Raw genomic sequence first — 922,746 nt, forward strand, 5'->3', positions numbered from 1 at the left:
CAATACCCGAGGGCGCTGCCGAAACGTTCAAGTAATTGCATGTGTGATTTGCAATGGTCAACGAGTTGTGCCGGTTCAGTCAGCAATAATTCGCTGCTGTTGATGCAAAGGATAAGGCCATTGATTTTGACATTGCTGTGGCAGCGGTTCAATTGCTTCAGCGTCGTGGTTAACAGACCATCACTGCTGTGAAGCCAGGTTTCGCCCAACTCCAGAATAACCCCCTGATTATTGTAAAACAGATTGGCTCCCTGCTCGTTGTCGATGGGGCAATGGATAAGATTGGCCTGCTTTAAAAGCGCCGTTTTACCCTGGCTGCTTTTACCAATCAATAACAGAAAAGACAAAGGCGTTTGTTGGGGTTTTAACTGCACGAAAATTCGTTTTAATGCTTCGCAAAGCAGGTGTAGCGATTTATCCATTAGTCATCCAGTTTGGCTATGAGATGATGTCCTGTCTGGACGGTTTTGGCTTTATTTTCCAGCAAGAGGTAACTCACGAGGTAACTGGCGATAAGCAATCCCAACGAGAGAAAGCACACCGTCAGCAGCGGTTTACGGCTCGTGGAGCTAAAGTCGGCTTTTTTCTGTTCTTTAAACAGATGATGTGATTGATTGACCCGGTGCTGCTGAATTAATTGATAAAGTTCTTCGATGAGGTTATCCAGCACACTGCGGCCATTGGCCTGCCCATGCTGTATGCCTTCAAAGCCGGCGATCAGGCAATAATAGGCCAACTCAATTAAGTCCAGGTATTGGTGGGGCCGTTCCTTGATGAAATGAACAATGTCAAAAAAGCGTTGCTCAGGACCCGTGCCATCTTGAGATGCCGGGGTGAACGCCGCAAAGACAGCGGGTTCGCTATGCAGGCGCAGGTAGCTCTTTCCCAGCAATTCATCAATGGTGGCGCAGAGTAAATAACGGGCGATGGCGATGAATTCATCGCTGTAGGATTTGCCGAGCACCCGGCTATGAAAGGCCAGTAATTCATGTTCAATGTTGCCACGAATGGTTTGTACCGGTGGTAATGAAGGACTGACACCCAATCGTTCCAGAAGTGATAAAACAGGTCCTGCTGCGGCAACGAGCGGATTGGTTGTAAAAGGAGCAACAAATAATTTGGAGCGAAAATAGCCTTGAGGCATTTGCTGAGTGCCCGGTAATGACAGTTGACTCACAAGAGAGGCCGAATAATGCTCGGCTGCCATGGCTTCACTCCCAATTAATTGTGCAGTTGTCCTCTGCGGAGGCTGATTGTTATTCTTGTTTGGCCAGTTACTCCAACACAATCCTAAGGATAATACGTTATCTCCAGGGCCTTGTCGATATGGCGAAGCGGACAATAATGAAAGACAGGATGGTCTTATTCGATGGGTTCCAATGCTTCAGAAAAATAGCGGTTAACCCATGCTTCGCCGAGGTGGTCGTAACAGTCGGTGAGAAGATCCGCCAGCTCGTGCGGCGTTAATTGATGTTCTTCGCCTGGAGGTTCTACCTCATGATGAAAATAGGTTTTAAAGAACGCCTGACAGAAATCGGTGTAGTCGCGGGTATGGAGGATAAAGGTATGCCACATGGCATCCAGAGGCAGCAGCGGACCAAAAAAATAAGTGTGCCGTTTCGTTTTTTGCCGGTAAGCATTTAACCACAGCCAAGCCAGTAAATCGCTAAAAAGCTGCTGGCTGGCCTTAAGATCAAACGCAGGATGATGGTGCGCGAAATGGCGCACCACGGTTGGATTTTGATAATGCAACACAGCATGCAGGGCGGGGACTTCCATCAGCGACAGCAGGTTCCCTGCCAGTTTTTATTGGTAATAAAGCGCACGATGCGGCAGATTTTTTCTTGTTTGCTCATGAGGCCCTCTTATTTTTATTAATTGCACAGACAGTCATTTAAGCACCCAATTGATCAGTAATCAACCCATAACAATGTGGCAATTAATAGATATTATCTATCAATGCGATAGTAATATTCAATTTTACTTATTATCCCTATCCAACTAAATTTACAGTGAAACCGCATAATTGAGGAGAATAACATGATCACAGTCGGTAATCGATTTCCAACATTTGAGTTAAAGGCAACAGTAGGCAACGATGTTCATGATGCCTTCACCGTCATCAACAATAACACCTACAAAGAAAAATGGCTGGTGGTTTTTTTCTGGCCTAAAGATTTTACCTTTGTATGCCCGACAGAAATTGCTGAATTCGGCAAACTCACCGGTGAATTTGGCGATAGAGATGCGCAAATTTTAGGCGGAAGTACCGACAGCGAATTCGTGCACCTGGCCTGGCGTAATAACCACGCAGATTTAAAAAACCTGCCATTTCCCATGCTCGCTGACATTAAACGGGAATTGACTCAGGCCTTAGGCATCCTGGATGAGCAGGAAGGGGTCGCACAACGCGCCACGTTCATCGTTGATCCGCAAGGCATTACCCGTTTTGTCATGGTCACCGATTTGAATGTCGGCCGTAATCCCCAGGAAGTGCTCCGCGTACTGGATGCCCTGCAAACGGATGAATTATGCCCTTGCAATTGGAAAAAAGGAGAAGAAACCATCCATGTTTAATGCGCTGAAGCCCATCAATAACGGAGAGAACCATGTTGCAATTCATTAAAGATCTGTTGCCGGAATTTGCCAAAGATGCCCGCGTCAATGTGGGCAAGGTCCTTGACCTTGAGCAGACAGACGGTTTAAGTCAAGAACAAATCGTCGGCTCAGCCCTGGCAGTCGCTTATCATCTCGGCAATCAGCCACTGGTGGCTGGTATTAAAGGTTTGCAGGGTGATTTCACCATTGAAGAAGCGGCAAAAAATGCCGCGAGCATCATGGCGATGAATAACCTTTATTATCGTTTTGTTCATTTAAGCGAATTACCGGAACTGGGACAAATCCCGGCGGGGCTTCGCATGCAGGGCATGATGAATCCCGGAACGGATAAAGTGACATTTGAGGTATTGAGTCTCGCTGTGTCGGTATTGAATGGTTGCGGTGCCTGCATCAGTGCCCATAGCCGGCAATTGCTGGAACATGGCTTAACGCCCGCAGCCATCGCTCGCGTGGGGCGAATCAGTGCTGTGATTCATGCCGTGCACGTCAGCAGCCAATTATAAACAAGCAACGCGCGTCGGCGCGTTGCACTCTTATCGCCAGCCAAATCCCGCTTTAAGCCGTCCCAGGCAATATTTCGCCTGTTCAAGATCGTTGTCCTGCAACGCCATCTCCAGATCATCAATGGCAAAACGCACAGCCTGGATGTTGACGCGTACCATGCCGCGAAGAAGAAAACCAATGCAGGCAAAGACCAGCATGCTGAGGTAGGGGTGGGTGCAGACAAAATGCGGCAAGGCAGTCATGAGTGTTCCTTCAGTGGCGATTCTCATTTCATCATAGGGGCAAATGCGGGCTGACGCCAGGTGAGCGAGTCAAACCACGAGGCGTTAAAAAGCCATGGATTGACTGGGCGAGCCTGTTTGACTGGCTTCTGCCTCGTTGACAATCCAATCCAGGGTGTTGGGGTGGGTATTGGATTCAGCCGCCTGCATCTTCTTGTCATTGAAAAGGTCGGATGCCGCTGCGTTTCCAGAGCCGCTTCCGAGAACGGTTAACGCCGGATCAATCAATGGCGGCGGTGGATAGGCATTGACCAGGTAGTCGGTTTCCTCCGAAGACTGATTGACTATTGTAGTTTTAAAACGGCGATTAAAATAATCCGAATGACCATGGTAGTAATCGACGTACTGGAAATCGTGGGCATGCTGTAATTTTTCTCGTAACGTCACCATCCGGTGATCCACGGGTTTTATCCCGGGCAGGAAACTGAAAAAATTTTGCAGACGAATGCGCCAGAAACCCGGCAATTGCTGATGGAGATCACGGTAAAGGGAGTTGGTCATGGTTATGTACATCTAAAAAGCACTTGTTCAATAATACCATAATAAGGGCATCATGTACTATATTTATCCAAAAACGATCCTGTCCCTTGAGACGCAGCGCCGGGCGTTCACGCTTACATCTCAGCCCGGCTGATGACTGATGGGACGATCCTGGCGTGTTCCTCGTAATCGTGAACATCATTGCCGTCTTCTCGAAGGCCGCATCCGGTGGCATTCATGCTTCTGGTTTTGTCACGTGCATCAGCAAAGGCATCCTGAACCAGCCGCGCGGTCACGCTTTCGCCGGAGGTCTTGTGCCAGGCGTCAACGCTCTTGGGATCGACAAACGAGCCGACATTTCTTTCCGCATCCTGGGCATAACGACGTAAGACATCAATATTGCCGACGCGATACGCTTCAATGGCCTGGCTTAGGATGAGGATTTTATAATCCCGCTTGGCGTCCTGATGGTACAAACGCATCTTGCATTGACGCTGCATCCTGATTTCGGCGAGATGCATTTCCATGCGTCCTAAAATGCCAGTGTCTGGGGTGAATTTTTTTAAGGCTTTGCTGTCGGAAAATTCTTTTTTCTCAGCCAAATGGTCTTCTTTCGCAAGCTTGCCCATGACTTCAAGCGGTTTTCCCGGTCGAAGCAATCCTTCTTTGGGCAGGAACGTCATGCTGCTTGATGGCAGGCAATCATTCGCTCTGACCCAACAGCCTAAATCAGAAGATAATTTTCGTTGTGCATTCTCACGGGCAACCTGCGCCATGCTGTAATCCGTGGCTGTCCGACACCCGTGTAAAAAATCAGTTCCCCAAAAGACGCGGACATTGTCATGGCTTTTGACGAATTCACGGGCTAAATGAATCGGATTATCGGGGGTAGTGGCGGCATCCGCCCTGTCGTATTGCCGTGCATGGGCAAAAAAAGCATCGGTTTTGCCGTCTTTGTCCTGGCCGATGATGGCAAGCCCCATGCACCCAATAAGGCTGTCCGTCCACACCATCTCAACCGGGTTGTTTTCGATGTCTTTCAAAACGATGCCGGGTCCGGGACCGGGTTCACTGCCATTTAAGCCGATGGTACCGGGTACGGCAGTCTCAAACCATTCGTCCTTGCCCGTATGGTCAGAGTCGCCAAAACTAATGTCTTCACCCCAATGACTTCCGCATTGAGCCAGTTGTATGCGGCGATCGGTACTCCCTGATTCTGTGCTTATCATGCACGTGCCTCCCTGATGTCGTTATTTGCAGTATAGTTCAAGGTGGTTCACTTTTTTCTGGCAAAAAAAGGTCATCAGGGTTAAAATTTGTCCTTTTTTACGAATAAGGAAGAGTGATAATGAGAAAAAAGACCTTGCTGTTTGCCCTCCTGATCCTGAGCGTTTTCGCCCAATGGGCAGGGGCCGCGGCGCTTGAAGATCGATACGCCCATGATCAGCAGCTGGTTCTCGACGAGGTGAACAAATACCGGCAGTCGAAAGGGTTAAAGCCACTGGTAATGAACAAGTTCATGTCGCATGAAGCGGCCATCCACAGCCAGGACATGGCCTCTAAACGCATGGCGTTTGGCCACATCGATTTCAACAAACGCATTAAGCGCATTTATGACAACATTCAGTTGTGCCGTGCGGGATCGGAAAACGTTGCGTATTTTAAAGTGGGTCCCCGCGAAGTGGTTCGCCGCTGGCTGACCAGTCCTGGCCATCGTCGCAACATTGAAGGCAATTTCAACATGACGGGCGTCGGTATCGCACACGATAAACGTGGCTACATTTATTACACGCAGATTTTTGTCCGTACCGATAATCCAGCGTATACCCAAATCGCCAAAAAGTAACACGACGCGGGCTGATGCTGAACAAGCCATCGGCCCGTGGTTTAATTAAGCGTACCACAGGCGATGCGGGCGCCGCCGCCGCCCAGCGGTGGGTTATCGCTGTAATTGTCGCCGCCGGCATGAATCATCACCGCGAGATCTTTCAAGTCACTGGTTTTTAATCGTGGGGCCAACAGCGGGGTATTGGCTTGCCCTTGGCTGTTCACAGCCAATACCGGTAAATCACCTAAATGCCCATTTCCATAAGGGCCAGCATGCGTATTGGTCTTAGCCGGATCATAATGCCCGCCCGCGTTCATCCCTTTGTCGCCGCAATCCGCCTGTTGATGCAGGTGGAAGCCATGCAATTGGCCTGCGGGCAGTGACTGAAGCGCCGGTTTAATCAGTAAGCCGTATTGGCTGTCCTCAAAAACCACCTGTCCTATTTTTTCGCCGGTCTCCGTGGCGTACAACTCACTGGTTAATGTCGCGGCATGCGCGGACGATAGAAGAAGGAGGCTGGCAGCAAGCAATGCGTTGGTTTTCATGATTTCCCTTGGCTGTAGTTGATTGATAAGTCTAGCATTTTCTGCCAAAGCGACGCTAGTCGTCTTTATTGAAGGACACCATGCCAATGACCCCGCCCAAAGCGACTAAGCTAAAGGCAATGAGCAACTCCCGGGTGGGAGTTGCCATCCCAAGGAGGATTAAAACCAGCATGGAGAGCATGGGATTACCATAAGACAGCAGGCTCAACAGTTTAAAATCGCCTTTTTTTATGCCGAAATCCCAGAAAAAATAAGCCAGACCCTGTGTGGTTAACCCCATCAACAGCAGAACGGCCCATTCCCTGCCCTGCGGAAGGACAGTGGTTTCGTAAGTCATATGAAGCACACCGGACGACACGGCAGCCAATCCACAACAAAGACCAATCATGTCCACGGGTGCCTCATTGAAGAAGCGGGCTGTGATGCTGTAAAGCGCCCAGACCAGTGCACCTGTAAACGCCAGAAGATAGCCTTGCAGGTAGTGACGTTCAAAGCCTGTTTCCCCCTGACACAGAAGAATGTAGACACCGGCAAAACCAAAGCAGGCGGCAAGGAGGTGCTTGTTGCTGCGTTGTTCGTTGGGTAAAAAGCCGGTCAGGACCGGGATAAGAATCGGCCAGAGGTAATTAATCAGATCCGCATGGGAGGCCGGGGCGTATTTGAATGACGCCACATACAGGATTTGATTGCCGTAAATACCGATAAAAGCCAGCAGGTACAGCGGCCAGGGTTGTTTGAGGGCTGCCCATTGCCTGCGCAGGGTGAGTTGCACGACTGAAAACAGGAAGCTCACCAAAAAAGTCAGGCTTAACGTTTCAAACAGGGGCAGGGATTTTACCGTGGCAGTGAATGGCGCGGCCAATACCCAGAAAATCAAGGCACAATAACCAATGCAGGTCGGGTATTTTTTAATGCTCATCGTGTGCCGGGCAGGTGGATTAAAAAGCATGGTAGCAAGTTAAGCTAAAAAGGCAACTGGAATTCCCCGTTGCGTCCAAAGTAATGCTGTCGTTATGCTCTTGAAAACCTTATAATCTTTTTTTTAAGTTGCCGCGATGGATAACCGTTCATGGAATTGAGAATTGACAATACCCCGTTTAAAGCCATCTTTCAGCCGCTGGATTTAGGATTTACCCACCTTAAAAATCGCATTCTGATGGGCTCTATGCACACAGGACTTGAAGAAGACAAGGAGGGGCTTGCCCGTCTCGCAGCCTTTTACCGTGAGCGCGCCTTGGGCGGAGCAGGGTTAATTGTAACCGGCGGCTTTGCCCCCAACCGTTCCGGCCGCTTAGCGCCCTTTGCCGCCAAACTCACCAACAGCAAAGAACAGCAGCGTCATGAAGTCGTTACTCACGCCGTGCACGATGCCGGCGGGAAAATTGCCCTGCAGATTCTCCATGCCGGGCGTTACGGGTATCACCCCTTTATTGTCGCGCCAAGCGGCATTAAATCACCAATCAGTCCATTCAAACCCTGGGTCATGACTAAACGCCGTATTGCCAAAACCATCCAGCACTTTGCGCGTTGTGCAAAGCTTGCCCAAGGTGCGGGTTATGACGGCGTTGAGATCATGGGCAGTGAAGGCTATTTGCTTAATCAGTTCATTGTCGCCCACACGAACCATCGCCTGGATGACTGGGGGGGCAGTTACGCCAATCGCATTCGTTTCCCGGTCGAGATTGTGCGCGAAGTGCGGCAGGCTGTGGGTGAGAAATTCATTATCATTTACCGTCTATCCATGCTGGATTTGATAAGCCAGGGCAGCAGCTGGGAAGAAATTGTTCTTCTGGCCAAAGCGATTGAAGACGCGGGAGCGACGTTAATCAATACCGGTATTGGCTGGCATGAAGCCCGTATTCCCACCATTGCCACCATGGTGCCTCCCGCGGCGTTCACGGCAGTGACCAAACAACTGAAACCGGAATTGCGTATTCCTGTCATTACCTCCAACCGCATCAACACGCCGGAATTGGCCAACCGGGTACTGTTGGAAGGCCATGCGGACATGGTGTCCATGGCCAGGCCTTTTTTGGCGGATGCGCAGTTTGTGGAAAAAGCCAAACGCGGTGAAAGCGCCGCGATTAACGTTTGCATTGCCTGCAATCAGGCATGCCTCGATCGGGTCTTTGTCAATAAAACCGCATCCTGTCTGGTGAATCCCAGGGCCTGCAATGAGACCGAGCTTGTGTATCAGGCAGTGCATCATCCCAAACGCATCGCGGTGGTTGGCGCCGGGCCCGCAGGTCTGGCTTTTGCGGCGGTAGCCGCTGAGCGTGGGCATGATGTCACCCTGTTTGAAAAAAGCGAGGTGCTGGGTGGCCAGTTTAATCTCGCCAAGCGTATCCCCGGCAAAGAGGACTTTCAGCACACCATCAATTATTTTGCCCACCAGTTGCCTAAATTCGGAGTGGATATCCGCTTCAATACGCAAGCCACGCCGGCCTTGCTGCAGGGCTTTGATGAAGTGGTGCTGGCCACGGGCATTACGCCAAGGATTCCGCAAATTGACGGCATTCATCATGAAAAAGTCATGACCTACATTGATGTAATCATGGCACGGCGAGTACCTGGCCAACGCGTGGCCATTATCGGTGCCGGCGGCATTGGCTTTGATGTGGCGGAATGGCTGACGCACGAGCACCATGGCCATGAAGCGAAGCATTTTTACAAGGAATGGGGAATTGATTTGACTGTTAGCCATCGCGGCGGACTTGACGAGGCTTCGGTGAGTCCAAGTCCGCGCGAGGTGTATTTACTGCAGCGCAAAAAAGAAAAGCACGGCAAAAACCTGGGTAAAACCACAGGCTGGATCCACCGTTTGAGCCTTAAACACAAGCAGGTCAAGATGCTGGCAGGGGTGACTTACGAGCGCATTGACGATGAAGGCCTGCATATCCGCATTGGCGAGGAAAAAACAGTCCTGCCGGTGGATTCCGTGATCATTTGTGCCGGACAGAATGAACTGCGGGATTTGTACGATCCCTTACGCGAAAGCGGTCAGTCCGTGCATTTAATCGGGGGAGCCTTCAAGGCACTGGAACTGGATGCGCGCCATGCCATTGATCAGGCCTGTCGTCTGGCGGCCCTGCTATGAAGCACATTGCGGTCATTATTAACCCGATTGCCGGCAATGGGGCTGGGAAAAAAATCTGGCAGGCTCTCGAGCCTGGACTCAAAGCCCTTTTTGAAAAAATCACGCACCGCATGTCGAATGTAAGTGATGACATCAGCGGGTTAACCCGTGATCTGTTAAGCGAGCGGCCTGATTACCTTGTTATCATTGGCGGCGACGGTACCCTGAGCCAGGCCATTAACGGCATTATCGTGGCAGATCAATTGCCTTATCCTGAGCTTAAGACCGCTTATTTTAATTGCGGGTGCGGCGGTGATTTTGGCAGGCAGTTTCCTTCCCAGCACATCACGGAGTTTCTCGAACGACTCGTTCATAATCAGACCATTAGCACCAATGTAGGCAAAATCACGTTCAGCGATAAAATCAGCTATTTCATCAATATCGCCAGTTGCGGGGTATCGGCCGATGTGGTTGTCAGTGCGTCGAAAACGCCTTGGTTGAAACGGGTCGGGGGCGGAATGTATTATTTTATCCATGGCTTTAAAACCTTATTGTCCTTAAAACCGCTGGATGTGCGCATTGCATACGACAATCATCCCGCCGAGGAGGCTAAAATGTCGATGATTGCCCTCTGCAATGGCCAGTTTTTTGGGGGCCGGATGCACGTAGCACCCATGGCAAGGCTGGATGATGACTTGCTGGATGTGGTGATGTTCCTTGATGCCACGCCCTTACGCGCGTTGTTGAAATTTCGAAAAATTTATTCCGGCCGGCATCTTCGGGAGTCCAAAGTTCATTATCGGCAGGCGAAAACCGTATTAATCGAGACGCTGGGAAAACCCGTGCCTGTGGAGGCGGATGGGGAGATGCTGGGTTATCTGCCGGCTCGCTTTGAATTAATTCCCATGCAATTGCAGTTGATTATTTAGAAAGTTGTATCATAATTAAGAGGGTCAATTTAGATTAAAAAATTGTCAGTTAGATTAATTTTTAAAATTTTTGTAAATGTATCTTCCTGTTTTTTTAGTAATATTCCACGCCAAGAATTGCACACACTAACAAATTTAGTGCATCGCTGCGCTGATTTTGCTATTATAGTGAGCAATTTTTACATTAGTTAACCCATTTTTTTCAGTTACGATTTATATTTTGGAACCAGTTATGACACAAGAATTAGCAAGCTTCGCTGCCCTCGACCTATCGGATGTTTTACTGAAAGCCCTAGAGGACATGAAGTTTCAAGCGCCATCTCCTGTTCAAGCACAGACGATACCGTATCTGCTCGAAGGAAGAGATGTGATTGCGCAGGCACAGACGGGTACGGGGAAGACGGCGGCTTTTGCTTTGCCTATTCTTAAGCGTTTATCGTTAAAATCCAGGGCAACCCAGGCGCTTATCCTGGCGCCCACACGCGAATTGGCCATTCAGGTGGCTGAACAGTTTGAAGCCTTGAGCGTTCATCAGAAAGGCACGACCGTGTCTGTTCTTTGCGGCGGGCAGGAGTACAGCCGTCAGCTGAAGCAATTGCGCGACGGTGCGCACATTGTCGTTGGAACGCCTGGACGTATCCTCGATCACATCGATCGCGGCACCCTGCAGCTTCACCAACTGAAGACCTTTGTGCTCGATGAAGCCGACGAGATGTTGCGTATGGGCTTTATTGAAGACGTGGAAACCATTCTTGCCAAGCTGCCCGATGAGAAACAGATTGCCCTGTTTTCAGCGACGATGCCTTATCGTATTCGTCAGATTGCCAACAGCTACCTTAATGATCCGGTCTCTGTGGAAATTAAAGCCGCCACGGCCACAGTCAAAGCCATTGAACAACGTTTCCTTTTCGCCTCCCCGGTTCAAAAGCCGGATGCCTTGCTTCGGGTTTTAGCGGTTGAAGAGTATCAGGGTGTTATTGTGTTTGTGCGCACCAAGAGCAGCACCGAAGAAGTGGCCGCCTTGCTGCAGCAGCAGGGATACCGTGCCATGGCGATTCACGGCGATATAACCCAGGCTTTGCGTGAGCGCATCATTGCTCAGTTTCGCCAGGGCGCCATTGACATTCTAGTGGCGACGGATGTGGCGGCACGTGGTCTGGACGTTGACAGGGTGACGCATGTTATCAATTATGACGTTCCTCATGACTGCGAAACCTACGTGCATCGCATCGGTCGTACCGGGCGTGCTGGTCGAAGCGGCGTGACGGTGTTATTCATTACGCCGAGGGAGTCGCGCATACTCAATACCATTGAGCGTCATACGCGTCAACGCATTGAGAAAATCGTGGTGCCCAATGACTACATGATTCAACAGGCCAGGCAGGAACGCTTTATGGCCAACATCAAGTCGCGTTTTGGACACGAACATGCTCCGGGCTATTACCGCATCATCGAGGAGTTCCTCAAAGCCAATCCTGAGGCTTCCGCGATGGATGTTGCAACGTCCCTGGCTTTGATGCTTAATCAGGATAAAGCCTGGCAACAGGAGTTGCCGAAGCCGTCTCGACCGGCCAAAGAAACCCGGCAGCGGGATGGCGACTTTAAAAACGAGTTTAAATCTGCCCGTCCTTACGAACAGCGTCAGGGTTCAGAGCGTAAAGGCTTTGGCAAGAAAAACATCCGCGACGATTACCCGCAGGAACTGTTCCGCATCGATGTGGGCCGTATCCATGGTGTAAAACCCGGTAATATTGTCGGTGCGATTGCCAATGAAGCCGGCTTGCAAAGCAAGTTCATTTCCGGTTTGAAAATCCATGATGATCATTCCACCGTGCGTTTACCCCAGAACATGCCCAAAGAAGTGTTCCAGGATTTGAATAAAGCCTGGGTCTGTGGCCGTCAACTGAAGTTAACATCCCTGGGCACGGTGTGATTTAAAGCCGATTAGGACCTTTAATGGCCTTAATCGGCTTTACTACCCCTACTGTCTGGGGCCGTTGGAGGGCAATAAGGCCACCACAGCCACTGCAGCCAGAGCCGTTGCGGCAAGACCATAGAATACATAAGGGTTGTTGGTCAGCGAGGGCTCTTTCATTGATTCGATTCGCTGTTTAATCACGTCCCGGACCTTATCCAGCGGCTGGTTGCAATCAATGCCCTGGGTTAATCCGGGCACCAGTTCCTTCAGGATGTGTTCATTCAGCATCTGCACCTGCTCAACCATCTGGGTGTGGTTCACAAAGTGTTCGGAAGCACGTGCCAACGCTTCAAACACCGCGGCGGAAAAATCAACCGCTGTTTCCTTATCCCAGTTTTTCAAGCCAAAGCTGGCTTGACAATTGTAGCGGCGCTCATCCTTTTCCTGTTGCGTATAACCTGCGCGCGCTGTTTTCATCTCCTGTTCATCGCTGAGAATCGCAAGCAAGGCCATAAGAAACTGACGGGTAACTCTTTTTTTAAAATCCATAGCAGACATCCTTAAAATGAAGGAAGCCTATTTTAAACAGGGATTGGTCGGGGGGCTAGCGGATAAAGTACCCGAAACGCATTTCAGGAGTTTTTTATTGCAAGAAAATCCAATATCATCCGACTAGCAACAATACCTCTTGTGGCCTACACAGTAAGGAAGACGATGATTGTAATCTTTGTCCATGGCTGGAGTGTGACCCATACCAACACGTATGGCGAACTGCCTCAATGGCTTGAGACTCAGTGCAGAGAGGGCGCACTGGCTATTCAGGTAGGGAATATTTATCTTGGGCGTTACATCAGTTTTAACGACAGCGTGACCCTCGATGACATAGCCCGCGCCTTTGAGCATGCCGTGCGCGAGGAGATGGCTGACAAGTTGCGACAGGGGGAACGTTTTGCCTGCATCACCCATTCCACCGGCGGGCCGGTTGTGCGTCTATGGATGGATTTATATTATAAAAACAATCTTGCAGCATGCCCCTTAAGCCATCTGATTATGCTTGCACCGGCTAACCACGGTTCGGCGCTGGCGCAATTGGGTAAATCCCGGTTATCTCGAATTAAATGTTTTTTTGAAGGCATTGAACCAGGGCAACCTGTGCTGGACTGGCTTGAGCTCGGAAGCGAGAAGAGTTGGCAACTCAATGAAAGCTGGCTGCATTATGATTGCACGGCGCACGGCATTTACTGCTTTGTTCTCACCGGTCAGACCATTGATCGCCAACTGTATGATGCGTTGAACTCCTACACCGGTGAAGCCGGATCGGATGGTGTTGTCCGTGTCGCGGCGGCGAATATGAATTACAGCCTGCTGCAGTTGCATCAGGAGGGGAATAACGGCGAAAACCTCGTTGTAACCCAATTGACACGAACACGGCCCATGGCCATGGGCATTTTGCCCGGGTGTGCCCATTCTGGAAAAAAGAGGGGAATCATCCGCAGCGTGACGATGGCCAATGCCGCTACTCACCCAACGGCCGTATGGGTTTTGCGATGCCTCAAGGTTAAAAACCGTGACAGTTATACTGCGCTGGCGAATGCGCTTGACAGGCTGACGGAAGAAACCCAGAGAAACGAACGCATCGAACAGGTCAGGGCGCTTCTTCATAAGCGGGAATACGTAACCAATCGCTATTCCATGATTCTATTTAAACTCATTGATGATCGAGGCAATCCGCTTGAGGATTATGATCTCTACCTGACGGCCGGACCGCAATACAGCGAAGGGGCACTACCCAAAGGGTTCTTTGTTGATCGCCAGCGGAACCTGCGCAATCCGGGAAAACTCACTTATTTTCTTGATTACGATATCATGGAAACTGGCATTAATACCCCCAAAATGCAGGGTAATCTGGGATTCCGCATTCGAGCCTACCCCGAGGCAAGTGATCGGGCCCTGGCTTATTATCGCCTGCTTGATTTTCATTCGTCACTCGCGGACATTAACAAAATCCTTCATCCGAATGAAACCGTTATGGTTGAAATCAAGCTGCAGCGACGGGTTGACAGCAGCGTGTCGCGTATCACCAACAACCTGATTCCGGCGAAAATCAGTGCGAAGCCGACAGGCAGCCACGTCAAGTAACCAAGGCAGTTAATCCGGGGTTAAGGCCTTCAACGGTGCATCCTGTGCAGCCAACGCCGTTTGCGGGAAAGGGCTGAAACAGGTGGCGAAAAAGCCGATCATTTTTCCAGGCAGTGAATCCTTCGCAGTCAGCCGCTTGAGGGTGGTGGCGGGCTGATTGGTACCGGTTAAAATCAGGTTGACATAACTCAGGCAGTCGGTTTCTCCTGGTTTCATGCGGGTGGCGATAAAGCGTTTGGTGCAGGCATGAGTCGTCTGAAGGTGTTCATGCAAGGCCATCATGCGTATCAATTGCCTGCCGTCTACCTGTCGATTTTCACGTTGCACCGGGGCTTGTTTAAGATCAGAACCGCCGAGTGAAAATTCAAGGGCCAGGTGTTTATCGCCAATGGCTAACTTGATTAATGCATGATGACCGACATAACCCCTTAAGGTGTCGCTGATGAACCGGGCCTCGTAGGTCACAATTTCATAAGTCTGCGGGCTTTCCAGAAACCTGTCCAAGGCATCCTGATTCATGTTGAAATACTCGATAAGCAAGCGATTTTTAACCTTATCCAGGTAATGGTTTAAGGGTTGGTATTGGTTGCTGGCTAAATGGTCCAGTGAGCGCCCAAGGCCATCAAGCGTGTATTTAATCTGTCTGAACGTTTCTTCTTTAAATAGCTTTTTAGGGGCGCGAAAGCCTATCATCGCACCGACAAAAAAACCGGTAATAAACCCGATAAGGGCATGCCTGAATGGATTTTCAAGCCGTGCTCCAGCACGCAGCAGCCCTGAAAAACCGCCGACCAAACCGCCCAGGATGCCCAGTATTAATGCGGCCAGGGCGCCGCCCACATTCAAAATACCCTGGATCAGTTGAGTCTGGGCACTGTTTGTGCCGGCAATTTGAACCAGGTCCTGGTAACATTGCTGCACGGCCTTTAAAGACGCATTCACCAGGAGGGGATCATTTAAGCTCAGGAAAGCATGGCACTGCTCCGTGAGTGCTATGGCAGCTTTTAGCACGCTGCTGGCATAGGGCGTTGGTTTTTGCTTAAGCGCTGTGACTAAAAGCAGAAGAAAATATTTGATTTCATGACTGGGCAGGCAGTCAATTTTAGTTTTGAAAAGCAGGAGCTGGGTTTGATAAGCCTCGTTGTGCATGGCGTTCAACGTGATGATCAAATCATTATAATGTGGATAGAGGAATTAAATTGCAAGTGATTGTTGCCAGGCGATGCGATTTGCCCTGTCAGTGTCAATTATTGGGACTGAATGTAAATTAAATTGATCATTTTGTTGGCCCTATACTATAATCCTCGAGTTTTTTTAAAAAATAAGGCTTTAAATGAATGTGTTAATCCTGTTGTTTACTCTGCTTTTTTCCGGCTTTGTGTCCGCCGCACCTTTAAAAAACATTGTTGTGTTTGGCGACAGTTTATCGGATAACGGCAATCTGTATGAGTACATGGAGCGTAAACTGCCGGAGTCACCGCCTTATTATGAGGGGCGCTTCACCAATGGGCCAGTGTGGGTAGAAAAACTGGCTGCGCTTTCTTTCCCAAACGACGGCAATGGCCGTTTGCTCGACTATGCTTTTGGCGGGGCGGGGGTTTCCAATGACAGTGAAGAGGATGGCATTTTGTTTACCCTTAAACGGGAAATCGACAGCTACCTGCTCGCGCACCAGGATAAAGCGGATGAGAACAGCCTGTTCATCGTCTGGATTGGGGCGAATAATTACCTGGGTATTCCTGACGATGCCAACAAGACGGTGACAGAAGTCAATGCAGGCATCAAGCGTGGCCTTGAGCGTCTCGCCCAGGCCGGAGCGAAGCATGTGCTCGTGCTGAACCTGCCCGATCTGGGCAAAATTCCAGTGGCCCGTTTGTTTGATGCCACCGAGGTGTTATCCACCATTTCCATTGATCACAACGCACGCCTGATGCAAACCGTGGAATCGCTTAAAAAGGAGTACAATGACGTTCAGTGGCTGCAATACGATGTCTATCAGATGATGGGAGAGGTACTGGCTGATCCAGGCCAATACGGTTTCAGTAATACGCTTGAAACCTGTTATGACGTGATCGTGGACAAGCCTTCTCAGCAATCCATGCTAAAAATTGCGCAACGTCTGAAGTTTCAGGGTCAGGTGGATTGCTCAAGCTACCTGTTTTTTGATCCCGTGCATCCTTCCGCACCGGCGCATGACATGATGGCTTTGCGAGTCCATGCTCTGCTGAATGCGGCAGGTATTCAATTTGCGGATTAATAGTTTCTGCCGCGGCGCCTGAAGCGCCGCGGATCTTCCATTGTTTATTGACTGAACCTTCCTAAAATTCCGGCAGGAATTTTGCATTAATCTCCTTACAACGTCCTCCTCTGCGCCGACTATGCGTGTCCTTTTAGGATGTCTCTTATTGGGTTTTTTATTGCTTGCCAGGGCAGAATTATCCACGTTGGAAATCAATGTCAACCAGAAAAAGGTGGCCTTGCCGTATTGGACTCCTGACATGAAATCCAAAGGCGGTGTGGTGATTCTCTTTGGTGATCCGCCCTTGTATGGCATTCAGTTTGGTAAAGCCTTAGCCGAACAGTTAGCCAAACGGGGTTGGTCGGCTGTGGTGGTTACGGCTGATTCAGGGACAGGTAAAGACAGCTGGATTGATCAGGTGCCGGAAGCCTTGGCTGCTTTGCGTCAGAAAAACAATAACCGCATGATGGTGGTGCATTATGGCAACCAATTGCGTGTGACCCTGGATTATTTTTCCAAACCGCAGTCAAAGAAAGTGAATGGTTTAATCCTCATTTCGGCTTACGATAAGCCAGAACAAAAAGACATTCTTGACCTGCTCAAGAAAGTGAATTTCCCCATGATGGATGTCGTCGGGCAATTTGATTATGGCTTTGTCCTCGAGCAGGCAAAAGAGCGACGCAATAAGGTAGGCTGGGAAGAAAAAAGCTATCAGAAGTTAACGATGCCGGGGGCCCGCCACCAATACTGGTATGCCACACCTCTGTTAGTGGCCTACCTCAATGGCTGGATGTTGAAACAGGAAGCGGAAGAGCCGGTGAAGCCGCCGATCAACCTGCGTTAACCTACCACCCTTTGCTTTCGCAGATCAATTCATACGCCTTGGTGATTTTCTGTGTTTTGTCATTGGCCATTTTAATCATTTCTTCTGGCAATCCTTTGGCAATCAGTTTATCCGGGTGATTGCGGCTGATTAAGCGGCGATAGGCCCGTTTAATGTCCTGTTTGCTCGCCTGCGGCGATACCTCAAGCAGGGCGTAAGCCAAGGTCAGGTTATTTTGGGGTGCATAACTGCTCTGCTGCCGGCCAGAATAGTGGCGATTATAGGATTGGCGGTTTCGCGACGAATGACCGTTTGATCCGCTGGGGCCTGATTGGTTGGAACCGGCATTGGCACCCGAATAAGAATAGGAACGCGTCGCCTGGGCGCCAAAATCCTCGTAAAAGCGGTATTGCTTGTGCAGAGGGGCAAAGCCGAGGCGGCTGAAGACCATATCCAGTGCTTTGATTTTGGGCGGAGAGAGGCCATCAGTCATGGCTGCCCGGTACTGAATATCCATGAACAGTTTAAGCAGTTCCGGATTATCCCGGCAAGTCAGCTGCAGGCTATTCAGGGTACGGCCCAGGTCAAAATCAGGTTGTTTGCCTTCACGGAAAAAACGCTTGGCCAGGGCTCTTTGTTCGTAACCCAGACGCATTTCATCCATGAGTGTACGGGCCATGGCAATTTCACGCTCGGAAACCCTGCCGTCTGATTTGGCGATGTGTCCCATCACCAGAAACGTGGTTTCAAAAAAAACCTTTTGCACGGCCTGACGCTTTTCTTCGTGGTATCGCCAGTGAGGACGGGAAAAATGCTCGACCAAACCACGATCAAACACGTTGCCAATTAAAATACCTAAAAAGGCACCCACAGGCCCTGCAATTTGGTAACCAAAAAAGGCTCCGAGGATTTTCCCCCACCAGGTGTGGGTGGTAAAAAATTGGCGAAAATTCATTAAAATCTGCGTTCCGTTATGTCGTTAAATCAGGTTGAGAGGCCGACGAGAGGGGTTAGCCCCAGGTTTCAATTCCCAACCAATATTACTATTTTAGCGTTTTTTAGCGGGGGAGGGAATTTTTTGGACATTTTCATTGCCGTCTTTTTACTTCAGGCAGTATCCTTGAACCGGTAAGAATTATATACTTGCTCTTTTTTAAGGGTAGTGTATGCGGGTTATTTATTCAACAATCTGGTATTTATTAGTTCCCTTCCTGCTTCTGCGGTACTGGTGGAAGGGCAGGACTTTACCCGCTTATCGTGAGCGTCTGGCCGAACGATTCTGCCTGGGCCCAATGCCGTCGCTACCCGTGGACATCTGGCTGCATACTGTCTCCCTGGGCGAAGTGATTGCTGCGACGCCGCTGGTTGACGAATTACTGCGATCGCAAAAACGGATCCTAATCACTACCATGACGCCCACGGGGGCTGAGCGAGTGGCCCGGCAGTTTGGTGATCAGGTCATGCATCGCTATGTTCCGCATGAACTGCCATTGACCCTGCGTCGTTTTTTTAACGCCTTCAAACCGCGTGTGGGGATTATTTTTGAGACCGAAATCTGGCCCAACATGATTCATTATGCAAGCGAAGCGGGTATTCCTCTGGTTCTGTTTAATGCCCGTTTATCCGAACGCTCAATGCGCTCTTATAAAAAGGCGGCCTCCTTTTTCAAGCCTTATTTAAATCAGTTTCGGGGCATTTATGCCCAGGGACAGGAAGATGCGCAACGCTTTATTGAATTAGGCGCTGAACCGGGTCGAGTGAGCGTACTCGGCAACATTAAATTTGATTTGGAAACAAAACATGTCAATGCGGATATCTTCTGGCAATTGAAAACCCGTTGGGGAAGCGAACGCACGGTGGTGGTTATTGCCAGTACGCACGAAAACGAAGAAGAATTGATCCTGTCTCACTTAAAACAATTGCAGCAGGCCATTCCTCAGGTTGTGTTGGTTGTTGTGCCGCGGCATCCTGAGCGTTTTCCAAAAGTCATTCAGTTAGCCAGGCAAATGGGTTTTCATACGGGTCACCGCAGTGATATGAGCAGTATTCAGCCTGACAACGAGGTGGTGGTGATTGATTCTACCGGCGAATTATTAGCCTGTTATCAGATTGCCGACTATGCCTTTGTCGGTGGTAGTTTTGTGCCGGTTGGCGGCCATAATGTACTTGAACCCATCGCCATGGAGGTGCCGGTATTCAGTGGACCCCAGACGCATAATTTTAAAATGATCATGGCAGCGCTTGTTGCCGCAAAGGCGGTGAAAGTCATTGATAACGCCCATGATTTGATGGACGGTGTGGCCCGTCTTCATGCAAATCCTGGTGAAAGAGACCAATTAATCAAAAATGCCAGCAACGTGCTGAATGCCAACCGTGGCGCTGTGGCGCGTTATGTTGCTGTCGTGAAGGAATGCCTGGGTGAAGCAAAACGGATATCGCCAGAATAAATCATCGACGTCTGAATAACCCTTTCTGTGTGTAGAAAGGGTATGACTATGGTTGATTCTCAATCGATGGATAAAGATTAATTCCTGAAACAGGAATTAATCTTAAAAAGAGCAGGGGATTAACCGCCCTGGTTTTGACGTTCTTTAATTTCAGAGAGCGTCTTGCAATCAATGCAAAGCGTTGCTGTAGGGCGTGCTTCAAGACGACGCAGGCCGATTTCGATACCACAGGCTTCACAATAGCCAAAATCATCGTCACGCAGGCGTTCCAGCGCATCTTCAATTTTTTTAATCAGCTTTCTTTCGCGGTCGCGGGTGCGCAGTTCAACGCTAAATTCTTCTTCCTGGGTGGCACGATCAGACGGATCGGGGAAATTAGCCGCTTCATCTTTCATGTGGGTTACTGTGCGATCCACCTCTTCCATAAGGGACTGACGCCAGGCTAACAATATGGTCTCCATGTGTGCCTTTTGTTTGTCATTCATGTATTCTTCACCCTCAGTTTCCTGATAGGGTGTAATACCCATGCTTGTCACGGCGTTGGTTTTCACGTTATGTCTACTCTCGTTAGTTGTATCCACTCTATGCGCTGGCATCGTTGCCTCCCACTGTCTACATCCTGTCATCTAACTCATTCATGCAAGCGAATGAAGGGCGTTAGGTATATCAAAAATTACAGGTTGCTTCAACCATTATTACGTTTTCCACCGCTTACACGGTCATTCCCTTGCCAGTCTTGCCAACAATGTATCGCTTTATACCCATAATCGTTAAGCATAGACTCTACAGCGGACTTTTGATCGTACCCGTGCTCAACTAATAATAGACCGTTTGGACAAAGCCTCGCAAGACTCTTACTGATAATGTGCTGTAAAGCCTGCAAACCGGTTTCGCCACTGATTAAGGCGGTTTGCGGTTCAAAGCGGACATCGCCTTCATGCAAATGGGGATCGGCACTGGCAATGTAGGGGGGATTGGAAACAATGGCATGGAACAAGTCGGGTTCGAGAATATTGGCAAACCAGTCGGAATGGATGAACTGAATGTTATCCAAGCCTAAACTGGTCGCGTTTTCACGTGCTGTTTTAAGCGCGCCCTCGCTGAAATCACTGGCAACAATCTGCCAGGAGGGTCTTTCTTTGGCCAGCGCCAGGGCGATGGCGCCGCTGCCTGTTCCCAGATCAAGAATTCTGGCCTTTGGCACATCGTGCAGTTGTGACAGGGTGATTTCCACCAGCAACTCTGTCTCCGGCCGAGGGATAAGCGTGTCTTTCGTCACTCGAATCGGTAAGGACCAGAATTCCTTGATGCCAGTAAGGTAAGCAATGGGATGGCCCTGGCGGCGTTGTTCCACCAATGCCTTGAATCGATTCCATTGCAGGGGCGTTAATGCGACCTCCGGGTGTGAATACAGAAAGCTGCGGGATCGGATAAGGACATGAGCTAAAAGCACCTCGGCATCCACACGGCAATCCGGATTACCCGGCTCAAGTATCCGTATCGCCTCAGCCAGGGCTCCCCTAATGTCCGTCATGACGCCCGATTTCCGCGAGCAGTTCGGCGTGGTATTCACGCTGCAAGGCGTCTATAACCGGCGTCAGATCGCCTGCAATAATGTCGGTTAACTGGTAAAGGGTGAGGTTAATACGATGATCCGTCAGACGTCCCTGCGGGAAATTGTAAGTCCGGATGCGTTCAGAGCGATCGCCGCTGCCAACCAGGGATTTTCGGGTTTCTGCCTGTTGTTGACGCTGCTTGCTTTGTTCTGCGTCCAGTAAGCGCGTTTTTAACAGGGCCATGGCTTTGGAACGATTCTTGTGTTGCGAACGTTCATCCTGGCATTCCACAACCACGCCCGTGGGAATGTGGGTAATGCGGATGGCGGAATCCGTTTTGTTCACGTGCTGACCGCCCGCGCCGGACGAACGATAGGTGTCAATGCGCAGATCATCCGGGCTGATGTCAATGTGATCAATTTCATCCACTTCCGGCATGATGGCGACTGTGCAGGCGGAGGTATGAACCCGGCCCTGAGATTCGGTTTCAGGTACCCGTTGCACACGATGAGCGCCGGATTCAAATTTCAACTGCGAATAAACGGCGTTACCGCTGATGCGGGCAATGATTTCTTTATAACCCCCGTGTTCGCCATGACTGGCACTGATGATTTCGACCTGCCATCCCACGGTTTCAGCATAACGGCTGTACATGCGAAACAAATCCCCCGCGAAAATGGCGGCTTCGTCGCCACCGGTGCCGGCACGAACTTCCAGATAGACGTTTCGTTCATCATCGGGATCCTTGGGGATCAGGTGCCATTGCAAAGCCTCATTCAGTTGCTCAACACGTTGCAACGCCTCGTCGATTTCCTCTTTCGCCATGGCGGCCATCTCGGCGTCGTTGCCATCAATCAGTTCCTGAAGTGAGGCGACATTGTCGCGAGCGGTCACGTAGTCATTGTAACAGGTGGCAACCGGTTCGAGTTGGGCGTACTCTTTTGACAGGTTTTTAAATTGGTTCTGATCGGCAATAATCGAGGCCTCGGATAACAGGCGGCCCACTTCTTCAAAGCGTTCCAGCATCTGTTCGAGTTTCAGTTCAAGAGATTTCTTCATAGGGTATAGGAGCTTTGGAAGGATTAAATAAATAGTGCACCAGGTCCAGCAATTCCTCGCGGTTATCCCAAGCCGCCTGCCTTAATCCGACAGTCGGAAAATGGGTTAATTTATTCACTAGACGGGTACTGAATTCCTGCAACACGTCGGTTTGGTTCATGCCTAAAGCGAGCTTTTTCATGGCCCGTTGCAATTCTTCAGCTGCCAGGTTTTCCATGGTATCCCGGTAATGGCATATGACGTCTTTGGCGCGCAGGGTGCGATGCCAGCGAATGTAATTGTCCAGTTCACAATCAATTAATTGCTCAGCCTGAAGCGCGGCGCTGCGCCGTTCATCCATTCCTTTGGTAATGATGGTTTGCAAATCGTCGATGTTGTAAAGGGCGACATTCGCCAATTCACTGACATCGGCTTCAATGTCGCGAGGCACAGCCAGATCAAGGAAGAACATCGGGTTGCCTTGGCGTTTTTCAAGGGCATGAGCCACGAGACTGCGGTTAATAAAAGGAAGCGGGCAAGCGGTGGCTGAAATCACAACATCGGCTTCGGCCAGATGCTCGGGGATATCACCAATGGTAAGTGCTTTGCCCTGATAGGCGGTAGCCAGTTGCATGGCGTTTTCGCGGGTACGGCTTGCGACTAAAAAATCAGAAACCCCTTCCTCGTGGAGGTATTTCACCACCAGGTTGGCTGTCTCCCCTGAGCCAATTAAAAAAACGCGCAGGGACTGAATGTCGCTGAAAAACTGATTGACCAGTTGTACGGCTGCATAAGCGACAGAGACGGGATTCGCGCCGATGCCGCTTTGGCTGCGAATGCGTTTGCTGGCGCTAAACACATACTCAAAGACATGGCGTAAATTACTTTTGACAGCGCCTAAACGGCAGGCCTGCTGGTAGGCTTGTTTCATTTGCCCAAGAATCTGTGGCTCTCCGAGCATCATCGAATCGAGGCCGCTCGCCACTCGGAGGGTATGGCGTATGCCGTGATGCCCGTGATGAAGATAAATATAGGGTGACAGGACTTCTGGCGAGAGCTGATGCTCATGAGCAAGCCAGGGAACGAGGCTTTCCGGATCGTTGGTGTCGCAATAGATGTCCATGCGGTTGCAGGTGGACAGGATGGCTGCTTCATTAACGGCAGGAAGGCCCACCAGCTTGTGAAGCAGTGTATCCTGTGTCGCTGGTGTCAGCGCGACTTTTTCGCGCACAGTCAGCGGGGCTGTTTTATGATTAAGTCCGCAGGCAACAAAGACCATCGAAGTTTTACTATTAACCCGGCAATGTTGAGATTGTAAACCATAACTTTTTTAAAATGTAGAGCAAAGCGAGGATGAATCGCCGAAAACTCAAGTCCTTGGCTGATTTGCCGTTAACAAGGTAAACCTTAAGGCGTTTCCTGTTAAGGAGATTTAGATGGATATCATCTTCCAGGGCAACCACAACAGTGAAGAGGCGGCAGAAAATTTATTGAGTGTCCTGCGCTTGTTCAAGGAACGGTACAAGATCAGCCATTTTCGAGAAATGCATTTAACGGTGACTTTGGTGGATGATCATGGCGATGATGTCGAGCTTGTGGATAGCCAGACCTCGCAGGTTTACCGCGTTTTTGAAGTCTACCGCAAAGGCCAGGAACTTCAGACTGGACGAAAGCCCCGTCCCATGTTGCAATTAGTGGTTGATAACACACGCTAGCAGGATGACATGCTTACCGGCTTACTGGCATTTCTACTTACATTACTCCTGGTCATTGGTCTACATGAAGCCGGGCATGCCCTGGCAGCCTTGCTGTTTAACGTTAAAATTCAACGCATTGCCATCGGTTTTGGCAAGCCCCTGCTCTTACGGCGAGATAAACGGGGCATCGAATGGGTCTTCGCGCTGTGGCCTCTGGGCGGTTACGTGCGTTTGCTGAATTCCCGTATTCAACCGGTGGAGGAAGACGAGTACCCCTTCTGTTTTGATAAAAAACCGGTCTGGCAACGCCTGATTATTTTGTTGGCCGGTGCGATGGCGAATCTTTTAGTAGCCTGGGTGGCCTTCACAATGATGCTGATGGCGGGGTATAAACAGTATGATGCTGTCATTGACAAGGTAACCCCGCAAAGCCTCGCGGCCTCCGCTGGCTTTAAAGCCGGTGATCGCCTGCTCACGATCAATGGTCAGGCGGCGCAGTCACTGCAGGATGTCGGCATGCGCTTGATCGCGTCCCTGGGAAAGGCCAACATTCTGGTCACTGTCGAAAACCGACAGCAGCAACGGTCATTGCAGCTGGATTTAAGCCGCTGGCAGTTTCCAGCGGTTAAAGGGTCGCTGTTTTCCCTGTTGGGTTTTGAAATGGTCTCACCGGCTCAGAGCCAACGCCTTGTGCCCGGCACGTCTTTGTTGAATGCCGCCACGGAAGCAGTAAGCCGGATAATTGATTTGTCCGGGTTTTTTATGGTGATGCTCAAGCAATTATTCACAGGGCTTATACCGTTTACCCTGCTGTTGGGGCCTGTGGGTTTTTTAAATGCCTCGCTTCATTCCTTCCTGCAGGGATTTTCCGTGTTTCTTTATTTTATCGCTTCCCTCAGTTTGACGGTGGCTTTCGTAAACCTGTTGCCTGTACCTGGACTGGATGGCGGTTCCATGGTTTATGCGGTGCTTGAGAAACTGCGCGGCAAGCCGGTTTCCATTGCCATGGAAGTGCTTTTGCATCGTCTTGCCCTGATTTTTTTCATGCTGGTTTTTGTTCAGCTCCTTCTCAATGACCTTAAACGCTATGCCCATTGATCAGGCCCGGGCGCAGCAGAGCACATCCACGCGTTGTACTCCGTGCTGTTTTAAGCCGCGCGCAAGTTCACTGACCGTGCTGCCTGTGGTGAGTAAATCATCGACCAGCGTCACATGAGCATAGGGCATGGGTTTAACCGAGAAGGATTGCTTCAGGTTTTTGCGGCGTTGCCGGCCACTGAGTCCTGCCTGCGTTGGCGTATTGATTCGCTTGTGGCAATGGGTAAGCGCGCAGGGAATCAATAACTCGCTCGCCAGCCTTTTGGCTAGTTCCGCCGTCTGATTAAACCCGCGTTGCCGCAAACGCTGGGCATGAAGAGGGACTGGAGTCAGGCAATCGGAACGGTAGTGTTCAGGCAGGGCTGCTTTCATTAATTTGACTAAAAAGGATCGAAGATGCAGTGCGTGGCGGTATTTGTAGTCATGCAGCAGGCTGCGTAACAGGCTGTTAAAGTGATAAGCAGTGAACACGGCATCAAAGTCGGGTCTTTTTTTAACGCAATGGCCGCACACAGGGAAGGCGGACTCAACCAGGGGATGCCGGCAATAGCGGCAAGCGGGCCCAAGCGGGGTTAACAATTGTTCGCAAAACGAACATACAGCATACAGGCCATAATGGTTTTGACAGCAAACCACACAAACAGAAGGCAATCGCCATTGCTGTGTTATACTCTTGATTTTCTGATACACGCGTGTTGGATTTCCATTAGTAAAGCTTTGCCATAATGAATCTTAAAAACGAAATTAGCAACTCATTTAATACCCACGCCGGCGAGTATGACCGTGCCGCCAAAATACAGCATGAAATAGGCAACCGTCTGTTTGAGCGCCTCGACTACCTGAAAATCAATCCGCGTTACGTGCTCGATTTGGGCTGTGGAACCGGTATTTTTTCCCGCCTGCTTAAAAAGCGCTATGCGGATGCCCACATCATCGGTATTGATTTGGCTGAAAACATGCTCAAGGAGGCCCGAAAGAAACAGGGCTGGCGACGTAAATGGGCGCTGGTTAATGCCGACATGACCGCGTTGCCTTTTCCCGACGGTTTATTTGATTTGGTCTTTGCCAATCAGGCCATTCATTGGGTTTCGCCGCTTAAGGATGTCATGCGTGAAATTAACCGGGTTATGAGCCCGGATGCGAGCCTGCTGTTTTCCACCTTGGGCCCGGATACCTTTAAAGAACTGAAGCAAGCCTGGGCTGGTGTGGACTCCCATGCCCACACCAATACCTTCGCCGACATGCACGATGTGGGTGATTGTCTGCTGGCTGAGCATTTTTTAAACCCGGTGGTGGATATGGAATGCATAACGGTGCATTATTCTTCCCTTAAAGCCCTGGTTGACAGTCTGAAGGCGCAGGGAGTGCGCAACATCAATCAGGCTCGTAATAAGGGATTAACCGGCAAGGGTGCGAGGCAGGCGTTTGAGGCGGCTTATCAGCAACGGTGTACTGACCAGGGCAAATACCCGCTGACTTATGAAGTGGTTTATGGCCATGCGTTCAAGGGGCAGACACAGCCAGCCGGGCAAAGCGGGGAGGTTTTTATTCCTATATCCAGCATTCAACGCAAGGTACGATAAGCCTAAAAACAAAATGGGCTGGCAATGGAGCGCAGCGGTCCAGAGGAGTGCGCGTTAACGCATTTGATGGTACTGTTTCATACCGGCTTAAGCAGAGGGAAGTTAAGATGGGAAGTGATTTCATCGTTTATGCCATTCCAGTGTTTTTTTTATTGATGGGCATGGAATACGTCATTTCAAAAATTCGCCGGCAACCACTGTATGAAATCAAGGATTATGTCAGTAATTTAAGCAGTGGTTCGCTGGAACAGCTGTGCACCGCACCGTTGCAGGCTCTGCTCCTCTGGGGATACCATGGCCTGTACCAGCACGCCGCCTTCATGACCATTAATCCACATTCTGTCATTGCCTGGTTTGTCCTGTGGCTTGCAGTGGACTTTCTTTATTACTGGTATCATCGTGCCACTCATCGGATTACTTTGTTATGGATGGGGCATTCGGTGCATCATCAGAGTGAACATTACAATTTATCAGTGGCCCTGCGCCAGGGCGTGGTGCAGACCCTGTTTTCGCCGGTTATTTATCTGCCGTTGGCCCTCATTGGTTTTCCAACCTGGATGTTTATCACGGTATCGAGTTTGATCACACTTTACCAGTTCTGGATCCATACTCAGACCATTGACCGTTTAGGCTGGTTTGAAAAATGGTTCAATACCCCTTCGCACCACCGTGTCCATCACGGCCGTAACCCCCAATACATTGATAAAAACTACGCCGGTAGCCTCATTCTCTGGGATAAGCTGTTTAACACTTTTGAGCCTGAGCAGGCGCCCCCGGATTACGGGGTCACGGAACCGCTGCAAACCTGGAATTCATTTTACGCCAATATCAAAGTAGCGATGGACATGATGTATTACGGGCAGTTTTTAAAAACAGTCAGGCAACGCCTGGCTTTGTTTATGCAACCGCCTGAAAAAATAATCAGCCTTTTGGGAACGCGGCGTTTTAATCAGGTCAGACGTGAGTCGCGGCGCTATCAGGGTCCGGTTCCTGTGCCTTATCTGCTGGTCAATGCCCTGGCGTTGGTGATGGGGTTCACGGCTTTTCTGGCGAGCAGCCGTGAGGCAGGGACAAAGGTTATTCTGCTTCATTTGTTTTCCCTGCTAACCATCTACCTTCTGGGGCGGGTGTGTAACGGTGCGCGCACCATTCACTGGCCGGAACTGGCACGCGCCCTTGTCTTCTGCGCTTTTTTGCTCGCGATGGCAGTACCTGCCCTGATTGCTCTCCCTGGCAGCCTGGTGTTTTTTGGTATTAATGAGCGACTTTTTGCCAATCAGAGGTTGTATTTCGAGCCTCAACCCAAGCCTTTGCAAGATGACGCCGTTTAACTGTTGATTAAATTGGCTGGCAGCTATAATTTATACAACCCGATTAAAAAAATAGAATGCTTTAGGAGCGATTATGGAATTTGTCAGCCGTTACGTATCTCATCAACCGGATTTTAAGGGCATGGTGAGCTACTCCGATGAAGAGCATCGCGTCTGGCAGCTACTCTACAAACGACAGATGACTATTCTTCCGGGCAGGGCTTGTGATGAATTCCTGCAGGGGTTGGAAAGCCTGGGCTTGGCCGCCGATCGCATTCCGCAACTCCCGGATGTCAGCGAGCGTCTGCGCGGATTGACGGGTTGGGAAGTAGCCCCTGTGGCTGCGTTGATCTCGGCACGTGAATTTTTTGAATTGCTGGCACAACGGCGTTTCCCCGCCGCGACGTTTATTCGGGTGGAAGAGGAATTGGACTATGTGCAGGAGCCGGACATTTTTCATGAAATTTTTGGTCACTGCCCAATGTTAACCGATCCGGTGTATGCAGAATTTGTGTACAATTATGCCTCTAAAGTACTGGAATTTCCTGAGGATGAATGGCCTTTACTGCAACGCCTGTTCTGGTTTACCGTGGAATTTGGTTTAATCAAAACGCCGCAGGGATTACGGGCATATGGTGGCGGTATTTTATCCTCCATCAGTGAAACCCCCTACAGCATTGAAAGCGATATTCCCATGCGGGTGCTGTTTGATCCGGTGGTGGCTTTTCGCACCCCTTACCGCATCGACATGCTGCAGAAGGTTTATTTTGTTATTGATACTTATCAACAACTCTACGATTTTGTAAATCAGAATATTGGCAGCCTCATTCGCCGTGCCCGCGAACTGGGCGAGTACCCGCCTTTTTTTCCTGTGGATACCAACAATCCCAGTATTCATATTCTTGCCTGTTAATCAGGCAGAAGAGACTGATTTGCGCATACAGCCATGCAGGCGGTGGTGCAATTGTAATGCGCGTTCAGTCTTGTTAATATCGGTGAACGTTTTGTGTTCATTGATGGCTTATCAAGGAGCAATCGATTGATCAAAGTACTAATTGTTGATGACCATGCCTTGGTTAGAATGGGTATTCGACGATTATTAGACGACTTACCTGACATGGAAGTGGTCGCTGAAGCAGAGAATGGAGAGCAGGCTCTCACCCTGGTGAAGACCTGTAAACCGGATGTCGTGTTATTGGACATGAAAATGCCTGGCATTGATGGTTGGGAGGTGACGCGCCGTCTTAAAAAATCCAATCCGCAAATTAAAATCATCGCCGTTACCGCCATGTGTGCCGAGCCTCTGCCTACCCGCATTTTGCAGCTCGGAGCCATGGGTTATCTAACCAAAGAATCCGGTGCTCAGGAAATGGCTGCCGCCATACGCAAGGTGGCGAAAGGGGAAAAGTATTTAAGTGCCGAAATTGCCCAGAAAATGGCAATCAACAGCCTCGAAGCCGTTGAAGAATCACCGTTTGATCGTTTGTCTGAACGCGAAATGCAGGTGATGTTCATGATTACCAGCGGCATGACGGTACAGGATATCGCTGATCGCTTGTTTTTAAGCAGCAAAACCATTAATGGCTACCGCTACCGCATGTTCGATAAATTGGGCATTAAAAACGATGTGGAATTAACCTTCCTGGCCATGAAACACCGAATCATTGAAAAACCCACGGATGCCTTGCACGATGATTGAGGCCGGGGCTGACGCCTGCGGGTTTTACCATCTATAGTTAAATTATGAACGAGTTTTTACCTTTCCCCGAATTAACGACTTTGCTTGCCAACCTGACCAGTGAGCCTGGTGTTTACCGCATGATGGATGCCGAAGACACCATATTGTATGTCGGAAAGGCCTCCAATCTCAAAAAACGGGTAAGCAGCTATTTCAGCAAACAGACTACGGGTGCTAAAACCCGATCGCTGGTGAGCCAGATTGCCCGTATTGAGGTCAGTGTTACACGTAGCGAGACGGAAGCCCTGTTGCTCGAAAGCAATCTGATTAAAACCCTGCGCCCCAAGTACAATGTCCTGTTGCGCGATGACAAGTCCTATCCTTACATCCATGTGGTCCGCAGCAATGGCTATCCGCGCATGGAGCTCTATCGCAGCAAGAAAAAACCCAAAAAAGGCGATTTTTTTGGGCCCTATCCCAGCGCAACTGCTGTGCGGGAAACCTTAAGCAGCATCCAGAAAATTTTTAAAATCCGCAATTGCCGCGACAGTTATTTCAGCACCCGCTCCCGTCCCTGCCTGCAATACCAAATCAAACGGTGCACCGCCCCCTGCACCGGTTATATCTCTGAAGCGGAGTACCAACAGGCAGTCGATGACGCCCTGAGGTTTCTGCAGGGCAAATCCCAGGCTATTCTTGAGGAAATGGGGGCGCGGATGGAGGATGCCGTCAAACGTCTGGCTTTTGAAGAAGCCGCTCTGTTAAGGGATCAAATCAAAAGCCTTCGCCTGGTGCAGGAGCAGCAGGGAGTCGTGCAGTTGCGCGGCGATGCGGATGTGATTGTCATGGATGCCAAACCTGGGTTTGCCTGCATTCAGTGCGTTACTATTCGTGACGGGCACGTGCTGGCAAGCCGCAGTTTTTTCCCCTCAGTACCGCAACGGGTTCTGGTGGTGGAGGAGGAGCCGCGTGATTTGCGGCAGCAGGTTCTCGAAGCCTTTGTGTCGTTTTATTACGTTGATGCGCCAGAGCGCATCCCGGGTTTGCTGATTCTTGCAGAGCCACTGCCGGAACTTGACGCGATTCGCCTGATGCTGTCTGAGTTGCGCGGCAAGGAGTGTCAGATTCAGGTTAATCCGCGCGGCATCAAGGCACGATGGCTGGATTTTGCGGTCAATAACCTGCGGTTGGCGGTCAGTGAGTATGATGCTTCACGTTTGACCATGAAAAACCGCTACGAGGCGCTCGCTGCCTTTTTACGCCGTCCTGCCCCCATTGCACGTATGGAATGTTTTGATATCAGCCATACACAGGGGGAAGCCACCATTGCCTCCTGTGTGGTGTTTGAAACGGAAGGGCCTCGCAAAAAAGATTACCGCCGTTTTAATATCACTGGCATTACGGCTGGCGATGATTACGCGGCAATGCAGCAGGTACTGATCCGCCGTTTTAAGCGGCTTAAGGAGGAGCAGAATCTACCCGATATTTTAATCATTGATGGCGGCAAGGGGCAGGTGAATGTTGCCCAGAAAGTCCTCACCCACCTTGGTGTGGAGGGGGTATTCCTCCTGGGTATTGCCAAAGGACCGGAACGCAAGGCCGGCCTCGAACGCCTTATTCTGGTGGCTCGTGATGAAGAAATCATGTTACCGGAGGATTCGCCTGCCCTTCATCTGCTGCAGCATATTCGCGATGAGGCGCATCGCTTTGCGATAACCGCTCACCGTAAAAAACGACAGGCTGCCCGACTGGAATCATCGCTGGAAACCATTGAAGGGGTGGGGCCGAAACGGCGTCAGGCTTTATTGCGCCGCTTTGGCGGCTTACGCGAACTGGCCAAGGCCCCCCTGGCTGAAATTGCCAAAGTGGCCGGGATCAATGATCAACTAGCCCTGCGGATATTTAGGCATTTTCGTGATGGCTAGTGAGGATTGCCTAAGACGGCAACAATTTGCCGGGGAATTGGTTCACCCTTAAGCCTGGTAGTTGTTATTGTAATCATTAATGAAAATTTTAAGTGTTTCAATCGGAAGGGGACGGCAATAATAAAAGCCCTGCGCATAACGGCAACCCAATTGTTTCAGTAGTTGATTTTGCTCAGCGTTTTCAACACCTTTTTGAATCACCGTCAGCTCAAGCTTGTGGGCAAAATCAATTAACCCGCTGATGAATGCACTTCGTTTGGGTTCAAGTGCCAGAGAGTGCAGCAGGCTGTGATCGATCTTGACATAATCAAACGGCGTTTCCAGCAGGCGGGACACGTTGGAGTGTTCCGTACCAAAGTTATCCAGGCTTAAACAGATTCCCTCTGACCGCAGGGCCTCAAGGTTGGCATCGAGATGCCGGTATTGCAGGCTTGAAATTTGTTCAGCAATGTCAAGAATCACCGAGCGGGCCGGGATATTGGCTTTGAGCAGGCTGTCGCAGAGATTATCAATGAAATACTGATCGTTGAGTTGCGACAAGGCGATATTCAAGGCAATTTTAGCATCGGAAAGCGGGGCGATGGTGGCGGCAAAATCCTTTAAAGCCCGCTGGATGGTCCAATAACCTAAGGATTGAATGCAGCCGGTTTGTTCAGCCAGGGGAATAAATTCGCTGGGGGAAATTAAGCCTTTTTTCGGATGGCGCCAGCGGATAAACGCCTCATAACTGACAATTTCATTGGTATTTAAATCAAACAGGGGTTGATAATCAATGTAAAACTCGTTTTTGGCAATGGATTGGCGAAGGTCACGTTTCAGCAAAATGAGACGGCTGTTGATTTCATTGTACGTTGCGTTGGAAAAAATAGTGTACTGATTCTTGCCGTTTTTCTTGGCCCGGTACATTGCCGTATCGGCATTGCGCAACAACTCACTGGCTGACTGTCCCCCGGTCGGGTAATAGCAGATGCCGATACTGCATCCGGTTTCAAGGTGGTATTCGCCGATTTCAAAGGGAGTCGACAAGGCCTGATTGATTTTACTCGCTATTTTTTCGATGTCCGTTTGTTCGGTTAGTTTCAGCAGGACCACAAATTCATCGCCGCCGAGACGGGCGATGAAATCCGTCTTGCGGATGCAGCCCGACATGCGTTTGGCCAGGTTTCTCAGCAATTGATCGCCGACATGATGCCCCAGCGTGTCGTTGATGGTTTTAAAATTATCCACATCAATTAACAGTAACGCCAACTCCTCCTTGTTCTTTTTGGCTTTGTCTATCCATTGATCGAGGGTGGTTTCAAAGAATTGCCGATTTCCAACGTTAGTCAGTGGATCATAACTTGCCAGATCCCGCATTTTCTGCTGGGCCATTTTCAATTCGGTGATGTCTGTTGCGTAAACATTTATCTGATCAAAATCCTGAATCCAGACTACAGTAAACAGGTACATTTTGTCTTTGACTTCCATTTCCATGCGCACCACATCGCATTTTTGCTTGGCTTTAAGGCAAGCGTCCTGAAGTTTCAAGGGTAATTTTGCTGATCCTTTGTACCAGTAATCCAGTATTTCCCGTCCGGAACTGTTGCTGTAGAGAATATTGCCATCGTATTGAATGCGGAATACCGGGTTAGGATCCTGTTGGGGAATACTCGCTAAAAACTGCAGTTTACGTTGAGACAGCAGACGTTCTATTTCAAGGCAGATGCGCTCGCTTAACAGGCGAAACAGGGTTTTGCTGTGGTGATTAAGGATAATTCGTTTTTCCGATAACAACACCAGCAAGCCAACGACGGCGCCTTCGGAGTTGAGCAGCGGGCCACCAATGTAGGAGTTGATGCTCATTTCCTGCAATAAAATGTCTTTGGGAAACCGCTCCTGCACGTCCCCATCAAAATGATGGATGCTTTTGGATTCCTTCACTTCCTTGCAGGGGGTATCCTCCAGTGCATAGGACACATTTTTGCGTTTGATGCCGCGATAATAGTAACTGACGCTGTGGGCAATGTCGTCGCTGTCGATCAAATCGACGCAGGCATGATCGGCACTGAAGGCATCGGAAGCCAGTTTGGTCACATCATCAATCACGTCGTTGATGCCGCCGTGGTTGGAAATTTCAGCCAGGGAGCGTAAAACCCACTCAAGCATTTTCGATTCGGTGATGTCCACCAGCTTAATCAGGACATTGGGTTCCTTGTCAACCATCAGCGTGCTGACCATGACATTAAACGCAAGATTAGGACGATGATTGTCGGTTTCCTCTACCCAGGTAAATTGCTGCGGCACGCCTTTTTGCGTTTCATGGCAATGGTGAGCTAATTCGGTAAACAGTTGTTTCGGTCCCAACTGCCTCATACTAATCGCTTTTTGTAAGGTTTGTCCCAATACCCGGCCTGGATCTTCAAGTAAAAAATGATGAGCGGCCATTTCATTAAGAAAGAGGATTTTGTTTTTTTTATCAAGGACAAAAATAGCGTCGCTCATTAATTGAATGGCGTGCGATAAAGCGTGAGGGGACGCAAAATTGCTTAAACCAACTTCAGAAGCAATCGCTTCCTCAATGATGAGACTCGTGTTACCCATGGATGTTAGACAGAGGACCACTTATACTAAGTATAGAGGAATTTTAAAAAACCTATCCTTAGTCTAAACTTTTTAAACAGAGGGTCGAAGTAATGACAAAAGCACACTGAAATTTAAGCACGCTTTTTGCATCCTAAACGTTATAAACAGTCGGGGAATAACGTCATGAAAAAAATAACGATGGCTCTGGTAATGTTTTTATCGGCGATATCCTCTCACGCAGCGCCCTATTACGGGACCGGATTATGTGCTTATCCTCAATACCAATGCATTAAAGTGACCTCCGGGCAAAGCTGGGAAAAACTCTTCCCGGATGAACAGCAGCGTGATATCGTTCAACGCATAAACCGCACGTACAATCACCTCTGGGCCGGCAAGGAGATTGCCGTACCCCGCAATCTGGCCAACAAAACCCTGCTTGACTTTGCGCCTTTCCCCTTGAAAATCAAGGCAGAAGGCAATAAACAGATTATCGTGGATCAGGACAAACTCGCCTGGGCCGCTTACGACGCCGATGGTCGTCTGGTGAAATGGGGTCCCATTTCGTCAGGTCGCGACAAATGCTCAGACAGCAACAACTCCTGCCGCACCTTAACCGGGATCTTCTATTTCTTCAGCAAGGAAAATGAAAAATGCCGTTCCGGGGTTTTCCCTATCGGCCGTGGCGGGGCCAAAATGCCTTACTGCATGTATTTTCACAAAGGATTTGCCATGCACGGTTCCGATGACATACCCGGCTACAGAGCAAGTCACGGCTGCGTTCGCATGTTCACTCGCGATGCCTTGTGGATGAATCATGAGTTTGTAGACGTATCCAATGATAAAACCGGGTTTCTGGGGACTAAAGTAACAGTCAGACCTATTTTGGATAGCACAAGCGGGAAAGCGCAATGAAAACAATAACCAAGTACGCGACAATGATAGTGTGTCTGGGATTATCTGCCCCAGGTCTGTCCATGACTGCCGAGGAAAAGGTGGATAAAGACAACCGGAACCCTCCGGGCTGCCTTGATACCGGCTACCAGTTTGAATTGAAGGCCCTGCATCTTTTGCCGGAAGCCGCTGGTGCCAAGCAATCCCTGTATTTTTTCTTTAACACCCTGTCACAGAAAATTAACCTCTATCAGATGCGCGATGATGAGAGCTCAAGGAGCCTTTATTTAAATCATGCCATCAATAGCCGGCAGTGGGCGGCGCTTTCGAGCACTGAAAAGGAAGTGAAATTCATTTGTACGGTGGATGATCCCAAGCTTCGTTATGGCCGTGTCGTGGATTGCAGCCAAAGCGTGAGGATTTGCGAATACACCACAGTGAAATATGGCTTGAATAACAAAGGGAACTTTTGGTTGGTAAAAAGTAATTCAAGGAATGCGGCTGTCAGAGAAGTTGTCAGGTATGGCATCATTCCTGCAATGACAATGTAAAAAAACAGCGCCAATTGCAACGAATAAAAAAAGAGGGGAATTGCCATGAAATCACTGGTGCCATGGTTTTGTCTGGTTGCTGCAACAGGAAGTCAAGCCCTGTGGGCTGAGGAAGGCTTGCTCAACTACCGTCAGGGGAATTATTTCGTTGCCGGCAAAAATTTAACGCCCCAGATCGGTAAAGACCCGGTTGCCGATTATTACATGGCACGCATGCGGCTCTATGGTTTTGGTGAATTAAAAAATGACAATCTTGCCCTGCGTTATTTCCTGCAGTCAGCTGAAAAAGGCTTTCTTCCGGCCCAGCAGCTCATGGCCCATTATTACCTGATTAAAGAAAACAATCCGGAAAAAGCCCTTTACTGGTTTAAAAAAGCCGCCGCTGGTGGCGACATCCAGGCACAACTTTACAGCTCGGCTGCCTACCTTTTTGGTTACGGGACCCCAAAGAATTCCGATACAGCCCGCCGTTACGCCATTGACGCAGCCAAAAAAGGCAATGCGCTGGCTCAGTATGCCCTGGGACTTGAATTCTCAAGCAGTCGTGATCATCGCAATAAAAAACTGGGCGCTATCTGGCTCAACAAGGCAGCAGAAAACGGCAATGTGAATGCCTTAGTCAAACTGGCTGAACTGTATGCCAATGGCATGGGGGTTGTTAAAGACGTCAACAAGGCAGAGGAACTGTTACAACGGGCTGCGGCTCAAAATGATTTAAATGCCATGCTGGCCTTGGGCAATTTCGCTAAAAAAGCCAACAACCCTGGCTTGGCGAAGACCTGGTATGAAAAAGCCGCAGCCGAGAGCAATGCGGATGCACAGTTTGCGCTGGCCCAATTATACCTCGATGAAAAAAGCGGTTTGTACGATGGCAAAGTCGGTTTTATGTGGATGCTCAGGGCCGCGCAAAACGACAAGGCGGATGCCCAGGCTGGTCTTTCTGCCTTATATAAAGAAGGTAAAGTGGTGGGGGCTGACAGCCAGTTGGCCGAGCAATGGCAGGCGCAGGCTGCCGCTACACGATTGAAAGAGCAACAAACGCCAGCGCAGTTGTTGGTGGCCAGATGGTTAAGTAATGGCAAAGCGGACAATTTTGCGGCCAGCAATTACAATCTGGGCGGCATTTACAACGCCTGGCAAAACCCTATGGCCCTAAAGGAAAACAACTACAATCAATACCCGCGAATGGACGAGGTGACACGCCAATCGCTCTACAAACCAAAATTCAAACTGGCCAATCCTCAGGACATTGCCATCAGTGAATATTTTGATGTGTTGGCGCCGATGTTAAGCGGCAATGAAGCCAATGACTGGTCATTCAAGCGCTACCCCATTAACCGCCAGATTCAGGCCTTGAAAGACAGTGAAGCCTTTGCCCTTAAACACCCAAAACAATTCAGCGTGGCCAAGGGGGTCGTGCCTTACCCTGTTCCCGCAGAAATACCCACGTTTGATTACGTTGGACATCTGACTCACGGCTGGGAGCACCAGGCCAATTATCAGTCCGTGTTAACGCAATTGTATGATCAAGCCATTCTGGGTGAGTCCGATGCCCAATATGAGATAGGCCAGCTCTATCAGTACGGTATTGCTGTGGCTAAAAATCCCCAACAGGCCGTTGTTTATTTCGAGCTGGCGGCGTCCCAACAGGACGTGAGGGCGGAGTACAATCTCGGTATACTTTATCTTGAAGGGCAAACTGACCCGGTTGATTATCAGAAAGGAATCGACTGGATGACCGATGCCGCCTTCAAAGGCAACCCTTATGCCCAATACGCACTGGCCAATATTTATGAAAAAGGGTTTAAGGATCCCCAGGGCAATCTGGTGGTACAACCGGATCATCAACAGGCCATGGCCATGTATTATCTGGCGTCATCCAATCAGTTCGGCGAGGCGCAATACCGGCTGGCGGATTACCTGGTGAAGGAAAACAATGCCGGATTAAGCGTGGCGGCCAGGCAAAACCGTAATCAGTTAATTAAACGCTTATTGCAGGGCGCTGCCAAACAGGGTGTCGCTGAAGCGGTGTTGCCGCTCGCCTTCTACCATGCCATGGATGCTGATCCGGCCAAACAAAAACAGGCTTTTGAAACAGCGAGACGTGAGGCGGATGCGGGCAATCCTGAAGCCGCGTTGTTGCTGGCTATCCTCTATGAGCGCGGCATTTCCGTGCCTAAGAACCCCATCGAATCACGCTACTGGTATCAAAAAGCGTCGTTAAATCCCGTAACGGCTTTCATTCTGGGTACCTATTACGTGGAAGGGCAGGGTTTTAACAAGGACGTGGACAAAGGACGGGCCTTGCTGCAGCAGGCAGCAAACGCCGGTTTTTCCTACGCTAATCTGAACCTGGCCATCCTTAAGAAACAGGCCGGTGAATCCTTTCTTCCGGAACTGGATAAGGCGAGGCAGCAGAATAATAGCTTAGCCGGGTTGCTCCTGGCGGATTATTTCCTTGAGAAAGCCGATAATCCGGACAACATGAAACAAGCGCGTGATATTTATCAACATTTTGCCGATAAAGGCGACAAGGACGCGCAGCTGAAACTGGCTTACCTGTATGACCGCGGCCTGGGTGGAGAAGCCAATGCGCAATTGGCAGAGCAGCTTTATACGGCCTCGGCTGAGCAGGGGCAACCGGTGGCACAATACTTGTTGGGGCAATTTTATCAAATGGGACGCGGCGGTTTAAAGCCGGATTATGCCAAAGCCAAACAATGGTATACCGCAGCGAAAAAATCATTTGCTCCGGCGGCAGTGGCTTTAGGATTCGTCTACGACACGGTGGATGATGATTACCTGAATGCAGCCGACAATTATCAACAGGCCGCTAACCGCGACAATATCCGTGGGATGTTTAATCTTGGTCTGGTGTATGAGTACGGTAAAGGCCAACCGGTCAATTACGACAAGGCTGAACTCCTTTATCTGCATGCGGCCGAAAAAGGATACAGTCCGGCCATGAATCAGCTGGCGGGAATCTATTTCCGCGGCGATAAAGGCAAACGCGATGAGCAAAAAGCCTTGTATTGGTATAAAAAAGCGGCTGAACTGGGCGACAGGGATGCCAACTACCAGCTGGGGTTGTTGTCTGAGACCGGCGTAGCGACCAAACTGGATTTTGGCGATGCAGTCCGGTTTTATCAGCAGTCGTCTGATCTCGGCAACGCCAAGGCCAAAATGGCGCTGGCACGCATGTACCAGTATGGGCTAGGGGTTGAGAAAGACATAAATCATGCCGGTGATTTATACAAAGAATTAGCGGCCAATAACAATGCCTATGCTCAATACCGGTTGGCCATGCTGTACCTGGACGGAGCTCTGGGTGAAAAAATGCCAGAAAGAGGGAAACAACTGCTTAAAGAAGCCAGCAATAATGGCAGCCAGCAGGCCCAAAAAGTGCTGCAATGGCTTGACGCACAGCAGGCGACCCGCGTCAGTTTCATTGAACCCGTTATTTTAAACAATGCGCCGGTTCTGGCGGGGCAAACCGCTGATTTAATGTACCTCGATGCGTTAAGCGAGTGGAACCGCGGGGATGAAACCTTGTCGCGTATGATTCTTAATCGGTTAATGAGCCAATTTCCCCACTACATTCCAGCCAAACGGGCCTATGAACAGTTGAACCAACAAAACCAGATCAGTATTTTTGGTTGAAATATGCCCAAACGATAGGTAAACTGCGCGCACTTTAATAAAAGGACGCGCAGTATTATTATGGTTTTATCACTATTGCAAATAAAGGAACAAATTCAAACCGCTCAACAGGCTTTCAGAAAAGCCGCGTCTGATTGGTTGATGCAGCAATCGATACCGCTTGAAGAAAAAGCAAAATGGCAGGATTGTTTTAAATGCCGCACCCGAGAATCCTTACTGAATGCCACGCGCCACAATGGTCTGCCGCTGGTGGCAAACGATTCTGAGACCCATCAGGTTTATGGCGAGAAGGAAGCCACCGAGGTTCGACCTCCGGTAGTAAGGCGTCAGTATGGGGCCGTGAATGGGGACCTGTTCTATGAACAATATTGCCATCTTATTAATCTGTATGAACGCTTGCTCCGTGCGGAAGAAATTCTCATAACTGTTCCGCAATTAATCAATTTAGAGGATTTAAGTTACTTTGCCCTGTTGGCTGGAAACATGGATCTGGAGCTTAATAAAGCGCCTGAGAATGTGGATATTATTGCCGATTACCAACAACGCCTTTCCAAAGCACGGGCTGATTTTGCGGTGGCTGACGATGAGGCGGCTCTTGCTCTGCATTTGTATGAAAAGCATCATCAGGATTGTCAGAGGGATTTTATTGATATTCTGGCTCTGCTGAAAAATGAACTGCAAACCCTCTATCACCGTTACCCCAATACCAGCATTTTCAAATACGTGATGTATGACCCCTGGCAAACGGTGCTGATTACGACAGGCAAAGCCCTGTTTGGCCATTCCAGCTACCGTCATCCGTCCATCGACAGTCTTAAAATCCTGGACAATGGGTTCAATGAACTGATTGAATCGGCAAAACAGGGAAGAGCGGATGACTGCCATCAATTGCAATCCAAAATTGAGCACTACCAAGAAAAAATAAACGGGTCCTTGTCGTCGGCTGAACTGAAAGTGGATGGCATGGCAAGCCGTATGAGACTTCAGGATCAATTGGCCCATTGGCGAACGCCGACCGACCCTGCGCTTGCTATTTCGCTATATGCCAATCCCATGTTTGGTTTTTGGCGTGCGATGCGCGGCAATGGGTGGATAGATCGGCGAATGCTCCTATCGGACACACACTGTGTGGATGCCAGTTTGAATCAGGAGAATTCAGAGAACCAGTTTGTGCCGTCCTGACACGACCTTAAGCATAGCCTGTAAAAATTCAATGTTCACTTTTCGGCGGCGTCCTTTTCATTATTCACTACACTGTTAGTGAATAAGTTGAAGATTGCTTTGAGGCCGCCATGTTGACTGAAACCATCAAAAAACACTATTACCAGGCTTTGTTGGACCATAACCCGCAATATGAAGGCGTCTTTTATGTGGGCGTAACCACCACCGGCATTTTTTGCCGTCCTACCTGCCCTGCAAGAAAACCAAAATACGCGCATTGTGAGTTTTTTATGACCGCACAGCAGGCCCTGTTGGCTTCTTACCGACCCTGCAAACGTTGCCGTCCCTTGTCGCACCCCAATCAGGTTTCCGAGGTGGTGCAACACCTGGTGGCGGCAGTCGAGGCCAACCCTGAAAAGCGTTGGCAGAATGGTGATTTTCAAGCCCTGTCCACTGACGCGGTCAAAGCAAGGCGTCAGTTTAAAAAGCGTTTTGGCATGACGTTTGTGGAGTATGCACGCGCACGACGCATGGGAATTGCGGTTAAAAAAATCAGGGAAGGAGAGTCTGTTATCGAAGCGCAACTTGCCACAGGCTATGAATCCGGCAGCGGATTTCGCGATGCGTTTGCACGAATCATGGTAGAAGCGCCATCTAAAAAAGGGCCTTTTGTCCTGTTAAAAACCGCGCTGCTGGATACCCCCTTAGGCCCGATGATGGCGGTTGCCAGTGATACCCAGCTGTATCTGCTTGAATTTATCGAACGCCGAGGTCTTGAACGCGAAATTGAACGCCTGCGTCAGAAAGCGAGGGCAGCGATTGTACCTGGTAGTGCACCGCCGATCGACAGGATTGAACGGGAGTTGCAGGCTTACTTTACCGGGACACTGACCGCATTCACCACGCCTTTGTGCCTCATGGGCACCCCTTTTCAACGGCAGGTCTGGGATACCTTGCGCCAGATACCCTCCGGCCAGACCCGCTCCTACACCGAGGTGGCTCAAGCCCTGGGCAAACCCTTCGCTTGTCGCGCCGTCGCCAATGCTAACGGGGCGAATCAACTCGCCATCGTTATCCCCTGCCACCGCATCATTAACAGCAATGGCGAACTGGGGGGTTATGGTGGAGGCATCGCCAAGAAAAAATGGCTGCTTGAGCATGAACGGCAGCACCACCATCCACTGTAATCCTCAGGCAGTGCATCAACTATACTTAATAGAGAGAGTATTAAGGGGAGATGAGGATGAACAATGCACGGTTGAGTCCAGTCGCTCTGGGTTTGGCGCTTGGCATCTTTTGGGGAATTTCCATTCTGATTATGGGATTAATTGCTACTTATTATGCCTATGGCAAACCCTTTGTTGCGTCGATGGGGCTTCTTTATCCCGGTTTTGAACCCACCGTACTCGGCAGCCTGATTGGGGCCGTGATTGGATTTGTTGATCTCTTTATCGGCGGTGTCATTATTGCGTTGCTTTACAATGCCTTCGCAGGGGTGTGCTGCCGCCAATCCGACAGGGTGGAGTAACCTGCGACTTAAGCCCATGAGGTAGCATTATGAACACATGGATTAAACACATCGCCTGGCAGGCACTGTTTCTGCTGGCAGGGCTGATGGTCAGTACCGCCAGTTCCGCCTGGCAAAATCAGGGGTATAACCGGGGAAATTTTGGTTATTACAATCATAATAACCAATACAATCCCTATTATCGCGGTAATATCTACCGTGGGCCTAATTATCATTACTATAAAAAATACCACCAGAAACAGTACAACAATCACTGGCGTTATAAACAAGGAAATTATTATAACAATTACTGGTACAACCCAGGCATTATACGCACCTGTAAAACCTATCAGGTTTGCACGAATTATGGTGGGTGTACGCTACAACAGTATTGTTATTGATTGATGTTCCTGATGCGAACCTGGCGCAAAGCGCGAAAGCAAGTTAACTGGAATACGAGTTGGTGAAAGGGCGGCTCTCAAACCTAATTAAGAATAATAAAATCCAGAGACGTCATTTAAGGTCGCAGAATGGCGTTTTTGACTTTAGGGTCCGAACCGGAGAAGCCGGTTCGGATGTTTACGGACTTAGAGCGACGGAAACACCGGGATTAAGCAGCCAGGGCTTTGACGCGTGCGCTGAGGCGGCTTTTAATTCGGGATGCTTTGTTTTTATGGATTAAGCCTTTGCTGGCGGCCTTATCAATGATAGGCTGGGCTTTTGCGTAAGCAGCACGTGCAGCTTCTTTATCACCCGCTTCCACAGCTTTCAGAACATTTTTGATGAAAGTACGGTACATGGAACGCGCGCTGGCGTTATGCTTGCGTAACTTTTCGTTTTGGCGAGCACGTTTGATCGCTGATTTAATATTTGCCACTTACAAATCTCCACTCATTTTTAGATGTCACAAAAGAAGCTAATCATGCACAATGCCTTAGAATTTGTCAATATATTCTGGCAGATTAGCAAACAAAAACCATGGTTTTTCAGCCTGTTAGCAAAACAAAAAAACCGAGTCAATGACCTGACAGCTTGTACAGACGGTTGGATACGGGGGGAAATGAGAAAATCTTGCGTAAAAGAAAGCAATTCCCCCTTATCGGGTATATCATAGTCGCAGGTCAAAAACCCATTTTACACTATGTCAGCGACAGAAACCATGATTCCCAAACGACAAAGTTTATTGCGCTCCACATCGCTTGTTTCCTTAATGACGCTGATGTCGCGTCTGATGGGATTTGCCCGCGACATGCTGCTTGCCTATTTTTTTGGAGCACAGGCAGGAATGGATGCGTTTTACGTGGCTTTTCGTATTCCTAATTTCATGCGCCGTCTCTTTGCCGAAGGCGCTTTCGCTCAGGCGTTTGTGCCAGTACTGGCAGAATACCAGCAGACCCGGCCTGTTCATGATGTGCGGCTGTTTATTGCCCGCATCACCGGGCATCTGAGCCTTGTGCTCTCGTTAATCACCGCCATCGGCGTCATCGCGGCCCCCGTCATTATTTTCATTTTCGCACCAGGATTTGGCGAAGGCAGTACCCGAACGCTGCTTGCCACCGAAATGCTGCGTCTGACGTTTCCCTATTTAATGCTGATTTCATTGACAGCCATGGCCGGTGCGGTATTGAACACCTACGGTTATTTTGGCGTGCCGGCGTTTACACCGGTGCTGCTGAATGTGTTCATGATTCTGGCGGCTGTCTATTTAACCCCGTACACCGATCCGCCCGTTGTCGCCCTGGCCTGGGGTGTTTTATTGGCCGGTGTTGCGCAATTCCTGTTTCAAATTCCGTTTCTTTACCAACGCCAGTTGTTGGTTAAACCACGCCTGTTCTTTGGTGATGAAGGGGTCAGGCGGGTTTTGAGGTTAATGGTTCCTGCCTTGTTTGGGGTGTCCATTGCCCAGCTTAATTTAATGATTGATTCCATTTTTGCCTCCTTTCTTCAGGTCGGCAGTGTGTCCTGGTTGTACTACACGGACAGGCTCACTGATTTTCCTTTGGGGGTCTTTGGCGTTGCCATCGCGACAGTTATCTTGCCGCATTTGTCGCGAAAGCATGCCGAACAGAGCCTTGAAAAATACTCGCGTGCCCTGGATTGGGGGCTGCGCAGCATTTTACTGATTGGGTTGCCGTCAGGCATCGGGCTCGCGCTGTTTTCCATGCCAATGATTGCCTGTTGCTTTGCGTATGGCAAATTTTCGGCAGTTGACGTGCTGCAGACACAAAAAAGTTTGATTGCTCTGGGTTCCGGCGTGCCTGCCTTTATGATGATTAAAGTCTTGGCCTCCGGGTTTTATGCCCGCCAAAATATCAAAACCCCGGTTAAAATCGGTGCCATCGCCATGGTGGTGAACAGCCTGTTGTGTGCGGTGCTGATTTGGCCTCTGGCCCATGCCGGCTTAGCCTTGGCCTCGACGCTGGCGGGTTATTTAAACTGCGGTTTATTGTTGATTCTGTTAAGACGCCGGCAAATCTTTACGCCGGTCAAGGGGTGGCCGAAATTTATAGCCCAATTGCTTTTTGCCAATGGTGTCATTGCTGTCTATTTATGGTTTATGGCGGGTGATGTCAGCCAATGGCTGGCAAAACCGCCGTTATTGAGGCTGGGTACCTTATTCACCCATGTTTTTGCGGTATTATTCATTTACATGGTGTGTCTGTATCTTGCAGGAGTAAGGCCGGCGCAATTTCGTGGTTCTATGAAGGAGTGATTATGCACGCTGACGCATTTTATCAGACTCAGAGCGAAGGGGCTGTTCCCCTGGTGCTCATTAATCCATCCCAATGGCATGACGGCAAAATCGAATTGAGCGACAACGAGCGCTGTCAATTGCACTCTCAGGCATTTAAAGCGAGGCTCGGGCAGTTGTGCCTGATTTACGCGCCATCCGGTCAGCTTGCCAAAGCGTTTTTAGGGCAAGGGGAAGGGGGGGATGCTCAGGCTATGGCCTATGCCGCAACCCTGCTGCCGGAAGGCCACTATCAAACGACCAGTCCATTGTCGATTTTTGCGCAGGTGAATTGGGCTTTGGCACAATACCGATTTGATCGTTACAAAAAGCAGGAGCGGCCGCCGCGTCGCCTGGTCGTACGCAACGAAGCCATGAAGACGCTTAAAACCGACGTGGAAGCGGTTTTTTTAGTGCGTGATTTGATCAATACCCCGAGCAATGATTTAGGCCCTCCGCAATTAGCCGAAGCGGCGGCCGAATTGGCCAGGCAGTACCAGGCCGATTTCTGCCAGTGGGTGGGGGATGAATTGCTCGCGGCCAATTTTCCTGCCATTCATGTGGTCGGTCGTGCCTCGGAATTTGAACCCCGTTTAATTCAGTTAACCTGGGGTAAAGCCGAGCATCCAAAAATTGCTCTGGTGGGCAAAGGCGTCTGCTTTGACAGCGGCGGTCTTGATATTAAACCGGCCTTGAACATGCGTTTAATGAAAAAAGACATGGGGGGCGCTGCCAATGCCTTAGGGCTTGCGCAATGGATTATGGCCAATCAATTGCCTGTGCGCCTGCAAGTGTTAATCCCCGCTGTTGAAAATGCGGTGGGTTCACGCGCCTTTCGCCCGGGTGATGTGCTGACCATGCGTAACGGCCTGACGGTGGAGGTGGATAACACCGACGCGGAAGGCCGTCTGATTCTGGCCGATGCCATGGTCAAAGCCTGCGAGGAAGAGCCGGAATTACTGATTGATTTTTCAACCTTGACAGGAGCTGCCCGGGTGGCGGTGGGAACAGAAATAGCCGCTTTGTTTACGGGGAATGATGAACTGGCCATGACGTTAACTCGTCTGGGTGAGGACATTCACGACCCCGTCTGGCGTCTTCCCTTGTTTTCAGGCTATGACAACATGCTGGATTCCTCGGTGGCTGACATCGTCAATGCCAGTCCATCGCCCTATGCCGGAGCGATTACGGCGGCGTTGTTTTTAAAGCGCTTTATCCATTCCCCGACACAATGGATTCACTTTGACATCATGGCCTGGAATTTAGCGAGCAAACCCGGAAAGCCGGAAGGCGGTGAAGCCATGGGGATGCGCACGATCGCTCGCTACCTGAAGGAAAAATACGGATAAAGCCACCAGGCCGCAATCAAAATTGCGGCCTGGGTGATGTGGCTCTAGTTCATCAGGAAGGAAATGCTCAGTTTTTCGGGTTTAGTTGTCGTTTCTGTGGTTTGAACAGTGGCCGGTTCATCCGCAGCGTAGTTTGGTTTAAGCCGTTTGGGGTTTGTTGCTTCGGTGTCCTGGGAAACCGAGTCAGTCGTTAATGCGCTTATCACTTTTTTTGCTTGCTCAACCTTATCGGCCGTCTTGACTTTTAATCCTTCCAACGTACCCATTATCCGAGCGACTTCTCCCGGTTTTGTAAAGTCTGCGTTAGCCAACTGGGTAGCAACACGTTGGAATTGAGTGCTTAACGCCATCATGTCTGCCTGGATGGTCTGATTTTTAATCTCAGCGGCCGAGAAGACTTTCCTGCTAAAAAAAACCGGGACAGATTTTTGTGAGGGTAGTGGCGGATTACTACCCGGTTTTTGAGACGCTTTCGTCTTATCAGGCGCAGGCTCCAGACCCATGATTTTGCGTTTGGGGTGTGCTTTCGTTTTTACTTCGGAAACAGGCTGCGTCTTGCTGGACGACTGTTTTTCATTAAGTGGTGAGTTTTCATACGATCGTTTAATAAAATTCAACACCTCCGTTGCCTCTTGTAACTGCTTTTCGAGACGCGGTATTTGGTTAGCGTCTGTCATTGTTTTCAATCTGGACTGAATGGAATCAATTCTGACTCTTGTCGCTTGTTCATTGTCGACGTACGCCTTAAGGCAAAACGCTTTAATGTCTTTAGCTACTGAGCTTTTGGTGTAAAGGAACCATCGAGTAGAACTACTGAAGTCCAGGAAATCAAAACAGGCACCCCCCTGAACGGCAAAGGGCATCGGATCATCTAACTTGGCCTGGTGTACAGCGAGGTAAGGGCATTTTTTGTTTTGAAATTGCGCAAGCATTTTTGTAGCCGCTTCAGTGGAAAGGTGAGTTAACGGGAGAATATAAAAATTTTTTGGATCATACGAATCAATGATCTCTTTTGTACCCTCCGCGTTTTCAAATAGAATGGTCTTCTTCTTAAGGACCTCTTTTTCAAATACAAGCATGTCTTTGCGTAACTCCATGCTGTCAGGGTTTGCCAGTGGGGTCAGAGGCATGATGCCGGCTTTAAGGAGGCTGTCGATGTCTGTTTTTTCTATTGCGGCAATTCGTTCCCTAAAACCGGGATTGATATTACTGGCGATGAATTTTTTTTCTGACAGGGCGGCCAAATGAAAAAGGTGAGCCCCCAATACCCCGAGGATGTCGATGACATAGTCTGCTTTTTCCGCGGTAATGATTTGATGGAGTAACAGCTGAAGCTGGCTCCAACTCTTCGGCATAGGCTTGCTCAAGGGTTCCACGGTCTGCTCGCTTTTGCCGTCTTGATTCGGTTGATTGGTTTTCATTGTTTTCCTACTGGGTTGTGAAGGCGGGTATTTTAGAAAAAACAGGCATAAAATAAATAAGTCTGCGGTGGAATTAAACAACTGCAACCAATCTCTACGCAATATTTACAATCGCTGTCGGCGGTAAAATCAAGCCATATCAATGGCATGCGTTTGCAGTTCGCATCCCTTGGCACGGTATTCGCGATAATGAAGTCGGCTTATGTCTTTCGCGGACGCCTCTTCGGTTACAATTTCAATGACCCGTCTGAAGCGGCCGTAAAATGAGGGTATGGAATCGGCCAGATTAAGTAGAATTTCGCGAAAGCCGCGCGGTTCCTGACCATAACCAATTTGTACCGGTGGCGGGGGTTCCGGGCCTTCGCCTTGCAAATGATGGGGAATGAAGCTGTCTTCTTTAAAGGTCCAGAGCAACTCATCGAGTTTTTCAGCATCCTGTTCATCCTGGCAATAAACAAACACCTGATGACCGCGCAGGTATGCTTTTTCCAGCAGGCGGCAGGCGAAAAGCCATTTCGCCTGAGGCTCGCTGGTATTTAACAGGTAAAAATCAACGCGTGGAACTGACATGGCGCAAAAACTCAACAAGTAAGGGAACGGGGCGGCCAGTGGCCTGACGCTTCTTGCCGGAAACCCAGGCGGTTCCTGCGATATCCAGATGCGCCCAGCGGTATTTTTGAGTAAAACGGGACAGAAAGCAAGCCGCAGTAATGGCACCGGCACTGCGGTCAAACGCACCGTTAATCATGTCCGCCAGAGGGCTCTCCAGCGCTTCCTGGTAGGCGTCATCAAGCGGCATACGCCAGGTTTTCTCATTGCTTTGGTCAGCGGCTGCCAGTAAAGCAGCGGCCAGCGCGTCGTCTTTGGTCATAAAGCCCGTGGTAATAAAGCCCAGCGCAATAATAATGGCGCCGGTTAAGGTGGCAATGTCTATTACGATGGCAGGATTAAATCGCTCGGCGTAAGTTAAAGCATCGGCGAGAACCAGCCGACCCTCGGCGTCTGTGTTCAGAATTTCAACCGTTTGCCCGGACAAGGTAGTCACGATGTCACCCGGCTTAACCGAGGTACCGCTGGGCATGTTTTCAGCGCTGGCAATGAGGCCTGTGACATTCACCGGCAGCTTGAGCAGGGCGCAGGCTTTCAGGGTGCCTAATACGCTGGCAGCGCCTGACATGTCGTATTTCATTTCCATCATGGCATCGCCGGGTTTGATGGTTAAACCGCCGGAGTCAAACGTGATGCCCTTGCCAACCAGGACAATCGGTTGAGCATTGCCACCACCCTGGTATTGCAACTCAATAAAACGGGGTTCCTGATTGCTTCCCTGCGCGACCGCCAGCAATGCCCCCATGCCGATTTGACGAATCTCATCAGGTCCCATGACCCGTGCTTTGATGTTGGTGTGTTCGTTTGCCAGCGCCAAAGCCTGCTCGCCCAGGTAGGCTGGGGTACAGCGATTGGCGGGCAAGTCGGCTAAAGTGCGCGTCAGCTGCACGCCGCTGGCAATGGCTTCACTGTGTCTAAGGGTTTGATGGCTGGCGCCAGGGAGACTGAAATGAACGGACTCCAGAATGCGTGGTTTTTTCTCTTTGGTTTTAAATTCATTCAATTGATAGCACTGGGCATCGACTTGCAGCAGCATGTTCTGAAGCTGCCAATCGGGGGTTTTATCAGCCACGGGCGGCAGGCAAAGGGTTGCTGAGGCCACGCGCTGCTTTAGTAGGGCGGCCATGATGTCGCCCAGGCGTTTTTGCAGGGCATCGCCATTAAATTCCGCTTTTTTGCCGCAATTCAAAACCAGCAGACTGTGATGATTGATGTCTGTCTGCCAGGCGAAATCGCCTTTGTCCTTTAATCGAGTGAAAAGTCGTGAAATCAAGCCATGGAGTTGGCCATCCAGCACCTGAGCAAAAGCATCCCACTCGCCGTCACTGAAGAGCCCGAGCACCAGGCATTCGGCGTCGTTTAGCGAGGGGGTGTCGATTAATCCGTAATTCATTGTGCTTCCTTGTGAAAGACAAAGAGTGCTAGTTTACCTAGGCTTGGCGTGTAATGCCATCTCCCTGATGCGAATTTCCACTAAGGAAAACCTGACGATCAACGCAGATCATGGTAAGCTAGAGTGATCATAAACAGCGAGATCCGTGTGAATACCGGTAATCCAAGCTTTTTGTCGAGAGCCAGACTGTGCTGATTTTCCGTTACCTGGCTAAAGAAGTGTTCGTAACTTTAGCTTCCCTGACCACTATTCTGATGCTTATCTTTATGAGCAACCAGTTTGTGCGCTATTTAAATCGTGCGGCCAATGGACAAATCCCGGGCATGATTATCATGAAACTGATGATGCTCGAATTGCCCAACCTCATGGGCCTTCTGCTGCCTCTTGGTTTTTTCGTTGCTTTGCTGATTGCCTACGGCAGGATGTATGCCGAAAGCGAAATGACGGTTTTGCAGGCCTGCGGGTATGGGCCTGATCGTTTATTGAAGCACAGTGTTTACATGGCACTGGCGGTGGCTCTGCTGGTGGCGTTTATCATGATCTGGGTCAGTCCTGTGATTGCCAAGGAGCGTTCCTCCCTGCTACGCGCCACCGGCGTAAAGACCCTGATACAGACGATCCTGCCCGGTCGCTTCCGCGCTATTTCCAATGGACGGCAGGTGTTTTACGTGGAGTCCATGAATCGCGAACACACCGAGGCGAAAAATATTTTTCTGGCAAGGCAGGTGATTAAAGACAATCAACCGCGCTGGGATATTCTATGGGCGGAGCATGCGTTCGCAGAGACGGATCCTGAGACGCTTGAAGATTTCATTGTTCTTGCTAAAGGCACCGAATATGAGGGCGCACCGGGTCAGGGCAATTATCAGGTGGCGGAATTTAACCAGTACAAAGCCCGTCTGCCCCACCCAACCATTGAAATCAAAGACGATTTGCGTACCGCCAAAACAGCCGATTTACTGCCGTACCTTAACAGCGATAACCGCAAGGCCGCGGAATTGCAATGGCGGCTCTCGGTGCCCCTTATGGTTCTCACCCTGACACTGGTGGCTGTGCCCCTAAGCCGGGTTAACCCCCGGTCAGGAAAATACGCCAAACTGCTGCCGGCCATTTTACTGTATATTGTCTATGCCAATTTCATGTTTGTTGCCCGTGATTGGGTGGCGGCAGGCAAGGTACCGCAATGGATAGGTATGTGGTGGCTGCATGGCCTGGTTCTCCTTATCGGCCTGTTGCTGGTCGCCTATAATCGGGTGAAGCCGGCATGATTCTAATCGAACGCTACATTGCCAGAACGGTTCTTGCCTCCATCGGCTTGGTCACCCTGATGCTCGCGGGACTTCAGGTGTTCATTCTTTTTGTCAACCAACTGGACGATCTTGGCCGTGCCGATTTTGGCCTTGTCAATGCGGCCATTTTTGTGTTTCTGCAGATGCCCTATCAGGTGTATCTTTTTTTCCCCATGGCCAGCCTCATGGGCTGTCTGATTGGCCTTGGCATGATGGCCAATCACCGCGAACTCATTGTCATGCGGGCGGCGGGGATGTCCATCGGCCAAATCACACTGGCAGTCTTGAAGGTGGCCTTTGTAATCATTGTTCTTGTGACCCTGATTGGCGAAACCGTGGTGCCTAAACTCGCCTATTTTGCTAATGATTTGCGGACTCAGGCCTTAAGCGGCGGGCAGGCTTTGCGGACGGCGCAGGGAGTCTGGCTGCGTAATCAAAATGACTTTATTACCATTGGCAGCATTGAAAAGAATACGCTGCACAGTGTTTTTCAGTTTCGCTTTGACGAACGGCATCATTTGCGCTTTGCCCGGCGCATGGAGCGCATTGAATACCAGGATGGGCAGTGGAAAGCGTATGGTATTGCCCAAACCGACCTATTCCGAACAAAAACAGTGGCCAGCACCGCCAGGGAGATGGTTTGGGATGTGTCGGTTAAGCCCAAGTTATTGAATTTAACCAGCAGCGAACCGGATGAAATGACATTGCATGAGCTGCGCCAGTATCTGCGTGAACAAAAACAAAGTCATCAGACGGCCAGCAATTACCAACTGGCTTATTGGCAGCGTCTGATTCAACCGTTGACCACGGTGGTGATGATGGTTCTTGCCATTCCGTTTATTTTTGGTCCGTTGCGCTCGTCCACCATGGGGTCGAAATTGCTGCTGGGCATCATGGTGGGTTTTGGCTTTCATATCCTTAACCGTTTTTTTGGCCCTGTCAGCCAGGTGTTTCAATGGCCGCCTGTGCTGGCAGCCATTGGCCCCACCGTACTCTTTGCTCTGCTTGGGCTGTTCATGATGGCGAAGGCGAAATGATGACAGGACTTCGCCACCTGCTGGAAGCGCTGCTCAATCCCCTGTGTCTCTTTTTAATTGCCTATACCCTGTTGCTGATCAGGCTTTGGCGCCAGGGCGACCCGATAAACCGGATTGGTTTTTCGTTGCTTTACCTGGTGCTTCTGGTCATCAGTACAGGTTGGCTGCCCAAAACACTGACTGCCTGCCTTGAACAGCAATACCCGGTTGTGAAGCAAGCGGATCCCCGCGTGCGTTGGGTGGTGGTTTTGAGTGGCGGTCAGGCCGAGGAAGCAGGCCAACCGGAGCATCTGCTGCTTTACAATGCCAGCATCAAGCGCCTGCTGGAGGGGCTTCGCCTTTATCGCCAATTGCCAGACGCGACCCTGCTGCTTTCCGGCGGCGGATTCGGCAGCGAAAGGGCAGAGTCTGAGCGCATGGCGCAATTGGCTGACTGGTTTAATAAGCCTCTGAAGCCCGTAGTGCTTGAGACGATTTCGTTAAATACCGCACAACAGGCAAAGGCAATCAAACGGTGGGTTCATAACCAGCCTTTTTATCTGGTGACTTCTGCCATTCACATGCCAAGAGCCATGGCCTTGTGTCGACGCCAGGGCTTAAATCCAATCGCTGCCCCAGCGGACAGAACCCTTTACTGGCAGGATGAACGCTGGGAAAAACGGTACATACCCAATCCCCAGAACATGGTTTATTTGACGATTGCCCTGCATGAATGGCTGGGCATGGCCTGGGCCTCCCTGCGAGGGGACATGGCCTGATCAATCTTTCAGGTATTTTTCGATGATGGATTTTTTCAGCTCAATTTCACAATCGTCCCTGGTCAACGGACGTGAGTAATAATACCCCTGGATACCGTCGATCCCCAGGACCTTCAGGGTGTCTAGCTGTTCCTCTACCTCAACGCCTTCGGCAATGACACTGATGTTCAGTTTATGGGCGATGGTGATGATGGCGCTGATAATGGTCTGATCGAGGTAGTCATGCTGGCAATTGTCAATGAAGGCTTTGTCGATCTTGATTTTATTCACCGGCAAATGTTTTAAATAGGACAGGCTGGAATAGCCGGTGCCGAAATCATCAATCACCAGATTAATGCCGCCTTTCTTCAGCGCATCGATTTCCTTGTACAGCCGTTCATTGTATTCAATAAAAAAGGTTTCGGTGATTTCCAGTTCGATGCTTGAGGGAGGCAGCTCTATTTCATCGAGAATGGCATTAATGACATTGCTTAATGAATGACGCAGGAATTGCACCGTCGAGACATTGATGGCAATGGGACCGGGCAGAATTTTCTTGTCTTTCCAGATCTTCGCCTGCTGACAGACTGATTTGATAATCCATTCGCTGACCGGAATAATCAATGGGCTTTTTTCAAGTGTATGAATGAAATCCCCGGCAGCCAGCACCCCTTTTTCCGGGTGATTCCAGCGCAACAGGGATTCAAGACCAATGATTTCACCCGTGACCCCGTCATAGAAGGGCTGATAGACCATGAAAAATTCCTGTTTGTCATAGGCCCGTTGCAATTCCTTGCCCAAACCGTGAATCTGCTGGTACTCCTCATAAAGGGCGGTGGAATAATAATGGTATTGATTCCTGCCTTTTTCCTTGGCCTGGTAAAGCGCGGTATCGGCCTGTTTAAGCAGGGTTTCGATGTCATGGCCGTCTTTAGGATAAATACTGATGCCCATGCTGGAGGTAATTTGAATCAAATGATCATCGATGGGGATGGGTTTCGACATTTCCTTGAATAACCGTTCGACGATGGCCGTGACCTGATCAATTGAAACATTGGCTAAAATCAGGGTGAATTCATCGCCGCCGAGCCTTGCGGCAATGTCGCCTTCCCGAAGGCTTGCCGTCAGAGTATTGGCCACATGAATCAGAAGCTTGTCGCCATTGTCATGCCCCAGCGTATCATTAATGACCTTAAAATAGTCAATGTCTAAAAAGACCAGGGCGATTTTACCCTGCGAACGCGAGGCCTGTTTGGTCATGTGCTGGAACATTTCATACAACATGTTGCGGTTGGCAAGTCCCGTTAACGGGTCGTGGGTCGCCTGATAATATAATTTGGCATTTTCAAGTGAGGTCATGGCCTGGGACGCCAGCAGGTTCAAACTGTCCAGATGATTGGGGGTGAAGGTATGGCTGCTGCTGTTATTTTCAAGGTAGAGCATGCGTGAAAGCTGGCCTTTATAGAACAACGGCATCATCAGCAGTGATCGTGGATTTTCGCGCTGCACATAAGGATCCTGAAACGTCAGTTCCGATTGGATGGCGTCGTTGAGGATGATGGGTTTTTGCGTGTGCTGAACATAGTTTAAAATGGAAACCGGGTATTTCGGCAGCACGCCTTCTTCTTTTTTCTGATTGAGATAAATGAGTTGTTGCTCAAGATTGCCTTCGGCTTCCACGACCCATTGATCCTGCACCTGCGTCAGGATCAGGCTGCGTTGTGCCCCGGCATTTTCAGACACGATGACTAAAAACTTCTGCAATAATTTGTCCAGGCGGATTTCGCTGGAAATCAACTGGGTAAATTTCAAGATGGCCAGCATGTCGATGCTTTGGGTATTCACCTTGGTTGCTGACGCGGCGGCAGAGGTGATGTTGAAATTAGGCAGAGAGTAATCAAACGTCAACATCGGGTAATTTTCTTCCAGCAATTTGACACGTGAAATTGCACCCCAGTCTTTAAACTGACGGTAGGCATTGTGCAGGTAGATGTTGGCAATGCGGCTGACTTTGGCGGTCATGCAGTGAAACCCAGCGCGCTCCGAAGCAATCGCCGCAATCAGGTTTAAACCATTTTGGGTGGCGGTTTCTATGGTTTGCTCATACAGGGCGATGACCGGTTCATACCCCTGTTCCAGCCGGGCAAATTCACTGCGAAGCAGTAAAGCGTAGGCTTTGAAATTATCAGGACACCAGGTCGCGTATTTTTCGATGAAGCGGGTGAGGCTGCGTAATTTTTTTAAATAATTGTGACGTTGCACATGCGATATTTCCGGAAGATGATAAAACATGGCCAGTGCTAAAAACAATTTGCCGTCGAGATGACTTAGCATGCCGGTATTGTACTCCGCGTACCGAAGGTGATTTTCACCGGCTTCAATGGCGTCTTCGTAACGCCCGAGCATAAAATACAGAAAGGTCAGGGAGCTATAAAAAAAGCTGAGCTCAGTCTTGTTTTTGCCCTGAATGATGTTCTGCTCGAAGGCATTGAATTTATGGTCAGAAACCAGAGAAATGTTTTCAAGGCATTGCGCAGCATACTCCCAGAAGGTGATGAAGTTAAAAAAGTCAGAAATAGTAACCCGGGACATAAATGCCAGGGCCGATTGGATGTTTTTTTTCATTTCGTCGAGTTTTTTGCCGGCGGTTTGCGAATGGACGACCAGCAACAGATTGCTGTAATTGCTGTACACTAAATCACCGACTTCACAGCAAAGCCTGAAGGCATTAATCACGGTGTTATTGCAAAGACTGAGCGGATTCTGATAAGGCTCAATGAACGCGCCGATAACGAACTGATTTTTGCCTTCAAAATTGGACGCACCGTATTTTTGTTTCAGTCGATTGTAAAGTTTGACAAAGGCAATGGCGTCATCATACCAGTTCAGGGAGTGCAGGATAATGAAGGCAAACACCGGGAGTGACATGGAGGTGCTTTCAGTGTATCCATACTTTAAACTGAGGCTGATGTTTTTGCAGGTGAGGATAACAAAAAGCGACTGGTTGGTGATGAAGGCACTGTTTAAAAGCTGAGTAATCAGATTGACAATGGCCTGCTGCTTGGCATCTTCCATCAATGGCAGATCGATGTTTTCAATGCGGGTTTTTCTCAGCTTGAATTTGATTTTATAGATGTCCGTGAGCAGGTGGATGAGTTTGGGGTTTTTGGGAATCCTGATATCAAATTTACGAAGCGCATTCAAACCAATTTCCAGTGCTTCTGTATGCTGGCCAAGGGTGGAGAGCATTTCAATTTTCAAACGATAAATACCCAGCCGATCCAGTTCATCCCTGGCATTATCCAAAAGCTCAGAGAAAAAAGCGTTGGCTGCATTAAAATCGCTGATGAGGTATTTACACACTGCCTGTTCGCGGTAAATTGGAAAGGCAAGGTCGTAGTGTTTTGTCCAGTTGACCGGCTGCAAGAGCGCCACGGCAGCGGAGAGGTAGTCGTTGGCGGCAAAATAGGCGGAAGCCAGTTTCGCTTTTTGCCCGGCCCAGAAATTGTAACGGGCCAATTGCAGGCGCTCCTCTGGATTATCAATCAATGGCAGACTTTGATTGAAATGCTCCATGACATCAAACAATCGCTCGTCATCCTCCGTCAGCGCCTTGTCTTTTAATAACAACCGGCCGATTTTTAAATGAAGCACCGGTCTTTCCGCTTCATCGATTAATTCATACGCCGCCTGCTGAATCCGGTCATGGGCAAAGCGGTAATTCAGCGTGGTAATATTGATTCTGGACAGGTTGTCGCGAAGTCCAACAAGGCCCATGGTTTTATAGCTTTCTTCAAGCGGATAAATCAGGTTGGTTTTGATGGCCTGCCACAGGTTTTCAGCGATTTGACTGGTGCTTTGCTCATTAATAATCTGTAAGGTTCTGAAATCAAACTGATGGCCGAAACAGGCTGCCAGTTTTAAAATTTCCTGAGTTGGCTTTGACAGCAGGTGAATTTTCGAGGTCAGGAGCGAAATGACGTTATCCGTGGCGCTGGTTCGCTGAATTCGGGTTAAATCCCATTCCCACAGCCCCTTATCATAGGAAAAGGTGAGTAATTTCTCCTGATAAATGATCTTTAGGAATTGATTAATAAAAAAGGGATTGCCCTGTGTTTTATCGTAAATGCATTGCGCCAGGGTTTGAACTTTATCACTCGAGGCCGATAGTGTGTCCTGCAGGAGTTCCTGGATGTCCTGAAACAGCAGGGGTTGTAATTTTAATGTGGTTAGCGACACCTTGTGTTTATGCAGGTTATTGACGGTGAGTTGCAGCGGGTGCCGTTCATCCACTTCATTATCGCGGTAAGCGCCAATGATGAGTAAGTGGTTGGTGTCATGATCCTGCAGCAAATTCTCAATGAAATTAAGGGAGGAATTATCCGCCCACTGCAAATCATCCAGAAAAAGAACCAGGGGGTGCGAGGGCTGGGCGAAAACACGGACAAAATTTTGGAAAACCAGGTTAAAACGAATCTGGGTATCCGATGGATTTAATTGGGGGACCAGTGGTTGCTGCCCGATGATCAATTCAACGTCTGGAATGACATCAACCACCACCTGGCCGACATTGCCGAGTGCGGCAATTAACTGGTTACGAAGCATTTCCAGGCGGTCTTCGCTTTCAGAAAGCACCTGTTTTACCAGGCCTTGAAAGGCGGTGACGATGGCGCTGTAGGGCATGCTGCGCTGCAGTTGGTCAAATTTTCCATCAATATAATACCCCTTGTGCTGAACAATGGGTTTATGGATTTCTTTCACCAGCGAGGTTTTACCGATACCGGAATAACCCGCAATCAAGACCATTTCCTTGGTGCCCAGGCTGACGCGTTTAAACGTATTGATCAATTGTTGCACCTGCGGTTCGCGGCCGTACAGGTTGCGGGAAATATTCAGATGATCGCGAATATCATTGGTACCTAAGGTAAACTCCCTGATAATGCCTTTGTTGCGCCACTGATTACGGCATTCCTGCATGTCTGCGCGCAGGCCGACAATGCTTGAATACCGCTCTTCCGGCATTTTTTCCAGTAATTTACTAATGATGGCTTCAAGCATGGGTGGGATATTCGGACGCAATTCCGTTACTGAAGGCGGTTTTTTGGCAATGTGGCAATGCACCAGTTCCAGGGTATCCATGGTCTGAAAAGGCAACTGATTGGTCAGCATCTGATAAAGGGTGACGCCTAAGGAGTAAAAATCGGTACGGTAATCGACTGGACGATTGATACGACCCGTTTGCTCCGGCGAAATATAGGAGAGGCTGTCTTCAAACTCATTTAAATTCAAATAGCCTGAGTTTTCTTCGGAAAGCCGGGTAGAGGCGCTTAAGTCGACGAGTTTAAGCTTTAATTTTTCAGGATCAATGATGATGTTGGATGGCTTGATTTCCTTGTGAATGATGTTGCGCTGATGCAACTCCCAGATGATATCAATCAATTGAATGGCAAGATTAAAAAAATCCTCGATTTTAAGCTGGTTGGTCATGAGGTGGGCATGCAGTAACTGGCCTTTCACTCCTTCTAAAACCAGAACAGGGGCTGGCGTGTGCTGCAGAAAATCATAGGCTTTGATGATCGTTGGCGACTCAATGCTGTTTAAAAGATGGAATTCATGCTGCAGGATGGCTAAATTGTCGGTCGAGGCATAATAATTATTGGGTATTTTTAACAAGACCTTGCACTTGTCTTTCAGGCGCAGGGCATGATAAGTATCAATACTGTGGTTATGCCGCAATTTTTCCTGTAATGCATAGCCTGATATGGAAATCATCGAATTCCTGTCCTTCATCGTAGCAGTCAGTCGCCAAACCAAAGCAAAATGCTTTATTCTCAATTATAGAAGAGATTAGCAGGGATGATTGAACAAAAAATTCAAAGGCTTGGGGATGAAATTTGACAAATTGGACAATCATTACTAATCTTATTGTGCATTGCAACAAAGGAGGAAGCCATGCATACGGAACATTTCGAACAATTAAAAACCACGTTGAATAATTTGCAGAAGCCAGTACAGGAGTTAGCCGCGCTTCATGCAAGAACATTGCAAAACCTGTCTTACATCAAACCCGAAGAATTCTCCAAGATGCAAAATCCGGAAGAAATCTGGGACAGAAACATCAAGCTGTTCATTCAAAACAGCCACAAAGCACTTGATTTTATGCAACAGGCTTTCACCATTTTTGAAAGACACTGGCTTTTAATGTCTGATGACATCAAAACCAAAACCAGCGAGGCAATGCAAAATGGCCAATCCATTGCCCGCACGTTAAGCTCAGGCATCAGGAGCACAAGCAATGGCACGTCAAGACCGACGACAACTGCTTCCAGACGAGCCAGCCCGTCCACTTCAGCCAGCAGAACGACGTCGTCCACCAGTAGAACCGCTTCTGGTAAAACGACTTCTGCATCCAGAACAACGTCTGGGGTGAGCAAATCCACGTCGGCTAAAAAATCAGCTTCAGGCACAAGCCGAAGTTCGGTGAAAAAGACAGTTTCAAGAGCCAAAAGCGCCACAAGTAAGTCAGCAAGACCGACAAACGGTACTGCAAAAAGCAGTTCAGTCAAAAAAACGGCTTCTTCCAGAAAGCCAACTGTGGCTAAAAAAGTAACGGCATCCAAAGCCAAAACAACCACGGCACGAACCATTGCCAAGCCGTCCACATCAATCAAAAAAGCAGCCACTGGTAAGAGCAGCACCGCCTCACACGCTAAAACAACAGCCAGACCTGCGACTGCAAAAAGCGCCTCTTCCGTCGCAAGCAGCAGACCGGGTACCTCATCCAGCCTGATGCACGGCAGCAATGGCAGCGTAAAACATGGAATTGCCAGCAAGCCTGGAACAACCGCCGGCAGCACGGCAACAAGACCCGGGATGCAGCCTTCCAAGCCGATTAGCTCGTCAATGGCCTCGTCCAAGGACATGAGCAAGCCAATCATTAACCCATCGGCTACCGTTCGCGATAATAAAACGGTTACTGGAGAGCACAACAAGTATGGTTCCATGAACATACCGTCTCACTTAAGCCGCGACAGCAATCTGCCCAAAAAATAGCATTTCACTGACTAAAAAGGCGCCTTTAAAGGCGCCTTTTATTTTTGAAGGTTGTTGTTAAATTACTTGCTTGAATTCTTGCTTCTACCTCATTGTAGCCATTACACTTTTCACTCGCTAAATCTGAATTAAGTCGTTTGTCTTAACCAGTGTTGGGGGAGTGAGGCTGTGTTTTTAAACAGGATTAAAGAGGGCATACGCAAAGGTTCAATTACTAAAGACGAGGAGGAGAATGAAAAGGAGTATTCCAATTTTCTTTCTGCGAAAGCCATCATTTTGGCTTATGATTCCGTAACCGAGATTACCCAAAAATTGGCGGAGGCGCGCATTGCATTTGTACACAGTCTCTTTACGATGTCGGACACACGGTTTGAGCAGGCTGCAAAAACGCTACCGGATTTGGGTGAGATTTTAAGTGCAAAACATCGCCAGACATTAAGGGAACTTATCAATACCAAAGCCGTTAATCATGCGAATGCCGCCAGAGCAGAACGCCTCTTTTTAACTGCGGAAGAAAAAACGCAGTATTATCGTAAGAAATACGACGATTTCATTGCCGAGCGCAGAAAAGAAATCGAGACGAACAACCAGCGCTCCCAGATTCAATTTCTGCTTCTTGAATATGCGGAGTCAGGCATGGATAAATGCCTGAACATGAGTGTTGCAGAAACCTCGGAAGTCAAGCTCACTCGCGCGACCAGGCACTTGAAAGACACACACGGTATTGAACTGCATCCGCTTCAGTTTCGCGATAATCTGCAATCCTATGGCGCCAATCTTGTCAATTTTTATGATCTGTTAAATTCAGCGAGAAAATCGGTGGCAGAGTATTACCCTCCCGAATACCAAAAGGAATTCGAGGTATTCTATAAGACCCAGGAAGAACGCCTTTTTCCTGATTCCCGCGTCGCCAGAAGCATCGCTGCGGTCAAAATTGTCGCGGCTTATCAGGAAAACAAGATCGACCCGGCACATCCCGATTACCCTCTTTTGTGTAAGGAAATGGAGTCTTGTCTGGAGAGTACGCCGCTTGACGTTTGCCTTGCCTACATCAAAAAAAAGGATGAGCCGGCCGAAGCTTATTTTAAGGAGTCATTGGGTACCCTGTATCAACTCATCCGGGAGTATCACGACAACACCGTGCCTTGCACGGTTAATGCTGACCAATTAGCCCGTTCCTTTCAGTCGCTTGCCACGCTTACGAATAAGCCCCCCCCGCAGTTCCCTAAGCAACGGCCTGGAAACAGCAGCATGCCTCCGCGGGAACATGGGGGGATGCTCAGCATCGAAAAAACGCCTGAGCCACCCCCGCCAGAGAAGCTGACGCCGGTTGCCAAAACGACCTCACTGTCTAACCTTGAGCAAAAAAGGAAACCCTTGCCGCCGTTGCCAAAATCGTACAGCGCCAATGATGTGGTGACGATTACGCCGGCCCCGGATTCACCGTCGGGCAATGACAAACCGTCTGTTGATCACACCAAACACAGCATGGATTTTTTTCAGAAAAAACAAATGCTGGCAAAGGTTTTGGCCAAAAATCCTCAACCTGTCATTACTCGCCGTCCTGGGATGGGCAGTCGGGATTATGAAAAATAATTACATTTCAATGGGTTAAATTAAAAAATCCGCTGTTCCTGGAAAATAAAACAATACTTCTAATGAACAAGGAACAAACAAAAGTAAAGAGGATAGTATTATGAACGCCATTGATTTTTTAATTAAAGAGCATAATCGTGTACGAAAAATGCTGGCCAACATCAATGATGCTTCGCACCGTGAGGAAACCCGGCGCAAACTGTTTGCCGTGTTATCCGAGGATTTAATCCGACATGAACAAATGGAGCATGCCGTTTGGTATCCGCATTTCAAAGACCGATTGGATGACACAGTAAAGCACCTGGTCAGTGAAGAAAAAGGCGCTGAAAGAGCCATTAAACAATTGGATGACACAGCGACTACCCAAACCTGGGAAGAAAAATTTTCAAAATTTAAAAAGGACGTGGAACACCATGCCACGGAAGAAGAACAGATTCTGTTTCCCAAAGTTAAAACCTTGCTGAGCGAGGAAGAGCTTGAAAAAATAGGGCAGGACATGTTCCACTTTAAACAAGACCATCAACCGTCGACTCATTAACAGGCAATAGGCGGTGACTCACCGCAACGGCCCCGAAGGCAGCGTCTGGCAATCGCTGCCAATGCGGTTTTTTCATTTTTCGGTTAATTTTGTTCAAGATGCATTTCCTTGTCGCGACAGGGTATAAACTTTAGTCAAAACTCGGTAAAATAAGCCACTTTATCTTTTTTTGCAGTCACTATGCCAAAACGCACTGATATCCAATCCATCCTGATTCTCGGCGCAGGTCCAATTGTCATTGGTCAAGCCTGCGAATTTGACTATTCCGGGACCCAGGCGGTCCGCGCTTTAAAAGAAGAAGGGTACCGCGTTATTCTGGTCAATTCCAACCCGGCCACCATCATGACTGATCCCGAGTTGGCGGATGCCACTTACATTGAGCCCATTCAGTGGCAGGAAGTAGCGCGGATTATTGAAAAGGAACGCCCCGATGCGCTATTGCCCACCATGGGTGGTCAGACCGCCCTGAACTGTGCTCTGGATCTGGTTCGGGAAGGGGTTTTGGCTCGCTATAACGTGGAGATGATTGGCGCGACCCGTGAAGCCATTGACCGGGCCGAAGATCGCGATCAGTTTCGCCAGTTAATGAAAAAAATTGGTCTGGACATGCCCCGTTCGGCCATTGCCCACAGCCTTGAAGAAGCCTTTCAGGTTCAGGCACAGCTTGGATACCCGGCCATTATCAGACCGTCATTCACCATGGGCGGCAGCGGCGGGGGCATTGCCTATAACCGGGAAGAGTTTGAGGAAATCTGTCTACGCGGTCTCGAATTGTCGCCAACCCATGAACTGCTCATCGATGAGTCTGTACTGGGCTGGAAAGAATTTGAAATGGAAGTGGTTCGCGATAAAAACGACAATTGCATTATCGTGTGCACCATTGAAAATTTTGATCCCATGGGCGTGCACACCGGCGACTCCATTACCGTCGCTCCAGCACAAACCCTGACGGATAAAGAATATCAGCGCATGCGTGATGCGGCGATTAAAGTGCTTCGCGCGGTTGGTGTCGATACCGGCGGTTCCAATGTCCAGTTTGCCATCAATCCGGAAGACGGGCGCATGCTGGTGGTGGAAATGAATCCCCGTGTATCGCGCAGTTCGGCCTTAGCCTCTAAAGCCACGGGTTTCCCCATTGCCAAAGTGGCTGCCAAGCTCGCCGTGGGTTATACCCTCGATGAGCTGGCCAATGAAATTACCGGTGGCCAGACGCCCGCTTCGTTTGAGCCCAGCATTGACTATGTTGTAACCAAAATTCCCCGCTTTAATTTTGACAAATTTCCGCAGACCTCACCCATCCTGACCACGCAGATGAAATCGGTGGGTGAAGTGATGGCCATTGGTTCCAATTTTCAGGAATCCTTGCAAAAAGCCATTCGCGGCCTTGAAATTGGCCGTTCCGGGCTTATTCCGCTCTTTAAAAAGGGGGATCTGCCGCGTTTACAGGGTTATTTGCATGAGCCGACTCCGGATCGCCTGTGGTACATTGCTGACGCGTTCCGTCAGGACATGTCCCTTGACGACATCCATCAGGAAAGCCGCGTCGATCCCTGGTTTTTATCCCAGATTCAGGAACTGGTGATGCTTGAGCGTTCCTTGTACGGCAAGTCCATCAATGAACTCGATCAACAGACGCTGCGTTTAATGAAACAACGCGGTTTTGCCGACGCCTACCTGGCGCGCTTGCTCTACTGCAATGAAGAACAGGTAAGGGCGCGTCGACTGGAACTTGGGGTTGTGCCTGTTTACAAGCGCATTGACTCCTGTGCCGGTGAATTCCCAAGCGACACGGCTTATTTGTATTCCTGTTATGAAACCGTTTGCGAGGCACGCCCACAATCCGATAAGAAAAAAATAATGATTTTAGGCGGCGGGCCTAACCGCATCGGGCAGGGCATTGAATTTGATTATTGCTGTGTCCATGCGTCCTTAGCCCTGCGCGAGGCGGGCTATCAGACCATCATGGTCAATTGTAACCCGGAAACGGTCTCCACCGATTTTGATACCTCCGATCGCCTTTATTTCGAACCGGTTACCCTGGAGGATGTGCTCTCCATTGCCGCGGTGGAAAAACCCGATGGCATCATTGTTCACTACGGTGGCCAGACACCGCTGAAACTTGCACGGGATCTCGAAGCCAACGGCCTAACCATTGTCGGCACCTCGCCAGACGCCATTGATCAGGCCGAGGATCGCGAACGTTTCCAGAAGCTGGTGGCTGAACTGAAGCTTGACCAACCCGCCAATGGCACTGTGCGTAGTGAGGAAGAAGCGCTCGAAGTGGCCAAGCGAATCGGGTATCCCCTGGTGGTTCGGCCTTCGTATGTGCTCGGCGGTCGGGCAATGGAAGTTGTATACCATGAGGAGGATCTGAAACATTACCTTAAGCATGCGGTGGCTGTATCCAATGATTCGCCGGTGTTGCTTGACCAATTTCTCAATGATGCCATTGAAGTCGACATCGATGCCGTCTGTGACGGCAAGGATGTGATGATTGGGGCCATCATGGAACACATTGAGCAGGCGGGTGTGCATTCGGGCGATTCCGCCTGCACGCTGCCTCCCTTCAGTTTAAGCGTGGTAGTGCAACAGGATTTGATTGAACAGGTTCGGCAGATGGCGTTAAAACTTGGGGTGGTTGGCTTGATCAATGCCCAGTTTGCCATTCAGGCCGATGACATTTACGTGCTTGAAGTGAACCCCAGAGCCTCAAGAACGGTGCCGTTTGTCTCCAAAGCCACCGGCCTGCCGCTAGCGAAAATAGCCGCGCTGTGTAAAATCGGCGTCTCCTTAAAGCAGCAGGGATTGAGTCAGCATTATCCCATGCCTTCGTTTTATTCCATCAAATTACCGGTTTTCCCCTTCATAAAATTCTCAGGGGTGGATTCAATCCTTGGGCCTGAAATGAAATCCACCGGCGAAGTGATGGGGATTGCCCGCCGCTTTGGTCAGGCGTATGCCAAGGCGCAATTGGGCGCTGGCTGCAATATTGTCAAGCGCCGCCGTGCATTCGTCTCGGTTCGGGATGCGGATAAGACGCGGGTAGGAGAAATTGTAAAACGATTGATTCAGTTGGGTTTTGATATCATCGCCACGCGGGGCACTGCCCTGGCATTGCAGGCGGCTGGCGTGGAATGCCGGCGTGTATTCAAGGTAGCCGAGGGACGACCGCATGTGCTAGATTTTATTAAAAATAATGAAATTGATTTTATCGTCAATACAACGGAGGGCAAACAGGCTATCGCCGATTCTTTTGCAATCAGACGCAGTGCCCTGCAACACAAGGTCAGCTACACGACCACCTTGTCGGGAGCTGAAGCCGCCTGTTTGGCTATGAAATATGAAGACCGCGAAACGGTCTCTCGTTTACAGGATTTACATTAGAGGTGGTTATGTCAAAGCATCCAATGACTGTTAAGGGCGCCGAAGCGCTGAAAAGTGAATTGCATCGTTTGAAAACTGTGGAGCGCCCACGCATTGTGGAGGCCATTGCCACGGCGCGCGCCCATGGCGATCTGAAAGAAAATGCGGAATACCACGCCGCCCGTGAACAGCAGAGTTTTAATGAAGGCCGTATTCAGGAACTGGAAGCCAAATTATCCAATTGCCAGATCGTGGACATCAGCAAGCTGTCTAATCAGGGCAAGGTTGTTTTCGGCGCTACTGTCAAAGTCTGCCATCTGGTGAATAATACGGAAATCTGTTACCAGATCGTGGGCGAAGACGAAGCAGACATCAAATTAAATAAAATTTCCTACAGCTCACCCATTGGCCGTGCGCTCATTGGAAAACAAGTCGACGACACCGTGGTGGTTCAAACCCCGGGCGGGACCGTCGAATACGACATCATTGAAGTGCATTACGTCTCTGAGTAGCGTTGAATCAATCAAGCCCACTCCCAACATTCTCTGAGGGAGAGGGCTGGGATACTCCCCTCAAGGCAGGAAATAGAAAGGATTTGGCAGTTTGAATTCTTTTTTGGCAAAACCACCCATCAAGTCACTGTATTGATCGCCAATGGTGGCAATGATGGTATAGCCTTTCTTACTGATTAACTCCCGGGCGTGGGCTTTAAAAGGCACAATGGATTGTTGCTGGTAATTGTCGGGACGAACATACAGCCCAGCCCAGTGTTTATACCCTGCCTTCCGTAAATTGGCTTCAGTGGCCTTCAATTCCGATTGATTTCTTCCGGTGACGAAAAACACCTTGACGCCATGCTCAATAGCCTCTTTGTAGAGCGCGAGCATGGGCTTAATGGCCGGTGCCCTGGCTTTCAGAATTTGCTGATGGATGGCCTGACGGTCAGCGGTAAAATCATTTTTAATGATGTCATCGTAATTGCTGAGGCTGGTTTCATCGATATCCAGCACAATGGCCAGCTTTTGTTTAATCGCATGATGGTTGTTGGCTTTGACCTGAGCCATGATGTAGTCGTGCGCCCTGGCAATCGCCTGGGTGAGTTCCTGGTTATAAATACCGGAATCATGGTAGGTCCTGATTTCATTTTTTACAATGCTTAAGTTCGGCGGTTCAGCGAAGACTGAGGGCGTGAGTGAAAGAACAAGTGAAAAAGACAGGAACAACTTCAGGAAAAAGGAAGACACGGTGTTCATCATGATCCTAGCAAATCAGGGTGAGCGTATTATATAATGTGAATTTTGTTTGTCAATTGCACAATATGATTTCATTAAGGTCATATTCTTGTCAGGGCTGTCCTCCTTCTTACAGGATGGCCTGCCTTGCGGTTATCACGATAATTTCCTTCAATGTCATCTTAAAATGAGGTATCATTGCGCATTTGCTTTAAATAGAACTAATTTGGTACTATATTAAAGGTAGCCAAAAGCGAATTAAGACCTATTTGGTGCTAGATTATTTGATGTGGGGGTGGTATGCTGCGCATCAGCAAATTGGCCGATTATGGAACAGTCATGATGGTGTATCTTGCCCGGCGCGCCCCGGCGCTTTGTAATGCCAGGGATATTGCCCAGCACACGCACATCGCTGTTCCCACGGTCAGTAAGTTACTCAAACGGCTGACGGCAGCCGGTTTACTCACGTCTGTACGCGGCGTGAGCGGAGGATATCGATTAAAGCTTGCAGCTTCCGAGATATCCGTAGGACAGATTATCAGTGCTCTGGAAGAGCGGCTTGGTTTAACCGAATGCAGTCTGCAGCAGAATGTCTGTTCTCTGCAAAGTGTGTGTCACATACAGGGCAATTGGCGGTTAATCAGCCAGGCAATCGAAGCGGCGTTGGACAGTGTCAGTCTCGAAGTACTGGCAAAACCCACGCTGCCCGCGGTGGAACTTGACCGCATCAGGCAATTAGCAAGTGGAGTTAGTCATGGCTAAAAGCAACGAACAGATTCATTCTCTCCTTGAAAGGGAATACCAGCACGGCTTTGTAACCGACATTGAAGTCGATACCTTCGAACCGGGTCTCAATGAAGAGATCATTCGCCGTCTGTCTGCGATTAAGGGGGAGCCTGAGTTTTTGCTTGAATGGCGTTTGAAAGCGTTTGAATACTGGCAAAGCATGCCGCATCCGGAATGGGCAAGCGTTCACTATCCGCCGATTGATTATCAGGGTATTTCCTATTATTCCGCGCCAAAAAACAAAAAGGACGCGCCGAAAAGTCTGGATGAAGTTGACCCTGAATTGCTGCGTACCTATGAAAAACTCGGCATCCCCCTGCGTGAACAGGAAATGCTGGCGGGCGTTGCTGTCGATGCGGTGTTTGACAGCGTGTCTGTGGCTACGACGTTTAAGGCCAAACTCGCGGAAGCCGGCGTCATTTTTTGCCCGTTTTCCGAAGCCGTGCGCGAATACCCCGAACTGGTGCGCCAATACCTGGGCTCTGTCGTGCCGTATCGCGATAATTTTTACGCGGCTCTCAATTCCGCCGTGTTCAGTGACGGCTCGTTTGTGTACATCCCCAAAGGGGTTCGCTGTCCTATGGAATTATCCACGTATTTCCGCATCAATGCCGCCTCCACCGGTCAATTTGAACGGACGCTGATTGTGGCTGACAGTGACAGTTACGTGTCGTATCTTGAAGGGTGTACTGCGCCCATGCGCGATGAAAACCAGCTGCATGCGGCCGTGGTAGAACTGGTGGCCCTGGATGGCGCACAAATTAAATACTCCACCGTACAAAACTGGTATCCGGGCGATAAAGACGGCAAGGGTGGGATTTACAATTTTGTCACCAAGCGCGGCGCCTGCCGGGGAAAACGATCGAAAATTTCCTGGACGCAGATTGAAACCGGGTCAGCCATTACCTGGAAATACCCCAGCGTGATTCTGCAGGGGGATGATTCGGTGGGTGAATTCTATTCGGTCGCCCTCACCAATAATTGTCAGCAGGCAGACACGGGCACCAAGATGATTCATATTGGCAAAAATACCCGTTCAACGATTATTGCCAAGGGCATCAGTGCCGGGCGGTCTCACAATGCCTACCGTGGTCTGGTCCGCATCGCGCCCACGGCTGTCAATGCACGCAATTTTACCCAATGCGATTCCATGCTGATGGGGAGTGAGTGTTCGGCTCATACCTTTCCTTACATTGAGGTAAAAAATCCCACCGCGCAGCTTGAACATGAAGCGACCACCTCCAAAATCAGTGAGGAGCAGTTATTTTATTGCCAACAACGTGGCATCGATACCGAAGATGCGGTGTCAATGATCGTCAATGGTTTTTGTAAACAAGTGTTAAAAGAGTTACCCATGGAATTCGCCGTCGAAGCGACCAAATTGCTGGGTATCAGTCTGGAAGGGGCAGTAGGCTAATATGTTAACCATCAAGAACTTAAATGTTGCCATCAACGAGCAACCGATTTTAAAAGGCATCGATCTGGCGATTCAGGCCGGGGAAGTCCATGCCATTATGGGTCCAAATGGCTCAGGAAAAAGCACGTTGTCTAAAGTGTTGGCCGGTCATCCGGCTTACCAGGTCACGGGAGGCGAGGTAAGCTACCTGAATCAGGATTTGCTGGCCATGAGCCCGGAAGCACGCGCTCAGGCGGGTGTCTTTATGTCGTTCCAGTACCCGGTTGAGATTCCCGGCGTCACCAACATCAACTTTCTGAAAGCCTCGGTGAATGCCGTACGCAAAGGCCAGCAGAAAAACACGCTGGATGCCATTGAGTTTTTAAGTTTTATCCGCGAAAAATGCCAGCTGCTGGACATGGATGAAAGCTTCCTGTACCGCAGTATTAATGAAGGCTTCTCCGGCGGTGAAAAAAAACGCAATGAGATTTTGCAGATGGCCGCCCTGGAGCCCAAACTGGCCATTCTTGATGAAACCGATTCAGGATTGGACATTGATGCCTTGCGCATTATTTCACAAGGGGTCAATGCCATGCGCTCTCCCGAGCGTGCAATTATTTTAGTGACCCACTACCAACGGCTGCTGGATTACATCGAACCCGATTTTATCCACGTTCTGGCCAATGGCCGTATTGTCAAATCCGGTGACAAGTCGCTTGCGCTCGATCTGGAGAAAAAAGGATACAGCTGGCTTGAGGAGACGGAGCAGGTATGAGCGAGGTGTTAAATTTTTATCAACAGCAAGCCCAGGCTAGCCTGTCGCCCATTGCCTGGCTGGCTGATTTGCAGAAGAAAGCCTTGCGTGATTTTACCCGTCAGGGATTTCCGGCAAAGCACCAGGAGGACTGGAAATACACCAGCCTTGACGGCTTTTTGCAGCAGCCTTTTACTGAAGCCGGTGCTTCTTTTCCCGCTGTTGACACCGAGCGTTCAGAAAGCCCCTGTGCCCTGCGTCTTAAGGTGTACAATGGTCACGTTCTGGGTACCGAGGCCCTCGCGTCGCAATTACCGCCCGGGATGAAGGTGCAATCCCTGCAGGATGCCTTAAAGACCAATCCTGAGCATGTCAAACCCTGGCTCGGTCAAATCGTGCGCCATGAGCATGGCTTTCAGGCCTTGAATTCCGCCATGATGCAACGCGGTGTGGTCATTTACCTGCCGGCAGGTGTCATCCTTGAAGAACCCTTGTTCATTGAACATTGGCAGGATAATGAACATCAAGCGGTGCATACCCGCCAGTTGATTATTGCCGAAGCGGGCAGTGAGGCCACGGTGGTTGAGTGTTTTCAGGGGCGTTCAGGCCGCTGTTATCTCAGCAATGCCCTGACGGAAATCCATGTTGATTCAGGCGCTCGTCTGACCCATTATAAAATTCAGAATGAAAGCCGCGCGGCTTATCACGTCGGTGAAGTGGTCGCTCACGTGGCCGCTCAGGGGCAATTCAACAGCCAATCCTTAAGTGTCGGCAGTAAAATGGCGCGCAGCGATACCCGCATTACCTTTAAAGGGAAAAACGCACAGGCGTTGATGAATGGCATTTACATGACCTCGGATAATCAGCATGTGGATCATCACACGGTGGTGAATCATGAGGTGCCTGATTGCCATAGCGAACAGGATTACAAAGGCATTCTTTCCGGTCGTTGCCGCGCCGTATTTAATGGCAAAGTCATTGTTGCCAAAAACGCTCAGCATACCGAAGCGCATCAGCAGAACAAAAATCTTTTATTGTCTGCTCAGGCTGAAATCGATACCAAGCCGCAACTGGAAATTTTTGCGGATGATGTGATTTGCTCGCACGGGGCAACGGTAGGGCAGTTGGATGAAGACGCCTTGTTTTATCTGGCCACACGCGGCATTGAGCGTTCAGAAGCCGTTTATTATTTAATCCATGCGTTCGCTGCGGCTAATTTACGCTTGATTCCCCATCGTCAATTAGCCGACTGGATGGCGGCGCTCATCAGTCAACAGTTGAGGGCTTTGTCATGAATACCACCGCTGCCTTGATGAGTGATCTCGAATTACAGACGATACGGTCTCAATTCCCCATTCTTCACCAGAAGGTGAATGACTGCCCTTACGTGTATTTTGACAATGCCGCCACCACTCAAAAGCCCAAAGCCGTCATTGAGGCCATGAACCATTACTACACTCAGGACAATGCCAATGTGCATCGCGGCGTGCACACCCTTTCCGCGCGCGCCACCATCCAGTATGAAGCGGCACGCAGCAAAGTCCAGCGTTTCATCAATGCCAGCGCGCCGCAGGAATGCATTTTTGTACGGGGTACAACGGAAGGCATCAACCTGGTTGCCCAAAGTTATCTTCGTCCGCGCATTGCCGCTGGCGACGAAATTCTGATTACTCACATGGAACACCATGCCAACATTGTCCCCTGGCAAATGGTTTGTCAGCAAACCGGGGCTCAATTGCAGGTGGCGCCCATTTCCCAGGATGGGGATGTGCTCCTTGATGAATTTGAAAAAAAATTAAACCCCAAAACCCGATTGGTGGCCATCAGCTATGTATCCAATGCGCTTGGCACCATCAATCCAGTGAAGCAGATGATTGACATGGCGCATGCCCACGGCGCATTGGTGTTGCTGGACGGCGCGCAGTCGACTGCGCATTTACCCATTGATGTACAGGATCTGAATTGTGATTTTTATGCGTTTTCCGGTCATAAAATGTACGGTCCAACCGGCATTGGCGTAGTGTGGGGCAAAGAGCATCTGCTGAATGACATGATGCCTTATCAGGGCGGCGGTGAAATGATCCAGTATGTCACATTTGAGGCCACGGAATACGCTCCCCTTCCTCATAAATTTGAAGCAGGCACCCCAAACATCGCCGGCGTGATTGGTCTGGGTGCGACCCTTGATTACCTAGGGTCTCTGGATATGGAAGCCATTGCCGCCTACGAGGCTCATTTATTGGCGTATGCTACCCAGGCGGTGCAGTCGGTTAAAGGGTTCAGGATCATTGGCACTGCCCGCCATAAAGTGCCGATTGTGTCCTTTGTCCACGGAAAAATTCATGCCCACGACATCGGCACTATCCTTGACAGCGAAGGCATTGCCGTTCGCAGCGGCCATCATTGCGCGATGCCGTTAATGTCCTTTTTTGAGGTGGCGGCCACCTCGCGCCTGTCGTTGGCATTTTATAATACCAAAGAAGAAATTGATCGTTTTGCCTGTGCGCTTGAACGCGTTAAAGAGGTGTTTGCATGAGTATGGAGCTGCGAGAGTTATATCAGGAAATTATCATTGATCATAACCGTAATCCAAGAAATCATCATGCGATGGACGATGCGACGGCGACCGCTAACGGTTTTAATCCCCTGTGCGGCGATAAACTGACCCTGTATCTGAAAGTGGAAAATGATTGCCTGAGGCAATTGAGTTTTGTGGGCTGCGGTTGTGCCATTTCTCAGGCTTCTGCCTCACTGATGACCGAAGCGTTGCAGGGAAAAACAGTTACCGAGGCGCATGAATTATTTCAACGCTTTCATGCCATGGTCACCCGGGACGAGGATGGCGATTTAAGCTCTCTGGATAAACTGGCCGTTTTAGCCGGTGTCAGGGCTTACCCCGCCCGGGTCAAGTGTGCCACCTTGGCCTGGCATACGCTGGAGTCGGCATTAAACAAAGAGACAGTGGTTGTCAGTACGGAGTAGGCCATGTTTGGTTTTAAAAAAAAGCAGGACCTGGATGTGTTAAAGGACAATGCCATTGCTGCCCTAAAAACCGTCTATGACCCTGAAATTCCAGTCAACATTTATGATTTGGGATTAATTTATGATGTCAGTGTTGATGAGGAGCATCACGTTCATGTCAAAATGACACTGACGACGCCAGGCTGTCCGGTGGCCCAGACGTTTCCTGGTACGGTTGAGCAGGCAGTGAACAAGGTGGAAGGCGTCAGCGATTGCACCGTGGAATTGGTGTGGGATCCCCCCTGGACTCAGGAGCGAATGACCGAAGCGGCGCGTCTGGAATTGGGTATTTTTTATTAAATGACTACCCAAGACGAGACTGACATCCGCTGGCAACCGTCGGCTGATCTTCATCTATTGCGAAAACGTGCACAGGCCATGCAAGGCATTCGTGATTTTTTTCATCATCGAGGCTATCTCGAAGTGGAAACACCCATCATGTGTCGCTTTGGCATTACCGACGTGTACTTAAGCAATGTGCTGGCAACCTTTAGAAATAAGCCGTATTGTTTGCAGACCTCGCCGGAATACCCCATGAAGCGTTTGCTGGCTGCCGGCAGCGGCCCGATTTATCAGTTAGCCCGTGTTTTTCGCGATGATGAACTGGGGCGCTGGCATAATCCGGAATTTACTTTGCTGGAATGGTATCAGCCGGGGATTGATCATCATGCCTTGCTGACTGAAGTCGATGCGTTGTTGCAACGGATTTTATCCTGCCCGCCCCTGATTAAAAAAACCTATGGTCAGGCTTTTCTTGAAACCTGCGGCCTCAATCCTTTTGAAGCAAAAATTGACGATTTCAAGTCAACCCTGACCCGTTTTCAACTGGACAACGTGCTGGATCAGGGAGAAGAAGACCGGGATCAATACCTGTTTTTGCTAATGAGTCATGTGGTTGAGCCTCAGTTGGGCCAATTGCTGGCACCGGTGGCCGTTTATGATTTCCCGGCCTCTCAGGCGGCATTGGCACAATTGAATGCGCAGGGGTTTGCCGAGCGTTTTGAAGTGTATTTTCGCGGCGTCGAATTGGCCAATGGTTTTCATGAGTTAACCGATGCCAGAGCGCAACAGCAGCGTTTTGAGCAGGATTTGGCCAGTCGGCTGAGCAAAGGGTTACCCTTGCCCGCGGTGGATAGTTACTTGCTGGCAGCCCTTGAACATGGCTTGCCACCATGCAGCGGCGTGGCCCTGGGCGTAGACCGATTGCTGGCTCTGGCGTTTAATCAACCCTCATTAGCCCAGGTCATGGCGTTTGATTTTTCTCGCGCCTAAGTGCGGTATTCTTCACGCAAAGCACTGGTGATGTCTGCAAAGCGGAAACGGTAACCGGCTTTAAGCAGGCGCGAAGGGATAACGCGCTGGCCTTTCAATACCAGCATCTCGCCCATTTCACCCAGCAACAGTTTGATGGCCAGGGCCGGTGTTTTTAAAAAAAGCGGCCGATTCATGGCCTTGGCCAGCGCGCGGGCAAATTCCGCCTGACTGACGGGGTTAGGAGAGGTGATGTTAATGGCGCCATGCAGGGCAGGATGAGCCAGCAAAAACCGCAGGGCCTCGACCACATCAAGGTAGTGTATCCAGGAAAGAATTTGAGTCCCGTCGCCAAAGATACTCCCCAAGCCTAAGTTAAACGAAGGAGCCAGCTTTTTTAGCATTCCTTCGTGGCGTTTCAGAACCACACCAAAACGGGTAATGGTGACTGGTAATTGAATATCATAGGCTTCATCCAGCGCCTGTTGCCAACGCACTCCCACTTCCTGCAGGTAATCTTTTGGATGTTGCTCATCAATCACACTGTCTTCATCGAAGGCCACGGGATCGCCATTTGCCTGCGCGCCATAAATGCCCACGGCATTGGCACAATAAAAATGAGGCGAGGCCTGCTGTTGTTTTATCCAGCGTATCAGCTTGTGCGTGGTGTCTACGCGTGAACGGATGATTTGCTGCTTAACGGTGTCACTCCAACGCGAAGCCCCGATGTTATGGCCACTTAAATTCATGACCGCATCAAATTCAGCCGCTGGCAAATTATCAAGCATTGACCAGTCTGCATGCGTCACGGAAGAGGGGAAAAGACGTTTCAGGTGGGCGAGGTCCCGGCCCAGAGCTGTGACCTGATGCTCGTTTTTAATGGCGTCAATCAACTGACGACCGATGAATCCGGAGGCCCCGGCAATCAGCAGTTTCATTGGTTACCCCCTTCATCCTTAAGGCTTTCAGTAATGGCTTCCCTCAAAGGCGTCAACGGCATAATCTGGGGGAGTGTGGTTTGCAATCGGTTAATCAGCAATCGTTTGGAAGCCTGCATGAATTCGCGCTTCATTTCGCTCGCGGCTTGCCAGATTTGCATAAAAGGCAAATAGGGGGCGGGAGGGAGATGGCCTATTTCAGCGGTCAGCCGTTGCAATTCCCCCATTTTATTGGGCTTGCCGTCAGCAATGTTTAAAGTCAGGGACTGGTTTATTGTTTCCCCCAGAGCGGCAAGGATGTTTGCCAAATCGCGCACATAGATATGATTCGTGTATGGTGCTTCATCGGGATTAATCAATGGGGCTTGCTCCAGTGCGCTGACTGTCGGCAAACGATGCGGACCGTAAATGCCGGCTAATCTTAAAATAAGGCAGGGAATGCGATGCTGTTGGCAGAAATCCTGCCATTGCTTTTCCGCATCCAGCCGTTTTAACTGCCGTGGCGACTGACCAAGACAAGCCGCCTGCTCGTCAATCCAGGCACCCTGGTGGTTACCATACACGCCGCTGGTACTGCAATAGATGACTTTGCCAACGGACAACTGCGCGTGCCGAAGGAATTGCTCAAGCAGTTTATCCGCTGTGCCGTCGGATGAAGGGGGAATAAAATAATAAAGCACGGTGTCTTGCTCAGACCAGGTCAGCCCCTGCTTAATGTCGTGATTTAAGTGCTTAAGGCCTGGTAATTGAGGCAGGGTTTGGTTTCGTGATAAAGCCACCACGTCATGGCCCAGATCCAGTAGATGCTTTGCCAGATAATAGCCGCAATAGCCATACCCGATGATTAAATGCTTCATGGAAGGAGTCGTCCTTATGAAAGGCCTGTTGAGTGAGTATGGTCACTATTATTAAAGGGCGGCAATGAGAATGCAATTGGATGAAGCTGTTTTATACAGAAATTGGAGCTGATTTTACTGTGCTTCAACTGCTGTGTCCTCATCGACGCCAAAACGGCAGAGGCTTTGAAAATCACACACCTGGCAGAGGCTCTCTTTGGCTGGTTTGGGGGGGCAATGGCCCTGGACAAATTCATCGGCCAGTGCGCTCAATTGCTGCCGCCAGCGCTCACGGTAGTCTTGCCAGGACTCCTCCTTTTTAAGGGAACGGAGGCCTGCCAGTTCCTGTTTCTCTTCACTTAAGCCCCGGCATTGCAACTGACCGTTTTTAAGCTCAGCCAATGAAATGGTATTGATGCTGTCACTGAGCAGCGCGTAAAGAAGCAATTGGGGTTCTGTGGGGCGTTCTTCATTCCAGGGGGTGCTTTGAATACTGCTTTTATAGTCAATTACCCAGTGTTTGCCGTTTTCCATTGTGTCCATGCGGTCAATGCGCACTTTAAAATCAATCCCCGACAAGGGCAGATTGAAGTTTTGCTCCAAGGCTTCTACCGCAAAAGCGGGGCGCTGCCTTTCCCATTCCAGGCTGGCATGCACGAGGCGTTTAAGGCGTTTGACTTCCACCGTCTGGACCAGGGGCGGGAAGGAGTGTTTTCTCACCCGCGTGTAAGGTTTAAGTGCCTGCTCGATCGCTTCTTCAATTAACTCATCCAGCGCTTCCGGTGTTTTACTGAGCAGGGATGCCTGATTTTTCAATAAAGTCCAGATGATTTCCATAACCCGATGAATGATTTGTCCCCTTTCCCGGGCATCGGGTCCATCGGAGACTTCTGTGGCCGCTTTGGCGTGAAGGCGATGGGCTGCGAACGCGCGGAAGGGGCATTTGGCCTGATTGGCCAGTAAGGCGGTACCGCCGGCAATGGATTCCCCCTCCTGGACCGGGAAAAGGTAATTGTCAGACACGCTTTCCAGGGCAGAGGGTTCAGCTTCAATCGCTGGTATGGAAAACGGCGCATAGGAAGGAATGCCTTGCAGCAGCGGGCTTGGCCGGTTGGGTTTGTCCTGTGTCTGGCTTGGATAGCTTAAGATACACTCTGCCGCTGCGTTGCGCAGTCTGTTTAATGTTTTTTCCGCCAAAGCAAACTCGCGGTCAGGCAGTGCGTAGGGCATATGCTTGTCCCGTTGCAGGGAAAGCGGAATAAAGGCAGACGGTCTTGTTTTCTGCGGCAGGCAATCTTCGGTGAGACCGCTGACCCACAGGCAATCAAACGCAAGCCCTGCCGCTTCCAGTAATCCCATAATCTGAATGGGGGCGGACGTGCTTTTTTGCGGTTGAAAAATGCTCCCTTTCGCTAACTCGGTCAACACGTTCAAGGCGTGCTTTTTTTGCATGGGGGGAGAAAGAAACTCAAGGGACTTAAACTCATCCAGCAGCAGCAAAAAACGCTGATAACATTGGTAATTTGCGGAATCCAGCGGGTATTCGCCGGGGAACTGCAACTGATTAAGCCGCTGATAAAAATGATGAACCCATTGCTGCGGTGTTGCGGCGGCAGGGTAGGGGTGCAGGTTTTTCAGCAGCGCAGCGAGTTTCGGCGTTTCAGAGGCCAATTCCTGAATGAACAGGGAAAAATCAAGCCGCATTTCCCGCAGCATCGTGCTGTGTTGTCCGTAGTGCGAGCGTTCGAGGAATTCACTGTGCGAATGGCCAACAAAAGGAGAGTACAGCAGAAGATTGGCCTGTTGACGGGTCAAAAGGTCAGATTCGAGGCTTAACCAGCACAGGGCATGGCTAACCAGGGAGTAATCAGTAAGGGTCCGTCCCAGCGACACATTAAAAGCATCGGCGGAAAAATGATCGGTCATTAGGCGGTAGAGGGCTTGCGCCTGTTGCTGCAAATCAGGAACAACCACGCCAATCCGCTGCTGGCCTCGGCTTAATTGTTCATGAAGCCAGTAAAGCAATTGCCGGTATTCATCGCCATTGTCTTTGGCTGCATAAACCCGGGTTTCATTATTCGATTGTAACCAGTCGACGTGATGCTGCGTGACTCCTCGGGCGGCAAAAGACACCTGCAAGGCCTGTTGCTGTGGTGTGTAATCGTCAAAACACGCCCAGACGAGGGTATCAGGCAAGGGGATGTTGACAGCCTGCGTCAAAAAATAAGGCACCCACTGCTCGGCTGTTATCGCATTAAGGGCATGCAGTCGCTGCTCCATCAGGGTTCGCCACTGCTGAAACAGACGGGTTTGCCCGGTGTTCTCAAAGGCAGGGTGCGGGTTGCCTATCTGCCATAAATGGCAACGGGCCCAGCTGTCCTGCACCTGTTGAATCAAGCCCTGGTTAGGGGCAGAGCCTAAGTGTTCGGTCAGAATCTGCTGCCATAAAAAACGGCATTGTTCCGTGCTTAATAAGCGCGGGACCGGGTGATTGCTCTGGGCAAAACGCGTATACAGAGACACCAGGAACGCTTGATAGGCAACACAGGCTGGCTTGGCCAGAACAGGGTATAAAGCCGTTGCGGCGTAGTCATTGAGCAATTGCATGGCCAGGCGGTTATTGGGGGTAATGACGCAGGCCCCCTCCGCCAGCTTAAGCAGCAGTTCCTGTCGATTATTGAGGGTCGTCATCCGTGGTCTTTACTGCCTTTGCTGCGTGAATTTGACGTTGTTCGACGGCTTTAATGCCCGGGATAAAACGCTGGTTAAAATAAAGGGCGGCCAGGGCAAGCAGGGGAATAAGCCATAAGCCTAAAACCAGCAGCATGGACAGGAAAATCACGCCAAAAATGACAAAATAGTCCTGCCAGTGCTGCACGCGGCTCATGAAGGCAGGATCGTAATAAGAGGTATGGAGAAAGGTGCCCAGGCTGATTGCCAACAGAATGAGGACAGCAATGAGTAAGCCCCAAAGTACTGCCCGCCACCAGCGGCCAGGTTGAGCCAGGATGTCGCCAAATACCGTCCCGGTCAGGGCGCCAAGGAATACGGCATAAAAAAGAGCCGGCAAAAGCGGCAGAATGTGACGTCCATACAAGCTTAAGACGGTGTATTTGGCAAAAAAAAGAAATAACAGGGCGAATACCCCAAAAAACACTGCCCCAATAACCCGGTTATTGAGCGATGATTGATTAGCCAATGGTTGCCCCTTTTAATGGTGATGCGCCCGCAGTTTACGTTTATAATTTCTCTGGCTGCGGTTGTACCTTAACCGTTTCGGATTGTTTTCGATGTGAAGCAGGGTATAAATGATTTTATTTCGCAAATACACCGCCGCCAATCCGAGGATTAAGCCCAGCCCTAATCCTCCCAGTATATAGCTCTCGGTCACGACAAACAAATACATCGCCATTGTTTGTTCAAAAGAGGCTTCATTAAAGGCAGGGTGCGGTAAATCTTTCATCAGATAAAGGAGACCCAAGTCATAAACAGGAATAGCGACCATAGCCATTAAAAAGCCCAGCAGGAAGGCTTTATGCCAACAAGGCTGCCGCAGGCTTAAAAGTCGGCGCCCAAACAACGCGCCAAAAAAGGCGGCCACTACCCCTCCTAAAACAATGGCCTTGACGATATGCATGGACTGATCAAATCCCAAAGCATAACGCACGGTACTGACTACAATCGTCAACACAATGGCAATCAGGGCAAAATAAACGGCAGCCAGCAGGCGTGGATTAGGAATGTGCACTGATTCGCGTGAAAAATGTCTCATAACGATAAACCTGTCAATTCGCGGTACATCTGGGAAGAACCACTGGAGAAAAATTCTGTCACCCGTGTTAATTTTAGCGCAAAATTGCTTAATTGATTTTTTTATCTACAATTAAGATAGAAAAAGAACAATGGTTTGACTATATGGATATAACACCTTTCTTTAAATTGATGGTTGATCGTGGGGCATCGGATCTCTTTTTCAGCGTCGGCGCACCGCCCAATATCAAAATTGAAGGCATTACCTCACCCATTGGGCAAGCACCGCTTAAGTCCCAGCAAATGGCTGAAATCGCGGCCTCCATCATGAACGACGAGCAACGCAAGGAATTTGAGGCCACCATGGAACTCAACATGGCGATCTCCATTGGCGGAATAGGTCGTTTTCGTGTCAATCTCTTCAGACAACGCGGTGAAACCGCCATGGTTGTTCGTTACATTAAAGGCATTATTCCAACCATTGAAGAATTACAACTTCCGGCGGTATTAAACTCCATTGTCATGGAGCTGCGAGGATTGGTGCTGGTGGTGGGGTCAACCAGTTCAGGTAAATCCACCACCCTGGCGGCGATGATTGATTACCGCAATGAAAATCATCGCGGCCATATTTTGACTATCGAGGATCCCATTGAATACCTCTATAAGCATAAAAAATCCATTGTCGATCAACGGGAAGTGGGTATAGACACCCTTGATTACGATAATGCCTTAAAAAATGCCATGCGCGAAGCACCCGATGTTATCCTCATTGGGGAAATCCGTGATCGCAACACCATGAAGCATGCCATTTCCTATGCTGAAACCGGGCATTTGTGTTTATCGACGCTCCATGCCAACAATGCTAACCAAACCATGGATCGCATCCTTAATTTTTTCCCTGAAGATGCAAGACACCAGTTGCTGCTGGATTTATCATTGAATTTACGCGCCATTATCTCACTGCGGCTGATCCCGGGCTTGCATAAACAGCGGGTACCGGCGGTGGAAATCATGATTAATTCGCCCTACATCGCCGATTTGATAGAAAAAGGCAAGGTTGACGAAATCAAGGAAGTCATGGCGCGCTCACGCGAACAGGGCATGCAAACCTTTGACCAGGCCTTGTTTGATTTATACAAGGCCGGCAAAATCAGCAAGGAAAATGCCATTCGCTTTGCTGATTCTAAAAATAACGTCGGTCTGCAGATTCGTCTGTCGGAAGAGCGCGGCCTCGGCGGCGAGGTGGATTTGACCATTGAGGAAGATGAAAAATCCAAATTTTGATCAGACAGGGGCTTCTCAAGCAGTCTCAAAACTGATAAAATAATATGCAAATATTGCTGTATTAGCCTAGAGTATCATGCCGGAATGGGTAGACCTAAAACATATTAAAGGCAAAAAAGAATTAAAGCGCACAGGTCATGTCATCTATAAGGCAAGGCTTGAGACTAACGCTACCCCCAAAAGCATTTTTTATAAAGAAAACAAACACGGAGAAACGCTGGCTTCGCAGATGGAGGTGGCTTTCAGTGCGCTTGCCTCACGTTTCTTAAAACCCCGGCTGACAGCGGTTCAGGCACTGGTCACGAATGAAGGCAAAATTACCGGGGTACTGTCAGAGTACCTTGGCTACACGGCGATGGAACGTGAAGGGGAAGGGGTTGCGTTTTATGACATCGATCCAGACGGTACCCTCAAGCCTGAACCCAAGGTTTATACTGAACCCGACCAAATACCCATCCATTTTTTTAATGACCTCCCGTCCGGTTTTTTTACCCGTTTAACCAGCGCTTTTAAGGATGGAAGCCTGACGTTCGACATGGCCTCCCTGGCCAGTGTGCTGGCAGCGGCGTACACGCTTGAAGAAGATGATCTGCATAAAGGCAATTTTTGTTTTTACGTGACACAAAAGCTGACAGATAAAGGCTATAAACCCCACGTTGTTTTCATGAAAATCGATCATGACCTGATGATGGCCGACAGCGTGATGTCACATGGGCATGCCCGGGTAGCCAACTGGCTCTATCAGAAGAATGCGTTTAATATCACCGAGCGGGATTTGCTTCATTTTCCTAAATTGCTGGATTCGCAGAATCATTACTGGCCGACCAGCCGTCGTTTGTTCGTTAAACCCTTTGACCCGAAAGTCTATAATAATGAAGACGAAATTACCGCGTTTTCGGCCTTGTCGACCAATGATGAGTTTGTGCGCGCCAAATGGCAGGAATTTTACAAGCATATTCTTATTCCACGCCAACTCATTGAAGACGATGTGGCGCAAGGCTTTGATCGCAATAACCCCGCTTCCCGCGCCCAAATCACCTTAATTACCAATGCGGTTGTGGCAAGGCAGGCCCGGTTGCGGGCGGTGCTTTTTTCGATTAGCGAATTTCGAACTTTTGTTGAAGCCCTTCATGGGGGCGGTGATAAGGCCCTCGATACCATTGAAGATGACATTTTTACCGGTGTCGACCCCCTTATTAAAGAAAAATTACAGCTTGATTTTCGCAAGGAAACGGCTTTTCATTTGGCTTTATGCACCGATAAAGACAATGGTTTCAAGGAAAAAGACACCCCCATGCATACGGCCATCCGTCTGGGTGATTACCGTTATGATGAAACCTGGGATTCATTCAGCCAGTTTGCTCGCAAAAGAAATGAAGACGGAATGACGCCCATGCAGCTGGTGATGAGCCAGCTTTCATTGGTAAAAGAAAAAAAGCAGACCTTGGACGATCCGAGAAAAAACCCGTTTTTTATAGCCAGTCATTTACTCAGACAGGGAATTAAGCACCCAATGCCTGACGATCTTCGCCAGCAATTGTTGGATTATAGCCTCCCTACAGCTCATCTGAGCAGGGCAGAAAAAGCGGCCAGCCTGGCTGAATTGCTGGCAGTGTTCCAAACCATTGGCGAAGACGAGCGCTTTACCCTCAAAATGAGAAAGGACTTGGCCATTTCCGCTTTGGAAACCTTTATCAAAGCCCAGGCTGATAATCCGCAGCTGCGCCGGATTTTGCTGGATTTCAGAAAGGCGTTGAATGTCGATAAGGTGCCGCAATTGCAATACATTCGGCAATTACGCTCCGAACTGTGGATTATCCGCCAGATTCGCGGCCTGCTGGGCGGTACGCATACCCAGGTTTGCCTGACTGATCTCGTGGATGAACAACTGGCGAAACCCAAACTTCAAGCTCCTCGAGCGCATAGCGTATTCGGGAACACCTGTCGACAGGATGAAAAACCGGTGGTCCAGGCTCAAGAGCCCTCGGTTCCAGTGCTGATGGCCTGAATTTGAGGCTTGTTATTTTTTCTGCTGCGCGGTAAGTTTAACCTTTCGATTAAAGACCGCAGGATGATGAAAAAATTACTTTTTCTGTTATTTCTCGTCACCAGTTTGCCTGGCGAGGCCGCGCCCGAACAGGGCCGTGTGCAACTCCAATTGACCACGATAGAACGCGATAATCAATGCCCCTCTTTTCTACGTAATGCCGAGGTGGTGGTTGACTACGATTATGATTTCTCACGCAACCGCGGTTTGGCTTACTTAAGGGAGTTGAAATCAGAAAAAGTCAATTACACCCTGCATCCTTTGGGATTAAGCAGCTATTATGCCTTCATGTCGGACATTCCCCCGACAGCCCAGCCGATTGGCGATGAGCAAGTGACTGTGTATCGTATTATTTTTCATATTTACAAGCCGTTTAAAACTCGCGTTATGCTCATGCTGGGCGAACAGGGGGACTGCATCATGAGCTCCGGGGTTACCGCTTAATCCCGCATCATGGCGTTTTGACCGGGGTTGGCTTGGGTGCAGGCGTGGGAGTGGTGGTGGGCGCGGGAGTCACCTCCGTCTTGGCCGGCGAAGTGTCGGGCATGCTGATTTGTTTGTCTGTGGCTTTAGGCGCTACGTTTTTAAGCAATTGCTCTTCGGCTTCTTTTTTCATCACAATGATACTGATGCGGCGGTTATTGGGGTTAAACGGATCCGTTTTGTCAAGCAGTACCGTTGAGGCAAAACCCGTAACTTCAAGAACCTTGTCTTCTTTCATCCCAGCCTTAATCAAGGCCCGACGTGCCGTGTTGGCGCGCAACGTTGACAGCTCCCAGTTCGTCAATTCCAAATCTTCGGGATTCTGATATGGGTGGCCGTCGGTATGACCCTGAATGCTAACCTTGTTGGGCATTTTGTTAAGAAGCTTGGCAATTTTAATGAGGATCTGCTGCATCTGTGGATCCATTTTATCGCTTCCCATATCAAACATGGGTCGGTTTTTATTGTCTATCAATTGAATACGCAAGCCTTCGGAAACCACATCCATAAGCAACTGGTCTTTGAGATCGGCTAAGGCCGGATCTTTGGCCATGGCCAGCATGATGTCGGATTTCAATTTTTCAAGCTGCTTCATTTCCTCGGCCTGACTCCCGGGATCCTTGATTTTTGCCGCCTCTTTTTTTTCATTGATGGGCTGATTACTGGCTGAAACCTGGCCATCTTTCTTTTCGATGTTTTGCCCACCACCCTGCACGCTGATGTCACGCGAACCCATGCTGTCGCCGCCGAGCAGGGCGATTTTTAGCGGTTGTTTGAAATACTCGGATAAGCCTTCTTTTTGCGCTTTATTGAGAGAGGCCAGCAACCACATGAGAAGAAAGAACGCCATCATCGCCGTGACAAAGTCGGCATAGGCAATCTTCCAGGAGCCGCCATGATGGCCATGCCCGTGTTTCTTGATTTTACGGATAATGGGGGGATGGGCGTCTTTATCCTTGTCTTTGCTGTCGTTGCCGTCCACACAAGCCTCTTACTGGTTATTCACTTTCGGGTTTGGCAATCGTCGATGCCGATTTGATTTGTTCATTCAGCTCGTTAAACGATGGCCTTGAAGCAGAAAACAACACTTTGCGTCCAAATTCGGTGGCAATAATGGGTGGATTGTTATTCATGCTGGCAAGTATAGTGACTTTAATGCAATTCAGCATGAGTTGCGATGAATTGGCGCGTTGTTCCATGGCATTGGCGACTGGACCGACGAAACCATAACCCAGCAGAATACCCAGAAAGGTTCCTACCAGTGCATGAGCCACTAAAACCCCCAGTTCGGCAGGCGGCAAGTGAATGGACTCCATGGTATGCACCACCCCCAATACCGCGGCGACAATCCCGAAAGCCGGCATTCCGTCTGCCAGTTTGGTGATGGCCTGGGCCGGGATCATTTCTTCGTTATGGTGGGTTTCAATTTCGCTGTCCATCAAGGCTTCCAATTGATGAGGCTGGAGATTGGAGGTAATGATTAACCGAAAATAATCGCAGATGAATTCAATGATGTGGTGTTTGGCCATCAGGCGCGGAAAATTAGTGAAAATGGGGCTGTTCGCTGGATCATCGACATCGGTTTCCAATGACATCAATCCTTCCTGACGGGATTTGTTTAGTAGCGCATAAAGCAACGCCAGCAAATCCATGTACATCACTTTCTCTGATTTCTGGCCCTTGAATACCGCCGGCAAGGCTTTGCCGATTGCTTTTAAAACGGAGGGGCTGTTGCCTACAATCAGAGCGCCTACCGCTGCGCCACCGATAATAAGCAATTCCAGTGGCTGAAAAACGGCCGCCAAATGCCCTCCGGCTAAGGCAAAGCCGCCAAAAACACAAAGCAGAATTACGATGTAACCGATAATAATAAGCATGTAATAATTTCCTATTTAACGTAATACAGGATGCTTACATACAATTTCCATTTTAAAAGCAAAAAACATACCTTTCTGACGCTGCTACTGATTCATATAATCATGAACCACTTTGCCGTACGGCAGGGTCAAATCCGATTGCAGATGCACGGCATTCACTACCCGTTTAACCGGCAGGGACGCGACAGGGGCTAAGGCATGATGGAAGAGTTCCAGTTGCGCCGGTCCTGTCCAGGCACCTTTGACCGTCAAATCGCTGAGATAATATTCCACGAGTTCGCAGATACGGGTCGTGCCATCGACGTGTGGGATGATTTTCAATAAATAATTGGGTGTTGACATGGATTCGGCCACTTTTTTACTGTCCAGCGCCTGAAATTTGTAGCCCATGGTGGCAGTGGCAATGCGGGTGTGGCCATAATCCAGCGTGCCAACCAGGACTTCCTTGTCAACAACCAGCGTCGGTTGGGCCAGTTTTTTGGGAAATCCCCAGATTTCCCGCCCGCCAGCGATGGGGGGCAGATCGTCTAAAAACATGGCATGGGTATAGCCCCCGCTTTTTCCCTGAAAACGAACAGGAATAACCTGGCCGGATTCCGTGTAATCGCCAAAACCGGTGGAGTCCGGCATGCGAATAAATTCAAATTTAACCAGGGGCTCAGTGACTTCCAATGGCTGAGGTACCACCTCGCGCAGCAAATCCATGTCAGTTTCATAGGTCACAATCAAATATTCGCGGTTTATAAACCGATAAGGGCCTCGGGGATAGCAGGGGCAGGTAAACGGCATGGCAAAGGCCTGATCTTTGACATCGGATTCCTTCATGATAAAACTCCTGTGAGGTGAGTGGGTGTGACCGCCATATCATAGACTTCAATTCCAGACAGTTCGGGTATTTCTGCAAGCCAGGGTGATTTTTCCAGGCCACGGCGGCCATCGCGGTAGCCGGCGGCGATGCGTTCCATCACCGATTTGCGGGAGAATTCATAATCCTTCGACGCTAAATCCGTGTCGTCTCCCGGGTAAAGGAAACGTACCAGCGCGACTGTTTTATCACAGCCGCAGCTTAAGCAATCCTCCACTTCGGGATTTTTTTCTTTGGCCTGTTCCGGAATAAATTCAGACAGCAATTTAATGCGGTATTTCAACGAGTGGATTTCTTTGTGCATGTTGACAATTTCAACAAAGCGGCTCGAATACTCAATGTCTTTTTTACGTTTGAGTACTTCATCCATCGACGAAGGTTTTAATCCCAGGGAGTTAAACAGGTGAACCATAAAACACAACAGGGTTTTAGAGGGATTCTGGCTCAATACATAACTGATTGGCGAGTTGCTGGAAATCCCGCCGTCCCAGTAGAATTTGCCTTCAATTTCAATGGCAGGGAACCCCGGGGGCAGGGCGCCGCTGGCCATGATGTGTTCAGGGCCAAGGGTTTCTTTCGCCGAATCAAAGTAAACAACGGCTCCTGAGCAGACTTCAACGGCACCGACGCTCAATCGCGTTTCACCCGCATTGATGCGATCAAAATCAATCAACCGCTCCAGGGTTCCTTTCAGTGCGGACGTGTCGTAATAGCTGATTTTGTCAATGGCATTTTCCAGGCTCAATTCCGGCTGGGGGTAGCGCGGCGTAAAAAAACCGGGTTGTCCAAACCATAACGCGGATTGAGCAGACATGAAGTGTTCCCAGCGTCGTCCGGCATGATCATTGTGCCATGCATCCACATCAAAAAAGGTGGGTGTGGTGACGCTTTCCCAAAACGACAGCATTTTCTGGAAACGATCCTCTGGTGGATTGCCTGCGGCCAGCGCGGCATTGATCGCACCAATGGATGTCCCGACAAACCAGTCTGGAAAATAATTGGCTTCCTGCAGCGCCTTTAACACACCCACCTGATAAGTGCCAAGGGCGCCGCCTCCCTGTAAAGAACACGCCAGATAATCGTGCTGGCGGTTCGGTCTGAGCCGCGCAGCCACTATTCCATTACCCAGCCGTGACTGACGATAAGCGATTGGCCTGTGAGCGCATTGGATTTAAAGGAGGCAAAAAACAAAGCGGTCTCGGCCACGTCATCCGTCGTGGTGAATTCACCGTCCACGGTTTCTTTCAACATCACTTTTTTAATCACATCCTCCTCGGAGATGCCCAATTCCCTGGCTTGCTCGGGGATTTGTTTGTCAACCAGCGGGGTACGGACAAAGCCCGGGCAAATGACATTGGCGCGTACGCCATGCGCCGCACCTTCTTTGGCCACGACGCGGCAGAGGCCTAAAAGACCGTGCTTGGCAGTCACATAAGGGGCTTTTAACAGAGAGGCTTCCTTGGAATGGACAGAGCCCATGTAGATAATACTGCCGCTATTGGCTTGGTACATGTATTTCAAGGCCGCGCGAGTGGTTAAAAAGGCGCCGTCGAGGTGAATGGCCAGCATTTTTTTCCAGTCAGAAAAAGACAGCTTGTCCACAGACTCAATGATTTGAATACCCGCATTACTGACCAGCACATCGATACCGCCAAACTGATCAGCGACGGCATCAATGCCGTTATTGACCTGTACTTCATCAGTGACATTCATGGCGACAGCCATGGCCTGACCGCCCTTGGCCTTGATTTCATCGGCTACTGCCTGGGCCTGGTTCAGATTGAGATCGGCAATGGCGACCTTGCTGCCTTCGCGGGCATAAAGATGGGCGATTTCCCTGCCAATGCCGCTGGCAGCCCCAGTGACCACAGACACTTTGTTTTTTAATTGCATACTAACATTCCTTGTTGTTATCGTTCTTATCAAGCGCCCCGTTAAAGCGGCTGTCAATGCGTCAACCTGAATAAACCCTTGGGTTTTTCAGGTTGGAATTTATTCCGTTTATCCGATCGATTAAACCAGTAACAGAATCAGTATAGCAATGAATTTTTATTTTGCCTCAACACATCCTGATGAAGGATTGAGGCAAAAATGACTATCAGTAATAATAGTAACGATAGTAACGGCGTCTGTCTTCCTGTTGGCCGATTTGGTTGCCGATCAATGCACCAGCGCCTGCGCCAATGGCAGTACCCAGGGCGTCACCACCGGACACCGCATAACCTACGCCAGCGCCAATACCAGCGCCTGCGGCTGTCCCTACCTGTGTTGAGGTGCATCCACCAAGGATTGTTGTTGATAATCCTATAAAGAGTACTATAGGGAGTGTTTTTTTCATGGTAAAGTTCCTCTCTTTTTGTTCCTTCATTAGTCATATTAGTACAAATTAACCCAAATTGTACATTATTTGATTTTATCGGTTTGTGGATTCGAACTTGAGAAATTATCGGGGCACCAGTAGTATTGGGTAATTCAAACGTGAATCAGGGGTGGTTATGTTTCGTGGCAGCATTGTGGCTTTAGTCACGCCGTTACTGGATGACAAGGTGGATGTCAAGCGCTTGCGGGAACTCGTTGAGTTTCACATCAGCGCCGGCACGCATGCCATTGTCCCTGCCGGAACAACGGGGGAGGCTGGCACATTAAACCGTGATGAAAAAATGCTGGTAATCAAAATCGTAATTGACCAGGCGCGCGAACGCATTCCTGTTATTGCCGGTACCGCCGCCAATGCGACGAAAGAGTGCATCCATTTAACCCAAATGGCCATGGAATGCGGGGCCCATGCGGCGCTTATCATGACGCCAGCTTACATTAAACCCACCCAGGAAGGGCTTTATCAGCATTACAGCCGGATTGCCTCTGCCGTACCGATCCCCATTATTCTGTACAATGTTCCGGGCAGAACAGCCTGTGATTTATTACCGGAAACCGTGGCTCGTCTTGCCAGAATTTCAAATATCATCGGTATTAAGGAAGCAACGGGCAATATGTCGCGCCTGCAGCAGATTTTAAGGTTGTGCGGCGACAGCATTGATGTGTACAGCGGGGATGATGAAACCGCCGCGCAATGGCTTTTAGCCGGAGCCAAAGGGGTGATTTCCGTCACCGCCAACGTGGCTGCCCGGCAGATGGCCAAGCTTTGTGATGCAGCCTTTGATGATGACCAGGCCGGTACCTTGCGTCTCAATGACCAGTTGGCACCCTTGCACAAGTTGTTGTTCATCGAGTCCAATCCCATTCCTGCCAAATGGGCATTAAGTAAAATGGGCCTAATCAGCAGTGAATTACGCCTGCCCATGACCTGTTTGAGTGAATCGCATCAGCCTGAACTTGAGCAGGTATTACAAAAATTACAATTGATATAATGAAGAGGTTTGTTGTGAAGAAAGTCAGTTTTATCGTGTTTTTAGCCTTGATTGCCAGCGGGTGTTCGCATGTTAAAAACAACAGCGACCAGAAATACCTGCAGAGCCGCAATGGGCCTGGCCTTGTGGTGCCGTCGCCGTTGACCAGCGACAATGTGAGTCATTTTTATGATTTACCCGCTCAGGATAACAAAGCCAAGGTGAGTATTGAGCCGCCATCTGCTAAGATTGAATAAAGCAGCCAAGGAGCGGCCAACTATTGAGGTTGACGCGTATGTCTATGGAAACCAATGAGTCAGAAATAATTCAGGATATCTCCAGAAGGCTGGTGGAAGCGCAACGTAAAATTCGCATTTTAGACAGCATCAAATGGGATGAAAGCATCAAGAAAGACTTTTTCCAAAAGAAAGCCCAACAGTTGCCTTTAATCAATCGGGACTACTATCTCGGAAAACCCTTACCCTTTGATGCTGTTGAAAAACAGGAAGAATTCCGTCTGATTTTACGCGACACCATCAATCAATTGGGACAGTATTCACCCGTTACCCGCCTGATTAAGCGCCAGTGCGAGGAGTATTGTCGTGCCGTGCAGATGCTGGAAGCGCGCGGTACTCCTGCTTTTTCCGAATTGTCAATGGAGCTGTATGGCAGCCCGGACGACGCGTTTTACTCAGGAGGCCCCCGTCTGTCTGAACTCGGCACCCTGCTGTTTGATGTATTAACGGCTCTGGATGTGCAATTGCAATCCGATGCGGACATGAAACGGTATACCCCGCAGGAGGCCCAGGCCATACTGGAGTCGCGTTTAAGCTCCTTCTTTTCCCAACACCCTGGCAAGATTACCGTGATGGTCAGCGACGACATGGTCGCTGATGCAGCCGCGGGTGCCGACAGCATCAAATTAAGCCAGCAAGCCATGTTCAGTGACAGGGATTTGCGTTACCTGGAAGTCCACGAAGGCTGGGTGCATGTCGGTACCACCTTAAATGGCGCTACGCAGCCGTATTGCTTTTTCCTGTCGAAAGGCTCGCCTTCGAGCAGTGTGATTCAGGAAGGATTGGCTGTGATAACAGAGGTTGTGACCTTTTCATCTTATCCTGGCCGCATACGCAAAATTACCAATCGGGTGATTGCGCTGGACAAAGTCAGGCAGGGCGCTACGTTCGTCGACATCTACCGCTATTTTATCGAGTGCGGATTAAGCGAGGATGACAGTTACAATCAAACCGTGCGCGTATTTCGCGGCAGCACGCCGGATGGCGGGCCGTTTACCAAAGATCTTTCCTATGCCAAAGGCTTCGTGATGATTTATAATTTCATCCGCTTTGCCATCAGTCAACGGCACATCGATTCCATTCCTTTATTGTTTGCCGGCAAACTGGTGCTGGATGATTTGCCGCTGCTTAACGAATTACGCAACATGAATCTGCTCACAGCACCGATTTACCTGCCGCCGCCTTTCCGTGATTTGGCCGCCTTAAGTGCCTGGATGAGTTTTTCCCTGTTTCTTAATAAATTCAGTTTGAATGAAATTCAGAAAAGTTTCCGTTTCCTGCTAGGCTAACCCGAGGAGAGGCCATGGGATTATTGGTTGAGGGACAATGGCGTGATCAATGGTATGACACTGCCAAAACCGGTGGTGCCTTCAAACGCGAGACGGCGCAGTTTAACCGGGCGATTGAAGCGGATCCAACGGCGCTATTCCCTGCGGAGAAGAATCGTTACCACCTGTATGTATCTCTGGCATGCCCCTGGGCACACCGGACGCTGATTTTCAGAAAGCTTAAAATGCTAGAGGATTACGTCAGCCTGTCCATTGTGCACCCGCACATGCTTGAGAACGGTTGGGAATTCAAACAGGGCATGGGCGCTACGGGCGATACGCTGTATGGTTTGCGCTACCTCCATGAGATTTACGTCAAGGCAGTCCCTGATTACACAGGACGGGTTACCGTGCCGGTGCTCTGGGATAAAAAAACCAGAACCATTGTCAGCAACGAATCCGCAGAGATCATTCGCCAATTTAATTCAGCGTTTAATCACCTGACGGGTGATGAACAGGATTTTTACCCCGAGGCTTTAAGGCCTGCCATCGACGCGATGAATGAGACCATTTACCGCACAGTCAACAACGGCGTCTATCGTTGCGGTTTCGCCACCACTCAGTCTGCATATGATGAAGCCTATACTGAATTATTCGCTACCCTGGATGAATTGGACGCACATTTGCACCACCATACCTGGCTGGTCGGGGAGCAATTAACGGAAGCGGATTGGCGGCTGTTTACGACGCTGGTTCGGTTTGACGCCGTCTATTATGGTCATTTTAAAACCAATCAATGCCGTATCCAGGATTATCCAGCCCTGCAGGCCTATCTTGTCAGATTGTATGACATTCCCGGTATCCGTGACACCGTGAATGTTACTCACATCAAACAGCATTATTATTTCAGCCACAAAACCATTAACCCCACTCAGATCGTGCCGCTGGGGCCTAAATTATGGTTTGAATAATCATCCGGCTATCGGTAAACGGACCTTCGCCCATTTTATTCAACACTGGCAGAAACAGGCGGATTTATGCTTTAATAAGCATCATTTGATAAAGGCTTAAGAGTTGATATATGACCTTTGTAGTCACTGAAAATTGCATTAAATGTAAATACACCGATTGCGTGGAAGTATGCCCGGTCGATTGTTTTTATGAGGGGCCCAATTTCCTGGTTATTCATCCGGACGAGTGCATCGATTGTGCATTGTGCGAACCCGAATGCCCGGTTCAGGCCATTGTCTCGGAAGACGATTTGACGGAGGAACAAAAACAATTCCAGGCTTTGAATGCGGAACTTGCTCCGCAGTGGCCCAATATTACATCAAAAAAAGAAGCGCCAGAGGATGCCAAGTCCTGGGAAAATGTCACTGACAAGCTTCAGTACCTCGAAAAAGAGTGGCCGAAATAGATCCCGTCGTCGCAGAAGACGCGATAGCGGCTTGCCAGCGGGTTCTGGGTGCAAAAGGGCGTCTCAGTACGGCCATTCCGGGCTTTGTCGCAAGGCAGGCGCAGATTGAATTGGCCTCAGCCATTGCCAAAGCCATCACGGAACAGTCAATGCTGGTTGCTGAGGCGGGTACCGGAACGGGCAAAACGTTTGCCTACTTGATTCCCTGCCTTTTAAGCGGCAAAAAAGCGTTGATATCCACTGCCACCAAAACCCTTCAGGATCAACTGTTTCAAAAAGATTTACCCTTGCTGGTCAGGGCGCTTGGCCTGTCTGTGCGAGTGCAGAATTTAAAAGGCCGAGCCAATTACATTTGCCGCTACCGAACGCAATTGCATACGGAGGAAGGTCGTTTTGTAAATCCCCAATGCATCAATGACATTCTCAATGTGCATGAAAAATTACCCCTGTTAACGGCTGGCGAACGCGCTGAACTTCCGGAAATCAGTGAAGACTCCCTGGCCTGGCCTTATGTAACTTCGACCGCTGAAAACTGCCTGGGTGGCGAATGCCCGTTTTATCAGGACTGTTTTTTAGTCAAAGCTCGCAAACGGGCTATGGAGGCGGATATTGTGGTGATTAACCATCACCTGTTTTTCGCAGATTCAAGGCTTAAAGAGGATGGCTTCGGTGAATTACTACCTGGCGTCGATGTCGTGGTGTTTGATGAAGCCCATCAATTGGCAGAGATCGCAGCCAATTTTAATGGCGAGCGTTTAGGCACCCGTCAACTCACGGATCTGCTTGAGGATTTACTGCGCGAGTGGCCGGTGCTTGATTTACCGAATCGCCCGTTTAAAGCCATGAGTACCGAGCTTGACAAGCTCATTGATCAATTGCATCTGACCTTGACAGGCTATGAGGAGCGTATGGCCTGGGAGGACGCGTCGAAAAACAAGGGGTTTATCGCTGCCTGGGAATCGTTGCTTTGTTTTTTTGAGCAATTGGCAGCGGCCATTGAGGAGGCGGGTATTGAACGCGAAGCCGGCGTTGCGCGTTTGATTGCCCGTCTTCAGGACTATCAGGCCATTATGCAGCGTTTTGCAGACAAAGACTCAAGTCATATCCGTTGGCTGGAGCGTTTCAAGCATACCCTGGTGTGGCACGCCACCCCCTTTGATGTGGCTGACTCATTCCATCAGTTGCTGGCACAAAAACAATGCGCCTATGTGTTTACGTCCGCGACATTGACCATGGCCGCGTCCTTTGATTGCTTTTTAAAGCCCCTGGGTTTAACCGGGGCGGAAACCCTGACGCTGCCAAGCCCGTTTGATTACCAGCAGCAGGCCTTGCTGTACCTCCCCCGCCATTTGCCGGATCCCAAAGATCACCGTTACTATGAAGCCTTGCTCGACAAGGCCGTGCCCGTGATTAACGCCTGTGGCGGGCGCTGCTTTTTCTTGTTTACCAGTCACCGGGCATTAAAAGTAGTTGCTCAACTACTGCACAATACTTTAAACTATCCTCTTTTAATTCAAGGTGATGAAGCGAAACCGATTTTACTGGCGCGTTTTCGACAGATGGGTAACGCGGTTTTACTGGGGACTTCCACGTTCTGGGAAGGGGTGGACGTGAAGGGCGAGGCCTTGTCCTGCGTCATTATCGACAAGTTGCCTTTTGCGAGCCCGGTTGATCCGGTGGTTCGTGGTAAAATGGCCTATTACAAAGCACGCGGCCTGTCCGGTTTTGATGAGTTGTCGTTGCCGGCGGCGGTGCTGGCTTTAAAGCAGGGAGTAGGCCGTCTCATTCGGGATGTCACGGACAAAGGCGTGTTGATGCTGGCTGACCCCAGGCTGACCGGCCGTGAGTATGGACGGCAGATTTTTGCCAGTTTACCGGTGCTGCGAAAAACCCGTGAGCTTAATCGTGTGCTTCATTTTATTAACGAATTGGCTTTAAATCATGAACTTGCTGGCGATTGACACATCCACTGCGCAGGCTTCCATTGGCTTATCGGTCAATGGCCGCTTATGGCATGAAAGCCATCAAGCTGAACGCCTGCATGCCCAACTCCTTCTCCCGGCCATTGAGCGTCTGTTAAATGAGGCGGGATGCTCTCTGCCGCAATTGGATGGCATCGCTTTTGGACGGGGGCCTGGCAGTTTCACCGGTTTGCGTATCGCCTGCAGTGTGGCCAAAGGCTTGGCTTATGCTCATGATCTGCCGCTGTATCCTGTCAGCAGCCTCGCCGCAATAGCAGAAGAATACCTGCATCAGCACCAGATCACCTGGGGCAGTCAGCCGTTACTGGCCCTGCTGGATGCCCGTATGCAGCAATTGTATTGGGCCTGTTTTACTGACGCATCCCTTGACGTGCAAGAGCGGGTCAGCGACGCGGCCGATATTCCTGTACCGCATTCGGAGTCCATTGTGCTTGTCGGTGCTGGTTTTGGCGCATACCGTTCGCAATTGAGCGCGCAGATTATCGACAAAATAACCATAGAAAAATCGATTTTTCCTGAAGCACCGGCCATGATTCGCCTCGTGCAGGCTCAAAAAATCAAAGCGGTTAACGCCAAAGAGGCCTCACCCGTGTACATTCGTAATCAGGTTACTCAAGGAGAAGCGCGTGGATAAGCGTTTGTTGGATGTGTTGGTATGCCCGCTGTGCAAGGGCAAGCTGTTATTAAAAGACGAGGAATTGATTTGCCGTTTCGACCGCCTGGCCTACCCTATTCGAGATGGCATTCCGGTCATGCTCGAGCAGGAAGGCCGACTCATTCCCCTGGATGAGAAAGAAAAATTATGACTGATTTTCATGTGGTGATTCCAGCGCGCTATCAGTCGTCGCGTTTACCCGGCAAATTGATGATGAAAATTGCAGAACTCACCGTCATTGAGCGGGTTTACCGTCAGGCCGTGCTGGCTAAGCCCAAGTCCATTGTCATCGCCACGGACCATGACGACATTGCAACGCACGCCGAAGCCTTTGGGGCGAAGGTCGTGATGACTTCCATTGATCATCAGAGCGGCACGGATCGTATTGCTGAAGTGATTCAAAACGGGGAGTACCGTGAGGACGACATCATTGTCAATGTGCAGGGGGATGAGCCGTTTATCGCGCCGGAATTAATAAGGCAGGTGGCCGACAGTTTAGCCCAGGCAAAGGCGCCAATGGCGACGCTGTGCTGGCCCCTTGGCGATTTGGAGCAACTTTATAACCCTAATGTGGTTAAAGTGGTGCGTAATCAATTCAACAATGCCCTTTATTTTTCACGCAGCCCTGTTCCTGCTCATCGTGATGACAGGGAAAGCCTGCGCATGGTGTATAAGCACATTGGTTTGTATGCTTACCGTGCTGCTTTTTTACTCCAGTTGACTGCCTGGCCTCCCTGCGAACTGGAGCAGCTTGAAGCGCTTGAGCAACTGAGGGTGTTGTGGGCAGGGTACAGCATTCGGGTAGACGAAGCCTGTGTGAAGCCGCTGCAGGACATCAACACCGCCGACGATTTGCAATTGGCGCGAGAGTCTCTCACCGCCTGATTAAGCCGTCGGGGCCACCAGGCGGCTGGACAGGTGATGACCGAATTCAGCCAATTCCCTTTCAGTGCGGCAGGCACCAAAGGTTACAAAGAAAAGTTCCTGGCTTTGGGATTTTAAATAATTACCAACATTAAACGACAAAGCCTGCAAAGGTTTTAAGACATTGATTCGCAGAAACTGAACCCATTTGTGGCGTATGCCGTCTGACAGTTTCTCCATGTTGTTATTTCTGAAGTGCTTGTCCGCACTGGCTTTTAACTCGGAAAAATAGGTTTCATCCTGGCTTAAACGGACATTTTCATTAATGTAATCCTGATTGATTCCTCTAAACTCCGCATGCATGCTGGCCAGGGTATGAAGTCTGGGATCCACTCTGTCCATCAGGGTTTTTTTACACTCCACCAGTGGGAGTTTGTGCAGGGATTTTAGTTGCTGAAGCTGTGCTAGTTCGTTCTCATCGGCGGTTTTATGGATAGCCTGGTCAATGTATTTCGCAGTCAGGCGTTCAAATTCGGTTTCAAGCTTGGCTAAGATTTCACAGGAAGTTTTATAAGTCTTTGTTTTTAAACGCCGCTCAATTTCCATGGCGTCCAGGATCTTTTGTCGGTAGTGCTCAAATGCCGAGACGAATCGTGTTTCTCCCAGCCTCCATCGGTTGGCCCATTCCTTAAACTCACCGCCTTGCAGTGTATCTAAACCGGCAAAGGCCCTATCCAGTGTTTCAAGCGTTTTTTTGAAGTTTTCATGCGCTTTTTTTAGACTGAATTGCAGGGGATTATCCTCATCAAGAAGCGGGTAAGGGTACTCCTCATAGAGCGCGTTGGCTTTTTTGAAACAAGGCGTTATATGGGCTTTAAGTTTTTCTTTTACCTGTTCGGTGCGACTTTTTAATTGATTAATTGCAGCGTCAGTCTCCCGTCTTAACTTGAAGAGGTTCTCTTTACTCTCAGCGACTGTGCTCATCAGCTTGGTGGCCAGTTCCACAGCGCTCTCAAATTCGTTCTTTTCCTGTTCGTTGAAAGTCAGTTCGGGAGTGGATTGAATAAAACGCAATGCAGCCTCGGCATCGACCAGTTCGTCATTCAAGCGTTGTTTTAATCCCCTTTTCTTCTCTTCAAATTGCTGTTTGAGCAGGTGGATTAAAGGTGTTGCCTGCTTTTGCAGGTCCATTAAAATTTTTGTGTGGTTTGCGATTTGGCCCAGGCGTTTTTCCTGCAAGGAAGCCAAGCGGTGAACTCTGTCTAAGGGAGAAACCAGTTCAAGCGTTTTTTCCCTCTCCTCTATGTAGGGGCCGGTCTCATTCTCTACTTCGGAACGGAAAGTCTCCAACTCGCCAAGCAGTCTGCGTGCTGATTTCCAGGGACCATTGTCGCCCAACACCTCAGGCAACAGCAGAAAATATTCTGAGAGCTCCTCCGTGAGTGCAGCGATATCGCTTAAAATCGTTTTCTCTTTGCTTACGATTTGAAGGTGTTCCTGGTCATTGATCTCTTTTAAAACATGATAATCTTTAATGGCTTGAATAGGGAATGCGTCGATAAAAGCAGTTAAATTATAATAAGAAGCAATGGATTTGCTGTACATTTGCCTATCGATTTTGACCGGCAGGGCAACATCAAACAGTTCGTTACTTAACGCGCTGATGTCTTTGGCTTCCATTTTGGATAAGGCAGTTCCCCAGAGTAAAAAGCGCTTTTTTTCACCGAGGTGCATCAGCAATTGATCGTGTAGCCTGTCGATCGTGCCGGAATGAACGATCGTGGGGTATTTTTGAAATTTTTGCTTTAATTCCGTGGTGAATTGCAGCAGGTTTTTAACAAAAAACTGGGTGTCCTTATCGTCTTTATTATTAATATCGATAATGCAAAAAGTCAGCAGAAAGGTTTCAAACTGTTTTTTAAGCGTAATTTTGGCCGCCAGCATGAGCTGCTCCAGCACCACCGGATCAAGTTCTGAGGGATAAACCAGGGCTTCACGGGCAAGGATCTTTTCGGCCAATGCGTTTCGTTGTTGGTTAGTCTCTTTGAGCAGGTCAACTGTTCGCTGCAATTCGCTGATTAAAATGTCATGGTAGTCAGGGTATTCCAGGGTGTGTTGGATTCGGCTCATGATAAAAAGCCTTGCCTTGTCCGCATCACTGGTTGTTTCCTGGTAACGGGCTACCCAGCCAGACAGCAGAAAATCCTCTGAAAAGCCAGGTAAAAACGACGGATTGGCCAATTGGCTATGAATTTTAACCTGCTCTTCAAGTTCAAGTCGCAGGGCTTCAATTGTATTAAGTAAAGGAAGTTGCGGTTTTTTTTCTTCTTCTATGGAGACGGCCACGGTTTTTGGTTTGTTTTTATACATCTGTGCGTTATTCTTTAAATAACGGATGGTTTCCGGCAATACAGGGCTTGCAGGAGACTGCTCCAGTTTCTTTAGCATCTCATCAAATTCCACCAGCAGTTCCTGTGGGGCTCTGGCGGCTATTTTCTTACGCAACAGGTTAAGTGATTTTCTGGTGGCCTGATTGTGTTCAATGAGTTGAGTGGCCAGGTTTTCGCTGAGCATGTTCAATTGACTGAGTGAAAGCGTAGTGGTCGCTGTGGCTGGATTCCAGGTGAGGTGCAATGGCGCTGTGATGTTATCCAGATGGCTTACAATGATGTTTTTAATGAGCGATTTGAGTTTGACCAGCCTGTTTTTCACATCAGTGGCCGGTGCATTTTCAGACAGGTTTGACAGTTGAAAGCGAAGGGATTCGGCAGAAAGGCGATAAGCATCAAGACTGTGTGGTGGGAAGGGAGTGATGGTTTCGACAACGGATAAAATTTTTTCTATTTTATCAAGACTGCTTAACGCCTTATCAAACTCTTTACCCATTCATGTACACCTTATTATTAGAGCCGGGCCTTCGATGTCATAAAGATACCATTGCAGGCTTAAGAGAATATTAAAGAAATGTATCAATATTGTAAAGTAAGGGCTCAATGCAGTAAGAGCAGTCCTTTAGGAAAGGCTTGGCATTAGGCATGCTTTTTCTGTAAGTAATGTCGTCGCAGGTACAGGAAAAACGCCGGAATGATCATGATTACAATGCCGCAGGCAAACACCAGACGGTAATGGCTGGCATCGCCCATGTCCATGTTGCTTTCCGGTGGAATAAACCCAATGATTAAAGTAATGACACAGCCGGTTAGCCCCAACAGACAGGTCAGGTAATAACCAAAACGACCGAGGGGTATTTTAAAGGGGCGGGGTTTGTCGGCAAATTTGCTTTTCAGCCGAAACGCAGCGATAAACATCAACACGTACATCAGAATGTAGAGTTCCGTGCTTAAAGCAGTAAACAGCCAGTAAATGGCATTAATGGTAGGGAACAGAAGGAAGCCGCCGCAAAGCAGGGTGACTAATACCGCCTGCAGAATCAGGATGCGGGAGGCGACGCCATGGCGGTTTAATCGGTAGAGCCAGTGCGGTAAAAAGCCATTGTCGGCCGCCAGCAGCATGCCCTTGGCCGGTGAAATAATCCAGTTGACCATGCTGCCTAAACTACCCAACAGCAATAACCCGACAACAACCGGCATCAGCGCACTTAAATGGTAGGCTTCAAAAAAATTGGTGAACGCCTGCATGACGCCATCCACGAGATTAATGTCTTTTTGTGGTAATACAAAGGCGATGGCCAATGACCCGAAAATCATGGTTGTTAAAATCAACAGCACCGAAAAAAACATGGCGCGTGGGAAATTTTTTTGCGGGTCGCGCACATTGCGTACATGAACGGCAGCCAGCTCCATACCAAGAAACGAGGTCATGATCGCGGTGAGTGAGACCCAGGATTGCGTGTCTTTCCAATGCGGAATCAAATGGGAAAAGCTCAAGTCGATGGCGAGAGGGTGGCCTTTGATTAACCAGATGAAGGCCAGAAATATAATAAGTCCCATGGGGAGAATCATGCCAAAAATGGCACAGACACTGGCAAAGGCGGCGGAAGCGCGAATGCCGGTTAAGCCGAGAAGGGTTAACGACCAGAAAATGATAAGAATCACGCTGATAAGGTAAAGTTTATGTTCAGCGAGTGCCGGATTGATCAGATAGGCCAGCGTACCTGCGATAAACGAGAGGATGGTCGGGTACCAGACCATGGTATTAATCCATTGCAACCAAATGGTAAAAAAAGCGACGTTTTCTCCAAACGCATGGCGAACCCAACTGTAGATACCGCCTTCTTCATCAGACCAGGTCGAAGACAATTCCGCAGCAACGAGTGCCACAGGAATTAAAAAAACGATGGCTGAGAAAATAAAAAAGAAAATGAGGGAGGAGCCAAACAAGGCGGTGCCTGGTAAATTCCTGATGCTGTCAATGGCGCCGGTGATCAGTAGAACCAAAGCAAAGGTTGATATTTTTTGTGTAGACCAGGATTTCATAGGCGCGGCAGATTGCAGAATTGTCAAAAAGGTAAGCATTATAGAGGCGCAAGCCGCCTAAGAAAAGCCTTTTATGTATTCCTCTGATTCGCTGTATTGTAAAACCTTGTCAGATCCATGGCATTGCGGTTAAATAAAGAGTCATTTTAATAAGGAGTACACCATGGGCTGGACTTTTTTTAATCAACAACACCGCGTCAATGCGATTGCGCAAGGGGTTAATGTTGCTGTTGGCATTTTGGCCGTCGTGGATTACATCACTAACCCGGAAGCGAACACCGCAATCTATGGTGCCAGCCTTCTGTTGAATCTGGCCACAGGCGTTGCTCTCAGTAGTGAGTATGGGTTGGGTCAATTCGCCAGCATGATAGGTAATGTGGCTTACGCTGGACTGGTTTTTGGTCAAGCTGTGAGCAATTGCAATGACGTCAGCGGCTCAACACTCCTCATGGAAGGGGTTGCCATGGGTACTAATCTGGCAGCGACCTTCTACAGTGCCGGAACGCATCATGCGAAAAACACCTCTCAGAAAGAAGCATCGCCTTCTCCCTCCATTGCACAACCATCCTGATTTATATACCGTGCACGGTGATGACTAATCGCCGTGCCGGTGCTTCGTTGCGATGTTCCGCCAGAAAAATACCCTGCCATTGCCCAAGCGTCAGCCGTCCTTCGCAGAGAGGGAGTGTGAGACTTGCACCCAACATAACATTTTTAATGTGCGCCGGCATGTCATCCTCGCCCTCCAGGGTGTGCCGATACAATTGATTGTTGTCTGGAACCAGGCGGTTTAAATGGGTTTCCAAATCCATCGGCACATCCGCGCAGGTGTTCTCGCTGATAGCAAGTGACGCGGAAGTGTGTTTAAGGAATAAATGGGCAAGGCCGGTATGAACGAACGGTGCATGCCGCAATTGCTCCTGAAGAGCCGGCGTAATTAAATGAAATCCTCGCGATAAGGGGTTCAGTACCCATTCGGTTTGCCAGTAAATCGGCCGCTTTTCAGCCTTATCCATGACGATACCCATCGCGGCAAGCCGGTGAGTTCATGACCTTTCCTTCCTTCTCCTGCCATTCGGCTGGAGTATAAAGATGCAGGCTCAAGGCGTGCAATCCGGTTTGCAATTCGTCAGCGAGCAAACGGTTCAGCAAACGGTGGCGGGCAACCCGGTTTAATGAGGTAAACTGATCGCTGACAGCAATGACTTTAAAATGAGTTTCCGCACCTTCCGGCACATGGTGGCGGTGAGACTCATTCTCCACAGAAAGATGGACAGGAGCCAGTTGGCTCATCAAGAGGTCTTCGATGCGTTGCTTACGGGACATGGTCAGATGATTTACGGTTCATAAGGTTAAAGTATACTCATTGCGTTGCCGTTTGTCATAGTTTTTGCCGATGACATGGAATAAAAGTCATTTTGTGACAATATTGGGCGTAAATTTAGCTATTTTTGAATAAAACTACCTTCTTCGCCTTCTCATTATTGAGCAGCACGTCATCTCGCGTTATGCTTGTAAGTGCATGATTTGAGAGCGGTTATTGCTCAAGGCAAATGACAGGGTTGGGCATTATTGGTTTTTTGCTGGGAATGGCATTTATATTGCTCAGATAGTTCGTAAACGTTGTTTTATCGGAGGAGAGCAGCATGAAACAGAAGGGTTTTACACTGATTGAATTGATGATTGTGGTCGCGATTGTTGGTATTTTGGCAGCGATTGCAATTCCCGCTTACCAGGACTATACGATTCGGGCGAGAGTAACGGAAGGTTTAAACCTTGCGGCTTCAGCCAAATTGGCAGTCTCTGAAACAGCCATTACCAATAACGCCTTACCCGCTACGCAGGCCGCAACAGGTTATGTCAGCCCTGCTGCAACACCGAACGTTACGTCCATTACGATTGGCGCTGGCGGCGTGGTGACCATTACCTACACGGCGGCAGCCGGCGGTGGTACGATTATCATGACCCCGACCCTGCAGGCGAACGGCGATGTCACCTGGGTATGCACCGGCGGTACATTATTGGCTAAATACCGTCCAGCCAGTTGCCGACCTTAATCCGGCTTGACCTGAAAAAGACCACGGAAGTGGTCTTTTTTTTTTGCCTTCAGAGAGGTTCTTTACGTTTCCTTCTGGTCAAATAATGACCAGATGTGTCACCTGTGATCCTTCGCTTCCATTTTAATTTAAACCGGTTTAACAACGCTTAATGAACAAACGAAGCCCGATAATCCCTTATCCAAGCCTTATCTGGCTTGATTTTTTACAGTTGGCATTGTTGATGCATGACAGGAAGTGTAACGAATCAAACGAGAGGTAGTTATGAGACAGAAGGGTTTTACGCTGATTGAATTAATGATTGTTGTCGCCATTGTCGGCATTCTGGCTGCAATCGCTATTCCAGCTTATCAGGATTACACCATTAGAGCGCGGGTGACGGAAGGCTTAAACCTGGCGGCGTCGGCCAAACTGGCTGTTTCTGAAACAGCCATTACCAATAACGCCTTACCCGCTACCCAGGCAGCAACGGGTTATGTTAGCCCGGCAGCTACGCCCAATGTCACCTCGATTGTGATTGGGGCAGGTGGTGTCATCACCATTACCTACACAGCAGCAGCCGGTGGCGGTACGATTATCATGACGCCAACATTGCAGGCCAACGGCGATGTCACCTGGGTGTGTACCGGAGGTACATTGTTAGCGAAATACCGTCCAGCCAGTTGCAGACCTTAATTTCACCATTCAGGCGAGGTTTAATCCTCGCCTGACCACGAAGTCAGAGTCAATCAATAGCTGACGGGCCCACTAAACTAACCGGTTTCAGAGGGCTTAAGGAGTACCAGCATGAATGGAAAAGGCTTTACATTGATTGAACTTATGATTGTTGTGGCTATTGTGGGAATTCTCGCAGCAGTCGCCATTCCCGTTTATCAGGATTATTCTATCCGGGCCCGCGTGGCCGAAGGCCTTACCATGGCGGCTCCCGCCAAATTGGCGGTCAGTGAAACAACCATTGACACCAGTGCTTTACCCGCTAACCAGGCAGCCACGGGTTATATTAGTCCCGCCGCCTCGGTTAACGTGTCTTCGATTGTTATTGCCGCGGCCGGTGTAATCACCATTACGTATACCCCAGTGGCTGGGGGAGGGACCATTGTGTTAACACCAACTCTGCAAGCGAATAATGACGTGGCCTGGGACTGTCGCGGCGGCACGCTGGCGGCTAAATACCGCCCGGTAAGTTGCGTGCCCTAGCGTTGGCCTTGTGGACAGTGCATCCTGCTTACAGCTTCTGCTCGACTAATACATTCTTAAGACGGACATAATCGGGCAGGCCATCCTTATAGGGGGGATAAGCTTCACCCTGAATCAATGGTCGCAGGTAACGACGGCAGGTTTCTGTGATGCCCAAGCCATCCTCGGCAATGAAATCAGACGGCATGGCTTTTTCCTGATTGGCGACCTGAGCTAGCGGTACGTGATCGATGGACCAGCGGTACGGCCAATCCTGTTCCCGCTTAATGATGGGCATGATGGCATTGTGGCCAGTTAAAGCCAGTTCAACGGCCGCTTTGCCTAGCGCATAAGCCTGTTCGAGGTCCACTTGCGAAGCAACATGACGGGCCGCGCGCTGCAGGTAATCAGCTACCGCCCAATGGTATTTATACCCTAATTCCTTTTTAACCAGTTGGGCAATCACCGGGGCTACGCCACCTAATTGGGCGTGACCAAACGCATCGCGCAGACCGGCGTCGCTTAAGAATTGCCCTTGATCATTGCGGATGCCTTCCGAGACGACCACCACGCAATAACCGTATTGTTTGACGCTTTGATCGACTTTGGTTAAAAAACGTGAGGGTTGGAAGGTGATTTCCGGTAAAAGAATCACATGAGGCGGTTCGCCTTCTGCCTCTGAGGCCAGCCCGCTGGCTGCGGCAATCCAGCCGGCATGACGCCCCATGACCTCAAGAATGAAAACCTTGGTCGATGAGGCGGCCATGGATGCCACATCAAAACCGGCTTCGCGGGTCGAAATGGCAATGTATTTGGCAACGGAACCAAATCCGGGGCAGGTATCGGTAAAAGGTAAATCATTGTCCACGGTTTTAGGAATACCAATGCAGGTAATGGGGTACCCGGTCTTGCTGCCCAATTGCGCAATTTTATTGGCGGTATCCTGTGAATCGCCGCCGCCGTTATAAAAGAAATAGCCAATGTCGTGGGCTTTGAAAACCTCAATAAGGCGTGCGTATTCTGCTCCGTCGTCTTTCAATTTATAACGGCAGGAGCCAAACGCGCCCGACGGTGTGTGCATCAGGCGGGCGATGTCCGCATCGCTTTCCAGTGACGTATCGATGAGTAATTCATCCAGTGCGCCAAGGATGCCGTTCTTGGCCGCATAGAGTTTGCCAATGCGGTCGGGGTGTTGGCGTGCCGTTTGAATAACGCCGCAGGCAGACGCGTTAATGACTGCGGTGACGCCGCCTGACTGGGCATAAATTGCATTTTTAACAGACATGATTTCTCCAGCTTGCTGTTCAGTTACTCGCCAAAATTCGAGGAACTGATTTGGTAAATGTTTTCAAATTCATCGAGGACTTCATCGATGCTTTGAATCAGTTGGGCAAAAACGGTTTCCAGTTCATTCACATGCTTGGCCTTTAAGGCATGTGTCTCCAGGCGGGTTACCTGGGTCTGCAAATTGGGAACCCCGCAAAAGCAGCAGGCGCCGTGCAGTTTGTGTGCCGCTGTGGCTAAGCCCTTGACGTTTTTATCATGGTATAACTGAATAAATTCTTTGCGGTTTTCGCGCAGCTCTTCCACAAAGCGACCTAAAAACTCTTTCGCCAGCGCCTGATTGCCGGATACCTTCTGCACACAAAGCGCCCAATCAATGGCCGTTGGTTTGCTGCGTCTTAAAATGGAAAGCAGGGCTGACAGTAATTCCTTTTCCTCAATCGGTTTTTGCAGGTACAGATCAATGCCGGCTTTTTTGAGTTTCTCTTCGCTCATCGTGGACTCATCGGCACTGATCACCACAATGGGGGTGGCAATGTTGAGCGACGATTGCTGACGTATGCGTTTGGCGGCGTCTAATCCACCAAGCTTTGGCATTTGCCAGTCAAGCAGGATAATCTGGTAATGTTTTTCGCAAGAGGCCAAAACCGCCTCTTCGCCATCGTTCACGGTTTCAACGTTGGCGAGTTCGTTTAGAAAGGAATGAAGCAGCATGCGGTTAACCGGATTGTCTTCCGCAATCAGGATATCAGGATGGGAGAGCCGCAATTGCCCCCGCAGATTCTCCAACTCATGGTTAACTGCGGCAGGGGCAGGTTGAGACGGATTAATCAGGGTTTCGATGGTGTCATGGAGTTTCTGGATGCTGATGGGTCTGAACAGGAAGCCGCGGGCGCCGAGTCGTTGCGGTTCATGAATAATGGATTTGGAAATTAAAATGGAGGCTTTGGAGTACTTGCGCAGAATACCCGCGATTTTCTCTTCAGAGTCTTCATCGACATTGACAAAAGCAAGGGCGCAATCATCCCGTGTAGCCAACGCCTTGTCCAGGTCGGAAAGGCTCGCGACCGGCACGCATTGAATGCCGCAATAGACAAGGCCGTTGCACATGGCTTCCAGATGCAGGGGATTGTCGTCATAACAGATGGCCTTGATGTTCTCAAACCGATGCGCCTGGTGTTTCTCGCTTTCATAGGCGGTTAATTTCTCAAGGCGTATGCGCACAGCGAAGGTTGATCCTTTGTGCAGTTCACTGGTTAAGGTAATACGGCCTTTCATTTCTTCGGCGAGTTTTTTGCAAATGACAAGTCCCAGGCCCGAACCGCCAAAGCGGCGGGTGATCGTGGTATCCGCCTGATTAAACGCATTGAACAGTTTGGTCTGATCATCGCTGGAAATGCCCATGCCAGTATCAATGACGGAGAGACAGAACAGGTAGTCTTTTTCGGTTTCCTGTTCAATGCAGGTTTTCACCAGAACATAACCGCGGTCGGTGAATTTAACGGCATTGGTAACGAGGTTCGTCAGGATCTGCTTGATGCGTATGGGATCGCCGAGCACGGTTTTCGGTACATTCACTTCCGTGGACGGAATCAAATCAATGCCTTTTTTATGGGCATTGGGTGCGGCCAAGGTCAATACCTCATCGACGCAGGCACGAAGATCAAGGGGGATGCAGTCGAGGCTTAATTTCCCGGCATCCATTTTGGAGTAATCGAGGATGTCATTGATGATTGTCAGCAAATCCTGGGCGGATGACTTGATGGTTTTGACATAATCCAGCTGCAGAGGATCAAGCTTGCTTTCCAGAAGGACGTTGGTGAAGCCGATAACGCCGTTCATGGGGGTGCGTATTTCATGGCTCATGTTGGCAATGAATTCCGATTTCTGGCGACTTTTCTCTTCGGTTTTTTTCTTTTCAAGGGACAATTCGATGTTTTTCTCTTCAAGCAATTCAAGGCTTTGTTGTAAATCTTCGGTGGCTACTTCAATGTGATGGTTTAAGTCTCTGACTGTGTTGAGGTATTGCTGCTGTAAATGCGCGCAGCCGCGCTCGATAATGCCCAGTTCGCCAGGGCTGGTGACTGAAATATGGGTTTCGAATTCATTACTTAAAATCTGCTTCATGCTGCGGCGCAGGCGGGCTAAGGGCAGGTAAATGCGTTTGGAAAGGAAATAATGAATGCTTAAGCTTAATAGCAAACCCAACAGGATGATAAAAATGGTGACGATGTACATTTGATACTGTTTAATCACGGACGATTGCGTGTCGATGTCTATTGACAGCCAGCCTAAAATGTCATCCGGCTCCAGATTGGCTCGTTCCAGCGCCGACTGAAACACGCTTGCAGAATATAGATTGTGTTTGGGGATGGTAATCGGGGCTAAAAAATTAATTTCGTAAGGTTCAATCTGTTTGCTTTCGATGTAATCGCCAGTGTATTGCAGGGGTTTAAAGGGTTTTTTAATCAGATGCTTGCCGCCGCGATAGGCAATGAGCTGGCCGTCGGCGCTGTAGAACGCGAGTGCAATGATTTCAGGATTGACTGTTGAGGCATCCACCAGCGCCTGCAGGACACGGCGGTCGTTGCGCATCATGGCCAACTGCGCGGCAGGAAGCAATTGGCGTATGTAGGCTTCGCCAAGCCGGGACATGTGCTGGTTTAAATCTTTATTGAATTCGCCGTTGAAGAACACCGCAAATAACAACGCGACCAGCAGGACTGGAATCAGGGTCGTGAGGCGCAGTTGGTATTTAATGCCGAGTTCTTTCATTACCTGCCTCTTGCGGCCTGATCAACAAGTCTCTTGTTGAGCAATTTTTCATTGAATTGCCAAAAAAAGAAACGCATTCGGTTACTTTCCGTTGCCTTTAAAGTCGGCTATTATAGCCCGATTATTTTACTGCTTACAACGGAGAACCGGATGGTTGTCAGAACTCGCTTTGCCCCCAGTCCAACAGGCTATCTGCATGTGGGAGGGGTACGTACCGCCCTGTTTTCATGGTTATATGCAAGGCATCATCACGGTCAGTTTGTATTACGCATCGAAGACACCGATCAGGAGCGCTCGACCAAGGAATCCGTGCAGGCTATTTTAGACGGCATGGCCTGGTTAGGCCTCGATTATGACGAAGGGCCGGTTTATCAGACAGAACGCTATGGCCGCTATCGTCAGATTGCAGCGCAGTTGTTGAACGAAGGCAAGGCCTATCGCTGCGTCTGCTCCAAAGAGCGTCTGGAGTCTTTGCGCGAAGCCCAGCTTGCCGCGAAGGAAAAGCCCCGTTATGACGGTCATTGCCGGGATAAACAGTTGCCGGAAGGGGATACGCCCTTTGTGGTTCGGTTTAAAAACCCGCAGGTAGGGGGGGTGTCTTTCAGCGATCAGGTTTACGGGGATATTCATGTTGATAACCGTGAACTCGATGATTTAATCCTTGTGCGTTCTGACGGCCATCCGACCTATAATTTCGCTGTCGTCATTGACGATTGGGACATGGCCATTACCCACGTTATCCGCGGCGATGATCACATCAACAATACACCCCGGCAAATCAACCTGTTTAAAGCCTTAAACGCACCAATTCCCGTGTTTGCGCACCTGCCCATGATTTTGGGCGAGGACGGCAAACGCCTGTCCAAACGCCATGGCGCGGTCAGTGTTCTGCAATTTAAAGAACTAGGCTTTTTGCCGCATGCCTTACTCAATTACCTGGTACGCCTCGGTTGGTCTAACGGCGATCAGGAAATTTTCAGCGTGGACGAGATGATCGCCAGTTTTGATTTAAAAAATGTCAGTCGTGGCGTGTCCAGTTTTAATTACGACAAGCTGCATTGGTTGAATCAGCACTACCAGAAGAGCGATTCCCCGCAGGCGGTGGCCAAGGCCCTGCAATGGCACTTTGAACAAAAGGGAGTGGATTGGTCAAAAGGCCCCTCACTTGCCGATGTGGTGGCTGTGCAAGCGGAGCGCTGCAAAACGTTGGCGGACATGTGTGAAAAAAGTGCCTTTTTCTATCAGGATGACATTGAGTACGATCCCGATGCGGTGAAGAAGCATCTGCGTCCGGTGGTGCTTGAGCCACTGCGTACACTTTATCAACGCTTGCAGCAAGTGGATGCCTGGGAAGCTAACCGCGTTCAGGAATGCATTAATGACGTCAGTGCCGAGTTTGATTTGAATCTGGGCAAGATTGCTCAGCCGTTGCGGGTGGCCGTCACCGGCAGCAGCATGTCGCCAGCCATTGACGTGACGCTGATCTTGATTGGCAGAGCGCGGGTGTTAAGCCGGTTTCAGCAGGCTTTGCAGATCATTGAGCAGCGGGCGGCTCAGGCGGAATCATGATTTAAAACAGAGGGTGCAGCCATTTTTATCAACAATTGGTCAGATTGTGATAAAATATGGCTTTATTTTTATTAGTAGAAAAAAGCATGCACCATCTGGAAAAGCAATTGTCCTTTTTAGGCGAAATTAATAAGCATCTGTTTTTAGGCAGCGAAGATGCATTGACCAGCAAAGAGTTTAAACGTCGGGGAATTACCCATGTGGTCAGTATTCTAAAATCCAAAGTCGTTGTGGCCGACAGCATCAAGCACCTGCACATCCCGCTTGCGGATTCGCCCAAGGAAAACATATGATTTAACGCTATACTCTGGGTAATTCATCAGGTGTTTTCTATGCGTCTTCATTTTGATAACAGCTTTGCCCGCTTGCCGGATACGTTTTATACCCTGCTCGATGCGACACCCGTAACCGACTGTGAGTTAATCCATGTCAATGAAAGGGTGGCTCTGCATCTTGGGATTGGCGCTGACCTGTTAAGCTCCCCATCGTTCGCCCATTATTTTGGCGGCAATCAACGCCTGCCCGGCAGTAAGCCTCTGGCCATGGTGTATGCGGGGCATCAATTCGGTTATTACGTGCCGCAACTGGGTGACGGCCGGGCGTTGCTGCTTGGCGAGCTCATTAATCCCAAGGGCGAACGCTTCGACATCCAATTAAAAGGCTCAGGGCAAACGCCTTATTCACGCATGGGGGATGGCCGCGCGGTGCTGCGCTCGACTGTTCGCGAGTACTTAGCCTCCGAAGCCCTGCATGCCCTGGGCATTCCAACCACCCAGGCTTTATGTATTGTGGCCACGCACGAGCCGGTTTACCGTCATGTGCCGGAGCCCGGTGCGGTATTGACCCGCGTGGCGGAATCGCACATCCGTATCGGCCATTTTGAGTATTTTTACTACACCCAGCAATTTGAAGCGGTGAAGCAGTTGGCCGATTATGTGCTATCACGGCATTATCCTGACCAACCTCACGATGAAAAGGGCTACGCCTGCTTTTTTAAGCAGGCGGTGTTACGTACCGCCCGCCTGATCGCGCAATGGCAGGCAGTGGGCTTTTGTCATGGGGTGATGAATACCGATAACATGTCGGTGTTGGGATTAACCATTGACTACGGTCCCTTTGGTTTTCTTGATGCCTATGATGCCCAGCATGTCTGTAACAGTTCGGATGAGGCCGGTCGTTATGCCTTTGACCGCCAGCCTGCCATTGCCTTCTGGAATTTGATGGCTTTTGCCCAGGCGCTAACCCCTCTGCTGCCGCAGGACACCTTACGGTCCGTACTGGATTTGTTTCAACCGGAGCTGGTTAAGGCTTACAGCGAATTGATGCGCAAAAAAATGGGCTGGCAGTTACCGCAGGAAGAAGACATGGAGATCGTCAATGCCATGCTGAATTTAATGCAGCAGCATCGCCTTGATTACACCCTGTTTTTACGCACTTTAAGTGATTATGCGCTTCATCAGGATGACCGCTGCTTTGACCGCCTGACCTGCCGGCCTGAAGCCTTAAAACCCTGGCTTGAAGCTTATGCTACGCGTTGTGCCCAGGAGCCCGCGCTGGCTGATGAGCGCAGTCGGCTGATGAAAGGCGTAAACCCCAAATACATCCTGCGAAATTACCTTGCGCAACAAGCCATTGACGCCGCCTATCAACATCAGGATTACAGCGAGATTGACAGGCTCTTTCGCGTGTTACAAAAGCCGTTTGATGAGCAGCCGGATAAAGCGCATTACGCGCAATTGCCGCCGGAATGGGCGGCGCGGATTTCGGTGAGTTGTTCCTCCTAGAAAGCTTAAAAGCGGTATTGGTTTTGCTGTTGCAGGAATTCTTGCAGCGTGATGGGTTTCGGATTTTTAAAAAAACCAAAAACCAGTTGGCTTTCATGCTGGATGTCTGCCTTAAAAATAGTTTCGTCATCGGTTCCGGAAACAACCGGATCGGAGACGGAGTCGTAGATGGAGGCCACCGGGTGCGGTTTGCCCTGTTCATGCCAGTTTAATTTGGCATGGCAGGTGGGGCAGACTTCAATGGGTAATTGCAATCCCTTGATGCGTTGTTTCTGCTGTTCAGTCAGGTAAATGCAGTGGCCCAAACGGATTTTACCAAAAAAGGCATGCTCACTCTGCTCAGGATGATTTTTTACCCATTCTTCAAGCGTTGCAAGAATGGTATCGGTGTCTTGACGTTCTTGCGGAGTATCCGCTTCGCCCATGTGAATGGCAAGACCCACGTGATTGTCCAGCGCCAGTTGAATGGTTTTGACCAATTCCTGCCCAGTTAATTGACGCGGGGCTAAGGGTTGGCCGCTGATATCAATGCCTTTCAGCAAGCCGTCGCTTTGTAACACCGTGTGAATAAAGTATTCGGCGTCCTTGGCCGTGTGGTGGACTCGGTCCAAGCTCAGTAAGCCATACGCTTCTTTGCCCAGGGCAGAATCTTCCCTGGCATCGAGCAGGCCTTTTAAAAAGGCTGCGATGTAATCGTCCAGCGTACAGCCGTCCATGGGTTTCGGGGTCGTGCGGATCTCAAGATACTTCCCTGCTGAATTGGCAATGACATCGTAAGTGCCTTCCTGAATGTCCTTTAGCTTCCGCACCATCTGATGAACAAGAGCAAACTGTGTCCAAATCAGTTTAAGGCAGGCTTCGGTGTCGCGCGGTACTTCCCTGGATTTATCCTCATACTGTAGCTGAACCTCCAGGAATTGCTGGTAGACCTGCGGGCACTTGTTTCTTTCTGCAATTTTCTGAAGGAAAACCTTGCTGAAACTGCCATTGAGGTGGCAATGAAAATCGGCATAGCCCTGTTCCGTTTTAGTTTGCATGACAGCCTCTTGAAGTCGAAATGCTGCATTTTATCTGCAAATGATGTCCGCGTCAGCCTCGAGTAGCCCTTGGCCTGATAATCTGTTGTTAAAGCCGAATGGCTATTCCCGTTCATGACGGCGTTTGCTAGTATGAGGGCAATGTGCAGACAGGAGAACGGGTATGGCAAACGTGCAATTTCAAGTGGAGCTGAACCCTGCACCGGAAGACGAAGCCCTGTTGCGCGCAGGCATTGTCGCGTTCAATGTCAGCTGCCTTCATGAGCAGGCGAGTCATTTCTGCCTTTTCGCCAGAGACGAAGGGCAACTGATTGGGGGTGCCTCCCTCTGGCAGCACAGTGACGCCTTTTACATCGATGTGCTGTGGTTTGAAGACAATTACCGCCGACAGGGTCTGGGTTCAGCACTTCTTAACAGACTGGACCAGCAGGCGGTCAGTGCTGGCATCAAAAAAATTTTTGTCGATACGTTTTCTTTTCAAGCGCTTGATTTTTATATAAAAAACGGCTTTGCAGTGATTGCCTGCGTACCGGAATACCTCTTGGGGCATGACTGTTATTTTCTTAAAAAAAGCCTGTTTTTCTGATCTGGCATTAAATTTGCTCAATGAAATGTCCATAGGCGCTTATGGACACACATCATGTTTTCGTTAAAGCCCACGTTTTTAACACTGGTCGGTTTGGTCTTGCTGACGGCCGGTGCATCCGTTCAGGCAACCACCTGGTACCTGAAAGCCGGCAATACCCCCGGCAAAGGCACAGCGGAAGAACCCTTTAACAGCCTGGAGGCGCTTGGCAATCTCGCCGAAGAGGGGGACACGCTCATCATTCTTCCTTCCAACGAGGTTTTTAAAGGAAAAATCAAGCTTAAACCGGATCAAATCATCAAGGGCGGCGGTGAGATTGATTGCGCGGGAACACCCTTTGTTTGCAAAGTCAATCAGGCGGGAGCCCAAATCACCAATCCCGACGGCGATGCCATTGAATTGGCGGAAAATACCCAAATCATGGGCATTGAGATCATTAAACCCGCAGGCTATGCCATCTATGGAAAAAATGTTCGCAACGTGAAAATCAGCCACACCCGTATTGTCAGCGCCAATCAGGCGGCGAAGGTGCAGGATGAGTTTTTACCGCCGCCGGAGTTACGCGGCTTTATGACTTTTTTTCTGGGTAAACAATACAATAACAGGAATTTTCCCAAAGCAGCCATCGCCTTTGTCGGGGACAGCGATTATTCTCTGGATGCCATTGAAATCAGCCACAGCCTGATTGAAGGGGAGGATAATGGCGGGACGCGAGGATCCGGTGTCAGTGTCCTTTTGGCTGAAAAATCATCGGCTGGCATTGCCATGGAAAACAACATGATTAAGGGGAACAGCACCCTTGAGGGGGTGGTGCCTAACTACCATGCCGGCATTTATGTGCTGGCCAAAGACGAAGCGGAGGGGCGGCTTAAAATTAACGGATTGTCCATCAGCCAGTTAAAACGGTTCAATGACGGCATTAATCTCATGGCGTTTGATGACGCCAAATTATATGCCCAGATTCAGGGCTATCAATTTTACGGCTCCCCCTGGCAGGGGCAGATGAGCGAGGGACTGGAAACCATTACCGCGTATGGGCAGGGTAAATTTGCTCCTCTAGCCAAAATGACCGCGACTGAACATCATGCGCAAATCATTCTTCGTATGGAAGACAGTGTGATTACCGGCAGCGGCGGGCCCGGAATTGTCATGTGCAATTCGCTCGGTAATGCCCCTAAAAACATCATTGATCTGGGGCAGGGTCCTGCAGCCGAAACCGGAACATTTATCGATAGCCCCAGTTCAGGAGGAAATGAAATCTACAATAATTCACGCGCCTCCGGCAATGGCGTGGAATTGGTCGTGATCAATGGCAGCGTTTACGCCCGCAACAATTGGTGGGGCGAGCATGGCGCAATCAAAGGCAAAAGCAGCGACTTGACTTTGAATCCAAAACTGGCCCGCCTTTGCGGCGTCAATTTAAATGCGGAATTTTGTCAAAAAGGGGAAGTCAGTCAGTTGTATACTGAGCCCGCATTAAAGAAAGGAGGTGTTAAATCCCATTGATCCTTCGTCATGTTGATGGTTTTTGTCGTGGGGTGTGACTGATTTGTTTACCTTGGTGAATAAGACAAACCCGTAGGAAGATGCGAATTAAGATAGTGAGTAAAATATGGACATTTTGATTAATGCTTTAGGATACGTCGCCTCATCGCTTGTTTTCGCGGCCTTTTATGTTAAACGGATCATGACGTTACGTCTGATTGCAATTGGCAGCAACGTCGCTTTTATTGCCTATGCAACAACGGCGCATCTTCTGCCTATTTTTATCCTGCATTCCCTGCTTCTGCCGTTAAATATTCACCGCATCCTTGAATTAAGGCGAAACCTTAAACTGCTGGCCGAAGGTCAGGCGGATGACAAAGCCATTAAAAAGCTGCTGGGACCGAGATGGATGAATAGCAATGAAATGGTATTTAAGGACGGCAAAACCACCTGGACTGTTTATCTGCTCAAATCCGATTCAGAGGGCGGGGTGTGCACACCGCAGGTGCCGGCCGACAAGGCGTCGATTTTTGATGAGGGACACAACCCTGACAATATTTATGTTATTAATCCTGAGAAATCCGCTGAGTCCAACCTGCCGCTTAAATTAATCGGTTACGACAAAGCCAGCAATGTGGACATGGCCGGTACGGTGGAAACGGCTCTGTAAATGGGCAGGCATCAGGCAACTGGCCTTGCGGAATTGCAACTAATTCTCATTTGTATTATCGTTCCTGTTTAGCAACCAACTTAAAGGACGATGATGAAAGGATGCACGTTTGCAGTGGCCATGCTGCTCACGGGTTTCCTTCACGCCACAAGTGAGTGCCGTATTCATACCTGGCATACCATCAACTCGCTGGATGGGCAGTGGAAAATTACCTTAAAAATGATTAATCAACAGGGAGTGTTTGCTGACCGCGATTGCAATCCTTTAACAGAAACCTCTCTCACTGCAGAACAGCCGTTAATTTATGGCTTTGGTTTCCCAGACGATGCGGATTTCGATTTGGCCTACACAGTCACGGCGGTCAAACAGGAGGCGGGATTCCAATCGAAAGCCTGTGTTTTTGTTGTCACAGCCAAAGGCCCGGCGCAGCCTGACATTACTGCCATTGCCTACCATGGCGCTGAATGCCTGTGGAAAGTGGTTCGGGGCGTAGGCGAAGATTTTACAGTGCGATAACAGCTCTCCAATTCTGACTTCAGAATTGGAGAGTGAGATATTATTGCTGGGAAGTCGTACCGGATTGGGGTGCAGGGCTTTCAGTACTGTTTGATTTAGCCAGTTGGGCTGCGCAAGAGGCGGCAATGTCATTGATTTTGTTGTCGTACTCTTTGTCCGTCATGTTATCGGAGTTTTTAATCAGGGTTTTTAATTCCGATTTGGCGCAGCCGCAATAGGATGTAGCCACTTGCTTTAAGCGATCATCCATTTTGGGGTACACAAGACTCCAGCGATCATGACAGGATTCATCAATGTCGGTTTCGGAGGCGCCAGTTAATTCATTGTCTTCTTCAAGGGAATTTAGGGCATCGTGAAGCAGGGTACGGGTCATGCACACCTGCGCAGCTTTATCCACGGCAGCGCTGTCCTGCAGGGGTTGTGTGGCGGCGCATTCGCAATATTGTTCACCAAAATTTTTGTAGTCGACCTGATCCTTGGTGGTGTTATCACGCCCAAGCCAGGCTTTGACGCAGGTGGATTGAAAGGTTTCTTCGCTTTTTGCAGCGGGGGCATTGTCTGCCTGAACAAGCAAGGGAATACCAACAAAAACAACAGCCAACAGCGATTTTATTGTTCTATTTGAGTGCATGGCGTGTTACTCCGTAGGGTTGATTAAAAGGTAATTCTAATTTTCAGCATAGTTCACGGATGAAAACTAAGCGAATGGTTTTAAAAAATTTTTTGAAGAGGGAGCTGCCCTTGGGAGGGCTTTGAGAGACACCCAGGCACTAAAATGGACGAAGGCCGTCAAACACTGTTTTTTCGGTGTCTGAGGCAATCAGGGCTAAGGATTCCAGGCAGACGGGATTCTTAAGACTGGCCTGGGTCGCTTCATAACTGGTTTCTGCCAGTTTCACATAAGCCTCGCTGGCCGTGGCATTGGCTTTGTTAGTCAGCTGAGTCCAGCACCAGAGCGTGATCCACCAGCTGACTAAGGGTTTGTACACTTCAAACCAGGCTTCAATCGTGGGAGTGACTTTGTCAAAGTAAAAGCCAAGCAGTTGCTTTTCCTGCTCCTCGGACAGTTTTCCTTCCATGCAGAAATAAACCAAATCCCATAAAAAATCATTATTACCGGAATATTCCCAGTCAATTAATTTGTACGATGTCAGGGACATTAGAAAATTGCCGGGGGTGGGATCATTATGGCAGGGTTTCAGCGGGATTTTGTATTTGCCGCAAACGGCGGCAATTTTTGCCAGACTGTCTTCAACGGTGGCCAAATCCTTGGGCAATTGCAGCTCTGCCTTGTCTTTGACGTCTTTTAATAATGCCTCATTGCGTTGAAAAAGATGAATGTCATTGCTGAAGCGATGTGATTGATGAAGGCTCTGAAAAATTTCTGCCACCTTTTTCAGCACCTGCTTTTCTTTAAGCAGCGCGGGGATTAAAGGTTTGCTGTTCTCAAAAAAGCGTGTTAACTGAAGACCATCCTGATCATTAAAAAATTCAATGGACACATTAATCGCTAACTGACTGGTTTGCCTGGCGTTGTAGCCTTCGTGTTGCCTGTTGATAAAACTGGAGGTGTTTTTGCCCGGGACACGCAGCACAAACTGTTCTGCCGGGGTGCTTAAGCGTTTAAGCTGTTTGACCAAATAGGTAAGATTGGTCATGCCGCCTGACAATTGCTTCAGTTTAAGCTGGTAAGGGGCTATGGCTCGCAAGGGCGGCATGCGTTGAATGACAGGAGAGAGTTCATTGCTTTGCCTTGTTCTTTCTGCCAGCTGATTCCACCCTTTACTGACCTGCAAGGTTTTTGCCAGCGTGTGGGGATCAAGAAAGCTGAATAAATAAATGGCCAGGGGTTCTGGCAGCTTTTGATCAAAAAAAGAAAATTTCATTTCGCACTCACCAGGCAAGAGTAGGCTTGAGTCTAGCGAAATAATAATCTCATTGTAAAGATTAGGGTGTAAAAAGCGCCCGATCCTGTCGGGCGCGTTTGTTCAGCCTTGTTTAAGCTGATGGATACGGTCTGACAGGGCCTGTTGGTTAATAAAGCCCACGGCACTTAAATCATCCACCACCTGTCCCTCACGATCAATGAACAACAGGGTGGGTGTGCCGTAAATGGCAAAGGCCTGTTTAATCTCGTCCGTGGTCGGATTGCTCTGGCTGATATCAATTTTTAAATTCAACACGCCGTTTAAAGACGAACGCAATGACGGTTGATTCAAGACCCGGGATTCAAGGGCCTGGCAGGCGCTGCACCAGGACGCGGTAAAGACTAACAGGGCCGGCTTATGCTGGCTTCGGGCATGCTCAAGCTGCTTTTCGATGGCTGCCATGGAATTTGCCGCCACAAACACCGTCTGTTTTAGCGTGTGTTGCCTTTGCGATGTGGCAGGGGCTATCAGTGGCATTAGCGCGGCGTGGGCGAGCATCCCGCCGGCCATGATGCTGGCTACCCCCAGCCCTTTAAGCCACACGGCACCTTTATGAGCAACGCTTTGCAGACAGCCAAGGAAAAGGCTGCCAAAAACGAAAAGCGACGCCCATAAAAGTTGAATTAAAGAGTCAGGCAGGATACGGGATGCCATCCAGATGGCCATGGCAAACAGAAGCAGGGCAAAACATTTCTTGATTTTGAGCATCCAGGCGCCTGTTTTCGGCAACAGGGAACCGTAACCTGAACCCAACAGCAGCAGGGGCATACCCATACCTGCGGCCATGACCAGTAAAATGAGCCCCCCCTGTGCGGGTTGACCCTTCTGACTGATGTAGGTCAGTACCCCGATCAAGGGGGCGGTAACGCAGGGAGAGACCACCAGGGTTGAGGCAATGCCCATCAGCATAGCCCCGGTATAACCGAATTTGCCCCGTTGGTTCAGGCTTTTGAAACGCTGTTGCAGTGCTTGCGGCAACCGCAGTTCAAACAGGCCTGCCATGGACAGTCCCATCACCACAAACAAGGCACTGAAGCTCAAGATGATGACCGGTTGCTGCATGGCTGTCTGCAGCGTGCTGCCGAGGTAACCGGCCATAACCCCGGCCGCCGCATAAGTGGCAGCCATGCCGATGACGTAGCTTAAGGACAATTTGAAAGCCTGTCGGGTGGATAACGAATCACGGCCGACAAGAATGCCTGAGAGAATGGGAATCATCGGCAAAACACAGGGTGTAAATGACAATAGGAGGCCGAGACCAAAAAACGCGGAGAGGTAAATGAGCGCATTGTGATGTTCAATAAAATGCATAATCACTGCCGGGTTGGCGCTGCCCAATTCACCGCTGAATGACCAGGCGCTCTCTGAAACAAGCATCAACAGCGCTAAAAGGCGAAAGCCTTTCCATAAATTCATAATGAGTATCCTCTTGGTAAATACCACAGAAGCGAAGTGTTCTAAACTTCGCCAACGTTTTAGTTGTGTTTAAATTGACCAGGAGGGGTGAATGGGAGGGCGTAAAAGGCGTTTAACGGGGGCGGAAGTCGCCCAGGCGGCGAGCGTGAAATAAATCAGGGCAATTAAAAAGCCGCAAAGAGAAAAGAAGGGACTTGACTCGTCTTCACTCAGCAACCAATAAGCGGTAGACGCACAGGACATCGCGGTGGAAAGCCGATTCTGACAATCGTACTGGAACGTGTAATGGGCGGTGTTTAATTCGGAGGCAGAGGGCAGCAGCACGGGTTTAAGGGCCAGAATCAGCAGACTTAAAACCAGCATACCATGTAAAACACGAACGGATAATTTCATCGCTTTATGATAAACCAAGCCGCATTATTTTGTAAATCCCGCTCTTTTTGAGTAAAAATTGTTCTTTTGGGTTGTAAATTTGATCAAAAAAAGTAAAAATGTCGGAATGTTACAGGTGGAGAATGCAGATGGGTAAAGCAACGGATGAGTTTCGTAAACGGGATGACGAGAAAGGCGGCTTTGAGGATTGCCGCGAGTTTAATACCTGGTATGACAACGAAGATGTCAAGCGGATTGCATGGACGTTGTTTACCCATTTGCCTGAAAGCAAAACCAAAGCCCTTTTTTTACCCCCCCAGGTCATGTTTGACGGTATTTACAGTCGAGACATTGGTGAGGTGTTAAACGCGGCTGCTGACTGGCTCAGAAAAGCGCCTGAAGAAGTACGCTATTTTCCGTTTCTCTTTAAGCCTGAGTTGGCCGGAGCTCATTACATGGCGGGTGTCTTTGTCAAGGTGGCCGCGTTGGGTATGAAGCTCGTGCTGTTTAACCCCGCCGGACAAATCAAGCATTTGAATTTAACAAAACTGGATAAACTCATTTCTGTGCATGCTTCTCCTCATGCGCTGCAAACGGCTAAAAAAGACGGGGGGAAACTGGTTTCCTGTGGGCCTTTAAGTCTTTATTTTTTAGAGTATGTCTTAACCAATCCCAACTGGCTTGAGACGGTGGATGAAACCTTTGTCTTGCCAGAGAGCCTGGCCCGATTTAATGACGAGGAAACCTACAAAGACAACATTCTGAAGTTGAGAAACGACCATGACACCTTACTGCAAACCATGGCTGATGCGGATTTGGATAAGGTGGTTGAGTTTTACGAACCTTTCGATGCCGAGTTGTTGAGTGCTCTGGATATCCTGGATAAGAAGAGAGAAAAGGAAGAGTTGCTGGATGCCGATGACCTCTATAGCGCGGATGACGTGCCTCTCTTGGATCCCGATGATTACGATAACGAATACCTTTCCGGAGACGAAGACGAACAGGTGGATGAGGTTGGCTCCGCATTGAGCGAGTCAGACGAGCGCCTTGTAGTCAGTCCAATTGAAAATGCCACGGTCAGTTTTACCAAGACCATGCAAGAAGGGGCCGATAAGCTAAAACACTCACTCCCGGTAAAGATTGATGTGAAGTTTGCAGACGCGAGCGCGGGCGAGACATTATCGCTGCAAACGGACATGGCAAGCGATGCGAAATCACCGCTTGTCATAGCTCAAACGCCAGAAGGGCATCATGAGACGGAGGTGTCAGGCTTTGAGGTTGTCAGGGCAGAGATTCAACGTTTGCGGAACAAGACGGGTTTTTTTTCCTGGGGATGCACGGACAAGAGTAACCGTATTGAACAGGCGTTGACCACAGCTTGTCAGAAGAGCGGGGATGTCCGCATGAATTCAGCGGTGCGCGAGGCATTGGGTGCGCACCGTATCGGTTTCTTTGGTAAAGCGCAATCACTGATCAATATCGATGAATCGCTGGTTAAAGAAGGCTATTCCATTTTAACCTGAGGCTTTTCCGGCTTGCTTTGATTCAACAACTTAATCCATTTTTCCCGGCGCTCATTGTCCATGGGCGCTTCCTTGATGACATAGTGCAGCACGTACATCCCGTCTTTGCCTTTGGTAATCAGTTGCAGTTCATCCTGTTTCAGGTTTTCAGGTTCCGTCACCTGAAATTCAAACAGAACCCGATCCGGACTTTCGCTTATCACGTTAATCACCGGATCAAGTCCTGAATCTTTTAGATATTTCATGACATTCTGACTGAACTCTTTCGGTGTCATCTTATCCTGAATACCGGGGATGAACTGGCTGGTCACCAGTTCCTGCCATTTTTCGATGTTGTCCCCTTTGGGAATGTATTCAATGGTGGTGATGGTGTCGGTTTTTTGTCCCCAGGCGGCTTTCCACTCGCGATCATCAAAAACGATGGTTTGCATTTCCATGCTTTCCAGGTCGCCGGGTGGTTTTTGCAGGCGTGAGGCTTTGGTGCTGCAATAGAGTTCGCCGTTGTAATTATAGTATTCCACGCAGTCGGTGTTTTTGCCCTTTTCAACTTTGATTAAATCGGATTTGTCGGGTTCTGCTTGCAGAGGCAAGGCCAGGGCGTACAACAAACACAATGAAAACAAGGGTCTGTATCCGCTCATAATTTATCTTCCATGTATTATTTTAATTCTAATTGTAGCAATTATTTTAGTCGACAGGATTATGAACCCGCCTTTCAGGTGCATTAAAAAGAAATTAAATCAAGAAAAAGGCGCTGGATAGCTTCTTTAAGCGATTGATTCATGACATCAGTCAGCCAATGTAAATAACACAGCTTCTGTTGTTTGGTATCGAGTGAGTCGGCTTGCGGCTTGTCCTTAAAGGCCCTGTACAGCGCGTCCTGCTGCAGCGATTCTGACACCAATTCAAGCTGAAGAGCTGGCTCATAACTGGCTTTTATCGCGGCTTCTGCCGGCAGAGAGGCTAAGTAGTGGCGAACGCGACGCAATGGTTCAGTCAGGCGCGACTGCGTTTCAGCCACCAACGCCACGGCATTTTTCATGTCCATAACGTGAATTAGTCGTTTGGTTTCACCTAACCAGGCACAGAATAACACCAGATTAACGTTGTATTGCCACTGATTTTGCAGGGTAAGGCAAATTGTTTTGACCTGAGGATTGCGATACAGGTGATTGGAGAATTGCCAGAAGGGGTTATCGAGGGGGGTAGCCATGGAAGAAAAGTACAAAATAACCTTCATTTTTACACAACAGGCTAAGGCTGACTATAGTTATAATAGAAAAATAACCATGAGCTTACGATGATGACGAAGTGGATGCGTTTGATGTTGTCGGTTCTTCTTTTTTTAACCCTCCCTGCTGAAGCCAAAGTAAAAATAGGTACGCCCATTTTCGATCCCCCTTTTGTGATGAATGACAGCCATTTTGTCAATACTGGTTTTGATGTGGATTTGATGCAGCGCATCTGCAGCCGCTTAAAATGGCAATGCGAATTCGTCACCATGCCCAAGCAGCGTTTGCTTGAGGCATTAGGCCGTGGTGAAATTGATTATGCCATGGGTTCTCTTGCGATTACCCCGGAGCGGGAAACCCAATTTTTATTCACCATTCCTTATTTCCTGTCCTCAGGCGGGTTCATCGTGATGAGGAGCAGCCCACTGACATCCATTGAGCCTCTCGCAGGGCGACGCATCGGTGTGATGGAGGGCACCGTGTACGCCGATTACCTGCTGCACCATCCTGAACTCAAGGTTGATTTGCAGGTGTATTCCAACATCGGTGGCCTGGTTGAAGCCATGAAAACCGGGAAAATCGAGGCGGCCTTTATCAATTATTACTCGGTACTTTACCTGGAGCACCAATACCCAGGCATTGTGAAAGCGTTAAAGGGAAGCATTAAAGTAGGGTATGGCATGGGCATTGCCACCCGGCGAGGCAATGAAAAGGACATAGAGAAAATCAATGCCATTATTACGGAATTTGAAAATGATGGCACCTTCGTTATGCTGTACAATTACTATTTTACCTTCTTCGCCAAAGACGCGATGAAGTAGCAGAATTTAGTGGAGAAATAACATGCCCAGTAGCCCCAGGCCAAGCCAGCGGCAGCTCAATGAGGATTTATCCAAACAGGAATTAACCGCCGCCCTTATCATCCGTAATCAGTTGAGAGCGATTCTGGATGATTCGGGATCGCACTTGAAAACCCTTGCCGCCAAAGGAGCGGTTAACGAATTGCGTGAGCGCATTGACCAGGCATTGGTTGCCCTGCTGCATGCAAAAAGCAGGGAAGAATACGCGTTGCAGCAGAAGCGCTTCAATCTGCTTCTTGACCAATTTAAAGACGTGATGCAGCTTGAAGGCGATGTGGAACTTGCGTTGAAGGATTTTCGTTTTTTCCATCATGTGCACCAGACTCTGAAGCTCGCGACGGTCGAGAACAGGGGCACCTTGCTTGAGCGTTTTGCCGAGAAGTTTCAGGATGATCCTGATTTCGATTTGTGGTGCCGCCATTTGGCAGCACTGCAAAGCTTACCCAAAAGTCAGTTTGAGGCCCAGAAAAAAGCCTTGCTGGATGGCCTGGTGGCTGAAACCACTTATCTGGATTTGGGTAATCTGGCAGCCATGGGACTCATTGAACGAAATGTCCATTTGTTAGCCGATACCCGCTTAGCCTATTTAAAAGAAACCAATAACCGCAAATCCCTCATGAAAGACATCGGCTGGATTGGATTGGGTATTGGCCTGGTTACTGCCGCGGCCGTTTTAGCCATCGCTTTTCCTGTCCTGGCGGTGCCGGGCATTGTCGTGGGTTCCATTGTAATGGGATACGGCATCATCGATTTTGCCAAGGAAAGCGTTGAACTTTACTCGGAATTGACCGAGGAAGAAAAAGGGGAATTAAGTCTCGACGTGGAAGATGAATTGAAAAGTCTTGAGGATGACATTCAAGACATGGATGTCGAAGGGTTTCTGCGAAAACAACCTTACGCTCATCACGAGTGGTCAACTGAAAAAAAATGGGTTAAAGGCCTAGGCTATGCTGCATCCTTTGCCGGTTTTGCCTTAGGCCTTGTGGCGTTAGCCTTTGTTCTGCCCGGTGTCGCTGTGCCTGCGGCAGCGGTGATTGCGGTCACGGCAGTGGCTGTCGGCATTGCTGCTTTGGCCGGTGCTGTGTTGGGCTACAAAGTGTTGAGTGAGCAGAAAAAACTGAAGGAAGCCGAACAGGCGATGCAGCATGACATGATCAAGGATTCAGAGACGCTGGATAGTGTCTCCGATCACCTGCTTTGCACGAGCTTAAGCAGCGATGCCCGTATGAATCAGCAATTGCGATCGTCCCCGTCCAAAAAATCCGCACTGGCGCCCGCGGATCGTGCGGCAAATCGTGACGAGGATGAAGACGATGAACGCGAAGGTGATGAGGATCGCGGCGTACCGGCAGAGGAACTGGATGAAGGCGACTCGGATACGGAAAGGGAAGGCGAGGAGGAAGAGGGCGGTGAAAAGCCCCTGGCCCGCAAATAATGGCAAAGAAGGCATGCGTTTAAACCACCTCGTTAGGTGGCCGCCCAAACCATTAAACATTCCCCATTCGTCGATAAATGAAGAAAGGCAGATGCTTAATGACCATCATGATGAGGCGCCAGAAGCCGGGGTGGTAAAAGCGGCGTTTTTTGCGGTGGAGATTAGCCCAGCAGGCTTTGGCGCAGGCTTTGGGCGGTGAGGCATAAAAAACACCCGGCATGCCATAGGTTTGTACGGTATCGATGAACCCGAGGCGCGCCACGGTGATGGTTGTCGAAGGCCCGGCCTGCTGTTGTAATCCCTGCAGATAGACTTCTATGGCGGCCTTACTGCCACCATATAAACTGTTTCGGGCTCGGCCGCGGCAGGCTGCGACTGAGCTTAAAAAAAGCAGTTGATGCTCGTGTTGCTGTTTGTTCAGGTAAGTGTGGATCACCTGCACAGTACTTAAAACATTGGTTTTCACCAGTTTGCCTATCGCCGCTGAGTTTAAGTGATTATTTTCAACAATGGCACTGTGAGCGATGAACAACGACAACTCCTGATCCATGGTTTGAATTTTCTTAAGCAGCTCCCGGATGTCTTCACTAAAATCGGCGGTTAGAATGTCGCAGGCCACGCGATGGCGCAAGGTAATTTCATCCGCAATGACATCGAGTTGCAGGGTATCACGGCCGACTAGCAGAAGCGGATGCCCCGCTGCTGCCGCGAGCTGTGCGAATTCATTGGCAATGATGGACGTGGCGCCGAGTATCATCCAGGTGCTTTTAGTCATGGGTAATCCCCAGGCGACGCCCCAGATCGGATTGCATACCGGTTGGGTAGTGTTGCAGCAAGGCCTTAAATGGTTTGTGTTCAGGGTATTGAACCATGAATTGATCGCGAGTCAGAAACAAATCCTTTGCCAGATAAACGCGTCCGCCGATGTCAGTGATGAATTGATTCATGGCTTCAATGGCTGCCCGGGCATTGGTGTCGTGGATAAAATCAACGGCAAGGGTAAAGCCGGGACGCACAAAACTCAATAAGCCAGCTCCGGGCCGGGTAAAATACTTTAACACAGCGAGCGTGGGTGTTGCCTGCGTTTTAGCGATCACCCTTAACAATTGGGCTAAGGTGGTTTCGGCCTGGTCTTCGGCAAAGACGGCCTGAAACTGCACAAGGCCCTGTCGACCATAAAGCCGGTTCCAATGCCTGATTTTATCAAGGGGATTATTAAACTCAATTAAATCGAGACGCCGCATACCGGTATCGGCGCGTTTGAAGTAATAGTGATTAACGTATTGCATGCTGTAGCGATAAATCAGGCGAAACGGTAGCTTCGGTAGCGTGAATGCTCGCCGCGGCGGGGGCGTTGTACCGTGATAATGAACCGCAGCAGACATCAGCGCGTGTGGCGAATTCAGCAAATCGAGCCAGGCCACCAGGTAATCGCATTGCCTGCTGGTTTCTTTCATGGCGGTGAGCAGTTTATCGAATGAGGTTAATTTTTCGGTGTGCACTTCCACGCAGCGGGGGGCTCTTTTCAGCGTTAAGGCAACGCGCCGGATAATTCCGGTTAATCCAAGCCCTGCCAGGGTTGCAGTAAAAAGTTCGGCGTATTTCTCGGGACTTACCCGCAGGAGTCTGGATCCCTGCTGTAATTCTATCCACTGAATGTGCTGTCCAAGGCTTCCGGCGGACACATTGTTTTTACCATGGACATCATTGGCAATGCCGCCAGCGAGGCTGGCATGGACAGTACCGGGTACTACCGGTGGAATAAAGTCCGGATGGACCTCAAATAAATCAGCAAAGGTGACGCCGCCCTGGCAGTACAATAAGCCATTGCTTTCATCAAAGCTCAGTAAATGATTGAGCCGTGTGCAATCAATGACGTTTCCCTGCGTGTTAAAGCAACAATCGCTGTAGCTCAAGCCATGGCCGCGGGCCAGTACGTTGGTCAGCGAGGATTCAAACAAAGGGGGCAGCTGCCATTCATTGTCAGGACGAAAGCAGGTTGATTGGCTTAAAATAGCGCCGCTGAAATGGGTAAGGGTTTTAGTCTGGCTGCGCATACACGGAGGAAGCGTCTGTGGTATTCTCATTTTGCCCATGTTTGTTGAATTAAACAATCCTTTATTCACTGCTTCTTTTATGAAGCACTGGCTATACTTTAAGTGACAGAGTAATAAAGGATGACTCTTATGCGCAAAGCCCTTACCATGCTACTTCTTCTAATCGGTTTAACCCCTGTGGCGGTGTACGCTGCGGATTTACCCACGGTCGTTATCGGTTCAGAAAATTACGATCACGACATGTGTGTTAATCAATACACCGACAATTGCATCAGCACTGTATGCATCACCTCCAGTGCTCTGGATTGCAATGAACAGTGCAAAGCCGCTGCCATTGATAAATGCGAAGAAAAAGAAGAAGAGTAGGGAATTTTGTGTCAAAAACTTGACTTTCTCCCTGCATGCTTTTTATCTTAATCCTGTATCTTTTTGATTATTCACTCAAATTTCCAAGTGGCACGTGAATTGCTTGGACTGCTGTGAAAGAGAAAAAGTAATTTAGGAAAACGAGTGTTTTCAATGATTTGACAGGATGGTTATGGCTGAAAAAGATGTGTTATCACAGGAAGAAATTGATGCGCTCTTAAGCTCCGTAGGCGATGAGGAAGGGGCAGCGCCTGCGGCAGAGGCTGACGAGGAGAGCCATCAGGACACTGCAGCCGAGCCTTCAGAACCTGCCAGCGATAAAAGCGCTGAGCCCGTGAAAGAGGCAACCGCCGCCAAGCCGGAATATTCCCCGAAAACGACAGGACTTGACGAGAAAATACAGGTCTTGAATTTTGCCAGTCAGGAGCGGATTGTTCGGGGTGAATTGCCGGTGCTCGATAAAATTCATGATCGGGCCGCCCGTTTTTTTGGCAATGATATCTATCAGCTGATGGCCAAAGAGCTGGAAATCAAACAGGAGCCGTTAAGTGTTGTCAAACACCGTGATTTTTTAGACAGCCTGCCAAACCCGACCTTAATGACCCTCTACCGCTTTAAACCCTTACGCGGCAAAGCCATTGTGCTGTTTGACAATACGTTTGTGTATGATCTGGTCGATTATTATTTTGGTGGCAATTCGCAATTTCTGGCGCAGACTGACAAAACCGATTTTACTGCGGCGGAATTACGGGTGATGGAAATTGTGATAAACAAACTGGTGCATAACATTGAACACGCCTGGGCGCCAATCATCAAACTGGAAGCCATCCGTGTCAATGACGAGACAAACCCCCAGCTTGTGCACATTGGCGAACCGGAAGACTTGCTGTTAGTCAGCCGTTTTCTCATTGATTTTGGCCGCGAGAAGGGCAGTTTTTCCTTTGTCATGCCGTTCTCGATGGTGGAACCCATAAAACAGCAGCTCGAACTTGGCGCAGCCAGGCCGGATGATGAAATTGATCCCAACTGGATCATGTCGCTTAAAGAGGAATTGATGGATGTGGAATTACTGGTTACCAGCGCCATGGCGCAAACGACCAGTACGCTTGGCAAAGTGATGGGGTGGCAGGTTGGCGATTTCCTCCCGCTTGAAATGCATGAAATCGTTACATTGGATATTGAGGGAACGCCCAGTTTTACTGCAACTTTGGGCAGTGCCAATGATAAGCGGGCATTAAAAATCATTAAAAAAATCAGTTATTAGGGGATGGACATGAGTGAGCAGAAGGACGCGATAGCTGCAGGTACGGTAACAGGGAATGGCAGCGCGGTGGATGCCAGCGGTGAAAAAATGGAGTTGATTCTGGATATCCCCGTCACGGTGACCGTGGAAATTGGCCGTACCAAAATGACCATACGCAATCTTTTGCAACTGAATCAGGGCGGTATCGTGGCCTTGGACAGGCTGGCTGGGGAGCCCCTTGACGTATTGGTAAACGGCACGCTCGTGGCTCATGGCGAGGTGGTGGTCGTCAATGACAAATTTGGTGTGCGTTTAACCGACATCGTCAGTAAAGCTGAACGGATCAAGCGCCTGAAATGAAAACATCACACTGGCTCTGGGGAAGTCTGTTTCTCCCATTAAATGCCATCGCCTCCGGGACAGAACTGGCGAAGGGCAACACGGCCTTAGGCGCTCATGAGATGCTGCGCTTGACGTTGGGTCTATTGATTGTGGTGCTGCTTATTGTCTTTTTAGCCTGGGTTTTGAGGCGTTTAAATCAGGCAGGCATAGGCGTCAGCGGAGCGTTTCGCATCATTGCCGGAACAAGCCTCGGACCACGGGAAAAAATCATGCTGGTGAAGGCGGGGGAACGTTATTTGCTGCTGGGTGTGGCCAATGGCAGCATCAACACACTCCATGATTTCGGTGAGGAACTGCCGCCAGGCTTTCAGACAGAAGCGAAAAGTTCGTTTCCTGAATTGCTTAAACACGTTATGAGGAAGTCTTGAAATGAAGCACAGCAGGACAAGACTTTTTCTTATGATGGCACTTTTGTTTCCTGTGCTTGCAGAGGCCGCGTCCCTCAGTCTGCCAGGCGTCACCGTGACCCCCGGCACTGGCGGTGCCCAAACGTACAGCGTTAATCTGCAAATCCTCATTTTCATGACCCTGCTTAGCGTTTTGCCAGGGTTACTAATGGCCATGACCGCGTTTACCCGCATCATCATCGTGCTTTCTATTTTAAGGCAGGCCATTGGGATGGCTCAAACGCCGACTAATCAGATATTGATAGGCATCGCCCTGTTTCTGACCTTTTTTGTCATGGCCCCGGTATTTAATCAAATCAATGAGCAGGCGGTGCAGCCTTACCTCGCCGATAAAATCGAATTCACGCAGGCCTTGGGGTTGGCCCAGGGACCGCTTCACCATTTTATGCTCAATCAAACTCGCAAAAACGATCTGGCGCTGTTTGAGAAATTCAGTAACAAAACCTATGCAACCCTAGCGGAAGTCCCCATGAGCGTACTGATCCCTGCCTTTGTGACCAGTGAATTGAAAACGGCTTTTCAGATTGGGTTTTTGTTGTTTCTGCCTTTTTTAATCATCGATATTGTGGTGGCGAGTGTACTGATGGCCATGGGTATGATGATGCTGTCGCCATTAATCATTTCCCTGCCGTTTAAAATCATGCTGTTTGTGATGGTTGATGGGTGGACACTGGTGCTGGGCTCTTTAGCGTCCAGTTTTGCCATGAGCTAACCCAGGAGGGGAAGATGACACCCGATGGCATTGTTTCAATTTTCAGCGAAAGCGTCTATGTGATGATCATCATCCTGGCTGTCCTCATTGTACCGGGGTTGCTGGTGGGCCTTGTCGTGGCCATGTTTCAGGCGGCCACGCAAATCAACGAAATGAGTTTAAGTTTTATTCCCAAGTTGTTTGTGACGTTCCTTGTGCTGGCATTTGCGGGGCCGTGGTTATTAAAAACCATGATCCATTATACGGAAACACTGTTTATGAATATTCCTTACCTGATTGATTAATCATGGACATTGATTATAAGACAATGATTATTCAAATCAGCCAGGTCGTCTGGCCGATGCCGCGTATCAGCGGCCTGTTTCTGACCATGCCGGTGATTTCATCTGTCCTGATTCCTGTGCGGGTGCGAGTGGTTATTGCCATGGCGTTTTCCTTTCTGCTGTCCTCGTTTGTTCCCTCGAGTTTGACACTTGAGCATTTCAATGGCTACTACCTGATTTATCTGGCCTTCGAACTGCTGTTGGGGCTAATGATGGGCTTTGTTCTGCAAATGGTGTTTCAGGTGTTTGTTATTGGCGGACAGATCATTGCCATGCAGGCTGGGTTGGGTTTTGCCACCATGATTGATCCCGCCAGTAAGGCCAGTGTGCCTTTAATCAGTCAGTTCTATCTGTTGATGGTCAGCTTGATGTTTCTGGCCCTGAATGGCCACTTGGCTGTTTTTGAGTTGTTTTTTAACAGTTTTACCATGCTGCCGGTTGGAAGTGTGCCGGTGGAATTGTCTGATATTGGCCGAGTGCTGATTTTTTCGGGCTGGATGATGAAAGAATCTGTTCTGGTGGCCTTACCGGCAATTCTCGCTTTGCTGGTTATCAGTCTGGCCTTTGGTGTCATGACCAGGGTGGCGCCGCAGCTTAATATTTTCTCTATCGGATTCCCGATCACACTGTTTATGGGGATTGTGATTTTGCGGGTCAGTTTGCCCGGGGTCGCGGCACAGATTGCCGACAGCCTTGAGCAGGGGATGTTACTCATTAAAGGATTATTGTACTGATGGCAGACGACGAACAATCCCAGGAGAAGACCGAACAGCCCTCGCCCAAACGGTTAAAAGAAGCGAGGGAAAAGGGTCAGATCGCGCGTTCGAAAGACTTTAACGCCACCATCATCCTGCTGTTTTCCGGCGCGGGATTTTTGGTTTTCGGCAATTTTTTATCCACGCATTTTCTCACCATGATGCATCATGCCTTTGAATTCGACAGCCGTATTCTTTTAACCAGCATGGACATGATGTACAACCTTTACTTTATCATTCAGACCGGGGCAATGGCGGTATTCCCAGTGTTGATGGTCATTCTTGTGCTTTCCATCGCCGCCCCGCTGCTCATGGGCGGCTGGGTGTTCAGCCTGCAATCGGTGCAGCCGCAGTTTTCGCGCTTAAGTCCCTTAAAGGGCATCAAGCGCATGCTGTCGGTCAAAGGCCTCATGGAAATGCTCAAAGCCATGGCTAAATTTTTTCTCATCTCCATTGTGTCGATTGTGGTGCTGAAATGGAAAATTCCCGCGTTGCTTGCGCTCGCAAATTACCCCTTGACCAGTGCCTTGAGCGAAGGGTTATGGATAGTGGGCATCCTTTTTTTGATAATCAGCGCCAGTTTAATTCTTATCGCCGCGGTGGATGTGCCATTTCAATGGTATGAGCACAACAAGCAATTGAAAATGACAAAACAGGAATTAAAAGACGAATACAAGGAAACGGAAGGAAAGCCAGAGGTTAAAGCCCAGATCCGTCGCACCCAACAGGAAATAGCAAGACGCCGCATGATGAGTGAAGTGCCCAAAGCGGCGGTAGTCTTAACCAACCCCACGCATTACGCAGTGGCCATCAGCTACCGGCAGGATGGCACGCGCGCACCCATTGTCGTGGCCAAGGGCAAGGATTTGGTGGCGTTGCAGATTAACCGGGTGGCCAAGGCCAACGATGTGCCCATTCTTTCCCTGCCGCCTTTAGCCCGTGCCATTTTCTTTTCAACGGATTTGAATGCGGAGATTCCGCGGGGGTTGTATGTGGCCGTGGCCCAGGTTCTGGCCTATATCTTTCAACTGGAGGATAAAAGCCGTTATGAAACGACACCGGGCTTTTTAAACGATTTACCCATTCCTGATGAGTTGAAACGCGATGTGGAGGATGAAGCATGAATAATGTTGTGAGCGTTTTACGTCAATGGATGCAACACGGCCTGGGTACGCCACTGATGATGGTGATCATGCTGAGTATGATGATCCTGCCTCTGCCGCCTTTCTTACTTGATATTTTCTTTACCTTCAATATTGCTTTGTCGCTGGTGGTTCTGCTCGCTGTGATTTACAGCAACAGACCGCTTGATTTTGCTGTCTTTCCTACCGTGCTGCTTATCGCCACCCTGCTTCGCCTGGCATTGAATGTGGCCTCAACCCGCGTCGTGTTGCTGCATGGCCATACGGGTACGGATGCGGCGGGACAAGTCATCGAATCATTTGGTGAAGTGGTTATCGGCGGGGATTACGCGGTGGGGATTGTGGTTTTCACCATTCTTGTGATCATCAACTTTGTGGTGGTGACCAAAGGAGCCGGTCGCGTGTCGGAAGTCAGTGCACGCTTCACTCTGGATTCATTGCCCGGCAAGCAGATGGCGATTGATGCTGATTTGAACGCCGGCATCATTAATCAGGAACAAGCCGTCCAGCGACGAACTGAAGTCGCTCAGGAAGCGGATTTCTACGGCTCCATGGATGGTGCCAGCAAATTCGTGCGCGGAGACGCCATCGCCGGGATTCTTATCCTGTTCATCAACCTGGTCGGCGGACTGGCTATCGGCATGATGCAGCATGGCATGAATTTTTCAGATGCCTTACGCAATTATACTTTATTGACGATCGGTGACGGTTTGGTGGCGCAAGTGCCCTCCTTGGTGTTATCCACGGCGGCGGCCATCATGGTAACCCGGGTTTCAACCGCTCAGGACATGGGCAAGGCCGTGGTGCATCAGGTCTTTGGCAATCCCAAATCCCTGTTTATTGCTGCTGGCATTATTGGCGGTATTGGTTTAATTCCCGGCATGCCTCACGTTGCTTTTATTTTATTGGCAGCCGGTTTAGGGGGTATTGGCTATCTGCTTCTGGAAAGGGAAAAGGCAGAAAAGCTAATCGATAAAGAGACGGAAGCATCCAGTCGTATTGAAGAACCTGCCACGGAATTGTCCTGGGATGATGTCAATCCCGTGGATGTCATTGGCCTTGAAGTCGGGTATCGCCTTATCCCAATGGTGGACAGCACCCAGGGCGGTGTGTTGCTGTCGCGCATCAAGGGGGTACGCAAAAAGATTTCTCAGGAGCTTGGTTTCCTCATCCCCACGGTTCATATTCGCGATAATCTGGATTTAAAACCCAACAATTACCGCATCAGTCTAGCCGGTGTGGTGATGGGCGAGGCACCGATTTACAATGATAAATGGCTGGCGATTAACCCCGGGCAGGTCTTTGGCGAATTGGACGGTTTAAGGACGCTTGATCCCGCATTTGGTCTTGAAGCAGTCTGGATTAACGAAAATCAGAAAGAACAGGCGCATACCTACGGGTACACGGTGGTGGATGCCTCGACGGTCATTGCCACCCACCTAAGCCAGATCCTTGAAGCCAACAGTCAGCAATTACTCGGTTATGAAGAAACCCAGCAATTACTGGATAAACTGGCACGCACCTCACCCAAGCTGGTGAAAGAACTGGTGCCGGATACCTTGACGCTTGGCGGGGTGAATAAAGTCCTGCAGGGCCTGCTGGTTGAGCATATTCCTTTAACAGACATTCGAACCATTGTCGAAACCCTGGCAGAGGCGGCCAGTAAATCAAAAGACATTGATTACCTCATCGGTCAGGTCAGGGTAGCGCTGTCGCGCATGATCACTCAGAAAATAAGTGGTTTGCATGAAGAATTGCCCATCATTACGCTGAAACCGGAGCTGGAACAGTTATTGCAGAACAGCATCCAGAGCAACGCCGGCCAAGGCGTGAGCTTTGAACCCGGAATGGCGGATAAAATTCAGCACTCGCTGGCGCAGCTGGCAGCTCAGCAACAGGCGAAAAATGAATTAGCCGTTCTGGTGGTTCAACCGGGGATACGCGCGGCATTGGCACGATTTGTGCGTCACATTTCCAGTAATTTGCATGTTTTATCGTATCAGGAAATCCCTGATAACAAGGAGATTCGCATTATTGGTACGGTCGGTTAGTAGAGTGGAGAATCCATGAAACTGAAACGCTTTGTTGCACCTGATACTCGCACTGCCATGCAGCAGATTAAGACGGCGTTTGGCCCGGATGCTGTCATATTGTCCAGCAGCCGGGTGGATAACGGCGTTGAAGTGGTGGCAGCCATTGATTACGACGAAACTGTATTGAGTGCGGAGGCGGCTGTAGCAAGTGCCGAACCCCCACCATTACCTGCCATTAAACCAGTGGAGTCGCCGCTCGATGAAATGCGGCAGGAAATCCAGACGCTGCGCGGCATGCTGGAAGCGCAAATTCGTGGCCATGGCGGCCAGGGCGAACCCCTGCATGCGGTGTTGATGCAAAAACTGCTTTATCTGGGTGTCAGTCAGCGAACGGCCGCGGCACTGGTCAGCGGCGTCAGTCCCACACTGAATCAGCAAAAAGGCTGGCAGCAGGTATTGAACGATTTTTCCATGCGCCTTCCCATTTATGATTCCCGCCGCATTGAAGAAGGGGGTGTTTACGCCTTTGTCGGGCCGACCGGGGTTGGGAAGACGACCACCCTGGCGAAAGTGGCCGCGCGCTTTGTATTGCGTTTCGGCGCTGAAAACCTGGGCCTGGTTACCATGGACACTTACCGCATTGCTGCAGAAGAACAGCTGCTGCTTTATGGCAAAATTTTAGGGGTACAGGTCTGCGTGGCGCAGGATGACGTGTCTTTAAGCCGCGTTATCCGGCAACTCAGCAATAAAAAGTTGGTCCTGATTGATACGGCAGGTATGAATCCAGCCGATGAACGGGTTGCCCAACAAATGGATTTGCTGAGCACCAAACTTCATTCCATTGCTACGGTCCTGGTTTTACCGGCTACCAGCCATTATCAGGTGATTGCCGATGCCATTCAGCGGTATCAGGCCAATCGGGTCGAGCAGTGCATCATCACCAAGCTTGACGAAGCCTTGGCTTTAGGCGGCATATTGAGCGCGGTAACGGAGGCGCGGCTGGGGGTGAGTTACCTCACTCATGGCCAGCGGGTACCCGAAGACATCAAAATGGCAACAAGGCATCAATTAATTGAGCAGCTGGCGGAGCAAGGCCAGGCCATGCAGCAACGGATCGAACTGGAAGGTGCGGCCATGCAACAGGCGGCGAGGGGGGTGTATGTCGAAAGTTAAACAAGGCGGTGAAGTCGGCAATCAGGCCGACGGATTGCGCAATATCAGCCGCTCCAAACCGGTCAAAGTCATTGCCGTTTCTGCCGGGAAGGGCGGGGTTGGCAAAAGCAATGTGTCTGTTAACCTGGCCGTGGCGCTTGCTCAGAAGGATAAAAAAGTGCTGCTCCTGGACGCCGATTTGGGATTGGCCAACATTGACATCATGCTGGGGCTGCACACCAAATTCAATTTATCCCACGTGATTCAGGGCATCTGCAATTTAACGGACATCATGCTGACCGGCCCCTATGACATTAAAGTGATACCGGCTGCTTCCGGTACGGAATACATGACCCAGCTCAGCGCAGCCGAGCATGCTGGCATTATTGATGCATTCAATGAGCTAACGGATGACTTTGATTACATGATCATCGATACGGCGGCCGGCATTTCCGATACTGTGCTAAGCTTTACTCGATCGTCGCAGGAAATTATTGTGGTGGTCTGTGATGAACCCACTTCGTTAACGGATGCTTATGCTTTAATCAAAGTCATGAGCAAACGCTATGAATGGACGCATTTTCACATCCTGGCCAACATGGTCAGAAGCGTCAAGGATGGACGGGAGCTGTTTAACAAACTTTACCGGGTTGCTGAGCAGTTTCTGGATGTGAGCCTGGATTACCTTGGGGCCATTCCCTTTGATAATCAGGTTCATGAGGCGGTTAAAAAACAAAAAGCAGTGTTGGTTGCTTATCCTGAATGCAGTGCGACAAAAGCAATACATCAGCTGGCGGAAAATGTTGAAGATTGGCCATTTAGGCGTTCGTTAGGCGGTAATACCAGCTTTTTTCTGGAACGGCTGGTTGCGGGTGAACACTGAAAGGGAAGATTTTCAGTCAGAATACAGTAAGGAGAGCGTCGTGGATGCTTTGGAAGCATACGGCAAAGTAAATCAACAGACCCAGGAAACGCTGATTAAGACCCATGCCTTAATGGTCAAGCGTATTGCCCATCATTTACTCGTGCGATTACCTTATTCTGTACAACTGGATGATTTGATTCAGGCGGGCATGTTGGGCTTGCTGGAAGCAGTCAGAAATTATGATTCCAGTAAAGGCGCTTCCTTTGAAACCTATGCAGGGATCCGCATTCGCGGCCACATGCTGGATGAAGTCAGACGAAACGATTGGGTTCCCCGCTCGGTTTACCGGAATGCCCGCATGGTGGCGGAGGCGGTTAAAAAAGTCGAAAACCGTTTAGGCCGTGATGCTAAAGATAAAGAAATTGCGGACGAATTAAATATAAGCCTGGATGAATACCATTCGCTTTTAAAAGACTCCGCCGGCAGTCAGTTGTATGGTTTTGATGATTTGGGGGTAACGGAGGATGTTTTGAAAGGGGAGCCTGGCAGTTCCTCGGAGCCGCATGAAAATGCCCTTCACGAGGACATGGTGAGGCATTTAGCCGAGGTCATTGAAACGCTGCCGCAGAAAGAACAGCTGGTCTTGTCGCTTTATTATGAACAGGATCTGAACTTAAAAGAAATTGGTCAGGTTTTGGGTGTCAGTGAGTCCCGTGTTTCACAAATTCATAGTCAGGCGACAATTCGCCTGAAAGCACGATTATCGGAATAGTACTTATGGACGGTTTGACCCTACTCGGATTGGTAACCGGATTTTTGGCAATCATTATCGGCCAGATGTTTGAGGGGGGCGAACTAAATTCGCTGTTGAATTTGCCGGCGCTGGTGATTGTCATGGGCGGAACCATGGGCGCTGTCATGGTGCAAACGCCGCTGTCCACGTTTAAACGCGCATTTAAAATCCTTCCCTGGATTATACGTCCGCCCAAACAGAGTTACGATCAGACGCGTGAACAACTGGTTGATTTAGCAAGGCGTGCCCGCCAATACGGCCTGTTGTCGCTGGAAGATTTCATGGAACAGGAGCCTAATCCACTCATGCGGCAGGGCCTGGAGTTACTGGTCATTGGCGTGGACAAGAAAACCGTACGCCAGATCCTGGAGGCCGAAATTGACCGCCGCGAAGCCCATGATCTCCATGCCGCGCATGTCTTTGAAAGCATGGGCGGCTACAGCCCTACCATCGGGATTCTCGGGGCGGTGCTGGGTTTGATTCAGGTCATGAGAAACCTGGCGGAACCGGGTGAATTGGGTGCCGGTATTGCCGTCGCCTTCGTGGCGACCATCTACGGCGTGGGGTTAGCCAACCTCATGTTTTTACCCATTGCCAATAAAATCAAGAGCTGTGTGGCCAATCAGGTTCATCATGATGAGATGCTTGTCGAAGGCCTGGTGTCAATGGCCGGCGGGGAGAGTCCAAATATGCTAAGCTTAAAATTGAATAATTTTGGACAACATCATCAAAATGCGAAAAAAGAGAAACAAGGCAGTTCAGCATGAGGACACGCATCGGTGGATGGTTTCATACGCCGATTTCATTACCCTCCTGTTTGCGTTTTTCGTGGTCATGTATGCCATTTCCTCCGTCAATGTCTCCAAATACAAAGCCCTGTCTGAAGGCATGAACTCTGCGTTTAATTCCAAAGGGGTGGATCGCGCCCCAGTGCAATTTTCAACCAACAGCAAGGAAGGGAAAGCCTTGCTGGAAATGAAGGGCAGCGAGAATGAGCAATTCAATGCCCTGGAGAAGTCCCTGTCTGAACTGCAGGATCCGGATATGAATATTCACAGTGACAACGGCTGGGTGGAGCTTGATATCAAAGCGGGCGCACTGTTTGACAGCGGCAGCGCTGATCTGAAACCGGCCGGCATCGTCAAATTAATGAAAATTGCGGAAATTATCAAAAAAGTACCGTATCCTATTGCATTGGAAGGGTATACCGATAATGTACCCATCAATACGCCGCAATTCCCGTCTAACTGGGAGTTGTCCACAGCTCGGGCTGCGGCTTTAGCGAGGGTATTGACGATTTACGGTGTGGATCCTGGTAAAATCACGGTCACAGGCTATGGCGAACAATACCCTGTCGCTGACAATACCTCAGAGGATGGACGGGCTAAAAATCGCCGTGTTAATCTGATTATTGCCAAAAACAAGACAGTGCCCCGGTTTTTAAACCCGGATTTGAGCGGCAAAAAAGTCGAATCGCTGGATGCTGGAAACCTGAATCTGTCTCCGGGCGAAAGCCATCTGCAGCCAATAGGCAAGGAGAGTCAATGAGTTTAATCGTCGTCATGGAGTTGTTATTAACCTTAGGTCTGGCCTATGTCATTTATCATCAGCGACAGCAACTGCTGGATGTGGAAAAACGGCTTCAAACCCTAAGCCAGGCCATGGCTCAGCATCAGCTGGAGCAGGCCGCGGTGGTGAATGCCGACTTGGTATTTGCCAAAAAATTGACGGAAATTAACAGCCAGTTGGTCAGTATGGACAATCAGCTGCAATCCCTGGAAACCAAGCGTGATAATGACGGTGGTTATCAACATGCATTAAAAATCCTTGAAATGGGCGGCAACAAGGATGAAATCATCAGCAGCTGCCATTTATCCAACGCGGAAGCGGAATTGCTGATGAATCTGCATGCCTATCGGGCGGTGATAAAAACCCCGGCCTGAGTTCTCTTCAGCCCTGCCAGGGGTAAACTGCTCAATCGCTCAATAAAACGGTACAGGTTTGATTAAAATCCGCCAGATCCGGATGGGTGGTTGCCTCACTGGAGGCGCTTTGGTTAAAAAAGGAAAGTTTTTGTTGATAAAGCCTTTCATTGCAGCGCAACAGGGTTTGATTTTCTTCACGTAACGCGTGATTTTGCGCGATAAGCGCTTTGTTTTCGAGTTCCAAACCCTTTATTTTCTCCTGCGCCTCATTTAACTGGGCCTGCTTTTTTTCATCCTCCGACCGAAGCTGTGCCAAATCGGTTAGGGTTCGCTGTAGATCGTCATCCAGTCCGCGAACAAGTTGAACTAATTTTTTTTTAATTCGTTTTTCCGACTCCTGTCGCTCCAACGCATAGCGCTGAAAGACGGGCGACTTGTTTAATTCGATTAAAACCTCGGTAAAGGAAGGAAGTCGCGGGGGGGCTTCTGTTCTGGCTTTTTTGGTCGGCTCATCGCTCAGATCGTCTGTTGCTTTTGTTTTCATGTCAGGTTCCTCTTAAAGCCAGCTTTATAACACAAAAAGAATAAACATTAAACTAAAGGTTCGTATTTAAATCTATCTGTGTTTTTATTATTCGTCTCTTAAGCTTCCGTTAATGTATCTTTGATAACCTTTCTGTCCGTTATTTGGTGTGAGCCGTTTCATGCAAAGCACAACCAGTATTTACGAGCAGATTAAGCAGGATAAAAAATCTTACCCGGGGGTGACACTGTCTTACAAAGGGGCGCTGTATACCCCGGATCATTTTGAGCAAGGCAAATACATTGATCCTAATCCCAATTTAAGCCCGCTGGCGGCGTTTACCGAACGATTCAAAAACATCGGGGCTCTTGTCATTCGATTCCACCTCGGCCAGGGGCAGCGCGCCGGATTACTGCAGCAGGTGGCGGAATTTGACTATCGTGAGAATCCTGTTGAGCGCCCGGCCCATGGCGATGATGAGGCCAACCTGTTCTTCAGCGAAATCGAATCTACCCATCCCAAGGCGGTAGGGCAGTCGCTGGAATTCATCAGTCATTTGCCTTTGGGACGTTCAAAATTATTGAATGAACGGGCTCAACCGTTGGTGCATGTCAATCGTCAGGGTACTTATGGCGAACAGGGGCTTTGGGATATTCTTCATGCTCCGGTATGGAATGTGGGTCGTAATCTGCGCTATGAATTAACGAAACAGGGATTTATTTACCTGACTTGTCCCGCTGAGTTTTCTCCGAAAGACAGGGCCTTGTTGGATTTCGCACTTCGCACTTCCGGTAAACCGTTTGCCCTGGTGGTGGAGCAGTTCGCTGCCCAATCACAGACAGCGGCCATCAGTAAACTGCGTTTCTACCTGGACGATAAGCAGGAGTTTACGCGAGAGGCCAATGGCCTGGCGATTGCCACTGACAAAGAATTTGCTCCTTTAGGCTGGATTATTCATGAAAAAACCGGCGACATCCTGCCTCAGGAAATCACCGAAGACATTATTCGCGTTACAGCGCTCGCCGAGGGCGGCTTTTATGAGAAGCGCTCGACTCAGCAAAAATTGCTGCAATCGGGAAACCTGGTTAACAGCAGCGGTCTGGGATTGTTCATCCAGAATCAAGCCTTTAATGCCATGTACGTGATTTTTGATTACTTGCAACAATACCAGTTTGATCCTCGACCGCTGTTAGATACGTCGCTTCAGGTGGTTTATAACCGCCTGCAGGCTGCATTAAAAGATGACCCTTCCGTCATCGACGATTTCTTAACCGGTGCTTTGCAGGATGAGATGGTGCAGCCGCTTAAAGTCAGTCAACCGCGCAGTAAACGCACCGTTTTGCCTGTCCGGTTTACCAATCCATTTGCTGTTATTGATAATAATCTTAAAGCCATCGCCTATGCTTTCGAACTCAAAGACAGTGCAGGACAACCTGTTTTCCGTCCCTTTGATGACATGGCGGTAATTGAACCACACGATCAGTTGATTGATGTGAAACTCAACGGCATGCTGGTTTTGCCCTCATTTAATACTGGCAGCCATGTGGCTTCAGTCTTGTCAACGGCCTTGCTGGTTGCAGAGCAGATGATCGTGGAGCAGCTGCTTCCAGATGCCGTGACAAAAGGCACTGACAGTGATTTTAACACCCTGTTAAAAGCCCTTGAGCTTAAAGACACCAAGGCTTTTTCCCATTTCATGGCCCTCCTTGCCCATTTTCCCGAGGAGGATAAAAGACCGGTGGTAGGTGCTCAGTTTGATTATTGCCAACCCGTCTTGCATTATCTGCGAAAGCTACTCGATTTTGATAAGCTACCGGGTTTGATCTGCCGTTTTGCAGAACCGGGCATGAGTACAGAAGCCGTTCTCAAGCACTTAAAGGCAGAAGAGCTTGAGATTCTGTGTCACGCATTACGGACGCTTTACCTCATTGGCAATAGGCTGCAGCAGTTCCCATTGACCAGTGCTCAATCGGCAGCGTCGCGCGGCATCAATGCGGGGTTGGAACCTTTGATTGCTCGTTTATTCCCTTCATTAGCGAAAGAATTATCGATTGATGCCACCCACAAACGGTATGCAGAAGTCGACTTGCCTGATCCGGAAAAAATGAAAAAACGATTGTTGGTCAAAAACCTCGATAAGTGCCCTTTCTTTAGTCAAAAAACAAAAGGACCGTTGCTGGAAGAAAACCAACAAGGACTGCAAGCGTCACAACAGGAAACGAAAGCCAAGTCGGATGCAACCCCGCCTTCGCCGGGCTTTTTCAGTCACGTGAGGGAGTATAAAAGCACCATTGGCTTTGTTGTCGGAGCGGCGGTTGCGACGGCAGGTATTATTTCAACTATGTGACGCTTCCTTCAGCTGAGCTGGGCCTAACGCCCAGCGTCCCTCCATTGCCTCGCGCATAAATAAAAATAGACAGCATCACCAGGCCCATGCCCGTAAGCTGCAGCATCGACAAGCGTTCCCCTAAAGCGGCCCGGGCGATAAGGCCTGTGGCAACAGGCATGAGGGCTGTGGACAGGGAGGCCAGGGTGGCATCATTCCGGCGTGAACCGAAATACCAGAAGACATAAAACAAACCCGAACTTAAACCCAGAAGCAGGACGAGGGCTGCCAGGAGAGGATGCCATGGCAGACTCGGCCAGTTTAACAATCCCACTGGCAACAGTAAAAGCGCATTGATGCCGTTCATTAAGGCAGACAGCAAAAACACCGGCAATTGCACGCTTCGCCACTGGCAGAGCAGATAATACGCAGCTTCTGGCAGTAAGGATAAGAAAATCAGCGCATCCCCGCGCAGGGAATGATGCGATGTATGAAAGGAATTGCTGGCAAGGCATACAAGGCCCAGGCAAGCCAGAGCAATGCTGGCTATTTTTTGTTGAGACAGCCTTTCTTTAAGAAAAACAAAGGCCAGTAAGGAAATGATGGCGGGTAAAGCGCTGGTAATAATGCCGGCGGCCGCCGCATGGGTGTAGTGCAGACCAAGTAACATCAAGCAATTAAACAACAAACCGGCTGACAGGGCTTGGGCGATTATTAAAAACCACTGCCCTTCAGGCAACGATTGAAAATAATCAGCCACTGTGCGTTTTCTTGCCGGTGTTAACCAATGCAGGGGTAAGAGCAGCAGAGCGGCTAAACTGAAGCGCAGCAATAACAAAAACCACGCAGGACTGTGAGTGAGAAGGTATTTGGAACAAACAATGTTCACGGCCACCATGGTTTGCGCGGCGACAAGCCATAAAAAAGGGATTAAACGTCTGGGCATTCCGGCATCTCGGTAAAATAAAGAGACCTAGTTTACTTTCACCGGGACAGGAATCCCTTACCATGAAACCGCATTCGCTTTGCTGAAAAAATCATGTCGCCATTGCCTGGGCGAGGTGCCGGACCAGGCTAAGAAAGCGCGGCTGAAGGCAGCCAGATTCTCATAACCCACGTCCATTGCAATGCGTTGCAGGCTGTGAGGCGAGGTCGTCATCAGGGTTTGGGCGGCAAGCAGGCGCTGGTCGCGCCAGTATTGTCCCAGTGTTTGTCCCATCGCCTGTTTAAAACGACGCTGTAGCTGACTGACGCTCAAATGGCAATATGCCGCTGGCCGGGCGAGCGAAATGGGTTCTCGGTAATGCCGGTCAATCCACTGTTTGGCCAGCAGCACCCGTTGATCCAATAAGGGTTTTAAATCCTCATTCAAGGCGGCAAGCAGAGTCTGAACAATGGCTTGCGTGCTGTTGTGTCTTGTATTTTGAAGAAGGTAATGGTGGATGAATTTTAACAAATGCCCAAGCATGGGATTGATGGTCAAAAACGCAGGTTGTGTTGTGGCTATCCGTGGAGGTTGTGGCAAATCCATGACTAAAAATAAATTGTCCTCACTGCCGGCAAAACCATGTTGATGCGATGGCGCAATAAAGGCGGCGCGATTTTCTGTTAACAGGCCGCCGCGGTGATTGATTTCAATTTCCAGACTGCCCTGCAGGGGAAACACGTATTGCGCATAGGCGTGGCTATGACTGTGGGTTTCCTTCGAGTAGTGCCTGAGCTCAAGCGCAGGGTGGCTCAGGGAGTCGGCGTGCGGAGTCAACATAGGGTTCGTCTAAAAATTAATCATCCATAGTATAACGCCTGTTCAGACGGAAGGAATAGCCCCCTCTGCCTCACAGAAAACGAACCTCGCTGTTAATCTGCTAATTTATTGCGCATTTTTTATGGGATTGGCTGGTTAAGAGGCGGCTTTCCCTGTAAACTAGCGTGTTTGAATTTATTTTACTGGAAAAAGCATGTTAGAAGTGAACCAGATTACTTTTAATTTAAGCGATTTGAATGACCGCATTCAAGCGCTTCGGGGGTATCTTTGAATTCGATAATAAACGGGAACGGCTTGAGGAAGTAGTTCGCGAACTGGAATCGGCTGATGTCTGGAATAATCCTGAACAAGCCCAGGCCCTGGGTAAGGAAAGGGCTCAACTGGAAGCCGTGGTTCATCAGCTTCAGGATTTAAGCCAGAGCATGGTGGACTTATCCGAGCTTTTTGACATGGCCCGCGCCGAAGAGGACGAGGGCACCATCAGCGACATCACCCAGGAACTGGAAAAAGTAGAGAAACAGGTCGCCGATCTGGAGTTTCGCCGCATGTTTTCGGGCAAAATGGATCATGCCAACGCGTACCTCGACATTCAATCCGGCTCCGGTGGCACGGAAGCGCAGGATTGGGCGGAAATGCTTCTGCGCATGTACCTGCGCTGGGGCGAGCACCATGGCTTTCAGTGTGAACTGATCGAATGTTCAGCCGGCGATGTGGCCGGTATCAAGAGTGCCACCATCCATTTCAGCGGTGAATACGCCTATGGCTGGCTGCGAACGGAAACTGGCGTGCATCGTCTGGTGCGCAAATCGCCCTTTGATTCGGGCAACCGCCGTCACACCTCTTTTTCGGCTGTGTTTGTTTCACCGGAAGTGGATGATGACATCGACATTGAAATCAATCCCGCGGATTTACGCATTGACACTTACCGCGCTTCGGGTGCCGGCGGCCAGCACGTAAACCGTACCGATTCGGCGGTAAGGATTACCCACGTGCCGACAGGCGTTGTTGTTCAATGCCAGACTGACAGAAGTCAGCACAAAAACAAAGACCATGCCATGAAGCAGTTACGCGCCAAGCTTTATGAATTGGAAATGCAAAAGAAAAACGCCGAACAGCAGGCTCTGGAGGCGAGTAAATCGGACATAGGCTGGGGTTCGCAGATTCGATCCTATGTGCTTGATCAGTCGCGCATTAAAGATTTACGCACCGGCGTTGAAACCAGCAATACCCAGGCCGTTTTAGACGGTGATCTGGATCAGTTTATTCACGCCAGTTTGAAAGCAGGAGTAGGGGCAGCATGACAGAAGAGATTTTAGATGAAAGCGAAGTCTACCAGATTCGCAAACAAAAGCTTGGCGAGTTGCGTCAACAGGGCTTTAATTTCCCCAATCATTTTCATCGCCAGCATTTGGCCGCAGAGTTATTGAAAGATTACGACGGGTTTGAAAAAGAGGCATTAGCCGAACAGGCAGTAAAGGTAACCATCGCCGGCCGAATTGTGTTGCGACGCATTATGGGCAAGGCGAGCTTTTTCCATATTCAGGACGTGTCCGGCCGAATCCAGGTTTATGTTCGTCAAAATGATTTGCCGGAAGTGTATGACCAATTTAAACATTGGGATTTGGGTGACATTGTCGGCGTCAACGGAATATTGTTTAAAACCAATACAGGTGAACTGACTGTTCATGCCGAGCAGGTTGAACTGCTGACCAAATCCTTACGTCCTTTACCGGATAAATACCACGGGCTGTCCGATCAGGAAATGAAATACCGCAAACGGTATGTGGACTTGATAGCCAATGAAGAAAGCCGTAAAACCTTCCTCATGCGCACCCGCCTGATTAAAGCCTTGCGCCAGTTCATGGATAATCATCAGTTTATGGAAGTCGAGACACCGATGATGCACCCCATTCCGGGCGGCGCATTGGCACGTCCTTTCGTCACCCATCACAACACCCTGGATATGCAAATGTTTTTGCGCATTGCGCCGGAACTGTACCTTAAGCGGTTGGTGGTGGGTGGTTTTGAGCGCGTGTATGAGATTAACCGCAATTTCCGTAATGAAGGCATTTCCACCCGCCATAATCCTGAATTCACCATGATTGAGTTTTATCAGGCCTATGCCGACTACGATGATCTCATGGATTTCACCGAACAATTGCTGCATTTCCTCTGCGATGAGGTACTGGGCAGTCGTCAGGTAAACTACCAGGACTGGATCATTGATTTTGCCAAACCGTTTGCGCGAATGACGGTGAAAGAGGCAGTTTTACACCACCATCCCCACATTCAGGGGGAACAATTGGAGCGTGTGGATTCCTGCCGCGACATCCTGAAACAAAAAGGGCTTGGGTTTAAACCCACTGACGGGTTAGGTAAACTGCAAATGATTCTTTTCGAAGAAACGGTTGAGCATTTACTTATTCAGCCGACCTTCATTACCGGTTACCCAACCGAGGTGTCACCGTTGGCCAGGCGCAACAACAGCAATTCGGAAGTCACCGATCGTTTCGAATTCTTTATTGCCGGACGCGAAATTGCCAATGGTTTCTCAGAATTAAACGACGCGGAAGATCAGGCAGAACGCTTCCACAGGCAGGTGGCCGAAAAAGAGGCTGGCGATCTGGAAGCCATGCATTTTGACAGTGATTACATTGAGGCGTTGGAGTATGGTATGCCGCCGACTGCCGGAGAAGGGATTGGGGTGGACAGGCTGGTCATGCTGTTTACCAATTCACAGTCCATCCGCGATGTGATTCTATTCCCCCACTTACGTCAATTATAAAAAAAGCCCTCTCCGTGCATCGTGGTGAGGGCTTAACCTGTGTTACTGCACAGTAATATTCAGTAAATCGTTTCGGCTGGGTTGCGAGCATAAAAATTGACTCGGCACATTGCCGCCGCCCGCCACCGTTTTACAGATTTCAGGGCCATTGTGCACGCCGTTTGCAAAATTGGAATTAAACACCAGATTTAAAAAACAGCTTTGCCCATGGGCAAGGACAAACGGATTCTGGCAGGCATTAGGGCCTGCGGTGATCTGCTGAACACCAGTGAGCGGAACCACGGTTAGTTCGCGGGTAATCAGGGTATTGTTGGTGACCAGGTATTGGGCTCCCACGATATCCCCTGGCGCAATCAATGCAGGTGGTCTTACTGTGTTGACAATACTGAATTTGGGCTGCGTCCCGGCATTGCCTAACGCAGAAAGCAGAATGAGTCCGAAGCCGAAAATGCCAGGTATCCTTTTTTTCATGACCGTGTCCCTTAGAAAAATGTTAAGCGGTGAGGAGTCTCCCATTGGGTGCCTCCTGTGTCGAATCTTATAATTTCACTCCTTTTAAGCAAAAGCAACTGCCAACCGTTGCGCGGTTGTCCTGAATTAATCCCCAGAAGCCGCTGCCTTTAAGCAGGTGTCGATGGTAACCCGGTAAGCCGGAAAAACGTTACGCGGTAGTCAATGCCCCTGGCGCTCAGACAGCGCGTGGCAATTTTTATATTTTTTCTGACTGCCGCAGGGACAGGGTGCATTGCGGGAAATGGTGCGTTTATGCTGAGGTTTCGCATAAAGCGGTTTATGAGCCGCTGTGTAAAGCCATTGTCCCTCCAGGCGCATGAATTCACTGCGTTCATGAATGGCCTGTAATTTGCTGCCATCCCGAAGGCTAGCTAAAAATTCAACATAGCCCCGATCCGGATTGTCGGAGTCGAGCGTGCAGTTGACCACTTGCAGGCCAAGCCAATGGACTTTAGCGGCCCACTGCGACACCTCGTGTTCATTAAAGCCAAGCAAGGGCTCACCTTTCATGGTGTTTTTAATGTAAGTCATGTTGGCTTGTGTATACGCCGTGTAGCGTGAGCGCATCAGGGCTTCAGGGGTAGGCGGGCGCTGCAATTGCTCAAGGTATAACCCGCAACATTGCTCGTAGTCTTTCAGTGAGCCGCAAGGACAATCAGCCATTCATTCCTCCCGCAATAGTACTTTGATGCCAATAATATCATGAGTATAATCAAGACGTTCATATAAAATGCCAGGAGGTTAAGTGCTCCCCGGCGTGTTGTCCATTTGTAAAGGAATAACCAACCATGATTACACTGTATCAGTTCCCCTGCCATTGGGGTTTGCCCAATGCCAGCCCCTTTTGTTTAAAGCTTGAGACCTACCTGCGCATGATTGAAATGCCTTATGAAATCCGTTTTGTCATGGATCCGCGCAAGAGTCCAAAAGGAAAGCTGCCCTGCCTTAAGATTGAAGGTGATCTGCTTCCTGACAGCGAACTGATCATTGACCACCTGAAGGAAAAATACGGCGATGTACTCGATGGCCGGCTCCGTGATGATCAACGTGCCTTAATCACCCTGCTGGACAATGCCTTTACTGAACGCGTGTACTGGTTCATGCTGTATTACCGTTGGCAGCAGGACGCGGGCTGGGCTTTTGTAAAAGAGGGCTTTTTTGGCAAACTTCCATGGATTGCCAGGCAATTTGTCCCCAACAGTGTCAGGAAAGCCACCCTTCATGCGCTCCATCAGCAGGGGACTGGTCGCCACAAACCGGAAGAGGTGTTTAAACTCGCCACAAAAACCCTGGATGCCATTGCCATAACCCTGGGTGACAAAAAATACTTCCTCGGTGACGAGATTACCAGTATTGATGCAACCGCTTTTGCTTTCCTGGTCAATATGGTCTGGGTCCCCTACGAGGATCCCTTAAAATCCTATCTGCAAAAATACAGCAATATTTTGAATTATTGTGAACGAATTTGGAACATTTTTTACCCTGAAATTGAGAGACCATTCCCGTTGGTGAAATGATTGTCTTTTTCCTGAATCGTAGCCAGGATATTTACTTTGCAAGCGTATTTTATTTTGTTAAGATTTATTTGCATAAATAACAACAGAGGTAGAAAATGCCTATTATTAGTGGGAATCGTTTCCAGAAAAAAGAAAAAATCAAGGCTGAAATCAGCAGTGAAACTTTCGAGAAAATCAATGCTTATTGCGCCTGGGCAAATATTGATGACATTGGTTTTTTCATTGAAGAAGCAGCCGGTTTCGTTTTCAACAAAGACCGTGAGTGGAAAAAATTAAAAAAACAAGCCAAAAAACGCTCTGAAACGACTTCAGCCTGATTTAAAAGAGCGGCACGTCAAGTGCCGTTCTTTTAACTGCATTATTTGCCATCCTTGCCTTAAATTAAGCCTATACTATTGAAGATATCTTCAATAGCCATTTTCGCTGCAATTGTTTTCACCTCAAGCAATGAAATTGTGGATTATTTTTCCCAGGGAGGGAGTATGAAGCATACACCGTTATGGAAAGTAATCAGTGCCAAAACCCGGTATTATCCTGAACTGACTCAATCGATTGATGTCGATGTGGCCATTATTGGCGGCGGAATAACCGGGGTGACTGCGGCCATGGAGCTGATCAACAGCAAAAAAACTGTTGCCCTTATTGAGGCGCACCAATTGGGGGGCATGACAACCAGCCATTCGACAGGCAATCTGTATGTGCCGGTACAGCCGTTGTTTCAATCCATCGTCACTCGCTTTGACGAAAAAACAGCCTCACATGTCGCGCAGGCGCGGCAGATGGCCATTGATTACATTGAAAAAAACAGCCAGAGCGGCATTGAGTGCCAATTTGCCCGCCGCCCTTGGTTTACTTATTTTGATAATAAAGCCAATGAAGACGCTTTCGTCCAGGAAATTGAAACGATAAAGAAACTGGGTGTCGGCATTGAATACACGAACCAGCTCCCGTTTAATCTGCAATTCCATCAAGCGGCGGTGATCCCTAATCAGGCGCGCTTTAATCCCTGGCTCTATGTGTTGTCTATGGCCGAACGTCTGGCGGCGAAAGGGTGTTTAATCCATGAACGAACACGTGCCTTGGCCATTGAGGAAAAGGGAGGGTGTATCGTGCACACGGACAAGGCAAAAATCCGATGTGCTCAGGTGTTCATGGCGACTCATACGCCGATTAATATCAACGCGGTGCAAACCTTCACCGCGCCTTATCGCAGTTATGTCATTGGCGCACCGATGAAAGAAGCCCCGGATGCCCAGATAAAGCAATTTGATGCCCCGCATTACAGCATCAGTACCCATGCTCTGCACAACCCTTATCCGGAAATGGTGCTGGTTGCCGGTAACCATCATAAAACCGGGCAGGAAAATTCAGCCACAAGCCGATACCACACGCTGAGAACTTTTCTACACGAGGAACTGGCGGTGGCTGAGGTTGCGCATTATTGGTCGGCACAGCATTTTCAATCGGCCGATCACATCCCCTACATCGGCCTTGCCAGCCGGCATCACAAGCAGGTGTATATGGCAACCGGGTATTTTGCAGATGGCTTGGTGTATGGCACACTGGCGGGATTACTGATTGCTGATTTAATCAGTACCGGGCAGAACAAGATCAATTGTTTTGAGTCCACGCGGACTAAATGGCTCGCCTCCTTTGGCTTTTGGCTTAAGGAGAACGTGAATGTTTTTGGACAATATTTAAGCGATTTGCCCCAAATTGCCGCCAAAGGCTATGCTGAGGTCGGTCAGGGAGAAGGTAAAATTTTAGAGTTTGACCGCGAGAAATGGGCGGTATCGCGGGATGATCAGGATCAGGTGCATGTGGTGTCGGCCGTATGCACCCACATGAAATGCGTGGTGCATTGGAATGACGCGGAAAAAACCTGGGATTGCCCTTGCCACGGCAGCCGGTTTTCGCCGCAGGGTGACGTGCTCGAAGGGCCGGCTACCAGAAACCTGCGGCCTAAATAATAACAAGGAGGTATAATCATGCTGGTTTTAGCCATTATTGTGTTTGTGTTGGCCGCGCTGTTAGGCCTCTATCTTGCGAGCTTCATTTTAACCAATAAGAACACACCCAAAGGTGTGGCGCTGATTCATGGCGGTTTTGCCTTGTTAGGTGTTCTACTCCTTATTGGGTATTCGCTGATGTATGATACACCCGTCTGGGCGCTGGTGTTCTTTGTGCTGGCGGCCATGGGTGGTGCGTTCATGTTTTATCTTGATTTGACCGGTAAAACGATAGCCAAGGTCCTGCCGTTAGGGCATGGACTTATAGCTGCCATTGGCTTGGTGCTGTTAATCCTTTATGTTTATCAGGGCCATTCATCATGAAACCAAAAAAACGCTACCTTTCCTGGTCGGCCATTTTTGCCGGCGCCGTGGTTGGGGTGGGGCTTAATTTCCTGCTCAATCTCCTGTCGCTCGGAGTAGGACTCAGCAGTTTTTCGATCGACAGCGAAGGCAATACCTTTTTTTCCTTTTCAGGCTTCCTGTGTTTTTGCCTGGCGGCCATTTTAGCCATGTTTTCGACCGGCTGGGTAGCTGGAAAATTAACGCCGGTGGTGGTCAAGGCCCGGGCCTTTGGTTTATTAATCGGGTTTATCGCCTGGTCAATGCTGCTCATCATGACGATTATTTTAATCACCAACATGATTCAGTACGCGGCATTTCATTCCAATTTTACTTCGAATCTTGTGGCTATCAAATTAACCAATGATGCACCCATGCTGACGGAAACCGTGGCTGATACCAGGAAAAAATCGCCGCTTCACATCAACATCGAGACGCGCAAGAAGGTGCTGACCTTAAATGCCTTTCTAACCTTTGTCCTGTTTTTTATTGGTGCCCTCAGTGGTTGTGCGGGAGGATTTGTAGGCTATACGCGGTCGCCAAAAACCAACAGCGCGATCGGGGATAGTCCATGAAAATCATGATCCTGGGCGCCACCGGTTTTCTTGGCGAACACGTGACGAAACGATTGCTGGACAGTGACCATGAGGTTCTTTGTGCCGTTCATCATCCTCACGAGGTTCATAACCAATTCCCGAAAGCGGAGGTGATTGCCTGCAATTTTTTAGAGGACACTGCCCCGGCAATCTGGTTGCCGAGGCTTGAAGGCGTGGACGTGATCATTAACTGCGTCGGCATTTTTTATCATTTCAACAAGGCCGTGATTTGGACCCTGCATTACCTGGCTCCTAAAGCCCTTTACACCGCAGCAGAAAAGCAACAGGTAAAAAAGATCATCCATGTGTCAGCGCTCGGCATTGAACGGTATGACACAGAATATGCCAGAAGCAAGCTGGCTGCAGAAGAATGGTTAAAAACCTCGACTATCCCCGCCTGCGTGCTTCGACCGTCGTTTATTTATGGTCAGGGCGCCCGTGGCGGTATTGCCTTGATGGCCAGCCTCGCGTCCTTGCCTTTTATTCCTTTACCTGGCCATGGTGACCAGTATTTACAACCCATCCACATCGATGATTTGAGTGAGGCCATCCATCAGTTGGTGGATAAACCCTTATCGCGGTTTGAAATGTTAACGGCTGTGAGCAGTCAGGAAATCAGCATCAGGCAGTTGTTGCTGAGCCTGCGATGCTGGTTAAAGCTTAAGCCCACGTTCATGGTGCCGCTGCCGCTTTGGCTGTTAAACATCGCCGCGTGGTTTGGCAATTTCATCTCGGGTTCGCGCATTAACAGTGCAGCGCTTAAGATGCTTGAAAAAGGGAATACCGCCAGCCGGGATGAAGCCCTTCATTTTGAACAGACAACCGGCGTTAAACCCAGACCGTTTGAAGACGGGTTGCGGCAAACCCCGGGTACCAAAGGCGATCGCCTGACCGCCCAGTTTCTGGTGTTGACGCCATTGCTCCGCCTAAGCCTGGCGTTCATGTGGATTGCCAGTGCGCTGACCAGCTTTTTTTACGGTAAGGACCATTCCTACACGTTGTTATCAGACATTGGCATCTCTTCAGCATGGCAATCCGGCTTACTCCATGGTGCAGCCACCCTGAATGCCATCATTGGTATGGCGCTGCTTTTGCACATCAAAACCCGTTTATTTTGTTGGGTGCAAATGGCGGTTATTTTGACTTATACCGTTATCATTTCCATCGCACTGCCTTATTTGTGGTTGGAACCGTTTGGCCCGGTAGTAAAAAACATACCCATTCTGGTGGGCATTATAATGTTGTGCGTTTTGGAGAGGGATTAATGCTCTATTTCTGGCTTAAATACATCCATGTCTTAAGTTCCACCGTTTTATTTGGCACGGGTCTTGGAACGGCCAGCGTAATGGTTTACGGGCACTGCACCAAAAACGTTCCTTTGATGGCCGGCATCAATCAATACGTGGTTTGGGTTGACTGGTTGTTTACCGGTTCTTCGGGTGTTGTTCAGGTGGCAACAGGACTGTGGATGGTGTATCTCGCGGGTTATTCCTTTACTTTATTCTGGATCTGGGGGGCCATAATCGGCTACACCGTCACTGCCATCTGCTGGTTTATTGTGGTGTATCTGCAAATTCAAATAAAAAACATCACGGTGGAGGCAGCCAGGACCAATCAAGCGCTGCCGCCTGCTTATTACCGCCATTTTAAATGGTGGTTTCTATTGGGCTGGCCGGCCTTCATCAGCCTGTTGTTTGTTTTTTATCTGATGGTGATGAAGCCGGTTTCTGTCCTAGCTTTGTTTGGGTGAAAAGGTTGGAATTTGAATGCTCATGAGATTACTGCCCGGGCTGTGTGGTTTAAAAAACAGGGACGGAGTGCCCTTGGGCTGGGATGGATGGTCTATGGGATAGAACACCAGGAGAGAATCAAGCTGAGACATAAGAAAGTCCATCAGAGGCTTTAGTCTGAGATTGGATGATAACATACCATAACGGTCTTTAATGGCTTCGCGCATCTCCCTGTAGAAACAGTAAAATAGATCGCTGCGGCTGCCTTCTGCCTGGAGGTGGGCGATAACCGTGCGCAGGCGGCCAAAAAGCGTGCCGGCTGCTGCCATTAACTCAGGCTCCAGTGAGGTCGTTTCAGTCTCAAATTGACTTAGGGTCTGACACAATTGCAAATAACATTCGGCCTCATTTTGATGTTGAGAAAAACCCAGGGCAATGCTGGCGCAGGGCGTTTTGGTTTCTGCAAGAAAAGCGATTTGCTTATCGTTTAAGTGAAATTTCCTCGCGCGCACAATTCCCCTGATCTGGCAAGGTTCTTTATGGGTGAGCTTAACTAGAGGAAAATCAGAAAAACCAGCCTCGATGGCTTCAATCAGCGCACGGGCTTTGTCCACGTCGTCTACTCTAACCCGGATGACATTTTTCTTGAAATAGGCAGCCAAATACTTGATCGGTTGTTGCCTGGCATACTGTTGAGGCGTATCAAAGCAACCTTCTTCCATCAGAGCGGCTTTCATCTGCAGGTTGGTTGTGTCTGCCAATGCGGTGAGTATCTCCTTTTTTAATGTGGGAGACTGGCTGCGCTTTTTGTAATATTCCACAATAATTAAGGACTTGTCGCCATTTAGCAGCAATGAGTCATAATCAATATCCAAACCCAATTGAGCTGTAATCAGGATGGCAGATAGCGCCATGGCTGTGTCATTCTTACCCAACTCCGTGCTGTTAAGGTAAGGGGAGAGCTTAAGTTGAGTAATCATCTCATCGGTTAAAACGCTGATCTTTTCCCTGTCTTCTTTCAAAAGGTAACATTCGCCAGTGATGCATTTAAGCATCTGCGGCATCGACAGCACTCGTTTTAGAGCAATGAGATCGAGGCGCTCCCGGGTGGGCATGGGCGCGCGAAAATTCAACCAGGGCAGGTAAGTGGGGGTACCGCCGCACAGGAAGGTCGCGGGCATTGTCGGGTTGGTGTCTGAAAACCCGAAGTCAATGAGGCGGCATTGACCGTTGGCATCCATGACAATGTTCTCCGGTTTGATATCGCCATGGCTGTAAGCAGTACCGGATTTTGAACTCAAGCCCCGATGCAAAGCATCCAGTTGCAGGCAAATGTCGATTGCGATTTGCAAACGGCGATTATTATCCAGCACGAGAGGAAACACACCCTGATGCGGGTAGAGTCCCAACGACGCATGGATCCGTTTTTTTAAGGGTTCATCCACCAGGGTGTCGCAAAGCGCCTGACTGATGTAGGGGTATTCTCCGGCAGCAATGGCTCGGATGATTTTATTCGTCGGTGTCTGAAAACAATAGTTTAAGCCCTTGTCCGTTAAGTAGAGATAGAGCGTATTCTGTCTAATCTCGCTATCCAGGGGCGGCTTTTTGCAGAGACGGGGTGAAAGGTTCTTTTCTTCGCCGTCGATGTGAGTCTTTAAACGCTCAAAATCGTTCAAGGTATTTCGAAAACGGGCCTCAATGTCAGGGTAATCTTCATTCACCGGGAGGTCAAGCTGTCTTAGGGCATCGCCTCCTTTCAGTTGATGAGTGGTATTTTCCATGAACTTGCATTGCAGTTTGTTGTCTTTTAGGTAAAGGTAAAGCGTACGGCTGTCGAGGCCCTGATCAAGTGGTTCAACGAGGCATACCTGCAATTCGTAGTTTCTTAATAATTTAGAGAGCGATACCCCGAGATTCGCCTGGTGAGTATAAAATTTATTTTTATCAGAATGTTTGACTTTTCCACGCGAGAAGGGGATGTCATTGTTCAGCTTGAGATCCTTTAAAATCACTGCTTCCTTCGGCGTTTCATTCTCTGTCTCTATTTTAACAACCGCAAGTTCCCCTTTTTTATTTTGTATGAATTTTACCTTTCCAAAACTTCCCTGACCCAGAATGGCTTGTGGTGTTTTACCCTGAGCCAGGGCAAAAATGTCGCCATCCATTTTGATAAAGGAATGAAAGGTATTACTGACCGTGCCGGTTTCGTCTGATGCATAAGTATTAAAAAGTTGAGGGCGTTTGGAGCGGGCGACGACTTCTCCTGAGGGTGTTCGCACAGCAGAATAGGGTAGAACCGTGCCATCGGGTTTATTGCTCAACTGCTATTCTGCGACTCGCCATTCTTCAGAGGATAAGTACATGATTCCGGGATTATATATAAACAAGCGGCAAATTTTACATGGTAATGCTTAAGGGGGTATTAAATAAGCTTATTATGTGTAGCCTGAGAGAGGCGATGTAAGCTGTTCAAATCAAAAAAAAAAGCGAGTGCTATTTATTGTTTATTTTTTGAGCCATGATGGCGTGGCCGGTGGTCAAGAGAAAGAATTCCTGCATTATTCGCAAAAATTGCTTGACAGTCATTGAGGGCCTAATTAAACTTCGAATCTCAATTTTAGGGGCTATAGCTCAGCTGGGAGAGCGCTTGCATGGCATGCAAGAGGTCGGCGGTTCGATCCCGCCTAGCTCCACCATCAACTCGTGGGTTGATGAATAAGTTCCTGGTCCCCATCGTCTAGAGGCCTAGGACATCGCCCTTTCACGGCGGTAACGGGGGTTCGAATCCCCCTGGGGACGCCATTTTTGGTGTGTGTTACAAATCGCGTTACAAAGTCAGGGTCCCCATCGTCTAGAGGCCCAGGACATCGCCCTTTCACGGCGGTAACGGGGGTTCGAATCCCCCTGGGGACGCCATCGTTTTGCAACGATGGCCTTTATAATCGTTCAAAAATCGTTCTCGTATTAAATCCAAACAAACGTTCATGCATGCGGTATGCGTATTCATCCGTCATGTTGGCTATGTAATCGCAGACAATACGAAAGGCTTCCTGATCACTGCGCGCTTCATTAAACAGTTGTCGGTTTTTCATGTCGAGCAGGCTGCCGGGGTTGGAACTGATGGCTTCAAACAGGCGAAGCACGACCGTTTGTCCGCCGTATTCAAAGGTTCTCGCCTCCTGAGAATCAATCACATGACGATAAATGCAATCCATTAAATAACCTAATAATGCCTGGGCTTCAGGGATTAAAACCATGTTGTGCTTTAAGAGATTGTCATTAAAATCAGGATTTATAATGCGAACCTGTGTTGAGGTAATGAGGTAATTGACGATTTCACCAATGGCTTGTTTGCGCAGAAAGATCTCGCTGGCGAACAGGTTGTCAAGCAACGCTGCCTGTTCGCGGCCCAAAGGCGTTTCTTGAAGCAACTGCCGGAAGGTGTCATTGTCTAATTGCTCCCGGTCAATGAGGCGTAAATGAATGGCATCTTCCAGATCATGCACACCGTAGGCAATGTCATCGGCGATGTCCATGATGGAGCAATCAAAGGAATGGTAGGCGGCTTTGCCGTGTTGGCGGCCTGACGGATTGGATTGCAGGGATTGGAACAGGGTTCGATCCTCTGCGCAAAACGGCGACAGCAACCAATCGACTTCCGGTTGTTCACAGTCAAAATAGGCTTTAGGCGGTAGCCAGTCATTGATGCGGATGGTTTTATGCATCATGGGCGCATGTTCGGGCCGTTCAGGGGCGACTACCTGGCTGCGGCTGACGGGGTATTTAAGCAGCCCAAGCAGGGAGCGGCGTGTCAAATCAAGGCCAAAGGCGCCGTAACTGTTTTCTACCTTGGTCAGCAGGCGCAATGTCTGGCCATTGCCTTCAAAACCGCCATAATCCCGCATCATGAAATTAAGCGCGACTTCGCCGCCGTGGCCAAAGGGCGGATGACCAATGTCATGTAAAAGGCAGATGACGGTAATCAGGTCGTCGCTGGGCAGAAGGCTCAAGACAATGCCTTCCTTAAGGTTAGTCGCTAAATTACGCACAATGCTGTGCCCGATGGAGGCGACTTCCAGGGAGTGGGTGAGCCGGGTACGATGAAAATCGCCCTCGTCGGTGCCTAAAATCTGGGTTTTTCGCTGCAGGCGTCGAAACGCCGGGCAATGGATGACCCGCGTTCTGTCGCGTTCATAAGGGTCACGGTGATCGTGGGTGCCGCGTTGATGGATTTGCCCGGAGCGTCGATGAGTCCACATAAGTCAATTCAACCAAAGGAAATGGAATACTTTATGCTATCTTTGTTATAGAACTCAAGATTTCAACTGCAACACAGGGAAGAATAAGAAAAAGGGGGTATTATGAATCGTTTACAACGACTGGTTCTTGGTTTGGGCGCCGGCGCCTTATGTTCCTGTACGGTCAATGACTCACCCGATTACAGCCAGTATGCGTCTTACAATTATTCCGAGTTGCAATACAGCCAGACTTATGATGTCAATCCGGATAACTACTCACAATATCCCCTCACCGGCAGCGGCATGGTGACGGTTCCCGAAAGCTACCACGTGGGCGCTTACCATTCACCCACACGGGCTAAGGATCGAGACAGAAATTGGGTCAGTAACCAGAATCCCCAAGGGTATACGATTGAAATAGCCAGTGATCAAAAAGCCTCGAAAGTGGCTGGCAAACTGTATAAAGCCCCTAAAAATGACCGCATGGCGGAAATCAAATACCATCAAAATGGCAGTACCTACTATAAAGGCCTCTATGGCAGTTACAAAAGCTACGAAGAAGCACAAAAAGCCTTAAATGCCTTGCCCGACGATTTAAAGCAAGGGGCAGGAATTAAAAATTGGGGCAGCGTGCAAAGCAACATGGCGGACTGACGGGTTCGCCTGATTTCATTAATCTGCAGAGACTTAAATTTATCTCATCGATTTTTTCACGGACTGTTTGCATCCGCTGATGTGTTACTTGTTGACATTTTGATATAAAATTATTCAGATAAAGGATCAAAGGAGAAGCGGTGATCCTAAATATTCTGGATTCTAATTTATGCACAATAAATTATTTGAGCGACTGGGGTTAATGTACAGGGCATCGAGTGCGGCTACGTCGCAACGTTATACAAGCACCGTGACTCATGATTTGGATTTACCGCGTTTGCTGCAAGGGAAAAAAGAGTGTTGGCGGTTGCCCAAGGCCATCAGTCAGCTTAAAAAGAAAAAAATCATTCTTACCGGTCCTGATGAAAATACTCAGGAATTGGAGCAGGAAGTTATCATGTTATGGACCGCCTTGCTTAATCAAGGTTATGAACTTTATGCTTACACAGAGACATTAATCCCAATAAGAACCCAGGCTGATTTAGTCCGATTATTGCCTCAAACCCTGTCTTCGTCCCCCCAAATGACGCAGCAATTGGCTGAGGCGAATATCAGTCGTGATGAAGCATTCGTGGCTAACCCTCGGCAAGTGGAGAAATTACGGCACTCCTTTCCCGGGGTGATATGGCAAAAAAGCACCAGTGATCCATGGTATCAATCAGTCAATGCCAGGGACATTAAACAGGCTTACGCGTTTCTGGATAAAAGCGAGCCTGTTCGCTTGATTATCGATTCGAAAGGCGATCTAAAGGAGTTGCTGAGTAAAGAAAACCAGCCCCTACTAAAGTCGATTCTCAAAGGCAATGCATTCATTTCATTTCAATACAATAACACCATCGACATTTTTCTGATGGAAGAGAGGGGACTGCTCCTCCCTATTAATGAATTAATCATCAACGAAACGAAACAGGGCCTGCCGTTTGATGAACTGTTAATCCTGATTAAATCCTGTCCCCATTTAAAATGTCTGACTTTTTCTGACTACCATTTCCAAAGCAATGAAATAGCCCAATTACTCAATGCCTGCCCGGAATTAACCGTTTTGAATTTTGGACAGTCCAATTTGGAAAGGGGGTTTACAAAGCAGCTCGAAAAGAATGCGCTAAAGAACTTGACTTATATTAATCTAAATTTGACGGGTATCGAGGAAGAGGACTACATTGGTTTAATCCATCACGCCCCGAATCTGACGGAATTATTCCCACCTTCTGTATCCCAAATGACCTCGCCTGAGGCAGTGGTCCACCAATTCAGCACCAGAACCGTAGCCAATCTTGCAGGTTACCAATCCAAATTAAAAAAAGGGAAGTTCATTCATTATCTGAATCATCCGGGTATGATGGAGTCGGATACCTTCGGATTGAAGTCCTTCACGCTATCACCCACCCTTTATTCGTTAACGGAAGACAGATGGCGCTTCGTGCTGCAGCGGATGCCGCAACTCGAACACCTGAAAATCAGTAATGATTTTAACCTCGGTGAGACTTTCTTTTCTGACTTGGGTGAATTTCCCAGTCTGACTCATCTCGAGGTTACACAGGGCAGTCGTATTGGACAAGGCTTGTCCAACAAGAGCATAGGACTGTTGCTTAGCCGCTGTCCTCAATTACGTTCGTTACGAATTGAATCCAGGGCAGTGATTCAGGACGTAATCGCCAGTTTACAATCAAAGGGGCTTAACAATCTCTTCTACCTCGATTTGGCAGGCCCGGTGAATGAGTCAGGGTTAGCTTCCCTGCTCAATTCGTCTTTGCAGTTAATGACGCTTACTGTGAAGCACATCAAATCGGAAAAGGAGGATTCTTCCTTTTATCTCAAACCGGAGAGTCTTGCATTATTGCGTAGATTGCATATTACCTGCGATGAAAACAGTAAACTGTTTATCCTTTTGCTCAATCAGGCTCGCCAATTAACCACATTACATTTCGAGCATGTCGTCGATTACCCTTTAGCCCACAGCACCGAGCTGGTGCAGAATGAGTTATTACAGCGGTTGTCTTTGCAGGGAGTTACCAATCAAAAAGACGCTTCGTTAGACATGTTTTTGCAAAAATTCCCCTCAATAGTCGAACTGGCATTAACCAATTGCAGTTTCGAGACTCAACATGGCTTTAAGGTTCCAGCACCGCCGGCATTGAAAAATCTAAGGGTATTGTTCATTGCAAAAACCTCTATCACCAATGAGGTGTTAGCTGCTATTTTAAACCGTTGTAAACAATTACAGGCCTTGTCCATTGATTCATCGTCGTCCAACCAGTTGACAGAAGACCTGCTTTTTATGCTGGATGCGGAAGCCTTAGACAGAGTTTATACCCGTTTTCCTCATTTAGTGAAAAACCTCGCCAAGAGCGAGGACTTACCCAATAGCGAGTATTCAACGAGTAGTCATCCAACAAGTGGTCAATCAACGAGTAGTCAATCCACGAGTGGTCATTCAACGAGTGGCAATTCAACGAGCAAGACTCATCTCAAGGGAAAAAAGACACCGTCGAAGGAAATTGACAAGAACACTGGCTTAAAAAACGTTGACGTCAGTACCTCCCAGGTGTTTTATTACAAACCAGACTCCAAATACCCCGCACCCGCTCATTACCGAAAACATGTCTTTCCAAAACTGCAGCGGAAAGGACAGGTTAAACTCGTCGAAGTCAATGATAAACAATTCAAGCCAGTGCAGGTTGACCGCGTTGACGATCTGAAGTCCGTGTATTTCAGTCAATACGAAACCAAGCTCACATATTATTTGGGCAAGCAAATTGTCTCAGGTGAAACAGCACTCACCTCATTAGGTCCTTATGATCGCCTGATTGGCTTTGAAACCAACCCAAAAATTGATGTTGAAATCGTGTATTGCGAGGAAGAAAATTTATATTACGTCAGGCCGAAGGATCCCTCAAAGCCGATTTTCACCGTGACCTATTTAATCCAGTCGGATTATTATTACGATATGGTGCGGCCAGCGCCTGCTCTGGATAAAGTCAATCCTGAGGATATTCTGGCACTGCAACAGGTAACCTTTGATGAAAACGGCGATTACCTCGACACGCCTGCGTTAAAAAAAATAAGATCCTATTCGTATGAGCAACGCCTCAATGTACTGACGGCCTTTTGCCAATTTGATCTTAACGATTTAAAGGGGGATACCAACAACAGCGTCGCGATCTTAAATAGCATTATTCATGAGCGCCAGGGAGCCTGCCGGCATAGAACCTGGGCCTTTATGGCTCTGGCAGACGTGCTGAATATCGAGGCACGGGCCATTTACAATGACTGCCATGCCTACATTGAAGTCAAAGAGCAGGACGACTGGCAGCGAGTGGATTTGGGAGGGGCGCCTGTCAATCAAAAAATTGAGACTTTAGAGACCAGCAAACCAAAATCCAGGGTTATGCCGGCTAAAGAACAGAATAATAACAATCCAGCCATCGTGCATAAAAAGGCAGCTTCTTTAGACAATAACAAATACAGGACCTGGGATACCCTACGCTCAACAGCGACCAACTACACCCACTATGCTGACGAGTTATTGAAAGCGGGCGCGCAGTTGCCGGATGGCCGCCAAACAATTTTATGCACCTTAAAATCAAGCCAGATCGAATCCGTTCATGCCGCCTTATACCAGCGTGTGATCGAGAAAAAAAATCGATGCTTTTACATTAACAGCCTCGATGACATCAGCGAATTCACCGGTGTAATCGATAATGCCACCGGTGACTATTATCGCGTCGACAGCCCGGTGATGCGCTTTGTTAAAGAAGCCAAGCCGGGTGATGTGTTGTGCATCAACTGGTCAAATTTTGAGGCACAGCATGTCGGTTACAACTCGATAATGGATAAAATAAGGACATTAAACGGGGTGAAGCTGCCGGAGGGGCTGACGGTGATTGGCTTGTTGCCCGAGGGACAGGCCATGGGGGAAGATTTTTACTCGCGCTTCCGTGTAAAAAGCCACTGTTCAGCGGCATTAAAGGGAGAACCCCCAACCCTTGCTGCCGTATCGACATTGACGAAGGAGCAGGAAAACTGGGCCAGGATCGATTTTTTTGGGGAGGACTGGGAGTCAGAATTAAAAGGTCAATTTCAAATCCAGGGTGAACGTTATCAATTTTTAGAATCGGAGCTGGTGGCGGCATTAAAAGGCAATAAACCGGGCCTCATCTTGAGAAATGCGCCCTGGCATGAGGAAGCGTTTCGGCTGTTTATGCGCGAAATCAACCTCAATCGCAAAATCACCATCAATGGGAAAGAGTATGCCATACCGGAGCAATTTCAGTTTATTCGCCTGGATGCCCCGTATGACTACGGTTTGGCAAAATACACAATCGAAGATAAAGCATCAAGCCGGCCTGTCAATCAGCAATGGGTATTGAATGCTTACAGTGTCAATCATTTGTTCAAACACTACCGTGTCGAAAAGGAAGGGCTGGTTGAATTACCGGGTCTGTTGACGGCCTTTAAAAATAAAACCTTACCGCTTCATGTCACGGACACGTTAACCAAAGAGCAGTGGGCCCGCATTATCATGAAAGCCGCCAAACAGAATACCTCCTTATACATCACCTGTTCTCCTGATGTGACCCTCCCTGATGAAATGAAGACTAACCAAACGCCTATTAAATTCAGTGTTGACGAGGAGAAGCCGGAGTACAAGTCCGCCGTCGTAGTGACCAATGACATTCATTTCGCCGAAAAGCAATTGGACTGGAAGGATCCGTTGGTGATTCCGGTCGATGAACACACAACCTATGCCGATCTCATCGAAAACATAGCGGTAAGTGACGGGGCAAATGGCAAAAAACGGTTTACCCATCAACTCGGTGCAATCCCCCGCCATGCCGAGCGCTCTATTGTTTTAAAAGGTCGTTTGTCGCCCGTTTTAGCGAGGCAGATTGAATCGTTGTTTTTACCCGATGGTTACATGATTCTGAATGGCGAACGAGTCAAAGCCCCAAAAAATAAACTGGTTTTGATTACCGATGATGTGAATCCATTTCCTGCAGCCAGAAGCAGTGAACTTCACTATACTCCGGAGGCGTACTGGCATGCTTTAAAGAAAGACTATCCAGAGGAGGTTCAGCGATTAATTCCCGTCTGTCGCGACTATCGCAAACTAAGCGGTGCGAAAGCGTTTGATTACATTCAATTGGCGACCATGCTTCGGTTTATGCAAACCCATCCTGAAAGTAATCCTTTGAAACAGATCCTGCGATTGGAAAAAACGTATCAGGTCAACCAAGCCTTTGCGGAAATGGCCTGGAGAAATCACTTTAAAAAAATAAAATCCGATTCCGGGCTCCCCATTATGGAGAAACGCCGGCAAAAACTGTTCTCTCATCTCAAGGTATCGCCCTATGTGTTTATTGTTGGATCCTCAGGCGTGGGGAAGACGACGTTTATACAACAGGAACTAATAAAAGCCCATGGAGAAGATTACGTACTGTTCACTGGAATAGATAAACTGAGCAGTTGGTTGCAATCTGACGAAGACCACAATTACCTGTTTATTGACGAAGCCAATTTGCTGGCCCCGGGGGCTTTGGATCGTTTCGAAGGGTTATTCAGCAATCCGCCTTCTGTGCTGGACGGTGATCTCAAGCTTGTGTCAAAAAAACACCATGTTATTTTCGCCGGTAATTTTGGCCATTTTTTCGATCGTGAGCGGCATCGCTTTCTTGCCGATCGAGGTCATGTGATTACATTTAAAGAATTACCGGATAGCTTTCTGACAACTCATATCATCGCGCCTGTGGTCAAGCCCCTGTTTAAAGACGATCAAACCCCGATTTTGACGGAAGTATTTTTAAAAGCGTACCACCAGGTGAATAGCCAATTGCCTGATAAGCACCCGGTGACTGCTCGAAACCTGCAGATGATGGTGTTGCGGGCATCACAATCTCAATTTAAAACCAGTGACCTGAAAACAGCGGCCTGCCTTGCAGTCTACGATGAAGTGAGCGGCATGATGCACCCAGGGCAGCGAAAAGAATTGCAAAAATGGTTTTTGAATCATTTTAGCGTCTCAGTGAAGCAAATCAAAACCGATTTAAAAAAGCAGACGGAATTTAAGAACGAAGCCTTTTTAATGACTAAAAAGCGCATGAATCCCCTACGCATACTCAATGATGCCTTCAATATCAGGGAAATCAAAAACAGCTTGACAGGACTTCAGGCGGTGGGAACGTGTGGACTGATTTTTGAAGCGGAAGCGGGTGAAGGCAAGAGCCGGATGGCCATGGAGTTTTTGAAGTCGAGAAACATCAGTCCAGCCAATCCTGATGGGGTCAACAGCAAAGACAATTATTATTATCTTACGCCGACTGATCCAGCGACTATGGAAAAGCAGTTGCTAAAGGCTTTCCACGAAGGGGCTGTCGTCGTGATTGATGAAATGAATTCCTTGCCCCTGGAGAGGGTGCTTAACGCCTTGCTTTCGGGTGTTGATCCAGACGGAAAACCGGCCGCAAACCCGGGTTTTTTTGTTATCGGCACACAAAACCCCATCCATTACGGCAAACGGCAGGCCTTGTCGGATGCGCTGCTTAATCGGTTTCAGAAAGTGAATCTCAAACCGTACTCAAAAGATGATTTGGTCTTAATCAAAAGTCTGCTTCTCGGGAGCAGTGAAAAGGCCATGCAGGAAGTGGATGAATTTTTAGCGGCAAGAGAGTATGCGCTGAAAGAAGGATTATCACCAGCGCCCACTCCCCGGGATTTATTCAGCTAAAGCGCGTCTCCTCCTTTAAGTCGCGGCCAACAGAACCATCAGCTTAACGATCCCGGGGGTATCGGTTTTATCCATACCAATTTGTTTGAGCGTCACCCTGTAATCGTTATTTAAAGCCCACAACCAGCGAAGAATGGCCGCATAAGGAACCTGTTCAAAACTGAGCTGGATATCGCCAACCCCGGTTTGTTCTAGCTGGTAGGGGAAGGGATTGAATGTCTTGTTGCTTAATTGCGAGGCGATGATGGACAATAATTTGCTGTTATCAATGGCCTTAGGGGATTGGTGCTGTCCGCCCTGCAACTTTATCCCCTGCATCCACATCAGGGTTTCGCTTTTTTCGTTCAACTGTTGTGTGCGGGTGCTGACCGCAGTCGTCAGGGGGGAATAAATGAATAAATAAAAGCCGTACACCATCACCGCCAGGGCGGCAATCACCACCATCCAGCGTTCGCGTTCGTTTAAATTCTGCCAGTAAGCAATCACAAAGTAAGCTCCAGGGTACTGACCACTTTGTCCTCAACCGTCGAGGCCTGATTTTGTTTTACTGACACTTTGTCGCTTTTCAGACGGTTTTGCAAGGCTTCAAGGCTTGCAAAGTCGCTGGTGGATAAGCTGACTTGCAGGGTCATATTCTGAAAACGCACTTGCTCAATCTGAAGGGTTGAGCCTTTTATTGCGGCCGCGAGCTTATTGAGCAACACAAAGAAGGGTTGCTCCTGGGTACCCTGGTTGCTTTTTAAATACTGGGTGATGCGAAAGCGCGGGCTGATCACTTGTTTTGCCTCTGGGAAAAACTGCCGGTAGATGACAGCAATCTGGCTGTCGATGGCCGCAATTTTAGTGTTTAATTCCTGAAGTTTAATCCAGTTGACGGCAATAAGGCTGGTCACCCAGAGGAGAACCATGGCGGCTGCAGCAATCAGCCAGTATTTCAGGCTGGTTTTGGCCGAGCCGTGTGTCAGAGGACCCTGAAGCAGATCAAAGGGTTTGTTTTGTAATAAACGCCCTGCCAACCACTCATGCGATTGTTTGTCAGCCGCGAGGGCCTCGGCAGGAATGTCCTCAGTCGGGGTATCAGTAAAAAAATAGATTTTTTGTTCGCTTGATTTAGGCAGAAGGTCTTGCAAATCCTTCGTCAATGCGCCGCGAAAATGGTCGCTGTGAATTAAGGAATACTCAGGTAGAATACAGGTTTCATGGGGGTTTAGGGCAAACCAGTCCACGGTCAAGGCGTCAAAGTCAATGCCGTTGCCCTTAAAATGCTGAATAATAGCGAGGAGGCAGGTTCTGTCGGTGACCACCACCAGATAACGGCCTTCGCTGTAGTAGTGCCGGTCAAAGGCAAAATGCAATTCATCGACGTTCTGCGCCAGTTGATCTTCCAGGGCATAAGGCAGGGCTGCTCTGGCTTTCTTATCGCCAAGCCAGGGCAATTGCACGGAATGGAAGGTAAACTGTGTCGCCTGAAGCACCACGACTGTTTTTGTGCCGCTTTGCAGTTGACGGATGTCTTCAAAACGGCGTTCAGCGCGGCTTTGTACAACCTGATTATCCTGGCCGATAACCAGACTGACACACCCTTCATCCGTTAATGATTCAGCAAAGAGAAATGTGGTAGCCACGCTAACATCCTTGTTTAATGATACGGCCTGTTGCCAGAAGGCAGCAGGCTTTGAGTATCCTGAATTTCTCAGGCATAGGCAAATTGTTTACCCTTTTGATTCGCTGTCCATTGTGCCTTTAGCTGTTGTGACAGCAAGTAAACGGCTAACGCGTATTGCGGACTGGAATTGTAACGGGTAATGACATAAAAATTGGGGTAGGCTAACCAATACTCCGGGCCGGCTTGCGTGGTTAATGCAATTAAGCCCGCTTTCTGCGGTTGATGAAGCGCGGCAGTCAGCGGTTTCACGCCGGCGGCAGCCAATTGCCTCATGCTGTAAACCGCACTGCGGTAATTGGTATTGATGCGTTTGACGCCATACCCATTGATTTTGGCTGGCTGCGCGATGCCCTGATTGTTTTTCCAGCCATGCTTGTGGAAATAATTGGCAATGCTCGCAATGACCGCCTGATCATCGTTCATTAAATCCTTTTTGGGATTGTTGGTGAAATCGGCGGCAAACGTACGGTAACTGCTGGGCATGAATTGCGGTTTGCCCATGGCACCGGCATAAGAACCCATGTACTGTGTTGGTTTCACGTGGTGTTCGCGGCATAACAGTAAAAATTCGCCCAGTTCCCTGGTAAAGAAACGTGAACGCTTGGGGTAGTTAAAGGCTAAGGTCGACAGGGCATCGATCACGCGGTAATTACCCTGATTTTTGCCGTAGAGGGTTTCTACGCCAATGATGGCAACAATGATGTTGGCGGGAACACCGTAGTGTTTTTCAGCTTTGGCCAGTATGGCCTGATTGGCTTTCCAGAATTCCAGGCCGCCCTGAAGACGCTGGGGAGTCAGGAAAAGTTGTTTGTAAACATCCCAGGTTTTTTTCTCATAGGGCTTTTCCATGGACTCAATAATTTGCGGCTGTAACTGCACTTCGCTCATCACGGCGGTCAGTTCCTGGCGGTTGAACTGGTGTTGTTTAACCATGGTATTGATGAAATTTTGAACATCTTTGCGTTGCGTAAACGCAGTATCGGCATGGGATAAGCCATGGGTTAAAAGAGCCAGGAGGGTAAGGCAGAAAGTAGCAAGTCGTCGCATGGGGCATCCCTTTAGTGTTTGATCAAAAAAGCCGATTGTAGTAAAAAATTAAAACAACAGCAAATCGAATGGGTCACTTTTGACTAAAAACAATCCTTTGTTCTGACCAGTACCGGTTATCCATTCTAAACTCACTGGATCATCGCTATTTTTACAGCATTTTGCAATCACAGCGATTTTTTCGTGATAAATTGAGGTATACCTGGCTTGAGAGACTTTCTGCCGGAAGATTATTGAGCTAAAATGCCCCCTTTTATAAACAGGTTTTTCACTTGAGCGACTTAACTCGAATCCGCAATTTCTCCATTATTGCCCATATTGACCATGGTAAATCCACATTGGCTGATCGCTTCATTCAACTCTGCGGCGGCTTAAGCGACCGGGAAATGGCGGATCAGGTGCTTGATTCCATGGACATTGAAAGGGAGCGCGGCATTACCATCAAGGCGCAAAGCGTCTCCTTAAATTACAAGGCCCGTGATGGCAAAACCTACCTGTTGAATTTTATTGACACCCCCGGGCATGTGGATTTCAGCTATGAAGTGTCCCGATCGCTGGCTGCCTGCGAAGGAGCCATTCTGGTTGTCGATGCGGCGCAGGGTGTGGAAGCCCAGACCGTGGCGGTCTGCTACACGGCCATTGATCAGGAGCTCGAAGTCCTGCCCGTGCTGAACAAGATTGATTTACCGCAGGCTGAACCCGAGCGGGTTATTGCTGAAATTGAAGACATCATTGGTCTTGAGGCACACGATGCCATTCGTGCCAGCGCGAAAAGCGGATTGGGTGTGGAGGATGTGCTTGAGGCCCTGGTGGCACGTATTCCGCCGCCTGAGGGTGAGATCGAAGCGCCCCTGCAGGCGTTGATCATTGATTCCTGGTTTGACAGTTATCTGGGGGTAGTGTCGCTGGTGCGTATTGTCAACGGGGCCATGCGCAAGGGTGACAAGATGAAAGTCATGTCCACGGGCCGGACTTATGAAATCGATCAGGTCGGTATTTTTACTCCCAAGCGCACCCGCCAGGAGGCGTTGCAGGCTGGCGAGGTGGGTTATGTGGTGGCCGGTATTAAAGACATTCAGGGCGCGCCAGTTGGTGATACCTTAACCCTTGAAAAAAATCCGGCCGCAGCGCCTCTGCCCGGGTTTCAACGCGTTAAGCCCCAGGTTTATGCCGGTCTGTTTCCTATCAGTGCCGATGATTTCGAAGCCTTTCGCGAAGCCTTGGCTAAATTAAGCCTCAATGATGCCTCACTGTTTTATGAACCCGAATCGTCAGAAGCCTTGGGATTCGGTTTTCGCTGCGGCTTTTTGGGCATGCTGCACATGGAAATCATCCAGGAGCGCCTGGAGAGGGAATACAACCTTGATTTGATTTCAACGGCACCCACCGTGGTGTATAAAGTCGTCACCACCAAGGGTGACACGGTGATGATCGATAATCCTTCCCAATTGCCGCCAACGCAGCAAATCAAACAAATGTTTGAACCGATTGTCCGCGCCAATATTCTGGTGCCGCAGGATTATCTGGGCCAGATCATTACCCTTTGCGTCGAGCGGCGCGGCGTGCAGGTTAACATGATGTACAGCGGCCGTCAGGTGTCGGTGACTTATGATTTGCCCATGAGTGAGGTGGTGTCTGACTTTTTTGACAAATTAAAATCCGTGAGCCGCGGTTATGCGTCGCTGGATTATAATTTCCTGCGTTTTGATGAGGCGGACATGGTCAAAATGGATGTCCTTATCAATAGCGAGAAGGTGGATGCGCTGGCGGTGATTGTCCACCGCGATGCGGCCTATAACCGCGGCAAGGCCCTGGTTGAAAAAATGCGTGAACTCATTCCGCGTCAGATGTTTGATGTCGCTATTCAGGCGGCTCTCGGCAATCACATCATTGCCCGCCAGACGGTGAAAGCCCTGCGCAAGAACGTAACGGCCAAATGTTATGGCGGTGACGTGAGCCGTAAGCGTAAACTGTTGGAGAAACAAAAGGCCGGTAAAAAGCGCATGAAACAGGTAGGCCATGTGGAAATTCCACAGGAAGCGTTCATGGCTGTGTTCCAGACCGACAGGAAAAAATAAATGAAGGCTGCAGTTGATTCTATAGGATAATCCAACATGAATTTTGCTTTATTATTAGTCATTTTATCTGCCGTATCCGGGTTTATCTATTTATTGGATATTCTATTTTGGGCAAAGAAACGGGAACCGGATGAGCAACCCGGAAAAATCATTGAGTATGCCCGCTCCTTTTTTCCCGTCTTTTTTATTGTGCTGCTTTTGCGATCGTTTTTAGTTGAGCCCTTCCGTATTCCTTCCGGTTCTTTGGAGCCCACGTTGCTGGTCGGTGATTTTCTGGCTGTAAATAAATTCGCCTACGGCCTGCGCTTGCCAGTCTGGGAAAAGAAAATTATCCCCATTGCCAACCCTAAAACCGGGGAAATCGCTGTCTTTCGCTGGCCGCCCAATCCGGGCTATGATTACATAAAGCGGGTTATTGGTGTGCCGGGCGATAAAATCAGTTATCGTAATAAGGTACTGTACATCAATGGTCAGGAGGCGAAACAGACATTCATCGAGTACACAACGGATGAGAGCTCTGGTAAGGCCGTGGCGCGCTACAGTGAGAATTTAAACGGTGTTGAGCATGCTATTTATGTTCGTCCTGATGTCCCGGCGTCGGATTTTGAAATTGAAGTACCGCCGGGTTATTATTTCATGATGGGCGATAATCGCGACGACAGTGCCGACAGCCGTTTCTGGGGATTTGTTGAAGACCAATACCTGCGCGGCAAAGCCTTTTTTGTGTGGATGAGCTGGAATGGTAAAACCGACAGCCTGCGTTGGTCTAAAATAGGGCGATTTATTCATTAATCAGGGAAGGAAATCAGGATGCGTAAACAACAGGGACTCACGTTAATCGGTATGTTGTTCACGGTTATTGTTGTTTGTATCGCCGGTCTGGTCATTATGCGGGTCGTTCCGGTCTACATTCAACATTTCGAGGTTAAACGCTCCATAAGTGCTCTTGAAAACATTGAGGCCGCGGAGTTCAGCACGGACACGGCGGCTAATGCGATGGTTTTGCGCAAGCGTCTGGCAAACCAATTTACCATCAATGGCCTGGATGACATCAAACTGGATGAGGTCAATATTGTTCCCGATGGCCAGGGCAATTTTAACATTAACGTCAAATACACGGTGATCCGACCGTTGTTTTATAATATCAGCCTGATGTTTAATTTTGACGAGACCAAAGAGGTTAATATTGGTAAAAAGTGATTTACAGCGCCTTTGCCGGCGCTTAGGTTATGAATTTAAAGGCATTCATCACTTAAAGCGGGCTTTAACCCACTGCAGCATGGGCAGTGAAAACAATGAGCGCTATGAGTTTCTGGGCGATTCCATTCTGAGTTTCATTATTGCTGATGCCTTGTTCCAATTATTTCCCGACTGCAGCGAAGGCAAGTTAAGCCGCCTTCGCGCTTTTCTGGTCAAAGGCGAAATGCTGGCTGAGATTGCCATGGAGCTTGAGCTTGGCGATTACCTTTATTTAGGGCAGGGCGAATTAAAAAGCGGTGGTTTCAGAAGGGCATCCACGTTAGCCGATGCCCTGGAAGCGTTAATCGCCGCGGTGTACCTTGATGGGGGTATTGACGCCAGTCGCCAGTTGATTCACCACCTGTTTAAAAGCCGCTTGCAGGACGAAAGTTTGCATGACAATTTAAAAGACGCAAAAACCTTATTGCAGGAGTACCTTCAATCGCAAAAAATGCCCCTTCCGGAATACCAGCTTGAGAAAACGGAAGGAGAAGAGCATGATCAGGTTTTTTATATTACCTGCAAAGTGCAGGGAGTGAAGGCGGCGACCCAGGGCGTTGGCGCAAGCCGCCGGAAAGCCGAGCAGATTGCAGCCCGATTATTGCTACAACAGTTAAAAAACAAGCCCTGATTCAGGGCTTAATCCTCCAGTGAACTGACAATGGCCAGCCATTCTTCTTCGGCCAGAGCCAGTGCCTCCCGTTGCTGATGTTGGTCGGCTAGCAGTTTGTTTAATTTATTCTGCTGGTCTGGCTCATACAGGGAAACATCGGCCAGCGCCTCTTCAAGCGCGGCCAATTGCGTTTGACGACTCTCAATCACCTGCTCCAGTTTTTTCATGCGGTTTTGCAGGCTGCGCTTTTCCTTGTATTGATTGGCATTGTTGGCAGACGGGGTCTCTTTTTGACTGTCTTTGGTCTGCAGCCACTGATAATAATCGTCCAAATCTCCTTTGAAGCCTTGCACCTGTTGTTGATAAACCAGGTAAAAATCATCCACCGTGGTTTTTAGCAGGTGGCGATCATGGGAAATCAAAATCAAGGCCCCTTCATAACTTTGCAGGGCAATCTCGATGGCTGCGCGCATGCCCAAATCAAGGTGGTTGGTCGGCTCATCGAGCAGCAGCAGGTTGGGCTTTTGCCAGACCAGTTTGGCCAGGGCCAGCCGGGCTTTCTCACCGCCTGAGAAATGAGTGATGGGATTAACGGCCATGTCACCGACAAAATTAAAGCCGCCAAGGTAATCACGTATGCTTTGTTCCCGTGCATCCGGAGACAAGGCCTGGATAGTTTGCAGTGGGCTGGCGTTATCGTCCAGTTCATCCAGCTGATGTTGAGCATAGTAGCCGATTTTCAAATGTGGCGAGCGGTGAATGTCGCCAGCCAACACAGGGAGGCCGCCGGTTAAGGTTTTAATGAAGGTTGATTTACCCTCGCCGTTCGGGCCAAGCAGAGCAATCCTGTCTCCTGGATTTAAAATCAGATTCAAGCGCTTAAGAATGGGTCGGCCAGGATCGTATCCGGCAGCGACCTGGATGCAGTTAAGCAGGGGATTGCCGGCACGCGGACAAGGGTAGAATTCAAACGAAAACGGTGAATCCACCTGCGCCTGGGCGACAATGTCCATTTTGGCAATGGCATTCAGACGGCTCTGTGCCTGCTTGGCTTTTGAGGCTTTGGCGCGAAAACGGTTCACATACGCCATCATGTGGCTGATTTTCTGCTGCTGCTTTTCATGCATGAGTTGCTGCAGAGCCAGCTGTTGGGCCCGGGTTTGCTCAAAGCGGCTGTAATTGCCACTGTAAAGCGACAGGGTTTGATTTTCAATGTGCAAGATATGGCTGACAAAGGCATCCAGAAATTCACGATCATGTGAAATCAGTAAAATGCTGCTGGGTGACTGTTTCAACCATTTCTCAAGCCAGAAAATGGCTTCCATGTCGAGGTGGTTGGTGGGTTCGTCGAGCAGCAGCAAATCCGCTGGCTTCATGAGGCAGCGCGCCAATGACAAACGCATGCGCCAGCCGCCGGAAAAACTGTTGACCGGATTTTGTAGCTCAGACGGTTTAAAACCTAAACCGGACATGATCGCGGCAGCCTGGGAGGGTTTGCTGTAACCGCCGGTTTCGTTTAAGCGGGTGTGGCAATCGAGCACTGCCTCATGGTTGCCAAGGGCTTCGGCTTCCTGCAATCGTTGTTGCAGGTTGAGATAACCGTCATCGCCGGCCAACACAAAATCAAGCGCTGCCTCGGTACTGTCTGGAATCTGCTGCGACAAATGACTGATGCGGGTGTGCGGATTCAGGAACCATTCGCCGCTGTCATGGCCCAGTTGCCCAAGAAGCAGGGAAAACAGACTGGATTTACCGCAGCCATTATTGCCGACAAGACCGACTTTCTGTTTTTCATAGAGGGTCACGCCGGCATTTTGCAGAAGCACTTTATTGCCGCGGGACAGGGTAATTTGCCGCAGGGTTAACATAGCCACATCAAATCAATACAAAGAAGGGGGCTATCCTATCATAAATGAATGCCTTTTAGGCCGCTTTTTCTTGCCAGTGACTATGCCATCCTGCCTCAGTCGCAGTATAATGCGTCAATTTGCTTTACAGGTTGATTGATGTACAAACACGATTTTTATTTTCACTTACCCGAAGAACTGATTGCGCAATACCCGCTGCCCGGACGAAGCGATTCCCGTCTCCTGGTTTACCGCCGTGGCGAGGAGCAGTACCGGCATCAGCAATTCAAGCAATTGCCCGATTTTTTAAATGACGGAGATTTGCTGGTGATGAACAACAGTAAAGTCATTCCTGCACGCTTTTTCGGGAGGAAGCCCAGCGGCGGTCAGGTCGAGTTCCTCATTGAACGCCTTAAACCGGACAATCAGTTCCTGGCCCACATCAAAGCCAGCAAAGCCCCCAAAGCGCAAATGATTATTGATTTGGCGAATGGGTGGCAGGTTCAGATTCTTGCCAAACAGGACGATTTGTACCATTGTCAGACGCTGGGCGATTTGGACACCATGCTCGCCGACATTGGTCACATCCCTTTGCCCCCCTACATTACCCGCCACGATGAAAAAGCGGATTTTGAGCGCTACCAAACCGTTTATGCCCGCCATAAAGGCTCTGTGGCCGCGCCCACGGCCGGTTTGCATTTTGATGATTCCCTGATGGCGCAGCTTCAGCAAAAGGGGGTGCAGATTGCTTATTCCACCTTGCATGTGGGGGCCGGGACATTCAGACCGGTTCGCTGCGAAGCCATTAAAGATCACAAAATGCACAGCGAACAATTGATCATCAGCGACGCGCTTGCTGAGGCGGTTAACCGCACCCGTGCTTCGGGTAAACGCGTGATCGCTGTCGGTACCACGGCGCTTCGCAGCCTTGAAAGTGCTGTGGTTGACGGGCAACTGCAAGCCTGTATTAAAGAAACGGATATTTTCATTTACCCGGGTTATACGTTTAAAATCTGTGATGGCCTAATCACTAATTTTCACCTGCCGGAATCAACGCTGCTGATGCTGGTTTCCGCATTCATTGGCCATGCCCGGGCGATGGATCTCTATCGCGAAGCCATTGCAGAGCGTTACCGCTTTTTCAGTTATGGCGATGCCAGTTTATTGCTTTAAATTACCGAGATTCTTATGCCGACAATGCCACGCCTGATTCCTGTTTTAACATCCCATGCCGGCAGTTGCCTGACGCTGGCGAACTGGCAGCAAGCCGGCGTTAGCGTTGCGGCTTTATACCTTGATGCCCTACTAATGAAACCCGGTGTGGATTTTCTTAACTCCTTAAGCGGTTTGAAACGCTATTATCCCTGGTCGGGTGAATTGGTCTTGAATGCATCGACCCTGACAGAAAACAAAGCCGGGCATTACCGGGTGCGTTCCCATTATGATGGGGATATTATCCAGCTGGACGCGGCAGATATCCTTGCATTAATAATTGCTTTAAAGCCGGACTATGTCGTGCTGTCACCAAGTCTGAAAACGCATTGCGAGAGGCTTAAACCCGAGTGGCAGGGGATTCGGCTTCTTTCTGAGGAAGAGGGGACTTATCATTACCGTAACCGTCTGGATGCGTTTCTCGCTACCGAGGACAACGGGGGACTGATTGAGGCCAATTTTCCGGCGGAGGACGCCATCAACGGCTGCGTGTATGATCAAGGTCAGGTGATGAATCTGTCTGATAGCCGATACAGCCAGGATTTTACGGTGCTGTCCGCAGGGTGCGCCTGCCCCGTCTGCCAACAGAACTACACCCGCGCCTATTTTCATCACTTGCTCCAGCATACGCCTTTGCTGGCCCAGAGGCTTTTAATCCAGCATAATGTTCATTATTGTCAAAACCATTGATTAAATAGCCGCTCATGCGATCAATTTCCCGTGAATGTTCATTTACCTCTGCGTGAAATCTCGCTATGATGTCACGCTATCTTGACTGCCCGCATTGATTCATGGCGGAGCAGGCAGTGAACTTGAGGAGAGTGTGATGAGTTTTTTTATTAGCGATGCAATGGCAGCGGCAACATCGGCTGCGCCGGCTAATCAATCTGAAAGTGCGTTTTCACTGATTATGATTGTGGCTATTTTTGTATTGTTCTACTTTATGTTGATAAGACCTCAGAACAAGCGCGCCAAAGAACACCGGGAAATGGTTACTGCGCTGAAAAAGGGTGATGAAATTGTCACGTCTGGCGGTATTGTCGCCAAAGTAGTCAGTCTTGATGAGCAATTCATTAAAGCCAGCATTGCTGAAGGTGTTGAAATCAGTATCCAGCGTAATGCGGTGAGTAATGTGTTGCCCAAAGGCACGATTAAATCCCTCTAAGTTTGTCACAGGGAAAGGAAATGCAGAATAAATACCCCCTCTGGAAAAACCTGGCGCTGCTGTTGATTGCAGTCGTTGGTCTTGTCTACTCCATACCTAATCTGTACAGCGAAGATCCAGCCGTGCAGGTGAGTTCCCAGTCCGGTGCCAACACCGAGGAGTTAAAGGATGAAGTGACACAACTGCTTGAGCAGTCCAAACTGGATTACAGTTCCATTGAGCAAGGCAGCGAAGGCGTGGAGGTCCGTTTTCCTTCCACTGACACGCAACTGTTGGCTCAGGATGTCATTAAAAATGGTCTGGGCTCCGATTACACTGTGGCGCTCAACCTGCTCCCTTCGACACCGGAGTGGCTGCGCCGCATTGGTGCTGAACCCATGAAGCAGGGACTCGACTTGCGTGGCGGAGTGCATTTCCTGCTTGAGATTGATGTCGACAGTGTGGTTAACCGTCGCTATGAAGGCTTGATGAAAAACATTGGGCAGAATTTACGCGAAAGCGGTATACGCTATGCAGGTATTCGTTACATCAATGAAAAAGGCATCCAGATCCGTTTCCGCACGCCCAAGGCGATGAGTGATGCCGAGGCGGGTGTGCGTGAGAATTTCTCAGGGCTGGTTTTTAACTCTTCGGCCAAAACCTTGAGCATGACTGCCTCCTTATCCCCGGATGAGTTAAACACCATTCGCCAGAATACCATCGAACAGACCATGAGTATTCTACGTAACCGCGTCAATGAACTGGGTGTGGGTGAGGCCGTGGTGCAGCAACAGGGCGCAACCCGTGTGGCGGTGGATTTGCCGGGCATTCAGGATGCAGCCCGCGCCAAGCAGATTCTTGGTGGCACGGCCACGTTGCAATTCCATTTGGTCGATCAGGAAAATGATCCGCTGGTGGCGAAACAAACGGGCGCTGTGCCAGTTAACAGCAAGCTGTACATGATGGACGGCCAACCGATTCTGTTGAAACGTCAGGTGGTGTTAAGCGGCGATTCCATCACCAGTGCAGTCTCCAGTTTTGACCAGCAAACCGCGACACCTGCGGTTCAGGTTCAACTGGGTGGCGGCGGTGAAAATTTGTTTACCAAAATCACACGTGAAAACATTGGCAAGCGCATGGCGATTGTCTTTGTGGAAACGAAAACCAGTATTCAAAACGTCAATGGCGTGAACAAACGCACGACTCGTCGAGAAGAGCGTGTGATTAGTGCGCCGGTCATCCAGAATGCGCTGGGCAATAACTTCCAGATCACTGGCCTGTCCGACAGCAAGGAAGCCAGCAATCTTGCCCTGCTGCTTCGGGCGGGGGCCTTACCCACGGTCATTTATCCGGTTGAAGAGAGAACGGTAGGTCCGTCCCTGGGTAAAGAAAATATCCGCCGCGGCATGGTGTCTCTCGAAGTGGGTATGGGATTGATTCTGGTGCTCATGCTGGTGTACTACCATTTCTTTGGTCTTGTCGCCGACATTGCCCTGTTCCTTAACCTGATTTTGTTAAGCGCCATTCTGTCGATTATGGGGGCCACGTTGACATTGCCCGGTATTGCCGGATTTGTGTTAACCGTGGGTATGGCGGTCGATGCCAACGTACTGATCTACGAGCGCATACGGGAAGAATTACGCAATGGCCTGTCACCGCAGGCAGCCATTTACGCAGGTTATGATCGTGCATTCTCGACCATTCTGGATGCCAACTTGACTACCCTGATTGTAGGGATTGTTTTGTTTGCCATTGGTACGGGCCCGATCAGAGGCTTCGCTGTGATCCTGTCTCTGGGGTTAATCACTTCCATGTTGACCAGTATTACTTACACGCGTGCCATCGTGAACTGGTATTACGGCGGTCGTAATGTCAAAAAACTGTCTATTGGTATTTAATGCGAGGTTTAGATGGAATTTTTTAATCCAAACTCAAATGTCGATTTCATGGGGGCGCGTAAATGGACTGCCCTCCTGTCTGCGCTTATTTTTATTGTTTCCATCGCGGCCTTGCTCATCAATGGCTTGAACTGGGGTCTTGATTTTACCGGCGGTACCCAGATTGAGGTTACCTACACTGACGCCGCGGATTTGACGGCTATTCGCGAGAACCTGTATCAGGCCGGTTTTAAAGAAGCCCAGGTGGTCAGTTATGGGACGTCAAAAGACGTGCTCATCAGCATTGGCCCCAAAGCGGACATGGAGCAAAGCGAACTGGTGGACAAGGTGATGAGTGCCTTGCCCGGAGCAACCAAACAACGGGTGGATTTTGTCGGCCCCCAGGTTGGGGAGGAATTGGCGACTAAAGGGGCTTTAGCGATCATTGTCTCGCTGCTGGCCACCATGATTTACATCGCCATGCGTTTTGAATACCGTCTGGCGGTCAGTTCGGCTGTCGCGCTTATTCATGATCCGGTGTTGATCCTGGGTGTTTTTGCTATGTTCGGTATTGAATTTGATTTAAAAGCACTGGCTGGTTTGCTCGCCGTCATCGGTTATTCACTGAACGACACCATCGTTGTGTTTGACCGCGTACGCGAGAATTTCATTAAAATTCGCCGTGCTTCGCCGCTGGAGATTATGAATATCTCCATTAACCAGACCTTGTCGCGAACCATCATGACCTCAGTTCTAACCTTGTTTGTGGTTGTGGCCCTGTTTGTCTATGGCGGCGAGACCATCCGCGGTTTTTCTCTGGCGCTGATTATTGGTATTGTGGTCGGTACGTATTCGTCCATTTACGTGGCCGGTGCTTTAGCGGTGGTCATGGGGTTGGATCGCAAAGATTTCCTGCCTAACCAGCGTAAAGAAATCGATGACAGACCTTAAACCGTTTGTGAAAGCAATAAAAAACCCGCTCGAAGCGGGTTTTTTATTGTAAAAATTTATTCAAGCAACGCATCCACTCTAGCGGCGCAAATAAAATCATTCATCGATAACCCCTGCAGGGCATGGGTCATGAAACGAACGTGGCAATAGTTGTACCCGACTTCCAGATCGGGGTGGTGGTTTTCTTTGTTGGCCATCCAGGCAATGGCATTGACAAAGGCCATGGTTTCATAGAAATCAGCAAATGAAAAAGAGCGTTTGATTTCTTTGCTGTTATTCACCACCTCCCAACTTTGATGCAGCTGCGGCATTAAGTTTTTGACCTGCTCGGCGGTGAGCGCCTGACCTATACCCTCACAGGATTCACAATGCTTATGCTGCAAATCACTTTTCATGTTCTAGCTCCTTACGGTGATCGTGTAAACACGTGGACAAAGCATTTAAAAAACGAATATTCTGCTGCATGGTTCCTATGGTCACCCGTAAATGATTAGGCAAACCAAAAGAAACAAGAGGACGTACAATAACCCCCTGGTTTAACAAGCCTTCATAAATCGGCAGGCTGCTCATGCCGCAATCAAAGCTGATAAAATTGCCTTTAGACGGCAAGACCTGCAAATTCAGCCCCTTGAGTCCCTTCTCCATTTGTTGCATGCCTTGCGCATTGGTGATCAGTGTCTGGGTAACAAAATCAAGATCGTGAATGGCTGCATAGCCGGCTTCCAGTACCGCCTGATTGACTGCAAAAGGCGGCTGAATGCGTAACAGCATGTCAATAATAGCCGGATTAGCCATGACATAGCCCAACCTCAGGGCCGCCAATCCGTAAACCTTGGAAAAGGTACGGGTGATGACTAAGTTTGGGTATTCATTCAAGAGATTAAGGCTGCTTTTATCTCCGCGCGGGTAGGCAAACTCATAATAGGCTTCATCGAGCACCAGGATGGTGGTTTCCGGTAGGGCGTGCAAGAGCCGCTTCACGTCATCAAGCGGAATAAAAAGTCCGGTCGGATTATTGGGATTCGCTAAAAAAACAATGGCGGTTTGGTCATTGCACAGGTTAATCATCCTGTCGATATCCACCTCGTAATTTTCCCCAACAGGCGATATCACGACCGGGATACCCAGAATTTTTGCCTGAATGCTGTAGGAGACAAAAGCGTGGGCATGCGTGAGCATGTGTTTGTCCTGATGCAGGGCAAACAGCATGAGCAACAAGGAAAACAGGGTATCTGAGCCATTGCTGAAAGCCAGCATGGGTTCTTTGATGCCTAATTTTTCGGCCAGTGCCGCCCGTAGCGGGTGGTGAATCAAGGAAGGGTACGTGGCCAGTTGAATGCCGGTTAGCTTAGCCAGTGCCTCCTTGACCAAGTGGCTGCATCCCAACGGGTTTTCATTGCTCGCCAGTTTAATAATATTATCCAATCCCTTTTCCTTGGCCAATTCGTCAATGGATTTGCCGGGAACATAGGGACTGAGTGAGCGAATCCCTTCATGAGGCAGCAGATGATAATCGCAGGGCAAAGGTCTCTCCTTGAAAATAATTTCGCCTCATCTTACCGCAACCCCTATCACAAGTGAATGATTAAAATAACGCAGAGTGATCTTGTCAGAGGCAGCGAATCACGCTAGGCTAATGCCGGCAACCAACCCAGGGAAAATGGAATATGACCTCTTCACAAGGATTCTCCTTGATTGAAGTACTGATCACGCTTTTGGTGATTTTAAGTACATCATTCGGACTTTTAACTCAGCAATGGCAGAGCCTCTGCCTCTTTAATCAGGCGGAAGCCCAATTCAGCGAGTGCTTAACCAGCGACAATGCGTATGAGCTGCGATTGGCAGGCCTTAAACCGCTTTCTTCATTTGCAGGAGGAAAGAAATGAAAAGACAAACGGGTTTCAGCCTTGTTGAAATCATGATTGGCTTACTGCTTGGCAGCATCCTTTTAGGCGCATTGTTTAACCATTACCTTATGACCCGCCGCCACGACGTTTCGTTTCAACAGCAGGTGACGGCGAGTGATGATGTGCAGATGATCATTGACCTGCTGCAGGATAATATACGCCAGGCCGGGTTTACACCCTGTGCCGGAATAGGCTGGTTAACCGCAGCCGACCGACGCGGCAGGCGGCAATCCCTGGCGGCGATTACCCTGTCAGGCGGCACAGAAAACCGCCTTGGCGTCAAACGCATGAGCGAGGATTTTACGGCAGTAAACCGCATTTTAAGCTCTTCACAGGTGCTGGTGGACTCGGGCTGCCGATTATCCCCTCGCCAGGTCATCATGATTGCCGATTGCTTTCATGCGGAAGTAACCACCATTGAGCGCCTGAAGGCACAGGGTGACAGTCGATGTGAACTCACGCTGAAAGACCCGCTTAAATTTCCCTATACGCCGCCTGCTTATGTGGGGGAGTGGCTTGAGGAGGAATTCTTTGTGCAGAAAAACCAATCCGGTGAACCGGCGCTATTTTACCAATCCCGTCATGCAGAAGAATTAAGCGCGGCGGTCCGTTCTTTTTTTGCCCGATTGCACGCCGGTGCCAAAGGGCAGGTGCTGACCGTCACGTTGGGGCTTGCCGATAACCAGCAGCGGATTGTCAATACCCTGGTGCGCATCCCGTGAATTCCAAAGGCTTTATTCTGATTACCGCCCTGTTGTTTTTAAGTCTGATGATGCTGTTGGTGTTATCGCAGCAACAACAGGTATGGCTTTATCACAAGTCACTTAACCAGCTGCTTAATAAACACAGGGCCGTTCAGGTGATGGAGAAAAAGATAAGGCAAATCATTAAAAAAGACGCTTTCACCGCATGGCCCGGCTGCCTCCTGCCTTCAGACAAAGCCAATCAGGTCATTGAGCGTCTCCTGCAGGGGCAGGGTTGTCCTTATGAAGTCAACGGATTGCATTATCGTTTCGTTATCGAAGCGTTAGGGACCTATCCCTGCATGCAGTCTGTCGCGGAAAATCGCCTGCACAGCACCTACCATTGGCGGGTTACCATGGCCTCTACGGATCGCGACTTGCTGCAAATCCGCTTTGCGCAGTTGATTGCTGAACAGCCCTGCACCTCGCCATCCCCGATGTTTGTTAAACCGGGAATCTTGAGTTGGCGCTTTCTCGTGGTCTAGTTCAGTGGCCCTGTTTCACCCTGAAACCATTTGTGTGTTTCGGTTCTGGGTAATGCTGTCACGCCATGGGCTTCAATAAACGCGACCAGAGCCCAACGTGAGTAGGGTTTGCCGATGAAGGTTTCATCGAGCTGGATGACGTCATGCCAACCCGCGGTCAACTCATCGGCAGGCATGAGTTGCTTGAAATTACTGGACAGCATAAAAATGGCATGGCCAGGCTGATGTTGAACCGGTGTTAAATCATGCGGACCGCTACCGATACGAAGACCCGGGCCGCTTTCGGCGATGGCTAAGGTCATCGAGCCGGCGTCGAAATGGGGTTTGGCCAGGTACTTGCCGGATTGTTGCCAGTTGTATTTCAAAAAACGTAAAAGAATATGGACGTCCGGGGTGTCAAAAACACGGTGGACCAGTCCCGGAAAAGGCGGCTGCAGTGTCGTTAACAGGGCATGCACCGTGGATGCAACCGCTTGCCAGACGGGTTCTGCTTTCAGCATGAAATCATTCACCACCGGCTGTTGTGTGAGGAAAGTGCCGTAGCGTTGAAAAATGGCAGGATGGAAATGAAAAAAGGCCTTGCTGTCATTGTAAATGTCGTCACCGGGATGCCGCTGCTTAAAACCCACGTCGCCGCGGCGATGCAGGGGGGCTATGGTAAAATCAATGTGCTCCCGGATGACTGGAGGTTCGTCTAAAAATCGGAAAAAAGCCGCCATGGCGTCATGAATGACGGTAGACGGTAAGGCAAAGGGCACAAGCACGTGGTTTTGTTGCCGCAATTGCCGCATAATATCCTGGTGGGTCAAAGGCATGGTGTTTCCGGTTGGCAATTCATGTGCAGCGTAGACACTACTCTCCACAAACGCGCTGCGATTAGCTATATTGATATACTTCATTCGACGTTGCAAGGGGATTGCGGTTAATGGACAAGGAGCGTTTTCTGGCATTTAAATATTGGCCGCATGTGATCACGGTGACGCTCATCGTCCTGGCCTTTGCCGGTTACCGCTATTTTGCTTATTACGATACGCGCTCCAACGATGCCTATGTTTCAGCCAACGTGATCAACATCGCCTCGTTGGTTTCCGGACCCATCAGCGCCATCTACATTAAGGAAAACCAGAACGTCAAGAAAGGACAAAAACTGATCGAGATTGATCCGCGCCCCTTTAAATATGCCATGGAGAAAGCAAAGGCTGATTATAAAATGAGCCAGGTCAATTATGAAAATAACAAACTGGCGATTACCGTGGCTGAAGAGAAACTCAGACAAACCCAATCCATTCTCGCATTAAGCAAAGATCATTATCAACGCTATCAAAGACTGCAGAGCGAGGGGGCTTTGGCTGAAATTCAACTAATTAATATTGAAGCCAAAATCAAGGAGCAGGAGGCACGGGTTATCGCTGCCAACGAGCGATTACGCATTGCTCAGATTACTCTCGATGACAATGAAGTACGGGCGGCCAAGGCAAAGTATGACAAAGCAGCCTATTTATACAATCACACACTCATTACTGCGCCAGCGGATGGCTATATCACCAATTTTAATTTACGCCGTGGTCAATACATTGCCACGGGCGAGGGCCTGTTTGCGCTCATCGAAACCAAACGCTGGTGGGTTGTGACCCGCTACCGTGAAACGGCCATTCGTTTAATCCAGCCGGGCGACAAGGCCACCATCAAACTGGACATGTATCCCGGTAAAACCTTTCACGGCCATGTAGGGAGTATTGGTTGGGGCATTAATCGTGTTCAGGCCGGCAGTGTTGCACCTTCAACCCTGGCTTACCTCGAAGCCACCGAGGATTGGATTAAAATCGCACAGCGTTTTCCCGTGCGCATTTACATCGACGATGTTTCCCCTGAATACCCCTTAAGGATAGGTGCCAGTGCGACAACCGTTACCTACCGCTGAGGCATTAGCCTGGTTTAAACCGTTTATCCCTCAGAGCAAAGAAAACCGCGCTGCGGTCCGCACGGCCATTTCAGCGGTAGCGGCTGTGTTACTGGCGTTCGCTCTTCACCTCGACAAACCCTATTGGTCGGGCATGACCACCGTCATCCTGGCCAATATTTATACCGGAAGCATTATTGATAAAGCCATCATGCGTATTGCCGGAACCCTTGCAGGGGCCTGGGGCGGTTATTTTCTTGCCGGATACATTGCCAACAGTTTTCTGCTGTATCTGTTGTCAGCCTTTTTGTTAGTTACCATCGCCGTTTATTACTATAACTTCAGTGTGTATGCCTATGCCTATCTGCTGGGCGCGATCAGCGCCTTTATTGTTATCGCCGATCTCGCCATCGCCCCTGAGCAGGCCTTCTGGGTGGCGGTGTGGCGTCCGATAGAAATCGGTTTAGGGGTTCTGGTATCCGCCGCGGCTGCTTTTTGTCTTTTCCCCATTAATATTCATGAGGCCCTGGATAAGGAAGTGGGGCAGGTATTTACCGGATTTCAACAGTTAATCCGGGCGGTGCAGGATAACCTCTTATTGCGGCATTCGGCTGTGGATGAACTGCGAAAGAACATGCAGGCATTCAAAAAATCGGTTGTCAAAGCCACGGACATGTTAGGGTACATGCGGCGTGAGGTGGGATTTAAGCGCGAAAAAATCGATCAGCTGCGTGTGCTGTTTGATTCCATTTACAGTTTAAACCGCAGCCTTCATTTTTTCATTTCGTCGCAGCAGTATGCGAGCATTCAGGCAGAACTGAAAACAACAGACTTGCCTCTGGCTGAGGTTTTTTCAGCGATCATCGAGGATCTTGATTGCATTAAGTGCCATTTTCTAAAGCAAACGGACGATGGAAAGGAACTGAATAGTACGCAGGCCCTGCACTCCCTGGACGCGGCCCTGTCCGTGCTTACGGCGCGAAACAGTCAACATCAACAAGCGGTTTTTGCCATCAGCCATCTGCTGCGGCAGTTAGTGAACAAGCTGCAGTCGTTGCAACTGGTTCTGGTCAAAGGGCAGAAATTTACTGCTCCCCATGCCCGGCTCATCAGCAGGAAACAGCGGTTGCAGACGGATCCGGACATTATCAAGCACAGCATTAAAGCCGGATTAAGTGTGATTCTGGCACTCTGTTTCTGGTTAATCAGCAATTGGCCCGGCGGGTTAAACGGACTAATCAGTAGTATTGTGATTTCCATTCGAAAAAGCATCTATGAAATGAAAAACATCAGCCTCTACCGTTTGCTGGGTTGCTTGACAGGCGGTGGATTGGCGCTGTGCTCTCTTGCCTGGATTCGGATGGATTTATATGATTTGATTATCATTTTACTGTTTGGTGTGTGGGTATTCAGTTATTTCTCATTTAAATACACGGCCTATGCGTACATTGGCCTACAGGCTAATATTGCTCTAATCATTACCCTGGCGCAGGCCGGCGGGCCACCGATTGCACTGGATCCCCCCCTGGAGCGTTTGGGTGGCATTTTAATTGGCATCACCTCGACTTTTCTGGTGGCTAATGCCTTGTGGCGAAGCGATACGCTGACGCAGTTGACGGGCCGCCTGCATAAACTGTCGCGATACCTGCATTATAATGTCAGGCAACTTTTAGCGCCTGAGCCGCAAAAAAAGCCCTTGTATGATTTGACTTCGCTGTTCTGGTTTTGCCGCGGCTTATTGGAAACCCTTGAACAGGAGGGATTGCCGCCCAAAAAACTGTCTGTCTTTGAGGAGGCAAAACAGGATTTTCAGAACCAGGTGTTGCTGCAGGCTACCATCACCCATGTTTATGAATACATCAATCAGGACAAATGCCGTCTGGCTGCCGCCAGGGCTGGTTGGGACTTGAGGGCACTGGAGGCAGAGGTTGCGGCCTTGTTTGAAGAGAAGCAAGTCAATCTGAAGCCGGGTCAGGTAAAAAAACAACTTGAGGCGTTAAGGGATGCGCTATTAGTGGCTGCCGAAGAAGAAAACGTCAGTGCAGACGACATGGAAAACAGCGTGGTTTACTTAGGCTCCCTGATGCAACTGGCCATAATTGCTGAAGTCATGGCCAGAAATAATCAATGGGTTGATGATGTTAATCAGGAACAGGCTGCCGCGGGAGTGTAATCTCTTTGTTCTTGCAGGCACTGGGTTTCGTATACCCGTATTTCTTCTGCCAGGCGGCAATAAATACCGTGGGTCGCGTCAGTACGTTTCCAGCTTTTATGTTCTTTAATTCCGTCGTACCCTTTGGCGGCTAATATCACTTTAATGCCCTCAATTTTTCGACAGGCCAGCATGTCGTTATTATCCAATAACTGATTAATGGCAATAATCCCTTTAGGCAGGCGAAATTCTGGCTCAGCCAGTTTCAGAAACTCAATTGCATACTCCGGGTTCATGAGCATGACTAAATTTTTTCCAAATTCTCTCACCCAGTTATAGCGAACCTGGGATTGCCACTGCTGTTCTTCGGCAATGATGGAGCGGATAGTCAAGAGTAATTCCTCTGCCTGCATAGTCTTTCCTTGTCTGTGAATTGAGCTAAAAGATTGCACAATGGCTGTAAAATTGCAAGATGTTCATCGGGGTGGCCACAAGCCGATGTTTTCGGCAAACTCGATTTCCCCGGGTTTTGTTGTTCCTGTTGAGCCAGAATACACGCTGAGCGAGTTCCGCCGGGACTGACCCCTGTTAATTCTCCATCGCTCAAAATGACAACTATACTGATAAGCATAAACTATTTAAGTCAACTGTTGGGAATTTAACGCGATTCGCCTAAGGTATAACCCTGTGGGAATCTAACTTCTAAAAGAACGGACGGCTAATAGCATGATACATGTCGTGATGGGGCTTATTATCAATAAAGAAGGTCTTATACTCGTTGCCCAACGCGGGCAGCATCAGCCTCAGGCTGGCATCTGGGAGGTGCCTGGAGGAAAGGTAGAGTCTGGCGAGGCCGCTTTAGCTGCCTTGCAGCGTGAACTTAAAGAGGAAATTGGCATTGAAGTCACTCAGGCAACACCCTGGATTAAAATACCCTATCATCATTCCAATAACGACATGTTGTACGATGTTTGGTTGATTGATCAATTTAGAGGCAAAATTACGGGGCTGGAAGGGCAAAGCCTGCACTGGGTAAACCGGAATGAGTTCATCTCTCTTTTAGGTTTCCCGGACAATGAAGCCGATAAGGTAGGCGATAGGCTGAATGCTATTTTAAAACACCGTACCCTGTGTGATGACGATGCAAATTTTCATTTAACATGACAACGGGATACCCTGCATGGTCGATACGGATGACAACAAAACCGTTAAAATAGTCATAGACTCCGATGTGGGCGTTGATGATGCGCTGGCCATTATCTGGCTGGCCAGGCAAAAAAACGTCAAACTGTTGGGAATTACTACCGTCTGCGGCAATAGCAGCCTGCAGGATGCAACCAACAATGCCCTGACTGTGCTTGACGTCATTAATCGGCAGGATATTCCGGTGATTATGGGAGCGGCAAGTCCATTGGTCTTTGCCCCCATCCGTTTTGGTCAATTCATCATGGGGCCTGATGGGCTTTGGGGGTGTCAGAAAAAACATGACCTTGGGCATTTGCCAACGGATGCGCCGGCCGCCATCGCTGAGGCGGCCAGAAAACACCCCGACATGATTATAATCGCGCTTGGGCCTGCGACCAATCTGGCGCAGGCAGTGCAACGCTTTCCTGAGGAAATGGCCAACATCCGAATTCTGATGATGGCCAATCTCCCCATTCAAAGCCTGCGCGGCGCCATTCAAGGGGCAGGATTTAACGCCTATGCGGATCCTCATGCGATAGACGTATTACTGCATCACGCCTGTGATTTCATGATTTTAGGGCCTGGCGCTATCGATAACGTGAGGGTAGATAATGTGGATTACCTTGAGAAAATTGCAAAAAAGGCGGATCCGGTCAATCAGTTTATTTTCTCTATCCTGAAACCTTATTTTCATGCAGAATCCCTGGGACAAAAGCAGGCGGTGATTATCTATGATTTGGTTTTGGCCATCATTGCAGCAAGAAAGGAAAGTATAAAACAGGTGGTGTCAGGGTTTGCAAAAATCGCATTAAACAATGATTTTACGGCGGGAGAAATCAGTGTAAGAACCGATCCGCAAGGTAAAATTTTTCTTAAGCATTCAAAGCACGAGTTATCGGAATTAGCCGATCTGGCCTTCAGCAATCGGGATTTTAATTTATTAGAAAACCTGCACAAAGGTCTTGAAGGCATCCGGGATAATATTCGGGTGATTTTGGAAGTGGATGTTGAATACCTAAAGAAAAGAATGGCAGAGGGGTTTCATTAACAGGCCGATTACCCAGGGAGCCGGGTAATCCCCAGGCGAATGAATGATCAGTTCACTTAAGGGCCAAGGCTGCATTTTCACCGTAAGTGCTACTGATAACGTCTGCTAACTGCTCATACATTTCAAGTACCAGCTCATAACGGCTGCTTTTGGACTTCCCTTTTTCTTTCGCATTAAGCCAATCGTCCATGGCCTTTAAGAGCGCCTCATCGTTTTCTCGCGATGGTTTTTTCTTATCATGCTGTTTAAAGGCCTCATCCAATACCTCGGTCTCTTTGGTCTTAAACCAGGAGGCAGCTTCGCTGCCTGCAGTCCAATGTTTAAGAAAATACCCTGTTTCCTTAAGCATCTCACGATTTAATACAGCAATTTCCCTGTCGTCAACCTTAATCTCTTTCAAGCATTCAAAAACATGGGTGCGCAAGCTTTCAACCTGGTAATAACGGGACGTGGCCGTATTTTCTTTCAGTATCAGCCAGCGCTCCGCTTCTCGAAACAGGGTAAGCAGGGTGTCTTTTTGTTCGAGAAGAGTCTCCCTCGAGCCGTCCGCCTTTTTAAGAAGATGGATCAGTTCTTTCGTCAGTGGCGTTGGAGAGCCCGAGATTTTTTTATCATGGCGTTGCCACCAGGCAAACAGTGTTTCGTTCTTATGCCATTCCATCCCCCGGCGTGTGAGTCGATTAGGATGCAATTTATCGGTATAACGATAAACCATCTCCTTTTTTAAACCAAAAAAGCGTTGCATTTCACTGGCTACAGGAAAATAAGTCGGGGGCTCTTTGTCATACAGGCTGTACGTCTGGCGGGCTTTTTCCTCTTTTTCTTTAACACGGCCTTCTTTAACCAAACGCGGCTGTTGTGCATCAGGACTATGATTGGAGTCCAGGTATTTGGCTACTTGCCAGTGCAGGTGCTCATCACCGTCAGGGGCGTTAACGCGTGTCTGGTGATGACTGTCACGAGGGATAACTATCAAATCGCGGTGCGCTTTGCGAGGTAATCTGGGGAGAATCTGGGAAAAAAATCCTCGGTGAAGACCACTGGTATCCTTAGACAGAGCTTCTGCTTCAATTTTTTCTTCAGTTAGCGATTTAAAATGATTAGTTTGGATAGAATATTTTTTTTCTTTTGTCGGGTGAATATCAAGAAAGTCCAGCATGTAACCCGTGTTGTAGTTCTCATTAAAATCAACTTTTTTGGCTTTTCCCTGGGAGTCTACGTAGTAAAGAGCTGCATTCGAGCTAAAATTTTTGCTTACTTCACCCTGATCGTTGGTTGTTTCGGTGGTGGTGTAAACGGGATTACCCACCAGGAGGTAGGTGTTTTTGTAGGCGCTTAGCGAGGCAGGCATGCGTTTTTTAACCTGCAAATTGACAGTGAGCAATTCGCCTGTGTAAGCCCCTAAAATGACGCTGACATTACGGAGATTGGGTAGGTCGCTGCAATCTGCAATGCTTCGTGCATTGGTTAAAGGACCTTGATACGCATTGCCCGAAACAGGCTGATTGGCGACAATATCGACAGGAACAGGTGTTTTGGAGTGAGGAGCCAGTTCATGCAACGCCCTGGCCGTCTCAAAACAAGTGACAGCCCCGCGGCTATAGCCGCATAACGTGATGCTTTCAATTTTTTCACCTACATTGGCAGCATCAATGTCCGTGCAGTCAAGACGAATACCAAGGCTCTTTAAAATCTTGTTTTCAGGTGTATCCTCAGGATCTTCTTTTTGCGGATCGCGGGTTTTCCCTACCTTTAATTTGAAATCATTTCCGTCACGCTCAATTAAAGTGGATACAAAGCGATTGGCAAAACCTTTTAAATTGGGAAATAGGGCACTGTTGCAGACTTCGGGTTCATCACACCCTTTAACCAAAATGGTTCGAACGCCAGCTTCTTTGTTAACATAATCATACTGATCAGGAAAGCCATTACCAGAATCGCCCGTACCACAAAAATAAATGACCAAATGCATTATTTTATCCCATTTTGTGTTTATTTAATTTTATATGAAAATTATTAATTCAATATTAAATGGGAGAAAGGAGACAACAGGATCGTATCGCGGGTTTAGATAACCGCTGAACAGGCCCGGTGGCAGCGGCTTCTGAGCATTGCCAGGCAATGAGGAGCGCTTATTGAATGCCTGTTAACAGAGGAAGGTGATCGGCGCCAGTTTGTTGTAAATGCTGACTCATCCGCTGAAATAATGCACTGGCAAGCAAGGCTTTGCCCGGGGCTTGCAAATCCGGCAATTGAGTGGAGGTCAAACGATCGGCCATCGCCACCAGAAATGATTCATTGACTTTTAGCTCCTGTAAAAACAAAGCCAGATGCTTGGCAAAGGCTAAGAAATGAGAGGCCAAAGAGGGGGAATGACCATAAAGGTGTTCTAGTGCAGCTACGATGGTTTTGCTGGAATAAGGAATGAGTGAATCAATCACCGGTTGAAACGATTGGCTCGGCTGCCTGAAAAAACCGGTGATCAATTGATGGATGGGTAATTTGTTTCGGGTTGTGAGAGTATAAAGCTTTCTGCTGTGTAAATCCCTGACTGTGGCGGTGTTGGCGTCGTCCATTAATTTTTCATTGCTGATCAGTTCCAGGCATTGATGAAAACGTTGAAAAAGTGTTAGGAAAATCTGTTGAATCTCTTGGGAAAAAACCGCGTGGCCCGCGGCCTTAAGGCAAAGTTCGGCTAACTTGTTTAACAGGGATTTTCGCTGCTTACGTTTCTCTTTGACCGCATTCCTTAAGTCATTCTGAGGATGGACAATCATGTCCGTGGATAGTGGTTCATGGCCGGGCGCTGATTTTTTCCCTTTTGCTTGTAAAATCAAACGATCGGTTTCAGGGATGATTTGAATCAATTGGCCAAAGTCAATGGCGGCTTTCGTTAAAACCAGTGCCGATTTAGATAAAAGAAACAGGGTTATAAACAGAAAAAAAGTCAGGCAGTAAACAAAGAGAGGATTCTGGCAAAAAGCAGGCAATCCCCTTGGTTTAAAACCTTCGGGAAATGTATTCAAATGATCCCTGAATCTGGAGAGGGTTTTGTAATCTGTGAAGTCGATGTATCGCTGAGCGAAGCGATCGGCAATGAGTTTGAAGGGAATTTTCTGATGCAACAGGCTGTTTGCCGCTAAAATCATGTGGGCTGCTCCTCCGCACATTCCATAGAGCACCACCCGTTGCTTCCTTTCCACAAAATAATGAGCAAAGGCGACCACATCTTCAGCTAACTCCTGGGGATGAGCCGCGAATTTGTTGGAACGGCTGGAGTAATTGCGATGGTTGATGATAACCAGTTGCGTATCAAAAAGCGCCTGAAACGCATAAAAACTGGTGTTCAGGTAACTATGCTCCGCTTGAAAGTGCCCAATCAGTGCCAGAACCACTGTTTTGTTACTTTTGTTTTTCTCTTTAACAGAAAGTCCTTCAAGAACAGTGCCATCTCGCGTTTGAATGAAGAATTTTTCTACTGAATGGGTTTTAGTCAGGCCTGCTGCCATGGGGAAAAAAACGACTGATCAAAATTAGCGGTAATCAGTTTATTCATCGCAATGCCCATATTGAATGGATTGACTTTAGTAATCGAGGTCACATCATTGGCAGCCTGGGTAACCAATGGCCCTGGTTGCGGCTGGGATAACGAAAGCTCAGCCAGACAGGCTTTTTGAGTGTGCTTAAGAATTTTGCGATCGGAGGAAGAGGGGCAGGATTGGTGATTGATGGTTTGAACTAACTGAATAAACGCAGTCAGGATGGTGCGGGGTTCCTGCACTATCAAGAGAAAATGACCGTTATAGTAGTCAAGCATCCCAAACAGGGTGTTTTTCAGCACTCTAAACGCCGCGGAGTGTCTGTCTAACAAACTCATTTGTTTATCCAGTATCAGAATGCAAAAATAAACCGCATCAATGCATTGTTGACATTCCGTTGTTAACCGGGGCTTATGAACCATTTCGCGAGAAATGTTGGAGCCTAGCCAAAAGGCCAAGACCCATTTGAAAAACAGGTTTTTCTCATTTTCCGAGGGATGAGCTAATTCTTTAATGAGCGTGTTTCTGTTGGTGAAATTGCTCAAGGCCTGTACGAGCCTTTTTTTTGAAATCAGCATAACGGTTACGGCATGGGAGAAAGCAGCGATTATAATCTGTTTTTTTTGAATAGTTGAAGGGTAAAGGGTGAGTTGAAGTCATTCAGGGTGTTATAGTCCTATGCTATTACAACCTAAACTGCCCACTCATAGGATATTAACTCATTATCAAAATAAGTGAATTAGTTTTGCGAAGAAAAGAATTTAAAACCAGTGAGTTTGTCTTCCCAGCTCCGAGTAAAACTGGTGGAACCCAGAAAAGCGATGTTAAAAGTGGCTGAATTATCTGGAGTTACTTTCACGGTTCATAATTTAAGACGCACGTTTGCTACTACTGCTGAGAGTCTTGATCTACCAGCGTATGCCTTAAAGCGTCTACTCAACCATAAAATGACTCATGATGTAACCGCTGGGTATATTATGCGGGATGTTGAGCGACTACGAAAACCGATGCAACGAATATCGGATTATTTGATTCGACAGATGTCAGGAAGTTTAGAAACCGTTGATGAAGTAGTTTAACGGAATAAGGGATTTAGCTGGCGTTCACTATTCAAAAACAGTAAACACCTAAATCGATTGTTACTCAGACTCTTGAAAAAGCCTGTCAGCACCTATCAAGGGAATAATTCGATATAACACCTCTTCCATTACTAGAGGTTCGGCTTCAATAATAAACTTTGCTTTGCGATCGTTCCAAGAGAGTGTCTGGATCAAACTGGCAGCGACAACTGAGGGTTCATCGAGATTATCGATTGGAACTTCTGTGGTACCTCCGCGAATACTGGTGCTTATCGGACAGCAAATAATCAATCCAGTTGCCCGATTGTATTCTTTAGAAGATAAGACCAACGCAGGGCGATATTTACCAATTTCTTTCCCTTTTGTTGGTTCAAAATCCAGCCAAATAATGTCGTTTCGTTCAGGTATGTATGATTTAGCCATTATTGCTCAATCTCGTTAGGTGCAAGCGTGGCAAGTAAATCTGCATGGGCAGTCTGAGCTGATAAACCTTTTAGAAGATCTGATTCTTTGAAGGGAAAGTTTTTTCTCTTCTTGGATTTGGTAACTGTAAAACCTGTTTCAGTGACTTCAATTTCCACCTCAGTTCCTTCTTTAAGATGAGGTATCTCACGCATGGCACCGCCTATGCGGAGGGCCAAACCGTTACCCCATTTTTGAATTTTTGCATGTAATGTCATATTGGCACCTAATGTATCTACATTGTATCTATATGATAGTATATACCATGTATCAACATTTATCCAAGCAATTTGAGGCATCAGGCAAGTCAAAACATCTGAGTTTGTCTTTCCTGCGCCTAGTAAAACAAATAGTTAATAATAAACCCGAGAAATCCAATAGCAAAACCCGAATTATCCAATGCAATAACCCGAATTATCCAAGATGATATTCCGACTGTTTCATATGATAGTCTTAGGGTTGAGCTTTATATCAGAATAAATTTTATTAGAATTAGGTGGGACATCAGGGACAAGTGGGACAATCACATAAACGCTAGGTTTAGATGCCCCATTACAGCAAAATTCAATTGGGACACATGGGACAAATCCTGTCACAATTTTTTTTCATTATCATTTACTCTCATTTAATATCAATCAGATCTCAAGCCCTGAAAGCGCTTGACACCCTTTTAAATTACACGCAATACTTCTCACGAGCTCCAGGCTTTTACAGGTTAACGGTACTGTAGCGGCTTCCGTTTGGGGTAACCCACAATCCTATTGCCGATTATGGCGCAGTACCACAAATGGGCTTGAAGGCTTGGCTGCTTTACATAACGATGGGCTATTAATTCTTGATGAATTAAGTCTTCTAGAAGCCAATGAAGCGGGAGAAGCAGCTTATTTGTTGGCTAATGGTCAAGGAAAAACCCGAGCATCTCGGCCTGGAACAGTTAAACCATCTTCGCGCTGGTCATTATTCTTTTTGTCTGCTGGGGAAGAATCTTTAGTCTCTCTGATGGCTAGAGCCGGACAGAAAACCAATGCTGGTCAGGAGATTCGATTGATCTCCTCCCTGAAAATAGATCCACCCTAAACTGGAGAAATCTGGCAAAATATCAACAAGCAAAAAAGGTATAAGCCATCATGAAAAGAAGCAAATTTACAGAAGAACAAATTCTGTTTGGGTTGAAGCAGGCGGAACTGGGAACGAGTGTTTCAGAGGTATGCCGAAAGCTGGGAATAAGCGAGGCGACATTTTACATATGGAAGAAAAAATATGGTGGGCTTGGTGCATCGGAACTCAGGAAACTTCGTCAGCTGGAAGATGAAAACAAGCGTCTTAAGCAGTTGGTTGCTGACCTAAGTCTTGATAAGCAGATGTTGCAGGATGTTCTGTCAAAAAAGCTTTAAAGCCACGGAAAAAGCGAGCGTTGGCATTAGCCCTTCAGGACAGTTACCGGATAAGCATCCGCAGAAGTTGTGACGTTCTAATGTTAAGCCGTAGTGTATATCAGTACCGTTCATGTCGTGGCGAAGATACAGCAGTAAGACACCGTATACGTGAGATAGCCCACACACGGGTACGTTATGGTTATCAACGCATTCATGTTTTATTAAGGCGGGAAGGATGGGTTATTAATCACAAAAAAGTTCACCGCATTTATTGTGAGGAAGGTCTTAATCTTCGCAGAAAGCGTCCGCGCCGTCATGTTGCTGGTGCGCACAGAGAAGAACGATTAATGGCGTCCACTTTAAACGAATGCTGGAGCATGGACTTTGTTTCTGACAATCTGTTTAATGGGAGGAGAATACGGGCTTTAACTATAGTCGATAATTTTAGTCGGGAATGCATGGCTATTCATGTAGGGCCGACTATTCGGGGTGAGGAAGTTGTGAATGTTCTTGAGGAGCTCAGAGTCCTTGATAACAGGCTACCAAAAAGCATCCGGATTGATAATGGCCCTGAGTTTATTTCAAAGATATTAGACAAATGGGCTTATCAGAATAATGTAACTTTGGATTTCTCAAGGCCCGGAAAACCAACAGATAACGCGTTTATTGAGTCATTTAATGGCAGTTTTAGGGATGAATGCCTGAACAGCCACTGGTTTCTTTCTCTGGAAGATGCTAAAAGAAAAATTGAGGAATGGCGTCAAGATTACAACGATTTTCGGCCCCATTCCTCCCTGAACAATTTGACCCCAAATCAGTTTAGGCAGAAAATCTCGGATGTCAATTTTTTCTAGTTTTTGACGGCTCTGTTTTTGGGAGAGGATCACGATTGGCTGATATTGAGGCCGATGCGGGCTTAAACATGGGGATATTTGAAACAACTCATAATCAGCAGCTATGAAAAGAATTCAGCTTCATTTAAATCAGGAGCTAAAATAGATTTTTGTTTGATTAATTAGACTATTTTCTATCTGTCCATAAGTGAGGTAATTGGGAAAGACCCATTATTGTTCTCTAATAACTGGAGAAAAATCTACATTGTCTACAAGATATTATTGAATTGGGTAACCACCACGTAAGTCGTTGATTGACATGGTGGCCAGAGGCGGAATCGAACCACCGACACGAGGATTTTCAATCCTCTGCTCTACCGACTGAGCTATCTGGCCCCAAGAGGTTGCTATTAAACTCCGAGAACGATTCAGAGTCAAGTACTGAATTATGATTTTTTCGTTAAAAATTGATTTTGATAGGCAATGGCGATTTGTGCGCCTAAAATTGCATTGTTTTTTATCAATTCGATGTTGGCATTCAGGCTTCGGCCGGCGGTCAAATCACTGATGCGCTGCAGCAGATAAGGGGTAATTGCTTTTCCTTGAATGTGTTGTGCTTCGCGATGCGCCTGCTCAATGATGGGTGTAATATCCGAATCAGGAATTTCAGCGTGTTTGGGAATGGGGTTGGCGACAACAATGCCGTTACGGATATTTAAGCGGCGCTGGTAATGCATCATGTCGGCAATGTCTTCCGGATTGTCTAAGCGGTGAACCAGGGGAATGCCGCTGGAGTGGCTGTAGAAGGCAGGAAATTCGTTGGTCTGGTAGCCGACCACGGCCACGCCGTGCGTTTCCAGCATTTCCAGGGTTTTCGGCAAATCAAGAATGGATTTAGCGCCTGAGCAGACGACGGTCATCGGCGTGGATGACAATTCGATGATGTCGGCAGAAATGTCAAAACTGTTCTGTACTTCCTGATGAACCCCGCCTATACCGCCGGTGGCGAAAAGGGGAAGGCCGGCTAAATAAGCGCAGTACATGGTCGCAGCGACAGTCGTACTGGCGGTGAGTTTTTGGCTTAGCACATAGGCTAAATCACGGCGTGATGCTTTCAAGACACCGTTAGCCTGAGCCAGCCTGTCCATGATTTCCTCATCGATGCCAATGTGAATTTTTCCCTGATGCAGGGCGATAGTCGCCGGAATGGCGCCCTCTTCACGAACGAGCTGCTCCACCAGATGGGCGGTAGCGAGATTATCGGGGTAGGGCATGCCATGCGAAATGATGGTGGATTCGAGGACGACGACGGGTTGTCGATGTGCAATGGCAGAAAATACTTCACTGTGAACATTCCGCAACTCATGAAACATACATCACCTACTCTTCAGGAACAAATCCGGCCGGTTTGGCAGAGCCGTCGCCAAAAAAATAATTCGACATTTCTTTGGTGAGGAATTCGCGCGCCTTGGGGTCAATCAGGCTTAAACGGTATTCATTAATGAGCATGGTTTGATGAGAAAGCCACATGCTCCAGGCTTGTTTTGACACATGATGGTAGATTTTTTCGCCGAGCTCGCCGGGGAAAGGAGGCGCATCCAGGCCTTCGGCCTCTTGATTTAATTTTGAACAAAAAACGTGTCTGGGCATCGTATACCTGCAAATAACAACAAAAGGAGCCCAAATTATGCTGGATTGTGACAGACTCAGCAATGCAATGCTTTAATTTTAATCCGCACGGCATCGCACCTGGGCCAGCATGATGTGCTGAGACAGCAACTGCTCCTGCTCATTCGTTAATGTTTCAAATTGCACGGCGGTTCTGTACATGCTCTCACCTAAAAACTGGCTGTAAACCACGGTGGCATCCAGGATGATGGGTACCATTTTCGGTTTGGTATAAATCACTATTTTTAAACGGGTTTTTTCCTTGATTCGATCTTTCGCTTTAAACGCCATACCGCCCAAGCTGATGTTGACCTTGCGCAAGTGTATTTTTTCACCAATTAACAGGTGGTGTGCCAAATGGTCTATTTTGGCGTTGATAAGATTCAGGTAATGGGCCATGGTTGGGTCTTTCAAAGCGATTTCCTGAGTGAGCTCGGACAACTCGTAGTCAAGGCTTTGAAAATATTGGGTCGTTTCCACGTAACGCTGGCCATTCTGCCCCAATAGCTCATCGGTGATTGATTTATCTGAAAAAAAACCGCCTGGCTGCAGGATTTTGTAATCAAAATAAATCTGATCATCAATGCGAAAGTGCTGTCGTCGTTCATGTACAGGCATAATCACTCCTCAAGTCCCTTTTGAAAGTGCTGTTACAGTTATTTCACCTCTACGCTGATGGTAGTCGGTGATATTTCCTGTTTCTCTACTTCCTCCTCTCTATTAGTATTAGCCATAGACACGGATTTTTCTAATTTTTCTTGCTGTTGCTTCAGTTGTTGCTGTTGAATGGTGAGGGGATCAATGTCATCGAGGCGTTCATCTTTTGATTGATTGCCTTTGGCTACAGGGCCTAAGACCGCTTTCAAGGGCATTCTGAAAGCGTTCATCGTCTCTGCGCCCGCTTTTGCGACCTTGGCGCTGGCATCAATGGCCGAATGATGATCGGTTGCCCGTTGATACTCGGTAATGCAGTCCTGAAGGAACTTTTTAAATTCCGGTGAATTCCATTTTTTAGTTTCAATGGCTGTCTCCATGACGCGATTGAAGGTGTTTATCTGATCCAATTTTAATGCAGCACTGAAGGCCTCATCCAGATTGTCGGGTAATTCCTGAGCGGGAATTATGCGGCGCAATTGCTGCTGGATATCAAATTGAAATTTCTTGCGCACATGCATGGCAAACCCTTTGTCTTTGGCTGTATTGATGAATTCAAGCAGTTCAGCATCGACGGTATTAATGGCCTTTAGTTTACTTTGGACACTGGGCTCCTTTTCTCCGGTTTGAGCCATGAATTGTTTATACTCTTGCATCAGGGAAATGATGCGTGTGCGATGCCCCTCGCCATAGGCATTGCCAATGGCCTGCAAGTTACCCAGATGAAGGTAGTCTGTATTTAAAAGCCCCTCGAGATGCGTTTCCGGGTAAAGCATGGTTTCCTGAAGCGCCGCCAGCTCTTTCACCGAGATGGTCATGTGCGTGAGTTCAAACTCATTGCGGTGAGGGATAATGGTTAAAGAAGGCGCCCCGTGCCGTTTGATAAAACTAACCATTTGCGGTGGAATGATGGAGGAAAAAGCCAAAAGCACCTTGCCGTCATTTTGACTCTGCCCGGGAAGAAATTTCATGTAAGTAAGCTGGATTTCATTGCGGTAAGTCCAGGGATTGCGATAGGGTCGTCCTTCGTCATTAAATAAGACTGGATTATTGAGCAATTTTTCGAGGATAAGGCCCTTGGCCATGCCGTTATAACTGATTTTTTCGGCGCCCGGGAAGGTTTCCGGGATTTTGTCTATCCGGCTTTTGACGCTTTGTCTGATAAGCTCGGCATCTTTTTGAAGCGCGGCCACCTGCTTGATTTCACTTTTTATTTCTTTTGCCTCACTGGAAGTGGCATTGTCCAGCGATTTTTTCAGCTTCTCAATGTGGGCGGCGTGACGGCTGATGGTTAAATCAAGATAAGCCAGCATGCGATTCTCATTCCTCATCACCGTCAGCAGGCTATTGAATTTTTCATGGAATGCCGAGTCTTCAATCAAGGTTCGGTTGCGACCCTGGCCATGACGGGTATGTTTGACTAAAAATTCATTGGGCTGAAGGCTTAAACGGCTATCCAGTTTCAGTTTATCGCCCGGCATGACCACCATATCAAACATGAACAGGCTTCTACTGTTGCGCAAGGCTTTGTTTTGTTTGTAACCGCCGACAAAATCCGGATCACTGCAAAGGTAGAATACGCCAATGCCTTTACCAAAATCGTGAATGAATACATTGGATTGTAAACCTGAACCCACGGGATCAATCGTGGCATAATGTTCATAGGTCTGGGAGCCGGTCAATCCCGCTTTGAACACTTTACCGTGGGCGAAATCTTTCAGCAGGCGAATGTCATCGAAGGGGACAAACAGCGCCGGTTTTCCATTGTACATCACCATGGAGGATTGTGTGGTATCCAGTCCGCACAGGCGGGAAAAATTGAGTGCCAGGGCTTCGCGCTGGACTTCTTCAATTTTACCGTGCTTGGGCAATTTTAAAATGGCTTGCGTGCTGAGCTTGTAATCGTTACGATGGTCCAGGTAATCCTGCACGGCAGTCGGAGCCTTTGTTGCGAGGCTGGTTAACTGGCTTGTGACTTTCGACAGACTAACCAGCGATACTTTTTCAGTGACTCCGCCGGCTGATTCAGCCAACTCGCAATAGTTTAAAGCAGGGCCGTTTTCATTAGGAATTTGAATGATTTTCAATTGATTAATTTTGTACAAATCTTCCAACAGGATCAATTGCGTACGGAACTTTTCAAGATTGTCCTTGTCGTTTAATGATTCAGCCACCCTTATATTATTCTTAATAATTTCAATACTTTTTTGGACGGTTGCGGTGTTTTTTGAGTCAAATTTTTCAAATTCAGGGTATGTTTTCAGTAGCTTGTCCAGTACATTACGCGCGTTGTCAATCAGGGGATCCAGCATTTGCTGAGCCCCGGGATTGGATTTCGTCACACGCTGGTAATAGTCAGGTTGCGGTAGCTGACTGATTGCCTGGCGATCGGTGGCGGATCGCATGGCAGGGTAATCCACTTTTTCAATCGTGGGCGGGCTGCCGGCGCGAAGTTCCAAACCGCTTTTAAGCACATGGGTTAACAATTGCCATTGATTGATGTCCTGATCTAAGGTTGCAAAATGAATCACAGGGTCAAAATCAGCCAATTGGTCAAGACTGTTGCCCAGCTTACCAAACAGGGGCATCGTTTTAATCGCCTCGTCCGAAAGTGCCTTATCCAGTGGGGGGGGCACTGTTTTCCGTGAGAAAACGTTTCAGGATGGCAATTTTGCTTTGCTCTGACAGGGGCATACTGTTCTCAGGTAGAATAAAGAAGGATTATTGTAAATATGGGTTATTATTTGCTATTTAATTGCCCTTCATGGGAAAAATATGTGCAAAGAATGTTAATTTGTAGTTAAATTAGAGTATATTTGCGGGCTTTAAGCATTGAGGTATTCATGACGGATGACAATTCCCCTTCCATTGATGATTTGCTGCACGAGAAAGCGTTTGAGGCAGTAATTGCCCTGCTATCGTCGTGGAGCGCCAGCAAACTGGCAGAGTTTTGCATGAAATCGCCTGATCTTTATGACATTCTGAAATCGAATGCGTTTGATGAGTTTTGGAAAGAGCGACGCCAGACAATCAGTAAATATGCCTTTAAAGCTCAGCATGGGGTCTGTGATGCCGATTTGACGGTGGGGCATACGCTTTATCTGCTGGCTCAACGTGAGAAAGCGCAAGGAAATCTGCAGCGTTATCAGGAGTATTTGAGTCAGGCGTTAAATTGTCACTCCATTCATGCCGCTCAAAGCTGGGTTCATGAAATTGTTATCGCCGCCGATAAGCCAGACCTGAATTTTATACAGACATTTGCCGCCATACTCTACAGCCGGGAAAGTCTGGCGAAGCGGCATGGGACCCCCGGTTATCTGTTGTTGGCCAATGGTTATTTTCATTTGCTGCACGCCCTGACCCAAATCAACAGGGAAGCGTCCCCCAATGAATGGAAAACGCAATACGAAGGCAGTCTCTTTTCATTATGGAAGTCGCTTTTCCTGGCAAGGCAGGCTGAAAAGCAATCAACCGAGGCCATTCATAATGCCTATTATGGTTGTGGCCTTAAGAACAGTAATCCCTTTTCCCTGGAAACGATTGATGCCATGCTGGAAAAATGCGATGAATTGCATGATTATCCAGCATTGCGTGAGCGGGCCAGGCATGCCGCGGTGCTCGCCGGCAAGCCGGAAAACGCATTGACTCTTTGGGCGTCTGCTCAGGCCAAGGTTGAGCAACCGTGCAAGCAGGATGTTTTTAAATCCCCCAAAATGTAGTGCTGCATGGCCTGAGCGCATCAGGCCATGCGGATTAAGGCCCCATGCATTCTGCTTTGCTCTCAGACGCCACTTCCATGGTGTCTAAGGTTTTTACTGGCGTAAAAAATTGAGGCCCGGGCTGTTTACCTTTGGATGAGGGCGTAAAACGATAATGACTGGAATCCCGGATAAAATTGTACAGGTGTTTTAAAAAATTAAGGTGGGTATGGTAACCGAGAACCTCCTGCAACGAGGGTTTGGTGGACGCGGGTACTTCGGGACACAGCGCATGCAGCTGCTGGTTGGCGTATTCCTTGTTAATTCTGCCCCATTCTTTGAAAATAAGGTCGGCATGCTTTAAAGTAAAATTTTTGAAAAAGGGGTTGTTCTTACTGGCATGAAGAAACAGATTGCCGATTAAAAACAACGATAAAACCCGCGTTTCCTTGTAGTTGGAGGGGTGGGCCGACATGACGGTGGGGAGCAGTAACTTCAAAGGCATGACCACGGTATCAATATTGGCAGCCACAAAAAAAAGATTCCAACTGGTGTATAGATCCCGCCATTGCGGATGAACATGGAACTGGGATACCAGCTTTTTTGAGTTATCGATTTTTAAGTCGGGGATTAATTCATAACGGCCGTCGTCTTTTCGATGGGTGCCTTCCGGCAATAGCGTGCTGAAGTAATCGCATTGATTCATGTACTGTTGCTGTTCCATGATTTGGATGAGACCAATCCCGGATTCTGCATTGTCAATTCCGCCATTGTCTTTGGCATGGCCGGTTGCGTCTTCCCAGGCCGCCTCAAGGATATTTAATCCCATCACCGGGACTGTTTTTCCTGATAACGCCTTCGGTTCTGCTGTTTCGATCCAGGAATTGGTACCGGACAGGCCGTTCTCCCTGATAAACTGATCCAGGGCTTCCTGGGTTTCTTTCTCCTCACCCATGGAGCGGTGAAAGAGGACGGTCAGCATCACCGGTTTAATGGAAACCATTTTCAATCGCTCAAACATGGTCGCGTTATAGGGTACGCCAAAAATAAAGTCAGCGAGGGGGTTTCCGGGAAATCGATTGCCGCTCAATTTAACTAAATGAGCATAGACATCTTTGGCAAAGCGTTTGCTGTTGGCCATGGTGACTAACATGGCTTCGAAAAGAAACAGCAGGTTCAGTTGCAATTCGAGTTTGGATGCTATCGAATCCAGGTCGGCATCTGTAATCAACCCCTTCTCTTCAATAAAGGCCAGGAGTTGACAAAGAGGCTCATTATTGATGAGGGCATTTTTAAGGTACTGAGTAAGCTTGGTTAAGTCGCTTTTCTCTGAGAGCACTTTGACGATAAATTCGGCGAATTCTATGTCTTTCGTATCCAGATCATCCAGTTTTAACTCGGTTAAAATCTTGTTAATCAGAAAGGGGTCGGATTTTTGAGGTAGAATTTTTTCTATTTTGGCTAAAAAATTTTCTGCACTTTTTTTCATGTTGTTTCTTCCTGTTCGTTGGATGCGGATTCATTTAACCCTATTTTTCTTAAGGAAATGTTAACAGGGCAGCAGGCCGGGATGAATAAACGCAGGATTTGTGCAATGCGAGCTATATCTTGCGGCGCTTTTTCACTACAATAGATTTTTATCAAAAAAAAACCATCCATGTTCAAACCATTGGCATTTTATATCGGGTTGCGATATACCCGGGCAAAAAAGAGAAATCATTTTGTGTCGTTTATTTCGTTAAGCTCCATGCTTGGAATTGCCCTGGGGGTGATGGTTTTAATCACGGTTTTATCGGTGATGAATGGGTTTGATGAAGAAATCCATAAACGTTTTTTTGGTATGGCCCCTGAGATTACCGTCAGCGGGCTCGATGGCAAAATCAGTAACTGGCAGGCCCTCGATAAAAAACTGATGACTTTCCCGGATGTAAAAGCGGTGGCCCCTTACGTTGGTGCTCAGGGCCTGTTGACGCATGACGGCCAGGTTCTTCCCATTGTATTAACCGGGGTATTGCCTGAAAAAGAACAGGCAGTGACCCACCTTAAGGAAAAAATGCTGGCAGGGGAGCTCGCTGATTTAAAGCATTTTGGTTTAATCCTTGGGCGGGGGCTTGCGGACAGTCTGGGCTTGATGATTGGCGATAAGGTAACCATCATGATTCCTCAGGCGACGGTGACGCCCGCGGGAATGATTCCCCGTTTTAAACGCTTTACGGTAGTCGGGGTTTTTTCGGCCGGAACTGGATTTAATTTCGATACCAAGCTCGCCTTCATTAACCTTGGCGATGCCCAGAAATTGCTGCAATTGGGCGACCAGGTCAGCGGCGTGAAAATGAAAATCAAGGAAATTTATAAGGCACCGGAATTATCTCATGAAATCAGCAAGAGGCTGGGTGATGGCTATGAAGTAGGCAATTGGACTGAGCAATTTGGCCCCTTTTTCCAGGCCGTCAAGATGGAAAAAACCATGATGTTTCTCATCCTGCTGCTCATCATCGCCGTGGCTGCGTTTAATCTGGTCTCGTCCCTGGTCATGGTGGTCAATGACAAGCAGGCAGAAATCGCCATCTTACGAACCATTGGCGCTACGCCATCGATGATCCTTAAAATTTTTATCGTCCAGGGCTTGATGGTCGGGGTTGTCGGCACCTTGCTGGGACTTATCGGGGGTATTATTTTAGCCAGTAATGCCACAGCCATTGTGAATCACCTGCAATCACTTTTCCATGTTCAGGTCTTGTCGTCCAGTATTTATTTTGTCGATTACCTTCCTTCAAAAATCATGTGGGTCGATCTGGTGCAGATTTGCGGTTTGGCGTTATTAATGAGCTTTATCGCCACCATTTACCCGGCCTGGCGTGCGTCCAGAACCGTTATTGCGGAGGCTTTGCATTATGAGTGAAACCATTTTTTCCTGTGAGCGCCTCAGCAAATCCTACCATGACGGGACGTCCGTTGTTCCTGTGCTTAACGGCATTGATTTTGCAGTGCAAGCCGGTGATCGAATTGCCGTTGTGGGGCCATCGGGATCGGGGAAGAGCACCCTGTTGCACCTTCTCGGTGGTCTCGATAAACCCAGTGAAGGACAGGTACGCATGCAGGGAGTCGATTGGCAGTCCCTGACTGAAAAAAAGCGTTGCCAGCTTCGCAATCAGAAATTGGGCTTTGTCTACCAGTTTCATCATTTACTGCCTGAATTTTCCGCCCTTGAAAACGTGGCCATGCCCCTTTTACTGGGCGATCAATCGATAACGGACGCCCGTGAGCAGGCGTTATTAATGCTTGACAAGGTGGGGCTGGCTCACCGGGTGACGCATAAGCCTGCGCAGCTGTCTGGCGGCGAACGGCAGCGTGTGGCCATTGCCCGTGCTTTGGTGCACCAGCCCCAGTGCGTGCTCGCGGATGAACCCACGGGCAATCTGGATCATGCCACGGCCGTGAAAATTTTTGAGCTGATGCTTAAGCTCAATGAGCAGTTTAATACCGCCCTGGTTATCGTCACGCATGATAAGCAGTTGGCTGAGCGAATGGATAAACGCTATGCCATTCAGGATGGTCGTTTATTTTCATAAATGGAGAAATGAATGTGTAAAGGTGACAACATGCCCAAATCACTCAACCATGAGGATTTTCCAGCCGTGAACCGAATTAAACACTTGCATCAGGTGCGTAAGCAAGTCGTTGATTTTGGCGAAATTATTGGGCAAAGGGGCCCGTCCTTTTTTCATCCGGAAATCAGCCGGGTTAAATTCAATGACAGGCAGTTTGAAAATCTGAGCGATGCAGACCTGGCGCCGTTGCCTGCGCCAGGTTCAGCCGGCTGTTAATAATCGGCATGGCCCGGGGTACGTGGGAATGGGATCACGTCCCGTACGTTGCCAATGCCAGTGACATAGCTAATCAGACGCTCAAAGCCTAAGCCATAGCCGGCATGGGGCACGCTGCCATAACGGCGCAGATCGCGGTACCACTGGTAATTGTCTTTATCCAGTTTACACTCCGCCATGCGCTGATCAAGTATGTGCAGGCGTTCTTCGCGCTGACTGCCGCCGATGATTTCACCAATACCGGGTGCGAGCACATCCATCGCTGCCACTGTACGGCCATCGTCATTGAGACGCATGTAAAAGCCCTTGATGTCTTTGGGGTAATCGGTGAGGATAACCGGTTTTTTGCACAATTCTTCTGCCAGGTAACGCTCATGTTCGGACTGCAGATCAAGCCCCCAGCTCACGGGAAAATCAAATGCCTTATCCGCTTTACTTAAAGCATTAATGGCATCGGTATAACTCATTATCTCAAAGTCAGACGCGACAATGTGTTCAAGCCGCTCAATGCAGCCCGGCGATACAAACTGGTTGAAAAACGCCATGTCGTCAGCGCGCTCATCCAGGACGGTCTTACACAGGTAGCGCAGCATGCTCTGACTCAATGCGGCAATGTCGTTTAAGGTAGCAAAAGCCACTTCAGGCTCAATCATCCAGAATTCGGCGAGATGGCGGCTGGTATTGGAGTTTTCAGCACGGAAGGTGGGACCAAAGGTATACACTTTGGACATGGCCAGGCAATACGCTTCAACGTTCAACTGCCCAGAGACTGTCAGGAAGGTTTCTCGACCAAAGAAATCCCTGGAAAAATCAACGCCCCCCTGTGCCGTTTTTGGCAGATTGAGCAGATCAAGCGTGCTAACCCTGAACATTTCGCCTGCGCCTTCGCAATCGCTGGCGGTGATAATCGGTGTGTGAATCCAGAAATACCCCTGTTCATGGAAAAAGCGGTGAACTGCCTGAGCCAGGCAATGACGTAAGCGAGTTACGGCGCTGATGGTGTTGGTGCGAGGGCGCAAATGAGCGACTTCTCGTAAAAATTCCAGCGTGTGACGTTTGGCCTGAATAGGGTAAGTGTCCGGGTTTTCGACCCAACCGACGACTTCCAGGCTTTCAGTCTGAATTTCAAACTGTTGCCCTTTCCCCTGCGAGGCAATCAATTGACCGGTTGCCGAAATGGCACAGCCTGCGGTGAGTTTAAGCACGTCATCCTGGTAATTGGGCAGTTGTTCGCTGATAACCAGCTGAATGGGTGCAAAACAGGAACCGTCATGCAAGGCCACGAAAGAAAGGCCGGCCTTCGAGTCACGGCGGGTTTTTACCCAGCCTCTCACGGTGACGCGGGCGTCAACCGCAACCTCGCCGTCCAAACACTGTTTAATTGTATAAACTTCTGTCATATCCACTCCAATAGAAGATTGCATTGTGCACCACTCAGGCATAATACGTGTCGATTGTGGTTCAAGCCACGATTAAGTAGGATAATACACTAAATGAAATAAGTGAGGTAATCCATGCCGCGTGTTCTAATGATCATTTTAGCCATTCTTTACTCCTTTGGTGTCATGGCACAGGATACCGAATTGAAGTTATACAGGCCGTTTGGAGGAGCAGAACAGCAAATTCCCCTGATTATTGATAAGCGTCTTTCCGGGGAATGCTGGCAGCAATCGCAGCGCATCGCGCGGGAGGATGCCTGGCGTTGTCTCGCAGAGGGGCAGGTGTTTGATCCCTGCTTCATTAAAAAATTCAGCGACAACACCGAAGCCCTTTGTCCGCAATCCCCCTGGGTTGGCCGCAGTGTGCTTTTAAAATTGAATACAGCCGCCGATAACAGCCAGCATACCGAACTGGATATGTCGAGAGCCTACCCCTGGGCTGTAGAGCTCTTAAGCGGCGAGCAATGTGAAGCCGCACGTCAAAGTGAAACTATTGAGAACCTCCCTGTGCGTTACTATTGCAGTGACCAGACGATCCTGATGGGGCATCTGCAGCGCTGCAAGACGGAGTGGACTATCCTAAAGCGGGATACTGCGGGACGAGTAACGACAGTGTCAGTGAAAAAGGCATGGTTTTAATGCCGGTTTAACAGGTTCGTCAACGAAAGGAAGAGGGAATGCTGACGATGTACTAAACTGTAAGTACGGAAACTGCAGGGAGCTGACCATGCCTGAATCACTCCATTCGTTATTGATTAGTCAAGTGCTGGGTTTTTATTTACTGATTGTCGCCATCGTCATGTTGACGCGGGCTGGTTATTATCGAAACCTGATGACCAATCTTCACGAGGGTTCGCATGCCATTCTAATTGGTGCGACGTTCTCGCTCATCATTGGTATTATTCTGGTGCTGGTGCATAACCTCTGGGTTTGGGATGAAGAGGTCATTATTACCATCATCGCCTGGCTGATTTTAATTAAATCGGTCTTGTGGCTGGCTTTTCCAGAAAAAATGATGGCTTTCAGCCGATCTTTTTATGCGGGCCCTGGTTATTATATTACGGCAGGGATTGCCCTGGTGCTTGGCATCGTTTTGTTGGCCTATGGCTTTTATCTGTACGTTTAAGCGTCCTCAGGGGCTGCATTTTTGAAGGGACTTAACGACAGGCAATGCTCATTAATGGCGTTGATTAAGGGGTAGTTGACCATAGGAAAACCAAAACGATGGGCATTGTAAACCTGGGGGATCAAACAGATATCCGCCAGCGTCACCTCATGGCCATAACAAACCTGATTTTTATGCGGCATTTGTTGCAAGCGGCTTTCAACGGCATCGAAACCAAGTTTGAGCCAATGAAAATACCACTCGCGAATCTGTGACTCATCGGCATCGAATTGATACCTTAAGCGGTTAAGCACCCTCAGGTTATTTAAGGGATGGGTATCACAGGCGATGGTCAGGGCCAGGCTGCGAACATGCGCGCGGCCTAAAGGCGTCTGCGGCAGCAGGGGCGGCGTGGGTGTCATCTCATCCAGGTATTCAATGATGGCGAGCGATTGCGTAATAATATGACCATTTTCATTCAGAGTCGGAACCAGGCCCTGAGGATTCATTTCCAGATATTCTGGCCGGTGTTGTTCGCCGCCATTGTTCACCAGATGAACCGCCAGTGTTTCATAGCTGATGTTTTTAATGTTCAGGGCGATGCGCACGCGATAGCTCGCCGTTGAACGAAAATAATCATATAGTTTCACGTTTATCCTTTATATTGAACAACGGTTTGATGAATTGCTCCAAACAAAGAATGCCCTTTACCATCCAGCATTTCAATGCGAATGGAATCCCCGAAACGCATAAAATCGGTGGTTGCCTTTCCGTCAGCAATAATCTCTAACATACGTTTTTCAACAATACAAGATGAGCCTTTGCTGCGATCCCGATTGGAGACCGTGCCTGAGCCGATGATGGTGCCTGTGCCCAAGGGTCTTGTTTTTGCGGCATGAGCAATCAATTGCGGAAAAGAGAACGTCATGTCGGTTCCCGCATCGGGTTGACCAAATAACTGATCGTTTAAATAACTCCTGAGCGGCAGGTGCACCCGCTTTCCATCCCAGTGACTGCTGAGTTCATCTGGCGTGATGGCCACCGGCGAAAAACCGCTTGAGGGCTTGGAATGGAAAAAACCAAACCCCTTGGCCAATTCAGAGGGGATCAGGTTACGCAGGGAGACATCATTCACCAGCATGAACAATTTGATGTGTTGCCCTGCTTGATCGGCACTGACGCCCATGGGCACATCATCTGTAATGACAGCCAGTTCAGCCTCAAAATCAATGCCGTATTTCTCATCCGCCACTTCAATCGCATCCATCGGGCCCAGAAAACTGTCAGACCCGCCCTGATACATCAGCGGATCGGTCCAGAAATCCTCGGGAAGCTGCGCTCCGCGTGCCTGGCGCACCAGTTCCACGTGGTTTACGAAGGCGCTGCCATCCGCCCACTGATAAGCGCGTGGCAGGGGGGCAGCGGCATGGGCGGGATCAAACGTAAAACTGTGCGCCAGATTCCCTTCATTTAATGCCTCATACACTTCCAGTAATTCGGGGGCCTTGGTGTCCCAATGGTCAAGGGCCTGCTGGAGTGTCCTTGCAATATGGCCGACACGAATGGCACTGGTCATGGATTGATTGACAACGCACAATTCGCCGTCGCGACTGTCTCTGGATTTCAAGCTGGCTAATTTCATCAGTGTGCTTCCTGTAAGGTGCCGCGGCGGATTTGATCGCGCTCGATGGCTTCAAACAACGCCTGGAAGTTGCCTTCGCCGAAACCGTCGTTGCCCTTGCGCTGGATGATTTCAAAAAACACAGGACCAAAGACGTTTTCGGTAAATATCTGCAGCAGCAATCCACCGGCAGGTTCCTTGTCGCCATCGATGAGAATTTTTTCCTGGCGCAACTGGGCGACCGGCTCCTGATGCCAGGGAACCCGTTGATCAATCATTTCGTAATAGGTATCGGGCACATCGAGGAAACTGACACCCGCTTTGCGAAGGGTATTGACCGTGGTGTAAATGTTACTGGAGTTCAGGGCAATGTGCTGTATCCCTTCGCCTTTGTAATCGTGGAGAAACTCTTCAATCTGGGACTGATCATCCTTGGATTCATTCAAAGGAATTTTAATCTTGCCGCAGGGGCTGCCCAAGGCGCGGCTAATGAGGCCGGTCATCTGGCCTTTGATGTTGAAGAAACGAATTTCTTTAAAATTAAAAATCGTTTCATAAAATGCCGCCCACTTGTCCATGTTGCCGCGATAGACATTGTGGGTGAGGTGATCAATGGCCGTCAAACCACAACCGGGTTGTGTGGAGGCTGAGCCGGTCAGATGCCACTGCCTGGCAAACGGTTCGGTGTTGTCATCTACAAAATAAATGACGCTGCCGCCTATGGCTTCGATGGCGGGTAAGCCATGATGGGCATGGTCGCAATCAACAAACGGGGTGGCGCCATGAGCGATGGCATAGGCATAAGCCTGCTCCGCATTCTGCACTTTAAACCCCATGGCACAGGCTCCCGCACCATGCGTTTTGGCGTGGCGTTCGGGTTGACTGTTGGCTGTCGCATTGACAATAAACTGAATCTGGCCCTGTTGATACAGGGTAATGTCCTGTTCTTTGTGGGTGGCTTTGGCTGTGAACCCCATGGCCTTGAACTGCCGCTCAAGCAGGGTTTTATCGGGTGATGAAAATTCTAAAAAAGCAAACCCATCCAGTCCGCAGGGGTTTTGTTCCGTGTGTTTTTTCATAGTCATTCCTTCTTAATCTCAATGCTGTTCAAAGCCGTTGGTTATTGGCGTGGCCTGACCAGAAAAAGGCCGTCGGCAATCGCTAACAGGCTGGTATCCACCCGTTCATCCTCTTTTAGCAGGTCATTCAGCCGTCTGATTTCACGGGTCTGGCCGTCATTTACCTGCGAATCAATTACTTTACCATCCCAAAAAATATTGTCTATGGCGATGAGACCGTTAGGGCTCACAAGCTGCAATGCCTGTTCGTAATAATGAAGGTAATTGGTTTTATCGGCATCGATAAAAATAAAATCAAACCGGTGGCGATACCCCTCGTTGAGTAATTGTTGCAGGGTGTCGGCAGCCGGGGCCAGACGCAGCTGAATTTTTTTATCCTGACCCGCCTGCTGCCAGAATGAGGGCGCGTTCGCCGTCCATTCCTTGTTGATGTCGCAGGTGATGAGTTCCCCGTCGTCCGGTAAGGCAAGTGCCATGGCCAGGGCACTGTATCCAGTGAATGTGCCGAGCTCAAGGACCCGTTTGGCATTGATCAGTTTAAGCAGCAGCTGCATAAACTGCGCCTGTTCGGGAGCGACCTGCATGATGGCCAGGGCCATGTCGGCGGTGTCTTCGCGAAGGGCTTTCAGGACGGGGTGTTCGCGTAATGACACATCGAGCATGTAATTGTACAAGGCGGGGGTGATGTTTAAGTGCTTAATCATGGACGAAACTCCAAAGAGCGCAGGCAACCCCGGCTGTCAGGGTTGCTTGTTGAATCGGTCAGGCCAGTTTTTCCTGGGCTAAGGTGTCGGCAATTTCACTGGCGGGGCGGTTTTCTTTTTGTGAGCGCTCAAAAATCTCCATCAGGGAGGTCCCAATGCTGTTGATTTGCCGTACAACCTGTTCATCCGGGGTATTGAGGTATTTGCTGGCTGCGTAAACAAGACCGCCCGCATTGATGACGTAATCCGCCGCATAAACGATGCCTTTATCATGCAGCAGTTTGCCATGGTAGGTATGCGCCAATTGATTATTGGCAGCGCCGGCCACGATGGTGGTTTGCAGCTGATTGATGGTCATGTCATTAATGATGGCACCCAGGGCACAGGGAGAAAACACATCGCAGGGTACTTTGTGGATGGTTTCGGTACCGATGGCGGTTGCGCCGAACTCCCTGACAGCACGTTCTACAGCGTCCTTGTTAACGTCTGCGACTGTCAGCCTTGCACCGGCCTCATGCAAATGGCGGGCAAGCAAATAACCCACATGGCCCAGGCCCTGAATGGCAACATGAAGGCCCGCGAGGTTGTCCTTGCCAAGCTTGAACTGAACCGCTGCCTCAATGCCCTTGAAAACCCCTTTGGCTGTGGAGGGCGAAGGGTCGCCGTTATGACTCGCCAGACTGGCAACATAGGGTGTATGCTCTGCAATGATATCCATGTCGCTTAACTGGGTGCCGCTATCGAGAGCGGTAATGTAACGTCCCCCCAGCTCATTAACGAATTCGCCGAAGGCATGGAAATAGGCTTCATGATCATAAGGGCCGTGTGGTTTAATCACGACAGCTTTGCCGCCGCCTAAGGGTAAGTTGATTGAAGCGGCTTTATAGCTCATGCCACGGGCCAGACGCAAGGCGTCGTTGATGGCGTTTTCTGTGGAGGGGTATTCAATAAAACGACAGCCGCCTAACGCTGGGCCCAGTTTGGTACTGTGGATTGCAATAATGGCCTTCATGCCGGTTTTGCTATCCACTTTAAAATGGATGTCGCCAAAACCATGGGAAAGAGCATAGTCTAAAAAATCATCCGGTCTGATGGCGGGATCGTTTATTTTTATTGTATCAACAGACATCATGGGTAAAACTCCAAGAAATTTTCCTGCACATGTTATAGTCCCATTCGCACACTAAATCAATGCAATCCTCCTGAAGTTGCCCTTATATTTTTCGCTAAAAATTAATTTTATTCATATTGTGTTTTTCGTGTTCTAATAGCCCGGTTGGTTCGCTCACTGCCTTGGTATACACTAAGAAATTGAACGCTTGAAAGTCATCTGGAGAAACGCATGAAAAAAATCGCTGCAATGCTTGTTTTGGCAACGCTGTCCCCGTTCTGCGCCATTGCCAATCCGCCACCGCCGATGCTGCTTGATAAAGTTGACTTTCAGGTCTCAGCTAAACAGTGGGTAAGTACTCAAACTGCGCTGCTGACGGTGGCCATCAATGCCACTTTAAACAGCGCCGATTTAGTGAAGGCACGCGCCGACATCATGGATCATTTAAACCGGATTGCAAAGGGCGAATGGCATATCACCCAGTTTGATCGCTCACAGGATAATTCAGGTCTCGATAAACTCTATGTTGCCGCTCAGGTCCGTGTCCCTCAGGCGAACCTGACCAACATCTATCAAAATGCCAAGGACGTTAGCAAACCCGGCGCGACCTACACGATAAGCGGCGTTGAATTCAAGCCCAGCCTTGAAGAAATTCAAGTGGTCAAATCGCAGTTGCGCCAGAAACTGTATCAGCTGGTGAATGAAGAAATCGCGCGTTTAAACAAAGTCTACGGGGAGCAGCATTACAGTGTGAACCGCCTCTACATCACTGACGGGGACGCGCCCGTGGCACAACCAAGAGCCTATCAGGCGAAAGAGGCCCAGGTGATGTATGCCGCATCCATTGCCGCGCCGGCCATTGCTGTCAGTAATGAATTAACCATGACCGCTGTGGTGGAAGCCGCATCCAATCGCGAGGCAAGCCATGCTGTTGCAAGCACCAGTCATTGAAAAAATCATTGGCCATCGCGGCGCCTCCGCGTATGCGCCGGAAAACACCCTGGCTGCTTTCGATAAAGCATTAAGCATGGGGTGTCGTTTTCTGGAGTTTGATGTCATGTTAAGCGCCGACGGTGAACCGTTTGTGTTTCATGATGAATCGTTGAAACGAACCACCAATGGCCAGGGGCAGATTGGTCTCGTGACCGCCGAATACCTGCAAACGCTGGATGCCGGTAGCTGGTTTTCGCGTACGTTTCGAGGCGAGAAAATTCCTCATTTCCGTGAGGTGCTTAAATGGCTGACCTTTGCCAATGTCAATGCCAACATTGAAATCAAACCCTATCCCGGGCAGTCGGAACAGACGGCGGCAACCGTGTTATCCTTCATCAATCGTTACTGGCCTGCGAACAAGGCCGCGCCACTTGTTTCCAGTTTTGATCGGGCGGCGTTAACGCTGTACCGCGCGTTAGCCCCGGAAATGCCCATTGGCTTATTGTTTGATCGCTGGGAAGACGATTGGCAACAGCAGGCGGAAGAATTGCAATGCTATTCCATCCATTTAAATCATCGCGCGCTCAATGCCGACAGGGTAGGGGCCATGAAAGAGAAAGGTTATCTGGTTCTGGCCTATACCGTTAATCGTAAACGGTTGGCGTTGAAGCTGTTTGATTGGGGGGTGGATGCCGTTTTCAGTGATTATCCTGATTTGTTGTTATGAAACGATCAATCCTTGGTTTTTATTTGCTGTTCACAGCGGCTGTCGCCTTTGCCAAACCCGTTGAAGTGATTTTCTGGCATTCTTTAGCCGGTCGTCTGGGGCAGGAATTGACGCAGCTGGTGGATGAATTTAATCATTCCCAGAATGAAGCGCGGATAAAGCCGGTCTACAAGGGGGACTACATTGATTCCCTCACCAGTTTTGCTGCCGCCTTTCGCGCGAAACAGCCGCCCATGCTCATTCAGGTGTTTGAAGTGGGTACGGCGACTATGCTGGCGCCGGCAGGAATCATCAAACCGGTGGATGAGTTGATGAAAGAAAGCGGGTATTCCCTGGAGAAGGACGATTTTTTACCTGCCGTTCGCACCTTTTACAGCCAGGGCGGTAAATTGCAGGCTTTGCCCTTCAATACGTCAGTACCAGTGATTTTCTACAATGCGGATCTCTTGCAGAAAGCAGGTTATGATGCTGCTCATTTTCCTAAAACCTGGGATGACATGGAAACGCTGGCTGCCGCACTTCGAGCCCGAGGAGCAGCCTGTGCTTACAGTTCGGCTTATCCCTCGTGGATTCAAGTCGAAGCCTTTTCCGCGTTGCACGGATTACCACTGATTGACAGCACAAGCCATCAGGCCGTTTACAACAATGAATGGGTGATTCGCCATTTACAGCGACTTAAACGATGGCAATCCCTGCATTATTTCGAATACGGCGGCAGAACCAGTGATGCCACCGTCCTGTTTACCAGTGGACGCTGTGCCATGTTCAGTCAGTCATCCGGAAGTTACAGCAGCCTGTCCGCATTGGTGCCTTTTCGGGTCGGGGTTGCGCCGTTGCCCATCGATAGTCAGGCCTCTGGCGTCCGCCATCCCAATGTCACCGGGGGCGCCGCCCTGTGGGCGGTACAGGGACATACCCCGCCGGTTTATCACGCCATTGCCCGTTTTTATCGATTTCTTACCCGGCCTGAGATTCAGCAGCGGTGGCATGAGCATACCGGTTATATTCCGGTAGGCATGAGAGGCATTTATCAGCGTTTTGCAGACAGCCCTCACCCCACTTTGATGGTGGCCCAGGCGGATTTGCTTCATGACGGGGCAGAAGCCGCTTTGCATCTGGGGCCGCAAAATCTGATACGGACCATCAATGATGAAGCCATGGAGGCGATATTTGCAGGCATTCAATCACCACGAGAGGCCATGAATGAGGCAGTCAGGCGTGCAAATTACACCATCATGCGTTTTAATAGGAACACAAGCTGATTTTTATTACAGGATGTATCATGCTGGGAAAATTTTGCAGACTATTTGCCCAAAAACAACCGGTCAGTTACACGGGCGTTTTAACCCATACTTTTTATTGGCTGACCTCGCCTGCCAATGATCTGGTCTATAAAAACCCCCATTACAAACCGGTGGAAGGACAAGCCGGTGTTGCGATTTATTGTGTTCATGGCACGGCGGACAGGCCGGCCGCCTTTACCCGCATTGCCGAACGCCTGATCGAGCAGGGATTGCCGGAGGAGGTGGAGTCCATTCATCTGGTTTCGTTTGAGGGGCGCGGACAGGGTTTGAGTATCAATGATTTTTCCAGTCAATTAATTAAAAAAATCAAGATCAACAAGCACCAGCGTGTGATGTTCATGGGCCACTCTCGCGGAGGATTGGTCGTGACCAAGGCCGCAGAGGATTTAGCGGAGGAAGGTGACATCGAACCGTTGTTATGCATCGGCATCTGCGCACCGTATTCCGGTTCATACCTTGCGCTGCCGCCCTTGTCCTGGTTCTCTTCCTCGGTTTCAGAAATGGAACTGGATAGTCCATTCCTTGATGAATTGAATAAAAAACTGCTCACATCAAAAATTCCCCATCATTTTGTCGAAGCCCTGGAGGATGGCATTGTTCCTGTAGAATACGGCTATGCCAAATCCTACCTCAAGGAACACCCCAACGCGCTTAGCCGTTATGCCCGCCATGGCCATCTCTCCATCATGTCTTCCCATGATCTGGTGAAAGACATGGGACGATTAATGAAGGACGTACTCCACCCGCTTCCGATAAAAAAGGGCGAGGAATTTGCAGTCACCCTGGGTGAATCATGGGGGGGGGCATTGATAGAGGACTATGAGCCGACGAAGGCTACTTTCTGAGACATAGTGAAAAAGAACTTATTTATGCTATGGTTAATAAGTCAGTGACTCAATGATCTTGCTCAAAGGAAGGATAGAACCATGTCTCATAAAATAAACCCTGATTCCACCGCGTTTATCGAACGTCTGACGGAAAGAGCCGGCAGTGCGTTGAATGGCGCCAATTTGCTGGAATTACCCCCTGAAAAGGCACGTGTTGCCTTTAATAAGCTGATTGCCCCTGTCCCTGGCAAATTAAAGCCGATTGACGTGCAGGTAGAAAATCGGCACTTGGACATTGAGGGAGTTAAAACCGGCGTTCGCATTTACAAGCCGCTAAAAAACAATACCGATTTACCCGCTTTGGTTTACTGCCATGGGGGTGGCTTTGTTTTTGGCGATCCCGATTTTCTCGACTACACCTGCCGCGCACTGTGCGAAGGCGCTCATTGCATGGTGGTGGCTGTCGATTATCGCCGGGCTCCTGAGCACAAATTCCCTACAGCCCATGATGATTGTTATCGCGTGGTTCGTTATGTACAAAAGCACGCCAAAGATCTGGGTGGCAATGGGGTTGTCGCTGTCGGCGGTGACAGTGCAGGCGGCAATGTGGCTGCAAGCATTTGCCATCAGGCTAAAAAAAATAAGGACGTGGAGATTTGTTTCCAGTTACTGTATTACCCCTGGGTTGATCTCAACAACACCACCGAATCCGATAAAACCTACGCGAAAGGCTATTTTTTGGAAACCGAAACCCTGCATTGGATGCGCAAGCAATATTTAAATTCAGGGGATGAAAAAAATCCGATTGCTAACCCACAGTTTCAAACGGATTTCAGCCATCTGCCCCCGGCCTTGATTATTGCTGCCGAATGCGATCCCATCCATGACGACGCCAAGCTGTACTATCAAAAACTGGCTGACGCCGGCAATGACGCACAATTCATCGAGTTTGGCGGTATCCTCCATGATTTTTGCGCCTTGCCCTCGCATTACGAAGCCGCGTTGCTCGCATTCGGCGCCTCCGCTGATGCCTTAAAGCGTGCCTTTGCAAAAGCCTGATTCGCCATCTCAAGGCATTTCCAAACGGAGATGCCTTGCTGTTATATTTGTTCACACTTGCTCAATTATTGGTCTAAAATTGAACATACGTTGATTGGCGATGTCCTTTTATGCTCTCATGCTATTTAAAGTACCATCTTTTCCGTCAAGTTCGCGTTTTTGAAGCACGTTCGGAAGAGGAAAAAGAGCAGGTGTTCAATTTCCGCTACCGGATTTACCACGAAGAGTACAAGATGATTGAGCCTGGCTACGATCATCAGCGAAAAATCCTGAAGGATGCGCTCGATACTCACACGCAGATCATTTTAACCTACACCGTCAGTAAACAAGCAATATCCAGCACCTGTCGTTCCCACTATTTCCAAAAGACTGCCTGCCCCGGAGACATGGACGGCAACTACGGTCTTTCGGAGTTATCCATCCCCGCACAATCCATGTTAGCCTTGTCAGAACGGTTGGCTGTGGATAAAAACATTCGCGGCAAATACTTGGCCATGGTCCAGACGGTGTACATTGCCACGCGTTTGATTCGCGATTTGTCGACCTATTTCTCCTTTGCCAGTTGTGCACCGAGCCTGCTCAGGCATTATTCAAGATTAGGTTACAGGCCTTATACCTCCAAGCTGTTACAGTTTGATGATCGGGTGGAAATCCCCATTGCGGTTATACCTGATTTAAAATTTCTCAAAACCTCGGGCTCGCCGGTTTATCCCCTGATGAAAAAATATTGTGATCCCGCCCTATTGAAACAATATGAACATTATCGTCCTGATATTCTCAAAAATTACCTGACCCACGATGCGTCGCTGGATGATCTGGCGAGCGATGCGTTTCTCAAAAGGAGAAAATCATTCTTTTACCATTTGAAACGACCCACGGCTGATTTTCTAATTCGCAATGGCTTTTTTTTAACGCTGCCTGCGAATGGGGTGCTTTACACTGAAAATGAGCATCAACAATGCCAGTTTGTGGTGATTTCTGGTCAGCTAATTCTGTCTAAACGGGGGCAGACGCTTATTGCGTTGCATGCAGGCGACATTGTTGGTGAATTTGGAACCTTTCACGACAATTATTGCCGGTGTGTCACGGTGAAAGCAGTCAGTGAGACTCAATTAATGGTATTGCCGCGCGGTACCCTGCGGAAACTATACTGCTTTGACACCCAACTGTACGCTAACTTTGCCGAGTCTTATCTCAAAAGCATCGCGCTTAGAGAGAAAAAATTAATTTGTAAATTGATTTCCAGCCAACGATAACAGGAGCTGTCATGACGACCGACCTTTTTATAAGAAATTCGGGCTATGTTTCAGAAAAAGTTCAGCAACGGTTGACTGAAATAACCATTTTAATTGCCGGCTGCGGTCTGGGGAGTTACCTGGCTGAGGGCCTCGTGCGTTTCGGTTGTCATCATTTAGTGTTGGTTGATCATGACACCATCGATTCCCACAACCTGAACCGCCAGGATTTTCTATACGGTGATATAGGACGTCTTAAAACCGAAGCGCTGGCTGAACGCTTACGCCTCATTAATCCTGACGCGACCATTGAATGCGTAAACGAGCGGGTATCGGCTGTCAATGCTCAGGATTTAATTAAAGAAGTGGATTTGGTCATTGATACAATCGATTTTCTAAGCATGGAAGATTTAATTCCATTCTATGAGCAATGCTATTTGCAAAAAAGAACGGTAATCAGTGCTCTGAACGCAGGCTTTGGGGCCGTGGCTTTTTACATCCCCGGGGCGATACAAACCCGGAACTGGTTTACGCGTATTTTTGGCATTGAGGAGTGCGAAGTAAACGCGCCTAAAGAGTATGCTTTCTATTTTGAACGGTTACTGACGACTCTTGGTCCCAACCTGCCTGAGGAAGTCACCCGTAATTTAATGGGTGTTGTTGAATTAATGAAAGAAAAACGCCCTTGTCCTGCTTCACAGATCTCAGTCGGGGCCTTTGCTGCGGCTTCGTTGTGTGTGACGATTGTTCATCGCATGCTGTCAGGGCAAACGCTTGTCGAGTTACCGTATGCGATGGCCCTGGATATGAATCGTATTGCAGCCATCCCTGCGTTCTCGTTAGCGCCGTAGCCCGGTGTCGAAATCATCCGGCGTTTCAGGGTGGCAGCATACAATGCCTACATCAACGGCCTCATAAAGGCACTCAAATCGATTTTTTTCTGCATGCGGAATTGATAGACCGCATAGAACGAAATGACATTTTTTAAATAATTCCGGGTTTCATGCCAGGGCAGGGTATCAATCCAGACATCAATTTCTCTTGGCGGATGATTTTTCAGCCAGTAATTCACTTGGCGGGGGCCTGCATTGTAAGCGGCGGCAATTAACAACGGGTGACGATTAAAGCGTTTAGCCAGCGTGGCGAGATAAGCCACGCCGATGCTGATGTTTTTTTGTGATAAAAAGAGCTGAGCCTTGTCGCCATAGGGAATTTTCGCCAATTTTGCCACCACCACCGCTGTGGCGGGCATGAGTTGCATGAGCCCTCGAGCACCCGCCACGGAAACCACATCCTCGCGAAAACTGCTTTCCTGACGGATGATGGCATAAATCAATTCCTGAGGAACCTGATGATTTTTAGAGTGCTCTGTGATGGCGCTGTGATAGGCGAGGGGGAAGCGCAGGGATAACTGATTGTTCAAGTCGTCGTCACTGCTTAAAGCCAGCGATTTATCATGCCATTGCAGGGTGTTGGAAACCCAGAAAGCCAGCGCGCTTTTATCGCTTTTCGGCAATTCGCTGGCGAAATCGTTTAACAGGCGGGAAGCCTGCAGGGTTTGTTTTGAGTGATACAGGGACTTGATGTTATCGGTAAACGGCTTATAGGGTTTTAGCAGGCTCAAGTCAGTCACGGCTTTTTCATACTGAAAATTGGGGTTTTTATGAATGCGTACGCTGGCTAAAAAACCATAATAATGGCGGGTTTGTGCCAGGGTTTTATAAATTTCCCGTGCCTGTTCCTGACGACCTTGCTTTTCCATTGCCCGCGCCAGCCAATACTGCCAGCAGGGGTTGTCTTTTTCCGGGGAATGCTGGATTAATTTTTCGACCTGCCGCCATTGCCCGCGTTTTAAAGCAAAACGAATCTGCCAGTCCAGCAGGGTGGAGTCATAAAAGGCGGGTTGAATTTTGGCAAACCAGACCGCGGTGTCTTCATGATTGCGCATGGCCTTGTAAAGGGCTAAATGCGCTAAAAAAGCCTGTTGTTGGGCTTGAGAAAGCATTTTTTTGGTTTTGGGATTTTGCCAGTAATTAAGCGCCTGATCCATATTGATGGAAACCATGCGTTTTAAGCCGTAAAGGTAAAATTCGCCATGCAGGCCGCCCGGTGTTAACTGCAGGATACGTCCAGGGGCTTGATGGATGCTCATGAGCAGCGCCTGATCCTGAAGTCGTGGTTTTTTGTATTGTTTAAGCAGATAACGCACTAACGGAAGATTGCCTTTGTCCAGAGCCAGAATAATGCGTGCGGTAATCAATTTTTCATTGAATTGTGCGCTTTTTACAAACATGTCCAATAGTCGGTTGCATCCCGGCGGCTGGGAGTTGCCCGATAACCAGATTGCCTGGGTATCCTGCATGGCGGCCACGGTATTACCCTGGTAATAATTGGCCAGGTTTTTAAAACATTGCAGGTTTACGTCGGACGTGGGTTTGTAGTACGTCAGGTAATTTGCCCAGTCCTTGTTTTGCGCGAGATGATAGAGCCAGCGGTTTCGTAATTTGTTGGCCAGCGGTGTGTCTTCACTGATAAACGTAAAAAAAGAGTCGTCAGGGTGTTCCGGTAAATTCTGACTCCACTCAAGGTACGCCATAAAACGCGCAAGGTAGGCATTGCCTGACGCGCCATGAGCGAATCCTGTGACGCCAATTAACCACAGCACAAGTAAAAACTTTTTCATAGTCTCTCATTGAAGACGTGAGCATTCGATGAAACGCTCGATGTTAGAAGTTAACGCGATGGTTATTTTTGTGTATATCCCTATAAACACCGCTAACCGATGCAATCCAGTTGTTTACGCATGGCGGCAATGGTTTTGCCGTAATCTGCAGTAGAGAATATAGCAGAACCGGCAACAAATTGGGTAGCTCCTGCACGTGCCAGCGCTGCAATATTGTTTTCACTGATGCCGCCATCCACACAGATGGGCAAATGGGGATAACGGTGGTGGATGAAGGTAATTTTGTCAATAACCTCAGGAATCAAACGTTGCCCGCCAAAACCGGGATTGACAGTCATGATCAAAATAAAGTCAAGACGGTGAGCCACCCATTGCAGGCAATCCGGCGAGGTGGACGGGTTTAATACCAACCCTGCCTCACAGCCCTGTTGCTCAATGAGGGTGAGGCTCCGGTCCAGATGGATGGTGGCATCGGGATGGATACTGAGCCGTTTGGCTCCGGCTTTGGCAAATTGCACGATAAGATCATCAATGGGCATGGCCATGAGATGAACATCGATGGGCATATCCGGAAAGCGCTTGTGCAGTGCCTCGCAGACTAAGGGCCCGATGGTCAGATTGGGTACGTAATGATTGTCCATGACATCGAAATGAATCATGTCGGCCCCTGCCTCCATGACGGCGTTTACTTCATCACCAAGACGAGTCATGTCGGCGGACAGCAGGGAGGGTGCGATAAGGTAAGTCATGGGTTAACCTTCATGAAAAGATACCTCGATCATAGGCAGTCTTACGCGATTAGGCAACCAATCGGCTGTCTTTTTCCCGTATCGGCAGGCCAATACGGGAACGCGGGTTAGGAAGAAGAGTCCAGGGCGTAAATAAAGCTGACATTGACGGTCGGAATGCGCAGGCTCGCATCCAGGGAATCAACGCGGCTGGTGGCTAAATAACGAAAATCGAGACCGAAAGCGGCAAAATCATCGAGGAAATAGCTGATGCCGAGAATACCCTGGGCCATGGCGGCACTGGAGGATTCCTTGCTTTCAAAAATGGGCACCTGACTGTTGTTGTAATTGACATTATACAACTTGAAATTGCTGCGAACAGTCCCATAGCCTAAGCCTAAACCGAGGTAAGGCACAAAGCTGCCATCCCCTCCAGCCTGGTACATTTCATAGAGGGCATTGACGAGGCCGCCGACAATGATGGTCTTGCCTTCCATGTCGAAACCGTTGGGCGTGGTGTGGTTGCGCAGAACAAAGGTACCGGATTGAATTTTATCAAACTGATCATAATTAAAGAAAAGTTCGCCTTCAAAACGGAATTTATTCCAGCGGTAACCCAGGGATCCGAACGCATCCCCACCCAGCGAGTACGTTAAGGTGGCCGCACTGTCGTTGATGCCTAAAACCGGGTTGTTGAAGGTAAAATCAAGATCGGTAATGTGGGAAGCGCCGCCGCCAAGGCTCAAATACCAGCCCTGAACGGGATTGACGGCATGGCTTGAACCGCCAGCCAACAAAGCCATCGCGGCTAAACCCATACGAAAAGTAGTCTTCATGAACAACGTCCTTATTTGTAATTCGCCACGTCAAAACGGTAAGTGACTCCGACACTCGCTAAATGCGCCTGGAATGTTTTGTTAAACGCGCTGACTCGCTGGGTGGCAAAATAACGGTAGCCGGCATCCACGGAATAATTTTCAGCAAAATTGTAAGTCAATCCGGCGGTGGCCTGATAAGCAAAGACGTTATTGGAATCCTTAAAGCGATTGGGGCCAAAAGGACCGCTGCTTTTCAGCGTGGTTTCAACCCAGGCATACCCCAGACCTGCACCGAGGTAAGGTTCAATTGCCGGTACAATTTCAGGAAAATCATAATACACATTGGCCATTAACGCAGTGGCAATGGCTTCGCCGCTGACGCCGTTCTGGTGAACGAAATTCACCTCAAACTGGCGTGTATCGGCTTCGATGTAGGTTAATTCAGCCTCGTAGCGGAGCGGTGAACTTTTATAACCGATTCTTCCCCCGGCGTTAAAGCCGCTGGTGTAAGAAACATCACTGTAAAACAAGCCGTATTTGGCCGTGCTGACATTATCGGGAAGATAGCTGTAACCGCCGAAAACGCTGGCATACCAACCGTCAACCGGAATAGCGGAAAATGCAGCGCTGGACGTCAGCAATGCAGCGGAAAGAAGTGCAGTTCTCATAACTTACCTATTGTTATTATTATGTTAAAACCAATTCATGTTAGCGTTTTGCTTTGATTTTGCAAGCGGCTTTTTATTGTTACTTTATCAGATCATGGGCTAAGATGATTAGATGTGCTATCAAAAAGGAGGTTGAGCATGGCAAAAATCATTAATAATCTGGAAAAATTTACCCAGGGGTTGATTGATTTAATTTCAGACAACAGTGAAGCAGGTAAAAAAAAATTAGAAGAAATCTTTGCCAAAGCACACGCGGACTATGATGAGCCCAAACAGTCTTATGTGTGGCGTTGGATATACCAATACTCCCGTCAACGCAGCGATAATTTTAACAAAGCCGAAACGGATCTCAAGTTGCCGGATCCGCTGTTGCGTCTGCAGACGCTGCTGGTGTTTATATCGGGTGGGAACTGGACAAGCACATCGGCCAATACCCGCCTGCTTCTGGGGTTAATTAAGGCTGTGCCTGGCTATGACAAGGAAACGGATGAGTACCTTCGCACCCGGATCATCGATGCCCTAACCCCCCTGCTTAAAGAACAAATCACCCTGGTGGTTAAAACGCAGCAAAATGAAATCGCTGTGAAAGCGGCACGGCAAAGAGAACTGGATCTGATTAATCAACGCAAAGAAAAAGAGTTGGATGAGATCGCTTTGTTTGACCAAGAAGACGATGCGCGTGCATTTGCTGCAAAAAAAACCGAAAAGTATGCTGTTTACTTCGTAAAAAATAAAACAAGCTGGTACATGGGTTGGTATGACAGTACCGGCAAAAAAGAATTGTTGCTCGCCAATAAAGAATTACAAACCCTGCTCGGTAAATCGTTCAGTGCGGATGATAAAACCACCGCCAAAATTAAAGCGCAATGCCGCATCCTGCTTGAATCGTTTCTTGATAAAATTAAATTGCTGATTAATCCAGAACCCAAAGAACTGGAAGGTCTGGTGTCGGCTTTCACACTCGATGAAAAAACAGAGGCGCTGACCTGGTACGACAGCCTTGGCAGGACGCATGCCATTGATTTAAAAAAATACCCCATGGCCTATGAGTGCTTTAAGAGACGGAATTTAAGCGACGAAAACAATGCACTGTTTTTTAAATCGCTGTTGTTGCGTGTGTCAACCCGTCATGCAGTCGATAATGAAAAGCAAAAAAGCCTGTTGCAGCTAATGCAAAAGCGATTCAGTTGTGAATTGCTGCTCACCAATGAGCTGCCGCGATTGCCTGCGCCACGCCTTGGCGCCTACATTCTCACCCGTGAAAAATCCTTGTGGGTTTTATATCAATGGCAGGATGGCGCGGCGAAGGCGGTGAATACCGATGCCTGGGAAGAGTACCACACGATGCTGGAAGGCTTAGGGAACAGTGAACCAGAAGCGGTGAAGGCCGATGACAAGGAAAAATTGCGCGGGCTTATTACCAAATTGTCGCGCATGCCTGCTGCAATACGGGTTGACGAAGTGGTTAAGCCGGTGTCAAAAATCAATGTGGCTCAATTTGCGGCGCTGGAAAAATGCCTGGGAGGGCATGCGGCCAAGGTGAAAAACAACTCCAAAGACGAAAAAGAAACCGCGTATCAGCAGGCGGACAAAAAAGCGGTGGCTGAGAAAAAGAAGCAATTGGTGTCTAAATTTTCAGCCGTCGCCACCCTGTTTGGCGCCCAGGTCATTGATGAATACCGAAAACCGGTTAATCCCGTGATAAATCCAGTCCTCATTGACGACTACATGCCGCCACCACCACCTCCGGCAGAAAATCCAGACTCCACGCCCATGGACGCGGAATGGCTGGATGAGGAGGATTACTATTGCGGTAATCCGACGATATAAAGTGGGCTTTCTCAAACAGGATTTTGTTCAGGGCGCTGCGGATAGCCATTGGTAATGGGGTAGCGCCATTCCCGACCAAACGCACGAGGGCTTACTTTGGGGCCGGGGGCAGCCTGTCGTCTTTTGTATTCATTGCGTTGAATCAATTGGATCACGCGATGGACGACGGCGGGGTTGAAACCCTTTTGGATAATCGTTTCTGCATCGAGATTGTTTTCCATGTAATCCTGAATAATGGCGTCGAGGATGGCATAGTCCGGTAAGCTGTCCTGATCGGTCTGATTGGGAGCCAGTTCGGCAGAGGGCGCACGCGTGATCACACGCTTGGGGATAATATCAGACAGGCTGTTACGGTAAGCGGCCAATTCATACACCCTGGTTTTGAGCACGTCTTTAAGCACAGCAAAGCCGCCGGCCATGTCGCCGTAAAGGGTGGCATAGCCCACGGCGGTTTCACTTTTATTGCTGGTGACCAGCACCATGTTGCCGGTTTTATTGGACAGGGCCATCAATAACATCCCGCGAATACGCGCCTGCAGATTTTCCTCCGTGGTATCGACCGGCAAACCCTCAAAGGCGGGGTCTAAAGTGGCTAAGAGACTTTGAAAAGCCGGTTCAATGGGAAGAACCGTACCCGAGACCTGCATGGCCTGTAATTGACGCTGGGCATCAGTAACACTCATGTCGGCCGTGTAGCGTGAGGGCATTAATACGGCATGAACGCGCGAGGCCCCGAGGGCATCAGTGGCAATGGCTAAGGTGAGGGCAGAATCGATGCCGCCCGAAAGCCCAAGCAGCACGCCGGGAAAGTGGTTTTTATTCACGTAGTCGCGTACTGCACAGACTAACGCCTCGTAAAGCAGGGCAGTGGGATCCATCAGCGGTTCTATCGGGCCTGTCACCCGGTCTCTGTGCAATGAAATGGACTCGGTCGTCTCTTTAAAGGCCGGTAATCGGGCGCAGAGGTTGCCTTTGTTATCAAAAGCCAAGGATTGGCCGTCGAACAGCAATTCATCCTGGCCTCCAGTTAAATTGACATAAAAAACAGCGAGACCCTGACGGGCGTAGGCTGACAGCAATTCAACACGACGCGCGTATTTTTCATAATCAAAGGGGGAGGCGTTAAGGCACAGCAGGCCATCCGCTCCCTTGGCAAGGATGGCTTCAACCGGGCCGGTTTGCCAGAGATCTTCGCAAATGCAAACACCCAGTTTGTAACCGTTAATGGTGAGAATGCAGGCAGTTTCCGAGCCCGGGGTGAAATAACGCCTCTCGTCAAAAACGCCGTAATTGGGTAATTTCTGCTTGCGGTATCTGGCAATGATTTGACCGCGGTGAAGAACGCTTGCGGCATTAAAGCAGAGCCCATGCTCAAGGAGAGGGTGGCCAAGAATGACATGGCAATCTCCGACCTGCTTTGCGAGCGCCTGCAGCGCATCCTCTACCTGCCGATGAAACTCGGGACGCAGAAGCAGGTCTTCAGGCGGGTAGCCTGTCAGCGCCAGCTCGGGAAATAGCAGCACATCATGCGTGGATTGCCTGCTCTGGACAATGGCTGATATCGTTTCCGCATTCGCGTGAATTGCCCCGACGGTCATGTTGACCTGGGCAAGCAGAATATCAAGCGTTTTATTCATGACAGCAGGCTCGGTTAATTCAGTACGGCTTATACTATCATAATAGTTCGATTAGCATAGTCTGAGGAAGGACGTCCTTTCACGGTCCTCATTGTCATTCAGCGGCAAAAGAAGAGGCGGGCTGGCATTTTCCTGTCCGGGCGGCAGGAAATGGTGTAGACGCTGTTCAAGCGGCGGCGGTGAGGAGGTTGGAAAGAAGCTGTAACTGTGCGCTTTTGAAAATCGTCCGTGATGGGCTTTTGCAGGCGCTTCGAAGGAGGTACGGGGCGACAGGCGCATACGACCGTTTGTCTGTTTACTGACGTCGCAGCCTGCGCTGAGCAGAAAAAGAACTTCCTGCGTGGTTGACGTTGGGGCATCACTGCCATTGTATTGTGAAACTAAAACAGGTGGGCGCATTTCTTTTATTAATTCCTCAAGAAACAGGGCCGGATTACGTGTTAATATGGCCGCTTCAATGTTGGGAAAATGCTGTTCGACCAACTCAAATTGATAACCCAGTGTTCGGGCGGCTAAAAGCCAGGCCTTGTTCAATTGCCAGTTTAATTTTGCAGGTTCAGGGTTTAAATAGATGGCGTCGCCGGTATGGTGTTTGATCATGGCGTTCACAGCCCGTGACGTGCCGAGCCAGATCACTTTGTTATCAGGATGCATCAAGGCAAAAAAAGCGAGTTTTAGGATCTCTATTTCCAGGGCTTTAAAGTCAATGTACAAGGGGGCGTCTTTGACTTGCAGCGACAGATACCTGTGCAATAATTTATAGGCACTGACTTTTTCTATTTTAACCGGACTGAAGTATAAGTCCCTCAATCTCAAAATGGCGAGTTGACCGATTTCATCGTGTAATCCCAGCGGACCGTATTCAATGGCATCGATAAATTCGGTATTATTCGGGTTAAGCAAATTCGTTAACGCATTGTGAGCATTTTTTTCCCCGCCGCTTAACTGGTAAAGTCTCGGGAGGTCAGTGCGGATGGCTTGCCAGGTATTCATTTGATCACTGACATAATGAGTAAAAAGTGAAAGCCCCGCATGTCTAAAGACGAGCCGGGTACCCTTTTTATCGTAGCAAAATTCGCCCGAGGTGAAATAATTCCGCATAACAGTATAAATGTCCCGAAATTCTTTCATTAATTTGCGGGCTATTTTTTCTGCCTTTTCGCAGTAAGGTTCGTATTTCTGCCGGCATGCTTTTAGCTTTTTCTGACATATTACTGCCATGGATTCCACGTCGGCTACCGAGGGATGGTCAGTGGGGGAGGCGATGTTGGCTTCGGGGCATTCGGCACTGTTCACATTCAGGCCGCAATTGGCATGTTCAACCAGCAGCTTATCCACCTCAAACTCAATGGATTGAAGGCAATCCATTGGATGACGACTCTCGAATTGGGCTACGTCCTCGATTAATTTATCCAGAAGATCACTGTAAATCTGCAGTTGCCTGAATCTGTTTTCTATATCCATTTCTTTCTATAATGACAACCCTGATTTAATTATGCGCATAATTTACAATTGTCGCCCTGCCTTGTAAAGATAATCTAAAGATTTCTTATTTTTTCGACATGATTGTATTCAAAATACACACTGTGTGTTCTAATGACTCTCTAAACGGGCGTTGACATGCGCCCTTCTTTTCCACATTCAGGTAACAGCTATGACCAATTATGATACACTCATAGGGTGGTTAGAAAATACCACTTCCAAATCGGCCCAGGATGATTTGGTATTGGCTGGTCAAATATTGTCCAGCCTGCCATCGCTGATTACGTACACCATTTCCATGACACCCCTGACGCTGGCAGAAAAGCTTGACGCCAAGCTGGATGCCATTACTGCCTTTCTCAACAATGAAAAAACAGCCGAATTGCTTGTGCTGAAAGGCAAGCTCAGCGTCTACAAGGAAAAACTGACTCTGTTGTTACCGGATGCAACGAAAAAAGCAGGAGAAATCCTCGCGGCTTATTTGCGGGTTGAGAAGGCAAAATTGAAAGATTTTGATGCCATCTTTAGCCCCTATAAAGTGATTTATCAATTGCCGGATCCTTCTGATGACGAGGTTGATGATCTAGGCTCTGATGAGGTAGAGGACGAACCATTCATCTTTAGAAAGGGCGGCTTTTACACTCAAACGGCTTCCGTCTCGTCCTATTTTACCCTGGCTGTTCACTCGTACATGAAACAATGGCCAGGGCTCATGGATCATCTTGGGCCTTTACAGCATTTTGTAGAAAAATACCCCAATAATCTGTTGGCTCAGATTCTTCATCAAGACAAGAAAAAAATTGTCGAGTTGGCTTGTTCAGGCGAATTTTCGTTCAATACGGAGCTGGGCGATTTCCTCTTGGGCCGTATCCTTTATGAAGCGCCGCAGTGGAATATCGGTGAAAAAGCCCGTGTCGCTAAAACGCAGGAGTTGCTGAATGACAAGCCATTTAATCAAGGCGAATTTCTATTTGAATTAATCAAACTTCATTTGTTTGAGGCTTTAGCCAGAGAATCCCGGCAACAGCCCGTCGCCTGGATTGGGTCTTCCCGCAGCGTACTGGCCAAGGTCAAGCAGAGCCCTGGTGAGGGCGCGTATTTAAATTGCGATGACAATAAATGGTCTCCGCGCATTAATCGTGCCTGGCTTGTTGCCTTGTTGATGTATAATTACGAGATTCAAATTGTGGAGCCTCAGTTTCCCGAGATGGAAAAAGCGGTTTTATCCGGTGATTTTGTCAAATACATCTACAGCCTCGCCACAGAAATGCGTCAATACGATGGTTCCACTGTAGAAATCTCCAGAATTAACGATTCCATGTACCATGGCGGTATCGAACCCACCGCGACGATGCAGGAATTGCTGTTGCTGTTAAGTCTGGATTGCCAAACGGTTAAAAACAGTGAGGGCTATCTTTGTGTTTACCGGCCCCAAACTCAGGAAGAGTTGGTGCGCACCACCATGCTGGCGGCCGAGCCGCAGGAGGAGTATGACAGTATTCGTAGCAAATCCAGACTGCGTCTTAACCATTCCTTTGGCAGCTTTGGGCGGATTGCAACCAACCCGGTGCCGGCGTATACCTTTTTCATTCACCCGGGTGCGTCATCCGATCAACGCTCGGCGCTCCTGACGGATAAACTGAAGACGAACGATAACAGCAAACCGACTCAGGATGATGCGTTTAATCAGGGAAGTCCGAGCAGTGATTTAAGCTCTAACCCGGTACAAACAATCATTGAAGACGACGATGCGCCTGGTCCTTCGCTCAATAACTACGCCACCTAGCCGGTCACTCCTGCTGAAAAAAACGGTGCAAGCCGTTGGTTTCAGCAGAGCAACTGTATTGCATCGATAAATTTTGCTACAATGATCGGTTTAACTTTGCAACTGTAGATACTCTATGTTGAAGGATGCCTTATCACGGATGGCCGATGTTTTTATTCCTTCCGTGTTGATGCATGGACAGGATTATCAGCAGCGCGGCTTTGTCCTTAATATTCGTTTAAGCGACGGCCTTTTAAAGGCCCGTGTCAAAGGCCGCTCCCATCAGATTTATGATGTGCACATCGACTTGAAGTCCTGGCCTGCCAAACCGGCTCATTGCACTTGCCCTTACAAAACCAATTGCAAGCATGCCGCGGCCAGTTTATTGGCTTTACAAATTAAAGAGCAAATCATCATCCCGGCACCGTCCATTGAAAACCCGAGTCAGACATTAAACGAATGGCTGCACACACTTCGTGATAAACAATCGCCGGTGGCGCAGACGGGCACGCATGTGGTGGTTTATCTTCTAACCTTTGAACACGGCCAGCATGACGATCGCGTTGACGTCCGACTGGCTTTGGCGAAACGCCTGAAACGCCGCAGTTTGGGGAAAATGAGTATTTTCACGACCGTTACCGAAAACCGCCGGCAGTTTTTTAGCGACGATGACGAAGACATCATCGCGCAATTGCAGCTCAAAGGCCGCATTCCGGGGAACTTTGAACGCTTGCCTGTCCGCAATAGCGAATTGCTGGAAAAGATTTTAAAAACACAACGTGCCTATCATTACGAAAACGAGCGTTTGCTGCACTGGGGCAATGGCCTTGAGGCTGAGCTCCGCTGGCAACTGGAAAAAGACGGGTTTCAAAGGCCGGTACTGAAACATGAGCAGGAATTCCTGGATTGTTTGTTTCTTGACAAACCCTGGTACATCGATGCCGTCGGTGATGAATGCGGTTTGATTACTACCCCTGTTCCCCTGGCTCACTTAAGGCAGGTGTTAGCCCGGCCGCCTGTGGCATTGGATGACGTGGGCGACGCCATTGAACACCTCCGAAACCTCGATGCAGCCCTTCCTCTCCCCAATCCCTTTATTCACCGCGAAGTTCGCCGCGGCAAACCGCGCGGCATTGTTCGGTTTGATGCAGCGGAGCAGGGGGAGTCGGCCATCAATCAAAACCCCGCCGTTTTATTTTACGTGCGTCTGGCCTTTGATTACTCGGGTTTTGAATTCAACGTCGAAGACCCGTCTCCCTTTGTGATGTTTGAGGAAGGGCAGAGCTTAATCCGCCTGGAACGGGATTTTTCGGCCGAGAAGCAGCAGCAACAGGAAATGACTCAAATTCTGAATTTAAGGAAACCTTCCGTGGATGAGCGGTTGACGTTTGATCTAAAGACAGCCGACATGGAGGTATTAAGCCATTATCATCAGGAAGACGATCTGACTCGCCTGTACCAACAAGTCATCCCTTTACTGAAAAGCAAGCAGTGGCAGGTGGAATTTCTGCATCCTGTGTATGAAGAAGTCGTCGATGAAACGCAGGTGGAATGGTACTCCGATTTTAAAGAGCAGGGCACAGATTTCTTTTCCTATCAGCTGGGCATTCTGGTGGAAGGCCGGCCTGTGAATATCGTGCCGGTTGTGGCTGCATTGATTAACCAATGGCAGTCAACGTATATCCAGCAGTTACCCGATGATCAAACCGTTAAATTGTCCTTAGCCAATGGCAAAGCGCTCCGGGTTAATCTCGGGCGAATCAAACCGCTGGTGAATTTTTTAATTCAATACGGTACCCGCTCGCTTCATGAAGGGGACAGCCTGACAATCAGCCGTCATCAACTCATGCTCATTCGTGAAACCGAACAGGCCTTGGCCGCCGCGGCCCTGCGCTGGCATGGCGGGGAAAGGATTAGAATGCAATTGCAGAAACTGGTTGATTTGTCGCGACTTGAACAAATCCCGCCGCCGGCAGGTTTAAAGGCCATGCTTCGCGATTACCAGCAACAGGGATTAAACTGGCTGCAGCTGCTGCGGGAATGCCGTTTGGGCGGTGTGCTGGCTGATGACATGGGGTTGGGTAAAACCGTCCAGACCCTGGCGCACATGCAGCTTGAAAAGGAGCAGGGCCGCCTGCAAAAAGCCAGTTTGATTGTGGCGCCAACCAGTCTGGTGGTGAACTGGTTTGAAGAGGCCAGACGCTTTACACCGGAACTGAAAGTACTCATTTTTCATGGGCAGGAACGGCATCAGGATGAATTTGACGGGTACGATCTGATCATTTCAACCTACGGATTGATTCAACGCGACAAGAGCCGCTTTGTTGATTATCCGTTTTATTATCTCATTTTAGACGAGGCGCAATCCATTAAAAACGCCCGCGCCAAAACCACGCAGATTATTCAGCAGGTAAAGGCCACGCATCGCTTGTGTCTTTCCGGAACGCCGCTTGAAAATCATCTGGGGGAACTTTGGTCCCTGTTTCATTTTTTGATGCCAGGATTGCTGGGCGATGCCAAGCAATTTCGCCGTTTCTTTAAAACACCCATCGAAAAGGACGGGGATGAGGCACGGCGGGAATTATTGGCGGCACGGGTCCGTCCTTTCATGCTGCGGCGTAATAAAAATCAGGTGGCCAGCGAGTTGCCGCCTAAAACCGAAATGGTACGCCTGGTTGAACTTGCGGGCAATCAACGCGATTTGTATGAAACCATTCGCATCAGCATGGAAAAAAAAGTCAGGGATGCCATCGCCCGTCAGGGGATGGGAAAAAGCCATATTGTTTTACTGGACGCCTTGCTTAAATTAAGGCAGGTTTGTTGTGATCCGCGCCTGCTTTCCATTCCGGGTGCGGCGATTGCCCACGGCTTTTCGGCCAAGCTTGATGCGCTGCTTGATTTATTGGACAATCTCGTTGAAGAAGGCCGACGAATTCTGGTGTTTTCCCAATTCACCTCCATGCTGAAACTCATTGAGGAACAATTGCAGCAGCGGCACTACTCCTACCTGAAACTCACCGGCCAGACTCAAAACCGCCAGGACCTGGTTAATCAATTCCAGCAGGGCCAGGCGTCGATTTTCCTAATCAGCCTTAAAGCCGGAGGGACAGGGTTAAATCTGACTCGGGCAGACACAGTGATTCATTATGATCCCTGGTGGAATCCAGCGGCCGAAGAGCAGGCCACCGATCGCAGCCACCGCATTGGCCAGGAAAACCCGGTGTTTGTTTACAAACTCATTACCCGTGGGACGGTGGAAGAAGCCATACTGGCCATGCAGTCCCGAAAACGGGCGTTATTTGAGGGCATTTTGAGCGATAGTACCCAACACCTTGACTTATTAACCGACCGCGATTTGGAAGTCTTGTTTACACCGCTTGACGATCAATAAAAGAAGAGTATCGGCAAATAATTGCAAAGCGGGGCAACCTGGCCTATTCTTTCATTGATGAAAATCAAGGAGAAATTTCATGGAACAGTTGAAATCGTTGTTTGCAGTGATCGTCATGATGTTGTTTGTTCCTGCTGTCATGGCTGCTTCACCAGCCGGAACCTGGACCACCATTGATGATGTCACCGGTAAAAAACGCGCTGTTGTTCGCATCAATGTGTCAGGCAATACGTTAAGTGGTACTATCATTAAAGTTTATCCTCAGGCCGGCGACACCGGCATTTGCTCCAAATGCCCAGGCGGCTTTAAAGGCAAACCCATTCAAGGGCTGCGATTTGTCTGGGGTTTGAAAGACAAAGGCAATGGCGAATGGGACGGTGGCCAAATTCTTGATCCAAAAACCGGTAAAGTTTACCGTGCCAAAATGAGCTTAAAAGGCAATAAACTCTACGTTCGCGGTTATGTGGGTGTGTCTGCCCTTGGCCGTACGCAGGTTTGGGTGAGGTAATCACCGATTCCATGAAAATCCAATGGCCTTGGCCATTGGATTTTTTATTTCCAGCAAAGAGTAATCTGCTTCACGACACCCGACAACACGATCCTTCTTCCGGTAATGGCAAAGGGGCAATTGTCTTATTTGAAAACAGGCAGTAAGGATTGTCCGGTAGCGAATGCGTGTTGCGAGGGTGCTCCTGAATTGTTAAGCAGGGCTCAGGCTCCTTTTCTTCTGCAACGGGCTGTACCGTTTCAAAAGGAAGGCATTCAGGCACAGGGCCTTTTTGTGTTGTAAAAATGCAGTTGATGAGCCGTTTTTTCAACTGCAATCCCGCTTTGAGCAAGGGGATTAATTCCTTAGGTATCCAGGCAGCACCACCCAAACGACCAATGACATCTTTACCCAAACCCAAAGGCAGAAACTGTTCCGTACTTAAGTCGGGAAAATGTTGAAAGTCAACAGTAAAAGCAGATCGTAATTGTCTATTTTCAAAATCGATAATCGCCACTTGAAAGGCCATGTGTCTTGTTCCATGAGCGAGGTAATTGGTATACGTGATGAATAATCCCCCGAGCTTTACTTTGTTCTTGCCGGGTTCTTTAGCCGTGAGGATAAAATCCTCATCACCAAAAAGAAAAGCGGTCAGATCGTCTGGTTTGATTAGCTGCAGATGTTCCACCTGAAAAACGCTGCCATCAAATACTTCGCTGGCAAAACGCTTTGTATGCCTGGGCAGTGCCTCAAGCGATTGACTGGGATAATTCACCATCAACGGTTTAAGCGCTTCATCCTTTGCAAAAATGCCCAACCCTGAGTAGTAAAGGACATGAAGCAGAAATAAATGGGCATTGGATAAGCGACTGATTTGATGGATATTAGTCGATTCCGGCACTTTTTGCAGGATTTGCTTTAATTGGCGGATTGAATTATCCACTCGAATGTCGCTGCCCTTGTCGTCGACACGCCTCTGCAATTCAGCGAACAGCGATTCCACGGCGTCCTGCAATGGAAGGCTGCTGGTTAAAGAGAAAGGATTGACTTTAATCATCTTAAATTCCTCAAACAAGGGGTTAAAGGGATGGCTTGTTTTAAGGAAAAAATTCTTCTCAAAAAGAGAGGGAGGATAATACTCAAACACCAGGTTTATCCAGGCTCTTTTCTTCTTCGTCCTTAAAAAAGCGTCCATTAACAAGGATTTCAACTCTTTGAGCATCGGTTTGCGCAGGTTTTGCCGGCTTAATTCGCTGTGATTCAGAAGCATTTTTTCAAATGTGATAAAAAAATTCTCTAATCGCGCCGTGTTTTTAGCAACGGAGTCCGGTATTAGTCGTACTTTGTGCAAATAACTCCATTCCAGATTCATCAGACTTAAATCAACGTCACGCAGGTCGACATTGATAAAACTGGTATAGCTTAAATTGGTACCTGTAAAATCAGCCCCGTCAATGACCGTACCCATCAAACAGGCCCCGGCTAAATTAGCAGCACGTAAACTGGTTTTTTTAAGCTTCGCACCCGATAAGTCGGCATGGCTTAAATCAGCCCCGTTCAAGTGTGTGTTTTCGAGCACGGCGTTGACTAATGAGGCATGCTTCAAACTTGTATAACGCAGATTGGCATGACTTAAATCGGTTTCTTCCAAACGACTGTGGTCCAGTTTGGCATAACGAAGGTCCGCTTGAATCAAACAGGCTTTTGACAGATTCATATGAGAGAGTGTGACATAGGCCAGCGGTGCAAAAGAAAGGGCAGCGCCCACGAGCGGCATTTGACTAAAATAAACGGAAGGCAAAAGGTTAATGTAACGTTCAGGAAACGTCTTTATATATAAATCGAATAATTCAGAAGGGGTGTTTTTTTTAAGCGTAAAGGCATCGGATTTGTCGAGTTTATTAGTGATTCCCGGGGCATTTTGGATGATCAGGGAAAGCTGTAGTCTTGCTTCCGGGTCAATGCGGCTATCGTTGCAGGCCTCGCATAAACGGCTAATCTCAGGCAGCCAGTCATCTTGCCGAGTCAGCATGTAACAGACAATCTCCTGATTGGACATCGGCATGCGATGGGTCACCAGGCTGTAAAGTGCTTTATATTCGCTTGTGCGAATGTACCCATGGATAAACGCATAAGCCTCTGCAGGCTTTGCATGGCTCAAATACGCAATCACCTGCGCCGGGCTTTTTTTGAAACGATCCGCATAGGCGATGGTTGCAATCGCTGACCAATGGTGTGATGTGGTTTGAACGGCCAGTAAATCTTCCATGTTCAAGTGGCTGAAAATCATAAGCTGTAATTCTTGTGGAAGTAAATCCATCACGGTTTGGCTCGGAAGGGAGGGTGTGAAACGCAATAATGTGGCGTTGGGTGTGGTGTTGCAGAAGGGGATCAGCGCGGCCATTTCACTGAGCATGTCGTTGCATTGCGCCAAATATCGATAAAAAACAGCAACGGATTTCTTTTCTTCTTCACGAACATGATTTGAAATGAGGCGCTCATTGTTTAATCTCTTTTCAAATAATTCGATAAGACTCTGCTGCAATTGTTTGCAGACATGAAAAAAGGACGACAAATGAGAAGCAGACCAGGCATTATCAATTTTGTATTTTTGTGTCAAGAACCTTGAAATTAAATCAATCTTGACCTCTTCAACAAGGGACTCATGGCACGCCGACCAATCTTGTTTAAAGAGCAACCAGAGCAGATGGTCTAATTTCCTTTTTAAGGGCAGAAAATTAACAATGAATCCACTTGAAAGAAGCTCATCCTGGCGGGGCTCATTGGTAAAGCAGCCAACCTGATCCAGAAAGTTCTTCGAATCACGGATCCACTCAACCAATTGTTTTACTTTTTTGTCAAAAAAAGAAGGATTTAAATCGGGGTTTGTTGCTCTGAATTGATGAGAATCACATTTGTTTTTCATTCATTTTCCTCAAACAGGTTAGGGAAGCGGCTGAGGAAAGCGACGAGGGTTATAGCTAGTCATTAATGAACAGAGGCGGGGCATTTGTTTTAATTAAAGGACGGAGCTTCATGATAACTTATAATCTCTTTACAACAGCCGGGCTGTGGTGTGATGAAGATTGCTAAGTGACCAGTCCTCCGCGTTACTCTGTTGAAGAATAACGAAATTGCTTTAATTGCAGGCATTTTACCAAAATTTTTGTCTTGATTTAAGCCGAACAGCGTTGAACTGGCTTTGGCATTTCCTGCAAACTTCAATACAATAGCGGTCTGGTTCCTACGATGGCAAAACGATGGTTGAGGTTCAAACGCGAAAAACAGCAGCAGTCGACCCCTTGAAGCGTCCCCCGCATTCGGTGGAGGCGGAGCAATCCATTATTGGCGGCGTCATGCTGGACAATCAGGTTTGGGACAAAATCAGCACCAAACTCTGCGAAGCGGATTTTTATCGTACCGAGCATCGGGTGTTATTCCGTACCATCGTCGAATTGTCCAAGCGGGAACAACCCTTTGATGTGGTCACACTGCTTGACATGCTTAAATCCAATAATGATTTGGATGATGCCGGCGGGGAAACCTACCTGTTCGAGTTGGCGAATAACACACCAAGCGTGGCCAATATTTCGGCCTACGCCGACATCGTTCGCGAGAAATCGGTCCAGCGTCAATTGATTGCCATTGCAGGTGAAATTGCAGACGCAGCTTATAATCCTTCTGGACGGGAAGTACCGGAATTACTGGATTTGGCAGAAACCCGCGTTTTCGCGATTGCCGAGCAAACCGGCGGCGATGGCGGACCTGAGAGCATCAAGTCCATTCTGGTGAAGGCTGTGGAAAAAATTGACGCCCTTTATCACAATGGTGATGCCATCACCGGTCTTGCGACCGGTTTAAGCGATCTGGATGCCATGACTTCGGGATTACAGCCGTCTGATCTCATCATCGTTGCTGGTCGCCCGTCCATGGGTAAAACCACCCTGGTGATGAACATGGCTGAGCATGCCGCCATTCGCGGCGGCAAACCGGTGCTGGTGTTTTCAATGGAAATGCCTTCTGATTCGCTGGCCATGCGGATGATGTCCTCGTTAGGGCGGATTGATCAGCACCGCATACGAACAGGAAAACTCGATGACGACGATTGGCCGCGGGTGACCTCCGCGGTGCATATGTTATCGGAAGCGCCGCTGTTCATCGACGATACCCCGGCGTTAAGCCCCTCGGAAATGCGGGCGCGGGCGAGGCGACTGGCCAAAGAGCATGGTCAACTGGGATTAATCGTAGTCGACTACCTGCAATTGATGAAAGTACCGGGTTTTAAGGCCGATAACCGCACGGCTGAGATTTCTGAAATTTCACGAAGCCTTAAGGCGCTTGCCAAGGAGTTGCAAGTGCCAGTGGTCGCACTCTCGCAGCTTAACCGAAGCCTTGAGCAGCGCAGCGATCGCCGTCCAGTGATGTCGGATTTGCGTGAATCAGGTGCGATTGAGCAGGATGCGGATTTGATTTGCTTCATTTATCGGGATGAAGTCTATAACGAGGACAGTCCGGATAAAGGAGTGGCTGAAATTATTATTGCCAAACAGCGTAATGGTCCAATCGGCAAGGTGCGTGTTGCTTTCCTCGGAAAATACACCCGCTTTGAAGATTTGGCATTTAACGGTTATCAAGGGGTAGATTAAGTGACAAGGCCCACTCGCGTCCAGATTGATACGCTGGCGCTTCTTCATAATGTGCAATGCGTGAAACAGTTTGCGCCGGGCAGGAAAGTGATTGCCATGGTCAAAGCCAATGCCTATGGCTGCGGTTTGTCGGAAGTTGTCCCCGCGCTGGAAGGCCAGGTGGATGCGTTTGGCGTGGCCTGTCTTGAAGAAGCGCTCGCTATTCGAAGCCTGGGGGCGCGCAGTGACTGCGTGCTGTTTCAGGGCATTTTTACCCCCGATGAACTTGCGGTGGTGTGTGAGCAGTCGTTTCAATGCGTGATCCATCAACCCTATCAATTGCAGTGGCTGGTGGCCAACCCCTTGCCAAAATCCATCAAAGTCTGGGTTAAAATCAATACCGGCATGCATCGTCTGGGTTTTGCACCCGAAGAATGTTACGAGGTGCTTCAGGCCTTAATGGCCTGCCCCTGGGTTGATGACGACATTGGTTTAATGACGCATCTGGCCAGTGCCGATGAACCGGATAATCCCAGTAATCAAAGCCAGATGCAAATTTACCGCGACTTGGCCTTACCCTCCGGACGGTTAATCCAGAGCATCAGCAATTCGGCTGCGATCATGGCCTTGCCGGATACGCATGCCGACGTGGTGCGTCCCGGCATTATGCTTTATGGCGTCTCACCGTTTATCAATCAAACAGGACAGCAGCTTGGCCTGGTACCGGTGATGCGTTTTGTTTCCGCCATCAGTGCAATCCATCAGTTTCCCGCCGGGGCGCGTATCGGCTATGGCGGAAGCTGGCAAACCAGCAAGCCTTCGGTCATCGGCGTTGTGGCAGCGGGTTACGGCGACGGGTACCCGCGGCACATTGCCCAGAATACGCCGGTATGGGTGAATGGTGTCCATGCCCCAATCGTCGGGCGTGTTTCCATGGACATGCTCACCATTGATTTAAGCCATTGCCCGACGGTTAAAATCGGGGATCCCGTCGAACTCTGGGGGCAGTATATCCCTGTAGAAACCATTGCAATGTCAGCAGGAACAATCGCTTACGAATTACTCTGCCAGTTTTCGCCGCGTATTCGCCAGGATAAAATTGTCAGCACATAAATTATGGATAATATCTAACCGGGATGGTAGAATGGCAACCGATTTAGTAACTGATTAAACAGGTAACTCACATGAAAAAATTAATTTTGGCCTCAGTTTCAGCGTCATTGCTGTTGAGCGGATGTGCGCAGGTTAATAATGAAGGAATTGGTACGGTAACCGGTGGCGTGGTCGGCGGCCTCATCGGTAGCCAGTTCGGCGGTGGTTCCGGTAAAGTGGCGGCAGCTGCGGGCGGTGCCCTGTTAGGCGCGTACCTGGGTGGCAATATCGGTCGTACCATGGATCGCCTGGATCGTCTGGAAATGCAACGCGCGCTGGAAACCGCACCAACCGGTAAAGCCGTGGTCTGGCAAAACCCCGATTCCGGTAACCGTTACACGGTAAGACCTACCCGTACCTATTACAGCAATTCTCAACCTTGCCGCGAATACACCACGCGCGCCATCATTGGTGGCAAAACCCAGGAAATCTACGGCAAAGCCTGTCGACAAGCCGACGGCTCCTGGAAAGTGGTTAGCTAATCAGCGTTTCCTGCTTAAATCACTGGCACAAATACCCCGTCTTGGGCGCTGTATTTGTGCTATATTTATATAATCTGGCGGATTGAAATTCCATTAAGCAGGAGTGTGTCATGGCTGATCTCATCGCTTCCATTTTGCCCCACCCACGCCGTCCCATTGCTTTTGTTGAACCTCAGATCACAGTTTGTGATTGTGTTACTCTGATGACAGAGAAAGACATCGGTGCACTGGTTGTTCGTGACAATAACGAACTACTGGGCATTGTCAGCGAGCGCGACATTGTACGTTCCTGCCTGAATAAAAGCCTGTTGCCTGATCAGGTGACAGCAGCCGATATTGTCTATAAAGACGTAAGTATTCTGGCTGTCAATGATACAGTCGAAAAAGCCATGGAAGTCATTACTCAAACCAAACGGCGCCATGTCCTGGTCAAGGATAAAGACGAACTCGTTGCCATTTTGTCCATCGGGGATGTGCTGTTTCATCTTCTCGAAGGGAAAAGCCGGGTTATTGAGCATCTCGAAAATTACATTCACATGTAAGTTGTCCTGATTACGCTGGGATGAAGGCAGTGATTATTGCCGGATGTACATTGAGATAGTAGACAGGTTATAGTGTGAAATAAAAAGAATAAAGGCTTATCATGCGGGTTTTTAAACTGCTCTTTGCGTTTGTCCTTGGCTGTTGGATTGTGTCAACCTGGGGTAATCCTTTGCCTCTCCGTTGGTATAAGCAGGACAACCAGCAGGTTATATTAAAAGTTGACCTCTTTTTGTCCACCACTTGTCCGCATTGCCGCAAGGCTGATGAATTCTTTAATACCTTGGGTCAAGAAAAAACATGGCTTGAAATCCAGCGGCATTACATCAATGAAGACAAAGCGGCCCTCGATGCCTTCAGTCAGTTTTTAAAACAGGGGACAAAAGGCGTTGATGATTATGCCGTACCGGCGATTTTTTTCTGCGACTCCCGCTGGACGGGCTTTGATGAGGCCAAAACCACTGGAAAGAAAATAATCGAAGCGCTTACTTATTGCCGTCAACAAATCGAAAAAGAAGGGGAATTGACGCAAGCCACGGTCAAAAGCCTGCAACAGTGGGCAACGGCCAGCTGGTATGAAAATAACATTGTCAATCCGCCCTCTGCCAGCTCGTTTATACCTATGATGGCCTTCATCGATGCCATAAGCCCCTGCGGTATTTTGGGTCTGTTTGCCCTGATCTCCTTTTTAACCCTCCAGAAAACCCCTGCGCGCCAATGGGCGTTGGGCGTTTTTTACCTGGTATTGACAACGTTAACGCATTATTTGCAGCAGGCGAATACGGCGCTGTATTTCAAGATTCTTCCTTTCTTAATTATCCCGGCGGCGATTGCCGGTATTCTTCTACTCCTCTATGTGGTTGAGAGTCGCTTACAACCCTCGCCGAGAGGGCGCTTCCAAGGCATGGGGTTTCTCTTTGGTTTAGCCTTGGTGGCCGGTGTTCTTATTCAGTCCTATCAACAAAATTGCGCACCCAATTTCGCGTTAATTTTCCAGCAGTGGCTGATTGTGCAGCCTTTGTCTTCCGGGCAACGCATGGTTTACATCCTGATCTACCATCTGGTTTATTTTTTCTCTCTGTCCCTGCTGGTTTTATTGATTATGGGCGTGCTCAAGCAGAAATGGGCCGATAAGCATCAGGCTTATCTGCGCGATGTCGCTTTCATTATTCTGGCTTTTGTCGGTGCTATTTTATTGGCTTATCCTTCTTTACTGGCCAGGCTTTTGCCCTCATTCATTGTGATCATTATCGCCTTTGCAGGGGCCTGGATAATCAAAAAGTTAAAAATGGATTACTATTAACATGTCAGCGGTAGTCAGTTAAGGAAGGGAGAAAACGATGTCGCGTCAACCGGATGATCCGCCTTTTTTTCCCATTGCCTGTGAGGTGGAGCAGGGGAAAACCTATGACTGGTGCAGTTGCGGCAAAAGCAAAACCCAGCCTTTTTGCGATGTTCACCCTTGCGAAAAGGCGGTGAAATATCCGGCGCTGGTGACTGAGACGGTTTGTTTTTGTCAATGCAAGCAGACACAGGATCCGCCTTTTTGTGATGGTTCCCACGCGCCATTGTTGATTGAATACATGAAAAATCGCAACAAAAAATAGCTGTCTTTATTAAGGAAGGTTGATGATTGATCCGCAGCTGAAGCAAAAAATTATTAACACAATCAGCAAATACGAGCAGCGTTGCAATACGCTGCAGGATGAAATTAATCATCTGCGTCAAATCATCAGCCTGTTATTAACCCTGCCGCTCGGGATTTCTGGCGATCTGGTGACAACGCTTAAAGAAGACGTCGCTGCCCACAAAGACTCGGAAACCATTCTCACTCAGGTTGAGCGTTTAATTGCCACTTTGACACCGGCTCAATCCGATGATCTGCCGTCCCATCAGGCAATCAGTGAGACGGTCAACCAAAGCCTCAAACAGTTGTTAAGCCATTTAGCCATTCCTGAGGAACTTCATGACAAGGTGGAGCACGTCAAAACCCTGTTAAGGAGTGAAATTACCCGCGAGCTATTGCCCAGCGTGATAGATAATTTTACCAAACTGGTGATTGACGCCTTCAGCATTGAGCAGAGTCAGTTAAAAAATTATTTACAGGATTTAACCAGTCAACTGCATGATTTTGACAGTTATTTAAAATTCGCCAATGAAAACAGTCAGCAGGCCAAGCACCATACACAGCAACTGGAAAGCGGCATCGCCACCAACATCAATCAGATTCAAAGCCATGTCGACAAGGCTAAAACCATTGAAGAATTATCCGGGAAAATCAGTGAGAATTTAGCCACGATTGAACAGCGGATTAAAGAATTTAAAGACAGCGAACAGCAGCGTGTGAAAGCTTACGAAGCCGAGGTGCAGAAATTACAGCAGAAACTGTCTGAATCCGAGAGGGCTGCTGAGGAAATCAAGCATAAATTAACCTCGCAACAGGTGATCATTAATCAGGATAGCTTAACCGGACTGCCCAACAGGGCATCTTACGATGAACACATTCACGAAGCCTATAACCGCTGGCAGCGTGGCTACGGCGAATTGTCGTTGGCCATTGCCGACATCGATCATTTTAAAAAAATCAATGACAATTACGGGCATCTGGCGGGAGACAAAGTGTTGAAAAAGGTCGCCGCTCTGTTTAAAAATTCAATCCGTTCGGTGGATTTTATCGCCCGTTACGGTGGTGAAGAATTTATCTTTATTTTTGAACGGACCAGTGAGAAAGAAGCAAAACGTATCCTTGAATCCCTGCGTTTCGCCGTGGAGACCTGCGAGTTTTGTTATCGGGACACGCGTGTCGATGTCACGGTTTCCTTCGGTTTGACCACATTTAAAGCGGATGAGGACATTGAAACCCTGTTCATGCGTGCAGATGCCGCCATGTATCAGGCCAAACGAGCCGGCCGCAACCGCGTAGAAGTACTCTAGGACTTGATCTCAACCGGGTGATTTGGGATCATCCTTCCATCCTGATTTTTTGGTGCGGGCATGAGTAAATTTAAAGAAATACCTGTCGTGGTCGAAAGCGGCCATAAATACAAGACGGCAGAAGGCATTGTTGCAATTAAGGATGGCATCAAGTCTGTGAATAGCCACGCCGAGCGTTTGCCCAAACCCAAGTGGCTGCGCATCGTCAATCACACCACGCCCGCCTACCAGCAGGTGAAAGAACAGGTCGTGAAACACCGCCTGGCGACAGTCTGTGAGGAAGCCAAATGCCCTAATATCGCGGAATGCTGGTCCCATGGGACCGCGACCATTATGCTGATGGGTGCGGTGTGCACGCGCGCCTGCCGCTTTTGTTCGGTGGACACCGGCAACCCTCATGGCTGGCTGGATAAAGACGAGCCTGCCAATACAGCCAACACGGTAGCGCTCATGAACCTCGATTACGTGGTGTTAACCTCCGTCAATCGTGATGATTTGCCCGATGGGGGCGCTCACCATTACGCCGATACCATTCGCGCCATTAAAGCCCGCTGCCCGACAACCAAAGTAGAAGCCTTAACACCTGATTTTCAGGGGGTTGAAGCCGATGTCGCGGTTTTACTGGACAGCGGGGTGGATGTGTTTGCCCAGAATGTCGAAACGGTCGAACGCTTGACCCATCCGGTAAGGGATAACCGCGCCGGCTACTGGCAGACCCTGAATGTCCTGGCTTTTGCCAAGCGCTACCGCCCCGATGTGTTGACCAAGACCAGTTTAATGCTTGGCCTTGGCGAAACCGACGAAGAAATCATTGCGACCATGGATGATTTACGCCGGCGACAGGTTGATATTCTGACGTTGGGACAATACCTGCAGCCGACAAAAAACCATTTACCGGTGGCGCGTTATGTCACGCCTGAACAGTTCATTGAATTTCGTGAAATAGGGCTGTCCAAAGGCTTTTTTGAAGTGGCTTCAGGCCCTATGGTACGATCAAGTTATCGTGCCGATCGGGTATTTAAACGGGATAATCTGGGGCTTTAGGAATTCATTTTAAGGATAAAAACATGTTCACACGTGCCATCGTTCGACAACCGGCCAAAAGCCTGGTGCATGGACTCACCTCGGCTAACCTGGGTCACCCGGATTATGAATTGGCGCTTGCACAACATCAACATTACGTGGAAATGCTGCGTGCCTGTGACCTTGAGGTGACGGTTTTGCCTCCGGCGGACGAATTTCCGGATTCCTGTTTCATTGAAGATCCTGCTCTTCTCACTGGCCATGGTGCCATTTTAACCCGCCCGGGTGCGTTGTCGCGTATAGGCGAGGTGGTCTTGAATCGCGAGGCGATTGCCGCGTTTTACGGAGAAAACATCAAGGAAATCACCGCGCCAGGGACCCTGGACGCGGGGGATGTGCTGCGCGTGGACAACCATTTTTATATCGGTTTGTCTAAACGAACCAATCAGGAAGGGGCGAAGCAGCTTATCCGCATCCTGACGCACTACGAATACACCGCTTCCGTGGTCCCGTTGAAGGACGCGCTTCACTTGAAAACGGGCGTCAGTTACCTGGATAAGGGCAATTTACTGGTGAGCGGCGAGTTCATTAATCATCCGGAATTCAGACTGTTGCAGCAGCATGTCATTGATGAAGAGGAAAGCTATGCGGCCAATTGCCTTTTAATTAATGACATAGTGCTCATGCCCGCCGGCTTTCCAAAAACCAGACACCTTATCAGCAGCCTTGGTTATGACATCATTGAAATCGATGTCAGCGAATTCCGCAAACTGGATGGCGGATTAAGCTGTTTGTCGCTGCGGTTTTGAATGGCCTACGACTTTAAACGATGAGTGGATATGGTAGGAACATTTACGAATTATAATCAAGAAATGATTAAAATTTGATCTTCGCTGTACGTGTTTACTCCACTTGCTAAATTCTAGATTATACTATTCTGGTATAGCTTAACCGGTATTGAACTGGCATGAGGCAGCACCAGGATAGTCGCCTCATCATTTTAACTATCGACCTTTTAACCTAGAGGTCGGGCTGTATAAAATTTGGATAGTAATGGAAATACTAACGGATTTAAAGGCCATTCTTCATTCTAAACGCGCCAATATTTATTATTTGGAAAAATGCCGCATTATGCAAAAAGATGGGCGCGTTTTGTATCTAACAGAAGCAAAGCAGGAAAATCAATACTGGAATATTCCCATTGCGAATACTACCTGTTTATTATTGGGGACAGGAACATCGATTACACAGGCCGCAATGCGGATGCTTGCTCAAGCAGGTGTCTTGGTTGGATTTTGTGGGGGTGGCGGTACTCCCTTATTGATGGCAAATGAGGTCGAGTGGCTTACTCCCCAAAGTGAGTACCGGCCTACGGAATATATGCAGGGATGGATGAAATTCTGGTTTGATGACAGAAAGCGTCTGTATGGTGCAAAACAATTCCAAATGGCTCGTGTCGCTTTTCTGAAAAAGGCCTGGATAAAAAGCCGTGAACTTCAGGCTGAAGGCTTTAATCCTGATGATTTGCAGCAGGAACTGTCAATTTGTGAAACAAAAATCAATAGCGCAGAAGATGTCAATCAATTACTTCAAAGCGAGGCAGAGTTAACAAAAAAACTTTACCAATATGCTGCAAACCGAACTCAATACGGTAAATTTGGCCGTGAGCGCGAAGGTACGGATAAAGCAAACCTATTTTTAAATCATGGAAATTACCTTGCTTATGGCCTTGCAGCAACCACACTTTGGGTGCTTGGAATCCCTCACGGTTTTGCGGTTTTGCATGGGAAAACACGACGGGGAGCATTGGTCTTTGACGTGGCAGACTTGATTAAGGATGCTCTTATTCTCCCTTGGGCTTTTATCTGTGCAAAGGAAAACAGCAGTGAGCAGGACTTTCGTCAGACGTGTATACAGGTTTTCATCGATCATAATGCATTAGACTATCTGTTTGATCACGTTAAAGCGCTGGCGTTGAACACCTGTTGGGAAACTGGAACTGACGGAGAATTATCATGATGGTGATTTTCGTTTCCCAATGCGAGAAGAAAGCTTTAGCTAGAACTCGTCGTGTCCTGGATGCTTTTGCCGATCGTATTGGTGATAACACGTGGCAAACAATGATTACCCAGGAGGGATTGCTTGCAGTTAAAAAGCTATTGAGAAAAACTGCCAGTAAAAATACGGCAGTGAGTTGTCATTGGGTAAGGGCAAGGTCTAGGACGGAACTGATATGGATTGTAGGAAATAAAAACAAATTTGATCGTGAGGGCAGAGTACCTGTCAACCGAACCTCTAATAATCAGGTTTACCGGGATGATTTACTGGATTGGCACTTACTACCTGTTATTCGGGCACTTACCTGTCTGGCGGCATTATTTCATGATTGGGGTAAGGCAAACGCTCGCTTTCAACAAAAGTTAAATAAAAATTATAAAGGCTTGCAAGCAGACAGGTTACGCCATGAATGGGTATCCTGCTTATTGCTTAAGGCATTCATTTTAAATACAGAGCATCCAACCTCAGACACTGCTTGGTTGACCAAACTAAAAGAAGGCTTGATAGATGAGCAACTGATTAAGGAAAAGCTTGGAAGTTTGAAAAAGCCCTTGGCTGATTTGCCAAATATTGCCAAATTAATTGCTTGGTTAATTGTGACCCATCATAAATTACCTGTTAATCTAAACAATCTTTTTAATGGAAGTAAATGTCATAGTCTGGATGGGTTACTTAGTCTCATTGATCAACAGTGGGGCTATGAAAATAATACCATGGATGAGTTAAGGGTTTGTTTAGAATTTCCTCACGGATTATTAACTCAGTCCAATAAATGGTTGTCACAACTCAGACGTTGGTCAGCCAAGCTGCTGGATTTTCAGGAAATTATTTCACAAAGTATAAACGATGGTAGTTATCGGCTACTGATGCATCATGCCCGCCTGTGTTTAATGTTAGGCGATCATTATTTTTCATCGTTGACGATTGATCAAACCCGTCACTGGCAGCACACAACGGAATTGATTGCCAATACTCAAAAGGACAAATCGCCCAAGCAGGCTCTGGATCAACATTTAGTCGGTGTCTACGAAAGTGCCAGAGATGTGATAGGAAAACTACCCATTATAGAAAATGGCCTGGAATCCAGTCTGAATACAGCTGAATTAAAAAAGAAAAGTACCGGGGCCTACGCTTGGCAGGATAATGCAGCCAGAAAAGTTCGTGATTGGCGTAAAGAGCAGAACGACATCAAAAAGGGTTTTTTTGCAGTGAATATCGCTAGCACTGGCTCCGGTAAAACTTTTGCAAATGCCAAAGTGATGATGTCCCTTTCCGAGGATGGTGATAGTCTTCGGTACATCCTTGCTCTTGGTTTGCGCACACTCACATTACAAACAGGCGATGAATACCGAGATCGTATATTCAAAAAAAGTGATGGCTCGGATCTGGCCGTGTTAATTGGTTCTAAAGCCATTGCCGATCTGCACTACCAGGGCAAACAGGAACAGATACAGGAACATGAGCAAGGTTCAGAATCCATCGAGCCTCTGCTGGCTAGTTCGGATGAAATTTTTTACAAGGGCGAGATGCCTGACGACGGTTTAACAACAATCTTGAGAAGAGATAAAGACCGACAGATGCTATACGCGCCTGTTCTGGTATGTACTATTGATCACATCATAGCGGCAACAGAGACAACGCGAGGAGGGCGGTATATTTTGCCTGCATTACGATTACTATCCTCCGATTTGGTAATTGATGAGGTGGATGATTTTACTGGCAGTGATTTAATCGCTATTGGTCGCTTGATCCATCTGGCAGGTATGCTGGGGCGCAAGGTGATGATTTCTTCAGCGACCATACCACCCGCAATGGCTGAAGGTTATTTTAATGCGTACAGCGAAGGATGGATACTTTACTGTAAAACCCGCAATGCAAGCCCTGTTATTGGTTGCGCATGGATTGATGAATTTTCCACACAGGTTGAAGAAATTGAAACCCGGGCGCATGCCGTAAAAGAGTTTCGTAAAATTCATGATCAATATATCGATAGACGAGTTGACAATTTAAGCAAATTATTGCCGAAACGAAGAGCAATGGTAATGAGTTGCGAACAGGCGATGCAAGTTAATGATGAGCCTATTATGAGAAATAAACGTGAAGTTTGGTTTAATCGAATCATTCAATCCGCCCTTGACCTGCATGAACACAACCACACAATTGATAAAAAAACAGGCTTACGTGTTTCTTTTGGGGTCCTGCGTATGGCTAATATTCAACCCTGCATTAACTTGTCTCTTTATCTATTAGATTACATTTGGCCTTTAAACACGGAAGCAAGAATCATGGCTTATCACAGCAGGCAAGTATTATTGCTACGTCATGAACAGGAAAAGCACCTTGATCACGTTTTAAAACGTAAAGAGCAAAAGGATGAACAACCACGCGCTTTTTACGATCTGACAATTCGAAATCACCTCGATACCATTTCTGCCAGTCACTCCGCAGTAACGAATGTCTTATTTATTCTTGTCGCTACACCAGTAGAAGAAGTTGGGCGGGATCATGATTTTGACTGGGCGGTTATAGAACCTTCGTCCTACCGTTCGATTATTCAATTGGCGGGACGCGTCAAACGCCATCGGGATGGCGAGGTCAAGCAGGCCAATATCAGCATTCTTCAGTATAACTGGAGAACAATTAAATATGGGGATGAGGAAAGAAAGCCGCGTTTTTACTTACCGGGTTATGAGCCTGTTCCTCAACAACGCCAAGGCAACAAATTATGTAATGAAAAAGACGATTGCTTAAAAAGTCATGATCTTTTCAAAATAGTCGATACCCACTTAATAAATAATCGGCTTGATTCTGTTCCAAGAATTCAAGAAAGGCCAAAGGACAGTAAAACGCCTATGGCATTATTCGAACATGCCGTAATTGACAGCCAATTAACTTATTATGCAGGAGAGGGGCCGGAAACGTTGCAGGGGTACATAACCCGCTATTGGGGCCTTACTGCTTTACCGCAATTCCTTAACTCTTTTCGTAAAGCGATGAACAATATCAAGTTATATCGGGCAACCAATGCACAAGGTGAAACCTGGTTTACTGAGCGTGATTCAAAGGGCGATTTCACTTACACCACTTCCGGCGAACTGGTGCGCCGGGATGATGCCTACCGGATCACAACGATGTCTTTGTCGTCTGCGCAAACAGTACGACTCTGGTTGCCCCGTGATTATGTTCAATTGTTGAGGGAACAGATTGAGAGGCAAGAAATGACTCTCCATAAAGCGGTAAGTCTCTATGGGGAACTGAGTTTGGATTTTTATGAATATAACGTTAATAGTGACTATGTGTATAACGATCAATTAGGTTTATATAAAAAGGAGAGCAATCATGCTTGATCCGGCAATTGCCGCTTTTTTTTCCGAACGAAAAGAGGGATGGCTTAAAAAGAAAATAAAAGCTGGACTAGAAGCATCGGAAGAAGCAGCAATAAGACAGGAGTGTGAAGAGCTCTTTGGGCTTGAAAATTGGTTGCCAAGAGCAGCAAAGCGTATACAACAAATATCAATTTCAACTCATCCCTGTACATTTTCTCATCCCAGCTCGAGAAAAAATAAGAATGGTTACGTCACTGCTATTATTGCTAAGGCACCCTCGGGGGCAGATGGTTATCTTCGAACAGGAAATACTCCTGCTGAATTAGATGCGCTTGGAAATGCAGCAGTGCTTGATGTTTTCAAGTTTCTTTCAATAATGACTGACAATGGCATGACAGTTATTGAGCACATTCGGCAAAATACCGAATGGGCAAAGGCCTTGCTTAATATAAAAGCAGAAAGCCATGAGAATCTGAGAAATGATTTCATTTCAATATTGTCATCCAATGAGACGGTGATTACTAGTTCTAAAATTAAACAGGTTTATTTTCCAATTGGGGATGATTATCATCTTTTATCTATTTTGCATAACTCTGGTTTGATGTTTAAATTGCGTGATCGGATTGATGCATTGAGATTTTCAGATACTGTTAAAAAAGGGCGGGAACTAAAACGAAGTAATAGTTATCATGAGTCTGGATTTAAAGAAATCTATAATATAGTAACCATTGGTTATGGTGGCACAAAGCCACAGAATATTAGTGTATTAAACAATCAGCACGGTGGTAAATCACATCTTTTATTATCAATTCCCCCCTTGCTTGAGCAGCATGAAATAAAGTTCCCTACGAAGGACTTTTTCAGACAGACATTACGTTTCTCTGATTGCAAGGAAATTTTACAACGGCTCGACAATGTATTCAAAATTGAAAGGGATGGGGTAATTCCTTTAGAAAAAATCCGAAAGGGGCGAGACCGCTGCCTCGGTGAGCTTCTGGATGTAATCCTACAAAAAATGATGGCATTGCGGGAAGTCTCCGCCAACCAATTTCGGGAAGAGTCCAGTCAATTGCTTGCTTGGCAAAAAATATGGCTTTGCGAGCAATATACAAAAGAAAGAACAGATGATTGGCTTGATACGCTCTGCGATAAAATTGTGACCTGGATAGAAAACGCCTACAAGAATGCTATTAAGCATTCCATTTTATTAGGAGAGGCAGAGAGACAGTACATCAAGACTTACATTGATGAAAACAGGGAGGTATTGAGATGAACACTAACCTGATTTTATTACCTCATATACAGATTCAAAATGCCAATGCCTTATCCAGCCCGTTCACCATTGGTTTCCCCGCCATGACTGCCTGGCTTGGTGCCGTGCACGCGCTACAACGAAAATTGAATAAAAACATGTTCCCGGTGACATTCTCAGCAGTTGGCGTTGTTGTGCATCGCTTTAAACTACAGATTTACAAAGGGCCGAATGATTTTGTGTATTCCATCATAGGAACAGGAAATCCATTGGAACCAAAACCTGAAAAAGACAAACCAAAAGGCAATGCCGTGCGGCCCTCCTTTATCGAAGAGGCTCGATGCCATTTAGAAGCTAGTCTTTTAATTGAGTATGAAGGGATAGAAGCCCAGGATGAACAGCCCATGCTTGAACTAGTGCATCAGTTGGTGCTTGGACAATTTAAACTGGCTGGGGGAGATATTCTGGAATGCAGGGCACCTGAAATTGTTAGAGACTTTAACAAAGCGAGAGCCAGTTTAATGCCAGGTTATGCCTTAATTGAGCGACGGGATTTAATGCAGGTGGCTATGGAGCAAGGTCAGGATCCCATGGATGCATTACTTGATTACCTGGCAATCCATCATAGCTGCACTAAAGACATTATAAATGGGAAGGAACATGTCAATTGGCAATGCAAACGTAAGTCAAGGGGGTGGATTGTACCAATTGCCACAGGATTTCATGGAATCAGTGAATTGGCAAATGCACTCAATCAACGTGATGCAGGGGCTCCTCACCGTTTTGCTGAAAGCGTTGTTACTTTGGGCGAATTTAAAATGCCCTATCGTCTGGAGTCGCCGAATGATCTGCTTTGGCGCTACCACGTAGAACCTGAAAAAAATCTTTATCTTTGTATTCAACAAAAAGCAGAATCAGAACTCGACAATGACGACTATTAATCAAGGAGGATGGCTATGGCTAAGAAAGAAAACACCGCATCTGTGTTAGCGTTTGAAAAAAAATTAATCCCCTCTGATGGGTATATGTATGGTTGCCAATGGGAAAACAGGAGCAAAGCCAGTCCGCTTCAGCTCATTGAAAAATCGGTAAGGGGAACCATCTCAAACCGTCTTAAGCCGGCGTTGCAAAATGATCCGGTGGCACTTAATAACGAAGTTGAGAAGCCAAATCTCCAAACGGTAGATGTCTGCTCGTTAGGTTCAGAACAGGATACGCTTCAAGTTCACTTCACACTTAAAGTTTTAGGCGGATTGAATCATCCCTCGGCGTGCAATAACGCTCTTTTTAAACAGAGTTATCAGCAAGCCGTGAGCCATTATCTGGAGGGAACGGGGATGAAAGAGTTGGCGAGGCGTTATGCACTTAATATCGCCAATGCGCGATTTTTATGGCGCAATCGCTTTGGTGCCGAAAAGATCCAGGTAGACGTTAAAGCATTGAATAAAAATTCAAATCAAAAGTGGGTTTTTAATGCGTTGGATTTTAATCCCCGTGTGATGGAAACAACGAGCAGTGACGTTGAAAGTCTCGCCAGTGAGATTGCTGCTGCATTAGCCAGTGAGGATGATTTTTTGATAATTGATATTACCTGCTACGCTAAGGTTGGTAAGGCCCAGGATGTATATCCCAGTGAGGAATTGGTATTGGATAAGGGGAAAGGCGAAAAAAGTAAAGTACTTTACCAGGTTGATGGAATTGCGGCCATGCATTCACAAAAAATTGGTAATGCCTTACGAACTATTGATACCTGGTATCCAGAATACAGTAACCCAGTGACATCTGCGGGACCAATCGCTATTGAGCCCTATGGTGCAGTCACAAATTTGGGTAAAGCATTCAGAACGCCCACAGAAAAACAGGATTTCTATACTTTTTTTGATCGATGGGCCCGCGGTGAAAAATTACCAAGAGTAGAGGATGAACATTATGTCATGGCTGTTTTGGTCAGGGGCGGCGTATTTGGTGAAAGCGACAAATAGGGGAAGAGTATGGATCACTATCAAGATATTATTATTTTTTCCGAACCGGAATTTCCCGTGCCAGTGCTCATGAATGCGCTTTATAGTCAACTCCATAAAGCACTATGCGATCTTCATTCGACCTCTATTGGCGTTAGTTTTCCAAAGTACGACAAAACCTTGGGAAATATTTTGCGTGTTCATGGTAACAAAATAGCATTGCAGGGATTACAAAATTTGAATTGGATCGGTGGGATGAAGGGGTACTGTGTAGAAAACCCAATTCGCTCTGTCCCTGTTTGTACAAAGTTCCGCACGGTTTATCGCAAGCAACCGACCAAGAGCCAATCCAAATTAAGAAGGTTATTAAAGCGCGGATCATTAGCCGAGACTCAAATTGGGCAATACGAAGCAAGCAGGATTGAAAATTTTTGGGATAGTGCTTATTTCCAATTGGTAAGTGGCTCTAATGGAAAAAGATACCGACGATACCTTGAGCTGGGTAAAATGCTCGATCAGCCTGTACTCGGGGAGTTTGATCAGTTTGGTCTTTCTAAAACCACCACTATTCCGTGGTTTAGCGAGGATTTATCATGATAATACTTTGATTAGTTAAGAGAGGAATGTATCAAGCCGGCTAGTAGCCTTATTGTACCTTTAATTTTTGCTCATTAAAAATTTGTAATAAATTCAATGGATTAAATCTGTAAGAAAAAGCATGGGTAATTGAAGTTTTTTTTCATTAAGTTTTTGTTGTCACTATATTTATGTGTTAATTTGTTGAGTTCACTGCCGCACAGGCAGCTTAGAAATGGAATATAAACGGAGCTGTAATAATGGCACCGTTCACTGCCGCACAGGCAGCTTAGAAATACAATGGAGTTGCGCCATACTGTCGCTCTAAGTTCACTGCCGCACAGGCAGCTTAGAAATGTCAGCTATACAATTTAATGTGAGCTTCTCTGTTCACTGCCGCACAGGCAGCTTAGAAATACTGTCTACGATCGGCGCATTATAGTATCCCGTTCACTGCCGCACAGGCAGCTTAGAAATTAATTAGTCAACCGGAAGTAGACGTCTACACGTTCACTGCCGCACAGGCAGCTTAGAAATTTAAAATAGCTTCTTGGTGTTTTAATAAATCGTTCACTGCCGCACAGGCAGCTTAGAAAATCCACATATGTAGCAAAACAAGGCGTGTTGTGTTCACTGCCGCACAGGCAGCTTAGAAATGCAACCATTTTTCCAGCTGACTAAAGTCCGCGTTCACTGCCGCACAGGCAGCTTAGAAAAAGGGGTTTTCAATTTAAACACTTTCACTCCATGTTCACTGCCGCACAGGCAGCTTAGAAATCTTGTGACCCAGTCACTTGATTTTCGTCGGTCGTTCACTGCCGCACAGGCAGCTTAGAAAACGCAGCCTTAAAAAAGGTTTAAATTTTACAAAGTTCACTGCCGCACAGGCAGCTTAGAAATGGTCGATCGCAATGGCACATTGCATTAACCCGTTCACTGCCGCACAGGCAGCTTAGAAATTAAGTCTGTGTGGAACGATGAGCGCCTACCAGTTCACTGCCGCACAGGCAGCTTAGAAATATTTTCGCGCGTCCCGTGGCTCAAATCAGTCGTTCACTGCCGCACAGGCAGCTTAGAAAAATTGGGGGTTGCCCGACGAAAATGATTGATCGTTCACTGCCGCACAGGCAGCTTAGAAACTTCGATGTGTCTAACACGGACAAGTCCACTTCGTTCACTGCCGCACAGGCAGCTTAGAAATTGGGCGGTAAATATGCTTTTTACGATAATGGGTTCACTGCCGCACAGGCAGCTTAGAAAATAACTGAACGTGGCACACACCACTAGCCGCAGTTCACTGCCGCACAGGCAGCTTAGAAAGACAATAGAATTGCGACACACTGTCGCTCTAACGTTCACTGCCGCACAGGCAGCTTAGAAAATGGGACCAAAGGCCATAATAATCTTATTCCGGTTCACTGCCGCACAGGCAGCTTAGAAAAAGGACAATTTCGGAATAAGTTCCAAGGAACGGGTTCACTGCCGCACAGGCAGCTTAGAAACCAGCACCGAAAGGATTAGAACCCCCAATAGCCGGTTCACTGCCGCACAGGCAGCTTAGAAATCTTAAAGAGGGAGGTTGGTATATGTACTATCGTTCACTGCCGCACAGGCAGCTTAGAAAGGTTGCGATTGGGGCGTTAGATACCTGGAATAGTTCACTGCCGCACAGGCAGCTTAGAAAACGGGATTGTCAGCAAGGCCGACAACGGGAATGTTCACTGCCGCACAGGCAGCTTAGAAAAGAAATGAGATATTCTCGTACATGGGGTTTAAGTTCACTGCCGCACAGGCAGCTTAGAAAAACAGAAAGGTTTCCGCCTAATAGAGGCTTGTGTTCACTGCCGCACAGGCAGCTTAGAAATCTAACTACGATGCTTCACAAATAGATGGAACGTTCACTGCCGCACAGGCAGCTTAGAAAAAAATATTTGACATAATCTTGGGGGCCATCAGAGTTCACTGCCGCACAGGCAGCTTAGAAAATATCTGTGTCCGCTCCTCGCAGCGTTGCTACGTTCACTGCCGCACAGGCAGCTTAGAAAAATGTACACGCATGCTTTACAGCATCAACGGCGTTCACTGCCGCACAGGCAGCTTAGAAACACGCACCGAAATTTGATTATTTCGGCGGTTGTGTTCACTGCCGCACAGGCAGCTTAGAAAACTAACCCCATAAGCTTTTGATCCGTCCACAGCGTTCACTGCCGCACAGGCAGCTTAGAAATGATGACGACATTCCGTTTTAATTAAAGGAGCGTTCACTGCCGCACAGGCAGCTTAGAAAGTTTAAATTAGTGCTGAATTGCAAAGTTTGGCGTTCACTGCCGCACAGGCAGCTTAGAAAACAATCCTGTTGGCCATACTGTCCGGTGAGAAGTTCACTGCCGCACAGGCAGCTTAGAAAGCTAACGGCTTGTCAGTGTGGTATGGATGTGTGTTCACTGCCGCACAGGCAGCTTAGAAAAATCAATGTCTGTATTATGAATTTTGTAGTACGTTCACTGCCGCACAGGCAGCTTAGAAAAATGAGTTATGGAGCAATAACAATGCAGTTTGGTTCACTGCCGCACAGGCAGCTTAGAAAAAACAAAGGCATCCGGTTAAACATAGAATGATGTTCACTGCCGCACAGGCAGCTTAGAAAATAGCAAGAGCTTGATAAATAATGGAGGTTGTGTTCACTGCCGCACAGGCAGCTTAGAAATTGTCGCCGCATCTTAGCCTAAGCCGTTGCGCGTTCACTGCCGCATAGGCAGCTACAAACAAAGTCCTTTTTGGAAAAACTACAAGGTAAATAACTCAATCAGTAGTCAGTATCTCTGCCCCCATCTAAGCCAACCGCACCCCTCGACGCGCCATGTGCCTTTGCATCAGAAAAGCAATAAAGGCCATCAACGCGCCAAGGGCGACTGCGGCGAAGCCTACCCAAAGGTAATAATGCTGGTAAACCGGGAGTGTTTGCTCTGCTGACTTCACAGCCTCAGGGATATCAACCCAGCCTGCCAGTTGTCCGGAAATGGCATTGGACAGCGAGCTTGCCAGGTACCAGACGCCCATGGCAAAGGCGATGTTTTGTCCATCGCAATAAAGGCCGATCATGCTCAAGCCGATGGCGCTCACCCATAATTCGGCCAAGGTAATCAGTATATAGGTCAGCGCAATGTAATTCCCTTCGACATAACCCTCGACAGCCTGCTGTGAGGCAAAGGCCATAATCAGCAGCGCGAGCCCCGACAGCAGCGTTCCGGCTGCGAATTGATAAGGGATGGTAAAGCGCGGAAACAGGCGGTAAAACCGGGGTAATTGCGAGCCGAGCAGAATAATGAGTAGCGGGTTTAAAATTTGATATTGTGCCGGAAGAATGGTTAAGCCAAACAGGTTAAGGTTGGAATTGCTTTTGGCAAACAGCACCAGGGTACTGTTCATCTGATTGTAAATAACAAAAAAGACAACTGCCTCAAGGATAAGCAATAACGCAATCAGTTGCCGGTTGCGGCTCTCGCCGGATAAGGCAAATGTTTTAATGAGGAACCAGGCAATCCCGGCCGCGCAGCCTGAACCGATGACCAGGCTTGCAATCTGGACATGGGAATAGGCAAGCAGGGTAAAAGCATAAATGGCTGCGAGGTAAGCCGCGAGACGATAACGCGTTTTAGCGGTCATCGGTTGCTGGTCTTTACCCCAGATGACATTGTCATAAAGGGAATACCGCCTGGCAAAATTAAGCGCCGCCATGGATTTACCGATGAAGGTGACAGCCAGGACTGACAGGGGACCGTAGGCGCTGTCCAGTAAAGCCGGAGCCAATATCGTGGCGAGCAGGGCGCCGACATTGATGGCCATGTAGTAAAAAGTCATAGCCGCTTTGGCTTCAATGGCATCGTCTTCATAAATACGGGAAACGAGGCCGGAAGCAGTTCCCAATAACAGGGAGTTGGTTGCCGGAATGAACGCATAGGCGGCGATAAACAGTTTATCGCCGAACCCGCTTAAGCTTAAACCGCTTAACATAACCAGCAGATAGGCTAAGGCCAGCATGATGCTGCCGTAAAGAATCGCACGCCTTACTCCAAGCACCTGGTCCGCCATAAAACCGCCCAGAACCGGCATGAGGTAGCTGGTTGCCTGAGTGATGCCAATAAACGCGTAGGCTTTGGCATGGCTGTAACCCAAACCATGGGCCAATAAGGGGCGGGTTAAAAATAAAACAAGAACCGTGTTTAAGGCATAAACCGAAAACTGACTCCAGAAGGTGATCATCACGATGTTATTGGTTTGCAGCTGGCGGGTATCCCAGACGGGCAGTTGTTTTTTTATGGCCTCTAAAAACACGTCGACTCCTTGTCTTTATGCATATCAGCAATTATTTCTTGGCGAGAATCACATCAATAATATGGGTGTCATGGTAGGGGAAAGTAAATATCCTGTCGAATAATCGCTTCAGACGTGCCACTAAAAAATTTTTAGGCAGCATTCGCATCGACAGGGTATTTAAAAACCAGGTTCCCTCAATGCCAAAAAGGGCGAGTTCATCAACGTCATTGAGCGTCACCGGAATATGAAGACGCTGATGCTCAACCACTTTAAACTGATGTTGGGCGAAGACATGCAGTAATTCATCCAGCCCGCTGGCTACCGTGGTGTTTTTGACCATGGTTTTGTAATAATGGCCGACCACACTGCTTAGCATGGTGCCCTGGGCGATGAAATTGGCCAGTTGCTGCTGGGCGATGGGAAAGGATTCATACGTTGTTGTAATTAACGAAAAATAACCATTGGAGCGCGTCAGCAGGTCAGCCTCGGAGAACAGGGTATGGATAGGGATGTAGGCATTGATGAAATGAGCCAGAACCAAATCCTGGCTGTGGTGGGGGAGATAATGGCTCGCTTCGGTGGCGCTGGCTTCGATGGTGGTCAGGGGAAGTCTTTTTCGGGCTTGAGTCAGCATTTCGGAGGAAATATCAATCCCGGTATAATGAGCATTGGGAAGGTATTCTCTGAGTTTTTCAAGAAAGGCGCCGTTGCCTACGCCAAAATCAAGAATCTTGTAATTCTCTTTAAAACCCAAATGTTCTTTCTTAATCTGTTCTATTGCTGTTTTATGACTCTCGCTTAAAGAGCCAAAGCGATCAGCTGTCGCGTAGTGACTCGCGATTTCGTTATACATGGCCTTTAAGGACATGTAACCACCCGGTTGTTAAACGTTAAGCCAGTATATAGCCAATCACCCGGCTTTGGCGACTTTTTTCTTTTTTAAATCATTTCACTTCCGCAGGCAAAATAAAAATCGGTAAATTTTTTTCACGATTGAACTGTTTTTGTTTAATTAAGAGATTTTTTTAATTTTGGGTGCTATGATTCCCGGCCATGTTTATCGATCGTAAACATTCAAGAGTACGGATGCTGTATTAAAAGAAAAATAAGTGTACCTGTAACTGTAAAAGTTCAATTTAGATGGGATGAAGAAGATGTTAGCAACGTTATTGCCAAGAATAAAAAACAAAGAAGCAATGATTAGCATTGTAGGACTTGGGTATGTTGGATTGCCCTTAATGCTGCGTTTTGCCGAGGTGGGTTACCGCGTCATTGGTATTGATGTCGATGAGCGTAAAAACCAGGCGATTAACCAAGGCCGTTCCTACATTCAACATATCCCTTCAGAGCAGATTGCGGGTGTAAAAAATTACATCACAGCCACGTCTGATTTTTCGCAGGCCGCCGAAGCGGATGCGATTATTCTCTGCGTACCGACGCCGTTGGATAAATACCGAGAGCCCGATTTAAGCTTCGTGCTGCAGACCATGGACTCTCTCCTGCCTCATCTTCGCGCGGGACAGGTGATTTCACTGGAAAGCACCACGTACCCTGGCACCACCGAAGAAGAATTGAAAACCCGGATTGAAAGCCGCGGGTTTGTGGTGGGCCGCGACATTTTTCTGGTTTATTCCCCTGAGCGTGAAGACCCGGGCAATCAGCATTTCACCACCGCGACCATTCCCAAAGTCTGCGGCGGCGATACCCAGGCCTGCCTTGAGGCTGGGCTGGCCCTGTATTCAGGCGTTATCGACAAGGTCGTGCCGGTTTCCTCAACGAAGGTCGCTGAAATGACCAAACTGCTTGAAAACATTCACCGCTCCGTGAACATCGGTTTAGTCAATGAAATGAAAATTCTGGCTGACAAGATGGGTATCGACATTCATGAGGTCATCGATGCCGCTGCCACCAAACCCTTTGGTTTCGTCGCCTATCATCCAGGACCCGGTATCGGCGGCCATTGCATTCCCATCGATCCATTTTACCTGACCTGGAAGGCGAGGGAATATGGCCTGCATACCCGATTCATCGAATTGGCCGGGGAAATCAATAGTGCCATGCCTTTATGGGTTATAAATAAAGTGGCCGATGCGTTAAATGAACGCGCCAAGGCGATCAAAAACAGTAAAATACTGGTTTTAGGAGCAGCCTATAAACGCAATGTCGATGACATGCGTGAATCACCCTCGCTGGAAATCATTGAATTGCTTCAGGAAAAAGGCGCGCTGGTCAGCTATTCTGATCCGCACGTGCCGGTACTGCCGCCCATGCGTCATCACCATCTGGAAATGAAGAGCGTGGATATTACCGCCGAATCGATCAGTCAATACGATTGCGTGGTTTTAGCCACAGCCCACAATGCCTTTGACTATGCCCTGATTGCCGAACATGCACAGCTGATTGTTGATACCCGTGCAGCATTCAAGACGTTTAAAAGCAATAACATAGTGAGCGCCTGATGATGAAAAAAGCCCCCTGGAATATCACGGATCGTAAAATCAATATCGCTTTGGTCGGCTGTGGCCGCATTTCGCGCAATCACCTGCAATCCATTGCTGAACACCGCGATCGCCTGAACCTGACGGCGGTGTGCGACATCGATGCCGAGGCCCTGCAAAAAGCCACCAGCGAATACGGCGTAGACGGTTATCGAAGCCTTGAAGACTTGTTGCAACACACCAATGCCGACATCATTTCACTGTGTACGCCGAGCGGCCTGCATCCTTCTCAGGCCATCCAGATTGCCCGTAGCGGGCGGCATGTACTGACTGAGAAACCAATGGCCACCCGCTGGCAGGATGGCTTACGCATGGTGAATGCCTGCGATGAAGCCGGCGTCCGTCTGTTTGTTGTGAAACAAAACCGGCGTAATGCCACTCTGCAACTGTTAAAAAAGGCCATTGACCAGGGTCGTTTTGGCAAGATTTATCTGGCCAATATCAATGTTTTCTGGACGCGCCCACAGGATTATTATGATCAGGCGTCCTGGCGTGGTACCTGGGAATTTGATGGCGGCGCCTTCATGAATCAGGCCAGCCATTACATTGATTTAATCCATTGGCTGCTCGGTCCGGTGCAATCGGTTCAGTCCATGATGGGAACATTAGCCCGCGACATTGAAACCGAAGACACGGGCGTGATGAACATTCGCTGGCGCAGCGGCGCCATGGGATCTGTCAGCGTGACGATGTTGACCTATCCCAGAAATCTTGAGGGCTCAATTACCGTTCTCGGTGAAAAAGGCACGGTTCGAATTGGCGGTGTGGCCGTTAATGAGATTCAGCAATGGGAATTCGCCGACAGGCAACCCGAGGATGATCAAATCAAGGCCGCCAGCTATCAGACAACGTCCGTGTACGGCTTTGGTCACCCGCTTTATTATGACAATGTAATCAATACCCTGCAGGGCAAGGAAGAACCGGAAACGGATGGCCGTGAAGGGTTAACCTCGTTGGAATTATTAATTGCCGCTTACCGTTCCGCACGCGATGGTTCAACGGTACATTTACCCCTGGAGTTATAGTATGTCGTATCAGGCTCATGACACTGCCATTATTGATCAGGGTGCCGAACTGGGCGAAGGAACACGCGTTTGGCATTGGGTTCATGTCTGCGGCGGGGCACGCATTGGCGAACGTTGCAGTCTCGGCCAGAATGTGTTTGTCGGCAACCGGGTGGTGATCGGTAATAATGTTAAAATACAAAACAACGTGTCCATTTATGACAATGTCACATTGCAAGACGATGTTTTCTGCGGTCCGAGCATGGTGTTTACCAACGTGTATAACCCCCGATCCGCCGTCTCCCGCAAGGACGAATACCGTGACACGCTTGTAAAACGAGGCGCGACCTTAGGGGCGAACTGCACAATCGTCTGCGGCGTGACCATTGGCGAGTACGCCTTTGTCGGCGCTGGTGCGGTAGTCAACCAGGATGTGCCGGCTTATGCCCTGATGGTGGGAGTCCCGGCTCGGCAAATTGGCTGGATGAGCCGTTTTGGTGAACGACTTTTATTCAAGAAAGAAACGGACGGTCTTTCTTATGCCAAATGCCAGCAGACGGGCGACATCTATATTCTGACTGAAAACAACACCGTGACATTGATGGAACAGTAGGACGGGGATTTATTATGATTAGAGTGTGTACAATTGTGGGTGCGCGCCCGCAATTCATCAAAGCCGCCGCGGTATCCAGAATCATCGCGAAACGGGCTGATGTGGATGAAATCATCATCCATACCGGGCAACATTACGATGCCAATATGTCGTCGCAGTTTTTTGACGAGTTATCCATCCCGCAACCGGGCTACCATTTAAACATTGGCTCAGGCAGCCATGGTCATCAAACAGGGCAGATGCTGGCCGCCATCGAAGAGGTATTAATCAAAGAGAAACCCGATTGGGTTCTGGTTTATGGAGACACCAATTCCACGCTGGCGGGTGCCTTGGCGGCGGCTAAACTTCACATTCCTGTGGCGCATGTCGAAGCGGGACTGCGCTCGTTTAACCGTAAAATGCCCGAAGAGATTAACCGCATCACGGCCGATCACTTAAGCCAGTTATTGTTTGCTCCCACAGAAAACGGCAAACAGCAATTACTGAAGGAAGGGATTGACCCCAGACAGATCGTTAATGTCGGCGATGTGATGCTCGATGCGACGCTGTTTTACAATGAACTGAATGCCTCAAGGCAAACCAAAGTCGATGAGTGGCAACTTCTCGCTAAACCGTATGTGTTGGCAACCATTCACCGTGCTGAAAATACTGACAATGAATCACGGCTGCAGAATATCTGCAATGCCCTGATTGAATTGAGCAAAACTTACCGGATTATTCTGCCGTTGCACCCACGCACCCGTGCTGCCTTGAGCCGGAAAAGCTATTTTTCAACGCTGGAAAAACAGGTTTTTCTGACCGAGCCGGTTGGCTATCTCGATATGCTGGCTCTCGAAAAGCATGCGGCCTTTATTGTGACCGATTCCGGCGGCGTGCAGAAAGAAGCCTATTTCAATCAGGTTCCCTGCATCACGCTGCGCGATGAAACGGAGTGGGTTGAGCTGGTGGAGGCGGGTTGGAATCAATTGTGTTCGCCGGATAAGGCGTATTTATTGACTGAACTTGTTAATTGCAATCAACGAGTGGAAGGGGGCTCGCCACTCTATGGTGATGGTAATGCAGCGGAGAAAATAGTAAACGTTTTAGTTGGATTTAAGCTATGAAAATAATAAATCACTTGGTAAATCCTTTCCTTTCAATTATTAAACACTATAGTCTATTGAAAAACTCAATCGTTTCCGAACTTGCCAAGCGTCATGCAGGTTCAGTAATTGGGATATTCTGGTTTATATTGTACCCGTTGCTACTATTTTTTATTTATTCAACCTTATACATTGTTATTTTTCGTGTTAAACCCACTGACATGAGTACTAATACCTATGTCATTTATATTATGAGTGGCCTGCTGCCATTTCTTGGATTTTCTGATGGATTGACTGCCGGAACTACATCTTTATCCAGCAAAAAATCCCTTCTTCTTAATACAGTTTATCCATCAGAGTTTATTCCTTTGCAAGCTGTGGTGGTAAATTGTATGACATTATTTGTAGGTGTTCTATTGTTGATTATTGCTAATCTGCTCTGTCTAAGGACTATAAGCCTAAGCATTTTGGTATTGCCCGCACTCATTATGCTGCAAGTAATGTTTACAACTGGTATTGTTTGGGTTTTGTCCATTCTTAATCTAGTACTTAAAGATATCCAACAATCACTTTCTTTTGTCACCATGCTCCTTATGATTGTAAGCCCCATCGCTTATACACCCGCTATGGTTCCTAAGACATTGAAATTAATTATTTATTTAAATCCATTTTCGTATTATGTATGGTCTTATCAAGACTTATTTGTAGAAGGTGTCATAAGCTGTAATTTTTTAATCGCTACATTTATTAGTATATTTTGCTTTAGCCTTGGTCATTATTTTTACGATAAAACTAAAAAGGTATTTTATGAATTTGCATGATAAGGCCATTGAATTTAAGAATGTCGATAAAACGTATAAACTTTACAACACTCCTTGGCAGATGATGCTAGATGCATTAGGACTCAGTAAAGGAAATAATTACCAACAATTTTTTGCTTTAAAGAATGTAAATCTTACTATTCATAAGGGTGAGAGAGTTGGAATAGTTGGACGAAATGGGGCAGGAAAATCGACGCTATTGAAATTAATGACAGGTAATTTTTTACCAACCCAAGGTGATGTTGCTGTAAATGGTAAAATTCAGGCATTGATGAGCACGGGCTTAGGATTTCATCCTGAATTTACGGGGTTGGAAAACATCAAAGCTTCGCTCATATACAACGGATTGACTCAAGACCAGTACAACGAAGCAGTTGAAGACATCATTGATTTTGTTGAATTGGGAGATTTTCTATATCAGCCAATCAAAACATATTCGCTTGGCATGCAGTCTAGACTCTATTTTGCAACAGCGACAGCAATAAAGCCGGATATCCTTATTGTTGATGAGGTTTTAGGTGCTGGTGATGCGTATTTTAGCGCTAAGTCAGCTGATAGGATGAAAAAATTAACGAGTTCAGGATGTACCTTACTTCTTGTTTCGCATTCAACTGCTCAAGTTTTACAATTTTGTGAAACTGCAATTTGGCTGGAGTGTGGTGAAGTTATTATGCAGGGTAAAGCCATTGATATAGTAAAGCGATACGAAGAGTATACAAAAAGATTAGAAATTGAGAATCAAGTTAACAATAAGCTATCTAATAAAAAACCTGCGCCTATTATTCAATCGAAGTGGCTTCGAGAGAAATTACTGAGCCAGGTTATTTCTCAACATACATCCACCGATTCTGATAAATCTGACTTGTTACTTAATGTCATTGATCAAAAAGACAGTGATGTTTCTCGTTGGCCATCCTTAATTGATGGTTTGAAAATAAAGGAAATTAGATTACTGGATCGATTCAATGAAGAAATTTCTGAAATCAATTCAGGCGATGAATTAACTATACAATTTACTATTAGGGCGGATAAGAAAGATAAATTTGATGTCTATTTTGTCGTTTTACTTTTTACGGAGGATGGTCGTTGGCTTTCTCGTCACTGTAGCCAAAAATACACTTTTGAGCTCCATGAATCGGATGAAGCCACAGTGAAATTGGTTTATAAGAATACCTTATTAGGTAATGGTAAATACATTTTCTCAGCAGCTATTTATCAAACTTTGGATTTGTATGATTTATCAACAGCCACTTATTATGATTTATTGTCTAGAAGCTACCAGTTTGAGGTAAAAGGAAAATACAAGGATGACTGTACTTTATTCTATCATCCAGCGGAGTGGTTTGTCAGTGAGGATGATAATAATAAGATACAAACAGCTGAATTATTTAGTGAGATAGATTGATGAAATTAAATATTCTCTTTCTGTGCAATAGGCCTCTATTAGGTAATGATGCAAATACGATTGTTGATCATATTGATGCTTTTGAAAACTATTCAAGCCATAAGATTTGGGTACATTCAGGGATGGGAGATATAAGCAGCAAGTTAGATTTTAATAAATTTGATGCAATTATCATTCACTACTCTTTATGTATTTTAAATGACCACTATCTTTCTAAAAATGCTAAGAAAAGAATAGCAGACTATAAGGGACTAAAAATTATTTTTGTTCAGGATGAATATCGGCAAATCAATACTATGAGGCAAGAATTAAAATCTTTAAATGTCGATGTATTGTTTTCTTGTTTTTGTGAAGAAGAAATCAAGCGAATATATCCAGAGAATGAATTACCAAGAGTTTCTAAATACAACAATTTAACTGGTTATATCCCTAAGAGACTTCTAAATTATGATAATGTGAAGCCAATCGCCGATCGTGCTATTCACGTGGGTTACCGTGGGAGGCGCTTGCCATTCTGGTATGGAGAATTAGGCTTTGAAAAATGGGATATAGTTGAAAAATGGAAGAAACATACAATTCACGAAAAATTGAATGTTGATATATCTTACAATGAAAGCGACAGAATATACGGTGAAAATTGGATTGAGTTTATAGGAAATTGCAAAGCAACACTAGGGGTTGAAAGCGGCGCCAGTGTAATGGATTTTACTGGAGAGCTTGAGAAAAAAATTGAGAAATACCAATTTCTTCATCCGCGGGTAACTTTTCATCAAGTTCAAGCTATGTTTTTAAAAGAACATGAAGGAAAATTTTATCTTAACCAGATTTCACCACGGTGTTTTGAGGCAATAGCACTTAAAACGGCATTAGTATTATATGAAGGAAACTATTCAGGTATATTAAAGCCCGAAAGACATTATATTGAATTAAAAAGGATTTTAGCAATATTCATGAAGTTTTAGAAAAATAAAAGACAATGATTATCTACAGAGAATTGTTGATAGAGCTTATCAAGAAATTGCCTTAAACCCTCAGTATCATTATAGTGAATTTATAAAAAAGTAGATGATCTTATTAGCAGGGAATTTACAGACCGCAATAAATCAACTGCCCATACGTTCTACACTGAAGACCAATTTAGAAAGCATGTTCATTATATTTCCTTAAAGACTATTTATACAGATCGCTTGATTATGTATCAAAAAATGCCGGTAAATATAAAGTTTTTAATTAAATTGCTATTAAGACCTAGGAATACAATCCGCATGATTGGAAAAATTATTTTAACGTAAAGTGGATTTATGAATAAACCTAATGTATTATTTTTAGCTGATACCACGCATAATGCTGGTGCGGTTCGCGATCATATTCATGCAGTAACTTCTTGTAAAGACATCGAATGGCATATTGAAAATCCTTTAATCAATAAAGTGCTAGATAAATTAAATCTATCATTATTTGATGCTATAGACACATACTCTATTAAACCCTACAATAACTATTATTTATCAGATCATTTAAAAGAAAAGTTTCCCAATTCAATGGCTACAAGTTTATATTTCTTCAGGATGAATACCAAAATGTGAATAAGGTGCAGGATTATCTTTATGAATTAAGGTTACCACCTTATTTACGTTAGTTAATAAAAATACTCTATCACGTGCTTATCCTGATCCTAGATTAAGGGAGTTAGAAAAAGTAACTGTTTTGACTGGATATGTTAATGATGAGATGAAAAAAGTTTCTTCACCTCAAATTAAAGATCGCGTTATTGATGTATCTTATCGAGGAAGACGTTGTGATTATTGGTTAGGAAGCTTAGCTTATGAGAAAGAACTTATAGCTGAACAATTCCAGCGACGAGTTGAAAGCAAAGGACTTTCGCTTGATATTAGTCTTGAAGAATCACATCGTTTGTATGGTGAAAATTGGCTAAATTTGCTGAAAAACTCTAAAGCTGTGCTAGCTACTGAAAGTGGTGCTAGTATTTGGGACTTTGATGGCCAAGTAAAGAAGGAAACCGAACGCTTCTTAACAAAAAACAAAAATGCTGGTTTTGATACTGTTTATGAGCATGTTCTAAAAAGCTATGATGGTGTTATTGTTTATAATGCCATCTCACCCCGAGTATTTGAGGCTGCAGCAACCAAAACTCCAATGATTATGTTCCCTGGTCACTATAATGGTATATGTAAACCTGGAGAACACTATATACTTTTAAAAAAGGATTTTTCAAATATTGATGAGATTGTTGAATTGTTAAGGACTATGATTATTTGCAAAACCTTGCTGATAATGTATTTAATGACTTAATCCAGTCTGATTTATATCATGCTAGTCAGTTAGGTAATTTGGTTGGCCGAAAGATTTTGACCTATCTAAAGAACTTAAGTTTTAATTCTTGTGCTGCGGATATAACTACTAAAATGCAGTCAACCAAAAAAATATAAACTCTTAAATAACATTAGAATGGTTTTAATTGAAGCGTTGTTCATTAGTGAACAAGATTCAAGCTTCGATCGAAAAATCTCTATCAAAGAAAGCTTAAAACTCTTCATAACGGCATCAAGCGTTACATTACTTATTTATCTCCTCGACTTAAATAATTATGTTTAAAAAGTGGAGCAATACTTCTCCACTTTAACCATTGACTATTATCAAAAGATAATGTCTTATTTTTCTTAATATTGGATTAAAAATACGAACTCTTTGTGTTAAAAATTCCTTATCTTAGAGAGAATAATATTTTTATTGATAAATAGATAACCTTTGTACAATGGATTAAGCAGATGTTTTATGATATGACGCCAAATACTTAAAACCTTTACGTGATTTTGTGATCTAATCTGGGCAGTTGAAAGGGCTAAATGTTTATCCATAACAGATATAATAAATGGAGTTAATTTAGATTTCAAAAGATGAAATTCAGTTATTTTCTCAAACTCAGAGGAGTATAGGCGTGTTCAACAACTACAACTTTAGACCGAATTTCTTCATCAACCAAATTATCAAATAGTTTAACCATATTTGTATAATTATATTCTGATTAAGTATTACTTCATTGTATGCACATTCTATAATATCCTTCGCTCGCTTTTCATCCTGAATATAGCCTACAATCTCCTCCATATTACTGTGATCCTTAGCAAGGGGCACATAATGGCGGTAGGGTTTTAATACTCCTGAATACTCTCCCTCATATAGAATCATCAATGTACCCAAGGCAGCTGCTTCAAAACAACGAGGAGAAATGACATTCATCATGATTTTGCAATCTTCATTTTTGAAATAAAGATCTCTGATTTCTTCAAAAGATGTGTCAGGATAGGAATCCAAATGTGCTTCTACATTTTTCTGTATCTCGCCTGTGAAATCACATAGGCTTGCTCCGCTTTCAGTACCTAATACAGCTTTACAGTTCGATAAAAAATCGAACCAATGGTCACCGTAAATCCTATCGTGTTCCTTATAAGAGATATCGCAAACCAAGTTATAGTTTCGAGCATCCTTTAAAAATAGATCGGCTATTTGCCATTTTTGTTGTCCGTGGACACCAATCCAAGGTGATAATTTTCTTGCGCGGTAACCTACATCGATAGTACGAAGTCTATATGGCTTTTTGGGCAAACCAATTAGTTTGTCAGTTACATACCCGGCAAGGACAGTTTCTCTACGCTTAACTGTGGGGATTCGACTTGGTATATAAACCTGATCAACAATTTGCTGATTTGCCAGGCCGAAAATAGCATCTACCCTCATGTAGTCCAATGCAGAAAGGGTTGTGTATATCCAGCGATAATCATCTTGGATATACACAACCTTAAGACCAGGGAAGTCTCTAATACGATTACGAGTAGATGGTGAAATAAAATGATCAAATGCAACACATATTGAATAATGGATGACAATAACATGAAACTTATTCAGGTCAAGCTCATCAGGAAAATCCCCAAGCATATTTAATATATGAACATTATGTTTGGAAAATTTCTCAAAAGCAAAAATATGATCGCCTATTGTGGAGGCTGTTGCTCCTTTATAATCACAGAACAACAGCACCTCAAGTTTTTTATCAATGTATGCGGCCATATACTCGGTTCCTATCTTTTAACTAAGCACAGACCTCTAACTCTTGCCAAACCAAGTAAATCATTCGGATTATAATGCTTAGCTACTGTCAGTACTTTGTCATGAAAATCAGAATAGCCTTGGGCATTTTCATGACCGACTAAAGATGGGTAAACAATCCTTGTAAGAAAATCAAAACAGCCTGTATGAAACTGATCAGCAATTTCATAATCATGGGCAAGGTGATTTTGTATTTCATTAAAGTGTGAGTAAAAATTAATTGCAGCAGGTTTTAATTCTGGTAAGGAGACGGCTTTACGCAAAGCATTAATTTCATTAAACCCATCTATGTAGCCCTCAACCAGCAGTATTTTTCCACCTGGTTTTATGTGCTTCTTTAAATTATCCAAAGCCTGAATCTGTTCTTGCAAATTTGATAGATTAATTAAAACCCGTACACAAACAATAGCGTCGTATTGTTTACTCAATTTTGTAGGTTGAAGCAAATTATCATGAAAGAAATGATTATTACTCTCACCAAAATTTTGTATCGCACTATTAATCATGTTTTCTGAATAATCAAAGGCATCAATATGAGCGACATGTTGGCGTAAGGTACTAGTCAGGAATCCATTACCACACCCGACTTCTAGTATGGAATCATTTTTTGATAAATTCTTTAACAGGAAATCTGTTTCCAAACTGCGTTGTGCAATATCGGCTATATTAACGGCTTTCAAATTCCTTTCGTTGATTGCACGAGCATCCCAAAACATATCCGTGTTAGTTTATACATTATGTTCTCCTTATTGATTCGTAATTAGTATTAACTTAAAACTAATTGATCTCTTCTAAGAGATGTTCTCTAGTGATTTATTCGCAATTATGTTTGAGTAAATTTAATTAGTTCTTGAGTAAAAATAGGTAAAATATGATTAAAGTAGGCAACATGACCTTGGATGCTTAAATGGATACCATCGGGTAAAATTAGTTTCGAAAAGTCATGATTTAGATCAGTAAAATAGGTTCGCCAAAAAATTTCATGATCAACGAGAATAATATTCTTTTCCCTTGCTACATCACGAATAATTTCATTGTATTCTTCATTTTTAGTTTGGTAACTAAAACTTAAATTTTTGTATTTTGCTGTTTTAGGGGTAGGATGATTAGTGCCGAGCAAAATGCTTTTGATCTCTGATTGAATTGCTCTATCAATTATCTCCAATAGATTAGCTTTAAACGCTGCTATACTAACTCTCGGACAACCGTTATCTGTTACCCAATGATTACAGTCATTCATGCCAAACTGTATATAGAGGATATCGACAGGATTGGATTGAATTTGAAAACTCATATCCTCCAATGCTTGTCGTGTTGTTCGACCATTCACGGATGGGTTTTGAACAATAACGTTATTAAACTGTTCCTCTAATTTGCTAGTTAGCAAATTGATCCAAATGTTTGTTGGAGAAACAAACTGCCCAAAGCAAATGGAATCTCCAAAAAAATATATATTCATACATAACCTTAAACAAAACATAATTCTTAGTATCAGAAATTATTACGCTTGAGTTGTCATAGCACTTGCATACTTATCCTCCATGAGTAACAAACAGAGTTTATTCTATTTTTTGTGCAACAACAGTCAATTCAAGAGGTCTAAGGAATAATCTTAATAATTTAGAGTTGTATAAATTAATGTCAGAGTCATTAGTTAATTTTTTTCGCATATGGCGCTGAAACTTCATAAAGTTGTCCATACGCTTTTGATTTTTTAACCACCAATATTGAGGTGTTTGTAAAGAAAACGAACTGACTTCAAATTTTTGAATCTTAAGTTGGCAAAAACGAAGTAGACGTTTAATATTCTTTTTATCAAAATCTCTAAGGTGAGCAAATTCATATTTGCACCCATTTTGCGCAGCATAATGGATTAGATTTTCTTTATAGGGTACTCGAATAATCACTGTTCCCTGGGGTTTTAGTGATTTTTGTAGTGAGTGTAAAAAACCTCCCAAATTTATCACGTGCTCCATAATATCGGTACATGTAATAACATCAAATCTTTCTTTGAAAGGCAAATTTTCTGCATTTGCCTGATATAACGAATAATTGCTATTCGATAAATTGTGAAGGTACGGTAGAGATACATCGACTGCTGTTATAGAGTTTGGATTACTTGAAGCAACTTTTTTTAGTAAGAATCCTCGACCACTACCGATGTCACAATAGTCTTTCCCCTCCAAGGCCGGACATAGGTTGAAGATTTTGTCTGCTTGAATTTCAATATAGCGATCTTCAATTAGAGACGTGCTCAAATCATCATTTGCAAGTTTTTCATAATTCTCTATGTAACTGGTAAATAGTGGACTTGATCGGTCTTTTGAGCTTAGCATTTGTGATATATTATTTATCTTCGCAAATTTCCAAGAACATTTATCGCAATTTTCGCCTTCTGCTGGTAAGCATTCATAGCAATCAGGGCATAACAGCATATTTAGTATCCTTTTACTCGAATTCAAAATAATTCAATACTAAGCCTATCAACCTAAGGTACAACATGATTGAAGCAGACCATGTTAATAATTGTGTGACAACTTTATACTTCAATGCATTTTGAAATGCAACCAAGTTTTATATTTGCTAGAGATAAGTATTCCATCTACCCCGAAAGCAAAATTAGTATCTTTAGGTTAATCTGTGTAGTTGCCCTTGTTCCGGACGATCTAATTTAGGTGTGACAGCTCTGCAGTATTCACTTTGAGCCGTCATCACTTCCCCTTTACCAGGAGCAAGGTTGTTGAAATTGCCAAAAATAGCAAGTTGAGTATTCAGTGGATCATGTAATGTAATGGAATCATGCTTAATATTTTGACAACGCTACGGCCACTCTCTGGCTTTTGTATGCTCGCCTGGTAGGCCAAATAAAAGTTGTCAGGGTGTATACACCAAGCTTTATGCAGCATGAGGGGCCGTCATTCCAGGCAGATAAATCTCCTGAATTATTGATGCTTTTTTAAGCTACACAACACTTCCTTCTTTTATTGGAATAGATTATTTTGATATTGCATATGTAACTGGTTCCTAGGTAATTATGTTATGAACGCGTTGACTCTTTGTATAAAAGTGACCCTTCTTTTAGGAATGTTAATAATTGTGGTGCATTCAGCTTCGGTTGGAGTATTTGATGTCAATCAGTACTGTGAGTATAAAGACATTTTTAAATACAGTGCCTGTATGGCCGAACATTCTGTACAGGGTATCAATTACTCAATGGCTAACACACTATCAAAAGATGATTTGAATATTTACAGGGCGCTAGAGGTTATGAATCTCGTACAAAATATGGCTAGTCCTGGCCGTTATGCCTATCTGGCTAAAAAAAATTCAAATCAAAGGTTATCAATAGTCAAGCCCTCATTGATGCTTAAAAGAGGCTATGGTATTTGTGGTAATCATCAAGAAATGTTTTTAGCAATAATGAAATTGCTTAAAATTCCATCACGTTCAATTGATTTTTACTATGCAAGCAATAACGGCAAGAAATTTAGCCATGCAGCGGTAGAGGTAAAAATTGCAAATAAGTGGCGCTATTTTGATGTTACTAATGGCAGTATATGGTTAAAGGAAAGCAACAATTTGTCCAGCATCTTATCTATTGAAGAGATAATTAAGCGAAAAGCACATGTATTAACAAACCTCAATCCATGGTATCTGCATTTTAAATATCCAAACAGTACTATTGACCCCTTAAGTTATTTACGGGGTAAGAGTTTGCAAATTGTAAGGAATAAAGGAGGGCTATTAATTGTACCAGTAGACAATAACCAAGCTAATTTTGATGGTCTATTTAGATACATCGGTATTAATGATCCTGAGCATCCTCCTCTACGAATTAAACTTGATAAAGTAACACGCATCATGTATGCGGTGATTAATGTAGCGGGAATTGGAGGGCAGTGTATGCATTCTGTACTTAAAACGTCTTCTGGTGTTTATCCTATACAGGTAGGAAAAACATTAATAAAGTTGCTGCCTAATAGTGATTTGGCGATAAAAGGAGACGACAAGTTATGCTATATCGTAATTCAAAGTATTGAATTGGTTCCGGATGAAGAAGCCCAACTAGCCAAATCCCCTATAGAATATGGGGTATTAAAATTCATGGCTCATCTGAACTCGTATTTAATGAATACTAATTACAATATAAAGTCACATGGTTTGACCAATCAGAATGAGATTGCTATTATGCTAAGCCACTGATGCCTGCCCAAGTATTTAACAGCGATGTATCAGATTGTAAAAAAATAAATAAAGGAATAGGTACCTATGTGTGGTATAGCGGGAATTTTTAATCTTAAGGCCGCTGCTGTAGAACAGCTTGAGAAAAAACTTCAGGTGATGAACAAGCTGATTGCCCATCGCGGGCCGGATGATGAAGGGATTTGGACGAATAAGAACAAAACAATGGGTTTGGCGCACCGCCGCCTGAGTATCATCGATCTGTCTCAGCATGCTCATCAGCCCATGTTGGCTCCCACCGGTGAAGTCATTGTTTACAACGGTGAGATTTACAATCACGTCGAATTGCGGCAGGTTCTCGCCGCCCACTGGACATTCACCACCCGTTCCGACACGGAAGTGATTCTGGCGGCCTACAAGGTGTGGGGCGTTGACTGCGTCAAACAGTTTAAAGGCATGTTTGCTTTTGCCATTTGGGATGGTCAAAAATTATTCTGCGCCCGCGATCATTTCGGCATTAAACCCTTTTATTACACCGAACAGGACGACACGTTTTACTTTGCGTCCGAAAGCAAGGCATTATTGCCTTTCCTGCCGTCGATTAAAACCGAGCGTCAGTCTTTCGCCGAATACATTACTTTCCAATACCCGATGGGTAACCGTACCCTGTTTAAAGGCGTTCATCAGTTAGAACCTGCGCACGCCATGCTGATCAGTGCCGAAGGGAAGAAAGTATGGCGTTTCTGGGATGTGCATTACCACATTGATTACGATCACACCCCCAAGTACTTTTACAACAAACTGGAAGAGATTCTGCATGAATCAGTCAAACTGCATACCCGCGCGGATGTCAACATCGGCGCTTATGTCAGCGGCGGGGTCGATTCAAGCCTGATTGGTATCCTGGCTACTCAGCAGAAAGGGGAAGCGCTGCCTTTCTTCCATGGCCGTTTTCTCGAAGACAAGGCTTATGATGAAAGCGAGTACGCGCAATACGCGGCGCAACTTTGTGGCACCAAATTGCAGGTTCGCGACATCACGTCTCAGGATTTTGCCGATACATTCCGTAAAATCATTTACCACCTTGATTTTCCCGTCGCAGGCCCCGGGGTGTTCCCACAGTACATGGTGTCGGAAATGGCGTCCAGGCAGGTTAAAGTCGTGCTTGGCGGCCAGGGTGGTGATGAGATTTTTGGCGGCTATGCCCGTTATGTCATTGCCTATTTTGAGCAATGCATGAAGGCGGCCATTGAGGGCAACTACAAAAAAGGCAATTTCGTGGTGACGGCGGAATCCATTATTCCCAACCTTGAAGTGTTAAATGCCTATAAGCCCCTGCTTAAACGATTCTGGAGCCATGGTCTGTTTGAGCCTCTTGAAAAGCGTTACTTTACACTGGTGGATCGCGGCATGGACCTGGATGGGGAAGTGACCTTGACTGCGGCAGAAAAAGAACACGTGTACAATGAATTCATTGAGGTGTTCAACGCGGCTAAATTCGAAAAGGCAGAATCCTATTTCGACAGCATGACGCATTTTGATTTTAAATGCCTGCTGCCAAGCCTGCTTCATGTCGAGGACCGGGTAAGTATGGCTCATGGGCTGGAGGCGCGTGTGCCTTTCCTGTACTATCCGTTGATTGAATTTGCAGCGACTGTTCCGGCTAACGTGAAATTTGCCGATGGTCGCATGAAGCACATGCTAAAGCAGACTTTTGCCAGTATTTTGCCCAAGCAAATCTTAAACCGTAAAGACAAAATGGGCTTTCCAGTTCCATTAAATGAGTGGATTCGCGGTGATTTGAAAGAGTTCGTTTTCGACATACTGCACACCGGCTTGTCAAGGAAAGACAGTTTCATTGATTACCAGCGGATTATTAATACCATTGATGATTCAGGCAAATTCAGCCGTAAAGTGTGGGGCTTTTTATGTTACGAGATGTGGCATCAGGTCTTCCATGATCAAGCCCATACTTACCGCGCCATGCTGAATCACAATAATGAATACGCAACCATAGGAGAAAAGTGAATGAGAGTTTTAATTACAGGAGGATCCGGTTTTGTCGGATCACATTTGGCGGACAGATTATTAGCCAGAAACGACGAAGTGCTGGTTATCGATAACTTTTCCACCGGTCGCCGCGACAATTTAAAACCTCACCGTAATCTGCAGATGGTTGAGCAAACCATTGCTGACACGGCGGCAATGGATCGAATTTTTACCGAATTTAAGCCGGATGTTGTTGTCCACGCTGCGGCTTCTTACAAAGATCCGGACAACTGGGTTGAAGACTGCAAAACCAACGTTTTAGGTACCATTAATGTGTTGAATGCGGCTAAAAAAGCCGGCTGCAAGCGCATTGTTTATTTCCAGACTGCACTTTGCTATGGCTTAAACCCCAAAGAACAACCCGTTTCACTCGATCATCATTTCGATGCCCGTGGCAGCAGTTATGCCATCAGCAAGACCGCCGCTGAACATTATGTCGAACTGTCCGGTTTAAGCTTTGTTTCTTTCCGTCTGGCCAATGCTTACGGCCCCAGAAACATCAGCGGTCCGCTGCCGACGTTTTATCATCGTCTGACTTCCGGCAAGGCCTGCTTTGTAATGGATACCCGCCGTGACTTTGTATTCATCAAAGACCTGGTGGATTGCGTAGAGCGTGCTGTCGATGGTCAGGGCCAGGGTTATTACCACATTTCTTCCGGCAGCGACTACTCCATTAAAGAGCTGTTTGACGCCACCCTGGCGGCTTTGAATATTAAGCTGGATAATGAAGTGGAAGTGCGTCCCCGTCATCCCGACGATGCCTTCACCATTCTGCTTGACCCATCCAGAACCAACAAGGATTTCTCCTGGAAAACCTCCACACCGTTGGTCAATGGCGTTAAAGCGGCGATTGATTATTATAAAGAATACGGTATCGAGCAAACCTTTACCCATCTTCGTTCAGAAGAAACAGAACCAGCATAAATGGTTACAGGTATGAAAGAGCAGGCTTTAGCCTGCTCTTTTTTTGCAAAGAATCATTGAGGATGAATCATGACCAGTTTTTCAGGAAAAAAAATACTCGTTGTCGGCGGGGCCGGCTTCGTAGGCAGTAATTTAACCAATAAACTGCTTGCTTTGGATGCAGCCAACGTCATTGTGGTTGATAATTTGTTATCGGCTGATATTTCGAGAGTCGCCACGCACCCCAATCTGGACTTTATTCACGCGTCCATTACCGAGGATGCAGTGCTTTATCGACTGCCGAACGATTTAGACTATGTTTTTCATTTAGCCACCTATCATGGCAACCAGAGCTCCATCGAAGATCCATTAAAAGATCATGAAAACAATACGCTGACCACATTAAAGCTGTTTGATCGCATCAGTAAATTCAAGTCGCTTAAAAAAGTAGTCTATTCCTCTGCTGGCTGTGTTGTGGCCAAGAAAACCTTTGATTATGCGGAAGCCACGGTTGAACAGGAAGACGTGTCCCTGTACCTTGACAGCCCTTACCAAATGTCAAAAATATTTGGCGAGTTTTACGGCAACTATTATTTCATGCGCTACAACATGCCTTTTGTCAAAGCACGTTTCCAGAATGTGTATGGACCGGGCGAAATTTTAGGCGCGGGTCAATGGCGGGGAAATGCCAATACCATCTGGCGTAATGTCACGCCCACCTTCATTTTTAAAGCCCTGCACAACCAGGCGTTGCCTCTGGACAACGGCGGGATTGCGACCCGTGATTTTATTTACGTGGATGACATTGTCGACGGCTTGATTGCCTGTGCACTGAAGGGCAAAGAAGGCGGTGTTTACAATATTGCCTCCGGTGTGGAAACCTCCATTCTCGAGCTGGCCACCATGATCAACGAAATCACTGGCAATACCGCGGCTCTGGATAAATTGCCGCCCCGAAACTGGGATCGTTCCGGCAAGCGCCACGGCGATACCAGTAAATCAGAACGCGAGTTGGGTTTTAAAGCCCAGGTTTCGTTGCCGGAAGGGTTGCAACGCACCGTGAACTGGACTAAGGAAAACATGAGTACTATCAAGCAATGCGTAGCCAAGCATGCGCGTTATGTCCCTGAAATTAAACCATTTATTGCATAAAGGACAGGGTTGATTTCTTGTCATCCCCCGCGCTGTCGGGGGATCCAATTCCTTCTGTACTTTAATTCCATCCATTTCCGCTGTCTTCAACGCTAAGAAGCATCCCCTTTTCCATAAGCGCAAAGGCCAGAAGAATAATAAGCTAAGGCGGGAAGGCTCAGAGGACAGCAGCGGCGCACCTGGCCGCTCCGTTTTACTCAAGACAATAATATTGACCAATAATTCATCATTATGATAATATTATTTTCATTTGTTCACTGGAATTCCCATGCAAACCAAAGAAGAACTTCTTCAACCCATCGTAGCAACGGCGCTGTCTGCAACCCGTTTGATCATCCATGGTACTCAAATCGCACGGCATACTCTTTTTCCTTCGCAAGAAGTGGCCGAGGTAACGACCATTGGGCAGCGTGCCCAAGCGGAAATTGAGAAACATGCCACAGCCATCGCCAATGATCTTGCGTCGATCCTGTTAAAGAAATAAAACAGCCCCTTGGTTATTCCGCAAAACAATACTGCTTTGCACTCTCGACCCCGGGTTGATCGAACGGGTTAATCCCCCAGATCACACTCTGTGTGTATATTTTATGCTCATACAGCGCAATGAGCTCCCCAATGGCAAAAGGAGAGCAGGAATCCAGAGTCATTCTGGTGAGCGGCACATTGCCTGGAATGGCGGCATGGGGGCTGGTTTCTGATTTAACACCCTGGGTTAGCACCGTCACTTTCATGTCGCAACTTTGATTAATCAGTTCGCCCTCATTTTCTTTTATCGTCAGTGTATCAATGGCTACCCGATGTGTTCCCTGGCAGAGCAATTGAAAATAGCTGTGTTGCGCCTGATTACCCAATCCACCCCAAACAATCGGACCGGTGTGGTAATTGACGCGCTCCCCGGCCTGATTGATGGATTTGCCGTTGCTTTCCATGTCCAGCTGTTGGATGTAATGGGGGAAGTAGGCTAAGCGTTGAGAATAAGTCAGCAGCAGCAAATTATTAATGTCTAAAAAGTTAATGTTCCAGATCCCGGTCAAGGCGAGAAGAACGGGCATGTTGCTGGCCCATTCAGTCTGTAAAAAATGCTGATCCATGCTGAAGGCGCCAGCAAGAATATTCATAAAATGCTCATAACCGATGGCAATCATGGTGATTAAGTTAATGGCAGAGCAAAGGGAATAGCGGCCGCCTACCCAGTTCCAGATAGGCAGGGTGTGGCTGAAGCCCAAGGTCTTGGTTTTGGGAATATTGGCGGTTACAGCGATAAAATGCCTGTCCATGCGCGAGCGATCGCCAATCCAGGCGATGGCCTTGTTGGTATTGTACAGGGTTTCGCGGGTAGTAAAGGATTTGGATGAAATGATGAACAACGTGGTTTCGGGCTCAAGCCCCGCAACGACGGAATCAAATGACAGCGGATCCACGTCTGAAATGAAATGATAACCCAGATGGGACGCGGTGTAGGATTTTAATGCGTCGATACAGAATTGCGGGCCTAAATCCGAACCGCCGATGCCGATATTGACAATGTCTTTAATCGGTTTACCGCTAAAGCCAAGCCATGTGCCGCCACGGATCTTTTCTGCATACTGCCGCGATTGTTCTCTGGCTTCCTCGATGTCGATGAGGATATTACGGCCATCGACAATAATTGGCTCATGGTGCAATTGCCGCAGTGCTGTGTGCAGGGCAGGCTTGTTTTCACTCTGATTAACCCGGCCGCCTTGCATCAATTGCTGAATACGGTCACGTAGTTTTCGCTCTTCTGCTAATTGAATCAGGCCTTGTAAAATGGGTTGATTAATCCGTTGATTGGTTAAATCCAGAGTAATGAGGCGATTGGAAACGATTAATTCCTGATGGCGATTGGGATTTACGTTTTTTAACACAGGTATCGGCGTCTGAACGATGGATTCCACCTGCTTTTGTAAACTAATCCATGCATTTAATTTTGTTAATTGCATCATGCTGTTATAATTATTTTTTTATAAAAATACCATTGTTGACACGGAATGAAAATGAAATTTTTTAATCAGGACAAGCAATGATTCCAATGGCATCGTATGGCTTCCTCTTCTTCCTTTCCTGCGTATTCACCGGTTTTGTCCGGCGCTATGCCCTGACCACTAATCTTCTTGATATTCCCAATGCACGCAGTTCCCATACAATCCCTACGCCACGTGGCGGTGGTGTTGCTTTTGTGATTTGTTTTCTTGCAGCCGTGGGTTTATTTCTGATTCAGCAGCGAGTCTCACCATCCATGGGCCTTATTTTCATGGGGCCTGGATTTCTGGTGGCCTTGCTGGGTTTTCTCGATGATAAATACCAGTTACCCGCAGCGTATCGTTTAATCGGTCATTTTGCCTTAGCAATTGGGGCTGTTTTGCTATTGGATAATTTTGCAAACCTTCCTTTTTTTTCCGCGCATCGAGCGTGGCTTTGGATAGGTCAAATTCTCGCCGTTTTTTACCTGGTCTGGGGATTGAACCTGTTTAATTTCATGGACGGTATTGACGGTCTGGCCGCCGCCGAAACCATTTGTGTCTGTTCAGGTGGCAGCCTGTTGTATTTTTTACAGGGCAATACAGAACTTGCGGCTCCTCCACTGCTGCTGGCCGCGGCAGTTGGCGGGTTTTTAATCTGGAACTTTCCACCGGCCCGTATTTTTATGGGGGATGCCGGTAGTGGTTTCCTGGGGTTTGCTGTGGGGGTTTTTTCGCTTGAGGCGGCCGTTCATCAGCAGCGGCTATTCTGGTGCTGGTTTATTCTGGCTGGCATTTTCTTTACCGATGCGACCTTAACTCTCATCCGCCGTGGTTTACGTGGGGCTCATTTACTGGAGGCGCATCGCACCCACGCCTATCAGCATGCCGTGCAATATTACGGTAAACATTGGCCGGTGACAGTGGGCGTGATTCTCATTAATCTGTTCTGGCTGCTTCCTATTGCCGTGATGCTTGAGCGGGGCTCTCTGGGGCTTTTACCCAGCCTGATTCTCGCCTACCTTCCGCTTTTTGGCATTGCATGGTCGTTTCGTGCGGGAGAGGAGAGGGCTGATAAGGCATAAGGCTGCGACCTTCCGCTCTCAGCGACAAGTGACTGCCTGATCATCAACTCGATTGCACAGGGCGAATAGACAGCTGCTTCAGTCTAGCGCCCCTTACTTTTCGAAATAAAAAAATTTCTTAATAATTTGTTAAGATAGGTTGTGTAAACTTACAATCAGAACAGTTGAGATTGATTGTTTTTTACACAAACTGTAGTCACCAAGTGCACCATGGACGCAATCTATGGAATAGATTGGGGGCTGCTATAGAAGGGAGATTTATAACTATGCTAATTTTAACTCGCCGTATTGGTGAAACCTTGATCATTGGCGATGATGTTAACATCACAGTACTTGGTGTAAAAGGAAACCAGGTTCGCCTTGGTATCAATGCCCCTAAAGATGTTTCTGTCCATCGTGAAGAAATTTATTTACGTATCCAGCAGGAAAAAGAATCCGATTCTGAAGAAACGGTATAACACAGAATACATCGCAGTCGTCCAGTCCCGGATGAAATAATCTAGTCCGGGACAAATCCCTCTTCCTCTCTCCCGTTTACATTGCTGACAACGACGCATCGCCTGACGAAAGAAAATGCTTATGCCCCTGTGAGTCCAGCAGGCACAATTGCCCTGCGTCATTTACCCCCAGCGCCTGTCCCTTTAGCGTGCCTGCCGGTTGCGATACGGTGATGTTCTGACCTTTGAGCAAATCGACGTCAAGCCATTGTTGGTGAAATCCTTTAAATCCTTCTGCCTTGAATTGTTCCAGGTATTGAGTCAGGCTGACAATCAAGTCGGCAATCAGAGGATTGCGATCAAGATAGCGTCCGGTAATATCGTATAAAGAGCACCAGGGTTTATCAGAAAGCGTTTCCTTTTTAGCGGAGGAGTTGACATTAATGCCGATGCCGATAATTAATTGCGCATTGCCATTGCTTTCTGCACTGACCTCGATCAGCACACCGGCCAGTTTTCTGTTTTGCCAAAGCAAATCATTCGGCCATTTTACACCAATTCCCTCCTCGATGTGATTACGCTTAAGGCAATGCAAAAGGGCTAAGCTGACGACCAGGCTTAAACCGGACAATTGCGACAGGCACTGATTCCATTCACAACGCATGGAAAAATAAATATTATCGCCAAAAGGAGAGGACCAGTGTCTGCCAAAGCGGCCCCGACCCTGCGTCTGCTTTTCTGCACAGCAAACGGTTAAGGGGTGAGTGAGGGGGAGGTTTTTTAAATAGCTGTTGGTGGAATCCAGTTCAGCAATCAGATGAAAATCAATCACGGTACTCAGCGAATGCTCAGTTAAGCGGTGGCGGATTAAGTCCTCGCTAAGCAGGATGAGTGGAGTCAGCAATTGATAACCCCGTTGCGGGATGCGTTTAATGGCGAGGCCCCAGGCCGTTAACTGGCTAATTTGCTTCCAGATGGCTGTGCGGGTAATCTGTAAAAAGTCACCCAAATCACTGCCGCTGTGGCATTTACCATCGCCCAGACGGTGTAATAGCTTGATTTGCAGGGGGCTTAACTGTTTCATGGTTTTCCTGAAACGAGAAATGGATGATTGGGTTCCTCAGGCAACGTGCTCAAGGTGCGATAATACCAATCCGTGACCTCCGGATGACAGCATAGCGCAGCGCAACAGGCCGCGGCAGGCATAAACGAAACCATTTGCCAGTGCAGCGAATGCAGGGCGTCGTCAATGAGAACGGGTTGTTGAGGCAAGATGGGTACCTCAAATTGCCGGGTTGGATAGGATAAACCTAGGCCAAGCACCTTAATGAATGCTTCCTTTTGGGCCCACACATTAAAAAAAGCCAAAGGCAACAGCCTTTGCGGTAATTGCGCCAGGGATTGATTTTCTCTGGCTGAAAACGAATGCCTGGCCATCCCATAATAAGGCCTTGCGGAAAAATGCTCAACATCAATGCCTAACGGGGTGGTATGTCCGACAGCCAGGAGGGCGGTGTCACGGGAATGACTTAAGTTAAACTGCAGGGAAGGGTGTTCAGGCAGATAAGGTTTTCCCTGTTTTAAATAATCAAAGACTAAGTTTTTCGCGGAGGTATCAAGATAGTGGGCAAGAATAAGCCGCATCATGGCCCGGGCCGTGGTAAAGCGGCGTCGATGCCTGGGGAAATAATAGCGGTTGGCGCGTGAGGTTTCCTGTTCATTAAGCAAGGATTGAGCCCAGGCTGGCTCGATAGCCAGCGGGAACTGCCAGACATCAATGCGCTGCGGGTGCAAATCGCTGTCGTGCAAGGGCAGGGATTTAAACAGGGATTTACTCATAAAAAGGGATCAACGGTAGCGTCAGAATGCAGTTAAAGGTATCATAGCGCATGATAATAAATTCGCCAACGGGTTACGTATGAGCCTACAATTTTTGGATTTTGAACAGCCAATTGAAGAGTTAAATCAGAAAATAGAAGCCTTGCGCATGGTTGGAAGCGACAATGAAGTCAATTTGAGTGAAGAAATTGCTCGCCTTGAAGCCAAATGCGAAGAATTGACCGCTTCCATTTTTTCCAATTTAGAGCCATGGCAGGTTGCACAAATGGCAAGGCATCCGCTGCGCCCGCAAACCACGGATTACATTGAAAGCATTTTTACGGATTTTCAGGAGCTCCATGGCGATCGCCATTACTCCTCCGCCCCGGCCATCATTGGCGGCATGGCGCGTTTAAATGGCGAACCGGTCATGGTGCTTGGGCATCAGAAGGGCAAGAAGACAAAAGAAAAAGTCTATCGCAATTTTGGTATGGCACGCCCCGAAGAATACCGTAAAGCCCTGCGACTAATGAAGCTCGCTGAGAAATTTGAAATTCCCATTTTTACTTTTATTGACACAGCCGGCGCTTACCCCGGAATCGGGGCGGAGGAGCGGAACCAATCCGAAGCCATTGCCCGTAATTTGCTGGAAATGGCCAAATTAAGAACCCCCATCCTGTGTACAGTCACGGGCGAAGCCGGATCAGGCGGTGCGTTGGCTATCGGTGTTGGAGACCGGGTTTTCATGCTGCAGTACAGCATTTATTCTGTGATTTCACCCGAAGGTTGTGCCTCCATTTTATGGAAAGACGCCGCCAAGGCCAGTGAAGCGGCCAGAGCCATGGGCATTACCGCCGATAAAATTTCCGAATTCAAACTCGTTGATGGGGTAATCAAAGAGCCTTTGGGCGGTGCACACCGTAACCTGCCCGACATGACGTCCCGTTTAAAGACCATGTTGAGCGAGGAATTGCGATCGTTAAAACGCCTGCCCATGGATACCTTGCTTGAACAGCGTTATCAAAAATTCATGGCCATGGGTGCCTGTGACTGACAAAAGCCAAGCGCCAGACTGGCTGCAGGATCTGGCGGCTTATGAGCAGCTTTTTGTTGGATTTAGCGGTGGATTGGACTCCACCGTGCTGCTGCACCGCTTAAGCCGACACCCTGGCGTTATCAAAAAAGTAACAGCAGTGCACATTAATCACGGTTTAAGTCCTAATGCCTCATTATGGCAGGATCATTGCGAGCGTCTTTGCAAGCAATGGCAGGTGAATTTTCTTGCCCTCTCTGTTCATTGTGATCAGCGGGGTAATGTGGAAGAGGCAGCCCGTGTTGCACGTTACCAGGCCTTGGGTGCTCTGATTAAAAAAAACAATTGCCTGCTGATGGGGCATCACCTCGATGATCAGGCTGAAACCCTGCTTCTTCACCTGTTTCGTGGTGCCGGTGTGGACGGTTTGGCAGCGATTCCTGAGAAAAGCAGCGTGGGCGAGGGGGATTTACGACGGCCTTTACTGAGCTGCACCCGCCAGTCACTGCAAGCGTATGCGCTGGAACATCAGCTGTGTTTTATTGAGGATGAAAGTAACACCAATACCCGTTTTTCCCGCAATTTTTTAAGGCAGGACATTTTTCCTTTGCTTAAAAGTCGATGGCCGGGGGTCGCCCGCAATCTGGCGCGTACGGCCGAGCATTGCCGCCTGACTCAGGCTAATTTAACGGATTTGGCGCACCTGGATTGCCCTTCCCTGGCAGAAAAATCCCGGGTGCTGCCGCTGGCGCCGCTGCTGCGTTTAAACAGAGCCCGTCTCGGCAATGTCCTGCGGACGTGGTTACGTCAACACGATGTTCGCATGCCTAACACCGCGACGTTTAATCGGTTAATGGATGAAATGATCCTGGCTGCACCCGACAGCAATCCGGAAATCCATTGGCAGCAGGTGACAATCAAGCGTTATCAACAACACCTTTACCTGTTACCGTCAGAGACTGGATGCATACCGATTTTGCCCTGGACAACCTTCCCAAATCCGCTTTGTTTTCAAGGACGGGGGACATTAACGGCAGAAACCGCTGATGAGGGGCTATTTATCCCATCCGGCAGCCAACTGGTTATTCGTTTTCGTGAGGCCGGTGAAACGTTCTACTGGCATGGGCAGAACAAATCACTGAAAAAATTATTTCAGGAGTGGAAAATTCCCCCCTGGCAGCGACAGCAGATTCCTTTGTTGTATGTTGATAATCAGCTTGCGGCGGTGATTGGTTATGCCATTAGTGATCTTTTTTATCAGCGCCGGGCAGGGCAGTGCTACAAACTGAGCCATACTATTATTAACAAATAGTTAATTAATGTTAATCAAATACCCTATTTATTGAAAATTTCGGAATTATTAAACTAAGCTCCTTAGTGCAGGAGAAAAAAATGATTTCAACTTTTCGTTTGATTTGGTTACTGAGTTACATCACAACAGCGTCCGTGTCGGCCGCTGTGATTACTCCCGGTCTGCCGGCAATCGCTGATTCCTTCCAATTGAGCATTGAAGCCATTCAATGGATGATCAGTGCCTTTTTAGGCGGTTATGTGATTGGTCAGTTGATTTATGGGCCTCTAGCCAATCGTGCAGGGCGGGTTGGCGCGTTACGCATTGGTCTGGTGATTAATTTGTTGGGTTTACTGGTGTGTTATGCAGGCCTTCTGTTTCATTCCTATGGTCTGCTTATCGGCGGGCGTTTGGTCAGTGCGCTGGGAGCGGCAAGTGGTCTTTCATGCACCTTGATGCTCATCAATGAATGGCTACCTGAACAGCAACGCCGCACAGCGTTGTCCTATTCCATTCTGGCCTTCACGCTAAGCATCGGTCTTGCGGTATCTCTTGGGGGATGGATAGTCACTTATTGGCAATGGCAGGGTTGCTTTGCCTTGCTTTTTATTCATGGCGTTCTGTTGCTGGCAGGGACCTCTTTTCTGAAAGAAACGATGATAATCCGCCGTCGTGTTAACCTCGTGCAAATGATCTCCGCTTATCGCCAAACGCTGGCCTCGCCGGGACTCGTAGTGTATGCCCTGGCCGTGGGATTCTGCTCGGCCATCGGTTATTGTTATTCCGCTGCAGGCCCTTTAATCGCTGAACGGTTTCTGCATCTTTCTGCTGCCGCTTATGGCTCCTGGAATTTAGTCAATATGTCGGGGATGCTGATGGGTGGCTTGTTGACCAAAAGACTACTGCACCGCTGTTCGCCGCAACGCGTGGTCGTCTACGGTTTTGTTGGTAGTACCCTGGCATTGCTCGGTCTTTTCCTGATGTGGCAGCAGCGTTGGTTATTGCCCATTGGTTTTTTTATCCACACGTCGTTGCTGTATCTGTTCAGTGGTTTTTTATTTGCTGGCGGCTCCTGCCTGGCAACGGCCTCGGTCCAGGACAAAAGCAATGGTTCAGCCATGCTGAGCTTTATCAATATGCTAACTGCGACACTGGCCGTCATCGTCATGGGATACATAAACACCAATCCTTGGCTCGGATTTGTTGAAATCATTCTGCTGTTCGGCAGTGTGATTGCAGCCGCGTTTCTCCTGTTTCAGTCCAAGACTGGCGTTTCGCTCAGGCAGGGTGTTTGACGGTGGCATCCCGCGAAACCTCTGGGGCTTCGCGGTAAAATCAGCATTCCGGCAGATTGACTGCAAGGCCTCCCATGGAGGTTTCCTTGTAGATGCTTTGCATGTCCATGCCGGTTTGTTTCATGGTTTTAATGACTTTATCCAGGGAAATCTGATGCTGGCCATCGCCGATCAAAGCCATCCGTGAGGCGTTAACCGCTTTCACGGCCCCCATGGCATTGCGTTCAATGCAGGGAATTTGCACCAGTCCAAGAACTGGATCACAGGTCATGCCCAAATGGTGTTCCATCGCAATTTCGGCCGCATTTTCTATTTGTTCGATGCTGCCGCCCAGTACAGCGGTCAAGCCCGCCGCCGCCATGGACGAGGCAACGCCGACTTCTCCCTGACAGCCGACTTCAGCCCCTGAAATGGAGGCCCCTTTCTTGTAGAGAATGCCGATGGCAGCGGCTGTGAGGAAGTAAACATAAATGTCTTCCTTGCTGAGACGATCATGCGCTTCCTGGCAGTACTTGAGTACGGCAGGAATAATGCCGGCAGCCCCGTTGGTGGGGGCGGTGACAATCCGTCCGCCGGCGGCGTTTTCTTCATTCACCGCCATGGCATACAGATTTAAACGGTTCATGATGTCTGATTGTTCAAACACGCTGGGAACCCCCTTGTGTTCTATGAGCTTTTTGTAAAGATCCGGTGCACGCCGTTTCAGCAGTAAACCGCCGGGTAAAATGCCGGGGTGATGGCACCCGTTATTGATGCATTCATCCATCACGTTGGCAATGGCTAAAATGCCTTCCTGAATCGCATTTTTACTGCGCCAGGTTAATTCATTGACCATCATCAATTCGGCGATGGTTAAGCGGTTGTCCCGGCATAGACTCATTAATTCAAAAGCAGTGGAAAAAGGATAGGGGGGCGCATTCGTGTCTTCCGAGCATTTGTCAAACTCTTCTTCGGTGGTGATGAACCCGCCGCCTATTGAATAATAGACCTGGCTGCGTAATAACTGTTGATTGACATCATAGGCTGAAAAACGCATGCCGTTGCTGTGCCGTGGCAGCAGTTCTTTCTGTAAAAACAGGAAATCCCGCTCCTCGTCAAAAAACAAGTCTTTTTTGCCGCCCAAAAGGAGCTTTTGTGAGCTGATGATTTCCCGCATGCGGGGAACCATGGAATCCGGTACAACACTTTCAGGCGTCTTTCCTTCAAGGCCGTTTAAAATGGCCTTGTCTGTGCCATGGCCTTTGCCCGTGAGGGCTAAGGAGCCGTACAGTTCAATTTTAATTCGTGTTGTGGCGGCAAAATGGTCTTCCTTCTCCAGAAGCTGCACAAAGGCGTAGGCCGCTGACATGGGCCCTACCGTATGAGAACTGGAGGGGCCGATGCCAATAGAAAACATGTCAAAGAGGCTGATGCTCATTATCAACTCGAGTGTTTTAAAATATAGCAATTTTAGATGTAAAACCCTGACTAAACAATAGAAGCAGGCTTTAAAAAATACAAGGTTGTTAAAACACGGCCTTAAATAATTAATCGTTTCCCTTAACTGGTAATTTTCCAGAAAGTTAGGCAGAATAATCAAGCAATTTTTCCATGGTGTTCTAACGAGAATAGAAAGGGGATCTTTATGAAGATGAAACTGGTCGCTGCAGCTGTCGTAGGCTTGGCAATGACAACCGCATTTGCTGATACAAATACCACCGCTCCCAGCACGACTACACCAGCCACTGCTGCAACACCTGCAACATTAAACACTGATATTGACAAGCTGTCTTACAGTATTGGTGCTGATTTGGGCAAAAACTTTAAAAAGCAAGGCATCGAAATCAGTCCTTCGGCAATGGCTAAAGGGTTGCAGGATGGCATGAGCGGTTCTCAGTTATTGCTGACTGAAGATCAAATGAAAGAGGTGTTAAGTAAATTTCAGAAAGACCTGATGGCCAAGCGAAACGCTGAATTCACTAAAAAGGCAGAAGAGAACAAGTCCAAAGGCGAAGCGTTTCTGTCTCAGAACAAGAGCAAAGAAGGCGTGGTGACGCTGCCAAGCGGTTTACAATATAAAATCATTGAAAAAGGCAATGGCGCCAAACCAACCAAGGATGACACGGTCACGGTTGAATACACCGGTCGTCTGATTGATGGTCAAGTGTTTGACAGCACGGATAAAACCGGCAAGCCAGCGACATTCAAAGTGTCTCAGGTTATTCCTGGCTGGACGGAAGCCCTGCAATTAATGCCTGCCGGCTCTGTCTGGGAAGTCTATGTTCCTGCTTCCCTGGCTTACGGTCCACGCAGTGTTGGCGGACCCATTGGCCCGAATGAAACCTTGATTTTCAAAATTCATTTGATTTCTGTCAAAAAGTCTGAGGCCTAATCTTTAATTTCCCGGGGCCAAGTTCCCGGGAAATTGTCTGTTATTGTCCTAATTGAGAGTCACCCATGACTAAACGCCTGTTGATTGTGTTTTTACTTGGCTTTTCTTCAGGGTTACCTCTTGCCTTGATTACCAGTACATTGCAAGCGTGGTATGCGGACACAGGACTCTCGGTTCTTGCCACCGGCATGCTTAGCCTGGTTGGTTTACCCTATGTGTACCGGATTTGCTGGGGACCTTTGCTGGATCGTTACTCGTTATTTTCTTTGGGTAAACGCCGCAGCTGGATGCTGTTGATGCAATTGGCCCTGTTACTTGGTTTTAATGCCCTTGCCTGGTTTACACCTCGGCAATCCCCGGAGTTGATGGCCTTTATCGCTCTGATTCTCGCTTGTTTTTCCGCCACGCAGGATGTGGCCATTGACGCTCAGCGTGCCGAATATTTACCGGTTCCTGAGCATGGGATGGGTGCGTCGCTTGCTGTCTTTGGGTATCGTCTGGCCTTATTGATTGCCGGGGGGCTTGCGTTAATTATGGCGCATCATTTGGGATGGGCGATGACCTATAGGATAATGGGCTTGTTGATGCTGGTTGGGGTTTTGGCGACACTGTGGAGTGAGGAACCCGTGCATTATGGCGAAGAAAACACAGGGTTCGTCACCGCGTTTCTTGCGCCTGTGAAGGATCTTTGTCGTCGCCGCGACATCATTCCTCTGGTGTTGTTTATTCTTTTTTATAAACTGGGGGAGGCTTTTACAGCCACCACCAGCGGCATTATCATGCCTTTTTTAATTCAGGGCGTTGGTTTTTCTTTAGACACCATTGGCTATGTTAATAAAGTGCTTGGCATTGCTTCCATTCTATTGGGTGGGTTAGCAGCGGGGTTTTTGCTTCTGCGTTGGTCTTTGTACAAGGCGTTGCTCAGTTTTGGGCTGTTGCAGGCCATAACCAATTTGCTGTTTGTGGCTCTGGCGCTCACAGGTAAAAACCTGCCTTTGTTTGCTGCGGCTGTCATTTGCGACAATTTTGCAGCCGGAATGGGATCGACCGCCCTGGTTGCCTTGTTTATGCGCCTGGTGAATCGCCAATACACTGCGACGCAGTTTTCCCTTCTGGTGGCTGTTTCGAGCCTACCCCGTATTTTATCCGGCCCTTTGGCTGCCTTGTTGCAAATGGGGTTAGGGTGGGTCGGCCTCTACCAGCTTTCCTTTTTTCTGGCCTTAGGCTTCATCCCGTTTTTAATCATGATAAGACGTGAAACCACCCAGCCCGAACCCGCCTCTCCGGTGGTGTTTGAGCGCGGTTGATTCAACAGTCTTTTTCATTTACCGCATTCAATAAGGCAGTCGAATCGTTTTTAAAAAAAGGATAAAAAATTGTCTTTCTCATTCAGATTGTTTAAAAATTAAACTATAATTACAGAATGTGCCTAATGGGATACGATGATGGATTGTCCTTCTGTTGGAATTACCAGTATCAGTTTGTGTTTTCCCCCCTTGTACATGCATCTCAGAGAATTAGCCAGTTTACGCGGCGTTGACGTCGAAAAATACACCCTTGGTTTAGGCTTGAATGAAATGGCTCTTTGCGGCAAGAATTGCTCCGTAATTGACTTGGCCATTGGTGCCGCTCGCGGTGCCATTAGCCATTGGGGAGGACGCGTTGAAGACATTGGCCTTATTGCAGTCGGTACGGAAACCCCGGTGGATTACAGTCGTCCCTTAAGCGCCTGGGTGGCTTCTGAGCTTAAAATTCAGGGGCATGTCCGTTCCTACGAAGTGAAACATGCCTGTTATGGCGGAACCCTGGCTATCCTGCAGGCTGCGGAATGGTATTTAAGCCAGACCAGCAGGCAAAAAGTGGCGTTGGTTATTGCGGTGGATGAAGCGCTGTATGCAGAACATGATGCGGGGGAGCCGACGCAGGGCGCGGGAGCTGTTGCGTTTATTATTGGTCCTCCGGTTCTGGCGGCGCTTCATGTCGGCCAAACCATTGCCTACAGTGAGCCCGTGTTTGATTTTTGGAAGCCGCTGGATAAACATTACCCCGAAGTCAATGGGGCGTTCAGTCTGGAATGTTATAAGCGCGCGGCGGTATCCTGTTTCAAAACGCTTGTTGAGGATCGAGATCCCATGCAGGTTTTAACGCAGTACAGGGCGTTGTGCTTCCATGTCCCCTTTCCCAAAATGGTCTATAAGGCCTTTGCCGCGGTGGGAGAAAGCCTGGGTCTGACCGAGTCAGAAACCAATGAACTCTATCAGAGCCGTGTTGCGCCTTTCATGGCCTGGAATCAACGCTGTGGCAACGCATACACTGCCAGTTTATGGATTATGTTTGCCTATGCCCTGGGCCAGGCGTCCGCCAATGAACAGTTTTTATTGTTTTCCTACGGCTCTGGCATGGGCTCAGAGCTAATTGGCTGCTCAATCCGCATGGAAAATGAGGATAAAGCCTGGCACCACGAGGCGGAGTATCAATTGAATAACCGGCAAGAGGTCTTTGCCGATGATTATGTCACCATACGCCAGAATAAACCTTCAGAATAAGGAATCAATGAGGGGCCTTAAGGACAAGGTTTGGGTGGATTTAAGGAGGAATGACTAACGCTTGCATAGCCGTGTTGCTATCAGGAGGATCCAATGCCGGAGAATAATCAATTCGAAGGATTTTCAAAATTGACACGGATGGAACGGTATCAACGACTTAAAGCACTGGGTGCTTTAACCGATGACGACATTGCTTTTTTACAGGGCGGGGCAGTGACTGATCTGCATTTGGCAGAAAACCTGATTGAGAACGCCATTGGTTATTTTCAATTGCCCCTGGGCGTCGCCGGTCATTTTCGCATCGATGGTAAAGACCTGGTCATTCCCATGGCGGTTGAGGAAACCTCCATTATTGCGGCCTTATCGAAAACGGCCAAATGGGTCAGAGAATGCGGCGAGATAACAACAGGCATGGAAGGCGACTGCATTATCGGTCAGATTCAGATCGCTCATGTTAAAAATAGGCTGCAACTGGAAACTCTGCTGCAGGAAAACAAAGAAAAACTGATTGCCATGGTGAATTCGTCGATCGCCTCCAGCATGGTTAAACGCCAGGGTGGTGTCAAAGACATCGAATTGCGGACAGTACCCTATGGGAATGGTGAGCTGATGGCTGTTATTCATGTCACCATGAACCCTGTGGATGCCATGGGTGCCAACCTGTTGAATCAGGTTCTTGAATATTTGAAGTCACCCATAGAGCAGTTGACTCAGGAAAAGGTAAGCCTTTGTATTTTATCCAATTTAAATGATAAAAAAATAACCACCGCTCAGGTTGTGATTCGTGAGATCGATGCCGAGCTTGGGGAAAAAATCGCCTTGGCTTCGGAGTTTGCCAAACAGGATCCCTACCGCGCAGCCACGCACAACAAAGGGGTGCTCAATGGCATTGATCCCGTGGTCATCGCCACGGGCAATGACTGGCGTGCGGTGGAAGCGGGCATCCATGCCTATGCAGTAAAGCAGGGGCAATACCGGGCGATTACTCAATGGTCTTATCGGGATGGAACACTGTATGGCGAATTCAGAGCGCCGCTGGTTGTGGGAATTGTCGGCGGTGTGACGACCCTGCATCCCACCGCCAGAATGGCCTTGCGCATGATGAACATCCAATCAGCCAATCAGTTGTCCCGTATTATGGCGGCAGTCGGTCTGGTGCAGAATTTAGGGGCATTAAAGGCTTTATGCACCGTCGGGATAAGCCAAGGGCATATGAAACTGCATTTAAATAATTTAATCTTAAAAACCGATGCAACGGAAAAGGAAACCCCGCTGTTAAAGGCGAGGCTTGAACAATTCCTGTTAACCAATAAACACATTACCGGACATGATGTGATTACTATCCTTAATGACCTAAGAGAAGCCTTACGACATGATGAAATGGAACGTTCCCGCTAAAACCTTTCTGTTGGGTGAATATGCCGCCTTGGAAGGCGGCTCGGCGTTAATCTTAACGACTAAACCCTGTTTTGAACTGACTCTGGTGGATGAACCGGTATTAAAAGGGATTGACTCAGCGTCTCCCGCTGGCCGCTATTGGCTCAGTTTGCCTCCGGTTGAGCAGGGCCTTCACTGGTATGATCCCTATGGTGGCCTCGGCGGGCTTGGGGCTTCCAGCGCTCAGTTTCTTGCTGTGTATCTCGCGAACTGTCATCTACGCAAATCCAGACCTAACCACAAGGAGCTGCTTGAGCGGTATTTCCAGTTTGCCTGGGATGGAAAAGGCATCAAGCCAAGTGGTTATGATGTGCTGGCGCAGGAGCAGCAGCAGTGTGTATTTATCAATAGACAACGCAGTGAGACGTGTAATTATCCCTGGCCTTTTGGTGAATTGGGTTTTATATTGGTTCACAGTAGCAATAAATTACCTACGCACCAGCATTTACAATCCTTTCAATTGCAGTTTTCAACCGAAAGACTATCACGGCTTGCCGACCAGGGTTGTATGGCTTTTGAGCAAGCCAATGACACCCTGCTGGTCAATGCCGTTAATGCCTGTCAACAACAGCTTGAAGCCTTGCATCTGGTCGCCGCGGAAAGTGTAAAGACTATTGCTGCCTTAAAAAGCAATGAAGGCGTTGTGGCGGCAAAAGGCTGCGGTGCTCTGGGTGCCGATGTTATTTTACTGCTGGTTGAAAAACGCCGATTGAGCGGGCTGCGTAATGAATTATTGGCACAGGAGTATAATGTTCTTGCGACTAATGTGGATTTACACCTAGGTGAGCATTTAGTCGAGTCATCAAGGGTAAAAACAAGAATTTGAAGCAGGAACAGTCTCTTATCTGTAGTTGATTACAGGGATGGGGTGTGTTAATATTGGTCAAATAGATCTTTGTTTGTTATGTAATGTTCGGTAAAGTCGAATCAAAAAAGAAGCTGCTTCACTCAATTAGACCCTCATCTACTGTTGATATAACCGAATTTAGGAATTTTCTTAAAGATAATCAGAAAAAATCAATCAACGCGAAATTTTTGCTGGAAGACACGAAGTATCATCATCTAGAAGATTTTGAGAAGCGGTTTTTAAATGATCTCCCTCTTGTAAAGGAAATTATTGCTCAGGAAATTAATCGGCCTGAAGGAACGTTTGCTTTTTACCATGGGAGCTCGAATGCAGTAAAATTCTTACGCATGGTCATGAGTGCTATTTCTAAAGAAATGGCTCAAACAGACCCGCAGGTTGTAAAATCCAATCTTGTTTTTGGTGCTATTAAATCTCAAACCTGTTCACCCAAAACATTTTTTGAGAAACATGTGGATGGGAATCCCGCGTTATACCCATTTAGTGCTGAGTATAATTCAAAAAATCCATTACTTGATCATGAAACCAAAATTGCTAAAGTTGTCTTGGCTGCCTCAATGCTATTGCATGATGGTTTACTTGGTGAAACTGCCTGGCTTATGTATCATCGGAATATGAGCTTCTCAATCAGTAAAGAAGCCAATTTTGTCAAGAATATCCTGCAGGAATTTTGCAAAAAAAAAGGGCTTGAAGACTTTCCTATTGATACAATTGTTGCATGTTATGATGAATACCGTTCTGTTTTACAGGCACAACTGCTGCAAATTTTTGTCAGAAAAGAAAGCTTGAATTCTTTAGGATACTATTGTTATGCGGGAGGGGTACCACTCGTTAAAGACAGTGTTGCATTTCTAGACCAGCTTTATGCTGACCTTAATAAACACAGCTGTTCAAATTGGGAAAATTGTATTGCCGAAAGACTGGGTTATGCTCTTGAGGAGGAGAAACTCTACCATTTGGTTCATCCTCAGCATGCCCCGAGTCATAAGCTTCTCAACTCCCGAAGTGTACAATGGCACGAATTTTTACAGGTTCGGTTTTTAACAGCCAATCCAGATTTTTATAACTCAGAGGAAGTCAGTGTTAATGAGTATTATAAATCCGATGAAGCGTACCAGATGGCTAAGAAACTAAAATTGTCATTAAAACTTGAAATTCAAGCCTATTTTAAAAATAAAGGTAATAATTCAGACAATCTCTTGCAAGAGACCAGTGCATTGGAAACCTGCCATTTAAATTTTGGTACCGAGGGTCGGAGTCGAACCGACACGATGTCACCATCACCGGATTTTGAATCCGGCGCGTCTACCAATTCCGCCACCCCGGCACACTGGTCGCCATTATAACAAAGTTAGCCATTGAAACAATGGTCATACTAAAATAAATTTAATAAATTGCTGTTTTATTGCCTGTCTTCTGCCTATCATGAGGCAAGCGTATTGCGAGTAAACCGAATGAAAAAAATACTATTGCTTACAGCATGCTGTTTGATGGCGTGTACCGGCTATGCGGCGATAACGACCTGTCCCGATCCCAACACCACCTCCCTGCAATGGGGTGAGCCGCCGGCTCCCTGGGTTGTCAATCCGTATTCTCCTCATAAACCTCAGGGCGAAGCGAATACGGCGTTTGTCAGGGCTAATCTTTTAGTCGCCGGTTTGGGCCGAGGTGTAGTCTGTACCTATAAAAATTCGCTGGGCGAATACGCCATCTGGTGGCAGGTGCTGGTCAAAATCCCTTCGCGCAACGATTATCGCTGGATTGATTCCTTGGGCGGATTTGTTTGCACCCAATCGTTGACCGATTGCCAATTCAGTGCAGCCAGTTGAGATGGTTATGCTTGCAGTATCCGTAACGTGAATGTGATCGAAGTAAATCCACATTGATAAAAACGAGTCCTTCCCGCGCAGGCGGGAATCCAGGCGCAAGATTTCGACATGGCTCCCCCGCCTGCGCGGGGGATGACAGAGGAGAGGCGGGGGATGACAGGGGGAGCGAAGGATGATGGGAAGTGAAGGATGATGGGAAGTGAAGGATGATGGGAAGTGAAGGATGGCGGAGAGTGAAAGATGACGGGAAGTGAAAGATGACGGGAAGTGAAGGATGACGGGAAGTGAAGGATGACGGGAAGTGAAGAGGGTTGAAAGTGATGATGAGAGAGTAAATCCGCATTGATTAAAAACGAGTCTTTCCCGCGCAGGCGGGAATCCAGGCGCAAGATTTCGACATGGCTCCCCCCGCCTGCGCGGGGGATGACAGAGGAGAGGCGGGGGATGACAGGAGGCTGGAAGGATGGTTGCTCCCATTACCCCTATAATCGATCCTCAGTAATAGTGATCATCATTTCCAGGGCTTTTTTTGCATTGTCGATAACCCACTGCTGGTCCTGTTCTTTCAAGCGTTGACGCATGCCGGTAAATTCATTCACCACATCACCGGCTTTGACTTCGTTATACGCCATGGATTTACCTTGACGCAGCAGATCAACCAGGGCAACCAAATGCGGCGGATCATTGCGCGACATGGTAGCACAACCGCAGCCCATGCCTTTTTCATGATCTTTTTTGGGGGCTTCGGCAAGATTAACCACGGTAATGCCCAAGCCGCGGCAATATTGTTTGACATTTTCTACCATGTGGTTTTCGGTACCGATAGCATAGTGGCGGGTTCCAGCCCGATCATTCACCACATAATCCCAAATGAAGGCGGTGGAGCCTGCCTCATGGGCTGTGCGAATGACTTCGTTACGGCATTCCGGATGAACGACGGTGGTATAGCCTTGACGATGCCAGTATTCGCACATGTCGGCACTGTAATGGGTGTGGACTGCGCACTGACTGGAGAACAGGATCAATTCGGCCTCGTCAAACTGCTTTAAGGTTTGACTATTCTGAGCGGCCAGTGAATACTGAGCCCCTGCCGTCCCGCCTGGCCAGTAAGCCAGCTTGTTAATCCCAAGCCAATAAGCAACATTTTCCCCCATGTGCTGATCAGGGATAAACAGAATCTTTTTGTGTTGTTTCTGGGCCCACTGGAATATTTTTTTGACATTGGAACTGGTACAGACAGCGCCGCCTTGCGCGCCGGTCATGGCTTTCACCCGACCGGAAGTGTTCATGTAACACACCGGCAGGATGTTTTCGGCGCCGTAGCGCTCGTTTAGATCGAGAAAAGCCGGTTCCACCATAAAATCTTTGGCCAGCATTTCCATGGTGCAACCGGATTTGGGGTTGGTGATGTAAACATGCTGGTTGTTATTGGCAAGGATACTGATGGATTCCGCCATGAAATGCACGGCCGATTCAATGATGACTGACTTTTGCGGATTATTGGCGGCCATCAGCGCCAATTGATAGGAATCGCCAATCTGCCCGCCAAATTGCTCCACGAGACGAACGATTTCACCGCCCATGTAATAATGGGCCAGCAACAACAGCTGATCGCCAAAATGATCCTGAGCCTTTTTTAAATAAGGCGTCATCCAGGCTAAAACCGTTGTCAGTTTGCGATCAGGCAGGGCGAGGTATTCCTCGGCATAAGGAATGAAGTCTTCCTGATACCAATCGAGAGGGTAGTCGCTTTGACAAATGCTCATGTCGTTGGTAATCGACATCAAGGTCTTCTCGGGTTGGTAAGTACTGGCATCGGTTAACATAATTTTATCTCAACTAAATAACGAATTTTGGGGGGTGGTTAGCCTCAGGATACTTTCTTCGGCATAGGCATTTTGACGGGGAAAATCTTCACGGTAATGGCCGCCGCGTGACTCCCGGCGAGACAATGCTGCCCTGACGATGAGTTCCGCATTCAGCACGATGTTTCGTAATTCGATAAAATCCCGGGTGATGCAATGCTTCCAGTAGTATTCTTCGATGACTTCTTTTCGTTTCATTATTAATTGTAGTAAATCCTGCAACCCGGCTTCAGTACGAACGATGCCGGCGTAAGAGGTCATTTCGCCGCGAAGACCCCGCCAGTGGGCATTAATCTGGCTTGCCCGCCGTGCATTCACTTCGCCGGGAGAGTTCCAATTGGAAATGCGCTCTACCTCTTTGTTAAAGGAGGTAATGTCTTTCAGGGAACAACGCGCTGCATTACTGGCCATGACGATGGCTTCAAGCAGCGAGTTGCTGGCCAGACGGTTCGCGCCATGCAGTCCGGTAAAAGCCACTTCGCCAATGGCATAAAGCCGCCTTAAATCAGTCCGTCCATCGACGTCAGTCAATACCCCGCCACATTGGTAATGGGCTGCGGGAACGACAGGAATCATATCCTGGCTCATGTCGATGCCAATGCTGAGCAGGGTTGAATAAATTTGCGGAAAGCGTTTTTTCAGAAAGGCGCGGGATTGATGGGTAATGTCCAGATTGACATAGCCGCTGTTACTCTGCTCAATCTCACTGAAAATGGCGCGGGCTACCACATCGCGGGTGGCTAACTCCAGATGGTCCGGGGCATAACGGCGCATGAAACGTTCGCCGGTATCGGCATTTTTGAGCAGGGCTCCTTCACCACGGACCGCTTCGGAGATTAAAAAATTGTTGAGTGAGTGGTGGTGAAGCAGAGTAGGATGGAACTGATAAAACTCCATATTGCCCACACGTGCCCCGGCGCGGTAGGCCATGGCAACGCCATCGCCGGTGGCCACCATGGGGTTAGTGGTGTAGCGATAGGTTTTTCCAGCGCCGCCCGTCGCTAAAACAACGCAGCGTGCGGCAAAGGTATGGATAAGGTTTTGATTGCAATCAAGAACATAAGCTCCCAAAACTTCGCCCTGAATGTCAGTGCGGTGCGGGTGGTAATGAGTAATCAAGTTCACCGCGACATGATGCTCAAAAAACACAATCTGCGGATGCTTTTGGGCGGTTTGAAGCAGGGCTTGGGTGACTGACAAACCCGTTTGATCGCCGCAATTAAAGATCCGCCGATGCGAATGGCCACCTTCCTGAGCCAGAACAAAATGGCCCTCGCTGTCTTTGGTAAACTGCACGGGGTAGCTTAACAACTCCTCAATGGCTTGAGGCCCCTGACGGATAATGAACTCGACTGCCGGAGCATAGCAAAGCCCATCGCCGGCGTGAAGGGTGTCGGCAATGTGTGCTTCCAGCGAATCCTCGCTGGATACCGCTGCGGCTATCCCGCCCTGCGCGTAGCGGCTGTTGCATTCGTTGAGCTCGGCTTTGCTGATGAGTGCAATGCGGATGCGAGGTTCGAGTTTCAGCAATTGCAGGCAATAATGCAGCCCGGCTAACCCTGTACCCAGAACCAGGACATCAAATTCCTTCGCGCTTCCCTGCTGTGAAAGCGTACTGTTCATGAGAACGCCTTTACCAGTTGGGCGGCAAGGCCGGTGTAGGTTTCCGGGGTCAGATTAATCAGGCTTTCTTTGGCGGCTGTCGGTATATCCAGCGTTTGAATGAATTTTTTCAAATTGTCCTTGTCGATGCCCTGACCTCGGGTTAAAGCTTTTAATTGTTCATAGGCATTGGGAATTTGATAACGGCGCATGACGGTCTGAATGGCTTCGGACAATATTTCCCAATTTCCTTCAAGATCATCGAGGAGGGCCTGTTTATTGATTTGCAGCTTGTCATTGCCTTTGGCAATGGCCTGATAGGCAATCAGGCTGTAGGCGAAAGCCACGCCCAGATTACGCAGGACAGTGGAGTCGGATAAGTCGCGCTGCATGCGGGACTGGGTTAATTTATTGGCGAAATGATCAAACAACGCATTGGCCATGCCGAGATTCCCTTCTGCGTTTTCAAAATCGATGGGGTTGACTTTATGCGGCATGGTGGACGACCCCACCTCTTCGGCCACGGTTTTTTGAGTGAAATAATTTAAGGAGATATAAGTCCAGATGTCACGGGTGTAATCGAGCAGGATATTATTAATCCGAATCATAATATGGCAGACTTCAGCAATGCCGTCATGCGGCTCAATCTGGGTGGTGTAGGCGCTGAAAGACAGCCCCAGCGAACTGACAAAACTGGCACAATGCTTACGCCAGTCAATTTCGGGGTAGGCCACAATGTGGGCGTTGTAATTGCCGACGGCTCCGTTGCATTTGGCCGGGATTAAAACCTCGGCCAGCTGCTGCTGCGGCCGTTTCAGGCGGGCGACAAAATTGACCAACTCCTTGCCGATGGTGGTCGGCGTAGCAGGTTGGCCATGGGTCCGCGCCAGCATGGCCACATCGCCATGCTGTTTGCCAAGCAGCATGATGCCGCCAATGATTTCAGCCAGGGTGGGTTGAATTATCTGGGCAATGGCCGATTTAAGCATCAGGGCGTAGGCGAGGTTATTGATGTCTTCCGAGGTGCAGGCGAAATGAATAAAGCCGCAATAGGCCTTTAAATCGTCCTGTCCGTGCAACTTGTCCCGCAGGTAATATTCAATGGCTTTGACATCATGATTGGTTTGCTTCTCAAAGACTTTGACTTTTTCCGCTTCGGCTTCATTAAACTCGCTTAGAATTGCATCAAGATAAGCTTTGCCGCGGGCATTCAGCGGCGGCAATTCTTTAATGTCGTCATTGCCGGCCAAGGATTGAAGCCAACGGATTTCGACCATCAGGCGAAAATAGATAAGTGCGTACTCACTGAAATAAGGGCTTAAGCTCGTGGTTTTTTTTAAATAACGGCCATCAATTGGTGAAATGGCATTCAATGAGGAGAGAGTCATGTTTTTAACCGCCAATTTATAAAGCACATATGATATTAGATGGCGGCCAAGATGTGAATTAAAAACCCCTGATTCTCTGCAAATTAACACCCTGATTGCTTTTTTAGTGGATATGTAATTGATTTAGCGATTTAATAATAAGGCGAGTAAGCCGGATAAAGCCGCTTGAACTGATGCAAGGACGAAGGGATGCGCTTGTTTCTCTTTTATATAATGATGATTACCCATGGCTGCTGTGCCGCAACGGCCGTTAAACCGCTGACCTTTCCCGAAGCCCTGCAGTTAGCCTATCGCCATAATCCGGAATTGCCGATGGCGATTGCCGAGGTGGAACGCTTGAAGGGGGAGGTGATTCAGAGTGGTTTACTGCCTAATCCTTCCATTTCACTGGAAGCGGAAAACATAGGCGGGTCAGGGCAGTATCAGGGCTATGAATCCGCAGAGACCACCTTGTCGGTGACTCAACCTATTCCTTTGGGTCATCGACTTCATTACCTTCGCTCGGCTGCTCATGCCGACTATGTGGCGGGTGTCGCCCGTCTTCGTGTTAAGAAAATGGACATTTATAGTCGCGTGGGTATGGCTTATGTCGATGCCCTCTACGCCGCTCAATGGTATACCGTAACCGGCAAGCTGACTCGGCTTCATCAGCAGATTGTCTCGGAAATCAAACGCCGCAATGTCGCCGGAGCCGGCACGGAACTTGATTTACGATTAGCTGAAATCCGGTTTAATGAGGCCAAAATACGTGAAAACCGGGCGCGCCGTGAGATGTTGCTGGCAGAGGCCATGTTGGCCAGGGTAATGGGTGTGGAAATGAAAGGTCGGCCATTGACCGACCGCGGCTTGTCACACCAGAAGATGCAATGGCGGCGTATTGTGGAGAAAATGCCTGAAAGCCCTGTGCTTAAGGAGAAACTACTCTTGTTAAACGCGAGGCGCGCTGAGATTACTGCTGTTAAAAAGGAAGTCTGGCCCAATCTGGTGGTGCAGCTTGGAGGACGCCATTTTTCCGATGACGGCAACAATGCGGCAGTGGTTTCGACCAGTTCGCAAGTGCCGGTATTTGATCGTAATCAGGGACGAATTGCCGCAGCCGAGGCACACTACACCCAGGTTCTGCAGGAAATAAACGTATTGCGCCTGCAATTGAAGCAGCAGCTCTATCAATACCTGCTCGCGTGGGAGCAGAATGTGTATGAAGCAGAGCGGGTGACCCGCTCCCTGTTGCCGCTGGCAAGAAAAGCCGTGAAACTGGCCGAAGAGGGGTATAAGCAGGGGCGTTATACGTATTTGGAATTATCACAGGCGCTGACGATGCTGTATCAGGAAGAAAAGCATTACCAACAGGCACATGCCAACTACCACAAGGCCCTGATACAAATGACAGGAATATTGGGCATTTCAACAACCAGGAAACGCGCATGTTGAAAGTCTGCTTAAAAATAAGCCTTGCCATGCTGGCTTTGCTGATCTTACCCCCGCTTGCTGCCCATGGCGAGAGCGAAGCGGGCAGCGGGCATGAGGCTATTAAAAAAACAGGTCCTCACGGCGGTAAACTATTATTTCACGGGCCGTTAAGCCTTGAGGTGACGATGTTTGAAAAAAACAGCCCACCGCATTGGCGCGTGTATGTCGCCGATTCAAACAAGGCAATCAATCCTGGGCAGGTGCGGCTTGAAATGACGTTAACGCGTTTTAACGGCAGGGTGGAAACCATTGACTTTATTCCCATGGCGGATTTCCTGCAAAGCCGTCAGGCGATCGATGAACCGCATTCGTTTGATGTTTGTGTCATCCTTACGTATCAGGGGAGACACTACCAATGGCAGTATGGCGATTACGAAGGGCGTTTGACCCTCTCAGACGAGATGCTGAAAGCTGTAGGCATTAAAACCGCCATTGCTAAAGGCCGTCTTATCGACAGGCAATTGACGGTGGTGGGCAAAATTGTTGCCAATCGTGATGACATGGCGCCTATTTACCCTCGTTACGCCGGCATTGTCCAATCCGTGCATAAAAATTTAGGCGATGACGTTAAGAAAGGAGAGAGGCTCGCCGTGGTGGAAAGCAATGAAAGCCTGCAGGATTATACGATCACAGCCCCCATCAGCGGGACGATAGTAAAAAAAGCGGTGACCCTGGGAGAAATGGTCAAAATCGATAACCCGATTTTTGAAATCGCCAATCTCGATTCAGTCTGGGCTGATTTGACCCTGTACCGTAAAGAGGCACCCTTGGTCAAAAAGGGCATGAAGGTTATCGTCAGCAGTGATGGCGGCAAGCCGCGGATGGTGAGTAAAATCAGTTACATTTCACCGCTAGGCATTGAAGACAGTCAAACTGTACTGGCCAGGGCGGTATTAGTTAATGCTGACATGAAATGGCTGCCGGGAATGTATGTCAATGCCAAAATCACTGTCAGTACCCGACAGGCCGCCGTGGCTGTCCCATTGAAAGCCATTCAACGCTGGCATGGTCAATCCGTTGTGTTTGTAAAACGGGGCAATCAATTTGAAGCCACTCCCGTAAAACTTGGCGACAAAAACAATCAGTGGGCGGAAATTCTTGCCGGCCTTGAGCCAGGGGATGAATATGTCGTGCAGAACAGTTTTTTTCTAAAGGCGGATTTGGACAAGTCCGGGTTTGGGCACGAACATTAAGGAGAAGGGATGCTTGAAAAACTCATTCATTTCTCACTCGCGCAGCGTTGGTTCGTGCTTTTGCTCACCCTGATTATCGCGGGCACTGGTTTTTACAGCTTTCAATTCCTGCCCATCGATGCCGTACCGGACATTACCAATGTCCAGGTCCAGATTAATACGGAAGCGCCTGGCTTCTCACCCTTTGAAATCGAACAACGCGTCACCTTCCCCATCGAAACAGCCATGAGCGGTTTGCCTTCGCTTGATTATACCCGATCCCTGTCACGGTATGGTCTGTCGCAGGTGACGGTGGTGTTTAAGGACAAGACCAATATTTACTTTGCACGGCAATTGATCAACGAACGTCTGCAGCAGGTCAAAAATAAACTGCCAATCGAGGTTACCCCTGAATTAGGCCCTGTTTCTACAGGGCTCGGCGAAATTTTTATGTACACGGTCACCAATAAAGCGGGAGCGGAATCCCGCTATGATTCGACTGAATTGCGCACCATTCAGGACTGGATTATCAAGCCGCAATTACGTCAAGTCGCCGGGGTGGCTGAGGTGAATACCATTGGCGGTTTTGAAAAGCAGTATCACATTACCCCGGATCCGATGCAATTGTTCCGTTACAGTTTAAGCCTCGAAGATGTCCTTGACGCGCTTGAACAAAACAATGCCAATGTTGGCGCGGGCTACCTTGAACGCAACGGCGAGCAATACCTCATCCGCGTGCCGGGGCAGGTTAAGGGTCTCACGGACATTGAAAACATCGTGATTGCCAGTTACAAGGGAATCCCTATTCGCATTGGCGATGTCGCCGAGGTGAATCTCGGTAATGAATTGCGTACGGGAGCCGCCACCGAGAATGGCAAGGAAGTGGTTCTTGGAACGGTCTTCATGTTAATGGGCGAGAACAGCCGCACGATTTCGCAACGGGTAGCGGACAAATTAACAGAAATCAATAAAACGCTGCCGGATGGGGTGGAGGCTAAAGCGGTTTACGATCGGACTGTTCTTGTTAATGCTACCATCGATACAGTTAAAAACAACCTGTTTGAGGGCGCGTTGCTGGTGTGCATCGTTCTCTTTGTTTTTCTAGGCAATCTGCGGGCCGCGTTAATTACCGCCCTGGTTATTCCCCTGTCCATGCTGCTGACCATCAGCGGTATGGTTGTCAATCAGATCAGTGCCAATCTGATGAGCCTTGGTGCGCTTGATTTTGGTTTGATTGTGGATGGCGCGGTCATCATTGTTGAAAATTGTTTAAAGCGCCTGGGTTTAAGACAGCATCAACTGAAGCGCTTGTTAACGGAAGAAGAACGGCAAAAGGAAATTGCAGCGGCGACGGTGGAAGTCATACGGCCCAGTGTGTTTGGCGTGTTAATCATAACCATTGTTTACCTGCCTATCCTGACTTTAAGCGGTGTCGAAGGAAAAATGTTTCTGCCCATGGCAGAGACCGTGATCATGGCCCTGCTGGCGGCCCTTTTTTTTGTGGTGACCTTTGTGCCGGCGGCGGTGGCTGCATTCTTACGCGGCCGTGTCCATGAAAAACCAAATGCGCTGCTGATGCACCTGACCCCTGCGTATGAATGGTTACTAGGCTGTAGTCTTCGTTACCGACATCTCGTTACAGGCCTTGCTGTACTGGTTACCTTGCTGAGTCTAATTCTTGCCTGGCGTCTTGGGGCTGAGTTTATCCCCAGCCTGGATGAGGGAGACATTGCACTGCATGCCATTCGAATCCCAGGAACCAGTTTGACGGAGGCGGTGGCGATGCAACACCTGCTGGAAGATCAAATTAAACAGGTGCCTGAAGTAGCCAGCGTGTTTTCCAAGCTCGGTACGGCAGAAATCGCCACCGACCCCATGCCCCCCAATGTTGCTGATACCTTTGTTATGATTAAGCCACGAAGTCAGTGGCCTGACCCACGCAAATCCAAACAGCAGCTGGTGAGGGACATTGAGAAGAAAGTCACCCGTATTCCGGGTAATAATTATGAGTTTACCCAACCCATCCAGATGCGATTTAACGAATTGATTTCCGGGGTGCGCAGCGATGTGGCAGTGAAAATTTTTGGCGATGATTTAAACACATTGATTGCATCGGCCAATGCGGTCCGTGACATTCTGGCCACCGTGCCAGGCGCTGCGGATGTTAAAGTTGAGCAGGTTACGGGCCTACCCTTGTATACTGTCGTCATTGACCGCGTCTCTCTGGCCCGCTATGGTTTACAGGTCAGCGAAGTGCAGAATGCGGTGGAAATTGCTTTGGGCGGTAAAAAGGGCGGCGAGCTGTTTGAGGGCGATAAGCGGTTTGACCTGGTGGTTCGTCTGCCGGAAAAACTACGCAATGATCCTGACGTCCTGCGGCGCATTTTAATTCCTTTGCCCATTGCTGAAGACGGTGAGCGTCATTTTATTCCACTGACGGAGGTGGCTGCCATTGAGCGCAGCGAAAGCCCGAATCAAATCAGCCGAGAGAATGGCAAACGCCGTATTGTGGTCACCGCCAATGTACGAGGAAGCGATTTAAATTCCTTTGTCAGCGCGGCGATGAAGAAAATAGAGCAGAGTTTAAAACTGCCCAGCGCCTACTGGATTAGCTGGGGCGGTCAGTTTGAACAGATGGAATCTGCCGCTAAGCGCCTGCAATGGGTTGTGCCGGCTGTTTTATTCATTATTTATCTGTTGCTTTTTATTGCCTTAGGCCATCCACGCGATGCTTTTTTGGTGTTTACGGGCATTCCTTTGGCCTTGACAGGAGGGGTAGTGGCTTTATGGTTGCGGGGGATTCCCCTGTCCATTTCCGCTGGAGTGGGTTTTATTGCCTTGTCCGGCGTGGCTGTTCTAAACGGCTTGGTCATCTTAAGTTTTATTAATAAGTTGTATTACGAGGAGCATGTTCTATTGCGCCGTGCCATCATCCAGGGTTCGATCGCGCGGTTGAGGCCGGTACTCATGACGGCTTTGGTGGCTTCTCTGGGTTTTGTTCCCATGGCGTTGGCAACCGGTACTGGAGCAGAAGTGCAGCGCCCGCTGGCTACGGTAGTCATTGGCGGTATCCTCTCCTCAACCCTGTTGACCCTGGTGGTGTTGCCCTGTCTGTATTACCTTGCTCACGTTGGCGGTCGGCGTGGTGAATCCCAAGGTATCGAGTAATTAATACTTCGCTTAATCATTCACATCAAGAGGCAATTTCAGTAGAATGATTCACATTTTTAAGGATTTAGGGGTGGTTTATGTCTGTCAGCATCCATACGATTGATTTTAAACACTTGGGTATGCAGGACCTGGAACAAGTGGGCGGCAAGAATGCGTCGTTAGGTGAAATGATTAGCCATTTATCCGCTGCCGATGTCCTGGTTCCTTCAGGCTTTGCCACCACAGCCGACTCCTTTCGTGCTTTTTTATCGCAAAATGGTCTTGATCAGCACATTTATGAGATGCTGTCCAACCTCGATCCGGACAATATCAACCAGTTGACGCACGTGGGTAAAACCATTCGTGAAAAGGTGGTGAACACACCGTTCTCAAGCGAGTTTGAATCGGCTGTCAGGCAATCCTACGAACAACTGGCCAAACACATCGGCCATGAGGATTTCAGCGTCGCTGTTCGCTCGTCGGCCACAGCGGAAGATTTGCCTGACGCCTCCTTTGCCGGTCAGCAGGAAACATTTCTGAATGTGCGCGGCATTGATGCCGTACTGACCGCCATCAAACACGTGTTTGCCTCGTTATTTAATGACCGGGCGATTTCCTACCGTGTACACCATGGTTTTGCCCATCACGATGTTGCTCTCTCGGCGGGAATTCAACAGATGATCCGAAGCGACATCGCCGTAAGCGGCGTGATGTTTACACTGGACACGGAGTCGGGCTTCAACGACGTGGTATTCATTACCTCGTCGTATGGGCTTGGGGAAATGGTTGTACAGGGTGCGGTGAACCCGGATGAATTTTATGTTCATAAACCGGGTTTAAACGCAGGCCGGCCGGCGGTGATTCGTCGCAATTTGGGGAGTAAAGCGCTCAAAATGGTTTATTGCGATGATCCCAACAGTGGCCGCAATGTTAAAACCGAAGAAGTGAGGGGTGAGGAGCGGTTGAGGTTTTCTCTGACCACGGACGAAATAGAGCAGCTTGCCCGACAGGCGCTTATCATTGAAAAACACTATGGCCGGCCCATGGATATTGAGTGGGCTAAAGACGGAAAAGATGGCAAATTGTATATATTGCAGGCAAGGCCGGAAACGGTAAAAAGCCGCGCGAATAATCAGGTACTGGAGCGTTACACCCTGAAAGCCAAAGGCGATGTACTGAGCGAAGGGCGCAGCATCGGTCAGCGCATTGGCCAGGGACGCGCCCGAATTATCAAAGACATCAGCGAGATGGATAGGGTAAAGCCGGGCGATGTTTTGATTTCCGACATGACCGATCCGGATTGGGAGCCGGTTATGAAACGGGCGGCTGCCATTGTCACCAACCGGGGCGGGCGCACCTGCCATGCGGCCATCATCGCCCGCGAGCTTGGCATTCCGGCCGTGGTGGGTTGCGGTGATGCGACAAAAGCAATTCATGACGGGGATGAAGTCACTGTCAGCTGTGCCGAGGGCGACACCGGTTATATCTATAAGGGCTTGTTGCCCTTTGAGCGCATTAACCTCGATGTGGACACCATGCCGGAACTGCCCATCAAGGTGATGTTGAATGTGGGCAATCCCGAACGGGCTTTTGCTTTTCAATCCGTGCCTAATTCAGGCGTGGGGCTTGCACGTCTTGAGTTTTTAATTTCCAACACCATTGGCATACACCCCAAAGCGCTGTTGAATTACGCTTCCCTGGAAGATAAAAAGCTTAAGCAGTTGATTGATGAAAAAACCGCAGCCTACGAATCACCGGTGGAGTTTTACATCGAGCGCTTGAAAGAAGGCATTGCCACCATCGCCGCTGCTTTTTATCCCAAACCCGTGATTGTCCGTTTATCCGATTTTAAATCGAATGAATACGCCAATTTGGCAGGCGGGCAATATTATGAGCCGCATGAGGAAAATCCCATGCTCGGATTCCGTGGCGCTTCCCGCTATGTGTCGCCCGACTTTGCCGATTGTTTTGCCCTGGAATGCCGGGCGGTGCGGCGTGTGCGGGAGGACATGGGACTTCGCAATGTGGAGGTGATGATTCCCTTCGTGCGTACGGTCAGCGAAGCGTCTCAGGTTATTGATGTGTTAAAGGAACACGGCCTTTCACGCGGCCAACAGGGATTACGGATTATCATGATGTGTGAATTACCCTCCAATGCCCTGCTGGCCAGTGAATTCCTGGAGTATTTTGATGGTTTTTCCATCGGTTCCAATGACTTGACACAATTGACCTTAGGCCTGGATCGCGACTCCGGATTAATTGCTTCGCAGTTTGATGAGCGCAATGATGCCGTGAAGGCTTTGCTGCACATGGCCATTTCAACCTGTAAAAAGGCTGGCAAATACATCGGTATTTGCGGTCAGGGTCCGTCTGATCACCAGGATTTTGCCGAATGGTTGATGAAAGAGGGCATTGACAGCGTGTCGTTAAATCCTGATTCCGTGTTGGATACCTGTCTGTTTTTGGCCGGAAAGAAAACATGAAATGGCTTTCCAGTGGCTTACTGACCGTCGCGGCCTGTTTTCCGGCTTTGGCATTTGCTGCAAGTAATACCCATGAACAGGATCCCCTGGCGTCTGTGATTTTCTGGGTGAGTTTCATTTTTATCTTTGCCTTGTTGGGACGTTACCTGGCTAAACGCTTTAATCAGGCCGGAGTGCTTGGCGAGTTAATTCTGGGCGTGTTGTTAGGCAATCTCTGTTATTTTTTTGGCCTGAAAATATTTGTGGTGCTGCGTGAAGGCTCTGCCATTTTTCATATCATGCGCAGCATGCTGGATGGCGTCTCTCTGACGCAAGCGGTCAAAACAAACATTCCTGATCCGGTTTATGCCAAACAGATGCTGAAGGCCTTGACCAGCGAGGATGGCATCGAGTTAATTAAGGCAGGGTATGTTCTGGACATTCTGTCGCGTTTTGGCGTTCTTTTTCTGCTGTTCATGGTGGGCCTTGAAAGTTCGCTGCAGGATTTGAAAAAAACAGGAAGAGAATCCGTTCAGGTGGCGATCATCGGCGTGGTTGTGCCGATTATTCTTGGGTTTGTAGTCGCCCATCTTTTACTGCCTGAGGCATCCTATAAAGCCGATTTGTTTGTTGCCGCCACCTTGTCAGCCACCAGCATAGGCATCACCGCCCGCGTGTTGTCGGAAATGAAAAAACTTAAAACCCGCGAGGCGAGGACTATCCTGGGCGCTGCCATGCTTGATGATGTCCTGGGACTGATGATTTTAGCCATTGTCAGCAGCATTGTTGTCAGCGGTGAAGTGAATGTAGTGCAGATTGTCTGGGTGTTGGGTTCAGCCCTTGTTTTTTTTACCGTGGCTGTTTTGTTTGGTCCATGGGCTTTGCGGCAGGTAATACGCTTTTTAAGTTTCCTTGATGTGTGGGAAGCCAAACTTTTTGCATCGTTTTTCTTTTTAATGACTCTGGCCTGGCTGGCGACCGTCATGCAGCTTGCTGCCATCATTGGTGCCTTCGCAGCGGGTTTGGTAATTCATGATGGGTTCTTTGAAGTCGATGACAGCGAACGGCAATACCGTTTGGATATTAAGCAACTGATTGCTCCGTTTGAAGCCATTTTAGCCCCCCTGTTTTTCATGTTAATTGGTATTCAGGTCAAACTGGAATCGTTTTATGACTGGCGTGTGCTGTTGATGGCGGGTGCGTTAACCGTGGCGGCCATCCTGGGCAAACTGGTCAGCGGCTTAGGCGGCAATAAAAAGGACGATCGATTGTTGATAGGAATTGGCATGCTGCCCCGCGGTGAAGTGGGATTGGTTTTTGCTTCCATCGGCAGGACGCTGGGGGTTATTTCTGATAATCTGTTTTCAGCCATCATTTTAATGGTTATTCTTACCACCTTGATTGCCCCTCCCTGGCTGAAAATGCAATACGCACGGCAAAAAAAGTTAAAGGTTAGTCAGGCATGAATACTCCCTTCGATGAAATCAAAGACAATGTAAAACGCGCACTGGCTGAGGATATTGGTTCTGGCGATGTCAGTGCCGCGCTGTTGCCAGGCGAGTTACAGGCCGTGGCTGAAATTTTTTCGCGCGAGCCTATGCTGGTCTGCGGCCAACCCTGGGTCAATGAAGTCTTTGCACAGGTTAACCCTGCCATTGATGTTCAATGGGTGGTTGATGAGGGGACCTGGTTGGCTGAACCGTCAACGTTGTGTAAAGTCAGCGGCCGCGCCCGTGATGTGTTAACCGCGGAACGAACCGCATTGAATTTTTTACAAACCCTGGCCGCTACAGCCACCCAGACCTGGCATTACTTACAGGAAATTAAAGGCACCAAAGCCCGTTTGCTGGATACACGCAAAACCATTCCTGGATTAAGGCTGGCGCAAAAATACGCTGTTGCCTGTGCGGGCGGTATGAATCATCGTGTTGGTTTATACGATGCTTACCTGATTAAAGAAAACCACATTAAATCCTGTCGCTCCATTACACAGGCTATTTTAATGGCACGTGAGCAACGCCCTGATTTGCTGATTGAGATCGAAGTGGAAACGCTTGAGGAGTTGCTGGAAGCGTTGAATGCGGGTCCCGATCGTATTCTGCTGGATAATTTCAGCCATGCCATGCTGGCGGAGGCTGTGGTTTTGAATCAACCTTATCAATGCCAATTGGAAGCTTCCGGAGGAGTGACGCTGGATACCATTCGCTCCATTGCGCTCACCGGCGTTGATTTTATTTCTGTCGGTTCGATAACCAAGTCCTTACAGGCAATTGACTTGAGCTTGTTAATCAGGGAAATCAAATGAATGCAAAAATCGTATTAACCGGGGGCGGTAGCGCCGGTCATGTCACTCCTAATTTAGCCATGATTGAAAACCTTGAAGAAGAAGGCTGGCAAATCGATTACATTGGTTCTGCCGATGGGGTGGAAAAACAGATAATCGGTAAAACCCGAGTTCCCTTTCATCCCATTCAGTCAGGTAAATTACGCCGTTATTTCAGTTGGCAGAATTTTTTAGATCCGTTCAAGATTGTTTATGGTTTAATCCAGGCGTTTTGGTTGTTACGGCGTTTGAATACCGACCTTGTTTTTTCCAAAGGCGGATTTGTTGCTTTCCCTGTGGTGGTGGCGGCCTGGCTGAATCGCATTCCTGTCGTGGCTCATGAGTCGGACATGTCGCCCGGACTTGCGAATCGCCTGTGCCTTCCCTTTGTGAATAAACTCTGTGTGACTTTCGCCCCGGCAAAAAACCATGTTAAACGACGGGATAAGGTGGCAATAACGGGGACACCCATTCGCCGGCAATTATTGAATGGCTCGCGCCAGCGGGGCCTTGCACTGTGCGGGTTTAATGACAAACAGGCCATATTACTGGTTATCGGCGGGAGTCTGGGTGCTCAAGTCATTAACCAGGCCGTGAGGGACGCGTTACCCAAGCTGAGCCACAGCTACCAGATTATCCATTTGTGCGGCAAAGGGAAGGTGGATGAGTCCCTGAAAACGGTGCCGGGTTATTTTCAACTGGAATATGCCAGCGACGAGCTGGCTGACTTGTTTGCCGCTGCCGATGTGGTGGTGTCACGGGCTGGAGCGAATGCCTTGTATGAAATTCTCGCCTTGCAAAAACCGCACGTATTAATCCCGCTTTCTGCCAAAGTAAGCCGCGGTGATCAAATCGAGAATGCCGGTTATTTTAAGGAACAGGGGATTAGCATTGTCATTCCCCAGGAAGAGTTAACCACAGACCGTTTGTTGACGGCCATTGATGAGGCGGAAGCCAATCAACAGGACATCATTCGGCGCATTAAATCGCTGAAAATTGAATCTGCCACCGTGAAAATCATGAATCTTATTAAGGAGCAGTTGCATGTTGAATCCCCAGAAACTGTTTGAAGGAATTGAACAGGCCTGGCAAAACGAGATCCTGCCCAGTCTCGTTGATTACATTAGAATTCCCAATAAATCGCCGCATTTCGATAAAGACTGGCAGACGCATGGTTTCATGGAAAAAGCAGTGTCCCATGTAGCTGAGTGGTGTAAAGCCCATGCCCCTCAAGGCATGACTCTGGACGTCATCCGGTTGGAAGGCCGCACACCGCTTCTTTTCATGGAGATTCCTGGTGAGATAGAGGAAACCGTCTTGCTGTATGGGCATCTCGACAAGCAGCCGGAAATGACAGGATGGCAGGAAGGACTGGGTCCCTGGCAACCGGTAATTCGTGACGGCAAGCTTTATGGCCGGGGGGGCGCGGACGATGGCTATGCGGCTTATGCCTCGTTAACCGCCATTGACCAGCTTAAGAAACAGGGATTAGCTCATGCCCGCTGTGTATTGATCATTGAAGCCTGCGAGGAAAGTGGCAGCTATGACCTTCCTTACTATATCGAAGCCTTGGCTCATCGCATCGGCGAACCCTCCCTGGTCATCTGCCTGGATTCGGGTGCCGGGAATTACGAACAATTGTGGATGACCACTTCCCTGCGCGGGAATGTAGTGGGTGAACTTTCGGTGGAGTTGATTGAAGAAGGGGTCCATTCCGGCAGTGCCAGCGGCATTGTTCCCGACAGTTTTCGGGTGGCGAGGCAACTCATCAGCCGCATCGAAGACGAAGCCACAGGGCAGGTGAAATTGCCTGAACTGTTTTGCGAGATCCCTGAGGAACGAGTGAGCCAGGCGCGTCAATGCGGTGAAATTCTTGGCGAGGACGTTTACCGTGCGTTTCCTTTCCATACGGATGTCAGACCCGTGACGGGTAATAAAACAGAATTAATACTGAATCGCACCTGGCGGCCTGCCTTGACGGTGACTGGCGCTGACGGGTTGCCAGCGATTGCCAATGCAGGCAATGTCATGCGTCCAAAAACGGCATTTAAATTATCCATGCGCCTACCGCCGCTGGTTTGCCCGCAAAAGGCATCCATGGCCATGCAAAAGGCATTGACCGAAGAGCCCCCTTACCAGGCCAGAGTCGCTTTTCGTATCGATGACGGTGCACCGGGTTGGCATGCGCCGTTAATGCCCGAATGGCTCGCTAAAGCCGCTGATGAAGCCTCCATGGCATTCTACAATAAACCTGCGGCTTATATCGGTGAAGGGGGAACCATCCCCTTCATGGGTATGCTGGGTGAGAAGTTCCCACACGCCCAATTTATGATTACCGGTGTATTGGGACCCCATTCCAATGCTCATGGGCCCAATGAGTTCCTGCATTTGGACATGGTAGAAAAATTAACTTCCTGTGTTTCTTATGTTCTTCATCACCATTATTTACAATTTTCCAATAATCGCTAGACAAAACAATCACTTACTGTTATAATCCGCAGCCTCTTGTTATGGAAAACAACAAGAGGTTGATGACGGCAAATGCCGTTAAGTCCAATCACAATAAGGAAAAATTATGAAAGCAAATCTGATTGCTGTTGTACTGTCATTTTTATCAATGTCGTTCCATTTATACGCATCACCCACACCCCTCGGCACGCCCGCGACCGCGCAGGAAGCAGAAACAGCCACTCCTAAAATCAATCTGAATACCGCTGAATTAAAAACCCTGATTCATTCGTTTAAAGGAATTGGTCAAAAACGGGCTGAAGCCATTGTTAAATACCGGGAAAGCCATGATGGATTTAAATCCGTTGAAGAATTGGCGGAAGTTCCGGGTTTGGGACAACAATTCATCAACAGGAATCTCGCTGAACTTAAGGAAACCTTTAGCGTAGAGTAAAATTTCCCCGCCCGCGCAGGCGGGCTTTTTTCCGTTCTCAGACATAAAAATAAATGGAATACCATGTCCGGTGATAACCATTATTTTGTTTATATATTATCCAGCAAGGCTTATGGAACACTTTATACCGGTGTCACAAGTAATCTGGCACGACGACTGGATCAACACAAAGAGGGAGTGGTTGAAGGATTTACTAAAAAATACAAGGTTTATCGGTTGGTCTATTATGAAATTCACTCTGAGATATATGAGGCGATTACAAGAGAAAAACGACTTAAGAAATGGAACAGGCAATGGAAAATTAACCTAATCCTACAAAAAAATCCTCAGTGGCTTGACTTGAGTATTGGATTGTTTTGATGAATGGATGCCCGCCTGCGCGGGCAAGACAGGTTTTGCTTTTGAAACCTAATAAATCTGTCTTGTCCGCGCAGGCGGGCAACCAGGATAGTCGTTGCGATCTAATCATTCAACCAATGATTAAATGGCTTAACGAAGCCGTCGTGCTGACATGGCAAATGGCTATGGTTAAAAAAACAAACCTGTCTTGCCCGCGCAGGCGGGCAACCAGGATAGTCGTTGCGATCTAATCATTCAACCAATGATTAAATGGCTTAACGAAGCCGCCGTGCTGACATGGCAAATGGCTCTGATTAAAAAAACAAACCTGTCTTGCCCGCGCAGGCGGGCAACCAGGATAGTCGTTGCGATCTAATCATTCAACCAATGATTAAATGGCTCAACGAAGCCGCCGTGCTGACATGGCAAATGGCTATGGTTAAAAAACCAAACCTGTCTTGCCCGCGCAGGCGGGCAACCAGGATAGTCGTTACGATCTAATCATTAACCAATGATTAAATGGCTTAGCGAAGCCGCCGTGCTGACATGGCAAATGGCTATGGTTAAAAAACCAAACCTGTCTTGCCCGCGCAGGCGGGCAACCAGGATAGTTGTTGTGATCTAATGATTAAAACAATGAAAGTAAATTTACCGAGCAAAAAATTAATTCGTTGAGGCAAGTAGGGGGCATTGCCTATAGTCTGTCTATGGAGATAGATAATTTTTTATCATGGATAAAGAAACTTAATAAAGACCTGTCGATTTTTACCCAAATATAGGTTAAAGTACAGGCCAAAAAAAGAACGAGGTAGTGGGGCTCATGTTCAGGAAATTAAGGGGCGTCTTTTCAAACGATTTATCCATCGATTTGGGAACAGCTAACACATTGATCTATGTAAGGGATAGAGGGATTGTTCTTAATGAACCTTCCGTCGTGGCATTAAGGAACGAATCAGGCCAAAAGCGTGTGGCGGCTGTCGGGATAGAGGCTAAGCGCATGTTGGGACGAACCCCGGGCAATATTAATGCCATTCGTCCCATGAAGGATGGGGTTATCGCCGACTTCTTTGTCACAGAACGCATGTTGCAGCATTTCATTCATAAGGTGCATGAAAACCGCTTCTTAAGGCCCAGCCCACGGGTACTTGTCTGTGTGCCATGCGGTTCTACTCAAGTCGAGCGTCGTGCCATTCGCGAATCAGCCATGGGCGCTGGTGCGCGTGAAGTCTTCCTCATTGAAGAGCCAATGGCAGCGGCATTGGGTTCGGGGATGCCGGTTGAAGAAGCCAGTGGTTCAATGGTTGTCGACATTGGCGGCGGCACCACTGAAGTGGCCATTATTTCACTGAGCGGTATTGTCTATCATCAGTCTGTCCGTATTGGCGGCGACAAATTTGATGATGCCATTGTTTCTTATGTCCGCCGTAACTATGGCACCTTGATTGGTGAAACCACGGCAGAGCGTATCAAGCATGAAATTGGTTCTGCTTTCCCAAGTCGTGATTTGTTTGAGATTGAAGTCAGGGGCCGAAATCTGGCCGAAGGGGTGCCGCGCAGTTTCACATTGACCAGTGCGGAAATCCTTGAAGCATTACAGGAGCCTCTGTCCGGTATCGTGGGTGCGGTTCGAGCTGCCCTGGAGTTGGCACCGCCTGAATTGGCTGCTGATATTGCCGAGCGGGGTATGGTTCTCACTGGCGGTGGTGCTCTGTTGAAAAACATGGATACCTTGCTGATGGAAGAAACTGGCCTGCCCGTATTAGTCGCAGAAGATCCTTTAACCTGCGTAGCGCGTGGTGGTGGTAAGGCGTTGGAAACAATGGATTTGCGTGGCGGTGATTTCCTCTCAACCGAATAATTCAAACAATAAGCTTTTTGGCAAGGGCAAACACCGAGCGTTCAGCTTTGTGTTTGCCTTGATGTTTTCTATTTGCCTGATGTTTTCTGATTACCATTATCAGTACCTTGGTCATGTGCGGAGTGGTTTTTCCTTCATGGTTTCGCCTTTACAATACGCTGTTGATTATCCAGTGCGTATCATGGGATGGGCCCAGGCTTTAGTGAGCGCCAAAACCTCCTTAATCAGTGAAAACATGGAGTTACGCTATCAGCAGACGCTGCTGGAGGCTGAGCTTCAAAAACTCATGGCCATTAAGGAAGAAAACTCGCAGCTTAGAGAACTGTTGTTGACCTCTTCCAAAGCTAAAATGAAAGCCATGGCTGCTCAGATCCTGGCTGTTGATACCAGCACCGCGCGGCAATTGGTAATCCTTAATAAAGGCAAACGGGATGGCGTTTATACCGGCCAACCTGTCCTCGATGCCAAAGGGGTAATGGGGCAAATTATCGATGTCGGGTATATGACCAGTACGGTATTACTGATTTCAGATGCCAAATGCGCTGTGCCGGTTCGAAATACCCGTACCGGCGAAAGGGCTATTTTAGTGGGCACCAATAATTTGGGGCAGTTGTCTTTGATCAATCTGCCTCGTACCTCATCCACCAATAAAGGGGATTTGTTGGTCACCTCCGGGTTGGGACGGCTTTACCCTGAAGGTTATCCGGTTGGACGGGTTGAAAATGTAACCAGTGTCCCGGGCGATGATTTTATCAAAGTCGAGGTAAGCCCTGTTGCTCTGCTTAATCGTAACCGCCTGGTGTTATTAATTTGGCCTGACAAAGAGCAGGAAATCTTAACGGCACAAATTAACGAACGCATGAATGCATTGGGAGCTGCCACATGAATTCCTTGAAGTGGCGTTTGCCCATTGCTTTTCTAATCGCGTTGATTTTAACGATCATGCCATTGCCTGCTTTTCTGGTTACCATACGACCTCCGTGGATACTCTTGTTGGTGCTTTATCTGCAGTTTTACATGCCGGATTATTTTCGTGTCAGCATACTGGTTATGCTTGGCCTGGTTCTGGATGCCTTGCTGGCTACCGTGATTGGCGAGCATGCGTTCGCCCTGTGTTTAACGACCTGGCTTGCAAGCAGTAAAGCGAGGCGCTTTTATTTCTTTCCTATCGGACAACAGATGGCCTTGATTGGTTTTTTTTGTGCCTGGTATCAGCTGACAGTGTTTTTTATTGATGCTTTTCTTGGTTACACCATGAATTGGATGACAGTCATTGGCGGCACGCTGTTAAGTATCCTGGTCTGGCCATGGATAAGGCTGGCTGCAGAGGAAACCCTATTGGTTAGAGCACGCTTTAAAGCTTGACTTTATCAGCCTCCGCTGGCTTGAAATTTAAGAGCCCTATTGGCGTAATGCTGAATGATGTCGAGGTAGGGCTCCATCATTTGTCCTAAACGCGAGCTGGTTAATGCACTGTAATCCATGGCATCCAATGAATGAAGCTTTTCACCCCGAAACGGTTTATCTTCGACAAGCGCCATCAGTTTTTTGGCGGCTCTAATCTTCACCTTTGCCGAATGACCACCCTTTACTCCAAGGAAGTGGGATTTATAATGTTTCGATTTTTTTTCAGGTTCTGCCTCTACCTGACGTAAGCGAATGTACTTGCGCAACGTTCTAAGGAGGTCCTGCTCCCTCGCATTGAGCTGGATTGCGGGTGCTTTGTTTTTGTCTGTTTGCTTTTCAATCGTTCTTCGCTGTATGGTTTCTGGTTCTTTTTCCTTCCCCTTTCCTTTCTCTTTTTCTTTATGTTTCTCCAGGTCATTGCTTTCCTCAGCCAGCGTAAAATCAGGCCTATCGCTCCGTTGCATTAATTGCACAATGACCGGGTTTTGTTGATGGATGTCCAATCGCACCTGGGCCTGATAATAAAGTTCTCGTAACTCGAAATCCTCGGCGGTATGCGAATAGCGGGGAGTAGGAATAGCATCGACTAAGTCATTAAACACCCGATGAAGTCTTACTATGGCGTCCGGCTGTTCGGCAAGCTGGTTAATGGCTTCTGTAATATAATCCAGTTTATCGAGTGGGGATGGGGTATTGGCGAGGGCGTCATGTATCTCTCTCAGGGAAGGGTTGTCTGACTCAAAAAGTGGCAGCAAGGGATTAAAATCGTATTGCATGGAAAACTGTTTTAATTCCTGGTTTTGATCAAAATAAGCCTGGGAATTGAGAAAATGATAATTGGAATGGACGGTATCGGGTTTTTCTGGATACAAGGGATGCCGTCTGTGCATGGGATAGCCAAAAACATTTTCGCCGTTATAAATTGCGATGGTATTTAAAATTCCCCGTTTCAACACCTCGACATGATGGCCATACACATCATAGATGTTGGGTTCGAAGAGGGTTGCTGGAGGAAAGCCATTTTGGATAAGTAAACGATTTTGCAATAAGTTAACAAAGGTGCGGCCATTGGCATCGCCAAATGGATGGATGCGCTCCAGCGCTTCGGTTGTCTCACCAATGAGTTTCAACCTATCATCTGGATCACTTAATGTGCCGATCGTTTCATTGTAACGAGCGATGGTTTGTTGCACCAGTGTCTGGGGGTTAGCGGGGGCCTGGTAATGAATTGCTGTGCCTTGGTCGATTAAAAAGGACGCAAATGCCAGGTTGTCTCCCTCCCCCACGTATTTTCTGCGTTCTTCTTTAATTTTTGCAGGGCTAATAAAGCAGGGTTGAGACCCCTGAAATTTTGGCCATAACATGACTCCTTCTCCGTGCTCCTCATCAGGCCCACTCAACGCATGGTTTTCTATTTTATCCAATAAATCCGCTAATCCAGAGACTGTCATACGTCCTTGCGATGGAACAAAATTAAAAAAAGGGGGATCTACCCTGTAAGCTCCCCGGGCAATGCCTTCATTCGTCCCCAAAAAAACATTGTTGGTCACCGCCGCATGCAGCGCGAGAATCAGTTCCTCAGAAATGAAGGGATTTTCCAGATTCTCAAGAGCCACATTTAAACCTGTAAAAAAAGCATTGAGTGAGTTGTCTTCTCTTTGGCAGTACTCCACCCAGCCATGATCAGGCTCAGCCTTGGTTGCAGAATGGCCTGTTATGCTGGAGTAAAGCTGGCCATCGACGGCCAATTGCCAAAGACGGTTTTTAGGGTAATTTCGTTTAAATTCCGCCAGCGCTTCCTCCGCTGAGGTCGGTCTCACGTTAAATTGCTCATGTGGAAGGAGGCGTTTGTTGCGGGTTTGGTTAAAAACTGCCAATTCTTCCATTTGTTGATACCAGGAATCCAGGTCTTCAAGGTTGTTTAAGGCATGCTTTTCAAAGCGAATCTGTTTTAAGTCAGAGAGAGGAATCGCGTTTTTTTCAAGCACCTGTTTAACCTGTTCCGTGGGTGTGGACTCCGGGCTGATTTCCAGTGGGATTTTTCTTTTGGAAGACTTAAAATGCAAAACTAATTTCATGATGACAATCCACATGGGCAATGTTTGTCAATTATAGATCATTACGATTAATTATTGTGCATTTAGGTCTGAAATCACTCTATCTCAACCACCTGGTACTCCCCGGGTTTAAGATCGCCAAGCGACCACTGGGCAATGCGATGGCGAACAAGTCTTAACGTAGGGAAATTAATCGCGGCTGTCATTTTGCGCACCTGATGATTTTTCCCTTCGCTCAAGATAATCTCCAACCAGGTTGTGGGGATGTTTTTTCGAAAACGAATGGGGGGATTCCTTGGCCATAATTTGGGTTCATCAATGAGGCGGACTTTGGCCGGAAGATAGCGTACGCCGCTAATTAGAATGCCCTCCCTTAAAGGCATCAAATCCCGCTCATCGGGTTGGCCTTCCACCTGGACCCAGTAATGTTTCTGTTTATGAAAGCGGGGATGCGTTAATTGATGTTGTATCCTTCCATCACTGGTTAAAATCAGTAAGCCCTCACTGTTTTTGTCCAAACGGCCAGCCGCGTAAAAGCCCGGACGCTTGATAAAGTCCGCCAGGGTCTGCTCGTGCTCGGTACCGCTGAATTGGCAAACCACGCCATAAGGTTTATTAAAAAGTAATAACGTACTCAAATGAATCAAACTGTGAATGCAAAGAATAAATCCTATTATGCCGTGAATGGGAGTTGGGACAAAGCATTTTGGCATGCTATGATAATTGCCTCTTATTAAGACGGAGTTGCCAATGACATTTGAAAAAATTCGTATCCCAACAGAAGGGCAAGCGATAACCGTTGCCGCTAATGGTTCTCTACAGGTTCCTGACCAACCCATTATTCCTTTTATTGAAGGGGATGGAATCGGTGTTGATGTAACTCCTCCTATGATTCGTGTGGTTGATGAAGCGGTGAAAAAAGCTTACGGCGGCAAGCGTAAGATTGCCTGGATGGAGGTCTATGCGGGTGAAAAAGCCACCAAAGTATACGGCAACGATCAATGGCTGCCTAAAGAAACCTTAGACGCCCTGAAAAAATACGTGGTTTCAATCAAAGGCCCACTGACGACACCCGTTGGCGGCGGTATCCGCTCATTGAATGTCGCCATTCGCCAGGATTTAGACCTCTATACCTGCCTTCGTCCTATCCGCTATTTTACGGGTGTACCCAGTCCGGTGAAAGAGCCCTGGAAAACCGACATGGTTATTTTCCGCGAAAATTCGGAAGACATTTACGCCGGTATTGAGTGGCAGGCTGACTCCCCTGAGGCAAAAAAAGTCATTCAATTTCTGCGAAACGAAATGGGTGTAAAAAAGATCCGCTTTCCGGACCATTGCGGCATTGGTATCAAGCCGGTGTCAGAACAGGGCACCCGCCGTCTGGTTAAAGCAGCCATTCAATATGCCATTGATAACGATCGCGATTCCGTTACCCTGGTTCACAAAGGCAACATCATGAAATTCACCGAAGGTGCCTTTAAGGATTGGGGATACCAGGTTGCCCGCGACAGTTTTGGTGCCAAAGAATACCAGGGCGGCCCATGGATGGAATTTAAAAACCCCAAAACCGGCAAACAGATTGTGATTAAAGATGTGATTGCGGATGCTTTCCTGCAACAGATTTTACTAAGACCTGAAGATTACAGTGTCATTGCCACCTTAAATTTAAACGGTGACTACATTTCCGATGCTCTGGCGGCTCAGGTGGGAGGCATTGGTATTGCGCCCGGCGCCAACATGAGCGATGAAGTGGCCGTGTTTGAGGCAACCCACGGTACGGCGCCTAAATACGCTGGACAGGATAAAGTTAATCCCGGTTCTCTGATTCTGTCAGCCGAAATGATGTTACGTCACATGGGCTGGACTGAAGCCGCGGATCTCATCATTAAAGGGGTTGACGGCGCCATCGAAGCCAAAACGGTAACCTATGACTTTGAACGGCTGATGGACGGGGCAACCTGTGTCAGCAGTTCAGGTTTTGCAGAGGCGATGATTAAACACATGTAAATAAAATCGGCCCGAAAGGCTTAAGAAAGCATTTTTCGGGCCGATGATTAATTCAGGGCTTAACGAGGCAGTTGATTGTTCAATCAGTGATAATCTCCCTTTTTTCATCCATGGACGGTCACGAATACCCACAGGAAAGCTATAATTGAAAGAGAGATCAAAACGCATCCCTCGTCATGATGAGTGTTATATGGACAGGATGTAATTGAATATCGCAGGGTTTGATTTTTTCATTGATTAATTCCATTTTTTACTGGCCAAATGAGCGTTGTAAGTCTATAAAATTAGTAAAGGGTGTAAGAAAATGAGCGGGCAATTTTTAGAGGAAATTGTCGAGCGCAGGACGGCGGAAGCAGAAGTACTGCCTGCACTCAAACAACCTAAAAAATTCAGAGTAATCATGCTCAATGATGACTACACCCCCATGGAATTTGTAGTGAGTGTGTTAAAGCGTTTTTTTCAGTTAAGCGAGCAATTGGCTACACAGGTGATGTTGCAGGTTCATTTTGTTGGTAAGGGTGTGTGTGGGGTGTTTACGAGGGATATCGCAGAAACAAAGGTCGCTCAGGTCAACGATTTTGCCAGAGCGAATGAACATCCCTTATTATGTACCATGGAGCCCGAATAATTGGTGGTGGGGTTGAGAGGAGCAAAGAAATGTTAAACAAAGAACTTGAATTCACCTTAAACCTTGCTTTTAAGGAAGCCAAAGAGAAACGTCATGAATTCATGACCGTTGAACATCTACTCCTTTCCTTACTCGATAATCCTGCTGCGGGCAATGTATTGCAGGCTTGTGATGCGAACATCGATGCCCTGCGCCGTGATCTAATTGAATTCATTGATGAAACCACGCCGCGAATCCCCGATGATGAGATCGATAGAGAAACACAACCTACCCTGGGTTTTCAACGCGTCCTGCAGCGCGCAGTCTTCCATGTCCAATCCGCCGGAAAAACCGAAGTGACCGGTGCTAATGTACTCGCTGCCATATTCAGTGAACAGGAAAGTCAGGCGGTGTATTTCCTGCGCCGTGAAAACATCACCCGTCTGGATGTCATTAATTACATTTCCCACGGGGTCTCCAAGTACCATAATAATGACCTTAACGAAGGCATGAACTCCTCCATGGACGAAGAAATGATGTCTGGGGAAGGCACGGAGTCGCCACTCGAAAGTTATTGCACCAATTTAAACAAACGCGCCAGAATGGGCAAAATTGACCCATTGATTGGCCGTCATGAAGAAATTCAACGCACCATCCAGGTGCTTTGCCGCCGTCGCAAAAACAACCCCCTGTTGGTGGGTGAAGCCGGCGTGGGCAAAACGGCTATTGCTGAAGGCCTGGCACGGCGCATTGTCGATGGTGAGGTACCTGAGGCCATTCAAAATTGCATCGTTTACTCCCTGGATTTGGGGGCATTGCTGGCGGGTACCAAATACCGTGGCGATTTTGAAAAACGGTTAAAAGCCGTCTTAAAACAATTGGGGCATCAGGAGGGCGCTGTTCTATTCATCGATGAAATTCATACCATCATTGGTGCTGGCGCTGCCTCAGGCGGGGTAATGGATGCCTCAAACCTCATTAAACCCTTGCTGGCCAATGGTGAGTTGAAATGCATCGGTTCAACCACGTACCAGGAATACCGCGGCATCTTTGAAAAAGATCGCGCCCTGGCCCGACGTTTCCAAAAAATTGACATCACAGAACCTTCCGTGGAAGAAACCTTTGAAATTCTTAAAGGTTTAAAAGGACGTCTTGAAGAACACCATGGGGTTAAATTTTCCATTCCAGCCCTGAAAGCGGCGGCTGAGCTATCGGCAAAATACATCAATGATCGTTTTTTACCAGATAAAGCCATTGATGTGGTCGATGAGGCGGGCGCGTATCAAAACCTGTTGACGGCCAATAAACGCCGTAAAATCATCAGCGTGACCGAGATTGAAAGCGTGGTAGCCAAAATAGCCCGTATCCCGGTTAAAAAAGTTTCTGCTCGGGATAAAGACACCCTGCGCAACCTGGAGCGTGACCTTAAATTACTGGTTTACGGTCAGGACAATGCCATCACCGCCTTAGCCTCCGCCATTAAACTGGCTCGTTCCGGTCTGCGTGAACCACAAAAACCGGTCGGATGCTTCCTGTTTGCAGGTCCTACCGGGGTAGGTAAAACGGAAGTCACACGCCAGTTAGCGAATGTATTGGGTATTGAATTGCTGCGATTTGATATGTCGGAGTACATGGAGAAGCACACCGTCTCCCGTCTGATCGGTGCTCCTCCGGGGTATGTGGGGTATGATCAGGGTGGTTTGTTGACCGAGGCGGTCACCAAAAACCCCCATTCCGTTCTGCTGCTTGATGAAATTGAAAAAGCGCATCCGGACGTGTTTAACCTGCTTCTGCAAATCATGGACCACGGTACCTTAACCGATACCAATGGCCGCCAGGCCGATTTCCGTCATGTGATTTTGGTCATGACCAGCAATGCTGGTGCCAGCGAAATCAGCCGAAATTCGATTGGCTTCTCACTCCAGGACAACAGCAATGACGGCTTGGAAGTGATTAAACGCCAATTCAGTCCGGAATTCAGAAACCGACTGGATGCCATCATCAATTTCGCACCGCTGGACAATGTGACGATTGGCCTGGTTGTTGATAAGTTCATCATGGAGCTTGATGAACAATTGAGCAATAAAGGGGTCACGTTTAAAGTGGATAAAGCCGCACGGGAATGGCTGATTGAACATGGCTATGATAAAGCCATGGGCGCACGACCGATGGCTCGCCTCATTCAGGAAAACATCAAAAAACCCCTGGCCGATGAGTTGCTGTTTGGAAAATTATCCAATGGCGGCCACGTCACCTTGAAAGTGAAGGACGGTAAACTGCATTTTGACAGTCATGATTACCGTGAGGGTGTGTGCTAAAGTCATTGCTATTGAAAGCCCGTTATCAAAATATCCACAGTCCTGTGGATATTTTTTTATGTTAAACGGTTTACCGAAAACAACAGTTGAATCGGAGTAATTGGATTTTATGTTAAGTGTCATTATTATTGCTAAAAATGAAGCAGCCAATATCCAGCGATGCCTGGAGTCGGTTAAGTGGGCTGATGAAATCATTGTTCTGGATTCAGGAAGTACGGATCAGACCGTGGAAATTGCCAAAAAATACACCGATAACATTTATTTGACCGATTGGCAGGGTTATGGTGTTCAGAAGCAACGTGCGTTGTCGGTGGCAACGGGTGATTGGGTTCTTAACCTGGATGCGGACGAGTCGGTTAGTGAGGGCTTGAAATTTGCCATTCAGCAAGTGATGGATTTAAACGAAGCCGATGCCTACCGTATTCCGATTTACATGAATTTTTATGGCAAGCCCATGCGCTATTCCTCCAGTCCCAAACGCCACATCCGCCTGTTTAAGCGGGAAGGGGCGCGTTACAGCGATGACATTGTTCATGAAAAAGTGGTGTTGCCGCCCGAGGCGAAGGTCGAAAAATTAAAACAAAGCATACTGCATCACTCCTACCAGGATTTAAGCCATGCCATTGCCAAAATGAACCGGTACTCGTCTTACACGGCTAGAACCCGCCGCAAAGAAGGCAAGGCGCCGTCCTTTATCAGTATCCTGTTTTCGGCAGGCTGGATGTTTTTCCGCTGCCTGATTTTACAGCGCGGATTCCTAGACGGAAAAGAGGGTTATATTCTGGCTGTCCTTAACGCCGAAGGCTCGTTTTATCGAGGGGTCAAACAACTCTATCCCGATCGCCGCATCAGCGATTTACCGGATGTCAAAGAGAGTAAAAAAGAAGAGAATGACTAAGTCTTTCTCTTCCGTTCAGTGGGAAAGGCAGCAGAGCACAACTAAAAAGCCAGTTTCAATTGTTCCCAATAGTTGTTGTAGAGCGCCAGCGTTTCTTCCCCGACATCCCGCTGAAAATGGGCTCTTTTCATGGTTTCCGCATCCGGGTAAACCAGGCGGTTATCGCGAATGGCAGCGGGTAATTTAAGCCAGGCTTCGCGGTTGGTAATGGCATGACCTTCCTTCAGGGCAATTTGCTTACTCACCTTGGGTTTGAGCAGATAATCAATAAAGGCATACGCTTCTGCGGGATGTGGCGGATTGACAGGAATGGCCAGGCAATCCACCCAGACCACAAAACCATCCAGCGGGTAGGAAAAGCCAATCGCTCTATTCTCTGCCCGGGCTTTAAAAGCATCGCCATTCCACGCGGAACCTAGAGAAGCGTCTTCATCAATCATAATGGCTTGAATGCTGTCGCTGGCAAACAGTTTAATGTTGGGAACCAATTGCAGTAAATGCTGGTAAGCCGCTTCAATGTGCTTAGGATCGCGATCGTTTGGATCAAAACCGAGACTCATGAGGGCGATGGCGAAGACTTCGCGGGAATCATCAAGCAGCATCAACTGATTGCGCCATTGCGGCTGCCACAGTTCACGCCAGTAGGCTGGTGGATGACTCACCCGTTGTTGATTAAAGAATATGCCCGTTGCTCCCCAAACCAGGGGAACACTGAAGTGATTGCCCTTATCGTAATCATTGTGCGAAAATTTTTCATCCACATGGTTTAAATTGGGTAAGCGCTCAGGATCAAGCCGGGTCAGCATGTTGAGTTTGCGCATGCGTTCGACATAATAGGCCGAAGGCAGGATGACATCATAAATGCTGCTGTTGCTGGCTTTTAATTTGGCAAAAAGCGTCTCATTGCTGTCATAGGTTGAAAAATTAACTTTAATGCCGGTGTCATGTTCGAATTGCTGAACGACTTTTTTAGGAATCTCGCCGCCCCAGACATACACGTTGACGACTTTCTCCCCAAACGCGGCGGCGGTAAAAAAAACGGTGAGAAAAAGCAAAACACGGTTCATATTTTTTTACTCGCAAGCCGATGAGCCACAATAACTAAAATCATGGACAATGCAAAGGTAAAGGAGCACAAGGCATTTAACTCCGGGGTTACGCCGGCCCGTACCAGGGAATAAATCGTCAAAGGCAGGATATTAAAATCAGGGCCGGCGACAAAATAACTGATAATGACATCGTCAAACGACAGGGTAAAACACAAAAGGAAGCCGCTTAATATCCCTGGCCATAACAGGGGCAGCAGGATTTTAGTCAAGGCCGCGTACCGGCTGGCCCCCAGATCAAGGGCACTGAAATAAATATTGGGATTCAGTGTGTTGATACGGGTATTAATGGTAATCATGACAAAGGGAATACAAAAGCTAATGTGAGCAATCAACAAGCTGGTGAAACCTAAAGGTATCTGCGACACATTAAAGAAAATCAGCAAAGCAACACCTAAAACCAAATCAGGGATAATAATAAGCAGCAACAGCAAGGTATAAAGAAAGGGACGATGCCGGGTTTTAAAAAGGAACAATTGCACGCAGGCAAGAAGGCTTATCACGGTGGCGGTGGCGGCTGCGCACAAACCTAGAATGATGGAATTGCTGAACGCAGCCCACAAGCCGCGATCATGAAACAGCTCGGTATACCATCGCAGAGAAAAACCATGCCACTGCAGTGAGAATTTGGCATTATTGAATGAATAAATCACCAACACCAGAATTGGAATATAAAGCATGGCATAGACGCAAAATAAAAAGGCTTGGCGGGCAAGTGACTTCAATGGGTAACCTCCTTATTCAGGCCTCGATAGAAAACCAGGAGTAAAACCAGCAGCAAAGTCAGTACAACGCTGGTGGCCGCACCCTGCGGCCAGTTTTCTACCACCAGAAATTGATTCTGGATTAAATTGCCAAGCAGGATGGAACGGGCGCCGCCTAAGACATTGGGAATATAAAACAGGGTCATTGCCGGTAAAAAAACCAGCAGGCTGCCTGACACGATGCCGCTTGCTGTATTGGGTAAAAATACCCGCCAAAAAATAGCCCATCGGTTAGCGCCTAAATCTTTTGCCGCTTCAATTAGGCGGAAATCAAAGCGTTCCATGTTGGTAAATAGTGGAAGCACCATGAAAGGAAAGAGGTTATACACCAGGCCGGATATCACAGCGAAGTTGGAATAAAGCAGCGACAGAGGCGTATCAATCAGGTGCAGTTTGAGCAGAATAGCGTTTAATACCCCCTTGAATTTAAGGATGGCAATCAAGGAATAAGTACGGACCAGCGAACTGGTCCAGAATGGAATAATAATAAGCAGCAACAGCAGGGATTGATGCCGGGATTTAATCATTAAATAACTGAAGGGGTAAGCAATCAGCAGGCAGAGCAGAGTCGTAATCAGAGCAATACCGACTGAACGCAGAAAAATTTTAGCAAACACCGGGTCAATTAAAGCCGTGTAGTTATCCAGAGTAAACGGCAGAGTCACCAGATGAACACTGTCTCTCGATAAAAAACTCGCAATCACCACCAGCGAAAGTGGAAGAAAACTAAACAGTAATAGCCAGCCATAAAAAAGCGTCAATGACAGGGATTTAGTGTTCATAAGGTAACAGGACCTCCCAACCTGGCAGCCATTCCACCCAGACTGTTTCATGGAGGGCATATTCCAGTTTATCATCGTCCTCATCAAAAAATTCCGAGGCATTGATCACGGCACCTGACGGGAGGACAACTTTCAAATCCACCGTCGACCCCTTGTAGATAATGTCCAGGATTTTGCCCGGTAGCATGCCGCGTGGTTCCGTGACCTCGGACAGGCTCCACACCCGAATGTCTTCGGGCCGCACAATCACATGCACCTTATCCCCGACCTGATAATGGCCGCTGTTTTTGCATTGAATGCGGACGTCTTCGATGGTGGTGGTCAATTCGTCGGGCTGTGCCGCGATGACGTCGGCGTTAAAAATATTGGCTTCGCCGATGAAGCTGGCCACGTGCAGGTTTGCCGGGGTTTCATACACTTCACGCGGGGTGCCGACCTGCTCGATCTGGCCCAGATTAAACACCACGATGCGATCCGACATGGACAAGGCTTCTTCCTGATCATGGGTGACAAAAACGAAGGTCATGTTCAAGGTTTTCTGGATTTGCTTTAATTCGTACTGCATGGCTTTGCGCAGGCGATAGTCGAGCGAACTTAAGGGTTCATCGAGCAACAGCACCTGCGGGCGGTTAATGATCGCCCGGGCGATGGCCACGCGCTGCTGCTGGCCGCCGCTTAACTGCCGGATATTGCGATTGGAAAAAGACTCGAGCTGCACCAGGCGCAGGGCATCAACAACACGAGTCCTTATTTCATCCTCGGCAATGCGTTTGCATCGCAGCGCAAAGGCGACATTTTCAAACACGGACAAGTGGGGAAACAGCGCATAGCTTTGAAAAACGGTATGCACATCGCGTTTTTGCGGGGGCAGGGCGTTGACGCATTGCCCATTGATGTAAATTTCACCTTCGCTGGGTTGCTCAAAGCCGGAAATTAAACGCAACAGCGTGGTTTTTCCACACCCTGACGGGCCGAGCAAGGTGAGAAATTCCCCGTTATAAACCGTTAGGTTTAGGCGATCAAGAATGAGGGTATTGCCATACGATTTACTCACATCCTTGATGTCTATCAGCGATATGGTCATGAATAATGTCGAATAAAATCCGCAATTATGAGGTTTCCTGCCGCGATTGTCCAGAATTCAGACCATGATGCGGCAGGGCTGGCATTTTACCAGGGTGTCACTGACACCGTGGGGGTTGTGTTGGGTTGTAATGAACAGAGTTCGGAAATACTGCCGTCGTTGCAAAGCACCACGCCCAGCTCATTGACAGTAAACACGCCGCCTTGCCAGAGGCAGCAGCCGGGAAGCAATTGCAGATCCATCACCGCATGACGGGTACAATAGCAGGACGAATAATAACCATTATTGCAAACATAGCGGCCAGCCGAGGAGTCGCAGTAGCTGATGCCTCCCATTTGTGCACAGCAGACATCAACGTTGCAATTGCGCGGGCATTGATCCTGACACACCGCCTGGGCATTGGGTGCGCATGAACCGGCAAAAGCAGGTGAAAAGCTCGCAGTGAGCAGGAAAAAAAAGAATATCGAACTGAATAAGCGCATTGCGTTTCCCCAGGTTATCATCTGTTGAGCATATCATAAGTTTCTGATGAAAAAGAAGTTATTCAGCGGGGTTTATTCGCTTGTCACACCTCACTTTCATGCTTGAGCCGCGATGGGTATTACAACAATGATTAGGGTTCCAACTCTTCAAGGGCTTGCGGCAGGACCAGGGAGTCCGACTCCAGATCAACAGCCTCAATCTTTTGAAAACGCTGCGCGATTTTGCGGGCAGAGGTTGTCACCTCGCCCACGTCATGGTGGGCGAGGTCAATGTGTTTTGACAGCTTGTCCATGCGCTTTTCGAAGCGCTGAAAATCGTCGGCCAATGCATGTAAATGCTTTTGAATAATATGAACCTGCGTTCGCGTGGCATCGTCTTTTAACACCGCGCGTGCCGTGGTTAACACGGCCATCAGGGTGCTCGGTGAGACGAGCCAGACTTTCAGGCGTTGCGAAAGGGCGATCACCTCGGGGTAATTGGCATGGATTTCGGCAAAAATGGCTTCGGCCGGAATGAACATCATGGCGCTGTCAGTGGTTTCTCCGGGAATAATGTATTTCTCGGCAATGTCCTTAATGTGTTTTTGCAGGTCCTGGCGAAACTGTTGTTGCAAGGGCTTGCGCTCAGTCAATGACAAGGCATGGTTCATCAGTTTCTGATAGGTTTCGAGCGGAAATTTGGCATCAATGACAATGTGGCCTGTCGGCTCTGGCAAAAACAATATGCAATCGGCTCGTCGTTGATTGGACAAGGTGTGCTGCATGCGGTAATGGTTGGCGGGAATCATGTTGTCTATCAGCGCGGCCAACTGCACTTCGCCAAAGGCCCCACGCGCGCGTTTGTCCACCAGAACATCCTGCAGGCTGACGACATGGGACGACAGTTCGGTGATTTTCTTCTGCGCTTCGTCAATGATGGTTAAACGCCGAACCACATCGGTAAACGTGGTAGAGGTTTTTTCAAATCCTTCCGTCAGTTTATGGTTAACCTGCTGGGTAAGTGAGTGCAGGTGGTTGCGTATTTCTTCCGTCAGCGACTGCAGGTGCGAGGTCAGTGAGCTGGCATGTTGTTTAAAACTGTGGCCAATCTGTTCGCGGACATCGGTCATGTGACGTTGAACGGTTTCACTGATAAGTCGCTGGCTGTTTAATTGCCCGTGAGTTATCCGCTCCACAAGCGGTGTCTGGCTGGTGTGTAATTGTTCATGGAGCGACAGGTGAAGTTTGTGTAATTCCTCAATCAGAAGCAGCTGGGATTTTTCCTGGCTCTGCTGGTATTGATGGCGTAACTGAGCTATTTTTCTAAACAGCCCGAGAATTAAAATAAAGTGCAGGGCTATGGCAATGGCCACACCCTGCAAGACAGTGAACTGTTGAAAAAAACTCATTCCTGTCCTATCTGTTGAAGCGGAATTAACTGGCTGTACTCATAGACGGCTTTTAACTGACCGTAATCCGTCAATTGCAGGGCTCCTAAGTAATAGGGGGCTTTGTATGTCGTGCTTTCCTCGGGATGAAAACTGAAATTCAATTCATGAAGGCCCGTTGCGAACCAGGCGGCGGATTGCACCGTATCGACAGGAATCACGTCGCCCTGGTCGTTGGTCGCAAACAAAACGGCCTGCAGCGCATAACGGCTGCCGGTAGCGACTTCGACCTGGGCTTTGAATTGAAACGGTTCGGCCGCATTGTCATGGTGAATGCTTCTTACTGCCGCTGAAGGGATGGTGTAGGAAAAGGCGGTGTGAGCCTGGCGCTTGACATTGCGGCCGCCGACATCGGTATCCACCTGCGCTTCAATGTACCAGTTTTCCCCGTGAAAGCCCTTTTCAGAGCGCAGCATTACCTTGGCCTGGTAAACATCCCAGGAGATTTTTTCAAGCGTCAGCGCCCGTTGATTGCCATCCGGAGTGACCAGATTGGCAGTAATAACATCGATGGGGTAGCCTACGGCATCGTCCCGCAAACTGAAGGTTGCAATCAACTCATCCCCATAATGATAACGTGCCTTATCGGTGGCCACCGTCAGGTAAGCATTGGATCCCTGATCAAACACATGAATGATATAGGCATCCTGCTCATGACCTTTCACCGCATCAGTTTTTAAAATGAAACGGCCAGAACCGAGTTCGGGTTTTAGTTGCATGGCCATGAGGCTTTCACCGCCAAAAGCGGATTCTTTCAGCCCCTCCTCGTCGGCAAACAGGGCAGAAGCCTCTTTGAGAGGAAGCACCTGATGGGCCTCTGTTTCCAGATTAAAATTCAACTTAAGGCGGGAATTTGCAGTCGCAGGGCTGATACGGATGATTGCACCCGGGGCCAATGTCTGCACTGCGACCCCCTGACTTAATTGCTGAAGGGTGGTTTTCAGGCTGTATTTATTGCTTTTCTGGGAGTGCATGGTTTCATGACCAAGCGGCAGATGATTGGTTGGCCAATCGCTGCTTAAATTGTCATGTGACAACGATTCGCAATGATCGCACTCATAGGGATGCACGGCTTCCTGGGGCAAAGTGTATGCCAGGCTTTGGCCTGCCCATAAGGCAGACACCATCAGTAAATAGGTTGCTCTCACTTTTTAACTCCTTGTAACAAGAGATCATCGCGTAACAGGTGTTCCAGACCAAAACAGGAATGGCGGCTTTGATTATGGCTTAAAGGGATGCTGTCCTGAGTTCGGTTAATGTCAATAAACCAGAGATCGCCGGCCAATTGTTGCGACACGCAATTTAAAAAACCGTCTGAGCACTTGTCCAGATAAATTTTGGTTATTTTTAATCCGGCATTGAGAAAATAACCATTGCAATAACTGGCGGAAGAGAAGGGCGAGGCGGTGACGTCGGTGCCAATCACGGTACGAAAAGAAACCGGCAGAGACAAGCGTCCAGGCGTACCCAGCAACAATTCATCGTTGAACAGAGCCATATCGCCTATGCGTTGTTGACGAACGGAGTCATTGCGATAGCCGAGCAGCCAACCGAGCGAGGATTCAAAAATATTGCCGTCCATTACCTCGTCTGCTAACGGCGTACCGCCGCTTGAGGGGGCAATGGCAATGACGTCTGCAATCCGGCGGCTTAATTTGTAATACCGCTTATCATAAGTGGGATTGGACAGAATCCAGCGCAGGACATTGGCGCCATTGGAGTGGGTGTAGACAACCAGTTTGTCTATTTTTTTAGCCTTGATGAACGCAAGCAATTGCTCGGCGGTGCATCCGGCGGCGTCTTCATGCCACATGTATTGACTGTAATCGCAGGCGACAACCCAGAAATTGTCAGGGTTTGGTAACGACTGAGCCATGTAGTCAATGAAGTCTTTTTTCCAATACCCGCCATTGGCATCGGCACGGTGATCATTGGTGCCATGAATGAAAGCGATACCGAGGTTATTGGCAGAAGAGGCGGAAAAGCTGACACTGGAAAAAACAAAGAACAGCAAACAGAAAAATAATCGTGATAAGTCCATTTCTTAAAAGCCCTGTTTAAAAGCCAAGCGGTATCTATACCATAATCGGGAGTTTGACGGCAAGAAAAAGAGGAATAAATCGGTTCTTGCCGTGCCCATTAATTAGACAGGTAAAAAAGGGCTCAAGCGGCAGGCGTTTGACTGTGTCTTGCCTATAATTATGCTAGACTTTGTTTTTTATTTTTGATGACTATCCTCCATGACAGAGACGGTAAAAACTCAGGACGAGATTGTTCAAACCCTGGATGCGCTTCGCAAGAAAATCAGACAATATGATTACCATTATTACGTGCTCGATAATCCGTTGGTGCCGGACAGTGAATACGACCGTTGCTTTAAAAATCTACAACAATTGGAAAAACAATACCCTCAACTGGTCACGCCGGATTCCCCAACGCAGCGCATAGGCGGCCATGCCGCTGTCGCCTTTGAACCGGTTGCCCATCGCGTCCCGATGTTATCCCTCGGCAACGTGTTTAGCGATGATGAATTGCGCGCTTTTTTCAAACGGATCGCCGATCGCCTCGCGTGTGATCCGGCGGGTCTGGTGTTTACCTGTGAATTGAAGCTTGATGGCCTGGCGGTCAATCTGACCTATGAGCACGGCTTGCTGGTGTCTGCAGCCACTCGCGGCGACGGCGCCGTCGGTGAAAACATCACCAATAACATCAAAACCATTGCCGCAGTTCCCCTGAAACTGCAGAGTCCCAATCCGCCGGCGCTCGTGGAAATTCGCGGGGAAGTCTACATGCCCAAAGCCGGTTTTGAAGCGATGAATGACAAAGCGAGGCAGGCGGGAGAAAAAACCTTTGCCAACCCACGCAACGCGGCGGCCGGCAGTCTGCGCCAGCTTAACGCGGCCATTACCGCAAGCCGTCCCCTGGCGATCTATTGTTACGGCATTGGCGAATGCCAGGGCGCGTCGTTACCTGACACCCATTTTGAGCAGTTGCAATGGCTTAAAACGATGGGGTTTCGCGTGTCGCCAGAGAGCCAGCGGGTCATTGGCATTGACGGTTGTCTTGACTATTATCATGCCATGGCCAGACGACGGGAGGCCTTACCCTATGAAATTGATGGCGTGGTCTATAAGCTTGACAGCATTCCCTTGCAGAAAAAACTCGGCTTTGTGGCGCGTGCGCCACGTTTTGCCTGCGCTCACAAATACCCGGCGCAGGAAGAAATGACCCAACTCATCGCCGTTGATTTTCAGGTCGGCCGCACCGGTGCCCTGACGCCAGTGGCGCGTTTGCAACCCGTGACTGTTTCCGGCGTGACCGTCAGCAATGCTACCCTGCATAACATGGATGAAATCAAGCGCAAGGACATCCATCTTGGCGATACGGTCATCATTCGCCGCGCCGGTGATGTGATTCCAGAGGTCGTGTCCGTGGTGATGGAAAAACGCCCTGGCGACCTCAAACCCATTGAACTGCCAGCGCATTGCCCGGTTTGTGGGGCGGATGTGGTCCGGGAAGAGGGGGAAGCCGTGGCCCGTTGCACGGGAGGATTGTTCTGCGGGGCGCAGTTAAAACGAATGATCTGGCATTTCGCATCGCGGCGTGCCATGGGTATTGATGGGCTTGGGCGTGTGATCATTGATCAATTGGTGGAGGAGAAATTAATTCTGGATGTGGGCGATCTCTATACGCTTGATGTGATGCAGGTTGCCGCCTTGCCGCGCATGGGGCTTAAATCCGCGGAAAATTTAGTGCAATCCCTGGAAAAAAGCAAAACCACGACCTTTCGTCGTTTCCTGTATGCGCTGGGCATTCGTGAAGTGGGTGAAGTCAGCGCCCAGGTTCTGGCGGATGAATTTCAAAGCATTGACAACCTCAAAGCCGCAACGATGGAGCAATTGCTGGTGCTCAAGGACATTGGCCCGGTGGTCGCCCACCATGTGGTGCAGTTTTTTGCCCAGGCGCATAATGTCCTGGTGATTGACAAATTATTAGCCGCCGGCATTCACTGGCCGATTGCCAGTCCGAAAACCGTGGACAATAGCCACCCGTTCTTTGGTAAAACGGTTGTCCTGACTGGCACGTTAAGCAGCATGGGTCGTGAGGATGCCAAAGCCAGGCTTCATGCGGTAGGTGCCAAAGTCACAGGCAGCGTGTCAGCAAAAACCGACTTCGTCATTGCCGGCGTTGAGGCAGGCTCCAAACTCGATAAAGCCATGGATCTTGGGGTTACCGTACTCAATGAGCAGGAATTTCTTGACCGGCTGTCTTGACTAAAGCAGTCGGTGCTCCCATCATAGTATCGGATAATCAGGCATTTAAGAAAGGATTCATCATTTGAACATACTACGCAAAAGCAGCTTACTTTTGTCATGTATCTTCCTGTTGTTGACGCCGTCTGCCTGGTGCTTCGTCCTGAATGATCCTTATCCAGACAATGAATCGCAGGAAAAGGTGTATTATTCTTCCTTTGCGGAGCAGCCGAAAACCCTTGATCCTGCACGTTCCTACTCCAGTAATGAATACCAATTCATCGGGCAGATTTACGAGCCGCCGCTTAAATACGATTACCTGAAACGACCTTATGAATTGATACCGCGCAGTGCAGCGGCTATGCCCGTTGTCCGTTACCTCGATAAAGACCATAACCCCCTGCCTGGGGCAGATGCCAGCAAGACGGCTTACAGTGTCTATACCATTCAGATTAAGCCCGGCATTTTCTATCAACCGCACCCAGCCCTGGCTAAAGACAAGAGCGGACAGCCGCTGTATCTTGATTTGCCGGCAGACTACCTTGAAGAGAACGACATCAGCAAATTGTCGGATTTTCCCAAGACCGGAACGCGGGAATTGATTGCCGATGATTTTATTTATGAAATCAAACGGCTGGCATCGCCCGCTGTGAGTTCGTCCATTTACGGGTTGATGAGTGAACACATCGTCGGCTTTAAAGCCTTTGCTGCTTCGCTGCCGCCAGTCAAGCGCGGGGTATTTCTTGATTTGCGCAAGTACCCGCTTGAAGGCGTTAAAAAAATCGATGATTACACCTTTGAAATCACCTTGAAGGGGCAATACCCGCAATTTTTATTCTGGTTGGCCATGCCCTTTTTTTCGCCCATTCCCTGGGAGGCGGATCAATTCTACAGCCAGCCCGACATGGATGATAAAAATCTGACCTTTGATTGGTATCCCATCGGTACTGGCCCGTTCATGCTGATTGAAAACAATCCGAACCGGCAGATGGTTTTGCAGAAAAATCCTCACTATAGCCAGGAGATTTTCAGCGGCGAGGGCAGCGAAGAAGACAGGCAGGCTGGCTATCTCAACCACCTGGGTCAACCGTTGCCACTGATTGACAAGGCCATTTACACCCTGGAAAAAGAAACCATCCCGCGTTGGAATAAATTCCTGCAAGGCTATTATGATTTATCCGGTATTTCTGCCGACAGTTTTGATCAGGCCATTCAGATAGGTGATTCCGGCGAACCCTCGCTGACTGAAAGCATGAAAGAAAAACGGATTCGCCTCACCCAAACCATTGATCCCACCATTTATTATCTGGGCTTTAACATGCTGGATCCTGTGGTCGGCGGGTCTGGCGAAAGGGCCAGGAAATTACGGTTGGCTATTTCCATTGCGGTTAATTTTGATGAAAACATTGCTATCTTCTTTAATGGCCGCGGCCAGGCGGCACAGGGGCCCATCCCACCGGGAATATTCGGTTACCGTGAGGGCAAGGAAGGCATCAACCCCTACGTTTACACCTGGGATGGCAAGGCTCCGCAACGCCGCACCATCGAAGAAGCCCGCGCGCTGATGCGTCAGGCGGGGTACCCGGACGGGATTAATCCTGAAACCGGACGGCATTTAATTCTGCATTATGATGTGCCGGTCGCTGGAGGGCCTGACGACAAGGCAGTGCTCGACTGGATGATTAAGCAATTCGCTAAAATTGGCATTGATTTAAACATTCGGGGAACACAATACAATCGCTTTCAGGAAAAAATGCGTGATGGCAATGCCCAGATTTTCAGTTGGGGGTGGAATGCCGACTACCCCGATCCTGAGAATTTTTTATTTATGCTGTATGGTCAAAACGGCAAGGTGAAGTATGGCGGAGAAAACGCGGCGAATTATGAGAACAAAGAGTATGATCGTTTGTTTGATGAGATGAAAAACAGACCCAGCGATGACGAGCGTATGAAACTCATTGATCGCATGGTGGACATTGTCCGGCATGACGCGCCCTGGGCTTTCGGCATTAACAGCGAAACCATGACCTTGTCGCATCAGTGGATTTCGCCTACCAAGCCCGGTGCCTTTAATGTGGATTTGCTGAAGTATTTGTCGGTGAATGTCGCTGAGCGTAATCAATACCGGCAGGAGTGGAATCAACCGATATTCTGGCCTTTAGGTGTGGCATTCATCATTCTATTGCTGGTGTTTTTGCCGCTGTTTGCGGCTTACCGCAGAAAAGAGCAGCAAATGGCTAAGAGGATGCGGGGATGATTGCCTATTTATTCAGACGCCTTGTTTACACGATTCCTATTTTACTGGGGATTAATCTGATTACCTTCGCGCTCTTTTTCATGGTCAATTCACCCGATGACATGGCCAGAATGCACCTTGGGCAAAAGCACATCAAGCAAGAGGCCATTCAGCAATGGAAAGCCCAGCACGGGTATGATTTGCCCCTATTTTACAATGAGCACCAGGACGGCATTAACCGCTTGACCGACACGCTCTTTTTTGAAAAATCCTTACGGCTTTTTTCTTTTGATTTTGGTGTATCCGATGAGGGCCGGGACATCAGTTACGACATATCGCATCGTATGTGGCCAAGCCTTGCCATTGCCTTGCCGGTTCTGTTGATTGGTATGCTGGTTGATATTGTGTTTGCCATGGCCATGGCCTTTTTCCGCTCCACCTACCTCGATATCAGCGGTGTGGTGCTTTGCATTATTCTTATGTCCATTTCGAGCCTTTTTTACATTATTGGCGGGCAGTATCTTTTTGGAAAACTGTTAAAATGGGTGCCGATTTCCGGTTATGACGGTGGGGTTGAAAGTATCAAATTCATTGCCTTGCCGGTGATTGTCGCGGTCATTGGGGGCCTGGGTGCTGGAGCGCGCTGGTATCGCACGTTGTTTTTGGAGGAAATGAATCGCGACTATGTTAAAACGGCCCGGGCTAAAGGCTTGTCGGAGATTCGCGTCTTGTTTCGCCACGTATTAAAAAATGCCATGCTGCCAATCCTCACGGGCGTGGTGGTGATAATCCCTTCGCTGTTTATGGGAAGCCTGGTGCTTGAATCGTTTTTCGGTGTGCCGGGATTGGGCAGTTATATCATTGATGCAATCCAGCAGCAGGATTTTGCCATCGTCAGGGCCATGGTGTTTTTAGGTTCGATTTTATACATTGTTGGTCTTATTCTGACTGATATTTCCTACACTTTGGTGGATCCGCGCGTGAGGTTAGGCTGATGATAACATTCTTATGGACTGATCAATGTTTTCTTGGCGTGTTGATGATTGGTTTACTACTTACGGTATACAGCCTGCGTCGAGAACACAACCGCCGTGCGTTTAAACAATTATTCAGGAAGCCTCTCTCAGTCAGCGCCGGTATTGTTTTAGGTTTTTTTCTGGTGATTGGCATCCTTGACTCCATTCACCTGAAGGACAAACCAGGCAGCGTGTCAAGCGACAACGCCAGGGCCAGTACGTTGTTAGAGCGGTTATTGTCACCCCTGGGGCAAACGTATGAAAAAACCTATTCTGCACCGCTCGCCTTGCATTTATACAGCACAGAAACCGTGCTGGTCGATGGGAAAGCACGGCAGATTTATCCGCGGCTGCAGTACCCGGGCTCTGCGATTCAAAACCAGCACGAAAAGGAACAATTCTTAACAGGCGTTTTGCTGAAAGCCGCCGGCACAGCCATGCTGATAAGCGCATTGGTCTGGGCTGTTTTTATCGGGCTTCGGTTTAAGTCAAGCGCGCGGCCATGGCTGCCTCGCGGCCGGCATGCCTTGCCGCTGTTAGTGTTCTTTGTCTGTCTGTTCGTGGCACTGGCCAGCTACTGGATTTCACGGCAGCTGCATTTGTTCGGTACTGGCAAAATTGGTCAGGATATATTTTATTACACCATTAAAAGCATACGCACCGGCTTGGTCATCGGGATACTGACGACCTTGTTTATGCTGCCTTTGGCGTTGCTGTTAGGCATTGCCGCGGGTTATTTTGGCGGGGTCATCGATGATGTGATTCAGTACATTTACACCACCTTAAGTTCCATTCCGGGCGTCTTGCTGATTACCGCTTCCGTGCTGTCGATGCAAACCTACATTGCCAATCATCCGGAGCGATTTGCCACACTGCATGAAAGTGCGGATGCCCGTTTATTTGCTCTGTGCCTTATCCTTGGGGTAACCAGCTGGACAAGCCTTTGCCGATTGTTACGGGCCGAGGCCATGAAACTGCGCGAAATTGATTATGTGATGGCTGCTCGTGCGCTGGGCAGCAGTTCCTTTCGTATTCTTCGCAAGCATCTGTTGCCCAATGTCATGCACATCGTAGTCATTACCCTGGTGCTTGATTTCAGTTTTCTTGTGCTGGCGGAGGCTGTTTTATCCTATGTGGGCGTCGGGGTGTCGCCGATGACCATCAGTTGGGGAAATATGATCAATGGTGCGCGCCTTGAATTGGCGCGTGAACCGGTGGTGTGGTGGCCGATGCTTGCTGCCTTTGTTTTTATGTTTACTCTGGTTTTGGCGAGCAATCTGTTTGCTGACGCGGTCCGGGATGCCTTTGATCCGCATCAGGCCCATTCCTGACAGGCCTGTACTGGAAAAGCGAATACCGTATATAATGGCTGGTTTTAATTTTTTTTAAGGTTCATTATGCTTCGTTTTTTTAAACCAAAGCCTGAAACGGTCATGACGTTGGCCAATTTAGGTCTGCAAAGCCTGGCTCTGGGTTATTTTGCCAGCCACTCGGCCAACACGACCAAAGCACCGGCTCACGCCAACACGCCAACTCAGCAAGAAAGTTTGCCTCAGCAGAGCAACCAACCTCGGTAACGGCAGTAGCCCTCCCTGGCCTGCACGGTTTGCTGTGCCTTATTTTGGCGTTGTGTGCGTTGGTGGCTGACTGCCCGTCTCCTCTATAGCGGGTGCGGTGGTCTTGGGTTCGTTTTTAATCTCCGGTGTAAAAAAGGACCCCGGTTGACTGACGCGGGAAGTAGGCTGACGCGGGAAAAGGTGGGTATTCATCACTTCCGCTACCCCATTGATCACCCCAAAGGCGATAACATTATAGAATCCCCCCATGCCGGCCCCGCGAACCAGTCGTCGTACACCGCCTTGTTGCCACAAATGCATGAACATCTCAGTCAGTGGCGGTGTTTTTAATGTACTCTTATTGACCTGCCGAATTTTTTCCTGGTAGACATTGTCCAACACGCTGGCGAATGGTGAGATGGCAAATCCGGAAATGACGGAGGTGGCTGCAGTATGAGCAAACACATGATCATTTTTAGGAATCAAAGGATTAATGAATTCGCTGACGGTGGTTGTCGCCCCGATGCAGGCTAAGGTGGTGACAAAATTGCGTCCGCCGCGAGTCAGCATGCCTTCTTTCGCAAACTGCAGTTTTTGACCCAAAGAGAGTTCGATTTTATCCCCTAACGCATCGAGAATTCGTTTATTGGCGTAATATTGGGTAAGAATCGTGTCAATTCCTCCTACAATGACCGTGGTGACCAGCATCTCGCCGTATTTTTTAAACGCCTTGTTCTCGTGTTCACCGATCATTTCCCCGACGTGATCATTCACTTTTTCCTTGTTGGCAATAACCATGTTTTTAAGTGCAGCCTGTTTTTGTGTGGTTAAGAAACCGGTAAACAATTTCGAAAAGAACTGGTGGTTTGCCATCATGGGCGCATAGCCCTGTGAGCGAAAGCGGGTCATCATCACGTCCATGGGATGCAGAATCGTGGCAACAGCGACGCTGGTGCCAAAAACGCGAATGACTCCCTCCACATAAGGGTTACGTAACAGCTCATGCTGAGTGAGCGGTAGGAATCGAAACGGGGATTTTTCATTCGTTGCGCCGTCTTTTTTTATCTGGTTACCCACATCGTTTTGATTGGTACTCATTATAAGCCTCCAGGTTATACGGCAATCCTTTGGCCTATTTGTGATAATTATGTTTCCGGTAAACATCATGGTAGTTTTGAATTCTTAATTTATCCTTAAGGAAAAAATCAAAATTGTGTAAATATTTTCGTTATTTACGGCAGAAACTGTAAAAAGAAGGCTTTTTCTTTATCAAAGGCAGATGTGCTAGAATGGCCTGCTTCCATTACACGAGGTTTCGCAATGAATAAATGGTTTACTGTACTACTGGCGCTGACGCTCTCCTTTGGAGTGGCCATCAATGACGCGGCAGCAAAACGCTTTGGTGGACGTTTTATGGGCATGGGCCGCTCTAAAACAGCTTTTTCCACCCTGTTTACTAAAAAGAGTACCCAGAACATAAAAAGCAAGGCAACCGGCACGAAACAACGCGGTTTTTTACGTGGTTTGCTCATTGGCGGTGTGTTAGCCAGCCTGTTCATGGGGCATGGCTTGCCCATCGCCCTGTTGTCCTGGATGATGATTGCCGGTTTGATTCTTTTCATGATGAATCGTTATCGACGTAAACAGCCAATACACCGCAGGTAGGGTCGCTCTCTTCTCCCAACATGGCGCAAGAGGGGACTGCGATAGCCAATCCTTCGTGCCGAGCTCGATTAGGGCAAGTTTTATTAACGCTTCACCGTTTAAGACTTGCCCTGCCTGAACGAGTTCGGTAGAGTTCCCTGATTCCGTTTAAAAAGAAAAACAAGCATGCAATCGCGATTCGTCCATCTGCGCGTCCATACCGAATTTTCCATGATTGATGGCCTGGTGCGTATAAAGCCTTTAATGAAAGCCGTGGTTGAGCGCGGTATGAACGCCGTAGCCGTGACGGACTACTGCAATCTGTTTGCGGCGGTGAAGGTTTTTACCACAGCCATCAGTCAGGGGATTAAACCCATTATTGGCAGCGATTTGCCCTGCCATGATCCGGAAAATCCCGAGCAATTGTTCTCATTACTTTTGCTGTGCCAGAATGAAACAGGTTATCGTAACCTGACCTGCCTGGTGTCTAAGGCTTATCAGGAAGGACAATACCAGGGGCAGCCGCGGGTACACTTGAAGTGGCTTAACGAATTTGCTGATGGCTTAATCGCCTTGTCGGGCGGACGTGCCGGTGCCATTGGGAAAGCCTTGTTGCTTGGTGATGAAGCGACAGCTGTTTCACTGGCAAAAGCCTATGCCGAATGCTTTCCTGATCGCTTTTACCTTGAGATCCAGCGCACGGGCCGGCCGGATGAAGTCTTATACAATGAACGCCTCGTCAAATTGGCCGAAGCACTGAACCTGCCATTGGTCGCCACCAATGACGTCCGTTTTTTAAACAAGGATGATTTCGAAGCCCACGAGGCGCGAGTGTGCATCCATGACGGGTTTACCTTAGCGGATCCAAGACGACGCCAGGAATACCACGCCGATCAATACCTGCGTTCGGCCGATGAAATGGCAGACCTTTTTAAAGACTTGCCCCAGGCCATTGAAAACACCGTGCTTATCAGCCAGCGTTGCACCGTGAAGCTTGAGCTTGGAAATAATTATCTCCCGTCCTTTCCAATTCCAACTGGCATGACCATTGAGGACTACCTGTCGCAATTGTCACGTCAGGGACTGGAGGAGCGTTTATTGCAGATTTTCAGGGGGCAACCGCCGGAGGTTCTCGCGGCTTCACGCACACCGTATGATCAACGCCTGGAAGTGGAACTGGATGTGATTAACCGCATGGGATTTCCCGGTTACTTTCTGATTGTGGCTGATTTTATCCAGTGGGCCAAGCAAAATGGGGTGCCCGTGGGGCCCGGACGTGGCTCAGGTGCCGGATCACTCGTGGCTTATGCTTTGAAAATTACCGACCTGGATCCTTTGCTGTATGAACTGCTGTTTGAGCGGTTTTTGAATCCTGAGCGGGTATCGATGCCGGATTTTGACATCGACTTCTGCATGGAAGGGCGTGATCGCGTCATTGAGTACGTTGCCCAGAAATACGGTCGGCAAAGCGTTTCGCAGATCATCACCTTTGGCACCATGGCGGCCAAAGCCGTGGTCAGGGATGTGGGGAGGGTCCTGGGGCATCCCTATGGTTTTGTTGATAAAATAGCCAAATTAATTCCCTTTGAAATCGGCATCACCTTAAGCAAGGCCCTTGAGGATGAAGAGGAACTCCACCGCCGTTATGAAGAGGAAGAAGACGTTAAGGAACTGATTGATCTGGCCTTAAAGCTCGAGGGCATTACCCGTAATGCCGGTAAACATGCCGGGGGAGTGGTCATCGCTCCCTCAAAGCTGACCGATTTTACCGCCATTTACTGCGAGCAGGGGTCAACGCAGATTGTTAGTCAGTTTGACAAGGATGACGTGGAGGCGGTGGGGTTGGTCAAGTTTGACTTCCTCGGCCTTCGCACCCTCACCATCATTGACTGGGCCCTTGCCACTGTCAATCATCAATACCAGCGCGAGGGCAAAACGGCGGTGGACATTGCCTTAATCCCCACAGACGATGCCAAAACCTTTGATTTATTAAAAGCCTGCCAGACCACTGCAGTCTTCCAGTTAGAATCCCGCGGCATGAAAGAGCTGATTCATCGCTTGCAACCAGACTGTTTTGAAGACATCATCGCACTCGTGGCGTTGTTTCGCCCCGGCCCCCTGCAATCGGGAATGGTGGATGATTTTATCGATCGCAAACATGGTCGTGCCAAAGTCGAATACCCGCATCCCGATTTGGAAGCCATCCTGAAACCGACCTATGGGGTAATCCTCTACCAGGAACAGGTCATGCAAATTGCACAGGTTTTGGCCAATTATACCTTGGGTGGCGCGGATCTTCTGCGTCGGGCCATGGGCAAGAAAAAACCGGAAGAAATGGCAAAGCAGCGGGCTATTTTTATTGAAGGCGCAACCGGCCGCGGCGTGAATGAAGACACGGCGGCTCATATTTTTGACTTGATGGAAAAATTTGCCGGCTACGGGTTTAACAAATCACACTCGGCTGCCTATGCCCTCGTTGCTTATCAAACCGCCTGGTTGAAGGCGCATTACCCTGCCGCCTTTATGGCAGCAGTCATGTCCTCTGACATGGATAACACCGACAAGGTGGTGACTTTTATCGACGAATGCGCCCAGATGCATCTTAAGGTCCTCCCGCCTTCAATTAATCAGTCCAGTTATCCGTTTACGGTCACCGATGATCAATACATCCTTTTTGGTCTGGGGGCGATAAAAGGGGTAGGGGAATCAGCCATTACCATCATTGTGGAAGAACGAAAGCAGGGCGGACTTTATACCGGTTTATTTAATTTCTGCCAACGCCTCGATTTGCGCAAGGTGAATCGCCGTGTGCTTGAAGCCCTGATTAAAAGCGGCGCGCTCGATGATTTTGGAGTGGAGCGTGCAGTTTTGTTTGCCTCGCTTGAAAAAGCATTAAAAGTCGCTGAAAAAAAACAACAGAATCAAAACAGCGGGCAAACGGATTTGTTTTCATTGATGGATAATGACGAGGTTGAAGAGGATTACGTTCAGTTTAATCCCTGGGCTGAGTTGACCCGGCTTGAAGGAGAAAAAGAAACCCTCGGTTTTTACCTCACTGGCCATCCTGTTGATCAATACGCCCGCGAATTCAAAGGCGTGATCACCCCCCTGGTGCAATTAAATCCTTCCACCAGTAAAAAAGCCTGGATTTGTGGGTTAGTCACCGGGATACGCCGTATTTTAACTAAACGTGGCAAAAAATTGACTATTTTAGCCCTTGAGGATGCCTTGAAAAAACTGGACGTCGTCGTTTTTTCTGAGGTGTACGAGGCCTTGTCCAGCGAGGTTCAAAGCGGGCAAATGGTGGTGATTGAGGGAGAAATCAGTCACGATGATTACAGCGGCGGCGTTAAAATGACTGCCAATCAGGTGTTGTCAATTGACGAAGCGCGTACCCGCTTCGCCCGTAGCCTGATGGTGTCGATAACACCGGACGATAAACCGCTTGTTCCCACACTGCAATCCTTGCTCAAAGCCAATCAGGGTCACTGTTCTGTTCAAATCCAGTACCGCAATAGCCAGGCCACGGCCACGTTATGTCTGGCGGCCGAATGGCAGGCGAGGCCCAGCGATGCTTTGCTGAAATCATTAAGCGATTTGCTGGGGGAAAACAAGGTATGGATGAATTATTAGCCCGGACAGAGGCTAGTGATTAAAAAAATTCCCCAAGCGTTTGGCGGCCGCGCGTTGTTCAAGTCGCTCAGGCGAGGGGGGGTGTTCTGGCTTAAACCGGGAGGCCGGGTAAGAAGCAGGCTTCAACAGAGGCTCTGCCCTGGCCAATACACTACCCAGTTCCTCTTCCAGTTTTAAATGCGGATGAATGGCTTTATAAAACTGCGCTGAACCGTCGAGGCCATTGAGCAACGCCTGATGGAATTGCGATATGGGACCGCGTAATGCGGCTAAATGATCCAGCACAGGCCCGATGGCGGCCTGTTTGACTAATTGCTTAAGGGTTTGCTCCAGTGAGTCAAGCGACACCCGCATTGCTTTTTGCTGTTCGCAGGCTTTTTGCAGGCCCAAGTAAAATCGTTTGTAAGGGGTTTTCCCAAACGCATGGGCTTCACGGTAGCTTTTCGCCTGATGCTGATAGCGGCTTGCGATTCGTACGAGAGAATGAAGCAGCTCGCCCAATAAATAAAGCAATTGGCTTAAATCGTCGTGGCCTAAGGCAAACGCCAAACGTTCCAAATTGATGGTTTGCGAATAATCAGGGCCTACACCCAGAAGCTGCAATAAAATGGGCTCCAGGCCTAGAAGTCGGGACAGGGCATTCTGCATATCGAGGCGGTATTGCAGAGTCAATTCAAGTAGTCGGCCACGGTGTTCCAGGGGTTCCTGTGACAGTAACGCCGCGTCCTCATCATGCAGCAAGTCGTTTATGATGGCTTGCGATGCACAAAGAGCCTCCGCTGCACTGGCAAGCAGTGTGTCAAGTTCAATGGGTTGCTGGTGGGTCATGCCGTTTACCTTGTCTTCTCTGGTCAGTGTACCATAAAGTACGGTCCTTGATGGTGAGTGGAAATTTTTCTTTTTTTGCAGAGAGGCATAGGCTAACATGATCCTATCTTGTTAAGGGATTGGGATTATGATCAATTTTTGCCGAAAAATGGTTCTTTTTGCGCTTTTGCTGTCGTTTACCGGCGCATTGTCGGCCAATGGAAACGACCAATTGTATTATCGTAATTTCTGGCATCCGGATTACCGGGGGGCGCGCCTTGATTATTGCACCATGGATGGCAGTCAATGCGGCATGGCGGTAGCCAACCGTTATTGCAAAACCATGGGGTATCTTCGTGCAAATCAGGCAATAAAAGCCAATAACCTCGGTGTAACCAAATACATCGACAGCCGTGGGCGTTGTCAGGGTTGGCTGTGCAATGGCTTCAAAACCATACGCTGTGTTGGCATGTCGCAAAAGAAACCCAAATTTTATCATTACAGCATGCGGCGTTTTGTTTATCCCCGTTATGATAATTTCCGCATTGACTGGTGTTATGACGGCGAAAAAGGCTGTGGACGTCGGGTAGCGCAATCATTTTGCCGTCGTATGGGATTTTTGCAGGCTAAAAAATTTACCATTGAGCGGTGCGTGCCGGCCACCAAGGCCCTGGGAAATCAAAAATTATGCTTTGGCCCTCAATGCAATGGTTTCAGCGAAATTACCTGTTCCCGATAAGGCCGAGGTATTGTTTAATTTATGACACCATGGAAAATATATGTCATTTATTTGACAGCCTGAGGCATACTAACCGATACTGAACTAATAACGGTTTAGACTTAAGGATAAGTGTATGAGTGAAAATGAGACTGTCCTGGTCATTGATGATCACCCGGAGCGACGCAATAAACTGAGTGTGATTGTTGAATTTGTTGGTAAAAACGTCGCGGTGGCCGGGTATGAGGATGCCAAAACATTGGCATTGGACCATGTGCTGGCTGTCATTATTGCCGCGAGCCATACGCCTGATGCCTGCCTGACCCTCATTCATCATCTGACCAAGTCTTTCCCACATCTTCCTTTGATCCTCATCGATTATCCGCAGGGAACCGGTGAATCCCTGCCCAGAACCATTACCGCGATGCTTGATTTTCCCTTTACTTATGCGCAGATGCTTGAAGCCTTGCACAAATGTCAGATTATTCACGATCGCGCCACAGAGGATTCCTCAACTAAACAGCCGCATTCGCCCTTATTTCGCAGCCTGGTTGGCAACAGTGAGTCCATCCGCCAGGTTCGCAAACTCATTGAACAGGTTGCTGGTACTGAAGCCAGTGTGCTTGTTCTGGGTGAGTCTGGAACGGGAAAGGAAGTGGTCGCCCGCAACATTCATGCCTTATCGTCCAGAGCAGGAAAGCCCTTCATTCCCATCAATTGCGGCGCTATTCCCAGTGAACTGTTGGAAAGCGAATTGTTTGGTCACGAAAAAGGCGCTTTTACCGGTGCCATCACCTCCCGGCAAGGCCGTTTTGAATTGGCCAATGGCGGCACCCTGTTTCTTGATGAAATTGGGGATATGCCCCTCGCCATGCAGGTGAAACTATTAAGGGTTTTGCAGGAGCGATGTTTTGAACGCGTTGGCAGTAACCGCAGTATCGATGTCAATGTCAGAATCATTGCTGCGACGCACCGCAACCTCGATGCCGCCATCCAGGAAGGAAAATTTCGCGAAGATCTTTATTATCGTTTGAACGTCTTCCCCATTGATATGCCGCCCTTGCGTGCTCGAAAGGAAGACATCCCGCTGCTGCTGAATGAGTTAATCTCCCGCGTTGAAGGTGAAAATCGTCCGGGGGTAAGGCTTTTACCCGCCGCGCTCGATACCTTAAGCCATTATCAATGGCCAGGTAATGTACGTGAACTTGCCAACCTGGTTGAACGCCTGACCATTCTTTACCCGAACGGCATCGTTGATCGTGACGATTTGCCGCGCCGCTTCAGAATGGATGAACAGACCGAACACGGTATTCTTGGAACCGAGCGTGAAACCCTGCTCGGCACGGTTTCACAGGACCAATCAGGCAATGACGGCATTGATTTAAAAGAGCATCTGGTAAAAACAGAACTGGCCATTATCAGTCAGGCTCTGGATGAGTCGGATTGGGTTGTGGCACACGCTGCCAGTTACCTGAACATGCGTCGTACCACCCTGGTTGAAAAAATGCGTAAATACGGATTAATTCGACCAGAACGGGCTTCATCCTCTTCCTGATTCACGGGCGGAAATCCAGGTCATGAATCCGACTATTCCCCTTTCGGCGGTTCGACAGGATCAGCGCCTTGTACCGGGGGCTTCGTTTTCTTGGATACAGGAGCTGGCGTTACGGGTTCTCCGGTAACGGGTTCAGTCGTTTTTGCCTTACCCACCACCACCTCATTGTCAGCTGCGGGTTTGGATTGCTGTTGTTCGGTGGCTTCGCCTTCTTCACGCTTTTTCTTGTAATCGTCAATGATCTCGCTAACGCTTTGCTTCACGTCTTTAAATAATTTAGAGGCAATTGATGTCATTTCTTTAAAATCAGGTAACTTTGATTTAAAATCGCTCATAATCTGCTCCGTGCATGCCATTGTCATTAATTAATTATATACCCATTTGAAAAGACAGGTTTGTTTCTCAGTGAAAGGGGTAAAAAAGTTGAGCGGCTGGGCGTAAAATCCGATCAACCAAGGATGGCTTGTGGTGGGAGGCAATTTTAAAGACCTTGTAATCCTCCATTTTACTCATAAGGTACTCGTCACTGGTTTTAAGGCTGTCCACCAGACGCAGCTCAAAGGCATCCTTCGCCAGCCAATGCTCTCCTGTGGCTACTTTGTCAATGTCGAGTTGCTGGCGGTTTTGCAGTACGTAATCACGGAAGGCCTGATGAATGTCTTCCAAATCCTCCTGAAATTTCTGCCGGCCCTTTTCCGTGTTTTCACCAAACAGGGTCAATGTGCGTTTGTATTCGCCTGCGGTTATCATCTCAAAATCGATGTTATGCTTTTTCAGCCAGCGGTTAAAATTGGGCAATTGACCAACAACCCCAATTGAACCAATGATTGCAAAAGGTGCGGCAATGATTCGGTTGGCGACACAGGCCATTAAATACCCGCCGCTGGCTGCCATTTTATCGATGGCTACGGTTAGTGTGATGTTTTTATCGCGGATCCGCTGCAATTGCGACGCGGCGAGCCCATAGCCGTTAACTACCCCGCCAGGACTTTCCAGACGAATGAGTACTTCATCGTCTTCACCTGCAACACTTAATACGGCATTGACCGCTTCCCGCAATGACTCCGTTTGGGATGCCTTGATGTCACCATGAAAATCAAGAACAAACAAGGTGGGCTTGTCTTTGCTGTTGAGTTTGTCTTTCTTTTTTTGACGGGGCTTTTTCTCTTTGATGTCCCTGATTTCGTGGTTCATGTGCCGCCTAAGCGCATTGAATTCTTTGTTCAGGGAAACAACCTCAAGCTTGGGTCGTTTACTGCGTCCAAGGGCCAATAGTCCAGCCGTGACCAGCAAAATGGCAATCACCAGGGTGATGCTTTTGAGGAGAAATAAACCGTAGTCAGATAGAAATTCCATCGTTTACCCTTTTAATAGGATGAAAAAACAGAATTATTACTGGGGAAATGCTTCGGTGCAAGTTTGTTGTAGAGATACTTGCGGCAAGACGCAATTCCCGCTAGTCTGCCGTTTTGGGTATTAAGGCTTCTTTATGCTTGAAGTGATTAATCTAGCCTATGATTACGATTACCGCCCCGTCTTAAGCGGCGTGCAATGGACACTCGCTCAAGGGGAGTTATTGCATCTACGCGGCAGCAATGGCGCTGGTAAAACGACACTCTTGCGTCTGTTGGCAGGCCTTACCCAGCCGATAAGCGGAGAAATCCGTTTTAGAGGATACCCTGTCGCGGAGAACAAAACCGCCTACCAGCAGGCCCTCTGTTATGTGGGTCACAAGCCGGGTTTGAGCGCCGCATTAACCGTGAGCGAAAATTGCCGGTTTGACTCCCATTGGCCGCGCTCACGTGTGCCCCTTGAGGCGTTACTCGCAGCACACGGTTTGCAGCATTTGGCGGATCAGCCCTGCGCGCATCTGTCCGCTGGTCAGCGGCGTCGTGTCAGCCTGTTACGTCTCGCCATGACCGATGCACCGTTGTGGCTGCTTGATGAACCCTTGGTTGCCCTGGATGATGACGCCATTGCGTTGCTGGTTAATTTAATGAACACCCATTTGCAACAGGGGGGAATGGTTGTTCTGACTTCTCATCAGGAGTTGCCGTCTTTTCTGAAAAAGACTCAGGAGTATTGTCTGTGACCACTGGCATGCGGCTTTTTAAAAGGCAATTTCACCGGGAATTGCTGGTGCATCTGCGCCAACCCAGCACCTTGTTGCATGCCATCCTTTTCTTTCTGATGGTTACTGTTTTTTTCCCCTTGACGGTGACGCCTGAACCCCGGCTTCTGCAGCAATTGGCGCCGGGACTGATTTGGACTGCCATGTTACTGTCCTTCCTGCTCGCTTCAGAGAAATTCTTTCAGCAGGATTATGAGGATGGAGTCATCGAGCAATGGTTAATTTCTTCTCAGGATTTGCCTGTTATTGTAATCGCCAAAGTGTGTGCTCATTGGCTCCTTCATTTAATTCCCATGCTGATGTTATGTCCCTTACTGGCAATGTTGTTTTCGCTGAATCCAACAGAGGCAGCCGTGCTTGCCTCAAGCCTGATTGCCGGCACACCCGCGATTATTTTTCTCTGTGCGTTAGCTGCAGCGTTTAGCACGGGTCTTAAGCAGAAGGGGGTATTGATTGCCCTGATTCTGTTGCCATTCGCTCTTCCTGTCATGATTTTTGGCAGCGCAGCCCTACAGGCGGGCATTCATGGTATGAACGTCAGTGGTTACCTGGCTTTACTACTGGCCTTTTCGCTTTTGGCCATTCTTTTTCTGCCCTTTGCCATCAGCGCCATTCTTCGCATTACGCTAAGCGATTAGCCGCTCGATTTGAAACCAATGCCTTAATACAACCTTAAGTTTATTCTGGTATAGTTTTGACTAAAAATTCAACATCTTGGTCTAATTGAGTCGGAATCGATATGTTATTGCAGCGTGTTTTACAACGAATCAGTGAATTGGAAAAAATCAGACAGGTCCTTAAGGAAGAGAAAAAAGAGCTTGATGCCCACCGTGCTCATTTACTCGCCGGCATGGATCTCGTCTCGTTAACGGAGTTCGAGTCATATCGTCAACAGCAAGTGATGTTTCTTAAGAGGGAATCAGCCCTTGAGCAGGAATACGCTTCCCTGCAGATAATGGCTCAGGTATTAAATCCCACCCCCCCTGTGTTTGAGCGGTTAATCATTGGTGCGGGTGTTGCAGGAACACTGCTTTTTCAAGAATTTTCGCCGGCTTTCCGTTCTCAAAATGTCGCTCGACCTGATTTACCCAATATTCTGGTTCTTAATGATCCTGATAATCTGAATACCTGGCCAAAAGAAGGCTCAAGGGTTATGGGACAGCCAGCCAGGGTACAAACGCCCACCGGTTTTTCTTACCACTCGACTGATTTTGATTTAAAGAACGAAGAAGACCCGACAAATCCTTATAATTATGTGTTGGCGAACGATTTTCATCGTGCGCTGGTAGCCACTCAGGTTGAGCTTGGAATGCCGATTTTGCAGGCTGAGGCAAAGGCGATCGAAAAACGGGAAGAGCATACTGGCCGTTGGCTATACAGCGATTATGAATACCGTTTGAGGGTCCTTTGCAAATTTGGAGATGTATCCCAGGAATTGTACTTATACACGCATTATGTTGACATTTGTGCCGGGTTGGGGCCTTCCCGGAAACTGACTGATTCTCAAATTTCACCGATGCTCTCGGAAAAACTCACTAAGAAGCAGACCCTGATTTATGCTCAGGATGGCGATGTGAATCTGGAAGGCGAGGTGCTTTTATACGGCGGTTCAGCAATCAACGCGGCCTGGGCTACTGAACTCCTCGAGCGTTCGCAAGAAAAAACCAACGTAAAAATCAAAAAGCTCGTTTCACGGAACCGTAAAGGACTGGATGACATCAGTACCTTAAGCCGTTTCATCAGCGAAGCCTGCGAAAAACGCCTTGAACTCGCGGTTGGCGAATTGGCCAATGTACGGGAATTGGATGACGGGCGTTTGGCTGTGTCATTTACGGCCAGAGAATCGGGTCCTTATGAGGGATTAAAAGAGGGTGAGGAAATTATTTGTGATAAGCTGGTCGTGGCTATCGGCCAGGTCAATCCTGACATTACTAATCGTTTGAGCCAGTTCAAGCAATGCATCTACAAAACCCATTTGGACACGCCTCCCATTCCGCTTGGAACCTATTCGCAGGATCATCGTATTTTTGTCTGGGGAGCTGCAGGAACCCTGGGTATTGGTTTGGCGGGTGGAGAAAGAGAACGCTTTGTCAAACAAATACAGGATCATGCCAACAGTTTCCCTTACGAGTCCATGGCCTTGGGCGGAATCTTTCGTGTCTCCTGGGTTATCCCCCAGATGTGCAGGCACCTTGGAAAACTTCATTTGTTTCCCATCACGCCAGGGTATGATTCAAGAAAATTCCTGTGCCCTGATATTAACCAGGCTACCATTGAAGATCTGGAAGCATTAATTGCCAGTGAGAATCCTGTCATTCGCCGCAAAGGTGCTGAAGAGATCATTAAATTACGTTGCGCGGTCATGCCTAATCACAATAAAGACGCCCCCGGTATCCAAAGCATGGCGCAATTGGAAACCATTCTACCCCCTGGGTTATTGATCCATATTCGTCACGTTTACTTTCCTTTTGCCTCTGAGGCTGGGCTTGAACACAAAACCACAGGCAAGATCAAGCTGTCCAGCAATCGCCATGGCTTATTTACTCAGCCCATACCGACGGTGGATGTATTCGATGAGTCAATTGCCCGATTGAATGCCCTGATGGATGAATCAGATATTCAATTGCCAGTCATTGATTCGCCGCAGGCTCCGGATGGTGAGAAAGAAAAGGATGAACTGCTAAACCTTCTGGATCAGAGCCAGCGGATATTCAGTTAATAAGGAAAATTGGTTGAATTTATTCCAATCAGGGAATGGATTAGGTAAATTAAGCCGCTAACGCCTTCAGGAGAAGTTTTTTGGATTTCACAACGCTGTCATACGCAGACAGAACGGCCATTGCCGAATTGCAATTATTCATCAGCGAACTGGAAATCCACACCAGTGAGGACAAGCTGATTTACACATTGAATGAGTCACAGCAACACCGCTTGCCCACGCTGATTAAAGCAATCAGTCTTGCTGTGTTAATTAGGCTGGCGATGGAAGACAACCACGTCAATGCCTTGTGCAGACACCCTGTTTTGGAGCCTCACTGGAACGAGCGATGGCGGTTAAGCGGCCGTAATCCGCATGAAATGGCGATAAAAAATAATCAACCGGTGCATGAATACCTGCCGCAACCCACCATCCCAACTTTCCAGCTGCTTCAGGGCATTTTTCTCTACAGCCAATACAGAACCAACAGTGATGCCGCCATGCTTTATTTGTATCAAGCCGCAGAGGCTGGCTATTTTCCTGCATTAAACGTGTTAACCAATTACTGCCTGACGCAAACGGATTTACATCCTGAAGCACTGCATTATGCCGCCTTGGCCGCTGATTATTACTGGACGCCGGGCTACCTGCTTTTAGCCGTGACTGAACTTAAACTGGAACAGTATGACAAAGCGCTGCTTCATTTGATTGTTGCTGAGAAGCTGCTGCCTTATTCAGACGCCATGATTAACAATGCCTACCAGGGACAGTCTCTAGCGGCCATTGCCCAGCCACTGATGCCGTCTCTGGATGCCCATAACTGGATGGAAGCAAAAATAAAACTTGCCGAGCTAGGTCAACTTCCCCTGAACCTGGTGACTACCCGCCTGTATGCGCAGGCGGATCATGTGGTTGAGCAGATCAAGGCAATCTTCTCCCCCATGCCGGAAGACCCGGATGAAGCGAAAATGGATAATCCCTTGAGTCCCGGTTTTTAGTAAGCGAAGGCATTGGTTGTCCCTCCTTGCCATTGCATGATAAAATCTGCCTTTTTGAGCCCTGCTTGATCCCTTATGTGGAAATTTCTCTACCAACTGGCGTCACCCAGAAATTTTTACCAGCTGACGCAACGCTGGCTTCCTGCATTGGGAGGCTGTGTGTTGCTGACTTTGCTGCCGGGCCTTCTCTGGGGACTGTTTTTTGCCCCGCCTGATTACCAGCAGGGGGATGCATTTCGTATCATTTATATTCATGTTCCAGCGGCTTTTTTATCCATGTCCCTGTACGCCTGGATGGCATTTCTCGCTGTGTTGCTTCTTGTCTGGCGGATTAAGCTTGCCGGGTTAATGCTCTCGGTGGTGGCGCAACTCGGTGCGATAATGGCCTTTTTAGCCTTAGCCACTGGCAGCATCTGGGGAAAGCCCATGTGGGGCGCATGGTGGGTATGGGATGCCCGGTTGACTTCCGAGCTTATTCTGCTGCTGCTTTATATCGCTATTGTCGCCATTCGGTCAGCTTTCAGTGATTCCGAGCGTGGCGATCGGGTGATTGCCATTTTGACACTGGTGGGACTCGTGGATCTGCCGATTATTCACTATTCGGTTTACTGGTGGAATACCCTGCATCAGGGCTCGACCCTGTCGGTTTTTGCCAAGCCTAAAATTGCAGCACCGATGTTATATCCCTTGCTGCTTTCCTTGCTTGGTTTTACCTTGTATGCGTTATGGATTATTCTGCATAAAGCCCGCAATGAACTGTTGCTGCGTGAACGGCGCCAGCAATGGGTGAGGGAGTTGGTGGAGGAAAGGCAATGAACGGGTTAGCAATGGGGAAGTACGCCATGTATATCTGGCCGGCTTATGGTTTGGCCTTCGCTGTTTTAGCGCTGTTGCTGCTCGATATCAAGCGCCAGCAGAAACGTACACGCAGCAAACTGCATCAATGGTTCAGGCGGCAATGACCATGCATCCTGTCCGTCAACGAAAATTGCTTTTCATTTTAAGTCTTCTCGCTGGATTGACGTTGATAACGGCGCTCATCATGTATGCTTTGCGCCAGAACATCAGCTTGTTTTATACCCCCTCGCAAATGGCTGAGGGCAAGGTAACCCAGGGACAAAAGGTACGTATTGGCGGCATGGTGGTCAAAGGCAGCATTGTGCGCGGCAGCCAGGATTTGACAGTCCGCTTTAAACTCACTGATTTTAAAAAAGAAATTGAAGTCAGCTACCGCGGTATATTGCCGGATCTGTTTCGCGAAGGGCAAGGAATCGTTGCATTAGGCCAGGTGCTCGATGAGGGCCATTTTAATGCTGCGGAAGTACTCGCCAAACATGATGCCAATTACATGCCGCCAGAAGTCAAGGCCGCGTTGGCCGCTCAGGGGAAGAAATGACAGCAGAACTGGGTTTATTGTCGTTAGTGCTCGCTTTGCTGTTTGCGGTGTTGCTGGCAGTTATTCCAACCCTTGGCTTGCTGCGCGCCAGGACGGGCTGGATTGCGGCGGCACCCGCCTTGGCGGCGGGGCAATTTATATTTATCACCTTGGCCTACCTTGCCTTGACCATCTGCTTTTTGCGCGATGATTTTACTGTCATTTATGTCATGAGCAATTCCAGTGTGAATTTACCCTGGTTTTACAAACTCTGTGCCGTCTGGGGCGGGCATGAGGGTTCCATGCTGCTTTGGGTTGCCATCCTCAGTCTGTGGATGATGGGTGTCAGTTTTTTTAGCAAGAACCTGGATGATGCCATCCGCACCCGTGTGCTGGTTGTCTTAGGCCTCATCAGTATTGGTTTTATTTTATTCCTGTTAAGTACGTCCAATCCGTTTGCGCGTCAATTCCAGGTGCTTAATACGCAGGGACGGGATTTAAATCCCTTGCTGCAGGATCCAGGCTTTCTGTTTCATCCACCCATGCTGTACATGGGTTATGTTGGTTTTTCCGTGGCGTTTGCTTTCGCCATTGCGGCCCTGTGGCTCGGCCGGGTTGAATCCTCCTGGGCAAAATGGACAAGGCCCTGGACACTGGCGGCCTGGTGTTGTCTAACCACGGGCATTACGCTTGGAAGCTGGTGGGCTTACCGGGAGTTAGGCTGGGGAGGTTGGTGGTTCTGGGATCCGGTCGAAAACGCCTCTTTCATGCCCTGGCTGGTGGGTACCGCGCTGATTCATTCCCTGGCCGTCAGTGAAAAGCGGCAGCAGTTCATTGCCTGGACATTATTATTGTCAATTACTGCTTTTTCGCTAAGCCTCGTGGGAACCTTTCTTGTCCGTTCGGGTGTGTTAACGTCTGTCCATGCTTTTGCCGTTGATCCACAGCGCGGGCTTTTTATTCTGTGCTTTCTGTTGACGGTGATTGGCGGCTCGCTGCTGTTGTTCGCGCTCCGTGCACCAGCCCTTACACGGCGGAACAATCCTGCACTGATTTCCAAAGAGAGCGCCTTGCTTTTAAACAATGTTTTTCTTGCCGTTATCATGTTAACCGTATTGATGGGAACAATTTACCCCCTGTTAATTGACGGCCTTGGGCTTGGTAAGTTATCGGTGGGCGCGCCATATTTCAATACGGTATTCGTTCCTTTGATGATTCCTTTGCTGCTGCTGATGGGATTGGGCATTCATTTACGATGGCAAAAGGACAACCTTCAAGCGGTTCTAAACCGTTTGAAGAGTCTCCTGGGCCTCAGTGTCCTTCTTCCTGTTATCATCCTCCTGTTCGTTGATCAACCGATGAATGGCTACAGCCTGCTTGGCCTTGTATTGGCTGTGTGGATCCTGCTGAGTACGGGCAAACTGGTTTACCTCCGCGGGCAGGAGCGAGGGTTTAAAACCTTGGGCCAGGCCTTTTGGGGAATGGTGCTCGCTCACGTCGGTGTTGCTGCCGCGGTTATTGGTGTGGCCATTTCCAGTGGCTATGGCATTCAGGATGATGTCAAACTGGCACCCGGCAACGAGGCGATGCTTGCCGGTTACCGCGTTCGTTTCATTAATGAACAGCCTTTACAGGGGCCTAACTATCAGGGAACGCGTGCCCGCTTTGAAATCAGCCGCGGATCGCAGGTGCATGTGATTTATCCTGAAAAGCGCATGTATACCATCGGCCAAATGGCGATGACGGAGTCAGCCATCGATGTTAATCCATTCCGCGACATCTATGTGGCTCTGGGGGAGCCTGTGGATGAAACGGCCTGGTCTGTGCGCCTTTATTTTAAACCTTTTGTCCGTTGGATCTGGGGTGGGGGCTTTCTGATTTTAGCCGGAGGTTTGCTCGCCTTATCCGATCGCCGTTATTATCGGCAGCAAAAAACGGTATCAGCCCATTTGGAAGTGAGTTCCTCATGACACGACTAATTAACTGGCGCTTATTGCCCTTTTTCATTTTTGTGGTGCTGGTTTTGTTTTTCTGGCGAGGCCTATCCCTTGATCCTCAAAAGCTTCCTTCCAGCAAGCTAGATCATCCGCTGCCTGTTTTTAAACTGCCTGTACTGGGCCACGAAAACGAGATCATGACATCCGATCGCTTAACGGGGCAGGTGAGCTTATTGAATGTCTGGGCTAGTTGGTGTGCTGCTTGTGTTGAAGAGCAGGTTTTTCTGTTACAGTTGGCCAAAGAGGGGGTCCCGTTGTATGGCCTTAATTACAAGGACACTAGCGACCAGGCATTAAAATGGCTGGCTGAATGGGGAAATCCCTATCGTCTGATAGCCGAAGACGCCAAAGGCAAAGTGGCCATTGATTTAGGGGTTTATGGCGCACCGGAAACCTTTCTTATCGACAGGAAAGGCATTATACGGTATCGCCATGCCGGCATTCTGGATGAAGCGAATTGGAAAAAAGAATTTCTGCCTCGCATTAAGCAGTTGAAACGACAATCATGAAGAAATGGCTTGCACACATTCTGATAGTCATGCTCTGTTCTTTGGGTGTGGCCCAGGCGAACAGTTTTTATCCTTTGGATTCTCCTCGAAAGGAAGCGCAATTTAATCACTTATTGAGGGAATTGCGTTGCCTTGTCTGCCAAAATCAGGATTTGGCCGATTCCAATGCTGAACTGGCCAAGGATTTACGAGGGCAGGTGTATGATCTTGTGAGGGAAGGGAAGAGTGACAGTGAAATTATTCAATACCTGACTGACCGTTATGGTGATTTTATCTTGTTTAAGCCCCCGGTCAAGGCGGTCACCGTTCTGTTGTGGTTTGGTCCCATTCTGTTTTTAGCATTGGGGTTACTGGTTTTTTGGCGCACAGGTTTAAAGCAGGTTGCACATGAATGAGAAATGGCTGTTATTGGCTTTTGGTTCATTGATTTTTTCAGCTCTGCTGCTGCTTTTCTTTAGTCTGCGGCAGACAAAAGGCACGCTGATTATCCTTGTTCCCGTGTTTATTGCCAGTGCCTGTGTCGGTTATTGGTATTGGGGAAGCTGGCAGGCCTTAAACGATTATTCAAAGCAGCAGGCTCGTATGCAGGACGTGAAGAAAGTCCTCGCGACAATGAAGGACCCCCAGGATTTAATTGTCCGTTTGCGGCAGCGTTTGGATGATACGCCAGCGAGTTCACGCGGATGGTATTTATTGGGCAGGCTTTATCTCAGTCAAAATGAATTGCAGCAGGCTAAGATAGCCTTTAAAAAAGCCATGACCCTTGACTCTGACAACGACACGGCAAGAATCAGTTACATTCAGGTTCTGCTGTTGCTCAATCACCAGCAGTTCAATGAGGAAATGACGGCGCAGTTGCATCAATTACTGAAAAAAAATCCACACCAACCGGATGCCCTGGCCATGCTTGCCGCCAAAGCCTATCAGGAGAAGGAATTCAGCGAGGCGATCGTTTACTGGCAACAGCTACTGAAAATGGTTCCCGGCAATTCGGAGACAGCACAAAGCCTGCGCAAAGCCATTGCCAAAGCACAACAACAGTTATAGAGTCATAGATGCAATTTTTTTATTTGTCATTCGTAGTCTAGTATGTAGGGTGAATGGTTTAAGGTTTTCAAGGAGGAAACATGACAAACCGTGTTTATCAAATTGTTGAATTAGTGGGCACCTCGGAAGAGGGCATTGAAGAGGCAATCAATAATGCCATTGCTCAGGCGGCAAAAGTGCATGGCAAACTGGACTGGTATGAAGTACTTCAAACCCGTGGTTTTATCGAGGGCAGTGAAAGCAAATACTACCAGGTTCATTTGAAAATAGGTTGCCACGCACATTAAGTGCCATGTGGTGTCATGGAGCCAGGGATTATTGTGTCACTGCCTGTTCACAGGTGAATAAACATCCACTTCATCCTGTTTCGCTTTTTTAACTGTCGATGAATTGATTTTAAACAGGCACAGTTTTGCCAGACGGGGTACCTTCTCTTTGCTATCCAGCAATTCACGACGATAAAATTCCGTAGCCTCAATGGCTTTTCTAGCGCCCAGAGGATTGCTGCCTGGCCCTGTCAAATTAAAGCGTTGGGGGGTATGGGCGCCATCCAGCAAGATGTGTCGAAAGCCTGGATCATAAGCTTTTATGTCAGGCAAAATACCGATTTTCCTAGCCAGCGAATTTAAAAATTCAATCTCATCCCGCTTGGTCGGCGTTTTTTTCATTTCCTTAAATAGCGTTTCTTCCTCGGGCAACGAACACCTGCCGCTGAATACGCCGCATGCCAGCTGTGCCTGTAAGTCCACAATCGGAAAGACCGCACCACGTGCGCCTTCGTACATGCCGATGACCGCGAGACTAGAAGATAACATCGTGTCTTCGTAGGGGTTGGGAAGGTGCCTTAAGTGTTCGGGTAGGAAGGGCAATTGACGCTGATACCCGGTGCAAAAAATCACATGATCGAATTCATGAAACTGGCCATTGGTGAGCGTCACGCCTTTCTCGGTAAAAGAGTCAATCTCCCCTTTCGCAAGAACGATTTTTTTTTCGCGGCATCGCTTAAAATAGTCTTCAACAATAGTAAATTTCATCGGCGACGCATTTGTCATTTGCCATTCAGCAAAGTCCTGCTGTTCCTGACAATGTGTCTGTAAGAACTTTACTTCTTCCTCATGTGATTTGGGTGTTTGGCTATTCGTGTAGGTTTTTAATAAATCCCGAGGTAACCACGGCCCCTGATGCTCTGGATCAGCAGAACGGTAACGTTTAACGCACCAATGCTCCTGGCGAAAATGGTGGGTAGTCAATGTGGCCACGGGTGCCAATTCTTCGACTATGGCTGTACCACTGAAGGAATTGCCGACCACCAGCACTTTTTTTCCGGCAAAGGGTTTGGGACCCTGATAATCGGCACTGTGGCTCATCTTGTGGCGAACGGTTTCCAGTCCTTTAAATGGCGGGATAAACGGGTGGGCGAATTTACTGCTGGCGACTATTACGGCATCAAACAGTTTTTCCTGACATGCAAGTGAGCCTTTCTGCTGCCAGCGAACCAGCCATTGCTTATCCTTTGGCTTGATTTCTACAACCTGTGATTCAAACTGGACACAGGGTAGGAGCTTAAATTCTTTCGCATAGGCTGATAAATAAGCGTAATGTTGCTCAGTGGTAGGAAAATCCGGGGTAGTGGAGGGCCATGGAAAATCAGAGAACGCGCCTGTATGGCGAGAAATATTACTCTTCATGCCAGGCCAGGCGGTGCCCTGTTGATGGGCGGCGTGTTGCGCCTCGCCCCAAACTCCGCCAATTCCTCCGGCCATTTCAAAGGCAGTCGGACTTAGTCCTTCTGCCAGTGCTGCCTTGATGGATGTCAGGCCAGAGGGACCTGCACCAATAATTGCTATTTCCTTGCCCATGTGTCCTCCAACAATTATGTGGGGGTGGCTTGATAAGGTTCTATAGACTCCACCTGCGGTGTTAATACCACGGCTTCACTGGAGTTCACCTTTTGCTGTTTATAAAATGTGGCATGGCTGGCCTCTGACAGAAGCGGTAATGAAGACGCTTCCGCTTTGCCATTTTGGCGTGTGGGGTTTAAATGGTGCATACTTTCGGTTAACTGCCTAATGCGCGCAGACGATTCTACCAATTCGTTGCACACCACGGAAAAAGGGTAATAAGCATAACGGCATTTTTTACCCTGGTGGGGTGTGGGCGAGGAAATGGAATCCCGGGTGGTTGGGATAATGGCATTTTGATTTAACCAGGTTTTGAGGGAATTGTAATCCGTTATTTTGGTTGATCCCGGAACTGTCCACCACTGATGATTGTCAAGGTATTCTTTTACCAGCAGAACGGGGCGTTCGATTTCCATTTGTGGGAATAACTCGTCATCAAGCGTCAGGGGCGTGTGGTTCTCGAGGGCTTTTGCGATGTCGGATAAATTTTCAGCCAACTGGTAATGGCGGTCGAGTTCTGCCTTCAGTTTCTCTGCCTGTTCGTGAAAACGCACCAGCCGCTCGGCCTGCTTCAATTGATCTGGATCAATCCCTTTAGCCTCGTGCAACAAGGTCTTTGCTTTACCGATATCCAAAGACTCCAGTTTTACATCCCCCATTTCCTGTTTCAGCTCATCCACATCGATGGATTGCGGGGTGTTATCGGTAGCAGGAGGACGATTAGCACTGAGGTTAATCAAAGCGAGGAGGTAGGTACTGATTGAAGCAAAGTAAGTAATTGGCTGGGAAAAATTTTCACCCACGCCCTGCCACCCATTCCAGAGTGCCGCGCCCAGCCCTTCAAAGAATACCTTGATCGCGTCGCCGATGGCTGTGGTTAACGCCCAAATGGTGAGGACAGGGACCAGGGCGGCACTGATTAACCAGAGGGCAGGTGCAAACAGAACAGCCAAAATCATGGCCAGGGTGGAATTTAAACCCCACCCAGTCAATACGGCGCTTGCAAGAGCAGGCGACAGCACAACCCAAGCCAGGGCCGCGACAACAAAACCGAAGGCGACAAAAAGTTGTACCAGGGCGAACTTGAGTAATAAAACGAGGGGGCCAAGAAGTATGGCCGTTGCGTAGCTTAGAAATTCTAAAATCTTTTCCATGATAAGAACCCAGAATGATGCAGCAGGCCTATCCTAACCCTGAGCGTTCGGTTAAGCAAGGGCATTGCTTTCATTCAGCACGTTCAGAAATTGAAGCCCATAGTGTTCAAGCTTGTATTGACCGACGCCGGTAATATTGCGTAACTGCATTAAGGTAGATGGTTTTTTATCCACCATTTCCTGAAGTGTCATGTCGCTGAAAATCATAAAGGGTGGTTTGTCTTCTTCCTGAGCGATGTCACGCCGCAATTGGCGTAATTTTTCAAATAGCGGATCGTTAAGCGCAGGGGCAGTTGGTGCTTTTTTACCGGGTTTGGGTGTGGGTAAATCCTTAGCCGGCAAGGTCAGGGAAATCCGCTCTTCGCCTCGCAATACCGGAATGGCTTTTTGCGTAAGGCGCAGCACATTGAACTGGCTGATGTCCTGATAGCAATAGCCTTTGTGAATCAACTGCCAGGCGAGATGCTTCCAGTAGTGCGTGGAACGATCGTGGCCGATGCCATGGGTGGTTAATTGGTCATGGCGAGCCTCTTTGATTTTGTCCGATGTGCCTCCCCGCAGAACCTCAATGGTATAAGTCATACCATAACTCTGACGCAGGCGGTAAATACAGGATAACAGTTTTTGCGCCTCTTCAGTTGCGTCTTCTACGCGGGGAGGATTATCACAGACATCACAGTAATTGCAGGCCGCCGGCGTATTTTCATCAAAGTAATTTAAAAGAATCTGCCGTCGGCAATGGGCTGCCTCAGCAAAAGCGAGCATGTGATTGAGTTTGGCTGTGTCAACGCGCTGCTGATCGTCGTTGTCGGAGGCGGCAATCCAGGCACGAAGCCGTGCGCTGTCTGCCGGATCAAACAGCAGCAAGGCTTGGGCGGGTAGACCGTCCCGACCAGCACGCCCGGTTTCCTGGTAGTAACTTTCAATGCTTTTCGGTAAATCATAATGGATGACAAAGCGTACATTGGGTTTATCAATCCCCATGCCAAAGGCGATGGTGGCTACCACGATATCAATCTCATCATGCCTGAACAGTGATTGCACCTGACGGCGTTCGTCATGACTTAAACCGGCATGGTAGGCGCGCGCCCGCATACCCTCGTCTTTCAGCTTTTCAGCCAGGCGCTCGACCCCATTGCGGGTACTGCAGTAAATGATCCCTGCCTTTTCCGGTTGGGTATGGAGAAATTGCAGCAATTGCCGACCAGGATTATTCTTTAGAAGAACGCGATAATGAATATTGGGGCGATTAAAGGAGGCCACGTAAGCGATGGGATGGTAATGAAGCCTGGCAATGATGTCATGACGGGTCTGTTGATCGGCCGTAGCGGTCAGAGCAATGACGGGCACATGGGGAAAATGGGTTTTCAGCAGGCCCAGCGCACGGTATTCGGGTCGAAAATCATGCCCCCACTGCGAAATGCAATGGGCTTCATCAATGGCAAACAGTGCCAGATCACATTGTTGCAGGCGCTCAAGGAAGGACGGGTGGACCAGACGCTCCGGCGCAATATAAAGTAGATCAAGCGCTTCATGATGCAATTGCGACAGAACCTGTTTGGCTTCTTCCATGGTCAGGGATGAATTATAATACGCTGCACGCACGCCCTGCGCTTTAAGTGCGGCAACCTGATCCTCCATCAAGGCAATCAGTGGAGATACGACGATGGCGACACCGCGGCGAACCAGCGCGGGGATCTGATAGCATAAGGATTTGCCGCCGCCTGTTGGCATCAGCACCAGTAAGTCCTTACCCTGAATGAGGTCGTTAATGATGGTTTTCTGCAAGCCTCTGAAGCTGTCAAAGCCAAAGTATTTTTTTAAAGCCAGCGCAGCGTCGTCAACCTGTGGAGCGAACTTGAGACTCGTTTCCATGTGATTTTTTTTCTTTTTTGATTTCATGAACGCTAAAAATTGGCATAATATCATTTTTTAGAAAGGCCTCCACCATTAAAAATGACGCAATGATGGCGGTTTGGGAAAGCTAAGGATGGGTTATGGATTTTCAATTGACAGACGAACACGTGGCCTTCCGTACCATTGCTGCCGAGTTTGCCCGCAACAGGTTAGCGCCTAACGCCGCTGCCTGGGATGAGCAGGATTATTTTCCAGTTGAAATCCTGCGTGAAGCAGCTGCACTGGGCATGGCAGGGATGGTCGCTGCGGAAGACATTGGCGGGGCAGGTTTAAACCGCCTGGATTCCGCCCTGATTTTTGAGCAGCTTGCCATGGGCTGTGTTACCACCAGTGCTTTTCTCTCCATCCATAACATGGTCACCACCGCTATAGACCGGTATGCGGCCGAACCGTTAAGAAGCACCTGGGGTAAACGCCTGACAGCCATGGAGGTGGTGGCCAGCTACTGTCTGACGGAGCCTGAATCGGGTTCCGATGCGGCGTCTTTAAAAACCCGTGCAGTTAAAGACGGCGATCATTACATTCTCAATGGCGCCAAGGCATTTATTTCAGGTGGTAGTGTCAGCGACATTTACCTGTGCATGGTCAGAACCGGTGACTCCACCCATCATGGTATCTCCTGCCTTTTAGTTGAAAAAGACACGCCTGGTTTAAGTTTTGGTAAGCTCGAAAAGAAAATGGGATGGCGAAACCAGCCCACTTGTATGGTTTATTTTGAAAACTGCCGTGTTCCTGTCAGTCATCTCGTCGGTGAGGAAGGCATGGGATTTAAAATTGCGCTTAATGCTCTAAACGGCGGCCGGGTCAACATTGCCGCCTGCTCGCTGGGCGGAGCGGCTGCCTGCCTGCGGCAGACACGCAACTACATGAATGAGCGTCGGCAATTTGATAAAAAGCTTACGCAGTTTCAGGCGCTGCGTTTTTATTTTGCCGACATGCTGACTGACTTTGAAGCGGCAAGGTTGATGGTGTATCGCGCCGCGGATGCACTCGATAAAAAAGAGGAGCACGCACCCATGTACTGTGCCATGGCGAAACGCATGGCGACGGATACGGCCTTTCATATCAGCGACAAGGCCATGCAGATTCATGGCGGTTATGGCTACCTGCATGACTACCAGATCGAGCGCATCTTTCGTGATTTACGTGTTCACCAGATCCTTGAAGGCACCAATGAAATCATGCGGGAAATCATCGCGAAGTCCACTCTGGACGAAGACTATTCAATCGAATAACAGGAGTTATTATGAATGTAATTGAACAATCATTAGACAGCGACGGTATTCTTACCCTGACGCTTAACCGCCCGGAAAAGCTCAACGCGTTGAGCCAGGACGTGTTATTCCTGTTGTCAGATTTGGTGGCTCATGCCAAAAACAATCCAAAGGTAAACGCGTTGCTGATTACCGGTAATGGCAAGGCCTTTTGTGCGGGGGCCGACATTTCGCGGCTGGCTGAATGCCAGGCTGAAAGCGGTTATCAATTTGCCTGTGATGGTCAGGCTGTATTCAGGCAGTTGGAAACCCTCGGCAAACCCTCGCTTGCTGCTGTCAATGGCTTTGCCTTTGGTGGAGGATGCGAACTCGCCATTTCAGCCACGTTGCGCATTGCCTCGACAGCCGCGAGGTTCGGCCAGCCGGAAGTGAAGCTGGGTGTGATCCCCGGTTATGGCGGTACTCAGCGGCTGGCCCGTTTAATCGGAAAGGGACGTGCCCTTGATTTGTGTTTAACCGGCCGATTCATCGATGCCGAAACGGCGTTGCAATGGGGCCTGGTTAGCGCGGTTACGGAGCCTCACCAACTGTTGGAGGAAGGACGGCAAATCCTGAAAGGTATACTTGGCATGGCCCCTCTGGCAATCCGAAGTGTCATGGAGGTGATTGATCACGGCTACGATTTACCGCTTGGCGAAGCGCTGCATCTTGAAGCGCTGCATTTTTCAAAAGTTTGTGCCAGCGAGGATAAAAATGAGGGGGTTAATGCTTTTTTGAACAAACGCCAACCCGAATTCAAAGGGGAATAGCATGACAGAGGATATCCTGTTTTCAAGGCAGCGTCACTTGGGGCTTATTACCTTAAACCGTCCGGAAGCGTTGAATGCCCTGACTTTGCCCATGATTAAAGCCATGCAGCACCAGTTGCTGCACTGGCAAAAGGATACGTCCATTCATGCCATTGTCATTCAGGCACAGCCTGGAAAAGCCTTTTGTGCCGGTGGCGATGTGCGTTGGTTGTATGAAGCAGGTAAGCGAAACGATCCGGAGCAAATGCAGTTTTTCTGGCATGAGTACCGCTTGAATCATTTCATTCATCATCTGAAAAAACCCTACATTGCCCTGATGGATGGCATAACCATGGGCGGGGGAGTCGGGGTGTCCCTGCATGGCTCCCATCCGGTGGCCAGTGAACGGTTTGTCTTTGCCATGCCGGAAACCGGCATTGGCTTTTTTCCCGACATCGGAGCCAGTTACCTGCTTGCGCGCTGCCCTGGCCAATTGGGGGTTTACCTTGGATTAACCGGCAACCGCCTGAATGCGGAAGAGGCATTAACAATGCAACTCGTTAAACAGCAGGTGAGAAGCGAGCAGTTTCCAGCTTTATTAAATGCCCTCCAAGAAGCGGATTTGTCAGAGGATGCTTACCGGCGCGTTGACGATTGCCTTGGCCGCTTTGCCGCGCGCAGGGGCAATGCTGAGATCGAAAATCATTTGGCGGAATTGGATCACTGTTTTCGCTACCCTCATGTGGAGGCCATCCTGGATTCCTTGCAGGAAGTCGACAGTGAGTGGACCAAAGACCTCGCGTCCAGGTTGCGGGAGAAGGCGCCTTTAAGTTTAAAAATTACCCTGGAGCAAATCCATAAGGCAAAAAGCCTGTCGATGGCGGAGTGCGTTAAAATGGATTATTGCCTGGTCAGCCATTTCATGACCGATCATGATTTTTACGAGGGGGTTCGGGCGTTATTGGTGGACAAGGACAAGGCCCCAAAGTGGCAGCCGGATTGTCTGGAGCGCGTGACTTCGGCCAGAGTGGCGGATTATTTTGAATGCGAAAATGCCCTCGAGCTGATTAATGAATAACGCTCAGAAAGGGCCCGGATCAGGCAACTCCGGATCCGCCGGTTCATCCAGGGGGTTTAACTTTGTTTCCTCTTGTTGAAGGTTTGATGACATTCCTCGGGCAAAAAAAGCGCCGTGCGTTTCAGCCATGTTGGGGGAAAGCAACGATTTTAACCAGCGAAGCATACGGCTGAAGGGATCATTATTACGGTGAGTGGCCAGCAGATCTTGTGCCGTTTTCACCTCGTCACAGAGTTGATGAATGGTGGTAGCCGGTGCCTGAGGTGTAAGAAGGATGTTAATCATCCGGTTTACCACCTTGCTTTTCTGGGCATATAATCCATCCGTCGCATTTTCTTGCTCACCAAACTCGTCTATTTTGTTTTCCTGTTCAAGGTGTTCTTTATAATCACAGAGGATTTCAATCGCCTTAATCAGCTTTTCCGTATGCTGAATAATGCACGCCTGTTGTTTTTCAGAAGTGGTCTTTTGAAGGGCGTCTTTCGCGTGATACAGAACGACCACCATCAGCATTTTTTCCTGCAGTGAAAAGGGATTTCCCAAACAGAATTGTTCAAGATCATCCAGTCTGGATAAGTGCGTGAGAAACAGCTTGTGGGCTGCCAAATCTTCATACTGCAGGGGAATGTGGTGTGCCGGGAAAGAAAACCAGGGTCGCTCAGGGAATAAGTGCATCTGCATGGCTGACACATTCTGCTGCTCCGTATTGCTCTTCAGCTCGTTATTCAAAAAACCAAGCTTCTCAGTATGCTCGTAGAGTTTTTTTTGCAGTAAACCGTCAGGCGATAGATAGAGTTGATGAATCTCAAATAAATAACGTTGGTTTTCATCCGTTTCTGTAAACTCATCGCTTAAAATGTGTGCAGCAAGCTCGGGGGCTGCAAAGGCTAAGGCACAACCAACGTAATGCCTGACTTTGTCAAAATCGGACGATTTGTCAAGGCTTACTGTCTTGCTGCCAATGATGGCATGATCACGTGTTTCGCCCTCAACAACGGATTCAAAAAAAGACGATTCTTCAATGCCAACGGTGTGAGACCTTGCCTGCTCGCGTGCACTATCCGCACGATTATAACAGACCAAATCCAGCATGCCGCCTTTGGCGTAATTGGGGCGTTTTTTATCCGTGACATTCAACACGTTCTCGACATGGGTTTTATAAGTCGATTCGCGAGACTCACGGTGATTGCCCAGGGGGGCCATGATCAGGCTTTGCATGGCCGGAATGCGCCGGCCTTCCTGCCAACAATTCGTTGAAGTCTCATTATCCTGTAACTGATTGCGGGTATTGGCATCAAAACCCGAGATCACCGTATCGGGCAGTTTTTGACACAACGCTTCGTAGCTGGCCGCCTGCACGCGTTGTGCCTGATGAATGTTTGCCCAATCCAGCGCTCGTGTTTCTTCGTTAGCTGAATCAAGATGGGCGCTGGTTAAATCCAGGGTAAATTGCTCATTCTTTTTTTCCACAGTCAGACGAGAGAAAACACCGCCCTTGTTGTAGGCCGAGCCTGAAATCCGTGCGCCTCGACGAATACGAGCCTGGCCATCGGCATTCTTTTTAATGGCAACGTCTTCACTATGGATGGCAAGAATCATAATGCCGGTACGTTTATGAAGTTGGGTTTTCCCTTTGGTGTGCGTAACCATCTGATGAATGGGGGTAACAACGAGGTGGCCTGGAAGGTTCGCCTGAAGTTGCTCTTTTGTTTTTTGAAAGTGGGCTTCCTGGCAAAAAAGGAACGTAATGTCTGTGTTCTGAGTGGCAGCCTGAATGTTTTGTGCGGCGGCCTCGCCGGGAGTGCCATTGCCGCAATTGGCGGTCAGCGCTTTAAAAGTTAACATGCACTTCCTTAGGGCAATTAATACCTGATACCCGGCTATTTTATACCAAATGACTATTAATTGTACATATGATTAGTATAAATCCAAAAGAAAACTTCGTCAGAAAAGGGATAAAATTGTTTGTTCGCGTAATTTCACTTAAAATCCGCAGCATGAATCCATCGCAGGCGAGATTATGACCGATTTTTATCTGGACTTTCGAAAACGAAGGACCTTTGCCATTATTTCCCACCCCGATGCGGGTAAAACCACAGTAACGGAAAAGCTGCTCCTGTTTGGAGGCGCCATTCAGCTCGCAGGAACAGTAAAAGGTCGCAAAGCGGACCGGCATGCCACCTCCGACTGGATGGAAATGGAAAAAGAACGGGGAATTTCCATTACCACCTCCGTGATGCAGTTCGTACACAATGAACATGTAATGAATTTGCTGGATACCCCCGGTCACGAAGATTTCTCAGAAGACACCTACCGCACGTTAACGGCTGTGGATTCCGCACTGATGGTTATTGATGTGGCCAAAGGGGTGGAAGAAAGAACGGTGAAACTGATGGAAGTATGTCGTTTGCGTGATACGCCCATCATGACGTTCATTAACAAACTTGACCGTGAGGGCCGCGAACCCATTTCACTGCTGGATGAGGTGGAAACTGTCCTGGGTATTCAGTGCGCACCGGTGACCTGGCCTGTAGGGATGGGTAAGCGGTTTAAGGGCATTTATCATCTCTACCAGGACACCGTGTACATTTACCAACCGGGTAAAAACACAGAGAAGCAACAGGCCTTGGCAATCAAGGGACTGGATAATCCACAATTGGATGAGCTTTTGGGTGACAGCGCGCAGGAACTTCGCGATGAAATCGAACTGGTCAAGGGCGCTTCCCATGCCTTTAGTCTTGACGATTACCTTTCCGGAAAAATGACACCGGTTTATTTTGGATCTGCAATCAATAACTTTGGAATTAAAGAACTGTTAGATGACTTTGCCCAATACGCACCCGGCCCCATGCCGCGCCAGGCCATGGAAAGAATGGTGCAGCCTGAGGAAGACAATTTCAGTGGCTTTGTTTTTAAAATCCAGGCGAACATGGATCCGAAACACCGCGACCGTATTGCCTTTTTGCGCATCTGTTCGGGTTCGTTTAAAAAGGGTATGAAACTTAGTCATCTGCGCCTTGATAAAGAAGTGCAGATTGCCAATGCCTTGACGTTTATGGCAGGCGATCGCTCGCATGCAGAAATGGCCATGGCAGGGGATATTATCGGTCTGCATAATCATGGCACGATCCGTATTGGTGATACCTTTACGCAGGGAGAATCCCTCAAGTTCACCGGTATCCCCAATTTTGCGCCGGAACTCTTTCGTTTGGTGCGTTTAAAGGATCCTTTAAAGAGCAAGGCCCTGATTAAGGGATTGATTGAATTATCAGAGGAAGGGGCAACGCAGGTTTTTAGGCCTTTAAACAGCAATCAACTGATTTTGGGTGCCGTAGGAACACTGCAGTTTGATGTGGTGGCCCATCGCCTGAAACACGAGTATAAAGTGGATTGTGTTTATGAATCAGTCAATGTCTCTTGTGCCCGCTGGGTTTATGCCGAGGATGAAAAAGCCATGAGCGAATTTAAAATCAAAGCGCATGATTATCTGGCATTGGATGGCAGCGATACCCTCATGTACCTCGCTCCCACACGGGTCAATCTGACGATGGCAGAAGAACGTTATCCCAAAATCGCCTTTTCTGCAACGCGTGAACATTGATCGGATGCCCCCCTCATCGAGGGGGGGATAACGCTTAGGTGGAGCAGGTTGCTTTCACGGTGTGAGGACCATAATTGGTTAATTCCACCTGCGCACCGGAGTCGGCACTGATTTCAATGTGATCACGGTTATGGATGGTAATGACGGTTTGTTGCCCTTTACTGAGCGGCATGCCATTAATTTTACCGGATTTGCTTAATGCCTTAACCAGAATATTATTGCTGGGGTCTTCACTGTGCATGACGCAGGTGGCTGTGACAGTCCAGAAAAAATAATTGGAAAACACTTGCGGGCTATTGGGGGGAAGATCATATTCCACAGTAATTCCTGGGGCAAGCTCATGATGAGCTGCAGCCAGCGAGGAACCACTGAAAAGGGCGCAAGCGGCCAGTAAAGTACACGCTGTTTTTTTAAGCATTGTTGCTCCTTGGTGTCAATTCAGGGAGCTAAGATAACTTTATTTTTATTGTCTGGCAATTAAAGCGACACAACGAGTGGAAGAGGGGCACCTGTGGGGCTCAAAGAAGAATGGTAACATTGCATCAATTTACCCATTGCAGCGCAGGCTCTCCCCACCGAGACGTCAGGAAAAAGTGACCGTCGAGAGCTCCATTTCGTCTGCTGCCCACTCCATTCTCGTGCATGACTTGCGATTATTAATAATACCAAGTTGTCGCTGTGCCCGGCCCTCTTCAAAAAAATTCTGACGCTTTTTTTCCTGGCGTTTTGTTCTTGAGTGCTCACTGCAGGGTTCGCGTGTCGATAAATAATGCAAATAAAATTTTGAGAATGACGAGGATTCCTCTTCGTTAACTTCCTGTTTCCTGGGGCGAGAAATGACTGATTTAACCTGAGCGACAGGCAAACAACTGGAGCCCATGATCGAAAGTAATTGCCCATTTTGGTCGGCTGAAGTCAAACTGCCCTGGTAATAATGGATACGATTTTCCTGAATGGAAGGTAAATTACTCTGAATCAATTTCGCCAAAGCATGGTTTTTTTCCTTGCTACCACAACAGTACAGGTGAAGATCCTGAATTTTGTAGTGAATAAAAACAAAATCACTGCTGAAACGCATCGCCGCTTCTTCCATGGAAATGTTCTCGCTTACATCGAGATTACTGTGATTATACAGCTTCAGTTCATCACTGGAGGAACCATGGGCACAGAGATAGATCGCGGTGGAAGAAGGAATGGCATCATAATCAATTTCGTCCTGATAGAAAATAACCTGAATTGTATTGCCAAAATGGTAGACGTGATTATTTACCCACGCCTTCATTGCAGACGCTAAATCTCCGGCATTAGTTCTAGGGAAAGGTACATACAAAATAATCATAACAACATAGCCAAAATGAGTATGGTGCAAAATTGTACTACCTGTACCTTAACGAAAACTTATCTCAGTGCATTTCCTCCAATGCTTTAGCAATTGATTCCGTCATGACTTTGGCATCGCCAAACAGCATGTAGGTGTTGTCGCGGAAGAATAAATCATTATCAACGCCAGCATAGCCGGCCGACAAGCTCCGCTTGACGAACAGGACGGTTTTTGCCTTTTCGACTTCGAGAATAGGCATACCATAGATCGGAGAATTAGGATCGGTTTTGGCAGCCGGATTGGTAATGTCATTTGCGCCAATGACAAAAGCCACGTCGCAGGTTGAAAAATCCCGGTTAATTTCACTTTGTTCAAACACGCGATCGTAGGGAATGTTGGCTTCAGCGAGCAGAACGTTCATGTGACCCGGCATGCGTCCAGCCACCGGGTGAATGGCAAAGCGGACACGAATATCGCTTTTTTCAAGGGCATCCACCAGTTCTTTTACCGCATGCTGGGCATGGGCTACCGCCATCCCATACCCGGGAACAATAATCACGTCTTTGGCATTGCTGAGCAAAAATGCCGCGTCTTCACCATTGGCCTGGCGCACGTTCTGGTTTTCATGCCGGCTCGCTGCCTGTGCGCTGTCCCCGCCCTGCAAGCCGCCAAAGATGACGTTGATAATGGAGCGGTTCATACCCACGCACATGATGTAACTTAAGATAGCCCCGCTTGCGCCCACCAGTGCGCCGGTGATAACCAGCAGGTGATTGCTTAACGTAAATCCAATACCGGCTGCTGCCCAGCCTGAGTACGAGTTCAGCATGGAAATCACCACCGGCATGTCCGCACCGCCGATGGGAATAATCAGCAACACACCAATTAAAAAAGACAACAGGGCCATGACGATGAACACATGAACGGATTGAGTGGCGATAAACACGCCCAGCAAGGCGACAATCGCCAGACCAATGATTGCATTCACAATACCCTGTCCGGCAAATCGCACCGGTTGACCGGACATTAAACCCTGTAATTTAAGAAAAGCAATGATGGAGCCTGAAAAGGTAATGGCACCGATAATCAGGCCCAGACTCATCTCAACCAGGCTGGTTTTTTCAATGGCACCGGGAGAACCGATGTGAAACGCCGAAGGCGCAAGGTAGGCACAAAAGGCGACCAGCACGGCTGCAAGACCCACCAGCGAATGGAAGCCGGCGACCAGTTGCGGAATGGCTGTCATGTTGATTTTCAAGGCGATGAGGGTGCCGATGAGCCCGCCGGCAATAATCAGACTGATAAGCAGCAGGTGATGGTTAATTGAAGGCATCATCAGGGTTGACCCCACGGCGATAATCATCCCCAAAATACCCAGCATGTTGCCGCGACGTGAGCTGGAAGGACTGGCAAGCCCTTTGAGTGCCAGAATAAAACAAACGGCGGCAATCAAATAAAAAAATGAAATAAGCGTAGTCATGGCACTGTCCTCTTATTTTTTGTACATGCGCAGCATGCGTTGCGTCACGACGAAACCGCCGAAAATATTGATGGCCGTGATAAAAATGGCCAGGCCGCCCAGCACGGTAATGGTCCCCGTCATACGGATGCCTGTAGCAATCAGTGCCCCAAGGATAATGATGCTTGAAATCGCATTGGTGACGGACATCAGTGGCGTATGCAGCGCAGGTGTCACTTTCCAGACGACATAATAACCAACAAAACAGGCCAGCACGAAAATGGTTAAAATGGCCACATAGGCATTGCTTAACGAACTGACTTCAGGCATTGACGGCCTCCTTGGTCTCGGTGGTTTGAAAAGGAAAATAGCGGCCTTCATGGGTTAATGTGGCCTGTTTCACAATCTCGTCTTCGGCATTGAAGGTCAAGGCATCGGGTGCGGTCACCAGCAATTTGAGCAAATTGACCACGTTGTTGGCATAGAGCTCACTGGCTGTGGCTGGAATGAATCCGGCTAAATTGCTGTAGCCTACAATTGTAACGCCTTGATGATGAATCACTTCATCCCGCTGGCTGAGTTCGCAGTTTCCACCCCGCGAGGTGGCAATATCGACAATTACAGAGCCCGGTTTCATCTGATTAACGGTTTCTCCGGTAATCAGCACTGGCGCAGGCCGCCCCGGTATCAAGGCAGTCGTGACAACAATGTCGGCTTGTGTGGCGTATTGATGAATCAGCTCTGCCTGTTGTTTTTTATATTCCTCGCTCATTTCCCGGGCATAACCGCCGCTGGTTTCACTGTCTTCATCGGTGCTGACTTCAATGAATTCCGCGCCGAGGCTTTCAACCTGTTCCTTGGCGGCGCGACGAACGTCAAAAGCATAGACTACCGCACCGAGGCGTTTGGCCGTGGCAATGGCCTGCAAACCAGCGACACCGGCACCAAGAATCAGCACCTTGGCGGGGTGAATCATGCCGGCTGCGGTCATCATCATTGGAATGGCGCGATTAAAATGGGCCACGCCCTCAAGAACCGCCCGATAACCGGCCAGGTTGGCCTGCGATGATAAACTGTCCATGCTTTGCGCTCGGCTGATGCGGGGAATAAGATTCATTGAAAACGCAGTAATGGATTGTTGCTGGCACCACTGCATTAAGGGGCTCTCGGGTTCATTATCGAAAGGCGCTATTAAGAGCGCATTTTTTTTTAATTGCGGCAGGTCGGCCGGCGACGGCACGCTGACGCAAGCCAGAATATCGGCCTCCTGTAAGAGAAGGGCACGATCACTGACAATCACGGCGCCCGCCTCCTGGTAAGCGCTGTCGCTAAAACCACAAGCGGCCCCGACGTTCTGCTCACAGTGAACGGTCAATCCCAATTTCTGGTAGTGCTTGAGACTATTGGGGGTAATGGCCGCACGAGTGTCCTTTGGATGTTCGTTTAAAGCGACAATAATCATGGTAATGTCCATTTCACCTTCGATAATTTATCGTATTGCAATCCATTTGATTTTGCTAGTTTTTTGCGAATAACTTATTTTACCCGCAACGGCCTTTTCCCAAAAACAGGTAATAATTACGCTTGTTGCGGCAATCGGTTTTGTTTAATTTACCGGGTATGTCGCAAGTCCAGTTTTCGCTTATGGGGATACTCTGTTTTTTTGCAGGCATTGCATTTTTTTATTCGCAATCGCTTTATGCACTGCTCGTTGTTTTTTTCGGTTTACTGTTTAAAGCCGGCTGGGGAATCCTTCTCTGGTTTCTGGCGGCCTGCCTTTGGTCCTGGCTTCATCAGCATGTTGTCGCAGACAAAAACATGCCACTGACACCGGTGATACAGCAGGCTCTGATTAAAGGAACGGTTGTTTCCATTCCTGCGGTTCACACGGATAAAACCCAGTTTCAGCTGGACTTAACGGCGATTAACGGTCAACCGGCGAGGGCCCTGATGCTTTTAAATTGTTACCAGCGTTGTCCCGAGGTGCATGCAGGGCAACGCTGGCAATTCCATGCCAAGTTAAAACGCCCGATTAATCTTCGTAACCCGGGTGCTTTTGATTACCGCCGTTGGCTGACGGCACGGCACGTGACGTGGACAGGCTACCTGAAATCAGGCCAATCCCTGTTGATCAAGGAGGCGCCAGCGGACAAACTGCTGGTCTGGCGGGAGCGGCTGGCAGCTAACTTGACGCGCAGTATTCCTCAAGGCGAGGAATTGGGCATTGTTCAGGCCTTGACTCTGGGCGTCACTCATCAGCTGGGTGCTGAGTCATGGGATTTGTTTCGCCGTACCGGGACCACTCATTTAATGGTTATTTCGGGTGCGCACATTGGGTTGGTGGCCGGATTTTGTATGGCGATTACGCAATGGCTATGGCGGCGTTGGGGACGGTTATGCCTTTTCTGTCCATCACAGCAGGCTGGCAGTCTGGCTGGTATGCTCGCGGCGTTCAGTTATGCCTTGCTGGCGGGTTTCGGTGTGCCCGCGCAGCGGTCGCTGGTCGGGACGGTGCTGTTGTTGTCACGCTATTGGTTAAGCCGACAGTTTACCGTCTGGCAGGCATGGCGGTATGGGTTGTTTCTGGTGCTTTTGTATGAACCCCATGCCGTCCTGTTGCCCGGTTTTTACCTGTCGTTCATGGCGGTGGCAGTGTTGATTATCACGCATCGCCGCTATGGGTTAACCGGTATAAAACAAACCCTGACGCTGCAACTGGCTTGTCTTGTCGGATTGATGCCCGTGACTCTGTATTGTTTTGGTTATGGGGCTATCAATGGGTTGCTGGCTAACCTGTTGGCCATTCCCTTAGTCAGCTTTGTTTTAGTCCCTTTATCACTGATTAGTCTGATTATCAGCAGCATTGTTACTTCCTCCTGGTTGATGATGCCGGTTATTGGCACCACTAAACTGTTATTGCTTTATTTGCGCTGGATTGATTCGTTTGCCATGGTCAATCTACAGGTTGGCATTCAGGATATAACCACTGTAGTGATCCTGCTGTTAGTATTGGGACTCTTGCTGGCGCTGCCTTTAAAATTAATCTGGCCTCCCTTGTTTTGCATGCTGTTGGCGGTGTGGGTTCCCAAACCGTCACGCCTTGAGCAGGGAGAGGCCCGTATTGATGTGCTGGATGTGGGGCAGGGGCTCGCCATTGTGGTCAGCACTCGCAAGCATTACCTGATTTATGATACCGGCATGAAATTTTTCCATGGCAGTGACATGGGAAAACTGGCCGTTATTCCTTACTTACAGGCTATGGGCATTCCCCGCATTGATAAAATCATCATCAGTCACCCTGATTTGGATCATCGGGGAGGGCTTGAGTCAATCGAGGAACAGTATCCTGGTGCGGAGTTGCTGGTGGATCGGGTTGATTTTTACCATCGCGGACAAACGTGCCATCACTACCCGGATTGGGAATGGGATGGTATTCAATTCCATTTTTTCTCTGTGTTGCAGCAGTTTAATGACAAGAATAATTCCTCCTGCATCCTTCAGATTAGCCGAAAGGGTCAGCAGGTTTTGCTTACCGGCGACATTGAGAAAAAGGGGGAGGACTATCTGGTACAGAAGTACGCTGCCAGACTTCAGGCCGTTGTACTGGTGGTGGCGCATCACGGCAGTAAAACCTCATCCTCGCCAGCATTCATCAAGCAGGTTAAACCGCGCTTTGCGATTATCTCCGCCGGATTTGATAACCGGTATCATTTTCCTCATGCGCAAACACTGACAACATTGAAGCAGGCGGGAAGTCAGGTGCTGAATACCATGGATTGCGGTATGGTTCGTGTCTTGTTGCAGGAAGGAAAGGAACTTGAACCGGTGTGCTGGGAACCAGAGGCCGGTTAATTATTGTCCATCCGCGGTTCTCATTGACAATAAATTGAACATAAGGTAGTCTATGCGCACGTGTTAAAAGGGGTGTTTTAAATGAATGTCGCTGTTCGTTTGATTGGTAGTGTGCTGTTGCTGGGTGTAAGCCTGACCGTAAGTGCCCAAATTCCTGAGTGTCAAAAAGGCCACTGCCTGGCTGTTGTCGATGCGGGTAGCACCGGATCGCGTGTCCACATATACGCCTACGAATTAGATCATACCAATACCCCGATTAACATCAGCGAAAAGTGGAGCAAAAAAATCAAACCGGGTTTTGCCACACTGGACGCCAATCAAGCCACCATTGATAGCTATTTAAGCAGTTTGTTCTCCGGCGCTCCGGAATCGTCACTGCCGGTTTATTTTTATTCCACTGCCGGCATGCGTTTATTACCCCAACCTAAGCAGCAGCAATTGTATGGGTACCTGCAAAACTGGTTTGGACAGCAATCACAATGGCAGTTGCAAAGTGCTAAAACCATTACCGGCAATGAGGAAGGACTTTACGGGTGGTTAGCGGTAAATTACCAACTGGGTAATTTTAAAAATACGGCTCAAAACACCGTGGGCGTGATGGACATGGGCGGCGCTTCGGTTCAGATAACGTTTCCTGTCCATGGCAAGGGAAATATCGCACCCATGGATTTACAGGAGTTTACCCTGTACGGCCAACATTATTCACTCTTTGTGCACAGCTTTCTTGGATTGGGGCAAACTGAAGTATCGCATCAGTTTCTCGATTCCAGCAGTTGTTTCATCACCAATTACGAATTACCGGACGGCATTCCCGCTCAAGGTGATGCCTACGCCTGCGAGGGCGAAGTGGCACCGTTGTTAAACAGTGTCCACCACGTCAATGAGGTCGTACAGCCTGCGTTGTCCGCCAATCCGGTGAAAGAATGGTATGGTCTCGGTGGGGTTGTGGAGTTGGCAAAAAGCAAACCGTTTGTCTTTAACACCAATGAATTCAACAATCAGAGTCTGATTGCGCAAGCCAACAGCGATTTCTGCCAACAGCAGTGGTCAACCATTAATTCCCAATACCCCAATAACGAATACGTTTATGGCTATTGTCTGTTCCCGGCTTATTATTATGCGCTGATGGTGGATGGTTACGGTTTACAACCCGAGCAACCCATTCATTACCTAAGCGTCGACCAAAGTGGCGACTGGACACTGGGCGTCGTCTTACACCAAAAAGCGTAAACACAGCCCTCAGGGAAGAGGATAAATCCATCATCGATATTGCGCCAATCGCAAGCCAAAGATATACTTTCCCCCACTGCCGTTGTAGCTCAGTCGGTAGAGCAATTGATTCGTAATCAAAAGGTCCGCAGTTCGATTCTGCGCAGCGGCATAGTAAAATCAATGAGTTACATGTTGAATTATGAAAATTAAATAATTTTGGTACCGTTTTTGGTACCAGTTTTGAAATGTAATTAATTGACATTAATTGATATCAAAGTATTCTCTAAATCTTATTATGACCTCTGCAGTAATTCATTAGGCTATAAATGCATTTGATTTAAATAAGAACAAAATAAGATATAAATGATCATTATGTGAGTTTATATAGATCATAGTGTAAAAATACACTCCTTAATTTGATTGTTTTGGTAAAATAATAAAACTATAATCCGAATCTGTAATTCAAGGATATTAATAAGGAGATGTTATGAACGTATATTATTCTAATAGAATTGATACCGATGAAGATAAGGATGAGTATATGCCTTGGTAAACAAAGGAGATGTTAGCATCTCCTTTGATAGTTTTATATTGATATGAAATTAGTTTTCAATAATGAGGTTCTGGCGGTCATTGATGACTTTCTAGAGCAACCGTCTTTTGAAAAAATTTGGAATTTTATTCAAACTGAAAAATTCAAATTTGTTCACTCTTCCAAATGGGTAATTGCTTTTAGTCTCGAGGATGGATCTCCTTTATGGGGCAACGTTACTATTTCTCATCCTAGACCTGAGGCTTGCACTACAGAGCAAGTTTATCCTACAAACTCAACCATTGATTTATTTATACAAGAATTAATCGCAAGCTCTTCTGAATATCATCATTTAATTGGTTTCAGGGATAGAGATTGGGATTTTTTCTATGCTAGACCCTATCTATATCCTAGAGGATCGGGTCTTTCTTGGCATACAGATGGTAAGTACAAAATTTCAGGTGCTTATGTGTATTACTGCCATCCAATTTGGGATATCAATTGGGGGGCTGAATTACTGATAAATCCCACCATACAACTTGATTTTGATTATCCAGAAGTGACATTAATTAACGATAAGAAGAAAAAGGTTGGCTATCATCTGAATAGTGCTGAATTGAATAAGTATGCTGATGATGGTGTTGGATATTATATCGTCCCTAAACCAAATAGGTTGGTAATTTTTAAAAATAACATCCTTCATTGTATAAAAAAGTAGAGAATGCAGCAGGAAATCATGTAAGAGCATCGATTACAGGATTTTTATGAGTAATGAAAAAATACATGAAACAAAAGAGGCAGAAAAAGAACATTCAATCTAAAAATTATTTGATTAGTTTAGTCAGACGAAATTATAAAAGCATCTGTTTTAATATGGTTGGACATTATGAAATGAATCTAGTGCACGAAATCAGACCCGCTCAAGCTCAAGAAAAAGTAAATTTTGTTATTTTGATCCCCAATTCTGATGAAGTAGAATTATCTAACTTTATACTGAGAGAAGAGGATATTCCCTATAATGAACAACCAGGCCATTATCAATTTAAAAAATGGTCTTCTTGGTGCTCGGCTCATTTTTCCTCTTATTACTACCATATTAAGTATAAAAATGCTCTCTTAAGATGTAAGCAATTTTTGTACGACTTTGGACCTTTATCAACATTAGATCATGCGGCTTTATACGATCATTGGGTTTGGAAAATGAAACCCCACGTATTAAATCAGGAAAATGTTTGTTGGATTGGCTATGACTATTCAAAATCAAAAACGATAAGTTTTTTATCTTATGGGACTAATATTGAACTTCGTCTGATTGAAGGAAGTTTGAGGGATGAAGAGTTTGTAGAACTTTGTAAATTTTTTTCCCCACTCTCATCATCAACAGAAATCTTAAAAAAGAGTTTTTTTGAATTGTCCTATTGGTCACGTTATCGCAACTGCCTAGAAAACGCTTGCATTAATAGAAATGAATATAAGCCTCCATCAAGTATATGGAATTTAAGATGGCCATTACATAATATCCTTAAAGATATCAAAGCGGAGCTCAATATAAAGTATATAAATCAACTTAACTTAGATTTTAATCTGGATAGTCAAATTATTTATGGTGATGGAAATCAAATAGAAGAGGTTCAACTTGTTCTGTTTCCTAAGAATGGAAAGAAAAACCAGATTGCATGGTTTCGTGTTTTTAATAAAGCCTCTTTTCCAATAAAGAAACCCTCTCTTTCCAGGTTGCCTAATATGAACTCATTTAGTGGCTATAGTAATTTTAATTTAACAGTCCTAAATCCCAAGAGTGGTTTGATTTCAAGCAATATATACATTGCTAGTTTTAGTAATAGTTATGGACCACATGATGCTCTTTGGTGGGATGATGAAAATGCTTATTTACTACAGATTAGCTCAAGTGCTAATAACTCTATTGAGTATTTTAAAGGAATTTTTGCCACCTTATGAGGCACAGAAATGATATCAATCCAGGCGCAACGGATAAATCGTCAAATTGATTTACTAGATCTTACAATTAAATATGACGCTCACCTGATGGTCTAATATGATACTGTATTATCTAAATTGCCCAAGTAATCAATCCAGGATTTAATCGTTTGTACTCTTCTTGGTGGAGTTGTACCAGATAGTTGTACATAATTTTGTAGCACATCACAGATTGATTGTTTATCTGGCATGATTTTACCTTTATCCAAGTAGGATGTGCCTATTTCATTAAAAACGGGTTTTGAAAGGATTGCACTACAAAGAAGGTAGTTCCTTTTGGTTGTTGGATAATTTACAAACTCATTTCCTTTAGAAGTCAAATTCCAACATCCATTATCTTTTTTATATATAAATCCTAAATATGATGCTGCATTCGTATAATAATCGGCTTGTCTTGGATCTATTTGCCAAAATTTAGCGATAGATTGTTTAGAATTGTATCCCCATGATATTAAATCAATTGTATCTATCACTTTAGTTATGTCATCTGCTTGTGGAAAGGGAATGTTTGGCTCCTGTAACTCTTTTTTTGTTGACTCTAATATTTGTAGTAAATTGAATTTAAGAGGGTTTTCGTCAAAAGAGAATCGTTCATATTTAATAGGACTAATTGAAGAATAAACGTAGAAGTCATCAAACGTATATTCTGATATTGATATTGTGTTATTGGCATAGTTAATTAATATAGGGATTACTTCTTTGGAAATATTTTCTTCATGCCACATACGATATGGATAATAGAGTTGACGAATAAGAAAATCATTGATCTGCCCCATCTTGAGTCTGTCCGGAATTCTGTGTAACTAGCCGTCCTGTTATCCGGTAACTCTATCGCCGAATTCGATCATGAAGCGATTCATAGCTGGTTTCCAGTTATGAATCGGCATGGTCCACTTTTGAGAAATTCGTTCAATTGCCAAATAGAGCAATTTAAAAACGGCTTCATCAGAAGGAAACATGCGTTTGTTTTTTATTACTTTCCGTAAGGTCATATTCAATGACTCAATCGCATTGGTGGTATAAATCGCCCGTCGAATATCCGCCGGATAATCAAACAAAGGAATGACCCGTTCCCAATCCCTGCGCCAGGAGATGCTGATAGACGGATACTGGTCATCCCATTTGGCAGAGAAAGCATCCAGTGCCATTTCAGCCTCAATGAGCGTATTTGCACTGTAGATGCTTTTAAATCAGCGGCAAGTATTTTGCGGTCTTTCCAGCTCACATAAGACAGGGATTGGCGGATTTTATGGACAATACAAAGCTGAACTTTGGCGTAAGGGTAGACCGTTTCGATGGCTTCCGGGAAACCAGTCAAGCCGTCAACACAGGCAATAAATATCTCATCCAGACCTCTGTTTTTAAATCAGTCAGCACATTAAGCCAGAATTTTGCGCCCTCATTTTGACTAATCCACATGCCAAGTAGTTCTTTATGTCCTTGGGTATTTACACCCAGTGCCAAATACACGGCTTTATTGGTAATGCCTTTATCCGTCTTTACCTTGACCACCAGACAATCCAGATAAACAATGGGAAAGCAGCTATCCAGAGGCCTTGATTGCCAGGCTCGCACATCAGCCAAAACAGCATCTGTAACATTGGAAATTAACGTTGGGGAAATGGTAGTCCCATAAATTTCTTCCAGCTCTGACTGGATATCACGGGTGCTTAATCCACGAGAATAAAAGGAAATAATTTTCTCATCAAGACCGTCAAAGCGAGTGGCATGCTTGGGAATGAGTTGCGGCTCGAACGAGCCCGCGCGGTCCCGAGGTACGGCAATTTCCATTTCACCTTCACTGACATGAATTTTCTTTTGCTGTAACCGTTTCGAGAATTATCTTTGCGTGATTCACCTTTATCATGCTTTTCATAGCCCAGATGTGCAGTAAGCTCGCCGGCTAGAGCAGCTTCCAATCCTCGTCTTTTTAATTGTTTGAAAAACTCGGTGAAATCTTCAGGTGTTTTGCAATTTCTGGCTATCTCTTTTGCCAATTCATCTATATCTTCAGTCATAGTTGTTCTCATCATATTTGTCAGCACTATCCAGTGCCGACAGATTATATGCTATGACTAATTACACAAAATTATTTACAGATCCCCCATCTTGGCTTCAATTAAATATATTTCTTGCCCTTCATAGCCAGCATCAATTTCAACTTGGACTCCATCTACACTTAATTGGCGAAAGTTGTTTCTGAAATAAAAATCAAAAGGTTTTGTTCTAAGTCTTCCTCTTATTGTCAGTTTTAATGAGTCATCCTCTAAAAATCGTGATAAAAGGCCGCTGGCAAATGCTAAATCAATTACTTGAGATTCGGATCGGGGATTAATGGGGAGTGTTTCAAGCCGCTTCCCAGGCATAGAAACATAATTAATATTATAATTTGTATTAGGAAAAGATTGATACCCATCTCCACTAATTAAAGCCCACTCACCATTTTTTATGGGAAGAATTGTTAAGTGTTTATCTTTAAATATTTGAGGACGACAGTCTTTATTATCAAATTTACACATAAGCCTTGGCTCGCGCTTACCAAATTTTTTAATTTCTTCTGCTGATATGAAAGCAATATCTTCATTTGCAATCCGTTCATTAAGTTGCAATGAAGTGAATAGGCTATTCCAGGCATTATTTGTTTGACTTTCAGCCATAAATTTTTCCTCTATCCATAGGCAGCGGTGGCTTTTTTTAGTCTTTGCTCCGTTATATAAACTGCATTTGATTTAATGTCTGTGCCAATAAATTTTCTTCCATTTATAAGTGCCGCTTCGGCAACACTTCCAGAACCCATGAATGGATCTGCAACTATATCGCCTATAGAGGAGCTTTGGTGTATTAGTATTTCATTGAGTGCTACGGGTTTCTCAGTGGGGTAGCCATTAATAATTCTTTTGCATGTGAGAATATCTGGAATTGAAAGATTATTAAGTTTTCGTTTCCCTTTTTCAAAAAAAAGGATATTTTCATATTTTGAACGATAATGATATCCCATACCTATGTTCACTTTATCCCATATGATTGGCTTCCAAAATTTAAATCCAACTTTTTCAGCTATTGGTTTTATGTAAAACATAGTTTCATTATCACAAAATAAATAAAAATGAGAGTTTGGTCTAAGTATTCTGTATATTTCCTTAATTACCATAGCTAATTGTTTATTTTTAATGACTGGAAACCATTCATTGCTTGATGAATTGCTATTTTTAAGCCTTGTAGTTGTTCCAATAGCCCTGTGCTTTTCAAGAGACTCATAAGGCGGGTCAGATATAACTAAGTCAATTGATTCATTTTCTATAGTTTTTAACCATAAATAAGCATCATTATTATCCAATTTATACATAATATTTTCCATTAATATCATCCATATTAGCTACTTCATACTAGACATACATCCATCCCAATCTCTTTCTCTGATCTCTCCAGTTTGATAAAACTGTTTGACAAATTTGATGTAATTCTTAAAGTCAAAGTTTTCCTCTACTAATCGATTAATATTATTCCAATCGACTTGGCTTTTTTCTTTAGCAGGAATCATTATTTGGCTTTCAAGAGGAGTATCAGTATCTAGCCGTATAAATCCTACTCCATGTAGGCTAGATAGCATTCTAAGTTCTATTAGTGTAGCTGCTCCTTCTATTTCACCTGCAACCAAATAAGCGAAATTTGCCCATGATGAATTGCTAACTGCTTGAAAAAATACTTCGCGGATATTTGATCTATTTACAAGGGGTGTGACCTCGCATTAATGTGAGAGTGTATTAGAAACAGGGGCTTAGTTGTGTATTTTAAAACCACATTACTCTTTTATTTTCCAATTTATTTGCGTATAATATTTTCCTAAATTAATCTGAATGAATAGAAATAAGGCGAAAATATGGAATCCAAATTCGAGAATTTTAATGACTTACCAGAAGAACTTAAAATTGAAACCGCTCAAAACTTATCAAACCGTGAATTAGTAAATCTTTCTATAACATCAAAATATCATTTGAATTTGTTTCAACCTCTGATTGATGTTCGTAAGTTATTGCATCATGTGACACGCGGGGAACATGATGCGGTTAAAGCGATGTTAAAGAAGGACATGAGTTTAATTTTTAAAAGGGGCATCGTTACGGATTGTTCTGGGCGAGAATTTGAGAGCATCAGCGCTTTTGAATATGCGCTGTGGGCCCTGGATAAACATATGTGGGCAGCAATGATTGCGTGCATTCCTCAGAATGGAGAAGGCAGAAAGGTATTCGAAAGATTGATTGCTCAATACAACAAAGTGAACACAGACGGAGTCACTTATAAGCTTAATGGGAAAACAATCACTGAACATCATTTTGATTTCAATAATACCATCATCAAAGAGCTGCAAACACAAGTGGACTCAATAAACGCGCCAGGGGTTAAAAATTGGGATGCCATTGATAAACAATGGAGAGAAGGTGCAGGTAGTGCCGAAAATCTTTTTCCTATGCATGTTGTCTATGAGTACTGCTCTGATGAACCTTTTTATCCTGTGCCGAAATTTACCTCGCAGCCTAAATCATCAAAGCAGTTTTATAATTGGATAACTGAAAAGGATGAAAATTGGTTTAGTGTTGATTCTAAGTTGTCGGTTGATTTTGCAATATATAAGGGGCGGGCCGTGCCGCATTTCCGTCGCGCGTGGGCGCCGCGCGGTTGGGACGGCGGGATGGGGGCGGCGGCCGCCTTGATCGATTTGGATGCCATGACGGCATTATGTAAAGTAAGAACAAAGGATTTTATCGATCTCAAATCGCAACTTGAAGACCAGATGGCGCTAAATAATCATCACCAAGTGTCTCAGATTTGACCGAATTGACATCATATCGGTGAAGGAGCTCGGCGGCGTAAGCCGCCACATGCTCATGAGTCCAAAAACCATAAAAGCAAGTCCTGGTATAACCAGTGTGCTGCTGTTCTCACCCACCACAGACACCATCGATGCAAGTAACTGATGATGCGCCGGGGAGAAACCCCATCTTTGACCATCCATTTTACTTGCTCGCGCGCTTTGCGCAATGTTCTTGCATGAGGAACAATGTGTGTTTGCAAAAGAGGCTGCTTTTCGGGTTGCCAAATTGTCTCTACCCCCCCCCCAGTTTGGATTGGTTTTGCTCAACTAGCTCCGTGTTAGAAACATTTACAACAGCCTGTGTCATTGTGATGTTATCCAAAGGTTGCGTCTTTGGATATTGGATGCCTAAAAAATGGAAGCCCTTATCAATTGACCCAATACGCGTTTTTTTCCCGGACAAGCGCAGGCGCCTTTCCTGTAATACCTGCATTAGACGCTGTTTACAGCGATTAAGACTGCGCTTGGTTTGGCACAAAATGAGAATATCATCCTGATACCGAAAGTAAGCCACATCCATTTCATTGAATGCGTCATCGAGTGGTTTTAAATAAATGCCACTAAAAAATTGGGATAAAGGTCCGCGTAACGCAATGCCTTTATCTGGATTTTTATAGCCTCTTGGTGTTTCAATTGGATTGACTATAATGCGTTCCAACATCAAATTCAGTTTAGGATCATCGTAATGCGCCCGAATATCCTTGACTAATTGATGATGTGATATGGATTTGTAATACGATTTAATATCCGCGCGAATAAGGTACTTTGGCCTCTGCTCTTCCAGAACTTTTTTTACTTGCTCCGTTGCATACTTTACCCCGCTTGGACCATGAAGGTGATAACAATTAGGGTTCATGACAAAAGGAAATGTGGGTTTTAATTGGTGGAGCAAAACATGTTGCAGAATACGGTCGGAAAGATGGAGTTGGTCAATCATTTCGTCTGGAAAATAACAACGCTTAAGAAATCGTGGTGTATAACTGCCATCGATAAGGGCATGAACTCCTTCAACTAACCAATCATCTAATTCTCGTGCTAAAAAATGAATGTCATGGTTATGGTGGGCTTGATGTTTTTGTTTATGGATCTTGGCAAACAGTTTCCGGCCTATATCCAGCATTGAAGTCAGATCCCAGCGTTTCATACTTTATTTCTATCCTTGCATCATCCAGGAATCCATTTCTGTTTTTATTCATGGAACACCCAATAACGAGCACTCTAACTTGACTGCCAAATCAGGTGTTATATCATCATCATTTTAAAACGGATTTGTAGTAATTGATATGGCTGAAGTGATTGCTGTAAATGGTGATGAATTAGTGTTACAAGTACGGGTTAAACTTGATGGTTCCATGCTGAATATGGAGGAGGCCATTCAATCCGCAGTTAATGAAGTGGGAAGTCTCGCAACAGCAGAGGCATTAAAGCGGTTTGATACAACTGGGGCACCTATTCAAATAGGTCATGTTCGGATGACGAGCAAGGGGAAAGTCCGAAAATGTTATGAGACACCTTATGGTGCTGTTCATTTGGAGCGTTACGTTTATCAAACCTCATCTGGAGGAAAAACCTACTGTCCTCTAGATGAACGAGCACGAACTATCATTAGCTCAACGCCACGATTTGCCAAACAAATTTCAAGTAAATACGCACAACTCAGTGCACAAGAAGTCCTGGATGATTTTAAAACCAATCATGGCCGTCCAGTAGCCCGTTCTTTTCTACAAAATATTGTGGATGTGGTGGGCTCAATTGCTCAAGCTGTGGAAGTAGACTGGATGTATGAAACGCCTAAACTTGATGACGTCGTTAGCACGGTATCTGTGAGCCTTGATGGCACTTGTGTGCTCATGGTCAATGAAGGGTGGCGAGAAGCCATGACAGGAACAATTACTTTGTACAACAACACTGGAGAACGGTTGCATACTATTTATTTAGGGGCAGCCCCAGAATATGGCAAGGCGAACTTTTTGGAGCGTCTTGAGCGAGAGGTGTACCGCATTAAATTACAATACCCTAACGCAACCTATGTGGGTATTGCTGATGGTGCAAAAGTCAATTGGGATTTTCTAGAGCGCCATACCCAATACAAAGTGCTTGATTTTTTTCATGCAACTGAATATCTTGCAGCTGCTTCTCATGCCATGTACCCAATCGATACATCAGCACGGAAACTTTGGCTTGACTTAGCATGTCACCGATTGAAGCATGAACCTCAAGCAGCCTCCCAATTGCTTGATGAAATGAACAACATGCTACCCAATAGACAAAAACAGGGGCTTGTTGACAAACTAAAAAGTGCGATTACCTATTTTAAAAATCAAAGGCAACGCATGGATTATAACTTTTATCAAATGAACAATTTGCCCATTGGCTCTGGGGTTACCGAAGCGGCTTGCAAGACTCTAATTAAACAGCGCCTCTGCCAATCAGGGATGAAGTGGAAAAATCAGGGTATTTCAATGGTTCTTCATTTAAGAGCATTGATATCAACCAAAGGTCGTTGGGAACAATTTTGGGAGCGTATTAATCAAGCAGGTTTAATCGGTCTGGCAGAAATTTGCTAGTTATTTATAAGAAACAAAACAGTACATTAATTCGAGGTCATACCCTTTACAAGGAGTTTTACTTCAAAGGACCAGAGTTTTGTTTTTTTATCGGAATAATGTTGAACACAATCTTTTACTTCTCTATCCCAATTGTGACTTAAGTCTTCAAGTCCCACTAAGTCTGGATATAACCATTTATTTCCTCCAGGACCATGTTTATTTTGTGATTTTTTTTCATCAATCCTCTTACTATATATCTTCAGTTCTGACCATAAGAATTCAGATAGCATAGGATATAGATCACCTTCTTTAATGCGCCTGAATTCTGAAGTAGCGAGGCCTCTATTTTCTGACTCAACAGATTCAATTTCATCAACATCGGTTTGCTCAGAGAAATAGTATTTTCTTGGACGGCTTTCTGTTGTTTTTATTATTAACTGTTTTTCAAGATTGGGTCTTTTTGAACTAATTTCCTTGACTATTTGTTGTATCACCGCATCATTGGTATCCAAGGGAATTAAAGTGGCTTTTGATCTCTCCTGCTTTTTTTTACATTCATCCGGATAATTTATAAATATCCATTCGGCTATTTCTCTAGCCGTAAATTTTCTTCCTGAGTTATTTCTCAAGAAATTAATAATAGTTTGAGTCAAATTTAGTGACATTGTAATAATTCCCTTTAATATCTTTAAAGCATAGTATTTATTAGAAATAATACAAAAAAGCCCCTTAATAGGGGCTTAGTTTGTAAAGACATATGTATTTGCATTTAGTTCGATTGAACAATAGTCACTGATAAAAAGATCACGAGCAAAAGCCTCGTAATCAAAATAACAGCTCAAACTATCAGGCAATTGATGGGCATAACAGTCATCAAATAACTGCCTGGCAAAATCAACTTCTGAATCATAACAACCTAGGAAATGATCCTCCAACATAGTTTGTGCATCATCTATCGAATAATCACATAGTAGGGCTAGCCCTAATTCTCCGTGTTCTTGAATAAATGAGACATACTCCACAATATTGCTTATTCCTTCATATTCATGAATTTTGATGCTGCCGAATCCTTCATAATCATGTATGGCGTATTCTTCAGCATTGGGTTCAGGGCTGTTATCCAGCATTTCCCAGATTTCTTTCATGATGTCATCTTCACTTTGAGTAGCATCTATCCAAACACCATGCAGGATGGCGTTATTGTACGATGCTAAACAGGCAACGTAGATTGAAGGGGTGTCCATTGGATTATCTCCTTATGTGAATGGAGCAATCCCACACGGGAGCTTGCTCCCGTGGTTGGGTTTGATTAAAACGGAATTTCTTCTGAATCCGGTTGCAACATTTCACGCATTTGAGCCATATGCTGTTCTGGGGTTTTGCTGGATTCATCAGTTGATTTTGGTGGACTGAGAAGCTGAATGTGGCTAACAACGATGCTTAAGGCTTGACGAGCTTTGCCTTCATTGTCAGTCCATTGATTGGACCGCAATTTACCTTCAAGGTAGACATGCGAACCTTTCTTTAAATATTCAGCAACTTTAGTCAGCTTTCCAAAAAGTACCAGCTGATGCCATTCCACTTTGATCTGCCATTCATCATTCTGTTTGAATGACTCATTAGTAGCCAAAGTGGCGGTGACAAAAGATTGTCCGTCTTTTCCGGCGATGCTTTTAGGATCAGCACCGAGATTACCGATTAATTGAACGCGATTTAAAGATGCAGTCATTGTATTCTCCTGTTATTTTTTTAATGTGAGTCGCATAACAGAAAAACATCCGCATAGGCAGGTGGTTTTCTGTTATGCGGATAAGACTTTAATTACTTCAATTAACAAGCGATTCGTTGAGTATCAAACTGTTTGACAAACGAAATCAGAGATTCCAATTTATGCAAACTTAACTCTGCCTGCTGAATGTCATGGGTGTTAATTTGAAGTCGGTGTCGGCTTAAATCATTGACACAACAATTCAGCTCAAAGAGTAAATGCTCAATATCAAGTTGTACTGGTTCCTGTTGTTGCATGGTATCTCCTTGGTAGGGAGGATTAGCCCCAAAGGGACTGTTTATCCCAATTGGGTTATGCAAAAAGATCACCGAAACATCGGTTGATTTACCTGGTTATTAATGATGATGTGCTTAAAGCACTCCTCGGGCGTAAAGCCGTAAAACATCTCCTGATAGGGTTTCCCTGCTAAACGCTTTGCCATGAATTAGGGAACAAGATGGCATATCACAAGACCTGGTGGTTGTCTGGTAAGTCCCATTCGTTACCGAATGAGACTCCCATAAGAACCGTGCATGCAAGTTTCCTAGCACACGGCTCAAGCCTTCAATAAGGCCGTCTCAAACGACCCGAGCTTTTCTGTATTATTCCTTGGGCTTAGTAAATTCCACCAACATAACCACCATTTTGGCTTCCCTGTCTGTTTCTTCTTGTTCTTTTCAAGGGAAGAAATGCGCTTATCAAAGTAATCATGATAGGCGGGATCAAATGGTGTGGCCTGAGCCCTAATTTTTATATGTCGTCTTATTGGAATTCTACTTGTCAGCGCTATCTCGAGAGGAAAGATGAATCCATCTTTCTTTCTGATATTAGCGAAGAATATCCAGTCTCGACGCTTATCGCGACGAAAATACTTGGCTTTGATCCACCTTATACCCTTATTCGGGTGTCGTCTTTTGGACCATCGCCAAAGTGCCTTGAAGATTTCATGCTCCACTTTAGAAAAGGTTCTTTTAGAGCAAACATGGGCGTAGTAATTAGCCCAGCCTCGGATCTTTTTATTCAGTATTTGAATTAGGATTTCCGTCTTGGCAGTTTTGTTGCTCTTGATTGTTTTTCGGATATCATCAAGAAAACTTTTGACGCTGCTTTTAGCAGGTCGAATAAGTAACTTGTTATCATACTTTCGTATGTTCATACCGAGAAAATCAAAACCTTCCCGGATGTGGGTGATTTTGGTTTTTTCCTGCGATAAAGTTAGACCACGTTTTTGTAAGAACTCCTCCACAACGGGTTTGATTTTATTTTCCAATATTTCTTGAGAGACGCCTGTTATGATAAAGTCATCTGCATAAGTACAAACATGCACTTTATCACTGTGTTTGGTTACCGCTTTGACAGCTTTTTCCAAGCCACTTAAAGTTACCGTCAATAGCATTGGTGAAATAATTCCCCCTTGGGGTGTACCCATATTTGTGGCGTTTAGTATCCCTTTATCGACATAACCGGCAGCAAGCCATTTCCTTAGAATCTCAGTGTCCATAGGTACATTTTCCAGTAGCCATGAATGAGAGATTGTGTCAAAGCAGGCGCGAATATCCCCCTCTAAGATATAATGTGCTGAGCTTCTTTGAGCTAGCGTTATAAAGCATTGCTCAATAGCATCGGCGGTTGATCTTAGAGGCCTGAAGCCATAGGCGTTCTTATCTGCCATACATTCCGCAATGGGTTCCAGTGCAAGTGCATGTAGTGCTTGCATGGCGCGACATTGCATAGTCGGAATTGATAACGGACGGAATTTTCCTTTCTGCTTTTTAGGAATATAGATTCGCTTAAGCGGTTTGGTTTGATAACCGCGACGCTTAAGTGATAATGCTGCTTTCATCTTCTGACGTGATGTATTCCATCGAATATTGTCTACCCCTGGAGTTTTAGCCCCGCGATTTTGAACAACACGTTTAACAGCAAGAAGCTTTGAGTTAAACGAGTGAGTTAGAATCCATTGCAGGGCTTTTGCCTTGCCATGTTTTCCTTCTCGAAAAGCCTTTGCGATACGCATTTGCAGTCGACGTACTTCGGCCACAACTTTTCGCCAGTTGATGGTATCCCAGTTGCGTTCTTGCGTTGAAGGCGCACCAGCTGATGGTATTGCTATCACCGCCGTCATTTGCATTTCCTTCATAAGATCGATTCTCCAAACTTTCTCGCAATTGAAGACCAGTTAGACGTGGGCTCACTTTCGTGCTCGGTAACGTTTAAACTGATATCCATGCCATTACAGCACAGCATTCGCTTTTTCTAACCTCCCAAACTCACATAACTATCGGTTCATCTTACGATTAACTTTCCTCTTGATTGCGAGGGGTTATATGAGGTTTCCACGTTCCGTAGAAGAAGGTGCACTGGTTTAGGTGCCTGCTATAGACCGGTTGGCGTAATGATTACGAGGGAAGATGACGAAGCTTACCCTACCAAACCAACAGTACCTTTTGGTCCAAGTGTTTCAGTTATCTTTCACTTGTTGCGAAACTTACGATCCTAATGCAGATTCACATATGTTCACCATGCCAGCTGCCTAGCACTTACCCGGTTGATAACTACCAGGAGAATACATTTCTTGCGATTTGCATCCCGGATGTAATATCCTTTATTACATTGTCAGATCAGCTCTTTATTCATGATCTTAGGCTCATCCAGTAATATGGAAGGTCTCCTACCAAGGTGGAGACAACCTTCTTCGACAGCTTCGTGTCGCACTCGTCAGAATTGCACTGACTCATCAGTTGTGTTGCTTTCAGATTATCAAGCCAGTATTAGAAATCAAGATTTTTTTCTTGTTGATATTAAATGAACGCAAATGAATTTATTATGCTCTTTTTATGCGATAAGGAATGTGTTTCGATAGTCTGTGATTCATTGGCAGGATGTTGTCTTCATCAACTCTTACAATGATTACCAAATCGTTGTCTTAAATATGCCTGATGCTCAACATCAGTTTCTTGTGTTAATGCCAGGCGTAAATACTCTAATCTCCCAACACAAAACTGAACACGATTTAAACTTAAGACCCCATCGGAGTATTGCTCGATTGCAGAAATTAATTCTTCTATATAAAAAACATTATGAGGTTTGGCACTTTTAAACACGGCTTCCCCACTAAAAACCACGATATTATGGATATACTGTGGTTCTATGAAATCAAAGGTCTTTTGAATGGCTTTAACGTGTTTATAATTCTGATGGATGGGATTTTGAAAGCTGAATTTATCGTAATAGAGCGATTGAGACCAGCTCCTTGAGTTGGCTTTAGCGAATATCCATCCCTTGTAATGCTTTGTTTCTATAACGAATATGCCTTTTGTTGTAATTAGAATATGATCGATTTGAGTTGTGGAACCATCCTCTAAACGTAAAGTAATATTGCTTAGAACATGAGCGTCTTTGTTTTGGCAATACTTTGCTAAAGCGTGCCTGACTCTAGCTTCACCGCAATTTTCAGCTGCCCGTTTACGATATCGTCCGGCAATATAACCAAATACTATACCTAGAAAAATTAATGAGACTAAACTAAAGATTTCAAGATCAACCATACATCTTACCTCCAACAAGCACATTATTTTAACAGTGCCAATCGATATTTTCCAATTTGGTCAAACCCAAGCGCTTGGTATGCGCATATAGCGAAATTATCATTGGTGAATAAAATGGCTCTTTTGACTTGTCGTTTGGCAGCTTGTTTGAGGCAAAGGTACACAGCGATTCTGGCAAAACCTTTATTTCTTAATGAAGGAGGAGTATAAACGGGGCCTATCTGTACAATATCAGGTAGATTGGCATTAAATCCACATAAGGAAACAGGGGTGTTATTTACAAATAAAACCCATCGATTTTGGCTAAGCTGCGTATCTTGAATTTCATCAATAATGGATTGTTCCAGTGTGGGATTATCAGCATTGTCCCCGAGTGCTTCAATATGATAAGCGATAAGCCATTCTTTGATGATATCCGTGTCGCAATCTTGCACTGGTTTGAGGGTGCAGCTATATGAATGAATTGCTTGAGGTATCGTCATTTTGTCGAGATTAAGTAAGAATAATTTTTCCTGATAATTAATGGCAAATAGGGACGCTTCCAGGTTTAGCTTATCGATGACAAAGCCTGCCTGGGTGTCTTCTCCCAGTATTCCAGCTATTGGCCTTGTTCTTTTAAGCTCAAATTCTTCTACTAACGCTGATAATACAGAAAAATTTTCAGTTTGCATCATCACATTACCATTCCAATAATGAGCTAAAACACCATTAATTTTATTCTTTTCAAAAGAGCCGTAATATTCTCCGTGAAATGGTGCATCTTGGTAGGTAATTCCAGAGTGGTATAAATTGTTCCTAATGAACATGGTCGTTTCTTGGTAATGATTGAGATAGGATGACAATTCATTGATATGCAATTCGTCTAGCCTTTTTATCACAATCATTTTTTCCTCAATATGATGAATATTTTTAATACACTTTTAAGACATATGCTAAGATAGCCCAATATTGGTTATTATTAAATACAAAATCTCAGAATATGATTACCTTACTTCCTCATAATCCTGCGTGGAAAGCTACGTTTGGAATTGAAAAGCAACAGTTATTGCAATTGGATATTAAGAATATAATCCAAGTTGAGCATATTGGTAGTACAGCTATTCCTGGCATTTGTGCAAAACCGGTGATTGATATTTTAATTGGTGTTAAGTGTTTGTGGGAATTTACTTCTGAGGATATCCAAAAAATTGAATCATTGGGTTATCGATATAACCAGGTTTTCGAATCAGTTTTTCCACATCGACGTTATTTCCAAAAAGACAATGAACATGGTGAGCGAACACATCAGATTCATTTGGTTAATTATCCATCTTCTTGGTATGCGAAGCATCTATTATTTCGCAATTATTTGTGTGCTTATCCCAATATTGCTAACGAGTATGAAGCACTTAAACTTAATTTGATTAAAATTCATGACAATACGATTGATTATGCCAGTGCCAAGAATGAATTTTGTCAGGATATTGGTGAGAAAGCCTTTTTGCATTTTGGCATTAATAAACCATTCATTGAAACTGCACGTCTTATTGCTTTTATTCCTCAGTTAGCGTGTCATGACGACTATACAATAATGCTTGCAAACCCTGAGTTTATTCAATGTTATGGTGTTTCATACGATGAGCACCAGGCTTTATGTCGTTTAGAGTCGGATATGAATCATTACAATCAACATGGTTTTGCTCCCTGGATGTGGTATGCCAAGGAAACTCATAGCTTTGTTGGGCGAGGGGGATTAAAGACCTTTATATTCGATGGAAAAGAAGAAGTTGAGTTAACTTATCAAATAGTCCAAACCCACTGGGGAAAAGGTTTAGCATTAGAAATGGGACGTGCATCACTGGATTATGCTGAAAAGCATTTGAATTTGGCTAGCACTATTTGTTTTACTGCTTACAATAATTATCCATCATTGCGCGTTATGGAAAAATTAGGTTTTAAATTTGAGTTTGATTTTGAACATGCAGGGATTACGCACAAGTTTCATAGAAAATCTACAATAAAGAAACTATAGAGGGCTTAATGGATAAAATAAAAATTGACACAAATTTAGTCCAAAAGCTCATTGCCGAGCAATTTCCACAATGGAAATCACTACCAATACATCCAGTTGCGCAAAGTGGTTGGGATAATCGAACGTTTCACCTAGGTGAAGAAATGGTGATTCGTTTGCCTAGCGATAGGGAGTATGAGCCACAAATAAATAAAGAATATCAATGGTTGCCATGGCTCTCTAAACAACTCTCATTTCAAATCACGCAACCGATCGCACTTGGAAAACCCTCATCCGCTTATCCATGGCATTGGAGTATCAATCGTTGGATTGAAGGGGAGTCTGCTTCAAGAGAGAATATTCATGATATAAAATGTTTTGCAGAAGAATTAGGGAAAAGTTTAAAAGAATTTCAATCTGTAGATGCTACAGATGGGCCTTTGGCTGGAACACATAATTTTTATCGGGGCGGTTCATTAAAGGCCTATGATCATGAAATGCAACTTGCGATTCCTAAAATTAAAAACATTCAGGAGCAAAGTCTTGCTGCATCATTATGGCAACAGGTACTCTCTTCTGAATGGCGATTAAAACCTGTATGGGTTCATGGAGACATAGCTATTGGAAATATTTTAGTTCGTGATGGAAGGCTGTGTGCTATTATCGATTTCGGCCAACTTGCTGTGGGTGATCCTGCCTGTGATTTGGTAATAGCGTGGAATTTTTTTTCTAGCGAAGAACGAGAAATATTTAAAAATGCAGTTCAATTGGATAATGATACCTGGATGCGAGCTTTAGGCTGGGCATTTTGGAAAACTTTATGTTGGCCAATTAAAGGTACTGATGTAAAAGAGGTTTTGCATGAAATTTATACGGATTACGATGCGATTAAATAACACTTCAGAAGTATTCAATGTTTAAAATTTGAGTATACAGAACGACAAACCAATGTTTTATCCCAGCTATATGAGTTTAATCAATTATGAACATGAGTAATGAGAACCGATTTTATTTTAAACCAGTGAATACAACACAAGAAGGTCTTGTTCTTGACTGGATTAGCCAGCCACATATTAATGAATGGCTTCATGGTGATGGTTTAAGTAATACAATAAAAGACATTCATGAGTTTTTGAATGATGGAGAATCTTGGGCTACTCATTGGATAGCATATGATCAGGAAATCCCCTTCGCTTATTTAATTACTTCTGAAATAGAGAAATCAGAAGAATATCCTGATGGTGCGGTTACATTAGATTTATTTATTTGTAGGTTGGATTATATTGGGAAGGGATTATCAGTACAGATGATACATGAATTTATCTTAAGTCAATTTTCTGATTCTAAAATCGTACTTATCGATCCTGAAATTTCTAATGAGCGTCCGATCCATGTTTATAAGAAGGCTGGATTTAATATTATTGGAGAATTTATAGCTTCATGGCATCCCGTACCGCATTATAAAATGCAATTGTGTATTGATGACTTAAAAAAGCAAAGATTGTCAGCCTAAGTAGATCTTATGTGCTGCAACACATAAAACCTATTGTGGTTAGTAGGTGATTATGTGCAGTAGCCGAATAAATCTCCAATTTAACAGCATGTTAGTTCAAAATTACTGCACATAATATCCCATACTATTTCTGTAAAGCGGCCGTCATGGCCGCTGAAAACTAACGGAGATAGTCATGAGAGAAGTCAAATCCACATCGAAGAAACCATTATTGGATGAACTTGTTTTTGGCGCTCTAAGCCAATTACAAATACTGGATTATAATGAGCGATCCATACGTCGGTATCAAGCCACATGGAGCCGACTAATCAAATTTGCCAAACAGCATCATTTTGAGGATAAGTTAACCCAGAAATTAATCATAGAATTTCTCGACCATTACGGTATTAAGTCAACAGAATATACCAGCACGAAGTCCGGTTGGCGCAAGCATGCTGAATATAGTTTGAAGATTCTTTGGCAATTTGCGAGATATGGCTATTTTGAACGAATTCATACGTTGATACAAAAACTCAAAATACCACAAGACATGAAGAAGGTACTGAGTGAGTATGCAAAATACTGTGAAGAAAAACGTCATATTGGCAAGTACTGTATTAGTGAGCGAATAAGGCAAATTGGGCTTTTATTAAATTTTGTTGTGGAACAGGGTGTTCAAGCGTTTGAACAAATTAAGCCGCAACAATTATCTCTCTTTATCTGTTCACTATGGCGATTTAGCAATAAAACTGTTTCGAGGGTTGTGTCCGATATGAGGCAATTCCTCAAGTATTTATTTTTGCGTGATTTAATTGCTCATGATATGAGTCAAGCACTGCCTACAGTTCATGTGCCAAGCCATGCAAAAATTCCTTCCGTCTGGGATAAAGAGCTAGTGGTTAAGTTGCTAGCAGCAGTTGATCGGAGCTCTCCTAAAGGCAAGCGGGATTATGCGATTCTCTTGCTTGCTTGTCGATTAGGATTACGAACAGGGGATATACGTGATTTAACTTTAGACCAAATTGATTGGGAAGCTGAAACATTAACGCTGACGCAATCAAAAACACAACAGCCATTAATCTTGCCTCTGACGGCAGAAGTTGGAAATGCATTAATTGATTATCTCCGATTTGGCCGGCCAAAAACTCATTATCGACAAGTATTCCTACGATTGTACCCGGTGCAGGTTCCTTTTAGTAAGGGCTCTCATTTATACCAAACGGTTGACTACTGGCGAAAAGTAGCAGGTATTCAGTTTAGAAGGAAACAACACCAGGGGTTGCATTCATTGCGCCATAGTTTAGCCACTTACCTTTTAGAAGAAGGCACTCCATTTCCGGTTATTTCAAATATCTTAGGCCATTCGTCAACAGCGAGCACGATGATTTATGCCAAATCCAGCATCGAAATGCTACGCGAAGTTGCGTTATCTTTAGAGGGGATAAATCATGCCAAACATTATTGATAATATTGAATATTGTAGTTCTATTGCTTCATTAATTAAACAATTTATCCAAGAAAAGCGTGCTTGTGGTTATCAATACGATGAGGCGCCTAAAATCTTAAAGTGTTTTGACCAATTTCTCTGTGACCAAACCCAGAGAGAAATTGCTTTGCCTGAGCATTTAGTGCGGCAATGGCTAGAGAAACTACCAAAAGAACAAGCCTCAACACATCAGCGTCGCGTTGGCTTAATTCGCCAATTAGCCAGGATGATGGTAAGGCTTGGTTATACTGCTTATATTGTACCTATTAAATTCGGTACGCCTAAAAACAATACGTTCTTACCCCATGTGTTTACACGAGAAGAGATTGGTAAGTTAATTCATGCAGCTGACCTAATTAAACCCAGCACAAAAACGCCATGGCGGCACCTTGTTATACCAGAGCTACTGCGTTTGCTGTCAATCGCCACTCTAATGGAGCTACTGATCGCCACTTAATGGAGCCAGTATAAAATGCCTAAAATACTCAAAAATGAGGTTACCATAAATGGTTATTTATCTCCAAAATTAACATGCTATTTTTTGTCATTTTTAGCTTCTTTAACTGTTCGATAACTGTATCCCTCCAGAGCAATTTTATATGCACCGTGTCCTAGTCTATCTATAGTGGCAGCCCCCAGTAGTTTGTTTGGGAATGCATCGCCCCATTCTGGAAAGTCCAGGTTACTAGTTATCATAGTAGATGCCTTTTCATACCGTTCGGCTATCAGGTCATGCAGATCTTCATCTTGTGGGGTACGAAAGGGTTTGAGGCCAAAATCATCAATAACAAGCAATGGAACTTTGACGAGTTGCTGGAATTTCTTATCATATTCTCCAATGGCTCTAGCCGCTTGCAAGTGCTTAAACAACTGCGTTTGGGTAAAGAACAACACATCGATTTCCGCTCTCACCGCACAATGGGCAATAGCCTGAGCCAGATGGCTTTTTCCAGTGCCACAAGGGCCAACGATAAGCACGGGAACTTTTTCACTGATAAAACGGCAAGTGGCTATGTCCTTGATTTTTTGCTGATTTATTTTGGGGTTAAAGCCAAAGTCAAATTGCTCAAGTGTCTTGCTGCCATTGATTTTGGATTTCTTAAAACGGACAGCAAACTTTTTCATTTCGCGTCTGTGGATTTCGTCCTGTAAAAGGATTGCCAGAAACTCGGTAAAGCTCATCTTGTTCTCGATGGCTTCTTTATTTCGTTGAGCCAGGCTTTCAATCATGCCTGATAACCGAAGGTTTTTTAACAAAGGCTCGATATCCGGCATTGGATGATTACTCATATTTTATCTCCTGATAGGTTATTGAATTAACTGACGGGTATTTCGACCATATCGCCCTGAGCCGGTATAGACACTGGCCAGCTGGTCGAATGCTTGCTCACGCGGTAATTGTTCATACTCAATACCGGCTTTAAGAATATTTTTAATAGAGCGGTAGTTCAGTGTTTCGAACTCAATGGCTCGATAGCAGGCTGCTTCCAGACGGGTGCTTCCATATTGGCGTTTTAATCCCAATATGCCCTGGGCGGCGCGTAAATGGTCACAGACCTTGTCCTTGAGAAGCTGCTCAATGACCAATAAACAGCTGGTACCAACTTTCTCTGCCAATGATAAACACCATTGTGCATCTTGCATTTTGTAGGCTATGGCATTGGATGGCAGATGCCCATCAATAGTGTGGCGGCTACCAGCCTTGGTGAGTCGTGGATGGATGGCAACCATTTCATGCTCGTGATACAAACGAACCGTGCTTTCACTAGCCCTTAACCAGAGCGATTGTCTAACGTGTTTATAGGACACAGAATATCGGCACTGTTCATATTGCACATGACAATCTCCGTGTACTTTTACCTTTTTCCAGACTGATAGTTCTGATGGTTGAGCAGGTAAGGCTTTTAGCGCGTGTTTTTCAATTTCGATAAACCGGTTTAGGGGCTTCTCACGGGTACTGCCATGCTTTCGATTCCCTGCTGTTTCAAGTACCCATGCAGTGAGTTGTTTGTTGGCATCTGATAAATCCCTGAAGTCACGCAGTGGCATAAAATTCTTTTTCACATACTTTACTCCGGATTCAACACGTCCTTTTTTCTTTGGCTCTCGGGGTGGACAGGGCGAAATGACAAAACCATAGTCTTCAGCACAACTGGCATAGGAGCGTTGTACTTCAGGATTATGATAACAAGCTTTTGTAATCGCACATTTGGGGTTATCAATGATTATCCTTTTGGGAACGCCGCCAAAGAACTCGAATGCACGGCGGTGGCAGCCTACCCAGGTTTCAACTGTTTGATTGGTGACCAGTTCAGCATATTGGTGTCTGCTCCAGGACAAGACCATTACAAAAAACCAAGTCTTTGTTTCTTTGCCTGTCATCACATCGACAATAACTGGACCTTGCCCAAAATCAACCTGCGCGCTTTCGCCAGGACTAAAATCCAAAACCGTTGTCACATCGGTTGAGGTTGTATCCTTGATATGCCTAACCAGCCGCTGTACGCAGTTATAGGCACCTTTAAAACCATGCTTGCGTTGCAACGCCTGATGAATGGTGCTGGCCTGAATACCTTGCACAGCCCATTCACGGATTTCATCTTCGTAAAGTCGTACGGGCGATTTTGCCTCTATCTGTTTGACCGTCCCACCGAAAAGCTCAATCAGCTCCTCATCAGAGGGCAACTGTACTTCAGGATCCAACCAGCTTCTTAACCCCGCGACCTTCCTGATTTGCTCAGCTTTGTGACGGCCAACAAGGCCAGTTCTTGCAATCGAACGACATGACTCGCCCAAACGAAGACTTAAGATTACTTGACGATATTCATACATCTGAATACTCCTATTGCTCATCTTCTGTACTCCTGTTGCCATTGGTTCAGCATTCAGAATACAGAGTCATTATTTCAATATGAGTATTTTTGGTGGCTCTATTAAGTGGTGATGAGGTGGCTCTATTAACCGCCACTCAACTGGCTCCATTAAGTGGTGATCTCACTGGCTCCATTAGCCGCCATTCAACTGGCTCTATTAAGTGGCGACGAAGTGGCTCCATAGTGGTGGCGATTAACATTTGCTATACAGTTGCGGATTTCGCCTGGGGGAAGTATTGAATTTGCGCTTAGGTGATGTAGATTTAGCACAAGGCGTTATTACAGTTCATAAAGCAAAGCATGATAAGGATCGGCTAGTTCCACTCGCTCTTGATATGGTTGAGCGATTGCGAGTGTATTCTGAACAAGTGGCCAAAATCATTTTAGAAAAACGAACAGATGGGGCTTTCTTCTTTCCTTCATCAGAACAAACAGCTTGGTGCCTTTCAGGAATTTATTATCTATTCCGGCAGCTTTTGCATCAGTGCGGTATTCCTCATGGAGGTCGTGGTAAAGGTCCAAGAATCCATGATCTACGTCACACCTTTGCTGTACACAGGCTCATTCAATGGTATGAAGAAGGCGCTGACTTAAACGCTAAATTGCCTTTATTAGTTGCTTATCTTGGTCATCAAGATTTTACAGGCACACAAAAATATCTGCATTTAACGGCAGAATTATTTCCTAATTTAACTGACCGTATGAACAAACAATTTGGCGGTGTGATACCGCAATGGAGGTAATTATGAAACCCACGGATCTGTCTATTCACTTAACTCATTTTTTAACAAATTATATCATTGGCAAACGCAATTTAAGTCCTAATACAATTAAAGCTTATCGGGATGTTTTTGTTTTACTCTTGCAGTTCTGTCGAGATATTAAAAGTATTCCCTTAGAAAAACTTCAACTTGAGCATATTGATGTTGCTTTAGTTGAATCCTTTCTAGACCACCTTGAACAGCAACGCCAGTGTAAAATTTACACACTAAATCATCGTTTGGCGACAATACATGCGTTTTTCCGGTATCTTCAAGCAGAGTCACCTGAGCATTTATTTCAAGCTCAAAAAATTTTATCGATACCATTACGCCGATTTGTACATAAAACAGTAGGCTATCTATCTAAAGATCATCTGACATCCTTGCTGGCTCAACCTAACTTGAGCACACAAGATGGCCGCCGTGATGCTGTATTATTGAGCGTACTTTATGATACGGGTGCTCGTGTACAAGAATTAATTGATATGTCAGTCGGTGATTTGCGATTAACGAATCCTGCTCAGATTCGCCTTTTCGGGAAAGGACGAAAGGTACGTATTGTCCCCTTGATGCAAAATACTGTGGAACTTTTGCAAGACTATTTACAGGAAAATAAGCTAAGTACCCCTGATAAATTTACACATCCCTTGTTTGCAAGTCGACATGGGAATAGATTATCGCGTTCAGGGGTGCGCTATATCTTTCAAAAATATGTGCAGCAAGTGCAACAACAACATCCCGAGTTTAATCAGGCAATAAGTCCACATAACCTGCGGCATACTAAAGGCATGCATTTGCTACAAGGTGGTGTATCGTTAGATATTATTCGTGATTTCTTAGGGCACGTTGATATTAAAACTACGGAAATTTATGCCAAAGCTAATCTTGAAATGAAAAGAGCAGCCATTGAGAAAACTAGTCCAGCGCCTACACCAAAACTGCCATCATGGAAGGAAAACAAAACATTGCTTCAGTGGTTGCAATCACTATAAAACGAAGAAAAATAGGCATTTGCAGGAAAAATATTATGTGCAGTAAATCTTGACTTATTCCCTTGAATAAGGCTTTTACGTATCTATTGCACATAATATATTTTGACTCAAATAAGGGATTTATTGGCCTTCATATTGATTGCTAAACATGAGTAAGATATGTTGTTAAGCACTTAATAAAAATGCTTTGAAAGGATCGAGTTATGAAATCCAGAACATTATTTTTACTTTTTTGTTTACCGACTTATACTTTTGCATCATGCAATCATGATGTGGTAGATAAAGACCCAAGATTAGCTTGTGTAACGGTTATTAACAAATATGACAGAGCTCTAGGTGTCACTGGTTATCCAGGATTTAATTTAAAATCAGGTTTAACAGAAGAGACTATGCTTTTACCTGGTATGGGTGGCTTAGTTCAAATAGCTCCAAATCCATATTCACCCTATGAAGAAGAAAAATGTCATTCAGCACCCTAATGGGACCACCTAGTCATCACATAAAGGGACCGGGCTGTCAGCAGCTAAAGGGACCACCCCACCTATCAAACTTTGGTTAAAAATGAACATAATTTTTCTCTGTTTATTCATAAATGGGGAAATGGATGTCAAACCGGAGATTTGAGATGCACGAATATATCATTATTATTAGCCAATTGCGTCAAGGCGCTACGCTCAGAGGGCTGTCCCGTGACAAACTTGCCGATAGAAAAACGCTTAGGAGGGTGCGTGACATTGCGATAGAGCAAGGCTGGTTAGAAAAGGATAAGTCAATCCCCACAGAACAGGAACTGGCGTTATTTTTTGAAAAGAGCAGTGCCAATAGCTTTTTGAGCATACAGCCATACCGGGTGAAGATTGAAGAATGGACCAGACAGGGCGTTCAGGCCAGCACTATCTATGCTCATTTACAACGAGAACATGGTTTTAAAAGTAGTTATAGCGTTGTTCAACGCTATATCAAGTCTTACAAGGAAAAACAACGAGCGGTCACCACGATATTAGAGTTTAAACCGGGCGAATCAGCACAGGTTGACTTTGGGCAAGGACCTAAAATTACTGATGGCAAAGGAGAGGAACAGAAGACCTGGATCTTTGTGATGGTGCTCTCCTGGAGCCGTCATATGTATGCAGAAATGGTCTTACATCAGGATGTTGAGACATGGCTTGCCTGCCATCGGCGTGCCTTTGAATGGTTTAATGGTGTTCCAGAAAAAATAATTATAGATAACGCGAAGTGTGCGATTACGAAAGCTTGTTACCACAACCCTTGCGTTCAAAAGGCATATGGGGAGTGCGCATCAGGCTATGGTTTTATTATTTCCCCATGTCCTCCGTATGATCCCCAGAAAAAAGGCCGAGTTGAATCCGGGGTTAAGTACGTTAAAAACCGCTTTGTTCCACTGCGCCAGTTTAGAAGCTTAAACGATGCGAACGAGCAGTTAAAGATCTGGTTAATACAAGAGGCTGGCGCGCGCAACCACGGCACTACTCATGAAAAGCCTTTGGTTCTATTTGAAATTGAACAACCTCTTCTTAAAAAACTGCCTAACCATCCGCCCGAGTTTGCGGCGTGGGAAAAGGTCAAGCTTCATGGTGATTGCCATGTGCAATACAAGAAATGCCGATATTCAGGTCCATATCGCCTCGCACGGCAAGAGCTTTGGCTTAGAGCAACGGATACAACTATCCGACTGTATTTCAATCATCAACTGGTAGCACTCCATCCGAAACTCGAAATACCAGGCACCAAACATACAATACCAGAACACCTTCCACCGAATGCTTTGGCTTACTCGATGCGAGATGCCCAGTGGTGCCTAAAGCAAGCACATGAAGTTGGAAGCCAATGCGTGATTGCTATTGAGGGACTATTAAATGATTCAGTCGTAGATTATCTTCGGGCTGCACAAAGCATTCTCGGTCTTAGGAAAAAATATGGCGATGACCGTCTGGAGGCTGCTTGCCATAGAGCGCTTGTTTTTCAAAGCGTGCATTATAAAACAATCAAGACGATGCTAGAGGTTGGGGCTGAAAAGCAAGCCTTACCGCATGAGGAAGAACCGACAACATTGGCCAAACCCTATTCGGTAGGGGGAAAGTTCTGCCGGAATACGTCCCACTTATTACACTAATACAAACAACAGGAGACAAATGATGATAAACCCGATGCCCGAGCTATCTTCGCAGTTAAAACAACTACGGTTATCGCATGTTGCTGAGAACATCCCGCTGCGTAACCGTGAGTCTATAGAAAAGAAGCTAAGCTACCCTGAGTTTCTGGGATTACTGCTTCAAGATGAGTTATTAGGAAGGGAAAACAAAAAATTAAGAACACGAATGAAGCGTGCACGTATCCGTGGTGACAAGACGATAGAATCATTCGATTTTGACTTTAACCTTAAAATCAATCGCGCTCAAATACAGGAGTTAATCTCGTGTTCATTTATTGCAGAAAAAGTTCCCATTCTCATCGTAGGACCTTGTGGAACAGGGAAATCTCATATTGCTCAAGCCATAGCTCATTGTGCGATACAAAGAGGAATCGATACACTCTGGCTTTCGCAAAATCAACTCTTTAATGAGTTGCAAGCAGCTAGAGCATCAGGTCGATTTGATAAAAAGTTCTCAGAACTGGTGAAAATGCCACTACTAATCATCGATGATTTTGGACTAAGACCATTACGCAACCCCCAGGATGAGGATTTTCACGACCTAATCTCGGAAAGATATGAGCGTGCATCAACGATCATTACATCCAATCTGGACTTTAGCGAATGGGGTTCTGCTTTCCCTAATCGATTACTTGCTGCAGCCACTATCGATAGATTAAGACATAATTCATATCGGGTTACATTAGATGGTCCCAGTTACAGAGGAGAGCGAGAAACAAAAAAGCGAAAATAACATGTATAATTAACTAAAAGTGGACAAGTTTGATAGGTACCGTTTTGACATTTTAGGCGGTCCCATTAGCTGCTGATCGACGGTCCCTTTAGCATGCTGAATGACAAAAACAACTTAGTTGTCAGTTCAATGTAAAAACGGCTAAAGAAAAACAAATTATCATTACTTATTACAAAAATTCTTATGAAGTAGCTCCTATTGAATTAAAAAATAATTGCACATTTAAGGTGGTATGGGAATAGTGATCATTGCTGCTTAATAGAAAATGCATGGGATATTATGTGCAGTAACTTCGGATTAACCTCATGTAAAATCATATTTTTATCTGGTTACTGCACATAATCACCTACTAACCACAATAGATTTTTGTAATACTCAATCTCGAATGCCCAAGGGACTGGCTAATAATTTCCCTTGCGGTTCTATCCCAATATTTTTCAAGGGGATTCAGTTCTTTGTATATTCTGCCTCCTTGAATTGGACATATAAGTCCATTGCCAGTTTTGTCATAGGATTTTGTAATTTCGTGATATCTTCTCTGGGCATAAGCATGACGAAGCCCATGGCATTTACTTAAACCCATTTTTTCTATGACTTCATGGTACTGAGCTAGATGATTTTTATAGGTTTTTTCTTTAGGGATAAGCGATTGTCCAGCAGGAACTTGCTTTATAGCATCAAGTAGCCATTGCCGTTGTTGCTCATTCGTTAGTTTAATATCGCGCCCGATCCCACCTTTTGTCCAGCTGGGCTTTATAACCAATTTATTTCCTTGCCAGGCATCACTAAGTACAATCTTCATTGATTCTTCACGGCGGAGACCAAAAAGGAATTGAGCTTCCAAGGATAAACGGATCATTGGGTCTGAGCATTTGGAAAAATCGATGTTGTTGATTGCTTTATTATATTGAGGAACGTAATTACGTTTATTGATTTGATAGCTGTCGTTGCCTTGTTTAACCAGTTCTGGCTTGTTTAGCACCGAAGCTACTTTTCGCAGTTTAGCCATATAATTTTTTATTGTTGCAGGATTTTTATTCTGGGCTTTCCAGTGATCAACCAGGATGTGAATGTGCTTTGGCTTTAATCCTTTAATGTGCGTGACCATGTAACCTAATTCGTGTAAATCTTTAACGCATCGATTCAACATGTGTTTCATATCTGCTCGGCTGGCGTGGGAGTAGTTTTGGATTTTCTTAATACATTCATTGATTGAATACTGGGCATTTTTAAGTTTGGACTTACTCATTAAGATACCTCCATAATGAATCACGGGATTTGATGCCCATTTCGCTGCGAATAACCCAAAAGGCTTCGTATTTCCCCAACAGTGGTAAAAGATACTGAGCCATCTGTTTTGCGTAGAGATAACGGTAGGCCTTGTTAATTGGTAGGGCATGTTTTTTTAAAGTCTTTCGCCAGGCAATTTTGGTGTCTTCATAATCATTAAATTCAGCAATGGATTTACCGTCAGTCAGCTCTTTGATTTCATCGAGGATTGCTTTTTGCATTTCAAATCTGATAGGAATTGTTCTATCTAAGGAATTAAATGCAATATTCCTGGTTATCCAGATGCTGTCATCTTGGATGTTAATTTCAGGTTTGATATAAATGGCCTCTTTGAAGGTCAGACCAAATTCTGTTTGTAATGCCATGATGAGACGTTGTATTGGATTGTCCCATGAGTGCCAGTGGTCGTGCTGGATTTTGAGTTTTCTTTTACGTTTCTTGGTAACTTTGCTGAGTTGCAGGGATTTATTGTCTATATTGGGAATGGGGCAATCTATGCTGGTTAGATAATGCCTGACTATAGTCATGTGATTCATTATAGTGCTGGTACGTATTTTACTCTTTTTCCAATGAGCTACCAGTTGGTGAATATGATGCGATTGGATGCCCTTCCAGGAAGATGGCACATCACCAATGCTATAGAGATCATCGATCATTTTACGAATAACATATGCCCGTTGTTTTTTGATTTTGTAACTGCCTTGATTGCCGAGCTTTAAATATTGATTGGCAGTTTGTCTTAAGCTGTATTTTCTCATCATCCCATCCGATAAAAATTTATTTGCCCTGTCTTTGGTTTAGTGTTGAACGAGCGGCTCACTCAAAGATGAAACCTGGCCAAAGCCATAAAGCTCGAAGTAGGGGGCAAATCAATCGTTATAAGGCAAACGATCTCGCCGATTTACAACAGTTTTTGGGTGCTTATTTCCTCCTTGTTTTGATGATTAATAAAAACGACAAGACAATGGCTCTTGTCATACAAGTCCATGGTCAAATTAAAATAAATTGACTTAAACTCCCGAGGGAGTTGCCCTGTCGGATGACAGAGATTCCTAGATGGTTTTCCCGACTGAACGTCCAGCCACGGGGTTAGGGGAAAGAAGTGGCTTAGCATTAGACGTCGGTTGACGTTTCGCCGGAGTTTCACCAGCTCATCAGTCATGCTTGATTCCAAATTAGCAAAGCGGTGCTTGCTTCGCAAGGGATTTTGGAAAGAATTTTGTCCAATCCCGATTGGCGGGATCGGACAAAATGCTGAAATGTGTTGATTTTACGCGGTAAAATCAATGTGATTTTTCTGCGTCACTGCTGGAAAATTTGCAGTGACGCAGAAGACATGAGAGACAGATTAGCTATTTGTTACCTGCTGTAAGAAGCTTCTTAAACAACCCGCTATCGAACCAGGATGTTCGTCTTGGACGGTTTTTGATTGGTTTGCCGTTGCCTCATACATGAGCTTGTACCCTAAGGCAGCGAAAACACCTAAAAGTTGATTGGCGATGCCAAAAGCTGTTATCAGATCGCGTTCTTCATGGTTGCCTAACCAGGGCGAAACACAGATTTTTTGTAGTGCTTGATATTGCATGTCATCCCGCTTCATTTTGTGGAAATAAGTCAGATTCCATAAGCAAGTATTAAGCGAGAAAAAGGGATGGCCAATCACAGTTTCTCCCCAGTCAATAATGCTTATCTCTCCTGACTCTTTGGAAAGCAGCATATTGTTATCGTGGAAATCACAATGGTTGATGGTTTCAGGGATTTTGTACTTTGACAGCAGTTCACATTGTTCTATACAAAAATCATAAGCACGATTAAGGGTTGCGATTTCTTCTGGCATTAGGCCATCAGCAATCAAGCGATTTGTTTCTTGTATAAGCTCACGGTATAACAAAGGAAATTTCTCAAGCCGCCAATCGGGGAGGCCAAAGGTGATTAGCTTAGGTGTATCATTCTCTAAATTTCTTTGAATAGATGTATAATGACTGATTCCTTGTCCCAATAAATCCGTATCAACGCCGCTTTTTGAAAACAGTGAACGTAAAGTGAGATCGCCACATGCGGTTGTCAAAAAGCAACGATAGCGGTCATTTTTTGCAATGACGGTTGGGATATGTCGACATCCGCGAGCTTGAAGCAGGGATATTGTGTCTGGCTCAAGAAATAGTGCGGGTGGCGTTTGCTTCAAGTAGAAGATGCCTTGAGATGTGTTTATTTTACTCACTATAGAATGAGCTGGTTCAACTATTTTTTGAATAGCAATCAATCTGTAATGATGGGATTCCAGATAATCTACTGCCCATTGAATAGCTGCGTTACTGTTCTTCAAGTGTTTATACCATTTCAACAGTCAAGTCGTTAGTATATTGTGGCTCATCCATTGCTGCAATCCTTCATTAAAAAATGAATATTCATTGTTTAGTTGAAAATAATGTTTCTAACAATGATTTTAGAAACGCTTCTTCTGATTGAATATATTTTATACAAGGTATCATTTTTTCTATGATAATTTCGCGTCCTTTTAATATTTCAGCTTCATCAGAAGAAACCTCGCCAAGCATGCGATGTATGTTAAATTCAGTCCATGCCAATACACAATGTCCTAGCCATCCTGTAAATGCTTGATGGAAAGATGTTATCCATGTTTTAGAAATATGTTGATGGTATGTGGTGAGCAATTTCTTCAAAAAGGGGGTATTTACTTTCTGATATAAAATAATGCCACTCCATTCCAGCCCATATCCTATTATTTCTAACATGGGATTCATTAAGCCAGCACTTTCCCAGTCTATGATATGTGGTTTACTATTACTATCCCATAGCACATTCTGAATGTGCATGTCTCTATGTGTAATAACTGACTCTTGTTTGAGGATCGGGATGGCCTGAAAATAGGTTTGATTCCAATCTAAAATGACTGGCAATAACGCCATCAAATCAGAATGTTTGGAGCGTTCAATCAGTTTTACCCAGTGTGCATCGTCAAAGTAATCGTACTGGGCTTCATCTGTTTCTGCATGGTGGATATTTGCTGAATGAATTAACGAATATAATTCGCCAATAGAGCGCGCATGCTCAAGCGTTAACTTGGACTCATCCAGTAAATGACCGTCGATATATGGATAAATTATATAATGATCTGTATCGACGTTAATAACATACTCATTATTAAAAGATAAAGCCTTAACCGCAGGTATGGCATTTTTAGCCATTTCATTAGCAATCTGCTCGGAGTGCTCATAGGCGTTTTTAAAATGACTTTTAGCAGTAATATGCGGATTTAATCGTTTAATCGCAAAGGCGCCGTTGCTTGTTTCTATTTTAATCATGGTATGCAGCGCACCGCCTTTGAGTAATTCAGGCTGTACTTTTATCTCACCAAGTTTCAGCTTATCTATTAATGGTTGTATATTCATTTATTCTTCAATCAAATTGAGGCAATTGGTTATCAAATGGGTGACATCATTAATAGAAAAATTGGGGCAATATCGAGGATACTTTCTATTCAAACCACCGGAATGTTTTTCTAATAGTTGCAGGTCATATTGGAACATATCCACTATATCAAATTTGTCCTTATCCCATCTATCATCTGAATGAACGCCAATACCGCCGTCAAAAAGTAACCCGTTTGGTAATCTAATTAATACATGCCAACATTCATCAGAGTTTTTTACCATAATAAAGGCAATATTTACTTTTTCAGTAAATTTTTGATTCCAAATCGTATAAAAGGCATTAGCAAAAGGGCCACATGGACCGGAGTTTATTGCCGGTTCTCCAAAATTTTCACCAGCAATTTTGACAAAGCCATATAGGTTATTTATTTTATCTGATAGTTCATTTAGCAGAATCAAAGTGTTATGTTCATCCATACTTAAAACTTCTTAACTATGCGTGAGACAATAGTGGAAACATCAACTGATTTTCATCGAATAAAGCGGTCTTGTCTGCCTCAAGAAAAAGCATTTCATCCTTTTCTTTTTCATCGATAGGAATTATCTCATAGGATGAACAATCCTTGGGAACAAAACCAAGTCGCACAGTATCTATGGATTCATCACTCAAAGCATGGATAACATCGTTTAAATTTTGCTCTTTTTTGCTAAACACGTCTAATAATTGGAGTTGCCGTCCATTTATTTCGGCAATGGCGATGGTATCCAATTCAGGGAGATAGAAGACATTATTTTTATATACCGTGATGCCGTAAAACATGACCAAATCGGCATTTTCTTGCATGGAAATCTTGCCTAGTGGACAGGTGTTTTGAGCATAATCATGAAGTTTTTCCCTGTTTTCTTTATTATCCATATCTAATTTAACAAAGTTAGTATGAGTTGTAGATATTATTGTGCGTTGGTACTGATACTCTTTAACTGACTTAAATCCGAGTTTAGGATAGAAGCCCCATACGGTTGAATTAGCAAAAAGATAAATCAGGTGGCTCTTTGCTTTCCAATCTTCAAATACCTTTTTCATTAGCTTTCGGCTTAAGCCTTGATTTCTGTACGCTTCATCTGTCATTACAGTGCCAATCTGGATGGTTTTTTGTTGATGGCCAAAGATGCTAAAATCCATGATATTCACTGAAACATTCGCAACGGCTTGTTCCTCGTCAAATAAAGTGTAGGGAATGTATTTATCTCGCCAATAGCCGGATTGGTACCATTCTTCAAACGATAAATCAAAGGTTTTAACTGCAAGGTGATTAAACGCGGCGCGCTTTTGCTCATCTTGTTGATAACCCTTAAAAAAAGTAAGTTCCTTCATTCGCTCACCTTGTAGGCTATTTTGTTTGGATTTATGGATAATTTGATTGTGTTAATTTCCTGTAGCATCCAATCTGCACAAGGTTTTAACGATGCTTTGATATCTTCCCAATATTCATTTTCATCGCCGATGCAGATGGATTTAGCTCTATTCATCACGGCTTGGTAAGTTTTTGGCAACCGTTCTATTACCCAATCTGCTGCATCGGGTTTGGAGCAAATCGTATTGGTTTCTAAAGTACACCAAATTCGTGCCAGGGTGAGTAGCACATTTCGAGTATCATCCATGATATCGGCTGCAAGTCTATCGAGATCTTGAAGCATCGCTTTAATAAAATCAGCGTAGGGAACTGGCGCTAAAATTTTTTCTGGCTGCTCCCCAAATAAGGTCTGGCTCTTCAATAAAACCTGAGTGATAATCAAAGCAAGATCGGGCATTACATAATTCTGTGGTTCAATATCACCGATCTCAAAAGAAGCTCTTAACCATTCTCCATATTGAAAATCAAAACGAGGGGGATAATGCCAGGGGTTAACTGCTCTTTTTTCAACAACCGTCATTTCTATAGGCCGTTTTGCGCTTTTCATGTAAAGGCCTGATATGTGAAGCAGGTGTTTCGTTAATTCATTTTTTTCACTCAAGGTTGTGGCATGATTGGTTACAACGAATAAGTCAATATCACTGTATTTTTGTAAACCACCGACAAGGGCTGAACCATAGAGATAAACGCCCAAAAGGTTGTCACCTAAAATTTTGTTGACTAAATCAAGGCATTCATTGATTTGTTGCGCATCAGCATTGTTTTCTATTTGTTCATTAGGATAATTCATGGCAATAATCCAATTAAACGCATAGGTGTCTCGGTTGCTTGTTTGATTTTCAGTGGGAAGGCCATGACAAAACTACCTGTAGGGGGTAATTGTTCACTATTTGCAATGTTTTCCACGATGTATCGTCCTGAGCTTAACAATATACGATGTACAGGATAACCATCATCTGGTCTGTCCGGCGATAAGGTATCTATGCCTAAACCCACAATACCCCGTGACACCAGCAGAGTAGCTGTTTCTGCCGAGACAGAGGGAAAATGATAGTTGTTACGATATTGGATAGATGTATCCCAAAAGCGTGACCAGCCTGTTTTGATGATGACAAACGAATTAGGTTGAATAAGGCCATGCTTTTTTTCAAAATCAGCGATATCTTGAGGTACCACACTGTAAAGATCATGTGCCTTTTGAGATACATCAATCACCACACAAGGAGCGGCTAATTTATCCAGTGGAATTTGGTCTATAGATAGCCCATCAGGACAGCAGTGAGAGGGGGCATCCATATGCGTTCCCATTCCTGCTGGCATTGTGAGATGTTGCACGCGAAATGAGGTTTCGCTAGTACAGTCAGCATAATCCAATACTATTGATGAAGAAAAGCCACAGTTTTCCTCCCAAGAAGGGCTGGTTTCATCTAAAATATGGGTTAATTCGATGAGCTGATAGGGAAATTTCATTTCATTATTTCACTTTTTTGGTAAACCATAATATCAAATCATCATCCAAACAAACCATTTTTCCTGGATCAACTGGTTTATAGTCATAAGTGACTCCCAACCCATCAGGAATATAGCCGCGTTTGATGTAGAGTCGTTGCGCTTGTCCATAGCCCCCATCTTGTCCACCATATAAGCCAACTCCAAGACCTACATGTGAATGTTGGCTTGCTGCTTTTTCTTCAGCGACTGTTAGTAAAGTACTTCCTATTCCAAATTTGCGAAAAGAGGGTAATACATTTAAGTCCATAATTTCTGGGATTTGTTTCTGAGCAAAGGGTTTATAGAGTGATGACCATTTTAGGGTAACATAGCCGGCGATTTGGTCTTGAATATAAGCCAACCATACGACTCGCTCAGCCTGTTGTTGTTCTTGGTTATACTTTTCAAATAACGACGCAGGTTTTTGCCAATTTGCTTTTTGAAAAGCATCGACCAGAGAGGGGATATCAGACAATGCCAGGGCTTTGATAATAATACCTTGATCACCTGTTATTTTTTTAATTTGAATCATAAAATTTTCCCTGCCAGACTGATTCAAGCATCCCATTCATATGATTTGATGGAAACGGAGTTGACTTATCTTTCTGAATTTCTTTATAAAATATATGCATTTTTTCTGCAATAGGAGCATTTTTAGATAATATTTCATTTATTTTATCGGGCAACTTAATTGAAAATTTATTTGTTAAGTAATCACTTAATGTCTTGTCCCAGTGATCCTTTCCTGCATAGGCTGTTAGAACACCATGTAGCAAATTGACTGAATAACTGCACCTGTCATAATGTTCATGGTCTTTTACAAAATTATGTTCGGTTATTGATAAATCAAATTTCTTTGACAATGCCAAACCAAAATCACTGAGGTAAATGTCATTCTCATCAGCTAAAATGTTATGAAAATGAGCATCCATATGAAGAAAACCTTTTTCCTGCATAAATTCTAAAACCGTTCCAAATGATTTATTCAATTTTTCCAGATGGTTAATTGAATCCAATTCAACGACACTTGGTGACAAAAATTCTTTTAAATGTTGGTGTAAATTTCTTGGAAAATGCTCAAGAAATAATAGAACACTGGTGTTGGCGTTATTCAGACCATGTATACGCTCTTTGATATTTTGGTTGTTTTCCCAATAATCTAAATATTTTTCTGTAGATTTCCAATAGGAAAGATCGGTTTTACTTAAAGAGTTAGGAATAATTCGCCAGCTATACATCATTGGGAAATTGGCGCATTGACCACTGATCACCCAATTCGTTGTCATGATGTGTGCTGCAAGCTCACGCCAAGCGCTAAAACCAGCTGATCCAATACCATATTGATAGCATATCGGTAATTTAAAAATATTAGCCGTTGACATGAAGTTATCTGGCTTTAGTTCAAATTCAGTAATTGGAACCCTTTTTACAAAAACAGGGATGTTCTCGATATCTATTCGAACAGAAGTGCCTCCAATACCAGAATGCATCTCATTTCCGGTTGACAGGACTTGTTGTAATTGTTGATTGCTCATACACGCTAATGTGTTAGAGACAATAGTATATTTCTCAATTCGTTTTGATTCAGTATTCATTCTTGTGCATCTGTTTATACCCTTAGAACTAAATCTTCATTAGGTGATTGGAATATAATGCTTTGAATAAATTGTATCATATAGGGTGATTGAAGTAGGTGCTGACCAACATAAAATACTTTCTTATTTAATTACATCCATCAGCTCAATATCGCCTGGTTGAGTTTTTGACGACAGAATTTTTGAGGCATTACTTTTATTGATTTCAGACAGTACAGGCCGACACTGGCTGTGATTTTGTCGTAATAGTGTTTGTCTATACTGGCTGCATCGCAAGGGGGGCGGGGTCGCCCATTATTTGAAATGCTGAAATGTGTTGATTTTACGCGGTAAAATCAAGGTGATTTTTCTGCGTCACTGCTGGAAAAAATGCAGTGACGCAGAAAAAACAGTTTTATTGATTTGATACTAAACTATAGAAAATAGGTTAATTATGTTTCAGCAAGAGTAGATAATAGATTATGGAAAATAAACGAAATAGAAGGATTTTTTCAATTAAAAATGAATTAATAAAAAAATCTCGTGAAGCTGCTCTATCCGCAATTCAAATTTATAATAATCCTCTTATAACTTTTAAGTCAGAGTCTTTCATTGTTTTGATGAATATTGCCTGGACATACCTTTTACATGCTTATTTTAAGGACAAAAATATTGAGTACCGATACTGTAAGGAAAATCAAAATAGAAATAAATTTCTTAAAACTAAGCATGGTGCTTTTAAACATTGGGAATTAGAAAAATGTTTAAATCATCAATTATGCCCTTTAGAAAATGCTCTAAAGGACAACTTGTTGTTCTTGATAGGAATAAGGCATGAAATTGAGCATCAAATGACAAAAAAAATTGATACATTTTTAAGTGGGAAATTTCAGGCTTGCTGTATAAATTACAATAGTACATTAAAGCGTTTATTTGGAAATGATTTGGGGCTTGAGAAAATTACCCCGATTGCGTTACAGCTATTTTCTTTTGGAGAAAATCAAGTTGATGAGTTAAAAGAACATCAAGGTTTACCTCAAAATTTAATAGACTTCATCGCCGATTTTGAAACTGATTGCAGCTCTACGTCCGATTCTAGATATAGTTACCGAGTTATTTATATGAGAGAGAATCGAAATCATGAGAGTCAGGCTGATAGAGCCTATAGATTTATAGATGAAAATTCTGCTGAAGGAAAAGAAATTCACAATGTTCTTCTGAGAAATAAACAATATAAAAAACTTACCCAGAATAAAGTCGTAGAAATAATTAACAGCCGTGGTTTTGAGGAATTCACCAGGACAAACCATCTATATTTGTGGAAAAAACTATGGAAAGATGCAGATGAACGCAATGAGAAAGCAAAAAAATTTGGGGAGTTAGTTGTTAATAATCAATGGTTATGGTAAGAAGAAACTTGGATTCCAAAAGTGTTAGAACTCCTGCAAGCTAATACAAGTAACTAAAAATTGTCCACAAACAAGTATTGAGTCTGTCCGGAATTCTGTGTAACTAGCCGTCCTGTTATCGGTTAACTCTATCGCCGAATTCGATCATGAAGCGATTCATAGCTGGTTTCCAGTTATGAATCGGCATGGTCCACTTTTGAGAAATTCGTTCAATTGCCAAATAGAGCAATTTAAAAACGGCTTCATCAGAAGGAAACATGCGTTTGTTTTTTATTACTTTCCGTAAGGTCATATTCAATGACTCAATCGCATTGGTGGTATAAATCGCCCGTCGAATATCCGCCGGATAATCAAACAAAGGAATGACCCGTTCCCAATCCCTGCGCCAGGAGATGCTGATAGACGGATACTGGTCATCCCATTTGGCAGAGAAAGCATCCAGTGCCATTTCAGCCTCAATGAGCGTATTTGCACTGTAGATGCTTTTTAAATCAGCGGCAAGTATTTTGCGGTCTTTCCAGCTCACATAAGACAGGGATTGGCGGATTTTATGGACAATACAAAGCTGAACTTTGGCGTAAGGGTAGACCGTTTCGATGGCTTCCGGGAAACCAGTCAAGCCGTCAACACAGGCAATAAATATCTCATCCAGACCTCTGTTTTTTAAATCAGTCAGCACATTAAGCCAGAATTTTGCGCCCTCATTTTGGCTAATCCACATGCCAAGTAACTCTTTTTGCCCTCCGGTATTTACGCCCAGTGCCAAATACACCGCTTTATTAGTAATGCCTTTATCCGTCTTTACCTTGACCACCAGACAATCCAGATAAACAATGGGAAAGCAGCTATCCAGAGGCCTTGATTGCCAGGCTCGCACATCAGCCAAAACAGCATCAGTAACATTGGAAATTAACGTTGGGGAAATGGTAGTCCCATAAATTTCTTCCAGCTCTGACTGGATATCACGGGTGCTTAATCCACGAGAATAAAAGGAAATAATTTTCTCATCAAGACCGTCAAAGCGAGTGGCATGCTTGGGGATGAGTTGCGGCTCGAACGAGCCCGCGCGGTCCCGAGGTACGGCAATTTCCATTTCACCTTCACTGACATGAATTTTCTTTTTGCTATAACCGTTTCGAGAATTATCTTTGCGTGATTCACCTTTATCATGCTTTTCATAGCCCAGATGTGCAGTAAGCTCGCCGGCTAGAGCAGCTTCCAATCCTCGTCTTTTTAATTGTTTGAAAAACTCGGTGAAATCTTCAGGTGTTTTGCAATTTCTGGCTATCTCTTTTGCCAATTCATCTATATCTTCAGTCATAGTTGTTCTCATCATATTTGTCAGCACTATCCAGTGCCGACAGATTATATGCTATGACTAATTACACAAAATTATTTACAGATCCCAAGTATTATTTTGAGTGATTTATGGGCATTCTTATTTTATAAACTTCTCCACCATTAAGAAGTGCAAATGCCTGTCCTTTGGGCAAAGAAATGATATCGTCCACTCCAATCATTGGCACAGAAGAAGTTTGAACCCGATCCTCATTAGTCGTATTAAAATAAACCCCATCGTCTCCATGTGGCGTATCATTCACCATAGAGACCTGGGTATGTCCAACAACGCCAACTTGAGGCAGCACTTTAACCAGCAAATTGGCTGTTTCTTCATTTTTAACACGCAACATAATCAGGGTATTAAAATTCCCCTCAGATACCTCCGCCTTAGCCCTGGAACCAAGAGCAACTTCCATATCTTGTATAGTTTGAGCATAGGCAGTTACCCGAAAGCCGGCACCACCAGCTTTATTTAGAATCTTCACAAAAGAGTCCTGGATAATTTCTGACAACTCATCGCAGTGTAGATTTAAAGTGTACCGCGGGTTAGGTTCTTTGTAGATTTTACCTGCTGTGGAAACCAGATCAGACAAAAAGGCTTTTCCTACTGCTTGGGCAATATTGGGATTGGTTAGGCTATCTAAGCCGATATAAAGCACTTTCTTATTTTTAATTACATCCATCAGCTCAATTTCATTTGGCTTAACTTTTGACGATAAGATTTTTGAGGCATTACTCTTATTGATTTCAGACAGTACAGGACCAACACTGGCTGTGATTTTGTCGTAATAATGTTTATCCATAATAGCAGCATCGTAGAGATCTATTAAGATTTGGTCGTGTAGGGCTTCAGCATTGTTGCTTTTGATAGTTTTGTTGATATGGTCTTTGACATACTGAATGACCGCCTGGTGGCGTTCCATTGGGGATTTAGTTTTATTATTTTTTCCTATTTTACTATCATGTTCTTCGATGATTTCATCTATCTCTTTGACGTGGTCAAGTAAAACGATACAACCCAGTTAAGCTACTTTTTTCAAATTCATTTCCCTCTGTTGCTCATATTGATTTGGAGACACATATCCCAAAAACGAATGAAGCCGCCTGCTATTATAAAACATAGCAATATAATCCAAGATATCTTGCTGTGCTTCATAACGAGTCTGGTAGTTTTTCCACTGCACCAGTTCTTGCTTCAGTGAACCAAAAAAACTTTCAGCCACTGCATTATCCCAACAATCTCCTTTACGACTCATGCTCCCCTTACAACCATGCTGAGCCAAAAGCTGTATGTATGGTTTACTGGCATACTGAACTCCTCGATCGGAATGAACAATAAGCCCTAGCTCTGGTTTTCGCTGCCAAATTGCCATCTTTAGTGCGTCGCAGACTAAATCAGCTTTCATTCGAGAGCTCATACTCCAGCCCACTACTTTTCGTGAATACAAATCTAAAACCACTGCCAAATAAAGCCAGCCTTCCTGCGTCCAAACATAAGTGATGTCTGATACATATGCTCGATTAGGTGAGTCAACGGTAAACTGGCGATTTAGCTCGTTATTAAATAAAGGCTTTTTGTGTTTGCTGTTAGTAGTTACCTTGTATTTCTTTCGATAACGAACCCACACACCAGCCTCTTTCATCAGTCTGCGCGTCTTATTCCGACCAATAGGATAGCCCAATGCATTCAGAGCCTTCCTCATACGACGACTTCCGTAAGTCTGCTGAGAGGACTCGGAAACCTTTTTAATCCAATCCATTAATTCAGTGCGCTCTGGGTTATCTGGGTGACTTTGCCGTTTGGAGTAACCGTAGTACCCATTGCGCTTCACGCCCAGTAATCGACACATCAGGTCGATAGGCCAGGTCTTCTTATGTCGGGCTATAAACGCATATTTCACTTCGTTTCTTGAGCAAAGAAGACCGCCGCTTTTTTTAATATTTCTTTTTCCATCTTCAGCCGTTTGACTTCTTCCCTTAAGCGGCGTATCTCTACCTGTTCTTCTGTAAGTTTACCCAGGCCTCGGAACGCTTGACCCTCCTCTTGCACAGCCTCTTTTACCCAACGGCATAGCAGCTCGTACTTGACTCCAAGGCTTTCTGCTGCTGTTTTGCGTTCATAACCTTGTTCCAAAACAAGACTAACAGCATCCAACTTAAATTCTTTTGAATATTTTACTCGTGTTGACATTTTTTCCTCCAATTAAGAGCATTATATCCCTTAACTGGGTTGGTCGCTTCTATTAGACCACGTCACTTGATGATAATTAGGGTAATGGTTAGGAAGAATGTTATCAGCATAGGACATTAACAGCTGTTCTAATCGGCTGATATAGAAGGCTATTGTTTGGTAGGTGATTGATTGATTCATTTCCTCTAAGCATATAGCAACGATATTGACGTATTTCCATGCAAAGGCTGCGAACTGTTTTCCTTCTCCCTCTGCGGATATTGCATCGGTGATGCGTGTGGCAACTTCGCTGATTTGGTCGAAATTCTTTAAAGGGTTGTATTGTGCAGAGTGTTCTGGAAAGCCTAAGTGTACGGTTTTGAAGTCTTCTGTCCGTCCTGATACTTTACAGGCTGCCATCATGTCTCTAACCAGATCTTGATCACCTTTGGGGTCTACAACAATGACAGCATCACCGTTGCGGATATCTTGGTTAATCAAAATGCTGGCTAAACGGGTTTTTCCCACTCGGGTTGTACCAACAACGAAAGTATGGCCTACTCGTACATCTTGAGGTATGTATACGGGCTTATCTTCTTCACCTACACCATGCAAGAATGGACTACCACCAACAGGTGGATCAGGTCTAAAAGGGTTTAGTTTCGAATTGGTATTCAACCATTTGGCTAGCTTTGTATGTTCATGGTTTTGGCAGAATCTTCTGGCCAGCTGGTAGCAATGGCTTCGCTGCATGAACTTTTCATTTTTAACTTGTTTAATTTGATGTAGTTTTTGAGTGTGGCTTGGTCGCCAGCGAAACCCCTTACCCAGGAACAACCAGTTTTTCGATAAGGGTATTTCTGTGGTCGATAGGGCATAGGTGGGCATGGCTAATAATCTTCGGTGATAGCGTCTTACTTTAATTGCTTGCCAGGCTCTATAAGTTCCAGGGATTAATAATACGAGAGCAGCATATAATCCCATGGTTTGTGTTAGTAAAAACAAATGCGGTTGGGTATATGCCAGCAAGGAGAGAGATAAACAGGTAATGGCTGACCAGGCTTCTGTTGGTTCTCTTAATAGGTTATTAATGGGGTAATTGCTCATAGTCGACTCCCAATCATCAAAGCATCAATGAATACAAAAATAGCCAGCAGATACCAGCGAGCATTTAGGGCGGTTCTCAGTTGCTCTGCGGTAAGTTGGTGTTGATTCTGTAGGTGTGAAATTAGCTTTGGCCATAACAGGATAAGGGCTAAATAGAGCACTCCATGCAGAGCAAGAAATAATGGCTGGATGGTAGTGAAGGTGCTTTGCCAGCGAGTCAGTAGATTGCTATTAATGAACCAGGGCGCAATCGCTAATAAGGCAATGATTGGTAAAACGGTTTGAATTAATACTATAATGGATGAACGGATATAATGTTTAATCATAGGGATAACTCCAAATGAGAAAGGTATTTCGGTTGTTGGCCGTTGTTCTTGATGCCATTTTTGGAGTGGCAGAGGATAAACCTGCCAAACGCTATATGTCTGTTTATGAGGCTCAAGATAAACTTGAGAATGGCTTGATCACTATTCGTGAATATAATGAAGCCTTTGAACGTAAGGATGTGCTTTAACATGTTCATCGAATTCCTTTTGAAATAATTTTTATTCCTGTCTTGGCTACATGCATACCGGATTGAGCCATGCTTTCACTATTCCTATCCGCACCATTAACCAAATCCATAAGACCAGCCCCCGCGTCACCGCCAAAATGGCTTGATAACCTCAGCAATAAAACAGGCGCGACAAAGTAAAACATTACAGCCATATTCTTCATGGCAGAAATCGCATCGTTTTCACCTAATGGGTCAAGCACGGAGCGTTCAAGAAATCCAACCAGATGCCATAGATATTGAAGAAAAATAGCCATGACAAATAAGGCGCACAAACTGCCTAATGCCCTGGAGCTATAGCAGCTTAAAGACAAAACCATTGGGGTGAGAATGATTAAAAAGAACATAAAAAACGCTTGCATCACAGGCAGGGTTTGCATGATTGCTTCTCTTTTTAATGGGGTGGATGTCCAGGATTTTGTCCATTGTCCGACATTGACCAGGCTATGGGTAATGGCAGATGCGACCTTTCCATTGTTATTGTCCATGAGATTTTGCATTGAACTTGTCTGCATGTCTTTGCTTTCTTGCAAGAGCATCTTGGCAATAAAATCTTCTGCGCTGATGTCCGCTTTCCAGGCCTTGGGGTGTTTCACTTTATACTGACGAACCCTATCCAGCATGGCATAGTAGTTTAGATGTTTATTAAAAACACTAGCCTGATTAGAGACTTCAACCAGGTCAGTTTTGATTTTATTCCACCATTGCTGACAGCTGGGATAACCATCTTCTGGCAGTTGTTCGGTTGGGATATCGCCACGATTAGCCGCTTTTTCAAGATTGCGATTAGGAGCTTGATGAAAGGTAAAGCCTGGCACGGGTTGGCGAGCATGAAGTTTAGTGTAATACATCTTTTGCAGGATTTTAGAACCCATCCAGTTTAAATCATCTTCACCGCCATAGCGTTTGAGCATGGGATCTAATTCACTGGCTTCATGCTTTTCACTGTTGAATTGCGTTCTAGCTTCAATAAAACATTGTTTATGAAAATCCAATGCCTGTTTGCGAATGCTCTGGGGTAGATAGGTTGATACCAGATCGCCTTGAATGGATTGCAAACTATCGGTGCAACCCGTCACCTTCATAAGACTGTAGGTAAAGCTCGACATAAAATTCTGGATGATGGCAAAGCCTATAGGAATTTTGACCTGGTTAGTCAGTAGATCCGCAAAGGCTTCATCATAAGTTGTGCCGCTGTCGCCAATGACCGCGGTTGTTGGGTTCTTCAGTCCACATAAGGGTTTAAATTGTAAGGCTTTGGTTTCCAATGGTACGCAAGGATAGACAAATAAGCTGCATATTAGGAAAGTGACTGCCAATTCATAAAGGAAATTATTTAAAGCATGTTCCACCGCATAGAAAGCACCGGCTGGATTGAGCACATTTTTAAGAAAGCGATGACCAATGGCCAAAAAACCAAGATATAACAGCCCTGTTTGCCACAGGGCGTTAAATAGAATCTCATATTGTTGCCAGCCTAAATAGGTGGTGTAGAGGGATAAAGGATTAAAGACGATCATGATTAAGCTCCTTTATTTTCTTTGACGTAGATTGATCCATTTTTTACTGCTGGCTGTTCATGATCCTGGCCTGGGATATTTTGGTTTTGTGCTTGGTGGCGAATGTCCATGATGGTTCCTAAAGTCTCATTCATCATTTTTTTGCGGACATCGTTTTCAAAGGACAAAGAGTGTATGTCATCATCCAGTTTTTTCAGGGCAAACAAGACCATGTTCATAGCAGGTTTTAAATTCTGAACTTCTTGCACTTGCAATCCAGCCTGTAAAATACGACGCATCATTAAGGCTTTATCCAACATGTTTTGGACAGCAATTTCCTCAGCTAATTTCGAGACTGTGAGCATCTGTTCTTCACGGGGTAAATGTTGAATTGTGATAATGACTTCATCAGTAATTAGCAAATTGGAGGCACTGACTTTATGCAGATTTTCTTCAGTCAATGTCCATGTACCATTGACTAAATTCCATAGGGCTTTGGCAATGTTCTGACTACAGGTATTAGCATTCGCACAACTTTGCAATAAAGCTGATAAGCCTATCCCTGCTTTAGCATCGTGATTTTGCTTGTTTTCACTGCTGCTGACTTGAATATCACCCAAAACCTTAACTGCCCAATTGGCAGCATCAGTGGGCGTTGGCCAGCTTAGAGTCATAGGGATTTTAGTACTTGGTTTCTCCAAGGAGTTTAAAGGTTTTCTCTCCAAAAGAATGTTGTACCCAGCAATGACTACATCATTAATCACCTTAATGGGGCGTTGGAATTTACCGCCAGCATTGCCTTTATCACTGCCTATCCAGGGTAGACCGTATTCATCTCTTTTTTGAGCAATACTTTTTGACGTTTCGGTCACATCGACGTTTTCCTTCTTAGCCCGTTTAGCAGCATCGAGCCATCCCTGACTATCCGAGACTGATAACATGCCTTCCATAGGAGATTGGTTTTGTTCCAGTGCTTGTTTAACTTCCTGACAATCTTTAACTTTGAGTGAAAATTCATTTTGCGCGCTAGATGCAGCATTTTGTAGAACATTGTATAAAGCAGGCATGGACTGCTGTAGCTTATAAAGAGGAAATCCCGCAACAGAACCTTTTAAATTATCAATTACGCCGCCAGGGATATTTAATGCTGATTTCTTTAAATCCTGAAAAGTATTGGTAATGGATACCACAGGATTAAAACCACTACAGGAAAAGCCCATACGGCCATCTATATCTGCACCAATAACCAGTGTTTGATCTTTATTGACTGGTGGAATAAATAAATTGGATGTTCCTCCTAATTCGTAATAGTAATCAGATTGGCTGGGCATAAAGCTGCCAGCATGGATCAGTGAAGGTATTAGTAAGATAAGCAGTAGTGATTTTTTCATGGCATCGTCCTATCGTTTTTGAGGTTGTTCTACTTTGGGAAAGGTTAAAAAGTTCACGAGTTTGCCTTCGTGCTGAATACAGCCGCGGTATTTACGCCAGAGGACAAATACATAATTACCATTACCCGCTTTGTCATCTTCTATACCAAAATCCTGCGCATCTCCTGGGTGAATATTTCGATTAATGGGGTAGATTTCCTGCCATATGACTTTGGTTTTTCTCGGATCATAAATAGCATTAGCAACTACACAGTTTTTCCCACAGGAATTACGGGTTGATTTGGTGACATGAAGGGGATTTTTATTAGTGACAATATCTACAGCGTGCATGGCTCCAACAACTGAAGCTCTATAGTTATAGGGTTGAGTCACTCGCATTAATCTTGGAATTTCAGAGCCCCAATTTTGGGTGAATGTGCCAATGTCATGGTTAATTAATAGGTGTGGATGAGTTCCCATATACAATAATTCAGCGGCTTCCGTTCTATCCATGACCGCATCAGCTTCTGCAAGATAATAAGGGACTCCAAAACCAGTTTCTGGTTTGTGTGATAGATAGGGGATACGGTAAAACGCAGCAGGGCTGCCAATTACATCAACAATTCGGGTGCGTTCATCATTGATATGCAGATCGGTGGTTTGACCGCTGTCATTGCCAAACCCTAATTCAGAACCAGTCGCAGTTTTATAGGCATGTTGATATATTGTTCTTGCTGCCTTATTTTCGTAAAGCGTTCGTGCTTCAAGCCAGGGATTCTCTTCTGGTTTATTGCTGACGGTAATCACCAAATCTGGCAAAAACTGTTCAATCGCAGGGGTGACTTCAAGTCTTGGCGGTAAACGTCCCACCGTCCAAGTGCAAGAGCCAATGACTTTGTAATGGCTGTTATGAAACAGCTTTTGCAAAACCCGTGTGGCGATTATGAAGGTATTCACAGGATGAGGCGGGCTTGTGCTTTCTAAAGCAAAGGCAGTATTAGTCATAAAAATAAGCCCTGTTATTAGTAGTTGTTTTGGGTTGTTCGAGCTTTTTAGCCATGATTTCAGCGGCGACCAGGACATCATGTTCTTTCTCCAGAAGGTGGCGTTGTGCTTTTTCAGATTTCTCAGTCATTAAGAGGGCAAGCAGGTAGCGAGGTGGAATGACGCGAAACAATCCTTGGTAGCGTGACCCTAATAAAACTGCTTCTGCATACAAACCTTTTTGCGAATCAATATCTCTGATTAATGTTTCTTGCTGCGGTGTTAAGGATTTAAAGCGTTTCACATCAGTGATTTCTTTTTCATCTAGCCCCAATAAAATCCAGGTTTCAATTAACGATAAAATCTTTGCAGCCTTTTCAGAATTCATGTCGGTGACATTTTGGGTAATCGCAACCAGCCAAAGCCCGAGTTTTCTGGCTACTTTGGCAACCAGTAAACATACGGTCACAACAGAAGGAATTTGAAATTGCAAATGCGATTCATCAATAAAGAGGAAGGTTGGTCTGTTATCGTTCTGGGTGGCTTCTGCCATGGCTAATATTCTGGGTAACAACGACACCATAACCAAGGCCAGTTTTCCGGTATCATCTTTAATGGCAGAAATATCAATATGAAAGATATCAAAATCACCTAAAGGCTCTGTTGGCACATTAAAGAAGCGTGATTTTGCGCTGTTAATGACATAACTGTTTAATCGGTCGTGCATATCCAGAATCCGGTCTTTCTTGCGTGCAACTGTTTCTTTATCCAGCCTCCGTTGAAAGCTACTTACAATATGCTCAGTCAGCATTTGTGGTATGCCGTTATTAAATGAAGTTAGGATGGCATCAATTAATACTTCAATAAGCAGCGTTTCATCAGCCAAGGTAAATTGTTCTTCTTCCAGGGCATTAGCTTCCGTAATCATGGTACGTAAAGCCAAGGCAAGCTCTGCAAGGTATGCGCGAGAACCATCACCACAAGCCAAATCTTCTGAATTTGCAGGATCTTTAAGATCCATGATTTTTTGAGCCATTAAAGCTGCTTGTTCCTCGCTTAAATTATCTGTAATTTCCGGAATGGCTTTATATGCTTCGCAAAATGGATTTAGTGGAACGGCTTCCTCTTTCTTATTGCTCAATAATAATTGCTTGGTTTTTTTGCCATGGGCTTTGGCATGAATGAGCATCCGGTCAAATGAGTTTCCCATTTCAAAAAGCACCACACGGGCGTTTTTCATGGCGAGTAGTGATTGAATCATCCAACCTGTTAAAACTGACTTACCACCGCCAGAGTTGGCGAAAATCGCGCAATGAGAATTTTGGCTAATAAAATCATGGTGAAGTAAGTCAAAGAAAACAGGTTCACCTAAGCGGTTGAAAAAAGGAAAGCAGGGTAGATGCCTTGCGCCTTGGTTTCGGCCATAGACTGGAAGCAGAGCTGCAAGCTCCGTGGCATACATCAGGCGGTCAAAGCATAAGTACTTACGGGCATAGTGGGGATCGAAATTAAACGGCAGGGCATTGAGCCAGGAATTTAAAGGGTGGATATCATAGCTGGAATGAATTAAGGGCATCTTTGCATCGTTGAAAATGGTATGTAGGTTTTTTTCTATAACCTGAGCTTGTTGCTCATCTTTGGCTTGATAAAAAACGGCCTGATTAACCCAGAACAGGCGATTGCCAGTACTTAATTCATTACGGGCTGTTTTTATATCATCTCTGACCTCTTGGGGTTTTAGGCTGGTTCCCACAATTCCTTTTTCTAATCGTGTTAAATGGGAATCAAGATTTTCATCATGGCTAAAGACGACTTGAATGGTGTAGATGCTTCCTTCTGGCAAAGTATCTAAAAGCGCATATCGGTGCTTAGGATTGGCTTGTTGTCTTTCTCGGGAGACTAAACCAATAATGGGCGCTTCTTTTAAGCCATCAACATACAGGATTCTTTGTTTTCGGCCTTCAAAAATAAATCCTTGCTCATCGCTCTCAGGCGGGGAAAAGAATATATTTTGCGCCAGATTAAAACCTGCGGGTATGGGATTAGGGTAGGGATATTGCTCCAAGATCTCATCGGCTGATCTAGGATTAAACCAGCGTATCCACCACTGATAATAATCCTGGCCTGTAAGACGTTTGATTTCGAGGCCTGGCGAACGCAGTTTGGTTTCAATCTGACTGACTACTTCCTGATGTTCGAGAAGAATTTGCTCGCGGGGTAGAGTGGTTTGATGTAGTTGCCTATAAAACAATACTCGGATTCTTCGTCTGCGGCCACGATAAGGCACACCTGTTTTCGGATCGAGAAATAAGCCTTCTGGCCTGGTCATTTTGTTGTAGAGATCTTGCAGGCGTTGTAAGTAATCTTGTGTTAGTGGATTTTCAACGAGTTGTTGTGGGATTTTGGATTTAATATGATCGATAACGGGATCAAGGCAATATTCATCTTGAACAAACATTTGCATGACCCAAGGATCTATCGCATGAAGGGGAACTACTGTTGCAAAGGTATCGCGGATTTTATTAAAGACAGCGTGCAAGTATTCAGGCGAAGCTGCTTCGGCTTGAATATCACCTAGCTCAAACCCTGAACCTAAACTTTTTCCATTAGCAAATAAAAACACTTGTTCTTGTTCGTTGAAATCAACAATGGCCAGCCTGTCAGCAAAAGAAGGTAAAGGATTGGCGTATTGCTTTTTAATGGTTTGTTCTTTTATAGCCTGGGGATTCATTTCCCCAAGCAACCAGTTAGATAATCGTTTCATCATGCCTCCTTAATACAGTTCTGATGCCAGGGCATATTGATTTTGTTTGTAAAGAAAAAAGCGTGTGGTATAGGCTGGTTTGATGATTTGTTCATCGCTGAGCTGAGCCACATGCGCAAAAATATGAATAGGCACTTCTGGATTCGGCAGCTGCTTAAATTCTTCGTCTGAATCCTCAAATCGTACCTGTTGTATAACAGCCTTTTGTACAGGCTGCTGCATGCTTTGCTGATAGAGCTGGTTGACAGTTAAACCCTGCTCAGGAATGGCGCTTTGCGATATATTGGCGGTTGAACAAGCGCTCAAAGCCAGACTAGCGCAAAGCATTGTCAAAGTTCTTTTGTTGATGGTAACCATAATCTAATACCCTCCCTTGGTGTTCTTTATCAATGGCTATGGTTTGACTGAAATGAAAACTGAATTGATTTGGTATAAAGCCTGAGTGGCTGCGGATGCTGGCTGGAACAAAAACCATATCGAAGCTGCCTTGTATTCTTTTCTCAAGCCAATCGGTGATTTTTTGGCTGCCCTCGTTGATGGCTCCACCAGCTGCAAAATGGGCTAAATCACCAGTAGGCGTGGCAATTGCAGAACCACCTTCAGCTTGATAACTCATTTGCCACTTGGATAAAGCATTGCCTGCCCCTTGAATACCGCCAGCAGCCATAAAAGCGGCTAAAACTCTGGGGGCATTAGTGATGTATTGTCCTTTAATGCAAGGATTGCCGAATTGGGTAGTTAGATAACCAATGCTGTCATTGTTCACCAGCTCCGCAGAGCTTTTCATTTGTTCCTGACCAGCACTGACGAAATGTCCATCTTCAAAGACAAATAAAGCTGAGGTGACATAAGCACGGACGCAGCTGATATTATCGAGGAAAGAGCCTACGCCAATGGAATAACCGCTGATTTTCATACCAATGATTTCTTCCGGCAATTGCATCCCATTGGCTGTCATTAAATCGCCACGGCTGACCATTGCGGTAAAAGGAAATAAGGGCTGCATCAGTTTGCCTTCAACAGGTACTTCACCCATTAGGGCAGACAAAAGCGTAACTTTGCTAAAGTCACTACCTGCCGGAATGGTATAGAAGGGTGTTTTGGTTGGAGCTTCTTCTTTAGTAGATGAGTCTTGGTCTGCAAATATTTTTCCTTCAATAGGGGCTTTATCCAGCAATCCATCCAGATCTTTGATTTGGCCAGATACAGGAGCTTGAGTGCCTTCCATGGGATAAGATTGAGTTTGATGATCGGTAAGTGCTGAGAGCTTTTCTTTCAGCGTTTGCAATTCATCTTGTAGCGTATGGCTTGCTTCTTGTATGGGTTGCTTTAATTGTTTTTGCAGCGATTTATTCTCCTTGTGCATTTGTTCCAGCTTCTTTTCTGTTTCCAGAAGTCTTGCAGACACATCACGGATGTTGTCGTTGAATTGGCTGGTGATGGCTTCATGAAAATTGTTGGGATTAGGTGTGTCATCATGGATAGGCGTACTATGACGGCTATTGATAAGAATCATGACGACTGCAAAAACCACCGATCCAGCTAAGATTTTAATGCCTTTGTTTTTGTTCATCGGCTGTACCTCGCATGTTGAGTAAGCGCTGTTGCAAAGGGTTGGTCGGAAACCACAAAGACAGTTGTGCTTTCATGTTGAGTCCGCGGAGGCAATTCACTTTTGGGATAGAAACTTGCGGTTTGCCAATGCCCCATGAGTTTTGAAAATTGCAGTTTCATGGGTTGATTCAGCAGGTTTTTCAAATCGACCGCAGTCACATAGAGACTACCGCCACGCCATGAAGCCAGAGGGTGAGCTTCAATGCTTGCTCCATAGAATAAGGGGATGGTTTTATTGGTTTGCATGGGCGAGCGATAAATACCCTCTGGAATATCTCTGACACGCTCTGGCGAGTACAAGGCTTGAATGGCAAAACGGGTGAGCTGTATAGCATTGTATTCATATTGGCTTGCACTTGATTGATGGGTGACTTTGGGATCATCAATGAGGATTTCAATAGGAGTGGTATTAACGGCTTTCTCATTGGCTTTAAGATTCAGTATGACCACTTCGCCTTCGGGTAGGAGTTGCACAATCAAACGTGCATCGTTGAAGGTGTCTTTAGCCTTTAAATACAGACTGCCTTTTAATTTCAGAATATCTAAGTTGGTACTGAGCTGTTGATCAATGATTTTAATGGCCTGGGGAAATTGAACGAGCCTTTCTTTATTGATAGGTAATTCAATCGTTAAAGGGACTTTTTCCCAAACCAGATGTTCGCTTTGCAGCGCGTAGCTTACTTGCGTGAGCATAAAGCCAATTATTAATAATATGTGTTTAATGAGTTTCATGGGATTCCTCCGTATCGACCAATAAATCTTGTAAACGTTCTTCAGGACGGGTGTAGCCATCGAGGGCGAGTTGGAAAGGGTTGTGTAAACGAGACAAATTGAGTTTGACCACACGTAGGTGATAGGCCACTACCTTGTCGGCAATCACCATACCGCTGTTGTCTTTCAGTCTTTGAGTAATGCGCAGGATTAATTTTACCTCCCAGGTATCAGGACCAATTTTTCTAATATCTTGAGGCTCCATGAAACGATAGAGACTGGCTACTTGACTGCGGTCAAAGAGCTGCGCGTTTTTATAAGCTCCCAGCGTTTCTCTGAGTAATTGTTCATGACGAGAGGTAAAATAATAATGAAAAACTTTGATATTTTGGTTAAATTCTTCTTTGCCTTTATTAGACCAGGTGTATAGCGTTGGTATTAATGAGGACACAAATCCTTGCACATATTCATTAGGGATATCGCTTGCTTTCATTAAACCGCCATTGGCCGCCATATTAGGACTTAGCCAAAACTCATAGCGTTTGGGCATGGTCATGAGGTTAATGATTAAGGCTAAAACGATGGCTGATAACAGGCCGATAAAAGCCAGTAATAAACGGTTATGATGCTGCAGGTTGTCGATTTTTTTCCAATATTCAAACATGAGGCTCTCCAACAGATTTATTCTTTTGCCACTGTCCCTGATAATGAATCCAGGGCGAGTGTTTGAGCCTTAATCGCACCATCCATTGAATGGTTTTCTTCATCACATAACCATAAGGTTTGCCTGCTTTGATACGGGCGACTCCTTTTGGCCATACGGTAATGGAGAGGATGAATCCAATCACAAAACCGATGCAGCCAGCGGCCAGCGGATACCCTGCCATTGTTCCTAAAAGGATAAAAAGCAGGGTGGTTACTGGTGTTGTAGTAATGACAATCCAAAACAATTCACGCAGACTTAAGCCTTTCCAGGCTGGGAAGTCATGTGATAGATGGCGCGAAGAAGGCTGACTCATAATTTCACCTCCTATATTTTGAACTTGGTAATCATGGTATAACCCACATAACCAGAAGCGATGCTAATGGCTAAATAGGTAATCCCCATTACGGCAAAAGTACCGAAGGCCACCATGGAACCTTCGTTCTTTTTGGATTCTTCAATACCGTGTTGTACCGTGGTAATGAACTTGATAAAGGTCACGACTGCGGTGATGAACAGCAATAAGCCAAGACCCTGTTTGACGTAATTGCCTGTTACCGACATCATGCTTTTGGAACCGTCACCGATGTTGTCCGCATCAGAAATTTTAGGGAACCAGTTATCTGCCAATAACACAGGGGCGTAAAAAAGATTGACAGCTCCCAGGTAGAGCATGCGAAGCGTTGTTTTCATGTTGTCTCCTTAACGAATAACACTAAAATGAAAATCATCAGGCCAATGACAAGCCTGACCATTCGAGAGCCGAAGTTCAGCAAGTATCCTTGTTGCTGTTTTTCCTCGGCTCCCATCATGTGGTTGACGCACCACATCACCGCTAAAATCACCAGGCTTATGGCAATAAAACGGATACTGCTGGAAAAGACTTGGGCTGAGATGTTGTTGCTGGCTTGTTTGAATGTTGAAGCAAACATTCTCGCTATTTCGTCTTTACTCATTAGGGTTTCCTCACAAAATCCATTTCTAATGGTTTAATTTTTCGAGGGGCAATGATGGGCTGGTTGATATAGTCAATCAGCCCGTTGCGGATGTTTAGCAAGTCCTCTCTCAATCCTGCGTGATGTTGTCCTTGCAGATCTTCAAATCCTTCGATTTGAAATTGGATACGAGCGTTAGGTGTTATCTGTGTTTGCGCTTCATCAAGCAAAGGCATGATGGCGTTAATCTGATTAATAATGCGTACCAGTGTTTCATTCAAATCAGGGTTATTCGCTGAACATTGCAGGCTTATTATCATTAAGGTGAGGCATAGTATTCGTTTCATGGTTTCTCCCTATAAGTATTTCTTAAAGCGGCTGGCCGTCATGGCTACCATTAATCCCATCAACAAACTGACAGGCACAAAGACATAAGCAGGGGGGATGCTGACAGGCAGGGCAAGCCACAGCATGAGTAAAATCACCAGTCCTTTTTTCAAATAGTGATTAAGCTTGTGGAACACATAAGAGGATTCACGACCTAAACAAGCAGTGCGTATTGCTCTTTGATTTAGGCCGTCAACCAGACCTGCAATCATGGTTAAAGCAAATAAGGGCAGGGCGGCGAATAGGATAATGAGTTTGATTAAAAGGCACTGGCTGCTTAATAAAAGGATCTGCAAGAATTGTTGTGATTTTTCGATTAAGTCCTTGGCAAGATCGTTGATGGCTAATTTATTTAAATAAGGAATGGTAAATGCCCAATCTGGTTTGGCATTTAAAGGAAGTGCTGCCAGCAGTGAGCCTTGATAAACAGGGGTAATAGCCTCTCTTTGAGTGTTTACAAGGGTATTCACTTTTTCAAAAGCAAAGGAGTAACCATGCAGCAGCCATTGACTTAAAGCCCAGATAATAATCGCCAACCAACCTAAAAATAGTACTATGATTAACTGCATGGTCATTTGTCTTGAATATTGCTTTACTGCCATACAGCCCCCTCAGCAATGATTAAGGGGTAATGTTGTTCGTGAAGGTATGCAAGCAATGGATCAACATTGACAGGCAGTAATGGTAGTTTGAATTTATCTTGCAAAGCGACAATGGTTTCAAAGTCATTCACATTGGTAATGAATCCTGTGGCTTGCATGGATTTTAATTCTTCTTGATGCTGTTCTAACCATTGAATGGACGATTTATCTGCACCTATGACAAACAAGGGCATGTTTAATAAATTGGTATCCAATGTTTTGCGACTGACTTTGCCTGCGTTGGCTTTGCTTTTGGCTGGTACGCCTATGGGGCTGGACAGATTTAATTTTAATGACGCATCACTTTGTGACAGGGTTAACGGAATGACATTCATGCTATGAACATTCAACGCGACCAATAGCAAGAGCAGAATCCTAATCATTAAAATCTCCCTAAATCGACGACTTGCGAGTTTTTACCGTTGGCTATTAACAGTAATGGAGTTTGTTTCTTGGCAAGCGTTAAGCTTTCAAATTGTTGGTTGCCAGGGGTTAGGGTGATTTGTTGACTGGTTACTAATTGAATAGGGATCTGATGTCGATTCGCCCACAGTTGTATTGCGTTATTGTCCATATCCAGAAACAGCAGGTTAAGCTTTGTATTGGGAGTACGGTTAATCGCGTCAATAAGTTGGAGGACAATGGTAGTTACTGCATCGTCAGGTTTGATAAATAAATAGAGTGTTTCACCTGTTTTTAATTGAATAGGTTGATGCGCATAGGGTGAGTAAGGTGAGGGATCAAAATCGCCAACAACAGGTACATCTTTAAACAGTTCGTTATAGGCTTTGTAAAAAGCATTGTTCCAAGCGATATTTTGCGCCACTTTTTGCGCTTCCTGGTGAGCAGCCAAGCTGGCAAAATGTTCACGCTCCACATCATCTCTGGCGTTAAGTCCAAGGATATCAATTGGTGTCATGCGCAAGTCTTTATAATAAACGCCACTCCTGCTCTGCATTAATTGCAGATAGCGTTTTTCTTCTTTTTCATTTAATCCCCAGACTTTAGCTTCTTGCTTTTGAGCGTCATTTAGTTGGAAATCTTTTTCTTCGATGACTTCATCATGAAACTCAGTAAGGCCTGCTTTTGCCAAGGCATTGTCGGCTTGTTGCATGGGTGAGGTGGCAATGCCAGGGATATACAAACCAGCGATGGCTTGTTGCCCAAGTACTAATCCCATGGCTAAAGTAGATAGCTTAAGCATGGCTCACCTCATGTTGATTTAAGCGAACCAGTACATGGGCTTTATCCGCGTTTTCAAATTCTATGATTTGCTTAGCAAAATCGATTTCAAAAACTGTCCAACCAGCTAACGTATCGCCTTTTTCTAATGCTTGAGTTTTGTAGTGGTAAGCAATGGATGCAACGGGTATTTCCTGGATGCTGTCTATGCTTAATACCTTAAAGGGCAGTTGACTTGCAGAGAGCATTTTCACAGGTTGCTTTTTCTCATCTAAGTGGCGTAATAAATCCGTAATACCTTCGAGTTGTTTTTTAATTGCACCTTGTTCTGTAGTGAATATTTCACCTAATTGATGATCGTCTTTATTTTTCAGTTGCTGGATGAAGTTATTTAATTGGTTGAGGTTTTGGGTAATTGGCGATAAATCAGGTTGTTCTACAGGTTGTTTTAATTGTGTTTGAATAGATGTGAGTTGTTCGCCAAGGATATTTAGCTCATTATGATTTGCAGGCGATTGATTTTTTGCACATACAAAAGTAATTAATAAAACATTTAAAACAAGCAGGCTAAGCCATTTAACATCCAGATACTTTTTCATCTTGCGCTCCTTGCAATCAGACTAAAATTGATTTCCCTTAACAAATCATCTTGTTTGAGCGTGAACAGCTGTTGCCCCACCAATACCGTCAGACCTCGCTCAATGGTTAGTGGACCAAGATTTCTAATGACTTGTGGTAATGGTTGTTGAAAAACTTGTTGCAGGCTTTCGCTTTGCTTTTCTTTAGGAGTAAGGTGATAACCGGAATAACGTAACCAGTAATTCACTGCTTCCCCTATGGTTTGAATGGAGGCAGGAAAATGAATCTGTTGCACAGTTTTTAATGGATTAATTTGAGCGGCTAGTGGTTGATTGCTAACCGTGGCATAGCGGCTTACTTGGGTGATATTAGCTGCATGAACTTGCAGACCACATAACATAAGGCTGAATAGCATAGTTTTTTTAAGCATCATCGCCTCCTGATTGATTTCTAAGTGCCTGCGCTTGTTCATGTTGTGCCACTGCTTTGCGGACAAAGACTTCTTTACGTTCAATATCAACATGCTTAGGCGCTTCTATACCTAGCCTGATTAGCCCCTCGTTTTCAGAAATCAGATGTACTTTGATTCGGCCTTTATCAATGTAAATTGCTTCGCCGATACGACGGATTAAGGTCAGCATGGTGTTTTCTCCTTAGCTTCTTTGAAGAGGTAGTCTTTCATTTGGTTGATATGCAGTTGAACGACCAGGGGATCTGTAGGGACATGCGGTTCAGTTTTTTGTTTGATCGCTTCTTGACGGGCTTGGATGCCTTTTTGGATGTTGGTGCAATACTCATAAAAAATAGGCAGACAAGGAGGAACAGCTAGCTTCTTCTTTATTTGTTCTAAAGCAAGTTTCAGCACCTGATTGTCAAACTCTTTCAAACCTTCTGACCATTCTCGTTTGGAGAGTTCAAGAAAATTTGTGTTGCTGTAAGTTGACACCCACAGATATCCATAAATTGCTGCGAAGCGCATAAACAGTGTATCCATTCTCTTATCGTGCTCTGGTGTTGTCGAATGAGAGGATATTGCTTCCTGGGTCTGATGATTCATCAAAGTCGAAATCGAAGGTTGCATCTTTGCAGGATTCAGTAAGGATATCTGTTGCTGATTTTTTCCGAGAACGTGCTTGATTGGCTTCATTCTGCTGCTCCTCTTGGGTTTTTAAGGTAAGTAATTCATCGTTCCAACATTTGCGTGAAAGCCAGGTGGCTGGGTATTTCCAGTTCGGCAGCCATTCGCCAATAAACTCCATTTCTTCACGGTTATTAATTTGGGCTTGAAGTCCGTTTAGTATTTGTTCAACCATTTGTTCATCCGGTTGTAGATAACCAAACTCACGCCAGGCTTTAGTTCTGTCTTGTTTTAAAGGATAAAGAGACCAAAATTTTTCAAATTGCTGCTTTAAAAAAATAAAACGATCTTTGGAGTTATGAGGTGTGTCGGGTTTTGTGTTTTGCGCTGTGCTGGGTTTTTGATATTTTTTATCGTAACTTGATGATTTAATATTATTTTTATCGTTCGGATTTGTGACGGGTTGATGTGTCGGGTTTGTGACGGGTTTATTTTGAGCAGACAAATCCGAATTGGCTAAAAGGCATTTTAAAATGAGTTGTTTCCCAATAGATTTAATCTCCACTAATCCAGCGCGTTCAAGAGCATAGATGATACGGCGTAATTGTGGGCGACTTGGGCTACCAGAGTGTTCGAAGCCTTGGTGTGGTTCAACGTAGAGGGCTTCAGCAAGCTGTTGATAGCTGATTTTACGTTTAACGCCTACCAGAAAGGTATTACGATCCATATACGGGCGAATCCCCAGCAAATATGCTGATTGCTGAATGTAAGGCAATCCCATCAGCGCAGATAATTCATCGGTATTAACAAACAAAAATCCCATTTCGCTATTTCATCCTTAATAAGCACTGCTAAAAACAGCACTTGCACTATCAAATGGTTTCAATTAGTATCAATCAATAACACGAAGTGTGTTGTTGATAACCCATTGTAAATAGGCGCTTTTTAGAGTCAATGGGGTATTTCCTTTTGATAGCAAATGAACCTAAATGAATATGAAAAAAAATATTGGTAGTAGGATTACGCAGGCTAGAAAGGCGAATGGGTTGACGATTAAAGTCTTGGCTGAGAGGACGGGATTAGGGGCTGCTAGAATTGGAAATTGGGAGCAGGGTACGAGAAGCCCTGGACCAGGGGAAGCGAAGGTATTATCTAGGGAGTTAGGAGTTGCTGCTTCTTGGTTGCTTTGTTTAACGGATGATCCTTTTGGGGAGCGACTTGATGATATTGTTAAGGAGTTATTGGTTTAGAGTTTTATTCATCTAGTTTTGCGTATGTGCAGATAGTAGCTAATTGGCTACCTTAATCAAGCCCTTATCCATCTGATTATGTTAAGAAAACAAATAGGCGAAGGTTAAAATAAAACCAGGTTAAAATAAAACCATTGAATCAAAATAATGGGCAATGTATACTAAAAAATTTTTTTGATAGTAAAAAGGTCCAAGATGTTCTTTTCTTATCAACTCCCCTTAAGCGTTGTCAATAATATTACCAGATTTCTCGATAAAGACAGCAAGGCACAACTTAGTAAAGTTAATCGAGCATGGAACAACTTTCCCTTTGAGGCTCAAAATCTTACAGTAAATTGTGACGATGAGGTTCCTGTTGACCAGCTGATGCCACATGTGTTGAAGGTGTTATCAAAAAAAACAGATTCCGTATCGATTGTACGTCTAACTGCAGGATGCTCTCCATGGGCGGCAAGTTATAAGGTAAACACTGGGAAAGAAAGTTTTGTTATTCGTCAAATTAATCATGGCAGTGAAAGTCATCATGAAATTCTGACTTCATTATTTTTTTCTGAGGCAGGTGTTGCCCCCAAAATAGAATATTTTGATTTTGCTTCTGGCATTTTTATCATGCGGTTTGTTGACAATGATCCAAACTTATTGAGAAATCCCAATACAAACCAGTTAGAGGATTTAGCCGCTAAACTCAGAAAGATACATCAAGGGCCAAAATTAAAACGCCCCACGGAGGTTGAAAGCTCCACTCTGATATCTTTAAGGCGTAGTCAGCTTGAAACCATGTTTCAGAAGTATTCAGAGTTTTATTTGTTAGCTTATGCCCTTGAGCAGCTTAATTATTTTGCTACTCTGACTAGAGAGGATGCCCTCTGCCATAATGATATCAATCCTAATAATTTGTTAGCGCAACAGGATAATATTTTCTTTATCGATTGGGAATGTGCCGGTGTTAATGACGCTTTATTAGATTTGGCCACCATTGTATCGACCTTGCGTTTGAGTGCTAGTCAAAGTGATATTTTGCTAGAGAAATATATTGGGGAAAAACCATCTGAAGAGCAAATGAAGCATTTTAATTTGATGAAACAGCTTGCTCTTCTACGCTTTGCGATTAGTTTTGCAGCAAATATCAAGAATCCTGAACAGGTACGAATGATGGAAATCAAATCTATTCCAGCATTTAATCAGTATCGTCCTGACCAACATGGTGTTGTTGACAGAGGAAGTGATGCCGGTCGTTATTTCATTAGCATTATGCTAATCAAGCAAGCCATGCTTACAATAAATGATTACCACTTCAAACAGGTCATTTTGTTGGAAAAGGCACCTCGAGCACAACTGCATTATTTACCCTTACCACATATTGTTTGGAATAAGATTTTTAACCTACTATCTCCTATTGAACTCGCTAAATTAAAATTGGTGAGTCGAGATTGGGCGGCGATGGTTCGTTCCCTACAAAGTCAGGAGCAAACCTTTACTCAAAAAAGTGTTATGGCTTTAGCTAAATCCGAGGATATAGGTCGAAGATTATGGAATGCTTTAGTATGCTTTATGCCTAACCCAAGAGGGACCTTGGGGCTACTATCAGGTGGATTATCTCCATTTTGTCAGAATTTTTTCCTTGATACAGGCTTACACAAGTTTGTGATTAAAGTGGTGGCAAATGGTGATGTTTCATTCATTCCAGAGTGTGTGGTTAACAGTCTTGCCAGTCTACAAGGCGTAGGTCCCCTTGTAGAGCGTGTTGATTTTGCCAATGGAGTTCAAATTAGTGAGTTTGTTGAAAATGACATGAGCTGGTTAATCCAGCGTAAACCGTCTCATCTAGCTGAACTGGCGGCAGCATTAAGAACATTTCATAGTGCACCACAACCTAGAATCACCTGTTTCTTCAAAAAAGATAAATTCGATGAAATGGTTGATACTGTCCTGAGACAGTCTGAAACTATGCCTTTCTTAGCGGAGTTTAAATGGGCTATCTCTCTTATTCGTCAGATTGATCCAGTGTTGAGGAAAGATATTAAGCAAGTTATTTGTCATTTTGATGTTAATCCCTGGAATATTCTTTATAGTGCTAAACGACATCAGTTTAAATTGATTGACTGGGAGTTCACTAGGGTAGGTCAACCGCTTATTGATGTGGCCACTATCGCCAATTTTCTTCGCCTGAATCCCATTGAAGAAGCATTTTTCTTAATGGCGTATATCAATCAAGGTGTCAGTCCACGTGATGAGGCAACCTATCAATTGGCTAAACTCTATGCGTATCTTCGCTATGCTATTTGTTCAGCAGCTATTAATGGGGATACATCGTACACCATAGATCCAAGTATTGTAGAAAGTTTACCGCGGTTTAGTGAATTTAATCCTAAATTGCTTAAGATTGATAAAAACACGGCGGAAGGGCGTTACTATATCGCTAAGATGTTTTTAAAATCTGCTGACACATTGCTCAAGGAAGTTAACTTTGTCGAACAATTAAGAATTTTTCGTGACACCGGTACTCAGGAAATATTGGATATCCCTCAAGTGCCCCTCCTTGAGGATGTAAGTAGTAATGGACAGAACAACACCCCATTCTGAAGTAGTTGATGTTACAGACCCTTGTGTTGTAGTTGCAGCCAGTGTTGAATTGCCTTCGATTCATACACTGGACGCTCTTTGGGAAGCATTGTGTCAAAAACGAGGAATGCATTTAACTTCCAACCAGCATCGCCAACGCTGTGAAGAATTATCGTTAACCAATGCTAATTTGTTAAATGATTGGGGATTTGTCAATCAATATGGAATTTCTTCATCAGAACTATCGCAAGTTGATCCACAGCAATATCTTGCGATTCATGTGATTGATAAAGCAATAAAGTCTGTCAATCTTTCAGCAGAAATCTTGCAATCTTTTAACACAGGAGTGTTTGCCGGGGTAATGTCTGTTGATCACTTACATCGTATGATTGAAGATGGTGTCCAGGTGGATAGTCGTTTTTTTTTAAATCATTGCGAAGCCTCCATTGCTAATAAAGCCTCCCATTTTTTCAATTTTACAGGATCGAGTAAAACGGTTAATGCGGCTTGTGCTTCTTCCTTAATTGCTGTCCAGGATGCCTGCCTTAGCCTCGAAGCGGGAGTATGTGACTGGGTATTTGTGGTAGGTGTAAACCATATTGGCAGCAAGCATCGTTATCACAGTTTTAAGCAAGCCGGAATGATATCACGTTCTGGCAGCTGTCATACTTTTGCGATGAACGCAGATGGTTACATCCCATTGGAAGGTGCGGTATGTCTTTTACTGACACGACAAAGTCTGGCCAATCAACTGCATCTTAAACCAATGGCAAAAATTATTGGTATTTGTAGCAACCATAATGGTACAACACCCAGTATGACTGCTCCCAGTGTTGAGGTCCAATCTGATTTATTAGCTAGAACAAAGGAAATGGTTGCATCACTTGATCTGAACTATGTTGAAACGCACGGTACGGGAACAAGTTTGGGTGATCCTATCGAATTAGAGGCGATTCAACGACATTATCCAAATGTTTTCATCGGTAGTATCAAGGCCAATTTAGGCCATTTGGAGGCTGGAGCTGGTTTGTTAGGGATGCTTAAGGGCATTCTTGTTTTACAGCATCAACAAATACCTCCACATCTTATGACAGGGCAAGCTAATCTCCTTATGCCGGCCAATCTGAAGATTAATGAGACGATGTTGGACTATCCGCATCGACATGTCGCAGTGAGTTCTTTTGGTTTTGGAGGTAGCAATGGTCATGCTATTCTGGAGCGCGTTACTTCACCAGACATTAACATATCGCTTGATAGAAAATTACCACTGTTACTTGCTGCAAAAGATAAAGATCAGTTGCTGCTTCTTAAAACCCAGTTGAGGCAACACTATCAGCATCATGACAATTTCGTAACACATTTTGCCCTTTCCCAATTACAACAACGACATTTACCAGAAGAGAGAGCGATGCTTTGGCTAATGCCAAATGGTGATTTAAGCGAATGGCAAGACACACCCGAAAATGAGTACTGTATCGAATTAGATTTTGCTAACGAAGCTATCTGTTTAGAATTATATACTCTTTGCCTGAACTATTTACCCGAACCTATTTTAATCGAGGCCTACGGTACAGCATGCCAGTTCGCTTTAAAATTTTCCCCAAATGAGGGAACAGTGATTCGTTTGAATAATCAGGATTATTGGTCTTTCCGAGCATTGGATAAATACATTAAGGAATTGTCTGATCTACCTCAATTACCTGACGATCAGTTTTCACAATTTATTAAACAATGTCAGTCTATTTATCAATATCAGCATACCTTCAAAGCATTTGCTCATGCATCGAATAACCCTTCAATGCTAGATTGTCTTCAGCACTCCATTATGCCAGTGCAAACAGCAAGCTTAGTATTGCAGTTGCTGTGGCTGCGTGTTCAGTTAACGCAAAAATGGTCCTTACAAGCTGCGGAAGAGGAGAGTTTACAAGCATTCCCATGGCAATACCGAGAGTGGATAGCCTTGTTTAAACAAGAGATTTGTTCTTTGACGGATGCACTTTCTATTTTAAATGGTGATGAAGGGATCCAGGCATTTTTATCAAGTCGATTGGTAAGTCGGATTAAATCCATAGACTATAACCAGTTGTCCAGACTGGCTGAACTAAAAGTTCAGCATATGAATAATCAGGATAGTAATGATGAGAATGGTCATTGTCTTATCCACCTTAATGAATCCTGTATCATCCAATTAGTGTCGACTAATCAGAACAGTTCCTCAACAATTGACCATACCCGTTTGTTGCAATTTTGCTGGCTGCGCGGTATTGATGCACGTTGGGATAAAGATTATCAAGACATTCCTTTCTATCGTAAGGGAATTATTCCTATGAAACAATCCGAGGCATCGCTCTATACCGTCTGTCATCATTATAAAACCAATTCCTTAGCCAAGAACATTAAGCAAATTCAATTCGAGGAGAAGATAGGATTAACTCATTATCAACAGTTGTTATCAAATTTACACCAGCTGATAAATGAAAATAACAAACCAGTTTTATCCATCTCTCATTCCGATAAACTCTTTTTACAACATGCCGAGTTACTGGGTAAGGCAATTTCTTTAGAGTTTGGTGATTCAGCAATCTGCTGTTTTGATACTTATGGGCATCAATATCATCATTCTTTAGTAGAACTTAAGCCAAATACCAAGTCAGAAGCCTTCGAGACAAAAGGCCACTATGTCATTACCGGTGGCACTGGCGGCTTAGGTCTGGAGTTATGTCATTTTCTTTGTGAGAATTACGAGGCAACGGTTACCTTGGTTGGCAGAAAAGCATGGTCGGAATTATCAACTACGGTAAAAGAGCGCATTGAGTCGCCACAAATAAATTATGTTCAATGTGATATCAGTAATACTCATCAATGGCTCCACCAATTGCACTCTTTATCTGAAAAACAACCGATTGATGCTTTATTTCATCTTGCGATTGCCACTAATGACCAATTGTTTGTGCAAATGACTGCTGAAGAGTTACAAGGTGTACTGAAAGAACGTTGGGATGCTAATGCCTGGCTTGCCTCTGATCAATTAACAAGTTCTGTTAAAGCGATACATGTTTTTGCTTCGATTCAAGCGTACCTTCCTAACCTGGGAGGGAGCATCTATTGTTACGAGTCATTAATCAAGTCGACTTTATTACGTCAAAGCCCCCATCTCAGAAAAACGCTTAGTTATTTGGGAGTTATTGATGGAATTGGTTTGGCCGCTAGAAATGATTACAGCCAATACTTAAGCCAATACCAGATGCGACCGATTCGCTTTGATGACCTGATGAGTCAACTTGCATGTCAGATAGCGCATAATGTCCCTGAAGCCATTATCACAAAAATTGACTATGATGACCTATTGGTGAGTAAGCTTAGTGATAATCTCGATAATTATCTCGCAGATTACGTCATCTTAAGTGTGTTTTGCCAATTATGCCATGCTACGGAATCCTTTCACGGCCATTTCCAATTATTGTACGCTGAGTTAAAGAAACTATGGCAAGAAAGAGAATTGTCATTACATGATGTTGAGAATTACCAAAAGGAAATACTTAGGTTGAGGCAACTGCTATTGGCAAGTGATTATCGCGGAAGACTCAGTTTATTTGATACGGTAATCAACCAATATAGGCAGATAATGAATCAAAGTATTCCTGCCCATCAAGTTATTTTTCCATCTGGCCAGACCGAGTTGGTAGAATCGTTTTATAAAGGACATAGCAGTGCAGATTTTGCCAATGTTGCTTTGGCAAGAGAGTTAAGAATCCTTATTGATCAGAATAGAACGTTGCGTATTTTAGAGGTTGGGGCAGGAAGTGGGGCGACTACTGTAGAGCTATTGTCTCAGCTAAAGCCGCAGGATCAGGTTGAATATACTTTTACCGATATTTCACAGGCACTGGTTAATAAAGCACGAAGCAGATTATCTTCTCCATACGCAAATATGAACTTTTGTGCGCTAAATATTGATGATATAAAAAGTGGGCATCCCTTTGAAAATCAATTCGATGTAATTATCGCTACTAATGTTATTCATGCCACGCCATCTATCGTCGAAACCTTACAAAAATTAAAACGCTGCCTAAACGATCAAGGGACTTTGTTAGTTAATGAATTAATTGAAAAGACGCCTTATACCACTGCCATTTTTGGTCTTTTTGAAGGGTGGTGGAAAACGCAAGATAGTCAATATCGTATCCAAGGTTCGCCTTTATTATGCTCATTTTCCTGGTTGGAACTCCTTAAAGAGGTTGGACTTACCCAAATAAAAACGATAGCTAGCCCTCTTCATAGTCTTAATCCCCAGCAACAAGTTTTTGTGGCTACCATGCTTCAGGAAAACAGCACGAAAGAACTCAATCCTTCTTGCTCATTACCTAATGGATTCACTATGGAGGATTTAAAGAGCAGGATTGCTGCCACCCTGCATATTGATTCAAATGGGATTTCTGCATCAGCAAATCTGTCTGAACTGGGGTTTGATTCTTTAAGTTTAAGCGATTTATACCAAAAGTTACGTCCTCATTTTAATAGTCTGAGTATTGCCGATTTATTTGCTGATCACAGTGTAGCCACGCTTGCCAGTTATTTGGGGGTGTCACAGCATCAACAAGAGGAAAGAACTGGTGAAAAGGCTGTGGCGCCAGTTGCTGAACAGGATATCGCGATTATTGGCTTAAGCTATAAGTTACCTCATAGTGGTTATGAGACTTTTGAAGCCATGCTGGAAGCAGGAGGAACTGCTTTTTCCGAAGTGCCTGTTAGCCGTTGGGCGCAAAAAGACTATTTCCATAAAGAGCCTATGCCAGGGCATATCTATGCAAGCAAGGGAAGCTTTCTGGAAGACATTGATTGTTTTGATGCTGCTTTCTTTACTATTTCTCCACGTGAGGCTCGGTTAATTGATCCCCAAGAGCGATTGTTATTACAAAATGCCTATCATGCTTTAGAGGAGGGAGGATGCTTACCTATCCATGATAAGAATCAAATTGGTGTTTTTGTTGGCTTAAGCGGCAACTATTATAGCTGGTGTTACGAGTGGCAAAATCAATCTCATGCCAATTCAGCCTGTAGTTATTGGTCTGCTGCAAATAGAATTTCTTATGCATTAAATTTACATGGACCCAGCCTGACAGTAGACACTGCATGTTCATCTTCTTTAACGGCGCTACACCTGGCTTGCCAATCATTATTATCTGGTGAAACGGATATTGCTTTGGCGGGTGCCGCTAATCTCATTGTACATCCTCGTCAAATGGTGGAGTTAAGTGATCTTAGAATGCTTTCACCCACTGATCAAAACAATAGTTTTGCTGAGAATGGAGATGGTTTTGTTTATGCTGAAGGGATAGTGGTGCTTTGTCTAAAAAGGCTGTCACAGGCGATAGAAGAGGGTGATTATATTCATGCGGTGATTAAAGCGACGGCGCTTAATTCTGGTGGTAAAACGCATGGATATACAGTACCCAATGTTCATTTGCAAGAAGAGGTTATTCAAAAGGCTTTAACGAAAGGCAATATCAAGCATGAACAAGTGTGTTTTGTTGAAACCCATGGCACCGCAACAAAATTAGGCGATCCGATTGAAACGAAAGCCTTGTCCTCAGTGTTTACTCATCCACTTAGTATTTCATCTGTCAAAAGTAATATGGGACATAGTGAGGCATGCGCTGGATTTGCGGGGCTTGTTAAAGTTATTTTGCAATATCGAAATAATTGCCTTTATGGCAATGCGCATTCTTTACCGTTGAATCCTTATTGTAACTTTGATCAAAATAAATTACGCGTCTTACAGAGCAAAGAACAGTGGTCAGTTGCACCTGGCTCTCGTTTATGTGGTTTGAGTTCTTTTGGTGCTGGTGGAAGTAATGGCCATGTAATCCTTAGCGATTACGTCAATCAACCAAAAGGGGTAACTACTCTTTATCCCTTCGCCAAAACCCGTTATTGGTATACTGAGCCAAAGACGCAATCAATTTTCCTTAATAGGCAAGAGTATTATTTTAGTCAGCACCAATTATTTGGAATCCCCATACTTCCTGGGGTAGCTCATGTCTACCATATGGCACAGTTTGCCTTTAGTAAATTGAACAGCCAGGTTTTGCAGTTGGATGATATACAGTGGTTATCGCCTATTTTCTGCGAACAGGAAGAGGATACAGTTGAAATCAAGCTGAATCATGAAACCAGAGGTAATCAGCTTAAAATCAGTTTAGATAATATAAAACCTCATTCCAGGCTTATTGCTCAGCGAATAGAGCTAATGGAATTAACTCTCAATGATAAAATGAAGGACTGTGTTCACGCTTACCCGGTTGCGTCAATTTATCAAACCTTTCGTGAAAAGGGATGGTTTCATGGGCCGGCATTCCAAGGTATTAAAAGCCTATTGCTCGATCAAAACAAGCAATGTTGTCTAGCAAGCATCCAGCTTAATAGTGATGAAGTGGATGAAAATTATACCCTTGACCCAAGATTGTTTGACTCGGTTTTACAGTGTGTTTCAGTACTGCAAAGAGAACTGCCCGCCAATCAAGTGTATATCCCTCAGTCTATTCAGCAACTCAGGTTGTATCGACCGTGGCCTAAATCGTTTCAAGTATTTTGTGAAACCATTGAAAACAGTGTTAACCAAGTGCAATACCATATCACTTTGTTTGATGAAAATCAGAGAGTCATCACGGCAATTCATGCTTTTCGCATGGTACCTATTCATCTTCAACAGGTTGTTTCAAGAAGTCAATTAAGTTATTTACAACCAACATGGCAAGGGTTAGTCATTCCCAATGCGAGTACGCTCTCCCAAAGCAGCGTTCCTTATTCCCAAATGGAGATCCTGGATTATAAGCAGCTGAAGCATTGCATGCTACAGATGAAACGCGATATTGATATCTATAGGCGTCATAAATACATTGCTGTCTTTATGATAAATAAGAGTAATCAAGCCTTCGCTCATGCCTGGAATGGATTTTTACAGACCTTAACTGCTGAATATAGCTGGTTTAATTATTTGCTTTATGTACTGGATCTTGATAATGGGAATGATATTGGGAACTTACCATATTCTCCTCATTTATCGGGCATGGTCATGGTTAATTCATCAGACCAGTTATTGTCTCGTCACTATCAGACCATAAAGCCAGATAAATCATCCTGCCTCTTTAAAACCGAGGGACATTACATCATAACTGGCGGAGTAGGGGGAATAGCGAAGCACATTGCTGCCTATCTTGCAGAACACTACCAGGCAAAAATATTACTACTGGGACGTAGGGAGGCTAAGGATCAATCCTCATGGCTTGCTGCCCATGCTATCGATTATCAACAAGTGGATGTCTGTGATCAAGAACAGCTGGCGAAGGCGATTAGTTGGTTTAAACAACAATATGGTGCTATTCATGGGATCATTCATGCTGCAGGATGGCAGCAGGACAAGCTGCTTTGCAATTTAGATGCTTCAGATATTGATGCAGTGATGCGAGTAAAAATCGAGGGACTGATTCACCTTGATAATTTATTGTCCTCGGAAAAGCTGGATTTCTTTCTCTTATTGTCTTCTTATGCTTCTATTCTGTCTAACCCGGGACAAGCTCATTATGCAGCAGCAAATGCTTACCTTGATTCCTTCGCTCATCAACGGGAATATGCACGTCTTTCAGGAAAACGTTATGGTAAAACCATTGCCTTGAATAGTCCGTTCTGGACAACGGCAGGTATGAGTATTCCGAAGAACATACAAGTCCGTATGATGCAGGAATGGGGTATGGAAGGATTGAGTGCACAAGAAGGAATAAACCTATTATCACAGACCCTTTCTTGTGACGCCTCTCAAGTTGTTGGTGTTAAAGGAAGCAAGGATCGTTTAATAGCATCATTAGTAAACAAACCAGAAACTCCATCAAGCACCGATTTGGCGCTGCCAGCTGACACGGTGTCTCCTTTCAATTCCAGGATAGCTGATAGTAATATGATTGAACAAATAATAGCTGAGATTATTGAGCAAACCCTTCCTATTGACCGCAGTAAAAGTTTTGGTGATTTAGGCTACAACTCCATTACCTTATCGGAACTGGCTGTGCGTTTGAATGGGGTAGTCAATGAATCACTTACTGCGGCTTCATTCTATGATTACCAGACGGTTGGTGAGTTTTTGGATACTTTTCAAATTCATCCATTAGAAAAATTACCCATTTCACAAAATGAACCTCAATCCCGGTCGCAGATAGCCATTGTTGGTTACCATGCCTTGTTGCCAGGTTGTGAGGATTTAAACGATTTTTGGCAAATTCTGATCGATAAGAAACAGATAGTAACAAAGACACCTGCGTTTAGAAAAGCATGGATGAAAACACATGATGCAGCTTTTATTGATAGTGTAGAATGTTTTGATGCAGCATTTTTTAACCTTTCTCCAATAGAGGCAAAGGTGATGGATCCCCAGCAACGTTTGCTATTACAAACCGTATGGCATGCGCTTGAACATAGTGGGATTGAACCCTCCACACTAAAAGGAAGCAATACAGGCGTGTTTGTCGGTGCTTCGACATTTGATTATTACAGCCAGTTAGTAAAGCATCACTGTGATAATCCTTATATTCCATTGGGGTCAGTACATTGTTTGTTTGCCAATCGAATTTCCTATTTTTTTGATCTGCACGGGCCAAGCGAATCCATTGATACGGCTTGTTCCAGCGGATTATATGCGCTTCATAAAGCATCGCACTCTATATTAAACGGGGAATGTGAGACGGCCATTGTTTGTGGAGTGAACTTACTCCTTGCCGATACTTTTTTTGAATCATTTACTGATTCAGGCATGTTATCTGAGAAAAAGCGGTGCACTCCTTTTGATGAGCAAGCGGATGGTTATGTACGTGGTGAGGGAGTGGTTGTTGTTATTCTGCAAGCAGCAGCCACTGCATTAGCTGAGAATAATACCATTCACGCCTTGATGTTGCAGAGTGCAGTGAACCATGGAGGAAAAGCCAATACCTTGACCTCTCCCAGTTCAAAAGCACATAGGCAGCTCTATGAGAGGGTCTACGCGAATATTGATAAAAGTCAAATATCCTATATTGAAACCCATGGTACAGGTACACCAATTGGTGATCCCATCGAAATCAATGGGATGCAATCCTTCTTTAAAGGGGCAGAGCAGGTTATTCATTTTGGATCATTAAAGGCTAATATTGGTCATTTAGAACCCGCGTCTGGATTAGCTTCGGTAATCAAAGTTTTACTTATGATGCAGAAGCAATTGATTCCAGGTCAGGCGGGCTTTAACAAGTTAAACCCACAAATTTCATTAGACAATTCATGTCTTAAAATAAACACTGAAAATCAGGAATGGCGTCATCATCCTGATGCTCCATTGACTGCGGGTATTAACTCCTTTGGTTTTGGTGGAGTGAACGTGCATGCAATCTTGCAAGCTCCTCAGACTAGCTTAAATACTAGCGGAGCTGTCAAGCGACCATTTTATCCATTTGCTAAGACTTGCTATTGGTTTGCAGAGCAACAAATCGAAGTCTTTTATCAACAACAACGACAATCTTGCGATACGTCAATCGTTTATCATCGAATTGAGGGAGAACAGCTATTAGTCATACAGGCTGATTCTGTTATGCCAATGAGAGAATTAGACATAGCTAATACCATGTCGGTAGTTAGGTTGGGTGAAGAACTTAATCCATCCTTTATGAATAGTACTCTAGACCGTGTCATTCTCATATTGAATGAAGTTGCTTGTGAAGCAATTGATGAAATATTTTTGTTGGCACAGAAGCTGGCAATCAATTTTCAAACCAAGCCTTTGACTATCCAGGTTTTTATTGCTTGTAAAGAGATAGGTAATATAACACCCATGGGATCTGCCGTAGTCGGTTTATTTGAATCCTTAAGTAAAGAACATCCAACTTGGAAATGCCAAATTTATTGTCACGACAATAGTGACATTCCATCCTTAATAGTTAATTTCCATCGTTCCTATCAAACCCTATATGTTCAGGATGGCCAATGTTATCAATATGTCTTAGCGAAAAGTACATATCAGTCCAATGGACCTTTTATACAGCCAGCTTCCACGATAATGGTAATGGGAGGCTTTGGCGGGATTGGTAGCTGCTTGTGTGATTATTTAGTACAGCGATATGCCGCGAAATTAATAGTCATTGGTAGAAAGTCATTTGCAGAGAATGATCATCCACTCTTAAAAAAATATCCTGATGCCATCGATTATTTGCCTGTGGATGTGACGAGTCCCAATGAAGTAACTTTGGCGATACGTTACATCGAAGAAAAATATAATCGTTTAGATGCTATCTTCAACTGTGTTATGCAACTAGAGGATGCATCGGTTGCTAATATGTCTTTATCATCTTTTAAACGGGTATTTGTTACAAAACAAGCCTCTATCTCAGCAGTTAAACAATGTTGTGAAAAATTGCAATGTCGAAAGGTCGTGTTGTTTTCATCAGTGCAGAGTTTCGCTTGTCTTGCTGGACAAGCGAATTATGCTGCAGCCAGTAAGTTTTTTGATGCCTATGCCCACTTGAATTTTCAGGCTCCAGAGTATGACCTTCGCTTGTTAAATTGGAGTATTTGGCAGGACGTGGGGGCGGTGAGCAACCCCTATCATCTGAATCAGGCGAGAGCACTGGGCTATGAACCTATCCCGACCGATATGGGGTTAAAATGGATGGAGCTGGCATTAGAGGGCAAGGCAACACAAATGATTATTCAACCTCGATGTGAACCTGCTCAAAGCCAAAGCTTTCCTGCACCATTGACCGGTTATGATAGGGCGAATGCATTAGTGAGTAGCTATATACACTCGTTTAAACAACAACCTTATAACAATCTGAAACTCTTTGATTATTTAAAGGAGCAGTTGTCTTCTGAGGTACTCGTTAAACATGATTTAAATCTGCAATACCAACAAAATAGTCAAGAGGATCCTGCCTATCAGGCTTTATATGAACTTTGTCATTATTGCTTTCAGCATTACCCTGGATTGATGGAAGGAAGTATGAGTGCCAATGAGATACTATTTAGTCCGGAAGGCAGTCTTTTATTGGAAAAGGTTTACAGCAACTTACCGGAATCCACTGCATGTAATGAGGCCATTGGTTCTTATCTGCAAGAAAATTTAATGGATATTGAGCGACCAATACGAATATTGGAACTAGGGGCTGGCTTAGGGGCAACTACTGAGGCTATTAGCAACTATTTAGCGGATCTGTCCATTCAGTACTGTTATTCCGATGTGTCACCATACTTTCTGGCAAAGGGGGAGGCCTTAGCTTCTCGGCTGCCGTTCCCATTACAAACTCAGTTTATAAACATCAATGAGTTGAGTGCCTTGTCTTCGCATAGTTATGATGTGGTGATAGCTTCGAATGTTCTGCACTTGGCTAATAATTTAAACGATAGCTTGCATCATATAAACCGCATTTTAACACCCGGCGGCAGGTTGATAATTAATGAAGGAACAAAGCAGCAGTTGGCGTTAAACTTCATCTTTGGGATGTTTGAACTATGGCGTGAGAGAAAAACCCATGCATCATTTTCTCACTGCCCCTTATTGGAGAAAAATAGTTGGCTTCGTAACCTCAAACTGGCGGGATTTGAAAGTGCGAATCCCTTGTATGATCATCATGGCAATCAGGTGGTATTGCTTGCTCAAAAAGTAAAGCAAGCTGCGCGTTCATCAACAGCTAATTCATCTAAGGTAAGCCACAATGCCTTTATGGAAACATTAAAAGAGTTATTACGTACCAGTTTGCAAATGCTGCCCACACAACCGATTGATGAATCGAGGCCTTTGGCAGAACTGGGTTTAGACTCGATTACCGGGGTTAGCTTTATCGCAAAACTGAATGCCCAATATGGCCTTTCTTTAAAAGCGTCTACCATCTTTTCGTATCCAACCTTACAAGCTTTACATCAATTGATTTCTGGAAAGATTAAAGAGGATAAGCCATCCGAATTAGAGTTGGTTGAGGATGTCTTCCTTGGAGAGTCGGTTTATGAATAAGATAAAACGCCAATATCAACTTTCTCCACAAAAGAATATCTTCTGGCGAGAGCATCGGGTGAGTGGGCGTATGATACTCCCCTTAGATAACTATTTAATGATGATATTGAAAGCCTTTCCTACTTATCCAGCGGCCTATCTTCATCTTGAGCAACTAAGTATCCATCGTCCTTTGATTGCGGATAGGGAGGATTATGAAGTTCGTTTACAACTGGATTGTGATGAGCAAGGTCGGTGCTCTATTCATTTAATTCATGCCGATAGTAGCCAGGAATTATTACTGAGTTGTGTATTGCATTTCTCGCAAGAGGAACTGAAAGCATTGCCATTCTCTCCTGACCCTACTCTTCCAATGCAGCAGGGGAATTTTACGGATTCGGACAAACATCATTTAGGTAGAATTTATTATTTATCAGATAGCTATCAGCTGGATAAGGGTAAATTGACTGCCACCTTATCTCCAGCTTCCAATATGACTGCCAAAATAGCAGGGTTACTACATGGTCCCATGCATTGTCAGGATGTTCACATAGGCAACAATAGCCAACCCACTTTACCTCAATACATTGAACGCATTGGTTTGAACGTATTGAATCTTGATAGTGCTCATATGCTTTGTGCGGATACTACTGGTGCCAGTCTATGGGATGAACAAGGGAGATGTTTGGCGCATTTAACAGGATTTAATACTAATCAAGAAAAAGCAAAAAGTCATCCTCAAGATATCGCCATCATTGGTATGGCGGGAATGTTTCCTAAAGCTGAAAATGTGATGCAGTTTTGGCAAAACTTGTGTGAAGGTGTTAATGCGATAGAGGCTAGAAACCATAGAGGGAACTTGTCTTTTAAAAAGGAGCGGTGGGCTGGTTGGTTAAGCGATATATTTGAGTTTGATCCCGCTTATTTCCATCTCTCTGAAACCGAAGCCAATGCTATGGATCCCCAACAGCGATTATTTTTGACGGTAGTTGATGATTGTTTACTAGATGCCAATTATGATCGCGATCGATTATGTAAGGAACAGTGCGGTGTGTATGTCGGGGCATGCCAAAGTAGCTATCGCCAACATGCAAAAGATAAAATACCCCCACAAAGTTTTTGGGGCAATGCGCCGTCGGTGATTGCTGGTCGAGTAGCTTATCACTATGATTTGCATGGCCCTGCCATTGTATTTGATACCGCTTGTTCATCCTCACTGGTTGCTTTGCATCATGCTGCAGAAAGTATTCGGAATGGATCGTGTTCGCTGGCAATTGCTGGTGGGGTCTTTTTGATGCTGGATGAGAGTTTTATCGAGGGTGCCGACAATGCTTCCATGTTATCTCCAGACCATGCTTGCAATGCTTTTTCTGATCAAGCGAATGGTTTTGTTCCTGGAGAAGGGGTGGCTTGTGTCTTGTTAAAATCCTATTCGCAAGCTCAAGCGGATGGAGATAGGATTTATGCTTGTATTTCGGCCAGTGCCCTGAATCAAGATGGATTGTCAAATGGAATTACTGCACCCAATGGTGATGCACAAACACAATTAATTAAACAGCTTTATAGATCAGAGCACATCGATTTATCCAAAGTCGCAGCCATTGAGGCACATGGTACTGGAACACACTTAGGTGATCCCATAGAGGTGTATGCCTTAACGGAGTCATTCCGCGATGCAAACTTGCCAGTAGGCGCGATAGCCATTGGCAGTGTGAAATCAAATATCGGGCATGCTATTCATGCAGCAGGTATGGCAGGTTTTATTAAAATGGTTCTGGCGGCGTATACTCATAAAATTCCACCTACCTTGAATTGTAAACCGTCCAATACTCATATTGACTTTCATCAGATACCATTTAAGCCAGTAGATGAACTAATGTATTGGCCTGAGAATAAACCTTATGCCGGCATCAGCTCCTTTGGTTTTTCTGGCACCAATGCGCATGTGGTGATTAAAAAAATCCATAACGAACCGCAACTATTGGCGAAGCAGCCAAACTCACAACAAAAACATTATTGCTACTGGAAACAGTCCCATACGATTAACCTGGATAATAACTCCGGTTATTTTGCAGGACATCAAGTGAATGGACAAGCTATTCTTCCGGCAGTAGCCAGTTTAGCGGTAGCCCAGCAAGCAGTCTCTTCAGTACCGTGCTATCTAAGCCAGATTAAATGGTCTAAGCCGCTGATTAAAACGACGGATGCTCAACAAACAGTCCACATCCGTATCTCAGAGGGAATGATATTCCTGGAATCTGATAATCAGGACATTTTTTTCCGCGCCAGGATTGAACAGATATCAGAGGGATTTCCTGAATTAAGTCATTTCCCATGTCATCCTCTTGAAAAAGAAATATCAACCGCTAAGTTATATCAACGTTTCAAAGAATGCGGCATTTGCTATGAGCGTTCTTTGCAAAATATGGTGCATTTAAGTTGTAATGAGCAATTCGCAGTGGCAGAAATTTATACCATTGAACATGTTGAATCCTGGGATATCAACCCCTATGTATTAGATTGTGCTTTACAAACCATAGCCTGTTTTACATTGATGCGCAGTGATGACTTATCGGTACCAAGTCATGCGGATGCCATTTCTTTTTATCAGCCAATTACAACTGGGAAGTTTTTTGTAGTTAGTCATCAACGTGGAGAGCTGCTTTTTGATATTGCGGTATGGAATGACTACCAGCAACTTTGCATAGTCATTGAAGGTTTGCATGCTACGATTATTGAGTCTTCAATGGCTAAGGAAGTGCAATCAACCCCTAAGCAAGAGTTTGAAAATGATACCTTGGCACTCATTTACTCGGTATTCGCTCATCGCCTGGAAACGACTATTGAGCGATTAAGTTCAATTGAGACTTTTGGTGAGTTGGGCATTGACTCATTGATGGGGCTGGACCTTATCATGGATTTAGAAGTCCACTTCGGTAATCTGGCAAAGACCCTGTTAATAGACTATACCAATTTTCAAGATTTAGCGGTTTATCTCTCCGGTATTGGTGTTCCCAAAGACATCCCTATTGAAAAAACCGGAGAAACCTTCCCTGATCATAAGGAAATGCACGAAGACATCGCCATCATAGGTATGGCAGTTCACTTACCCGAAGCTAGCAACCTTCGGATGATGGCTGACACTCTAAGTTCCGGTAAAGATTGTGTAACTTATGATGACAATTGGGTATATCCCTACGCTGCAAGACTAAAGGATGCGAATCAGTTTGATGCCTTATTTTTTAATATTGCTCCTAACGACGCATTTATTATGAGCCCTCAAGAACGCCTGATGCTGCAAAATGCCTGGCATTGTTTTGAGAGTGCAGGTATTGCTGTTGATGGTAAGCCCAAAGCGGTATCCGTTTACATCGGTGCAATGAATAATGATTATCAGTTAAATGGCCTTGAGCTAAGTCTGGAACAATCTAAGCCAGTTCTTGCCAACTCAACCAATGCCAGTATTGCGAATCGTATATCCAGTGTTTTTAATTTGACAGGACCGAGTTTATGTCTGGACACCATGTGTTCTTCATCACTGACTGCTGTTTATTTGGCCTGCCAATCTCTACGGCAAGGGCAAGTAGATTTGGCTTTAGTTGGTGGGGTAAACCTTATTACGCATGACTATAAATATCAGGAATTGTTGCATCGGAATATGCTGTCACAAGCGGGGTATTGTGCTGCATTTGGTGACAAGGCTGATGGCTATGTTCCTAGTGAAGGAGTTGTCAGTATTTTATTGAAACCATTATCTGCGGCCAAGCGGGACAGTAATACTATATTTGCCGTCATTAAAGGATCGGCTATTAACCATAATGGTCGAACCTCAGGTTACACAGTCCCTCATGCCTCTATGCAAGCAAAAGTGATTGAGGATGCTCTTAAGGATGCTTCAATCCAGGCACATCAAATAAGCTATGTGGAATGTCATGGGACGGGTACTCGATTAGGTGACCCTGTTGAAATTAATGGTCTTGGCCAACTATTCGATACCAACACCTCTGTGTTCATCGGTTCATTGAAGTCAAATTATGGCCATCTCGAAGCAGCCGCTGGTTTGGCGGGTATAGCAAAAGTCGTTTTGCAAATGCAGAGGAGACAACTATTTCCTTCATTACATGCGCAGCCATTGAATCCGGAAATTAAATTGCCAGTTGGCATGCAAGTGAGCGATTGTTTGCAATCATGGAAAGAGGCTGAAACCGGAAATGCCTATGCTGGAATATCCAGTTTTGGGGCAGGGGGAAGTAATGCCCATGTGATTCTCACCAACTATCCGTCTCAACCCATTGTAGAGGTTCCCCAAGGCCCCTATTTATTTCTTTTTAGTGCCAAAAGTAAAGAGGCACTTCAGAGGAATATTGCGGTTATCACCCAGTGGTTAAGTAATGAAAATCACTTTAACCTTTATCAGCTTGCTTATACTCTTGCACTAGGGCGTACGCATCTTAAAGAAAGAGTAGCGGTGTTTGCTTCCAATACCCAACAACTAATACAGGCATTGGAAAATGGGCAGCTTAGTGCCTCTTCACATCCAGCAGCAACCCCTGAAATGATTGGCTTATCTCGAGAGTTTCTAGAGGGAAAACATGGTGATTTTAACCCTATTTTTAGCACAAAAGTTCCGATGATTGCTGATTTGCCTGGCTATCAATTTGCCGCCAGATCATTCCAATTATCAAAGGGTAAAACGAAATTAGTTCAAGATTTAGCGTATAGCAGTTTTAACTTTGAACCAGAACCTTTACTCCATAGTACTTCTAAACAACCTTCTCTTTTGGTGTTAACAGATAGCAATACTCAAAAAAACTGTTTGTCATGGGGAATATCACCTCAATCTATCTATCTCTGGAAAGGAAATAATAGTTGGCAAAATTATCAAGGCGAGTTTGTAAACACCGATGATTTAAAGGTAAATGAGGTTGAGTGTGTTGTCGATTGCTTAACCGATTTATGCTCTTTGCAGGATCATTTAAGCTTGCTGCAATATTTGATTGTGACTAAGAAAGTTAAAAAACTGGTGCAGTTAACTGTCTTTGAAGAGGGCATTGATGCCCAAATGATAGCTTATTATTTACAATGTCAAAGTAATTTACGGCATGGATTTAAAGCGGTTAGTGTCTCAATGGATCTACATGGAGACCAGGCACGCAGGCACTTAAATAATGAAATCTCTGCGTTAATAGATTATCAACGCATACGTTATCAAAATGGGGAGCGTATGGTATGGATGCTTCAGGACTTAGAGCATCGGGATTTCCAATCTCTACCCATAGCTTCTGAAAAATTACATATTGTTACTGGTGGAACCAGTGGTCTAGGAGCCGCATGTGCAGAATGGTTAGTTACTCAGGGGGCTAAATATCTGGTACTTTGTGGTCGCACCAACGTACCACAGGAACATTTGTGGTCTCATTATTTGGCGAATCATAGTACTGATAAAACGGCTGATATCATAAAATTAATTACCAGATTAAGATCAAAAGGTTGTACCGTCTATTATTACCTAAGCCCACTGGACAATTCTGATCAGTTTGAACACTGGTTGGATGTAGTACTGCAAAATGGGCATTCCATTGGCTACGTTTTACATTGTGCGGGAATAACACCAAAGGGCTTGTCGGATAATGACTGTCTAGATATCTCATCTCTTTCGGATATGCTCATGACTAAGTTGCATGCGGGTAAACGCTTGCTCTCTACCCTGAGTAAACTTGATTATGATAAGTGCGTGCTGTTTTCTTCAGTATCAAGTGTTTATCCAACTTTAGCTAGTGGGGTATTAGAATACAGCTTGGGAAATAGGGCATTAAATGCACTGGCTGAACAATACCAGGATGGAGAAGTCATCTCGGTTATTTGGCCAGCATGGGAAAAAAGTGCAGCAAAGATTAACCAAAACAAACATTATCAGCGTTTAGGTCTTGGGATATTTAGTAATGAACAGTGGTTTTCAGTTCTGACAACCGTTTTGGCTAATCCAAATGTTCCTGCTTTGGTATTACCAAGTAAGGAAAAACTAGTTTATCAATCACTACCAGAACCATTGTTAGTGAATCATTCGGCACTCATGCCAGCACTGAAACAAATTTTTATTGAAGTAGTTGGTTTGACTGAAGAAGATCTTGACCCATCGCTTCCTTTCGAGAGTTACGGGATTGATTCAGTGCTTGTGGTGAGCATTCTAAAAAGAATAGAAGCTTTATTACAAAAAGATTTAGCGCCGGAAATCTTATTGAAACATAACTCCTTGGAAAAATTGGATGCTGCATTGTCGGATATTTCCTTACCTACTCTAGTGTCAAAACAAGCTCCAATTCAGTTAACTGAAAAAAAGAGCGAGCAGATAGCAATTGTTGGTATGGCTTGCCAATTCCCTGGTAGCCCTGATTTACAAGCCTACTGGCAACTCCTGGCAAACGGGGGACGAGCGATAAACCGTATACCAGAATCACGTTTAGATAATCCAAATTTTGCCCATTTCCGTGGCGGATTTATTGATGATCATATTAGTGCTGATCATCGTTTCCATTTCAACGAGGTTCAATGGGTTAAGTTACATCCTTTGGTCAAATTAGCTTTGAGCTTAACTGAAAAGGCTCTTAAGGATGCTGGATTAAGTCAAACGGATATCAAGGGTAAACATATTGGCGTTTATGTGGGTAGCCGTGTTCCTGATAATAATGCCAATGCATCCATGGATGCATTTAGCCTGATAGGCAGAGGGCAAAACTTTGTGGCGGCACATATTAACCATTTTTATGACTTGAAGGGACCATCCGAGTTAGTGGATACGGCTTGCTCCTCATCCTTGGTTGCTATTCAACATGCTGTTTCTGCACTGCAAGACGGTGATATTGATATGGCCTTTGTGCTTGGCTGTGATTTCATTGAAAATACCAAGCCATTTGCTTACATGAATGAAGCAGGTGCCTTGTCGCCAGACTTTGAATGTAAGCCATTTGATGCTCGTGCAAATGGTATTGTTCTAGGTGAAGGGGGTGGGGTTCTCTTACTGAAACCGCTTACACAGGCATTGTCGGATAAAAACAAAATATACTCGACCATTGAAGCCGTCGCTATCAATAATGATGGGTTTACCATGGGATATACTACACCCAATCCTGTCATGCAGAGTCAGGTGATTGCCAAGGCTTTGCAAAAAGCAAGTTTGCAGGCCAGTGATTTAACTTATGTCGAAATGCATGCTACTGGAACTGAATTGGGCGATCCTATTGAACTGCAGTCATTAAATGATGTTTTTGCTAATCAGTATGGGCAACAGAATTGCTATGTTGGTAGTGTCAAAGCCAACATCGGCCACTGTTTAAGTGCCGCAGGCATGGCTGGAATGATCAAAGCGGTTTTATGTAGTTATCACCAATACTTGGTAGCACAACCGGGTGACCTTCAGCTTGCCAAACGGTATCGTTTTCAGGATTCTCCACTGTCACCATTAAGTCATAACCAGGCCTTGGAAACAGGAGTTCATCATTTTGGTATCAGTGCCTTTGGATTTGGTGGAACAAATGCCCACGTCATTATAACGGATGCTTACAATACTAGTATGGAGATAGTTACCTCTGAAGTTGATAAAAGCGATGACGCAATGCAGACTTTTTTTGCGGTAGAGGCTTTATGAAACAATTTAAACATAGAATAAGTAGCGATAATCCCCTGGTCCGTGACCATCGTATCGATGGTTGTTATGTACTCCCTGGCGTGACTTATTGGGATATGTGTGCCCGCTGTTTAGGACAAGAGACTTTTTCGCTTCGTCATATTCGTTATCCCAATGCGTTAATAGTACCGGTCGATGGTCATGTCGAGGTCTATCTTGATTATGACGAGTCGCAGTCCACCATTAGTATCTACCATTGGCAAGATCAGGACAAAATTGTCCATTTTAGCGCTCATTATCATCCAACGCCGTTAAGGGCTGATCCCGTTTTTATTGACCCAGACTCAGACAGTCAATCGGTATCAATGCAAACGATTTATCTATCAGCATCTAAGGCGGGTATCCAACATGGTCCCTTTATGCAGGTGACCGGCAATACTTCAGTGGATAGTTCAAAGATAATGATGCAGATACGCCTCGGTCAACAAGGCACCTCCTATCTAAATCGTTTCTATTTGCATCCAGCACTCTTGGATGGTGCAACATTTGGTATTGCAGCATTGCATTTTGGCCAAGTATCCCAATTGGAAAAAGATCATCTCTATTTGCCCCTCGCCATAGAACGTGTTGAGGTCTTTCGGCGTATTGATCAAGCGGAACTTTGGGTGATTGCTGAAAAAAAACCAGCTCCAGCGGGGTTGATAAGCTGTGATTTACTGTTGTGTGATGCCAATGGAAAGCCTTATTTACGAGTTAGTGGGCTGTCTAATAAATGTTTTCATATTCGACAGTTATTTGATAACCATGTTTACCAATCAGAGATAATGGTGTCCAATAACAATCAGTCTCTTGAACAAAAAGTATTATCGGTACTATCAGAGTTCATTGAGCAGCCTGTTCTGGCATTATCCCGAAAAGTTTCTTTCTTTGATTTAGGTTTTGATTCTGGTCAGTTGATGGCCTGTTCGGCGAAATTAGAGAAAATACTGGCGATTTCTGTATACCCAACATTATTGTTTGAATACAACACCGTTGACAAGTTGTTAGATTATCTGGCTCATTCAGCTCAGAATCATTCAACGTCTTCGTCTACCTTTCTACAAGAAAAACAGTATGCACTATATCACCCGAGCCTGGTACTTTTTTCCAGTGAGGAATCAATAAACCAACCTATTTCGTTGTTAAAACGAACGAACAGGGAACAAAATATAAAAATATCTGGGCCTATTCTGGATACCAGTTACTTTAATAACACAGACTCCATTGAGGAGGTCATTGCTGATTTATCCCAATGGCTAAACCCGATAAAAAATGAACCCTTTTCTGTAATTATCCAGATTTCTAGCGCACAGCAAGCTTTATTTGCTGCATTAAAAGCTTTAATTTTAAGTTTTAACAAAGAGTCTAAGGCACTCAAACTTAAATTGTTGATGTGTGATGATGTTGATCAATCTATTGCGGCTTGCCACGTTTTAAGCAAAGAAAGTGTCTTTCAATATCATAATGGACAATGTTACATTCCAACTCAGCAAGCTATAGAGTCATCAGATAATAGTCCTGGCTTACAAACAGGAGGAAGTTATCTAATCGTAGGTGGTGGTGATGGTTTGAGTAAACATCTGCGAACTTATTTACAAAATACCTATCAGGCAAAAATCCGGGTAATAGGTCATCGCCCGTCTTGTCAATCTTGCCAGGTACAAAACATTCCATACCAACAAGTGGATGTGTGTGATGAACAAGCATTACAACATTATCTACAAGGAAAATCCTTTGATGGTATCTTTTTTCTAGCGGCTTATAAAAATGACGGTTTATTAATTAAGGCAAAAAAGGAAGATATCCAAAAGGTATTTTCGGTTAAACCACTGGCCTTTGAACGTTTGCTCAAAGCTATCACTGATGAACAAGTCAAATTTATTTGCGCCTTTTCTTCTTTATCCGCGGAAATTGGTCAGCCTGGACAAACTCTCTATGCTGCTGCAAATAGTTTATTAAATCATCTTGCCCAGCAGGCAGAACGACGACGATTAAGTACCGCTAAAGGTCCACGTGTTTTTAGCGTCAGCTGGCCTTACTGGCAGGATGGGGGAATGCAGTTAGCTCCGGATTTGGTGGCTTATTTTAGTCAACAATATAGCACTTCACCATTGGAAACCAAGCAGGGTATGGAGTTATTGACGCAAATCATCCAGCAGAATCATGCTTGTGTGACTGTTGCCAATGAGATGTTGTTAGGCGTGAAGACTAATCCAGTTGCTATCCGTTCAGATGTTCATCTTGAATCCCCTCACCCGCCCAAGGGGCACCTTCTCCCCATGTCTGGGGAGAAGGGAAAAAGAGAAGAAACGAGGCTTTCTGAGTTAAGTGACGATGATATGGCTATTATTGGTCTCTCTTTTCAACTTCCAGACGCCAATACACTTTTCCAATTACATCACAATCTGGCTGCAGGACAATCGTCAATCAAGAAAGTAGAACGACCATGGTCTGAACAACCCTATTCTTGGGGAGGGTATTTGGAGGGCATAGACCAATTTGATCCACTATTTTTTAACATCTCTCCAAATGAAGCAAAGCTGATGGATCCACAGGAACGACTTTTTTTAAGTCATGCCTGGCATTGTCTGGAAGATGCGGGATATACCAATAAACAAGGCCAAGCTATCGGGGTCATTGCTAGCGCAATGTTTAATAGTTACCAAAATATTGCTATTAACAAAGAATTACAATCACCGAAACCCCAATCCATTTTGGCCGCTATTGCGAACCGGGTATCCTATGTTTGTAATCTCACCGGACCAAGCTTTACCATCGATTCGATGTGTTCCTCAGCTTTAAATGCGTTGGATTTGGCTTGCCAAACCCTCAAAACTAAACCTATTGATGCCATGCTTGTTGGTGCTGTGAATATTTGTTCTCATCCCTTTAAGTTGTCTGCTTTAGTAGAAAATAAATTTTTATCCCCAACTGGTGAAAGCAAGCCTTTCTCTATGCATGCCAATGGGTATGTACCTGGAGAGGGGGTTGTTGTTTTAATGGTGAAGAAAGCGAAGCAAGCATTGTCTGATGGGGATTCTATTTATGCAGTGATAAAATCCATTGCAAGTACTCATGGAGGGCATGGTCAAGGTTTTACGGTACCTAGTGCTAATGCCCAAGCCAGTACCATTCGCCAAGCGCTTACTCTTGCCAAACTAACTGAAGAAGATATTGATTATGTCGAGGCACATGGTACCAGCACTGCCTTAGGTGACCCCATTGAAATGGAAGGTTTGCATCAAGTCTTTTCCGGGCGTCAGCGGAATCTTCCTGTTGGTAGTGTTAAAAGTAATATGGGACATTTAGAGCCTGTTGCAGGCTTTGCCAGTTTGATGAAGGTGATCGCCCAATTTCATTATCGGGTCATTTATCCCTCTATTCATGCAGAGCCATTGAATCCTAAGCTCATGCCATCTCTTGGTGTTTTGAGTGTGGCTTCGCGGTATCAGGAAAATGTTACGTTTAACCATGCTGGGATCAGTTGTTTTGGGGCCGGTGGTAGTAATACTCATTGCATTGTAGGAAATGTCCAACATAATTTAATTCAACGCGAGAAAACAAACTATGATTTGCAATCCTACTGGCTGGAAGAGGAGCATCAATTTTCGTCCGTACAATGGTTCCATAAAGCACTTAAACCAATATCAGCGTTACACGAACCTAAGCAAGCATTTACCGTTCTTCAGCCTGTAAGTTCTGTACTACCACAATATTTCAGTGAAGCATCCGAAAAGCCATCAGCCTGTTTATTGTCGGTTACTGCAATGCAATGCCGAAATAATCAGATTGAATCAATCTTAACTGAACTGATCTCTCGCCATCCTTCTTTGCAAATTATCTTGTTGACCCAAGAACAGCATACCTGGATGATGGCTCATGCTTCAATTGTATCTAATGTCAGGTTAACGCAATCGCAGATAAAATGTATTTATTTACCCCAAGCCTTATCCTTGCCTTCACACTACATGAAGACATTGATGGAGTTGGAATTTGAAAATTTTGACTATCGCTTAGTGTATTATGATCAACACATGCAACGTTTGACTCCAGTGTTTGATTCTTTACCACTAAGTGGAACGCCAAGTCATTTAGCGCAACAAAAAATTGCTGTTTTGGGAGGATTGGGTGAATTAGGAATGCAATTTTGCTTGACCCTAAATGCATTAGGTATTTCTCAATATGATGTCTATGGCCGCAGTCCCGCATCGCAAAAGCAATCACAACTTGCCAGTCTTTATCCGCATGTACGCTACGTCGAGCACGACTTTTTATCATCGACTTATCAAACTGGGAGCTATGATGTCATTATTAATTGTCTTGGCTTAATGCCAGGGCAAGCGGATAACACTGCAGCACGAATAAAATTAAAAGAGAATTACAAGCGATTTGTGGAGTTGGCGCAACCCAAAAAAATCATCACCATTTCTTCTTTATCTGCCTGGGTTGGCTTTGGCGATGAGCCTGCTTATGCCGTAGATAACGCGTCGGTGTTAGAATTTTCTAACTCCAATTGTGAACATGTTATAGTCTATTGTCCATTAATACTCACCGCCGCTTTGGAAGCAAAAACAAGTCGAGAATGGTTCAACTGGAGCCAGCAAAATCAAGGATTGGCTTTGTTTTCACTGGACTCATTTAAAGGTGCTTGTTCTCATATATTATCATTAAGTGGGGGCGAATATTTACCCTTTGTTGGCAATGAACAAACCCTGAAAAGTTACCTGCAAGGCCGCTTACAGTTGCCAAAGGAAATAAATTTTCAATCAGATAAACAAACACAGACCGATCCTTTGTTGGCAATGATTGAGGCTATTTTAGGGATTCCATCGGATAAAATTGATGCAACAAAATCCTTTCAGGAACTGGGTTTTAATTCTCTGACTCTTGCTAGTTTTGCTGAAAAAATATCCACATGTTTCAATAAGAACTTTAATCCCAGCCGATTTTTTGAAATTCAAAATCTAAATGATCTAAGAGACTTACTGAATGTTTCACCAGTTGCAGAAATAACTTCCTCTAAGGATTTTTCTAAAAGTGATGACGATCCCATCGTTGTATGTGGACATGCCTGTCAATTTGCCGATAGCGAAAACGCCACTATATTCTGGCAGAATCTAGTGTCAGGGAAGGAGTGCACTCAATCTACATTACAACAGCGCTTTGGCCCTGTTCCTGAGACAAGAATAGGGCTCTTGGAAGGTATTGACCTCTTTGATCATCCATTTTTTGCAATCTCACCCCAAGAAGCCAAATGGCTAGATCCGCAACAGCGATTACTCTTACAGTTAAGTTGGCATTTGTTTGAGAATGCAGGTATCGCGCCTTCTTCATTGAAAGGCGAAGCGGTAGGGGTGTTTATTGCCATCCAGTTTGATGATTATGCCCGTCTCTCTGATAGAGAACAAAGCTTGGATATTTATCAAATCACTGGCTGTGCGAAAACGTTTGCTGCCAATCGACTGTCTTACTACTACGATTTCCATGGCCCCAGTGAAACCATCGACACGGCTTGTTCTAGTAGTATGTCGGCAATTGCCAGAGCAGTTCAGGCTTTAAGAAATGAGGAATGTGACTATGCCCTGGTTATGGGGGTAAGCCTATTATGTGATTTCAAAACGGTTGAGTTAACAGAACAACTTCACATTATTTCGCAAAAAGGACAGTGTCGGCCTTTTGATAAAGATGCCGATGGTTATGTCAAAGGGGAGGGGGTTGCTGGCATTTTATTAACCAAAAGGTCTATTGCTGAGAAAAGAACATTACGTACTGAAGCAATCGTTTCAGGCATCGCGGTAAATCATGGAGGCCGTGCTCAGTCAATCACTGCGCCAAATGGTAAAGCAGAGCAAGAGGTGATGCGTCGAGCCTATGTGAAGTCCTCAGTTTCTCCTTCCGAGATTGATTATTTGGAAGCGCATGCAACAGCGACAAAATTGGGGGATCCCGTCGAATATCAAGCGATTACTGCAGTGTTTGGGCAAGGAAACAGGATTGGGTTGGGATCAGTTAAAGCCAATATTGGTCATACAGAACCGGTTTCTGGCCTCGCCGGCATTATCAAAGCCCTACAAATGTTTGCTCATCAATGTATCCCGCAACAAATTAATTTTACTGAGATTAATCCTTATATTGAATTACAAGCCCCTTTTTATATTGAATCCAACACGGTATCCAAAGAACTACGGCACATTGGGGTGAATTGTTTTGGATTTGGTGGCAGTAATGGCCATTGTGTTTTGAGCCATGTTCAGCAACAACAGCCAACTTACTTTTTGCCATATTACTTATTTGTATTGTCTGCACACAATCAACAGGCATTGGACGAGTTACATCAACGCTGGTTAACTTTTGTCATAAAACATCCAGACATTGATCGAACAGCACTTTGTAAAACGTTGTCTCTAGGACGTGATCATTTACCCTATCGAGCCTGCTGGATCCTGGATCCAAATAAGGATCTCCTACAGCAACTGCAAACTCAGACCTGTTTGTCGACAACGGACTCCGATAATGTGAGTTATCAGCCTTTTCTCAATGTAGAAACCAACGAGCTTGGAAATTATTTAGGGAAGATTGCTTCTTCTTATATGAATGGCAAGGATATTCCATGGTCTACATTATATCAGGGTATTGAATGCTTTCCGCTCATATTATCCGAATATCCTTTTGCGAAATACCGCCATTGGATTGGCAATGAGATGGCCTCCTATTCTAAATCGGAATTCAATCAACCTTTGGAATGTTATAAGGAAGAATGGCAGACTTGCACCTTACAGACATTTAGGTTCACTGATCATGAAACGATATTAATCATAGGATATGAGACGCATCATGCATTAATGACGGCGTTAGTAAATCAATTTCCATTAAGCCAAGTCAGCCTCATTCTGATAGATGAAGACTATCCAATACGTTTAGTCCATGCATTGCAAGAAAAACCACAGAGAATCTATTATTTTGGTAATTTAAGTCGAATGAGCGATAATTTATTAGAGTCTCAAGACAATCAATTACAAAAACCATTGCTGCATTTGTTGCAATCCATTCAAACCAGTTTAAAGGATATGGCGATTGATTTACATGTCATTGCCAGCGGGGTTATGCAAATAAGATCTGAAACTATTTATAATGCTCCGGCAGCAGCCATGTATGGTTTAGTTCAGTCATTCAGTAAAGAAATAAATAACTGTCGATGTCACTGTATAGCAATTGCTGATCTTGATTTGCTAGCAGATGCTATGAAGATAAATGGTCAGGATGCAAACCTCTATTATTTTGATGGTTATCAATTATATATACGCCAATTGGTAGCGGTTGATCTCTCGCCTCAGAAAGTAAACCTTGAAAATAAAATTGTTGTTTTACTAGGGGGAAGCGGACAAGTTGGACAGCATTTACTACCACACTTGTTAGCCCAACAACCTGCCCATTGTATATGTATCAGCAGAACCTCGACTGATTTAGGAGAGGGAGTAATACATTATGCTGCTGATTGCACCGATAGGGTTGTTTTTCTAGAAACGATTGAGAAAATTGTCGAGCGTTATCATCGAATAGATTACCTTATTCATTTGGGATCAACATATCTTGAAACCGACATTGCAGCTTTAAAGTATGAGGACTACCTGGAGCAAATACGAGCTAAAGTCTGGGGGACACAATACTGTTTAGAGGCTTCCAAGCTACCACAAGTACAATCGATTTTGATTAGTTCATCGGCGCAAGTCTATAGTCAAAATGAAAAACGTGGAGCTTATAGTGCGGCTTGTTATTATAGTGATGCCTTGGTGCAGCAATTTAACTCCGACAAAGTCAACTTGCTCCATTGGGGATTTTGGCAGCAAAAAGATGAAGCGATGAATCAAACGATGCGCTCAGTTGGCATTCACCCCATTAACGGCCAACAAGGATGTGATGCATTGCTATCCGTTATGACAGCCGTTAGAGCCAATGTAAGTTGCTTTTTAGTAGATGCAGGAATGAAAGCATTTATGCCTATTACTGAAGAGTCGCAGCAGTCTTTATTACAAGTGATTTATTTTCATCAACAATTACAACAACTTGAAATCTATGCGGCGGATTTAATCTGGTCCACTTTGATAAGCTGTGGTGTTATTTTTACGCAAGATAGACAACCATGTCTTAATCATCATCATGTGCTGCAGTCATATCACCAGTATTTGCAGAATTTAGTCGAGCATCTGCTGAAAGTGGCAAACAGTCATAATCATGATTTGGCCGCATTAAATGATAATCAGCTCTTAACCAGGCGCTGGCGACAGTTTAAAGATACGCTTGATTTGGAACCTTTCCTAAATCTGCTTGAGCGTTGTGTTTCGTTATTACCAAAAGTCCTTTCTGGACAACTAAGTCCTCAACAAGTTCTTTTTCCAAATGGTTGCGAGGATTTAGTCAGAGGGGTTTATCAATTTAATCCCTTGGCACAATATTATAATCGAGTGGTTGCGAAGGCTGTGCATGAGATTTGTGATAATAATCAAAGACTACCAATTTTAGAAGTTGGAGCCGGAACAGGAGCGACAACAGCAGAAATTTTGGTGGAAGGTTACCTGGATTTAGATTATACCTTCACCGATATTAATTTTGATTTTCTCGAACAGGCAAAACAACGATTTTCTAAGGCAACCAATCTGCATTTGCAACAATTTGATATCAATACAGATCAGGCACAAAATGCTTATGAACTAATCATCGCCAGCAATGTTCTTCATACTTGTGAGGATTTGCCACAGACACTTATTCGACTTAATCAGAGCTTATCTCTTGGCGGTCATCTGATCATTAATGAAGCCGTTGCATCAAGTCTATTTTTAGATGCCACTTTTGGATTATTCCCACAGTGGCATAAACAAAAGCAAGATGGTAGAATTAACGGCAGTCCACTGCTAGGTAAAGAACAATGGGTAGCTTGTTTGGAAAAAGCAGGATTTAGCGTTTCATTTTGCGACACTCCTGAATGGGTTGAACAAGTAGTAATCATCGCATGCGTAACCCAGAAAAAAGCCCACTTGAACGAAGTACAAGTTAAAAGAGTAAAATTAACTGAAACTCCCAAATCACCGATAAGGGAATCAAAGCATTTTTCATCTTCTTTGACTGACATCCTTGCTGGAGCTTTAAACATTTCACCAGAGTCTTTACAAAAGAATCGTTCGCTGCAAAGTTATGGTCTGGATTCAATATCTGCTATTCATTTAACCCAAACCATAAAACAAATCTATGGCCTGGATATACAGCCTACGCGTTTATTACAGGATGAACCCATAGCGTTATTTCTTAAGGAATTTGATTTGGAGTGTTCATTATGATGGGTAACCAAGAGTACAAGGAAATTCGTCAACAGCTGAATTTTACAAGAGGGTTGGGTAGTGCCTTTGGATTTTTATTAGTCGATGGCATACTGTTGTTTCTTGCTTTGCATTGGATTCAAAGTACTTCAGTGACCTTGTATGTAGTGTCTCAACTCGCACTAGCTATAGTAATGCTGCATGCCTTTTTATGGGTACATGAGTGTGGGCATAATACCTTATCGAAAAGTAAAACGATTAACGCACTGGTTGGTCATTTTTACAGTATTTTTTGTTTTATGCCGTTTTATACCTGGAAATTCATACATGAAGAACACCATAAATGGACTGGTCATATTGATAAAGATCCGGTGTTTGCCTTGCTAAAGGATGCTAAGAAAAAGAAAAAGCTTCCCTGGATATTTCATTTTGGTTGGCGGACATTTATCCCATTGAATGTATTTTTTCTCTATGTTGTTTATTGGCGATATCCTCTGACTTTAAAGCGGGAAAATAAACTAAACCTATTTATCCTGAAACATTGCTTGTTTTCCATGGGTGTATTAGTTGTCTCTTATGCACTACTTTATTGGTTAATGCCAGCGAATATTCATTTCTATTCCTTGTTGCCCGCGCTAGTTCTTTATGCACTGATGTGGGAGACTCTCTCCACACCACAACACCTTGGCCTGGAACCAACCAGCCATAGACCACAACTGAAGGATCATATAAATACCACGCGCAGTACCTGGTTTCCCACCTTATTACAGCGTTATCTTTTTTTGAATTTTGGTTACCATATCGAACACCATCTGTTTCCAGCACTGCCGTGGCACGAACTCGAAAAGGCACATGACCTGCTGAAAAACAAGCTAGGCAATCATTATAATATGGTGACTGGTGGAAAATGGAATGTGCAAATGCGCAGCCAAAATATGGAAATCGCCATTGGAGTGCATAACAGTGATAGCTGATGTGACTCAAGTGAATCACTATTCCTATCCCGAGTTTGTGAACGATCTTCACTTTAAGCAAAAGATAGTCCTATGTGACAGTCATTCTGTTAAAAGTAGAATGGATTGCTTATCTTATTTTAATTGGCAGAAACTTACTTTTGATTTTTTAGCTGAACAAGATGGTACTTTGTTGCTTTATAAAAATAGTGAGATCATCAAACAACTGAGAGAACCCAAGTCCTTTGTAGTGAGTTCATTATTTAAAAAGAGTGAACTCTTATCACACTATTTTGACGATGAGATGCAATTTAACCAGTGGTGTTTTGATAATTTTCTCATCCATAAGATATCGAAAAAGTATATCCAACTGTATGCATATTATGATGCCTTTAGTCGCCATCCTATGACAGGTGAGTTAAGTCTGCCCCCCTTTCTATACGCCAAGCAGCATCCAGAACTGGAATTGTCTGCTTCATTGGCTGAAATGGCCAATGTAGAGCCTAAGACCATTGCTATCAAAAAAGGGCAAAGTATTCATTTTGATAAATATCTTTATCAGATTCACTATTTTACAGGGCTACAATGGATAGGAGAGAGCTTTGCAGGTTGAGCTGTTAAAAACAAAACGCTTTAGTTTTATCAACTATTGCCCGCTGATAGTTGATCAAAATAGTAATAGCGCAATACTTATCGATCCAGCGTGGGAACAAACATCCTTTAAACAACGACTCGATGAGTTGGGGGTTCAATTGTCTGCTATATTGTTGACCCATCACCACCTTGATCATAGTCATTTAGCCAATACTTTGGCAAAAGAATATGATGTGCCAGTTTACATGAGTCAGCGCGAAATTGATTACTATGATTTTGACTGCTATCGATTACAAGGCATTTTACCCCAGCAACAAATCATTACTTTAGGTACTCATATGACGGTTTTAGTGCACCATACTCCTGGCCATACCATGGGTGGTGTTTGTTATCAAATTGAAGATAACCTATTTACCGGGGACACTTTGTTTAATGAAGGTTGCGGTTTTTGTCACACTCGTGGTGGATGCCCTGGCATGATGTATGAATCATTGTCCCATTTAAAACGGGTCATTGACGACTCCATTAAAGTGTATCCAGGTCATCAATATCATAGTGAACTTGGATTGACATTTGCTCAAGTGAAGCAGCGTAATATTTATTTGAATATAGATAACAAACAAGATTTTATTGGATTTCGCATGCAGAAAAAATCTGGTATTTTGAAGTTTAGGTGATTATGAGTGTATTTATTTTTCCTGGACAAGGTGCCCAATTCAAAGGGATGGGAAAGTCCTTATTTGCACAGTTCCCAGAAAAAGTGGAACTTGCTAATGACATACTTGGATATGATATTCGTAAGCGAGTAGACAGTGATGATATTCATCAAACAGAGGTCACGCAACCATTGATTTATTGTGTTTCTTGCTTATCCTGGCTGATATTACGTGAGCACTATCAGCCTGAGATGGTTCTAGGACATAGTCTCGGTGAGTACGCAGCATTGTATGCAGCTCAAGTCTTTGACTTTGAAACGGGTTTGGAAATTGTCAAAAAAAGAGGCGAGCTGATGCAATCCGTGAAGGGTGGCGCGATGGCTGCAGTGATTGGAATAAAGGCTGCTGATGTTGCAGATATAATTAAAAATAATCAATTGCCACTGTATGTTGCTAACTATAATAGTCCAGACCAAACAATCGTCGCGGGAACTCAGGATGCAATTTCAGGTTGTTCACAATTTTTCAAAGAGGCTAAATGGATACCTCTTGCTGTCTCTGGTGCTTTTCACTCCCCATTGATGAGTGACGTGAGCCAAATGTTTAAATCCGTATTAGACGCCTATACTTTTGCACCAGCAAAACTCCCCATTATTCTTAATGCTACTGCCCGTTGCCACGTTGATTGTCAAAATCCCTGGACAACAGTATTGAGTTCGCAATTAGTTAATCCGGTTTATTGGAATCAAAGTATTCAATACTGTCTATCATTGGGCTTTATAGATTTTATTGAAGTGGAGCCGGGAAAGCGGCTATCGGGGTTGGTTAAGAACATACTCTTTCCCGTTGCCTGATTGGAACCAATAGTAACAGATTCCATCCACCGAATGCATAGTAGAGGTGATGTTGTGTTGTGAGCGATATTCATCTACGGCACGTTTACAGTCATCAAAACCACCATAGTCATCGATGATACAAATACCGCCTTCACTCAATTTTGGATAAAATGCAGTTAGTGCATGTAAGGTAGATTGATAGAAGTCTGCATCTACTCTTAGCAATGATAATTCCTTAATTTGTTTTTTCAGGTCAGGAAATGTCTGGTCAAACCAGCCTTGAACTAGCTTTACCCTTTGATCATAAAGATGGTATCGTTTGAAGGCCTCTATAACATCGTCATAACTGGTGGGATTTATGTCTTTTTGTGGTATGTAACTTAGCTGACTACAGAAATAACGAATTTTGGATTTTGTTGTTTCACTGTATTCTTCATTTGGGAATGCTTCAAGAATAGTGTTAACCAGCTTCTTTTGTAAGGTTTGGGGAAAAATGGGCAGGCAGCGCATCAATATTTTTAAAGTCAGTAATTGAAAACGGTTACTTACATAGGATTTTGATTGGGGAAACAAATCTGCGCCATAAATTGTACGCTGGCATTCCTTGTCATAGACGTTTAAACATGCTTTAGCATACAGAAGGGCGCCACCACGCCAACATCCTGCTTCAAATATATCTCCTTTAATCTGATGATCGCAAATATGTTGAATGGCCAACTCAATATTCTCCAGCCTCTTGGAACTTAATAAGGTTCTGATATTGCCATTGGTCATGAGTCGCTTGAAATCATCATTTGATTGAAAGAAAAATTGCCAATCAGGATCACATTTTGTATCTAGCAGTCCCCTTAGACTTTGTTTGATGATAGATAGATAGTCTTTATTTATTGTAGTCATATGGCTCTTGTACTTGCATAATTTAGGTTGAATATTGTACTGTTTATTTAGATTTAGAGAGAATTAATCTGTAATTTAAATTTATTTGATGACCCCGTTTTAATTTTATGGTTATAAACACAGCCCCAATTAATCCATAGACTAATAATGATGGGGATGATGGGAACCCAGTATTTTTTACTAATAATAAAGAAATCAGTGGTGCAAGACCAGCTGATAAACTAGCAGCTGTGGAGTACAAAATTGACAAAACAGTACAGCGTAATTTAATAGGAAACATCTCCGATAATATCACAGGAACTGTTGCATAATAAGCCCCAGCAGGAATTGCAATCAAAGTTTGTCCTAATAAGAGATTAAAAATATCATGATGAGACAGAACATAAAAAAATGGTTGGGAAAGAATCAGAAACCCTATACTAGCAAAGACAACAATTTTTTCTCGATTGATTTTATCAGATAATTTTCCAACTAAAGGAAACACTGCCAATAAAACAATTAGTGAGAGTATGTTTGATAAGATAATTTCATGATCTTGAAAATGCCCATATAAGTGAGCTTGCATAGGACCATAAATATAAATTTGAAAAGTTGTTGTTACCCCTAAACAACTTAAAATAAATACATATACAGATTGGATTTTATTGTCTTTAATATAATTTATTGATTCTGAAAGCAGGTTCTTAAATTTAGGTTTTGGTCTGTCTGCATAGTACATAATATATTCCATACTTTCAGGAATACATAAACGAATGTATAAGCCAATCGAAGAACCTAATAGTGCAAGAACAAAAGGTACACGCCAGATTAACCAATCCTGTTCAGGATAATGATTGGTAAAGTAAGTAACTATCAATGCAACCAGAGAAGCCATCAACATACCTGACATAGCCCCAAAGGAAGCCCAGCTACCAGAGTAGCCTTTTTTTGATACTTCGGCATTTTCTACTAGATAAGCTGAAGAGTTTAGATATTCTGCTCCACAGGAAAAGCTTTGGATTATTCTCAGTACTAATAAAGTAATAACTGAAAAAATACCAATAGTACTGTGAGGAGGGATGAAACCAATAAAAGTAGTTGATATACCCATCGATAGTATTGAGCCAGCCAGGATAATTTTTCTACCATAAATATCAGACAGTAAACCCATTATCATAGCCCCAATTGGTCTGGCTAAGTATCCAGCAAAGAAAGTCAGAAATACAAGAAATAAACCTTTTGAAGCATCACCAATCAAATATTTGGCAATGTAGACTGAGAGTAGGCCACAAATAGCCATATCAAATGATTCGATTAAATTGCCTAATGTGCCTGCCAGTATGATTCGGGTTTGGTGCTTCATGCGTTTATCCTTTACTTTGCATTGCCGATAAGGTAGTTAGTGACTCTTGATCTTCCACTCGATCTAAAAATAAAAATCCATCCAGGTGATCAATTTCATGCTGAAGGATACGGGCTTCCAAACCTGAAGCCTTTTTGGTAATTCTATTTCCATCTATGTCAAAGCCTGAATATTCAATTTCCATGGCTCTTGGAACCTCTCCCATTAATTCACCGCAATTAAGGCAACCCTCATAACCAGTTTGAATTTCTTGGGATAGGATTTTTAATGCAGGATTAATTAATGCAGTATCGGGGATGGGGTATTCTGGTTTTCTCCGTTTGGTGTAAGCAGTACCAAATACAATAACGCGTTTGCTGATGCCAATTTGGGGAGCAGCTACGCCTACAGCACCCTTGTCAGCCATAATGCCGAACATGTTCTTAATCAATTCTTTTAACCAGCTGCTGCCAAATTCTGATTCACCAATTGGCTCAGCGGTTTGTCTTAAAATAGGATCGTTTTTATCTAGGAGTGTGTTCATAGGGCACCTGATTGTTGATGATTAATGTCAGTATGGGCTTAGTAGTTATGCAGGGCTTTTTGTCAGGAAAAGTTAAATACTCTTGAATTTGCCTTAACGCGAACTTGCCCATGGCTAACAATTTTTCGCAATGAATGGAGCTTTTGTTCTGGATATAGGGATTTATCCGTTTTAATCCAAATGAAAAGATTGCTCTGTAAGAATCATATTCAGTAGGGATGGAGATACCTGTGATGAGTCCAGGTTTTGTTTGTTTGTATTTTGTAATTGCTTCTATACAGCCTATATGAGCCAGTTCGCTCCATAATTTCGGTTGATCCTGGCTGATGAACTCTGGTTGATAGCAACCGTCAAATAGCCAGAGACTTTTCTCAATTAAATTTTGCTCTATAGCTGGGTTGGAGGACATGAAAAAGATCTGTCCTGCTTGATTGATGAGGGCAATGGAAGCATAGTCTGTTTCTACTTGCCCGAGTACGTCAGAGAACACTTTTCGCATGGTGATATAATGTTCAAAGAGAAAATCTTTTGCTTTAGGGTGAAGCCTTACTTCAACAGCTGTTACATCCATATCTACAAACTTCTTAAACGGCATGACTGTGCTTTTTTCTTTGTTCTTCGTAGGAAGAAATGGAACCAATAGCCAAGTCAATGATTTTTAGTAAATTATTTTCCGATGTGTCAATTGCACGTACTTCTTTGATCAATCCTAACACAAAATCGGCGTAATCGTCATTACTTCCATGAGAAACAGGGTATAAATGATGGCTTTGCTTCAAGATGTAATGAAGTAGTGTTTCATCGATTTCATTCTTCTTTGGCATAGCATGTCCTTCTTCACCAAAAATTAACCAGCCAGGATTTATTTGAAGATGAAAAGCTAGCTGTTTCACTTTTTCATAGTCTGGTAAAGCATCTCCTCGTATATAACGGCGGCAGATTTGTTCAGAGGCACCAGTAAACTCAGCCAGGGTTTTAATACAGATCCCATTTGGCGAGCGAGAGGCGGTATATCCTCTATCTTTGAGAATGCTAATCAAGCGGTTAGCAAACGATTGATAGGGTCCCTTATTCATAAAATTATCCTTGTATTCGAACGTCATAAAAAAATTATCATATAAAACGATATCATTCAATATCATATCGTATCTTAATATAAATTTCTTCAAAACACATATTGATAATAAAGTTAATATCGTTTTAATATAAGTTTCGTCAAATGATGCTAAATGTTAATTTGACGTGAATTGGACTTTAATTCACATGATTTACAGGAGTATGTTTCATGTCCCATGATTATAAAGTAGGTATTTACAAGGGGATTATTCAGTATTTGCTAGATGCAACTAATTATTCGTTGCAGCGAATTGCTAACTTATCTAACTCTCCAATTGCATATTTGCAATTGATTTATCACCATAACCGATTACCTCAAAATAGAAACGTTGAGCTGAATTTGCTGAAACTATTCGTTCTGTTTATCGATATGGAAATTAAACGAGAGCGGTCAGCCGAGAAGTTTTTACTCGCTGAGATGGGCTAAGGGGGCAATATGCAGGTTTATGATAATAAAATGCCAAAACAGATTTTGTTTATTACTGATTTAGAGGAGCTTCTTGGTCGTAACCGTTTGACTTTAAGGCGTTGGTGGACTAGCGGGAAGTTTCCACAACCCGTTAAACTAAATGGCACAACACTGGCGTGGCACTCTGAAACAGTTAGTCATTGGATTCAACAAAACATGCGTTTATCTTAGCATAATAGCCCATATAATGTGGGCTATTGAACTTCTCTCCACAATGGATGATCTATCCAGTTCCTTGGAATTCCCATGCTTTCATGAGCCCAATTGTATTTTTCAACAATTGGCTGAATAAGTTTCTCAGATGATATTGCCCAATCTATGCCATTACCAGCTGTGGTTAGTAATTTTTTGATGATCAACAAGATAATATATGAGCGATCATTTCTTGGTGTAATAGGAGGTAGCCACAATTCATTAATCGCATCAATTTTGGGTTTAATGGCTAAATCTTTATTCCAAAGACGGCTATGATGAGCACATATATTTCTTACATAAGTTAGAAAGTATAGCCAATTGACTAAAGTTTTTGGATGTAACTTATAACCTTCAGCAATTATCCTTTTGTCTTCATTTTTGAGCCCTTTAAATAAGACAGACAATGAACCAAAGGATAAAACCTCTATTGCCATCCATACTGGTAAGTTAGGATAACCCAAATATTTATTTTTATAATGCTCAATAAAGTATTCTCTGGAGCGTTCTATCTCGTTATTAATTTGCGTTAACCAAGAACTATGTTCAAATTGCTGATGGAAATTTTGAGGATTCGACAAAGCAAATGGCCCATAACTATGAGCAAGGTGGTAAGCAATACTGGTTCTTACTGAAATTTCAATTCGCTCTAACCCATCCATTATCAACAATCTTAGTTTACGATCGAATTCATAGAGATCTATGACGTTTTCAAATGTAACCTTATCTTGAAATTGTTCGGTGATATTGCCTGATGTGTCTGAGCGTTTAAATGGCAAGCAGTAGGCACTAAGCCGATAATAGTTGGTATTTGAAAGGCTTTGCAACGCAGAAGGCCAATTATTTATAATAAGACCTTTTGCTTGAAGTTTTTCCAGTTGGGCTTGGAAGCTTAGGGCTGGCTTTAGATATTTAATGAGAGGATTATTCATAGTAATGCGCATAAAAAAACCGCCAAGGTTACGCAAGGACTTACGTCCTCTAGGCGTGGCGGTTGTGTTAAGTTAATTATAGAGCAGTTCATATGACTTTTTCAATCCTTTAATGAGATTAATCTTGCAATATGGCTTGCCCAAGCATCCAATGCTTCTTTACGTTGGGGTAACATTTCATTTTTATTGTAAGTAGCCATGATGCGAGGCATTTTGTGGCCAAGGCATTTTTCAATCACTACAGGATCAATATTAAGAAACTCGCCCAATTGTGTGGCGAAGGTTCTCCTCAAATCATGGGCAGTCCATTCAGGAATACCCACACGATTCTGAATTCTTTTAATTGCGCGGGGAAGGGCATCTTTGGACATAGGGACATCATTCGTTATGCCTGGAATTACAAAAGGGGAGCAAGATTGCTCTTTAAATTGAAGAAGTAATTTTTTTGTAAGTTCACTCAAGTGTATTTTTACAGTTATTCCTCCTTTTGAATGTTGGGGAGGAATAGTCCATAAAGATTGCTCAAAATCAAATTGATGCCATTGTGCCAGTCGGATTTCACCTGTTCTAACACCAGTTAATATAATAATTTTAATGGCTAACCGAGCTGATCCGGACATTTGGCATAGATCACTTTCAAGGAATTTCCAGATAGTTTTTATTTCTTCGGGCAATAGTACTCGCTCCCGAGGCTTTTCCATACCGCCGATATCACGTGATCGTATATTGGTAGCCGGATTATGTTGAATATAGCCGCGACTCACAGCATAGTTTAGAACTTGTTTAATAGTGCTAAGAATGCGATTAGCGTGAATGGGTGCTCCTCGTTGTACTATTTTGTCGAGGGCGATTGTAATGTCTTTGGTTTGTAACTTATCAAGCACAGTATCGCCTAATAGAGGAATTATTTCTGAATCAATCTGATATTTGATAGGGCGGGGTTGCTTTCTATTTTTAACGGCATAATTTTCGTACCAAGACTGTATTAATTTTGAAAAGGTATTGTCTTCTTTTAATTTTTCTAATTTGGTATGTTCTATAGGATTAATCCCTTGCTCTTTTAAGGATTGAGCTTTAATAAGAAACTCACGAGCCTGCTTAAGGCTAATGGCAGGGTATTTCCCTAAACTCATCTTTTGTCGTTTTCCACCCATGCTAAAACGGTAAAACCAAGACTTGTTACCGCTAGGCATTACTCTAACACCTAATCCAGACGATTCTATTTTTTCAAACCAAGTGGTTTCTGGTGCGAGATTTTTAATGTAGCTGTCGATAAATTTCATCTACACAGTCCTTTGTAATTTGGTACCATTTTTGGTACCAATATTTATGTATAGGTATATTATCAAATGATACTAATTGAATTCATAAAATTCAATAATTTCTTATAAATAAAGGGTTTCTAGCGTTTTTTGAAATTAAATGATATTATTTGATATCGATATAATAAAGTTTCGTAATCAATAGGTCCGCGGTTCGATTCCGCGCAACGGCATAGTAAAATCAATAAGTTATGAAATTTTTATAAAGCAAATTGTTGGGTCTTTCCCAATTACGGGGGCACTCAATCATCAGCATAGTACTCTAACCCTTGTTCTATAATTTTCAAAGTTTTTAAAACCATAAGCACGACGTTGAATCAGTTTCATCTTCCGATGAAAGCCTTCAGTGATACCATTTGATTTACTAAATCGCCACATACAAACAACTTCTTCTTTCCAGTTATCGAGCGTTTTACCTAGAGCTGCTAGAGGTTTAAAGGGGCTTTGCTTCAGTTCGTCGAGCATTTCCAAAAGCGAGGATTAACTGACGTGCTCGGTTCTTGGTAAGCATTTTTTCATGAGTATATTGTGTAACTGTTGTTGGAATTGATAGACGGCTTCAATAGCTGGATTGTCTGCCAGGAAAGCATCGCGCTTGGCTTTTTTAAGGGTGTTAATCGTTCAGGCTTGGTTCTTAAGAGCGCCATGATGCCGCGATTGCTTTTGACGTTGCTTGCAAGTTCCCTATAAGTCATCATGCATTGGTGTTGCATTAAGCGAATGACATGGAATCGGTCAGCGACTATTTTGGCGTTGGGGAAATGCTTTTTAACGATGGAACGATAGGTAGTGCTTAAATCGATGCAGACGACTCTAACCCGCTCTTTACCCGGTAAAGCAGCGAGGTAAGCGGCCAGGTCGGTTTCACTTCGCCCTTTGACGATATCAAATACTTTATTCTTTCTTAAGTTACAGAGTGTTGTAACGAATCCTTGTTTTCGGTTAAAGAAATGTTCATCAATTCCTAAAACGGATGGGCAGTATGCATTGGTCCGCTCCTTATCTTGTTCTTTATAGTGGCGTTGATACCATCGTTCAATGGTTGCCTTACCCTTCTTAAATAGACTGGCTAACTCGCTTTGAGAAATCCCCGAGGTATGTTTATGAAAAACAGCGGCTTGTAGACGCCAAGTGGAACGTTGATACTTATTAATACCAGGAAATTGCTGGTTGCCATAACGATGACAACGATTGCAATAAAGCTTATAGGCTTTGAATTGTAAGAGACTGCGTCTGTGACCTACTAGTTCGTGATGAACAGTACGAATGTAGGAATCTTTCTTGCGCACTTCTTTACTTTGACAATGGCCACATCTTGGTAATCGGTTGTAAGAAAGTTCCAATATCAAAGGTTGATAACCCCGTACTTTTTTTATGGAAAAGCCAGGTAAATTTAAGATAAGATCATGTTTCGGCACTTTAATCTCCATTTCGATCGCTAAATCAATGGGTTAGTTTAAACTAACTTGATTAAAGTGCCCCCTTAAATGAGAAAGAGCCAAATTGTTTTTGTGTCGCAGCTGTCTCGCAGTAATAAGGAATAATTTAAGATGTTATTAAGGACAGCTCATGAATCCGAATGATAAAATTCGAGACCAAATTTTGCAGTGGTTTTATGATAGAAATGCTTCTGCTAAAAGTCGACGTGGTAAAAATGGTTCTGAAGCTAAAATTAGTGAAATTAAAAAAGGATTAAAGGATTGCTTTGGTCTTTCTCCAAAAGAGGTTATTGCAAATCTGACCTATTTAATAGATAAAGGATGGATTAATGAGTCAGAAATAACCAAAACGGTTAAAACAAAAGAAGGAAATACTATTCCTTCAAGTTTAACTTGGTATGTGATCTCTTCGGCTGGAATAGATAAATTAGAAGCTCCTTCTGATTATCGTGAAAATATCAGATATCCGGGAATAAATATTGGTGGTGAAGGCAGTATTATCAACATTGGTAATGGTAATATTGTAAATGTAAATTATAAGCCTCTTCACGATGAGTTAGAAACATTAAAGCAAACTATCGCTAAAAGTAATTTGGATGATAACCAAAAGCTTGAAGTTTCAGTTGATATAGAAACATTAAAAGATCAATTAGCAAAAAATAGCCCTGATAAAACTATTGTAGGATACATTTGGTCTAAAATTGAAAAAGTTGCTGAAATCTCAGGGTTTCATGATGCTATAGTGAAAATTGCTCCCCTGGTTTCAGGTTTAATCCAATAAAAAAATTATTTGCACCATCAAGTTTTTTTGAGAGTGTTCATCTAACTGTGTCACCTCGCTAGTTATCTAAGCCCTATATTTAATCTATCTTCAAAATAGATGTGTAACTGGGAAATGATAAGCGCCCAATTGTGCATGGGCTGATTCCATTTTTCCAGCACTTTTGGCAAGCACAATAAATGAGCTTAATAAGGGCGTTTTCACTGGTGAAAGCGGCTTTATTTTTAGTGTATTTGCGGATTTGTCGATGAAAGCCTTCCACAATGTTAGTAGTATAAATAATGCGCCTGAGTTCTTCTGGGTATTTAAAATATTGGGATAGAGCCTCCCAGTTATTATTCCATGACTTCAATACAGCGGGGTATTTTTTGCCCCATTTTATCTCTAACTCTATTAAGTGATGCTCGGCTAGCTCTTTGCTGGTTGCTCTGTACACAAGCTTTAAATCGGCCATGAACGCTTTCTGGTCTTTACTGACTACATACTTTAGGGAGTTGCGAATTTGATGAACCACACAAAGCTGCACTTCGGTTTTAGGAAACACCTCAGCAATCGCCTCAGGAAACCCTTTAAGCCCATCAATGCTTGCAATGAGGATATCCTCTACGCCACGGGCTTTGAGGTCATTTAGAACACCAAGCCAGAAGCGAGCCCCTCATTTTCAGATAAATAAAGACCTAAAATATCCTTCCGCCCTCCGGTGTTACTGCAAGAACTGTATAAAACGCTTTGCTAGTCACTTTCCCCTCGACACGTACTTTAAAATGCATGGCATCTAAAAAAGCAATAGGATATACAGACTCCAAAGACCGATTGCGCCATTCGGTAATCATAGGAAGTAATTTATCTGTGATAAGGCTGATTTTAGCTGACGATACTTCTAAACCATACATCTCGGCTAGGTGTTCACTTATGGCTTCGTAGCTCATACCCAGGGCATATAAGGCTAAAACTTTGTTATCTAGGGATTCATTCAATACAGTTTGACGCTTCTTGACAATTTCTGGCTCAAAACTACCGTCTCTATCTCTTGGTGTCTCTAAATCAAAACACCGGAAGTGGATTGTATGGTCTTGGTCGTTTTGCCATTGCGTCGATTCGTAAGTCCGGTTTCATGGCACGCTTCCATATGCGTGTCCATTTCACCTTCCAAAGCAGCTTCTAATAGTTCTTTGATTAACGGCGTTAATATCCCGTCTTTACCCGTCAAGGATTGACCTGATTTTAATTGAGATATCGCATCTGCTTTGAAATCATTGAAATCAAAATTCGCTAAATCTATTTTTTTATTCTTATTCATTGTCACCTCTACAAAATTGTACAAATTATATCAATTTTTAGAGATGACACAGTTATTTGAACACTACCAGTCAGATATATAATCTTTATTTGCTATTGTTAATTCTTGCTCTATTTTTTTCCAATAATCTTTTAAAACAAAATTACGAGATTTTTCATTGTTAAGCATCAAGGCAAAATTTCTGATTTTATCTCCATCAGTTAATGGTTTTCCTGTTGAATTAATACTCTCAAAAATTTTTTGTGGATTATCGTCTGAGGAATCAAGAGCAATTGTAACAATTTCAAATTTAGATAAAGCATTTATATATTTATGTAAGGTATCTTTTTCCTTAAAATATGCATAAAAATGTTCATATGCCTGATACAATTTACTTCCTTTTGATTATTCACTAATTTTTTTTCTCAAATATTAGTTCAAAAATTTCATTATCTGTTGTGACAGTCCGCAGTTTAATTCTGTTTTGTTCCTCACTGTAAGGTTGGCTGTTATAAAGATATTGTTCTCTGATAGCTTCCGCAGGTATATTGGACAAAGAAGAGTTACTTTCTATTATGTGATATAAGGCTGTAAGCATAAGAAGTACAGTTGTAGCTCTTTGCTGTCCATCAATAATTGTCTTATTATGGCCATCATTTATATAAACTATGCTGCCGAAGAAGTGATTTATATCTTTCTCCATTACATATTTAAGATCCTCTATAAAAGAAGCGATATTAGCTTTGTCCCAAGAATATGGTCTCTGGAAATCAGGAATTATTAAGTATTTACCAGGGGTATAAATAAATGTTTCTATATTTGTCATTCAGCACCCTAATGGGACCACTTTGTCATCACCTAAAGGGACCACCCCATTAGCACTTAATGGGACCACCTAGTCATCACATAAAGGGACCGGGCTGTCAGCAGCTAAAGGGACCACCCCACCTATCAAACTTTGGTTAAAAATGAACATAATTTTTCTCTGTTTATTCATAAATGGGGAAATGGATGTCAAACCGGAGATTTGAGATGCACGAATATATCATTATTATTAGCCAATTGCGTCAAGGCGCTACGCTCAGAGGGCTGTCCCGTGACAAACTTGCCGATAGAAAAACGCTTAGGAGGGTGCGTGACATTGCGATAGAGCAAGGCTGGTTAGAAAAGGATAAGTCAATCCCCACAGAACAGGAACTGGCGTTATTTTTGAAAAGAGCAGTGCCAATAGCTTTTTGAGCATACAGCCATACCGGGTGAAGATTGAAGAATGGACCAGACAGGGCGTTCAGGCCAGCACTATCTATGCTCATTTACAACGAGAACATGGTTTTAAAAGTAGTTATAGCGTTGTTCAACGCTATATCAAGTCTTACAAGGAAAAACAACGAGCGGTCACCACGATATTAGAGTTTAAACCGGGCGAATCAGCACAGGTTGACTTTGGGCAAGGACCTAAAATTACTGATGGCAAAGGAGAGGAACAGAAGACCTGGATCTTTGTGATGGTGCTCTCCTGGAGCCGTCATATGTATGCAGAAATGGTCTTACATCAGGATGTTGAGACATGGCTTGCCTGCCATCGGCGTGCCTTTGAATGGTTTAATGGTGTTCCAGAAAAATAATTATAGATAACGCGAAGTGTGCGATTACGAAAGCTTGTTACCACAACCCTTGCGTTCAAAAGGCATATGGGGAGTGCGCATCAGGCTATGGTTTTATTATTTCCCATGTCCTCCGTATGATCCCCAGAAAAAAGGCCGAGTTGAATCCGGGGTTAAGTACGTTAAAACCGCTTTGTTCCACTGCGCCAGTTTAGAAGCTTAAACGATGCGAACGAGCAGTTAAAGATCTGGTTAATACAAGAGGCTGGCGCGCGCAACCACGGCACTACTCATGAAAAGCCTTTGGTTCTATTTGAAATTGAACAACCTCTTCTTAAAAAACTGCCTAACCATCCGCCCGAGTTTGCGGCGTGGGAAAAGGTCAAGCTTCATGGTGATTGCCATGTGCAATACAAGAAATGCCGATATTCAGGTCCATATCGCCTCGCACGGCAAGAGCTTTGGCTTAGAGCAACGGATACAACTATCCGACTGTATTTCAATCATCAACTGGTAGCACTCCATCCGAAACTCGAAATACCAGGCACCAAACATACAATACCAGAACACCTTCCACCGAATGCTTTGGCTTACTCGATGCGAGATGCCCAGTGGTGCCTAAAGCAAGCACATGAAGTTGGAAGCCAATGCGTGATTGCTATTGAGGGACTATTAAATGATTCAGTCGTAGATTATCTTCGGGCTGCACAAAGCATTCTCGGTCTTAGGAAAAATATGGCGATGACCGTCTGGAGGCTGCTTGCCATAGAGCGCTTGTTTTTCAAAGCGTGCATTATAAAACAATCAAGACGATGCTAGAGGTTGGGGCTGAAAAGCAAGCCTTACCGCATGAGGAAGAACCGACAACATTGGCCAAACCCTATTCGGTAGGGGGAAAGTTCTGCCGGAATACGTCCCACTTATTACACTAATACAAACAACAGGAGACAAATGATGATAAACCCGATGCCCGAGCTATCTTCGCAGTTAAAACAACTACGGTTATCGCATGTTGCTGAGAACATCCCGCTGCGTAACCGTGAGTCTATAGAAAAGAAGCTAAGCTACCCTGAGTTTCTGGGATTACTGCTTCAAGATGAGTTATTAGGAAGGGAAAACAAAAATTAAGAACACGAATGAAGCGTGCACGTATCCGTGGTGACAAGACGATAGAATCATTCGATTTTGACTTTAACCTTAAAATCAATCGCGCTCAAATACAGGAGTTAATCTCGTGTTCATTTATTGCAGAAAAAGTTCCCATTCTCATCGTAGGACCTTGTGGAACAGGGAAATCTCATATTGCTCAAGCCATAGCTCATTGTGCGATACAAAGAGGAATCGATACACTCTGGCTTTCGCAAAATCAACTCTTTAATGAGTTGCAAGCAGCTAGAGCATCAGGTCGATTTGATAAAAAGTTCTCAGAACTGGTGAAAATGCCACTACTAATCATCGATGATTTTGGACTAAGACCATTACGCAACCCCCAGGATGAGGATTTTCACGACCTAATCTCGGAAAGATATGAGCGTGCATCAACGATCATTACATCCAATCTGGACTTTAGCGAATGGGGTTCTGCTTTCCCTAATCGATTACTTGCTGCAGCCACTATCGATAGATTAAGACATAATTCATATCGGGTTACATTAGATGGTCCCAGTTACAGAGGAGAGCGAGAAACAAAAAGCGAAAATAACATGTATAATTAACTAAAAGTGGACAAGTTTGATAGGTACCGTTTTGACATTTTAGGCGGTCCCATTAGCTGCTGATCGACGGTCCCTTTAGCATGCTGAATGACAATATTGTCGTGTGAAACTTTCATTTTCCTGACATCCATGTATTTTAACTTCATTATAGCAAATCATTAATGAATGATATCTTTGAATAAATCATACATCGGCATTAGGCCATCGATAAGGATTTGATACTAAAAACGTTATACGCACTCTTTTACAGGCTGAATGGTTGGAGCAGGGTAGTGACGGTAAATCGTCTCAAAAACCAAGAATAGCAGGTTTAGGATCACCTCGATGTTATGTCTTGAATGAAAACCTCTGGTCAGCAGAAATCTAAAAACCAAGCAAAAATGGGTGGGGCACGTGGGGCAGTCGGCTTAAATGAATTATTTGCCCCACATGCTGTTAAACCGAGTGGGGCAGGTTACGCCTAGTGTTTACAAGGTTTCCCCAGCTGCCCCACGTGCCCCACCAAAAATTGAACTGTCCGTGGGTTAATTTATCTCTCGAATTAAATTAATAATTAACTGAATCATAATATCTTTTTGGGCTGGATCACTTTGGGCAACCAACAAGGCAATGGCGACTAATGCATTGTCATTAATTTTAACATCACCGTTTCGTTTCAAATGGTGTTGATTAAGCTGTAAGAACCAGACAAACTGATCCTCTCCCAAAAACAGAGCCGTCAAAAACTAGAAAAAATTGACATCCGAGATTTTCTGCCTAAACTGATTTGGGGTCAAATTGTTCAGGGAGGAATGGGGCCGAAAATCGTTGTAATCTTGACGCCATTCCTCAATTTTTCTTTTAGCATCTTCCAGAGAAAGAAACCAGTGGCTGTTCAGGCATTCATCCCTAAAACTGCCATTAAATGACTCAATAAACGCGTTATCTGTTGGTTTTCCGGGCCTTGAGAAATCCAAAGTTACATTATTCTGATAAGCCCATTTGTCTAATATCTTTGAAATAAACTCAGGGCCATTATCAATCCGGATGCTTTTTGGTAGCCTGTTATCAAGGACTCTGAGCTCCTCAAGAACATTCACAACTTCCTCACCCCGAATAGTCGGCCCTACATGAATAGCCATGCATTCCCGACTAAAATTATCGACTATAGTTAAAGCCCGTATTCTCCTCCCATTAAACAGATTGTCAGAAACAAAGTCCATGCTCCAGCATTCGTTTAAAGTGGACGCCATTAATCGTTCTTCTCTGTGCGCACCAGCAACATGACGGCGCGGACGCTTTCTGCGAAGATTAAGACCTTCCTCACAATAAATGCGGTGAACTTTTTTGTGATTAATAACCCATCCTTCCCGCCTTAATAAAACATGAATGCGTTGATAACCATAACGTACCCGTGTGTGGGCTATCTCACGTATACGGTGTCTTACTGCTGTATCTTCGCCACGACATGAACGGTACTGATATACACTACGGCTTAACATTAGAACGTCACAACTTCTGCGGATGCTTATCCGGTAACTGTCCTGAAGGGCTAATGCCAACGCTCGCTTTTTCCGTGGCTTTAAAGCTTTTTTGACAGAACATCCTGCAACATCTGCTTATCAAGACTTAGGTCAGCAACCAACTGCTTAAGACGCTTGTTTTCATCTTCCAGCTGACGAAGTTTCCTGAGTTCCGATGCACCAAGCCCACCATATTTTTTCTTCCATATGTAAAATGTCGCCTCGCTTATTCCCAGCTTTCGGCATACCTCTGAAACACTCGTTCCCAGTTCCGCCTGCTTCAACCCAAACAGAATTTGTTCTTCTGTAAATTTGCTTCTTTTCATGATGGCTTATACCTTTTTTGCTTGTTGATATTTTGCCAGATTTCTCCAGTTTAGGGTGGATCTATTTTCAGGGAGGAGATCAATACAACGCAATATAATTGGTGCATTTATTTAGGTGCGTTGGCGCCCGTGTCTACTTCATCAGGTTATACATCCACCGTACCGCCCTCAGCTGATTCAGCATCGAGTCCCGGTCTGTATAATTATAATTTAATAAGCAACCATATTTATCTTGGTCCCATTGCCTGTAATGATAGAACCCTTACGTGCGCTGCAGCGAATCAACAAGTTCAACCATTTTCTTAATACAAGGGATTATTAACATGATTAGGGTAAAGAATTATTTGCTGTGTATGCTTGGTGGGATTTCGTTGGTAACAAGTGTGTATGCAAAAAATGCAGATGCAGATGATTATGCGCTCATGACAGTTAGCGATATACAAAGCACAAGGCTGTCAAATATTACCATAACAAACAAAATTGGTGCGCCAATCGCGGTATCGGGGTTATTTATTGCAAGTTTTGACATCAATGATTGTTCGGCGTGTTTTGGTAGTGTTGTAGCTGGAGACAACCTTGGCGGGGCCGTCGTTTCCCCACTGACTTTTAAAGCGAATCAAACACTTCCTATTGGACAAAATTATTTATATAACATGCTTTATAATGGCATTTATTATATTAAAAATACCATAGGTTCACCATGCTCCTTACCAGGGTGCTCCTGGCCCGGTGATGATCCAAATGTTCACGGGTGGTGTGTTACTATTAATGTTATTTCTCCAAACGCTAGTTACACCTACTCGAATTACACGAATGGCTCGAACCCGCCAGCAAATACACCTGCCTACTCTAGTGCAGGAAACTCAATACCGTTTAACTATAAGTATGATTTAATAGACCCTAATACACTAGGCACCGGAAATGCTTGTCTCGGCCCGATTACTTGCAATGATAAAACCTTAACTTGTAAAGTGGCTACTTCTCAAAATGAATCATTTCAGCCTTACAGTTAAAGCTGGGCTGCACTGATAATGAGGGTTTTTAACCTGGATTCTATCCTAATACCCATTGATTTTTTTATACATCTGGGGCTTTGCGAAGGGACTTGTTAAAAGGACAACTAACCTTACGTATTTTCTCAAGATGCTCAGTAATCGCCGATGAAAGAACTTCTTACTGTATATTCTGTAAAGAGGCAACAAGAACAGTTCTATCGAGGCCACGACAGGGAAGAGGATTGAGGACAATAGAAACGCTGATACAGCGGCAAATCGTCGATAGCTTATATTCATTTTAAGTCGTTGCAGTTTAGTGCAATACGTTCTAAACAGTACGGTACGGAGTTTCAACCGTTCTGCCGTTATTTCTTCAAAGACGACTGCTTTTTTTGACCTTATCATTTTTGCCCCTTTCTTAAATGCAGCAAAGAAAAAGGCAGCATCCCCTCCACCAGACAGCGCATAAAATTCATCAAAACGCAGTGCCAAGCCCTCAGGATGAATTAACGATACAGAAAACAAAACACCACATGTACCGCACGTTTGTAACCTTTTTACTCGCTTTTTCTCTTCGTCAGGGATGGATTGCAATGACGGTGCGCAACCCTGCTCGACATACTTCAAATTCATAGAAACCACGGCGGCATGGTGTTCTTTCATCCATGCATAGGCCCACTTGAGGGCTTGTTTATCCGCATACTGATCATCATCAAAAAAACATACCCAATCTGCTTTGTGGGATAAGGCTTCTTGCAAAGCCGCATTTCTGGCAATGGATATACCACGCCTGGCCTCATGCCGGTACACCACAGGAAAATTGGTCTTGCTCTGAAAGCTTTCTACTAACGATTGGTTGTTAGGGGATGCTTCATTGTCTACCACAATGAATATTAAATGCCAATCGTCCAGACATTCCTGCTGAATCAACGATAAAAGACAGCGCTCTAACATTTTGGGGCGCATGCAGGTACAGACACAAACCGCGATCGTTTCACTCATACTCTGGTATTTTAGCTTGAATAGGGGGTAATTGAGCCGACAAAATAACATCATGCCGTTGTTGTCGCAAATACTATTTAATTGAACGGCATAAGTGCAGAATTAATCATTGAGTCCACACTGTTTCCGGAGAAAGCCATGGTTTTTTATTCAGTCAACCAATTACGCGGAGAAGATAACCTGGCGCCGTGTAGCTATTTTAATAGTGTGGCTGATGAACCGCCAATGGTGATGTTTTCGACCACTGAAGCACATGCGGAAACAGGAGAAAAGGATACGTTGCGTAATGCAGAAGAAACGGGTGAATTTGTGGTTGCCTCGGCCTAATCCAGAGAAATTAATCAATCGCATGGTCCTTGGCTATGTAGTTGGTATTCATGTCTGTGAGTCTGTATTGAATGAAGAACAACGAATTGATCCAACCCGACTTCACCCACTCCCACGCTTAGGCTACCATGGCTATACGGCTGTGCAGGATAGTTTTGATATGCCAAGACCAGAGCTAACCTCGTTTTTTGAAGTGCTGGATGAGGGATTGACGTGTATTCAAAGGTTTTGAATCCGTTAAGGCACCTTACAATGGCCTTTCTTAGACGATGTGGTGTTTATTAAAGTGATCAATGGAGATTAACATGAGTTCACAAGATAAAGAGCATTACGAGTTTGAAATACCGGAAGAAGGATTGGATTACGATATCCTGGACATGGCTTTTAATCCCACGACCCGATCGTTTATCGAAACAAATGGTATTCAATCGGGCATGCGGGTATTGGATGTAGGAAGTGGCTCTGGGGTCATGACCCATTATCTTGCGAAGCGGGTTGGTCAGGAAGGGCATGTTTTGTCCATTGATAATAGCCTTGAACAATTGCAACGCGCAGAACGTTATTGTCAGCAACAAGGTGCTGGCAATGTCACATTTAAGCAACTTTCTTTATATGAACTTGAATCTCTCAATGAAACCTTTGATTTAATCTACTGTCGTTTTGTACTTCATCATTTGTATAGCCCCAGGCTGGCTATACGTCTTTTTTATCGAGCGTTAAATCCAGGGGGCATTTACCTGGCTGAAGAGGGCATTGTCAGTTCGGCCTTTGCCTATCCGTCATCCAAAGCCTGGCAAGGATGTCGAGGTGCTCTTCCTCTTCCTCCAGAAGAAGAAACAGACGGCATCCAACGAGACGGAGAATTCGGGATGAAGCTCTTTTATTGGATGAAAAAATCGGGATTTGCTATTCAGAGTATAAAACTTATCCAACCTGTTCTTACGACGGATGAACAAAAGAAGAAAGTGTTGGATGGCCACATTGCTTTTAAAAAAACTGCTCTTCAACAAGGCAAAGACGAAGCAGAGTGGGCTGAGGAGAGACAAGCGTTGATGGATCTTGCGAATGATGATTTAGCCATCATTGCTTTTTATCAATCCTGCCAGGTCTGTGGAGTAAAATAACCATGAGTTCATCAAGTCATTGTCAAAGGAGTAATTCTTTTACATTACATAACAGCAAGTTGGTATCACAAGCAAAAGTGGTCTATTTAAAATCCCGCATAAACACACTAAATTATTTTTAATGTGCTTCTTTGAGTGAGCGCCAATGAGTGTAGTATATTCGCTAATTGCTTGGCATTTGAAGTAAAATCCGCAGTTGCTTCCGATAACACGTTTCGGTGCAAATCAGGCTTCAAATTTTCAGCGAACTTAAATGCTATAAGTTTTGATTGTAATTTCCGGCAATAGCCATCAAAAATGTCACGACAAGAGATGGCTTTTAGGTCTAGGATAAGATGATCGGAGGGCTCGTCTTGAAGTTGAGTCAGCCGCTGATCATCGTCCTGTTTAAACCAACCGGCTAATTCATCCTTCCCTTTATAAGAAGGGTAAAAGCCAAATTTATTATACAATGGAAGCGAATCGGCGGTGTAGCTAACTGCCATTGTCGATAAACCAGCATTCACAAAGTATTTCAATGCATGCAGCACGAGCAAATTTCCAATTCCGCGGTTCCGGTATTCATCATGCACATACAAGGCAAAAAGGGTTGAAGAGGAATCATGATCACCAATTAATCTTACTTCAACATAACCTGCCAACTTATTATTGTCGTGCAAAACCAGCATTAGATCGCAGCGATTGTGCTTTATTAACTTGACTATACGATTGGCTTTGTCAGGATACTTGTTTGCGGTAAGGAAAACACACCCCTTTGAGAGCCTCGTTAATGCTAAACTAAAGCAGACCCATTTCATTAATCACTGGGAGTCGCCTCTGAATGTATCTTGAATCGAGTCAAATGGTATTCTCACCGTCCGATCTCACGCAGTTCATGGAGAGTCCCTTTGCCTCCTGGATGGAACATCTGGCTATAAAACACCCCGATTTACTACCAGCCGCTGATGAAGCGGACCCTTTGCTCAGTGTTTTGCGTGACAAAGGAAATCAACACGAATCAGAGCTATTAGCGGGTTTTAGGGCTAAGGGTTTAACCATTGTCACTCTGCACGGTCGGCATAACGCTTATCAAGCAACCATTGAAGCAATGGAAAACGGCGTGGATGTGATTTATCAGGCTCATTTGCAAGGGTTACCATTTAGAGGCTATGCTGATTTTTTGATCAAAACTGACGGTAAAAGCCGGTTTGGGAATTATTGCTATGAAATCTGGGATACCAAATTAGCAAAGTCTGTTAAACCGCATTTTCTGGTGCAGTTATGCTGCTATGCTGAAATGCTTGAGGCAATGCAACAGGCCAGAGCCGACTACCTGACTGCCGTATTGGGCAATAAGGAGCAAATGCGCTTTAGGGTTAATGATTATTTTTACTTCTACCAGAATCTAAAATGGCAATTTCTAGCGGCGCATCAGGCGTTTGAGCCCACTCAATGCCCGGATCCGGCTTCCTCAAGGCATTGGGGTAGATGGAGTACCCATGCGCAACATCGGCTATTAACCGCTGATCACTTGATTCAGGTAGCGACCATCACGTCAGGACAAATCAAAAAATTGCATGATGCCGGCATCACCACCATGACGGCCTTAGCCGAAGCCAGGGTCAATAGTGTCAAAGGCATAAAACCGGAGCTGTTTACACGATTACAAGCTCAAGCCAGAATCCAAAAGGAGAGCATTGGCAAAGAAAGACCAGCCTACCGAGTGATTGCTCACGAGGCGGGGAAAAAGCAAGGGTTGGCGCTTCTGCCGCCGCACTCCAAAAATGACATCTTTTTTGATATCGAAGGGTTCCCGCTGGAAGACGGCGGCCTGGAGTACCTGTGGGGTGCTGCTTATTTTGATGACAATAACCAGCGTCAATACAAGGATTTCTGGGCGCACGACAGCGGGGAGGAAAAGGACTGTTTTAAATCTTTTATTGAATGGTCGTATCAGCGATGGCTTAAGGATCAGTCCATGCATATTTACCATTATGCCAGCTATGAAATCACGGCCTGCCGTAAACTGATGGCCAGGTATGGCGTATGCGAATATGAAGTGGATCAACTGCTTCGCAATGAGGTATTTGTTGATTTATATAAAATCGTCAAAACCGCTTTATTGGTGGGCGAGCCCCGTTATTCCATTAAAAACATCGAGCATTTATACCGCAGCAAACGAAATACCCAGGTCGGTTCTGGAACCGATTCTGTCGTGGTGTATCAACGGTGGCGCGAAAAGCCGGATGGTGATACCTGGCAAACCTCCAAGGCATTAAATGATATACGTTTGTACAATATTGATGACTGTTATTCCACTCAGGAACTGGTGAGCTGGTTAAGAGACAGGCAAACGTCCAGCGGCATTGGCTTTTGCGGCAAAAAAGGGCCGGTTGAGCCGGACATGAAAGAAGTGAACGAGGGCATTGAACTTCGTGATCAGCTACTGGCACACGCGCTGCAATTAAAAGCGCAGGGGAATCAACAATCCGCCAGACTTTATTCGGTCATGGCCTGGGCTATTGAGTTTCATCGACGCGAAGCCAAGCCGGTGTTTTGGCGCCTGTTCGACAGATTGGGCTTAAGTGAGGAGGAATTGTTTGACGATATGGATTGCTTAGCCTATTGCAAGCGAACCGAAAAGCCACCTTACAAACCGAGCCCTAAAGCGCGTCATTTCGTGTACGAGTATTCATTTGATCCAGACCAGGAATTCAAGGGCAGTCTGGATAGTTACTTTTTGTTAGGTCATGAAACCCCCGAGGGTCGCAACATTAAAGCAGTCTGTTATCCGGAAGGAAGTGATTTAGAGCAAGGGATTATCGCGCTAAAATTAAAGGAGGAGCTGCAAGGCCCAATCACCTTAATCCCCGATGAGCATGTTAATCCCAAGCCCATACCGCAAGCTGTTGCAAAGCAGGCGCGAAAGTTTTTGAAAGGGGAGTTAGCGCAAACGGCCATCATTGATTTTCTGAGCCAATCCCTACCGCGAATCAAGGGGCATGTCGCCGGCCATCCCATCGCTCCCAGTCCTGATCCAAACCAGCGGTTGAATGAAATGATTAGCGCCGTGCGTAATCTCAATAACAGTTACCTGACTATCCAGGGACCACCGGGAGCTGGTAAAACCTATACGGCCAAGCATTTGATTGCGGAGTTAATTAAAATCGGCAAGAAAATAGGCATTTCTTCCAATAGCCATAAGGCGGTCAATCATTTATTAATCAGCACGGCCGACTATTGCCGCAAAGAAGGCATTAACGGCCATTTTGCCTGTACCCGCAACACGGATTCAGCCATTGATGATTTAAAGATCAGCGTGTTCGACAATAAAGAGATTGCCGGTTTTTTACAAGCAGGCTGTGTGATAGGGACTACCGCCTGGGGTTTTTCCAGAGACGATTTGGAAAATGCCTTTGATTATCTGTTTATTGATGAGGCAGGGCAGGTGAGCGTTGCTAATTTGATAGCCATGAGCCAATCGACATCCAACATTATCCTGATGGGGGATCAGATGCAATTAGGGCAACCTTCCCAGGGAAGCCACCCCGAGGACAGCGGCTTATCAATTTTGGATTATCTGCTGCATTCCACACCCACCATCCCGGATTCCATGGGGGTATTTTTGGGAACCACTTACCGTATGCACTCAGCCGTCAATCAGTTTATCAGTGAGGCTGTCTATGAAGGCAAGCTTAAAACAGCGCCTGAAAATGATGAGCAATGGATAGCCATCCCTGCCGGTTATCAGGGGGTTTTAAACAAAACGGCTGGAATAATCCCTGTGCCAGTAACGCATGAAGGCAATACACAAGGCAGTGATGAAGAAGTGGAGCACATCGTCGCCTTGACGAAAGAATTACTGGGGCGGACATTTCATGCTAAAAACGGTGAAAAAAGAATAATGAATTGGAATGATATCCTTTATGTTGCTCCGTATAATTATCAGGTCAATAAGCTTAAAACCGCTCTGGGGGCTAAGGCCAGAGTCGGGAGTGTGGATAAATTCCAGGGACAGGAAGCCCCGGTTGTCTTCCTAAGCATGTGCGCAAGCAGTGCCCATGAGTCGCCTCGTGGGCTTAATTTTCTTTTCGACAAAAATCGCCTGAATGTGGCGATATCAAGAGCACAATGCCTGGCAATCGTTGTTTATTCGCCGGCCTTGCTGGATTCCGTGCCTGGGACTATCGAACAAATCGCCCGGATGAATTTGTTTTGTCAATTGGTTAACAAAGGCAAATGATCAAGCGTGTAGGATACGCATTATGCCGCCTTCCAGGACCTGTTTGAGCGTTGGGCTGTCGAATGAAAACATTGAACGCATGGAACGATGATTCCTGCTAAAAATAAAAACGATTACCCCCTCTTGATACGATACAAAACATGCCCCGATAGCCGATGCGCCACTGCCAGGCCAGGATGAGCAAAAGAGCCGTCCATGTCCTGCACCATGCCTATTTTTGCCATGACTTTTCGCGAGCGCGCATTATCGGGTACTGTGAAGGCGACGATTTCATCGAGGCCCAGTTGCTTGAATGCGTAATCAAGACAGGCAAGAGCACCCTCCGGCGCATAACCATGCCCCCAGTATTGCGAGCCCAGGCGCCAGCCGATTTCTACAGCGGGGGAAAAGGGCGTGGGTTTATCAAAATAATTAAGACCGATAAAACCGATAAGTTCCCCGGTTTGTTGTAATTCCGCGGCCCACAGCATGTAGTTGCGATTTTCTAGCTGGTCGTTTTGATAGTGCATAAAATGGTTTATTTGTTCTTGAGACATAGGCCCCGGCAAAAACTCAAGCACCTTCTTATCCTGATTGATGGCAAAAAATGGCTTGCTGTCATTCGGATGCCATGGTCTTAAAAACAAACGGCTGGTGGTGATGGTGTGCATGGGTTTTCCTATTGATTGGCTAACCAATCCTCAAAGGTGAGCGCAAAACGAAAATGATCCTGCCAGAGGCCATTAATTTTTAAATAGCGAGGTGAAAACCCTTCTTTTAAAAAACCGTTTTTCGTCGCCAGTTGGATGGATGCGGTATTTGACGGTTGAATATTGGCTTCAATGCGATGAAGATTAAGGGTCGTGAATACCTGTTGAAGCACGAGTTTCAATGCCTGGCTCATGAAGCCCTTTCCTGCGTAATCCACCGAGGCATAATACCCTAAATAAGCGCTTTTAAATAAGCCGTGCACGATGTTGCTGATGTTAAAAACACCGATCATTTGTCGGTGGTGTTCGTCCCAGGCAAGGTAGTATTGTTCACTGTCTTGTTGGCTTTTGTACAGATAAGTGTGAAATGCTTCCGGGGTACAGGGCGCGGTGATAAAGGGAAAATGGAAGTCACGGCTCTTGTTCATGCTAGTAATAAATACGGTTTCATCCTGAGCGGAAGGTTCGCGGAGGGTAATCATGTCAATTGGGTAGGTCATTTACGTTGTCGCCTAGTTTAGCATGTTGTTTTGCCTCTTATTAAGATAAGCTGGATCCCGCAAGTCCCAATGGGTTTAAAGGGATGGTATTGGATGATGAATTGCCAGGAATGACAAGGAAAACACATGACTGAATTTCCAAATGAAGTTTTATTGAACATCTTAAGATTTACGTCTTATCGAGAAAAACTGAGGTTTTCATATGCCAGCTGGCAATCCAGCGAGTTGGTTAAAGAGCACGGCGAAGAATTGTCGGTATTAAAGCAACTGTTTAATCCTGCCGGGTATTCCTTTGGCGGGTTTATTGTTTTAGAAAGAATCCTGCCCTTTGATGTGATCAAATTTCATTTGATTAAGGGCGAAAATGGCACATCAACGACGGTAAGCAAAAGCGATTTGCCCCTTATTGTCAAACTCATTGCTAATCAGGATGAACAAGGATTGATTAAGCAATTTGATAATTTTCTCAATGCACACATTAAAAAATCGTTTGAGCAGAAAACCATTGTACGAGAAGGTTGGGATGACAGGATGATCCCTGAAATTGATTATAGCGAATACCCCCTGGAGACGTTAAAGCCGTGCTAGTCACTCGAAAGCATCATAAATCCAGTAATGGCAACTGTATTGCTTCAGGCTCAGGCTCCTGCTTCAATCGAATCCCGACACCCAGCAGGCGAACGGGCAGGTTGTGTCTGGCAAAACCCTCGCGTATTAATTGGCTTAAAATACTTTCATCAATTTGATGGCTGACCCGTTCGACGGTGGTCTGGTGAAAATCATTGAATTTTAATTTGACAAATAAATGATGAATAGCAATGAAGCCGCCCGCACGATGAATGCGACCTTCAAGGCGAGCAATTAAGTCGGGCAATGCGGCGACGCAGGCTTCGCTGTCCGGCAAATCGCTGGGGTAGGTTTCTTCAACGCTCAATGATTTGCGTACGCGTTCAGGATTAACCGGACGCTCATCAATACCCCGTGCCAATTCATACAGCCGCTGCCCCAGGGTACCGAATTTTGATGACAGAAACTCGATGGGGTATTGTTGCAAATCAGCACAGGTTTTAATCTGGAGGGCATTCAGTCTAGCCTCCATCTTGGGGCCTACACCAAATAAACTGCGAACTGGCAGGTCAAGAATAAAAGTACTCACGTCCTCGGGGCGAATCACCATCTGGCCATTGGGTTTATTCCATTCACTGGCAATTTTGGCAAGGCTTTTATTGGGCGCAATCCCGGCGCTGGCTGTTAATTGCCGAGTTTCATAAATACGTCGCCGTATTTCTTCAGCAATCCAGGTGGCACTGCCCTGGCAGCGGGTGGACAGCGTGACATCGAGGTAGGCTTCATCCAGAGACAAGGGCTCGATGAGATCGGTGTATTCCGCAAACAGCGTCCTTAAGTATTGGCTTTCCCGTTGATAAACCTCCATACGAACAGGACGCAGTATTAATTGAGGGCAGCGTTTCAACGCCTGAGCAGTCGGCATCGCCGAGCGCACGCCGAATTGGCGTGCGGCGTAATTGCAGGTCGCTATAACGCCGCGACGTTTTACACCGCCTCCCACGGCGATGGGTTTGTCAGCGAGCTCCGGGAAGTCGCGCATTTCAATGGCGGCATAAAAACAGTCCATGTCAATGTGGATAATTTTTCGTGTTGGATTCATGATGAATGACTCAATCAGCGATGCCCATTTTAGCATTAAACCGTTTGCAAATACGTCATGTTCAGAGTCAGAAACGCTACAAAAATCAACGGTATCTTTATTGAATACGGATTGCGAGTGTCGCTATGCCTGACTCCGAGGTAACCGGATAAGAGTGCAGAGTAAGGTTTGGATTGATTGGCAACAGGCTATCGACGATGAAATCGACTAAGAAAGTCTGTCAATCTCCGACTAACATCATCCGCATCAATTAGGTCGCGGGGATTGCGATTACCGCCGGCCACATTTTCCAGATTTTGTTTGGAAATTTTTCGAATGGATTTTTTCTGTTGATGACGATTTTTCATGATATACCTCATAATGCAGATACAATTCAATTATAGTCCAAGAGATTGAAATACGCGGCAGAGAAGAAGTTACTGCTCAGGCGAAGGTTTTTGTCGTAGTTGCTTAATCTGGCTTTGCTTTGCTTTTTCCTGAAGCATCCGCTGTTTTGCGCGCCGGGAACGTCGCTGTTTCTGGCGCCTAAATTTTTCAATCGCCTGCTGCGTTTTGGATTTTTCTTCACTGCACACAGTGTGTATTTTTTCGCAGAGACGCACCCGTGCAAAATAGCGATTGTCCTCGCGGTAGCGCGAGTCCTGGCATTTTATTTCAAATCCTGTGGGCAGATGCTTAAGGTACACAGTCGACGCGGTTTTATGCAGTTTCTGTCCACCTTTACCGCTGCCAATGATGAATTTTTCCAAAAGATGCGTTTCGTCAATCCCAAGTTGAGCCATGCGTGCGTTCAGGCTCTCCCATTTGTCTTTGCTTATCATGGTTAACCCACGGTGAATGATTGTTGACAGTATAGCAAAGACAGAATTGCAGGTGTTATCAGGAGCTTAAGTAATATTGGGTTGAATAGTGGGGTTGGTTTCCTATAATTTGATTAAATAATGGACTAAGGACATACCATGCCCAATCGCATACAGCCGGAATATGAAATTGGACCCAACAATGCCGGGAAAATGATTTTACGCGGGTGTTTTATGAATGTATCCCGGGACTGGATGGATAATACGTCCGGCCAGGTCGGATCATTACTGGGCAGATACCTGGATAATCGTCAGGGCGAAGCAACGGCCATTACTCTTAATTACTCAGACACCGTACCGCCAGGACGCGAGGAAGGGCCTTTGAAAGTGGATATTGATTTCATGGCTTCGGTGGTTTTCAGGTTACGTGCGCTTGAAAAAAGAGGTGCCGATTTGACGCAGGCGCGTTCAGAGGACATTGCCGATCAAGTCGATGAACAGGTCATGGTGCTGCAACAGGCAATTGCTGATTACACCGAGCAATGCGCAGAGCAAGAGGTTGAGCCCATGTTTACCGGCGTACCGGCGGTCATTATTAAAAACGTATTGGGCCGCACAGCCGTGACTCATAATCACAGCATGAACTGGGAAGTCAGAGGCCAGCCCGCTGTGGATATGTTTGCGGGAATGACCATTCATCAGCCGAATTCGGGATACGAACCTCCTACAATTAAGTGAGTTTAGCTGGTCTGCAAAAGAGTCAGGCCAGCTGGTGTTTCGCAGGGGAGAGGAACAGGAGTCGACGTAATCCATACGCTTGCTGTCGGTGGTGAAGACGTTTACACTCCGTGCTTTCAATTAATCGAAAAAACAATGAAAAAAAGCCTCCTTTCCCTGGTTTTATTAATCCTTTGCATGAATCAAGTCGGTTTTGCTTACCCGGTTGGCCATCCCTTTCCGCCGTTTCAAATAGCCGGAAACCTGTATTATGTTGGAACCGATGATTTGGCGAGTTATTTAATTGTGACTCCCGAGGGGAACATTCTCGTCAACAGCGACCTGGAAGCCAATGTGCCCATGATTAAAAAGAGCATTGAAACCCTGGGATTTAAATTCAGTGATACCAAAATTCTGCTTGTCAGCCATGCGCATCTCGACCACGCCGGGGGCAGCAAGCAGATTAAACAACAAACCCATGCCCGGTACATGGTGATGGCAGATGACGTGCCAATCGTGGAGTCCGGGGGGCGGTCCGACTTTCATTACGCCAATGACAGCAGCCTGTATTTTGCTGCCACCCCGGTCGATAAAGTCCTGCATGATGGGGAGCAGGTTAAACTCGGCGGAACAGTCTTAACCGCCCATCGCACGGCTGGGCACACGAAAGGATGCACAACCTGGACCATGAAAGTGAATGACCAGGGCAAAACCTACGACGTGGTGATGGTAGGAAGCCTTAACGTCAATCCAGGCTATAAGCTGATCAATAACACCGCCTACCCAGAGATTGCGACTGATTTCAAGCAGGCGATTGACGTCATGAAATCCTTGCCCTGCGATATTTTTTTGGGTGCACATGCCGGTTACTTTGATCTTGAACGGAAATACGCTTTATTGAAGACGAAAAACGAGAACCCCTTTGTGGATCCTCAAGGCTATAAAATGCACATTGCTAAAAAAGAGCAGGAATTTTATGCTGAGCTTGAAAAGCAAAAAATGAATTCCAAAACTAAACAATGACGGCGCACGCGCCCCTTGGACGCCTGACTTTTCCCGGAATTGAGTCTTGACAAAGCGAGGTCAGCTACCCTCATCTGTGAGCTCATCCGCTGTCTTGCCCGCAGGCGGGCAACTATTCGATACTCGCATGGTGAGGCCTGGGAATGGGGGAATGAGTTGTCGCTCTGTTTTCATTTCGAAAGCCATTAATCGATGTCAAGACTGTATTTTTATTTCTTTTCTGATATTCTGTTGGGGCAGTTTCATTACCCCAACATCACAACAGCCTGTGGATATCTTTTTTAGTCAGCTCGTCTTTTTTCTCAGCCCATCCATGACAATCATCTAAAATACTAGACTGTGCCTGATTTTTTCAGCTCGTGTGGTTCCAGGATTAACAAAAGCATTATCCACAATAACTGTGGATAAGTCTGTGTATACCCTGTAAAACCCGTTGATCAGAGAAGAAATTCCTGGGTGTACAGGAGTTATCCAGAATGAGGTTATCCCTTGTTTCGAGGAAACTTAAAGAGGCCCATCCTGTGGAGGGCCCAGTGGGATTATCCAGAGATCATTGGCTACGAGGGACACTTGACGCAGGCAGGTCAATGAGTTGCGCCGGTTTTGAACGGATGTTGGCGTAACAGCGTAAAATTGCGATCAATAAGGGAACCACGCCAAACACTATAAAAATAACATCCCCAGGGGTGCGCAACCATTCAATAACGCGTGCGCTGTGCAGGGCGGTGTACTCAAGGCTTCGGGCATGCCAATACCCGTTATGCAGCACATCCGCAAGCTGCATAACACCGCCCGGGAATAAACTCATGATCAGCATTAACACAAGCCCTGCATTTAACCCAATGAAAGAAAATTTGACGTAACGTTCCAACGATTGCCATTGAGCATCGGTTGACACGTGACGCATGGCAAAAACCAGCAACGCCAGAGCCAGCATGCCGAAAACGCCCATCATGGCCGCATGCCCATGATTGGGGGTAAGCATGGTGCCAATTTCAAAATAACTAACGACCGGCAGGTTAATCAGGAAGCCAAGGATCCCGGCACCGACAAAATTCCAGAAACCGACGGCCATGATAAAGTAAAAGGTCCATTTGTGGGGAATATGCACAGGCTCGCCGGAGGGAAGGCGTTCCATTTCGGTGACGCGAATAAAATCTCAGGCATCGAGGGTCAGTAAGGTCAAGGGAATGACTTCCATGGCGGAAAACACCGCGCTAAAGGCCATGTTGGCTTCGCCGTGGCCATTGAAATACCAATGATGACCGGTACCAATGAGGCCGCCACCAAAATAAAGAATGGCATCCAGATAAATTACCCGAATTGCGGTGGTGCGCGCAACCACGCCAAGGCCTAACAGAATGAGCGCTACCAGTACTGTGACAAAAAACTCGAAAAACCCTTCCACCCACAGATGAATGATCCAAAACCGCCAGGTGTCGACAATCGAATAGTGAGTGGTGCTGTCGAAAAACATTGCCGGCAGGTAAAAAACGGGTATGGCAAGAGCTGCGAAAAGAAACAGGCGCGCGATTTCACGTAATTCAGGATCGTGAATGACCGGCATGACGTTGCGTATCAGCAGGAATAACCAGAAAATCAAACCCACGGCTAAGAGAATTTGCCAGAATCGCCCGAGTTCAAGGTATTCCCAGCCCTGTTGGCCAAACCAGAACCAGTACTCCTTCAACCACTGAAAAGTTCCAGCCCATTCACCCAGTAAGCTACCGGCGACGACGATAAAAAGGGCCGCAAACAACACGTGGGTAAAGAGAGTCTGGTGTTTGATTTCACGCCCACCCAATTCACGGGACAACAGCATGGCGCCGGCAACATAGGACGTGGCTATCCAGAAGATGGCCAGTTGCAGATGCCAGGTGCGAACGACGTTGCTTGGGGAGATGGACGACAGGTCGAGGCCGTAGAAATCACCGGGTTCCGCGCGGTAATGGGCAGTCAGACCGCCAACCAGCGTTTGTGCTAAAAACAGCACCATCACCACTACAAAAAATTTAATGGTGGCTTTCTGGCTTGGGGTCGGGTTGCCGATGGCAAATCGCGGAAGGATTTTCTCCCGGCTCCGTTTCCATCCCAGGTAATCAAATTTGCCAAAGGCTAAAAGCACCAGAGCAGTTCCGCCCAAGAGTGCAATCAGGCTTAAGGCGCTCCAGAGAACAGCGGAACCACCGAGAAAATTCCCGGCATCTGGATCATAGGGGAAATTATTGGTGTAGGTGGTCGTTTGACCGGGGCGGTTGGTGACGGATGCCCAGGCCGTCCAGGCAAAAAAGGCAACCAGATGATTTAATTCGTCACCGCGGGTAATAAAATTGGCCGGCAAACCGCCATTGTCAGCGGTTTTGGTAAAATAGGTCGCCCACCAGTCAATTTGCCTGGCATAAGAAGCCGCCTCGCTGTCACTTAAGGTTAAAATACCGGTTTGCCGATTGTAGCGGTTGGTTTTTAAAACCAGTTGGGTAAGGGAGCGGGCCATCGCCTGTTCGCCTTCATTCAATTGTTTAAATGACTTCTGGTAACGCGATTGGGCGAAGTCATCATGAAGGTTTTGGGTTAAATTATGCAGGTATTGAGCGGAAAAATCGGGACCAAGGTAGGCGCCGTGTCCCCAGATGCTGCCATTGTCCATTAATCCGTATTTTAGAAAAACGGCTTGTCCGGCCAGGATGTTGTCTTTGGTAAAAATCACCTGACCCTGTGAATTGACTACACGGTCGGGAATAGGTGGCGCGTCGCGGTAGACTTTGGCTGTCAATGCAATGAGGACACTAAAGCCTAACGCCATCACAATAAAAACAGCCCTGTGCCACCAGGGCGATATATTGTCAACGTCCTTTGCCGATTTCCTTTCGAATTCCATACTCATTCCCTGACTGATGGCCTGGAGGGTTTCCAGACGATGATTTTATGAACATTAATACATAAAACACCTGGTTCAATTTATCGGAAGTAACCGAAATCTTCAATATATCAGGGACTTATTTTGCCAGTTGCCCCTGACCAACGGACGTCTCTTGCGGGCTTAATAACTCGGGTATCTCATAACCCGTGGGGTGAGGGACCTCGTCGATAATATGCCGATCTTCAATGTCTTTTAAATAAACCTGACCGTGAGTAAGTTTTTTTAAATAATAGGGATCAAGAAAAGTGTAGATGAGGGTTTCCACGGGATATTCCAGTTCGGCCAGTTCATACTCGTTCAGTTTTTTTTCTGCGATTAATTCTTTGAGCAGCGGTTTAATGTAACCATGGAATAAAAAGAGTTCTTTTAGAGACAGGTTTAGGCATTTAATCCATTCACCCACATACGAGTTTGGGGTTAGTTTAAATTGAACCGTCTCCTCCACCAGCGAGACATCGGTATCCAATGCCAGAGTATGGTATCCCGGGATAAAAGGAGCGATAAAGACGTAGTGCCTGGTTGCCTTACCCAGGGTGATGTCCATTGAAGAGAAAGTGCTCAACTGCTCCGGAATTGAGGTGGCCGGGTAGATTTTCCCCGCCCAGACGTCGACAACAAGGGCCCGATCGCCCCAGGTTTTAAACTGGGCAGGATTACTGTCCGGATCACGGCTTAATACCACAAAACCATGATCGCTATTGCTGATTTCAAACAGTTCGATGCGCTCATTTTTCAGATTCAATTTATTGAAGAGATGCACAAAAATGTCACTAAATTCCGCGCAATTGGCCTTTTTGGCAGCTAATGGGATTTCGGCGTAGGTTTGGAGCAGGGTGTTACGGACAGAGGGTGTGAAATGGGCAGTTATGGAGCAATATTCGTCGTCTTCCTCGTTTTGGTAAGTTACCTCTTTGTCGGTAAACAGGTGTTCGTATTTTTTTCTGTCCGCTTCATTGCGACAGTCCTTTATTTCCCTGTGCAATAGCTCAATGTCCTCGGCGTCTTTCCCACTGATGTCTGGGTGCGTTGACGATAAAAAATCCGTTTGGCGGATCTGATTGACTAGAAGGCAAGCAATTTTCACAGTGCCGTACAAAGGACTGTCTGGCTGTATTTTGTATTGATTGCAAATCGTTTTTAAATCGACGGGTGTGGTCAGGGAGGGGACGGACGGCTTCACGTACGGCAACAAACACTGATAAAGGGCTTCCTTTTCCTCGGGGGCGATTGATAAGCCCCTAATCAGATGAATGGGCAGTAACCCTTTTTTATTGGGGGTGTAAAGCATTCGGGCCAGGTGCTGCTGATTGGTTTGAGTCACATAATGGATTATTTCCGAAGCCGAGGTGCAGGAGGATATTGCAGCATGGAGTGGGGTATGGTCAGCCTCAGTCGCAACTGTAAATGCTGTCTTGGCGGTAAAAAAAGAGTACTTGTCTTGCATGAAGAATAAACACCAATTAATTGACCAAATATTGTACCAATAATTCCATCTTTGAGCAATTGGACTTTTTCCTGGTCCTAACCCCATGATAAACAAAAAAATCCATCCTGATCTATACTGTAGCTATTCAACCATGTTGCATGCAGGGAAGGAAGCGAACCATGTTGCACCCGCTTGATAATCGTTCGATTTACAACTGGTATGATTGGGGCATGAGTGCCCTGCAACCTTATTCTGACTATTGCCTGACCATGTCCCGTCGTTTCAGACGGGTTGCCGACAGCATGGATTTGCCTGTTAGAATTCCCTATCTCTCGGAAGATCAGACCCAGCTTATGGCGGGTTTTCTTGATTCAGGCGTGCGGTTTAACCGCGAATTGTCGGGGTATTTTTATGTATTTCATATGATGACCAATATCTATGACAAGCCGCATTTTAATATCACCGAAGTGAAGATAGGCGATGAGTATTACGACATAGAAGAAGAAATTGTTGACAGGAAAAGCTTTTGCAATCTGCTGCGCTTTCGCAAGAAAGGCCTCGACAAGACACTTCCCAAATTGCTGCTGGTGGCGCCCATGTCCGGGCATTATGCGACCTTGCTTCGCGGCACGGTCAAATCCATGCTGCCTTGTTACGATGTTTACATTACTGACTGGAAAAACGCCCGTGACGTGCCGCTCAAGGAAGGAGCCTTTGATCTGGATGATTTCATTGAATACCTGATTTCCTATTTTCAACTTTTAGGGCCTGACGTCAATGTCATGGCGGTGTGCCAACCGACGGTGCCGACATTGGCCGCACTGGCCATGATGTCGACTGAGAATGATCCCAAAACGCCGCATTGCGCCATTTTACTCGGCGGCCCTATCGATACCAGCCAATCACCAACCTCCGTCAATGAACTGGCGGTTTCACGCGGCGATGACTGGTTTCAGCAGAATGTGATTACCATGGTTCCTGCCCGATTCCCTGGCGCCATGCGGCTGGTTTATCCCGGATTCATGCAATTATCGGGCTTTTTAAGCATGAACATGCAAAGGCATCTGGAATCGCTTAAAAATGCCATTGACAAGTTTGCCTTAAAGAAAAGGGATGAAGCCTTTAAAATCATTGAGTTTTACCTTGAATATTTTGCCACCATGGATTTAACCGCGGAATTTTACATGCAAACCATTCATACGGTCTTTCAGGAAAGTCTGCTGGTTAAAGGCCGCTACAAGTCCAAAGGTCGCAGCATTCGTTTGCAGGACATTAAAAAGACGGCCATTCTGGTGATAGAAGGCGAACACGATGACATCACCGGCCTTGGGCAAACGAAGGCGGTGATTGATTTATGCAAAAATTTACCTGTTGACATGAAGGAGTATTTTTTGGCCATGGGGGTTGGCCATTATGGCTTGTTTAACGGCAGAAAATTTTCCCATATTATTCTGCCGGAAATTAAAAAATTTACCCGCGCCCATCACGGCGACTAACTTCAGGCTGACGGGATCGCGCGAACCCAGTCCCGTTCAGTGGTTTCACTGAAATCCATGGTCAGTTGCGATGCCAGATTGGTAATGGCGTTCTTAAGCAATAGGAACAACTGCTGCCGTTGTTTGCGGTTACCAATGTTCAATGTGTCGTTTAAGGCGAGCGATAAACCCTGAGCCGCCGCATCAAAGGCCGTTTCGGCCTCACGGATGCTAATGGCCTCGTAATGATCCTCAGTCACCCGACCGAGGGTGTGCATGGATTGTGCAAAAACAAAGCGTACCTCGTTGAGCGGCAGGCTTAATGCCGTATGGGTTGGCAGCGGGGTGGGGTTATTGTAAAGCTCATCGAGGTAAAAGCGGATTTGTCGGGGGTAGAGAATAAAGGTACTCCCGGCCGCTTCCCGCGTATCAATCGCCTGTTGATAGGCAGTATCACTCAAGGTGTAATCATTGATGTGGTTGATTTGGCGACTAAATTCAGGCTTTTCAGCATTGGCACAAAGATGAATATAGGTTTTGGTGATGGTGGCCCAGGGACCGGCGTTGTAGCCGGCATTCAGAATCATGTCCAGGATATTCTTGTCGGGATTTTTAAGGTTACGCAGGCAAGCTGCAAAATCATCGGCTGATGGCCCCCAGGGATCCTGGTTAATGGCATACAGTCTGAGTAAGGTATTGTATTGGAAATAGGCCGCGGCCAAGGGGCCAAAGTATTTATTGTCGAGACTGTCAGGGCCCTTTTTAACGGTCTGTTGACCACTGTCCTGATCCGCGATGCGATAGCCTAAACTCTTCTGCAGCACGGTAAAATTGATGAGGCCTACGCCGCTTTCCAGCCGTTTACCATAATCATTGATTTGGTAAGGGCCGCCCTGTCCGGGTGCCAGCAGCATGGAACGGATGGTTGGATCGGGATTTATCCAGGGTGATGTGTTTTTGTAAGCTGCGGTTTGCAGGTTTTCCTGCAGTAGCTGTCCAAACAGGGAACCCGCCATGTAGTCAGTATCGAATGCCAGCTGTGGATCATGCTGATGAATCAAGTAAGCATACATTGCTCCTGCCACGAGGTTGGCAATTAGCAAATCGCGCGTGTTGTCGTCAAGGCTAAGATTTTCCGTCTGCTCGTCAAGAGCCACTGGAAAACTCAGGTGATAATAAAGGTGATTGGGTTTAACGGATTGGGCCGTAAGGGAATTGACCAGCAAAAGACTTAAAAAAGCCAGAACAAGAGTTCGCATCATTCACATCAGAATAGAATAACCGGACCTCCATGATAAAGGGCAATTATTAGCACAATATTAAATCAGTTAAAGGTAAAGGGAGTATTTAAAGCCAGAAAATGAGAACAAAAAGGTATAAGAGGGTCATGCCAATGACCGGAATAATGACAAACCCCAGGAACAGATGGATCTGGAGACGGTTTTCGGCTGAAGCCCTGTAGTATTCTTTTACTTTGGCTAATAATGACATGATCGGTTTCACCCTTTGCTGATGCTAAATCTCTGCCGAGCAACAATCCATTTTGCCTTGATAAACAGGCCGCGTCAAAATGAATGTGAGCTAGCTGCTGCGGCCCCAGGGGCCACGCGGTCTTGCTCCCAGTTCATCGGGATCATGGAGTTGGGTTCTGTAAGCATTGTCTAAAAATTTTTTAACCCCATCGACCATGCCAATGGCCTTTTCTTGCGCCTTGGGAGGGATTTGCGCTTTAATCAGTTTTTCAAGGGCATCGTACACGTTGGGTTCGCCTTGACTTTTATGATTGGCATAGCGATGCGCCATTCTCGCCATGCGATCGACGATGGCTTCATCCGGCAGGCCAGGTGAATGAAGGTGCTTGCTTAAGACTAGAAAAATGTCAGCGACGGTGGGAGGCGGCATTTTGACAGGGGCGTAGGCTAAGGCTGTTATGGGGGGGACCGCGATTGCTTTCGGTTCAGTTAAGGGACGGCTGCCCCCGTCGGGAGGCACATAACCGCCGACACTGCTTAAGCTCGGCGGCGTGTAGCTGCCGCCCAAATCGGCTTCCTCAGGGGCTGTGAGCTGTTGCCATAGTTTGATGTCTACAGGGCCTTTATCGGCCAATATTTTTGCGGCCGTTCCATAAAATCGCTCCAGGAGGGCCTGGGTGCTTTTCTGGTTTAAATGCAGGTTGATGGCCAGCGATTTAATCAGGGTTTCGTACGTCAGTTTCCAGGTGGCGATGCTGTCTGCATCAGCCGACGTTAATGGTTTTTTCCAATCAATAATCCGTTGCGGCTCAAAATCAAAAAACACCACCCGGCCATTGGCAATCACTGCATTTCTGGATTCAATGTCACCGCTTCCTTTCATGAATTTTCGATCTTTATCGATAACCCCTACAGACAGCATGGCCAATGACAAGTCCAACGCATCCTCAATGATTCGTGCGGTCTGTCCTTCAACAGCTGCCCATTTACTGGACGGTTTGTCATAAGCGGCGCGAATAAAATAGTTATCGCCGGAATGAATAACCGGTAAAAACCCGGGTAACCCTGTGGCCTGCAGTAAGAGGGAAGCATCCCTGTCCGCCCTGGCGCCTAAGCCTTCTTTAAACAAAATGCAGGGCGGATGCGATTCATCACGGTTTGTTGATTTTTTTTTGCCCACCATCACCACAAGGCCATCGCTGTCTTTCGTGGGGGTGAGATCATAGTACAGATGCATGGTCTCTTTCGTCAGGGGTATGGTTTTTCCTTGGCTGAGCCTTTATTAAAGGATAGGACAAAAGCGGTGGATTAAGAAAATTATTTACCCATTCGTTTTTTGATATGGTATACAGAGAGCTATTTAAGGGAGAGATTTATTGCAATCGCGACATGAACGATCAGACGCACCCGCTGCACTGCTTCCCCATACCGAAGAAAACCCCTTCTATGTGAATGTCAAATACCTCCTTGATCCGCATTATCGCGAAGGCGATGCGAAGACGACCCCTTTTCTCTATACCACAGAGTTGACTTCCTGTGTGGGGATTGGGTTGATTCATCGCGAGGGCGGGGCAGTTAAAAAACTGGCTCTGTATCATTCGGCAACCGAACACATTGGTTGTGAGGATGACTATATCCGTGCTGCCATTCATTCACGCTTTGAGCGCAACATGGGGGTTAATCAAAAAAACTTAATTCGGGCGCTATACCGTTTTTTTTATGCGATAGAGAATGTTCACGACGTGACCATCGTCATTCACAGCAACAATGGCCCGGAGCAGGGCAGTCACTCGCAGAACGATGATTCCTATCGAGATGTTGTTCATTTTGTGCAACAGGTTTTGCAGGTGATGGGTCACGTCAAATTGCCGAAGGAGAATTTCCTCTACAGCTGCCATAGTCCGGCGTTTGGGATTATGAATGACGGTAGTTTTTTTGCTGTGAGTCGACCAGAACATGAAAAACTGGCGCAGAAAATTGCCCATTATGTGGCGGAAGAAATTCTTTCCCTGCCGCGTAAATTGAAGCCGTTGCAGGGTAAAAGTATTTTTGTGGATGGCCATAAAAAAAAGGTGAGCGCCCTGGATTCTCACATGCTGCAAACCATTCGCGAGGCTGAATGCGGAAAGAGGACATGGGTAGATGCCTGCTATGGGCTGAATGAGCAGATAAAGATTCTACAGGAGAAAAAACCGAAAGAAGCGGCAAAATATGACCGGGTTCGATTCATGCTGCAGTTACTCGACGACGCCAACATGTTCCTTTGGCATACCATCGAGGAGGGGAAACGGCTAAGGCCTTGAGCGTTTCTTTATGCTCGAGGTGTTTTAAAACAACCGTTGGCAGGGGAGAGGCAGGAAAAAGTGGGATTTTTGTCAATTTTAGTTTAAATTGATAAAAAATCTCCCTATTGCCAAGGAGAAGAAAATGATTTTCATCGCCATCCTGCTGATGATCCTGGTAGTCATTTTCTATGTGAGTGCAAAGCCTCAAAAACGTGACCGCCGATCGCCTCTTTACCGGTCGTCCTCTCTTCTTTCGCAGGAAGCCACCTTGATTATCCCGTCACCGGAGTTGCCCGTCTCCCCGGTCATTGCGCCCCCGCCTGTGTTAACGCCCCCCGCTGAACTGGCGGCTTTCCATTTAATTACCAGAACAGAATGTCATCCAGAGGTCGTTGATAACATCATTAAAATGACGCAGTCCATGCCGCGACCGCATCCTTTGCTGAAAGCGCTGACGAGCAATCTGGATAACCCCGAAAAACTATACCAGGTGGTCAAAAGTGATGCAGAAATTGCGGCTAAAATTTTACGTACTGTCAATTCCAGTGGATTTTATCTGACGAAGAAAATAACGCATTTAAACTATGCCATTCTTTATTTGGGCAGTAACATGGTCAAAAACATCGCCTTGCAATGCGTGATGAAGGCCAATGTTCAATCACCCGATAAACGGCTTAATCAAGCCCTGAAAACCATCTGGGCACAAGGCTTTTTAGCCAGTTCTCTCGCATTTCCCCTGGCGAAACAATTGGGCTTAAGTCATGCGGCTGAATTAGGAACTCGGGCTCTGCTGGCTTACATTGGCAACCTGGCCATCATCACGTATAAGCCACAGTTGGCTTATTATTTAATCGAAAATTATTCGCTGTTTGAGCGAACCAAAATAGAACAGCAGGAGTTGGGTCTTAATGCGGCCATTGTGGGCAGCGAGTTAGCCCAGGCGTGGCAATTGCCTGAGGAGATTGTTGACGGAATACGCCATCAGTTGCTTCCCCTGGGTGTGCCTCCTCCCCACCATCCGCTGGAAGGCAATGCGCTCAGGGATTGCCTCATCACCTACGTTTGTTGCCGTGCTGCTGAAATGATCATCAATCAGGGACTAAACGATGTGGGTGAGTTAAATTTAAAGGATGAGCGGTTATTGGAGTTGTTTTATCTTCCTGCCTACCTTAACCAGGCTGGCTTACAGGATTGTCTGGATTTGCCCAAAAAACAGGTGTTTCGCATCGAGGTCAATAAATTGATTCAAAAAATGGAGAGGCCAGTTAAAGCCGCGCCAAAGTAAAGCATTTAATTATTCAACAGAATTGGTTTTAAACGTTCTGATGACTTCCTGGGTGTCGTTATTCACAATTGAACCATGGTATCGTCCCGAGCCATTTTGAGCCTGGGCAATCATCCAGGCAAAAAGCTTATCGATGTCATTGCCTTCTTTTTCCGCAATCAAACGATCGCCAACATACACCTTTGCTGTATACAACATAAAATCCCTAACATCCACCGCAGTTAATAGGCTATCCCTTTAAGTATGGCATACACGCAGGGAAAGGCGTTTATGTGCTGTCCTTTTTTGTGGAAAATTTTTCATAATCACCCCAAAAATTGGGTGGGGCAGGGTATTGGCTGCCCGTTGCGGAATGATCGCTTGGGCGGTAGCTGCATCCTGCCTTGTCATAGAACCAGCGGCTGGTATTGCCGGTCAGGTAGACTTCATCCTGATTGGGTTTGTAAAGCCAGTGCGTGATTTCAAAATCGCCTTTAAACATGTCAGTGCATACCTTGCTGGCCTCATTCACGATTTTGGCGATGGCCTCGTTATCATAATGACCTGCATCGCCCTGAAACGAACCGCCGATGTAAGGGTCGGCAAGCGTTGCGCTGCAAAAAAACAGCAGGCAGGCGGGGAGTATGGATTTCATCGTCTGTCCATTCCGTTGTGTCTTGCTTTTAGTATAGACGCCATCAGTTCGGCTTGGGGTAATAAAATTGATAGGGTCGAGTGGTTTTATTTACCACTGCAAACGGTGTTAATTCATGGGGGCGCAGACTGTCTTTACCAAGAATATCAATGACGTTAACGCCGCGAATGACTTCAGCATCTGCCACGAGCGAGCGGTGACAGCGCCAGGGTACGGCTTCGGCACACAGAATGACAACCGCCCGCTGGTTTTTAATCAACGCATGCAATTCGTTAAGTCCCTGAAAGAAGGGTTTGGTTTGCATGTAATCAGCGAAACCGCGAAAACTGGCGTTTCGCCACCCGGTATTAATGGAATCAGGCGAGGTTTTACGCAATCCGCCCAATCGTGGCAAATGGATGTAGGCGATGCCTTCCATGGCCAGGGATTGACGCAGTTCCGCTTGATTAAACCACGGCACGTGACGGGAACGCGGCACCGTACGAATGTCAGCCACCTGAGTAATGCCATGGTGGTGCAGAATGTCAATAAATTCTGCGAGGGGATGGGTTGAATGGCCCAGAGTAAAAAGCCGCGGCATCTTTCGTCCTGTTAATTTGATTGTTTTATATACATAATGGTTCAAAAATCAAAAGGCCGTCAATGGGTATCCTGAGCTATCTTTAAAAAGAGGTGAAATCAGGGAGAAAAACATGAACTACGTGGATGGATTTGTTTTACCTATTCCTGCGGATAAAATCGAAGCCTATCGCAACATGGCCAAATCCGCGGGGGAACTATGGATGGAACACGGTGCCTTGGCCTTTCGTGAGTGCGTGGCAGACGATACCTCGGCTGAGGGTATGGTTCCCTTCCCCAAGCTGGCTGGGGCCTCAGCCAATGAAGTCGTCATTTTTTCCTACATTGTCTTTAAATCCAGAGAACATCGGGATGAAGTCAACAAGCGGGTCATGGACGATCCACGCATCAAACAAAACATCGAGGAGTTTGGCGAGCTGTTTGATTGCCAACGCATGGCGTATGGCGGATTTAACGTTCTGGTTGATTTATAGCCACTCAGCCATTATGGCCAGGTTATTTTCGCATGGCTGCGGCGGCCTGGTCCACTGTCTGCTGAATGGCAGGATTTTTAAAAATCAGGTGTTCATGAACCCCAAGGGCAACCAGGCCAGGAGCTAACTCGGTAATGATTGCCAAAGCCGCTTGCTTTTCGGCTTCACTGCTTAAAGGGCTGGCCATGATTTCCGCATTACGCAGCACCGCGGCCACGGTGCCTTTTCTGACGTTCATGTTGTTGTAGCAGGCATAATTTTCCGCATCAGGTAGAATGTCTTCTGGTCTTTGGGCACGCATGGTTTCTCATTGGAATGTTATTCTTGTCTTAATGGAAGATGGGGCATTTTGTGTCGATTTCAAGGTACCTCCTGTTGTTAAAAAAGCAGGAAGCTTCTGTTTTTTCATTGCATTTCATGGCCTTATAAGGTAATAATCATCGCGTTTAATCCAAGCGCAAACCCTTTGCGTTGGTATGACTGATATTGCAATTCAAGGCAGGATTATGAAACGAAACAGAATAATAGGATTTATGGCAATGATGTCGCTGGCTAATTGGTCCTATGCCGATTTTACTTTTTACTCCAGTTCGCCGAACCAGTGTGAGCACATTGCCGGAAACTGGGCTGGAAAGGGCATGGCGTCGAGCTGGTTGACTGGCGAGTGCCATTATCATGGCGCCGGTCGGGTCAGTGCGGTAAACAACAATGGCCAGTTCAGTATTGAATTGACAGTGGATAAAGATTCCGGCAGTTTTATATGCCCCAGTCACACGACCCGCCAATTGACTGGCACCTGCCGAGATGGCGTGGTAACTATTCAAACAGAATACGGCAGTCTCAATGGTCATTTCAGCGAAAGCACCGGCAATGCCAGCGGTACGTTGACGGTAAGTCCCGGTATGAGCGCGGAAGTCAGTGTTCAATTTTATCGCAATAGTCATTAACTTGTTGTAAAGCCTGCCTTGTGGCAGGCTTCATCGGTGAAGGATTGGTTTATGGGCAGGGGCATGTTATAAGTGAGAGGGTAACGGATTTACCAGGGATAATCATCGGTTATGTCAAGGATTGGTCTTATCAGACAGGGTTTCTTCAACCAATCATTTAAAGCCAGTCAGCCACCCCCTTTTTCATTTATCGATGACTTTAATCTAAATCAGTTGCGATTTGAATTTTCAAGTCTTTATTCGCTGTTTATCGCTAACCAATCGTTAATGAAAAACCATCAGGAAATGGTTTTCTACCTCGACTATCTAAGCCAAATTTTAATGGGTTATTATACGGCCGATTACGTCGCCAACGAGTTGGAAACAATTCGCCTGAAAAGGCAGACCATTACCCGGTTCATTCAAGACGATTTTGTTTCAGAAAAAACACCGGAGGACCATGAAAAACGGGTGGATCAATCCCCTTCATCGCCGTGGCTGACGCTTAAAAAAACGGCCGTTTCCGTGGGGAAAACAGTGAAAAGTTCCGCGCGGTTTCGCAGTTACTTAGCCCGCCTGATTGCGGCACGATCGTATTGGAATACCAGCCGTTCACTTGCCAATCAGATGATCCGCCTTGCGGTGGCCTCGGGGGTTTCATCCGAGTTAATGCGATTTAATCACACGCTGGGGGTTTACTGCGGGGTTTCTGAGGTCATGCAGGTCCTGGAGAAAACGCAGGGGGTGCTGCGGGTTTCCAGTGTGGCTTTAAGCGGTTTGCGCTTACTGATTAATACGTCCACTTTCATTAAGCACCTGATTCATGCCGCCGGTGATGACACCCTGTCGCTCAAAAAAGTGTTCCTGCAGGAATGTGAAAAGCGCATTTATACCCTGATGGATGATTCCATGTGGACCAGTATGAATTTTATTAATAATTACCGGGAGTTGGTTAACTTGTCAGCCCCGGCCGCTGCCCGCCTTAGTTTGATATGCCTCGGGATGGATGCGGTGATGCTGTTGGTCAGTTGGCTCATTGAGATGAAAAATTATTGCCAGCGTCTACAGGAATTAACGATTAAAAAGAAAGAGGACATCACCGCTTGGGAGGCCGCGCTTATTCATCGCCAGATCAACCTGCTTGCCGATGAGTGGCAAGTCCAATGCGACCACCATGTGTTTAATCTGGTTGCCGCAGTCCTGCTTTGCACGGTGTTTGCGATGACCCTGCTGACCGTCAATCCGGTTCTGCTGGGCGCTCTGGCGGTGTTGGGTATGGTGGGTAATGCCATGTACAATTCAGCCAATGAGTTTAAACAATACCGGCAGGCCGCCACACGGGTCTTGCGTGAAAAATCAAACCACCGCAGTGGCCTTGACGCAATTCAGCCATTAGCTGAATTAAAGGCCAGGCAGGATGACGCATTTGCTCTTTTTGTCGACGCCTTCCTTTTTAATGTTGTCTTTACCGCCTCATTGATTGCTGTGGCGGCTGTTTCACTGCCTTTAGCCGGAATGATGGTGTTGTGCTATGGTGCGTATAAACTCGCACAGGCTTGTGGAGAAAAAGCAACCCCGACTGAAACGGTAGTAAGCCCTGAGTGTGTCTATCGCCTGTCGATGGATTTCCATTAACCTCATGAAACCCAGCGCCTGAATCGGCGCTGGATTTAAGCTTAACGCCAGCAGCGTAGAAAACCTCGGGCATTGATCCAGCAATCGGGACGTCCCGGAACAGGTCTTGCCCAGGGGCCTGGGCTATTGGGAACGCAGCGTCCAAAAGCCGTCATGTGATAACCAAACCCACAGCCCTGTGCGGCCTGCGTTGAGGAGGAATAGGCAAAGCCTAGCATCAATGCACTGCCAAGCAATAAGGCAGACAGCAACGGGGTACGGCGGATTGACTGTGTCTTCATGACATCTCCTTTTTTTCTATTCCCACTAAGTATAGAAATGATTGTAAAAAATGCCCAAAACAGAGGCAATTGCATGAATTTTAAACGATAAATAATCCTTTGGGTGACAGGGTGTTTGCGTATTTTTTAGAATAAAGGCATAGTGGTCATGGGATTAACTTTGTAAGGATAATGAATGAGTCATCAACACCCCCATCAAGGTACTTTTTTCACGCATGGGCATGGACAGAACCAGCCTCATGGCCTACCGACGCACCAGCACCAGCATCAGCACCAGCATCAGCACCAGCATCAGCATGGCCATACCCCGGTCTTTTTTCCGCCGGCACCGACAGTTGTCGTTCAACCGTCTGTGCATCAGCACCACCATCATGGGCACTCTCATTCGCATTCGCATTCTCACGGTCGCTGAGGCAGTGGAGGCAGTTACCCGTTTTCGGGGTAACTGCCTTAGGAATGCGCTTCACAAAACGCGATAAACTCCTCCGCAGACAGCGCCTTTGAAAACAACCAGCCTTGCCCGAACTCCACGTGACGATGAACAAGGTAATCGACTTGTTCCGGCTTTTCGATTCCTTCAGCGACCACTGCAAGATTCAAGGTTTTTGCCATTTCGATGATGTGGGGCGTGACGCTGCTGGAGGCGGCGTCAATGCCAATGGTATCAATGAATGATTTATCAATTTTTAAGATATCCAGTGGAAAATTCTGCAGGTAAGACAGGCTTGAATAACCAGTACCAAAATCATCAATCGCCACAATGTACCCGGCTTCTCTGGCGCGTGTTAAGGTTTCTTTGGCTGATTGCGCTTCAAGAAAGCCGCGCTCGGTGGCTTCAAGCCATACCTGACTCGCCTGGATACCGGTGCCTTTCAGTTTGTCATGAAGCACATCCAGAATACGTCCACTTTGAATATCGCGCGGGCTTAAATTAATGGATATGTGCAGGGACGGATGAGCGGATAAAAAGGGCCCAAGTTCTTCAATGATGGCTTCAATGATTTTATCCGTAATGCCTAAAATCAAGCCGCTGTCTTCGGCCTGAGGAATGAAAAGATACGGTTTAACCATCCAGCCGTCAGGACGTCGCCAGCGGGCCAGAGCTTCAGCCCCGATGCATTGGCCTGTTTTTAAGTCAACAATGGGTTGGTAATGGGCTATTAATTCATGATTTTCAATGGCGACCGCGAGTTCACCGAGCAGGGAAAGGCGCTGGCGGGAATAGTAAACAACCATACCAATCACAAACAGCGCGATAAGCAGCCCGAAGGGAAGAAAAAACAATTGCGTCTGCTTGAAATTGTCATAGACACGGGATTTGGGTTCAAGCGAAAACACCAAAAACTGGCTTTTTTGAGCAATTCCAACCAGATAGCCCGCCATCGAACCATGGATCTGGTTTTCTTTATACTGAGTCAGCAGGTGTTTAATAAGGGTCGGATCAGGATTATGGAGTTGCCCAAGCAGTTGGCCTTTACGCGTCACAATGGCAATCTGAATGTCCGGATCGACGATAATATCCACGAAACGCTTCGGCTCGATGAGGAATTGATAATTTTTATACTTAAGCGCGATGAAATGTTCGCGATCATTAAGTAAGGATTGGGCATCAAACGACGCCTCGACACCATAAGCGGTTATGTAATCGGCAGAGAATGGACGTAACTTACCGCGTATCGGTCCCCAGGTTGTGCATATCAGTCTGTCTTTGTTAAAATAGCCCACTTCTTCAACGACGCGATTATCCAGCGTTATTTGACGCATTAAATGAATATGAGCTGGTGAGCAGGGCTCTTTAACCGGGGTGTTGGCCAGTGATTGCAGCGCGCTGTTGGCTTGAACAAACGTAATGAAGGCACGGGTTAAGGCACGTTGGCTGATGTCAGCCAGGTAGTCTTTTTCCAGTTGTACTGCACGGATGAAAGATAAATAAAACGCAGTGCCAAGAGGCAGGATTGCCCCGACCAAGGCAAGTAAAATAGTCAGAGTTATCACACCGGTGCGACGCAATCGATCATCCTTATCCAAGACGCCACTTTATAATTATACAAAATTTTACCAAAAGCGGCGTCATTTACGGTGATTTGTTTGCGGATTATTGGCTGTCAAGCCTGTTTTTTTATTAAAAATTTGGTACGATAGGTATCTTCCTGCTGGATCCACTCCCTGCCACAACCTGTGGATATTTTTTTGAGCACTCCGGTGTTTTTAGTCGACGTCTTGCTTACCACAATTTAAAAACTCAGCCCCTGTATGGATTTTTATACCCCCATTTTTTGTTACCTTAAAAGTATTATCCACAAAATCTGTGGATAAGTCTGTGCATACACTGCGAAAAATCCCAAAATACAACCCCGTTTGCAATTGCTCAAATCTTTCCCAAGCGGTTACGTGTTCTGAACGCCAATGTAGACGGCGCATTCAAGTGGCCCGGAATAATGCTCAAAATCAACCTGGTAGGTGCGTCGGTGGCCTGGATTGGCTGCGAAGTATGCCCAAACCGATTGCCAGGCATGAATAATCGCCTGGGGCATCGCTCCTTGACTGCTAAACACCAGGTAAGAGCCCTGGGGTATCGTTATTCTGGCGAGTGTGGGCTCGGGGGCTGGATGATCTGAAAGGGCAACCCCCGCCGTCACGGTGTAGGCGCCATTGACGTCGGACTCGTAATCAGAATACACCCCGTAAAGGCCGGTATGGCCTGATTTAACCCAGGCTTGCTGATGCAACTGTTGCCACAAGGCAGGCAGTTTCGCAGTGGATGGATTGAATTCACTGGCATTGTCGGTGCGAACCGACAGGCCAAGGATAGTAAATTCACGTACAGTTTGAAGCGTCGGTTTGGCAGGAATCATTCGCCGGTTCCTCGGTTGAAAAGGGTTGCATGTATCATACTTCCCTCCCGGCGATGATTCCAGAGTGCCTTTAACTCGGCTTGGTTTTTAACTCCATTGACAGACGCTCCTGAACCTCGTTGCCCTGAGCCTTGTCGTCCCTGACTCCCTCTTCAGCGTTGGGCGCGGTAGAAAAGAATTCATTTGAGTGATGCTTGCGGCTGGTATAAATTTTATTTAACTTATAAAAAGCCCTATCGTGAAGTTTGGCAATTTTCGCTGGATTGTCCACCGTGGCTACGAATGAGAAAATATGGCGGATGATTTCATCAGAGAAAACACTTAATGGGCTATTGGCCTGGGCTTGTCCCTGCAGGATAACTAAAAAATTGACCACCGTCTGCAGAGGAAGCTGGCACAGCCTGTTAATTTCCTTTTGTTCGTCAGGGTAGTCCTTAGCCCCAATATCCACATGCAATGAGAAAGGAAGCAATCGGTTCTGGATTTTTTCAATAAACCCGGTGAGATCCTTCTTGCTGAATGCATTGCCAATCAGGCTGACCCTCAAGCCATTGGGTAACCGATAGGCTATCTGCGCCAGGGTGCTGAGCGTCTTCTGGCCTAGGCTGTTCTGATTGAGGATGAGGGTTAAATTCGCTGGGCATTTTCCCGATTGCAAGGCGTCCCACAGCGTTTTAAGCGCATCATCATCCAAGCGATTTTTACTGAGATCGATGCAGGTTCCCCGATGCACATTCCCTGAAGACAAGGCCTTAGCCAATGCCTCGATACCCACGGCATTGATGTCGTTGTCTTTGACACTCAAGGTTAACAGCGGGGCGTTGTGTTTCGCCAACAGGATTGAAAGAGTTTGAAGACCCTGGGAGGCCAGTCGATTGCCCTCAAAATCAAGACTCAACTGATGCTGGGAGTCAAGTTTTTCCAGAGATTTGGTCATTGCCCAGCTGCTGCGTGGCGTCAAGCCATTAAAACGCAGAATGATGGTTTGTTTTTTAGGGTACTTCGGGCTGTCAAACGCCTCGAAAAGCTTGATGGCGCCTTCGTCTTTCAGGCTGGTGCTACTTAAATTCAGCGTTAAATTGTCAGATGCTTTGGATAACAGGGTATTTAATTGAGTGACCGCTGTTAGGGAAACAGGGGAGCCGGACAAATCAAGGGTGAAATCCTTGGGGCATTTTCCCGAAGCAACGACTAAGGCCAGAGGGGCTAAGCTGCGAAAAGCATTTTGTCCAAGTTTTAATGTGATGGAGGGTGGGAAGTGTTTCAGGTGGTTAGCTAAAGAAGCAATGGCGCCATCACCGAGTTTATTGAAGGTTAAATCAATAGCAACCGGGGATGAGAAAGAGGCTTTGGAGAGGGCGAGCCATAATGCCTGAATTCCTTGCACGGAAAATTGGTTAGCGCTTAAATTATACGTGATGGTCTGGCCATTGGCTGACGATCGCAAGGCGTTCGCAAGGATTTGCAGATCCTCGTCGTTGAGTTTTTGATTGCGGCAATCAATGATTCCGTTGGCAGGAAATTTGCCTGCCTGGATGGATTTAATGAGTGTACTAAGGAATGGCTTCATCATTTCGCCTGTCAAACGATGGGATTAGAATAACATGAATGAATAAAATATGACCAGTACGTATCAATGGTTTATCCCTGCATATGGTTTTAAGTCAACTTCTACTCTGACTGATACGTCATCCATTGGTTCTGTTTTTTCCGATACAGGAAAAAAACCAGCCTTGCTCTGCTCCCGTTTGCGGTAAATACTCAGCAATTGATGAGCGGCCAACCGGTGGAGTTTGGTCACACTGGCCGGGCTTTCATGCACAACGCAGTCTGAAAAAATGGTGGTGATGATTTCAACCGGTAAACGGGACAGCGCATGATCCTGCGCATGCCCCTGGAGGACAGTCAAAAACGCCAGGGCACTGTGGAACGATGCCTGCGTCAACTGATTGAGCTCGACCTGCTCCGGCGACTCTGGATTGTTACTTAGCAGAATACGACACCCGACAGGAATCCATTTTTTCCTTAATCCGTCAACTAACTCCCTTTTGTCTTCCTCGCTGAATCGGTTGTTGCTTAAATCGAGGGTCAATCCTGTCGGAAATCGCTCAACACGCCCAAGGAGGCTTTTCAGAGTATCCCCGGTTAAACCATTCTCACTTAAATTCAGGGTCAAACGGGCAGGGCAGGTTTCGGAGGTCAACGCCGGCCATAGCGCAGCCAAATCACTGTCTTTTAACTTATTTTTAGCGAGGTTAATCACCGTGCCGTTTGCGATTTTTGCGGTTGAAAGGGTGATGGCCAGTGTTTTGACGCCAAGAAGGCTAAGTTGATTATTTTTAAAATTAAGCGCCAATGGTGGGCAGGATTCACGCTTTAATAGTTGCCAAAAAGCCGTTGTGCTATGGGATGTGAGGTTGTTGCCGGCCAGGCTTAACGCGAGGCAGTGTTTAGGGCTTGCCTGAGTGAGTGTTGCCGCCAGGCTGTGTGCCCCTGCGTCAGTTAAGCCGTTAAAATCAAGGATAAGTGTTTGCTTCAGGGGATAGCCGTTGGCTTGGAGCGAGGCCGCGAGAGCATTCACCCCCTCATCGCGAATGCTGTTGCTGCTCAGATTAAGTGTTAAATCATGGGGTGCAAACGGTAAGGTTTTAGCGAGCGTGCCCATGCTTTTGGAGGTAAGCCCATTGAAACTGACGTTCAGGGTCAATTGTTCGGGGCCGCAAGCCAGTTTTTCAGCGACTTGGGTCATGCCGGCATCTTTCATGTCGGTGCCTTTTAAGCCAAGCGTCAATCGCTTCGGCCAACGTTTCGACGCCAGTGATTGGGCGAAATGGGCAGCAGCGGCCTCTGAAAAGGCGCGGTTACCCTCAAAATCAAGGGTTAAATCTGTCGGGCAATGACCGGAGGCGAGCGCGGCGGCAATGAATTGGGCACCGTCAGCAGAAAATCGGTTATAGCCGAGCTTGAAGGTTATGAACGGTGGAAACTGACCACTTGCCAGCGCTTTGGCTAAACAGCGAAGCGCTTCATCATTCAATTGATTATGGGACAGATCAAAAACCAAAGGGGAGGAGAATGTCAGGGTCGTCAAGGCATGGCAAAGCGCTTCAATACCCGCCGCTGTGAAGGCGTTATGACTTAAATTGTACGTGATGGTTTCACCGTTTTGCGGTGCGCTTAAAACCTGAGCCAGTGCTTCAATTTCGCTGTCGCCAAGTGCGCGATAACTCAAATCTATCCGGTAATTTTTCGGAAAATGTCCTTTTTTTAATTCGTCCAGTTGAGCTGCGACAAAGGGATGCATAGCGGACTCCTGCCAGTAAAATTGGCCGAAAATTGTACCATAAATCACCCCATTTGACCACACAAAATACTAAAAAAACAAAGAATAAACAAATTGGCTATACTTTTTGTACACGGATGAAGGAAAGGTAGGAAGCCATGTACATGCCCGAGCACGACAGCACGTTCGCACGTGCTTTATTAATGGAGTCATCCCGCTCTCCGCAGGTCAAAGGCACCTTGGCTTTTGTCGCTGTGCAGTTGTCCGATAAAGTATTAGCACCCATCATTGGCAAATTAAAAGAAGGTTCGGTATTAACGGAAGAAGAAAACCAGACCATCGAATTTCTCGCCACCGAACATTCCAAAGAAGGGATGCAATGGGGTGGAGCCATGCCTGAATTGACCAAAGGCGAGATCATGGGGTCAAGGGCTAAAAAGCTGGAATTGTTAGAGATTCTGGCGACGCGTCTGAGTGGTGAGTACATTACGGAGGTGGATGACGAGGAAAAACTCGCCGGGGTAATGAAGGCCATGACAGACTGCAGTTTCTGCTATGTCGAAAAATTAAATAGCCTGCACTCAGAAAAGTTCAACCAGATTAAAAGCAATATCTTCCCAACACCGGAAGAATTAGCCATCCGTGTGACGCGCAAGGAAGTGGGACAGAAAGATCAAATTGCCACAACCTTTGGTATAGGAAGAGAATTGGGGGTTGACCTGGTGCCGAAAGAAAATCCCATACTCCCTGGTCATGAAAGGGTGCATGTTGCGGGAAAATCAGCGTTTGCCGGTGCCGATACGATGTTGCGGGTTCAGGTGCTGCTTAAGTCCTATCAGGATGTCAAACAGCGGCATGACACGCTTGAAGTGGAAATAGAAGCACAATCCCTTCTCCACGACACCTCCGGCATGGAAGCAAGACTTGCCGAGCTTAAAAAGGAGATGAAAACCCTAAGCGATAAACTGACATTTTATCGTGTGCCACTGGACAGGCCAGTCACCCTTGAGGAATTGATGCCCCCTAAACCCTTTATCGAAACCCTGGCTGAAATGGGCGGAAGCCCCGGTAAACTGCCTCTGGTGGCAACTGCCTCAGGCACCACCGCCCGCACCTTGATTGCTTTGCAGGATATCGGCGCGTTTAACCAGAGTGGGTTTGATCCTTCCATTGCGCAAACGGTGTCCTCCACCTTGTGCAGCACCATTGTTCATGGCGGCCATCATTCCGTACTGGAAGTGGGGGAAATGTATAATCGATTATTGGATTATCATGCCATTAACGCCGTGGAATCAGGCTATTCTATGGATGAGCGGGCCATGCCTTATTATGAAATCGGCGACTCGTTTACCTTGGTGCCTCCGAGTATGCGGGAAGACGTCGGACTCAGGCAGCAATCCCTTCAGTCGATTGGCATGACGAAAGGATTGAAGTCGCAACTCACTGATTTTAAACAAACCGAAAACCCCACTCCTCCCAAACCTTCGGGCGGCTATCATTTTTCCTGATTAATCTCCTCTACGCCTCCCTTCACGGGGAGGCTTTCTTTCGCTGTAAAAAACGGGTGTGTGAGAGGGGGCCTTGCAGTATAATCACGGTTTTATCCCGGAATGTTCATTATGTCCGATCCGACCATTGTCTGCCCTGCCTGCAAAACTGAAATTAAATTAACCGAATCCCTGGCGGCACCATTAATTGAGTCCACCAAGAGGCAATTTCAGGAACAGATTGCCCAAAAAGACAATGAAATGGCTAATCGCGAGCATGTCCTGCAGGAAAAAGAAATGGCTCTCCATAAGGCACAGCAGCATTTGCATGCACAAGTGGATGAACAGGTTCAAGCCCGCCTGAAAAAAGATCGGGCGGCCATTGTTGAAGAAGAAGCAAGGAAAGCCCGGTTGATGCTTAAGACGGAACTTGAGCAAAAATTAAAAGAAGTGGCGGATTTACAGGATATCATCAAGGCTCGTGAGGCGAAGTTGGCTGAGGCGCAGCGGGTGGAGGCTGAGTTTTTGAAAAAGCAGCGGGAACTCGATGAAGCCCGGCGTGAAGTCGAACTGACCATTGAAAAAGGAATTCACGCGGGGCTTGAATCCGCCCGGGCAAATGCCATGAAAGAAGCCCAGGATCACTTAAACCTTAAATTGAAGGAAAGAGAACAAACCATTACCTCCATGCAGCGGCAGATTGAGGAGTTAAAGCGAAAAGCCGAGCAGGGATCGCAGCAGTTGCAGGGAGAAGCCCAGGAATTGCTGCTTGAATCGATGTTGCAGGGTAAATTTCCCTTTGATCGCATTGAACCGGTACCCAAAGGTGAGTTTGGCGGTGACCTGTTACAGCGGGTCGTCAATGGCAGCGGCCAGCTGTGCGGCACCATTCTCTGGGAATCAAAGCGCACTAAAAACTGGAGCGAGGCCTGGCTTGCGAAATTGCGGGAAGATCAGCGCACAGCCAAGGTTGAGATGGCTGTGCTGGTTAGCCAGACGCTGCCTGTGGCCATTGATACCTTCGATCTGGTAAATGGCATCTGGGTGACTCATCCACGGGCGGCGATTCCAGTGGCCATGGTGTTAAGGCAAACCCTGCTTGAATTGAATCTGGCGAGAAAATCCTCGGAAGGTCAACTCACCAAAACCGAAATGGTCTATCAGTATTTAACCGGTCCCAGGTTTCGACAGCGGGTTGAAGCCATAGTCGAAGCCTTTTCTTCCATGCAGCTTGATCTCGAAAAAGAGCGCAAAGCCATTATGAAACAATGGGCCAAACGCGCGGAACAGATTGAACGGGTTATGACGGCGACCGTTGGGATGTATGGCGATTTACAGGGGATAGCTGGCAGAAGCTTGCAGGAAATTGACGGACTTGAATTAAGGGTCCTGGGGCTCGATGAAGAGGAGCTTTAAAAGGCGGCGGTCTTTTGCGGCAATAAGGGTTTAAGCGCTTGGGTCTTATCGAGATGAATAAGGCAATCGAACTGGTAAGGAAGGCGGGTGAAATAATAATGGCTTAATCGCTCCATGTCAGGCCGATAAATAACGCCGATGGCCCGTTGCAGCCGCGGCAGTTGCAGATAATGCACCAGTTCTTTCGACTTCGACGGGTAGAGAATAAAATCCTTAGAGTCCAATTCATGGAATAATTGTTCGTAGCTGCTGTCTATCCCCGGATCAATGGTCCTGGATTGAGGCATACCACCCCATTCCGAGGCCGCGGTGACTGTTCCCTCGTAAGTGGAGAAGCCTATGGTGTAACTGTGGGTGTTGTCGTGTTCACGAACCAGTTGGCCGAGATTAATCTCGCCGCGGTCACTCATTTCGGTGGCCCGCGCATCCCCCAGGTGAGAATTGTGCGCCCAGACAATAATTCTCGCGGGTTTATCAAATCGCGCTTCAAGGTGATCAGCCAGTCGATTGAGTGTGGCCATCATGTGCCGGTCCCGCACATTCCAGGAGGAGACGGAGTTTTCGAACATGGAGCGGTAATACACTTCAGCGTCCTGGATAACAGCGGCATTTTCATTGGCAAAATAGTAGTCTTCCGCGGCTTTAAAACCATTCTTCCTCAGGTATTTCACGGCATTGTGTTGCATTTCCAGTAACACATTGACTGCCTCGTTAATGCAGGGTTTCTTAATGCCAAGATGGGTTAAATAACCATACGTCTGCGGAGCAACGGCGGTATGATCAAAACAATCGTAACGCGTTTTGGCCCGTTCGGCAGCATCCGGATCGACACGGGACAAATAGTCAATGACAGCCTGCATGGAATTGTTGAGACTGTAGATATCAAGGCCATAAAAACCAATTTTATGAGGGGAAGTCAAGGGATCATTGTGGTGGCGCAACCAGTGAAGAAAGGGAGGCATGGTCTTATTACGCCACATCCAGACTGGGAACCGCTTAAACCCGTTTAAGGCAGAGGCCGCGTCCTCTCCCGGGCCATCGCCCTGCAGGTAATTATAGATACCATGAACGTCAGGCCAGTCGGCTTCAATGGCAACGGCCATAAAGCCTTTTTCAGTGATGAGTTGCCTGGTAATGTCCATGCGAATCTGATAAAACTCCTCAGTCCCATGGGTGGCTTCACCGATTAAGACAAACCGTTTGTCGCCTATGTTCTCAAGCACAGAGGCATAGGCGTTGTCTTTAGCCAATGCCAGAGGCTCGATGTGATGATTCAGGCAATCAATCAGCTTGTTATAGCTTTCCATGTCAGTTATCTCTTTTCCAGAGCGAGGTAGGTCAAAAACCACTCTTTTGCCAGCTGAGCCACGTCACTTAAGGTCCCTGGTTCTTCAAAGAGATGGGTGGCGCCCGGGATGATTTTAAGCTTGACTGTACAATTCATTTGCGCCATCGCCAGTTGATTTAATTCAATCACGGGCTCATCGTGCTCGCCGACAATAAATAACGTAGGGCACGAAACAAAGGGCAGGGATTCTTTAGCCAAATCTGGCCGCCCTCCGCGTGATACGACAGCACTGATGGCGTTTCGCTCTTTTGCTGCGGCAATCAAGGCAGCACCGCCACCGGTACTGGCGCCAAAATAACCAATAGGGAAATGGGGGAATTCGTCTTTAATCCAGTTTGTGACTTTAAGCAGCCTTGTGGCAAGAAACGGCAGATTAAAACGGAATTCTTCGGTGGAAGAGTCGATGTTATCCTCCGCGGGAGTCAGCAAATCAAACAGCAGGGTAGCCAGGTTCTCTTTATTTAACACATGGGCGACGTACTGATTTCTTATGCTGTAGCGGCTGCTGCCGCTGCCATGGACAAATAAAATAATGCCCGTCGTGTTTTTGGGTAAGTACAATAAGCCTGCCAGATCCGCATGCCCAGAGGGAATCGTTACCGGATGTTCCATGTCCGTTGCAAACACTGTCATAAATACTCCTTAAGATGAGGCAGTACTTTCCAGGCGTTCGGCTTGGGCCATGGTCAGCAATTCAGAGACTTCCTCATCGGTCGTTTGATCAAAATTGTCATACCACAAGCCAACAGCATAAAAATTCTCAGGGCGAAATGGGCAAACCAGTCGGTCAACCAGGGTACTAACCTCCTCACAGGTGGCATAAGCCGCAACCGGTACAGCGACAATGACGGATGCCGGTTTATGCTGATAAACGCAATGGATCGCCGCCCGCATGGTAGCTCCCGTTGCCATGCCGTCATCAACTAAAATGACGGATTTGTTTTTTAAAGCCGGGAAAGGGCGTCCGCCGCGATAAACCGTTTGCCTGCGGGCTAGTTCTTTTTCCTCATCGGCCATGACTTTTTTAATCATCTGTTCGTCCAGCGCAAGGCTACGCACAATGTTTTCATTAACAAACACGGTATTTCCCGATGCCAGGGCACCAAACGCAAATTCTTTATGCCCAGGGACACCCAGCTTTCTGACCAGGAGGACGTCTAACGGTATCGAGAGCGCCGTAGCGATTGCAAACCCCACAGGCACGCCGCCTCGCGGTAAAGCCAGAACCAGGGTGTTGGGTTTTTTTTTGTAGTCAATCAGGTGCTCGGCTAATATTTTTCCGGCTTCACCTCGATCAGTATATCTTTCCATTATTCCTCCTTATTCTAATTCTAAGCGTGAATATACTGATGTAATCATCATTCATGAATTATTTTCGACATTATATTAAGTATAGAACAATGGGTATTTCGTGATTATTTTTTATTTAATTATCATTAATTATTAAGGGTTAATTAACAAAATAAATCAAATAATGAACTAAAATCAAAAGATGGGGATGTTGGATTTTTCCAGTGATTCGCCATGAAGGTATTGGACTATCCAATCAATAATTAATCTATTTAAAAATCCCCTATAACAAACGAAGTAGGGAGAATAAAATGCATAAAAATCAAAAATGTTCAGGATGGGACAAAAAAAAGTAAAATAAAAAATCCTAAACGCTACAGCAGTCTTAAAGCAAGGGAAGAGAAACACCTGGATGAAGAGTTGGCTGAAACCTTTCCTGCGAGCGATCCTGTTGCCAAGTATTAATCGTGCTCTGGCAGGAGTCTTAAAGGAGCCTGACATGGATAATGGAAGTGGAAAAATAAGTGCGATAATCAGCGATGAAATCCAATTGGAATTGGTGGCTAACGAATTATTGGCGAATGCGGTCACACGCCAAAATTTAAGCGTTCAGGGATCACCGACCAAGGTGGCTGAAAAATACGGCGTGCCTTACGTGGCTCCTGAAGTCATTCAAGCCGGACATAACCCGCCTGAAACCGATCCTTATCTTCGCGACGATTTTGGCTGGGTTATTGGCTTTTCCTATGGCATCCCAATTTTCGTTTTAGTCGCTATCGGCGTCTTTCTTATTGGCGATATCCATTCCCCCGCTGAAACTATTTTTTTTGGGGTGATAGGAATTGTTTTGGGCGGTATTATCGGTCGTTTAATCGCCAAAAGTATTAAGGAAAATCGTAATAAAGGCATTGAAAAACAGGAGAGAAAAGGGGGCTTTGTTTTATGGGTTTCCTACAACGACATGGAGCAAAAAGAGGATATTATTCGTGTGTTGAATCAATGCCATGTAAAGGCTGTACAAAGTTGAAGAATAACCTGGCTGAAGGCCAGGTTATTTTTTAGGTTGAATGGCTTTTTTATTGCGGTTGACCACCTGACATACCCCTTTGGCTTCTTTTGCTTGTGGTGATACGTCGCAGATATTCTTTATTTCCCTGATTTCAGCAGGATCTGTGTTTTTCGTTTTCTTCATGAAAATCTCCTCTTGTCGCCTTCTTTAAGTATAAAACAAATTTTGAGTGATCAATTATTATGCATTTTTGTGCATTTTTTACTATACTTTTTGCGAAATAAAAAACAAGGACGTGCAATGAAATCAAGAACGATGGAACCTATCCCTTATGACATCAATCAAATCCGTTCAGAGGCACAAAAATCCATTAGCGACGGCGCAGTGACCGCGGACTATCCGTTGGATCTGACCATCGCCTGTAAATTGCTCAATGATGCGTTGGCCACTGAAATTCTTTGTGTACTCCGGTATCGACACCACCAGATTATTGCGACCGGCATTGATTGTATTCAAGTTGCTGCCGAGTTTGAGGAGCATGCTCTGGAAGAGGAACAGCACATGCTGATGATTGGTGAGCGGATTAATCAACTGGGGGGTAATCCGGACTTTAATCCGGCGACCGTCATGGCGCGCACCGCCACGGAGTTTGGAACCGGAACTGATCTTGAAGCCCTGATTAAAGAGGACCTCATTGCCGAACGCATTGCCATCATGGTTTACCGCAAGCTGATTGACTGGTTTGGGGACCAGGATCCCACCACCCGCCGCATGCTGGAGCATATCCTTGAGGAGGAGGAAGAACACGCCAACGATCTCGCGGATTTATTGCCTTTAAAAAGCAACTACCGAAATTGATGCAATCGGGCGGCAAGCCTATTTTTTACCGGGCAGAAACTGCCCGGTTTCCTGAATTTCAACGACTGCGAAGGCTTTTTTTGCAAACCAGTTCGCGTACTCTTCACAGTTAGGCGTTAAGAAGGCTTTGAAATCCCAGCCCATGTTTTCATTGTGATTAAAGGGCCCCAGTTCAATGCCCCTGTTTTTAGCAAGACCTCGTATCAGCCACTCAACAATCGCTGAATTGCCACGGCCTACCAGCTGTCTATGCGCCAGCGAATAGGCAATGCGGCCTGCATTGCTTAAAAAGTCCTGAACAGGCTGCTCGTCTGTCCAGGCAAGGCAGGCCCGCAAATACGGTTCAATCAGTACAAACTGCACGTAAAAGTAGCTTGATTCATTGCGGTAATCGATTGAAAAGGGGGTCATGTGATGATCAATTTGAAGGGTCGTTTTTGCATCGTCTATGCCGTAGTCAGAAAAAATAATGGTCAAATCCGTCGTGTCTTCGATAAAGGGAAGGGTGCTTTTTGCATTCTCGTTATGTTGACGTTCTGCGTCTTCAGGGGTTAACTGGAACTCGATGATGTAAATGGTCCCGCGCTCTTGTGCGCGTTTTTGAATCGTGACACCATCCTGAGGCCTGCTAATTAAATCCATTAACTGTTTATAAATGGTTTCTTTCTGAGTCCGTAAATCCGTCAGCTTAAAATCATCGCTGGCAATAAAACCGGCTTTGTTAAACAAGCCAAACTGATGCCGCAACGGACTGTGTTTTAACAGCTTGGCAATTTCCCGCCGTTTGCTGGCTAAAAACGCATACGCACAGCCCGTTTTAGTCAGCAGAACGTCTTCTGGGCAACGAATATCACTGCGTAAGGCCGGTTTTTTCTGTGGGTAATCAGGAAGGCTCTGGCTGAGTTCCTCAATGATGGCCTGGCTGTGCTGTAGCCAGAGATCCTGTTTATTCGGGTTAAAATGCTGTAATCGATCGGGCGAGGAAGCCAGGGTTGAGTCTTCTTTTGTTTCCTGATGCAAGGTTTTCTGAAGCTGATCTTTGTCTTCCATACGCTTTATACTGTCACCATTTTCCTAAGTATAGGTAAAAATAAACCTGCAGAGAAACGACGTCAGTATCCGGGAAAGGTTGCCTCCACCTTCGTAACTGCTTAAACTGAATTCTTCACTCGCCAGATTAGGATCGTTATGCGCTTTGTTATTGCCATGGGATTAGCTGCTGTTCTCCTGTCCAAGCCGGTGTGGGCTCAATCCTCAAGTCCTGTGGAAATCGACAGGCAGCGCGAAAGCCTGCATTTAGACTGGCGTGATTTAACGGTATCGCCAGCGGATGATTTTTTTGCCTACGCCAACGGCAATTGGCAAAAAACGAATCCTGTCCCGCCAGAGTATGCCATGTGGGGCAGTTTCAATATCCTGCAATTAAAAGTAGAAAAAATCATTCACCAATTGTTGATTAAGGCAGCCAATCAACCCCACCCGATTCCTGGAAGTACTGAGCAGAAAGTCGGTGATTTTTATTTCAGCGGCATGGATGAACAATCAATCAATGCCCTGGGCGTCAAGCCTTTAAATCAGGAGCTGAAACGCATTACTGCAATTACCAATCGAAAGGAACTTAAGGCAGTCATTGCCCATCTTCAAACCCTTGGCGTTGATGCCCTGTTTGATTTTTCCAGCATGCAGGACTTTAAAGACAGTGAAGAAATGATTGGCGCTGCGGCCCAGGGCGGCTTGGGTTTGCCTAATCGTGATTACTACTTAAAAACCGGTAAAAAATTTGACTCCATCCGTAAGGCTTATGTGGAGCACGTCACCAGGATGTTTTTGTTGCTGGGTGATTCACCGCAGCTGGCGTTGCAGGAGGCTGAGACAGTGATGCGTATGGAAACGGTCCTTGCCCGGGCTTCGTTGACGCCGGCACAGCAGCGGGACCCTCATGCCATTTACCACCGGATGAACCGCAAACAGCTCGAGAAGGCGACGCCGCATTTTTCCTGGCCGGCTTATTTTGCCGCCATTGGCAAACCGGATCTTCAGGAAATTAATCTGGCCATGCCAGGCTTTTTCAAGGTGGCTGATGAGCAATTGCAGTCTGTCCCTTTAAACGACTGGAAAACTTATTTGCGTTGGCATCTCGTTGATGCGTTTGCCTCTTATTTATCCGCTCCGTTTGTTGATCAGAATTTTCGCATGATGTCGATTTTGACAGGGGCTCAAACGCTTCAACCGCGCTGGAAAAGGGTGGTTGCCACTGAAAATGCCACTTTGGGGTTTGCCATCGGCAAACTGTATGTTGAACAGAATTTCCCGCCGGAGGCCAAAAAGCAAGCCTTGGCCATTCTCCACACCATCCATCAGGCCCTGCGTAGAGACATTGAATCACTAAGCTGGATGGCGCCTGAGACAAAAAAGGCAGCCTTGGAAAAACTGGCCTTAATGGAAGAGCGGGTAGGTTACCCCGACCAATGGTGGGATTATTCCAGTTTGCAGATTGATCGGGGCCCCTATGTGTTAAACGTGATTCGGGCCAATCAATTTTTAATCAAACGGGAGCTGGATAAAATAGGTAAACCCATTGATCGCAGCGAATGGGCCATGCCGCCACAAACGATTAATGCCTATTATGACCCCTCCATGAACAACATCACCATTCCAGCCGGCATCCTGCAGCCGCCGTTTTTTGATCAACATGCCGCTGCGGCTGTGAATTACGGGGGCATTGGATTTGTCATGGGGCATGAAATAACACATGGCTTTGATGATCAGGGGGCGCAATTTGACGGTTACGGCAACCTGAAGACCTGGTGGACAGCCGCCGATTTAAACCAGTTTAAGGCGGCCACCCAATGCATCATCGATCAATTTTCCCAATACCGAATTGACGATTTGCCTGTTCAGGGTCAATTGGTTGCCGGTGAGGCCACAGCGGATTTGGGGGGCTTGACCCTGGCTTATCATGCCTTTTTGAACTCCACTTCGTATCAACAGGCGTCGGTCATTGACCACTTAACGCCGAAGCAGCAATTTTTCCTGGGAGCGGCACATGTCTGGGCCTCCAATATTCGCCCGGAACAGGCCCGTAATCTCATCACGGTGGATCCGCACCCACCCATGATTTATCGAGTGAATGGCAGCCTGGCGAATATGCCGTCATTCATTACCGCGTTTGCCGTACCGGCGAATAGTCCGATGGTGAATAAAAAGCGCTGCCAGGTGTGGTAGGCACATTCCTTCCCTAACTTCCTGCAGAGGGTGAGGCATTCGCTGTGAGTCTATTGGAACAGGGAAGGCCCGCCACTTGCAAATAATCACCCAAAGGCTATGGTTGGTATAAAGGAATCAAATTCCAAACGATGGGGTGCTTGCCCATAAAATGGCCAGGGACGATGCCGTGAGCAAAAAAATTCTGATTTATGCCTTACTGATCGGGCTTTCTGCCACCCTGGTTTTTATGCAGGTTAATCCCTATTGGCTGCCCGGGGTTCTCCTGCTTTGCCTGCTGCTGTCTGATGCTGTTAACCGTACTCCTGCCCTTGGAGCCAGTGAAGCGGATGGTTTAATGCGGATGCTTTTCTACCAGTCACCCTCCATGATTGCCAAAATCGACATGGTGAGCGGCCAGGTTATACAGATTAACAGCATGCTTTCCCTCACTCTTCAGGTGGCTCATCCTTATCAGGTTATTGGTCACCCGGTGGACACTCTTTTTCCCAAAGACGATGAAAAAAAACTGCGCAAGGCCCTGCACACCCTGCAGCGTAAAGGGGTGTTGCATCAATATGCAACGGAGGTTGTTACCCTGGACGGTAATAAAATCCCGGTAACCGTCGACGGGGTGGTTACCTATGGAGAAAATGAGCCGAATACCGCCTATTTATACATTACTAACATCAGCAGCATCAAAAAGGTTGAGTCCAAATTGCAGGCCAACCGCAATCTGTTACAAAGCATCATCGACAATACCCTGGAAGCCGTCATTATCACCAATAAAAGCGGCAAAATCATTGAATGGAATCCACAAGCGGCCGCATTGGTAGGGCAGGTGAAAAACAATGTCATTAATAAATCAATTTCTCAGGTCATTATGGGCACGGCGGATGCCAGGCTGACGCTTGAAAAGGACATTAACCATTACCTGTCCAATCAAAAAACCAAATACATCGGCAAGCGTGAAACCTTCCACATCCTCAATAATCACAATAAAAAAATTCTGGTCGCTTCCTGCTGTTTCCCGGTGACATCCGATGACGGCAGCCCGATTTTTTGCTTTTTTATTCACGACATCAGTGCGGAATTAAAGGCAAGAGAGCAGGAAATGAGACTTTCCACCATTGTGCGACAAACCGAGGATGCCGTGGTTTCTCTCGATTCGCAGTTTCACATCGATTCCTGGAACAATGGCGCAGCCCGTATTTTTGGTTTAAACGAAAGCGAGGCGCTTTTAAAGCCAATTGGTTCCATTTTACACAAAACCCATGCTGAACGATTAACCGATCAGCTTAAACGCCTGATTCAAAGCAACGAAAGCCTGCAGTATGAGTTTTCTACAAACACGCAAGCCAGTGAAGCCAATCATTTCATGGCCAGTCTTAATTTAATCCGTTATGACAAGGACCATTTTGGCATTTCGCTGATCATTCGTGACATCACCGAACTCAAGCGCAATGAAATCAGAATCCGCGAATTAATGACCGAACTCGAGGTGTCCAATAAGGAATTGCAATCCTTTGCCTACATCGCTTCCCATGATCTTAAAGAACCGCTGAGGGGCATTAAAAATTATGCCATGATCCTGAAAGACGATTACGTGGGGTTGCTTGATGAAGCCGGTGTCGGTTTTTTAAACTCCCTGATAAAAAGCTGTGGCCGCCTGGAATTGCTGCTGGAATCTCTGCTTCATTATTCCAAAGTGGGGAATCTTAAGCTCAGCCTGCAACCCCTGGATGCCCAGCGTGTCATCAATGATGTTAAGGACGGCATCCATCACCTGCTGAAGCAAAAAAATGCCATCATTAAGGTGGATGGCGATTTACCGAAGGTTATGGCCGACGAGTCGCGGTTAAACGAAGTGTTCACCAATTTAATTACCAATGGCTTAAAATACAACGACAAGCCAGAACCCTTGATTCAAATTGGCGTTGCCCCTGAAAAATCCAGTAATGAAAGTGTCTGCTTTTATGTTAAAGACAATGGCATCGGCATTGAAAAGAGTAAACGTGACACGGTGTTTGAAATTTTCCAACGCCTGCACAAAAAAGAGGAATACGGTGGCGGCGCCGGCGCCGGGTTAACGATCACCAAACGCATCATTGAGCGTCATAAAGGATCCATCTGGCTTGAATCAACGCCGGGAGAGGGGACCACTTTCTATTTTACGCTGTTAAAAAGCGATAACCGTGAGCCCATCTCTGTGAATACGGGCATTGAATTATTAATTAAATCAGACCAGGACAATGGAAACACTACGAATCGCATTAATTGATGATGAACAATCCATGCATGACATAGTCAGTCATTTTTGCAAAAAGAACACGGACTATGCGATTGATTTGGTTTGCTACGACGAGGTGCCGGCTGATCTGACCCCCATAAACAAAGACAACTATGCCCTGTTGTTGCTGGATTACCACATTAATGATCGCACAGGACTTGAGGTTCTTAAGCGTTTAAACGAGAGCCATTTGTCGGGCGAGGATGCATTGGGCTTGCCGGTGATCATGTTATCGAGTTCGAACGACATTCAGATGGCTTCAGAGGCTATTCATTACGGTATCTCGGAATTTATTCCTAAAAAAAACCTGTCGGCTGATCTCTTAAACAGCACCATTAACAACGTCCTCTACAAAAATAATCTTAAATTGCTGCTTCTTGAAACCAACAAAAAGCTTGAAGAAAGCAATCAGATGCTTAAGCTTAAAAGTGAAGAAATCAGCAATTTTTATCAGGTCATTTCCCATGAGCTCAAAACCCCGCTGACCTCCACACTTGAATTTATTCAAATCATGCGTGATGGTTTGGCCGGTGAGTTGACTGAGGATCAGAAAGAGTACCTGGACATCTGCCACCGTAATTGCAAACAGCTCACGCAATACATTAATGATTTACTGGAAATAGGCCGTCTATCCACTGGCAAATACGAGTTAAATTGTGCGCCAGTGACGATTAAATATGTTATTGAAGAAGCCATCAATACCAGCCGCGTCATTGCCAGCCGTAAAAATATCACACTGACCTTCGAAACGCAGACTAAGGATTTGCGAATCCATGTTGATGAGGCGAGAGTCTTTCAAGCCTTGTTAATTCTCATTAATAACGCCATTAAATTTTCGCCTGAAAACGAGGTGATAAACATCCTGCTCTTGGAGGATAGCCAGGCGGGTTTGGTGGAGGTGGCTGTGATTGATCATGGCTGCGGCATTGAAAAAGAACATCAGCAAAAAATATTCGACCGCCTGTTTCAGGCCAATACCCATTCCGTGGGTTCCAATGCCGGTCTGGGATTGGGGTTGTATATCTGTAAACAGATTATGCAGTTGCATGGCGGGGATGTCAGCGTCGACAGCCTTCCTGGTAAAGGCAGTCGATTTATACTAAAATTTCCATATCAGTGCACACAGACTGGGCAGGATGCCACATGAAAAAAATACTCATCGTTGAAGACGACAAGGATATCGCCAAAGCCCTCACCATTCGTTTAAAATCCTTTAACTATCAAGTGGATACTGCTGCCGATGTGGTTCAAGGTGTCAATCACGTCGTTAACAATGTGCCTGATCTTATTTTGCTTGACATTTCCATCCCGGCGGGCGACGGCTTTCTGCTGGCAGAACGCGTCAAATGCCTTCCCCAGGTGGGTAATATTCCCATTATATTCATGACTGCCAATAAAAAACCGGAATTGAAGAAAAAAGCTGAGGAGTACGGGGCCGCGGCTTTTTTTGAAAAGCCCTTTGATTCCAATAAATTGCTGGCTCGCATTGCCCAGTTATTGCAGTAAGTCATTTTTCACGTAGCGGGCTTTGACAAACTCAAGAAAATTCGCCTCGGACAAAGGCTCGGAAATCAAAAAACCCTGAATGTAATCGCAGGGTAACTGTTTGACAAATTGCAATTGTGTCGGCGTTTCTACCCCTTCAATCACCGTTTTTAAGCCGATTTTACTGCAGAGTTCAACCATGGCGGTAAAAATAACCTGTTTTCGGTTCTCCTGTTCAATGTTTTTGAGAAAGCTCTTATCAATTTTAACAACATCAAAGGGTAGAACGGTGAGGTACTTTAGCGAAGAATACCCCTTGCCGAAATCATCCAGCGACAACCGAATGCCAAGGCTCTGAATTTTATCGAGGTAATTTTTAATGTCGTAAAGATTATGGAGCAGATTGGATTCGGTGATTTCAAGTTCGATAAGATTGGGAGGCAAATCCGTTTTTTTAATGATGTCTTTAAGCAGCACGTAGATATTGGCGCATTTAAACTCCTGAGCCGAAATGTTTAAGCTGATGGTTAAATCATTATTGCCGAGTTTATTCAGTTTATTCAGAAAATCGCAGCCTTTGTAGAGCATTTTGCGTTCGATATCGACAATGAGGTACGTTTCCTCACAGATGCTTAAAAAATCCTTTGGCAACAGGACGCCATGCTTGGGATGGTTCCAGCGCAGCAAGGCTTCCGCACCGACGATTCTGCCGGTCTTAAGCTCGATTTTAGGCTGGTAATAAAAGACAAACTCATCGTTTTTTATGCCAAGACGAATATCGCTTATCAGGATCATGTCTTCCTGCGAGAGCTTATTAAGGTCGGGTTTAAAGTTAATGTAATTTTTTTTGCCGATGCGTTTGGCCAGATTAGAGGCGGTGATGGCATTCTGCAACAAAATAATGGCTTCCTGCCCATCGTCAGGGTACATGCTGGAACCGGTGTTCACATCCATGTAAATGTGTTTATTATTGTAGGTGAAGGGCAGTTTTAAATTATCAACAATTTTATCAATTAAATCGTAAATATCGCTGCTGCTTTTAAAGGTTTTTACGCCGATGGCGAATTGATCATCGCCGATGCGCGCCACCAAACCATTATATTCTGTCAGAATTTTCTTAAGGCGCTGGGCCGTGGACGTAAGAATTTCATCACCGGCCTTGGTTCCAAGGACATTGTTAATGTTACGGAAACGCTCAAGATCAATGGCAATCACGACGATTGACTGATCCTCCTGACACGATTTTATCCACAGCGCCAATTCATCGGTAAAGCTTTTGCGATTGATAAGACCTGTCAGCTTGTCGTGAATGATTTCATAATTCAGTTGTTCTTCCATCAACTGTTTTTCGCTGATGTCAATAAAATAATAAGCGACTTGGGTCACTAACCCCAGATTGTTTTTAATGGTGGTAATGGAGAGAAAAATAGGGAAGCTTGTTTTATCCCGTTTAATGGCTTTTAAACGACCCTGCCAACAGCCGTTCTCATTTAAACCCTGCTGAATCTCCTTAAGTTGTTCAAGCGTGCCGTCAAAAATATCAAGGCGTTTACCCAGAATGTCGTCGCTTTTAAACGCCATGAGCAGTTCAAAGGATTCATTGACAGAGGTAATCAAGCCGTCCTTGCTGGTAATCACCACGGCTTCAATGGTTTTACTAAGGCTACTGTTGAGGGCCTGCTGCCGGTTTAATTCTTCATAGCAAACAAAGGCGGAGTCGACATTGTTTAAAAGTTCGGTGTCATTCCATTTTTTGGCAAGGAATTTATAAATGGCCCCTCTGTTAAAGGCCTCCGCCATGGCAGTAAAATCTTCGTATTCACTCAAGACCATGCGAACGGTATGGGGGTACTCTTTTTTGACTATCTCAAGAAAATCCGCGCCGCTCAACTCCGGCATGCGATGATCAGAAATAATCACGGGAATGGCGTGGGATTTAAGGATGGCAAATCCGGCACTGGCGCTTTCGGCGGTAAACACATCATAACCGTTATTAGTCAGCAGGCTGCTTAGCCTGATACGGATGCTTTCATCGTCATCGACGATAAGTATCTGTTTTTTCACAAAATCCTTGATAGGTTACTCGTTGTCATTGCTTTTAGTATAGCTCTTGCCGAGCCAAGCCGTTGGTTTGCAGAAATTTTTCGATAAATACAATCATTCGCATTGGGATTGTGCTAAATTTATACAATACGCAGTCGATTTTAATGAGTTTCAATTAATGCCCAGCTGTACAGTGCGGGAGTCTTTCCTATGAAAGCCAGTATGAGCGACATTAACTACTCTGAAACGGGTGGTCAATACAGCGCATTGAACTCCAAACTCTACTTGATGGATCAATTTGAGTTAAATGCCAACGATGCAACCGCGTCTCAGTCAACAACCTATGAGTCGAGCCGTTTAAGTTCTGCCCAGAACCCGTCATTTAATCTGGCTCAAGACCAGTATGCACTTGAGCAGACGGACATGTCGCCGGGCATCGTCAACAGCAGGGTTGATGTAACAGATGAAGGCGGCGAGGGCAGCCATGTTGAACAACCTCTGGATAGCTCAAACCCGGCGCAAAATGTGGTCAGCGCGGCAACCAGTACAGCCGCCTTGCTGGGGGTGAATGAAGAAGCCATAAAACCGATGGCAGGAGGCAACGATACCTTCGATTCGCCTCTACCTGGCCATGCCAGTGGCGGTGCAGGGGGTGCAAATGGCCAGACCGCTGAGCGGGCGGCAGCCAATGCAGGCGGTGAGCGAAGCGGCGGTAATTCAAGCCATACCACGGTAGACAATCAGACAACGCACATCGACAATCATTCCACCTCTGTTGACAATCATCACAACACCACGGTGGAAGGCGATTCTCATACTGACCTCCATGTGGTCGATACGACCGTAGTAAATAATGTCATCGATTCCACGAACACGCTGATTAACAATACCCTGAATAATACGATGAATCAGGTTAACACCCTGCTTGATTCCACCACCAACCTTGTCGATAACACCTTGGTCAATGTGACTCAACTGGGAGATACGGCATTAAATCATGTCGACAATGTGGTTAATCACCTAGGCGATACCTTGGGCGACGTGACAGGCGAGGTATTTAATGTGGTGAACAACACCACCCACTCGTTAGTTGAAACCCTGACCAACACCACTCAGGTAATAGGGACCATCACCACAGAAATTCTGGGCGATTTGCTGGGTAAAATTGAGTTTAATCTGGATATTGATCTTGGCTTAAACAGCGATTTGCTCAATCAATTCGATTTATCCAATCTGGCCAACACCTATGCCCTGTTAAACGACAGTCTTATCCGCAATGCAGCTTTTGAATTGACCAGCGATTTTCTAAACATCACCATCGATACAGGTCTCATTGACAACAGTCCGATGGTCACCAGTGTTCACGAGGCCGTAAGTGATGTGCTTGGACAGGTGGATGGCATGACCGCCCACATTCCTGTTGTTGGCGCGGTTGACTCAGTCCTGGATGCCGTCGTGCCCGAGTTACCTTTTGATCAAATGGATATCGGATTAAATGATCACGGCGTGATTGATCTGAATGATCTAGCGATTACCAATGACACCAATGTCGTTCAGGATTTAGGAGCTGCCCTGCTCAGTGATGACCATGTTCTTGATAATTCCCTGGATCTTCTTGGTAATGAAGGGTCCTTAATCGACGATGTGTTGAATCTGGATGGGCAGGAAATCCTGAATACGGATGAAGGCCTGGCCGATGCCGTCGACAATGTGGGCGATGTCCTGCAGGGCGGGGGGGATGAATTGCTGGGTGATGTGGGCACGATTCTTGGCCAGGAGGAGGGCGGTGGGCCTGTGGATGATGTGGCAGAGGCGCTTGCCGAAGGCCTTGGCGGTGCGCTGTCGAGTGAGGAAGGTGGACTGCTCGAACCTCTGGATGCTGTTGCTGGGGGTGACGATTCAGACGCTCTCGTCAACCCCGTTATTGAAGATCTCGGTGAGACAGCCGATAACCTGTTAAGCGACGATGATCTGGGGGGAAGCAGTGGACTTACTGAGGGGGTGGTTGACGGGCTTGCAGGCGGGAATGAGGACGGCCTGATGAACGAAGTCCCCTTGATCACAGAGGTAGAAGACGGCGCAGAGGATCTTGTGGATGACGTGGGACAGGAAGTCAGTCAGATTATTAACCTGTTTGAAACCACACTGGCGGCGAATGATGAACCGGCGGAGAGCAGTACGGCAACGCAGTCAATCACAGCGGAAGCAGATAGCGGAAGTGATGCGATTTATGACGCCATTGCCTCGACGCTTGAGGCGGCAAATGACGGGCCTGATGCCGTTATTAATGAGGCGGATATGAATGTGGATGCCACGGTAGGCCAGGTGAGCGATGTTGTAGACCATCTGGGTTTGTTCGATAACCATGGCGGACTTTTTGGTTAACAGGAGTAATAGCCCAACTTGGTAGAAATACCGCCTAAGTTGAAATTGAAATCGTTGCAAGGAAAAAGAATGGAGTCTGTCCGGAATTCTGTGTAACTAGCCGTGCTGTTATCCGGTAACTCTATCGCCGAATTCGATCATGAAGCGATTCATAGCTGGTTTCCAGTTATGAATCGGCATGGTCCACTTTTGAGAAATTCGTTCAATTGCCAAATAGAGCAATTTAAAAACGGCTTCATCAGAAGGAAACATGCGTTTGTTTTTTATTACTTTCCGTAAGGTCATATTCAATGACTCGCATTGGTGGTATAAATTGCCCGTCGAATATCCGCCGGATAATCAAACAAAGGAATGACCCGTTCCCAATCCCTGCGCCAGGAGATGCTGATAGACGGATACTGGTCATCCCATTTGGCAGAGAAAGCATCCAGTGCCATTTCAGCCTCAATGAGCGTATTTGCACTGTAGATGCTTTTTAAATCAGCGGCAAGTATTTTGCGGTCTTTCCAGCTCACATAAGACAGGGATTGGCGGATTTTATGGACAATACAAAGCTGAACTTTGGCGTAAGGGTAGACCGTTTCGATGGCTTCCGGGAAACCAGTCAAGCCGTCAACACAGGCAATAAATATCTCATCCAGACCTCTGTTTTTTAAATCAGTCAGCACATTAAGCCAGAATTTTGCGCCCTCATTTTGACTAATCCACATGCCAAGTAGTTCTTTATGTCCTTGGGTATTTACACCCAGTGCCAAATACACGGCTTTATTGGTAATGCCTTTATCCGTCTTTACCTTGACCACCAGACAATCCAGATAAACAATGGGAAAGCAGCTATCCAGAGGCCTTGATTGCCAGGCTCGCACATCAGCCAAAACAGCATCTGTAACATTGGAAATTAACGTTGGGGAAATGGTAGTCCCATAAATTTCTTCCAGCTCTGACTGGATATCACGGGTGCTTAATCCACGAGAATAAAAGGAAATAATTTTCTCATCAAGACCGTCAAAGCGAGTGGCATGCTTGGGGATGAGTTGCGGCTCGAACGAGCCCGCGCGGTCCCGAGGTACGGCAATTTCCATTTCACCTTCACTGACATGAATTTTCTTTTTGCTGTAACCGTTTCGAGAATTATCTTTGCGTGATTCACCTTTATCATGCTTTTCATAGCCCAGATGTGCAGTAAGCTCGCCGGCTAGAGCAGCTTCCAATCCTCGTCTTTTTAATTGTTTGAAAAACTCGGTGAAATCTTCAGGTGTTTTGCAATTTCTGGCTATCTCTTTTGCCAATTCATCTATATCTTCAGTCATAGTTGTTCTCATCATATTTGTCAGCACTATCCAGTGCCGACAGATTATATGCTATGACTAATTACACAAAATTATTTACAGATCCAAAGAATGGGTTTCATTCATTTTTCAACCAGCGTGTTATTTCATAAAATCAGGGAAAACGGCCTATTGATTGCTTTATCGACAAGCATTAACGTTTGCGCCTTAGCACTCCCTGTTTACACCCTGCAGGCCTATGATCGCATCATAACCAACCAGAATTTTTCCACTTTTTTTATCCTCACTCTCGGGGCTTTCCTGTTTATTGGGCTTGAGTTTTTATTTCGCCTGTTACGCAGCAACCTGATTTCCTATTATGCCAACAAAAACAAGCATGTGGAGTTTATCAACGCCATACAGCAATTTGCTCGCATTAAACCTGAAAAATTAGTCCATTTAACCCTGGCTGAAAAGAGCGAGATTATTAACGAGTTATCGAAAACCAATGATTTTATTTACCGTCAGCTATATGTCGCCTTGGTGGATATTTTATTTTTAGTGCTGTTTTTAGCCGTGATTGCCCTGTTATCCCTGAGATTGAGCCTGGTGATTGTTGGTGTATTGCTGGTGTTTACCCTGATTGCTATCCACATGAATCTATCCCTCATCAGGCAGCATAAAAACCGATCAGGTTCCGACGAAAAACGCCTGGCCGGGATTATTAATTTTTTACGTTCCATTTTTATTGCCAAAATGCATGCCAATGAATCGCTGCTCCTGCAAAAACAGGACATCATTGAGCGGAAGGCCGTGGTTAACACCTACAAGCTGTCCATCAGCCTGGCCTATTTGTATAATTTTTCAACATTCACCACCCAGATACTGATTGTTGCGACGTTGGTTATTGGTGCATCACAGGTCATAACCGGTTACCTGACCTTTGGAACCTTAATTGCCACGGTAATTATTGCCGGGCGGCTGACTAATCCCATCCGCGAAATGCTGACGCTCTGGTTTCGAGTCGCCACTTACTTAAATTCCAATGAGAAATTGCTTGATTTTTATAATCAGAATACGCGCACTTACCTCAAGGGCCATTTGCGTACGCGCCATTTTTATGCACTGGATATTGAAAAAATCACGGTCAGGGAAAACTATAAAACCAATAAGCTCGCCATTAATGGTTTAACCATTCAATTAAAAACAGGCCAATGTGCAGCGATTACGACGATTAACAGCCATCAGCGATCCCTTTTAAAGAAACTGCTGATTGGCGCCATCAAGCCAGATAGCGGTGATATCCGTGTACTGGGCAATCCCCTGTATCAGTTAAGCAGTGAACAATTTTACAGATCGGTGGGTTATATCACCATGGAAGAGCATTTCATTAATGGCACGATTTTGGAAAACATCACGGGCGGACGAGACATTGCCGATGAGGAAATCGAATCACTTTGCCAGCTGTTTCATATTAAACAGGATATTCTGCAACTGGAGTATGGTTTTCAGACAGTGTTAAACGCCACGACGCTACAGGAATTACCCTTAAGCCTTCGCGTCAAGATTCTGTTGGTGCGCAGCTACATTTTCAGGCCAAAGGTGGTTATTGTGGATACAGATGACGATTACGTCGATGAACAACTGTATCAGTTGCTGTTTAAATTTTTAAAAACCATCCGTGAATACTCCGCTATCCTCATTATTTCCAATGATTATAATCTTGTGAGTCTTGCGGATTATTGTTATCGGCTTGACGAGTGCCGCTATTACTCGCTTGACATCGCTAAATGAAAGGAGAGCGCTTATGAATAAAGATGCGCTGCTTCAATTAAAAGAAAAGATAATGAGAGGGCTTTCGAACCTCTCAAGCTTAAACTATTCCTTTAAAAACATTGATTTTGATATTTATATCAATGCCTATATTTTACTGACCATTAAATTAAATCCCACCCTCATCCATGATTTCAATACCATTTTAAAATCGATTCCGCATCAAATCGACAAGCCCAATATCATTAACATCACCAATGGCCTGTCGCAATTGGGTTATGTGAGCCGGCAATCGCGGGGGTGCAGTACGCTTGAAAAATTAACATTCCCCTGCCTGTTAATCAAAGGATCGGATATCGATAATCATGTGCGGGTTTTGTTTCGTGAAAACCAGACAACCATCTGCTATGACCCGTTTAACGATTCCTACTCGGCATTTGATGCGTTAGCGATTGATAAAACCTATCTGGTTTATACCTTTGAGCCCTTTGCGGAAGAACGGTTTGATTTAAGTCGGGGTGTGCTCAAATTCCTGGGACGATCCTGGTTCGTGGCTTTGCTGGCCCGCTTTCGCTATGTGATTGGCAAACTGGTTCTCATTTCCATTGTGCTTCATCTGTTTTCACTGGTGATGCCGCTTTATCTTATTTACACCTACAATCGGGTGATTGTATCGCATGATACTTCAAACCTGATGGTGGTTACCGTTAGTGTGATTTGCTTATTGTTATGCGAGCAGCTGCTGCGCTATTTTCGTGCGGGTGTGCTGTCCTGGCTGGGTAGTCGTGTTGACTACATCGTCACCCATGAAGTGCTGAATAAATTAAATCAGTTACCGCTGCCGATCATTGAAAAACTCTCCCTGCCGTCACAGATAGCGCGTATCCGTTCTTTTTCCTCCGTGCGCGATTTTTTCACGGGTCCTATTTTTTCAACGCTGCTGGAGTTGCCGGCCATAGTGCTGATGATTATTCTAATCAGTTATTTCCATTATCTGTTTACCGTAATCTTTGCCGCCGGGTTCCTTTTGTTAGCGATTTGCCTCGTGTTTTTTCATCGTATCCTGGCTGCAAGGATTAAAAAAAACACCTTGATCAACACCGAGAAGTACTACCTCACCGCCATTTATCTGGATAAATTGAATACCCTGCATTATCAGGGGCTTGAGCGTTATTACACACGAAAACTCAATGGCTTATCTGAACAGGCCACGTATTATAATCTCAAGGCCGAGCTCGCCAGTAATTTTGTTGACAATTATGGAAAATGGATCACCAACATGGGGATCCTAATCACCTTGTGTACAGGGATTTACCTGGTGTGGTCCAACCAAATCACCGTGGATATTTTATTAGCGACTGTGTTTCTTTCCTGGCGCATTTTTTCGCCCATTCAAGTGGCGTCATCGACGATGGTTCGCTCCGAAAAACTGTATCGGACTATCCAGCAAATTGATAATTTTCTTGATCTGCCCGATGAATACGATGCCCACAGCGGTCTTAAAAAAACCATCGAAATCAAAAAGGGGATCCGGCTTGCCAATATTGGTGTGTTTTATAATGCCAATAAACAGTTTGTGTTAAAAAATTTTTCGATGGATATCAGGCTTCGTCAATTGATTGCGATTACTGGCGAAAGCGGTTCTGGAAAATCCACGCTGCTGAAGTTGATTACCGGATTTATTAAACCGAACATTGGCAAGGTTCTGATTGATGATTACGAGATCAGTCAATTAAACATCCATTCACTGAGAAATCAGATTTGTTATATTCACCAATCGGAGAATATTATCCAGGGCACCATTTATGACAACATTCAAATGGTTAATCCGTATTTGACCCGGGAGGATGTGGATGACTTGTTTGATTCACTGTTTATGGGGGATGAAGTCAGCAAACTGGCCGAGGGTTTAAATACTTACATCAGTGCCGATAACCCGGGTCATTTATCGAAAAAGTGGCTTAAATACATGGCGATAGTGAAATTGTATGCCAGCAATGCCGCCATCAAGCTGATTGATGGCTTAAACAAGGATGCATTCTCGGCTAAGACCTGGCATAAATTTTTAACCGATTTACAGCAGTGGCGCCATGAACAAACCATCGTCATGGTGACCGACGATGACCAGATTCGCCGCATGGCGGATAAGACCATTACGCTTAAAAGTAAATTGCCATGAACAAACGCAACGAGGGACGAATGAGGAAGTGGATGAAGGCGATTAAAACGCCCTTTGCTCGCCTCTACCGGCAGGTGAGGGGAGGATCGAGCGCTCAGAAGCTCATGGTTACCCATAAAATCAGACAGGATAAAAACAAAGCGCCGCTGGTTTTAAACAAAGAAAACGACATTTTTTTGTATCAAACGTCCAAAAACCATGAATTATTCAACCCCAGTCTCATTAAAACCATGTCGCTTATTTTTATGGTGATTCTCCTGGGCTTTATTGCCATAGCCTCCGTGACGTCCATTAAGGAGGCGGCCATTGCCAAGGGTGAAATCCAGCCGCAGAAAAACATCATCACCCTTCAGCATTTCGACGGCGGTGTGGTGACAAAAATTCTGGTCAAGGAAGGGGAGGCCGTGAGCGAGGGACAGATCCTGCTGACCCTAGATGGCATCGGGGTTAAGGAGGATGTTGCGAGGGTGGAAAGTAAAAACCTGATGCTTAAATTTCAAAAAGAACGCCTGAAAAGTGCGCTAAACGGTGAGACGCCTCAGTTTGACCAATACACCAAAGACAGCCAGCTGATTAAGGAGCAGATGGCCATTTACCAGGATATGCTGAAAGCAGCTAATTCCGAGAAAACCATTCTGACCAAGCAATTAAACCAGCAGGAAATCCATCTAAAAACCCTGCGTTCCAATCGTCAATACCGCGCTAAAGAAATTGAAATTGCGACGAAAATCAGGGCTATGTATAAAACGCTGGCTAATGAAGGTCATGCCTCAAAATTGAAAATGCTTGAAGAAGAGCAGCGCATTCTGGCTTTAAATCGGGAATTTACCGCCATGGGGCTTGAAATAGAAAAGCTTGAAAAATCTGTCCAGGAGTTTCGTTTTAAACTGAATTCCTATGATGCCAACCGAAAAAATACCTTGAACCATCAATACGAACAAATTGAGGAAGAAATTAATGAAAATAATGAGCTTATTAAAAAACTGAAGCAAAAATCCAATCGCCGGCATCTGCGTGCGCCGGTGGCTGGAATTATCAATGCCCGGTACGTTAATGAAGTGGGGGAATCCATTTACCCCAATAAAAAATTATTTGAAATTGTGCCCCTCAATACCCCGTTGATTGCCACCCTGCACATCAGTCCAAACGACATTGGCCATGTCAAACTGGGTGATCCGGTATGGATTAAAGTCAGTGCCTACGACTACATCAAATACGGCCTGATTAAAGGGGATCTTTACCACATTTCCGCAGGAACATTAAACGATGACAAGGAGAGTGCGGAACCTTATTACGAAGGTAAAGTCCGCCTGAAGCAGAATTACGTGGTGGTTAAAAATGAGAAAAAGTACCTGATGCCAGGGATGCTGATTAAGGCGGAAATTATTACGGGCGAGCGCACGATACTCGAGTACCTGCTAAAGCCCATTTACCGTTCAATGGACAGCGGGCTTGTGGAGCGATAATCATGCTAATTGTAACCAACAACACGAATGACAAGGAGCACCTTGAATTTATCGACAAGTCCTTTCTGGTCAATTCGCATTACGCCGTCTTTGATGATTTAAGATGGCACCGGCTGCGCCTGATAAATCATGATCTGATTGTGTTAATCCCTGACTCACTCGACATTTCCTATCACCTGAAGTACTTAATGATGGCCTCTGATGCTTCTGTTATTGTCATTACCGACAACAAGGACACCATCACTAAAAAGTACAGCCGCAACCTGACGGTGCTTAAGCCGCCTCTGTCACGGGACTTTTTCAGCGGTTGTTTAACGACGCTCCAACAGCAACAGCAACGTCATAAGGCCCAGAGTTTGGATTTTATTAATACCCTGAACACGGGGAAATTTGTTTTAAACCACATTCGCCAGGTGGTGCCCTTGTCCAAAGCGATCGCCATGGCTTCGGAGAATACGCCGCAGCTTCGCCGCGGCGTCTATGAATTGCTGCTGAACGCGTTTGAGCATGGCATCTATCAGTTGGGATTTGACTTAAAACAACAGCTCATTGCTGACAGGCACTATTTTGCCGAGTTAAACCGAAGGCTGCGTGATCCTGCCTTTAAAGGCAAGCACATTGAATTGTCCATTTATAAAAAGGAAGAGGGTACTTTTATCAACATCACCGATCCGGGCCTGGGTTTTGATTACAAGCCCTACCTCTTCATGAATAAGAATTTATCCGATGCCAGAAGCGGCCGCGGTATAGCCTACGCGGCCACTTATTGTTTTGATCAACTCATTTACAAAAATGAGGGTCGAAGTGTTTTTGCCGTCCTGACCAATCAAAGCAAAGCCTTAAAACCACTCTGAGTCGGCTTGCTTCTCCTGCTTGGGTAGTGCAAAGTAAATTGATTCAGTTTCCCCCAAGGATCGGCCCATGAAATTCGAGAAATTACTTTACCAATACAAAACCAATGCCGTGCTGGCTGAAAAGCAGCGCCTGAGTCAGTGGGCTTATCAGTTCAGCCACCACAACCCTGCTTTTTTCCAAGGCTTAAAAGCCTGCAGCCAACACCTTGAGGAAATCAAATCGTCCTCTCTTTTTACCGGTCTCGATAATGAGGATCAATACGTCATTCTTCGGCAAATTAAAACCATGGAGCAGTTGACTCAGCAGGTTATTGAACTGCAACTGCTAAAAAAAGACGCCCCGCCTGCAATGACCTGCCAGGTTCCTGCCTACGATGAAATCCTTGCGATGCGAGGCCTGTATGCGGGGGGAAAGCAGGATCAACTGGCGCGTTTGCTTAAATTGGTTAAAACCCTAAAGACTGAACTGGCTCCCCAGCAAATAACAGAAACGATGTCTCTCTTGAGTCACCACTGGGTGGATCGCTTGCCCTGGCACGTGTTATGCCAGGCGATTCGCAGCCGGGATGCCAAGCTGGCCAAGGCGGCTTTTGACGCCATTCCGGATGATAATCCGGTACTTAAAGCGCTGCTTAAAGTGCATGATCAGGCTTACCTGCTGTCGTTAATCAAAACCTGTGCCACATTGGCTCCCCGTGAAGTAAAAGAAATCGATACCGACATTCTCTGCGGTCATTTAACCTTTGAAGTGCTGATTCATGAACTCCTGACCACACTGGAACAGCGCCAGCAATTTAATTTTTGTCTGGGATTGCCGACCCATCATGCTTACCGCGATCGGGGGGCGGGTTTTTGCCTTCTAAACAAATTGGCTGTGGTCATGGCGTATGAGGAGTTAACGGCAGACGTTCCTTTTCATGCGGTCATCATTGGTACGGATATTAACCGCGATGATGGGTTAAACAGTGTGCTAATGGCAGAGACGACAACGCAGCCCTTTACCCACATCGACATTTATGATTCCCGGGTTTACCCCTGGCAGGGTGAGTCGGTGTTGCGGGAACGCATGGGGACGCCGATTGAAGAGGAGGGCAGGGTATGGCAAAAAGGGAATAAGTGCTACCACAGTGTGGACTTAGCCTCCTGCTCACGGCAACGCAGGGGATGCCATGCCGCCTTGCACTACGCTTTGGAAGAACTGGAACGCCTGCTGGCCTATGCCGCGAAAAAGAAAGAAAAAATCATGCTTTTTCTGCCGACCGGTTGGGATTCGCACGAAAAAGAAGAGGCTCCCTGCGGTAAGGAAATCGATCAGGAGTATACCCTTGGCTCAAAGGAGAGTCATAGCCGGCGTTTTAGTGATGAAGATTTAATTCATTTTACTCAAAAAATTGTCGATATGGTCAAGAAATATCCTGATACACTGTGCCGTGTTTACTGGCAGCTGGAGGGTGGGTATACGGAGTATGTGAATGTGCAGCAATTGAAAAACACGGTGAGGATACTCAATGACGCTTACCCGCGGGTGGACGAAGTAGTGGAAAATTCAAAAGCATTGGTGAGCTAGCCGCAGGCCTCAAGCCTGTTCACAGGCCGCTGATACCCGTTTGCCCTGACTAATGCTAAGCTTGAGCTCTTTAAAATGCACGCGTGATGGAATGATTACGTTATCCCTACCTCCCCTCCAGGGGAACACCCTGGGCCTCGAGCCGCTTTTGCCCGCCCATGGCGAGGCATTGCGGCAGGCGGCAGATGATGAGCGCATCTGGACTTACATGCCGATGAAGGCCCAGGGCGACTTTTTTGAGCAATGGTTTTTAGACAACCTCAACAAACAGGCTGAACAGACGCAACTCACCTACGTCATTCGCCGCTTGAAAGACGAACGGGTACTTGGCAGCTACAGTTATTACGACATTGTCCCTGAGCATCGGCGCCTTGAAATCGGCTACGGCTGGTTGACGCCAGCGCTTTGGGGTGGGCGCGCCAATCATGAAGTGCTGGCGCTGATGTTTGCGCAGGCCTTTGAGCAATGGCAGTTTAACCGCATACAGGTGGCTACGGACCCACGCAACAAACGCTCATACAATAATTTAAAAAAACTGGGAGCTACCGAAGAGGGTGTTTTACGTCAACACATGATTCATCACCAGGGACTCATCACCGACACGGTGGTTTTCAGCCTGTTGGCTGATGACTGGCCCTTGATCAAGGCCCGTTTATGGCGTCGTTTGCAGACGGTAGCCAAAATTGACAGCCAGCATGGCAGGGATTAGTATGCTAGGCCGCCTTTTTATTACCGATACTGCAAGGAGCGCTTATGTCAAAATTCATTATTCCCGGTATTCTTTTTCTCTTTTCCTTGCACAATGCGGTGTGGGCGGACCGGATAGCCATTGTCGGCGGTGGTGCAGCCGGGGTTGTCAGTGCCTGGTTGCTTGAGCAGGATCACGAGATTACCCTCTATGAGTCACAGGATCGCCTGGGTGGACATGCCAACTCCATTGATGTTGAGGTTGACGGCAAAAAAATCGTGGTGGAAGCGGGGGCTGAATTTTTTAATCGCTATGCCTATCCGCATTTCATGCGCCTATTGAATTTTTATAAAATTCCGGTCAAGCCGTTTACACTGGTGACGACCTATTACGAAACCGACGGCAGTGAGTTAATCATCCTGCCTCCCTATCATGACGGTCAGGTGGAATGGCAGTCGCTGACGCCTGCCAACCTTAGAAAGATCATGAACCTGAAGGTCGTGCTGGATGTTGGTCATCATGTAATCGAAGAAAAAGACAGCGACTTAACGCTTGAGGCATTGGCTGATCATATTCACATCACCGACGTATTCAAAGACACCTTTTTATACCCTTTCCTGGCCGCTGGTTGGGGCGTGACCAGCGATGAGATACGGCAGTTCTCCGCTTTCAGCGTGCTGCAGTACATGGTGACCAGCTATGACAACAGCAGCAATGAATGGTTCGAAGTGGAAACCGGCTTGTCCAGTTATGTGAAGCGCCTGAGTCAGGATCTTAAGAAAAGCCGCGTTCAATTAAACAGCCGTATTGCCCAGATTACTTTTGAGCAGGGTGTGTATGTCATTGAGGAAGAAAACGGCACGCGCCGCGAATTCGATCACCTGGTTTTCGCCACCAATGCCAACACAGCGGCCCAATTGATGCGAGCCCTGCCCGAGCGTGAGGCACTGATGAAAACCTTGGCCAGAGTCAGGTATTACGATACCCAGATTGCTATTCATGGCGACAAGCGGTTTATGCCTCCGCAAGAAAAGGATTGGCGGGTAGCCAATGTCCGTTACAACGGGGTGAACGCGGCCATGACCATTTACAAAAAATGGAAGAGCAAGACCCCGGTTTTCAAAAGCTGGGTCACGCACGATATTCGTGCGCCGGGTGATAAAGGCAGTACCTTGCCTAAAAACCTCTATGCCTTGATTAAATACCAGCATCCCTACACTGACAAGGATTTTTTTGCAGCGCAAAAAGCAGCGCAGGCTGAGCAGGGACAGTACAATCTCTGGTTTGCCGGCATGTGGATGAATGACATTGGTTCTCATGAGGATGCGATTGTGTCCGCCATTCACATCGCACAACGGCTGGCGCCAAACAGTGCCCGTTTGCAAATTTTACAGGATTAAAGGTTGCAGCGGAATTAAGAATAGAGTAAATCTTTTTAGAGAAAGGTATCGCAACGTTTGATGCAGGACGAGTAACCAGTCAGGAGGTTGGATGAGTGAGGTAAGGGATTACCGGGAAGCCAGGGCGCAGTTTCATCACTGGGAAACCCAATTGAAGGATAATTTGCTGCGGCCCGATTCGTCGCTCATGCACACCTACCAATGTTATTTTGCAAAGGATCCCGAATTCATTCAGCGACTTAAGGCATATGCCGATCGTATTCCCGGGCTTGAGACGGTAGTTATGGAGAATAACAAGGACAATAACCTGCCTGCGGTTGAACATTACAATGCCTTTGGTGAGCGCGCCGATCGGGTCATTCATCATCCTTCCTATGTGGACGCGGGTAATATCATTTACGGTTCTGGCCTGATGGCTTACCTGTTGCAACCGGGTGAAATGCTTAAAACCCTAAGCCTCTTTTTGTTATCCTCTCATGCGGGCGAAGCGGGGCATCATTGCCCCATTGCCTGTTCCGCCGGGGTTATCCGCGTGCTGAATCAGCAGGCCAATGTGCCTGAAACCGCTGATTTTCTTGACAAATTAAGCCATCCTTCTTTTTCCGACAATTTTACCGGTGCGCAGTTTCTTACCGAGATTCAGGGTGGTTCCGATGTCGGCGCTAATGCCTGCCGGGCGTATCAGGACGAAGGGAAACAATGGCGAATTGAAGGCGAGAAATGGTTTTGTTCCAATGCCAATGCCGATTTAATTTTATTAACCGCGCGTTACGATGACGGCATTGCGGGTACGAAGGGGCTGGGTTTGTTTCTGGTGCCGCAACGCCTGCCGGATGGCCGCCTCAATCACTACCGTATTCGACGCCTCAAACAGAAAATCGGCACCCGCTCCATGGCGACAGGAGAAATTGATTTTGAGCAGGCGGTGGCTTACCCCATGGGAGAGGTGCAGCAGGGCATTCATCTGGTGATGGAGAACGTTCTGCATTTATCCCGTATCTTTAACGCCTTCTCGGTGCTGGGTATGGCGAGGCGGGCCTGCCAGACCGCTTATTATTATGCCTGTAATCGGCAATCTTTTGGTAAGCCCCTGATTCATTATCCTTTAGTCAAGGAAACGCTTGCTCATATCCAGGCTGAAAACACGGCCATGATGGCCAGTATTTTTCATATGGTGCGTTGTCAGGATGAGCTGGATGCATCAGATCATGTGGATACCAGGGACAAATTGTTGCTTCGAACACTCGCCAATATCAATAAGTACTTTACCGCCAAGCGATCGGTGGAAAACATTCATCACTGCCTGGATATTCTGGCTGGCAATGGCACCATCGAAACGTTTTCTTCACTGCCAAGACTGTTGCGCGACTGTATTGTGTGTGAGAACTGGGAAGGAACACACTTTACACTGTGGATGCAGATTTTAAAAGACATTCATAAACTGAATGTGGATGACATTCTGTTTGCCCACCTGTCGCAGTTACTCACCCCGCTTGGTGAGGTGGGCAATGCCTTGTTTGGCTTAAGCCTCAAAGGGTTAATCGAGGATACTCGCCGTCTCAAAACCCTGCCCATGGATGAGCAAACCCTGTTGATTGGTCCCGTGGTGGAAGAAATGGCGGTACTGACAGCGGCTGTGACGTTGGCCAGGGAATTACAGGCTAACGAAGCGCCGTCGTCGAAATCCTCAGCCCTGACCTTGTTTATTCATAAATACCTGCACAAGGAGTATCAGGTCGACAAAAAATACCTGGATCTGCTGGATGATGTGTTGGGGGGTATGTAATGAAGTCATGGGTGCAATGGCTGCTTGGTCTGTGGATGCTGGTGTGGATTTTACCCGTTCAAGCCAATTTAAAAGTGGGGACTGTCTATTTCTATCCGCCGTTTGTGACCGCCGCCAATAGTGGCTTTGATTTGGACATTATCCGCATTATCTGTGAAAAATTAAGACAGGATTGTGAAATTGTTCCCATGGATTACCATGAATTATTTACGGCATTAAAGCAGGGAACAATCGATATCGCCATTGGCGGCATTACCATTTATTCCAAAAACAGCGACAACCTCATCTACAGTCTCCCCTACATGATAAGCGCAGGGCAGTTTTTAATAAAAAGCGACAGCACCCTGGATGCCATCGCCCAATTGGCAGACAACAAGGTTGGGGTGATTCGCGGGGCAGAAGACGGAGGCGTTTTTTACCGATACCTTAAGGATACGTTTCCCGGCCAATTCAGCATCGAATTATACAATGACATGGAAGATTTGATTGAAGCACTGAAACACGGCGAAGTGGCAGCGGCTTTTTTTCATCAGTCGACGGCGGCGTACTGGGTGCAGAATGGCGGCGGGCAATTTAAGACCCTGGGTAAACCGATGCCGGTCGGCGATGGAATAGCCATCATGGCGTCGGCAAAAAATGCCACGTTAATCCAGCAAATTAACAGCCAAATTAAACAAATTGATCGCGATAGCCGCTATCTGGGTTTATACCAGACTTATTTTGGTGGCTTATAAGTGGAATAGCATTGATAATCAACAATATGTTCACAAAATTTACTATAATTTTAGTATAGAATGAGTTGGAGAACGACCATGACATCCACGTATTTTTTAGCCGCCGTCATCGGTTGGTATTTGGTGATTGTCAGCCTGATTGTCCTTTTGCGCCAACGTCTGATGGCAGGCCTTGTTTCGGACATACTAAGTCAGCGCGCCTTGTTGTTTTTTATGGGCCTGGTGAGTCTGGTGATCGGTTTGCTGTTAGTCATAAGCCATAACGTCTGGGTCATGGGCTGGCCTGTTATTATCACCCTTATTGGTTGGCTGGCCATTATCGCTGGAATTATCCGCATGGCTTTCCCGGATGTTTCGCTTCGCATGGGGCAATGGTGGCAGCGTCGTCCAGTGGCTTTCATGGTGATTGCCGTGGTTTATCTTCTGATTGGCCTGTTCCTGTTGTATCAGGTGTACGGCGCACGTTTAGGAGTGTAACGCCTCCCGGACGATGAGGTGGACAGGCCGCTCTCGCCACCATTGACAAAAATTACCGATCTCTTATCATGAACCTGTTTTCACCAGGGGTGCTTTGTCCTGACAAAGCTGAGACTTAACCCTTATAACCTGCTCTGGATAATGCCTGCGGAGGGAGTGTGAAAGATAAAGCCCTCTGTCATGGGCCTTGTCTGTCATTCCTCTTTGTTTGCTTATGGAGCATTTTAAACCAGGAGGATTGAATGTCAGTGCCATTTTACCAGTTGATGCTGGTAACCCATCGGCAGGCTTGTGCTCTCGATGACTACCTCCGTTTTGTAGAAACATGCGCCAGAGCCGGCGTAACCTCGGTGCAACTGCGTGAGAAAAAGGCCTCAGCGGCCTTTCTTTTTCGTTTTGCCGTCAAACTCAAAGCTTTGCTTTCACCCCTGCACATTCCCCTAATTATTAATGATCACATCGATCTGGCCTTAGCCGTCAATGCGGACGGGGTGCATCTGGGTGCGGACGACGGTTGTCCAGGAAAAGCCCGAAAGCAACTGGGTCATCATCGGATCATCGGCCTTTCACTGGAATCCATGGGGGACCTGGTGAAAGCCAATCAAGTCGACGCCGACTACGTGGCTGCGAGTGCGGTTTTTCCCACAAACAATAAAACCAATGTTCGACGGCATTGGGGGATTGAAGGCCTGCATCGGCTGGCTAAGCAATCGCGGCATCCTCTCATTGGTATCGGCGGCATTGATGCCGGCAATTTGAAAGCGGTTATGGCTGCCGGCGCGAGAGGTGTTGCTGTTATCGGGGCTATTCATGATGCGCCTGATCCCGTTCTGGCAATTCAGACACTTCGTGCATTACAACGTTAAGGAATTATTATGCATTATCAACTGGATACCCGGCTTAAGCGCTTGCGCGCTGAGAAGCCTTTGGTGCTCTGTTTAATGAATGCCGTCACCATGAATTTTGTAGCCAACAGCCTGCTGTCACTGGGGGCAGCGCCGATCATGTCACAGGCCGATGACGAGCTTGAGGCACTGGTTGCCATGTCACGGGCACTCTACGTCAATATTGGCACCCTGGACAGACAGTTCATTGAACGTATTGACAAAGCCTGCCGCCTTGCCACCATTCACCGGAAACCCATCATCCTGGATCCGGTGGGGGCAGGAGCCAGTCAAATCCGGACATTGACAGCTCGGCAACTTGCACCCCAGGCCGCCATCATTCGCGGTAATGCCAGTGAAATCATGGCGTTGATGGCAGATAAAAGCGTCAGCAAGGGAGTAGAAACGCTTCATTCAGTGGAGGCCGCATCTACCGCAGCAAGGAGTCTGTCGCAACAGACTTCAGCGATTGTCGTGGTCAGCGGTCCCGTTGATTTTATTACCGATGGCAGGCTTTGTTGCCATGTCGCCTATGGTTCACCGCTGATGCCGTTGGTCACGGGAATGGGGTGTGCCCTGACCGCCATCATTGCGGCTTTTGCCGCGATGGAAAGCACGTTTTACGAAGCCGCTGCTGCGGCTACAGCCTATGTCGGACTCTGCGGCCAGGCAGCTCATGGTTTGGCGAATGGGCCAGCCAGCTTTCAGAGCGCGTTCATTGATGCCCTGTATCAAACACCACTTGAGGAGAGGGATTATGCGCTGTAACACCCTGTCAATAGCCGGTTTTGATGGCTCCGGCGGCGCCGGGATTCAGGCGGATTTAAAAACCTTCGCCGCCTTTGGCTGTTATGGCATGACGGTACTCACGGCCCTGCCTGTACAAAATACCTGCGGGGTCAAATCCTGCTATGCCATTCCCCTTTCCTGCATTGAAGAGCAGTTGCAGGCCATTTTTGAGGACATTCGACCGCACAGCGTTAAAATCGGTATGCTTTTCTCCAGCGAAATCATTGAGTTGGTCGCCGCTTTCCTGAAAAAGCAGGCAGCGGACATCCCCATTGTACTTGATCCGGTGATGATTGCTAAAAGCGGGGATCCGTTATTGCAGGAGGAAGCGGTCAGGGCCTTAAAGGAGCAGCTGATTCCTGTCGTAGACGTCATCACCCCCAACCTGCCTGAAGCGGCCAAATTGACTGGCATGGAAGTGAACAGCACGTCGGACATGCCTTCCGTGGCCGCCCGGATTCAACAATTGGGAGTGAAAACGGTGCTAATTAAAGGCGGTCATTTGCAACAGGGCGATTGCCTGGATTTCTTTCTTGACGAGCAAGGCACGTCGCAATGGCTGCACAGTCCTCGCATCCAATCGAAAAACACACATGGCACAGGCTGTACCTTGTCAGCCGCCATTGCGGCGGGCCTTGCCAAAGGGCATCTGCCTCATGAGGCCTGCCTGCATGCCAAGGCCTATTTGTCGGGCGCCATTGCGGCCTCGGCAGGTCTGTCAATCGGCCAGGGGTTTGGGCCGGTTGATCATTTGTATGCTCTAAATGGAGAATTTTTTAATGAAACTGTCTGAAAAAGCCTGGCAAATGGCAACCCCGGTTATTCACAACATTCTTACGCATCCATTTAATCAGGCTCTGGCTAATGGAAGCCTGGCGTCATCCACCTTTGCCTATTACCTTGAGCAGGACAGTTTGTATCTTAAGGATTTTGCCCGTTGCCATGCACTGATTGCCGCGAAGAGTCCGCTGGCTTATGTCCGCCAGTTTTTAGGTTTTGCAGAATCTGTTTTTGTTGCCGAACAGGAAGTGGTGCACTGTTATTTTAAAAAGGAATTTGCTTTTAACGACACAGGCTTAGTCACGCCGGCCACCTTAAGCTATACCAGTTACCTGCTGCAGACCTGCAGCCTTTTGCCTGTTGAAGTCGCGGTAGCGGCAGTATTGCCCTGTTTTTGGGTTTATCGTGAAACCGGGTGCTCCATCGCCCGGGATGCCTGTGGCGATAATCCCTTTTCCCGCTGGATTGAAACTTACTCCAGCGAGGAATTTAGCCAGGCTGTCGATCAGGCAATCGCGATTTTTGATGCGTTGGCCGCTCAAGCCCCGGAGACGCTCAAAACGGCCATGCTCAGGGCATTCTATACCAGCACCTGCCTGGAATGGCATTTTTGGAATGATGCTTACCATCATCGGGTTTTTGATGCTTTTTAAGGCGGTGTGATGCGGCGTTTCCATAAGAGATAGCGGTAATTAAAATGAACATAATTTAGTAATTATCAAAGGAATAACTAATAAACATAATGTATAATAAATGTAATACTTTGCGTTTAGCCCAGCCTTATGGAAAGCAAACAAGAGATAACCACGCCATCACAAAAAGAGTTAGTCCACGCGATAGTGATGACCAAAAACAATTTACACAAACACCATCATGATATTACAGGCATTGTGTGGCCTGCAGATGTTATGAGGGTGATTTTGGGGTTAAAAGCAGAGAAACGGAATAAAAAACAATGGCCCTTCTACTATCAGGTGATTGAATACGAGCAAGATGAACGCGGAGAGATAGTGACTGAAAAAAACGAGGATCTTCTCCGATTAGTTCAATTTCTTACGACCAACGCGCACAAACTGCCTCCCGGGCTTCGTTTTCAATTGGCTGTGTTGCTTGATGGCCACTGGACTGTTGTTGATCATGTGGTCACTCCTAAAGGCATTTCCTGCTTTAACCTTGACGCAGTGATGGATAAACGGGCCCTGCAATTTTTTCGTAATTACATTATTCTTCTGGACAAGGCGAAAGTCTTGCATGCCTCCTACATGTATTATGTGAGTGTGCCTCAGTCACCCTTTGAGCGCACCCCAAAAGAAAAAGTGGAAAACATGATCCAGAAGGATTTGGTCAGTTGCGGTATTTTTATGGCGGATCACTTGTCGTTTTTATCCAGAACCAACGTATTTCATCATTTAAAAGCCATAGCAGGTGAACCGGCGTTTAAAACCCTGGGTCGAAACGACATCAGTCCACCGTTAGCGCCTATTTTCCGCTTGACCCAAAACAGGCATTTGCTCAAAAAATTGTCAGGGCAACAAATCGGAGCGCCAATCAGTAAAAAAGACCACCCTAAAACCTTAAAAGACGTTAAACAGCAGTTGCTAACCGAAGGCATCAAGCACAACGTCATTGCCAAGGGAGACAAGCTGCTCGATCAGGCTATTGTTGACTTAAAGAGCAGGGACCCGTCGGATATCACCGTGCTATTTGCCCGTGATTTAGTCGCCCAGCTGGCTGCTTATGTAAGCCATTATTCCCCAACCGTTAATCAGCTTGCAGGCCTCATCTACACCAGGATAGCGGATTGTAAAGGGATAGACGACAAGAGCGTGATGCAAATCATGGCAGCTATTCATCAGATTATTCTGGATGAGGACAGTGACATGAGCAGGCTTAAAGCGATCACCGGCTTGCTGCTTGCCCATTTGCCAAAAAACGATGTCAATTCGTCTCGTCTGATTGCCGCATCCATCTGCTTAACCGCCTTTCATATTCAGGATAATAATACCTTATGGGAATTTTATACCGCGATGATTGAACACCCAGGCAATACAGGACTCAACCAACATACCAATTCGTTTTTTAATAAGCCTACGAAGTTAACCCCTGCGTTGTCGACCTACATTGAAAAAGCAGTGAAAGTGCAATTGCTGATTAACGCGGTTAACGCCCTGCACCAGGGCTATGATTCGCCGCTCGATGCACTGACGGATAAGATGCAGCAGTTCATCAAAAAATCCCGGACGTTTGAGGTAAAGACCACCAAAAGTGAAAGCCTGTTGCAACAAATTATTCTGGCTGGCAGCGACAAATCAAAGCTACAGGCTATTGCGCTTGAGTTAGAAACAAATAAATCAGCGATTCTTTTGGAATTTGGTTTGGAAAGTGAGTCATTGTCATCTGAACAGTCCCTGACTCATCAGTAGTTGTCAATGCCCGATAAATGTGTCAAAACAGAAGTATCTCAAGCAGGGTATATCATGGAATGTTCACGCTTTTAAGAAAACTCAGGTTTTTATTTCTCTTTTTTGTTTTACTGCTCTTTTGCCTGACCAAAGCCGTGGAGGCACAGGTGAATTTGTGGCGTCTGACCGATTTTGTTCTGGTCATTCTCATTGTTACCAGCCTTGTGGTAATAGGCGAACAGGAGCATCGTTTATTGTTCTGGCTTACGGTGCTCGGCATATTGCAGGTGGCAAGCCAGATGATCATTAATGTCTGGGGGTCGCAATTGCCCATTGAGGCATTCAAATCTTTTCTCGCCATGGTTTTTTTCGTGTTGATGACCGTCGCCTGCTTACGTCTGACCCTTAAGGACGAGTCCATTAACATCACAACCCTGTTTGGATCGCTGTCGTCCTATGTCTTTATCGGTTTAGCCTTCGCCTATCTCTATCTTATGATTTATGTGCTCGATAATCAGTCCCTTTCCGGTTTACGGCCCCATGAGGAGGTGCGGGCAATTTACTATTCGTTTAGTACCCTGACTACCGTTGGGTTTGGGGATATTTTAGCCACCAAGCCTGTGATGCAGACCTTGACCTGGATGGAAGCTTTTTGTGGTCAGGCTTACATGGCTATTTTCATTTCACAACTGGTTGGGCGTTTTGTTGCAGAAAAAATGACCGAAAAGTCTTGAGTCAGCGGGATTGGGCTGCACGGTGTGCAGCCCATGAAGTCAATCCGACATTAGTTCATTTTAGCCTGGACTGTGGCGTCCTGCGCGTGATTTTCTTCATTGTCGTTTGGCAAGGGGGCCGTAACAATGTTTAAAAGATGGACTCCGAGATCGGCTAAGCTCACAGGAATCGGCAGTACCTTGTTGCCAGTAACCAGTGAGCCAATTAGATTGGACTCCTGGCCGGCATTGAATAATAAAGCGGCCCCTTTTTCCAGGTCAGTGGCATTCTCGCGCATACTTAACAGGGTAAACCCATGGGTACAAAGATCAAAGAAAAACAGCGCAGTGTGTTCATGTGGATTAGTGTAGAGCTGGTACAATGAGGCAAGTAAAGCGGCTGAATTTAAGCCCGTTTTAACCTTACCAACGTTCACATAGTCTTTAAACATTCCCAATTTAGATAACATGGTAATTCTTCAAAACAATTAAGGAAGGGGCAATTAAACCTTTTTTACGGAAAAAAGCAAGCTCCATTTTGACGGAATGAGGCATAAAAGCCTTTATCCGGCCTCAGCAGTCTTAAATTTAGGCTATAATTCTTTAAATACTTATGGAAACAGCAACATAGCCTAAGGAGTCTGCATGGAAGTCAAGGCGTTTCAGTATGTTGAAGACAAAGGATGGAGTGTCGATCACTTCCCGGAACTGGATTCTGAGCAGTCCCTTATCATTGTATTCGCCGCCCCGGATTTTTACAACAACCCAGCCCCCATTAAGGAATTGGCGTCGTTTTATAAGAAAGCCAAAATGATTGGGTGTTCCACCGCGGGTGAAATTTTCGGACCCAGTATTTTTGACAAAAGCCTCTCGGTGGTCATTATTCAATTTGATAAAACCCCAATTCAGATTGCCAAGGCAGAAGTCAAAAATAACCAGGACTCCTTTGCTGCAGGCAAACACATTGCCGAACAACTGATGCGCGATGATTTGCAAAGTATTTTTGTCCTGTCCGACGGCTTAAAGGTTAATGGTTCGGATTTGGTCAAAGGGTTGAATTCGCAAGGGAAGGGGATGCTCATCTCGGGAGGCCTGGCAGGCGACAGCAGCGCTTTTAAAAACACCTGGACTATTTTTAACGGCGAAATCATCACCGATCATATTGTGGCAGTCGGTTTTTATGGCGAACACATTACCATAGCCCATGCGTCCAAAGGCGGTTGGGATATTTTTGGGCCCGCGCGTCATATCACGCGATCTGAGCAAAATATCCTTTATGAACTGGATAACCAGCCAGCCTTGTCCCTGTATAAGGAATACCTGGGTGAACGTGCGGCCGAACTGCCGGCCTCGGGTTTATTGTTCCCTTTGGCCATCTGGGACCACGCTGAAAAAGATGCGACCCCGGTGGTGCGCACCATCCTTGGGATCGATGAGAAGGAAAATGCCCTGATTTTTGCGGGCGACATGCCGGTTGGGTATTACGCGCAATTGATGCGTGCCAATTTTGACCGGCTGATTAACAGCGCCAGTGAAGCGGGTGAAATAGTCAAGAACAGTGTTTTTGTCCAGCAACCCTCAGACAAAGATCATGTGGTCACCATCAGTATCAGTTGTGTTGGCCGACGGCTATTGCTTGGAGAGCGTACCGAAGAAGAAACGGAATCGACCTTTGAAGCCTTTCCTAATGGCACAACCCAGGTCGGGTTTTATTCGTATGGAGAATTATCGCCACTGGCTTCCGGCGAGTGTCGATTGCATAACCAGACCATGACGCTGACCACGTTTATGGAGAAATAAAGCCTTGGATGGGGAAGAAATGGAACTGCACAAGTTACTCACTCGCCAATTGAACCGCACCGAGTGCAAGGTTGATACGCCGCCCAGGGACATCCACCATTGGGAGGAATTTCTTTCCCGCATAAATAAAACATACCAGGAAACCGACATGGAGCGTTACATGCTGGAACGCTCCATGGACCTCTCTTCGCGCGAGATGATGATGTTGAATCAACGCCTGGAGAACGCGCAGAAAATAGCCAAATTGTGCTACTGGCATTATGACTATGAAACGCAGCATGTGACCTGGTCTAAAGAAATTTACAATCTGTCGGCCTTGCCGGTTGGCCATAACAGCCGTGATGATTTTATGGCGATCGTCCATCCCGATGATCGCGACAAACTGCTTGAACTTGTTGAGCGCGCCATCCATCAGCGCATCAACTACGAGTATGACATGCGGGTTCTCAACAGTGAAGGGCAATACGGCTGGTTTCGCACGGTAGCCCATTGCCTTGATGATCCCATGAAACTGGCAGGGGTGCTGATTGATGTTACCGGCAGTAAAAAAGCCGAGGCGAAGATTAAGGAATTAAACCAGAAATTATTAGTCAGCGCGCGCCGTGCCGGTATGTCAGAGATTGCAACGTTTATTCTGCATAACATTGGCAATGTGTTAAACAGCCTCAACATTTCCCTGGGCAGCTTAAAAGAGAGCATGGAACAGCCCTATTGTGAAAAACTGAAAAAAATAACCGCATTGATCGAGGAAAATCGCCATCACCTCGGGGAATTTTTAACCGAAGACGAAAAGGGCCGATTAATTCCCGATTACTTGGTTGCACTCAGTGACATGATTAGGAAACAAAATGAGAGTAATCAGGAGGAACTCGTAAGCATTGAAAATAACCTGCAGCACATCAAGGACATTGTTGCCATGCAACAGACCTTTGGCGGGGTGTCTGGCGTGGATGAACGGGTACTCCTGTCTGAACAATTGGAAACCACCCTGCAGATGTTGGTGCATCCTCACAAAGACAAGGCGCTGACTATCCATAAACAGTTCATTCCCGGTGCCTATGTGGTGACAGATCGCTCAAAATTACTGCAGATTTTAATTAATCTGGTTCAGAATGCCAAGGAGTCGGTTTACAGCAATACAGACGAGCAGGAAAAAAGAGTCGAATTAATCATTGAAAAGGATGAGACTAATTACGTCATCCGGGTCATTGATAACGGTGATGGTATTTTACCGGAAAACCTCAATCGTATTTTTTCCTTTGGGTTCACCACCAAGAAGGATGGGCATGGGTTTGGTCTGCACAGCAGCGCCATTGCTGCCCAAAACATTGGAGGCTCTCTGGCTGCCCGCAGTGACGGTCCTGGCAAGGGGGCGGAGTTTATTTTGACACTGCCGATTAAGCGGGCACAGGATGGAGCGATATTCAATGAATAACATCGCCTTACGCCTAATGATCATTGACGATAATCCCGCCATCCATCAGGATTTTATCAAGGTATTAACGGGTAACACCCGTACACGATCGTTTACTGAACTCGATCAGGAACTTTTTGGCGGCAATGAGGATAATCAACAGAACAAAGAAGCCTTGCTGCCTCAATTTATTATCGACACCTCCGAACAGGGGCAGGAGGGTGTTGAAAAAATTAAAAAGGCCCTGGCTGAAGGCAAACAATATGCACTGGCTTTCGTGGACATCCGTATGCCCCCCGGTTGGGATGGTCTCGAAACAATAAAACAAATCTGGAAAGTGGATAAAGACATCCAGGTGGTGATTTGCACAGCGTATTCCGATTATACCTGGGATGAGACAGTTCAGAAGCTTGGTATCAGCGATAATCTTCTGGTGCTTAAAAAACCATTTGATAAAGTGGCTGTTCGTCAATTAGCCTGTGCCTTGACGCGTAAATGGCTTCTGGCGAAAGAATCCAGAGTGCATACGGAGCAATTGCACCAATTGGTTTGCGAACGTACCCAATCCCTGCAGCACTCGCTTTCCCTGTTAAGAGCCACCATTGAATCCTCCACTGATGGCATTATGGTGGTCGACCTGAACGGTAAAATCATTGATTACAACAGTCAGTTCCTCAAGATATGGAATATACCGAAAAACCTAATTGAATTAAAAGAAGAAAACCAGATCATCGATCACATTGCCAGGATACTTTACACCCCCAATGAATACCTGAGTCTGCATAAGCAGCTGGTTGAGCACAGGGAAGGGACGGGTCTTAAAATTATCAAAGTGAAGGAAAACCGGATTATTGAGTGCTATTCGCAGCCCCACTGTGTTAATACTGAAACCGTGGGACGGGTCTGGAGTTTCCGCGACATCACCGACAGGGCTTTGCTGGAGCAGAAGCTGGAATACCAGGCAATGCATGATTCATTGACGGGTCTGCCTAATCGTATTCTGCTGGATGACCGTATTCGACAGGCCATCGCCAATGGCGGGCGTTACAATAAATTTTTTGCCGTCCTTTTTCTTGATCTCGATCGTTTCAAACTGGTTAATGACAGCCTGGGCCATGAGTTTGGTGATAAACTGTTAAAGTCCATTGCCAAACGCCTGTCGTCGCTTATTCGCTCTGAAGACACGTTAGCGCGGCTAGGGGGCGATGAGTTTGTTTTGGTGATACCGGGTTTAAAAAACCCGGAAGACAGTGCTTCCATTGCCCAGAAAATCCTGACGTCCTTTAATCGGTCATTTCATATCGCCAGTCGTGAAATCAATATCGTTGCCAGTATGGGAATCAGCGTATACCCCACAAATGGCAAAACAGCAACCACGCTGTTAAAAAATGCAGACATTGCCATGTATGAAGCCAAGGAAAAAGGCGGTTCACAATTTAAGTTTTACACCAGCAAATTAAATCAGCAATTATGCAGGCAGGTGCAATTGGAAACGGATCTTCGCAATGCGTTGCTGAGGAAAGAATTTTTCCTGCTTTACCAGCCGCAGTTTAACCTGAAAGACCGAAAGTTGCAGGCGGTTGAAGCCCTGCTGCGTTGGCAGCACCCAAAGCGTGGATTGGTGTTGCCTATAGATTTTATCCCTTTTGCGGAGGAATCCGGGTTAATTGTACCCATAGGCGAATGGGTTATCGAGGAAGTCTGTCGTCAGATTAATGCCTGGAAGGAGAGTGGGTTACCGAGTATCCGGGTGGCTGTTAATGTAGGAACCCAACAATTAAGGCAAAGCAATTTTGCATCAACAGTAAACAGACTGCTTAAGCAATACCGAATTGACCCGCAGTACATCGAAATCGAAATCACTGAAAACGTGATCATTGCCCACACGGAAATTCACCGCATGATTCAGCAGCTTAAAAAGCTGGGTGTTAAAATCGTTCTGGATGATTTTGGTACGGGCAATTCCAGCCTGAATTACTTGAAACGAATTCCATTCGATCGCTTGAAAATCGACCAATCGTTTGTCCAGAACATCAATAAATCGCGCAGCGATGAGGTCATTATTGAGGCCATCATTGCCATGGCGCGCAGTTTAAACTTTAAAGTGCTGGCAGAGGGAGTGGAAACACAACATCAAATGGAATTTTTAGCCGGCCAACATTGCGATGAGGTACAGGGGTATCTGTTGAGCCGCCCTGTGTCTGCTGAGACTGTCAACCAGATTTTAAGCGATGAAATAACACAGAATAAAAAGATCAAAAAGAAAAAAAGGGTCAAACGGTTGGATGAGAAATAATGGCTTGCAATTGGAGTCTAAACTTTGTAGGGTGTTTCTTTTTGTTTTAAGAGCACGTCATGAAATTAACTGCCAAACTGTTACTCCCCTTGCTTAGCCTGCATTTTGCCTCAGCCCAGGCTGTGTGTGTGACCAATGAAACCGATTTTAAACTGTATTATGAGATCCAAAACCAGAATACCGGCTGCCCCGTCCCTAAAGAACGCTTCCACAGTGGGTATTTAAATGCGCACGAAAAACGTTGCCATGCCCATTCCCAATCCGAAGGCGATGATTGGAAAATCTACCGTAAGGATGTCATTACTGTCTATAAAATGGACCAGAATGGGCGTCAACTGGCCTGTAATAAACAGGTAGAAGGCATTCTTAATTTCCTGGAGGTGAGCTATCTGGCTAATCGCTGGTGGTGTCTTGATCGAAGCGACTACGAAGATTAAGGAGAGCCTGTGAGGACTGAGGATGCTCTGCCAAGGGTTGATGCTTCAGGGGAGAAGACATGAAAACCCTGGTTATCACAGGCGTCAGCCGCGGCATCGGACTGGCAACTGCCCGTTATTTTCTTGGAAAAGGCTGGAAAGTCATTGGCAGTTCAACACGTGGTATTTCTCCGCTGACGCATCCTTTATTAACCCTCTTGTCTCTTGATTTGGCAAACTCAACAGGCATTCAGACGTTTGCCCGAGCCTTGCCTGACTTTGATTTATTAATAAACAATGCTGCGGTGTTATTGGATTGGAATCAGGAGGCCGCCATTGACCTTTCTCTACTTAAAACCACCTTTGCCATCAATGTGTTTGGTACGATTGAATTGACCGAAGCCTGCCTCGGTAAACTCGCTCCACAGGGGAAAATCATCAATGTGTCTTCGAGTTGGGGGTCGTTTGCGGCCAATGATTCGCCTTATCAACCGCAGTACAAAATGTCCAAGGCTTGCCTTAACTTGTATACCAAGCTGTTAGCTGAGCGTTTTCCTTCCCGCGTGGTCGCCAGTTTTGATCCCGGCTGGGTAAAAACCGACATGGGCACAGAGACAGCGCCGACCCTGCCGTCCGAAGTGGCTGAGGAACTTTATACCCTGGCGGTGACTCTTAAGGAAAGTGGTTATTTCTGGCATCGCGGTCATAAAATTCCCTGGTAACGGGATTAACTGGCACTGGCGATGTAGCGCAGCACCAAACCTGTTTCGCGTTCACCGCGCTTCATTAAACCCTGATAAAATTTGATGATAATTTCAGCCCCTTTGGTTTTATCAAGTGACGCCGATTGAGGGTTCTGAAAGGTCAGTTCCACGGTGTTACCGCCGTATTCCGCAGCCAGGGTATCAAATAATTCGCCGAGGAGTGTCTGGGCTTCAAGAATCTCATGCCTTGAGAGAGCGGGGGCAGGGTGGTTAATGGCACTGACAATAATGTCTTCCTTGGCTTTAAGCAATTGGTTAATGTAGCTTTGGGAGGCTTTAACTAACTCATTCATTTCCGGTTCATTGGCAAATCGTTCGGGAAACTCGGAAATCAGTACCAGTTTGGGATTGATTTTGAACAAGTACTGATAAAAAACGAGCGTGCCTTTAATCTGGTTATAAAGCGCTTTATTTGAGGAGTAGACCGCGTATTTCATTACTTCGGCATTCACGAAGTCGCTGGTCTTATAGAGAATACGTTGCCCTTGATTGCTGAGAATGTCTTTCTTAACCTCTGCGACATAGCGATTGAACTCCACCGGTGATTTTTTGGCCAGCAACGCAAACAGGGGGCTTGCTTTTTTAATTTCATTTTCAAAATTGGCAGCCTGATAATAAGGGATCGCATAAGTACGGGTTAGAAACAAGGCAATCATCACCGCCAGAATAGTGAGCAGCGAAGCTGTCTTTTTCTCAAGGTTGGCATAATAGGAAAGTCCAGCGACAAGGACTGCGGCTAACACGCCTGCGAGAATGTAAATGAGAATAGTCATCATGAGCTCTTGTTTTTATTCTTGTCTAAAGAATAGTACATGGTGTTTAAATCGCAGGACTTTCTACTGTAGGGATGAGAATTTTTTTACGGGTTCTTCTTAAGGGGCTTACGGTGAGACGATTATCCACAAATTCTGTGGATAAGTCTGTGTATACGCTGTCATATGCTTTATAGTCTATAGTGATAAGCCAGAAGGGGCTAAAGGAGAAGAAGGGATGGGGATGGAACAAAAGATTGCGCAATTTTTTAGCTCAGAGGCCTATGCAGTGGTTGGCGCATCCAATGATCGCAATAAATTTGGTAATAAAGTGCTGCGTTGTTATTTACAACACCATAAAAACGTTTACCCTGTGCATCCAGCGGAAACCACTGTCGAAGGTCTGGCTGCTGTAAAAGCGGTGAGCCATTTGCCAGATACGGTGAAAAGTATTTCCATCGTCACGCCCCCGCCGGTCACTGAGAAAATCATTGCCGAGGCCATCGCGCGGGGGATTGAGAATGTATGGATACAACCCGGCGCTGAGAGCAGAAAGGCAATGGATGAGGCATTGCAGCATGGCTTAAATGTGATCGGCGGAGGGCCTTGTATTTTGGTGGCGCTTGGCTGCGCTCTTGAGTAATCGCTTATCAATTGAAAAGACAGGTTGAACGATGAATTTAAATCAGGACACACCGTCTGAAAGACTGTTTTCCTACGGAACATTGCGTTATGAGGCGGTTCAACTGGCCACCTTTGGGCGAACCCTTTCAGGTAAAGCCGATGCGCTTTGTGGTTATTCATTATCTATGGTGACAATTCATGATCCCGATGTGGTTGCGACCAGCGGAGATGTCCTTCACCCGATTCTGCATTATACCGGTAAACAGTCCGATTGCGTGGAAGGGATGGTTTTTTATGTCAGTCTTGAGGAATTGCAGCGGGCAGATGAATACGAAGTAGCCGAGTACCGGCGCGTTCAGGTTCAACTGGAGTCGGGAGAAGAAGCCTGGGTTTATGTCAGTGTGGAGGCGTTGAACACCTAGCTGTCTTAAGACTTTCGGCGATGGCCGACTCCCGCTTAGGTTTGATGCGGCTTGATGGGTTTAAAATCGCCGTTTTTCAAGACAATACCCCGATACAGCCCTTTGCATTCATTGGTACTCCACATCCCTTTGGTTACCCCTCGTGGTCCCCGTTTGAACAGGTAATAGTGAATGCGATCCTCCCACACTTTGCCCCGACTCAAGCCACGGGCCCGGAGTTCTCCCTGCATGAAATAAAAATCATTAATGGCACGGACGTGAAACGTCGCCTGGTCAAGAATAATGCCCCGATTGGTGATGATGGGGTGGGTGAGCGCGTCTTTTACGGTATGAACAAAGCGTCCGGGTGTGTGTTCATCGCAATAGGTTTGATTAACGTAACGTTGGGCGGGTTCTGCCTGATAATAAGTGCCTTGCCAGAGTGTTGTGTCATCCGGCGCGGCAAAAACAGGGCATAAATTAACCAAAACCAGACAACCAACCAGCCATTTCCCATTCATTCTTATTCAATTCCGTACTGCCATTTTGCGGGGCTGCATTGTAATCCATTTTTTTTAAAAAGTATAAAATCAGCGTAGCGGTTAATAATTCTGGCTTTTTAATGTTCTGTTAAGTTAGATTTGATATAAATGACTGTTCCAATCGATTGAAAACGCATGAGCTCTCCTGCTTTCATTATTGAAAACACCCTGGTTCAGGATAAAAAACGACAGGCGGCCATGCATGCTGCTGTCGATATTTCAGCCACGATGTTCAACTGTTTTTTTCATGCCTATGCCCTGCATCTGATGGCTACCGGTCAGCCTTTCCCTGAGGATTTGTTCATCACCCACGAGACAGACACCAGTGAGGTTAACGCGTTAAAGTCCATCGTCAGCAGTGAGCGTGACCTGTCCCTTTTTGAAGACTATGACCAGGTCAAGACTGGACTCAGGCAGGATCATCTGGCTGAAAAAGTGCTTGTGCTGGGAGTTTTATTTCGCAGCTGGTTTATTCATCGCGTCAAGGGCAACCCGAAAATGAAAGACCTGCTGTTTGATGGCAGGGATACGGTTGGCATTACCTTCTACCATTTAGTCGAAAGCTTTGATGCCGGTGAAGACTGGTTGAGGGAACAAATCAACGCATCAACGAACCATTACGAAGCCAATAAAATTTATTTCGATACACTGCACTTAAATCCGATCACGCGCAGTTCGGCCTTGTCCTTTTGGGAAAAAACAGGCTTTACCAATTACCTTCGATACCTCAATCAATCCGGGGTGAAGGTCTTTGTGCATGAAGCTGAATTTATGCTTCGCTTTAATGACATCTCCTACACGATTTATAATAAAATGGAGGGCTGCGTGTCTTCAGAAAGCAAGACTGGGGGACCTCATCTGGAGTTGGCGATTCATGCGGACTATGACCATTTTTATTTGATACCCAATGAGCGCACCGCGGATTTTCTTGAACATTACAGTGCCCAACACCGGCGAAGCCTCAGCGAGCGCAGTGACGTATTGAGTCTCGACGGTCACGACAAAGTGGCCTTGGCAAAAAAATCACCATTCTTGTTGCTGGCGGTCATGTTGCCAACGGCAGACCTGTCTGGAAAGACCCCACTGCAAGTCATGATTGAGCGGTTGCAGGAGTTAAAATCAGAAATGGCCTTGCGGCAGGACAAACCCCATTCTTTAGGGTTTTTTTCGGATGCAAAGAAAACCCTGAGCCAGGATTTAAACCACAAAACAATCCCTTCTGTCTCAGCAACAGCGGCTCATCCGTTGCAACTCTCATCGGATAGACCTCCCTTGGCAACAATGAAATCCGCCGTCACTCCTCACGCCTTAATTCCAGCGATGGGAAGCGTCAAGCCCATATCACCGGCAAGAAAAAAGAAGCGTCAGCAGTTGACGGAACAGGAAAAAAATTATCCTTATGCGTTGTATGAGCTGGAGCGGAAGGTACGGGAATTTAAAGAATTAAGCGAGGATGGAAGAAAAACCAAATACAAGGAGGCTTTCGATGAAATCGACGCCATGCATCAAAATTTACAACGCTTCTGGAATGATTACAGAGCGTCCAATAAAAAGGAGAAGGCTTATGAACTTTTCGCAGAGAAGTCACTCGCGGAGATTGCCAAAAACAGGAAGCGAATTGAACACCATCGCGGTTGTGGGCAAATTGTAACCAATCTGGTGCTGGGGATCCTGGGTGTCGTGATCTTTTATTTTGCCGCCTGTGCCATTAAATGGGCTATTAACAAGCATTTTTTCTTTAAACCAAAAACGGAGACGGCCACCATCATTCAAGTTCTTGTTGAAAATATGGAGAAGCTTAAGACAGCTGAAGCAGAGGAAGGGATTGACGAAGAGGTTATCAGTCTGGGATTAGGCAGTTAGTGCCTGCGTCCATTTAAGTAAATCGCCCGCCTGACGATAAATAAGGCAATTCAGGCAAAGGGACTAAGCTAAGCGCTTCTTTAGGATAACAGGATGCTTGATTCACAAAATGAAGAAAAAAATCTGGCTTCCAAATGGCGGCTGTTGTTTGTCTATCACTTTTACCGTCTGGGCTGTGTGCTGCTCTTTTTTGGCATATTAATCTACGATGCTCTTGGTTTTCACGAGTACAACTGGCTATTTATTGCACTGAATACCATGTACCTGGTGATGGCGCTGCTCTTTCTTTATTTACAGTACCTTCATCGCCCCGGCTTTAAGACGCAGGTCATCATCTCGGGAACCATGGACATCATTGCTCAGGCTTTACTCATCAGTCTGCTTGGTAATACCCGGTCCTGGCTAGGTATTCTGTTAAATGCGACCATTGCCGCGTTAAGTATTCTGGTGCCCGGACGTCTGGCCATTTTTTTTGCATCCATTGCCAGTTGCATGTTATTGGGTTTCAGTATCCTGCAATACATTCACAGTGACTCGGATAATTTAAGCACTTTCTTTTACAGTGGGGTTCATGGCGCCGGGATTTTTGCCACGGCAATTACCGCCTGGTACCTGGCTAACCGCGTCCGCGCCAGCGAAACACTGGCTGTGCATCGTAGCCACGAATTGGCCAGCATGCAGCGTATCAATGAATACATTGTCGAGCGGTTGCATTCCGGTGTGATTTATGTTGATGCCAATCAGACGATCAAATTAATTAATGGGGCAGCGCGTCAATTTTTTAACTGCCTGAAAACCCGGGATCTGACGACCATTGAGGAGTTGTCCCCGACTTTGGCTAAAAAATACCAGGACTACCTTAAAAAAATCACGGATAATTTCCGTCCCGCCAAAACCATCATTAACGATCCTTACCTGAGGGTTCATTTTTTTCCAACACCGGTTGGAACGAAGGTTGCGGTTTTAATCCTTTTAGATGACATGAGTGCGGTTTCACAGCAGGCACAACAATTGAAACTGGCGTCTTTAGGGCGTTTTTCCGCCAGCATCGCTCACGAATTGCGTAACCCTCTGGGGGCCATATCGCATGCCGTGCAACTGATGGGAGAAAATAACACTCTCACGGAAGAGGATTTGCGGCTTAAAGAATTGATTATTAATAATTGCCATCGCATGAATCGGGTGATTAAAAATGTCATGCAGCTGTCAAGGAGGGAGCAATCCCAACAGCAAATCATTGATTTAGCTTCTTTTCTTACTCAGTTTAAGCAGGATTTCTGTAGTCATTCGGCCTGTTTGATTCAAATCGAACTGCCAGACGCACCCCTTTTGCCTTTTCATTTCGATAAAAGCCAACTTGAGCAAATTTTGGTTATACTTTGTGATAATGCCATTCAACACGGAAAGAATAAAACAGGTCAGGCAGAAATTACCATTAAAGCCAGGCAAACGGAGCAAAATACGCAGTTAATGGTCTGTGATACCGGTCCGGGTGTGAAAGAATCCGTTATGGATGCCATTTTTGATCCATTTTTCAGTACGGTCAGAACCGGCTATGGTATGGGCCTTTATATTGCCCGTGATCTGTGCGAAATCAATCAGGCCAGCTTAAATGTGACGAATAGGGACCAGGGGTGTTGTTTTACCATCACCTTAAATCAGGCAAGTGAGATGCTATTATGAGTAAGACCAAGATCCTTGTGGTGGATGATGAACCGGACATCTGTGAATTGTTGTCGCTAACCTTAAAGCGCATGGGCTTAAATTGCGATACGGCCAATACTTATCAGCAAGGCATTCATTACATCAATTCAGAGGATTATTCCCTGGTCCTTACGGACATGCATCTCCCTGACGGTGATGGCATTGAACTCGTAAAATACATTCAAAAAAGCCGCCCACAGATTCCAGTGGCCGTCATCACGGCCTACGGTAACGTGGACGGTGCGGTCAATACGCTTAAGGCCGGGGCGTTTGATTACGTCTCCAAGCCAATCGATCTTCCCATGCTTAAGGATTTGGTAAAAACGGCCTTGTCCATGCAGCAAAAGCCCATGGTTTCACGCGATGATGTGCTGCTCGGCAATAGCCCCATCATGCAGGAATTAAGACAAAACATCGGTAAACTGGCTCGTAGTCAGGCGCCTGTCTTTATACTTGGCGAGTCCGGGGTAGGCAAGGAATTGGTGGCGCAGTTGATTCATAGCCAGGGACCGCGTGCCGAAAAACCCTTTATTCCGGTAAACTGCGGCGCTATCCCCTCGGAGCTCATGGAATCGGAATTTTTTGGCCATAAAAAAGGCAGCTTCACCGGCGCCATCGGTGACAAGTCCGGCCTGTTTGTGGCAGCCAATGGCGGCACCCTTTTTTTGGATGAGATTGCCGAGCTGCCCTTGGCCATGCAGGTAAAACTTTTACGGGCGATTCAGGAAAAAGCCATTAAGCCCATCGGCGAACACAATGAAATCCCTGTTGATGTACGGATTTTGAGCGCCAGTCATAAAAACCTGCAGAATGAAATTGCCTGCGGGCGATTCCGACAGGATTTGTATTACCGTGTCAATGTGATTGAATTGCGGGTGCCGACTCTCCAGGAACGGTTATCGGATATCCCACTGCTGGCCAACCACATATTGCAGCATTTGGCCGCTGAGCAGCATCGCCCCATGGAACCCTTGTCCAAGGCCTGTATTCAGGCTCTGCAGAATTATCATTTTCCCGGTAACGTGCGCGAGCTTGAAAACATTCTGGAGCGGGCAATGGCGATGTGCGAGGGGAATACCATCAGCGTGGAGGATTTGCATTTACCGGCAGCCCCCAGCATGCCTGTTGAAGATAAGACTGTACCGCAGCCTGTTACCCCCGTGCCGAAAAACCTCGATGGATCGCTTTACGAACATGAGAAAGAGTTGATTCTAAGCGCCCTTGAAAAAACAAAATGGAACCGCACAGCGGCGGCTAAACTGTTAGGGGTCAGTTTCAGAACATTAAGGTATCGCCTGAAGAAACTCGGCCTGGATTAAACCGGTATCGTTTCTGAACCGAGTGCGGTTTGTCCCGTCAGGGATTTTTTATAAACGAAGGTAATCGCTTGTCCATCCCAGACATAACTGTAGTGGCTTCCCTGTTTACAGCTGATGAGTGTTTTGGGTCGAAACAAGGCGAAATTTTTCCCCTCACCGCGTACGGAATGATAAACAAGACCATCGTCGCCGCGCTTCTTAACCGCGGCGCCAAGACCCTGGCCGAACTGATAATCCGTGCGATGATAAACCGGATGTGTTTCCGGATTAAGCGACAGCAGGTCGTAGAGGGTTGCGTTAAACTGCGCCACAAGGCCTCGCATGTCGATTTCCTGAGCCGGTTCGTGGGTGTATTGTAAAAAGCGCTGACGATGATACACCGTTTCCGCGATCGCCGTTTCCAATCGTTCCGCCGCATAAAAGATGCCATAATCGCCATTGGAAAAACGGCTGCCATCGGGGTTGGTGTGGGTAAAAGCCGCCATGATAAAACCGCTTCCCGTGGTGCCAAACACCCTTTCTTTTGCAGGCAGCAGGCTTAAATTACCAATTTCATCCTGAATACGCGGATTGGTCAGGGACTGCACCCTGTACAAGGCTTCGAACTCCGTGGCATCCGCCACATCCTCAAACAGTGAGATCGGAGGAAATTTGGAAGGAATTAAGCGATGGCAGCGCTGTGACGCAAACCCGGTCTTTTCCAATGTGTCGATGAGGGACATCATGCTTTACCGCCTCGCTCTGCATTTAAACGGCTGGCAATGGACCACAAGTCGACCACACGGCCTTGCATCATGATGGCCATGGCGGACTGGCCATTGAAAAAAGGCGCATGGTTTGGCTTTCGAACCCACCCATACACCGATTCGGGATGGGAAAAAAGGATGCGCAATGCCGCATGAATATTCAAAAGATAGGATAAACGTTCGGCCAAATCACGGCTTATCAGGGCCTTGTCCGGATCGCTTTTGTATTTAAACAGGGTGGAGCGTTTTAAACCCAGGAGCGTCTGCATTTCTTCGGTGCTGCAGTGCCATTTTTCAAGGATGGTCACGACTGCTTTAAAGGCGGCTTGCAAATCATTCATGGTTAATGGGCTATTCGCGGTAAAAGGTATCATCGTCGCTGTCCCTACTGGCTGTTCCTTAGTCTAAATATAGATTATTTTTTGCCTTTAGTCTATATATAGACTCATTGCTCCGCCATGAACCGGATGTCGTCTTTCAAGGCAGCGATGCGGGCATCCAGGTAATGATCCTTTCCTGTCAGCTTTTTAGCCACGTTCAATTGCCGTAGGGCGTCCCGCGATCGCCCTTGCAGCAGATTGCATTGGGCCTGGGTAAAATAGGCGTACCCTTTCTGGCGGGAAGCCGCCTGCGCCTGGGCTAAGGTTTCGCACAGGGGCAGGTCACGCTTGAATTGACGAAATCCCTTTAACAGAATGGCCGTGGCCTGTTCGGCTTGTCCGGCGGCAAGAAGGCCTTCGGCATAGGCCATCAGGGCGGCGTAATTCTCGGGGTAATTGGATTGCAGTTCCTTCAGTCGTTTTAACGCCGTATTAAACTGCCGATTGCCTGCCTCGGCTTCGGCCATGGCCACCTGATAAAAAAGATTGTCTTTATTTTCGGCGGTCAGACGGTGCAATTGAAGTTCGGCGTTGCTAAACTGATTGGCCTTCATCAAGGCCAGACTTTGCCCGTACTCGCACGCCGCTGCGGAATTATGCCTCCGGCATTCCTTCTGATAATAATCGAGCATCTGTTTGCTGTTTTCCGCGAGGCTGTTGCGGATGAGTTCTTTAAACAAATGATAATCAAGGCTGTCGGGGTAATTTTTATGCTTAACGTTGCCGCTGCGGTTCTCTGCTTCGGCAATGCGATCCTCATCCAGCGGGTGGGTGCGTAAAATGGCAGGGATGTTGTCCGTGTAATAATAGCGGGTGGCTTCCTGCATTTTTTTAAAAAACCCGGCCATGCCGCGCGGATCAAACCCCGCTTTGATGAGCATGGCAATGCCGATACGATCCGCTTCTTTCTCGTTGGCACGGGTAAAATTGATATTGTCCTGGGCAAACCCGGTAATCGATGCCATCATGGCGCCGCCCGCAAGCGTTGGGTTGATGGCGCCCAGTGCCACGGCGGCAAGCATGGAGGCCAGCATGGGGACGCGCATTTGTTTTTGATGTTGAATCATACGATAAAGATGGTGCAGCCTGACGTGGGCAATTTCATGTGCCATCACCGCGGCGAGTTCGCTTTCATTCTGGGTGGCAAGAATCAGTTGGGTATTGATGCCTATATAGCCACCGGGACCTGCAAAGGCGTTTATTTCATTGGATTTAACAATGAAAAAATAAGGCAGGGGCATGCGGGCAAACTGGGATAAGCGTTTACCTAAATGATTAATGTATTGCGTCGCGAGCGGGGTGCGGACCACGAGATCCGATTGATTAATCAATTGCCTGAATTCCTTTTCAAGCTCCTCAAGCTCACTGGTCGAGTAGGGACTGAAGGCCTGCGCTGTGCTGTTGCCAAAGCCCATGGAGAGGATGATAACCAGCGTGAACGCATGACGGATGAATCTCCCTGTAACCCTTTGAAAACCGCGTGTCATTCCTCATCCTCTCGTAGATATCCGGGAAAACCATGGATTATAATAAAACAGTCCGCCCGTCATGGCAAAAATTTAACATAAATCCCTGACAAAGCGAGGGATTCCCTTGTGTTTTCATGATCAATACTACTCAGAAATTGAATAATTTGTTATCATGTTTGGATTTTTAGAGTCATCGGTTTATCTATGCACAATTCCTTTATGCTTAAAGCGCTTGATCAGGCAAGGTTAGGCAAGGGTTTTTGTGCACCCAATCCCAGTGTCGGCGCCGTGGCAGTGCGCGGGCAGGTGATTATTGCTGCCGGGTATCACGCCGGGCCAGGGAAACCGCATGCCGAGCAGGAAGTGCTTAAGCAATTGTCAGGCAATCTGGGGGATGTGACATTGTACGTCACCCTCGAGCCCTGCAACCATTGGGGGAAAACGCCGCCCTGTGTCGAGGCCATTATTCAGGCAGGCGTCGGGCGGGTTGTTTATGGATTTGCCGACCCCAACCCCCTGGTGGCGGCCAATAATACCCCTGCCTTGTTACGTCAGCATGGCATTGAGGTCATGGCTTGTCCTTTGCCTGAAATTGATGCGTTTTATCAAAGCTATTCCTATTGGACGCTGACGAAAAAGCCCTGGGTTACCGCGAAAATAGCACAAAGCCTCGATGGCAAAATCGGAGGACCGAACGGTGAAAGGGTGCGGCTTTCCAATGACGCCTGCGCCGAATTTACTCACACCCAGCGGCTTCATAGCGACATTCTATTAACCACGGCAAAGACTGTCCGTAACGACAATCCCCGTCTTGATGTGCGGTTGCCCGGATACACTGGTTCAAAGCCCATTGCCATCCTGGATCGCACCCTGGGCTTAACCGCTGATGCGGCTGTTTTTACTACCGCCGGATATTGCCATGTTTTTCACGACGAAACGATCGCCGTGAAAAACCCCTTTCCCCGTTGTACCTACCATGCCATCAGCAGCCGGGAAGGGCGCCTGGATTTAAGCGCCGTGATTGCGCGGCTCGGGGCTTTAGGCTATCACGATGTCTGGGTTGAAGCCGGTGGGCGGTTGTTTTCTGCCCTGCATGAGCAATACCTGGTGAATACCACGCTGGTTTATCTCGTGCCAGAAGTATTAGGTGAATCCGCAGGCAATGGTTATCATGGCGGTCAGATTTTAAAGGGCAGGCGTTCTGTTTCGTGGCTGGCGAAGGAAGACAACATGATATTGCGTCTGGATTGGTTGGAGAAGTAATGTTTACCGGACTTATAGAAGAAAAAGCGCAGGTCATAAGTAACGAACCGGCTTCGGGGGGCAGGCGCCTGTGCCTGCATTCGCCATTTAAAGCGCTGCAAAGCGGTGAGAGCATTGCAGTGAATGGCGTCTGTCTCACTCATCAGTCAGAGGACGCTTTAAGTCTGGTTTTTGATGTTTCACCCGAAACGCTGGCTAAAACAACCCTGGGCCAACTGAAAACAGGGGATTTAGTCAATCTCGAACGTGCCATGCTGGCGCATGCCCGGTTTGGCGGCCACTATGTCAGCGGCCACGTCGACACGACAGCCGGTTTGGCCACAATGAAAAATGTCGGTGACTATTATGAAATTCAGGTGAATGAGTTTGATGCGGATGCCCGGCTGTATATGCTCCCCAAAGGCAGTATTACCCTGGATGGTGTGAGTTTAACCATTAATACGGTCACCCCGAATGCCATTCATCTGATGCTGGTGCCGCATACACTCAAGGTGACGACCCTGGGAAACCTTAAACCCGGTCATCGTTTTAACGTGGAATTTGATTATTTGACTCGAATTGTTGCTCATCAACTCAGCATTTCGGGCCAGTTAAAGAATGAGGTTTATTCATGACGAGTCCTTTTGCCAGTATTGAGCACGCAATCGACACTTTAAAGGCAGGGCGCATGATCATGCTCCTTGATGATGAAAACCGTGAAAACGAGGGGGATCTGGTGATTGCAGCGCAGCATGCCACGCCAGAAGCCATTAATTTCATGTCGCGATTTGGACGCGGTTTAATCTGCCTGCCCATGGCGGGTGAACTGATTGATAAATTGCAGTTGCCCATGATGGCCACCCATAATCGCTCGCCGTATGGCACGGCGTTCACCGTCTCCATAGAGGCTGCCCGCGGGGTGTCAACGGGCATTTCCGCCAATGATCGGGCCCACACCATTAAGGTCGCTATTGATGCGGCCAGCAGCGCGGCTGACATTATTTCCCCCGGGCATGTTTTTCCGTTGCGCGCGAAAGAAGGCGGTGTATTGAAACGTCAGGGCCAGACCGAGGGCAGCGTCGATCTGGCAAGGCTTGCCGGATTGACGCCGGCCGCGGTAATTTGTGAAATCATCAATGACGATGGCACCATGAGCCGCCGTGACGAACTCGCTGTTTTTTCACAACAACACAATATTCCCATGGTCACTATCCGCGACCTGATTGATTACCGCATACGCCATGAAACACTGGTGGATGCCGCCGCAGAAACCACCATTCCCCTGCAGGATCACGGGCCTTTTTCCATGACTGTTTTCAGCAACGAACTGGATGATGCCGAACATTTTGCCCTGGTAAAAAAGCCGGTGGTTGCCAATCAGGTGCCTTTGGTGCGCATTCATTCCGAGTGCATTACCGGGGACGTGTTTGGTTCCTGTAAATGCGATTGTGGCGCGCAATTGCAGCGTTCCTTAAGCCTGATTGCCAAAGAGGGTGGGGTGCTGATTTATTTGCGTCAGGAAGGACGTGGCATTGGTCTGGCCAATAAATTAAAAGCTTACGCCCTGCAGGATCAAGGTCTGGATACCGTGGATGCCAACTTAAAACTGGGATTTCCGGCCGACAACCGTGACTATGCTATCGGTTTTCAGATTCTTAAGTACTTAGGCATTGATGTTCTGCGCTTAATCACCAATAATCCGCAAAAACTTGCGGGCATCAGGAAATTTGGCTTAACCATCAGCGAGCGCGTGCCTTTAGCCATTGAGCCTTCAAACGAGAATCGTAACTATTTAAAGACCAAGCAAACCAGGCTGGGTCACTTAATGACTGTGGATTAGGATGACTGATGAAAGAGATTGATGAAACAACGGCTGAACGCAGCCCTTCTTTTCCGGTGGCCTTAGTAGTAAGCCAGTTTAATCGTGACGTAACCACTGAATTAAAGAAAGGTGCGATTGAGCGTTTATTGCAGGCAGGATTCCATGACCATGATTTACTGGTTGTGGAGGTCCCGGGCGCTGTTGAAATTCCGCTGGTTGCCCAACGTCTCGCGGCAAAAGGGCAGGTGCAGGCCATTATTGCTCTGGGCGCTGTTATTCGCGGCGAAACCACGCATTATGACTATGTCTGCGAACAGGTCAGCAATGGCTGCCAGCGGGTAGCGCTGGATCATAACCTGCCCGTTGTTTTTGGGGTATTAACCACTGAAAATGACGCCCAGGCCTGGGATCGTCTGGGCGGCAGTCACGGCCATAAAGGACAGGATGCAGCCGATTGCGCGATAGCCATGCATACCATCCTCAAACAACTTTAAGCGCGCGAACTTAAGCGGGTTGATTAGGATTTATAGCGGCTTTTAATAAAAAAGTGTGTTATTTATGCTCTTCTTTTGCTAAAATTAAATCCCGTTTATATGCAAAATTAATTACTTCGCCCATCCAGGCGGACAGCATTCCAAACGGGGTCACTTATGACAAATTATATCTTCATTACCGGCGGCGTAGTTTCTTCTTTGGGTAAAGGCATCGCAGCCGCTTCATTAGCCGCAATTCTTGAAGCACGCGGGTTAAGCGTTACCCTCATTAAGCTTGATCCCTACATTAACGTTGATCCTGGCACCATGAGCCCTTTCCAGCATGGGGAAGTGTTTGTGACGCATGATGGCGCAGAGACGGATCTTGATCTTGGCCATTATGAACGCTTTGTTCGTACAACCATGACGAAAAGGAATAACTTTACCACCGGGAAAATTTACGAGACAGTGATTAAAAAAGAACGGCGCGGGGATTACCTCGGGGGCACCGTTCAGGTTATTCCGCACATAACCAACGAAATCAAGCGTTCGATTAAGATGGGTGCGGAAGGCTTTGACATCGCCATGATCGAAATTGGCGGCACGGTCGGGGACATTGAATCCCTGCCTTTCCTGGAAGCCATTCGTCAGATGCGCATGGAGTTGGGAAGCCAGCATGCCCTGTTTATTCATCTGACCTTGGTTCCCTATATTCCTACCTCGGGAGAAACCAAGACCAAGCCTACCCAGCATTCCGTCAAGGAACTTCGTTCCATCGGCATACAGCCTGACATCCTTATCTGCCGTTCTGAAAAAGCATTGTCCATGAGTGATCGGGAAAAAATTGCCTTGTTCACCAACGTCGAAAAGGAAGGGGTTATTTCCCTTGAAGACGCCAAAACCATTTACCAGATTCCGATGATTCTGCATGAGCAGGGGTTGGATGAAATCGTAGTTAAAAAACTGAATCTTGAGTTAAAGCCTGCTGATTTAAGCGAGTGGAAAACGGTGGTTGAAAAGCAGGCCATGCAGAACAAGACCATTAAAGTCGCCATGGTGGGTAAATACACCGAATTGAATGACGCCTACAAATCCATTAATGAAGCCCTGTTGCACGCCGGTATTCATACCCAAACCAAAGTGGAGATTGTTTACATCGATGCCGAACAGATTGAAAAACAGGGAGTTGACCAGTTACGCGAGGTGGATGCCATTTTAGTACCGGGCGGTTTTGGCCCTCGAGGCATCGAAGGCAAAATTCGCGCTATTCAGTATGCGCGTGAGCAAGGCGTGCCTTTCCTGGGGATTTGCCTTGGCATGCAAACGGCTGTGATTGAGTTCGCCCGCCATGTTGCGGGATTGACGGGTGCCAATTCCACTGAATTCAACAACAAGACGCCTCATCCCGTCATTGGTTTAATCAGCGAATGGGCTGAAGCCGATGGCCGCATTAATGTCCGGGATGAACACACCGACCTCGGAGGCACCATGCGCCTTGGCGCCCAGGCGTGTTTGCTCGACCCTCAGTCGCTGGCTTACCGTGTTTATGAAAAGAACGATCAGATTATGGAACGTCATCGCCACCGTTATGAAGTCAATAATCAATACATTGACCAGTTGACTCAGGCTGGATTAGTTATTTCCGGACGTTCAGGAGACAAATTGCTGGTTGAAATGATTGAGCTGCCTAATCATCCCTGGTTTATTGCCTGCCAATTCCATCCCGAGTTTACCTCCACGCCGCGTGATGGCCATCCGCTGTTTAAGCAATTTGTATTGGCGGGACGTAACCACCACCAAGAAAAGGATAAAGCATGAATTTATGTGGTTTTAAAGCCGGGCTGGATGCCCCGTTGTTTTTAATTGCGGGACCCTGTGTGATCGAAAGCGAGAGCATGGCGCTTGAGACTGCCGGGTATTTAAAGGAACTCTGTCAGCAATTGCAATTACCTTTTATTTACAAGTCGTCGTTTGATAAAGCCAACCGTTCGTCGGCGAGCAGCTACCGTGGACCCGGCTTTGAAAAAGGCTTGTTCATTCTGGAGAAAGTGAAGCAGCAAATCGGTGTGCCGGTATTAACCGACGTGCATGAAGATACCCCCTTACTGGAAGTGGCGAGCGTGGTTGATGTGTTGCAAACCCCTGCCTTTTTATGCCGCCAGACCAATTTTATTCAAAAAGTGGCCGCAATGAACAAGCCGGTCAATATTAAAAAGGGACAGTTCCTTTCGCCCTGGGAGATGAAGCATGTGGTGGCTAAAGCCAAAGCCACAGGCAACGAGCAAATCATGGTGTGTGAACGAGGCGTGAGCTTTGGTTATAACAACCTGGTTTCGGACATGCGCTCACTTCAGATCATGCGCGAAACCCAGTGCCCGGTGATTTTTGATGCGACCCACTCCGTGCAGTTGCCTGGCGGCAACAATGGCATGTCAGGCGGTCAGCGTGAGTTTGTGCCTGTATTAGCCAGAGCTGCAACGGCAGCGGGGATCTCAGGTCTTTTCATGGAAACTCACCCTGATCCGGACAAGGCGCTGAGTGACGGACCGAACACTTGGCCGCTCGATAAAATGAAGCCTTTACTGGAAAGTCTGATGGCCCTTGATCGGGTTTTTAAACGCGGTCCTGATTTGTTTTAATGATGGCCGATCGAGTAGAATGTAAGGGCGTTTCCACATAAACCCCCTCTCGCAACGCGAGAGGGATGCTCCCACGACCAAAACCCATGTACTGCTTATTTCATGTAATCAACCGACTGGGGAAAGCTGATGAAATTTTTAGTGATTTGCTTTTCTCTGGATTGATTAGGATTGGCCCCGTTACACCATTGACTGGATTTAGGATGCTTCTGGCCACGCTTATCCATCACCGTACAGCTCGCTTTATCGACTATCTCGGATTTGTTAAACGGACATTGGGACGGATTGGCCGAATCAGGGCATTTGTCAAATCTGGCGTTAACAACAAAGGTATACACATTGTCATTGATGTCAGTAAAGCTGATCTTGATAGGGTAACTGGCCACATTACCCACCCTAAAGCCGGCAATCTGACTGTTGCCTGGCATGATGACGTTTTGATTCACTTTGGTGCAGGACAGGTTGTCAGTGGTCTGGTTGAACACACAGACACCGTATTTTTTCAACAAGGGGGTGCTGATTTTATTCACCATAACTTGAGGCACGCCCATGGCCACTGAAAAACCATCCGCATAGTTAAACTGATGTTTGTTTTCAAGTCCACCTGGGCCCCCCACTGTAAAAATCAATCCGTCGCCCAGCTCGCTCATGAAACCCACTGCATCATCCACGGAAAACCCATAGGCATCCATGGCAAGGTAATCGGGTGCATGGATCAATTTAACGTAAGGGTTAAATAGAAATGCGTTGTCTGTTGTTTCCTGGTAATTGTATTGCAGTTCATGGATGTACATGGACTGGATTTCGGCATGCCCCTTGCCATCCACTTTCGCCGTTGACGCCAGGGGATTGGCTGCCGCCCCGCAACCTTCATTGAAGGGAACCCACCCGTAAATGTGTTTCATGGCTTCCCAGTAAGTAAAGGGAACGGGTTTGGTGACATTGTTGTCCAGTTTGCACTGGCCAGCATTAAACATGGCTTCATACTGGCTGTGGTTTTGCTTGAAAAAGCGTTGCACCAGATCAAATTTTTTCTGCAATTCTTCAGGGCAGTTCACCTGTTCGTTGACGTATTGGCTGATGTCTTCATCCCAGGTGACGCAGGAGCCCCAGAGATTCTGAATTCGTTGCACAGCCTGCCCAAAATGAAGCGATTTTTTCTCTTCTTCACTGCATTGATCGCCCTGGGATTTATCCTGACATTTTTTAACAGTTAACACGGGCGGGAAGCCGTCTTTGGGTTTGACTGGAGCGTTGTCTGTGGGCGGCAGCGTACCAAATCGTTGGGCGAATATATTGTAGCCGCCCGGAAGTTTTAATTCATCAAGGTTATAGACTGGCCAGCCATTGCCAATGTCGGTGTTTAAAAATTGTGCCAGGTGATTCCTGAAATCCGATAACAACTGCGTCGAGCCGCTGTAGCCGATGTAGGGGTTATTTTTAGGGCCAATGGCAATCGGGAGGTACACGTGATCCACATAGGAAATGTTGTATCCGACATTTTCCGGTTTTAAAAGCCGGACGCTCTGGCCCGGGGGAATGATGGAATCCCCAAAGGTGAATTCGGAAAGCTGGGCATAAATATTTTCAGGAAACTGCGTGTCACTGGAATAGATGGTTAGTGTGCATGCAGTTCCTTTGCCAGAACAGGAGACGCCCTCTGCCTTAGCACTGAGGAGTTGGTCGCCGCTATCCCGCAGGTTTTGTGATTTATCAGCCAGCACAACGCGTCCGCCATTCCACCAGGTAATGTACTTGCCATTGGCAATCCGACTGAACAGGGGCAGGGTGATGGTCACCGAGGAGCCGGGTGCGATGCCCTGATCCTCATTGACATACAATTTGTACACTTTATCGGTTGGGTAAGGGGAGGATGTGCGCAGACATCCTTGAATCCATTCATTCACGGCGTTTTTACTGGTGGAGATGACCGGGTAGATGACTGCTTCCGAATTATTATAAACCGTGATGGTTTTGGGTTTGACCGTAAACGACTGGTTATCATAATCTTTGCATTCGACCGCATAGGCATTGGAGAGTAAGGACAGAGTGATACAGCTTGTTGTGGCAATTAATTTAATCATGGGCCGCTCTGTTATTTATGTGTCAGGTTTAATATAGCACAGGGCGTGCTTTTTAAGACCAATGATCCGGTGTCTTTACAAAAAATTTAGTTTACTTTGGGAAAATGAAAGCAGGGATTGAAACAATAGAAAATTGGCGGAGAGGCAGGGATTCGAACCCTGGGAAGGTTGCCCTTCAACGGTTTTCAAGACCGCCGCAATCGACCGCTCTGCCACCTCTCCGACAGTGCGAAATACTATCGTAAGCCCAAGTGTATTGCAAATTATTTTTTAATGAATTTGCAAAAGAAAAGAGTGGTCAATTCATCCTTTCGAGAGTTCGCAAATTGTTGCAGGATGGGTATAATGGGCGGCATTTGCAAAGTATTGCCGTCCCATGGCGGCGAGCGTTTTACAGGGTGTTAATAAATGAAACAATTAAAAGCGGTAGTCCTGATAAGCCTAATTTTATTTCTTGGTGCCTGTTCCAAATGGGGACGCGATGATGACGACAACGGCCCCTACAAGGGCATGAGCGCCAAACAGTTGTTTGATCAGTCAAAAGACGCGATTGCCAAAGGGCAGTATCAAACCGCTTCCAAACGCCTCGAAGCCCTGGAATCCATGTACCCCTTCAGTGAATACGCTGAGCAGGCGCAACTGGATTTGATCTATGCCTACTACCAAAATGGTGATTACGCATCGACTGCAGCGACGGCAGACCGCTTTATTCACCTTTATCCGCGCGCCCAGCACGTGGATTATGCCTACTACATGAAAGGTCTGGCTAACTTTAATCAACCTCGCGGCTCTTTTGCCAATGTTATCCCCCTCGATGAATCCATGCGGGATGCAGGCACCCAGGCGCAGGCTTACAGTGATTTTGCGGCATTAATCGAACGTTTTCCCAACAGCCGTTATAAACCCAATGCCTTGCAGCGCATGATTTATTTAAGAAATACTTTTGCGCAAAGAGAACTGAATGCATCGAAATATTTCTTTGAGCGTAAAAAATACGTGGCCGCGGCCGAGCGTGCGAGCTATTTAGTCAAAAACTACCCGCAGGCGCCTGCCGCTCAGCCGGGGTTGGTGTTGCTGTATAAATCCAATCTGGCTTTGGGATTAACAAAAGCAGCGGCTGATGCCCTGGCAGTTTACAATGCCACATACCCGAACCAACCCCTCAATGACAGCGCGCTCAGTTAAAAAAGGGCTTCGCCACGCAGTCTGTGGGCTGTTGGCTCTGCTATTCAGCAGCCAGGGTTGGTCCAGTCCAGCCCTGACTGCTGAAGACATTCCTTCCTTACGCCGCGACTACCAGCTTTATCAGGCCTGGTCTTTAGGCAGAAATTATTATTTTGGCACCACGCTGAAAAAAGATCGTATCATGGCGCTTGCCTGGCAACTGATTTATGTTGGCTTACTGCCCGAGCGGTATCCGGATAAAAACACACTGCTTTCTTTTTACCAACAGGGCTTATCCAGTTCCCAACACGCCGAAGCTAAAAACAAGGCGGCCTTGCTTAAGGAGAAATATCACCTGACTGACACCCTGAGTGAAGCGCAACTGGCTATAGCCTATCGCGTGCGCGACGAAGTGAATGCCTGGGATAAACTGCATCTGGAGTTGCCACCCGAAGCAGTCAGTGCCCACTTTAACCACTGGTTGCAATGGCTTGCCGAGCGAGGCAACAGGGAGTTGGCATTGTTGCTGGATGAGCAGGCCAGCCAACTGAGCCGGGAGAAAAAATTTCCTATCGTGTACGGGCAAGTGATTATTCGGGGACCGGAGCCCCTGGGCATGGTGCAGAGCAATGTACCCTTGGACCCGGAGGGTTATTTTGTGGCTCAGGCAGCCGAACGTTCGTTGACGTTCGCGCTCCCAGGCTATCAACCCGTCGTCATTCCAGTGGATAATCGGTCAATTCAGCGTGTGGGGCCAGTGGTATTGGTCAAGCGTTCACACAGCCCGGGCACTGGCGTCGTAGGTCGCGTGCTTCCCTGGCGTGGGCTGCAATACGGTAATATTGTATTAACCCTGGATGAAACCAATACCATCAAACAATCCGATCCCTGGTATCATCCCGTCATCCCGTTAACCGTGACACCGGCCGGTGAATTTTATGCGACCGGGTTGGTACCGGGAAAATACCATCTCTACATCACCACAGCGGGGGTTTCCACCGCCATTCACTTCACGGCGAAAGAAGGGGAAATTCGCGGTCTGTCGCTGATTGATTTACGGGCCAGGGCAGGGGAAAGTATGGCAGGGAAAGCGTGAGCCACCCCTGCCGCCCCATGCGGCTAGGCGGGAAACGCTTCTTTTTCGAGGGATGGGGCAATTGCGTTTGTGGATTTTTGCTGAAGTCCATTCATCAGGTCATTGGTTAAGGCACGTAATTCGCCACATAATAACGTGAGGGCAGCGTCGCGTTGCATGTAGTTTTCTTCAAGTTGACTGATGTCATTGAATTCATCAATCAGGTAATCCAGGCATTTCAAGCGTTTGAAGGTCAATTCATGGGTCAGCGTCAATTGAATGCGCTCATTCCAGATTAATGAAATTTCAGCGGCGACCAAACCCTGTGATAACAGCGTGATAATCTCTTCGGCCGGTAACTCATAGCCTTTGCAATTGACGCGCTTTTTTTCATCACCTGGTGAAAAAAGCAAGCAGTCAGACGCTAACTGGAAGGGGCTTGGTAAAGAACCCGGCTCCGAAATCCATTCAGCAAAACGTGCCGCTAAATTTTCGGGGTGAAACAAGGGCTCCAGCTGAATTCCGGGTATTGATTTGCGCAGCAGCGCAAGGAGTTGGGACGCTTGATTTTCGCTGGCCGTGTTGATAATGAGACGCTGGCAGCTTGTATCAAGCAGGGCGGGCAACCGTTTTTGGACACAAAACGATTTGGGCAGTAGTTCAAACTCAAGATCTTCTGCCAATTGGGCTTTTTCAGCGCGTTTGATCGAACGGCCCTGCTGCGTTTCCAGAGCCTGGACTTTTTCAGCCAGGAGACGGTTGATGACGCCTCGCGGCAGGATACGCTCTTCTTTACCCAGGCAAAAGTGATTGACACCGGCCACTTCCTGAACCAGTTCATCCTGATAAGCCGGCAGCCAGCCATAAATAAATCGGGCATGGGGCGGGCAGGGTTTTAACCGTTCTTCACTCAGCGCGGCATTGAAATCGACGGGTTCGTTTAATTCGTAGTTATAGACGAGGGCATTACTAAACCACATGATTGTTCCTTATCAGCAAAAAGGCGATGCTATCATGTTTAATGGAGACTGCGATAGGGTGCGAATCCCAGTGCGGCGCCATTAAAATCCGGATGTGTAACGGAAAGTCTGCCAACCCGAAAGCTGGCAGCATTTTATTGCAGATCCTCGAGGTCCTGATTACCAGTAGGCATTCAATGCCAGTACATAGGAGGTAAACTCGCCCGTGTCTTTACCGGCGGCACTTTTCCACACGCCGCCGATTAAACCGATGTTCTCATTGAAATTGTATTCAATGGCGGGTGCATAGGTAATCTGATCGACAGTACCATGGCCTAAAGGCGCCGGCAGGCCGGCGGCTGTGGTGCCGGGATTGCCTCTGAAGGTTGTTGCCTGACGGTTAGCGACATAGCCTTCCAATACGGCGACCCAATGCTGAGTCAAACTGAGTTCACCTGCCAAATCAAGACTGACCAGATCACCTGGATCCAGAGTCGCATCGGTGTCCAGTGCGCCGCCGAAGGTGTTGAAACCACGCAGTCTGACGTCATTGGCGTGCATGTAGGCCAAGCTTAAACGTGTCCGCAGGTAAATGGTGTCATTAAAGGGCTTTAAGTGCTGGAAATTAAGAGCTAAAGCCGTCTGATAGCTGCCAATCCCGGAGGCGTCGGTTCCATTGGCAAATGGACTTAAATGTTCGTATTGACCGGTGGGCAAGGTTTCCTGAACAGTAAACCGCAGATCAGGACGCCATTTGGAGTCCTTTTGTTCAAGCACCTGATAGCCTAAGGTCACGGCTGTGTCGCTGACCTTGTGCGAGGAACTCCCCCGAAAGCGATTAAAGGCATAAGGCAGGATGAACTGTATATCCAGCCGGTCGGTTAAACCGTGCGAAAAAATAGGGTTAATGATGGTACTGATATTGGCTGGCGTGTGCGTTAATTTCCAATGCTTGTCGTAAACACCATCATTGTCATTGTAAAACAGATAGGTTTCAAGATTGGTATGGCCTTTAGGGATGGTATGGCCAGAAGGAGCAAGCAAGGGACCGGTGTACCAGGGGCCTGCCATCGCTACTTTACAAAACAGCAGGCTGGCTAAAATGGAGACTGGTTTGGTAAAGTTAGCTTTCATAATACACCTCTTGTTATAATAATGGCCTTGCGGCGGTTAAATACTCTGGTGTAGATTAGCCCACTTTTCATTTTTGGGAAATAGTTAAATGAATGCCTCAGTTGTACTTGAACAGAGCAAACAGTCCAGTATCTTGCGTGGACATCCCTGGATATTTCCCAAGGCCATTGCCAAAACAACCGGCCACCTGCAAACCGGTGAACTGGTGTCTATCCTGAACGCCGAGGGAGCGCTGGTAGGGACTGGTGTTTATAACGAACATTCCCTCTACCGTGTCCGGGTTCTGGCTCTGGCATTTGAAAAAATCGACTGCTCTTCGTTTGCAGGCATTGTTAAACACCGGCTTCGGCAAGCCCTTACCCTGAGGCAAGCCTTAAACCTACCTAATGAAACCACCAACGCCTACCGCCTGTTCAACAGTGAAGCCGATGGCTTGTCGGGTTTGACCATTGATTGCTTCAATACCTGCTGCGCCGTTTCGAGTTCTGCTTATTGGGTAGAGGCGCAGCGGCCCGAGATCATTGCCTGCCTTCAGGAAATCATACCCTGTGATGAGGTGATTTGGCTTTCGCAGAGTAAACCCTTAAGTCAGGATGGCTGGGAGGCAGAAGCTGAAGCGATTAATCCCCGGGTAACGGAAATAGTCGAGGGCGGCGTGCGTTTCCAGATTGATTTTTCAACCGCACAAAAAACCGGCTTGTTCATTGACCAACGGGAAAACCACCAGCGCATTGCGGCGCTCGCCAAAGGCAAAAAGGTACTTGACCTGTATTCCTACACTGGCGGTTTTGCCTTGCATGCGGCTAAAGCAGGAGCCTTGAAAGTCACGGCTGTTGACAGTTCCAAACCGGCCATTGAACAAGCCATACGCAATGCCCAGTTAAATGGAGTGAATCAGGTGGAATGGGTTGCGGCGGATGCCCGTGATTACCTGGCTCAGGCAGGCGATTATGATTTGATTATCCTTGACCCGCCAAAGCTTGTGCCCTCGAGACGCGATTTGAATCGCGCGAAAAACTATTACCGCTTCCTGCATCGGGAAGTATTTAAGGCCATGGTGCCGGGGTCGCTGTTGATGACCTGCAATTGTTCATCGGCTTTGTCAGCCCAGGAATTTGCAGCCCTTGCTGCCGGTCAGGCGGCCATGGTCGGCAAACAGGTTCGGCTAGTCGGCATTTTTGGACCGGCAAGTTGCCATCCTACGCTGCCATCCTTTCCCGAGGGCAATTACCTGACTGCGGTGTTGCTCGCTGTGGTTTAATCCGATTCAACAGCATAGCGGTTTAGCACCGTAAGTAAGCGACGGGTGGCGGTGAATTGACTGCCAAAACGGTCAATACCATCCTGCCGCATCCTGGGAGCATGATCCCGGATGTAATTGCGGTAATGGTCTTCGCTCGCTAAGTAATAATGCACGACCAGCGTGCGGCGTTCACCCGTCTGAGATTCGCTGTCCATGGACACGGTGGCGTTCAAAAAGCCCTCAAAGGCAAGCAGTTCCTGAATGTGAGGTTTTAACCACCCGATAAAGGCTTCAACAATGGCTGCATCGACCGTTAAATTGACTTCATAAATCAACATGAAAATTCCTTATTGGTTGTGTCGTTTTCTGTTTCGTTCTTTAAGGCAATCGAGCAGCGCATAAAAACTGACGTCACAGGCGTTAAGCAGTACAAGCAGATGATAAAGCAAATCCGCACTTTCATTAACCAATTCAAGGCGATCGCCTTTGACTGCCGCAATGACTGTTTCAACGGCTTCTTCTCCGACCTTTTGCGCACAGCGTGCGGTGCCGCTCAGCAGCAATTGCCGGGTATAACTGGGTGAATCCGTTGCGGTTGCGCGTTGTTGAATAACCGCAATCAATGCCGCTAAAAAGGCAAGCGGCCTGTCATTTGACGGTTGAAAACAACTGGTAAAGCCTAAATGACAGGCTGGACCTTCAGGTTTTACCTGAACAAGAAGAGCATCCTGGTCACAGTCAGTACTGATTGCCATGACCGTCATGGTATTGCCCGAGGTTTCGCCTTTCTGCCACAGGCGCTGTTTACTGCGGCTGTACAGAGTGAGCAGTTGCGTCTCAAGCGTTACCCGCAGCGCTTCTTCATTCATGTAACCGAGCATCAGGACCTGGCCGTCTTCGTAATGTTGCACAATCACCGGCATGAGTCCTGCCATCTTTTGCCAGTCAAGCGGCGTCGATAAATGGTTTAACATGGTCGCACCTCAATGTTGTGTTGAGCAAGTGTGTTTTTAACGTCAGCAATGCTTAATCGCTGCTCATGAAATAAGCTGGCGGCCAAGGCGCCGTCCACCCGGCATTGTTGAAAAACCTCGACGAAATGATACGCATCACCGGCGCCGCCGGAGGCGATGAGAGGAATGGACAGCAGCTCGCGAGCGGCGGTCAATTGCACCCGATCATACCCTGTGCGCATGCCATCCGCGCGCATGCAGTTCAACACCACTTCGCCTGCCCCCCGTTCCTGCACTTCCCTTAACCAATCACAGGTCCTGCGGCGAGCGTTTTGCCTTTTATTCTCGTCTCCCGTGTACTGGTAAACATAATAATCGCCGTCAACCCATTGGCTATCGACACCCACCACCACGCATTGACTGCCGAAGGCGTGGGCCAGTTTATCAATTAAATCCGGTGTTTCCAGGGCTGGGCTATTGATGGAAATTTTATCCGCACCGGCATTGAGAATGCGGCGCGCCTGGTCCAGGGTACGAATTCCGCCGGCCACAGTGAAAGGGATGGTCAGGGTGGCGGCAACCTGATTGACCCAGTTTTCAGAAACCGAACGCTGGTCGCTGCTGGCGGTGATGTCGTAAAAAACCAGTTCATCAGCCCCCTGATCACTGTAACAGGCAGCCAGTTCAAGAATGTCGCCAACCACGCGGTGATTACGAAACTGCACGCCTTTCACCACCTGATTGTTGCGTACGTCAAGACAGGGAATGATGCGTTTGGCTAACATACGACAGCCTCCATCAGCGCGGTGCGCAAATCAAAATCCGTTTCATACAACAGCCGGCCCAGGATGGCGGCAGACAGACCGATGGTTTTCAGTCTGTTTAAATCCTGGTGGTGACGGATGCCGCCGGACGCTTGCCAGGCCATGTCAGGGAATCGTTGAAGCGCCTCTTCGTAGAGCGCAAAGTTCGGGCCTGACATCATGCCATCCTTCGCAATGTCAGTGCATAAAACCTGTTTGACTCCCTGTCGCCGGTACTGCTCAATCACATCCCATAATGACAAGGCAGTGTCGGTCTGCCAACCATGAATCGCGGGCCTTGGAATGCCGTCAATTAAGCGGACATCGACAGCCAGAACAATGTTTTCGGGTCCGCAGTAGTGAATGATTTGCGACGCTTTGACCGGATCACTGACGGCAATGCTGCCGATAACCAGTTCGCTTACGCCTAATTCAAGGCAGGCTTGGGCGTCTGCCAAACGGCGCATGCCGCCGCCGACCTGCAGGCGGGCGCCCACAGACTGCAACGCTTTGATGACTGACAACTGCTGAATAGCACCGGATTGAGCGCCATCCAAATCCACAATGTGCAGGCGTCTCGCGCCTTGCTGGCAGTAGTGCTGAGCTAAAGTCTGTGGTAATTTGGGGTAAACCGTGGTTTTACTGAAATCACCCTGTTGCAGGCGAACACAGTGACCTTGTTGAATATCAATGGCAGGTATGAGTAACATTATGACTCCATCTGTAAAAAATTAGAAAGTAAGGTGAGGCCCGCACGGGCTGATTTTTCCGGATGAAACTGCATGCCAAAAACCGTTCCTCTTTGGACTACGGCAGTAAAGCGCTCGCTGTAGTGACAATAGGCCGCGGCACATTCGCTGTCGAACAGGGCATAGCCATGCACAAAATAAACATAGTCCTGGGGTGTCAGCCCTGTGGCTAAAGGCGTGTCCCTGCACCAGTGCAGTTTATTCCAGCCCATGTGCGGTACCGGGCAGTCGTCTTTAACTGGCAAACGCTTGATTCGGCCGGGCAATACCCCAAGCCCTTCGACATCGCCTTCCTCGCTGTGCTCAAACAATAACTGCATGCCGAGGCAAATGCCTAAAAGCGGTTGCTTAAGCTGTCGCAGGGGGGCAATTAAACCTTTGTCTGCCAGAGCCTGCATCGCGGCTTTCGCCGCGCCCACACCGGGTAAAATCACGTGGCTTGCGTCGGCAATCACGGCCTGGTCGTGAGTCAGGCGATAGTCATAGCCCAAACGGGTTAGCGCATTGCCTAGCGACGTTAAGTTATTGCCTGTGGCATCGATGACAGCAATCATAAAACACCTTTGGTGGTTGGTAAGCTTAAACCCTCAACAGCCATGGCCTGGCGCAGGGCACGGCCTAAGGCTTTAAAGCAGGCTTCGATCATGTGGTGGTGGTTTTGTCCTTTGACCTGAATGTGAAGACTTGCCCCCAGCGCGCTGGCCAGCGACTGGAAAAAGTGCGGCACCATTTCGGTAGCCAGTCCTCCGACGGCTTCGCGGGTAAAAGGCGCGTCAAAGGCACAATGGGCGCGGCCACCCAGATCAATGGCCAGCGAGGCCAGGGACTCATCCATGGGCAGGGTAAAGCCATAACGGGCAATGCCGCACTTGTTACCCAACGCCTGTTTCAAGGCCTCGCCCAGAATTAAGGCCGTATCTTCCACCAGATGGTGTTCATCAACGTGAGTATCGCCGCGAGCCTCCAGTGTAAGGCTAAAGCCACCGTGCCGCGCCACTTGCTCCAGCATGTGGCTGAAAAAAGCAATCGGTGTGTCAATGCGGCTGTCTTCGTCACTGTCTAAGGTTAATTGCAAGGCAATAGCCGTTTCACGCGTACGGCGGGTAAGTGACGCTTGCCGGGTTAACAGGCGCGTCACAACCTGATCCCAGCCCTGGTTTTGATTAATCGGCAAAAAAGGTACGCCTAAATTCCCAGCCAATTGCCGATCCGTTTCCCTGTCGCCAATGACCCAGGCCTTGCTTTTGTCAAGCCTGCCGCTTTGGAGGTAGCGGTCAAGCAGACCAGTCGCTGGTTTTCGACACCCACAGGCGTCCTCGTCGCGGTGCGGGCATATGAGGATGTCGCTAAAGACGATGCCCTGCGATTGAAACAGCGCCAGAATAAAATCGTGGCAGGACTGAAACGCGTCGACAGGAAAAGACGCTGTCCCAAGCCCATCCTGATTGCTGACCATCACCAGTTGAAATCCGGCCTGCTGAAGCCGCGAAAGGGCTGGGATAACGCCCTGGGTCAAGCGGATTTTCTCCAGCCTGTCCACCTGAAAATCAGATGGCTCCTCAATGAGGGTCCCGTCTCTGTCAATAAAAAGTATTTTTTGCATAAATCACTCATTGTTTTGGGAAGGCGTCAAGCGCTGCCATTAACCGGTTATTCTGCTGTTCATCGCCTACCGTGATGCGTAACATGGATTGTAAAAGGGGCGAATTGGGAAAATGACGCACCGCAATGCCCTGTTCTGCAAACCAGTGCTGTAAGGCCTGCGCATGAGGACTTTTAACCAGCAGGAAATTGGTACGGCTGGGATAGACCTTGTCAACCAGGTGGTGTTGACTGAGACGCACGTGTAAAATTTCCCGTTGAACCAGAATTTTTTCTACGGTATCACTAAACCAGTCCCGACGACTTAGCGCCTGTTCAGCCAGGTCCAAAACGGCGCTGGAGAAAGGGAAGGGGGACATGATGCCTTTGATGGCTTGAATCAGGGGCGCCTGGGCAAGGATGCTGCCCACCCGTAAACCGGCCATGCCATAGGCCTTGGATAAGGTTCTGAGCACGATAAGGTTGTCGTAAAGAGGAATTAAGCGCGCAGCACTTTCTGTCCGGGCAAACTCAATGTAGGCTTCATCCGCGATAACCATCGATTTTCCAGCCCATTGTTCACATAGATCGCTGACGGTCTGCAGGTCAACCAGCCCGCCAGTGGGGTTATTGGGGCGGCAAACCATGATGAGTTTGCAATCCGGCTGCCATTGCTGACGGAGAGTGTCCAGCGAAAAATGAAATTCATCTTCCGCGTTCAGAGGGCAATTGCGAATCCCTGCCTGCTGCAATTGCGCATAGAAGGCATACATGGGGAACGTGGGCGGGCATTGCAGTATGCTGTCGCTGCTACCCCGAAGAAAAAGGCGCATTAACAAATCAAGCCCATCATCACTGCCGCGGGTGATGGCCAGTTGGTCTTCATCGACCTGATACAATTGCGCCAGACGTTGCTCCAGTCGCTTCATCTGAAACGCACTGGGATAGTGATTCAGGGGGACCTCGTTTAACTGGATTGGGCTCCAGGGTAGTTCATTGGCATGCAGGCGGCATGATTGCCTATCCCCATCCGGGACATACTGTGTTATGTTTTTAAGATCCGGGCGAATCAAATCCAGAATTGACATGTTAAATCTCCATCGTTGTCAGGCGCATTTTCACCGCGTTGGCATGCGCATCAAGGCCTTCCAGAGAAGCCAGCACGCAGGCGGCCTCACCCAGGGACACAAGACCCTGCGGATCAATGGTTTGCACTGTCATCCTCGTTAAAAAATCTTCCGTGCTTAAGCCGTTGTGATGACGCGCATAACCGTTTGTGGGCAGTACGTGATTACTTCCTGTCACATAATCCCCCAGTGTTTCAGCGGCCCAGGGACCAAGGAAGACAGTGCCCGCAGCCTGAATCTGCGATGCCCAGTCCGCTGCATCCCGGCAATTGATGATCAAGTGTTCGGGGGCATACTCATTAACCCAGTGCAGGGTTTGTTCCCGTGAGGCACTCACAAGGGCAAAACTGTGCTTAAGTGACTGCTGAATAATGGCCTGGCGTGTTAATCGTCGCAGTTGCCGGATGAGCGATTGATTTACTGCTTCCGCGAAAGCGACTGAGGTGCAAAGAAGGATCGATTGCGAATCGGCGCCGTGTTCCGCCTGCGCCAGTAAATCAGCGGCGACAAAATCAGGGTTGGCTTTGTCATCGGCCACGATCAGAACTTCGGAAGGGCCGGCCGGCATGTCAATCGCAGGTCCCATGGGTTCCATGCTGACTAAGCGTTTGGCTTCAGTGACGTAACGGTTACCGGGACCAAACAATTTGTCCACTTTGGGAATGGATTGGGTGCCATAAGCCATGGCCGCGATGGCCTGGGCGCCTCCCGCCTTGTAAACGGCATCAACGCCGCACAGTCGTGCGGCCACTAACAGGTGCGGATTAATGCAGCCAAGCCTGTCGGGCGGCGTGCAGACTATTTTTAGTGGGCACCCGGCAATGGCTGCGGGTATGGCCTGCATCAGCAGTGAAGAAATCAACGGCGTATTGTTGCCGCCCGGGATATAAAGCCCCACCCGCTGAATGGGACGGTATTGGCGCTCAATGCAAACACCTGGCGCGGTTGATATCCGTTTAGTCTCCGGTTTGACGGCTTCATGGTAGCAGCGTATCGTGTCAATGGCCGTCTCGATTGCCATTAAAGCTGACGCGTCAATGCGGGCATTGGCTATCTCGTCGGACGACACCGTTAATTCATTGACCAAAACCCGGTCAAACTCCCGGGTGAAAGCCAGTACGGCTTCATCGCCGTCTTGCTTTACCGCATTCAGGACTGGGCGTACGGCAGATTCAACATCCTCCTCACTTAAAGGCCGGGTGAATAATTTTTCAATTTCCTCAAGGGACAGCGATTGGGCAGTATAAATCGACAACATGGTGATTACTCCAGCATTTTTTCGATAGGAAGAACCAGAATGGAACTGGCGCCTAAGGATTGGATGTTTTCCAGGGTATTCCAGAAAATCCCTTCGCTGGAGACAACATGGACCGCCACTTTATCCGGTGTGGCGGGTAAAGGGATCACGGTGGGCGACTCTGCCCCCGGTAATTGCCGACAGATGGTATCGAGTGCCTGTTTAGGGGCATGAAACAGGATGTATTTACGTTCCTGCGCCTGTTGAACAGCCTGAATGCGGCGTTTTAACAGATCAAAAACGGCCTGCAGGGAATCAGGGACAAGTCGAGTGCTCTGAATAAACACAGCCTGACTGTGCATGACGACTGCCACTTCGCGCAATTTGTTCTCCTCAAGGGTTTGCCCGCTTGAAACCAAATCACAAATGGCATCGGCCATGCCGAGTCTGGGCGCGACTTCCACCGAGCCCGATAATTGCAGGATATCTGCAGTAATCCGGTATTGATCAAGGTAGTTTTGCAGCAGCAGAGGGTAGCTGGTGGCAATGCGTTTCCCATCCAGACTGCCGGGTGAATCGTAAGCCCCGTTTTCCGGTACTGCAATCGAAAGCCGGCAATGGCAGCTTCCCAGCGGTAACACCAGCTTGTAGTGCTTGTTTTTGCAGGCCAGTGACGCTTCGTTCAAAACATTCTCACCCACAATGCCACCGTCGGCGAGTTCATCGAATACCAGCGTTGGAATGTCATCATCACGGACAAAAAGCAAGTCGATAGGAAAATTATCGACGTGCGTGAGCAAGGCATTGTCTTTGAGGCGGAATTTTAAACCACAACGTTGTAAAAGAGTCAGTGACTCCTGGGCTAAACGACCTTTTTTCTGTAAGGCGATACGAATACGTGTTTTCAAGACTGCTCCAACCGTTCTGCGATAAGTGAATACCCCCCTGTTCCTCGGGTCAGGCAGCGTGCAACCCGGGTAATGGTTGTCACACTGACCCCTGTCTGATAATGAATGGTGCGGTAAGGCAATTCTTCACGCAGTAAGGGGACGACCTGCCAGCGATCAGCCATGGCTTCCAACTCGGCGGGCGTGCACAAATCATTAAAAAAGGCCGCCGCTTCGTTTTCATTCTGCAAAACACTGATGGCTTGCATGAGATGATGGATTGCCTGGGTTTTGTCGCTGTGCTGATGTTTCATAATAATGTATTAACGTAATAGAACATTATTTCATTGTAATTATGCCGGTTGATTTCTGTCAATAAAAATTTGTCTCACAACGCAATTTTTGCCATGATTGCCATTGAAAAAACACAAGGAGAGCACGCATGCTGCTTAAAAAGGATGATTCCTGTCTGTTGCTAATCGATGTTCAGGAAAAACTGGCGCCGTTTGTGCTGGAGTCGGAAAAAACGATAGCGCGGTGTCAATGGTTGATGAGACTGGCGAAAGAGCTGGAGGTGCCTGTGTTAATCAGCGAGCAATACCCAAGCGGTTTAGGCAGTACGGTTAAACCCCTGCAGTCAGGTCATAAAACGTTATCCAAGGTTCATTTTTCCAGTTGGCGCGAGCCCCTGTTTAAAGACAGCCTGACCGCCCTGGCCAGAAATCAGGTGATTTTGATGGGCATTGAAGCCCACGTCTGTGTTTTACAATCAGCCGTTGATTTGCTGGAAGCGGGTTTTCAGGTATATGTTGCCGTGGATGCTGTAAGCAGCCGTCATGACCAGGATTTAAAATACGGTTTAAAGCGCATGAAGCAGGCAGGGATTGAACTGGTTACCTCCGAAATGGTTTTTTTCGAATGGGTAGGGCAGGCAGGCACCCCTGAATTTAAAGCATTGAGTAACGCTTATTTAAAACAATAGTCAGGAAAACAATCGATGAATCTGGATAATCAAATCGCCGTCATTACCGGCGGCGCCTCGGGTATGGGAAAAGCGTGTGCTGACGCATTATCGCAGCGCGGAGTCAACGTCGTGATCTGGGATAAGGTGGTTGAGCAGTTAAATCCGGGCGAATGGACCGCAATACCCTGCGATGTCAGTTCGGAAACCGAGGTGGAGCATGCTCTGCAGGAAACCATTCACCGGGTTGGCGTGCCGCGGATTGTGATTAACTGTGCCGGTATTGCCCCGGCTAAACGCATGGTAGGAAAAGAAGGTCCCATGCCTCTCGCTGCATTTAAACAGGTCATTGACATTAATCTGGTCGGGACATTTAATGTCATGCGGGTGACAGCCCATGCCATGACGACACTCGATTTGGAACCGGCCAGTCAGGAGCGGGGAGTAATCATCAATACGGCATCCATCGCCGCCTATGAGGGGCAGATTGGCCAATTGGCTTACAGCGCTTCGAAAGGAGGGGTAGTGGCCATGACGTTGCCGGCTGCACGGGAATTGGCTCAGCATGCCATCCGCGTGAACACCATTGCGCCCGGTTTAATCGCAACTCCCTTATTGCTGACCATGCCCCAGGAGGTGCAGGACAGTCTTGCTGCCACAGTAACCTTTCCCAAGCGCCTTGGCAGACCGGATGAATTCGCGGGTTTGGCGATTCACGTCATTGAAAATGAGCTGATGAATGGCGAAGTCATCCGTCTGGATGGCGCCTTGCGTATGCAGGCGCGCTAAGGAATTAGGCCTGCCGGAATCCGGCAGGCGATGTTTTTTAAGAATGGCTTAATGATTTGCTGGTTACATTGCCCTGTTCCTGTTTTTTCTCTGCCGTGGGAGCAGATTGATTGGAGGGCAATTTTTCGTCGGTTGGACGTGGCGTAAAGAAATTCATCCAGCTTGACTTCGTTTGTGCTGGCGGGGAGACAAGCGAAGTAAAATCATCCAGCCAACCATCGGGGGATGAGCTTTCCTCGGATTCCTCAAGGCTGGTGTCGTCTGTCAAGGAAGATTGCATGGGCAGATTATACCGGCTGGACAGGTTGTTAATCGCTTCTTCAAGGTTGGCGTGAACTTGCTGCTGGGCATGAGCGGAGTTGGCTTTTCTAATTCCGCGGGCACAGTTGCTCATATCCTCCCAGAGGATTTCCACATCATAAAGGTACTGTTGCAAAAACTTTATTTTGGCAGGGTGATCAGTGTCTGGAACGTCGTTGGAACGAAATAATTGCGACAAATCATTTAAACTGGCATGATAACATTTAACCAGTTCCATTCTGGCTTTGGGCCGCAGGGATTTGAAATGCCGCACCGCACGCTCGATGCATTGACTGTAAGCGAGTTGAATCGTTTCGTCCTCCAGCAAGTCAAGCGGTAAGGGTTTAGTCATTAAAAGCGTAATCGCACTGATGGAGTAGTCACCCTGTTGTGCCAGGATGCCCAGGTCGCGATTGAAAAGCAGATCGTGAGCCTGTATCTGATAATAGGCAATGGCGGCGCTGATTTGCTTTTTTACCTCAGAGGAAAGCGTATGCGCATCGAGATAACAGCGCAGGGCATTTTTCAAAGCAAAATAAAAGGCACTGGATGATGTCGTTTTCTCAGGGCAAGCAGTCAATACGCCCTTCAGTGGGTGTCCGGGTTCCGTTAACAGGCAATAAGCCAGTGGCAGGCCGCGGCTATCAGGGATTAAAAGGGATGCATCATGCTTGATTAAGATGGCAAGGCAGTCGACGGAATGCGTTTCATAACAGAAAGAAACAGCATTGGTGTATTTCTTTTTGTTAATAATAAGAACCTGATTGTCCAGTACCAGGTCATCGCCATGCGTAAGAATGAAATCCAGTAATTCCGCGTTATTGTTCTCCAAAGCGGAGCAAAGCCTGTTCATATCCAGCAGATAATGGAAGTTTTGCAGGAGTTTCGCAGCGGTGAACTGTTTTGTTTTTAATAAATATAAAAAATGCTCTTTGCAGGCCTTTTCAAGACTTGGGGTTAATTGTTGCAGTTTGTTCAGGCATTGTGAATTGCCGATGGAAGTCTGTGAGGGTAGCATCAAATCTGCTTCGAGCGAATATTGATTGCAGCGAGCCCACAAATCAGCAAGGCTTCGGGTGTATGCCAGTTCATCTCTGGACGATGATTCAGCAGAGGTGAGGCTTGCAAACTGTTTTGCAAGTCTATCAACCTGCTTCTCAATTTCCCCCAATCCCAGGTTGATTTTTTTCAAAGCTTCCGTTTTCCGTTTCGCCTTTGCGTTGCCCGAAGCCTGGGGTGCTTCCCGTTTTGACGCATTATTTTTTTTGCCGGAATTGGAGGAAGCATGACTCGATGCTGCAGTCATTGGTGCGTCAAGCACCGCGTTCACATCAGGATTAACGTCCTCCGCGGTCTTTAGCATACGCGTGAGAAAGAGGTGTTTTTGTGCATAATGATTATGCGAAGTCAACGTGGCTAAATTATGAGTTATTTTAATGAAGTTTTTTAACTTGGTCAGGTACTCTGCCCGTTTACTCTCTCGTACTTCATAAAGAAGGCTGCATTGGTTGTCCAGACGTTGATATTCCAGCTCCAACTGATTATAGGTCTGTAAATATTTTTCCCTGATTTCAACAATGACGTCATGGATGGATGTTTCTGCCAGCGTGAGTAACTCCTGGCTTACGGAGGACAAATCCAATTCCCGATATTTGTTTTGGCCGACTCTCATGCTGAAGTGCGGTCCGGACACCACCTGATCTTTGTTGTTGTAATAGACATGAAGCCGGTAGTCGCTGCCGCTTGAGTCAGTAAAATCAGCTGTGTAATGAAGCTGACTCAAATGCACATTGGCCTGCGATTCATTTTCATAAACACTGACATGGTGTTTAATCAGGCTATAGGTTTGGTCTTTATGGTCCAAACGATAGTCTATGGGAGGAAGTGCAATTAAAAAGTAGTTCTTTTTGTCGAGTGTCTGTTTGAGAGTAACGGATTCGGCCCGTTCAAGCTCATTTTTTTTTCTTTTTTTTCGATAAGAAAGAAAACGGAATAATATGTTTTTTGACATGGTTGCCTCAATGATGCCCAGGAAATCGATAATCATATAGCAACAAACTCATTTTGGTCAATTATTGGGCTTTCTGGTGGGCCGTGTCGGGCCAGGAGGCCCGACCGGGTTATCATTGAACGGCTGCTGGTGTGGCATTGGACTTAATGTTGGTTTTTACACCCTTTTTATCCGGGATTATGGGTGCAAGCATGCCACCGGGCGCGATTTGTTTAAGTTTGATTTGACCGGCACCAGGATTTAGCGTTGAATTGGCGTCTTTGCAGCGCTGGGTATCACACTTCATTTTGCAGTGACTGTTCACGCAGCCATAGCAGCCCCAATCAGGCCAGCAACAGGCCCAGTTGCCGCTTTCCGACCCATGCCACTGCCCGCCGGATAATTCACAGACTCCTTTTAAATCCTCAACGCCGCCGTTGTTTTGTTTGGCTAAGCTATGCAAAGGCAGGCAGAGAGCGACTAATACGCTTGCAATGAGGGGTAAGCGTTTCATAATATCCTCCTTGATCGAGTGAATTGAGCAAAACCAATCCATTTGCTTCGCCTAAAGCATAGTAGTTGCATTAAAAATGATCAAAGGGGTGCGGAACAGGTGTTCTGCTCCGGCTTGGCATTAAATATCAGGCTTTCTGGTGATGGCCGGAGTCAGAGCCGGGTTTGACGTTGCCTGAGGCGGTGTATACATTGGGAGCAGCAGTCATGGATTGACCAGTGAGCGCGCCAATCATTTCCTGGCGGGTAATGATGTTGGTGGTGATAACCTGACCATTGATGGTATTGTACTCACGGCAGAGGGTTAATTTGTCAGCCAGTGTTTTATTCAGTGACTCAATCGTACTGGCCTCGTTCTGACTGAGTTGTTTAAGGTAAATCCCAAGTGCCGTTTTATAATCGGACGCATTGGCCTGGGCTCCGATCACCTGGATACGTTGCCTTGCGCTTTCTTCCAATTGAGCGCAAAGCGCTTGTTTTTGGTTTGATATTTCTTCAAGTTCGTCAAATTTTCGATTGACCAGGATGTCTTTTTCACGGAGTAACAGCGAAATTAAAGCATCGAGATGGGTTATTTCCTGTTCCAGTAAAGCAGATAAATCCATTTGCACCTTTGTCATAATAATCCTTAAGCCAGTTGAATATCATCAAACATTTTCTTCGCTATTTTACTGCTCGATATCTCATAGCGTCCAGAATGGAGTAATTCCTTCAGGTATTCAACACGGGCGTTATCCACATCCGGTTCTTTGAGGATTATGTCTTTCAGGGTTGCCAATTGCTGAGAGGCATCACTTAAGTTGACAGAACTTGCTTCTGTGGAGACAGATTCACCCTCTTTCTGATTTTGCAGGCGCTGTACGCGGGATTCAGTATCCACGCGCTTGAAGTTACCTGTCTCGTTGATTGAATTGACCATAGCATTTCTCTCGATTACGCTCTCCATTCTTATCGGCTCCTCATGCGAAATCTTTAGTTATTTTCGGTTAAATTTTAACCTTTTTTACATCTTACCCTGACAAAACACTGCATCGCAAGCCTGCTACAGGCTGACTTGAACCACGCTTTTGCCGCTGACCCGCCCCTCGACGGTTTTTTTGGACGTTAAGTTTTTGACCCGGATGACGTCATTCAAAGACCCGTCATTTAAGGCAACGCCCACCATGGTGATTTTAAAGGATTCACTGACTGCCTGAATACTGACCTGTTCTCCCTTATGAATCAGAATCTGGTTTCCCAGCGCGCGGGGTTGTATCGGACTGCCCTGATAAATGGTGTAGGTGGCGACTTGGCCTGTCACCTCGGTTAAATCAGAGAAATACCCTTGTTTTAATTGAGAAATATCCATCGGCACCAATTGCACATCGCCCTCGCCAATGACTGTCCCGCGAATCAGATTGCGCCTGGCAACAAGAACGGGCTTCTCAATGCTGATGCGGGCAGGAATATAAAGCGTCCAATGGTTGTCAATTTCTTGACAGCGGATGCCCATGGTGGTGGATCCTGTTAAAGCGGATTTATAGGGATTAAACACCTCAAGTTTGTCATCGGCGCAACGTTTTAATTGCAGCCTTGGGTCGATTGATTCGGTACTGACCTTGACGGTGCCTTCGTATTGCACGGTTAATTGGCTAAGCAGATAGCTTTCAATGTGCTGTTTAAGCACCTCATGGGATTGATTCTCCTGGGCGGCTGCCCACGGGGCGCTGAGGAAAAACACTAACACGGCTAAAATCCGTTTCACTCTCGGTACTCCTGCTCAACTGACTGGCTTAGCTATGCAAAAGCCAGACCAGGTTTATTAATTATTTAGGAACAAGGACTTAAAAATGATTATTTGTCGAGGCAAAGGCGCTTCTTTATGGCATTCATGATGGGGCGGCATCCGTAGGTTACCTACTGCGGGTCAGGGAGGTGCGGCACAGCATGGTTTTAATCAGGGATGTTTTTCTTTGCGCAGACGCATGGGATGGGCCTCTTTATACTTAAACCCGCATCGCTTATGATACTCGTGGACTTACTAAAGTGATTAATGATGCGTTTTCTCTTAAAGCTCTTATTATTAGTATCGACTCCTCTCTGGGCTGCCAGTCATCACCCTCAGGATTTTCTGAATGAAGTGAAAGGACGACCGGATGAAGGCCGGCAGATTGCCGATCATTATTGTGCCAATTGCCATGCGGTAAAAGCTGTGATTGAACTGGGTGCGCCTAAAATCGGAGAGGCCAAGGACTGGGAGCCGCGCCTTAAAGCCGGACTTGAGCTTTTATTTCAACGCGCCGATACAGGGGTAAATGCGATGCCTGCACGCGGCGGTTGTTTTGAATGCAGTGATAAGCAATTAAAGCTGGCCATTCTCGCCCTTCTTCCGGAAGACACCCTAAAAGATCAAAAATTGATCAAAAAGTTTCTTGAAAAAACAAACAGTTAAAAAAATTTAAAAAAAGATCTAAACTTATTCATCGTCCTCCCGATAAAACAAAAAAAGAGGGAGGATATAACAATGAAAAAGCTACTGGTTGTGGGCCCGATGTGTGTCCTGGTTGCTGGTTGCGGATCCATGGACAGGTCAACCGTGGTTGTGGATGATGCGGGTTATACTCATCATACACTGTCCATGGCTGCAGACAGGAAAGGGATTGCCCATTTCCCCGAAACGCGTCCAGCCACGGGTAAAAAGGTGTTCATTTTTGACCCCAAAGCAACTGCCTGGGCAGCCTATGATGCGCAAGGCAATCGCATTAAAACCGGAAGCGCTTCTGGCGGTAAGGACTTCTGTGAAGACGTCGGCCGGGGTTGCCGCACTGTAACCGGTACGTTCCGCGTTTACTCTAAAAAAGGACCTGAATGCACGTCCAGCATTTACCCCATCGAAACTGGCGGCGGTGCAAAAATGCCCTATTGCATGCACTTCCATGGCGGATACTCCATCCATGCCGCATACGAAGTACCCAATTACAACGCCAGTCATGGGTGTGTGCGGGTTCTTCCCAGTGCAGCGAAATGGTTAAACGAAAACTTCATCGACATTGGAACGACGGTGATCGTGAAACCATACTAAAACCGGTGGCGTGACCTGCCTAAGTGCAGGTTACTGCCTAGAGGTATTTTTTAAGAAGCTGGTTGATTTGTTCGGGATTCGCCTGCCCTTTGGTCTCTTTCATGATCTGCCCGACAAAGAATCCCAGCAGTTTTTCTTTACCGGCGCGATAATCAGCCGCTTGCTGGGGGTATTGTTCAACGGTGCGCTTAACCAGAGCCTCGAGCAGGGGATCGTTTTGCACGGGTTGGTATCCTTCCCTGGCAATAATGGCGTCTACCGTGCCTTGCCCCTGCCAGAGGTGATTAAAAATCGCTTTAAGGACGTTAGCGGAAAACGTTTTCTTACTGGCATAGTCAAGGAGGGGCGCCAGCTGTGATGCGGATATCCTGGGATTTTCAAAGGACTCATTCACCTCATTCAAGGCCGCCGCATAAGTGCCTTTCAGCCAATTGACGATGATTTTTTCATCCGCCTGGCTGAGTTCCCGCACTGCTTCAAAATAATGGTAGGTGGCGGGTGCAGCCAGCAGGAATTGGATATCATCCGCATTGAGGTGACCAAGTCCCTGGAGATGGGCTTTGATTGCCGCAGGCAAGGGCGGCAAGGTTTTTTTTATTTCTGCTAATTGTTCGTCATGGATGGCAATGGGCAGCAAATCAGGATCAGGGAAATAACGGTAATCATTCTCGTTTTCCTTGCTGCGTAAAACCTGGGTGGTTTCGGTATTGGGATCAAACAAACGTGTTTCCTGAATCACTGCCTGTCCGCATTCCAGTAAATCCTGATGTCTGGCCTGCTCATAGGCAATGGCCTTCTCAATAAAACGAAACGAATTCAAGTTTTTCAATTCGGTGCGGGTACCCAGTTTTGGTGACCCGTGTGGTTTTAGCGACAGGTTGACATCACACCGGAACGACCCTTCCTGCATGTTGCCGTCACAAATACCAAGGAAGCGTACCAGTTGATGAAGGGTTTTTAAGTAATTAACCGCCTCTTCGGCTGAGTAGAGGCAGGGGGCTGTGACAATTTCCAGCAGGGGGGTGCCGGCGCGATTTAAATCAATGCCGGTAAAATCGGCCTGTGCATCATGAATGGATTTTCCCGCGTCTTCTTCAAGATGAGCCCTGACAATGGTGACAGTCTTCATCGGCGCATCGCCCATGTCCACCTGAAGTGTACCCTGACTGACAATGGGGGATTGAAACTGACTGATTTGATAGCCTTTAGGCAAATCGGGGTAAAAGTAGTTCTTGCGCTCAAAATAAGACAAGGGATTAATCGTCGCGCCAATCGCAAGCCCAAACTGAATGGCCATGATGACGGCTTGCTGATTAAGAACAGGTAAAACACCCGGCAACCCGGCATCAATGAAGGACGACTGAGTATTGGGCTTGCCGCCAAAAGCATTGGCTGAACCTGAAAACAGCTTGGCCTGTGTTTTTAACTGAACATGCACTTCAAGGCCGATGACAGTATCCCATGCCATAGTTAACCCCTTAATTGAGCACTGGCCAAATGCCAGTGAGTCAGTTGTTGATACTGATGGGCGACATTTAAGAGTCTTGCTTCAGCAAAATGTTTGCCGATGATCTGCATGCCCACGGGTAGACCTTCGCTAAAGCCGGCCGGAATGGAAACGGCGGGCAACCCGGCGAGATTGACCGCAACGGTAAAGACATCCGCTAAATAATTCTGCACGGGATCGCTCACTTTTGCGCCGAGTTTAAAAGCAGTGGTGGGTGTGGTCGGGCCGATAATAACATCGACCGTGTCTAAGGCACTCAGCAATTCATTTTTAATCAGTCGCCGAATCTTTAACGCTTGCAGGTAATAATCGTCAAAATAACCTGAAGACAGAACATAGGTGCCAGTAAGGATGCGGCGTTTGACCTCGGTGCCAAATCCTTCAGTGCGCGAAGCAGTGATAAGCTCTTTTAATGTACTGCTTTTTTGACTGCGGTAGCCAAAACGAATGCCGTCGTAGCGCGACAAATTGGACGACGCTTCGGCACAGGCAATGACATAATAGCAGGGGACCCAAAGCGGCTGGTGGGTTAAATCCATTTCAATGACCTCTGCACCTTGATCGCACAGAACCTTAACGGCGGTATGGATGGTTTCCCGGATACTTAAATCCACTTTTTCATTGAAAAAACAGCGGGGCAGACCGATACGCAATCCTTTGATGGAATCATTCAGGTTGGCTGAGTAGTCCGGGAGTGCCTGTTGAACGGAGGTGGAGTCCTTTGCGTCAAAACCGGCCATGGCTTGTAGGATTAGCGCCAGATCATCGGCACTCTGCGCCATGGGGCCGCCCTGATCAAGGCTTGATGCATAGGCGATCATGCCGTAACGCGAGACAAGGCCATAGGTGGGTTTTAAGCCGGAAATCCCACAGAAGGCAGCCGGCTGACGAATGGACCCGCCGGTGTCTGAGCCTGTCGCCAGAGGGATAAGGCCTGCTGCCACCGCGGCGGCGGAGCCACCAGACGAGCCGCCAGGTACCCGAGTTAAATCCCAGGGGTTTTTTACGGCGCCAAAATAACTGTTTTCATTGGCAGAGCCCATGGCAAACTCATCCATATTGGTTTTGCCGATTAGCACAGTACCCTGTTGCTGTAAGCGGCTAACCACCGTGGCGTCATAAGGCGAACGGTAGTCTGCAAGCATTTTCGAACCGCAGGTGGTGGGTAAATGGCGTGTGCAGAAAATGTCTTTATGGGCAATGGGAATGCCGGTTAAGAGTCCAAAATGCCCGGCTTTAAGGGCTTCATCCGCCAAAGCAGCCTGCTGCAGGGCATGGGCTTCATCCACCGTAATGAATGCATTCAGTGCTGTGTGATTATCAATTAACTTTAAGTAATGCCTGACCAGTTCCACACTGGAAAGCTGACGTTGCTGCAAGGCTAAAACCGTCTCACGCAAAGAGGGCATGTTATTTTCCTGAATCGATGACTTTAGGGACCAGATAGAATCCTTCTTCAAACAAAGGGGCCAGTTGTTCAAGTTCTTCCACGCAGTTACTTTCAGTGATTTCATCGTCACGCAGGCGTTGGTGAAGTTCGTAAGGATGGAAGAGGGGGGCTACCTGTCGAGTATCCACTTGCCGTAACTCGGCCACAAAATCAATGATGCCATTGACTTCAAGAACGAGGGAAAGGCTGTCATCACAATCGCTGTCCAGAGAGGCTAACTCAGCAATTGCCTGTAATTCTGCCGAGGAAATGGTCATCAAAACTCCAAAAAAAAGCGACTTCGCTGCGGACTGTATAGTGAACAGAAAATTCGCCCGGGATGCAAGGATTTATTCGCTGATTGCATTATCCAATATTTCTTTCTTGCCGGGAAAAGGTAGAATGACTTTATCCCTCACCAATTGGATTGTTATGTTGCAGCAGATAAAAACCCAGGGCGGCGTTTACATCGAGTACGAACAGCAGAGTTTAGCCTATGATCATGCCATTGAGCCTTTAATTGAAAAGCTGGATTCGCAACGTGGCGCCCTGTTCGCCTCCAGTTTTGAATACCCTGGACGTTACTCCTGCTGGGACATTGGTTTTTTTAATCCACCGCTCGCCATTGTCTGCAAGCAAGCGCATGTCTATCTCCAGGCGTTAAACATGCGTGGCGAAGTGCTGTTAACGATTGTCGCCCAGGTTCTTAAGGAATGTGAGTCGATTGACATCCTGAAGCAGACAGAAAAAGCACTCCAACTGCAGATTAAACCAAGTGATCGTGTATTCAGTGAGGAAGAACGCAGCCTGCAACCCTCTATTTTTACTGTCCTGCGGGTGCTGCTGAGTTTTTTCAAAACACCGGATGACCCCTATCTCGGGTTGTATGGGGCTTTTGGTTATGATTTGATTTTCCAGTTTGAATCACTGGCGCAGACAAAGGCGCGGGAGGAGGACCAACGGGAAATGGTGCTTTACCTGCCCGATGAAATCGTTGTGGTTAATCATCGCAAGGAAGAGGCTTTTGTGCGTCGCTACGACTTTCAATACCAAGGGAAATCCACGCTGTCATTGCCGCGGGATGGGGTATTCAAACCCTACGAAGCCACGCATAAACCCGAGAAACCAGGTGATCATGAACCCGGTGAGTATGCCCGAATTGTTGATGTCGCCAAATCACGGTTTGCCTGTGGCGATCTGTTTGAGGTTGTACCCAGCCAGATTTTTTATGCGCATTGCCCGGAGCAGCCTTCGACCATTTTCAGACGCATGCGCAAGGCGAACCCGTCCCCTTATGGTTTCCTGATCAATTTGGGTGATGAAGAATATTTAGTGGGCGCTTCGCCGGAAATGTATGTGCGGGTTCAGGGTCAAAAAGTGGAAACCTGTCCCATATCCGGTACGATCAAACGCGGCGCCGATGCCATTGAGGATGCAAAAAACATCCAGACGTTACTTGACTCTGAAAAAGAAGCGTCTGAATTGACGATGTGTACCGATGTCGATCGCAATGACAAATCCCGTATTTGCGAGGCAGGCAGCGTGCAAGTGGTGGGCCGCCGCCAGATTGAAATGTATTCCCGGTTGATTCATACCGTGGATCATGTTCAGGGGGTGTTGCGTAAGGAATTTGACGCGGTCGATGCTTTTTTGACGCACATGTGGGTGGTGACGGTGACCGGCGCGCCGAAACTTTGGGCGATGAATTTCATTGAAACCCATGAAAAATCGCCCAGACGATGGTACGCAGGCGCAGTGGGCTGGTTTGGTTTTGATGGCAATTTAAATACCGGTCTTGTATTAAGAACCACACGGATTAAACAGGGCATTGCTGAAATTCGCGTCGGCGCCACCCTGCTGTATGATTCCGTGCCGCAGGCGGAAGAAGAGGAAACACGGCTTAAGGCCTCTGCTTTTCTCGATGTGGTTCAAAATAAAGTCAAGAGCGACGTGCAGCACCGTAGTGAATACCCTGGACTTGGGCGGCGCGTGTTGTTGGTGGACCATCAGGATTCCTTTGTTCACACCTTGGCCAATTACCTTCGTCAGTCGGGCGCGGAAGTCATTACTGTTCGATCAAACCTGGTCATTGATTACCTGCAGGCTTCCGAATTTGATTTGGTGGTGCTCTCGCCTGGACCCGGTAAGCCTTCGGATTTTAAAGTGGCACAGACCATTGAATCTGTTTTGGCACGCGGCATTCCTTTGTTTGGCGTTTGTCTGGGGTTGCAGGGGATGGTAGAGTATTTTGGCGGGGAACTGAACGTTCTCGATTATCCCATGCATGGCAAGGCATCCGAAATCATTGTCAAAGAAGAGGGGGGATTGTTTGCTGGACTGGCGCCGTCTTTTACGGCGGGTCGTTATCATTCTCTCTATGCCCGTCAGGAATCGATGCCCAAATCACTGAAGGTCACGGCAGTGAGTCAGGAGGGTATTGTCATGGCAATTTCTCACCGAAATTTGCCGGTACATGCCGTGCAATTTCATCCGGAAACCATTTTATCCATGCACAATCAGGCCGGGCAGCGCATTATCAACAATCTAATGGAGATGATTGGCAGCGATGAAGAGTAAAGTCCTCAAAATCTATGCTGTGGCCATACTACTGGGCGTTTTAACAGGGATCGTCGGATCCTGTTTTCAGATAGCGATTGCTTATTTAAGCCGTGGGTTGCGTGCGGCCATTGCCTGGTCTGAGCAGGCAGGAATTCCGGGTGCCCTGGCGTCAATGCTGTTTTCCATGCTGCTTGTTTACCTGGCCTGGCTGATGGTGAAAAAAATAGCCCCTGAAGCCTCTGGCAGCGGCGTGCAGGAAATTGAAGGGGCTTTGCTTCATGAGCGCCCCATTTTCTGGGAACGGTTACTGCCGGTAAAATTCATAGCCGGGGTAATGTCAATCAGTGCCAGCATGGTGGTTGGCCGCGAAGGCCCTACCATTCAAATGGGCGGTAATCTGGGTGAGATGTTGGGGCAGTGGCTGCGTATTCCAAGACGCCGTCGGGATACCCTCATTGCCGCGGGTGCGGCTTCCGGTTTGGCCACTGCTTTCAACGCCCCCCTGGCCGGGGTGCTGTTTGTCATTGAGGAAATGCGTAACCAGTTTAATTTCACATTCACCAATTTTAAAATGGTCGCTATTGCCTGCGTCATGGCGACCATTGTCAGCCACTGGCTTGTGGGAGCAGGGCCTGCAATTGCCATGAGTGTGTTTGAGTTGCCCAGTTTAAAATCGTTGTGGCTTTTTTTTGTTTTTGGTCTTTTAGCCGGCTTGGCGGGGCTAGTTTTTAACCTGGTGTTGATGAAAAGTTTGAGCCTAAAGGATCAATTGTCCGACGTTGCCCAGGGGTGTTACGCCTTAATTCTCGGGGCGGTCGTTGGCCTTCTAGCCTATTGGTATTCGCCCATCGTTGGCGGCGGTTATGAAATTATTCATCAATCCTTAACCCTGTCGCCATCCGCTCATGTCTTGCTGCTGCTCATTGGGTTGCGTTTTATCATGACCATGTTGTGTTACAGCAGCAGTGTGCCGGGCGGAATCTTTGCGCCCATGCTGGCTTTAGGCACGCTGTTTGGTCTTGCCTCTTATTACCTGTTGATTTTAATTATGCCAGACACCACCATTCACCCCGGCATGTTTGCTGTGGCGGGCATGGGCGCTTTGTTTTCCGCCGCCGTCCGCTCTCCCCTGACAGGCATCGTGCTGGTGGTGGAAATGACTCAAAATTACCTGCTAATTCTACCGATGATGGTGACCTGCCTGACTTCCACTACTGTGGTGCAGCTTGCAAAAAATCCACCCATCTATGCGCAGTTATTACGGCGGACTCTGGCCAAAGAACGCCTGTCGGCGTAACACGGCTAAATTTCATTCGCAAAATGAAAAGCGTTCGTTATATACTTTTGCTCAGAACCGGCAACCCAGTGGATTGATGAACTATTTCCATAATAAAAAACTGGCCTTTTTTTTCATTATCCCGCAGTTGATTGTTACCCTGTTATTTTTTATTTGGCCTGCTTTAAGCGCCATCCTGCAATCGTTGTTTTTTAGCGATGCCTTTGGTTTGCACCGGCAATTTGCGCGCTTTAGGAATTTCAGTGATTTATGGGCGGATCCGGGGTATGGGAAAGCAGTACTGGTGACATTGTTGCTGGCGTTTTTTATTACCCTGACGACCATGGCCTCCGGTTTATTGCTGGCAACGCTGGTGAATGGACGGCGTCGCAGTCAGGCGATTTATAAAACTTTAATCCTCTGGCCTTATGCGGTTGCGCCGGCTGTGGCGGCGATTCTCTGGCGTTTTCTCTGCCAGCCAACCATCGGCTGGCTGGCCAGCTTATTTCGTAGCATCGGCTTTGATTTTAATTACCTCATCCATAGCCAACAGGCGCTGGCTGTGGTTATCCTGACTGCGAGCTGGCAACAGTTAAGCTACAACTTTTTATTCTTTTTTGCGGCCTTAAAGGCGATTCCGCCATCGCTCATCGATGCGGCCATCATGGATGGCGCTTCGACCTGGCAGCGTTTCTGGCAGGTTATTTTCCCCTTATTATCGCCAACGACTTTTTTCCTGCTGATCATGAACCTGATTTATTCTTTTTTCGACACGTTTGGCATCATTGATGTCATGACCAGCGGCGGTCCGAATAATGGCACCACCACGCTGATTTACAAAGTGTATAAGGATGGTTTCGTGGGGATGGATCCCGGCAGCTCTTCGTCGCAATCCGTCATCCTCATGCTCCTGGTGGTTGCCTTAACCCTGCTGCAATTTCGTTATCTCGAAAAGAAGGTGCATTACGAATGACCCTATCGCGCCTGGTTTCCCATGGGTTCCTTTGCCTTTTCATTGCCGGCTTGTTTATGCCGCTTTACCTGGCGCTGGTGGCCGCTAGTCATGATGGCAGCGCGATGATGCATGCGCCCTTGCCCTTGTTGCCTGGCGGGGCGTTATGGGACAACATCAAAACCGTATTGACGGAGGGGATTGCGGCGACAGGAGGACAGCCGGTCTGGCACATGCTGCTTAATAGTTTAGTGATGGCAATCCTCATTGCCGTGGGCAAAATAACCCTGGCTCTGTTTTCAGCTTTTACTCTGGTTTATTTCGCCTTACCCGGAAAAAAACTGATGTTTGCCCTCATTTTCTCAACCATGATGCTGCCGGTTGAAGTCCGCATTGTGCCGACATTCCAGGTGATTGCATCATTCTCCTGGTTGAATACTTACGCGGGTTTAACGTTGCCGTTGATGGCTTCCGCAACGGCGACTTTTTTATTCCGCCAATTTTTTAAAACCATTCCGGGCGAACTGGTGGATGCGGCCAAACTGGATGGGGCGGGGCCCTGGCGTTTCTTTAGAGATATTTTACTCCCGCTCTCCCTGACACAAATTGCGGCCTTGTTTATTATTTTATTTGTCTATGGGTGGAATCAATACCTGTGGCCGCTGGTGATTACCAGCGACAGCAACAAGGCGACGATTGTCATGGGCATCCGGTCTTTGGCCGGCGTTGCTGATCAAATCCCGCAGTGGCATTATATTATGTCTGTCGCCCTGGTTGCGATGTTGCCGCCCTGTTTGGTGGTCGTGCTTATGCAACGATGGTTTGAGAAGGGGTTAATTCATTAATGGCTACAGTGGAACTGGTGAATATCAGCAAATACCATGGTCAACACCGAATTCTTGAGCAAATCAGCTTAAGCATTGAGCAGGGTGAATTTGTGGCGGTGGTAGGACCTTCTGGATGCGGTAAATCCACGTTACTGCGGTTAGTGGCGGGGCTTGATACGGTCACCTCCGGGAAAATTCTCATCGATAATCAATGCGTCAATGAAATTCCTCCTGCCAAACGCAACATGGCTATGGTTTTTCAAAGTTATGCCCTGTACCCGCACATGACCGTGTTTGATAACATGGCCTATGGCTTAAAAATGCGCGGCGTCCTCAAGCATGCGATTGATTCGCGTGTAAAAGAGGTGGCGGCCATGTTGCAGCTTTCCGATTACTTAAAGCGACTGCCGCGGGAACTATCCGGCGGCCAAAAGCAGCGTGTCGCCATGGGACGGGCCATTGTTCGTTCGCCGTCTGTTTTTTTGTTTGATGAACCGCTGTCGAATCTTGATGCCAAATTGCGTACGGAAATGCGTCATGAGATTAAAAAACTGCATCAGCAATTACAAACGACCTGCTTGTACGTGACTCATGATCAAACCGAGGCGATGACCATGGCGTCGAGAATACTGGTGTTAAATCAAGGCCGTATTGAACAGATTGGCGCACCGCAGACACTGTATCAACAACCGGCCTCGCTCTTCGTTGCCGGGTTTACTGGACATTACCCAATTAACTTTTTATCAGGTACTATTGATTTGTCATCCAGACAATTCATCAGCGCGACAGGCGTTTCGTTTTCCTTGCCTGAGCACCTGACTCCGGCGCAATGCGACGAAGAAGTCATCCTTGGAGTGAGGCCTGAAAACCTGGAAATGACAGTGGTTGACACGCCGGGAGCCATTCCTGTTCATATCGATTTTGTCGATAACATGGGCAGCGATAAACTGGTGCATACCCGAAGCCATTGCGGTCGTGCCCATTTTGCGGTGCGAACACGGGCTGATACCGAGATCTGTGAGGGGCGTACGGCGATAAGGCTGAATCTGAAACAGGCGCATTGGTTTGATAAAAACACAGGCAAGAGGCTGGGAGGGTGGAATGACTAAAAACACGAAAGCACTGAGGGATGTCGATGCCCCTTTTTACAGTTACTGGCAAGCGCTTTATCTGTCTTTTTTCAGCCGCCGCTTGTACGTCGATGTCGGTAAGCGCTGGAAAGGTTATGGGATACTTTATCTTCTATTATTGATGTTCATTGTGACCCTTCCGTTCGCGTTGCGGGTAACCCTTGATTTTAATCGTTTTTTTGATTATCAGATTCTTGAACCCATGCAGAAACTGCCGAAGTTTTATGTGCAAAACGGCAAAGTGTCTCTCGATAAGCCCATGCCTTACCTGATTAAAAACAGCAGGGGCGATGTGGTGTCCATTATTGATACGACAGGAACAATCACGCGCATCGATGATCGTTACCCGCACTTGTCCGTCCTGGTAACAGCCAATCAAATCATTTACCGCCTGCCTACGCCGCAATTCTTTTTTGCCTCGGCAAACCGGAAACAGGAAAGCCCGATTTATATTCAGGAACTGAGCAAAAGCATGAATGAAGTATTCAGCGGCGAAGAATTGAGCAAATCGTCAGGCATCGAAAAGCTGAAACTGTTGTCGGATGCCACCATTTATCCAACGATTGTACTGATGTTTACCGTCATTTACCTGGCTTTTTTCCTGGTGTTTGCGCTGATGGGTCAATTTGTCGCTAAACTGTTTATGAAATTTGCCATCACCTACAAACAATCCTGCCGACTACTCATTGTGGCTTCGACCCCACAAATCACAGTCCTGGTGATTTTCCTGACCATAAACCGGGTATTTTATGGTTTTGGTTTCTTTTTAATTGTCTTGTTTGCCGCGTACTTCAATTTTGCCGTCCTGTCGTTGAAACGTGAAAGCCAGAAGCTGGTGGTTTCGTGAAAGAACCTATTCACTTCGCCCATGGCAATGGCTTTCCTTCGCTTTGTTACAGTCAATTATTTAACGCGTTAAGTGACGATTTCGACTGCTTCTACATTGACAAAGTCGGGCACAATCCCGGGTACCCGGTGACTGAAAACTGGCCATTTCTGGTCGAGGAAGTGTTAGACAGCATCAAACAACAAATCAATCAGCCGGTGATTGCGGTAGGGCATTCGCTTGGCGGCGTACTCAGCCTGTTGGCGGCTATACGGGAGCCTTCGCTTTTCAAGGCGGTGGTTATGCTTGATTCACCTCTGCTGGGACGCCTTAAGTCAAGCATGCTGCGTCTCGCCAAAGTGCTCGGGTTTATCGATCACATTACCCCGGCATTCAGAACCCGGGGCCGCAGGCGCAAATGGCCGACACAGGAACAGCTCTTGGCTTATCTTAAGGACAGGCCCCTGTTCAGAACATTCAGCAAGGCTTGTCTTCAGGATTACATTGATTATGGTCTTTACCGTGATGAAGAGGGCTATCATTTGGTATTTGACAGCCATATCGAATACCAGATTTATCGAACCATTCCTCATCATCTCCATCAGTATGCCGGTCAATTAACAGTACCCACTGCGCTCATTTATGGCGCACAGAGTAATGTGGTGGATCGATTTGACGTTCGCTACATGAAAACGCATTACCATATTGACTGTTTTAAAATGAGGGGAACCCATATGTTACCGATGGAAAGACCAAAATTAACCGCCAGGCAGGTTATTCAGGCGCTGGATGTTATACTTAAAAAATGACGTGTAAAATATAAAATGTGGATTAAGGCTATTTATTAAAAGGAGAGAACTGTGCCGCATAGCTTGATTGTGTTTGCGCTGATTGGCGTATCGCTTTGGTTATTGTCCAGGCAGGCATCGATTGTCGTTTGGGCAATCAGTTATGCCATTCTGACGGGTTTGTACATTCAATATGGCACTCCGGGCCTGGTTTCTCAGGTACTCCTGTGCCTGTTGACTGCCACTTTTGTTTTGGCCTCGATTCGTCCTTTACGCCGCAATCTCCTGTCTCGTCGCTTATTTGCTCGAATCAGCAAGGAAATGCCGGTCATGTCGGCCACTGAACGCGAGGCACTCGAAGCGGGCACTATCACCTGGGAAGGGGATTTATTCAGCGGTGCACCTGATTTTAACAAGTTGCTTAAAGCCCCAACCGTCAGTTTTACAGATGAAGAGCAGGCTTTCATGGATGGACCGCTTAACGAGCTCTGCCGCATGATTGACGATTGGGACATTACCCACAATCGGGCGGACATGCCCCCTGACATGTGGCAATTTATCAAGGAGAAGGGCTTTTTCGGCATGATCATTCCCAAGGAGTACGGTGGGCTTGATTTTTCTGCCAGTGCTCAGGCTGCGATATTGTCGCGAATTTATGGCCGTTCAGTCACTGTGGCATCAACCATCTCGGTGCCTAACTCCCTAGGCCCTGCGGAATTGCTGCTTAAATACGGTACTAAAGAGCAAAAGGACTATTATCTTCCCCGTCTTGCTGATGGTCGTGAGATTCCCTGCTTTGCGTTGACCGGACCCAATGCGGGTTCTGATGCCGCCTCCATGCCAGATAAAGGCATTGTCTGTCGGCAAACCGTGGATGGTCAGGAGGTGCTCGGGGTTCGTCTGACCTGGAATAAACGGTACATTACTTTATGTCCCATCGCCACCGTGATTGGTCTGGCATTCAGAATGTTCGATCCTGACAATCTGTTAGGGAAGGGAAGCGATGTAGGGATCAGTTGTGCCCTGATTCCCGCCAAAACCCCAGGAGTAATAAGAGGCCGCCGCCATTTCCCGCTCAATACCGCCTTTATGAACGGTCCTACCCAGGGTAAGGATGTTTTCATCCCCATGGATTACCTTATCGGGGGGGCTGCAATGGCCGGGAGCGGTTGGCGGATGTTGATGGAATGCTTAAGTGCAGGCCGTGCTATTTCCTTGCCTTCCAGCGGCTTGGGCGGATCGCAGGCTGCTGCTTTGGCTACCGGTGCCTATGCTCGCGTTCGTAAACAGTTTAATACGTCCATCGCCAATTTTGAGGGCATCGAAGAACCACTGGCTCGCATTGCTGCCAACGCTTACCTTATTGATGCCGCGTTAACCATGACGGCTGCCGCCATTGATCATGGCGCCAAGCCATCTGTCGCAGGTGCCATTCTTAAATACCATACCACTGAACGCGCCAGACGGGTTGCGCTCGATGCGATGGATATTCACGGCGGTAAGGGCATTTGCCTGGGGCCCAATAATTACATGGGGCGCGGTTATCAAAGCGCTCCCATCGGTATTACCGTTGAGGGGGCCAATATTCTTACTCGAAGTCTGATTATTTTTGGTCAGGGTGCTGTTCGCTGTCATCCCTACGTTTTCAAGGAAATTGAAAGCGTGCGGGAAAATAATCTGGCTCTTTTTGATAAAGCCTTTTGGGGGCATGGCGCGTTTATGCTGGCCAATTTCACCAAATCCGTGTTGTTTAATCTGACGGATGCCCATTTTACACGTGCACCGCGCAGCCGAGTCAAACGGTATTATCAATTGATTCATCGCTACAGCAGCAATTTAGCCTTTGCTTCTGACTTTGCCATGACGGTCATTGGTGGTGAGCTTAAGCGCAAGGAAAAAATTTCTGCCCGTCTGGGCGATGTTTTAAGCTACCTTTATCTGGCGTCTGCCGTGCTTAAGCGTTTCCACGATGACCATGAACCCGAAGCCGATTTGCCGTTGGTGGAGTGGTGTTGCCAGCATTTGTTCCATGAGTGCGACTTAGCCCTGCAAGGCGTCATGACCAACATCAAGCCCCGTGCGGCACGGATAATATTGCGGGCAGTCATCAATCCCTGGGGTGGTTTAAGGAAACAACCTTCTGATCGTCTGGGGCAACAACTGGCACGTCTGCTGACTAACCCCAATGAATCACGGGATCGTTTAACGCGGCTTGTGTTTAAAGAAGCCACGGCCAATTGTCCAATTGGACGTCTTGAGGCGGCATTTCGCAAAATTTGCGCGGTTGAGCCTTTGGAGAAACGCGTTGCAGTGGCGGTAAAGGAGGGCACACTGCGTGCGCTAACCCTGCTTGAGCAGATTGATGAGGCTGAAAATGCCGGCATCCTGAGCAGCGAGCAGGCTGCCTTATTAAAAGAAGCGGAACTCGCCCGCCAGCACGTCATTGCTGTGGATGATTTCAGTCATGATGAATTAAGCCGTACCGCGCTACAGATTTCTGCGAAGGCAAAAAAGCATGAGCCGAGCAAAGACGATATCACGGAAAATATTTAAGCCGGGATGCCCGTCGGATTTTGCTGCTTCGCTATGCTGAGGCAGCAGAATCCCCGGGCAAGCCACGCGGCTTGAAAACCGTGTTGACTACTTCACTCCGGCTGTGCTGTCGTGTTGCCAATCCGCCGGTATCCCTGCCCTAACGACATAGCCATGCACAGGCCTTGTCCTGATGGAATTAACCAAACTGAAAAAATAACATGAAAAGTGGAGCGACATGCAATTGAGGGAAAGGAAAGCAATCCGGCATTCAGATGTCAGTAGCCAGTCGTCAGGAGTAGCGAGCTAAATTTCTTCCAATGCTTCATCCGGCATGGTGACATTTAACTCCAATACCGCACTGTCACCCATTCGTTCCAGATTGACACTGACTTTGTCACGAGTGACGGGAATGTATCTGGCAATCACTGCCAGAATTTCTTCCTGAAGTTTAGGCAAATAATCCGGGGTATTACGCTGAGTCCGCTCATGAGAAATAATGATCTGCAAGCGTTCTTTTGCAACGGATGCGGTGCTCGTGCGTTTTCTTAAGTAGTTGAATATGCTCATGCTGGAACATCCTCCTTGTTTTTACCGAACAACCGGCGCAAAATGCCTTTACGCTCATTGCTGACAAAACGCATGGGCCTGCTTTCGCCCAGGAAACGAGCAATCGCATCCTGATAGGCCAGGCCTGCGTCACTGGTTTCATCAAGAATCACAGGCGTACCTGTATTAGATGCTTTTAACACCGCTTTGGATTCGGGAATCACCCCAATCAGCGGGATAGCAAGAATTTCTTTAACGTCTTCCACAGATAACATTTCACCCTTTTCAACACGCTCCGGATCGTAGCGCGTCAGAAGTAAATGTTCCTGGACAGGGGCCTCATTATTGATTGCCCGTTTGGTTTTACTGGCCAAGATACCCAGAATACGATCGGAGTCACGAACGGATGAAACTTCCGGATTTGTCACAACAATGGCATGATCGGCGAAATGCATAGCCATCAGTGCCCCGGTTTCAATGCCGGCTGGCGAGTCACAAACAATGTACTCAAATTCCTTAGCCAATTCATTGAGTATCTTCTCCACGCCTTCCACAGTTAAAGCGTCCTTATCGCGGGTTTGTGACGCAGGCAGGATGCAGAGGTCAGGGACTCGCTTATCCTTGATTAAAGCCTGGTTAAGGCTGGCCTCGCCATTGATGACATTTATAAAATCATAAACGACACGCCGTTCGCATCCCATGATGATATCAAGATTTCGTAAACCAATATCAAAGTCAATGACAACGGTTTTGTGCCCGCGAAGAGCGAGTCCTGATGAAAAAGCCGCAGAAGTAGTGGTTTTTCCAACGCCGCCTTTACCTGAAGTCACAACGATTATCTTAGCCAACTCGGAACCTTCCTGTTAAAAGACTTGTTAACACTTTGCGTTCCAGTTTACACGTTATTGAATGAACAGTTCAAGCTCAACGGCTTAAATCCGGCAATATATTTTTGACACTGTCAACAATAAAGTCATCTGATCCATGGGCTATTGTTTTTAACAGAAACTGCACCTAAAATCCGCACACTTTTGGTTAATAAAAAACATTCATTTTAAGGGTCGTAATGATGTATCGCAAAATGTTGAAATCGAAAATCCATCGTGCCCGCGTAACGCACGCGGATCTGCATTACGAAGGCAGTATCACCATTTCACCGGAATTATTAAAAGCGGCTGATATTTTACCCTATGAAGCGGTGAATGTGTGGAATGTCACGGCCGGTACGCGATTTGAAACCTATGCCATTACGGGTGAGGAGAATTCCACCGCCATTTGTGTGAATGGCGCTGCGGCACATCTGGTTACTCCTGGCGATTTGATCATTATTGCCTCTTTCATTCAACTCAGTGAGGAGACGTGTGCGTCATTTAAACCGACGGTGGTGTTTGTCGATGAACATAACCGGTTTAGAGAAATTCGCCCGGAAACCTTGCCTGATTTGTGTGAAGCCTAAGCAACGATCCCTTCCACGGAAGGGATCCTTCATTACCAACTGCTTGAGCCGCAGCAGCCATACGTTGAAATATTGGGTTCGTTATAGGGATTGGCACAACAGCTGCGATACCCGCATCCGGACAGGCTGGTTGTTATTAAAGCAATCAAAGACACAAAAAGTATCTTCTTCATAGCGGCTTCCTTGTCAATTGTGTATCTTAAGTATATGACCTGATTTTAAATAATACAAATTCCAGTTTTGTTTTGAATTCAAATGCTTGCGATAAACACTTGCAGGACGAATTGGATAGGAGTAAAACTATCTTCCCCCGTAAAAAAAGGAATTCAACATGAAACTTTATTTCACTAAAGGAGCCTGTTCGCTGGCTGTAAGAATTGTTATCAATGAGATCGGTGTGGATTGCACGTACGAGTCGGTCAATTTGCAGGCAAAAAAAACAGAAAGCGGTAAAAATTACCTGGAAATTAATAAAAAAGGCGCAGTCCCTGCGCTTCAAACAGACAAGGGTGAAATTCTGACTGAAAACGCTGTCATTCTACAGTATTTGGCAGATACCTACGAGGCAAATAAACTGCTGCCGCCACTGCATGATTTTGAGCGTTATCGGGTGCTCGAATGCGTCAATTACATCACCACGGAGATTCATAAGACCTTGGGCGCGCTTTTTAATCCGGCAATGACGTCTGAAATCAGAGAAAAATTCACGTTGCCTACGCTGAAAACCAAATTTAACTATTTGAACTCCCTGCTGGATGGTCAGCCCTACCTGTGCGGCAACCACCTGACTTTGCCCGATGCCTATTTGTTTGTTATGTTAACCTGGACTTTCCATTTCAAAATCGATTTGCAGGAATGGCCGAATCTGGTTAAGCATTTCAAAAAATTAAGCCAGCATCCGTCGGTGGTTAAATCACTGCAAGAAGAGGGGATTGAGCTGGCGGGTTAAAGCACTTCCCGGACAATAGAACCCCGTGCACACTCCCTCTCCCGCTGGCGGGAGAGGTGGGGTTTTTAGGTAAAGAAACCCTGGCATATTGCCCTGTTCAGGTATATGATAGTTCCCCTGTTTCTGTTCAAAATCAAGCCTATCCGTTAAAGCATTTGGAGGACCTATGCGAATTAACACGTTATTTTTGGCCGTTTTATTTTCCATTACTACGCTTATCACCGGTTGCAGCAAGGATATTCCGCCTGGCGATTATGATTCATCCGAAGTGGGCAAAATTAAAAAAGTCGTACCGGGTGTGATTATTTCCATGCGTCCAGTCCGCCTGCACAATAAAGAGGCTGAAATCGGTATTACTCCTGGCTCTCGTGCCAATGCATCCAGTTCGTCTTATTCTGACCCCACCATGAATCGCTCTCACGGGTTTGAATATGTGATTAAACTCAATAGCGGCAGCATTATTTCGGTGGTTCAGGCTGATACGGTCAAGCTGAAAGTAAAGCAACCCATTTTAGTCATTTACGGCAGAAATACACGCGTTGTGCCCGATCATGGCAGTAACGATTATTAAAAACGGGCGGAGCTATTCCGCCCACTGACAGTTCCGCTCAAAAAATTAACCGAATGTTATTTATCATTCTTTCTAATGGTTGTATAATATTCGGTTAATTTCATTGCAGGGGGATTGATATGTCGCTTTCTATTGTGCAACAAGCGCTGACTTTTGATGATGTTTTGCTGGTTCCTGCCCATTCACTGGTTCTCCCCAAAGAAGTTTCCTTGCAAACCCGGTTGACTCGTGGCATCGAATTGAATATCCCTCTTGTTTCAGCAGCGATGGACACGGTGACCGAGTCGAGGCTTGCGATTGCCATGGCACAGGAAGGCGGTATTGGCATTATCCATAAAAACATGAACATTGCCGCCCAGGCGGAAGAAGTTCGCAAAGTAAAGAAATTTGAAAGCGGCATGGTGAAGGATCCGGTGTGGGTGACGCCGCAAACCACCGTGGAAGAATTGCTTACGGTCATTGCCCATCATAATTTTTCAGGTGTGCCTGTGGTCGAAAACGGCTTACTGGTCGGTATAGTAACTAGCCGTGATATTCGTTTTGAAACCAATCTTTCGCTGCCGGTTTCAGCCGTCATGACGCCAAAAGAGCGTCTGGTGACGGTGAAAGAAGGGGCTCTGCGTGAAGAAATCCAAAGCCTGCTGCATAAACACCGTTTAGAAAAGCTGCTGGTGGTGAATGATGAGTTCAAGCTGCGCGGCTTAATTACAGTAAAAGACATTCAAAAAGCCAAAGAAAATCCATTTGCCAATAAAGATCATCAGGGACAATTGCGTGTTGGAGCGGCCGTAGGAGTCGGTGAAGGCACCGATGAGCGTGTGGAGGCACTCATTGATGCTGGAGTGGATGTGCTGGTGGTCGACACTGCCCACGGCCATTCTCAGGGCGTATTAAACCGTGTGACCTGGATTAAAAAACATCATCCGCAGGTTCAGGTTGTGGGCGGTAACATTGCGACCGCGGCGGCAGCCCGCGATCTGGTGGCCGCCGGCGTTGATGCCGTCAAGGTTGGAATTGGTCCCGGCTCGATTTGCACCACCCGTATCGTCACGGGTGTCGGCGTACCGCAGATTACTGCCATTGCCAATGTGGCTGAAGGCGTTAAAGGCCAGGTTCCGGTGATTGCCGATGGCGGTATCCGCTTTTCCGGTGATATCTGCAAGGCTCTGGCGGCGGGTGCCGATACAGTCATGTTAGGCAGTATGTTTGCCGGTACAGAAGAATCACCCGGTGAAATTGAACTCTACCAGGGCCGAACCTATAAAAATTACCGCGGCATGGGATCGATTGGGGCCATGGCTCAGGCCCAGGGCTCAAGCGACCGCTATTTTCAGGACATGAGTCAGGGCGCTGAAAAACTGGTTCCGGAAGGCATTGAAGGCCGTGTTCCTTACAAAGGTCCGGTACAAACCATTATCCATCAAATGATGGGCGGCCTGCGTTCCTGCATGGGTTATACTGGTTGTAAAACCATCAGCCTTCTCCATAAAAACGCGGAGTTTGTGCAGGTGACCAATGCCGGAATGCGCGAATCCCATGTCCATGATGTCAGTATTACCAAACAAGCCCCGAATTACCAGGTGGACAACTAATGAGCAGTAATATCAAGCAGCAATGCCTTTTAATTCTCGATTTTGGCTCGCAATACACGCAACTGATTGCTCGCCGTGTGCGGGAAATGGGCGTCTATTGCGAAATTCATCCCTATGATCTGAGTGAAGCTGATTTTAATGCGCTTTCACCCTGTGGCATTATCCTTTCCGGTGGCCCATCCACCGTGACCTTAAGTTGTAACCCCCGCGCGCCGGACTGGGTATTCACCCGCGGTTTACCGGTGTTGGGGATTTGCTATGGCATGCAGACCATGGCTGTTCAGTTAGGCGGCGAAGTGCAGTCGTCTAACCTGCGTGAGTTTGGTTATGCTGAACTGCGTTTGCATGGGCATACCGAATTATTGCACCACATTGAAGACAAAACCGACGCGGAGGGAAGGGCTTTGCTGGATGTGTGGATGAGTCATGGCGATAAAGTCACGCAACTGCCGCCCGGGTTTAAGGTAATCTGTGAAACGCGCAACGCGCCCATTGCCGGCATGGCCAATGATGAACGTCGCCTGTATGGTTTGCAATTCCATCCTGAAGTAACTCATACGGTGCAAGGTTTGCGCATATTGCAACGTTTTGTTGTTGATATTTGCCAGGCTAAAACCACCTGGACCGCCGATAATATTATTCAACAGGCCATTGACACCATTCGCCAGCAGGTGGGGGATGAACAGGTATTGCTTGGACTTTCCGGCGGTGTGGATTCGTCGGTCGTCGCCGCTCTGCTTCACCAGGCCATTGGTGATCAGCTGGTTTGTGTGTTTGTTGACACCGGTCTCTTACGCTTAAATGAAGCGGAGCAGGTGATGGCCATGTTCGGTCAGCACATGGGTATTCGTATCATCGCCGTGAATGCTGAAGACAGGTTTTTAGCGGCGTTGAAAGGGGTTGATTGCCCTGAAACAAAGCGAAAGATCATTGGCCGCACCTTCATTGAAGTCTTTGACGACGAGGCAAAAAAATTACCAGGCGTCAAATGGCTGGCCCAGGGGACCATTTACCCTGATGTCATTGAGTCGGCCGCAACCAAAACCAATGGTGCGGCGGTAGTGATTAAATCGCACCATAATGTGGGCGGCTTGCCAGACACCTTGAATCTAAAATTACTGGAACCGATTCGTGAATTGTTCAAAGACGAGGTTCGCAAAATTGGTCTGGAACTCGGGCTGCCTTACGACATGGTTTACCGCCATCCATTCCCAGGCCCGGGTCTTGGCGTGCGGATTCTTGGTCAGGTGACTAAAGAGTATGCGGATATTTTAAGGCAGGCGGACGCTATTTTTCTTGATGAATTAAGAAACGAAGGCCTTTACCATAAAGTCAGTCAGGCTTTTGCCGTTTTTCTGCCGGTCAAAAGCGTGGGTGTGATGGGAGACGGCCGTCGATATGATTTCGTGATTTGTCTTCGGGCCGTCGAGACCATCGATTTTATGACAGCGCATTGGGCCCATTTACCCTGGGATTTTCTGGGGGCTGTTTCCAACCGCATCATTAATGAGGTGGCTGGTGTGTCGCGGGTAACTTACGACATATCCGGCAAGCCACCAGCGACGATTGAATGGGAATAAACGACAGCGGCTGGATGCAAAAAGCCTATGAACTGGCATTGGCGGCCAAACAGGCCGGCGAAGTGCCAGTCGGCGCTGTGCTTGTTGACAGTAACAATCAGTTGCTGGCGGCAGCCGGCAATCGCGTCATAACCCATAGCGATCCCTGTGCTCATGCCGAAATACTGGTCCTTCGTGAAGCGGCACAAAAGCAGGCCAATTTCAGACTTCTGGATACCACCTTGTACGTCACACTGGAGCCTTGCGCCATGTGTGCAGGTGCCATGGTTCATGCGCGCATTAAACGTCTTGTTTTTGCTGCACGCGATGTGAAAGCGGGTGCGGCCGGTTCAGTATACAATTTACTCAAGGGGTATCCCTTGAATCACCCGGTGCAAATTGATGAAGGATTCCTTGAAGTGGAATGTTCCGCGTTATTAAAAGAATTTTTTATGACTCGGCGTTCGTAAATGCCGTCATCAATTGGCTTCTCAAGCGTTTCTTTTCTTCAGCATTCAGTGGTAAACCAGCCTGGGTTGAAATATAAAACATGTCTTCAACCCGTTCACCTGCGGTAGCAATTTTAGCATTATGCAGATGAAGGCCTTGCTCAGAAAAAATGCGGCTGACGGTCGCCAGCAAGCCGGGACGATCGGTTGTAACCAGAAAAAGACAGGTATGCTGTTCCTGCTGTGCCTCAGTAAAGCTTATCTGCGGTTTAAATTTGAAATGGGCCTGAGTCCGGGACAAACGGCGCTTGATGCTTTTGGGTGGGGAAGAGTGTTTGCCCAACTGTTTTTTTAATGCCTCATGGATGGCTTTAATCTGTTCCTTGTTGGTCAAGGCCTGATGTTGTTCATCGAGAATAATGTAGGTGTCCAGGTCAAACTGATGATCGCAGGTTAAAATGGTCGCTTCCTGAATGGTGATGTAATGATTGCTGAGTACCGTGGTGGTAATTGTAAATCGCTCTTCTCGGTGCGGCATGTAAATGAAGACTTCGGTGCCCCCCTGGCTGTGGTGAGGCATGATAATGATCAAGGGGTACTGCTGGCAACTTAACATGGCCTCAGTATGTCGGGCTATCACTTCGGGCGGTTCATGCAGAAAATATTTGCCTTTGATATGGGCCCAAAGCTCAGTCACTTTGTTGTCATCAATGCCCTTTTTCTTCAACAAGGCCAACGCTTCCTGCTGGCGTTCGCTGATGAGGCTATCTTCATCAGGGAGTGTTTTTTCCTGCTGCTGAACCCGGTGAGCCGCGTGGTAAAGCTCTTTAAGCAGCGAATCTTTCCAACTGTTCCACAAGGTATGGTTAGTGGCACAAATGTCGGCGACAGTCAGCAAATAAAGGTAATCAAGGTAATGAGGTTTTGGCAGATGCTGACAAAACAGGCTGATGGTTTTGGGATCATAAATATCCTGCCGTTGCGCCGTTTGCGACATAAGCAGATGGTTGCGCACAAGCCAGGTGAAAAGATCCGCATCCTCTTTCATTAACTGATGCCGTGCGGCAAAGGCTTTTACCTCCTCCGCACCCAGTTCCGAGTGATCGCCGCCCCGGCCTTTGGCAATGTCATGAAAGAGGGCTGCCAGGTAAAGGAGTTCACGCTTTTTAAGGGTAGCCATAAGCGATGCGGCCAGGGGAAAAGACGGGTTGTAGGCAGGATCAAGAAAACGCACCAGATTACGAATGACAAACAGGGTATGCTGATCCACGGTATACACATGAAATAAATCATATTGCATCTGCCCGGTCACGGCGGCGAAACAATCCAGGTAATGACCAAGCACGCCATAGCGATTCATGTGATGCAAGGCGTAATAGGGGTTCTTTTCTTTAAACAGCTGAATAAATGGCTGGGTTGCCGCAGGGCAGGAGCGAAATTTTTTATCCATTAAAAACAGACACTGCCTAATCAGTCGAATGGTACTGGCACGGACACCGGCTATGTCAGGACGTTTAGCCAACCAAACAAACAATTCAATGAGTGCTGGCGGGTACTGACTGAAAACGCGGGGGTGTTTTACTTCAATGTAATGATTCGACAACTGGAAATGGCTGTCTAGGGGGGTAATCAATTGTTTTTCACGGTGAACGATGGCCTCTGAGAACCAATGCAGCAACATTTCATTCAGTTCACGGATGCCTTTGATGTTTTTAAAGTAAAGTTTCATGAACTGTTCAATGGCCAGCGACTGTGGCGTATCCTCAAAGCCAAACAGGGCAGCCAGTTTCACCTGATAGTCGAACAGAAGCCGTTCTTCCTGCTTGCCTGCAAGGGTATGAAGCCCAAAACGAATCCGCCAGAGAAAATGCTGGTAGTTCATTAACTGCTCGTATTCCTTGTCAGTAATGAAACCGCTGCTAATGCCATCCGCCAGTTTCTTAATGCCAAAATGACGTTTGCCGATACTGAGCAGAATTTGCAAATCACGCAAGCCGCCAGCTCCCTGCTTGACGTTCGGCTCCAAATTATAGGCCGTTTCACCGTATTTAACGTAGCGCTGCTTTTGCTCTTGCTGTTTGGCGAAAAAAAACTCATGGCTTGGCCAGATGTGTAAAGGGTGAGTGTAATATTGCAGCTCTTCCATGAAACTGCCGCGGCCACAGAGAAGATGCATGTCAAGAATACTGGAAATGACGCTTAAATCCTGGCTGGCCAAATCCGCGCAATCCCTGGGCGTGGTGATTTGATGACTGACATCAAGGCCAATATCCCAGCAATCCTGGATAAATGCCTGAGCACGCTGCAACTGGGGTTTGGTAACTTGAGGACCATGCAATAACAGTAAATCGATATCTGAATGAAGCTGTAGCTCGCGGCGACCATAGCTGCCCAGAGCCAGAAGGCAAAAGGCATTGTCCTGGTGTAGCTGGTGCTTCTGGAAGAGAAGTAATAAGGTTTCGTCAATATAATGGACTAATTTGCGTGTGATGCTGGTGATGCTGGCTTTTTGACAAAATTCATTACACAGTTCTTCCTTGAACTGTTTAAGAGTCTGCTTGAGTACGTGGCTACCGTTCTTCATCACGTAAGGTTAAAATTTCCACGCCGTCAGCCGTCACCAGCAAGGTATGCTCCCATTGGGCTGATAAACTGTGATCTTTAGTGACCACGGTCCAATTGTCAGGCAATAGACGGGTTTGGTATTTACCGGTGTTGATCATCGGCTCAATGGTGAATGTCATGCCTTCACGCAAGACCTCGCCGGTGCCTGGCGTACCATAATGCAAGACCTGCGGATCCTCATGAAAAATACGGCCAATGCCATGTCCACAATACTCACGCACCACAGAGCAGCGGTTTTTTTCGGCATGAACCTGAATGGCATGACCAATGTCACCCAGTCGCACACCCGGTTTGACCATTTCAATGCCTATGAACAGGCATTCATGGGCCAGTTTAACAACGTGTTTGGCTTTAACCGAGGGTGTACCCACAATAAACATCTTGCTGGTATCGCCGTGATACCCATCCTTGATGACCGTCACATCGATGTTAATGATATCGCCGTCTTTCAAGGCTTTTTTACCGGGGATACCATGGCAGACAACATGGTTGATGGACGTGCAGATGGATTTGGGAAAGCCGTTGTAACCCAAAGGAGCAGGGATCGCTTTCTGTACATTGACAATGTAATCATGGCAAATGGTGTTCAGTTCATCCGTGGTAACTCCTTCTTTGACATGATCGCCAATCATGGTCAGCACTTCACCGGCCAAACGGCCAGCGACGCGCATTTTTTCAATTTCATCAGGCGTTTTAATGGTTACGGCCATAATTTAAATCCAACCAAAAAAATAAATAGTAGCATAAGTCATTCATTCCAGCATCATTATTCCCTGCGTGGAGAGGGTAAGTCGCGGGCTAATGAAGGGAGTTGGGCATAAAGACATCATCCAAACCGGTATGGCGGATAATGATGCAGAAAAAGTCTGGGTAAAAGCCTAAGGCCGCACCCAGACTTAATGAAGAGGGGTTATGCCCCTTTGCATTGTTGTTTGTGCATCATTTTCTTGGCTTCCCATTCTTTCATCATGGACTGGAATTGTTGCTTTTGCTTGTCGTTGAGCAGGTTGTAAATTTGATTTTTGGTTGAAATTTTCGCTTTGGTAATGGAACTCACCAGCGCAGCTTTTTGATTGGTCAGTTTGTTTAACGTGGCTTCATCGAGTTTGTCGCTGGTTACCAAGGCTTTTAACTGGCTGCGCAATTCTTTCATTTGTTGCCAGCTGGCTTTCATGGCATCCCTGTTTTTCTCTTTAATGGCTTTGATTTGAGCCTGTTGATTGGCATCAAGTTGCAGTTCTTTAAACATGTCACTTAAGCGGCCCTTGCAGGGGCAATTGCCCGGTTGATTTGCAGAGACGGCTTGCAGGGAGAGGAAAGAAACACAGGCGATGACAGCAATAAGAAGTTTTTTAAACATGATAAAGCCCTCCAGTTTGTTATTGTATCGTTTTGCATTATAGCCGGTGTTAATCACTATTTCTGCTTTTATTTTCAATCAAATTCCAGTGTTATTCATTGCTGAATTCGAGTAAGTGTGTTATAAATACCCCGCTTTTTAACGACACACACGTTTCGTCACATGCAGTTGGGTCCCTTCTGGGTACTGCATGGGAAGCGTGGAGGCATAACCCGGAGATTTTAAATGAATATCAGTATGCGCGAACTATTGGAAGCGGGGGCCCATTTTGGCCATAGAACCCGTTTCTGGAATCCAAAAATGGTTGAATACATTTTTGGCTCAAGAAATAAAATCCATATTATCAACCTTGAAAAGACAATGCCCCGCTTAAATGACGCGACAAATTATGTCGGTCGTCTGGCTGCAAACAAGGCAAAAATTTTGTTTGTTGGTACTAAAAGAGCCGCTCAGGAAAGCATCCGCGAACATGCCAAGCGTTGCGGCATGCCTTATGTGGATCACCGTTGGTTAGGCGGCATGCTGACAAACTGGAAAACAGTCCGTCAATCCATCTTCCGTTTGAAAGAACTCAAGGAAATGCGTGACAAGGGCCTTTTTGCTTCTATGATTAAAAAAGAAGCGTTAATGCTGACCCGTGAGCTGGAAAAACTGGAGCGCAGTCTGGGCGGTATTGAAGACATGGGCGGTTTGCCCGATGCCCTGTTTGTGGTTGACGTTGGTTTTGAGCACATCGCTGTTGAAGAAGCTCGTCGTCTGAAGATTCCAGTCATTGGCGTAGTCGACACCAATAATAGCCCGGATAACATCGATTACGTTATCCCTGGAAACGACGACTCTATGCGTGCGGTTGATATTTATGTCCGTTGCATAGCTGATGCAATCCTTGATGCTAAACAAGGTAACACGGTGGGTGGTGTTTCATCTGATGCCGAGTTTGTTGAAATTTCTGTGGCTGAAAAAGAAGCAGATAAAGCAGACTAATATTTTTGTGATGATAAAGGGGCACGCTGCATCAGTTGGCGTACCCCTTTTCGCTATGTGGAGGATTAAACGATGTCAGTTAGCGCTAAATTGGTAATGGAATTGCGTGAACGTACCGGTGCCGGAATGATGGAGTGTAAAAAATTCCTGCTGCAAACCAATGGGGATCTTGAAGAAGCAATTATACAAATGCGTAAGGCTGGCCAAGCCAAGGCCGACAAGAAAGCCGATAGAGTCGCTGCAGAGGGGGTCGTTGTTATTGCCCGATCCGCCGATCAGCATTCCGCAGTCATGGTCGAAGTCAACTGCGAAACTGATTTTGCCTCAAAAGACAGTAATTTTATTGAATTTGCCGATAAAGTCGCTCAAACCGCTTTACAGTCTGATGCCAATGATGTCGACGCTTTATCCACTCAAACCGTCCCTGGTACCAGCGATACAGTAGAACAGGCCAGACAACAATTGTTTGCCAAAATTGGTGAAAACATCAAGGTTCGCCGCCTGGTTCGTTTACACACTCAGGGCGTTATTGGTTATTATCTGCACGGTACCCGCATCGGCGTTATGGTTGCTTTAAAGGGCGGAGATGAAAATCTGGCCAAAGACATCGCCATGCATGTGGCTGCCAGCCGTCCTATGGTTGTGAGCCGTGAACAGGTTTCCGCTGAGGCCATTGACAATGAGCGTGACATTTTCACGGCTCAGGCACGCGAAAGCGGTAAGCCACAGGAAATCATTGATAAAATGATTGAAGGCCGTATTAACAAGTTCATTGATGAAGTCAGTCTGCTTGGACAACCCTTTGTTAAAGATCCCAATGTCAAGGTTGGACAGTTACTCAAAGAAAAGAATGCAGAAGTTCAATCATTCATTCGCTTTGAAGTGGGTGAAGGGATCGAGAAAAAAGAAGACAATTTTGTCGAGGAAGTGATGGCACAGGTTCGTGGTTCATAATGACTGACTCACATCCAAAACTCAAATACAAGCGCATCTTATTAAAGTGCAGCGGCGAAGCGCTGATGGGCAAGGCGCAATTTGGCATCGACCCGGCAGTGCTTGATCGCATTGCCAACGACGTGGCTGAATTAGTCAGTATGGGCGTTGAGGTCGGTCTTGTTATTGGCGGCGGAAACCTGTTCCGCGGCAAAGCCTTGTCCGAGGCGGGTTTGGGACGTGTCACCGGCGACCACATGGGTATGCTGGCCACCGTGATGAACGCGCTGGCTCTGCGTGACGCCCTTGAACGAATTGATTTACCTGCCCGTATCATGTCAGCCATACCCATGATGGGTATGGTTGATCCCTATCATCGCCGCAAAGCCATCACGCATTTACGCAATGGCCACGTGGTTATTTTTGCGGCGGGCACCGGTAATCCTTTCTTTACGACCGATACAGCCGCCTGCCTTCGTGCCATTGAGGTGGGTGCGGATGTGGTGTTGAAGGCCACCAAGGTGGATGGTATTTATTCTGACGATCCGGTTAAAAATCCAAATGCGACACGGTATGATTACCTGACATACAAACAAATCCTCAGTGATGGGTTGCAGGTCATGGATTCAACAGCCATTTGTTTATGTCAGGATCAGGGCATGCCATTACAGGTTTTTGACATGGAATCACCGAATGCCCTGAAAAAAATTGTCCTGGGTGAGCGGGTTGGAACTATTGTAGGAGCAAATCATGATCAATGACATTAAGCAAGACGCTGAAAAACGCATGAAGAAAACGGTTGAAACCTTAAAAGTGGATTTAACCAAGATTAGAACAGGTCGTGCCAATGCCAGTCTGCTTGATCACGTTCAAGTTGATTATTATGGCAATTTAACTCCATTAAGTCAGGTTGCTAACGTAACCAGCAGTGATTCACGTACACTGTTAGTCACTCCCTGGGAAAAAGCCATGGTGGCGGTTATCGAAAAAGCCATTCTAACCTCTGACTTGGGATTAAACCCGTCAACAGCCGGAAGCGCAATTCGAGTACCCATGCCGCCCCTCACCGAAGAGCGCCGCAAAGAGTTAATTAAAGTGGTGCGTGCTGAAGGCGAGCAGGGACGGGTAGCGATTCGTAATATTCGTCGCGATGCCAATAACCAACTTAAAGAGTTAGTTAAAGAAAAAGCCATTTCCGAGGACGATGAGCGTCGAGCCAATGAAATTATTCAAAAATTAACTGACAAACACATTGCGGATATTGATGCCGTTTTGGAAGAAAAAGAAAAAGATCTGATGGCAATTTAACCGAGATTGTTTGCGATCTGTCTTCTTAACCCCCGTCTTTATGCCCGCGCGAGCGGGCAGTGTTTCGAACTCTTAAAAACCATCGCCAGAAACATCCTTCGACGATTGAGTCGGTCATGCTTGATTGAACATTAACACCCTCAATGGCTACCTGCCTTCACAGTCAAACAAACCACCATCTGTCCTTACCGCCATGGAGGGAGATACCGGATGAGCTTTACTTGTGGAAATCACCACCTCTGCTTAATGGCGGCCAAATGGCCCCATGTGGCATCCCAGGCCATTCGTTTAACCTGTTTATGGGTGGTGAAATAATTCTTAAGGAACTGATTGTTCTCTGAATTGCTGGCTAAAATAACCAGATTGGCGCATCCCTCAACCGGTATGGAAATCATATTGTACCCGAATTGCCGCTGCATCATTTCAAAAATGGGCCGTTGTTCCTGACGGTTGGCCAAATTAACTGCCAGTATGCCATTCTGACTTAAGCGGCTTTTGCATAGGGCAAAAAAAATGTCATTGTTGCAATGCGGTGGAAAATGACTGGCATCAAATAAATCAACAATAATATGGCGAAATGTTTTTTGCGTGTTCTCAATAAAGTGAAAGGCATCCTGGTGAATGACTTCGAGATTGGGGATCGTTGAAAGCATAAAAAATCGTGAGGCAATATCCACAATTTCCTGACTGATTTCCACTGCAGTGATTTTAAATGAATTTAAAAAGGGAGACAGGGCATGAGCCGCTCCGGCGCCGCCAAGTCCCATTAAGCAGCAATGATCAGGAAATTGCTTGGCCATGAACAGTAAGGGCTTGATGTAATGCAGGGCAGGGCTTTCCGGGTAAAATTTGTTAATCAGGGTTTGGATGGCGTTGCTTTCAAATTTCAGCCATCTAAAAATCATGTTCTCATAAACGCGGGTGCCGGTCTGGCTTTGATAAATGCAACGGCCGGCAAACGTTTTCCAAATCATGATGGGAAAGACTCGCATTGAAAGGGGTAAAGGCTTCCTAGTTGCAAGATTTGAGTTAATTCATCCAGCGCAGTGAAGCATTCATTGAGGAATTGCGGATCCACCAAATCGCTTGTTTGAAGGTGAGTACGGTAATGCTTAATCACCCATTTTTGCAGGGCCGCTAAAAGCGGTTCCGTGATAACAACCCCTTGATGCATGGCCGTAAATTCCTTGTCTGTCAAGGGTACGCGCAAGCGCAGGCAAGCGGGTCCGCCGCCATTGCGCATGCTTTGCTTGACATCCAGAAAATGAAGATGATGGATGGGGTTTAAGGGATCGTTAACCCATCGTTCGAGCGCTTTTCTGACCCGTTCATTGCTTTCACATTCCCTGGGCGCCAGGATGGCCATGGAATGATCGGGTAGAGTAAGCAGTTGCGAATTGAACAGGTAGGAACTCACCGCTTCTTCAATGGTTACCTCATCGTGTTTGAGTTCGACAATTTGAATCTCAAAATCCGCCTTGCGCCTGAGCTCGTCATACACCTGCGCCTGTTCGGCGAACGCGCCTTCATGCACAAGAAAGACCGATTCATTGGCGACACTGATGACATCATTGTGAAAAACCCCCTGATCAATGGCCTCAGGATTTTGACGAGCGTACACGACTCTGGCGGGATCCAGTTGATGAGAGCGGGCAATCGCATGCGAGGCTTCAAGTGTCTGACGCGCGGGATAATGGGTGGGCGCACTCAACGGTTTTCCCATGGCCTGTTTGCCATAGACAAACAAGTGAATGGCTGGGGTATTATGCCGCTTACACAGCCGGTTATGGTTGGCCGCTCCCTCATCGCCGGTAATCAGGCTTGGCGGCAAGGGCGGATGATGGGTAAAATACGCCTCCTGATGAAAAAGCCGCTTAAGCAACAGGCTTGAAAAGGGCGCCTCCTGATGACGATGTAAATTGCTGATTAAATTGGCTGCAGTAAAATGAACTTTATTGTCTTGCGTGTCCAGGCTTGAGGATACCGTCGCGGCATTAGCCGCCCACATGCTTGACGCGGAGAAGGCGGCGCTTAGCAGTTGCGGCGCTTCTTGATAGGCTTTGCTGATTTGTTGACTGGGGTTACCCCGAAAACCCAATTGATGCAATAAATGCAGATTGGGCCGCTGATGCGGGGGCAACAGGGCCTGCTTGAGCCCTAGCTGATGAAGAAACCGCATTTTCTCCAATCCCTGCAGCGCAGCGGCCTGCGGATTGGCCATTGTTTGAGCATTAGCCATGGAGGCGATATTGCCCTCAGCAAGCCCTGCGTAATGATGAGTTGGGCCGACCAAGCCATCAAGATTTAATTCATAGACATCCACTTTAATTTCCTTAATAACCCAATGACAAATCAATGCCGGGCAATAATTGCGCTGGCGGCTCCAGTTTCTCCTGCTCCTGGCTGGCAATGGGGTAACTGCAATAATCGGCAGCAAAATAGGCGCTGGGGCGATGATTGCCGCTTAAACCAATGCCGCCGAAAGGCAGATTGCTGGCTGCCCCGGTGGTGGGCTTATTCCAGTTAATTAAACCGGCGCGAACGTGGTGATAAAACTGCTGGTAATGCGCCGCGTTATCACTTAGCAACCCCGCGGCCAGCCCATAGCGGGTTTGATTGGCGAGATACAGTGCCTCATCAAAATCATGATAGCGATAAACCTGTGCCAGGGGCGCAAAGATTTCAATGTCGTTGGGATGGCTTACGTGGGTCATCTCAATAAGCCCTGGCGATAATAATCCACTTCTCTCTTTCAGGAGCGTCATGGGTAATAAGGCATTGCCTCCTGACTGAAGCAGTTTTTTCTGGGCCTGCAAATGGTCCAAGGCATGATCATAACTGATTACCGGTCCCATAAAAGGCTCAGGCTGCTCTGTCCATGCTCCCACACGGAGACGTTGAGTGGCGGCTAAAAGCTTGGCAAGAAAGCGATCACCCACTGCATTTTGAGCAATGATTAGCCTCCGTGCACAGGTGCAACGTTGGCCGGACGTTATAAATGATGAAAGCAGCGTCTGATAAACCGCGGCATCCACATCTTCTACCTCATCAATGATTAACGGATTATTACCCCCCATCTCAAGGGCTATGATCACCTCAGGGCGTTCGGCAAAATGCTGATTGATTCGTTTGCCTGTTGAATAACTGCCCGTGAAATAAACCCCCTGGACATCAGCGTCAAGCAACGCTTTTCCCGTTGCCGCATCACCCTGGACGCAGTTAATGACCCCGGCAGGAATGCCTGTGGCATGCCAGCATTCCATGATAATTTCAGCAACGTAAGGGGTCAATTCGCTGGGTTTTAAAATGACAGTATTGCCGGCCAGCAGGGCAGGAACAACATGGCCATTGCTAAGATGCGCCGGGAAATTAAAGGGTCCAAGCACGGCCACGACACCATGCGGTTTATATCGCAGGCAGGATTGGCTGTCGCCGGCAGAGGTTATTTTTTCTGCGTTTCGCTCCTGATGCGCCTGAATGGACAGATTGATTTTACCAATCACTGCTGTGACTTCGGTCAATGCCTCCCACAATGGTTTACCATTGTCCATGGCGATGACTGTTGCCAGTTCATCACGCCGTTTTCCTACTTCATTGGCAAACGCCTTGAGGTAAATGATACGTTCTTCAACGGAACATGCGCTCCACGAGGCTAATGCCGCATGAGCCGCCTCAGCGGCCTGATTGACCTCCTCGGAGGAGGCTGTTCTGCCTTCCCACAGGATGTCATTGGTGGCGGGGTTTTTAGAAACAAAGGCTGTTCCTGAACCTTCATGCCAGTGGCCGGCAATGTAGTGTTTGCCTGAGTGTTGTTGTCTGTTCATCGTTTTCCTTTTAAAAGGGTACAGCTTCAATCAGCGGGGCTGCGCGAATCCTGTCGCCCTGACGGATTTTTAATAATTCTGCCGTGGGCTTGCTTAGGATGCAGGTGTTTTGTGCTTGGTTAAAAATCATCTGACTGATCGTCGCACGGAAATCAAGTCTTGTATTGGCAAGCAGATAATGACTGCCACTGACCTCATCGCTTAAATTCTTAACGGTCATGACACGGCTAACGGCAACTGTACGAATCTGATTGATCGGAGCCTCAATGGTGGGGCCGGCATCAAAAATATCGACATAGGAATTATAGCGGAATCCTTCACGCAGAAGGATATTCATGGCGGGTACAGTCGATTGGTGCGGTTGGCCAATGACCGCCTGCGCGGCAGGCGACAACAGCTTGATGTAGATGGGGTTTCGCGGCATCAAATCAGCAATGAATTGCTTATTGGTTGAAATGGTCAGGCGATCGGCATCAGGAAAAGGCATGTGAAAAAAATGCCTTCCGACATTGTCCCAGAAGGGAGAATGCCCAAGGTCATCTGAAATGCCCCGCATTTCGGCGATAATGGTCGGCGCGAAGCGCTCCGGATGCTCTGCAATAAATAAAAACCGCGCCCGGGAAAGCAGAAGGCCATTGTGGTTTTTGCGATGCTCCGGCTGCAAAAACAGCGTGCATATTTCACTTTTTCCCTGGTTGTCATTGACAAGACTTAATACTTCGTAATCACTGCGGATATTGAGTGAATGGCAAATCCGTGTCCGTTTTGAGACTTTGTATGAATAAAAGGGTAATTCATGTCCTGTAGAAGCCTCAATCGCGGATGTGCCGACGACGTCGCCCGTGGCTGGGTGTTCGAGAACAAAAAAGTAATATTCATCGTGAGGATGCTGAATGGTTCGTTTAAAGGAATCACAGGACCATTGCAGGCGTTTCTGCAACAACTCCTTGTCTTTCGGCAGGGTGGTCATGCCGATGCCGCTCAATTTGGCGAGCGAGTAGATGGCGTCAAGATCGCCTGAATTTGCACTGCGAAACAACATCATGAGGTCAACTCCTCAAGCCCCCCTGAGGCCAGATCATGCAGTAAAAGGGCACTTAACGCGGCTCGCTCCGGCAAGCTATCCAGAATGATGTATTCTTCCGGACTGTGGATGTGGCCGCCTCTTACACCCAGGGTATCAATGACGGGTAAGCCATGTGCTGCAAGATTATTGCCATCGCAACAACCACCACTGTCCTGCCAGTCAATGGTGAGACCGAGGTGCGAACCCGCCTGTTGAATTCGCTGAAACAGACGTTCGGTGGCTCTGCAGACGCGTTTCACTGGACGGCCGAAATGCCCCTGGATGCTCAGCGTGTAATCCGCTTGTTGCTGCTGCTTAACAATCTGATCCAGTTGTTCTTTTACCCAAAATTCGTCTTCAGGGCGTGCAATGCGGACATCGAGCTTTGCCACTGCCTTGGCAGGCACGACATTCAAGGCTTCGCCACCGGCAATTTTACCGACGTTGATGGTTACACCGTCGCGTTGGCCATTAAGTCGATGGATGGCAAGGACCGCTTCGGCAAGGTAGGCAATGGCATTGCGCCCCTCGTTAAAGGCACGACCGACATGCGCTTCCCGTCCTGTAGCAACCAAAGTCAATTTACCGCTGCCGCGGCGATTTTTTGCCAGTGTGCCCTGGGGCGTCATCGCCGGTTCATAAATTAAACCCGCCTGGTAATTACCGGCAATGCGCTCAAAAACAGCGCTTGATGCGGGGGAACCGATTTCTTCGTCGCTGTTGATGAACACATCCCAGCCCAGGGTTTCAGCGACGTTGCTTTGTTCAAAAGCAGCCAAAGCATGGAGCATGACAATCAAGCCGCCTTTCATGTCTGCAACGCCCGGACCGCGGATGTGATTGGAGTCGATGTGATTTAATGTCTGAAATGGGTGATGGGCGCCATAAACAGTATCCATGTGACCTGTCAAAAGAATACGCCGCTTCATGGACGGTCGTTTGCGGATAAACAGGGCCTTTCCACAGAGCTCCGTCACCGTATCAGCATTCATCGTGATGCTGGTAATCGTCGGCAAGGTCAGCGAATCAATCTGATCAGCCACGGGTGTAAACGCCTGATTTAAAATGTCATGCATCCGTTGCAGGCCATCCAGATTACTGGTTCCAGAATTAATTGCGCAAAATTGGTGCAGCTGCTCAAGCATGGTTAAATTACTGCCTTGTAATGAGTAAACCAAGTCCTCGAGTGCTTTGTTCATAATGTAAGTCCCGCTACAAAGATATGACATTAGCTTAAATTAAGGGGCTTAGCAACCAGGCGGCATAGGGCGCGCGTTTCAGGAAGGCGAATCAGGATTCAATGATGAGGGTGCTGCTGCTGAAATGCCCAATTTCGGCGTGAGCTTTGGAATTCTCTTCCAGCTTTTGAAGCTCTTCTTTTAATGAAACAGTTTGTGACATGTCGCTCGCCAGAGTTTTCATGACCTGCGTTTGAGAGTCCCGGTTTAAGGCATTAAGTCCGGTGCGAAAGGTTGCCCAGCCGGATGCCATGGGACGCTCCGCATACCCTAAGGTGAGGGCAAATAAGAGACTGCCGAGGAATGATTTCAGCAGTCCCCCCAGAATAAACAGTCTGGGATAGTTCACGGTTAAGTCGTTCGCCAGTGTTTCATAACGGTGTATCCTGTCGTGTGAAGGCGACTTGATGAGGCTCAGCGTGTCACTGGTTGTTTCCAGCAGCAGGCGCTGGCCGCTGAACCCAATGTCCGCCTGAATTTTAATCTGGTCAAGGATGGCAATGCCTTTGTTGAGAATCTCATCCGGTTTGCTGAAGCCAGTCGGCAGGCGTTCAGGCTCTCGTTTAAGCGCATTTAATTCCTCAATGCTTTCATCAATGCGTCTGGCCAGCAGGCCGCTGACACGCTCATGCGGACAATTCAGATCGCGCCATTGAATGAGCCAGTATTTGAGTGGGTTTGAAACGATATCCTGATAGTTGGCATTAACATAAGCATCAATGGCGTTCCAGATGAGATTTAATTGATGATTCAGTCCCCGTCCTTTCACCATGGCTGCCGCGGCATGCAGATTTTCTTCGAATTTTTCACGGGACATCGGTGTGTCCGTTTTAAATGATTTGATGAGGTTATAGTAAGCGGAAGCGACGCCGCCTCTGTCAATGGCGTCTTTGCAGGTAAAGTTAATCCCCTGAGGCTTCAGCCGGGTAATGAGATACTCAGGTAAGACTGATTTATTAAAGTGAAACCAGACGGCCTGGCATTCAGCCGGGGAAATGTCTAATGACTTAATGTTAAGTTGCTTGAAACTTTCTTTGAGAAGGGTTCTAATGATGGCCTCCTCAATCTTCTTGCTGTAAACGCCGTCTTTTGTAAAAACCAATTGCCTTATTTTGTCACTGATATGGAAATCCTGAATGGTTGAGTAGGCCTTATTGTTCTCACAGGCAATATTAACAAACTCCTCAAACACACCCTTGATAGCGTATTCAGGGTCAGTGTAGCGATATCGGTCCTCAGCCATGATCCCCTTGTCGGCCGGAAGCGTAATGACCGCAATATTGGGATGTTTTAATTCGAGGTCGTGCAGGACGCAGGTTAAATCCACTTCTTTAATGCCTTCGATGTCATCCCGGTGCAGGCCTAACAGGTTAAAGTAAATGTGTGACACCACGACAGGTTGTTTTGCACGCAGGCGTCGAACGCGTTGAACATCCAGCCAAGCTTTAAATAAAGGACTCACCCGGGCGATTTCGTTATGCCGTTGCCCCTGGGTACCAAAGCGGTATTCAATGGGATCGTCAGGCCCCTTGTAATCAAAATGGCGAATGGTGGCTAAGCTGGTCGTGTGTTGTGGCTTAAAATTACTGCCGTAGGTGGCAGCAAAACGACCCATCAGTGAGCCCATCGTGGCGGGCGTAAGGCCCGGGTTGATGATTGGACCTCTGTCCTTTAAGTGAGAGGAAATCTTTTTCTCAAGTTTTTTAGAGTCAGAGGGGCGGTGCGTCGAAATGGTATGTTCAATGTGTTGGTAGGTTTTCGGCAGAAGGCGGCTGTCATTCGAGTAAATGCAAAGAATAAATTCTTCCATGTCATCGATTTGCTTCTTTAGCGCCTCAGGGCTTTTTTCAAAAGCTTCAAGCATCATGCCATGGCTGGACTGGGATGAAGGATTGCTTTTCCCCTGTTTTTCCTGGGCATTTGTTTCTTCATAAAGGGCATTCAGGGGTTTGACTATTAACTCGTTTAAATGGTTTTCAATGTAGCCCAGAAAATCCTTATAGAGGATACCGTAGGCCGTGCTTTTATTGTATGGGCCGGCGAGCAGATGCAGTCGCGCAGCCAAAAGGGGGTCGATCTTCTTAATCAGGAATGCGGGAATTTTGTTGTAAATAATTTGCAAATAGGCAAAGCAATTCTCATTATGCAGCGTGTCGCTGCTGATGGGAGTATCGGGAGATGGTTTTCCTCTGGGCATGCTTTAATAAACCATTTGAAAATCTAACCTATTATACTATGAATGAATGCCATTTGGAATACACAATGGGCACTTTGATTTATTAGTATGCAATATGAGTGCGGCTGTCCATGGCATGGGTTTTAAGAGTATAATCCTTGGCTTTTAAGGGATAAGGGAAGGCCATGCGGGAATTAATTGAAAAAACCCATTCAAAATGGCATGACACGCTGGACAGGGCGCTTGGCTGCATGAACTCAGAGTACCTCAGGCAGTTGCAGCGGGAGGTGGATTGGTTGCCAGGCAACGAAAACCTGTTTGCTGCGTTTAGCCGTCCGCCGGAGTGCATGAAATTTCTGCTGTTGGGGGAGTCGCCCTATCCGCGTCCGCAATCGGCCAATGGTTATGCCTTCTGGGATAATGCCGTTGGCGCCCTCTTCAGCGACAGGGGATTAAGCCTTGAAGTCAACCGCGCCACTTCCTTGCGTAATCTGATAAAAATGCTTCTGGTGGCCCGAGGGGATTTGCAGGAGGATTGTTCGCAGACCGCTATCGCCCGTCTTGATAAACGTCATTACATCCAGACGGCGCAGCAGTTGTTTAATGGCATGATGGAACGGGGGTTCCTGCTATTGAATGCCTCGCTGGTTTACCGCGACAATCAGGTCCCTTATCATTCCAGGCAATGGCAGCCTTTTATGAACAGTCTGTTTGACCAGTTGGCTGAATCGCATCCATCCATTCAACTGGTTTTATTCGGCAAAATTGCGGCCCAGGTGAAAAATGCCGAGCGCTTTTCTTGCCTTGTTGCAGAACACCCCTATAATCTCAGTTTTATTAATAACCCCGATGTCTTAGCCTTTTTTAAACCCCTGGACTTATTGAGTTGCCATGAAAGACACAATTGATCAACAGGAAATTGCCAAATTTGCCAATCTTGCCGAGCAGTGGTGGGATAAGGACGGGCCGCTTAAAACCCTGCACGACATCAATCCTGCCCGGCTGGCCTTTATTGAGCAGTACACCAGCTTAAGCGGCCTGCGCGTCCTGGACGTCGGATGCGGCGGCGGCATTCTCAGTGAGGCCATGGCCCATCTGGGGGCTCAGGTCACCGGACTGGATGCCGAAGAGGACAGTATTGCCGCAGCGCGACGTCATGCAGAGCAAAGCCAGTTAACCGTGTGTTATGTTGCAAGCACGATTGAAGCATATGATGACGATTTGTTTGACGTGATAACGTGTATGGAAATGCTTGAACATGTGAAACATCCAGAGGAAGTCATCCGTCACTGTGCGAGGTTGCTAAAACCAGGCGGCTACCTTTTTTTATCGACGATAAACCGCACCTTAAAAGCGTATGCTGCAGCAATTGTGGCCGCTGAGTATTTGTTAGGCTTATTGCCAAGACAAACCCATGATTACGATAAATTCATCAAACCCAGTGAGCTGGCTGCGATGGTAAGGCATGCCGGATTGGAGATCAGGGGGTTAAAAGGCATTGATTACCATCCTTTTGCCCGCCGTTCAGGACTTAAGGATTCGGTTGATGTGAATTATTTATTGTCCTGCTCTAAGCCCTGATTTTTTTTCTCAGCGTAACGCTGCTGATAACGTTGATGGGCATACTTGGCCTGCTCCTCTGTCACGACATCCACTTCATTGCCGTACAGGTCGATTCGTGCAGTCTGAGGTTTTTGGCAATTGAGGTAGGCAGGCGAGGAACTGTAATAACTCAGGGCTTCCCGTAAGCATTTTTTACTGAAAGGTGGGGAGTCTAAACGATCATAAAAATCGACGATTTCGTCAAAAATTCCAATTTGTAAAGGTTTGACCTGATTGGCCTTTTTAAAAAAAGCATTAGGAAAATGCTCTATCAGCCAGTCAATGATAACCAGTTTTTCTTTTTTAGCGCTTTCGACTTGTTGATTCATGATCCTGCTCTGTTAAGGCTGCAAAGTGAGTATAAACTATCGCATCATTTTAGCCTTTGGCAAATGGAAATGCGAGGGTTTGCCAGTGATTTTCAATTTAAAGACCAATCAGTGCCGCTGTCATCCCACGAACAACGGACTCCTGTGACAGAAGCCCATTTCTCATTGCCTTCTTGTCTTGGTTTTTTGTAAGAAATGTCTCAATCTCCCCGCAGATAACGGCCAATTACGCCTGAGAAAGCGAATTGATTTTTACTAAGCAACTGAATAATAAAGTTATTTTTTTATTGTGACGTAATAAAAACGTGACCGTCTTTCTGTCGACCGGCTTGCGTAGGGAAAGGGCACTTGCTACATTTTAATTAAGACTTCAAGGATAGAAGTCGCCACAAAAGGATTTGTAATTATAAGGAAATAATAAACACGGACCGTTTTTCAGAACACGATGTTCTGAATTTGGAAGACTGCGAAAAGCCAGGGCACAGTGCCCTGGCTTTATTGTTTTAGGCCATGACATAGCCCGAATGAGACAGGTAGTAATGATCCGGGTAGTAGGCAAACACCACCGAGCCACCTTTAATGGTGTTGATCACCGGTCTGGCCAGCGTTTTGGCAATGGATGGGCATCCCCAGCTGCGTCCCGCACGGCCCGCACGTTTAATGAAATCCGGTTCAACATACCAGGCCCCATGAATAACGACGCGTCGGCTGTAAGCATTGTCGTTAAATCCTCTTTCAAGCCCCTGAAGATTCAAGGACAATCCTTTGGAACCATAATAGGTGTCCCTCGTCACATAAGTTCCCAGGCTGGTTTCCTTGCTGGATGGACGGTTTGAAAAATGGCGGGGAACATCCATGCCGGAGTTTTTACCGTGAGCCACGTAGGTGTTGTACAATAAACGTTCTTTGCGTAAATCGAAAATCCACATTCTTTGCTTGTACGAAGGCAGCGAATAGTCAATAACGGTTAGGACCGGCTTTTTAACAGCGCCCTTGGCGGATGCTTTTTTATAGGCGCTTAATGCCATTTTCAATACTTTTTTGTTAAGCTGTGGTGCTTTACGGCTTAAGTGTTGCAGCTGAATGTTGGTGTCCACATTCACTTTTGTTGCCGGTGCGGCAACGTGGGCGCTGCCGGAAAACAGGGCGGCAGACAAAAAACTAAGAATACTCATAATGCTCCTTTTTTCTAATTAGAATTTCGAATCAAGGTTGTCAAAGGACGGCTGATTATATTGACAACCCGGGTAAATGTAAAATTTTTAGGGCTAATATTTGCCATTTAGAAAAAAATAGAATCAATTCAAGGCCTTGTCGTTCGGCCTTGGGGTTGCTTTGTTTTAAAAAAGCTTGAATTGTATAAAAATTAAACTAAAATAGGTCCAAAAAGAGCGCTTATTTGTATAAAATTAGATCTTTTTTGCCATAATTAGATCAAAATTAACACACAAACAGGCCTTGTCTGGCAGGGTTGTTGTGTCATTTTTTACTGTTATCGCTGACGTTTGAGTTGTAAGAATCCGTTCCCAATGCCACCATTCTGCATTATCATTCCCAGCTTATTAATGGCTTTTTCGGAGGCATAACATGCTTGAGCGCTATTCATCACAACCGCCCCAGGGAACCCGTGCACAAATCAATAAAGCCTATCGCATTGATGAGCTCACTTTAATGAATGAGCTGATTTCCAGTGCGGCTTTAAGCGATGAACAGCTGGCGGCTATTCGTAACCAGGCTACCCAACTTGTGGAGCAAGTACGGTATGAGCGCAAAAAGAGTACAGGTATTGATTCGTTTTTGACAGAATATTCTTTATCCAGTGATGAAGGCATTGCCCTGATGTGTCTGGCGGAAGCCCTGTTACGGGTTCCGGACAATGCGACCATTGACAGCCTGATTAAAGATAAATTGACCGCGGCAGATTGGAAAGCGCATCGCGGGCAAAGCGACTCTTTTTTTGTCAATGCCACCACCTGGGCTTTGATGCTGACAGGCAAGGTATTAACGCCCGAATCGGCGGAATCGACACTCAGTAAAGCCATTCTTCGTTTAATCAATCGCAGCGGTGAAGGCGTGGTGCGCAAAGCGGTGGACAAAGCCATGCGCATTATGAGCAAGCAGTTCGTGATGGGGCGAACCATTAGTGAGGCGCTGTCACGAGCACGCAAAAAGGAAAGCATCGGCTACCGTTATTCGTACGACATGCTGGGTGAGGCCGCATTAACCCGCGTGGATGCCGAGCGTTATTTTCAAGCCTATAAAGACGCCATTGACACCATTGGCCGCCATGCGGACAAGAACATGACGATTTACCAGAAGCCTGGTATCTCGATTAAATTGTCCGCGTTGCATCCGCGCTACAATGAATCACAGCGCGAACGGGTCATGATCGAATTACCGCCTAAATTGCTGGCCCTGGCGCAGGCTGCCAGGAGTTATGATATTGCCATGACCATTGACGCAGAGGAATCCGAGCGCCTTGAATTGTCTCTGGATGTGATTGAGCAGGTGTTTTGCGATGACAGCCTCCACGGCTGGCATGGGTTTGGTATGGCGGTACAGTCTTATCAGAAACGGGCTTTTTATTTGCTGGATTGGGTCGCGGAATTAGCCCGCCGTAAACAACGGCGCATGATGGTACGCCTGATTAAAGGAGCCTATTGGGACAGTGAAATCAAGAAAACCCAAATGCAGGGTCTTTCCGGTTACCCTGTGTTTACCCGCAAGGTCTTTACGGATGTGTCTTTCCAGGCCTGTGCTAAAAAGCTGCTGACCCTGACCGATGCCATCTATCCGCAATTTGCGACGCATAATGCTTATTCAGTCGCGATGATCCTCACTATTGTCGGAAATTATCGCGATTTTGAATTTCAGTGCCTGCACGGTATGGGCAATGAATTGTATGAGCAGATTGTCCCTGCGAAACGTCTTGGCATACCCTGCCGTATTTATGCGCCAGTAGGCAGCCACGAAGATTTATTGCCTTACCTGGTCAGAAGGCTGCTTGAAAACGGGGCTAATTCCTCGTTTGTGAATCGCATTGTGGATGAAAAAGCGCCCATCAGCACGCTGGTTGAGGATCCTGTCAGCAAAGCCAATCAATTACTTGGCAAGATCAATCAGAATATTCCGTTGCCCTCCGCCATTTTTTCGCCCGAGCGGAAAAATTCCTCCGGGTTTGATTTTTCCGACAGAGAGGCTGTGGCCGCGTTGAAACAGCAGTATGCTGAAATGGATTTATCACGTTGGCAGGCTAAACCCGTCATTGCCGGGCGGGATGGCGGTCAGGTTGATCGAAGTGTGACATCGCCGCAACAACCTGGACGACCCGTCGGGCGTGTCAGCGACGCCACCCGCGAAGACATCGATTGGGCATTAACACAGGCAGAAGCCGCGTTTCCTGCCTGGAACACCCGACCTGTCAGTGAGCGCGCGGCCTGCCTTACCCGTTATGCCGATCTGTTGGAAGAAAACAGGGCGACGCTGTTAGCCATGGCGTGCCTTGAAGCAGGCAAGACCTGGAATGACGGCGTGGCCGAAGTGCGGGAAGCCATTGATTTTTGTCGTTATTATGCCGCCATGGCCACCAAATTAATGGCTAAACCCCTGTCCCTTCATGGTTACACTGGCGAGATCAATGAACTGAGTCTCCATGGACGAGGAACAGTGTTATGCATCAGTCCCTGGAATTTCCCGCTGGCCATTTTCACAGGTCAGGTGGTTGCGGCGTTAGTAACCGGTAACTGCGTGATTGCCAAGCCGGCTGAGCAAACCCCGATTATTGCCACGTTTGCTGTGCAGTTAATGCATCAGGCGGGGATTCCGGCCGCTGTCGTGCAATTGCTACCGGGCACCGGGGAAAGTGTTGGCGCACCGTTAGTCGCTGATAAACGCATTAAAGCGGTTTTGTTTACGGGTTCTACCCAAACGGCTAACCTTATTAATCAAACGTTAGCAACCCGTGGCGGAGAAATTATCCCGCTGATTGCAGAAACCGGTGGTCAGAATGCCATGATTGTTGATTCATCCGCACTGCTTGAGCAGGTGGCTGTGGATGCAGTGACTTCCGCTTTTGGCAGCGCGGGTCAGCGTTGTTCGGCGCTCCGGGTTCTTTACGTCCAGGAGGATGTCTATCCACGCCTGATTGAATTACTGAAGGGGGCCATGGAAGAACTCCAAATTGGCGATCCGCGGTGGTTGTCAACAGACATCGGCCCTGTGATTGATAATGATGCTCTGGGAGGGTTAAAATCCCACGTCAACACCATGCTCAAGACTCATGAGCTGATTTATCAATGCAGTCTTCCCGAAGAATGCAGCGAAGGTTATTTTATGCCGCCCACGGCTATCGCCATTGATTCGATTGCTTCCCTTGAACAAGAAGTATTTGGCCCGATTCTGCATGTAATCCGTTACAAGCGAAAAGCCCTTGATCAGGTCATTGATGAAATCAATAACACAGGCTACGGTCTCACCCTGGGTATTCATAGCCGGATTAACCAAACGGTGGAATACATTCGCCAGCGGGTTCATGCCGGTAACTGCTATGTCAACCGCAACATAATTGGAGCGGTTGTTGGTTTGCAACCGTTCGGTGGGGAAGGGTTATCAGGAACAGGCCCCAAGGCTGGTGGTCCATACTACCTATTGCGTCTTTGTCACGAGCGAACCTACACTGTGGATACCACGGCGGCAGGGGGCAATGCCAGCCTGATGTCGTTGCCGGAAGGGCTGTAGTCGAAAAGCGGTTGGTCTAAAGAGCCAACCGCTGGCTTTAATCATGCCGTTTGGCAAAAATCCAGGGAAGGACAACGAACAGGAACAGTCCGCCAACCAGGAAGGCTTCAAAGAAAGAAATATTACCCACTGGAATTTGTGTTGGCGGAACAAAGCCAATGGCCATGGCTAGCAGACAGCATAACATGCCAGTACCGGCAACCAGCCACATAACCCAATTGCCTCCGGGAATGGTGTAGCTGCGGTGGCGGTCAGGTTGGCTGTAGCGGAGTTTAATCGCGGCGGCAAACATAAACACATAAACCATCAGCGCCATTTGCGCGCTTAAGTCACTTAAAATCCAGTACGCTGCATTGATTGAATCGAGCAAAATAAACACACTGCTCAACAGCGAAAAGATAATCCCCTGGGTAATGAGAATATTCACCGGTGCACCATGACGGTTCACTCGCGAGAAAAATTCAGGCAACGACCCGTCCCGCGCTGACACCAGCAATCCCTTGGTGGGACCAATAATCCAGGCGGAGACGCCGCTTAATCCCCCAAGAATAATCAAAATGGCAATGACATAAGTCATCCAGGGCATCGCATAGGCTTTAAAAAAGACGGCATACGCATCCACTAAACCTGAGACAACACTCAATTGGGCGTTAGGAACGACAATCACGATCGCCAGCGAGCCAAACATCAAGGTTGAAAAAATAAGCAGGGTGGAATAAAGGATAGCGCGTGGGTAATCGCGTTGCGGATTACGCACTTCTTCAGCATGCACGGCCGACATTTCCATGCCGATAAGACCAAACAACACGGCTGAAAACAGGGATAAATTGCCTATGGAGCTGAAATCCGGAATCCAGGAGGAGGGGGCCTCAATGGAGGTCGGTCTACCTTGCAAAAGCCATAATCCCCCAAGGATAATAATCCCGATCATGGGTAAAATCGTGCCAAGAATAGCGCCCACCGTGCTGACGATACTGGACAGGCGCATACCAAAGCAATTGAGCAGGGTAAACAGCCAAAATAACCCAAGCGCACTGCTTAAAAGATAGAATTTGTTATTTGCAAGCTGTGGGGCAAACAAGTACGACAGGGTAGCCGCGATAAACGCGAGAATGGTGGGATACCAGACAACATTGTAAATCCACTGCAGCCAGATGGTAATAAACCCGGCACGTTTGCCAAAGGCTTCACGAACCCAGACATACAATCCCCCCGTATTCGGATAGGCAGTCGCCAGTTCCGCGGCAACCAGGGCAACGGGGATAAAAAAAGCAAAGGCGGCCACTAAATAATAGGAGATCAGCGGTAGGCCCAGTTTGGCGCTCATGGGCAACGTACGCAGGCTGTCTACGGCAATCACGTTGATCATGACCAGGGAAAAAACCGACAACACTTTATGATTAGGATTCATGATGTTCCTTCTGGCACGATAACACAGAGACTGACGATGGCACACAGCAGCGCACCGAAAACCGTGATAGATACAAACGGCGGAATTTAACAGTTAAGCGTTGTAAAATCAATGGATGACAAGCAGAGGCAAATTCAACCCGAAGGCCGGGGCGGCAATCTGCCCTCAGCCTCGTGGTTCTGAAGATTAAATCATATTGCGTAAAACATACTGCAAAATACCGCCATGACGGTAATACTCCAGTTCATTGGCAGTATCGATACGGCAAAGAACGGGAACAGTCATCTCGTCACCGTTCTGGCGTCGAATGATGACGGGCAGTTTAGCGCCTGCCTTCAGCGAATCATCAACAGCAATGCTGAATCGTTCGCTGCCATCAAGGTTTAAGGTTTTACGGGTGGTGCCTTCTTCAAATTGCAGAGGCAGAATGCCCATACCGATTAAGTTTGAACGGTGAATACGTTCAAAACTTTCAGTGATAACTGCCTTAACGCCTAACAGGTTGGTCCCTTTAGCGGCCCAGTCCCTGGAAGACCCCGTGCCGTATTCTTTACCGGCCACAATAACTAATTGCTGATGCTGGTCCTGATAGAGCATGGCTGCATCATAAATGGACATGATTTCACCACTGGGGATATGACGCGTCATACCACCCTCAATGCCTGGAATCATTTCATTACGGATTCGAATATTGGCAAAAGTCCCCCGCATCATGACTTCATGATTACCGCGTCGTGAGCCGTAGGAATTAAAATCAGCTTCCTTCACTCCTTTGGACTTTAAGTACAGGCCTGCCGGGGAATTGGCTTTGATGGAGCCAGCCGGTGAAATGTGGTCGGTGGTAATCGAATCGCCCAGTAAAGCGAGAACATAAGCGCCTTCAATGGGTTGAATTGCTTGCGGATGACGGCTTAAATTTTCAAAGAAGGGTGGATGCTGGATATAGGTTGAGTCGGCATCCCATTGATAGGTCATGCCGCTGTTGACCTTAATCGCCTGCCAGTGTTCATCCCCTTTAAAGACTTCATCGTATTCCTTGCGGAACATGGCACCGGTTACTTTAGCTACTTCGGCAGCCACTTCATCATTGCTTGGCCAAATGTCTTTAAGGTAAACAGGATTACCCGCTTTATCCTGGCCAATCGGGTCTTTGCTTAAATCACCGGTGGTGGTACCGCTTAAGGCATAAGCGACAACCAGCGGCGGGGACGCCAGCCAGTTAGCCCGTACCTGCGGGTGCACGCGGCCTTCAAAATTACGGTTTCCGGAGAGCACAGAGCAAACCACCACGTCATTGTCGCTCACTGACGCGGCAATGGCGTCCGGCAATGGGCCTGAGTTGCCGATGCAGGTGGTGCAGCCATAACCGACCAAGTTAAAGCCCAATTGATCCAGGTATTGGGAGAGACCGGCTTTGTGCAGGTAATCGGTAACGACTTTGGAGCCGGGGGCTAAGGATGATTTCACCCAGGGTTTACGCGACAGTCCTTTTTCAACCGCTTTTTTTGCCACAAGGCCTGCAGCCATCAACACACTCGGATTAGAGGTGTTGGTGCAGCTGGTAATGGCTGCAATCACCACATGGCCATGTTGCAGGTTGTAGTCTTCCCCTTTCACGGGGAAGGACTTGTTTTTTTCTTGATCCTTGCCGGTTTCAACCAGGAATTTATTAAATTCGGTGGCTAAGGTGGTTAAATTCACTTTGTCCTGCGGGCGCTTGGGACCGGCTAATGAGGGTTCAACGCTGGATAAATCAAGTTCGAGGGTGTCAGTAAAGACGGGATCTTCGCTTCCCGCTTCATACCACATGCCCTGTGCTTTGCAATACTGTTCCACAAGCGCAATGGTGTGGGCATCACGGCCGGACAACTCAAGATAACGCAGGGTCTCTTTATCCACCGGGAAGAAACCGCAAGTGGCGCCGTATTCTGGAGCCATGTTGGAAATGGTGGCACGATCGGCTAAAGGCAAGTCGGCAAGGCCGGGGCCAAAAAATTCAACAAACTTCCCGACAACGCCTTTCTTGCGCAACATTTGGGTAACCGTCAGTACCAGATCGGTGGCGGTAATGCCTTGACGCAATTTGCCGGTTAAACGGAAACCAACGACCTCGGGAATCAGCATGGAAACGGGTTGTCCAAGCATGGCCGCTTCAGCTTCGATGCCGCCGACACCCCAGCCTAAAACGCCGAGACCGTTAATCATGGTCGTATGAGAATCGGTCCCTACCAAGGTGTCCGGGTAAGCGTAATGCTGACCGTCGTGCTCGCTGCTCCAGACGGTTTTACCCAGGTATTCCAGATTGACCTGATGGCAAATACCAGTACCTGGCGGAACAACCTGAAAATTGGCAAATGCTTTTTGGCCCCAGCGTAAAAACTCGTAACGCTCCTTGTTGCGTTCCATCTCAATCGCTGTGTTGATGCGCATGGAATCCGGCGTGGCAAATTTGTCCACCATGATGGAGTGGTCAATGACCAGATCAACGGGAGACAGGGGTGAAATTTTATTGGCATTGCCGCCCATTTTTTCCAGTGCGGAGCGCATGGCAGCAAGATCAACCACCGCTGGGACACCGGTAAAATCCTGCATCAGCACACGGGCCGGACGGTAGGCGATTTCATGCTGTGAGGTTCGTGTATGAAGCCAACCGGCAAGGGCCTTGATATCATCCACTGTGACAGTATGGCCTTCCTCAAAACGCAACAGGTTTTCAAACAGCACTTTCAGTGAATAAGGCAGGCGGTTAATGCCTTTAAAATGTTTTTTTTCAGCTTCTTGTAAGCTGTAATAATGATATGTCTTGCCGTCGACTTGTAATTCACGTCGAGTAGAAAGGCTATCGTGACCCACTTTCATACATCACTCCTGCATGCTAAAAACGTCAATCATAGCCCTAAAACGATCAACTTTACAGTTTAAAACGAAGTTTTCTGCATCATCAAATGGGAATGAAAATTATTCCTGTTTAAACAGAAAAGGTGCTCTCAACGTAGGGATGTAATTCTTCGTCGGACAGCTCCTGGTGATTGACGATCCCATTTAAGGCCAAGAACAGGGTCTCTTCCTGCTTGTTGACGACAGCCTCATGGCCATGTGTTTCGGCAACGGTATAAAACAAGCTGGGTGCCATGATGGTCAATGCCACAGCGGTCAACAGCAGGGCGATGGGGAGATTAAAGGCAAATGCCACCAGGCCTGAGGCAAGGATGACGCCGCTTAAAAGCATAAATCCTGTTGCTGCCTGATCAAAGGCAGTGAGGGTATGTTCACCCTGATTGCCTCCAACCCGCAGGTAATGCGGAGAATTGTAGTATTGGCTGACAAAGTCGAAAATTTCCACCCATTCTTCGGGTTGTTTCTTTTTTATTTTGTCGTATTCGACCAGGCAATCGTCAAGGCATTTGAGGAAGGCATATTTGGCATTAATAAACCGTTGTTTTTCTGCGGGGGGAATCGTATTGTCGATGTGATAATCAAACGCGGTGGTGCGCAACGTGAGGAGAGGAAAAAACAAGTCGAGATTTTTTGCGGAAAAGCGGTCGCGAAATTTTTTAATGAGCGCCGCTGATAACTCATTCAGTTGTGTTTCTGTGTAATTGTCTTTGGTTTTAAAAAAGCGATAGATCATGGCATTAAATCCCTATATTCCTGTTAAATCGAGGCTAGCATGGTCTTTGATCCATCAAAAGGTGCCCATGGCCGGTTTTACAGCTGAGTAATAATAATTAACAAAAAATTGATTTTGCTGAAAATGGTACGGATATTGCAGCGAAAATCACCATTCCATGATGCAGCCCAGGATAACGATGGATGTGACCCAGTTGCCTGTCACCCCAGTGACAAACCCAGACACTATTTCCCCTTTGGGCATCGAAAGTGACGAAAATGGTCAATTAGTTACCAATGATGAGTTTAAACGCGTCATGGGCGATGTATTGGCGGGTGATGCTCTGAATCAGGAGGCTGACCAATCGGCTGAAAACCAGGGAGCAGCCGATAGCGGGCAAACGCCCATCCCCGTGGCTCTGCCGATTGACTTGCCTGTGGTTACAACACCTGAGCCTGTGGTTTTGTCTGAACCCCCTGTATTGCCGGATGAAACGCTTTTGGCAGAACCAATCCTTCCGTTACCTGCGAATGAAAGTCCGCATTTAGCCTGGTTCGCAGCGACTGGCTTTGAACCGCCAAACCCCTTGCTCGGTGATGAGGCAATGCCTGTGACTGTGAGTCTCCTGGATACCGATGCGACAATGGTTTCCGACAAACAGACTTTCATGATTCCGCTGCCTCAGCCTGCGACTGTTCAAGGCGGCAAGGCCACCATTCCCGCCATAGAGGTTTCAACGACTGATGGCGATGACGTGGATCCGCTGTCTTTAATGAGCGAGTGGAGTGGCAACAAAAAAGAAATGGACGCAAGCCTCAGGATGGAGGATAAGTTGTTGACGATGGCCGAATCAGTCACCCGACTGGAAAAGCGCCTTAACGCCGAGACCGCAGTGAACCCTCTCAATGGTGCCATGGGCGCAATAAACCAGACTAAAGTGCAGGCCTCGCCCACACCTCAGGTGCCAATGCCCGTCAAAAGCCTGGAGTTGCCTGTGCTAGTGGACAGCCCGGAATGGGGCAGTCAATTTTCCCAACAGATTACCTGGCTCGGTCAGCAGAAAATTGATCGGGCAGTGATTCGTTTAAATCCTCAGGAGCTCGGACCCCTTGAGGTCAATATCAAGTTTCATAAGGATGAAGCCTCATTGACTATCACCGCGCATACCCTGCACGTGCGGGACATGATTGAGCAGGCGATTCCACGGCTTCGGGACATGATGTCTGAGCAGGGAATTAACCTGTCGCAATTCTCTATTGAATCCAATGCCAGTCAGCATCAGGCGGGCCGGCAGCCGGGTCATGCACAACACACGGGTAACCCTGCTCCTTCAGTTATGGAAGAAGGCAGCCAGGAGACCAGTGTAATCAAAAATAGCCGTGGTTTGATTGATTATTTTGCATAATTCCTGATTGACTGGTAAGGTAACTTATCTGGGTATAACAGGATTGCAGAATGGCTGAGCGTAACTTAATCACCTGGCTTGAAAAGAACATCACCAGTCACCGGGATCCGTTCTTTTCCATTCGCTGGGATCGGTTGATTTCACATCCCGATATTCAACGTCAAATTAAAAACAATAAAAAGGCCCATCAACTCTATTGCTACATTGAATCGTCGCTTGCTCATCAGCAGGCTAAATTAATTAACCTCACGCTTCGCAAGGCGTTCGCTAACCTGACTCAGGATGATTTGGCGAATGTAGCCGGATTTTCCAATGATAAAAAAGGAACACCGCGGCAAAAGGCGTATTTTCACGCTCACCACACGCTGCAGTATTATGTCAGACGGGATATTCTTGAACATAAGAGCCGGGCCGCCAGACTTAACGCGTTTCGACGCTGGATCGATGTGGCGGATATTCTGTTTTCCAGGAATTGCTATGAAGGGGGAATGCTGGTATCCGTCACATTGAATCTTCTCGACAGTTATCTCCGCTGCGGGGACGAATTGCCAGCAATCAGCAGGAAAAAACTTAACCACCTTCTGGACATGTATTCACCGGCTGGCAATTTTAAGCATCTAAGGCAGCATATCAAGGATCATCAGTCAGAGAACAGTTTTCCTCTGGTTACTGTCATCGGTAAAGATCTGACGTTTATTGATGAAAACCTAAATACCCTTCAGGACAAAATGAATGGTTTCCTGCTCGCATGGAAAGATCAGAAAAAAGCGGAAATGCAGCAAATGCTTGCTGGTGCGGGTCGTGAAGGGGATGCATTGAGCAAAAAGCATATAAGAATCTACCACGGGCATAAACTGCGCAGTGCCGTAAAACCGGAAAAGGACCAAGCGAAAGAAACAAAGGAAGAGAAAAAAGAATTTTCCATTGAAGAGCTTCTGGCTGTCCCGGCAAGCGAGGTACCGGCCGAATACAATGCAATGCGCAGCAGCTACCTTACTGCCGTTCAGGAAAAAATGGATTTCATCAAGACGCTGTTGCCTGAAAAAAAAGAGACGCTCCCGGATTTACCCCGGGAATTGCAGTCAGCTTATGAACAGACTGAACAACGCTTCCGGGAAAACGGCCTCGATTCACTCCTGGAGGGTGCCGATGCGAATAATAGCAAAAGCCGCCTCTACTCCGAGAAACTGTTACCCGGTTTCTTTAGTCGAGGTGGCTGTTCAGCCGACAAGCATTGGCGGCAGGTATTCACCTACACCAACACTTTTTCAGCCTAAAAACAACGTCGTTCACATTGAAGAATGCGGCCATTCCATCGATTGACCAGGCAGCGTTGCTGGCATTGTATGCCATGACGCCAATAAATGGGTTGCCAGCCTGTCCAGTAATAGCGATGGCGGTGTTTAGGGCCGTAATAGATATAGGCAGGCGGCGGGTAGTAACCGTGATCATACATGAAGTAAAAGGCTAACTGCGGGCCGGCTGACAAGGGTTCAAAGGCTGTGGTTGTTCTGCTTTCAGCGTAACTGCTGGCGATGGATAATGGCAGTAAGAGAGCTAAGGTCAGTGCCATTGATAACAACCTTGGCTTTTTATAGTAGGCGTTCATAATGACCTTCCTTTGTACATATTGACCACCTTAATTATAGCCAAGCGCCTTCCTTAAAACAAAGCGCAAGCCTGTTAGCCAGCAGGGGCTTTAAAAAAGATTAATTGCAGCTAAAGCGTTTTTATTGCCAGGATGTTTGGTAGTATAGGTAGCATTTTTCTCCCCTGAGTCATCAAAAGGATAAATATGAACAAAATCAGGCCGGCCAGCCTATTGATAATGCTTTCGTTACTGGTGCAACACCCGGTTTTTGCAGAACAGGGGATTTCCTCAGTCAGTCCGGTGAACAGCATTTCTCCCGCCTGCCCACCCACCATTGACGTCACTCAGGCTCTTAAGACAACCTATCGCGGATGGGATAGCTTTGTGCCTGCTGCGGCCTATTTTCTTGATGGCATTTCCTTTTACTCCGGCAAGCCGGACGAGTTGGCCTTGCTTAAACCGGATATCAACAACAGCCGCCGGGCAAAATGGACGTTTTCGCCAAAAGACTCGATTTACATGCTTTGTGAATACAATCAAACCATCATTGCACTGACAAAAAAGCTACCGCCCAATTTAACCGATTGCGAAGTAACCTATCAAAATCAGGTTATGGGTAACAAGGGACCGCTTCCTGGTCGTGTCACTTGCCATACTGCCTAAGACCTCGTAAGGAGTCGATATGATCAATTTTCAAAGCCTGAGCAAAGACGATTTCCTCGCGCAGTACTGGCAGAAGAAACCCCTGGTTTTCAGAAAGGCATTGCCTGAGTTTATTAATCCCTTAAGCGGCGATGAATTGGCGGGGCTGGCGTTGGATGATGAAGTGGAAAGCCGTCTGGTTAGGCATACACCGGAAAAAAAGCCCTCCTGGCATTTAAAGCGTGGCCCGTTCCAGGAGCGTGACTTCACCCAATTGCCACGAAGCCATTGGACGCTGCTGGTGCAGGGGGTTGACCGTTTCATTCCGGAGGTGGCAGCCTTACTTGATCATTTCAATTTTTTACCCCATTGGCGTGTGGATGATGTCATGATTAGCTATGCAGTAGAGCAAGGCAGTGTCGGACCTCACTATGATCATTATGATGTGTTTTTATTTCAGGCTCAGGGCCGACGTCAATGGCTGCTGTCCTCCAAGCATTGTGAAATGGACAATTATTTACCCAATGTTGACTTGCGCATCATGGATAAATTCCTCGTTGAAGAAGAATTTATTTTAGAACCGGGCGACATGCTGTATCTGCCGCCCCACATCGCTCATCACGGTATTTCCCTGTCTCCGGATTGCATGACTTACTCCTTTGGGTACCGCAGTTATCAATCGCTGGAATTATGGGAAAGTTTTGGTGAATACCTGGAAGAAAACAGCCTACATCATGAGTTGTACCATGATCCGGACTGGCGTCACCTTAAGGGCAGCGGGGAGTTGCCTGCTCAGGCAATCAGTGAGGCAAAGCGTGTTTTGCAAAACATCCTGGATGATGAGGAGAGACTTCGTCACTGGTTTGGCTGTTTTGTAACCCGTTTGGATCAACAGGCTGAAGAACTGTTACCCATTCCTAACGAAGACACAGACGATTTGGAGCTTTTTTTATCAGAACTTGAAAACAGCCCGGGTTTAACGCGTAACAGTTTGTGTCGCTTTGCCTATGAAATCCAGTCGGGTGACGCATTGAAGCTGTTTGTTAACGGCTGCGGCTGGAACACGGAAGGGGTGTCCCCGTCACTCATAAAGCTGGTCGCCGACCATCGCTTTGTGCCACTGACGGAACTGACGCCGTATTTAAACAACAAGGATAACCAGCTGTTTCTTTATGAATTATGGGAATTGCAATGGCTTGATTGTGATGTCTAGCGGCTTAAGCGGTGTTTGTTATGAGGCTTTGAAAAAAGGAAGTATTGTCTAACTGGGTTATTTAAAGTAATACTAAACCAATCCGGTGAAAACCATCCCCTGGAGCTGCATAATCATAAGGACAGATCATGCTGAAAAATCATCGTCAATTTGTGCTGGGTTTGATGTGTTTTTGCTGTTCAACCCTGTTTGCGCAAGTGCGGGAGATAGCCATTACCATTGATGATCTTCCCTTCGTAGGCTCCACCCACAATGATCCTGGACGAATCCGGCGTGAAAATGAACGGCTCACTAAAATTCTGGACACTTTAAATCAATACAACGTCCCGGCAACCGGTTTTGTGATCGCTGGAACCATCGAAAAAGATCAGTGGCAGTTATTGGAGAAATTTCGTGACGACGGGTATCAGCTGGGGAATCATACCTATTCTCACCGCAGTTTAAACAGCGTGACGGCACACCAATACACCCAGGACATAAAACGTGCCGACAAGGTATTGGCTCCCTTGCTGGTTGGCACAAAGTATTTCCGCTACCCCTATTTAGCTGAAAGTCAGGGTGAAAAAAAACAACAGGTTTATGAATTTTTGACTGCTCTTGGCTATGTGATCGCTCCAGTCACCGTAGACAGTAAAGATTTTCAATTCAATGCGCAATTTTTAGCGATTCACTGGCGAAATCGTCAACAAAATCTGCCCTCCTTTAAAAAACGGTATTTAAATTTTATCTGGAACCAGACACTGAAAGCGGAAGCCAAGGCAAAAAAGCGGGGTGATGCAGATTCCAGGCAGATTTTGCTAATCCATGCCAATCTGCTTAACAGCCTGGTGCTGAAGGACATTATTGAAATGTACCAGAAAAATGGCTACAAAATTGTCAGTTTGGATGCGATATTAAGTACAGAAACTCGACCCGGTGAGGGGAATCCCAAAGCCATGCTGTTAAGCCCTCTGCTTAAATCACTCCTTGAAAAATCCCCTTCGGTGGATTAAGTCAGCGTTTTAGGCAGATGCGGGATGGAATGCCTGGGCAATAATAGCCAGTATCGTCCCCTGTTTTTCATTTTTCCGGCGATGTCGGTCGCTGTTTGGCCGGCTCCCCAGAAAACATCCCCCCTGACCATGCCGCGAATGGCTCCACCGGTATCCTGGGCAATCATCAGCCGCTTAAGTGTTTTCTTGTCCTGATGGGTCTTGTCCGGGTGGGTTGTGCTAAGCCATAACGGTGTGCCCAGCGGGATCCATTGCCTGTCTACAGCTAATGAATAACCGGGAGTCAGCGCTATTCCCTGTGCACCCAATGCGGCAGTCTGCTTTAGGATACGGAAAAAAACAAAGGATTTGTTCTGGTTAATGATGTTGTCCATTTCGTCAGGATGCGCTTCAAGGTAAGCGCGGATGCCCTGCATGGAAGCGGTTTTTTTAGTCATAATCCCTTTTTCAACCAGTATGCGCCCGACTGGCGTGTAGGGTGCGCCATTTTCACCGGCATACCCGACATACAGTCGGCGTCCATCGGGTAGTTGGACAACACCAGAGCCCTGAATTTCCAGAAAGAGGCGGTCAATGGCACTGTTAACCCAAACCAGAACAGGCGCTTTACCGTGAATGGCCCCTTCGTTGATTTGCTTTCGGGTAGGGTAGGGAGCTAATTGATTGCCCTGCAAGCGCCCGACAATACGGGAATGGTTGTAGCGGGAATTGAAATCCCCCAGATTGACGGTCACTAAATTCGAGGGGAGGCCGTAAATTGGCACATTAAACTCCCTGGTTTTAGTCAGACTGCCATAAAGCAATGGCATGTAATAGCCAGTGAAAAGCCCCTTGACTGGACGGTTGTTGTAAAAGGCAACCGGGGTGAACCATTTTTCAAAAAAAGCACGGGCTGATTGTTTGTCGGGGTGATGGATTGCGAGCGCTGCCTGACAGGCCGGTTGCCAATCCTTAACCAACAGTGGAATCCTGTGACTGCCTGCCCGACCCTGCGGATCCTGGCGCAGAAAGGTTTTGCACGAGTGTTTAAAGGTGGTTAATGACTGGACGAGATCCGCCTGTTGCCAACCAGGCAATGACTTAAACGTCGCAGGTCGAAGTTCAAGCGCATTGAGTTTTTTAAACCAGACGGTGAGGCTTAAGACGGCAATCGCTATCCCTGTAATAATCGATAAGAGTTTCAATTTCATAACTGGATAAATTTTACACCAAATGAGAAGCATTGCAACATAAATGCATCTTACAATACAAACTTGAAACAAATTGATTGAAAAGTCATCACAAATTGGGCATACTATGGGGGTATTGAAAAGCGAGTAATCCCATATGAAATCTGTATCTGAAATGGAACACCTTTTAAAAGACTTTGGTCAGCCCGGCGATATTCCGGTTGAAGCAATGGCCCTGTCGTTACATGTTAAACGCCTTGAGCGGCAACAAAAAGGCAGCGATTTGCATGCGTTTGCCATGCTCACTTCAGAAATCGAAGAGCTCGATAGTGCGTTGGTCACCATCATTGATAGCAATGCCTGTGATTTCAGGTTTCAGGTGGCGGTGGGTAATAAAGGTTCTGACTTAACCCATTGGTCCTTTCTGGAGTTTGTGTTTAAGGCAAACTCTAAGGATAAGCCGGAATTGAGTGTATTCATTTGTGATCCGCTCGGTATGAAGCAATCCGTGGTGCTGGCTTTGTTATTGAGCGATACAATACGGTTTGGAAGCCTGGCTGATTTTTGCAAAACAACCGTGTACATCCCGGTTACGACACTGCAGATTGCTGGCCGAACCTGCCCTTACCTGGCTCTGGATAGCATTGCCATGTTGTCCAATCAATCCAGTTTTGAGGATTTGTATCAGTACATGAAAGAACATGAAAATAGCGAGAGTGCCAGCGAATGCAGGCGCCTCATTGAACTCTACAAAACTGGCGTCATTGGCTGTATGGATGAAGGGCAAATCACTGACACGTATGATTTTCCCTGCGTTGTCAGCGCCTTGCCCCCACGATTGGTACGAACATCCCAATCCCTGCAGATTATTGATGACGTAACAAATCATGCCGGCGATGAGGTTGTGAATGCCAAAGACAAAACCTTCAGGTTATCGACTTCCCGTTACCGTCTGATTGTAGAAGATCGTTATGGCGAGAAAGAGGAGCGTAATTTACGCGTTAACTTCAAAATGAAGGAACAAAACAGCCGTTTGAGAGCTTATTTAGCGAAAATCTCGGAGCAATCAGAGACTAAACCCCAGAGCGACGAAGCCGGCTCTCCAGCTAAAGCTCAACCTCCACAGTCTCCTACGACTGGCGTGGATGACCAGGTGGCGGCGGGCATTAGTGCCCAGCGAATGGCAGGGCTCAATCAGTGGGTCAAGGAGTCCCTGGCTATTGCGGCCATGTCCACGCTGACATTCAGTTAACTCAAGTCTTTGGCCGGTTATGCCGGCTGAATCGGCTGGTTAATACATAAAAAACCGGGGTGAAAATTAACCCAAAAAAGGTGACGCCCAGCATGCCGCTGAAGACCGCCACACCCAAGGCCCGCCTCATTTCTGCGCCTGCGCCCGCGGCAATGACTAAGGGAAATACGCCTAAAATAAAGGCAAAAGAAGTCATGAGGATAGGTCGAAGCCTCAGTTTGGCGGCCAAAATTGCCGCTTTCCAGCGGTTAGCGCCGTCAAGCTCCAGTTTGCGTGCAAATTCGACAATTAAAATGGCATTTTTACAGGCAAGGCCGATGAGGATAATAAAACCGATCTGGCTCATGATGTTGTTTTCCATACCCAATAGTTTAATGCCGAGCATGGATGAGAACAGGCACATGGGAACAATAAGGATGACGGCCAAGGGTAAAATCCAGCTTTCATAGAGAGCGGCTAACACTAAAAACACAAAAATAACGCTTAATACAAAGGCAATGATTGCGGTATGACCGACGGCCTTTTGCTGGTAGGCAATTTCTGTCCATTCATAACCAATGCCATCCGGGAGGTATTGAGCAGCTAAATTTTCCATTGTCGTGAGTGTATCGCCGGTACTGTATCCCGGGGCAATATCACCCAGAAGATCAATGGCATTATATAAGTTGTATCGAGGCCAGCGCGTGGGACCTACGGTGTTTTCCATGGTTGCAACCGAGCCGATGGGCACCATCTCCCCTTGATTGTTCCTCACCTTGATGCGCAGCAAATCATCGGCGGTATGGCGGTATTCCGAGTCAGCCTGCGCGATGACACGAAAAGTCCGTCCCAAGTAATTGAAGTCATTGATAAAGATGGATCCAAGATAAACTTCCAGCGCTTCCGTGATTCGGGCAACGGGGACACCCAGACGCTCCGCCTTCTCCCGGTCGAGTTGCAAACGTATTCGTGGTGTGCTGTTTTCAAAAAAGGTGAAGACCGACGTGGCTGCCTGCGACTTGTTGGCCTGTTCAGCCAGGGTGGCAACCGCCTCCGTTAACACCTCAATGCCGCGCCCGCCGCGATCCTGAATCATCATTTTAAACCCGCCAGCATTTCCAATTCCCCGGACGGGCGGCGGTGGAATGACTACAATCATGGCTTCCTTAATTGTATTCAGTTTTTGTCTTAACGTAGCCAGCATGTCGTTGTAGCTTAACCCCAGACGTTCCCGCTCCCGAAATGAACTCATGACCGGGAAAATCGCGGCGGCATTGGATGAGTTTGAAAAGGTGGCGCCTGAAAAACCGGTGAAGGCCACGGCATTGGCAATTCCAGGTGTTTCAAGAAGTTTGGCGATGGCCATCTGCACTACCTGGTCAGTTCGGCTTAATGACGCCCCGGGCGGCAATTGAATGGACACGATAAAATAGCCCTGATCCTGCTTGGGGATAAATCCGCGCGGGACAAAGTAAAAGAGCAGGCCCGTGAGGGAAATTAACAGCAGATAGACGACCAAAACCACGCTGGCACGACGTGTCAGGGTACTGATGGTTTTTCCATAGCGTTTGGAGACGGATTGCAGAAAACGGTTAAAAGCGAGCAATGGTCTTTTGAAAACAGGGATGGTTTCGCTTTCCGTGTGATGATGTGCCTTAAGCAGCAGAGCAGCCAGCGCGGGACTTAAGGTCAGGGACACAAAAACGGAAATGGCTGTGGCAACGGAAACCGTTGTACCAAATTGCTGATAAAAACGCCCGGATATGCCTTTAAGGAAGATCGTCGGCAGAAAGACGGCAATAAGAACCAGACCAATGGCGACTAAAGCCGAACCGACTTCGCTCATGGTTTTTCTCGCCGCGTCACGTACAGCCAAACCGGCTTCGATATTCCGCTCCATGTTTTCAACCACGACAATGGCATCATCCACGACAATGCCGATGGCTAGCACCAATCCAAACAAGGTCAGGTAATTCAGTGAAAAGCCAATGGCCTGCATCACGGCAAAGGTGCCGATTAATGAAATCGGAATAGCCACAACTGGAATAATGGCGGCACGCCAGGACTGTAAAAAAACAAGAATAACCAGCACCACCAGGACAATCGCTTCAAAAATGGTGTTGGATACTTCATGAATGGATTCCCTCACGAATTCCGTGGGGTTATAGGCAATTTTATAGTCGATGCCCTTCGGAAAGCGTGTCGACAAGTCATTCATGGCTGCGATAATGGCATCCGTGGTGGCCAGTGCATTGGTGCCTGGACGCTGAAAAACAGGCAGGGCAACCGCTGGGTATTTACCGAGGTACCCGCGTGTAAGGTAGTCCTGCGATCCGAGTTCAACCCGCCCGATGTCTTTAAGACGAAGGATTCGGCCGCCTTCACCCGATTTGATAATGATGTTTTCGAATTCTTCGGGTTTTATCAAGCGGCCCTGGGTTTCAATGTTGTATTCAATGCCGTATTGTTTTTTCTGCGGTTGCCGGTTTAATGCGCCGCTGGCGACCTGAATATTCTGTGAACGCAGGGCTTCAAGAACATCATTGGGCGTCAGTTCGTAGGAGTCAATGAGATCGGGATTTAACCATAAGCGCATGGCGTATTCACTGGCCCCAAACAGGCGCACATCGCCGACCCCTTCAATTCGTTTGATGCGATCGCGGATTTGCAGCACCGCGTAATTACCAATAAAAGTCTGATCGTATTGGCCATTGGGTGAGTATAAATTAATCACCAGTAGCAAATCAGGCGAGTTTTTAGCAGTAGTCACTCCTAAACGTCTTACTTCTTCAGGGAGCTTTGCTTCAGCGATAGCCACGCGATTTTGAACCAGCACCTGGGCCTGATCGAGGTTGGTTCCCAATTGAAAGGTAATGGTGAGCCGCATCTGGCCGTCATCGGTTGATTGCGAGCTCATGTAGAGCATGCCTTCGACGCCGTTTATTTCCTGCTCAATCGGTGTGGCTACTGTATCCGCTACCGTGTTGGCGTTGGCGCCAGGGTAAGCAGCCGTCACCTGAATCGTGGGCGGAACCACCTGCGGGTATTGTTCGACTGGCAGATTGAAATAGGACAGGCCGCCGACGAGTACGATAATGATCGAAATGACCGTGGCAAAAATAGGTCTGTCAATAAAAAAATGCGCGATTCTCATGCAATCGATCCTTGTCCAGTCAGCATTATCAGTGATCTTCGCTTAAGGGAATTGGCACCGGCTTTACTTCCTGATCCGGGGCGCGGATTCGCTGGATGCCATTGATGACAACCCACTCATTGCCTTTTAATCCTTTTTTTATCACATAAAAGCCGCTGTCACGCTGAGGACCCAAGTCAACATAAACGCGCTGAACCCGGTTTTTATCATCCACGACATAGACGTATTTACGGGTTTGTTCGGTATTAATGGCTTTGTCCGGCAGAAGCAGGGCTTCATACTCGGCACTGCCACTCAAACGTGCCCGGCCAAACAAGCCGGGGTAGATAATGCCGTCGGGATTAGGAACAATGGCCCGCGATTGTACCGTGCCTGTGCCGGTATCAACGACGTTATCCATGAAATCCATTTTGCCCTGATGGATAAAATCCTGCTCATCCTGAAGTTTGATGTGAATCGTACTGCCGCCTTCCTCTGTGCGCAAACCGTGTCCAGACTTCGTGAGACGAATGTATTTTAATAGCTCGTTCTGGCTGGTTTCAAAATAAAAATGGATGGGATCAGTGGATACCACGCGCGTTAAAACCGTCTCATTCATGCGGATGAGATTACCGACGCTGACAAAATAACGGCTGATTTTGCCGCTTATCGGCGATTTGATTTCGGTGTATTCAAGATTGAGCTTTGCTTCATCAAGCCGTGTTTGCGCGGTTTGCATTTCCTGCCAGCGTTGATCAATGACTTCGTTGGAAATAAAACTTTCCTTTTTTAACTGGGTGGCGCGCTCGTATTGACGTTTGGCTAAAACCAGCTGGGCTTCAGCCCGTGTTAAGGCATAACGGAAAGGGCGTTGGTCGATGATGAAAAGCACCTCGCCTTTTTCCACTCGTTGGCCGTCTTTAAAGCGAATGGCATCCAGGTAACCGGTAACCCGGGCGCGGATGTCCACTTCTTCAATGGCCTGGAAACGGCCGGTGTATTCATCAAGATCAACAATTTTCTTTGTGAGCGGATGAGCGACGTCGACTTCCGCCGGCGCCGCGGTGTTGTTTGTCGGGGAAGAACCGCAGCCAGCGACTAGAAGAATCGACAATACTAACAGCAATAAAACGGGGAAGGGTAAAGGCTTCCTGTTCATTGATGGACATCCTTGTTCTGGTCAAAAGACTTGAATACTCCATTATCATACCTTTATCCGCTGCCGATTTGAAATAACGGCTAACGAGTAGCCATCGGACGCACGCCATTGATCATCGAAAAAGCACACATAAAAACAAAAACTGAACAACTTACATTTAAAAAAAGCGCACTGTTTTTAATAAGCTTAATAATTACTTAAGCTTCATCCTATAAAGTATACCCATCATTAAGCTTGGGGTAAGTCTATGGGACGTCGAGCATCAGGAAAGCCTTTTACAACTATCGCTGACAGTGGTTTTGGTCAGTTTTTAAACCGTCTTGAACGCAAGATTGTAGCCTTGCAGAAAGAGTATGCGAGCGCCCCCCACTCACGGGAATTAAGCTATGCCAAATCGCAAGTGGCTGCCGTGGCCGCGACGGTGGCAGCCCTGAAAGAGAAGGTATTGCCTGAGTTTGAATCCGGCAAAAACCCTGATACTCTCACCTGGTACGGCATCAAAAACACGATTGAAGACATTTCTAAAAAACACATGGATGTGTTTTCTACACCTGAGCAGGCGGTAATCAAAGCCATTCAAAAGAATGTTGAGACGCTTTTTAAAAATGCCTGTAAAGCTGGGAAGATAAAAAGCATCAATGCTGACACAATCGATGATTTCCGCAACTATTTTAAAGAAGAATTGAGAAAGACAAACATCCTGGAAAGTGTGCTCGCCATTCCAGGAGTGGATCTGGAATCCATCCTGAAACAGGTCGATACTTTCATTGATGAATGGGATTTTAGCAGCTCAAAACCAGAAGACTTTAAAAAAGCACTACCAAAATTACTGAATGGTAACCCCCCCTATATGTTTTTGGTCGCGCACCCCATGAGCTATGCTCTGGCTGTCGATTGTTGGTACGGCCTGAAGACGATGCCGCAATCCATTGATGAATTATTCTCCTTTTTAAACCCTGATGCGCTGAAAATCAAAATTCCCGGCTTATTTGCGGCCTCTCACACGCCGGGACAGGGTGAGGCGAAGCATTATGTGTTTAAAATGGAATTCAGCAATCAATCCATCACCCTCGATTTTCAGTCCCTGTTCAGCAATAACCGCGGCATGGCCGACGATCTCATTAAGGCCGGTCTTGCCGACTATTTAACGAAGTCGGCAGACACTGAAGAAGGACTCGCTGAAGCGAAAACTCAGGGTGAAAAAAAGGCCCGCTTTGAGAAAGCCCAACGCGGCCTGGATGAGCTGACACAAGAGTTTAATGAGCAATACGCCCGGGCTTCTAAACCCTTGACGTTAGAAGGGCACTCCCATGCCAGTCAGGCGGCTTTGCTGCATGAGCAGAGTGAGTGGATACACAAAGTGATTGCTTCGGCTGACGCGACGTTAAGAGAACTGCAGCAGCAAATGGCCAGTTTAACCTCCAGTGGCGTCGTGGGTGAAGAGGATATCCCGGAGTACTTTATAACAACTACGCCCCTGGAACTGGTTCCTGCACGATTAATTCTTAAGGCAGCGTATGCGAAGGCTGTAAAAGACATTGAGGAAAAACAAGCCGGTCTTAAGCAACTACAAAGTCAATTGCAAGATCAGGTACCGGCCATTCACAAAGCCTGGTATGAGGCTGAACTGACGTTTAATAAAGAGCAAAGTGCCGCGGTAGGGAGGACTCTGGATGCGATCAATGCTGATTTGGATAAGCTTAATACCACTCGTTCTCTTGAGCCGAAGGAAGTTGAGCAGCAAGTAGCGATGTTGAAGAATGAGTTATTAGCAGTGGACAGTGATCTTGAGCGTTTGGCCCTGCATCAGAAGTCTGTAGACCAACTCGAAAATCCCGTCCCGGTTCGCGATAGCGGTCTGCTTCAGGCGTCTTATCCTGCATTAAACGATGAAATCAACGCCTTGTACAACCCGCAAAGAGACACAAGAGCCGCCCTGAATGAGCGCATAGCCCACTTGCGGCTCGATGTTTTACGTCACCGTGACGAGATGGTATTTCAATTAAAAAAAGCACAATCTGCACTGGAGTTTTTAGAAAGCATGCGTTCAACCAACATCGAAAGTATCAAGCAGCATTATGCCGAGAAACAAAAGCAGTTGTCTGATGAGGAAAAGCAATTACACACGCTGATGCAGCAGGCTTTGGAGACAGACAAGACGTTGTCTAAAACTGAGCAGGATCGACAGCGGCATGAAAAAATGATTCAGGATTATGAAAGAGCTCTTCCTGAACAATGGCGGCAGATGAAAGAATCAGCCACCGCAGTGGCTGGATTAATCGAAAAAACAGATGGTACTGCTTTATCTGCGAATTTTACTTCCGTTAAAGAACTGACTGATTTTAAAGTGGCCGCTGAAGCGAAATACGAAGCATTCAATGGCGCTCTGGATACATGGAAAATCCAATCGCAAGCCTACCCAGACACGGTAGACGCCGATTTACAGGTAATGGAAAAAATCGAAAAATGCTTCATGAAAAACAAACTCATCATTGATTTTGAGGCCATGGGGAATATTGAGGGGTTCAAGCTTGGGCTCTTTGACCCCTTCAAAAAAAGCTTTAACATGTTGTTGACCTTTTTGGATGCCAAGCCTGATCAAATTGAGAGTTTATGGAAATTCAAACAAAAGCAAGGCAACCTGGATGTCAATTCTCAAGAGTACCAGTATTCTCTTGTTTTATTTAATAATTTATGCGTTGCGAAAAGAAAGTCCCTTGAGGAAAAAGCGCACACCAGAGCCCTGGCTCTGGCATGGCAACCGCAAGAGACGGCATTTGGGCTGGAAAAAAAGAATTTTGACACACGCTATGCAGGCTTGTGCTTGATTGTCGAAGACCAGAACAATTCGGAAAAGGCCATTGTAACGCTTAACCAGGACTTTTCGTCACTAAGTGCAGAACGCAAAAAACAGGAAGCGCTTATTATTGCATCGAAAAAGACCATTGACGAGCTGAAGCCTAATGTCGAAATAATTGGATTAATTATTCAATTGACAGAAGGAATCGCGGGTCTCGGAGAAAAAATCAATCAGTCTGATGCTGAAAATAGCATCAAGGCTTTGTATGATCAGTATCACCAATTATCGGCCACTTACCAGTTGTTGTTGGCAACATTAAACGGTATTTCCAATCACAAGGATTATGAAGCCAATCGGCTTAGCATCGAAAAACAATTGGCGGCGAATCGTGGGCAATTGCAAATGCTTGCCCGCTCATTGATTAACAAGCACCTTGAGGCTGTTAAAATCGACGCCGTTCAATTGAAAAAGGAATTGGCAGATCTTGGTTTACAAAGCACCAACAGCCAATCCAGCGACGCGCCGGAGCGTCTGAATGAGGCCTCTGTTTTGCTGACGAGTCATGAGGTTTTACTTAAAAAACTTTTGCGATTGCAGGAAAAACATCAGGAGTTCGCCTTGAAGCTCGGTGTTTTAAAAGATGAGGTTCTGATAGAAGAGTATGAAAATGAGCAACCGCTTGAGGTGGTTGCTGAGGAAAGCGTGAAAATCAGTGCCCAATTGGTAAAAGACAGTCAAGCGCTCCTGGCAGCCATTTCTAACAAGGTTAAGCAGTACACTGATTCACTGAAATTTAAGTATCACAGCCTCAAAGAGGATAAAGAACAACAAGAGCAGAGGAAAGAAGTTGAGGCCTATCTGGTTAAAATAAAAGCGCCTCTGAATGAGTTGACAAAGACGATCTCTGAATCAGCGCTTAAAGGGAACCTTCAGGAATCACTGGACACTGTAAAGCAAAACATTTCCACGCTGAATCAGGCAATGCATGATAACCAGCAGATTCTTGAGCAAACGCAGCGGCACATAGCCAGTCGTGTTAAAGTCATGGATGAATACCTGGGCTTATTCGGCGAAGACGGGTATGAGGCCCAACGTGCTGAACGTTTCTTTGTTAAAGACTTCTTCTTCTCATCGGAAGACGCTGAAAAACGTAAAACTTACCTGGGTAAACTCCGCGACCTGTTGCGTGAGTTTAAAGAGAAAGGGAATCTGGAGACCTTTAATCGACTCTATGAACTGGTTGAACGTGGCCGAAATGAATTTCCGGGCTTAACGTTGCGGCCTATGCTGAGGCGTTTGCTGGTGGCATTGCAGGAAAGAAGACAAGACTTTTCGGAGGAGTTAATCCAACTCAACAACGATGAGGAAAACTCATCATCGAGAAGGATTGGCAAAAATGAGGTGAGTGAGGCGCTTAGGGTCCTGTATGGCAGAATTGATGCGATGAGGAACTATGAGAAATTGCAGAATCACTCGGAGACAGTGGTGAGTGCGGTTAATCGCGTCTCCCAAAAACTAAAGGATCGTCTCGATGATTTTGTCGGAGCGAAGCTTGACGATGGCAAGCAGGTCACTGCGCAGGAACTGGGCTCGTTTACTGACGAAATGAGGGATATTCTACGCAGCGAAGACGACAAAATGCACAGCGAACGTTCCTGGTTTGCTCCGGTGGTAGCCAACATCGTCGCTGGACTTTTCACGCTCGGCATTGCCTTGGGCATTAAACTGGCTCGATCCAAGTCAACCCAAGGGTATGCGGCCTTCTTTATGGACAAGACTCAACGTGAGAAGAACGTTGATCAGGTTGATGAGGCATTGGAGCAGTTGGCAGCGCCCGCCGCTTAAATCAGGGATTGTTGGGGGTAACCCCAACAATCTTTTTTTCTATTACGACGGCTGCGCTAAGGATTGAATCACGGCACCCAGGAAACGGGTGGCTTCACCGCCGGTAACGGCACGGTGATCAAAACTTAAGGATAAGGGCAATAGACGGTGCGATTTGACCGCCCCGTTTTCAACCACAGCCCCCTGATAAAGGCGGCCGACCGCCAAAATGGCTACCATGGGCGGCACTATAATGGGGCTTGCAAACTTTCCTGAGAATTTACCGAAATTTGATAAGGTAATGGTTGCTCCCTTCAATTTCTCCGGTGCAACGGCCCGATCCCGTACCGCCTGTTTGTATTCATTGATGATTTGACGTAATTCATGCGGCGCACATCGCTCTGCGCCGTGGATAACGGGCACAAACAAGCCTTCGTCACTGTCCATGGCCAAACCTAAATGCACCTCGTCGAAACATTTGCGTGCGCCATGCTGAGTATTAAACCAGGCGTTGAGTGCCGGCTCCACCTTGCAGGCGTCGCAGATGGCCCGGATAAGGCGGGCCGTGATGTCATTGCCGTCCTTCCAGCACTCAATGTCCGCTTCATCAAAAATACTGACGGGGACGACATCCTGATGCGATTGCACCATGCTGTTTAACATGGCACGGCGCACACCGCGCAGCGGTTCAAAGCCTTCGGGTAAAACGCTTTGTTTATTGGCCGCGGCTTCCACATCCTGACGGGTAATAACCCCGTGCTCACCGGTACCGGTAATTGCCTGCAGGTTGACGCCCAGCTTTTTAGCCAGCATTTTAACCGCAGGTGTTGCCTTGATGCGCTGCGTGTTGCTGCGGCTTGCTCCAATAGTGAAATGGTCTTCGCTGATTTCGCTGCTTTCTTCAAGGTTGCCTACCACGGTGCCCTTGTCGGCTTTTTTTACGCCCTCACTGGCCGCAAAGCCCACCAGCGGTTCGCCGGTTTTGATGACGTCGCCTGGTTTCCCGAACAGTTTGACGATGGTGCCTGCCTCGGGACAGGGTACATCGACAACCGCTTTGGCGGTTTCCATGGAGACCAGCGGTTGATCGGCTTTGACGGTATCGCCTTCCTTGACAAACCACTCGTGTATTTCGGCATCCGGCAGACCTTCGCCCAGATCAGGTAAATTAAAAATGTTCATGGTCACTCCATTATGCTTAAGACGCTGTCTTTGATTCGTTTGACGCTGGGAATGTAGTGTTTTTCCAGCTGGAAGTAAGGCATAACCACATCATACCCGGTAACGCGCTGAACCGGGGCAAGCAGGGCATCCATCGCCTGTTCCATAATCTGGGCAGAGATTTCCGCACCCACACCGCCTGTTTTCGCGCCTTCATGGACAATCACACAACGGCCGGTTTTTTCAACGGAAGCGAGAATGGTTTCAATGTCCAAGGGCTTGATTGTCGCCACATCAATGACTTCACAGGAAATGCCTTCTTCCGCCAATTGCGCGGCGGCCTGTTGCGTTTCATGCATGCTTGCGCCCCAGCTGATGAGTGTGACGTCCTCGCCTTCTTTTAAGGTAAAACATTGGCCTAAGGGTAGGGCTTCGCCGTTGTCTTCCACGGGTTGTTTAACCAGGCGATAAATGCGCTTGGGTTCAAGGAAAATCACCGGGTCCGGATTACGGATGGCGGCCAGCAGCAAGCCATACGCTCTCTTTGGCGATGAAGGGATAACCACTTGCAATCCGGGGATATGGGCAAACAAGGCCTCGGTGCTTTCAGAATGATGTTCAGGGGCGCGGATACCGCCGCCAAATGGCGCCCTGAACACCAGCGGGCAATGCAGGCGGCCGCGGGTGCGGTTTCGCATTCTGGCTGCATGGGAGATGATTTGGTTCATCGCGGGGTAAATAAAACCCATGAACTGAAATTCAGCCACTGGCTTTAATCCCTGCACCGACATGCCGATGGCCAAGCCTGCAATCATGGATTCTGCGAGCGGCGAATCAAACACGCGGTGTTCACCAAAACGTTCCTGCAGATTGACGGTGGCGCGAAACACGCCGCCGTTTTTACCGACGTCTTCGCCGAAAACGACGACATTTTCATCCTGTTGCAATTCATAGGCCAGGGCTTGCGTCACCGCTTCAATCAAGGTTATATCAGGCATGACCTGCTTCCTCCATGGCTATCGCACGCTGTTCCACCAGATACTCCGGCAATTGTGCGTAATGGTAATCAAAAATACTGGTAATCGGTTGCGCCGGACGGGACAGGTATTCGTCGACAGCGGCCTGCACCAGGTCGGCAGCCTCGGTTTGTAATTGATTTTCGTCGTCAGCCGACCAGCACTTTTGTTGCTCAAGGAAGTGCTTGAAACGGCCGATGGGTTCTTTCAGTTTCGCCTCCTCGACTTCTTCCTGAGGTTGGTAACGGGTCGCGTCATCGGCGGTGGTATGATCGCAGAGGCGATAGGTAATGGCTTCAATCAGGGTAGGGCCCTCGCCGCGTCTGGCTTTTTCAATGGCCTCACCAATCACATCGCGGCAGGCAATGACATCATTGCCGTCCACCTGGACTCCGGCAAAACCGGCGGCTATGGCCTTTTGTGCGACAGTTTCTGTGCCGGTTTGTTTGGACAAAGGCACGGAAATCGCCCATTGGTTGTTATTGACGACAAAAACAACCGGTAATTTCCATGCACCGGCGACATTTAAGGCTTCGTAAAAATCGCCCTCGGACGTGCCGCCTTCGCCAATGCAGGTCACGGCGACACGCGGCTGTTGACGGTATTTAAATGCGAACGCGACGCCGGCTGCGTGCAGGCATTGCGAGGCGATGGGGACACAAATGGGCAAGTCTTCGGAATTGCAGCTGAACTGGCTGCCGCGCTCATCGCCTCCCCAATAAGCCAAAATTTCTGACATTTTGACGCCACGCTGAAATTGGGCGGCATAATCGCGGTAATAGGGTACAAGAATGTCTTCCTTGCGCATGGCATGGCCGATGGCGGTGGAGATGGCTTCCTGACCATTGATGGGAGCATAGGTTCCCATTTTTCCCGTGCGTTGAAGGGCAATGGCTTTTTTATCAAAGGTTCGGGTGCGGACCATGATGCGATAGAGTTCCTGCATCACGGCTTTCTCTTTGGCGAATGCCGGCAGGGGATGGCTTTGTTCACCTTTTTCATTAATATATTGAGTAAAGGTGATTTCGAAACGGGCGACAGTCGTCACTGATTCTCTCCTTGTCACAAACATTCGCCATAGAATACTCACTATTTTTGGCAAAAACTACCCTTAAGCCCGTTTAGCCAGTAAATGGCAGGGCCATTGCGTAAAGCTGGAATCAGAGTGACAAATTAGCCTATACTCAGGCTATTTAATGACCTTTCAGCGGATTAGCGGATTGACGTGTTGAGCGACTACAGCCTTATTCATCTACCTTATCGCGAGGAGCTGATTGACCATTATCAGGCCCTGCAGAATCTACCCGGCTTTGCCCTGTTGGAAAGTAGTGACAGGGTGCGCGGACGTTACGACATTGTGACGGCCTGCCCCTATGAGACACTTACGATTGAAAATGCAAACGACCTGCCCGGGTTTTTAGACCGGCTTAAAGCGGCATTGCCATCACGTACATTGCCCCTGGATTTGCCATTTCAGGGCGGAGCCCTTGGCTTTTTCTCGTATGATTTTGGGTGCGCTCTTCTTGGGATTCCTGTTGATAAGCCAAGGTCGTTACCGGGAAAAAGCCCGTTGGCTCACTGGGGTTTCTATGATTGGGCAATCATTACTGATCACCTGCAAAAAACCGTGCAATTGTTTTCCGCCAACAGCCAGGCTGACACCAACGCCATTGTCAATGAAGCCTTAGCCCTCTGGCATCGCCCGTGTGCAGTGCGTCATCCCTTGAACATCCGTCCGTTTACGCCCCTGCTTTCCCGCGAGCAATACCATGAGGCGTTTGATCAGATTCAACAGGCTTTGCAGGATGGGCGTTGTTATCAAGCCAATTACACGCAACCGTTCATCGCTGGTTATGAAGGGCATAGTTGGGATATTTATACTCGTATCCGGCGAACCAATCCGGTTCCCTTTGCAGCCTGCCTTAAAACCGATCAGGGCGACCTTGTCAGTTTTTCACCTGAACGATTCATGAACATGGATCATGGCGTTCTACTGGCTTCGCCAATTAAGGGCACTGAGCGTCGATCCAGTGATCCCATGCTCGATGAACACTATAAAAACCGCCTGCTGTCCAGTGACAAAAACCGTGCGGAAAACGTGATGATTGTCGACATGATGCGGAATGATTTCAGTCAAATTGCCCAACCGGGAACTGTCAAAGTCCGCCATTTATGCGACTTGCAAAGTTTTGCCGCCGTGCATCATTTGGTCAGCGATGTCGAAGCCCGTTGCCGTGACGGGATTTTGCCAGTGGATGCCTTTTTATCCTGCTTCCCCGGTGCATCCATTACCGGCGCGCCTAAACGGGAGTCCATGCGGGTCATTGCCGAGCAGGAGCTTTTCCGGCGAGAGGCTTACTGCGGCAGCATCGGTTATTTTTCCGCTCATGGCCGCTTTGATACCAACATCGCTATCCGTACCCTGATAACCCGTCAGCAGCAAATCAGCCTCTCCGCCGGCGGCGGTATTGTCATTGATTCAGATTGTGACGAAGAATACCAGGAATGTTTTACCAAAATTGCAGCCATCAGCCGGGAGCTTGAAAAAAATGGATAGAGAAATGGCAGGTCTTGATTCGGCGGTGATGGTGCTGATTGAGGAGAGCAGTCAGTCCTTAATTCTCACGCAAAGAAGCCAGCAGTTAAAAAATCATCCTGGCGAAATCTGTTTTCCAGGGGGTCGCTGGCAGGCCGGCGATTCCGATTTGTACCACACGGCCTTAAGGGAGTTGTGGGAAGAACTGGGCATTGATGCCGGGCGTGTCTATTCCGAGAGGCCACTGACAATGGAAAGGACACTGACGGGCTTTATTATTCATCCCTGGCTGGCCAGAATCAAAACCTTAACTCCCTGCCGGCTGGATAATCAGGAAGTGGCCGAGGTGTTTCGCACGCCATTGAGCCAGGTGTGTAAAAAAGCAAATTATCAATTCATCCCGGTTGAACGAGAAGGGCTGGTGTTTGAGTCCTGCCGCTATTTGGGTGAGCCTGACCGATTCGTCTGGGGCGCAACCGCACGCATCATGATGCAGTTGTGCGCCCTTGATTTAACGAATTGATTACCCGCGCAAAGCCCGGCGCAGAATCTTGCCGACATTGGTTTTGGGTAACTCATGATAGAACTCGACCACTTTGGGAATTTTATACGCGGTCAGATGCTCTTTGCACAAGGCAATAATTTCCTCCGCGGTTAATTTCGGGTCACGTTTGACAATGCAGGCTTTCACACGTTCGCCGGTTTCTTCGTGCGGTTCACCAACAACCCCCACCTCAAGGACGCCGGGGTGCATGCTGATGACCTGTTCCACTTCATTAGGGTAAACATTGAAGCCTGAGACCACAATCATGTCTTTTTTACGATCAACTAAATACACAAACCCCTTGTCGTCGACCGTGGCGATGTCGCCTGTGCGCAGAAAACCGTCCTTGGTGAAGACTAATGCCGTTTCATCCGGCCGCTGCCAATAACCGGCCATGACCTGCGGTCCTTTGACACACAACTCGCCCGGTGTACCGAGAGACACTTCCTGTCCTGATTCATCACGAATGGTAATGTCGGTTGAGGGAAGGGGCAAGCCAATGCTGCCATTGTAATCTTCAAGGTACATGGGATTGATGGTGACAGCGGGTGATGTTTCCGTTAGGCCATAGGCCTCAAGCACGCGGGTTTTGGTCATTTCTTTCCAGCGCAGGGATACGCTTTTCTGCAGGGCCATTCCGCCTGACAGCGCCAGTTTAACCCGGGAGAAATCGATGTCCTTGAACTTGGGATTATTCAGCAGGGCATTAAACAGGGTATTAACCCCGGTAATGGCCGTAAAACGGCTGTTTTTGATTTCATCGATGAAATGTGGAATGTCGCGGGGATTGGTAATGAGAATGTTTTTCGCGCCGGCTTTAAGGAAAGTCAGGCAATTGGCCGTTAATGAAAAGATATGGTAAAGCGGCAGCGCCGTGACGATAATGTCCTGCTCCTCGATGTGCAGGGGCTTAATCCAGGCATAAGCCTGCAGCACATTGCAAACCATGTTGCCGTGGGTTAATACCGCCCCTTTGGCCACCCCGGTGGTACCGCCGGTATACTGCAGAAAGGCGATATCCTGATGATTCAATGACACGGGTTTAAGCGTTTTGCCGCTGTCGTGTTTTAAGGTGTCATTAAAACGAATGGCCATGGGCAGGTGGTAGGGAGGAACCAGCTTTTTAATGTATTTGACGACGGCATTCACCAGGATGCGTTTAACCGCTGGAAAAACATCACCTATTTCGGTGACCACCACGTGTTTAATGCCAGTATGGGGCAGGGCCTTTTCCACCGTTTTGGCAAAATTGGCCAACACGACAATCACTTCGGCGCCGGAATCATTCATTTGATGAATCAACTCGTCACTGGTGTAAAGCGGGTTGGTGTTCACGGCGATGAAGCCGCCGCGAAGCAGGCCAAAGAGAGCAATCGGGTATTGCAGTACATTGGGCATCATCAGGGCAACGCGGGTTCCCCGCTTTAAACCGAGCTGTTGCAGGTACAACGCAAACTGATAACTTTTCCTGTCCAGTTCCTCGTAGGTCAGTTCACAACCGAGATTGACATAGGCTGTTTTTTTGGCATGCGCTTTACATGAATCTTCAAACAAGGAGACGAGGGAGGCATGCTCTTCCGGATTAATTGTATGTGGAACGCCCTCCTGGTATTGCGCCAACCATATTCTATCCACGATGATGTCCTTCTGTTATTTATTGCCTCATGCTAGTATAAATAAAAAAGTCAGTGATGGATATCGTAGTTATGGCAGATAATTTGTTGAAATCACAAGCATTTAAGCTCAAGGGCAGGCTTTACACCTTTACAGTACTGCAATTGTTGAATCATGATCTCACCATTTTTGAGCATTATTTGGATGAAGTGATCGCCAAAGCGCCCAAGTTATTTGATAATACTCCGGTAGTATTGGACTTTGCCGCCATCCAGGACAGTGAAATCGACCTCCAGGCTTTTTGTCAGGCATTGCGGTTAAAAAGCATTTTGCCAGTGGCCATTCAAGGCGCGAATCCACTGTTAAATTCCATAGGGCAATGCATGGGGCTTGCGGTTCTCCACGCCTCATCGACTCATGACAAGCCCTTACTGGATGAGGCCTCTGAGGAGGCAGTTCCGGCTTCCGAGCCCATTAAAAGCAAATTATTAACCACCCAGGTACGCTCTGGCCAACAGGTTGTTTGCAAGGGCGGGGACTTGGTGATTGCTGCCTCGGTCAGTCATGGCGCTGAATTGCTGGCCGACGGGAATATTCATGTGTATGGTGCTTTACGCGGGCGGGCTTTAGCCGGCATGTCCGGGGATAGGCACGCTCGAATATTCTGCCAATCGCTGGAAGCCGAACTCGTGTCCATTGCCGGATTTTACCGCTTAAGCGATGCCATCGAATTGCATCAGGGGCCCTGTCAGATTTATCTTCAGGATGAACACATTCAGATCGAGCCTTTATGCTAGAGGCTGTTTTTATCTCCGATCTGCACCTGCACCCTGATGTACCCGCCATTACCCATCGCTTTAATGACTTTATGCAATGGGCGGTGGCTAACGCACGAACCCTCTATATTCTGGGTGATTTTTTCCACGCCTGGCCGGGAGATGACGGCATCGATGACTGGAGTTCCGCCATTGCCAACACGCTTGCGCAGGCTGCAGCGCGGGGACTTGTCATTTATTACCTTCACGGCAATCGCGATTTTCTCCTGGGCAACCGTTTCGCAACCATGGCAAGAATGACCCTTTTACGGGACCCAAGCCTGATTACACTCGGCGGTGTGCCGGTTTTGTTGACCCATGGCGACCGTTATTGCACGCTGGATAAAGCGCATCAGCGTTTCCGACGTATAACCCGTAACCGTCTTTTTACTGCTCTGTTTCTAAAACTCCCCTTGAGCTACCGCAACCGGTTAGTCAGCCATATCCGGCAACGCAGTCAGCAAAACCGCAACAAGGATGAGCAGATGATGGATGTGGTTGCGAACGATGTCCTTAAACACCTGTACCGTTACGGGGTGCAACGGGTCATCCACGGGCATACGCATAAACCGGGGCTTAGCCGTTATCATCATGAAACGATGGATTATTACCGTTATGTGCTCAGTGATTGGGATGACACGCCCAAAATACTGTGTTATGATCAACCAAAAGGTTTTGAATTTATACAGCCTATTCGATGAGGTATTTTTATGAAAACCCGTGAAGAATTAACCAGGGAAGAGAATGCCAAAAAAGCCCTGGAAGACGAACGTGATCGGTCAATCCGACGAGCCCTGACCGAGGAAGAGACCAAACGGCAGGCTCAACTTAAAAGCGAAGTCGATGTGCTGCGTAAAGAAGAACGCGATATCAAGGTGATCGAAAAATGGGCTCAGGTCGGCAAAATGGCTGACGATCTGCTGAGTCGCGGGATGGAAGGATATAACGAATGGATGACCGCCATGATGAATATCCTTAATGCCTGTAGAGCCTTGCACGCCGCACTCTGTGTGACATTTGATAATCGCCCGATTGAACCCTTACTGAAAGGCATTTGGGACACCAAACTGGGTTTTGCTCCCCTGGTTAAAATGCTGGATGATAAAGGCCTGCATCTCGGCGATAGAATCGGTGACAAGCTGCGCGAAAAAGGCTGGAAAAAAGACGATTTATTCCCCTTGAAATTAAATGTTGATTTCACGGACAAAGGCGGAACCACGCTTTCGGTGACTTATGACGGCAAACCGCTTCCTGATGAGCAACAAGACGTTTTTAAAAGCGGTTTTCTGGCTTGGGCAAAAACACGCGGGTACGCAATGGACAATAGCCAGAATCCGCCTGTGTTAAAGGATAGAACCAGCAAGCAGCCGATGACCAAAGAGGCATTCATTCAACTGAATGCGGATGATCAAAACAGTCTGCAAAGCTTCTTTTCCCATCGTTATCACATGAATGCGGAAATGGATAAAGTCACCTCATCTTCACCCGCACCCTGATTCGATCTGCCCTGCTCAACGCAGGGTATGCCGCTGTGGAAACGAAACACCGTGTCCGGTTGCGTGATTAACTCGTTTTCTCGCTGAATAAATTCCGTGAGGCGTGTGCCGAAATCAACACCGCAATCGGAGGCCAGTGTTAAATAGTTCTCGAAATGCCGTGCCTCGGATTTAACCAGCGACTGATAAAATTTCTGCAATACCTTGTCCTCAAGACAGGGGATTAAAGCATTAAAGCGTTCGCAGGAGCGTGCTTCAATAATGGCGCCTACCAGTAATTGCTCACATAACCGCTGCTTGCCATCCCGCCGAATGATCATGGCATGAAGCTGTTGAGCATACGCGGAGGGATGAAGCGGGCCGAACGCGAGACCCCGCGCCGTCATTAAATCAATGACTTTCTCAAAATGAAGCAACTCTTCCCGTGCCAGCGGGGACATCATCGCTATGAGCGCTCGGTTTTCAGGGTACTTGCTCATGAAATTGATGGCCGTGGCTGCCGCTTTTCGTTCACAGTGAGCATGATCAAGCAGAAGTAAAGGAATGTGGTTGACGGCTGCGTCGATCCAGGCTTTGGGCGTTGGCGTCTTTAAAAAATCAATTAACATTTGCAAATCATCAGGGAGAGGGTTTAGCATCAGATTATTAATCTATAATAGGTTTAATCGCCTTATATATCACAGACAGTTGTAAAATCAAGTTGGAAAAAGAATGAGCGAAGAGCAAACGGAAAATGATTTATCAATGTGGCTTTCCACGTATGGATTGATCACGGTTGAGCGCCTTCTTGAACGGTATAAAATTAAACTGAGCCATGATGATCTGGTCAATGCGCTCAAAAAACCGCACACCTTTTACCATCAATTACTGCGATTGCCTCTGCGCAATGTGTTTAATGGTATTATTTTTCAGCAGGGCCGGGATTATCAGGTGTATGGCCAGAAACTCTACATCGACTACCTGCTATCGGGAGAAAGCGGCAAAAGTGATACCTCACCGGGAGCTCAAACGCGGGAAACCTTAAATGCTGAACGGGAAAAGCTGGTGGCCTTGGGTGAGAGTTTTCACCAGGAAGAGATTAAACAGGACAAGCTGATTGCCCAAAGCCAATCCATGCTGATTAAACATGCTGCCAATTGGAATGAGGCCTTGTTGCGGGTAGCCAAAGAAATTGGCGATGAATTACGCCGATACAATGTGAATAAGAGCAACGAGCAAATTAAAAACGCCGTCTTGTCGCTGTTGGCTCATCATGACTTTGACCAGCCTCAGCGTGAAGCCCCTTATTGGCAAGGGATTGCCACGCAGCTGGGTCAGACATTAAATGCCGAGATAAAAGCTGTTTTTATTGAAAAAATAGCTGAATTGAATCGATTTAACCGCGAAACGGATGAGGCGGCTCAGGAGTTCAGCCAGCGCATTACCGAGATGTCGCACACGCTCAAACGGTATCGCGAGGAATTTAAAGCCGCAATTATCAAGGCGAATGAACTGTTAACCCAATTGCCTGACTATAAAATTAACCCGGTTCAGAACGAGATTAACCGTCAAGAACTTCATTTTGATGCCAGCATTGGCGATCAATCCTGACCGACCTCGCTCCGCACAACGGCAGATGGACTATTTTGAGGCTGCATGCGTTAACCATTAGCTAATCCCTTTGGTTTTAATGTATAATGTGTCGCTTTATTTAACATTGGAGTTAGCATTCATGGCACAAGAACTTACCCTATCCATTATTAAACCTGATGCAGTAGCCAAATCCGTCATCGGCCAGATTTATTCCCGTTTTGAAAATGCCGGTTTGAAAATTGTTGCCGCCCGTATGGCCCACCTGACTCGTGAACAGGCTGAAGGCTTTTATGCGGTGCACAAGGCCCGTCCTTTTTTCAATGATCTGGTCAGCTTTATGATTTCAGGTCCAGTGATGATTCAAGTCCTGCAAGGCGAGAACGCGATTGCTAAAAACCGCGATTTAATGGGTGCCACCAATCCCAAAGAAGCAGCGCCCGGCACAATTCGTGCTGATTTTGCCGACAGCATCGATGCCAATGCCGTTCACGGTTCCGACAGCGCTGAAACCGCACGTCAGGAAATTGCTTTCTTCTTTGAACCGCACGAAGTGTGCACACGATAAGCCGTTATTGAGAAAATCATGAGCAGTAAAGTCAACCTGTTGAATTTTAATTACCAGCAAATGCGGGATTTTTTCACCGAGCTGGGTGAAAAGCCTTTTCGTGCCCAGCAGGTGCTGCAATGGATTCATCAGGCTGGCTTTCATGATTTTTCGCAAATGACCAATCTGGGCAAGGCACTGCGCGACAAACTGTCGCAGGTGGCTGAAATTCGTCTGCCGGAAATCGTTGCCTGTCAGAAATCCAGCGATGGAACCCATAAATGGCTGCTCAAGCTGGATTGTGGCAATTCGATTGAAACGGTCTTTATTCCCGAAGCGACGCGCGGAACTCTGTGCGTATCTTCTCAGGTCGGTTGTGGTTTGAACTGCAGTTTCTGCTCCACGGCCAAGCAGGGATTTAACCGTAATCTGAGCACGGCTGAAATCATAGGCCAGGTCTGGCTGGCGGCTCGCGAGTTGTCAACAAGCCAGGGTCACCATGACAAAAAGGTCACCAACGTGGTGATGATGGGCATGGGTGAGCCTTTGCTTAATTTTGACAATGTCGTGACGGCCATGGATTTAATGATGGATGATTTTTCCTATGGTCTTTCCAAGCGTCGTGTGACATTAAGTACTTCCGGCGTACTGCCGGATCTTATCCGCTTAAGGGAAGTAAGCCCTGTGTCACTCGCTGTCTCGCTTCACGCACCAACCGACGAATTGCGTAATGTGCTGGTCCCCATCAATAAGAAATACCCCCTGGCCAAACTGATGGAAGTCTGCCGGACTTACTTCAAGGATGAGCCTAAGCGCAAGGTGACTTTTGAATACGTCATGTTAAAAGGGGTTAATGATCAACCCGAACATGCCAATCAATTAATCAAATTGCTGCATAATGTTCCCGCAAAAGTGAATTTGATTCCGTTTAATCCATTCCCCATGACACAATACGAGCGCTCATCCAGAGAGACGATTGATGCCTTCAGGGATAAATTAATTGCCAAGGGAATCAATACCATAACCCGAAAAACCCGTGGCGATGACATCGATGCTGCCTGTGGTCAGTTGGCCGGAAAGGTCAACGATCGCACGAGTCGTTCTCAACGTTGGCAAAAATTACATTTCATGCCTAAAAAACCAGAGGGATTTAACGAAGAATCCTTCACATAAGCGTTTTGAAATTCGGGTATTCATGGTTATAATGCTCAATCTTTTCTAACGCGTTGTGATTACTGTGTTAAGACAATTACGCTTGCCATTGAATTCAATGAAAGACCAAGCTCGTTCAATCGCCGGTTTCTCGCCGTTTATACCGACTCAAGCCATTTCCCGTGCATTCCGCTTTCTCTTTTTTTGCGGCCTGCTGCTCTTACTGCAGTCCTGCCAGCACAGCATGGACGCCAAGCGGCAAAAAGCGGAAAATGTCCAGAAACTAAGCGATGCTGCCTCATTCAATGTGCAGCTGGGTATGGGGTATTTAAAGCAGGGCGATCGGCCGCGGGCGAAACGCAAATTGCTCACCGCGCTGGAGTTGGCGCCCGATTCACCTGATGTGAATGTGGCCATGGCTTATTTTCTTGAAAAAACAGGCGACATGGAGGAGGCCCGTGTTTATTATAAAAAAGCCTTGTCTTTAGCACCCAACAGCGGGGCGCAGCTTAATAATTACGGTACTTTTTTATGTCGCGCCGGTAAATACAACGAAGCAGAAAGCTACTTTTTGAAAGCCGTGAGCGATGTGCATTATGTCCACAGCGCCGGAGCTTACGAAAACGCCGGATTATGCGCCGCGGCTGTGCCCGATTATGCCAAAGCGGAAACCTATTTCAGCAAGGCCCTGGAACAGGATCCTGAGCGTAAACAATCGCTTCTCGAATTAACCACAATCGCAATGAAGCAAAGCCAGCCTGAAAAGGCGCTGAAATATTTACAGAAGTATCAGGAATTATCGTTAAACGATCCTGTCTTGCTAAGCCTGGCGGCGGATGCCGCGACCAAACTGGGGAAAGCAGAGGTTGCAGCGGATTACCAAGCGCGCCTGACTAAATTAACCCGTAATACCGACTATGCCGGAGATAAAAATGAATTCGACAGTGCCAATGGATGAAGCCCCAGCAGAGAACCCCATACACAACCCAGGTGCCCAGTTAGCCCATATCCGGGAAAAAAAGGGGTACAGCCGTGAATACGTCGCAGGCAAATTGCATTTAAGGGTGCGATTAATTGAGCTCCTTGAAGAAGATGCCTATGATCAGATGCCGGAGCCAGTGTTTGTTAAAGGTTATTTTCGCGCCTATGCCAAATTACTGGGTGTTGCGCCTGAGCCTTATGTGTCGTCTTTTAATAAAACCGCAGTGGCTGAACGCAAGCCTGAAAAAGCAGCGTTATGGCAAAGCAAGCGGGAATCCCATCGCGGTGAGCGTGCCGTGCGTTGGATAACCGCCTGTATCGTCATTGCTGCGGTGGCGGCAGTGAGCTTCTGGTGGCAGAAAAACAGCGATCAACTCTTTTTTTCGAAAGGCGATGGTCAGGTGGCTTCGCTGAAAAAGCCTGAAGCGGAGGGAGAAGAAAAACAGGTGGAAGTCAAACTGACCGATATTTCCAAGATGCAATCCATGTTTCGATTAAATTCAGACACCTCAACGGAGAAGTAATTTGGTTGAGAGAATTCAAGCAATTCGGGGTATGAACGATGTACTGCCCCATCAGACAGAGTCCTGGCGTAATCTGGAAACAGCGTTCATCCAGTGTCTGTCCCAATACGGCTATCAGGAAATACGATTTCCCCTGGTCGAAAGTACGCAACTGTTTAAACGAACCATCGGAGAGGTCACCGATATCGTTGAAAAAGAAATGTACACCTTCACCGATTTAAACGGGGATAGTCTGACCCTGCGTCCGGAAGGGACAGCGGGCTGCCTGCGTGCCTGCCTTGAGCATGGCTTGTTGCATAACCAGCAGCAGAAATTATGGTACATGGGTCCGATGTACCGCCATGAAAAACCGCAAAAAGGGCGCTACCGTCAATTTAACCAGTTTGGTGTGGAAGTGTTGGGTATTGATGGCGTCGCCATCGAACTGGAGCTTCTGGCGCTTTGCATCCGGCTATGGAAAAAACTCGGTATTGAACAGTCGGTGCGTTTACAGATCAATACGTTGGGCGAACTTTCCGAGCGGCAGCATTACAAAGAAAAGCTGGTGCAGTTTTTTAAAGCCAATCTGTCGGTTCTGGATGAGGACAGTTTAAGGCGTCTTGAAAAAAACCCATTACGTATTCTCGACAGTAAAAACCCGGATATACAGGCGTTGGTGAGTCAGGCTCCGCGTCTCATGGATTCACTCAGTGATGAAAGCCGGCGCCATTTTGATGCCCTGTGCGCAGGCCTTGAGAAACTGGGCATCGCTTATGAGGTCAATCCCTTTCTGGTTCGGGGACTGGATTATTATGGCCATACGGTGTTTGAATGGGTTACTGACCAGTTGGGAAGCCAGGCGACCGTCTGTGCGGGCGGGCGTTACGATGCTCTGGTCGAGCATTTAGGCGGCAACAAAACACCGGCCATTGGTTTTGCCATGGGTGAAGAGCGCTTGCTGCTGCTGATGGAAACCTTGCACTGTGCGCCACAATCCTGCAAAAAACCTTCGCTGTTTCTCATTGCCAGCGGAGATGAGGCAATGATGCGCGCGTTGACGCTGGCTGAAGAGCTACGTCAGCTGAACGCAGAGTGGTGCGTCATGACCAATACGGTTGGCGGAGGCTTTAAAAGCCAGTTTAAGAAAGCCGACAAGAGCGGCGCTGATTTTGCCCTGATTCTTGGGGAAGATGAAGTAAAAAGCGGACTGGTGAGCCTTAAAAACTTGCGTAATCAGGAAGATCAGGTCACTATCCCACAACAGGATTTAGCAACTCATTTACAGACTATCTTGGATGATGGCAGGAGAAGATGATGTCGGTTTATATGACTGAAGAAGAGCAATTAGAAGCGATTAAAAAATGGTGGAATCGTTACAGCACGATGATTACAGTAATCCTGTCTTTTATCATGTTGGGCGCCGCCGGCTACAAATATTGGCATTGGCATCAGGAAAAAATAAATACTCAGGCGTCGTCTGCCTATGAGCACCTGATGGTTGCCTTTTCCAATCATGATAATAAAGGCATTAAAGCCTATGCCAATCAGTTAATTAACGACTACGGTCAGACGGTTTATGCCGATGCGGCAAGAATGACGCTGGCAAAACTGCTGGTTACCAGGGAAAAATACAACGAAGCAAGGGACATGCTGAGTCAGGTCGCCTCAGCATCCCGGGTTTCTGCGTTAAAACAGATTGCTAAAATACGCATTGCCCGTTTGCTGCTGGCTGAAAAATCCTATGACAAGGCTTTAACGGAGTTGTCAGTGGTGGATGACAATGCCTATATGCCGGTCATTAATGAATTGAAAGGCGATATTTATGCGGCAACCGGTAAATATCAGCAGGCGATTATTTCCTATAAGGAAGCCATCACGGAAGTGCGTACGCACGGCATGGGCAATCTCTTCTTAGAGATGAAGACCAATGAATTGGCGGCCATGACCCAGTCCACCACCATGGATAATCATTCCTTACAAGCTGCATGAGAAAGAGGTTTTATGTTTTTTAAGTTGAGTAAAAGTATGATGGCGCTGGCTCTGATTGGTTTGTTGCCAGCTTGCAGTAAAATTGATGATTACATGCTCGGTAAGGACAACACGCCGCAACCTTCCGAGTTAAAGCCGGTTAAAGCGAAAGTGACTCTCGTTGAAAAATGGAATGCCCCTGTCGGAAGTTCGCGAAAAAATGAGGCCTATCTCCGCTTAAGACCCACTGTCTCCGGTAATATTCTGTACAGTGCGGATCATAACGGCTATGTTCAGGCCATTGATAAATCCACAGGCACTCAGCAATGGGCTAAAAAAATCCCCTACACGCTGGTCAGCGGCCCTGCGGTTGGCCAGGGCAGTTTGATATTGGCTACGGATGATTCATCCATTGTTGCCTTAAAGCAAAGCGATGGTTCAGAACTCTGGAAAGCCAATGTGTCCGGTGAAGTATTGGCAAAACCCATTATTGCTCAAAACAAGGTCATCGCTAAAACGATTGATGGTAACCTCTATGCTTTTGATGTGCACTCCGGTGAGAAAAAATGGGTTTCTGTCCATGGCGCTCCCAGCCTGATTCTTAAAGCCAGCTCGTCGCCTGTAGTCAGTGGCAATGTGGTTGTTGTCGGCTATTCGGATGGCAAAATGGATGCCGTTGATCTGGAGTCCGGGCATTTGTTGTGGCAAAAAAGCATTGTCTATGCAACGGGGTCAAGCGACGTGGAAAGGTTGGTGGATATTGATGCCGATCCAATTATTCGAGGCAATGTGGCGATTCTTGGCAGTTACCAGGGTTACATTGGTGCCTTGTCACTGACGGATGGGCAGTTCCTGTGGAACAAACCCGTGTCGTTGTATAAAAACATGGTCGTTCGCGGTAATAGCCTGTATCTGACTGACAGTGATGACGTCATTTGGGACATCAATACCCGTAATGGTCAGGTCAATTGGAAACAGGTTGCGCTAAAAGCGAGGGGATTGACCGAGCCTGTATTGATGGGGAATCGACTGTTTGTGGGCGATAAAACCGGCACAATGCACGTGTTGTCAACCCAAACTGGGGAATTTCTCGCCAGGGCGCCCATGAGTGGCGCGGTAAGTGTGGCGCCGCTGGCGTTAGGTAACAATCTCTACGTCATGACCTCCAATGGGAAGTTAAGCCGTTACACAGTGAGCTAATCGATGATACCTGTTATTGCTTTGGTCGGTCGGCCCAATGTGGGAAAATCGACGCTTTTTAATCGTCTGACACGTACACAAGATGCTCTGGTGGCTGATTTTCCAGGCTTAACCCGTGATCGCCAATACGGTGAAGCGGTTTATGAAAACAGACCCTTTATCGTGATTGATACCGGCGGTGTCGGCGTTGAAGACGAGGCGGTGGATGAACTGATGTCCAGGCAGTCAGAGATTGCTTTGGACGAAGCCAACATCGTGCTTTTTCTGGTTGATGCGAGAGCGGGTTTAACTGGTATTGATGAGCAAATTGCGCTGCAGTTACGGAAAATCAATAAACCGGTTTTTGTGGTGGTCAATAAAAGCGATGGTCTTGATGAGGAAATTGCTTCCGCTGAATTTCAATCCTTAGGCTTCAATCAACTGTATGCCATTTCGGCTGCCCATGGACGCGGAATGCATTCCTTGCTTCGCGCCATGACCCAGGATTTCCCGCAGGCCTCAGAGGATGAAGACACGGGTGAAAAAGGCATTAAAATCGCCTTTGTTGGACGTCCCAACGTGGGTAAATCCACCCTGGTTAACCGCATCCTCGGTGAGGAGCGGGTCGTGGTGTATGATATGCCCGGAACCACCCGCGACAGTATTGCCATCCCCTTTGTCCGCGATGAAAAAAATTACATTCTGATTGATACCGCCGGTGTGCGTCGACGTTCGCGCGTCGATGAGAAAATTGAAAAATTCTCCATTATCAAAACCTTGCAGTCCATTCGCGAGTCCCACGTCTGCCTCATGCTTCTTGATGCGCGTGAGGGTTTAACCGAACAAGACATGCACCTGTTGGGCTTTATTGTTGAATCAGGCAAAGCCCTGGTGGTTGTCGTCAACAAATGGGATGGGCTGGAGGATGCGCATAAAGAGCATGTCAAAGACGAATTGGCTCGCCGTCTTCACTTTGTCCAGTTCGCGAAAACCCGTTTCATTTCAGCCTTGCACGGCAGCGGGGTTGGTTTATTGTTCAATGACATTGAACAGGCTTATCGTTCCGCCATGCAAGGGTTATCGACACCTAAATTGACCCGGCTGCTGCAGGATTTGGTAACCCAGCACAATCCACCTTTAGTCAGCGGCCGCCGGATTAAATTGCGCTATGCCCATGCTGGCGGACACAATCCGCCGATTATCGTGATTCACGGCAATCAACTGGATGCCTTGCCGGACAGTTACAAACGCTATTTAACCAATGCGTTTATTCATCACCTTGATTTAGTGGGAACCCCCTTGAAACTGGAATTCAGAGGCAGTGAAAATCCATTCAAAGGCAAAAAAAATAAATTAAGTGAACGGCAGGTTAAACGCAAAAGACGGTTGATGAAACATGTGAAAAAGCGCTAGTCTTCGGGGGAAGGTGAAATGACCGGCTCGTAAACGTACACCAGGATGTTGTGCAGGGCGGTGATCCGATTAATTAACTCATCGTCCAGTTTGCAGCCTTTTTTAAGAAAAATAAAGCCTTCACTCGATTTCAAATCCCGGGATAACACCATGCCGCTGAGTAGCTGATGCGGCTCCAGGGCTTTTTCCATCAAAGCGGTTTGTTGTTCCGGCAACGAGGTAATTATATCCATAAACAACAGCAATAATTTTCGATCGTAACGTTCTTCATTTTCTTTCATGTAAGCCAAGGCTTGTTTGGCTGGGTATTTCTCCTGAAAAATCAAGCCATACATTAATTCATTGTAATCAACAGCGATGGCGAGAATGGCGGCATAAAGCGGTATGGAGTCGCCTTTTACTCCATGCGGATACCCTTTGCCATTGAAGCGCTCGCGATGGTAAAGGATGGTATTAACGACCTCTTTTAATGAAGGAAAAGCAGAAAGCGACATGGCGCCTAAAATCGGGTATTGCTTGAATTCCTGGTATTCTCTGGTCGTCAGTTGGGCAAAGGGTTTAAATCGTATCTCCTCACGCAACCCATTGCGTCCCAGATTATGAAGCATGGCCGCAAGGTAAATGGTTTGAATTTCCTTGTCATTGAGGTGCATGGCTTTTGCCAAAAGTTTAGCGTGGGTGGCTACTTTGCGGGAATACCCCTTGTTGTGATTTTCATTTAATTCCTGAATGGATAAAAAAACCTGGATGGCTGCTTCATGGGTTTCCTGTAAATCAGCGTAGCTGCGATGCAACTCCGCGGTACGCTTCTGGATTTTTTCTTCCAATTGACTGTTTAGAATTTTCAATTTTTCATTTTGTTGATTAATCAGTTCCTGCATGATGCGATTTTGATCACGCAGTAATTTGTTTTCCAGCATGCTGTTAATAGCACTTAACATTTCCTCCTTCTTAGAGGACTTGGCAAGGTAATAATTCACCTGACCGACGTTAATCGCGGCAATTGCCGTGTGAATGTCATCGTAACCCGTCATTAGGATACGCCTGACATCAGGCCAACGTTCTGCGGCTTCTTTCAGGAATTCCGCACCATTCATCTGTGGCATGCGCATGTCAGAAATAATGATGTCAATGGGGTTATTTTCAAGGATGTTAAGACCGTCCATCGCGGATTTAGCAATATGCACTTTGTATCCCTCAGGCGTCAGTGTTCGCTGCAGACTGATAAGCGTGCTGGGTTCGTCGTCAACGATTAACAATGTGGGCTGCACAGCGTATCCTCCCTGAACGCGGCGTGAGCATTTTTATAGTATAAGACAAATTTATCAGGTCAGTGACTTGACATACCACTGGAAAGTGATTGATATAGCTAAAAATTAATTAATTTCCATGTCAGGCGCCAGTCTTTTAATGAATCAGGGCTTAGGTGAGTGGGCGGACAGTATCAGAGAAGGTTTAAGGATGAAAAGTAAAAAAAATTACCCGGGACTGCTGATTCTTGGCTTCTACAGTATGACTTACGGCGCATCGATTTCACCGCCATTTGAAAGCATTGGCGACATGCAGGCTAAGCTTGTACAAGGGAAAACCTCCTGTACCGAGGTAATTAATCGTTATCTTAAACGGATAAGACAGTACAACCTCGGCGGTGATGACAGGCCACCGATTAATGCCTGGACAGTCCTCAGTACGCAAAGCGTGGCCGAAGCGCAGGCGCTGGATGAGTATTATGCCAGGACCCATCGTCTGATTGGGCCACTGCACTGTGTACCGCTCATTATCAAAGACAACATTGACTCGTATGATTCAACCAGTACTGTGGGCAGTCTTGCCTTGCTTGGCAATCAACCGGCCAGAGATGCCTTTTTGGTGGTTCAATTAAGGAAGGCAGGGGCTGTCATTTTAGGCAAAGGGGCCATGGATGAGCTTGCTTCGGGCATGTTTGGCATCAGCAGCCGCAGTGGCCGTATTGGCAACCCTTACAATACCGAAAAAAACCCGGGTGGCTCAAGCGGTGGTTCTGCCGCGGCGGTCAGTGCGGGGTTTGCGCTGGCAGGGATTGGTACGGATAACAGCGGCTCCATCCGTATCCCATCAGCCTTTAATGCCCTGTACGGGTTACGCCCCAGTAGGGGATTGATCAGCCAGGCAGGCATTTTCCCTAACGGCAACCTCGATGGGACGGCCGGTCCCATGACGCGCCATATAGAAGACATGGCCCTTATTCTGGATGCCATCGCCAAACCGGACCCTCATGACAGCAAAACGCTGTCGGTACCGCGGGTTACGACGTACCGAGCCTTTCTGAATAAGGATGGACTGCGGGGCAAGCGGCTTGGTATTGTGCGGCAGGTGGGTTTAATTAAAACGTTTCAGGGCATGCCGAAAGAGGTAGACAATCTTCTCCAGGGGACGTTAACTCAACTGCGTCAGGCCGGCGTCACGGTCATAGACAACATCTACCTCACTGATTTTATTAATAATCGTAATGTGAATATGTCCGGAATGGCTGAAGAAATCAATGAGTACTTCAAGTCATTTGCTTCTGTCCGAAAAAATTACCGTGATTTTTGCCAGTCAAACCGGACCCGGGTGTATGGTAATGTCAACGCATGCCTTGCATTTTTAACTGACCTGCCGGCGAAAGACAGCCGATCTTACCGGGAGGCTTTACAGCGTTTTGCCAGTAACCGAGCGTATGTGGAAAAGTACATGCGTGAGAATCAGTTGGATGTCTTGCTGATGCCGATTAGCCGGGTGGGTGAGGCCACTTACGATGCCTATCAGGTCAATACCTGGCAGGCACCGGTAGCGTCTAATGCCGGTTTACCCGCTCTTAGCATCAACATCGGTTACACTCGGAAGGAGCATATGCCTGTCGGTGTGGAATTAATCGCCCAATCGTTTCAAGAGGGTCTTTTGCTCGAAATAGGCTATGCCTATGAGCAGATTGCCCCCGCATCAATCCCACCCGAAATGCCGAGCGAAAATAAGAAGCTTGCGTCTCTTTCTCTTGCCGCTTATAACAACCTGCTTAGTGAAATCGGGTATCAAAGCTTTTATCAGGTGCTTAAAGACAATCAAAAGGAAGAGATAGAAGAGGCACTCACGCCAGGACGGTTTACCGAAATTACCCATCAAGTGATTCAGGGCTGGCCTTAGATGCGTAAAGTCAGCACATCACAGGGTGCATGATGGACGACGGCATGGGCGGTACTTCCCAAAAAGGCCGGCAAATGCCCTGGCGTGTGGCTGCCGATAATCACTAAACTACAGCCCAATTCCTTTACCTTTTTGAGCACCAGTTGTTTAATGGAGCCGATTTCGACGTGCTGCTGCGACACAGGAATAGCCAAAGCCTCGCCCAGCACATTCATAACGGTTACGGCATCGTCTTTGACTGGATTGGCCAACTCAGCAAAACCCAGTCCCTGAGCTAACTGCAATGACGCAGGGGGCTCAATCACGTGCAGAAGATGGAGCGTGCCTCCAAATGACTTGGCAATGGCTGCGGCCTTCTGGCACATGGCAAAATGGTTTTCTTTTAAATCCGTGGCATGCAAAATAGTGGCGTACACGATTCCCTCGCAAAAAACCGCCGTGGTTATATCTAGTGTAGTTAGTTCTTTAAAAAAGACAACATGCAATTAAAAGCGAAGGGCATCGGACAGTAGACGTCCGTCCGGTAGTGTTACGTGTGGATTCAGAGCAAGCAGAGGCAGGCAGGCGAAATCCCTTTCCAGCAGTCGCGGGTGAGGGATGGTTAGATGCAAGCTATCCATAATCAGCGAGCCAAACAGCAAAATATCAATGTCTAAGGTTCGTGCTCCCCATTTGATCTGACGCAGGCGCCCCTGAGTGTGTTCAATGCGATGGCAGTGAGTCAATAAGGCCTGTGGGGAAAGGCGGGTTTGAATAGCAGCCACGGTGTTGGTGAACCGAGGTTGAGCTTTTCTCCCCCAGGCCTGATTGCGATAAAAGGGCGCTGTCTGTAAAAGGCGGGTGTCAGGAAGAGTTCGCAAGGCATCCAAGGCGCGGCGTAATTGCCTCTCGGCTGAGCCGAGGTTGCTGCCTAAACCTAAATAAACACAAGTCATGACATGGTTTTAGGCTTGCGGCGTCGTTTGGGTTTGCGCGAAGGCGGTGGCGCTAAAGCCGCAATCATCGCCGTTTGTTCATCTTCGGGCGCGTCCTGGAATGTTGTCCACCATTGAGCCAATTCCATCGACTCATCACCGGCCAATGCTCGCAAGGCAAGAAAATCAAAGGCGGCGCGAAAACGCGGGTGTTCCAGCAGATTAAGAGCTCTTCCACCGTGGCGTTTATTAAAGCGAAATTGCAGAAGCCACATTTCCCGCATGACCTGAGTAAAGCGCTTGGGTATGGCGATAACCTTATTCTGTTCGGCGATAACATGATTCATGGCCCGTTCCAGCGCCGGGAGCGCAGGAATATTTTCTTCCTGTTGTAATTGCATGGCTTTGGCTTTTAAAGGGAACCAAAGCAATACGGCAAACAGGAAAGCTGGCGTGACCGGTTTGCTGTCACGAATGCGGGCGTCCGTGCTTTCAAGCGCAATCCCCAACAGGGCATTTACCGGGTAGTCGCTGTTTAACAGGCGATGGGTTTGTTCAAAGAGCTCCGCGAATAAACCATGTTCCTGCAATAAACGTTGCACGCTTTCACTTTCCCCGCACTGGTAGAGTTTGGTCATCTCGTCAAAAAGACGAGAGCCGGATACATGGCGAATGAGTGGACTTAATTTGGCAAGCGGCGCGCTGGTTTCTGGCGCCATGTTGAAATGCAGTTTGGCACAAAAACGGATGGCCCGCAGCATACGGACGGGATCTTCCTGATAACGGGTGGTCGGATCTCCAATCATGCGAACGAGCCGGTCGCTGACATCCTTGACGCCGCCGGTAAAATCGACAATGGACGCATCGTCCATGTTGTAATACAGGGAGTTAATGGTGAAGTCGCGACGCCAGGCGTCCTGATCCAGGGTGCCGTAGACATTGTCGCGCACCAGCATGCCCTGTTCATTGGTTTGCTGGTTGGCATCCATGGCCTCAGTGCCTCGAAACGTGGCGACTTCAATGATGTCACGGTGAAAAATGATGTGAACCAGTTTGAAGCGACGGCCGATGATTCGCGCGTTACGGAACAATTTTTTAATTTGAACGGGCGTGGCATTGGTCGCCACGTCAAAATCCTTGGGTGACTTACCCAATAAAAGATCACGCACACTCCCGCCAACAAGATACGCTTCAAATCCCGAACTGCTTAACCGATTGAGTACTTTTAGGGCGTTAGGACTGATATCTGTTTTTGATAAATGATGATGATTACGGGGAATGATGTAGCTGGCATTAACAGGCACGTGTTTAGTCCTGGTCTTCCGTAACAGCTTTTTGATTAGCTTAATTATTGTCGTCACCTACAAACGTTAATAGAACATGGCGCGTCATTATAACGAATCTCCTGCCTAATGTGAATCATTTACCTGGACGGCACGATCGTGGAAAATAGCAGTAATTTACCACGTCTAAAGAGATTGCAAATGGATGTTGTTGATATCATCGTCAGCTTGTCAGCGCTGATTATCCTGGAGATAGTGCTTGGAATCGATAACCTGGTGTTTTTGTCGATTCTGACTGAAAAGTTGCCCGCTGAAAAACGCCGCAAAGCCAGGCGTTGGGGCTTGACCTTTGCCTGGGTTACCCGATTAATGCTCCTGGCTTCTGCTGTGTGGCTGGTTAAATTAACTCGCCCTTTTATTCAGGTGGGCTCGTTCGGTTTTTCCGGTCGTGATTTATTTCTCTTGGCCGGAGGCGCGTTTTTAATCGCCAAAGCGACTCAGGAAATTCATCATGAAGTTGGGGAGGAGCCGACTTCAAAAGTGCTTAGTGGCAAGGGTGCGGCCACCTTTAGAGCCGTGGTTTTTCAGGTGGCGGTCATGGATATTATTTTTTCACTTGACAGCGTACTGACGGCCATTGGCTTAACAACGCGCTTTTGGGTCATGGCAACGGCCATTACCTGCGCGATTTTAGTGATGATCTATGCCAGTGAACCTGTAAGCCGGTTTATTGAAAAACACCCCACGGTGAAAATGCTGGCTTTGAGTTTTCTGATTTTAATCGGAATGGTGTTGGTGGCTGACAGTTTTTCTTTCCATATCCCTCGCGCCTACGTTTATTTTGCCATGGCCTTTTCGTTGGGTGTGGAAATGCTTAATTTGCTGCGAGGCGCCCGCCGCAATCGCAAAAAATCATAGGTTCTTCTCTCGGCGAAAAGAGAAAGATGGGTTTGGCATTGGGATATGGCCGGATCGCCACAATCTCCCTCCCACTGGCGGGGAGGGGGGCAGAAGAACAACCTTCGGTCATTCGATCTCAATCATTTCAAAATCCTCTTTCCCGGCGCCGCAATCTGGACAAAACCAGTTTTCGGGTACTTCTTCCCAGCGGGTTCCAGGCTCGATGCCGTCTTCTGGCCAGCCTTCCGCCTCATCATAAATAAATCCGCAGATAACGCAGATATAGCGTTTGTATTCTTGCATACCTGATGCCTCAACTAAAAAGCGGTAATTTAACCACAGTCAAAAACAATGTAAAGTTTATCCGCTTTTTTTTGCCACTCTTTGTAAAACTGGATATTATAGCCTTTTTTTGGCAATGGAGTCGTCATGAGCAATTCACACGAATTATTTTCCCGAGCCCAGTCTGTTATTCCTGGCGGCGTCAATTCACCCGTTCGTGCGTTTAAAGGCGTCGGCGGTGAGCCCATTTTCTTCAAGCAGGGCAAAGGCGCTTATCTGGTGGATGTCGATGACCGCCACTACATTGATTATGTCGGCTCGTGGGGGCCTTTAATTCTGGGGCATTGCTTTCCATCCGTGCTGGAGGCCGTTGCGAACGTTCTTCATAACGGCATGAGTTTTGGTGCGCCTACCGAGCTTGAGGTGCGTCTTGCGGAAAAGATCATTGAATTGATGCCAGCCATTGAGAAAGTACGCATGGTGAATTCTGGTACGGAAGCAACCATGACGGCCATCCGTTTAGCCAGAGGGTATACCGGTAAAAACAAAATCATTAAATTTAATGGGTGCTATCATGGTCATAATGACAGCCTGCTGGTTAAAGCAGGTTCGGGCTTGTTGACGCTTGGAATTCCCGCAACCCCCGGTATACCGCCAAGCGTCACCGAACACACGTTAACGGCTGATTTTAACGATCTTGAACAGACTACTCGCCTGATGGAACAGTTTTCAGGCGATGTGGCGGCGATTATTCTTGAGCCTGTGGCGGGCAACATGGGTTTTGTGCTGCCAAAACCTGATTTTTTGCAGGGTTTACGCACGCTCTGTGATACCGACAACACGGTCCTTATTTTTGATGAGGTGATGACCGGATTTCGAGTCGGGTTGGGTGGTGCTCAGCAGGTTTTCAAAATAACCCCGGATTTGACCACGCTTGGTAAAGTCATCGGCGGTGGAATGCCTGTCGGTGCTATCGGCGGCAAAGCGGACATTATGTGCCATTTAGCGCCGCAGGGGCCGGTCTATCAGGCCGGGACTTTATCCGGCAATCCTCTGGCCATGGCTGCGGGTCTTGCGACACTTCAGGAAATTGCCAAACCTGGTTTTTACGAGAAATTAAGTCTGACCACCAGCCAACTCGTTAAAGGCTTGCAGGACATCACCGCCGACATGCGTATCCCATTCTTTGCAGCCTCATTAGGGGGTATGTTTGGTTTTTGCTTTAATGGCAAACAAACCATCGATAATTACACCGATGTCGCGGCTTCCAATGAAATGCTGTTTAAACGCTTTTTCCATGGCATGTTGCAAAAGGGGATTTATTTTGCTCCTTCCATGTATGAGGCTGGTTTTGTGTCCAGTGCGCACGCAGAAGAGGAACTACGATTGACGCACCTGGCTGCGGAAACCGTGTTGGCTGAGTGCATGAAAACGACTGTTTAAATCGGCGAATTTTATAAGGATGCTGCCAATATGAACAAACCTTCGGTTTATACCTAAGGCTTGTTCATGATTAAGCATTTTTTGTCAGTATTTCGGCCACTTTTTGTGACATCAATTGCTCTTCGTCGCCGCGAACGACATAGATTGGATGGCCTTGGGAATGAATAGGCCACAGGTGATTTTGCGTGGTTTGATTCAGCGCCTTGTCGAGATGAAATCCCAGGGGTTTCAGTGGTTCGAGCACTGCCTCGCGGATAGGGTAGGCATTCTCACCAATGCCGCCGGTAAAAATAAGCGCATCCAGCGTGTCAAGCTGGCTCAGGTAAGCACCGATGGTTTTTTGAATTCGGTACACATACATGTCAATCGCAAGCCTCGCCTCGTTATCCCCCGACTCTGCGCGCGCCAAAATTCGCCGCATGTCATTGTCGTGGGCGATGCCTTTAAGCCCACTTTTTTTATTAAGCAAGTTATCAATTTCACGGGCAGTGTATCCCTGGTCAAGCAGGTAGAAAATAATGGCCGGATCAAGGTCGCCACAGCGGGTGCCCATCATGAGACCCGGCAGAGGAGTCATGCCCATGGTGGTGTCAAACGATTGGCCGTTTTTAATTAAGCAGGCACTGGCACCGTTGCCAAGATGCAAGGTAATGAATTGACAGGCGCTCAACGGTTTCTGTAAGTGAACGGCCATTTCTCTGGCCACGTATTCATGGTTAATGCCATGAAAACCATACCGCCTGATGGGGTATTTTCTGGTGAGTTCACTATCAATGGCATATTGATGCACGTAGGCAGGCATGGTGTGGTGAAAGCCGCTGTCAAAAAGGGCGACATGGGTGGCGGCGGGGTAAAATTGCTGTGCCAGAAGAATGCCCTCTGCATTCACCGGATTATGAATGGGGGCTAAATTGGCCAGATTCTCAATAGCCTGTAACACCGCAGGGGTAATCACCGTCGGTTCAAACAAATCAATGCCGCCATGGACGACGCGATGGCCTACGCCATGAATGGGATGCTCGTTGAGATCGCGCCGCAGTTGTTCGGCAAGCTCGGCAAAAGCCTGGCGGTGATCAATAAAACGGTGGGTACTGCTTTGTTTGCCATGGAACTGATGATGCCATTGGCTGCTGTTTTCACCGATGCCTTCAATCAGTCCGGAAAGAATGACCTTGCTGTTGCCATGGTCAACTGCATAGGCTTTGTATTTTATGGAAGAGCTGCCGGCATTAATGGTTAAAATATTCACGCAGACTCTCCTTCAACCTGAATGGCGGTGACCAGAATGGTGTTAATGATGTCCTGGGGCGTGCAGCCACGGCTTAGATCATTGACCGGTTTGTTTAATCCTAGCAGAACCGGTCCGATTGCCAGGGCGCCGCTTTCGCGCTGGACGGCTTTGTAGGTGTTGTTGCCGGTATTTAAATCAGGAAAAATAAGGACGTTTGCATCGCCGGCCAAGCGGGAATTGGGGAGTTTTTTACGGGCTACCTCGGGATCCACGGCGGCATCGTATTGAATGGGGCCTTCAGCCAATAATTCAGGTTGTTGTTGTTTTACCAGTGCCATGGCTTTGGCCACTTTTTCAACACTGTCGCCTTTGCCTGAACTGCCTGAAGAGTAAGACAGCAGGGCGACTTTCGGTTCAATGCCTAATTGTTTGGCAATATTGACCGCTTGCAAGGCAATCTCCGCCAGAGTAATGCTGTCCGGTTCAGGATTAATGGCGCAATCCCCATAGATGAGCACCCGGGAGGGCATGCACATGATGAAGATGGAAGAGACTTTGGTCACGCCCCGTTTGGTTTTAATAATTTCCAGGGCTGGTCTGACTGTATCGGCGGTGGTATGGACTGCGCCGGAGACCATTCCATCCGCTTGATTGGTATACACCATCATGGCGGCAAAATAATTGACATCGCTCATTCGTTCAAGAGCGATGGGTAAATTGACATTTTTATGTTTGCGCAATTCATAGTAGGCCTGGGCAAATTGCTCACGCTGAAGGCTGGTTTCCACATCGATGATCTGGACATTGGGTAAGGACAGATCCATGCGTTTGGCTAACAGGTGAATTTTATCAGGATTACCCAGCAACGTAATTTTTACCACGTTTCGTTTCAATAAATAGTCTGCCGCAATCAAAATGCGAGGCTCGTCGCCTTCTGGCAGCACGATGTGCCTTTTGGCCTGTTTGGCTCTGCGTATCAATTCATAAAGGAAAACAGCCGGCGAGAGGCGGTTGGGTAAGGATTGGTGCTGCAACAGGTTAATAACGGGTTCGTATAAAAACGGTTTAAGGGCAACGATGGTGTCGGCGACCTTGCCGGGATTGTCCTGATTTAAGCTGAATTTGGCGGAATAGAGCGTTGTTGCGGTTTCATAGGTTTTGCATTGCGTTAATAACACCGGGAATGGGCGTTCAAGCCCGGCGATAATTTCACAAAGCACACTGCCCGGCATTTCGCCGCCGGTTAACACAATCCCGGCAATTTTAGGGTAATTGGCGGATTGATCGGCCAGCAGCGAGCCTAGCAGAATATCCACCCGATCCGACGGGGTAATGATGAGCATGCCATTGCGATCCAGCCGCGACTCCAGGAAGTTGCCCACGGTTTTGGCGGCGATGGTCATTTGTTTAACGGGTCGAAGCAGCTCATCCTTGCCGCAAATGACGTCAGCCTTTAGTTTTTGCGCGACATCCTGGACGGTCGGATTAGCCAGGGCATCAAACTCCGGAATAACAGCGGTTAAAGCAAGGTGGCCGAATTCGGCGAGCAAACGTTCCTGATAATCGTTTTCGTCCGCGTGCGTGACGCGGTTAATAATAATGCCAACTAAGTTGGCATGTTGTTTCCGGGCGGCTTCAAGGGTGGTATTCAATAGAGAAAAAGTATGATCAAGCGTCCGTTCACGGGCAGATACCACCACGATGAGATCACAGTTCAGCTGCGAAGCCAGGGTGAGGTTGAATTGAAACTCAAACGCATCATTGTCGCTTTCGAAATCGGTTCCTTCAAAATAGCTGATTTTAGTCTTCTCAGTGCATTGAGTGGCTTCAAAAACCTGAGAAAGCAAATCCTCGGGTTGATTCCGCATCATCAAAATCCCCTGATTCACATCCATCAGCGGATTCAGTTGGGATTGCGAGAGGTCTTTAAGCAGAGGAATCTGGGAATTATCCGCTTCCGAAAAGAGTTTGTAGCAACGCAGATCGGGGCATTGCTCCTTCAAGCTTGCCAGGAGCCCAAGGGAAACAAACGATTTGCCGCACCGTTTTTCGATGCCGGTAAAATAGATTTTTCTCTGCATAATCAAATCCGGATTGATTTCAATCACTATAACGACAATTTAATTTTTACATCAACTTGTTACTAAAAACAGAGGGTATTTTACGCTACTTTTCGTGCTAAATACATTCTTTTTGAATTATATATGAGCATAGTGTTGTCTGTGGTGAAGTTAATTTATTTTTAAGACACAGTGATAATAATTTGTAAAGAAAAAGACCCCAATGCCAAGAAGATTATCTTTATTGTAAAACGGCGTAGACAGTCAAAAAATTGCATGGCATAGTCGACTTGGTTTGACTAAAAAAAGGAAGGCATTAATGTCGATTACGGATAGTAATAAATCAGCATGGAATAATTTACCGGATGGGATTGTTGCATTGTTTTTTATTCAAATCTTTTCGACTTTAAGCTTTAGCGTACTCTATTCAACCCTGGTGCTGTACATTACGGGCAAGCTCGGGTTGTCTCCGCGCCTGGCCAATAGCATTACCGGAGTATTCGTCGCCTTCAACTATGCATTACATTTGCTTGGCGGGTATTGGGGCGGGCGTTTCTTTTCCTATCGCTCCCTGTTCAGCCTGGGGATGATTGCCCAAATCATCGGCTGCATTCTGCTTGCCACGGTCAATCCGGATTTTCTCTACGTGGGCCTTGCGGCCTTCCTAACCGGTTGTGGCCTCAACGTCACCTGCATTAACTGCATGTTGACACAGCGCTTTAAACCCGCCGATACCCGACGTGAATCGGCGTTTTTATTTAACTACGCGGGAATGAATATCGGCTTTTTTATCGGTTTTAGCTTAAGCGGGTATTTTCAGCTCTCTCATAATTACCAGCGTTTATTCTTGTTAAGCTGTCTAGGTAATTTGCTGGCCCTGCTCATCTGTCTTTATTATTGGCATACCCTGTCTGACAACAACTCACCCTACAGTCGTCTCGATAAACCAGCGCGGCGTCGGGCTTCGCTGATGGGTATTGTGATGGTGTTGGTGTTGCCTCTGGTGTTGAGCCAACTTCTGCACTACGCGGAATTTGCCAATAAACTGGTGCTGGTCACCGGTGTTGCCATGTTAATTCTTGCCTGCGTGCTTGCACGTCAGCAAAGTACGCAGAAAGCGCGTGAAAAAATCCATGCCTTCGCACTGCTCATGGTGGTTGGAACCGTATTCTGGATGCTGTTTCAGATAGGTCCCATGGGGCTGACCCATTTCATTGCCCACAACGTGCAGCGTCACTGGATGCTAATGACCATTCCGCCGCAGTGGTTTCAAAACATCAATACCATCTGCATTGTGGTAGGGGGCCCCTTGATGAGTTTAGCCTTAAATCGACTGCGCGCCCGTGGAGTCAATGTCAATATCCCCACTCAGTTTGCGCTGGCATTGCTGTTGATTGGCTTGGCCTTTGTGCTGCTGCCGGCAGGAATTGCCAGAGCCACTCAGGATGGCCTGGTGTCGCCTGGCTGGGTGGTTTTAAGTTTTGTATTGCAAAGTGTGGGCGAGTTGTTAATATCGCCTGTTGGCTATGCCATGATTGGTGCATTGGCCCCAAGCTCCCTTCAGGGCGGCATGATGGGGATGTGGATGCTGACCTCTGGCGTGGGCGCAACGCTTTCCAGTTATAGCTCCAACTGGATGACTGCCGGAATGGACAGCACTGATCCCGTGATAACCAATGCGGGGTATAGCCATGTGTTTCTTTACCTTGGCCTTTTTGCTATTGCATCCGGGTTCGTTCTGTTCATTCTCGTCCCGGTCCTTAAACGCTGGATGAGCGAGGAGCCTTCTGTGGCGCTGGAAAAAGGCAATTACGCAACAATTTAACCGAGGGTGGTTTGAGTAGTCCCTTTACTGTAATTCAGACGGCAGACCTGACGTGGCGGGAAGGTCTGCCTTATTCCCCTGCATTTGATGATGTGTATTTTTCCCGTGAAGACGGTTTTGCGGAAAAGCAGTACGTTTTCATCGAAGGCAACCGTCTCAAAGAACGCATAGCCCGGCTGCATGCGCAGGAAAATCCCCTGTTTACTATTGCTGAAACGGGTTTTGGTACGGGCCTTAATTTCCTGTTGACCTGGCAATTCTGGCAACGTCACGCCCCCGAAAACGCGCGTTTATTCTATTTCAGTTGTGAAAAATTTCCGTTAAAGAAAGACGATTTGGAGGCTTGCCTGCAATTATGGCCTCCCCTGCAGGCCGTGTCACAACAACTACTTGATGAATACCCCGTTCTGACGCCGGGCTTTCACCGTTTGTCCTTTGAGCAGGGACGCATTCACTTAATTCTGATGCTGGGTGAAGTTCAACACTGCTTTGACGAATTGCTCCTGTCTGGCGACAGGGAATTGGATCGGGCCTTTTCTCATACTGCCGTGGATGCCTGGTATCTCGATGGGTTTTCACCCGGTAAAAACGAACGCATGTGGACCCACTCCCTGTTTCAAACCATGGCACTGCTATCGCGACCGGGCACGACAGTAGCCACCTATTCTGCAGCCGCTCAGGTTAAAACAGGGCTTGAGGCTTCGGGCTTTATCCTGACGAAAAAGGCAGGCTACGGCAAAAAACGTCACATGCTCACCGCTGAATTGGCAGAGGCAAGGCAATCCAAACGCAGACGGCAAACGCCCTGGTTTTATACTCCAGGTCTCACAGGACAAAAGAAAGCCATCATTGTCGGGGCGGGCTTGGCGGGGTGTTTCTGCGCCCATGCGTTAAGCCGGCGAGGATGGCAGGTTCAATTGTTTGACGAGGGGCCGCAGGCGGCGTCAGGGGCATCGGGCAATGAGCGTGCCGTGGTGTATCCCCGGCTGTCAGCCTACCGTTCACCTTTAACCGAATTCATGCTTGCGGCTTTTCTCTATGCGCAGGCTTTTTATAAACAGATAGTCGGGGTGACGATCGAAGGGGACATGCAGGGTATTTTGCAATTGGCCTGCACTGCCCGAGAATTAAAAGCCCAGCAAAGCATGCAGGATTGGCTGCTTGCCTACCCGCAATTGGCCATGCCGATGTCAGCGGCAGCAGCTTCTGAGCTGGCGGGGCTCCAGGTGGCGTTCTCCGGTTTGTTCATCCCGCTCTCGGGGTGGCTAAACAGCCGTGAATTATGCCATTACCTGCTACAACAATCGCCCCAGGTGCAGTGGTTTGGGCAGACCACAGTCACTGACCTGCAGGCTGAGGGCGGTCAGTGGCATGTCAATGGGCAGACAGGCGATGTTGTCATTATTACGTCGGGTTTTCGTGCCAATCAATTCGTCCAGACTGCCAGTTTGCCCATCAAACCCATCGGTGGACAAATCAGTTTCGTGCAGGCGCAGGAGAACAGTGCCAGACTGACTTTACCCTTGTGTGGCGAGGGGCATGTGCTTCCGGCGAAAAACAATCTGCACGCCCTGGGCGCCACCTACCATTTAAATCAGCAACGCGTCCTTTGCCGCCCTGACGATGATTGGGTCAATGTACAGAAAATCAGTCCCATGGCTTGCGAGCTTCAATTTCATCGTGACGCGGTTGCCAGCAGCTGGGCAGGCGTCAGAGGCGCAACGCCGGATTACCTGCCTCTGGTGGGTGCAGTCCCGGTTGAAGAGCGGTTTTTAGAGTGCTATGCGGACTTGGGCATCCATGCCGAACGCTGGATTAACAGGCCGCCACCGGTGTATCCTGGACTGTATGTTTGCGCTGGGTTTGGTTCGCGGGGATTAACGACTATTCCTCTCAGTGCCGAATGGCTTGCCGGGCAAATCAGCGGTGAGCCTGGTTTTTTTTCAAGAAGCATGATGAAAGCTGTGTCGCCCTCTCGCTTTTTATTACGGCGAATTATTCGTTCTCGTCAAGCGCAGGCAGAAGAATAGTGAGTTACCGTCTAATAAATTCTTGCAATGAATCCATCAGGTGGCTAATCTTGCCATCCTTGTTTTAATTATGAGGTCTGCTATGCAAAGTATGGAAATTTTCCAGATCGATGCGTTTACTGATAAGGTCTTCCATGGCAATCCTGCCGCGGTGTGCCTGTTGAGCGAATGGCTGAATGACGAACTGATGCAGGCCATAGCGGTTGAGAATAATTTGTCAGAAACCGCTTTTGTTATCCGTGATCACGAAGGGTTCCGTATCCGCTGGTTTACGCCCCGGGGTGAAATCAGTTTGTGCGGACATGCGACGCTGGCTGCCGGATTTGCCCTGTTTGAGCTGGGATACGTCGATGGGGAACACATTGAGTTCAAAAGCCTCAGTGGCTTACTCAGTGTGCGCAAACGCGGCAATCGCTACGTCCTGGATTTTCCGACGCTCCATTACAAAGCCTTTGATAAACCGGCCTTGCTGATTGCCTTGGTGGATGAACCGCTTGTGGAAATGTATGAAAGTGACCTTGATTACCTGGCTGTCCTTGACAACGAGGCACAGGTGCTTAAGGCTTCTGTGAATCTGACCGAACTTGCCAAATTACCCAAAAGAGGATTAATTCTCACGGCACCAGGCGTGGAGGTGGATTTTTATTCCCGTTGCTTTTATCCAAAACACAATATTCCGGAAGATCCGGTGACTGGTTCTGCGCATTGCGTATTGACTCCCTTCTGGACTCAACGTTTGCAAAAACAAAGCCTTAAGGCGGTGCAGGGCTCATTCCGCAAAGGGGAATTGCACTGTGAAATGCAGAATGAGCGGGTCTTTATTTCCGGAAACTGCCGCTGGTATTCCAAAGGGCAATTGGTTATTTAGCGTTCGATGGTTTAATCGAGCGCCTGCAACAATGTCGGCTCAATGGTGAAATTTTTTTTCTCTTCTTTGGCAAGTCATCCCTATTTGAGCTATTCTGAGATCACTTAAGGTATTCTTAAGTAATCCTAGATCAACTTTAACAAGGACAGTAATAATGAACGCTTGGAATAGTGTAATTTTTATGAAGTCAAATAAGCCTTGGTCAGATTTAAGTTCCATGATGAAATGGGATGGTGTTGAGAAAATGTGGTCTACCACGGGTGACTGGGACTGGTGCATTAAACTCGATAAAAATTCCTCAACCCCTGAAAAAACAGAAGCCTTTGTCAACCGCATGCGCGAAGGCAACTGGGCTACTGACACCAAAACGCACTGGTGGAAAGAACTCTCTGCCAAATAAGCGTCCAGGCCCGGGGTATGCCCCGGGCTTCTTCCTCTCTCCAGCTGTTTTTCACAGAAATCAGAGGATTTTTCAATAACCTGATTGTTGCCATCCATCTCCCGTCGTGATAAAAAAGCGAATTGGATGTTTAGGGAGAGCAACGTGTCATCATGTCCTTCAGGGAGACAGTTTCGAAAACTGATCAGGGAACAAGCGCCTTTGCAGGTAATGGGAACCATCAATGCCTATAGCGCCATGCTGGCGGAGCAGGCTGGGTGTCAGGCCATCTATCTTTCCGGTGCCGGGGTGGCCAATGCTTCTTATGGTCTGCCCGATTTGGGAATGACCAACCTAAGTGAAGTGCTTGATGATGCACGCCGTATTACCGATGCCTGCGATTTGCCGCTGCTGGTTGATGTGGATACCGGTTGGGGACATGCCTTTAATATTGCCAGAACAGTCAAGCGGATGGAAAAAACCGGCGTCGCCGCCATTCACATCGAAGACCAGGTTCTTGCCAAGCGCTGCGGCCACCGCCCCAACAAAGCCATTGTTTCCCAGCAGGAAATGGGGGATCGAATCAAGGCCGCTGTCGATGCGCGTACCAGTGATGATTTTGTCATCATGGCGCGGACGGATGCCTATGCTGTCGAAGGGATGGCGGCAGCGGTCGACAGGGCGCTGCGTTGTGTGGAACTCGGCGCGGACATGATTTTTCCCGAAGCCATGACCCGATTGGAGGAATACCGTGAATTTGCTGCGCGGGTGAACGTGCCCGTGCTGGCCAACATCACCGAATTTGGTAAAACCCCCTTGTTTACACGGCAGGAACTGGCGGATGCCGGGGTAAGCCTGATTCTTTACCCTTTAAGCGCATTTCGCGCCATGGCTTACGCGGCGTTAAAAGTCTACACAACCGTGGTGCAGGAAGGGACACAGCGTGAGTTGCTGGACATCATGCAGACGCGCAGCGATCTGTATGATGTTCTGGGCTATCACGATTATGAAAAAAAACTGGATGAATTAATGGAGGGAGAACATGGTCAATAGTACAGCCGGTCTGGAAGGGGTGATTGCGGGCCAATCGGCTATCGCGACTGTGGGACATGAGGGCGCAGGATTGAATTATCGCGGCTATTCTATTGATGATTTAGCCGCCTATGCCACATTTGAAGAAGTGGCTTACCTGCTGCACTACGGCCATTTGCCAACACGTAATGAACTGACCCGTTACACTCAAAAGCTGACCGGTTTAAGGGAAATCCCCGACACGTTAAAAACGGTGTTGAAGCTGATACCCAAAAACACGCACCCCATGGATGTGTTAAGAACGGCCTGCTCCATGCTTGGCACCCTCGAACCTGAGCATGATTTTAAACAGCAGTATGATATTGCTGACCGTTTGCTGGCGCTGTTTCCGGGGATTATGTGTTATTGGTATGCCTGGCATTTCAACGGCAAGGACATTTCCGAATACAGCGACGAAGAGACCATCGGTGGTCATTTCATGGCCCTTCTTCATGGGCGTAAGCCGTCCACGCTTGAACGTGACATGATGAATGTTTCTCTGATTTTGTACGCGGAGCATGAATTTAATGCCTCAACCTTTGCGGCCAGAGTCACGGCGGCGACTTTATCTGACTTTTATTCAGCCATTACCACAGCCATCGGCACCTTAAGAGGGCCTTTGCATGGCGGCGCCAATGAAGCGGCCATGGAGCTGCTGAGTCAGTTTCGCGATCCGGATGAAGCAGAAGAAAAATTAATGACCATGCTGGCTCAAAAAGCCAAAATCATGGGTTTTGGCCATCGGGTGTATAAAGATTGCGACCCGCGTTCCGACATCATCAAATCCTGGTCAAAAAAACTTGCCATGGCGAAAAACGACACGTCATTGTTCACCATTTCCGAGCGTGTCGAGGCCGTCATGCGACGTGAGAAAAAATTATTCCCCAATCTGGATTTCTACAGTGCATCGGCTTACCACTACGTCGATATTCCGACGCCGCTGTTTACACCCATTTTTGTGATGTCACGCATTACCGGCTGGTCTGCGCATGTTTTCGAACAACGCGCGGATAACCGGTTAATCCGCCCCACGTCGGAATACACGGGGCCTGAACCACGAGCCTATATAGCCATTGAAGCAAGAGGATAATATGCATTCGTATGTTGAAGACAATGTAAAACCCGATTATGACAAGGTAATCAGTGACATTGCAGATTACGTGTTAAACCATGAAATCAAGAGCCCCAAGGCTTATGAAACGGCGCGCTTGTGCCTCATGGATACCTTGGGTTGCGGCATGCTGGCATTAAATTTTCCAGAATGCACCAAATTGCTTGGACCTGTTGTACCGGGCGCCATACTGCCCGGCGGTGCGCGTGTTCCGGGCACAGGGTATGAGCTTGATCCCGTGCAGGCCGCTTTTAACATTGGCGCCATGATCCGCTGGCTGGATTTTAATGACACCTGGCTTGCAGCCGAGTGGGGCCATCCTTCGGATAATCTGGGAGCCATTCTCGCAGTAGCCGATTACATCAGCCGTCAGAATATAAAAAACAACCAGCCGCCGCTGTCGATGCACACTGTCTTGACCGCCATGATCAAGGCTCATGAAATTCAGGGTTGCCTGGCTTTGGAGAACAGCTTTAACCGCGTAGGCCTTGACCATGTCATTCTGGTTAAAGTCGCAAGCAGTGCGGTGGCGGCTTTATTGCTGGGTGCAGACAGAGATCAACTGATGCGCACCTTGTCGCAAGTGTTCGTGGATGGCCAAAGCTTAAGAACTTATCGCCATGCACCCAATGCCGGTTCCCGCAAATCCTGGGCTGCAGGTGATGCCACATCCAGAGCCGTTCGTCTTGCCCTGATGACTGCAAGTGGAGAAATGGGGTATCCCAGTGCCCTTTCGGCGCCCAAGTGGGGTTTTTACGATGTACTGTTTGATGGGAAGCCGTTTAAATTCCAAAGACCGTATGGATCGTATGTGATGGAAAATGTGTTGTTTAAATTATCTTATCCTGCCGAATTCCATGCCCAAACCGCGGTGGAGTGTGCGGTACAGTTGCATGATCAAATTAAAAACCGCCTTGCGGAAATAAGCCGCATTGAATTGGTGACGCATGAGTCAGCGATCCGCATTATCAGCAAACAGGGTGCATTGCATAATCCCGCCGATCGTGATCACTGTTTGCAGTACATGGTGGCGGTTGCTTTATTGCATGGCGACTTGAAAGCAGAGCACTATGAAGACGACGTGGCTTCCGATCCCCGGATTGATGCCTTGCGTGCTAAAATGCAAGTCAGTGAAAATGTTCGTTTTTCTCAAGACTACCATGACCCGGAAAAGCGTTCGATTGCTAATAGCATGCGTATTCATTTCAATGATGGCAGTCAAAGCGAGTTAATCACGGTCGAGTACCCCATCGGTCATCAACGGCGTCGTGAAGAGGGAATTCCCGTGTTGATGGATAAGTTTATTCGTAATCTCAACACCCGTTTTTCTGACGAACGGTGCGATGAAATACTGAAAGCCATGAATGACACCAATACCCTGAGCGCTATGCCGGTTACTGACTTCATGACGCTCTGGCAAGCCTAAGGCGATTGTCACGGTGGATCCAATCCGGGTGTGGCTTATCAGGCCAACCCGGATTATTCCTCGCAGGTTCCCTTGTATCTGCTTGATGGCCAGCAGGCCTCATCAAGCAGGCAAGACTTAAAATTTCCGCTTGATTCCAGCGATGGCTAATACCTTGGTCGCTATTTCCTCAATGGAAAAACGGGTGGAGTTAAGGTAAGGGATGTTTTCGCGTCGATACATGGCTTCGACTTCAGCGACCTCAAGCCGGCACTGTTCCGCCGAGGCGTATTTGCTGTTAGGACGCCTTTCAGTACGAATATGCTGCAAACGCTCGGCATCGATGGTTAAACCGAATAATTTACTCTTGTACGGGCGCAGGCTATCCGGTAAGCGAAAACTAGTTAGGTCTTCTTCAGTAAAGGGGTAGTTTGCCGCCAGAACGCCAAAATGCAGGGCCATGTACAGGCAGCTTGGTGTTTTACCGCAGCGAGAGACACCAATGAGGATGATGTCGGCCTGATCGTAGCCGCGAATTTTTACCCCATCATCGTGTGCCAATGCGTAGTCGATGGCTTCAATACGGTGGGTGTAGGATTGGGTGTTGGCGACCCCATGCGCGCGGCCCACCGTATAGGATGATTTGGAATTGAGTTCTTTTTCCAGGGGGCCAAGGAAAGTATTGAATAAATCATAAACGCAGGCCTGGGCCTGTTTAATGGTTTTGGCAATTTCACTGTTGATGAGGGTCATGAACACCAGCGGCTTAGCGCCGGTTTCTTCAAACCGTTGATTAATTTCCAGTACTACCGCCTCGGCTTTTTCTATGGTATCGACATAGGGAACCGTTCGCTTCTCAAAAGGGATATCGCCAAACTGGGTCATCAGACTATTGCCCAGGTTTTCAGCGGTAATACCCGTTCCATCGGAAATCATAAACACATGTCGCATCAAAAACCTCATCTAATAACGTTTGCCTGTCCGGATGATGCGGCGGACGCACATTTGCTTTGCCTAATTCCGCATACCTTCTTATAATCATTATGTTACAGGAAAATAAAGAAAATTGTGCAGAGTCATTGCAAATTCCAGATTTTCCCCTACTGAATGGATTAGGCATTATGGAACATGATCGCTTTGAGCAAAATAAAGTTCTCTTCATTATTGGCATGATAGCCTTGGTCGTTGGCTTAAGCTTCTTGCTTTTTTCATTCTATATTTTACCCGCCGCGCTCTGGAACTGGAATTACGATGTACCGGAATTCGTCTTTATCTGGCGGGAGAATCTGAAAGAATCGTATACGATGAGTGAAGTCGGTGCGGGTGGTGTTGTTTTTCTCATTGTTTTGCTGCCAGCCATTATCGCTGGGATTATTTCCTATTTTATTTCCAATGCGATTGATAATCGCATTCATGGTATTGTCAATGAGGAAATGGACGAAGAGTCCATGGTTAATCTACGTCAGGATGTTAAGGAAACATTCAGTTTTGGCGGCAAATTGATTATTTTAATCATACTGGCCGTAGTGGCTCTGTGGTTTTTTGAATGGCTGATGGCTGTACCAATTATCGATTAAGGGGGACGAGATGATTCTTTTTAAGGGCCATAAAGTGAAGTCATTGACCAGGAAAATCAAGTCAATGCAGCAAAGTCGTGTTCATAATCAACCCACAGAGGACATGGTGACTAAGGAAATAGGCCTATACCACCAGTTGGCTTCTGTTTACAAGTTATTGAGAGGACATAAAAAATTTCCGTTTGCCGATGAAATGGTATGGGAAACCTTGCGTGCCTCTACCAATCTGGATGACAGTGCCGCACAATACGAACTGGGCAGTCATCTGCTTGAAGAAGCCAAGTGCCGTGATGAACTGCAAAAGGGTGGTGTCTTTGCCAGCCCCAGCAATGAGCGGCAAATGCGCCAGCTTTATGATGAAGCGCTGGCTTATTTGCAGGCAGCGGAAGCACTGGGACATGTTCAGGCCAAGCGACTGCACGGCTTATGCTACATCAATGGCTGGGGCGTGACTGTGGACAGGGATAAGGGGTTTGAGTTGGTTGTCGCAAGCATTGAACAAGAAAACAGCTGGGACAAGGTGCCGCAGATTTTTGCAGCCATTGGCCTTAACAAACCGGAATTCTTTTCTGCCCTGATGAAACGCCGAGGTGGCGGCGGTACCTCACTTAATGCTTAAGTCAATTTTCATTGCACATTGTTTATGATTATCCACCCGCACCGGCGGGGTTCAGCCCGCATCTAAAACCAAAGTTTCAGGTACCAGTGAATGATGTCTTTACCGAAAAACAGTGAAATGAGTGCGGCGATGCATAAAAAGGGACCGAAAGCGATGGGGGTTTCTCTGCCTTTTTGTTGCAGGCGCAGATAAATCGAGCCTATTACTGCCCCCGATATGGAGGCCAGTAATAAAATAAGCGGCAACTGTGTCCAGCCAAACCAGGCGCCGAAGGCGGCAAACAGTTTAAAATCGCCATTGCCCATGCCGACTTTACCCGTCACCAGATAAAATAACTGAATAAATAGCCAGAGAATCAGGTAAGCACCGGCTGCGCTGAGCACGGCAATGGGCAGAGGGGTAAAAAGATTGGCAGTATTGGCAAGAAGACCAAGCCAAAGAAGCCCCAGCGTTAAACTGTCAGGAAGCAGCTGATGGTCCAAATCAATGAAAAACATGGGAATAAGCAGCCAAATGAACAGCAGAGCAAAGGGCAAATGCAGGGTTAAGCCAAAGTGCCACATGGCTACTAATGACAGCAGCAGGGTTATTAATTCAACCAGTGGGTAGCGTTTGGAAATAGGATGGCCGCAATAAGCGCATTTTCCGCGCAACCAGAGGTAACTCACAAGGGGGATATTGTGGCGCGCTTTGACCGTGTTTTGACAGGCCGGGCAGAACGAACGTGGTAAAAACAAATTAATGGATGGTTTTTTCTCATGGCTCTCCTGGTTTGTCAGCTCCTGATAGTCTCGCAGGAATTCAGCGCGAAGCATGAGAGGAAGGCGATAAATAACCACATTGAGCAGGCTGCCTACCAACAAGGAAAGAATGCCAATGAAAACATAAAGATAGGTTGCGAGAAGATGATTTAATTCCATGGAATTCCTGTTCCTTAGACCGCTGAACCCAGTTTGAAAATCGGCAGGTACATGGCCACCACCAGGCCGCCGACCAAAACCCCTAAAATGGACATGATAATGGGTTCGAGCAGGCTGCTCAAGGCATCCACGGCGTTATCCACTTCTTCTTCATAGAAATCCGCCACTTTACCCAGCATTTGTTCCAGGGCTCCGGATTCTTCACCGATAGCCACCATCTGAATGACCATATTAGGAAACAGGTGTGTGTTGTCCATGGCCACCTGCATTTGCTGCCCGGTGGACACTTCCTCCCTGATCTTGTCGGTGGCTTTGGCATACAGGATGTTACCGGTTGCTCCGGACACCGATTTTAAAGCTTCAACCAGAGGCAAACCGGCTGCAAAGGTAATGGACAGGGTTCGGGTAAAACGGGCAATGGCCGCTTTCTCAAGGATGGGGCCTACCACCGGGAATTTTAACATGGCCCGATCAATGGAGTGGGCGAATTGCGGCGAGTGATTTTTAAAATAGATAAAGGCATAAATGGCGCCGCCTATGGCGCCGAACATAATGTACCAATAGGATTGGAAAAATTCAGACATGTCGACAACCATTCGGGTCATGGCGGGTAAATCAGCACCAAATCCTTCAAACAAGGATTCAAACTGGGGTACCACAAATATCATTAGCGCGGTGGTCACTAAAAAAGCGACAACCAATACAGCCATGGGGTAGGTTAAGGCTTTCTTGATTTTCTTCTTAATGGTTTCAATTTTTTCCTTATAAGTCGCGACCTTGTCCAGCATGATTTCCAGGGAGCCTGATTTTTCACCCGCATCAACCAGGTTGCAAAAGAGTTCATTAAAATACGCGGGGTGTTTCTGCAGTGATTCAGCCAGTGTCAGGCCAGTTTCCACATCCCGTTTAATGGTCTCGATAAGATCACGCATTTTCTGGTTGCTTTGGCCCTTGGCAACGATATCGAAGGATTGAATTAAGGGAATGCCGGCTTCAATCATGGTCGCCATCTGACGGCTGAAAACGGTAATATCACCCTGCGTAATTTTTTTATTTTTTTTGTCAAAAAAGGGCTTTCGTTTTTTGACGACTTTTTTAGTAATGATCCCCTGTTTGCGAAGGTCGGCTTTGGCAATGGCAAGGCTTCGGGCATCAATGACCCCATTCACCTTCTCGCCGGCTTTATTCACCCCTTCCCATTGGTAGGTTATGATGTCGTTTTTTGCTTTTTCCATAGCCTTTAATCAACGGTTACCCGATTGACCTCCTCAATGGTGGTGACACCGTCTTTGATTTTTTCGAGACCCGATTGATAAATCGTCAGCATGCCTTCGGTTTGAGCCTGTTTCAGGATGTCCAGTGAGTTGCCGCCCGTCATAATGATTTGACCGATGGCTTTTGACATAGGCATGACTTCAAAAAGGCCCACCCGTCCCCTGTAGCCGTTATTACATTGATTGCAGCCTACCGCCTTGTAGGGCGTGACGTGCTGTGCATCCTCTTCTTTAAAACCCAGCTCAATCAAACTTTGCGGCGTGAAATCGTCACGCGGGGCTTTGCATTGTTCACATAAACGCCTTGCGAGACGCTGGGCGATTAGCAGGCTTACCGAGCTTGCGATGTTAAAAGACGGGATGCCCATGTTAATCAAACGGGTCAGGGTCTCCGCCGCACTGTTGGTGTGCAGGGTAGACAGCACCAGGTGTCCGGTCTGGGCAGCCTTGACCGCGATTTCTGCGGTTTCAAGATCGCGAATCTCCCCGACCATGATGACGTCCGGATCCTGGCGAAGGAAAGATCGAAGTGTGCTGGAGAAGGTCAGGCCCGCTTTGGGGTTAATATTCACCTGGTTAATGCCCGGTACTTTAATTTCCACCGGATCTTCGGCAGTGGAAATGTTGGTCTCTATGGTGTTCAGGATATTTAATGCCGTGTACAGGGAGACGGTTTTACCGCTTCCTGTCGGGCCAGTCACCAAAATCATGCCTTGTGGCTTTTCAATGGCTTTAACAAAGTGCGCGCGTTGCCAGCTGCTGAATCCCAGGGCTTCAATCCCCAGTTTTGTCGAGCCGGGGTCAAGAATACGCATCACCACTTTTTCGCCACCGACGGTGGGGCAGGTGCTGACCCGGAAATCAATGGCTCGGGTGCGTGAAAGCTTCATTTTAAAGCGTCCATCCTGAGGAATACGACGTTCTGAAATGTCAAGATTCGACATGACTTTTATCCGGGCAGTAATTCGGCTGGACAGGCTGACCGGCGGCGTGGCGACCTCCGTCAAAATGCCATCCTGACGATAGCGGATACGGTATTCTTTTTCATAAGGTTCAAAATGGATATCCGACACGCCTTTTTTAATGGCTTCAACCAGAATTTTATTAACAAATTTAACCACGGGTGCATCATCGTTTGCCGTACTGGAATCGGTATCCTGTTCCTCATCGTCAGCACTGATTTCAAGGCCTTCAAGATCGCCGGCGCCATCCTCCACATAATCGGTCAGGCCCTGGCTATCCTTCTCGTTCAGCAATTTGTCGATTAATTTATTGAGTTTGTTGGTTTCAACGACTACCGCATTGGAGTGCAGGCCGGTGTGAAACTGGATTTCTTTAAGAGAAGCCTGTTTGCTTGGATCGTCGGTTGCCAGAAACAGATGATTATCGCGGGTAAAAAGTGGCACGATGGAGTGGCGTCTGATTAATTTCTCGTTAACCAGACTTGTTGGCATGGTATCAGGGTCAATCGCATCGAGATCAATCAGGGGTACACCAAAATTCTGGGCTACGGTGAACGCAATTTTTTCGGCAGAAAGCAGGTTATTGGAGACCAGGTACTGCAATAGTGACTGCTTGTTCGCCTGAGCCTGATTCTGGTACTCAATAGCTTTATCCTTGTCCAGAAGGCTCTCATGGACCATCAGCTGAGCAATTCCCTGTAAGCGTTGTTCTTCTGCAGCAGTTGCCATGGAAACTTACCTTTTAATTATATGATAACTATAGACAAAAATTACCACTACTGCATTTAAATCGGCTAAATTATAATTTTCTTGACTACTGATCATAATTTATTGATAAATCTCCATATTTGAACATTGCTTGCTGGTGCGGCGCGGTCTATGATAAAAAATATACTTTTTTTTCCTGCCTGAGGCTCATGTTGGCTTGCCACGACCCAATCGATCGTTTTTGTGCACTTGAGCAATGGTTTGCCAGTCCTTTGGGCAAAGACATTGCTCAGGCATTCGAAACGGAATTGGCTCATCTAAAACAGCTTCTCCATGGCGAAATTATGCTACAACTCGGCAGCGGTAGCGAGAACTTATGGTTTTCTTCCCTTCGTTTTCAGCATAAATGGCTTGCCATGACTCATTTTGATCCAAATAAAACCACGCTGGTCACCAAATTTAATCAATTACCCCTGGATCGTGACAGCGTTGATTGCATCATCGCGCCCTTGGCGCTGGAGGCGTTTACTCATCTGGAACATCCACTCGATGAATGGGACAGGGTGTTAAAACCGATGGGGTATCTGGTTTTGTTGGGGATTAATCCCATAAGTCTGTGGGGCGGGTGGTTACGTTACTCCAAAAACGCCTGCTTTAACGGTGCCTTGGGCTATCCAAAATCGGTTTTTTCCATCAAACGGGCGCTTATCCACCGTGGTTACATGCAATGCCATTTTAATACTTTCTATTATGCGCCACCCGCTAGAACGGAGAAATGGCGGCGTCGATTACAAATCCTGAATGTGATAGGCAAGATGATTTCACCGCTACCGGCTGGCTTTTATTGCCTTGTCGTGCAGAAATACGTAGAAAGTGATTTACTCCCTGAGCCCGAAGCGGCGGATCTGCTGGTCGATTCAACCCCCATTTTCAGGGCCCAGTGCCGCAATCCTCATCAATAGGCTATTTTACTGTATCCCTCATTCAAGTTTGGTTATACTTGGCGGCAAGTGATTTTGTGAGTCAGTGTTATGTCAAAAAGACGAATTTATCGTATCACGTTCGCCAATCAGGACAGTGTATACGAAATCTATGCCCGCAAAGTGAGCGAGAGCGAGATGTTTGGCTTTCTTGAGGTTGAAGAGTTTGTTTTTGGAGAAAACACGTCACTGGTCGTGGATCCCTCCGAAGAACGTTTAAAAATGGAATTCAGCACAATCAAGCGCACCTACATCCCCATGCACACCATATTCCGTATTGATGAGGTAGAAAAACAGGGTGTGGCTAAAATGCGAGATAAAGGGCGTGATGATAACAAGGTCAGCCTGTTTCCTATGGCCGGAAAGCGGAAAGAGTAACCATGGCCCACGCGCAGGCGCTGGTGAATATCAATAAAGCTGTTAGAATACCCTGAAAATTATTATTTGGAATTTTTGATGTCTATTCCCGAAAAAATTAAAGAAGTTTATGAAAAATCCACTCTTTTATTCACCACAAAAGAGGTTGAAGCGGCGCTTGATCGCATGGCCATTAAAATTCAGGAAACACTGCACGATAAAAATCCCATCATTCTCTGTGTGATGATCGGGGGTCTGGTCCCCATGGGTAACTTGTTACCCCGGCTCGATTTTCCGCTGGAGGTGGATTATGTACATGCCACTCGATACCGCGGTGATATTACCGGCGGCGATTTGGTATGGAAAGTAAGGCCAAGCGTGGAATTAACCGGCAGAACGGTGCTGGTTGTCGACGACATTCTGGACGGCGGCGTGACCCTGGCAGCAATCATTGAAGAAATTAAAAAAATGGGTGCTGGGGAAGTGTATAGCGCGGTTTTGGTTGATAAGCATCACAAGCGCGTTCCCAACGGCCTGAAAGAAGCGGATTTTGTAGGCCTGCAGGTCGATGACCATTACATTTTCGGCTACGGAATGGATTACAACGAATACCTGCGTAATGCCCCGGGTATTTTCGTTGTCGCTCCCGAGCATGAGTAAACAAAGTACCTGACGCTTACCCTGGCTTTAGGATTAGCGTTCACGCAGTGCGGTCTGTTTGGCTTTAAGGATGGGTTTAAGAAGATAATCAAGAACCGACTTATGGCCAGTAAGAATATCCACAGTGGCCATCATCCCGGGAATAATGTAAAGGGGATGGGCCTCTGTTCCCAGGTAATTCTTATCCGTACGTACGCGGATAATGTAATAAGTCTCTTCCTTGCCTTGCTTGTCATCGGTGATGGTGTCTGCGCTGATCTGCTCGACCTTGCCGGACAGGCCACCATACATGGCGTAATCATAAGCTGTTAATTTCACCGTGGCGGATTGGCCATGCTTGATAAAGCCAATGTCTGAGGGTTTGATTTTTGCCTCAATCAGCAAGGTGTCATCCAGCGGCACAATTTCGATGATGTCCATTCCAGGTTGAATGACACCGCCGACTGTATTGATTTTGATGCGCTTAACAATGCCTTTCACTGGTGAGCGTACCGTCGTTCGCACCAGACGGTCTGCATCGGCTGTGTGTGCCTCTTTCAGTGCCGCAAGATCACCCTTGGCTTTGTTAAGCTGCTCCAGGGCTTCTGATTTGAATTGTGAAATTTTGCCTTTTATCTCATTGACAGTACGCTCAAGACGTATGATTTCCACCTCCGAAACCGCACCCCGGCTGACTAGGGGTTTGGATAAATCCAGCTCTTTGACGGCCAGTTTGAGGGCTAAGTTGAGTTGTTTTAACTGTTCCTGACGGGAGTCAAACAGTGCTTTTTCAGCCTCAGCAAGTTCAGGGTTTTCTTTTAACAGTTCCTCGGGAACGACCATCGGGGTTTCATTCATCTCGGCATTAATGCGAAGAATCTGCATTTGCAGAGAGACCATTTTCTTTTGCGCTTCGTTATATGTGGCCATGAAGCGGGTATTATCAATTTGCATCAACACCTGATTGGCATCGACGACTTCGCCTTCCTTCACAAACAGTTTATTAACGATGCCTCCCTCCAGGTTTTGAATGATTTGCACCTGGCTTGAAGGGATCACCTTGCCTTGCCCGACAGTCACCTCATCCAGCACGGCAAAATAAGCCCAGAGCAGGGCGCAAAGCAGTAATAAGGCTGTGCTCCACAAGATAACATGGGCAAAGAAACGAGGTCGTTCAACGTGAATCATTGGCCCCCCTTGTCAATGGGCATGCCTGCTTTTAGCGCAGCGAGCACCGACTCTTTAGGTCCATCAGCGATGATAAAGCCGTCATCCAGCACAATAAGACGATTAACCAGCTCAAGCATCGATAATTTATGGGTCACTAACAGCAACGTATGTGTCTTGGAGAGATGGCTATCCAGCGCCTTTTTCAAGCGACGCTCACTGTTGTCATCCATGGCCGAGGTTGGTTCATCAAGTAGTAAAATGTTCGGGTCACGTAACAGGGCCCGGGCAATGGCAACCGCTTGACGCTGACCACCTGACAATTCGCTGCCTTTCTCACCCACCTGTCGATCAAAACCATTAGGGTGCTTGTTGGTAAAGGCGCCGACTCCCGCGATGTTGGCCGCCCGAATCAGAGCGGCGTCATCAATAAAGGGCGCGCCAATGATGATATTTTCCCTGACACTACCATAAAAGAGTGACACATCCTGAGGGACATAACCAATTTGCTGGCGTAAATCGTCGGGATTGATTTGTCGATAATCCGTACCGTCCAGCAAAAGGGTGCCCTCAGTGGGCAGGTACAATTTTAAAATTAAACGGGCTAAGGTAGACTTTCCTGAGCCTACTCGACCAATGATGGCGACACGCTCGCCCGGAGCGATTTTAAAATTGATGCGTTTAAGCACGGCATTGGCATTGTCATAGGAGAAACTAACCTGCCTGAATTCAATATCTCCCTGTAAGACCGGACGGTTTAAATAACGGACCGTTTCCTCCGCATCAACCGGCAATTGCATTATCCGGTTTAAGGACTTAAGCGCATTGACAGATTGGTAATAACGGGTCAGGAGCGAGGCCAGTTGCGGCATAGGTCCCAGGGCACGGCCAGTGAGGATAGTGCAGGCAATCAAGGCCCCGGTTGTCAATTCACCCTCGCTGATGGCATATACGCCCGCAATGATGACAATAATGGTTGCCGCCTGTTGGGCAAAGAGACTTAAGTTAACGCTGGAATTGGATACCATTCTTAATTTTATGCCGTTTTTGGCAGCGAGATGAATTAACTGCTCCCATCGGGATTGCAGAACGGATTCGGCGCCGGTTGTTTTAATGGCTTCTATGTTTGACAGTGATTCAAACAGCGTCGCCTGCTTTTCGGCGGCAAACTGGTAAGATTGACGTGTTAACTTAATCAATGGCCACTGCAGAACAACGCCAATGGCCAGAATCAGGGGAATAATGAGCAGCGGCACTAAAAAAAGATTACCGGCAATGAAATAAATGACGAGGATATACAGTAGGGAAAAAGGCAGATCAATCAGCACCGTAATGGTGCTTGAGGTAATAAAGTCGCGAAAAACCTCAAACGATTGGACGGTGTTGGCCAATGCGCCGACCGATTTGGGGCGGGTCATCATGTTAATACCCAATATCTGTTCAAAAATGGAAGCGGACAATTCTTCATCCGTGCGCTTACTGGCCAAATCAAGGAAGTAAGCACGCAATGTTTTGAAAATTAAATCAAAAATGAAGACCAACGCCACGCCACTGGCTAATACCCACATGGTTTCGATGGCATTGTTCGGTACGACCCGATCATAGACATTCATGGTAAACAGCGGGATCACCAGGGCAAATAAATTGATTAGCAGGGAGGCCACCAGTACTTCTGAATAAGTGGGGATGGATTTAATGATGACTTTCCAAAACCAGTTTTTGGGCGGCTTGCCCAGTGTTTCTTCAGAGCGAGTGCTGTATTTGTAGCGTGGTTGAAGCTGAATAGCCTGACCGCTGTATTCGTTTGCAATGGTTTCCGGCTCAGCTAAAAGGCAGGGAGAGGCTGGATTAATGATTTTCTGTTGGCCCGCATCATCCCGGATGAGCAGACAGGCATTGTCATTTCTCAGCAATAGAATGACCGGCAATAAGTCCTGATTGAAGTCATTAATACCACCTCGCAACACCTTGCTGCTTAAAGACGCTCTTTCCGCTGCGCGAGGCAGGAGATTAACATCCAGACGGCCTTTTTTCAGTGGGAGCCTTGCTATTAAGGATTGTGCTGAATAGGGATTCTGATAATAACGGGTTAACAGCACCAGGCAGGCGAGTAGTGAGTCCTGCGGGGGCAGGGATTCAAAATCAATGGTAGACCAGGATTGTTGACGGAAAGTAGGCATGCCTATATACAGGTTATTTTTTTATCAGTATAGTGTTTATTTTCTGCAATGACATCAAGACGGCCTACGCGGACTTAACTATTCCTTAATTTACCCTGAGTATACTCACAATACTAACAACAAGGCTGGGCATTTCCAGAATGGTTAAATTGTATTCCAAGAAAAGAGTCAACTTTGGCAAGCCCGAAGTAGGCGACTTACCACGGTATGAATTTCACCGCAGTGCAAGACAAGCCATCGAGTTGTCCGCGACCAGTTTCTCTTATCAGGAAGTCAGAGGAGGGATGGTTTACCAGTGGGATAACATTGCGCCTGAAGTGGCACTGGCTATTTTACAGGATGCCGAGAAAAAGGGCATTGCTATTCAACAGGAAGTCATCAAGACACTCGGGGTTAAGCTTTACAATGAATCCATTTTACAGGCCGTAATTGATAGATTGAATGCCAATGCTGATTACGCATTGTTTACCAAAAAACTGGCACTCAGAATCAGCAAGGGGCATTCCAACCAGTTAACCATGGATGTACTCTCTTCTGCAGGAATCAGGACGGAAGGGGAAATGGATCAGATTTTAACGGACATGCTGCTGCAAGAAAAGAAATTAGGTAAAAATTACCCGAATTTTTCCAAAATTAAAAAAACTGACGATTATCAGCAATTGTTAGATTATTTAGCCAGCAATCCGGTGTTTGATAAATTTCTGAGATCGTTCACTGACAGAATAGCTTACGAGTACAATAAAAGCCGTCCAACGGATCAGCAGGTCACGGCGCTTGCCTCACTTAATCGTACAAGCCTGGCTGACTTTTTAAAAGCGGTCAGTTACTCGGTTGAACGCGGTGGGCCTAAAGAGGCTTTAAAAAGAAACACCCTTTACGTTGAGGTTATAAATCAAAGCCTGCAATATACTGTCATGTCGCCCACTGGGGAAAAAATAACCGATACCATCCCCTTAAAAAACCTTGGATTGGATTGGGATGAACAGACCTTTCAGGAACAACTGAACGAACAGTTGCCGGCTATACTGGCGATTACCGCACCACGCGGGCATACCGGCGACCTGGCCCTTCACTCTACCGAAGCATTAAAGATAAAAGGGTACCGTTACTTAGCGGGTGAAGAAATCAATCATGATGTCTTTTTGTCTTACTTACCCGCGATTGATCTGGTCAGGGATGAAAAGTTCAAATTCACGCTCTATCGATGGTTAGAACAACCCGGTAATCTGGATAAGCTGAAGGAGCAACTGGTTCAAGGGGCTTGCCAACGTCTGATGAGTGAAGTGGATAAACACGTCAAGGAAGCTGCATCATCGCCAGAAATCCCTTCCGAATTGAAACAGGAAATTAATCAGGTTGGGCATCTGTTGAAAGAAATGATTCAGTTGGTGGCTTCGTTGGACAATGACCTTAATGCCCTGGATGAGGTACTGGATAAGAAATTAAGCGAGTTGAAAAAACGCCTGTTAATCATCAAAGAATACTACAGTACAACCCCGATTGCGGTACCGGGACTCTCGACGCCGACCACTGCAGGGAATTTTGAACACTTTGTTAAACGGGTTTTATTCCATAGCGCCAGTGAAAAAGTGATGCAGATAGTACCGAACGCCAACATGACGTCCAAAGCCTTACGCCTGGATTTGATGGATGTTGTGCAGGCATTCATTCATGATAGAACGTATATTCTAGCGAGGGACAGTGTCAGTAAAAAAGAACAAAGCCTACTTCAGGATGATGCCGGTGAATTGATAAGTCCTGCCGTAGCCTTAAGAAATGGCTTAAAAGCCAATATAACGACCAGGCTTAAAACCAGCATCCACCATTATCATGCCATTCAGAGTTATCAAAACGATAAGTTAAGTCTGCAACAGGCTCCGCTGAGTTTTAGAGGCGGAAACTTAACCAATTCGTTGGCGGAGACCAAGTCATTTGCTAAAAAAATGACACGCGAAGGGGAATATTCAGCGGATAGCCATTTACTCATTGGGCAGGAAAATAATTTACACAAGCACGAAGTGCGCTCAGGTGCGGCGGCCACGTTAATTGCGGCAACCGGAGTCGACGGGACCCGCTCGGTGACGGATAAATTTACTATTGCCATTGATTTTGGCGGGCAGAAGGACGTCAAAATTCTCTATGTTTTACGAGGTAAACCCGCATTCCATACTCAATCGTTTGTCGATCCTTTCGGTAAAAATAAATTAAGTGAAATTGCTTATACCCACATTACCCCTGATGACTATGTTATGACAGTTATCTACGATAAAAACAACGTCATTCTCGATGTCATTCCTGGCAATTTAAGTGGTGAGATAGAGGGTGTAAGTGATTTTTCTCAAAAAGTATTGGCTGCCTGCCTCGAATTTTACAACCAGAAGCACAATACCGATTTAGACTACAAAGCCCCCTTGAAATTGCCGGAACCTGATGCGCAAACTCACCTGCCTACGGGGCACTTGTACAGGCGTCAGTCTTTCATTGATATACTCCGTGCTCATCAGAAAGACACAGGCAAGCAGTCTGCAGAGCGGATTACCCAGTTAGGCGCCATTCGCATTGAGCGTGTCATTGAAAATGGGCATAAAAAATTAAAGATGCAAACCCTGCAGATCGAAATCAGTCTGGTTTCGTCTCCTGCCTTTAAATTAAAATTCAATCAGGATCCGTTTCCCCGCGGCGTGATCGAACTGGAAAAAGAAAGAGAGACCGCAGTAGCTCATTACAATATGAGACACATTCTGACGCTGAAAGGATTTACCCAATGGACTAAAAAAGAAAGGAAATTGCAGGAAGAGTTTAATCGAATCTTGCAGCCAGAATTCATGGAGGGGGACATCCAGCAGCAATTAGCCCAGGCTGATATGGCTCAGGAGGGATGGCTCACGGATGTTCTGGTGCCGACCATCCACACGGCGTTTTTACTGCATGTGGCGGCGCGCTTGATTACCGATTATCAAATTGATGTCGAAAAGGTCAATGAATGGGCCCAGATGCTGTGTCAGGATCAGGAATTTATCGTCAGTGAGGCGTTCTCTCAATTAAACCAGCAATGGAAGCAGGGGTATGACGTATTCACACCTCATGATACCACGGGTGTCTATCAACAGTGCTTAAGCCGGGCACGTTCAAAAATGACGACCCTTTACCCTCATCTGGAGGAGGGTTCTGATATCTACCGTGAAAAATTTGAGGCCTGCATGGCGATGGAAAGAAATAAAATACGCAAACAGGTTGTCCACCAATTGATGTCGGATTTCCTGGATAAACACATGGACAATCTGGTGGCAAAAGCCAAGCTCGCTAAAAAACCGGTTTATAAACTGGAAGACAATCAGGACTATGTTTTCTTAGGCCCTGCTGCAAGCGGTAAAAGTACTATTTCCCGTCAATATGTTTCTGAAAGTGATAAAGTGAAGTATGTTTCTTTAGCCACCGATGATTACCGTGGAATCTGTAAACCCAATACCAAGGCCTTCGAGCAGAAGGAAACAGACCAGGTCTTTATTCGTACGCAAGACAGCGCCTATTTAGTCGGTGAACTGGTTGAGGCTCGTTTGAAAGCGAAAAAGGAAGAAAGGCCGAATGTCATCGTGGATGGGGTAACCTACAAATCGTTTCATCGTGAACTGGTGGAAAAAAACAGCAATTCCGTCATCGTCTGCGCCTGCCTCGACAATGTGGATGAAGTGGTCAAACGGTGTTATGCCCGCGCAATACAGGAAGATTCCGGATCGGCCGGCACGTGAATACCACCAGCCTGCTTGACATGCACAAAACAGCCAGCATCAATTTAATTGCGTATTGCCCTGAAAATACCGTCATCAAACTTTATAATACCAATATTGCTAAAGGACAAACCCCGCCACTCATTGCGACGCTTAATACGATGAACAATCAAAGAACCTTGACCATCAGTCAATCCAGCGGAGCATTGATGGCGATGGCCTCCTTTTTTAACAAATCGCGTTTAAACAGTGAAGCAAAAAGTACCGATAGCTTATTCATCCGGAAAATGGAGGATCCCTCATTCAAGATTGATTCATTATTCACTACGATGGATGGCGGCTTCAAGATTATTCTCAATGGCGAGCAAAGCAAGCCCTGTATCATTCTTGAAAAGAAAAACGGGGTCATTGTCATGGACATTGTTAATCCCATCGAGATTAAAATTAAGCTGATGGAGAAGGGGCCGGATACATCCTTATTAAATCAGCTAATCTTGTATGGAGAACTCGGAAGCCTTAGAAAGCTCAGGGAAGAATGCCTGCTGCATTCGGATATGGGCAAGGTAGTACTGGATTACCTTGATAAGCGGATAGCCGTTATGTCGCTTCACCAACAGGGCAGCGTGCCTTTTAGAGTAAGTTAGGCCTATCTGGACCTACGGGGTATAATGGCCCGAAAAATGGCATTTTGGAGAGGGAGATGACTTTTCATAAAAAAGAAGTACAACCGTATCAACACAAGATGAATGAATACCTTGCAAGAGTTGCAGAATTTATCGACAATGTCTATAGTGCCATGACGAGTCAGACCATTGACGAAAAGGAAAGGCAGCATCGTTTAGACGTCTTTACGCTGTTATTGCTGAAAGCCACCCATGCCGAGCCTAAGCAATTCAAAAAGGAATTTTGCAGTTATTTTCCGTTGATGGAGAATGATACGACCATTCAGTATATCCATAGCTATTTATGCGAGATTAATGGATTTTGTACAAAAACACTGAGTGATGAGTATGAAAATTACAAACCCATTTTTGATGCAATCACTTTTCCTTTGCCAGAAACCAAGCAGTTAATCAGGGATCAGCTCAGCAAACAATTAAGCGATTTGGTTTTTCAAAAGACAAAAACCCCGCATTTCTCTCTGTCGTTGTCGAAAAATCCAGGAAATTCCTGATGTACCCAGTGAGGACGGCAGGACAACCGTTTTCATCAGAAAGACAACCAGGATGCCATGCCAGCGAGTCGATTTAAGACATTTTCTTTCCTGCTTCAAATGGTTTGAGCGCGGCCTCAATTTGCTTGTAGAGCTCAGGCAGCCATCGAGGCTGAGCAAAATTGGAGGTGGCTGGTTTGTCCTTGCGTAAGTCATTGGGGGCTATAATTACCTTGATATGACTGAGCCCCACGCGTCTTGCCAGCAGGAACAGCTGATCGATGGGGCGATCGCCAATGGCCAGGCAGCCTACAGACATCGATTTGCCATGCAGGAAAATATTATTGCCGAGGCGCCGCCGGCCATCTTTAATGGCCTGAAGACGATCAAAATTGTTAGGATAATCGATCATCATGGATAAATGCATGCTGCTGAATGGGTTAAACGTCACCAGACGGTAAATGCCCTCAGGGATCTGGCCATCCCGTTCTTTTAATTTCGGCCCTAAACGCCCACTGAAGGCTGTTAATGGATAGGTATGAATATAATGCCAGGCCTGATTATCATTTTTTGCCCAGAGTTCAATGCGGCGCTCTTTTTTAAAGGCCAATAATGCCACGTCCTTTGGAGGATAGGCCACCTGAGCTTTGGCAAAAAAGCGTTTTAATTCGGGTTCGGTGCGTAAACCGTAACGAATGATGGCATTGTCAACCGCTTTATCCCAATTCAGCTTGGGAGCCATCGCCAGGGTCATACTGCAAACCAGGTATAAAACAGTAAAGAATAGAATGCGCATAATAATCATAGCATAAAAATGTTCATCATGTTATCAAAATAAGAACAAAATGGAACAATGTAACCACTTTGCAAAATTTAATGCCTCTCTGCCTGCTGCCGGTTTTACCATTAACTGTTGCCTTTCAAGGTATCCTGTTTAAACTTAATTTGCAATTGTGGAGGCAACTGTTTAATCACAAATTGCGGAGCAGCATCCAGGCTACCTTCGGAAGGTACAAAACCATAATGGTTGGGGCACATGTAATTGATTTTTCCTTCCTGGCTGACTTTGTAAAATACATAACGGTAATCGCAATAATCCATCTTTTTAAAGGTGGCTACCTGCAAAATGGGGGTATTGGGCATCCGATCACTTAAAAAGTGAGCATTGACCCAGATGTTAACCAATAATAACAGGGCACCGGTTACAAAGCAGGCAAAAAACAGACTGCTAGCGTAGCGCAAAATTTTTCTGGCGCTGTCTTTAATGGAGGCGGCGACCAGATAAATGGATGAAACGAGTAAAACCAGCAGATTGATTGTGTAAATGGTGGCTTGTTTGTAATCAAAATAGCTGCCAAGAATTTCTCCCCTTGCTGTCTGATAATGCAGAATTGTAGCAATCAGACTTAGCCACAAGGCTGCAAGAAGCGAATTACGGTGTTGAGTCGTTAAACCGATGACTAAAAGCATCAGCGTAAAAAAAGGAAAAATGAACTGCAAATAATCACTAAAGTAGTACATGTGCCCAGCCCTTTGTAATTAAATTGAAGTAGCAACTAGTGTATCGTAACGGGCGGATGTTGTCGTTAGTAAATCCCGGAAATTAACGGCTGTTTTCTGAGATTAATAACTGGCTTGGAAACTTAGGAAGTCATTGGTTACAGCCGGCGACAGGGAGTGTTCATAATAAGGTATCACTGTGAAATTAAAAAGCTCACTTGGTGCGAGTTCCTTGATGAGCAACAACGTGGGTTCGACATCGATAAGCAACTTTTTCGATGGATTCACCGGCAGGGCCACTTCCCGCTGCAGGTATTGGGATAAGGCCATACGAACATAGTAAAGTGCCGGGTGATGGGATGTTTTAGTTTCGGTGGACATCAACTTTTTAGAGAGTGCTTTGGAATGGACGCTGCCAACCCAGATGGGCTGACGGTAGTGTTTTAAATGGTAATTGGAACGCCATAGCCGCAACACAAGGCTGGGACTGCCGTCTTTGGGATCGTAGGTCATGATCAGGACGGGTTTTCTGTTCTGGTATAACTGCGCCATCAAGGGCATTTCTGCATAAGAGGAATGCCCATTTAATCGCTTAAGCAGGGAGCGGTAAAGCGATTCATTTTGTTTACGCCAGCCAAAGGCGCTCAGCGACGATTCTATGCGGCTTACGGTCCCTGCGTACTGCAGGTTAAAGTAGCTGACTGGATGCCCAAGCCGGTTCACGCGATAAATCGGTAGAAGGGGTTTGGATTGATTCCACCAGAGCTGATCTGTGAAAACATATTGCGCGAAATAGGGTTGATGGCCCCGCAGCTCCTGATTGTAATTCATTAAGCCGCTTAAAGCGGAGGCAACGAGTAGCAGGAAGGCTAAACTGGAGGCCAAGTGAGATGAATAGGCAACCGATGCGGGATTACGACGATAAAACAACCAATGCAGCACGCTTAGGCTAAGTCCTGCAAGGTATGCCCCGAGGATGTCGGTAAACCAATGATCACCAAGGTATAAATTAGCAAAACCGGCGACGAGCAAGGCCAGATTAAAAATTAAATTGATCGTGGGTTTGATGCGACTATTGCCATACTGGCCAATGTAATACAGGAGCGCAGAAAAAATGGCTGTGGCATAAGTTAACTGAACAGCTGGGTAAGAGTGGCCCGGCTTCACTTCCAGCAATCCGCTGGGCCGTTGGCTAGGAATAAGCCAATGGGTCAGTAACAGCAATACCGTGGTACTGAACAGCAGGCTTGCAAAGAAAGCCAGCGTGCGCCAGTCGCGGTAATAAGCGGTGATGAAAACAATGGACACCGTCAGGGTGATTAGCGTGAGGGGACTGCATAGCTGGGCTGAGACGATAAAAAAACTGTCGAACGATGCCGTTCTTATGCTTTGTAAAAGCAAATGAACCGGTTGATTGACGCCCGTGACCCAGCCATGATGCAGCGCCAGACTGGTAACCATGCAGAAGCTTAAAAAACAAACAATAAACAACAGAACCAGGCCGGCCGTCGCGTAGTGATTGGTTTCTTCGGCAGGGGTAATGAATTGAAAAAAACGGGCTAAATGGGGATGACAGGCAGACCAGGCCCAAAAATCATGAAGGTGGGTTTTAAGAAAGCGATTTAAACGAATGATCAACCATTTCACCAGCACACTGGCCAGCCAGATAACCCCAAGCACTATCAATACAAAGACAAACAGTTTGGTCGCGCTTTCTGGTGCCAGTTCATTGCTAGCCGCCCCAATCAGAATGCCAGGAAGCACATACAAAATAGACCAGGCAATGGCCGAAATGACATTGGCAATGTAAAAACGCAGATGACTCATGTGCATCATCCCGGCAATAACCGGGATTATCGAGCGTAGTGGGCCTACAAATCGACCAATCAAAACACTTTTGCCGCCATGGCGGGTAAAGAAATCCTTGCCGTAGGTCAACCACTGGGGGTAGCGGCTGAAAGGCCAGATGGTGCCAAGTTTATCGCTGAAGGTGTAACCGAGCATGTAGCTGGCGCTATCGCCAGCCACCGCCCCAAGCATGGCTGCCAGCAGGGTTAAATCAATGCGCATCACTCCAGAGCCCGCGAGGATGCCGATCGCTGTCATGGTCACTGAACCCGGGATGACGCTGCCGATAATGGCTAACGATTCGGTAAATGAAATCAAAAATGTAAAAATCAAAGCCCAGTGCGGATGTGCATGGAGCCAGGCGGTAACCGGTTGAATGTACTCAGCAAATAAAGTCATAGTCCGTGCTTTTCAAATTGCCTGAGAAAAAGGTGTTTAAATTTCTCGGCGGTCTCAGCGACCGTGGGATAAATAGAATAATCGCTTATCTGGGCCATTTCCAATTGGGAAAAACCACAGGGGTTAATGGCCTTAAACGGCGAGAGATCCATCGCGACATTCAAAGCAATCCCATGATAAGTGCAGCCATTTTTAACTCTTAAGCCAATGGATGCAATTTTTTTATTATCGACATACACACCCGGGGCGCCGCATCGGGTTTCCGCTGAAATACCGTATTCCTGCAATACGGCAATAAGTAGTGTTTCAAGGTGGCACACCAGCGAACGGATACCCAGATTACGGCGGCGGATATCCATCAGCACGTAGGCTACCAGTTGCCCAGGGCCATGATAAGTTACCTGGCCGCCGCGGTCCGATTGGACAATGGGAATGGCATTACGGTTAAGGACATGTTCCGCTTTACCAGCCTGTCCCTGGGTATAAACAGGGGGATGCTCCAGCAGCCACAGTTCATCCGCTGTGGCGTCATTGCGCGAAAGCGTAAACTGTTTCATCTGTTGCCATGTTTCAAGATAGGGTTGTTGACCAAGGTAGCGGCTAATGATCATTTAAAGCACCATTTTTATGGAAGGGTGGCTGCTTAATTCCTGATAGAGCGCATCCAGTGAGGCTTGATCAAGCACATACACCGTGGCGGTAATGGACAAATAATTTCCCTCTTTGCTGTCCTTGCACACAATCGCCTGTTCTTGCGTGTCGGGGAAATGGCGGGTGACGATGGTGGTGATTTCCTCGCTGAAATTCAGTGAATTCAAACCAATAATTTTAATCGGAAATTGACAGGGGAACTGCATGAAGGTTTTTTTGTCAGTCATAAGTTTTTCCAGTCAGTTGGTGATAGCGCTCGTGGAGATGCCGCCAGCAGGGGCCGCCTACTCCCTCTCCTATTACTGTCTCATCGATGCGGGTAACAGGATAAAGTTCTTTGGTAGTACTGGTTATCCAGACCTCCCGGGCATTGAGAACGGTTTGCACCGGCAAGGGCTCTTCGCTGAAGGCGAAATCCGTTTTACTGAGTAAGTCCAGGCAGATTTCACGGGTGATGCCAGGCAGGCAATACTGATTGAGGGGCGGTGTTTTGACCTGCCCATTGTGATCAACAATAAACAGATTGCTGGCGCTTCCTTCAGTAACGAAGCCATCGCGGACCAACAGGGCGGTATGACAACCCTGAGACACGGCATCGTCATTCACCAGAATATTGCCAAGCAGCGACGTGGTTTTTATATCGCAGCGTTGCCAGCGGATATCCTCCACCAGTTTTGCCCTCAGGCCTTTCTGTTGCTCTACGAACCCAGGATAAGGCGTGTGAAGGGTAAAGGCAATGACACTCGGGGCAAGCCCGACAGGGATATCGTGCTTACGCACCCCCTGGTTGCCACGGGTAATTTGTAAATAGAGCTGCAGATCGCCGCCGCCATTTTGGCGGATGAGCTCCTGGAAAAGGGCGTGCCAGTCGCAGGGTGGATTGGGAATGCGGGCCTTGGCAAGGCTTGATTCAAGACGCAGCAAGTGTTTTTCCAGCGCAAAAGGTTGGCTGCCATAAACAGGAATGACTTCGTAAACGGCATCCCCAAACAGGAAGCCGCGGTCAAACACCGAAATGCTGGCCTCATGCGCGTGGCAATATTGGCCATTAACATACACTACGCCCGACATGGTGGAATCCTAGCCGAACCAGCGTTTGAACGCCAGGCGAACGGAATCTTTGCTGCGCTTGAAGAAACCGCCGGATTCAACGGAATTTAACGCGTACAGGGGATGCGTATCAATGACCTTGTCGTCAAACTTGATAATCATTTCCCCGATTTTGTCGCCTTTTTTAACCGGGGCAATCAGGGTGGAAGGGACTTTGGTCGTAATACTTAAGCGCTGATACTGACCGTTGGGGATGGTAACAAATTTGTTTTGCAATACCCCGATTGCCAGGGTGTTGTCTTCCCCTTTGTAAACAGGCATTTCCGTAATGCTTTTCCCGGCTTTGTACAATTCGTGGGTTTCAAAGAAACGGAAGCCGTAATTCAACAGGCGCTCGCTGTCGTCAGCCCGCACGGAATCATTCGGCGCGCCAAGCACCACTGACAGCAGACGCATGCTGTCGCGTTTAGCGGAAGCCACGAGGCAGAAACCGGCATCATTGGTGTGACCGGTTTTCAGGCCGTCAACCTGGCTGTCGCGCCATAACAGGCGGTTGCGGTTAGGTTGGCGAATGCCATTGTAGGTATACCATTTTTGCTTATACCAGTGGTAATACTGGGGAAAGTCATTGATCAGGGCACGGCCTAAAATCGCCAGGTCCTTCGCGGTAGTGTACAGACGCTCGTCAGGCAGGCCAGTACTGTCAGTAAAGTGGCTGTCTTTCATGCCCAGATTTTGCGCCTGCTGGTTCATGATGTCCGCAAACCCAGGCTCGCTGCCGCCGAGGTGTTCGGCCATGGCAACACAGGCATCGTTACCGGAATCAACAATGATCCCTTTTAATAAATCTTCAATGGCTACCTGTTGCCCCTCCTTCACAAACATGCGTGAACCGGCCGTTTTCCAGGCATCACGACTAATCCGCACATTGTCAGTCAGGTGGATCTGGCCATTATTTAAGGCATTGGAAATCACATACAGCGTCATCATTTTAGTCAGGCTGGCTGGCGGCAATTTAAGGTCGCTGTTTTTCTCGGCGATAATTTTACCGCTGTCGACATCGATGAGAATAAAGGCCTTGGCATTCACCAGCGGCGGAGAAGGGGTAATTAAAGGTTTACTGTTCACCGGCATGGGCTTTGGCGAGGCGGTGGGCAATACGGAATCAGCGTACGTCACCGGAGACAGCAATGAAAGCAGCAGCATCATGCCTAAATAAAAACGCATTGGTTTCATGTTTATTATTCTCAATATTACAAAATCGCTAATCTTAACATGCCTGTTTAAGCAACCAAAGACCTCTGGAGTATTTTAATCGCGGGCTGCATTGTATATATTAATGCGATTAATAAGAAAAATTAGGTAAGGTCATGCGGTTTTTATGTTTACTTCTGATTCTGGTGTTATGCAGTTGCGCTCAACCCCCGCAGGTTAATCAGCCAGGCAGTCACTCATCAACCCGGTCAAATCCTCCAAAAAAGCCCTTTAGACCCACACAACAGGACGGTGCTCCCAAAGGACCGCTGCCCAAGACGTTTCAGAAAGTTAAACCGGCCAATGAGCCTTTAAGCCGTTACGGTAACCCGGATTCCTATGCCGTCAATGGCAGAAAATACGAAGTGATGCGGTCGGCCACCGGCTATAAAACCCGTGGCATGGCGTCGTGGTATGGCACAAAATTTCATAGCCGCAGGACCTCAAGCGGTGATGATTACGACATGTATGCCATGACCGCTGCCCATAAAACCTTGCCTTTGCCGTCCTATGTCCGTGTTAAGAATTTAAGTAATGGGCGCGAAGCGATTGTAAAAGTGAATGATCGAGGTCCCTTTCATGCCGATCGGGTGATTGATTTATCCTATGCTGCTGCCACCAAATTAGGCCTGTTGCCTAAAGGAACAGCACCGGTGGAAATTGAGGCGCTGACTGTCAAATCACCGGCTGGTCAACATGTGGCTTACTATTATGTTCAGGCGGGGGCTTTCAACTCCCAGGACCTGGCCAATGCTCTGCGCGAGAAGCTCGCTAAACTGACGCCCTCACCCGTCTTTATAGAAAATTATCAGCACCGGTATATCGTCAGAGTCGGGCCGTTTGCGAACAAGGCCATGACCGAAAGCCTGAAAATGCGCCTTGCTGCCAACGGCGTTAATGGATCGTTTTCCCTGTTGCAATAAGCAGCGTGCAGCGGTGATTAATGCTGGACCGCGTCAATGATGACGCGTGTGCCCCGCATGCCATCGCCAGGGACATCAACAAATTCCTCATTGAGCCAGCGCGCATCTTCGGTGAACATCCTGACACAGCCGTGACTGGCGCGATAACCCGGCACGGTTTCGCTGCCATGCAACGCATAACCTCGAAAAAAGTGCATGCAGAAAGGCATTTCCGCACCGCCGTTGTTGCCATCCGCCCGTCTTGGAAAGGCAGTGGAAATGCAATCGATATCCTGTTTGCGGATAATTCGAAACGAACCGGTGGGGGTTGAACACCCGCCGATGACGCCTGAGCAATGATCGGTTCCTGAAGAAATAGGGCCCCACCAGAGTAATTCACCATCCTCATCATAAGCCGCCCAGGCCAGTTTATTCTGACTGACGTAGATGGTTTTTTCGCCATCTGACTCAATGTAGCGCGGAAAAGGAGAGACATCATAGATTGTCAGACGGTCTAAATTTTTGGGAACGGCAATAATCATACCCGGGCGCAGGTTCACATTCATGCGATTGATGCGGCGGACGATGTCTTTGGCTTCAGGATTGGGAAAAAGCCTGCTCCAGCTTTCCCCTGACTTCACCTTGATGCAAAAATAGTCGGGGTTGGTGCAAAGGGTTTCACCAAATCGCGCTTCAGACCAGATTGGTGATGTCCATGCCAGCAGCATTATTGTTATTAGTACAGGTAATCTCTTCATAATGATCACCTCGATTTGTCTGTGCTTTGATGTCACTTAACGGCAAACAGGTTAAAAACTTTACAAAAACTGCTAAAAATCGGGGTTGTCTTTTTTTATCTGTTGCCAGGCCCCATGGATTTCAGCCAGCAACAGATTGCTTTGCGTCAGTAATTCAACGCTGTTATCAATGTTGGCTTTTAACAGAATCTGTTGCACATAGTCATATAATTTGTCGAGATTACTCGCCAGTTCCCCGCCTTTTTCGTGATTAAGACTGGTTTTAAGGCCCTCAATGATGCTGATCGCTTTGCCGATGTGCTCACCTTTTTCACTGATTTGATTGCGCTGAATATTTCCCTGGGCGGTGGCGATGTGCGAGCGTGCCCCCTGCAGGAGTAAATCAATCAGTTGATGCGGCGAAGCCGATTCAATGCGGGTCTGCAACTCAATGGATTTGTATTGATTAACTGCTTCAGTGTATGGATTTTTCATTATGCTTCCCTACGAATTTATTTTTGGTAAGTTAGCCAGTTGCTGCGTTAAAAACGCACTGGTGTCCTGTAATGACGCAAGCAGGACATCCAGACGGGTAAATTGCGCCGTATACCGAGCTCTCAGGCTGGTCATGTGGGTATCCAAACGCAAACGCTGGTTGTCCAGATCCTTTAAATTATCGTTTAATTGCTTGGTTCGGTTGGCCAAATCGCCCTTGTCGCCTAAATAATCGGTCACCAGGTTATTGAGTTGAGCGGCTATGCCGTCACTGACAACGACATTGCCTCGATCCCCTGTACTGCCGCCGATGACTTGAACGGAGAGATTTTTTAATGCCCCGCTGCCCTTGAGCGTCAGGCCATCGCTGGAGGTGGCAGATAAACCGCCAATGGTACCGGCTAAGGTAACCCCGGCGGTAAAGCTGCTGATGTTAACGGCGTAGCTGCCTGCTTTGACATCGGCACCGACTGATTTAATACGGATATTGCTGTCAGAAGCCACGGCAGTTTTAGCAAAAAGATGGCCTATGGCATCATAATGATCATTGACCGCCGCATCAAAATCGGCGGTGTTTAGGGCCAATAAGCCCTTTGCATCGGTTTTAATACCAATGTCTGCCAACGAATTGATTGCGTTGTCGCCGGTGTCAATCGGCTGGCTTAAAATTTTGCTGATGTTTAATTTGAGGTTTCGTGTGCTGGAGTCGCCCTGGAGAAGACCGCCTTTCTTGGTCTCCTTGTTGTATCCGGTCAAATTGTTCAGCGTCGTCATGGCCTCGTTAAACTGTTTGATAAACTCATTCACAAAACCGGTGAGCTGTGACTTGTTGTTTTCAATGGTCAGCGAGTAGGTGGTGCCTAAATCGGCTTTTCTCAAGTCGATTGTCACGCCGGCTAAGGCATCTTTGTATTGATTGGTGCTCTGCGTCAGTGTCAGGCCATTGATTTTAATTTCACTGTCCCGGGCGGCGGCGGTTTCCTGAAGGTTGGTAATGCCGGCCGTTGGATCATAAGCTAATGCGGACAGGCCGGCGCCATTGGTGTTATTGCCGTCGGCGTCATTCACTGAAATTTTCATGGCCAGGTTTTTACCGGTATCCGGGCTGCTTAAGGTCAAGCGTGCCCCCTGTGAATCCTGAACGATCGCGGCTTTAACGCCGGAGCCGTTGGCGTTGATGGCGTCGCGGATAGCCTGCAGGGTGTTTTGACCCGGAGCGATAGTGATAGTGACCGATTGTTTGTCGGGATTGGCCGTAAAAGTGGATAAATCATTGCTGTAAGTACCAAAATCAATGGTGATGCTGCCGTTACCGACCACCGTATTGGCGGAGGCAACGGGAGAAGACGCCAGACTCTGGCGGCTGGCCAAGTAGCGAACTTCGACATCATAGATGCCCGGGACCGCTTCTGTGCTCGCGCTGGCTGAAAACAGGTTGGGATCACTGACTGTACTCTTCATGGCATAAAATTGTTGTAAGTCGCTGAGCTTCACCATCGCTGCTTGCAATTTTGCCAGGCTGCCCTTGATCTGCCCCACGGCAGACAATTTCGTCGTGTAGCTTGCTTCAAGCTTATCGAGACGGGATTTTGCCGGCGTGATGTCGGCAGCAACCAGGGCATCGACAATGGCTTTGATGTCGAGACTGGAACCGCCGGTTGGAGAGATACTGGCCACAATCAATTCCTTATTAAAGAGGTCCCTTCATGAGACGTTACTGTAAAAAATAATTGCAAGAAGGATACCAACTTGCAATTTTCTGATGCTATATCTGGTTATCAACCGAGCCGCTTATCATTTCATCCAAAAGCGAGAGTAACTTAAGGTACTCATCGGGCGGCATTTTTCGTATCACTTCCTCGGATAATTTATCCGTCACTATCGTTTGCAAAAGACCAGTGGCTTCATCCAGGGCTTGCCTTATCTGTACGTTATTGTCGTTATTGATTTTAGCGATAGGAGGGGCATTCACATTCAAGCTGTCTTCGGAGGCTTTTTGTGTGGTGATGTTGTTTGCATCCAGTTTTAAAGGCAGTAAATCATTGGGTCCATCGATAATCATTTATAACTCCTTACCCTCATTATCAGAGGGTAAAACGCACTTCATGCAGGTTGCCCTGCATGAAGTGTCCTCGCTTATCGACCAAGGAGTGACAGCACGGATTGCGGTATGCTGTTAGCCTGAGCAAGCATGGCAGTACCAGCTTGTTGCAGAATCTGAGCCTTGGTTAGGTTGGCCGTTTCAGCAGCAAAGTCAGCATCTTGAATTCGGCTACGTGCAGCAGAGAGGTTTTCTGCTACGTTTTGCAGATTCGAAATGGTTGACTCGAAGCGGTTTTGCAGAGCACCCATTGCTGCGCGGTTGGAAGTAACGGAGTTCAATGCGGAGTCAAGACGCTTGATGGCTTCTTGAGCGCCAGCGGCTGTGCTGACATCGACTGAATCCACACCCAGGGAGTCTTTAGCAATGGCTGCAGACAAGCCTAAGTTAGCTACTGTACCGCCGATGGCGATGGAATCCACGGCACTGATTGACAGACTTCCGCGCAAGACACCGTCAAAGTCACCACCAGTGACGCTGATACCGTCAGTACCTGCAGTGAAGCCGGTACCACTCTCAGTGACCGTGATGTTACGTCCGTCAGCTGCCGTTAAGGTCAAGTCACCGCCGTTTAAGCTGGCAATAACACCGGTTTGGTCACTGACGCCGTTGATGGCATCGCGAAGGTCTGAGTTACTGAGTGCCGTGGCCACGTCTTCGTTGGTGAATACCGCCACGCCGTTGATGGTCAGGTTGTACGTGTCACCTGCCGTACCGCCGATAGGACCGACTGTTTGTGTACCTGTCGTGGTCGCCGTCACACTCAAGCCTGAAACACCGGCATCATTGATGGCTGCAGCCTTGGCGTAAGCTGAGGTGCCATCCTGACCGTTTGCTGAGCCTGCGAAACCGGCACTGGAGTTGATGGTTGTTGCTGCACCGCCGCCAATTGAGATGGTAATGTCGGTTGCAGCCGCAGCGGCCACCTCGGTCCCATCCTCAGCCGCGATACCGCCGATTGACGACGCTTTTACGCTGCCGATAGCGAAGCTGATGGTTTGGTTGGCGTTGGCACCGACCTGGAAGCTGGCACTTGAGAAAGAACCATCCAGAATGCGCTGACCGTTAAACTCGGTATTGTTGGCAATACGGTCTAACTCTGCCTGCAGCTGGTTCACCTCTTCCTGGATGGCCTGACGGTCACCGGAATTGTTGGTTGAGTTCGCTGATTGCAGGGCAAGCTCACGCATACGTTGAAGGATGTTGGTGGTTTCACCCATGGCACCTTCAGCCGTTTGCGACAGGGAAATACCATCGTTCGCGTTACGAACAGCCTGGTTCATCCCTCTTATTTGAGCGGTCATGCGTTCAGAAATTGCCAAGCCTGCAGCATCATCTTTCGCGCTGTTGATTCGCAAGCTGGAAGACAACCGTTGAATAGCGGTTGTCATCGTTTTTTGCGAACTGTTTAAGTTACGTTGTGCGTTAAGCGACATGACGTTGGTATTAACCACTTGAGCCATAATAAAATCTCCTCACCTGAATCCCTGGATATGGGATCTGCTTTGTTCTCGGTGAATCCTGTTATTATTGTTATTCACCGTACCCACACTTGTTATCGGAATAAAAAAAGGGAACTTTAGGGGTGAATTGGTTTTTCTTGAAAAAGACAGGTTTTTGTTCTATTGCCTCAAGCACTTGCGCTGAAAGAATTCCTTGTTTTCTTGAAGAAAAGCAAGCTCTCAGGTAATTTTCAGGTTATACTGTGTGCCGTTTACGATCATGACGGATTCTTGTTTATGAGTTGGCTTAAAAAATTACTACCTTCAAAAATCAGAACCGAAACATCCCAGAAAAAAGGGGTGCCCGAAGGGCTATGGGTAAAATGCCAGGGCTGTAATTCGGTATTGTATCGCTCCGAGCTCGAAAAAAACCTCTCGGTTTGTGCCAATTGTAACCATCATCACCGCTTAACCGCGCGTGAGCGCCTTGCCCAGTTTCTGGATGAAGGGAGCCAGGAAGAAATAGCGGCTAACCTGGAGCCCATCGATCGCCTTAAATTCAAGGATTCCAAAAAATACAAGGATCGAATCAGTCAGGCACAAAAGGCCACTGGCGAGAAGGAAGCGCTCATTGTCGCCAAGGGCAATCTTCTCCAGCAACCCGTTGTGGTCAGCGCCTTTGAATTTAATTTTATGGGGGGGTCCATGGGGGCCACCGTCGGGGAAAAATTTGTCAGGGCCATCACCACTGCCACGGCGGAAAAACGCCCTTACATCTGCTTTACTGCCAGCGGCGGTGCTCGTATGCAGGAAGGGCTGTTCTCATTGATGCAAATGGCCAAAACATCGGCTGCCTTAGCCCGTTTCTCAGAGACCCGGTTACCCTTCATTGTGGTATTGACCGATCCCACCATGGGTGGGGTTTCGGCGAGCTTTGCGAGCCTGGGTGATCTCATTCTGGCTGAGCCCAATGCCTTAATTGGTTTCGCAGGCCCCCGAGTCATTGAACAAACCGTGCGACAAACGTTGCCTGAGGGTTTTCAGCGCAGTGAATTCCTGCTGGAGCACGGCCACATTGACATGATTGTCGAACGCAGGCTTCTGCGCTCGACGGTCGCAGAACTGGTTGCCAAATTATCGCATCGTGACGCACGCCACTGATTACCGTAGCTGGTCGCTTGAACACTGGTTGACTGTTCTTGAAAGCCGGCACAAAAAAGAAATCCAGCTGGGATTGGCCCGCATCGCCCGTGTTGCCGGCCAGCTGGACTTGCTTAGACCCCATGCCAAAGTCATTACAGTGGCTGGAACGAATGGCAAGGGGTCGACCGTGGCTTCACTGGAAGCCCTTTATCGCAGCGGGGGCTATCAGATCGGGGCTTACACCTCCCCGCATGTCCTGCACTTTAACGAACGCATTCGAATCAACGGCGTTCCTGTCTCTGACGAGGCCCTGACGGATGCTTTTTCTGTCATTGAAGAGGGGCGAGGCGAAACCCATCTGACTTATTTTGAAACGGCGACCCTGGCGGCGCTTTATCTGTTTCAGCAAACGCCGCTGGACTTGATTATTCTTGAAGTGGGTATCGGTGGGCGGCTGGATGCCACCAATATTATCGATGCCGATTTGGCCATTATAACCACCATTGATTACGATCATCAGGATTATCTGGGAGACACCCTGGAAAAAATAGGCGCTGAGAAAGCGGGAATATTACGGGAAGGTAAGCCTGTTATTTATGCAGATGTTTCACCGCCTTTGAGTATCCTGTCTGCAGTCCATGCGCTGCGCTGTCCCCATGCAGTGAATGGACAGCACTACCGTTACCGGATTGATCAGCAACAATTGACGTTTACAGACAGCCAGGGGACACTGCATTGCAGAGAGCCCTTTTTGCATGGGAATGCCTTGGCCGCTGCCATGATGACTACCCGCTACCTTCATGATCATTTGCCTGTGACGCCTGCACAGATTACTGAGGGATTAAGCGGTTTAACACTTAAGGGGCGTCAACAGGTGATTGAAACCGGACATCATACGGTTTTATTTGACGTGTCTCATAATCCGCAGGCGGCAGCGTATCTTGCAGACCATTTAGTAAAACAGTATTCAGGGCGACGCATTCATGCCGTTTTTTCTGCGCTTGGCGATAAGGATCTGACCGGCATAATCGCTCCGTTAAGCCCCTGGGTTGCGTGTTGGTATCCTGCGTTACTTCAAAGCAAGCGAGCGGCAACGAGCGAACAACTGCTCCAGGCGTTTGCAAACCATGGCATTGATGACGTTTTGTGTCATAATAGTCCATCGGCTGCGTACAAAACGGCTTGCCAACAGGCTTCTGCTGGTGATTTGATTTTAGTTTATGGTTCATTTTTTACTGTGTGCGCTGTATTACCGGCGGTAAGTAATGAAAACTTGAGCGAAGGGGTTTAATATGAAATTTACTATGGATGAGCGCGTCAAGCATCGCTTGGTAGGCATTGCCGTCATTTTGTCAGTTGTGGCTATATTTATGCCCGCCATTATGAAAAAATCCAGTCAACGATTTGATGACAACGTCAGTATGTCCGTTAAATTACCGCCTAAACCCGCTTTACCGCAAGTGTCCATGCCGGAAGAAAAGGAAATGTTTAAAACGGTGAAAGTGGCCCATGTTGATATTCCTCCAATTGACGAAGAAGCAAGACCGGCATCGACCCTGGCTAAGGCTGAGCCGTTGAGCCAGATGAATAAAGGCCCGGTCATTGTCGCTGAAGAAAAACCTGCAAAAAATGCTCCGGCCATCGCAATGGCTGACGTAAAACCTGCGGTTGTCAAAACCCAGGCTCCGCCGACGCGCCTCACTCAAATTAAAAAGCCTGCACTGGTTAAGCCGGTCAGTAAGCCGACACCGGTTCAGGTTGCTGCCAGGAAAACAAACCCCGCAGTCAGCAAACCACTTGCGACGGCCAATGCAGTGGCACGTTATGGTTATGCTGTCCAATTAGCGACGTTTTCTCAGCAACGCAATGCCGTGGCATTAATTGCGCGTTTAAAGAGCAAAGGGTATCAGGCTCGCTTTAATAAAGTGGTTGATAACAAAGGCACCGTTTATAAAGTAATTGTTGGTAACATGAAAGAACGACAGCAAGCCCAGAAATTACAGCAGCAACTGGCCAGCGCCATTCAGTTGAATGGATTCATCGTTACTACCCGGGTTAGTTAGGCATGCAATGGTACTGGGTTGATTTAGTCATTCTATCGATTATCGGTCTTTCGGTTATTACCGGTTTGTTCCGTGGCTTTATCAAGGAACTCATCGCCTTAGTGGTCTGGATTTTAGCCCTCTGGCTGGCTTATAACTACACTGACGTGGTGGGTCCCTGGTTTCAACCCTACATCCAGGATCCGACGGCACGTAAGGGCGCAGGCTTTGTGGTCATTCTATTGTCTACTTTGCTGGTTGGAGCCATTGTCAACGCGATATTAGGTTTTATCCTTAAACGTACAGGATTAAGCGGCACTGACCGGTTATTGGGCATGGCCTTTGGTTTTGTTCGTGGCGTTTTTATTGTGTCGCTGATTATGCTGGTTATTCAGATGACGTCGATGCCCCATGAGGAATATTCAAAGAATTCCCGCCTCTATGCCAAATTTAATCCCATTGTGCAATGGCTTTATAGCATGCTGCCTGATTTTATCAAAAAAGTTCAGCTGATCGATACCCAAAAAATTGTGGCGAACGCCTCCAGAGATCTGGAATTTACCAATCTCGATGAGATTTAAAAACTGACCGGCGTTGACTAGCCGCTTGTCTTAGCGGTACAGGCCATGGGTATTGATGTATTTCATTACAGAAACGGGCAACATGTCGCTGCTGATTACCTGACCCTCACGCAATTGCCTGCGGATTTGAGTTGACGAAAGGGGGTATTGCCCTGCATTAAACTGTTGAATGACACCAGCCTTTTCTGTCAAAAGCAAACCTTCCTCCTGCTTTTCATGATGGCGTAACAGCAGCTGCACTGCTTGGGGAGGCTTAACAACGACAGAAGGCCGCTTTATAACCAGCAAATTGCATAGATCAAGCAACCTTTCCCATTGATGCCAGGCGGGGAGCTGGTAAAAGGTATCCTGACCAAGGAGCAGGGTTACAGGCAGTTCATAACCTCGTTTCTCTCGCAAGTGGCTTAACGTTGTCACCATGTAAGAAGGAGAGTCGCGTTCAATTTCAGTGCAATCGATTTGAAAATTCAACGTTGACGGCAACTCTGCTAAAGCAAGTGTTAACATTGCCACACGCTGTTCTCCAGACGCATGTGCTTCTTCCTTCAATAAAGGAACCCTGCAGGGTAGAAAAGAAAAGCAATCAAAATGAAAGTGATTCTGCACAGCCAGGGCTGTATTCATATGACCTTTGTGAACCGGGTCGAAGGTGCCGCCAAAAAGGATGAGGTTATTCAAGGTAATAGGACCTGTTGACCCGAGCATAAGCCCACGACCAGCAATTCGAAATGACGTGGAATCTGCGGAGTCTGACTTGTTTTGATTAGTGTATCCAGTTTGCCGCAAAACGCCAACAAGCTGGATAACCCTTCTTCTGTATGCCTTTTTAAAGCTGTCTGGTAAAGTTTTCCGCGTTGAGGCCATATTTTTAACTGATTCAAGGTGCTGGAAAAAGGGAGCTCCAGTTGAATGCTGTGATGGAGTTGCAGTAAAAGACGCACTTCTTGAGCCAGAACCCATAAAATCAGTGTCCATTCCACCCGGTTTTCAGCAGCATGCCGCAGTATGATCAAGGCCTGAGCAGTATCACCCAGCAGGCAGGCGTCGCTTAGCTCAAACAATTGATACTGAGCCTGATCAAACAGGTATTGTTTCATCAGTGTAATCGTTAATTCATGCTCAAGATCATGGGTAATCCTGATTTTATCTAATAATTGCGCACAGGCGGCTAAGTTGCCGCGAGTATATTGCTCAATCAATGGCAGTACAGCCGCCTGATAGCGAATGGCATGCTGGGCTAATTGCTCTTTGACCCAGCGTTGCACGGCGGCTTTATCCGGGGCTTTTGTCTGTACCAGAGTCACCTGAGAATGATTGACCAGGAACTGCAATGATTTTTGGGTCAGATCTGACGCGCGCAAAAGGAGTAAGCAGTCAGGATTGACACGGGCTAAATACGATTCAAAAAAGGCCTTTCCCTCACTGTCCAAGGATTTTTTCCCATAGCGCGCGTCCACCAGGGTCGCTTCCGCAAAAAGAGAATAATTAGTCACCGCATCCATCAGTCTGGCCCAATCACCAGAAGACTCGATATCCATCACCTTGACATCACTGCCTTGAGAGTGCAAAGAATTCCAGGTTTGCTTTAAGGTGGTGACAGCCTGGTCGATAAGAAAATGGTCCTGTCCCATCAAGACATAACTGGCTGATAAAGGGGAACTGACCTGAAAGCGGATATCCTGATGTTTTATTAACATGGTGTTTACTGTTGCGGCTTACGGTTCAAGCGAATAAGGATTTGCATCACGGCATCCCGGCGCATTTCGTTATACAACGTCGATTCTTCAAAATCTGAACCTAAAATTCGATCATTGTTGACTGTCAATTGCCGTGATACTCCCACTTGGGTTGAGGGAATCAGTACGGGTCCCCTCTGTTTAACCAATGAAAAACGAACGGTGTACACCAGTTGATATTGACGGGGAGTCGTGCTGGCACTGACGCTGGTGAGCTGTTGCTGGTTGTGATCCCGCTCCACAATAAGCAGGTAGTGAGCTTCGGCAGGATTTGAGACAACCACGATGTTGTAAGCCTCAAGTTGTTCTTTAAGCAGAGGGCCTAAATCGCGATGAGCATCCTGGATGACCACCGCGACATGATTGAGCCAACGCGGCATTTCTGCTACGCCGCGCAATTTAAAGCCGCAGGCTGCGAGCAGACTGACCAAGCTTAAGAGAACAAGTCGCTTTTGCATCAGCTGACAACCAGATTGATTAATTGGCGGTGCATAACCACAATGGCCTTTTTAATGGCTTTGTCCTCGATGAACGCATGGGCATGCTGCTTTGCCAATTGAATCAGGGTGTCCTCATCGCTGTCACTGTCCGCACTGAATTGCGCGCGCAGTTTGCCGTTAACCTGAACAACAAAATCGAGCTCGTCGCTTTTCAGCGCACTTTTATCCACCTTGGGCCATGGCGCATCGATGATCACACGATCATAACCAAGCTGCTGCCACAAATGGTGACCAATGTGCGGGGTTATGGGCGCTAACAGGCGCAATAAAATGCTCATGCCTGCATGAATAAAATACTTGTCGTCTTCCGTTTCAACAGCATAGGCTGATAATTCATTAAATAATTTCATGCAGCCTGAAACCACCGTGTTGAACTGGTGCTTTTCATAATCATTGCTGGCCTGTGCGAGAATCTGATTGACAGCCATGCGTGATTTTTTAAGCCGGCTTTCAGCGTGTTGCCAATCCACGTGCCCATTGCCGTCGGAAATGGCATTGTTGGCTTCCTTAATCAGATCCTGATGCTGATACGCAAAGGCCCAGATGCGCTTGAGAAAACGATGAGCTCCTTCCACGGCGGTATCGGACCATTCCAGGGATTGTTCTGGCGGTGCCGCAAACATCACAAACAGACGGGCCGTGTCGGCGCCGTAGGTATCAATCAGGTGATTTGGATCAACGATATTGCCTAAGGATTTAGACATTTTATGGCCGTCTTTGAGCACCATACCTTGAGTCAGTAATGCCTTGAAGGGTTCATCGGAATTGACAAGCCCTTCATCCCGCATCAATTTATGAAAAAATCGGGCATAGAGCAGATGCATTACTGCATGTTCAATCCCGCCAATGTATTGATCCACCGGTGTCCAATACTTGGCACGATCGTCGAGCATGGCATTGTCCTGCCCCTTACAGGCAAAACGGGCATAGTACCAGGAAGACTCCACGAAGGTATCGAAGGTATCGGTTTCACGCATCGCATCCTGTCGGCATTTGGGGCATTGCGTATGCAGAAAGTCACTGCACTGGGCCAAGGGCGAACCGTTGCCTGAGAATTGAATGTTTTCCGGGAGTTCAACGGGTAATTCATCTTCAGGTACGGGGACAATGCCGCATTCTTCACAATGAATCATGGGAATCGGTGTACCCCAGTAGCGTTGTCTTGAAACGCCCCAGTCACGAAGGCGATAATTGACTGTGATTTTACCCAGTTCCTGTTCTTCAATATAGGTTGAAATGGTTTTAATCGCCTGAGCAGAGGGGAGTCCATTAAATGGTTCTGAATGAATCAACTCACCTTCGCCGGTAAAAGCCGATTGGCTGTAGTCATGGGTGCCTTCAACGGGTTTGATGACTTCTTTCAAAGGCAATTGGTATTTTTGTGCGAATTCCCAGTCGCGCTGATCGTGTGCGGGGACGGCCATTACCGCACCGGAACCGTATTGCATCAGGACAAAATTGGCTATCCACACGGGAACCTCAGCGCCGGTGATTGGATGAATGGCCATGAAAGAAGTCGCTATTCCTCTTTTTTCCATGGTGGCCAGATCAGCCTCCGCCATACGGACACCCTGACAGCTTTCAACAAATTCCTGAACAGCGGCATTGGTTTTGGCGGCTTCTTTCGCCAGCGGATGGTCTGGTGCGACGGCCAGATAGGTTACTCCCATGAGGGTATCGGGGCGGGTGGTATAAATTTTAAGCTTTTTGGCATAGCCTTCCACTTTAAAGGCAATTTCGCAGCCCTCGGAGCGGCCTATCCAGTTGCGCTGCATCTGTTTGACCTGGGAAGGCCATTCGTCCAGCGTATCCAAATCATTAAGCAGTTCATCCGCGTAAGCGGTGATTTTAATAAACCACTGGGATATTTCCCGTCGTTCAACCAGCGCGCCTGAGCGCCAGCCGCGGCCGTCTACGACCTGCTCATTGGCGAGCACCGTCTGATCCACAGGATCCCAGTTAACCAGGGCATTCTTTTTATAGACCAGGCCTTTTTCATACAATTTAATGAAAAACCACTGTTCCCAGCGGTAATAATCGGCATCACAGGTTGCGATTTCGCGCTTCCAGTCATAAGCGTTGCCAAGACGCATGAATTGTTCTTTCATGGAGGCAATGTTTTTTCGGGTCCACTCAGCCGGATGAATGCCATGTTTAATGGCAGCGTTTTCAGCGGGCAAACCGAATGCATCCCAGCCAATGGGTTGCAAAACATTTTTACCCAGCGCCCGCTGGTAGCGGGCAATCACATCGCCCAGAGTATAATTCCGGACATGCCCCATATGCAGTGTTCCGCTGGGGTAAGGGAACATGGATAAGCAATAAAATTTTTCTCTGTTTAAATCTTCAGTGACATTAAACGATTGTTTTTTAAGCCAATACTGTTGGGCTTGTTCTTCAACATCTCGCGGTTTATAGCTAATATCCATAGTTAAACGTTGTATTCAGACAGGCTGGTAAGGATAACGCCTCTTGACCTCGCCAGCAATAGCTTCTGCCGAGTCTTTGTTTTTTAATTGCTTTTGAACCAGGCAGAATAGATAGATCAGGGCACAAAATAACAAAACCGGTGTATCTCCCCAATACGTCCATGGCGTGCTGCCGGTCATCGGGTAGAGGGAGGCGCGCAACAGACCCGAGGTGAATGCGGGTAACGACGCGACAATGTCTCCCTGGTGATTGATGATGGAAGATAAACCGTCATTGTTGGCGACTGCCTGATAACGGGCGACCTGCAAGGAACGAACCTGGGCCATTTGTTGCTGCTGGTACATGGCAAGGGAGTGGCCAAACCAGCCGTCATCGCTGATGGAAACGATCCATTCCGCGGCGGGTAATTGACGGCGTAACAGGTCGCCATACGCCAATTCATAACAGATAAGGCTGGCAATGGCGTGTTTTTGAACGCGAATAAGCGTTTGATCGGACTTGCCTGCCTGCAGATTGGCATCGGGTATGCCCAGCCAGTCGCTGAGTGCAATAAAAAACCGGGGCATGTATTCCCCGAAGGGAACAAGATGCTGCTTCTGATAACTGCCTCTGGCTTTGCCGAGTGTAATTAATGAATTGAAGTAACGCTCGTCGCCCGGGGAAACCGGTTGAGGGATACCTAGTAGAATGGCGCTGCCTGCCCGTTTCGCCCGCTGCTGCATCTGGTAAAGAAAATCACTGACATAACTTGGCGGCAGGGGAATCGCTGATTCAGGCATCAGAATCAGTTCCGTTCCCAACAGTTTTTCCGTTTCCTCCTGATAACCTTGCAGTAATTGCCAGAATAAGGCCTCATCCCATTTGTCGCGCATGGATAAGTTCGCCTGAATGACACCGACGCTGACAGGTGCTGCATGCGATTCGCTCCACTGCCTGTGTTTAAAAACGAAGGGCGTGAGCACGATGACAATGAAGAGGACAACATGCCTTAAGCGGGTGACGCCCTGTGCTTTAAAACCCAGCGATAGCAGGGCAGCAGCAAAGCAGGTTAGAAAACCGATGCCATACACGCCGATGATCGGGAGGAGAAACTTAAACGGTGCATCGAATTGACCGAAGCCGAGCAAAAGCCAGGGAAACCCTGTCAGAAATGTGGCGCGCAGGTATTCACCAAGAATCCAAAGGGCACTGAAAGCAAAGGCTGAGAGTAGAGTAAAGGGTTGAATTCTGAGCCGGTTGAACAAAAATGCCGTCAAGGCCGGAAACAGGGAGAGGTAAATGATAAACAGAAAGGTAATGAGCGCCGAGAGCAAATCGTTTAAATGACCATACTCATGAATGCTCACAAAGATCCAGGAGACGCCCAACCCGAAAAAACCAAATCCATAAACCAGGCCATGAAGAAAAGCGGATTTCGGAGTCTCATTTAAAAGATGATAAAACAAAGCCAGCGAAAGGATGGCTAAACCTGGCAGATGGAAGGGCGCAAAACTCAGGGGCAGCATTAAACCAAAGAAAAAAAACCGTAAAAAGACAGGAATAGCCCTCTTTTTTACAGCAAATGATTCAAATTGTTCAATTGGAGTGCTGACTTCCATGAGATAAAAAGAATATAAATGATTGCAACAATAAAACACTCCCTGTAAAAGGTCAAGAATTTTACAAATAATTCAATAAGATCAATTCAGTATTCAAGTGTGTGCCTGTTTAGTGTACGATGACGGCTCGTTTTACAATGGAGAGGGAATGTATGTACAACGTTATGATTACCGGAGCGGGTAAAATTGGCAGTCTGATTGCCTGTTTGTTAGCAGAAAGCGGCGATTATCAGGTCCATATTGCTGATTTGGAATTTTCCGGAACGGACGTAAGCCGGTTGCTGCAAACCATGCCGCAAATCAAAACCGTCGCGATGGATGTAAAGGACGAGCACTCAATTTTGACTTATCTGCAAACCAATAATATTGTTGCGGTCATTTCAAGTCTGCCTTATTTCCTCAATACCCATGTTGCCAAAGTAGCCAAAGCGGCTAAAGCGCATTATTTTGATTTAACCGAAGACACGTCGGTCACAGAGGCTGTGAAGCAGATTGCTGAGGGTGCCGACACCGCGTTTGTCCCCCAGTGCGGTTTGGCTCCAGGGTTTATCAGTATCGCGGCCAATAGTCTAATGAAAGAGTTTGACGAATGCCTGCATGCGGAGCTTCGTGTCGGTGCTTTACCGCAACGTGCCAACAATGCCCTGCATTATTCACTGACCTGGTCCACCGATGGGGTCATTAATGAATACGGTAATCTGTGTTATGGCATCGAACATGGCAAGCCCGCTGTCATGCGGCCGCTGGAGGGGCTCGAAGCCATTCAAATCGATGGCTGTGAATACGAAGCATTCAATACCTCCGGCGGGCTTGGAAGTCTGGCTGAATTGTACGAGGGTAAAATTCAGACATTGAATTACAAAACCATGCGCTACCCTGGTCATTGCGAAAAAATGCGTTTATTAATGAATGATCTAAAATTAAATGAAGACCGTGACACCTTAAAGCGCATTTTAGAACGCGCCATTCCCAAAACCTACCAGGATATCGTGATTGTTTATGTGTCGGTTGAAGGCATCAAACACGGCGAACTGTCTGAGAAGAGCTACGTGAGAAAAGTCTATCCCGCAACGATCTGCGGGCTTGAATGGTCTGCTATTCAAGTCAGTACGGCCTCCGGGGTCTGCGCAGTGGTTGATCTGGTCCTTGGTCAGGAAAATGAATACCATGGCCTCGTCCTCCAGGAAAACTTCCTGTTGTCGGATGTTCTTGCCAATCGTTTCGGCCATTACTACGCATAGGAGAACGAAATGGATTTATTAAGTAAGCTGGGCATTGCCTCCATCAACCCCGGTGCGTTCAGTGGCCAGGGTTGGCGCAGCGAGATACAAGGGGGTCGTTTGACCTCCTATTGCCCTGCAACCGGTGAAAAACTCGCTGAAGTGGCGACCTGCACCCTGGCTGATTACGAAACAATACTGGAACGTGCCGAGAAGGCCGCTTTAGCCTGGCGTCAGGTCCCGGCGCCCAAGCGCGGTGAAATTATCCGCCAAATGGGCGACGCGCTACGCGAGCATAAGGATTGGCTGGGAAGCCTGGTATCGCTTGAAATGGGTAAATCCAAGCAGGAGGGCGATGGCGAAGTTCAGGAAATGATTGATATTGCCGATTTTGCGGTGGGACAATCCCGCATGCTCTACGGCAACACCATGCACTCGGAACGTCCTAACCACCGTATGTATGAGCAATGGCATCCCTATGGCATCGTCGGTGTCATTTCAGCATTTAATTTTCCGGTGGCGGTGTGGTCATGGAATGCGTTTATTGCGGCCATCTGTGGCAATGTCACCTTATGGAAACCCTCTGCCAAGACACCTCTGTGTGCTATTGCTGTACAGCATGTCTGCAATAAAGTACTGCAGGCCAACAATTGCCCTGAAATTTTTTCACTGGTCATCCCTGATTCACATGATGTCACTGAACGTCTGGTTGATGATGCACGTATCCCGCTCATTTCATTTACCGGTTCCACGGCAGTAGGCAAACAAGTGGCTGCCAAAGTCGCTGGTCGCCTGGGTAAAACCATTCTGGAACTGGGTGGTAACAATGCCATTATTCTGGATGAGTCGGCTGACCTGAATCTGGCCATTCCAGGGATTGTTTTCGGTGCGGTGGGAACTGCCGGACAACGTTGTACCAGCACACGGCGATTGTTTGTTCATCAGACTCTTTATAAAGATGTCGTCAAGCGTCTTCAGCATGCCTATGAGCAAATTACTATCGGTGATCCATTGGACAGTAACAATCTCATGGGCCCCCTGATTGATGAGCAAGCGGTCAATCAATTTAAGTCGGCTGTTTCCCGCATTAAGCAGGCTGGGGGTCAGGTTGTTTTTGGTGGGGAAGTGTTGAACAAAGCCGGTTACTTTGTCCAGCCTACCCTGGTGACCGACATCAGAAATGACTGGGATATTGTGCAGGAAGAGACCTTTGCTCCGATTCTTTATGTCATGCCGTTCTCAACCCTGGATGAGGCCATTGCATTGCAAAACGGTGTACCGCAAGGGCTTTCTTCTGCTATCTTTACTCAGAACCTTAAAAATGCTGAGCGCTTTTTAAGCGCCAAAGGCAGCGATTGCGGCATTGCCAATGTCAATATTGGCACATCCGGCGCTGAAATCGGCGGGGCATTTGGCGGTGAGAAAGAAACCGGTGGCGGCCGTGAGTCCGGCTCCGATTCCTGGAAAGCCTACATGCGTCGTCAGACCAATACCATTAATTGGGGAGATGACTTACCTTTAGCCCAGGGAATACGGTTTAATCTGTCTTAGACTTCAGGTCAACAGCACCGGCATTATAAAGGGCCGGTGCATCGCGAATCCATAAACCGACACATGAGGATAGGAATCATGCAGGGACATTTTTTCATTAAAAAAATTGCTGTTTTGGGTGCAGGCGTTATGGGAGCGCAAATTGCGGCTCATTGTGTCAATGCGGGAATAGAAACCCTGCTGTTTGATCTGGCGCCTCAGGAAGGCGGTAAAAACAGCATTGTCGATAAATCCATCGCCAATCTTGGGAAACTTAAACCCACACCGCTGGCTACTCCTCAAACGGCGTCTCTGCTTGAAGCGAAAAACTATGAAGAAAACCTGGCTGATCTGAGTGAGTGTGATTTAATCATTGAAGCCATCGCGGAGCGCATGGATTGGAAAGCGGATCTCTATAAACGGATTACTCCCTTTTTAAAAGAAAAAACCATTCTGGTAAGTAATACCTCAGGCTTAAGCATCAATGCCTTGGCTGACGTGTTGCCGGAAAATTACCGCCACCGTTTTTGCGGTGTTCATTTTTTTAACCCGCCCCGGTACATGCATTTGGCTGAACTCATCCCCGCGTCTGCAACCAGCCCGCAATTAGTCAATGATCTCGAGACCTGGCTGACCAGCAAATTGGGCAAAGGGGTGGTCATTGCGAAAGACACGCCCAATTTTATTGCCAATCGCATTGGTGTGTTTTCTTTGTTAGCCACGCTTCATCATGCGGAGGCGATGGGCATTGGCCTCGATGAGGTGGATGCGCTGACTGGCGCGCTGGTCGGAAGACCGAAATCGGCTACTTTCAGAACAATGGACGTGGTGGGCTTAGACACCATGGCGCATGTTGTGCGTACCATGGACGAGCAGCTAGGTAACGACCCCTGGCATGCCTGTTTTAAATTACCAGATTGGTTAACTCAGCTCATAAAAGAAGGGCATCTTGGGCAGAAAACCGGTCAGGGTATTTACCGTAAAAACGGTAAAACCATTGAAGTGTATGATGTTGACAGCAAGCATTATCGTATAGCCGGTGGTGAAATCAGCGATGAAGTCAAGGCCATTATGAAAAACTCGGATGCAAGGCAACGCATGAGTGCATTAATGGCTTCGAAAGAGAAGCAGGCGCAATTTTTAAGTGCCTGTTTCCGTGATCTGTTCCATTATTGCGCTTACCATCTGGCGGGCATCGCAGACACAGTCCGTGATGTGGATTTAGCGATTCGCTGGGGCTTTGGTTGGCAATCGGGTCCGTTTGAGACCTGGCAAAGCGCCGGTGTCGCTGAGGTGCTGTCCTTCATTCAAGAGGGCATCCGTTCGCACCAGTCACTCAGTACGGCTGCATTACCGCAGTGGTTAAACGAAGAGACGCAATTTTATACTGCAGCGGGTGCGTTTTCACCGCAGTCAGGGCAATATAAAAAACCAAGTTCCTTACCAGTTTACCAACGGCAGTATTTTAAGGACACGGTGATTTTTGAAAAATCGCAGGAGCCTTTGCAAGTTATTTATGAAAATGGCGGCGTGACAATGGCCCATTTGAAAGACGATGTCGCCATGCTTTCATTTAAAAGTAAAGCCAACACGATTGGCCAGGATGTACTGGATGGTTTGCAGGAAGCCATTGCCAGAGCAGAAAAACAGTGTCGCGGCTTAATCATTTATCAAAGCGACGTCACTAATTTCAGTTCTGGAGCTGATCTGCGTGGCGTGGCTAATTTGATTCAGACCAACCGCATGGAGGCGCTGGATAAAATGGTGCATCAATTCCAGCAAACGGCCATGCAATTAAAGTATTGCAGTATTCCGACCATTGCCGCGCTGAGAGGACGCGCCCTGGGCGGCGGTTGTGAGTTAATGATGCATTGCGATGCCGTCATTGCAGCCTTTGAATCCTATCCCGGTCTGGTGGAAGTCGGTGTGGGTCTGATTCCAGCCGGCGGTGGATGTAAAGAAATGGCTTTGCGTGCAGCAAAACAGGCCGGTGATGCGGATTTGCTGATGTTTATCCAGCCTTATTTCCAGCAGATTGCCACCGCGTTTGTCGCCGGTTCAGCTCCCGAGGCCTTACAGCGCGGGTACCTGAAGGCCAAGGACAGCTGGGTCATGCATCACAATGAAGTGTTGTATGCTGCTCTGGCCAAAATCAATGAAATGCAGGCTCTGAATTATCAACCGCCACTTCAGTCATTAATCAAGGTCGCTGGCCGTGAAGGGCATGCCCGTTTGCGGGCGGGATTGGTGAACTGGTTGGAGGGCGGTTTTATTTCTCAGCATGATTATTTCCTGGCGGACAAACTGGCTGAGGTCATTTGCGGCGGCCCTGTGGACGAGGGGACTCTGGTTGATGAAGCCTGGCTGCTGAACAGAGAAAGAGAGGCCTTTTTAACGCTCGCTGCCACACCCTTAACTCAGGCGAGGATTGCCCATCTGTTAGAAACCGGCAAACCATTACGCAATTAAACAAGGAAATGCATCATGACGAATGTTTACATTGTTGACGCAGTAAGAACCCCCGTCGGTAAAGCGCCCCGAGGTGTTTTCAAACACACGTTGCCAGACGATTTATTAGCCCATGTGATCCGTGCGGTTAAAACAAAAAACGAAGGGCTGGATTGGCAAGCTGTGGGGGATGTGGTTATCGGTTGCGCCATGCCTGAAGCGGAACAGGGGATGAATGTTGCACGCATCGCCTCCCTGCTGGCCGGTATGCCGCAATCGGTGCCGGCGATGACCATCAACCGATTTTGTTCTTCTGGAGTACAGAGTATCGCCACAGCAGCGGCTTCCATCCAACAGGGAGCCATGGAGCTCGCCCTCGCCGGTGGGGTGGAAAGCATGTCCATGGTGCCGTTGGGAGGGAATAAATACACCGCCAATCCAGCGATTTTTACCAATGAACAGGTCGCTATTGCCTACGGCATGGGAATTACGGCTGAAAACGTGGCCAAGCGTTGGGAAATAACCCGTGAACAGCAGGACGAATTTGCGGCCGAAAGCCACAAACGGGCCATTGCTGCCCAGGAACGCGGTGATTTTAATGCGGAAATCGTTCCGTTTGAAATCACGGAACGAAAAGTGGATTTAGCCTCTTCCAACGTGCAGGAAAAGAAGCGTGTCATCCGCCAGGATGAGGGGCCGCGCGCTGACACCTCGTATGAGGCCATTGCCCGACTTAAACCGGTATTTGCAGCCAAAGGCACAGTCACGGCTGGAAACAGTTCGCAAACCAGCGATGGGGCAGGAATTGCTTTGCTGGCCAGCGAAAAAGCAGTGCAGCAATTCAATTTAAAGCCTATTGGCCGTCTGATGAGCTATGCCGTGGCGGGTGTGGCGCCTGAAATCATGGGCATTGGTCCCATTAACGCCGTGCCTCTGGCGTTGCAAAAAGCAGGGATAACGCTGGATCAACTCGATTGGATTGAGTTGAATGAAGCATTTGCCGCCCAGGCTTTGGCCGTTATTAAAACCCTGGAGTTGCCGCGGGAAAAGGTCAATCCCTTAGGCGGTGCGATTGCGTTAGGCCATCCGCTGGGGGCTACGGGCGCTATTCGTACGGCAACTCTGTTGCACGGTCTTCAGCGCACCAGGGGCAAATACGGCATGGTCACCATGTGCATCGGTACTGGCATGGGTGCTGCCGCTATTTTTGAAGCATGTTAATGCCCCTTGCACAGGCACTTGGCAAAAGTGCCTGTGCTTTCTTTGTAAATTCGTTTATGCAAGTATTACCAACGTGTTAAACGGTTTCCCCACGTACCTCCTGTAATGGCCTTATTTGATTTACCACAGGCATAATCTACTCTTAATTATAGGAATCTGTTTTACTTGGAGATCGCATGAGGAAAATCCTTCTTGCAGCCTTTCTCGCCGCCAACACCGCCTTTGCCGATGACATTATTGGTTTTTCTGCTTACGAAAATGGTGATTACAGTACCGCTTATCCTCATTTGGTTCAATCAGCGGGAGAGGGAAATGATGAAGCCATGTATCTCCTCGGGCGCATGTATCAATATGGCTATGGTGTTAACCAGGATGATCAAAAAGCCGGTGAATGGTATCGAAAGGCAGCTGAAAAAAACAATGCACTGGCGCAATTAAGCCTGGGTTATCTGTATGATACCGGGCGGGGATTTAACCGGGATTACACCGAAGCCTTTAAATGGTATATGAAGGCTGCCGAGCAGGGAAATTCCATTGCTCAACGCAATATTGGCCTGATGTATGCGACTGGTGATGGTGTCAAGGCGGATGAAAGCAACGCGTTCATCTGGTTTAAAAAATCATCCGAGCAGGGCTATTCCAAAGCGCAAGTGAACCTTGCTTACCAGTACCTCATGGGCCTTGGCACTAAAAAAGACGTGGAAAAAGCCATGTATTGGTATGACAAAGCCGCTCAGCAGGGCGATGCCAAAGGAGAGTATAGCCTGGGTTTGCTCTACACCGGTAAGTACGATGTGACGCCCAATCAGAATGCAGCGACTTACTGGTTTGCCAGAGCCGCCAACCAGGGGCACCGCAATGCGCAGGCTTACCTGGCATTTCAATATTTAAATGGGTTGGGTGTGGAAGCCAATCCGAAAAAAGCCGCTTACTGGTATGAAGCGTCAGCGGAACAGGGTCATCCTCAGGCACAGGCTGAACTGGGCCAGTTACTGCTCACCGGGGTGGGTGTGGATAAAGATTATCAACAAGCCGCCTATTGGTTTGGCAAAGCTGCCAACCAGGGTAATTCGTTTGCGCAAGGGAAACTGGGGTACATGTATTTAGCCGGTCTGGGTGTTAATCAGGATGATGTCAAAGCCTATGCGTGGTTAAAATTGGCGGCCAATAACAAAAATGAACAGGCGGCTAAAGAATTGGCTCGACTTGAACCCAAATTAAGCGCAGAACAAAAGGCATCGGCAGAAAAGATCTACGGTGAATTAAAAAGCAAAAAGCCCGTCTCTGAAGGGGAAGAGCCTGAATAATCACAGGCTCTTGATTCATTATTCCATGGAATTAATAGGGGCCGTTGCGGTTACGGTTGTCGAAATCACCGGGGCAGGTTGAAAAAAAGTGAGCGAGGACGGTTGCATGACCTTGACCAGAGCAAACAGTTCTTCTTTAAATGAAACTGGCATTTGACTAACCAAAGGAAGCCAGCGTCTGTCAGTCAGGGAAATTAACTTCTGGGCCTCCAGGCCATCGCGGACTGCCTGATAAACCAGGTTCTCCAGGTAGCAAACACCCAATGCGTCGTAGCCTTCTTTCTTGCCCAATTCCTCAATGAGGGATTGGCAGCACTGGAGCATTTTAGCTATGTCTTTTCGTTTGACCGGATCAGTGATTCTGGCAACGACTAAATCGCGGGCGTCGCTAATCCTCATAAAACTGTACTCAAGGCCCAACTCATTTTTGTAGGTTTGGCCCTGCTCGTCGAAATAAGACGCTCTTTTTTCCCCGCGAACATAAAAGCCGGCGGCCTGGCATAATTTGGCAACGGCAGGCGACTCGGTGAATAATTCCAGCTTTTTGACCCGTCCTTCCTGAAGGAGTGCGGCAAGAATGGAGCGTAAAGCCGCGGCCGCAGCGGCTTCATCGTTCGCTGTGGGTAACTGAATGCTTAAAAAGCCAATGTGCCGAATGACAGAGTCATCCGGATCAAAATCGACTGTCAAAACAGGCGCATCGTTGATACAGGCAGTGAATTGATTCTGGTCTCGCTTAATACTCACCGGGCACAAGTCCTGGTCCTGCAAAAGCGGGAGCTGTTCGTCAAATTGCAAGCTGGGTATTCCTGGAGCCTGCTTCGCCAGATTTTCATCGATGAGTTGATAAACATAGCGCTCGATTAAGTAGAAATGCCCGCCATTACTCTCGCGTGCGAGCCAGTCCGGAAAAATCGCTTCCTGAGAAAAGGTCTTATCCGCCAGATGAAAGGCATTGAAATTGCCGCCGCTTTGAGTTAACTGAATGCGTTTAATACCGCCTTTTTCCCTGACGATGTTTAAGAATTCAGCATATAAATGTTTGGCGTACCCTTTACCCTGTGAGTCTTTATCAACCCCCATGGAGCAATATTCAGCTGTATGGCGATAAGGACCCTGGCCAAATTTAATGCGTCGTACGGCCATTACTTTTTCTTTGCCCTCGACGGCGTCCACCAGAACATAAATGTCGCTGGCTTGCGACATCCGTTGGTAATGGGCCTTAAATTCTTCCTTACCCTGTTTAGTAAACGACATCCATTGAATAACATGATCTTGCATCCAGATGGACCAAATGGCATCGTAATCGTTAGGGGTGGCTTTGCGAATAAATGGGTAGGTCATGTTCTTACTGAGAGCTAATCAACAACAGTCACCAGTTTACACGAAAACAACCAACTGATCAATATTAGATCATATTGGTTGTTTATTAGTATACTTGCTGCGGTGTATGGCCATTAAAGCATAGAAAGGTGTCAGGCAGAACAATAATCCAATACCATAAAAAATAACGTCCTGTCCTGAACCTAAAAGAGCAAACAGAACATAAATACAGGCCAGTATGCTGATAACCATCCAATTGACGGTACGATGGCGATGAGCGGGGGATTTAAATTGTCTAAACGCGATCATGGCGGCCACGGTCGTATAAAGATAAGGAACTAAAATACATAAATTCGATAAGGTCACCAGCAGCGTGAACTGGGCTGTCAGCAAGCTTGAGTAATTCATTCCCAATAACACTGTCATGATTAAAGCAGAAAGACATATGGCCCAATGGGGGGTGTTAAATCGCGATAATCGCGTTAAAAACAAAGGCAGCAGGCCATCTCTGGCGGTGGCCATAGCCGCCTGACTGGTGATAAAGAGAAAGCCAATGACTGTGCAAAGGCAGGCAATAATGGCTGCCATGGCAAAAATCGAGTCGGTCAGATCGCCAAAAATGAGACGTCCTGCTGCAGCAAAAGGAGCCGGGTTATTGGCCAGGGATGCGGGTGAAAACATGCCCATGAGTGCGACTGTGCTCAATAAATAAATCAATGCCGTGATCGCGGTGCCAAGTACTGTGGCCCGATAAATGGTTACTTCCGGATTCTTTACATTCTCTGCAGGGATCGTGGCGGATTCCAGGCCGCCGAATGCAAAAAAAGTTAACATGGCCGCGTTGGCCAAGGCGGCCAGATTGGATTGTCCTGACACATTAAAGAAAGCGAGATTTTCGACCTTAATATGGAATAGCCCGACCAGCGAGACAAGGAGAATAGGAATCAATTTAATGATGGTGGTCACCATCTGTACGATTTTAACTTCCTTAACTCCAATAATGTTAATGAGGGCAACCAGCCAGATAATGGCGGTGCCAACCAGGAAGGCCAGCGAATGATTGGTGGTCAGATCAGGCCAGAAAACGGTCAGATAAGCCAGCAAGGCCACCACGGTGGCGGCATCGCCAATAATATTGCCGAGCAGATACGCCACACTGACCTGATACCCGGCAAAATCGCCCAGTTCATGACGGCAGTAAGCATAAAGCCCACCGACCAGCGGCAGGCGTTGACTGAGTTTACCGAAAATAAGGGCCAGCAAAATGGAACCCAGCGCCGTGATAACCCAACCGAAAAGACCGATGCTGCCGATGGCCGCCATGGCAGCGGGCAACAGAAAAATACCGGATCCCACCATGTTACCAATTACAAGAGAAGTGCTGGCAGGTAATCCCAGGATTCGCTTTTGTTCCATACTTACTCAATAGAAGTTAATGGTTAATTTAACCATGGTTTGACTGACGATTAAAGGTATCATCCTGTCTATCCGTTTTTGCCGCTATTACTGCCACGACCCGGGTTTATAAAGGATTTGATACAGAGAAATGGAATCTTGTTCTTCATTTATCCATGGCATTCGCATTAGAATGGATGGGTCTCTTTTACCAGCAGAGGGTAAGTCAATGAAATCATGGATGGTGCTTTTTTGCAGTGTGATGTTGAATCATGGGATTTGGGCTGAGGGGACTATCCCACCGGGAAACAGTCTGAAAGAGGCGACCTACATTCGCCTTGAGAGCCGGGGGGACCAGGAAAAAAATCTGACGCTGCTGCTTAAAGCTGGCGCCGAGCACGTGAAAAGTACCGAACCCGATACTGAAATCTGGTTTGCCCTGACGCGTGAAGGAAATCAATTCGCGCTGTTTAACGCATTCACTGACACGGCAGGACGGGCCGCTCATTTGAATGGACAGGTCATTACCGCACTCAAGCAGAACTCCGATCGACTGATTGAAGGCGGCTGGGAAAACGGCGTGATTAAGAACATTCAGAACTCAACCATTCTGGTCAGCAACAATGACCAGAGGGATCGACTGGATCAAGCGCGGTTGGCCAGTTACCTGACGTTCAAAGCCATCCCGGGCAAGGAGAAAGAATTAGACACTCTGCTGCAGAAAGTGGTGGCCTTGGTTAACCGCGTCGAACCCAATACTCTTTTCTGGGTTGCTTTAAAAAATGAAGATGACAGCTATGCTTTGTTTGCAGTTTTTTCTGACATGGATGCCCTAAATGCCCATTTTTCCGGGGTTGCGGTGACGACCATTCAGCAGAATGCGGCCCAGCTCATCCAGGACGGCTGGACTAATGGCGTTATGAAAACCATTAAAAACTATGATGTGATCGCCAGCCGTTAGGAGGAGAGGTGTTGCTGAAGCATATCAAGTAACCCTATAACGTGTTCAGACTCTCTTTAATTAACGACACGGTTATTTTCCCCTGATTGTTTCTGCTGCGCTTTAAAATCGTGTAATTGATAAGACTTAAATCCTCATGGGTTACCCGGGCAATACTCATGAAGTACTGGCTTTCCAGCGTGACATGTTCACTGCGTACGCCGAGTTTTTGCAGCAAAGGGCCTATTTTATTCATGTTTTTTATGCCCGTTTCGCCGCGCGCGTCCATCAATTGTTGAACCTGTGCGTTATTAAGCCCATTACCCAACCCTTTAAGCAGCAATTGCGGAGCGGTATTAAGATTAATCGGCACAGGTTCAGGCAAGGCCGAGATGAAATCAGCCAACCCCTGGTACAGGTTGGCGCTTACCCCGCGTACCAGACGAAATTCACTGGGACTTTCAAAGGGTTGATAACCCGGAAGGTAAGCTGGTTTTTGCCGGGCGTAATAAGCGAGGTATTCATCGTTACCGCGCCCAGGTTTGTAATCCGTTATCCATTGCATGGTCGCATCCAGCAACTGTTTTCGCTGCCCGGCGCTCAGTTTTAAATCGGGCTTTTCCAGCAGTTTTAAAAACAGGAGAGAATAATTTTTACTGCTTAAATTGTTCAGATTAAAACGGCTTTGCAAATCATAAAGCTCGCCGGTGACGGTAAAGGGCGGGTAAATCCCTTTTTGTTTGACAGGAAAAGCACGTAACGTGCCGTCAGCGGTGTTTCGCGTAAAGGTGTTTTTACTATCCCGAAGTTCGCTCATGGCCCAGAACGTCACAGATTGAGAGGCGAGATAAAGCTGATCGGAGAGCAACGTTAATCGTGTACGGTAAATATCCAGTTGCAGGCGAGTACTCATGGCAGTTGCCGCAATGGCGACCAGGGTCATAATAAAAAGAGCCGAAATCAGGGCGCTGCCGGCTTGCTTAGGTCTCAGCATAAAGCCCCTCGGGTAAAATGAACAAAAAACTTGCCTTCCCCCAGTCGGATAAGGTCAGGGTCAATTGCACGGCCTTCGGCAGTGAGGACGACTTGCGACCGGCGGGCATGGCATTCGCCCGCCATTCGGGTAAAACCTGGAGCTGATCATTCAGATAGGCCAATTGACATCCCACCACCTGTTGTAATAACACTTTGTCATCATACTCTTTCCGTTTCAGGGTATCCAGAACCGGCCAGCTGCGGCGAATCAATTGCTGTTTGTCGCAAAGCAGGGCAATGCGTTTAAGGGTGCTGCGTTTATCGCTGCTGTTCGGGTTGGTTAATCCCCCTCGTGTTAACTCCATGTAATTATTACGCCCAATGAAGGCGGGAAGCAGACGCACCTCATTGTCGCGTACAGCGCGGTTGGCAACCTGTTGAATATCCCGTTCAATTAAGGTCAAGGCCAGCTGCAGGGTCATCAGGCGTTCGGCCTGAACCGTGACACGCGAGCGGGTATTGAAGGCATAATACATGGCTGAGGACGTGATGGTAGCAAGAATAGCGAATACCGTCAGCGCGATGAGAATTTCAAGCAGAGTGAAGGCCGCGTTTTTTCTCATGGCTGGTACTTAAATGCGAGCAGGGGATCGGCAAACGGTCCCGCCTGGTTTTTACTGACGCTGACGGTTATTTGCTGTACGGCTTTACCGAGGGCAGTCGGAGAAAGTTTAACCCGCCAATACCAGCGCTGCCCAAGAAGGCTTGTGACCTGTGTTATTTCCTGGTTGGACGGTACCGTTAAAAGTCCCAGTTGCACCATGGCAATGCCTTGCATGGCAATCCAGTGGCTTATGGTTTTTTCTTTGATGAGCTGCGTATTGGCAACATCCTGAGAGGTCGCTTTAAGCAGTGCCGTCAGGGCAATGGCGACAACCGCGAGCGCCAGCAGCACTTCGACTAACGTAAATCCCTTGTTAAGCGTTTTGTTCATCATGAGTCGCTGTTTGTCAATTGAAGTTCGCCATTGTGTTCACCGGACAGTACCACCAGTCTTGGTGTTTCAGCCGTACCAAACACGAGTTCGAAAGGTGACATGTCGCCTGACGGGTTAATGACAATGTCAGGGCGATTATCGCGATTGCGTATGGCCGCTTTTAGACTCACAACCACATGCCTGGGAAAGGCCTGCCAGTGGAACAGGCTGTTTTTGGGCATCGGCTGCCAGCGAAGACCCTGTTCAAAACGAAACGTCTCATAGCCGTTGCGGTTGATATTAATGCCTAAGGTGTTTACTTCAAGAATAGCCCGATGCTGAACAAGTTTCACGTAGGAGGCGAAATGCTCGGCGCTGACGACCGCCTTGCGGCCCGCGCCAAAATCGCCAAAAGCAAGCAGTGTTACGCTTAAGATAATGCCGGTAATGACAATCACAACCAGAATTTCAATGAGCGTAAATCCGCGTTTATTGCGCATCCCAGTTACCTATTTCCGCATTGATGCCGGTTCCTCCCGGTTGGCCTTCAGCGCCCAGAGTGAAGACATCCACATCCCCGTGTTCACCGGGATTTAAATAAAGGTATTCGCGACCCCAGGGATCCTTGGGTACGGATTTTAAATATTGTTTCCAATCGCGGGGTGCCGGGTTACTGGTGGGCTTTTCAACCAGCGCCTGCAAGCCTTGATCAGTGGTTGGGTATACGCCATTATCCAGTTTGTAGAGATCCAGCGCATTTTGTATGGCCAACACATCCTGTTTTGCTTTTACCACCCGTGCTTCATCGGGTCGGCTAATAATTTTAGGGACGATAATGGACGCAAGGATACCCAGGATGACGACAACTACCATTATTTCTATCAGAGAAAAACCCTTCTGATTACGCATTAATCAACTCCTCAAGCCAAAAGAAAAAAATCAGGCAACCAGTTGCTCCATGGAAAAAATAGGTAACAGGGTTGCCAATACTATAAATAATACCACAGCGCCCATCAGCAGGATAACCAGGGGTTCAAGCAGCGTCAGGGCTGTGTCGATCAGACGTTGCACTTCATTGTCCAGATGCTGGGCAGCGCGTTCCATCATGGTGGCGATCTGGCCGCTTTTTTCGCCGCTGGCGATTAAGTGAGTGGCCATGGGACTTAAGAAATGCGTTTCCTTTAAGGCCTGGTGAATGGCGGTACCTTCGCGAACGCGAGTGGTGGCTGCATCAAAGGCGTTACGCATGACAAGATTGGTCACCAGGCTCGCGGAGACGCGCATGGTTTCAAGCACACTGACCCCGGCGGCGAAAAGAATACCAAAGGTGTGGATGTAGCGTGCCACATTCACTGAACGAACCAGGTAAGAGCTGACGGGAAGTTTAAGTAAAAGCCGGTGCCAGAGCATGCGGATTTTCAAGTGCCTAAGGCTTCTCCTAAACGCGATAAAAGCGAGTATTATGGCGCCGGCTACGAGGAGGCCGTAGGCTTTAATAAAATCGCTCATGTTGATTAACACTTTTGTCATCGCGGGCAGCGATTGACCGCTTGACGTGAATACTTCAATGATTTTAGGCACAACAAAGGCCAATAGAAAACTGATGATTGCAGCGGAAACCAGGATCATCAATGTGGGATAAATGAGGGCCTGCTGCACTTTTTGACGGGTTCCCTGCTGATTTTCGGTGTAATCCGCAAGCTTCTCAAGAACAACATCAAGACGGCCGGTCTGTTCACCGGCGGCCACGGTGGCCCGGTATAGTTCAGGAAATGCCTGGGGGAATTCATTCATAGACTGAGCCAGGCCGTAACCTTCGAGTACTTTGGAGCGTACGCCAATGATTAAGGCTCTGACTTTATCTTTTTCGGTCTGTTCACTGACGCCACGCAGCGATTCTTCAACCGGAATCCCCGCTGCGAGCAGGGTGGCCAGCTGGCGGGTAAACAGTGACAAATCCTGAGCAGAAATTTTAGCTGAATGACGGGTTTGTTTCTGCCTGGCCTGCGTCTGGATTTGCACCGGAATAAGGCCCTGATCACGCAGCAGTTGCCGGGCATGGCGTTCCGAATCGGCCTCAATAATGCCTTTATTGGTCCCTCCGGATTTGGTTAAAGCCTGATATTGATAAGCGCCCATGATCACCACAAAAGAATACGTCAAAGCAGTTTAATCTATTGGGTTTAATCTGTCACTGCGGTACACTTTTGGCTTGAAGTCAATCCTGGAGAAAATAATGGGCGATAATTTGATTTTAAAGGCAATAAAAGAACACGATGCTAAATTTATTGACCTTCGTTTCACGGATACGCGCGGCAAAGAACAACACATTACGCTTCCAGTATCGGCCATTGATGATGATTTCATAGAAAATGGCAAAATGTTTGATGGCTCCTCCATCAAGGGTTGGCAAAAAATACATCAATCCGATTTGGCGTTGATGCCTGATCTGGACACCATACTTCCCGATCCATTCTATCAGGACAGCACCCTTATTGTCCGTTGCAATGTGGTTGATCCACAGACCATGTTGGGGTATGACCGCGATCCGCGCTCCTTGGCGATGCGTGCTGAAAAATATTTAATCTCGACCCGTATTGCGGATGCCGCTTACATCGGGCCTGAGCCTGAATTTTTCCTTTTTGATGATGTCCGCTGGGAAACATCCATGAGCGGTTCATTCTATAAAATTGACTCTTCCGAAGCCCAATGGAATTCCGGCAAAGTGTTTGAGGGTGGCAACATCGGTCATCGTCCAAGCATCAAAGGGGGCTATTTCCCGGTACCTCCGGTGGATTCTTCACAAGATATCCGCTCAGCCATCTGTTTAACGCTTGAAGCCCTGGGCATTCCGGTTGAGGCGCATCATCATGAAGTGGCGACCGGCAACCAGTGTGAAGTGGCGACAAAGTTTGACACGGTTACCCGCAAAGCGGATCAATTGCAGGTTTTAAAATACGTTATTCACAATGTGGCGCATAATTACGGCAAGACAGCCACTTTTATGCCCAAGCCTTTGGTAGGTGATAATGGCAGCGGCATGCACTGTCACATGTCCCTTGCCAAAGACGGTGTTAACCTGTTTGCGGGTGAGCAATATGCGGGCTTATCTGAAACAGCGTTGTTTTTTATTGGGGGAATTATAAAGCATGCCCGCGCCTTGAATGCGTTCACCAACCCCTCAACCAATAGCTACAAGCGTCTGGTTCCTGGTTTTGAGGCTCCCGTCCTGTTGGCTTATTCCGCCCGTAACCGCTCAGCGGCCATCCGTATCCCTCATGTGAATAATCCCAAGGGACGCCGTATCGAAGTCCGCTTCCCCGATCCAACAGCCAACCCATACCTGGCTTTCTCGGCAATGATGATGGCCGGTATTGATGGTATTCAGAAAAAAATTCACCCTGGCCAACCCATGGACAAAGATCTGTATGATTTACCGCCCGAAGAGTTGGTGGATATTCCTACCGTATGCGGTTCATTAGAGCAAGCCGTCGACTACCTGCGCCAGGATCATGAGTTTCTGTTGCAGGGGGATGTGTTCAGTCGTGATTTTATCACTAGCTACATTCAATTGCGGGAAGCTGAAATTTCTCAGGTAAGGAGCCTGGTTCATCCGTTTGAATTTGAGCTTTATTACAGTTTATAAGGAAATGAATAAGGAAATGCGATGCGAACATTCGGCTATTTAATTTGCATGATTTTGGCTGTGGGGTCTTTACATGCCGAGATTTACAAATGGACTGACAGTGAGGGGAATGTCCATTTCAGTGATCAACCCCATCAAGGTTCTGAAGAAATTAATTTGCCCGCATCGCAGACCTTTACACCGCCGGCACAAAACAACACTGCTCTGCCTCCTGCCAAAGCGCAGGAGACTGATGCTGAAAGAGGGTACAAGGTTCTTCGCATTGCTCAACCCATTGATGAGGCGACCATTCGTAACAGCCAGGGGTATGTTCCGGTGATTGTAGAAATTTCCCCGGAATTAAAGTCCGGGGATAAGTTACAGATTCTCTATGATGGTGAGCCTTTGGGCGAGCCCCAGGCGACCACAGTCTTTGCCCTGAATGATGTGAAGCGCGGTTCCCATACTATCGCGGTACAGGCCGTGGATGAGGAAGGGAATGTGCTAGGCACCAGTGAAATGATCACCGTCTTCATGCATCGACCCAGAGTGGGCATGGTGCCGCAAACCAAACCTAAAAATACCGCCAACTAACCCTTGAAAAAGGGTGTTTCATCCCTATATAGAGCTTATTCGCGATTGGCATGTGGAAACAGGCCAATCGCTTTTTAGTGGACTCAGTTACGACTCAGTGGAGATTGACAAAGATGGCGCAAAAGCAACAAACAATGGGATTTCAAACCGAAGTCAAACAAATGCTTAATTTGGTTGTGCATTCGCTCTATAGCAACAAAGAGATTTTCTTAAGGGAGTTAATTTCCAACAGTTCGGATGCACTTGATAAACTTCGTTTCCTTGCCTTGTCCAATTCCTCTCTCTACGAAAATGATTCCGATTTACGCATTACTGTTGAATACAACGAAAAATTGAATACCATCACCATTAAAGACAATGGCATCGGCATGAGTTGGGATGAGGCTGTTGAGAATCTTGGAACCATTGCCAAATCAGGAACAAAAGAATTTTTAAGCCACATGACCGGTGATAACGCCAAGGATTCCCATTTAATTGGTCAGTTTGGCGTTGGATTTTATTCCGCCTTTATTGTAGCGGATAAAGTGACAGTCAAAAGCCGCCGTGCTGGCTTAAGTGCTGAGGAAGGGATTGTCTGGGAGTCAAAAGGCGACGGGGAATTTACTATTGCTCAGGAAAAACGCAACGAACGCGGCACTGAAATTACGCTCCATCTCAAAGACGAAGAGAACGAATTCCTGAGTGACTGGCGGATTCGCAGCATCATCAGCAAATACTCTGATCACATTTGCTGGCCCATTTTAATGAAAAAGATGGCGGATGAAGAAGGGAAAGAAAGCAGTGACTTTGAAACGGTGAACAAGGCGACCGCGTTATGGACTCAACAAAAATCAGAAATCAGCGACGAAGACTATAAAGCCTTATACAAACACATTTCCCATGATTATCAGGACCCGTTAACCTGGTCCCATAACCATGTAGAGGGAAAGCAGGATTACATCAGTTTGTTGTACATACCATCGCATGCCCCCTTTGATCTCTGGCAGCATGAGATGAAGCATGGATTAAAATTGTACGTTAAACGCGTTTTTATTCTCGATGACGCGGCCCAGTTTTTACCACGTTACCTGCGATTTGTGAAAGGGATTATTGATGCCAGTGACTTGCCTTTGAACGTTTCGCGAGAAATTCTGCAAGACAATAAACAGGTAGAAGCCATTAAATCGGCTTCTACCAAGCGCGTATTGTCCATGCTTGAGAAATTGAGCACCCAGGATCCGGAAGGTTATCAGAAATTCTGGAATGAATTCGGGCTGGTGATGAAAGAAGGACCGGTGGAAGATTTTGCCAACCGTGAAACCATTGCCAAACTGTTGCGTTTTACATCCACGCACAGCGATTCTGAAAAGCAGGACGTCACCTTAATGGATTATGTGTCACGCATGAAGGACGGTCAGGATAAAATCTATTACATTACTGCCTCAAGTTATAATGCAGCCAAACATAGCCCACATCTTGAAATTTTTAAGAAAAAAGGCATCGAAGTGCTGCTGCTGAGTGATCGAATTGATGAGTGGCTGGTTGGTTATTTAAGTGAGTTTGAGGGTAAAAAACTGCAATCCATCAGCAAGGGTAAAATTGATCTTGATCAAGAAGAAAGGCCGGAAGTTAAAGAAAAAGAAGAGTCGTTAGCGCCGATGCTTAAGCACATCAAAGAAGTTCTGGGTGAGCGGGTTAAAGACGTGGCCCTGACCCACCGCCTCACGGATTCACCAGCCTGTGTAGTGGCGGATGATAAGGACATGGGATTGGAAATGCAGAGAATACTTCAGGCTGCAGGCCAACAGGTGCCCATGACCAAGCCAATTTTTGAAATTAACCCTGAGCACGCTCTGGTTAAACGCCTGCACAGCCTCAATGATGATGAGCAGTTCGCAGAATGGGTTATTGTACTTTTCGAGCAGGCCGTTCTTGCCGAAGGTGGGCAACTGGATAATCCAGCCGATTTCGTGAGCCGTGTGAACAAATTATTGGTCATGGCCTAAAAACTGTCGGAGCCGGTGCACAGCTGGCTCCGATATGGTGTGAATAAAAAAGGCTCGTTTAACGAGCCTTTTCTTTTTGCATTGTTTATTATTCGTCTGTTAAGCGAAAATATTTTGTACCAAAATAACGCTGTAATTTTTTTCTGATTGTGCCACGACTGATGCCCAGCATTTTGGCGGCTTGCAGTTGATTGCCACGGCGTTTCTCCATGACAGCTTGTAAAAGAGGGGGTTCAACTTCAGAGAGAATCATGTCATAAAGATCATCAATGTTTTTGCTTTTATTTTCTGCAAGAAAACGTGAGACTAAATTGTAAACCAAATCTTGCAAGCCTTGCTCTTGTTTAACACTTTGAGTAGTCGCTTGTGTATCAATGACATTCATCGTAACTTCCTTATTTTAGTTAAATCATTATCCAATTACTTCCGATGTCCTCGAAAGCAAAATTAATTGTACATGAAGGTTAATTGATAATCTAGATTTTAGCGATGGATTACCCGGGCAGAATCAAGGCGATTTGCTCTCATTTAATGTTGAAATTGCATGAAGCAATGCTCAACATCCCTCCGGTTTTAGGTTATAGTTTAATTGTCACATCAATAGGGATATATCATGACAAATCGAGATAATCTGTCTGCTGACGTTCGTCAGGAACTTCATCGTAATTGGGGTTGGTTACTTGCGCTGGGTATTTTATTTGTACTGCTTGGGGTCATTGGCCTTGGGATGCTTGTTGGTCTCACGTTGGCCAGTGTACTCCTCATTGGAATTTTACTGATTGTCGGCGGTGTCATTCAAGTTGTCGATTCCTTCAAATGCCGTGGCTGGAAAGCCTTCATATGGCACCTTCTGATTGCGCTTTTTTACATTGTTGCCGGCGGCCTGATGATCTACGATCCCGTCCTTGCTTCCGTAGTGATTACAGCCATGATTGCCTGGTTGCTTATCGTTATTGGTATAGCGCGTTGCATTATGGCTTTTTCTATTCGAGAGTCGAAAGGCTGGTATTGGTTGTTATTGGCAGGAATTGCCGCTTTAATTTTAGGGATTCTGATTTTGGTGCAATGGCCAATGAGCGGCTTCTGGGTAATTGGTTTATTTATCGCGATTGAAATGTTAATTAATGGGTGGTCTTATATTTTCCTGGCTTTGACAATGCGCAGGATTTAGGCTCATTTAAAAGGCTGTCCTCTTAATGTATCCTAATTTAAGAGTATGAACATTTTGTTTACTGCTTCCTAAAAACTGTTATTACCCATACCTCTTCAGTAGCCGCATGAATCATGCGGCTACTGCGTACGCAGTTGTTGCGCATTATTTAAGCCTGTCTATAATTTAAATAGGTTGTTCAGCAGGGAGGCTTTTTTAGAGGTATTCATCATGGCAATCAAGATTGGCAGTAAAGCTGTCAATGTATTAAATGGTGGCGCAGGAAATGATTTCCTGCTTTGTTTTTTTGGTACAAATACGTTGAATGGTGGTGCGGGAAACGACATTCTGTTCGGTGGTTCTGGCAAGGATACACTTAGAGGCGGCGCGGGATCCGATCGTATTTATGCAGGATCGGGTAACGACACCATCATTCATAATGTGGTTCATGATCAAGGCAAGTTCGATATCTATGACGGTGGTCGGGGTATTGACACGCTCATTCTTGAAGTTTCTCAATCCTTTCTGGCACGTGCTGATGTCCAAACTGCGCTCAATGCCGTAACCAGCAAAGCCTTGCCTGCCGGAACTCAATTCTCTTTTGGAGGGTATGTCCCGGGATGGAATTTGACTATCAAGGGCATTGAAAAACTGGTGATAAAAATAAAAGAAGTACCGGTTTCTCCGAGCATCGCCATCAACGACGTCATCAACACCCAGGAAGATACACCCTTTGTCATTCCGGCAGCGCAATTGTTGGCGAATGACAAAGGGGGTAATGCCATTCTGAGCGTTGCTTACACGGGTTCGGGGAATTTAAGTTTTAGCAATGGTGTTATTACCTATGTGCCTGTGAACAACTACCACGGGACGGATACATTCAAATACACTATCGCCAATGGCCTGGGAGGCAAGAGTGTTGCTACAGTAACGCTTCACGTCAACTCCGTTAATGATGAACCCATCGCTGTTGATGATGGGTTTTCAACCAGCGGAGAACTGATTATTTCAACCAACGACCTTCTGACCAATGACACGGATGCGGATGGCGACAGTTTATCGATTAGTGATATAACGGGGGGTAATGGCACTATCGAATTATTGCGGGATGCAACGGGTGTGATTACTGGTGTGAAGTATATCCCAACGCCCACTTTTAGCGGACAAACAACATTGACCTACACGTTGACGGATGGTCATACTGATGCACAGGGAACAATTCGGATTAATGTGACGTCCTCTAATAATGGCAATTCTGGCGTCGGAAATAACGGCAATGGTTCGGGAAATGGAGACAATGGGAGCGGGGACGATGGTTCATCTCCCGGTGGAAGTAATAACAACGGAAATGATGGTTCAGCCACATCCGGCAGCGGCGTCAGTACTGGCAGTGATGGTTCAGCCACATCCGGCAGCGGCGTCAGTACTGGCAGTGATGGTTCAGCCACATCCGGCAGCGGCGTCAGTACTGGCAGCGATGGTTCAGCCACAGCCGGCAGCGGCGTCAGTACTGGCAGCGATGGTTCAGCCACAGCCGGCACTGCGGTGAGCACTGGTAGCGATGCGACCACCACAGCCGGCACTGCGGTGAGCACTGGTAGCGATGCGACCGCGACCACTACAGCTGCTACAGCCACAGTCAGTGTATCTGATACCGTTTCCGATTCCACAGTGGCCACTGCAACGCTGGCAACGAGTACCGACGCAGTGCTTTCTCAGATTATCACAGGCTATGCGGTGACTGATGAGACGCAATGGCAGGCTGGCAGTTCTCTGGATACGAGCAGCAATGACGAGTTAGGTGTTCTTGGCGTATACACTGTTCATGATGAGTTATGGGCAGGATAAATCGGTTAATCAGGTATTGGGGACATGGGTGTCTAAAGAGGGGTTTAGACACCCGAGGCTTATCAAAAATCAGAAATTATTGCTTGGTATAGACACAAAAAACGTCTTCCTTGCCTTCCGGAGATTGCGAAGTGAGCGTCATTGACAGTTGATTGTCTTTAACCGCCAGGGTGCCTTCTTCATAGCCCATCATATTGAAATCAAGTGCGGGTGAGCGCAAAACATACACCACTTTCAACAACAGCGCTGAATAATCCTGTTGCCATTCCAGGATGGTGTGCATAAAAACAGTAGCTGTCTGCTCGGAAAGAGCATGTGTTTCTAATGTTTCGGTTGAGAAGTGCAAGCCATCGATGGTCAAGCCAAAATCATCATTGGCGATAACCAGTGTATCCTTGTCCTCGTCGTTGTCGCACTGGCCCACCCAGGTTCCAGCAAAGTCAGCGAAGTGTTTGTCGCCTTCGTTGTCCCTGACCTGTTGAACGGATTTTAAGGATTTTTGAACGGGTGCTGGAATAAATTTGTGGAAAAAAGTTGCAGAAAATAATGGATTACAAATGACCAAACCGCCTGCAATCAGCATTGTAGTAAAAGACTTCTTGCCCATAACGACTCCCTTGGTTATTTTGCCAAGCATTTTGGCAAAATTGATTTTTATTGTGAATATTCAATAAGTTATAGCGGAACAACTCAAAGTGGTCCGCCTGGAATGCCATTGTCAGGCGGTTGATTTAATCCCTGGTTTGGTGATTTGTTGTAAACGATTTAAACTGAACGTACGGGGGTATGCAAGGCAGTGATTGTGGATGAGTCGATGGAACAATTTGAGCAGGCCTTAATCAATGCCGGCACTGTTTCGGAATGCGATGACGCCTTAAGGCATTTTTTGGCAAAGAAAGGGATCACCACGTTTTCCTTTACTTATTACGCCTACAATCCTGTCGCGGTCAATCAGTTAAAATACGACACATGCTCCGCCAATTTTAAATCCTGGCATGATCATTACCTCGCAGAAAATTACAACAACATTGACAATACCCTGCGCTATACCTATAACAATCAATTGCCGGTGTATTGGAACTTACAGCAGCAATTGCGGCAGGCCACGTCCGACTCCGAGCGGCAAATGCGTCTTGATTCCATTGCCTTTGGCGCAGAATGCGGCTTGTCCGTTCCCATCCACGGTGCTCATAATAATTTTGCCATTTTGCTGCTGGTCCAAATGCAGGGCCAGCAGTGTGGTCTTGAGCAACCGAAACGCCACTATGAATTCATGGTGGCGGCCCAACTTTATTACCATTACTTGCAGACGCATTTGTTTGAACAGGTCAGCGAGCAACAAAGTTTTAAACTCACTCAACGCGAAATTCAGTGCCTGCTGTTAATCGCCCGTCAATACTCTGTGCGGGAAATGGCTCAGGCTCTGGAATTAACCGAAAGAACGATTAATTTTCATATTCAGAAACTGAATAAAAAGCTTGGTGTTAAGAACAAATACCAGGCTTTGTCCAAAGCCATGACCCTGCAGTTGTTGCCCCTTTAATACCCCTGTCAGAAATGACAGTGCTCAAAAGCAATCCTTGGAGGGTAAAATTTACGCAGTTATAACCAAGGGGCGATTATGAATCCATTTAAAAAGTTGTTAGTGACTGCGATCAGTGTGCTTCCTGTCTATGCGCATGCCGATTTAACCCTGTATACCACCAGTTGGTCCATGTATGGGCAGAACCCCTATGAGTACGATGGCGCCTACAAAAACAATCAGCCTTATGGGCAACTGAAATACGTCAGTAACCCGGACATGGTGGCTCAATTCAACAAAGCGGATGTGGTGGTCTGGAGTTTTATGCAGGTCTGGAATTCCAATGATCCAGAGCAAGCCAAATACGCCATACCAAAACGTTGGGATGGCTTGATGCACTTTGATGACTTGTGGGCTGAGTTACCGCTTGAAGGCTCGTGGATAAGTAACCTTCCTCCAGAAACCAAAGCATTCCTCACCTTCTGTAAAGCGAATGAAGGCGCCTGTTCCGCAGTCCAGACCAATGGCAATACGGGCGCAAAAGAGCTCTTTAATTACACCGACCAAAAAGGGGTAGGGCAACTTAACAGTTTTGGCGCTTTTATCAATTCCAATAAATTCACGGCCAAACGCATCATTGCCATCGGCGGGGCCAATACGCCCGAGAACAAAGCTGTCAGCACCGCGACTTACGACGCTATTTTTGCCAACCAGGATAAATTTTTAAATCAACTAAGCGCCTGGATGACGAATTTTAAAAACTTAAAAGGCGTCGACTACGATTTTGAGCCGCCCATTGACTTACAGACGGGTGGTCAGCTTCCACCGGATTCACGCACATTAAGCGATTACAAAAAACTGTTTAACCTCATTAAAGCCAGTCGCAGTAAATTAGGCAAGGACGCGTACATCTCTGTCACAATCACCGTCAATAAAGACTACTTAACCGCCATCGATCAATCAGTGGAGGGCGGGTGGTTTAAAACGATAGCGCCTTATGTCAATAGCGTAAATTTAATGACGTATGATTTGCATGGCACCTGGGGGCATGACAGCGACCCCTACACCGCCTTGCATGCGTACCTAATGCAGCCGCAAAGCCAGCACAAGGATGAATTTGCCATCAATTATGGGACGGATGAAATCACACGACAGGTCCTGTCGTTCGGTATGCCGAAAGACAAACTCCAGGTTGGTATCGCTGCCTATGGGCGAGGCTATGCCGGGGTTGAAGCCGGTGAGAATGCCAGTCAGCCAGGATTTGAACAACCCTGGACAGGGGCAAGTCATTTTCCCGCAGCCTACAGCAATCAGGATGGTATGGTACCGTATAACAGCATTGATAAACTCATGAAGGACTTCGGTTATCAAACGTATTCAGTCAATGCAGAAGACGAGGAAGGTAATTTGGTGGTGGCTGGTGCCTATCTTTACAGTGACAAGGCAAAACAATTCGTCGGGTATCAGTCGCCTGAGACCGTCAAGGCCTTGTGTGCATTCGTCAAGAAAACACAACTTAAGGGGGCCATTATGTGGAGTGCGGACACGGATTTATCCGTCTTTAACCCCAATAGTCTTGTAGCTGTTTACAAGCAGAATTGTCAATAGGAGTATCTCCGCGCTCTATACCCGTAGAGCGCATGATCCCCTCTATTTTGAGATGGTTTGATTCACTGTCCAGGGCGATTTCTCTTCCAGAAGTTTTATGACCGCAGCGATAGCCACCGGCTTCGAAAAATAAAAACCCTGAACCTTGTCGCATTGATGCTGGTTTAAAAACTGAATTTGATGTTCTGCTTCAACACACTCGGCCACCACCGACAGACCAATGGCATGAGACAGGTTAATGATGGAGCTGACGATGTCGGAGTCTACCTTGTCCCCTGGGACATTCTTAATCAGAGTCGGGTCGAGTTTCAAGGTATCCAGAGGCAGTTGCCGCAGGTAATTCAATGATGAAAAGCCTACTCCAAAATCATCCAGAGTAATCGATACGCCCATTTCTTTTAGCTGCAGAATAATTCGCTCACTGTTTTCCATACTGCGGATAAGTGAATTTTCGGTGATTTCAAACTCAAGCTGTTTGGCGGCTACCCGGGTTTTTTGAATGATGTTTTGCACCGTCTGAATAAAATCATATTCTTCCAGCTGCTGAGATGAAAAATTCACAGCCAACTTGATGGGGTGGTTGTATTTTTTGATGCTGTGCAGGAATTGTTTGTATTCCATGCAGGCAAGTTCAAATGCCCTCTCGCCAATGGGCTTGATAAGCCCGGTTTCTTCGGCAACAGGCAGGAATTGATTAGGATAGAGTATCCCGCCGTCATGGGACGGCAGGCGCAGCAATGCTTCGATACTGACCATGCGCCCGGTGCGTAAATCGTATTGCGGTTGATAGTGCAGAATCAATTTGTCCTGCTCCAGTGCTTCGCGTAATAAATTTTCAATGTCCAGCTTATCCTGCAGACGATGCACCATGTCATAATTAAAAAACTGGTAGTTGTTGCGCCCCGCCTTTTTGGCACAATACATGGCAATGTCAGCATGCTTGATTAACGCCTGCTCATCAGTGCCGTCATCGGGCCAGATACTGATGCCAATACTCCCGGTGACAAACAGTTTGTGCTCTTCAATTGTCACCGGTTCATTGAGTTTTCTTAAAATCCGTTTGGCGACTTTGGTGGCTCCCACGCTGTCAGTCACCCGTTTTAACATGATAATGAATTCATCGCCGCCCAATCGTGTGGCAATATCACCGGCCTGAATGACATTGCTGATGCGTTTGGCAATGATTTGTAAAAGCATATCGCCAATTTTATGCCCCAAGGCATCATTGATTAATTTGAAGCGATCCAAATCGAGAAATAACACGGCCAGCTTGGTTTGTCCGGCGGTATTGCTGAGCCAGTCCTTCATGCTCGACAATAATTGCTGGCGGTTGGCGAGGCCGGTTAATGGATCATAATAGGCGATTTGCTCAAGCTCGATGTTTTTTTGCTCCAATTTGTTTCTGGCCATGCGAAGATTAATCAGGTTATTAATTCGCGCCTTGAGTTCCTCAGCGGCAAAGGGTTTGGTGATGTAATCCTGAACGCCACTACGCAGTAATTTCAATCGAAATTCTTCATCGTTTTTAGCCGTGAGCAAAATCACAGGGGTATCGGCTAACTCGACCTTCTGGCGAAGGTTTTCAATTAATTCTTCACCGCTCATCCGAGGCATCATGGCATCGGATAAAATTAAATCCGGTTTGTGGGCTACGGCTTTGTTAAACCCTTCCAGCCCATCAGTGGCGGAGATGACATAAAAATCAGTGGATAATACCTCCGCAATGAAGCGATTCATGTCGATATTGTCTTCAACAACAAGCACTGTCGGTTTTTCACTCATATTGATCTGGACTTCGGCCGTTTCTGAGGGTTTAGCCACCGGTTTCAATGACAACACGGTGGATTTACTCATCTCATCCAAGGCCGGATCGTAGCTGTCTAATGACGCGCGGCTAACCGATACACCTGCGGGTGCATTCAAGGGCAATTCCACAATGAATTCCGCGCCGCCGGATTTGGATTCTTTGACAAACACGTTTCCTTTCTGCAGTTCAACAAAGTCTTTGACAATGGCAAGTCCCAAGCCGGTACCGCCATGTTTGCGTGTCTCGCCACCTTCAACCTGACTGAAGCGCTCAAAAATAACCTCATACAATTCTTTAGGAATGCCAGGGCCGTTATCGCACACACTGATAATGGCCTTGTGATCATCGTGAGATACTTTGCAGACAATCAAACCATGAGCAGGGACAAATTTAAACGCATTGGATAACAGATTAAGGAGAATATGCTGCACTTTTTCCGCATCAACTTCAGCAATCAAAATAGGCGGGCTTTGGACATTAAAATGAATACCTTTGTCTTCGGCCAGGCTGTTAAAGTTCTCGGCAATGACACGAATCAATTTGGCCAGATTAATTTCCTGATAATTAAGCACCATTTTTCCGGCATCGAGCTTAGCGATATTGAGCAAATCATTCACATGTTTTAACAGAATATGTGCATTGTTGCTGATGATTTCCATGGGTTTATGCATGGATAAGGGCAGGGAAGGATCCTTTTTCATTTTCTCAAGAGGTCCGAGTATCAGCGACAACGGGGTACGCAGTTCATGGCTCATGTTAGCGAAAAACTGCGTTTTTAATTGATTTAATTCGTTAAGCTGCCTGTACAACACCTCTTGTTGGGTTTTCTTTTGCTCAAGCTCCTTGATCGCGGCCCGTAATTGCTTATTGGCTTCCTGAATTTCCTGGGCCCTTAAAAAAATTTCCATCTGCATGCGTTCCGTACGGCTACGCAGTTCCTCTGTCAGCTTATTTTGCTCAGTCCCCGCCTGTTGCAGGTGGACAAATTCAGTGACATCCTTGACGCGATGGATGATGTAGAGCAATTCATTGTCTTGATTAAGTACCGGCACATTCATCGGACTCCAGTACCGCTCTTCAAACGCATCACCTTCCGACTCAGGTCTTCGGATATCGTATTTTTGTACCGCCATGGTATCCGGGGCTTTGGTTTGCAAAACCCGTTGCAAGGAAGCCCTAAGGTTATTGACGCCGGTGGGGCTTGCTTCATTGGGATTATCCGGGAATACATCAAAGAGATAGCGGCCAAGGATTTGCTCTCGTGTCACCAGCGTGGCTTTCAGATAGGCATCGCTTGCAGCGATAATATGAAGCGCACTGTTTAGAACCAGATATAAGTCGGGAGTGGATTCAAACAAGACTTTAAAATCAAGCGGTTCCTTCAAATGATTTGACATCGTGCAACTCCTCCATGAGTTTAAGCAACGCCAATGTACGCTTAGGCTTTTGAGTCTGACTTAAGCAGAATTATCTCTCTATATAATAGCCTTTTTTTAATAAAAGAGGGGATAAAATGCGCAAAAAATGACGAGTAGAGGTTTTTTTTGTGTTTCCCGTGCCAAAAAATGGTTATGTTTTGCCCATTTCCCCGGTTAAAACGTGAAAACCTTTTAAATAAAAGACAAAAAGGAATTAAATGGACAACTCTTCCTTGATTAACTCATCAATGGATAAATCTGCCTGCTCACTGGATAATTCACGCCTTAAAACCCGAAGACGGTGCACCATGGCCCTGGCCATGTCATGATCATGCAACAAGTCGTCAATGAGGTGTGTAAGCTGGGCTGGATTGCAGTCATATTGCAATAATTCGGGTACGATCATTTGATTTTTTAGCAGATTACACAGACCCAGGTATTTTACTTTAATTAATTTAGAGGCCGCAATGTAGGTTAACAGGGAGGCTTTATAGATGATGCACATGGGTTTAGCCAACAAAGCGCACTCCAGTGACGCGGTACCGGACGCAACGACCACACAATCACTGCAGGCTGCTGCATCAATCGCCTGCCCCTCAATAAAGGAGATGGCAACCTGGCTATGGGTAAAATACGAACGAATTAAGGAAGCATCGATGGTGGCCGCGATTGGAATGACGAAATGAACATCATGATACTGTCTGCCAAGTTGCTCCGCGGTCTTTAAAAGCACGGGCATGTGCCGGTCAATTTCGTTACGTCGGCTGCCTGGAAGTAACGCAATCAGGCGCTTATCAAGTGGTAAATTCAAAGACATTCTGACCGATGCCAGGTTGTCGTAGACGGGTATTTTATTGACCAGCGGGTGCCCGACAAACGAGACGGTTACCTTCTCCTGTTGATAAAGACTCTTTTCAAAGGGCAAGATGACCGCCATGCGATCAACGCACTCCCGGATAGTGTGGATGCGATTGGCCTTCCAGGCCCAGATTTGTGGACTGATGTAATAAACAATGCGCAAGCCCAACACGCGTTTGGCATAGCGGGCCAGGCGCAAATTAAACCCAGGGTAATCAATGAGAATAAGTAAATCTGGCTGAACCGTTTGGAGGTGGTTTTTGATTAATTTCCACGCCTTTTTGATAACCATGAAGTGGCGTACCACCTCGGTAATGCCGGTGACGCCGAAACTGGCTAAATCGCTAATCACATTGACCCCGGCCTGCTGCATGTGACGGCCGCCTATGCCGCTTAATTCAAGCGTGGGATTCCAGGCAAGAAGGTTGGACACCAGCGTTGCGGCGTGAGCATCCCCTGACTCCTCACCGGCAACAATGACAACCTTTTTAGGCTGTGGATTAGTCATTTCAGGCCACAAGGCGGGAGAGGATTAACGAGGTAATCTGACTCGCCGTAGCCAGGGCATTGCGGCCGTCCACCCCGGTCACCAGTGGTGTGCTGTTTTCTTTAATCGCATCGACAAAGGATTTGATCTCCTCGAGCAGGGCATCGCTTTTTTCAAAGGTGGACTCCTCACAAACCACATTGGGAATACCGGGAAACATTTCTTCCTGACCTTTACGAAACAGAGCAAACTGTTTGGCATGGTAATCAATGGAAATGTAGCAATCAGGCTGAAAAATACGCGTTTTACGCTCGGTTTTAAAACTGACACGGCTTGCCGTGACATTAGCGACGCAGTGATTTGCGAACGTGATTCTGGCATTGGCAATATCAATAGCCGATGAAAGCACGGGTGCACCATGGGCATCAATGTGGATAATGGAACTTTTAACAATGGATTGAATCAAATCGATATCATGGATCATCAGATCCAGAATCACATTCACATCGGCGCCTCGCGGATTAAACGGTGCCAGACGCTGCGATTCAATGAACAGGGGATTAACCAGGTATTTTTGCAGGGCAAGGTGCGCGGAGTTAAATCGTTCCAGATGGCCGACCTGCAGTTTCACCTGATGCTGTTCAGCCAGTGCGATGAGTTCATCGGCCTGTTCAACGGTTTCGGTGATGGGTTTTTCAATGAGAACATGAATGCCTCGGCTTAAGCATTGTTTGGCAATTGCATAATGTTGCGTGGTGGTGGCCGCGATACTGACGGCATCCACCTGATCCAAAAGATCGGCAAAATCATAATAGGCAGGTACACCTAACTCCTGGGCAACGTCATCGGAAGCGGTTTGGTTCACATCACAGACACCCACCAATTTCACATCGGGCACCATTTTGTACTTTTGAGCATGGAATCGACCCAGGTAGCCAACCCCAATCACGGCACATCGTAAAACACTCATGATTAACAGCGTAGAAAAATTTGTGCGCATGATCGCATTTCCTGGGTGATAAATCAATTTTAAATGGTTATTATTGCCAGTCTTTCTACCCAGGGATACATAAATGGAAAATTATAGTGCGGGTGTCGATGAGGTGGGACGAGGACCCTTGGCCGGTCCTGTCGTAACCGCCGCGGTGATTTTGAAACGGCCGCTGGAGGGATTGACTGATTCAAAAAAATTGACGCCTAAAAAAAGAAAAACATTGGCAGAACAAATCAAGAAAGAAGCGGTTTGCTTTGCCTACGGGAGAGCTGAAGTCAGTGAAATTGACGAGCTCAATATCCATTGGGCAACGTTGCTGGCCATGAAGCGGGCAGTGGAGGCGTTGGCTATCAAGCCGGCCCGAGTATTGGTGGATGGCCTGCACAAACCCAACATTGACATTCCCTGTGAAGCGATTGTCCAGGGGGATTTATTGATTGCGGAAATCAGTGCGGCATCGATTCTGGCAAAAGTCTCACGTGATGAGGAAATGGAACAACTCGACAGCCTCTACCCGGGATATGGCTTTGCTGTCCACAAAGGGTACTCTACGGAGATGCATCGCCGTTTATTGCTTGAATTGGGTCCCTCGCCCATTCACCGCAAATCCTTTGCGCCCGTGACGCAATTATTCGCCGAACAGGCGTCAGGATAGGGCAGTGAACAGGATACGATGCGAACTGATGGACATCAAAATGCCAAAGCTGGCTAAAAAAGTCACCATAGCCGTTCCACCATAGCTGACCAGAGGCAATGGAATGCCTACCACGGGCAATATGCCCGTCACCATACCGATGTTGACGAAGGCCGATAAAAAGAACGTCATGGCCAGACTGGCAGCCAATAGCCGGGTAAAACTCGTCTGAGCCTGACGGGCAATGTACAGGCCGCGCAACGACACCAGAATAAACAACAAGATTAATAGCATGCTACCGACAAAACCAAACTCTTCACCGCTCACAGCAAAAATAAAATCGGTGGCATGCTCCGGTAAAAAATTGAGGTGCGACTGACTCCCTGCCAACCATCCCTTGCCAAACGCACCGCCTGAACCAATGGCGATTTTCGATTGAATAATGTGATAACCTGATCCAAGCGGATCCTGCTCTGGATTTAACAGCGTGTAAATACGCTGGCGCTGGTAATCATGCATCACATGCCACAGCAAGGGGGCTGATAATCCCGCCAAAACCAGGAGTACTAACAGAATACGGAAACTGATGCCGGCCATGAAAATAACGCTTAAACCGGCGAAGACGACCATAATGGCAGTCCCCAAATCAGGTTGTTTGGCAATTAACAGCGCGGGAACAAAAATAATGACCGCGGCAATCAACAGGTTTTTAGTGTCGATGGGGATGGGCTTGCGGTCAAAAAACCAGGCAGCCATCATCGGCACCGCCAATTTCATGATTTCAGAAGGTTGAAAACGAAAGACGCCCAAATCCAGCCAGCGTTGCGCGCCTTTACCGATTTTACCAATGACCATAACCGCCAGCAGCAAGGCGAGACCCACTCCGTAAATCCAGGGCGTCCAGATTTTATATTTGTGGGGAGGAACCATGGCAAAAACCATCATAATGCCGATGGCAAAGGAGAGACGCATCAGTTGCCTTAATACCATCCCCAGGTTTTGATTGGAGGCGCTGTAAAGAATCAGCATGCCAAAGGCGATGACCCCAAGCAATAAACCCAGCAGTGGCAAATCAACATGGATGGCTTTGCTGGTAAAGCGATAGACTGGACGGGCTTGTCGTTGATTCATGATGGGGATTCGCTCTTTTTCATTTCAAAATAGGCGTCCAGAACTTTACGTGCCACGTTGGAAGCCAAAACGTCATTTTCAACCATGACCGCAATGGCCACTTCGGGGTTTTCAACCGGTGCAAAGGCAATGAACAGGGAGTGATCGCGCAAATGTTCGGGAATGACCTGGTTGCGGCGTTTTTCATATTGCCGCCCGCCAAAAACCTGCGCGGTACCTGTTTTTGCGGCCACGGAATAGGGAGGATTGCGGCCAAACCGGTATCCCGTGCCTTCATTACTGGTGGTTACCGCATGCATGGCATCAATGATAATGTCCCAGTTGGCTTCCTCGTTGAGTTTGACTGTCTTTTCTTTGATGGGTTGATAGGGATGCACTTCGCCCTTGTCGCTTTGTACGGATTTTAACAGTAAATGGGGCCTGTAACGTTGGCCATGCTGGCTCATGGTGGCAACGGCATTGGCCAGCTGCAGTGGAGAAGCCAGCATGAATCCCTGGCCAATGGCGGTAATCAGCGTGTCGCCTGGATACCAGGAAACGCCTTTCGTTCGTCTTTTCCAGGGTGCGCTTGGCAGAATACCTGGCGCTTCTTCATACAGGTCGACCTGGGTCATTTGGCCAAAACCAAACTGGCTCAGCATTTTTTCAATTTCAGCTATCCCCAGTTTATGGCCCAGCTGATAAAAGTAAGTGTCACAGGAGACCGTAATTGCCCGCTTTAAGTTAATCATACCATGACCACCTTTTTTCCAGTCCCGGTAGGCATGGCTTACACCGGGCAGACGGAACCAGCCTGGGTCATACACACTGAATCCAGTATCAATAACGCCCTTTTCAAGCCCCGCCAGTCCGACATAGGGTTTGACGGTTGAGGCCGGGGGATACAATCCGCGTACGGCGCGGTTATAAAGCGGTCGGTCGCGGGTGTCCGATAGCTTCTGGTAATCGGCTGATTTAATGCCGTTCACAAACACATTCGGATCATAACTTGGTGAACTCACCATGGTCAGAATATCCCCGTGACGCGCACTCATGACCACCACGGCACCTCGCTTATCCTTCATGGCTTCATAGGCGATTTTTTGCAGGCGGATATCCACCGTCAGGTACAGCTTCTCACCGGAAACCGGGTTTTGTTTGTTTAGTACGCGAACGGTCCGGCCGCTGACATCGGTTTCAACCTGCTGGTAGCCCACCTGGCCATGCAGAATGTTCTCGTAGTATTTTTCAATGCCGGATTTGCCGATAAAGTTGGTGGCGCGATAATTCGTGCTGTCGACCTGTTGAAGTTCCTGCACATTGATACGGCCAACATAGCCGAGAAGGTGTGCTGTTACTTCGCCCAGGGGGTAATAGCGCATTAACCGCGCCTTGATGCTGACGCCGGTGAACTGGTATTGATGGATAGCAAAGGTGGCCACTTCCTCCTGGGTTAACTTTAGTTTAATGGGAATAGGGACAAACGAACGGTTCTGCTTGCGGGTGCGCTTGAAATTATCAACATCCTCGTCGCTGATCGAAGGCAGCAGTTTCCTTAAGCGCGCGATGGTGCTGTTCATGTCGCTTACCCGTTCCGGAATAATTTCAAGAACATACACGGGAATATTTTCGGCAAGGACAATGCCATTTTTGTCCAGAATAATCCCTCGCGGCGGCGCAATGGGGATAATACTCATCTGATTTTTTAAAGACAGGGTTTCATAGCGTTTGAATTCGGCAATTTGCAGATAAGCCAGGCGTATTAACAGAACGACCGACAACAGGGCTACCATAACAGTGAGTATATTCAAACGAATGCGATGGATTCGGATTTCCTGGCGATCATTTTTTACAGGATTATTGAGGCGCATCGTTTGCAACTACTCGGATTAATGGGGTAACAGGATTGCCATACATGGTAACGGAAAACTTCATTTGTGGTAAGGGTGATTGTTATTTATTGCAAAGGCACGATACAGGGTTTCAAGCAATACAATCCGTACCAGCGGATGTGGCAGGGTTAACCGTGATAGAGACCAGCGTTCCTGGCTGAGAGCCAGGGTTGCAGAGGACAGGCCTTCGGGGCCGCCAATGATGAAACAGACATGACTGTGATTTTGCTGAAGCAAGTTCAGTTTAACGGCCAGTTTTTCACTGTCAAAACTGTCGCCCTCAATAGCCAGGGCAACAACGCGGGCACCCGGAGGTATGGCACTATGGATTAACTGCGCTTCTTTATCCATGACACGGGCCAAATCGCTCGACTTGGTTCGTTTGGTCAGAGGAATCTCGATAAGCGACAAGCTGACGAACTCCTGCAGCCGTTTACTGTACTCTTTTGTCGCTTCATTAACCCAGGACGGCATTTTGCTTCCGCAGGCAATGACGGTCATTTTCAGCATAGGGAGCCTTAAGCAGTGCCATCCTGCCACAACCCTTCAAGGTTGTAGAATGCACGGCTGTCAGGCTGCATGACGTGCAAGATGAAATCGCCAAAATCAACCAGGGCCCATTCACCGGCCTCGATGCCGTGCGAGCCGATGGCAGAAAGGCCGTGGGCCTTCATTTTTTCCATCACCGTCTCGGCAATGGCCTTGACATGGCGGGATGAGCGGCCGCTGCAAACCACCATGTAATCCGTGATGGCTGTTTGTTGCCTCACGTCAAGGACATTAATATCAATGGCCTGCATTTCGTCGAGAATATGCAGGAGTTTTTCGAGTTCTGCAGGTTGATTAGCCATAGTCATGAACAGTTGTTTCCAAAAGGCGTTGGATAATATCAGTAAAATCAAAAAGTCTCAAAGAGATTGACGGCAATTGGCTATTTTTCATGATTATTCCGTGATAACAGATGCTTTATCAGCAGATTAATCACAAAGCATACCAGCGTGGCTGCTGTCAGAATAAGTAACAGGTGAGTAAAACTTGCTGCATAATGGTTTTTCAATTCAACGACAGATTGAATACCAGGATTAATCGCCGTCAGGATGGCCAGTTTACCGGAGAGGTAACCACCGATACCCAGCGAAACGAAAAAGATCCCCATCATGGTACTGACCTTGCGTCGACTGGCCAAGACCGTGATAGCGGAGAGCCCGACAGGGGAAAGCAGTAATTCAGCAATCGATATCATCAGATAGGCAGGGATAAAATAAAGCGGCGAAAGCAAAGCCGGCGCAGTGCTTTCCCGACTCACAAAGGCAATTAAGCCATAAGCCAGCCACATGAATAGCATGGCCAGCAGAAATTTGTTGCCGGTGCGCTTACCGCTTTGCACGCTGTTCAATTGCGGTTTGCTTCGTGCAAGAAAATAGCCGAAAACCAGCATGCCGATGCTTTGAATACTGACATAATAGGGCGGAGGGAATTGAATTCCAAGAAACGTCGGCTCAACAACCCGGGCAATGAACAGCGTCAAGGACATGAACATCTGAAAATAAAAGGCCCAGAACATCACCGAGACAATGCATAACAGGCCAATAACCAGCGTTTGTCGACCTTGTTGCGCGGATTCCCGTTTAACCGTGGTCAAAAGATAAACCAGGGACAGAACCACAACACCTAAAAAGGCAATGTCAGCAAACCCGGGATAACATAAAATACAGAACGAGAGCAGCCACAATAAAAACATCATGCCCAGGGCATTCATTATTTTTGCAGGATGGCATTCAAAAGGGTGATAATCCTCAATGCCATACCGCTTAATGCCAAAGGCAAACACAGCAAAGGCGATGATCATGCCAAAGGCGGCGCTTGAAAAGGTAACAGACCAGCCAAAATTGGCGTTTAAATAGCTGGGCAGGGTGGTGCCGAGGATAATTCCGGTGGTGATGCCCATGTAAAACACGGTAAAGCCGCTTTCCCGTTTGGGTGAGTCAATCGGGTATTCATTGCCAAGCAGGGAAGAAATATTCGGCTTCAACAAACCGGTACCCACCGCAATGCCCGCCAGGGCAATCAGCATCGCTGATTTGGACTGAATGAGGGTTAACAGCGTATAACTTAAAAAAAGAAAGACAGCGCCGGACAGCACGGTGTTTTTTTGCCCCAGCAAATGATCTGCAATCCAGCCGCCAATGACCGGAGACAAATAGGTCAGGGCTGTAAAGGAGCCGACTAAGGCGTAGATGTGTTTATCATGCCATTGGTAATGGCTGGCTAAATAAAGAGCCAACAGTGACTGAACAACATAAAATCCATAACGTTCCCACATTTCTGTCGCAAAAAAAACACGAAGTGAGGCCGGGTGTTTGACATTCGTATCCACGATGACCTTATTTTAAGCAAAGATGCTTAAATATTATCACAGTAAAACAATAAATTGCAGCGTTCTCACAGGAATAATTCACGTCGGCCCGGCAGTAGTGTAGACTAGCGGTGGTAAATGCAAGTGACTGTTTTTTAGTCGTTCTTTGGATGGAATTATTATGACTATGACACGCAAGGCCCGCCCCGTCAAATCCCCTCGGGGAAATGTGCTTCATTCCCGCAACTGGCTTACAGAAGCCGCACTTCGTATGCTGATGAATAATCTGGATCCGGACGTGGCTGAAAACCCCGACGAATTAATCGTATACGGCGGATTGGGCCGTGCCGCCAGAAATTGGTCCTGCTTCGACAAAATGATCGAGGTCTTGAAAGCACTGGGCGAGGACGAGACCCTGCTGGTGCAATCCGGTAAACCGGTGGGGGTGTTTAAAACCCACGTTGATGCACCGCGTGTTCTTATAGCCAACTCCAATTTAGTCCCCAAATGGGCCACCTGGGAGCATTTCAACGAGCTCGATAAAAAAGGCCTGATGATGTATGGGCAAATGACAGCCGGCAGCTGGATTTACATCGGCTCGCAAGGCATCGTCCAGGGCACCTATGAAACCTTTGTTGCGGCGGCCAGACAACATTACCACGGGGATTTAAGCGGCCGGTGGATTTTGACGGCGGGATTAGGCGGTATGGGCGGTGCACAACCGCTGGCGGCTACCATGGCCGGCGCCAGTGTACTGGCTGTTGAATGCGATGTTTCACGGCTTAAAAAGCGGCTTTCAACCCGCTACCTCGATAAATACACCGACCAGCTGGATGAAGCCTTGCAATGGATTGAGGCGTCCTGCCGGGAAAAAACTCCCTTGTCAGTCGGCTTATTGGCGAATGCCGCTGACATCTATCCTGAACTCCTCAAACGTGGCCTTAAACCGGCGATGGTCACTGATCAAACGAGCGCTCATGATCCCCTGAATGGTTACCTGCCGCAGGGGTGGACGCTGGAACAGGCAATTGAGATGAGAAAGACAGCGCCTGCAAAAGTCATTGCCGCGGCTAAAAAATCCATGGCGGTGCAGGTGAATGCCATGCTGGGTTTCAGAAAGCAAGGTATCCCGGTCTTTGATTACGGCAACAACATCCGGCAAATGGCATTGGAAGAAGGGGTAGGGGAAGCCTTTGCCATTCCAGGGTTCGTGCCGGCTTACATCCGGCCGCTGTTTTGCGAAGGAATAGGGCCCTTCCGCTGGGTGGCTTTGTCGGGTGAAGCGAAAGACATTTATGCCACAGACAAAAAAGTCAAGGAATTAATACTGGACAACCCCCATCTCCATCGTTGGCTTGATATGGCTCATGACAAAATAGCCTTTCAGGGATTGCCGGCGCGAATCTGCTGGGTTGGATTAAAGGATCGTGCGCGTCTCGCGCTTGCCTTTAATGACATGGTCAGGCATGGGGAGGTCAGTGCCCCCATTGTTATCGGCCGTGATCACCTGGATTCTGGCTCTGTCGCGAGTCCAAACCGCGAAACCGAAGGCATGCTGGATGGCAGTGATGCCATTTCAGATTGGCCCTTGCTCAATGCGCTGCTTAATTGCGCCAGTGGCGCGACCTGGGTCAGCATCCATCATGGCGGCGGTGTCGGCATGGGGTTTTCCCAGCATGCAGGCGTGGTTATTGTCGCAGACGGCAGTGAGGCAGCAGCGCTTCGTCTGCAACGCGTGTTGTTCAATGATCCGGCGACTGGCGTCATGCGTCATGTGGATGCCGGTTATGATCTGGCCCGTCGCTGCGCGAAAGCCAACCAGCTATGGCTGCCCATGATGGATGAGGAGGGCGCTGCCCATGGCTGATTTTTTTATTTTGAAACCCCGGCAGATGACGCTGGCGGATTACCACGAACTGATTAAAAGCGGCCGCCCCTGTAAGCTGGACGATTCCGCCCTGCCGGGCATCCAGGCCTCGCAGGGTACTGTCCAGGAGATCGTGGACAAAGGAGAAACCGTCTATGGCATTAACACCGGTTTCGGCTCCCTGGCTAATCAAACCATCAGTCAATCGCATCTGAAAGAATTGCAGCGCAATATTGTGTTATCTCATGCCTGCGGCACTGGCGAATTGCTGGACGATGAGCTGGTGGCTTTAATGCTCCTGCTTAAAATCAACAGCCTTGCCCAAGGGTATTCCGGTGTCAGGCTTGAGTTGATTGAGGCCCTTATTCGCCTCTACAATCATCAGGTTTATCCCTGCATACCGGCAAAAGGGTCTGTGGGTGCTTCCGGCGATCTGGCACCGCTCGCCCATCTCGCTCTGCCTTTGCTGGGTGAAGGGGAAGTGAGGCATCAGGGGCGAATCATCAGCGCAAGGGACGGGCTTCAAATCGCCGGCCTTGACGTCATGGAACTGGCGCCCAAGGAAGGCCTTGCTCTCCTGAACGGCCTTCAGGCCTCTACAGCCATAGCGATGCAGGCCCTGCACGTGGCAGAACGATTATTCGCTGTGGCGGTTCTTACCGGCAGCCTGTCGGTCGATGCGGCCTGCGGCAGTGATGTCCCTTTTGATGAGCGCATCCATGTCGCCCGCGGCCACGGGGTCCAGGGTGAGGTTGCCATGCACTATCGGACACTGTTGAAAGGCAGTGCCATTCGCGAGTCGCATCGGGATTGCAAACGGGTCCAGGATCCCTATTCCCTGCGTTGCCAGCCGCAGATTATGGGGGCAGTGCTTCACCAGATACGATTTGTTGCCGACACCCTCCAGGTCGAAGCCAATGCGGTTTCTGACAATCCACTGGTGTTTTCCCGAGAGGGGGACATCCTGTCGGGCGGTAATTTTCATGGCGAAATGATTGCCATGGCCGCCGATAATCTTGCGCTGGCGATAGCTGAAACCGGGGCTAACTCGGAGCGGCGGATTGCCCTGTTAATTGATTCTCATTTTAGCGGTCTACCGGCCTTCCTTGTAAAAGAAAGCGGCCTTAATTCCGGCTTCATGATCGCACACGTGACCGCTGCTGCCTGTGCCAGTGACAACAAAGCGCTGGCGCATCCTCACTCAGTGGATAGCCTGCCGACATCGGCCAATCAGGAAGATCATGTGTCCATGGCCACAAACGCAGCCCGGCGTTTGCAGCTGATGAATGACAATACCGCGACCATCCTGGCCATTGAATTGTTGGCAGCCTGTCAGGGATTGGAGTTTCATAAACCACTCACCACATCGCCGCCGTTGCAAACAGTGTATGAAAAAGTAAGGGCCTATGTACCGGCTTACGAACAGGATCGCTATTTTGCTCCGGATATTGCCATCATCAAGGAAAAAATTCTAAGCGGCGAAATCGGCTGGGATTTAACGCAAAGGACTGGCGGCAGGGATGAACATGGTCTTGAATAACCTCTTTATGGAATTAATGCAGGAACATCGAAAGGATCCTTATCCTTCGGTTTCCGAACGGCGCGACATGCTTAAACAACTTAAAACCCTGCTGAAGACGCAGGGAACAACCTTGGCTGCCGCCATCAATTCCGATTATTCGCACCGCTCGCAGACCGAATCGCTTTTTCTGGAAATTGCGCCGTCAATTAAAGCCATTGATTATTGCCTGTCGCATTTAAAAACATGGACGAAAGCACGAAAAAAACGGGTATCCTGGCATTTCTGGCCAGCGAGTGCCTATGTGCTACCTCAACCGCTGGGGGTCGTGGGAATTATTGTACCCTGGAATTATCCGGTGTTCTTGTCCATTGTTCCTTTAGCCTATGCCTTGGCTGCTGGCAATCGGGTTATGGTAAAGATGTCGGAATTAAGCAGTGAATTAAGTCAAACCTTACAAAAACTCCTTTCATCGCTACCAACTGTTAAAAAATTTGTCAAAATTGTTGACGGCGATGTCGAGGTGGGCAAGGCCTTTTCCAGCCTGCCTTTCGGCCATTTGCTGTTTACCGGATCCACCTCCGTCGGTAAAGCGGTGATGGCGGCAGCCAGCCAGAACCTCACCCCTGTGACCCTGGAGCTGGGCGGAAAATCCCCTGCTATTCTTTCGCAGGGGATGAATCCCGCTTATTTGCCGCGCTTGTTCATGGGGAAATTGTATAATGCCGGCCAAACCTGCATTGCGCCGGATTACCTGCTGGTGCCTTCGCGGCTTGAACAAACCATTGAGACGGGGTTTGCTGAATTTTTAAGCCAACACTACCCGGACTTAATGACCAATGACAATTACACAGGCATCATCTCACCTTCCCATAAACAAAGGCTACATGATCTACTGGAAGATGCGCGGCAAAAGGGTGCGCGGGTGGTGCAATACGGGGAAGAATCACCCAGTTCTGCAAAAATGCCGGTGTATTTGATTTTTAATGTCAACACGGCCATGAAAGTCATGAATGAAGAGATTTTTGGCCCTATTTTACCCATCATGACCTACGAGAGAATGGCCGATGCCATTTATTTCATCAATTCCTTACCCAATCCGCTTGCCCTGTATTATTTTGGTGACAACAATGACGAATTGAACCGTTTAGAGTACGGCACCTTGTCGGGTGCATTCACTGTCAATGATACGCTAATGCACGTGGCCATCGATGATCTGCCCTTTGGCGGCGTTGGCCACAGCGGGTTTGGCCAGTATCACGGCCAGGAAGGCTTTGATCGCTTTTCACAATTAAAACCGGTCTTTAAAAAGAAAAAGATAGCCACAGCGGCCTGGCTTTATCCGCCTTATGGCAGACTGGTACACTGGTATCTTCGCTACATAGCCGGAATCAATTTAGGGAGAAATAATGAATAAGGTCCTTTTTATCAGCGGTGCCAGCCGGGGCATCGGCCGTGCCATTGCTCTGCGCTTTGCACGTGAAAAAGCATGCATTGCCATTGCTGCCAAAACCGATACCCCCCACCCGAAACTGGAAGGCACGATTCACAGTGTCGCTGAGGAAGTGGAAAAACTGGGCGGAAAGGCCTTGCCGCTGATGGTGGATGTTCGTGATGAGGAGCAGATTGAAGGTGCTATCAGAGAAACCATTGCCCGGTTTGGCAAGCTTGATGTGCTCATCAATAACGCCAGCGCAATAAGCTTAAGCGACACCTTGTCAACACCGATGAAGCGTTATGATCTGATGCAGGGTGTCAATACCCGCGCGACGTTTGCCTGTTCAAAAGCGGCGATTCCATACCTTAAGCAATCAGATAACCCGCATATCCTCACGTTGTCGCCACCGCTGAGTCTGGACAAAAAATGGTATGCACCGCATCTCGCTTACACCTTGAGCAAGATGGGGATGAGCCTCTGCACACTGGGACTTGCAGAAGAATTTAAAAGCGCAGGCATCGCGGTAAATTCCCTGTGGCCTAAGACAACCATTGCAACCGCCGCCATTGAAGTGAATTTCCCGGAAGCCATCTTCAAAGCCAGCCGTAAACCGGAAATCGTTGCTGATGCGGCTTACTGGATTCTCAATCAACCCGCGCGTGAAACCACTGGCCATTTTTTTATTGATGAAGACGTTTTGCGTAAGGCTGGTATTCAGGATTTTTCCGTGTATGCTATTGACCCCAATCAAAAGCCTTACCCTGATTTATTTTTATGACGGTTGAAATATTTACTGATGGCGCCTGCAAAGGCAACCCAGGCCCTGGTGGATGGGGCGCCTTGTTGCGTTACAATGGCCAGGAAAAAGCACTTTACGGCGGTGAGACGCATACCACCAATAACCGCATGGAGTTAACCGCTGCCATTCGAGCGTTAAGCGCATTAACGCGCCCCTGTGTGGTTGATTTATACACTGATTCGCAGTACATGCGTCAGGGGATGATGGAGTGGCTACACGGCTGGAAAAAGAAAGGGTGGCTCAATGCAAAAAAAGAACCGGTTAAAAATGCCGATCTGTGGCAGGAGCTTGACAGGCTCAGCAAAATGCATACTATCCGTTGGCATTGGGTACGCGGCCATTCGGGACACCCTGAAAACGAGCGCGCTGATGAACTGGCCAACCTGGCAATCACTGAAATGTTAAAGGGCTGATATGCGGCAAATTGTTTTGGATACGGAAACCACGGGCATAGGCCCTGAGTTGGGGCATCGCATCATTGAAATCGGCTGTGTTGAGTTAATAGACCGAAAATTAACCGGTCGCCATTTCCATGCCTATCTCAATCCCAATCGTGACGTGGAGGAGGGTGCGTTTCGCGTCCACGGGATCAGTACGGAGTTCCTTAAAGACAAGCCGCCTTTTGAAGCCATTGTCGAGGAGTTCATTCAATTCGTCGCCGGTACCGAACTGATTATTCACAATGCGCCGTTTGATGTGGGCTTCATTGAAGCGGAGCTAAACTGGGTTAAATGGCCCAAGCGGTTACCCGATTATTGTACGGTCTGTGATACCCTGGTTTTGGCACGAGAAAAACACCCTGGCCAGCGCAACAGCTTGGACGCCCTCTGCAAACGCTATGAAATCGACAATTCCAACCGAACCCTCCACGGCGCCTTGCTTGATGCCGAAATCCTGGCTCACGTCTACCTGGCCATGACTGGCGGTCAGACCCAATTATTTGAAGAGGACAATCTTGCTGCTGTTCATGGGGCTACCCAACAACAGCAGCAGGGCTTTCCTCTTCTGTCAAGCCATTCCCCGCTTATCGCGGTGAATGAGCAGGAGCGGCAACGCCATCAGGAATTTCTTGAATTTTTAGTCAAAAAATCAGGGGTGAACCTCTGGCAGGAGGAGTGATCGATTGGAAGATGGCCTAGAGATTGCGATTCTTTATCAACGGTCCTCCTGCGCGTGCAAACAAGCACGCTTGCCGCAAGTCAATAATCGGTGAACTCCACCGTGCTTAAATTTTTCAGTGCTTTCTTAAAAGGGCCTGTGAGGCCTACCTTGATTTCGCTTGGCGACTCATTGCGTGCTCAAGTCAAGCCTTACCGTAGTAGCAGACATGTCGCACAAATCAATCAACAAAGAAACACTTCGTCTATATTTTGTTCTATAGTTATTTGTAGGAATATTGAGCAAAGAAGACGATCATGGAAGCAAAAAAACGCATTCGCCTTGCCCCTGCTGCATTTGTTTTAGTTTGCCTGCCCGCCTTTGTACAAGCGCAAACCCAGATTCCTCCCCTTGAGAATAGCAAGCCTCTCCTGGTTTTAGCCTCCAATCAGTTTGTATTTAATCCAAAATCATTGTCATGGGTAGCCATTAATCACAATGGCAAAGTGGTGCGCAGCGGTAAGGCCTCGGGAGGCAGTCGTTATTGTAAAGACGTTCGTCGCGCCTGCCGTACACCAACGGGCACTTACCGTATTATTTCCAAAGGCAGCGCCAATTGCCGCTCCAGCCGTTACCCTTTGGGTAAAGGCGGTGCAGCCATGCCTTATTGCATGTTTTTCAGTAAATATTACGCTATTCATGGCTCTTATGATGTGCCTAATTACAATGCCAGCCATGGGTGTATTCGCGTCAAGCCGCACGATGCCAAATGGCTGCATCAGAATTTTATTAAAATCGGCACGAAAGTCATTGTTAAACCCTATTAATAAAACGTTAATCCATATGGTTTAAAATTAAGCAATCATAGCATTTAACGCAGTTTAATATGAACCCCTATCAAATGACGGTTAACAGCAAAACCTTAAAAAACAGTGGAGCCCATTTTGCAGCCGGAGAAAGGGCTGGCGCCATTTTAACCTTTCCCAATAAACAAACCAAACTCGATTTTCTGGAGGAATTTAATTACGCTGTTAAAACAGGCTTTATCGAGGATAAGACCCCCAATAAGCTGTTTGGACAACACACCCTCTATCTGACATTAGAGTTTGCCTGCGTGCTCATGGGAGATCCACACGCCGATTTTAGTCAACTGGATGAACTGAATAAGGTCAGTGTCAAAGTGAATCCGGTGATTAAATTTTTCGATTCCATCAAGAGAGAGGGGGATGTAGGGAACTCAAAAGGGAGCATGTTGAGTGAAACACAGGCTACAGCGCTGCTGAAACTCTGAGATTAAAGCCCCGAAAACCAGGGCCTTAAGAGTGAGGTGGGCTACTCATCATCCATGCTAAAGGACGAACCACAGCCGCAGGTGGTCTTGGCATTGGGATTACGAATGACAAATTGCTCGCCCTGAATGCCCTGAACATAATCAATTTCCGCGTCGTTTAGAAACTGATGGCTCATGGAGTCAATCAGGAGCTTGACCGTGGATTGACCGTCGGAGCAGGTCTGAACGACCACCGTATCATCATCCTGTATTGTCTCATCAAAGGTAAAACCGTACTGAAACCCGGAACAACCGCCTCCGGTAATGTAAACCCGTAAATTCAGATTGGGATTGTCCTCTTCAGCAATCAGGGCCGCCACTTTGTCAGCCGCACTGACTGAAAAATATACCTTGGTTGTTGATGAGGGGATTGCATTAATCGCTGCCATGAAATACTCCAGAAGAAAAGGGGTCTCGCTACACCATGTATTAATTGTACCTTATTTAGCGAATAATTTGCTCCATTGTCGCTCCGCCGAGGCACTGATTTTTATCGTAGAACACAATGTACTGGCCCGGTGTCACCGCCCGTTGCCATTCGGAGAACATGACGTAATGCTGACCATTGCTTTCAGGTGAAATGACACAGGCCTGCTCCGGCTGGCGGTAACGGGTTTTAGCAAAACAGGTTAACGGCAAAGAAACCTGATCCTGCGGCACCAGCCAATGAACAGGGCTGCAAATCAAACCCTGCGAGTACAACAGAGGGTGATCGCCCTGGGCAACAATTAATGCATTGGCTTCAATGTCTTTGTCTACGACATACCAGGGTTCATCGCCGCCTGTTTTACGACCACCTATACCCAATCCCTGACGCTGACCGAGAGTATAGTACATCAATCCCTCATGACGTCCCACGGTCTCGCCCTGGGGTGTCTGCATGTCCCCTGGTTTTGCAAGAATGAATTCTTTTAAAAAGTCCCTAAACCGCTTTTCACCGATGAAACAAATACCGGTCGAATCTTTTTTGGCCTGAGTTACCAGTCCAAGCTGGCGTGCAAAATCCCTGATTTCTGTTTTAAGAAAATCCCCCACTGGAAACAGGGTTTTCGCAAGAGCCGAGGGCTCTACGGCATGCAGAAAATAGGTTTGATCCTTGTCGCGATCCTTGGCTTTATATAAGGCCCCCGGGTTACTTTCGGCGCGCACCCTGGCATAATGGCCCGTTGCAATGTAATCCGCGCCAAGTGAAAGGGCATGATTTAAAAAAGCCTTAAATTTAATTTCCTTGTTACATAACACATCGGGATTGGGTGTGCGGCCCAGTTCATATTCGCGAAGGAAATGGGCGAACACGCGATCCCAGTACTCTTCTGCAAAATTGACACTGTGAAGGGGGATTTGCAGCTGATTACAGACCGCCTGAGCATCTGCCAGATCCGCTGCTGCGGCGCAGTAGCCCTCTGTATCATCCTGTTCCCAGTTTTTCATGAACAGGCCTTCGACGTCATAGCCTTGTTCTTTCAAAAGCCAGGCAGCCACGGAAGAGTCAACGCCGCCGGACATCCCGACAATAACTTTTGCTTTCATTGAGCAACAAATGTTTAAAAAAGATTCTATTTTACGCCATAATAACAAAAGATTAAATCGCAATTTGCAAAAGTCTCCGTTATTATTCCGTTATTTGAGTTAAATCCATGCACATTAATCTTAGAAAAGCGGTCAATCAGGGGCCGCAACACCTTTCCCTGACCTTAACCGACCGGTTGCCATATCACATTGAGCCGTCAGTTCACCTGGAATGCGGCTATGAGGTTGAAAGAAAAGACAATTATTATTTAGTGAATTTGCACGTCAGCGGTGATTTGACGATTACCTGCCAGCGCTGCCTCAAACCGTTTACTTATTCGTATGCCAATCATCTTGAGATTGCTGTATGCAGTTCGGAGGAGGCGGCGGAAAAATGGTTAACCACCTATGAAACCATCGTCGCAGTGGACAATCAGGTCGATTTAGAGGGGCTGATTACTGACGAATTGCATCTTTACAGCCCGCAATCCCATAACGACCCCAACGAGTGTGATCCGGAAATTGCTGCCTTTATTCATGCCGAAAGGCAATAAACGTGATAAAATCTCTTATTAAGACTTGGATTAACGAGAAAAAATCGGTAATATTCCGTCCCAAATGAATTAATACAAATTGCCTAGGAGTAATACAATGGCTGTTCAACAAAATAAAAAATCGCGTTCCAGACGCGATATGCGCCGCTCTCACGATGCGCTGACTGCACCCACTCTGTCAGTGGATTCCACCAGTGGTGAGAAACACCTGCGTCATCATATTACGCCTGACGGCTATTACCGTGGCAAAAAAGTGCTGGATACCGATAACGTTTACGAACAAGAGTAAGCTTCCTTGAAGAACATCACCATTGCTGTTGATGCGATGGGTGGGGATCATGGTCTGAATGTCGTGATTCCTGCTTGTGTTCGTGCCATCCGGCGTAATCCTGACTTAAAATTATTGTTAGTCGGCGATCAAGCTCAGGTTAATTCGCATCTTAAAAAGCATTCTGTCGCAAGCGCCAGTCAATTCTCGGTCATCCATGCATCCGAGGTTGTAGGTATGGATGAGTTGCCTTCGCATGCCATGCGCAACAAGAAAGATTCTTCCATGCGGGTTGCGATTAATCTGGTCAAGGACGGGCAGGCACAGGCCTGTGTCAGTGCCGGAAATACCGGTGCCTTAATGGCCACGGCCCGCTTTGTGCTGAAAACCCTGCCAGGCATTGATCGGCCTGCCATCATTGCCGAATTGCCGACCCTGAAAGGGAAAACCCGTGTCATTGACCTCGGTGCCAATGTGGATTCCTGTGCAGAACACCTCTTTCAGTTTGCCGTCATGGGGTCTGCCCTTATTCGGGCTTTGGATAAAAAACCCAAGCCCAGCATTGCCCTGCTCAACATTGGTGTTGAAGAAATCAAGGGGAATGATCAGGTCAAACGGACAGCGCACATGCTGGCTGAATGCACACTGATGAATTACGTGGGCTATGTGGAAGGGGATCATTTCTATTCAGGCAGTGTCGATCTCGTTGTTTGTGACGGATTCGTCGGTAATGTTGCACTTAAAGCGAGCGAAGGCCTGGCTAAACTAATGCTTTCCGTACTTAAAGAATCATTCACCCGCAGCCCATGGGCCAAGTTGGCGGGGTTAATCGCAAAACCTGCGCTGAACCATTTAAAAGTCCGCATGGACCCTGCGCGATACAATGGAGCCAGTTTACTCGGCTTAAACGGCATTGTTGTCAAAAGCCATGGCGGCGCGAGCGAGTTGGCCTTTCAATATGCGATTGAAGAAGCCATGTTGCAGGTTCAAAGTAACGTTGTTGATTTGGTTAGAGATCAAATCACCGATTTCATCAACCAGGGTTTGTTGCTATGAAAAATGCCATTATTAAAGGAACAGGAAGTTATCTGCCTGTGCGTTCCCTCACCAACAAAGAGCTCGAGTCGCAATTGGATACCACCCATGAGTGGATTTTTTCTCGAACCGGTATCAGTAGCCGCCATGTTGCCTCCGAGCATGAAACCACAGCTTACATGGCGTCTGAAGCAGCAAAAAAAGCACTAAAGACCTCTGGACTGCAGGCTGATGACATTGATTTAATCATTGTGGCGAGCTGCACACCCAACCAATTTTTCCCCAGCATGGCCTGCCATGTGCAAAAAGCAATCGCCTCGACCCGCAGTATCCCGGCCTTTGATATTTCAGCGGCATGCAGCGGGTTTGTCTATGCGATGGACATGGCCAGGCAATACATTCAGTCAGGCACAGCCGAGCACGTGCTCGTTGTAGGCAGTGAAAGCATGTCCCGAGCCGTTAATTGGCAGGATCGGGCAACCTGTGTATTATTTGGCGACGGCGCGGGTGCAGCAGTGTTAAGCGCCAGCGACGAACCCGGCATTTTAGCCAGTCGCCTGCACTCCCTGTACGATGGCGAGGGATACCTTACCTACGATAACGCCACGGGCAACGATCAGGCATCGTTTATCGGCATGCGTGGCAATGAAGTGTTTAAGCTTGCCGTCAATATCATGGGTAACATTGTGGATGAAATTCTGGATTGCAGCGGTCTGCAGAAATCAGACATCAACTGGTTAATCCCTCATCAAGCCAATATTCGCATTATTCAAGGTATCGCTAAAAAGCTGGATTTATCCATGGAACAAGTCATTGTAACCATTGAAAATCAAGGCAATACTTCCGCTGCATCCATCCCTCTCGCCCTCGATTATTCAATACAGAATAATAAAATTTCCCGAGGGGATTTATTATTACTGGAATCGTTCGGTGGTGGAATGACCTGGGGTGCCATGGTTATTCGTTACTAGTCTGTTGGAGTACCTTTACATGTTTAATATTGCCTATGTATTTCCTGGCCAGGGCTCTCAATCCATTGGCATGTTATCCGAACTCGCTGATCACCACAGCCAGATTATTGATGTGTTCAGTGAAGTGTCCGATAAACTGGGTTATGACCTGTGGTCACTTGTACAACAAGGCCCTGATTCGCAATTGAATCAGACCGAATACACACAAGCTGCCATGCTGACAGCCGACGTCGCTGTTTTTCAGGTATTAAAAAAAGTCGGTTTCCCCAAGGCCCATCTCATGGCAGGCCACAGTCTGGGTGAATACGCCGCTTTAACAGCTGCCAACGCCATTTCACTCCCTGACGCAGCCCTGCTGGTCAGTCGCCGTGGTCAAATCATGCAACAATCCATTCCGATGGGACAGGGTGCAATGGCCGCCATCGTCGGTTTGAGTGATGAACAAGTCAGCCAGCTTTGCCTGCAGGCCAGTGATGCACAGCAGAAAGTGACCCCAGCCAATTATAATGCCATAGGCCAGGTGGTTATTGCCGGCCATACTGAAGCCGTTCATCGCGCCGTCACACTGGCCGAAGAAATGGATGCGCGACTGGCAAAAATCATCCCGGTCAGTGTGCCTTGCCATTGCCCTTTATTGTCTGACGCGGCTGAACAATTTGCTGAATGTCTGGCTGAATCGACCTTCCGTGTCCCCGATACTGCTGTCATCAGTAACGTTGATCTGAGCATCTACCAGTCGCCAGAGCAGATGAGAGCATTGTTGAAAGAACAATTGTACAGTCCCGTTCGATGGGTTGAAACCATCCAGTTGATGAAAAATAAACAAACCCATCTGGTGATTGAGTGTGGCCCCGGTAAAGTCTTGAGCGGGTTGGTCAAGCGCATTGACAAAACGCTGGCGACCAGCAGCATTTATGATCAGATTTCGCTCGAACAAGCCCTTGGTAGTCTGACAACGAACGAACAGTGTCAATAGGAGTTTACATGACCAATCTGCAAGGAAAAATTGCCCTTGTTACAGGTGCCAGCCGCGGAATAGGGCAGGCCATTGCTTTAAATCTTGCAAAAAAAGGCGCCTATGTTATTGGTACCGCCACCTCAACCGCCGGTGCCGAAGCCATCACGGCCGCTTTTAAGGCCGACCATCTGTCAGGGCATGGCGTTATGCTCAATGTAACTGATAAAGAGGGCGTGGAGCATTTGATGGCCCAATTGTCGGATGAAGATAAATTACCCTCCATTCTGGTTAATAATGCCGGTATTACTAATGACAACCTGTTACTGCGCATGGACGATGAGGAATGGTACAAGGTGATTGAGACCAACCTGAATGCCGTCTTTCGTTTGAGCAAAGCCTGCCTTAAGCCCATGTTCCGTGCACGGTGGGGACGCATCATTACGATTGGTTCGGTGGTCGGTTCAAGTGGAAATTCCGGACAGGCGAACTATACTGCAGCTAAGGCAGGTGTCGTGGGCTTTACCAAATCACTTGCCCAGGAAATCGGCAGCCGCGGCATCACGGTCAACGTGGTAGCCCCAGGGTTTATTGATACCGACATGACCAGTGCACTTCCCGAACTGGTGAAAGACGAAATGCTGAAACGCATCCCCATGAAGCGTCTGGGCAAGGCAGAGGACATTGCTGAAGCCGTGGCTTTTCTTGCCTCAGACAGTGCAAATTATATTACGGGTGAAACAATTCACGTCAATGGCGGTATGTACATGAATTAATGGACTTGCGTTCTTTGAATAAATGAATAAACTAGCCACAAGAAAATTTTAATAAACCGAAGAGGAAAGACGAGTTATGAGTACAGTTGAAGAAAGAGTTCGCAAAATTGTTGGTGAACAATTGGGCGTTAAAGAGGAAGATTTGAACAATAATGCATCCTTTGTTGATGACTTGGGTGCAGACTCTCTTGACACTGTTGAATTGGTTATGGCTCTTGAAGAAGAGTTCGAGACCGAGATTCCTGATGAAAAAGCTGAAAAAATCACAACGATTCAGGAAGCAATTGATTACATTGAATCAAACATGAATAAAGAAGAAGCTTGATAAATTCGAGGAGTATTCATTGAGTAAGCGGCGTGTAGTAGTAACCGGCATGGGGATGGTGACCCCTGTCGGTCTTAATGTAGAGCAAACCTGGCAAAATATTCTGGCCGGGAAAAGTGGTGTTGGCGTGATAGATGGTTTTGACACCACCGAGTACCCCACCAAAATCTGGGCCAAGGTCAAAGACTTCAACATCGAGAACCATGTGCCGCTGAAAGACGCTCGTAAAATGGATTTATTTACCCAATATGGAATAGCCGCAGCGGATGAGGCTCTGGCTGATTCTGGTCTGGTGGTTGACCATCCCTTGTCCTTACGGGCTGGTGTCGCGGTAGGCGCTGGGATTGGTGGTATTCAAACCATTACCGATAATCAGGATAAACTGGTTAGTGGCGGACCGCGTAAAGTATCACCGTTTTTTATTCCTGCTGGCATCATTAACATGGTCGCAGGACAGATTTCTATTAAGCATCAGCTGAAAGGACCCAATATTTCCGTGGTGACCGCGTGTACAACCGGTACTCATAACATTGGTCTCGCTGGTCGAATGATTGCTTATGGCGATGCCGATGTCATGATTTGCGGCGGTGCCGAAATGACCACGACCCCCTTATGCCTGGCTGGCTTTTCGGCTGTCCGTTCGTTATCCAAACGCAATGACGAACCGGAAAAAGCGTCTCGCCCATGGGATAAGGATAGAGATGGCTTCGTGATGGGTGAGGGTGCCGGTATTCTTGTTCTGGAAGAATACGAACATGCCAAAGCTCGTGGCGCCAAAATATACGCCGAACTGGTTGGTTTTGGTATGTCCGGGGATGCTTACCACATCACAGCTCCCGATGAGGATGCTGACGGAGCAGCACGCGCCATGGAAGCCGCTGTGCAGGATGCCAATATTGCTCCGAGTCTAGTCGATTACATTAATGCCCATGGTACGTCCACCTACCTGAACGACATGAATGAAACCAAAGCGGTTAAGCGGGTTTTTGGTGACCATGCTTATCAGTTAGCCATGAGCTCAACCAAGTCCATGACTGGACACTTGTTGGGTGCTGCCGGTGCGGTTGAGGCGATTTTCAGTATTCTGGCCATCCGCGATCAAATCGCGCCACCAACCATTAATCTGGATAATCCCGATGAAGGATGTGATCTGAATTATGTGCCACATAAGGCCCAGTCGATGAAAATCGATTACGCCTTAAGCAATTCATTGGGATTTGGCGGAACGAATGGAAGCTTGCTGTTTAAGCGAGTCTAGATGAAAGCGTTTTTTAAGTGGTTTTTCTTTGTAACAGCACTGTCTCTGGTGCTGTTTTTCACCTTGTTCACCTACAATGTCAATGCGCTGCTGACTAAACCGCTGTTGCCTCCCGAAAGCAAGCCCCTTATCTTGGAAATTAAACCCAACTCCACGGCATCGGCCTTTGTCAATCACCTTGATGCCCTGCATTTGATCGGCTCGAAAAAAATGTTTTTATCGTTCATGAAATGGCAGGGCTACAGTAATCGACTCAAAGCCGGTATTTATCAGATTGCTCCTGGTGAGACAGCTCAGCAATTACTGGACAAAGTGACCAGCGGTGAGGTGCTGGTGCAATCTTTTCGCATCATTGAGGGAACGACCCTGGCACAAGTGACCGACAACTTAAAAAAGGCCCCGTATTTATCGTTTGATGAGGCGGATTTAAACGCTTTTTCAGGTCCTCACCCCAGCCCTGAAGGCCTTTTCCTTGCCGATACCTACAATTATGATGCGGGGGATAATGCCAAATCACTGCTTAACGTCGCCAATCATGATTTATTGAATTATTTAAATACCGCCTGGAATAGTCGAAGTCCGGGGTTACCCTATGACAATGCTTATCAATTATTGATTGCTGCCTCCATTCTTGAAAAAGAGACTGCCTTAGCCAGCGAGCGCAAACTGATTGCCGGTGTTATTGTGAACCGGCTTAAGAAAAACATGCCGTTGCAAATGGATCCCACCGTTATTTATGCCTTTGGGAAACAGTTTGACGGCAAGCTGCGCCATGAGCATTTAAGCATTGATTCGCCTTACAATACCTATAAAAACCGTGGACTGCCGCCTACGCCAATCGCCATGGTGGGTAAAGAGTCCATTGATGCTGCCGCTCATCCAAAACCCAGCCGTTACCTTTATTTTGTGGCCAAAGGCGACGGTTCGCATGCGTTTTCAGAGACGTATGAACAGCAGAAAAAGGCCGTTTTACGGTATAAATACAAGAACAAGGAACCGCAACAATGACCCAGGGACGCTTTATTGTTGTAGAGGGGCTGGAAGGAGCCGGCAAATCAACGGTGATGCAGACAATAAAGCAATCGCTTGAATCAAGGCAATTGACCGTTGTGACGACTCGCGAGCCGGGAGGTACTCACATCGGTGAAACCATACGCCATTTAATCAAGGAACCGAGACCGGCGGAGCCCATGAGTGCCTACACTGAACTACTGCTTCTTTATGCCGCCAGGGTCCAATTGCTTGATCAGGTCATTCGTCCAGCATTACATGAAGGAAAATGGGTTCTGGCCGATCGTTTCGAACTTTCGACCTTCGCCTATCAGGGAGGGGGCAGACAAATCGACCCCGAAATCATTCAAACCATTTCCACCATTACCTTACAGGGATTTCAACCGGATTTAATTCTGTTTTTGGATATCCTGCCACAACGCGGGATGGAACGAGTGACGCAGCGCGGCGACAGCGATCGCATTGAGCAGGAGTCTCAGGCTTTTTTTGATCGCGTGAATCACGCTTACCATGAAAAAATTAAAACGTTGAGCAATGTCGCTGTGATTGATGCTGGCCAAACGCTTGAAGCCGTGCAAAAATCAGCGTTATCGCACCTTGAAAAGTTCCTGAGCCATTATGCCGCATTCTGATCCGTTTGAACGCTGTTGGCTTCACTTTGAACAAAGCCATGCTCATCAGCGCTTAACGCATGGTCATCTTTTTTGTGCTGACGATGAATCCAGAATGAACGCGCTCAATCACCGTTTAATGCAACTGCTTTTGTGCCACAACCCGACAAAACCCTGCCAGCAATGCCAGTCCTGTCGTCTCGTTGCAGTGCACTGCCATCCGGATGTAACCCTTGTCCAGCCTGAAAAAGAAGGGGGGGCAATCAAGATTGAACAAATCCGGGCGCTACAGACCATCGCTTACACCTCGGCGCAATTGGGCGCTCAGCGCGTTATTGTGATTAAATCCGCAGAAAAATTAAATAATGCCGCAGCGAATGCCCTGTTAAAATTACTCGAAGAACCGCCGCCTGGCGTCTATTTTCTTTTGCAAGCGCAATTCCTCGGCACTCTACCGGCCACTGTCTTAAGCCGTTGCCAATTGTGGCGTTTGTACGATGCTGATGAAAAACAAGACAATTACCTGGCTTTAGGCCAACGCCATGCGGAGGATACGGCAAAGGGTAAGGTGTTTAGTCAGCAATCAACCATTCTTGAGGATTTGCAGGCCTTGCTGACACGTGAGGAATCCGCCTGCTCCCTGGCCGCCAAATGGGCAAGCCATGATTTTCCGGCACTCTTGTGGTTTCTCTCCCTCCTTCATGCCCATTTAATTTATCTCAAGCTGATGCAGAAAAGTGACGATCAGGCGGCGATGAATACCCTGGCGTCTTCGCTCAGTGTCCCTGTGTTATTTGGGCAAATCGATAAAATTAATGGCATATTTAAAAAAATAAACCATACTATCAGTGTGAATCAATTACTCGCATTGGAAAATCTTTTATTGGGCTACCACGATTAAAGGAAAATAACATGTCGACGGAAGACATCCCAACCATCAATTGTGCCTATGCCAGCGAGGGAGCGCTTTACATGGCCTACATGCCGTTTTTGCATGGCGGCGGTTTATTCATACGCACCAATCATAATTTCACCTTGGGCATGCCAGTGCAGCTGAATGTGAAGTTGTTAACTGAACCAGAAACCTACAAAATCGATGGCAAAGTGGTGTGGATTACCCCCAAAGGCGCACAAGGCAGTAAGCCAAGCGGTGTTGGAGTACAATTTTTAGGCGAAAATTGCCGCCATTTTTGCAATAAAATAGAAACCTATCTGGCAGGCATGCTAAAATCATCACAAATGACAGACACCATGTAGATTATGCTTGTTGATTCACATTGCCACCTCAATTTTATTGATTTATCGGAATTTAATCAGGATTTGAATCAAGTCATGCGTCTCGCCATAGAAAGCGACGTCAGTCATTTTCTTTGTGTCTGTGTGGAACTGGATGATTATCCCACGCTTTGTCAACTGGCAGACACTTACCCGCAGGTCAGTATTTCAGTCGGGATTCACCCAAACAGTGAAATCGACAGGGAACCGGATGCGGCTGAACTGGCTGCACTGGCCCAAGGCCATCCGGCCTGCATTGCCATTGGTGAAACCGGTCTCGATTATTACCGCACCACCACGAGTGAAGCCCAGGCCTTACAACGCCAACGCTTTGTTCACCACATTGAAGCAGCCATCGCCACGTCAAAGCCTTTAATTATACATACCCGTCAGGCTGCATCCGATACGTTGCAAGTCATGAAAAGCAGTCAAGCGGCTGAGATAGGCGGCGTCATGCATTGTTTTGCAGAAGATTGGGATGTTGCCCGACAAGCGCTGGATTTGAATTTTTATATCTCACTCTCAGGCATTGTCACCTTTAAAAATGCCACGACTTTGCAGGACGTAGCACGCAAAGTTCCTCTTGATCGGTTGTTAATCGAAACGGATTCACCTTATTTGGCGCCTGTTCCGTTCCGTGGAAAACAAAACCACCCAGCCCTGGTGAAGCACGTTGCCTTAGCCCTGGCGGACTTGCGGGGAATGACTTACGAGGAAGTGGCCCGGCAAACCACACAAAATTTTTATCAATGCTTTCGAGTTAGTCCATTGAAAGCGTGATCGGGGCAAGGTCATCCACCGCGTCATGCTCAAATGCCTGTAAAAAATCCTCAAGCGTGATGCCAGGGCCCTGGGCTTTTACAAATTGTTTAAAGGCGCTTGTTTGCCTGGAGGCAAACAGACTTATCAAGTTAAAACCAGGTGCCACATCGGCTTTGACTAATTGGAATACACAGCCCCTAACAGGCTCTTTTAGTGTGTCCATGAGTCCCGTGATGCGTTGCAACTGGTCAATGTAACGTGGTGTGTCTTTCTGGATGGCTTTAATCTGATAAATTGCAAGCAATACCTGTTCGATTGCCTCAAGCAGAGTGTCGTTGAGATTTTTTTCTGTTTTTAGTTTTTCCAGCAACATCTGGGGTTTGACAAGCACGGTTTCCTTCTTTAAACGGGCAATGGATTCGGTGATTTTTTCTGCGGAAGGTATTTCACTCATCAATTCGCGAATTAAGACTGAGGCCTGCTTCGGTTGATTCAACAAGGCACGGATGCATTCATCAGTATGATAGGGGATACGCGTCACATTGATGGTAGAGCAATCGCCCGCCGTTCTTCCCTGTAAATCCTGAAGTACCAGAACGAACGGGATATCGACGCCGCGTCGATAAACGATTCCGTCGCCACTGTTATCAAACAGTAACTCAGACAAGGCCGTCGCTGTTTTGTCCTGGCCCTTGTCTTTTAAAAGCGTAAGCACTTCGTCCACTGTCGCGTTTTTAGAGGGCAAATCCATTTTTTTTAACTGATTCAATAAATCGAGAAGTTGCTTGCGTTTGAACAACGAGCGTTCAATCGCTACGTTCAAAAGTGTTGCAGCAATCGCATAGGCAGAACCGTGTTTAAGTAAGGAGGCTGAGTTAAACAAGGCTTCAAATTTATCTTCCTTCACTTTGAATTCACGAATTTCATTTTTTTCCATAAAGGGGGATAAATCCAGTTCCGACCAAATTCCATCGGTCATGGAAATGATGACATCGCCTTCCTGTGCCTCGTAAGGTTCATTGATTAAAACCGGTTTCGGTTTTTTTTGATCAAGCATTTGCACCGAGGCTGGAGTCCAAACACCCATGCCGCGATAAATATGGCGGGCAGGCAGGATGTGTTTGACTTTCATGTCTTCGTTTAGCACCACGAGCAAGGTATCGCCCATATTCGAAAGCTCACCCTGGTATTTGCCTTTACCTGAGTAAGAAAACGCAGCCGCCGCCAAAGCGCATTGACTGTCATAGGATTGGTAGGAATTCAGCGATAAAGTATGATCTTTGGAGGATTGAGCGATTTGATAATAGGTCTCCAGGGAGGGGTTCCTGCTGTCGATAAACGTTTCACAGGCAAACGAAGCGATGTTGGCAATGCTGGCATTTTCCATTTCATCCTCAGGGGAACCGCCCAGTCCATCGGCGGTAGCCTGACGAACACCGGTGATAATTCCTGCCTTGTTTTTCACAAAGGTCATTGCGCCAGCATCTAACACCTGCTCGTTTTCAATGTCCTTGTGTTGATGGGCGAGACTTGACCCTGTAATCAGAACGCTGTGATGTGACGTGCTGAGAGCATAAAAGCGTTTTTGAATAAAATCATATGCTTTTTGAGAACTGGAATTGGATATCGAAGGGGATGTCACTGTCAATGAGGAACTGATGATCTTCAAATTGCCATTGCGCATAAGCTGTAGTCTCGTCTATGTATAAAAAATCATGTATTAAATACGGGATTATTTTTACTGTCATAAAATTGACTGCTCAACATATCCAATTGAGTGAGAATAGCTTCCGAGTTGACTTTTTCCATGTCCTCAATGTGATACAAGCTAACATTTGAATTGAGGTAAGAACTTAATTGCTCGACAAGTGGCTTGTTGTTCCCATAAACCATCAGCAGTACGGGGCGTTTAAAATCACAGGGGTGATAATTCTTCTTCAAGGAAGCAATCGATTCGGTCGTTTCATTGTTTAAATCAAGCACAAGAATTTGCAGGGAAGCCGTATGACAAGGCGGCTCATGGTTGTCATTAAAGAGTAGAAAAGAATGGAGCGACGAATTAGACTCTACAAACTTGTAACGCTTCAGGGAGCCCAACTCCGTTACAATCGATTTCTTCCCGTCGGTGTCTCGACCATAGACTGCTACGCGGCGCATAATAAATTCCCAAGGTAATATTGGATAAAATTATACCATAATGCTTAATTTAATACTATCTTAATAAACTACAATTATACTGAAATCAAGTTGTTCTGATAAGAAGTCTATTATGCCTGGTTTAATTGATGCAGCTCTGGAGGATTTCCCCCGAAGTGAGATCTGGCGTATTCAAACTGATGGATGGCAAGCGGTTAAAGGCCCCCTTAATTTCCGCCCGCAATTTTACAAAGGCATGCACGCCGCCTTTCAATACTTAAGCCGACATGATCGCGAAAAGATTACCCCAGGTTTGCTGGAAGACATTTATCATAGTTTTTACAGCCATGAGGATGCTTATAAATCGGATGATATCGTGAGGGAAGGTTATAATACCTATATGGGCGAGTTTGAAATTTTCCTTCCGGAACCCGGATTGGAGAGCCAAGCCGGCGTGAGTGAGGAAGGGCTCAGTGAACTCATCGAAGCATTAAAAACCTCTGCACACACTAAAGGGTCACGCAAACAACCCTTTATGGAAATAAAAATCGACCGCTACAATCAATACCCCATTTATTTGAATGCATTAAGCGACAACTTTGAGGAAGATTTTCGCAGCTATCTTATGAAAGCTTCAGTGGCTAAAACGGCCTACACCGGTAACAAACCGAAACCCAGCGACAAGGATCTGGTTAAAGTATTCATCGTTTCAAGCGCTGCTGAACGGGAAGAGATTATTGAGCTTGTTCAGTCAGACATCGATAACTATTATCATGAATTGGAAGAGGCTCAAAAAATTCCTGGCAAAACCGAACGCATGCAGGCTGAAATCAATGCCATTAACCACTTTATCCGTAAACTTCATCAATCGCATTATTTTCCTGATGGTAATGGCAGAACATTTGTTTTTTTACTGGCTAACATGCTCCTGCTGCAAAATGGCTATGGAATGAAGATAGTTGAATACCCTGCCCATTTCGCCGGGTTTTCCACCGACGAGTTAGCCCAGGAAACCCTTTCAGGCCTCACTGATTTTCAGGCTTATAAAGTAACACGGGCCAAAAATTACCTGGCTTTATTGTCCACCCAACAAATCAATGATCCAAAGAACGACATAAAAGAGGAGCTACTCAAAACACTGAGTGCCCAACCATTAATCGCCATGACCCAAATCAATGAACTGTTTTTACAGATTAAAGAGCAGAGGCTTCACGTTCCTAAAGGATACAATCCGTCACTCAATAATTTTCTGAGTTTATTTGGCGGAGACTCTAAAGGTAAAAAGGCCAACATGTTAATTCTTGCGTTATTGAAGGATATTTATCTGGAGCAGTTAAATCGCCTCATTGAGCAGGCCCCTGAACAGCCCCCCTCAAAACAAATCGGATTTGAAGCCAAAGAGGGTGCAGCTAAAACCCTGATGGATATGCTGGATAAACAGGAAATCGTGAGCGATTGTGACAAAACAACCATTCGTCGTGGAGTAGAAGCCTATCAGGATGCGGTCACAGGCAACAGTAAGGAAGAGATATTGATCAGCACTGCCTGAATCAGGCTAGCCTTACAGGCAGACCAAGGTATAAACTACGCTCAATTGCCTTGCTGCCTGATTGCCACCACCTTAAACCGCACGGTGACCTCATCCTTGACTTCCTCGGTGCTGCTCCACTCGCCCTGACCGACACCAAACAGACTGCGTTTAATGACCGTGCTGCCCTCAACAACCCCTTTGTCCGCGGACAGTTGTTCGGCTTTAAATGTCAGGGTGACGGGCACTGTTTTGTCGCGGATTTTAAGGGTGCCAGTGGTCTGATAAGTACCGTCTAATGATTGTTGAATGCCTTGGGCTTTAAATTCTGCCTGAGGAAATAATTGAACATTAAACCAGTCAGGGGTAATCAGGGTTTCTTTCAATTCAGCGTAGGATGCATGGACGGAGTTCATATCGACAACAATGTCAATGCGGCTACTGGCCAAATCAAGGGGATCGACAAAAATTTGACCGAAAAAGGTTTTAAATTGACCAGAAACCGGGGCATCATTCTGGGTTGCTGTAAAGGACAGCTGGCTTTCGCCAGGGACAATGATCCATTGTGGCACAGACGCAAGCCCCAAGGCGGGCAGGATAAACAAACCCATCATCCAAAAAAAATGAACGAACGCTTTGATATTCATGGTGAAATCATCCGTTGTAAAACATCGTCTTTGTTAATGAAAAAATGTTTCAGTGCCGCCGCCGTATGCAGACCAATCAGGCCAATCAGTGCATAAGCCAGCCATTCATGGGCTTGCTCAAACACCTGCCGCAGCTGCTCGTCAGGGCCGGTCAGATTCGGCAGGATAAACCAGCCAAAAAAGGAGGCCGGAAGCCCCGCAGCCGACGTAATCAGCCATCCTGTCAGTGGCATAAGCAGCATCAAGGCATAAAACAGCCAATGCACACTCCGTGCACTGAGCACTTCCCAACGCGGTAAATTTAAACGCGGCGTCGCATTGCTCAATCGCCACAGAAGCCGGACAGCAACAAGAAATAAAGCAAGAAAACCATATTCCTTGTGCCAGCCGTATAATTTCAGCTTCTGCAGGCTCACCGGCAGCGACACCATGAAAAACCCAAGGATGAGGAGCCCAATAATCAGCACCGCCATAAGCCAGTGCAGACCAATCGCGGCCAGACCAAAATGGCTGTCGTCATTTTTGATGCGCATGGCAATCCTTAAGCCGAGGGTTGATAGGCTTCCGCACCGATTTCAATGCTGACCTCATCGCCCAAATCAGGCAGGAAGGCTTTAAGGCCAAAATCAGAGCGTTTAAGGGTGGTTGTTGCGGTAAAACCAACCGTCATGCGCTCGCTTACTGGGTTTTTGCCCACTTTATTCAGGGTCACATCCAGCGTCACCGGTTTGGATACCCCGCGTACCGTGAGCGTTCCCGTCACTTTCGCCGTATTTTTACCCGTCAGTTCAACCTTGTCACTGACAAATTGGGCGGTGGGGTATTGTTTGACATCAAAAAAGAGTTTGTCACCCAGGTGTTTGTCCAACTCGGGAATGCCGGTAACAAAGTTGGCGACATCAATGGTCGCTTCCACTTTGCTGTTTTGTGGGTTGTCCTTATCCAGCAGAAGGCTCCCTTTTACATACCACTTACCGGATTGCGTTGAAAAACCAAGGTGTTGAATACGCCACAACACATAACTGTGCTGATCGTCAATCACCAGTTTCTCTGGCGCTGCAAACAGCGGCAAACTCAATGCACTGAAAAAAACAATGGAAAGGTAGCGAATGGCGCGAATCATAGAAGCTCCTGTCTGGTTATTGGGCGGAAGAGGATTGCGTTGGCGGTGTCAGTTGGCCGCCGACTATACGCTCACAGACACCGGACGGCAGCAAAATAAAGGCATCGGCCTGTCGATCTTCTGTGGCTGAACCGGCGCAGGAGGCTTTGGCCGTGGCACAATCATTCATGCCGGCCTTGACAATCCCGTAACATTTTTCACTGGGCGGTGGCGCCGATTCGGCCATGACCGATTGATTGACGGTGGCGGCTATGAAAGCTCCGATGGCTGAGCGAATTATTTTTTCTTTGTTCATGTGAATTAGTCCTTGAATGAAAAATTTACGATTGCTTGGGACTGTACCCATTTCTGCAACAGGTTTGCAGCACGTAGCCCCACCTCGTCCTCGTTATGCCATTGACACAAACCCAGGCAGATCTCGCCAAAGGCCTGCCCCTGTTGTAATGCACTCATCGCCCAGGCTTCATCAGGCATCATCCGGTAAAAGCGATTATTGTAGGCCTGCCGCCAAAGCAGCCAGTATTGTCTGTCATTTTTGCTGGCGGCAGGCGGAGCCTCTTCCCGATTAAGGGCTTCCCAAAGGGCGGGGACATTCCATGACAAGGCCAGGGTTTGCAGGGACGGGTGCGTTTTAAAGCGGAGTTTTTCCCAGTGTTCAGGCGGGATTAGAGCCATCTCATCCAGGGGCACTGCCGTGGCGTCTTCGGCGTCAAACGCCAGCGCCATGGCCCATTCAAATTCGGCCAGTTCAGCAACCATCCCGTAATCGTCATGCAAATGAGCCCCTAAAAAAGCGGCAAACTGGTGGCCAAACCAGCGAATGGAGCGATTCGACGAAGGGTATTTTGCTGAATACTCTGAACCGACACGCGCGAATGCGTCTTCACCGAGATACCGTTTCAGGCAGGGGAAATTATTCGATAGCGCATCCAACAAACGCAGTTGATAAGCCTCTTTGTAAATGCGCGCCCTCGTATTGGCTGACACGGTTGGGGTGGAAACAATAACGTCCTGTAAAGCAGGGCAGGTAAAATCGCTTTCCTGCGCTAACAGGTAGGCCTGCACTTGCCGTTGAATCGCCGAAAGACTAGTCATGATACCGGCTCTCCCGCCAGGCAGCGGGCGGTAATGGCCCTGGCCTTGTTCAATTCGTTTAGCAATTCATTGAGCGGCGGGATACGATCATCCCGTTCAATCAGGGTAGAAACTTGTCCAAAACGCTCAATCACCTGAGCATACAGGGCCCATACCTCGGCACTTACTGGTGCGTCATGTGTGTCGACAATGTAATGGCCCTGGTGCGAGTGGCCTGCGAGGTGGATTTGCTTTACCCGCTCATGCGGGAGAGCATTCAGGTAGGTGAGGGGATTAAACTGATGATTGACCGAACTGACATACACATTGTTGACGTCAAGCAACAGGTAACAGTCAGCCTGCTCGCTTATCTCGGTAATAAAATCCCATTCCGGCATTTCGGATGCAGTATAGGTGAGGTAACTTGAGACATTTTCAATTAACAACTGCCTTCCCAGGTAATCCTGAACCTGTTTGATACGGCGAACAAGATGATCGATCGCTTCCTGCGTGTAGGGAACGGGCAGCAAATCATGCATGTTCAGGTGGTCAACGCCAGTCCAGCACAAATGATCGGAAATCCAGGCCGGCTCGATGCGTTCAGCGAGTCGTTTTACCTGCTTTAAGTAGTCCCAATCCAACTCATCCATGCTGGCGATGGAAAGGGAGACGCCGTGCATGACCAGCGGATAGTGCTGTCTAATTTCGTCAAGAAAATAATGGGGTTTGCCACCAGGAACCAGGTAATTTTCAGTAATGATTTCAAACCAGTCGATCCTGGGTTTGTGTTGTAAAATATCCAGGTAATGTTCGGTCCGAAGGCCCAGGCCAAAGCCAAGGAAAGGAAAACGATCGTCAGAGGAAGTCATGCATAATCCGGCTTGAAACCAGGTGGTTGCCCACCTGGTCAGAAATTATTCCGCTTTTCCACCGACTTGCTTGCATTGCTCAGCCGTCAGATCAACATAGCCTTTCCCTTTGCAGCTGTTTTGGCCTTTGCAGGCATTTTCACTGGTTTTGCAATTGCTTAATCCTTTGCAGGCATTCACACCCTGGCACTTTACCGTGGCTGATGCGGTATCAGCGGCTGCGACAGAAGGGATGAGAGAGAACGCAGCGGCGGCAGTCATGGCTAATGCTGCACCCGTTAAATGTAATTTATTCATAAAAGTCCTTTTTAATAGTGGAAATGACCGGGCAAGCGGACCCGGTTTCATTAATTTAAAATGAATACAACCGTTTAGCAAGAGAAAATGATTCTCATTTAGCCTCCGCTTCCTTGCAAAAATAACTGGCTGCCAAACAGAGCAGCGAACAAAAAAAGAAGCTGTAAGGGAAAACAAGCGGCTCATTAACCAGCAACGCGCCAACCACGCCGCCCAGGACTGCCGAGATCGAATTTCTAACCGTATTGAGTAAGGCAATGGCTGTACTGGTCTCGTGCGTGTAATTGGCTATGGCTAAGGAAAAAGCGGGGGGATTGGTCAATGTCACACCCACGTTAATAAATAAAAGCGGCATAAGGCTCCAAAGCGTTAAGCCCTGTTGATAAAACAAAATCAGGCAAAGCAGGGATCCTGAAACCATAATCCAGCTACCCTGACGTATGCTGGTGGTTAAACTCTGACTTCTCCGCAGATAAATGCCTAAAAAATTCCCGCCAATGAGGATAAAACCATTGCTGGCGAAAAGAATGGAAAACCAGAAGGGAGACAGACCCAGATTATCGATCACCAGGTAGGCCACATTGACAACGGCAATCATCACGCAGGAAAACGCCGCGGTAATAATGGCGGTGGTAATCCAAAGCTGCCGATGTCCCACCAGTTTGCGGTAAGACAGCAATGAGGTTTTAAATGTTAAAAGATGGGATTTTTGCGACCAGTAGGTCGATTCACGCACCAGGGGAGAAACCAGGAGCAGCAAAATGATCGCCACCATCAGCATAAAAAGAAAATCAGCCCGCCAGCCAAAATGAACAAAAATAAAGGAGCCGAGCAGCGGCGCAAAGATCGGGGAGACGGACACAATCATGGAAATATGTGACAACAGACGCGCTCTGGCGGTGTTGTCTTCCTCATCGCGGGTACAAGAAAAGGCAACAATATTGGCACAACACACCGCAAATCCCTGCAGGCCACGCCCAAGGATAAGAATTTCAATGTTGGGCGCCAGCATGCAGGCGATGGTCGCCAGCAGGAACAGGTAAAAACTGAAGCGCAATACCCCCCGTCGGCCGTAGTGATCCACCAGCGGCCCCCAAAAAAGCTGCGATAAGCCAAAAACAAAGAAAAATAAGCTTAAAGTTAACTGACCGAGTGCATGACTTGTATTAAAATAGGCGGTGATAGCCGGCAGGGCAGGCTGATACAGATCAAAGACAAGTAGAGAAAAGGCAGACAGAGAAGCCAGATAAAGAAAAGGGGTTTTAGTCAAGTGCATGATCTCCGGGTGACTCCACAAGGCAACGCCCAAGCATAACTTAAAACACGCAAAAATGGATAGATTATGAATTTATTTATTGGACTCATGTCCGGAACCAGCATGGATGGTATCGATGCCGCCCTGGTAGATTTGTCCACTCAGGCCCTGATTGAGGGCCTGACCATTCCTTACAGTTCATTGGCGCGTGATGCCATTCAGGACGTGCTGGAAGGTCGCCACACGCTGGCTTCCTACAGCCAGTTAAATACCCTGTTGGGACGGGAGTTTGCAAAGGCCGTCCACCAATTACTAAAACAAACCGCTATTCCACACAGTCGAATCAAAGCCATTGGCAGCCATGGTCAGACACTGTGCCACAATACCCAGGCGAACATTCCCTATACGGTGCAACTCGGGTGTGGTCATACCATCGCTGAATTGACAGGCATTACGGTGGTGGCTGATTTTAGAACGCGGGATTTGGTGTTAGGCGGGCAAGGTGCGCCGTTTGCACCGATTTATCACCAGGCCTTGTTTAGTCATTTGCCGCTGCCTCTGGCGGTAGTCAATGTTGGCGGTCTGGCCAATCTGACCTGGTTAAACAACCACGAAGTCAGCGGTTTTGATACGGGACCTGGCAATTGCCTGATGGACGCCTGGATAAGGAGGCATCAGCATCAGCCCTTTGACCGACAGGGGGTATGGGCGGCCAGTGGCACGGTTATTGATGAATTATTGAACGGCTTGCTTGCCGATCCTTATTTTGCTCAACCAGCGCCTAAAAGTCTGGGCAAGGAATATTTCAATGACGCATGGCTACAAACCCGGCTTAAACCCCATTACCTGCCACAGGATGTTCAGGCTACTTTGCTGGCCTTTACCGCGATGACTGTCGCTGCCAGCATCAGAGCACAGGCGATAACACCAAACCAGGTGTTGATTTGCGGCGGCGGCGCCCATAATGATCAGTTGTTAAGGGTGTTGCAGCAGCAGCTTCCGGAAATCACGATACAGAGTACCGCAAACATCGGCATTAATCCTGATTTTATTGAAGCGCAACTGTTTGCCTGGCTGGCAGAAAAGGCCTTAAGCGGCACCCCGCTGGACTTAAGCCAGGTAACAGGCGCCAAAGGCCGGGCAGTACTGGGCGCCATCTATGCAGCGGGGATTGACAAACGAATTTCCGTTGAGGTGTAATGTGCGTTTTAATTGCATGAAGACGCCATTTTGAGTACACGTAAGTTAGATTTTCAACAGCACAGCCAGTTCAGTGCGTATGTCGTTTTTTTATTGTCCGCTACATTCTATCTGTATGAATTCGTTCTGCAGGTGGCGCCCGGCGTCATGGCGGAATCCATGATGCAAACCTTCCAAGTCAGCGCCGCCGGTTTTGGTATTGTGTCCGCCTTTTATTTTTATGCCTATGCACCCATGCAATTGCCAGCCGGCGTGCTGTTTGATCGCTACGGCCCTCGCAAATTAATGACCTATGCCTTGATTCTGTGTGCCCTGGGTTCATTCTTTTTTGCCTCAACGGACAGCCTGTTTACTGCGTCTCTGGGGCGTTTTCTTATCGGCATCGGTTCGGCCTTTTCCTTCATCGGTGTACTTGTCCTGATTTCCAGATGGTTTCCGCCGCAGCAGTTTGCCGTGCTGGCAGGCATCGCTCAATTAATGAGCTCTGTGGGCGCCATGTTTGGTGAAATGCCATTGGCGGCCTTGATCGAAGCCGTGGGTTGGCGTAATGCCAGTTTTATTCTCGCGGCGGTTGGCTTTCTTCTGGCAGCCTTGATCTGGTTTATTATTCGGGATTATCCCCATCAACCGACGCAAACCCCACCAAAAAGGGCTTTTATTGATGAATGGAAGCGTTTGCTCAGTGTCTGGCGTCAATCCTACACCTGGTATACAGGCGCCTATGCCTGCACCATCTGGACGCCCATTGCGGTGTTTGCCGCCTTATGGGGTGTGCCTTATTTACAGCAAAAATTCCAGATAAGCGTTATTGCTGCTTCCGGTTTATGCAGCATGATCTGGTTGGGTATTGGCGTCGGCAGCCCACTCCTGGGGTGGGTCAGTGATCGCATTGCCAGCCGCCGGATGGCTTTAGGCTTAAGTTCAGTTTTTGGCCTGGTGGCTACCCTGTTTCTTCTGTATGTTCCCAATGTTTCTCTGGGGGAAATGTATTTTATCCTGTTTATGCTTGGCATGGGTGCGGGTGGGCAAACGGTCAGTTTTGCCGTGATTAAAGACAATAATCCCCCCGAACTGGTGGGCACGGCCTCCGGCTTTAATAATTTATCCGTGTTAATCGGCGGTGCCGTGTTTCAGCCATTGGTCGGGGTGTTTCTCCACCAAAGCGAGGGCTGGTATAAGGTAAATGGTGTTCCTGTCTACACCGTCGCCAGCTATAACAAAGCCCTGCTGGTCATGCCCTGCTGTTTCCTGCTCAGTCTTGTCATCACGCTTTTCTTTCTTAAAGAGTCGCATCCTGGGCGTCATGGCTAACTACAGATTGAGATCGGCAAACCTCTCCATGCTGTGTTGACACAATGAATAAAGTTCCCGGGTGCAGTTTGCCCGGGATTTTCGCGAAATTTTTTTGTACAAAGAAAAGACATAAGATGACGGCAGTTTGAATTTTGTCTCTTTTAAAACAGCCGGATTATCAATCATCTTCACCACATGGCTGATCGACAGATAGAGCACAAAACGCACAAAATTTTCAAATTGGCTGTCGCAGTATGGCAAAGCCTCCAGATAACGAATGGCTGGAAGCGCATCGTTAACCAGGGCATCCTTGCATAGAATATTTAATGACTGCAGAGGAGAATGGCTTGCGGTGATGCTCTTGGGCCAGCGGTTTTTTTTTAAAATAAACGTGTCTTCATAATAATCACGTAAATTATTGGTTTTTTGTAATAATAATCCCACGTGCCTGCTTAAGGCCATCAGATAAGCCTCCCCCTCGCTCAAGCGATAAGTATAAAACAACAGGCTGGTTAAAAACTCACCCACGATCCCGGCGGAGTAATAACAGTAGTCATTCATAGCCGCCACATCATCGATGGGCGTGTGCAAGTATTTCTTCATCCCGTCTTTCATCGCTGTACAGTAATGGAGGCATAATGTTTTTTCATGATCATACAGGCGGTTGTACAACATCATCACCCAAGGGTAATAATGAAATTTTTTAGTTTCCTCATCAGGTAGAGCCAGAATAGACTCAAGCAACGACTCATCCGGCTTGGCCTGTGATAGACTCATTAAAAGGGCGTCCAGACGCTCGCATTTCTCATGGGGATTTAAATCGCTGGAATCTTCAATGATATCGAGAAGCTTGTTCAGATTGTATTGGCAGAGAATAGGGACTTTTAAAGGGGAACGTAGCTGAAGAATTGGCACAGAAAAACTTTGCGATTCTTCCAGAAGAAAAGCTTCGTTTTTTTGCATTATTTCATTCATAAAATATCCTGGCTTACTAATACCAATACTTGCAGTTTTTTTTCTGCTTATATTGGGATCTAAAAAACAATCCGGAAAGGAAATCAACTATCAAATGGGTAGAAACAGGGAACTGTTCCAATTTGCGCAAGCACATCGTGACGTATTTTTTATAAATAACGACCTGTTTACCCTGTTTTGCTGCATACCGCTTTAACGCAATGGAGAGGCTGATGTCTTCTGTCACATAATACTCCTCATCAAAACCGCCAACGGCTAAAAAAGCATCTTTTTTACAAAATACAAATGAGCCGGCACAGCGCGTGCACCATTGGGCATACTGATTCCAAACGAAAAAAAGACATTGGGCCAGCCAGGAAATTTCCCTATCCGGTTTAAGCAAGAAAGAGCCGGCTATGATCTCGGGGTGCAGCAGAATACTTACACTGGTATGAAGCATTTCCTCGCTCATCAACGTATCCGCATCGATAAAAATCAACACATCGCCAAACGCACCGCGAGCACCGCTGTTTCGTACCCGCGCTATATTACGTACAGGCTCGAAAAGTACCCGTGCTCCAAAACTTTTCGCAAGCGCCGCTGTCTTATCTGTGGAATCATTATCCACAACAATCACTTCACCCCGATAAGCATGAAGGGTATGTATAGCCATCTGGACAGAATCAAGCGTAGCCGGCAAAAAAGCCTCTTCATTATGGGCAGGAATGACAATACTGTAGTGATATTTATCCGACATATAATCATCATGGTATAATGTGACATCTCTAAGTATAGTCTTCCCCCAGCTTATTGAGCATTGGGTTCCTCCCGCTCAGACGGTTCGGGTTCTGGTGAGGTGTCCTGACCTGGCTCAACCTCATTGGGCAGGGAGGGGTCCTCCAGAGGAATATCAGGTATTTCAGTCGGGTTGTCCGGATTTTGCATTGTTCTAATCCTTACTGGTTTTCTTTCTTTCATTATAGCGTTGTACTGGCGGCTATACTGTGATTAGCAACACAACAATGGAAACAGGATGACCGAATCACTGTATTCAATGGAAGAATGTGAGCGTGTTGCCCGACGTGCCTCGTTGCGTTATGTCAAAGACACGATGCCCGGGATAACGCGCCAGAAAAAGGGCGACGAATTCATTTATTTTCGAGATGGCAAACCATTAAGCGATGAGAACGTCTTAGCCCGCATCAAAAAACTCGCCATTCCTCCCGCCTACCAGGACGTATGGATATGCCCCTACGAAAACGGACATATTCAGGCTACGGGCCGCGACAAAAACAATCGAAAACAATACCGCTATCATCCCCTCTGGTTTAAAGTGCGCAATCAGCAAAAATTCACGGCCATGATTGAATTTGGGCAATCCCTGCCTTTAATCAAGCGCCACATTAGCCGCGAGCTCAACAAACCGGCACAGTTAAATCGAGCGCAGGTTATTTGTGCCATTATTTATTTGCTTTATCATTTCAACGTGCGAGTAGGGAATACGGCTTATGCAAGACAAAATAAATCGTATGGATTAACCACATTACGAAAAAAACACCTGTCATTGAAGAGAAATAAAGCAATACTTAATTTTAGAGGAAAAAATGCAAAATTATGGAACATAATATTAAGCGACAAACGAATAATAAAAATTTTGAAAAAATGTGAAGAAATATCAGGTTATGAATTATTTAAATACATCGATAAAAATAATTCATTAACGATTGTCACGTCTCAGGACGTAAATTTTTATCTAAAAAGCATTACCAATTATCCATTCACGGCCAAAGATTTTCGAACCTGGATTGCCTGCCGCGAAACGCTGTGCCGTTTAATTCGTTGTCTACCCTGCGAAGAAACATCTGATCCGTTCAATGACACCATAAAGCAGGTTTCTAAACTCATGGGACATACGCCTGCCATATGTCAGAAAAACTACATTCATCCCGACATTATTTTATCCTGGAAGAATAATAACCTCCGGGATTGGGTAGATAAAAATCGCGATAAAATTGCCCGTCTTACAGAAGATAAAATCTTGCTTTTATGGCTTAAATCAAATAAAAAAAGAACAAAATAATCATTTTTTTATTGATAAAAATTTGCATTTTTATCAATCTTCTTTGCACATTTTATCGTTAAAAATTGACCATTTTGTTTGACAATTGTCAAAATTATGCTTTAGTTTAAATAGGGAAATTAATTTGGAGCATGAGGTTTATTAACAAAAAATGGCGGAGATAAATATGGAAATTTCTAAGGAAACCGTACAGGCTGTTCAGGAACTGTGCCATATTTCAGATGAACTTAAAGAAATCAGGATAGCATTAAATAAATTGGTTACTATTTTTATAGAAACCCCTTATCAAACCCACCCAAACACCTTGACGAAGTATTTGGAATTCAAAGGAAAGAAACCTCAAACCAGTAACATAACGCTTTAATCACGATGGCGTGTATGAAGGAGCCACAGGAGACGAATGATGAAACGGATTATTCCAATGAGTATTTTACTTGGAGGCCTTTTAGTTGCGCAAAGTCCCATTGGGGCTGCAGCCAATGTCCCCAATACGACGCTGCCGTCCACGACAGTGAATCCGGCATCGCCGACAACACCCTCTCCCACGGATCCAACCACACCGTCACCTACTGATCCAACCACTCCGACCGATCCTACTCTCCCGCAACCTGACGATGACAATGGAACGTCAACACCGTCAACAACCGATAATGGGACAGGGATAGATCCGGCAACAGGGACAGGCACCAATACCGGGACAGGAGCCACGGACATGGGCATTTCAACGGATCCCGATACGGATGCCACCGGAACCACAATAAACACCGGCACGGATGATGACGACGATGAGAGTGATGATGTCCTGGATGACACCAACACGAACCAGGATGGTATCTCGACAGGGGAGTAATAGGTCAGGAGCTAATCATGGAAAAACAACCTGCTCAGCATCAAAAAAGACAACCAGGGATTGAGGCCATCATGACACCTCAACCGGAATACTTATCCTCCAGTTATAAAGGAAGCGAAAAATTACAAGGAAAAATCGCACTGATAACCGGAGGAGACAGTGGCATAGGACGCGCAGTCGCCTGTGCCTTTGCCATGGAAGGCGCCGACCTGGTTGTCCATTACCTGAATGAACATCAGGATGCTGAGAAAACAAAAGAACTCATAGAACACACAGGACAATCCTGTCTGTTGCTTGCAGCCAATCTGCAGAATTACACTGCCTGTGACGAGGTGGTCAGGCAAACGATGGAGCGTTATGGCCGCCTTGACATATTGGTTAATAATGTGGCTGAGCAACACCCACAGGACACTATGGAAGACATTAGTTGCGAACAAATGGAAAAACGTTTAAAACTAATTTCTTCTCTTATTTTTATATGATTAAAGCCGCGTTGCCTTTCCTGAAAAAGGGCAGCGTTATTATCAACACCACTTCGGTGACGGCTTATAAAGGCAGCGAACACCTGATTGATTATTCGGCCACCAAAGGCGCCATTCTGGCCCTGACCCGGTCACTTTCGCAAAATCTGGTTTCCCGGGGCATTCGCGTCAATGCTGTCGCACCAGGTCCTATCTGGACGCCGCTTATTCCTGCGAGCTTCAATGAAGAGGAGGTCCAGGAATTTGGCAGTCAAGTTCCCATGAAACGCGCAGGTCAGCCCGCCGAAGTTGCGCCAGCCTATGTTTTTCTCGCTTCGAATGACTCGTCTTACATGACCGGACAGGTCATTCATCCCAATGGCGGGGTCATTGTTAATGGTTAGATTTATGATCAAGGAGTGACATCATGAGCCAGGGCGATAAATCAAAATACACAGACAAGCAAAAACGAAAAGCGGAACACATTGAAGAAGGCTATGAACGTCAAGGCGTCTCTTCTAAAGAGGCTGAGCGCCGTGCCTGGGCTACCGTCAACAAACAAGACGGCGGAGGCAAGAGATCAGGCGGCTCAGGACGTAAAAAATAAGCACACAGCAGTCTAATTGATCTATAATTAGACAGCTATAGCGCTTTTCGCAGTCTAATTCCATTAAAAGGAATTTATTATGGATGAACAATTTGATAACTTGATAAGTATGGCCAGCCCGCTTGATCCGGACAGTCCCTTACCAACCGATCCTGTGAATCCTGGCCCGGATGTCCCGGATGAGCCCGAATACCCTGTCCCCGTTGTCCATGATGATGACAACACGGTGACACCGGATGATCTGGACACGGACGATATTGATGGCGGTTAGCTAGACCTTAAAGGAAGGAGAGGATCGAAAATGGTGGAATATCTCTATAAGGGATTTAAAGTGTCTTACAATATAAAACCAATAAAAAATCAAACCAAACTCTTTGAAGCCGAAGGGTACGTTGCCCGTTTGGCCGATACGGAGCCTCCCCAGAGAAAGCGATTTCATACGGAGTCCACGTCCATGCAGGGTGTTACGGCCGAGATTAAAAAATTACTTGAAAATTACATTGATTTCGAATGGAAAGAATTCCACGAAATTCATGATCAGAATCTATGATCCGGCTTATTGGGTTATGTGTATTCATTGATCAATACGATTTGTAACCCTGCTTCACTTAAGGACAGGAAATTGTAGCCAGGATCAATCGTTGTCCTTTCAAGCCATTCATTGGCAATGCAGACATCGGTCAGACGCTGAGCCTCTTCCAGACTGACCGGTTGTTTTAATTTTTCTGATAAGGTGGCGGCGGCCGTTTCATCAATGTTTAAAAAAACATCGTTTCGCGTGACGCCACGCGCCTTAATTTCATCATAAAACAGCTTGAGAATGTCCAGTTCGTTCATAAGATTATTCCCGTTAATCCTGCCTTATCTATAGCATAGACGAGAGACGGTAATTAAAAAAAGAGAGTAACCGTACTGGTATTTAATTCTATACTTAACAATAATGCAGGGATTGCAGCATCAGGAGCAAACAATGACTAAAAAAATACTCATGTTACCCTTACTCGTTGCGTTCAGCCTGTTATCAGGCTGCTGGACAACGCAATCAGGCCAAAAATCAGGCATTATTGTGAAAGTCGCCAAAGAAGGGCGGTGGTGGGGCACTTATGAGGGCGAATTGATACGAGGCGGTTTGGACAATGCCAGTGGGGCAACCGGACGCGAGTTTCACTTCACTTTAGGCCAATTCAAGTCTGATTTGGTGGAAAAAGCAATTTACGCCATGGAAAACAACCGGCACGTGGTGCTGACTTATCATTGTGAGGAATTTGTGGCTCCCTGGCGGGGAGAAACCCGGTGTTTTGTTGACAGTATCCGTATCCTTGAAACGGTTAACAAGCCTGGCACGGCAAAGCAGTAGACTATTCATCCAGCCCGCCGCTGGCGGGCATGTGAGCTTAGACCCGTTTCTCAATTCGCTAAGGCCGCTCAGATTGATGCTGGAAATAGGGCGGCCGATTGGCACATCCGGATCTTAAATCTGATTATTGATGATTTTATATCCTTCTGTATCCGATGTAGTTGTGGAAGCATGGACATTGCCTGAAGGAAAAAATATCCTATGATTTCGCCCCTTGTCGCTCGTTAAGCCAGCACCTGGAGAACAAGGAAACCTGTGCCTGCATAGGTAATCAATAACCATGAAAAGGAAGATCAGATGCTTCGATTATTTACACAACCTAAATCAACGCATCCCCCGTTGAGCGACAGTTCCGCGATCACCACCGCTTATTATACGGCCTGGACCGATCTGGTAGACCAATTTCTCCAGACCATCGCGGCGATGGGATCAAAAGAATCAGATAAATCGCAAAAGTCGCAAAAATTAACCCTTTTATATGCCTGGGCCAGTAACGAGGGTAAACAGGCTTACCAAAAGGGACAAGGCAAATTTTTTATGCAACACATTGAAACCTATACCAGTGCGACCACTCCGTTGAAAGAGAATTTATTGACCCTCACGAAAGAACAGGTTATCGAAGGTTTTAATGCTTGGTTTATAGCCTTGGTAGAAAAATTTCCAGAGTTCTCTTCGGACAAAGTTAAAGAGGAATTCAACAAATTCATTGAACAATGCAAGGCTGACGATTTTGATGAGCACATTGCTTTGCGCACCGTATTCACTTATCGATATGTTAAAACTGGAAACAGAGACAGTGTCCTGAAAGGGTATGAAAAATCAATTGAACGCTGTGTACAAGCCATTAACGCAATGAAGGAATCTGAACCTAAACTGGAAACTAAGCCCGAACCCGAACAGGAAAACACCCCCAAGTCTAGCTAGTTTAGCGAATGCTGGGTGGTTCTTCAAAATTGATCTTGGATGGGTTCCACCAGTGCCTTACCTTATCATTAGGTCTGATTATTTTGATAATCAGACCCAGGAATTTTAATTTCGTCGCGGATTCAATTTGTAAGTGCAATTGTTAGTTTAAAAAATCTTATTGTATCTTATTTAATTGATCTATTAGTTCGAGTCTCTTTACAACAGTGTTAGTCTTCAATATTGTCCCTGGAGATAACACCGCATTTGCTCCGACTTTTGAGTTGTCGCCAACTAGTGCGCCAAATTTTTCAACGCCTGTGTCTATAGTTTTAGAGGTACACAACACAGAGATTTTTTTATCTATTCTTTCGTTATAATGGTTAGCAGTTAATGATCCAGCTTCAAAATTTACATTATGTCCAATAATACTATCACCAATAAAGTTAAAATGTGCAATAGACGTATTGTTAAAAATGATACTGGATTTAATTTCACAGCTCGGCCCTATAGTACATGTGCTCCCTAAATAAACACCACCTCTTAAATAAGCATTTGCTCCAATAAAGCAGTTTTCATTTATAATTACAGGTGCTTTTAAAATGGCGCCTTTTTCAACAACCGCTGTTCTATGAATGACAATACCATCTGTAACAATATAATTATCATCAACCTTTGAAAGATGGTGTAATAATATTGTTGGCAAGTTATTTGTTATCTCCCATGGCTGCAAGCCATTTTGATTTGCAAAAACAAAAGAAAATCCATTAATAAAATCATCTATAACTATCATATTTCGTATAACTCAATAGGTAAATTGTCAGGATCAAAAATAAATGTAAAGCATTTATTAGTTATCTCATCTACTCGTATTTTTTCAGTAGGAATATTTTTTTTCTTTAAACTTTCAACTACTTCATTCAAATTATCAACCTCAAATGCCAAATGTCTTAATCCTGTGGCTTCCGGTCTCGATATTCTGTTAGGTGGATCAGGAAATGAAAAAAGCTCAATAATATATTCACCATTAAGAGCAAGATCCAGTTTATAGGATTGACGGTCTTTCCTGAACACCTCGTTAATAGTTTCTAGTCCCAAAACTTGGGTGTAAAAATTTTTTGACTTCACATAATCTGAGCAAATTATTGCTATATGATGAATTTTATTTAACATTTTTTCTCGTAAATATCTTTTGGTTATAATAAGCCACTTCGCTTTAATTATGAATGTTTAATGCAGCCCTTTCCTTACATAGCTCACTAAATCTATCATCTGGAGTGACAAAGCCAAGCGATTTTCTAGGGCGTGAATTTAGGAACTTAGTTATTTCTAGAATTCGTTCTTGTGTTAAATCAGCAAAGGAACTTCCTTTTGGAATATACTGACGGATTAAACCATTGGTATTTTCATTTAATCCTCGTTCCCACGAGTGGTATGGATGGGCAAAATAAATTGATGCATCTAATCTTTCTGCTATCCATTTGATCCTCTCCCAAAAACAGAGCCGTCAAAAACTAGAAAAAATTGACATCCGAGATTTTCTGCCTAAACTGATTTGGGGTCAAATTGTTCAGGGAGGAATGGGGCCGAAAATCGTTGTAATCTTGACGCCATTCCTCAATTTTTCTTTTAGCATCTTCCAGAGAAAGTGATCCTCTCCCAAAAACAGAGCCGTCAAAAACTAGAAAAAATTGACATCCGAGATTTTCTGCCTAAACTGATTTGGGGTCAAATTGTTCAGGGAGGAATGGGGCCGAAAATCGTTGTAATCTTGACGCCATTCCTCAATTTTTCTTTTAGCATCTTCCAGAGAAAGAAACCAGTGGCTGTTCAGGCATTCATCCCTAAAACTGCCATTAAATGACTCAATAAACGCGTTATCTGTTGGTTTTCCGGGCCTTGAGAAATCCAAAGTTACATTATTCTGATAAGCCCATTTGTCTAATATCTTTGAAATAAACTCAGGGCCATTATCAATCCGGATGCTTTTTGGTAGCCTGTTATCAAGGACTCTGAGCTCCTCAAGAACATTCACAACTTCCTCACCCCGAATAGTCGGCCCTACATGAATAGCCATGCATTCCCGACTAAAATTATCGACTATAGTTAAAGCCCGTATTCTCCTCCCATTAAACAGATTGTCAGAAACAAAGTCCATGCTCCAGCATTCGTTTAAAGTGGACGCCATTAATCGTTCTTCTCTGTGCGCACCAGCAACATGACGGCGCGGACGCTTTCTGCGAAGATTAAGACCTTCCTCACAATAAATGCGGTGAACTTTTTGTGATTAATAACCCATCCTTCCCGCCTTAATAAAACATGAATGCGTTGATAACCATAACGTACCCGTGTGTGGGCTATCTCACGTATACGGTGTCTTACTGCTGTATCTTCGCCACGACATGAACGGTACTGATATACACTACGGCTTAACATTAGAACGTCACAACTTCTGCGGATGCTTATCCGGTAACTGTCCTGAAGGGCTAATGCCAACGCTCGCTTTTTCCGTGGCTTTAAAGCTTTTTGACAGAACATCCTGCAACATCTGCTTATCAAGACTTAGGTCAGCAACCAACTGCTTAAGACGCTTGTTTTCATCTTCCAGCTGACGAAGTTTCCTGAGTTCCGATGCACCAAGCCCACCATATTTTTCTTCCATATGTAAAATGTCGCCTCGCTTATTCCCAGCTTTCGGCATACCTCTGAAACACTCGTTCCCAGTTCCGCCTGCTTCAACCCAAACAGAATTTGTTCTTCTGTAAATTTGCTTCTTTTCATGATGGCTTATACCTTTTTTGCTTGTTGATATTTTGCCAGATTTCTCCAGTTTAGGGTGGATCTATTTTCAGGGAGGAGATCACATTCATGCTGAGCAAATTCACAACCATTGTCGGATGTTATTGTTAACACGTATTCCTTAATTGGTGATAGTAAGGAAACAACTTCCGTTGATATTTCTTCAGCTTTCTTCGTTGTTACTTTGCCAATTAATGTCTTTTTGGATAAGCGCTCAACAATAGTTACGATCGCATCTTTGTGACCTTTACCAATAATCGTATCAATCTCCCAATCCCCGACCCGTAATTTTTGATTAACCACCTCAGGTCTATCATCAATAAATATTCTATTCTTAATACTATGAGTTCGTTTAGGACTTCCATATCGCTTGCGGTATTTTTTCTTGCCGTATCGTAAATGAAGATACAGTGTACCACCGGATTTTTTGTCAACCATAATATATTGGTATATTCGCTCATGACTAATCTCAAAGAGGCCGTGACGCTTACCATAGCCACTAATTTGCTCAGGGCTCCAATATAGTTGGAGCTTTTCTTTGATAAGGTCTCTAACTGTATCCGTAAATTTTTTTACCTTTCTGGAGTTTTTACGTCTTAATTTATAGGAAGCTGCTGCTTGATCGGGACAATACACATGGTTCCATCGGCTGTTTCTTTTTAGTTCTCTTGAAATCGTTGAAGGATGCACGCCAAGTTCTTTGGCAATATCCTTTTGTTGATACCCTGCCCTCCAGAATGCAGCAATATTACAGCGTTGTTTAAAATTTAGATGATTATATGGCATTCGCAATCCCTTACTTACTATGAGCTTTATTTAGCCCATGAAATTATATGGAATTGCACCTCAGAGTTGAATCCGCCCGTGGCAAATTTTACTGGCGACATTCTATACATCTAATATCTTCTCTAAAGTATTTAGCGACAGATATATACCTTTCATTATTCATCTTAAACAATAGCTTGTTAATCAATATTTGCAATTATTGATTAATTATGATACGATTTTGTTCACTGTATGACAGAAAAATATCTACATCTGTCAAGCATTGCGACCTATCTTCTCCTTAAGGACTAATGGAGAACTGGTACTCCCTAGTTTTAATCATTAAACGGGTCTGTCGCTGAGGTAAAGCTACAATGCAAGCGGGTATTTATTACTTGCTCTGTTGAGCCATTCAAAGAATATAATCGACGAAGACACGAGACGGTGGGCTGTGTATACATTGAAAAAAGTGTCTTCTTGTATTGGCAATAAGAATTTAACTATTGCAGATGCTGAAAGAGTATTTCCTTACATACTGACGTATCTGAATGAAGCATATAATTTAATCAAAAAAGAAGAGCTTGTCACAAGACTCCAAGAAAAAGCAGTGGAATCTTATGGACAAAATTTAATCTGTCATCCTTTTTTCCAAACATTAAGCCTTCTGATGGATGATTATCAACAGCGTAAAACTGCATATGATAATAGTGGGTTTTTAAATCTTAATGGGGCTAAGAAAGTGGATGAGGCACCTTATCAAGAAATTTATAATAAATTTATGAATTTTGTTCCCGAATGCTATCGTGTTCCAAACGAAGACCGATTGGATGCGGAAAAATTAAGATGTTCTAGAACAAACTGTCCTTCACAAGGGTTATCGAATAAAATTTAGAAAGTTGAGGGCATCTGAACGTTATTTCGATCGTGGGTTGGGTGGTTTTCGCCCAACAAGCCCTTTTTAATAAAGTGTGTAACTCCTGTTTATGCTGTTGAACAACGCATACCCGCTTATTTTATGCCCAAATTATGGTACCATAGCCCAATTTGAGATCATGAGGCACAGATCTAGCGAGCAAAAATGTTACCTAAAGAAATCGCTGAATTACTGCAAAATTTAAATTCAGGCAAGGCGAACATCAGCCAGGCCAGTCTGAATAAAAAATTCATCCAGTATTTAAGTTCAAAAAAAGATTACGATGAAACGCTTCTCAAAAACGTCATTAAACAGCTGGATACAGGTTGCTGTGCAGGGTATACCGCACTGTGGGGTTATTCTCATTGCCTGACCAACCTGCCTGTGCGCAAAACTGGCGATAATGTGCCTATCCCCCGGAATGACATTTTCTATTTCTATGATCTCTTAAGCGCTTTGTCCTTATGGGATGGCGAGTCTCCATTGGATGAAAAACTGGATAAGGAATTAGAGTATTTCCTGGGGAGCCTGCTTTTTTTCCAACAACTCAATGAATTCCTGCGCGTTGGCCATGGCAATTTGAGTGCTTTAGAGGATACGCGACGGGGCAAACAGTCCTTTCAGGAAGAATATTCCATTGCGGCCATGTTTGATACAGGGCAATTGGAAAAACTGCTCCAAAATTACGCAGTATTTCCTGAAAATAAATTCATCGATATTACTCACAGCGTGCTTACGGATAACAGTTATACTCGTTATCATGCTTTAGGATTAATGAGGCGCGGCAATCGTTATTATTTGTACAATTCAAACAGCTCCAAAGGCGAGAAGGAATTTACCTCCATTCCTGCGCTGGTGAATTACCTCTTTCAGGTCTCTGCCGGTTCTGTTCCATGCCAATTCCTGCCTTTTGGTTTTAAAATCTTTGATATTCCCTCCGATAAGGTGCACGAGTACCCTCCCCAATACGACGTATTAGACAAGCTCAACAGTGGTATCGAACGCGAAAATGGCTGGGACGGCTTGGCGATGGCCGCGTGGATAGGCTGTGAAAAGTCCACCCAGTATTTTCTCGAAAAAGGGGCTAAGCCTTATTTTACCAATCTTTGGAACACAACCCCGATTACTATCGCAGCTCGAGGCGGGCATGCCCGCGTGGTGAAACTGCTCGTAGACAGCACACCTGTTGATGAATTATTTAAACTTTTCTGGTCGGCCATTCGCTTGGGGCACACTGAAATTGTTAAAATTTTGCTTGACCTTTCGCCCATTAAAAATTACCTCAATGTATCACGGCGTGGCATTACCCCCTTGATTTCTGCAATCAAGCATGATCACATGGAGATCGTCGCCCTTTTATTAGAGGCCGGGGCTGACGCCACCGGAAACCCCTTAATGCATGCCGCTGAAAAGGGAAATTGTCAGGTTTGCGCGCTGTTATTGGAAAAAGGAATTTTCATGACAGGTTATTCGTCCGGAGGGATAGGCCCACTGGAAAAAGCGGCTCAACAGGGTCATGGGCAACTGGTTGATTTATTCATTAGCAAAGGGTATCAACCCTCATTCCAAGCAGTACAATTTGCCATATTTGGCGGGCACTTTAAATTAGCCGATGCGTTACGCAGTAAGTTAAAAAAGCAGGAAGGCCCCCTTCCGCCTGCCTCTGGTGAAAAAGAAAATCCAAAAGCTGAAATTTCGGATGTAACCTGCACAGACGACTATGAAGCCTACACCGCGATGAAGCAAAAACAACGGTTTCATTCCGCTGCCCAGCCCCCTGAAAAGCCCAGACCGCCTTCTTTGCCCGTGTCAAAACCTCAGCCTTCTGGACATCAGGATGACGCACAGCTTGAAGAAATAAAAAAAATAAGAGCAGAAAAAAACCGGCAGTTTAAAGAAGATAAATTCATGACCTCCGTGCGAAAGTCCGCCCCGCTCTTTTTAGATTTATTGGTTAAAATTCCTCAAAACAAGCGCTCTACTCATTGTTTTTTTGGCGGAAAAAAAACCAAAACGGACGCCCAGTTTTTTCACTTGCAAATAAAGAAAATAAAAAAAGAGTTTAACAATAACAAATTGAACGCCGATGACGCATTATGGCGTGCCTTCACCTTAGCTCATTTTGTGAGTTCAGAGCCCTCTCAAACGCAATTTAATAACCAGTTCAATCAAGCTGTACAACAAGCGTTCGCCAACCATTCATCGCTGGACTATCCCCCCGAGACGATTAAAAAGGATATTTTTCAGATTGTGACAAAAAACAGAAAAATAAGTCAGGAGCAGGTTTTATGGATCAAGGCGATGTATACGCATCAACGTCAGAAGCAATGGTTCTCGCGTCAAAGCGCCGCCTCCGGGGACATTTTAAATGCCACTGACCATTTAACGGATGAACAACGCTATCAGAAGCTTAGCCACTATTTTTTTAATGATGAAAATCAACATCGCCGTCTTCACAAGGTTTTAGAAACAGTATTCCTCGACACTCTTGCTCAACCCAAATAATTCTTAACTATTGACTGATTTGGCGGAATATTTTTTCTTACTCATTCTCAATCATTGGCGAAGTTCTTTGTATCGGTAGTTAAAACTGTATTGTAGTTATTGTCGGAAATTAGGTTTTTATTCAAAAGCCATTCGGCCGTTATAACCAATTTCACTTTTTAAGCGGAACAGTCATCCTGTGATGAATTGTTATCAGAAACTTAGTCAATAAACAACATAATCCTCAACTGCCCAATAGCTCTCCATTTATAGCAGGGGCCATACAGGGCCTACTGGTTATGACTCGCAGCAAGGAAGCTCGCCAAGTTAAGTAAAAACCAGATAGGGGTTTTCATCATAGGATTTACCATTTTTATCGAGGTATTCTTTGTGCATTTGTTTGGCCACGGTGTTTGCCTTTTTACAGGTCTCAGCCATTTTCGCTGCATCGCCTCGATTCAAATAATGCCCTATCAGCGCTCCAACTTCTCGCGGCAATCCGGGGTTGTCCTCTGCAGGTAATAAACTGGTTTCCGAGGCGGCGTAAGGTCGCCACATCATCAGCATCCCGCTGGCTGCTCCAAGCGAATAGGCCTTTTCTTCTTTGGAGTGATAACGTGCGTCATTATTGCGCCAGCGAGTCAACCGATTACACAGCAGGATGTCGCTTTGATTTAATTTCATAATTCTTTATCTCTCAATAGGCCGATTCGCTTATGTATTTGTCCATCAGCCTATGCCACACTTTTAAACATACCGTTTTAGCACAAACAGTCAGGAATAGTATGGCCGATATTATTAGCCTTAAGAAAAAAAGAAAAGGCAAAATTAGCTCTCAGAAAGAAAAAAAGCCAGTGAAAACCGCATTAAATTTGGCAGAACCAAAGCAGAAAAGAAGCTGGACACACTTGAAAAAGACAAGCATGAACGCCAACTGGATGGTCATAAGCTGGAAAAGGAATGACGTCTGCCTTATTCCACTGAATACTCAAACGTCATGCCCCAAACCCAGAATGCTGATTAGGCTTAGACCTCCATACTCAGTCTGGGCTGTGTATTTTCCTGTTCCTTAGAAGGTGTGGGTAAGGATGAGAATGCAGCGGTATCTGGAACTGCCGCGGAAGTCTCTGGACATGAAAAAAAGGACAACTTCCATTGGCTCGACTTGACTAACGCACTCTTGGTAATGCATCGCTGCGTAGGCGAAGCAACTATTCCTTCCGGTTTTTTAGCATCGATTAAGATGGTTTCATTGTCCATCAATAAGGACTGAATCGTTGCTAAAAAAGCCTCACGTTGCTCAGGTTGATACATCCACTCGCCAATATTGCTGACATAGACCGTATCAATGCGCATGGCATTATTAATCAGCAGATTTTGAACGGATTTAAACACGTTATCGGCACAAATGCTTTCGGTAATGACAGCGATTTTATCGGTCATTGCCAATGTGCGAATGTGCTTATAACGCTCGGTCGTGTAAAGCCAGCTTGTTTCACGAAGCCTTTCCAAATCGACTTCTTCAAGTACAGTGAAATGCTCAGGATAAGGCGGTTCATCACTGACATTCAGACAAAATTTGATGCTTTTGGGCTTTATTTTTCCCAATACCGAGGAGCGTGATGTATCCCTGGTGCCGCCATAATGGTACTTTTTAACAAATGCAGTCATTTTTTCAATGAAGGCGTCTTTGTCCTCACATTGTCTCACGTATTTTAAAGCGGTGGCTAAGAACAAGGTGTTTTCAGGATTAATATCACAGATTAACCCTCTGGACGATAAACGTTGAGCCATGATGTCAAAATTATGCCAGCCTGAAAAACCAATATGTACCCCTCCTTCGACTCGAGGGAATAAATCCAAAGTCTTGGCAGTCTGTACAACACCACTTTCATTGGTGTTGATGTATACTCCGCTTTGATTGGGAAAAGGATATAAAATCGCGTGGTTTTCAAATTGACGAAGCCGTTTTGAAAAGGGATCTTCCTTTATTCCTTTGATGGGTTTGCGGGGAACCGGTACATATTCTACCGACGATGGTTCAGGTTTCGATTCTGTTTTAAAGTTTTGCATGACGTACAACATTTATTCGACATGCGCTACATTATAAGGACGAATTATTAAGAAAAGATTAATCAGCGTGTGAAGAGTGCCCAACTGATCTATCACAAAACGTTCAGGCATTAACCCCTGTTAACGGTCCCACTGCCGATAGCGGCAGTGGGACTAAACGCGGGCAATGGTTTAAGCGTTCGGAGGTTGGGGAATACTCTTCAATTGCGCTTTCACTAACTTCGTGATCTCATCCAGCATGTACTCGCAGGCGTCCTGATTGTTCGGGTACTGTTTGTAGATGGTGTTGGTTAAAAACGCCGACAGCGCCTGGGCCACCAATTGACGGCTGCGTAACGGATTAGGCAATTGCTCTACCGATTTCTGCAGGGCTGACAACAGGTTTTGTCCGACAAAATTCATCGCTTTGGTATACTCTTCGGCCGTTAAGGCATCGTTTTGAGTCGCGTTCATGCTCCGTCCTTTCAATCAGTAAGGCACGCGATTATAGAGTGTCTCTCCACGGAGTGCAATGCTGAGAGCCGGTGTAAAACCATGAACAAGAAAGGCAACTCGGAAGATTGCCTTTTTAACGGATTAAGAATAGCGATGGGGTTATTTTGAAGAGCGCGGAGAGGCGCTATCGCCAGGCAATTCAAACCTCGCTACGTTGCTCTGGCTTTTTTCCAGCGTTTTACCCAGTGGATTAAAAAACCGATTACTACGACCACAGAGCATTGTCCACTCCTCGGCTTCTTTGGCTGTCACCATGACGCCGGGGTGCAATTCTCGTGCATTGGCCTTTTCCGTTTCTATCCTCATTTTTTCCTGGTATAAGAAAGGCCTTAATTCAATAAGCAATCGAATAACCATGTCTGCCGTTTTCTTTTCCCTGTAATCCTGCTGCAGATAAATGTCATTTTGATTATCTACCAGTGGGTTTCCGTGCTCAAGGTAATTTCGAAATGCTCTTAAATCAGCGTAGCTGTTTGCTATCAAAGGACAAAGGGCCATTTTTTTGTAGGTCTTGAGGGTTTCCAGGTGTTGTAGAATTTGGCCAATGTTGTATTCCAGCGCATCATTCAATTTGGAGTTGCTCACCAGGCGACTGGACAGAGTCTTGCTTCCCTGCTGATAGCATTTCTGCCATTCATCGGTTGTGTTGAAGGGTGACGGAGCCATCCAAAACCCTTCTTGTATGAGAAATTCTTCAATATCAGACAGAGATTCAATGGCGGCCTCGATGCGTTTTAAAGGATTGAGCTGATGTTCTTTTTTTACTGGCTCAAGTAAGTATTTTGCCAATTTTCGGATGCCGTCCAACCCTTGAAATTTAGCCTCTCTCTCCACCTCTCGTTTTTCACAGGCCTCTTTTTCGTCCAACCTTTTCTGTTCTCTTTCAGCGAGCGTTAAGGAAGGTTTGGCGATGGTTCTGTCCAACAGGCTGCTTAATTCCTTGTATTTTTCTCCCATTTCCTTGCGTGGCAGGCATTGTAAAATCATTCCCTTCTGCTTTTTAGAGACCACTCCAGCCTGGCCTGCAAAAATGGTTAGGCAGAGTTCAATCATATCAGGTGGCGCTTTGAATTTTTCCAAATAAAGGATAAACTCTTTTTCACTCGCTGACATGACGTGTCGTGGAGGGACGGCTTGATCTTTCAAATCAGCCTCCTGCTTACCCGTGTTATTGTTGTTGCTGGCATCACTTCCTTTCTGGGAACTCGCGGCCTCCTGTTTTAACAGCTTTTGCCAGAAAAACTCAGGATCATGATTGTATGTCCCAAGGCTTTGTTCGCGTAACCAGATAAGATGATTTAATTTTTTTCCAAGTTCTTCCAGATCATTGACAAAAACCTGCTGCAACCACACATTATTATTTAAAAATTGACCGATTCGGTATTTTAAATCTTTTTCATCCTGATGCGTAAGCGCATCGCGTATGACAATAAACGCTCGCCAATCCGTGCCTGGATCAAGATCAATTAAAAATCTGGAAAAATTCTTACCGGTGATTAACTCACCCAGGCTCTGAAGACGACGCAGAGCAGCATGCAATTCTACCTTTTTAGCCGTATCAAAGTTGGGATTTAAGTTAAGCAAGTTGATATGTGGCGCTCCAGGATCCGACCATACCGGTATTTTCATACGGGCAGTACTGTCTTGACTCAGGTTCAACAACCTGATTAAGGTGTGAATGTCATTGATGTAAGTAATCAGGCATTTACTGACCGCCAATTCCGGTTTCGAAACAATAACCTGCTTATCAGGTGAGACCAACCTCATGTAGATCATGTGAAAAAAATTCTTTAGCGAAGGAAGATCCTTTTCAATAATGGTCAACACAGCACGAGGAATGATCAGTTGTAGATCACCTGCCTCAGCGATTAAAGCGAACGCGCTGTCAACCAATTGCTTTGATTTTTCCTGACCCAACTCGTCTATTGTTTTCCTGTTAAACAGGACGCTCGCCACCTTCTGCATCGAGGGCTCAATCATAATCCCACCCAAATGCTCAAATATAAGCCAGTTTAAAGACGATGTTTCGAGCACTTTATCAAATTGTCTTTTCACATCAGGAGACAATTGTTGAATCACGGCACACATTTTTGATATCAGGACGCGGTTTTGGCTATCTCGAGCATCTTTGATTGTCTGCACTGCCAAATCCGAAAGTTTTTTGGGCATTTTTTTAAAGCGAGAGTGAATGTCCTTGTATTTCAACAGGAAATCAATCAGCTTAAGGAGGTAGTCGATGCGTTTTAAATCGCTTGTGTCGTGACCAATGACTTCTTTCCTTAGATACTCAGAGTCATGTAAAAATTCAGGATGATAGTGTTGCTCAAATGAAGCAATGGCTTTGCGTTGTTTCCTGGCCATGATACGATCGGCTTCCTCATCCACTGCACCACCTGAGGTGAGTTCGTAATAAAGGTTGATATTGCCATTATCCGCAGCCAATCGTAATGCACTCCGCCCATGCTGTTTCAGGCTCAGGTCAATGCCAAGATCATGGCGATGGAATAACAGTATTTTTATCAGTCTCAAGCCTTCATAATCGTCCATGCCGCAATGCATACACACCAGATAAAATGCTTTTTCAAACTGATGATTGGATAGGTGCGTTTCAATCGATTTGCCCTCTTTTAATTTATTAAAATCGATTTGTTTAATTTCCCGAACCACGTCTTCAAACATTGCTTTACCCGGTAGAACGATAATTACAGCCTGCATTGTATTGGCGCAACATTAAGGAAAAATTAATTTGAGCATCAATAACTCAATCTTCATTACTTTTGACTACGCCATCGCTTAAGACTCCCATAAGATTTAATTTGTACAATATACGCACATTGAATTCATTTTGACTTAAATCATGCCCTTTAGTATCGATCTGAAAACCGTGCAACAGACCAAGCAATGGACTTTTAGGCAAACCGAAGAAGCCCTGCATCTACAAACCCTTCTCGAACATGGTGACCGCAAAGGCTATATCCAACGTTTGCGTGAACTTAATGACACACACAAATTCACTCGCACACAAGGGAAAATATATGAATTGTTTGATGAAGGGGAAATGATTCAGGTCCCCATCAAGTTTCAAGTTAAAAAATCAGTCATTACCTGGTCATTTATTGCCCCTTTCGATAGGACTCACCAGTCATTCCGCGATGAGGTTTTCAATACAGCCGCCAAAGCGCATGCCTGCGTTGCCAATTCCTGTGAAACGTATTACCGGGGTACAGACCACCTCCATTTAAAAGAAATGCACAGTTACGCTGAGGAAGCGTTTTTCAACCACAACCACTACCGTACAGCCAATGGTGGTCCTATTACCCCGGTTGAAGTGTATGAACATTTATTTGGTTTTTACGCGCAGCAGGAAGGCAGAAAATTTATACCGACCACAGGGGAGAGGGATAATATTATTTTAACCTTTGCCGTGTATTGGGCTAATTTTAATGCGGATATTCGCTATGTCGCGTTTTCCTTTCTTCCTCACGAAGGAGGACGCGCACAGGTGCTGCATCAATTAAAAGAAATTGCACGGATTGGTCGCTTAACGCCCGATCAGGCTGAAAAGGAAATTGACACCTTTTTTGACTCTGAGCATGGTAAAAACATGCTGCACCTTACCAGGAATCACGATTTTCCAAATGTCGAAGAAATCAAGACGTTCATCAAATCCAATTACCGCAAACTGTATAATAAATACGCGCCAGCAATTGAATTGGAAATTGCGTCCAATACGTCGATGGAGTCGTATGCAATAGCATCCACGCCGACTTCGACACCCAGCAGCAGCCGATCAAGTCCCAGGGATGAATACTTAGCCGGCCCCGATCAGGCCTTTGATGAAATTGACCACCTGGAGTACGAAACTTTTGCTCGCGATTTAACCAAGCACTGCCAAAGCGTCAGGAAAGAACTCCTGCAGGATTTAGACCTGGTCGATTTTCGCAAGGGACTTATGCTTTATTATGCGCTGTGTACTGCCCAAAAATGCGCCTTAGCCTACCCGAATGACAAGGGCGTACGATTCCACAAGGATTTTTTAACCAACGAATTCATTCAGCACATGCTGAATGAGTTGCCCTGCCTGAAGCCGGGTGTGTCCTCTCTTCCGGAAGTGGATTCATTGAATAAACTGGTTACCTGGATCAAAGAGGCGCCACCTGAGCTTGAAGCGTGGATTAATTGGGTTCGTGTAAACGGCTCACGCGGTCTGGGTGCAGAAATAGGGGGGGTTCGCTCAAAAACTGGTCAAGTGGATCTCAGTCAGGCCATTCCCAAGGAAGATCGAAAAGCGTCTGATAATGTGGCAGAGATTGACTTTGAAAAAGTTGACTTACGAGAAGTTTTCTACCCTCGCTCCCATTCATCCAAGGACGAAACGGAGGATAATCCAATTGACAACCACGCCGAAGGATTGATTAGTCAGCTCAATCGATATCTTCAGGACCTGGTGAAACAACGGTTAGTGTCTTCCTCGCAACCGATAGAGCCCTTTAAAGCCAAAGTTCAGATTATCGAGTTGGCTTTGTCGGTGCTCAAAGGCAAGGAAGATGTCAATAAATTGCTCATCCTGTCCGCTTCCCAAGAAGAATGGCAGGCGTCTCATCCTGGGTTCACAAGCAAACTGGAAAGTCTCATTGATGAAGTGATACGCTTTAAGTCGCCGACACCGCGGGATGAGTTGGTTGTGCACACAGGACTCTAGCCTTGTCATGGTAGTATCCCTTCGTTTTTTTTGCTAAAGTAGCGCAAATTTAAATCATTGTGTGAATTATGCCGAAACATGAAGGGAAAACCCACGAAAAAAAAGTAGCCTCGACTGGCGCCGCCGGCAGCAATCCGTCAGAGCCTGAAAAACAAGAAGGCGATGTCTATTCAAAAAAATCGCAATGGCTTGTTTTGGGTAACGGCAGCTATAACCGGGTATGGCGATCAGCGATGCCAGATCAATCGGGGTTTTATCGCGTCCTTAAATACCCCCTGCCGTCTAGCGACTCCTGTGTTACCGCTTTAAGCCATAATCAGAGGGGTGTAAGGCTCTGGAATGAAATTAATTCGCCATCCCGGACCGGCCTGCCTGAAGCCATAACCAGCCAGTCAGGCTGGATAGCCCCCTTCATTGCCGATACACGCCCCGCCACGGATGAAGAGACAGCCAATAAAGTGGTGGAATTGTATAAGGATACCCGACGCATTGTGCTGGATGCGGCAACGCGCGGCAATGTGTTGACCCGTCTGGATTCAGGAGAGGTCATTGTGGTTGATGTGGACTTAGCGCTGAATCTGCGCACTTCCACGGCCAGCCTGAACTTTGCCAAGACGCTTCATGAGCGTTTTCAAAGTTACTGGAATGATCCCGATTTGAACAAAAGCATGCCAAACACATTAGAGATTACACGAAACCTGGTTTTTCTTGAAGAGCAGTTATCGAGTACGGACATTGATACGTTGGCTTCCGAAAATCATCTCACCCTGGATAACCTTAAGTCATTAAGCTGGTTAAGACGACATGAGAAGCCGCTAACGCAAGAATTGTTCCTTAAGCTGTCGGTGCTTCGCCAGGCTGACATTGAAATTAGCGACATCCTGTTTGAAAGCCTGACCAGCAACAATGAAGAAAAGCTAAAAGAACAACCAAAAGTAAAGCAATCAAGTGTGTATCCCTTTTTCATGCCCGCCAACCAGGCCGCTCACGTCAACAAGGCATGTAACCCGGAGACCAAACTGGCTTGCTAGTCCATAATGCCTTAGTAACCTCACCGAGCGGGCAATGCTGACCGATCATGCAAGGCACTATAAAAATAAAGGCCATTGTTATACGATATTTTATTAGACTCTGCGTAATGAATTACTTATAATTGTGACGTTTATTTGTTCTTAGAATTCAAATAGATGGATTCATGTTTTATTTATCAGCAGTTAAGCGACCTAAAGGAAAGGATACGAAATGGGATATTCAGACACAGAATCATCAGACCAAGAGCAAGAAATCAGGTTTCTTCCATCTTCCGCTTCTTATCCGTTAACGGATCTTCATCGACATCGCATTCATCCGCCAACACGGGCTCTCCCAACGCGAGTCGCAAAAGCAGAGAAATTAACCGGGCAACTCTTCGATGCCATAGCCAATGGCATTACAAGTTATAACAATAAAGAAGAACGGAAAGGCATTGATAATGGCTATTTGACTTTGTTTCGGCATGGTTCGTATGGAGTAAAAATGGCGGACAACCTAAAAAAAAGTCTTGCCCAAAAATCATACAGTCAAATGCTTAACCTGCTGGACGACTTTTTTAATTCATCGGGTACTCACTACAACAACCATTCGCTTGCTCCTTACTTATTGGACAAACTCAGTGAATTTTCGAAAACACTGGACTCCGCTTACCAGCCTGAAACAGGCAGCATGGCATGGCCTGCCATTCTAATGCACCTTAAAAAGTACGAGAAAGAGCAAACAAACGAGTGCCTCGGCGATGAGATAAAATCCACTCTCTAAGGGGAAGCACATGTCGAGTCTGAAAAACAAAATTATTCTGATTACGGGTGCCTCCAGCGGCATTGGCGAAGCCTGCGCCCGGCTGTTTGCCTCACAAGGGGCACAATTGATTCTGACAGCCCGCCGAGTAGACAGGCTTAAAGCCCTGGCAGCGCAATTACAAAGCAAGTATGGCCATGCGCATTATGTTCAGGGTCTGGATGTCAGCGATTCCCTCGCTGTCAAAACCTTTGTGGAATCCTTGCCCATGCCCTGGCAAGGCATTGATGTATTACTCAATAATGCAGGACTTGCCTTAGGCAGCGATCCGGTTCAGGAAGGCCTCATTGACAATTGGGAAACCATGATTGATACCAATGTCAAAGGGCTTCTTTACATGACTCGTCATGTTCTGCCCGGGATGTTGAAACGGCAGCAAGGGCATATTGTGAATATTGGCTCCATTGCAGGCCAGGAGATCTATCCCAACGGCAATGTGTATTGTGCAAGCAAACATGCGGTCAGAGCCCTGTCCAAATCCATACGCCTTGACTTGATTGGAAGCCCCATTCGAGTCAGTGAAATTGCGCCCGGTGCGGTTGAAACGGAATTCAGTCTTGTACGCTGGCAAGATGCCGAACGAGCGAAAACCTTTTATCAGGACTTTACCCCGCTTGCTGCGAAAGACATTGCGGATGCCGTTTTTTATTGTATTTCCGCGCCGCCACACGTCAACATTGCCGAAATCACCATCCTGCCCACCGACCAGCGATCAGCCAACCACATTCATCGCAGGAAATAATACCCTCTCACAATGCAGGCCTCTCTGCCTTAACAATTTACTCCGCTTCCATTCTGAAGGCGATGACTTTGGGATGCCCTAAGAGCGAGGGAATCAGGCAAGCATGGGGTAACATTTTTTTTACAGTGGTCTATAGTTATTACATGCTTCTCCTGTTGTCCGTTGTATCTACATGGGCCCAAAAGAAAAACATCCATTGAACCAGACCTTTGAGGCCAGCAAAAGCGCATTCGTTTATGTGGGTCTCTTCAGTCTTGTGATCAATATCCTCATGCTCACCACCCCTCTCTACATGATGCAGGTTTTTGACCGGGTACTCGCAAGCTACAGTTACGATACCCTAATCTATCTAACCTTGATTGCGGTATTGGCTCTTCTGATTTTAAGCCTGCTGGACGCCGTCAGAACCTACATTATTATCCATGTCAGTGTCTGGTTTGAAAGGAAGTTGTCACCCCCCGCCTTAGCGCTAAGTCCTGACCAAATTCTTCTCGGCAATACCTACCCCGAACATGCCCTGCGTGATATCGCCACAGTCAAGCAGTTTATTGGTGGCTCAGCCGTTTTTACCTTTTTTGATTCGCCCTGGGTTCCCGTCTACCTTATTGTTATCTTTATGCTCGATCCTGTTCTGGGCTGGATCTCCACGATCGGGGCTATTGTTCTTTTTTTGTGTGCGCTGCTCAATGAATTGTGCACCCGCAAACTGTTGCGCGATGCCAGTGAGATGGCCATCAGCACACAACAGGAAATGGCAGCCAGTTTACGCAATGCCGAAGCCATTCAGGCCATGGGCATGCTGCCTGCCTTAATCAGCGCATGGCACAAGAACAATGAAACAATTCTCGATTTTCAGATTAAGTCCAGCAAAATTTCCGGCAATATTCTTGCATTGAGCAAATTTATACGCGCTTCCCTGCAAATTTTTATTTTGGGGGTCGGCGCTTACCTGGTTTTGACCAATCGCATCACCTCCGGAATGATGATTGCCGGCTCCATTTTAATGTCGCGCGCCTTAGCGCCTGTCGAGCAGGCCATTAGCGCCTGGAAACAGTACCAGAGTGCCAAGCATGCCATTGACAGGCTTAAACCGCATCTGGCTTTTAAGTCACACCGTCTAAGCGGCATTCAATTACCTGCACCAAAAGGCAATTTGTCAGTGGAAAATCTCTACTACATGCCTCCTGCCCTTCAGAAATTTGTGATCAACGGCATCAATCTCCACATTAAACCCGGGGAAATGGCGGCTCTCATTGGCCCCTCAGCTGCAGGAAAATCAACGCTTGCCCGTCTGATTGCCGGGGTTTTAAAGCCCAATAACGGCAGTGTAAGACTGGATACCGCCGACGTGTATCAATGGGAAAGAACCGACTTCGGCCGCTACGTGGGTTACCTGCCGCAGGACATTGAATTATTTAATGGTAGCGTGAAAGAAAATATCGCCCGCATGGGAACAATCAATGATGCCGCAGTCATTAAAGCGGCAAAACAGGCGGGCTGCCATGAGCTCATTCTCAGACTGCCTCAAGGTTATGATACGGTGATTCACCGCAACAGCTTTGGTTTATCTGGAGGTCAACGTCAACGCATTGCCTTAGCCAGGGCATTGTATGGGGATCCGCAGCTTGTGATTCTTGATGAGCCCAATTCCAATTTGGACAGCGACGGCGAGCTGGCGCTTCTTAATGCCCTGCAGGAATTGAAACGTCGTCAGGCCACCGTGATCCTCATCGCCCATCGTCCCCACGTCATTCATTTTGTTGATACCCTTATTGTCCTTAATGAAGGCAAAATTCAGTTCTCAGGTCCTCGCGATCAAATACTGAATAAGCTTAAAGAATTAGCCGCCGCTCAGGCTGACACACAATCTCAGTCCAAGGGGAATTAATGGACGCCAGGCTATTACCTCAAACACCGGAAAAACCTGTCATAAGTAACGTGATTAAAGCAGGGATTTCGATTCTTTTGTTTTTTATTGGCGGGTTTCTTTTATGGTCTTTACTGTTCCATCTTGATGCCGCTGCCGTAGCGCAGGGCAAGCTGGTGGTAGAATATGAACGCAAAACGATCCAGCATATGGAAGGCGGTATCATTAAAACCATTTACATCAATGAAGGCTCGGTAGTTAAAGCCAACACGCCCCTCATTCAATTGGACGATACACAGGCTAAAGCCACACTGGATTTATTGCAGGGGCAACTCTATGAAAATTTAGCCGCGGAGGCGCGCATTTTTGCCGAGCTCAATAATGAAAAGCAAGTCCATTATCCCGCGCAATTACAGCAGTTGACTCACGATCCTAAAGTAAAAAAAATCCTTGAAGGTCAAGACAAATTATTTATCGCCCGTAACAAAAGTTATGAAGGACAGAGCAAAATTTTAAATGAGCGCATTGAGGAATACAAAAAGGAAATCAGCAGCCTTGATGCTCAGGTGATTGCCAATAACGAACAGCTCAAATTGATTGAGGAGGAAATCAAGGCCGTACAATACCTGGAGGAGCGGAAGTTAATTGATAAACCGCGGTTGCTGGCGCTTAAACGGGAAGCCGCACGCCTAACCGGTGATCGCGGAGAACACCTGGGTTTAATTGCCAAAGCCCATCAGGGCATAGGCGAAATTCAGTCACAGCTGTTTACCATGATTGAAACCCGGCGCAAGGATTTACTGGAAGAACTTCGCGAAGTGCAACAAAAACTCGCCGACCTGACAGAAAAATGCAAGGCCGCTGAGGATGTCCTTAAACGTACATTGATTACCGCACCGCAATCAGGCACAGTCATTGGCCTTAAAAAACACACAACGGGCGGTGTCATTACCCCGGGACAAGACATCCTCGACATTATTCCGTCGGGAGATCAACTCATTGTTGAAGCTCAGATTGAACCACTGGACATTAATTCAGTCAAACCGGGCTTGACGGCTAAAGTCAGGCTTGTCGCTTTTAAACAGAGGAACACCCCTCTGGTTGAGGGTATCGTGACCCAGGTTTCCCCCGATGTGTTTGAAGATCAGGCAACTAAAAAACAGTTTTACAAAGCCCGAATCGTCCTTAACAAAGAGGAACTTAACAAACTGAAACACGTTTCTCTCTACCCTGGCATGCCGGTTCAAGTGATGATTATTATCGAAAAACGGACCGCATTTAATTATTTCATTACCCCGCTGCACGACAGTTTTGAGCGTGCCTTCCACGAAGAATGATGATGGGAGCAGCAATTGCAAAAACCACACCGGCATTCATTTTTGCAATGATCTTGATTAAAATTTATACAATACTATACTTTAATTTGTCTTAGTTGTAGAGGTGTAGCCATGACGATTATAACGGGCACTAATGGTGCTGATGTTATTGAGGGTGGCGCAGCAAATGACTTACTGCTAGGTGGTAATGGTAATGATACACTAAACGGCGGTTCCGGGAGTGATCTGCTCGACGGTGGTAATGGCAATGATCTGCTTGATGGAGGAAGTGGTTCGGATATTTTATCCGGGGGGAACGGCAACGATACTCTCCTCGGTGGTGCCGGGAATGATTTGCTCGATGGGGGCAATGGCAACGACACGTTAAATGGCGGAGACGGCACTGACATTCTTAACGGCGGCAACGGCAATGACATACTGGATGGTGGTGCCGGCTCTGATCTTCTCAGTGGTGGGAACGGTAACGATACCTTTACTTACCACGTTGAAAACAATCTCAATGCACTGGATGTCTACATTGGCGGTAATGGCAATGACACCCTCATTATCGAGGGTACTTCCGATTTTTTTGCGCGGGCGGATGTTCAACAGGCACTGGCCGCATTTCAGGCCGCGTGTGATAACCTGCTGTTTAATTTTGCCACGTACGTGGAGGGTTGGAATTTAATTGTCAACACCATAGAGAATGTCATACTTAAAGTTGTTGCACCCCTGAATGTCGCACCCGTTGCCAATGGGGATCTGGTCAACGCGGTAGAGGACACGCCTCTGGCTATCCCTGTCGCCAATCTGCTGGGCAACGATACCGATGGCAATAACGATGCATTAACGGTTCAGTCTGTTGGCAATGCTGCCCATGGTACTGTGATGCTTAACGATGGCGTCATTACTTACACGCCCAACAGCAATTACAATGGCTCTGACAGTTTCACTTACACCATCAGCGATGGACGGGGTGGCATCAGTCAGGCCACCGTCACTGTCACTGTTGCTGCCGTGAATGATGCGCCCACAGGTGAAGTTGTCATTGCTGGCGACGCCATTGAAAATCAAACGCTCACAGCCGACGCCACTGCCATCGATGACATCGACGGGCTTGGTGCTGTCACTTACCAGTGGAAGGCGGATGGCGAAACAATTGATGGCGCTACCGGTAGTACCTATACACTCACTGACGCAGACGTTGGTAAAGTGATAACAGTCGCTGTAAGTTATACTGACGGCGGCGGAACCCAGGAAACCGTGGTTTCAGCAGCGACTGATCCCGTGCTCTCAGACAATGTCGCGCCAGTCGCCATCGATGATGTGATTGATGGCAATGAAGACACCCCGTTGGTGCTTGCCGCGGGTGTATTACTGGCCAATGACACCGACGCTAATAATGACGCCCTGACCATCCAGTCAGTTGGCAATGCCACGAATGGTACAGTCACTCTGGATAACAATGGCAACATCGTGTTTACACCGGCAGCCAATTACAATGGCCCTGCCAGTTTTACTTACGTTGTAGCGGATGGTGATGGCGCAACCAGTGAAGCAGTGGTTCACATCAATGTAGCTGCTGTCAATGATGCACCCACAGGCGATGTGACCATTCAAGGCACCCCGCAGGAGGGGCAAGTTCTTACCGCCAATGCCAATCTGACGGATGTGGAAGGCCTTGGTGCCTTTAACTACCAGTGGTTTGCCAATGGTAACGTCATTTCGGGGGCCAATGGCAGTACTTACACGTTAACCGAGGGGGATATCGGTAAAACGATCACCGCGACAGTCAGTTACACAGATGGAGCAGGCACTCAGGAAACCGTGCAATCGCAAGCGACCGGTCCTGTGGCTTCTCTTTTTGATGTGGATACCGATACCGCCACCGCTGTGAGACTGGAGAATGATCAGGTTTTTGTTAATGATGTTCTTCAAACCGGGGTTGACAGTATTCGCACCAGCGATTTTGACGATGTTCTGGTGGTTAAAGACGTCATCAATGGCCTGGTCGTCAATTTGGCTGGCGAAGTAAATGCCGACGCCATCGATTTACGTGGCATTACAGGTGTAACCTATACTGCCAGTACCGATGTGATCAGCAAAGACACCGACAGCATGACGGTTCATGATGTGGAGAATTTCCTCATTGGCGACCGCGGCAATAGCTTCGTGATTGACCAGGGCGGCAACTACACGTTCCTGTTTGATCAATCCATTCCAAGCTCGATTACCGGAACCAATCCTCAACCGTCGACAACTATCCAGATGATTGAAGGCACCGGCGCCACCAATGTGGGTTTGTTTGTCTACAACTCCGCAGGGCTTCCGGCGACAGCCAATGATATCCAGAAAATTAATCTGCAGATGCAGTTTAATAATGCTGGACCCAACATTGATAACGTCGCGACACTGGATTTCCAAAACGGTGCTTATGCGTTCAATGCTACAGCCATTGAGTATGGGTTAATTGCGGCCTTGATTGCGCTTGCTGCAATTGCCGCCTTGCAAAACTTGGGCATTCCTCAATCCACCTTCTCGCAACAATCCTTTGGTGATGTTAAATTGTCATTAACCAGCAGCGGTCTTGATACCACACAGGACTCTGTCACCGCCAAACTGACAGGCCTGCGTGAAGTGGTTGTCCCGGTAGGCAATGACGCAAATTTTAAACCCTGGACAATCATCTCCAATGACAGCGGTTTGAAAGGCGTGGTCGACTTGACCCAGTTAGTCAGTATCAATGAAAACAGCAGCAATCCTCCCCACTTACAAGTGAATTGGGATGCGTCTGTGGACAGTGATCTGCCTGCTGTGCTGATTAGCGAACAAGGCTTCCTCACGTCCAACGAGCATGCCTTTTATAAATTTCAACACTACAAGTTGGGTCAAGGAAGCGATACCTTGAACGTGACTGCATTGGATACCAATCCCAATGCCCTCGTTGAAATGGGTGAAAAAGCGGATGGCAGCGATCTGGATACGCTGAATCTGTTCAGGATTGGCGATCTGTTTAACCCGGTTGTCGCCGCCACTTATAACGGCACGACAGGCTTGTTGCAGATGGGCGCCAATCAAATGCATGTGACAGGTGTCGAAAAAATTATTGGGACCTCGCTGGCTGATACTATCACAGGCGATAGCGGCAATAACATTATCGATGGCGGCGCAGGCAATGATACTCTGGCTGGCGGTGCAGGCAGCGATACGTTTGTTTATACCCCACTAGCCTCCGGCAATGACACCATCAGTGATTTCAATCTGATTGAGGATGCATTACAACTCACTGGGGTGACCATTCAGAGTATTAATTACTTCGGTCCCAACACCATCATTAATTTAAGCAATAGTGGCGTTGTTACGCTGCTTGGGACTGTCGCCACCCAGGAGGACTTGATAGGATAAATCCCCTTCTCTCTCCGAACTACCCTGCCTGCAGGGTAGTTTTTTTATTATTCACTTATGGCATACACTACTGGCTTTGTTTAACCACCTGCTGCTGCACTTGGGAAATCTGTTGCTGCAGACTGGTTTGTATCTGCTTCATTTGATTCTGCGTTTGGGCATTGACGGTTTGAATCTGAGCCTGCAATTGCGTCTGGACCTGTTTGATTTGTGCCTGCAACTGGGTGTTTAAAGCCGCCAGTTGCTGCTGCTGTTGAGCTTGCAATTGCTTTAACTGGTTTTGAATTTCCGTGTTTAACTGTTGAACCTGATTATTGTCTGTGGCGTCAGCAGCATACACGCTGTGGGTAAGGACAATGCCACCCACAACAGCGAGAATAGTTTTCATGATCAATTCCTTTTTAAATGATTCCTTTTCACTTTACCGAATAACAGCGCCCTTGCAAAGACTAAGACAAATGGAACAATCGCCGGGTAAAGGCTGTACGTAAGTAAAAACCGCGGGGCAGCGTCAGAATTTTATTGCCCTCACCGTCAAATCCATAACACAATGAACGGGTGTTGGCCGCTTTGGGACGGACCTGCAGGTAATGACCGAAGGTTGCATCAATCTCTTCCAGCCGGCCTGTGGCAATCATGGTGGTCAACTCATGCCAATCCGAGGCGAGTATGGCTTCTTCTTCAGTATCAGGCGACCACAGTAGCGCACGCCCAATCCGTCGTTGCTCAAAAGGAATACGATTATCCCCTTCAAGCGGTATCCACAAGACGCGTTTTAATTTCTCATAACATTGGGAGTTAAGCCATTGCTGCTGATGAATGGTCATTAACGGAATGCTGGTGACAAACGTGGATTCTGCGGGCGTACGTTGATGGTTTATCGGGATGGTTTTGAGTTCTATGCCAAGGTTTTTAAAATCAGGTACCGGTTGACAACCGGCCGTGGTACCTAATGCCTGCTCAATGGCCATGCCCGCCCATCCCTTACGCCGTGCGGCCTGTTCAGGGATGGTCAGGGATAATTCCGCCGCAAGCTGGGCAAAATTCAACCCCTCAATGGTTTCGCAGCGTTGCAGTAATTCAGTTTCGCTGGCCGGGCTGCTATTTAATGAATAAGGCCTCATGCTCACCTTCTTTAATCTCCACGCTGATCGGCGGAATCGGCGGTTTAATGCCGGCAGCCTTGAATTGCGCGGCAATGGCAAACAGGACTTTGGAACGAATTTCAAAACGGGTATGCAGCTGCACATTAATAAAATAACGCACTTCAAATTCGATTAAAGCCTCATCAATTTGTTTCAGGAAAGCCTGGGCTGGCGGATCGGCGACAATTTCCGGAATAATGGCCAACACATCCAGTATCAATTGCTGAATCATGACCGGATCATCCGCACGACTGACCTTGATGGGAGTAACGGTGCGCACAATGCCGTCCTGGTGTGTCCAATTGGTGAAGGGTTTATTGAACGTTTCGGCATTGGGAATCAACACTTCCATGTTGTCCCAGGAGGACACCCGCATGGAGCGTATGCCGATGTGAGCCACCCGGCCTTCATAATTGCCCAGGGTAATGAGATCGCCTTCACGCACTGGGCGTTCAATCAACAGCATTAACCCTCCCACCACATTACTGGCAAAATCACGCAAGCCAAACCCCATCCCTACCGCGAGACCGCCGATGACCATGGACATGCCGCTAAAATCAAAGCCCAACGCCCGCAAGGTGACAAACCCGCCGATGAGAATGACAGCGTATTGAGTAAATACCGACAGGCTGTTACGGATACCGGGATCACGGGCATCGCGATACAGCCAGCGGTAACTGAATTCACGAGTCCATTTCGCAGCCCACATGAATACCGAAAGCAGGATTAAAAAATTCAGGATGCTGAATGCGGTGATGTGTATCCCGGCCATGTTGATCAAGGGGTAATGGCCAAATTGAACCAGTTTAACCATTACCAGCGAATCCGAATGCCAGCCAAACAGTTGAAACACGACATAGATTGAAGCAGCCAGCAATCCAACGCGCAATACTTTATCCAGCGGCTTAAGCCAGACTTCAATCCAAAGCCAGCCATTGGTCATGGTGGAAATCATCCATTCCGACAACAGCTCCATGGCATCAAACAATAATCCGCGCATCAGGACATAAGCCGACAACAACAGCAGCAACTGCATCTGGTAGCGACTCAAAGTCCAGGCGAGATTGATGTAACCCACCATCCCGATCACAGCGATAGCCAGCAGAGTCAGGGGAATAAGAATGACAAGCAGCATCACCGCGTGCCGGAAATAGCGTTTCTTGCTTTTCAGAACAGGATGAAGCAAATGAGTAATGATATGACGGTTTTTCCAGGACAGAATAGAAACCGCCACTAAAAACAGCATGAACAGTCGATTGAAAATATCCTGCAACAGCGTCGTCAAAGGCAGCAGATAACTAATCACCATGAGGGCCGTTGTCCACCCGCCGGCCAAGAGCAGCCACTTTAAGCGGTGATAAAGCCGCACATCTGTTCCCGAGGAGTCAGTTACCCGCTCTAACAACACAAGCCTTGCAATCTGAATCAAGGTGCTGAATGCAAGTCCGACTAAACTTAATTGCATCAGCATTTGGTAGTTTGCAAAGGGAATGTGGTTGAAATAAAACAGGCAAAGGAAAGCGCCGGTAACCCCTAACAAAGGCAGGTTGCGATTAAACAGTGTCAAGGTGCCTTCATACAAATGCCCCGTTAATCGTGACCGTTCCTTGTCGCGGCTGCGTTGCTTCAACAAGCGGTACAGCACAGTGGTGGTGACGGTAATAAAAATTAAAGCCATCCACAGCAACACCATCGGTAAAGTATCCAGCCACTGGTAATTATCCCTGATTTTGAGGGTAAGGATCTTCAAGTAACCATAGACCTGACTGGGAATCTTACTGATTTGGCTTAAAATGTCTGGCCAGCTGTCAAGACGGTATTCGGATAAGCTTTGCCTCACCGACAATTGCTTTTTTAATTCCTCTTGATGATTGTCCAGGTCCTCCTGCAGCGTTTGTTCCTGAATACCAATGCTGGCGATGCGATCATTGATGATGCCAGTTAAGGCAGTAAAACTTTTTTGAAGGGCCTTTTCACCAACATGGCTTTGTTCATTTTTTACCATGGTGCGCATTTTTCGCAGCGATTGCTCCATATCCGAAAGCTGGGTCATGGTCGTTTTATAGGTTTCGGCCACAGACTGTAGCGTGCGGATATCGGGATTTTTTTTAAGCAGAAATTCCGCCTTGGCCAATTTCCGCTGCAGATGGAGCTCCGCCATTTTATACTGAGTCAAATTGATCAGCTGGTTATTTAACAAGAGGCGGGCTTCCAGGGCATAGTTATTACGGAATTCCCCTTCACTTTTAATCTGCTGCTGCAGATCAATGCTCTTGTCATACAGTCTGAGCAGGTTGTCATTTAAACGTGTTTCCCTGGCATGAAGCGCATCCAGCTTGGCACGCAACTGCTCTTTTGATTTCCACAGGAAAAGCGCCTGCTGGCGGCTTAACAACAGTTGCTGATAGCGCTTGGCCAACTCGATGTTGTCATTGAGCAGGCTGATGGTTTTTTTATTGATGTCGTTTAATGTGTTGATTTTTTCTATTTTTTGCTGAGCGTCCATGGGGCTCAGTTCGGCCCCGGGAAATTGCTGCAACTGCTTTAGGCGCTGAGTAAAATCGTCCTGCAGTTTCGTCTGATTGACGAGGAAATTCTCATAGCTCGCTATTTTGGCTTTATTCAATGCGATGAGCGCATCATTCTGCTCGATTAATTGTTTGTATTCGGTTTCATTGGATGGGTTGGAAGGCAGCCGGGACTCATTCAAGACCAGGGTGAGGTTATTTTTTTCCTGAGCCAGGTACTCGATTAATTGCCCGCTATTCCCCTCAGGTTTGGCTAAAAGAGGGGCGCTTACAGCGAAGCACACCACACTGATTAACGCGTAAAACCGGTTTTTCCAGGAGGAAAAACCGGTTCTGACCATTCTATTTCTGCACATTGGGAGCGAGTCGTATGCCTAAATCACCAAGCTGTGCCGTACTGACACCGGTTGGTGCATTGGTTAATAAACACGATGCCGATTGCGTTTTAGGGAAAGCAATCACATCACGGATGGAACTGGAGTACGTAAGCAGCATCGCCAATCGATCCATTCCCAGTGCGATACCGCCATGGGGAGGACAGCCGTATTGCAAGGCATCGAGTAAAAAGCCGAATTTTTCCTGCGCTTCCTGCTCGTCAATGCCCAATAATTCAAACACGGCCTGTTGCAACTGCGGTTGATGAATGCGGATGGATCCCCCGCCAATTTCATACCCGTTAATTACAATATCGTAAGCCTTCGCCAATGTTTTAGTCGGTTGCTGCTTGAGTGATTCAATGTTCAGTTCCTGAGGCGAAGTAAACGGATGGTGCATGGATTGTAATAGCCCTGATTTGGCATCCACTTCAAACATGGGCCAATCTACTACCCAAAGCAAACGCCATCCGTCTTCAACCAGGTGACGATCATGACCCAGTTTGACACGCAAAGCCCCCATGGACTCATTGACGGTCTGTTCCTGGCCCGCTCCAAAGAACAATACATCACCGTTTTGAGCCTCAACACGGTCAAGAATGGCTTGTACACTGTCAGGCTTTAAGAACTTGATAATCGGTGATTGCAAGCCCTCCATCCCCTGACTGCGGTCATTGACCTTGATATAGGCTAAGCCTTTCGCGCCATAAATGCCGACAAATTGACCGTAGCTATCCAGCTCTTTACGGCTTAATTCACAACCATTGGGTAACCGCAAAGCAACCACTCGGCCATCCGAACGGCTTGCCGCCTCGGAAAAGACCTGAAAATCAGAATCCTTCACCAGGTCATCCACATCAACCAGTTCAAGCGGAATACGCAGATCCGGTTTGTCGCTGCCGTAGCGGCGCATCGCCTCAGCGTAGGTCATGCGTGGCAGTTTTTCCGGTAAATCAATCTGCATTAATTCCTTAAAGACCTTTTTCAGCATGCCTTCAATCAGATTCTGAATGGCCTGTTCGTCAATGAAAGCCATCTCGATATCAAGCTGGGTAAATTCAGGTTGCCTGTCGGCGCGCAAGTCCTCATCACGGAAGCAACGGACTATCTGGTAATATTTATCGAAACCCGACATCATCAGCAACTGTTTAAATAACTGCGGCGATTGCGGTAAGGCGTAAAACTGCCCAGGATGCACACGGGATGGAACCAGATAATCACGCGCACCCTCCGGAGTCGCCTTGGTCAACATGGGCGTTTCGATGTCCATGAACTGCTGTTCGTTTAAATAGTCGCGAATGCAGCGCACCATATTGTGGCGCAGGGTTAGATTATGCTGCATGTCGTTTCGTCGCAAATCAAGGTAACGATAACGATAGCGCAGATCTTCGTTCACTGTTTGGTTATCATCCGGCAGGAATGGCGGTGTTTGCGACTGGTTTAAAATCTGCAGCGTCTGACCCAGAATTTCTATTTTACCCGTTGGCATCTTTTCATTGATCATCCCGGACGGTCTGAGGCGTACTTTGCCTTCGATGCGAACCACGTATTCATGACGCAGTTTTTCAGCAATCGTGAAGACATCAGCCAATTCTGGCTCGTACACCACCTGAACCAGGCCTGAGCGATCGCGGATATCGAGGAAGATCACGCCGCCATGGTCACGTCGATTATGCACCCACCCGCAAATACTGACGGATTCGTTAAGTAAAGTTTCATTGACTGATGTGCAATAATGTGATCTCATAAAACCGCCTGTTAATTCGCATGAGTTAATATTTCCGGCGTTAGCGTAGGAGGCATTACCCCCAATGAAATGATGTATTTCAACGCCTCGTCAATCGTCATCCCAACCTCAATGACGTCCTTTTTTGGTACCATCATCAAAAAACCGGATGTCGGGTTTGGTGTCGTTGGTACAAAGACCGATACCATTTCTTCCGTGGTATTGGCAAAAAGCTGAGGCCCTGGATTGCCTGTCATAAAAGCCAGTGACCATGAATCCTTCCGTGGGTATTCAATCAAAAGAACCTTGCGGAAAGCCTGACTGTTGGTTGCAAAAATGGCCTGAATCACCTGTTTGGAGGCGTTATAAATGGAGCGCACCAGAGGAATTCTTGCGAGCAATGCCTCACCCCAGCCAAACAGGCGCTGCCCCAGGATGTTAGTCGCCACCAGGCCGGTTAAAATTAACAGCACCAGGGAAAAAATAACCCCAAAACCGGGAATGTCCACACCTAAAAGCCGCTCAGGCTGATAAGCAGAGGGCAAGAGCGCAATGGTACTGTCCAGCAGATCAACCATAAAGCGCAAGACAACAAACGTCACGAGAATTGGCAGCCAAACCACTAAGCCGGCAAACAAATAACTGCGTATGGATTTAGACTTCAATCACTTTCACCTTTGGTTTTCGTGCTGCCGGTATCGCTGCTTCCTGTCGCGTTCTCTGCTTTCTTCTGACCGCTGGCGTCACTGCCGCCGGACTCCGTTTTTTTAATTTCGGGTTTGTTTTTATTTTTAAAATCGGTCACATACCAACCGCTGCCCTTGAGTTGAAAACCCGCAGCAGAAACCAGACGCACAGCCGTATTTTCAAAACACTTCGGGCATTGTTTGGCAGGCGTGTCGCTGACCTTCTGCATCAAATCAAAATGATGATGACAATTTGTACATTCATATTCATAAATTGGCATCAAAAATCTCCCAATAGTTGACGATGGCCCATCACACAATGGAACCAAGGAAATAAACGTTTTGAAAAAAACCAACGTTGAATTATAACGGACAAGTGGCGTGGCGACAACGGTCAATCCCGCGCTTTAAGACGATAAACAACGCTTAAACGCATTAAATGATAATGCTTATACTGACTTGATACCCCGCAACCCAGAGGAAGCACATCAAAAATCAATCGCTTCCGGCAGCCATTGCCCCTGAAAGGGGATACGACCCAAATAAGGCATCGCCATCTTTTCCCGCAGGGTGTGAAGGTTTTCCTCCAGGCAAAGCATGTGTTCATCCAGGCAGTTGGCAATCCAGCCCGCACAGGGAATGGCATGCGCCTTTAACGCCGCGGCCGTTAACAGCGCATGATTGATGCATCCAAGCCGCATCCCCACAACGATGATGACTGGAATCTGGCTGAGTGTCAAAAAATCAATCCATGTCTCCTTTGCATTGACAGGGACCATTAGCCCCCCTGCTCCTTCGATTAGCAGCAGGTCCGGGCCGGTTAATGCTTTGGTCATGCAGTAATCAAGAATCGCCCTTGCATCCATCTCCGTTCCTGCTTTGGCGGCAGCGATATGCGGTGAAACCGGCGGTTCAAACAGCCAGTGACTATTGTCTTCGTAACTGCCGGCATGGTGCTTAAGCAGGCGGGCATCGTCGCTGTAAAGGTCGCCATTCGCAGTGACGCACCCGGTGGCTACTGGTTTTAATGCCAACACCCGTCTCCCCTGCCGACGATAAAAATCGATCAGTTGGCAGGTGGTATAGGTTTTACCGCAATCCGTGTTGGTGCCGGTGATAAAAAAAGTCTTCATAGCAGAAACTCAAATAATAATTGCAAATAATCATCCTGATGTGACAGGAAAGGCATGTGCGCCGCCTTTTGGAAAAGGCGGTAATGAAAATCAGGGTATCTTTCTGCCATGACCTTAAGGGTCAGGCGCGGCGTAATGGCGTCAAGACGGCCAAAGGCAAAACAGGCAGGGTTTTTGTAATGCAGCAAGGCCTCACGAAAATCCCACTCGTTTAAAATCGTAAGACCCTGCTGCAGGGCTTCCATTGAAACCTTGTCAGGAATCGGTGGAATCATTGAATGAGGTCGGGATTGCAGTTGAATAAACGCCCGCATTGTCTGCTCGGGATCCCGTGCCAAATTGCTGAAAAAGCCGTCAAATACCTGCTTTTCAATCCCTGGCCACTGGCCTTTGCGAATAAAATGCGGCGAGGAAGCGGTTACCATCAATCGAGTCACCCGCAGCGGCTCCTCGATGGCAAGCCGCATGGCATACAAGCCGCCCATGCTCCAGCCGGACACAGCAAATTCCCGAGGCAAGGCATTAAGAAGCTTTTCTTTGAAGGAAGTCCATTCCATTAACGACGAACGGCCAAATCCCGGCAAATCAACCAGATACACGGTAAAATGCGCGAGCAGTTTAGCCGCCAGTGGCTCAAAAACGCGGTGGTCAAATCCCCAGCCATGCAACAATACCAGGGCCGGCCCTTTTCCTCTAATGTGAATGTTCAGTGTCATAAATGGCGTGGAGCTCGTTAAATAAGTGGTCAATGTCTTTTACGTCGTGCTGATAATTGAGCACGATGCGTAACCCACTGTACCTGCGCGGAACCGTGGGCTCACGAATGGCCTGACAAAAAATCCGGCGTTGGCTTAATTCCTGGGCGTAATTGAGGGCGGCATGCGGACACCCCAGTTGCAGTTGCTGGATAGCAGTCGTCGAGTCCGCGAAGCACAGCGGGCTTTGTGCGGCCTTTTCACGAAAATAGGCAACCAGCCCGTGCAACTGCCGCCGCCTGTCATCGGCCTCGTAAATCATCTGAAACGTCTTTAAAAGACCATACACCAGGGCCGGGCTGATGGCCGTGGAGTAAAGGTAGGGACGCGCGTATTGCACCAGGGCATCGACCCAGTCAGCACACCCAGCGACCAACGCGCCCTGTCCGCCAAACGCTTTGCCAAAAGTAATGATGCGAAGCGGTATCTGATCCTGTGTTAAGGAAAAATGGCTGACAGCGCCCAGACCATGTTCGCCCATCACCCCAAACGAATGGGCTTCATCGACGATGCAGGGCACTTCATGCTTTTCACATAAATGACTGATGTCCTTAAGCGGCGCCATCTGACCGCTCATGCTGAAAAGTCCCTCCGTCACCACCGCCGCTTGCGCGGTTTGTGCCAGTTTCTGACTTAAGTCTTCCATGTCATTGCATCGATACCGGCTAAAGCGGGCCTCGGCAAGTTTAATGCCATCGTAAAACGAAGCATGAATGGCTTTATCAACAAGCAGGTGCCGCTCAATCTGCGACAACAGATTAACCACAGCCAGATTGGCTGTATAGCCGGAACTGAATACCACCGCTGCATCCGTTGCAAGCGCAGCGGCGATGGTTTGCTCGAACTCCGCATGAATGGGGTAATAGCCACAAATGACGCCTGACCCGCCGCTGCCTGCGGGGTAGCGCTCAAAGCCCAGCTGATATGCTTTTTTTACACGCGAGTCATTGCTTAACGACAAATAGTCGTTGCTGCAAAAGTGCAGATGAGTCCCATCCACCGGCAACACCTTGCGTGTACGCCAAAGGCCCTGGTGCTGCAATCCCTGCATTTTCTCCGAAAAAAGGGCAGCAAACCGACTCAAGAGAAAGTTTCCAGACCCAGTTTTTCAAACAGGCGGCTGTCTTTATCGCGTTGCGGGTTATCTTCCGTCAAGAGTTTATCGCCAATGAAAACCGAATTGGCGCCGGCAAAAAAGCAGAGGGCCTGCAATTCATCGCTCATTTCCGTACGCCCGGCGGTCAGGCGAATCACGCTGTCAGGCATGATGATCCTTGCCGTAGCGATGGTTCTCACCAGTTCAATGCCTTCCACCTGACGGGATTTCGAAAGCGGCGTGCCTTCAACCGGAATCAGCCGATTAATCGGCACGCTTTCCGGAGGAGTTTCCATGTTGGCCAGCGTCATGAGAAATTCAATACGGTCCTCGCGCGTTTCACCCAGACCTAAAATTCCCCCGCAACACACGCGAATGCCTGCTTTTCTAACCTGCTCAAGGGTATCCAGACGATCACTGAATTTGCGGGTGGTGACCACCTTGTCATAATAGGACGGCGAGGTATCAATGTTATGATTATAATAGTCAAGGCCGGCGTCTTTGAGGCATTTCGCCTGCTCACCGGTTAACATGCCGAGTGTCATGCAGGTTTCGAGCCCCAGGTCTTTAACACCCTTAATCATTTCCTGCAGTTGAGGCATGACTTTATCGGGAGGACAACGCCAGGCGGCTCCCATGCAGAAGCGCGTAGCGCCTCCCGCTTTCGCTTCCTGTGCCTGTTTAAGCACCTGATCAACCGACAGGAGTTTTTCTTTTTCCACGTGGGTTTGATGGTGTCCGCTTTGCGAGCAGTAACCGCAATCTTCAGGGCAGGCACCCGTTTTAATGCTGAGCAGCGTCGCTAATTGCAAGCCATTGGCCGGGTGATGTGTGCGATGAATGGTATGCGCCTTGTGTAATAAATCGTTAAACGGCTGGGTATAAATGGCCGCAACGTCACTTAACGTCCATCCTGCGCTGGGTTTGTTCATAGATCTTCTCTTTTTATTTCAGTGCCGCCATGATAAAGTCGCCAATTTTCTTGTCAACCGAAAATTATATTATGGTTAACATAACGCAGGTCATCGCCAAAGATTTAACGCACATCTGGCATCCCTGCATGCAGATGAAAGATTTTGAGGCCTACCCGCCGCTAGTCATCCAGGAAGCAAGGGGCAGCTACCTGTACACGGATCAGGGGCCCCTTATTGACGGAATCTCCAGTTGGTGGTGTAAGTCCTTAGGCCACGGCCATCCTACCATTGTTGATGCCATCCGCCAGCAGTTACAGTATTTTGAGCAAGTGATCGCCGCCAACACCACGCATCCTCTCCTCGCCGAATTCGGCGAAAAAATCGCCGAAATTACCAAAAAACAACATGTTTTTTTTGCCAGCGACGGCTCTTCGGCGGTTGAGATTGCCATGAAACTGGCTCTGCATGCCATGCAGATCCGGGGCGAGAGTGAACGCAACCGGTTTATTGCCTTGCGTCATGCCTATCATGGAGAAACCCTGGCTACCATCAGCGTCAGCGACTTAGGCCTCTATAAAAAGCCGTATGAAGGCTATGGCGTAGAATGCCATTTTATTCAGGAGGTACCCTATGTTCAAAACCGCTTCGACCCCTTATGGGATGACAGCGAGGCGACATGGCAGGCGATATTGCCGCAACTGGAAAAAGTAAAGCGCCAGACCTGTGCAGTTCTTGTCGAACCACTGGTTCAGGGCGCAGGGGGTATGCTCTGTTACAGCGCAGACTTCCTTAAAAAACTGGCTCAATGGGCAAACGACAACGGCATTTATTTCATTGCCGACGAAATCATGACCGGCATGGGCCGAACCGGGCAATGGCTGGCCTGTGAATGGGCAGGCGTTGAACCGGATTTAGTGTGTCTGTCCAAAGGACTGACTGCCGGCGCCCTACCCCTGAGCTGCGTGCTGATTGACCATGAGGTGTATGCTCTTTTTTATGATGATTATGCGTCCGGCAAGTCATTTCTGCACTCGCATACACACAGCGGCAATGCCTTAGCCGTTAGCGCCGCCTTGGCGGCCATCAAGGTCATGGAAGCAGAGGGGATCCTTAAGCAGGCACGTGCATTGGGTGAGCTGATGCACTCTCTGATGCTTGACATTGCCGAAACCACCGGCAGACTCAGCCAGGTGCGAAGCCTGGGAGCGATTGTCGCTGCCGACATGGACGCATTGCCAGGGCAGCGAATCAGTCAGCGATTTTATCAGGAAGCCTGCCGGCATGGCGCTTTATTACGTCCAATAGGCAATACTCTTTATTGGCTGCCACCTTTGAATTCGGATGAGAAAACGATTAGGCAATTGGCGGAAATCACTCTAAACTCTCTGTATGGGGTGTATAAATAACTAAAACAATGATAAACGACATCCACAGCAGGCAGTTAAGCGCACAACAGACGTTAACCATCAGCTGGTTCCTGCTATCGCTTATCGTGCTGTTCCTGGCTCTATTCTATGAGTGGCGGCATTACCGTGAAGCCCGCGAAGATCAGATGGAACTGATCGCGAAGGAGCGGGCGTTTCAGTTTGATGAATTCATGGAAAATCTGATCCAAGGGACCTTTGCCTTAAATTTTACCCGTGATGAATTCAATGCCTGCCAAACTGAATTATTGCCAGTACTCACCGACTGGTTGTTTAACAACCCCAATGTCTCTGCCATTGCCATTACCGATCCGAAGGGAAAGACAACCTGTTCCACCTTAAACCTCACGCCACCTGTTTTTTTTCCTGCCTCGGCGGCGCCTCATCTGCATGGGCCTTTTGATACCGGCCATCACAAGCAACCGACCTACCTGTTGCAGCAGAAGCTTGGGCAGTACCATTTCACACTTTATATTTTAAAAAGCATTTTTGAAAACCTGTTAAGGCCTCTTGAGGCCACCAGTTTCAAAGCCATTGCCCTGTACGATACTCACCATAAGAAACAGGTTTTTCAACTCACCCAGCCGCTTGATTCTTCCCCTGGAAAAAACATGATGCTGCGTATCCCATCCCAGACACTGGATGACTACCAACTGCTGTTTACGGCAAAAGGGCTGGTTTATGAGAAACGGTTTATTTATACTGAATTGATCATTGCTGCAGTGGTTATTGTTCTCTCGCTCCTCCTGTACTACATTCTGCGCAAAGCCTTAAACCACCGGTTTTCACTGGATTATGCCCTGCAGAATGGGCTTAGGCAGGGCCATTTTGAACCGATGTATCAGCCGGTCGTCGATGTAGCGAATAACCAATTTTGCGGGGCTGAAGTTCTCATCCGCTGGCAGATGGATGCCAAACAGACCATCATGCCGGACTTGTTTATTGAAGAGGCTGAAACCTCAGGGCTTATCGTACCCATGACCCTGCAACTGGTTGAAAAATCATTTCAGCAATGCGCTGAACTTCTTAGGGGCAATAACGATTTTCACCTGGCGTTCAATGTCTCCGTCAATCATTTTCTCGACAGACGCTTTTTCCCGCAATTTTATCAACTCTGTGAACACTATGGCGTCAACAATCAGCAGATTATTCTTGAATTAACCGAACGGCAGCTTTTTAATAAGGAAGACAAGGACAGCATGCGCATCATGCAGGACCTCCGTACGCGCGGCTATTCACTGGCCATTGATGACTTTGGTACAGGACATGCCAGTATTCATTACCTGCAGCACCTGCCGTTTAATTATCTTAAAATTGATAAATTGTTTATCCAGGCCATTGGTACCGGTGCAATCACCGAAACTTTGAATCAAGCCATCATTAACATGGCGAACTCGCTTGATCTCGCGATCATCGCCGAAGGCGTGGAAACCATGGAACAATATGATTATTTGCGGCGTCATCGTGTAGACTATATACAGGGATGGTACTTCGCCAGGGCCATGACAATTGAACAGCTCATCACGTTCATTGAGGAGAAAGCAAATGAAGCGATGCTTACAGCAGGCAACTAGCCTGGCTTTATTCTGCGTTTCAACCGTATCCATTGCACAAACACCCCCAGGGGACAACTTCTGGCTGTGCAAAGCCCATGATCAGGCAAATCGCGAATGGCTGGCGCAGAGTGTGTATTCCATCACGGCGATTAACAAAGCCTATGATGCCTGTAAAAAGCAAAGCGAATACCCGGAAACCTGCAAAACGTCCAGGGCCGATTGTGAAGCCTTTGTTGACGGGCGCTCCACTCGCCCGATGTGGCAATGCACGGCGCTGGATTTCTCAGGAACACCCTGGTTAAGCGACATCTACACGCACCGCGATGATGCTGCACTGGGCGCCAAGGCCTATTGCATGGATAACAGCGGTATTCCCGAGACATGTTACATTAATATGATAACCTGTCGAAACATCAATGCGGCAAAACCCTGATGTATTGCGTCGGTTTAACAGGAAACATTGCCAGCGGCAAATCCAGCGCTATCCGTTGTTTTAAACGCTTGGGCATTCCGGTGGTCATTGCCGATGACATTGCCCGTGAGGTCACAGCCCCGGGACAACCGGCACTTCGGGCCATTCAGGAACACTTTGGCGATACGATGCTTCACCAGGGCGAGCTTAACCGTTCAAAATTACGTCAATTAATTTTTAAACACCCTGATGAGCGGCAGTGGCTGGAAACTCTTCTTCATCCCCTAATCCGTCGCCAGATTGAAACTCGGATTACTTCCTTCGCAGCCCCCTATTGCGTGATTGAAATTCCTTTATTACTTGATCGCAGCCATTACCCCTATTTAAACCGAATCCTGGTCATTTTAAGTGAGCCTGAGCGTTTGATTGAGCGGGTGATGACGCGCGACCAGCATACCCGGGAAGAAGCATTGGCTATTTTAGCCGCCCAACCTGACGAAGCCGCCAGACGGGCAATCGCTGACGATCTGATCATCAATGAGGGTTCCATTGTAGAATTCGAACACAAGATCAATGATTTACACGAAAAGTATTTATTTCTCGCAAGCCAGGCATTGAATTCCAGTCAATAAGTATTGATTATTTTTAAAAACTCTTGTAAAGACCGGTTTGTATACTTTAATATTTCAAGTACAAAAAAACTGTTTAAACGTTGGCTAAGGATAGCAATTTTTTATGCCTCAAGATACGATCACCTTTCAACTGGCAACCCATTTTTTGCCAAAAATTGCCTTGCGCCTTGAATGCCTTTGTCAAACCATTGATCAAGCCTGTCAGGAAACTCACCCGGTCATCCATCATTATGCGTTAAAAAACATCATTGAAATCATTAAGCTCATCGAAAAACCGGAATTAAAAAGCCGTTTTCTTAAAGAGTTAATGCGCATAGAGCATTCGATTAACAAATCCAACACCATCGTGGCAAGCGCACTTTACGATAATCTTTATACGCAAATTCAATCCTTAACTCACACGGCCGGCCTGTTTGGCGAAGGCATTCATCAGAATCCGTTTTTACAATCGATTCGCCTGACACAGCCAACCCAAAGCAATGATTGCGAAATGTACTCTCCGCAATTGCTTCTCTGGCTGGAATCCAATCCCGGCGAGAGACAACGCGATTTGGCCATTTGGTTAAACCACCTGCGCACCCTGCAGGCGACGGTCAGCATTTACCTGCGCTTACTGCGCGACACCGCCCAATTCGATGAAATTGACTTATTCAGCGGCTTTTACCAACGTGCGTTACCACCGAAAACCTCCTGTCATCTTATTCTTTTGCGCATCGACAAAACCTTTGGCATTGTGCCGCGCATGCAGCTGGGTCATCATGGTTTAAGCCTTCGTCTGTGTGAAGCCTCCACCATGAGGGAAATTCGTGAAACCCATGCCCGACTGGACTTAGGCATTTGCCAGATCTAATCCTTCTGACTGAGTGGGTATTTGCGCTGACAATCCAGCCCATATATGATTTGGGCAATGACATGATTTGCCCAGGGGTTTTATTTGTTCTCACGATCGAAAGGCGTTCTTTATTGCCTGTTATCCGGATTGTTTTTTGGTCTAATCGGTTATTTTGGCATTACTGTAATTCATGAGCATATTTCTGTTTACACCATGTTATTCTGGCGATTCATGGTGGCCGGGTTATTTATTGCCTTGATCATGCTTTGGCAAAGGGATGGGCTAAAATTAACGCGCAGGGATTTTTTAACGATTCTAAGTCATGGGATTTTTTTCTATGGCGCCTGCTCCATCCTGTATTTTATCGCGGCAAACTACATCGGTTCCGGGCTAGCCATGGTCGTTTTTTTTACTTACCCCGCCTTGGTGATGTTAATCAACAAGCTTGTCTACAAGCTCCCTTTCAACCTGATTTATTGTGTTTCCTTGTTGATTATTTTCAGCGGCATGGTGTTTTTGGTGCAGGGCGGACAGTTCCATTTTAATCCCCTTGGCATTGTTTTAAGCATTCTCTCCGCGCTGCTTTATGCGCTTTATATTTTAGCCAGTAAGAAAAGCCGTGTATCGCCCCTGCCCTCGACCCTGGTGTTATGCCTGGGATGCATGATCATTTCCTTGATAACCGCCCTGCTTGATCGATCCTTTACCTGGCCTGCAAGCCTGTCGGTTTGGGGTAATATTTTGGGCATCGGTATCCTGTGCACAGCCCTGCCCATTCTTCTGCTGCTCAATGGTTTAAAACTGATTAGCTCCACCCAGGCATCCATTTTGTCAGTTCTTGAACCGGTGTTTGTGGTCATCTTCGGTATCCTGCTCCTGGGTGAACAGGTTAGCCTCCTGCAAATGGCAGGCGTCAGTATTATTCTGTTAGGCTCTCTTTTGTCGCTGCTCAATGAACGGCAATAAGTTATTCATTGAGCTATCCACCGCCGATTCAGCACCCAGACTGACCCGTTTAACGTCCCTGGCGAATAACCTGCTCAAGATCAATGGTTCTTTCGGAAGAGACAGAGGGCGTCATGCACCCCACCATGCCTCGGGCAAAGGGATAAATGCAAAACACACCGGTGGCGATTCCAACCAGGGTGGAGACTGGCGTTAAAGCCAACCACAGCATGCGGATATTCGCATCAACCTCCGCCGCCCCAAGAATGTAATAGGTTGCCACATGAACGCCCGTGGAGAGTGTCATGCTGGTACAGGCCGACACTTTATGAAAAAAGCGGCTGCTTGTTACCTGCGACGTCGTGTCTTTCACCACCTCTTTCCTGGCCTCTACCTCACGTTCATAGTGTGCTTTTTCTTTCCTGATTAACGCCTCAATTTGGGGAGTAATGTAGGTTTGCTCAATGCCGGGATCAATTGCTTTATTATAAAGAGCCAGTAATTTTTCAGGATGATTGTTTTTCAGTGATTGCGCAGCAAGCATTTTTAACGATAAAACGGTCATAATCCACTCAATAATTGTTTACAAATTAATAAAGTTGATTATTTTATTCTAATTCGATGGTCACGGGTATACCAAAGACCTGATATATTTGGGGAATGGTTTCGTCGGGACGAATGATCGCAATCAATTTATTCTCGCGGGTGGCTAATGGGTTAATCTGCGACAAGGGAACTTTCTCCGCGTAACTGGGGGTATTAATGATGCGCCCTTCGATTTTCTCATTGCCCGGGAACGTGATGGTGACCTGTTTGTTCTGATACACTTCTTCGGCGTATTTTGGATCAATGAATGCAATGATGCGCATATTGCGCTCAGTCACAATGGTCATTAAATTTTGACCGGCAGACACGTACTCGTCCTGATGCGTTGAAATGCTCATGATGGTGCCGGGTTGAGGAGCCAGAATGGTAAAATGAGCGATTTTATCTTTTACTTCCGCAATATTGCTTTCAATCTCTAAAATCTTGCGTTTATAATTGACCTCAAGGAGCGTTTTCGACTGCAGTTTCGCCTCCTGAATCTGCTGTTCAAGCGCCGCATAATTTCTCTGCGCATTTACCCAGTTTTTCCGGGCCTCTTCCAACTGCAGCTCCGCCATATCGCCTTTATTGACGTATTTAACAAAGCGCTCGTAGACGGCTTTGCTGGATTCGATGTCCTTTTTAGCGACGTCCAGTAAATTTTCCAAATTGTCTGGCGTTTGATCGCCCAAGGAGTTCATCAGGTCGGTGATGCGTTCTTTTTCCTTCTCCAGGTACTGCAGTTTGGTCAGGGTTTCCGGTGAAATGAATTTTAAAATCATCTCGCCTTTCCTGACCTTTTGTCCCGGTTGCACATTCAGATTTTCAATGTAACCTTCATCAGGCGCACGGATAATGATGGTGTCGTAAGCTATCAATCCTGAAAAACGGATAAAAACGTATTCATTAATTAATTGATACAACAAAATAGCCAAAGGAATACTTAAAATAAGTACCAGAAGAATCCAGCGCATCTTGGGAGGCGTACGGATCCCCTCGCCATACTGGACTGGCAATTGGTCTGACGGCGCTTTTTTACGAAAGTGAATTCCCATATCACCCGACTTATTTGGTTCTCTTTATAACCCACCAGGGGGCCATTGAAGAATCCTTATGTCCTTTAAAAATGATTTCATTTAAAATAAAAATGGTCGCCATGTAACGCATGAACTGCTGATAAATGGGCATTAATAGCACCCAGCCTATCATTTTGGCATCCTGCCGCGGCCTTTCCGAGACCAACAGTAAAAATAACACATACATCAATAGTCCGGTCAGCAAATAATAACAGTAAACCAGGATGTTAACAGCGACAACCACCGTCAGGCTATATTGCAGAAATAATAGAATGCTGTAAAGCAGAACAATAAACGGCAGCACCAATTGGTAATACAGACCATACCAGCTAAAGAAGAACATTTTCATGCGATTCATCAGGGCCGGGCTGAATTTACGCCAATGCCGCCTCACGTAAATATAATACAAATCCCCATCCCAGCGTAAGCGTTGCTTCAGCAGGGTTTTTAATTTGACAGGCGCCGCCGTCCAGGCAATGGCGAAGGGTTCGTGGACTATTTTTAAATGGGTATATCGGCTGACGTAAACATGCAGACGCAGGGTTAAATCCAGATCTTCCGCAGTGCCATTTAACCAGCCGCCAATCTGTTTTAAAAAACCAGTGCGGAAAACACCAAAAGCACCGGAAATATTATTGGTTACATTTAATTCGGTTAGACCGAAACGACCCAACTGAATCCCGATCATGTATTCAATGGCCTGAAGCCTTGTCAGTATGGAGTCTTTGTAATTTCTTACCCTGACTGCTCCGGAAACAGCAATGACATTGGGATCAATAAAATGAGCCGCGGCCTTGGCGACAGTCTGATTGTCAATGGAGGTATCCGCATCCAGCATAATCAATACTTCGCCCTTGGCCAGTTTAAGACCCAGGTTCATGGAACTGGCGTGGCCGCCGCGAGTCTGGCGTTCAATGACTGTAAAAAAGCGATTCGGCAGCTTCCCAAATTGCGCGGCCAATTGTTTTGCATACTGAGCGGTTTTTATATTCTTTACAGCATTATCGACAATGATCATTGTTTCGATTTTACCCGGATAGATTTGCTCGCCTACCGCACGCATCGTGGTCAGGATTTCTTCATAGGTTTCGTTGTAGGCTGTAATGACGATGGTGACAATCGGATAATAGCCTCGGGCAAACTCGCCTTTAAAATGCAGGTTAATCCAACCCCGGATACTGTAAAGTATCGTCAACACATAAAATGGCAACTCAAGCAAAAATACAAACGGAAAAAAGATAAACAGGAAGCTTTTGATGTTTCCCATGGAAAACAGACTGGTAAAGTAGTAGGCCAGCCCATAGAGAAAATCATTCATTGTTATTGATCCGGTTATACAATTCCGCCAGCAGCAAATCCGATCCGATATCATTTTTTATCACATCCCAGGACGACATCATACCGACGCTGATATTAATTTTATTCTCAGACTGAATTTCAGCAAACGCCCTGATGCGCTCATGGATAATATCGCAACCTTGCTGAGGGGTCATGGGTAAAAAGAAGATGACGGTTTTATTGTCACGCGTCACCAAATCACTGTCGCGTAATAAAGTCCTCACCCGCTCGAAAAATTCCATCAACAGTTTTTCGGTTTTAAACATCCCCAGCTGGTTGATTAATTCCTCTTCATTGGTTACTTTTAGGGCAAAAAGACTGTAAATTAATTGATCATAGCGTCGTGCAAGAATGGTTTGCCATTTGACAACCATCATAAAAATACTCAAATCAATGAGTTTCAAAAACTGGCCCAGTTCGACAATCAAATGCTGATCAATCCCCTTGGCGAGCGCCTCCCCGCGTCGTGCGAGACGGTATTCATACAGCCGTTTCGCCTGCAAATCACCGGGATCAGAGAGTTTCTCACAAACCATGCAAACGGCATTGACCGCGGCTTCAAAGAAAGCATGTTGACAATCCTGGCAAATCTTATCCTCCATCGGCTTGTCATAATCGATGCCGATGTGCCGGAGTTTCACATGGCAGCGGCTGCAGACCAATTCTTCGTGGTGAAGAAATTCAGACAACGGACCGACATTTCCACAGGAAAAACAATGAATGAATGATTGCACGGCAATATGGACAGACTGGCAATTGGGACAGCAATTTTTAAAGTTTAGCAAACCGGATCGGCAATGCGGGCAGGTCTGGATTTCATCAATTAAAGTCTCATGCTTTAGGAGTTTTCGTGACTCCATCCCCTGCAGCATGTACCAATAGTGCTGAGCATCTTCATGAAATCCAAGAATATCCAGCAAGGGGTATTGGAAGCCGGAAGGTGAGCGATAATCCAGAAAACCTCTCAGAATGTACTCTTCTCTCACGAACAGGTAACTGCATATTAATTGCTCGAAATCGCTGATTTTTTCTTTATGGACGGCTTTAACTAACTGGATTTTATCCTGAATGGCTTTGGCCCGAGAAAACAGATCGTCGGTAAAAGGCCCGTCCAGAAGCTGCTCGGCATGCTCAGGCGGCGTACCGCTATAAAAAACAGGGGACAGCTGGTAATTTTCCTTCTGTCTGATGTCGTGGATCACATTCAGAGTATAGCCGTCATTGAAATCAATAAGGACAAAAAGACAGCCCTGAGGCGGCAGCTGATTGATGCTTTCAATGGGAATAATCCCGTCTGGCAGCGTTTTCGCTGTCAATTGGCGGGTAATTAGATACCCGTTATTATCCTGCGCCATGTTGTTATCCTTTTTTTAGCAGGAATCGTTTAAAAATTGCTTTAAACCATCCTCAATTTGCGTTTTAGCCTTAAACCCCAGTTGCTTTTGCGCCAGTTCCGTTTTACCCAGGGAGTGTACCAAATCGCCGCCGCGGGCAGGCAAGAAGTCAATTTTACCCTGTGAATGGGTTAATTTAAGCATTAGCCTGGCTAAGGATTCAATAGTTATTGCCTCTCCGCTGCAGATATTAAATACGAAAGCCTCTGAACAATCGACACTGGCGGCTTTTATTAACGCATCCACCACGTCATCGATGTAAATAAAATCGCGCGTTTGCTGGCCATCACCATAAATGGTCAGGTTTTGGTGTGTCAAAATCGCCTGTTTGAAGTGACTTATGACACCGCTGTAGGGATTGGTGGCGGATTGACCAGGGCCGTACACATTGAAAAATCGCAGCCCAATGGAAGAAACGCCGGCCATTCGTGACATCATTCCTGCATACATTTCATTGCAAAGTTTGTCGCAGCCGTAATTGGAAACAGGATGAGGCGGCTCTTTTTCTTCCAGAGGCAGGGTCCTTGAGTCGCCGTACACCGCCGCCGAGGAGGCATAGACCAGTTTGGGACGTTTATCCCGCAGCCTGATTTCATCGAGCAGATAATTAAACGCCAATGCATTCACGGCATGGCTGAAGAGCCAATCCCGCTCGCACAGGGCAATGGACGCCAGGGCAGCCAGATGAAAACAGGCATCGACCTCGTTGAGCAGATCATGCAACAGCGCTTTTGACAACACATCGCCCTCGATAATCAACGCATCACGCACGTCATAATACCCTGGCTTGTCGATGTTTTTATCAAGAATGATGACCTCGACCCCTGCCTTAAGCAGCCGGTGAGCGAGATGATTGCCGATAAAGCCCATTCCTCCCGTAACAAGTGCTTTTTTCATGATAATGAAATCCCTCCACTACCGTTTAAGACTTCCGATGAAGAAAGAATGCAGGAATTGGGCCAGATTGCCTTTAGTAAAAGGCGGAGACGCGCCACCCACAAATAGTTGGGTAGCACGCAGAGAGACAATTTAATGAATAATAGCGACGTGGTCTTCGTATTTTTGACAAAAGCCCTTAACAACTTGCAACCCGTCGCTGCCAATCCTGTCCTTTAATCGACCTTGCTGCAACGCGGCGAGCTCATTGTCATTGAGAACATATTGAGCGTCATCATAACCCTGCAAAATTTTAATCGCTTTTTTGGCGGCGCTGAGTTTGACGGTGGCGCTACGGGAATCCAACGCGAAAAATCGCGCCGTGGCGCCATTGTATTCGCTGTTGGATTCTCGGCGTTCCCCTTCACGAAGCACCACGTACTTACATAATTTGGCGATCGATGTTTCTTGCAGCTGGCTCTGCAGTTCACGACTGACATCCCTTTGACCTGAATAATCAACTTGCCAGTTATTGAGAGGGCTAATATACGCTTCTCGTACGACCAGGCATCGGGGTGGATTCATATTACCTTTGGTTTCTTTGGCCACCTCGTAAAGATTATGCAGGCTGTCGTCAAAATAGGTAATTTCAAAATCATGTGTTTCCAGCAGATCAGGCAGTGCCTGACTTAAATGATTAAATTGGTCTACTTTGCCTTGCGGATAAAAGGAGGCAGGGTCTTCTTTTTTTATAGAATCGGTTTTTTCAACACCATCCCAAACCAAGGTGATTTCTTCGTTATATTGTTCCACTAAAGGAGCCGGTAACTTGAACTTTTCTCCCTGTTTTACTGAGCCGGCTGCCTTTTTTAATTCATCTTCAAAGCCTTTCAGCACATCATCAAAGTATTGCATCGGCTTGCCATTTTTATAGTATGGGTCAATGGAGGTCGATACTCGGATGCGTTTTCCCAGCACCTTCCCAAGCTCATCAACCACATCGGGCGTATTAACAAGATCACCTTCTTCCACGCCAGATAATTGGTATTTATGTGGGATTTGTGCCATTTGAAGATAGACGCTTCGTTGCGTAAATAGAATGACTTCATCATACTCACGAAGTTGTTCAACCAGGGCTTGATTTAACCTGTTCCCATGAAGAATACAGCCATCAATATCCACAAATGCTACTTTTTTAGTCATAATTCACTCATCTGGTCATTTCCTGCCAGTATACCGGCCTTGAATTAAGGGATTATTAACACCATTGAAAACAGGAATTGAACAACTTATGAATTTTGGGCGCGCGGAATTTCGCGCGTGAATCTAATTTATAGCGAGTGTTCAGCGGAAAAAGAGGCATGCGCCTTTAGTAATTGCACAATTTTATAATTGGCTTCAGGAAATGAATAATCAGAGAGCTGCTCAAAAGGTACCCAACACAAGCCCATTTGCTTTTCGCGGCAGGTCGCAAGACCGGTGAATTCGTCCACCAAAAACACAACCAGCGTCACTGTTCTATGGGGATATTGGTGATTGATTTCGCCGAGGCATGTCGACTTGTTGATTTGAATGCCCACTTCTTCATCGATTTCACGACACAAGGCTTGCTCGGCTGCCTCACCTTCTTCAAGCTTACCACCGGGAAACTCCCACATCCCCCCATGGCTGGCATGGGCGGGACGACGGGTAATTAGAATACGCTGGTTTTTGTCTACTATAACGGCAACAGCGACTTTCACACCAAACTTCCGTGGCAACTCTTGTATTTCTTACCAGAACCGCAGGGGCAAGGATCATTGCGTCCTATTTTTTGTCCTTCACGGCGATAAGGCGTATGGTCTTCCATGCCCTCCGCCCTCTCCTCGCCGTCCTCTTCGCTCTGACGCAGTAACTGCACATTCTGGACCTGCTCGGAACGACGCTGCTCTTCAATGGCCTGGACGTCCTCTTCCGTTTGAACCTGCACCGAGGTCAGCAAGCGGATGATTTCGTATTTGAGGGTATCGAGCATCATGGTAAACAGGGCAAAGGCTTCACGTTTATACTCCTGTTTCGGATCTTTCTGAGCGTAGCCGCGTAAATGAATGCCCTGACGCAAATGATCCATGGACGCTAAATGTTCACGCCAATGATTATCCATGGTTTGGAGAATAACCGATTTCTCAAATTGCGCCAGCACTTCACGGCCAGCCTGTTTCTCTTTCTCCTGATAGCGCTCATAGCATAAGTTAAAGACACGTTCTTTAATCTGCTCCGGCTGCAGGGCATGATCTTTTTCAACCCAGTCCGCCACATCGGCTCTGACCTGAAAATCTTCATACAGGGTTTTGGACAACCCATCCAGATTCCATTGATCTTCGAGGCTTTGCGGGGGAATAAAATTATCCACCAGGGTATAAATGACTTCTTCGCGCATGGCATCCACCACTTCCTTTGGATCGGTCATGGCCATGATGGCCGCGCGTTGGGTATAAATCACCCGCCGTTGGTTATTGGCGACGTTGTCATAATCCAACAGCTGTTTTCGGACATCGAAATGATGGCCTTCGAGTTTACGCTGCGCATTTTCAATTGCTTTGGTGACTAAGTTATGCTCAATCGGCTCTCCAGGCTTCATGCCTAAACGACGCATCATATTAATGACCCGTTCGGAAGCGAAAATACGCATTAAATTGTCATCGAGTGATAAATAGAATCGGCTGCTGCCGGGGTCGCCCTGACGGCCGGCGCGGCCTCGTAACTGGTTATCGATACGACGGGACTCATGACGTTCAGAACCGATAATGCGTAAGCCTCCGGCCTTGATCACGTCATCATGACGTGTTTGCCAATCCTCTTTAATGGCCTGACGTTCAGCCTCAGAAGCCCCGTCAGGCAACATGGCCAGCTCTGCTGCAAGACTGCCGCCAAGAACAATGTCGGTACCTCGTCCTGCCATGTTGGTGGCAATGGTGACTGCACCCGGACGCCCGGCCTCTGCAATAATCTGTGCTTCCTTTTCATGGAATTTGGCATTCAACACCTGATGTTTAATGCCCGCTTTCTTCATTAACTGGCTTAATAATTCGGATGCTTCAATGGAAGCCGTTCCAACAAGAACCGGCTGCTTGCGCGCCATGCAGTCTTTCACGTCATCGATGATGGCCTGGTATTTGTCTTCAAGGCCCAGGTAGATGAGATCAGCCTGATCCTGACGGCGCATCGGCTTGTTGGTCGGAATAACCACCACTTCAAGATTATAAATCTGCTGGAACTCATAAGCTTCGGTGTCCGCCGTACCGGTCATCCCCGCCAGCTTGTCGTACAGCCGGAAATAGTTCTGGAAAGTAATGGATGCCAGTGTCTGGTTTTCATGTTGGATGGGCACCAGCTCTTTGGCTTCAATGGCCTGATGCAGGCCTTCTGACCAGCGTCGACCCGACATGGTACGGCCGGTGTGTTCGTCAACAATGACCACTTGGCCATCTTTGACGATATAGTCCACATCGCGATGGAACATGGCATGCGCTTTCAATGCCGCATTGACATGATGCATAAGAATGATATTGCTGGCGTGGTATAAACTTTCACCTTCATCCAGCAGGCCTTCTTTCATCAACAGTTCTTCAATATGCTGATGCCCGGCTTCGGTGAGGTGAGCCTGTTTCTGCTTCTCATCCACCGTATAATCGCCGCCGTCCCCTTCTTCTTCCTGCTTTTTCAATTGGGGAATCAGTTTATTGACTTTCATGTACAGCTCAGAACTTCCTTCCGCCGCACCGGAAATGATGAGCGGTGTTCTCGCCTCATCAATCAGAATGGAATCCACCTCGTCGACGATGGCAAAATTCAATTCGCGCTGCACCTTGTCGCTTAAGCTGAACGCCATGTTGTCGCGCAGGTAATCAAAACCAAATTCATTGTTGGTACCAAAGACTATGTCAGCACGGTAAGCCTGCTGCTTGGCAGCATGCGACATGTCCGGCGCAATGACGCCCACGGTTAAGCCCAAAAATTCGTAAATGGGTCCCATCCACTGACTGTCGCGCTTGGCCAGGTAATCATTCACAGTGACGACATGAACCCCGCGCCCGCTGATGGCATTTAAATAAGCCGGCAAAGTACCAACCAGGGTTTTACCTTCCCCGGTACGCATTTCAGCGATATTCCCTTCATGCAGAACCATACCGCCAATCATCTGCACATCAAAATGACGAAGCCCCATGGTGCGGACAGACACTTCACGCACCACAGCAAAGGCCTCTGGCAACAATTGGTCAAGTGATTCCCCCCGGGAAAAACGTTGTTTGAACTCCGCTGTTTTCGCGGCAAGCTGTTCATTGGACAAAGCCTTCATTGCAGGCTCAAGGGCATTGATGCTGAGGACGGTTTTTTCCATGCGCCGCAGAGTCCGCTCGTTACGACTCCCAAACATTTTCTTTATCAACGTATTCAGCATGACCTTGCAAATCCTCTTAATAATCGTGGCAATCAAAATCGCTTAATTTACTAGAAATTGAGAAAAATTACTATGAATATAGTGATTCATCCGCTTTACCCGCCGGACTTTTGGCTTATTGGTTATTCTCTCAGCATCTAGGACGCCATGGGTTTAAAAATAAAATACACAGCTCCCAGCAAACAGAGCGAGGCCCATAAAAAATTCAAATGCACCCGCTGCCCCATATAAAAAACAGCGAAAGGTAAAAACACCGACAGGGTAATCACTTCCTGCATGATTTTAAGCTGCGGTAAACTCAGGTGAGCCTGGTTAAAGCCAATGCGGTTGGCGGGGATCATCAATGTGTATTCAAAAAAGGCAATCAACCAGCTTAAAAGGATAATCACTATCAGCGGCTTGCTGCTCTGCTGTTTCAAATGACCATACCAGGCCATGGTCATGAAGGTATTGGAACCCACCAGCAAGATTATTGTTGTCAGCAACGCATTCATTCAAGCAACTCTCCCTGTTTTGTTTTTTCCATCTCCTGCAACCGAAAAACGGCGTCCTCCACCAAGCCAGGATTTTTTTTCTGTTGCGCGCAAACCAGCAACTCTTTAAAACGCCGCGCTCCCGCCAACCCGTGCGCGAGATTAAGCACCGGCTTAAGCAGAATGCTCAACGGCACGCCCTCTTCGAATTGCCGGACTGCATAGCGATGATAATTCTCCATCACGGCACTGCGGCTTTGAATGGCGACATCGGGATACAGGAAGCGATGAAAGTCGGCTAAAGCATAAGGATTATTGCAGGCAAGACGCCCGAGCATCACACCGTCCACCGCCTGCCAGTGCACTCGGGCTTCTTCCACCGTATTGATGTTGCCGTTAATAACCACGGGCAGCGCGGGGAATGCCCTCTTGATACGATAAACATAATCATAATGCAGAGGAGGAATCGTGCGGTTTTGTTTAGGACTTAAACCCTGCAACCAGGCTTTGCGGGCGTGAACAACCAGCTTGTCACATCCAGCATCGATTAAATGTTGAGCGAAGGCTGAAAAAAAATCATAGCTGTCCTGCTCATCGATACCAATACGGGTCTTGGCGGTGACTGGAATACGAACCGCCGCTTTCATGGCCTTGATGCATTGAGCCACGTGCGCGGGTTCTGCCATCAGGCAGGCTCCAAAGCGGCCGGCCTGCACCCGATCACTCGGACAGCCTAAATTCAGGTTTACTTCACTGTAGCCTTTTTCCTCCGCCAAAATGGCGCATTGGACCAGCGACTCCTTGTCTGATCCGCCCAGCTGCAAGGCCAAAGGCAATTCGCAGTCGTGAAAACCCAGGGCTTTTTTGGGATTATTCAGCACGGCACCGGTGGTTTGCATGTCCGTATAAAGCAGCGCCCGAGGTGCGATAAATCGCATCAACACACGAAAATGAGTATAGCTCCAATCAATCATGGGAGCGACCGCTAAAGGAGAAATTAAGGCATCAGTCAAAACTTGGGCATCACACAAAAAAGAATGCGGCAATTATACACTAAAAACGCGACGGCTGGAGACGAATTATGCGGCTTTATGCTAGTTTGGATGCCTTCGCGGGCAACCGCAGGAAACCCGGTTGGAGGATTGGGACTGAGCAGGCAATGACTGCCATTCAGTCTTTGGACTCCTCCATGCCCCGTTACGGACGACGGTAACCTCCAGGCATCAACTGACTGGATTTAATGCTTCAATCATCAGTTGCAAACGGGTGCGCCCCTGATAGACATTGACATCCAGACGATAGGCGGCATGCACTTCCCGGACACGGTGGTTTGGCCATTGGCTGCGATCGACATTGAAGGCGATGGCATCGACCGTGCCACCGGTTTCAGGCAGTGCGAAAGTCAGCTTCAGGTGATTTTGACCGACGACGCGCTGATCAAGAACTTCAAACACATTATCAAAGCAGGGCTCAGGAAACTGTTGACCCCAAGGGCCTCCCTGTTGCAGCAGATGGGCCGTTTCAAGATTGAATTCGGTGTCTTTCAGGGGACCGTCCGTCAACAATTGCCCTTCACACTGGCTGATGTCCAAATGCCGTTCGACTTCAGCAAGAAAAGCTGCCTGAAACGCGCTGAAGGATTGCACCGGTAAACTTAAACCCGCGGCCATGGCATGACCACCGAATTTGGTGATTAAACCCGGGTGGTCTTTGTCAACAGCAGCCAGCACATCCCGGATATTTAAATCCGTCACGGAGCGGGCCGACCCTTTCAGTTCGGTTTCACTGACCATCGCAAAAGCAATCACCGGGCGATGGTAACGCTCTTTCAAGCGCCCAGCCAGAATACCGATGACCCCCTGATGCCACAATTTATCCATCAGGCACAACGCCACAGGCAGGCGCTGCCCGTCAATCTTTTTAATGAGATCATCCACCGAAGCCAGCGCCTGCTCTTTCATCTCCGCTTCAATCAGGCGGCGCTCCTGATTGAGTTCATCAAGCCGCTCGGCAAGCACTTTGGCCTGTTTTTCATCCTCACATAACAGGCAGGAAATACCCAGCGACATATCATCCAAGCGACCGGCCGCGTTAAGTCTCGGTGCCACAGCAAACCCCAGATCACTTTCACGCAGGCGGGAACATTCGCGTCCGGCGACAATAATCATGGCTTTAATGCCCGGACGACATAAGCCCTGACGAATGCGTGTCAATCCCTGATTAACCATAATTCGGTTATTCTGATCCAGTGCAACAACATCCGCGACAGTCCCTAAGGCCACGAGGTCAAGAAATTGCGCCATGTTAGGTTCGGGCAGCTGCTGAGCAGTAAACCAGCCGTTATTGACCAGATGACGCCTTAAGGCCAGCATCACATAAAAAATAACTCCTACACCCGCAATGGATTTACTCTCAAACTGATCTCCGGCCTGATTGGGGTTCACAATGGCGCAGGCATTGGGTAACTGCTCGCCTGGCAAATGATGATCGGTAATCAACACATCAATGCTGGCACGATTGGCAGCCTCGACCCCTTCCATGCTGGCAATGCCGTTATCGACCGTAATGATCAGATCGGGCTGCCATTTTTTGGCGACCTCGACAATGGCAGGCGTCAGACCATAACCAAATTCAAAACGATTAGGCACCAGAAAATCAACATACTGGGCACCAAATGCCTTCAGCGCCGAGACAGCAAGCGCTGTGGACGTGGCGCCGTCGGCGTCAAAGTCGCCAATGATTAAAATGCATTGCTGTTCGCGGAGCGCCTGTTCAAGGCGCAGGCAGGCTTTATCAATGTCTTTCAGGGCACTGAACGGCAGCAGGGTTTGCAGACGCCGGTCCAGTTGTGCTTCATCCGTCACTCCACGGGTGGCATAAATACGCTGCAGGATAGGCGGTAATGAGTGCAGTTGAGGCATTGCCTTGGGTATTTCACGTTGTTTAATGCGCATCACTCATCTCTTCCATAATCTTAACCACCAGGGGAGGCGTCTGCATTGATAGGCCACATTATTCCAATACCATTGCGTGCGTTTTATCCTCGCGGTTGTCTTTAATAGTTGCGCTGCGGCAACAGCCTGATCAGTCCCTATCACCACCACGCTGTCAGTGGAGGGGGACTGCTCCTGAAGAGGTTGACACCCCGGGAAAACGGTGAGTAAAACGTCATCGTTGCTAATCAGCGGTTTGGAGTGATGCGCATGCAATGTGCCGCCACCCCAGAACCACAGGCCATTGATCGGCCTGGCTCTGTTTCTGGCCGAATTGAGCGGGTGTGTACTCATGAACATTTGTAATTCAGTTAACAGCTTTTGCCAGAACATTGATTCACCCAGGGTTTGCAACACCGGCATCATGGAGTGATGAAGCATGGTCTGAAGCGCAGGAAATTCGGCAGCGGCTTTATTGCCGGGATTGACCAACCAGAGGTCCGGGCTGTGATAAACAAGTTCGAAACCGTCTTCCTTTAACAACTGGGATACCTCGGCAAACCAGATTTTTGCCAGCGAATCATCAAGCTCCAGCTCATCCCCGGCCGCGACAATCATCGCATCATTGTGCGTGGCCTGCCAATGAATGGGGGAAGCAATCAGCCAGTCACCCGCCAGAGAGTGATAGCGCCGCAAGAGATCAGCCAGCGGCGGGCTTGCGGCTTCATAGCCTAATGCCACCAGGGCATTTGTCAAATAATGTCCCTGCGTGGCTAAGGGCAGACTGCGGGCAGGCACCTCATCACAGCGGCTATTAATGATCACATCCATGCTTAAACTGCCTGCTGGTAACCGTCCCGTCGGAACAGGGCTTTGATGTTGCGCAAAGCCTGGCGTGTGCGCTGATTGTTTTCAATCAGGCCGAAGCGGACAAAATTATCGCCCTGCGCACCAAAACCAATGCCCGGAGAGACGGCCACATGCGCTTCCTGCAGCAAGTATTTGGCAAATTCAAGCGAACCCATGTGACGATAAAATTCAGGGATCTCGGCCCAGACAAACATGGTGGCTTTCGGACGGGTAACGGGCCATCCCAAATCGTCAAGACCGTCGCACAACACATTCCGGCGTTGCTCATAAAGGCTGCGTATCTCTTCCACACAATCATCCGATCCCTCCAGCGCCGTAATGGCAGCCACCTGAATGGGGGTAAAGGTTCCGTAATCCAGATACGATTTAATACGCGTCAATGCCGCAACCAACTCCTCATTGCCGCAGGCAAATCCAACCCGCCATCCGGGCATGTTGTAGGATTTCGACATGGAATACGTTTCAATGGCGATATCCATCGCGCCGGGAACCTGCAGAATAGAAGGCGCTTTATAGCCATCAAACACGATATCGGCATACGCCAGATCATGGATGATCCAGATGTTGTGACGCTTGCCCAACGCCACGACCTCTTCAAAAAATCCATACTCCACGCAATGGGTGCTGGGATTAGCTGGAAAGTTAATCACCAGTGCCTTGGGGCGAGGCCAGGTTTGTTCAATGGCGGTCTGTACTGCGGCTAGAAACTGTTGTTCATCAATCAGAGGAATCTGTTTTACATTGGCGCCAGCAATAATAAAACCATACGTGTGAATGGGATAAGCGGGATCCGGCACCAGCACGGTATCCCCAGGGCCGCTGATGGCTAACGCAAGGTGTGCAAGGCCTTCTTTGGAGCCGATCGTTGTTAGAACCTGCTTTTCACTGTCCAACGTTACCCCATAATGACGCTCATACCAGCCGGCCATGGCCCGACGAAGCCTCGGGATGCCCTTGGACATGGAATAACGATGGGTATCGGGGCGTTGTGCCGTTTCGACAAGTTTGTCAACAATGTGCTGCGGCGTAGGCTGATCCGGATTGCCCATGCCAAAATCAATCACGTCTTCTCCGCGCGCCCGCGCCTCCGACTTTAACTGGGTCATCGTGTTAAAGACATACGGTGGTAAGCGTTTTATACGCGGAAACTGGCTCATGTTAGCAACCCCTGTGTTATACTGGCCAACAGTATAAATTATTGATTCGTCAAACACCATGCAAATTAATTTAGAAGCCAGGGAGCCCTATGCGGTAGAGGCCTACAGCGATACGGCCATTCAAATTAACTCAACCCTCTACACGCAAAGCCTGATCGTTTCAACTCATGAACTCATCAGCGAGTGGCCTGTCCGCCGCATCGAGGAACTCAGCGATAACACCTTGCCTTCTCTGCTTAAACACCAGCCGGAAATCATTCTCATCGGTCATGGCAACACCGGCCAGTTTGCGCCACCAGTCATTTACCAGCAGTTGGCCGCTGAGCGAAGGGCTCTGGAATGCATGTCCATCGGTGCTGCCTGCCGCACCTTTAATGTGCTTTTAAGTGAAGGTCGACGCGTGGTACTGGGTATTATTTTATGAGTAAGGGGCAGTTTGCTACCCCTTGACTGGTTCTCAGCCAATACGGCGTTGACCAACTTCCCTCTCCAATGGCAGTATGGAATAACCCCCTCTTCACAGGATGTGATTATGTCATTTGCAAAAGGTTCACGTCAGGCCCTTATCGATAGACTTACCAGCACTAAAATCCACTGCCGTACAGGCACATGGACTAATTACATGGAAACCGTAATTCATCGCGGCGCCCTTGTGGTGCAGGTTGATACCGAGGAACAGGTAAAGGAAATCATACTCGCTGTACAGGAACAGAATGCACTGCACAGCCATCACCGGATCACCGTTCGGGCCGCCGCCGGATGGAATGACAAGACCAGCAGCAACTGGTGCTGTTTTCCCTGGAAACAGGCACAGGAGGAGCGCTACAATGGCTCCTTCTCTTTCTCCCCAATCGCCCGCGGCGATGACGTGGTTATCCTGTTCAGTGAAAAGTACCAATCCGTTCAGGTCGAAGGCGAGGCCCCGCCCCTGCCCCCCAGCGAGACCAACCCTATAAAAAACCTTCCGGCCTCCGTGGTTAAGGTTAGCGCGGGCGTTCAGATTGCCAAATTGGCCGATGAATTGCGAAAGAAAAAATTATCATTATCCACAGCCAGCATGATTGCCTGGGTGACTGCCGTGGGACTCGCCGGGACGGGCGGCCATGGAACAGGTCAGGATGAAACCGCATTCAGCGGCCTTATTCTCAGCGCCACCGTTTGCGACATGGATGGCAATATCCGTGAAATTGATTCGAGCCATGAGGATTTCCCACTGTTGTTTGGCGCGCATGCTGGCATGCTGGGGGTGGTGTTAAACATTCGGTTGCGTGCGGTAAAAGCCTTTAATCTTGAAGAGACAGTGCACAATTTCAAAAACGTTGACGACCTTAATACCCACCTTTCTGATTATTTGAACAATAATCATTATTTTACGCTCATGCGAATTCCAACGTACAGTAAAATCCCAGTGGATAAATGGCATGTCCGCTTGTGGAATTACACCACCAGAGGGCGAACCACAAACGACAATGCGCCTTACGCGGCGGATGCCAGTTCCCTCGCCCAGGAATTGAGCGTGCGGGTCGGCGATTCGATTCAGGACCGGCTGACCGAACCGGGTTTACAGCATTTGCTCCCTGCCTTCATGCAACTCACCGCCGCGATTGTAACCAGTACACGCGGCACCAAAACCGTGGTGGATTATGAAAATCACATCACCCATTACCAGGTCGGATTTCCCAAAGCCATGCGGGATGTCAGCTACCTCATTCCGGTGGATAGAGATAAGGCGGCGGCGCTATTGGCCGAGATTTGTAAAAAATTGGACGACATGTTGCAGGAAGCCGGTGAACGCGGGGAATACCCGCTGACCTATGCTTATTATGTGCGTTACTTTAAAGGCACCAATGGCGGTTTATCCACGTCCGCAACGGCAAACGAGCATCAGCGCGTGTTTGCCATCGACATGGTTACTCATCCTCATGCGCCAGGTATTGCCCGGTTTGAAACGGAGTTCCTTGCTTTTCTCAGGGCAAAAGGCATTCAACCTCGCCACCACCTGGGTAAGCATTTTCCGCATGGCGTAGTTAATTACGCCGATTTTCTGGACAAGGAGGCCTTAACTGCCTATCGCCAGGCTCTCATTCGCTGGTATGGCAGCGAGGATAAGCTGAAACAAAGCCCATTTCTGACCCCATACATGAATGACATGCTCTTTTCCGAGCCTCAGTATCAATCGGATCTCGAACCGGCGCCCAAGCAGTCAAAAGCGACGGTTTCACACTACTCCGAGACAGAGGACAAAACATTCTTAAGCCGATTGGTGAAGGAAATCAGCCAATTCCCGCTGCCTCACGAACTGGATACGCTCCGTGATGAATTCATCCGCCAGTGTAAAGAACAGATTGATGCGCCGGACGTGGCACTTCTGGTTTAATTACATCTCAAAGGGTCAGAGCCCGGCTCTGACCACAGCAACACGTTAAATTCAAGGTTATACCTGCCTTCTCGCCTCCAGCACATTAGGTATCTGCTCAAGACGGGTCAGTAGACGAGACAGGCTGTTTAAACCATCGATTTCAACAGTCAGAGTAATGTAGGCACTGTTATCCTGCTTGTTGGTGTTGGTCTGCAAGGCATACACATGGGCTTTTTCATTGGATAACAACGACGTCACATCCCGCAACAAGCCCGGTCGATCAAAGGCTTTAATCAGAACATCCACCACGTAATGGTCGCGCGTGGCACTTCCCCAGCTGACCTGTAAAAAACGCTGCTTTTGCTTTTCAGTGGCATGCAGGATGTTGGGGCAATCCTGGCGATGAACCGACACGCCACGACCAATGGTAATGTAACCGACAACCGTATCGCCAGGCACAGGCTGACAGCAGCGGGCCATGTGAGTCATCAAATTGCCCACGCCCTCAATGCGCAAATCACTACCGGTTACCTCCGGCACGCTCTGCGGCTTGACGATGTTTTGAATGCTGGGCTCAACCACTTCAGCCGGCGACAGGCGATTCAGGATCTGACTGAGTTTGATGTCCCCTCGCCCAAGGGCTGCCAGCAAATCATCCAGGCGTTTGTAGTTAAAGGTTTTGACAACTTCCTGTAATTTTTCCGCTTTAATCCCCAGGGTTTTCAATTCCTTGTCAAGAATGTCGTGGCCTTCCGCACGGTTTTTATCGTAGTCCTGCATTTTAAACCAGTGCAGTACCTTCGCTTTGGCGCGCGAGGTTTTTAAGTAATTTAAGTGCGGGTTAATCCAGTCACGGGAGGGGCGCTCATCCTTACCGGTTAAAATTTCCACCCGATCCCCGGTTTTGAGGGCATAGGTCAACGGCACAATCGAGCCATTGACCTTGGCGCCGCGGCAGCGATGGCCGACTTTGCTGTGCACATGGTAGGCAAAATCCAGGGGCGTCACTCCAGCCGGCAAATCAAGCACATCACCATCCGGCGTAAAGACATAAACCCTGTCTTCAAGAAATTCCGTCTCAATGGCTTCGGAAACACCGCTTGACGTGGCCATTTCCCGATGCCAGGCCAATACATCCCGCAGCCATTCGATTTTGCGTTCGTGACTCTGTTTATGATGGATGCCGCTCTCTTTGTATTTCCAATGCGCCGCCACACCCATCTCTGCCAAATCGTGCATCTGGAATGTTCGGATCTGCACTTCAAACACCCGATCCTCAGGCCCTACAACCGCCGTGTGCAGGGATTGATAACCGTTGGCTTTGGGGTTAGCGATGTAATCGTCGAACTCCGCCGGCACCTGTTTCCACAAATCATGAACCATGCTCAACACTTCATAACACTGTTCTTTGGTTTCCAGCAAAACCCTGACCGCTGTAGCATCATAAATCTCATCCAGCGACACGTTCTTGCGCGTCATTTTCTTATAGATGCTGTGGATGTGTTTGGAGCGTCCATACACGGCAAAATGATGCACACCCAACGCCTGTATGTATTTATTGAGTTCATCGACAATCAGGTTGACGTAATGATCGCGCTCAAGCCGTTTGGCTTTCAAGCCTTTGGCAATGGCCTTGTAATCATCGGGATGCAGCAGGCGGAAGGCTAAATCCTCCATCTCCCATTTGATGGCTCCGATTCCCAGGCGGTTGGCCAGGGGCGCATAAATTTCCATGGCCTCGGTCGCAATTTGCGTGCGCAACGCTTCAGGAAGCTGGCTTGAGGCACGTAACACACTCAACCGCTCCGCCAGTTTGATAAGGACAACACGGACATCATCGACCATAGCCAGCAGCATTTTTCGGATGTTGTCGATCTGGTGCTTGTTTTGCGGGTTATTCAGGGCCTGCAGATTGTGCATCGCGCTCATACGCTCTACCCCTCTGACCAGTTTGGCAATGGCGGGATTGAGCTGTTCTTCCAAATCGTCCAGTGACAGTTCGGCATAGTGAACACTGACGAAAATGATGGCTGCGGTCAGTGTTTCCTGATCCACCTCCAAATCCGCCAGAATATCGGCCATGGTTAAGCCCTGCTGCAGGCAGGAAACACCGGTTTCAGTCGCATGCTCAAAGCCGCTTAACTGACTTAAAGTGCAGGCATTCCGGATCATTGCCAGATCTTGAAAATACCCTTTGCTGCCGAGTTGATGGAGCCATTGCTCCACATCAATACTGCCATCTGACAACCAGGGCGTACTTTCTTTCACTTTAACCATCACTGTTTATCCTTTTCAAATAAGGCAATGGACTCCACGTGAGCCGTGTGCGGAAACATATCCATTACCCCAACTGCTCGTAAACGATACCCATGATGATTGACCAGAATATCGGTGTCGCGTGCCAACGTTGCTGGATTGCAGGATACATAAACAAGCCTTATAGGATTAAGTTTATCGATTTGGCGGACAATTTCCAGTGCTCCGGAGCGCGGCGGATCAATCAGCATTTTATCAATGGGCTGCCTGATGATCGCTGCCAACGCATCAACCTGGTCTAAATCGGCACAGTAAAACCGCGCATTGCTGATGCCATTGTAGTCTGCGTTCATCGCCGCACGCACCACCATGGTCTCGCTGCCTTCAACCCCAATGACCGCCTTACTGTGACGCGCCAGGGGCAGGGAAAAATTGCCGAGACCACAAAACAGATCAAGGACGACATCGTCTTGATTCACATCCATTAATTCAAGCGCCTTGCGGACCATCAAGCGGTTTAAACCGGCATTCACCTGGGTAAAATCAGTTGGGTGAAAGCGAAAGCGGACCTGCTCATCCGGTAATTGATAATGCAGATACTCGTCGCTGCCTGCCGGTGAATAAAACAGGGTGACACTGTCAGGTCCCTCAGGTTGCAGATACAGTTTAAAACCGGATACGTCACCAAAGCGGCGCAGCCTTTCCTTGTCCATTTCAGTAAGTGGCGTCATGTTTCTGAAAATCAGAGCCACCTCGTCATCCCCGGCAGCTACTTCAACCTGAGCAATACTCTCAGGCGCATCAAAGGAATCAATCAGGGCACGCAAAGGCATAATCTGCTCATCCACACGAGCATTTAAAACCGGGCAATGCTCAATCTCGGCAATGTAGCGCGGGTTGCTCTTTTCACGGAAACCCACCAGCGTGCCCTGCTTCTTTTCAACGTAACGCACGCTTAAACGTGCCTTGTTGCGATAATGCCAGCTACCGGCGCTTAAGGGAGGCAGTATCGATTCGGGTTCAACTTTACCGACGCGGCGAAGCAAATCCAGCAGCAGTGTTTGTTTTTCATGAATCTGCGCGTTTTCATCCAGGTGCTGCAGGGAACACCCGCCGCAGGCACTGTAGTGCGGGCATCGCGGTGACACACGGTTAGCCGCGGGCGACACGATCTCAATCGCACGCCCCTCATCAAAATCACTTTTGGTGCGTGTGTACTGAAACAGGACAATTTCCCCCGGCAGGGCATCCTGAATAAACGTCGTCTTGCCATTCAGGCGGGCAATGCCGCGGCCATCGTGGCTGAAATTGACAATTTCCGCGGTTTGAACGGTTTTGGGGGGGCGTTGCTTTCGTCTGCTCATCCAACTACTCTACTCTGGTTTTTAAACATCAATTCGTCAAGGACTTATGTTACCATACTGACTTGAATACGCTTTATTTTATGCGCTTAAATAGATCAAACATTTAAGGAAAAAGACAATGATTAAGGATATCATAGCCAAATTGCTGCTGTCATGGTTCATCATTGGCGTGACCAAAGCCAGTCCTCTCAATCATTCTGCAATCGAAGAAAACCTGAAGCATCACAATGCTGGATTTGCCAATTTGGAACACCGTGATTATGGTAACCAGGTTCTTCTTCACTGGGAACCGCTTTCGCCACCGCAAAATAACCGATTGACGCTTCCCAATGGATTGCAGTTAAGTTATGGGGAACTGGTCATGTATGCGGGCGATTTGTTCGGCGACCCCTACAAACCCATCTCAAACTGCAAAACCCAGCAGCAGGAAGCCTGCTTTCTTCGTCAGTTTAACACCCTGGGCGGGTTGAACAGTGATAACACCTGCAAAACACCATCGACGCTGGTCAGTGAGTACAGCCAGTTTTTTGCACGGTTGGAGACTGAGCTTCAAGCGGCCGAAGCCAAGGGGCAAAAGCCCTGGGAGTTTTACAAACAGCATTTTAGCGATCTGTCTCAATCGTTAAACCGCATTGGCTGCGGCGGGACCGCCATCAATGGGTATCTGCCTTTAGGCCTTTATTTAAAACTGGCCCAGGTTAATTTTGATCATTTTGTTCCTGACGCCCTGACCGCCTATCGTGCGGGTCACGCCGTTGCGCTCCGCTCAGCCCTAAAAGCGCATCATTACCTGAACGAGGGCAACCTGGCAGAAGCGGACAAGGCCCTGCAGCTTGCTTATGCGCAAAATGGCTTTGCCAACCACTTCCTTACGGATTCCATGTCCTCAGGTCATATGAGAACGCCAAGACGAGCCGTCCATAACGACATTGCCCTTCCAGCCATCCTGAATCTGCTGATCGCCAACCTCATGCACGATGAAGATTCAAAGTATGGCCTTGAAGTCAGCAATGCGCTGGGGTTAAGCTGGAGGGCCTATGGCGATGATTACTTAAGCCACCCCGATGCCGCAAGGCACGTCGAAATCCTGACACACATCATGCAGCTTTCGGCCGATGCCATTTATCATACGTTCCGTGACGGCACGCTTCCTGCCTCCTACGAGGAATTACGCTGGCTGCCAGACTTCGACAAAATTGAACAATTACCGAATCATTCTCCCTTATTTAAAGTAGACAATGGTGTGTTACTGAAACGCGTCAGCAACCATGATCCCAATGATCACCACTGGACTGCCCTTTGGAGCGGGCTAATTACGCTGATTGATTTTCAGGTGACTAAGCGCTGATTGGTGAAACAGACTTAAGTACGAGCAGATGCCTGGCTTCATGAGTTGCATGCCCGCGCAGGCGGGCAACCTCGTGTCCTGTTTAGTTCAAGCTGGCCAGAAACGTTTCCACTTCTTTCGGGGTCAATTCCACATGATCACCCCGGGATAGCGAACGGGGCATTGTGAGTTTGCCATAACGGATGCGAATAAGGCGGCTGACTTCGACCCCCTGGGATTGCCACAGGCGGCGCACCTCCCGATTACGGCCCTCCGTCAGCGTCACATGATACCAGGCATTGGTCCCTTCGCCGCCGCTGAATTCGATACGCTTGAATTTCGCCATGCCGTCGTCCAGTTCAACCCCTTTCAACAGGGTTTTGATTGCTTCTTCCGAAACCTGGCCGTGCACCCGAACAGCATACTCTCGCTCCAGCTCAAATTTAGGGTGCATGAGGCGGTTGGCCAAATCCCCATTGTTGGTAAAAATCAATAAGCCCGAAGTATTAATATCGAGACGGCCTACCTGCACCCATCGCCCCTGTCGAAGCGGCGGTAACTTGTCAAACACCGTTCGACTGTGTTTGGGATCGCTGCGACTTGAGATTTCACCCACCGGTTTATGGTAAAGCAAAATGCGTGTCTTTGCCTGTGCTTTCAGTGGATTGGCGATGAGCTTGCCCTTGACAATGATTTTATCCTCAGGTCCCGCACTATCGCCCAGTTTGGCCACCGCACCATTGACACAGACCATGCCCATTTCTATCCAGCGTTCCATTTCGCGTCGAGAACCAAAGCCTGCCTGGCTCAGTATTTTCTGTAATCGTTCTGTTGTCATTTATTCTACACACTCTTCTAGTGATTCTTCGCGGGTTGGTGCGGGTGTCGCCTCGGTAAGGGGAGGCAATTCATCAAGACCTCTTAAATTAAAATAATCAAGGAAGGCTTTGGTTGTAACATACACGGCAGGTTTGCCGGGTACGTCTCGATGCCCTGCGACCCGAATCCATTCCCGCTCCAACAAGGTTTTTAACATGGGACTGCTGACGGCCACTCCGCGGATATCCTCAATGTCAGCCCGTGTTACGGGTTGCTTGTAGGCGATAATGGCTAAGGTTTCCAGTAGAGCGCGGGAATATTTAGCCGGCTTCTCCGCGTTGAGGCGGCTTATCCAGTGACCATATTTCGCTCGGGTTTGAAAACAATAACCGCTTGCGACCTCTGCTAGCTCGATGCCTCGATCGCTGTAATCCTGTTTCAGCTCCAAAAGCGCCTGTTCTATGCGCTCAGGGCCCGGATTCTCCCATTCATTGAACACCGAAAGCAACTGTTGCATGCTTAACGCTTGCGAAGAACTCATCAATAAGGCTTCAAGAATTGCTTTTAATTGGTGATTATCCATGATTCACCGCCATGATGTGAATCGGGCCGTAAAGGATCCCCTGATTAATGAGGACCAGCGACTGCCTTGCGAGCTCAAGGACTGCCAGCAGGCTGACCGCCAGGCCCATTCGCCCTTCAGTCGCTGAGAAAAGACGCGTGAACAGCAGTGTTTTTTCATCACTTAAGCGCTCGAGAATCATCGTCATTCGCTCACGAACGGACAATTGTTCACGACTGATTTGATGATTACCGTGATGGCCTTGCTTTTCAGCCAGTTGCCGCATCATTTCCGGCAATAAAGACAGTTCAACATCAGGATGAATGATCAGTGCGGCAAGTCCTGTGGCCTGGATTTCGACTCGAAAATAATCGCGTTCGCAACGCGGCAGTTCATCGAGGCTTTCTGCCGCCAGTTTCATTTCCTCATACGCTTTAAGCCGGCGCACCAGAGCCATGCGGGGGTCTTCTTCTGGTTCATCTTCTGCATTGGGCGTCGGAGGCAAAAGACAACGGGATTTAATTTCCGCGAGCATGGCTGCCATAACCAGGTAATCGGCGGCGAGCTCCAGGCGGGTGGTTTCAATGAGCTGGATGTACTGAATGTACTGCCGGGTAATATGAGCAATGGGGATATCCAGAATGTCGATATTCTGCCGGCGAATGAGATACAGCAGCAGATCCAGCGGACCTGAGAAACTGTCAAGAAGGACCTCCAGGGCATCAGGCGGAATAAACAGATCCGCCGGCATCTCGGTAAAGGGTTTACCACTGACTAAAGCCAGAACCGGTGCAGGATTGTCCGCCAGCGTCGCATCCATTAATAATCCAGCCCCATCACTTCGCGGACATCATTCAGTGTTTTATTGGCTTCTTCCCTCGCCGCTTCACTGCCGTCAGCGACAATGCGCTTTACTGAGCCTAAATCTTCTTCAAAATCCTTAATCGCTGCCTGCAGGGGTTTTAACTCCTGTTGAATGGCATCAACCACCGGACGTTTGCATTCAATGCAACCGATACCCGCTGTGCGGCAGCCGGTTTGTACCCAGGCCTTAACATCGTCTGCGGAATAGATTTTGTGCAACTGCCAGACAGGACACTTTTCAGGCTCTCCGGGATCAGTACGCTTGACCCGGGCAGGATCCGTTGGCATGGTCAGGATCTTTTTCTCGACCTGTTCTGGCTCTTCCCGAAGACTGATGGTGTTATTGTAGGATTTAGACATTTTTTGACCATCTGTCCCCGGCATTTTCGAGGTCTCGGTCAGCAGCGGGTGCGGCTCAGGGAGAATGATTTTTCCCGAACCATCCAGGTAGCCGAGCAGGCGCTCCTTATCGCCCAGCGACAGGTTATGCTGATTAGCGAGCAGGGCTTTTGCCGTGTTTAAGGACTCGTGGTCGCCATCCTGTTGAAACTGGCGCCGTAATTCCGTATAGAGGCGGCCATTTTTCTTACCCATTTTTTTGATGGCCTCCATCGCCAGGGCTTCGAAATTAGGCTCCCGACCATATATATGATTAAATCGACGCGCCACTTCGCGGGTTAATTCAATGTGAGCCACCTGATCTTCACCCACGGGGACATAATCGGCTTTGTACAGCAACACGTCAGCACTCTGCAGCAGCGGGTATCCCAGAAAACCATAAGTCGCCAAATCCTTTTCGTGCAATTTTTCCTGCTGATCTTTAAATGTTGGCACGCGCTCGAGCCAGCCAAGCGGGGTAATCATGGATAAAAGCAAATGAAGTTCGGCATGCTCAGGCACCCAGGACTGGATAAAAATCTTGGAAAGGCTGGGGTTAATTCCGCAAGCCAACCAGTCAATGATCATATCCCAGAGAATGGTTTCAATAAAACCGGGCTCATCGTAACGGGTAGTCAAGCCATGCCAATCGGCCACAAAGAAATAACAATCGTATTGATGTTGTAATTTCAACCAATTTTTTATCACACCATGGTAGTGTCCAAGATGAAGACGACCACTGGCACGCATGCCAGAGACTACACGTTTACTCGCACTAAACAAGGCTGACATCGAACTCCTCAATGGTTAATTATCACTTAAAGGGCTCAGGATCCCCTTTCCCTTCCCGCAGGATGACAGGGTAATCGCCGGTTAGATCAACCACCGTGGTGGGTTCATAACCGCAATTTCCGCCATCAATGATCAAATCGACCTGATTGCCCAGTAAATCCTGAATCGCTTCCGGCTGACCCAACGGGGCATTGGCGCCGGGCAGAATCAGGGTGGTACTCATAATCGGTGTATCCAGGTGTTCAAGCAAGGCCAGGGTAATGGTATTGTCTGGTACCCGCAAACCCAGGGTTTTTCGTTTAGGATGCAACATCAGACGCGGCACCTCATGGGTTGCGTTCAGAATAAACGTATAAGAGCCGGGTGTGAACGCCTTAAGAAGCCTGAAAATGGGGTTGGACACACGCGCATAGGTACCAAGCTGCGACAAATCGCGGCAGACCAGCGTCATGTTGTGGTTTTTATCAAGCTGTCTTAATTTGCGTATACGTTCCAGGGCCGCTTTATTCCCCAGCCTGCAACCCAGGGCATAACCTGAATCAGTGGGATAAACCAGAATACCGCCTTCCTCAATCAGATTCGCTGCCTTTCTCAACAGCCGAGCCTGCGGATTATCAGGATGTATAGCAAAAAACTGACTCATTAATATCCCCTGTCAAATAGTCCATTGTTGCCATATAGGTGTACAGTTTAGCGGGAGTTTACGCTGACGTCCAAGGGAAATGCGCGACACCTGCGCGCCATGGTAATCCGACCCGGAAGAGGCCAGCAGCTCATAGCGAAGCGCCAATCCCGTCATTTCCTGAACCTGGGTGACGGTCATTTCACCGGAGACGACTTCAATGCCCACACCGCCCGCTGCCTTGAATTCACTGACCAGTTCATGCAGGCGAGTGCGAGTTAGATTGTATTTTAAAGGATGAGCCAGAATCGCCTGTCCGCCGGCTTTCACAATCCCTGAAACGGCGTCAGGAATGGATAACCACGGCGTGGGGATATACGCCGCCCGCCCACGCCCAAGAAAGCGTTTGAACGCCGCCTGCCTGTCCATGGCCAACCCTTCCTCGACGAGCACCTGAGCAAAATGAGGCCGACCTACCCGTTCATGCCCGGCTAAATCGCAGGCTTTTTGATACGCATTATGGACACCGGTCAATTCAAGACGCTGGCCAATTTCACGGGCCCTCTTGATTCGACTTTCATTTTGTTGCTCGTTGAGCTGCATTAATACCGGGTTGTGTGGATCAATCATTAAACCCACAACATGAATATCGTATTTTTTCCAGCGGGTGCTGAGTTCGATGCCGTTAATCACGGTCAATGACGCGTGTTGATTGGCCTGATGCAATGCCGCTAATCCGGCAACCGTGTCATGGTCTGTCAGCGCTAAAAGACTGACCCCTGCTTCAACTGCTTGCCTGATCAATTCTTCCGGGCTGTGCAATCCGTCCGAGTAGTGGCTATGGCAATGCAAATCAATCATCAGGGAATTAGGACTTAACGACACGGATTCATTCACTTTGATTACTTTTTACCTAAAAGCAGAGTAAATTGTCTATCATATCATAGTTTCGTGCCATTCGCTCATTTAAGCATTCTGACTTGCGGATAAACACGGTTATGAACTATCCTTTACTTAGAGTCACTTACTTACCATTTAACTAACATTGAGCAGTACACTACAGATTAAAAAGGTTCCCCTACCCCCTTTAAACATAAAGCGTCTTGCCAATCTATGCGGTGCCCTGCATGAAAACATCACCCTGCTCGAGCGCCATTTCTCTCTGTCTGTTCGTGTTGCCCATGACCAGATTTTTCTCTCAGGGCATTGCCTTAAGGATTTGTCCAGAGCGGAACAGGTTATCCTGCAATTGTACCGTGTTTCAGACAAACCCATTGCCAGCGAAATGGTATTACCATTAATTCACGATGAGGAACCGCAAACGGTTATGAATCACCCAGTCAAATTAAGCCGAAAATCCATCCTTGCCAAAAACAGCAAACAGGTTGAATACCTGGAAAGTATCCAGCGCCATGATATTACTTTCGCCATAGGGCCTGCCGGTACCGGTAAAACCTACCTTGCTGTGTCCAAAGCGATTGAAGCCTTTGAAAAGGGCGAGGTACAAAAACTTGTCTTTGTGAGGCCCGCTGTCGAAGCAGGTGAAAAACTGGGCTTCTTACCCGGTGATCTGGTTGAAAAAGTCCTGCCTTACCTGCGCCCGATTTATGATTCCCTTTATGAAATGATAGGCTTTAAGGAAGCGCAAAAATTAATCCAGAGCGATGTGATTGAAATTTTACCCTTAGCCTTTATGCGCGGCCGTACCCTGAATGAGGCCTTTATTATTCTTGATGAAGCACAAAATACGACTGTGCCGCAGATGAAAATGTTTCTAACACGAATGGGCTTTGGCTCGAAAGCCGTGATCACCGGGGACATGACCCAGACTGATTTACCCAAAGGCATTCAATCCGGCCTTATCCATGCGGTGGAAATCCTCAAAGACATCGACAACATCGGCATCCACACTTTCACCAGCCGGGAAGTGGTGCGTCATCCGCTCGTTTCCCGCATTGTCGATTGTTATGAGGCCTCATCGAAGGAAGGCAAATCATGAATTACGTGATTGATCTTCAGGTCGCCTGCGAAGACCCTCTACCCGTCACCGAAGCCGCTTTGGTCTCTTTTGCCGAATTACCACTGAAGGCGCACCGTGAAAAAGCAGAGTTGACCTTGCGTCTGGTCAGTGCTGAAGAAATGATTGATTTGAATTCAACCTACAGGAAACAACAAAAAACCACCAATGTTCTGGCTTTTCCAGCCAATTTACCTGCGGCCATTGCCATGGATTATCCCCTGCTTGGCGATGTCATTGTCTGCCCTGCTGTTTTACTGGCTGAAAGTCAGGCATTGAATAAAGCCCTGGATTTTCACTGGGCTCACATTGTCATTCATGGTGTCTTGCATTTACTGGGCTTTGACCACATGGAAGAAGAGGAGGCCCGACTCATGCAGGCTCAGGAAATCCGCCTGCTGGCGGAACTTGGATTCACCAACCCTTATCTTGATGAGGATAATCACCTTGAGTAAAGAGGAAGAAAACAGCTCCTGGTTTATACGTTTAAAACAATTTTTACAACTGGAGCCGAGAAACAAAGAGGAGTTAATCAGTCTGCTGCGTGATGCACAGATCCGTGCGCTGATTGATTCAGAGACGCTGGGCATGATTGAAGGTGTCATTCAGTTTTCCCAGATGCGTGTCAGAGACATCATGCTGCCTAAAAAACAGATGACCAGCATTTCTCAAAATGACAGCTTGAAACAAGTCATCGAAACAGTGACCAGTTCGGGACATTCCCGCTTTCCGGTGACGGGGGATCATCCCGATGAAATCATTGGAATTCTGCATGCTAAGGATTTGTTAAGGTATCAGGCGCAAAATAATAGTGAGTTTGATTTAAACGACATTGTTCGCACAGCCACGTTTGTTCCAGAAAGTAAACGTCTGGACTTGTTGCTCAGCGAGTTTCGTACAAATCGAAATCACATGGCTCTTGTTGTCGATGAATACGGCGGCGTCAGTGGTTTTGTGACGATTGAAGATATCATTGAACAGATTATCGGTGATATTGAAGACGAGTTTGATATTGATGAAGAGGCTTACATTAAAGAACATGGGGATGCGCAATACATTGTTAAGGCCCATACCCCCATTGAAGAATTTAACGAGCAGCTTCATGCCGGTTTCAGCGACGAATCGTACGACACCATTGGCGGCATCGTCATGGCCAGCTTTGGGTATTTACCTAAACGTGGCGAAGTAACGACCATCGACGAATTTGAGTTTAAGGTGATAAATGCTGACGCGCGCCGCATTAAACTGCTGGCCTGTTATGACAAGCGCGCCGCATTTGAACATGAACCATTACCAGGACACTGAGTTAAATGAACAATAACATCTTAATTGTTGATGATGATACCGAACTGACGGATTTGCTTGTTCAGTACCTTGAGCCCGAAGGTTTTCATGTTGTCTGTGCCCATGATGGTGAAACCGCGGTAAAACGCGCAGTCAATCAAACCTTTGACGCCATTATTCTGGATGTCATGCTGCCCAAATTGAACGGCTTTGAAGTACTGAAAGCTATCCGCGAGCACACGCAGACGCCGGTTTTAATGTTAACCGCCCGGGGTGACGACATTGACCGCATTGTTGGACTTGAAATCGGTGCCGATGACTACTTACCCAAACCCTGCAACCCGCGCGAACTGGTCGCCCGCTTGAGGGCCATTTTGCGGCGCACGCAAAAAATGCCCACCCACCGACCCGTTATTGAACACCATGACATCGTGGTGGACTGCTCCAAGCGCATTGTCACCTACCATGGAGATCCCATGGAACTGACCAATGCCGAATTCAATATTCTGGAAATGCTGATTAAATCGCCTGGTCAGGCCTTCTCCAAAGAGGAACTGACGGAGTATGCTTTGGGCAGAAAATACACGGCTTACGATCGCAGCATCGATGTGCACATCAGCAATTTGCGCAACAAGCTTGGTGATAATCCCCAAGGGGAACCGCTGGTCAAAACCGTTCGTGGATTCGGGTACATGTTTAATGCGTAGCCTGTACTGGAAAATTTTCCTGACTTTCTGGTTAGCTTCAAGTCTGATCATTCTGACGACAGCCTGGGTAACCAGTGAGATTGCGCAGAAATCATCCATACCGGCCCGCGAGCAGGTCTTTATGGACAGCTATGCCAATGCCGCGGTAGCCACGTTTGAGTCCGGTCAGCATGCCGCGTTAACCCAATGGATGCAGCAAACCGGCATGTCAAAAAAGATGACCCTTTTTCTTTTGGTCAGTACCGGTGAAATAGTCAGCACGCAAACCCCGCCGGCAGTTGTGAAAACCATTGCCGATGAACTGGTTCATCAGCGCCTGGATGACGGTTTGCTTAAATTTGGCGACATTGTGGTCAGTCATGAAATTTTGTCAACCACCGGCAAAGCGTATCGTCTGGTGGCCGTGAGCGAGAAACCGTTGGCTCATTTTGTGCAAATCCCCTGGGCTGGTCTGACTCTTCGCCTCCTGATTGCCATTTTCATCAGCGGCTTAATCTGTTATTTGCTCTCAGTTTACTTAACCAAACCGCTGCGCTCGCTGCGCATGGCCGCCAAATCCATTGCCACCGGCAAATTAAATACCCGGGTGGGCCGCGTTAAAGGGCATCACCGGGATGAAATTGCTGAATTAAGTGGCGAATTTGATCGCATGGCAGAGCAATTGGAAAACATCATGAATTCCAAGGAAAGGCTTTTGCAGGACATCTCCCATGAACTTCGCTCACCGCTAGCCAGATTGCAGATAGCCATTGAAATTGGACGAAAAAAGTCCAGTCCTGAGGCCGAAGCGGCTTTCTCACGCATGGAGGAGGAATGCCTGCGCTTAAATACTCTCATTGGTGAGATACTCGAATTTGCGAGGCTTGATAAATCAGTCAATGAACTGCATCCCTCGGCGGTCGACATGCCCGCATTGCTGCAGCAAATTGCTAAAGATGCCAATTTTGAGTCCGGCAATCCGCGCGTGCACGTCATTACCCGGGTGGATCATTTTATTTTAACGGTGGATGAACGGCTTGTTCATCGGGCGATTGAAAACATCGTCCGCAATGCCTTGCGGTATTCGCCTGCAGAAGAAGAGGTGTTTATTATTTTGTCGTTTAACGACGAACGTTCATTACTCTTCATCACTATTGAAGACCGTGGGCCCGGAGTACCTCAGGATCAGTTGGATAAAATTTTTAATCCCTTTTATCGAGTTGACACGTCCCGCGAGAAAAAAACCGGTGGTTACGGTCTGGGCTTATCCATAGCCCAACAGGCGATTGCCCTTCACAACGGCAGCATTATCGCTAATAATCGCGCAGAAGGCGGATTACAGGTTATCATTACCATGCCGGCAAGCGGCCTAATACCCAATAAAGACTGACCACCGCCTCCTTAACAAATTTTTATCATCTCAAGCATTAAATTAACACTTTCTATGCTAATGTTCCTGTGTTAATTTAATTCATTTATACCCATCCGATAAACCGATGAAAACAACATCCAAAAAGCTCCGCCATGCTAAACGCCTGGATAAAGCCAGTGGTGTTTTTTTCCTCATGGGTTTTGTTTTTTCCAAGCTGCAGGCGATTCCTATCGTCTTTGTCTCCTCCATTTTTAATCTTTTGTCGCTGATGTGTTACTTCACAGCTTATTCTCTCTGGCTTGCCGCCTGCGAGCGCTACCCTGATCACCCCCCACGCACGCAATCATGGTATGGCCTTGTTCAGTTTAAGAGTCAGCATAAAGTGGCGGCGGTCCTGGGTACCTTGGCCATTCTGATTTGTGTGGCAGCCATTGCTTTTCCCCCTGCCCTAATCCTCTCAGCCTGGCTCTTTCTGGCCAGCAATGTGCTATGGTGCATCGCAGAATACCATAAAATGCGCCATCCACCCGTTTATGATGAAGAATACTCCTCCAAACGGCAGGCGGTGTACATGCGCTATGCGCTGTTAATGACCTCCGCAAGCCTTGTAACAGCGCTCGCCACCACGCTGGTTTTTTGTTTCCCTCCGGCTTCACTGGTTACGTTAATTACGGCCACCATTGTCTGCCTTTTAATTAACTTGGTCGCCCTTCAGGATTGGGTTGTCTTTACCTGGGTTAAGCATCCTCCCGACGCATGGGAGCAAAGCCATACGCTGATGAACAATGAGTTAGGCTGCGAGCCAGGGCATGAACCAGCATTGGACGAAGGGGCAGAAGACGCCTTTGTCTTGCCCCAGCCGTCTGAAGCGCCAAGTTCGCATCAGGGTACGCCATTAAAGCCCCTGTGGAGTTCAGGTGCGGTCTTTGAACCTGAACTACTGGGTGATACGCCATTAGCCTGCTTACAATCCACTTAAAATTCTTAACAATGGGGGCTTGGATTACTGGAAGGCTTTCAGTTAAAATGGGTTTTTGTTTATCTTGTCGTGGAAAATAGAATCAACACAGGATGTGAATAAGGATGTTAAATGGGTAAAATCGCTGAAATTTTTGCCAGTAAAATCGACGAGGTCAGCAATAAGGCGCTTAAATCCTTTCTTCTTAACCACTTCAATCCCAAGGCCGAAACCCAGGCCGCCTTGTTCTGTAAGGTTTACTCGTCCTCACCTCAGCGAGCGCTTCAGGGACGCGCTGCCCTTATGGATAAGGAATTAAGCTACCAAAATCCCCTGAGCATGGTCTTTGCCTATGCACCAGAAGAGGTCTGTGCCCAGGCAGCCGACGTGCTTCTTGGCATGGAAACCAGCGACATGGTGGAATTATTGTCCGCCTTCCGCACTCATCCAGCCAATGACGCCCTGAATGAACGGGTCATGCACACGCTCATGCATTATGCCCCGCCAGCCACACGAAAAAAACTGTTGGCGGCCATCCAGTCCCTGCCCATGGATGCTGTTGTCGTTCTCTTGTTCGGCAAAGAGTATTTCAGCCGTTATTTCAGCGTTTTTATGGCGCTTGTAAATCCTGACGATCAGGAAAGCCTGAGTGATTTATTGTCCATCCTGCACGGTTACTCACAGAAGGAGGACAAGAAGGGTCAACTGTATGACTTATTGCAAACCGACCCTTTCCCATCCCGGGCCTACACCGCCCTTATTGATTTATTTAAATTACCGCTGACAGACGAACAGGCACTGCTTGTATTGTCCATTCTTGCAGTGTATGACAAAGACAGGTTAATGCCATTAGCCGCCGGCGTCAGCGGTCAATTCAACCTGCTGCACCGGGTGTTTGAAAATCAATCCGAAAACGTCGTCGCGAAACTTCTAACCATTCTTGAAAAACTGCCGGATGAGGAGTTGAAGTCATTATTGACTGCCCGAGCATCTTTTAAGCAAAATGAAACGCCGCTATCCATCGCCTTTTCGCGCAAAAAGTGCCCGGGCATAGCCTGTCAGCTCATTGATTTTGTCAGTAAACGACCGGCATTAAAGCCGTTATTGAAAGCCACATCCCTTCAACAACCCTTTTCACCGGTGCATCATGCCGTACTTCAACAAAACACCGCTGCTGTCGCCTATTACCTGAAACAGGAAAGCGATTGGGAGCACAAGAGCAGCATCGGCTCGAGGACGCTGCTCGATCTGGCCACTGAAAAACAGCATCATGATTTGATTCACCTGATCCAGATTCATCAGGCACGACTGAACAACTACAGTGGGACACTGACTCATTTTATAACCCATGCGGATGCCCATACAGCCAGAGCCTGGGCTTACGAACTGGATGGAATAAAACCTGTCCCGCCAACCTGCACTGCCTTGCAGGCCGCATTCGAACAGGTTAAACCCGCCTCCGTAAGTGATGCTCTTGCCATCTATTGCCTCGAAAAGAAGGATACCTTTCTGTACTTCCTTTTATTGACAAGCAGGCTTCTTATCTCTCAAAACGGAGAACCTCTGGAATCGGCGGTCAGACGATTTATTGAAAACGCGCTGCGTGAACTGGATACGCAAAGCAGCCACGCCCTTGCCAATGGCCTGCAACTGCAATTGATCACCTTGTTTTTTACCCTGCCGTCCAGTGTTCAAATCCGGTGCATGGAACAGCTTCAACTGGATGGGCAACAAAAAAAGCAATGGGCTGCCGTTTTATTTCGCGGCCTGATCCAACCGGCTATTTTTTCCACCTTGACGCTTAAAGAACATGAATTTTTCCTGGAAGCGCTTAAACAATTAAGCGGTGAACAAACCCTGCCTCTCGATTTGGCAACCCATTATCTGCTGCACGCCCCTTTAGAGCATTTGCCTCCGCAATGGGTATTGGTCTTAAGTGATCTGGTGTCAGTCTCCCAGCTAAACGAAATCATAAAAAAGAAACGCAACCCGGTGATTCTCCTGCTCACGCTGCAAAAACACCTGACCATAGGCAGCACAGATGAGGCGGCACTGGGTGATCTTTATAAGCAATGTGGGCAGGAATTGGCGTTAATCCGACAGGGTAAATCGCCAATGACTTCAAAAGAGAAGGTGTTATTGCTTAATTTGGCTCAGCATTCCAAGCTTAAAGAATGGATTAAGGAGCAGACAGGAGACATCTTAATTCCGCTGGTTAAACACACGTTTAAACATCTCTCAGCGAACACCGCCATTCTACCGCAAAGCCTTCTCAGGGACATGCTTCTGCAGCAGGCAAAAGCCCCGCAGATGACTTTAAATCTCGAAAATAAGACGATTTACTCCATTCTTTTCGCCACGGCAACGCCCAAAGAAACATCGGCCCTGCTTACCCATCTGCAGTCGACACTCGAACAGGCCGCCGCCCGCCGCGATGAGGTATTTCTTCAGACGAACCATGCAGGGCTTTACGAATCCCTGCGTCGAGTACGAAGCCTCCGGTATAGACTGGATCTGGTGCCTTTTACAGAACAACTGGAGGTCCTGCGTCAATCACTGCCGCTTGAACCGGCGCTCGGCGAGTTTAAGCATCAGTTAGGCGTGCTATGCAACCTCCTGTCGAATAAACGGCTGGACGCGGCACCCTTATTGGTTTTCGACTCTGAGCTTAAGTCTTCGCTAAAAACAACCAGCGAGCTTTTTTCGGCGCTGGACTTAAGGGGTGCTGAATTATTAAAAAACTCACCCTGGCCGATAACCAGTTTTACTGAAATCATTAAACACATCCGCACGCTGGCGAAACATATTGATGCCGAGGAAGCCAAGCTTACGGCCAGCCTGCCTGCTCAGCCGCTGCAGGAGCAGGATCATTTCCTCTCGCAGTTTCGACAGGCAGTGATCAAAGGATTGCTGAATAATACCCACATTGCAGAACTGCTCCCCTCGTTGTTTTACTGGTATTTTATGAGCCCTGAGGCTGGCAGCAATGACACCATGCATGAGCAGATTCAGCTGCTGCGTGAACGGATCCCCGCGAAGGCCTGGGTACCCATCCAACAGCAGTTGGACCAGTTCCTTTTATTACGCCGCGCAGCATCCCCGGTTATCCTTGCATTAAACGCCTTGCTGAGCGACAACCTGTTTTTTGACCTGGACGTGTTACTTCGTTGCCTTGAAAAAATTCCCGTAGCCACACTCGAGCAGTTTAAAGCCTATTGCGCCTTATGCCATCAGCGCGACCTGATGTTGATTCTGGATTATGTGATTGAGAGCAAACTCCTCCAATTACCACTGAAGCCAGAGAACGCACCGCCAGTAAATCCTCTTTCAGCCGCAGTTGATTTCTGGCTTAAGGAATCCCTGAATTCGCTTGAAAAACAAGCCGCCAGAGCCCTGTCATGCAGTGCACTAATCAGCGGCTTCGATTTAAAGGCGCATCCGGTTTCTGAACTGAAACGTTTAAATCAGGTCATTGCTGCAAACGACGTGCCCCTGGATGCCAAAACCCTGGCTATTTTTATCAGTGCGGCCACTGATTCGCTGGAGAAATCGTCGCCTGATGGTATCACTGACTTTATTCTCACCTTGAATGAGTTGCTCAGCGCGCATCGCATCCTGATCGTGACCGAGATGATTAATCAGCTGCCCCCTGCGGCGATCACCTCACTGACTACGCGTTGCCTGGCCGGATTAAACAGCAACGACAAGGCAATAACGCAGGCCAGTCGTAACATAATGACTCTGCTCTGCCAGTGCGCATCGCAGTCGGAAGAGAATCTTGCCATCATTAAAGCGAACCTCGGGGCCCAGGATTTGAGTTTATTAGGTGATGAACAGCTCATCAAAATGGCGGAACATGTGTTAAAGCAGGAGCGCGGCACACTGGCCGAATCCACACTCAATGGGGTTTGGATCCAACGTCTTCTCACCTCACCCCAATTCATTGCAGTCAGTACGCCCGAAGCTATTCACGCCCTGCTGGAGCGTTACCGCTTCCTATCGCTGACGCTGAAACAGGCCGAGTTTGAGCAACTGAATGCCCATATTAAGAGTCAGATGGTCTTCTTCAAACACCATGCCGCCAAGCTTGCCGAGGTGGATGAGCAAATGACTGCCAATGCCAGTCTTCGTGCCCGTTTATTGGAAAAACGTCAACGCCTGCTGCAATTTCGCGCTGATGACAGCATTCGTGCCCTGCTGATGCAACTGGAGGATGCCTGTTTTGCACTGCGCAAAGACGACCCCAACATGGCTAATGCCGCGCTTAATGTGCTTTATGCGCATTACAATGCCAGTTTAAGCAGCCTGCGATCCGACTGGTTATTTAAAGTCGCTGACTTTGTTTTTGAACAAAGCGCAGCCAGTAAGGGTGACCTGGCATTGGCGCAGAATACGTTCCTTGGTTGGCTGCAAAAATATTTACCTCATAAAAATTTTGAGCAAAGCGAATTGGCGCGTAAACAATCCGTTCTGCTCTACGATGTCACCGGCAAGGAAATCGGCTTTATTAATGAGGCCAATCAAGCCATGACGTTTGTTGACGATATCCCCAAACCATTGATTGAATTACGTGGCTACAGTGCAGGCATTTCGTTTTACGACAACAACCGCTATACCCTTGGCGTTCTTTTGCCTTCCGGCGAAGTCAAACGGACCAACCTGTTCCAGAAAGAAACCAGCGCCCTGTTGTTAGCCAAAGTGCCGGTGGAGCAATTATCCGCCACAACTGCCACCATGGAATTGTTGCTGGCCGATGCCATCAATGAAGAATCATTGGCGCGCCTTTATCAGGAAAGCGACACAAAAAAACTGGCCTGGATAAAGCAACAGGTGGAGGCCTATGCGAAGAAAACCAATAAGCCGTTGCCACGTGGTTTTTTTGAGTTATTGGTCCTGGAACATGACCCGGAGACGTCGTTTAACTTGCTTGCGACCATGCCTTTAAGCCAAAACAGCCATTCGCTGTTTCAGACTATCCTTGAGCAGGAAGGCTCGCGTGAACAATTATTCAGCAACGAGCGAACACCGGTGTTTCAAGCCTACCTGGATAAACACGATCCTGTCGTCATTCTGGCTGACTTTCTCGAAAAACATCATGCCAAACCCTATTTTGCTCAGGGATTACAGGCTTTCGCGGATTATGCGGATTCGCACAAGCAACGCGATATTCTTGTTCGCGCCTTAACCTGTCTTCAGGAAAAAAGACAGAAAAACGCTGTACTTGATAAGCAATGGGATACCCTGATGACTGCTTTGATAGCAAAAGAAAACATCGCCAGACTGGTTTGGCGGGCTTTTCTCGATGCAGACATCAATTCACCCCTGGAAAGCCTTGACAGCAGGCTCTCGGGATTGACATCTTTTTTCCAAAGGGCCCATTGCACACCGGTTATTGCGGCGGTTAACCGCCTAAAAATCGCTGAGTTGTCCACGAGCTACCAATACCGCCTGCTGTTACTGATTCTTCACCGCCAACGGCAGGATTTCTTTCAGCGGGTTGAATTGCGCTACAGTCCGGATCATTGGACGAACGACGAGCTGAGTGGTTACAGCCTGTTTGTCAAACGGCATTTCGGTCTCGCCGGTGCGCTGGATAACAATAAAAAAATTGGTAAAAAATTACTGAGCGAGCTGGTCTTTCGCACCGCCAATTGCGGTAACACGTCGTTGTTTTATCACCAGAATCAATTTGATGGCCAACTGGCCAGTCTTCACTTTGAACGAAGCACCTTAAACGCCATCGCCGCTTGCCATTTTATACCCCCGGCATTAAAGGAGAAAGTGCAGGAAATCGTCGATACCTTAGCCGGCTGGTTTAATGGCGAGGCGCCGCAAACGAAAAAAACCATCCAGGAATTAAAGGCGAACAAAGCCATTATCGATTGGAAAGCGATCAATAAACAAAGCTGGGCCATGACCGATTCTTTAAAAATGCCTTTAATCAGTGCCTACCTTGCGAATTACTCCGGTGACGTGTCGCCTTTAAAAAATCTGCTTAACGACTATTGCAAGACAGCAAAAGCCGATTTGCTGCCGCTGTCAGAGGTGATGATTAAACTACCAAACCGCAATGTCAGTCCCTGCATTTTTCAAGCACTTGAGCAGTGTTTTACAGCCAAGCCCTCACGTATGGATTACACCCTGTTCAGTCAAATGGCCGCCTATCATGTCCAAAACCATCTCAAGCGTAAATCGTACACCCCCGAGCAATGCCAACTGGCTTTGATTGAGCATTTCGGGCAACAGAAAAAATACGATCTTGTCAAGCATGCCTGTGAACTGTATAAAACCAGCAGCCAGGAGAAAAAAACCAATCAAAAAATAGAAAAAATCCATTTGGAAGCCGTGGTAGAAGGCGAGTTAAACGCCCATGTGGGCAGCTGGTATTTTAAATTCTGGCAACTGATTAAACGGTGGTGGCACTATGGCATTACCGGCAGTAAAACACCGTCGGCCGCGGTGGTTTTTTGTGACAGGGAAAGCCGCTATGATTCGCCGGTTGTGCTGCCAAAGACGGTTACAACGCCTGAATTAAATGGCGGGGACATCGAAGCGCAATTGACCATGCACCAGAAATTAAAAAATTTAAAGCAACGCTACGAGGTGTTTGTCGCACAACAACCCCCAAATCAGACGGATGCGTTACCCCCGTTGATGGACCTCAGCAAACTGTTTTTCCACCCCATTGAACCCATTAAAGTCGAGCACGTTCAACCGCCGTTACATGAAGTCATGGTTTACTAGGTCAGGGACTCACCAAAGCCAACAGCCGCACCCAGGCTTCGGTAGCGCCCTGGATTTTTGTAGGGAGGATTAAGGCAAAACTACCTTGGGCAGGAAGCCTGTCCGCATTTGCCACGTTTTCAACGAGGTAACGTTTTGATCCCAGTACGATTTGGTGAACCGGGTAGCCGCCATCCGGCCTGTCGGGTGACAAGGTATCGATGCCAAGGCCTGCAATGTCACGCTTTATCAATAATTCCGCCGTTTCCTTAGCCACACAGGGAAAAGTCAGATTGTTACGGTATTTTACCGGCTGGCCCCAGAATCGGGACCAGCCGGTATGAAAAATCACAAAACTGCGGGGAGGCACTGGCCCGTACTGCTGTTCAAAGTCGGTGAGATCGTCAGGACTGATGCGATAGCTGGCATGGGCTTTCGAGGACACATCAATCATTACGCAGGGCACCAGCAAATCGCTCAAGGGCAGTTTATCCACAGTAAGGCCATGGGGAATGCAATGGGCCGGCGCATCCAGGTGGGTGCCCAAGCCAGCGTCAAGGGTAAATTGTTGTACACAAAAAGGCGGTTCTGTAGTACATTGCCCGTAATCGAGCAAAACCGCCTGCTCAAATCCGACAGTCCCTTCCCAGGTTGGGATGGCTGGTGTGAGGGTGTGGGTTAAATCAATCACTTGGTAAGGGAAACCCATTTTTGTCCTTGCCTCAGGTTAGGTATGTTCGCTTTGGTATCAATCAATTCTAAATGGAAATGACTGCGGTGGCCATGCAAAATAAAACATTGCAATCCTATTTTTTCCCGGCGTTGCTGCTTTTGTCGATAGTTGGCGGCGCCGCCGCGGGCTACTGGTTTCCGCAGCAGGTCAAATTCTTTAAACCCTTAGGCGATGTCTTTTTAAATTTAATTTTTACCGTGATTGTTCCCCTCATTTTTTTCAGTGTGTCCTCAGCAATTGCCAAAGCAGGCTCTTTAAACAAACTGGGTAAAATCATGGGCAGTATGGCCGTGGTTTTTGTCTTAACCGGATTCCTTGCTGCACTGTATGCTCTGCTTGCAGTCAAACTTTTTCCGCCAGCTCAAGGGATTTATTTGCCCTTACCGCCAACCCCTGGCAGTGAAGCAGTTCATTTTTCAGAGCAGCTTGTCGGTCTATTTTCGGTACCCGATTTCAGCCAGCTTCTGTCCCATCACCACATGCTGGCCCTGATTGTTTTTTCAATGCTGGTTGGACTGGCGCTAACGCATCATCCCAACCCCTCTTTTTTTAACTTTTTAACAGCCGGGGAAGCGGTTTTTATGCGGGTATTTACCTTGATTATGAGGATTGCCCCCGTCGGTTTTTTTGCCTATTTTGCCGTATTGGTGAGTGAATTGGGGCCGCAATTGCTGAGCAATTATTTTCGCATTGCCGTGCTCTATTCTGTCTGTGCCCTGATTTATTTCGTCGTTGGCTTAGGCGGCTATGCTTTTTTTGCCGGAAAAAAGGCCGGTTTGATTTTGTTCTGGAAAAACACACTGTTGCCCGCCACCACGGCCCTGGCAACCTGCTCCAGTGCGGCCAGTATTCCAGCCAATCTCTATGCCGCCAGAGCCATGGGAGTGCCGTCGGAAATCACCGAAACGGTTATTCCGCTGGGCACCCTCATTCACAAAGACGGTTCTGTCATCGGCGGCGTGTTCAAAATTGCCTTTCTGTTTGGTCTGTTTCATCTCGATTTTAACGGCCTTGCCGTGTTGACGCTGGCTGTTGGCGTTTCTGTGCTGGTCGGCACGGTGATGGGCGCCATACCCAGCGGCGGCATGCTGGGTGAATTGTTGATTTTAAACGTTTACGGATTTCCGCCCTCGGTGCTGATTGCGGTGGCGGCCATCAGCATTATCATTGATCCCATTGCCACCCTGCTTAATGTCACCTCTAATACCGCAAGCAGCCTGATGATTACACGGCTGGTGGAAGGGAAAAGCTGGCTTTCATCGCGAACCTCGCCCTCTCAGCCCGCGGTTGAAGATGACCCATTGGTCGATCTGTCCGTCATTCCGGTAAATGAATGACGCCCTCAAGGTAAAGCTGGCAGGCGCCGCTTAAAAAAACGCGGTTCCCCCTGACCTCGCAACCGAGTTCACCGCGGCGGCGTCCACCCTGTTGTGCGGTGATGCTGTTTTTGCCGAATTGTTCGCACCAATAAGGGGCAATGACGCAATGGGCAGACCCTGTGACCGGATCCTCCGGCACATCACAACCGGGATAAAAACAGCGAGAATACACGTCCGTTCGTGTTGACGGCGCCGTTAAAATCAGTCCGCGGTAATCCAGTTGAGCCACGGCTTCAAGGTGAGGTTTTGCAGAAACCACGTCCGCCTCGTCATCGTAAACAAACATTAAATCAAAACGGCTTTTAAATGCCTTCACTGGTTTTGGCAAACCGGTTATGCTGTACTCGGGCTGCCAGGGTATTTCTTCATAAGGCAAGGCAGGAAAGTCCATCATGAAGCCCTGTGGCTGCCGCGAAACGACAAGCTCGCCGCTTAAACAGGTAAATGAAATGGTTTGCCGGGTATAGTTCAGTTTTTCAAAAAGAACATACGCACTGGCTAAGGTCGCATGACCACAGAGTTCAATTTCTTCATTCGGCGTAAACCAGCGCAAATGAAAGCCATCCCCTTTGGGGACAAAAAAAGCGGTTTCGGAAAGATTATTTTCACTGGCAATGGCCTGCATCAGGTCATCAGGCAACCATTCCTGCAAGGGGCAAACGGCAGCGGGATTGCCGCGAAAGAGGGATGAAGCAAAGGCATCAACTTGATAGAGGGTTACTGTTTTCATTGATTACTCCTTAATAACTGGGTATAGTTTAACATAGTCTATTATTATATAGCAAGCTATATAAACAGAGGGCAATCATGTACCTGTCAACCCTGTTAAAAAAAACCAATCGACTGCTGTTGAAACGTGCCAATGAATTATTAAAACCCCATGACATCAATCATGCGTACACCTTTATTTTGATGGAGCTTTTAAATCAGGATGGGCTGACCCAAACCGAACTGGTGCAACGCATTGACGTCGAGCAGCCAACCGCAGTACGAACCCTGGATCGCATGGCGCGCGACGGCTTCATTTATCGCCAACCGAGCCCGACGGATCGACGTGCGGTATTAATCTACCTCAGCGAAAAAGGCAAACAGACAGAATCCATGCTCGCTGACAATGCCAAACGCCTCAACGAGCATGCCCTTAAGGGTTTCAGTGAGTCAGAAAAAAATCAGCTTCAGGGCTTGATTCAACGGATGCTGAATAATTTGAAAACTGATCTGTGCTGACAATTGAGGAAGTACACTGACCTGGCAGTCAGAAGGGGTATTGTGATTTTTTGTCATTGAAACAATGGCTTATTGTTATTAAAATGAACCACCTCCCTGTTTCAAGGATGAACCGTGCGCCTTTTAAATATTGTCGCTCAACGCCAGGATCGTGACATTGTTGTTCTGTTTGAAACGCTTTCTTTCTTTGAAAATGAGCAGGAAGAACTCTGGTATGACTATAAGAAGAACGCAGGGCATGTCCTGCACAGGTTTCTGGATTTCGATAGAAGTTATCCCATGGATGCGGTGGGTTCTCGAAGCTTATGCCAGATCCTGTAATTTTAGCGAATCTGTGATTTAAAGATGCCCTGATTGGTACCGATATAAACGGTACCGTTTTTTAACACCGAGATGCTATTGACCGAATCGGTTTTTAATCCTTTTCGTGCTGAAAACCAGTGCATGCCGCCATCCAACGTATAATAAACCGCGCCGCTTCGCGCCGCATCGGTTCTTGCCCCAACGTAAACCAGTTTGTCATTTTCAACGTAAAGTCCTGACAGGGAATAGGTGGTGGCGTTAAACGAGATGGGCAAACCGCCATTGACCGCCATCCAGTAGCGACCGCCATCGCTGGTTTTTAACAGGCCTTCCGAGGTGGCTGCATAGACCGTATTGGCATCGTGGGCGGCGAGATTGGTTATCTGCAGATGACGGGAGCCGACGTACAGTGTCGACCAATGCGCCCCGCCGTCGGTTGTTTTAATGAGTGTTCCATTGGTAGCCCAGCCGGGGCTTATACCCGCATAAACGGTATTGGCATCGACCGCGTCCAGGCTTAACACCCGGTTAGGCCAGGTTTTGTAGACGCTTTGCCAATGGGCACCGCCATCGACTGTTTTAAAAATACCGCCACGCGAAGTCAACTTGCCTGACGTACTGACATACAGCGTGTTCTCATCCACAACCGAAAGCGCAAGGATATCCTTACCCGGCAAGCCTTTATTGATGCTCAACCAGGTATTACCACCGTCCTCTGTTTTAAACACGCCGGCCCCCCAGGTGGCGGCATAAACTTTGTTTTCATTTAAGGGGACCACGGCGTTCACCAGTGCGTTCTCTGGAAAACCCTGACTTGCAGCAACCCAGTTTTTTCCGCCGTCAAGCGATTTGTACACCGGCCCATTGTCATCATTCAGGGCATCAAAGCCCCCGGCATAAATCACACGGGTGCCCGGGACAACCTGCACAGTTTCCATTACCCCTTTGCTCAGCGGCTGCCAGGGGGACACCTCCTTTTTGCGGGTGCTCACAGAATCCGCTGCCGGTGGAGGCAGCAGGTTGGTTGTCATCTGACGATTGGCCCAATAATGCATCATCCGCAGACTTAAGTTAATCAGGATAAGGAAGACAACAACGGTCAGTAAAGCAACTCTTCTTTTTTGGACTGTGGGCATGAATGAAATTAATCAACAGAATGACCTATAGTAACCTGATTGGATACTGACAACAATAAGCAGGGAGGCTGCCATGCTGTTGATTACCAATACACTATGTCGTTTCCCGATTAACGCCTTTATTTATAACCTTTTTAATTGCAAAAAAACGTTCGCGTAATTTTAACGTCTTGTAAGCCCAGTCGATAATGAGTATAGTCAGCAGCGATTTGTAACCAAGAGAATATTGGAAGAAAAATGACGCAGACAAATTTGAGCCCGGCCCATCTGGCAGCAGCGGAAATTAAGACACGTGTTCCTGACTTCAGCCCAGCCATTGGTATTGTTTTAGGCTCCGGCTTGGGCAGTTTTGCTGAACAATTGGAAAATGCCGTATCCATTGACTATGCCGAGCTACCCGGCTTTCCCAAAACCTCCGTGCACGGTCACGGCAGCAAGCTGGTTCTGGGTTATTTGCATGGTGTTGGCGTGGTGTGTTTGCAAGGCCGTGCCCACACGTACGAAGGCGTCGATTACAGTGTTGTAAAAACGTATGTCCGTACGTTAAAATTACTGGGTTGTGAATATTTTTTCGCCACGAACGCCTCCGGTTCTTTACGGGAAGACGTCGGTCCCGGGGAATTAATGCTTATTACCGACCACATCAACCTGCAACCCGGCAATCCATTGGTTGGACCGAATGATGAGGAATTTGGCCCACGCTTTTTCCCACTGGATAATGCTTACGACAAAGCCACGCGTCATACGCTGCTGCAAATTGCCCTAAAGGAACACATTAATCTTCATCAGGGTGTGTATTTATCCATCTTGGGTCCGAATTACGAAACCGCAGCAGAAATCCGTGCTTTCCGCATCTGGGGCGCGGATGCCGTGGGCATGTCGACCGTACCTGAGGTGCTGGTGGCCAACCATTGCGGCATGAAGGTTGCGGTGATTGCAACCATCACCAATTATGCCACTGGTTTAGCCAGTTGCAGCCACAGTCATGAAGCGGTAGTCATGATGGCGTCCCAAGCGGCCGAAAAATTAAACCGCCTGGTTAAAACCTTCATTGCAGGACTTGCATGACCATCGAAAGCGAGTACAGTCGGACACTTCAAGATCTGGAGCGTGACCAAAACCAGCGCATTGTAAGCGCTGAAGAAATACTCACGCTGCTTGATTTGACGCTGCTCGATACCGGGGCGGACGAACAGGCTCTGTCGCAATTCGTGGAAAAAATAACCCGTTACCCAGTCGCTGCTGCCTGTGTTTACCCCCAGCATTTGCTTCAGCTGCCTCAAAATCTGCCGCTTAAGCGAGCCACAGTCGTGAATTTTCCCGAGGGTCTTCAGCCGCTGGCAGCAGTTGAAGCGGATGCCCGTCTGGCCATTGACGAGAGGCAAGCGGATGAAATGGATTATGTTTTCCCTTATACGGATTATTTAAAGGGGAAAACAGCCCAGGCCCTTAACCATTGCCGGACGCTCTACGAGCTTTGCCGGAATAGGCAGGTTGGCTTTAAGGTTATTCTTGAAACAGGCGCCTTCCCTTCAGTCGCCACCCTTTACCGGGCTTGCCGCGAGATCATTGAACAAGGTTGCGATTTTTTAAAAACCTCAACCGGAAAGATAGCGGTCGGGGCTACACCGCTTACGGCTTTTACCTTACTGAAAGCCATCCATGACAGCAACTCGCCCTGCGGAATTAAGGTGTCCGGTGGGGTAAAACAGAAATCACACGCCTTAACCTTCATTCATCTGGCAGAATATTACCTGGACAAAGCAGTTCATAAAACCTGGTTCAGGATTGGCGCCAGTAGCCTATTGGATGAGCTTACGCAATCCCCTTAGTCGCGTGGCATTGCCTGCTTAGTCCCAAGCCTCCCTCATCCGGGTTCGGATGGATGCGTAAGCCTATTCCTCATTATTTAAGCAGGGCATCGAGAACCAAGCCTACCCAAAGAATCAGACCATACCCACTGTTTACCGAAAACGCCTTTAGGCAAGCGTCTTCCTTTCTCTCAGAGATAAGCCATTGCTGATACAGGAGCAGCCCTCCACCTGCTAACCAGCAGAGAAAAAAAGGCAGCGACAGGGAAGAAATAAAACCTAACAACAGCCATAAACCATGCAGAATGGCGTGCAGGACTCCAATGATAAATGTATCCCATTGTGCGAAGTAAATGGCCGTGGACTTGACGCCTATGCGTAAATCATCCTGTCGGTCGACCATGGCATATTCCGTATCATAAGCCACAATCCAGGCAAAATTAATCACAACTAACAGCGTCATGGAAAAATCCACTGGGCGATGCAGGGCGGCAAATGCCATCGGGATCCCCATCGAAAACGCCAACCCCAAAACCAGTTGCGGACAGGCAATAATTCGCTTGCAAAACGGGTACACCCACGTTAAAAACAAGGCGACAAAGGCATAATAAAAACAGGCATAAGGCAATTGCAGCAGAATGAATAACGCCAGACACAACAATACGATCAGCGTGCCTATTGCCTGCCGAAGCGTCAATTGACCGCTGGTTAAGGGCCTTTCCCGTGTGCGCTGCACGTGGCAATCAATGTGCCGATCGGCAATATCATTCATGACGCAACCAGCAGCGCGCATGATGACCGTGCCCAAGAAAAAATAAAAAAGCAGTGCGACAGACGGCGTCCCCTGAGAACCTATCCATAACGCCCAGGCTGTTGGAGCCCACAGTAACAACGTGCCAGCGGGTTTATGAAAACGCATCAAACGCAGATAAGATCGTACATCCATCAGATTACTCGCAAAAGTCCAGGTAATAAAATTTCAATTAGGTTAAACGGGTATTTCTCAGCAATCCTAAATTCGGACAGGCGAATCCAAAGCAAGGATTCATTCTGAGTCAACGCCCGGTCTGGCCAATAATATTCCATGCAACTTGCGTTCACCGCATAATAATCAGTACGGACACGCACTACCTCCTCTGTGTAAAAAACGAGCGAACCTAAGGACTCTTGCCGCAATCGCGCAAAAAAAGACTGATTTTTTAACCAGGTACTCCCCGGTATGATGGTACGCCCATACCAGCAAGGCGTCTTTGCAGCGGAAACAAGCACCTCGCGCTGAACGACCGTGGCCAAGGTCAAACCGAGAACTGACTTTTCCCACCAGCCGGTTGCGACCCAGTCCTGCTTTAACACATGAAGGGTAACCTTACCCGCCGTCTGTCGCAATTTGGCGGATAGCTCGTCTGCGTGCGTCAGCCAGGGAAGCAAAGCGCCAGGCGGCTTAAATGAACGGGTCAGTGCTGGTAGAATTTCAAATGGCATAAGCAATCAGCGGCTAGCAAAACGCTTGCAGTATAGCATTGAGGACTGAGAGAATACAGAATGCGAATCGATGCGGATTAAGGACAGTTCATTTTAGCAATGCTTAAGCGACCGCTGGACGTTATGGCTAACGAACGGGCATTATTACCGCTGCAACCTGCAGCAGAGATAGTCATATTCAACGCACCGCTGGTCACGAAGCCCGAACTGTCATAACTGACTATCCCCAGATTGGCGTTGACGGTTGTGCCCGCTGGTAGCGCTTCCTGGATTTTAACCACATCGGCCGCTGAATCGATTGTATTATTGTTATTGGCGTCAAGAAAGACAATCCAACCCTGCGCCCATTGCGCACCATTACCGCAGGCATTTAAAGCGGCATTGGCGGCTGGACAAACCGAAACACGAATACCCCGCTTGATGGCTTCCATGCGCGCATAACTGAAACTGGCAGATAATTTATTGGCCATACCCACGGCCTTGTTGTTTTGAATTAACGAATAATAGGCTGGAACACCCACAGCCATAAAAATTCCTGCCACAGCCAGGGTGACCATAAATTCTGTCAGGGTAAACCCCGCTCGGCACGTCCCTTTCAAAATAATCACCGTTTTCCGAAAATTCTGTATAAATTATAGGCTATTTTGGTATTAAATGTAATGAACAACGCGTAATCGGCCCAGCCGATTGATAATAACCCGACCCAGTTCAACCCCTTGATAAGAAATGGAAAAATAGCCATTAGCTGCGGCATGGCGGAGGGTGTGGCTAAAAACCAATGCGTCAGGCGAATGAAAACCAGACCAGGTAATGGTCAATGGACTGCCTGGGTCGTGCCACTCATACACCACCTCCTGATGGTTGAAGCGATGCTCGCCAGGGTCTTTAAAAAGCACCATGCCCTTTGCCCAGTTGCCCTGCTCCATAGGGTGTAAAATCAGCACAGAACGCTTAACCAGGGCTTGATTACGGGCGTAATGCATGGCTTGCGTCAATCGATGCTGCGCCACGGTCAGTTGCGTTTTAAGCTGGTTATTTGCATTCATTCCCAGATAAAAACTCAACAACAGGGTGAACAAGGCCAGACTGACCAATAATTCAACAAGACTGAAAGCCTGTTGCCTGCTGTTCGTCGTCACTGGACAATCGTTGTTTAACCAAAAGTAAATCGCTAAATGCGTGTTTTTTATCTTTTGGATTGCGTAAAAGATAGGCCGGATGATAAGTAACTAAAAAAGGAATCGCATGATAAGAGTGTAATTTAGCCCTCATCTGATTCAAAGGCGTAGTTTTACCCATGAGAAATTGCCCGGCAAAACGGCCCAGGGCGAGAAGCACTGCAGGTGACACCAATTCAATTTGCTGTACCAGGTAGTCGCGGCACTGGTCAATTTCGTCTGCCATTGGATCACGATTATCCGGTGGACGGCATTTTAAGACATTGGCAATGTACACCTGTTGTTCGTCTAACCCAATACTCTTTAACATGCGATCAAGCAACAGGCCAGCCTTGCCGACAAAGGGCTTTCCCTGTTTATCCTCATAAAATCCCGGCGCCTCGCCAATAATCATGAGCTTTGCAGCGGGATTACCGCGGGAAAAAACCGTATTGGTACGGGTATCGGCAAGCGGGCACCGTCTGCAGGAAGCCACAGCCGTCATCAATTGCTTTAATTGCTTTTCGCAGCCTGCGTGGTGCTTACGTAAAATCCAGGGCTCTATCCCCATCTGTTGTAGATAATAATGATTTAAATGATTCGACATGCCACCTTATACCTGTTTTCGATGAAAAAAAGCGACAATTCTCGTGGACATAAACCGGGGAGAAAGTTTCGCGGCAAAAAACAGAATTTTATTCATTATACCGGGAATAATAAATAATTGATTGCTATTTAATCCGCTATAAGCCTTACGGGCGACTTTTTCCGCACTCATTAAACCAATGATGCCACGGGCAAGCCAGGAGCCCTGCATGTGGGCTCTTTCCATAAAGGCACTTTCTGTTGGACCGGGGCACAGAATAGCAACCGTTACCCCATGCGGCTTTAATTCATAGGCCAAAGCCACTGAAAGGGAAATCACATAGGCTTTCGTAGCATAGTAAACCGACATGCGCGGCCCCGGTTGAAAACCAGCCGTTGAGGCCACCTGTAAAATTTTCCCCCGACCCAGTTTGCTGAAACGGACGGCGTAATGGTGGGTCAGCTCGGTCAGACAAACCATGTTTAATTGCATCATGGCGTTGACTGTGCCCCCATCCATGTCGACAAAATCGGCCAGGCAACCGATGCCGGCATTATTAATCAGGCATTCAATATCCAGTTGTTTTGCTTCAAGGGCATTGATCAGATGCTCTGCGCTACCAGGATGACTTAAATCCATGGCCACGCTGTCAGCCTGAATACCAAATTTTAATCGAAGCGTGGCCGCCAGTTCATTAAGCCGCGCCTCCTCACGGGCCACGAGAACCACATCATGCCCCTGCCTTGCAAATTCAAACGCTATGGCTTGTCCTATTCCCCGTGAAGCCCCAGTAATCAGTGTCCTCATAGTGATCATCCGTATAAATGAGTTCATCTCCCTGCCCCTTCGTTACTGTCTGCAGAGGCTCCTCTTTGTTCTTTAAGCTGTAACAGATAACGCGGGCCGTGTTTAGATTACCGGTCTGGAAGGCCTTAAACAATCGGTTAGCCTGTTCGGGAGTTAAATCCCAATTTCCATAGAACACCAATTCGTCGGTCATCCATTGGCTATTGAGAATGGCCTCATAGCATTTCAACTGCTGGCATTGCTCCTTTAACGATTCGACATTTAACCTCGATGTGATGTGTTTAAGGATAGCAAACAACACATGCACTTCCCCATTGATTTTAAGCAGCATGTCAAGGCTTTGATGGGGATTAGTCAAGGCAAAGGAATGCCTGGCCATTTTATAGATTTTCAAGTCAGCTGGCTTTTTAAAAACACAGGTAGGTAATTTTAAAAAAATGGGAAACAGGCATTCAAAAATCTGCATGTTGCACAACGTGTTGACGCGACGAAGCCAAGAGGAAAGCCCTGAATTAAAAAAGTCACTGTCCAGAGCAGACGATACCCTTATTGGCGCGGGCCTGGGTTCCGGGAAATGACGTTCACGTATCTCGTTCAATTTCTCATCCGTCATCCCCCGTTTCAGGGCAATGGCAGCAAGACGCTCAAACCAGTCTTTGCGATTACGAAAGCAGGTAAAATAAAGCGCCTCCTCGATACTGGCAAAATTGGCATACATGTGCTCTTCATTACGCGCCTTCATGCTTTGGCTGGTGTTATAACGAGGGGCAATGTAATTCTTTACCGCGTCCTCACCATTCTTAACCAGCATCGCCTGCTCTTCCGGGGTAATATTAAACTGGGTGGCTGACACATTCCCCGTAGGCAAGAGGACCACTTGATTACTGTGCTGCATCAGCCTTAAGCGATCCTGCTCCCAGCCGCTGACCGGATCTTTCACCCCGGTTAGGAAACCATAAATCCAATTCCAGATAAAATTTTCGCGATAGATACGATCCACCAGCTTGTCAATTAAACCCCGTTCACAGCCATTGTCAAATTGGAAAGCAAGCAAACTTAAACAATTGCCGTATTCTGACGTCAATAACGTGGAATGATTGTCATGAAAGACATTGGTTGGAAGATTGTTTAATACGCCGCCATCATTGTACCGTTCGCCTTCAAAAATGGTGGGTTTAAAAACCACAGGCAGGCTGGCCGAAATAGTCACTGCCGCACTGACTTCAAGATCTGGCGAGGTAGTAATCGAGAAATAACGGGTTTTACGCTGCGGCATGTTGGTGGCGGTAACGATCAGCTCGTTGCCAAGTCCACAATCCGGGTAACGTTCTTTAAGCGCTTTAAGCGAGGCAAAGGTGATTTTATTATTATAAAGCACTTCTTCGGAGAGAAACTTTCGGCCTTTTGCAGTGGTATCAATTCCATAACGTTGAATGATTTGATTCACTTTCTGGGTCACCATAAAATCCAAAGCCCCTTTCACTGCCTGGGTGTCTGACATGCCTGAACTGTCAATGTCAAAGTGAATCAGGTTTTCCTGCCTGAATTCTTTAAAGAAATTCAATATCTCCTCGGAGGAATAACCCAAATAACACAACACCGCCATGATGGCGCCAGCCGAGCTTCCCGCAAAGCGGGTTGGCGTAATGCCGGCCTCTTCGCAGGCTTTATAGGCACCCACGTGGGCAAAAATTTTGCCACCGCCGCCGCAAAACACCATGTTGTCCAGCTCAGGACGTTTTTCGGTTATCAGGATTTCTCCAGTGGATGGCCGCTCGGACACCGTCACGTCATCGTCTTCAATCAGAGGCTGGTAATGTTTTTCCCGAAATTTGAACTCTTCCAGTTCATACTCATTATTGGGCTTTTCGTACCAGGATTTAATCCAGCGCCACAAGCGCTGGTACCAGGTTTGCGTGGTAATAAACCGTTGTGTCTGACGGTATTCGTACATCTCCTCCATGCGCTGGTTATGTAAAGGAACGCGAATGGCATAAGGATGCGGATTAAAGATCATTTCATCATAATTGAGTGAGCCAGGATCATCATGGATTAAATTCTCAACCAGCCTGTCGGTTAATATCAGGCGTTTGGCGTTGCGCAAAGGGGTTAGCTGATTGTCTTCCGGATCACGGTATTTACTGCCATTATTTTCAGTAGCAAACTGTTTAAGACCAATCAACAGACCGTATTTATCGGAGCAAATGTCGATGCCAGTCAACTGATAATTCAAGGTTAATTCCAGCGGCGTGAGCGGCCAGTGATAAGCTTTGCGGCGATAATAGAGAAGATTGGTGATACGGCCCCACCAACTTAAACCGACCTCCGCCGTATATCCTCGGTAATCATTGGTCGCCACCCCGCTTAAAAAGGCCTTTTGAGCATCCTGATAATGCGGCATTAAAAACCAGTGAATAAATTTTTCTTTCGCTTCATCGCTCAGCCGGGTGTAATCGAAAATAATACGCTCGTCATCAAGCAGGTAATCCCCCAGTGTATAATGGTTGTCTGGGGCGAGGCCGTTGATTCTAAACCAACCGCGGTGAACACAAAGGAGTATTTTTTGAAGAAGGCGCGTGTTGGGATGCTCAGTACAATTCCTACGTAACAAATCACTTAACACATTTTCTCGAGCCATAATAAATCCCTTTGTTATGTGATCGTATGAACCACGTTTTTTCCAAAGTGGCCTGTCTGCTAAATTATTTATCCAATTTAATAACTAACATAAATTATCGTAGAATTGAATACGGGAGGGAGAAGTTTATTAAACGGTACACGTGCCTGTTAATAAGACACGTGTTTATTACTCAACCAGGGAGGCTAAAATGCCAGCGATCACCTGATCGGGATTAGGCGATCGGGTAATGGAGCGGCCCATAACCAGGTAGTCGCTACCCATCATCAAGGCATCTCGGGGTGTTACAATGCGTGACTGATCATCGGCCGCATCGCCAGGCAGACGAATGCCGGGGGTTACGGTTAAAAAACTGGCCCCACACAATTGCTTGACAATGGGTGCCTCGAGAGCTGAGCAGACAACGCCATCCAGTTCTGCCTGATGTGACAGGTGAGCCAGACGATTAACCTGATTGGCAATGGAGGTGTCGATGCCTATTTCGGGCAATTGCAGTGAATTCATACTGGTTAATACCGTGACTGCAATCAGCAAGGGCTTGTCTTTGCCGAAAGCATCCAGTGCGTTTTTTGCCGCGCGCATCATGGCCAAACCACCGGAGGCATGGAGGTTTATCATCCAGACACCCATTTCCGCAGCCGCGGCGCAGGCACGTGCAACCGTATTGGGTATGTCATGAAATTTCAAATCCAGAAACACGTTGAATTGCAGATTAATCAGTTTTTTTACAAACGAAGGCCCAAGCAGGGTAAACAGCTCATTGCCCACCTTGAGGGCGCAATGAGCCGGGTTTATCTTTTCAACAAGCTTTAACGCATCAATTTCATGATGAAAATCAAGGGCGACAATCAGTTCGGTCGTCATCAGGCGACTTCAACCGATAAGGCGATGCACTCTTTTACAGCATCAACCACCCTCTTTTGTTCTTCCATCGTCAAATAAGGGTGCATCGGCAAGCTGACCACGCGCTTACTGGCGGCTTCTGCGCAGGGAAAATCACCGGTTTTGTAACCCAAATACTGCAAGGCTTCCTGTTCATGCATGGCAACCGGGTAATGTACGGCCGTGGGAATGCCCAAAATCTGCATTTCTTTTTGGAATCGTTCACGATGAGGTACTTCAATGGTGAACTGGGCATACACACTGGTATTGCCTTTCTTAACAACCGGTGTCTGAGCAATGCCATCCAGTAACTGCATGTAACGTTCGGCGACTTGCTGGCGCAGTTCAATTTCTTTAGGAAATAACTTCATCTTCTCAATCAGGATAGCGGCCTGCAGGGTGTCCATGCGACCATTGATCCCTATACGGCGATGGCAGTAACGGGCATTCTGGCCATGAATGCGAATTTCAACCAGTCGTTCGGCGAGAATATCATCGTCCGTAAAACAGGCACCGGAATCCCCGTAGCCACCTAAGGGTTTAGATGGGAAAAAACTCGTGCAGCCAATGGTGGATAACGCACAGGAGTAATGGCCATTCTGGGTGGCGCCAAAACTTTGCGCCGCGTCTTCAATAACGGGCAAACCGTATTTTTTAGCAATCTGATTGATTGACGCCATATCTGCCGTTTGACCATAGAGGCTGACTGGCATAATCGCTTTCGTGTTGGGCGTAATCGCCGCTTCCAGTTTTTCAACATCGAGATTATAAGTCGCAGGATCAATATCGACAAAAACGGGCTTGGCCTGACATAAGGCAATCACTTCCGCTGTCGCGAAGAAACTGAATGGGCTGGTAATCACTTCATCGCCGGGACCAATTTCCAGTGCCAGAAGCGCCATTAACAGAGCGTCTGTGCCACTGGCATTGACAATGGCATGGCGGCTACCGACAAAATCAGCCAGTTGACGTTCCAATAGACCAATCTCGGGACCCATGATGTATTGGCCATGATCCAGTACTTTTTTAATGCTGTTTAGCACGTCGGTTTCGATTAATTGATACTGCTTTTTAAGGTCGATAAATTGCATAATGTTCTCGTTAAAAGCGATTTAAACCAGAAATCAGGATAACCCTAATCTCCCTCTAATCCATGAACAGGCTTCATTCTACCCCACTGCTTACAACTTGGGCAATGCCAATGTAGGTGTTTACCGCCAAATCCACACTGGGTACAGCGATAAATGGGTTTATTATCAAGAAACTTGCTGGTGATGTCATAAAGCATTTGCAACTTGTCCCGCACTTTGCCATGGGCTGTTTCAAGGTGCCAGCAAATCAGGCGGTTAAGTCCCTTTATGGATGGGTAGGTGCTCAATTGTTCTGATACAAAATCAATGGCGGCATCCATGCTTTTTTCCCTACGCAGGTAATCACCGATCACAAAGATGGTGGACGCACGGGGATGATCGTTTAATGTGTCTTCCAGGTACGTGACGCACTCATTCATGCAATCCAGATGACGATGGCAAATGACTAACGGTTCAATGATTTCACTTAAAAACTCAGGATCCTGCTGCGGTACCCGTTTGAGTGAGCGAATGGCTTGTTTGAAACGGCCCTGCTCCATGTCTAGAGACGCCTGCATTAAACTGCCGCGAACTGACATTTTATCTATCAACAGCGCTTGCTTAATCGCATTCTGTGCTTTTTCCAGTGCATTGGTTTTCAAGGCCTGCGCGGCAATTTCACAATAGTAATGAGCCGCCTGCATGTGCATGCTCTGCCCGGTTGACAACTCCAGCTTTTTAATAACATCCAGCGCATTTTCCCAGGATTTTTCCTGTTGATAGATGGCAAGCAGCCCTTGCAAACTGGACGTTTCCCGCGAGCCGCCGAGCTCAACCACTTCAAGGAAAATGCGTTCGGCGCGATCAAACACACCCGCGCTCATGTAATCCTGCCCCAGGGCCATGAGGGCTTCTTTTCTTTCTACAAGACTCAGTTGTGGGCGGGCAATTAAATTTTGATGAATGCGGATGGCACGATCCACTTCGCCACGACGACGAAATAAACTGCCCAAGGCCAGATGAGTTTCAACCGTTTCACTGTCGACTTCAAGCAGTTTAATGAACACGTCCACTGCTTTATCGGGCTGCTCATCCAGCAGGTAATTAAGACCAACGACGTATTCTCTTGATAGGCGGTTTCCTGCTTTCAATTCTTTGCCAGCAAAGCTTCGATTGGCAACCCACCAGCCTGACCAGGCTGCGGCGGGTAACAACAATGGCCATAAATTAATCATCAACGGTCTCCATGACGAATAATCAATTGATTGAAATCATCACAACAGGTCGGTTTTATCTTAATTTGTGAAACGCTGTCAAACCTTCGCTTCAATGTTGATCTTTTAATGGTATATCCCTTAAATTTTTAATTTCTTTTTCCGTCAGACGTAACTGGTTTCTTACTCTGGCTAATTCGCGTTTAAGCCGCCAATAGCGCAAAAGAAAGATTAAAAAGCCGACCAGAATTCCGATTCCGAGCATGATTGTCATTAAAATGGAGATGGGCATTGTCACCGTGGTCACGTAAAAATTCACTTCGACAGAATTGGCATTTAAAGCCGCAAAGCTCACACCGACCAAAATCAACAACAAATAAAACAATATCATCAAAAGACGCATTGCATTTATCCTTATACGCTTTTAAATAGGCTTTTACGCTGAATCCCTAACACAAACACTGTTGATTAATCCAGCCAGGTATTTAAATGAAGTGCTCTAAGTCAACCACAAAAAAAAAGCGTAGTAAACTACGCTTTTTTTTCTTAGCGATGTTTATTCAACATCTTTGCTGGCCATTTTCTCTTTCAAGAGATCACCCAGAGTCGTGGAGGCCATTTCGCCGCTACGTGAGTATTTCTTGATTGCTTCAGCCTGGTCTTGTGCGTCTTTTGCTTTAATAGACAGAGAGATGGTGCGATTCTTCTTGTCAACATTGACAATTTTCGCTTCAACATCATCGCCTTCTTTAAAGAACGTAGTCGCATCATCGACTTTGTCTTCAGATAATTCATTAACACGAATGGTTCCAATCACATCCTGCATTAATTCAACAGTGACTGTTTTTGGATCAACGGCAACGACTTTACCTTTGACAATAGCGCCCTTGGTATTCTCTTCAACGTAGCTTGTGAAGTTATCACCTTCCAGTTGTTTAAGACCTAAGGAAATGCGCTCACGCTCCGCATCAATCGCAAGAATAACAGCTTCGAGCTCCTGACCTTTCTTGAATTGCTTGACCGCTTCTTCACCGGGTGTATTCCAGGAAATGTCAGACAAGTGAACCAAGCCGTCGATTTCGCCGTCCAGACCGATGAAAATACCAAAATCAGTGATTGAACGGATTTTACCGGTAACTTTTTGTCCCTTGCTGTGGGTCTGAGCAAATTGATGCCAGGGATTGCCGACACATTGCTTCATACCCAGGGAAATACGACGTCGTTCTTCATCGATCTCAAGAACCATGACATCAACCACGTCGCCCATGGAAACCACTTTGCTTGGGTGAACGTTCTTATTGGTCCAATCCATTTCCGACATGTGAACCAAGCCTTCAACGCCCTCTTCGATTTCAACGAAGCAGCCGTAATCGGTGATGTTGGTCACTTTACCCTGCAATTTCTTACCGACAGGATAACGCTCAACCAGATCAACCCAGGGATCATTGCCTAATTGTTTCATGCCTAAGGACACGCGGTTACGTTCGCTGTCAAAGCTCAATACTTTCACCTTGACATCCTGGCCGACAGACAGCACTTCACTTGGGTGCTTGACGCGTTTCCAGGAAATATCGGTGATATGCAGCAGACCGTCAATACCGCCGAGGTCAATGAATGCACCATAATCAGTGAGGTTTTTGACAATACCATTCAAGACCTGGCCATCATGCAGCGATTCCAGCAGGGCCTGACGATCCGCACTGCTTTCTTCTTCGACAACAGCACGTCGGGAAACAACGATGTTGTTTCGCTTCAGATCCATTTTGATTACTTTAAACTCAAGCTCTTTGCCTTCGAGGTAGGATGGATCACGTACAGGTCTGACATCAACCAAAGAACCTGGCAGGAATGCACGGATTGTACCGATTTCAACAGTGAAACCACCTTTAACCTTGCCAGAAATCAAGCCGGTTACTGTATCGTTGTTTTCATGGCACTTGGACAGTTTACGCCAGGCTTCCTGACGTTTGGCTTTTTCACGGGACAGCAAGGTTTCACCGTAACCGTCTTCGACTGAATCCAAAGCCACTTCCACCATGTCGCCGACATGGACTTCCAACTCACCATTCTTGTCCTGGAATTCTTCGACAGCGACAATCCCTTCTGATTTCAGACCCGCGTTAAGCGTGACGAAATCGTCATCGATATCGATTACTTTTGCAGTGATTATTGCACCAGGATAAAATTGAGCACCAACGATACTTTGCTCAAATAATTCTTTGAAACTTTCAGACATGTTTAATAAACTCTTTAGTAAAAAAATGGAAGTATGAGGTCCACTCAACTTCCCCCCTTGTTCGCTTTTTTTAGCGAAAAAACGAATGCTGTCCGATTAATTTTAAAACATTATCGAACACTTGTACAATCGTTAATCCAGTTGTATCAATCCTCACTGCATCCGATGCAGGTTTGAGCGGCGCATGCGAACGCTGTGTGTCCCTCGCATCGCGTTTAGCCAATTCATCAACAACCTGCGCGAGGCTAACATCAATTCCCTTTTCTTTCAACTGAAAATATCGTCTGGCTGCTCTTTCTTCTGCTGAAGCATCCAGATAAATCTTTAAAACAGCGTCTGGAAAAATCACGGTGCCCATATCCCGACCATCTGTAACCAATCCCGGCGGTTGGGCAAACGCGCGTTGACGTTGCAGAAGCGCCTCCCTTACTTCAGGAATCGCGGCAATGACAGACGCATCCTGACCACACTGTTCAGAACGCAACTGGTCATAGACGTCCTCGCCATCCAGAATAACCCTGCTCTGTTGATGAGGATCGGTTTCAAAGCGGACATCCAGAGAATGAGCCAACTTTACTATATCCTGAATCTGATTAAAATCAATCCGGTTTTTCCTTAAGGCATAGGCAAGCACCCGATAAATGGCGCCGCTGTCGAGTACATGCCAGTCCAAATGATCAGCCAGCATGTGACAAATCGTGCCTTTACCTGTACCACTCGGCCCATCAATGGTGATTACTGGAACCATTTTATTGCACTTCATCAACGTATTCCTCAATCGACATGGCGATGGCTCTGGAGGTTTTAACAAAATCCGGAAACGAGGTTGCCACGTTGGCACAATGCCTTACCATGACTGGTCCATCAGCAACACCACCCGCAATGGCAAAAGCCATGGCAATACGATGATCATTAAAACTTTCCACTTCACCACCTGAAATTTTTCCACCTTTTATGAAGACCCCGTCTTCAAAACCCTGAGCATCGACGCCCAAACGTTGCAAGCCTTCCACCATGGAGCCAATGCGATCGCTTTCTTTCACCCGTAACTCTTTGGCACCATGCAGTCTGGTCTGACCATTGGCACAGGCTGCAGCAATAAAAATAACGGGAAATTCATCAATGGCCAGAGGCACAAGGGCTGTGGGAATATCAATTCCCTCCAGTGGCGCGTATTTTACATGCAAATCAGCAACGGGCTCCTCACCACACAAACGTTTATTTGTCATAGTAATATTAGCACCCATCATGTCCAAAATTTGGATAATTCCTGTGCGTGTAGGATTAATGCCCACATTACGGATAATCAGATCGGATCCTGGGATAATGGACGCGGCCACAATAAAAAAAGCAGCGGAAGAAATATCACCGGGAACAATGATATCACAACCAATGCACTCACTCTCTGAATTGACGGTAATACCGCTTTCAAGCTTTTGAATAGGATAGGAAAATGTAGTCAACATGCGCTCGGTATGATCACGGGTATGTCCCGTCTCGACCACTGTCGTTTCCCCTTCGGCATACAATCCCGCCAGCAACAGACAGGATTTCACCTGGGCACTGGCTTCAGGCATTTCATAGTGAATCCCCTGCAGGTGTTGACCGCCGCGAATATAAACCGGCGGCTTTCCTTCCGTTGTCACTAAATCCGCACCCATTTGCAACAGAGGCCGGCTCACGCGCTCCATTGGACGTTTTCTTAAACTTTCATCGCCATCGAGTTCAGAATCAAACGGTTGGGCAGCCAGAATACCTGCCAGAAGACGCATGCTGGTACCCGAATTCCCGCAGTCAATGGGCTTTTCCGGTTTTTTCAAGCCGTGCTTCCCAACCCCATGAATGACCACTCGTCGTGAGACAGGCCCTTCGATACGAACCCCCATGGCCTGAAACGCTTTCAGTGTGGCCATGCAATCGTGCCCCTCCAGAAACCCGCTCACTGTGGTTGTCCCCTGAGCAATAGCGCCCAGAATAATCGCACGGTGGGAAATGGATTTGTCGCCAGGAACGGTAATGTCCCCCGCCAGGGCAGTCACCGGCTTACTGATA

Annotated in this window: 829 protein-coding genes, 7 tRNA genes, 16 pseudogenes, 1 CRISPR repeat array and 1 riboswitch (2 of these 854 cut by a window edge); of the genes and pseudogenes, 456 read left to right on the forward strand and 396 right to left on the reverse strand. The window is 47.1% G+C overall.

The window, feature by feature from the left end; translation table 11 throughout:
• From icmF to GH742_RS04385, 3 genes are all read right to left on the reverse strand, one after another.
• Positions 1-422 carry the 5' end (the start) of a type IVB secretion system protein IcmF gene (gene icmF / locus GH742_RS04375; RefSeq protein ID WP_203456263.1) on the reverse strand. Its footprint begins 2,506 nt before the window's first position, so 422 of the gene's 2,928 nt are visible here — the first part of the coding sequence; its start codon is at positions 420-422; its stop codon lies off the left edge, out of view.
• Positions 422-1,207: a type IVB secretion system protein IcmH/DotU gene (gene icmH / locus GH742_RS04380; protein ID WP_203456264.1), complete on the reverse strand. Its 786-nt coding sequence runs from the start codon at positions 1,205-1,207 to the stop codon at positions 422-424. The genes icmF and icmH overlap by 1 nt, the downstream gene beginning before the upstream one ends.
• 155 nt (positions 1,208-1,362) lie before the next feature.
• Positions 1,363-1,779, reverse strand: coding sequence for a hypothetical protein (locus GH742_RS04385; RefSeq protein ID WP_203456265.1), 417 nt, complete (start codon positions 1,777-1,779; stop codon positions 1,363-1,365).
• A 261-nt stretch (positions 1,780-2,040) separates the two neighbouring features.
• Between GH742_RS04385 and GH742_RS04390 the strand changes: the two genes are divergently transcribed.
• Together GH742_RS04390 and GH742_RS04395 are read left to right on the forward strand one after the other, a co-directional pair.
• A complete protein-coding gene (locus GH742_RS04390) occupies positions 2,041-2,577 on the forward strand; it encodes a peroxiredoxin (protein WP_203456266.1) in 537 nt (178 codons plus the stop codon).
• 32 nt (positions 2,578-2,609) lie between these two features.
• Positions 2,610-3,122 (forward strand): carboxymuconolactone decarboxylase family protein, encoded by a 513-nt coding sequence (locus GH742_RS04395; RefSeq protein WP_203456267.1) that lies wholly within the window; start codon positions 2,610-2,612, stop codon positions 3,120-3,122.
• Positions 3,123-3,152: 30 nt separating this feature from the next.
• On the opposite strand, the gene GH742_RS04400 is transcribed toward GH742_RS04395, so the two are convergent.
• The 3 genes from GH742_RS04400 to GH742_RS04410 form a co-directional block, all read right to left on the reverse strand.
• Entirely contained in the window at positions 3,153-3,365 is a 213-nt protein-coding gene (locus GH742_RS04400; protein ID WP_058532010.1) for a hypothetical protein, read from the reverse strand.
• Positions 3,366-3,449: 84 nt separating this feature from the next.
• On the reverse strand, positions 3,450-3,905 hold the full coding sequence (locus GH742_RS04405) for a hypothetical protein (RefSeq protein WP_203456268.1): 456 nt from the start codon (positions 3,903-3,905) through the stop codon (positions 3,450-3,452).
• 113 nt (positions 3,906-4,018) lie between these two features.
• Positions 4,019-5,113 (reverse strand): hypothetical protein, encoded by a 1,095-nt coding sequence (locus tag GH742_RS04410; RefSeq protein ID WP_203456269.1) that lies wholly within the window; start codon positions 5,111-5,113, stop codon positions 4,019-4,021.
• 119 nt (positions 5,114-5,232) lie between these two features.
• Between GH742_RS04410 and GH742_RS04415 the strand changes: the two genes are divergently transcribed.
• Positions 5,233-5,730: a CAP domain-containing protein gene (locus GH742_RS04415; RefSeq protein ID WP_239005277.1), complete on the forward strand. Its 498-nt coding sequence runs from the start codon at positions 5,233-5,235 to the stop codon at positions 5,728-5,730.
• 41 nt (positions 5,731-5,771) lie between these two features.
• Here GH742_RS04415 and GH742_RS04420 read toward each other — a convergent pair whose 3' ends face one another.
• Both GH742_RS04420 and GH742_RS04425 read right to left on the reverse strand, forming a co-directional pair.
• A complete protein-coding gene (locus tag GH742_RS04420) occupies positions 5,772-6,260 on the reverse strand; it encodes a superoxide dismutase family protein (RefSeq protein WP_203456846.1) in 489 nt (162 codons plus the stop codon).
• A 52-nt stretch (positions 6,261-6,312) separates the two neighbouring features.
• Positions 6,313-7,176, reverse strand: a complete 864-nt coding sequence (locus GH742_RS04425; RefSeq protein WP_203456270.1) for a DMT family transporter — start codon at positions 7,174-7,176, stop codon at positions 6,313-6,315.
• Positions 7,177-7,326: 150 nt separating this feature from the next.
• Between GH742_RS04425 and GH742_RS04430 the strand changes: the two genes are divergently transcribed.
• The 3 genes from GH742_RS04430 to GH742_RS04440 all read left to right on the forward strand — a co-directional run bounded on the left by GH742_RS04430 (position 7,327) and on the right by GH742_RS04440 (position 12,195).
• Positions 7,327-9,354, forward strand: a complete 2,028-nt coding sequence (locus GH742_RS04430; protein WP_203456271.1) for an NADPH-dependent 2,4-dienoyl-CoA reductase — start codon at positions 7,327-7,329, stop codon at positions 9,352-9,354.
• Positions 9,351-10,262, forward strand: coding sequence for a diacylglycerol kinase family protein (locus GH742_RS04435; protein ID WP_203456272.1), 912 nt, complete (start codon positions 9,351-9,353; stop codon positions 10,260-10,262). The genes GH742_RS04430 and GH742_RS04435 overlap by 4 nt, the downstream gene beginning before the upstream one ends.
• Before the next feature lie 232 nt (positions 10,263-10,494).
• Positions 10,495-12,195 (forward strand): DEAD/DEAH box helicase, encoded by a 1,701-nt coding sequence (locus GH742_RS04440; RefSeq protein WP_203456273.1) that lies wholly within the window; start codon positions 10,495-10,497, stop codon positions 12,193-12,195.
• A gap of 48 nt (positions 12,196-12,243) precedes the next feature.
• Here the strand turns inward: GH742_RS04440 and GH742_RS04445 are convergent, their stop codons facing one another.
• Complete coding sequence (locus tag GH742_RS04445; RefSeq protein ID WP_203456274.1) at positions 12,244-12,729, reverse strand: hypothetical protein; 486 nt, start codon at positions 12,727-12,729, stop codon at positions 12,244-12,246.
• A gap of 165 nt (positions 12,730-12,894) precedes the next feature.
• Here GH742_RS04445 and plaB point away from each other — a divergent pair, with 165 nt between their 5' ends.
• Positions 12,895-14,319 carry a phospholipase PlaB gene (gene plaB, locus GH742_RS04450; RefSeq protein WP_203456275.1) on the forward strand — a complete coding sequence of 475 codons (1,425 nt, stop codon included), beginning with the start codon at positions 12,895-12,897 and terminating at the stop codon, positions 14,317-14,319.
• Positions 14,320-14,328: 9 nt separating this feature from the next.
• On the opposite strand, the gene GH742_RS04455 is transcribed toward plaB, so the two are convergent.
• Complete coding sequence (locus GH742_RS04455; RefSeq protein WP_203456276.1) at positions 14,329-15,468, reverse strand: YtxH domain-containing protein; 1,140 nt, start codon at positions 15,466-15,468, stop codon at positions 14,329-14,331.
• Positions 15,469-15,652: 184 nt separating this feature from the next.
• Here GH742_RS04455 and plaA point away from each other — a divergent pair, with 184 nt between their 5' ends.
• Both plaA and GH742_RS04465 read left to right on the forward strand, forming a co-directional pair.
• On the forward strand, positions 15,653-16,576 hold the full coding sequence (gene plaA, locus GH742_RS04460; protein WP_203456277.1) for a GDSL family lysophospholipase PlaA: 924 nt from the start codon (positions 15,653-15,655) through the stop codon (positions 16,574-16,576).
• 148 nt (positions 16,577-16,724) lie between these two features.
• The gene (locus tag GH742_RS04465; protein WP_203456278.1) at positions 16,725-17,402 is read left to right on the forward strand and encodes a DUF3530 family protein; all 678 of its coding nucleotides are present in this window, start codon (positions 16,725-16,727) and stop codon (positions 17,400-17,402) included.
• A 1-nt stretch (position 17,403) separates the two neighbouring features.
• Here GH742_RS04465 and djlA read toward each other — a convergent pair whose 3' ends face one another.
• Complete coding sequence (gene djlA, locus GH742_RS04470; RefSeq protein WP_203456279.1) at positions 17,404-18,336, reverse strand: co-chaperone DjlA; 933 nt, start codon at positions 18,334-18,336, stop codon at positions 17,404-17,406.
• A 211-nt stretch (positions 18,337-18,547) separates the two neighbouring features.
• On the opposite strand from djlA, the gene waaA reads away from it, so the two are divergent.
• Positions 18,548-19,828, forward strand: coding sequence for a lipid IV(A) 3-deoxy-D-manno-octulosonic acid transferase (waaA, locus tag GH742_RS04475; protein WP_203456280.1), 1,281 nt, complete (start codon positions 18,548-18,550; stop codon positions 19,826-19,828).
• 119 nt (positions 19,829-19,947) lie between these two features.
• Here the strand turns inward: waaA and dksA are convergent, their stop codons facing one another.
• The 4 genes from dksA to hemA form a co-directional block, all read right to left on the reverse strand.
• On the reverse strand, positions 19,948-20,355 hold the full coding sequence (gene dksA, locus GH742_RS04480; protein ID WP_310790366.1) for an RNA polymerase-binding protein DksA: 408 nt from the start codon (positions 20,353-20,355) through the stop codon (positions 19,948-19,950).
• A 158-nt stretch (positions 20,356-20,513) separates the two neighbouring features.
• Positions 20,514-21,362 (reverse strand): peptide chain release factor N(5)-glutamine methyltransferase, encoded by an 849-nt coding sequence (prmC, locus tag GH742_RS04485; RefSeq protein WP_203456281.1) that lies wholly within the window; start codon positions 21,360-21,362, stop codon positions 20,514-20,516.
• Positions 21,349-22,443: a peptide chain release factor 1 gene (prfA, locus tag GH742_RS04490; protein WP_203456282.1), complete on the reverse strand. Its 1,095-nt coding sequence runs from the start codon at positions 22,441-22,443 to the stop codon at positions 21,349-21,351. The genes prmC and prfA overlap by 14 nt, the downstream gene beginning before the upstream one ends.
• Positions 22,427-23,701 (reverse strand): glutamyl-tRNA reductase, encoded by a 1,275-nt coding sequence (gene hemA, locus GH742_RS04495; protein ID WP_203456283.1) that lies wholly within the window; start codon positions 23,699-23,701, stop codon positions 22,427-22,429. The genes prfA and hemA overlap by 17 nt, the downstream gene beginning before the upstream one ends.
• Before the next feature lie 157 nt (positions 23,702-23,858).
• Here hemA and GH742_RS04500 point away from each other — a divergent pair, with 157 nt between their 5' ends.
• Both GH742_RS04500 and GH742_RS04505 read left to right on the forward strand, forming a co-directional pair.
• Positions 23,859-24,137: a hypothetical protein gene (locus tag GH742_RS04500; protein WP_108292292.1), complete on the forward strand. Its 279-nt coding sequence runs from the start codon at positions 23,859-23,861 to the stop codon at positions 24,135-24,137.
• 9 nt (positions 24,138-24,146) lie between these two features.
• Positions 24,147-25,217 (forward strand): RIP metalloprotease, encoded by a 1,071-nt coding sequence (locus GH742_RS04505; RefSeq protein WP_203456284.1) that lies wholly within the window; start codon positions 24,147-24,149, stop codon positions 25,215-25,217.
• On the opposite strand, the gene GH742_RS04510 is transcribed toward GH742_RS04505, so the two are convergent.
• Entirely contained in the window at positions 25,218-25,907 is a 690-nt protein-coding gene (locus tag GH742_RS04510) for a ComF family protein (protein WP_239005279.1), read from the reverse strand.
• A gap of 35 nt (positions 25,908-25,942) precedes the next feature.
• Between GH742_RS04510 and bioC the strand changes: the two genes are divergently transcribed.
• The 5 genes from bioC to uvrC all read left to right on the forward strand — a co-directional run bounded on the left by bioC (position 25,943) and on the right by uvrC (position 31,713).
• A complete protein-coding gene (gene bioC / locus GH742_RS04515; protein WP_203456285.1) occupies positions 25,943-26,800 on the forward strand; it encodes a malonyl-ACP O-methyltransferase BioC in 858 nt (285 codons plus the stop codon).
• Positions 26,801-26,907: 107 nt separating this feature from the next.
• Positions 26,908-28,131 (forward strand): sterol desaturase family protein, encoded by a 1,224-nt coding sequence (locus GH742_RS04520; protein ID WP_203456286.1) that lies wholly within the window; start codon positions 26,908-26,910, stop codon positions 28,129-28,131.
• A gap of 73 nt (positions 28,132-28,204) precedes the next feature.
• Positions 28,205-29,023: a phenylalanine 4-monooxygenase gene (phhA, locus tag GH742_RS04525; RefSeq protein WP_203456287.1), complete on the forward strand. Its 819-nt coding sequence runs from the start codon at positions 28,205-28,207 to the stop codon at positions 29,021-29,023.
• Between the two features lie 126 nt (positions 29,024-29,149).
• Positions 29,150-29,809 (forward strand): two-component system response regulator LetA, encoded by a 660-nt coding sequence (gene letA / locus GH742_RS04530; RefSeq protein ID WP_058525608.1) that lies wholly within the window; start codon positions 29,150-29,152, stop codon positions 29,807-29,809.
• Between the two features lie 44 nt (positions 29,810-29,853).
• A complete protein-coding gene (gene uvrC / locus GH742_RS04535) occupies positions 29,854-31,713 on the forward strand; it encodes an excinuclease ABC subunit UvrC (protein ID WP_203456288.1) in 1,860 nt (619 codons plus the stop codon).
• A gap of 48 nt (positions 31,714-31,761) precedes the next feature.
• Here uvrC and GH742_RS04540 read toward each other — a convergent pair whose 3' ends face one another.
• Positions 31,762-34,293 carry an EAL domain-containing protein gene (locus tag GH742_RS04540; RefSeq protein WP_203456289.1) on the reverse strand — a complete coding sequence of 844 codons (2,532 nt, stop codon included), beginning with the start codon at positions 34,291-34,293 and terminating at the stop codon, positions 31,762-31,764.
• A 165-nt stretch (positions 34,294-34,458) separates the two neighbouring features.
• Here GH742_RS04540 and GH742_RS04545 point away from each other — a divergent pair, with 165 nt between their 5' ends.
• The 7 genes from GH742_RS04545 to GH742_RS04575 all read left to right on the forward strand — a co-directional run bounded on the left by GH742_RS04545 (position 34,459) and on the right by GH742_RS04575 (position 42,446).
• Positions 34,459-35,187 carry a L,D-transpeptidase gene (locus GH742_RS04545; protein WP_203456290.1) on the forward strand — a complete coding sequence of 243 codons (729 nt, stop codon included), beginning with the start codon at positions 34,459-34,461 and terminating at the stop codon, positions 35,185-35,187.
• On the forward strand, positions 35,184-35,717 hold the full coding sequence (locus tag GH742_RS04550; protein WP_203456291.1) for an endopeptidase IV: 534 nt from the start codon (positions 35,184-35,186) through the stop codon (positions 35,715-35,717). Before GH742_RS04545 ends, GH742_RS04550 begins: the two co-directional genes overlap by 4 nt.
• Positions 35,718-35,762: 45 nt before the next feature.
• Positions 35,763-39,377 (forward strand): tetratricopeptide repeat protein, encoded by a 3,615-nt coding sequence (locus GH742_RS04555; RefSeq protein WP_203456292.1) that lies wholly within the window; start codon positions 35,763-35,765, stop codon positions 39,375-39,377.
• Between the two features lie 60 nt (positions 39,378-39,437).
• Positions 39,438-40,559, forward strand: a complete 1,122-nt coding sequence (locus GH742_RS04560) for a hypothetical protein (protein WP_203456293.1) — start codon at positions 39,438-39,440, stop codon at positions 40,557-40,559.
• A gap of 110 nt (positions 40,560-40,669) precedes the next feature.
• Complete coding sequence (locus GH742_RS04565) at positions 40,670-41,725, forward strand: bifunctional transcriptional activator/DNA repair enzyme AdaA (RefSeq protein WP_203456294.1); 1,056 nt, start codon at positions 40,670-40,672, stop codon at positions 41,723-41,725.
• Between the two features lie 56 nt (positions 41,726-41,781).
• Positions 41,782-42,066 carry a bacteriophage holin gene (locus tag GH742_RS04570; protein ID WP_203456295.1) on the forward strand — a complete coding sequence of 95 codons (285 nt, stop codon included), beginning with the start codon at positions 41,782-41,784 and terminating at the stop codon, positions 42,064-42,066.
• 29 nt (positions 42,067-42,095) lie between these two features.
• Positions 42,096-42,446, forward strand: coding sequence for a hypothetical protein (locus GH742_RS04575; protein WP_203456296.1), 351 nt, complete (start codon positions 42,096-42,098; stop codon positions 42,444-42,446).
• Between the two features lie 209 nt (positions 42,447-42,655).
• Here GH742_RS04575 and rpsT read toward each other — a convergent pair whose 3' ends face one another.
• Positions 42,656-42,922 (reverse strand): 30S ribosomal protein S20, encoded by a 267-nt coding sequence (rpsT, locus tag GH742_RS04580; RefSeq protein ID WP_058532043.1) that lies wholly within the window; start codon positions 42,920-42,922, stop codon positions 42,656-42,658.
• Positions 42,923-43,186: 264 nt separating this feature from the next.
• Between rpsT and murJ the strand changes: the two genes are divergently transcribed.
• Together murJ and GH742_RS04590 are read left to right on the forward strand one after the other, a co-directional pair.
• The gene (gene murJ / locus GH742_RS04585; protein WP_203456297.1) at positions 43,187-44,758 is read left to right on the forward strand and encodes a murein biosynthesis integral membrane protein MurJ; all 1,572 of its coding nucleotides are present in this window, start codon (positions 43,187-43,189) and stop codon (positions 44,756-44,758) included.
• A gap of 2 nt (positions 44,759-44,760) precedes the next feature.
• Entirely contained in the window at positions 44,761-46,125 is a 1,365-nt protein-coding gene (locus GH742_RS04590) for a M17 family metallopeptidase (protein ID WP_203456298.1), read from the forward strand.
• A 44-nt stretch (positions 46,126-46,169) separates the two neighbouring features.
• Here the strand turns inward: GH742_RS04590 and GH742_RS04595 are convergent, their stop codons facing one another.
• From GH742_RS04595 to GH742_RS04605, 3 genes are all read right to left on the reverse strand, one after another.
• Positions 46,170-47,546 carry a hypothetical protein gene (locus GH742_RS04595; RefSeq protein WP_203456299.1) on the reverse strand — a complete coding sequence of 459 codons (1,377 nt, stop codon included), beginning with the start codon at positions 47,544-47,546 and terminating at the stop codon, positions 46,170-46,172.
• Positions 47,547-47,675: 129 nt separating this feature from the next.
• On the reverse strand, positions 47,676-48,116 hold the full coding sequence (locus GH742_RS04600) for a DNA polymerase III subunit chi (protein WP_203456300.1): 441 nt from the start codon (positions 48,114-48,116) through the stop codon (positions 47,676-47,678).
• The gene (locus GH742_RS04605; protein ID WP_203456301.1) at positions 48,097-49,548 is read right to left on the reverse strand and encodes a leucyl aminopeptidase; all 1,452 of its coding nucleotides are present in this window, start codon (positions 49,546-49,548) and stop codon (positions 48,097-48,099) included. Before GH742_RS04605 ends, GH742_RS04600 begins: the two co-directional genes overlap by 20 nt.
• 188 nt (positions 49,549-49,736) lie before the next feature.
• Between GH742_RS04605 and lptF the strand changes: the two genes are divergently transcribed.
• Genes lptF through GH742_RS04620 form a run of 3 tightly spaced genes read left to right on the forward strand, consistent with a single transcriptional unit; the run spans position 49,737 to position 52,632 of the window.
• On the forward strand, positions 49,737-50,816 hold the full coding sequence (gene lptF / locus GH742_RS04610; RefSeq protein WP_203456302.1) for an LPS export ABC transporter permease LptF: 1,080 nt from the start codon (positions 49,737-49,739) through the stop codon (positions 50,814-50,816).
• Positions 50,813-51,874, forward strand: a complete 1,062-nt coding sequence (lptG, locus tag GH742_RS04615) for an LPS export ABC transporter permease LptG (protein ID WP_203456303.1) — start codon at positions 50,813-50,815, stop codon at positions 51,872-51,874. Before lptF ends, lptG begins: the two co-directional genes overlap by 4 nt.
• On the forward strand, positions 51,871-52,632 hold the full coding sequence (locus GH742_RS04620; RefSeq protein ID WP_239005280.1) for a YdcF family protein: 762 nt from the start codon (positions 51,871-51,873) through the stop codon (positions 52,630-52,632). The genes lptG and GH742_RS04620 overlap by 4 nt, the downstream gene beginning before the upstream one ends.
• Here GH742_RS04620 and GH742_RS04625 read toward each other — a convergent pair whose 3' ends face one another.
• The 3 genes from GH742_RS04625 to GH742_RS04635 all read right to left on the reverse strand — a co-directional run bounded on the left by GH742_RS04625 (position 52,633) and on the right by GH742_RS04635 (position 59,621).
• Positions 52,633-58,383, reverse strand: coding sequence for an EAL domain-containing protein (locus GH742_RS04625; protein ID WP_203456304.1), 5,751 nt, complete (start codon positions 58,381-58,383; stop codon positions 52,633-52,635).
• Positions 58,337-58,654: a hypothetical protein gene (locus GH742_RS04630; RefSeq protein WP_203456305.1), complete on the reverse strand. Its 318-nt coding sequence runs from the start codon at positions 58,652-58,654 to the stop codon at positions 58,337-58,339. Before GH742_RS04630 ends, GH742_RS04625 begins: the two co-directional genes overlap by 47 nt.
• A gap of 88 nt (positions 58,655-58,742) precedes the next feature.
• Positions 58,743-59,621 (reverse strand): hypothetical protein, encoded by an 879-nt coding sequence (locus GH742_RS04635; protein WP_203456306.1) that lies wholly within the window; start codon positions 59,619-59,621, stop codon positions 58,743-58,745.
• Positions 59,622-59,832: 211 nt separating this feature from the next.
• Between GH742_RS04635 and GH742_RS04640 the strand changes: the two genes are divergently transcribed.
• The 4 genes from GH742_RS04640 (at position 59,833) to greA (ending at position 65,673) form a co-directional block, all read left to right on the forward strand.
• A complete protein-coding gene (locus tag GH742_RS04640) occupies positions 59,833-61,260 on the forward strand; it encodes a hypothetical protein (protein WP_203456307.1) in 1,428 nt (475 codons plus the stop codon).
• A 100-nt stretch (positions 61,261-61,360) separates the two neighbouring features.
• Complete coding sequence (locus tag GH742_RS04645; RefSeq protein WP_203456308.1) at positions 61,361-61,798, forward strand: hemerythrin domain-containing protein; 438 nt, start codon at positions 61,361-61,363, stop codon at positions 61,796-61,798.
• 180 nt (positions 61,799-61,978) lie between these two features.
• A complete protein-coding gene (carB, locus tag GH742_RS04650; protein ID WP_203456309.1) occupies positions 61,979-65,182 on the forward strand; it encodes a carbamoyl-phosphate synthase large subunit in 3,204 nt (1,067 codons plus the stop codon).
• 8 nt (positions 65,183-65,190) lie between these two features.
• The gene (gene greA / locus GH742_RS04655) at positions 65,191-65,673 is read left to right on the forward strand and encodes a transcription elongation factor GreA (protein ID WP_203456310.1); all 483 of its coding nucleotides are present in this window, start codon (positions 65,191-65,193) and stop codon (positions 65,671-65,673) included.
• Positions 65,674-65,733: 60 nt separating this feature from the next.
• On the opposite strand, the gene GH742_RS04660 is transcribed toward greA, so the two are convergent.
• Complete coding sequence (locus GH742_RS04660; RefSeq protein WP_203456849.1) at positions 65,734-66,414, reverse strand: HAD family acid phosphatase; 681 nt, start codon at positions 66,412-66,414, stop codon at positions 65,734-65,736.
• A gap of 279 nt (positions 66,415-66,693) precedes the next feature.
• Here GH742_RS04660 and GH742_RS04665 point away from each other — a divergent pair, with 279 nt between their 5' ends.
• From GH742_RS04665 to epmA, 8 genes are read left to right on the forward strand one after another with little or no spacing between them, the layout of a single operon-like run.
• On the forward strand, positions 66,694-67,155 hold the full coding sequence (locus GH742_RS04665; protein WP_203456311.1) for an SUF system Fe-S cluster assembly regulator: 462 nt from the start codon (positions 66,694-66,696) through the stop codon (positions 67,153-67,155).
• Complete coding sequence (gene sufB / locus GH742_RS04670) at positions 67,148-68,596, forward strand: Fe-S cluster assembly protein SufB (protein WP_203456312.1); 1,449 nt, start codon at positions 67,148-67,150, stop codon at positions 68,594-68,596. Before GH742_RS04665 ends, sufB begins: the two co-directional genes overlap by 8 nt.
• Before the next feature lies 1 nt (position 68,597).
• On the forward strand, positions 68,598-69,350 hold the full coding sequence (gene sufC, locus GH742_RS04675) for a Fe-S cluster assembly ATPase SufC (RefSeq protein WP_203456313.1): 753 nt from the start codon (positions 68,598-68,600) through the stop codon (positions 69,348-69,350).
• Positions 69,347-70,624: a Fe-S cluster assembly protein SufD gene (sufD, locus tag GH742_RS04680; RefSeq protein ID WP_203456314.1), complete on the forward strand. Its 1,278-nt coding sequence runs from the start codon at positions 69,347-69,349 to the stop codon at positions 70,622-70,624. The genes sufC and sufD overlap by 4 nt, the downstream gene beginning before the upstream one ends.
• Positions 70,621-71,865: a cysteine desulfurase gene (locus tag GH742_RS04685; protein WP_239005282.1), complete on the forward strand. Its 1,245-nt coding sequence runs from the start codon at positions 70,621-70,623 to the stop codon at positions 71,863-71,865. Before sufD ends, GH742_RS04685 begins: the two co-directional genes overlap by 4 nt.
• Positions 71,862-72,311: a Fe-S cluster assembly sulfur transfer protein SufU gene (sufU, locus tag GH742_RS04690; protein ID WP_203456315.1), complete on the forward strand. Its 450-nt coding sequence runs from the start codon at positions 71,862-71,864 to the stop codon at positions 72,309-72,311. The genes GH742_RS04685 and sufU overlap by 4 nt, the downstream gene beginning before the upstream one ends.
• 3 nt (positions 72,312-72,314) lie before the next feature.
• The gene (locus GH742_RS04695; RefSeq protein ID WP_203456316.1) at positions 72,315-72,650 is read left to right on the forward strand and encodes an SUF system Fe-S cluster assembly protein; all 336 of its coding nucleotides are present in this window, start codon (positions 72,315-72,317) and stop codon (positions 72,648-72,650) included.
• Positions 72,651-73,622 carry an elongation factor P--(R)-beta-lysine ligase gene (gene epmA, locus GH742_RS04700; RefSeq protein ID WP_203456317.1) on the forward strand — a complete coding sequence of 324 codons (972 nt, stop codon included), beginning with the start codon at positions 72,651-72,653 and terminating at the stop codon, positions 73,620-73,622.
• On the opposite strand, the gene GH742_RS04705 is transcribed toward epmA, so the two are convergent.
• From GH742_RS04705 to GH742_RS04725, 5 genes are all read right to left on the reverse strand, one after another.
• A complete protein-coding gene (locus tag GH742_RS04705; protein WP_203456318.1) occupies positions 73,619-74,539 on the reverse strand; it encodes a TIGR01777 family oxidoreductase in 921 nt (306 codons plus the stop codon). The two genes, epmA and GH742_RS04705, sit on opposite strands and share 4 nt — an antisense overlap.
• A complete protein-coding gene (locus GH742_RS04710; RefSeq protein ID WP_203456319.1) occupies positions 74,536-75,396 on the reverse strand; it encodes an NAD-dependent epimerase/dehydratase family protein in 861 nt (286 codons plus the stop codon). The genes GH742_RS04705 and GH742_RS04710 overlap by 4 nt, the downstream gene beginning before the upstream one ends.
• Before the next feature lie 114 nt (positions 75,397-75,510).
• Positions 75,511-78,066, reverse strand: coding sequence for a PD-(D/E)XK nuclease family protein (locus GH742_RS04715; protein ID WP_203456320.1), 2,556 nt, complete (start codon positions 78,064-78,066; stop codon positions 75,511-75,513).
• On the reverse strand, positions 78,050-78,574 hold the full coding sequence (locus tag GH742_RS04720; protein WP_203456321.1) for a hypothetical protein: 525 nt from the start codon (positions 78,572-78,574) through the stop codon (positions 78,050-78,052). Before GH742_RS04720 ends, GH742_RS04715 begins: the two co-directional genes overlap by 17 nt.
• A 12-nt stretch (positions 78,575-78,586) precedes the next feature.
• Positions 78,587-79,147: a hypothetical protein gene (locus tag GH742_RS04725; RefSeq protein WP_203456322.1), complete on the reverse strand. Its 561-nt coding sequence runs from the start codon at positions 79,145-79,147 to the stop codon at positions 78,587-78,589.
• Between the two features lie 143 nt (positions 79,148-79,290).
• Between GH742_RS04725 and GH742_RS04730 the strand changes: the two genes are divergently transcribed.
• From GH742_RS04730 to GH742_RS04740, 3 genes are all read left to right on the forward strand, one after another.
• Positions 79,291-80,409, forward strand: a complete 1,119-nt coding sequence (locus GH742_RS04730; RefSeq protein ID WP_203456323.1) for a PilT/PilU family type 4a pilus ATPase — start codon at positions 79,291-79,293, stop codon at positions 80,407-80,409.
• A gap of 76 nt (positions 80,410-80,485) precedes the next feature.
• Positions 80,486-82,417: a Dot/Icm T4SS effector AnkK/LegA5 gene (gene ankK / locus GH742_RS04735; protein ID WP_203456324.1), complete on the forward strand. Its 1,932-nt coding sequence runs from the start codon at positions 80,486-80,488 to the stop codon at positions 82,415-82,417.
• A 63-nt stretch (positions 82,418-82,480) separates the two neighbouring features.
• Entirely contained in the window at positions 82,481-82,900 is a 420-nt protein-coding gene (locus GH742_RS04740) for a hypothetical protein (protein ID WP_203456325.1), read from the forward strand.
• A 7-nt stretch (positions 82,901-82,907) separates the two neighbouring features.
• Here GH742_RS04740 and motB read toward each other — a convergent pair whose 3' ends face one another.
• The 6 genes from motB to GH742_RS04770 all read right to left on the reverse strand — a co-directional run bounded on the left by motB (position 82,908) and on the right by GH742_RS04770 (position 88,019).
• Positions 82,908-83,921, reverse strand: a complete 1,014-nt coding sequence (gene motB / locus GH742_RS04745; RefSeq protein ID WP_203456326.1) for a flagellar motor protein MotB — start codon at positions 83,919-83,921, stop codon at positions 82,908-82,910.
• A gap of 16 nt (positions 83,922-83,937) precedes the next feature.
• Positions 83,938-84,816, reverse strand: a complete 879-nt coding sequence (gene motA, locus GH742_RS04750) for a flagellar motor stator protein MotA (RefSeq protein WP_108292200.1) — start codon at positions 84,814-84,816, stop codon at positions 83,938-83,940.
• Between the two features lie 84 nt (positions 84,817-84,900).
• Positions 84,901-85,641, reverse strand: a complete 741-nt coding sequence (locus GH742_RS04755) for an acetoacetate decarboxylase (protein ID WP_203456327.1) — start codon at positions 85,639-85,641, stop codon at positions 84,901-84,903.
• Positions 85,638-86,795: a patatin-like phospholipase family protein gene (locus tag GH742_RS04760; protein WP_203456328.1), complete on the reverse strand. Its 1,158-nt coding sequence runs from the start codon at positions 86,793-86,795 to the stop codon at positions 85,638-85,640. Before GH742_RS04760 ends, GH742_RS04755 begins: the two co-directional genes overlap by 4 nt.
• Complete coding sequence (locus GH742_RS04765) at positions 86,795-87,574, reverse strand: 3-hydroxybutyrate dehydrogenase (protein WP_203456329.1); 780 nt, start codon at positions 87,572-87,574, stop codon at positions 86,795-86,797. Before GH742_RS04765 ends, GH742_RS04760 begins: the two co-directional genes overlap by 1 nt.
• Before the next feature lie 205 nt (positions 87,575-87,779).
• On the reverse strand, positions 87,780-88,019 hold the full coding sequence (locus tag GH742_RS04770) for a glycine zipper domain-containing protein (RefSeq protein ID WP_108292192.1): 240 nt from the start codon (positions 88,017-88,019) through the stop codon (positions 87,780-87,782).
• 157 nt (positions 88,020-88,176) lie between these two features.
• On the opposite strand from GH742_RS04770, the gene dapA reads away from it, so the two are divergent.
• The 9 genes from dapA (at position 88,177) to kdsB (ending at position 95,531) form a co-directional block, all read left to right on the forward strand.
• The gene (gene dapA / locus GH742_RS04775) at positions 88,177-89,049 is read left to right on the forward strand and encodes a 4-hydroxy-tetrahydrodipicolinate synthase (protein WP_203456330.1); all 873 of its coding nucleotides are present in this window, start codon (positions 88,177-88,179) and stop codon (positions 89,047-89,049) included.
• Positions 89,050-89,063: 14 nt separating this feature from the next.
• Complete coding sequence (locus tag GH742_RS04780) at positions 89,064-89,285, forward strand: hypothetical protein (protein WP_203456331.1); 222 nt, start codon at positions 89,064-89,066, stop codon at positions 89,283-89,285.
• Between the two features lie 38 nt (positions 89,286-89,323).
• Positions 89,324-90,613, forward strand: coding sequence for a flavohemoglobin expression-modulating QEGLA motif protein (locus GH742_RS04785; RefSeq protein WP_108292188.1), 1,290 nt, complete (start codon positions 89,324-89,326; stop codon positions 90,611-90,613).
• A gap of 14 nt (positions 90,614-90,627) precedes the next feature.
• Positions 90,628-91,563 (forward strand): glutathione S-transferase family protein, encoded by a 936-nt coding sequence (locus tag GH742_RS04790; protein WP_203456332.1) that lies wholly within the window; start codon positions 90,628-90,630, stop codon positions 91,561-91,563.
• 110 nt (positions 91,564-91,673) lie between these two features.
• A complete protein-coding gene (gene fdxA, locus GH742_RS04795; RefSeq protein WP_058532084.1) occupies positions 91,674-92,009 on the forward strand; it encodes a ferredoxin FdxA in 336 nt (111 codons plus the stop codon).
• Between the two features lie 149 nt (positions 92,010-92,158).
• Entirely contained in the window at positions 92,159-93,970 is a 1,812-nt protein-coding gene (locus tag GH742_RS04800) for an ATP-dependent DNA helicase (protein ID WP_239005318.1), read from the forward strand.
• The gene (gene tsaB / locus GH742_RS04805) at positions 93,951-94,625 is read left to right on the forward strand and encodes a tRNA (adenosine(37)-N6)-threonylcarbamoyltransferase complex dimerization subunit type 1 TsaB (protein WP_239005283.1); all 675 of its coding nucleotides are present in this window, start codon (positions 93,951-93,953) and stop codon (positions 94,623-94,625) included. Before GH742_RS04800 ends, tsaB begins: the two co-directional genes overlap by 20 nt.
• Entirely contained in the window at positions 94,618-94,797 is a 180-nt protein-coding gene (locus GH742_RS04810) for a Trm112 family protein (RefSeq protein ID WP_058532086.1), read from the forward strand. The genes tsaB and GH742_RS04810 overlap by 8 nt, the downstream gene beginning before the upstream one ends.
• Positions 94,791-95,531, forward strand: coding sequence for a 3-deoxy-manno-octulosonate cytidylyltransferase (kdsB, locus tag GH742_RS04815; protein ID WP_203456851.1), 741 nt, complete (start codon positions 94,791-94,793; stop codon positions 95,529-95,531). The genes GH742_RS04810 and kdsB overlap by 7 nt, the downstream gene beginning before the upstream one ends.
• Here the strand turns inward: kdsB and GH742_RS04820 are convergent, their stop codons facing one another.
• The gene (locus GH742_RS04820) at positions 95,532-98,396 is read right to left on the reverse strand and encodes a hypothetical protein (protein ID WP_203456333.1); all 2,865 of its coding nucleotides are present in this window, start codon (positions 98,394-98,396) and stop codon (positions 95,532-95,534) included. It lies immediately after the preceding gene.
• 143 nt (positions 98,397-98,539) lie between these two features.
• Complete coding sequence (locus tag GH742_RS04825) at positions 98,540-99,946, reverse strand: amino acid permease (RefSeq protein WP_203456334.1); 1,407 nt, start codon at positions 99,944-99,946, stop codon at positions 98,540-98,542.
• A 163-nt stretch (positions 99,947-100,109) separates the two neighbouring features.
• On the opposite strand from GH742_RS04825, the gene GH742_RS04830 reads away from it, so the two are divergent.
• Positions 100,110-100,517, forward strand: coding sequence for a hypothetical protein (locus GH742_RS04830; RefSeq protein ID WP_203456335.1), 408 nt, complete (start codon positions 100,110-100,112; stop codon positions 100,515-100,517).
• Between the two features lies 1 nt (position 100,518).
• Here the strand turns inward: GH742_RS04830 and GH742_RS04835 are convergent, their stop codons facing one another.
• Positions 100,519-100,962, reverse strand: a complete 444-nt coding sequence (locus GH742_RS04835) for a secondary thiamine-phosphate synthase enzyme YjbQ (RefSeq protein ID WP_203456336.1) — start codon at positions 100,960-100,962, stop codon at positions 100,519-100,521.
• A complete protein-coding gene (locus GH742_RS04840; protein WP_203456337.1) occupies positions 100,955-101,272 on the reverse strand; it encodes a BolA family transcriptional regulator in 318 nt (105 codons plus the stop codon). Before GH742_RS04840 ends, GH742_RS04835 begins: the two co-directional genes overlap by 8 nt.
• A 320-nt stretch (positions 101,273-101,592) precedes the next feature.
• Between GH742_RS04840 and GH742_RS04845 the strand changes: the two genes are divergently transcribed.
• From GH742_RS04845 to GH742_RS04855, 3 genes are all read left to right on the forward strand, one after another.
• Positions 101,593-102,003, forward strand: a complete 411-nt coding sequence (locus GH742_RS04845) for a pilin (RefSeq protein WP_058525546.1) — start codon at positions 101,593-101,595, stop codon at positions 102,001-102,003.
• 264 nt (positions 102,004-102,267) lie between these two features.
• Positions 102,268-102,678 (forward strand): pilin, encoded by a 411-nt coding sequence (locus tag GH742_RS04850; protein ID WP_203456338.1) that lies wholly within the window; start codon positions 102,268-102,270, stop codon positions 102,676-102,678.
• A gap of 111 nt (positions 102,679-102,789) precedes the next feature.
• Positions 102,790-103,200 carry a pilin gene (locus tag GH742_RS04855; protein WP_203456339.1) on the forward strand — a complete coding sequence of 137 codons (411 nt, stop codon included), beginning with the start codon at positions 102,790-102,792 and terminating at the stop codon, positions 103,198-103,200.
• Positions 103,201-103,228: 28 nt separating this feature from the next.
• On the opposite strand, the gene GH742_RS04860 is transcribed toward GH742_RS04855, so the two are convergent.
• Together GH742_RS04860 and letS are read right to left on the reverse strand one after the other, a co-directional pair.
• Positions 103,229-104,464 carry a 6-phosphofructokinase gene (locus GH742_RS04860; protein WP_203456340.1) on the reverse strand — a complete coding sequence of 412 codons (1,236 nt, stop codon included), beginning with the start codon at positions 104,462-104,464 and terminating at the stop codon, positions 103,229-103,231.
• A 23-nt stretch (positions 104,465-104,487) separates the two neighbouring features.
• Positions 104,488-107,238 carry a two-component system sensor histidine kinase LetS gene (letS, locus tag GH742_RS04865; RefSeq protein WP_203456341.1) on the reverse strand — a complete coding sequence of 917 codons (2,751 nt, stop codon included), beginning with the start codon at positions 107,236-107,238 and terminating at the stop codon, positions 104,488-104,490.
• 150 nt (positions 107,239-107,388) lie between these two features.
• Between letS and gltX the strand changes: the two genes are divergently transcribed.
• From gltX to GH742_RS04880, 3 genes are read left to right on the forward strand one after another with little or no spacing between them, the layout of a single operon-like run.
• Positions 107,389-108,807, forward strand: coding sequence for a glutamate--tRNA ligase (gene gltX, locus GH742_RS04870; protein ID WP_203456342.1), 1,419 nt, complete (start codon positions 107,389-107,391; stop codon positions 108,805-108,807).
• 56 nt (positions 108,808-108,863) lie between these two features.
• Positions 108,864-109,100 carry a hypothetical protein gene (locus GH742_RS04875; protein WP_203456343.1) on the forward strand — a complete coding sequence of 79 codons (237 nt, stop codon included), beginning with the start codon at positions 108,864-108,866 and terminating at the stop codon, positions 109,098-109,100.
• Between the two features lie 39 nt (positions 109,101-109,139).
• Positions 109,140-110,591, forward strand: coding sequence for a YdiU family protein (locus tag GH742_RS04880; RefSeq protein WP_203456344.1), 1,452 nt, complete (start codon positions 109,140-109,142; stop codon positions 110,589-110,591).
• 5 nt (positions 110,592-110,596) lie between these two features.
• On the opposite strand, the gene GH742_RS04885 is transcribed toward GH742_RS04880, so the two are convergent.
• Positions 110,597-111,628, reverse strand: coding sequence for a hypothetical protein (locus tag GH742_RS04885; RefSeq protein WP_203456345.1), 1,032 nt, complete (start codon positions 111,626-111,628; stop codon positions 110,597-110,599).
• A gap of 163 nt (positions 111,629-111,791) precedes the next feature.
• Here GH742_RS04885 and GH742_RS04890 point away from each other — a divergent pair, with 163 nt between their 5' ends.
• The 4 genes and pseudogenes from GH742_RS04890 to GH742_RS04905 all read left to right on the forward strand — a co-directional run bounded on the left by GH742_RS04890 (position 111,792) and on the right by GH742_RS04905 (position 114,885).
• Complete coding sequence (locus GH742_RS04890; RefSeq protein WP_203456346.1) at positions 111,792-112,214, forward strand: GNAT family N-acetyltransferase; 423 nt, start codon at positions 111,792-111,794, stop codon at positions 112,212-112,214.
• Between the two features lie 54 nt (positions 112,215-112,268).
• The gene (locus tag GH742_RS04895; protein WP_203456347.1) at positions 112,269-113,720 is read left to right on the forward strand and encodes a hypothetical protein; all 1,452 of its coding nucleotides are present in this window, start codon (positions 112,269-112,271) and stop codon (positions 113,718-113,720) included.
• Positions 113,721-113,826: 106 nt separating this feature from the next.
• Positions 113,827-114,042, forward strand: a pseudogene (locus GH742_RS15840) (hypothetical protein); the annotation flags it as partial.
• Positions 114,043-114,459: 417 nt separating this feature from the next.
• Positions 114,460-114,885 (forward strand): hypothetical protein, encoded by a 426-nt coding sequence (locus tag GH742_RS04905; protein ID WP_239005286.1) that lies wholly within the window; start codon positions 114,460-114,462, stop codon positions 114,883-114,885.
• 40 nt (positions 114,886-114,925) lie between these two features.
• On the opposite strand, the gene GH742_RS04910 is transcribed toward GH742_RS04905, so the two are convergent.
• The 4 genes from GH742_RS04910 to GH742_RS04925 form a co-directional block, all read right to left on the reverse strand.
• Positions 114,926-115,516: a hypothetical protein gene (locus GH742_RS04910; RefSeq protein WP_203456348.1), complete on the reverse strand. Its 591-nt coding sequence runs from the start codon at positions 115,514-115,516 to the stop codon at positions 114,926-114,928.
• A 139-nt stretch (positions 115,517-115,655) separates the two neighbouring features.
• The gene (locus GH742_RS04915) at positions 115,656-116,771 is read right to left on the reverse strand and encodes a phosphotransferase (RefSeq protein ID WP_203456349.1); all 1,116 of its coding nucleotides are present in this window, start codon (positions 116,769-116,771) and stop codon (positions 115,656-115,658) included.
• A gap of 102 nt (positions 116,772-116,873) precedes the next feature.
• The gene (gene dsbD / locus GH742_RS04920) at positions 116,874-118,229 is read right to left on the reverse strand and encodes a protein-disulfide reductase DsbD (RefSeq protein WP_203456350.1); all 1,356 of its coding nucleotides are present in this window, start codon (positions 118,227-118,229) and stop codon (positions 116,874-116,876) included.
• A gap of 69 nt (positions 118,230-118,298) precedes the next feature.
• A complete protein-coding gene (locus GH742_RS04925) occupies positions 118,299-118,622 on the reverse strand; it encodes a hypothetical protein (RefSeq protein ID WP_203456351.1) in 324 nt (107 codons plus the stop codon).
• Between the two features lie 128 nt (positions 118,623-118,750).
• Here GH742_RS04925 and GH742_RS04930 point away from each other — a divergent pair, with 128 nt between their 5' ends.
• The gene (locus tag GH742_RS04930) at positions 118,751-120,124 is read left to right on the forward strand and encodes a hypothetical protein (RefSeq protein WP_203456352.1); all 1,374 of its coding nucleotides are present in this window, start codon (positions 118,751-118,753) and stop codon (positions 120,122-120,124) included.
• Here the strand turns inward: GH742_RS04930 and GH742_RS04935 are convergent.
• Positions 120,106-120,765: a hypothetical protein gene (locus GH742_RS04935; RefSeq protein WP_239005287.1), complete on the reverse strand. Its 660-nt coding sequence runs from the start codon at positions 120,763-120,765 to the stop codon at positions 120,106-120,108. The two genes, GH742_RS04930 and GH742_RS04935, sit on opposite strands and share 19 nt — an antisense overlap.
• Positions 120,766-120,848: 83 nt before the next feature.
• Positions 120,849-121,364 (reverse strand): TIGR02444 family protein, encoded by a 516-nt coding sequence (locus GH742_RS04940; protein ID WP_203456353.1) that lies wholly within the window; start codon positions 121,362-121,364, stop codon positions 120,849-120,851.
• Positions 121,365-121,424: 60 nt separating this feature from the next.
• Here GH742_RS04940 and GH742_RS04945 point away from each other — a divergent pair, with 60 nt between their 5' ends.
• The gene (locus tag GH742_RS04945) at positions 121,425-122,177 is read left to right on the forward strand and encodes a transporter substrate-binding domain-containing protein (protein ID WP_203456354.1); all 753 of its coding nucleotides are present in this window, start codon (positions 121,425-121,427) and stop codon (positions 122,175-122,177) included.
• Positions 122,178-122,199: 22 nt separating this feature from the next.
• The gene (locus tag GH742_RS04950) at positions 122,200-123,651 is read left to right on the forward strand and encodes a hypothetical protein (RefSeq protein ID WP_203456355.1); all 1,452 of its coding nucleotides are present in this window, start codon (positions 122,200-122,202) and stop codon (positions 123,649-123,651) included.
• 52 nt (positions 123,652-123,703) lie between these two features.
• Here GH742_RS04950 and GH742_RS04955 read toward each other — a convergent pair whose 3' ends face one another.
• Together GH742_RS04955 and GH742_RS04960 are read right to left on the reverse strand one after the other, a co-directional pair.
• A complete protein-coding gene (locus GH742_RS04955; RefSeq protein WP_203456356.1) occupies positions 123,704-124,426 on the reverse strand; it encodes an SDR family NAD(P)-dependent oxidoreductase in 723 nt (240 codons plus the stop codon).
• Positions 124,419-125,708: an FAD-binding oxidoreductase gene (locus tag GH742_RS04960; protein WP_203456357.1), complete on the reverse strand. Its 1,290-nt coding sequence runs from the start codon at positions 125,706-125,708 to the stop codon at positions 124,419-124,421. The genes GH742_RS04955 and GH742_RS04960 overlap by 8 nt, the downstream gene beginning before the upstream one ends.
• A 129-nt stretch (positions 125,709-125,837) precedes the next feature.
• Here GH742_RS04960 and GH742_RS04965 point away from each other — a divergent pair, with 129 nt between their 5' ends.
• From GH742_RS04965 to GH742_RS05035, 15 genes are all read left to right on the forward strand, one after another.
• Positions 125,838-126,074, forward strand: a complete 237-nt coding sequence (locus GH742_RS04965) for a hypothetical protein (RefSeq protein ID WP_203456358.1) — start codon at positions 125,838-125,840, stop codon at positions 126,072-126,074.
• Positions 126,075-126,246: 172 nt separating this feature from the next.
• Entirely contained in the window at positions 126,247-127,338 is a 1,092-nt protein-coding gene (fliM, locus tag GH742_RS04970) for a flagellar motor switch protein FliM (protein WP_203456359.1), read from the forward strand.
• Positions 127,339-127,425: 87 nt separating this feature from the next.
• Positions 127,426-127,677, forward strand: coding sequence for a flagellar motor switch protein FliN (fliN, locus tag GH742_RS04975; protein ID WP_370569544.1), 252 nt, complete (start codon positions 127,426-127,428; stop codon positions 127,675-127,677).
• Positions 127,674-128,087 carry a flagellar biosynthetic protein FliO gene (fliO, locus tag GH742_RS04980; RefSeq protein WP_203456361.1) on the forward strand — a complete coding sequence of 138 codons (414 nt, stop codon included), beginning with the start codon at positions 127,674-127,676 and terminating at the stop codon, positions 128,085-128,087. The genes fliN and fliO overlap by 4 nt, the downstream gene beginning before the upstream one ends.
• Before the next feature lie 31 nt (positions 128,088-128,118).
• Positions 128,119-128,838, forward strand: a complete 720-nt coding sequence (fliP, locus tag GH742_RS04985) for a flagellar type III secretion system pore protein FliP (protein WP_239005288.1) — start codon at positions 128,119-128,121, stop codon at positions 128,836-128,838.
• A 14-nt stretch (positions 128,839-128,852) separates the two neighbouring features.
• Complete coding sequence (fliQ, locus tag GH742_RS04990; RefSeq protein WP_058525518.1) at positions 128,853-129,122, forward strand: flagellar biosynthesis protein FliQ; 270 nt, start codon at positions 128,853-128,855, stop codon at positions 129,120-129,122.
• Positions 129,123-129,124: 2 nt separating this feature from the next.
• On the forward strand, positions 129,125-129,895 hold the full coding sequence (fliR, locus tag GH742_RS04995) for a flagellar biosynthetic protein FliR (RefSeq protein WP_203456363.1): 771 nt from the start codon (positions 129,125-129,127) through the stop codon (positions 129,893-129,895).
• Positions 129,895-131,040 carry a flagellar biosynthesis protein FlhB gene (flhB, locus tag GH742_RS05000; protein ID WP_203456364.1) on the forward strand — a complete coding sequence of 382 codons (1,146 nt, stop codon included), beginning with the start codon at positions 129,895-129,897 and terminating at the stop codon, positions 131,038-131,040. The genes fliR and flhB overlap by 1 nt, the downstream gene beginning before the upstream one ends.
• A complete protein-coding gene (gene flhA, locus GH742_RS05005) occupies positions 131,037-133,109 on the forward strand; it encodes a flagellar biosynthesis protein FlhA (protein WP_203456365.1) in 2,073 nt (690 codons plus the stop codon). Before flhB ends, flhA begins: the two co-directional genes overlap by 4 nt.
• Before the next feature lie 15 nt (positions 133,110-133,124).
• Positions 133,125-134,264 carry a flagellar biosynthesis protein FlhF gene (gene flhF / locus GH742_RS05010; protein WP_203456366.1) on the forward strand — a complete coding sequence of 380 codons (1,140 nt, stop codon included), beginning with the start codon at positions 133,125-133,127 and terminating at the stop codon, positions 134,262-134,264.
• Entirely contained in the window at positions 134,251-135,126 is an 876-nt protein-coding gene (locus tag GH742_RS05015) for a MinD/ParA family protein (RefSeq protein WP_203456367.1), read from the forward strand. The genes flhF and GH742_RS05015 overlap by 14 nt, the downstream gene beginning before the upstream one ends.
• Positions 135,127-135,166: 40 nt before the next feature.
• Complete coding sequence (locus GH742_RS05020; RefSeq protein ID WP_203456368.1) at positions 135,167-135,880, forward strand: RNA polymerase sigma factor FliA; 714 nt, start codon at positions 135,167-135,169, stop codon at positions 135,878-135,880.
• 5 nt (positions 135,881-135,885) lie between these two features.
• Positions 135,886-136,668: a flagellar motor protein gene (locus GH742_RS05025; protein WP_203456369.1), complete on the forward strand. Its 783-nt coding sequence runs from the start codon at positions 135,886-135,888 to the stop codon at positions 136,666-136,668.
• The gene (locus GH742_RS05030; RefSeq protein WP_203456370.1) at positions 136,634-137,449 is read left to right on the forward strand and encodes a flagellar motor protein MotB; all 816 of its coding nucleotides are present in this window, start codon (positions 136,634-136,636) and stop codon (positions 137,447-137,449) included. Before GH742_RS05025 ends, GH742_RS05030 begins: the two co-directional genes overlap by 35 nt.
• Positions 137,446-137,844, forward strand: coding sequence for a DUF2802 domain-containing protein (locus GH742_RS05035; RefSeq protein WP_203456371.1), 399 nt, complete (start codon positions 137,446-137,448; stop codon positions 137,842-137,844). The genes GH742_RS05030 and GH742_RS05035 overlap by 4 nt, the downstream gene beginning before the upstream one ends.
• A gap of 31 nt (positions 137,845-137,875) precedes the next feature.
• On the opposite strand, the gene GH742_RS05040 is transcribed toward GH742_RS05035, so the two are convergent.
• Positions 137,876-138,370 carry a hypothetical protein gene (locus GH742_RS05040; RefSeq protein ID WP_203456372.1) on the reverse strand — a complete coding sequence of 165 codons (495 nt, stop codon included), beginning with the start codon at positions 138,368-138,370 and terminating at the stop codon, positions 137,876-137,878.
• Between the two features lie 160 nt (positions 138,371-138,530).
• On the opposite strand from GH742_RS05040, the gene ceg17 reads away from it, so the two are divergent.
• Positions 138,531-140,696 carry a Dot/Icm T4SS effector Ceg17 gene (gene ceg17, locus GH742_RS05045; RefSeq protein WP_203456373.1) on the forward strand — a complete coding sequence of 722 codons (2,166 nt, stop codon included), beginning with the start codon at positions 138,531-138,533 and terminating at the stop codon, positions 140,694-140,696.
• Here ceg17 and GH742_RS05050 read toward each other — a convergent pair.
• Both GH742_RS05050 and GH742_RS05055 read right to left on the reverse strand, forming a co-directional pair.
• Positions 140,689-141,621 (reverse strand): DMT family transporter, encoded by a 933-nt coding sequence (locus GH742_RS05050; RefSeq protein ID WP_203456374.1) that lies wholly within the window; start codon positions 141,619-141,621, stop codon positions 140,689-140,691. The two genes, ceg17 and GH742_RS05050, sit on opposite strands and share 8 nt — an antisense overlap.
• A 57-nt stretch (positions 141,622-141,678) precedes the next feature.
• Positions 141,679-142,440 carry an AraC family transcriptional regulator gene (locus tag GH742_RS05055; RefSeq protein ID WP_203456375.1) on the reverse strand — a complete coding sequence of 254 codons (762 nt, stop codon included), beginning with the start codon at positions 142,438-142,440 and terminating at the stop codon, positions 141,679-141,681.
• 193 nt (positions 142,441-142,633) lie between these two features.
• Here GH742_RS05055 and prfB point away from each other — a divergent pair.
• Together prfB and lysS are read left to right on the forward strand one after the other, a co-directional pair.
• Positions 142,634-143,741 (forward strand): peptide chain release factor 2 gene (gene prfB, locus GH742_RS05060; RefSeq protein ID WP_203456376.1). Its coding sequence is split into 2 segments (ribosomal slippage): positions 142,634-142,708 and positions 142,710-143,741, totalling 1,107 coding nucleotides; the frame shifts between segments, so codons are not numbered across the junction.
• Positions 143,738-145,225 (forward strand): lysine--tRNA ligase, encoded by a 1,488-nt coding sequence (gene lysS, locus GH742_RS05065; RefSeq protein ID WP_203456377.1) that lies wholly within the window; start codon positions 143,738-143,740, stop codon positions 145,223-145,225. The genes prfB and lysS overlap by 4 nt, the downstream gene beginning before the upstream one ends.
• A gap of 42 nt (positions 145,226-145,267) precedes the next feature.
• Here the strand turns inward: lysS and GH742_RS05070 are convergent, their stop codons facing one another.
• Both GH742_RS05070 and GH742_RS05075 read right to left on the reverse strand, forming a co-directional pair.
• Positions 145,268-145,696 (reverse strand): hypothetical protein, encoded by a 429-nt coding sequence (locus tag GH742_RS05070; RefSeq protein ID WP_203456378.1) that lies wholly within the window; start codon positions 145,694-145,696, stop codon positions 145,268-145,270.
• A 201-nt stretch (positions 145,697-145,897) separates the two neighbouring features.
• Positions 145,898-146,401, reverse strand: coding sequence for a YchJ family protein (locus tag GH742_RS05075; RefSeq protein ID WP_203456379.1), 504 nt, complete (start codon positions 146,399-146,401; stop codon positions 145,898-145,900).
• A gap of 125 nt (positions 146,402-146,526) precedes the next feature.
• Here GH742_RS05075 and GH742_RS05080 point away from each other — a divergent pair, with 125 nt between their 5' ends.
• The 7 genes from GH742_RS05080 (at position 146,527) to GH742_RS05110 (ending at position 151,952) form a co-directional block, all read left to right on the forward strand.
• Positions 146,527-147,255 (forward strand): glutathione S-transferase family protein, encoded by a 729-nt coding sequence (locus GH742_RS05080; RefSeq protein ID WP_203456380.1) that lies wholly within the window; start codon positions 146,527-146,529, stop codon positions 147,253-147,255.
• Positions 147,256-147,350: 95 nt separating this feature from the next.
• Complete coding sequence (locus tag GH742_RS05085; RefSeq protein ID WP_058525500.1) at positions 147,351-147,572, forward strand: hypothetical protein; 222 nt, start codon at positions 147,351-147,353, stop codon at positions 147,570-147,572.
• 165 nt (positions 147,573-147,737) lie between these two features.
• Positions 147,738-149,225, forward strand: coding sequence for an FAD-dependent oxidoreductase (locus GH742_RS05090; RefSeq protein ID WP_203456381.1), 1,488 nt, complete (start codon positions 147,738-147,740; stop codon positions 149,223-149,225).
• An 18-nt stretch (positions 149,226-149,243) separates the two neighbouring features.
• Positions 149,244-149,588 (forward strand): hypothetical protein, encoded by a 345-nt coding sequence (locus GH742_RS05095; RefSeq protein WP_203456382.1) that lies wholly within the window; start codon positions 149,244-149,246, stop codon positions 149,586-149,588.
• On the forward strand, positions 149,585-150,181 hold the full coding sequence (locus GH742_RS05100; RefSeq protein WP_203456383.1) for a hypothetical protein: 597 nt from the start codon (positions 149,585-149,587) through the stop codon (positions 150,179-150,181). Before GH742_RS05095 ends, GH742_RS05100 begins: the two co-directional genes overlap by 4 nt.
• Positions 150,178-151,467: an SDR family oxidoreductase gene (locus GH742_RS05105; protein ID WP_203456384.1), complete on the forward strand. Its 1,290-nt coding sequence runs from the start codon at positions 150,178-150,180 to the stop codon at positions 151,465-151,467. Before GH742_RS05100 ends, GH742_RS05105 begins: the two co-directional genes overlap by 4 nt.
• A complete protein-coding gene (locus GH742_RS05110) occupies positions 151,467-151,952 on the forward strand; it encodes a DUF2269 domain-containing protein (protein WP_203456385.1) in 486 nt (161 codons plus the stop codon). Before GH742_RS05105 ends, GH742_RS05110 begins: the two co-directional genes overlap by 1 nt.
• Here GH742_RS05110 and GH742_RS05115 read toward each other — a convergent pair.
• On the reverse strand, positions 151,935-154,253 hold the full coding sequence (locus GH742_RS05115) for a serine/threonine-protein kinase (protein ID WP_203456386.1): 2,319 nt from the start codon (positions 154,251-154,253) through the stop codon (positions 151,935-151,937). The two genes, GH742_RS05110 and GH742_RS05115, sit on opposite strands and share 18 nt — an antisense overlap.
• 299 nt (positions 154,254-154,552) lie before the next feature.
• Here GH742_RS05115 and GH742_RS05120 point away from each other — a divergent pair.
• The 3 genes from GH742_RS05120 to GH742_RS05130 all read left to right on the forward strand — a co-directional run bounded on the left by GH742_RS05120 (position 154,553) and on the right by GH742_RS05130 (position 154,848).
• Positions 154,553-154,628 (forward strand) — tRNA-Ala (locus tag GH742_RS05120).
• 30 nt (positions 154,629-154,658) lie between these two features.
• Positions 154,659-154,734 (forward strand) — tRNA-Glu (locus GH742_RS05125).
• Positions 154,735-154,772: 38 nt separating this feature from the next.
• Positions 154,773-154,848 (forward strand) — tRNA-Glu (locus GH742_RS05130).
• Between the two features lie 20 nt (positions 154,849-154,868).
• Here GH742_RS05130 and GH742_RS05135 read toward each other — a convergent pair.
• Positions 154,869-156,191, reverse strand: coding sequence for an anti-phage deoxyguanosine triphosphatase (locus GH742_RS05135; protein ID WP_203456387.1), 1,323 nt, complete (start codon positions 156,189-156,191; stop codon positions 154,869-154,871).
• A gap of 102 nt (positions 156,192-156,293) precedes the next feature.
• On the opposite strand from GH742_RS05135, the gene GH742_RS05140 reads away from it, so the two are divergent.
• Positions 156,294-156,824 carry an SPOR domain-containing protein gene (locus GH742_RS05140; RefSeq protein ID WP_203456388.1) on the forward strand — a complete coding sequence of 177 codons (531 nt, stop codon included), beginning with the start codon at positions 156,294-156,296 and terminating at the stop codon, positions 156,822-156,824.
• A gap of 169 nt (positions 156,825-156,993) precedes the next feature.
• Positions 156,994-163,548, forward strand: a complete 6,555-nt coding sequence (locus GH742_RS05145) for a hypothetical protein (protein WP_203456389.1) — start codon at positions 156,994-156,996, stop codon at positions 163,546-163,548.
• Positions 163,549-163,563: 15 nt separating this feature from the next.
• Here the strand turns inward: GH742_RS05145 and gspM are convergent, their stop codons facing one another.
• The 3 genes from gspM to mltB all read right to left on the reverse strand — a co-directional run bounded on the left by gspM (position 163,564) and on the right by mltB (position 166,261).
• Positions 163,564-164,034, reverse strand: a complete 471-nt coding sequence (gene gspM, locus GH742_RS05150; RefSeq protein WP_203456390.1) for a type II secretion system protein GspM — start codon at positions 164,032-164,034, stop codon at positions 163,564-163,566.
• Positions 164,031-165,173 (reverse strand): type II secretion system protein GspL, encoded by a 1,143-nt coding sequence (gspL, locus tag GH742_RS05155; protein ID WP_203456391.1) that lies wholly within the window; start codon positions 165,171-165,173, stop codon positions 164,031-164,033. Before gspL ends, gspM begins: the two co-directional genes overlap by 4 nt.
• A gap of 68 nt (positions 165,174-165,241) precedes the next feature.
• On the reverse strand, positions 165,242-166,261 hold the full coding sequence (mltB, locus tag GH742_RS05160) for a lytic murein transglycosylase B (RefSeq protein WP_203456392.1): 1,020 nt from the start codon (positions 166,259-166,261) through the stop codon (positions 165,242-165,244).
• A 272-nt stretch (positions 166,262-166,533) separates the two neighbouring features.
• Between mltB and lepA the strand changes: the two genes are divergently transcribed.
• From lepA to rnc, 4 genes are read left to right on the forward strand one after another with little or no spacing between them, the layout of a single operon-like run.
• A complete protein-coding gene (gene lepA, locus GH742_RS05165; RefSeq protein WP_203456393.1) occupies positions 166,534-168,339 on the forward strand; it encodes a translation elongation factor 4 in 1,806 nt (601 codons plus the stop codon).
• A gap of 36 nt (positions 168,340-168,375) precedes the next feature.
• Positions 168,376-169,131, forward strand: a complete 756-nt coding sequence (gene lepB / locus GH742_RS05170) for a signal peptidase I (protein ID WP_203456394.1) — start codon at positions 168,376-168,378, stop codon at positions 169,129-169,131.
• 18 nt (positions 169,132-169,149) lie between these two features.
• On the forward strand, positions 169,150-169,539 hold the full coding sequence (locus GH742_RS05175) for a DUF4845 domain-containing protein (protein ID WP_203456395.1): 390 nt from the start codon (positions 169,150-169,152) through the stop codon (positions 169,537-169,539).
• Positions 169,523-170,209, forward strand: a complete 687-nt coding sequence (gene rnc / locus GH742_RS05180) for a ribonuclease III (protein WP_203456856.1) — start codon at positions 169,523-169,525, stop codon at positions 170,207-170,209. The genes GH742_RS05175 and rnc overlap by 17 nt, the downstream gene beginning before the upstream one ends.
• A gap of 8 nt (positions 170,210-170,217) precedes the next feature.
• Here rnc and GH742_RS05185 read toward each other — a convergent pair whose 3' ends face one another.
• A complete protein-coding gene (locus GH742_RS05185) occupies positions 170,218-172,059 on the reverse strand; it encodes an ABC-F family ATP-binding cassette domain-containing protein (protein ID WP_203456857.1) in 1,842 nt (613 codons plus the stop codon).
• A 138-nt stretch (positions 172,060-172,197) separates the two neighbouring features.
• Between GH742_RS05185 and queA the strand changes: the two genes are divergently transcribed.
• The 5 genes from queA to secF all read left to right on the forward strand — a co-directional run bounded on the left by queA (position 172,198) and on the right by secF (position 177,222).
• Positions 172,198-173,211, forward strand: a complete 1,014-nt coding sequence (queA, locus tag GH742_RS05190) for a tRNA preQ1(34) S-adenosylmethionine ribosyltransferase-isomerase QueA (RefSeq protein ID WP_203456396.1) — start codon at positions 172,198-172,200, stop codon at positions 173,209-173,211.
• 24 nt (positions 173,212-173,235) lie between these two features.
• Positions 173,236-173,940 carry a hypothetical protein gene (locus GH742_RS05195; protein ID WP_203456397.1) on the forward strand — a complete coding sequence of 235 codons (705 nt, stop codon included), beginning with the start codon at positions 173,236-173,238 and terminating at the stop codon, positions 173,938-173,940.
• Positions 173,941-174,076: 136 nt separating this feature from the next.
• Complete coding sequence (yajC, locus tag GH742_RS05200; protein ID WP_203456398.1) at positions 174,077-174,415, forward strand: preprotein translocase subunit YajC; 339 nt, start codon at positions 174,077-174,079, stop codon at positions 174,413-174,415.
• Positions 174,416-174,435: 20 nt separating this feature from the next.
• The gene (gene secD, locus GH742_RS05205) at positions 174,436-176,292 is read left to right on the forward strand and encodes a protein translocase subunit SecD (RefSeq protein WP_203456399.1); all 1,857 of its coding nucleotides are present in this window, start codon (positions 174,436-174,438) and stop codon (positions 176,290-176,292) included.
• A 12-nt stretch (positions 176,293-176,304) separates the two neighbouring features.
• Entirely contained in the window at positions 176,305-177,222 is a 918-nt protein-coding gene (secF, locus tag GH742_RS05210; RefSeq protein WP_108292044.1) for a protein translocase subunit SecF, read from the forward strand.
• Between the two features lie 56 nt (positions 177,223-177,278).
• Here the strand turns inward: secF and GH742_RS05215 are convergent, their stop codons facing one another.
• On the reverse strand, positions 177,279-177,617 hold the full coding sequence (locus tag GH742_RS05215) for a 4a-hydroxytetrahydrobiopterin dehydratase (RefSeq protein ID WP_203456400.1): 339 nt from the start codon (positions 177,615-177,617) through the stop codon (positions 177,279-177,281).
• A complete protein-coding gene (gene hisC, locus GH742_RS05220; protein WP_203456401.1) occupies positions 177,607-178,746 on the reverse strand; it encodes a histidinol-phosphate transaminase in 1,140 nt (379 codons plus the stop codon). The genes GH742_RS05215 and hisC (GH742_RS05220) overlap by 11 nt, the downstream gene beginning before the upstream one ends.
• A 143-nt stretch (positions 178,747-178,889) precedes the next feature.
• Between hisC (GH742_RS05220) and GH742_RS05225 the strand changes: the two genes are divergently transcribed.
• Genes GH742_RS05225 through GH742_RS05235 form a run of 3 tightly spaced genes read left to right on the forward strand, consistent with a single transcriptional unit; the run spans position 178,890 to position 180,357 of the window.
• Complete coding sequence (locus GH742_RS05225; RefSeq protein ID WP_203456402.1) at positions 178,890-179,108, forward strand: prepilin-type N-terminal cleavage/methylation domain-containing protein; 219 nt, start codon at positions 178,890-178,892, stop codon at positions 179,106-179,108.
• A complete protein-coding gene (locus GH742_RS05230; RefSeq protein WP_203456403.1) occupies positions 179,105-179,851 on the forward strand; it encodes a PilW family protein in 747 nt (248 codons plus the stop codon). Before GH742_RS05225 ends, GH742_RS05230 begins: the two co-directional genes overlap by 4 nt.
• A complete protein-coding gene (locus GH742_RS05235; RefSeq protein ID WP_203456404.1) occupies positions 179,848-180,357 on the forward strand; it encodes a hypothetical protein in 510 nt (169 codons plus the stop codon). The genes GH742_RS05230 and GH742_RS05235 overlap by 4 nt, the downstream gene beginning before the upstream one ends.
• On the opposite strand, the gene GH742_RS05240 is transcribed toward GH742_RS05235, so the two are convergent.
• Complete coding sequence (locus GH742_RS05240) at positions 180,354-181,256, reverse strand: hypothetical protein (RefSeq protein WP_203456405.1); 903 nt, start codon at positions 181,254-181,256, stop codon at positions 180,354-180,356. The genes GH742_RS05235 and GH742_RS05240 overlap by 4 nt on opposite strands.
• Positions 181,257-181,282: 26 nt before the next feature.
• Here GH742_RS05240 and GH742_RS05245 point away from each other — a divergent pair, with 26 nt between their 5' ends.
• Positions 181,283-182,278: an HlyD family secretion protein gene (locus tag GH742_RS05245; RefSeq protein WP_203456406.1), complete on the forward strand. Its 996-nt coding sequence runs from the start codon at positions 181,283-181,285 to the stop codon at positions 182,276-182,278.
• Positions 182,253-184,430 (forward strand): FUSC family protein, encoded by a 2,178-nt coding sequence (locus GH742_RS05250; RefSeq protein ID WP_203456407.1) that lies wholly within the window; start codon positions 182,253-182,255, stop codon positions 184,428-184,430. Before GH742_RS05245 ends, GH742_RS05250 begins: the two co-directional genes overlap by 26 nt.
• Here GH742_RS05250 and GH742_RS05255 read toward each other — a convergent pair.
• A complete protein-coding gene (locus GH742_RS05255) occupies positions 184,403-184,822 on the reverse strand; it encodes a hypothetical protein (protein WP_203456408.1) in 420 nt (139 codons plus the stop codon). The genes GH742_RS05250 and GH742_RS05255 overlap by 28 nt on opposite strands.
• 313 nt (positions 184,823-185,135) lie before the next feature.
• On the opposite strand from GH742_RS05255, the gene GH742_RS05260 reads away from it, so the two are divergent.
• Entirely contained in the window at positions 185,136-185,573 is a 438-nt protein-coding gene (locus GH742_RS05260) for an NUDIX domain-containing protein (protein WP_203456409.1), read from the forward strand.
• A 16-nt stretch (positions 185,574-185,589) separates the two neighbouring features.
• Positions 185,590-186,642 (forward strand): nucleoside hydrolase, encoded by a 1,053-nt coding sequence (locus GH742_RS05265; protein WP_203456410.1) that lies wholly within the window; start codon positions 185,590-185,592, stop codon positions 186,640-186,642.
• A 52-nt stretch (positions 186,643-186,694) separates the two neighbouring features.
• Here the strand turns inward: GH742_RS05265 and GH742_RS05270 are convergent, their stop codons facing one another.
• The 3 genes from GH742_RS05270 to GH742_RS05280 form a co-directional block, all read right to left on the reverse strand.
• Complete coding sequence (locus GH742_RS05270) at positions 186,695-188,614, reverse strand: hypothetical protein (protein ID WP_203456411.1); 1,920 nt, start codon at positions 188,612-188,614, stop codon at positions 186,695-186,697.
• Between the two features lie 160 nt (positions 188,615-188,774).
• A complete protein-coding gene (locus GH742_RS05275; protein ID WP_203456412.1) occupies positions 188,775-190,151 on the reverse strand; it encodes a hypothetical protein in 1,377 nt (458 codons plus the stop codon).
• A complete protein-coding gene (locus GH742_RS05280) occupies positions 190,136-190,759 on the reverse strand; it encodes a hypothetical protein (RefSeq protein WP_203456413.1) in 624 nt (207 codons plus the stop codon). The genes GH742_RS05275 and GH742_RS05280 overlap by 16 nt, the downstream gene beginning before the upstream one ends.
• Before the next feature lie 158 nt (positions 190,760-190,917).
• On the opposite strand from GH742_RS05280, the pseudogene GH742_RS05285 reads away from it, so the two are divergent.
• Positions 190,918-191,260: pseudogene (locus tag GH742_RS05285) on the forward strand (integrase); the annotation flags it as partial.
• Between the two features lie 60 nt (positions 191,261-191,320).
• Here GH742_RS05285 and GH742_RS05290 read toward each other — a convergent pair.
• Both GH742_RS05290 and GH742_RS05295 read right to left on the reverse strand, forming a co-directional pair.
• Complete coding sequence (locus GH742_RS05290) at positions 191,321-191,683, reverse strand: type II toxin-antitoxin system PemK/MazF family toxin (protein WP_203456414.1); 363 nt, start codon at positions 191,681-191,683, stop codon at positions 191,321-191,323.
• Complete coding sequence (locus GH742_RS05295; protein WP_203456415.1) at positions 191,683-191,940, reverse strand: hypothetical protein; 258 nt, start codon at positions 191,938-191,940, stop codon at positions 191,683-191,685. The genes GH742_RS05290 and GH742_RS05295 overlap by 1 nt, the downstream gene beginning before the upstream one ends.
• Positions 191,941-192,445: 505 nt before the next feature.
• Here GH742_RS05295 and GH742_RS05300 point away from each other — a divergent pair.
• Positions 192,446-192,769, forward strand: a pseudogene (locus tag GH742_RS05300) (DUF927 domain-containing protein); the annotation flags it as partial.
• An 80-nt stretch (positions 192,770-192,849) separates the two neighbouring features.
• Positions 192,850-193,952, forward strand: a protein-coding gene (locus GH742_RS05305; protein WP_203454544.1) for an IS3 family transposase whose coding sequence is annotated in 2 segments (ribosomal slippage) — positions 192,850-193,102 and positions 193,102-193,952 — 1,104 coding nt in all. Because the reading frame shifts where the segments join, the coding sequence is not laid out codon by codon here.
• 299 nt (positions 193,953-194,251) lie between these two features.
• On the opposite strand, the gene GH742_RS05310 is transcribed toward GH742_RS05305, so the two are convergent.
• The 5 genes from GH742_RS05310 to GH742_RS05330 form a co-directional block, all read right to left on the reverse strand.
• Positions 194,252-194,327, reverse strand: a tRNA-Phe gene (locus tag GH742_RS05310).
• 50 nt (positions 194,328-194,377) lie between these two features.
• Positions 194,378-195,304: a pseudouridine-5'-phosphate glycosidase gene (locus GH742_RS05315; protein WP_203456416.1), complete on the reverse strand. Its 927-nt coding sequence runs from the start codon at positions 195,302-195,304 to the stop codon at positions 194,378-194,380.
• Between the two features lie 7 nt (positions 195,305-195,311).
• Positions 195,312-195,581, reverse strand: a complete 270-nt coding sequence (locus tag GH742_RS05320) for an oxidative damage protection protein (RefSeq protein ID WP_203456417.1) — start codon at positions 195,579-195,581, stop codon at positions 195,312-195,314.
• Positions 195,582-195,659: 78 nt separating this feature from the next.
• The gene (locus tag GH742_RS05325) at positions 195,660-196,217 is read right to left on the reverse strand and encodes a PilZ domain-containing protein (RefSeq protein WP_058525448.1); all 558 of its coding nucleotides are present in this window, start codon (positions 196,215-196,217) and stop codon (positions 195,660-195,662) included.
• A 38-nt stretch (positions 196,218-196,255) separates the two neighbouring features.
• On the reverse strand, positions 196,256-198,889 hold the full coding sequence (locus GH742_RS05330; RefSeq protein WP_203456418.1) for a hypothetical protein: 2,634 nt from the start codon (positions 198,887-198,889) through the stop codon (positions 196,256-196,258).
• A gap of 207 nt (positions 198,890-199,096) precedes the next feature.
• Here GH742_RS05330 and GH742_RS05335 point away from each other — a divergent pair, with 207 nt between their 5' ends.
• A complete protein-coding gene (locus tag GH742_RS05335) occupies positions 199,097-199,972 on the forward strand; it encodes a DUF5630 domain-containing protein (protein WP_203456419.1) in 876 nt (291 codons plus the stop codon).
• A gap of 34 nt (positions 199,973-200,006) precedes the next feature.
• On the opposite strand, the gene GH742_RS05340 is transcribed toward GH742_RS05335, so the two are convergent.
• Both GH742_RS05340 and GH742_RS05345 read right to left on the reverse strand, forming a co-directional pair.
• A complete protein-coding gene (locus GH742_RS05340) occupies positions 200,007-201,440 on the reverse strand; it encodes a symporter (RefSeq protein WP_203456420.1) in 1,434 nt (477 codons plus the stop codon).
• Positions 201,437-201,610: a hypothetical protein gene (locus GH742_RS05345; protein WP_203456421.1), complete on the reverse strand. Its 174-nt coding sequence runs from the start codon at positions 201,608-201,610 to the stop codon at positions 201,437-201,439. Before GH742_RS05345 ends, GH742_RS05340 begins: the two co-directional genes overlap by 4 nt.
• Between GH742_RS05345 and GH742_RS05350 the strand changes: the two genes are divergently transcribed.
• Genes GH742_RS05350 through GH742_RS05360 form a run of 3 tightly spaced genes read left to right on the forward strand, consistent with a single transcriptional unit; the run spans position 201,609 to position 203,778 of the window.
• Entirely contained in the window at positions 201,609-202,853 is a 1,245-nt protein-coding gene (locus GH742_RS05350; protein WP_203456422.1) for a lipoprotein-releasing ABC transporter permease subunit, read from the forward strand. The two genes, GH742_RS05345 and GH742_RS05350, sit on opposite strands and share 2 nt — an antisense overlap.
• Positions 202,846-203,523 (forward strand): lipoprotein-releasing ABC transporter ATP-binding protein LolD, encoded by a 678-nt coding sequence (gene lolD / locus GH742_RS05355; RefSeq protein ID WP_203456423.1) that lies wholly within the window; start codon positions 202,846-202,848, stop codon positions 203,521-203,523. Before GH742_RS05350 ends, lolD begins: the two co-directional genes overlap by 8 nt.
• Positions 203,524-203,553: 30 nt before the next feature.
• Complete coding sequence (locus GH742_RS05360; RefSeq protein WP_203456424.1) at positions 203,554-203,778, forward strand: hypothetical protein; 225 nt, start codon at positions 203,554-203,556, stop codon at positions 203,776-203,778.
• Here the strand turns inward: GH742_RS05360 and asnS are convergent.
• Positions 203,775-205,178: an asparagine--tRNA ligase gene (gene asnS, locus GH742_RS05365; protein WP_203456425.1), complete on the reverse strand. Its 1,404-nt coding sequence runs from the start codon at positions 205,176-205,178 to the stop codon at positions 203,775-203,777. The genes GH742_RS05360 and asnS overlap by 4 nt on opposite strands.
• Positions 205,179-205,292: 114 nt before the next feature.
• On the opposite strand from asnS, the gene GH742_RS05370 reads away from it, so the two are divergent.
• Together GH742_RS05370 and GH742_RS05375 are read left to right on the forward strand one after the other, a co-directional pair.
• Entirely contained in the window at positions 205,293-205,856 is a 564-nt protein-coding gene (locus GH742_RS05370) for a hypothetical protein (protein WP_203456426.1), read from the forward strand.
• A gap of 88 nt (positions 205,857-205,944) precedes the next feature.
• Positions 205,945-206,343 (forward strand): hypothetical protein, encoded by a 399-nt coding sequence (locus GH742_RS05375; RefSeq protein WP_203456427.1) that lies wholly within the window; start codon positions 205,945-205,947, stop codon positions 206,341-206,343.
• Here GH742_RS05375 and maiA read toward each other — a convergent pair.
• The 5 genes from maiA to GH742_RS05400 all read right to left on the reverse strand — a co-directional run bounded on the left by maiA (position 206,340) and on the right by GH742_RS05400 (position 210,858).
• Positions 206,340-206,972 carry a maleylacetoacetate isomerase gene (maiA, locus tag GH742_RS05380; protein ID WP_203456428.1) on the reverse strand — a complete coding sequence of 211 codons (633 nt, stop codon included), beginning with the start codon at positions 206,970-206,972 and terminating at the stop codon, positions 206,340-206,342. The two genes, GH742_RS05375 and maiA, sit on opposite strands and share 4 nt — an antisense overlap.
• A gap of 2 nt (positions 206,973-206,974) precedes the next feature.
• Positions 206,975-207,964 carry a fumarylacetoacetate hydrolase family protein gene (locus GH742_RS05385; RefSeq protein ID WP_203456429.1) on the reverse strand — a complete coding sequence of 330 codons (990 nt, stop codon included), beginning with the start codon at positions 207,962-207,964 and terminating at the stop codon, positions 206,975-206,977.
• On the reverse strand, positions 207,964-209,022 hold the full coding sequence (gene hppD, locus GH742_RS05390) for a 4-hydroxyphenylpyruvate dioxygenase (protein WP_203456430.1): 1,059 nt from the start codon (positions 209,020-209,022) through the stop codon (positions 207,964-207,966). Before hppD ends, GH742_RS05385 begins: the two co-directional genes overlap by 1 nt.
• Positions 209,023-209,063: 41 nt before the next feature.
• Entirely contained in the window at positions 209,064-209,723 is a 660-nt protein-coding gene (locus tag GH742_RS05395) for a class I SAM-dependent methyltransferase (protein WP_203456858.1), read from the reverse strand.
• Between the two features lie 61 nt (positions 209,724-209,784).
• Positions 209,785-210,858: an amino acid dehydrogenase gene (locus GH742_RS05400; protein ID WP_203456431.1), complete on the reverse strand. Its 1,074-nt coding sequence runs from the start codon at positions 210,856-210,858 to the stop codon at positions 209,785-209,787.
• Positions 210,859-211,068: 210 nt separating this feature from the next.
• Here GH742_RS05400 and GH742_RS05405 point away from each other — a divergent pair, with 210 nt between their 5' ends.
• From GH742_RS05405 to GH742_RS05435, 7 genes are all read left to right on the forward strand, one after another.
• Positions 211,069-211,788, forward strand: coding sequence for a hypothetical protein (locus tag GH742_RS05405; RefSeq protein WP_203456432.1), 720 nt, complete (start codon positions 211,069-211,071; stop codon positions 211,786-211,788).
• Positions 211,763-212,497 (forward strand): glycerophosphodiester phosphodiesterase, encoded by a 735-nt coding sequence (ugpQ, locus tag GH742_RS05410; protein WP_203456433.1) that lies wholly within the window; start codon positions 211,763-211,765, stop codon positions 212,495-212,497. The genes GH742_RS05405 and ugpQ overlap by 26 nt, the downstream gene beginning before the upstream one ends.
• The gene (locus GH742_RS05415) at positions 212,494-213,759 is read left to right on the forward strand and encodes an extracellular solute-binding protein (RefSeq protein ID WP_203456434.1); all 1,266 of its coding nucleotides are present in this window, start codon (positions 212,494-212,496) and stop codon (positions 213,757-213,759) included. Before ugpQ ends, GH742_RS05415 begins: the two co-directional genes overlap by 4 nt.
• Before the next feature lie 20 nt (positions 213,760-213,779).
• Positions 213,780-214,646, forward strand: coding sequence for an alpha/beta hydrolase (locus GH742_RS05420; protein WP_203456435.1), 867 nt, complete (start codon positions 213,780-213,782; stop codon positions 214,644-214,646).
• 81 nt (positions 214,647-214,727) lie between these two features.
• Complete coding sequence (locus tag GH742_RS05425; protein WP_203456436.1) at positions 214,728-215,687, forward strand: alpha/beta hydrolase; 960 nt, start codon at positions 214,728-214,730, stop codon at positions 215,685-215,687.
• Positions 215,688-215,797: 110 nt separating this feature from the next.
• Positions 215,798-216,943 (forward strand): cyclic nucleotide-binding domain-containing protein, encoded by a 1,146-nt coding sequence (locus GH742_RS05430; protein WP_203456437.1) that lies wholly within the window; start codon positions 215,798-215,800, stop codon positions 216,941-216,943.
• Positions 216,944-216,954: 11 nt separating this feature from the next.
• A complete protein-coding gene (locus GH742_RS05435) occupies positions 216,955-217,773 on the forward strand; it encodes a ThiF family adenylyltransferase (RefSeq protein WP_203456438.1) in 819 nt (272 codons plus the stop codon).
• 47 nt (positions 217,774-217,820) lie between these two features.
• Here the strand turns inward: GH742_RS05435 and GH742_RS05440 are convergent, their stop codons facing one another.
• The 4 genes from GH742_RS05440 to GH742_RS05455 all read right to left on the reverse strand — a co-directional run bounded on the left by GH742_RS05440 (position 217,821) and on the right by GH742_RS05455 (position 221,819).
• Positions 217,821-219,605 (reverse strand): transglycosylase SLT domain-containing protein, encoded by a 1,785-nt coding sequence (locus GH742_RS05440; protein ID WP_203456439.1) that lies wholly within the window; start codon positions 219,603-219,605, stop codon positions 217,821-217,823.
• A gap of 92 nt (positions 219,606-219,697) precedes the next feature.
• Complete coding sequence (gene rpe, locus GH742_RS05445) at positions 219,698-220,354, reverse strand: ribulose-phosphate 3-epimerase (RefSeq protein WP_203456440.1); 657 nt, start codon at positions 220,352-220,354, stop codon at positions 219,698-219,700.
• Positions 220,355-220,461: 107 nt separating this feature from the next.
• The gene (locus GH742_RS05450; RefSeq protein ID WP_203456441.1) at positions 220,462-221,169 is read right to left on the reverse strand and encodes an outer membrane beta-barrel protein; all 708 of its coding nucleotides are present in this window, start codon (positions 221,167-221,169) and stop codon (positions 220,462-220,464) included.
• 11 nt (positions 221,170-221,180) lie between these two features.
• Complete coding sequence (locus GH742_RS05455) at positions 221,181-221,819, reverse strand: outer membrane protein (RefSeq protein ID WP_203456442.1); 639 nt, start codon at positions 221,817-221,819, stop codon at positions 221,181-221,183.
• A 138-nt stretch (positions 221,820-221,957) separates the two neighbouring features.
• On the opposite strand from GH742_RS05455, the gene GH742_RS05460 reads away from it, so the two are divergent.
• Positions 221,958-223,649, forward strand: a complete 1,692-nt coding sequence (locus GH742_RS05460; protein ID WP_203456443.1) for a hypothetical protein — start codon at positions 221,958-221,960, stop codon at positions 223,647-223,649.
• A gap of 11 nt (positions 223,650-223,660) precedes the next feature.
• On the opposite strand, the gene GH742_RS05465 is transcribed toward GH742_RS05460, so the two are convergent.
• Both GH742_RS05465 and GH742_RS05470 read right to left on the reverse strand, forming a co-directional pair.
• On the reverse strand, positions 223,661-225,286 hold the full coding sequence (locus GH742_RS05465) for an NAD+ synthase (protein ID WP_203456444.1): 1,626 nt from the start codon (positions 225,284-225,286) through the stop codon (positions 223,661-223,663).
• 51 nt (positions 225,287-225,337) lie between these two features.
• The gene (locus tag GH742_RS05470) at positions 225,338-226,750 is read right to left on the reverse strand and encodes a hypothetical protein (protein ID WP_203456445.1); all 1,413 of its coding nucleotides are present in this window, start codon (positions 226,748-226,750) and stop codon (positions 225,338-225,340) included.
• A 190-nt stretch (positions 226,751-226,940) separates the two neighbouring features.
• Here GH742_RS05470 and GH742_RS05475 point away from each other — a divergent pair, with 190 nt between their 5' ends.
• From GH742_RS05475 to GH742_RS05485, 3 genes are all read left to right on the forward strand, one after another.
• Positions 226,941-228,554, forward strand: coding sequence for a hypothetical protein (locus tag GH742_RS05475; protein ID WP_203456446.1), 1,614 nt, complete (start codon positions 226,941-226,943; stop codon positions 228,552-228,554).
• A gap of 115 nt (positions 228,555-228,669) precedes the next feature.
• Positions 228,670-231,924, forward strand: coding sequence for a DEAD/DEAH box helicase (locus tag GH742_RS05480; RefSeq protein ID WP_203456447.1), 3,255 nt, complete (start codon positions 228,670-228,672; stop codon positions 231,922-231,924).
• 115 nt (positions 231,925-232,039) lie between these two features.
• The gene (locus tag GH742_RS05485; protein ID WP_370569545.1) at positions 232,040-232,432 is read left to right on the forward strand and encodes a DUF2147 domain-containing protein; all 393 of its coding nucleotides are present in this window, start codon (positions 232,040-232,042) and stop codon (positions 232,430-232,432) included.
• 70 nt (positions 232,433-232,502) lie between these two features.
• Here the strand turns inward: GH742_RS05485 and GH742_RS05490 are convergent, their stop codons facing one another.
• Positions 232,503-235,337 carry a pentapeptide repeat-containing protein gene (locus GH742_RS05490; RefSeq protein WP_203456449.1) on the reverse strand — a complete coding sequence of 945 codons (2,835 nt, stop codon included), beginning with the start codon at positions 235,335-235,337 and terminating at the stop codon, positions 232,503-232,505.
• A gap of 334 nt (positions 235,338-235,671) precedes the next feature.
• Here GH742_RS05490 and dnaB point away from each other — a divergent pair, with 334 nt between their 5' ends.
• The 15 genes from dnaB (at position 235,672) to cas6f (ending at position 252,361) form a co-directional block, all read left to right on the forward strand.
• Positions 235,672-237,057 carry a replicative DNA helicase gene (dnaB, locus tag GH742_RS05495; RefSeq protein WP_058530763.1) on the forward strand — a complete coding sequence of 462 codons (1,386 nt, stop codon included), beginning with the start codon at positions 235,672-235,674 and terminating at the stop codon, positions 237,055-237,057.
• The gene (gene alr, locus GH742_RS05500; RefSeq protein ID WP_203456450.1) at positions 237,058-238,149 is read left to right on the forward strand and encodes an alanine racemase; all 1,092 of its coding nucleotides are present in this window, start codon (positions 237,058-237,060) and stop codon (positions 238,147-238,149) included.
• A gap of 71 nt (positions 238,150-238,220) precedes the next feature.
• Positions 238,221-238,670: an RT0821/Lpp0805 family surface protein gene (locus GH742_RS05505; protein ID WP_058527145.1), complete on the forward strand. Its 450-nt coding sequence runs from the start codon at positions 238,221-238,223 to the stop codon at positions 238,668-238,670.
• A 110-nt stretch (positions 238,671-238,780) separates the two neighbouring features.
• Positions 238,781-239,212 carry a CBS domain-containing protein gene (locus GH742_RS05510; protein WP_203456451.1) on the forward strand — a complete coding sequence of 144 codons (432 nt, stop codon included), beginning with the start codon at positions 238,781-238,783 and terminating at the stop codon, positions 239,210-239,212.
• A 101-nt stretch (positions 239,213-239,313) separates the two neighbouring features.
• Positions 239,314-240,513, forward strand: a complete 1,200-nt coding sequence (locus tag GH742_RS05515) for a hypothetical protein (protein ID WP_203456452.1) — start codon at positions 239,314-239,316, stop codon at positions 240,511-240,513.
• Between the two features lie 37 nt (positions 240,514-240,550).
• On the forward strand, positions 240,551-240,817 hold the full coding sequence (locus GH742_RS05520; protein ID WP_203456453.1) for a CDGSH iron-sulfur domain-containing protein: 267 nt from the start codon (positions 240,551-240,553) through the stop codon (positions 240,815-240,817).
• 22 nt (positions 240,818-240,839) lie between these two features.
• Positions 240,840-242,144: a GGDEF domain-containing protein gene (locus GH742_RS05525; protein WP_203456454.1), complete on the forward strand. Its 1,305-nt coding sequence runs from the start codon at positions 240,840-240,842 to the stop codon at positions 242,142-242,144.
• Between the two features lie 60 nt (positions 242,145-242,204).
• Positions 242,205-243,188, forward strand: a complete 984-nt coding sequence (lipA, locus tag GH742_RS05530; protein WP_203456455.1) for a lipoyl synthase — start codon at positions 242,205-242,207, stop codon at positions 243,186-243,188.
• A gap of 23 nt (positions 243,189-243,211) precedes the next feature.
• The gene (locus tag GH742_RS05535; RefSeq protein ID WP_203456456.1) at positions 243,212-243,976 is read left to right on the forward strand and encodes a dimethylarginine dimethylaminohydrolase family protein; all 765 of its coding nucleotides are present in this window, start codon (positions 243,212-243,214) and stop codon (positions 243,974-243,976) included.
• A gap of 244 nt (positions 243,977-244,220) precedes the next feature.
• Positions 244,221-245,186: a type I-F CRISPR-associated endonuclease Cas1f gene (cas1f, locus tag GH742_RS05540; RefSeq protein ID WP_203456457.1), complete on the forward strand. Its 966-nt coding sequence runs from the start codon at positions 244,221-244,223 to the stop codon at positions 245,184-245,186.
• Positions 245,183-248,572: a type I-F CRISPR-associated helicase Cas3f gene (cas3f, locus tag GH742_RS05545; protein ID WP_203456458.1), complete on the forward strand. Its 3,390-nt coding sequence runs from the start codon at positions 245,183-245,185 to the stop codon at positions 248,570-248,572. The genes cas1f and cas3f overlap by 4 nt, the downstream gene beginning before the upstream one ends.
• Positions 248,565-249,824, forward strand: coding sequence for a type I-F CRISPR-associated protein Csy1 (csy1, locus tag GH742_RS05550; RefSeq protein WP_203456459.1), 1,260 nt, complete (start codon positions 248,565-248,567; stop codon positions 249,822-249,824). Before cas3f ends, csy1 begins: the two co-directional genes overlap by 8 nt.
• On the forward strand, positions 249,821-250,744 hold the full coding sequence (gene csy2, locus GH742_RS05555) for a type I-F CRISPR-associated protein Csy2 (protein WP_203456460.1): 924 nt from the start codon (positions 249,821-249,823) through the stop codon (positions 250,742-250,744). Before csy1 ends, csy2 begins: the two co-directional genes overlap by 4 nt.
• Before the next feature lie 15 nt (positions 250,745-250,759).
• Positions 250,760-251,785, forward strand: coding sequence for a type I-F CRISPR-associated protein Csy3 (csy3, locus tag GH742_RS05560; RefSeq protein ID WP_203456461.1), 1,026 nt, complete (start codon positions 250,760-250,762; stop codon positions 251,783-251,785).
• Positions 251,786-251,794: 9 nt separating this feature from the next.
• Complete coding sequence (gene cas6f / locus GH742_RS05565; protein WP_203456462.1) at positions 251,795-252,361, forward strand: type I-F CRISPR-associated endoribonuclease Cas6/Csy4; 567 nt, start codon at positions 251,795-251,797, stop codon at positions 252,359-252,361.
• A 187-nt stretch (positions 252,362-252,548) separates the two neighbouring features.
• Positions 252,549-255,107: direct repeats of the CRISPR family, unit length 28 nt; unit sequence GTTCACTGCCGCACAGGCAGCTTAGAAA.
• A gap of 65 nt (positions 255,108-255,172) precedes the next feature.
• On the opposite strand, the gene GH742_RS05570 is transcribed toward cas6f, so the two are convergent.
• Together GH742_RS05570 and GH742_RS05575 are read right to left on the reverse strand one after the other, a co-directional pair.
• On the reverse strand, positions 255,173-256,675 hold the full coding sequence (locus GH742_RS05570) for a peptide MFS transporter (protein WP_239005289.1): 1,503 nt from the start codon (positions 256,673-256,675) through the stop codon (positions 255,173-255,175).
• Between the two features lie 31 nt (positions 256,676-256,706).
• Complete coding sequence (locus GH742_RS05575) at positions 256,707-257,525, reverse strand: class I SAM-dependent methyltransferase (RefSeq protein ID WP_203456463.1); 819 nt, start codon at positions 257,523-257,525, stop codon at positions 256,707-256,709.
• 286 nt (positions 257,526-257,811) lie between these two features.
• Here GH742_RS05575 and GH742_RS05580 point away from each other — a divergent pair, with 286 nt between their 5' ends.
• From GH742_RS05580 to GH742_RS05620, 9 genes are all read left to right on the forward strand, one after another.
• A complete protein-coding gene (locus GH742_RS05580) occupies positions 257,812-259,116 on the forward strand; it encodes a nucleotide sugar dehydrogenase (protein ID WP_203456464.1) in 1,305 nt (434 codons plus the stop codon).
• Positions 259,116-260,180 (forward strand): Gfo/Idh/MocA family protein, encoded by a 1,065-nt coding sequence (locus tag GH742_RS05585; protein WP_272946945.1) that lies wholly within the window; start codon positions 259,116-259,118, stop codon positions 260,178-260,180. Before GH742_RS05580 ends, GH742_RS05585 begins: the two co-directional genes overlap by 1 nt.
• 1 nt (position 260,181) lies before the next feature.
• Positions 260,182-260,772, forward strand: coding sequence for an acyltransferase (locus GH742_RS05590; protein ID WP_203456465.1), 591 nt, complete (start codon positions 260,182-260,184; stop codon positions 260,770-260,772).
• A 14-nt stretch (positions 260,773-260,786) separates the two neighbouring features.
• Positions 260,787-261,875 carry a non-hydrolyzing UDP-N-acetylglucosamine 2-epimerase gene (gene wecB, locus GH742_RS05595; RefSeq protein ID WP_239005290.1) on the forward strand — a complete coding sequence of 363 codons (1,089 nt, stop codon included), beginning with the start codon at positions 260,787-260,789 and terminating at the stop codon, positions 261,873-261,875.
• The gene (locus GH742_RS05600) at positions 261,872-262,675 is read left to right on the forward strand and encodes an ABC transporter permease (protein ID WP_203456466.1); all 804 of its coding nucleotides are present in this window, start codon (positions 261,872-261,874) and stop codon (positions 262,673-262,675) included. The genes wecB and GH742_RS05600 overlap by 4 nt, the downstream gene beginning before the upstream one ends.
• A complete protein-coding gene (locus GH742_RS05605) occupies positions 262,662-264,080 on the forward strand; it encodes an ABC transporter ATP-binding protein (RefSeq protein WP_203456467.1) in 1,419 nt (472 codons plus the stop codon). Before GH742_RS05600 ends, GH742_RS05605 begins: the two co-directional genes overlap by 14 nt.
• Positions 264,080-265,042 (forward strand): hypothetical protein, encoded by a 963-nt coding sequence (locus tag GH742_RS05610; RefSeq protein ID WP_203456468.1) that lies wholly within the window; start codon positions 264,080-264,082, stop codon positions 265,040-265,042. The genes GH742_RS05605 and GH742_RS05610 overlap by 1 nt, the downstream gene beginning before the upstream one ends.
• A 339-nt stretch (positions 265,043-265,381) precedes the next feature.
• Complete coding sequence (locus GH742_RS05615; RefSeq protein ID WP_203456469.1) at positions 265,382-265,666, forward strand: hypothetical protein; 285 nt, start codon at positions 265,382-265,384, stop codon at positions 265,664-265,666.
• A 145-nt stretch (positions 265,667-265,811) separates the two neighbouring features.
• A complete protein-coding gene (locus tag GH742_RS05620) occupies positions 265,812-266,393 on the forward strand; it encodes a hypothetical protein (protein ID WP_203456470.1) in 582 nt (193 codons plus the stop codon).
• Between the two features lie 657 nt (positions 266,394-267,050).
• Here the strand turns inward: GH742_RS05620 and GH742_RS05625 are convergent.
• From GH742_RS05625 to GH742_RS05640, 4 genes are all read right to left on the reverse strand, one after another.
• A complete protein-coding gene (locus GH742_RS05625) occupies positions 267,051-268,169 on the reverse strand; it encodes a glycosyltransferase (RefSeq protein ID WP_203456471.1) in 1,119 nt (372 codons plus the stop codon).
• An 11-nt stretch (positions 268,170-268,180) separates the two neighbouring features.
• Positions 268,181-268,924, reverse strand: coding sequence for a bifunctional 2-polyprenyl-6-hydroxyphenol methylase/3-demethylubiquinol 3-O-methyltransferase UbiG (locus GH742_RS05630; RefSeq protein ID WP_203456472.1), 744 nt, complete (start codon positions 268,922-268,924; stop codon positions 268,181-268,183).
• Between the two features lie 107 nt (positions 268,925-269,031).
• Complete coding sequence (locus GH742_RS05635) at positions 269,032-269,667, reverse strand: SGNH/GDSL hydrolase family protein (protein ID WP_203456473.1); 636 nt, start codon at positions 269,665-269,667, stop codon at positions 269,032-269,034.
• 100 nt (positions 269,668-269,767) lie between these two features.
• Positions 269,768-270,643, reverse strand: a complete 876-nt coding sequence (locus GH742_RS05640) for a bifunctional 2-polyprenyl-6-hydroxyphenol methylase/3-demethylubiquinol 3-O-methyltransferase UbiG (RefSeq protein WP_203456474.1) — start codon at positions 270,641-270,643, stop codon at positions 269,768-269,770.
• A gap of 604 nt (positions 270,644-271,247) precedes the next feature.
• On the opposite strand from GH742_RS05640, the gene GH742_RS05645 reads away from it, so the two are divergent.
• The 5 genes from GH742_RS05645 (at position 271,248) to GH742_RS05665 (ending at position 276,978) form a co-directional block, all read left to right on the forward strand.
• Positions 271,248-272,411 (forward strand): transglutaminase domain-containing protein, encoded by a 1,164-nt coding sequence (locus GH742_RS05645; protein ID WP_203456475.1) that lies wholly within the window; start codon positions 271,248-271,250, stop codon positions 272,409-272,411.
• A 66-nt stretch (positions 272,412-272,477) separates the two neighbouring features.
• A complete protein-coding gene (asnB, locus tag GH742_RS05650) occupies positions 272,478-274,418 on the forward strand; it encodes an asparagine synthase (glutamine-hydrolyzing) (protein WP_203456476.1) in 1,941 nt (646 codons plus the stop codon).
• Positions 274,419-275,363, forward strand: a complete 945-nt coding sequence (locus GH742_RS05655; protein WP_203456477.1) for an NAD-dependent epimerase/dehydratase family protein — start codon at positions 274,419-274,421, stop codon at positions 275,361-275,363. It abuts the gene before it with no gap.
• Between the two features lie 69 nt (positions 275,364-275,432).
• Positions 275,433-276,494 (forward strand): NAD-dependent epimerase/dehydratase family protein, encoded by a 1,062-nt coding sequence (locus tag GH742_RS05660; RefSeq protein ID WP_203456478.1) that lies wholly within the window; start codon positions 275,433-275,435, stop codon positions 276,492-276,494.
• A gap of 268 nt (positions 276,495-276,762) precedes the next feature.
• Positions 276,763-276,978 (forward strand): hypothetical protein, encoded by a 216-nt coding sequence (locus tag GH742_RS05665; protein WP_203456479.1) that lies wholly within the window; start codon positions 276,763-276,765, stop codon positions 276,976-276,978.
• Between the two features lie 13 nt (positions 276,979-276,991).
• Here the strand turns inward: GH742_RS05665 and pgi are convergent, their stop codons facing one another.
• Positions 276,992-278,458: a glucose-6-phosphate isomerase gene (gene pgi / locus GH742_RS05670; protein WP_203456480.1), complete on the reverse strand. Its 1,467-nt coding sequence runs from the start codon at positions 278,456-278,458 to the stop codon at positions 276,992-276,994.
• A gap of 77 nt (positions 278,459-278,535) precedes the next feature.
• Here pgi and GH742_RS05675 point away from each other — a divergent pair, with 77 nt between their 5' ends.
• Entirely contained in the window at positions 278,536-279,558 is a 1,023-nt protein-coding gene (locus GH742_RS05675; protein WP_239005291.1) for a glycosyltransferase family 4 protein, read from the forward strand.
• 266 nt (positions 279,559-279,824) lie between these two features.
• On the forward strand, positions 279,825-280,016 hold the full coding sequence (gene csrA / locus GH742_RS05680) for a carbon storage regulator CsrA (RefSeq protein WP_108293583.1): 192 nt from the start codon (positions 279,825-279,827) through the stop codon (positions 280,014-280,016).
• A 76-nt stretch (positions 280,017-280,092) separates the two neighbouring features.
• Here the strand turns inward: csrA and GH742_RS05685 are convergent, their stop codons facing one another.
• The gene (locus tag GH742_RS05685) at positions 280,093-281,079 is read right to left on the reverse strand and encodes a biotin--[acetyl-CoA-carboxylase] ligase (RefSeq protein ID WP_203456481.1); all 987 of its coding nucleotides are present in this window, start codon (positions 281,077-281,079) and stop codon (positions 280,093-280,095) included.
• The gene (locus GH742_RS05690; RefSeq protein ID WP_203456482.1) at positions 281,076-281,834 is read right to left on the reverse strand and encodes a 4'-phosphopantetheinyl transferase superfamily protein; all 759 of its coding nucleotides are present in this window, start codon (positions 281,832-281,834) and stop codon (positions 281,076-281,078) included. Before GH742_RS05690 ends, GH742_RS05685 begins: the two co-directional genes overlap by 4 nt.
• Positions 281,835-281,913: 79 nt before the next feature.
• Between GH742_RS05690 and GH742_RS05695 the strand changes: the two genes are divergently transcribed.
• From GH742_RS05695 to GH742_RS05705, 3 genes are all read left to right on the forward strand, one after another.
• Positions 281,914-282,867 carry an acetyl-CoA carboxylase carboxyltransferase subunit alpha gene (locus GH742_RS05695; protein WP_108293589.1) on the forward strand — a complete coding sequence of 318 codons (954 nt, stop codon included), beginning with the start codon at positions 281,914-281,916 and terminating at the stop codon, positions 282,865-282,867.
• Positions 282,860-284,158, forward strand: a complete 1,299-nt coding sequence (gene tilS, locus GH742_RS05700; protein ID WP_239005292.1) for a tRNA lysidine(34) synthetase TilS — start codon at positions 282,860-282,862, stop codon at positions 284,156-284,158. Before GH742_RS05695 ends, tilS begins: the two co-directional genes overlap by 8 nt.
• Positions 284,159-284,238: 80 nt before the next feature.
• Positions 284,239-285,432, forward strand: a complete 1,194-nt coding sequence (locus tag GH742_RS05705) for an MFS transporter (protein ID WP_203456483.1) — start codon at positions 284,239-284,241, stop codon at positions 285,430-285,432.
• A 40-nt stretch (positions 285,433-285,472) separates the two neighbouring features.
• On the opposite strand, the gene GH742_RS05710 is transcribed toward GH742_RS05705, so the two are convergent.
• Entirely contained in the window at positions 285,473-286,849 is a 1,377-nt protein-coding gene (locus GH742_RS05710) for an L-serine ammonia-lyase (protein ID WP_203456484.1), read from the reverse strand.
• A 207-nt stretch (positions 286,850-287,056) separates the two neighbouring features.
• Between GH742_RS05710 and GH742_RS05715 the strand changes: the two genes are divergently transcribed.
• The 5 genes from GH742_RS05715 to GH742_RS05735 all read left to right on the forward strand — a co-directional run bounded on the left by GH742_RS05715 (position 287,057) and on the right by GH742_RS05735 (position 292,612).
• Positions 287,057-287,803, forward strand: coding sequence for an FKBP-type peptidyl-prolyl cis-trans isomerase (locus tag GH742_RS05715; RefSeq protein WP_203456485.1), 747 nt, complete (start codon positions 287,057-287,059; stop codon positions 287,801-287,803).
• Between the two features lie 65 nt (positions 287,804-287,868).
• Complete coding sequence (locus GH742_RS05720) at positions 287,869-289,110, forward strand: MFS transporter (RefSeq protein WP_203456486.1); 1,242 nt, start codon at positions 287,869-287,871, stop codon at positions 289,108-289,110.
• Between the two features lie 195 nt (positions 289,111-289,305).
• A complete protein-coding gene (locus tag GH742_RS05725) occupies positions 289,306-290,349 on the forward strand; it encodes a hydroxymethylglutaryl-CoA synthase family protein (RefSeq protein WP_239005319.1) in 1,044 nt (347 codons plus the stop codon).
• Between the two features lie 93 nt (positions 290,350-290,442).
• The gene (locus GH742_RS05730) at positions 290,443-291,747 is read left to right on the forward strand and encodes a hydroxymethylglutaryl-CoA reductase, degradative (protein ID WP_203456487.1); all 1,305 of its coding nucleotides are present in this window, start codon (positions 290,443-290,445) and stop codon (positions 291,745-291,747) included.
• Positions 291,722-292,612 (forward strand): hypothetical protein, encoded by an 891-nt coding sequence (locus GH742_RS05735; RefSeq protein WP_239005293.1) that lies wholly within the window; start codon positions 291,722-291,724, stop codon positions 292,610-292,612. Before GH742_RS05730 ends, GH742_RS05735 begins: the two co-directional genes overlap by 26 nt.
• Positions 292,613-293,891: 1,279 nt before the next feature.
• Here the strand turns inward: GH742_RS05735 and GH742_RS05740 are convergent.
• Positions 293,892-293,978 (reverse strand) — tRNA-Leu (locus tag GH742_RS05740).
• 127 nt (positions 293,979-294,105) lie between these two features.
• Between GH742_RS05740 and GH742_RS05745 the strand changes: the two genes are divergently transcribed.
• Positions 294,106-294,480, forward strand: coding sequence for a DUF3757 domain-containing protein (locus tag GH742_RS05745; RefSeq protein WP_203456488.1), 375 nt, complete (start codon positions 294,106-294,108; stop codon positions 294,478-294,480).
• A gap of 482 nt (positions 294,481-294,962) precedes the next feature.
• Here the strand turns inward: GH742_RS05745 and nadA are convergent, their stop codons facing one another.
• From nadA to purB, 3 genes are read right to left on the reverse strand one after another with little or no spacing between them, the layout of a single operon-like run.
• Complete coding sequence (gene nadA / locus GH742_RS05750) at positions 294,963-296,306, reverse strand: quinolinate synthase NadA (protein WP_203456489.1); 1,344 nt, start codon at positions 296,304-296,306, stop codon at positions 294,963-294,965.
• Between the two features lie 9 nt (positions 296,307-296,315).
• Entirely contained in the window at positions 296,316-297,968 is a 1,653-nt protein-coding gene (nadB, locus tag GH742_RS05755) for an L-aspartate oxidase (protein ID WP_203456490.1), read from the reverse strand.
• Entirely contained in the window at positions 297,965-299,335 is a 1,371-nt protein-coding gene (gene purB, locus GH742_RS05760) for an adenylosuccinate lyase (protein ID WP_203456865.1), read from the reverse strand. The genes nadB and purB overlap by 4 nt, the downstream gene beginning before the upstream one ends.
• A 189-nt stretch (positions 299,336-299,524) precedes the next feature.
• Between purB and GH742_RS05765 the strand changes: the two genes are divergently transcribed.
• The 14 genes from GH742_RS05765 (at position 299,525) to mreD (ending at position 316,376) form a co-directional block, all read left to right on the forward strand.
• On the forward strand, positions 299,525-300,766 hold the full coding sequence (locus tag GH742_RS05765) for a TolC family protein (protein ID WP_203456491.1): 1,242 nt from the start codon (positions 299,525-299,527) through the stop codon (positions 300,764-300,766).
• The gene (locus GH742_RS05770) at positions 300,760-301,998 is read left to right on the forward strand and encodes an efflux RND transporter periplasmic adaptor subunit (protein WP_203456492.1); all 1,239 of its coding nucleotides are present in this window, start codon (positions 300,760-300,762) and stop codon (positions 301,996-301,998) included. The genes GH742_RS05765 and GH742_RS05770 overlap by 7 nt, the downstream gene beginning before the upstream one ends.
• A gap of 9 nt (positions 301,999-302,007) precedes the next feature.
• Positions 302,008-305,145, forward strand: a complete 3,138-nt coding sequence (locus GH742_RS05775) for an efflux RND transporter permease subunit (protein WP_203456493.1) — start codon at positions 302,008-302,010, stop codon at positions 305,143-305,145.
• 80 nt (positions 305,146-305,225) lie between these two features.
• Positions 305,226-307,610 (forward strand): phosphoenolpyruvate synthase, encoded by a 2,385-nt coding sequence (gene ppsA, locus GH742_RS05780; RefSeq protein ID WP_203456494.1) that lies wholly within the window; start codon positions 305,226-305,228, stop codon positions 307,608-307,610.
• Complete coding sequence (locus GH742_RS05785; protein WP_203456495.1) at positions 307,607-309,055, forward strand: cation:proton antiporter; 1,449 nt, start codon at positions 307,607-307,609, stop codon at positions 309,053-309,055. Before ppsA ends, GH742_RS05785 begins: the two co-directional genes overlap by 4 nt.
• A complete protein-coding gene (nadC, locus tag GH742_RS05790; protein WP_203456496.1) occupies positions 309,052-309,894 on the forward strand; it encodes a carboxylating nicotinate-nucleotide diphosphorylase in 843 nt (280 codons plus the stop codon). Before GH742_RS05785 ends, nadC begins: the two co-directional genes overlap by 4 nt.
• Positions 309,891-310,982 carry an undecaprenyldiphospho-muramoylpentapeptide beta-N-acetylglucosaminyltransferase gene (locus GH742_RS05795; RefSeq protein WP_203456497.1) on the forward strand — a complete coding sequence of 364 codons (1,092 nt, stop codon included), beginning with the start codon at positions 309,891-309,893 and terminating at the stop codon, positions 310,980-310,982. Before nadC ends, GH742_RS05795 begins: the two co-directional genes overlap by 4 nt.
• Complete coding sequence (locus tag GH742_RS05800) at positions 310,957-312,381, forward strand: M20 family metallopeptidase (protein WP_203456498.1); 1,425 nt, start codon at positions 310,957-310,959, stop codon at positions 312,379-312,381. Before GH742_RS05795 ends, GH742_RS05800 begins: the two co-directional genes overlap by 26 nt.
• 106 nt (positions 312,382-312,487) lie before the next feature.
• Positions 312,488-312,814, forward strand: a complete 327-nt coding sequence (locus GH742_RS05805; protein WP_203456499.1) for a helix-hairpin-helix domain-containing protein — start codon at positions 312,488-312,490, stop codon at positions 312,812-312,814.
• Between the two features lie 63 nt (positions 312,815-312,877).
• Complete coding sequence (locus tag GH742_RS05810) at positions 312,878-313,174, forward strand: GIY-YIG nuclease family protein (protein WP_203456501.1); 297 nt, start codon at positions 312,878-312,880, stop codon at positions 313,172-313,174.
• A 41-nt stretch (positions 313,175-313,215) separates the two neighbouring features.
• Positions 313,216-313,404: a hypothetical protein gene (locus GH742_RS05815; RefSeq protein ID WP_203456502.1), complete on the forward strand. Its 189-nt coding sequence runs from the start codon at positions 313,216-313,218 to the stop codon at positions 313,402-313,404.
• Positions 313,405-313,973: 569 nt separating this feature from the next.
• Entirely contained in the window at positions 313,974-315,011 is a 1,038-nt protein-coding gene (locus GH742_RS05820) for a rod shape-determining protein (protein WP_058527717.1), read from the forward strand.
• A complete protein-coding gene (mreC, locus tag GH742_RS05825; RefSeq protein ID WP_108293689.1) occupies positions 314,989-315,897 on the forward strand; it encodes a rod shape-determining protein MreC in 909 nt (302 codons plus the stop codon). The genes GH742_RS05820 and mreC overlap by 23 nt, the downstream gene beginning before the upstream one ends.
• Complete coding sequence (gene mreD, locus GH742_RS05830; RefSeq protein ID WP_203456503.1) at positions 315,894-316,376, forward strand: rod shape-determining protein MreD; 483 nt, start codon at positions 315,894-315,896, stop codon at positions 316,374-316,376. Before mreC ends, mreD begins: the two co-directional genes overlap by 4 nt.
• 5 nt (positions 316,377-316,381) lie before the next feature.
• Here the strand turns inward: mreD and GH742_RS05835 are convergent, their stop codons facing one another.
• A complete protein-coding gene (locus GH742_RS05835) occupies positions 316,382-318,496 on the reverse strand; it encodes a Fic family protein (RefSeq protein ID WP_203456504.1) in 2,115 nt (704 codons plus the stop codon).
• A gap of 74 nt (positions 318,497-318,570) precedes the next feature.
• Complete coding sequence (locus GH742_RS05840; protein WP_203456506.1) at positions 318,571-319,113, reverse strand: pseudouridine synthase; 543 nt, start codon at positions 319,111-319,113, stop codon at positions 318,571-318,573.
• Positions 319,114-319,225: 112 nt separating this feature from the next.
• Between GH742_RS05840 and icd the strand changes: the two genes are divergently transcribed.
• The 4 genes from icd (at position 319,226) to GH742_RS05860 (ending at position 324,305) form a co-directional block, all read left to right on the forward strand.
• On the forward strand, positions 319,226-320,482 hold the full coding sequence (gene icd, locus GH742_RS05845) for an NADP-dependent isocitrate dehydrogenase (RefSeq protein WP_203456507.1): 1,257 nt from the start codon (positions 319,226-319,228) through the stop codon (positions 320,480-320,482).
• 304 nt (positions 320,483-320,786) lie between these two features.
• Positions 320,787-321,110, forward strand: a complete 324-nt coding sequence (gene clpS / locus GH742_RS05850; protein ID WP_058532204.1) for an ATP-dependent Clp protease adapter ClpS — start codon at positions 320,787-320,789, stop codon at positions 321,108-321,110.
• 29 nt (positions 321,111-321,139) lie between these two features.
• The gene (clpA, locus tag GH742_RS05855; RefSeq protein WP_203456508.1) at positions 321,140-323,407 is read left to right on the forward strand and encodes an ATP-dependent Clp protease ATP-binding subunit ClpA; all 2,268 of its coding nucleotides are present in this window, start codon (positions 321,140-321,142) and stop codon (positions 323,405-323,407) included.
• A gap of 109 nt (positions 323,408-323,516) precedes the next feature.
• Positions 323,517-324,305 carry a glycosyltransferase family 2 protein gene (locus GH742_RS05860; protein ID WP_203456510.1) on the forward strand — a complete coding sequence of 263 codons (789 nt, stop codon included), beginning with the start codon at positions 323,517-323,519 and terminating at the stop codon, positions 324,303-324,305.
• 41 nt (positions 324,306-324,346) lie between these two features.
• Here the strand turns inward: GH742_RS05860 and GH742_RS05865 are convergent, their stop codons facing one another.
• The 8 genes from GH742_RS05865 to GH742_RS05900 form a co-directional block, all read right to left on the reverse strand.
• Complete coding sequence (locus tag GH742_RS05865; protein WP_203456511.1) at positions 324,347-325,372, reverse strand: PotD/PotF family extracellular solute-binding protein; 1,026 nt, start codon at positions 325,370-325,372, stop codon at positions 324,347-324,349.
• Positions 325,369-326,091: an ABC transporter permease subunit gene (locus GH742_RS05870; protein ID WP_370569546.1), complete on the reverse strand. Its 723-nt coding sequence runs from the start codon at positions 326,089-326,091 to the stop codon at positions 325,369-325,371. The genes GH742_RS05865 and GH742_RS05870 overlap by 4 nt, the downstream gene beginning before the upstream one ends.
• A gap of 41 nt (positions 326,092-326,132) precedes the next feature.
• Positions 326,133-326,957 (reverse strand): ABC transporter permease, encoded by an 825-nt coding sequence (locus GH742_RS05875; RefSeq protein WP_203456514.1) that lies wholly within the window; start codon positions 326,955-326,957, stop codon positions 326,133-326,135.
• Complete coding sequence (gene potA / locus GH742_RS05880; protein ID WP_203456516.1) at positions 326,947-328,041, reverse strand: spermidine/putrescine ABC transporter ATP-binding protein PotA; 1,095 nt, start codon at positions 328,039-328,041, stop codon at positions 326,947-326,949. The genes GH742_RS05875 and potA overlap by 11 nt, the downstream gene beginning before the upstream one ends.
• Before the next feature lie 86 nt (positions 328,042-328,127).
• Entirely contained in the window at positions 328,128-328,523 is a 396-nt protein-coding gene (locus GH742_RS05885; protein WP_203456517.1) for a neurogenic locus notch, read from the reverse strand.
• A 131-nt stretch (positions 328,524-328,654) separates the two neighbouring features.
• Complete coding sequence (locus GH742_RS05890; RefSeq protein WP_203456518.1) at positions 328,655-329,911, reverse strand: DNA recombination protein RmuC; 1,257 nt, start codon at positions 329,909-329,911, stop codon at positions 328,655-328,657.
• Positions 329,908-331,098, reverse strand: coding sequence for a DUF4785 domain-containing protein (locus tag GH742_RS05895; RefSeq protein ID WP_203456520.1), 1,191 nt, complete (start codon positions 331,096-331,098; stop codon positions 329,908-329,910). Before GH742_RS05895 ends, GH742_RS05890 begins: the two co-directional genes overlap by 4 nt.
• Complete coding sequence (locus GH742_RS05900; RefSeq protein ID WP_203456522.1) at positions 331,095-331,991, reverse strand: hypothetical protein; 897 nt, start codon at positions 331,989-331,991, stop codon at positions 331,095-331,097. The genes GH742_RS05895 and GH742_RS05900 overlap by 4 nt, the downstream gene beginning before the upstream one ends.
• A 199-nt stretch (positions 331,992-332,190) precedes the next feature.
• Here GH742_RS05900 and ligA point away from each other — a divergent pair, with 199 nt between their 5' ends.
• The 5 genes from ligA (at position 332,191) to GH742_RS05925 (ending at position 339,032) form a co-directional block, all read left to right on the forward strand.
• Positions 332,191-334,224, forward strand: coding sequence for an NAD-dependent DNA ligase LigA (gene ligA, locus GH742_RS05905; protein WP_203456524.1), 2,034 nt, complete (start codon positions 332,191-332,193; stop codon positions 334,222-334,224).
• 64 nt (positions 334,225-334,288) lie between these two features.
• Positions 334,289-336,460 (forward strand): ABC transporter substrate-binding protein, encoded by a 2,172-nt coding sequence (locus tag GH742_RS05910; protein ID WP_370569526.1) that lies wholly within the window; start codon positions 334,289-334,291, stop codon positions 336,458-336,460.
• Positions 336,457-337,434 carry an ABC transporter permease gene (locus GH742_RS05915; protein WP_203456525.1) on the forward strand — a complete coding sequence of 326 codons (978 nt, stop codon included), beginning with the start codon at positions 336,457-336,459 and terminating at the stop codon, positions 337,432-337,434. The genes GH742_RS05910 and GH742_RS05915 overlap by 4 nt, the downstream gene beginning before the upstream one ends.
• Complete coding sequence (locus GH742_RS05920; protein WP_203456527.1) at positions 337,434-338,786, forward strand: ABC transporter permease; 1,353 nt, start codon at positions 337,434-337,436, stop codon at positions 338,784-338,786. Before GH742_RS05915 ends, GH742_RS05920 begins: the two co-directional genes overlap by 1 nt.
• 66 nt (positions 338,787-338,852) lie before the next feature.
• Positions 338,853-339,032 (forward strand): hypothetical protein, encoded by a 180-nt coding sequence (locus GH742_RS05925; RefSeq protein WP_203456528.1) that lies wholly within the window; start codon positions 338,853-338,855, stop codon positions 339,030-339,032.
• A gap of 39 nt (positions 339,033-339,071) precedes the next feature.
• On the opposite strand, the gene GH742_RS05930 is transcribed toward GH742_RS05925, so the two are convergent.
• Positions 339,072-340,109: a hypothetical protein gene (locus GH742_RS05930; protein ID WP_203456530.1), complete on the reverse strand. Its 1,038-nt coding sequence runs from the start codon at positions 340,107-340,109 to the stop codon at positions 339,072-339,074.
• A 222-nt stretch (positions 340,110-340,331) separates the two neighbouring features.
• Here GH742_RS05930 and GH742_RS05935 point away from each other — a divergent pair, with 222 nt between their 5' ends.
• Both GH742_RS05935 and dnaE read left to right on the forward strand, forming a co-directional pair.
• Positions 340,332-340,676, forward strand: coding sequence for a hypothetical protein (locus tag GH742_RS05935; RefSeq protein ID WP_203456531.1), 345 nt, complete (start codon positions 340,332-340,334; stop codon positions 340,674-340,676).
• A 165-nt stretch (positions 340,677-340,841) separates the two neighbouring features.
• Entirely contained in the window at positions 340,842-344,288 is a 3,447-nt protein-coding gene (gene dnaE / locus GH742_RS05940) for a DNA polymerase III subunit alpha (RefSeq protein WP_203456532.1), read from the forward strand.
• Positions 344,289-344,300: 12 nt separating this feature from the next.
• Here dnaE and GH742_RS05945 read toward each other — a convergent pair whose 3' ends face one another.
• Positions 344,301-345,215 carry a hypothetical protein gene (locus GH742_RS05945; protein WP_203456533.1) on the reverse strand — a complete coding sequence of 305 codons (915 nt, stop codon included), beginning with the start codon at positions 345,213-345,215 and terminating at the stop codon, positions 344,301-344,303.
• Positions 345,216-345,243: 28 nt separating this feature from the next.
• On the opposite strand from GH742_RS05945, the gene GH742_RS05950 reads away from it, so the two are divergent.
• Together GH742_RS05950 and GH742_RS05955 are read left to right on the forward strand one after the other, a co-directional pair.
• Positions 345,244-345,834, forward strand: coding sequence for a hypothetical protein (locus GH742_RS05950; RefSeq protein WP_203456534.1), 591 nt, complete (start codon positions 345,244-345,246; stop codon positions 345,832-345,834).
• A gap of 115 nt (positions 345,835-345,949) precedes the next feature.
• A complete protein-coding gene (locus GH742_RS05955; RefSeq protein ID WP_203456535.1) occupies positions 345,950-347,368 on the forward strand; it encodes a sigma-54 dependent transcriptional regulator in 1,419 nt (472 codons plus the stop codon).
• A gap of 32 nt (positions 347,369-347,400) precedes the next feature.
• On the opposite strand, the gene GH742_RS05960 is transcribed toward GH742_RS05955, so the two are convergent.
• Together GH742_RS05960 and sohB are read right to left on the reverse strand one after the other, a co-directional pair.
• On the reverse strand, positions 347,401-347,703 hold the full coding sequence (locus tag GH742_RS05960) for a hypothetical protein (protein ID WP_239005295.1): 303 nt from the start codon (positions 347,701-347,703) through the stop codon (positions 347,401-347,403).
• Between the two features lie 67 nt (positions 347,704-347,770).
• Positions 347,771-348,724, reverse strand: a complete 954-nt coding sequence (sohB, locus tag GH742_RS05965; protein ID WP_203456536.1) for a protease SohB — start codon at positions 348,722-348,724, stop codon at positions 347,771-347,773.
• Positions 348,725-348,857: 133 nt separating this feature from the next.
• Here sohB and ccmA point away from each other — a divergent pair, with 133 nt between their 5' ends.
• The 12 genes from ccmA to GH742_RS06025 all read left to right on the forward strand — a co-directional run bounded on the left by ccmA (position 348,858) and on the right by GH742_RS06025 (position 358,410).
• A complete protein-coding gene (gene ccmA, locus GH742_RS05970) occupies positions 348,858-349,460 on the forward strand; it encodes a cytochrome c biogenesis heme-transporting ATPase CcmA (protein ID WP_203456537.1) in 603 nt (200 codons plus the stop codon).
• Positions 349,457-350,137 (forward strand): heme exporter protein CcmB, encoded by a 681-nt coding sequence (gene ccmB, locus GH742_RS05975; RefSeq protein WP_203456538.1) that lies wholly within the window; start codon positions 349,457-349,459, stop codon positions 350,135-350,137. Before ccmA ends, ccmB begins: the two co-directional genes overlap by 4 nt.
• 101 nt (positions 350,138-350,238) lie before the next feature.
• Positions 350,239-352,218: a hypothetical protein gene (locus tag GH742_RS05980; protein ID WP_203456539.1), complete on the forward strand. Its 1,980-nt coding sequence runs from the start codon at positions 350,239-350,241 to the stop codon at positions 352,216-352,218.
• Positions 352,219-352,298: 80 nt separating this feature from the next.
• Entirely contained in the window at positions 352,299-353,195 is an 897-nt protein-coding gene (locus tag GH742_RS05985) for a DUF5630 domain-containing protein (RefSeq protein ID WP_203456540.1), read from the forward strand.
• A 75-nt stretch (positions 353,196-353,270) separates the two neighbouring features.
• Positions 353,271-354,011 carry a heme ABC transporter permease CcmC gene (ccmC, locus tag GH742_RS05990; RefSeq protein ID WP_203456541.1) on the forward strand — a complete coding sequence of 247 codons (741 nt, stop codon included), beginning with the start codon at positions 353,271-353,273 and terminating at the stop codon, positions 354,009-354,011.
• The gene (gene ccmD, locus GH742_RS05995) at positions 354,008-354,157 is read left to right on the forward strand and encodes a heme exporter protein CcmD (RefSeq protein ID WP_239005296.1); all 150 of its coding nucleotides are present in this window, start codon (positions 354,008-354,010) and stop codon (positions 354,155-354,157) included. The genes ccmC and ccmD overlap by 4 nt, the downstream gene beginning before the upstream one ends.
• A 2-nt stretch (positions 354,158-354,159) precedes the next feature.
• Positions 354,160-354,591 carry a cytochrome c maturation protein CcmE gene (gene ccmE, locus GH742_RS06000; RefSeq protein ID WP_203456868.1) on the forward strand — a complete coding sequence of 144 codons (432 nt, stop codon included), beginning with the start codon at positions 354,160-354,162 and terminating at the stop codon, positions 354,589-354,591.
• Complete coding sequence (locus tag GH742_RS06005) at positions 354,588-356,540, forward strand: heme lyase CcmF/NrfE family subunit (protein WP_203456542.1); 1,953 nt, start codon at positions 354,588-354,590, stop codon at positions 356,538-356,540. Before ccmE ends, GH742_RS06005 begins: the two co-directional genes overlap by 4 nt.
• Positions 356,537-357,076 (forward strand): DsbE family thiol:disulfide interchange protein, encoded by a 540-nt coding sequence (locus tag GH742_RS06010; RefSeq protein WP_203456543.1) that lies wholly within the window; start codon positions 356,537-356,539, stop codon positions 357,074-357,076. Before GH742_RS06005 ends, GH742_RS06010 begins: the two co-directional genes overlap by 4 nt.
• Complete coding sequence (locus GH742_RS06015) at positions 357,073-357,471, forward strand: cytochrome c-type biogenesis protein (RefSeq protein ID WP_203456544.1); 399 nt, start codon at positions 357,073-357,075, stop codon at positions 357,469-357,471. The genes GH742_RS06010 and GH742_RS06015 overlap by 4 nt, the downstream gene beginning before the upstream one ends.
• Complete coding sequence (locus GH742_RS06020; RefSeq protein ID WP_203456545.1) at positions 357,464-358,123, forward strand: tetratricopeptide repeat protein; 660 nt, start codon at positions 357,464-357,466, stop codon at positions 358,121-358,123. The genes GH742_RS06015 and GH742_RS06020 overlap by 8 nt, the downstream gene beginning before the upstream one ends.
• Positions 358,124-358,203: 80 nt before the next feature.
• The gene (locus GH742_RS06025; protein WP_058532235.1) at positions 358,204-358,410 is read left to right on the forward strand and encodes a dodecin; all 207 of its coding nucleotides are present in this window, start codon (positions 358,204-358,206) and stop codon (positions 358,408-358,410) included.
• A gap of 36 nt (positions 358,411-358,446) precedes the next feature.
• On the opposite strand, the gene GH742_RS06030 is transcribed toward GH742_RS06025, so the two are convergent.
• From GH742_RS06030 to recQ, 3 genes are read right to left on the reverse strand one after another with little or no spacing between them, the layout of a single operon-like run.
• On the reverse strand, positions 358,447-359,982 hold the full coding sequence (locus tag GH742_RS06030; protein ID WP_203456546.1) for an NAD(P)-binding domain-containing protein: 1,536 nt from the start codon (positions 359,980-359,982) through the stop codon (positions 358,447-358,449).
• Positions 359,983-359,996: 14 nt separating this feature from the next.
• Positions 359,997-361,178 (reverse strand): hypothetical protein, encoded by a 1,182-nt coding sequence (locus tag GH742_RS06035; RefSeq protein ID WP_203456547.1) that lies wholly within the window; start codon positions 361,176-361,178, stop codon positions 359,997-359,999.
• A 51-nt stretch (positions 361,179-361,229) separates the two neighbouring features.
• Complete coding sequence (recQ, locus tag GH742_RS06040; RefSeq protein ID WP_203456869.1) at positions 361,230-363,053, reverse strand: DNA helicase RecQ; 1,824 nt, start codon at positions 363,051-363,053, stop codon at positions 361,230-361,232.
• Between the two features lie 122 nt (positions 363,054-363,175).
• On the opposite strand from recQ, the gene GH742_RS06045 reads away from it, so the two are divergent.
• From GH742_RS06045 to GH742_RS06055, 3 genes are read left to right on the forward strand one after another with little or no spacing between them, the layout of a single operon-like run.
• A complete protein-coding gene (locus GH742_RS06045; RefSeq protein WP_203456548.1) occupies positions 363,176-364,330 on the forward strand; it encodes an acyl-CoA dehydrogenase family protein in 1,155 nt (384 codons plus the stop codon).
• 11 nt (positions 364,331-364,341) lie between these two features.
• The gene (locus GH742_RS06050) at positions 364,342-365,118 is read left to right on the forward strand and encodes an enoyl-CoA hydratase/isomerase family protein (protein WP_203456549.1); all 777 of its coding nucleotides are present in this window, start codon (positions 364,342-364,344) and stop codon (positions 365,116-365,118) included.
• A gap of 1 nt (position 365,119) precedes the next feature.
• Positions 365,120-366,175 (forward strand): enoyl-CoA hydratase/isomerase family protein, encoded by a 1,056-nt coding sequence (locus GH742_RS06055; RefSeq protein WP_203456550.1) that lies wholly within the window; start codon positions 365,120-365,122, stop codon positions 366,173-366,175.
• 3 nt (positions 366,176-366,178) lie between these two features.
• Here the strand turns inward: GH742_RS06055 and GH742_RS06060 are convergent, their stop codons facing one another.
• The gene (locus GH742_RS06060; protein ID WP_203456551.1) at positions 366,179-368,020 is read right to left on the reverse strand and encodes a hypothetical protein; all 1,842 of its coding nucleotides are present in this window, start codon (positions 368,018-368,020) and stop codon (positions 366,179-366,181) included.
• Positions 368,021-368,195: 175 nt separating this feature from the next.
• Between GH742_RS06060 and GH742_RS06065 the strand changes: the two genes are divergently transcribed.
• Positions 368,196-369,776 carry a peptide chain release factor 3 gene (locus tag GH742_RS06065; RefSeq protein WP_203456552.1) on the forward strand — a complete coding sequence of 527 codons (1,581 nt, stop codon included), beginning with the start codon at positions 368,196-368,198 and terminating at the stop codon, positions 369,774-369,776.
• Between the two features lie 34 nt (positions 369,777-369,810).
• Here GH742_RS06065 and GH742_RS06070 read toward each other — a convergent pair whose 3' ends face one another.
• The 5 genes from GH742_RS06070 to GH742_RS06090 all read right to left on the reverse strand — a co-directional run bounded on the left by GH742_RS06070 (position 369,811) and on the right by GH742_RS06090 (position 374,018).
• Positions 369,811-370,194, reverse strand: a complete 384-nt coding sequence (locus tag GH742_RS06070; protein ID WP_203456553.1) for a hypothetical protein — start codon at positions 370,192-370,194, stop codon at positions 369,811-369,813.
• Positions 370,195-370,359: 165 nt separating this feature from the next.
• A complete protein-coding gene (locus tag GH742_RS06075) occupies positions 370,360-371,058 on the reverse strand; it encodes a hypothetical protein (RefSeq protein WP_203456554.1) in 699 nt (232 codons plus the stop codon).
• Between the two features lie 121 nt (positions 371,059-371,179).
• A complete protein-coding gene (locus GH742_RS06080) occupies positions 371,180-372,577 on the reverse strand; it encodes an NAD(P)(+) transhydrogenase (Re/Si-specific) subunit beta (RefSeq protein WP_203456555.1) in 1,398 nt (465 codons plus the stop codon).
• Between the two features lie 12 nt (positions 372,578-372,589).
• Positions 372,590-372,886, reverse strand: coding sequence for a proton-translocating transhydrogenase family protein (locus GH742_RS06085; protein WP_108295043.1), 297 nt, complete (start codon positions 372,884-372,886; stop codon positions 372,590-372,592).
• Positions 372,879-374,018: a Re/Si-specific NAD(P)(+) transhydrogenase subunit alpha gene (locus GH742_RS06090; RefSeq protein ID WP_203456870.1), complete on the reverse strand. Its 1,140-nt coding sequence runs from the start codon at positions 374,016-374,018 to the stop codon at positions 372,879-372,881. The genes GH742_RS06085 and GH742_RS06090 overlap by 8 nt, the downstream gene beginning before the upstream one ends.
• 158 nt (positions 374,019-374,176) lie before the next feature.
• Between GH742_RS06090 and GH742_RS06095 the strand changes: the two genes are divergently transcribed.
• From GH742_RS06095 to GH742_RS06115, 5 genes and pseudogenes are all read left to right on the forward strand, one after another.
• Positions 374,177-376,408, forward strand: a complete 2,232-nt coding sequence (locus GH742_RS06095) for a DNA internalization-related competence protein ComEC/Rec2 (protein WP_203456556.1) — start codon at positions 374,177-374,179, stop codon at positions 376,406-376,408.
• Positions 376,409-376,489: 81 nt separating this feature from the next.
• Positions 376,490-377,638: a multidrug DMT transporter permease gene (locus GH742_RS06100; protein WP_203456557.1), complete on the forward strand. Its 1,149-nt coding sequence runs from the start codon at positions 376,490-376,492 to the stop codon at positions 377,636-377,638.
• A 78-nt stretch (positions 377,639-377,716) separates the two neighbouring features.
• Positions 377,717-377,789, forward strand: a tRNA-Thr gene (locus tag GH742_RS06105).
• A 427-nt stretch (positions 377,790-378,216) separates the two neighbouring features.
• A pseudogene (locus GH742_RS06110) lies at positions 378,217-378,973 on the forward strand (2OG-Fe(II) oxygenase).
• A gap of 70 nt (positions 378,974-379,043) precedes the next feature.
• Positions 379,044-380,111, forward strand: coding sequence for a hypothetical protein (locus GH742_RS06115; protein WP_203456871.1), 1,068 nt, complete (start codon positions 379,044-379,046; stop codon positions 380,109-380,111).
• A 92-nt stretch (positions 380,112-380,203) separates the two neighbouring features.
• On the opposite strand, the gene GH742_RS06120 is transcribed toward GH742_RS06115, so the two are convergent.
• The 5 genes and pseudogenes from GH742_RS06120 to GH742_RS06140 all read right to left on the reverse strand — a co-directional run bounded on the left by GH742_RS06120 (position 380,204) and on the right by GH742_RS06140 (position 383,808).
• On the reverse strand, positions 380,204-380,926 hold the full coding sequence (locus GH742_RS06120; RefSeq protein ID WP_203456558.1) for a hypothetical protein: 723 nt from the start codon (positions 380,924-380,926) through the stop codon (positions 380,204-380,206).
• A 39-nt stretch (positions 380,927-380,965) separates the two neighbouring features.
• Positions 380,966-382,180: pseudogene (locus GH742_RS06125) on the reverse strand (IS256 family transposase).
• Positions 382,181-382,243: 63 nt separating this feature from the next.
• Complete coding sequence (locus GH742_RS06130) at positions 382,244-382,807, reverse strand: hypothetical protein (protein WP_203456559.1); 564 nt, start codon at positions 382,805-382,807, stop codon at positions 382,244-382,246.
• 11 nt (positions 382,808-382,818) lie between these two features.
• Complete coding sequence (locus GH742_RS06135; RefSeq protein ID WP_239005298.1) at positions 382,819-383,508, reverse strand: site-specific DNA-methyltransferase; 690 nt, start codon at positions 383,506-383,508, stop codon at positions 382,819-382,821.
• A gap of 18 nt (positions 383,509-383,526) precedes the next feature.
• Positions 383,527-383,808 carry a hypothetical protein gene (locus GH742_RS06140; protein WP_203456561.1) on the reverse strand — a complete coding sequence of 94 codons (282 nt, stop codon included), beginning with the start codon at positions 383,806-383,808 and terminating at the stop codon, positions 383,527-383,529.
• 222 nt (positions 383,809-384,030) lie between these two features.
• Here GH742_RS06140 and GH742_RS06145 point away from each other — a divergent pair, with 222 nt between their 5' ends.
• Entirely contained in the window at positions 384,031-384,981 is a 951-nt protein-coding gene (locus tag GH742_RS06145) for an F-box protein (RefSeq protein WP_203456562.1), read from the forward strand.
• A 274-nt stretch (positions 384,982-385,255) separates the two neighbouring features.
• Here the strand turns inward: GH742_RS06145 and GH742_RS06150 are convergent, their stop codons facing one another.
• Complete coding sequence (locus GH742_RS06150) at positions 385,256-386,167, reverse strand: reverse transcriptase/maturase family protein (RefSeq protein ID WP_203456563.1); 912 nt, start codon at positions 386,165-386,167, stop codon at positions 385,256-385,258.
• 139 nt (positions 386,168-386,306) lie between these two features.
• Here GH742_RS06150 and GH742_RS06155 point away from each other — a divergent pair, with 139 nt between their 5' ends.
• Positions 386,307-387,590 (forward strand): ISKra4 family transposase, encoded by a 1,284-nt coding sequence (locus GH742_RS06155; protein ID WP_203456564.1) that lies wholly within the window; start codon positions 386,307-386,309, stop codon positions 387,588-387,590.
• A 26-nt stretch (positions 387,591-387,616) separates the two neighbouring features.
• On the opposite strand, the gene GH742_RS06160 is transcribed toward GH742_RS06155, so the two are convergent.
• The 7 genes from GH742_RS06160 to GH742_RS06190 form a co-directional block, all read right to left on the reverse strand.
• Positions 387,617-388,237, reverse strand: a complete 621-nt coding sequence (locus tag GH742_RS06160; RefSeq protein ID WP_203456565.1) for a hypothetical protein — start codon at positions 388,235-388,237, stop codon at positions 387,617-387,619.
• Positions 388,238-388,312: 75 nt separating this feature from the next.
• Positions 388,313-388,816, reverse strand: a complete 504-nt coding sequence (locus tag GH742_RS06165; RefSeq protein WP_203456566.1) for an antirestriction protein ArdA — start codon at positions 388,814-388,816, stop codon at positions 388,313-388,315.
• A 65-nt stretch (positions 388,817-388,881) separates the two neighbouring features.
• Complete coding sequence (locus tag GH742_RS06170; RefSeq protein ID WP_203456567.1) at positions 388,882-389,301, reverse strand: single-stranded DNA-binding protein; 420 nt, start codon at positions 389,299-389,301, stop codon at positions 388,882-388,884.
• 101 nt (positions 389,302-389,402) lie between these two features.
• Entirely contained in the window at positions 389,403-389,597 is a 195-nt protein-coding gene (locus GH742_RS06175; protein WP_203456568.1) for a hypothetical protein, read from the reverse strand.
• Positions 389,598-389,896: 299 nt separating this feature from the next.
• Positions 389,897-391,465 (reverse strand): group II intron reverse transcriptase/maturase, encoded by a 1,569-nt coding sequence (ltrA, locus tag GH742_RS06180; RefSeq protein ID WP_203456569.1) that lies wholly within the window; start codon positions 391,463-391,465, stop codon positions 389,897-389,899.
• A gap of 769 nt (positions 391,466-392,234) precedes the next feature.
• Positions 392,235-392,888 (reverse strand): nuclease-related domain-containing protein, encoded by a 654-nt coding sequence (locus tag GH742_RS06185; RefSeq protein ID WP_203456570.1) that lies wholly within the window; start codon positions 392,886-392,888, stop codon positions 392,235-392,237.
• 23 nt (positions 392,889-392,911) lie between these two features.
• Positions 392,912-393,772: a GNAT family N-acetyltransferase gene (locus GH742_RS06190; RefSeq protein WP_203456571.1), complete on the reverse strand. Its 861-nt coding sequence runs from the start codon at positions 393,770-393,772 to the stop codon at positions 392,912-392,914.
• 95 nt (positions 393,773-393,867) lie between these two features.
• On the opposite strand from GH742_RS06190, the gene GH742_RS06195 reads away from it, so the two are divergent.
• From GH742_RS06195 to GH742_RS06215, 5 genes are all read left to right on the forward strand, one after another.
• A complete protein-coding gene (locus tag GH742_RS06195) occupies positions 393,868-394,899 on the forward strand; it encodes a bifunctional GrpB family protein/GNAT family N-acetyltransferase (protein WP_203456572.1) in 1,032 nt (343 codons plus the stop codon).
• 8 nt (positions 394,900-394,907) lie between these two features.
• The gene (locus GH742_RS06200; RefSeq protein WP_203456573.1) at positions 394,908-395,774 is read left to right on the forward strand and encodes an aminoglycoside phosphotransferase family protein; all 867 of its coding nucleotides are present in this window, start codon (positions 394,908-394,910) and stop codon (positions 395,772-395,774) included.
• Positions 395,775-395,860: 86 nt separating this feature from the next.
• Entirely contained in the window at positions 395,861-396,391 is a 531-nt protein-coding gene (locus GH742_RS06205; protein WP_203456574.1) for a GNAT family N-acetyltransferase, read from the forward strand.
• 175 nt (positions 396,392-396,566) lie between these two features.
• Positions 396,567-397,835, forward strand: a complete 1,269-nt coding sequence (locus GH742_RS06210; RefSeq protein WP_203456575.1) for a site-specific integrase — start codon at positions 396,567-396,569, stop codon at positions 397,833-397,835.
• Positions 397,819-398,313, forward strand: a complete 495-nt coding sequence (locus GH742_RS06215; protein ID WP_203456576.1) for a hypothetical protein — start codon at positions 397,819-397,821, stop codon at positions 398,311-398,313. Before GH742_RS06210 ends, GH742_RS06215 begins: the two co-directional genes overlap by 17 nt.
• Before the next feature lie 77 nt (positions 398,314-398,390).
• Here GH742_RS06215 and istB (GH742_RS06220) read toward each other — a convergent pair whose 3' ends face one another.
• Positions 398,391-399,146, reverse strand: coding sequence for an IS21-like element helper ATPase IstB (gene istB / locus GH742_RS06220; RefSeq protein ID WP_203456577.1), 756 nt, complete (start codon positions 399,144-399,146; stop codon positions 398,391-398,393).
• Positions 399,147-399,164: 18 nt separating this feature from the next.
• A complete protein-coding gene (istA, locus tag GH742_RS06225) occupies positions 399,165-400,688 on the reverse strand; it encodes an IS21 family transposase (protein ID WP_203456578.1) in 1,524 nt (507 codons plus the stop codon).
• Between the two features lie 277 nt (positions 400,689-400,965).
• Here istA (GH742_RS06225) and GH742_RS06230 point away from each other — a divergent pair, with 277 nt between their 5' ends.
• The 5 genes from GH742_RS06230 (at position 400,966) to istB (GH742_RS06250) (ending at position 405,388) form a co-directional block, all read left to right on the forward strand.
• Positions 400,966-401,472 (forward strand): tyrosine-type recombinase/integrase, encoded by a 507-nt coding sequence (locus GH742_RS06230; protein WP_239005299.1) that lies wholly within the window; start codon positions 400,966-400,968, stop codon positions 401,470-401,472.
• A gap of 2 nt (positions 401,473-401,474) precedes the next feature.
• Positions 401,475-402,482, forward strand: coding sequence for a site-specific integrase (locus GH742_RS06235; RefSeq protein WP_203456580.1), 1,008 nt, complete (start codon positions 401,475-401,477; stop codon positions 402,480-402,482).
• A 203-nt stretch (positions 402,483-402,685) separates the two neighbouring features.
• Positions 402,686-402,961, forward strand: a complete 276-nt coding sequence (locus tag GH742_RS06240; protein ID WP_203456581.1) for a hypothetical protein — start codon at positions 402,686-402,688, stop codon at positions 402,959-402,961.
• A gap of 146 nt (positions 402,962-403,107) precedes the next feature.
• Entirely contained in the window at positions 403,108-404,616 is a 1,509-nt protein-coding gene (istA, locus tag GH742_RS06245; RefSeq protein ID WP_151298575.1) for an IS21 family transposase, read from the forward strand.
• A gap of 19 nt (positions 404,617-404,635) precedes the next feature.
• Positions 404,636-405,388: an IS21-like element helper ATPase IstB gene (gene istB, locus GH742_RS06250; protein WP_272927805.1), complete on the forward strand. Its 753-nt coding sequence runs from the start codon at positions 404,636-404,638 to the stop codon at positions 405,386-405,388.
• Positions 405,389-405,737: 349 nt separating this feature from the next.
• Here the strand turns inward: istB (GH742_RS06250) and GH742_RS06255 are convergent, their stop codons facing one another.
• The 11 genes and pseudogenes from GH742_RS06255 to GH742_RS15845 all read right to left on the reverse strand — a co-directional run.
• Complete coding sequence (locus tag GH742_RS06255) at positions 405,738-406,637, reverse strand: phage integrase N-terminal domain-containing protein (RefSeq protein WP_203456582.1); 900 nt, start codon at positions 406,635-406,637, stop codon at positions 405,738-405,740.
• Complete coding sequence (locus GH742_RS06260; RefSeq protein WP_203456872.1) at positions 406,630-407,436, reverse strand: phage integrase N-terminal domain-containing protein; 807 nt, start codon at positions 407,434-407,436, stop codon at positions 406,630-406,632. Before GH742_RS06260 ends, GH742_RS06255 begins: the two co-directional genes overlap by 8 nt.
• Positions 407,437-408,026: 590 nt before the next feature.
• Positions 408,027-409,004: an aminoglycoside phosphotransferase family protein gene (locus GH742_RS06265; RefSeq protein ID WP_203456583.1), complete on the reverse strand. Its 978-nt coding sequence runs from the start codon at positions 409,002-409,004 to the stop codon at positions 408,027-408,029.
• Positions 409,005-409,086: 82 nt separating this feature from the next.
• Positions 409,087-410,091, reverse strand: a complete 1,005-nt coding sequence (locus tag GH742_RS06270) for a phosphotransferase (RefSeq protein ID WP_203456584.1) — start codon at positions 410,089-410,091, stop codon at positions 409,087-409,089.
• Positions 410,092-410,550 (reverse strand): hypothetical protein, encoded by a 459-nt coding sequence (locus GH742_RS06275; protein ID WP_203456585.1) that lies wholly within the window; start codon positions 410,548-410,550, stop codon positions 410,092-410,094.
• 16 nt (positions 410,551-410,566) lie between these two features.
• On the reverse strand, positions 410,567-411,448 hold the full coding sequence (locus GH742_RS06280; RefSeq protein WP_203456586.1) for a GNAT family N-acetyltransferase: 882 nt from the start codon (positions 411,446-411,448) through the stop codon (positions 410,567-410,569).
• Positions 411,445-412,278, reverse strand: coding sequence for an aminoglycoside adenylyltransferase family protein (locus tag GH742_RS06285; protein ID WP_203456587.1), 834 nt, complete (start codon positions 412,276-412,278; stop codon positions 411,445-411,447). Before GH742_RS06285 ends, GH742_RS06280 begins: the two co-directional genes overlap by 4 nt.
• Entirely contained in the window at positions 412,275-412,958 is a 684-nt protein-coding gene (locus tag GH742_RS06290; protein ID WP_061514269.1) for a cyclase family protein, read from the reverse strand. Before GH742_RS06290 ends, GH742_RS06285 begins: the two co-directional genes overlap by 4 nt.
• A 4-nt stretch (positions 412,959-412,962) precedes the next feature.
• A complete protein-coding gene (locus tag GH742_RS06295; protein WP_203456588.1) occupies positions 412,963-413,511 on the reverse strand; it encodes a GNAT family N-acetyltransferase in 549 nt (182 codons plus the stop codon).
• A complete protein-coding gene (locus GH742_RS06300; RefSeq protein WP_203456589.1) occupies positions 413,498-414,574 on the reverse strand; it encodes a hypothetical protein in 1,077 nt (358 codons plus the stop codon). The genes GH742_RS06295 and GH742_RS06300 overlap by 14 nt, the downstream gene beginning before the upstream one ends.
• A gap of 65 nt (positions 414,575-414,639) precedes the next feature.
• Positions 414,640-414,846 (reverse strand): annotated as a pseudogene (locus tag GH742_RS15845) (conjugative coupling factor TraD, PFGI-1 class); the annotation flags it as partial.
• Between the two features lie 189 nt (positions 414,847-415,035).
• Between GH742_RS15845 and GH742_RS06305 the strand changes: the two are divergent.
• On the forward strand, positions 415,036-415,962 hold the full coding sequence (locus GH742_RS06305) for a DUF3644 domain-containing protein (RefSeq protein ID WP_203456590.1): 927 nt from the start codon (positions 415,036-415,038) through the stop codon (positions 415,960-415,962).
• 115 nt (positions 415,963-416,077) lie between these two features.
• Here GH742_RS06305 and GH742_RS06310 read toward each other — a convergent pair whose 3' ends face one another.
• From GH742_RS06310 to GH742_RS06330, 5 genes and pseudogenes are all read right to left on the reverse strand, one after another.
• The gene (locus GH742_RS06310) at positions 416,078-417,295 is read right to left on the reverse strand and encodes an IS256 family transposase (RefSeq protein WP_370569547.1); all 1,218 of its coding nucleotides are present in this window, start codon (positions 417,293-417,295) and stop codon (positions 416,078-416,080) included.
• 79 nt (positions 417,296-417,374) lie between these two features.
• Positions 417,375-418,295, reverse strand: a pseudogene (locus GH742_RS06315) (TraM recognition domain-containing protein); the annotation flags it as partial.
• Between the two features lie 30 nt (positions 418,296-418,325).
• A protein-coding gene (locus tag GH742_RS06320) for an IS3 family transposase (protein WP_151293563.1) occupies positions 418,326-419,494 on the reverse strand; the annotation gives its coding sequence in 2 pieces (ribosomal slippage) (positions 418,326-419,230 and positions 419,230-419,494; 1,170 coding nt in all).
• 66 nt (positions 419,495-419,560) lie between these two features.
• Positions 419,561-420,580 (reverse strand): annotated as a pseudogene (gene traD / locus GH742_RS06325) (conjugative transfer system coupling protein TraD); the annotation flags it as partial.
• Positions 420,577-420,906 (reverse strand): hypothetical protein, encoded by a 330-nt coding sequence (locus GH742_RS06330; RefSeq protein WP_203456591.1) that lies wholly within the window; start codon positions 420,904-420,906, stop codon positions 420,577-420,579. The pseudogene traD and the gene GH742_RS06330, both read right to left, overlap by 4 nt.
• Positions 420,907-420,920: 14 nt before the next feature.
• On the opposite strand from GH742_RS06330, the gene GH742_RS06335 reads away from it, so the two are divergent.
• Positions 420,921-421,094: a hypothetical protein gene (locus tag GH742_RS06335; RefSeq protein ID WP_203456592.1), complete on the forward strand. Its 174-nt coding sequence runs from the start codon at positions 420,921-420,923 to the stop codon at positions 421,092-421,094.
• A 5-nt stretch (positions 421,095-421,099) separates the two neighbouring features.
• On the opposite strand, the gene GH742_RS06340 is transcribed toward GH742_RS06335, so the two are convergent.
• Genes GH742_RS06340 through GH742_RS06435 form a run of 20 tightly spaced genes read right to left on the reverse strand, consistent with a single transcriptional unit; the run spans position 421,100 to position 436,403 of the window.
• The gene (locus tag GH742_RS06340) at positions 421,100-422,653 is read right to left on the reverse strand and encodes a conjugal transfer protein TraG N-terminal domain-containing protein (protein ID WP_203456593.1); all 1,554 of its coding nucleotides are present in this window, start codon (positions 422,651-422,653) and stop codon (positions 421,100-421,102) included.
• 2 nt (positions 422,654-422,655) lie between these two features.
• Positions 422,656-424,023: an integrating conjugative element protein gene (locus tag GH742_RS06345; protein ID WP_203456594.1), complete on the reverse strand. Its 1,368-nt coding sequence runs from the start codon at positions 424,021-424,023 to the stop codon at positions 422,656-422,658.
• Positions 424,024-424,032: 9 nt separating this feature from the next.
• Positions 424,033-425,007 (reverse strand): TIGR03756 family integrating conjugative element protein, encoded by a 975-nt coding sequence (locus GH742_RS06350; RefSeq protein WP_203456595.1) that lies wholly within the window; start codon positions 425,005-425,007, stop codon positions 424,033-424,035.
• On the reverse strand, positions 425,000-427,750 hold the full coding sequence (locus GH742_RS06355; protein ID WP_203456873.1) for a conjugative transfer ATPase: 2,751 nt from the start codon (positions 427,748-427,750) through the stop codon (positions 425,000-425,002). Before GH742_RS06355 ends, GH742_RS06350 begins: the two co-directional genes overlap by 8 nt.
• Before the next feature lie 9 nt (positions 427,751-427,759).
• Positions 427,760-428,107 carry a TIGR03751 family conjugal transfer lipoprotein gene (locus GH742_RS06360; protein ID WP_203456596.1) on the reverse strand — a complete coding sequence of 116 codons (348 nt, stop codon included), beginning with the start codon at positions 428,105-428,107 and terminating at the stop codon, positions 427,760-427,762.
• The gene (locus GH742_RS06365; RefSeq protein WP_203456597.1) at positions 428,064-429,323 is read right to left on the reverse strand and encodes a TIGR03752 family integrating conjugative element protein; all 1,260 of its coding nucleotides are present in this window, start codon (positions 429,321-429,323) and stop codon (positions 428,064-428,066) included. The genes GH742_RS06360 and GH742_RS06365 overlap by 44 nt, the downstream gene beginning before the upstream one ends.
• Positions 429,320-430,096, reverse strand: coding sequence for a TIGR03749 family integrating conjugative element protein (locus tag GH742_RS06370; protein ID WP_203456598.1), 777 nt, complete (start codon positions 430,094-430,096; stop codon positions 429,320-429,322). Before GH742_RS06370 ends, GH742_RS06365 begins: the two co-directional genes overlap by 4 nt.
• Entirely contained in the window at positions 430,083-430,739 is a 657-nt protein-coding gene (locus GH742_RS06375) for a TIGR03746 family integrating conjugative element protein (RefSeq protein WP_203456599.1), read from the reverse strand. The genes GH742_RS06370 and GH742_RS06375 overlap by 14 nt, the downstream gene beginning before the upstream one ends.
• A complete protein-coding gene (locus tag GH742_RS06380) occupies positions 430,732-431,094 on the reverse strand; it encodes a TIGR03750 family conjugal transfer protein (RefSeq protein WP_010946729.1) in 363 nt (120 codons plus the stop codon). The genes GH742_RS06375 and GH742_RS06380 overlap by 8 nt, the downstream gene beginning before the upstream one ends.
• A gap of 11 nt (positions 431,095-431,105) precedes the next feature.
• Positions 431,106-431,471: a hypothetical protein gene (locus GH742_RS06385; protein ID WP_127057240.1), complete on the reverse strand. Its 366-nt coding sequence runs from the start codon at positions 431,469-431,471 to the stop codon at positions 431,106-431,108.
• Positions 431,468-431,734, reverse strand: a complete 267-nt coding sequence (locus GH742_RS06390) for a hypothetical protein (protein ID WP_010946731.1) — start codon at positions 431,732-431,734, stop codon at positions 431,468-431,470. The genes GH742_RS06385 and GH742_RS06390 overlap by 4 nt, the downstream gene beginning before the upstream one ends.
• Positions 431,734-432,060: an RAQPRD family integrative conjugative element protein gene (locus GH742_RS06395; RefSeq protein WP_203456600.1), complete on the reverse strand. Its 327-nt coding sequence runs from the start codon at positions 432,058-432,060 to the stop codon at positions 431,734-431,736. Before GH742_RS06395 ends, GH742_RS06390 begins: the two co-directional genes overlap by 1 nt.
• A 9-nt stretch (positions 432,061-432,069) precedes the next feature.
• Positions 432,070-432,702 carry a DUF4400 domain-containing protein gene (locus GH742_RS06400; protein ID WP_203456601.1) on the reverse strand — a complete coding sequence of 211 codons (633 nt, stop codon included), beginning with the start codon at positions 432,700-432,702 and terminating at the stop codon, positions 432,070-432,072.
• Complete coding sequence (locus GH742_RS06405) at positions 432,693-433,124, reverse strand: integrating conjugative element protein (protein ID WP_203456602.1); 432 nt, start codon at positions 433,122-433,124, stop codon at positions 432,693-432,695. Before GH742_RS06405 ends, GH742_RS06400 begins: the two co-directional genes overlap by 10 nt.
• Positions 433,124-433,945, reverse strand: coding sequence for a TIGR03759 family integrating conjugative element protein (locus GH742_RS06410; RefSeq protein WP_203456603.1), 822 nt, complete (start codon positions 433,943-433,945; stop codon positions 433,124-433,126). Before GH742_RS06410 ends, GH742_RS06405 begins: the two co-directional genes overlap by 1 nt.
• Complete coding sequence (locus GH742_RS06415) at positions 433,938-434,522, reverse strand: hypothetical protein (RefSeq protein ID WP_203456604.1); 585 nt, start codon at positions 434,520-434,522, stop codon at positions 433,938-433,940. The genes GH742_RS06410 and GH742_RS06415 overlap by 8 nt, the downstream gene beginning before the upstream one ends.
• A complete protein-coding gene (locus GH742_RS06420; RefSeq protein WP_203456874.1) occupies positions 434,519-434,932 on the reverse strand; it encodes a hypothetical protein in 414 nt (137 codons plus the stop codon). Before GH742_RS06420 ends, GH742_RS06415 begins: the two co-directional genes overlap by 4 nt.
• A complete protein-coding gene (locus tag GH742_RS06425; RefSeq protein WP_028384173.1) occupies positions 434,925-435,143 on the reverse strand; it encodes a carbon storage regulator in 219 nt (72 codons plus the stop codon). The genes GH742_RS06420 and GH742_RS06425 overlap by 8 nt, the downstream gene beginning before the upstream one ends.
• On the reverse strand, positions 435,137-435,496 hold the full coding sequence (locus GH742_RS06430) for a hypothetical protein (RefSeq protein ID WP_203456605.1): 360 nt from the start codon (positions 435,494-435,496) through the stop codon (positions 435,137-435,139). The genes GH742_RS06425 and GH742_RS06430 overlap by 7 nt, the downstream gene beginning before the upstream one ends.
• 4 nt (positions 435,497-435,500) lie before the next feature.
• Positions 435,501-436,403, reverse strand: coding sequence for a hypothetical protein (locus tag GH742_RS06435; RefSeq protein ID WP_203456606.1), 903 nt, complete (start codon positions 436,401-436,403; stop codon positions 435,501-435,503).
• Positions 436,404-436,569: 166 nt separating this feature from the next.
• Here GH742_RS06435 and GH742_RS06440 point away from each other — a divergent pair, with 166 nt between their 5' ends.
• From GH742_RS06440 to fabD (GH742_RS06480), 9 genes are all read left to right on the forward strand, one after another.
• On the forward strand, positions 436,570-436,830 hold the full coding sequence (locus tag GH742_RS06440; RefSeq protein WP_120082988.1) for a helix-turn-helix domain-containing protein: 261 nt from the start codon (positions 436,570-436,572) through the stop codon (positions 436,828-436,830).
• A gap of 195 nt (positions 436,831-437,025) precedes the next feature.
• Positions 437,026-439,413, forward strand: coding sequence for a phosphotransferase (locus tag GH742_RS06445; RefSeq protein WP_203456607.1), 2,388 nt, complete (start codon positions 437,026-437,028; stop codon positions 439,411-439,413).
• The gene (locus GH742_RS06450) at positions 439,388-451,414 is read left to right on the forward strand and encodes an SDR family NAD(P)-dependent oxidoreductase (protein ID WP_203456608.1); all 12,027 of its coding nucleotides are present in this window, start codon (positions 439,388-439,390) and stop codon (positions 451,412-451,414) included. Before GH742_RS06445 ends, GH742_RS06450 begins: the two co-directional genes overlap by 26 nt.
• Complete coding sequence (locus GH742_RS06455; RefSeq protein ID WP_203456609.1) at positions 451,407-459,038, forward strand: beta-ketoacyl synthase N-terminal-like domain-containing protein; 7,632 nt, start codon at positions 451,407-451,409, stop codon at positions 459,036-459,038. Before GH742_RS06450 ends, GH742_RS06455 begins: the two co-directional genes overlap by 8 nt.
• On the forward strand, positions 459,035-468,388 hold the full coding sequence (locus GH742_RS06460) for a beta-ketoacyl synthase N-terminal-like domain-containing protein (protein WP_203456610.1): 9,354 nt from the start codon (positions 459,035-459,037) through the stop codon (positions 468,386-468,388). Before GH742_RS06455 ends, GH742_RS06460 begins: the two co-directional genes overlap by 4 nt.
• Complete coding sequence (locus GH742_RS06465) at positions 468,385-469,341, forward strand: fatty acid desaturase (RefSeq protein WP_203456611.1); 957 nt, start codon at positions 468,385-468,387, stop codon at positions 469,339-469,341. Before GH742_RS06460 ends, GH742_RS06465 begins: the two co-directional genes overlap by 4 nt.
• Positions 469,331-469,933: a hypothetical protein gene (locus tag GH742_RS06470; RefSeq protein ID WP_203456612.1), complete on the forward strand. Its 603-nt coding sequence runs from the start codon at positions 469,331-469,333 to the stop codon at positions 469,931-469,933. Before GH742_RS06465 ends, GH742_RS06470 begins: the two co-directional genes overlap by 11 nt.
• Complete coding sequence (locus GH742_RS06475; RefSeq protein ID WP_203456613.1) at positions 469,923-470,591, forward strand: MBL fold metallo-hydrolase; 669 nt, start codon at positions 469,923-469,925, stop codon at positions 470,589-470,591. Before GH742_RS06470 ends, GH742_RS06475 begins: the two co-directional genes overlap by 11 nt.
• Positions 470,592-470,593: 2 nt before the next feature.
• The gene (gene fabD / locus GH742_RS06480; protein WP_203456614.1) at positions 470,594-471,424 is read left to right on the forward strand and encodes an ACP S-malonyltransferase; all 831 of its coding nucleotides are present in this window, start codon (positions 470,594-470,596) and stop codon (positions 471,422-471,424) included.
• Here fabD (GH742_RS06480) and GH742_RS06485 read toward each other — a convergent pair.
• Genes GH742_RS06485 through GH742_RS06505 form a run of 5 tightly spaced genes read right to left on the reverse strand, consistent with a single transcriptional unit; the run spans position 471,383 to position 475,244 of the window.
• Positions 471,383-472,303, reverse strand: a complete 921-nt coding sequence (locus GH742_RS06485; RefSeq protein WP_203456615.1) for a TylF/MycF/NovP-related O-methyltransferase — start codon at positions 472,301-472,303, stop codon at positions 471,383-471,385. The genes fabD (GH742_RS06480) and GH742_RS06485 overlap by 42 nt on opposite strands.
• Positions 472,304-472,346: 43 nt before the next feature.
• The gene (locus GH742_RS06490; protein WP_203456616.1) at positions 472,347-473,645 is read right to left on the reverse strand and encodes an MFS transporter; all 1,299 of its coding nucleotides are present in this window, start codon (positions 473,643-473,645) and stop codon (positions 472,347-472,349) included.
• Positions 473,646-473,649: 4 nt separating this feature from the next.
• On the reverse strand, positions 473,650-474,168 hold the full coding sequence (gene def / locus GH742_RS06495; protein WP_061514300.1) for a peptide deformylase: 519 nt from the start codon (positions 474,166-474,168) through the stop codon (positions 473,650-473,652).
• Entirely contained in the window at positions 474,149-474,763 is a 615-nt protein-coding gene (locus GH742_RS06500) for a flagellar biosynthesis protein FlgJ (RefSeq protein WP_203456617.1), read from the reverse strand. The genes def and GH742_RS06500 overlap by 20 nt, the downstream gene beginning before the upstream one ends.
• Positions 474,753-475,244, reverse strand: coding sequence for a helix-turn-helix domain-containing protein (locus tag GH742_RS06505; protein ID WP_203456618.1), 492 nt, complete (start codon positions 475,242-475,244; stop codon positions 474,753-474,755). Before GH742_RS06505 ends, GH742_RS06500 begins: the two co-directional genes overlap by 11 nt.
• A 209-nt stretch (positions 475,245-475,453) precedes the next feature.
• On the opposite strand from GH742_RS06505, the gene GH742_RS06510 reads away from it, so the two are divergent.
• Positions 475,454-475,711 (forward strand): hypothetical protein, encoded by a 258-nt coding sequence (locus tag GH742_RS06510; protein WP_027270710.1) that lies wholly within the window; start codon positions 475,454-475,456, stop codon positions 475,709-475,711.
• A 9-nt stretch (positions 475,712-475,720) separates the two neighbouring features.
• Positions 475,721-475,924: an AlpA family transcriptional regulator gene (locus tag GH742_RS06515; RefSeq protein WP_027270711.1), complete on the forward strand. Its 204-nt coding sequence runs from the start codon at positions 475,721-475,723 to the stop codon at positions 475,922-475,924.
• Between the two features lie 23 nt (positions 475,925-475,947).
• On the opposite strand, the gene GH742_RS06520 is transcribed toward GH742_RS06515, so the two are convergent.
• From GH742_RS06520 to GH742_RS06530, 3 genes and pseudogenes are all read right to left on the reverse strand, one after another.
• Positions 475,948-476,913 carry an Abi family protein gene (locus GH742_RS06520; RefSeq protein WP_239005300.1) on the reverse strand — a complete coding sequence of 322 codons (966 nt, stop codon included), beginning with the start codon at positions 476,911-476,913 and terminating at the stop codon, positions 475,948-475,950.
• 65 nt (positions 476,914-476,978) lie between these two features.
• Positions 476,979-478,160, reverse strand: a complete 1,182-nt coding sequence (locus GH742_RS06525; RefSeq protein ID WP_203456619.1) for a site-specific integrase — start codon at positions 478,158-478,160, stop codon at positions 476,979-476,981.
• 288 nt (positions 478,161-478,448) lie between these two features.
• A pseudogene (locus GH742_RS06530) lies at positions 478,449-479,617 on the reverse strand (ISL3 family transposase).
• 151 nt (positions 479,618-479,768) lie between these two features.
• Here GH742_RS06530 and GH742_RS06535 point away from each other — a divergent pair.
• Entirely contained in the window at positions 479,769-480,419 is a 651-nt protein-coding gene (locus tag GH742_RS06535) for a hypothetical protein (protein WP_040146636.1), read from the forward strand.
• A gap of 62 nt (positions 480,420-480,481) precedes the next feature.
• On the opposite strand, the pseudogene GH742_RS06540 reads toward GH742_RS06535, so the two are convergent.
• From GH742_RS06540 to GH742_RS15740, 3 genes and pseudogenes are all read right to left on the reverse strand, one after another.
• Positions 480,482-481,719 (reverse strand): annotated as a pseudogene (locus GH742_RS06540) (IS256 family transposase).
• Between the two features lie 63 nt (positions 481,720-481,782).
• Positions 481,783-482,088 (reverse strand): DUF262 domain-containing protein, encoded by a 306-nt coding sequence (locus tag GH742_RS15735; RefSeq protein WP_203456620.1) that lies wholly within the window; start codon positions 482,086-482,088, stop codon positions 481,783-481,785.
• Between the two features lie 22 nt (positions 482,089-482,110).
• Complete coding sequence (locus GH742_RS15740) at positions 482,111-482,524, reverse strand: DUF262 domain-containing protein (protein WP_203456621.1); 414 nt, start codon at positions 482,522-482,524, stop codon at positions 482,111-482,113.
• Between the two features lie 206 nt (positions 482,525-482,730).
• On the opposite strand from GH742_RS15740, the pseudogene istA (GH742_RS06555) reads away from it, so the two are divergent.
• From istA (GH742_RS06555) to istB (GH742_RS06565), 3 genes and pseudogenes are all read left to right on the forward strand, one after another.
• Positions 482,731-484,234, forward strand: a pseudogene (istA, locus tag GH742_RS06555) (IS21 family transposase).
• A gap of 19 nt (positions 484,235-484,253) precedes the next feature.
• The gene (locus GH742_RS06560; RefSeq protein WP_203455982.1) at positions 484,254-484,430 is read left to right on the forward strand and encodes a hypothetical protein; all 177 of its coding nucleotides are present in this window, start codon (positions 484,254-484,256) and stop codon (positions 484,428-484,430) included.
• A gap of 8 nt (positions 484,431-484,438) precedes the next feature.
• Positions 484,439-485,017: an IS21-like element helper ATPase IstB gene (gene istB / locus GH742_RS06565; RefSeq protein ID WP_203456622.1), complete on the forward strand. Its 579-nt coding sequence runs from the start codon at positions 484,439-484,441 to the stop codon at positions 485,015-485,017.
• Positions 485,018-485,541: 524 nt separating this feature from the next.
• On the opposite strand, the gene GH742_RS06570 is transcribed toward istB (GH742_RS06565), so the two are convergent.
• Together GH742_RS06570 and GH742_RS06575 are read right to left on the reverse strand one after the other, a co-directional pair.
• Complete coding sequence (locus tag GH742_RS06570) at positions 485,542-485,739, reverse strand: hypothetical protein (RefSeq protein WP_203456974.1); 198 nt, start codon at positions 485,737-485,739, stop codon at positions 485,542-485,544.
• A gap of 3 nt (positions 485,740-485,742) precedes the next feature.
• Positions 485,743-486,845, reverse strand: a protein-coding gene (locus GH742_RS06575; protein ID WP_203454544.1) for an IS3 family transposase whose coding sequence is annotated in 2 segments (ribosomal slippage) — positions 485,743-486,593 and positions 486,593-486,845 — 1,104 coding nt in all. Because the reading frame shifts where the segments join, the coding sequence is not laid out codon by codon here.
• 323 nt (positions 486,846-487,168) lie between these two features.
• On the opposite strand from GH742_RS06575, the gene GH742_RS06580 reads away from it, so the two are divergent.
• On the forward strand, positions 487,169-487,858 hold the full coding sequence (locus GH742_RS06580) for a hypothetical protein (protein ID WP_203456623.1): 690 nt from the start codon (positions 487,169-487,171) through the stop codon (positions 487,856-487,858).
• 45 nt (positions 487,859-487,903) lie between these two features.
• Here GH742_RS06580 and GH742_RS06585 read toward each other — a convergent pair whose 3' ends face one another.
• Complete coding sequence (locus GH742_RS06585) at positions 487,904-488,842, reverse strand: glycosyltransferase family A protein (RefSeq protein ID WP_203456624.1); 939 nt, start codon at positions 488,840-488,842, stop codon at positions 487,904-487,906.
• Between the two features lie 81 nt (positions 488,843-488,923).
• On the opposite strand from GH742_RS06585, the gene GH742_RS06590 reads away from it, so the two are divergent.
• The 3 genes from GH742_RS06590 (at position 488,924) to GH742_RS06600 (ending at position 490,293) form a co-directional block, all read left to right on the forward strand.
• Positions 488,924-489,169: a flavin reductase gene (locus GH742_RS06590; protein WP_203456625.1), complete on the forward strand. Its 246-nt coding sequence runs from the start codon at positions 488,924-488,926 to the stop codon at positions 489,167-489,169.
• Entirely contained in the window at positions 489,129-489,401 is a 273-nt protein-coding gene (locus GH742_RS06595; protein ID WP_203456626.1) for a hypothetical protein, read from the forward strand. The genes GH742_RS06590 and GH742_RS06595 overlap by 41 nt, the downstream gene beginning before the upstream one ends.
• Before the next feature lie 73 nt (positions 489,402-489,474).
• Complete coding sequence (locus tag GH742_RS06600; RefSeq protein ID WP_203456627.1) at positions 489,475-490,293, forward strand: class I SAM-dependent methyltransferase; 819 nt, start codon at positions 489,475-489,477, stop codon at positions 490,291-490,293.
• Positions 490,294-490,400: 107 nt separating this feature from the next.
• Here GH742_RS06600 and GH742_RS06605 read toward each other — a convergent pair whose 3' ends face one another.
• Entirely contained in the window at positions 490,401-490,961 is a 561-nt protein-coding gene (locus GH742_RS06605) for a GNAT family N-acetyltransferase (protein WP_203456628.1), read from the reverse strand.
• Positions 490,962-491,113: 152 nt separating this feature from the next.
• Here GH742_RS06605 and GH742_RS06610 point away from each other — a divergent pair, with 152 nt between their 5' ends.
• Positions 491,114-494,515, forward strand: coding sequence for a TM0106 family RecB-like putative nuclease (locus GH742_RS06610; RefSeq protein ID WP_203456629.1), 3,402 nt, complete (start codon positions 491,114-491,116; stop codon positions 494,513-494,515).
• A 113-nt stretch (positions 494,516-494,628) separates the two neighbouring features.
• Here the strand turns inward: GH742_RS06610 and GH742_RS06615 are convergent, their stop codons facing one another.
• Together GH742_RS06615 and GH742_RS06620 are read right to left on the reverse strand one after the other, a co-directional pair.
• On the reverse strand, positions 494,629-495,165 hold the full coding sequence (locus tag GH742_RS06615; RefSeq protein ID WP_203456630.1) for a GNAT family N-acetyltransferase: 537 nt from the start codon (positions 495,163-495,165) through the stop codon (positions 494,629-494,631).
• Between the two features lie 8 nt (positions 495,166-495,173).
• A complete protein-coding gene (locus GH742_RS06620) occupies positions 495,174-495,704 on the reverse strand; it encodes a GNAT family N-acetyltransferase (protein WP_239005302.1) in 531 nt (176 codons plus the stop codon).
• Positions 495,705-495,830: 126 nt separating this feature from the next.
• Between GH742_RS06620 and GH742_RS06625 the strand changes: the two genes are divergently transcribed.
• Positions 495,831-496,292, forward strand: a complete 462-nt coding sequence (locus GH742_RS06625) for a hypothetical protein (protein WP_203456631.1) — start codon at positions 495,831-495,833, stop codon at positions 496,290-496,292.
• Positions 496,293-496,305: 13 nt separating this feature from the next.
• Here the strand turns inward: GH742_RS06625 and dinB are convergent, their stop codons facing one another.
• The 3 genes from dinB to GH742_RS06640 all read right to left on the reverse strand — a co-directional run bounded on the left by dinB (position 496,306) and on the right by GH742_RS06640 (position 498,194).
• A complete protein-coding gene (gene dinB / locus GH742_RS06630; RefSeq protein WP_203456632.1) occupies positions 496,306-497,373 on the reverse strand; it encodes a DNA polymerase IV in 1,068 nt (355 codons plus the stop codon).
• Between the two features lie 188 nt (positions 497,374-497,561).
• Positions 497,562-497,720 (reverse strand): hypothetical protein, encoded by a 159-nt coding sequence (locus GH742_RS06635; RefSeq protein WP_203456633.1) that lies wholly within the window; start codon positions 497,718-497,720, stop codon positions 497,562-497,564.
• A 69-nt stretch (positions 497,721-497,789) separates the two neighbouring features.
• A complete protein-coding gene (locus GH742_RS06640; RefSeq protein ID WP_203456634.1) occupies positions 497,790-498,194 on the reverse strand; it encodes a peptide chain release factor-like protein in 405 nt (134 codons plus the stop codon).
• A 138-nt stretch (positions 498,195-498,332) separates the two neighbouring features.
• On the opposite strand from GH742_RS06640, the gene GH742_RS06645 reads away from it, so the two are divergent.
• Entirely contained in the window at positions 498,333-498,911 is a 579-nt protein-coding gene (locus GH742_RS06645; protein ID WP_203456635.1) for a hypothetical protein, read from the forward strand.
• 135 nt (positions 498,912-499,046) lie between these two features.
• Positions 499,047-499,913 (forward strand): subclass B3 metallo-beta-lactamase, encoded by an 867-nt coding sequence (bla, locus tag GH742_RS06650; protein ID WP_203456636.1) that lies wholly within the window; start codon positions 499,047-499,049, stop codon positions 499,911-499,913.
• A 550-nt stretch (positions 499,914-500,463) separates the two neighbouring features.
• On the opposite strand, the pseudogene GH742_RS15850 reads toward bla, so the two are convergent.
• Together GH742_RS15850 and GH742_RS06665 are read right to left on the reverse strand one after the other, a co-directional pair.
• A pseudogene (locus GH742_RS15850) lies at positions 500,464-502,797 on the reverse strand (nitric-oxide reductase large subunit).
• Positions 502,798-502,909: 112 nt separating this feature from the next.
• Positions 502,910-504,277, reverse strand: coding sequence for a hypothetical protein (locus GH742_RS06665; RefSeq protein WP_203456639.1), 1,368 nt, complete (start codon positions 504,275-504,277; stop codon positions 502,910-502,912).
• Between the two features lie 161 nt (positions 504,278-504,438).
• Here GH742_RS06665 and phaZ point away from each other — a divergent pair, with 161 nt between their 5' ends.
• On the forward strand, positions 504,439-505,755 hold the full coding sequence (gene phaZ / locus GH742_RS06670) for a polyhydroxyalkanoate depolymerase (protein WP_203456640.1): 1,317 nt from the start codon (positions 504,439-504,441) through the stop codon (positions 505,753-505,755).
• A 2-nt stretch (positions 505,756-505,757) separates the two neighbouring features.
• On the opposite strand, the gene GH742_RS06675 is transcribed toward phaZ, so the two are convergent.
• The 3 genes from GH742_RS06675 to GH742_RS06685 form a co-directional block, all read right to left on the reverse strand.
• Complete coding sequence (locus GH742_RS06675; RefSeq protein WP_203456641.1) at positions 505,758-506,996, reverse strand: hypothetical protein; 1,239 nt, start codon at positions 506,994-506,996, stop codon at positions 505,758-505,760.
• Between the two features lie 85 nt (positions 506,997-507,081).
• Positions 507,082-507,225: a hypothetical protein gene (locus GH742_RS06680; RefSeq protein ID WP_203456642.1), complete on the reverse strand. Its 144-nt coding sequence runs from the start codon at positions 507,223-507,225 to the stop codon at positions 507,082-507,084.
• Positions 507,226-507,315: 90 nt separating this feature from the next.
• On the reverse strand, positions 507,316-508,443 hold the full coding sequence (locus GH742_RS06685; protein WP_203456643.1) for a hypothetical protein: 1,128 nt from the start codon (positions 508,441-508,443) through the stop codon (positions 507,316-507,318).
• A gap of 139 nt (positions 508,444-508,582) precedes the next feature.
• On the opposite strand from GH742_RS06685, the gene GH742_RS06690 reads away from it, so the two are divergent.
• Both GH742_RS06690 and GH742_RS06695 read left to right on the forward strand, forming a co-directional pair.
• On the forward strand, positions 508,583-509,509 hold the full coding sequence (locus GH742_RS06690) for a hypothetical protein (protein ID WP_203456644.1): 927 nt from the start codon (positions 508,583-508,585) through the stop codon (positions 509,507-509,509).
• 124 nt (positions 509,510-509,633) lie between these two features.
• Positions 509,634-510,776 (forward strand): HDOD domain-containing protein, encoded by a 1,143-nt coding sequence (locus GH742_RS06695; protein WP_203456645.1) that lies wholly within the window; start codon positions 509,634-509,636, stop codon positions 510,774-510,776.
• 9 nt (positions 510,777-510,785) lie between these two features.
• On the opposite strand, the gene GH742_RS06700 is transcribed toward GH742_RS06695, so the two are convergent.
• The 3 genes from GH742_RS06700 to GH742_RS06710 form a co-directional block, all read right to left on the reverse strand.
• Positions 510,786-510,974: a hypothetical protein gene (locus GH742_RS06700; RefSeq protein WP_203456646.1), complete on the reverse strand. Its 189-nt coding sequence runs from the start codon at positions 510,972-510,974 to the stop codon at positions 510,786-510,788.
• A 70-nt stretch (positions 510,975-511,044) separates the two neighbouring features.
• Complete coding sequence (locus GH742_RS06705; protein ID WP_203456647.1) at positions 511,045-511,410, reverse strand: hypothetical protein; 366 nt, start codon at positions 511,408-511,410, stop codon at positions 511,045-511,047.
• Between the two features lie 43 nt (positions 511,411-511,453).
• The gene (locus GH742_RS06710) at positions 511,454-511,990 is read right to left on the reverse strand and encodes a DUF488 family protein (RefSeq protein WP_203456648.1); all 537 of its coding nucleotides are present in this window, start codon (positions 511,988-511,990) and stop codon (positions 511,454-511,456) included.
• Positions 511,991-512,102: 112 nt separating this feature from the next.
• Between GH742_RS06710 and GH742_RS06715 the strand changes: the two genes are divergently transcribed.
• The gene (locus GH742_RS06715) at positions 512,103-512,462 is read left to right on the forward strand and encodes a DUF1428 domain-containing protein (RefSeq protein ID WP_203456649.1); all 360 of its coding nucleotides are present in this window, start codon (positions 512,103-512,105) and stop codon (positions 512,460-512,462) included.
• Between the two features lie 22 nt (positions 512,463-512,484).
• On the opposite strand, the gene GH742_RS06720 is transcribed toward GH742_RS06715, so the two are convergent.
• Positions 512,485-512,763 (reverse strand): hypothetical protein, encoded by a 279-nt coding sequence (locus tag GH742_RS06720; protein ID WP_203456650.1) that lies wholly within the window; start codon positions 512,761-512,763, stop codon positions 512,485-512,487.
• Between the two features lie 205 nt (positions 512,764-512,968).
• On the opposite strand from GH742_RS06720, the gene GH742_RS06725 reads away from it, so the two are divergent.
• A complete protein-coding gene (locus GH742_RS06725; protein ID WP_203456651.1) occupies positions 512,969-513,409 on the forward strand; it encodes a hypothetical protein in 441 nt (146 codons plus the stop codon).
• 111 nt (positions 513,410-513,520) lie between these two features.
• Positions 513,521-515,023 (forward strand): hypothetical protein, encoded by a 1,503-nt coding sequence (locus GH742_RS06730; RefSeq protein WP_203456652.1) that lies wholly within the window; start codon positions 513,521-513,523, stop codon positions 515,021-515,023.
• A 41-nt stretch (positions 515,024-515,064) separates the two neighbouring features.
• Here the strand turns inward: GH742_RS06730 and GH742_RS06735 are convergent, their stop codons facing one another.
• Entirely contained in the window at positions 515,065-515,304 is a 240-nt protein-coding gene (locus tag GH742_RS06735) for a GCG_CRPN prefix-to-repeats domain-containing protein (RefSeq protein WP_203456653.1), read from the reverse strand.
• Between the two features lie 215 nt (positions 515,305-515,519).
• Here GH742_RS06735 and GH742_RS06740 point away from each other — a divergent pair, with 215 nt between their 5' ends.
• Positions 515,520-515,783, forward strand: coding sequence for a hypothetical protein (locus tag GH742_RS06740; RefSeq protein ID WP_203456654.1), 264 nt, complete (start codon positions 515,520-515,522; stop codon positions 515,781-515,783).
• Here the strand turns inward: GH742_RS06740 and GH742_RS06745 are convergent.
• The 4 genes from GH742_RS06745 to GH742_RS06760 all read right to left on the reverse strand — a co-directional run bounded on the left by GH742_RS06745 (position 515,755) and on the right by GH742_RS06760 (position 521,463).
• On the reverse strand, positions 515,755-517,332 hold the full coding sequence (locus GH742_RS06745) for an EAL domain-containing protein (protein WP_203456655.1): 1,578 nt from the start codon (positions 517,330-517,332) through the stop codon (positions 515,755-515,757). The genes GH742_RS06740 and GH742_RS06745 overlap by 29 nt on opposite strands.
• Before the next feature lie 359 nt (positions 517,333-517,691).
• Positions 517,692-518,159, reverse strand: coding sequence for a GyrI-like domain-containing protein (locus GH742_RS06750; protein ID WP_203456656.1), 468 nt, complete (start codon positions 518,157-518,159; stop codon positions 517,692-517,694).
• Between the two features lie 70 nt (positions 518,160-518,229).
• Positions 518,230-519,732, reverse strand: coding sequence for a hypothetical protein (locus tag GH742_RS06755; RefSeq protein WP_203456657.1), 1,503 nt, complete (start codon positions 519,730-519,732; stop codon positions 518,230-518,232).
• Between the two features lie 60 nt (positions 519,733-519,792).
• Entirely contained in the window at positions 519,793-521,463 is a 1,671-nt protein-coding gene (locus GH742_RS06760; protein ID WP_203456658.1) for a hypothetical protein, read from the reverse strand.
• A 137-nt stretch (positions 521,464-521,600) separates the two neighbouring features.
• Between GH742_RS06760 and GH742_RS06765 the strand changes: the two genes are divergently transcribed.
• Together GH742_RS06765 and GH742_RS06770 are read left to right on the forward strand one after the other, a co-directional pair.
• The gene (locus tag GH742_RS06765) at positions 521,601-522,950 is read left to right on the forward strand and encodes a hypothetical protein (protein ID WP_203456659.1); all 1,350 of its coding nucleotides are present in this window, start codon (positions 521,601-521,603) and stop codon (positions 522,948-522,950) included.
• A gap of 111 nt (positions 522,951-523,061) precedes the next feature.
• Positions 523,062-524,345 carry a DUF2130 domain-containing protein gene (locus tag GH742_RS06770; RefSeq protein WP_203456660.1) on the forward strand — a complete coding sequence of 428 codons (1,284 nt, stop codon included), beginning with the start codon at positions 523,062-523,064 and terminating at the stop codon, positions 524,343-524,345.
• Here GH742_RS06770 and GH742_RS06775 read toward each other — a convergent pair.
• From GH742_RS06775 to GH742_RS06785, 3 genes are read right to left on the reverse strand one after another with little or no spacing between them, the layout of a single operon-like run.
• Positions 524,342-525,652, reverse strand: coding sequence for an erythromycin esterase family protein (locus tag GH742_RS06775; protein WP_203456661.1), 1,311 nt, complete (start codon positions 525,650-525,652; stop codon positions 524,342-524,344). The genes GH742_RS06770 and GH742_RS06775 overlap by 4 nt on opposite strands.
• Positions 525,653-525,657: 5 nt before the next feature.
• A complete protein-coding gene (locus tag GH742_RS06780; RefSeq protein ID WP_203456662.1) occupies positions 525,658-526,326 on the reverse strand; it encodes a dienelactone hydrolase family protein in 669 nt (222 codons plus the stop codon).
• Positions 526,327-526,335: 9 nt separating this feature from the next.
• Positions 526,336-527,004, reverse strand: coding sequence for a phosphoribosyltransferase (locus tag GH742_RS06785; protein ID WP_203456663.1), 669 nt, complete (start codon positions 527,002-527,004; stop codon positions 526,336-526,338).
• Between the two features lie 478 nt (positions 527,005-527,482).
• Between GH742_RS06785 and GH742_RS06790 the strand changes: the two genes are divergently transcribed.
• Complete coding sequence (locus GH742_RS06790) at positions 527,483-528,010, forward strand: hypothetical protein (protein ID WP_203456664.1); 528 nt, start codon at positions 527,483-527,485, stop codon at positions 528,008-528,010.
• A gap of 24 nt (positions 528,011-528,034) precedes the next feature.
• Here the strand turns inward: GH742_RS06790 and GH742_RS06795 are convergent, their stop codons facing one another.
• Positions 528,035-528,175 carry a hypothetical protein gene (locus GH742_RS06795; protein ID WP_203456665.1) on the reverse strand — a complete coding sequence of 47 codons (141 nt, stop codon included), beginning with the start codon at positions 528,173-528,175 and terminating at the stop codon, positions 528,035-528,037.
• Positions 528,176-528,292: 117 nt separating this feature from the next.
• Here GH742_RS06795 and GH742_RS06800 point away from each other — a divergent pair, with 117 nt between their 5' ends.
• Positions 528,293-528,850: a ferritin-like domain-containing protein gene (locus GH742_RS06800; RefSeq protein ID WP_203456666.1), complete on the forward strand. Its 558-nt coding sequence runs from the start codon at positions 528,293-528,295 to the stop codon at positions 528,848-528,850.
• Positions 528,851-528,868: 18 nt separating this feature from the next.
• Here the strand turns inward: GH742_RS06800 and GH742_RS06805 are convergent, their stop codons facing one another.
• Entirely contained in the window at positions 528,869-529,900 is a 1,032-nt protein-coding gene (locus GH742_RS06805; RefSeq protein WP_203456667.1) for a hypothetical protein, read from the reverse strand.
• Between the two features lie 138 nt (positions 529,901-530,038).
• On the opposite strand from GH742_RS06805, the gene GH742_RS06810 reads away from it, so the two are divergent.
• The 4 genes from GH742_RS06810 to GH742_RS06825 all read left to right on the forward strand — a co-directional run bounded on the left by GH742_RS06810 (position 530,039) and on the right by GH742_RS06825 (position 535,850).
• Positions 530,039-532,075, forward strand: a complete 2,037-nt coding sequence (locus tag GH742_RS06810) for a M13 family metallopeptidase (protein ID WP_203456668.1) — start codon at positions 530,039-530,041, stop codon at positions 532,073-532,075.
• Positions 532,076-532,244: 169 nt separating this feature from the next.
• The gene (locus GH742_RS06815; protein ID WP_203456669.1) at positions 532,245-534,335 is read left to right on the forward strand and encodes a PAS domain-containing sensor histidine kinase; all 2,091 of its coding nucleotides are present in this window, start codon (positions 532,245-532,247) and stop codon (positions 534,333-534,335) included.
• The gene (locus GH742_RS06820; RefSeq protein ID WP_203456670.1) at positions 534,307-535,491 is read left to right on the forward strand and encodes a hybrid sensor histidine kinase/response regulator; all 1,185 of its coding nucleotides are present in this window, start codon (positions 534,307-534,309) and stop codon (positions 535,489-535,491) included. Before GH742_RS06815 ends, GH742_RS06820 begins: the two co-directional genes overlap by 29 nt.
• Positions 535,488-535,850, forward strand: coding sequence for a response regulator (locus GH742_RS06825; RefSeq protein ID WP_203456671.1), 363 nt, complete (start codon positions 535,488-535,490; stop codon positions 535,848-535,850). Before GH742_RS06820 ends, GH742_RS06825 begins: the two co-directional genes overlap by 4 nt.
• On the opposite strand, the gene GH742_RS06830 is transcribed toward GH742_RS06825, so the two are convergent.
• Positions 535,839-537,893 carry an EAL domain-containing protein gene (locus tag GH742_RS06830; RefSeq protein WP_203456672.1) on the reverse strand — a complete coding sequence of 685 codons (2,055 nt, stop codon included), beginning with the start codon at positions 537,891-537,893 and terminating at the stop codon, positions 535,839-535,841. The genes GH742_RS06825 and GH742_RS06830 overlap by 12 nt on opposite strands.
• 189 nt (positions 537,894-538,082) lie before the next feature.
• Between GH742_RS06830 and GH742_RS06835 the strand changes: the two genes are divergently transcribed.
• On the forward strand, positions 538,083-540,257 hold the full coding sequence (locus tag GH742_RS06835) for a hypothetical protein (RefSeq protein WP_203456673.1): 2,175 nt from the start codon (positions 538,083-538,085) through the stop codon (positions 540,255-540,257).
• A 108-nt stretch (positions 540,258-540,365) separates the two neighbouring features.
• On the opposite strand, the pseudogene GH742_RS06840 reads toward GH742_RS06835, so the two are convergent.
• A pseudogene (locus tag GH742_RS06840) lies at positions 540,366-541,579 on the reverse strand (IS256 family transposase).
• Between the two features lie 78 nt (positions 541,580-541,657).
• On the opposite strand from GH742_RS06840, the gene GH742_RS06845 reads away from it, so the two are divergent.
• The 16 genes from GH742_RS06845 (at position 541,658) to GH742_RS06920 (ending at position 560,038) form a co-directional block, all read left to right on the forward strand.
• Complete coding sequence (locus tag GH742_RS06845) at positions 541,658-543,319, forward strand: ABC transporter transmembrane domain-containing protein (protein WP_203456674.1); 1,662 nt, start codon at positions 541,658-541,660, stop codon at positions 543,317-543,319.
• Between the two features lie 13 nt (positions 543,320-543,332).
• Entirely contained in the window at positions 543,333-545,477 is a 2,145-nt protein-coding gene (locus GH742_RS06850; protein WP_203456675.1) for an ATP-binding cassette domain-containing protein, read from the forward strand.
• A gap of 32 nt (positions 545,478-545,509) precedes the next feature.
• A complete protein-coding gene (locus GH742_RS06855; protein ID WP_203456676.1) occupies positions 545,510-546,943 on the forward strand; it encodes an HlyD family type I secretion periplasmic adaptor subunit in 1,434 nt (477 codons plus the stop codon).
• A gap of 2 nt (positions 546,944-546,945) precedes the next feature.
• Positions 546,946-547,797 carry a hypothetical protein gene (locus tag GH742_RS06860; protein WP_203456677.1) on the forward strand — a complete coding sequence of 284 codons (852 nt, stop codon included), beginning with the start codon at positions 546,946-546,948 and terminating at the stop codon, positions 547,795-547,797.
• Positions 547,798-547,864: 67 nt separating this feature from the next.
• Positions 547,865-549,364, forward strand: a complete 1,500-nt coding sequence (locus GH742_RS06865) for a hypothetical protein (RefSeq protein ID WP_203456678.1) — start codon at positions 547,865-547,867, stop codon at positions 549,362-549,364.
• Positions 549,365-549,455: 91 nt separating this feature from the next.
• Positions 549,456-550,073, forward strand: coding sequence for a GNAT family N-acetyltransferase (locus GH742_RS06870; RefSeq protein ID WP_203456679.1), 618 nt, complete (start codon positions 549,456-549,458; stop codon positions 550,071-550,073).
• 44 nt (positions 550,074-550,117) lie between these two features.
• Entirely contained in the window at positions 550,118-551,452 is a 1,335-nt protein-coding gene (locus GH742_RS06875) for an FAD-dependent oxidoreductase (protein WP_203456680.1), read from the forward strand.
• A gap of 91 nt (positions 551,453-551,543) precedes the next feature.
• Positions 551,544-553,238 carry an acyl-CoA dehydrogenase family protein gene (locus tag GH742_RS06880; RefSeq protein ID WP_203456681.1) on the forward strand — a complete coding sequence of 565 codons (1,695 nt, stop codon included), beginning with the start codon at positions 551,544-551,546 and terminating at the stop codon, positions 553,236-553,238.
• Positions 553,238-553,972: a transporter substrate-binding domain-containing protein gene (locus tag GH742_RS06885; protein WP_203456682.1), complete on the forward strand. Its 735-nt coding sequence runs from the start codon at positions 553,238-553,240 to the stop codon at positions 553,970-553,972. Before GH742_RS06880 ends, GH742_RS06885 begins: the two co-directional genes overlap by 1 nt.
• Before the next feature lie 78 nt (positions 553,973-554,050).
• Positions 554,051-554,449, forward strand: a complete 399-nt coding sequence (locus tag GH742_RS06890) for a hypothetical protein (RefSeq protein WP_239005303.1) — start codon at positions 554,051-554,053, stop codon at positions 554,447-554,449.
• A gap of 75 nt (positions 554,450-554,524) precedes the next feature.
• A riboswitch (TPP riboswitch) is annotated at positions 554,525-554,623 on the forward strand.
• 68 nt (positions 554,624-554,691) lie between these two features.
• Entirely contained in the window at positions 554,692-555,315 is a 624-nt protein-coding gene (gene thiE, locus GH742_RS06895; protein ID WP_203456684.1) for a thiamine phosphate synthase, read from the forward strand.
• Between the two features lie 9 nt (positions 555,316-555,324).
• The gene (gene thiM / locus GH742_RS06900; protein ID WP_203456685.1) at positions 555,325-556,101 is read left to right on the forward strand and encodes a hydroxyethylthiazole kinase; all 777 of its coding nucleotides are present in this window, start codon (positions 555,325-555,327) and stop codon (positions 556,099-556,101) included.
• Positions 556,091-556,915, forward strand: a complete 825-nt coding sequence (gene thiD / locus GH742_RS06905; protein WP_203456686.1) for a bifunctional hydroxymethylpyrimidine kinase/phosphomethylpyrimidine kinase — start codon at positions 556,091-556,093, stop codon at positions 556,913-556,915. Before thiM ends, thiD begins: the two co-directional genes overlap by 11 nt.
• On the forward strand, positions 556,902-557,555 hold the full coding sequence (locus GH742_RS06910; RefSeq protein WP_203456687.1) for a TenA family protein: 654 nt from the start codon (positions 556,902-556,904) through the stop codon (positions 557,553-557,555). The genes thiD and GH742_RS06910 overlap by 14 nt, the downstream gene beginning before the upstream one ends.
• Positions 557,556-557,684: 129 nt before the next feature.
• Positions 557,685-559,325: a hypothetical protein gene (locus tag GH742_RS06915; protein WP_203456688.1), complete on the forward strand. Its 1,641-nt coding sequence runs from the start codon at positions 557,685-557,687 to the stop codon at positions 559,323-559,325.
• A 59-nt stretch (positions 559,326-559,384) separates the two neighbouring features.
• Positions 559,385-560,038, forward strand: coding sequence for a two pore domain potassium channel family protein (locus GH742_RS06920; protein ID WP_203456689.1), 654 nt, complete (start codon positions 559,385-559,387; stop codon positions 560,036-560,038).
• Positions 560,039-560,088: 50 nt separating this feature from the next.
• Here the strand turns inward: GH742_RS06920 and GH742_RS06925 are convergent, their stop codons facing one another.
• Complete coding sequence (locus GH742_RS06925; RefSeq protein ID WP_203456690.1) at positions 560,089-560,487, reverse strand: hypothetical protein; 399 nt, start codon at positions 560,485-560,487, stop codon at positions 560,089-560,091.
• 175 nt (positions 560,488-560,662) lie between these two features.
• On the opposite strand from GH742_RS06925, the gene GH742_RS06930 reads away from it, so the two are divergent.
• From GH742_RS06930 to GH742_RS06950, 5 genes are read left to right on the forward strand one after another with little or no spacing between them, the layout of a single operon-like run.
• A complete protein-coding gene (locus GH742_RS06930; RefSeq protein ID WP_203456691.1) occupies positions 560,663-561,817 on the forward strand; it encodes an FIST signal transduction protein in 1,155 nt (384 codons plus the stop codon).
• Positions 561,818-561,836: 19 nt separating this feature from the next.
• The gene (locus GH742_RS06935) at positions 561,837-563,252 is read left to right on the forward strand and encodes a sensor histidine kinase (RefSeq protein WP_203456692.1); all 1,416 of its coding nucleotides are present in this window, start codon (positions 561,837-561,839) and stop codon (positions 563,250-563,252) included.
• The gene (locus tag GH742_RS06940; protein ID WP_203456693.1) at positions 563,245-565,527 is read left to right on the forward strand and encodes an EAL domain-containing protein; all 2,283 of its coding nucleotides are present in this window, start codon (positions 563,245-563,247) and stop codon (positions 565,525-565,527) included. The genes GH742_RS06935 and GH742_RS06940 overlap by 8 nt, the downstream gene beginning before the upstream one ends.
• 59 nt (positions 565,528-565,586) lie before the next feature.
• Positions 565,587-565,964: a hypothetical protein gene (locus tag GH742_RS06945; RefSeq protein ID WP_203456694.1), complete on the forward strand. Its 378-nt coding sequence runs from the start codon at positions 565,587-565,589 to the stop codon at positions 565,962-565,964.
• A 59-nt stretch (positions 565,965-566,023) separates the two neighbouring features.
• Entirely contained in the window at positions 566,024-566,665 is a 642-nt protein-coding gene (locus GH742_RS06950) for an SDR family NAD(P)-dependent oxidoreductase (protein WP_203456695.1), read from the forward strand.
• 5 nt (positions 566,666-566,670) lie between these two features.
• Here GH742_RS06950 and GH742_RS06955 read toward each other — a convergent pair whose 3' ends face one another.
• Positions 566,671-567,483 carry a hypothetical protein gene (locus GH742_RS06955; protein WP_203456696.1) on the reverse strand — a complete coding sequence of 271 codons (813 nt, stop codon included), beginning with the start codon at positions 567,481-567,483 and terminating at the stop codon, positions 566,671-566,673.
• Between the two features lie 220 nt (positions 567,484-567,703).
• On the opposite strand from GH742_RS06955, the gene GH742_RS06960 reads away from it, so the two are divergent.
• Together GH742_RS06960 and GH742_RS06965 are read left to right on the forward strand one after the other, a co-directional pair.
• The gene (locus GH742_RS06960; protein WP_203456697.1) at positions 567,704-568,102 is read left to right on the forward strand and encodes a CoA-binding protein; all 399 of its coding nucleotides are present in this window, start codon (positions 567,704-567,706) and stop codon (positions 568,100-568,102) included.
• 31 nt (positions 568,103-568,133) lie between these two features.
• Positions 568,134-568,505, forward strand: a complete 372-nt coding sequence (locus tag GH742_RS06965) for a gamma-glutamylcyclotransferase family protein (RefSeq protein ID WP_203456698.1) — start codon at positions 568,134-568,136, stop codon at positions 568,503-568,505.
• A 35-nt stretch (positions 568,506-568,540) separates the two neighbouring features.
• Here GH742_RS06965 and GH742_RS06970 read toward each other — a convergent pair whose 3' ends face one another.
• On the reverse strand, positions 568,541-569,005 hold the full coding sequence (locus tag GH742_RS06970; protein WP_203456699.1) for a hypothetical protein: 465 nt from the start codon (positions 569,003-569,005) through the stop codon (positions 568,541-568,543).
• Between the two features lie 156 nt (positions 569,006-569,161).
• On the opposite strand from GH742_RS06970, the gene GH742_RS06975 reads away from it, so the two are divergent.
• From GH742_RS06975 to GH742_RS06985, 3 genes are all read left to right on the forward strand, one after another.
• Positions 569,162-570,889, forward strand: coding sequence for a hypothetical protein (locus tag GH742_RS06975; protein WP_203456700.1), 1,728 nt, complete (start codon positions 569,162-569,164; stop codon positions 570,887-570,889).
• Between the two features lie 93 nt (positions 570,890-570,982).
• Positions 570,983-572,572: a PAS domain-containing sensor histidine kinase gene (locus GH742_RS06980; protein ID WP_203456701.1), complete on the forward strand. Its 1,590-nt coding sequence runs from the start codon at positions 570,983-570,985 to the stop codon at positions 572,570-572,572.
• Positions 572,569-573,912 carry a sigma-54 dependent transcriptional regulator gene (locus GH742_RS06985; RefSeq protein ID WP_203456702.1) on the forward strand — a complete coding sequence of 448 codons (1,344 nt, stop codon included), beginning with the start codon at positions 572,569-572,571 and terminating at the stop codon, positions 573,910-573,912. The genes GH742_RS06980 and GH742_RS06985 overlap by 4 nt, the downstream gene beginning before the upstream one ends.
• Here the strand turns inward: GH742_RS06985 and GH742_RS06990 are convergent.
• The 3 genes from GH742_RS06990 to GH742_RS07000 form a co-directional block, all read right to left on the reverse strand.
• Positions 573,909-574,637, reverse strand: coding sequence for an RES family NAD+ phosphorylase (locus GH742_RS06990; RefSeq protein ID WP_239005304.1), 729 nt, complete (start codon positions 574,635-574,637; stop codon positions 573,909-573,911). The genes GH742_RS06985 and GH742_RS06990 overlap by 4 nt on opposite strands.
• Complete coding sequence (locus GH742_RS06995; protein WP_203456703.1) at positions 574,634-575,032, reverse strand: MbcA/ParS/Xre antitoxin family protein; 399 nt, start codon at positions 575,030-575,032, stop codon at positions 574,634-574,636. The genes GH742_RS06990 and GH742_RS06995 overlap by 4 nt, the downstream gene beginning before the upstream one ends.
• Before the next feature lie 71 nt (positions 575,033-575,103).
• The gene (locus GH742_RS07000) at positions 575,104-576,453 is read right to left on the reverse strand and encodes a M48 family metalloprotease (protein WP_239005322.1); all 1,350 of its coding nucleotides are present in this window, start codon (positions 576,451-576,453) and stop codon (positions 575,104-575,106) included.
• A gap of 258 nt (positions 576,454-576,711) precedes the next feature.
• Here GH742_RS07000 and ribD point away from each other — a divergent pair, with 258 nt between their 5' ends.
• From ribD to kdsA, 6 genes are all read left to right on the forward strand, one after another.
• Positions 576,712-577,770 carry a bifunctional diaminohydroxyphosphoribosylaminopyrimidine deaminase/5-amino-6-(5-phosphoribosylamino)uracil reductase RibD gene (gene ribD / locus GH742_RS07005; RefSeq protein WP_203456705.1) on the forward strand — a complete coding sequence of 353 codons (1,059 nt, stop codon included), beginning with the start codon at positions 576,712-576,714 and terminating at the stop codon, positions 577,768-577,770.
• Positions 577,770-578,384, forward strand: coding sequence for a riboflavin synthase (locus GH742_RS07010; RefSeq protein WP_203456706.1), 615 nt, complete (start codon positions 577,770-577,772; stop codon positions 578,382-578,384). The genes ribD and GH742_RS07010 overlap by 1 nt, the downstream gene beginning before the upstream one ends.
• Positions 578,381-579,589: a bifunctional 3,4-dihydroxy-2-butanone-4-phosphate synthase/GTP cyclohydrolase II gene (locus tag GH742_RS07015; RefSeq protein ID WP_203456707.1), complete on the forward strand. Its 1,209-nt coding sequence runs from the start codon at positions 578,381-578,383 to the stop codon at positions 579,587-579,589. The genes GH742_RS07010 and GH742_RS07015 overlap by 4 nt, the downstream gene beginning before the upstream one ends.
• A gap of 8 nt (positions 579,590-579,597) precedes the next feature.
• Entirely contained in the window at positions 579,598-580,065 is a 468-nt protein-coding gene (gene ribH, locus GH742_RS07020) for a 6,7-dimethyl-8-ribityllumazine synthase (protein WP_203456708.1), read from the forward strand.
• Between the two features lie 156 nt (positions 580,066-580,221).
• The gene (locus tag GH742_RS07025) at positions 580,222-581,862 is read left to right on the forward strand and encodes a CTP synthase (RefSeq protein ID WP_203456709.1); all 1,641 of its coding nucleotides are present in this window, start codon (positions 580,222-580,224) and stop codon (positions 581,860-581,862) included.
• Positions 581,859-582,683 carry a 3-deoxy-8-phosphooctulonate synthase gene (kdsA, locus tag GH742_RS07030; RefSeq protein ID WP_203456710.1) on the forward strand — a complete coding sequence of 275 codons (825 nt, stop codon included), beginning with the start codon at positions 581,859-581,861 and terminating at the stop codon, positions 582,681-582,683. The genes GH742_RS07025 and kdsA overlap by 4 nt, the downstream gene beginning before the upstream one ends.
• A 95-nt stretch (positions 582,684-582,778) precedes the next feature.
• On the opposite strand, the gene GH742_RS07035 is transcribed toward kdsA, so the two are convergent.
• Both GH742_RS07035 and GH742_RS07040 read right to left on the reverse strand, forming a co-directional pair.
• Entirely contained in the window at positions 582,779-584,767 is a 1,989-nt protein-coding gene (locus GH742_RS07035; protein WP_203456711.1) for a hypothetical protein, read from the reverse strand.
• Positions 584,768-584,901: 134 nt separating this feature from the next.
• Positions 584,902-584,989 (reverse strand) — tRNA-Ser (locus GH742_RS07040).
• A 186-nt stretch (positions 584,990-585,175) separates the two neighbouring features.
• Here GH742_RS07040 and GH742_RS07045 point away from each other — a divergent pair.
• Both GH742_RS07045 and GH742_RS07050 read left to right on the forward strand, forming a co-directional pair.
• Positions 585,176-585,952: an outer membrane protein assembly factor BamD gene (locus tag GH742_RS07045; protein ID WP_203456712.1), complete on the forward strand. Its 777-nt coding sequence runs from the start codon at positions 585,176-585,178 to the stop codon at positions 585,950-585,952.
• On the forward strand, positions 585,933-587,027 hold the full coding sequence (locus GH742_RS07050; protein WP_203456713.1) for a hypothetical protein: 1,095 nt from the start codon (positions 585,933-585,935) through the stop codon (positions 587,025-587,027). The genes GH742_RS07045 and GH742_RS07050 overlap by 20 nt, the downstream gene beginning before the upstream one ends.
• Before the next feature lie 23 nt (positions 587,028-587,050).
• On the opposite strand, the gene GH742_RS07055 is transcribed toward GH742_RS07050, so the two are convergent.
• Positions 587,051-587,986, reverse strand: coding sequence for a recombination-associated protein RdgC (locus GH742_RS07055; protein WP_203456714.1), 936 nt, complete (start codon positions 587,984-587,986; stop codon positions 587,051-587,053).
• Positions 587,987-588,145: 159 nt separating this feature from the next.
• Complete coding sequence (locus GH742_RS07060; protein ID WP_203456715.1) at positions 588,146-589,099, reverse strand: hypothetical protein; 954 nt, start codon at positions 589,097-589,099, stop codon at positions 588,146-588,148.
• An 88-nt stretch (positions 589,100-589,187) separates the two neighbouring features.
• Here GH742_RS07060 and GH742_RS07065 point away from each other — a divergent pair, with 88 nt between their 5' ends.
• Entirely contained in the window at positions 589,188-590,360 is a 1,173-nt protein-coding gene (locus tag GH742_RS07065; protein ID WP_203456716.1) for a class I SAM-dependent rRNA methyltransferase, read from the forward strand.
• On the opposite strand, the gene GH742_RS07070 is transcribed toward GH742_RS07065, so the two are convergent.
• From GH742_RS07070 to GH742_RS07115, 10 genes are read right to left on the reverse strand one after another with little or no spacing between them, the layout of a single operon-like run.
• Entirely contained in the window at positions 590,357-590,680 is a 324-nt protein-coding gene (locus tag GH742_RS07070; RefSeq protein WP_203456717.1) for a DUF4286 family protein, read from the reverse strand. The genes GH742_RS07065 and GH742_RS07070 overlap by 4 nt on opposite strands.
• Before the next feature lie 9 nt (positions 590,681-590,689).
• Positions 590,690-591,316 (reverse strand): bifunctional phosphoribosyl-AMP cyclohydrolase/phosphoribosyl-ATP diphosphatase HisIE, encoded by a 627-nt coding sequence (hisIE, locus tag GH742_RS07075; RefSeq protein WP_203456718.1) that lies wholly within the window; start codon positions 591,314-591,316, stop codon positions 590,690-590,692.
• Positions 591,310-592,080 carry an imidazole glycerol phosphate synthase subunit HisF gene (hisF, locus tag GH742_RS07080; protein ID WP_203456719.1) on the reverse strand — a complete coding sequence of 257 codons (771 nt, stop codon included), beginning with the start codon at positions 592,078-592,080 and terminating at the stop codon, positions 591,310-591,312. The genes hisIE and hisF overlap by 7 nt, the downstream gene beginning before the upstream one ends.
• Entirely contained in the window at positions 592,074-592,808 is a 735-nt protein-coding gene (locus GH742_RS07085) for a HisA/HisF-related TIM barrel protein (RefSeq protein WP_203456720.1), read from the reverse strand. The genes hisF and GH742_RS07085 overlap by 7 nt, the downstream gene beginning before the upstream one ends.
• Positions 592,808-593,401, reverse strand: coding sequence for an imidazole glycerol phosphate synthase subunit HisH (gene hisH, locus GH742_RS07090; RefSeq protein WP_203456721.1), 594 nt, complete (start codon positions 593,399-593,401; stop codon positions 592,808-592,810). The genes GH742_RS07085 and hisH overlap by 1 nt, the downstream gene beginning before the upstream one ends.
• Positions 593,398-594,450, reverse strand: a complete 1,053-nt coding sequence (gene hisB, locus GH742_RS07095) for a bifunctional histidinol-phosphatase/imidazoleglycerol-phosphate dehydratase HisB (protein ID WP_203456722.1) — start codon at positions 594,448-594,450, stop codon at positions 593,398-593,400. The genes hisH and hisB overlap by 4 nt, the downstream gene beginning before the upstream one ends.
• A gap of 7 nt (positions 594,451-594,457) precedes the next feature.
• Positions 594,458-595,516, reverse strand: a complete 1,059-nt coding sequence (gene hisC / locus GH742_RS07100) for a histidinol-phosphate transaminase (protein ID WP_203456723.1) — start codon at positions 595,514-595,516, stop codon at positions 594,458-594,460.
• Between the two features lies 1 nt (position 595,517).
• On the reverse strand, positions 595,518-596,813 hold the full coding sequence (gene hisD, locus GH742_RS07105) for a histidinol dehydrogenase (protein ID WP_203456724.1): 1,296 nt from the start codon (positions 596,811-596,813) through the stop codon (positions 595,518-595,520).
• A 5-nt stretch (positions 596,814-596,818) separates the two neighbouring features.
• On the reverse strand, positions 596,819-597,700 hold the full coding sequence (gene hisG / locus GH742_RS07110; protein ID WP_203456725.1) for an ATP phosphoribosyltransferase: 882 nt from the start codon (positions 597,698-597,700) through the stop codon (positions 596,819-596,821).
• On the reverse strand, positions 597,697-597,993 hold the full coding sequence (locus tag GH742_RS07115; RefSeq protein WP_203456726.1) for a YerC/YecD family TrpR-related protein: 297 nt from the start codon (positions 597,991-597,993) through the stop codon (positions 597,697-597,699). Before GH742_RS07115 ends, hisG begins: the two co-directional genes overlap by 4 nt.
• 128 nt (positions 597,994-598,121) lie before the next feature.
• Between GH742_RS07115 and GH742_RS07120 the strand changes: the two genes are divergently transcribed.
• The gene (locus GH742_RS07120) at positions 598,122-598,661 is read left to right on the forward strand and encodes a hydrolase (protein ID WP_203456727.1); all 540 of its coding nucleotides are present in this window, start codon (positions 598,122-598,124) and stop codon (positions 598,659-598,661) included.
• Between the two features lie 15 nt (positions 598,662-598,676).
• Entirely contained in the window at positions 598,677-599,429 is a 753-nt protein-coding gene (locus GH742_RS07125; RefSeq protein ID WP_203456728.1) for an SDR family NAD(P)-dependent oxidoreductase, read from the forward strand.
• Between the two features lie 37 nt (positions 599,430-599,466).
• Here GH742_RS07125 and GH742_RS07130 read toward each other — a convergent pair whose 3' ends face one another.
• The 5 genes from GH742_RS07130 to flgA all read right to left on the reverse strand — a co-directional run bounded on the left by GH742_RS07130 (position 599,467) and on the right by flgA (position 603,976).
• Positions 599,467-601,740: a hypothetical protein gene (locus GH742_RS07130; RefSeq protein ID WP_203456729.1), complete on the reverse strand. Its 2,274-nt coding sequence runs from the start codon at positions 601,738-601,740 to the stop codon at positions 599,467-599,469.
• Between the two features lie 112 nt (positions 601,741-601,852).
• Positions 601,853-602,233 carry an acetyltransferase gene (locus GH742_RS07135; RefSeq protein WP_203456730.1) on the reverse strand — a complete coding sequence of 127 codons (381 nt, stop codon included), beginning with the start codon at positions 602,231-602,233 and terminating at the stop codon, positions 601,853-601,855.
• Between the two features lie 127 nt (positions 602,234-602,360).
• Positions 602,361-602,852 carry a flagella synthesis protein FlgN gene (locus tag GH742_RS07140; protein WP_203456731.1) on the reverse strand — a complete coding sequence of 164 codons (492 nt, stop codon included), beginning with the start codon at positions 602,850-602,852 and terminating at the stop codon, positions 602,361-602,363.
• A gap of 8 nt (positions 602,853-602,860) precedes the next feature.
• Complete coding sequence (flgM, locus tag GH742_RS07145) at positions 602,861-603,178, reverse strand: flagellar biosynthesis anti-sigma factor FlgM (RefSeq protein ID WP_203456732.1); 318 nt, start codon at positions 603,176-603,178, stop codon at positions 602,861-602,863.
• 96 nt (positions 603,179-603,274) lie between these two features.
• Positions 603,275-603,976, reverse strand: a complete 702-nt coding sequence (gene flgA, locus GH742_RS07150; protein ID WP_203456733.1) for a flagellar basal body P-ring formation chaperone FlgA — start codon at positions 603,974-603,976, stop codon at positions 603,275-603,277.
• Positions 603,977-604,264: 288 nt separating this feature from the next.
• Between flgA and GH742_RS07155 the strand changes: the two genes are divergently transcribed.
• Together GH742_RS07155 and GH742_RS07160 are read left to right on the forward strand one after the other, a co-directional pair.
• Positions 604,265-604,663, forward strand: a complete 399-nt coding sequence (locus GH742_RS07155; RefSeq protein WP_239005305.1) for a cytochrome c5 family protein — start codon at positions 604,265-604,267, stop codon at positions 604,661-604,663.
• A gap of 72 nt (positions 604,664-604,735) precedes the next feature.
• Complete coding sequence (locus tag GH742_RS07160) at positions 604,736-605,293, forward strand: L,D-transpeptidase (RefSeq protein ID WP_203456734.1); 558 nt, start codon at positions 604,736-604,738, stop codon at positions 605,291-605,293.
• A gap of 37 nt (positions 605,294-605,330) precedes the next feature.
• On the opposite strand, the gene gatB is transcribed toward GH742_RS07160, so the two are convergent.
• Genes gatB through gatC form a run of 3 tightly spaced genes read right to left on the reverse strand, consistent with a single transcriptional unit; the run spans position 605,331 to position 608,507 of the window.
• The gene (gene gatB / locus GH742_RS07165; protein WP_203456735.1) at positions 605,331-606,761 is read right to left on the reverse strand and encodes an Asp-tRNA(Asn)/Glu-tRNA(Gln) amidotransferase subunit GatB; all 1,431 of its coding nucleotides are present in this window, start codon (positions 606,759-606,761) and stop codon (positions 605,331-605,333) included.
• A 2-nt stretch (positions 606,762-606,763) separates the two neighbouring features.
• Complete coding sequence (gene gatA / locus GH742_RS07170) at positions 606,764-608,209, reverse strand: Asp-tRNA(Asn)/Glu-tRNA(Gln) amidotransferase subunit GatA (RefSeq protein WP_203456736.1); 1,446 nt, start codon at positions 608,207-608,209, stop codon at positions 606,764-606,766.
• 1 nt (position 608,210) lies between these two features.
• Entirely contained in the window at positions 608,211-608,507 is a 297-nt protein-coding gene (gatC, locus tag GH742_RS07175) for an Asp-tRNA(Asn)/Glu-tRNA(Gln) amidotransferase subunit GatC (RefSeq protein WP_203456737.1), read from the reverse strand.
• A 154-nt stretch (positions 608,508-608,661) separates the two neighbouring features.
• Between gatC and GH742_RS07180 the strand changes: the two genes are divergently transcribed.
• The 8 genes from GH742_RS07180 to GH742_RS07215 all read left to right on the forward strand — a co-directional run bounded on the left by GH742_RS07180 (position 608,662) and on the right by GH742_RS07215 (position 619,140).
• Positions 608,662-610,806, forward strand: coding sequence for an anthranilate synthase component I (locus GH742_RS07180; protein ID WP_203456738.1), 2,145 nt, complete (start codon positions 608,662-608,664; stop codon positions 610,804-610,806).
• Positions 610,796-612,085 carry a H(+)/Cl(-) exchange transporter ClcA gene (clcA, locus tag GH742_RS07185; RefSeq protein WP_203456739.1) on the forward strand — a complete coding sequence of 430 codons (1,290 nt, stop codon included), beginning with the start codon at positions 610,796-610,798 and terminating at the stop codon, positions 612,083-612,085. The genes GH742_RS07180 and clcA overlap by 11 nt, the downstream gene beginning before the upstream one ends.
• Before the next feature lie 73 nt (positions 612,086-612,158).
• Complete coding sequence (locus GH742_RS07190; RefSeq protein WP_370569548.1) at positions 612,159-613,037, forward strand: ABC transporter permease subunit; 879 nt, start codon at positions 612,159-612,161, stop codon at positions 613,035-613,037.
• Positions 613,034-613,861: a sn-glycerol-3-phosphate ABC transporter permease UgpE gene (ugpE, locus tag GH742_RS07195; protein WP_203456741.1), complete on the forward strand. Its 828-nt coding sequence runs from the start codon at positions 613,034-613,036 to the stop codon at positions 613,859-613,861. Before GH742_RS07190 ends, ugpE begins: the two co-directional genes overlap by 4 nt.
• The gene (locus GH742_RS07200) at positions 613,861-614,952 is read left to right on the forward strand and encodes an ABC transporter ATP-binding protein (RefSeq protein ID WP_203456742.1); all 1,092 of its coding nucleotides are present in this window, start codon (positions 613,861-613,863) and stop codon (positions 614,950-614,952) included. The genes ugpE and GH742_RS07200 overlap by 1 nt, the downstream gene beginning before the upstream one ends.
• Positions 614,945-615,820 carry a DUF1189 family protein gene (locus GH742_RS07205; protein WP_203456743.1) on the forward strand — a complete coding sequence of 292 codons (876 nt, stop codon included), beginning with the start codon at positions 614,945-614,947 and terminating at the stop codon, positions 615,818-615,820. The genes GH742_RS07200 and GH742_RS07205 overlap by 8 nt, the downstream gene beginning before the upstream one ends.
• Positions 615,817-616,608, forward strand: a complete 792-nt coding sequence (locus tag GH742_RS07210; RefSeq protein ID WP_203456744.1) for an alpha/beta fold hydrolase — start codon at positions 615,817-615,819, stop codon at positions 616,606-616,608. Before GH742_RS07205 ends, GH742_RS07210 begins: the two co-directional genes overlap by 4 nt.
• A 51-nt stretch (positions 616,609-616,659) precedes the next feature.
• The gene (locus GH742_RS07215; RefSeq protein ID WP_203456745.1) at positions 616,660-619,140 is read left to right on the forward strand and encodes an acyl-CoA dehydrogenase; all 2,481 of its coding nucleotides are present in this window, start codon (positions 616,660-616,662) and stop codon (positions 619,138-619,140) included.
• Positions 619,141-619,425: 285 nt separating this feature from the next.
• On the opposite strand, the gene minE is transcribed toward GH742_RS07215, so the two are convergent.
• Complete coding sequence (gene minE, locus GH742_RS07220) at positions 619,426-619,689, reverse strand: cell division topological specificity factor MinE (RefSeq protein ID WP_203456746.1); 264 nt, start codon at positions 619,687-619,689, stop codon at positions 619,426-619,428.
• On the reverse strand, positions 619,686-620,516 hold the full coding sequence (gene minD / locus GH742_RS07225) for a septum site-determining protein MinD (protein ID WP_058530382.1): 831 nt from the start codon (positions 620,514-620,516) through the stop codon (positions 619,686-619,688). Before minD ends, minE begins: the two co-directional genes overlap by 4 nt.
• A 218-nt stretch (positions 620,517-620,734) precedes the next feature.
• On the opposite strand from minD, the gene panD reads away from it, so the two are divergent.
• A complete protein-coding gene (gene panD / locus GH742_RS07230; RefSeq protein ID WP_203456747.1) occupies positions 620,735-621,124 on the forward strand; it encodes an aspartate 1-decarboxylase in 390 nt (129 codons plus the stop codon).
• Positions 621,125-621,156: 32 nt separating this feature from the next.
• Here panD and GH742_RS07235 read toward each other — a convergent pair whose 3' ends face one another.
• A complete protein-coding gene (locus GH742_RS07235; protein WP_203456748.1) occupies positions 621,157-621,297 on the reverse strand; it encodes a hypothetical protein in 141 nt (46 codons plus the stop codon).
• Between the two features lie 158 nt (positions 621,298-621,455).
• Between GH742_RS07235 and gstA the strand changes: the two genes are divergently transcribed.
• The 5 genes from gstA (at position 621,456) to tadA (ending at position 626,265) form a co-directional block, all read left to right on the forward strand.
• Positions 621,456-622,073 carry a glutathione transferase GstA gene (gstA, locus tag GH742_RS07240; RefSeq protein WP_203456749.1) on the forward strand — a complete coding sequence of 206 codons (618 nt, stop codon included), beginning with the start codon at positions 621,456-621,458 and terminating at the stop codon, positions 622,071-622,073.
• Between the two features lie 166 nt (positions 622,074-622,239).
• Complete coding sequence (locus GH742_RS07245) at positions 622,240-622,644, forward strand: hypothetical protein (protein ID WP_203456750.1); 405 nt, start codon at positions 622,240-622,242, stop codon at positions 622,642-622,644.
• A gap of 119 nt (positions 622,645-622,763) precedes the next feature.
• Entirely contained in the window at positions 622,764-624,236 is a 1,473-nt protein-coding gene (guaB, locus tag GH742_RS07250; RefSeq protein ID WP_203456751.1) for an IMP dehydrogenase, read from the forward strand.
• Positions 624,236-625,816 (forward strand): glutamine-hydrolyzing GMP synthase, encoded by a 1,581-nt coding sequence (gene guaA / locus GH742_RS07255; RefSeq protein ID WP_203456752.1) that lies wholly within the window; start codon positions 624,236-624,238, stop codon positions 625,814-625,816. Before guaB ends, guaA begins: the two co-directional genes overlap by 1 nt.
• Complete coding sequence (tadA, locus tag GH742_RS07260; RefSeq protein ID WP_203456879.1) at positions 625,813-626,265, forward strand: tRNA adenosine(34) deaminase TadA; 453 nt, start codon at positions 625,813-625,815, stop codon at positions 626,263-626,265. The genes guaA and tadA overlap by 4 nt, the downstream gene beginning before the upstream one ends.
• Here tadA and glnD read toward each other — a convergent pair.
• The 3 genes from glnD to GH742_RS07275 form a co-directional block, all read right to left on the reverse strand.
• Positions 626,246-628,828, reverse strand: a complete 2,583-nt coding sequence (gene glnD, locus GH742_RS07265) for a [protein-PII] uridylyltransferase (protein ID WP_203456753.1) — start codon at positions 628,826-628,828, stop codon at positions 626,246-626,248. The two genes, tadA and glnD, sit on opposite strands and share 20 nt — an antisense overlap.
• Positions 628,815-629,579, reverse strand: a complete 765-nt coding sequence (gene map / locus GH742_RS07270; RefSeq protein ID WP_203456754.1) for a type I methionyl aminopeptidase — start codon at positions 629,577-629,579, stop codon at positions 628,815-628,817. The genes glnD and map overlap by 14 nt, the downstream gene beginning before the upstream one ends.
• A gap of 200 nt (positions 629,580-629,779) precedes the next feature.
• A complete protein-coding gene (locus tag GH742_RS07275) occupies positions 629,780-630,229 on the reverse strand; it encodes a Spy/CpxP family protein refolding chaperone (RefSeq protein ID WP_203456755.1) in 450 nt (149 codons plus the stop codon).
• A gap of 225 nt (positions 630,230-630,454) precedes the next feature.
• On the opposite strand from GH742_RS07275, the gene rpsB reads away from it, so the two are divergent.
• The 4 genes from rpsB to frr all read left to right on the forward strand — a co-directional run bounded on the left by rpsB (position 630,455) and on the right by frr (position 633,454).
• A complete protein-coding gene (rpsB, locus tag GH742_RS07280) occupies positions 630,455-631,213 on the forward strand; it encodes a 30S ribosomal protein S2 (RefSeq protein ID WP_108291749.1) in 759 nt (252 codons plus the stop codon).
• Positions 631,214-631,285: 72 nt separating this feature from the next.
• Entirely contained in the window at positions 631,286-632,167 is an 882-nt protein-coding gene (gene tsf, locus GH742_RS07285; RefSeq protein WP_203456756.1) for a translation elongation factor Ts, read from the forward strand.
• The gene (gene pyrH / locus GH742_RS07290) at positions 632,164-632,907 is read left to right on the forward strand and encodes a UMP kinase (protein ID WP_239005323.1); all 744 of its coding nucleotides are present in this window, start codon (positions 632,164-632,166) and stop codon (positions 632,905-632,907) included. The genes tsf and pyrH overlap by 4 nt, the downstream gene beginning before the upstream one ends.
• On the forward strand, positions 632,897-633,454 hold the full coding sequence (frr, locus tag GH742_RS07295; protein ID WP_203456758.1) for a ribosome recycling factor: 558 nt from the start codon (positions 632,897-632,899) through the stop codon (positions 633,452-633,454). The genes pyrH and frr overlap by 11 nt, the downstream gene beginning before the upstream one ends.
• A gap of 230 nt (positions 633,455-633,684) precedes the next feature.
• Here the strand turns inward: frr and GH742_RS07300 are convergent, their stop codons facing one another.
• The 6 genes from GH742_RS07300 to GH742_RS07325 form a co-directional block, all read right to left on the reverse strand.
• Positions 633,685-634,428 (reverse strand): spermidine synthase, encoded by a 744-nt coding sequence (locus GH742_RS07300; RefSeq protein ID WP_203456759.1) that lies wholly within the window; start codon positions 634,426-634,428, stop codon positions 633,685-633,687.
• A complete protein-coding gene (gene astB / locus GH742_RS07305; RefSeq protein ID WP_203456760.1) occupies positions 634,425-635,777 on the reverse strand; it encodes an N-succinylarginine dihydrolase in 1,353 nt (450 codons plus the stop codon). The genes GH742_RS07300 and astB overlap by 4 nt, the downstream gene beginning before the upstream one ends.
• A gap of 10 nt (positions 635,778-635,787) precedes the next feature.
• Positions 635,788-637,278, reverse strand: a complete 1,491-nt coding sequence (astD, locus tag GH742_RS07310) for a succinylglutamate-semialdehyde dehydrogenase (protein ID WP_203456761.1) — start codon at positions 637,276-637,278, stop codon at positions 635,788-635,790.
• A 10-nt stretch (positions 637,279-637,288) separates the two neighbouring features.
• Positions 637,289-638,323 carry an arginine N-succinyltransferase gene (astA, locus tag GH742_RS07315; RefSeq protein ID WP_203456762.1) on the reverse strand — a complete coding sequence of 345 codons (1,035 nt, stop codon included), beginning with the start codon at positions 638,321-638,323 and terminating at the stop codon, positions 637,289-637,291.
• Entirely contained in the window at positions 638,320-639,543 is a 1,224-nt protein-coding gene (locus GH742_RS07320) for a hydrolase (RefSeq protein WP_203456763.1), read from the reverse strand. Before GH742_RS07320 ends, astA begins: the two co-directional genes overlap by 4 nt.
• 91 nt (positions 639,544-639,634) lie before the next feature.
• Complete coding sequence (locus tag GH742_RS07325; RefSeq protein WP_203456764.1) at positions 639,635-641,779, reverse strand: hypothetical protein; 2,145 nt, start codon at positions 641,777-641,779, stop codon at positions 639,635-639,637.
• A 164-nt stretch (positions 641,780-641,943) separates the two neighbouring features.
• On the opposite strand from GH742_RS07325, the gene GH742_RS07330 reads away from it, so the two are divergent.
• Positions 641,944-642,666 carry a uracil-DNA glycosylase gene (locus GH742_RS07330; RefSeq protein WP_203456765.1) on the forward strand — a complete coding sequence of 241 codons (723 nt, stop codon included), beginning with the start codon at positions 641,944-641,946 and terminating at the stop codon, positions 642,664-642,666.
• Positions 642,650-643,339: a bifunctional 2-polyprenyl-6-hydroxyphenol methylase/3-demethylubiquinol 3-O-methyltransferase UbiG gene (gene ubiG / locus GH742_RS07335; RefSeq protein ID WP_203456766.1), complete on the forward strand. Its 690-nt coding sequence runs from the start codon at positions 642,650-642,652 to the stop codon at positions 643,337-643,339. The genes GH742_RS07330 and ubiG overlap by 17 nt, the downstream gene beginning before the upstream one ends.
• Here ubiG and GH742_RS07340 read toward each other — a convergent pair.
• Both GH742_RS07340 and GH742_RS07345 read right to left on the reverse strand, forming a co-directional pair.
• Entirely contained in the window at positions 643,312-643,689 is a 378-nt protein-coding gene (locus tag GH742_RS07340; protein WP_203456767.1) for a ProQ/FINO family protein, read from the reverse strand. The genes ubiG and GH742_RS07340 overlap by 28 nt on opposite strands.
• Positions 643,690-644,192: 503 nt before the next feature.
• Positions 644,193-644,867, reverse strand: a complete 675-nt coding sequence (locus tag GH742_RS07345; RefSeq protein WP_058526213.1) for a murein L,D-transpeptidase catalytic domain family protein — start codon at positions 644,865-644,867, stop codon at positions 644,193-644,195.
• A gap of 409 nt (positions 644,868-645,276) precedes the next feature.
• Here GH742_RS07345 and putA point away from each other — a divergent pair, with 409 nt between their 5' ends.
• Complete coding sequence (gene putA, locus GH742_RS07350; protein ID WP_203456768.1) at positions 645,277-648,426, forward strand: bifunctional proline dehydrogenase/L-glutamate gamma-semialdehyde dehydrogenase PutA; 3,150 nt, start codon at positions 645,277-645,279, stop codon at positions 648,424-648,426.
• A 37-nt stretch (positions 648,427-648,463) separates the two neighbouring features.
• On the opposite strand, the gene GH742_RS07355 is transcribed toward putA, so the two are convergent.
• The 3 genes from GH742_RS07355 to GH742_RS07365 all read right to left on the reverse strand — a co-directional run bounded on the left by GH742_RS07355 (position 648,464) and on the right by GH742_RS07365 (position 653,468).
• Positions 648,464-649,837 carry an APC family permease gene (locus GH742_RS07355; RefSeq protein WP_203456769.1) on the reverse strand — a complete coding sequence of 458 codons (1,374 nt, stop codon included), beginning with the start codon at positions 649,835-649,837 and terminating at the stop codon, positions 648,464-648,466.
• Positions 649,838-650,023: 186 nt separating this feature from the next.
• The gene (gene acnA / locus GH742_RS07360; protein ID WP_203456770.1) at positions 650,024-652,696 is read right to left on the reverse strand and encodes an aconitate hydratase AcnA; all 2,673 of its coding nucleotides are present in this window, start codon (positions 652,694-652,696) and stop codon (positions 650,024-650,026) included.
• Positions 652,697-652,805: 109 nt separating this feature from the next.
• Positions 652,806-653,468 (reverse strand): hypothetical protein, encoded by a 663-nt coding sequence (locus GH742_RS07365; protein ID WP_203456771.1) that lies wholly within the window; start codon positions 653,466-653,468, stop codon positions 652,806-652,808.
• Positions 653,469-653,646: 178 nt separating this feature from the next.
• On the opposite strand from GH742_RS07365, the gene GH742_RS07370 reads away from it, so the two are divergent.
• Positions 653,647-654,852, forward strand: a complete 1,206-nt coding sequence (locus GH742_RS07370; RefSeq protein ID WP_203456772.1) for a flagellar hook-length control protein FliK — start codon at positions 653,647-653,649, stop codon at positions 654,850-654,852.
• 50 nt (positions 654,853-654,902) lie between these two features.
• Positions 654,903-656,129, forward strand: coding sequence for a RasGEF domain-containing protein (locus GH742_RS07375; RefSeq protein ID WP_203456773.1), 1,227 nt, complete (start codon positions 654,903-654,905; stop codon positions 656,127-656,129).
• On the opposite strand, the gene GH742_RS07380 is transcribed toward GH742_RS07375, so the two are convergent.
• Positions 656,126-656,461, reverse strand: coding sequence for a hypothetical protein (locus GH742_RS07380; RefSeq protein WP_203456774.1), 336 nt, complete (start codon positions 656,459-656,461; stop codon positions 656,126-656,128). The two genes, GH742_RS07375 and GH742_RS07380, sit on opposite strands and share 4 nt — an antisense overlap.
• A 186-nt stretch (positions 656,462-656,647) precedes the next feature.
• On the opposite strand from GH742_RS07380, the gene GH742_RS07385 reads away from it, so the two are divergent.
• From GH742_RS07385 to GH742_RS07395, 3 genes are all read left to right on the forward strand, one after another.
• Positions 656,648-657,106: an STY0301 family protein gene (locus GH742_RS07385; protein ID WP_203456775.1), complete on the forward strand. Its 459-nt coding sequence runs from the start codon at positions 656,648-656,650 to the stop codon at positions 657,104-657,106.
• A gap of 19 nt (positions 657,107-657,125) precedes the next feature.
• Positions 657,126-658,298: a cupin domain-containing protein gene (locus tag GH742_RS07390; protein WP_203456776.1), complete on the forward strand. Its 1,173-nt coding sequence runs from the start codon at positions 657,126-657,128 to the stop codon at positions 658,296-658,298.
• 128 nt (positions 658,299-658,426) lie between these two features.
• Positions 658,427-659,290 carry a polysaccharide deacetylase family protein gene (locus tag GH742_RS07395; RefSeq protein ID WP_239005306.1) on the forward strand — a complete coding sequence of 288 codons (864 nt, stop codon included), beginning with the start codon at positions 658,427-658,429 and terminating at the stop codon, positions 659,288-659,290.
• On the opposite strand, the gene GH742_RS07400 is transcribed toward GH742_RS07395, so the two are convergent.
• The gene (locus tag GH742_RS07400; RefSeq protein ID WP_203456777.1) at positions 659,287-660,480 is read right to left on the reverse strand and encodes a murein transglycosylase A; all 1,194 of its coding nucleotides are present in this window, start codon (positions 660,478-660,480) and stop codon (positions 659,287-659,289) included. The two genes, GH742_RS07395 and GH742_RS07400, sit on opposite strands and share 4 nt — an antisense overlap.
• Positions 660,481-660,616: 136 nt before the next feature.
• Here GH742_RS07400 and GH742_RS07405 point away from each other — a divergent pair, with 136 nt between their 5' ends.
• A complete protein-coding gene (locus GH742_RS07405) occupies positions 660,617-661,711 on the forward strand; it encodes a hypothetical protein (protein ID WP_203456778.1) in 1,095 nt (364 codons plus the stop codon).
• A 1-nt stretch (position 661,712) separates the two neighbouring features.
• Here the strand turns inward: GH742_RS07405 and GH742_RS07410 are convergent, their stop codons facing one another.
• Together GH742_RS07410 and GH742_RS07415 are read right to left on the reverse strand one after the other, a co-directional pair.
• Entirely contained in the window at positions 661,713-664,844 is a 3,132-nt protein-coding gene (locus GH742_RS07410) for an efflux RND transporter permease subunit (protein ID WP_203456779.1), read from the reverse strand.
• Positions 664,845-664,872: 28 nt separating this feature from the next.
• Positions 664,873-665,982: an efflux RND transporter periplasmic adaptor subunit gene (locus tag GH742_RS07415; protein WP_203456780.1), complete on the reverse strand. Its 1,110-nt coding sequence runs from the start codon at positions 665,980-665,982 to the stop codon at positions 664,873-664,875.
• 247 nt (positions 665,983-666,229) lie between these two features.
• Here GH742_RS07415 and GH742_RS07420 point away from each other — a divergent pair, with 247 nt between their 5' ends.
• Positions 666,230-670,627 carry a hypothetical protein gene (locus GH742_RS07420; protein ID WP_203454008.1) on the forward strand — a complete coding sequence of 1,466 codons (4,398 nt, stop codon included), beginning with the start codon at positions 666,230-666,232 and terminating at the stop codon, positions 670,625-670,627.
• A 42-nt stretch (positions 670,628-670,669) separates the two neighbouring features.
• Here GH742_RS07420 and GH742_RS07425 read toward each other — a convergent pair whose 3' ends face one another.
• The 3 genes from GH742_RS07425 to pdhA are packed head-to-tail and all read right to left on the reverse strand — an operon-like array spanning position 670,670 to position 673,831.
• A complete protein-coding gene (locus tag GH742_RS07425) occupies positions 670,670-671,788 on the reverse strand; it encodes a dihydrolipoamide acetyltransferase family protein (RefSeq protein WP_203454010.1) in 1,119 nt (372 codons plus the stop codon).
• A 2-nt stretch (positions 671,789-671,790) separates the two neighbouring features.
• Entirely contained in the window at positions 671,791-672,765 is a 975-nt protein-coding gene (locus tag GH742_RS07430; RefSeq protein ID WP_203454012.1) for an alpha-ketoacid dehydrogenase subunit beta, read from the reverse strand.
• Positions 672,758-673,831, reverse strand: coding sequence for a pyruvate dehydrogenase (acetyl-transferring) E1 component subunit alpha (gene pdhA / locus GH742_RS07435; RefSeq protein ID WP_203454014.1), 1,074 nt, complete (start codon positions 673,829-673,831; stop codon positions 672,758-672,760). Before pdhA ends, GH742_RS07430 begins: the two co-directional genes overlap by 8 nt.
• Before the next feature lie 180 nt (positions 673,832-674,011).
• On the opposite strand from pdhA, the gene pabB reads away from it, so the two are divergent.
• Positions 674,012-675,340: an aminodeoxychorismate synthase component I gene (gene pabB / locus GH742_RS07440; protein ID WP_203456881.1), complete on the forward strand. Its 1,329-nt coding sequence runs from the start codon at positions 674,012-674,014 to the stop codon at positions 675,338-675,340.
• Positions 675,333-675,842 carry a CoA pyrophosphatase gene (locus tag GH742_RS07445; RefSeq protein WP_203454016.1) on the forward strand — a complete coding sequence of 170 codons (510 nt, stop codon included), beginning with the start codon at positions 675,333-675,335 and terminating at the stop codon, positions 675,840-675,842. The genes pabB and GH742_RS07445 overlap by 8 nt, the downstream gene beginning before the upstream one ends.
• Here GH742_RS07445 and GH742_RS07450 read toward each other — a convergent pair whose 3' ends face one another.
• Positions 675,843-677,498: an AMP-binding protein gene (locus GH742_RS07450; protein ID WP_203454017.1), complete on the reverse strand. Its 1,656-nt coding sequence runs from the start codon at positions 677,496-677,498 to the stop codon at positions 675,843-675,845.
• A gap of 71 nt (positions 677,499-677,569) precedes the next feature.
• On the opposite strand from GH742_RS07450, the gene minC reads away from it, so the two are divergent.
• From minC to GH742_RS07465, 3 genes are read left to right on the forward strand one after another with little or no spacing between them, the layout of a single operon-like run.
• The gene (gene minC, locus GH742_RS07455; RefSeq protein ID WP_203454018.1) at positions 677,570-678,274 is read left to right on the forward strand and encodes a septum site-determining protein MinC; all 705 of its coding nucleotides are present in this window, start codon (positions 677,570-677,572) and stop codon (positions 678,272-678,274) included.
• Complete coding sequence (locus GH742_RS07460) at positions 678,268-678,993, forward strand: UDP-2,3-diacylglucosamine diphosphatase (RefSeq protein WP_203454019.1); 726 nt, start codon at positions 678,268-678,270, stop codon at positions 678,991-678,993. Before minC ends, GH742_RS07460 begins: the two co-directional genes overlap by 7 nt.
• Before the next feature lie 9 nt (positions 678,994-679,002).
• Positions 679,003-679,788: a hypothetical protein gene (locus GH742_RS07465; protein WP_203454020.1), complete on the forward strand. Its 786-nt coding sequence runs from the start codon at positions 679,003-679,005 to the stop codon at positions 679,786-679,788.
• Here the strand turns inward: GH742_RS07465 and GH742_RS07470 are convergent.
• A complete protein-coding gene (locus GH742_RS07470) occupies positions 679,737-680,426 on the reverse strand; it encodes a tRNA-(ms[2]io[6]A)-hydroxylase (protein WP_203454021.1) in 690 nt (229 codons plus the stop codon). The genes GH742_RS07465 and GH742_RS07470 overlap by 52 nt on opposite strands.
• A 73-nt stretch (positions 680,427-680,499) precedes the next feature.
• Here GH742_RS07470 and GH742_RS07475 point away from each other — a divergent pair, with 73 nt between their 5' ends.
• The 9 genes from GH742_RS07475 (at position 680,500) to der (ending at position 689,100) form a co-directional block, all read left to right on the forward strand.
• Positions 680,500-681,378: a hypothetical protein gene (locus GH742_RS07475; protein ID WP_203454022.1), complete on the forward strand. Its 879-nt coding sequence runs from the start codon at positions 680,500-680,502 to the stop codon at positions 681,376-681,378.
• Between the two features lie 121 nt (positions 681,379-681,499).
• Positions 681,500-681,925, forward strand: coding sequence for a nucleoside-diphosphate kinase (gene ndk / locus GH742_RS07480; RefSeq protein WP_203454023.1), 426 nt, complete (start codon positions 681,500-681,502; stop codon positions 681,923-681,925).
• 15 nt (positions 681,926-681,940) lie between these two features.
• Positions 681,941-683,077 carry a 23S rRNA (adenine(2503)-C(2))-methyltransferase RlmN gene (gene rlmN / locus GH742_RS07485; RefSeq protein WP_203456882.1) on the forward strand — a complete coding sequence of 379 codons (1,137 nt, stop codon included), beginning with the start codon at positions 681,941-681,943 and terminating at the stop codon, positions 683,075-683,077.
• A 64-nt stretch (positions 683,078-683,141) separates the two neighbouring features.
• Complete coding sequence (gene pilW / locus GH742_RS07490) at positions 683,142-684,014, forward strand: type IV pilus biogenesis/stability protein PilW (RefSeq protein ID WP_239005173.1); 873 nt, start codon at positions 683,142-683,144, stop codon at positions 684,012-684,014.
• Positions 683,989-684,561, forward strand: coding sequence for a RodZ family helix-turn-helix domain-containing protein (locus GH742_RS07495; RefSeq protein ID WP_203454024.1), 573 nt, complete (start codon positions 683,989-683,991; stop codon positions 684,559-684,561). The genes pilW and GH742_RS07495 overlap by 26 nt, the downstream gene beginning before the upstream one ends.
• A 31-nt stretch (positions 684,562-684,592) precedes the next feature.
• Positions 684,593-685,855 carry a histidine--tRNA ligase gene (gene hisS / locus GH742_RS07500; protein WP_239005174.1) on the forward strand — a complete coding sequence of 421 codons (1,263 nt, stop codon included), beginning with the start codon at positions 684,593-684,595 and terminating at the stop codon, positions 685,853-685,855.
• A complete protein-coding gene (locus GH742_RS07505) occupies positions 685,855-686,529 on the forward strand; it encodes a tetratricopeptide repeat protein (protein WP_203456884.1) in 675 nt (224 codons plus the stop codon). The genes hisS and GH742_RS07505 overlap by 1 nt, the downstream gene beginning before the upstream one ends.
• A gap of 12 nt (positions 686,530-686,541) precedes the next feature.
• Positions 686,542-687,708: an outer membrane protein assembly factor BamB gene (gene bamB, locus GH742_RS07510; RefSeq protein WP_203454028.1), complete on the forward strand. Its 1,167-nt coding sequence runs from the start codon at positions 686,542-686,544 to the stop codon at positions 687,706-687,708.
• A 3-nt stretch (positions 687,709-687,711) separates the two neighbouring features.
• Positions 687,712-689,100, forward strand: coding sequence for a ribosome biogenesis GTPase Der (der, locus tag GH742_RS07515; protein WP_203454032.1), 1,389 nt, complete (start codon positions 687,712-687,714; stop codon positions 689,098-689,100).
• Here the strand turns inward: der and GH742_RS07520 are convergent.
• On the reverse strand, positions 689,097-690,371 hold the full coding sequence (locus tag GH742_RS07520; protein WP_203454034.1) for an HD domain-containing phosphohydrolase: 1,275 nt from the start codon (positions 690,369-690,371) through the stop codon (positions 689,097-689,099). The two genes, der and GH742_RS07520, sit on opposite strands and share 4 nt — an antisense overlap.
• Before the next feature lie 190 nt (positions 690,372-690,561).
• Between GH742_RS07520 and GH742_RS07525 the strand changes: the two genes are divergently transcribed.
• Entirely contained in the window at positions 690,562-692,262 is a 1,701-nt protein-coding gene (locus GH742_RS07525; RefSeq protein WP_203454036.1) for an amidase, read from the forward strand.
• On the opposite strand, the gene GH742_RS07530 is transcribed toward GH742_RS07525, so the two are convergent.
• The 3 genes from GH742_RS07530 to pcnB all read right to left on the reverse strand — a co-directional run bounded on the left by GH742_RS07530 (position 692,259) and on the right by pcnB (position 694,507).
• Entirely contained in the window at positions 692,259-692,678 is a 420-nt protein-coding gene (locus GH742_RS07530; protein WP_203454038.1) for a universal stress protein, read from the reverse strand. The genes GH742_RS07525 and GH742_RS07530 overlap by 4 nt on opposite strands.
• 69 nt (positions 692,679-692,747) lie before the next feature.
• Entirely contained in the window at positions 692,748-693,197 is a 450-nt protein-coding gene (gene folK / locus GH742_RS07535; RefSeq protein WP_203454040.1) for a 2-amino-4-hydroxy-6-hydroxymethyldihydropteridine diphosphokinase, read from the reverse strand.
• Positions 693,194-694,507 carry a polynucleotide adenylyltransferase PcnB gene (gene pcnB, locus GH742_RS07540; RefSeq protein ID WP_203456885.1) on the reverse strand — a complete coding sequence of 438 codons (1,314 nt, stop codon included), beginning with the start codon at positions 694,505-694,507 and terminating at the stop codon, positions 693,194-693,196. Before pcnB ends, folK begins: the two co-directional genes overlap by 4 nt.
• Positions 694,508-694,660: 153 nt before the next feature.
• Between pcnB and GH742_RS07545 the strand changes: the two genes are divergently transcribed.
• Complete coding sequence (locus GH742_RS07545; protein WP_203454042.1) at positions 694,661-695,377, forward strand: TerC family protein; 717 nt, start codon at positions 694,661-694,663, stop codon at positions 695,375-695,377.
• Positions 695,378-695,485: 108 nt separating this feature from the next.
• Here the strand turns inward: GH742_RS07545 and GH742_RS07550 are convergent, their stop codons facing one another.
• Positions 695,486-695,662: a rubredoxin gene (locus tag GH742_RS07550; protein WP_058530208.1), complete on the reverse strand. Its 177-nt coding sequence runs from the start codon at positions 695,660-695,662 to the stop codon at positions 695,486-695,488.
• A gap of 126 nt (positions 695,663-695,788) precedes the next feature.
• Between GH742_RS07550 and hemL the strand changes: the two genes are divergently transcribed.
• Complete coding sequence (gene hemL / locus GH742_RS07555) at positions 695,789-697,084, forward strand: glutamate-1-semialdehyde 2,1-aminomutase (RefSeq protein ID WP_203454044.1); 1,296 nt, start codon at positions 695,789-695,791, stop codon at positions 697,082-697,084.
• Positions 697,085-697,154: 70 nt separating this feature from the next.
• Here the strand turns inward: hemL and GH742_RS07560 are convergent, their stop codons facing one another.
• Positions 697,155-698,333, reverse strand: a complete 1,179-nt coding sequence (locus tag GH742_RS07560; RefSeq protein WP_203454046.1) for an acetate/propionate family kinase — start codon at positions 698,331-698,333, stop codon at positions 697,155-697,157.
• Positions 698,330-700,396: a phosphate acetyltransferase gene (pta, locus tag GH742_RS07565; RefSeq protein ID WP_203454048.1), complete on the reverse strand. Its 2,067-nt coding sequence runs from the start codon at positions 700,394-700,396 to the stop codon at positions 698,330-698,332. Before pta ends, GH742_RS07560 begins: the two co-directional genes overlap by 4 nt.
• A 298-nt stretch (positions 700,397-700,694) precedes the next feature.
• Here pta and GH742_RS07570 point away from each other — a divergent pair, with 298 nt between their 5' ends.
• The 7 genes from GH742_RS07570 to GH742_RS07600 all read left to right on the forward strand — a co-directional run bounded on the left by GH742_RS07570 (position 700,695) and on the right by GH742_RS07600 (position 709,085).
• Positions 700,695-702,200: a peptide MFS transporter gene (locus GH742_RS07570; protein WP_203454050.1), complete on the forward strand. Its 1,506-nt coding sequence runs from the start codon at positions 700,695-700,697 to the stop codon at positions 702,198-702,200.
• A gap of 11 nt (positions 702,201-702,211) precedes the next feature.
• Positions 702,212-704,230 (forward strand): bifunctional tRNA (5-methylaminomethyl-2-thiouridine)(34)-methyltransferase MnmD/FAD-dependent 5-carboxymethylaminomethyl-2-thiouridine(34) oxidoreductase MnmC, encoded by a 2,019-nt coding sequence (gene mnmC / locus GH742_RS07575; protein ID WP_203454052.1) that lies wholly within the window; start codon positions 702,212-702,214, stop codon positions 704,228-704,230.
• A gap of 82 nt (positions 704,231-704,312) precedes the next feature.
• Positions 704,313-705,098, forward strand: a complete 786-nt coding sequence (locus tag GH742_RS07580) for a PhzF family phenazine biosynthesis protein (RefSeq protein WP_203454054.1) — start codon at positions 704,313-704,315, stop codon at positions 705,096-705,098.
• A gap of 217 nt (positions 705,099-705,315) precedes the next feature.
• Complete coding sequence (locus tag GH742_RS07585) at positions 705,316-705,498, forward strand: hypothetical protein (RefSeq protein ID WP_239005175.1); 183 nt, start codon at positions 705,316-705,318, stop codon at positions 705,496-705,498.
• A 210-nt stretch (positions 705,499-705,708) separates the two neighbouring features.
• Entirely contained in the window at positions 705,709-706,530 is an 822-nt protein-coding gene (prpB, locus tag GH742_RS07590; RefSeq protein ID WP_370569550.1) for a methylisocitrate lyase, read from the forward strand.
• Positions 706,520-707,638, forward strand: coding sequence for a 2-methylcitrate synthase (gene prpC / locus GH742_RS07595; protein WP_203454062.1), 1,119 nt, complete (start codon positions 706,520-706,522; stop codon positions 707,636-707,638). Before prpB ends, prpC begins: the two co-directional genes overlap by 11 nt.
• A 1-nt stretch (position 707,639) precedes the next feature.
• Positions 707,640-709,085, forward strand: a complete 1,446-nt coding sequence (locus GH742_RS07600) for a bifunctional 2-methylcitrate dehydratase/aconitate hydratase (RefSeq protein ID WP_203454069.1) — start codon at positions 707,640-707,642, stop codon at positions 709,083-709,085.
• 117 nt (positions 709,086-709,202) lie between these two features.
• Here GH742_RS07600 and GH742_RS07605 read toward each other — a convergent pair whose 3' ends face one another.
• Complete coding sequence (locus GH742_RS07605) at positions 709,203-710,018, reverse strand: pyruvate, water dikinase regulatory protein (RefSeq protein ID WP_203454071.1); 816 nt, start codon at positions 710,016-710,018, stop codon at positions 709,203-709,205.
• A gap of 167 nt (positions 710,019-710,185) precedes the next feature.
• On the opposite strand from GH742_RS07605, the gene GH742_RS07610 reads away from it, so the two are divergent.
• Together GH742_RS07610 and GH742_RS07615 are read left to right on the forward strand one after the other, a co-directional pair.
• Complete coding sequence (locus tag GH742_RS07610; protein ID WP_203454073.1) at positions 710,186-710,641, forward strand: hypothetical protein; 456 nt, start codon at positions 710,186-710,188, stop codon at positions 710,639-710,641.
• Positions 710,642-710,651: 10 nt separating this feature from the next.
• Positions 710,652-711,260: a hypothetical protein gene (locus GH742_RS07615; RefSeq protein WP_203454075.1), complete on the forward strand. Its 609-nt coding sequence runs from the start codon at positions 710,652-710,654 to the stop codon at positions 711,258-711,260.
• A 62-nt stretch (positions 711,261-711,322) separates the two neighbouring features.
• Here GH742_RS07615 and GH742_RS07620 read toward each other — a convergent pair whose 3' ends face one another.
• Genes GH742_RS07620 through pilB form a run of 3 tightly spaced genes read right to left on the reverse strand, consistent with a single transcriptional unit; the run spans position 711,323 to position 715,145 of the window.
• Positions 711,323-712,180: an A24 family peptidase gene (locus GH742_RS07620; protein WP_203454077.1), complete on the reverse strand. Its 858-nt coding sequence runs from the start codon at positions 712,178-712,180 to the stop codon at positions 711,323-711,325.
• Positions 712,181-712,194: 14 nt separating this feature from the next.
• Positions 712,195-713,415: a type II secretion system F family protein gene (locus GH742_RS07625; RefSeq protein ID WP_108291623.1), complete on the reverse strand. Its 1,221-nt coding sequence runs from the start codon at positions 713,413-713,415 to the stop codon at positions 712,195-712,197.
• 5 nt (positions 713,416-713,420) lie between these two features.
• The gene (pilB, locus tag GH742_RS07630; protein ID WP_203454079.1) at positions 713,421-715,145 is read right to left on the reverse strand and encodes a type IV-A pilus assembly ATPase PilB; all 1,725 of its coding nucleotides are present in this window, start codon (positions 715,143-715,145) and stop codon (positions 713,421-713,423) included.
• A gap of 188 nt (positions 715,146-715,333) precedes the next feature.
• Between pilB and GH742_RS07635 the strand changes: the two genes are divergently transcribed.
• The 3 genes from GH742_RS07635 (at position 715,334) to GH742_RS07645 (ending at position 717,121) form a co-directional block, all read left to right on the forward strand.
• Positions 715,334-716,086, forward strand: a complete 753-nt coding sequence (locus GH742_RS07635) for a class I SAM-dependent methyltransferase (RefSeq protein WP_203454088.1) — start codon at positions 715,334-715,336, stop codon at positions 716,084-716,086.
• A gap of 69 nt (positions 716,087-716,155) precedes the next feature.
• Positions 716,156-716,482, forward strand: coding sequence for a DUF1820 family protein (locus GH742_RS07640; protein WP_108291617.1), 327 nt, complete (start codon positions 716,156-716,158; stop codon positions 716,480-716,482).
• A gap of 78 nt (positions 716,483-716,560) precedes the next feature.
• On the forward strand, positions 716,561-717,121 hold the full coding sequence (locus tag GH742_RS07645) for a hypoxanthine-guanine phosphoribosyltransferase (protein WP_203454090.1): 561 nt from the start codon (positions 716,561-716,563) through the stop codon (positions 717,119-717,121).
• A gap of 33 nt (positions 717,122-717,154) precedes the next feature.
• On the opposite strand, the gene GH742_RS07650 is transcribed toward GH742_RS07645, so the two are convergent.
• Entirely contained in the window at positions 717,155-718,288 is a 1,134-nt protein-coding gene (locus GH742_RS07650) for an HlyD family type I secretion periplasmic adaptor subunit (protein ID WP_203454093.1), read from the reverse strand.
• Positions 718,285-720,447 carry a type I secretion system permease/ATPase gene (locus tag GH742_RS07655; protein WP_203454095.1) on the reverse strand — a complete coding sequence of 721 codons (2,163 nt, stop codon included), beginning with the start codon at positions 720,445-720,447 and terminating at the stop codon, positions 718,285-718,287. The genes GH742_RS07650 and GH742_RS07655 overlap by 4 nt, the downstream gene beginning before the upstream one ends.
• Positions 720,448-720,587: 140 nt before the next feature.
• Here GH742_RS07655 and GH742_RS07660 point away from each other — a divergent pair, with 140 nt between their 5' ends.
• The 3 genes from GH742_RS07660 to GH742_RS07665 are packed head-to-tail and all read left to right on the forward strand — an operon-like array spanning position 720,588 to position 725,349.
• The gene (locus GH742_RS07660; RefSeq protein WP_239005176.1) at positions 720,588-724,196 is read left to right on the forward strand and encodes an ATP-binding protein; all 3,609 of its coding nucleotides are present in this window, start codon (positions 720,588-720,590) and stop codon (positions 724,194-724,196) included.
• A complete protein-coding gene (locus tag GH742_RS15610; RefSeq protein ID WP_239005177.1) occupies positions 724,193-724,819 on the forward strand; it encodes a hypothetical protein in 627 nt (208 codons plus the stop codon). The genes GH742_RS07660 and GH742_RS15610 overlap by 4 nt, the downstream gene beginning before the upstream one ends.
• 56 nt (positions 724,820-724,875) lie before the next feature.
• Positions 724,876-725,349 carry a hypothetical protein gene (locus tag GH742_RS07665; RefSeq protein WP_203454097.1) on the forward strand — a complete coding sequence of 158 codons (474 nt, stop codon included), beginning with the start codon at positions 724,876-724,878 and terminating at the stop codon, positions 725,347-725,349.
• A 73-nt stretch (positions 725,350-725,422) separates the two neighbouring features.
• Here GH742_RS07665 and GH742_RS07670 read toward each other — a convergent pair whose 3' ends face one another.
• The 7 genes from GH742_RS07670 to GH742_RS07700 form a co-directional block, all read right to left on the reverse strand.
• The gene (locus tag GH742_RS07670; protein ID WP_203454099.1) at positions 725,423-726,124 is read right to left on the reverse strand and encodes a murein L,D-transpeptidase family protein; all 702 of its coding nucleotides are present in this window, start codon (positions 726,122-726,124) and stop codon (positions 725,423-725,425) included.
• Between the two features lie 110 nt (positions 726,125-726,234).
• Complete coding sequence (locus GH742_RS07675; RefSeq protein WP_239005178.1) at positions 726,235-726,849, reverse strand: type I secretion system protein LssZ; 615 nt, start codon at positions 726,847-726,849, stop codon at positions 726,235-726,237.
• Between the two features lie 102 nt (positions 726,850-726,951).
• On the reverse strand, positions 726,952-729,075 hold the full coding sequence (locus tag GH742_RS07680; protein ID WP_203454110.1) for a bifunctional DedA family/phosphatase PAP2 family protein: 2,124 nt from the start codon (positions 729,073-729,075) through the stop codon (positions 726,952-726,954).
• A complete protein-coding gene (gene lipB, locus GH742_RS07685) occupies positions 729,072-729,683 on the reverse strand; it encodes a lipoyl(octanoyl) transferase LipB (RefSeq protein ID WP_203456887.1) in 612 nt (203 codons plus the stop codon). The genes GH742_RS07680 and lipB overlap by 4 nt, the downstream gene beginning before the upstream one ends.
• A 3-nt stretch (positions 729,684-729,686) precedes the next feature.
• Positions 729,687-729,953 (reverse strand): YbeD family protein, encoded by a 267-nt coding sequence (locus GH742_RS07690; RefSeq protein WP_203454112.1) that lies wholly within the window; start codon positions 729,951-729,953, stop codon positions 729,687-729,689.
• A complete protein-coding gene (locus GH742_RS07695; protein WP_203454114.1) occupies positions 729,946-730,797 on the reverse strand; it encodes a D-amino acid aminotransferase in 852 nt (283 codons plus the stop codon). Before GH742_RS07695 ends, GH742_RS07690 begins: the two co-directional genes overlap by 8 nt.
• Before the next feature lie 9 nt (positions 730,798-730,806).
• The gene (locus tag GH742_RS07700) at positions 730,807-732,003 is read right to left on the reverse strand and encodes a D-alanyl-D-alanine carboxypeptidase family protein (RefSeq protein ID WP_370569551.1); all 1,197 of its coding nucleotides are present in this window, start codon (positions 732,001-732,003) and stop codon (positions 730,807-730,809) included.
• A gap of 143 nt (positions 732,004-732,146) precedes the next feature.
• Between GH742_RS07700 and GH742_RS07705 the strand changes: the two genes are divergently transcribed.
• Positions 732,147-732,953: a septal ring lytic transglycosylase RlpA family protein gene (locus GH742_RS07705; RefSeq protein ID WP_203454118.1), complete on the forward strand. Its 807-nt coding sequence runs from the start codon at positions 732,147-732,149 to the stop codon at positions 732,951-732,953.
• A gap of 17 nt (positions 732,954-732,970) precedes the next feature.
• Here GH742_RS07705 and GH742_RS07710 read toward each other — a convergent pair whose 3' ends face one another.
• The 5 genes from GH742_RS07710 to GH742_RS07730 all read right to left on the reverse strand — a co-directional run bounded on the left by GH742_RS07710 (position 732,971) and on the right by GH742_RS07730 (position 737,728).
• Positions 732,971-733,660, reverse strand: coding sequence for a L,D-transpeptidase (locus GH742_RS07710; RefSeq protein ID WP_370569552.1), 690 nt, complete (start codon positions 733,658-733,660; stop codon positions 732,971-732,973).
• 102 nt (positions 733,661-733,762) lie between these two features.
• On the reverse strand, positions 733,763-734,164 hold the full coding sequence (fliS, locus tag GH742_RS07715) for a flagellar export chaperone FliS (protein WP_203454127.1): 402 nt from the start codon (positions 734,162-734,164) through the stop codon (positions 733,763-733,765).
• A gap of 9 nt (positions 734,165-734,173) precedes the next feature.
• A complete protein-coding gene (fliD, locus tag GH742_RS07720) occupies positions 734,174-735,841 on the reverse strand; it encodes a flagellar filament capping protein FliD (RefSeq protein WP_203454132.1) in 1,668 nt (555 codons plus the stop codon).
• Between the two features lie 88 nt (positions 735,842-735,929).
• A complete protein-coding gene (locus GH742_RS07725; protein WP_203454140.1) occupies positions 735,930-736,226 on the reverse strand; it encodes a flagellar protein FlaG in 297 nt (98 codons plus the stop codon).
• A gap of 74 nt (positions 736,227-736,300) precedes the next feature.
• Positions 736,301-737,728, reverse strand: a complete 1,428-nt coding sequence (locus tag GH742_RS07730) for a flagellin (RefSeq protein WP_203454141.1) — start codon at positions 737,726-737,728, stop codon at positions 736,301-736,303.
• 276 nt (positions 737,729-738,004) lie between these two features.
• On the opposite strand from GH742_RS07730, the gene accD reads away from it, so the two are divergent.
• Genes accD through GH742_RS07750 form a run of 4 tightly spaced genes read left to right on the forward strand, consistent with a single transcriptional unit; the run spans position 738,005 to position 741,473 of the window.
• Positions 738,005-738,868, forward strand: a complete 864-nt coding sequence (accD, locus tag GH742_RS07735) for an acetyl-CoA carboxylase, carboxyltransferase subunit beta (RefSeq protein ID WP_203454142.1) — start codon at positions 738,005-738,007, stop codon at positions 738,866-738,868.
• A complete protein-coding gene (gene folC, locus GH742_RS07740) occupies positions 738,852-740,141 on the forward strand; it encodes a bifunctional tetrahydrofolate synthase/dihydrofolate synthase (RefSeq protein ID WP_203454143.1) in 1,290 nt (429 codons plus the stop codon). The genes accD and folC overlap by 17 nt, the downstream gene beginning before the upstream one ends.
• A 1-nt stretch (position 740,142) precedes the next feature.
• Complete coding sequence (locus tag GH742_RS07745) at positions 740,143-740,913, forward strand: SPOR domain-containing protein (RefSeq protein WP_203454144.1); 771 nt, start codon at positions 740,143-740,145, stop codon at positions 740,911-740,913.
• Between the two features lie 2 nt (positions 740,914-740,915).
• Entirely contained in the window at positions 740,916-741,473 is a 558-nt protein-coding gene (locus GH742_RS07750) for a CvpA family protein (protein WP_203454145.1), read from the forward strand.
• Positions 741,474-741,503: 30 nt separating this feature from the next.
• Here the strand turns inward: GH742_RS07750 and nadD are convergent, their stop codons facing one another.
• Genes nadD through lnt form a run of 5 tightly spaced genes read right to left on the reverse strand, consistent with a single transcriptional unit; the run spans position 741,504 to position 747,737 of the window.
• The gene (gene nadD / locus GH742_RS07755) at positions 741,504-742,151 is read right to left on the reverse strand and encodes a nicotinate-nucleotide adenylyltransferase (RefSeq protein WP_203454146.1); all 648 of its coding nucleotides are present in this window, start codon (positions 742,149-742,151) and stop codon (positions 741,504-741,506) included.
• Positions 742,148-743,170, reverse strand: a complete 1,023-nt coding sequence (holA, locus tag GH742_RS07760; RefSeq protein ID WP_203454154.1) for a DNA polymerase III subunit delta — start codon at positions 743,168-743,170, stop codon at positions 742,148-742,150. The genes nadD and holA overlap by 4 nt, the downstream gene beginning before the upstream one ends.
• A 5-nt stretch (positions 743,171-743,175) precedes the next feature.
• Positions 743,176-743,667 (reverse strand): LPS assembly lipoprotein LptE, encoded by a 492-nt coding sequence (gene lptE, locus GH742_RS07765; RefSeq protein ID WP_203454156.1) that lies wholly within the window; start codon positions 743,665-743,667, stop codon positions 743,176-743,178.
• A complete protein-coding gene (gene leuS, locus GH742_RS07770; RefSeq protein ID WP_203454160.1) occupies positions 743,667-746,138 on the reverse strand; it encodes a leucine--tRNA ligase in 2,472 nt (823 codons plus the stop codon). Before leuS ends, lptE begins: the two co-directional genes overlap by 1 nt.
• Before the next feature lie 15 nt (positions 746,139-746,153).
• Positions 746,154-747,737 (reverse strand): apolipoprotein N-acyltransferase, encoded by a 1,584-nt coding sequence (lnt, locus tag GH742_RS07775; RefSeq protein ID WP_239005179.1) that lies wholly within the window; start codon positions 747,735-747,737, stop codon positions 746,154-746,156.
• A 152-nt stretch (positions 747,738-747,889) separates the two neighbouring features.
• Here lnt and GH742_RS07780 point away from each other — a divergent pair, with 152 nt between their 5' ends.
• The 5 genes from GH742_RS07780 to GH742_RS07800 all read left to right on the forward strand — a co-directional run bounded on the left by GH742_RS07780 (position 747,890) and on the right by GH742_RS07800 (position 755,463).
• The gene (locus tag GH742_RS07780) at positions 747,890-748,978 is read left to right on the forward strand and encodes a saccharopine dehydrogenase family protein (RefSeq protein ID WP_203454161.1); all 1,089 of its coding nucleotides are present in this window, start codon (positions 747,890-747,892) and stop codon (positions 748,976-748,978) included.
• Positions 748,979-748,987: 9 nt separating this feature from the next.
• Positions 748,988-750,508 carry an aldehyde dehydrogenase family protein gene (locus GH742_RS07785; protein WP_203454162.1) on the forward strand — a complete coding sequence of 507 codons (1,521 nt, stop codon included), beginning with the start codon at positions 748,988-748,990 and terminating at the stop codon, positions 750,506-750,508.
• Positions 750,509-750,586: 78 nt separating this feature from the next.
• The gene (locus tag GH742_RS07790) at positions 750,587-752,956 is read left to right on the forward strand and encodes a 3-hydroxyacyl-CoA dehydrogenase/enoyl-CoA hydratase family protein (RefSeq protein WP_203454163.1); all 2,370 of its coding nucleotides are present in this window, start codon (positions 750,587-750,589) and stop codon (positions 752,954-752,956) included.
• Positions 752,957-752,971: 15 nt separating this feature from the next.
• Entirely contained in the window at positions 752,972-754,156 is a 1,185-nt protein-coding gene (locus GH742_RS07795; protein ID WP_203454164.1) for an acetyl-CoA C-acyltransferase, read from the forward strand.
• A 176-nt stretch (positions 754,157-754,332) separates the two neighbouring features.
• Positions 754,333-755,463, forward strand: coding sequence for an SEL1-like repeat protein (locus tag GH742_RS07800; RefSeq protein WP_203454165.1), 1,131 nt, complete (start codon positions 754,333-754,335; stop codon positions 755,461-755,463).
• Positions 755,464-755,481: 18 nt separating this feature from the next.
• Here the strand turns inward: GH742_RS07800 and GH742_RS07805 are convergent, their stop codons facing one another.
• Complete coding sequence (locus tag GH742_RS07805; protein WP_203454166.1) at positions 755,482-756,807, reverse strand: GNAT family N-acetyltransferase; 1,326 nt, start codon at positions 756,805-756,807, stop codon at positions 755,482-755,484.
• A gap of 69 nt (positions 756,808-756,876) precedes the next feature.
• Positions 756,877-758,202 carry an amino acid permease gene (locus tag GH742_RS07810; RefSeq protein ID WP_203454167.1) on the reverse strand — a complete coding sequence of 442 codons (1,326 nt, stop codon included), beginning with the start codon at positions 758,200-758,202 and terminating at the stop codon, positions 756,877-756,879.
• 208 nt (positions 758,203-758,410) lie between these two features.
• Here GH742_RS07810 and GH742_RS07815 point away from each other — a divergent pair, with 208 nt between their 5' ends.
• On the forward strand, positions 758,411-759,142 hold the full coding sequence (locus GH742_RS07815; protein ID WP_203454168.1) for a putative quinol monooxygenase: 732 nt from the start codon (positions 758,411-758,413) through the stop codon (positions 759,140-759,142).
• 34 nt (positions 759,143-759,176) lie between these two features.
• Here GH742_RS07815 and gspK read toward each other — a convergent pair whose 3' ends face one another.
• Genes gspK through lspF form a run of 6 tightly spaced genes read right to left on the reverse strand, consistent with a single transcriptional unit; the run spans position 759,177 to position 763,211 of the window.
• Positions 759,177-760,115: a type II secretion system minor pseudopilin GspK gene (gspK, locus tag GH742_RS07820; protein ID WP_203454169.1), complete on the reverse strand. Its 939-nt coding sequence runs from the start codon at positions 760,113-760,115 to the stop codon at positions 759,177-759,179.
• Positions 760,102-760,719 (reverse strand): GspJ family T2SS minor pseudopilin variant LspJ, encoded by a 618-nt coding sequence (gene lspJ, locus GH742_RS07825; protein WP_203454172.1) that lies wholly within the window; start codon positions 760,717-760,719, stop codon positions 760,102-760,104. The genes gspK and lspJ overlap by 14 nt, the downstream gene beginning before the upstream one ends.
• Entirely contained in the window at positions 760,716-761,093 is a 378-nt protein-coding gene (gene lspI / locus GH742_RS07830) for a GspI family T2SS minor pseudopilin variant LspI (RefSeq protein ID WP_203454177.1), read from the reverse strand. The genes lspJ and lspI overlap by 4 nt, the downstream gene beginning before the upstream one ends.
• Entirely contained in the window at positions 761,090-761,572 is a 483-nt protein-coding gene (gspH, locus tag GH742_RS07835) for a type II secretion system minor pseudopilin GspH (protein ID WP_203454179.1), read from the reverse strand. The genes lspI and gspH overlap by 4 nt, the downstream gene beginning before the upstream one ends.
• Complete coding sequence (lspG, locus tag GH742_RS07840) at positions 761,562-761,981, reverse strand: GspG family T2SS major pseudopilin variant LspG (RefSeq protein ID WP_058530155.1); 420 nt, start codon at positions 761,979-761,981, stop codon at positions 761,562-761,564. Before lspG ends, gspH begins: the two co-directional genes overlap by 11 nt.
• A 30-nt stretch (positions 761,982-762,011) precedes the next feature.
• Positions 762,012-763,211 carry a GspF family T2SS innner membrane protein variant LspF gene (lspF, locus tag GH742_RS07845; protein WP_203454192.1) on the reverse strand — a complete coding sequence of 400 codons (1,200 nt, stop codon included), beginning with the start codon at positions 763,209-763,211 and terminating at the stop codon, positions 762,012-762,014.
• 97 nt (positions 763,212-763,308) lie between these two features.
• On the opposite strand from lspF, the gene glnA reads away from it, so the two are divergent.
• The 3 genes from glnA to htpG all read left to right on the forward strand — a co-directional run bounded on the left by glnA (position 763,309) and on the right by htpG (position 767,276).
• Positions 763,309-764,718, forward strand: coding sequence for a type I glutamate--ammonia ligase (glnA, locus tag GH742_RS07850; protein WP_203454193.1), 1,410 nt, complete (start codon positions 763,309-763,311; stop codon positions 764,716-764,718).
• A gap of 21 nt (positions 764,719-764,739) precedes the next feature.
• Entirely contained in the window at positions 764,740-765,291 is a 552-nt protein-coding gene (locus GH742_RS07855) for a DUF4124 domain-containing protein (RefSeq protein ID WP_203454195.1), read from the forward strand.
• 113 nt (positions 765,292-765,404) lie between these two features.
• The gene (gene htpG / locus GH742_RS07860; RefSeq protein ID WP_203454197.1) at positions 765,405-767,276 is read left to right on the forward strand and encodes a molecular chaperone HtpG; all 1,872 of its coding nucleotides are present in this window, start codon (positions 765,405-765,407) and stop codon (positions 767,274-767,276) included.
• A gap of 88 nt (positions 767,277-767,364) precedes the next feature.
• On the opposite strand, the gene GH742_RS07865 is transcribed toward htpG, so the two are convergent.
• On the reverse strand, positions 767,365-767,661 hold the full coding sequence (locus GH742_RS07865) for a helix-turn-helix domain-containing protein (protein ID WP_058526311.1): 297 nt from the start codon (positions 767,659-767,661) through the stop codon (positions 767,365-767,367).
• A gap of 228 nt (positions 767,662-767,889) precedes the next feature.
• On the opposite strand from GH742_RS07865, the gene GH742_RS07870 reads away from it, so the two are divergent.
• Both GH742_RS07870 and GH742_RS07875 read left to right on the forward strand, forming a co-directional pair.
• Positions 767,890-768,447, forward strand: coding sequence for an HdeD family acid-resistance protein (locus GH742_RS07870; RefSeq protein WP_203454199.1), 558 nt, complete (start codon positions 767,890-767,892; stop codon positions 768,445-768,447).
• 210 nt (positions 768,448-768,657) lie between these two features.
• Positions 768,658-770,274: an Ig-like domain-containing protein gene (locus tag GH742_RS07875; RefSeq protein ID WP_203454201.1), complete on the forward strand. Its 1,617-nt coding sequence runs from the start codon at positions 768,658-768,660 to the stop codon at positions 770,272-770,274.
• 76 nt (positions 770,275-770,350) lie between these two features.
• Here GH742_RS07875 and GH742_RS07880 read toward each other — a convergent pair whose 3' ends face one another.
• Complete coding sequence (locus GH742_RS07880) at positions 770,351-770,881, reverse strand: hypothetical protein (RefSeq protein ID WP_203454203.1); 531 nt, start codon at positions 770,879-770,881, stop codon at positions 770,351-770,353.
• A 195-nt stretch (positions 770,882-771,076) separates the two neighbouring features.
• Between GH742_RS07880 and GH742_RS07885 the strand changes: the two genes are divergently transcribed.
• Together GH742_RS07885 and GH742_RS07890 are read left to right on the forward strand one after the other, a co-directional pair.
• Positions 771,077-771,817: a LuxR family transcriptional regulator gene (locus GH742_RS07885; protein WP_239005180.1), complete on the forward strand. Its 741-nt coding sequence runs from the start codon at positions 771,077-771,079 to the stop codon at positions 771,815-771,817.
• A 78-nt stretch (positions 771,818-771,895) separates the two neighbouring features.
• Positions 771,896-773,404: a glycoside hydrolase family 18 protein gene (locus GH742_RS07890; RefSeq protein ID WP_203454205.1), complete on the forward strand. Its 1,509-nt coding sequence runs from the start codon at positions 771,896-771,898 to the stop codon at positions 773,402-773,404.
• Between the two features lie 42 nt (positions 773,405-773,446).
• Here the strand turns inward: GH742_RS07890 and GH742_RS07895 are convergent, their stop codons facing one another.
• The 3 genes from GH742_RS07895 to GH742_RS07905 form a co-directional block, all read right to left on the reverse strand.
• Positions 773,447-776,608 carry an EAL domain-containing protein gene (locus tag GH742_RS07895; RefSeq protein ID WP_203454207.1) on the reverse strand — a complete coding sequence of 1,054 codons (3,162 nt, stop codon included), beginning with the start codon at positions 776,606-776,608 and terminating at the stop codon, positions 773,447-773,449.
• A gap of 235 nt (positions 776,609-776,843) precedes the next feature.
• Positions 776,844-777,995 (reverse strand): lipid-A-disaccharide synthase, encoded by a 1,152-nt coding sequence (gene lpxB, locus GH742_RS07900; protein WP_203454209.1) that lies wholly within the window; start codon positions 777,993-777,995, stop codon positions 776,844-776,846.
• A gap of 1 nt (position 777,996) precedes the next feature.
• The gene (locus tag GH742_RS07905) at positions 777,997-778,944 is read right to left on the reverse strand and encodes a Gfo/Idh/MocA family protein (protein ID WP_203456890.1); all 948 of its coding nucleotides are present in this window, start codon (positions 778,942-778,944) and stop codon (positions 777,997-777,999) included.
• Between the two features lie 103 nt (positions 778,945-779,047).
• On the opposite strand from GH742_RS07905, the gene rnhB reads away from it, so the two are divergent.
• Positions 779,048-779,623 carry a ribonuclease HII gene (gene rnhB / locus GH742_RS07910; RefSeq protein ID WP_203454211.1) on the forward strand — a complete coding sequence of 192 codons (576 nt, stop codon included), beginning with the start codon at positions 779,048-779,050 and terminating at the stop codon, positions 779,621-779,623.
• Here the strand turns inward: rnhB and rodA are convergent.
• The 5 genes from rodA to GH742_RS07935 form a co-directional block, all read right to left on the reverse strand.
• Positions 779,615-780,733: a rod shape-determining protein RodA gene (gene rodA / locus GH742_RS07915; protein WP_203454213.1), complete on the reverse strand. Its 1,119-nt coding sequence runs from the start codon at positions 780,731-780,733 to the stop codon at positions 779,615-779,617. The two genes, rnhB and rodA, sit on opposite strands and share 9 nt — an antisense overlap.
• On the reverse strand, positions 780,730-782,583 hold the full coding sequence (gene mrdA, locus GH742_RS07920; RefSeq protein ID WP_203454215.1) for a penicillin-binding protein 2: 1,854 nt from the start codon (positions 782,581-782,583) through the stop codon (positions 780,730-780,732). The genes rodA and mrdA overlap by 4 nt, the downstream gene beginning before the upstream one ends.
• Positions 782,584-782,643: 60 nt before the next feature.
• The gene (rlmH, locus tag GH742_RS07925) at positions 782,644-783,114 is read right to left on the reverse strand and encodes a 23S rRNA (pseudouridine(1915)-N(3))-methyltransferase RlmH (protein WP_203454217.1); all 471 of its coding nucleotides are present in this window, start codon (positions 783,112-783,114) and stop codon (positions 782,644-782,646) included.
• An 8-nt stretch (positions 783,115-783,122) separates the two neighbouring features.
• Positions 783,123-783,455: a ribosome silencing factor gene (gene rsfS, locus GH742_RS07930; protein ID WP_203454227.1), complete on the reverse strand. Its 333-nt coding sequence runs from the start codon at positions 783,453-783,455 to the stop codon at positions 783,123-783,125.
• 80 nt (positions 783,456-783,535) lie between these two features.
• Positions 783,536-784,927, reverse strand: a complete 1,392-nt coding sequence (locus tag GH742_RS07935; protein ID WP_239005325.1) for a peptide MFS transporter — start codon at positions 784,925-784,927, stop codon at positions 783,536-783,538.
• Between the two features lie 220 nt (positions 784,928-785,147).
• Between GH742_RS07935 and hutU the strand changes: the two genes are divergently transcribed.
• From hutU to GH742_RS07975, 8 genes are all read left to right on the forward strand, one after another.
• Positions 785,148-786,827 (forward strand): urocanate hydratase, encoded by a 1,680-nt coding sequence (hutU, locus tag GH742_RS07940; protein ID WP_370569553.1) that lies wholly within the window; start codon positions 785,148-785,150, stop codon positions 786,825-786,827.
• Positions 786,820-788,367: a histidine ammonia-lyase gene (gene hutH / locus GH742_RS07945; RefSeq protein ID WP_203454233.1), complete on the forward strand. Its 1,548-nt coding sequence runs from the start codon at positions 786,820-786,822 to the stop codon at positions 788,365-788,367. Before hutU ends, hutH begins: the two co-directional genes overlap by 8 nt.
• Positions 788,354-789,763 (forward strand): coniferyl aldehyde dehydrogenase, encoded by a 1,410-nt coding sequence (locus tag GH742_RS07950; RefSeq protein WP_203454234.1) that lies wholly within the window; start codon positions 788,354-788,356, stop codon positions 789,761-789,763. The genes hutH and GH742_RS07950 overlap by 14 nt, the downstream gene beginning before the upstream one ends.
• Positions 789,756-790,562: an NAD(P)-dependent oxidoreductase gene (locus tag GH742_RS07955; protein WP_203454235.1), complete on the forward strand. Its 807-nt coding sequence runs from the start codon at positions 789,756-789,758 to the stop codon at positions 790,560-790,562. The genes GH742_RS07950 and GH742_RS07955 overlap by 8 nt, the downstream gene beginning before the upstream one ends.
• On the forward strand, positions 790,559-790,996 hold the full coding sequence (gene rnhA, locus GH742_RS07960) for a ribonuclease HI (RefSeq protein WP_203454236.1): 438 nt from the start codon (positions 790,559-790,561) through the stop codon (positions 790,994-790,996). Before GH742_RS07955 ends, rnhA begins: the two co-directional genes overlap by 4 nt.
• A gap of 1 nt (position 790,997) precedes the next feature.
• On the forward strand, positions 790,998-791,702 hold the full coding sequence (dnaQ, locus tag GH742_RS07965) for a DNA polymerase III subunit epsilon (RefSeq protein WP_203454237.1): 705 nt from the start codon (positions 790,998-791,000) through the stop codon (positions 791,700-791,702).
• A 296-nt stretch (positions 791,703-791,998) separates the two neighbouring features.
• Entirely contained in the window at positions 791,999-792,508 is a 510-nt protein-coding gene (locus GH742_RS07970) for a L,D-transpeptidase (protein ID WP_203454238.1), read from the forward strand.
• Positions 792,509-792,567: 59 nt separating this feature from the next.
• Positions 792,568-792,972 (forward strand): hypothetical protein, encoded by a 405-nt coding sequence (locus tag GH742_RS07975; protein WP_203454239.1) that lies wholly within the window; start codon positions 792,568-792,570, stop codon positions 792,970-792,972.
• 41 nt (positions 792,973-793,013) lie between these two features.
• Here the strand turns inward: GH742_RS07975 and erpA are convergent, their stop codons facing one another.
• Entirely contained in the window at positions 793,014-793,400 is a 387-nt protein-coding gene (erpA, locus tag GH742_RS07980; RefSeq protein ID WP_203454240.1) for an iron-sulfur cluster insertion protein ErpA, read from the reverse strand.
• Between the two features lie 55 nt (positions 793,401-793,455).
• Positions 793,456-794,541 carry a tRNA 2-thiouridine(34) synthase MnmA gene (mnmA, locus tag GH742_RS07985; RefSeq protein WP_203454241.1) on the reverse strand — a complete coding sequence of 362 codons (1,086 nt, stop codon included), beginning with the start codon at positions 794,539-794,541 and terminating at the stop codon, positions 793,456-793,458.
• Between the two features lie 107 nt (positions 794,542-794,648).
• Here mnmA and GH742_RS07990 point away from each other — a divergent pair, with 107 nt between their 5' ends.
• The 13 genes from GH742_RS07990 (at position 794,649) to GH742_RS08050 (ending at position 804,339) form a co-directional block, all read left to right on the forward strand.
• On the forward strand, positions 794,649-795,074 hold the full coding sequence (locus GH742_RS07990; RefSeq protein ID WP_203454243.1) for a DUF177 domain-containing protein: 426 nt from the start codon (positions 794,649-794,651) through the stop codon (positions 795,072-795,074).
• 97 nt (positions 795,075-795,171) lie between these two features.
• Positions 795,172-795,363 carry a 50S ribosomal protein L32 gene (gene rpmF, locus GH742_RS07995; protein ID WP_058530592.1) on the forward strand — a complete coding sequence of 64 codons (192 nt, stop codon included), beginning with the start codon at positions 795,172-795,174 and terminating at the stop codon, positions 795,361-795,363.
• 6 nt (positions 795,364-795,369) lie between these two features.
• Entirely contained in the window at positions 795,370-796,398 is a 1,029-nt protein-coding gene (gene plsX, locus GH742_RS08000) for a phosphate acyltransferase PlsX (RefSeq protein ID WP_203454244.1), read from the forward strand.
• The gene (locus GH742_RS08005) at positions 796,395-797,348 is read left to right on the forward strand and encodes a beta-ketoacyl-ACP synthase III (protein ID WP_203454246.1); all 954 of its coding nucleotides are present in this window, start codon (positions 796,395-796,397) and stop codon (positions 797,346-797,348) included. Before plsX ends, GH742_RS08005 begins: the two co-directional genes overlap by 4 nt.
• Before the next feature lie 19 nt (positions 797,349-797,367).
• Positions 797,368-798,324 carry an ACP S-malonyltransferase gene (gene fabD / locus GH742_RS08010; RefSeq protein ID WP_203454248.1) on the forward strand — a complete coding sequence of 319 codons (957 nt, stop codon included), beginning with the start codon at positions 797,368-797,370 and terminating at the stop codon, positions 798,322-798,324.
• 8 nt (positions 798,325-798,332) lie between these two features.
• Complete coding sequence (gene fabG / locus GH742_RS08015; protein ID WP_203454250.1) at positions 798,333-799,079, forward strand: 3-oxoacyl-ACP reductase FabG; 747 nt, start codon at positions 798,333-798,335, stop codon at positions 799,077-799,079.
• Positions 799,080-799,155: 76 nt separating this feature from the next.
• Positions 799,156-799,404: an acyl carrier protein gene (acpP, locus tag GH742_RS08020; RefSeq protein ID WP_058526342.1), complete on the forward strand. Its 249-nt coding sequence runs from the start codon at positions 799,156-799,158 to the stop codon at positions 799,402-799,404.
• A gap of 19 nt (positions 799,405-799,423) precedes the next feature.
• Positions 799,424-800,662 (forward strand): beta-ketoacyl-ACP synthase II, encoded by a 1,239-nt coding sequence (gene fabF / locus GH742_RS08025; protein ID WP_203454252.1) that lies wholly within the window; start codon positions 799,424-799,426, stop codon positions 800,660-800,662.
• A complete protein-coding gene (gene mltG / locus GH742_RS08030; RefSeq protein ID WP_203454254.1) occupies positions 800,663-801,670 on the forward strand; it encodes an endolytic transglycosylase MltG in 1,008 nt (335 codons plus the stop codon). It abuts the gene before it with no gap.
• Positions 801,667-802,305: a dTMP kinase gene (gene tmk / locus GH742_RS08035; RefSeq protein WP_203454256.1), complete on the forward strand. Its 639-nt coding sequence runs from the start codon at positions 801,667-801,669 to the stop codon at positions 802,303-802,305. The genes mltG and tmk overlap by 4 nt, the downstream gene beginning before the upstream one ends.
• Positions 802,292-803,185, forward strand: coding sequence for a DNA polymerase III subunit delta' C-terminal domain-containing protein (locus GH742_RS08040; RefSeq protein ID WP_203454258.1), 894 nt, complete (start codon positions 802,292-802,294; stop codon positions 803,183-803,185). Before tmk ends, GH742_RS08040 begins: the two co-directional genes overlap by 14 nt.
• 11 nt (positions 803,186-803,196) lie before the next feature.
• Positions 803,197-803,541, forward strand: a complete 345-nt coding sequence (locus GH742_RS08045) for a PilZ domain-containing protein (RefSeq protein ID WP_058530601.1) — start codon at positions 803,197-803,199, stop codon at positions 803,539-803,541.
• 3 nt (positions 803,542-803,544) lie between these two features.
• On the forward strand, positions 803,545-804,339 hold the full coding sequence (locus tag GH742_RS08050) for a TatD family hydrolase (RefSeq protein WP_203454260.1): 795 nt from the start codon (positions 803,545-803,547) through the stop codon (positions 804,337-804,339).
• Here the strand turns inward: GH742_RS08050 and GH742_RS08055 are convergent.
• Both GH742_RS08055 and GH742_RS08060 read right to left on the reverse strand, forming a co-directional pair.
• Complete coding sequence (locus GH742_RS08055; protein ID WP_203454262.1) at positions 804,320-806,005, reverse strand: hypothetical protein; 1,686 nt, start codon at positions 806,003-806,005, stop codon at positions 804,320-804,322. The two genes, GH742_RS08050 and GH742_RS08055, sit on opposite strands and share 20 nt — an antisense overlap.
• Before the next feature lie 29 nt (positions 806,006-806,034).
• Complete coding sequence (locus GH742_RS08060) at positions 806,035-806,478, reverse strand: hypothetical protein (RefSeq protein WP_203454264.1); 444 nt, start codon at positions 806,476-806,478, stop codon at positions 806,035-806,037.
• A gap of 112 nt (positions 806,479-806,590) precedes the next feature.
• Here GH742_RS08060 and GH742_RS08065 point away from each other — a divergent pair, with 112 nt between their 5' ends.
• Positions 806,591-808,006: a Fic family protein gene (locus GH742_RS08065; RefSeq protein ID WP_203454266.1), complete on the forward strand. Its 1,416-nt coding sequence runs from the start codon at positions 806,591-806,593 to the stop codon at positions 808,004-808,006.
• A 41-nt stretch (positions 808,007-808,047) separates the two neighbouring features.
• Here the strand turns inward: GH742_RS08065 and GH742_RS08070 are convergent, their stop codons facing one another.
• The 8 genes from GH742_RS08070 to GH742_RS08105 form a co-directional block, all read right to left on the reverse strand.
• Positions 808,048-808,632 (reverse strand): YceI family protein, encoded by a 585-nt coding sequence (locus GH742_RS08070; RefSeq protein ID WP_203454268.1) that lies wholly within the window; start codon positions 808,630-808,632, stop codon positions 808,048-808,050.
• A complete protein-coding gene (locus GH742_RS08075; protein ID WP_203454270.1) occupies positions 808,629-809,165 on the reverse strand; it encodes a cytochrome b in 537 nt (178 codons plus the stop codon). The genes GH742_RS08070 and GH742_RS08075 overlap by 4 nt, the downstream gene beginning before the upstream one ends.
• 8 nt (positions 809,166-809,173) lie before the next feature.
• Positions 809,174-809,755 carry a YceI family protein gene (locus tag GH742_RS08080; protein WP_203454272.1) on the reverse strand — a complete coding sequence of 194 codons (582 nt, stop codon included), beginning with the start codon at positions 809,753-809,755 and terminating at the stop codon, positions 809,174-809,176.
• A gap of 16 nt (positions 809,756-809,771) precedes the next feature.
• Positions 809,772-810,050 (reverse strand): DUF2282 domain-containing protein, encoded by a 279-nt coding sequence (locus tag GH742_RS08085; protein ID WP_203454274.1) that lies wholly within the window; start codon positions 810,048-810,050, stop codon positions 809,772-809,774.
• Between the two features lie 5 nt (positions 810,051-810,055).
• Positions 810,056-810,850 (reverse strand): DUF2063 domain-containing protein, encoded by a 795-nt coding sequence (locus GH742_RS08090; RefSeq protein WP_203454280.1) that lies wholly within the window; start codon positions 810,848-810,850, stop codon positions 810,056-810,058.
• Positions 810,847-811,698, reverse strand: coding sequence for a DUF692 domain-containing protein (locus GH742_RS08095; RefSeq protein ID WP_203454284.1), 852 nt, complete (start codon positions 811,696-811,698; stop codon positions 810,847-810,849). Before GH742_RS08095 ends, GH742_RS08090 begins: the two co-directional genes overlap by 4 nt.
• A gap of 45 nt (positions 811,699-811,743) precedes the next feature.
• Positions 811,744-811,995, reverse strand: coding sequence for a hypothetical protein (locus GH742_RS08100; protein WP_203454285.1), 252 nt, complete (start codon positions 811,993-811,995; stop codon positions 811,744-811,746).
• A 94-nt stretch (positions 811,996-812,089) separates the two neighbouring features.
• Positions 812,090-813,271 (reverse strand): multidrug effflux MFS transporter, encoded by a 1,182-nt coding sequence (locus GH742_RS08105; protein WP_203454286.1) that lies wholly within the window; start codon positions 813,269-813,271, stop codon positions 812,090-812,092.
• Between the two features lie 66 nt (positions 813,272-813,337).
• On the opposite strand from GH742_RS08105, the gene GH742_RS08110 reads away from it, so the two are divergent.
• Positions 813,338-814,450, forward strand: coding sequence for an anhydro-N-acetylmuramic acid kinase (locus tag GH742_RS08110; protein WP_203454287.1), 1,113 nt, complete (start codon positions 813,338-813,340; stop codon positions 814,448-814,450).
• Positions 814,451-814,480: 30 nt separating this feature from the next.
• Positions 814,481-815,761, forward strand: coding sequence for an MFS transporter (locus GH742_RS08115; protein WP_239005181.1), 1,281 nt, complete (start codon positions 814,481-814,483; stop codon positions 815,759-815,761).
• Here the strand turns inward: GH742_RS08115 and GH742_RS08120 are convergent, their stop codons facing one another.
• Genes GH742_RS08120 through GH742_RS08130 form a run of 3 tightly spaced genes read right to left on the reverse strand, consistent with a single transcriptional unit; the run spans position 815,762 to position 817,642 of the window.
• The gene (locus tag GH742_RS08120) at positions 815,762-816,718 is read right to left on the reverse strand and encodes a squalene/phytoene synthase family protein (protein WP_203454288.1); all 957 of its coding nucleotides are present in this window, start codon (positions 816,716-816,718) and stop codon (positions 815,762-815,764) included.
• A gap of 16 nt (positions 816,719-816,734) precedes the next feature.
• Complete coding sequence (locus GH742_RS08125; RefSeq protein ID WP_203454289.1) at positions 816,735-817,454, reverse strand: glycosyltransferase; 720 nt, start codon at positions 817,452-817,454, stop codon at positions 816,735-816,737.
• A 50-nt stretch (positions 817,455-817,504) separates the two neighbouring features.
• Positions 817,505-817,642, reverse strand: a complete 138-nt coding sequence (locus tag GH742_RS08130) for a hypothetical protein (protein ID WP_203454290.1) — start codon at positions 817,640-817,642, stop codon at positions 817,505-817,507.
• 88 nt (positions 817,643-817,730) lie between these two features.
• On the opposite strand from GH742_RS08130, the gene GH742_RS08135 reads away from it, so the two are divergent.
• From GH742_RS08135 to GH742_RS08170, 7 genes and pseudogenes are all read left to right on the forward strand, one after another.
• Positions 817,731-818,777, forward strand: a complete 1,047-nt coding sequence (locus GH742_RS08135) for a DNA topoisomerase IB (protein WP_203454291.1) — start codon at positions 817,731-817,733, stop codon at positions 818,775-818,777.
• Between the two features lie 166 nt (positions 818,778-818,943).
• Positions 818,944-819,141: a hypothetical protein gene (locus GH742_RS08140; protein WP_203454292.1), complete on the forward strand. Its 198-nt coding sequence runs from the start codon at positions 818,944-818,946 to the stop codon at positions 819,139-819,141.
• 36 nt (positions 819,142-819,177) lie between these two features.
• The gene (locus tag GH742_RS08145) at positions 819,178-819,627 is read left to right on the forward strand and encodes a hypothetical protein (RefSeq protein WP_203454294.1); all 450 of its coding nucleotides are present in this window, start codon (positions 819,178-819,180) and stop codon (positions 819,625-819,627) included.
• Positions 819,628-819,698: 71 nt separating this feature from the next.
• Positions 819,699-820,492, forward strand: a pseudogene (locus tag GH742_RS15615) (SDR family oxidoreductase).
• 23 nt (positions 820,493-820,515) lie between these two features.
• A complete protein-coding gene (locus GH742_RS08160; protein WP_203454300.1) occupies positions 820,516-820,695 on the forward strand; it encodes a hypothetical protein in 180 nt (59 codons plus the stop codon).
• A gap of 79 nt (positions 820,696-820,774) precedes the next feature.
• The gene (locus GH742_RS08165; protein WP_203454302.1) at positions 820,775-820,966 is read left to right on the forward strand and encodes a hypothetical protein; all 192 of its coding nucleotides are present in this window, start codon (positions 820,775-820,777) and stop codon (positions 820,964-820,966) included.
• A 30-nt stretch (positions 820,967-820,996) separates the two neighbouring features.
• A complete protein-coding gene (locus GH742_RS08170; protein ID WP_203454304.1) occupies positions 820,997-821,245 on the forward strand; it encodes a hypothetical protein in 249 nt (82 codons plus the stop codon).
• A gap of 14 nt (positions 821,246-821,259) precedes the next feature.
• Here GH742_RS08170 and GH742_RS08175 read toward each other — a convergent pair whose 3' ends face one another.
• Positions 821,260-821,532, reverse strand: a complete 273-nt coding sequence (locus GH742_RS08175; RefSeq protein WP_203454306.1) for a hypothetical protein — start codon at positions 821,530-821,532, stop codon at positions 821,260-821,262.
• Positions 821,533-821,665: 133 nt separating this feature from the next.
• On the opposite strand from GH742_RS08175, the gene GH742_RS08180 reads away from it, so the two are divergent.
• Together GH742_RS08180 and GH742_RS08185 are read left to right on the forward strand one after the other, a co-directional pair.
• Positions 821,666-822,052: a hypothetical protein gene (locus GH742_RS08180; RefSeq protein ID WP_239005182.1), complete on the forward strand. Its 387-nt coding sequence runs from the start codon at positions 821,666-821,668 to the stop codon at positions 822,050-822,052.
• Between the two features lie 297 nt (positions 822,053-822,349).
• Complete coding sequence (locus tag GH742_RS08185; protein ID WP_203454308.1) at positions 822,350-822,976, forward strand: hypothetical protein; 627 nt, start codon at positions 822,350-822,352, stop codon at positions 822,974-822,976.
• A gap of 157 nt (positions 822,977-823,133) precedes the next feature.
• On the opposite strand, the gene GH742_RS08190 is transcribed toward GH742_RS08185, so the two are convergent.
• The 6 genes and pseudogenes from GH742_RS08190 to GH742_RS08215 all read right to left on the reverse strand — a co-directional run bounded on the left by GH742_RS08190 (position 823,134) and on the right by GH742_RS08215 (position 826,540).
• Positions 823,134-823,748 (reverse strand): DapH/DapD/GlmU-related protein, encoded by a 615-nt coding sequence (locus GH742_RS08190; protein WP_203454310.1) that lies wholly within the window; start codon positions 823,746-823,748, stop codon positions 823,134-823,136.
• Positions 823,745-824,128, reverse strand: coding sequence for a VOC family protein (locus tag GH742_RS08195; RefSeq protein ID WP_203454312.1), 384 nt, complete (start codon positions 824,126-824,128; stop codon positions 823,745-823,747). Before GH742_RS08195 ends, GH742_RS08190 begins: the two co-directional genes overlap by 4 nt.
• 43 nt (positions 824,129-824,171) lie before the next feature.
• Entirely contained in the window at positions 824,172-824,441 is a 270-nt protein-coding gene (locus tag GH742_RS08200) for an IS30 family transposase (protein ID WP_203456893.1), read from the reverse strand.
• Between the two features lie 28 nt (positions 824,442-824,469).
• Complete coding sequence (locus tag GH742_RS08205) at positions 824,470-824,598, reverse strand: integrase core domain-containing protein (protein ID WP_370569554.1); 129 nt, start codon at positions 824,596-824,598, stop codon at positions 824,470-824,472.
• Positions 824,599-824,636: 38 nt separating this feature from the next.
• Positions 824,637-825,736, reverse strand: a pseudogene (locus tag GH742_RS08210) (IS3 family transposase).
• 6 nt (positions 825,737-825,742) lie between these two features.
• A complete protein-coding gene (locus tag GH742_RS08215; RefSeq protein ID WP_203454314.1) occupies positions 825,743-826,540 on the reverse strand; it encodes an IS30 family transposase in 798 nt (265 codons plus the stop codon).
• Positions 826,541-826,970: 430 nt separating this feature from the next.
• On the opposite strand from GH742_RS08215, the gene GH742_RS08220 reads away from it, so the two are divergent.
• Positions 826,971-827,411 carry a hypothetical protein gene (locus GH742_RS08220; RefSeq protein WP_203454315.1) on the forward strand — a complete coding sequence of 147 codons (441 nt, stop codon included), beginning with the start codon at positions 826,971-826,973 and terminating at the stop codon, positions 827,409-827,411.
• Between the two features lie 186 nt (positions 827,412-827,597).
• Positions 827,598-829,937, forward strand: a complete 2,340-nt coding sequence (locus GH742_RS08225) for an ankyrin repeat domain-containing protein (RefSeq protein WP_203454316.1) — start codon at positions 827,598-827,600, stop codon at positions 829,935-829,937.
• Between the two features lie 306 nt (positions 829,938-830,243).
• On the opposite strand, the gene GH742_RS08230 is transcribed toward GH742_RS08225, so the two are convergent.
• Positions 830,244-830,600 (reverse strand): hypothetical protein, encoded by a 357-nt coding sequence (locus GH742_RS08230; protein WP_203454317.1) that lies wholly within the window; start codon positions 830,598-830,600, stop codon positions 830,244-830,246.
• 101 nt (positions 830,601-830,701) lie between these two features.
• Between GH742_RS08230 and GH742_RS08235 the strand changes: the two are divergent.
• Positions 830,702-830,880, forward strand: a pseudogene (locus GH742_RS08235) (DUF4169 family protein).
• Positions 830,881-830,942: 62 nt separating this feature from the next.
• Here the strand turns inward: GH742_RS08235 and GH742_RS08240 are convergent.
• The 3 genes from GH742_RS08240 to GH742_RS08250 form a co-directional block, all read right to left on the reverse strand.
• Entirely contained in the window at positions 830,943-831,989 is a 1,047-nt protein-coding gene (locus GH742_RS08240; protein WP_203454318.1) for a hypothetical protein, read from the reverse strand.
• Positions 831,990-832,160: 171 nt separating this feature from the next.
• On the reverse strand, positions 832,161-832,442 hold the full coding sequence (locus GH742_RS08245; protein WP_203454319.1) for a hypothetical protein: 282 nt from the start codon (positions 832,440-832,442) through the stop codon (positions 832,161-832,163).
• Positions 832,443-832,583: 141 nt separating this feature from the next.
• Entirely contained in the window at positions 832,584-835,199 is a 2,616-nt protein-coding gene (locus GH742_RS08250) for a hypothetical protein (RefSeq protein ID WP_203454320.1), read from the reverse strand.
• 142 nt (positions 835,200-835,341) lie between these two features.
• Here GH742_RS08250 and GH742_RS08255 point away from each other — a divergent pair, with 142 nt between their 5' ends.
• The 7 genes from GH742_RS08255 to GH742_RS08285 all read left to right on the forward strand — a co-directional run bounded on the left by GH742_RS08255 (position 835,342) and on the right by GH742_RS08285 (position 846,349).
• Positions 835,342-837,186, forward strand: coding sequence for a hypothetical protein (locus tag GH742_RS08255; protein WP_203454321.1), 1,845 nt, complete (start codon positions 835,342-835,344; stop codon positions 837,184-837,186).
• 68 nt (positions 837,187-837,254) lie between these two features.
• Positions 837,255-838,217: a hypothetical protein gene (locus GH742_RS08260; protein WP_203454322.1), complete on the forward strand. Its 963-nt coding sequence runs from the start codon at positions 837,255-837,257 to the stop codon at positions 838,215-838,217.
• Positions 838,218-838,428: 211 nt separating this feature from the next.
• On the forward strand, positions 838,429-838,980 hold the full coding sequence (locus tag GH742_RS08265) for a hypothetical protein (RefSeq protein ID WP_203454324.1): 552 nt from the start codon (positions 838,429-838,431) through the stop codon (positions 838,978-838,980).
• A 10-nt stretch (positions 838,981-838,990) separates the two neighbouring features.
• On the forward strand, positions 838,991-839,761 hold the full coding sequence (locus GH742_RS08270; protein WP_203454326.1) for an SDR family oxidoreductase: 771 nt from the start codon (positions 838,991-838,993) through the stop codon (positions 839,759-839,761).
• Between the two features lie 172 nt (positions 839,762-839,933).
• The gene (locus GH742_RS08275) at positions 839,934-841,649 is read left to right on the forward strand and encodes a type I secretion system permease/ATPase (RefSeq protein ID WP_203454328.1); all 1,716 of its coding nucleotides are present in this window, start codon (positions 839,934-839,936) and stop codon (positions 841,647-841,649) included.
• Complete coding sequence (locus tag GH742_RS08280) at positions 841,649-842,965, forward strand: HlyD family type I secretion periplasmic adaptor subunit (protein ID WP_203454330.1); 1,317 nt, start codon at positions 841,649-841,651, stop codon at positions 842,963-842,965. Before GH742_RS08275 ends, GH742_RS08280 begins: the two co-directional genes overlap by 1 nt.
• A gap of 111 nt (positions 842,966-843,076) precedes the next feature.
• The gene (locus GH742_RS08285) at positions 843,077-846,349 is read left to right on the forward strand and encodes a cadherin-like domain-containing protein (RefSeq protein ID WP_203454332.1); all 3,273 of its coding nucleotides are present in this window, start codon (positions 843,077-843,079) and stop codon (positions 846,347-846,349) included.
• 67 nt (positions 846,350-846,416) lie between these two features.
• Here the strand turns inward: GH742_RS08285 and GH742_RS08290 are convergent, their stop codons facing one another.
• From GH742_RS08290 to bioB, 10 genes are all read right to left on the reverse strand, one after another.
• Entirely contained in the window at positions 846,417-846,740 is a 324-nt protein-coding gene (locus GH742_RS08290) for a hypothetical protein (protein ID WP_370569555.1), read from the reverse strand.
• A 58-nt stretch (positions 846,741-846,798) separates the two neighbouring features.
• Entirely contained in the window at positions 846,799-847,473 is a 675-nt protein-coding gene (gene mutH, locus GH742_RS08295; protein WP_203454336.1) for a DNA mismatch repair endonuclease MutH, read from the reverse strand.
• Complete coding sequence (locus tag GH742_RS08300; RefSeq protein WP_239005183.1) at positions 847,451-850,363, reverse strand: mechanosensitive ion channel domain-containing protein; 2,913 nt, start codon at positions 850,361-850,363, stop codon at positions 847,451-847,453. Before GH742_RS08300 ends, mutH begins: the two co-directional genes overlap by 23 nt.
• A 1-nt stretch (position 850,364) precedes the next feature.
• Complete coding sequence (gene aspS / locus GH742_RS08305; RefSeq protein WP_203454340.1) at positions 850,365-852,143, reverse strand: aspartate--tRNA ligase; 1,779 nt, start codon at positions 852,141-852,143, stop codon at positions 850,365-850,367.
• 11 nt (positions 852,144-852,154) lie between these two features.
• Positions 852,155-852,787 carry a DUF502 domain-containing protein gene (locus GH742_RS08310; protein WP_203454341.1) on the reverse strand — a complete coding sequence of 211 codons (633 nt, stop codon included), beginning with the start codon at positions 852,785-852,787 and terminating at the stop codon, positions 852,155-852,157.
• The gene (locus GH742_RS08315; protein ID WP_203454342.1) at positions 852,784-853,089 is read right to left on the reverse strand and encodes an FmdB family zinc ribbon protein; all 306 of its coding nucleotides are present in this window, start codon (positions 853,087-853,089) and stop codon (positions 852,784-852,786) included. The genes GH742_RS08310 and GH742_RS08315 overlap by 4 nt, the downstream gene beginning before the upstream one ends.
• A gap of 207 nt (positions 853,090-853,296) precedes the next feature.
• Positions 853,297-853,941 carry a dethiobiotin synthase gene (gene bioD, locus GH742_RS08320; protein WP_203454346.1) on the reverse strand — a complete coding sequence of 215 codons (645 nt, stop codon included), beginning with the start codon at positions 853,939-853,941 and terminating at the stop codon, positions 853,297-853,299.
• On the reverse strand, positions 853,938-854,657 hold the full coding sequence (locus GH742_RS08325; protein ID WP_203454348.1) for an alpha/beta fold hydrolase: 720 nt from the start codon (positions 854,655-854,657) through the stop codon (positions 853,938-853,940). The genes bioD and GH742_RS08325 overlap by 4 nt, the downstream gene beginning before the upstream one ends.
• A complete protein-coding gene (locus GH742_RS08330) occupies positions 854,635-855,780 on the reverse strand; it encodes an aminotransferase class I/II-fold pyridoxal phosphate-dependent enzyme (RefSeq protein WP_370569445.1) in 1,146 nt (381 codons plus the stop codon). The genes GH742_RS08325 and GH742_RS08330 overlap by 23 nt, the downstream gene beginning before the upstream one ends.
• Positions 855,777-856,724, reverse strand: coding sequence for a biotin synthase BioB (gene bioB / locus GH742_RS08335; protein WP_203454350.1), 948 nt, complete (start codon positions 856,722-856,724; stop codon positions 855,777-855,779). The genes GH742_RS08330 and bioB overlap by 4 nt, the downstream gene beginning before the upstream one ends.
• 71 nt (positions 856,725-856,795) lie before the next feature.
• Between bioB and bioA the strand changes: the two genes are divergently transcribed.
• From bioA to GH742_RS08365, 6 genes are all read left to right on the forward strand, one after another.
• Positions 856,796-858,112 carry an adenosylmethionine--8-amino-7-oxononanoate transaminase gene (gene bioA / locus GH742_RS08340; RefSeq protein ID WP_203454352.1) on the forward strand — a complete coding sequence of 439 codons (1,317 nt, stop codon included), beginning with the start codon at positions 856,796-856,798 and terminating at the stop codon, positions 858,110-858,112.
• Between the two features lie 8 nt (positions 858,113-858,120).
• Positions 858,121-859,704, forward strand: a complete 1,584-nt coding sequence (locus tag GH742_RS08345; protein ID WP_203454354.1) for an EAL domain-containing protein — start codon at positions 858,121-858,123, stop codon at positions 859,702-859,704.
• On the forward strand, positions 859,676-860,119 hold the full coding sequence (locus GH742_RS08350) for a hypothetical protein (RefSeq protein WP_203454356.1): 444 nt from the start codon (positions 859,676-859,678) through the stop codon (positions 860,117-860,119). Before GH742_RS08345 ends, GH742_RS08350 begins: the two co-directional genes overlap by 29 nt.
• The gene (gene coaE / locus GH742_RS08355) at positions 860,119-860,730 is read left to right on the forward strand and encodes a dephospho-CoA kinase (protein ID WP_239005184.1); all 612 of its coding nucleotides are present in this window, start codon (positions 860,119-860,121) and stop codon (positions 860,728-860,730) included. Before GH742_RS08350 ends, coaE begins: the two co-directional genes overlap by 1 nt.
• Positions 860,731-860,833: 103 nt before the next feature.
• The gene (zapD, locus tag GH742_RS08360) at positions 860,834-861,580 is read left to right on the forward strand and encodes a cell division protein ZapD (protein ID WP_203454358.1); all 747 of its coding nucleotides are present in this window, start codon (positions 860,834-860,836) and stop codon (positions 861,578-861,580) included.
• Positions 861,581-861,664: 84 nt separating this feature from the next.
• Positions 861,665-862,528, forward strand: a complete 864-nt coding sequence (locus GH742_RS08365; protein WP_203454360.1) for a DMT family transporter — start codon at positions 861,665-861,667, stop codon at positions 862,526-862,528.
• Between the two features lie 49 nt (positions 862,529-862,577).
• Here GH742_RS08365 and GH742_RS08370 read toward each other — a convergent pair whose 3' ends face one another.
• From GH742_RS08370 to alaC, 13 genes are all read right to left on the reverse strand, one after another.
• Positions 862,578-863,072, reverse strand: a complete 495-nt coding sequence (locus GH742_RS08370) for a hypothetical protein (RefSeq protein WP_203454362.1) — start codon at positions 863,070-863,072, stop codon at positions 862,578-862,580.
• A 43-nt stretch (positions 863,073-863,115) separates the two neighbouring features.
• Complete coding sequence (locus tag GH742_RS08375) at positions 863,116-864,147, reverse strand: HlyD family secretion protein (protein WP_203454364.1); 1,032 nt, start codon at positions 864,145-864,147, stop codon at positions 863,116-863,118.
• A 10-nt stretch (positions 864,148-864,157) separates the two neighbouring features.
• Positions 864,158-865,486, reverse strand: a complete 1,329-nt coding sequence (locus GH742_RS08380) for a glycosyltransferase (protein WP_239005185.1) — start codon at positions 865,484-865,486, stop codon at positions 864,158-864,160.
• Positions 865,479-866,861: a GGDEF domain-containing protein gene (locus GH742_RS08385; RefSeq protein ID WP_203454366.1), complete on the reverse strand. Its 1,383-nt coding sequence runs from the start codon at positions 866,859-866,861 to the stop codon at positions 865,479-865,481. The genes GH742_RS08380 and GH742_RS08385 overlap by 8 nt, the downstream gene beginning before the upstream one ends.
• A gap of 15 nt (positions 866,862-866,876) precedes the next feature.
• The gene (locus GH742_RS08390; RefSeq protein ID WP_203454368.1) at positions 866,877-867,797 is read right to left on the reverse strand and encodes an NAD-dependent epimerase/dehydratase family protein; all 921 of its coding nucleotides are present in this window, start codon (positions 867,795-867,797) and stop codon (positions 866,877-866,879) included.
• Positions 867,798-867,929: 132 nt separating this feature from the next.
• Positions 867,930-868,979, reverse strand: coding sequence for a hypothetical protein (locus GH742_RS08395; protein ID WP_203454370.1), 1,050 nt, complete (start codon positions 868,977-868,979; stop codon positions 867,930-867,932).
• Positions 868,980-869,107: 128 nt separating this feature from the next.
• Positions 869,108-869,518, reverse strand: coding sequence for an 8-oxo-dGTP diphosphatase MutT (gene mutT / locus GH742_RS08400; protein WP_203454371.1), 411 nt, complete (start codon positions 869,516-869,518; stop codon positions 869,108-869,110).
• Positions 869,515-872,217, reverse strand: a complete 2,703-nt coding sequence (gene secA, locus GH742_RS08405; RefSeq protein WP_203454372.1) for a preprotein translocase subunit SecA — start codon at positions 872,215-872,217, stop codon at positions 869,515-869,517. The genes mutT and secA overlap by 4 nt, the downstream gene beginning before the upstream one ends.
• Before the next feature lie 137 nt (positions 872,218-872,354).
• Positions 872,355-872,711, reverse strand: coding sequence for a DMT family protein (locus GH742_RS08410; RefSeq protein ID WP_203454373.1), 357 nt, complete (start codon positions 872,709-872,711; stop codon positions 872,355-872,357).
• On the reverse strand, positions 872,708-873,703 hold the full coding sequence (gene dusA / locus GH742_RS08415) for a tRNA dihydrouridine(20/20a) synthase DusA (RefSeq protein WP_203454374.1): 996 nt from the start codon (positions 873,701-873,703) through the stop codon (positions 872,708-872,710). The genes GH742_RS08410 and dusA overlap by 4 nt, the downstream gene beginning before the upstream one ends.
• A gap of 210 nt (positions 873,704-873,913) precedes the next feature.
• Complete coding sequence (gene recJ / locus GH742_RS08420) at positions 873,914-875,644, reverse strand: single-stranded-DNA-specific exonuclease RecJ (RefSeq protein WP_203454375.1); 1,731 nt, start codon at positions 875,642-875,644, stop codon at positions 873,914-873,916.
• Between the two features lie 3 nt (positions 875,645-875,647).
• On the reverse strand, positions 875,648-876,454 hold the full coding sequence (locus GH742_RS08425; RefSeq protein ID WP_203454376.1) for a hypothetical protein: 807 nt from the start codon (positions 876,452-876,454) through the stop codon (positions 875,648-875,650).
• Positions 876,455-876,456: 2 nt separating this feature from the next.
• The gene (alaC, locus tag GH742_RS08430; protein ID WP_203454377.1) at positions 876,457-877,650 is read right to left on the reverse strand and encodes an alanine transaminase; all 1,194 of its coding nucleotides are present in this window, start codon (positions 877,648-877,650) and stop codon (positions 876,457-876,459) included.
• Positions 877,651-877,708: 58 nt separating this feature from the next.
• On the opposite strand from alaC, the gene GH742_RS08435 reads away from it, so the two are divergent.
• On the forward strand, positions 877,709-878,074 hold the full coding sequence (locus tag GH742_RS08435; protein ID WP_203454378.1) for an Mth938-like domain-containing protein: 366 nt from the start codon (positions 877,709-877,711) through the stop codon (positions 878,072-878,074).
• 108 nt (positions 878,075-878,182) lie between these two features.
• Positions 878,183-880,027 carry an FAD-binding protein gene (locus tag GH742_RS08440; protein ID WP_203454379.1) on the forward strand — a complete coding sequence of 615 codons (1,845 nt, stop codon included), beginning with the start codon at positions 878,183-878,185 and terminating at the stop codon, positions 880,025-880,027.
• Positions 880,028-880,084: 57 nt separating this feature from the next.
• On the opposite strand, the gene relA is transcribed toward GH742_RS08440, so the two are convergent.
• Together relA and rlmD are read right to left on the reverse strand one after the other, a co-directional pair.
• A complete protein-coding gene (gene relA / locus GH742_RS08445; RefSeq protein ID WP_203456897.1) occupies positions 880,085-882,286 on the reverse strand; it encodes a GTP diphosphokinase in 2,202 nt (733 codons plus the stop codon).
• Positions 882,286-883,629, reverse strand: coding sequence for a 23S rRNA (uracil(1939)-C(5))-methyltransferase RlmD (rlmD, locus tag GH742_RS08450; protein WP_203454389.1), 1,344 nt, complete (start codon positions 883,627-883,629; stop codon positions 882,286-882,288). Before rlmD ends, relA begins: the two co-directional genes overlap by 1 nt.
• Before the next feature lie 118 nt (positions 883,630-883,747).
• Here rlmD and GH742_RS08455 point away from each other — a divergent pair, with 118 nt between their 5' ends.
• Positions 883,748-884,977 (forward strand): phospholipase, encoded by a 1,230-nt coding sequence (locus tag GH742_RS08455; RefSeq protein WP_203454391.1) that lies wholly within the window; start codon positions 883,748-883,750, stop codon positions 884,975-884,977.
• Positions 884,978-885,059: 82 nt separating this feature from the next.
• Here the strand turns inward: GH742_RS08455 and rluB are convergent, their stop codons facing one another.
• Genes rluB through GH742_RS08485 form a run of 6 tightly spaced genes read right to left on the reverse strand, consistent with a single transcriptional unit; the run spans position 885,060 to position 889,854 of the window.
• Entirely contained in the window at positions 885,060-885,794 is a 735-nt protein-coding gene (rluB, locus tag GH742_RS08460) for a 23S rRNA pseudouridine(2605) synthase RluB (RefSeq protein ID WP_203454393.1), read from the reverse strand.
• Positions 885,795-886,358, reverse strand: coding sequence for an SMC-Scp complex subunit ScpB (scpB, locus tag GH742_RS08465; RefSeq protein WP_203454395.1), 564 nt, complete (start codon positions 886,356-886,358; stop codon positions 885,795-885,797).
• A complete protein-coding gene (locus GH742_RS08470) occupies positions 886,351-887,157 on the reverse strand; it encodes a ScpA family protein (protein ID WP_203454397.1) in 807 nt (268 codons plus the stop codon). Before GH742_RS08470 ends, scpB begins: the two co-directional genes overlap by 8 nt.
• Positions 887,157-888,371: a tryptophan--tRNA ligase gene (locus GH742_RS08475; protein ID WP_203454399.1), complete on the reverse strand. Its 1,215-nt coding sequence runs from the start codon at positions 888,369-888,371 to the stop codon at positions 887,157-887,159. Before GH742_RS08475 ends, GH742_RS08470 begins: the two co-directional genes overlap by 1 nt.
• Before the next feature lie 22 nt (positions 888,372-888,393).
• The gene (locus tag GH742_RS08480; RefSeq protein WP_203454408.1) at positions 888,394-889,014 is read right to left on the reverse strand and encodes an L-threonylcarbamoyladenylate synthase; all 621 of its coding nucleotides are present in this window, start codon (positions 889,012-889,014) and stop codon (positions 888,394-888,396) included.
• A 12-nt stretch (positions 889,015-889,026) separates the two neighbouring features.
• Complete coding sequence (locus GH742_RS08485; RefSeq protein WP_203456898.1) at positions 889,027-889,854, reverse strand: PHP domain-containing protein; 828 nt, start codon at positions 889,852-889,854, stop codon at positions 889,027-889,029.
• A 184-nt stretch (positions 889,855-890,038) separates the two neighbouring features.
• On the opposite strand from GH742_RS08485, the gene GH742_RS08490 reads away from it, so the two are divergent.
• From GH742_RS08490 to GH742_RS08520, 7 genes are all read left to right on the forward strand, one after another.
• Positions 890,039-890,992, forward strand: coding sequence for a PhoH family protein (locus GH742_RS08490; protein ID WP_203454409.1), 954 nt, complete (start codon positions 890,039-890,041; stop codon positions 890,990-890,992).
• Complete coding sequence (gene ybeY / locus GH742_RS08495) at positions 890,989-891,465, forward strand: rRNA maturation RNase YbeY (protein ID WP_203454410.1); 477 nt, start codon at positions 890,989-890,991, stop codon at positions 891,463-891,465. The genes GH742_RS08490 and ybeY overlap by 4 nt, the downstream gene beginning before the upstream one ends.
• Positions 891,443-892,315, forward strand: coding sequence for an HlyC/CorC family transporter (locus GH742_RS08500; protein WP_203454418.1), 873 nt, complete (start codon positions 891,443-891,445; stop codon positions 892,313-892,315). Before ybeY ends, GH742_RS08500 begins: the two co-directional genes overlap by 23 nt.
• Positions 892,316-892,320: 5 nt before the next feature.
• Positions 892,321-893,001, forward strand: coding sequence for a two-component system response regulator CpxR (gene cpxR, locus GH742_RS08505; RefSeq protein ID WP_203454420.1), 681 nt, complete (start codon positions 892,321-892,323; stop codon positions 892,999-893,001).
• A complete protein-coding gene (cpxA, locus tag GH742_RS08510; protein ID WP_203454422.1) occupies positions 892,994-894,370 on the forward strand; it encodes a two-component system sensor histidine kinase CpxA in 1,377 nt (458 codons plus the stop codon). Before cpxR ends, cpxA begins: the two co-directional genes overlap by 8 nt.
• Positions 894,371-894,476: 106 nt before the next feature.
• Positions 894,477-895,331, forward strand: a complete 855-nt coding sequence (locus GH742_RS08515) for a hypothetical protein (RefSeq protein WP_203454424.1) — start codon at positions 894,477-894,479, stop codon at positions 895,329-895,331.
• Positions 895,332-895,442: 111 nt separating this feature from the next.
• The gene (locus GH742_RS08520; RefSeq protein ID WP_203454426.1) at positions 895,443-902,054 is read left to right on the forward strand and encodes a hypothetical protein; all 6,612 of its coding nucleotides are present in this window, start codon (positions 895,443-895,445) and stop codon (positions 902,052-902,054) included.
• A 1-nt stretch (position 902,055) separates the two neighbouring features.
• Here GH742_RS08520 and GH742_RS08525 read toward each other — a convergent pair whose 3' ends face one another.
• Entirely contained in the window at positions 902,056-902,742 is a 687-nt protein-coding gene (locus GH742_RS08525; RefSeq protein WP_203454427.1) for a cyclase family protein, read from the reverse strand.
• Between the two features lie 68 nt (positions 902,743-902,810).
• On the opposite strand from GH742_RS08525, the gene GH742_RS08530 reads away from it, so the two are divergent.
• Positions 902,811-904,103 carry a dicarboxylate/amino acid:cation symporter gene (locus GH742_RS08530; RefSeq protein ID WP_370569557.1) on the forward strand — a complete coding sequence of 431 codons (1,293 nt, stop codon included), beginning with the start codon at positions 902,811-902,813 and terminating at the stop codon, positions 904,101-904,103.
• Here the strand turns inward: GH742_RS08530 and GH742_RS08535 are convergent.
• Positions 904,084-904,875, reverse strand: coding sequence for a PhzF family phenazine biosynthesis protein (locus GH742_RS08535; protein ID WP_203454428.1), 792 nt, complete (start codon positions 904,873-904,875; stop codon positions 904,084-904,086). The two genes, GH742_RS08530 and GH742_RS08535, sit on opposite strands and share 20 nt — an antisense overlap.
• 77 nt (positions 904,876-904,952) lie before the next feature.
• Between GH742_RS08535 and GH742_RS08540 the strand changes: the two genes are divergently transcribed.
• Both GH742_RS08540 and GH742_RS08545 read left to right on the forward strand, forming a co-directional pair.
• Positions 904,953-905,372: a MarR family winged helix-turn-helix transcriptional regulator gene (locus tag GH742_RS08540; protein WP_203454429.1), complete on the forward strand. Its 420-nt coding sequence runs from the start codon at positions 904,953-904,955 to the stop codon at positions 905,370-905,372.
• A gap of 114 nt (positions 905,373-905,486) precedes the next feature.
• On the forward strand, positions 905,487-905,693 hold the full coding sequence (locus GH742_RS08545; RefSeq protein ID WP_203454430.1) for a hypothetical protein: 207 nt from the start codon (positions 905,487-905,489) through the stop codon (positions 905,691-905,693).
• Between the two features lie 2 nt (positions 905,694-905,695).
• Here GH742_RS08545 and GH742_RS08550 read toward each other — a convergent pair whose 3' ends face one another.
• Positions 905,696-906,811 carry a YCF48-related protein gene (locus GH742_RS08550; protein ID WP_203454431.1) on the reverse strand — a complete coding sequence of 372 codons (1,116 nt, stop codon included), beginning with the start codon at positions 906,809-906,811 and terminating at the stop codon, positions 905,696-905,698.
• 237 nt (positions 906,812-907,048) lie between these two features.
• Between GH742_RS08550 and GH742_RS08555 the strand changes: the two genes are divergently transcribed.
• Positions 907,049-907,879, forward strand: a complete 831-nt coding sequence (locus GH742_RS08555) for a purine-nucleoside phosphorylase (protein ID WP_203454432.1) — start codon at positions 907,049-907,051, stop codon at positions 907,877-907,879.
• Positions 907,876-908,643, forward strand: a complete 768-nt coding sequence (locus tag GH742_RS08560) for a deoxyribose-phosphate aldolase (protein WP_203454433.1) — start codon at positions 907,876-907,878, stop codon at positions 908,641-908,643. Before GH742_RS08555 ends, GH742_RS08560 begins: the two co-directional genes overlap by 4 nt.
• A gap of 73 nt (positions 908,644-908,716) precedes the next feature.
• On the opposite strand, the gene ubiA is transcribed toward GH742_RS08560, so the two are convergent.
• The 14 genes from ubiA to aroA all read right to left on the reverse strand — a co-directional run.
• The gene (ubiA, locus tag GH742_RS08565) at positions 908,717-909,568 is read right to left on the reverse strand and encodes a 4-hydroxybenzoate octaprenyltransferase (RefSeq protein ID WP_370569447.1); all 852 of its coding nucleotides are present in this window, start codon (positions 909,566-909,568) and stop codon (positions 908,717-908,719) included.
• Positions 909,568-910,104: a chorismate lyase gene (locus GH742_RS08570; RefSeq protein WP_203454435.1), complete on the reverse strand. Its 537-nt coding sequence runs from the start codon at positions 910,102-910,104 to the stop codon at positions 909,568-909,570. Before GH742_RS08570 ends, ubiA begins: the two co-directional genes overlap by 1 nt.
• A gap of 77 nt (positions 910,105-910,181) precedes the next feature.
• Positions 910,182-910,703 (reverse strand): GspH/FimT family pseudopilin, encoded by a 522-nt coding sequence (locus GH742_RS08575; protein ID WP_203454437.1) that lies wholly within the window; start codon positions 910,701-910,703, stop codon positions 910,182-910,184.
• Positions 910,704-910,754: 51 nt separating this feature from the next.
• Positions 910,755-911,243, reverse strand: a complete 489-nt coding sequence (locus tag GH742_RS08580; RefSeq protein ID WP_203454439.1) for a prepilin-type N-terminal cleavage/methylation domain-containing protein — start codon at positions 911,241-911,243, stop codon at positions 910,755-910,757.
• Positions 911,203-911,868, reverse strand: a complete 666-nt coding sequence (locus GH742_RS08585; protein ID WP_203454440.1) for a uracil-DNA glycosylase family protein — start codon at positions 911,866-911,868, stop codon at positions 911,203-911,205. Before GH742_RS08585 ends, GH742_RS08580 begins: the two co-directional genes overlap by 41 nt.
• A gap of 6 nt (positions 911,869-911,874) precedes the next feature.
• A complete protein-coding gene (locus tag GH742_RS08590; RefSeq protein WP_203454441.1) occupies positions 911,875-912,654 on the reverse strand; it encodes an SDR family oxidoreductase in 780 nt (259 codons plus the stop codon).
• Positions 912,599-915,292 carry a Dot/Icm T4SS effector VpdC gene (gene vpdC / locus GH742_RS08595; RefSeq protein WP_203454442.1) on the reverse strand — a complete coding sequence of 898 codons (2,694 nt, stop codon included), beginning with the start codon at positions 915,290-915,292 and terminating at the stop codon, positions 912,599-912,601. Before vpdC ends, GH742_RS08590 begins: the two co-directional genes overlap by 56 nt.
• Before the next feature lie 168 nt (positions 915,293-915,460).
• Entirely contained in the window at positions 915,461-916,156 is a 696-nt protein-coding gene (pyrF, locus tag GH742_RS08600; RefSeq protein ID WP_203454443.1) for an orotidine-5'-phosphate decarboxylase, read from the reverse strand.
• A complete protein-coding gene (locus GH742_RS08605) occupies positions 916,156-917,265 on the reverse strand; it encodes a DegT/DnrJ/EryC1/StrS aminotransferase family protein (protein ID WP_203454444.1) in 1,110 nt (369 codons plus the stop codon). The genes pyrF and GH742_RS08605 overlap by 1 nt, the downstream gene beginning before the upstream one ends.
• Before the next feature lie 44 nt (positions 917,266-917,309).
• Positions 917,310-918,479, reverse strand: coding sequence for a lipopolysaccharide assembly protein LapB (gene lapB, locus GH742_RS08610; protein WP_203454445.1), 1,170 nt, complete (start codon positions 918,477-918,479; stop codon positions 917,310-917,312).
• Between the two features lie 91 nt (positions 918,480-918,570).
• Entirely contained in the window at positions 918,571-918,861 is a 291-nt protein-coding gene (locus GH742_RS08615) for a lipopolysaccharide assembly protein LapA domain-containing protein (RefSeq protein WP_203454446.1), read from the reverse strand.
• Positions 918,862-919,014: 153 nt separating this feature from the next.
• Positions 919,015-920,694, reverse strand: a complete 1,680-nt coding sequence (rpsA, locus tag GH742_RS08620) for a 30S ribosomal protein S1 (protein WP_108293836.1) — start codon at positions 920,692-920,694, stop codon at positions 919,015-919,017.
• 70 nt (positions 920,695-920,764) lie between these two features.
• The gene (cmk, locus tag GH742_RS08625) at positions 920,765-921,457 is read right to left on the reverse strand and encodes a (d)CMP kinase (protein WP_239005188.1); all 693 of its coding nucleotides are present in this window, start codon (positions 921,455-921,457) and stop codon (positions 920,765-920,767) included.
• Positions 921,444-922,746: the 3' portion of a 3-phosphoshikimate 1-carboxyvinyltransferase gene (gene aroA / locus GH742_RS08630; protein ID WP_203454447.1), read on the reverse strand. 17 nt of this gene lie beyond the right edge of the window; only the last 1,303 of its 1,320 coding nucleotides appear in the window; its start codon lies off the right edge, out of view; the stop codon is at positions 921,444-921,446. Before aroA ends, cmk begins: the two co-directional genes overlap by 14 nt.

The organism is Legionella sp. MW5194 (genome assembly GCF_016864235.1).
Lineage (GTDB): Bacteria > Pseudomonadota > Gammaproteobacteria > Legionellales > Legionellaceae > Legionella_C.

Bases quoted from the DNA above. Each gene is read 5' to 3' on its own strand.
- GH742_RS06065 (WP_203456552.1), top strand. From the start codon at position 368,196: ATGACCGATTTTTATCTGGACTTTCGAAAACGAAGGACCTTTGCCATT.
- plaA (WP_203456277.1), top strand. From the start codon at position 15,653: ATGAATGTGTTAATCCTGTTGTTTACTCTGCTTTTTTCCGGCTTTGTG.
- GH742_RS05255 (WP_203456408.1), bottom strand. From the start codon at position 184,822: ATGCAGGCAGAGGAATTACTCTTGACTATCCGCTCCATCATTGCCGAA.
- csy2 (WP_203456460.1), top strand. From the start codon at position 249,821: ATGAACACTAACCTGATTTTATTACCTCATATACAGATTCAAAATGCC.
- GH742_RS08215 (WP_203454314.1), bottom strand. From the start codon at position 826,540: ATGCCATATAATCATCTAAATTTTAAACAACGCTGTAATATTGCTGCA.
- GH742_RS07680 (WP_203454110.1), bottom strand. From the start codon at position 729,075: ATGACTTTATTTGCTGAGTACATTCAACCGGTTACCGCCTGGCTCCAT.
- GH742_RS08125 (WP_203454289.1), bottom strand. From the start codon at position 817,454: ATGTCGGATAAATATCACTACAGTATTGTCATTCCTGCCCATAATGAA.
- GH742_RS05405 (WP_203456432.1), top strand. From the start codon at position 211,069: ATGAAAAAAATCGCTGCAATGCTTGTTTTGGCAACGCTGTCCCCGTTC.
- asnB (WP_203456476.1), top strand. From the start codon at position 272,478: ATGTGTGGTATAGCGGGAATTTTTAATCTTAAGGCCGCTGCTGTAGAA.
- ndk (WP_203454023.1), top strand. From the start codon at position 681,500: ATGGCACAAGAACTTACCCTATCCATTATTAAACCTGATGCAGTAGCC.
- GH742_RS07750 (WP_203454145.1), top strand. From the start codon at position 740,916: ATGCAATGGTACTGGGTTGATTTAGTCATTCTATCGATTATCGGTCTT.
- GH742_RS06935 (WP_203456692.1), top strand. From the start codon at position 561,837: ATGGAACTGCACAAGTTACTCACTCGCCAATTGAACCGCACCGAGTGC.
- GH742_RS06060 (WP_203456551.1), bottom strand. From the start codon at position 368,020: ATGTTAACTTTTAAAGCGCTGACCGCCAATTGCGGCAATGGCACTCCC.
- GH742_RS04820 (WP_203456333.1), bottom strand. From the start codon at position 98,396: ATGGGTAAAGAGTTTGATAAGGCGTTAAGCAGTCTTGATAAAATAGAA.
- GH742_RS08395 (WP_203454370.1), bottom strand. From the start codon at position 868,979: ATGACTAAAAAAGTAGCATTTGTGGATATTGATGGCTGTATTCTTCAT.
- GH742_RS04910 (WP_203456348.1), bottom strand. From the start codon at position 115,516: ATGCACTCAAATAGAACAATAAAATCGCTGTTGGCTGTTGTTTTTGTT.
- GH742_RS05265 (WP_203456410.1), top strand. From the start codon at position 185,590: ATGGTCGATACGGATGACAACAAAACCGTTAAAATAGTCATAGACTCC.
- GH742_RS06295 (WP_203456588.1), bottom strand. From the start codon at position 413,511: ATGATTCAAATTAAAAAAATAACAGGTGATCAAGGTATTATTATCAAA.
- GH742_RS05645 (WP_203456475.1), top strand. From the start codon at position 271,248: ATGAACGCGTTGACTCTTTGTATAAAAGTGACCCTTCTTTTAGGAATG.
- GH742_RS05660 (WP_203456478.1), top strand. From the start codon at position 275,433: ATGACCAGTTTTTCAGGAAAAAAAATACTCGTTGTCGGCGGGGCCGGC.
- GH742_RS06445 (WP_203456607.1), top strand. From the start codon at position 437,026: ATGTTCTTTTCTTATCAACTCCCCTTAAGCGTTGTCAATAATATTACC.
- cmk (WP_239005188.1), bottom strand. From the start codon at position 921,457: ATGAAGTGCAATAAAATGGTTCCAGTAATCACCATTGATGGGCCGAGT.
- GH742_RS05625 (WP_203456471.1), bottom strand. From the start codon at position 268,169: ATGGCCGCATACATTGATAAAAAACTTGAGGTGCTGTTGTTCTGTGAT.
- GH742_RS05510 (WP_203456451.1), top strand. From the start codon at position 238,781: ATGGCTGATCTCATCGCTTCCATTTTGCCCCACCCACGCCGTCCCATT.
- rpsA (WP_108293836.1), bottom strand. From the start codon at position 920,694: ATGTCTGAAAGTTTCAAAGAATTATTTGAGCAAAGTATCGTTGGTGCT.
- letS (WP_203456341.1), bottom strand. From the start codon at position 107,238: ATGAAAGAACTCGGCATTAAATACCAACTGCGCCTCACGACCCTGATT.
- GH742_RS06275 (WP_203456585.1), bottom strand. From the start codon at position 410,550: ATGGATGAACATAACACTTTGATTCTGCTAAATGAACTATCAGATAAA.
- GH742_RS05145 (WP_203456389.1), top strand. From the start codon at position 156,994: ATGCACAATAAATTATTTGAGCGACTGGGGTTAATGTACAGGGCATCG.
- GH742_RS07705 (WP_203454118.1), top strand. From the start codon at position 732,147: ATGCGGTTTTTATGTTTACTTCTGATTCTGGTGTTATGCAGTTGCGCT.
- purB (WP_203456865.1), bottom strand. From the start codon at position 299,335: ATGACTCTCTCCTCATTGAATGCCATTTCACCAATTGATGGCCGTTAT.
- GH742_RS08425 (WP_203454376.1), bottom strand. From the start codon at position 876,454: ATGGATGTGATCATTAATAGCCGCTGTGATGAGGTGCCTGCCCGCAGT.
- GH742_RS07730 (WP_203454141.1), bottom strand. From the start codon at position 737,728: ATGGCTCAAGTGGTTAATACCAACGTCATGTCGCTTAACGCACAACGT.
- accD (WP_203454142.1), top strand. From the start codon at position 738,005: ATGAGTTGGCTTAAAAAATTACTACCTTCAAAAATCAGAACCGAAACA.
- GH742_RS06865 (WP_203456678.1), top strand. From the start codon at position 547,865: ATGAAATTCGAGAAATTACTTTACCAATACAAAACCAATGCCGTGCTG.
- GH742_RS05055 (WP_203456375.1), bottom strand. From the start codon at position 142,440: ATGTTGACTCCGCACGCCGACTCCCTGAGCCACCCTGCGCTTGAGCTC.
- GH742_RS06340 (WP_203456593.1), bottom strand. From the start codon at position 422,653: ATGATCGTCTTTAATCCTTTATCCCTCTACACCACCTATTTAGGCTGG.
- istA (WP_203456578.1), bottom strand. From the start codon at position 400,688: ATGTATGAATATCGTCAAGTAATCTTAAGTCTTCGTTTGGGCGAGTCA.
- GH742_RS07875 (WP_203454201.1), top strand. From the start codon at position 768,658: ATGGCAATCAAGATTGGCAGTAAAGCTGTCAATGTATTAAATGGTGGC.
- GH742_RS05925 (WP_203456528.1), top strand. From the start codon at position 338,853: ATGCTTCGTTTTTTTAAACCAAAGCCTGAAACGGTCATGACGTTGGCC.
- GH742_RS06870 (WP_203456679.1), top strand. From the start codon at position 549,456: ATGATTACGTTATCCCTACCTCCCCTCCAGGGGAACACCCTGGGCCTC.
- GH742_RS07800 (WP_203454165.1), top strand. From the start codon at position 754,333: ATGAGGAAAATCCTTCTTGCAGCCTTTCTCGCCGCCAACACCGCCTTT.
- GH742_RS07245 (WP_203456750.1), top strand. From the start codon at position 622,240: ATGCGAATTAACACGTTATTTTTGGCCGTTTTATTTTCCATTACTACG.
- GH742_RS06615 (WP_203456630.1), bottom strand. From the start codon at position 495,165: ATGCACACCATCACCACCAGCCGTTTGTTTTTAAGACCATGGCATCCG.
- GH742_RS06710 (WP_203456648.1), bottom strand. From the start codon at position 511,990: ATGCCGCGGCTTTTTACTCTGGGCCATTCAACCCATCCCCTCGCAGAA.
- nadB (WP_203456490.1), bottom strand. From the start codon at position 297,968: ATGAACAGTACGCTTTCACAGCAGGGAAGCGCGAAGGAATTTGATGTC.
- GH742_RS05415 (WP_203456434.1), top strand. From the start codon at position 212,494: ATGAAACGATCAATCCTTGGTTTTTATTTGCTGTTCACAGCGGCTGTC.
- GH742_RS06510 (WP_027270710.1), top strand. From the start codon at position 475,454: ATGTCCCATGATTATAAAGTAGGTATTTACAAGGGGATTATTCAGTAT.
- GH742_RS04500 (WP_108292292.1), top strand. From the start codon at position 23,859: ATGGATATCATCTTCCAGGGCAACCACAACAGTGAAGAGGCGGCAGAA.
- GH742_RS05400 (WP_203456431.1), bottom strand. From the start codon at position 210,858: ATGATGTCTGTTGATACAATAAAAATAAACGATCCCGCCATCAGACCG.
- GH742_RS08410 (WP_203454373.1), bottom strand. From the start codon at position 872,711: ATGAATGCGTTGCTGACAACAATAATCTTGCTGGTGGGTTCCAATACC.
- GH742_RS07330 (WP_203456765.1), top strand. From the start codon at position 641,944: ATGCGGGAATTAATTGAAAAAACCCATTCAAAATGGCATGACACGCTG.
- GH742_RS06130 (WP_203456559.1), bottom strand. From the start codon at position 382,807: ATGGCTGAAAGTCAAACAAATAATGCCTGGAATAGCCTATTCACTTCA.
- GH742_RS05950 (WP_203456534.1), top strand. From the start codon at position 345,244: ATGATCAATTTTTGCCGAAAAATGGTTCTTTTTGCGCTTTTGCTGTCG.
- GH742_RS06890 (WP_239005303.1), top strand. From the start codon at position 554,051: ATGACATCCACGTATTTTTTAGCCGCCGTCATCGGTTGGTATTTGGTG.
- GH742_RS05270 (WP_203456411.1), bottom strand. From the start codon at position 188,614: ATGCATTTGGTCATTTATTTTTGTGGTACGGGCGATTCTGGTAATGGC.
- GH742_RS07410 (WP_203456779.1), bottom strand. From the start codon at position 664,844: ATGAGAATCGCGCATTTTTTTATTGACAGACCTATTTTTGCCACGGTC.
- zapD (WP_203454358.1), top strand. From the start codon at position 860,834: ATGCCTCAAGATACGATCACCTTTCAACTGGCAACCCATTTTTTGCCA.
- GH742_RS07880 (WP_203454203.1), bottom strand. From the start codon at position 770,881: ATGGGCAAGAAGTCTTTTACTACAATGCTGATTGCAGGCGGTTTGGTC.
- murJ (WP_203456297.1), top strand. From the start codon at position 43,187: ATGTCAGCGACAGAAACCATGATTCCCAAACGACAAAGTTTATTGCGC.
- GH742_RS06135 (WP_239005298.1), bottom strand. From the start codon at position 383,508: ATGGAAAATATTATGTATAAATTGGATAATAATGATGCTTATTTATGG.
- GH742_RS06310 (WP_370569547.1), bottom strand. From the start codon at position 417,295: ATGAGAACAACTATGACTGAAGATATAGATGAATTGGCAAAAGAGATA.
- GH742_RS05360 (WP_203456424.1), top strand. From the start codon at position 203,554: ATGCCCAAATCACTCAACCATGAGGATTTTCCAGCCGTGAACCGAATT.
- GH742_RS07000 (WP_239005322.1), bottom strand. From the start codon at position 576,453: ATGGGCTTTGGCAACAGCACAGCGCAGGCCTTCAGTCCCTACTCGACC.
- GH742_RS08070 (WP_203454268.1), bottom strand. From the start codon at position 808,632: ATGAATATCAAAGCGTTCGTTCATTTTTTTTGGATGATGGGTTTGTTT.
- GH742_RS05095 (WP_203456382.1), top strand. From the start codon at position 149,244: ATGCTGGTTTTAGCCATTATTGTGTTTGTGTTGGCCGCGCTGTTAGGC.
- GH742_RS07600 (WP_203454069.1), top strand. From the start codon at position 707,640: ATGCATTCGTATGTTGAAGACAATGTAAAACCCGATTATGACAAGGTA.
- GH742_RS08165 (WP_203454302.1), top strand. From the start codon at position 820,775: ATGGATGAACAATTTGATAACTTGATAAGTATGGCCAGCCCGCTTGAT.
- secF (WP_108292044.1), top strand. From the start codon at position 176,305: ATGGAATTTTTTAATCCAAACTCAAATGTCGATTTCATGGGGGCGCGT.
- GH742_RS05185 (WP_203456857.1), bottom strand. From the start codon at position 172,059: ATGTTAACCCTGCGGCAAATTACCCTGTCCCGCGGCAATAAAGTGCTT.
- GH742_RS04415 (WP_239005277.1), top strand. From the start codon at position 5,233: ATGAGAAAAAAGACCTTGCTGTTTGCCCTCCTGATCCTGAGCGTTTTC.
- GH742_RS05475 (WP_203456446.1), top strand. From the start codon at position 226,941: ATGACCAATTATGATACACTCATAGGGTGGTTAGAAAATACCACTTCC.
- GH742_RS05260 (WP_203456409.1), top strand. From the start codon at position 185,136: ATGATACATGTCGTGATGGGGCTTATTATCAATAAAGAAGGTCTTATA.
- GH742_RS07640 (WP_108291617.1), top strand. From the start codon at position 716,156: ATGTCAAAAAGACGAATTTATCGTATCACGTTCGCCAATCAGGACAGT.
- GH742_RS07545 (WP_203454042.1), top strand. From the start codon at position 694,661: ATGGATGTTGTTGATATCATCGTCAGCTTGTCAGCGCTGATTATCCTG.
- hisC (WP_203456723.1), bottom strand. From the start codon at position 595,516: ATGTCAATTCTGGATTTGATTCGCCCGGATCTTAAAAACATAACACAG.
- GH742_RS06515 (WP_027270711.1), top strand. From the start codon at position 475,721: ATGCAGGTTTATGATAATAAAATGCCAAAACAGATTTTGTTTATTACT.
- GH742_RS08390 (WP_203454368.1), bottom strand. From the start codon at position 867,797: ATGAAAAAAGCACTTGTTACGGGAGGAATGGGCTTTATCGGCAATCAT.
- GH742_RS05885 (WP_203456517.1), bottom strand. From the start codon at position 328,523: ATGCGCTTATTCAGTTCGATATTCTTTTTTTTCCTGCTCACTGCGAGC.
- GH742_RS07675 (WP_239005178.1), bottom strand. From the start codon at position 726,849: ATGTACTACTTTAGTGATTATTTGCAGTTCATTTTTCCTTTTTTTACG.
- GH742_RS05860 (WP_203456510.1), top strand. From the start codon at position 323,517: ATGTTAAGTGTCATTATTATTGCTAAAAATGAAGCAGCCAATATCCAG.
- GH742_RS15740 (WP_203456621.1), bottom strand. From the start codon at position 482,524: ATGACAAATATAGAAACATTTATTTATACCCCTGGTAAATACTTAATA.
- alaC (WP_203454377.1), bottom strand. From the start codon at position 877,650: ATGAGCCAGTTTCCGCGTATAAAACGCTTACCACCGTATGTCTTTAAC.
- GH742_RS07115 (WP_203456726.1), bottom strand. From the start codon at position 597,993: ATGAAACATCAGCACAGCGACAAAACCCAGGCAATCCATCATCTCATG.
- fabD (WP_203456614.1), top strand. From the start codon at position 470,594: ATGAGTGTATTTATTTTTCCTGGACAAGGTGCCCAATTCAAAGGGATG.
- GH742_RS07160 (WP_203456734.1), top strand. From the start codon at position 604,736: ATGAAAAAGCTACTGGTTGTGGGCCCGATGTGTGTCCTGGTTGCTGGT.
- GH742_RS07935 (WP_239005325.1), bottom strand. From the start codon at position 784,927: ATGTGGGAACGTTATGGATTTTATGTTGTTCAGTCACTGTTGGCTCTT.
- GH742_RS08540 (WP_203454429.1), top strand. From the start codon at position 904,953: ATGTACCTGTCAACCCTGTTAAAAAAAACCAATCGACTGCTGTTGAAA.
- csrA (WP_108293583.1), top strand. From the start codon at position 279,825: ATGCTAATTTTAACTCGCCGTATTGGTGAAACCTTGATCATTGGCGAT.
- tsf (WP_203456756.1), top strand. From the start codon at position 631,286: ATGTCAGTTAGCGCTAAATTGGTAATGGAATTGCGTGAACGTACCGGT.
- GH742_RS08145 (WP_203454294.1), top strand. From the start codon at position 819,178: ATGATGAAACGGATTATTCCAATGAGTATTTTACTTGGAGGCCTTTTA.
- GH742_RS07665 (WP_203454097.1), top strand. From the start codon at position 724,876: ATGACTTTTCATAAAAAAGAAGTACAACCGTATCAACACAAGATGAAT.
- GH742_RS06965 (WP_203456698.1), top strand. From the start codon at position 568,134: ATGAATTTAAATCAGGACACACCGTCTGAAAGACTGTTTTCCTACGGA.
- GH742_RS07415 (WP_203456780.1), bottom strand. From the start codon at position 665,982: ATGAACAGGAAGCCTTTACCCTTCCCCGTTTTATTGCTGTTAGTATTG.
- GH742_RS05295 (WP_203456415.1), bottom strand. From the start codon at position 191,940: ATGACATTACATGCAAAAATTCAAAAATGGGGTAACGGTTTGGCCCTC.
- mrdA (WP_203454215.1), bottom strand. From the start codon at position 782,583: ATGCGCCTCAATAATCCTGTAAAAAATGATCGCCAGGAAATCCGAATC.
- GH742_RS07430 (WP_203454012.1), bottom strand. From the start codon at position 672,765: ATGCCTGATATAACCTTGATTGAAGCGGTGACGCAAGCCCTGGCCTAT.
- GH742_RS06055 (WP_203456550.1), top strand. From the start codon at position 365,120: ATGACAGAGGATATCCTGTTTTCAAGGCAGCGTCACTTGGGGCTTATT.
- GH742_RS05805 (WP_203456499.1), top strand. From the start codon at position 312,488: ATGAAAGCAAATCTGATTGCTGTTGTACTGTCATTTTTATCAATGTCG.
- GH742_RS04890 (WP_203456346.1), top strand. From the start codon at position 111,792: ATGGCAAACGTGCAATTTCAAGTGGAGCTGAACCCTGCACCGGAAGAC.
- GH742_RS08385 (WP_203454366.1), bottom strand. From the start codon at position 866,861: ATGGCGCAGGATAATAACGGGTATCTAATTACCCGCCAATTGACAGCG.
- GH742_RS04505 (WP_203456284.1), top strand. From the start codon at position 24,147: ATGCTTACCGGCTTACTGGCATTTCTACTTACATTACTCCTGGTCATT.
- GH742_RS07205 (WP_203456743.1), top strand. From the start codon at position 614,945: ATGACTAAAAACACGAAAGCACTGAGGGATGTCGATGCCCCTTTTTAC.
- GH742_RS07420 (WP_203454008.1), top strand. From the start codon at position 666,230: ATGGGACGTCGAGCATCAGGAAAGCCTTTTACAACTATCGCTGACAGT.
- GH742_RS05215 (WP_203456400.1), bottom strand. From the start codon at position 177,617: ATGAAAAGTGATTTGCAGCATAAGCATTGTGAATCCTGTGAGGGTATA.
- GH742_RS08470 (WP_203454397.1), bottom strand. From the start codon at position 887,157: ATGGATGCGACGCTGGCGGACAATCCTGCACCGGTTCTGGCTTTAGTC.
- GH742_RS07895 (WP_203454207.1), bottom strand. From the start codon at position 776,608: ATGTCAAATCATTTGAAGGAACCGCTTGATTTTAAAGTCTTGTTTGAA.
- GH742_RS08275 (WP_203454328.1), top strand. From the start codon at position 839,934: ATGGGCCCAAAAGAAAAACATCCATTGAACCAGACCTTTGAGGCCAGC.
- GH742_RS07325 (WP_203456764.1), bottom strand. From the start codon at position 641,779: ATGCCCAGAGGAAAACCATCTCCCGATACTCCCATCAGCAGCGACACG.
- folK (WP_203454040.1), bottom strand. From the start codon at position 693,197: ATGACTTGTGTTTATTTAGGTTTAGGCAGCAACCTCGGCTCAGCCGAG.
- der (WP_203454032.1), top strand. From the start codon at position 687,712: ATGATACCTGTTATTGCTTTGGTCGGTCGGCCCAATGTGGGAAAATCG.
- GH742_RS04765 (WP_203456329.1), bottom strand. From the start codon at position 87,574: ATGCAATTAAAAAACAAAGTGTCTGTGGTCACTGGGGCTGCCAGCGGC.
- GH742_RS07025 (WP_203456709.1), top strand. From the start codon at position 580,222: ATGACAAATTATATCTTCATTACCGGCGGCGTAGTTTCTTCTTTGGGT.
- GH742_RS08190 (WP_203454310.1), bottom strand. From the start codon at position 823,748: ATGATAGTTATAGATGATTTTATTAATGGATTTTCTTTTGTTTTTGCA.
- hisF (WP_203456719.1), bottom strand. From the start codon at position 592,080: ATGTTAGCCAAACGCATCATTCCCTGTCTTGACGTACGCAACAATCAG.
- GH742_RS08225 (WP_203454316.1), top strand. From the start codon at position 827,598: ATGTTACCTAAAGAAATCGCTGAATTACTGCAAAATTTAAATTCAGGC.
- GH742_RS04545 (WP_203456290.1), top strand. From the start codon at position 34,459: ATGAAAAAAATAACGATGGCTCTGGTAATGTTTTTATCGGCGATATCC.
- GH742_RS05070 (WP_203456378.1), bottom strand. From the start codon at position 145,696: ATGAAAAAAAGGATACCTGGCATTTTCGGCTTCGGACTCATTCTGCTT.
- yajC (WP_203456398.1), top strand. From the start codon at position 174,077: ATGAGTTTTTTTATTAGCGATGCAATGGCAGCGGCAACATCGGCTGCG.
- GH742_RS06345 (WP_203456594.1), bottom strand. From the start codon at position 424,023: ATGAAAAAATCACTACTGCTTATCTTACTAATACCTTCACTGATCCAT.
- bioC (WP_203456285.1), top strand. From the start codon at position 25,943: ATGAATCTTAAAAACGAAATTAGCAACTCATTTAATACCCACGCCGGC.
- GH742_RS06740 (WP_203456654.1), top strand. From the start codon at position 515,520: ATGGGCATGGACAGAACCAGCCTCATGGCCTACCGACGCACCAGCACC.
- uvrC (WP_203456288.1), top strand. From the start codon at position 29,854: ATGAACGAGTTTTTACCTTTCCCCGAATTAACGACTTTGCTTGCCAAC.
- GH742_RS06705 (WP_203456647.1), bottom strand. From the start codon at position 511,410: ATGAAATCCATACTCCCCGCCTGCCTGCTGTTTTTTTGCAGCGCAACG.
- GH742_RS05420 (WP_203456435.1), top strand. From the start codon at position 213,780: ATGCTGGGAAAATTTTGCAGACTATTTGCCCAAAAACAACCGGTCAGT.
- GH742_RS06465 (WP_203456611.1), top strand. From the start codon at position 468,385: ATGATGGGTAACCAAGAGTACAAGGAAATTCGTCAACAGCTGAATTTT.
- ccmE (WP_203456868.1), top strand. From the start codon at position 354,160: ATGCATCCTGTCCGTCAACGAAAATTGCTTTTCATTTTAAGTCTTCTC.
- carB (WP_203456309.1), top strand. From the start codon at position 61,979: ATGCCAAAACGCACTGATATCCAATCCATCCTGATTCTCGGCGCAGGT.
- GH742_RS08245 (WP_203454319.1), bottom strand. From the start codon at position 832,442: ATGAACGCGACTCAAAACGATGCCTTAACGGCCGAAGAGTATACCAAA.
- GH742_RS07320 (WP_203456763.1), bottom strand. From the start codon at position 639,543: ATGAACAAAGCACTCGAGGACTTGGTTTACTCATTACAAGGCAGTAAT.
- GH742_RS07400 (WP_203456777.1), bottom strand. From the start codon at position 660,480: ATGAAATTGAAACTCTTATCGATTATTACAGGGATAGCGATTGCCGTC.
- ribH (WP_203456708.1), top strand. From the start codon at position 579,598: ATGAAAGAGATTGATGAAACAACGGCTGAACGCAGCCCTTCTTTTCCG.
- GH742_RS08285 (WP_203454332.1), top strand. From the start codon at position 843,077: ATGACGATTATAACGGGCACTAATGGTGCTGATGTTATTGAGGGTGGC.
- GH742_RS08315 (WP_203454342.1), bottom strand. From the start codon at position 853,089: ATGCCAATTTATGAATATGAATGTACAAATTGTCATCATCATTTTGAT.
- GH742_RS06725 (WP_203456651.1), top strand. From the start codon at position 512,969: ATGAAACGAAACAGAATAATAGGATTTATGGCAATGATGTCGCTGGCT.
- GH742_RS05900 (WP_203456522.1), bottom strand. From the start codon at position 331,991: ATGGACTTATCACGATTATTTTTCTGTTTGCTGTTCTTTGTTTTTTCC.
- hemL (WP_203454044.1), top strand. From the start codon at position 695,789: ATGAGCAATTCACACGAATTATTTTCCCGAGCCCAGTCTGTTATTCCT.
- GH742_RS08100 (WP_203454285.1), bottom strand. From the start codon at position 811,995: ATGAATAAATTACATTTAACGGGTGCAGCATTAGCCATGACTGCCGCC.
- GH742_RS06680 (WP_203456642.1), bottom strand. From the start codon at position 507,225: ATGTCATTATTAGCCAAAGTAAAAGAATACTACAGGGCTTCAGCCGAA.
- GH742_RS05920 (WP_203456527.1), top strand. From the start codon at position 337,434: ATGATAACATTCTTATGGACTGATCAATGTTTTCTTGGCGTGTTGATG.
- GH742_RS07890 (WP_203454205.1), top strand. From the start codon at position 771,896: ATGAATCCATTTAAAAAGTTGTTAGTGACTGCGATCAGTGTGCTTCCT.
- GH742_RS07615 (WP_203454075.1), top strand. From the start codon at position 710,652: ATGATTCTTTTTAAGGGCCATAAAGTGAAGTCATTGACCAGGAAAATC.
- minE (WP_203456746.1), bottom strand. From the start codon at position 619,689: ATGAGCATATTCAACTACTTAAGAAAACGCACGAGCACCGCATCCGTT.
- dnaQ (WP_203454237.1), top strand. From the start codon at position 790,998: ATGCGGCAAATTGTTTTGGATACGGAAACCACGGGCATAGGCCCTGAG.
- GH742_RS06025 (WP_058532235.1), top strand. From the start codon at position 358,204: ATGACAAACCGTGTTTATCAAATTGTTGAATTAGTGGGCACCTCGGAA.
- GH742_RS04695 (WP_203456316.1), top strand. From the start codon at position 72,315: ATGTTTGGTTTTAAAAAAAAGCAGGACCTGGATGTGTTAAAGGACAAT.
- GH742_RS07670 (WP_203454099.1), bottom strand. From the start codon at position 726,124: ATGCGCATTCTATTCTTTACTGTTTTATACCTGGTTTGCAGTATGACC.
- GH742_RS05525 (WP_203456454.1), top strand. From the start codon at position 240,840: ATGATTGATCCGCAGCTGAAGCAAAAAATTATTAACACAATCAGCAAA.
- GH742_RS06050 (WP_203456549.1), top strand. From the start codon at position 364,342: ATGAATGTAATTGAACAATCATTAGACAGCGACGGTATTCTTACCCTG.
- GH742_RS07155 (WP_239005305.1), top strand. From the start codon at position 604,265: ATGATGCGTTTTCTCTTAAAGCTCTTATTATTAGTATCGACTCCTCTC.
- GH742_RS06420 (WP_203456874.1), bottom strand. From the start codon at position 434,932: ATGCTTAAAAAAACTATGCTATTCAGCCTTATGTTATGTGGTCTGCAA.
- ugpE (WP_203456741.1), top strand. From the start codon at position 613,034: ATGACCCTATCGCGCCTGGTTTCCCATGGGTTCCTTTGCCTTTTCATT.
- GH742_RS07810 (WP_203454167.1), bottom strand. From the start codon at position 758,202: ATGGAACAAAAGCGAATCCTGGGATTACCTGCCAGCACTTCTCTTGTA.
- GH742_RS04940 (WP_203456353.1), bottom strand. From the start codon at position 121,364: ATGAAGGTTATTTTGTACTTTTCTTCCATGGCTACCCCCCTCGATAAC.
- GH742_RS05080 (WP_203456380.1), top strand. From the start codon at position 146,527: ATGATTACACTGTATCAGTTCCCCTGCCATTGGGGTTTGCCCAATGCC.
- GH742_RS07035 (WP_203456711.1), bottom strand. From the start codon at position 584,767: ATGATTAAATTAATTGCCACAACAAGCTGTATCACTCTGTCCTTACTC.
- GH742_RS06255 (WP_203456582.1), bottom strand. From the start codon at position 406,637: ATGAGTAAGTCCAAACTTAAAAATGCCCAGTATTCAATCAATGAATGT.
- panD (WP_203456747.1), top strand. From the start codon at position 620,735: ATGATGTATCGCAAAATGTTGAAATCGAAAATCCATCGTGCCCGCGTA.
- GH742_RS05865 (WP_203456511.1), bottom strand. From the start codon at position 325,372: ATGAACCGTGTTTTGCTTTTTCTCACCGTTTTTTTTACCGCCGCCGCG.
- GH742_RS07580 (WP_203454054.1), top strand. From the start codon at position 704,313: ATGCAAAGTATGGAAATTTTCCAGATCGATGCGTTTACTGATAAGGTC.
- gltX (WP_203456342.1), top strand. From the start codon at position 107,389: ATGGTTGTCAGAACTCGCTTTGCCCCCAGTCCAACAGGCTATCTGCAT.
- lnt (WP_239005179.1), bottom strand. From the start codon at position 747,737: ATGGAAGTCAGCACTCCAATTGAACAATTTGAATCATTTGCTGTAAAA.
- GH742_RS04850 (WP_203456338.1), top strand. From the start codon at position 102,268: ATGAGACAGAAGGGTTTTACGCTGATTGAATTAATGATTGTTGTCGCC.
- GH742_RS05945 (WP_203456533.1), bottom strand. From the start codon at position 345,215: ATGTTAGCCTATGCCTCTCTGCAAAAAAAGAAAAATTTCCACTCACCA.
- flgM (WP_203456732.1), bottom strand. From the start codon at position 603,178: ATGGAGAGCGTAATCGAGAGAAATGCTATGGTCAATTCAATCAACGAG.
- GH742_RS06860 (WP_203456677.1), top strand. From the start codon at position 546,946: ATGCTAATTGTAACCAACAACACGAATGACAAGGAGCACCTTGAATTT.
- GH742_RS04835 (WP_203456336.1), bottom strand. From the start codon at position 100,962: ATGGATAAGGCTGAAAAGCGGCCGATTTACTGGCAAACCGAATGGGTA.
- GH742_RS06635 (WP_203456633.1), bottom strand. From the start codon at position 497,720: ATGAAAAATCGTCATCAACAGAAAAAATCCATTCGAAAAATTTCCAAA.
- GH742_RS08485 (WP_203456898.1), bottom strand. From the start codon at position 889,854: ATGATTGATTTGCATTGCCATAGCCACTACTCGGACGGATTGCACAGC.
- GH742_RS05230 (WP_203456403.1), top strand. From the start codon at position 179,105: ATGAAAAGACAAACGGGTTTCAGCCTTGTTGAAATCATGATTGGCTTA.
- GH742_RS06825 (WP_203456671.1), top strand. From the start codon at position 535,488: ATGAAAAAAATACTCATCGTTGAAGACGACAAGGATATCGCCAAAGCC.
- GH742_RS06085 (WP_108295043.1), bottom strand. From the start codon at position 372,886: ATGCCTGAAGTCAGTTCGTTAAGCAATGCCTATGTGGCCATTTTAACC.
- GH742_RS04685 (WP_239005282.1), top strand. From the start codon at position 70,621: ATGAATACCACCGCTGCCTTGATGAGTGATCTCGAATTACAGACGATA.
- GH742_RS06380 (WP_010946729.1), bottom strand. From the start codon at position 431,094: ATGAGTCAGCCTTCTTCGCGCCATCTATCACATGACTTCCCAGCCTGG.
- GH742_RS05715 (WP_203456485.1), top strand. From the start codon at position 287,057: ATGAAGATGAAACTGGTCGCTGCAGCTGTCGTAGGCTTGGCAATGACA.
- GH742_RS08105 (WP_203454286.1), bottom strand. From the start codon at position 813,271: ATGCACTTGACTAAAACCCCTTTTCTTTATCTGGCTTCTCTGTCTGCC.
- GH742_RS07130 (WP_203456729.1), bottom strand. From the start codon at position 601,740: ATGTCAAAAAACATATTATTCCGTTTTCTTTCTTATCGAAAAAAAAGA.
- GH742_RS06490 (WP_203456616.1), bottom strand. From the start codon at position 473,645: ATGAAGCACCAAACCCGAATCATACTGGCAGGCACATTAGGCAATTTA.
- GH742_RS06610 (WP_203456629.1), top strand. From the start codon at position 491,114: ATGTATCTTGAATCGAGTCAAATGGTATTCTCACCGTCCGATCTCACG.
- GH742_RS08175 (WP_203454306.1), bottom strand. From the start codon at position 821,532: ATGAACGAACTGGACATTCTCAAGCTGTTTTATGATGAAATTAAGGCG.
- GH742_RS07495 (WP_203454024.1), top strand. From the start codon at position 683,989: ATGAATTCGACAGTGCCAATGGATGAAGCCCCAGCAGAGAACCCCATA.
- csy3 (WP_203456461.1), top strand. From the start codon at position 250,760: ATGGCTAAGAAAGAAAACACCGCATCTGTGTTAGCGTTTGAAAAAAAA.
- vpdC (WP_203454442.1), bottom strand. From the start codon at position 915,292: ATGGCTCGAGAAAATGTGTTAAGTGATTTGTTACGTAGGAATTGTACT.
- GH742_RS06665 (WP_203456639.1), bottom strand. From the start codon at position 504,277: ATGCAAGACAAGTACTCTTTTTTTACCGCCAAGACAGCATTTACAGTT.
- GH742_RS07445 (WP_203454016.1), top strand. From the start codon at position 675,333: ATGGATAGAGAAATGGCAGGTCTTGATTCGGCGGTGATGGTGCTGATT.
- phhA (WP_203456287.1), top strand. From the start codon at position 28,205: ATGGAATTTGTCAGCCGTTACGTATCTCATCAACCGGATTTTAAGGGC.
- GH742_RS06260 (WP_203456872.1), bottom strand. From the start codon at position 407,436: ATGAGAAAATACAGCTTAAGACAAACTGCCAATCAATATTTAAAGCTC.
- GH742_RS06425 (WP_028384173.1), bottom strand. From the start codon at position 435,143: ATGCTGACCTTAATCCGTCGTATCGGCGAAGCAATTTACATTGATAAA.
- GH742_RS08095 (WP_203454284.1), bottom strand. From the start codon at position 811,698: ATGACTTCCTCTGACGATCGTTTTCCTTTCCTTGGCTTTGGCCTGGGC.
- GH742_RS04570 (WP_203456295.1), top strand. From the start codon at position 41,782: ATGAACAATGCACGGTTGAGTCCAGTCGCTCTGGGTTTGGCGCTTGGC.
- GH742_RS07855 (WP_203454195.1), top strand. From the start codon at position 764,740: ATGCGAACATTCGGCTATTTAATTTGCATGATTTTGGCTGTGGGGTCT.
- GH742_RS05960 (WP_239005295.1), bottom strand. From the start codon at position 347,703: ATGAGCGATTTTAAATCAAAGTTACCTGATTTTAAAGAAATGACATCA.
- GH742_RS07785 (WP_203454162.1), top strand. From the start codon at position 748,988: ATGGATTTATTAAGTAAGCTGGGCATTGCCTCCATCAACCCCGGTGCG.
- GH742_RS06240 (WP_203456581.1), top strand. From the start codon at position 402,686: ATGAAATCCAGAACATTATTTTTACTTTTTTGTTTACCGACTTATACT.
- GH742_RS05935 (WP_203456531.1), top strand. From the start codon at position 340,332: ATGAATAAATGGTTTACTGTACTACTGGCGCTGACGCTCTCCTTTGGA.
- GH742_RS05800 (WP_203456498.1), top strand. From the start codon at position 310,957: ATGTTGAATCCCCAGAAACTGTTTGAAGGAATTGAACAGGCCTGGCAA.
- GH742_RS06145 (WP_203456562.1), top strand. From the start codon at position 384,031: ATGGAATCCAAATTCGAGAATTTTAATGACTTACCAGAAGAACTTAAA.
- GH742_RS05370 (WP_203456426.1), top strand. From the start codon at position 205,293: ATGCCGCGTGTTCTAATGATCATTTTAGCCATTCTTTACTCCTTTGGT.
- GH742_RS05575 (WP_203456463.1), bottom strand. From the start codon at position 257,525: ATGTCCTTAAAGGCCATGTATAACGAAATCGCGAGTCACTACGCGACA.
- GH742_RS07015 (WP_203456707.1), top strand. From the start codon at position 578,381: ATGACGAGTCCTTTTGCCAGTATTGAGCACGCAATCGACACTTTAAAG.
- rlmH (WP_203454217.1), bottom strand. From the start codon at position 783,114: ATGCTGAAAATGACCGTCATTGCCTGCGGAAGCAAAATGCCGTCCTGG.
- lepB (WP_203456394.1), top strand. From the start codon at position 168,376: ATGAATTTTGCTTTATTATTAGTCATTTTATCTGCCGTATCCGGGTTT.
- GH742_RS05480 (WP_203456447.1), top strand. From the start codon at position 228,670: ATGTTGAAGGATGCCTTATCACGGATGGCCGATGTTTTTATTCCTTCC.
- GH742_RS08555 (WP_203454432.1), top strand. From the start codon at position 907,049: ATGACGCAGACAAATTTGAGCCCGGCCCATCTGGCAGCAGCGGAAATT.
- ltrA (WP_203456569.1), bottom strand. From the start codon at position 391,465: ATGACGGCGGTGATAGCAATACCATCAGCTGGTGCGCCTTCAACGCAA.
- prfA (WP_203456282.1), bottom strand. From the start codon at position 22,443: ATGAAGAAATCTCTTGAACTGAAACTCGAACAGATGCTGGAACGCTTT.
- GH742_RS05605 (WP_203456467.1), top strand. From the start codon at position 262,662: ATGAATTTGCATGATAAGGCCATTGAATTTAAGAATGTCGATAAAACG.
- GH742_RS05580 (WP_203456464.1), top strand. From the start codon at position 257,812: ATGTTAGCAACGTTATTGCCAAGAATAAAAAACAAAGAAGCAATGATT.
- GH742_RS06560 (WP_203455982.1), top strand. From the start codon at position 484,254: ATGATGATAAACCCGATGCCCGAGCTATCTTCGCAGTTAAAACAACTA.
- GH742_RS08325 (WP_203454348.1), bottom strand. From the start codon at position 854,657: ATGACACTGAACATTCACATTAGAGGAAAAGGGCCGGCCCTGGTATTG.
- glnD (WP_203456753.1), bottom strand. From the start codon at position 628,828: ATGAAGAACGGTAGCCACGTACTCAAGCAGACTCTTAAACAGTTCAAG.
- holA (WP_203454154.1), bottom strand. From the start codon at position 743,170: ATGTTAATAAAACATCAGGATATCCGCTTTCAGGTCAGTTCCCCTTTA.
- GH742_RS08135 (WP_203454291.1), top strand. From the start codon at position 817,731: ATGACCGAATCACTGTATTCAATGGAAGAATGTGAGCGTGTTGCCCGA.
- GH742_RS08525 (WP_203454427.1), bottom strand. From the start codon at position 902,742: ATGGGTTTCCCTTACCAAGTGATTGATTTAACCCACACCCTCACACCA.
- GH742_RS04710 (WP_203456319.1), bottom strand. From the start codon at position 75,396: ATGAAGCATTTAATCATCGGGTATGGCTATTGCGGCTATTATCTGGCA.
- GH742_RS05785 (WP_203456495.1), top strand. From the start codon at position 307,607: ATGAAATGGCTTTCCAGTGGCTTACTGACCGTCGCGGCCTGTTTTCCG.
- aspS (WP_203454340.1), bottom strand. From the start codon at position 852,143: ATGAGATCACATTATTGCACATCAGTCAATGAAACTTTACTTAACGAA.
- GH742_RS07865 (WP_058526311.1), bottom strand. From the start codon at position 767,661: ATGAATGTCATTGATACACAAGCGACTACTCAAAGTGTTAAACAAGAG.
- GH742_RS07085 (WP_203456720.1), bottom strand. From the start codon at position 592,808: ATGTTACTCATACCTGCCATTGATATTCAACAAGGTCACTGTGTTCGC.
- GH742_RS05435 (WP_203456438.1), top strand. From the start codon at position 216,955: ATGACGACCGACCTTTTTATAAGAAATTCGGGCTATGTTTCAGAAAAA.
- GH742_RS04625 (WP_203456304.1), bottom strand. From the start codon at position 58,383: ATGATTTCCATATCAGGCTATGCATTACAGGAAAAATTGCGGCATAAC.
- GH742_RS05725 (WP_239005319.1), top strand. From the start codon at position 289,306: ATGCATCTCAGAGAATTAGCCAGTTTACGCGGCGTTGACGTCGAAAAA.
- GH742_RS05030 (WP_203456370.1), top strand. From the start codon at position 136,634: ATGCGAAAAAAGAGAAACAAGGCAGTTCAGCATGAGGACACGCATCGG.
- GH742_RS04905 (WP_239005286.1), top strand. From the start codon at position 114,460: ATGATGAAAGGATGCACGTTTGCAGTGGCCATGCTGCTCACGGGTTTC.
- GH742_RS05195 (WP_203456397.1), top strand. From the start codon at position 173,236: ATGCCACGCCTGATTCCTGTTTTAACATCCCATGCCGGCAGTTGCCTG.
- lspI (WP_203454177.1), bottom strand. From the start codon at position 761,093: ATGATGAACAAAACGCTTAACAAGGGATTTACGTTAGTCGAAGTGCTG.
- GH742_RS06270 (WP_203456584.1), bottom strand. From the start codon at position 410,091: ATGAATATACAACCATTAATAGATAAGCTGAAACTTGGTGAGATAAAA.
- GH742_RS06605 (WP_203456628.1), bottom strand. From the start codon at position 490,961: ATGCTGGTTTTGCACGACAATAATAAGTTGGCAGGTTATGTTGAAGTA.
- GH742_RS06685 (WP_203456643.1), bottom strand. From the start codon at position 508,443: ATGCATCTGTACTATGATCTCACCCCCACGAAAGACAGCGATGGCCTT.
- nadA (WP_203456489.1), bottom strand. From the start codon at position 296,306: ATGTTAACCGATGCCAGTACTTACCAACCCGAGAAGACCTTGATGTCG.
- hemA (WP_203456283.1), bottom strand. From the start codon at position 23,701: ATGGTCTTTGTTGCCTGCGGACTTAATCATAAAACAGCCCCGCTGACT.
- GH742_RS04385 (WP_203456265.1), bottom strand. From the start codon at position 1,779: ATGGAAGTCCCCGCCCTGCATGCTGTGTTGCATTATCAAAATCCAACC.
- GH742_RS04445 (WP_203456274.1), bottom strand. From the start codon at position 12,729: ATGGATTTTAAAAAAAGAGTTACCCGTCAGTTTCTTATGGCCTTGCTT.
- GH742_RS05290 (WP_203456414.1), bottom strand. From the start codon at position 191,683: ATGGCTAAATCATACATACCTGAACGAAACGACATTATTTGGCTGGAT.
- def (WP_061514300.1), bottom strand. From the start codon at position 474,168: ATGAACACACTCCTAGATAAAAACGATCCTATTTTAAGACAAACCGCT.
- GH742_RS07055 (WP_203456714.1), bottom strand. From the start codon at position 587,986: ATGTGGTTTAGTAATGCCCTCGTCTATAACTACGAATTAAACGAACCC.
- GH742_RS07990 (WP_203454243.1), top strand. From the start codon at position 794,649: ATGCACATTAATCTTAGAAAAGCGGTCAATCAGGGGCCGCAACACCTT.
- GH742_RS06090 (WP_203456870.1), bottom strand. From the start codon at position 374,018: ATGATTATTGTCGCTTTAAACGAACATCCAAAGGACACTCGTGCGGCC.
- GH742_RS04960 (WP_203456357.1), bottom strand. From the start codon at position 125,708: ATGCGCAGCCAGACTAAAACCCTTACCCATTTCAGCGGCGCTATTTTA.
- GH742_RS06360 (WP_203456596.1), bottom strand. From the start codon at position 428,107: ATGGTTACCATCAACAAAAGAACTTTGACAATGCTTTGCGCTAGTCTG.
- sufB (WP_203456312.1), top strand. From the start codon at position 67,148: ATGGCTAAAAGCAACGAACAGATTCATTCTCTCCTTGAAAGGGAATAC.
- GH742_RS06855 (WP_203456676.1), top strand. From the start codon at position 545,510: ATGAAGGCGATTAAAACGCCCTTTGCTCGCCTCTACCGGCAGGTGAGG.
- bioA (WP_203454352.1), top strand. From the start codon at position 856,796: ATGGTTAACATAACGCAGGTCATCGCCAAAGATTTAACGCACATCTGG.
- GH742_RS08230 (WP_203454317.1), bottom strand. From the start codon at position 830,600: ATGAAATTAAATCAAAGCGACATCCTGCTGTGTAATCGGTTGACTCGC.
- GH742_RS04840 (WP_203456337.1), bottom strand. From the start codon at position 101,272: ATGTCCCGTAAGCAACGCATCGAAGACCTCTTGATGAGCCAACTGGCT.
- GH742_RS07065 (WP_203456716.1), top strand. From the start codon at position 589,188: ATGAATGCCTCAGTTGTACTTGAACAGAGCAAACAGTCCAGTATCTTG.
- GH742_RS07655 (WP_203454095.1), bottom strand. From the start codon at position 720,447: ATGCCTACTTTCCGTCAACAATCCTGGTCTACCATTGATTTTGAATCC.
- GH742_RS08440 (WP_203454379.1), top strand. From the start codon at position 878,183: ATGTCATTTGCAAAAGGTTCACGTCAGGCCCTTATCGATAGACTTACC.
- GH742_RS07805 (WP_203454166.1), bottom strand. From the start codon at position 756,807: ATGACCTACCCATTTATTCGCAAAGCCACCCCTAACGATTACGATGCC.
- GH742_RS06585 (WP_203456624.1), bottom strand. From the start codon at position 488,842: ATGAGTGAAACGATCGCGGTTTGTGTCTGTACCTGCATGCGCCCCAAA.
- GH742_RS05225 (WP_203456402.1), top strand. From the start codon at position 178,890: ATGACCTCTTCACAAGGATTCTCCTTGATTGAAGTACTGATCACGCTT.
- GH742_RS06985 (WP_203456702.1), top strand. From the start codon at position 572,569: ATGAGTAAGACCAAGATCCTTGTGGTGGATGATGAACCGGACATCTGT.
- GH742_RS07645 (WP_203454090.1), top strand. From the start codon at position 716,561: ATGTCTATTCCCGAAAAAATTAAAGAAGTTTATGAAAAATCCACTCTT.
- GH742_RS06795 (WP_203456665.1), bottom strand. From the start codon at position 528,175: ATGAAGAAAACGAAAAACACAGATCCTGCTGAAATCAGGGAAATAAAG.
- GH742_RS06970 (WP_203456699.1), bottom strand. From the start codon at position 569,005: ATGAATGGGAAATGGCTGGTTGGTTGTCTGGTTTTGGTTAATTTATGC.
- leuS (WP_203454160.1), bottom strand. From the start codon at position 746,138: ATGGATATTAGCTATAAACCGCGAGATGTTGAAGAACAAGCCCAACAG.
- GH742_RS06810 (WP_203456668.1), top strand. From the start codon at position 530,039: ATGCGCTTTGTTATTGCCATGGGATTAGCTGCTGTTCTCCTGTCCAAG.
- GH742_RS07050 (WP_203456713.1), top strand. From the start codon at position 585,933: ATGACAGCGCGCTCAGTTAAAAAAGGGCTTCGCCACGCAGTCTGTGGG.
- GH742_RS06695 (WP_203456645.1), top strand. From the start codon at position 509,634: ATGATTTTCATCGCCATCCTGCTGATGATCCTGGTAGTCATTTTCTAT.
- GH742_RS04630 (WP_203456305.1), bottom strand. From the start codon at position 58,654: ATGTTCTTGCATGAAGCGCGGCTAACTCCTGTACTGGCTTCTGCAAAT.
- ubiG (WP_203456766.1), top strand. From the start codon at position 642,650: ATGAAAGACACAATTGATCAACAGGAAATTGCCAAATTTGCCAATCTT.
- GH742_RS06285 (WP_203456587.1), bottom strand. From the start codon at position 412,278: ATGAATTATCCTAATGAACAAATAGAAAACAATGCTGATGCGCAACAA.
- thiM (WP_203456685.1), top strand. From the start codon at position 555,325: ATGCATTATCAACTGGATACCCGGCTTAAGCGCTTGCGCGCTGAGAAG.
- GH742_RS08005 (WP_203454246.1), top strand. From the start codon at position 796,395: ATGAAAAATGCCATTATTAAAGGAACAGGAAGTTATCTGCCTGTGCGT.
- motA (WP_108292200.1), bottom strand. From the start codon at position 84,816: ATGCTTATTATTATCGGTTACATCGTAATTCTGCTTTGTGTTTTTGGC.
- GH742_RS06390 (WP_010946731.1), bottom strand. From the start codon at position 431,734: ATGAGTAAAGACGAAATAGCGAGAATGTTTGCTTCAACATTCAAACAA.
- GH742_RS04740 (WP_203456325.1), top strand. From the start codon at position 82,481: ATGATGAAAAAATTACTTTTTCTGTTATTTCTCGTCACCAGTTTGCCT.
- greA (WP_203456310.1), top strand. From the start codon at position 65,191: ATGTCAAAGCATCCAATGACTGTTAAGGGCGCCGAAGCGCTGAAAAGT.
- GH742_RS05135 (WP_203456387.1), bottom strand. From the start codon at position 156,191: ATGTGGACTCATCGACGCTCCGGGCAAATCCATCAACGCGGCACCCAC.
- GH742_RS04705 (WP_203456318.1), bottom strand. From the start codon at position 74,539: ATGAAACTGCTGATTGCCGGGGCCTCCGGATTCATCGGTCGTCAGTTG.
- GH742_RS05890 (WP_203456518.1), bottom strand. From the start codon at position 329,911: ATGAGTTTTTTTCAACAGTTCACTGTCTTGCAGGGTGTGGCCATTGCC.
- GH742_RS06210 (WP_203456575.1), top strand. From the start codon at position 396,567: ATGAGAGAAGTCAAATCCACATCGAAGAAACCATTATTGGATGAACTT.
- GH742_RS04770 (WP_108292192.1), bottom strand. From the start codon at position 88,019: ATGAAAAAAACACTCCCTATAGTACTCTTTATAGGATTATCAACAACA.
- GH742_RS05675 (WP_239005291.1), top strand. From the start codon at position 278,536: ATGATTCCAATGGCATCGTATGGCTTCCTCTTCTTCCTTTCCTGCGTA.
- GH742_RS06095 (WP_203456556.1), top strand. From the start codon at position 374,177: ATGTCGCAAGTCCAGTTTTCGCTTATGGGGATACTCTGTTTTTTTGCA.
- GH742_RS06720 (WP_203456650.1), bottom strand. From the start codon at position 512,763: ATGCGTGCCCAAAGACCAGAAGACATTCTACCTGATGCGGAAAATTAT.
- gstA (WP_203456749.1), top strand. From the start codon at position 621,456: ATGAAACTTTATTTCACTAAAGGAGCCTGTTCGCTGGCTGTAAGAATT.
- GH742_RS06200 (WP_203456573.1), top strand. From the start codon at position 394,908: ATGGATAAAATAAAAATTGACACAAATTTAGTCCAAAAGCTCATTGCC.
- GH742_RS06645 (WP_203456635.1), top strand. From the start codon at position 498,333: ATGCCCAATCGCATACAGCCGGAATATGAAATTGGACCCAACAATGCC.
- GH742_RS05690 (WP_203456482.1), bottom strand. From the start codon at position 281,834: ATGAGTAAATCCCTGTTTAAATCCCTGCCCTTGCACGACAGCGATTTG.
- GH742_RS07780 (WP_203454161.1), top strand. From the start codon at position 747,890: ATGTACAACGTTATGATTACCGGAGCGGGTAAAATTGGCAGTCTGATT.
- GH742_RS04945 (WP_203456354.1), top strand. From the start codon at position 121,425: ATGATGACGAAGTGGATGCGTTTGATGTTGTCGGTTCTTCTTTTTTTA.
- GH742_RS08085 (WP_203454274.1), bottom strand. From the start codon at position 810,050: ATGAACAAAGAAAAAATAATTCGCTCAGCCATCGGAGCTTTCATAGCC.
- lptE (WP_203454156.1), bottom strand. From the start codon at position 743,667: ATGCAAAAGCGACTTGTTCTCTTAAGCTTGGTCAGTCTGCTCGCAGCC.
- GH742_RS06945 (WP_203456694.1), top strand. From the start codon at position 565,587: ATGAAATTAACTGCCAAACTGTTACTCCCCTTGCTTAGCCTGCATTTT.
- GH742_RS05735 (WP_239005293.1), top strand. From the start codon at position 291,722: ATGATGAAATGGAACGTTCCCGCTAAAACCTTTCTGTTGGGTGAATAT.
- nadC (WP_203456496.1), top strand. From the start codon at position 309,052: ATGAATACTCCCTTCGATGAAATCAAAGACAATGTAAAACGCGCACTG.
- dsbD (WP_203456350.1), bottom strand. From the start codon at position 118,229: ATGAATTTATGGAAAGGCTTTCGCCTTTTAGCGCTGTTGATGCTTGTT.
- putA (WP_203456768.1), top strand. From the start codon at position 645,277: ATGCTTGAGCGCTATTCATCACAACCGCCCCAGGGAACCCGTGCACAA.
- GH742_RS04715 (WP_203456320.1), bottom strand. From the start codon at position 78,066: ATGACGACCCTCAATAATCGACAGGAACTGCTGCTTAAGCTGGCGGAG.
- GH742_RS06100 (WP_203456557.1), top strand. From the start codon at position 376,490: ATGAATGTCGCTGTTCGTTTGATTGGTAGTGTGCTGTTGCTGGGTGTA.
- GH742_RS06335 (WP_203456592.1), top strand. From the start codon at position 420,921: ATGAGAAAGGTATTTCGGTTGTTGGCCGTTGTTCTTGATGCCATTTTT.
- mutH (WP_203454336.1), bottom strand. From the start codon at position 847,473: ATGAGGCCTTATTCATTAAATAGCAGCCCGGCCAGCGAAACTGAATTA.
- prpB (WP_370569550.1), top strand. From the start codon at position 705,709: ATGGGAACCATCAATGCCTATAGCGCCATGCTGGCGGAGCAGGCTGGG.
- frr (WP_203456758.1), top strand. From the start codon at position 632,897: ATGATCAATGACATTAAGCAAGACGCTGAAAAACGCATGAAGAAAACG.
- GH742_RS04395 (WP_203456267.1), top strand. From the start codon at position 2,610: ATGTTGCAATTCATTAAAGATCTGTTGCCGGAATTTGCCAAAGATGCC.
- GH742_RS06120 (WP_203456558.1), bottom strand. From the start codon at position 380,926: ATGGGGCAGATCAATGATTTTCTTATTCGTCAACTCTATTATCCATAT.
- GH742_RS04405 (WP_203456268.1), bottom strand. From the start codon at position 3,905: ATGACCAACTCCCTTTACCGTGATCTCCATCAGCAATTGCCGGGTTTC.
- GH742_RS04635 (WP_203456306.1), bottom strand. From the start codon at position 59,621: ATGTTCATGGAACCATACTTGTTGTGCTCTCCAGTAACCGTTTTATTA.
- GH742_RS06435 (WP_203456606.1), bottom strand. From the start codon at position 436,403: ATGGGATTTTTGTTTGTTAATACCGATGAATTATCTGCGCTGATGGGA.
- rnhB (WP_203454211.1), top strand. From the start codon at position 779,048: ATGGAAAATTATAGTGCGGGTGTCGATGAGGTGGGACGAGGACCCTTG.
- GH742_RS08560 (WP_203454433.1), top strand. From the start codon at position 907,876: ATGACCATCGAAAGCGAGTACAGTCGGACACTTCAAGATCTGGAGCGT.
- ybeY (WP_203454410.1), top strand. From the start codon at position 890,989: ATGAATTACGTGATTGATCTTCAGGTCGCCTGCGAAGACCCTCTACCC.
- GH742_RS05465 (WP_203456444.1), bottom strand. From the start codon at position 225,286: ATGAATAAAACGCTTGATATTCTGCTTGCCCAGGTCAACATGACCGTC.
- GH742_RS04660 (WP_203456849.1), bottom strand. From the start codon at position 66,414: ATGAACACCGTGTCTTCCTTTTTCCTGAAGTTGTTCCTGTCTTTTTCA.
- GH742_RS06300 (WP_203456589.1), bottom strand. From the start codon at position 414,574: ATGAATACTGAATCAAAACGAATTGAGAAATATACTATTGTCTCTAAC.
- asnS (WP_203456425.1), bottom strand. From the start codon at position 205,178: ATGACAGAAGTTTATACAATTAAACAGTGTTTGGACGGCGAGGTTGCG.
- GH742_RS05460 (WP_203456443.1), top strand. From the start codon at position 221,958: ATGGCAAAAATCATTAATAATCTGGAAAAATTTACCCAGGGGTTGATT.
- GH742_RS05655 (WP_203456477.1), top strand. From the start codon at position 274,419: ATGAGAGTTTTAATTACAGGAGGATCCGGTTTTGTCGGATCACATTTG.
- lysS (WP_203456377.1), top strand. From the start codon at position 143,738: ATGACAGAAGAGATTTTAGATGAAAGCGAAGTCTACCAGATTCGCAAA.
- GH742_RS07365 (WP_203456771.1), bottom strand. From the start codon at position 653,468: ATGATCTATCGCTTTTTTAAAACCAAAGACAATTACACAGAAACACAA.
- fliS (WP_203454127.1), bottom strand. From the start codon at position 734,164: ATGAAAAATCCATACACTGAAGCAGTTAATCAATACAAATCCATTGAG.
- GH742_RS08300 (WP_239005183.1), bottom strand. From the start codon at position 850,363: ATGGTCAGAACCGGTTTTTCCTCCTGGAAAAACCGGTTTTACGCGTTA.
- recQ (WP_203456869.1), bottom strand. From the start codon at position 363,053: ATGGAAACGAGTCTCAAGTTCGCTCCACAGGTTGACGACGCTGCGCTG.
- hppD (WP_203456430.1), bottom strand. From the start codon at position 209,022: ATGAAAAAACACACGGAACAAAACCCCTGCGGACTGGATGGGTTTGCT.
- GH742_RS04595 (WP_203456299.1), bottom strand. From the start codon at position 47,546: ATGAAAACCAATCAACCGAATCAAGACGGCAAAAGCGAGCAGACCGTG.
- flhB (WP_203456364.1), top strand. From the start codon at position 129,895: ATGGCAGACGACGAACAATCCCAGGAGAAGACCGAACAGCCCTCGCCC.
- GH742_RS08270 (WP_203454326.1), top strand. From the start codon at position 838,991: ATGTCGAGTCTGAAAAACAAAATTATTCTGATTACGGGTGCCTCCAGC.
- erpA (WP_203454240.1), bottom strand. From the start codon at position 793,400: ATGGCAGCGATTAATGCAATCCCCTCATCAACAACCAAGGTATATTTT.
- GH742_RS06850 (WP_203456675.1), top strand. From the start codon at position 543,333: ATGAATAAAGATGCGCTGCTTCAATTAAAAGAAAAGATAATGAGAGGG.
- GH742_RS05720 (WP_203456486.1), top strand. From the start codon at position 287,869: ATGACTAAACGCCTGTTGATTGTGTTTTTACTTGGCTTTTCTTCAGGG.
- GH742_RS05710 (WP_203456484.1), bottom strand. From the start codon at position 286,849: ATGAGCATCAGCCTCTTTGACATGTTTTCTATTGGCATCGGCCCCTCC.
- GH742_RS04730 (WP_203456323.1), top strand. From the start codon at position 79,291: ATGGATATAACACCTTTCTTTAAATTGATGGTTGATCGTGGGGCATCG.
- GH742_RS06115 (WP_203456871.1), top strand. From the start codon at position 379,044: ATGAATCTAGTGCACGAAATCAGACCCGCTCAAGCTCAAGAAAAAGTA.
- GH742_RS08050 (WP_203454260.1), top strand. From the start codon at position 803,545: ATGCTTGTTGATTCACATTGCCACCTCAATTTTATTGATTTATCGGAA.
- GH742_RS08140 (WP_203454292.1), top strand. From the start codon at position 818,944: ATGGAAATTTCTAAGGAAACCGTACAGGCTGTTCAGGAACTGTGCCAT.
- minC (WP_203454018.1), top strand. From the start codon at position 677,570: ATGGCAGATAATTTGTTGAAATCACAAGCATTTAAGCTCAAGGGCAGG.
- GH742_RS05245 (WP_203456406.1), top strand. From the start codon at position 181,283: ATGGACAAGGAGCGTTTTCTGGCATTTAAATATTGGCCGCATGTGATC.
- GH742_RS08590 (WP_203454441.1), bottom strand. From the start codon at position 912,654: ATGAGGACACTGATTACTGGGGCTTCACGGGGAATAGGACAAGCCATA.
- clpA (WP_203456508.1), top strand. From the start codon at position 321,140: ATGTTAAACAAAGAACTTGAATTCACCTTAAACCTTGCTTTTAAGGAA.
- GH742_RS08605 (WP_203454444.1), bottom strand. From the start codon at position 917,265: ATGCAATTTATCGACCTTAAAAAGCAGTATCAATTAATCGAAACCGAC.
- fdxA (WP_058532084.1), top strand. From the start codon at position 91,674: ATGACCTTTGTAGTCACTGAAAATTGCATTAAATGTAAATACACCGAT.
- GH742_RS04800 (WP_239005318.1), top strand. From the start codon at position 92,159: ATGCTGGTTGCTGAGGCGGGTACCGGAACGGGCAAAACGTTTGCCTAC.
- pilB (WP_203454079.1), bottom strand. From the start codon at position 715,145: ATGGCAACTGCTGCAGAAGAACAACGCTTACAGGGAATTGCTCAGCTG.
- GH742_RS07870 (WP_203454199.1), top strand. From the start codon at position 767,890: ATGACAAATCGAGATAATCTGTCTGCTGACGTTCGTCAGGAACTTCAT.
- GH742_RS06775 (WP_203456661.1), bottom strand. From the start codon at position 525,652: ATGGAAAGCTATAACAAGCTGATTGATTGCCTGAATCATCACATCGAG.
- mreD (WP_203456503.1), top strand. From the start codon at position 315,894: ATGAATTCCTTGAAGTGGCGTTTGCCCATTGCTTTTCTAATCGCGTTG.
- acpP (WP_058526342.1), top strand. From the start codon at position 799,156: ATGAGTACAGTTGAAGAAAGAGTTCGCAAAATTGTTGGTGAACAATTG.
- fabD (WP_203454248.1), top strand. From the start codon at position 797,368: ATGTTTAATATTGCCTATGTATTTCCTGGCCAGGGCTCTCAATCCATT.
- GH742_RS07120 (WP_203456727.1), top strand. From the start codon at position 598,122: ATGCTGCTTAAAAAGGATGATTCCTGTCTGTTGCTAATCGATGTTCAG.
- GH742_RS06215 (WP_203456576.1), top strand. From the start codon at position 397,819: ATGCCAAACATTATTGATAATATTGAATATTGTAGTTCTATTGCTTCA.
- GH742_RS08475 (WP_203454399.1), bottom strand. From the start codon at position 888,371: ATGTCAGCCTTGTTTAGTGCGAGTAAACGTGTAGTCTCTGGCATGCGT.
- GH742_RS07060 (WP_203456715.1), bottom strand. From the start codon at position 589,099: ATGAAAGCTAACTTTACCAAACCAGTCTCCATTTTAGCCAGCCTGCTG.
- GH742_RS05615 (WP_203456469.1), top strand. From the start codon at position 265,382: ATGAATAAACCTAATGTATTATTTTTAGCTGATACCACGCATAATGCT.
- hisS (WP_239005174.1), top strand. From the start codon at position 684,593: ATGAACGATGTACTGCCCCATCAGACAGAGTCCTGGCGTAATCTGGAA.
- GH742_RS04435 (WP_203456272.1), top strand. From the start codon at position 9,351: ATGAAGCACATTGCGGTCATTATTAACCCGATTGCCGGCAATGGGGCT.
- GH742_RS08130 (WP_203454290.1), bottom strand. From the start codon at position 817,642: ATGCAAAATCCGGACAACCCGACTGAAATACCTGATATTCCTCTGGAG.
- GH742_RS07505 (WP_203456884.1), top strand. From the start codon at position 685,855: ATGTCGGTTTATATGACTGAAGAAGAGCAATTAGAAGCGATTAAAAAA.
- GH742_RS06035 (WP_203456547.1), bottom strand. From the start codon at position 361,178: ATGGAAAAGATTTTAGAATTTCTAAGCTACGCAACGGCCATACTTCTT.
- glnA (WP_203454193.1), top strand. From the start codon at position 763,309: ATGGGCGATAATTTGATTTTAAAGGCAATAAAAGAACACGATGCTAAA.
- icd (WP_203456507.1), top strand. From the start codon at position 319,226: ATGACATTTGAAAAAATTCGTATCCCAACAGAAGGGCAAGCGATAACC.
- GH742_RS07275 (WP_203456755.1), bottom strand. From the start codon at position 630,229: ATGTTTAAAAAACTTCTTATTGCTGTCATCGCCTGTGTTTCTTTCCTC.
- GH742_RS04885 (WP_203456345.1), bottom strand. From the start codon at position 111,628: ATGCAAACTAAAACGGAACAGGGCTATGCCGATTTTCATTGCCACCTC.
- GH742_RS05425 (WP_203456436.1), top strand. From the start codon at position 214,728: ATGTCTCATAAAATAAACCCTGATTCCACCGCGTTTATCGAACGTCTG.
- GH742_RS07045 (WP_203456712.1), top strand. From the start codon at position 585,176: ATGAAACAATTAAAAGCGGTAGTCCTGATAAGCCTAATTTTATTTCTT.
- GH742_RS06355 (WP_203456873.1), bottom strand. From the start codon at position 427,750: ATGAAACGATTATCTAACTGGTTGCTTGGGGAAATGAATCCCCAGGCT.
- lspG (WP_058530155.1), bottom strand. From the start codon at position 761,981: ATGCGTAATCAGAAGGGTTTTTCTCTGATAGAAATAATGGTAGTTGTC.
- coaE (WP_239005184.1), top strand. From the start codon at position 860,119: ATGTATTGCGTCGGTTTAACAGGAAACATTGCCAGCGGCAAATCCAGC.
- GH742_RS05015 (WP_203456367.1), top strand. From the start codon at position 134,251: ATGTCGAAAGTTAAACAAGGCGGTGAAGTCGGCAATCAGGCCGACGGA.
- GH742_RS06805 (WP_203456667.1), bottom strand. From the start codon at position 529,900: ATGGAAGACAAAGATCAGCTTCAGAAAACCTTGCATCAGGAAACAAAA.
- GH742_RS08110 (WP_203454287.1), top strand. From the start codon at position 813,338: ATGAATTTATTTATTGGACTCATGTCCGGAACCAGCATGGATGGTATC.
- GH742_RS06385 (WP_127057240.1), bottom strand. From the start codon at position 431,471: ATGAAAACAACGCTTCGCATGCTCTACCTGGGAGCTGTCAATCTTTTT.
- GH742_RS06995 (WP_203456703.1), bottom strand. From the start codon at position 575,032: ATGATACCTTTTACCGCGAATAGCCCATTAACCATGAATGATTTGCAA.
- GH742_RS08515 (WP_203454424.1), top strand. From the start codon at position 894,477: ATGAAAACAACATCCAAAAAGCTCCGCCATGCTAAACGCCTGGATAAA.
- gspH (WP_203454179.1), bottom strand. From the start codon at position 761,572: ATGCGCAATAAACGCGGATTTACGCTCATTGAAATTCTGGTTGTGATT.
- GH742_RS05795 (WP_203456497.1), top strand. From the start codon at position 309,891: ATGAATGCAAAAATCGTATTAACCGGGGGCGGTAGCGCCGGTCATGTC.
- hisD (WP_203456724.1), bottom strand. From the start codon at position 596,813: ATGTTGTCGATTTATACTGCCCAATCGCTGTCCCTTGAGGAAATTGAA.
- GH742_RS07390 (WP_203456776.1), top strand. From the start codon at position 657,126: ATGATCAATTTTCAAAGCCTGAGCAAAGACGATTTCCTCGCGCAGTAC.
- GH742_RS06290 (WP_061514269.1), bottom strand. From the start codon at position 412,958: ATGAAATTTCCCTATCAGCTCATCGAATTAACCCATATTTTAGATGAA.
- guaA (WP_203456752.1), top strand. From the start codon at position 624,236: ATGAGCAGTAATATCAAGCAGCAATGCCTTTTAATTCTCGATTTTGGC.
- GH742_RS06440 (WP_120082988.1), top strand. From the start codon at position 436,570: ATGAATATGAAAAAAAATATTGGTAGTAGGATTACGCAGGCTAGAAAG.
- gspK (WP_203454169.1), bottom strand. From the start codon at position 760,115: ATGCTGAGACCTAAGCAAGCCGGCAGCGCCCTGATTTCGGCTCTTTTT.
- GH742_RS04935 (WP_239005287.1), bottom strand. From the start codon at position 120,765: ATGAGCGGATACAGACCCTTGTTTTCATTGTGTTTGTTGTACGCCCTG.
- GH742_RS04555 (WP_203456292.1), top strand. From the start codon at position 35,763: ATGAAATCACTGGTGCCATGGTTTTGTCTGGTTGCTGCAACAGGAAGT.
- GH742_RS04830 (WP_203456335.1), top strand. From the start codon at position 100,110: ATGGGCTGGACTTTTTTTAATCAACAACACCGCGTCAATGCGATTGCG.
- GH742_RS07660 (WP_239005176.1), top strand. From the start codon at position 720,588: ATGGTTAAATTGTATTCCAAGAAAAGAGTCAACTTTGGCAAGCCCGAA.
- GH742_RS04400 (WP_058532010.1), bottom strand. From the start codon at position 3,365: ATGACTGCCTTGCCGCATTTTGTCTGCACCCACCCCTACCTCAGCATG.
- GH742_RS04785 (WP_108292188.1), top strand. From the start codon at position 89,324: ATGTCTATGGAAACCAATGAGTCAGAAATAATTCAGGATATCTCCAGA.
- ubiA (WP_370569447.1), bottom strand. From the start codon at position 909,568: ATGGATGTACGATCTTATCTGCGTTTGATGCGTTTTCATAAACCCGCT.
- GH742_RS06375 (WP_203456599.1), bottom strand. From the start codon at position 430,739: ATGTTTGAATATTGGAAAAAAATCGACAACCTGCAGCATCATAACCGT.
- GH742_RS06430 (WP_203456605.1), bottom strand. From the start codon at position 435,496: ATGGATACACTGTTTATGCGCTTCGCAGCAATTTATGGATATCTGTGG.
- GH742_RS05455 (WP_203456442.1), bottom strand. From the start codon at position 221,819: ATGAGAACTGCACTTCTTTCCGCTGCATTGCTGACGTCCAGCGCTGCA.
- GH742_RS06980 (WP_203456701.1), top strand. From the start codon at position 570,983: ATGCTTGATTCACAAAATGAAGAAAAAAATCTGGCTTCCAAATGGCGG.
- GH742_RS04430 (WP_203456271.1), top strand. From the start codon at position 7,327: ATGGAATTGAGAATTGACAATACCCCGTTTAAAGCCATCTTTCAGCCG.
- GH742_RS06800 (WP_203456666.1), top strand. From the start codon at position 528,293: ATGAAATCAAGAACGATGGAACCTATCCCTTATGACATCAATCAAATC.
- GH742_RS04410 (WP_203456269.1), bottom strand. From the start codon at position 5,113: ATGATAAGCACAGAATCAGGGAGTACCGATCGCCGCATACAACTGGCT.
- GH742_RS04880 (WP_203456344.1), top strand. From the start codon at position 109,140: ATGCGTCTTCATTTTGATAACAGCTTTGCCCGCTTGCCGGATACGTTT.
- GH742_RS05280 (WP_203456413.1), bottom strand. From the start codon at position 190,759: ATGCTGATTTCAAAAAAAAGGCTCGTACAGGCCTTGAGCAATTTCACC.
- rlmD (WP_203454389.1), bottom strand. From the start codon at position 883,629: ATGAGCAGACGAAAGCAACGCCCCCCCAAAACCGTTCAAACCGCGGAA.
- GH742_RS07465 (WP_203454020.1), top strand. From the start codon at position 679,003: ATGAAAACCCGTGAAGAATTAACCAGGGAAGAGAATGCCAAAAAAGCC.
- GH742_RS05485 (WP_370569545.1), top strand. From the start codon at position 232,040: ATGATGTTGTTTGTTCCTGCTGTCATGGCTGCTTCACCAGCCGGAACC.
- csy1 (WP_203456459.1), top strand. From the start codon at position 248,565: ATGCTTGATCCGGCAATTGCCGCTTTTTTTTCCGAACGAAAAGAGGGA.
- astD (WP_203456761.1), bottom strand. From the start codon at position 637,278: ATGAACAGACAACAACACTCAGGCAAACACTACATTGCCGGCCACTGG.
- GH742_RS06235 (WP_203456580.1), top strand. From the start codon at position 401,475: ATGAAACCCACGGATCTGTCTATTCACTTAACTCATTTTTTAACAAAT.
- map (WP_203456754.1), bottom strand. From the start codon at position 629,579: ATGGCCGTAACCATTAAAACGCCTGATGAAATTGAAAAAATGCGCGTC.
- waaA (WP_203456280.1), top strand. From the start codon at position 18,548: ATGCGGGTTATTTATTCAACAATCTGGTATTTATTAGTTCCCTTCCTG.
- hutH (WP_203454233.1), top strand. From the start codon at position 786,820: ATGGCTGATTTTTTTATTTTGAAACCCCGGCAGATGACGCTGGCGGAT.
- GH742_RS04855 (WP_203456339.1), top strand. From the start codon at position 102,790: ATGAATGGAAAAGGCTTTACATTGATTGAACTTATGATTGTTGTGGCT.
- recJ (WP_203454375.1), bottom strand. From the start codon at position 875,644: ATGCGCATTAAACAACGTGAAATACCCAAGGCAATGCCTCAACTGCAC.
- GH742_RS08615 (WP_203454446.1), bottom strand. From the start codon at position 918,861: ATGCGTCTTTTGATGATATTGTTTTATTTGTTGTTGATTTTGGTCGGT.
- GH742_RS06330 (WP_203456591.1), bottom strand. From the start codon at position 420,906: ATGATTAAACATTATATCCGTTCATCCATTATAGTATTAATTCAAACC.
- GH742_RS05535 (WP_203456456.1), top strand. From the start codon at position 243,212: ATGTTCACACGTGCCATCGTTCGACAACCGGCCAAAAGCCTGGTGCAT.
- queA (WP_203456396.1), top strand. From the start codon at position 172,198: ATGTACAAACACGATTTTTATTTTCACTTACCCGAAGAACTGATTGCG.
- GH742_RS04895 (WP_203456347.1), top strand. From the start codon at position 112,269: ATGTTTTCGTTAAAGCCCACGTTTTTAACACTGGTCGGTTTGGTCTTG.
- lipA (WP_203456455.1), top strand. From the start codon at position 242,205: ATGAGTAAATTTAAAGAAATACCTGTCGTGGTCGAAAGCGGCCATAAA.
- GH742_RS06075 (WP_203456554.1), bottom strand. From the start codon at position 371,058: ATGAAGGCGTGGGTAAATAATCACGTCTACCATTTTGGCAATACAATT.
- rluB (WP_203454393.1), bottom strand. From the start codon at position 885,794: ATGACAACAGAACGATTACAGAAAATACTGAGCCAGGCAGGCTTTGGT.
- GH742_RS07650 (WP_203454093.1), bottom strand. From the start codon at position 718,288: ATGATTCACGTTGAACGACCTCGTTTCTTTGCCCATGTTATCTTGTGG.
- GH742_RS05275 (WP_203456412.1), bottom strand. From the start codon at position 190,151: ATGGCAGCAGGCCTGACTAAAACCCATTCAGTAGAAAAATTCTTCATT.
- GH742_RS08550 (WP_203454431.1), bottom strand. From the start codon at position 906,811: ATGCCCACAGTCCAAAAAAGAAGAGTTGCTTTACTGACCGTTGTTGTC.
- GH742_RS06885 (WP_203456682.1), top strand. From the start codon at position 553,238: ATGAAGTCATGGGTGCAATGGCTGCTTGGTCTGTGGATGCTGGTGTGG.
- pta (WP_203454048.1), bottom strand. From the start codon at position 700,396: ATGCAGAGAAAAATCTATTTTACCGGCATCGAAAAACGGTGCGGCAAA.
- GH742_RS06155 (WP_203456564.1), top strand. From the start codon at position 386,307: ATGGCTGAAGTGATTGCTGTAAATGGTGATGAATTAGTGTTACAAGTA.
- GH742_RS04620 (WP_239005280.1), top strand. From the start codon at position 51,871: ATGATGACAGGACTTCGCCACCTGCTGGAAGCGCTGCTCAATCCCCTG.
- GH742_RS05745 (WP_203456488.1), top strand. From the start codon at position 294,106: ATGAAAAAAATACTATTGCTTACAGCATGCTGTTTGATGGCGTGTACC.
- GH742_RS06190 (WP_203456571.1), bottom strand. From the start codon at position 393,772: ATGATTGTGATAAAAAGGCTAGACGAATTGCATATCAATGAATTGTCA.
- GH742_RS05325 (WP_058525448.1), bottom strand. From the start codon at position 196,217: ATGCCTGTACATGAACGACGACAGCACTTTCGCATTGATGATCAGATT.
- thiD (WP_203456686.1), top strand. From the start codon at position 556,091: ATGCGCTGTAACACCCTGTCAATAGCCGGTTTTGATGGCTCCGGCGGC.
- GH742_RS05105 (WP_203456384.1), top strand. From the start codon at position 150,178: ATGAAAATCATGATCCTGGGCGCCACCGGTTTTCTTGGCGAACACGTG.
- GH742_RS07955 (WP_203454235.1), top strand. From the start codon at position 789,756: ATGAATAAGGTCCTTTTTATCAGCGGTGCCAGCCGGGGCATCGGCCGT.
- bioB (WP_203454350.1), bottom strand. From the start codon at position 856,724: ATGAACAAACCCAGCGCAGGATGGACGTTAAGTGACGTTGCGGCCATT.
- GH742_RS06915 (WP_203456688.1), top strand. From the start codon at position 557,685: ATGGAAAGCAAACAAGAGATAACCACGCCATCACAAAAAGAGTTAGTC.
- GH742_RS07905 (WP_203456890.1), bottom strand. From the start codon at position 778,944: ATGAGTGTTTTACGATGTGCCGTGATTGGGGTTGGCTACCTGGGTCGA.
- fabG (WP_203454250.1), top strand. From the start codon at position 798,333: ATGACCAATCTGCAAGGAAAAATTGCCCTTGTTACAGGTGCCAGCCGC.
- GH742_RS06400 (WP_203456601.1), bottom strand. From the start codon at position 432,702: ATGGCAGTAAAGCAATATTCAAGACAAATGACCATGCAGTTAATCATA.
- GH742_RS05620 (WP_203456470.1), top strand. From the start codon at position 265,812: ATGAAAAAAGTTTCTTCACCTCAAATTAAAGATCGCGTTATTGATGTA.
- GH742_RS05980 (WP_203456539.1), top strand. From the start codon at position 350,239: ATGTTATTGCAGCGTGTTTTACAACGAATCAGTGAATTGGAAAAAATC.
- GH742_RS06700 (WP_203456646.1), bottom strand. From the start codon at position 510,974: ATGTTGTATACAGCAAAGGTGTATGTTGGCGATCGTTTGATTGCGGAA.
- GH742_RS08375 (WP_203454364.1), bottom strand. From the start codon at position 864,147: ATGGGAATTCACTTTCGTAAAAAAGCGCCGTCAGACCAATTGCCAGTC.
- GH742_RS08265 (WP_203454324.1), top strand. From the start codon at position 838,429: ATGGGATATTCAGACACAGAATCATCAGACCAAGAGCAAGAAATCAGG.
- GH742_RS06875 (WP_203456680.1), top strand. From the start codon at position 550,118: ATGTCAAAATTCATTATTCCCGGTATTCTTTTTCTCTTTTCCTTGCAC.
- gatB (WP_203456735.1), bottom strand. From the start codon at position 606,761: ATGGCATGGGATACTGTCATCGGCCTTGAAGTGCATGTTCAGTTAAAA.
- GH742_RS05590 (WP_203456465.1), top strand. From the start codon at position 260,182: ATGTCGTATCAGGCTCATGACACTGCCATTATTGATCAGGGTGCCGAA.
- GH742_RS07200 (WP_203456742.1), top strand. From the start codon at position 613,861: ATGGCTACAGTGGAACTGGTGAATATCAGCAAATACCATGGTCAACAC.
- GH742_RS07815 (WP_203454168.1), top strand. From the start codon at position 758,411: ATGAAATCATGGATGGTGCTTTTTTGCAGTGTGATGTTGAATCATGGG.
- GH742_RS05630 (WP_203456472.1), bottom strand. From the start codon at position 268,924: ATGTTTTGGGATGCTCGTGCAATCAACGAAAGGAATTTGAAAGCCGTT.
- lapB (WP_203454445.1), bottom strand. From the start codon at position 918,479: ATGATTAATTTATGGCCATTGTTGTTACCCGCCGCAGCCTGGTCAGGC.
- GH742_RS07405 (WP_203456778.1), top strand. From the start codon at position 660,617: ATGAAATCTGTATCTGAAATGGAACACCTTTTAAAAGACTTTGGTCAG.
- GH742_RS07125 (WP_203456728.1), top strand. From the start codon at position 598,677: ATGAATCTGGATAATCAAATCGCCGTCATTACCGGCGGCGCCTCGGGT.
- GH742_RS07135 (WP_203456730.1), bottom strand. From the start codon at position 602,233: ATGAAACGCTTACCCCTCATTGCAAGCGTATTAGTCGCTCTCTGCCTG.
- GH742_RS06455 (WP_203456609.1), top strand. From the start codon at position 451,407: ATGAATAAGATAAAACGCCAATATCAACTTTCTCCACAAAAGAATATC.
- GH742_RS05915 (WP_203456525.1), top strand. From the start codon at position 336,457: ATGATTGCCTATTTATTCAGACGCCTTGTTTACACGATTCCTATTTTA.
- GH742_RS05835 (WP_203456504.1), bottom strand. From the start codon at position 318,496: ATGAAATTAGTTTTGCATTTTAAGTCTTCCAAAAGAAAAATCCCACTG.
- GH742_RS06755 (WP_203456657.1), bottom strand. From the start codon at position 519,732: ATGATGAAGCCATTCCTTAGTACACTCATTAAATCCATCCAGGCAGGC.
- GH742_RS05025 (WP_203456369.1), top strand. From the start codon at position 135,886: ATGGACGGTTTGACCCTACTCGGATTGGTAACCGGATTTTTGGCAATC.
- rpmF (WP_058530592.1), top strand. From the start codon at position 795,172: ATGGCTGTTCAACAAAATAAAAAATCGCGTTCCAGACGCGATATGCGC.
- GH742_RS06450 (WP_203456608.1), top strand. From the start codon at position 439,388: ATGGACAGAACAACACCCCATTCTGAAGTAGTTGATGTTACAGACCCT.
- mltG (WP_203454254.1), top strand. From the start codon at position 800,663: ATGAAAGCGTTTTTTAAGTGGTTTTTCTTTGTAACAGCACTGTCTCTG.
- GH742_RS07395 (WP_239005306.1), top strand. From the start codon at position 658,427: ATGCTGAAAAATCATCGTCAATTTGTGCTGGGTTTGATGTGTTTTTGC.
- GH742_RS05870 (WP_370569546.1), bottom strand. From the start codon at position 326,091: ATGCTTTATATTCCAATTCTGGTGTTGGTGATTTATTCATTCAATAAT.
- fliO (WP_203456361.1), top strand. From the start codon at position 127,674: ATGAAAACATCACACTGGCTCTGGGGAAGTCTGTTTCTCCCATTAAAT.
- GH742_RS07625 (WP_108291623.1), bottom strand. From the start codon at position 713,415: ATGGAAAAAGCAAAAAACGACATCATAACCTACCAATGGGAAGGGGTG.
- GH742_RS05440 (WP_203456439.1), bottom strand. From the start codon at position 219,605: ATGAAAAAGTTTTTACTTGTGCTGTGGTTAATTGGCGTCACAGGATTC.
- GH742_RS05430 (WP_203456437.1), top strand. From the start codon at position 215,798: ATGCTCTCATGCTATTTAAAGTACCATCTTTTCCGTCAAGTTCGCGTT.
- GH742_RS08160 (WP_203454300.1), top strand. From the start codon at position 820,516: ATGAGCCAGGGCGATAAATCAAAATACACAGACAAGCAAAAACGAAAA.
- GH742_RS06150 (WP_203456563.1), bottom strand. From the start codon at position 386,167: ATGAAACGCTGGGATCTGACTTCAATGCTGGATATAGGCCGGAAACTG.
- GH742_RS06785 (WP_203456663.1), bottom strand. From the start codon at position 527,004: ATGGAAAGATATACTGATCGAGGTGAAGCCGGAAAAATATTAGCCGAG.
- GH742_RS07695 (WP_203454114.1), bottom strand. From the start codon at position 730,797: ATGTCGGGCGTAGTGTATGTTAATGGCCAATATTGCCACGCGCATGAG.
- ccmA (WP_203456537.1), top strand. From the start codon at position 348,858: ATGCTTGAAGTGATTAATCTAGCCTATGATTACGATTACCGCCCCGTC.
- GH742_RS08240 (WP_203454318.1), bottom strand. From the start codon at position 831,989: ATGCAAAACTTTAAAACAGAATCGAAACCTGAACCATCGTCGGTAGAA.
- GH742_RS07470 (WP_203454021.1), bottom strand. From the start codon at position 680,426: ATGCTAAACCCTCTCCCTGATGATTTGCAAATGTTAATTGATTTTTTA.
- GH742_RS08350 (WP_203454356.1), top strand. From the start codon at position 859,676: ATGAAGCGATGCTTACAGCAGGCAACTAGCCTGGCTTTATTCTGCGTT.
- GH742_RS05955 (WP_203456535.1), top strand. From the start codon at position 345,950: ATGAGTGAAAATGAGACTGTCCTGGTCATTGATGATCACCCGGAGCGA.
- GH742_RS06395 (WP_203456600.1), bottom strand. From the start codon at position 432,060: ATGAAACGAATACTATGCCTCACCTTAATGATAATAAGCCTGCAATGT.
- plaB (WP_203456275.1), top strand. From the start codon at position 12,895: ATGATTGTAATCTTTGTCCATGGCTGGAGTGTGACCCATACCAACACG.
- GH742_RS07970 (WP_203454238.1), top strand. From the start codon at position 791,999: ATGGAAGCAAAAAAACGCATTCGCCTTGCCCCTGCTGCATTTGTTTTA.
- prpC (WP_203454062.1), top strand. From the start codon at position 706,520: ATGGTCAATAGTACAGCCGGTCTGGAAGGGGTGATTGCGGGCCAATCG.
- GH742_RS04665 (WP_203456311.1), top strand. From the start codon at position 66,694: ATGCTGCGCATCAGCAAATTGGCCGATTATGGAACAGTCATGATGGTG.
- GH742_RS07370 (WP_203456772.1), top strand. From the start codon at position 653,647: ATGGATGTGACCCAGTTGCCTGTCACCCCAGTGACAAACCCAGACACT.
- ugpQ (WP_203456433.1), top strand. From the start codon at position 211,763: ATGCTGTTGCAAGCACCAGTCATTGAAAAAATCATTGGCCATCGCGGC.
- GH742_RS08500 (WP_203454418.1), top strand. From the start codon at position 891,443: ATGAGGATAATCACCTTGAGTAAAGAGGAAGAAAACAGCTCCTGGTTT.
- GH742_RS06170 (WP_203456567.1), bottom strand. From the start codon at position 389,301: ATGACTGCATCTTTAAATCGCGTTCAATTAATCGGTAATCTCGGTGCT.
- GH742_RS04425 (WP_203456270.1), bottom strand. From the start codon at position 7,176: ATGAGCATTAAAAAATACCCGACCTGCATTGGTTATTGTGCCTTGATT.
- GH742_RS04590 (WP_203456298.1), top strand. From the start codon at position 44,761: ATGCACGCTGACGCATTTTATCAGACTCAGAGCGAAGGGGCTGTTCCC.
- bioD (WP_203454346.1), bottom strand. From the start codon at position 853,941: ATGAAGACTTTTTTTATCACCGGCACCAACACGGATTGCGGTAAAACC.
- rpe (WP_203456440.1), bottom strand. From the start codon at position 220,354: ATGACTTACCTTATCGCACCCTCCCTGCTGTCCGCCGACATGACTCGT.
- wecB (WP_239005290.1), top strand. From the start codon at position 260,787: ATGATTAGAGTGTGTACAATTGTGGGTGCGCGCCCGCAATTCATCAAA.
- hutU (WP_370569553.1), top strand. From the start codon at position 785,148: ATGACACGCAAGGCCCGCCCCGTCAAATCCCCTCGGGGAAATGTGCTT.
- GH742_RS06735 (WP_203456653.1), bottom strand. From the start codon at position 515,304: ATGAAGACACAGTCAATCCGCCGTACCCCGTTGCTGTCTGCCTTATTG.
- GH742_RS06910 (WP_203456687.1), top strand. From the start codon at position 556,902: ATGAAACTGTCTGAAAAAGCCTGGCAAATGGCAACCCCGGTTATTCAC.
- ribD (WP_203456705.1), top strand. From the start codon at position 576,712: ATGCACAATTCCTTTATGCTTAAAGCGCTTGATCAGGCAAGGTTAGGC.
- GH742_RS06770 (WP_203456660.1), top strand. From the start codon at position 523,062: ATGTCCGATCCGACCATTGTCTGCCCTGCCTGCAAAACTGAAATTAAA.
- GH742_RS06415 (WP_203456604.1), bottom strand. From the start codon at position 434,522: ATGAAAAAGTATCTGGATGTTAAATGGCTTAGCCTGCTTGTTTTAAAT.
- lspF (WP_203454192.1), bottom strand. From the start codon at position 763,211: ATGGGCGCTTATCAATATCAGGCTTTAACCAAATCCGGAGGGACCAAT.
- GH742_RS07380 (WP_203456774.1), bottom strand. From the start codon at position 656,461: ATGAACGCCTACTATAAAAAGCCAAGGTTGTTATCAATGGCACTGACC.
- acnA (WP_203456770.1), bottom strand. From the start codon at position 652,696: ATGAAAGTGGGTCACGATAGCCTTTCTACTCGACGTGAATTACAAGTC.
- GH742_RS08520 (WP_203454426.1), top strand. From the start codon at position 895,443: ATGGGTAAAATCGCTGAAATTTTTGCCAGTAAAATCGACGAGGTCAGC.
- GH742_RS06950 (WP_203456695.1), top strand. From the start codon at position 566,024: ATGAAAACCCTGGTTATCACAGGCGTCAGCCGCGGCATCGGACTGGCA.
- GH742_RS04915 (WP_203456349.1), bottom strand. From the start codon at position 116,771: ATGAAATTTTCTTTTTTTGATCAAAAGCTGCCAGAACCCCTGGCCATT.
- GH742_RS05610 (WP_203456468.1), top strand. From the start codon at position 264,080: ATGAAATTAAATATTCTCTTTCTGTGCAATAGGCCTCTATTAGGTAAT.
- dapA (WP_203456330.1), top strand. From the start codon at position 88,177: ATGTTTCGTGGCAGCATTGTGGCTTTAGTCACGCCGTTACTGGATGAC.
- GH742_RS04930 (WP_203456352.1), top strand. From the start codon at position 118,751: ATGGGTAAAGCAACGGATGAGTTTCGTAAACGGGATGACGAGAAAGGC.
- hisH (WP_203456721.1), bottom strand. From the start codon at position 593,401: ATGATTGCTGTCATCGATGCCACAGGCAATAACTTAACGTCGCTAGGC.
- GH742_RS06505 (WP_203456618.1), bottom strand. From the start codon at position 475,244: ATGAATAAGGGACCCTATCAATCGTTTGCTAACCGCTTGATTAGCATT.
- GH742_RS06600 (WP_203456627.1), top strand. From the start codon at position 489,475: ATGAGTTCACAAGATAAAGAGCATTACGAGTTTGAAATACCGGAAGAA.
- GH742_RS04825 (WP_203456334.1), bottom strand. From the start codon at position 99,946: ATGAAATCCTGGTCTACACAAAAAATATCAACCTTTGCTTTGGTTCTA.
- GH742_RS06835 (WP_203456673.1), top strand. From the start codon at position 538,083: ATGAAAGCCAGTATGAGCGACATTAACTACTCTGAAACGGGTGGTCAA.
- pgi (WP_203456480.1), bottom strand. From the start codon at position 278,458: ATGATGCAATTAACAAAATTAAATGCATGGATTAGTTTACAAAAGCAG.
- sufD (WP_203456314.1), top strand. From the start codon at position 69,347: ATGAGCGAGGTGTTAAATTTTTATCAACAGCAAGCCCAGGCTAGCCTG.
- GH742_RS05140 (WP_203456388.1), top strand. From the start codon at position 156,294: ATGAATCGTTTACAACGACTGGTTCTTGGTTTGGGCGCCGGCGCCTTA.
- GH742_RS05640 (WP_203456474.1), bottom strand. From the start codon at position 270,643: ATGCTGTTATGCCCTGATTGCTATGAATGCTTACCAGCAGAAGGCGAA.
- GH742_RS06580 (WP_203456623.1), top strand. From the start codon at position 487,169: ATGATTAGGGTAAAGAATTATTTGCTGTGTATGCTTGGTGGGATTTCG.
- GH742_RS08065 (WP_203454266.1), top strand. From the start codon at position 806,591: ATGCCTGGTTTAATTGATGCAGCTCTGGAGGATTTCCCCCGAAGTGAG.
- GH742_RS04925 (WP_203456351.1), bottom strand. From the start codon at position 118,622: ATGAAATTATCCGTTCGTGTTTTACATGGTATGCTGGTTTTAAGTCTG.
- GH742_RS07375 (WP_203456773.1), top strand. From the start codon at position 654,903: ATGGCTGAGCGTAACTTAATCACCTGGCTTGAAAAGAACATCACCAGT.
- GH742_RS06940 (WP_203456693.1), top strand. From the start codon at position 563,245: ATGAATAACATCGCCTTACGCCTAATGATCATTGACGATAATCCCGCC.
- icmH (WP_203456264.1), bottom strand. From the start codon at position 1,207: ATGGCAGCCGAGCATTATTCGGCCTCTCTTGTGAGTCAACTGTCATTA.
- GH742_RS05335 (WP_203456419.1), top strand. From the start codon at position 199,097: ATGACGGATGACAATTCCCCTTCCATTGATGATTTGCTGCACGAGAAA.
- epmA (WP_203456317.1), top strand. From the start codon at position 72,651: ATGACTACCCAAGACGAGACTGACATCCGCTGGCAACCGTCGGCTGAT.
- GH742_RS08570 (WP_203454435.1), bottom strand. From the start codon at position 910,104: ATGCCATTTGAAATTCTACCAGCACTGACCCGTTCATTTAAGCCGCCT.
- GH742_RS04455 (WP_203456276.1), bottom strand. From the start codon at position 15,468: ATGCACAACGAGGCTTATCAAACCCAGCTCCTGCTTTTCAAAACTAAA.
- GH742_RS08435 (WP_203454378.1), top strand. From the start codon at position 877,709: ATGCAAATTAATTTAGAAGCCAGGGAGCCCTATGCGGTAGAGGCCTAC.
- GH742_RS04605 (WP_203456301.1), bottom strand. From the start codon at position 49,548: ATGAATTACGGATTAATCGACACCCCCTCGCTAAACGACGCCGAATGC.
- lolD (WP_203456423.1), top strand. From the start codon at position 202,846: ATGAGTGAAACCATTTTTTCCTGTGAGCGCCTCAGCAAATCCTACCAT.
- rodA (WP_203454213.1), bottom strand. From the start codon at position 780,733: ATGAATCAACGACAAGCCCGTCCAGTCTATCGCTTTACCAGCAAAGCC.
- ppsA (WP_203456494.1), top strand. From the start codon at position 305,226: ATGTCTGTCAGCATCCATACGATTGATTTTAAACACTTGGGTATGCAG.
- GH742_RS06780 (WP_203456662.1), bottom strand. From the start codon at position 526,326: ATGACAGTGTTTGCAACGGACATGGAACATCCGGTAACGATTCCCTCT.
- clpS (WP_058532204.1), top strand. From the start codon at position 320,787: ATGAGCGGGCAATTTTTAGAGGAAATTGTCGAGCGCAGGACGGCGGAA.
- GH742_RS05385 (WP_203456429.1), bottom strand. From the start codon at position 207,964: ATGAAATTAGCCAGCTTGAAATCCAGAGACAGTCGCGACGGCGAATTG.
- GH742_RS05820 (WP_058527717.1), top strand. From the start codon at position 313,974: ATGTTCAGGAAATTAAGGGGCGTCTTTTCAAACGATTTATCCATCGAT.
- djlA (WP_203456279.1), bottom strand. From the start codon at position 18,336: ATGAATTTTCGCCAATTTTTTACCACCCACACCTGGTGGGGGAAAATC.
- GH742_RS08185 (WP_203454308.1), top strand. From the start codon at position 822,350: ATGCTTCGATTATTTACACAACCTAAATCAACGCATCCCCCGTTGAGC.
- GH742_RS04955 (WP_203456356.1), bottom strand. From the start codon at position 124,426: ATGACTAAAAGCACCTGGATGATACTCGGCGCCACGTCCATCATTGCC.
- GH742_RS05685 (WP_203456481.1), bottom strand. From the start codon at position 281,079: ATGAAACAGTTAAGCCCCCTGCAAATCAAGCTATTACACCGTCTGGGC.
- GH742_RS08585 (WP_203454440.1), bottom strand. From the start codon at position 911,868: ATGTCGAATCATTTAAATCATTATTATCTACAACAGATGGGGATAGAG.
- GH742_RS04790 (WP_203456332.1), top strand. From the start codon at position 90,628: ATGGGATTATTGGTTGAGGGACAATGGCGTGATCAATGGTATGACACT.
- GH742_RS07610 (WP_203454073.1), top strand. From the start codon at position 710,186: ATGGAACATGATCGCTTTGAGCAAAATAAAGTTCTCTTCATTATTGGC.
- GH742_RS08195 (WP_203454312.1), bottom strand. From the start codon at position 824,128: ATGTTAAATAAAATTCATCATATAGCAATAATTTGCTCAGATTATGTG.
- GH742_RS07975 (WP_203454239.1), top strand. From the start codon at position 792,568: ATGAACCCCTATCAAATGACGGTTAACAGCAAAACCTTAAAAAACAGT.
- GH742_RS05730 (WP_203456487.1), top strand. From the start codon at position 290,443: ATGCCGGAGAATAATCAATTCGAAGGATTTTCAAAATTGACACGGATG.
- ccmD (WP_239005296.1), top strand. From the start codon at position 354,008: ATGAACGGGTTAGCAATGGGGAAGTACGCCATGTATATCTGGCCGGCT.
- GH742_RS04950 (WP_203456355.1), top strand. From the start codon at position 122,200: ATGCCCAGTAGCCCCAGGCCAAGCCAGCGGCAGCTCAATGAGGATTTA.
- lpxB (WP_203454209.1), bottom strand. From the start codon at position 777,995: ATGACTAATCCACAGCCTAAAAAGGTTGTCATTGTTGCCGGTGAGGAG.
- GH742_RS07070 (WP_203456717.1), bottom strand. From the start codon at position 590,680: ATGTTGATTTATGAAGTCAATTTAACGGTCGATGCAGCCATTGTTGAA.
- GH742_RS06500 (WP_203456617.1), bottom strand. From the start codon at position 474,763: ATGCCGTTTAAGAAGTTTGTAGATATGGATGTAACAGCTGTTGAAGTA.
- istB (WP_203456577.1), bottom strand. From the start codon at position 399,146: ATGAGTAATCATCCAATGCCGGATATCGAGCCTTTGTTAAAAAACCTT.
- lspJ (WP_203454172.1), bottom strand. From the start codon at position 760,719: ATGAGAAAAAACGCGGCCTTCACTCTGCTTGAAATTCTCATCGCGCTG.
- GH742_RS05585 (WP_272946945.1), top strand. From the start codon at position 259,116: ATGATGAAAAAAGCCCCCTGGAATATCACGGATCGTAAAATCAATATC.
- gatA (WP_203456736.1), bottom strand. From the start codon at position 608,209: ATGCCCTCTTTGCGTGAGACGGTTTTAGCCTTGCAGCAACGTCAGCTT.
- GH742_RS07140 (WP_203456731.1), bottom strand. From the start codon at position 602,852: ATGACAAAGGTGCAAATGGATTTATCTGCTTTACTGGAACAGGAAATA.
- GH742_RS06160 (WP_203456565.1), bottom strand. From the start codon at position 388,237: ATGTCACTAAATTTGACTCAAACTATTATTAATTTCTTGAGAAATAAC.
- GH742_RS05075 (WP_203456379.1), bottom strand. From the start codon at position 146,401: ATGGCTGATTGTCCTTGCGGCTCACTGAAAGACTACGAGCAATGTTGC.
- GH742_RS06410 (WP_203456603.1), bottom strand. From the start codon at position 433,945: ATGCTTAAGCTATCTACTTTAGCCATGGGATTAGTACTTGGGCAACAA.
- GH742_RS04540 (WP_203456289.1), bottom strand. From the start codon at position 34,293: ATGGGTAACACGAGTCTCATCATTGAGGAAGCGATTGCTTCTGAAGTT.
- scpB (WP_203454395.1), bottom strand. From the start codon at position 886,358: ATGGATAATCACCAATTAAAAGCAATTCTTGAAGCCTTATTGATGAGT.
- GH742_RS06955 (WP_203456696.1), bottom strand. From the start codon at position 567,483: ATGATGACTATTCTCATTTACATTCTCGCAGGCGTGTTAGCCGCAGTC.
- htpG (WP_203454197.1), top strand. From the start codon at position 765,405: ATGGCGCAAAAGCAACAAACAATGGGATTTCAAACCGAAGTCAAACAA.
- GH742_RS07795 (WP_203454164.1), top strand. From the start codon at position 752,972: ATGACGAATGTTTACATTGTTGACGCAGTAAGAACCCCCGTCGGTAAA.
- GH742_RS04875 (WP_203456343.1), top strand. From the start codon at position 108,864: ATGGCTTTATTTTTATTAGTAGAAAAAAGCATGCACCATCTGGAAAAG.
- GH742_RS06070 (WP_203456553.1), bottom strand. From the start codon at position 370,194: ATGCTTAAAAAAACAGCGTGTACTTTACTGGCCGCTTGCGCCCTTTTC.
- GH742_RS05315 (WP_203456416.1), bottom strand. From the start codon at position 195,304: ATGTTTCATGAGTTGCGGAATGTTCACAGTGAAGTATTTTCTGCCATT.
- GH742_RS06625 (WP_203456631.1), top strand. From the start codon at position 495,831: ATGACTGAATTTCCAAATGAAGTTTTATTGAACATCTTAAGATTTACG.
- GH742_RS06535 (WP_040146636.1), top strand. From the start codon at position 479,769: ATGAATCCGAATGATAAAATTCGAGACCAAATTTTGCAGTGGTTTTAT.
- istB (WP_272927805.1), top strand. From the start codon at position 404,636: ATGATGATAAACCCGATGCCCGAGCTATCTTCGCAGTTAAAACAACTA.
- GH742_RS05340 (WP_203456420.1), bottom strand. From the start codon at position 201,440: ATGAAAAAAAGTGCAGAAAATTTTTTAGCCAAAATAGAAAAAATTCTA.
- ceg17 (WP_203456373.1), top strand. From the start codon at position 138,531: ATGCAAAGCACAACCAGTATTTACGAGCAGATTAAGCAGGATAAAAAA.
- GH742_RS07620 (WP_203454077.1), bottom strand. From the start codon at position 712,180: ATGGAATTAAATCATCTTCTCGCAACCTATCTTTATGTTTTCATTGGC.
- GH742_RS07340 (WP_203456767.1), bottom strand. From the start codon at position 643,689: ATGAATCAACAAGTCGAAAGCGCTAAAAAAGAAAAACTGGTTATCATT.
- GH742_RS05040 (WP_203456372.1), bottom strand. From the start codon at position 138,370: ATGAAAACAAAAGCAACAGACGATCTGAGCGATGAGCCGACCAAAAAA.
- GH742_RS06405 (WP_203456602.1), bottom strand. From the start codon at position 433,124: ATGATTAGGATTCTGCTCTTGCTATTGGTCGCGTTGAATGTTCATAGC.
- clcA (WP_203456739.1), top strand. From the start codon at position 610,796: ATGAAGAGTAAAGTCCTCAAAATCTATGCTGTGGCCATACTACTGGGC.
- GH742_RS06525 (WP_203456619.1), bottom strand. From the start codon at position 478,160: ATGAAATTTATCGACAGCTACATTAAAAATCTCGCACCAGAAACCACT.
- GH742_RS06365 (WP_203456597.1), bottom strand. From the start codon at position 429,323: ATGAACAAAAACAAAGGCATTAAAATCTTAGCTGGATCGGTGGTTTTT.
- rpsB (WP_108291749.1), top strand. From the start codon at position 630,455: ATGAATATCAGTATGCGCGAACTATTGGAAGCGGGGGCCCATTTTGGC.
- GH742_RS06640 (WP_203456634.1), bottom strand. From the start codon at position 498,194: ATGATAAGCAAAGACAAATGGGAGAGCCTGAACGCACGCATGGCTCAA.
- GH742_RS05600 (WP_203456466.1), top strand. From the start codon at position 261,872: ATGAAAATAATAAATCACTTGGTAAATCCTTTCCTTTCAATTATTAAA.
- mltB (WP_203456392.1), bottom strand. From the start codon at position 166,261: ATGCGACGACTTGCTACTTTCTGCCTTACCCTCCTGGCTCTTTTAACC.
- GH742_RS04440 (WP_203456273.1), top strand. From the start codon at position 10,495: ATGACACAAGAATTAGCAAGCTTCGCTGCCCTCGACCTATCGGATGTT.
- kdsA (WP_203456710.1), top strand. From the start codon at position 581,859: ATGAATTTATGTGGTTTTAAAGCCGGGCTGGATGCCCCGTTGTTTTTA.
- GH742_RS04600 (WP_203456300.1), bottom strand. From the start codon at position 48,116: ATGTCAGTTCCACGCGTTGATTTTTACCTGTTAAATACCAGCGAGCCT.
- GH742_RS05810 (WP_203456501.1), top strand. From the start codon at position 312,878: ATGTCCGGTGATAACCATTATTTTGTTTATATATTATCCAGCAAGGCT.
- gatC (WP_203456737.1), bottom strand. From the start codon at position 608,507: ATGACCATTTCCTCGGCAGAATTACAGGCAATTGCTGAGTTAGCCTCT.
- rnhA (WP_203454236.1), top strand. From the start codon at position 790,559: ATGACGGTTGAAATATTTACTGATGGCGCCTGCAAAGGCAACCCAGGC.
- GH742_RS06730 (WP_203456652.1), top strand. From the start codon at position 513,521: ATGTCAAGGATTGGTCTTATCAGACAGGGTTTCTTCAACCAATCATTT.
- ccmC (WP_203456541.1), top strand. From the start codon at position 353,271: ATGTGGAAATTTCTCTACCAACTGGCGTCACCCAGAAATTTTTACCAG.
- GH742_RS08045 (WP_058530601.1), top strand. From the start codon at position 803,197: ATGTCGACGGAAGACATCCCAACCATCAATTGTGCCTATGCCAGCGAG.
- GH742_RS06760 (WP_203456658.1), bottom strand. From the start codon at position 521,463: ATGCATCCCTTTGTCGCAGCTCAACTGGACGAATTAAAAAAAGGACAT.
- GH742_RS08170 (WP_203454304.1), top strand. From the start codon at position 820,997: ATGGTGGAATATCTCTATAAGGGATTTAAAGTGTCTTACAATATAAAA.
- GH742_RS07635 (WP_203454088.1), top strand. From the start codon at position 715,334: ATGTTGGCTTGCCACGACCCAATCGATCGTTTTTGTGCACTTGAGCAA.
- GH742_RS08090 (WP_203454280.1), bottom strand. From the start codon at position 810,850: ATGACTAGTCTTTCGGCGATTCAACGGCAAGTGCAGGCCTACCTGTTA.
- GH742_RS08535 (WP_203454428.1), bottom strand. From the start codon at position 904,875: ATGAAAACAGTAACCCTCTATCAAGTTGATGCCTTTGCTTCATCCCTC.
- GH742_RS05350 (WP_203456422.1), top strand. From the start codon at position 201,609: ATGTTCAAACCATTGGCATTTTATATCGGGTTGCGATATACCCGGGCA.
- GH742_RS07700 (WP_370569551.1), bottom strand. From the start codon at position 732,003: ATGCGTTTTTATTTAGGCATGATGCTGCTGCTTTCATTGCTGTCTCCG.
- GH742_RS04390 (WP_203456266.1), top strand. From the start codon at position 2,041: ATGATCACAGTCGGTAATCGATTTCCAACATTTGAGTTAAAGGCAACA.
- GH742_RS06925 (WP_203456690.1), bottom strand. From the start codon at position 560,487: ATGTTATCTAAATTGGGAATGTTTAAAGACTATGTGAACGTTGGTAAG.
- ankK (WP_203456324.1), top strand. From the start codon at position 80,486: ATGCCGGAATGGGTAGACCTAAAACATATTAAAGGCAAAAAAGAATTA.
- guaB (WP_203456751.1), top strand. From the start codon at position 622,764: ATGTCGCTTTCTATTGTGCAACAAGCGCTGACTTTTGATGATGTTTTG.
- GH742_RS06485 (WP_203456615.1), bottom strand. From the start codon at position 472,303: ATGACTACAATAAATAAAGACTATCTATCTATCATCAAACAAAGTCTA.
- GH742_RS04845 (WP_058525546.1), top strand. From the start codon at position 101,593: ATGAAACAGAAGGGTTTTACACTGATTGAATTGATGATTGTGGTCGCG.
- GH742_RS06930 (WP_203456691.1), top strand. From the start codon at position 560,663: ATGGAAGTCAAGGCGTTTCAGTATGTTGAAGACAAAGGATGGAGTGTC.
- fliN (WP_370569544.1), top strand. From the start codon at position 127,426: ATGGAGTTGATTCTGGATATCCCCGTCACGGTGACCGTGGAAATTGGC.
- cpxR (WP_203454420.1), top strand. From the start codon at position 892,321: ATGAACAATAACATCTTAATTGTTGATGATGATACCGAACTGACGGAT.
- mnmA (WP_203454241.1), bottom strand. From the start codon at position 794,541: ATGAAAGCAAAAGTTATTGTCGGGATGTCCGGCGGCGTTGACTCTTCC.
- GH742_RS06185 (WP_203456570.1), bottom strand. From the start codon at position 392,888: ATGGTTGATCTTGAAATCTTTAGTTTAGTCTCATTAATTTTTCTAGGT.
- istA (WP_151298575.1), top strand. From the start codon at position 403,108: ATGCACGAATATATCATTATTATTAGCCAATTGCGTCAAGGCGCTACG.
- GH742_RS05775 (WP_203456493.1), top strand. From the start codon at position 302,008: ATGCTTGAAAAACTCATTCATTTCTCACTCGCGCAGCGTTGGTTCGTG.
- dnaB (WP_058530763.1), top strand. From the start codon at position 235,672: ATGGTTGAGGTTCAAACGCGAAAAACAGCAGCAGTCGACCCCTTGAAG.
- GH742_RS06620 (WP_239005302.1), bottom strand. From the start codon at position 495,704: ATGACCTACCCAATTGACATGATTACCCTCCGCGAACCTTCCGCTCAG.
- GH742_RS05765 (WP_203456491.1), top strand. From the start codon at position 299,525: ATGCGCTTGTTTCTCTTTTATATAATGATGATTACCCATGGCTGCTGT.
- GH742_RS07525 (WP_203454036.1), top strand. From the start codon at position 690,562: ATGAAAAGTAAAAAAAATTACCCGGGACTGCTGATTCTTGGCTTCTAC.
- relA (WP_203456897.1), bottom strand. From the start codon at position 882,286: ATGGTTAAAGTGAAAGAAAGTACGCCCTGGTTGTCAGATGGCAGTATT.
- GH742_RS05035 (WP_203456371.1), top strand. From the start codon at position 137,446: ATGAGTTTAATCGTCGTCATGGAGTTGTTATTAACCTTAGGTCTGGCC.
- GH742_RS06195 (WP_203456572.1), top strand. From the start codon at position 393,868: ATGATTACCTTACTTCCTCATAATCCTGCGTGGAAAGCTACGTTTGGA.
- GH742_RS05635 (WP_203456473.1), bottom strand. From the start codon at position 269,667: ATGAATATATATTTTTTTGGAGATTCCATTTGCTTTGGGCAGTTTGTT.
- GH742_RS04725 (WP_203456322.1), bottom strand. From the start codon at position 79,147: ATGAGACATTTTTCACGCGAATCAGTGCACATTCCTAATCCACGCCTG.
- GH742_RS06675 (WP_203456641.1), bottom strand. From the start codon at position 506,996: ATGATGCGAACTCTTGTTCTGGCTTTTTTAAGTCTTTTGCTGGTCAAT.
- GH742_RS07745 (WP_203454144.1), top strand. From the start codon at position 740,143: ATGAAATTTACTATGGATGAGCGCGTCAAGCATCGCTTGGTAGGCATT.
- GH742_RS06990 (WP_239005304.1), bottom strand. From the start codon at position 574,637: ATGATGTCCCTCATCGACACATTGGAAAAGACCGGGTTTGCGTCACAG.
- GH742_RS06045 (WP_203456548.1), top strand. From the start codon at position 363,176: ATGGATTTTCAATTGACAGACGAACACGTGGCCTTCCGTACCATTGCT.
- GH742_RS07385 (WP_203456775.1), top strand. From the start codon at position 656,648: ATGAACAAAATCAGGCCGGCCAGCCTATTGATAATGCTTTCGTTACTG.
- fliM (WP_203456359.1), top strand. From the start codon at position 126,247: ATGGCTGAAAAAGATGTGTTATCACAGGAAGAAATTGATGCGCTCTTA.
- GH742_RS05875 (WP_203456514.1), bottom strand. From the start codon at position 326,957: ATGAACACTAAATCCCTGTCATTGACGCTTTTTTATGGCTGGCTATTA.
- GH742_RS04755 (WP_203456327.1), bottom strand. From the start codon at position 85,641: ATGAAGGAATCCGATGTCAAAGATCAGGCCTTTGCCATGCCGTTTACC.
- GH742_RS08345 (WP_203454354.1), top strand. From the start codon at position 858,121: ATGATAAACGACATCCACAGCAGGCAGTTAAGCGCACAACAGACGTTA.
- GH742_RS07710 (WP_370569552.1), bottom strand. From the start codon at position 733,660: ATGCTGCTGGCATGGACATCACCAATCTGGTCTGAAGCGCGATTTGGT.
- dinB (WP_203456632.1), bottom strand. From the start codon at position 497,373: ATGAATCCAACACGAAAAATTATCCACATTGACATGGACTGTTTTTAT.
- dksA (WP_310790366.1), bottom strand. From the start codon at position 20,355: ATGGGTATTACACCCTATCAGGAAACTGAGGGTGAAGAATACATGAAT.
- GH742_RS05175 (WP_203456395.1), top strand. From the start codon at position 169,150: ATGCGTAAACAACAGGGACTCACGTTAATCGGTATGTTGTTCACGGTT.
- GH742_RS06460 (WP_203456610.1), top strand. From the start codon at position 459,035: ATGAAACAATTTAAACATAGAATAAGTAGCGATAATCCCCTGGTCCGT.
- GH742_RS08280 (WP_203454330.1), top strand. From the start codon at position 841,649: ATGGACGCCAGGCTATTACCTCAAACACCGGAAAAACCTGTCATAAGT.
- GH742_RS07725 (WP_203454140.1), bottom strand. From the start codon at position 736,226: ATGATTATCGATGGACCCAATGATTTACTGCCTTTAAAACTGGATGCA.
- tmk (WP_203454256.1), top strand. From the start codon at position 801,667: ATGACCCAGGGACGCTTTATTGTTGTAGAGGGGCTGGAAGGAGCCGGC.
- GH742_RS08480 (WP_203454408.1), bottom strand. From the start codon at position 889,014: ATGAGTCAGTTTTTTGCTATACATCCTGATAATCCGCAGGCTCGGCTG.
- GH742_RS05490 (WP_203456449.1), bottom strand. From the start codon at position 235,337: ATGAAAAACAAATGTGATTCTCATCAATTCAGAGCAACAAACCCCGAT.
- istB (WP_203456622.1), top strand. From the start codon at position 484,439: ATGAAGCGTGCACGTATCCGTGGTGACAAGACGATAGAATCATTCGAT.
- GH742_RS07180 (WP_203456738.1), top strand. From the start codon at position 608,662: ATGTTGCAGCAGATAAAAACCCAGGGCGGCGTTTACATCGAGTACGAA.
- pyrF (WP_203454443.1), bottom strand. From the start codon at position 916,156: ATGACGACCGAACTGATTGTCGCCCTTGATTTTCATCATGAAATTGAT.
- GH742_RS06715 (WP_203456649.1), top strand. From the start codon at position 512,103: ATGAACTACGTGGATGGATTTGTTTTACCTATTCCTGCGGATAAAATC.
- phaZ (WP_203456640.1), top strand. From the start codon at position 504,439: ATGTTGCACCCGCTTGATAATCGTTCGATTTACAACTGGTATGATTGG.
- GH742_RS05345 (WP_203456421.1), bottom strand. From the start codon at position 201,610: ATGGATGGTTTTTTTTTGATAAAAATCTATTGTAGTGAAAAAGCGCCG.
- GH742_RS04560 (WP_203456293.1), top strand. From the start codon at position 39,438: ATGGTTTTATCACTATTGCAAATAAAGGAACAAATTCAAACCGCTCAA.
- cas6f (WP_203456462.1), top strand. From the start codon at position 251,795: ATGGATCACTATCAAGATATTATTATTTTTTCCGAACCGGAATTTCCC.
- GH742_RS07550 (WP_058530208.1), bottom strand. From the start codon at position 695,662: ATGCAAGAATACAAACGCTATATCTGCGTTATCTGCGGATTTATTTAT.
- GH742_RS05450 (WP_203456441.1), bottom strand. From the start codon at position 221,169: ATGAAGACTACTTTTCGTATGGGTTTAGCCGCGATGGCTTTGTTGGCT.
- flhF (WP_203456366.1), top strand. From the start codon at position 133,125: ATGAAACTGAAACGCTTTGTTGCACCTGATACTCGCACTGCCATGCAG.
- sufU (WP_203456315.1), top strand. From the start codon at position 71,862: ATGAGTATGGAGCTGCGAGAGTTATATCAGGAAATTATCATTGATCAT.
- GH742_RS07690 (WP_203454112.1), bottom strand. From the start codon at position 729,953: ATGACTGACAAAAAAACCTTCATGCAGTTCCCCTGTCAATTTCCGATT.
- GH742_RS07570 (WP_203454050.1), top strand. From the start codon at position 700,695: ATGTCGATTACGGATAGTAATAAATCAGCATGGAATAATTTACCGGAT.
- lptG (WP_203456303.1), top strand. From the start codon at position 50,813: ATGATTCTAATCGAACGCTACATTGCCAGAACGGTTCTTGCCTCCATC.
- GH742_RS06960 (WP_203456697.1), top strand. From the start codon at position 567,704: ATGGAACAAAAGATTGCGCAATTTTTTAGCTCAGAGGCCTATGCAGTG.
- GH742_RS07790 (WP_203454163.1), top strand. From the start codon at position 750,587: ATGCAGGGACATTTTTTCATTAAAAAAATTGCTGTTTTGGGTGCAGGC.
- GH742_RS05470 (WP_203456445.1), bottom strand. From the start codon at position 226,750: ATGGATATAGAAAACAGATTCAGGCAACTGCAGATTTACAGTGATCTT.
- GH742_RS04645 (WP_203456308.1), top strand. From the start codon at position 61,361: ATGAACGCCATTGATTTTTTAATTAAAGAGCATAATCGTGTACGAAAA.
- GH742_RS05090 (WP_203456381.1), top strand. From the start codon at position 147,738: ATGAAGCATACACCGTTATGGAAAGTAATCAGTGCCAAAACCCGGTAT.
- thiE (WP_203456684.1), top strand. From the start codon at position 554,692: ATGTCAGTGCCATTTTACCAGTTGATGCTGGTAACCCATCGGCAGGCT.
- GH742_RS05375 (WP_203456427.1), top strand. From the start codon at position 205,945: ATGCCTGAATCACTCCATTCGTTATTGATTAGTCAAGTGCTGGGTTTT.
- fliQ (WP_058525518.1), top strand. From the start codon at position 128,853: ATGACACCCGATGGCATTGTTTCAATTTTCAGCGAAAGCGTCTATGTG.
- GH742_RS06020 (WP_203456545.1), top strand. From the start codon at position 357,464: ATGAATGAGAAATGGCTGTTATTGGCTTTTGGTTCATTGATTTTTTCA.
- GH742_RS06010 (WP_203456543.1), top strand. From the start codon at position 356,537: ATGACACGACTAATTAACTGGCGCTTATTGCCCTTTTTCATTTTTGTG.
- GH742_RS04520 (WP_203456286.1), top strand. From the start codon at position 26,908: ATGGGAAGTGATTTCATCGTTTATGCCATTCCAGTGTTTTTTTTATTG.
- sufC (WP_203456313.1), top strand. From the start codon at position 68,598: ATGTTAACCATCAAGAACTTAAATGTTGCCATCAACGAGCAACCGATT.
- GH742_RS05930 (WP_203456530.1), bottom strand. From the start codon at position 340,109: ATGAGTACCAATCAAAACGATGTGGGTAACCAGATAAAAAAAGACGGC.
- ligA (WP_203456524.1), top strand. From the start codon at position 332,191: ATGACAGAGACGGTAAAAACTCAGGACGAGATTGTTCAAACCCTGGAT.
- hisIE (WP_203456718.1), bottom strand. From the start codon at position 591,316: ATGTTAAACCATTTATCGACGCCGCTTGACTGGCAAAAGATGGCAGGA.
- GH742_RS05695 (WP_108293589.1), top strand. From the start codon at position 281,914: ATGAGCCTACAATTTTTGGATTTTGAACAGCCAATTGAAGAGTTAAAT.
- bla (WP_203456636.1), top strand. From the start codon at position 499,047: ATGAAAAAAAGCCTCCTTTCCCTGGTTTTATTAATCCTTTGCATGAAT.
- GH742_RS07950 (WP_203454234.1), top strand. From the start codon at position 788,354: ATGGTCTTGAATAACCTCTTTATGGAATTAATGCAGGAACATCGAAAG.
- hisB (WP_203456722.1), bottom strand. From the start codon at position 594,450: ATGCAAAAAATACTTTTTATTGACAGAGACGGGACCCTCATTGAGGAG.
- GH742_RS05515 (WP_203456452.1), top strand. From the start codon at position 239,314: ATGCGGGTTTTTAAACTGCTCTTTGCGTTTGTCCTTGGCTGTTGGATT.
- GH742_RS06305 (WP_203456590.1), top strand. From the start codon at position 415,036: ATGGAAAATAAACGAAATAGAAGGATTTTTTCAATTAAAAATGAATTA.
- GH742_RS06880 (WP_203456681.1), top strand. From the start codon at position 551,544: ATGAGTGAGGTAAGGGATTACCGGGAAGCCAGGGCGCAGTTTCATCAC.
- bamB (WP_203454028.1), top strand. From the start codon at position 686,542: ATGTTTTTTAAGTTGAGTAAAAGTATGATGGCGCTGGCTCTGATTGGT.
- GH742_RS05520 (WP_203456453.1), top strand. From the start codon at position 240,551: ATGTCGCGTCAACCGGATGATCCGCCTTTTTTTCCCATTGCCTGTGAG.
- GH742_RS06165 (WP_203456566.1), bottom strand. From the start codon at position 388,816: ATGGACACCCCTTCAATCTACGTTGCCTGTTTAGCATCGTACAATAAC.
- GH742_RS07010 (WP_203456706.1), top strand. From the start codon at position 577,770: ATGTTTACCGGACTTATAGAAGAAAAAGCGCAGGTCATAAGTAACGAA.
- GH742_RS04860 (WP_203456340.1), bottom strand. From the start codon at position 104,464: ATGTCTGTTAAAAATGCAATTTATGCCCAGTCAGGCGGCGTCACCGCA.
- fliR (WP_203456363.1), top strand. From the start codon at position 129,125: ATGGACATTGATTATAAGACAATGATTATTCAAATCAGCCAGGTCGTC.
- GH742_RS06595 (WP_203456626.1), top strand. From the start codon at position 489,129: ATGCAGAAGAAACGGGTGAATTTGTGGTTGCCTCGGCCTAATCCAGAG.
- GH742_RS08060 (WP_203454264.1), bottom strand. From the start codon at position 806,478: ATGCGCCGCGTAGCAGTCTATGGTCGAGACACCGACGGGAAGAAATCG.
- tsaB (WP_239005283.1), top strand. From the start codon at position 93,951: ATGAACTTGCTGGCGATTGACACATCCACTGCGCAGGCTTCCATTGGC.
- GH742_RS06750 (WP_203456656.1), bottom strand. From the start codon at position 518,159: ATGATTCCTGCCAAACCGACGCTTCAAACTGTACGTGAATTTACTATC.
- sohB (WP_203456536.1), bottom strand. From the start codon at position 348,724: ATGGAATTTCTATCTGACTACGGTTTATTTCTCCTCAAAAGCATCACC.
- GH742_RS04965 (WP_203456358.1), top strand. From the start codon at position 125,838: ATGCGCAAAGCCCTTACCATGCTACTTCTTCTAATCGGTTTAACCCCT.
- dnaE (WP_203456532.1), top strand. From the start codon at position 340,842: ATGCAATCGCGATTCGTCCATCTGCGCGTCCATACCGAATTTTCCATG.
- GH742_RS07425 (WP_203454010.1), bottom strand. From the start codon at position 671,788: ATGAACATTTTTAATTTACCTGATCTGGGCGAAGGTCTGCCGGATGCC.
- potA (WP_203456516.1), bottom strand. From the start codon at position 328,041: ATGACCATATCGCTGATAGACATCAAGGATGTGAGTAAATCGTATGGC.
- GH742_RS06005 (WP_203456542.1), top strand. From the start codon at position 354,588: ATGACAGCAGAACTGGGTTTATTGTCGTTAGTGCTCGCTTTGCTGTTT.
- secA (WP_203454372.1), bottom strand. From the start codon at position 872,217: ATGCTGAATACGTTGATAAAGAAAATGTTTGGGAGTCGTAACGAGCGG.
- GH742_RS07355 (WP_203456769.1), bottom strand. From the start codon at position 649,837: ATGAATCCTAATCATAAAGTGTTGTCGGTTTTTTCCCTGGTCATGATC.
- GH742_RS06765 (WP_203456659.1), top strand. From the start codon at position 521,601: ATGTACATGCCCGAGCACGACAGCACGTTCGCACGTGCTTTATTAATG.
- GH742_RS07460 (WP_203454019.1), top strand. From the start codon at position 678,268: ATGCTAGAGGCTGTTTTTATCTCCGATCTGCACCTGCACCCTGATGTA.
- cas1f (WP_203456457.1), top strand. From the start codon at position 244,221: ATGGAAATACTAACGGATTTAAAGGCCATTCTTCATTCTAAACGCGCC.
- GH742_RS06370 (WP_203456598.1), bottom strand. From the start codon at position 430,096: ATGAAACTCATTAAACACATATTATTAATAATTGGCTTTATGCTCACG.
- GH742_RS06030 (WP_203456546.1), bottom strand. From the start codon at position 359,982: ATGGGCAAGGAAATAGCAATTATTGGTGCAGGTCCCTCTGGCCTGACA.
- GH742_RS05505 (WP_058527145.1), top strand. From the start codon at position 238,221: ATGAAAAAATTAATTTTGGCCTCAGTTTCAGCGTCATTGCTGTTGAGC.
- GH742_RS05770 (WP_203456492.1), top strand. From the start codon at position 300,760: ATGTTGAAAGTCTGCTTAAAAATAAGCCTTGCCATGCTGGCTTTGCTG.
- cpxA (WP_203454422.1), top strand. From the start codon at position 892,994: ATGCGTAGCCTGTACTGGAAAATTTTCCTGACTTTCTGGTTAGCTTCA.
- GH742_RS06845 (WP_203456674.1), top strand. From the start codon at position 541,658: ATGGGTTTCATTCATTTTTCAACCAGCGTGTTATTTCATAAAATCAGG.
- GH742_RS06790 (WP_203456664.1), top strand. From the start codon at position 527,483: ATGGATAATGGAAGTGGAAAAATAAGTGCGATAATCAGCGATGAAATC.
- GH742_RS06280 (WP_203456586.1), bottom strand. From the start codon at position 411,448: ATGAAGGAACTTACTTTTTTTAAGGGTTATCAACAAGATGAGCAAAAG.
- GH742_RS06350 (WP_203456595.1), bottom strand. From the start codon at position 425,007: ATGACTAATACTGCCTTTGCTTTAGAAAGCACAAGCCCGCCTCATCCT.
- GH742_RS08380 (WP_239005185.1), bottom strand. From the start codon at position 865,486: ATGAATGATTTTCTCTATGGGCTGGCCTACTACTTTACCAGTCTGTTT.
- GH742_RS04575 (WP_203456296.1), top strand. From the start codon at position 42,096: ATGAACACATGGATTAAACACATCGCCTGGCAGGCACTGTTTCTGCTG.
- GH742_RS08180 (WP_239005182.1), top strand. From the start codon at position 821,666: ATGACTAAAAAAATACTCATGTTACCCTTACTCGTTGCGTTCAGCCTG.
- GH742_RS04550 (WP_203456291.1), top strand. From the start codon at position 35,184: ATGAAAACAATAACCAAGTACGCGACAATGATAGTGTGTCTGGGATTA.
- GH742_RS05050 (WP_203456374.1), bottom strand. From the start codon at position 141,621: ATGCCCAGACGTTTAATCCCTTTTTTATGGCTTGTCGCCGCGCAAACC.
- GH742_RS08120 (WP_203454288.1), bottom strand. From the start codon at position 816,718: ATGAATGAAATAATGCAAAAAAACGAAGCTTTTCTTCTGGAAGAATCG.
- astA (WP_203456762.1), bottom strand. From the start codon at position 638,323: ATGATGTTGTTTCGCAGTGCAAATTCAGGCGATCTTGACGCCATCTAC.
- GH742_RS07585 (WP_239005175.1), top strand. From the start codon at position 705,316: ATGATGAAATGGGATGGTGTTGAGAAAATGTGGTCTACCACGGGTGAC.
- GH742_RS07300 (WP_203456759.1), bottom strand. From the start codon at position 634,428: ATGATTTGGAAAACGTTTGCCGGCCGTTGCATTTATCAAAGCCAGACC.
- GH742_RS04565 (WP_203456294.1), top strand. From the start codon at position 40,670: ATGTTGACTGAAACCATCAAAAAACACTATTACCAGGCTTTGTTGGAC.
- rsfS (WP_203454227.1), bottom strand. From the start codon at position 783,455: ATGGCTAATCAACCTGCAGAACTCGAAAAACTCCTGCATATTCTCGAC.
- GH742_RS07475 (WP_203454022.1), top strand. From the start codon at position 680,500: ATGAGCGAAGAGCAAACGGAAAATGATTTATCAATGTGGCTTTCCACG.
- GH742_RS07235 (WP_203456748.1), bottom strand. From the start codon at position 621,297: ATGAAGAAGATACTTTTTGTGTCTTTGATTGCTTTAATAACAACCAGC.
- GH742_RS08075 (WP_203454270.1), bottom strand. From the start codon at position 809,165: ATGCGCATCAAAAATGACGACAGCCATTTTGGTCTGGCCGCGATTGGT.
- GH742_RS05705 (WP_203456483.1), top strand. From the start codon at position 284,239: ATGATTTCAACTTTTCGTTTGATTTGGTTACTGAGTTACATCACAACA.
- GH742_RS08370 (WP_203454362.1), bottom strand. From the start codon at position 863,072: ATGACCGTTTTATCGTTAAAAATGCTTGCTGCGCAATCACTGAAAAAC.
- GH742_RS08455 (WP_203454391.1), top strand. From the start codon at position 883,748: ATGATTAAGGATATCATAGCCAAATTGCTGCTGTCATGGTTCATCATT.
- prmC (WP_203456281.1), bottom strand. From the start codon at position 21,362: ATGACGGACATTAGGGGAGCCCTGGCTGAGGCGATACGGATACTTGAG.
- GH742_RS05240 (WP_203456405.1), bottom strand. From the start codon at position 181,256: ATGAAGTATATCAATATAGCTAATCGCAGCGCGTTTGTGGAGAGTAGT.
- GH742_RS08260 (WP_203454322.1), top strand. From the start codon at position 837,255: ATGCCGAAACATGAAGGGAAAACCCACGAAAAAAAAGTAGCCTCGACT.
- secD (WP_203456399.1), top strand. From the start codon at position 174,436: ATGCAGAATAAATACCCCCTCTGGAAAAACCTGGCGCTGCTGTTGATT.
- GH742_RS05665 (WP_203456479.1), top strand. From the start codon at position 276,763: ATGCAAACCAAAGAAGAACTTCTTCAACCCATCGTAGCAACGGCGCTG.
- GH742_RS06920 (WP_203456689.1), top strand. From the start codon at position 559,385: ATGTTCACGCTTTTAAGAAAACTCAGGTTTTTATTTCTCTTTTTTGTT.
- GH742_RS05085 (WP_058525500.1), top strand. From the start codon at position 147,351: ATGCCTATTATTAGTGGGAATCGTTTCCAGAAAAAAGAAAAAATCAAG.
- GH742_RS06205 (WP_203456574.1), top strand. From the start codon at position 395,861: ATGAACATGAGTAATGAGAACCGATTTTATTTTAAACCAGTGAATACA.
- GH742_RS05320 (WP_203456417.1), bottom strand. From the start codon at position 195,581: ATGCCCAGACACGTTTTTTGTTCAAAATTAAATCAAGAGGCCGAAGGC.
- flhA (WP_203456365.1), top strand. From the start codon at position 131,037: ATGAATAATGTTGTGAGCGTTTTACGTCAATGGATGCAACACGGCCTG.
- GH742_RS08250 (WP_203454320.1), bottom strand. From the start codon at position 835,199: ATGCAGGCTGTAATTATCGTTCTACCGGGTAAAGCAATGTTTGAAGAC.
- GH742_RS06015 (WP_203456544.1), top strand. From the start codon at position 357,073: ATGAAGAAATGGCTTGCACACATTCTGATAGTCATGCTCTGTTCTTTG.
- GH742_RS06975 (WP_203456700.1), top strand. From the start codon at position 569,162: ATGAGCTCTCCTGCTTTCATTATTGAAAACACCCTGGTTCAGGATAAA.
- GH742_RS06175 (WP_203456568.1), bottom strand. From the start codon at position 389,597: ATGCAACAACAGGAACCAGTACAACTTGATATTGAGCATTTACTCTTT.
- GH742_RS05100 (WP_203456383.1), top strand. From the start codon at position 149,585: ATGAAACCAAAAAAACGCTACCTTTCCTGGTCGGCCATTTTTGCCGGC.
- GH742_RS08040 (WP_203454258.1), top strand. From the start codon at position 802,292: ATGCCGCATTCTGATCCGTTTGAACGCTGTTGGCTTCACTTTGAACAA.
- GH742_RS08080 (WP_203454272.1), bottom strand. From the start codon at position 809,755: ATGATTCGCGCCATTCGCTACCTTTCCATTGTTTTTTTCAGTGCATTG.
- GH742_RS06080 (WP_203456555.1), bottom strand. From the start codon at position 372,577: ATGACTACGCTTATTTCATTTTTTTATTTGATTGCCGCCGTTTGTTTT.
- fliP (WP_239005288.1), top strand. From the start codon at position 128,119: ATGATGGCACTTTTGTTTCCTGTGCTTGCAGAGGCCGCGTCCCTCAGT.
- GH742_RS08255 (WP_203454321.1), top strand. From the start codon at position 835,342: ATGCCCTTTAGTATCGATCTGAAAACCGTGCAACAGACCAAGCAATGG.
- GH742_RS08055 (WP_203454262.1), bottom strand. From the start codon at position 806,005: ATGCGCAATGGCAATTTGAAGATCATCAGTTCCTCATTGACAGTGACA.
- cas3f (WP_203456458.1), top strand. From the start codon at position 245,183: ATGATGGTGATTTTCGTTTCCCAATGCGAGAAGAAAGCTTTAGCTAGA.
- GH742_RS06820 (WP_203456670.1), top strand. From the start codon at position 534,307: ATGGAAACACTACGAATCGCATTAATTGATGATGAACAATCCATGCAT.
- GH742_RS05110 (WP_203456385.1), top strand. From the start codon at position 151,467: ATGCTCTATTTCTGGCTTAAATACATCCATGTCTTAAGTTCCACCGTT.